General features: G+C 53.0%; 835 protein-coding genes, 19 tRNA genes, 3 rRNA genes, 1 other RNA gene, 11 pseudogenes, 2 riboswitches and 2 other annotated features (2 of these 873 cut by a window edge). Of the genes and pseudogenes, 394 read left to right on the top strand and 475 right to left on the bottom strand.

The genetic code is table 11. The annotated features are described in order from the left end of the window. The 8 genes in view from C5523_RS10000 to C5523_RS09965 are tightly spaced (at most 10 nt apart) and all read left to right on the top strand, a layout consistent with a single transcriptional unit that may run on beyond the window. On the top strand, positions 1-220 hold the final stretch of the coding sequence (locus tag C5523_RS10000; protein ID WP_108701048.1) for an SDR family NAD(P)-dependent oxidoreductase. 524 nt of this gene lie to the left of the window's left edge; only the last 220 of its 744 coding nucleotides appear in the window; the start codon falls outside the window, past its left edge; its stop codon occupies positions 218-220. Positions 221-230: 10 nt separating this feature from the next. Continuing rightward, positions 231-974: an SDR family NAD(P)-dependent oxidoreductase gene (locus tag C5523_RS09995; RefSeq protein ID WP_108701047.1), complete on the top strand. Its 744-nt coding sequence runs from the start codon at positions 231-233 to the stop codon at positions 972-974. Beyond that, positions 971-1,795, top strand: coding sequence for a transketolase (locus tag C5523_RS09990; protein ID WP_108701046.1), 825 nt, complete (start codon positions 971-973; stop codon positions 1,793-1,795). The genes C5523_RS09995 and C5523_RS09990 overlap by 4 nt, the downstream gene beginning before the upstream one ends. Continuing rightward, entirely contained in the window at positions 1,792-2,754 is a 963-nt protein-coding gene (locus C5523_RS09985) for a transketolase family protein (RefSeq protein ID WP_108701045.1), read from the top strand. The genes C5523_RS09990 and C5523_RS09985 overlap by 4 nt, the downstream gene beginning before the upstream one ends. Continuing rightward, entirely contained in the window at positions 2,754-4,133 is a 1,380-nt protein-coding gene (locus C5523_RS09980) for an AMP-binding protein (RefSeq protein WP_108701044.1), read from the top strand. The genes C5523_RS09985 and C5523_RS09980 overlap by 1 nt, the downstream gene beginning before the upstream one ends. Further along, positions 4,117-5,202, top strand: coding sequence for an acyl-protein synthetase (locus tag C5523_RS09975; RefSeq protein WP_108701043.1), 1,086 nt, complete (start codon positions 4,117-4,119; stop codon positions 5,200-5,202). Before C5523_RS09980 ends, C5523_RS09975 begins: the two co-directional genes overlap by 17 nt. After that, positions 5,186-6,427: an acyl-CoA reductase gene (locus C5523_RS09970; RefSeq protein WP_108701042.1), complete on the top strand. Its 1,242-nt coding sequence runs from the start codon at positions 5,186-5,188 to the stop codon at positions 6,425-6,427. The genes C5523_RS09975 and C5523_RS09970 overlap by 17 nt, the downstream gene beginning before the upstream one ends. Beyond that, a complete protein-coding gene (locus C5523_RS09965) occupies positions 6,424-7,551 on the top strand; it encodes an FkbM family methyltransferase (protein WP_108701041.1) in 1,128 nt (375 codons plus the stop codon). Before C5523_RS09970 ends, C5523_RS09965 begins: the two co-directional genes overlap by 4 nt. Positions 7,552-7,612: 61 nt before the next feature. On the opposite strand, the gene C5523_RS09960 is transcribed toward C5523_RS09965, so the two are convergent. The 3 genes from C5523_RS09960 to C5523_RS09950 form a co-directional block, all read right to left on the bottom strand. Then, positions 7,613-8,758: a DegT/DnrJ/EryC1/StrS aminotransferase family protein gene (locus C5523_RS09960; protein ID WP_108701040.1), complete on the bottom strand. Its 1,146-nt coding sequence runs from the start codon at positions 8,756-8,758 to the stop codon at positions 7,613-7,615. Positions 8,759-8,828: 70 nt separating this feature from the next. Further along, positions 8,829-12,185, bottom strand: a complete 3,357-nt coding sequence (locus C5523_RS09955) for a methyltransferase domain-containing protein (protein ID WP_108701039.1) — start codon at positions 12,183-12,185, stop codon at positions 8,829-8,831. Between the two features lie 285 nt (positions 12,186-12,470). Next, complete coding sequence (locus C5523_RS09950) at positions 12,471-13,337, bottom strand: flagellin (protein WP_108701038.1); 867 nt, start codon at positions 13,335-13,337, stop codon at positions 12,471-12,473. Positions 13,338-13,670: 333 nt separating this feature from the next. Between C5523_RS09950 and fliD the strand changes: the two genes are divergently transcribed. The 4 genes from fliD (at position 13,671) to amyA (ending at position 17,440) form a co-directional block, all read left to right on the top strand. Further along, positions 13,671-15,104, top strand: coding sequence for a flagellar filament capping protein FliD (gene fliD, locus C5523_RS09945; RefSeq protein ID WP_108701037.1), 1,434 nt, complete (start codon positions 13,671-13,673; stop codon positions 15,102-15,104). Between the two features lie 9 nt (positions 15,105-15,113). Then, a complete protein-coding gene (gene fliS, locus C5523_RS09940) occupies positions 15,114-15,524 on the top strand; it encodes a flagellar export chaperone FliS (protein WP_108701036.1) in 411 nt (136 codons plus the stop codon). Further along, positions 15,524-15,886 carry a flagella biosynthesis regulatory protein FliT gene (gene fliT / locus C5523_RS09935; protein WP_041851819.1) on the top strand — a complete coding sequence of 121 codons (363 nt, stop codon included), beginning with the start codon at positions 15,524-15,526 and terminating at the stop codon, positions 15,884-15,886. The genes fliS and fliT overlap by 1 nt, the downstream gene beginning before the upstream one ends. Before the next feature lie 66 nt (positions 15,887-15,952). Next, complete coding sequence (gene amyA / locus C5523_RS09930) at positions 15,953-17,440, top strand: alpha-amylase (protein WP_071196375.1); 1,488 nt, start codon at positions 15,953-15,955, stop codon at positions 17,438-17,440. Positions 17,441-17,479: 39 nt separating this feature from the next. On the opposite strand, the gene yedD is transcribed toward amyA, so the two are convergent. After that, a complete protein-coding gene (gene yedD, locus C5523_RS09925; RefSeq protein ID WP_108701035.1) occupies positions 17,480-17,893 on the bottom strand; it encodes a lipoprotein YedD in 414 nt (137 codons plus the stop codon). Between the two features lie 189 nt (positions 17,894-18,082). On the opposite strand from yedD, the gene yedE reads away from it, so the two are divergent. Then, a complete protein-coding gene (yedE, locus tag C5523_RS09920; protein ID WP_108701034.1) occupies positions 18,083-19,288 on the top strand; it encodes a selenium metabolism membrane protein YedE/FdhT in 1,206 nt (401 codons plus the stop codon). Next, a complete protein-coding gene (gene yedF, locus C5523_RS09915; protein WP_041851823.1) occupies positions 19,285-19,515 on the top strand; it encodes a sulfurtransferase-like selenium metabolism protein YedF in 231 nt (76 codons plus the stop codon). Before yedE ends, yedF begins: the two co-directional genes overlap by 4 nt. 83 nt (positions 19,516-19,598) lie before the next feature. Here the strand turns inward: yedF and fliE are convergent, their stop codons facing one another. Next, positions 19,599-19,919 carry a flagellar hook-basal body complex protein FliE gene (gene fliE / locus C5523_RS09910; RefSeq protein ID WP_041851824.1) on the bottom strand — a complete coding sequence of 107 codons (321 nt, stop codon included), beginning with the start codon at positions 19,917-19,919 and terminating at the stop codon, positions 19,599-19,601. Between the two features lie 227 nt (positions 19,920-20,146). On the opposite strand from fliE, the gene fliF reads away from it, so the two are divergent. From fliF to rcsA, 14 genes are all read left to right on the top strand, one after another. Continuing rightward, positions 20,147-21,850, top strand: coding sequence for a flagellar basal-body MS-ring/collar protein FliF (gene fliF / locus C5523_RS09905; RefSeq protein ID WP_108701033.1), 1,704 nt, complete (start codon positions 20,147-20,149; stop codon positions 21,848-21,850). Continuing rightward, positions 21,840-22,847: a flagellar motor switch protein FliG gene (gene fliG, locus C5523_RS09900; RefSeq protein WP_041851826.1), complete on the top strand. Its 1,008-nt coding sequence runs from the start codon at positions 21,840-21,842 to the stop codon at positions 22,845-22,847. Before fliF ends, fliG begins: the two co-directional genes overlap by 11 nt. Further along, on the top strand, positions 22,840-23,544 hold the full coding sequence (gene fliH / locus C5523_RS09895) for a flagellar assembly protein FliH (protein WP_041851827.1): 705 nt from the start codon (positions 22,840-22,842) through the stop codon (positions 23,542-23,544). Before fliG ends, fliH begins: the two co-directional genes overlap by 8 nt. Continuing rightward, the gene (gene fliI / locus C5523_RS09890; protein ID WP_041851828.1) at positions 23,544-24,914 is read left to right on the top strand and encodes a flagellar protein export ATPase FliI; all 1,371 of its coding nucleotides are present in this window, start codon (positions 23,544-23,546) and stop codon (positions 24,912-24,914) included. Before fliH ends, fliI begins: the two co-directional genes overlap by 1 nt. A gap of 21 nt (positions 24,915-24,935) precedes the next feature. Then, positions 24,936-25,379 carry a flagellar export protein FliJ gene (fliJ, locus tag C5523_RS09885; RefSeq protein WP_041851829.1) on the top strand — a complete coding sequence of 148 codons (444 nt, stop codon included), beginning with the start codon at positions 24,936-24,938 and terminating at the stop codon, positions 25,377-25,379. After that, positions 25,376-26,665: a flagellar hook length control protein FliK gene (gene fliK, locus C5523_RS09880; protein ID WP_108701032.1), complete on the top strand. Its 1,290-nt coding sequence runs from the start codon at positions 25,376-25,378 to the stop codon at positions 26,663-26,665. The genes fliJ and fliK overlap by 4 nt, the downstream gene beginning before the upstream one ends. 104 nt (positions 26,666-26,769) lie before the next feature. Beyond that, positions 26,770-27,249: a flagellar basal body-associated protein FliL gene (gene fliL / locus C5523_RS09875; protein WP_041851831.1), complete on the top strand. Its 480-nt coding sequence runs from the start codon at positions 26,770-26,772 to the stop codon at positions 27,247-27,249. A 4-nt stretch (positions 27,250-27,253) separates the two neighbouring features. Further along, the gene (gene fliM / locus C5523_RS09870; RefSeq protein WP_041851832.1) at positions 27,254-28,258 is read left to right on the top strand and encodes a flagellar motor switch protein FliM; all 1,005 of its coding nucleotides are present in this window, start codon (positions 27,254-27,256) and stop codon (positions 28,256-28,258) included. Next, on the top strand, positions 28,255-28,668 hold the full coding sequence (fliN, locus tag C5523_RS09865) for a flagellar motor switch protein FliN (protein ID WP_041851833.1): 414 nt from the start codon (positions 28,255-28,257) through the stop codon (positions 28,666-28,668). Before fliM ends, fliN begins: the two co-directional genes overlap by 4 nt. A 9-nt stretch (positions 28,669-28,677) precedes the next feature. Next, positions 28,678-29,052, top strand: coding sequence for a flagellar biosynthetic protein FliO (gene fliO, locus C5523_RS09860; protein ID WP_041851834.1), 375 nt, complete (start codon positions 28,678-28,680; stop codon positions 29,050-29,052). Next, a complete protein-coding gene (gene fliP, locus C5523_RS09855) occupies positions 29,052-29,789 on the top strand; it encodes a flagellar type III secretion system pore protein FliP (protein ID WP_041851835.1) in 738 nt (245 codons plus the stop codon). Before fliO ends, fliP begins: the two co-directional genes overlap by 1 nt. Positions 29,790-29,798: 9 nt before the next feature. Further along, complete coding sequence (gene fliQ, locus C5523_RS09850; RefSeq protein ID WP_041851836.1) at positions 29,799-30,068, top strand: flagellar biosynthesis protein FliQ; 270 nt, start codon at positions 29,799-29,801, stop codon at positions 30,066-30,068. A gap of 7 nt (positions 30,069-30,075) precedes the next feature. After that, complete coding sequence (fliR, locus tag C5523_RS09845) at positions 30,076-30,861, top strand: flagellar biosynthetic protein FliR (protein ID WP_041851837.1); 786 nt, start codon at positions 30,076-30,078, stop codon at positions 30,859-30,861. A gap of 281 nt (positions 30,862-31,142) precedes the next feature. Continuing rightward, complete coding sequence (gene rcsA / locus C5523_RS09840; protein ID WP_041851838.1) at positions 31,143-31,766, top strand: transcriptional regulator RcsA; 624 nt, start codon at positions 31,143-31,145, stop codon at positions 31,764-31,766. Positions 31,767-31,805: 39 nt separating this feature from the next. On the opposite strand, the gene dsrB is transcribed toward rcsA, so the two are convergent. Then, positions 31,806-31,994, bottom strand: a complete 189-nt coding sequence (gene dsrB, locus C5523_RS09835) for a protein DsrB (RefSeq protein WP_041851839.1) — start codon at positions 31,992-31,994, stop codon at positions 31,806-31,808. 128 nt (positions 31,995-32,122) lie between these two features. On the opposite strand from dsrB, the gene yodD reads away from it, so the two are divergent. Further along, positions 32,123-32,353, top strand: coding sequence for a YodD family peroxide/acid resistance protein (gene yodD / locus C5523_RS09830; RefSeq protein WP_041851840.1), 231 nt, complete (start codon positions 32,123-32,125; stop codon positions 32,351-32,353). A 288-nt stretch (positions 32,354-32,641) separates the two neighbouring features. Next, positions 32,642-33,481 carry a mannosyl-3-phosphoglycerate phosphatase-related protein gene (locus tag C5523_RS09825; RefSeq protein WP_108701031.1) on the top strand — a complete coding sequence of 280 codons (840 nt, stop codon included), beginning with the start codon at positions 32,642-32,644 and terminating at the stop codon, positions 33,479-33,481. On the opposite strand, the gene dgcQ is transcribed toward C5523_RS09825, so the two are convergent. The 3 genes from dgcQ to C5523_RS09810 all read right to left on the bottom strand — a co-directional run bounded on the left by dgcQ (position 33,436) and on the right by C5523_RS09810 (position 36,423). Next, a complete protein-coding gene (gene dgcQ / locus C5523_RS09820; RefSeq protein ID WP_108701030.1) occupies positions 33,436-35,148 on the bottom strand; it encodes a cellulose biosynthesis regulator diguanylate cyclase DgcQ in 1,713 nt (570 codons plus the stop codon). The two genes, C5523_RS09825 and dgcQ, sit on opposite strands and share 46 nt — an antisense overlap. A 101-nt stretch (positions 35,149-35,249) precedes the next feature. Beyond that, positions 35,250-35,432 (bottom strand): YodC family protein, encoded by a 183-nt coding sequence (locus C5523_RS09815; RefSeq protein ID WP_041851843.1) that lies wholly within the window; start codon positions 35,430-35,432, stop codon positions 35,250-35,252. A gap of 79 nt (positions 35,433-35,511) precedes the next feature. Then, the gene (locus C5523_RS09810; RefSeq protein ID WP_108701029.1) at positions 35,512-36,423 is read right to left on the bottom strand and encodes a DUF808 domain-containing protein; all 912 of its coding nucleotides are present in this window, start codon (positions 36,421-36,423) and stop codon (positions 35,512-35,514) included. Positions 36,424-36,615: 192 nt separating this feature from the next. Here C5523_RS09810 and yedA point away from each other — a divergent pair, with 192 nt between their 5' ends. After that, on the top strand, positions 36,616-37,527 hold the full coding sequence (gene yedA / locus C5523_RS09805) for a drug/metabolite exporter YedA (protein ID WP_071196369.1): 912 nt from the start codon (positions 36,616-36,618) through the stop codon (positions 37,525-37,527). A gap of 3 nt (positions 37,528-37,530) precedes the next feature. Here yedA and C5523_RS09800 read toward each other — a convergent pair whose 3' ends face one another. Then, positions 37,531-37,995 carry a very short patch repair endonuclease gene (locus tag C5523_RS09800; RefSeq protein ID WP_041851846.1) on the bottom strand — a complete coding sequence of 155 codons (465 nt, stop codon included), beginning with the start codon at positions 37,993-37,995 and terminating at the stop codon, positions 37,531-37,533. Positions 37,996-38,013: 18 nt separating this feature from the next. Further along, complete coding sequence (locus C5523_RS09795; protein WP_108701028.1) at positions 38,014-38,715, bottom strand: phosphohydrolase; 702 nt, start codon at positions 38,713-38,715, stop codon at positions 38,014-38,016. Between the two features lie 779 nt (positions 38,716-39,494). Between C5523_RS09795 and C5523_RS09790 the strand changes: the two genes are divergently transcribed. Beyond that, positions 39,495-40,571, top strand: coding sequence for a porin (locus C5523_RS09790; RefSeq protein WP_079496393.1), 1,077 nt, complete (start codon positions 39,495-39,497; stop codon positions 40,569-40,571). A 160-nt stretch (positions 40,572-40,731) separates the two neighbouring features. Here C5523_RS09790 and C5523_RS09785 read toward each other — a convergent pair. Beyond that, positions 40,732-40,821 (bottom strand) — tRNA-Ser (locus C5523_RS09785). Between the two features lie 93 nt (positions 40,822-40,914). On the opposite strand from C5523_RS09785, the gene mtfA reads away from it, so the two are divergent. Together mtfA and C5523_RS09775 are read left to right on the top strand one after the other, a co-directional pair. Next, complete coding sequence (gene mtfA / locus C5523_RS09780; protein WP_041851849.1) at positions 40,915-41,712, top strand: DgsA anti-repressor MtfA; 798 nt, start codon at positions 40,915-40,917, stop codon at positions 41,710-41,712. Positions 41,713-41,812: 100 nt separating this feature from the next. After that, positions 41,813-41,888, top strand: a tRNA-Asn gene (locus C5523_RS09775). 52 nt (positions 41,889-41,940) lie between these two features. Here C5523_RS09775 and C5523_RS09770 read toward each other — a convergent pair. After that, positions 41,941-42,864 (bottom strand): LysR family transcriptional regulator, encoded by a 924-nt coding sequence (locus tag C5523_RS09770; protein ID WP_108701027.1) that lies wholly within the window; start codon positions 42,862-42,864, stop codon positions 41,941-41,943. A gap of 91 nt (positions 42,865-42,955) precedes the next feature. On the opposite strand from C5523_RS09770, the gene C5523_RS09765 reads away from it, so the two are divergent. Then, positions 42,956-43,432 carry a GNAT family N-acetyltransferase gene (locus tag C5523_RS09765; RefSeq protein ID WP_071196365.1) on the top strand — a complete coding sequence of 159 codons (477 nt, stop codon included), beginning with the start codon at positions 42,956-42,958 and terminating at the stop codon, positions 43,430-43,432. Positions 43,433-43,483: 51 nt separating this feature from the next. Here the strand turns inward: C5523_RS09765 and cbl are convergent, their stop codons facing one another. Further along, positions 43,484-44,434 (bottom strand): HTH-type transcriptional regulator Cbl, encoded by a 951-nt coding sequence (gene cbl, locus C5523_RS09760; RefSeq protein WP_041851852.1) that lies wholly within the window; start codon positions 44,432-44,434, stop codon positions 43,484-43,486. Positions 44,435-44,535: 101 nt separating this feature from the next. Next, positions 44,536-45,453: a nitrogen assimilation transcriptional regulator NAC gene (gene nac, locus C5523_RS09755; RefSeq protein WP_041851853.1), complete on the bottom strand. Its 918-nt coding sequence runs from the start codon at positions 45,451-45,453 to the stop codon at positions 44,536-44,538. Positions 45,454-45,785: 332 nt separating this feature from the next. On the opposite strand from nac, the gene C5523_RS09750 reads away from it, so the two are divergent. Further along, positions 45,786-45,861 (top strand) — tRNA-Asn (locus C5523_RS09750). Positions 45,862-46,050: 189 nt separating this feature from the next. Further along, positions 46,051-46,239 (top strand): YjfB family protein, encoded by a 189-nt coding sequence (locus tag C5523_RS09745; RefSeq protein ID WP_041851854.1) that lies wholly within the window; start codon positions 46,051-46,053, stop codon positions 46,237-46,239. 92 nt (positions 46,240-46,331) lie between these two features. Here C5523_RS09745 and ldtA read toward each other — a convergent pair whose 3' ends face one another. The 3 genes and pseudogenes from ldtA to C5523_RS09730 form a co-directional block, all read right to left on the bottom strand. After that, positions 46,332-47,282: a L,D-transpeptidase gene (gene ldtA / locus C5523_RS09740; RefSeq protein ID WP_079496386.1), complete on the bottom strand. Its 951-nt coding sequence runs from the start codon at positions 47,280-47,282 to the stop codon at positions 46,332-46,334. A gap of 76 nt (positions 47,283-47,358) precedes the next feature. Next, positions 47,359-47,661: a helix-turn-helix domain-containing protein gene (locus C5523_RS09735; protein ID WP_071196363.1), complete on the bottom strand. Its 303-nt coding sequence runs from the start codon at positions 47,659-47,661 to the stop codon at positions 47,359-47,361. A gap of 2 nt (positions 47,662-47,663) precedes the next feature. Further along, positions 47,664-48,016: pseudogene (locus C5523_RS09730) on the bottom strand (type II toxin-antitoxin system RelE/ParE family toxin). Between the two features lie 218 nt (positions 48,017-48,234). Here C5523_RS09730 and C5523_RS09725 point away from each other — a divergent pair. The 6 genes and pseudogenes from C5523_RS09725 to C5523_RS09700 all read left to right on the top strand — a co-directional run bounded on the left by C5523_RS09725 (position 48,235) and on the right by C5523_RS09700 (position 55,147). Continuing rightward, positions 48,235-48,940: pseudogene (locus C5523_RS09725) on the top strand (TetR family transcriptional regulator C-terminal domain-containing protein). Further along, the gene (locus C5523_RS09720) at positions 48,937-49,914 is read left to right on the top strand and encodes an MDR family oxidoreductase (RefSeq protein WP_108701026.1); all 978 of its coding nucleotides are present in this window, start codon (positions 48,937-48,939) and stop codon (positions 49,912-49,914) included. Before C5523_RS09725 ends, C5523_RS09720 begins: the two are co-directional and overlap by 4 nt. 193 nt (positions 49,915-50,107) lie before the next feature. After that, complete coding sequence (locus C5523_RS09715; RefSeq protein WP_041851859.1) at positions 50,108-51,562, top strand: AMP nucleosidase; 1,455 nt, start codon at positions 50,108-50,110, stop codon at positions 51,560-51,562. Positions 51,563-51,580: 18 nt separating this feature from the next. After that, the gene (locus tag C5523_RS09710) at positions 51,581-53,359 is read left to right on the top strand and encodes an aminopeptidase P family protein (RefSeq protein WP_108701025.1); all 1,779 of its coding nucleotides are present in this window, start codon (positions 51,581-51,583) and stop codon (positions 53,357-53,359) included. A gap of 364 nt (positions 53,360-53,723) precedes the next feature. Continuing rightward, on the top strand, positions 53,724-54,347 hold the full coding sequence (locus tag C5523_RS09705; protein WP_172960885.1) for a LuxR C-terminal-related transcriptional regulator: 624 nt from the start codon (positions 53,724-53,726) through the stop codon (positions 54,345-54,347). A gap of 20 nt (positions 54,348-54,367) precedes the next feature. Further along, positions 54,368-55,147 carry an EAL domain-containing protein gene (locus C5523_RS09700; RefSeq protein ID WP_172960884.1) on the top strand — a complete coding sequence of 260 codons (780 nt, stop codon included), beginning with the start codon at positions 54,368-54,370 and terminating at the stop codon, positions 55,145-55,147. 3 nt (positions 55,148-55,150) lie between these two features. On the opposite strand, the gene C5523_RS09695 is transcribed toward C5523_RS09700, so the two are convergent. The 5 genes from C5523_RS09695 to C5523_RS09675 all read right to left on the bottom strand — a co-directional run bounded on the left by C5523_RS09695 (position 55,151) and on the right by C5523_RS09675 (position 59,970). Further along, positions 55,151-55,963, bottom strand: coding sequence for a DeoR/GlpR family DNA-binding transcription regulator (locus C5523_RS09695; RefSeq protein ID WP_108701023.1), 813 nt, complete (start codon positions 55,961-55,963; stop codon positions 55,151-55,153). A gap of 147 nt (positions 55,964-56,110) precedes the next feature. Continuing rightward, positions 56,111-56,734, bottom strand: coding sequence for an HAD family phosphatase (locus C5523_RS09690; RefSeq protein ID WP_107224101.1), 624 nt, complete (start codon positions 56,732-56,734; stop codon positions 56,111-56,113). Then, positions 56,731-58,242 (bottom strand): FGGY-family carbohydrate kinase, encoded by a 1,512-nt coding sequence (locus C5523_RS09685; protein ID WP_041851864.1) that lies wholly within the window; start codon positions 58,240-58,242, stop codon positions 56,731-56,733. Before C5523_RS09685 ends, C5523_RS09690 begins: the two co-directional genes overlap by 4 nt. Positions 58,243-58,269: 27 nt before the next feature. After that, complete coding sequence (locus C5523_RS09680) at positions 58,270-59,070, bottom strand: BtpA/SgcQ family protein (protein ID WP_108701022.1); 801 nt, start codon at positions 59,068-59,070, stop codon at positions 58,270-58,272. 42 nt (positions 59,071-59,112) lie between these two features. Then, complete coding sequence (locus C5523_RS09675) at positions 59,113-59,970, bottom strand: DeoR/GlpR family DNA-binding transcription regulator (protein WP_108701021.1); 858 nt, start codon at positions 59,968-59,970, stop codon at positions 59,113-59,115. 144 nt (positions 59,971-60,114) lie between these two features. On the opposite strand from C5523_RS09675, the gene C5523_RS09670 reads away from it, so the two are divergent. From C5523_RS09670 to C5523_RS09650, 5 genes are all read left to right on the top strand, one after another. Continuing rightward, positions 60,115-60,915: an SDR family NAD(P)-dependent oxidoreductase gene (locus C5523_RS09670; RefSeq protein WP_052249323.1), complete on the top strand. Its 801-nt coding sequence runs from the start codon at positions 60,115-60,117 to the stop codon at positions 60,913-60,915. Positions 60,916-61,014: 99 nt separating this feature from the next. Beyond that, on the top strand, positions 61,015-62,151 hold the full coding sequence (locus C5523_RS09665; protein WP_108701020.1) for an ABC transporter ATP-binding protein: 1,137 nt from the start codon (positions 61,015-61,017) through the stop codon (positions 62,149-62,151). 9 nt (positions 62,152-62,160) lie between these two features. Further along, positions 62,161-62,961: a carbohydrate ABC transporter permease gene (locus C5523_RS09660; RefSeq protein WP_079496379.1), complete on the top strand. Its 801-nt coding sequence runs from the start codon at positions 62,161-62,163 to the stop codon at positions 62,959-62,961. A gap of 65 nt (positions 62,962-63,026) precedes the next feature. After that, positions 63,027-64,301: an extracellular solute-binding protein gene (locus C5523_RS09655; RefSeq protein WP_071196351.1), complete on the top strand. Its 1,275-nt coding sequence runs from the start codon at positions 63,027-63,029 to the stop codon at positions 64,299-64,301. A gap of 18 nt (positions 64,302-64,319) precedes the next feature. Continuing rightward, positions 64,320-65,231, top strand: a complete 912-nt coding sequence (locus C5523_RS09650) for a carbohydrate ABC transporter permease (RefSeq protein ID WP_071196350.1) — start codon at positions 64,320-64,322, stop codon at positions 65,229-65,231. A 66-nt stretch (positions 65,232-65,297) separates the two neighbouring features. Here C5523_RS09650 and C5523_RS09645 read toward each other — a convergent pair. The 3 genes from C5523_RS09645 to C5523_RS27980 all read right to left on the bottom strand — a co-directional run bounded on the left by C5523_RS09645 (position 65,298) and on the right by C5523_RS27980 (position 67,099). Further along, positions 65,298-65,373, bottom strand: a tRNA-Asn gene (locus tag C5523_RS09645). 111 nt (positions 65,374-65,484) lie between these two features. Next, entirely contained in the window at positions 65,485-66,918 is a 1,434-nt protein-coding gene (locus C5523_RS09640) for an EmmdR/YeeO family multidrug/toxin efflux MATE transporter (RefSeq protein ID WP_107224097.1), read from the bottom strand. 88 nt (positions 66,919-67,006) lie between these two features. Next, on the bottom strand, positions 67,007-67,099 hold the full coding sequence (locus C5523_RS27980; protein WP_222556193.1) for a DUF5951 family protein: 93 nt from the start codon (positions 67,097-67,099) through the stop codon (positions 67,007-67,009). Positions 67,100-67,105: 6 nt separating this feature from the next. On the opposite strand from C5523_RS27980, the gene C5523_RS09635 reads away from it, so the two are divergent. Beyond that, positions 67,106-67,181 (top strand) — tRNA-Asn (locus tag C5523_RS09635). Between the two features lie 137 nt (positions 67,182-67,318). Here C5523_RS09635 and C5523_RS09630 read toward each other — a convergent pair. The 3 genes from C5523_RS09630 to C5523_RS09620 form a co-directional block, all read right to left on the bottom strand. Then, entirely contained in the window at positions 67,319-67,651 is a 333-nt protein-coding gene (locus tag C5523_RS09630) for a type II toxin-antitoxin system PemK/MazF family toxin (protein WP_107224096.1), read from the bottom strand. Next, complete coding sequence (locus C5523_RS09625; RefSeq protein WP_108701019.1) at positions 67,652-67,909, bottom strand: antitoxin; 258 nt, start codon at positions 67,907-67,909, stop codon at positions 67,652-67,654. A gap of 424 nt (positions 67,910-68,333) precedes the next feature. Then, a complete protein-coding gene (locus C5523_RS09620; RefSeq protein ID WP_108701018.1) occupies positions 68,334-69,245 on the bottom strand; it encodes a LysR family transcriptional regulator in 912 nt (303 codons plus the stop codon). Between the two features lie 100 nt (positions 69,246-69,345). On the opposite strand from C5523_RS09620, the gene C5523_RS09615 reads away from it, so the two are divergent. The 4 genes from C5523_RS09615 to C5523_RS09595 all read left to right on the top strand — a co-directional run bounded on the left by C5523_RS09615 (position 69,346) and on the right by C5523_RS09595 (position 72,304). Beyond that, positions 69,346-70,455 carry an alkene reductase gene (locus tag C5523_RS09615; RefSeq protein ID WP_108701017.1) on the top strand — a complete coding sequence of 370 codons (1,110 nt, stop codon included), beginning with the start codon at positions 69,346-69,348 and terminating at the stop codon, positions 70,453-70,455. Positions 70,456-70,754: 299 nt separating this feature from the next. Further along, positions 70,755-71,294 (top strand): ester cyclase, encoded by a 540-nt coding sequence (locus C5523_RS09605; RefSeq protein WP_079496546.1) that lies wholly within the window; start codon positions 70,755-70,757, stop codon positions 71,292-71,294. 257 nt (positions 71,295-71,551) lie between these two features. Then, on the top strand, positions 71,552-71,842 hold the full coding sequence (locus C5523_RS09600; RefSeq protein WP_041851876.1) for a DUF3601 domain-containing protein: 291 nt from the start codon (positions 71,552-71,554) through the stop codon (positions 71,840-71,842). A gap of 126 nt (positions 71,843-71,968) precedes the next feature. Next, positions 71,969-72,304 carry a gamma-glutamylcyclotransferase family protein gene (locus C5523_RS09595; protein WP_041851877.1) on the top strand — a complete coding sequence of 112 codons (336 nt, stop codon included), beginning with the start codon at positions 71,969-71,971 and terminating at the stop codon, positions 72,302-72,304. A gap of 53 nt (positions 72,305-72,357) precedes the next feature. Here C5523_RS09595 and C5523_RS09590 read toward each other — a convergent pair whose 3' ends face one another. Beyond that, positions 72,358-73,383 (bottom strand): LLM class flavin-dependent oxidoreductase, encoded by a 1,026-nt coding sequence (locus tag C5523_RS09590; protein WP_108701016.1) that lies wholly within the window; start codon positions 73,381-73,383, stop codon positions 72,358-72,360. A 148-nt stretch (positions 73,384-73,531) separates the two neighbouring features. After that, the gene (locus C5523_RS09585) at positions 73,532-74,416 is read right to left on the bottom strand and encodes a LysR substrate-binding domain-containing protein (protein ID WP_108701015.1); all 885 of its coding nucleotides are present in this window, start codon (positions 74,414-74,416) and stop codon (positions 73,532-73,534) included. Positions 74,417-74,516: 100 nt separating this feature from the next. Between C5523_RS09585 and C5523_RS09580 the strand changes: the two genes are divergently transcribed. The 4 genes from C5523_RS09580 to C5523_RS09565 all read left to right on the top strand — a co-directional run bounded on the left by C5523_RS09580 (position 74,517) and on the right by C5523_RS09565 (position 77,289). Next, complete coding sequence (locus tag C5523_RS09580; protein ID WP_041852041.1) at positions 74,517-74,819, top strand: carboxymuconolactone decarboxylase family protein; 303 nt, start codon at positions 74,517-74,519, stop codon at positions 74,817-74,819. Between the two features lie 4 nt (positions 74,820-74,823). Continuing rightward, entirely contained in the window at positions 74,824-75,210 is a 387-nt protein-coding gene (locus C5523_RS09575; protein ID WP_041851880.1) for a tautomerase family protein, read from the top strand. Beyond that, positions 75,210-75,710 carry a DUF4865 family protein gene (locus tag C5523_RS09570; RefSeq protein WP_108701014.1) on the top strand — a complete coding sequence of 167 codons (501 nt, stop codon included), beginning with the start codon at positions 75,210-75,212 and terminating at the stop codon, positions 75,708-75,710. The genes C5523_RS09575 and C5523_RS09570 overlap by 1 nt, the downstream gene beginning before the upstream one ends. A gap of 166 nt (positions 75,711-75,876) precedes the next feature. Further along, positions 75,877-77,289: a hypothetical protein gene (locus tag C5523_RS09565; RefSeq protein WP_108701013.1), complete on the top strand. Its 1,413-nt coding sequence runs from the start codon at positions 75,877-75,879 to the stop codon at positions 77,287-77,289. Positions 77,290-77,479: 190 nt separating this feature from the next. Here C5523_RS09565 and C5523_RS27665 read toward each other — a convergent pair. From C5523_RS27665 to fusA, 3 genes and pseudogenes are all read right to left on the bottom strand, one after another. After that, positions 77,480-77,848 (bottom strand): annotated as a pseudogene (locus tag C5523_RS27665) (transposase domain-containing protein); the annotation flags it as partial. 37 nt (positions 77,849-77,885) lie between these two features. After that, a complete protein-coding gene (tnpA, locus tag C5523_RS09560) occupies positions 77,886-78,323 on the bottom strand; it encodes an IS200/IS605 family transposase (RefSeq protein WP_108701012.1) in 438 nt (145 codons plus the stop codon). A gap of 160 nt (positions 78,324-78,483) precedes the next feature. Next, positions 78,484-80,586: an elongation factor G gene (gene fusA / locus C5523_RS09555; RefSeq protein ID WP_041851882.1), complete on the bottom strand. Its 2,103-nt coding sequence runs from the start codon at positions 80,584-80,586 to the stop codon at positions 78,484-78,486. A 241-nt stretch (positions 80,587-80,827) separates the two neighbouring features. Between fusA and C5523_RS09550 the strand changes: the two genes are divergently transcribed. Next, positions 80,828-81,139: a helix-turn-helix transcriptional regulator gene (locus C5523_RS09550; RefSeq protein WP_041851883.1), complete on the top strand. Its 312-nt coding sequence runs from the start codon at positions 80,828-80,830 to the stop codon at positions 81,137-81,139. 41 nt (positions 81,140-81,180) lie between these two features. Here the strand turns inward: C5523_RS09550 and C5523_RS09545 are convergent, their stop codons facing one another. The 23 genes from C5523_RS09545 to pduF all read right to left on the bottom strand — a co-directional run bounded on the left by C5523_RS09545 (position 81,181) and on the right by pduF (position 101,405). Then, positions 81,181-82,356 carry an IS4 family transposase gene (locus tag C5523_RS09545; protein WP_108701011.1) on the bottom strand — a complete coding sequence of 392 codons (1,176 nt, stop codon included), beginning with the start codon at positions 82,354-82,356 and terminating at the stop codon, positions 81,181-81,183. A 123-nt stretch (positions 82,357-82,479) separates the two neighbouring features. Next, positions 82,480-83,538, bottom strand: coding sequence for a nicotinate-nucleotide--dimethylbenzimidazole phosphoribosyltransferase (cobT, locus tag C5523_RS09540; protein WP_108701010.1), 1,059 nt, complete (start codon positions 83,536-83,538; stop codon positions 82,480-82,482). Between the two features lie 29 nt (positions 83,539-83,567). After that, the gene (cobS, locus tag C5523_RS09535) at positions 83,568-84,308 is read right to left on the bottom strand and encodes an adenosylcobinamide-GDP ribazoletransferase (protein ID WP_041851885.1); all 741 of its coding nucleotides are present in this window, start codon (positions 84,306-84,308) and stop codon (positions 83,568-83,570) included. Further along, positions 84,305-84,850 (bottom strand): bifunctional adenosylcobinamide kinase/adenosylcobinamide-phosphate guanylyltransferase, encoded by a 546-nt coding sequence (gene cobU, locus C5523_RS09530; protein WP_108701009.1) that lies wholly within the window; start codon positions 84,848-84,850, stop codon positions 84,305-84,307. Before cobU ends, cobS begins: the two co-directional genes overlap by 4 nt. Continuing rightward, complete coding sequence (locus C5523_RS09525) at positions 84,844-86,367, bottom strand: cobyric acid synthase (RefSeq protein ID WP_108701008.1); 1,524 nt, start codon at positions 86,365-86,367, stop codon at positions 84,844-84,846. Before C5523_RS09525 ends, cobU begins: the two co-directional genes overlap by 7 nt. Continuing rightward, positions 86,364-87,179 carry an energy-coupling factor ABC transporter ATP-binding protein gene (locus tag C5523_RS09520; protein WP_071196335.1) on the bottom strand — a complete coding sequence of 272 codons (816 nt, stop codon included), beginning with the start codon at positions 87,177-87,179 and terminating at the stop codon, positions 86,364-86,366. The genes C5523_RS09525 and C5523_RS09520 overlap by 4 nt, the downstream gene beginning before the upstream one ends. An 8-nt stretch (positions 87,180-87,187) precedes the next feature. Continuing rightward, positions 87,188-87,868, bottom strand: coding sequence for an energy-coupling factor ABC transporter transmembrane protein (locus tag C5523_RS09515; protein WP_071196393.1), 681 nt, complete (start codon positions 87,866-87,868; stop codon positions 87,188-87,190). Beyond that, positions 87,852-88,133: an energy-coupling factor ABC transporter substrate-binding protein gene (locus C5523_RS09510; protein ID WP_041851889.1), complete on the bottom strand. Its 282-nt coding sequence runs from the start codon at positions 88,131-88,133 to the stop codon at positions 87,852-87,854. The genes C5523_RS09515 and C5523_RS09510 overlap by 17 nt, the downstream gene beginning before the upstream one ends. 1 nt (position 88,134) lies before the next feature. Further along, positions 88,135-88,872, bottom strand: coding sequence for a cobalt ECF transporter S component CbiM (gene cbiM, locus C5523_RS09505; RefSeq protein ID WP_041851890.1), 738 nt, complete (start codon positions 88,870-88,872; stop codon positions 88,135-88,137). Further along, entirely contained in the window at positions 88,869-89,579 is a 711-nt protein-coding gene (locus tag C5523_RS09500; protein ID WP_071196334.1) for a cobalt-factor II C(20)-methyltransferase, read from the bottom strand. Before C5523_RS09500 ends, cbiM begins: the two co-directional genes overlap by 4 nt. Further along, the gene (locus C5523_RS09495) at positions 89,576-90,370 is read right to left on the bottom strand and encodes a sirohydrochlorin cobaltochelatase (RefSeq protein WP_041851892.1); all 795 of its coding nucleotides are present in this window, start codon (positions 90,368-90,370) and stop codon (positions 89,576-89,578) included. Before C5523_RS09495 ends, C5523_RS09500 begins: the two co-directional genes overlap by 4 nt. 10 nt (positions 90,371-90,380) lie before the next feature. Next, the gene (locus C5523_RS09490) at positions 90,381-91,166 is read right to left on the bottom strand and encodes a cobalt-precorrin-6A reductase (RefSeq protein WP_041851893.1); all 786 of its coding nucleotides are present in this window, start codon (positions 91,164-91,166) and stop codon (positions 90,381-90,383) included. Continuing rightward, positions 91,163-91,888, bottom strand: a complete 726-nt coding sequence (locus C5523_RS09485) for a precorrin-3B C(17)-methyltransferase (RefSeq protein ID WP_041851894.1) — start codon at positions 91,886-91,888, stop codon at positions 91,163-91,165. The genes C5523_RS09490 and C5523_RS09485 overlap by 4 nt, the downstream gene beginning before the upstream one ends. Then, positions 91,888-92,943 carry a cobalt-precorrin 5A hydrolase gene (cbiG, locus tag C5523_RS09480; protein ID WP_108701007.1) on the bottom strand — a complete coding sequence of 352 codons (1,056 nt, stop codon included), beginning with the start codon at positions 92,941-92,943 and terminating at the stop codon, positions 91,888-91,890. The genes C5523_RS09485 and cbiG overlap by 1 nt, the downstream gene beginning before the upstream one ends. Further along, positions 92,924-93,697 (bottom strand): cobalt-precorrin-4 methyltransferase, encoded by a 774-nt coding sequence (locus tag C5523_RS09475; protein ID WP_107224085.1) that lies wholly within the window; start codon positions 93,695-93,697, stop codon positions 92,924-92,926. Before C5523_RS09475 ends, cbiG begins: the two co-directional genes overlap by 20 nt. Then, positions 93,690-94,259 (bottom strand): decarboxylating cobalt-precorrin-6B (C(15))-methyltransferase, encoded by a 570-nt coding sequence (locus C5523_RS09470; protein WP_041851897.1) that lies wholly within the window; start codon positions 94,257-94,259, stop codon positions 93,690-93,692. The genes C5523_RS09475 and C5523_RS09470 overlap by 8 nt, the downstream gene beginning before the upstream one ends. Next, positions 94,249-94,854, bottom strand: coding sequence for a cobalt-precorrin-7 (C(5))-methyltransferase (locus C5523_RS09465; RefSeq protein ID WP_108701006.1), 606 nt, complete (start codon positions 94,852-94,854; stop codon positions 94,249-94,251). The genes C5523_RS09470 and C5523_RS09465 overlap by 11 nt, the downstream gene beginning before the upstream one ends. After that, positions 94,848-95,987 (bottom strand): cobalt-precorrin-5B (C(1))-methyltransferase CbiD, encoded by a 1,140-nt coding sequence (cbiD, locus tag C5523_RS09460; protein WP_108701005.1) that lies wholly within the window; start codon positions 95,985-95,987, stop codon positions 94,848-94,850. The genes C5523_RS09465 and cbiD overlap by 7 nt, the downstream gene beginning before the upstream one ends. After that, entirely contained in the window at positions 95,987-96,616 is a 630-nt protein-coding gene (locus C5523_RS09455) for a cobalt-precorrin-8 methylmutase (RefSeq protein WP_071196392.1), read from the bottom strand. Before C5523_RS09455 ends, cbiD begins: the two co-directional genes overlap by 1 nt. Positions 96,617-96,624: 8 nt before the next feature. Beyond that, positions 96,625-97,587 carry an adenosylcobinamide-phosphate synthase CbiB gene (cbiB, locus tag C5523_RS09450; RefSeq protein ID WP_108701004.1) on the bottom strand — a complete coding sequence of 321 codons (963 nt, stop codon included), beginning with the start codon at positions 97,585-97,587 and terminating at the stop codon, positions 96,625-96,627. Continuing rightward, positions 97,584-98,963: a cobyrinate a,c-diamide synthase gene (locus C5523_RS09445; protein WP_108701003.1), complete on the bottom strand. Its 1,380-nt coding sequence runs from the start codon at positions 98,961-98,963 to the stop codon at positions 97,584-97,586. Before C5523_RS09445 ends, cbiB begins: the two co-directional genes overlap by 4 nt. Before the next feature lie 99 nt (positions 98,964-99,062). Further along, positions 99,063-99,240, bottom strand: a riboswitch (cobalamin riboswitch). 219 nt (positions 99,241-99,459) lie between these two features. Beyond that, positions 99,460-100,371, bottom strand: a complete 912-nt coding sequence (gene pocR / locus C5523_RS09440) for a regulatory protein PocR (RefSeq protein WP_041851902.1) — start codon at positions 100,369-100,371, stop codon at positions 99,460-99,462. A 224-nt stretch (positions 100,372-100,595) separates the two neighbouring features. Beyond that, positions 100,596-101,405 carry a propanediol diffusion facilitator PduF gene (gene pduF / locus C5523_RS09435; protein ID WP_041851903.1) on the bottom strand — a complete coding sequence of 270 codons (810 nt, stop codon included), beginning with the start codon at positions 101,403-101,405 and terminating at the stop codon, positions 100,596-100,598. Between the two features lie 527 nt (positions 101,406-101,932). On the opposite strand from pduF, the gene pduA reads away from it, so the two are divergent. Genes pduA through C5523_RS09325 form a run of 22 tightly spaced genes read left to right on the top strand, consistent with a single transcriptional unit; the run spans position 101,933 to position 119,430 of the window. Continuing rightward, entirely contained in the window at positions 101,933-102,217 is a 285-nt protein-coding gene (pduA, locus tag C5523_RS09430) for a propanediol utilization microcompartment protein PduA (protein ID WP_041851904.1), read from the top strand. Continuing rightward, on the top strand, positions 102,214-103,026 hold the full coding sequence (gene pduB, locus C5523_RS09425) for a propanediol utilization microcompartment protein PduB (protein ID WP_071196325.1): 813 nt from the start codon (positions 102,214-102,216) through the stop codon (positions 103,024-103,026). The genes pduA and pduB overlap by 4 nt, the downstream gene beginning before the upstream one ends. 18 nt (positions 103,027-103,044) lie before the next feature. After that, a complete protein-coding gene (gene pduC / locus C5523_RS09420; protein WP_041851906.1) occupies positions 103,045-104,709 on the top strand; it encodes a propanediol dehydratase large subunit PduC in 1,665 nt (554 codons plus the stop codon). A gap of 10 nt (positions 104,710-104,719) precedes the next feature. Beyond that, complete coding sequence (locus tag C5523_RS09415) at positions 104,720-105,391, top strand: propanediol/glycerol family dehydratase medium subunit (protein WP_041851907.1); 672 nt, start codon at positions 104,720-104,722, stop codon at positions 105,389-105,391. A gap of 12 nt (positions 105,392-105,403) precedes the next feature. After that, positions 105,404-105,931 carry a propanediol dehydratase small subunit PduE gene (pduE, locus tag C5523_RS09410; RefSeq protein ID WP_108701002.1) on the top strand — a complete coding sequence of 176 codons (528 nt, stop codon included), beginning with the start codon at positions 105,404-105,406 and terminating at the stop codon, positions 105,929-105,931. Positions 105,932-105,946: 15 nt separating this feature from the next. Continuing rightward, positions 105,947-107,779, top strand: coding sequence for a diol dehydratase reactivase subunit alpha (locus C5523_RS09405; RefSeq protein ID WP_108701001.1), 1,833 nt, complete (start codon positions 105,947-105,949; stop codon positions 107,777-107,779). Next, positions 107,769-108,107, top strand: coding sequence for a glycerol dehydratase reactivase beta/small subunit family protein (locus C5523_RS09400; RefSeq protein WP_041851910.1), 339 nt, complete (start codon positions 107,769-107,771; stop codon positions 108,105-108,107). Before C5523_RS09405 ends, C5523_RS09400 begins: the two co-directional genes overlap by 11 nt. A 32-nt stretch (positions 108,108-108,139) precedes the next feature. Continuing rightward, positions 108,140-108,415, top strand: coding sequence for a propanediol utilization microcompartment protein PduJ (gene pduJ, locus C5523_RS09395; RefSeq protein ID WP_041851911.1), 276 nt, complete (start codon positions 108,140-108,142; stop codon positions 108,413-108,415). A 22-nt stretch (positions 108,416-108,437) separates the two neighbouring features. Further along, a complete protein-coding gene (locus C5523_RS09390) occupies positions 108,438-108,929 on the top strand; it encodes a BMC domain-containing protein (RefSeq protein ID WP_108701000.1) in 492 nt (163 codons plus the stop codon). Between the two features lie 2 nt (positions 108,930-108,931). Continuing rightward, positions 108,932-109,564 (top strand): phosphate propanoyltransferase, encoded by a 633-nt coding sequence (locus C5523_RS09385; RefSeq protein ID WP_108700999.1) that lies wholly within the window; start codon positions 108,932-108,934, stop codon positions 109,562-109,564. Then, a complete protein-coding gene (gene pduM, locus C5523_RS09380; RefSeq protein ID WP_108700998.1) occupies positions 109,561-110,052 on the top strand; it encodes a microcompartment protein PduM in 492 nt (163 codons plus the stop codon). The genes C5523_RS09385 and pduM overlap by 4 nt, the downstream gene beginning before the upstream one ends. Before the next feature lie 3 nt (positions 110,053-110,055). Then, positions 110,056-110,331 (top strand): EutN/CcmL family microcompartment protein, encoded by a 276-nt coding sequence (locus tag C5523_RS09375; RefSeq protein WP_041851915.1) that lies wholly within the window; start codon positions 110,056-110,058, stop codon positions 110,329-110,331. Positions 110,332-110,340: 9 nt separating this feature from the next. Then, positions 110,341-111,345: a two-domain cob(I)yrinic acid a,c-diamide adenosyltransferase PduO gene (gene pduO / locus C5523_RS09370; RefSeq protein WP_108700997.1), complete on the top strand. Its 1,005-nt coding sequence runs from the start codon at positions 110,341-110,343 to the stop codon at positions 111,343-111,345. Further along, complete coding sequence (pduP, locus tag C5523_RS09365) at positions 111,345-112,736, top strand: CoA-acylating propionaldehyde dehydrogenase PduP (RefSeq protein WP_108700996.1); 1,392 nt, start codon at positions 111,345-111,347, stop codon at positions 112,734-112,736. Before pduO ends, pduP begins: the two co-directional genes overlap by 1 nt. Positions 112,737-112,747: 11 nt before the next feature. After that, positions 112,748-113,860 carry a 1-propanol dehydrogenase PduQ gene (locus C5523_RS09360; RefSeq protein WP_108700995.1) on the top strand — a complete coding sequence of 371 codons (1,113 nt, stop codon included), beginning with the start codon at positions 112,748-112,750 and terminating at the stop codon, positions 113,858-113,860. A 35-nt stretch (positions 113,861-113,895) separates the two neighbouring features. Then, on the top strand, positions 113,896-115,227 hold the full coding sequence (locus C5523_RS09355) for a 4Fe-4S dicluster domain-containing protein (RefSeq protein ID WP_108702307.1): 1,332 nt from the start codon (positions 113,896-113,898) through the stop codon (positions 115,225-115,227). A gap of 2 nt (positions 115,228-115,229) precedes the next feature. Then, entirely contained in the window at positions 115,230-115,784 is a 555-nt protein-coding gene (gene pduT, locus C5523_RS09350; protein ID WP_041851919.1) for a propanediol utilization microcompartment protein PduT, read from the top strand. Then, positions 115,784-116,134, top strand: a complete 351-nt coding sequence (gene pduU / locus C5523_RS09345) for a propanediol utilization microcompartment protein PduU (RefSeq protein ID WP_041851920.1) — start codon at positions 115,784-115,786, stop codon at positions 116,132-116,134. The genes pduT and pduU overlap by 1 nt, the downstream gene beginning before the upstream one ends. A gap of 4 nt (positions 116,135-116,138) precedes the next feature. After that, the gene (locus tag C5523_RS09340) at positions 116,139-116,591 is read left to right on the top strand and encodes a EutP/PduV family microcompartment system protein (protein WP_041851921.1); all 453 of its coding nucleotides are present in this window, start codon (positions 116,139-116,141) and stop codon (positions 116,589-116,591) included. Next, entirely contained in the window at positions 116,576-117,784 is a 1,209-nt protein-coding gene (locus C5523_RS09335) for an acetate/propionate family kinase (RefSeq protein ID WP_071196316.1), read from the top strand. The genes C5523_RS09340 and C5523_RS09335 overlap by 16 nt, the downstream gene beginning before the upstream one ends. Further along, positions 117,781-118,524: a uroporphyrinogen-III C-methyltransferase gene (gene cobA, locus C5523_RS09330; protein WP_079496347.1), complete on the top strand. Its 744-nt coding sequence runs from the start codon at positions 117,781-117,783 to the stop codon at positions 118,522-118,524. Before C5523_RS09335 ends, cobA begins: the two co-directional genes overlap by 4 nt. 39 nt (positions 118,525-118,563) lie before the next feature. Then, positions 118,564-119,430: an L-threonine kinase gene (locus C5523_RS09325; protein WP_108700994.1), complete on the top strand. Its 867-nt coding sequence runs from the start codon at positions 118,564-118,566 to the stop codon at positions 119,428-119,430. A gap of 26 nt (positions 119,431-119,456) precedes the next feature. Here C5523_RS09325 and C5523_RS09320 read toward each other — a convergent pair whose 3' ends face one another. The 4 genes from C5523_RS09320 to dacD form a co-directional block, all read right to left on the bottom strand. Beyond that, complete coding sequence (locus C5523_RS09320) at positions 119,457-119,792, bottom strand: DUF496 family protein (RefSeq protein ID WP_041851925.1); 336 nt, start codon at positions 119,790-119,792, stop codon at positions 119,457-119,459. 162 nt (positions 119,793-119,954) lie between these two features. Beyond that, a complete protein-coding gene (locus C5523_RS09315) occupies positions 119,955-121,013 on the bottom strand; it encodes an FUSC family protein (protein WP_041851926.1) in 1,059 nt (352 codons plus the stop codon). Between the two features lie 143 nt (positions 121,014-121,156). After that, positions 121,157-121,630, bottom strand: coding sequence for a DNA gyrase inhibitor SbmC (sbmC, locus tag C5523_RS09310; protein WP_079496345.1), 474 nt, complete (start codon positions 121,628-121,630; stop codon positions 121,157-121,159). Between the two features lie 113 nt (positions 121,631-121,743). Continuing rightward, the gene (dacD, locus tag C5523_RS09305) at positions 121,744-122,907 is read right to left on the bottom strand and encodes a serine-type D-Ala-D-Ala carboxypeptidase DacD (RefSeq protein ID WP_041851928.1); all 1,164 of its coding nucleotides are present in this window, start codon (positions 122,905-122,907) and stop codon (positions 121,744-121,746) included. Between the two features lie 209 nt (positions 122,908-123,116). Here dacD and sbcB point away from each other — a divergent pair, with 209 nt between their 5' ends. Beyond that, the gene (gene sbcB, locus C5523_RS09300; protein WP_108700993.1) at positions 123,117-124,541 is read left to right on the top strand and encodes an exodeoxyribonuclease I; all 1,425 of its coding nucleotides are present in this window, start codon (positions 123,117-123,119) and stop codon (positions 124,539-124,541) included. Positions 124,542-124,605: 64 nt separating this feature from the next. Here the strand turns inward: sbcB and C5523_RS09295 are convergent, their stop codons facing one another. The 3 genes from C5523_RS09295 to C5523_RS09285 form a co-directional block, all read right to left on the bottom strand. Next, complete coding sequence (locus tag C5523_RS09295) at positions 124,606-125,967, bottom strand: APC family permease (RefSeq protein WP_041851933.1); 1,362 nt, start codon at positions 125,965-125,967, stop codon at positions 124,606-124,608. Next, positions 125,957-126,019 (bottom strand): membrane protein YoeI, encoded by a 63-nt coding sequence (gene yoeI / locus C5523_RS27975; RefSeq protein WP_103245917.1) that lies wholly within the window; start codon positions 126,017-126,019, stop codon positions 125,957-125,959. The genes C5523_RS09295 and yoeI overlap by 11 nt, the downstream gene beginning before the upstream one ends. Before the next feature lie 349 nt (positions 126,020-126,368). Further along, a complete protein-coding gene (locus C5523_RS09285) occupies positions 126,369-127,193 on the bottom strand; it encodes an SDR family oxidoreductase (protein WP_071196263.1) in 825 nt (274 codons plus the stop codon). Positions 127,194-127,368: 175 nt separating this feature from the next. Here C5523_RS09285 and hisL point away from each other — a divergent pair, with 175 nt between their 5' ends. From hisL to hisIE, 9 genes are all read left to right on the top strand, one after another. Beyond that, a complete protein-coding gene (gene hisL / locus C5523_RS09280; protein WP_103245916.1) occupies positions 127,369-127,419 on the top strand; it encodes a his operon leader peptide in 51 nt (16 codons plus the stop codon). Continuing rightward, positions 127,395-127,518, top strand: a sequence feature (His leader region). (Overlaps the previous gene by 25 nt.) Positions 127,519-127,552: 34 nt before the next feature. After that, positions 127,553-128,452, top strand: coding sequence for an ATP phosphoribosyltransferase (hisG, locus tag C5523_RS09275; RefSeq protein WP_071196262.1), 900 nt, complete (start codon positions 127,553-127,555; stop codon positions 128,450-128,452). Between the two features lie 98 nt (positions 128,453-128,550). Continuing rightward, on the top strand, positions 128,551-129,855 hold the full coding sequence (hisD, locus tag C5523_RS09270) for a histidinol dehydrogenase (RefSeq protein ID WP_071196261.1): 1,305 nt from the start codon (positions 128,551-128,553) through the stop codon (positions 129,853-129,855). After that, entirely contained in the window at positions 129,852-130,913 is a 1,062-nt protein-coding gene (gene hisC, locus C5523_RS09265; protein ID WP_108700992.1) for a histidinol-phosphate transaminase, read from the top strand. Before hisD ends, hisC begins: the two co-directional genes overlap by 4 nt. Continuing rightward, positions 130,910-131,977 (top strand): bifunctional histidinol-phosphatase/imidazoleglycerol-phosphate dehydratase HisB, encoded by a 1,068-nt coding sequence (hisB, locus tag C5523_RS09260; RefSeq protein WP_041851938.1) that lies wholly within the window; start codon positions 130,910-130,912, stop codon positions 131,975-131,977. The genes hisC and hisB overlap by 4 nt, the downstream gene beginning before the upstream one ends. Then, positions 131,977-132,567 (top strand): imidazole glycerol phosphate synthase subunit HisH, encoded by a 591-nt coding sequence (hisH, locus tag C5523_RS09255; RefSeq protein ID WP_041851939.1) that lies wholly within the window; start codon positions 131,977-131,979, stop codon positions 132,565-132,567. The genes hisB and hisH overlap by 1 nt, the downstream gene beginning before the upstream one ends. Beyond that, entirely contained in the window at positions 132,567-133,304 is a 738-nt protein-coding gene (gene hisA, locus C5523_RS09250; RefSeq protein WP_108700991.1) for a 1-(5-phosphoribosyl)-5-[(5-phosphoribosylamino)methylideneamino]imidazole-4-carboxamide isomerase, read from the top strand. Before hisH ends, hisA begins: the two co-directional genes overlap by 1 nt. After that, the gene (gene hisF / locus C5523_RS09245) at positions 133,286-134,062 is read left to right on the top strand and encodes an imidazole glycerol phosphate synthase subunit HisF (RefSeq protein WP_041851941.1); all 777 of its coding nucleotides are present in this window, start codon (positions 133,286-133,288) and stop codon (positions 134,060-134,062) included. Before hisA ends, hisF begins: the two co-directional genes overlap by 19 nt. Continuing rightward, positions 134,056-134,667: a bifunctional phosphoribosyl-AMP cyclohydrolase/phosphoribosyl-ATP diphosphatase HisIE gene (gene hisIE / locus C5523_RS09240; RefSeq protein ID WP_108700990.1), complete on the top strand. Its 612-nt coding sequence runs from the start codon at positions 134,056-134,058 to the stop codon at positions 134,665-134,667. Before hisF ends, hisIE begins: the two co-directional genes overlap by 7 nt. A 564-nt stretch (positions 134,668-135,231) precedes the next feature. On the opposite strand, the gene rfbA is transcribed toward hisIE, so the two are convergent. From rfbA to C5523_RS09200, 8 genes are all read right to left on the bottom strand, one after another. Further along, positions 135,232-136,098: a glucose-1-phosphate thymidylyltransferase RfbA gene (gene rfbA, locus C5523_RS09235; RefSeq protein WP_108700989.1), complete on the bottom strand. Its 867-nt coding sequence runs from the start codon at positions 136,096-136,098 to the stop codon at positions 135,232-135,234. Between the two features lie 16 nt (positions 136,099-136,114). Next, complete coding sequence (gene rfbB / locus C5523_RS09230; protein ID WP_108700988.1) at positions 136,115-137,179, bottom strand: dTDP-glucose 4,6-dehydratase; 1,065 nt, start codon at positions 137,177-137,179, stop codon at positions 136,115-136,117. Between the two features lie 452 nt (positions 137,180-137,631). Next, the gene (locus tag C5523_RS09225) at positions 137,632-139,659 is read right to left on the bottom strand and encodes a hypothetical protein (RefSeq protein ID WP_108700987.1); all 2,028 of its coding nucleotides are present in this window, start codon (positions 139,657-139,659) and stop codon (positions 137,632-137,634) included. A gap of 5 nt (positions 139,660-139,664) precedes the next feature. Next, positions 139,665-140,855: a glycosyl transferase family 1 gene (locus C5523_RS09220; protein ID WP_108700986.1), complete on the bottom strand. Its 1,191-nt coding sequence runs from the start codon at positions 140,853-140,855 to the stop codon at positions 139,665-139,667. 21 nt (positions 140,856-140,876) lie between these two features. Then, positions 140,877-143,204 (bottom strand): hypothetical protein, encoded by a 2,328-nt coding sequence (locus tag C5523_RS09215; protein ID WP_108700985.1) that lies wholly within the window; start codon positions 143,202-143,204, stop codon positions 140,877-140,879. Between the two features lie 4 nt (positions 143,205-143,208). Beyond that, the gene (locus C5523_RS09210) at positions 143,209-144,606 is read right to left on the bottom strand and encodes an ABC transporter ATP-binding protein (RefSeq protein WP_108700984.1); all 1,398 of its coding nucleotides are present in this window, start codon (positions 144,604-144,606) and stop codon (positions 143,209-143,211) included. Beyond that, positions 144,596-145,408: an ABC transporter permease gene (locus C5523_RS09205; protein ID WP_108700983.1), complete on the bottom strand. Its 813-nt coding sequence runs from the start codon at positions 145,406-145,408 to the stop codon at positions 144,596-144,598. Before C5523_RS09205 ends, C5523_RS09210 begins: the two co-directional genes overlap by 11 nt. Beyond that, positions 145,405-146,562 (bottom strand): glycosyltransferase family 4 protein, encoded by a 1,158-nt coding sequence (locus tag C5523_RS09200; RefSeq protein WP_108700982.1) that lies wholly within the window; start codon positions 146,560-146,562, stop codon positions 145,405-145,407. Before C5523_RS09200 ends, C5523_RS09205 begins: the two co-directional genes overlap by 4 nt. Before the next feature lie 1,866 nt (positions 146,563-148,428). Between C5523_RS09200 and C5523_RS09195 the strand changes: the two genes are divergently transcribed. Then, positions 148,429-149,433 carry an NAD-dependent epimerase gene (locus tag C5523_RS09195; RefSeq protein ID WP_108700981.1) on the top strand — a complete coding sequence of 335 codons (1,005 nt, stop codon included), beginning with the start codon at positions 148,429-148,431 and terminating at the stop codon, positions 149,431-149,433. Positions 149,434-149,469: 36 nt separating this feature from the next. Here C5523_RS09195 and ugd read toward each other — a convergent pair whose 3' ends face one another. The 23 genes from ugd to C5523_RS09075 form a co-directional block, all read right to left on the bottom strand. Next, positions 149,470-150,636: a UDP-glucose 6-dehydrogenase gene (ugd, locus tag C5523_RS09190; RefSeq protein ID WP_041851944.1), complete on the bottom strand. Its 1,167-nt coding sequence runs from the start codon at positions 150,634-150,636 to the stop codon at positions 149,470-149,472. Positions 150,637-150,835: 199 nt separating this feature from the next. Then, entirely contained in the window at positions 150,836-152,242 is a 1,407-nt protein-coding gene (gene gndA, locus C5523_RS09185; protein WP_041851951.1) for an NADP-dependent phosphogluconate dehydrogenase, read from the bottom strand. A gap of 311 nt (positions 152,243-152,553) precedes the next feature. Further along, entirely contained in the window at positions 152,554-153,447 is an 894-nt protein-coding gene (galF, locus tag C5523_RS09180; protein ID WP_041851958.1) for a GalU regulator GalF, read from the bottom strand. A 182-nt stretch (positions 153,448-153,629) separates the two neighbouring features. Beyond that, a complete protein-coding gene (gene wcaM / locus C5523_RS09175) occupies positions 153,630-155,036 on the bottom strand; it encodes a colanic acid biosynthesis protein WcaM (protein ID WP_108700980.1) in 1,407 nt (468 codons plus the stop codon). An 11-nt stretch (positions 155,037-155,047) separates the two neighbouring features. Then, positions 155,048-156,268, bottom strand: coding sequence for a colanic acid biosynthesis glycosyltransferase WcaL (wcaL, locus tag C5523_RS09170; protein WP_108700979.1), 1,221 nt, complete (start codon positions 156,266-156,268; stop codon positions 155,048-155,050). Then, on the bottom strand, positions 156,265-157,542 hold the full coding sequence (gene wcaK, locus C5523_RS09165; protein ID WP_041851960.1) for a colanic acid biosynthesis pyruvyl transferase WcaK: 1,278 nt from the start codon (positions 157,540-157,542) through the stop codon (positions 156,265-156,267). The genes wcaL and wcaK overlap by 4 nt, the downstream gene beginning before the upstream one ends. Before the next feature lie 78 nt (positions 157,543-157,620). After that, on the bottom strand, positions 157,621-159,099 hold the full coding sequence (gene wzxC / locus C5523_RS09160; protein WP_071195747.1) for a colanic acid undecaprenyl disphosphate flippase WzxC: 1,479 nt from the start codon (positions 159,097-159,099) through the stop codon (positions 157,621-157,623). A 159-nt stretch (positions 159,100-159,258) separates the two neighbouring features. Next, a complete protein-coding gene (gene wcaJ, locus C5523_RS09150) occupies positions 159,259-160,653 on the bottom strand; it encodes an undecaprenyl-phosphate glucose phosphotransferase (protein ID WP_108700977.1) in 1,395 nt (464 codons plus the stop codon). 81 nt (positions 160,654-160,734) lie between these two features. Beyond that, entirely contained in the window at positions 160,735-162,105 is a 1,371-nt protein-coding gene (gene cpsG / locus C5523_RS09145; protein ID WP_108702306.1) for a colanic acid biosynthesis phosphomannomutase CpsG, read from the bottom strand. A gap of 131 nt (positions 162,106-162,236) precedes the next feature. Beyond that, positions 162,237-163,673: a mannose-1-phosphate guanyltransferase gene (gene cpsB / locus C5523_RS09140; protein ID WP_108700976.1), complete on the bottom strand. Its 1,437-nt coding sequence runs from the start codon at positions 163,671-163,673 to the stop codon at positions 162,237-162,239. After that, positions 163,670-164,974, bottom strand: a complete 1,305-nt coding sequence (gene wcaI / locus C5523_RS09135; RefSeq protein WP_041851964.1) for a colanic acid biosynthesis fucosyltransferase WcaI — start codon at positions 164,972-164,974, stop codon at positions 163,670-163,672. The genes cpsB and wcaI overlap by 4 nt, the downstream gene beginning before the upstream one ends. After that, positions 164,971-165,444 (bottom strand): GDP-mannose mannosyl hydrolase, encoded by a 474-nt coding sequence (locus C5523_RS09130; protein ID WP_071195745.1) that lies wholly within the window; start codon positions 165,442-165,444, stop codon positions 164,971-164,973. Before C5523_RS09130 ends, wcaI begins: the two co-directional genes overlap by 4 nt. Positions 165,445-165,446: 2 nt before the next feature. Further along, entirely contained in the window at positions 165,447-166,412 is a 966-nt protein-coding gene (locus tag C5523_RS09125; RefSeq protein ID WP_108700975.1) for a GDP-L-fucose synthase, read from the bottom strand. A 2-nt stretch (positions 166,413-166,414) separates the two neighbouring features. Beyond that, entirely contained in the window at positions 166,415-167,536 is a 1,122-nt protein-coding gene (gene gmd / locus C5523_RS09120; protein WP_041851967.1) for a GDP-mannose 4,6-dehydratase, read from the bottom strand. A gap of 28 nt (positions 167,537-167,564) precedes the next feature. Continuing rightward, a complete protein-coding gene (gene wcaF / locus C5523_RS09115) occupies positions 167,565-168,113 on the bottom strand; it encodes a colanic acid biosynthesis acetyltransferase WcaF (RefSeq protein ID WP_041851968.1) in 549 nt (182 codons plus the stop codon). Between the two features lie 147 nt (positions 168,114-168,260). Continuing rightward, positions 168,261-169,007: a colanic acid biosynthesis glycosyltransferase WcaE gene (wcaE, locus tag C5523_RS09110; protein WP_108700974.1), complete on the bottom strand. Its 747-nt coding sequence runs from the start codon at positions 169,005-169,007 to the stop codon at positions 168,261-168,263. A 13-nt stretch (positions 169,008-169,020) separates the two neighbouring features. Next, entirely contained in the window at positions 169,021-170,241 is a 1,221-nt protein-coding gene (gene wcaD / locus C5523_RS09105; RefSeq protein ID WP_041851970.1) for a colanic acid polymerase WcaD, read from the bottom strand. Further along, the gene (gene wcaC / locus C5523_RS09100) at positions 170,216-171,433 is read right to left on the bottom strand and encodes a colanic acid biosynthesis glycosyltransferase WcaC (protein ID WP_108700973.1); all 1,218 of its coding nucleotides are present in this window, start codon (positions 171,431-171,433) and stop codon (positions 170,216-170,218) included. The genes wcaD and wcaC overlap by 26 nt, the downstream gene beginning before the upstream one ends. Further along, positions 171,430-171,921, bottom strand: a complete 492-nt coding sequence (gene wcaB, locus C5523_RS09095) for a colanic acid biosynthesis acetyltransferase WcaB (RefSeq protein WP_041851972.1) — start codon at positions 171,919-171,921, stop codon at positions 171,430-171,432. Before wcaB ends, wcaC begins: the two co-directional genes overlap by 4 nt. After that, on the bottom strand, positions 171,921-172,763 hold the full coding sequence (gene wcaA, locus C5523_RS09090; RefSeq protein WP_041851973.1) for a colanic acid biosynthesis glycosyltransferase WcaA: 843 nt from the start codon (positions 172,761-172,763) through the stop codon (positions 171,921-171,923). Before wcaA ends, wcaB begins: the two co-directional genes overlap by 1 nt. A 78-nt stretch (positions 172,764-172,841) precedes the next feature. Then, positions 172,842-175,004, bottom strand: a complete 2,163-nt coding sequence (gene wzc / locus C5523_RS09085) for a tyrosine-protein kinase Wzc (protein WP_108700972.1) — start codon at positions 175,002-175,004, stop codon at positions 172,842-172,844. A 2-nt stretch (positions 175,005-175,006) separates the two neighbouring features. After that, positions 175,007-175,450, bottom strand: a complete 444-nt coding sequence (gene wzb, locus C5523_RS09080; protein WP_041851975.1) for a low molecular weight protein-tyrosine-phosphatase Wzb — start codon at positions 175,448-175,450, stop codon at positions 175,007-175,009. Positions 175,451-175,456: 6 nt separating this feature from the next. Continuing rightward, positions 175,457-176,596, bottom strand: coding sequence for a polysaccharide export protein (locus C5523_RS09075; protein ID WP_041851976.1), 1,140 nt, complete (start codon positions 176,594-176,596; stop codon positions 175,457-175,459). A gap of 695 nt (positions 176,597-177,291) precedes the next feature. On the opposite strand from C5523_RS09075, the gene C5523_RS09065 reads away from it, so the two are divergent. Then, positions 177,292-178,875 (top strand): TerC family protein, encoded by a 1,584-nt coding sequence (locus C5523_RS09065; protein WP_041851977.1) that lies wholly within the window; start codon positions 177,292-177,294, stop codon positions 178,873-178,875. A 21-nt stretch (positions 178,876-178,896) separates the two neighbouring features. Here C5523_RS09065 and asmA read toward each other — a convergent pair whose 3' ends face one another. From asmA to udk, 3 genes are all read right to left on the bottom strand, one after another. Then, the gene (gene asmA, locus C5523_RS09060; protein ID WP_107223920.1) at positions 178,897-180,747 is read right to left on the bottom strand and encodes an outer membrane assembly protein AsmA; all 1,851 of its coding nucleotides are present in this window, start codon (positions 180,745-180,747) and stop codon (positions 178,897-178,899) included. A gap of 25 nt (positions 180,748-180,772) precedes the next feature. Beyond that, on the bottom strand, positions 180,773-181,354 hold the full coding sequence (gene dcd, locus C5523_RS09055; RefSeq protein ID WP_041851979.1) for a dCTP deaminase: 582 nt from the start codon (positions 181,352-181,354) through the stop codon (positions 180,773-180,775). 82 nt (positions 181,355-181,436) lie between these two features. Continuing rightward, positions 181,437-182,078 (bottom strand): uridine kinase, encoded by a 642-nt coding sequence (udk, locus tag C5523_RS09050; RefSeq protein ID WP_041852052.1) that lies wholly within the window; start codon positions 182,076-182,078, stop codon positions 181,437-181,439. 354 nt (positions 182,079-182,432) lie between these two features. On the opposite strand from udk, the gene C5523_RS09045 reads away from it, so the two are divergent. Next, the gene (locus tag C5523_RS09045) at positions 182,433-185,765 is read left to right on the top strand and encodes a diguanylate cyclase (protein ID WP_108700971.1); all 3,333 of its coding nucleotides are present in this window, start codon (positions 182,433-182,435) and stop codon (positions 185,763-185,765) included. Here C5523_RS09045 and alkA read toward each other — a convergent pair. After that, the gene (alkA, locus tag C5523_RS09040) at positions 185,758-186,606 is read right to left on the bottom strand and encodes a DNA-3-methyladenine glycosylase 2 (protein WP_041851981.1); all 849 of its coding nucleotides are present in this window, start codon (positions 186,604-186,606) and stop codon (positions 185,758-185,760) included. The two genes, C5523_RS09045 and alkA, sit on opposite strands and share 8 nt — an antisense overlap. 134 nt (positions 186,607-186,740) lie before the next feature. Here alkA and yegD point away from each other — a divergent pair, with 134 nt between their 5' ends. The 11 genes from yegD (at position 186,741) to yegS (ending at position 205,195) form a co-directional block, all read left to right on the top strand. Further along, positions 186,741-188,093: a molecular chaperone gene (yegD, locus tag C5523_RS09035; protein WP_108700970.1), complete on the top strand. Its 1,353-nt coding sequence runs from the start codon at positions 186,741-186,743 to the stop codon at positions 188,091-188,093. Between the two features lie 617 nt (positions 188,094-188,710). Then, complete coding sequence (locus tag C5523_RS09030; protein WP_108700969.1) at positions 188,711-189,799, top strand: fimbrial protein; 1,089 nt, start codon at positions 188,711-188,713, stop codon at positions 189,797-189,799. A 194-nt stretch (positions 189,800-189,993) separates the two neighbouring features. Next, positions 189,994-191,235, top strand: a complete 1,242-nt coding sequence (locus C5523_RS09025) for an MdtA/MuxA family multidrug efflux RND transporter periplasmic adaptor subunit (protein WP_155525394.1) — start codon at positions 189,994-189,996, stop codon at positions 191,233-191,235. Next, positions 191,235-194,357 (top strand): MdtB/MuxB family multidrug efflux RND transporter permease subunit, encoded by a 3,123-nt coding sequence (locus C5523_RS09020; protein WP_108700967.1) that lies wholly within the window; start codon positions 191,235-191,237, stop codon positions 194,355-194,357. Before C5523_RS09025 ends, C5523_RS09020 begins: the two co-directional genes overlap by 1 nt. After that, the gene (mdtC, locus tag C5523_RS09015; RefSeq protein WP_108700966.1) at positions 194,358-197,435 is read left to right on the top strand and encodes a multidrug efflux RND transporter permease subunit MdtC; all 3,078 of its coding nucleotides are present in this window, start codon (positions 194,358-194,360) and stop codon (positions 197,433-197,435) included. Then, entirely contained in the window at positions 197,432-198,847 is a 1,416-nt protein-coding gene (locus tag C5523_RS09010; protein ID WP_108700965.1) for an MFS transporter, read from the top strand. The genes mdtC and C5523_RS09010 overlap by 4 nt, the downstream gene beginning before the upstream one ends. After that, positions 198,844-200,325 (top strand): two-component system sensor histidine kinase BaeS, encoded by a 1,482-nt coding sequence (baeS, locus tag C5523_RS09005; RefSeq protein ID WP_079496310.1) that lies wholly within the window; start codon positions 198,844-198,846, stop codon positions 200,323-200,325. The genes C5523_RS09010 and baeS overlap by 4 nt, the downstream gene beginning before the upstream one ends. Beyond that, complete coding sequence (baeR, locus tag C5523_RS09000) at positions 200,322-201,044, top strand: two-component system response regulator BaeR (protein ID WP_071195733.1); 723 nt, start codon at positions 200,322-200,324, stop codon at positions 201,042-201,044. Before baeS ends, baeR begins: the two co-directional genes overlap by 4 nt. Continuing rightward, complete coding sequence (locus C5523_RS08995; protein ID WP_108700964.1) at positions 201,041-202,546, top strand: hypothetical protein; 1,506 nt, start codon at positions 201,041-201,043, stop codon at positions 202,544-202,546. Before baeR ends, C5523_RS08995 begins: the two co-directional genes overlap by 4 nt. A 133-nt stretch (positions 202,547-202,679) precedes the next feature. Next, positions 202,680-204,041, top strand: a complete 1,362-nt coding sequence (yegQ, locus tag C5523_RS08990) for a tRNA 5-hydroxyuridine modification protein YegQ (protein ID WP_079496308.1) — start codon at positions 202,680-202,682, stop codon at positions 204,039-204,041. A gap of 254 nt (positions 204,042-204,295) precedes the next feature. Further along, complete coding sequence (gene yegS / locus C5523_RS08980) at positions 204,296-205,195, top strand: lipid kinase YegS (RefSeq protein ID WP_041851991.1); 900 nt, start codon at positions 204,296-204,298, stop codon at positions 205,193-205,195. Positions 205,196-205,330: 135 nt separating this feature from the next. Here the strand turns inward: yegS and fbaB are convergent, their stop codons facing one another. The 3 genes from fbaB to thiM all read right to left on the bottom strand — a co-directional run bounded on the left by fbaB (position 205,331) and on the right by thiM (position 208,215). Beyond that, complete coding sequence (fbaB, locus tag C5523_RS08975) at positions 205,331-206,383, bottom strand: class I fructose-bisphosphate aldolase (protein WP_041851992.1); 1,053 nt, start codon at positions 206,381-206,383, stop codon at positions 205,331-205,333. Positions 206,384-206,629: 246 nt separating this feature from the next. Continuing rightward, the gene (gene thiD, locus C5523_RS08970; protein WP_108700963.1) at positions 206,630-207,430 is read right to left on the bottom strand and encodes a bifunctional hydroxymethylpyrimidine kinase/phosphomethylpyrimidine kinase; all 801 of its coding nucleotides are present in this window, start codon (positions 207,428-207,430) and stop codon (positions 206,630-206,632) included. Beyond that, complete coding sequence (gene thiM / locus C5523_RS08965; protein ID WP_107223927.1) at positions 207,427-208,215, bottom strand: hydroxyethylthiazole kinase; 789 nt, start codon at positions 208,213-208,215, stop codon at positions 207,427-207,429. Before thiM ends, thiD begins: the two co-directional genes overlap by 4 nt. Positions 208,216-208,249: 34 nt before the next feature. Then, positions 208,250-208,347: riboswitch (TPP riboswitch) on the bottom strand. A gap of 1,008 nt (positions 208,348-209,355) precedes the next feature. On the opposite strand from thiM, the gene C5523_RS08960 reads away from it, so the two are divergent. Continuing rightward, positions 209,356-209,688, top strand: coding sequence for a hypothetical protein (locus tag C5523_RS08960; protein ID WP_041851995.1), 333 nt, complete (start codon positions 209,356-209,358; stop codon positions 209,686-209,688). Positions 209,689-209,874: 186 nt separating this feature from the next. Further along, positions 209,875-210,288, top strand: coding sequence for a hypothetical protein (locus C5523_RS08955; RefSeq protein ID WP_155525393.1), 414 nt, complete (start codon positions 209,875-209,877; stop codon positions 210,286-210,288). 183 nt (positions 210,289-210,471) lie between these two features. Here the strand turns inward: C5523_RS08955 and C5523_RS08950 are convergent, their stop codons facing one another. Then, positions 210,472-210,717, bottom strand: a complete 246-nt coding sequence (locus C5523_RS08950) for a hypothetical protein (protein WP_041851996.1) — start codon at positions 210,715-210,717, stop codon at positions 210,472-210,474. Positions 210,718-211,099: 382 nt separating this feature from the next. Between C5523_RS08950 and C5523_RS08945 the strand changes: the two genes are divergently transcribed. The 3 genes from C5523_RS08945 (at position 211,100) to C5523_RS08935 (ending at position 213,102) form a co-directional block, all read left to right on the top strand. Then, positions 211,100-212,116 carry a zinc-binding alcohol dehydrogenase family protein gene (locus tag C5523_RS08945; protein ID WP_071195712.1) on the top strand — a complete coding sequence of 339 codons (1,017 nt, stop codon included), beginning with the start codon at positions 211,100-211,102 and terminating at the stop codon, positions 212,114-212,116. A 212-nt stretch (positions 212,117-212,328) separates the two neighbouring features. Next, on the top strand, positions 212,329-212,661 hold the full coding sequence (locus tag C5523_RS08940) for an RcnB family protein (protein ID WP_071195711.1): 333 nt from the start codon (positions 212,329-212,331) through the stop codon (positions 212,659-212,661). 15 nt (positions 212,662-212,676) lie between these two features. Then, a complete protein-coding gene (locus C5523_RS08935) occupies positions 212,677-213,102 on the top strand; it encodes a GNAT family N-acetyltransferase (protein ID WP_041851999.1) in 426 nt (141 codons plus the stop codon). Between the two features lie 17 nt (positions 213,103-213,119). Here C5523_RS08935 and apbC read toward each other — a convergent pair whose 3' ends face one another. Next, a complete protein-coding gene (gene apbC / locus C5523_RS08930; RefSeq protein WP_071195710.1) occupies positions 213,120-214,229 on the bottom strand; it encodes an iron-sulfur cluster carrier protein ApbC in 1,110 nt (369 codons plus the stop codon). Positions 214,230-214,405: 176 nt separating this feature from the next. Between apbC and metG the strand changes: the two genes are divergently transcribed. Both metG and C5523_RS08920 read left to right on the top strand, forming a co-directional pair. Beyond that, positions 214,406-216,436, top strand: coding sequence for a methionine--tRNA ligase (metG, locus tag C5523_RS08925; RefSeq protein WP_071195709.1), 2,031 nt, complete (start codon positions 214,406-214,408; stop codon positions 216,434-216,436). An 86-nt stretch (positions 216,437-216,522) separates the two neighbouring features. Next, a complete protein-coding gene (locus C5523_RS08920; protein WP_041852002.1) occupies positions 216,523-216,981 on the top strand; it encodes a YehR family lipoprotein in 459 nt (152 codons plus the stop codon). Positions 216,982-217,020: 39 nt separating this feature from the next. Here C5523_RS08920 and C5523_RS08915 read toward each other — a convergent pair whose 3' ends face one another. The 5 genes from C5523_RS08915 to C5523_RS08895 form a co-directional block, all read right to left on the bottom strand. Next, entirely contained in the window at positions 217,021-217,497 is a 477-nt protein-coding gene (locus C5523_RS08915; protein ID WP_071195708.1) for a DUF1456 family protein, read from the bottom strand. Positions 217,498-217,579: 82 nt separating this feature from the next. Next, entirely contained in the window at positions 217,580-217,924 is a 345-nt protein-coding gene (locus C5523_RS08910) for a helix-turn-helix domain-containing protein (protein ID WP_071195707.1), read from the bottom strand. Next, positions 217,921-218,262: a type II toxin-antitoxin system RelE/ParE family toxin gene (locus C5523_RS08905; protein ID WP_108700961.1), complete on the bottom strand. Its 342-nt coding sequence runs from the start codon at positions 218,260-218,262 to the stop codon at positions 217,921-217,923. Before C5523_RS08905 ends, C5523_RS08910 begins: the two co-directional genes overlap by 4 nt. Before the next feature lie 105 nt (positions 218,263-218,367). After that, a complete protein-coding gene (gene btsR, locus C5523_RS08900) occupies positions 218,368-219,087 on the bottom strand; it encodes a two-component system response regulator BtsR (RefSeq protein WP_041852006.1) in 720 nt (239 codons plus the stop codon). Next, on the bottom strand, positions 219,081-220,769 hold the full coding sequence (locus C5523_RS08895) for a sensor histidine kinase (RefSeq protein ID WP_041852007.1): 1,689 nt from the start codon (positions 220,767-220,769) through the stop codon (positions 219,081-219,083). The genes btsR and C5523_RS08895 overlap by 7 nt, the downstream gene beginning before the upstream one ends. Before the next feature lie 220 nt (positions 220,770-220,989). Between C5523_RS08895 and mlrA the strand changes: the two genes are divergently transcribed. Together mlrA and C5523_RS08885 are read left to right on the top strand one after the other, a co-directional pair. Further along, on the top strand, positions 220,990-221,721 hold the full coding sequence (mlrA, locus tag C5523_RS08890; RefSeq protein WP_041852008.1) for an HTH-type transcriptional regulator MlrA: 732 nt from the start codon (positions 220,990-220,992) through the stop codon (positions 221,719-221,721). Between the two features lie 58 nt (positions 221,722-221,779). Then, entirely contained in the window at positions 221,780-221,893 is a 114-nt protein-coding gene (locus C5523_RS08885; RefSeq protein WP_075203650.1) for a protein YohO, read from the top strand. Here C5523_RS08885 and C5523_RS08880 read toward each other — a convergent pair. The 5 genes from C5523_RS08880 to bglX form a co-directional block, all read right to left on the bottom strand. Then, entirely contained in the window at positions 221,868-222,605 is a 738-nt protein-coding gene (locus tag C5523_RS08880) for an ABC transporter permease (RefSeq protein WP_041852009.1), read from the bottom strand. The genes C5523_RS08885 and C5523_RS08880 overlap by 26 nt on opposite strands. Further along, positions 222,589-223,536 carry an ABC transporter ATP-binding protein gene (locus tag C5523_RS08875; protein WP_108700960.1) on the bottom strand — a complete coding sequence of 316 codons (948 nt, stop codon included), beginning with the start codon at positions 223,534-223,536 and terminating at the stop codon, positions 222,589-222,591. Before C5523_RS08875 ends, C5523_RS08880 begins: the two co-directional genes overlap by 17 nt. Next, the gene (locus tag C5523_RS08870; RefSeq protein ID WP_108700959.1) at positions 223,533-224,687 is read right to left on the bottom strand and encodes an ABC transporter permease; all 1,155 of its coding nucleotides are present in this window, start codon (positions 224,685-224,687) and stop codon (positions 223,533-223,535) included. Before C5523_RS08870 ends, C5523_RS08875 begins: the two co-directional genes overlap by 4 nt. Before the next feature lie 2 nt (positions 224,688-224,689). Continuing rightward, the gene (locus C5523_RS08865) at positions 224,690-225,601 is read right to left on the bottom strand and encodes an ABC transporter substrate-binding protein (RefSeq protein WP_041852012.1); all 912 of its coding nucleotides are present in this window, start codon (positions 225,599-225,601) and stop codon (positions 224,690-224,692) included. A gap of 172 nt (positions 225,602-225,773) precedes the next feature. Then, a complete protein-coding gene (bglX, locus tag C5523_RS08860) occupies positions 225,774-228,071 on the bottom strand; it encodes a beta-glucosidase BglX (RefSeq protein WP_041852013.1) in 2,298 nt (765 codons plus the stop codon). 174 nt (positions 228,072-228,245) lie between these two features. Between bglX and dld the strand changes: the two genes are divergently transcribed. Both dld and C5523_RS08850 read left to right on the top strand, forming a co-directional pair. After that, positions 228,246-229,952: a D-lactate dehydrogenase gene (gene dld / locus C5523_RS08855; protein ID WP_041852014.1), complete on the top strand. Its 1,707-nt coding sequence runs from the start codon at positions 228,246-228,248 to the stop codon at positions 229,950-229,952. A 137-nt stretch (positions 229,953-230,089) separates the two neighbouring features. Beyond that, positions 230,090-230,644, top strand: coding sequence for a GNAT family N-acetyltransferase (locus C5523_RS08850; protein WP_041852015.1), 555 nt, complete (start codon positions 230,090-230,092; stop codon positions 230,642-230,644). Here the strand turns inward: C5523_RS08850 and pbpG are convergent, their stop codons facing one another. Both pbpG and C5523_RS08840 read right to left on the bottom strand, forming a co-directional pair. Further along, a complete protein-coding gene (gene pbpG, locus C5523_RS08845) occupies positions 230,645-231,583 on the bottom strand; it encodes a D-alanyl-D-alanine endopeptidase (RefSeq protein WP_071195698.1) in 939 nt (312 codons plus the stop codon). Positions 231,584-231,754: 171 nt separating this feature from the next. Then, on the bottom strand, positions 231,755-232,342 hold the full coding sequence (locus C5523_RS08840) for a Yip1 family protein (RefSeq protein ID WP_108700958.1): 588 nt from the start codon (positions 232,340-232,342) through the stop codon (positions 231,755-231,757). A 179-nt stretch (positions 232,343-232,521) separates the two neighbouring features. Between C5523_RS08840 and C5523_RS08835 the strand changes: the two genes are divergently transcribed. After that, positions 232,522-233,103, top strand: a complete 582-nt coding sequence (locus C5523_RS08835; protein WP_041852018.1) for a DedA family protein — start codon at positions 232,522-232,524, stop codon at positions 233,101-233,103. Here C5523_RS08835 and C5523_RS08830 read toward each other — a convergent pair whose 3' ends face one another. From C5523_RS08830 to C5523_RS08805, 6 genes are all read right to left on the bottom strand, one after another. Continuing rightward, complete coding sequence (locus C5523_RS08830) at positions 233,104-233,871, bottom strand: SDR family oxidoreductase (protein WP_172960921.1); 768 nt, start codon at positions 233,869-233,871, stop codon at positions 233,104-233,106. It lies immediately after the preceding gene. Positions 233,872-234,127: 256 nt separating this feature from the next. Beyond that, positions 234,128-235,522, bottom strand: coding sequence for a glycoside hydrolase family 1 protein (locus tag C5523_RS08825; RefSeq protein WP_108700957.1), 1,395 nt, complete (start codon positions 235,520-235,522; stop codon positions 234,128-234,130). Between the two features lie 15 nt (positions 235,523-235,537). After that, entirely contained in the window at positions 235,538-237,397 is a 1,860-nt protein-coding gene (bglF, locus tag C5523_RS08820; RefSeq protein WP_108700956.1) for a PTS beta-glucoside transporter subunit IIABC, read from the bottom strand. Between the two features lie 141 nt (positions 237,398-237,538). Continuing rightward, the gene (gene bglG / locus C5523_RS08815) at positions 237,539-238,372 is read right to left on the bottom strand and encodes a transcriptional antiterminator BglG (RefSeq protein ID WP_108700955.1); all 834 of its coding nucleotides are present in this window, start codon (positions 238,370-238,372) and stop codon (positions 237,539-237,541) included. Positions 238,373-238,524: 152 nt separating this feature from the next. Then, the gene (gene dusC, locus C5523_RS08810; RefSeq protein WP_108700954.1) at positions 238,525-239,463 is read right to left on the bottom strand and encodes a tRNA dihydrouridine(16) synthase DusC; all 939 of its coding nucleotides are present in this window, start codon (positions 239,461-239,463) and stop codon (positions 238,525-238,527) included. A 79-nt stretch (positions 239,464-239,542) separates the two neighbouring features. Continuing rightward, positions 239,543-240,085 (bottom strand): GNAT family N-acetyltransferase, encoded by a 543-nt coding sequence (locus C5523_RS08805; RefSeq protein WP_108700953.1) that lies wholly within the window; start codon positions 240,083-240,085, stop codon positions 239,543-239,545. Positions 240,086-240,180: 95 nt separating this feature from the next. Here C5523_RS08805 and C5523_RS08800 point away from each other — a divergent pair, with 95 nt between their 5' ends. The 5 genes from C5523_RS08800 (at position 240,181) to sanA (ending at position 244,162) form a co-directional block, all read left to right on the top strand. Beyond that, entirely contained in the window at positions 240,181-241,077 is an 897-nt protein-coding gene (locus C5523_RS08800; RefSeq protein ID WP_041852025.1) for a LysR family transcriptional regulator, read from the top strand. 137 nt (positions 241,078-241,214) lie between these two features. Next, positions 241,215-241,613, top strand: a complete 399-nt coding sequence (locus tag C5523_RS08795; protein WP_041852026.1) for a CidA/LrgA family protein — start codon at positions 241,215-241,217, stop codon at positions 241,611-241,613. Further along, the gene (locus C5523_RS08790) at positions 241,610-242,305 is read left to right on the top strand and encodes a CidB/LrgB family autolysis modulator (protein WP_108700952.1); all 696 of its coding nucleotides are present in this window, start codon (positions 241,610-241,612) and stop codon (positions 242,303-242,305) included. Before C5523_RS08795 ends, C5523_RS08790 begins: the two co-directional genes overlap by 4 nt. A 129-nt stretch (positions 242,306-242,434) precedes the next feature. Next, positions 242,435-243,319, top strand: a complete 885-nt coding sequence (gene cdd, locus C5523_RS08785) for a cytidine deaminase (protein WP_041852028.1) — start codon at positions 242,435-242,437, stop codon at positions 243,317-243,319. A 126-nt stretch (positions 243,320-243,445) separates the two neighbouring features. Next, positions 243,446-244,162, top strand: a complete 717-nt coding sequence (gene sanA, locus C5523_RS08780) for an outer membrane permeability protein SanA (protein ID WP_041852029.1) — start codon at positions 243,446-243,448, stop codon at positions 244,160-244,162. An 18-nt stretch (positions 244,163-244,180) separates the two neighbouring features. Here the strand turns inward: sanA and C5523_RS08775 are convergent, their stop codons facing one another. Together C5523_RS08775 and C5523_RS08770 are read right to left on the bottom strand one after the other, a co-directional pair. Further along, complete coding sequence (locus C5523_RS08775) at positions 244,181-244,606, bottom strand: hypothetical protein (RefSeq protein WP_041852030.1); 426 nt, start codon at positions 244,604-244,606, stop codon at positions 244,181-244,183. Positions 244,607-244,833: 227 nt separating this feature from the next. Next, positions 244,834-245,061, bottom strand: a complete 228-nt coding sequence (locus C5523_RS08770; protein ID WP_041852031.1) for a phage domain protein — start codon at positions 245,059-245,061, stop codon at positions 244,834-244,836. A 420-nt stretch (positions 245,062-245,481) separates the two neighbouring features. On the opposite strand from C5523_RS08770, the gene C5523_RS08765 reads away from it, so the two are divergent. The 3 genes from C5523_RS08765 to C5523_RS08755 all read left to right on the top strand — a co-directional run bounded on the left by C5523_RS08765 (position 245,482) and on the right by C5523_RS08755 (position 249,627). Then, a complete protein-coding gene (locus tag C5523_RS08765; RefSeq protein WP_041852032.1) occupies positions 245,482-246,366 on the top strand; it encodes an SDR family oxidoreductase in 885 nt (294 codons plus the stop codon). Between the two features lie 217 nt (positions 246,367-246,583). Continuing rightward, on the top strand, positions 246,584-247,702 hold the full coding sequence (locus C5523_RS08760; RefSeq protein WP_107224533.1) for a fimbrial protein: 1,119 nt from the start codon (positions 246,584-246,586) through the stop codon (positions 247,700-247,702). A gap of 119 nt (positions 247,703-247,821) precedes the next feature. After that, complete coding sequence (locus C5523_RS08755) at positions 247,822-249,627, top strand: glycoside hydrolase family 15 protein (protein ID WP_108700951.1); 1,806 nt, start codon at positions 247,822-247,824, stop codon at positions 249,625-249,627. Between the two features lie 97 nt (positions 249,628-249,724). Here C5523_RS08755 and mglC read toward each other — a convergent pair whose 3' ends face one another. The 7 genes from mglC to C5523_RS08720 all read right to left on the bottom strand — a co-directional run bounded on the left by mglC (position 249,725) and on the right by C5523_RS08720 (position 257,925). After that, complete coding sequence (mglC, locus tag C5523_RS08750; protein ID WP_039079977.1) at positions 249,725-250,735, bottom strand: galactose/methyl galactoside ABC transporter permease MglC; 1,011 nt, start codon at positions 250,733-250,735, stop codon at positions 249,725-249,727. 15 nt (positions 250,736-250,750) lie between these two features. Then, positions 250,751-252,271: a galactose/methyl galactoside ABC transporter ATP-binding protein MglA gene (mglA, locus tag C5523_RS08745; protein WP_039079976.1), complete on the bottom strand. Its 1,521-nt coding sequence runs from the start codon at positions 252,269-252,271 to the stop codon at positions 250,751-250,753. An 84-nt stretch (positions 252,272-252,355) separates the two neighbouring features. Further along, positions 252,356-253,354 (bottom strand): galactose/glucose ABC transporter substrate-binding protein MglB, encoded by a 999-nt coding sequence (gene mglB / locus C5523_RS08740; RefSeq protein ID WP_039079975.1) that lies wholly within the window; start codon positions 253,352-253,354, stop codon positions 252,356-252,358. 291 nt (positions 253,355-253,645) lie between these two features. Next, positions 253,646-254,671, bottom strand: coding sequence for an HTH-type transcriptional regulator GalS (galS, locus tag C5523_RS08735; protein ID WP_039079974.1), 1,026 nt, complete (start codon positions 254,669-254,671; stop codon positions 253,646-253,648). A 154-nt stretch (positions 254,672-254,825) separates the two neighbouring features. Continuing rightward, a complete protein-coding gene (gene yeiB, locus C5523_RS08730) occupies positions 254,826-255,986 on the bottom strand; it encodes a DUF418 domain-containing protein YeiB (protein WP_103245454.1) in 1,161 nt (386 codons plus the stop codon). Positions 255,987-256,007: 21 nt separating this feature from the next. Further along, positions 256,008-256,673 (bottom strand): GTP cyclohydrolase I FolE, encoded by a 666-nt coding sequence (folE, locus tag C5523_RS08725; RefSeq protein ID WP_039079972.1) that lies wholly within the window; start codon positions 256,671-256,673, stop codon positions 256,008-256,010. A 124-nt stretch (positions 256,674-256,797) separates the two neighbouring features. Beyond that, complete coding sequence (locus C5523_RS08720) at positions 256,798-257,925, bottom strand: YbfB/YjiJ family MFS transporter (protein ID WP_079496542.1); 1,128 nt, start codon at positions 257,923-257,925, stop codon at positions 256,798-256,800. Positions 257,926-258,074: 149 nt separating this feature from the next. Here C5523_RS08720 and fghA point away from each other — a divergent pair, with 149 nt between their 5' ends. Together fghA and C5523_RS08710 are read left to right on the top strand one after the other, a co-directional pair. Beyond that, positions 258,075-258,911, top strand: coding sequence for an S-formylglutathione hydrolase (fghA, locus tag C5523_RS08715; protein ID WP_039079971.1), 837 nt, complete (start codon positions 258,075-258,077; stop codon positions 258,909-258,911). Positions 258,912-259,159: 248 nt separating this feature from the next. Then, entirely contained in the window at positions 259,160-261,145 is a 1,986-nt protein-coding gene (locus C5523_RS08710) for a ligand-gated channel protein (protein WP_108702304.1), read from the top strand. 71 nt (positions 261,146-261,216) lie between these two features. Here the strand turns inward: C5523_RS08710 and C5523_RS08705 are convergent, their stop codons facing one another. From C5523_RS08705 to yieE, 6 genes are all read right to left on the bottom strand, one after another. Next, the gene (locus C5523_RS08705) at positions 261,217-262,686 is read right to left on the bottom strand and encodes an amino acid permease (protein ID WP_039079969.1); all 1,470 of its coding nucleotides are present in this window, start codon (positions 262,684-262,686) and stop codon (positions 261,217-261,219) included. 242 nt (positions 262,687-262,928) lie between these two features. Beyond that, on the bottom strand, positions 262,929-263,666 hold the full coding sequence (locus C5523_RS08700) for an amino acid ABC transporter ATP-binding protein (protein ID WP_108700950.1): 738 nt from the start codon (positions 263,664-263,666) through the stop codon (positions 262,929-262,931). After that, positions 263,647-264,303 carry an amino acid ABC transporter permease gene (locus tag C5523_RS08695; protein WP_039079967.1) on the bottom strand — a complete coding sequence of 219 codons (657 nt, stop codon included), beginning with the start codon at positions 264,301-264,303 and terminating at the stop codon, positions 263,647-263,649. The genes C5523_RS08700 and C5523_RS08695 overlap by 20 nt, the downstream gene beginning before the upstream one ends. Then, on the bottom strand, positions 264,303-264,968 hold the full coding sequence (locus C5523_RS08690; RefSeq protein WP_108700949.1) for an amino acid ABC transporter permease: 666 nt from the start codon (positions 264,966-264,968) through the stop codon (positions 264,303-264,305). The genes C5523_RS08695 and C5523_RS08690 overlap by 1 nt, the downstream gene beginning before the upstream one ends. Before the next feature lie 9 nt (positions 264,969-264,977). Then, on the bottom strand, positions 264,978-265,763 hold the full coding sequence (locus C5523_RS08685) for a transporter substrate-binding domain-containing protein (protein ID WP_039079965.1): 786 nt from the start codon (positions 265,761-265,763) through the stop codon (positions 264,978-264,980). A 177-nt stretch (positions 265,764-265,940) separates the two neighbouring features. Further along, complete coding sequence (gene yieE / locus C5523_RS08680; protein WP_039079964.1) at positions 265,941-266,807, bottom strand: DNA-binding transcriptional regulator YeiE; 867 nt, start codon at positions 266,805-266,807, stop codon at positions 265,941-265,943. 120 nt (positions 266,808-266,927) lie between these two features. On the opposite strand from yieE, the gene C5523_RS08675 reads away from it, so the two are divergent. The 3 genes from C5523_RS08675 (at position 266,928) to C5523_RS08665 (ending at position 270,122) form a co-directional block, all read left to right on the top strand. Further along, positions 266,928-267,980 carry a YeiH family protein gene (locus tag C5523_RS08675; RefSeq protein ID WP_108700948.1) on the top strand — a complete coding sequence of 351 codons (1,053 nt, stop codon included), beginning with the start codon at positions 266,928-266,930 and terminating at the stop codon, positions 267,978-267,980. Between the two features lie 183 nt (positions 267,981-268,163). Next, positions 268,164-269,021 (top strand): deoxyribonuclease IV, encoded by an 858-nt coding sequence (gene nfo, locus C5523_RS08670; RefSeq protein ID WP_079496282.1) that lies wholly within the window; start codon positions 268,164-268,166, stop codon positions 269,019-269,021. Next, positions 269,022-270,122, top strand: a complete 1,101-nt coding sequence (locus C5523_RS08665; protein ID WP_103245453.1) for a sugar kinase — start codon at positions 269,022-269,024, stop codon at positions 270,120-270,122. Positions 270,123-270,156: 34 nt separating this feature from the next. On the opposite strand, the gene C5523_RS08660 is transcribed toward C5523_RS08665, so the two are convergent. The 6 genes from C5523_RS08660 to fruB form a co-directional block, all read right to left on the bottom strand. Beyond that, a complete protein-coding gene (locus C5523_RS08660) occupies positions 270,157-271,407 on the bottom strand; it encodes a NupC/NupG family nucleoside CNT transporter (RefSeq protein ID WP_108700947.1) in 1,251 nt (416 codons plus the stop codon). Between the two features lie 96 nt (positions 271,408-271,503). Then, positions 271,504-272,439, bottom strand: coding sequence for a pseudouridine-5'-phosphate glycosidase (locus tag C5523_RS08655; protein ID WP_039079959.1), 936 nt, complete (start codon positions 272,437-272,439; stop codon positions 271,504-271,506). After that, a complete protein-coding gene (locus C5523_RS08650; RefSeq protein WP_108700946.1) occupies positions 272,432-273,367 on the bottom strand; it encodes a pseudouridine kinase in 936 nt (311 codons plus the stop codon). Before C5523_RS08650 ends, C5523_RS08655 begins: the two co-directional genes overlap by 8 nt. Before the next feature lie 299 nt (positions 273,368-273,666). Further along, on the bottom strand, positions 273,667-275,355 hold the full coding sequence (fruA, locus tag C5523_RS08645; protein ID WP_108700945.1) for a PTS fructose transporter subunit IIBC: 1,689 nt from the start codon (positions 275,353-275,355) through the stop codon (positions 273,667-273,669). Between the two features lie 15 nt (positions 275,356-275,370). Next, positions 275,371-276,309: a 1-phosphofructokinase gene (gene fruK, locus C5523_RS08640; RefSeq protein ID WP_039079956.1), complete on the bottom strand. Its 939-nt coding sequence runs from the start codon at positions 276,307-276,309 to the stop codon at positions 275,371-275,373. After that, complete coding sequence (gene fruB, locus C5523_RS08635) at positions 276,309-277,439, bottom strand: fused PTS fructose transporter subunit IIA/HPr protein (RefSeq protein WP_108700944.1); 1,131 nt, start codon at positions 277,437-277,439, stop codon at positions 276,309-276,311. Before fruB ends, fruK begins: the two co-directional genes overlap by 1 nt. 474 nt (positions 277,440-277,913) lie before the next feature. Between fruB and C5523_RS27660 the strand changes: the two are divergent. Beyond that, positions 277,914-278,186: pseudogene (locus C5523_RS27660) on the top strand (isocitrate lyase/phosphoenolpyruvate mutase family protein); the annotation flags it as partial. A gap of 59 nt (positions 278,187-278,245) precedes the next feature. Next, positions 278,246-278,335, top strand: a pseudogene (locus C5523_RS08625) (MGMT family protein); the annotation flags it as partial. Positions 278,336-278,379: 44 nt separating this feature from the next. Here the strand turns inward: C5523_RS08625 and C5523_RS08620 are convergent. Further along, positions 278,380-278,634, bottom strand: coding sequence for a YkgJ family cysteine cluster protein (locus C5523_RS08620; RefSeq protein WP_108700942.1), 255 nt, complete (start codon positions 278,632-278,634; stop codon positions 278,380-278,382). A 145-nt stretch (positions 278,635-278,779) separates the two neighbouring features. On the opposite strand from C5523_RS08620, the gene yeiP reads away from it, so the two are divergent. Further along, a complete protein-coding gene (gene yeiP, locus C5523_RS08615; protein ID WP_039079953.1) occupies positions 278,780-279,352 on the top strand; it encodes an elongation factor P-like protein YeiP in 573 nt (190 codons plus the stop codon). 69 nt (positions 279,353-279,421) lie between these two features. Here yeiP and uxuA read toward each other — a convergent pair whose 3' ends face one another. Further along, on the bottom strand, positions 279,422-280,612 hold the full coding sequence (gene uxuA, locus C5523_RS08610; protein ID WP_108700941.1) for a mannonate dehydratase: 1,191 nt from the start codon (positions 280,610-280,612) through the stop codon (positions 279,422-279,424). 203 nt (positions 280,613-280,815) lie between these two features. Here uxuA and C5523_RS08605 point away from each other — a divergent pair, with 203 nt between their 5' ends. From C5523_RS08605 to yejF, 9 genes are all read left to right on the top strand, one after another. Then, complete coding sequence (locus C5523_RS08605; protein ID WP_108700940.1) at positions 280,816-282,282, top strand: mannitol dehydrogenase family protein; 1,467 nt, start codon at positions 280,816-280,818, stop codon at positions 282,280-282,282. A gap of 115 nt (positions 282,283-282,397) precedes the next feature. Next, positions 282,398-283,375 carry a GTP-binding protein gene (locus tag C5523_RS08600; protein ID WP_108702303.1) on the top strand — a complete coding sequence of 326 codons (978 nt, stop codon included), beginning with the start codon at positions 282,398-282,400 and terminating at the stop codon, positions 283,373-283,375. 42 nt (positions 283,376-283,417) lie between these two features. Then, positions 283,418-284,110: a phosphatase PAP2 family protein gene (locus tag C5523_RS08595; protein WP_039079950.1), complete on the top strand. Its 693-nt coding sequence runs from the start codon at positions 283,418-283,420 to the stop codon at positions 284,108-284,110. A gap of 434 nt (positions 284,111-284,544) precedes the next feature. Beyond that, positions 284,545-285,108: a bifunctional murein DD-endopeptidase/murein LD-carboxypeptidase gene (gene mepS, locus C5523_RS08585; RefSeq protein WP_039079949.1), complete on the top strand. Its 564-nt coding sequence runs from the start codon at positions 284,545-284,547 to the stop codon at positions 285,106-285,108. Positions 285,109-285,303: 195 nt separating this feature from the next. Continuing rightward, on the top strand, positions 285,304-286,860 hold the full coding sequence (locus C5523_RS08580; RefSeq protein WP_108700939.1) for a cyclic di-GMP phosphodiesterase: 1,557 nt from the start codon (positions 285,304-285,306) through the stop codon (positions 286,858-286,860). Between the two features lie 95 nt (positions 286,861-286,955). Continuing rightward, entirely contained in the window at positions 286,956-288,764 is a 1,809-nt protein-coding gene (locus C5523_RS08575; RefSeq protein ID WP_071195675.1) for an extracellular solute-binding protein, read from the top strand. Positions 288,765-288,773: 9 nt separating this feature from the next. Continuing rightward, the gene (locus tag C5523_RS08570) at positions 288,774-289,874 is read left to right on the top strand and encodes a microcin C ABC transporter permease YejB (protein WP_039079946.1); all 1,101 of its coding nucleotides are present in this window, start codon (positions 288,774-288,776) and stop codon (positions 289,872-289,874) included. Then, positions 289,874-290,899 (top strand): microcin C ABC transporter permease, encoded by a 1,026-nt coding sequence (locus tag C5523_RS08565; RefSeq protein WP_039079945.1) that lies wholly within the window; start codon positions 289,874-289,876, stop codon positions 290,897-290,899. Before C5523_RS08570 ends, C5523_RS08565 begins: the two co-directional genes overlap by 1 nt. 1 nt (position 290,900) lies before the next feature. Further along, complete coding sequence (yejF, locus tag C5523_RS08560) at positions 290,901-292,490, top strand: microcin C ABC transporter ATP-binding protein YejF (RefSeq protein WP_108700938.1); 1,590 nt, start codon at positions 290,901-290,903, stop codon at positions 292,488-292,490. A gap of 3 nt (positions 292,491-292,493) precedes the next feature. Here yejF and C5523_RS08555 read toward each other — a convergent pair whose 3' ends face one another. The 3 genes from C5523_RS08555 to rsuA all read right to left on the bottom strand — a co-directional run bounded on the left by C5523_RS08555 (position 292,494) and on the right by rsuA (position 295,092). Continuing rightward, positions 292,494-292,838, bottom strand: coding sequence for a YejG family protein (locus C5523_RS08555; protein WP_039079943.1), 345 nt, complete (start codon positions 292,836-292,838; stop codon positions 292,494-292,496). A 336-nt stretch (positions 292,839-293,174) separates the two neighbouring features. Then, positions 293,175-294,368, bottom strand: coding sequence for a Bcr/CflA family multidrug efflux MFS transporter (locus C5523_RS08550; RefSeq protein ID WP_071195672.1), 1,194 nt, complete (start codon positions 294,366-294,368; stop codon positions 293,175-293,177). A 16-nt stretch (positions 294,369-294,384) separates the two neighbouring features. Then, entirely contained in the window at positions 294,385-295,092 is a 708-nt protein-coding gene (gene rsuA / locus C5523_RS08545; RefSeq protein ID WP_039079941.1) for a 16S rRNA pseudouridine(516) synthase RsuA, read from the bottom strand. Positions 295,093-295,246: 154 nt separating this feature from the next. Between rsuA and C5523_RS08540 the strand changes: the two genes are divergently transcribed. Together C5523_RS08540 and rplY are read left to right on the top strand one after the other, a co-directional pair. Continuing rightward, positions 295,247-297,007 carry a DEAD/DEAH box helicase gene (locus C5523_RS08540; protein WP_108700937.1) on the top strand — a complete coding sequence of 587 codons (1,761 nt, stop codon included), beginning with the start codon at positions 295,247-295,249 and terminating at the stop codon, positions 297,005-297,007. A gap of 127 nt (positions 297,008-297,134) precedes the next feature. Beyond that, on the top strand, positions 297,135-297,419 hold the full coding sequence (gene rplY / locus C5523_RS08535; protein WP_039079939.1) for a 50S ribosomal protein L25: 285 nt from the start codon (positions 297,135-297,137) through the stop codon (positions 297,417-297,419). Positions 297,420-297,684: 265 nt separating this feature from the next. Here rplY and yejK read toward each other — a convergent pair whose 3' ends face one another. Then, the gene (gene yejK, locus C5523_RS08530) at positions 297,685-298,689 is read right to left on the bottom strand and encodes a nucleoid-associated protein YejK (RefSeq protein WP_039079938.1); all 1,005 of its coding nucleotides are present in this window, start codon (positions 298,687-298,689) and stop codon (positions 297,685-297,687) included. A gap of 132 nt (positions 298,690-298,821) precedes the next feature. On the opposite strand from yejK, the gene C5523_RS08525 reads away from it, so the two are divergent. From C5523_RS08525 to iraP, 5 genes are all read left to right on the top strand, one after another. Beyond that, positions 298,822-299,049: a YejL family protein gene (locus C5523_RS08525; protein ID WP_039079937.1), complete on the top strand. Its 228-nt coding sequence runs from the start codon at positions 298,822-298,824 to the stop codon at positions 299,047-299,049. Positions 299,050-299,067: 18 nt separating this feature from the next. Further along, positions 299,068-300,828 (top strand): LPS biosynthesis-modulating metalloenzyme YejM, encoded by a 1,761-nt coding sequence (gene yejM, locus C5523_RS08520; RefSeq protein ID WP_108700936.1) that lies wholly within the window; start codon positions 299,068-299,070, stop codon positions 300,826-300,828. A gap of 76 nt (positions 300,829-300,904) precedes the next feature. Beyond that, a tRNA-Pro gene (locus tag C5523_RS08515) sits at positions 300,905-300,981 on the top strand. Positions 300,982-301,533: 552 nt separating this feature from the next. Next, positions 301,534-302,649, top strand: a complete 1,116-nt coding sequence (locus C5523_RS08510) for an acyltransferase (RefSeq protein WP_108700935.1) — start codon at positions 301,534-301,536, stop codon at positions 302,647-302,649. 543 nt (positions 302,650-303,192) lie between these two features. Next, on the top strand, positions 303,193-303,540 hold the full coding sequence (gene iraP / locus C5523_RS08505) for an anti-adapter protein IraP (protein ID WP_039079935.1): 348 nt from the start codon (positions 303,193-303,195) through the stop codon (positions 303,538-303,540). 21 nt (positions 303,541-303,561) lie between these two features. On the opposite strand, the gene C5523_RS08500 is transcribed toward iraP, so the two are convergent. The 4 genes from C5523_RS08500 to mqo form a co-directional block, all read right to left on the bottom strand. Next, positions 303,562-304,125: a hypothetical protein gene (locus tag C5523_RS08500; protein ID WP_071195668.1), complete on the bottom strand. Its 564-nt coding sequence runs from the start codon at positions 304,123-304,125 to the stop codon at positions 303,562-303,564. Further along, positions 304,122-304,523 (bottom strand): septal ring lytic transglycosylase RlpA family protein, encoded by a 402-nt coding sequence (locus tag C5523_RS08495; RefSeq protein WP_079496270.1) that lies wholly within the window; start codon positions 304,521-304,523, stop codon positions 304,122-304,124. The genes C5523_RS08500 and C5523_RS08495 overlap by 4 nt, the downstream gene beginning before the upstream one ends. A gap of 291 nt (positions 304,524-304,814) precedes the next feature. Further along, complete coding sequence (locus C5523_RS27240) at positions 304,815-305,105, bottom strand: hypothetical protein (protein ID WP_146194775.1); 291 nt, start codon at positions 305,103-305,105, stop codon at positions 304,815-304,817. Between the two features lie 224 nt (positions 305,106-305,329). After that, a complete protein-coding gene (gene mqo / locus C5523_RS08490) occupies positions 305,330-306,988 on the bottom strand; it encodes a malate dehydrogenase (quinone) (RefSeq protein WP_039079932.1) in 1,659 nt (552 codons plus the stop codon). Positions 306,989-307,266: 278 nt separating this feature from the next. On the opposite strand from mqo, the gene C5523_RS08485 reads away from it, so the two are divergent. Next, positions 307,267-308,502, top strand: a complete 1,236-nt coding sequence (locus C5523_RS08485; protein ID WP_071195667.1) for a SulP family inorganic anion transporter — start codon at positions 307,267-307,269, stop codon at positions 308,500-308,502. Here C5523_RS08485 and mgtE read toward each other — a convergent pair. From mgtE to C5523_RS08455, 6 genes are all read right to left on the bottom strand, one after another. After that, positions 308,465-309,901 (bottom strand): magnesium transporter, encoded by a 1,437-nt coding sequence (gene mgtE, locus C5523_RS08480; protein ID WP_071195666.1) that lies wholly within the window; start codon positions 309,899-309,901, stop codon positions 308,465-308,467. The two genes, C5523_RS08485 and mgtE, sit on opposite strands and share 38 nt — an antisense overlap. Positions 309,902-310,059: 158 nt before the next feature. Then, the gene (locus C5523_RS08475) at positions 310,060-311,703 is read right to left on the bottom strand and encodes a multidrug ABC transporter permease/ATP-binding protein (protein WP_071195665.1); all 1,644 of its coding nucleotides are present in this window, start codon (positions 311,701-311,703) and stop codon (positions 310,060-310,062) included. 73 nt (positions 311,704-311,776) lie between these two features. Further along, the gene (alkB, locus tag C5523_RS08470) at positions 311,777-312,427 is read right to left on the bottom strand and encodes a DNA oxidative demethylase AlkB (protein WP_071195664.1); all 651 of its coding nucleotides are present in this window, start codon (positions 312,425-312,427) and stop codon (positions 311,777-311,779) included. Beyond that, entirely contained in the window at positions 312,427-313,506 is a 1,080-nt protein-coding gene (ada, locus tag C5523_RS08465) for a bifunctional DNA-binding transcriptional regulator/O6-methylguanine-DNA methyltransferase Ada (protein WP_071195663.1), read from the bottom strand. The genes alkB and ada overlap by 1 nt, the downstream gene beginning before the upstream one ends. A gap of 72 nt (positions 313,507-313,578) precedes the next feature. Continuing rightward, the gene (gene apbE, locus C5523_RS08460) at positions 313,579-314,622 is read right to left on the bottom strand and encodes an FAD:protein FMN transferase ApbE (RefSeq protein ID WP_071195758.1); all 1,044 of its coding nucleotides are present in this window, start codon (positions 314,620-314,622) and stop codon (positions 313,579-313,581) included. 113 nt (positions 314,623-314,735) lie between these two features. Then, complete coding sequence (locus C5523_RS08455; protein ID WP_039079925.1) at positions 314,736-315,857, bottom strand: porin OmpC; 1,122 nt, start codon at positions 315,855-315,857, stop codon at positions 314,736-314,738. Between the two features lie 842 nt (positions 315,858-316,699). On the opposite strand from C5523_RS08455, the gene rcsD reads away from it, so the two are divergent. Further along, a complete protein-coding gene (rcsD, locus tag C5523_RS08450) occupies positions 316,700-319,369 on the top strand; it encodes a phosphotransferase RcsD (RefSeq protein WP_079496264.1) in 2,670 nt (889 codons plus the stop codon). A gap of 16 nt (positions 319,370-319,385) precedes the next feature. After that, positions 319,386-320,036, top strand: a complete 651-nt coding sequence (gene rcsB / locus C5523_RS08445) for a response regulator transcription factor RcsB (protein ID WP_039079923.1) — start codon at positions 319,386-319,388, stop codon at positions 320,034-320,036. 34 nt (positions 320,037-320,070) lie between these two features. Here rcsB and rcsC read toward each other — a convergent pair whose 3' ends face one another. After that, entirely contained in the window at positions 320,071-322,917 is a 2,847-nt protein-coding gene (rcsC, locus tag C5523_RS08440; protein WP_108700934.1) for a two-component system sensor histidine kinase RcsC, read from the bottom strand. A 113-nt stretch (positions 322,918-323,030) separates the two neighbouring features. Next, positions 323,031-325,664 (bottom strand): DNA topoisomerase (ATP-hydrolyzing) subunit A, encoded by a 2,634-nt coding sequence (gyrA, locus tag C5523_RS08435; RefSeq protein WP_108700933.1) that lies wholly within the window; start codon positions 325,662-325,664, stop codon positions 323,031-323,033. Between the two features lie 158 nt (positions 325,665-325,822). Here gyrA and ubiG point away from each other — a divergent pair, with 158 nt between their 5' ends. The 4 genes from ubiG (at position 325,823) to yfaE (ending at position 330,649) form a co-directional block, all read left to right on the top strand. Beyond that, positions 325,823-326,551 (top strand): bifunctional 2-polyprenyl-6-hydroxyphenol methylase/3-demethylubiquinol 3-O-methyltransferase UbiG, encoded by a 729-nt coding sequence (gene ubiG, locus C5523_RS08430; RefSeq protein ID WP_039079920.1) that lies wholly within the window; start codon positions 325,823-325,825, stop codon positions 326,549-326,551. Between the two features lie 346 nt (positions 326,552-326,897). After that, positions 326,898-329,183, top strand: a complete 2,286-nt coding sequence (gene nrdA / locus C5523_RS08420; RefSeq protein WP_108700932.1) for a class 1a ribonucleoside-diphosphate reductase subunit alpha — start codon at positions 326,898-326,900, stop codon at positions 329,181-329,183. Between the two features lie 81 nt (positions 329,184-329,264). Then, entirely contained in the window at positions 329,265-330,395 is a 1,131-nt protein-coding gene (gene nrdB, locus C5523_RS08415) for a class Ia ribonucleoside-diphosphate reductase subunit beta (RefSeq protein WP_039079918.1), read from the top strand. Next, positions 330,395-330,649 carry a class I ribonucleotide reductase maintenance protein YfaE gene (yfaE, locus tag C5523_RS08410; protein WP_039079917.1) on the top strand — a complete coding sequence of 85 codons (255 nt, stop codon included), beginning with the start codon at positions 330,395-330,397 and terminating at the stop codon, positions 330,647-330,649. Before nrdB ends, yfaE begins: the two co-directional genes overlap by 1 nt. Positions 330,650-330,678: 29 nt before the next feature. Here yfaE and glpT read toward each other — a convergent pair whose 3' ends face one another. Beyond that, positions 330,679-332,031 carry a glycerol-3-phosphate transporter gene (gene glpT / locus C5523_RS08405; protein ID WP_071195658.1) on the bottom strand — a complete coding sequence of 451 codons (1,353 nt, stop codon included), beginning with the start codon at positions 332,029-332,031 and terminating at the stop codon, positions 330,679-330,681. 273 nt (positions 332,032-332,304) lie between these two features. Between glpT and glpA the strand changes: the two genes are divergently transcribed. The 3 genes from glpA to glpC are packed head-to-tail and all read left to right on the top strand — an operon-like array spanning position 332,305 to position 336,359. Continuing rightward, entirely contained in the window at positions 332,305-333,927 is a 1,623-nt protein-coding gene (gene glpA, locus C5523_RS08400) for an anaerobic glycerol-3-phosphate dehydrogenase subunit A (RefSeq protein WP_071195757.1), read from the top strand. Then, positions 333,917-335,167 (top strand): glycerol-3-phosphate dehydrogenase subunit GlpB, encoded by a 1,251-nt coding sequence (gene glpB / locus C5523_RS08395; protein ID WP_108700931.1) that lies wholly within the window; start codon positions 333,917-333,919, stop codon positions 335,165-335,167. The genes glpA and glpB overlap by 11 nt, the downstream gene beginning before the upstream one ends. A gap of 1 nt (position 335,168) precedes the next feature. Beyond that, positions 335,169-336,359 carry an anaerobic glycerol-3-phosphate dehydrogenase subunit GlpC gene (gene glpC, locus C5523_RS08390; RefSeq protein ID WP_071195756.1) on the top strand — a complete coding sequence of 397 codons (1,191 nt, stop codon included), beginning with the start codon at positions 335,169-335,171 and terminating at the stop codon, positions 336,357-336,359. A 38-nt stretch (positions 336,360-336,397) separates the two neighbouring features. Here the strand turns inward: glpC and yfaU are convergent, their stop codons facing one another. The 6 genes from yfaU to C5523_RS08360 form a co-directional block, all read right to left on the bottom strand. Continuing rightward, positions 336,398-337,204 (bottom strand): 2-keto-3-deoxy-L-rhamnonate aldolase, encoded by an 807-nt coding sequence (gene yfaU / locus C5523_RS08385; protein ID WP_039079978.1) that lies wholly within the window; start codon positions 337,202-337,204, stop codon positions 336,398-336,400. 21 nt (positions 337,205-337,225) lie between these two features. Then, positions 337,226-338,515, bottom strand: a complete 1,290-nt coding sequence (locus C5523_RS08380) for an MFS transporter (RefSeq protein ID WP_039079914.1) — start codon at positions 338,513-338,515, stop codon at positions 337,226-337,228. 54 nt (positions 338,516-338,569) lie between these two features. Continuing rightward, entirely contained in the window at positions 338,570-339,775 is a 1,206-nt protein-coding gene (gene rhmD / locus C5523_RS08375; protein WP_108700930.1) for an L-rhamnonate dehydratase, read from the bottom strand. A gap of 13 nt (positions 339,776-339,788) precedes the next feature. Beyond that, positions 339,789-340,571, bottom strand: coding sequence for an IclR family transcriptional regulator (locus C5523_RS08370; protein ID WP_039079912.1), 783 nt, complete (start codon positions 340,569-340,571; stop codon positions 339,789-339,791). Positions 340,572-340,777: 206 nt separating this feature from the next. Next, a complete protein-coding gene (locus C5523_RS08365) occupies positions 340,778-341,977 on the bottom strand; it encodes a nicotinamide mononucleotide deamidase-related protein YfaY (protein ID WP_108700929.1) in 1,200 nt (399 codons plus the stop codon). A 93-nt stretch (positions 341,978-342,070) separates the two neighbouring features. Continuing rightward, positions 342,071-342,613 carry a YfaZ family outer membrane protein gene (locus C5523_RS08360; RefSeq protein WP_039079910.1) on the bottom strand — a complete coding sequence of 181 codons (543 nt, stop codon included), beginning with the start codon at positions 342,611-342,613 and terminating at the stop codon, positions 342,071-342,073. Positions 342,614-342,846: 233 nt separating this feature from the next. Between C5523_RS08360 and nudI the strand changes: the two genes are divergently transcribed. Beyond that, positions 342,847-343,272, top strand: a complete 426-nt coding sequence (nudI, locus tag C5523_RS08355) for a nucleoside triphosphatase NudI (RefSeq protein ID WP_039079909.1) — start codon at positions 342,847-342,849, stop codon at positions 343,270-343,272. Between the two features lie 18 nt (positions 343,273-343,290). On the opposite strand, the gene C5523_RS08350 is transcribed toward nudI, so the two are convergent. The 9 genes from C5523_RS08350 to C5523_RS08310 form a co-directional block, all read right to left on the bottom strand. Beyond that, positions 343,291-344,217 (bottom strand): Rpn family recombination-promoting nuclease/putative transposase, encoded by a 927-nt coding sequence (locus tag C5523_RS08350; protein WP_108700928.1) that lies wholly within the window; start codon positions 344,215-344,217, stop codon positions 343,291-343,293. A 98-nt stretch (positions 344,218-344,315) separates the two neighbouring features. Further along, positions 344,316-345,671, bottom strand: a complete 1,356-nt coding sequence (gene menE, locus C5523_RS08345; RefSeq protein ID WP_108700927.1) for an o-succinylbenzoate--CoA ligase — start codon at positions 345,669-345,671, stop codon at positions 344,316-344,318. After that, positions 345,668-346,633, bottom strand: a complete 966-nt coding sequence (gene menC / locus C5523_RS08340; RefSeq protein ID WP_039079906.1) for an o-succinylbenzoate synthase — start codon at positions 346,631-346,633, stop codon at positions 345,668-345,670. Before menC ends, menE begins: the two co-directional genes overlap by 4 nt. Next, positions 346,633-347,490 (bottom strand): 1,4-dihydroxy-2-naphthoyl-CoA synthase, encoded by an 858-nt coding sequence (menB, locus tag C5523_RS08335; protein WP_108700926.1) that lies wholly within the window; start codon positions 347,488-347,490, stop codon positions 346,633-346,635. The genes menC and menB overlap by 1 nt, the downstream gene beginning before the upstream one ends. After that, positions 347,487-348,263 (bottom strand): 2-succinyl-6-hydroxy-2,4-cyclohexadiene-1-carboxylate synthase, encoded by a 777-nt coding sequence (gene menH, locus C5523_RS08330; protein WP_108700925.1) that lies wholly within the window; start codon positions 348,261-348,263, stop codon positions 347,487-347,489. The genes menB and menH overlap by 4 nt, the downstream gene beginning before the upstream one ends. Further along, positions 348,260-349,930: a 2-succinyl-5-enolpyruvyl-6-hydroxy-3-cyclohexene-1-carboxylic-acid synthase gene (menD, locus tag C5523_RS08325; RefSeq protein WP_108700924.1), complete on the bottom strand. Its 1,671-nt coding sequence runs from the start codon at positions 349,928-349,930 to the stop codon at positions 348,260-348,262. The genes menH and menD overlap by 4 nt, the downstream gene beginning before the upstream one ends. A 71-nt stretch (positions 349,931-350,001) precedes the next feature. Continuing rightward, on the bottom strand, positions 350,002-351,300 hold the full coding sequence (gene menF / locus C5523_RS08320) for an isochorismate synthase MenF (protein WP_108700923.1): 1,299 nt from the start codon (positions 351,298-351,300) through the stop codon (positions 350,002-350,004). Positions 351,301-351,384: 84 nt separating this feature from the next. Then, a complete protein-coding gene (elaB, locus tag C5523_RS08315) occupies positions 351,385-351,690 on the bottom strand; it encodes a stress response protein ElaB (protein WP_079496251.1) in 306 nt (101 codons plus the stop codon). A gap of 53 nt (positions 351,691-351,743) precedes the next feature. Next, on the bottom strand, positions 351,744-352,205 hold the full coding sequence (locus C5523_RS08310) for a GNAT family N-acetyltransferase (protein ID WP_039079900.1): 462 nt from the start codon (positions 352,203-352,205) through the stop codon (positions 351,744-351,746). A gap of 72 nt (positions 352,206-352,277) precedes the next feature. On the opposite strand from C5523_RS08310, the gene rbn reads away from it, so the two are divergent. Together rbn and C5523_RS08300 are read left to right on the top strand one after the other, a co-directional pair. Beyond that, the gene (gene rbn / locus C5523_RS08305) at positions 352,278-353,195 is read left to right on the top strand and encodes a ribonuclease BN (protein ID WP_108700922.1); all 918 of its coding nucleotides are present in this window, start codon (positions 352,278-352,280) and stop codon (positions 353,193-353,195) included. 77 nt (positions 353,196-353,272) lie between these two features. Continuing rightward, complete coding sequence (locus C5523_RS08300; protein ID WP_039079898.1) at positions 353,273-354,298, top strand: chemotaxis protein; 1,026 nt, start codon at positions 353,273-353,275, stop codon at positions 354,296-354,298. Between the two features lie 67 nt (positions 354,299-354,365). Here C5523_RS08300 and nuoN read toward each other — a convergent pair whose 3' ends face one another. The 14 genes from nuoN to lrhA all read right to left on the bottom strand — a co-directional run bounded on the left by nuoN (position 354,366) and on the right by lrhA (position 370,938). Then, complete coding sequence (gene nuoN, locus C5523_RS08295) at positions 354,366-355,823, bottom strand: NADH-quinone oxidoreductase subunit NuoN (protein WP_039079890.1); 1,458 nt, start codon at positions 355,821-355,823, stop codon at positions 354,366-354,368. A gap of 7 nt (positions 355,824-355,830) precedes the next feature. Then, the gene (nuoM, locus tag C5523_RS08290; RefSeq protein ID WP_039079889.1) at positions 355,831-357,360 is read right to left on the bottom strand and encodes an NADH-quinone oxidoreductase subunit M; all 1,530 of its coding nucleotides are present in this window, start codon (positions 357,358-357,360) and stop codon (positions 355,831-355,833) included. Positions 357,361-357,534: 174 nt separating this feature from the next. Further along, entirely contained in the window at positions 357,535-359,376 is a 1,842-nt protein-coding gene (nuoL, locus tag C5523_RS08285) for an NADH-quinone oxidoreductase subunit L (protein WP_108700921.1), read from the bottom strand. Beyond that, a complete protein-coding gene (nuoK, locus tag C5523_RS08280; RefSeq protein ID WP_004388260.1) occupies positions 359,373-359,675 on the bottom strand; it encodes an NADH-quinone oxidoreductase subunit NuoK in 303 nt (100 codons plus the stop codon). The genes nuoL and nuoK overlap by 4 nt, the downstream gene beginning before the upstream one ends. Next, positions 359,672-360,226 carry an NADH-quinone oxidoreductase subunit J gene (gene nuoJ, locus C5523_RS08275; protein WP_039079886.1) on the bottom strand — a complete coding sequence of 185 codons (555 nt, stop codon included), beginning with the start codon at positions 360,224-360,226 and terminating at the stop codon, positions 359,672-359,674. The genes nuoK and nuoJ overlap by 4 nt, the downstream gene beginning before the upstream one ends. A gap of 11 nt (positions 360,227-360,237) precedes the next feature. Beyond that, complete coding sequence (nuoI, locus tag C5523_RS08270; protein WP_039079885.1) at positions 360,238-360,780, bottom strand: NADH-quinone oxidoreductase subunit NuoI; 543 nt, start codon at positions 360,778-360,780, stop codon at positions 360,238-360,240. A 14-nt stretch (positions 360,781-360,794) separates the two neighbouring features. After that, positions 360,795-361,772 (bottom strand): NADH-quinone oxidoreductase subunit NuoH, encoded by a 978-nt coding sequence (gene nuoH / locus C5523_RS08265; RefSeq protein WP_039079884.1) that lies wholly within the window; start codon positions 361,770-361,772, stop codon positions 360,795-360,797. Beyond that, positions 361,769-364,495, bottom strand: a complete 2,727-nt coding sequence (gene nuoG, locus C5523_RS08260; protein ID WP_039079883.1) for an NADH-quinone oxidoreductase subunit NuoG — start codon at positions 364,493-364,495, stop codon at positions 361,769-361,771. Before nuoG ends, nuoH begins: the two co-directional genes overlap by 4 nt. Positions 364,496-364,523: 28 nt before the next feature. Beyond that, positions 364,524-365,861: an NADH-quinone oxidoreductase subunit NuoF gene (nuoF, locus tag C5523_RS08255; protein WP_039079882.1), complete on the bottom strand. Its 1,338-nt coding sequence runs from the start codon at positions 365,859-365,861 to the stop codon at positions 364,524-364,526. Next, positions 365,858-366,358, bottom strand: a complete 501-nt coding sequence (gene nuoE, locus C5523_RS08250) for an NADH-quinone oxidoreductase subunit NuoE (RefSeq protein ID WP_039079881.1) — start codon at positions 366,356-366,358, stop codon at positions 365,858-365,860. Before nuoE ends, nuoF begins: the two co-directional genes overlap by 4 nt. Positions 366,359-366,360: 2 nt before the next feature. Further along, the gene (gene nuoC, locus C5523_RS08245; protein ID WP_075203679.1) at positions 366,361-368,163 is read right to left on the bottom strand and encodes an NADH-quinone oxidoreductase subunit C/D; all 1,803 of its coding nucleotides are present in this window, start codon (positions 368,161-368,163) and stop codon (positions 366,361-366,363) included. A gap of 89 nt (positions 368,164-368,252) precedes the next feature. After that, positions 368,253-368,915, bottom strand: a complete 663-nt coding sequence (gene nuoB, locus C5523_RS08240) for an NADH-quinone oxidoreductase subunit NuoB (RefSeq protein ID WP_039079880.1) — start codon at positions 368,913-368,915, stop codon at positions 368,253-368,255. 15 nt (positions 368,916-368,930) lie between these two features. Further along, entirely contained in the window at positions 368,931-369,374 is a 444-nt protein-coding gene (nuoA, locus tag C5523_RS08235) for an NADH-quinone oxidoreductase subunit NuoA (protein ID WP_039079879.1), read from the bottom strand. Between the two features lie 625 nt (positions 369,375-369,999). Further along, complete coding sequence (gene lrhA / locus C5523_RS08230; protein ID WP_039079878.1) at positions 370,000-370,938, bottom strand: transcriptional regulator LrhA; 939 nt, start codon at positions 370,936-370,938, stop codon at positions 370,000-370,002. A gap of 948 nt (positions 370,939-371,886) precedes the next feature. Here lrhA and alaA point away from each other — a divergent pair. After that, positions 371,887-373,101, top strand: coding sequence for an alanine transaminase AlaA (alaA, locus tag C5523_RS08225; protein ID WP_039079877.1), 1,215 nt, complete (start codon positions 371,887-371,889; stop codon positions 373,099-373,101). 81 nt (positions 373,102-373,182) lie between these two features. Further along, entirely contained in the window at positions 373,183-373,782 is a 600-nt protein-coding gene (gene yfbR, locus C5523_RS08220; RefSeq protein WP_079496248.1) for a 5'-deoxynucleotidase, read from the top strand. Positions 373,783-373,861: 79 nt separating this feature from the next. Here yfbR and C5523_RS08215 read toward each other — a convergent pair whose 3' ends face one another. The 4 genes from C5523_RS08215 to yfbV all read right to left on the bottom strand — a co-directional run bounded on the left by C5523_RS08215 (position 373,862) and on the right by yfbV (position 377,484). Continuing rightward, positions 373,862-375,694, bottom strand: a complete 1,833-nt coding sequence (locus C5523_RS08215) for an SLC13 family permease (RefSeq protein WP_108700920.1) — start codon at positions 375,692-375,694, stop codon at positions 373,862-373,864. A 75-nt stretch (positions 375,695-375,769) separates the two neighbouring features. Further along, positions 375,770-376,447: a sugar phosphatase gene (locus C5523_RS08210; RefSeq protein WP_108700919.1), complete on the bottom strand. Its 678-nt coding sequence runs from the start codon at positions 376,445-376,447 to the stop codon at positions 375,770-375,772. Then, entirely contained in the window at positions 376,440-376,934 is a 495-nt protein-coding gene (locus C5523_RS08205; RefSeq protein WP_039079873.1) for a YfbU family protein, read from the bottom strand. The genes C5523_RS08210 and C5523_RS08205 overlap by 8 nt, the downstream gene beginning before the upstream one ends. 94 nt (positions 376,935-377,028) lie before the next feature. Beyond that, positions 377,029-377,484: a terminus macrodomain insulation protein YfbV gene (gene yfbV, locus C5523_RS08200; RefSeq protein ID WP_039079872.1), complete on the bottom strand. Its 456-nt coding sequence runs from the start codon at positions 377,482-377,484 to the stop codon at positions 377,029-377,031. A 337-nt stretch (positions 377,485-377,821) separates the two neighbouring features. On the opposite strand from yfbV, the gene ackA reads away from it, so the two are divergent. Together ackA and pta are read left to right on the top strand one after the other, a co-directional pair. After that, positions 377,822-379,024, top strand: coding sequence for an acetate kinase (gene ackA / locus C5523_RS08195; RefSeq protein ID WP_039079871.1), 1,203 nt, complete (start codon positions 377,822-377,824; stop codon positions 379,022-379,024). A gap of 76 nt (positions 379,025-379,100) precedes the next feature. Further along, positions 379,101-381,242, top strand: coding sequence for a phosphate acetyltransferase (pta, locus tag C5523_RS08190; protein WP_039079870.1), 2,142 nt, complete (start codon positions 379,101-379,103; stop codon positions 381,240-381,242). 43 nt (positions 381,243-381,285) lie between these two features. Here pta and C5523_RS08185 read toward each other — a convergent pair whose 3' ends face one another. The 5 genes from C5523_RS08185 to yfcF form a co-directional block, all read right to left on the bottom strand. Beyond that, positions 381,286-383,088, bottom strand: a complete 1,803-nt coding sequence (locus tag C5523_RS08185; RefSeq protein WP_108700918.1) for a VWA-like domain-containing protein — start codon at positions 383,086-383,088, stop codon at positions 381,286-381,288. Between the two features lie 5 nt (positions 383,089-383,093). Then, positions 383,094-384,152 carry an AAA family ATPase gene (locus tag C5523_RS08180; RefSeq protein ID WP_108700917.1) on the bottom strand — a complete coding sequence of 353 codons (1,059 nt, stop codon included), beginning with the start codon at positions 384,150-384,152 and terminating at the stop codon, positions 383,094-383,096. A 197-nt stretch (positions 384,153-384,349) separates the two neighbouring features. Next, complete coding sequence (yfcD, locus tag C5523_RS08175) at positions 384,350-384,895, bottom strand: NUDIX hydrolase YfcD (protein ID WP_039079867.1); 546 nt, start codon at positions 384,893-384,895, stop codon at positions 384,350-384,352. A 52-nt stretch (positions 384,896-384,947) separates the two neighbouring features. Next, positions 384,948-385,499 (bottom strand): phosphodiesterase, encoded by a 552-nt coding sequence (gene yfcE / locus C5523_RS08170; protein ID WP_155525392.1) that lies wholly within the window; start codon positions 385,497-385,499, stop codon positions 384,948-384,950. A 55-nt stretch (positions 385,500-385,554) separates the two neighbouring features. Continuing rightward, positions 385,555-386,199: a glutathione transferase gene (yfcF, locus tag C5523_RS08165; RefSeq protein ID WP_071196210.1), complete on the bottom strand. Its 645-nt coding sequence runs from the start codon at positions 386,197-386,199 to the stop codon at positions 385,555-385,557. Positions 386,200-386,333: 134 nt separating this feature from the next. Here yfcF and C5523_RS27970 point away from each other — a divergent pair. From C5523_RS27970 to C5523_RS08145, 4 genes and pseudogenes are all read left to right on the top strand, one after another. Then, positions 386,334-386,443 (top strand): annotated as a pseudogene (locus C5523_RS27970) (thiol:disulfide oxidoreductase); the annotation flags it as partial. A gap of 198 nt (positions 386,444-386,641) precedes the next feature. Beyond that, positions 386,642-387,010: a dihydroneopterin triphosphate 2'-epimerase gene (gene folX / locus C5523_RS08155; protein ID WP_079496243.1), complete on the top strand. Its 369-nt coding sequence runs from the start codon at positions 386,642-386,644 to the stop codon at positions 387,008-387,010. A gap of 13 nt (positions 387,011-387,023) precedes the next feature. Next, entirely contained in the window at positions 387,024-387,929 is a 906-nt protein-coding gene (locus tag C5523_RS08150; RefSeq protein WP_039079863.1) for a TIGR01777 family oxidoreductase, read from the top strand. 62 nt (positions 387,930-387,991) lie between these two features. Then, the gene (locus tag C5523_RS08145; protein WP_108700915.1) at positions 387,992-388,492 is read left to right on the top strand and encodes a GNAT family N-acetyltransferase; all 501 of its coding nucleotides are present in this window, start codon (positions 387,992-387,994) and stop codon (positions 388,490-388,492) included. Positions 388,493-388,521: 29 nt separating this feature from the next. Here C5523_RS08145 and C5523_RS08140 read toward each other — a convergent pair whose 3' ends face one another. The 3 genes from C5523_RS08140 to dalD form a co-directional block, all read right to left on the bottom strand. After that, on the bottom strand, positions 388,522-389,796 hold the full coding sequence (locus C5523_RS08140; RefSeq protein ID WP_108700914.1) for an MFS transporter: 1,275 nt from the start codon (positions 389,794-389,796) through the stop codon (positions 388,522-388,524). Positions 389,797-389,861: 65 nt separating this feature from the next. Then, positions 389,862-391,322 carry a xylulokinase gene (xylB, locus tag C5523_RS08135; protein WP_108700913.1) on the bottom strand — a complete coding sequence of 487 codons (1,461 nt, stop codon included), beginning with the start codon at positions 391,320-391,322 and terminating at the stop codon, positions 389,862-389,864. Between the two features lie 10 nt (positions 391,323-391,332). Then, on the bottom strand, positions 391,333-392,730 hold the full coding sequence (gene dalD, locus C5523_RS08130) for a D-arabinitol 4-dehydrogenase (RefSeq protein ID WP_071196221.1): 1,398 nt from the start codon (positions 392,728-392,730) through the stop codon (positions 391,333-391,335). Positions 392,731-392,930: 200 nt separating this feature from the next. Between dalD and C5523_RS08125 the strand changes: the two genes are divergently transcribed. Continuing rightward, entirely contained in the window at positions 392,931-393,878 is a 948-nt protein-coding gene (locus tag C5523_RS08125) for a sugar-binding transcriptional regulator (RefSeq protein ID WP_039079859.1), read from the top strand. A gap of 32 nt (positions 393,879-393,910) precedes the next feature. On the opposite strand, the gene hisP is transcribed toward C5523_RS08125, so the two are convergent. The 15 genes from hisP to pdxB all read right to left on the bottom strand — a co-directional run bounded on the left by hisP (position 393,911) and on the right by pdxB (position 408,005). After that, positions 393,911-394,684 carry a histidine ABC transporter ATP-binding protein HisP gene (hisP, locus tag C5523_RS08120; RefSeq protein WP_039079858.1) on the bottom strand — a complete coding sequence of 258 codons (774 nt, stop codon included), beginning with the start codon at positions 394,682-394,684 and terminating at the stop codon, positions 393,911-393,913. A 7-nt stretch (positions 394,685-394,691) separates the two neighbouring features. Beyond that, the gene (locus tag C5523_RS08115; protein ID WP_039079857.1) at positions 394,692-395,408 is read right to left on the bottom strand and encodes an ABC transporter permease; all 717 of its coding nucleotides are present in this window, start codon (positions 395,406-395,408) and stop codon (positions 394,692-394,694) included. Beyond that, positions 395,405-396,091, bottom strand: coding sequence for a histidine ABC transporter permease HisQ (locus C5523_RS08110; RefSeq protein ID WP_039079856.1), 687 nt, complete (start codon positions 396,089-396,091; stop codon positions 395,405-395,407). Before C5523_RS08110 ends, C5523_RS08115 begins: the two co-directional genes overlap by 4 nt. Before the next feature lie 82 nt (positions 396,092-396,173). Then, on the bottom strand, positions 396,174-396,956 hold the full coding sequence (gene hisJ / locus C5523_RS08105) for a histidine ABC transporter substrate-binding protein HisJ (protein ID WP_039079855.1): 783 nt from the start codon (positions 396,954-396,956) through the stop codon (positions 396,174-396,176). A gap of 251 nt (positions 396,957-397,207) precedes the next feature. Then, positions 397,208-397,990 carry a lysine/arginine/ornithine ABC transporter substrate-binding protein ArgT gene (argT, locus tag C5523_RS08100; protein ID WP_039079854.1) on the bottom strand — a complete coding sequence of 261 codons (783 nt, stop codon included), beginning with the start codon at positions 397,988-397,990 and terminating at the stop codon, positions 397,208-397,210. Between the two features lie 273 nt (positions 397,991-398,263). Then, positions 398,264-398,845: a UbiX family flavin prenyltransferase gene (locus tag C5523_RS08095; RefSeq protein ID WP_108700912.1), complete on the bottom strand. Its 582-nt coding sequence runs from the start codon at positions 398,843-398,845 to the stop codon at positions 398,264-398,266. 102 nt (positions 398,846-398,947) lie between these two features. Then, complete coding sequence (gene purF, locus C5523_RS08090; RefSeq protein ID WP_039079852.1) at positions 398,948-400,465, bottom strand: amidophosphoribosyltransferase; 1,518 nt, start codon at positions 400,463-400,465, stop codon at positions 398,948-398,950. A 35-nt stretch (positions 400,466-400,500) separates the two neighbouring features. Then, positions 400,501-400,989 carry a colicin V production protein gene (gene cvpA / locus C5523_RS08085; protein WP_039079851.1) on the bottom strand — a complete coding sequence of 163 codons (489 nt, stop codon included), beginning with the start codon at positions 400,987-400,989 and terminating at the stop codon, positions 400,501-400,503. Between the two features lie 269 nt (positions 400,990-401,258). After that, positions 401,259-401,945: a cell division protein DedD gene (dedD, locus tag C5523_RS08080; RefSeq protein ID WP_071196205.1), complete on the bottom strand. Its 687-nt coding sequence runs from the start codon at positions 401,943-401,945 to the stop codon at positions 401,259-401,261. Then, entirely contained in the window at positions 401,935-403,203 is a 1,269-nt protein-coding gene (folC, locus tag C5523_RS08075; RefSeq protein ID WP_108700911.1) for a bifunctional tetrahydrofolate synthase/dihydrofolate synthase, read from the bottom strand. The genes dedD and folC overlap by 11 nt, the downstream gene beginning before the upstream one ends. A gap of 72 nt (positions 403,204-403,275) precedes the next feature. Further along, positions 403,276-404,190 carry an acetyl-CoA carboxylase, carboxyltransferase subunit beta gene (gene accD, locus C5523_RS08070; RefSeq protein WP_039079848.1) on the bottom strand — a complete coding sequence of 305 codons (915 nt, stop codon included), beginning with the start codon at positions 404,188-404,190 and terminating at the stop codon, positions 403,276-403,278. A 103-nt stretch (positions 404,191-404,293) separates the two neighbouring features. Next, on the bottom strand, positions 404,294-404,953 hold the full coding sequence (locus C5523_RS08065; RefSeq protein WP_039079847.1) for a DedA family protein: 660 nt from the start codon (positions 404,951-404,953) through the stop codon (positions 404,294-404,296). 26 nt (positions 404,954-404,979) lie between these two features. After that, entirely contained in the window at positions 404,980-405,792 is an 813-nt protein-coding gene (gene truA / locus C5523_RS08060) for a tRNA pseudouridine(38-40) synthase TruA (RefSeq protein ID WP_039079846.1), read from the bottom strand. After that, positions 405,792-406,805: an aspartate-semialdehyde dehydrogenase gene (locus tag C5523_RS08055; protein ID WP_071196201.1), complete on the bottom strand. Its 1,014-nt coding sequence runs from the start codon at positions 406,803-406,805 to the stop codon at positions 405,792-405,794. The genes truA and C5523_RS08055 overlap by 1 nt, the downstream gene beginning before the upstream one ends. A gap of 63 nt (positions 406,806-406,868) precedes the next feature. Further along, positions 406,869-408,005, bottom strand: coding sequence for a 4-phosphoerythronate dehydrogenase PdxB (gene pdxB / locus C5523_RS08050; RefSeq protein ID WP_108700910.1), 1,137 nt, complete (start codon positions 408,003-408,005; stop codon positions 406,869-406,871). Positions 408,006-408,118: 113 nt separating this feature from the next. On the opposite strand from pdxB, the gene flk reads away from it, so the two are divergent. Continuing rightward, a complete protein-coding gene (gene flk / locus C5523_RS08045) occupies positions 408,119-409,126 on the top strand; it encodes a flagella biosynthesis regulator Flk (RefSeq protein WP_039079843.1) in 1,008 nt (335 codons plus the stop codon). A 30-nt stretch (positions 409,127-409,156) separates the two neighbouring features. On the opposite strand, the gene C5523_RS08040 is transcribed toward flk, so the two are convergent. The 3 genes from C5523_RS08040 to fabB all read right to left on the bottom strand — a co-directional run bounded on the left by C5523_RS08040 (position 409,157) and on the right by fabB (position 413,461). Further along, the gene (locus tag C5523_RS08040) at positions 409,157-410,587 is read right to left on the bottom strand and encodes a 6-phospho-beta-glucosidase (RefSeq protein ID WP_108700909.1); all 1,431 of its coding nucleotides are present in this window, start codon (positions 410,585-410,587) and stop codon (positions 409,157-409,159) included. 259 nt (positions 410,588-410,846) lie between these two features. Then, positions 410,847-412,028 (bottom strand): MFS transporter, encoded by a 1,182-nt coding sequence (locus tag C5523_RS08035; protein ID WP_039079841.1) that lies wholly within the window; start codon positions 412,026-412,028, stop codon positions 410,847-410,849. Between the two features lie 218 nt (positions 412,029-412,246). After that, positions 412,247-413,461 (bottom strand): beta-ketoacyl-ACP synthase I, encoded by a 1,215-nt coding sequence (gene fabB, locus C5523_RS08030; RefSeq protein WP_039079840.1) that lies wholly within the window; start codon positions 413,459-413,461, stop codon positions 412,247-412,249. A 159-nt stretch (positions 413,462-413,620) separates the two neighbouring features. On the opposite strand from fabB, the gene mnmC reads away from it, so the two are divergent. Then, positions 413,621-415,621 (top strand): bifunctional tRNA (5-methylaminomethyl-2-thiouridine)(34)-methyltransferase MnmD/FAD-dependent 5-carboxymethylaminomethyl-2-thiouridine(34) oxidoreductase MnmC, encoded by a 2,001-nt coding sequence (gene mnmC / locus C5523_RS08025; protein ID WP_172960883.1) that lies wholly within the window; start codon positions 413,621-413,623, stop codon positions 415,619-415,621. A 220-nt stretch (positions 415,622-415,841) separates the two neighbouring features. Here the strand turns inward: mnmC and C5523_RS08020 are convergent, their stop codons facing one another. From C5523_RS08020 to prmB, 6 genes are read right to left on the bottom strand one after another with little or no spacing between them, the layout of a single operon-like run. After that, positions 415,842-416,120, bottom strand: a complete 279-nt coding sequence (locus tag C5523_RS08020; RefSeq protein ID WP_039079838.1) for a YfcL family protein — start codon at positions 416,118-416,120, stop codon at positions 415,842-415,844. 13 nt (positions 416,121-416,133) lie between these two features. Beyond that, positions 416,134-416,682, bottom strand: coding sequence for an elongation factor P hydroxylase (locus C5523_RS08015; RefSeq protein WP_108700907.1), 549 nt, complete (start codon positions 416,680-416,682; stop codon positions 416,134-416,136). After that, a complete protein-coding gene (locus tag C5523_RS08010; protein WP_071196195.1) occupies positions 416,679-417,491 on the bottom strand; it encodes a sulfite exporter TauE/SafE family protein in 813 nt (270 codons plus the stop codon). The genes C5523_RS08015 and C5523_RS08010 overlap by 4 nt, the downstream gene beginning before the upstream one ends. Beyond that, positions 417,491-418,312, bottom strand: a complete 822-nt coding sequence (mepA, locus tag C5523_RS08005) for a penicillin-insensitive murein endopeptidase (protein WP_071196194.1) — start codon at positions 418,310-418,312, stop codon at positions 417,491-417,493. Before mepA ends, C5523_RS08010 begins: the two co-directional genes overlap by 1 nt. Before the next feature lie 3 nt (positions 418,313-418,315). Continuing rightward, positions 418,316-419,401: a chorismate synthase gene (gene aroC / locus C5523_RS08000; RefSeq protein ID WP_071196193.1), complete on the bottom strand. Its 1,086-nt coding sequence runs from the start codon at positions 419,399-419,401 to the stop codon at positions 418,316-418,318. Positions 419,402-419,436: 35 nt separating this feature from the next. Further along, positions 419,437-420,369: a 50S ribosomal protein L3 N(5)-glutamine methyltransferase gene (gene prmB / locus C5523_RS07995; RefSeq protein WP_039079833.1), complete on the bottom strand. Its 933-nt coding sequence runs from the start codon at positions 420,367-420,369 to the stop codon at positions 419,437-419,439. A 163-nt stretch (positions 420,370-420,532) separates the two neighbouring features. Here prmB and smrB point away from each other — a divergent pair, with 163 nt between their 5' ends. Then, positions 420,533-421,084 (top strand): endonuclease SmrB, encoded by a 552-nt coding sequence (gene smrB / locus C5523_RS07990; protein ID WP_039079832.1) that lies wholly within the window; start codon positions 420,533-420,535, stop codon positions 421,082-421,084. Positions 421,085-421,149: 65 nt separating this feature from the next. Here smrB and sixA read toward each other — a convergent pair whose 3' ends face one another. The 4 genes from sixA to C5523_RS07970 form a co-directional block, all read right to left on the bottom strand. Further along, complete coding sequence (gene sixA, locus C5523_RS07985) at positions 421,150-421,635, bottom strand: phosphohistidine phosphatase SixA (RefSeq protein ID WP_039079831.1); 486 nt, start codon at positions 421,633-421,635, stop codon at positions 421,150-421,152. A 209-nt stretch (positions 421,636-421,844) separates the two neighbouring features. Continuing rightward, the gene (gene fadJ, locus C5523_RS07980) at positions 421,845-423,992 is read right to left on the bottom strand and encodes a fatty acid oxidation complex subunit alpha FadJ (protein WP_108700906.1); all 2,148 of its coding nucleotides are present in this window, start codon (positions 423,990-423,992) and stop codon (positions 421,845-421,847) included. Next, positions 423,992-425,302, bottom strand: coding sequence for an acetyl-CoA C-acyltransferase FadI (fadI, locus tag C5523_RS07975; protein ID WP_071196191.1), 1,311 nt, complete (start codon positions 425,300-425,302; stop codon positions 423,992-423,994). Before fadI ends, fadJ begins: the two co-directional genes overlap by 1 nt. Positions 425,303-425,464: 162 nt before the next feature. Continuing rightward, on the bottom strand, positions 425,465-425,749 hold the full coding sequence (locus tag C5523_RS07970) for a YfcZ/YiiS family protein (RefSeq protein WP_108700905.1): 285 nt from the start codon (positions 425,747-425,749) through the stop codon (positions 425,465-425,467). A gap of 370 nt (positions 425,750-426,119) precedes the next feature. Between C5523_RS07970 and fadL the strand changes: the two genes are divergently transcribed. Then, positions 426,120-427,448 carry a long-chain fatty acid transporter FadL gene (fadL, locus tag C5523_RS07960; RefSeq protein WP_039079827.1) on the top strand — a complete coding sequence of 443 codons (1,329 nt, stop codon included), beginning with the start codon at positions 426,120-426,122 and terminating at the stop codon, positions 427,446-427,448. Between the two features lie 48 nt (positions 427,449-427,496). On the opposite strand, the gene mlaA is transcribed toward fadL, so the two are convergent. After that, a complete protein-coding gene (mlaA, locus tag C5523_RS07955; protein WP_108700903.1) occupies positions 427,497-428,249 on the bottom strand; it encodes a phospholipid-binding lipoprotein MlaA in 753 nt (250 codons plus the stop codon). Positions 428,250-428,558: 309 nt separating this feature from the next. On the opposite strand from mlaA, the gene C5523_RS07950 reads away from it, so the two are divergent. After that, entirely contained in the window at positions 428,559-429,485 is a 927-nt protein-coding gene (locus C5523_RS07950) for a formate/nitrite transporter family protein (protein WP_108700902.1), read from the top strand. A gap of 574 nt (positions 429,486-430,059) precedes the next feature. Here C5523_RS07950 and C5523_RS27650 read toward each other — a convergent pair. Both C5523_RS27650 and C5523_RS07940 read right to left on the bottom strand, forming a co-directional pair. Further along, positions 430,060-430,556: pseudogene (locus C5523_RS27650) on the bottom strand (glycoside hydrolase family protein). 478 nt (positions 430,557-431,034) lie between these two features. Then, complete coding sequence (locus C5523_RS07940) at positions 431,035-432,129, bottom strand: acyltransferase (protein ID WP_108702302.1); 1,095 nt, start codon at positions 432,127-432,129, stop codon at positions 431,035-431,037. A gap of 883 nt (positions 432,130-433,012) precedes the next feature. Here C5523_RS07940 and C5523_RS27645 point away from each other — a divergent pair. Together C5523_RS27645 and C5523_RS07930 are read left to right on the top strand one after the other, a co-directional pair. Beyond that, a pseudogene (locus C5523_RS27645) lies at positions 433,013-433,387 on the top strand (ATP-dependent helicase); the annotation flags it as partial. Beyond that, on the top strand, positions 433,384-433,566 hold the full coding sequence (locus C5523_RS07930; protein ID WP_108700901.1) for a hypothetical protein: 183 nt from the start codon (positions 433,384-433,386) through the stop codon (positions 433,564-433,566). The pseudogene C5523_RS27645 and the gene C5523_RS07930, both read left to right, overlap by 4 nt. Here the strand turns inward: C5523_RS07930 and C5523_RS07925 are convergent. After that, entirely contained in the window at positions 433,550-434,719 is a 1,170-nt protein-coding gene (locus tag C5523_RS07925; RefSeq protein WP_108700900.1) for a site-specific integrase, read from the bottom strand. The two genes, C5523_RS07930 and C5523_RS07925, sit on opposite strands and share 17 nt — an antisense overlap. A gap of 195 nt (positions 434,720-434,914) precedes the next feature. On the opposite strand from C5523_RS07925, the gene C5523_RS07920 reads away from it, so the two are divergent. Both C5523_RS07920 and C5523_RS07915 read left to right on the top strand, forming a co-directional pair. Continuing rightward, positions 434,915-434,989, top strand: a tRNA-Arg gene (locus C5523_RS07920). Between the two features lie 160 nt (positions 434,990-435,149). Then, on the top strand, positions 435,150-436,316 hold the full coding sequence (locus tag C5523_RS07915) for a tyrosine-type recombinase/integrase (RefSeq protein WP_108700899.1): 1,167 nt from the start codon (positions 435,150-435,152) through the stop codon (positions 436,314-436,316). Here C5523_RS07915 and C5523_RS07910 read toward each other — a convergent pair. From C5523_RS07910 to C5523_RS07860, 10 genes are all read right to left on the bottom strand, one after another. After that, positions 436,313-437,026: a retron Ec48 family effector membrane protein gene (locus C5523_RS07910; RefSeq protein ID WP_108700898.1), complete on the bottom strand. Its 714-nt coding sequence runs from the start codon at positions 437,024-437,026 to the stop codon at positions 436,313-436,315. The two genes, C5523_RS07915 and C5523_RS07910, sit on opposite strands and share 4 nt — an antisense overlap. Beyond that, a complete protein-coding gene (locus tag C5523_RS07905) occupies positions 437,016-438,203 on the bottom strand; it encodes a reverse transcriptase family protein (protein WP_090085157.1) in 1,188 nt (395 codons plus the stop codon). The genes C5523_RS07910 and C5523_RS07905 overlap by 11 nt, the downstream gene beginning before the upstream one ends. Before the next feature lie 688 nt (positions 438,204-438,891). Then, the gene (locus C5523_RS07895) at positions 438,892-439,164 is read right to left on the bottom strand and encodes an ogr/Delta-like zinc finger family protein (RefSeq protein ID WP_090085155.1); all 273 of its coding nucleotides are present in this window, start codon (positions 439,162-439,164) and stop codon (positions 438,892-438,894) included. A 281-nt stretch (positions 439,165-439,445) separates the two neighbouring features. Continuing rightward, a complete protein-coding gene (locus C5523_RS07890) occupies positions 439,446-442,139 on the bottom strand; it encodes a TOPRIM and DUF927 domain-containing protein (protein WP_108700896.1) in 2,694 nt (897 codons plus the stop codon). Further along, entirely contained in the window at positions 442,130-442,537 is a 408-nt protein-coding gene (locus C5523_RS07885; protein WP_108700895.1) for a hypothetical protein, read from the bottom strand. Before C5523_RS07885 ends, C5523_RS07890 begins: the two co-directional genes overlap by 10 nt. Beyond that, positions 442,527-442,766: a hypothetical protein gene (locus tag C5523_RS07880; RefSeq protein ID WP_103244902.1), complete on the bottom strand. Its 240-nt coding sequence runs from the start codon at positions 442,764-442,766 to the stop codon at positions 442,527-442,529. The genes C5523_RS07885 and C5523_RS07880 overlap by 11 nt, the downstream gene beginning before the upstream one ends. Then, a complete protein-coding gene (locus C5523_RS07875) occupies positions 442,763-443,323 on the bottom strand; it encodes a host cell division inhibitor Icd-like protein (RefSeq protein WP_090085147.1) in 561 nt (186 codons plus the stop codon). The genes C5523_RS07880 and C5523_RS07875 overlap by 4 nt, the downstream gene beginning before the upstream one ends. Positions 443,324-443,446: 123 nt before the next feature. Then, entirely contained in the window at positions 443,447-444,451 is a 1,005-nt protein-coding gene (locus C5523_RS07870) for a P2 family phage major capsid protein (protein ID WP_108700894.1), read from the bottom strand. Between the two features lie 16 nt (positions 444,452-444,467). Then, on the bottom strand, positions 444,468-445,337 hold the full coding sequence (locus tag C5523_RS07865) for a hypothetical protein (RefSeq protein ID WP_108700893.1): 870 nt from the start codon (positions 445,335-445,337) through the stop codon (positions 444,468-444,470). Positions 445,338-445,381: 44 nt separating this feature from the next. Continuing rightward, complete coding sequence (locus C5523_RS07860; RefSeq protein WP_108700892.1) at positions 445,382-445,603, bottom strand: AlpA family transcriptional regulator; 222 nt, start codon at positions 445,601-445,603, stop codon at positions 445,382-445,384. Positions 445,604-446,581: 978 nt separating this feature from the next. Between C5523_RS07860 and C5523_RS07850 the strand changes: the two genes are divergently transcribed. Both C5523_RS07850 and C5523_RS07845 read left to right on the top strand, forming a co-directional pair. After that, positions 446,582-447,157 carry a phage tail protein gene (locus tag C5523_RS07850; RefSeq protein ID WP_039079824.1) on the top strand — a complete coding sequence of 192 codons (576 nt, stop codon included), beginning with the start codon at positions 446,582-446,584 and terminating at the stop codon, positions 447,155-447,157. Between the two features lie 17 nt (positions 447,158-447,174). Then, complete coding sequence (locus tag C5523_RS07845; RefSeq protein ID WP_107224746.1) at positions 447,175-447,510, top strand: hypothetical protein; 336 nt, start codon at positions 447,175-447,177, stop codon at positions 447,508-447,510. A 35-nt stretch (positions 447,511-447,545) separates the two neighbouring features. Here the strand turns inward: C5523_RS07845 and C5523_RS07840 are convergent, their stop codons facing one another. The 9 genes from C5523_RS07840 to ttrB form a co-directional block, all read right to left on the bottom strand. Continuing rightward, positions 447,546-448,055 (bottom strand): GNAT family N-acetyltransferase, encoded by a 510-nt coding sequence (locus tag C5523_RS07840; protein ID WP_197718606.1) that lies wholly within the window; start codon positions 448,053-448,055, stop codon positions 447,546-447,548. A 38-nt stretch (positions 448,056-448,093) separates the two neighbouring features. Beyond that, complete coding sequence (locus tag C5523_RS07835; protein ID WP_223878778.1) at positions 448,094-450,193, bottom strand: HlyD family efflux transporter periplasmic adaptor subunit; 2,100 nt, start codon at positions 450,191-450,193, stop codon at positions 448,094-448,096. Position 450,194: 1 nt separating this feature from the next. Next, positions 450,195-451,520, bottom strand: a complete 1,326-nt coding sequence (locus C5523_RS07830) for an efflux RND transporter periplasmic adaptor subunit (protein WP_107224745.1) — start codon at positions 451,518-451,520, stop codon at positions 450,195-450,197. 7 nt (positions 451,521-451,527) lie between these two features. After that, positions 451,528-452,289, bottom strand: coding sequence for an efflux RND transporter periplasmic adaptor subunit (locus C5523_RS07825; RefSeq protein WP_108700889.1), 762 nt, complete (start codon positions 452,287-452,289; stop codon positions 451,528-451,530). Next, the gene (locus C5523_RS07820; protein ID WP_079496230.1) at positions 452,286-453,806 is read right to left on the bottom strand and encodes a TolC family protein; all 1,521 of its coding nucleotides are present in this window, start codon (positions 453,804-453,806) and stop codon (positions 452,286-452,288) included. The genes C5523_RS07825 and C5523_RS07820 overlap by 4 nt, the downstream gene beginning before the upstream one ends. Before the next feature lie 67 nt (positions 453,807-453,873). Then, positions 453,874-461,307: an Ig-like domain-containing protein gene (locus tag C5523_RS07815; protein WP_178030044.1), complete on the bottom strand. Its 7,434-nt coding sequence runs from the start codon at positions 461,305-461,307 to the stop codon at positions 453,874-453,876. A gap of 364 nt (positions 461,308-461,671) precedes the next feature. Continuing rightward, entirely contained in the window at positions 461,672-464,743 is a 3,072-nt protein-coding gene (ttrA, locus tag C5523_RS07810; protein ID WP_108700887.1) for a tetrathionate reductase subunit TtrA, read from the bottom strand. Then, positions 464,736-465,749 carry a tetrathionate reductase subunit TtrC gene (gene ttrC, locus C5523_RS07805; RefSeq protein ID WP_108702300.1) on the bottom strand — a complete coding sequence of 338 codons (1,014 nt, stop codon included), beginning with the start codon at positions 465,747-465,749 and terminating at the stop codon, positions 464,736-464,738. Before ttrC ends, ttrA begins: the two co-directional genes overlap by 8 nt. Beyond that, the gene (ttrB, locus tag C5523_RS07800; protein ID WP_108700886.1) at positions 465,746-466,495 is read right to left on the bottom strand and encodes a tetrathionate reductase subunit TtrB; all 750 of its coding nucleotides are present in this window, start codon (positions 466,493-466,495) and stop codon (positions 465,746-465,748) included. The genes ttrC and ttrB overlap by 4 nt, the downstream gene beginning before the upstream one ends. Before the next feature lie 167 nt (positions 466,496-466,662). Between ttrB and ttrS the strand changes: the two genes are divergently transcribed. Continuing rightward, positions 466,663-468,387 (top strand): tetrathionate respiration histidine kinase TtrS, encoded by a 1,725-nt coding sequence (gene ttrS, locus C5523_RS07795; RefSeq protein ID WP_108700885.1) that lies wholly within the window; start codon positions 466,663-466,665, stop codon positions 468,385-468,387. A 14-nt stretch (positions 468,388-468,401) separates the two neighbouring features. Further along, the gene (ttrR, locus tag C5523_RS07790; RefSeq protein WP_108700884.1) at positions 468,402-469,007 is read left to right on the top strand and encodes a tetrathionate respiration response regulator TtrR; all 606 of its coding nucleotides are present in this window, start codon (positions 468,402-468,404) and stop codon (positions 469,005-469,007) included. A gap of 156 nt (positions 469,008-469,163) precedes the next feature. Here the strand turns inward: ttrR and C5523_RS07785 are convergent, their stop codons facing one another. The 9 genes from C5523_RS07785 to C5523_RS07745 form a co-directional block, all read right to left on the bottom strand. Next, positions 469,164-469,550 carry a RidA family protein gene (locus C5523_RS07785; RefSeq protein WP_079496225.1) on the bottom strand — a complete coding sequence of 129 codons (387 nt, stop codon included), beginning with the start codon at positions 469,548-469,550 and terminating at the stop codon, positions 469,164-469,166. A 70-nt stretch (positions 469,551-469,620) separates the two neighbouring features. Beyond that, positions 469,621-470,826, bottom strand: a complete 1,206-nt coding sequence (gene metC, locus C5523_RS07780; RefSeq protein WP_108700883.1) for a cystathionine beta-lyase — start codon at positions 470,824-470,826, stop codon at positions 469,621-469,623. Positions 470,827-471,112: 286 nt separating this feature from the next. Continuing rightward, complete coding sequence (locus tag C5523_RS07775; protein ID WP_079496223.1) at positions 471,113-472,390, bottom strand: amino acid permease; 1,278 nt, start codon at positions 472,388-472,390, stop codon at positions 471,113-471,115. Between the two features lie 372 nt (positions 472,391-472,762). Beyond that, positions 472,763-473,698 carry a LysR family transcriptional regulator gene (locus C5523_RS07770; RefSeq protein WP_071196184.1) on the bottom strand — a complete coding sequence of 312 codons (936 nt, stop codon included), beginning with the start codon at positions 473,696-473,698 and terminating at the stop codon, positions 472,763-472,765. Between the two features lie 270 nt (positions 473,699-473,968). Beyond that, positions 473,969-474,988: an alcohol dehydrogenase gene (locus C5523_RS07765; RefSeq protein WP_108700882.1), complete on the bottom strand. Its 1,020-nt coding sequence runs from the start codon at positions 474,986-474,988 to the stop codon at positions 473,969-473,971. Continuing rightward, complete coding sequence (locus C5523_RS07760) at positions 474,972-476,099, bottom strand: FAD-dependent oxidoreductase (protein ID WP_108700881.1); 1,128 nt, start codon at positions 476,097-476,099, stop codon at positions 474,972-474,974. Before C5523_RS07760 ends, C5523_RS07765 begins: the two co-directional genes overlap by 17 nt. Then, on the bottom strand, positions 476,093-476,770 hold the full coding sequence (locus C5523_RS07755) for a cupin domain-containing protein (protein WP_108700880.1): 678 nt from the start codon (positions 476,768-476,770) through the stop codon (positions 476,093-476,095). Before C5523_RS07755 ends, C5523_RS07760 begins: the two co-directional genes overlap by 7 nt. Positions 476,771-476,831: 61 nt before the next feature. Next, positions 476,832-477,173, bottom strand: coding sequence for a carboxymuconolactone decarboxylase family protein (locus tag C5523_RS07750; RefSeq protein ID WP_071196180.1), 342 nt, complete (start codon positions 477,171-477,173; stop codon positions 476,832-476,834). A gap of 24 nt (positions 477,174-477,197) precedes the next feature. Then, entirely contained in the window at positions 477,198-477,479 is a 282-nt protein-coding gene (locus C5523_RS07745; RefSeq protein ID WP_108700879.1) for a hypothetical protein, read from the bottom strand. Between the two features lie 258 nt (positions 477,480-477,737). On the opposite strand from C5523_RS07745, the gene gcvA reads away from it, so the two are divergent. Next, the gene (gene gcvA, locus C5523_RS07740; protein WP_071196178.1) at positions 477,738-478,676 is read left to right on the top strand and encodes a transcriptional regulator GcvA; all 939 of its coding nucleotides are present in this window, start codon (positions 477,738-477,740) and stop codon (positions 478,674-478,676) included. A gap of 154 nt (positions 478,677-478,830) precedes the next feature. Here the strand turns inward: gcvA and C5523_RS07735 are convergent, their stop codons facing one another. From C5523_RS07735 to C5523_RS07725, 3 genes are all read right to left on the bottom strand, one after another. Beyond that, entirely contained in the window at positions 478,831-480,027 is a 1,197-nt protein-coding gene (locus C5523_RS07735) for an MFS transporter (protein ID WP_108700878.1), read from the bottom strand. Between the two features lie 65 nt (positions 480,028-480,092). Continuing rightward, entirely contained in the window at positions 480,093-480,575 is a 483-nt protein-coding gene (locus C5523_RS07730) for an OsmC family protein (protein ID WP_108700877.1), read from the bottom strand. 43 nt (positions 480,576-480,618) lie between these two features. Then, positions 480,619-481,395 carry an SDR family NAD(P)-dependent oxidoreductase gene (locus C5523_RS07725; protein WP_108700876.1) on the bottom strand — a complete coding sequence of 259 codons (777 nt, stop codon included), beginning with the start codon at positions 481,393-481,395 and terminating at the stop codon, positions 480,619-480,621. A gap of 177 nt (positions 481,396-481,572) precedes the next feature. Between C5523_RS07725 and C5523_RS07720 the strand changes: the two genes are divergently transcribed. After that, positions 481,573-482,487: a LysR substrate-binding domain-containing protein gene (locus tag C5523_RS07720; RefSeq protein ID WP_108702299.1), complete on the top strand. Its 915-nt coding sequence runs from the start codon at positions 481,573-481,575 to the stop codon at positions 482,485-482,487. Between the two features lie 8 nt (positions 482,488-482,495). On the opposite strand, the gene C5523_RS07715 is transcribed toward C5523_RS07720, so the two are convergent. From C5523_RS07715 to C5523_RS07705, 3 genes are read right to left on the bottom strand one after another with little or no spacing between them, the layout of a single operon-like run. Beyond that, positions 482,496-482,726: a hypothetical protein gene (locus tag C5523_RS07715; RefSeq protein ID WP_039079816.1), complete on the bottom strand. Its 231-nt coding sequence runs from the start codon at positions 482,724-482,726 to the stop codon at positions 482,496-482,498. 40 nt (positions 482,727-482,766) lie between these two features. Next, the gene (locus C5523_RS27640) at positions 482,767-482,967 is read right to left on the bottom strand and encodes a cold-shock protein (RefSeq protein ID WP_223878796.1); all 201 of its coding nucleotides are present in this window, start codon (positions 482,965-482,967) and stop codon (positions 482,767-482,769) included. A gap of 13 nt (positions 482,968-482,980) precedes the next feature. Continuing rightward, positions 482,981-483,193: a cold shock domain-containing protein gene (locus C5523_RS07705; protein WP_039079815.1), complete on the bottom strand. Its 213-nt coding sequence runs from the start codon at positions 483,191-483,193 to the stop codon at positions 482,981-482,983. Positions 483,194-483,608: 415 nt separating this feature from the next. Between C5523_RS07705 and C5523_RS27635 the strand changes: the two genes are divergently transcribed. Both C5523_RS27635 and C5523_RS07700 read left to right on the top strand, forming a co-directional pair. Continuing rightward, positions 483,609-483,830, top strand: a complete 222-nt coding sequence (locus C5523_RS27635) for a YnfU family zinc-binding protein (RefSeq protein WP_313790280.1) — start codon at positions 483,609-483,611, stop codon at positions 483,828-483,830. A 286-nt stretch (positions 483,831-484,116) separates the two neighbouring features. Continuing rightward, positions 484,117-484,383, top strand: a complete 267-nt coding sequence (locus C5523_RS07700; protein ID WP_039079814.1) for a hypothetical protein — start codon at positions 484,117-484,119, stop codon at positions 484,381-484,383. A gap of 244 nt (positions 484,384-484,627) precedes the next feature. On the opposite strand, the gene C5523_RS07695 is transcribed toward C5523_RS07700, so the two are convergent. Continuing rightward, positions 484,628-484,888 (bottom strand): hypothetical protein, encoded by a 261-nt coding sequence (locus tag C5523_RS07695; protein WP_039079813.1) that lies wholly within the window; start codon positions 484,886-484,888, stop codon positions 484,628-484,630. A gap of 539 nt (positions 484,889-485,427) precedes the next feature. Between C5523_RS07695 and C5523_RS07690 the strand changes: the two genes are divergently transcribed. Then, positions 485,428-487,332: a methyl-accepting chemotaxis protein gene (locus C5523_RS07690; RefSeq protein WP_079496216.1), complete on the top strand. Its 1,905-nt coding sequence runs from the start codon at positions 485,428-485,430 to the stop codon at positions 487,330-487,332. Positions 487,333-487,405: 73 nt separating this feature from the next. Here the strand turns inward: C5523_RS07690 and manA are convergent, their stop codons facing one another. The 5 genes from manA to C5523_RS07665 all read right to left on the bottom strand — a co-directional run bounded on the left by manA (position 487,406) and on the right by C5523_RS07665 (position 495,099). After that, complete coding sequence (gene manA, locus C5523_RS07685; protein ID WP_108700875.1) at positions 487,406-488,581, bottom strand: mannose-6-phosphate isomerase, class I; 1,176 nt, start codon at positions 488,579-488,581, stop codon at positions 487,406-487,408. A 5-nt stretch (positions 488,582-488,586) separates the two neighbouring features. Continuing rightward, a complete protein-coding gene (locus C5523_RS07680; RefSeq protein ID WP_108700874.1) occupies positions 488,587-489,987 on the bottom strand; it encodes a glycoside hydrolase family 1 protein in 1,401 nt (466 codons plus the stop codon). Between the two features lie 52 nt (positions 489,988-490,039). Next, positions 490,040-492,235 carry a CBM35 domain-containing protein gene (locus C5523_RS07675; protein WP_108700873.1) on the bottom strand — a complete coding sequence of 732 codons (2,196 nt, stop codon included), beginning with the start codon at positions 492,233-492,235 and terminating at the stop codon, positions 490,040-490,042. Positions 492,236-492,247: 12 nt separating this feature from the next. Further along, complete coding sequence (locus C5523_RS07670; protein ID WP_079496213.1) at positions 492,248-493,591, bottom strand: carbohydrate porin; 1,344 nt, start codon at positions 493,589-493,591, stop codon at positions 492,248-492,250. Between the two features lie 233 nt (positions 493,592-493,824). Then, positions 493,825-495,099, bottom strand: a complete 1,275-nt coding sequence (locus C5523_RS07665) for a PTS sugar transporter subunit IIC (protein ID WP_079496212.1) — start codon at positions 495,097-495,099, stop codon at positions 493,825-493,827. A gap of 179 nt (positions 495,100-495,278) precedes the next feature. Between C5523_RS07665 and C5523_RS07660 the strand changes: the two genes are divergently transcribed. The 5 genes from C5523_RS07660 (at position 495,279) to C5523_RS07640 (ending at position 499,285) form a co-directional block, all read left to right on the top strand. Beyond that, entirely contained in the window at positions 495,279-495,593 is a 315-nt protein-coding gene (locus C5523_RS07660; RefSeq protein ID WP_039079806.1) for a PTS sugar transporter subunit IIB, read from the top strand. A 10-nt stretch (positions 495,594-495,603) separates the two neighbouring features. After that, positions 495,604-496,929, top strand: coding sequence for a PTS sugar transporter subunit IIC (locus C5523_RS07655; protein ID WP_039079805.1), 1,326 nt, complete (start codon positions 495,604-495,606; stop codon positions 496,927-496,929). A gap of 27 nt (positions 496,930-496,956) precedes the next feature. Beyond that, positions 496,957-497,262, top strand: coding sequence for a PTS N,N'-diacetylchitobiose transporter subunit IIA (chbA, locus tag C5523_RS07650; RefSeq protein ID WP_039079804.1), 306 nt, complete (start codon positions 496,957-496,959; stop codon positions 497,260-497,262). 53 nt (positions 497,263-497,315) lie between these two features. Further along, positions 497,316-498,254 carry an ROK family protein gene (locus tag C5523_RS07645; protein WP_108700872.1) on the top strand — a complete coding sequence of 313 codons (939 nt, stop codon included), beginning with the start codon at positions 497,316-497,318 and terminating at the stop codon, positions 498,252-498,254. A gap of 62 nt (positions 498,255-498,316) precedes the next feature. Next, a complete protein-coding gene (locus C5523_RS07640) occupies positions 498,317-499,285 on the top strand; it encodes a LacI family DNA-binding transcriptional regulator (RefSeq protein WP_039079802.1) in 969 nt (322 codons plus the stop codon). A 165-nt stretch (positions 499,286-499,450) separates the two neighbouring features. Here the strand turns inward: C5523_RS07640 and C5523_RS07635 are convergent, their stop codons facing one another. Both C5523_RS07635 and C5523_RS07630 read right to left on the bottom strand, forming a co-directional pair. Continuing rightward, complete coding sequence (locus tag C5523_RS07635) at positions 499,451-502,141, bottom strand: tetratricopeptide repeat-containing sulfotransferase family protein (RefSeq protein ID WP_108700871.1); 2,691 nt, start codon at positions 502,139-502,141, stop codon at positions 499,451-499,453. Further along, positions 502,138-505,815, bottom strand: a complete 3,678-nt coding sequence (locus C5523_RS07630; RefSeq protein WP_172960880.1) for an Ig-like domain-containing protein — start codon at positions 505,813-505,815, stop codon at positions 502,138-502,140. The genes C5523_RS07635 and C5523_RS07630 overlap by 4 nt, the downstream gene beginning before the upstream one ends. 66 nt (positions 505,816-505,881) lie before the next feature. On the opposite strand from C5523_RS07630, the gene C5523_RS27390 reads away from it, so the two are divergent. Then, positions 505,882-506,019, top strand: coding sequence for a hypothetical protein (locus tag C5523_RS27390; protein ID WP_172960879.1), 138 nt, complete (start codon positions 505,882-505,884; stop codon positions 506,017-506,019). On the opposite strand, the gene C5523_RS07620 is transcribed toward C5523_RS27390, so the two are convergent. The 13 genes from C5523_RS07620 to C5523_RS07560 all read right to left on the bottom strand — a co-directional run bounded on the left by C5523_RS07620 (position 505,965) and on the right by C5523_RS07560 (position 532,260). Then, positions 505,965-510,638 carry a cadherin repeat domain-containing protein gene (locus C5523_RS07620; protein WP_172960878.1) on the bottom strand — a complete coding sequence of 1,558 codons (4,674 nt, stop codon included), beginning with the start codon at positions 510,636-510,638 and terminating at the stop codon, positions 505,965-505,967. The genes C5523_RS27390 and C5523_RS07620 overlap by 55 nt on opposite strands. A gap of 78 nt (positions 510,639-510,716) precedes the next feature. After that, positions 510,717-511,967, bottom strand: coding sequence for an HlyD family efflux transporter periplasmic adaptor subunit (locus C5523_RS07615; protein WP_079496207.1), 1,251 nt, complete (start codon positions 511,965-511,967; stop codon positions 510,717-510,719). After that, positions 511,957-514,182, bottom strand: coding sequence for an ATP-binding cassette domain-containing protein (locus C5523_RS07610; RefSeq protein ID WP_071196170.1), 2,226 nt, complete (start codon positions 514,180-514,182; stop codon positions 511,957-511,959). Before C5523_RS07610 ends, C5523_RS07615 begins: the two co-directional genes overlap by 11 nt. Then, entirely contained in the window at positions 514,182-515,540 is a 1,359-nt protein-coding gene (locus tag C5523_RS07605) for a TolC family protein (RefSeq protein WP_039079771.1), read from the bottom strand. The genes C5523_RS07610 and C5523_RS07605 overlap by 1 nt, the downstream gene beginning before the upstream one ends. A 645-nt stretch (positions 515,541-516,185) precedes the next feature. Further along, positions 516,186-516,695 carry a hypothetical protein gene (locus tag C5523_RS07600; protein WP_108700868.1) on the bottom strand — a complete coding sequence of 170 codons (510 nt, stop codon included), beginning with the start codon at positions 516,693-516,695 and terminating at the stop codon, positions 516,186-516,188. A 496-nt stretch (positions 516,696-517,191) separates the two neighbouring features. Continuing rightward, positions 517,192-518,556 carry an HlyD family type I secretion periplasmic adaptor subunit gene (locus C5523_RS07595; protein WP_039079769.1) on the bottom strand — a complete coding sequence of 455 codons (1,365 nt, stop codon included), beginning with the start codon at positions 518,554-518,556 and terminating at the stop codon, positions 517,192-517,194. Beyond that, positions 518,543-520,729: a type I secretion system permease/ATPase gene (locus C5523_RS07590; RefSeq protein ID WP_108700867.1), complete on the bottom strand. Its 2,187-nt coding sequence runs from the start codon at positions 520,727-520,729 to the stop codon at positions 518,543-518,545. The genes C5523_RS07595 and C5523_RS07590 overlap by 14 nt, the downstream gene beginning before the upstream one ends. A gap of 101 nt (positions 520,730-520,830) precedes the next feature. Then, entirely contained in the window at positions 520,831-522,180 is a 1,350-nt protein-coding gene (locus C5523_RS07585; protein ID WP_108700866.1) for a TolC family outer membrane protein, read from the bottom strand. A gap of 180 nt (positions 522,181-522,360) precedes the next feature. Then, the gene (locus C5523_RS27540; protein ID WP_178030043.1) at positions 522,361-527,247 is read right to left on the bottom strand and encodes a hypothetical protein; all 4,887 of its coding nucleotides are present in this window, start codon (positions 527,245-527,247) and stop codon (positions 522,361-522,363) included. A 280-nt stretch (positions 527,248-527,527) separates the two neighbouring features. After that, the gene (locus tag C5523_RS07575) at positions 527,528-527,872 is read right to left on the bottom strand and encodes a tryptophan synthase subunit beta (protein ID WP_079496204.1); all 345 of its coding nucleotides are present in this window, start codon (positions 527,870-527,872) and stop codon (positions 527,528-527,530) included. Between the two features lie 26 nt (positions 527,873-527,898). Then, positions 527,899-529,845: a cyclic di-GMP receptor LapD gene (gene lapD / locus C5523_RS07570; RefSeq protein ID WP_071196166.1), complete on the bottom strand. Its 1,947-nt coding sequence runs from the start codon at positions 529,843-529,845 to the stop codon at positions 527,899-527,901. 9 nt (positions 529,846-529,854) lie between these two features. Further along, positions 529,855-530,553, bottom strand: a complete 699-nt coding sequence (gene lapG / locus C5523_RS07565; RefSeq protein WP_108700865.1) for a cysteine protease LapG — start codon at positions 530,551-530,553, stop codon at positions 529,855-529,857. 3 nt (positions 530,554-530,556) lie between these two features. Further along, positions 530,557-532,260: a Mur ligase gene (locus tag C5523_RS07560; protein WP_178030042.1), complete on the bottom strand. Its 1,704-nt coding sequence runs from the start codon at positions 532,258-532,260 to the stop codon at positions 530,557-530,559. A 119-nt stretch (positions 532,261-532,379) separates the two neighbouring features. On the opposite strand from C5523_RS07560, the gene C5523_RS07555 reads away from it, so the two are divergent. Both C5523_RS07555 and C5523_RS07550 read left to right on the top strand, forming a co-directional pair. Next, on the top strand, positions 532,380-533,273 hold the full coding sequence (locus C5523_RS07555; RefSeq protein ID WP_223878777.1) for a S9 family peptidase: 894 nt from the start codon (positions 532,380-532,382) through the stop codon (positions 533,271-533,273). A gap of 10 nt (positions 533,274-533,283) precedes the next feature. Further along, a complete protein-coding gene (locus tag C5523_RS07550; RefSeq protein ID WP_172960877.1) occupies positions 533,284-536,628 on the top strand; it encodes a CapA family protein in 3,345 nt (1,114 codons plus the stop codon). A 111-nt stretch (positions 536,629-536,739) separates the two neighbouring features. On the opposite strand, the gene C5523_RS07545 is transcribed toward C5523_RS07550, so the two are convergent. The 4 genes from C5523_RS07545 to C5523_RS07530 form a co-directional block, all read right to left on the bottom strand. Then, the gene (locus C5523_RS07545; RefSeq protein ID WP_108700863.1) at positions 536,740-536,988 is read right to left on the bottom strand and encodes a hypothetical protein; all 249 of its coding nucleotides are present in this window, start codon (positions 536,986-536,988) and stop codon (positions 536,740-536,742) included. 273 nt (positions 536,989-537,261) lie between these two features. After that, positions 537,262-537,891 carry a DNA-binding protein gene (locus C5523_RS07540; RefSeq protein ID WP_039079761.1) on the bottom strand — a complete coding sequence of 210 codons (630 nt, stop codon included), beginning with the start codon at positions 537,889-537,891 and terminating at the stop codon, positions 537,262-537,264. Between the two features lie 170 nt (positions 537,892-538,061). Beyond that, positions 538,062-538,808 carry a cyclopropane-fatty-acyl-phospholipid synthase family protein gene (locus C5523_RS07535; protein ID WP_071196161.1) on the bottom strand — a complete coding sequence of 249 codons (747 nt, stop codon included), beginning with the start codon at positions 538,806-538,808 and terminating at the stop codon, positions 538,062-538,064. A gap of 194 nt (positions 538,809-539,002) precedes the next feature. Next, a complete protein-coding gene (locus C5523_RS07530) occupies positions 539,003-540,229 on the bottom strand; it encodes an EAL and HDOD domain-containing protein (protein WP_108700862.1) in 1,227 nt (408 codons plus the stop codon). Between the two features lie 807 nt (positions 540,230-541,036). On the opposite strand from C5523_RS07530, the gene ypdK reads away from it, so the two are divergent. After that, positions 541,037-541,108, top strand: coding sequence for a membrane protein YpdK (ypdK, locus tag C5523_RS07525; RefSeq protein WP_099458783.1), 72 nt, complete (start codon positions 541,037-541,039; stop codon positions 541,106-541,108). Positions 541,109-541,188: 80 nt separating this feature from the next. On the opposite strand, the gene alaC is transcribed toward ypdK, so the two are convergent. Continuing rightward, positions 541,189-542,430, bottom strand: coding sequence for an alanine transaminase (alaC, locus tag C5523_RS07520; protein ID WP_039079758.1), 1,242 nt, complete (start codon positions 542,428-542,430; stop codon positions 541,189-541,191). Between the two features lie 389 nt (positions 542,431-542,819). Here alaC and C5523_RS07515 point away from each other — a divergent pair, with 389 nt between their 5' ends. Beyond that, positions 542,820-544,517 carry a sensor histidine kinase gene (locus C5523_RS07515; RefSeq protein WP_039079757.1) on the top strand — a complete coding sequence of 566 codons (1,698 nt, stop codon included), beginning with the start codon at positions 542,820-542,822 and terminating at the stop codon, positions 544,515-544,517. Positions 544,518-544,529: 12 nt separating this feature from the next. Next, complete coding sequence (locus tag C5523_RS07510) at positions 544,530-545,258, top strand: LytTR family DNA-binding domain-containing protein (RefSeq protein WP_039079756.1); 729 nt, start codon at positions 544,530-544,532, stop codon at positions 545,256-545,258. Here C5523_RS07510 and glk read toward each other — a convergent pair. After that, a complete protein-coding gene (gene glk / locus C5523_RS07505) occupies positions 545,255-546,220 on the bottom strand; it encodes a glucokinase (protein WP_039079755.1) in 966 nt (321 codons plus the stop codon). The two genes, C5523_RS07510 and glk, sit on opposite strands and share 4 nt — an antisense overlap. Before the next feature lie 205 nt (positions 546,221-546,425). Here glk and C5523_RS07500 point away from each other — a divergent pair, with 205 nt between their 5' ends. From C5523_RS07500 to ypeC, 3 genes are all read left to right on the top strand, one after another. Continuing rightward, complete coding sequence (locus C5523_RS07500) at positions 546,426-547,658, top strand: ion channel protein (RefSeq protein WP_039079754.1); 1,233 nt, start codon at positions 546,426-546,428, stop codon at positions 547,656-547,658. 106 nt (positions 547,659-547,764) lie between these two features. Beyond that, complete coding sequence (gene mgrA, locus C5523_RS07495; protein ID WP_108700861.1) at positions 547,765-548,763, top strand: L-glyceraldehyde 3-phosphate reductase; 999 nt, start codon at positions 547,765-547,767, stop codon at positions 548,761-548,763. 113 nt (positions 548,764-548,876) lie between these two features. Beyond that, positions 548,877-549,209 carry a DUF2502 domain-containing protein YpeC gene (gene ypeC, locus C5523_RS07490; RefSeq protein ID WP_039079752.1) on the top strand — a complete coding sequence of 111 codons (333 nt, stop codon included), beginning with the start codon at positions 548,877-548,879 and terminating at the stop codon, positions 549,207-549,209. Positions 549,210-549,269: 60 nt separating this feature from the next. Here ypeC and C5523_RS07485 read toward each other — a convergent pair whose 3' ends face one another. Continuing rightward, positions 549,270-550,508 carry an Nramp family divalent metal transporter gene (locus tag C5523_RS07485; RefSeq protein WP_108700860.1) on the bottom strand — a complete coding sequence of 413 codons (1,239 nt, stop codon included), beginning with the start codon at positions 550,506-550,508 and terminating at the stop codon, positions 549,270-549,272. Between the two features lie 351 nt (positions 550,509-550,859). Here C5523_RS07485 and C5523_RS07480 point away from each other — a divergent pair, with 351 nt between their 5' ends. Beyond that, positions 550,860-552,047, top strand: a complete 1,188-nt coding sequence (locus tag C5523_RS07480; RefSeq protein WP_039079750.1) for a NupC/NupG family nucleoside CNT transporter — start codon at positions 550,860-550,862, stop codon at positions 552,045-552,047. 265 nt (positions 552,048-552,312) lie between these two features. Here C5523_RS07480 and C5523_RS07475 read toward each other — a convergent pair. Next, a tRNA-Ala gene (locus C5523_RS07475) sits at positions 552,313-552,388 on the bottom strand. Between the two features lie 40 nt (positions 552,389-552,428). After that, positions 552,429-552,504 (bottom strand) — tRNA-Ala (locus C5523_RS07470). A 220-nt stretch (positions 552,505-552,724) separates the two neighbouring features. Between C5523_RS07470 and C5523_RS07465 the strand changes: the two genes are divergently transcribed. After that, the gene (locus C5523_RS07465) at positions 552,725-553,087 is read left to right on the top strand and encodes a YfeC-like transcriptional regulator (RefSeq protein WP_039079749.1); all 363 of its coding nucleotides are present in this window, start codon (positions 552,725-552,727) and stop codon (positions 553,085-553,087) included. 1 nt (position 553,088) lies between these two features. Then, the gene (locus C5523_RS07460; RefSeq protein ID WP_079496194.1) at positions 553,089-553,484 is read left to right on the top strand and encodes a YfeC-like transcriptional regulator; all 396 of its coding nucleotides are present in this window, start codon (positions 553,089-553,091) and stop codon (positions 553,482-553,484) included. A 45-nt stretch (positions 553,485-553,529) separates the two neighbouring features. Here the strand turns inward: C5523_RS07460 and gltX are convergent, their stop codons facing one another. Continuing rightward, a complete protein-coding gene (gltX, locus tag C5523_RS07455; protein WP_079496193.1) occupies positions 553,530-554,945 on the bottom strand; it encodes a glutamate--tRNA ligase in 1,416 nt (471 codons plus the stop codon). A gap of 258 nt (positions 554,946-555,203) precedes the next feature. On the opposite strand from gltX, the gene C5523_RS07450 reads away from it, so the two are divergent. From C5523_RS07450 to C5523_RS07430, 5 genes are all read left to right on the top strand, one after another. Beyond that, positions 555,204-555,279, top strand: a tRNA-Val gene (locus C5523_RS07450). A gap of 44 nt (positions 555,280-555,323) precedes the next feature. After that, positions 555,324-555,399, top strand: a tRNA-Val gene (locus tag C5523_RS07445). Positions 555,400-555,445: 46 nt separating this feature from the next. Further along, a tRNA-Val gene (locus C5523_RS07440) sits at positions 555,446-555,521 on the top strand. 4 nt (positions 555,522-555,525) lie between these two features. After that, positions 555,526-555,601: transfer RNA gene (locus C5523_RS07435), tRNA-Lys, on the top strand. Between the two features lie 361 nt (positions 555,602-555,962). Continuing rightward, positions 555,963-556,346, top strand: coding sequence for a FlxA-like family protein (locus C5523_RS07430; RefSeq protein WP_039079746.1), 384 nt, complete (start codon positions 555,963-555,965; stop codon positions 556,344-556,346). Here C5523_RS07430 and C5523_RS07425 read toward each other — a convergent pair. Then, positions 556,337-557,266 (bottom strand): LysR family transcriptional regulator, encoded by a 930-nt coding sequence (locus C5523_RS07425; RefSeq protein ID WP_107223184.1) that lies wholly within the window; start codon positions 557,264-557,266, stop codon positions 556,337-556,339. The genes C5523_RS07430 and C5523_RS07425 overlap by 10 nt on opposite strands. Before the next feature lie 89 nt (positions 557,267-557,355). Here C5523_RS07425 and C5523_RS07420 point away from each other — a divergent pair, with 89 nt between their 5' ends. Then, entirely contained in the window at positions 557,356-558,345 is a 990-nt protein-coding gene (locus tag C5523_RS07420) for a bile acid:sodium symporter family protein (RefSeq protein WP_039079744.1), read from the top strand. On the opposite strand, the gene C5523_RS07415 is transcribed toward C5523_RS07420, so the two are convergent. The 3 genes from C5523_RS07415 to zipA form a co-directional block, all read right to left on the bottom strand. After that, a complete protein-coding gene (locus C5523_RS07415; RefSeq protein WP_039079743.1) occupies positions 558,342-558,557 on the bottom strand; it encodes a DUF3820 family protein in 216 nt (71 codons plus the stop codon). The genes C5523_RS07420 and C5523_RS07415 overlap by 4 nt on opposite strands. Next, complete coding sequence (gene ligA, locus C5523_RS07410; RefSeq protein ID WP_071193714.1) at positions 558,558-560,573, bottom strand: NAD-dependent DNA ligase LigA; 2,016 nt, start codon at positions 560,571-560,573, stop codon at positions 558,558-558,560. Positions 560,574-560,644: 71 nt separating this feature from the next. Next, complete coding sequence (gene zipA, locus C5523_RS07405) at positions 560,645-561,634, bottom strand: cell division protein ZipA (RefSeq protein ID WP_039079741.1); 990 nt, start codon at positions 561,632-561,634, stop codon at positions 560,645-560,647. A 230-nt stretch (positions 561,635-561,864) separates the two neighbouring features. On the opposite strand from zipA, the gene cysZ reads away from it, so the two are divergent. From cysZ to crr, 5 genes are all read left to right on the top strand, one after another. Further along, positions 561,865-562,626: a sulfate transporter CysZ gene (gene cysZ / locus C5523_RS07400; protein ID WP_107223186.1), complete on the top strand. Its 762-nt coding sequence runs from the start codon at positions 561,865-561,867 to the stop codon at positions 562,624-562,626. A 141-nt stretch (positions 562,627-562,767) separates the two neighbouring features. Beyond that, positions 562,768-563,739: a cysteine synthase A gene (cysK, locus tag C5523_RS07395; protein ID WP_039079739.1), complete on the top strand. Its 972-nt coding sequence runs from the start codon at positions 562,768-562,770 to the stop codon at positions 563,737-563,739. Positions 563,740-564,121: 382 nt separating this feature from the next. Beyond that, entirely contained in the window at positions 564,122-564,379 is a 258-nt protein-coding gene (ptsH, locus tag C5523_RS07385; protein ID WP_039079738.1) for a phosphocarrier protein Hpr, read from the top strand. A 44-nt stretch (positions 564,380-564,423) separates the two neighbouring features. Next, entirely contained in the window at positions 564,424-566,151 is a 1,728-nt protein-coding gene (gene ptsI / locus C5523_RS07380) for a phosphoenolpyruvate-protein phosphotransferase PtsI (RefSeq protein ID WP_039079737.1), read from the top strand. A 40-nt stretch (positions 566,152-566,191) separates the two neighbouring features. Further along, on the top strand, positions 566,192-566,701 hold the full coding sequence (gene crr, locus C5523_RS07375; protein ID WP_039079736.1) for a PTS glucose transporter subunit IIA: 510 nt from the start codon (positions 566,192-566,194) through the stop codon (positions 566,699-566,701). 48 nt (positions 566,702-566,749) lie between these two features. Here the strand turns inward: crr and pdxK are convergent, their stop codons facing one another. The 10 genes from pdxK to C5523_RS07325 all read right to left on the bottom strand — a co-directional run bounded on the left by pdxK (position 566,750) and on the right by C5523_RS07325 (position 575,190). Continuing rightward, positions 566,750-567,586 (bottom strand): pyridoxine/pyridoxal/pyridoxamine kinase, encoded by an 837-nt coding sequence (pdxK, locus tag C5523_RS07370; RefSeq protein WP_039079735.1) that lies wholly within the window; start codon positions 567,584-567,586, stop codon positions 566,750-566,752. Between the two features lie 2 nt (positions 567,587-567,588). After that, positions 567,589-568,503, bottom strand: coding sequence for a cysteine synthase CysM (gene cysM / locus C5523_RS07365; RefSeq protein ID WP_039079734.1), 915 nt, complete (start codon positions 568,501-568,503; stop codon positions 567,589-567,591). A 201-nt stretch (positions 568,504-568,704) separates the two neighbouring features. After that, a complete protein-coding gene (gene cysA / locus C5523_RS07360; RefSeq protein ID WP_108700859.1) occupies positions 568,705-569,799 on the bottom strand; it encodes a sulfate/thiosulfate ABC transporter ATP-binding protein CysA in 1,095 nt (364 codons plus the stop codon). Beyond that, a complete protein-coding gene (gene cysW, locus C5523_RS07355) occupies positions 569,789-570,664 on the bottom strand; it encodes a sulfate/thiosulfate ABC transporter permease CysW (protein WP_039079732.1) in 876 nt (291 codons plus the stop codon). Before cysW ends, cysA begins: the two co-directional genes overlap by 11 nt. Further along, entirely contained in the window at positions 570,664-571,497 is an 834-nt protein-coding gene (gene cysT, locus C5523_RS07350) for a sulfate/thiosulfate ABC transporter permease CysT (protein ID WP_039079731.1), read from the bottom strand. Before cysT ends, cysW begins: the two co-directional genes overlap by 1 nt. Beyond that, positions 571,497-572,513, bottom strand: coding sequence for a sulfate ABC transporter substrate-binding protein (locus C5523_RS07345; RefSeq protein ID WP_039079730.1), 1,017 nt, complete (start codon positions 572,511-572,513; stop codon positions 571,497-571,499). The genes cysT and C5523_RS07345 overlap by 1 nt, the downstream gene beginning before the upstream one ends. A gap of 185 nt (positions 572,514-572,698) precedes the next feature. Next, positions 572,699-573,598 (bottom strand): Dyp-type peroxidase, encoded by a 900-nt coding sequence (locus tag C5523_RS07340; RefSeq protein ID WP_108700858.1) that lies wholly within the window; start codon positions 573,596-573,598, stop codon positions 572,699-572,701. A gap of 92 nt (positions 573,599-573,690) precedes the next feature. After that, positions 573,691-574,266 (bottom strand): RpoE-regulated lipoprotein, encoded by a 576-nt coding sequence (locus C5523_RS07335; protein ID WP_039079728.1) that lies wholly within the window; start codon positions 574,264-574,266, stop codon positions 573,691-573,693. A gap of 62 nt (positions 574,267-574,328) precedes the next feature. After that, positions 574,329-574,778, bottom strand: a complete 450-nt coding sequence (locus tag C5523_RS07330; RefSeq protein WP_039079727.1) for a DUF2919 domain-containing protein — start codon at positions 574,776-574,778, stop codon at positions 574,329-574,331. Next, positions 574,765-575,190, bottom strand: a complete 426-nt coding sequence (locus C5523_RS07325; protein ID WP_039079726.1) for a GNAT family acetyltransferase — start codon at positions 575,188-575,190, stop codon at positions 574,765-574,767. The genes C5523_RS07330 and C5523_RS07325 overlap by 14 nt, the downstream gene beginning before the upstream one ends. Before the next feature lie 212 nt (positions 575,191-575,402). On the opposite strand from C5523_RS07325, the gene amiA reads away from it, so the two are divergent. Continuing rightward, complete coding sequence (gene amiA, locus C5523_RS07315; RefSeq protein WP_039079725.1) at positions 575,403-576,275, top strand: N-acetylmuramoyl-L-alanine amidase AmiA; 873 nt, start codon at positions 575,403-575,405, stop codon at positions 576,273-576,275. Further along, positions 576,275-577,183 carry an oxygen-dependent coproporphyrinogen oxidase gene (hemF, locus tag C5523_RS07310; RefSeq protein WP_108700857.1) on the top strand — a complete coding sequence of 303 codons (909 nt, stop codon included), beginning with the start codon at positions 576,275-576,277 and terminating at the stop codon, positions 577,181-577,183. Before amiA ends, hemF begins: the two co-directional genes overlap by 1 nt. A 482-nt stretch (positions 577,184-577,665) precedes the next feature. Here hemF and maeB read toward each other — a convergent pair whose 3' ends face one another. Continuing rightward, a complete protein-coding gene (gene maeB / locus C5523_RS07305; RefSeq protein ID WP_108700856.1) occupies positions 577,666-579,945 on the bottom strand; it encodes an NADP-dependent oxaloacetate-decarboxylating malate dehydrogenase in 2,280 nt (759 codons plus the stop codon). A gap of 282 nt (positions 579,946-580,227) precedes the next feature. Here maeB and tal point away from each other — a divergent pair, with 282 nt between their 5' ends. Continuing rightward, a complete protein-coding gene (tal, locus tag C5523_RS07300; RefSeq protein ID WP_039079722.1) occupies positions 580,228-581,178 on the top strand; it encodes a transaldolase in 951 nt (316 codons plus the stop codon). Positions 581,179-581,198: 20 nt separating this feature from the next. After that, positions 581,199-583,187, top strand: coding sequence for a transketolase (gene tkt / locus C5523_RS07295; protein WP_079496185.1), 1,989 nt, complete (start codon positions 581,199-581,201; stop codon positions 583,185-583,187). A 190-nt stretch (positions 583,188-583,377) separates the two neighbouring features. Here the strand turns inward: tkt and C5523_RS07290 are convergent, their stop codons facing one another. The 3 genes from C5523_RS07290 to aegA all read right to left on the bottom strand — a co-directional run bounded on the left by C5523_RS07290 (position 583,378) and on the right by aegA (position 587,171). Then, entirely contained in the window at positions 583,378-584,421 is a 1,044-nt protein-coding gene (locus C5523_RS07290) for a DUF1176 domain-containing protein (RefSeq protein WP_071193724.1), read from the bottom strand. A gap of 125 nt (positions 584,422-584,546) precedes the next feature. After that, the gene (gene nudK / locus C5523_RS07285; protein ID WP_108700855.1) at positions 584,547-585,122 is read right to left on the bottom strand and encodes a GDP-mannose pyrophosphatase NudK; all 576 of its coding nucleotides are present in this window, start codon (positions 585,120-585,122) and stop codon (positions 584,547-584,549) included. Positions 585,123-585,191: 69 nt separating this feature from the next. After that, on the bottom strand, positions 585,192-587,171 hold the full coding sequence (gene aegA, locus C5523_RS07280) for a formate-dependent uric acid utilization protein AegA (RefSeq protein WP_108700854.1): 1,980 nt from the start codon (positions 587,169-587,171) through the stop codon (positions 585,192-585,194). A gap of 225 nt (positions 587,172-587,396) precedes the next feature. Between aegA and narQ the strand changes: the two genes are divergently transcribed. After that, positions 587,397-589,097 (top strand): nitrate/nitrite two-component system sensor histidine kinase NarQ, encoded by a 1,701-nt coding sequence (gene narQ, locus C5523_RS07270; protein WP_108700853.1) that lies wholly within the window; start codon positions 587,397-587,399, stop codon positions 589,095-589,097. Between the two features lie 211 nt (positions 589,098-589,308). Then, positions 589,309-592,422 carry a multidrug efflux RND transporter permease AcrD gene (gene acrD, locus C5523_RS07265; RefSeq protein ID WP_108700852.1) on the top strand — a complete coding sequence of 1,038 codons (3,114 nt, stop codon included), beginning with the start codon at positions 589,309-589,311 and terminating at the stop codon, positions 592,420-592,422. 103 nt (positions 592,423-592,525) lie between these two features. Here the strand turns inward: acrD and ypfM are convergent, their stop codons facing one another. Then, positions 592,526-592,585, bottom strand: coding sequence for a protein YpfM (gene ypfM, locus C5523_RS07260; RefSeq protein ID WP_100181659.1), 60 nt, complete (start codon positions 592,583-592,585; stop codon positions 592,526-592,528). Between the two features lie 505 nt (positions 592,586-593,090). Between ypfM and C5523_RS07255 the strand changes: the two genes are divergently transcribed. Genes C5523_RS07255 through C5523_RS07245 form a run of 3 tightly spaced genes read left to right on the top strand, consistent with a single transcriptional unit; the run spans position 593,091 to position 594,789 of the window. Further along, positions 593,091-593,447: an ArsC family reductase gene (locus C5523_RS07255; RefSeq protein WP_039079715.1), complete on the top strand. Its 357-nt coding sequence runs from the start codon at positions 593,091-593,093 to the stop codon at positions 593,445-593,447. Positions 593,448-593,450: 3 nt separating this feature from the next. Continuing rightward, positions 593,451-594,578: a succinyl-diaminopimelate desuccinylase gene (gene dapE / locus C5523_RS07250; protein ID WP_039079714.1), complete on the top strand. Its 1,128-nt coding sequence runs from the start codon at positions 593,451-593,453 to the stop codon at positions 594,576-594,578. 13 nt (positions 594,579-594,591) lie between these two features. Continuing rightward, the gene (locus C5523_RS07245; protein WP_039079713.1) at positions 594,592-594,789 is read left to right on the top strand and encodes a YpfN family protein; all 198 of its coding nucleotides are present in this window, start codon (positions 594,592-594,594) and stop codon (positions 594,787-594,789) included. A gap of 46 nt (positions 594,790-594,835) precedes the next feature. On the opposite strand, the gene ypfH is transcribed toward C5523_RS07245, so the two are convergent. The 6 genes from ypfH to dapA all read right to left on the bottom strand — a co-directional run bounded on the left by ypfH (position 594,836) and on the right by dapA (position 601,378). Continuing rightward, the gene (gene ypfH / locus C5523_RS07240) at positions 594,836-595,531 is read right to left on the bottom strand and encodes an esterase (RefSeq protein ID WP_108700851.1); all 696 of its coding nucleotides are present in this window, start codon (positions 595,529-595,531) and stop codon (positions 594,836-594,838) included. A 77-nt stretch (positions 595,532-595,608) separates the two neighbouring features. Then, positions 595,609-597,618 (bottom strand): tRNA(Met) cytidine acetyltransferase TmcA, encoded by a 2,010-nt coding sequence (locus C5523_RS07235; RefSeq protein WP_108700850.1) that lies wholly within the window; start codon positions 597,616-597,618, stop codon positions 595,609-595,611. A gap of 22 nt (positions 597,619-597,640) precedes the next feature. Continuing rightward, the gene (locus C5523_RS07230; protein WP_103245368.1) at positions 597,641-598,504 is read right to left on the bottom strand and encodes a neutral zinc metallopeptidase; all 864 of its coding nucleotides are present in this window, start codon (positions 598,502-598,504) and stop codon (positions 597,641-597,643) included. 123 nt (positions 598,505-598,627) lie between these two features. After that, positions 598,628-599,341, bottom strand: coding sequence for a phosphoribosylaminoimidazolesuccinocarboxamide synthase (gene purC, locus C5523_RS07225; protein ID WP_039079709.1), 714 nt, complete (start codon positions 599,339-599,341; stop codon positions 598,628-598,630). A 107-nt stretch (positions 599,342-599,448) separates the two neighbouring features. Then, a complete protein-coding gene (gene bamC / locus C5523_RS07220) occupies positions 599,449-600,483 on the bottom strand; it encodes an outer membrane protein assembly factor BamC (protein WP_039079708.1) in 1,035 nt (344 codons plus the stop codon). Positions 600,484-600,499: 16 nt separating this feature from the next. Further along, the gene (gene dapA, locus C5523_RS07215; protein ID WP_071193403.1) at positions 600,500-601,378 is read right to left on the bottom strand and encodes a 4-hydroxy-tetrahydrodipicolinate synthase; all 879 of its coding nucleotides are present in this window, start codon (positions 601,376-601,378) and stop codon (positions 600,500-600,502) included. Positions 601,379-601,523: 145 nt separating this feature from the next. Here dapA and C5523_RS07210 point away from each other — a divergent pair, with 145 nt between their 5' ends. The 14 genes from C5523_RS07210 to focA all read left to right on the top strand — a co-directional run bounded on the left by C5523_RS07210 (position 601,524) and on the right by focA (position 616,794). Next, on the top strand, positions 601,524-602,096 hold the full coding sequence (locus tag C5523_RS07210) for a glycine cleavage system transcriptional repressor (protein ID WP_197687997.1): 573 nt from the start codon (positions 601,524-601,526) through the stop codon (positions 602,094-602,096). Then, the gene (gene bcp, locus C5523_RS07205; RefSeq protein ID WP_039079706.1) at positions 602,096-602,566 is read left to right on the top strand and encodes a thioredoxin-dependent thiol peroxidase; all 471 of its coding nucleotides are present in this window, start codon (positions 602,096-602,098) and stop codon (positions 602,564-602,566) included. The genes C5523_RS07210 and bcp overlap by 1 nt, the downstream gene beginning before the upstream one ends. Before the next feature lie 285 nt (positions 602,567-602,851). Further along, on the top strand, positions 602,852-603,472 hold the full coding sequence (locus C5523_RS07200; protein WP_039079705.1) for a 4Fe-4S dicluster domain-containing protein: 621 nt from the start codon (positions 602,852-602,854) through the stop codon (positions 603,470-603,472). Further along, entirely contained in the window at positions 603,472-605,493 is a 2,022-nt protein-coding gene (gene hyfB / locus C5523_RS07195; protein WP_108700849.1) for a hydrogenase 4 subunit B, read from the top strand. The genes C5523_RS07200 and hyfB overlap by 1 nt, the downstream gene beginning before the upstream one ends. 13 nt (positions 605,494-605,506) lie before the next feature. Then, entirely contained in the window at positions 605,507-606,454 is a 948-nt protein-coding gene (locus C5523_RS07190; protein WP_039079703.1) for a respiratory chain complex I subunit 1 family protein, read from the top strand. Between the two features lie 16 nt (positions 606,455-606,470). After that, a complete protein-coding gene (locus C5523_RS07185) occupies positions 606,471-607,910 on the top strand; it encodes a hydrogenase 4 subunit D (protein WP_108700848.1) in 1,440 nt (479 codons plus the stop codon). A 12-nt stretch (positions 607,911-607,922) separates the two neighbouring features. Next, positions 607,923-608,573, top strand: coding sequence for a hydrogenase 4 membrane subunit (gene hyfE, locus C5523_RS07180; RefSeq protein ID WP_039079701.1), 651 nt, complete (start codon positions 607,923-607,925; stop codon positions 608,571-608,573). A 4-nt stretch (positions 608,574-608,577) separates the two neighbouring features. After that, complete coding sequence (locus C5523_RS07175; protein ID WP_039079700.1) at positions 608,578-610,167, top strand: hydrogenase 4 subunit F; 1,590 nt, start codon at positions 608,578-608,580, stop codon at positions 610,165-610,167. 14 nt (positions 610,168-610,181) lie between these two features. Beyond that, positions 610,182-611,891: an NADH-quinone oxidoreductase subunit C gene (locus C5523_RS07170; protein WP_369944928.1), complete on the top strand. Its 1,710-nt coding sequence runs from the start codon at positions 610,182-610,184 to the stop codon at positions 611,889-611,891. A gap of 10 nt (positions 611,892-611,901) precedes the next feature. Then, positions 611,902-612,450 carry a hydrogenase 4 subunit H gene (hyfH, locus tag C5523_RS07165; protein WP_039079698.1) on the top strand — a complete coding sequence of 183 codons (549 nt, stop codon included), beginning with the start codon at positions 611,902-611,904 and terminating at the stop codon, positions 612,448-612,450. Further along, positions 612,447-613,223 (top strand): NADH-quinone oxidoreductase subunit B family protein, encoded by a 777-nt coding sequence (locus C5523_RS07160; protein ID WP_071193407.1) that lies wholly within the window; start codon positions 612,447-612,449, stop codon positions 613,221-613,223. Before hyfH ends, C5523_RS07160 begins: the two co-directional genes overlap by 4 nt. After that, complete coding sequence (locus tag C5523_RS07155) at positions 613,216-613,626, top strand: formate hydrogenlyase maturation HycH family protein (RefSeq protein WP_039079696.1); 411 nt, start codon at positions 613,216-613,218, stop codon at positions 613,624-613,626. The genes C5523_RS07160 and C5523_RS07155 overlap by 8 nt, the downstream gene beginning before the upstream one ends. Positions 613,627-613,851: 225 nt before the next feature. After that, entirely contained in the window at positions 613,852-615,801 is a 1,950-nt protein-coding gene (locus tag C5523_RS07150; protein WP_108700847.1) for a sigma 54-interacting transcriptional regulator, read from the top strand. A gap of 135 nt (positions 615,802-615,936) precedes the next feature. After that, on the top strand, positions 615,937-616,794 hold the full coding sequence (gene focA, locus C5523_RS07145) for a formate transporter FocA (protein ID WP_039079694.1): 858 nt from the start codon (positions 615,937-615,939) through the stop codon (positions 616,792-616,794). Between the two features lie 82 nt (positions 616,795-616,876). On the opposite strand, the gene C5523_RS07140 is transcribed toward focA, so the two are convergent. Further along, positions 616,877-617,947 (bottom strand): AI-2E family transporter, encoded by a 1,071-nt coding sequence (locus C5523_RS07140; RefSeq protein ID WP_108700846.1) that lies wholly within the window; start codon positions 617,945-617,947, stop codon positions 616,877-616,879. 222 nt (positions 617,948-618,169) lie between these two features. Here C5523_RS07140 and bepA point away from each other — a divergent pair, with 222 nt between their 5' ends. Then, on the top strand, positions 618,170-619,633 hold the full coding sequence (bepA, locus tag C5523_RS07135; RefSeq protein WP_039079692.1) for a beta-barrel assembly-enhancing protease: 1,464 nt from the start codon (positions 618,170-618,172) through the stop codon (positions 619,631-619,633). A gap of 12 nt (positions 619,634-619,645) precedes the next feature. Further along, positions 619,646-620,005, top strand: coding sequence for an arsenate reductase (glutaredoxin) (arsC, locus tag C5523_RS07130; RefSeq protein WP_039079691.1), 360 nt, complete (start codon positions 619,646-619,648; stop codon positions 620,003-620,005). Between the two features lie 34 nt (positions 620,006-620,039). Here the strand turns inward: arsC and C5523_RS07125 are convergent, their stop codons facing one another. From C5523_RS07125 to upp, 3 genes are all read right to left on the bottom strand, one after another. Beyond that, a complete protein-coding gene (locus tag C5523_RS07125; protein WP_064572411.1) occupies positions 620,040-620,741 on the bottom strand; it encodes a DnaA inactivator Hda in 702 nt (233 codons plus the stop codon). A gap of 95 nt (positions 620,742-620,836) precedes the next feature. Then, the gene (gene uraA / locus C5523_RS07120; RefSeq protein WP_039079689.1) at positions 620,837-622,126 is read right to left on the bottom strand and encodes a uracil permease; all 1,290 of its coding nucleotides are present in this window, start codon (positions 622,124-622,126) and stop codon (positions 620,837-620,839) included. 273 nt (positions 622,127-622,399) lie between these two features. Beyond that, a complete protein-coding gene (gene upp, locus C5523_RS07115) occupies positions 622,400-623,026 on the bottom strand; it encodes a uracil phosphoribosyltransferase (RefSeq protein ID WP_039079688.1) in 627 nt (208 codons plus the stop codon). 276 nt (positions 623,027-623,302) lie between these two features. Here upp and purM point away from each other — a divergent pair, with 276 nt between their 5' ends. The 4 genes from purM (at position 623,303) to ppx (ending at position 628,818) form a co-directional block, all read left to right on the top strand. Continuing rightward, on the top strand, positions 623,303-624,340 hold the full coding sequence (purM, locus tag C5523_RS07110; RefSeq protein WP_039079687.1) for a phosphoribosylformylglycinamidine cyclo-ligase: 1,038 nt from the start codon (positions 623,303-623,305) through the stop codon (positions 624,338-624,340). Next, positions 624,337-624,975 carry a phosphoribosylglycinamide formyltransferase gene (gene purN, locus C5523_RS07105; protein WP_071193410.1) on the top strand — a complete coding sequence of 213 codons (639 nt, stop codon included), beginning with the start codon at positions 624,337-624,339 and terminating at the stop codon, positions 624,973-624,975. The genes purM and purN overlap by 4 nt, the downstream gene beginning before the upstream one ends. 231 nt (positions 624,976-625,206) lie before the next feature. Next, positions 625,207-627,273, top strand: coding sequence for a polyphosphate kinase 1 (gene ppk1 / locus C5523_RS07100; RefSeq protein WP_039079685.1), 2,067 nt, complete (start codon positions 625,207-625,209; stop codon positions 627,271-627,273). 3 nt (positions 627,274-627,276) lie between these two features. Next, complete coding sequence (gene ppx / locus C5523_RS07095) at positions 627,277-628,818, top strand: exopolyphosphatase (RefSeq protein WP_071193411.1); 1,542 nt, start codon at positions 627,277-627,279, stop codon at positions 628,816-628,818. A gap of 2 nt (positions 628,819-628,820) precedes the next feature. Here ppx and C5523_RS07090 read toward each other — a convergent pair whose 3' ends face one another. Beyond that, positions 628,821-631,049 carry an EAL domain-containing protein gene (locus tag C5523_RS07090; RefSeq protein WP_108700845.1) on the bottom strand — a complete coding sequence of 743 codons (2,229 nt, stop codon included), beginning with the start codon at positions 631,047-631,049 and terminating at the stop codon, positions 628,821-628,823. A 341-nt stretch (positions 631,050-631,390) separates the two neighbouring features. Between C5523_RS07090 and C5523_RS07085 the strand changes: the two genes are divergently transcribed. Beyond that, a complete protein-coding gene (locus C5523_RS07085; RefSeq protein ID WP_064572410.1) occupies positions 631,391-631,582 on the top strand; it encodes a YfgG family protein in 192 nt (63 codons plus the stop codon). 40 nt (positions 631,583-631,622) lie between these two features. Here C5523_RS07085 and C5523_RS07080 read toward each other — a convergent pair whose 3' ends face one another. The 8 genes from C5523_RS07080 to guaB form a co-directional block, all read right to left on the bottom strand. Next, entirely contained in the window at positions 631,623-632,273 is a 651-nt protein-coding gene (locus C5523_RS07080) for a LysE family translocator (protein ID WP_108700844.1), read from the bottom strand. Between the two features lie 48 nt (positions 632,274-632,321). Then, positions 632,322-633,128, bottom strand: coding sequence for an AraC family transcriptional regulator (locus C5523_RS07075; protein ID WP_071193414.1), 807 nt, complete (start codon positions 633,126-633,128; stop codon positions 632,322-632,324). Between the two features lie 38 nt (positions 633,129-633,166). Further along, positions 633,167-635,149 carry a lipopolysaccharide assembly protein LapB gene (locus tag C5523_RS07070; protein ID WP_108700843.1) on the bottom strand — a complete coding sequence of 661 codons (1,983 nt, stop codon included), beginning with the start codon at positions 635,147-635,149 and terminating at the stop codon, positions 633,167-633,169. A gap of 213 nt (positions 635,150-635,362) precedes the next feature. Next, positions 635,363-635,749, bottom strand: coding sequence for a hypothetical protein (locus C5523_RS07065; RefSeq protein WP_108700842.1), 387 nt, complete (start codon positions 635,747-635,749; stop codon positions 635,363-635,365). A gap of 181 nt (positions 635,750-635,930) precedes the next feature. Next, positions 635,931-636,263 (bottom strand): type II toxin-antitoxin system RelE/ParE family toxin, encoded by a 333-nt coding sequence (locus C5523_RS07060; protein ID WP_039079678.1) that lies wholly within the window; start codon positions 636,261-636,263, stop codon positions 635,931-635,933. Between the two features lie 30 nt (positions 636,264-636,293). Then, entirely contained in the window at positions 636,294-636,527 is a 234-nt protein-coding gene (locus C5523_RS07055) for a type II toxin-antitoxin system Phd/YefM family antitoxin (protein WP_004853132.1), read from the bottom strand. Between the two features lie 206 nt (positions 636,528-636,733). Beyond that, a complete protein-coding gene (gene guaA / locus C5523_RS07050; protein WP_039079792.1) occupies positions 636,734-638,311 on the bottom strand; it encodes a glutamine-hydrolyzing GMP synthase in 1,578 nt (525 codons plus the stop codon). Between the two features lie 62 nt (positions 638,312-638,373). Next, entirely contained in the window at positions 638,374-639,840 is a 1,467-nt protein-coding gene (gene guaB, locus C5523_RS07045) for an IMP dehydrogenase (RefSeq protein WP_039079791.1), read from the bottom strand. Positions 639,841-639,999: 159 nt separating this feature from the next. On the opposite strand from guaB, the gene xseA reads away from it, so the two are divergent. Next, the gene (gene xseA, locus C5523_RS07040; RefSeq protein WP_108700841.1) at positions 640,000-641,382 is read left to right on the top strand and encodes an exodeoxyribonuclease VII large subunit; all 1,383 of its coding nucleotides are present in this window, start codon (positions 640,000-640,002) and stop codon (positions 641,380-641,382) included. A gap of 1 nt (position 641,383) precedes the next feature. Here xseA and C5523_RS07035 read toward each other — a convergent pair whose 3' ends face one another. After that, positions 641,384-642,517 carry an MFS transporter gene (locus C5523_RS07035; RefSeq protein WP_223878776.1) on the bottom strand — a complete coding sequence of 378 codons (1,134 nt, stop codon included), beginning with the start codon at positions 642,515-642,517 and terminating at the stop codon, positions 641,384-641,386. Positions 642,518-642,644: 127 nt separating this feature from the next. On the opposite strand from C5523_RS07035, the gene C5523_RS07030 reads away from it, so the two are divergent. Together C5523_RS07030 and C5523_RS07025 are read left to right on the top strand one after the other, a co-directional pair. Continuing rightward, the gene (locus C5523_RS07030) at positions 642,645-643,670 is read left to right on the top strand and encodes a M4 family metallopeptidase (RefSeq protein ID WP_108700840.1); all 1,026 of its coding nucleotides are present in this window, start codon (positions 642,645-642,647) and stop codon (positions 643,668-643,670) included. Further along, positions 643,670-644,020, top strand: coding sequence for a protealysin inhibitor emfourin (locus tag C5523_RS07025; RefSeq protein ID WP_039079673.1), 351 nt, complete (start codon positions 643,670-643,672; stop codon positions 644,018-644,020). The genes C5523_RS07030 and C5523_RS07025 overlap by 1 nt, the downstream gene beginning before the upstream one ends. Here the strand turns inward: C5523_RS07025 and C5523_RS07020 are convergent. From C5523_RS07020 to C5523_RS06970, 11 genes are all read right to left on the bottom strand, one after another. After that, on the bottom strand, positions 644,017-644,238 hold the full coding sequence (locus tag C5523_RS07020; RefSeq protein WP_039079672.1) for a zinc ribbon domain-containing protein: 222 nt from the start codon (positions 644,236-644,238) through the stop codon (positions 644,017-644,019). The two genes, C5523_RS07025 and C5523_RS07020, sit on opposite strands and share 4 nt — an antisense overlap. 55 nt (positions 644,239-644,293) lie before the next feature. Then, entirely contained in the window at positions 644,294-645,772 is a 1,479-nt protein-coding gene (gene der, locus C5523_RS07015) for a ribosome biogenesis GTPase Der (protein WP_108700839.1), read from the bottom strand. 122 nt (positions 645,773-645,894) lie between these two features. Beyond that, positions 645,895-647,073: an outer membrane protein assembly factor BamB gene (gene bamB / locus C5523_RS07010; RefSeq protein ID WP_039079670.1), complete on the bottom strand. Its 1,179-nt coding sequence runs from the start codon at positions 647,071-647,073 to the stop codon at positions 645,895-645,897. A gap of 10 nt (positions 647,074-647,083) precedes the next feature. Beyond that, complete coding sequence (locus tag C5523_RS07005) at positions 647,084-647,704, bottom strand: YfgM family protein (protein ID WP_079496163.1); 621 nt, start codon at positions 647,702-647,704, stop codon at positions 647,084-647,086. Positions 647,705-647,740: 36 nt separating this feature from the next. Next, positions 647,741-649,015 (bottom strand): histidine--tRNA ligase, encoded by a 1,275-nt coding sequence (hisS, locus tag C5523_RS07000; protein ID WP_039079790.1) that lies wholly within the window; start codon positions 649,013-649,015, stop codon positions 647,741-647,743. A gap of 92 nt (positions 649,016-649,107) precedes the next feature. After that, on the bottom strand, positions 649,108-650,226 hold the full coding sequence (ispG, locus tag C5523_RS06995; RefSeq protein WP_039079668.1) for a flavodoxin-dependent (E)-4-hydroxy-3-methylbut-2-enyl-diphosphate synthase: 1,119 nt from the start codon (positions 650,224-650,226) through the stop codon (positions 649,108-649,110). A gap of 26 nt (positions 650,227-650,252) precedes the next feature. After that, positions 650,253-651,266: a cytoskeleton protein RodZ gene (rodZ, locus tag C5523_RS06990; RefSeq protein ID WP_108700838.1), complete on the bottom strand. Its 1,014-nt coding sequence runs from the start codon at positions 651,264-651,266 to the stop codon at positions 650,253-650,255. Positions 651,267-651,558: 292 nt separating this feature from the next. Continuing rightward, entirely contained in the window at positions 651,559-652,725 is a 1,167-nt protein-coding gene (locus C5523_RS06985) for a bifunctional tRNA (adenosine(37)-C2)-methyltransferase TrmG/ribosomal RNA large subunit methyltransferase RlmN (protein ID WP_039079666.1), read from the bottom strand. Between the two features lie 217 nt (positions 652,726-652,942). Next, complete coding sequence (gene ndk, locus C5523_RS06980; protein ID WP_039079665.1) at positions 652,943-653,374, bottom strand: nucleoside-diphosphate kinase; 432 nt, start codon at positions 653,372-653,374, stop codon at positions 652,943-652,945. Between the two features lie 283 nt (positions 653,375-653,657). Continuing rightward, positions 653,658-655,982: a peptidoglycan glycosyltransferase PbpC gene (gene pbpC / locus C5523_RS06975; RefSeq protein WP_039079664.1), complete on the bottom strand. Its 2,325-nt coding sequence runs from the start codon at positions 655,980-655,982 to the stop codon at positions 653,658-653,660. A 1-nt stretch (position 655,983) separates the two neighbouring features. After that, entirely contained in the window at positions 655,984-660,945 is a 4,962-nt protein-coding gene (locus C5523_RS06970; RefSeq protein WP_108700837.1) for an alpha-2-macroglobulin, read from the bottom strand. A 279-nt stretch (positions 660,946-661,224) separates the two neighbouring features. On the opposite strand from C5523_RS06970, the gene C5523_RS06965 reads away from it, so the two are divergent. The 4 genes from C5523_RS06965 (at position 661,225) to C5523_RS06950 (ending at position 665,984) form a co-directional block, all read left to right on the top strand. Then, positions 661,225-662,769, top strand: coding sequence for a PTS transporter subunit EIIC (locus C5523_RS06965; protein ID WP_079496159.1), 1,545 nt, complete (start codon positions 661,225-661,227; stop codon positions 662,767-662,769). 12 nt (positions 662,770-662,781) lie between these two features. Further along, on the top strand, positions 662,782-664,149 hold the full coding sequence (locus tag C5523_RS06960; protein WP_071193424.1) for a 6-phospho-alpha-glucosidase: 1,368 nt from the start codon (positions 662,782-662,784) through the stop codon (positions 664,147-664,149). A 215-nt stretch (positions 664,150-664,364) separates the two neighbouring features. Next, positions 664,365-665,210, top strand: coding sequence for a 3-mercaptopyruvate sulfurtransferase (gene sseA / locus C5523_RS06955; RefSeq protein ID WP_039079789.1), 846 nt, complete (start codon positions 664,365-664,367; stop codon positions 665,208-665,210). Beyond that, complete coding sequence (locus C5523_RS06950; protein WP_108700836.1) at positions 665,211-665,984, top strand: MurR/RpiR family transcriptional regulator; 774 nt, start codon at positions 665,211-665,213, stop codon at positions 665,982-665,984. It abuts the gene before it with no gap. Between the two features lie 13 nt (positions 665,985-665,997). Here the strand turns inward: C5523_RS06950 and sseB are convergent, their stop codons facing one another. The 11 genes from sseB to trmJ all read right to left on the bottom strand — a co-directional run bounded on the left by sseB (position 665,998) and on the right by trmJ (position 674,975). Continuing rightward, positions 665,998-666,801 carry an enhanced serine sensitivity protein SseB gene (gene sseB / locus C5523_RS06945; RefSeq protein ID WP_108702296.1) on the bottom strand — a complete coding sequence of 268 codons (804 nt, stop codon included), beginning with the start codon at positions 666,799-666,801 and terminating at the stop codon, positions 665,998-666,000. 126 nt (positions 666,802-666,927) lie between these two features. Continuing rightward, the gene (gene pepB / locus C5523_RS06940; RefSeq protein WP_108700835.1) at positions 666,928-668,217 is read right to left on the bottom strand and encodes an aminopeptidase PepB; all 1,290 of its coding nucleotides are present in this window, start codon (positions 668,215-668,217) and stop codon (positions 666,928-666,930) included. Between the two features lie 60 nt (positions 668,218-668,277). Further along, the gene (gene iscX, locus C5523_RS06935; protein ID WP_039079658.1) at positions 668,278-668,478 is read right to left on the bottom strand and encodes a Fe-S cluster assembly protein IscX; all 201 of its coding nucleotides are present in this window, start codon (positions 668,476-668,478) and stop codon (positions 668,278-668,280) included. 1 nt (position 668,479) lies between these two features. Then, positions 668,480-668,815 carry an ISC system 2Fe-2S type ferredoxin gene (gene fdx / locus C5523_RS06930; RefSeq protein WP_039079657.1) on the bottom strand — a complete coding sequence of 112 codons (336 nt, stop codon included), beginning with the start codon at positions 668,813-668,815 and terminating at the stop codon, positions 668,480-668,482. 1 nt (position 668,816) lies between these two features. Next, positions 668,817-670,667, bottom strand: coding sequence for a Fe-S protein assembly chaperone HscA (gene hscA, locus C5523_RS06925; protein WP_039079656.1), 1,851 nt, complete (start codon positions 670,665-670,667; stop codon positions 668,817-668,819). Positions 670,668-670,685: 18 nt separating this feature from the next. Next, the gene (gene hscB, locus C5523_RS06920; RefSeq protein ID WP_039079655.1) at positions 670,686-671,201 is read right to left on the bottom strand and encodes a co-chaperone HscB; all 516 of its coding nucleotides are present in this window, start codon (positions 671,199-671,201) and stop codon (positions 670,686-670,688) included. Between the two features lie 122 nt (positions 671,202-671,323). After that, complete coding sequence (gene iscA, locus C5523_RS06915; RefSeq protein WP_039079654.1) at positions 671,324-671,647, bottom strand: iron-sulfur cluster assembly protein IscA; 324 nt, start codon at positions 671,645-671,647, stop codon at positions 671,324-671,326. Between the two features lie 13 nt (positions 671,648-671,660). After that, positions 671,661-672,047 (bottom strand): Fe-S cluster assembly scaffold IscU, encoded by a 387-nt coding sequence (gene iscU / locus C5523_RS06910; RefSeq protein WP_003860661.1) that lies wholly within the window; start codon positions 672,045-672,047, stop codon positions 671,661-671,663. A 27-nt stretch (positions 672,048-672,074) separates the two neighbouring features. After that, positions 672,075-673,289: a cysteine desulfurase gene (gene iscS, locus C5523_RS06905; protein WP_039079653.1), complete on the bottom strand. Its 1,215-nt coding sequence runs from the start codon at positions 673,287-673,289 to the stop codon at positions 672,075-672,077. Between the two features lie 242 nt (positions 673,290-673,531). Further along, the gene (gene iscR / locus C5523_RS06900; RefSeq protein WP_039079652.1) at positions 673,532-674,023 is read right to left on the bottom strand and encodes a Fe-S cluster assembly transcriptional regulator IscR; all 492 of its coding nucleotides are present in this window, start codon (positions 674,021-674,023) and stop codon (positions 673,532-673,534) included. A gap of 217 nt (positions 674,024-674,240) precedes the next feature. After that, a complete protein-coding gene (gene trmJ, locus C5523_RS06895; protein ID WP_108700834.1) occupies positions 674,241-674,975 on the bottom strand; it encodes a tRNA (cytosine(32)/uridine(32)-2'-O)-methyltransferase TrmJ in 735 nt (244 codons plus the stop codon). A 117-nt stretch (positions 674,976-675,092) separates the two neighbouring features. Here trmJ and suhB point away from each other — a divergent pair, with 117 nt between their 5' ends. Continuing rightward, positions 675,093-675,896 carry an inositol-1-monophosphatase gene (gene suhB / locus C5523_RS06890; RefSeq protein ID WP_039079650.1) on the top strand — a complete coding sequence of 268 codons (804 nt, stop codon included), beginning with the start codon at positions 675,093-675,095 and terminating at the stop codon, positions 675,894-675,896. 52 nt (positions 675,897-675,948) lie between these two features. Here suhB and C5523_RS06885 read toward each other — a convergent pair whose 3' ends face one another. Together C5523_RS06885 and C5523_RS06880 are read right to left on the bottom strand one after the other, a co-directional pair. After that, a complete protein-coding gene (locus tag C5523_RS06885) occupies positions 675,949-676,929 on the bottom strand; it encodes a nickel/cobalt transporter (protein ID WP_108700833.1) in 981 nt (326 codons plus the stop codon). Further along, a complete protein-coding gene (locus tag C5523_RS06880; RefSeq protein WP_039079648.1) occupies positions 676,920-677,558 on the bottom strand; it encodes a DUF1007 family protein in 639 nt (212 codons plus the stop codon). Before C5523_RS06880 ends, C5523_RS06885 begins: the two co-directional genes overlap by 10 nt. A 124-nt stretch (positions 677,559-677,682) precedes the next feature. Between C5523_RS06880 and csiE the strand changes: the two genes are divergently transcribed. Further along, entirely contained in the window at positions 677,683-678,960 is a 1,278-nt protein-coding gene (csiE, locus tag C5523_RS06875) for a stationary phase inducible protein CsiE (RefSeq protein ID WP_039079647.1), read from the top strand. Here the strand turns inward: csiE and C5523_RS06870 are convergent. After that, complete coding sequence (locus C5523_RS06870; protein WP_108700832.1) at positions 678,957-680,096, bottom strand: 3-phenylpropionate MFS transporter; 1,140 nt, start codon at positions 680,094-680,096, stop codon at positions 678,957-678,959. The two genes, csiE and C5523_RS06870, sit on opposite strands and share 4 nt — an antisense overlap. A 98-nt stretch (positions 680,097-680,194) precedes the next feature. Further along, positions 680,195-680,467, bottom strand: a complete 273-nt coding sequence (rcnR, locus tag C5523_RS06865) for a Ni(II)/Co(II)-binding transcriptional repressor RcnR (protein WP_039079645.1) — start codon at positions 680,465-680,467, stop codon at positions 680,195-680,197. A 141-nt stretch (positions 680,468-680,608) separates the two neighbouring features. On the opposite strand from rcnR, the gene C5523_RS06860 reads away from it, so the two are divergent. Further along, on the top strand, positions 680,609-681,502 hold the full coding sequence (locus tag C5523_RS06860) for a nickel/cobalt efflux protein RcnA (RefSeq protein ID WP_103245361.1): 894 nt from the start codon (positions 680,609-680,611) through the stop codon (positions 681,500-681,502). Positions 681,503-681,551: 49 nt separating this feature from the next. On the opposite strand, the gene glyA is transcribed toward C5523_RS06860, so the two are convergent. Then, positions 681,552-682,805: a serine hydroxymethyltransferase gene (gene glyA, locus C5523_RS06855; RefSeq protein WP_039079643.1), complete on the bottom strand. Its 1,254-nt coding sequence runs from the start codon at positions 682,803-682,805 to the stop codon at positions 681,552-681,554. Between the two features lie 318 nt (positions 682,806-683,123). On the opposite strand from glyA, the gene hmpA reads away from it, so the two are divergent. After that, positions 683,124-684,314 (top strand): NO-inducible flavohemoprotein, encoded by a 1,191-nt coding sequence (gene hmpA, locus C5523_RS06850; RefSeq protein ID WP_108700831.1) that lies wholly within the window; start codon positions 683,124-683,126, stop codon positions 684,312-684,314. 43 nt (positions 684,315-684,357) lie between these two features. Here the strand turns inward: hmpA and glnB are convergent, their stop codons facing one another. The 8 genes from glnB to purL form a co-directional block, all read right to left on the bottom strand. Continuing rightward, complete coding sequence (gene glnB / locus C5523_RS06845; protein ID WP_024549981.1) at positions 684,358-684,696, bottom strand: nitrogen regulatory protein P-II; 339 nt, start codon at positions 684,694-684,696, stop codon at positions 684,358-684,360. A 74-nt stretch (positions 684,697-684,770) separates the two neighbouring features. Then, positions 684,771-686,108: a two-component system response regulator GlrR gene (glrR, locus tag C5523_RS06840; protein WP_108700830.1), complete on the bottom strand. Its 1,338-nt coding sequence runs from the start codon at positions 686,106-686,108 to the stop codon at positions 684,771-684,773. Continuing rightward, entirely contained in the window at positions 686,105-686,839 is a 735-nt protein-coding gene (qseG, locus tag C5523_RS06835) for a two-component system QseEF-associated lipoprotein QseG (RefSeq protein WP_039079640.1), read from the bottom strand. Before qseG ends, glrR begins: the two co-directional genes overlap by 4 nt. Next, positions 686,836-688,272: a two component system sensor histidine kinase QseE/GlrK gene (gene qseE / locus C5523_RS06830; protein WP_039079787.1), complete on the bottom strand. Its 1,437-nt coding sequence runs from the start codon at positions 688,270-688,272 to the stop codon at positions 686,836-686,838. Before qseE ends, qseG begins: the two co-directional genes overlap by 4 nt. A 506-nt stretch (positions 688,273-688,778) precedes the next feature. Then, positions 688,779-690,479: a reverse transcriptase family protein gene (locus C5523_RS06825; RefSeq protein WP_108700829.1), complete on the bottom strand. Its 1,701-nt coding sequence runs from the start codon at positions 690,477-690,479 to the stop codon at positions 688,779-688,781. A 318-nt stretch (positions 690,480-690,797) separates the two neighbouring features. Then, positions 690,798-692,420, bottom strand: a complete 1,623-nt coding sequence (locus C5523_RS06820; RefSeq protein ID WP_108700828.1) for a hypothetical protein — start codon at positions 692,418-692,420, stop codon at positions 690,798-690,800. Next, on the bottom strand, positions 692,410-695,424 hold the full coding sequence (locus C5523_RS06815) for a hypothetical protein (protein ID WP_108700827.1): 3,015 nt from the start codon (positions 695,422-695,424) through the stop codon (positions 692,410-692,412). The genes C5523_RS06820 and C5523_RS06815 overlap by 11 nt, the downstream gene beginning before the upstream one ends. A gap of 124 nt (positions 695,425-695,548) precedes the next feature. Further along, positions 695,549-699,436: a phosphoribosylformylglycinamidine synthase gene (gene purL, locus C5523_RS06810; RefSeq protein WP_108700826.1), complete on the bottom strand. Its 3,888-nt coding sequence runs from the start codon at positions 699,434-699,436 to the stop codon at positions 695,549-695,551. Between the two features lie 256 nt (positions 699,437-699,692). On the opposite strand from purL, the gene mltF reads away from it, so the two are divergent. Next, entirely contained in the window at positions 699,693-701,252 is a 1,560-nt protein-coding gene (mltF, locus tag C5523_RS06805; protein WP_079496144.1) for a membrane-bound lytic murein transglycosylase MltF, read from the top strand. Here the strand turns inward: mltF and tadA are convergent. From tadA to murQ, 4 genes are all read right to left on the bottom strand, one after another. Further along, on the bottom strand, positions 701,245-701,748 hold the full coding sequence (tadA, locus tag C5523_RS06800; RefSeq protein WP_039079635.1) for a tRNA adenosine(34) deaminase TadA: 504 nt from the start codon (positions 701,746-701,748) through the stop codon (positions 701,245-701,247). The genes mltF and tadA overlap by 8 nt on opposite strands. A 62-nt stretch (positions 701,749-701,810) precedes the next feature. Further along, positions 701,811-702,446 (bottom strand): phosphatidylglycerophosphatase C, encoded by a 636-nt coding sequence (gene yfhb / locus C5523_RS06795; RefSeq protein ID WP_039079634.1) that lies wholly within the window; start codon positions 702,444-702,446, stop codon positions 701,811-701,813. Positions 702,447-702,449: 3 nt separating this feature from the next. Beyond that, on the bottom strand, positions 702,450-703,808 hold the full coding sequence (locus tag C5523_RS06790; protein ID WP_108700825.1) for a PTS transporter subunit EIIC: 1,359 nt from the start codon (positions 703,806-703,808) through the stop codon (positions 702,450-702,452). A gap of 10 nt (positions 703,809-703,818) precedes the next feature. Next, entirely contained in the window at positions 703,819-704,712 is an 894-nt protein-coding gene (murQ, locus tag C5523_RS06785; RefSeq protein WP_108700824.1) for an N-acetylmuramic acid 6-phosphate etherase, read from the bottom strand. Positions 704,713-704,829: 117 nt separating this feature from the next. On the opposite strand from murQ, the gene C5523_RS06780 reads away from it, so the two are divergent. Both C5523_RS06780 and C5523_RS06775 read left to right on the top strand, forming a co-directional pair. Further along, the gene (locus C5523_RS06780) at positions 704,830-705,678 is read left to right on the top strand and encodes a MurR/RpiR family transcriptional regulator (RefSeq protein WP_108700823.1); all 849 of its coding nucleotides are present in this window, start codon (positions 704,830-704,832) and stop codon (positions 705,676-705,678) included. Between the two features lie 58 nt (positions 705,679-705,736). Continuing rightward, on the top strand, positions 705,737-705,997 hold the full coding sequence (locus C5523_RS06775) for a YfhL family 4Fe-4S dicluster ferredoxin (protein ID WP_039079785.1): 261 nt from the start codon (positions 705,737-705,739) through the stop codon (positions 705,995-705,997). A gap of 135 nt (positions 705,998-706,132) precedes the next feature. On the opposite strand, the gene acpS is transcribed toward C5523_RS06775, so the two are convergent. The 5 genes from acpS to rnc form a co-directional block, all read right to left on the bottom strand. Beyond that, positions 706,133-706,513, bottom strand: a complete 381-nt coding sequence (acpS, locus tag C5523_RS06770; protein WP_039079630.1) for a holo-ACP synthase — start codon at positions 706,511-706,513, stop codon at positions 706,133-706,135. Continuing rightward, complete coding sequence (pdxJ, locus tag C5523_RS06765) at positions 706,513-707,244, bottom strand: pyridoxine 5'-phosphate synthase (RefSeq protein WP_071193438.1); 732 nt, start codon at positions 707,242-707,244, stop codon at positions 706,513-706,515. Before pdxJ ends, acpS begins: the two co-directional genes overlap by 1 nt. Before the next feature lie 94 nt (positions 707,245-707,338). Further along, positions 707,339-708,046: a DNA repair protein RecO gene (recO, locus tag C5523_RS06760; RefSeq protein ID WP_039079784.1), complete on the bottom strand. Its 708-nt coding sequence runs from the start codon at positions 708,044-708,046 to the stop codon at positions 707,339-707,341. Between the two features lie 132 nt (positions 708,047-708,178). Beyond that, on the bottom strand, positions 708,179-709,090 hold the full coding sequence (era, locus tag C5523_RS06755) for a GTPase Era (protein WP_039079628.1): 912 nt from the start codon (positions 709,088-709,090) through the stop codon (positions 708,179-708,181). Further along, positions 709,087-709,767 (bottom strand): ribonuclease III, encoded by a 681-nt coding sequence (rnc, locus tag C5523_RS06750; protein ID WP_039079783.1) that lies wholly within the window; start codon positions 709,765-709,767, stop codon positions 709,087-709,089. The genes era and rnc overlap by 4 nt, the downstream gene beginning before the upstream one ends. Between rnc and C5523_RS27385 the strand changes: the two genes are divergently transcribed. After that, on the top strand, positions 709,711-709,878 hold the full coding sequence (locus tag C5523_RS27385) for a hypothetical protein (RefSeq protein ID WP_162303307.1): 168 nt from the start codon (positions 709,711-709,713) through the stop codon (positions 709,876-709,878). The two genes, rnc and C5523_RS27385, sit on opposite strands and share 57 nt — an antisense overlap. Before the next feature lie 156 nt (positions 709,879-710,034). Here the strand turns inward: C5523_RS27385 and lepB are convergent, their stop codons facing one another. The 6 genes from lepB to rpoE all read right to left on the bottom strand — a co-directional run bounded on the left by lepB (position 710,035) and on the right by rpoE (position 715,675). Continuing rightward, complete coding sequence (gene lepB, locus C5523_RS06745) at positions 710,035-711,009, bottom strand: signal peptidase I (protein WP_039079627.1); 975 nt, start codon at positions 711,007-711,009, stop codon at positions 710,035-710,037. A gap of 16 nt (positions 711,010-711,025) precedes the next feature. Beyond that, complete coding sequence (gene lepA / locus C5523_RS06740) at positions 711,026-712,825, bottom strand: translation elongation factor 4 (protein ID WP_039079626.1); 1,800 nt, start codon at positions 712,823-712,825, stop codon at positions 711,026-711,028. A 169-nt stretch (positions 712,826-712,994) separates the two neighbouring features. Beyond that, the gene (rseC, locus tag C5523_RS06735) at positions 712,995-713,465 is read right to left on the bottom strand and encodes a SoxR-reducing system protein RseC (protein WP_071193439.1); all 471 of its coding nucleotides are present in this window, start codon (positions 713,463-713,465) and stop codon (positions 712,995-712,997) included. Continuing rightward, positions 713,462-714,418: a sigma-E factor regulatory protein RseB gene (gene rseB / locus C5523_RS06730; RefSeq protein ID WP_039079565.1), complete on the bottom strand. Its 957-nt coding sequence runs from the start codon at positions 714,416-714,418 to the stop codon at positions 713,462-713,464. Before rseB ends, rseC begins: the two co-directional genes overlap by 4 nt. After that, on the bottom strand, positions 714,418-715,068 hold the full coding sequence (gene rseA / locus C5523_RS06725; RefSeq protein ID WP_039079564.1) for an anti-sigma-E factor RseA: 651 nt from the start codon (positions 715,066-715,068) through the stop codon (positions 714,418-714,420). The genes rseB and rseA overlap by 1 nt, the downstream gene beginning before the upstream one ends. A 31-nt stretch (positions 715,069-715,099) precedes the next feature. Next, on the bottom strand, positions 715,100-715,675 hold the full coding sequence (gene rpoE, locus C5523_RS06720; protein WP_000003307.1) for an RNA polymerase sigma factor RpoE: 576 nt from the start codon (positions 715,673-715,675) through the stop codon (positions 715,100-715,102). Between the two features lie 426 nt (positions 715,676-716,101). Here rpoE and nadB point away from each other — a divergent pair, with 426 nt between their 5' ends. Beyond that, positions 716,102-717,721 (top strand): L-aspartate oxidase, encoded by a 1,620-nt coding sequence (nadB, locus tag C5523_RS06715; RefSeq protein ID WP_039079563.1) that lies wholly within the window; start codon positions 716,102-716,104, stop codon positions 717,719-717,721. On the opposite strand, the gene C5523_RS06710 is transcribed toward nadB, so the two are convergent. Then, positions 717,706-718,443 carry a tRNA1(Val) (adenine(37)-N6)-methyltransferase gene (locus tag C5523_RS06710; RefSeq protein WP_039079562.1) on the bottom strand — a complete coding sequence of 246 codons (738 nt, stop codon included), beginning with the start codon at positions 718,441-718,443 and terminating at the stop codon, positions 717,706-717,708. The genes nadB and C5523_RS06710 overlap by 16 nt on opposite strands. Positions 718,444-718,573: 130 nt before the next feature. On the opposite strand from C5523_RS06710, the gene srmB reads away from it, so the two are divergent. Beyond that, on the top strand, positions 718,574-719,908 hold the full coding sequence (gene srmB, locus C5523_RS06705) for an ATP-dependent RNA helicase SrmB (RefSeq protein ID WP_039079561.1): 1,335 nt from the start codon (positions 718,574-718,576) through the stop codon (positions 719,906-719,908). 46 nt (positions 719,909-719,954) lie between these two features. Here srmB and grcA read toward each other — a convergent pair whose 3' ends face one another. Next, positions 719,955-720,338 (bottom strand): autonomous glycyl radical cofactor GrcA, encoded by a 384-nt coding sequence (grcA, locus tag C5523_RS06700; protein ID WP_039079560.1) that lies wholly within the window; start codon positions 720,336-720,338, stop codon positions 719,955-719,957. Between the two features lie 315 nt (positions 720,339-720,653). Between grcA and ung the strand changes: the two genes are divergently transcribed. Further along, positions 720,654-721,343 carry a uracil-DNA glycosylase gene (gene ung / locus C5523_RS06695; protein ID WP_071193442.1) on the top strand — a complete coding sequence of 230 codons (690 nt, stop codon included), beginning with the start codon at positions 720,654-720,656 and terminating at the stop codon, positions 721,341-721,343. A 48-nt stretch (positions 721,344-721,391) separates the two neighbouring features. Here ung and C5523_RS06690 read toward each other — a convergent pair whose 3' ends face one another. From C5523_RS06690 to C5523_RS06675, 4 genes are all read right to left on the bottom strand, one after another. Further along, positions 721,392-722,303 carry a helix-turn-helix domain-containing protein gene (locus C5523_RS06690; RefSeq protein ID WP_108700822.1) on the bottom strand — a complete coding sequence of 304 codons (912 nt, stop codon included), beginning with the start codon at positions 722,301-722,303 and terminating at the stop codon, positions 721,392-721,394. A gap of 140 nt (positions 722,304-722,443) precedes the next feature. Beyond that, complete coding sequence (locus tag C5523_RS06685) at positions 722,444-723,658, bottom strand: CaiB/BaiF CoA-transferase family protein (protein WP_107224235.1); 1,215 nt, start codon at positions 723,656-723,658, stop codon at positions 722,444-722,446. Next, entirely contained in the window at positions 723,655-725,013 is a 1,359-nt protein-coding gene (locus C5523_RS06680) for an MFS transporter (protein WP_108700821.1), read from the bottom strand. Before C5523_RS06680 ends, C5523_RS06685 begins: the two co-directional genes overlap by 4 nt. Before the next feature lie 124 nt (positions 725,014-725,137). After that, positions 725,138-726,304: an acyl-CoA dehydrogenase family protein gene (locus tag C5523_RS06675; protein ID WP_108700820.1), complete on the bottom strand. Its 1,167-nt coding sequence runs from the start codon at positions 726,302-726,304 to the stop codon at positions 725,138-725,140. Positions 726,305-726,797: 493 nt separating this feature from the next. On the opposite strand from C5523_RS06675, the gene C5523_RS06670 reads away from it, so the two are divergent. The 8 genes from C5523_RS06670 (at position 726,798) to C5523_RS06635 (ending at position 734,942) form a co-directional block, all read left to right on the top strand. Then, positions 726,798-727,943, top strand: a complete 1,146-nt coding sequence (locus C5523_RS06670) for an acyl-CoA dehydrogenase (protein ID WP_039079555.1) — start codon at positions 726,798-726,800, stop codon at positions 727,941-727,943. Positions 727,944-727,954: 11 nt separating this feature from the next. Beyond that, positions 727,955-728,719, top strand: a complete 765-nt coding sequence (locus C5523_RS06665) for an electron transfer flavoprotein (RefSeq protein ID WP_039079554.1) — start codon at positions 727,955-727,957, stop codon at positions 728,717-728,719. Between the two features lie 18 nt (positions 728,720-728,737). Beyond that, positions 728,738-729,673: an FAD-binding protein gene (locus C5523_RS06660; protein ID WP_108700819.1), complete on the top strand. Its 936-nt coding sequence runs from the start codon at positions 728,738-728,740 to the stop codon at positions 729,671-729,673. 42 nt (positions 729,674-729,715) lie between these two features. Further along, complete coding sequence (locus C5523_RS06655; RefSeq protein WP_108700818.1) at positions 729,716-731,008, top strand: FAD-dependent oxidoreductase; 1,293 nt, start codon at positions 729,716-729,718, stop codon at positions 731,006-731,008. After that, positions 731,005-731,289, top strand: coding sequence for a ferredoxin family protein (locus tag C5523_RS06650; RefSeq protein ID WP_108700817.1), 285 nt, complete (start codon positions 731,005-731,007; stop codon positions 731,287-731,289). The genes C5523_RS06655 and C5523_RS06650 overlap by 4 nt, the downstream gene beginning before the upstream one ends. A 62-nt stretch (positions 731,290-731,351) precedes the next feature. Then, on the top strand, positions 731,352-732,683 hold the full coding sequence (locus C5523_RS06645) for an aromatic acid/H+ symport family MFS transporter (RefSeq protein ID WP_039079550.1): 1,332 nt from the start codon (positions 731,352-731,354) through the stop codon (positions 732,681-732,683). A 29-nt stretch (positions 732,684-732,712) separates the two neighbouring features. Beyond that, positions 732,713-734,383 carry a medium-chain fatty-acid--CoA ligase gene (fadK, locus tag C5523_RS06640; protein WP_039079549.1) on the top strand — a complete coding sequence of 557 codons (1,671 nt, stop codon included), beginning with the start codon at positions 732,713-732,715 and terminating at the stop codon, positions 734,381-734,383. A 142-nt stretch (positions 734,384-734,525) separates the two neighbouring features. Beyond that, entirely contained in the window at positions 734,526-734,942 is a 417-nt protein-coding gene (locus tag C5523_RS06635) for a desulfoferrodoxin family protein (protein WP_223878775.1), read from the top strand. A gap of 85 nt (positions 734,943-735,027) precedes the next feature. Here the strand turns inward: C5523_RS06635 and C5523_RS06630 are convergent, their stop codons facing one another. Further along, positions 735,028-736,107 (bottom strand): tRNA/rRNA methyltransferase, encoded by a 1,080-nt coding sequence (locus C5523_RS06630; protein WP_108700816.1) that lies wholly within the window; start codon positions 736,105-736,107, stop codon positions 735,028-735,030. Positions 736,108-736,310: 203 nt separating this feature from the next. Here C5523_RS06630 and trxC point away from each other — a divergent pair, with 203 nt between their 5' ends. The 5 genes from trxC to C5523_RS06605 all read left to right on the top strand — a co-directional run bounded on the left by trxC (position 736,311) and on the right by C5523_RS06605 (position 742,030). Then, complete coding sequence (trxC, locus tag C5523_RS06625; RefSeq protein WP_039079547.1) at positions 736,311-736,730, top strand: thioredoxin TrxC; 420 nt, start codon at positions 736,311-736,313, stop codon at positions 736,728-736,730. A gap of 67 nt (positions 736,731-736,797) precedes the next feature. Further along, positions 736,798-737,496, top strand: coding sequence for a tRNA-uridine aminocarboxypropyltransferase (locus C5523_RS06620; RefSeq protein ID WP_039079774.1), 699 nt, complete (start codon positions 736,798-736,800; stop codon positions 737,494-737,496). Positions 737,497-737,528: 32 nt separating this feature from the next. Then, positions 737,529-740,189: a protein lysine acetyltransferase gene (gene pat, locus C5523_RS06615; RefSeq protein ID WP_079496134.1), complete on the top strand. Its 2,661-nt coding sequence runs from the start codon at positions 737,529-737,531 to the stop codon at positions 740,187-740,189. Positions 740,190-740,303: 114 nt separating this feature from the next. After that, positions 740,304-741,659: a CDP-diacylglycerol--serine O-phosphatidyltransferase gene (gene pssA / locus C5523_RS06610; RefSeq protein WP_039079545.1), complete on the top strand. Its 1,356-nt coding sequence runs from the start codon at positions 740,304-740,306 to the stop codon at positions 741,657-741,659. A gap of 47 nt (positions 741,660-741,706) precedes the next feature. Further along, positions 741,707-742,030: a YfiM family lipoprotein gene (locus C5523_RS06605; RefSeq protein ID WP_039079773.1), complete on the top strand. Its 324-nt coding sequence runs from the start codon at positions 741,707-741,709 to the stop codon at positions 742,028-742,030. Here C5523_RS06605 and C5523_RS06600 read toward each other — a convergent pair. The 9 genes from C5523_RS06600 to rluD all read right to left on the bottom strand — a co-directional run bounded on the left by C5523_RS06600 (position 742,027) and on the right by rluD (position 754,308). Further along, positions 742,027-743,328 carry an MFS family transporter gene (locus tag C5523_RS06600; RefSeq protein ID WP_108700815.1) on the bottom strand — a complete coding sequence of 434 codons (1,302 nt, stop codon included), beginning with the start codon at positions 743,326-743,328 and terminating at the stop codon, positions 742,027-742,029. The genes C5523_RS06605 and C5523_RS06600 overlap by 4 nt on opposite strands. Before the next feature lie 123 nt (positions 743,329-743,451). Beyond that, positions 743,452-743,907, bottom strand: a complete 456-nt coding sequence (locus tag C5523_RS06595; protein WP_108700814.1) for a DUF4385 domain-containing protein — start codon at positions 743,905-743,907, stop codon at positions 743,452-743,454. Between the two features lie 292 nt (positions 743,908-744,199). Next, a 5S ribosomal RNA gene (rrf, locus tag C5523_RS06590) occupies positions 744,200-744,315 on the bottom strand. A gap of 194 nt (positions 744,316-744,509) precedes the next feature. Beyond that, positions 744,510-747,411, bottom strand: a 23S ribosomal RNA gene (locus C5523_RS06585). Positions 747,412-747,727: 316 nt separating this feature from the next. Next, positions 747,728-747,803, bottom strand: a tRNA-Glu gene (locus C5523_RS06580). Positions 747,804-747,888: 85 nt separating this feature from the next. Beyond that, positions 747,889-749,430: ribosomal RNA gene (locus tag C5523_RS06575) — 16S ribosomal RNA — on the bottom strand. The 16S, 23S and 5S rRNA genes sit together here with 1 tRNA gene alongside, the layout of an rRNA operon. A gap of 466 nt (positions 749,431-749,896) precedes the next feature. After that, positions 749,897-752,470: an ATP-dependent chaperone ClpB gene (gene clpB, locus C5523_RS06565; protein WP_039077549.1), complete on the bottom strand. Its 2,574-nt coding sequence runs from the start codon at positions 752,468-752,470 to the stop codon at positions 749,897-749,899. A 129-nt stretch (positions 752,471-752,599) separates the two neighbouring features. Continuing rightward, positions 752,600-753,331, bottom strand: coding sequence for a purine nucleoside phosphorylase YfiH (gene yfiH / locus C5523_RS06560; RefSeq protein ID WP_039077550.1), 732 nt, complete (start codon positions 753,329-753,331; stop codon positions 752,600-752,602). Further along, positions 753,328-754,308 carry a 23S rRNA pseudouridine(1911/1915/1917) synthase RluD gene (rluD, locus tag C5523_RS06555; RefSeq protein ID WP_039077551.1) on the bottom strand — a complete coding sequence of 327 codons (981 nt, stop codon included), beginning with the start codon at positions 754,306-754,308 and terminating at the stop codon, positions 753,328-753,330. The genes yfiH and rluD overlap by 4 nt, the downstream gene beginning before the upstream one ends. Positions 754,309-754,438: 130 nt before the next feature. Between rluD and bamD the strand changes: the two genes are divergently transcribed. From bamD to pheA, 4 genes are all read left to right on the top strand, one after another. Continuing rightward, entirely contained in the window at positions 754,439-755,176 is a 738-nt protein-coding gene (bamD, locus tag C5523_RS06550) for an outer membrane protein assembly factor BamD (RefSeq protein WP_039077552.1), read from the top strand. 266 nt (positions 755,177-755,442) lie between these two features. Then, entirely contained in the window at positions 755,443-755,775 is a 333-nt protein-coding gene (gene raiA / locus C5523_RS06545; protein ID WP_039077553.1) for a ribosome-associated translation inhibitor RaiA, read from the top strand. Between the two features lie 104 nt (positions 755,776-755,879). Next, positions 755,880-756,005, top strand: a sequence feature (Phe leader region). Next, on the top strand, positions 755,881-755,928 hold the full coding sequence (gene pheL / locus C5523_RS06540; RefSeq protein WP_103245904.1) for a pheA operon leader peptide PheL: 48 nt from the start codon (positions 755,881-755,883) through the stop codon (positions 755,926-755,928). It overlaps the preceding feature by 48 nt. Positions 756,006-756,027: 22 nt before the next feature. After that, positions 756,028-757,188 (top strand): bifunctional chorismate mutase/prephenate dehydratase, encoded by a 1,161-nt coding sequence (pheA, locus tag C5523_RS06535; protein WP_039077554.1) that lies wholly within the window; start codon positions 756,028-756,030, stop codon positions 757,186-757,188. Here pheA and C5523_RS06530 read toward each other — a convergent pair. The 7 genes from C5523_RS06530 to C5523_RS06500 all read right to left on the bottom strand — a co-directional run bounded on the left by C5523_RS06530 (position 757,185) and on the right by C5523_RS06500 (position 764,928). Beyond that, positions 757,185-758,057 carry an SMP-30/gluconolactonase/LRE family protein gene (locus C5523_RS06530; protein ID WP_108700813.1) on the bottom strand — a complete coding sequence of 291 codons (873 nt, stop codon included), beginning with the start codon at positions 758,055-758,057 and terminating at the stop codon, positions 757,185-757,187. The genes pheA and C5523_RS06530 overlap by 4 nt on opposite strands. Positions 758,058-758,124: 67 nt before the next feature. Continuing rightward, positions 758,125-759,246 carry a bifunctional chorismate mutase/prephenate dehydrogenase gene (gene tyrA / locus C5523_RS06525; RefSeq protein WP_108700812.1) on the bottom strand — a complete coding sequence of 374 codons (1,122 nt, stop codon included), beginning with the start codon at positions 759,244-759,246 and terminating at the stop codon, positions 758,125-758,127. 9 nt (positions 759,247-759,255) lie between these two features. Then, positions 759,256-760,326 (bottom strand): 3-deoxy-7-phosphoheptulonate synthase AroF, encoded by a 1,071-nt coding sequence (aroF, locus tag C5523_RS06520; RefSeq protein ID WP_039077557.1) that lies wholly within the window; start codon positions 760,324-760,326, stop codon positions 759,256-759,258. Positions 760,327-760,905: 579 nt separating this feature from the next. After that, a complete protein-coding gene (locus C5523_RS06515; protein ID WP_108700811.1) occupies positions 760,906-761,793 on the bottom strand; it encodes an HNH endonuclease in 888 nt (295 codons plus the stop codon). Between the two features lie 5 nt (positions 761,794-761,798). Further along, complete coding sequence (locus C5523_RS06510; protein WP_108700810.1) at positions 761,799-763,277, bottom strand: AAA family ATPase; 1,479 nt, start codon at positions 763,275-763,277, stop codon at positions 761,799-761,801. Positions 763,278-763,316: 39 nt separating this feature from the next. Then, positions 763,317-764,342: a tyrosine-type recombinase/integrase gene (locus C5523_RS06505; protein ID WP_108700809.1), complete on the bottom strand. Its 1,026-nt coding sequence runs from the start codon at positions 764,340-764,342 to the stop codon at positions 763,317-763,319. A gap of 7 nt (positions 764,343-764,349) precedes the next feature. Further along, entirely contained in the window at positions 764,350-764,928 is a 579-nt protein-coding gene (locus C5523_RS06500) for a phage repressor protein CI (protein ID WP_108702295.1), read from the bottom strand. A gap of 164 nt (positions 764,929-765,092) precedes the next feature. Here C5523_RS06500 and C5523_RS06495 point away from each other — a divergent pair, with 164 nt between their 5' ends. The 15 genes from C5523_RS06495 to C5523_RS06420 all read left to right on the top strand — a co-directional run bounded on the left by C5523_RS06495 (position 765,093) and on the right by C5523_RS06420 (position 775,461). Continuing rightward, complete coding sequence (locus C5523_RS06495) at positions 765,093-765,278, top strand: hypothetical protein (RefSeq protein WP_223878774.1); 186 nt, start codon at positions 765,093-765,095, stop codon at positions 765,276-765,278. Between the two features lie 35 nt (positions 765,279-765,313). After that, the gene (locus C5523_RS06490; RefSeq protein WP_108700807.1) at positions 765,314-765,823 is read left to right on the top strand and encodes a phage regulatory CII family protein; all 510 of its coding nucleotides are present in this window, start codon (positions 765,314-765,316) and stop codon (positions 765,821-765,823) included. Between the two features lie 10 nt (positions 765,824-765,833). Further along, positions 765,834-766,049, top strand: coding sequence for a phage filamentation protein Fil family protein (locus C5523_RS06485; protein WP_108700806.1), 216 nt, complete (start codon positions 765,834-765,836; stop codon positions 766,047-766,049). Next, entirely contained in the window at positions 766,030-766,377 is a 348-nt protein-coding gene (locus C5523_RS06480; RefSeq protein ID WP_369944596.1) for a hypothetical protein, read from the top strand. Before C5523_RS06485 ends, C5523_RS06480 begins: the two co-directional genes overlap by 20 nt. 70 nt (positions 766,378-766,447) lie before the next feature. Further along, the gene (locus C5523_RS06475) at positions 766,448-766,684 is read left to right on the top strand and encodes a DUF2732 family protein (RefSeq protein ID WP_108700805.1); all 237 of its coding nucleotides are present in this window, start codon (positions 766,448-766,450) and stop codon (positions 766,682-766,684) included. Continuing rightward, positions 766,684-766,908: a TraR/DksA family transcriptional regulator gene (locus C5523_RS06470; protein ID WP_108700804.1), complete on the top strand. Its 225-nt coding sequence runs from the start codon at positions 766,684-766,686 to the stop codon at positions 766,906-766,908. The genes C5523_RS06475 and C5523_RS06470 overlap by 1 nt, the downstream gene beginning before the upstream one ends. Beyond that, the gene (locus C5523_RS06465) at positions 766,905-767,765 is read left to right on the top strand and encodes a DNA adenine methylase (protein ID WP_108700803.1); all 861 of its coding nucleotides are present in this window, start codon (positions 766,905-766,907) and stop codon (positions 767,763-767,765) included. Before C5523_RS06470 ends, C5523_RS06465 begins: the two co-directional genes overlap by 4 nt. Further along, the gene (locus tag C5523_RS06460; protein ID WP_223878773.1) at positions 767,765-768,592 is read left to right on the top strand and encodes a hypothetical protein; all 828 of its coding nucleotides are present in this window, start codon (positions 767,765-767,767) and stop codon (positions 768,590-768,592) included. The genes C5523_RS06465 and C5523_RS06460 overlap by 1 nt, the downstream gene beginning before the upstream one ends. Further along, a complete protein-coding gene (locus C5523_RS06455; protein WP_108700802.1) occupies positions 768,589-770,886 on the top strand; it encodes a replication endonuclease in 2,298 nt (765 codons plus the stop codon). Before C5523_RS06460 ends, C5523_RS06455 begins: the two co-directional genes overlap by 4 nt. Positions 770,887-771,061: 175 nt before the next feature. Continuing rightward, positions 771,062-771,763, top strand: a complete 702-nt coding sequence (locus tag C5523_RS06450; RefSeq protein ID WP_108700801.1) for a DNA adenine methylase — start codon at positions 771,062-771,064, stop codon at positions 771,761-771,763. A 19-nt stretch (positions 771,764-771,782) separates the two neighbouring features. After that, complete coding sequence (locus tag C5523_RS06445; RefSeq protein WP_108700800.1) at positions 771,783-772,121, top strand: hypothetical protein; 339 nt, start codon at positions 771,783-771,785, stop codon at positions 772,119-772,121. Between the two features lie 223 nt (positions 772,122-772,344). Further along, positions 772,345-772,527: a hypothetical protein gene (locus C5523_RS27630; RefSeq protein ID WP_108700799.1), complete on the top strand. Its 183-nt coding sequence runs from the start codon at positions 772,345-772,347 to the stop codon at positions 772,525-772,527. 179 nt (positions 772,528-772,706) lie between these two features. Then, positions 772,707-772,970, top strand: coding sequence for a hypothetical protein (locus tag C5523_RS06435; RefSeq protein WP_108700798.1), 264 nt, complete (start codon positions 772,707-772,709; stop codon positions 772,968-772,970). Between the two features lie 496 nt (positions 772,971-773,466). Next, positions 773,467-774,888 carry an AAA family ATPase gene (locus C5523_RS06425; RefSeq protein ID WP_108700796.1) on the top strand — a complete coding sequence of 474 codons (1,422 nt, stop codon included), beginning with the start codon at positions 773,467-773,469 and terminating at the stop codon, positions 774,886-774,888. Further along, positions 774,889-775,461 (top strand): hypothetical protein, encoded by a 573-nt coding sequence (locus tag C5523_RS06420; RefSeq protein ID WP_108700795.1) that lies wholly within the window; start codon positions 774,889-774,891, stop codon positions 775,459-775,461. Positions 775,462-775,507: 46 nt separating this feature from the next. On the opposite strand, the gene C5523_RS06415 is transcribed toward C5523_RS06420, so the two are convergent. Then, complete coding sequence (locus tag C5523_RS06415) at positions 775,508-776,557, bottom strand: phage portal protein (protein ID WP_108700794.1); 1,050 nt, start codon at positions 776,555-776,557, stop codon at positions 775,508-775,510. Beyond that, on the bottom strand, positions 776,557-778,323 hold the full coding sequence (locus C5523_RS06410; protein ID WP_108700793.1) for a terminase ATPase subunit family protein: 1,767 nt from the start codon (positions 778,321-778,323) through the stop codon (positions 776,557-776,559). The genes C5523_RS06415 and C5523_RS06410 overlap by 1 nt, the downstream gene beginning before the upstream one ends. Positions 778,324-778,468: 145 nt before the next feature. Here C5523_RS06410 and C5523_RS06405 point away from each other — a divergent pair, with 145 nt between their 5' ends. The 25 genes from C5523_RS06405 (at position 778,469) to C5523_RS06285 (ending at position 795,568) form a co-directional block, all read left to right on the top strand. Beyond that, the gene (locus C5523_RS06405; RefSeq protein ID WP_108700792.1) at positions 778,469-779,287 is read left to right on the top strand and encodes a GPO family capsid scaffolding protein; all 819 of its coding nucleotides are present in this window, start codon (positions 778,469-778,471) and stop codon (positions 779,285-779,287) included. Between the two features lie 15 nt (positions 779,288-779,302). Then, a complete protein-coding gene (locus tag C5523_RS06400) occupies positions 779,303-780,457 on the top strand; it encodes a phage major capsid protein, P2 family (RefSeq protein ID WP_108700791.1) in 1,155 nt (384 codons plus the stop codon). A gap of 2 nt (positions 780,458-780,459) precedes the next feature. Next, positions 780,460-781,116 carry a phage terminase small subunit gene (gpM, locus tag C5523_RS06395; protein WP_108700790.1) on the top strand — a complete coding sequence of 219 codons (657 nt, stop codon included), beginning with the start codon at positions 780,460-780,462 and terminating at the stop codon, positions 781,114-781,116. A gap of 98 nt (positions 781,117-781,214) precedes the next feature. Next, positions 781,215-781,682, top strand: coding sequence for a head completion/stabilization protein (locus C5523_RS06390; RefSeq protein WP_108702293.1), 468 nt, complete (start codon positions 781,215-781,217; stop codon positions 781,680-781,682). Continuing rightward, complete coding sequence (locus tag C5523_RS06385) at positions 781,682-781,888, top strand: tail protein X (protein WP_108700789.1); 207 nt, start codon at positions 781,682-781,684, stop codon at positions 781,886-781,888. Before C5523_RS06390 ends, C5523_RS06385 begins: the two co-directional genes overlap by 1 nt. A 4-nt stretch (positions 781,889-781,892) precedes the next feature. Further along, positions 781,893-782,108 (top strand): HP1 family phage holin, encoded by a 216-nt coding sequence (locus tag C5523_RS06380; RefSeq protein ID WP_108700788.1) that lies wholly within the window; start codon positions 781,893-781,895, stop codon positions 782,106-782,108. After that, entirely contained in the window at positions 782,095-782,604 is a 510-nt protein-coding gene (locus C5523_RS06375; RefSeq protein WP_108700787.1) for a lysozyme, read from the top strand. The genes C5523_RS06380 and C5523_RS06375 overlap by 14 nt, the downstream gene beginning before the upstream one ends. Beyond that, a complete protein-coding gene (gene lysB / locus C5523_RS06370; protein ID WP_108700786.1) occupies positions 782,601-783,023 on the top strand; it encodes an Rz-like lysis system protein LysB in 423 nt (140 codons plus the stop codon). Before C5523_RS06375 ends, lysB begins: the two co-directional genes overlap by 4 nt. Then, positions 782,905-783,177, top strand: coding sequence for an Rz1-like lysis system protein LysC (gene lysC, locus C5523_RS27620; RefSeq protein ID WP_223878794.1), 273 nt, complete (start codon positions 782,905-782,907; stop codon positions 783,175-783,177). Before lysB ends, lysC begins: the two co-directional genes overlap by 119 nt. Beyond that, positions 783,131-783,562, top strand: coding sequence for a phage tail protein (locus C5523_RS06365; RefSeq protein ID WP_108700785.1), 432 nt, complete (start codon positions 783,131-783,133; stop codon positions 783,560-783,562). Before lysC ends, C5523_RS06365 begins: the two co-directional genes overlap by 47 nt. Beyond that, positions 783,555-784,001 (top strand): phage virion morphogenesis protein, encoded by a 447-nt coding sequence (locus C5523_RS06360; RefSeq protein ID WP_108700784.1) that lies wholly within the window; start codon positions 783,555-783,557, stop codon positions 783,999-784,001. The genes C5523_RS06365 and C5523_RS06360 overlap by 8 nt, the downstream gene beginning before the upstream one ends. Positions 784,002-784,067: 66 nt before the next feature. Beyond that, entirely contained in the window at positions 784,068-784,640 is a 573-nt protein-coding gene (locus C5523_RS06355) for a phage baseplate assembly protein V (RefSeq protein WP_108700783.1), read from the top strand. Then, on the top strand, positions 784,637-784,978 hold the full coding sequence (locus C5523_RS06350) for a GPW/gp25 family protein (RefSeq protein ID WP_108700782.1): 342 nt from the start codon (positions 784,637-784,639) through the stop codon (positions 784,976-784,978). Before C5523_RS06355 ends, C5523_RS06350 begins: the two co-directional genes overlap by 4 nt. Further along, positions 784,978-785,886, top strand: a complete 909-nt coding sequence (locus C5523_RS06345) for a baseplate assembly protein (RefSeq protein ID WP_108700781.1) — start codon at positions 784,978-784,980, stop codon at positions 785,884-785,886. The genes C5523_RS06350 and C5523_RS06345 overlap by 1 nt, the downstream gene beginning before the upstream one ends. After that, on the top strand, positions 785,879-786,493 hold the full coding sequence (locus C5523_RS06340; protein WP_108700780.1) for a phage tail protein I: 615 nt from the start codon (positions 785,879-785,881) through the stop codon (positions 786,491-786,493). Before C5523_RS06345 ends, C5523_RS06340 begins: the two co-directional genes overlap by 8 nt. Then, a complete protein-coding gene (locus C5523_RS06335; protein WP_108700779.1) occupies positions 786,483-787,745 on the top strand; it encodes a phage tail protein in 1,263 nt (420 codons plus the stop codon). Before C5523_RS06340 ends, C5523_RS06335 begins: the two co-directional genes overlap by 11 nt. Before the next feature lie 2 nt (positions 787,746-787,747). Next, the gene (locus tag C5523_RS06330) at positions 787,748-787,981 is read left to right on the top strand and encodes a hypothetical protein (RefSeq protein ID WP_108700778.1); all 234 of its coding nucleotides are present in this window, start codon (positions 787,748-787,750) and stop codon (positions 787,979-787,981) included. Between the two features lie 263 nt (positions 787,982-788,244). Next, positions 788,245-789,417: a phage tail sheath protein gene (locus C5523_RS06320; protein ID WP_108700777.1), complete on the top strand. Its 1,173-nt coding sequence runs from the start codon at positions 788,245-788,247 to the stop codon at positions 789,415-789,417. Positions 789,418-789,428: 11 nt separating this feature from the next. Next, on the top strand, positions 789,429-789,944 hold the full coding sequence (locus tag C5523_RS06315) for a phage major tail tube protein (RefSeq protein WP_108700776.1): 516 nt from the start codon (positions 789,429-789,431) through the stop codon (positions 789,942-789,944). 57 nt (positions 789,945-790,001) lie between these two features. Continuing rightward, positions 790,002-790,325, top strand: a complete 324-nt coding sequence (locus C5523_RS06310) for a phage tail assembly protein (protein WP_108700775.1) — start codon at positions 790,002-790,004, stop codon at positions 790,323-790,325. Between the two features lie 14 nt (positions 790,326-790,339). After that, positions 790,340-790,459: a GpE family phage tail protein gene (locus tag C5523_RS06305; protein WP_108700774.1), complete on the top strand. Its 120-nt coding sequence runs from the start codon at positions 790,340-790,342 to the stop codon at positions 790,457-790,459. After that, the gene (locus C5523_RS06300) at positions 790,452-793,691 is read left to right on the top strand and encodes a phage tail tape measure protein (RefSeq protein ID WP_108700773.1); all 3,240 of its coding nucleotides are present in this window, start codon (positions 790,452-790,454) and stop codon (positions 793,689-793,691) included. Before C5523_RS06305 ends, C5523_RS06300 begins: the two co-directional genes overlap by 8 nt. Beyond that, on the top strand, positions 793,688-794,185 hold the full coding sequence (locus C5523_RS06295; RefSeq protein ID WP_108700772.1) for a phage tail protein: 498 nt from the start codon (positions 793,688-793,690) through the stop codon (positions 794,183-794,185). The genes C5523_RS06300 and C5523_RS06295 overlap by 4 nt, the downstream gene beginning before the upstream one ends. Next, the gene (locus tag C5523_RS06290; protein ID WP_108700771.1) at positions 794,182-795,282 is read left to right on the top strand and encodes a phage late control D family protein; all 1,101 of its coding nucleotides are present in this window, start codon (positions 794,182-794,184) and stop codon (positions 795,280-795,282) included. Before C5523_RS06295 ends, C5523_RS06290 begins: the two co-directional genes overlap by 4 nt. Before the next feature lie 67 nt (positions 795,283-795,349). Next, positions 795,350-795,568, top strand: coding sequence for an ogr/Delta-like zinc finger family protein (locus C5523_RS06285; RefSeq protein ID WP_108700770.1), 219 nt, complete (start codon positions 795,350-795,352; stop codon positions 795,566-795,568). 169 nt (positions 795,569-795,737) lie between these two features. Here C5523_RS06285 and rplS read toward each other — a convergent pair whose 3' ends face one another. The 5 genes from rplS to ffh form a co-directional block, all read right to left on the bottom strand. Beyond that, positions 795,738-796,085, bottom strand: a complete 348-nt coding sequence (rplS, locus tag C5523_RS06280) for a 50S ribosomal protein L19 (protein ID WP_006178051.1) — start codon at positions 796,083-796,085, stop codon at positions 795,738-795,740. Between the two features lie 69 nt (positions 796,086-796,154). Next, positions 796,155-796,892 (bottom strand): tRNA (guanosine(37)-N1)-methyltransferase TrmD, encoded by a 738-nt coding sequence (trmD, locus tag C5523_RS06275; protein WP_039077558.1) that lies wholly within the window; start codon positions 796,890-796,892, stop codon positions 796,155-796,157. Between the two features lie 30 nt (positions 796,893-796,922). Next, on the bottom strand, positions 796,923-797,471 hold the full coding sequence (rimM, locus tag C5523_RS06270; protein ID WP_071194706.1) for a ribosome maturation factor RimM: 549 nt from the start codon (positions 797,469-797,471) through the stop codon (positions 796,923-796,925). An 18-nt stretch (positions 797,472-797,489) separates the two neighbouring features. After that, positions 797,490-797,738: a 30S ribosomal protein S16 gene (gene rpsP, locus C5523_RS06265; protein WP_039077560.1), complete on the bottom strand. Its 249-nt coding sequence runs from the start codon at positions 797,736-797,738 to the stop codon at positions 797,490-797,492. 255 nt (positions 797,739-797,993) lie between these two features. Continuing rightward, positions 797,994-799,355: a signal recognition particle protein gene (gene ffh, locus C5523_RS06260; protein WP_039077561.1), complete on the bottom strand. Its 1,362-nt coding sequence runs from the start codon at positions 799,353-799,355 to the stop codon at positions 797,994-797,996. Positions 799,356-799,523: 168 nt separating this feature from the next. On the opposite strand from ffh, the gene C5523_RS06255 reads away from it, so the two are divergent. Both C5523_RS06255 and C5523_RS06250 read left to right on the top strand, forming a co-directional pair. After that, positions 799,524-800,312: an inner membrane protein YpjD gene (locus C5523_RS06255; protein WP_039077562.1), complete on the top strand. Its 789-nt coding sequence runs from the start codon at positions 799,524-799,526 to the stop codon at positions 800,310-800,312. A 13-nt stretch (positions 800,313-800,325) separates the two neighbouring features. After that, positions 800,326-801,612: an HlyC/CorC family transporter gene (locus tag C5523_RS06250; RefSeq protein ID WP_039077563.1), complete on the top strand. Its 1,287-nt coding sequence runs from the start codon at positions 800,326-800,328 to the stop codon at positions 801,610-801,612. A gap of 48 nt (positions 801,613-801,660) precedes the next feature. Here the strand turns inward: C5523_RS06250 and grpE are convergent, their stop codons facing one another. Further along, complete coding sequence (grpE, locus tag C5523_RS06245; RefSeq protein WP_039077564.1) at positions 801,661-802,254, bottom strand: nucleotide exchange factor GrpE; 594 nt, start codon at positions 802,252-802,254, stop codon at positions 801,661-801,663. A gap of 122 nt (positions 802,255-802,376) precedes the next feature. Between grpE and nadK the strand changes: the two genes are divergently transcribed. The 4 genes from nadK (at position 802,377) to C5523_RS06225 (ending at position 806,066) form a co-directional block, all read left to right on the top strand. After that, positions 802,377-803,255: an NAD(+) kinase gene (gene nadK / locus C5523_RS06240; protein ID WP_039077565.1), complete on the top strand. Its 879-nt coding sequence runs from the start codon at positions 802,377-802,379 to the stop codon at positions 803,253-803,255. Between the two features lie 86 nt (positions 803,256-803,341). Next, the gene (gene recN / locus C5523_RS06235; RefSeq protein ID WP_039077566.1) at positions 803,342-805,003 is read left to right on the top strand and encodes a DNA repair protein RecN; all 1,662 of its coding nucleotides are present in this window, start codon (positions 803,342-803,344) and stop codon (positions 805,001-805,003) included. A gap of 148 nt (positions 805,004-805,151) precedes the next feature. After that, positions 805,152-805,493, top strand: coding sequence for an outer membrane protein assembly factor BamE (gene bamE / locus C5523_RS06230; protein ID WP_039077567.1), 342 nt, complete (start codon positions 805,152-805,154; stop codon positions 805,491-805,493). Between the two features lie 57 nt (positions 805,494-805,550). Further along, positions 805,551-806,066, top strand: coding sequence for a ClbS/DfsB family four-helix bundle protein (locus tag C5523_RS06225; protein WP_108702292.1), 516 nt, complete (start codon positions 805,551-805,553; stop codon positions 806,064-806,066). 6 nt (positions 806,067-806,072) lie between these two features. Here C5523_RS06225 and C5523_RS06220 read toward each other — a convergent pair whose 3' ends face one another. Further along, positions 806,073-806,363 carry an RnfH family protein gene (locus tag C5523_RS06220; protein WP_039077568.1) on the bottom strand — a complete coding sequence of 97 codons (291 nt, stop codon included), beginning with the start codon at positions 806,361-806,363 and terminating at the stop codon, positions 806,073-806,075. Continuing rightward, a complete protein-coding gene (locus C5523_RS06215; RefSeq protein WP_197718602.1) occupies positions 806,353-806,790 on the bottom strand; it encodes a type II toxin-antitoxin system RatA family toxin in 438 nt (145 codons plus the stop codon). The genes C5523_RS06220 and C5523_RS06215 overlap by 11 nt, the downstream gene beginning before the upstream one ends. A 157-nt stretch (positions 806,791-806,947) precedes the next feature. Between C5523_RS06215 and smpB the strand changes: the two genes are divergently transcribed. The 3 genes from smpB (at position 806,948) to C5523_RS06200 (ending at position 809,471) form a co-directional block, all read left to right on the top strand. After that, positions 806,948-807,430: an SsrA-binding protein SmpB gene (smpB, locus tag C5523_RS06210; RefSeq protein ID WP_039077570.1), complete on the top strand. Its 483-nt coding sequence runs from the start codon at positions 806,948-806,950 to the stop codon at positions 807,428-807,430. A gap of 294 nt (positions 807,431-807,724) precedes the next feature. Further along, positions 807,725-808,087: a transfer-messenger RNA gene (ssrA, locus tag C5523_RS06205) on the top strand. Positions 808,088-808,271: 184 nt separating this feature from the next. Further along, the gene (locus C5523_RS06200) at positions 808,272-809,471 is read left to right on the top strand and encodes an integrase domain-containing protein (protein ID WP_108700768.1); all 1,200 of its coding nucleotides are present in this window, start codon (positions 808,272-808,274) and stop codon (positions 809,469-809,471) included. A gap of 11 nt (positions 809,472-809,482) precedes the next feature. On the opposite strand, the gene C5523_RS06195 is transcribed toward C5523_RS06200, so the two are convergent. From C5523_RS06195 to C5523_RS06180, 4 genes and pseudogenes are all read right to left on the bottom strand, one after another. Beyond that, entirely contained in the window at positions 809,483-810,901 is a 1,419-nt protein-coding gene (locus tag C5523_RS06195) for a hypothetical protein (protein ID WP_108700767.1), read from the bottom strand. 633 nt (positions 810,902-811,534) lie between these two features. Beyond that, a complete protein-coding gene (locus C5523_RS06190; protein WP_108700766.1) occupies positions 811,535-812,110 on the bottom strand; it encodes a phage polarity suppression protein in 576 nt (191 codons plus the stop codon). A gap of 45 nt (positions 812,111-812,155) precedes the next feature. Further along, positions 812,156-812,356, bottom strand: a complete 201-nt coding sequence (locus C5523_RS06185; RefSeq protein WP_108700765.1) for an ogr/Delta-like zinc finger family protein — start codon at positions 812,354-812,356, stop codon at positions 812,156-812,158. A gap of 3 nt (positions 812,357-812,359) precedes the next feature. Next, positions 812,360-813,099, bottom strand: a pseudogene (locus C5523_RS06180) (capsid protein). Here C5523_RS06180 and C5523_RS27230 point away from each other — a divergent pair. Beyond that, a complete protein-coding gene (locus tag C5523_RS27230; RefSeq protein ID WP_155525389.1) occupies positions 813,083-813,340 on the top strand; it encodes a hypothetical protein in 258 nt (85 codons plus the stop codon). The pseudogene C5523_RS06180 and the gene C5523_RS27230 overlap by 17 nt on opposite strands. Before the next feature lie 212 nt (positions 813,341-813,552). Here the strand turns inward: C5523_RS27230 and C5523_RS06175 are convergent, their stop codons facing one another. Both C5523_RS06175 and C5523_RS06170 read right to left on the bottom strand, forming a co-directional pair. Continuing rightward, positions 813,553-813,888 (bottom strand): hypothetical protein, encoded by a 336-nt coding sequence (locus tag C5523_RS06175; protein WP_108700764.1) that lies wholly within the window; start codon positions 813,886-813,888, stop codon positions 813,553-813,555. Continuing rightward, complete coding sequence (locus tag C5523_RS06170; RefSeq protein WP_108700763.1) at positions 813,885-814,466, bottom strand: glycoside hydrolase family 19 protein; 582 nt, start codon at positions 814,464-814,466, stop codon at positions 813,885-813,887. The genes C5523_RS06175 and C5523_RS06170 overlap by 4 nt, the downstream gene beginning before the upstream one ends. Positions 814,467-814,599: 133 nt before the next feature. On the opposite strand from C5523_RS06170, the gene C5523_RS06165 reads away from it, so the two are divergent. The 7 genes from C5523_RS06165 to C5523_RS06135 all read left to right on the top strand — a co-directional run bounded on the left by C5523_RS06165 (position 814,600) and on the right by C5523_RS06135 (position 821,180). After that, positions 814,600-814,986, top strand: a complete 387-nt coding sequence (locus tag C5523_RS06165) for a hypothetical protein (RefSeq protein ID WP_108702291.1) — start codon at positions 814,600-814,602, stop codon at positions 814,984-814,986. A gap of 528 nt (positions 814,987-815,514) precedes the next feature. Continuing rightward, a complete protein-coding gene (locus C5523_RS06160) occupies positions 815,515-815,919 on the top strand; it encodes an H-NS family nucleoid-associated regulatory protein (RefSeq protein ID WP_039077584.1) in 405 nt (134 codons plus the stop codon). 635 nt (positions 815,920-816,554) lie between these two features. After that, on the top strand, positions 816,555-817,118 hold the full coding sequence (locus C5523_RS06155; protein ID WP_039077585.1) for a peroxiredoxin: 564 nt from the start codon (positions 816,555-816,557) through the stop codon (positions 817,116-817,118). Positions 817,119-817,160: 42 nt separating this feature from the next. Next, entirely contained in the window at positions 817,161-818,384 is a 1,224-nt protein-coding gene (locus C5523_RS06150) for a protein-disulfide reductase DsbD (RefSeq protein WP_039077586.1), read from the top strand. A 20-nt stretch (positions 818,385-818,404) separates the two neighbouring features. Continuing rightward, positions 818,405-818,977 carry an RNA polymerase sigma factor gene (locus C5523_RS06145; protein WP_079497827.1) on the top strand — a complete coding sequence of 191 codons (573 nt, stop codon included), beginning with the start codon at positions 818,405-818,407 and terminating at the stop codon, positions 818,975-818,977. Then, on the top strand, positions 818,964-819,605 hold the full coding sequence (locus tag C5523_RS06140; RefSeq protein WP_108700762.1) for an NrsF family protein: 642 nt from the start codon (positions 818,964-818,966) through the stop codon (positions 819,603-819,605). The genes C5523_RS06145 and C5523_RS06140 overlap by 14 nt, the downstream gene beginning before the upstream one ends. 144 nt (positions 819,606-819,749) lie before the next feature. Beyond that, complete coding sequence (locus C5523_RS06135) at positions 819,750-821,180, top strand: DNA cytosine methyltransferase (RefSeq protein ID WP_039077589.1); 1,431 nt, start codon at positions 819,750-819,752, stop codon at positions 821,178-821,180. Here the strand turns inward: C5523_RS06135 and C5523_RS06130 are convergent. Then, positions 821,155-822,054 (bottom strand): LysR family transcriptional regulator, encoded by a 900-nt coding sequence (locus tag C5523_RS06130; RefSeq protein WP_108700761.1) that lies wholly within the window; start codon positions 822,052-822,054, stop codon positions 821,155-821,157. The genes C5523_RS06135 and C5523_RS06130 overlap by 26 nt on opposite strands. 99 nt (positions 822,055-822,153) lie before the next feature. On the opposite strand from C5523_RS06130, the gene C5523_RS06125 reads away from it, so the two are divergent. Next, entirely contained in the window at positions 822,154-822,759 is a 606-nt protein-coding gene (locus C5523_RS06125) for a short chain dehydrogenase (protein WP_108700760.1), read from the top strand. A 32-nt stretch (positions 822,760-822,791) separates the two neighbouring features. Here the strand turns inward: C5523_RS06125 and C5523_RS06120 are convergent, their stop codons facing one another. Both C5523_RS06120 and C5523_RS06115 read right to left on the bottom strand, forming a co-directional pair. Then, complete coding sequence (locus C5523_RS06120; protein WP_108700759.1) at positions 822,792-823,643, bottom strand: hypothetical protein; 852 nt, start codon at positions 823,641-823,643, stop codon at positions 822,792-822,794. 146 nt (positions 823,644-823,789) lie between these two features. Then, complete coding sequence (locus C5523_RS06115; protein ID WP_039077593.1) at positions 823,790-823,948, bottom strand: YqaE/Pmp3 family membrane protein; 159 nt, start codon at positions 823,946-823,948, stop codon at positions 823,790-823,792. A 215-nt stretch (positions 823,949-824,163) separates the two neighbouring features. Between C5523_RS06115 and C5523_RS06110 the strand changes: the two genes are divergently transcribed. Both C5523_RS06110 and alaE read left to right on the top strand, forming a co-directional pair. Further along, positions 824,164-824,343 carry a hypothetical protein gene (locus C5523_RS06110; protein ID WP_039077594.1) on the top strand — a complete coding sequence of 60 codons (180 nt, stop codon included), beginning with the start codon at positions 824,164-824,166 and terminating at the stop codon, positions 824,341-824,343. A 475-nt stretch (positions 824,344-824,818) separates the two neighbouring features. Continuing rightward, positions 824,819-825,265, top strand: a complete 447-nt coding sequence (alaE, locus tag C5523_RS06105) for an L-alanine exporter AlaE (RefSeq protein WP_047369158.1) — start codon at positions 824,819-824,821, stop codon at positions 825,263-825,265. Between the two features lie 32 nt (positions 825,266-825,297). On the opposite strand, the gene C5523_RS06100 is transcribed toward alaE, so the two are convergent. Then, positions 825,298-825,642: a DUF2002 family protein gene (locus C5523_RS06100; RefSeq protein WP_039077596.1), complete on the bottom strand. Its 345-nt coding sequence runs from the start codon at positions 825,640-825,642 to the stop codon at positions 825,298-825,300. A 163-nt stretch (positions 825,643-825,805) separates the two neighbouring features. Between C5523_RS06100 and C5523_RS06095 the strand changes: the two genes are divergently transcribed. The 14 genes from C5523_RS06095 (at position 825,806) to C5523_RS06025 (ending at position 841,362) form a co-directional block, all read left to right on the top strand. Continuing rightward, entirely contained in the window at positions 825,806-826,132 is a 327-nt protein-coding gene (locus C5523_RS06095; RefSeq protein WP_039077597.1) for a DUF883 family protein, read from the top strand. Between the two features lie 252 nt (positions 826,133-826,384). Then, the gene (nrdH, locus tag C5523_RS06090; protein WP_071194719.1) at positions 826,385-826,630 is read left to right on the top strand and encodes a glutaredoxin-like protein NrdH; all 246 of its coding nucleotides are present in this window, start codon (positions 826,385-826,387) and stop codon (positions 826,628-826,630) included. Continuing rightward, positions 826,627-827,037 (top strand): class Ib ribonucleoside-diphosphate reductase assembly flavoprotein NrdI, encoded by a 411-nt coding sequence (gene nrdI / locus C5523_RS06085; protein WP_107224586.1) that lies wholly within the window; start codon positions 826,627-826,629, stop codon positions 827,035-827,037. The genes nrdH and nrdI overlap by 4 nt, the downstream gene beginning before the upstream one ends. Next, entirely contained in the window at positions 827,010-829,154 is a 2,145-nt protein-coding gene (gene nrdE, locus C5523_RS06080; RefSeq protein WP_107224585.1) for a class 1b ribonucleoside-diphosphate reductase subunit alpha, read from the top strand. The genes nrdI and nrdE overlap by 28 nt, the downstream gene beginning before the upstream one ends. A gap of 10 nt (positions 829,155-829,164) precedes the next feature. Then, complete coding sequence (gene nrdF, locus C5523_RS06075; protein ID WP_108700758.1) at positions 829,165-830,127, top strand: class 1b ribonucleoside-diphosphate reductase subunit beta; 963 nt, start codon at positions 829,165-829,167, stop codon at positions 830,125-830,127. A 439-nt stretch (positions 830,128-830,566) separates the two neighbouring features. Beyond that, on the top strand, positions 830,567-831,769 hold the full coding sequence (proV, locus tag C5523_RS06070; protein ID WP_039077602.1) for a glycine betaine/L-proline ABC transporter ATP-binding protein ProV: 1,203 nt from the start codon (positions 830,567-830,569) through the stop codon (positions 831,767-831,769). Beyond that, positions 831,762-832,829, top strand: coding sequence for a glycine betaine/L-proline ABC transporter permease ProW (gene proW / locus C5523_RS06065; protein ID WP_107224584.1), 1,068 nt, complete (start codon positions 831,762-831,764; stop codon positions 832,827-832,829). The genes proV and proW overlap by 8 nt, the downstream gene beginning before the upstream one ends. Positions 832,830-832,900: 71 nt before the next feature. Further along, positions 832,901-833,896 carry a glycine betaine/L-proline ABC transporter substrate-binding protein ProX gene (proX, locus tag C5523_RS06060; RefSeq protein ID WP_039077604.1) on the top strand — a complete coding sequence of 332 codons (996 nt, stop codon included), beginning with the start codon at positions 832,901-832,903 and terminating at the stop codon, positions 833,894-833,896. A 235-nt stretch (positions 833,897-834,131) separates the two neighbouring features. After that, complete coding sequence (locus C5523_RS06055) at positions 834,132-835,316, top strand: MFS transporter (protein ID WP_108700757.1); 1,185 nt, start codon at positions 834,132-834,134, stop codon at positions 835,314-835,316. 546 nt (positions 835,317-835,862) lie between these two features. Further along, the gene (gene mprA, locus C5523_RS06045; protein WP_039077607.1) at positions 835,863-836,393 is read left to right on the top strand and encodes a transcriptional repressor MprA; all 531 of its coding nucleotides are present in this window, start codon (positions 835,863-835,865) and stop codon (positions 836,391-836,393) included. A 127-nt stretch (positions 836,394-836,520) separates the two neighbouring features. Next, positions 836,521-837,693: a multidrug efflux MFS transporter periplasmic adaptor subunit EmrA gene (emrA, locus tag C5523_RS06040; protein WP_039077608.1), complete on the top strand. Its 1,173-nt coding sequence runs from the start codon at positions 836,521-836,523 to the stop codon at positions 837,691-837,693. Between the two features lie 15 nt (positions 837,694-837,708). Then, entirely contained in the window at positions 837,709-839,247 is a 1,539-nt protein-coding gene (emrB, locus tag C5523_RS06035) for a multidrug efflux MFS transporter permease subunit EmrB (protein WP_108700756.1), read from the top strand. A gap of 295 nt (positions 839,248-839,542) precedes the next feature. Continuing rightward, positions 839,543-840,250, top strand: a complete 708-nt coding sequence (locus tag C5523_RS06030; RefSeq protein WP_079497819.1) for an RNA ligase family protein — start codon at positions 839,543-839,545, stop codon at positions 840,248-840,250. Beyond that, complete coding sequence (locus tag C5523_RS06025) at positions 840,247-841,362, top strand: AAA family ATPase (protein ID WP_108700755.1); 1,116 nt, start codon at positions 840,247-840,249, stop codon at positions 841,360-841,362. Before C5523_RS06030 ends, C5523_RS06025 begins: the two co-directional genes overlap by 4 nt. A 34-nt stretch (positions 841,363-841,396) precedes the next feature. On the opposite strand, the gene C5523_RS06020 is transcribed toward C5523_RS06025, so the two are convergent. Then, positions 841,397-843,940 carry an FKBP-type peptidyl-prolyl cis-trans isomerase N-terminal domain-containing protein gene (locus tag C5523_RS06020; protein WP_108700754.1) on the bottom strand — a complete coding sequence of 848 codons (2,544 nt, stop codon included), beginning with the start codon at positions 843,938-843,940 and terminating at the stop codon, positions 841,397-841,399. Then, a complete protein-coding gene (locus tag C5523_RS06015; protein ID WP_064572395.1) occupies positions 843,937-844,272 on the bottom strand; it encodes a hypothetical protein in 336 nt (111 codons plus the stop codon). The genes C5523_RS06020 and C5523_RS06015 overlap by 4 nt, the downstream gene beginning before the upstream one ends. Positions 844,273-844,708: 436 nt before the next feature. On the opposite strand from C5523_RS06015, the gene leuA reads away from it, so the two are divergent. Continuing rightward, positions 844,709-846,358, top strand: coding sequence for a 2-isopropylmalate synthase (leuA, locus tag C5523_RS06010; protein WP_039077613.1), 1,650 nt, complete (start codon positions 844,709-844,711; stop codon positions 846,356-846,358). Here the strand turns inward: leuA and C5523_RS06005 are convergent. The 20 genes from C5523_RS06005 to mltB form a co-directional block, all read right to left on the bottom strand. Beyond that, complete coding sequence (locus tag C5523_RS06005) at positions 846,355-847,134, bottom strand: helix-turn-helix domain-containing protein (RefSeq protein ID WP_071194731.1); 780 nt, start codon at positions 847,132-847,134, stop codon at positions 846,355-846,357. The genes leuA and C5523_RS06005 overlap by 4 nt on opposite strands. 52 nt (positions 847,135-847,186) lie before the next feature. Further along, positions 847,187-847,702, bottom strand: coding sequence for an S-ribosylhomocysteine lyase (luxS, locus tag C5523_RS06000; RefSeq protein WP_039077615.1), 516 nt, complete (start codon positions 847,700-847,702; stop codon positions 847,187-847,189). 152 nt (positions 847,703-847,854) lie between these two features. Further along, on the bottom strand, positions 847,855-849,399 hold the full coding sequence (gene gshA, locus C5523_RS05995) for a glutamate--cysteine ligase (RefSeq protein WP_108700753.1): 1,545 nt from the start codon (positions 849,397-849,399) through the stop codon (positions 847,855-847,857). Positions 849,400-849,479: 80 nt separating this feature from the next. Beyond that, the gene (locus C5523_RS05990) at positions 849,480-849,908 is read right to left on the bottom strand and encodes a YqaA family protein (RefSeq protein WP_039077617.1); all 429 of its coding nucleotides are present in this window, start codon (positions 849,906-849,908) and stop codon (positions 849,480-849,482) included. Beyond that, positions 849,905-850,471, bottom strand: a complete 567-nt coding sequence (gene yqaB, locus C5523_RS05985) for a fructose-1-phosphate/6-phosphogluconate phosphatase (RefSeq protein WP_107224576.1) — start codon at positions 850,469-850,471, stop codon at positions 849,905-849,907. The genes C5523_RS05990 and yqaB overlap by 4 nt, the downstream gene beginning before the upstream one ends. A 115-nt stretch (positions 850,472-850,586) precedes the next feature. Beyond that, positions 850,587-850,901, bottom strand: a complete 315-nt coding sequence (locus C5523_RS05980; RefSeq protein WP_039077619.1) for a BON domain-containing protein — start codon at positions 850,899-850,901, stop codon at positions 850,587-850,589. A gap of 299 nt (positions 850,902-851,200) precedes the next feature. Next, positions 851,201-851,277: transfer RNA gene (locus C5523_RS05975), tRNA-Arg, on the bottom strand. Positions 851,278-851,463: 186 nt separating this feature from the next. Beyond that, positions 851,464-851,540 (bottom strand) — tRNA-Arg (locus C5523_RS05970). A 62-nt stretch (positions 851,541-851,602) separates the two neighbouring features. Next, a tRNA-Arg gene (locus C5523_RS05965) sits at positions 851,603-851,679 on the bottom strand. A gap of 63 nt (positions 851,680-851,742) precedes the next feature. Further along, positions 851,743-851,819 (bottom strand) — tRNA-Arg (locus C5523_RS05960). Between the two features lie 3 nt (positions 851,820-851,822). Further along, a tRNA-Ser gene (locus C5523_RS05955) sits at positions 851,823-851,915 on the bottom strand. 321 nt (positions 851,916-852,236) lie between these two features. Continuing rightward, positions 852,237-852,422: a carbon storage regulator CsrA gene (gene csrA, locus C5523_RS05950; protein ID WP_000906486.1), complete on the bottom strand. Its 186-nt coding sequence runs from the start codon at positions 852,420-852,422 to the stop codon at positions 852,237-852,239. Positions 852,423-852,665: 243 nt separating this feature from the next. After that, the gene (gene alaS, locus C5523_RS05945; protein ID WP_108700752.1) at positions 852,666-855,293 is read right to left on the bottom strand and encodes an alanine--tRNA ligase; all 2,628 of its coding nucleotides are present in this window, start codon (positions 855,291-855,293) and stop codon (positions 852,666-852,668) included. A 129-nt stretch (positions 855,294-855,422) separates the two neighbouring features. Beyond that, positions 855,423-855,923: a recombination regulator RecX gene (gene recX, locus C5523_RS05940; protein ID WP_071194734.1), complete on the bottom strand. Its 501-nt coding sequence runs from the start codon at positions 855,921-855,923 to the stop codon at positions 855,423-855,425. A gap of 69 nt (positions 855,924-855,992) precedes the next feature. Beyond that, positions 855,993-857,057: a recombinase RecA gene (recA, locus tag C5523_RS05935; protein WP_039077622.1), complete on the bottom strand. Its 1,065-nt coding sequence runs from the start codon at positions 857,055-857,057 to the stop codon at positions 855,993-855,995. Between the two features lie 89 nt (positions 857,058-857,146). Then, the gene (gene pncC, locus C5523_RS05930) at positions 857,147-857,644 is read right to left on the bottom strand and encodes a nicotinamide-nucleotide amidase (protein ID WP_039077623.1); all 498 of its coding nucleotides are present in this window, start codon (positions 857,642-857,644) and stop codon (positions 857,147-857,149) included. A 124-nt stretch (positions 857,645-857,768) separates the two neighbouring features. Continuing rightward, entirely contained in the window at positions 857,769-858,647 is an 879-nt protein-coding gene (locus C5523_RS05925; RefSeq protein ID WP_071194735.1) for a metal ABC transporter substrate-binding protein, read from the bottom strand. After that, positions 858,647-859,510: a metal ABC transporter permease gene (locus C5523_RS05920; protein WP_071194736.1), complete on the bottom strand. Its 864-nt coding sequence runs from the start codon at positions 859,508-859,510 to the stop codon at positions 858,647-858,649. The genes C5523_RS05925 and C5523_RS05920 overlap by 1 nt, the downstream gene beginning before the upstream one ends. Beyond that, a complete protein-coding gene (locus tag C5523_RS05915; RefSeq protein WP_108700751.1) occupies positions 859,507-860,184 on the bottom strand; it encodes a metal ABC transporter ATP-binding protein in 678 nt (225 codons plus the stop codon). Before C5523_RS05915 ends, C5523_RS05920 begins: the two co-directional genes overlap by 4 nt. Before the next feature lie 226 nt (positions 860,185-860,410). Next, the gene (mltB, locus tag C5523_RS05910) at positions 860,411-861,508 is read right to left on the bottom strand and encodes a lytic murein transglycosylase B (protein ID WP_071194737.1); all 1,098 of its coding nucleotides are present in this window, start codon (positions 861,506-861,508) and stop codon (positions 860,411-860,413) included. Between the two features lie 268 nt (positions 861,509-861,776). On the opposite strand from mltB, the gene srlA reads away from it, so the two are divergent. From srlA to gutQ, 7 genes are all read left to right on the top strand, one after another. Next, positions 861,777-862,340, top strand: a complete 564-nt coding sequence (gene srlA, locus C5523_RS05905; RefSeq protein WP_039077628.1) for a PTS glucitol/sorbitol transporter subunit IIC — start codon at positions 861,777-861,779, stop codon at positions 862,338-862,340. Continuing rightward, the gene (locus C5523_RS05900) at positions 862,337-863,308 is read left to right on the top strand and encodes a PTS glucitol/sorbitol transporter subunit IIB (protein WP_039077629.1); all 972 of its coding nucleotides are present in this window, start codon (positions 862,337-862,339) and stop codon (positions 863,306-863,308) included. The genes srlA and C5523_RS05900 overlap by 4 nt, the downstream gene beginning before the upstream one ends. A 10-nt stretch (positions 863,309-863,318) precedes the next feature. After that, positions 863,319-863,681: a PTS glucitol/sorbitol transporter subunit IIA gene (gene srlB / locus C5523_RS05895; protein ID WP_039077630.1), complete on the top strand. Its 363-nt coding sequence runs from the start codon at positions 863,319-863,321 to the stop codon at positions 863,679-863,681. 17 nt (positions 863,682-863,698) lie between these two features. Next, the gene (srlD, locus tag C5523_RS05890; protein ID WP_039077631.1) at positions 863,699-864,478 is read left to right on the top strand and encodes a sorbitol-6-phosphate dehydrogenase; all 780 of its coding nucleotides are present in this window, start codon (positions 863,699-863,701) and stop codon (positions 864,476-864,478) included. Between the two features lie 180 nt (positions 864,479-864,658). Next, positions 864,659-865,018 (top strand): transcriptional regulator GutM, encoded by a 360-nt coding sequence (gene gutM / locus C5523_RS05885; RefSeq protein ID WP_039077632.1) that lies wholly within the window; start codon positions 864,659-864,661, stop codon positions 865,016-865,018. Between the two features lie 67 nt (positions 865,019-865,085). Next, the gene (locus C5523_RS05880) at positions 865,086-865,859 is read left to right on the top strand and encodes a DNA-binding transcriptional repressor (RefSeq protein ID WP_039077633.1); all 774 of its coding nucleotides are present in this window, start codon (positions 865,086-865,088) and stop codon (positions 865,857-865,859) included. Then, positions 865,852-866,814, top strand: coding sequence for an arabinose-5-phosphate isomerase GutQ (gutQ, locus tag C5523_RS05875; protein ID WP_039077634.1), 963 nt, complete (start codon positions 865,852-865,854; stop codon positions 866,812-866,814). Before C5523_RS05880 ends, gutQ begins: the two co-directional genes overlap by 8 nt. Here gutQ and norR read toward each other — a convergent pair. Continuing rightward, on the bottom strand, positions 866,811-868,328 hold the full coding sequence (norR, locus tag C5523_RS05870; RefSeq protein ID WP_108700750.1) for a nitric oxide reductase transcriptional regulator NorR: 1,518 nt from the start codon (positions 868,326-868,328) through the stop codon (positions 866,811-866,813). The two genes, gutQ and norR, sit on opposite strands and share 4 nt — an antisense overlap. Positions 868,329-868,507: 179 nt before the next feature. On the opposite strand from norR, the gene norV reads away from it, so the two are divergent. Together norV and norW are read left to right on the top strand one after the other, a co-directional pair. After that, on the top strand, positions 868,508-869,956 hold the full coding sequence (norV, locus tag C5523_RS05865; RefSeq protein ID WP_107223866.1) for an anaerobic nitric oxide reductase flavorubredoxin: 1,449 nt from the start codon (positions 868,508-868,510) through the stop codon (positions 869,954-869,956). Next, positions 869,953-871,086 (top strand): NADH:flavorubredoxin reductase NorW, encoded by a 1,134-nt coding sequence (gene norW / locus C5523_RS05860; protein WP_108700749.1) that lies wholly within the window; start codon positions 869,953-869,955, stop codon positions 871,084-871,086. Before norV ends, norW begins: the two co-directional genes overlap by 4 nt. Before the next feature lie 90 nt (positions 871,087-871,176). Here norW and hypF read toward each other — a convergent pair whose 3' ends face one another. The 4 genes from hypF to C5523_RS05840 form a co-directional block, all read right to left on the bottom strand. After that, positions 871,177-873,408 (bottom strand): carbamoyltransferase HypF, encoded by a 2,232-nt coding sequence (hypF, locus tag C5523_RS05855; protein ID WP_108700748.1) that lies wholly within the window; start codon positions 873,406-873,408, stop codon positions 871,177-871,179. A 7-nt stretch (positions 873,409-873,415) separates the two neighbouring features. Further along, entirely contained in the window at positions 873,416-875,566 is a 2,151-nt protein-coding gene (fdhF, locus tag C5523_RS05850) for a formate dehydrogenase subunit alpha (protein ID WP_071194743.1), read from the bottom strand. A gap of 34 nt (positions 875,567-875,600) precedes the next feature. Further along, the gene (gene hydN / locus C5523_RS05845; protein WP_039077640.1) at positions 875,601-876,146 is read right to left on the bottom strand and encodes an electron transport protein HydN; all 546 of its coding nucleotides are present in this window, start codon (positions 876,144-876,146) and stop codon (positions 875,601-875,603) included. 133 nt (positions 876,147-876,279) lie between these two features. Further along, positions 876,280-877,293 (bottom strand): LacI family DNA-binding transcriptional regulator, encoded by a 1,014-nt coding sequence (locus C5523_RS05840; protein WP_108700747.1) that lies wholly within the window; start codon positions 877,291-877,293, stop codon positions 876,280-876,282. 253 nt (positions 877,294-877,546) lie between these two features. Here C5523_RS05840 and ascF point away from each other — a divergent pair, with 253 nt between their 5' ends. Together ascF and C5523_RS05830 are read left to right on the top strand one after the other, a co-directional pair. After that, positions 877,547-878,995, top strand: a complete 1,449-nt coding sequence (gene ascF, locus C5523_RS05835; RefSeq protein WP_108700746.1) for a PTS cellobiose/arbutin/salicin transporter subunit IIBC — start codon at positions 877,547-877,549, stop codon at positions 878,993-878,995. A gap of 12 nt (positions 878,996-879,007) precedes the next feature. Continuing rightward, positions 879,008-880,432, top strand: a complete 1,425-nt coding sequence (locus tag C5523_RS05830) for a 6-phospho-beta-glucosidase (RefSeq protein ID WP_039077643.1) — start codon at positions 879,008-879,010, stop codon at positions 880,430-880,432. A 102-nt stretch (positions 880,433-880,534) separates the two neighbouring features. On the opposite strand, the gene C5523_RS05825 is transcribed toward C5523_RS05830, so the two are convergent. After that, positions 880,535-881,284 (bottom strand): hypothetical protein, encoded by a 750-nt coding sequence (locus C5523_RS05825; RefSeq protein WP_108700745.1) that lies wholly within the window; start codon positions 881,282-881,284, stop codon positions 880,535-880,537. An 80-nt stretch (positions 881,285-881,364) separates the two neighbouring features. Then, a complete protein-coding gene (hycI, locus tag C5523_RS05820; RefSeq protein ID WP_039077644.1) occupies positions 881,365-881,838 on the bottom strand; it encodes a hydrogenase maturation peptidase HycI in 474 nt (157 codons plus the stop codon). A gap of 236 nt (positions 881,839-882,074) precedes the next feature. On the opposite strand from hycI, the gene hypA reads away from it, so the two are divergent. The 6 genes from hypA (at position 882,075) to C5523_RS05785 (ending at position 886,249) form a co-directional block, all read left to right on the top strand. Further along, the gene (gene hypA / locus C5523_RS05810; protein ID WP_071194748.1) at positions 882,075-882,422 is read left to right on the top strand and encodes a hydrogenase maturation nickel metallochaperone HypA; all 348 of its coding nucleotides are present in this window, start codon (positions 882,075-882,077) and stop codon (positions 882,420-882,422) included. Positions 882,423-882,425: 3 nt separating this feature from the next. Continuing rightward, positions 882,426-883,298 carry a hydrogenase nickel incorporation protein HypB gene (gene hypB / locus C5523_RS05805; RefSeq protein WP_039077646.1) on the top strand — a complete coding sequence of 291 codons (873 nt, stop codon included), beginning with the start codon at positions 882,426-882,428 and terminating at the stop codon, positions 883,296-883,298. After that, positions 883,289-883,561: a HypC/HybG/HupF family hydrogenase formation chaperone gene (locus tag C5523_RS05800; RefSeq protein WP_039077647.1), complete on the top strand. Its 273-nt coding sequence runs from the start codon at positions 883,289-883,291 to the stop codon at positions 883,559-883,561. Before hypB ends, C5523_RS05800 begins: the two co-directional genes overlap by 10 nt. Beyond that, positions 883,561-884,682 carry a hydrogenase formation protein HypD gene (gene hypD / locus C5523_RS05795; RefSeq protein ID WP_108700743.1) on the top strand — a complete coding sequence of 374 codons (1,122 nt, stop codon included), beginning with the start codon at positions 883,561-883,563 and terminating at the stop codon, positions 884,680-884,682. The genes C5523_RS05800 and hypD overlap by 1 nt, the downstream gene beginning before the upstream one ends. Further along, positions 884,679-885,689, top strand: coding sequence for a hydrogenase expression/formation protein HypE (gene hypE, locus C5523_RS05790; RefSeq protein WP_108700742.1), 1,011 nt, complete (start codon positions 884,679-884,681; stop codon positions 885,687-885,689). Before hypD ends, hypE begins: the two co-directional genes overlap by 4 nt. A gap of 131 nt (positions 885,690-885,820) precedes the next feature. Continuing rightward, positions 885,821-886,249, top strand: coding sequence for a molybdopterin-binding protein (locus C5523_RS05785; protein WP_039077650.1), 429 nt, complete (start codon positions 885,821-885,823; stop codon positions 886,247-886,249). Positions 886,250-886,278: 29 nt separating this feature from the next. On the opposite strand, the gene C5523_RS05780 is transcribed toward C5523_RS05785, so the two are convergent. Beyond that, entirely contained in the window at positions 886,279-886,623 is a 345-nt protein-coding gene (locus C5523_RS05780) for a nitrous oxide-stimulated promoter family protein (protein WP_039077651.1), read from the bottom strand. A 277-nt stretch (positions 886,624-886,900) separates the two neighbouring features. Here C5523_RS05780 and C5523_RS05775 point away from each other — a divergent pair, with 277 nt between their 5' ends. The 8 genes from C5523_RS05775 (at position 886,901) to C5523_RS05740 (ending at position 894,777) form a co-directional block, all read left to right on the top strand. Next, positions 886,901-888,334, top strand: a complete 1,434-nt coding sequence (locus C5523_RS05775) for a circularly permuted type 2 ATP-grasp protein (RefSeq protein ID WP_039077653.1) — start codon at positions 886,901-886,903, stop codon at positions 888,332-888,334. Next, a complete protein-coding gene (locus tag C5523_RS05770) occupies positions 888,334-889,263 on the top strand; it encodes an alpha-E domain-containing protein (protein ID WP_039077654.1) in 930 nt (309 codons plus the stop codon). The genes C5523_RS05775 and C5523_RS05770 overlap by 1 nt, the downstream gene beginning before the upstream one ends. Beyond that, positions 889,260-890,078, top strand: coding sequence for a transglutaminase family protein (locus C5523_RS05765; protein ID WP_039077655.1), 819 nt, complete (start codon positions 889,260-889,262; stop codon positions 890,076-890,078). Before C5523_RS05770 ends, C5523_RS05765 begins: the two co-directional genes overlap by 4 nt. 18 nt (positions 890,079-890,096) lie before the next feature. Next, the gene (locus C5523_RS05760) at positions 890,097-890,828 is read left to right on the top strand and encodes a proteasome-type protease (protein ID WP_071194752.1); all 732 of its coding nucleotides are present in this window, start codon (positions 890,097-890,099) and stop codon (positions 890,826-890,828) included. A 36-nt stretch (positions 890,829-890,864) separates the two neighbouring features. Beyond that, on the top strand, positions 890,865-891,284 hold the full coding sequence (locus C5523_RS05755; protein WP_108700741.1) for a hypothetical protein: 420 nt from the start codon (positions 890,865-890,867) through the stop codon (positions 891,282-891,284). A gap of 362 nt (positions 891,285-891,646) precedes the next feature. Next, positions 891,647-892,345, top strand: coding sequence for a GNAT family N-acetyltransferase (locus C5523_RS05750; protein WP_039077658.1), 699 nt, complete (start codon positions 891,647-891,649; stop codon positions 892,343-892,345). An 85-nt stretch (positions 892,346-892,430) separates the two neighbouring features. Further along, positions 892,431-893,126, top strand: a complete 696-nt coding sequence (locus C5523_RS05745; RefSeq protein WP_108700740.1) for a response regulator — start codon at positions 892,431-892,433, stop codon at positions 893,124-893,126. 733 nt (positions 893,127-893,859) lie between these two features. After that, complete coding sequence (locus tag C5523_RS05740) at positions 893,860-894,777, top strand: bestrophin family protein (protein WP_039077660.1); 918 nt, start codon at positions 893,860-893,862, stop codon at positions 894,775-894,777. Positions 894,778-894,833: 56 nt separating this feature from the next. On the opposite strand, the gene C5523_RS05735 is transcribed toward C5523_RS05740, so the two are convergent. Beyond that, complete coding sequence (locus C5523_RS05735; RefSeq protein ID WP_071194754.1) at positions 894,834-895,667, bottom strand: MBL fold metallo-hydrolase; 834 nt, start codon at positions 895,665-895,667, stop codon at positions 894,834-894,836. Positions 895,668-895,685: 18 nt separating this feature from the next. Then, the gene (locus C5523_RS05730) at positions 895,686-896,477 is read right to left on the bottom strand and encodes an OBAP family protein (protein ID WP_108700739.1); all 792 of its coding nucleotides are present in this window, start codon (positions 896,475-896,477) and stop codon (positions 895,686-895,688) included. A gap of 272 nt (positions 896,478-896,749) precedes the next feature. Here C5523_RS05730 and C5523_RS05725 point away from each other — a divergent pair, with 272 nt between their 5' ends. After that, the gene (locus tag C5523_RS05725) at positions 896,750-897,682 is read left to right on the top strand and encodes a nucleoside recognition domain-containing protein (RefSeq protein WP_108700738.1); all 933 of its coding nucleotides are present in this window, start codon (positions 896,750-896,752) and stop codon (positions 897,680-897,682) included. Positions 897,683-897,817: 135 nt separating this feature from the next. Here the strand turns inward: C5523_RS05725 and C5523_RS05720 are convergent, their stop codons facing one another. After that, positions 897,818-899,497: a glycoside hydrolase family 43 protein gene (locus tag C5523_RS05720; protein ID WP_108700737.1), complete on the bottom strand. Its 1,680-nt coding sequence runs from the start codon at positions 899,495-899,497 to the stop codon at positions 897,818-897,820. A gap of 57 nt (positions 899,498-899,554) precedes the next feature. After that, complete coding sequence (locus C5523_RS05715) at positions 899,555-900,994, bottom strand: MFS transporter (protein WP_162303324.1); 1,440 nt, start codon at positions 900,992-900,994, stop codon at positions 899,555-899,557. Positions 900,995-901,666: 672 nt separating this feature from the next. Here C5523_RS05715 and C5523_RS05710 point away from each other — a divergent pair. After that, entirely contained in the window at positions 901,667-902,149 is a 483-nt protein-coding gene (locus C5523_RS05710) for a hypothetical protein (protein WP_223878772.1), read from the top strand. Positions 902,150-902,249: 100 nt separating this feature from the next. Here C5523_RS05710 and C5523_RS05705 read toward each other — a convergent pair whose 3' ends face one another. Further along, on the bottom strand, positions 902,250-903,728 hold the full coding sequence (locus C5523_RS05705; RefSeq protein WP_108700736.1) for an MFS transporter: 1,479 nt from the start codon (positions 903,726-903,728) through the stop codon (positions 902,250-902,252). A 117-nt stretch (positions 903,729-903,845) separates the two neighbouring features. On the opposite strand from C5523_RS05705, the gene C5523_RS05700 reads away from it, so the two are divergent. Continuing rightward, positions 903,846-904,856 carry a helix-turn-helix domain-containing protein gene (locus tag C5523_RS05700; protein WP_108702289.1) on the top strand — a complete coding sequence of 337 codons (1,011 nt, stop codon included), beginning with the start codon at positions 903,846-903,848 and terminating at the stop codon, positions 904,854-904,856. A gap of 43 nt (positions 904,857-904,899) precedes the next feature. On the opposite strand, the gene C5523_RS05695 is transcribed toward C5523_RS05700, so the two are convergent. The 3 genes and pseudogenes from C5523_RS05695 to aceE all read right to left on the bottom strand — a co-directional run. Continuing rightward, positions 904,900-905,427, bottom strand: coding sequence for a GNAT family N-acetyltransferase (locus tag C5523_RS05695; protein ID WP_039077668.1), 528 nt, complete (start codon positions 905,425-905,427; stop codon positions 904,900-904,902). Then, entirely contained in the window at positions 905,424-905,987 is a 564-nt protein-coding gene (locus tag C5523_RS05690; protein ID WP_039077669.1) for a helix-turn-helix domain-containing protein, read from the bottom strand. Before C5523_RS05690 ends, C5523_RS05695 begins: the two co-directional genes overlap by 4 nt. A gap of 236 nt (positions 905,988-906,223) precedes the next feature. Next, positions 906,224-906,478: pseudogene (aceE, locus tag C5523_RS05685) on the bottom strand (pyruvate dehydrogenase (acetyl-transferring), homodimeric type); the annotation flags it as partial. Positions 906,479-906,574: 96 nt separating this feature from the next. On the opposite strand from aceE, the gene C5523_RS05680 reads away from it, so the two are divergent. The 3 genes from C5523_RS05680 (at position 906,575) to C5523_RS05670 (ending at position 908,489) form a co-directional block, all read left to right on the top strand. Further along, positions 906,575-907,027, top strand: coding sequence for a MarR family winged helix-turn-helix transcriptional regulator (locus C5523_RS05680; RefSeq protein ID WP_108700735.1), 453 nt, complete (start codon positions 906,575-906,577; stop codon positions 907,025-907,027). 312 nt (positions 907,028-907,339) lie between these two features. Then, entirely contained in the window at positions 907,340-907,771 is a 432-nt protein-coding gene (locus C5523_RS05675; protein WP_232034380.1) for a RidA family protein, read from the top strand. Positions 907,772-907,952: 181 nt separating this feature from the next. Next, positions 907,953-908,489: a PaaI family thioesterase gene (locus tag C5523_RS05670; RefSeq protein WP_223878771.1), complete on the top strand. Its 537-nt coding sequence runs from the start codon at positions 907,953-907,955 to the stop codon at positions 908,487-908,489. A gap of 130 nt (positions 908,490-908,619) precedes the next feature. Here the strand turns inward: C5523_RS05670 and C5523_RS05665 are convergent, their stop codons facing one another. The 4 genes from C5523_RS05665 to C5523_RS05650 form a co-directional block, all read right to left on the bottom strand. After that, on the bottom strand, positions 908,620-908,943 hold the full coding sequence (locus C5523_RS05665; protein ID WP_108700734.1) for a multidrug efflux SMR transporter: 324 nt from the start codon (positions 908,941-908,943) through the stop codon (positions 908,620-908,622). A 4-nt stretch (positions 908,944-908,947) separates the two neighbouring features. Beyond that, entirely contained in the window at positions 908,948-909,619 is a 672-nt protein-coding gene (locus C5523_RS05660) for a glutathione S-transferase family protein (protein ID WP_108700733.1), read from the bottom strand. A gap of 266 nt (positions 909,620-909,885) precedes the next feature. Continuing rightward, the gene (locus tag C5523_RS05655; RefSeq protein WP_039077671.1) at positions 909,886-910,320 is read right to left on the bottom strand and encodes a carboxymuconolactone decarboxylase family protein; all 435 of its coding nucleotides are present in this window, start codon (positions 910,318-910,320) and stop codon (positions 909,886-909,888) included. 28 nt (positions 910,321-910,348) lie between these two features. Then, positions 910,349-910,783 (bottom strand): GNAT family N-acetyltransferase, encoded by a 435-nt coding sequence (locus C5523_RS05650; RefSeq protein ID WP_108700732.1) that lies wholly within the window; start codon positions 910,781-910,783, stop codon positions 910,349-910,351. A gap of 71 nt (positions 910,784-910,854) precedes the next feature. Here C5523_RS05650 and C5523_RS05645 point away from each other — a divergent pair, with 71 nt between their 5' ends. The 4 genes and pseudogenes from C5523_RS05645 to C5523_RS05630 all read left to right on the top strand — a co-directional run bounded on the left by C5523_RS05645 (position 910,855) and on the right by C5523_RS05630 (position 916,029). Beyond that, positions 910,855-912,309 (top strand): PLP-dependent aminotransferase family protein, encoded by a 1,455-nt coding sequence (locus C5523_RS05645; protein ID WP_223878770.1) that lies wholly within the window; start codon positions 910,855-910,857, stop codon positions 912,307-912,309. An 817-nt stretch (positions 912,310-913,126) separates the two neighbouring features. Then, a pseudogene (locus C5523_RS05635) lies at positions 913,127-914,237 on the top strand (IS3 family transposase). A 629-nt stretch (positions 914,238-914,866) separates the two neighbouring features. Further along, the gene (locus tag C5523_RS27220) at positions 914,867-915,133 is read left to right on the top strand and encodes a hypothetical protein (protein WP_155525388.1); all 267 of its coding nucleotides are present in this window, start codon (positions 914,867-914,869) and stop codon (positions 915,131-915,133) included. Between the two features lie 668 nt (positions 915,134-915,801). After that, positions 915,802-916,029 carry a hypothetical protein gene (locus tag C5523_RS05630; protein WP_065370175.1) on the top strand — a complete coding sequence of 76 codons (228 nt, stop codon included), beginning with the start codon at positions 915,802-915,804 and terminating at the stop codon, positions 916,027-916,029. Between the two features lie 433 nt (positions 916,030-916,462). Here the strand turns inward: C5523_RS05630 and C5523_RS05625 are convergent, their stop codons facing one another. After that, a complete protein-coding gene (locus C5523_RS05625) occupies positions 916,463-916,681 on the bottom strand; it encodes a cold shock domain-containing protein (protein WP_007374827.1) in 219 nt (72 codons plus the stop codon). 280 nt (positions 916,682-916,961) lie between these two features. Between C5523_RS05625 and cspF the strand changes: the two genes are divergently transcribed. The 3 genes from cspF to C5523_RS05615 all read left to right on the top strand — a co-directional run. After that, positions 916,962-917,174: a cold shock-like protein CspF gene (cspF, locus tag C5523_RS05620; RefSeq protein ID WP_105694466.1), complete on the top strand. Its 213-nt coding sequence runs from the start codon at positions 916,962-916,964 to the stop codon at positions 917,172-917,174. Positions 917,175-917,249: 75 nt separating this feature from the next. Continuing rightward, positions 917,250-917,414 carry a YnfU family zinc-binding protein gene (locus C5523_RS27610; protein WP_318533185.1) on the top strand — a complete coding sequence of 55 codons (165 nt, stop codon included), beginning with the start codon at positions 917,250-917,252 and terminating at the stop codon, positions 917,412-917,414. Between the two features lie 155 nt (positions 917,415-917,569). Continuing rightward, a protein-coding gene (locus C5523_RS05615; protein ID WP_108700730.1) for a glycoside hydrolase family 94 protein crosses the window boundary here: on the top strand, positions 917,570-922,746 show its 5' portion. Its footprint extends 3,406 nt past the window's final position; only the first 5,177 of its 8,583 coding nucleotides appear in the window; it begins with the start codon at positions 917,570-917,572; the stop codon falls past the right edge of the window.

Genomic DNA, 922,746 nt, shown 5'->3' with positions numbered 1-922,746 from the left:
ACCTCAGGGTGTACGCGTCAATGCCATCGCACCGGGCGTCATCAGTACGGCAATGACAGCCTCTCTTCCGGAAGAGGTGATGGCACGTCAAATGTTACGCTGTGAACTGAAACGTCCGGGTCAACCAGAAGAAGTTGCTAACGCGCTGATGTGGCTCGCATCTGATGCCTCCAGCTACGTCACAGGACAAGTTATCCGCATTGATGGCGGTATGGGTTAAGGTAAAGACTATGTTGATGCAAGGAAAAAACGTTCTGATAACTGGCTGCCGGCGTGGGATGGGCCGAGCCATGGTTGAGATCTTTGCTGCGAACGGTGCCAATATTTATGCGCATGCACGTGAGGCTGATGAGTCTTTTGTCAGCGATATGGCAGAGGTAGCACTACGCTATGATGTCGAAATCTGGCCACTGTGCTTTGAAATGACCGACTACGATGCCATGAAGCTAGCCGTAAAACGCGTGATGAGTGAAAAACGCCCACTGGATGCAGTAGTTAATAACGCCGGTATCACGCTCAACAGTTTGTTCCAGATGACAAGTGAAGCACAGTTACGCGCTCAGTTCGAAGTCAATTTCTTCTCGGTTTATCTGTTCTCACAATATGTTGCCAAGCTGATGACCCGCAACCAACGCGGCAGCATTATCAACATTGCCTCTACAGCCGGTGAAGATGGAAATCCAGGCAAATCAGCCTATGGCGCATCCAAAGCCGCATTGATTGCGATGACTAAATCCATAGCTGCTGAACTTGGTGAGAAAGGTATTCGTGCGAATTGTATTGCGCCGGGCATTACTGACACTGAAATGCTATTGACGATGCCAGCTCAAGTCGTAGAAGAGGCAAAAAAAGGTGCTGATCTGCGCCGGGCGGGTGAGCCTTCGGAAATAGCTCAGGCGGCGCTGTTCCTCGCCAGCGACCTTTCCAGCTATATAACTGGTCAGACAATCCGTGTGGATGGTGGTTTAAAATGAAGCAAAACTCACAGAGTTTGAGTGAATCGGCGCAACGAATTCGCAGGCGTATTCTGAGCGTAGCGCATCATGCACCAAGTGATGGTGTTCATGTCTCGCCGGCCCTGTCGATGGTTGATGTGCTAAGCGTTTTGTTTGGTCGCGTGATGCGCTACAACCCGCAAGCGATCACTGACCGCCAGCGCGACGTGTTCATTTTAAGTAAAGGCCACGCAGCATTAGGGCTTTACGCAACGCTCTGTGAGTACGGCATTATCAGTGAAGAACAGCTAAACCGTTTTGAAATCAACGGTGACGTTTTGCAGGTGCATCCGACAAAACATCCGGAATACGGGATTGATTTTTCGGGTGGCAGTCTGGCTCAGGGACTCTCTTTCGCCTCCGGACTGGCAATGGGACGTCGGCTGAGAGGTGAAAGCTGGCACACCTATGCACTCGTCGGTGACGGCGAATGTAACGAAGGAGCTATCTGGGAAAGTGCATTTTTAGCCGCACATCAACAGTTGGATAATTTGACATTAATTGTTGACCGCAACGGACTGCAATCCGATGGATTCACCCAGGATGTGTTGCGGATGGATCTGGAAGCGTTATGGAGGGCGTGCCACTGGGAAACCCTTGTTTGCGATGGCCATGACATTGATGCCTTGCTGTCGGCTTTTGACGCCCCCCACCATGGTAAACCCAAAGTGATTATCGCCAATACCATCAAAGGTAAAGGCGTTTCGTTTATGGAAAACAATAAAGAGTTTCATCGTAATCGCGTTTCTGCTCAGCAACTTGAAGATGCGCTGAATGAGCTTAACGGAGGCGTGCAATGATCGCATTTAAACCCGCGACAATCCGCTCCTGGGCCATGCTGGGTTCGCGTGGCACTTTTGGGATGGCACTGCTGGAATTGGCACAAGAAAACGAAAGTATTGTCGCCTTATCGGGTGACCTTTGCAAATCCTCAGGATTAGACCGTTTCAGCACAACTTTCCCTAACCGCTTCATTAATGCGGGTATTGCAGAACAAAACATGGTCGGTGCCGCTGCAGGGCTTGCTGCAAGCGGTTTCATCCCATTCGTGACCTCATTCCCGAATTTTCTTACGCTTCGTGCCGCTGAACAGGTGCGACTAAATCTGGGTTACATGCAGGAAAATGTTAAACTTGTTGGCCTTGCCTCCGGACTTGCTACCGGTATGTTTGGTGCGACACACCACGGTATCGAAGATCTCGCCCTGCTACGCTCAGTTTCGAATATCACCATCTTCTCACCCGCGGATTGTACCGCTACGGTGAAAATGACGCAGGCTGCGCTGGCTCATAATGGTCCAGTTTATCTGCGTCTGACGGGCGGAATGCGGGCACCTATCGTCTATAAAGAAGATTTTGAGCTCATACCGGGCAAAGCCATTTCCCTGCGTGAAGGTACTGATATCGCTATTGTCGCGACCGGAAGTATGGTGCATACGGCACTGGTTACCGCTGACTTGCTCAGCGATCACGGCATTAATGCTGCCGTGATTGATATGCATACCATTAAACCGCTGGATGAAGCCTCACTCGGACAACATCTTGATAAAAAGCTGCTGGTTACGCTCGAAGAGCACAGCGTTATTGGCGGGCTTGGCAGCGCCATCGCTGAATATCTGGCAGGAACGGAAAACAGTCCTCGCCAACTGCGTCTGGGCATTCCGCAGGGCTATCCGCACTCGGGTGATTACGCCTGGATGCTTGAACAAAGCGGTTTGACTGCTGAGCAGGTTACCGCGCGCATCATGAGTACACTGTGATGTCCAAATTTTATGATTTATCCCAACCTGCATCACGAACGGCGCTTATCGACGATCGTGGCATGACGCTCAGCTATGGTGAACTGGCGCAACGGGTGCAATCCCTCGCAGAAATGCTCCCTTCAAGGACGTTGGTTTTTATATTTTGTCGTAACCAGGTAGAAACAGTTGTTGGTTACCTGGCCTGCCTGCAAAAGGATGCCGTTGCACTTTTACTTGATGATAATCTGGACGCCACGCTAATTGAACACCTCATCCAGACCTATAAACCTTCATGGCTCTGGCGCCCAATAGACGACTGTTACCAATTGCTGAACACTGGATTACCGCGGTGGCCTTTACATGATTCTCTGGCGCTTCTGATGACGACATCCGGATCTACTGGTAGTCCGAAACTGGTGCGTTTAAGTAAACAGAATCTCGAAAGCAACGCAGCGAGCATTGCGCAGTACCTGGGGCTGACTGCGGAAGAACGCGGGCTGGTTAGTCTGCCGATAAACTATGTTTACGGGCTGTCGATTATTAACAGTCATCTCAGCGTCGGTGCAACCCTTCTTCTTACAGGAAAAAGTGTCATGCAACGCGAGCTGTGGAATTTTGTACGTGAAGAACGCGCCAGTTCCTTTGCAGGCGTGCCTTACACCTATGAGATATTGAAAAAACTGCGGTTTATGCGTATGGATTTACCAGACTTACGCACACTGACCCAGGCTGGAGGCAAATTGTCGGCGGCATTACAGCAAGAATTTACCGAATATGCAGAGCAGTCTGGTAAGCAGTTCATCGTGATGTACGGAGCAGCAGAAGCGACCTCGCGTATGGCATGGCTTGCGCCACAGGATGCATCTACCCGTTATGGCTCCATTGGCAAACCGATCCCGGGCGGTGAATTTATGCTGCTCGACAGTGACGACAAACCTATAACAACGCCTGGTGTTGCCGGAGAGCTGGTGTATCGCGGTGCAAATGTTGCGCTCGGTTACGCAGAGAAAGGGGAAGATTTAACGCTTGGCGATCAGTTTGCCGGAACATTACACACAGGCGATATTGCAACCTGTGATGCCGATGGTTTTTACAGCATCATTGGACGTAAAAAACGCTTTCTCAAGATTTTTGGTAACCGCGTGGGCATGGATGAGATGGAATCGCTGCTAAAAAATGCGTTCCCAGGTATCACATGCGCTTGCGATGGCCGCGATGATCTTTTGTGTATCTTCCTTACGGATGCCTCACTCGCCGATACAGTGAAACACTACGCGGCCAACTTAAGTAAGCTTCACGCATCCGCATTTCGTATCATTGTATTGGATGCCATTCCTGTCAACGCCGCAGGAAAAACGCTCTATCACAGGCTAAAAAATTATGTCCCTTCCGTTTGAGGATATCCTCTCGATAGAGCCTTACTCACTGGCGCGTGAAGAAAAAAGGGCGCTCTTACTTGATCGTTTACGCGCACTGACGGCGTTACACTACGCCCAGTGTGAGCCTTATCACCGCATGCTTGATGCGCAATCGATTATTCCCGATTCAATTAATAATATTGAAGACTTTCCCTTTCTGCCTGTTTCACTTTTTAAGACGTTGACGCTAAAAAGCATACCAGACGAGGCTGTGGTAAAGACCATGACCTCATCCGGTACCACCGGCCAACAGGTATCACGCATTTTTCTCGATAAAACAACCGCGGCATATCAGCAAAAAACACTGGTTAAAATCGTCAGTCAATTTACCGGCGCAGGGCGACTCCCACTACTGATTCTGGATACCCCTGGCGTGCTGAAAGACAGGCTGCAGTTTTCCGCCCGAGGGGCTGGCATTCTGGGGTTTTCACTGTTTGGTTCAGACAGGACGTGGGCATTGGACGAGGCGATGAATCTTGATTTCGATGCCATCGAGGCATTTTTGTCCAGGCATGCGGGTAAACGTATTTTACTGTTCGGCTTTACTTTTATGGTCTGGCAGCATTTCTATAAAGCGCTGGCAGCCAGCGGCAAAACCCTGGATCTCACCAATGCGTTGCTCATCCATGGTGGTGGCTGGAAAAAATTACAAAGCGAAGCAGTTTCACCTGAGGATTTTGCTGCCCGTCTGAAAAGCGTCTGTGGGCTACCAGCCGTGCACGATTATTATGGCATGGTAGAACAGACAGGATGCATTTATATGCAGTGCGAACAAGGACATCTGCATACGAGTATTTTCTCCGATGTAATTATTCGCCAACCACATGATTTCTCCAGTGCGCCGGTGGGCACCAGCGGAATTATCCAGGTACTTTCACTCCTGCCCGAATCTTACCCCGGTCATTCACTTCTTACCGAAGATGAGGGGATACTCCTTGGTGAAGATGATTGTCCATGTGGACGTAAAGGAAAATATTTCAAGATCTTAGGCCGCCTGAAGAAAGCTGAACTACGGGGATGTAGCGATACCTATGCCGTACAATTTTGATGGATTGAATGTGGTGCTGGGCGAATTGTCTGCCCTGACATTGATGAAAGAACTTCCACCACTGCCCCCTTTCTCCGATCCAGTGATTGCATTTTTGGACGCGTTCTCACGACGGGTCATGCATGATGGCGAAGCCAAAAGCTGGCCTGACGTCATCAGCCTTGGTTTCTGGTGCCGCCGGGCATCGATTGAAAAAATGCGTGCAAACAATGGTGATCTCTCTAACCGCATCGGGCGTGGGGTGGCATTCCACATTGCTCCGGGAAACGTCGCGGCCAACTTCGCTTACTCACTTTTTACGGGCTTACTGAGTGGTAATGCCAATATCGTGCGCCTGCCGGGTCGCGATCACCCTCAGGTGTCAGTGATTACCCGCTTACTTGATGAAACTCTCCACCTGGAACCTTCGCTGGCCTCTTATATTTGCCTGGTTCGCTACGATCGCCAGCAGGCGATTAACGATGCACTCTCCGCATGTTGTGACACCCGTATAATCTGGGGAGGGGATGAGACAATTGCGCAGATTCGCCGCTCCCCGCTACACGCCCGCGCATTAGATATTGCTTTTTCCGATCGTTATTCCATTGCTGTTATTGATGCAGATAGCTATCTGATTCATCCAGAAAAAAAGCAGTTAGCCCAGGCCTTCTATAACGATACCCTGCTCAATGATCAAAATGCCTGCTCATCGCCTTCGCTGGTGGTATGGACCGGGCGGGATACCGATACGGCACGCTCACTTTTCTGGCAGCATTTTCAGATACTGGCAGAAAAACGCTATCCGCTGGAGCCTGTCATGGCAATTGAAAAACGCGCCCGTCTCTGTGTCATAAGTACACAATATCCGGGAGTGAAGAAAGTTTCAGGTGAAAGCAATATGCTTGTGCGCGTCGAGTTACCCACTCTGGACGCCTCTGTTCTGGCATTGCGCGGCAACTGCGGCTTTTTCATGGAATATGTTGCAAACAACCTTGATGAGATAAATGCAGTTTGTGGGGAACGCTGCCAAACGCTGGCGAGCTTTGGTATTTCCAGTGATGCCTTCTCTGCCTGGCTTAGCAGAGCACGTCCTAAAGGGATCGATCGTATTGTACCGATCGGTCGTACGCTTGATTTCAGTCTGCAATGGGATGGTTATGATCTTATTGCCATGCTGACGCGAAAATATCAGTTATTACCTAAGCGAGCAGATAATATTTCTACTCAGAAACAGAGCGCAAAATGAAAACATTATTTAACTCAATACAAGTCAGTAAAAATCATTTCATCGACACTATCGAGAATATGATTAAAAATGGCGACGAAATTGTGCTTTTTGGCGCTGGTTTTATTGCACGTATAACAGCAGAGTTCATGCAACGTCAGAACATGCCAATCGACTATGTGGCTGTCAACAGTGAACATCTACTTCCAGGAAGCGAAATTAACTGCCATCCTGTTACTTCACTAGAAAAGCTTGAAACGCAAGGGAAACGCTACAATTACATTGTAGCAATACAGTTCTATACTGAAGAACTTATTGCCCGGTTACGCTTTACCGCAAATGAAATACTTTTTTATGATTGCATGTTTATCGGCATTAATGCAGATGAAATTTACACTCCTGAATGGTTAAATGCGCATGAACCGATACTAGAGGATTTTTACCAAAATTTGGGTGATGACAAATCACGTAGAACACTTACTGCTTTTTTGAATCAACGACTCAGTGCTCAGGAAGGATGGTTTCATCAGGAATATCATCCCCAACAATATTTCCCACAAGAGATAATCAAGTTAGGCAAAAATGAAGTATTCGTCGACTGTGGTGCATATACAGGTGACAGCATAGATGCTTTCGTCAATGCGCTTAAAAGCAGCCAAGCCGGAGAGCCATCTAAAATTATTGCATTTGAACCTGATGTTAAAAATTTTGCTCATTTAGTGGCATCGACCTCAAATTTAAAGCAATGCGTGTGTTTACAAGCAGGAGTCTGGCATGAGGCGACCAAATTGTATTTCAATTCCTCGAATGAGCAAACTTCATCCCTTACATGTAATAGTGATGGTGATGCTGTAAGCCTGTTGACAATAGATGAAGTTACTGCAAATGAAAAAGTGACTTTCCTAAAAATGGACATTGAAGGTGCTGAAATGGCTGCTCTACATGGGGCGAAAAAAACTATTAGAATGAATAAACCCACATTGGCTTTGAGCATTTATCACAAGCCGGAAGATATAATTAACATCCCACGTTTTTTAAAATCTATACATCCCGATTATAAATTCTGGTTACGCGCACATCACCCACGGCTTTCATGCGATATGGTTTTGTATGCCATCCCGCCTGAAAAAGTGATTGCACAATAAAAATCTAAAATTAAAAAGCCAGCCAAGAGACACTTTGCTGGCCTTTTTCAATACTTAAATATCAGGCAACGTGACGTTCGTTCTTACCTTGCATCGGTTGCTGCGCATGTTTATGAATAACATCGATCACCTGTTGCTGCTCTTCCTCAGTTAAATCCGGAAAAATAGGTAAGCAGAGAATCTTTTTCGAAACCACATCTGCCGTTGATAAATTCTCAACTTTTGCAGAAGCAAGATGGCGATACATTGAGAAAGAGCTGATTAATGGATAAAAATATCGACGCGTGTAAATATTCGCTGTTTTAAAAAGATTATAAAGATCGTCACGACTGACCGGGTAGTTTTCATCAACCATTACCGGGTAATAAGAATAGTTCCAGTCAACATTTTCCGGTGCCGTAAATACGCTGATGCCGGGTATATCTTTTAGTGCTTCGCAGTAACGTTCATAAATCGCCGCACGCTTCGCCAACGCACCATCAATATACTTCATTTGTAACAGGCCAAACGCCGCCTGCACTTCATTCATTTTTGCATTAATACCCGGTGCAACTACCGTTGTTTCGTCAATAAACCCAAAGTTTTTCAGATTATCAATGCGCTGCTTCATTTTCGCATCATGGCAAATAATTGCACCGCCTTCGAAGGTATTGAATACTTTGGTCGCATGAAAACTCAGAATAGAGAGATCGCCAAAGCCGAGCACACTCTTACCGTCTTTTTTTACACCAAAAGCATGTGCCGCATCATAAATAACTTTCAGTCCCCAACCATCGGCAATGAACTGAATCTTATCCACGTCGCATGGAATGCCGTAGCAATGTACTGGTAAAATAGCGGTGGTGGCTGGTGTAATCAGCGCCTCTATTTTTGTCGGGTCGATGTTGCAAGTCACCGGATCAATGTCGGCAAAAACCGGGGTCAGTCCGTTCCAAAGCAACGTATGTGATGTGGCAACGAAGGAATACGGAGTGGTAATCACCTCTCCGGTAATACGCAGCGCCTGCATTGCAGTCAACAGTGCCAGGGTACCATTGGCAAACAGACAAAGGTGCTTCACACCCAGATATTCCGCCAGCGCTTTTTCCAGCTGCTGGTGAAACTGCCCACCGTTTGTCAGGTATTTATTGTCCCATATTTTTTCCAGGTAAGGGACAAACTCTTCAAGGGGCGGAAGCAACGGACTGGTAACAAAAATATCTTTCATGACGCACCTCTTCTGTACACCATTTGCCGGGTAAACGCTACGAATATATTATTCGCAGCGCATGGCGTATTTATTTATCTACAACAAATGAACGTGGCTTTTCACCACGGCAATACATTTCCCACGCTGTACGTAAAGCATGTTCAAAAGTCGCCGCAATATTGAAGCCAGAACCTTGTTTGGTGGGTATTTTACTGCGCATATCACGACGAATTTTGCTCAATTCATCAATATGTGCAGCCCAGTGAATTGCTTTACTGACATAATCGTCTTTGCTAAATGCAACAAAATTCTCAAGCCCATAGGTATACATTATATCCAGTCCCTGACAACCTGCTAAAGTCTCTCCGCGCAAAGTCAAGGTTGGCACACCCATCCACGCCGCGTTGTTGGTTGTTGTACCCCCAGTGTAAGGGAAGGCATCAAGCATTATATCGACCTGGCCATGCGCTGACAGGTAATCCAGCATAGTCATTTTCCCTTTGAAAATAACCTGTGAATTACTGACGCCTTTCTTCTCCATAAACTCGGAAATAGAGTTGATAACATCCAGATCGTCCATAAAACCAATCATAAGTTTGGCGTTGGGTAAACGCAGCAATATCGATGCCCAGACATTTAGCACGTCATTATTGATTTTTTTAGGGCGGTTAAAACTGCAGAAGGTGATATAGCCATTTTTAATTGCTGGCAATTCACTGACATCCGGACTTTGCTCATTGGGCTCAAAAGTTTTTTCCATCCGGACATACAGAAGGTGCTCACTGAATTGTTCCTGCATTTTGGGCACATTGAGAATAGTGTCAGGCACAATTCGATAATCAATAGCTTTCATCCCCGTTGTGGCAGGGTACCCAATCCAGGTCATCTGCACCGGAGCCGGGCGCAGACCAAACATTGGCAGCCGGCAATAGGTTGTATGGCCGGACAGGTCAATCAGAATATCGATATTGTCGTTATAAATCTGATCGGCTAGTTCGGTATCACTGATGTCGTCAATATCCCGCCACAGTGATGATCCCGATTCCAGATAATCAGTTATATCATCACGGACAGGTGAGGCGTTATAGCCTATAAGATCGAACCGTTCACGATCCATTGCATCCCAGAATGGAATAAAGAAGTGACTCACCGGATGGCGCACAAAATCTCCGGATACAAAACCAATCCGCAGTTTTCTATCTGGATCACGGCTACCTTTATAACTGGTTTTAATGCCGACACTCTTCGCCCATGCATCCACTTCCTCACCATATTTCAAGTGGGCGTGGTACATGGCCTGTGGCGAAGTTTTAGGGTCATGCGTCAGTACAAACAGATAGTTGCTGTAATAGCCAAGATGGTTACCTGAGATTTCGACAGCTTTTTTGAGGTGCTTGAGCGATTCCCCCATAAGCTGCTTTTCACTTAATAATGTACCGAGGTTGGTCAGATAACGGGCATTCCTGGGTTCGAGTTTGACGGCTTTGCGCTCACAAATCAGCGCATCGTTAACGTTATTATGATCGCGGTATAAGCAGCCCAATAAATCCCAACCCCGAGCATTTTCCCGATCATTACGCAGCAAAGCACGAATAATGCGCCCAGCGTAGAACGGGGCTCGTGTTTTAGAAAAAGCATTTGCGAGGTCGTAATAAAATTCCCAATTGGAAGCATGGTTAGCCAGCAATCGCGACAGATAAGTCAGCGCTTCGTAATATGCGCCCGTGAGTAAAAATGAACGAGAAATTCCATTGAGCAACTGGACATTGTCGCCCTCAGTTTCAATGAGTTCCTTCATATAAACCCGGACATCCTCATTGCGCCCTTCGCGGAACATCCCGTCAGCTTTCTTCAAAAAAACGCGGATCTTTTCCAGTTCCTCTCTGGTTGGATCGTCTTCGCGCTTTTCCAGTACATTATCATTCAGAAAGCCACCAATATCCGCACGACTTGAGAACAGTATTATGGTCATGCAAAGCTGGCGAAGGATGTCGGAATCACCATGTAGTAAACAGGACTGAAAAGCGTGCTTCCACGCGCGAGGGGCTCCGTATAGAACTCCTTTCTCACGTAAAGTCAGGAACATATCAACACTGTCAGCGTCATTGATAAGTCTTTCGCCGTAAAGGAATTCGCACTCATCAGCAGAAAGCGTAATCGCTTCGCCCCAGAGGTTAAACCCACACACTTCTTCCTCGCCATTTTCGCAAAGAGGCAATCCAGGGATAGGTTGCAACACCGGTGAAGTGTTTACGTTATAAGCAGAAGGACCGAAGCTGAACAAAAGACCATCGCGGCCTTGTACAAAAAGTAATTTCAACGCCTCAGCAACCTTCTCACGATGGTTTTCAGGCGTTTCGGGTAAGAGTGTTTGCGTTACCAGTTGCTCAAAAGAGACGCTGAGAGGCCAGGCATCGCCCAGCAAGTCCATTATGCTCAACTGCAATGTATCTTCGGAAGAGACGCAATACCCGCTGCGATTCAGGTGTGCATTACCAACAATGCCATCTTCTGAAACAAAACGCTTAAAGCAACCAGCCCAGTGTAATGACTCAACGTTGATAATATCGGGTTCATCTCGCACAGCAAGATTGCGGCTGGCTGGAACGATGATACTAAAGCGTTCGGCGCGGTTAACAGCGAAATCAAGATATTGCTGCGCCAATACCTTCCCTTTACCTGGAACAATGGTTTCGTGAACCTTGTTAACATTTTCACCGTAGTACGAGGCACATTCACTTTGCGGAAAAATATCCCCCACATACTGAAACTCGCTCTCAACCAACATCTGGTTAAAATCAGCCAGATAGACCGCATCATTAAAATTGTGCAGATAACGCAACAAAAACTCGTTGTCGCTACTGGCCGCAGCTGAACTCAGTACACTATTTATTATTCGCCCTGGCTGCTGTGCCATTTCCAGGTAGATGATCATGGCGCGCGCTGAATTCAGCGTCATCTCATCATCGGTAGCATCCGCTGTATGCAGTGCGATAGCATCCTGTATAGATTTTGCGTCACGGCTGCCAGGTAAACTGTTCCAGCGCATGGCGACAATACCGTTTGGCGTCAGACTACGAGAAGCAAACGCCAGCAATACAGCGCGTTCCGTTTCAGGAAGCAAACTGAAAATGCCATTGATAATGATGTAATCAAACGTTCCCGCCTCGATGTTAACAAGGGAATCAAGCCCCAGTGCGTAGAGGGACACGTTTTTCACACCCAGTTGCTGACGTTTTTCTTCTGCATTGGCAATGGTCTGCGCGTCCAAATCAATACCAACACATTCACTTTCAGGCCATGCCAATGCATGAGTCAGCAGCAGTTGAGCGTTCCCGCATCCCAGTTCAAGAATTCGCGCATTTGCAGGTAAAACACCCGTAACACCATAAACAGCCGACATAGCACCAATGTGAGACGTTATCCGGCGTGAAGAAATATACATGTCATTCACTGTAAAAGATCCATTATTGGGAGGTCAGAGCACAATCTGTCACTGCGCTAAATCACCGATGCGAATGCGGCCGTACATATGGGCATGACATCACTGCATTTTCAAAAGAGAAAATTACGATTTTAGCCATCGTAGCAGTCCCCTGGCGTCTTAATGAGGTGAAAACCCTGTGGATTGGTATCTTATTTGTGTGATTGAAGAGAATGGAAAGACGGGTTGACAAATAAAAAAACTATCGCCCGGAGGCGATAGTTTGTATATCAATGATGCTCAATATTAACGCAGCAGAGACAGAACAGTCTGTGGAACCTGGTTCGCCTGAGCCAGTACAGAAGTACCAGCCTGTTGCAGGATCTGCGCACGAGACATGTTAGAAACCTCTGTCGCATAATCAGCATCCTGAATACGGGACTGCGCTGCGGACAGGTTAGTCACGGTATTGTTCAGGTTAGAGATTGTGGACTGGAAGCGGTTTTGAATCGCACCCAGGTCAGAACGCTGGTTATCAACTGCTTTCAGTGCCGCATCAACATCACCCAGGACAGTGTTCGACATAACGTCGAAGCCGTAAGTGCTTACGTTACGAGAAGTAACTGTGCTGTTAGTTGCACCCGATACACCGCCAGCGCTGTATTTGTTCCAGGAGCTGTTAGAGTTGATGGTAATACCGATGGTCTGACCGTCGTTTGCACCCACCTGGATGGAGATAGTGGTAGTAGAGTTGGTGCCAGCCAGGATGTTGATGCCGTTGAACTGAGTCTGACCAGCAACACGGTTGATCTCTTGCAGACGTTGGTTAACTTCAGACTGAATGGAGTCGATATCAGAAGCTGAGTTAGTACCGTTCTGAGCCTGAACTGCCAGCTCACGAATACGCTGCAAGTTGTTGTTGATTTCGTTCAGAGAACCTTCGGCAGTCTGAGCAATAGAGATACCGTCGTTCGCGTTACGAGAAGCCTGAGTCAGACCTTTGATGTTTGCACTGAAACGGTTGGAAATTGCCTGACCAGCGGCATCATCTTTGGCGCTGTTGATACGCAGACCGGAGGACAGACGCTCAATAGCAGTGCCCAGCGCAGACTGAGATTTGTTCAGGTTGTTCTGAGTAGTCAGTGACAACAGGTTAGTATTGATAACTGCCATAATTACTTTCCTTCAAAAATTGATTTAGGGTCGGTGCCTAACACTTACGGCGTCTCTCACCGTCAACAAGGGTATCGGCGCATCTTCGAAGGACTTTAGAAATAATCGACAAAAACTTTTAACCATTTGTTTTTAAATAATTTAAATTTACTAAAACAGTTTTATCGCTTAAAAAACAACCTACCGCAACGGTTTTTGTCTTCTACAATCCTCTTATTTACCACTAACTGCTCCCGCTTTTCTGGCGATTATTTTTTCATACGATGTGTAAACTTTTTTCTCGGGTTGCCGATAGAGAGTCAAGTTACACACAAGACGCAAAGGAAAACAGACATGGCTTCTATTAGTAACCTTGGTGTAGGTTCCGGTCTGGATCTAACCACGTTGTACAACAACCTGGAAACAGCTGAAAACACCAAGCTGACAACGATTACCAACCAGAAGACCACATATACCGCTCAATTAAGTGCGTATGGTAAGTTGCAAAGTGCCTTAACCAGCCTTCAAACCGCGACAGCGGCGCTGGGTAAAGCAGCTACATGGAACTCAACAACCGTTAATAGTACGAACACCTCATTCTCTGCGGCCACGACCAGTGATGCAACCGTCGGGAATTATACTGTTAACGTAAGCCAGGTGGCGACAGCGCAAGTACTGATGTCATCCAGTATTGCCAGTAATACCGCGCAGCTTGGTGGGACGACGGCTGGTAATACGCGTACCATTACCATTACCCAGGCAGGGACAAAAACGCCGCTGACGGTGCAATTGGCAGATTCGGATACATCATTGACCGGTATCGCTAATGCCATCAATAAAGCGGGCGGCAACGTCAGCGCGACCGTAATGAAGGCAACGGATGGCGACTATCGCCTGATGCTGACCTCAAAATCGACTGGTACCGATTATGACATGACGGTCACTGTAACGGGCGATGATACCCTGCAGCAGAAGATTGGTCATGACAGCACGACGACAGCTCTCGGCGTGCAGACTGCTTCGCAAAATGCGAAGGTATCTATTAACAATGTTGCAATTGAACGTGCAAGCAACACCATTACTGATGCATTGCCAGGCGTGACGCTGACGCTCAAGTCAAAAAGTACGGCAGATGAAACGCTAAGTGTTGGCCGTGCAACAGATGCGAACACCACGGCTATTAATAACTGGGTTACCGCCTATAACTCACTGCAATCCACCATCGCCAGCGTAACGAAATATGTGACAGTGGATAAAGGCGCTGATAGTCAGTCCTCCAGTAATGGCGCGCTATTGGGCGATTCGAACGTGCGATCGATTCAGTCTCAACTGCGTTCGCTGCTGACTGATGTACAAAGCCAAAGCGGAAATTACAAGATACTGGCCCAGCTTGGCATTACCCAAAACCCGATAACCGGTTCCGATGGTTCAACCGGTACATTAACCGTCGATTCGACGAAGTTATCGAAAGCGTTAACGGATAACCCGGAAGCAGTTCAGGCCTATTTTATTGGTGACGGTACCAAGACCGGTTTAGCGACCAAGATGAACAATACCCTGACAACGATGCTGAGCACCGCGACAGGTAGTACGGGCGTTATCCAAAACGCGCAGGACGGTATTAACAAGACCATTAAGACTCTTGATCAGCGTTATACCGAAATGGAAGCAACCATCGAAGCAACCATGGCGCGCTACAAGGCGCAGTTTACTGCGCTTGACACAATGGTCAGTAAGTTAAACAGTACCGCAACTTACTTAACGCAGCAGTTTAGTTCCCGCAGTTAAGGATTTGATATGTATAGTCAAAGTGGTGCTAGTTCTTACCAAAAAGTTGGGCTGGAAAGCGCGGTAATGAGCGCAAGCCCACATCAACTTATTGTCATGCTTTTTGACGGGGCACACAGTGCCCTTGTCAGGGCACGACTGTTCCTCGAACAAGGGGATTTGGTGTCTAAAGGCCAGGCGCTTTCACATGCTATCAGCATTATAGATAATGGTCTCAAGGCAGGGCTGGACATGGATGTTGAGGGAGATCTTCCTCAAAATATGGCATCGCTTTACGACTATATGGTGCGCCGTTTGTTACAGTCAAACCTGCATAACGACGTAGAAGGCATCATCGAGGTAGAGGGACTGCTGAACAATATCGCCGATGCGTGGAAACAAATTAGCACATCGGCTTCTACTCATCAGGACATGCGTTGATGACTAACTTCATCCCATCTCTTACCGACTGGCATGCGTTGCATGCTCTAAGCATCACCATGCTAAATCTCGCCCATTCAGGTAAATGGGATGAATTGATTGAACAGGAAGTCAACTACGTACAGCTTGTAGAGAGTATTGCTCGCAACCCGATTTCACCCGGCAATAAAGTACAAACTCAGCAGGCTAAAGAGCTGCTGGGTATGGTGCTGTCAAACGAAGCTGAACTCAAGGTGCTGTTGCATAACCGCATGGAAGAGCTGCGCCACCTGATTGATAAAACGGGTAAGCAACAGTCCCTGACCTCAGCCTATGGCAATTTGTCCGGTAAAATCTTGTTCCCAAATAATTTAAATCAGTAACCACCAATCCTATGGTTTTCTTCCATACTCCAGAAGTCCAATGACGCGACTTCTGGAGCAAGGAAGATGAAAAACCCCACTTTATTACAGACCTTTCACTGGTATTACCCCGATGGCGGAAAACTGTGGCCCGAAATTAAGGCCCGTGCTGCCAGCTTCAATGATCTTGGCATCAACATGGTCTGGTTACCGCCCGCGTATAAAGGCGCTTCCGGTGGTTATTCTGTGGGATATGACACCTATGATCTCTTTGATTTAGGTGAGTTTGATCAAAAAGGATCCGTGGCCACAAAATACGGCGACAAGGCTCAGCTTCATGCCGCTATCGACGCGCTGCACAGCCACGGCATTGCTGTTCTTCTGGATGTGGTGGTGAACCATAAAATGGGCGCCGATGAAAAAGAGGCCATTCGCGTCAATCGTGTGAACGAGCAAGACCGGACACAAATCGATGACACCGTGCTGGAGTGCGAAGCCTGGACGCGCTACACCTTCCCTGCCCGCCAGGGCAAATACTCGAAATTTATCTGGGATTTCAAATGCTTTAGCGGCATCGACCATATCGAAAATCCGGCAGAAGACGGCGTATTTAAAATCATCAATGATTACACCGGCGAAGGCTGGAACGATCAGGTGGATGACGAGATGGGTAACTTCGATTATCTGATGGGGGCGAATATCGATTTTCGTAACCATGCTGTGACCGAAGAGATCAAATACTGGGCGCGCTGGGTGATGGACCAGACCCACTGTGACGGTTTCCGCCTTGATGCCGTGAAACATATTCCCGCCTGGTTCTACAAAGAATGGATAGAACATGTCCAGGATGTGGCGCCTGAGCCGTTATTTATCGTCGCCGAATACTGGTCACACGACGTCGATAAACTGCAGCAGTATATCGACCAGGTCGATGGAAAAACCCTGTTATTTGACGCACCGCTGCAGATGAATTTTCATGAGGCCTCACAGCAGGGGCGCGACTACGATATGAGCCAGATTTTTAACGGTACCCTGGTAGAAGCTGACCCGTTTCATGCCGTGACGCTGGTCGCCAATCATGACACCCAGCCGCTTCAGGCGCTGGAAGCGCCGGTAGAAGCCTGGTTTAAGCCCCTGGCCTATGCCCTTATCCTGCTACGGGAAAACGGCGTGCCGTCCGTGTTTTACCCGGATCTGTTCGGCGCAAGTTATGAAGATACTGGCGGCGATGGTGAAAAACATCATGTCGATATGCCGGTTATCGAAAAGCTGGACCAGCTCATCCTCGCCCGCCAGCGCTTTGCCCATGGCGTTCAGACGCTCTGGTTTGATCACCCTAACTGTATCGCCTTTAGCCGTAGCGGGACGCAAGACAATCCCGGCTGTGTGGTCGTCATGTCAAACGGTGACGACGGCGAGAAAACGCTGAATCTCGGTGCGAATTACGGCAATAAAGTGTGGCGTGATTATCTGGGATACCGCCAGGAGAGTGTCACCACCGATGAAAACGGTGAAGGCACATTTTGCTGTGATGGCGGGAGTGTCAGCGTCTGGGTACTGGAAGAGGTGCTGTGATGAGTGCGCTGAGCGAAAGGACTCCCTCAGCGCCTTCGTTCAGGGTTTAACGCCAATAACCGTTTTCTTTGCCAACGCCTGCGTGCACTCGACGGTCGACTTATCAACCCGACGCAAGGTCATGCCGTCATACTCCAGTTGACTACCGTCGCGCTCAAGGCGATAGATATCGCGCTGTTGCGTCACGTTATACCAGTCATCTCCTCTGGGCATCAGCTTGCCCGGTACCGCAATCACACGTTGCCACTGACGGCAATCCAGCGTATCCCCTTCTGGCGTAATGATCAGCGAGGCAATGGCCTCAGGACTGACCAGACTGCTTTGCGGTCCCACCGTCTGCCAGTTACCCGCCAGCCCTTCCGGGGCCGGGTGCTTGACCACAGAGGTAAAATCATCCACCTGAACGCAACCACTCAGTGCCAGCATTGCGCCAATAATCAGTTGTTTTTTCATCATCTTTCCTGCTTTTCGCGACAGAATGAGTGTGGCACTAAACGCCCTCGGCCACCAGGGTTTCATCATACCAGACCCGATTTTTGACTGAGTACAGGTTTCCATTCATTAAACACAGGTAATATGCGCGTCCCGGGCACCGTCCGGTTCCTGTTTTGTTGGCTCCTTCTGAGTTCAGAGGCTAATACCATGTCATGGCAACACATTAAAACAACCTTCCTGATTAAATTCTGGTCGCCCGTTCCGGCGGTTATCGCAGCCGGGATCCTTTCCACCTACTATTTCGGCATTACCGGGACCTTCTGGGCCGTTACGGGAGAATTTACCCGCTGGGGCGGGCAGCTCCTGCAACTGGCGGGCGTGCATACGGAGGAGTGGGGTTATTTCAAACTCATTCATCTTGATGGCACGCCGCTGACCCGAATAGACGGCATGATGATTATCGGCATGTTTGGCGGTTGCTTCGCAGCAGCCTTATGGGCAAACAACGTAAAGCTACGCCTGCCGCAACATCGTATCCGCATTGCCCAGGCTATCGTCGGCGGGATTATCGCCGGGTTTGGCGCGCGTCTGGCAATGGGCTGTAATCTGGCAGCTTTCTTTACCGGCATTCCACAGTTCTCGCTACACGCCTGGTTTTTTGCCGTCGCCACGGCCATCGGTTCGTGGATGGGCGCCCGCTTTACGCTCCTTCCCCTGTTTCGCATTCCGGTAAAAATGCAGAAAGTCTCAGCGGCATCGCCACTCACCCAAAACGTGGACCAGGCACGGCGTCGCTTCCGTCTGGGTATGCTGATATTCGCCGGGATGATTGGCTGGGCTCTGCTGACCGCCATGAACCAGCCGAAGCTGGGGCTGGCCATGCTGTTCGGCGTTGGCTTTGGTTTGCTCATTGAACGGGCGCAAATTTGCTTCACTTCTGCCTTCCGCGATATGTGGATAACGGGTCGTACGCTGATGGCGAAAGCCATTATTTTCGGCATGGCGGCCAGCGCGATCGGTATTTTCAGTTACATACAACTGGGTGTGGAAGCCAAAATCATGTGGGCAGGCCCGAACGCCGTGCTCGGTGGCTTGCTGTTTGGTTTTGGCATTGTGCTGGCGGGTGGCTGTGAAACTGGCTGGATGTACCGTGCTGTTGAAGGGCAGGTACATTACTGGTGGGTCGGTCTGGGTAATGTTATAGGTTCAACCCTGCTGGCTTACTTCTGGGATGACATCTCCCCTGCACTCGCCACAAGCTGGGATAAAGTGAACCTGCTGAAAACTTTTGGTCCGCTCGGCGGCCTGCTGGTGACGTACGCGCTGCTGCTTCTCGCCCTGCTCTTTGTTATTGGCTGGGAAAAACAGTTTTTCCACCGCGTATCGCGGGCGGCAATTAAGGAGACCGCATGAATATCGTACCCGATTACCGTCTGGATATGACTGGTGAACCCTGCCCTTACCCGGCGGTAGCGACGCTGGAAGCACTGCCTCAGCTAAAAAAAGGCGAGATTCTGGAGGTCGTCAGTGACTGCCCGCAGTCAATCAATAACATCCCCGTCGATGCGCGAAACCATGGCTATACGGTGCTGGATATCCAGCAGGATGGGCCAACGATTCGCTATATGATTCAAAAATAGGGGAAATGCGGCCAGGGAATGGCTCAGCGGAAGAGGTTTGATAAAAAAAGTGACTGCCCCGCACGGGGCAGTCATCAAACACACTAAACCTGCATATTCATGATGTCCTGATAGGCCGTCACAAGTTTGTTACGCACCTGGACACCCATCTGCAGGGAAATGGATGATTTCTGTAGGTCGGTCATTACGTCATTCAACGCCACGCCCGGTTCACCAAGGGTGAATTTTTCAGCTTGTGTACGCGCTGCGGTCTGCGTATCGCTGATTCGATCCAGCGCGGCATGCAATTGCCCGGCAAAACTCACCGTCTGAACGCTGTCAGCGTTATTAACGCTTTGATTTTTCGCCAGACTAGCCGTTGCCTGCAGTTGGCTGACAACGCTTTCTATACCCTGAATTGCCATGGATTATCCCCGGATGGTTTGATACGCGGATAAGGTTACCAGTTCGTCAATAAGATAATGGCGGTAAATAACGATAAAAAACCAGGTTATTTGAGGCATAGAAAATTCTGAATCATCAAATAATGGCATAGCCATATTAATGGACAAATGTCGAGTTTGCCGATCCGGGAGTCTGTTTTGTTTCACTACTCAAATAACAACATCCACCCTGAGTTACGAGGTGCGCAATGAGTGCGACTGCAACTTCTGCACCACAGAATAAATCTCTGGAGTGGCTCAACCGCTTACGCGCGAACCCCAAGATCCCATTAATGGTGGCGGCGGCTGCAGCCGTTGCTATCGTCGTCGCCATGGTACTGTGGGCAAAAAGCCCGGACTACCGCACGCTTTACAGCAACCTCTCCGATCAGGACGGCGGGGCTATCGTTACCCAGTTAACCCAAATGAACATTCCCTACCGTTTCTCTGAGAACGGTGGGGCTATTGAAGTTCCGGCAGATAAAGTCCATGAACTGCGTCTGCGCCTCGCGCAACAGGGTCTGCCGAAAGGCGGCGCTGTCGGTTTCGAATTACTGGACCAGGAAAAATTCGGCATCAGCCAGTTCAGCGAGCAGGTTAACTACCAGCGTGCGCTGGAAGGCGAACTGGCTCGTACCATTGAAACACTCGGTCCGGTGAAAACCGCACGCGTCCATCTCGCGATGCCGAAACCGTCTTTGTTCGTGCGTGAACAAAAATCACCGTCCGCCTCGATCACGGTCAACCTGGCGCCGGGTCGCGCCATGGACGATGGTCAAATCACGGCGATTGTTCATCTGGTTTCCAGCGCCGTCGCCGGCCTGCCGCCGGGTAACGTGACCGTGGTTGATCAGAGCGGTCGACTGTTAACCCAGTCTAATACCGCCGGTCGTGACCTGAACGATGCACAGTTGAAATACGCCGCAGACGTTGAGGGCCGGGTACAGCGTCGTATTGAGTCCATCCTCGCGCCAATCGTGGGTAACGGTAACGTCCACGCTCAGGTAACCGCGCAGATTGATTTTGCGAATAAAGAACAGACCGAAGAGCAATACCAGCCAAACGGCGACGCCTCTCAGGCGGTACTGCGTTCTCGCCAGACCAACGAAAGCGAGCAGATTGGTGGAAGTTATCCGGGCGGCGTACCAGGTGCGCTGTCTAATCAGCCTGCCCCGGCTAATGCTGCACCGATCACCACACCGCCTGCAAACCAACAAAATGGCCAGCAGAACGGACAGCAAAATCAGAATGGTCAGCAGGCGGCCTCTTCTGCCACCAGCAACGCGGTGCCGCGCAACACCACCCGTAACGAAACGGCAAACTACGAAGTCGATCGCACCATTCGTCATACCAAGATGAATGTCGGCGATATTGAGCGTCTCTCTGTTGCCGTCGTGGTGAACTATCGCACCCTGGCGGATGGCAAGACCGAAGCGCTGAGCGCAGACCAGCTTAAACAAATTGAAGACCTGACCCGCGAAGCCATGGGCTACACCGAAAAACGTGGCGATACCCTGAACGTAGTGAACTCACCGTTCAACGCAACCGACGATGTAGGTGGTCAGCTTCCGTTCTGGCAACAGCAGAGCTTCATCGATCAGATGTTGAATGCAGGTCGCTGGCTGCTGGTGCTTATTGTCGCCTGGCTGCTGTGGCGTAAAGCGGTTCGCCCGCAACTGGTTCGCCGTCAGGAAGAGGCGAAAGCGGTACAGGAAGCGCAGCGTGCCCGTGCTGAAATTGAAGAATCCGTGGAAGTTCGTCTGAGCAAAGACGAGCAACTCCAGCAGCGTCGTAATAACCAGCGTCTGAGTGCCGAGGTGATGAGCCAACGCATTCGTGAAATGTCAGACAACGATCCGCGCGTTGTGGCGCTGGTCATTCGCCAGTGGATGAGTACTGAAAATGAGCAATAATGCAACCGGCCTTAACGGTACCGATAAAAGCGTCATTCTGCTAATGACCATTGGAGAAGACCGCGCAGCGGAAGTGTTCAAGCATCTGTCCCAGCGGGAAGTGCAGCACCTTAGTACCGCGATGGCCAGCATGCGTCAGTTTTCAAATAAGCAATTGGTGGAAGTGCTGCAGGAATTTGAAGCCGAAGCAGAGCAATTTGCGGCGCTGAACATCAACGCCAACGACTACCTGCGTACGGTACTGGTGAAAGCGCTTGGCGAAGAGCGTGCTGCCAGCCTGCTGGAGGATATTCTCGAAACCCGCGATACCACCAGCGGTATCGAAACGCTCAACTTTATGGAACCGCAGAGTGCCGCCGACCTTATTCGCGACGAGCACCCGCAGATTATCGCCACCATCCTCGTCCACCTCAAACGTGGTCAGGCTGCCGATATTCTTGCCCTGTTTGATGAGCGTCTGCGCCATGACGTGATGCTGCGTATCGCCACGTTCGGCGGCGTACAGCCAGCCGCACTGGCGGAACTGACCGAGGTACTCAACAACCTGCTCGACGGCCAGAACCTCAAACGCAGCAAAATGGGCGGCGTGAGAACGGCGGCGGAGATCATCAACCTGATGAAAACGCAGCAGGAAGAAGCGGTTATTACTGCGGTTCGCGAATTCGACGGCGAGCTGGCACAAAAAATTATCGACGAGATGTTCCTGTTCGAAAACCTCGTGGATGTGGACGACCGCAGTATCCAGCGCCTGCTGCAGGAAGTGGATTCCGAATCCCTGCTTATCGCGCTCAAAGGCTCCGAAGCGCCGTTGCGCGACAAGTTCCTGCGCAACATGTCTCAGCGTGCGGCGGATATCCTGCGCGACGACCTTGCCAACCGTGGCCCGGTCCGTCTGTCTCAGGTGGAAAACGAGCAGAAAGCCATCCTGCTTATTGTTCGTCGTCTGGCCGAAACCGGCGAGATGGTAATTGGCAGCGGCGAGGATACCTATGTCTAATGAATTGCCGTGGAAGATCTGGACTCCAGAAGATCTCGCTCTACCAGTACCTGAGTTTATCGCGGCACTGTCCACAAGCGATGAGCCGCGCGTAGAAGTTGAAGACGAGCAATCTGCTGAGCAAAAGCGTCAACAGCAGTTGGCGCAGATACAAATGCAGGCGCATGAAGCAGGCTATAATGCAGGTCTGGCGGAAGGCAGACAAAAAGGCCACGAGCAAGGCTACCAGGAAGGCCTCTCTCAGGGCTACGAAAATGGTATGAACCAGGCACGCCAGCAGCAGGCACCTATCCATGCCCGTATGCAACAACTGGTTAGCGAATTTCAGTACACCCTGGATGCGCTGGACAGCGTTATTGCCTCCCGTCTGATGCAGATGGCGCTTGAAGCCGCGCGTCAGGTGATTGGCCAGGCCGCCTGCGTGGACAATGGCGCATTGATTAAACAAATTCAGATGCTGCTGCAACAGGAACCCCTGTTCAGCGGTAAACCGCAACTGCGCGTGCATCCGGATGATTTGCAGCGCGTAGAAGAGATGCTTGGCGCAACGCTCAGCCTGCACGGCTGGCGGCTGCGCGGTGACCCGACCCTGCACCCCGGTGGCTGTAAAGTCTCTGCGGATGAGGGCGATCTCGACGCCAGCGTGGCAACGCGCTGGCAGGAACTGTGCCGTCTTGCGGCACCGGGAGTCGTCTGATGACTGCACGTCTGACCCGATGGCTGACTTCGCTCGACAATTTCGAAGCCCGAATGGCACAACTGCCTTCCGTGCGTCGTTATGGTCGTTTGACTCGCGCTACCGGTCTGGTGCTGGAAGCGACGGGTCTGCAACTGCCGCTGGGTGCGACCTGCGTTATTGAACGTCAGGAAAACGGCGAAACCCGTGAAGTTGAAAGCGAAGTTGTCGGTTTTAACGGACAGCGCCTGTTCCTGATGCCGCTCGAAGAAGTGGAAGGCATCCTGCCTGGCGCACGCGTGTATGCGAAAAGTATTCTTGGCGATGGTTTGCAAAGCAGCAAACAGTTGCCACTGGGCCCTGCCCTCCTCGGCCGTGTGCTGGACGGCGGCGGCAAACCACTTGATGGCATGCCCGCACCGGATACCGGTGAAACCGGCGCGCTGATCACCCAACCGTTTAACCCGCTGCAACGTACTGCTATTGAGCATGTGCTCGATACCGGCGTGCGTGCCATCAACGCCCTGCTAACGGTTGGCCGCGGCCAGCGTATGGGGCTGTTTGCCGGTTCCGGCGTGGGTAAAAGCGTCTTGTTAGGTATGATGGCCCGCTATACCCAGGCTGACGTTATCGTGGTCGGTCTTATCGGTGAGCGTGGTCGTGAAGTTAAAGATTTTATCGAGAATATCCTCGGCGCCGATGGCCGCGCACGTTCGGTTGTGATCGCCGCGCCTGCGGATGTCTCGCCGTTATTACGTATGCAGGGTGCTGCCTACGCCACCCGCATTGCGGAAGATTTTCGCGATCGCGGTCAGCACGTGTTGCTGATTATGGATTCCCTGACGCGTTATGCGATGGCCCAGCGTGAAATCGCGCTAGCTATCGGCGAGCCGCCAGCCACCAAAGGTTATCCGCCTTCCGTCTTTGCCAAATTACCGGCACTGGTGGAGCGCGCAGGCAACGGTATTAGCGGCGGTGGTTCTATTACCGCATTTTATACCGTCCTGACCGAAGGGGATGACCAGCAGGATCCTATTGCCGACTCCGCGCGCGCCATCCTGGATGGACACATCGTACTGTCTCGCCGACTGGCAGAGGCGGGGCACTACCCTGCCATCGACATCGAAGCATCTATCAGTCGTGCGATGACGGCCCTGATTACGGAAAAGCATTACGCCAGAGTAAGAAATTTCAAACAGTTGTTGTCGAGCTTCCAGCGTAACCGCGATTTGGTGAGCGTTGGCGCCTATGCGCGAGGCAGCGACCCGATGCTGGATAAAGCTATCGCATTGTGGCCGCAGCTTGAGGCTTTTTTACAACAAGGCATTTTCGAACGTGCCGGGTGGGAAGATTCAATACAAGCCCTTGAACTCATTTTCCCGAACGCATAACGCAGTGGGAGAGCGACGACTATGACGCAAAATAGCGCATTAACGACGCTAAAGGATTTGGCAGAGAAAGAAGTTGACGACGCAGCCCTGAGATTGGGTGAAATGCGCCGCGGTTGCCAGCAAGCGGAAGAACAGCTAAAGATGCTGATGGATTATCAGCATGAATACCGCAACAACCTGAATAACGATATGAGCCAGGGCATCGGAGCCCAGCGCTGGCAAAACTATCAGCAGTTTATTCAAACGCTGGAGAAGGCCATCGAGCAGCATCGACAACAACTGATGCAGTGGAATGAAAAGGTTGATACCGCACTGAATTGCTGGCGAGAGAAAAAGCAACGACTGCAGGCATGGCAAACTTTGCAGGAAAGACAAAACGCGGCCGCACTACAGGCGGAAAACCGCCTCGATCAAAAGAAAATGGATGAATTTGCACAACGCGCATCCCAGAGGAAACATGAATGATCAACTTGCAGAAATTGCTTACGACAGATGTGGATGCAACCTCCGGTGTGCAAACGGGTGTCGGTAAAACCAGCGGCGATACGGCGCAAGATTTTCTGGCCCTGCTGGCAGGCGCCCTTGGCGGAAAAACGCTAACCGGTAGCGACGCAGAGGGTAAGACAACCTTAACCCTTGCTGACCTGCAAGCCGCCAGCGGTAAGTCGCTGAAAAACCTGCGCGCATTGTCTTCTGACGATGCGCAGAGCCCTGCCCAGAAACTGGCAGATTTACTGGCGCGTCAGACGGCGAAAACCGATACCGATACACTGACCACCGACAGTAAAACCCAGGTACAAACGCTGTTATCTGGCCTGACGCCGGAAACCAAAAGCAGTGTTCTTGCTGCGCTCGGAAAAACGAACACCGCCACTGACACCGCCATTAAATCAGCCACTGACGATGACAGCAGTGATTTAAACGAAGAAGAGCTGGCGGGGCTTAGCGCTTTGATGGCTATGCTGCCGCATCAGCAAACCGCACAACTGGCGCCGACGAAATCCACCGCCGATGTTTCTACCGCAGCCAACAGCGCACTGGGTGCGACAAAACGTAGCGGTGTTGATCTGGCGAGCCTCGCAGCCAGTGCACAAAAAGGCGATAACGCCAATACCGCGCTGCATGTGACCCCCCCTTCTGCCGGTGATGATACCGCGCAGCAGCAGGCAGGCATTTTTGGTAGCGCACTGGCGCCCGCCGCGAAGCAAGATGCGGATAACGCCACCATGACCATCAACACAACGGCCAGTATCGCACCGGTTATCAGTAATGCGTCATCAGCACAAGCCAGCGCGCCGATCTCATCTGCGGTTCTGAGCGCACCGCTAGGCAGCAGCGAATGGCAACAGACGCTCAGCCAGCATGTCACCATGTTTACCCGCCAGGGTCAGCAAAGCGCTGAGTTGCATCTGCATCCGGAAGATCTTGGCCAGGTACAGATCTCCCTGAAACTCGATGACAATCTGGCGCAAATTCAGATGGTGTCACCGCACAGCCACGTCCGTCAGGCGCTGGAAGCGGCGCTGCCTACGCTCAGGACATCGCTGGCTGAAAACGGCATCCAGTTGGGGCAAAGCAGCATCAGTAGCGAAAGTTTTGCCGGGCAGCAACAGTCTTTTTCTCAGCAGCAGCAGTCTTCACGTACCGGTGGCGGCAGCAATCTGGCGGCTGAAGAGGATGAGCCGCTGATCGTGCCTGCAAGCCTGCAATCGGCGGCGCGTGGTAATAGTGCGGTCGATATCTTTGCCTAAACGCCAGAGGTAGCATGATTATCTCCGTCTTTTCCGCGCTTTGACGCGGACAGGACACGGGATAATCAGACTATGAGCAGTACCTAACAGGAAGCACGTATCAGATGACTGACACCGCTATCAACAAAAAAAAACGTAAGCGTAAAATCTGGATCCCGCTATTGGTGTTAATCACCCTCGCTGCATGCGCGACTGCTGGCTATAGTTACTGGCGTATGCAACAGCATCCGTCTACGGAAGCGAAAGCGGAGGCAGAAGCCCCGCCACCTCCGCCGGCGCCTGTATTTTTCGCACTCGATACCTTTACGGTCAACCTGGGCGATGCGGATCGTGTGCTGTACATCGGCATCACGCTGCGTCTGAAAGATGACGCCACGCGTGCCAGACTGAGCGAATATTTACCAGAAGTGCGTAGCCGTTTGCTGTTGCTGTTCTCACGTCAGGATGCCACAAAGCTCGCCACTGACGACGGTAAGCAACAACTGGCTACAGCGATTAAAGAAGCAATCGCAACACCGTTAGTGGCAGGGCAACCGAAACAAGAAGTCACTGACGTTCTTTATACAGCTTTCATTCTGCGGTAAAGACATGGGCGATAGCATTCTTTCTCAGGCCGAAATCGACGCGCTGCTCAACGGAGACAGCGATACGAGCGATGCTCCGAAGCCAGGTGCAAGTGGCGATAGCGATATTCGTCCCTATGACCCGAATACCCAGCGCCGCGTTGTACGTGAACGTCTACAGGCGCTGGAGATTATTAATGAACGTTTCGCGCGCCAGTTCCGTATGGGGTTGTTTAACCTGTTGCGTCGTAGCCCGGATATTACCGTCGGCGCGATCCGCATTCAGCCCTATCACGAGTTTGCGCGTAACTTACCGGTTCCGACCAACCTTAACCTTATCCACCTTAAGCCACTGCGCGGCACGGGATTATTTGTCTTCTCCCCAAGCCTGGTGTTTATTGCCGTAGATAACTTATTTGGTGGTGATGGACGTTTCCCGACGAAGGTAGAAGGCCGCGAATTTACGCACACTGAACAGCGTGTCATTAACCGCATGTTGAAGCTGGCGCTTGAGGGCTACAGCGATGCATGGAAAGCTATCCATCCGCTGGACGTTGAGTATGTCCGTTCGGAGATGCAGGTTAAGTTCACCAATATTACGACCTCACCTAACGATATCGTGGTGAATACGCCATTCCATGTGGAAATTGGCAACCTGACGGGTGAGTTTAATATTTGTTTGCCATTCAGCATGATAGAGCCGCTGCGTGAAGTGCTGGTCAACCCGCCGCTGGAGAACTCCCGCTCGGAAGATCAGAACTGGCGAGATAACCTGGTGCGCCAGGTTCAGCACTCCGAGCTGGAACTGATTGCTAACTTTGCTGATATTTCGCTGCGGCTGTCGCAGATACTTAAACTTAAGCCCGGCGATGTTCTGCCGATCGATAAACCCGATCGCATCATTGCGCATGTGGACGGAGTGCCTGTACTCACCAGCCAGTATGGCACGCTAAATGGTCAGTACGCCCTGCGTGTCGAGCATCTGATTAACCCGATTTTGAATTCGCTGAATGAGGAACAGCCCAAATGAGTGATATGAACAATCCGTCCGATGAAAACAGTAGCGCAATGGACGATCTGTGGGCTGACGCGTTGAACGAACAAAAAACCACGACCAGCAAAAGTGCAGCCGACGCTGTCTTCCAACAACTGGGCGGCGGTGATGTCAGTGGTAGCCTGCAGGACATCGATCTGATTATGGATATCCCGGTCAAACTGACCGTAGAGCTGGGCCGTACGCGCATGACCATTAAAGAGCTGCTGCGTCTGACGCAGGGTTCTGTGGTTGCCCTTGATGGCCTTGCCGGTGAACCGCTGGATATCCTGATCAACGGTTACCTTATTGCGCAAGGTGAAGTTGTGGTCGTTGCGGATAAATACGGCGTCCGTATTACCGATATCATTACCCCATCTGAGCGCATGCGTCGCCTGAGCCGCTGAGGCCAATGAATGAAAACCCAGGCCACGGTTAGCCAGCCGTCAAATGTACCGGGTTCGCCACTGCTGCAAGTCAGTGGCGCACTGGTGTTGATTCTGGCGATAATTTTTATTGTCGCCTGGCTGGCGAAACGTCTGGGATTCGCCGGGAAATCTGCGGGTAGCCGCGGTCTAAAAGTCAGCGCCAGCACCTCTGTAGGGCCACGCGAGCGCGTGGTCATTGTGGACGTGGAAGATGCACGTCTGGTGCTGGGCGTTACCCCTTCGCAGATTAATTTACTGCACACGCTTCCTCCGGCGCCCGCCGAAAATGAAGAAATGAAAGAGAAGACCCCGGACTTTCAGTCCGTGATGAAGAATTTGCTTAAGCGTTCCGGGAGAACCTGATGCGCCGTTTGTTACCTTTCGCGCTGGCCGGATTATGGCTGGCTGCCCCTGCCGCATTTGCTCAACTCCCGGGCCTGGTGAGTCAACCGCTGGCTAACGGCGGACAAAGCTGGTCTCTGCCGGTACAGACGCTGGTCTTTATCACGTCGCTGACCTTCCTGCCTGCCGTACTGCTGATGATGACCAGCTTCACCCGTATCATCATCGTGTTTGGTCTGCTGCGTAATGCCCTGGGTACGCCTTCCGCGCCGCCGAACCAGGTTATGCTGGGGCTGGCGTTGTTTTTAACCTTTTTTATTATGTCGCCGGTCATCGATAAGATTTACGCCGACGCCTATCAGCCTTTTAGCGAAAACAAGATTTCCGTCGATGTGGCGCTGGAGCGCGGTGCGCAACCGCTGCGTGAGTTTATGCTGCGCCAGACGCGCGAAGCCGACCTCGCCCTCTTCGCCCGCCTGGCCAATAGCCCGCCAATTCAGGGGCCGGAAGCCGTCTCCATGCGCATCCTGCTCCCAGCTTATGTGACCAGCGAACTCAAAACCGCCTTCCAGATTGGTTTTACGATATTTATTCCGTTTTTGATTATCGATCTGGTGATCGCCAGCGTCCTGATGGCGCTGGGGATGATGATGGTGCCACCTGCCACTATTGCCCTGCCGTTCAAGCTAATGCTGTTCGTGCTGGTGGATGGCTGGCAGTTACTGGTCGGTTCGCTGGCACAGAGTTTCTACAGTTAGGAGTGAAAGATGACACCTGAATCGGTCATGATGATTGGCACCGAGGCGATGAAAGTTGCCCTCGCGCTTGCCGCTCCGTTACTCCTGGTAGCCCTGGTAACGGGTCTGATTATCAGCATCTTGCAGGCCGCCACGCAGATTAACGAAATGACGCTCTCGTTCATTCCCAAAATCATTGCGGTATTTGTGACTATCATCATTGCCGGGCCGTGGATGCTCAATCTGCTGCTGGATTATATGCGCACGTTATACAGTAACCTGCCTTATATGATTGGATAAGCCCCGCATGTTTCATGTCACCAGCGATCAATGGCTTCAATGGCTCAGCATGTATTTCTGGCCCTTGTTGCGCATTATGGCGCTGATCATGACGGCCCCTATCCTGAGTGAGCGCTCAATCCCCCGGCGCGTAAAAATGGGGCTGGGGCTGGTGATTACCTTTATCGTCGCCCCGACTCTTCCGCCAGTCGACGCGTCGATGTTTTCCTCTAATGGCTTATGGCTGGCGATACAACAGCTTCTGATAGGCATCGCGCTTGGTTTTACGATGCAGTTTGCCTTCGCGACGATTCGTTATGCCGGAGAGCTGATTGGCTTACAGATGGGCCTGTCGTTCGCGACCTTTGTCGATCCCACCAGCCACCTTAATATGCCTGTCCTTGCCCGGTTTATGGACATGCTGGCGATGCTGCTGTTTTTAGTTCTCAATGGCCATCTATGGCTGATTTCAATGCTGGTTGACACCTTTCATACGCTGCCAATAGGCGCAGACCCGGTAAACAGCGACGCGTTTATGGCCATTACCCGCTCCGCGAGTATGATTTTCGTCAATGGCGTTATGCTGGCATTACCCATCATTACCCTGCTGCTGACCATTAACCTGGCGATGGGTTTATTGAACCGTATGTCTCCACAATTCTCCCTTTTTGTTATTGGTTTCCCGATAACATTGACGGTGGGTATTTTGCTGATGGTCGCCATGATGCCGTTAATCGCACCCTATACCGAACGAGTATTTGGTGAAGTTTTCAATCTATTAGCCGATATAGTCGGTGAACTGCCGAAGAAATAACAACCCACACTTTTTATATAGCCTTCCTAAGGAAATTCCTAAAATCAATTCAGGAAATCACCCCCTACGATATACCTGGCGCGGGTTAATTGTTTTTAAGGTTCTCACAGAACACAACATTTACTTTACTTTGAGATGATTCCTGGCAAATTATACGTAACTTTACGGGATAGTGGTTTCGCCTGAGGTCGTCCTGCTCATTGTTTATTACTTTTTTGCCTGGTGGTTCGGGGACCTCTGGCGAGGGTGAATTATCGTTACGCATTGAGTGAGGGTATGCCATGTCAACGATTATTATGGATTTATGCAGTTATACCCGGTTGGGACTAACGGGGTATCTGGCAAGCCGGGGGGTAAAGAAACGAGAAATCAACGACGTAACAACGGTTGATGAACTCGAATCGGCATGTGTGGCGTTACAACCCACTGTGGTGTTTATTAATGAGGACTGCTTCATTCACGATCCTGTAAGCAGTCAGCATATAAAAGAAATCATTACTCAACACCCCCGGACGTTATTTATTGTATTTATGGCAATAGCTAATATTCACTTCGATGAATATTTGTTAGTTCGCAAGAATTTATTGATCAGTTCCAAGTCAATAAAGCCTGAGTCCCTGGACGATATTTTGGCTGACTATCTTAGTAAAGAGAAAAAAAGTATTGGGCACATTAATTTACCCACGCTATCACTGAGCCGGACGGAATCCAGCATGCTTAAAATGTGGATGTCGGGGCAGGATACCATCCAAATATCCGATCAGATGAATATTAAAGCGAAAACAGTATCATCACATAAAGGTAATATAAAAAGGAAAATCAAAACGCATAATAAGCAAGTGATCTATCATGTCGTGCGTCTGACCGACAATGTGACCAGCGGTATCTTTGTGAATATGCGATAAAAATTGAGGGATCACCCTCCGGAACGGAGGGCGAAAAAACTAATCAAGCAATTCAACAAAAACCCCGTCCGGATGACCTTTTTCATTAAAGAACCAGATACCGAGCGGGTAATCATCAAGTGACACCAGGTACATCGTACCTTCATTGAATTCTTCAATAGCCAGCACAACACCCGGACGGCGCGGACCACCGTCCGTCTTGACCGTAACCCGATCGTTTACCTTCATATTCACCCTCCTGTTTCATTTGTGCCAGTGTAGAACAATTCTCAATAACTAGCAGCGCCCGGGCGTTTGGCTGGCTATTTTTTCTACCGACTATACTTACCCGTGGGCCTGACGATGAGGTGAAACGGATGAGTACAGTTAAAGAGTACAGCGACACCGCAAAGCGGGACGTCAATGTCGACGTTGATGCCCTGCTGGCTGCAATAAACGAGATTTGTGAGAGCGAAATCCATCGTGTTGATGACGGCGAGGGTCAGCGCGTTAGCGTCGATGGGCGGGATTACCATACCTGGCGTGAACTGGCGGAGGCGTTCGAGCTTGATATTCACGACTTTAGCGTGACAGAAGTGAATCGCTAGAAAGAAAAAATCCCGGTCATGGGGTGACCGGGATAAAGCTTGCTCTCGCAAGAAGCACTTGAAAATTCGTTACACCAGGGAATCTGATGTAACTGGCACCATATCCTCAAACTTATTGCATGACAAGGTAATATTTCTTTGCTGAATAATTTAGATGCGTAATATTTTCATCGCGGGCACATCCCTAACCCCCGCACCATGCCGCTTACCTGCTTTTGTTGCGAACTTTTCGCTAAGTGGCCTTACGAATAAATGAGATTTGTCTTACCTGACTGCAAGGAGCAGACCATGCCAACACTTGACGACCCACTGCTGGTGTTTTCCGATGTTGACGGCACACTCCAGGATAGCCACACCGGCGACTGGCAGCCCGCGGCTGAGTGGCTTGCCCGCCTGCGTGAACATCGTATCCCCCTGATCCTCTGTAGCAGTAAAACTGCCGCCGAAATGCTTGCCGTGCAACGCATGGTGGGTCTGGAAGGGCTGCCCTTTATCGCCGAAAACGGTGCTGTCATTCAGCTTGATGAACGCTGGCAGGATCACGAAAACTATCCGCGTATCATTACCGGCTCCTCACACGAGGAGATTGCTAAAGTGCTCATCGAGTTGCGCAGCCGTGATGGCTATAAGTTCACGACCTTTAGCGAAATGGATGAACATGTCCTGGCCGATGTCACCGGTCTTACCCCGGCACAAGCCTCGCTGGCTCGCTTACAGGAAGCGTCTGAGACCTTAATCTGGCGGGATAGCGATGAACACATGCAGGCTTTCGACGCCGAACTGGCCCAGCTCGGCTTACGTTTTGTGCAGGGAGCGCGGTTCTGGCATGTCCTTGATGAGCGTAGCGGGAAAGATCAGGCCGTAAACTGGTTACTGCGCCAGTATCGCCATTACGATGGGGGCAGCCACATCACTATAGGATTGGGCGATGGTCCTAACGATGCCCCTCTGTTGGACACCGTCAATTTCGCGATTGTGGTAAAAGGGCTGAACCGTCAGGGGATCCATTTACAACATGATACGCCAGAGCGGGTATATCACTGCGCCCTTGAAGGCGCAGCGGGGTGGCGTGAAGGCATGGATTATGTGTTGGGTAACGGTGTCACGCCGTCTTCGGCGCAAACCTGATTACGGCCGTTATTTTTTGCGTGATACAACCGGCTGTCGGCAACAGACTGGAGATACTCGAAATCATAGTTGCCGCTTTCCAGCGCGCTACTCACGCCGAGTGAAGCGGTAACGCGAATGGTTTTACTCTTTTGCACAAAAATTTCTTTGCTACTGATACGCTGGCGGATTTTTTCAGCAACGGCGGTTGCATCCGCAAGCGTTGCCCCCGGGAGCAAGACGCAAAACTCTTCGCCCCCGACGCGCCCGGCCACATCCTGTTCGCGAATCGATTTACCAATCAAGCCCGCGGCATACGACAAGACCAAATCTCCCGCCTGATGACCGAACCGATCATTAACCCGCTTAAAATGGTCGAGGTCGATTTGAATCACCGAGAGCGGGAGATTTTGCGCCGCACACTCAGTTGTCAGCACCTGGGCGCGTTCAAACAACGCGCCGCGATTATTTAGCCGCGTCAATGGGTCATACCAGGCCTGCCATTGCAAGGTATGCTGGAGCTGGAACATATTGCTGACCATCCGGCGGATCACCCCCCAGGAGAGCAGCAGCATGGTGGTAAACAGCAGCCACAATAAAGCCAGGGCGATACTGATACTTCCAAAATCACCGCGCAGTCCCTCATGCAAGGTCTGGATACGCAGCACACTGCCTTCGAAATGTTTCAGTTTTACCCAGCTTACAAACCGCGTCCCCAAACGAAGACCGCCTGCTGTATCTCTGGCCATCTCCCGTTGCAGTTGCGCATGTTCATCAGAGGAAAATTGCTGGCTCGTCGTTCCGGCGTCTGCGGTAGTGGTTAGCAACGTAAACTGCGCATCATAGAGCTGGTATTCTCCTTTATCCTGACTCTGTCGTGCTTCGGTCAGCAATGCCTTCATTGACGACACGGGAAAACTCATTGATAGCACGCCATACCAGTAGTTTTGAAAATCCAACGGTACACTGGCGGTCACCAGCGAATCGGCAATATTCGGTGTATGTGCTTCGTCGCTAAACCAGCGTACCCCGCGCAGTTTGTTTTCGCGCTCACTTTGCCCACTAAACCAGGGGCTGGTCAGATGCTGGTAGTACTGCTGTACGATTTCATTGTTGTTCCCGACAGGCAGAGTGGAGATAAAAAACCCCGCCCGGGAGACATAAAGCGCGCGGCGCGGAAACATCGAGGCACTGGAAGAAAAACGGAACAGATAACCAAGCTCCATCGCTGCGGTCAGCTCATTGTGCAACAACGGGTTGTCACGGCTTAGCAAGGCGCTTTGGTCAACAAAATAGTCCGACACGCCATATAATGGTAACGTTCGACGGTTATCCAACCCTATTTGCCAGTAAGGAAGTATCCGCTCCTTTTCGAACTCCGCCTGGATGTTACGCAAAACATCGAAAGCCAGCGGAGTTTGTACCGCAGACTGCATACCATTGCGGAAAAAGAGCAGACGATCGATACCCACCTGCATCTGCCTGTCCAGCACATTGGTAACGTTATCCAGCGCGTTTCGCTGACTAACGACATAGGCGCCCTTCATCACAATAACTTCACGCCACGTAAGTACCGTAGAACAGACCAGTACAATAACAAAACAGAGATTCACGACCCGGCTGGGTACAAACCAGGTTTTGACAAACGCAAGTCGCGGAGGACTTTTTACGACTTTTTCCTGCCCCACAAAGACTCCCTGAATAAACGCAACGCGGAAGCGTTATGCGATCGCCAATGGCAAAAAACTGTAAGAAGAAAAACGCCCGGACATGCCGGGCGTTTTAATGGCTATGCCTCTTCGCAAAGCTTTTGTCCTTCACCGGGAACCAATTCATCTTCCCGAAAGGCTTCACGTTTCACGACGTGACCGTCATACCAGCGGCACTCGACCATTCCACTGGAATAACCGGTGACAATCATGCGTGGCCCACCATTTTTTGCTTTTACTTCATCACTGACCAAAAAGACCATCTTTGCCTCCTGTATCAGGGTGAAACGATTTCACCTTAGACGAAGTTTCAACCTTTTGCGTAGTGGCAAAATCGAGAATTCAGGCATGCGTACCACGTAGCCGTGCAATAAGTTTCACCGCCGACAGTACTATCGCACCGATGATAAAACCCAGGACCAGATTAGCCAGCACAGGGAGCAACGCCGCAACGATGCTATTACTGCCTTGCGCCATATGTTCAATGGCGTGGTGTAACGGCGCGATACCATGAACCACAATGCCACCGCCGACCAGGAACATGGCCAGCGTCCCGACGACTGACAATATTTTCATCAGCCATGGCGCAATAAATAACAAGCTTTTACCCAGCGCCTGCGCCAGAGCAGCCCGTTTTTCTGCCAGCCAGTAACCCATATCATCCAGCTTGACGATAATGCCCACCAGGCCATACACCCCAATCGTGACCAGTACCGCAATTCCGGACAGAATCAGCACCTGATTTAACAGCGGCGCTTCGGCTACAATGCCCAGAGTGATGGCGACAATTTCCGCCGATAGAATAAAATCGGTGCGGATTGCGCCTTTCACTTTATCACGTTCAAATTCGCGCGGATCTTGTGCGGCCATCGCGTTCAACCGCTGCTCGCGCGCTTCCGGCGTTTCTTTATGCTTACGGGCCTCAACGGTGTGCAAGACTTTTTCGACACCTTCAAAGCACAGAAATGCCCCGCCAATCATTAATAACGGCGTAACAGCCCAGGGTATAAAGGCGCTTATCAACAGCGCCAGCGGCACCAGAATTACTTTATTGAGCAGTGACCCTTTCGCCACGCTCCAGACGACAGGTAATTCGCGGTTTGCGCGTACGCCCGTAACCTGCTGGGCATTGAGGGAGAGATCGTCTCCCAGTACGCCTGCTGTCTTTTTCGCCGCCAGTTTACCCATCACCGAAATATCATCCAGCAATGTGGCTATGTCATCGAGTAGAGTTAATAAGCTACTGCCTGCCAAAATGGTCTTCCTTATTGATTGTCTGTGATTTTTTACCGATTGATTCTCTTAGTATGATGTAAAAAGGCGGCAGCGAAAATCCTCCAGAGCAATACAACAAAAATTTAACAGATAAAATACAATTAACCGCTCGCCAGGGCGATAGTTTTGGCGTTTACTATATGCTTCCTTTTTATTTTGCTGTGAGGGAGTATGCGTTTCAGGCAGCTTTTACCGCTTATTAGTGCACTTTTCGCGCTGTATATTATTTGGGGTTCCACGTACTTTGTAATTCGCATCGGTGTTGAAAGTTGGCCACCGTTTATGATGGCTGGCGTACGCTTCCTTTCTGCCGGCATTTTGTTAATGGCGTTCCTGCTCATTACCGGTCATAAACTTCCCGCTTTACGTCCCCTGCTTAATGCGGCACTGATTGGCGTGTTACTGCTGGCCGTTGGTAACGGTTTTGTTACCGTTGCAGAACATCAGAACGTCCCTTCCGGCATCGCTGCCGTCGTTGTAGCGACCGTTCCGCTCTTTACACTCTGCTTTAGCCACTTTTTTGGTATCCAGACCCGCAAATTGGAATGGATGGGTATTGCTATTGGTCTGGCAGGTATCATCCTGCTGAATAGCGGCGGCAACCTGAGCGGTAACCCATGGGGCGCGCTGATGATCCTCATTGGCTCTTTAAGCTGGGCATTCGGTTCCGTCTATGGCTCCCGCATTGAATTACCCACCGGTATGATGGCTGGCGCAATCGAAATGCTGGCTGCAGGCATCGTACTGTTGGTCACCTCGGTTCTCAGCGGCGAGCGGATGACCACATTACCAACGGTGCAGGGCTTTATGGCTGTCGGTTATCTGGCGATTTTCGGTTCAGTGATTGCCATCAATGCCTATATGTATCTGATACGCAATGTCAGCCCCGCTATCGCCACCAGCTATGCCTACGTTAACCCGGTTGTGGCCGTTTTGCTGGGTACCGGTTTTGGCGGCGAACATCTTTCCAGCATCGAGTGGCTCGCGCTCGGGATTATTATTATGGCTGTCGTACTGGTGACGCTGGGGAAATATCTCTTCCCTGCCCGTCCTGTCGTGACCCCTTGTGAAGCGGAAAAATAGCGTTCATTGATGAATGCCACGTGTGTCGATCTGCGCGGTGTCGCCGCCCCCGCAGATCCACTCTTCAAGCCGCTCCCCCAGCGCATCGTCCGTTAATTTAAGCCGCCCGCGTAACGCACACTCCCAGACAATTAAGACCCGCCACCCCTGTTCATGCAATAGTGCGTTATCACGCTTATCACGCACGACATTTTTGCCGATTTTTTCCAGCCAGAATTCAGTTCGCGTCGCGGGGACTTTAAATAAATGGCAGTCGTGGTGATGCCAGAAACAGCCATGGGTAAAAATGACGGCGCGATACTCATCCAGCACAAAATCAGGGCGCCCCGGTAACGCCGCATCCTGGACACGATACGTCAGGCCCAGTGTTTCCAGTAGCGAAGCAAGTCGTTTTTCAATTGCTGTGTCACGGGTGGCAATGGCACGCATGTTTTTGCTGCGCGTCGCCTTATCGTGGACATCTGCCATTCGCTCCCCCTCACGCTATCAGTCTGGTTGGTGATGACCAAAACGATGTAAGACATCTCTGTCCAGCCCGTGATAATCACCCTGCAATTCGGCGCTGATTTTCGCCATAAACTGCACCAGATAATCGGCATTATGCTGCGCCAACGCCCTCCCCTTTTCCGTCTGCATGGTGGCAGGCAACGTCAGCAGCTTGGTCTGAAAATGGTCAAGCGCATAACGTTTATCATTGAGCTCGCGCTCGTCGGCAAAGGGATCGTTGCAATCAAATAGCGCCACCTCCAGCGAACCGGCTACCGCAAAAACGCGCGCCAGCCCAATCGCCCCCAGGGCTTCAAGCCTGTCGGCATCCTGTACAATTTTCGCTTCCGGCGTTTGTGGCACAATCCCGGCGCTATAGCTGTGCGCCTCAATAGCGTGGCGTACCGCAGGGTAGCGATCTTCCGGGAAGAGTGGAAAATCTTCGCGCAGGATCGCTGTCGTTTTTTCCGCCGCCATGCGTGAGGCTAATGACCGCTGCGGATCATTTTTTGCCAGGCTCACAATATCGTGAAAGTAGCAGGCCGTCAGAATCACCAGCCCATCCATCTCCTGGCCCGCCATAAGGGACTGTGCGGTACGCCAGACCCGGCGAAAATGGGCGACATCATGGGCGGCGTCCGCCTGGGTATAATGTTGCGCGACCCACGCGTCAAAGCGTTGTTGCCATTCAGTTAAGGTCATTGTCACTCCTTCCAGGGAAAGCCGTAACCATAGCACTATTTTATTTCATTGCTTAGGCGTCCTTCCTTTATGGGCGGGGTAGAACCTGCCATGCCCTCAACAGAAGCCCCGTTGCACTATCATCGCCACTGCAACAACACATATCATTTCACAAAAAATGCGAAATCATCGTATTACACTGGCTGAGCAATCAGTTCAAAAAACTTTATGCCGTGGCAAATACCAACTCTGTCCTATATTTATATTGAAAATTTGCTTTTTTTGCAGCTTTTTTGTTCACTTTAATTCATTTTAAAAATAATGAATCATTATCTAATGCAACGTACGCAATAAAATCCATCTTTAAAGGCCAGTTTATTCATTTCACTTCTGTGGTAGTATTTAGCGGCTATCAGCATTGAGTTGCTCTATTTTATTTATCATCCTTTTTCAATGATGTGCCTGGGGGAATACCCTGGGCTTTTTTTTCGCCTTTTATATACATCGATAGAATACAATCCACTCATATATAAAAACGCAAAATAAAATACACTTCAATTATATTTTTAACCCATCAATAAACACAACAAATACAATAAAATAAATGAAATGAATACATCAGACCACTTTAAATTCACAGAAGAAATACCACCACCCAAAGAAACATTTTGCAATATTTTAAATAATTTGCTTACATATTTGACGTAAAAATTAATGAACTTAATAGAATAGTATTCAGTTTGTAATTTCGGATGAAATTGCAAATATTCATATAAATTATGATCTCAAGGGAATAGATTATGAAAAGAAAAGTACTGGCGATTTTAGTGCCTGCGTTATTATTTGCAGGCGCAGCAAATGCGGCGGAAATTTATAACAAGAACGGTAATAAAGTCGATTTCTACGGAAAAATGGTCGGCGAACGCATTTGGTCTGACACTGATCAACACAACAGCGAAAATGAAGATACCTCTTACGCCCGTATCGGCATTAAGGGCGAAACCCAGATCAACAGCGAACTCACCGGCTTTGGTCAGTGGGAATACAATATGGATGCCAGCCATCCTGAAGGCGGCCAGGATGAGAGTACACGTCTCGCCTTCGCTGGTCTGAAATTTGGCAACTTTGGTTCTTTCGATTATGGCCGTAATTATGGTGTCGCTTATGATGTCGCGGCATACACCGATATGCTGGTTGAATGGGGTGGTGATTCCTGGGCTTCCGCCGACAACTTTATGAATGGCCGAACCAATGGCGTTGCTACTTACCGTGTCACTGATTTCTTCGGTGAAGTTGAAGGCCTGAACCTGGCGCTGCAATATCAAGGCAAAAACGACAACCGTATCGTAAAAAAACAGAACGGCGACGGCTACAGCATGTCTGCTTCTTATCAGTTCGATGGATTTGGATTTGCCGCAACCTACGGTAAAGCGGACCGTACTGACGAGCAAGCTGCCGACCGTAAAGGCGATAACGCCGAAATCTGGTCCATCGCGGCAAAATACGATGCAAACAATGTTTACGCTGCAATGATGTACGGCGAAACCCGTAACATGACCGTTGAGAAAGACAGCCAGTTTGCTAATAAAACGCAGAACTTCGAAGCCGTTATTCAGTACCAGTTTGATTTCGGTTTGCGCCCTTCTCTCGGTTATGTCTACTCTAAGGGCGATGACCTGAGCCGTCGCGGTAGCTTTAAAGGCGGCGACGCTGCGCGCGTAAACTACATCGAGCTCGGTACCTGGTACTACTTCAATAAAAACATGAACGTTTACGCGGCATACCAGTTCAACTTGCTGGACGACACGCGCTACGTTCGTGAAACAGGCACCAATAAAAACGATCAGTTCGCACTGGGTATTGTTTACCAGTTCTAAGCATACTTTTCTTTCAAAGCCCGCCGCGAGCGGGCTTTTTTGTGGCAAAAGCACAGGCCGGCCGCATGATATAGCATGCAGTTATAAAATTTACGGGAGTAATGAGAAAAACATCTGTGACAAGAGTCGTTGAAAGCAAAGCGCGTAACTGTTTGAATAGTGGCGGAGAGAGGGGGATTTGAACCCCCGGTAGAGTTGCCCCTACTCCGGTTTTCGAGACCGGTCCGTTCAGCCGCTCCGGCATCTCTCCGTTTCAATGGTTGCCATGATGCCAGGTAATTTGGCATTTTAACAGACCCTGTCCCGTTAATTTGGTTCAAGTGGCGAGTTTGCGAGCAAAGCGATGATTAAGTGGCCCTGGAAAACAAAGGAAGCCTCTCACGGTGCGGAATTCCCATGGGAAGAAGCGTTAAGCATCCCCGTGTTGGCGAGCCTTTCTTTAGATGAACAAGAGAAACTGGTTCACCTTGCAGACCGTTTTTTGCAACAAAAGCGGCTGGTTGCCTTGCAAGGTTTCGAACTGGATGCGCTAAAGAGCGCGCGTATCGGCCTGCTCTTTTGCCTGCCGGTACTGGAACTCGGCCTTGAATGGCTGGATGGTTTCCATGAAGTGCTCATCTACCCTGCCCCGTTTGTCGTTGACGATGAATGGGAAGACGGTATTGGCCTTGTACATAGTCAGCGTCTCGTCCAGTCGGGGCAAAGCTGGCAGCAGGGGCCCATTGTCCTGAACTGGCTCGACATCCAGGATTCGTTCGATGCATCAGGATTCAACCTGATCATTCACGAAGTCGCACACAAACTGGACGCCCGCAATGGCGACAGGGCAAGCGGTATTCCACTTATCCCTATGCGTGAAGTGGCTGGCTGGGAGCACGATCTGCACGCTGCGATGGACAATATTCAGGATGAAATCGACCTGGTAGGGGAAAGCGCGGCCAGTATCGATGCCTATGCGGCAACCGATCCTGCTGAGTGTTTTGCCGTGCTGTCGGAGTATTTTTTCAGCGCACCTGAACTGTTCGCCCCACGTTTCCCGGCGTTATGGCAACGTTTCTGTCATTTCTATGGTCAGGATCCGTTATCGCGTCTGCGCGATCGGCCTTATTCAGCAAATGATCCCGTAAGCCGTGTGCACTAAAAAGGCAATTTGCACTTTAATTCACCAATTGAATCAGCAAGTTAAATTAAGTATTGACACATATGAACGTGGCAAGTAGTATGCGCCCCGTTCACACGATTCCTCTGTAGTTCAGTCGGTAGAACGGCGGACTGTTAATCCGTATGTCACTGGTTCGAGTCCAGTCAGAGGAGCCAAATTTAGAAAACCCGCTTAAGGCAACTTAAGCGGTTTTTTGCTTTTATGGCCTCACATCCCCTTCTCTGCCAGCGCCTGTAATTCTCCTTTCAGCCAGTCCGTTGCCGCACGCTTACCACTGCGCTTATGCGAATAAATTTTTACCTCAAACTGTGGCACGGCAAAGGGGAGTTCAAAAAGCGCTAATTGCGCCGCCAGCTTCATCTTGCCGGCAGCAAAACGCGGAATAGCGAGCAGCAGGTCGCTCTGCTCAATAATGAACGGCGCGCTGAGCATCGAGGGTGTTTTTATCGTCACCTGCCGCGTATACCCCATCCGCTCCAGTTGCAGATCCAAAATACCCTGCTTCTCATTCCAGGGGGTGACCACCAGATGCCTGGCCGCAAGATAATCTTCAAGCGTGAGCCGCGTGCGCTGGCTGTTACTGATGACGACATACTCATCTTCAAACCAGACAATCTCATCCAGTTCTGGATGCGCAACATCATCCGGCGCACTGAACCCCAGCGCCAGATCAATCTCGCCTGCAAGCAATTCCGTCAACGCCGGGCTATGCGGTAAATAACGCAACTCAAAACGCAGCCCTGGCGCAGTCTCCTGTAACCGATTCATTAAGGCCGGAAAAATACAAAATGCGGTGAAATCCGTAATAGCAATCTGAAAGCAATCGGTACTGCTGGCCGCGTCAAACGCAGGTTGCGGCGTCAACTCCTGATTAAGGGACTTCAACGCCGGGGCGATCGCGGGTGCAAGCTGGGTCGCATACACGCTGGGGCACATCCGGTGACCTTCGCGGTAGAACAGTGGATCGTTCAATGTGACGCGCAGCCGCGACAGCGCATGACTGAGGGCAGACGTACTGATCGCCAGCTCCTCGGCGGCCGCTCTGACGGAACGATGCCGATAGATAGCGTCAAAAACGGGCAAAAGGTTTAGATCAAGACGTCGCAAAGCATGATGCATAATATTCATCAACCAGTGATTTCATTGCACTTAATTCTTTTAACAATACCCCTTATGCTTAACGCCAGCAATTTGAACCCACGCATAACAGACAGGAAGAGAAATGAGCATCACGATTCGCCAGGCACGCCCAACGGACGCAAATGCAATTTATGACATGATTTATGAACTGGCGGTGTACGAAAAAGCCCCGGAAGAAGTGGTGACCACCCCGGACGAAATTAAGGCCACTCTGTTTGGTGCCGACAGTAAAACCGAAGCGTTAATCTGCGAGATCGACGGTAACGTGGCGGGTTATGCGGTCTTCTTCACCAGCTACTCTACCTGGCTCGGACGCAACGGTATCTATATGGAAGATTTGTATATTTCCCCGGATTATCGCGGCGCAGGGGCAGGCAAAGCCTTACTGAAATACATTGCGCAATGCGCGGTACAGCGCAAATGTGGTCGTCTGGAATGGAGCGTGCTCGACTGGAACAAACCAGCAATTGATTTCTACCTGAGCATCGGCGCACTGCCGCAAAGCGAGTGGGTACGCTATCGTCTTGATGGCGATGCGCTGCTCAAATTTGCGGAGTAACCTGCAACGCGCGTATCCCCCGACGGCATCCGTATGCGGGGGACGCTGTTTTCAAATCTGGTAATCAATCACCTCTTCGTCCGGCTCCATCACCTGACGTTTGATATCCTCAACCGACAGCCCTGCATTACAGAGCTCAATAAAACGCCAGACATAATTGCGCTGCAGTTGACCGCGTTTAAGCCCAAGCCAGACGGTATTGGCATCGAACAGATGACGCGTATCCAGCCGCACCAGCTTGCCCTCTTCGTTCTCTCCGCTCGACTGCTCGGCCACCAGCCCAACCCCCAGCCCCAATTCAACGTAGGTTTTGATGACATCCGAATCCTGCGCGCTGAGCACAATATCCGGCAGCAGCCCCTTGCGACCAAACGCTTCATCAATACGCGAACGTCCGGTGATCCCCTGCCGATAGGTGATCAGCGGCCAACGGCTGATCTCTTCAAGCGTAAGAGGAGAGGTTTGCAATAAGGGATGATCTTTAGGAACCAGCAGGCTGTGGTGCCAGCGGAACCAGGGGAAAGCAGCGAGAGTGCTGTCGTTGCTGAGTCGCTCACTGGCGATGCCAATATCCGCGCCGCCATTGTGCAACAGCGTCTCAATCTCCTGCGGCGTCCCCTGAATCAGCTCAAGACGAACTTCGGGGAACAGCGCGCGGAACGATTTAATCACCGTAGGCAGGCTGTAGCGAGCCTGTGTATGCGTTGTCGCAATCGTCAGCACGCCGGATGTGTCATTCGTGAAAAGGTCAGCGAGGCGGCGCACATTGCTCGCCTCATTGAGAATACGTTCGGCTATCACCAACAGCGCTTTACCCGGCTCGGTCATCCCCAGCAGCCGTTTGCCCCGACGGATGAAAATCTCAATCCCCAGCTCTTCTTCAAGCTCGCGGATATGACGACTCACCCCGGATTGCGATGTATAGAGCATGTTGGCGACTTCGGTCAGATTATAATCCCGGCGCGCCGCTTCCCGGATAATTTTCAGTTGCTGGAAATTCACCCTTCCCTCCAGGGCCATCAGACATGACGCTATTGTTAAAGTCTGAGGCCTGGCAGAACAAATAATAAAAACCAGCATGTTATTCCGTAATGGAATAACGCTTAACTTACCAACTGCAACTCCTGGCTGTCCATCGCCGGGCGGCTTACCAGAGACATAAGAATATCTTTTACCGCCTGTGCCTGCGGCGAGAGCGTACCGCGGGCAGAAACGTTCAGAGAGAGCGGTAAATTCATCGACGGCGTGGTAATACGCGCCATCCAGCCGTTCGCCGCACTGCTCAATGAGCGCGCGGCGGATTCCGGCAGCACCGTTACGCCCATACCACTGGCAATCGCCGCCGTGAGGGTGGCGATCGATTCGATTTCGCCGATGATTTTTGCCGTCAGGCGACGCAATGAGAACGCTTCGTCAACCCGCAAACGCACCGCGCTGTAGTCACGTGGCAGGAACAGGTTCATCTCTGCAACGGCTGTCAAATCAACGCTTTGTCCTGGGCAATCGCGCGTGCCGACCAGATACAGATCTTCTTTCAGCAGCGGTAAGCTGTTGATGCCGGAACCGGGTGCGCGCTCATACAGCACAGCCATATCGAGTTGACCACTCAGGAGCTTGTCGTTCAGTACCGTACCGCTATTTTCATGCAAATATACGGTCACTTCCGGTAACTCTGAGCGCACCGCCTGCAACAGCGGCATCGTTACAGAAGAGGCTGCCGTGCCCGGTGCAAGGCCGATGGAGACCTGTCCACGCAGGCATTGCCCCACGTTGTTCACCGCCAGTTGTGCCTGTTCGCACTGACGCAGGATAGTCCGCGCATGGGCATAGAGGATCTTGCCCGCTTCGGTCGGCGTCACGCCGCGCTTAGTGCGAATCAGCAACTGCTGATCCAGTTCGCCCTCCAGCGTAGCCACCTGCTGGCTCAGCGCGGGCTGCGCGATATGCAGTACCTCAGCGGCCTGAGTCAGGCTGCCGATATCGACGATTTTTACGAAGTATTTCAGGCGTCTTAAGTTCATTTTGCCTCCTGTTCGGAATACCAGTGCCAACGCCGGCAGTCATGTTGTCGGAGGAGTTGCAATATGCTTGCCAGTTTTAGATAAGTCATCTGACCATCGCTAACAGGCTGGATAATAAGAGATTCTGATAACCAGGGGGGATATGATTACTGAAACAGTGGTTTGCCCGATGCCCCATAAGAGACTCCTCTGCCTCATGATGGTGCAAACAAGCGGCAGACTGACTATCTTGCAGGCGCATTGTCGAAATAGTCGACAAACAGAACGAGAAAGGTCTTGCAGCCTTTGACAAGGCGATCAGGCATCGTTAATATGCGCCCCGTTCACACGATTCCTCTGTAGTTCAGTCGGTAGAACGGCGGACTGTTAATCCGTATGTCACTGGTTCGAGTCCAGTCAGAGGAGCCAAATTTGAAAACCCGCTTAAGGCAACTTAAGCGGGTTTTTGCTTTCCAGCGCAGCGCACGCCGTTCATTCGACAAATCCGCAGTGGGCACTTATTCTTTTCTAAGGTTTTACCGGAACATGCCGATGATACTGTGAGGCTTTGTCCTCGCACTGTTAGATTTTTTGTTTGTTAACAATAGGATGATCGAAATGGATACATTGCAAATCGCATCATTATCGACCAGTCTCAGTGCTTATAACCTCCAGAACCAGGTCAGCACCATTGTCCTGAGAAAAGCGCTGGATAACCAGGAGGCAACGGCAACCGGTATCATTAATCAGATACCTCAGGTGCCGGCAAATCCGTCCATTGGTCGTCACGTGAATACCACCGCATAAGCAAGTTTGCCCAATTACGCTTGCGTTTATTGGGCATTCCTGAGTACCTATGCTGCCAGGCCCGCCCAGATGCGGGCTTTTTTATCTGTGATTTACAACCGTTCTTTACTCAAACCGGCGCTGTGCGCGGACTCGCTGATGTTCACTGGCATCCCGGAGCGGCGCTCAAGCACCTCAGCCGCCCTCAACGCATCCACGCCCTCGCCTTTAATAATGGCATGTAACGCTGGCGTCAGAGGCAACGGCACTTTATTGGTGGATTCAAACTCGGCGCGATTGCGCGATAGCGGTTCGTGGACTTCAACCCAGCGGCTGCCATCCGGTTCTACGGTCGCTTTCACCGGCTGGTCAATCAACTGCACACGGGTGCCCACCGGCACATTATCGAAGAGATATTTGATGTCATCATTCCGCAGGCGAATGCAGCCCTGGCTGACGCGCAGCCCGATGCCGAAATTGGCGTTGGTCCCGTGGATGGCATACAGCTTGCCGATATAAATAGCATACAGTCCCATCGGATTATCCGGCCCGGCAGGCACCATCGCAGGCAGGGTTTTCCCCTCTTTGGCATATTCGCGACGGGTGTTCGGCGTAGGAGACCAGGTGGGGCCTTCCTGCTTACGTTCAACAGCAGTAACCCAGTTACGTGGCGTTTCGCGTCCGGCCTGACCAATGCCAATAGGCAGGATCTCAACGGTATTGCTGTCTTTGGGGTAGTAGTAAAGGCGCATTTCAGCGACATTCACTACGATGCCCTGACGCACCGTGTCGGGCAAAATGATCTGCTGCGGCACAATCAGTTCGGAACCCGCTTTTGGCAGGAAAGGATCAACACCGGGATTGGCCTCCAGCATATTGCTCAACCCCTGGCCGTACTGCGCGGCAAAGGCCTCCAGCGGCAGCGTATTACCCTGCGGCACGGTGACGACCTGCACGCTGCCGACCAGGCGGCTTCCCTCCGGCGGCAATGGGTAACTCACCGCCAGCACGCTCTGACTGGCGAGCAAAATAAAAAGGCCATAAAACAGTTTAATACGACGCATGATTTCCTTTCCTCAGACGCGACAGGCGTAGCCTAATCATAGTCTTTTTTGTCCCTGTCTCGCTAATGCTCACGGGTTATACAACGAAGGCGTAATGCGACCCATCAGGCAGTTCGATATCAAGACGAAGCTTACCGCCAGTGGCTTCAACGTAGCGCTTAAGCGTCGACAGTTTTACATCGCGACCCGGTTTTTCCATTCCCGCCACCGTAGGTTGCCGTATCCCCAGTGCATGCGCCATTTCCACCTGCGTTTTTTGCACTTTCTCACGCAGTTCGGCCAGGTGAATGTTCAGGAGAGTCTCAGTCGCCATCGACTCAGCCTGTGCCACAACCTCTGGTTTTTCATCCGCAAGCAGTTGTTCCAGCGTTCTGCCCATATTTACTCCTCTTTCTCTGGTATTTTCAGATAGTTTGCATATTCCTGCTCAGCTCGCGAAATCATTTCGGCGTAGAAACGTTTTTCATTTCCAGCTTTACTTCCTGCGCACAGCACAATAGCCGCCCGTCTGGGATCAAAAGCGAAAAAGCGCGTATCGGCTCCCCACGACACTGAATTCGCAGCTCCTTCATATTGCTGTAGCGCGCCCCTTTTATCGTGTCGGCCCAGGGTCTGGGCAATCCGGGGCCTTTCGTTCGCAACACGATCAGCGCCGCCAAAACGCTCGCACGCGTGTGATCATTTTGAGCGATTAACCACTCATCAAACCTGTCCGTTGTTTTAATTTCCCACACAAGATTTCCTTACAAATATAGGCCAAAAGCTATATAGCCGCAAAGTGATAATCTGCAAGGTGAAAGAAAATCAGGTGAAGCGCACTTAATCACAGCCAAAACCGGAAGCAAGGTTCCAGACTTTCTTCATGTACCGTAAAGCCATTCCCCTCGCTTCGCTTGCTAAGCATTCCGATTGCGCGTAGGCTGGCGACAATTAAAACCAATCGGTCTAAATTATGAGTAACGAAACGGTCGTTGCGCAAAAACCCCGGCGTGGCAGGCCTCCAAAGGTCGAACGCGCGTTTACTGACACCCGCCAGGAACTGATTCGTTCGGGTCTGGCGGTGCTGACGGAGACGGGATATTTGTCGGCGGGTATCGATGCGGTCATTAAAAATATCGCCGTACCGAAGGGATCGTTTTACCACTGCTTTAAGAGCAAACAGGAATTTGGTATGGCGGTGCTTGCAGCCTACGGTTCCTTTTTTGCCCATAAATTAGACAAATTCCTGCTTGATGGCACCCTTCCGCCGCTTGAGCGGATGGCCGCTTTTGTGCTTCATGCGGGTCAGGGGATGGCGAAATATCAGTTTCGCCGCGGTTGTCTTGTTGGCAACCTGCTACAGGAGTCCCCCCTCTTACCCGAAGCGTTCCCCCAACGATTAAAAGCGATCCTCGAAGAGTGGGAAACGCGCGTCGCCCGTTGCTTTACAGAGGCGCAAGCGCAAGGCGTTATCCCGCAGGATGCTTCGCCGGAAAAACTGGCGCGGGTGTTCTGGTCCGGCTGGGAAGGCGCCGTGATGCGCGCCAAACTGTTCCAGTCTGCCGACCCGCTCAATCAGTACTGGGAATTCTTTTTGTACAGCATTACTCAAAAATAACACCTGCACAGGACGGCCCTGCGCCGAAAACCACAGTCAGACGAGGAAAACTCAGTCATGAAAGCTTTAGTTCTGGAACAGATTGAAAACAAAACCCTGGCAGCCGTGAAAGATATCGCTCTGCCCGCCCTCGCCGATGGCGATGTGCTGGTCGACATCGACTGGTCCAGTCTTAATTACAAAGACGCGCTGGCGATCACCGGCAAAGGGAAGATCGTTCGTCAGTTCCCGATGGTACCGGGTATCGATTTCTCTGGTCGCGTCAGCGAAAGCCGCGATCCGCGCTTTGTTCCCGGCCAGTCGGTGATCCTCACCGGCTGGGGCGTGGGTGAAAACCACTGGGGCGGTCTGGCCGCACAGGCGTGTGTAAAAGGCGACTGGCTGGTTTCTCTGCCAGACGCGCTCAGCGCCCGCAACGCAATGATTATCGGTACCGCAGGTTTTACCGCCATGCTCTGCGTGGATGCGCTGGTTGAAGCTGGCGTGAAACCAGAAAGCGGTAAAGTGCTGGTCACCGGGGCCAGCGGCGGCGTTGGCAGTACCGCCGTTGTGCTGTTGAAAGCGCTGGGTTACACCGTTGTCGCGGTCTCTGGCCGTGAATCCACCCACGACTTCCTGCGCCAGTTAGGTGCCGATGAAATTCTGCCGCGCAGCGATTTCGAAGAGACCCGTCCGCTGGAAAAACAGCTATGGGCCGGTGCCGTCGATACCGTCGGCAGCAAAGTGCTGGCAAAAGTACTGGCACAGACAAACTACCGTGGCTGCGTTGCCGCCTGCGGCCTGGCGGGTGGCTTCGATCTGCCCACCACCGTGATGCCGTTTATTCTGCGTAACGTCCGCCTGCAGGGTGTGGACTCCGTGATGGTGCCGACCGCTGAACGCGCTGCGGCCTGGGCTCGTCTGGCCAGTCTGTTGCCGGAGAGCTACTACCAGCAGGCGTCCACTGAAATCGGTCTGGAGCAGGCTCCGGCGTTTGCCGCCGATTTCCTGAGTAACAAGATTCAGGGCCGTACGCTGGTGAAAATCAACGGCTAACTGTTACCCCGGCGCGCCCTGTCGCGCCGGCTTCTCGCCATACGCCCCATTATCATTAGATTTGCGCACTCAACGCGCGGCAATAGTATTGAAGACAGGCATCCTCCGAAACCCATCATCCGGAGTTATTGTTTCATAAAGCTGTGACATACTATCGTCTACAGCCGTACACCTGTGAAACAAGGAGTTAATGATGAATAAAAAGGGTGCACATCTGACCCCGGAACAGGCACTGGATCAACTGGAAGCCCTGTATGAGCAGTCAGTGTCGAACCTGCGTGCAGCCATCAGCCGTTATATCGAGGATGGCACGCTACCCACGCATGAAGCACGCGCCAACGGCCTTTTCGTCTACCCTGAGCTGTCGGTAAGTTGGGATGGCAGCGCCACCAACCCACCGAAAACCCGCGCTTACGCCCGTTTCACCCACTCTGGCTGTTACACCACCACCGTCACCCGCCCCGCCCTGTTTCGCAGCTATTTACACGAACAACTCACGCTGCTGTGCCAGGACTATGGCGCACATATTGAAGTAGGGCTATCAGCACATGAGATCCCGTATCCGTATGTTATTGACGGCTCGGAACTGACGCTGGACCGTTCAATGAGCGCCGGGTTGACCCGCCATTTTCCCACCACCGAACTGGCGCAAATTGGCGATGAAACCGCCGACGGTCTGTTCCATCCTACCGAGCTCTACCCGCTGTCGCATTTCGATGCCCGCCGCGTGGATTTCTCACTGGCCCGCCTGCGCCACTACACCGGCACCCCGGTGGAGCACTTCCAGCCGTTCGTGCTGTTCACCAACTACACCCGCTACGTAGACGAGTTTGTCCGTTGGGGATGCAGCCAGATTCTGGACCCGGAAAGCCCCTATGTTGCCCTCTCCTGTGCGGGTGGCCACTGGGTCACCGCTGATACCGATGCCCCGGAAGAGGCCATCTCCGATCTGGCGTGGAAAAAACACCAGATGCCGGCCTGGCATCTCATCACCGCCGACGGTCAGGGCATCACCCTGATTAACATCGGCGTCGGTCCGTCAAACGCGAAAACCATTTGTGACCACCTTGCGGTGTTGCGCCCGGATGTATGGATGATGATTGGCCACTGCGGCGGCCTGCGTGAAAGCCAGTCGATTGGCGACTATGTGCTGGCGCATGCTTATCTGCGAGATGATCACGTACTGGATGCCGTACTGCCCCCGGATATCCCCATTCCGAGTATCGCCGAGGTGCAGCGCGCGCTGTACGATGCCACCAAAGAGGTGAGCGGCATGCCCGGCGAAGAAGTCAAACAGCGCCTGCGTACCGGCACCGTGGTCACTACCGATGACCGTAACTGGGAGCTGCGTTATTCCGCGTCGGCGCTGCGTTTTAACCTGAGTCGCGCGGTGGCTATCGACATGGAAAGCGCCACCATTGCCGCCCAGGGTTACCGCTTTCGCGTGCCGTACGGCACACTGCTGTGTGTCTCGGATAAACCGCTGCACGGCGAAATCAAGCTGCCGGGTCAGGCCAACCGTTTTTATGAAGGGGCGATTTCCGAGCATCTGCAGATTGGTATCCGCGCCATTGACCTGCTGCGGGCAGAAGGTGATCGGTTACATTCACGTAAACTACGCACCTTTAACGAACCCCCGTTCCGCTAACAATAAGGAAGGATTCTTATGCAAACCCCAACACCGCTGGCAGCACTGCGTACACAGCTAGCGGCCATGGATGTCGACGGCATGATTGTGCCACGCGCTGATGCCTACCAGAGTGAAGACTGCGCGCCGCACGATAATAAACTGGCCTGGCTGACCGGCTTTAGCGGCTCGGCGGGCCTGGCGCTGATCCTCCGTGACCGGGCGCTGATGTTTGTCGACGGACGCTACCAGGTGCAGGTTCGCCAGGAGGTCGATCTCAACGCATTTGAGATCCACCATCTGCACAATGAGCCGCTGGCGCAGTGGCTTAACGACTCGCTGCCCGCTGGCAGTCGTATCGCTTTTGAGCCGTTGCTGATGGTCAACAGCCAGTTTACCGCACTGGAGGCGACCCACTGTGAACTGGTGGCGCTGAACAATGATCCCTTTGACGCCATCTGGCACGACCGCCCACCAGCCCCCTGCGGTGCAATCCGCGAAATGCCACCGGAAATCAGCGGTGAAAGCAGCGAGGCGAAACGTGCACGCATTGCTCAGGTGCTGGCTAAAGAAGGTGTCGATCTGCTGGCTATCACCCAGCCGGATAACATCGCCTGGCTTTTAAATATTCGGGGTTCGGATGTGGCGATGAACCCGGTCGCTCACTCATTCGCCCTGCTCAGCCGTGACGGAGAGATGGAGTGGTTTATCGATGCGGCGAAAACGCATGCCTTATCGGATGGCCTGAGATCTTCCCTGCGGATCTCCGCATGGACCGATTTTCTGCCCCACTGTCAGCAAGCGGCCGCTGGCAAGAAAGTGATGCTGGACGCCGATTACGCCCCGGTCGCCCTGCGTTTTGCTATCGAGCACAATGGCGGCGAAGTGGTCTGGCACGCGGACCCCATTACGCTTATCAAAGCGCACAAAAACCCCGTTGAGCTGGAAGGTTATCGCGACAGCCACCGTCAGGATGGCGCGGCGTGGGTTAACTTCCTGGCATGGCTGGCGCGTGAAGTCCCGGCACGTGAGGCCGCAGGCAACCCGCTTTCCGAACTGGAAGCACAGGCAAAACAACTCACTTTCCGCCAGCAACAGGCCGGTTTCATTGAGCAGAGCTTTAGTACCATTTCCGCCTCTGCCAGCAACGCCGCAATGTGCCACTATCACGCCAGCGAAGCCACCAACGCCGCCATTACCCGCAGTAATTTCTACCTGAATGACTCAGGCGGTCAGTATCGCAATGGCACAACCGATACCACGCGCACATTGTCGTTTGGCCCCCTGTCTGATGAACAGCGTTTGCACTATACCGCCGTACTGAAAGGCTTTTTGTCGATGCTGACACTGCAGTTCCCGAGCGGCACGCAGGGGCACCAGATCGATGCCTTTGCCCGCCGCGCGCTCTGGGAATTGGGCCTCGATTTCGACCACGGTACCGGGCATGGTGTGGGACACCAGTTGTTGATTCACGAACAGCCACATCGCATTGCCAAAAAGGTCAACCCATGGCCGCTGGTCGCCGGGAATATCATGACCATCGAACCGGGCTATTACCTGGCCGATCGCTACGGCATTCGCATTGAAAACCAGGTGGAGGTCGTAGAAAGCCAGCCCGGATTCTGCCGCTTCTCATCGCTGACGCTGGTGCCTGTGGATCTTAGCCAGGTGGAGTGGTCGCTACTCTCGGAGCAAGAAAAACAGTGGCTTGATACCTACCATCAGCAGGTTCGCGACACGCTTTCACCGCTGGTCGACAGTGATGCGCGAGCATGGCTGGATGCAGCGACGGCCCCCGTGTGCACATATATGGGTTAAACAATATAAAGCCTGCATATGTTTAATATGCAGGCTTTAATGTAATGGCCAGGTTTAACCGTTTTAAGAATTATCCTTATTTTTATTCAAAGGTTATTTGCACGCCTCCTTTACCGCCACTATTTAATATTGCGGATAAAATACATCAATCACATACCCTTCTTGACATAGCCTTACTAATAGCATGGTATTGTGTTTCCGCATTAACACATCGACTGATATTTAAATATTCATTAGGATTTTTCCTAAGTCAAATTAACAAATTCTCATTTTCCTTAAGATTATGAGAGAGTTATTGCTTTTGTTTTATTCAGGTATATAGAATAAACCAGCCAATACCAGGATGCCCAGAGGTTACAAGGGAATGAAATTTTTAATAAATATTGATAATGACACATTATTCTCTACTGGCATCGTCGGTTTAATTCGTGACGCTATTAAAGAATGCAATGTCTCTTCGCCTTCTCTTTCCTGGGATTTTAGCGTTGAGAATATTCATAAAGCAGATTTTATTTTCATGACCGTATGTGCGGGAGAATATTACTTATGTTTTAGAGACTTAATTAACAGGAAAAAGTCAGGGAGGATTTTTATCTTTGTCGCCGGCGATACGATTCCAGCGAGACATATCCTGCCTGACTGCATTAAAGACGCACAATTCTTTCTCCGCAAAGAGCGTTCGGCTGTGGTTTACGACGCCATCGTCAAAGCGATTTATGGCAACCCTGCGGCAAAAGAGCGCGCCAAAGGTGCGGGAAAATGCGCCTATTCCTGTATTAACTGTAACTATAGAGCCCTCTCTTTTACCCAGGAGAAAATTGCCTATGGCTTACATGCCTGCATGGGCATGAACGATATCGCGGATCGTATTGGTATTACCTACAAAACGGCCATTAGTCACAAAAAGAATATTATGAATAAATTCGACCTGAACAGTAAACTGGAACTGTATGAATTTATTGCCTGTTATCACAAAAAGAAGCATTAGTGCTTAATATGGAGCTAACGATGCTTTGCCGATTAAAGCATGCCTTACTTGCCAATAATATCAACCTTTACTACCAACCTATTTACTCAGCCTGCACAAAAAAGATTGTCGGGTTTGAAGCATTATTGCGATGGCGTGATGCGCGATTCGGACGAGTCTGCCCGGAAACGTTGATCGGGCTCGCCGTTGAAAATGGCCTGATGAGTACCGTTTCGCTCTACGTAATTAAAAAAGCCATTGCCGAAATGGCGACATTATTAGCCCGGCACGGACTGTTATTAAACCTGAACATCACACCTGGCGATCTGAATTCAATCTCATTTAAGAACACGCTGCTTAATGAACTTGCGCGTCATCAGCTCAATGCCTCGTCCATCGTGCTGGAGATAACCGAGGTCAGTTGCAACGATACCCAGGCGCTCATGACTAACGCGACACAGTTCAGACAGCACGGCTTCCACCTGGCTCTGGATGATTTTGGTAAAGGTTGTTCGAATCATGAAAGGCTGCTCAGCCTTCCCGTAACGGATGTCAAAATAGATAAATCCCTGACTCAGGCACTGTGCGCAAAGACTCTACACGGAGAAAAAACCCTGCGTATGTGCAGGGCGCTGTATGAACGACCTTACCGGTTAATCTTTGAAGGGATTGAGTTCGCGGAACAACTGGCCTGTATCACCCGAGAGTTTCCCGGCGCCCGTGCGCAGGGCTGGTATTTTTCAAAAGCGCTGCCCGTAGAGGGCCTGCGGGCGTTACTGAACGAAGCCTCACCCGAGGCCGTCATACAACGCCTGGCCTGACGGTCAGGGTGCAATCATCACCTGCACATTCGCCAGTTCAAGAGCGGTCGCCAGTACCGCAGGCGGTGCGCTATCTGTTATTAGCAGATCGATATCCTGCCACTGCGCCACCTGCACCAGCGACATATGCTGGAATTTTGCAGAGTCGCAGAGCAGCACTTTAAAGCCGGAACGGCGAATCAATACCCGTTTCATTTCCGTCTCATCCAGTGCGCTATCGTAAATGCCCTGGCTGGTAATGCCCGATGCGCCAATAAACGCAATATCAAACCAGAACTGTTGGAACTGCTCAATAGCAGACGGCCCGACAATCGCCATCTCGTCATCACGCATCATCCCCCCTGCCAGATAGACTTCCGGTGCCTGCGCATAGCGGCCCAGCGCATGGGCAATGCGCACACTGTTGGTGAAGATTTTCAGACGCTCATGCTTCACCAACTCGTCGACCATAAACAGGGTTGTGGTACCGATATCAAGCGCAACGCTCTGGTAGCGCCCGGCCACCTCAGCAGCCATGCGGGCAATGCGCATTTTGCTCTCCCGATGAAGGGAAAGGCGTGCGTCAAAATGCGCCGGAAGCGGGTCCATAATCGGCTGGCTGACCGTATCGGTCAGTACCGCACCGCCGTGTACCCGGCTGAGTTTACCCTCGGTTTCCAGTTCGGCGAGATCGCGGCGAACTGTCATCTCCGAGACCGCCAGCTCCGCTGAGATATCCACTACTGTCACGCGCCCCTGCTCGACCAGCATGTTAAGGATCCGCTTTTTGCGTTCCTGAGGAAGATAACGGGCCTGAATCTCGGGTTTAGCTGACATAACGATAGATACTCTGTTTCGGGTGGAGGGGCTTAAACGATATAGCTCACAATATTAAGGGGAAGTGGTGTGATTTAAAACCCAATTTGTTCGAATGTGTTCATTTCTTTGCGCGGAACATCCCTTTCCCGCGCGAAACTGTGCGAATCAAAACCAGTCGAGGATCCGCGTCAGCGAGGTGATTTCTGTTACCCCCTGCTCAGAGGCGGGTGACGCGCCATAAAACGCGACGTGCATTCCGGCGGCCTGCGCCGAGCGCATCCCGGTCGTGCTGTCTTCAACCGCCAGTACCGCCGCCGCAGGCAATCCAAACGCCCCCAGCGCATGTTGATAAGGTTCGGGCGCCGGTTTGCCATGGTGTACATCATCCAGCGTCACCACCACATCAATAAACTCACGCACACCCAGCGCCTCAAGATTCGCTTCGACTATCCGTCGGCACGAATTCGACACGCAGGCCTGTTTGATACCTTTCGCCGCCAGCTTGCGGATGGTTTCGCGGCTGCCGGGAATAGCAACCAGTTCGTGGCGGTGGTCATGGTAGTAGTCTTCAATCGCCGCCAGCCACACGGTCTGGTCCAAATCGGCGGGCAGTTCTGCACACAGGGCCAGCCAGACATCGTTAATGTGCACACCGTAAAAGCGCGTCTCGGGAATATGGCTCAGATCCAACCCGAAGCGATGGCAGACAGCCAGCAGTGCCCGGTGATGAAGTGGTTCGCTATCGACCAGCGTGCCGTCAACGTCCCAGGCAATGGCGGTAAATTTCATGGTGTCTCCTGGCGGGTCAGTGGACGACAGGCTTCATAGAGCTGGCGGAAACGCGGATATCCCTCATGGTAAACATCGGCATGTTCAGGCCGTGGCGTAATCACATCTTTGAGGTTGACCCAGGCGCTGGCTCCCTTCCAGTCTGTCGATACCCCGACACCCATCGCCGCCGTCCAGGCGGCCCCCAGACAAGAACCGGGGTGCCCATCCAGGCGAGTCAGCGGCTCGCCCAGCACATCGGCGACAATCTGCATCCACAGTTTGCTTGCCGAACCGCCATCAGAGACGATGTAGCGTTTTACCGGATAGCCGATGTCAACCAGCGTCTCGATATGGTGTTTGATGGCGTAGGCGTAGGCTTCGAGCAGCGCGCGCCAGATATGCCCCGCGTCGTGGCTGAGCGTCAGGCCAAACAGGATGCCCCGGGCATTTGGATCATGTAACGGGGTTTTCTCCCCCAGAAAATAGGGCAGGAAAATCAGGCCGTCACTGCCCGCCGGGCGGTTTTCCGCCATCGCGTCCAGGTACTGATGGATACTCATGCCCTTTTCACGTGCTGCCGCTTCATGCTGCGCCGCGAAGTTCTGCACAAACCAGTTTAGCCCCGAACCGCCGGTCGACATACAGCCGTTGGGCATGTAGCAACCCGGCACAAGGTGATAATCCAGATACAGGCGCGGGTCAGGGGTAGCGCTTTGCGTTACGGTCAGAATATCCACCGAGCCGCCGAATTTGAGCAGCACTTCGCCAGGCGAAGTCACCCCCGCGCCGAGCGCGGAGGCAATCAAATCCGCCGCCCCGCCAATCACCGGTGTGCCTTCACTGAGCCCGGTCCAGGCCGCCGCCTGCGCGGTAACCGCGCCGATAATGTCATGAGAGCGGACCAGACGGGGGACCGCATAACGGGGAAGATGGGCAAAGGCAATCAGTTCGTCATCCAGCGTATTGCTGCTGATATCAACAAAACCCGCCTCCAGCGCCCAGTTCTGCTCGATGATTTTCTCACCCGTGAGCTTCCAGTTAATAAAATCATAGGAACCGAAAACCGTGGCAATACGTTCAAACACTTCCGGTTCATGGTGTTCAATCCAGCGGATTTTCGCTCCCACCAGTTGCTGGTTAATACCGTTTCCGGCGCGCTCTAAAAAGTGCTGACTGTCCATTTCGCAGCGCATCTGCTGCACTTGTGCGCCGCTGCGACCATCGCTCTGTTGAATGCTCGGACGCAGCAGGCGATCTTCGCTATCCAGTAAAACCACGGCAGGCAACATCCCGGTCACGCCAATGCCACAGATTTCACTCGCCGCAATGCCGCTTTGTGTGAGCAACTGCTGGCAAATTTCACCGACATTCGCCCACCACTGCTCCGGCGACTCCTCCGTCCAGCCGCTGTGCGGGGCGAAAAGCGTGACCGGGCGGGAGGCCGTACCGAGCACCTTATCGGGCAGGCCGATCAGGATGCCAATGGTTGAGGTTGTACCAATATCAATGCCTAACAGATACTGCATCTTATCCTCCCGTTCCAGGGGTTATGTTTAGCGCAGCTTTTCGACCACATCCATAAAGCGTTTTACCCGATCCCCGTCGACCTGATTCCAGGTGTGCCCGTCGACCTTAAAGTGCGTACCGATGACCACACCGCTGGCAATGCTCAGAATGTCGGTGACGTTATCGATGTTGGTGCCGGTGTTGGCAAAAACCGGAACGCCCTCTACCGCTTCGCAGACTTTGCGCAGATTAGAATGTTCAGCCGGTTCACCGGTGATCGGTCCGGACACCAGAATGGCATCTGCCAGTGACGAGAAAATGGCGCTGCGCGCACGCAGTTCGATGGGGCGCGCATCCAGAGAATGGGCGAATTCGGCGTTGATGTTAAAGAGCAATTTCATATCTTCACGGCCCAGGTTGCGGCGCAGGCGAGACGCGCTGGCACAATCCGGCTCCCAGATCCCCATATCAGAAGCAAACACGCCGGTGAAAATTTCACGCACGAAGCTCGCCCCGGTGGCAGCACCAATGGCGACACTGGCGTTAGGATCCCACAGGTAGTTCACGCCGAACGGCACTTTCAGTACCGATTTCGCCGCCTGCACCACAGCCGACATGGCCGAGACGCCTTCCAGCGACGCTTTAAACACATAAGGACGGTCATTTTCGTTGCCGAACATAATCGCATCCACACCACCTGCCTGTAGTTTCTCTACATCACTGAGAACATCGTCGATGAGCTTATTGAGTCCACCTTTAGCGTCGTACAGCGGCGCGCCAGGCAGCGCGCCAATATGGGCCATTGCGATAACCGCTTTTTTCTTATTACCCAAAAATTCAAAGATCATAACTTTCTCCGGTGTTGGCTGATATGTCATGGTAAAAAGCGATCACGCGTCTTTCGGCAACGCAGGCGCGATGATCACATCAATATTTTCCGCCTCCAGCATCGCCGACAGCGCGGGCGGTGGTGCCTGTTCGGTGATCAGGATGTCGAATTGCCTCAGTGTGGCGAGGTGCACCAGCGACATTCGTTGAAACTTGCTGGCGTCACACAGCACCACTTTCAGGCTGGAACGGTTGAGATAAAGACGTTTGAGTTCCGCATCCTCAAAGGCATAGTCATAAATTCCCTCGGCGGTCAGACCAGAGACGCCAATAAAGGTGATGTCGAACCACAGGCTGGAAAACTGCTGTAGCGCCGCAGAGCCGCCGGTCGACATTTCATCCGGGCGCATCCGCCCGCCCGCGAGGTAGATTTCCGCCTTCGCAGGGGCAATGTCATGCGCCACGCGAAGGCTGTTCGTAAAAATTTTCAAATGTGAACACTGGCTGAGGTAACGTGCGGCAAGAAACGTCGTGCTACCGACATCCAGTGCCAGTGTGCGAAATTTCTTGCCGAGCTCTGCCGCCGCCGCCGCGATGCGCAACTTAGCCTCATGGTTTTGCAACAGGCGGGACTCGAAACTCGGTTCCACTTTGTCAATCGCCACTGCGCTTGCGCTCTGCGGTAAAACCGCCCCACCATGCGTACGGCAGAGGCTGCCCTTCTGCTCCATCTCCATCAAATCACGACGGATAGTCATTTCGGAAACGGCGAACTTCGCGGCCAGATCCGGCACAGATACCGCACCTTGCTGAACCAACAGTTGCATGACTTCACTCTGACGCGACGCAGCCGAACGGCGTAAACGCGCACCGGATCCGGGGGCGTCAGGCTGAAAAGGCAGAGCGTCGTTGTGCGTCATCGGCTGACTCCGAACATTGAAGTTAACAAAAACAAACATACAAAACAAAATTTGTGATCGCAATTGTTTTTATCATAAGAAATATGTTTTGTTGTGTTCGTTATATTGGTGTAAAAAATAATCATCAACACAGGGGAAAAGAACATGCACACATCACATTTGACGTCCGGACACTATCCGGACCTGCAAGGTAAAGTGGCGATTGTTACCGGCGGCGCTACGGGTATTGGTTATGCCATCGCCCGCAATCTGATTCGCCAGGGCATGCGGGTCGCTATTGGAGACATCAACGAAGAAGCCGCCTGGGCAGCCGCCACCGAACTCGGCGCGAACACTGTGGCGTTTCATCTGGATGTTCGTTTACGTGCGTCCGTTGAAGAAGGCTTTGGCTGGGTAGACAAAACGCTGGGGGACTATGATCTGCTGATCGCCAACGCGGGCGTATCAACGATGCAAAAAGCCCTGGCGATAACAGATGATGAGTGGGATTTTAATTTTGACGTCAACACCAGGGGTATTTTTCTTACTAATCAGATTGCCGCACGCAAATTTGTGGCGCGCAAATCCGGTACTATCGTGAACACAGCGTCGCTTGCCGCCAAAGTTGGCGCGCCGCTGCTGGCCCACTACTCCGCCAGCAAGTTTGCCGTCCTCGGCTGGACTCAGGCGCTGGCACGGGAACTGGCCGCTGACGGGATCCGCGTGAATGCCGTCTGTCCGGGTTTCGTTAAAACCGGCATGCAGAGCCGCGAAGTACAGTGGGAAGCACAACTGCGCGGCATGACGCCTGAACAGGTCATTGATGATTACATTCGCCAGACGCCGCTTGGCCGCCTGGAAACGCCCGAAGATGTCGCCGAAGTGGTGGCCTTTTTGAGTTCCGACGCCGCTCGTTTTATGACAGGTCAGGGCGTCAACGTGACCGGCGGGGTGTATACGGGCTGACAACACGCCGTTGTGAACAAAGCTGCTTCATTTCGAACAAAACCGAACATGGATGTCATCAGTCCCAGGACGGGCAACACGTAACAGAGGTAACCCAATATGGCCTCCATTGAATTACGGAACGTGTCGAAATCCTACAACGGCAATCAGCACAGCGTCCGTAATGTGAATTTGCACATCCGGGATGGTGAATTTGTTATCTTCCTTGGCCCTTCCGGCTGCGGAAAGTCCACTACACTCCGCATGATTGCCGGACTTGAAAGCATTACCGATGGCACATTGTTAATCGACGGGCGCGACGTGAGTCATGTGGCGCCGCGCGATCGCAATATCGCCGTGGTATTCCAGAGCTATGCGCTCTACCCGCACATGACCGTCGCCGAAAACATGGCCTTCGGCCTGAAAATGCGTGGCGTGCCGGGCAACGTCATCAACATTAAAGTGGCCGAGAGCGCTGCAATGCTGGGGCTGGATAAACTATTACACCGTAAACCGGCCGCGCTTTCCGGCGGGCAGCGCCAGCGCGTCGCCCTGGGCCGCGCTATCGTGCGTGAACCGCAGGCCTTTTTGTTAGATGAACCCCTCTCAAACCTTGATGCTCAGTTGCGCGGCGAGATGCGTAGTGAACTGATCAAGCTTCATCGTCGGCTGGGCAAAACCATGGTCTATGTCACCCATGACCAGGTAGAGGCCATGACAATGGCGGATCGCATTTGCATCATGCGTGATGGCCATTTGATCCAGTGCGGGACTCCGCTGGAAGTCTATAACTACCCGGTAAATACGTTTGTTGCCCGTTTTCTCTCCTCTCCGTCCATCAACCTTCTTCCCTGTCTTGTGCAACGGACGGGTATGGATGTCAGCCTGCAACTGTCCGACGGCCCACAGCTCCCGGTGCCGGGCTGGATGGCCGTCGACTATCAAAGCCTGGCGGGAAAACAGATGACCCTCGGCGTGCGACCGGAAGATTTTCACGCCCACCCACGCAGACCAGACTGGATCCCGCTGGAAATTGCCGTCAGCGGGGTGGAAGCGCTAGGTGCGGAAAACATTGTCAGCGGCACGCTCGGTAAAGTGCCAGTGGTGATCCGCCTTGATCATCATACGCACCCGAAGGTGGGCCAGACGCTTAGCATCTGGCTGGATCCCAACTCACTGCATCTGTTTCACCCTGGCAGCGGAGATGTGGTTGAGCGCCGTAAAACACCTGACAACGCTGACACCCCAGGCGCGTGAGGAGCGAACATGCTACGAAAAATTGGATTGCATACCGGGCTGGTGCTGGCCTGTCTTTCAATTTTACTGCCGGTGCTGTGGATTGTGAGAACCAGCCTGGTGCCGGAATCGATGGCCTACAGCAGCGATATTTTCCCGCAGTTTTCCGCGGAAAATTTCCGCTCGCTGATTGAGAACAACGGTTTTTTACGTCATTACGCCAATAGCCTGATTGTCGCCACCGGGTCGGTTGTCCTCGCCCTGCCGTTTGCCGCCGCCACCGGCTATGCCTTTGCCCGCTTTAAAACGGGCGGTAAAGCGGCGCGCTTTATTATGCTGGCGACCCAGATGCTGCCAGCGGTAGCACTTGTGTTACCCGCCTTTGCCATGCTGCGAACCGTTGGGCTGACCAACTCGCTCTTCGGGCTGACGCTGGTCTATGCCGCGTTAAACCTGCCGTTTCTGACCTGGATCCTGATGGGCTTTTTCGAAGGGATCCCGGTGGATCTGGAGTGGGCCGCGATGACCGACGGCGCCACCGCCTGGGGCGCGTTCTGGCATGTGGTGCTGCCCGTGTCGCTGCCGGGTCTTGCGGCCTCCGCCGTGCTGGGCTTCATCCTGTCGTGGAATGAGTTTCTTTTTGCCCTGGTGCTTAGCGGGCCGGAGACCGCCACGGTCCCGGTGTCGCTTGCCGCGCTACAGACCTCGAACGGTGTTCAGATTGGCAAGGTTTCGGCAGGCATTGTGCTGGCCGTGCTGCCACTGATGGTCGCCTCACATTTTATTCAGCGTTACATCGTCAAAGGTCTCACCTTCGGCGGTGTTAAGTAAAGTCATGCCATCCAGACAGAAAATTGTCGCCGTTAACACTCCGGCACCTTCTCCAGGAGTTAATTATGTTGAATCGTAAGAAAGTCACATTGTTATCGGGTCTGATAGTCCTTAGCCTTTCGGCGTCCGTTCGGGCGGAAGATGTTGTGCTGCGTGCGTTGATGGAAGATGTTCCGGAAACGAAAATCATTGAAAAAATGCTGCCTGATTTTGAGAAGCAGTACCACATCAAAGTGCAGTTCGAGAAAATCGGTTACGGCGATATGCATGACAAGCTGGTATCGCAACTGATTCAGTCGCAGAGCTATTACAACCTGCTGGAAGTGGATTTTCTGTGGGCGGGGGAATTCAGTAAAGCCGGCTGGCTGACTGATCTCACGCCGGATGTGAAAAAATCTAACTTTGATATGTCGGCCTTTATTCCGGCCACCGTGTCGCTCATTAATGTGACGCCCAATAAAACCACGCTGATCCCGATGTACAACTATTCCATGGGGCTGATTTACCGCACGGATGTGTTGCAGGATGAGAAAATAAAGAGCGCCTATCAGGCCGAGTTTAAAAAACCGCTTGAGCAGCCCAAAACCCTGGAAGAGTACGTTACGCTTGCCAAATTTATCAAGAAGAACAGTGACATGGCCGGAGCGGCTATGCAAGGGCAGCGCGGCGACCCGAACAGCATGGAGTTCTCGAATTACCTGTTCTCCAGCGGCGGCGCTTACGTAGACGACAAAGGTAAATCCGCACTGAACAGCCCGGCGGGGAACAAAGCGATGACGCTGTATGCGGATGCCATCAAGAATGCCGCGCAAACCGGTGCGCTTTCCGCCACCCTCGACGATACCGTGCGTCTGATGTGCAGCGGTAAAGCGTTCAGTATGTTGACCTATTGGTGGATGCTGCCGCAACTGGATAACGCCACCGCCTGCCCTGCCGTGGCCGGTAAACTCGCGCTGACAACCGTTCCTGGTGGTCACGGGGAGAGCGGCGGCTGGGGTTGGGGCATTCCGAAAAACGTCTCAGATAAAGAGAAACAGGCCGCCTGGACCTTTATTCAGTGGGTGCAGAGTAAAGAGGTCACTACCGCACGCGCATTGCAGGGGCACGCGCCTGTTCGTTCCGATGTCTATGAAAACGCCGAGGTACTGAAAAAGTATCCTTACTATAAAGACGCTCTGAATATTGTGGCGTCCGGTAAGTCCTTCCCGGTCTTCTCCTATTCCGCTCAGTATGAAGATGTTCTGGGGACACAATTGTCCCTACTGGCGAGTGGCGAAAATACCGTCGACAAGTCGCTGAAAAATGCATCCGACCAACTGGATAAGTTGCTGGTGAAATAAGACAAAGGGGGCCGGCAGATGGCTTTAGCTGAGGAATTTAGCGTGAAACCGAAGTACCGTTTAACAATAGACAGATTCCGGGTGACAGGCTGGGCATTCGCTCTGCCTGGGTTGCTGGCTCTGGCGATTGTGCTCGGCTTCCCTGTTATCTATTCCGTTGTACTGGCTTTTTCGTCCTATACGCTGATGCATGCGGAGCTCTTCCCTTATGCAGGGCTGGACAATTTTATCAGCGTGCTGAGCAGCGATACCTTCTGGCACTCTGCCTGGCTGACTATCCGTTACTCATTATTGACGGTAACCGGTGAGTTTATTGTCGGGCTGGGTATCGCCCTGATGCTAAACCGGGTGGTGAAAACCCGCCCGGTCTATTTCGCGTTACTGACCATCCCGATGGCTATGTCGCCGGTGAGCGTGGCGCTGATCTGGCGTATGTTGCTGCAGCCGAACCTTGGGATTATCAACCATATGCTGCAAAGCGTTGGCCTGCCGGGCGTCGACTGGTTGGGTAACCCTACGCTGGCGTTCTGGAGCATGGTGTTTATTGATGTCTGGCAGCAGATGTCATTCGTGGTGCTGATCCTCGCTGCGGGGCTGGCGTCGCTGCCTAAAGACCCGTACGAGGCGGCCGAAATTGACGGTGCAAATAGCTTGCAGCAGTTCTGGTATATCACCCTGCCGATGCTGCGCCCGGTTTCGGCAATTGCGATTGTGATTCAGTTAATTAACGAACTTCGCACCTACGACCTGCCCTATATCCTGACCCGTGGCGGGCCGGGGAATGCCACCGAAGTGCTGAGCTTCTTTGCCTATCGCCGGGCGTTTCTGGGACTGTCGCTCAACGAAGGGGCCGCCGCCGCGCTGATTTTGCTGTTAATTGTGCTGGCGATGACCATCGTCTATTTCGTGCTGCTGGAACGGCGCAGATAAACGCGAAGTGGAGGAAGCCGGAAAAGCAAAAACCCGCTTAAGTTGCCTTAAGCGGGTTTTCAAATTTGGCTCCTCTGACTGGACTCGAACCAGTGACATACGGATTAACAGTCCGCCGTTCTACCGACTGAACTACAGAGGAATCGTGTGAACGAGGCGCATATTAACGAGGCCTCCAGCCCTTGTCAAAGGCTGTTTTCACAAAAATGTCCGTTTGCCGATTTATTCTCCACTCTGCGGGAAAATGAAGCGGTTACGTGTGATCTCGCGGTACTTTTGGATATTTCCACAGCCAACGGCCGCTCACCATTCGCCAGTAAAAGAGCGCGCCTCGCACCGCCCAGTCGAGCACCATCCCAAGCCAAACGCCGACGACGCCCATACCGAGCATAATCCCGAGCGTATAGCCCGCTACCACGCGACAACCCCACATACCGAGCATCGACACCCACATGGCGAAACGGGCATCGCGCGCCCCTTTCTGCCCCGCAGGCAGCACCCAGGAAGCGGCCCAGATCGGCATAAACGCGGCGTTCAGCCAGAGAAGCGTCTTGACCACCTCTTTTACATCTTCTTCATGGGTATAGAACGACGCCAGCAGCCCGGCGAACGGCGCCGTGCCCCACGCAATAAGCGTCAATATAATGGTCGACAGCCAGAACACGTGGCGTAGCTGTCGTTCGGCCTGGCTGCGTTGCCCCTTGCCCAGTCGCTTACCGGTAATGATGGTCGACGCCGAGCCCAGGGCGTTACCGGGCAAGTTAATCAGCGCGGCGACGGAGAAGGCAATAAAGTTACCGGCGATAACGTTGGTCCCCATCCCGGCGACAAACATTTGTGTCAGCAATTTCCCGCCGTTAAACAGCACCGACTCGATACTCGCCGGAATACCAATCCCCATCACTTCCCAGATAATGGCGAAGTTCAGCGGCTTGAAATAGCTTTTCAGCGGGATGCGCAGCGCCGGGTTAAAGCCAATCATCAGTACCCAAATAATGGCAATCGCGCCGATATAACGGGCAATAGTGAGCCCCAGCCCGGCACCGGCAAAACCCAGCCCCGGCCAGGAGAACGCGCCGTAAATCAGGATGCTACTGATAATGATGTTGAGGATGTTCATCCCGCCGTTTATCAACAGCGGAATCTTGGTGTTCCCGGCCCCACGCAGCGCGCCGCTACCGATGAGCGCAATAGCCGCCGCCGGATAACTCAGCACGGTGAGTTCCAGATAGGTCAGTGCCAGCGCTTTGACCTCCGGCGTGGCCGCCCCGGCGATAAAGTCGATGATTTGCGTGCCGAAGTAGTGAATAACCGCCGCCAGAATAATGGAGAACAGGGTCATGATCACCAGCGACTGCCGCGCTGCCGCCCTCGCCCGCTTTTTATCGAGCTTGCCGAGGCTGAATGCCACAACAACGGTGGTCCCGAGGTCAATCGCGGCGAAAAACGACATGATGACCATGTTAAAGCTGTCGGCCAGCCCCACTCCCGCCATGGCTTCTTTACCGAGCCAACTGACAAGGAAGGTACTGAGCACACCCATTAACAGGACGCAGGTGTTTTCGAGGAAGATAGGGATGGCGAGCGGCGTGATTTCGCGCCAGAACAGGACCTTGTAGCTCTTGCGTTTGGCGTACCATGGCGTGCGCATGATAGCCTGGCGTATCGGGGCGACGACGTTCAAAATTGACCTTAGTGAGAAAGATGAAACTTCATTTCAAATGATGGGGTAGAATTCGTGATCCTGCAAAGCATTTCCAAAAAATTGTTGTTAATTACAGCAAACTGCCGTGATTTGCGGCAGTTGCACAAAACCGCCTGAAATCAGGTTTGACAAAAGTTTTTTCGCCGCTAAGATACGACTCCACACCGATTCCTCTGTAGTTCAGTCGGTAGAACGGCGGACTGTTAATCCGTATGTCACTGGTTCGAGTCCAGTCAGAGGAGCCAAATTTAAGAAGCCTGCTTTCGAGCAGGCTTTTTGCTTTTTTGGTCCCTGATATTTCTTCTGTACCGAGCGTCGGGCTTTTGGCATTTCGCTTCGATGATGTAACGCTCAGCAAACTTCCCTGCCTTGCCGCAAAATCTCAACTCAGAATGGCTTCCAGTCGGGCCAGCACTTCATTCACGACAGCATCGGGTATACGTTCCAGACGCTTGCCATTTCGGGCGTCCATATCAATGGTTCTGGGCTGATCGCAGCGAATCACACCCGTGGTTTTCGTTCCCGCACCGTCCAGTGAGACGGCAAAACCCGCCGCTCGGGCAAAGTTTCCGCCACTGGTGACCGGAACAACAACGGGCAAACGGGTGAGTGCATTAAATGACGCGGGAGAAACGATAAGCACTGGACGTTTTCCGCTTTGTTCATGCCCGGTGGTCGGATCCAGTGAAACGAGCCAGATTTCCCCTCTGTCCATTTACAGAAGCTCCTTGCCCGCCGCAGGCGCATCAATCCATTGCCGATCCTCTTCGCTGATTTCGGCGTGCGGATCACACTGCGCCAGCAATTCCTCAAGCGAGTAATGTGGCCGTTTCTGGGGTTCAATAATCAGGCAACCATTCTCAATGGTCATACCCACTTCGCTATCCGTCGACAGCCCCAGGGTTTTCAATACGGTAGGAGGAACCGCCAGCATGACGGATCCTCCAACCTTTTTAAGGCGAGCGATATACATAGAACACCTCCAAATATTATATTTTAATATAACATCAGAGGCTGCATGTGTGCAATTTTTAGTCAAATTCATGGTGGCTGGTGTCCTTACCCTTGCGAAGCCCGATAATCCATAGCGTGATCGTTGCGGCTGTTTTCAAAGACAGCAGCGTTGCCGATAAGAAAAGGCAATCTCCCCGTTTTTATCACGTCATAGAGCATGTCGTTCACGCAGTATTGCGGCGCACATTAAACATGTCCGATAGTAGAAAATGGGTTATACGGTTCAAAGGATTTTGACGAATTAGATAATCAAATTGCGGCGCAGTTTCCATATCCGGGCTGCACCGGAGAGATATCAGCGATAGCGTGAAGTCCAGATTTTTTCGGGCGCATATCACTAACGCAACGGCGTACAAAAAAAACGAGCAGCAGGTCATAGACTTCTACTCATTTTCCAGCCAGTCAATGAAGAACTGAGTGAAGGCGGTAACCGGCAGCGGCTGCAGCCGTCGCTGCGGATAGACAAATTGCAGGCCGACATTTTTTTTATCAAAACGGCTAAAGCCAATGAAACTTTCCGCAAACAGCAGTTGCAGCCTGCCCTGCTCCACATCACGCTTTACATCCCACCATGATTTGCTGGCAATACCCGCATCAGCCAATACCCACTGGCGGAGTAGCGCACCATCGTCGCATACCATGGCTGGGGTAAAACGTAATGCGCTCTGTTTACCATCATGCTCAAAACGCCATTCGTTCATAACCATGCCACGCAGCTCCAGGGCCAGGCATCGGTGGCGGTGTAAGTCCTCAATGGTATTGGGTGTGCCTGCCGCCCGGAGATAATTGGCTGAGGCGACCAGTACCCTATGATTCGGGCGGATATTTCTGACGACCAGGCTGCTGTCTGGCAGGTTTCCGAAGCGAATGCTCATATCCAGACGGTTGGCGACCAGATCTTCGACATTTTCGCCCAGGTACACCGAGCATTTCACTGCCGGATGCTGGCGGGAAAAATCGAGCAGCGCCGGGCTGAGGTACTGTCGGCCAAAATCAGAGGGGGCCGAAATGCGGATATTACCGCTGAGCACCCCTTCTTTTTGGGTAAGCAGCGACTCCGCGTGGCTCATTTCCTCCAGTACACGTAGTGCAGCGTGATAGAACTCCTCACCGGCACGGGTCATCGTAATGGCGCGGGTGGAACGGTGGAATAGCCGGGTCTGATAACGCTCTTCAATCGCCTTTAGTCTGGCGGTCATGGTGGCCGCTGAGAGCCCCATACGGCGACCAGCGGCTGAAAGCCCGCCAGCCTCCACCACTGCAACCAGCAGTGCCATATCTTCGAGCTTTCCCATTATTCAGAAATCCTGAAAAGACAATCATATTTTAATGCCATTATCAAAATATCTCTCGCCACGTAAAGTATTTTCACAGATACATTACGGGGGACAGAAAATGCAAAATCGGACACTTTTTGACAGCTACCACTTAAAGGCTCTGAGCCTGAAAAACCGGATCGTAATGGCACCAATGACCCGGGCGCGGGCGTTACAGCCGGGAAACATTCCTTCCGCATTAATGGCGGCGTATTACCAGCAGCGCGCCAGCGCGGGTTTGATCATTACAGAAGCCACGCAGATTTCACCTCAGGGCCAGGGATATTCATGGACGCCAGGTCTGCACTCCGCTGAACAAGTTGAAGGATGGCGATTGAGCACAGAAGCCGTTCACCGTGCCGGAGGGATTATCTTTTCCCAGCTCTGGCACGTTGGGCGCATGTCATATGCGGATATCCATGAGGATGGTAAACCTGTCGCGCCGTCTGCACTCGCGCCCGATGCTCAGGTATGGGTTGTTGATGAGCAGGGGAAAGGACATATGGTTGACTGCCCGCAGCCGCGGGCACTTGAGCATACCGATATTCAGCAGATTATTGCTGATTATCGGCAGGCCGCATTAAACGCCATTAACGCCGGATTTGATGGTGTTGAGGTACATGGCGGTAATGGTTACCTGATCGATCAGTTTCTTCGCCGGACATCGAACAAACGTACCGATGAGTACGGCGGCAGCCTGGCTAACCGGATCCGTTTTGCGCAGGAGGTGCTGGATGCCATCAGCGACGCCATCGGCAATACGCGCACGGGCATACGCCTTTCCCCATTCATCACCCAGCGCGGAATGAACGACCCACAGGTGACTGAGGCGATCCTCGCGCTGGCTGCATGGTGTGAAAAGAAAGGTATTGCCTATATCCATCTGGCAGAGGCTGACTGGGACGATGCCCCACAGGTACCTGCTGATTTTCGTGAAACTTTACGCGCCACCTTTAGCGGTACCCTTATTGTCGCTGGAAATTATACCCTGAACAAAGTGGACAAACTCCTTAAGGCGGGGCTGGCCGACCTGTTTGCCTTTGGCCGTCCGTTCATTGCCAACCCTGACCTGCCGTACCGGCTCAGGAATAACCTTCCATTAGCGACCATAAGCGATCCCGCCACGCTTTTTGGTGGAAACAGCGCAGGCTATACCGATTACACATTTTATAAAACTGACGAGACGTAACAGGATGGTGAAAAAAACAGTAATCATCGGCGGAGCTTCCGGCATTGGCTTTGCCGTAGCTGGCGCTCTCTCTGAACAGGGAGAAAGCCTAATCCTTGCAGGACGGGACAGCAGAAAGCGGATGCAGGCCAGGGACATCGCAAAAGCTATCTGTTTGTTATGGACAATCCGTTTGTCACCGGAACCCTACTGGATATCGAAGGCGGCGCGCTGATTAACTCATCCTGACGTTACACCCACAGGCGGCTGAAATGCGCCCGAGTCACCTGTTTCCCTTAGGCAACAAAAAGGACATTCTTATGAAAAAGTTGACGCTTTATCCTCAACGACTGGCGGCACTTATGCTTCTACCCATGGCCAGCGCTGTGTTTTCTGCACCGCTTGAACTGGTAAAACCCCATGAATTGATTGCGGAAAGCCAGTTATCTTCCGCACACGTGGCGATGCTTGAAACTGTCGCGAGACGTTACGCAACATTCTGGAATACGGGCGATGAAGCCCTGGCCCGTGAGGCATTGGCCGATAATTTTGTCGATAAGACACCGCCCGAGGGACGCAAACAGGGACCAGAAGGCGCGCTTCTGGCCTCACGTGCCTTCCGTACCGCCGTCCCGGATCTGAGTTGCGAGGTTGAGCAGATGATCATTGCAGGCGATCGCGTGGTATCGCACCTTCATTTTCGCGGGCATTTCACGGGAACCTTCGGCAAATTGAAAGGTACAGGCCAGAAGGTTGATTTTATCGCGACGGATATCTATCAGGTCAGGAACAATAAAATTATTGCGAACTGGCATCTTGAAGATAACCTGACCCTGATGAAACAACTGGGCGTGTTATAAAATGGCTGCCCGGAGCGGTGATATTGTCAGGCATTTTGGCAAGGGTTGAAATATTTCAATATCCGTCCCTGGCATCTGCACGCCGACACCGCGCAAGATGGCGATAAATAAGGGGCAGAGGTGCACGCTCTGCTCAATTCTTCGCTCCCAGCTAACGTCCAGACATTTTGCGCATACAACCTATTATTCGACCTCGCCGATGATCATTCCTCTCTTCTCGCCTATTATTGCCAACGTCAAGCAAAGGAACCCACCACATGGACACCCGCCAGCTCAAACAAGCCTACGCACACCTCGTTGCCGGTAAATATTATAAGGTGGCGAAAACCTTCGTCGATTACGACGGAGTCACCCGTTTTGAAGGTGAAGTCTGGAAGTTTGTTGGTTCCAGTTTTTTGGCGTATGAAAGTGGGCTGTCGCTGTTTTTCAAAATCAAAGGAAAGGTCGTGCAGGTGAGATTACAGGCTATCCCGGAAGAACAAAGCCATATCACTGAACATCTCGACCAGTATTTTGTTGAACATAACCCGAGGTGGCAGTTCTGGTGATACGTCGCGCCGCAGAGTGATAATAAAACGCGATGAAGAACGGGTTGCGACGCACGTGATAACCTCTTATTTTGAAGACATTTCTTCCCCATTGAGGGGCAATATTGCGTCAGCTAACGAGGGAAAATGGAACGCTTGTTTGTCTACGGGACACTACGTCCGGGTCACTCTAATGCTTATATTCTGGAAAACATTGGTGGTGAATGGCTGCCGGGTTATGTGACGGGCACGTTTTATGAACGCGGCTGGGGTGCAGCAGCGGATTTTCCGGGGATTGTGTTACACAAAAACGGGCCGCAGGTTCAGGGTTACCTGTTTACCTCGGATAATCTTGAGGCGCACTGGCCAATGCTGGATGAATTTGAAGATGGCTACGATCGCGTTGAGGTTGACGTCATCACCACAAATGGTGAGCAGCTCAGCGCATGGATTTATCAGCTACAACCGCAAACGCAGCCGTAAGCGATGTGAATGTAACGCCTCGCCTGTTTGCACAGTGCGAGGCGTTATTGCTTTTAATCGCGCCAGCCCATCGCCGGTGCAACATGTTTCAGAATGGACTCAATCACATGCACGTTGTACTCCACGCCCAGTTGATTCGGCACCGTCAGCAATAAGGTGTCCGCTTCGGCAATCGCCTCATCCTTTTTCAACTGCTCAACAAGCTTGTCCGGCTCGGCGGCAAAGCTGCGCCCGAAAATCGCGCGGGTTTTCTCGTCGAGGAAACCGACTTTATCGCTGTCATCACGGCCTGAGCCGAAATACATCCGGTCCCGATCGTTCATCAGGGCAAAAATACTGCGGCTGACCGAAACGCGTGGCGTACGGGTGTGCCCCGCTTCCGCCCAGGCTTCTCGATAGGCGCGGATCTGTTTTGCCTGCTGAATGTGGAACGGCTCGCCGGTTTCATCATCTTTCAACGTCGAGCTTTGCAGGTTCATCCCCAGCTTCGCCGCCCATACTGCGGTGGCGTTAGAGCCTGCACCCCACCAGATACGCTCACGCAACCCGTCGGAAAAAGGCTCAGGACGCAGCAAGCCCGGCGGGTTCGGGAACATCGGCTGCGGATTGGGTTTCGCGAAACCTTCACCGCGCAGCACATCCAGCAGCACTTCGGTGTGCCGACGCGCCATATCTGACTCGTTTTCCCCCTCAGACGGGACGTAGCCAAAGTAGCGCCAGCCATCAATAACCTGCTCCGGGGAGCCACGGCTGATGCCCAGTTGCAAACGCCCACCGGAGATCAAATCGGCCGCACCCGCGTCTTCTGCCATATAGAGCGGGTTCTCATAGCGCATGTCGATAACGCCCGTGCCAATTTCAATGTTGCTCGTTTTCGCCCCAATTGCCGCCAGCAGCGGGAACGGCGAGCTTAACTGGCGCGCAAAATGGTGCACCCTGAAATAAGCGCCATCGGCTCCCAGTTCTTCGGCGGCAACCGCCAGATCGATGGATTGCAGCAGCGCGTCAGCGGCCGAACGGGTTCCCGACTGCGGCGACGGCGTCCAGTGACCAAATGACAAAAATCCAATCTTCTTCATGACGTGGGTCCTTATTCTCAGGGATATGTCGGCAGCAAATAACCTCACTGCCTTTGATGCTCACTACTCTACGCATTACCCGATGAGAATAAATATCGTTTGTTTAACATAATGCATCAAATTAATTGACTAACCTGCGGGAAACCGCTTATTTCACATTCAACAACGCCGCTTCCATCAGTTCCCCCAGCTTCGCTCGCGCACCGGTATCTGCCACATTCCCGTGCCCGTGCGCCAGCATAATCCCCAGATTGCCCGGCGATGGCAGCGTACTTCCCGCTACGCGAAGATGAGCGGGCATCCCGACACGCGTGCGTAGCGTGATGCCGAGCCCCGCCTGCACCGCCGCCCAGATACCGCTCAGACTGTGGCTGACAAACACCACGCGCCAGGGAATACCCACCCGATCCAGGCAGGCGATGGCGCGTGAGCGCATCAGGCACGGGTTGTCAAACATCACCAGCGGCAATGGCTCGCCCTGTGCCAGCAGCGCGCTAATATCCGTTTCCGGATGCTGTATCCACTCAAGCTGACACTGGCCAATAAGTTTCCCCTCGCGCGGGCTGTTTTCCGATTGCCACAGAAGTGCCATATCCAGGGCGTCGTCATCCAGCGCCGAGAGCAGCGCCTGATTGCGATCCACCCGGGCGATGATCCGCAGCCCCGGATGGTGGCGCCTGAACTCGCCCAGAATGCCGGGCATCAGCGATTCGCCAAAGTCTTCCTGCATACCAATACGGATCTCCCCCTGTAGCAGCTCGCCTTTCAATGCCCGCTGCGCCTCGTCATTGAGCGCCAGCAGACGACGGGCGTAGCCCATCAGGATCTCGCCATTGCGGGTTAATGCCAGGTGGCGGCCCTGCTTCACCACCAGTTCGGCATCGCACTGCTGTTCCAGCTTTTTAAGCTGTGCGCTTACCGCTGAGGTCGAGCGGCACAAGCGGCTTGCCGCCAGCGCAAAGCTGCCGCACTCAATGCCGGTTACAAAACTGCGCAGCGCGTCGAGGTCGAGCGTTAAGGGAAGTTTGTCCATTATCGTCCTGAAATACGGGATGGTGAATTGCATATAATTTGATTTTCAGGATGAAACTATGGCGCCAGAATCGCTTTACTGTCAATACGGAGAGAAAACCATGGCTAAGTCCCTCGATCGTGAAACCCTGGCCCGCGTTGCGCCGAAGCTGGCCGAACTGAGTCAGGACGTGCTGTTCAATGATATCTGGCAACGGGAGGCGCTTTCTCCACGCGAGCGCAGCCTGGTCACACTGGGTGCCCTGACGGCGCTGGGCCGCGTGCAGCAGCTTCCCTGGCATATCAATTTCGCACGGCAAAATGGCCTGAGCCGCGAAGAGTTGGCCGAAGCCTTCACCCACCTGGCGTTCTACGCGGGCTGGCCTGCGGCAGTATCTGCCCTCGGCTGTCTGGAAGAGGAGTAAGCGTATGCCCTTCACCCGTATCACTTTGCGCCAGGGGTATAGCGACGCGCAGATCACGCAGATTTCCGACATCCTGCAGCAGACGCTGGAGGACGAATTTTCCGTTCCGTCCGGTGACCGTTTTCAGGTATTTGAAGCGCTACCGGTCAACCAGCGCGTGTTTGACCGCCACTATAAAAGCGGCGGGCGCAGCGATAATTTCATTCAGTTTCATATTCTCGCGGGGAAACCCCGCACGCCTGAGCAGAAGCAAAATCTCTGCCGCGTACTCTGCCAACGGCTACAAAGCGCGCTGAATATTCACCCGGATGATGTGATGGTGATGATCCAGTTTAATACCGCCGACGAATGGAGTTTCAGCCAGGGTCGGTTGTTGTCGGAGGAGGCGTGATGATTGTGATGCAATACCGCTTTACTCTGCCTGCCGACTACGACATGGCGGTGATTGAGACGCGCATTCGGGAAAACGGCGCAAAGCTGGACGGCTTCCCTGGCCTGCTGGTTAAGGCGTATCTCTTTTCCCGGCGCGAGGACGCGCATTGCGCTGAGAATCGCTATGCGCCGCTGTATGTCTGGAGAAATCCCGAAGCGATGGCGCGTTTTTTACAGAGCTCCGGCTTTAAGAAGCTGACAGAGGATTTTGGCTGGCCGCAGATTGATACCTGGCTGGCGCTGCGTCTGCCCGATATTAATGAGGTGCGCAATGCCGCCTGGCTGTCGATGAGAAAGCAGCCAATTACTGCACACAGTAACCTGGCGACCCTGGCGCTGGAGGGGCAACTTTGCGCGTGGGATGTGAGCCGCTGGCAAGGGTTGCAGGCGGATCCTGGCGCTGCGCCGCAGGCGGATTGCGAGAATTACCGGGTTGGGTATGTGGCGGCAGGCGGATAAGCAAGGCGGCATATCAGTACAGTTATCGTCATGAATAGCGAGCCTTTCGGCCTTAGTTCGTCTCTTTGCCCTCGTATGTGTCTGTTACAATTTTATAATGTCTCAATTTCGCGCTCAGTCCCAGGGAGCGTCAATAAAATTAATCATCAGGAGATACAGGAAGCACATGGAATATTATCGCACCAAGACAATGCATCAATACTACCGGGATGTTTATACTGTTCAATTGAAAATATCAGAAACGGGTAACTTACCCTTGATGAAAATAATTGAGTTTACGTATCTCCGTTCCCTGGATTTATTCTCGCTTTATCAAAATATACTTTCTATTGACTCAGGCCTCCCGGAAAAGCATGACAAGGGTCTAAAGAAAATACTATTAGCCATTGGCATGTCGAATCTTGCATTAGATAATGTCTGGCATGGGCAACAGACCAAACTCCCACAAGATTATATTACTTCCATTAAAAATTGCATTTTTGCCGCACTGGAATACCACCCAAATCTCGAATATCTGGAAATAGCTATCAAAATATTATTTCGTGTGGGCGATATTGAAAGCGTTATTGAACTGGTAAGCAAAAACAGTGAACACTTGCTGCATTCTCCGGACATTCTCAAGATTATGTTGCTCATTTCGAACATTGAAGAGAATTATGAAGATGCTTTAGCGTTGGTAAAAATACTGATAGCGGACCCTGATCTAATTGGTGAAGACCCGTTAGCGCTGCTTATGACTGTGTCTACCATTTACAAGAACGGTGGTATTCCGGAAGACTATATCGACTTCAAAAGCTTATTTAACAACAACCTAACCATTCCTCAGGATGAATATATTATTGCCATACCACCAGCAAAAGCGAACGAAAATACTACCATTTTGGTTTGCTGTGACCCTGGGTATTACGAAAAACATGCTATTCATCTGATGCGTTCTATTTATCATACCAATAAGGGTGAATTAAATCTCCATTTCCATATCTATAATATAAACAATGATATCCTTACAGACATCAAAAAATATGCAAATAGATTCCCGGAATTGAATATTTCATGTACTTCAGAGGTTGTCGAACAAGACGAAAATAAAAAAACTGCTTACGCATCCAAGCGATTTATTTTCGCTGAGCATGCTCTAAAGTTATTGTCAACACCGGTGTTAATTGTCGATGCAGACAGTTTAATTCGTAAACCATGGAAAGAGATTAGTAATTGGGTTGAAGATAATGATCTATTGGTAAACAAACCTGAAGTGTCTCCCTTCTGGGAAAGTATTATCGGTGGATTCGTGTGGTTGGGTGGCAAAGAGCAGTCGACAAGTTATATCAAAAAAGTGTCCCTCTTTTTGCGCAGCAACTTTGCTCAGGGCAATTACCCATGGTTTATCGACCAGGTCGCATTAAGTGCCGTGATGCACGAAATGGAAAAAAAACAGCCAGTTCGCAGCATTCCTACTGAGTGGGTTTTTGATATCAGGCACAACGAGCAAAGTTTTGCCTGGTCTGTCACCACAATTAAAAAAGGGAATAAAAAATATGAAGCATATCAAGCATTTCTAGAGAAACAGTATCCTGCTTAAGCAACCCTACTACATAAAAACCTCAATAGCGTAACACCATTCCCTTAAGATGTTTTGAGCGTAAGGGATACAGATTTTTGTAATTCGAACGGCCCTTTCTTTGGGCTGTTTTCTCTTTCATAGCAGGATAACTGTGATTTCCTCCCTGAACACAGCGCCAGATTAAGCAGCAAAACGAGGGAATTTCTGATGTGCCATCAACTGTAAAGAGCCGCAGATCTTGCCAAAGGCCATTCTTATTCTCCTGTTGAGTCCAGGGCACAACCATCGACATGAACAGTTCATGAAACAGTTCACCGATGAGCCGGGCCATGGAACTGGCGGAGGAAACGGCCAAAGTACATGCCCACAATCAGCCATACCACAAGTTTTCAGGGGAACTTAAGTTTACGGATACTGGCCTTATTAGCGGAATCAAGCATTGATAAATCCGCTTAGGGGGAAAGGCATGCTGAAAACAGGAAAGTAAAGCGTGTTCAGCCCAGGTCTGCGTATCGTCAAGCCAGATCGAAAGCGTAAAAAACCACCTACATAGCAGGTGGCAATGATTTCGCCCCATAGGAGCGCACTAAGTCCAGACTCAGAGAGCCTTCCCTTCACACTTCTTTCAGTGGAAGCTGGCTCTCTTCAACTTCCTGTGTTTCCTGATACTTCACGTACTTTCTTATCATTTCTTCGTTTATACCTACGCTATCGACACAATAACCTCTTGCCCAAAAATGATTCCCCCACAGCTTGTTCTTACGCAAGTTGGGAAATTTACTGAACAATCGAAGGGCTGTTTTACCCTTTAAGTGCCCTATTACATGGGAAATCGAAAGCCGTGGAGGCACTTTTACCAGCAAATGGACATGGTCTATCTGGACATTCAGCTCCACTACTTCTATCCCGAGCTGCTCACTTGAAATCCTTATCTGCTTATAGACCTCTTTACCAACATTGTTCCTAAGGATGCGAAATCGGTACTTGGATGTCCATACGATATGATATTGACAACACCAGAGCGCATGAGATGCTTTCTGGAATCTACTCATGGTTAAATCCTTATCAGTTATCCCCATAACTGATAAGGATTTAACCATGAGTAGCATTACTGGCAGAGCCAACTTATTGCTGACCACCTCCATAGGAGGTGGTGTTCATGCAGGGATAAAAAACCCCGCCGGAGCGGGGTTTTGAGTTACAGCCAACAGGTTACGCTTTGGCGCGACTGGCAATGATATCGTCCGCCACATTGCGCGGGGCTTCCGCGTAATGGTGGAACTCCATGCTGTAGGTCGCGCGGCCCTGCGACATGGAACGCAGCGTGGTGGAGTAACCAAACATCTCCGCCAGCGGCACGTCAGCGCGGATAATCTGGCTACCGAAACGCTCTTCCATGCCCTGCACCATCCCGCGACGGGAAGAGAGATCGCCCATGATATTCCCGGCGTACTCTTCCGGCGTTTCCACTTCCACATGCATAATCGGCTCAAGGATCGCCGGGTCCGCTTTGCGCGCGCCATCTTTAAAACCGAAGATCGCCGCCATACGGAAGGCCATTTCCGAGGAGTCGACGTCGTGATACGAACCAAACGTCAGGGTCGCTTTTACGTCCACCACCGGATAACCCGCCAGCACGCCGTTGTTCATGGCTTCGCGCAGCCCTTTTTCCACAGACGGAATGTACTCGCGCGGCACCACGCCGCCTTTGGTAGCATCTTCAAACACGAAGCCACTGCCCGGTTCCAGCGGTTCAAGGCTCAGCACAACATGTCCGTACTGCCCTTTACCGCCTGACTGGCGCACAAATTTCCCTTCAATCTCTTTCACCGCTTTACGCAGGGTCTCGCGGTAAGTGACCTGCGGACGCCCGATATTCGCTTCCACGCCAAACTCACGTTTCATACGGTCGACGATAATTTCCAGGTGTAACTCACCCATCCCGGAAATAATGGTCTGCCCGGACTCTTCGTCAGTGTGCAGACGGAACGACGGGTCTTCAGACGCCAGGCGCTGTAAGGCGATACCCATTTTTTCCTGGTCCGCTTTGGTTTTCGGCTCAATCGCCAGCGAAATCACCGGTTCCGGAAACTCCATGCGCTCCAGGGTTATCACCGCATCCGGATCGCTCAGGGTGTCGCCGGTGGTCACATCTTTTAGCCCCACACAGGCGGCAATATCGCCCGCCCGCAGCTCGTCGACTTCATGGCGATCGTTGGCATGCATCTGCACGATACGACCAATACGCTCTTTTTTACCTTTAACCGGGTTCCATACCGCGTCGCCTTTTTTCAGCACGCCGGAATAGACACGGATAAAGGTCAGTTGACCCACGTACGGGTCGGTCATCAGTTTGAACGCCAGGGCCGAGAACGGCTCATCATCGTTCGGATGACGTTCCGCAGGCTGGCCTTTTTCGTCCACGCCCTGAATCGCCGGAATATCCAGCGGCGACGGCATCAGCTCAATCACTGCGTCGAGCATGCGCTGCACACCTTTGTTTTTAAAGGCGCTACCGCACAGCATCGGCTGGATTTCCCCGGCCACGGTGCGTTTACGCAGCCCGGCGATGATTTCCGCTTCGTCCAGATCGCCCGTTTCCAGATATTTGTCCATCAGCTCATCGCTGGCTTCGGCCGCCGCAGAGACCATTTTTTCACGCCACTCCTGGGCGGTGGCCAGCAAATCATCCGGCACAGGCGCATAGCTAAAGGTCATACCCTGTGTGGCGTCGTCCCAGACAATAGCGCGCATTTTGATGAGGTCCACCACGCCGGTGAAATGCTCTTCCGCACCGATAGGGATAACAATCGGCACCGGGTTCGCTTTCAGGCGGTCAATCATCATCTGCACCACGCGGAAGAAATCCGCGCCGGGGCGGTCCATTTTGTTGACGAACGCCAGGCGCGGCACATGGTATTTGTTGGCCTGCCGCCAGACGGTTTCCGACTGCGGTTGTACGCCGCCAACGGAGTCATAAACCATCACTGCGCCATCCAGTACACGCATGGAACGTTCCACTTCAATGGTGAAATCCACGTGCCCTGGGGTGTCGATGATATTGATGCGATGCGGCTCATAACCTCTGTCCATACCTGGCCAGAAGCAGCTTACCGCCGCGGACGTAATGGTAATCCCGCGCTCTTGCTCCTGTTCCATCCAGTCGGTTGTTGCCGCGCCATCGTGTACTTCACCCAGTTTGTGGCTCATCCCGGTGTAAAACAGGATGCGTTCTGTGGTTGTCGTTTTACCGGCATCGATGTGCGCGGAGATACCGATGTTGCGATAACGTTCGAGGGGGATGGGTCGGGGCATGATGCGTCCTTAGTCAGTTTGACAATAAATGGCCGATATGGCCGGTTAGGTTTCGCAAACTATAATAGTCCAATTGTACGAGTATTCTAGTACTATTTTTAAATTTTGCGCTATCATTGAGATTGTTAGTCCTGATGCATGGCGCATAGCCGTGCCTGTACGCATCGGGTATATTACCGGCCAGCCGCCGATACGGGCTGCTGCTCATGATGAGCAGAGCAACCGCCGACTCAGGAAAACTATGATTGCGAACCACCCCGATACCGAACAAATATTGCTGGAAAACGTCCTTTTTGCCCTTGGTAACCCTTTGCGTCTGGCGATGATCAAGCGGCTCGCCGATGGCAGTGAGTTGAGTTGCAATGCGTTGCGCCCGGAGGATGTGGCAAAGTCCACCATGACCCATCACTGGCGCGTGCTGCGCGACAGCGGCGTGGTCTGGCAGCGTCCGCAGGGGCGGGAAAATATGATTTCATTACGCAGGGAAGACCTGGACGCCCGTTTTCCTGGGCTGCTGGATACGTTGTTGCAGGTGATGCAGGCGGGAAGGTAAATCCCCTCTCCCCTAAGGCTGAGAGATCCCCAGTAATATGGTCAGTTCACCATGACCATATTACTGTACTCTTTACCTAACATTTTCAGTGCATTAGCGATATTCAGCCGCCTTAGTATTCCGGGCTCATGCCGCAGAACCTCAACCGCCAGCCTCACATAAGACAGGATCCTTTTGTCTTTTATACTGTTTGCCTGATAGCGCAGGTGGCGCTGCTTTTTCTCCGCCAGATACCCTGCCAGCCACATCACCAGACTCGCCATGGCCGCCACGACGCTCAGTACCGCCAGACGTCCATTGCCCTGGCTGCGGCTCAGCCTCAGTCCGAACCCGAAGCGCGGGCTTTTTTCATCCCGGAAGTTCTGCTCTATCTGCATCCGGCGACTGTACAGCGTCATTATCTGTGCTGGCTCCATACCTGCCACATTGCTGAACAGCAGCCACGGCTCCTGTGCGCTGCGACGATGCTCTCTCTGCGTTTTTGGCATCCCCCCTTTGCCGTGACGGCCTGCTCCCGGGCGTTTCTGCAGATAAAAGTGACCGTAACAGGGCGTGCGGGGTTTCCGGGCCAGGACGCCATAACCCACTCCTACCGGGTATTCGCCGGCATGAAGGTCGCTGATTTTCATCCAGCGTGTATCGCCGTCCATCCGGAAGCACACGAGCCCTCTGACCCGACCGACGAAGGACCAGCCCAGCAGACTGATGTGACGGAACCAGTCGGTGCGAAAGCCGGCATCGGTAATAATCGTGACCGCTTTTTCCGGCGGAACAGCCGCATGGAGGCGGTCGAGGAAGGCGCACTGTATCCTGCTGTTCTGGGCGAGTTCAGCCGGAACGACTTCGCTCATCAGCGGAAGTGAGCGGCCGTTACAGACCAGACTTGCGCGCAGCAGATGCCAGTTTTTATCAGGCCATCCGGTCCAGTCGACAGCAATAACGCAGAACGGCATGAGGGAGGTAATGGCACGGGTGAGCTGCATCTGGATACGGGGAAGGTCGCGGTGAAGGGCGGAGTTACCGAGGGCACGGTCGACCCGTTTGATTTTATTTTTGACGTGAGCGGAACCGGGAAGGGAGCGTCCGAGACTGGTCAGGGTGAGTTCAGCACCGTTGCAGAGCGCAACAGCCATGGAAGTGAGGACATTAATGCGGAAAGAATGAATCCCGCGTAAAGACGAGGAAAAGAATTTCTGGCACACTGTCTTTAAAGGCACGATGAGGTCTCTTCTGATTTGTTAGCGCAGCCAGTAGATCACACTTCATCGTGCCTTTCACTTTTTCTGGGGATTCCTCAGCCCCTAAGGGGAGGGGATCGTTCGAATCGTTCGAGCGGTTTGTTACTTCGTTTCGGGCAACACAATATTGCTGTTAGCCAGCGTTCCCATCTTGTTGTGCATGGCGCAGGCGGCATCCACCAGTTGCATGGCTAATGCCGCGCCGCTGCCCTCGCCCAGACGCATCCCCATATTGAGATACGGCTCCAGACCGAGGTTTTGCAGGGCGATACGCGTGCCTTTCTCCGCCGAAAGATGCGACGGGATCAGATAATCCTTCACTTTCGGCTCGATACGGCACGCCGCCAGCGCCGAGGCATAGGATAAGAACCCATCCAGCACCACCGGCAGGCCGCATGACGCGGCACCGATCATTACGCCAGTCATCCCCAGCAGGTCAAAACCACCGACTTTCGCCAGCACATCCAACCCATTGTTTGCATCAGGCTGGTTAACCTCAATGGCGCGACGCACCACCTGCGCTTTATGTCCAAGCTGCGACTCAGGCAAATTTGCGCCAATGCCCACAACCAACTCCGGCGCTTCCCCGGTCAGCACGCTGACAATCGCCGCCGCTGGTGTGGTGTTCGCCATACCCAGCTCGCCCACGCCAAAAAGCTGCACGCCATCAGCCGCCTGTTCGCGGGTATAGCGAATGGTTTCCAGCAGCAGTTCCTGCGCTTGCGCGGTACTCATTGCCGGCCCCTGGGCGATGTTATTACTGCCACGCGCGACTTTCATATTGATAACGCCGGGAATCGGATCGCTGTCGATACCGACATCCAGCACATGCACTTTCGCCCCGGCCTGCGCTGCCAGCACGCAAACACCGGTGGTGCCCTGCGTCATATTCGCCGCCTGAATAGCCGTCACCACTTGCGGTGAAATCGCCACCCCTTCGTGCCAGACGCCGTGGTCGGCGCACATCACGATAATGGCCTTCTTTCCGGACTGTGGTTTGCCGCCTAACCCCGGCATCCCGGCAAGCTGCACCGCCAGCGACTCCAGACGCCCCAGGCTTCCGGGCGGCTTGAGTAGCCCATCAATATGCTGTTGCGCCTGCGCCATCGCACCCTGATCGAGCGCGGGAATTGCTGCCAGTAACGAAGTCAGTGTTTGCATAGGAATTCTCAGTAGTGGTAAGGCGCCGCTCAAAGCAGCGCCAGAAGGAAGACCAGTTCACCCAGTTCAATGGCGGCACCCAGGGTGTCGCCCGTTTGCCCGCCCAGCGTGCGTTTAAGCATCAGGCCGAGCAGAAAAATCGCCAGCACGGTTATCAACACAGCCGTCAGGCCGCGTGCCCCTTCCAGCCCCACCGCCACCAGCAGCGCAAGCGCCAGCGTGATAACGGTCTGCGTGAAAGTGACCTTGCCGATAAACAAATTACCCAACCCCTCCTCGCGGGCGTAGCGATGACCATACATCATCACCACCGCGCAACCGCGCCCGGCGGCACAGGCCGCGGCCAACGCCGCCGGAACCGCAAGACCGCGCAAAGAGAGTTCGCTGATAACAAGGATTTTCGCCACCAGCACAAACACCAGCGCCAGCCCACCGTGGGTGCCCAGACGGCTGTCGCGCATGATTTCCAGCATCCGCTCGCGTGTGCGGGCAGAAAAGACGCCATCGCAGGTATCCGCTAAACCATCGAGATGAAAGCCGCCGGTCAGCAACGCCAGCGCCAAAACCGCAAAGAGGGCCGCCAGCGGCGCGCCGCACCAGGGCTGGAGCAGCATAAATACACCACCGCTGATACCGCCAAGTACTACGCCAACAAACGGAAAGGTGACAATACCACGCACGTAGTCCTGCACCTCCAGCCCCTGAACCAGGCGGGATGGCACTGGCAAACGGCTGATAAACGACAGCGTGGCAAAAAACAACCTGATCATTTGATTTTGACTCCGATCCCCGACACCACCAGCCAGACGTTATCCGCCGCCTGCGCCAGACGTTGATTCACCCGCCCGGCGATATCGCGAAAATGCCGCGCCAGACGGTTTTCCGGCACAATGCCCATTCCCACTTCGTTGGTCACCAGCACCACCGGCGCCGGGCAACGTTCACAGGCGGCGATTAACCGCTCGATCTCTTCCTGCACCTGCGCTTCAAGCAGCGCAAAGTCCCAGCCGTCCGGGTCGCTGTCGCCACCCTGCGCGAACAACAGATTGGTCACCATGGTGGTGATGCACTCCAGTAAAATGGCCTCGTCCGGGGAGTTGTTCGTAGTGATGATATCGGCCAGTCCCTGCCAGCGCTCTTCGGTGCGCCAGTGCGCCGGGCGGCTATCCCGATGGTGCTGAATGCGGGCCGCCATCTCCTCATCAAAGATTTGCGAAGTGGCGATGTAGAGAACCCCCTTCGCATTTGCCACCAGCGATTCAGCGTGGCGGCTTTTGCCGCTGCGCGCCCCACCCGTAACCAGCGTTAACATGCGCGTTCCTGATGTTGATGCATAATCTGATAGATCCTGTCGATGTCGATATTCTTGCGCATGGCATCTGCCAGCAGGTCAAACTGCTGCGCTTTGTAGTGGGCATAATCCACCGTACTGTCCAGAGGCGGCAAGCCTTTGCGCGCCCGCAACGTGTTAACCAACGTGCGGGTAAAATCATTGCTGTCAAAAAGCCCGTGCAGATAGGTGCCAAATACCAGCCCGTCTTCACTGACCGCACCATCGGCGATGCTCTGCCCCTCTTTTTCCAGCCACAACATCGGACGACACCCTTCATGCAGCGTGGTTTCACCCATATGGATTTCATAGCCGTGCAGGGGGAGATGCCCACAGCCCGCCAGCAGTCCGGGAAGTACGCCCTGCACGGAGGCCGTCACCAGGGTGGTGGTTTTGTTCTGCGCAAAATGAGTGACGGTATTGAGGAGCCCCAACCCCGGCAGCGTGCCCAGCCCTGATTCCACCTCATCGACAATGGTTTCGCCGAGCATCTGGTAACCACCACAGACCCCCAGTACGGGCACGCCCTGGCGATGCTGTTGTAAAACCGCCTGCGCCAGCCCGCTCTCCTGTAGCCAGGCAAGATCCCCCAGCGTGTTTTTGCTACCGGGGAGGATAATGAAATCGGTATTGTGCAGCTCTTGTGGCGAGCGAACATAGTGCACGCGCACGTCCGGTTGCGCGGCGAGGGCGTTAAAATCGGTGAAATTAGAGATGTGTGGCAGTTGCACCACGGCAATATCGATGGCCCGCTCGCCGGTGCGCAGGTATTTGCCACGCTGCAGCGCCACGCCGTCTTCGTCTTCTAAATCTACCTCCAGCCACGGCATCACCCCCAGCACTGGCACCCCGGTCAGGGCTTCAATCTGTTTAATGCCGGGGGTGAGCAGGGCCACGTCGCCGCGGAATTTATTAATGATGACCCCTTTTACGCGCCAGCGCTCATGTTCCTGCAACAGCGCAAGGGTGCCATAAATCGCAGCGAAAACGCCGCCCCTGTCGATATCTGCTACCAGCACCACCGGGCAGCCGGCCATCTCCGCCATGCCCATGTTGACGATATCGCGATCGCGCAGGTTAATCTCGGCCGGGCTGCCCGCCCCTTCCAGTACAATGGCGTCGTATTCACGACTCAGGCTCTGGTAGACGCTGATAATCTGCTCGCGCAGACGCGGTTTGTAGTCGTGATAGCTGACGGCGTCCATATCGCTCGCCACTTTGCCCATCAGCACCACCTGCGCTTTACGGTCGCTGGTGGGTTTGAGCAGAACCGGGTTCATGCGCACATCCGGCACAATCCCTGCTGCCTCTGCCTGAAAAATCTGCGCACGCCCCATCTCTTGCCCGTCCGGGGTGATACCCGAATTAAGCGCCATATTCTGCGATTTAAAGGGGGCGGTCTTTAATCCATCCTGATACAGGATGCGGCACAGCCCCGCCACCAGCACGCTTTTACCCACGTCTGATGCCGTGCCCTGGAGCATAATCGCCAGCGTCATGACGCCTCCTTAATGTACGTTTCCCGCATGCGGGTAAAGAATTCGGCTTCACTTTTACACAGCGGCATTCCCAGTTCGCTATGCAGTTTTACCAGCCAGGGCTGCGTTAACCCCGCCTGTTCGATCTGTGCTTTTTGGGCAAAAACCTCACCCGGCGAGCCGTACGCCAGCCTTTCGCCGCGGCGTAGAACATACACCGCATCGCAAATCTCATAAATCAAATCAATATCATGGCTGGAGATCACCACATGATTCCCCTGCGCCACAATCCGCTGAATGATCGCGATCATCTGGGTGCGCCCCGAGGGATCCAGCCCGGCGGTGGGTTCATCCAGCAGCAGATACTTCGCCTGTAAGACCAGCGCCCCGGCAATGGCGACGCGCTTTTTCTGCCCGTGGCTGAGGCACTGAATCGGCTGATGGCGAAAAGAGTGCGCATCCACCAGCGTCAGCGCATCATCGGTGCGTCGGGCAATCTCTGCTTCCGCCACGCCAATGTTGCGCAGGGCAAAGGCTATATCGCTGTCGATATCGGTATAGAAAATCTGCTGATCGGGATCCTGAAACACGGTAGCGACCTGCTGGCGCAGCGCAAGCAGCCCGCGTTTGCTGTAATCCAGCGGTTTTCCCTGCCACAGCACCGCGCCTTGTTGCGGACGTAAGATACCGCTCAGGTTCATAAACAGCGTCGATTTCCCGCAGCCGTTCGCCCCCACCAGCCCGGTGACCGGCTGGCGCGAAAAATCGAGCGTTAACCCTTTCAGAATGGGCTCTTCCTGATAACTGAACCACAGCCCCTCGGTCGCCAGCATGCCATTCCTTACAGGTGAAAATCACCCTGATAGAGTTTGATATCCAGCGTGGTTGCCATCTCTTTGTAGCGCAGCAACACGCGGGTAAATAAAAGCCCAACCAGCATCGCCAGCGAGCGGTAGCCCAGCGGCAAGGTTCGGTAACCAAAGCGCAGGGTTTGCGCCCGGTGAATGGCCGCGGCCTCTTCCAGCAGGATAAAGATAAACCGCCAGGTCAGCAGGATTTGCTCGGTCAGCAGACGCGGCACTCGCCCCTTTCTGAGTAACACAATGAGCTGCGGAAACGGCAGGTTCAGCACCAGCCAGAATGTGGCCGCCAGCGCCGCCAGGCTGCGCCAGAAGGTCGTACTGGCCATCGTCAGCCCTTCCGGCAAAACGCCCAGCCAGTAGCTTCCCAGTGGAATGCCCACCAACAAGTGCTGCGGCTGCTGGGTGATGCTAAACAATATTGTCACCACCCCCACCAGCAGAAAACTGATGGGGATCGCCATCCAGCGTAACCAGCGCCAGAACGAAATACGCACTAGCCAGCAGGTAAACGCCGCCAGCACAACCAGCAAAGCTCCCTGCCCGACCGGTGGCAGCGAAAACGCCAGGACCATCATCGCCAGCCAGAGAAAGAATTTGCGCTCCGGGGCAACAGTAAACCAGCGGCTCTGGTAGCTCAGCCGATCAAGCCCGTTCGTCAGCACGCTGTCTGCCTTTCATGTAACCCAGAATGTAGAAAATAACCGCCGCGCCCAGCGATCCTTGCAGGGTAAAGAGCAGGCTTTCAATTTCCCCGCTGGCGGGTTCATACAGCGGCTGGAACCAGGGTTTATAGTGTGGCGCAACGGCCTGAATCTGACTTTCCGCCTCGCCGTCTGAACCACCGTACTCGCCGCCGTGATTGATAAAAAACGGCAGAATCACCAGCGCGATAACCATCGCGAGCAAAATCAGTGTCTTTTTCATCTTAATGTCCTTGTGCGGTGATCAACTGACGTTTAGTGAGCTGGTCGTAGATCATTACCGTGAGCAGCCCTTCGGCAATCGCGATAGGGATCTGCGTCAGGCAGAAGATACCCATAAACTTGATGATGGAACCGCTCGCTCCGGCCTGCGGATCCGGGAAGGCCACGCCAAGCTGCACGGAGGTGACAAAGTAGGTCACCAGATCAGCGAGCATGGCACATAAAAAGACCCCAACATCACGACGAATACCCGCGCGACAGGCCATCTGCCAGACCAGATAACCGACGACAGGCCCGATCACCGCCATCGACATGCCGTTTGCCCCAAGCGTTGTCAGGCCACCGTGCGCCAGCAGCAGCGCCTGAAACAGCAGCACAATCGCGCCGAGGACAGCCACCACGCCCGGCCCGAAGAGGATAACCGCCAGGCCCACCCCTGTCGGGTGTGAGCAACTGCCCGTCACGGATGGGATTTTCAGCGCCGAGAGCACGAAGATAAACGCGCCGCAAAGCGCCAGCAGCACCTTCTGGTTACTGTCTTCCGCCACGATACGGCGCAGACGCACCAGCCCGTACCACAGGCAGGGTAAAAACAACATCCACCAGGCTAGCGCCCATAACGGCGGTAAAAAGCCCTCCATGATATGCATGGCAAATGCCTGCTCCGGTACGACAAGCAGTAACAGACCTGCTGCCAGCCCGCTTAACGACAGGCGTTTAAGCTGTTGTTCCCGTTTCATCGCCTCTCCCACTGTTTATTAACCAGAATGGTCGAAAAATACGGCAGTGGCTGTTCGTCGCTCACCTCAGCGAGCTTCCGCCAGCACTGCTCTCCCGGCAGGGTTGCTTCGGCCATCATCACTGCGCGGTCAAGCAATCCGGCATCGGCCAGCAACGCTTTGACGCGTGCGAAGCGGCCATAGACTTTCATCAGCACCAGGCTGTCGTGGTTCGCCAGCGCCTGTTTAATCTCCGCCTCCGGCGCGGTACAGGAGACCACCGCCAGCGACTGCTGCTCCATGGCAAGCGGCGTTTGCGTGCGCGCGGCAATGGCGGCAAAAGAGGTCACCCCAGGTACGATTTCCAGCCAGTCAGGACGCCCCAGACGCTGCAACAAGAAGACCCAGGTGCTGAACAGCATGGCGTCACCCAGGGTGATGAATCCCACCTGTTTTCCGGCCAGAGTTTCTGCGCTAAGCGCGGCGGCCACGTCATCCCAGACAGCCTCTTTTTCCGCACTGTCGGCGCTCATCGGGAAATGGGTACAGCGGATTTCCGTCTGCTCGCACAGATATTCCCGCACAATGGAGAGCGCCAGACTGTCGCCTCCTTTGCGCCCCGCCGGGGCATAGAGCACATCAAGTTTGCCGAGAATGCGCGCAGCACGAACGGTGAGAAGGTCGCTGGCGCCGGGGCCAATCCCTAATGCGTAGAGTCTGCCGCTCATGCCGCCACCTCCAGAGACTGGCTCAGCGCCTGATGCAGGTGCGCGACAAACATCGCGCGGATAGCCGGGTTTTCGCCCAGCCCCTGCAACCACGGCGTTGCGGCAATCCCGACCCGCTCAAACTGCGTTTTCCACGAGTCTTCTTCATCAGAGGCCATATCGTTAATGGCATGATCGCCTGCTACCAGCATTAGCGGCATCAGGTGTACCGCGCTGATCCCTTCGCGGCGCAGACTGTCGATCAGCACATCTACCTCCGGGTAACTTTCCACCGCACCGACACGCGCCGGGAAACGGTGCGCCGCCATCATATGATCGAGACAGGCGTAAGCGGCGAAGGCGTGATGGCTGGCGCCGTGGCCCATAAACACCACTTTTTCACCGTCTGCCAGTACCGGCATCTGGCGGGCCAGCGCCTGCATCAGATGCATGTAGTCGTCGTGGCTGCTGAGCAGCGGTGCGCCGATTACCATGCGTTTGAACAGATGCCGCAGGGTTTGTACCTCACGAACAATTTTTTCGTATTCGTCACCGTTAATGATGTGCAAAGACTGGATCGCCACATCCTGATAGCCCAGGTCGGCCAGTTTTTGCAGTGCCTGCAAGGGGGTGTCGATGTGCAGGTTGTCGCGGCGTTTGAGCTTGCGAATGATCATTCCCGAGGTAAATGCCCGAAACAGCGTGCGATCGGGGCAACTGGCGGCCAGTTCCCGTTCACAGGCCACAATGTTCTTTTCACAGGTGTCGTGATAGCTGGTGCCGAAACTCACCACCAGAAGCGCTTTTTTCATGTTCTTTTCCTCACTGAGTAGCAAGCCAGCGCAGCAGTCGCTGCGAAAACGCATCCAGGCTTTCCAGTAGCTCCTCACCCGAAACCGCAGGCTGCGGGCGTGTAATAACAATGCAGGGGATCCCCGCGTCCAGACACGGCTGAACTTTTTCCTGATAGCCGCCTTCCGCACCGGAGGCTTTGGTGATCATCACGTCAGCGCGGCACTGTCGGTAGAAGGCGGCGTTGAACTCTGCGCTAAAAGGCCCGCACATGGCGTAGATCTCGCCAACACCAAAACCGTTCTCGGCGCACTGCGCCATCACATCGGCAACCGGTAGCACCCGTGCCAGCAGGGTCTTCTCACCAAGCCCCGCACGCCAGAGCGCCAGGTCTTTACTGCCAGTGGTCAACAACACGCGCTGCCCGAGTCCGCGCGCGACTTTACAGGCTTCATCAATCGAGGCGACCTTGTGCAACAGGGGATGTTCCAGCTCCGGCAGTTGTTCCGGGCGCTGGTAACGGCTCAACAGCACTTGTGCCTGCCGACAGGCCCCGGCAATGTTCTGGCTGACTACCTCGGCATAAGGGTGTGACGCATCCACGACCCAGCGGGTCTGGTTATCGGTAAGCCAGCGCAGCATGGCGTCAGGATCCATCCGCCCACAGCGCACCTCGCCGCGAATATCGCCCGCCAGATGCTGTCCGGTGGGGGTTGCCACCGACAGGGTGTAGCGCACCCCGGCGGCGTCGAGTTGCTGGCAAATGGCCCGCGCATCGCTAGTCCCGCCGATTACCAGTACGTCGCCTGGCCTCACAGCTCGTAGCCTCGCGGTGTAATCATCAAGCCATCCGCTACGTAGGTGGCCTTGTTGCCGACAATCACCAGGCTGGTCATGTCGACCGGTTCAAAGTCCATCTCACCGAGGGTGGTTAGCCACTTCTCTTCTTTTTTACGTCCGGCGGATTTCACAATCCCCACCGGGGTTTGCGGGCTTTTGCTGGCCGCCAGCAATTCAAATGCGCGCGCAAGATGCCCTTCGCGGCCTCGGCTACGTGGGTTGTAGAAGCAGATAACAAAGTCAGCTTCCCCGGCGGCGACAATCCGTTTTTCAATGACCGGCCACGGGGTCAGTAAGTCGCTCAGGCTGATATGGCAGAAGTCATGCATCAGCGGTGCGCCGAGTAACGCCGCCGCGGCAATACTGGCGGTCATTCCGGGGATCAGACGCACTTCCACGTCCAGTTTCTGTTTACTGACCAGTTCAAGAACCAGCCCCGCCATGCCGTAAATCCCGGCATCACCGCTGCTGATAAGCGCCACGTTATGCCCGGCCTGCGCCAGTTCAATCGCCGCCTGGCAACGTTCAATCTCTTTGCACATGCCGGTTTTGATCACCTGCTTGTCGCCCGTGAACGCTTTCACCAGATGGGTGTAAGTCTTGTACCCCACCACGATTTCCGCAGCCTGCAAGGCTTCGATCGCCTCCATGGTCATCATTGCCTGTGAGCCAGGGCCAATCCCGATAACGGTTAACATCAGTGTGAAACTCCCAAAGTAATAGTGACGCCCTGCTCACGCAGAGTCTCGCCAACCAGTTGCCCACGACTCATCAGCCAGGCTGCGGGTCCGGATACGCTTCCCACGCCGGTGGTCTGACGCACAAAGTCAGAGGCAGGGAAACGATGCTCATGCTGACGCAGGGCATCAGCGGTAAAAATTTCAAACGGCACACGCAGGCTTTCTGCCAGTTGCGTGAGCGCTTTCTCATGCTCTTTCAATGTGATGCTTCCTATCGCGCGCAGTGCCAGCGGGTCGAAAGCGTGTACCTGCAACTGTTGCTTAAGCAGCCCTGATACCACCGCAAACGGGGTATCGCGACGACAACCAATGCCTGCCACCACACGGCGGGGAACCAGTTTGTAGACTGGCACCGGGAGTTCGGGCAGCGCAGCGTGCACGGTCACGCAGATCAGCGCCGTCAGCCCGGGCAGATCATCAAGAGATGTCACCGGAATAAACCCGCGCGTGTCGCAGCGTTCGATTTCTTCGCGCAAGGCGTCTTCACACCACAGGCCAATACGTTCGCCGCTGACCAGCCAGTGGTTGATTGTCTTTACTGCTGCACGCAGATCCTCCATGCGCGCATCCAGTTGACAGGCCAGCGTATCGAGCGCTGCCAGTTCGTTAACATCCGTTGCCGTGGTGATCACCGGGTCTGCGCCCAGCACGCCCGCAAGATAGCGGGCCAGCGCATTTGCCCCACCAAAATGGCCAGAAAGCAGGCTGATGACATGCTGTCCGCGCTCATCGATAACAATCACCGCCGGGTCGCTGAATTTGTCATTCACCAACGGGGCCAGCACGCGTACGGCAATCCCCGTCGCGCCGATAAATACCAGCGCCGAGTGTTGGGTGAAGGCATCACGCAACGCAGGGGCAAAGCCGCCGTCGAAAGGTACAAACCCCTCTTCCAGCAATTTCTCACTGGTGTAGCAGGTCATGGGCAGCGCCAGTTTCAGCCGGTTCGCCAGGGCAACACCGCCGGGCGTCAGGCAGAACAGCGCAATGGATTCAGGCTTTACGGTATTCATGGCTAAAGTCCGCCGCATAAAGACGTGAGTAGTGGTACTCCTCGCCAAGAAATGCGCCAACGAGGATCAGTGCGGTTTTACGAATACCGGCATCGCGAACCTTGTCAGCAATGTCCGCAAGAGTCCCGCGCACCGTCTGGCTTTCCGGCCAGGTGGCTTTATAAATGACTGCCACGGGCGTGGTTGCCGGATAACCGCCTTCGATCAGACGCTCAGCAACCCGATTGATGCGTTGTACGGAGAGATAAATCGCCATTGAGGTCTGGTGGCTGGCAAAGGATTCCAGTTGTTCCAGCGGCGGGACCGGGGTACGCCCTTCGAGGCGAGTGATGATCAAACTCTGCGACACTTCCGGCACGGTGTATTCCACACCCAGCTCTGCCGCCGCCCCGAGGAAAGCACTCACGCCGGGAACGACCTTCCACTGAATACCACGCTCAGTCAGCACTTCTCCTTGTTCACGCACGGAGCCATAAAGGGAGACATCACCGGTTTGCAGGCGCACCACCACTTTGCCCGCTTTCACACCGGCTTCCATCAGGTCGATGATCTGCTCCAGGTGCAGTTCGGCGCTGTCGTGGCACTCGGCGCCCGGCGGGCAGTATTCGAGCAGCTCGGTATTAATGAGCGAGCCCGCGTAAATGACGACCTGTGCCTGCTGCAACAGGCGGTATCCTTTCAGGGTGATAAGCTCGCGGTCACCGGGGCCAGCACCGACAAACCAGACGGTTTGCGTATCAAATTGTTCAGCCATGAGACTCTTCCTTCTCGCAGGAAATCACAAAAACAGGGTTATTCGGTTTGAAGTAGTGGCCGCTGCCCAGCGCATGAAGAAGCGAAACTTGAATTTGCTGGCAGTCCAGCGCGGCGACCTGGCAGGTAGCGAGGTGGCTCAGCGCGCTGCTGAGGTTCTCCTGCAAAATAAAGGTCATCACCAGGCGGCCACCGGGGAGCAGTTGGGCCAAAGACCAGTCAATCAGTTGGGTCAGGTTGCCACCGCTGCCGCCCATAAAGACCGCGTCGGCGGGCTGTTCGACAAATAACGGCGCCACGCCCGGGACAATGGTGATATTGCGACAGCCAAAGTGCTGGCAGTTCTCTTCCAGCAGCCCCAGCGCCGCCGGATTGCGTTCAATGGCGGTCACCTGCAACTGCGGGTGGCAGACGGCAGCCTCAATCGAGACGCTGCCTGTGCCTGCGCCGATATCAATAAAATGGCGGGCAGCGGATAAGTTCAGCCGCGAGAGCGCCAGCGCGCGGACCACTTCTTTGGTCATCGGGACACTTTCACCGCGCAAAAACAGTTCATCTTTCATTGAGGATCACCACGACATTCATCTCATACTGCGCCTGGACGTCACGGGCGGGCAGCCAGTGAATGCGTTCGTTGTCCATCGCCAGATTTTCGCCAATTACCAGCCAGCGTTCTCCCGCACCGCGCGCCACCAGGGCCGCGGCAATTTCCCGCGGGCCACAGCGGGCATCGGTCACCATCGCGGTTTTAGGGGAACGGGCCAGGGCGTCAAAATCCACATCGCGCCCGTGGGAGCTAGTCAACCAGATATCATTCATATCGATGCCGGTCTTCGCGCACAGATACTGCACAGCGCTGATGCCCGGAATAATGCGCACCTGTTCTATGCCGAACTCGGCCACCAGACGTTTGCCAATGCCGTAAAACAGCGGATCACCGGATGCCAGCACCACGACGCGCTGATGCATCCGCTGCGTAATCCAGCGTATTAATCCGGGGATGTCGGCATCCAGCGCACGGCGTTCGCCTGCGAAATCAGGGAACTGCTCAAGATGGCGTTTACCGCCGACCAGGACATCCGCCTGCGCGACAGCATCCAGCGCCATGGGGGTCATTAAGGCCAGTGAGGCAGGCCCCATGCCTGCGACGGTCAACATTGCAAATCCTCCACAATGTCCTGGAACGGGCGGTTCGTGCCGAGGATGTGGTTATCAAACGAAAACATAATGGCGTCGCACTGGGGGGGATTTTTGGTAAAGCGCAGGTTCTGCATGACGCGCTGGCAGATACGCTGCGCCAGATGGTTGTACAGATGGCCGAATCCCGCCGCGTCGATGTGCTCCATCGCCGCTTCGGTGGTGTCACACTCGCTGACTTTTTGCAACAACTCATGGGGTGCGCCAAGCAGCGCCAGATGCGCCACCAGCGTTTCCATGCGCGCATCGGCGATATGGCTGTGGGTGTGGAAAATCCCGGCGGCGATTTTTACCAGCTTGCCCGGATGACCAATCAGCACAATTTGCCGGTAACCGAGGCGAACGGCCTCTTCAATCATGTAACCTACGAAGTTGCTCATGGTGACTACGATGTCGCTGGAAAGCCCCATTTGCTCGCGGACAAAGCGCTCCCCGTGATTGCCTGGCACCAGTACAACCCGCTCCAGCCCCGCTTCGCGCTTGATTTCCAGTTCCAGAGAAAGCGAGCGTTTCCAGCTCTCTTCGGACATCGGCGTGACGATACCCGTGGTGCCGATAATCGAGATACCGCCCAGGATGCCCAGCCGGCTGTTATAGGTTTTTTGCGCCCGCTCTTCCCCTTCGGGCGCGAAAATTTCCACGTCGGCGCCACGCGAAGGGCCGATCACTTCGCGTACAGCGGCTTCGATGGTCTGGCGCGGTGTGCGGTTAATGGCGGCGCTGCCAACCGGCAGGCCAATCCCTTTGCGGGTCACGGTGCCTACGCCTTCGCCGCCGGACAGCACAATCTCGCCGCCATCATTCAGCGTGACACGCGCAAAAATCAGCATGCCGTGGGTGGCATCTACATCATCGCCGCCGTCTTTACGGATAGCGGCAATCCCTTGCTGGCCTTCAATATGCGGCGATTCAACGTTAAGACGCAGCGTGACGCCAGAGGGCGTGACAATCGACACCTGATGGATAATGTGCTGGCGCAGGACCATCAGCGCAGCGACTTTTGCCGCCGCCGTTGCGCAGGAACCGGTGGTATAACCTTTGCGTAGCGCTTTGCCGTTGTGCCACACCGGGGCGTCGAATGTCTCTTCGCTCATTACGCCTCCCGCATGAAATATAAAAAGGCGTTAACGATCGCCGCCGCCACATTGCTGCCGCCTTTACGCCCCAGCGCGGCAATGCCCGGCAACCCGCTTTCCACCAGTGCATCTTTCGATTCTGCCGCACCGACAAACCCGACCGGGACACCAACCACGCCACGCACCTGAGCGTTTTGCTCCAGTAAGCGGAACAGCGCGGTGGGGGCATTACCGAAGACGAAAATTTTTTCGCCCTCTTCGCTGAGCGCCAGATCCACCGCCGCCATCGAGCGGGTGATCCCCGCCTCTTTTGCTTTGCGCACCACGCGCGGGTCGCTGATGTAGCACTTCACCTCGCCGCCAAATTTTGCCAGCAGGGTTTTGTTTATCCCGGAAAGGGCCATGGTGGTGTCGGTATAAAGCGTACAGCCGCTGCGAATCGCTCTGCCGAGGCTTTCAAGGGCATCCGGGGAAAACCACAGGATGTCCAGCCAGTCGAAATCGGCGGTGGTGTGGATCACTCGTTTGATGATGGCTTCGTGCAGAGGGCTGGCAAAACGGTAATCAGGCCGCGTTTCACGAATGATATCGCCAATAATGACAAAACTTTTGTCTTCAATGGCCTGGGGTTGCTGCAAATAATCCATTGTTTTCATCAGATTGCTGCTCCTGCGAGCGTAACATGCGTAAGCGCAAATACGGCCAGTGCCAGGGTGGAGGCTACCCACATCAGGCGTATGGTTTGCGTAATATCGTCAACGGTGATGGCGCGAGTCTCATCGCCAATCCAGGGTTTTTCGACGCGCTGGCCGAAGTAGTCATTTGGGCCGCCAAGCTGCACGCCAAGCGCGCCCGCAACGGTGCCTTCCGGCCAGGCGCAGTTGGGGCTGCTGTGATTGCGGCGATCGCGCCAGCCGATACGCAATGCCCGAGCCGGGTTCAGGCGGCAAAACCAGGCGGCAACGCTCAGCAGTAGCCAGCTCAGGCGGGCCGGAATAAAGTTGGCCACGTCATCCAGACGCGCGCTCACCATGCCAATGGCACGATATTTTTCGTGTTTGTAGCCCACCATCGAATCGAGGGTATTTACCGCTTTGTAGGCCATCGCCAGCGGCGCGCCGCCCAGCAATAAAAAGAACAGCGGGGCGATAACGCCATCCACCGTATTTTCTGCCACGGTTTCCACGACCGCGCGGGTGATCTGCGGTGGCTGTAGCTGCGAAGTGTCGCGCCCGACTATCCAGGAGAGTTTCTCCCGGCTTTGGGCAAGAGTGCCGTGGCACAAGGCGTGCTCTACTTCCCGTGCCGCATCTGCCAGGCAACGCGCCGCCAGCAGTGTGTAGATCATCCACACCTCCACACACCAACCGAGCCATGGATGGATGGCTTGCGCGCAGGCCAGCACGCCGTATGCCACACTCCAGGTCACACCCACGACCACCAGCCACATCACCCCGCCACCAATACGCAAGGCGGTATCGGAATGGCAGACCCGGCGAACGGCACGCTGTGTCAGCGTAATCAGTGCGCCGATCCAGCGGACCGGATGCGGCCAGTGCGGAGGGTCACCCAGCCAGCGGTCAAGAAGCCATGCGACAAACCAGGCAAGGATCGTCATAACACGCTCCTTGCGGCGGCGATCCAACGGCTCAACATGGTCGGGCGTTGAGCAAAATGGATGTGCAGATAGCTGGCGTAGGTGTTGCCCACCTGCCAGCCGCCCTGCCACTGGGACAACATCCTGCCATCGCGGGTTTTCCGGCACTGCATGACCGCATCCTGCTCAGGGGTAAAATCGGAGTAGTGGAATTCATGGCCGCGCAGCGTCTCGCCTGCATCGGCAAGCAGCATGGGCTGGCTGGCGGTGGCTTCACAATAGCCAAAGCGGGTCAGGCGTTTTCCCATCTCGCTGTGACCGGGTATCACCCCCGCCATAGAATGAATGTCACCTGCGGCATCGCGAAGCGTAGAGCCGAGATACATCAGGCCGCCGCACTCGGCGTAGATCGCCACACCACGCCGGTGCGCCGAACGGATAGCGTCAAGCATGGGCCTGTTAGCAGAAAGGGCGCGGGCGTAGAGTTCCGGGTAGCCGCCGCCGAGCCAGAGCATCTGGCACTCGGGCAATTTTGCGTCGTGCAGCGGGCTAAAGCGCACAATCTTCACACCCGTATTGCGAAGCAGTTCTATGTTATCGGGGTAATAAAAGTTGAATGCCTCGTCATCGGCCAGCGCGAGCGTTATCCCCTCCCCTTCATCACGCGCCGGTAAAGCGGGCCATTGCCCCTCGGGTAATGATGGGAGCGTGCTCAGGGAAAGCAGTTTATCGATATCCAGCGTTTGCGCGATGCGCCCGGCAAAATCACGCCAGGATTGGGAATCAATGACAGATTCACGTGCGGTGACCAGCCCCAGATGCCGCTCCGGCAATGCAACGCCGGCCGTCACAGGCACATAACCCAGCGCAGGAGTGCCGCAATAGTGTTCGATAGCGTGTTTGAGCAATTGGTAATGGCTGTCGCTGTTGACGCGGTTAACAATAACACCCGCAATAGTGAGCGCAGGGTCGAAATGTTGAAAACCCATCACCGTGGCGGCGATAGAGGTCGATACCGCTTTTCCGTCGACCAGTAAGATGACCGGTACGCCAAGCTGTTTTGCCAGTGCGGCGCTGCTGCAATAATCAGGGTCAGTGCCATAGCCATCATAAAGGCCCATGACGCCTTCAATGACGGCGATATCGGCGGCTTGCATTTGCTGGTTAAACAAGGCGTTCAGCGTCGGGGCAGGCAGCATAAAGCTGTCAAGATTGCGGGATTCCACGCCCGTTACGGCGGTATGCCAGGCGGTATCGAGATAGTCCGGGCCGACTTTAAATGGCTGTACCCGCATACCGCGCTGCTGTAAAACGCGCAGCAGGCCGAGGGTGACGGTGGTTTTACCACAGCCACTTCCGGTACCGGCAAGGATGAAGGCGCGACGCCCGTCAGACATACCTTAAAGCCCCGTTCAGGGTGGAAAGGCTGTGCCAGGCTGTGCGTAGTCCCAGTCAATGACTGTACGCGTCTGAGCAACCGACTTCCCACCGAAGTTGTTGAGAGTAACCATCAGGCCGGTCTTCTGGCTTAGCGTCGTCCTCGCCCGTCCTTCCCAATCTTGCGATCAGTGGTGATTACGGGGTCGTCAGCATCACAGCAGCGGGGGCTGCGGGGGATTCTCACCCCCTTCCCAGCCGCGATAATTTGCGGCAAACCTGTTGGCTTCATTGTTCGTTTCACTCATACAGCATATTGCTGAAAAAGTGATTTTGCTCCTGACTGCAATCTATCGCATCAGGGAAATAAAAACTGGTTCAGTTTATCCCTGCATCGGCAATAATTTGTTGCGCTATAACAATTTATTGTCCGGCCTTTTCTCTAATCTCTTATTTTGACGGTCTTTCAGGCAATTTTATTGGTTTTAGGAATAACAAAATATTGTTATCGGAAATTTAATCACCGTCATAGTTTGCATTATTCTGCAGGCGGAAAACTTGTGGCGTCACCTGATATGTCTGGCGAAATACTTTGCAAAAATAACTTGTTTGAGAAAATCCTAAATTGCGCGCGATGCTGGCGATACTCCAGTCACTGTGACACAGCATTTCTTTTGCGCTGGCCATACGCTGGCGATTGACCCAGGCATTAAAGCCAATTCCCTGATATTTTTTGAACAGCTTACTGAAATAATACGGGCTGAGATAAACATGTGCCGCCACGTCTTCCAGGCGCAACTCATCAGAGAGATGGGCATCAATATAGCGCAACGCCTTCTTCATCTTACTGTCATGCGGCCCCTGATTTCGACTCGTTCGCCCCGCCTCCTGAGCCTGTTGCTGATCTTTGATGACAACGAAATTGAGCTGTTTTTTAAGGCAATTTTCGACTATCAGCTTAAGCAGATCGGCTGATGCAATGACCCGCGAGTAATCCATCTCTGGTACATTCAGAAACTCATCCATCAATTTCTGATCCGCCTGCCAGCGATCGTCAATGTTAAGGATATTAATGAGTTCAACACTATCGCCTTCACGCAAACGTACCTGCCCACACAGTACAAACCCGACCAGGTGCCCGGCAATGACCAAAGGAATAGAAAAATCGGTAAGTCCGGCATGGCAACGGTAGATGCAGGGTTGGTTGGATTTAGAGGCTTCGAAGCCGCCACAACGATCGCTCATACGACACCGCGCGCTGTGTTGCGGGTTCTGACGCATCAGCTGGCAAAAGGGTGTGAAGTTGAAAAGCTCGGAAATTTCTTCGCCGTGGATATTAACGACAACAACGGCCAGACCGGTGGCTTGTGCAAAATCCTGGGCGATTTTATTAATGAGTTCGGAGTTTAGTGCACTCGCAGAAATCATGATAAAACCTCTCAGTTAATTTTAATTTATTGTTATAAACAAACCTATAATTTTTACATATCATTCATATTAAATGGCAACCAATAACACTGAATGACCATAGGCTGAATTCAAGATAACAAAAGTCTCCCATCCCTGGGAGACGATTTCGTGCGTTCGTGAAAGCAGATCACGAAATAAATAATCGTCGGACATTTATTTCAAGACGCTATTTCGAGGAGGCGTCAGCTTTTGCTCTCTTCCAGCTTACAGGCATTACAAGGGAGGTTTTTGCCAATCAAGTAACGGTAGCAGGCTGCCCCTCCGCAAGCCCCAATAATGGGTGCAATAATCGGTACGAGGAAATACGGAATATCGCGGCCCCCCGTAAACGCAATGTTTCCCCACCCCGCGAAGAAAGTGAACAATTTCGGGCCAAAATCACGCGCCGGGTTCATCGCAAATCCTGTTAATGGCCCGGTAGCCGCACCAATCACCGCCACAAGCACACCAATCAACAGCGGTGCTAAAGGACCACGTGGCACACCATTGCCATCATCGGTCAGCGCCATGATCATACACATCAAGATTGAGGTAATGATAATTTCAACCAGGCCCGCTTCCCAGATACTCAGCGCGGCAGCCGGATAAGTGCTGAATAACGATGCCAGTTGCAGGCTTTCCACACTGCCTTTAACGATATGATGAGCGGTTTCATATTCAATGAACACACTGTGATAGAGCAAATAGGCGACCGCGGCCCCACCGAACGCACCCGCAACTTGCGCCACAATGTATGGCACCACCTTACGTGCAGGGAAGCAGGCAAACAGCCACAAGGCGATGGTAACCGCGGGGTTCAGGTGCGCACCGGACACTGCGGCGGTCAGATACACGGCCAGCGAAATGCCCAGCCCCCAGATAATGCAAATCTCCCATAGCCCAAGCGTAGCCCCGGCAACTTTCATGGCGCACAGACAGCCGATTCCGAAGAACAAGAACAGCCCTGTGCCTAAAAACTCGGCAATGCATTGTGCCTTAAGTGAATCATTCATTTGTGTCACCTTCCAGGTAGAGTCACGATCTCACCAGCACGCCTGAAGCTGGCAGCAGAGTACAACGCCGCTCACTATAGGAATGCGATATTGAAAAGTGTTGGCAACCTCAGGGTAAAAACGCCAAAAAAATCGCCTCTCAATAACAATATTTTGCCATTCAGACTAAATGAATATGGGGCTGAGCCCTATTTCACTCACAATTATTCGTCTTATTGAAATAACAAATTATTGTTATTTTCCGTGTGTCGTTTTACAGCATTGCTCACAGAATGATTTCGCCCGCGCAAATATCACATCGCTTTTATAAAGTCATTATCAAAAATGTAAATGTGAAATTGACATAGCAATATTTTGCCATGCAAACGCCAATAAAATATTTTTAAAAATCATACACATAATAATTATCAAGGCAATTATTTCACTTAATTTAGCCAGGAAGTTCTGAATGTAATTTAAAGACAGCCATTCTTTTTCCTCGCTTATTTGTATAGTCCAAAAATCGGGACAACCTTATCGAGGTCTTTATGCAACAAGAAGCATTAGGAATGGTGGAAACCAAAGGCTTAACGGCCGCAATTGAAGCCGCAGATGCAATGGTGAAATCCGCCAATGTCATGTTAGTGGGCTACGAGAAAATAGGTTCTGGCCTGGTGACAGTCATTGTTCGCGGCGATGTTGGCGCCGTGAAAGCAGCAACGGATGCAGGTGCTGCCGCAGCCGCTCAGGTGGGTGAAGTGAAAGCCGTACACGTCATCCCGCGTCCGCACACTGATGTTGAAAAAATCTTACCTAAGGGAATTAGCCAATGAGTAGCAATGACCTGGTGGAACAGATCATGGCTCAGGTGATCGCCAAAGTGTCTTCACCGACACCCGCGACCTCCCCCACTGTAACCCATCCCAAACGAGAGACGGCTATGGCAGAAAAAAGCTGCAGTTTAACGGAATTTGTTGGTACGGCGATTGGCGACACCGTTGGTCTGGTGATCGCGAACGTCGATAGCGCATTGCTTGATGCAATGAAGCTGGAAAAGCGCTACCGCTCAATCGGCATCCTCGGCGCACGTACTGGCGCAGGTCCGCACATCATGGCGGCGGATGAAGCCGTCAAAGCAACTAACACCGAAGTGATCAGCATCGAATTACCGCGTGATACCAAAGGCGGTGCGGGCCACGGCTCACTGATCCTGTTTGGCGGTAATGATGTCTCCGACGTCAAACGCGCCATCGAGGTTGCGCTGAAAGAACTCGACCGCACCTTCGGCGATGTTTATGCCAACGAAGCTGGCCACATCGAAATGCAATACACCGCTCGCGCCAGTTACGCGCTGGAAAAAGCGTTCGGCGCGCCGGTTGGCCGTGCCTGCGGCGTGATTGTTGGCGCTCCGGCCTCCGTCGGCGTGTTAATGGCCGATACGGCACTGAAATCTGCCAATGTGGAAGTGGTGGCGTATAGCTCCCCGGCAAAAGGCACCAGCTACAGCAACGAAGCCATATTGGTCATCTCCGGTGACTCCGGCGCTGTACGTCAGGCCGTCATTTCTGCCCGTGAAATCGGTAAAACCGTACTGGGCACAATGGGCTCTGAGCCGAAAAACGACCGCCCGTCCTACATCTGATAACAGAGAGGCTGTTTCATGAGATCGAAACGATTTGAAGCGCTGGCGAAACGCCCTGTTAACCAGGACGGCTTTGTGAAGGAGTGGATTGAAGAAGGCTTTATCGCAATGGAAAGCCCGAACGATCCCAAACCCTCTATTCGCATTGTCGACGGCGTGGTTACTGAACTGGACGGTAAACCGGCCAGTAAATTTGACCTGATTGACCACTTTATTGCCCGCTACGGTATCAACCTGGATCGCGCGGAAGAAGTGATGGCGATGGACTCAGTCAAGCTCGCCAATATGCTCTGCGATCCTAACGTTAAGCGCAGCGACATTGTGCCGCTCACCACCGCGATGACGCCGGCAAAAATCGTCGAAGTGGTGTCGCACATGAACGTGGTGGAAATGATGATGTCGATGCAGAAAATGCGCGCACGTCGTACCCCATCACAGCAGGCACACGTCACTAACGTTAAAGACAACCCGGTGCAAATTGCCGCCGATGCCGCCGAAGGTGCGTTCCGTGGATTCGACGAACAGGAAACCACCGTCGCGGTCGCCCGTTATGCCCCCTTCAATGCCATCGCACTGTTGGTCGGTTCACAGGTTGGTCGCCCTGGCGTATTAACCCAATGCTCACTGGAAGAAGCAACCGAACTGAAACTGGGGATGCTCGGCCACACCTGCTATGCGGAAACCATCTCGGTTTATGGTACTGAGCCTGTGTTTACCGACGGCGATGATACCCCGTGGTCAAAAGGTTTCCTGGCATCTTCCTATGCCTCGCGTGGCCTGAAAATGCGCTTCACCTCCGGCTCCGGGTCAGAAGTTCAGATGGGTTATGCCGAAGGTAAATCCATGCTGTATCTGGAAGCACGCTGCATTTACATCACTAAAGCCGCCGGTGTTCAGGGTCTGCAAAACGGCTCGGTAAGCTGTGTAGGTGTGCCTTCTGCCGTGCCGTCAGGTATTCGCGCCATTCTTGCCGAAAACCTGATTTGTGCCGCTCTGGATCTGGAGTGCGCCTCCAGTAATGACCAGACATTTACCCATTCGGATATGCGCCGTACCGCCCGTCTGCTAATGCAGTTCTTACCGGGTACTGACTTTATCTCCTCCGGTTATTCCGCTGTGCCGAACTACGACAACATGTTCGCAGGCTCCAACGAAGATGCGGAAGACTTTGACGATTACAACGTTATCCAGCGTGACCTGAAAGTTGACGGCGGTTTACGTCCGGTGCGTGAAGAAGATGTCATCGCCATTCGCAACAAAGCGGCTCGTGCTTTGCAGGCCGTCTTCGCAGGAATGGGATTACCCCCTATCACTGACGAAGAAGTGGAAGCGGCAACCTACGCCCACGGCTCAAAAGATATGCCAGAGCGCAATATCGTCGAAGACATCAAATTCGCCCAAGAGATCATCAATAAGAACCGTAACGGTCTCGAAGTGGTGAAAGCCCTGGCACAGGGAGGCTTTAAAGATGTCGCGCAAGACATGCTGAATATTCAAAAAGCCAAACTGACCGGTGACTACCTGCATACCTCGGCCATCATCGTCGGCGACGGGCTGGTGCTCTCAGCGGTAAACGATGTAAACGACTATGCCGGTCCGGCAACAGGTTATCGCCTGCAAGGTGAACGCTGGGAAGAGATCAAAAATATCCCGGGCGCACTCGATCCGAACGAATTGGGCTAAGGGGTGAATGATGGAAATCAACGAAAAATTGCTGCGCCAGATCATCGAAGATGTGCTGGCAGAGATGCAAACCAGCGATAAAAAAGTCTCGTTTAGCGCCCAACCTGGCGGTACCGCAAAACCTGCAGCAACGGCTGAGGGCGGCTTTCTGACGGAAATTGGCGAAGCGAAGCCCGGCACCCAACAGGATGAAGTGATCATCGCCGTTGGTCCTGCTTTCGGTCTTTCGCAAACCGTGAATATCGTCGGTTTACCGCACAAGAGCATTCTGCGCGAGGTGATTGCCGGCATTGAAGAAGAAGGCGTGAAAGCACGCGTGATTCGCTGTTTCAAATCGTCTGACGTGGCATTCGTCGCCGTGGAAGGTAACCGTCTTAGCGGCTCGGGCATCTCTGTGGGTATTCAGTCAAAAGGCACAACGGTCATTCACCAACAAGGATTACCGCCGCTTTCTAACCTGGAGCTTTTCCCGCAGGCGCCTTTGCTGACGCTTGAAACCTATCGTCAGATTGGCAAAAACGCCGCGCAATACGCGAAACGCGAATCGCCGCAGCCTGTGCCGACGCTGAACGATCAGATGGCGCGTCCGAAATATCAGGCCAAGTCCGCCATTTTGCATATCAAAGAGACCAAATACGTCGTGACCGGGAAAAACCCGCAAGAGCTGCGCGTTGCGCTTTAAAAGGACAACACCATGAATTCTGACGCAATTGAATCAATGGTTCGTGATGTGCTGAGCCGTATGAATAGCCTGCAGGGGGCAGCCCCGGTAACGGCGCCAACCGCGCCATCAGGCGGCACCACGCACCAGGCAAAAGTTAGCGATTACCCGCTGGCGAATAAACATCCGGAGTGGGTGAAAACATCCACCAATAAAACCCTGGATGAGTTAACGCTGGAGAGTGTGCTGGACGGGAAAATCACCGCACAGGATATGCGTATCACCCCGGAAACCCTGCGTATCCAGGCGTCTATCGCCAAAGATGCAGGGCGCGACCGGCTGGCTATGAATTTCGAGCGCGCGGCGGAACTGACCGCCGTACCGGATGACCGTATCCTGGAGATTTACAACGCGCTGCGTCCCTACCGTTCAACCAGGCAAGAGTTGCTGGATATCGCAGAGGATCTGGAAAGCCACTACAAAGCAAAAATCTGCGCAGCATTTGTACGTGAAGCGGCAGTGCTTTACGTCGAACGCAAGAAACTTAAAGGCGACGATTAATCACAGGGATGACTTATGCGTTATATAGCTGGCATTGATATAGGTAACTCGTCAACCGAGGTGGCACTGGCCACCATGGATGAGACTGGCGCACTGAACATTGTGAGCAGTTCGCTTGCGGAAACGACGGGTATTAAAGGCACACTGCGCAATGTATTCGGCATTCAGGAAGCGTTGAACAAAGTTGTCGCCAATGTGGGTATCTCTGTCAGCGATATTTCGCTTATACGTATTAACGAAGCGACACCGGTGATCGGTGATGTAGCGATGGAAACCATCACGGAAACCATCATTACCGAATCAACAATGATAGGCCATAACCCGAAAACACCCGGCGGTATCGGGTTGGGGGTTGGTATCACTATCACACCGGAAGAGCTTCTGACGCGTCCAGCGGATCAACCTTATATTCTGGTTGTTTCCGCTGCATTCGATTTTTCCGATGTTGCGCGCATGGTTAACGCCTCAACGCAAGTCGGCTATCACATCAACGGCATCATTTTACAGCGCGACGATGGCGTACTGGTCAATAACCGCCTTGAGCGCCCTGTCCCCATCGTTGACGAAGTGCTGTATATCGAGCGCATTCCGATGGGGATGCTCGCCGCTGTTGAAGTGGCAATGCCGGGCAAGGTTATCGAAAGTCTCTCTAACCCTTACGGCATCGCCACTGTCTTTTCCCTGAGCGCTGATGAGACACGCAACATCGTGCCCGTGGCCAGGGCGCTGATTGGCAACCGTTCCGCCGTCGTCGTGAAAACACCGTCTGGTGATGTCAAAGCCCGCTCAATCCCCGCAGGGAATATTGAGTTAGTCGCCAAAGGCAGAACGCTCAAGGTCGATGTTGCCGCCGGGGCCGATGCCATCATGAAAGCGGTGAATGAATGTCCAACACTGGATAACGTCACCGGCGAGGCTGGCACCAATATCGGCGGCATGCTGGAACATGTCCGCCAGACCATGGCTGAGCTCACCAACAAACCCAGCAGCGATGTATTTATTCAGGATCTCCTCGCTGTCGATACCGCTGTCCCGGTCAACGTGACCGGGGGGCTGGCGGGTGAGTTCTCCCTCGAACAAGCCGTTGGCATCGCCTCGATGGTCAAGTCGGACCGCCTACAGATGGCCATGATTGCCCGCGAAATTGAGCAAAAGCTACACGTTGATGTGCAGGTGGGCGGTGCAGAAGCAGAAGCCGCTATCTTTGGTGCGCTCACCACGCCGGGCACATCGAGGCCGCTGGCCATTCTTGACCTTGGCGCCGGTTCTACCGACGCCTCCATTATCACGCCGCAGGGGCAAATTACCGCCACCCATCTGGCCGGAGCCGGAGACATGGTGACGATGATCATCGCTCGCGAACTGGGGCTCGAGGATCGCTACCTTGCGGAGGAAATCAAAAAGTACCCGCTGGCGAAAGTCGAAAGCCTTTTTCACCTGCGCCATGAAGACGGCAGCGTGCAGTTTTTCCCGACCCCTCTTCCACCTACGGTGTTTGCCCGCGTGTGTGTTGTAAAACCCGATGAGTTGGTACCGCTGCCGGGAGACATGGTGCTGGAAAAAGTACGCATTATTCGCCGGAGCGCCAAAGAACGCGTGTTTGTCACCAATGCCCTGCGCGCGCTGCGTCAGGTAAGCCCTACCGGAAACATCCGCGATATTCCATTCGTGGTGCTGGTTGGCGGCTCCTCACTCGACTTCGAGATACCGCAACTCGTCACCGATGCCCTTGCCCATTACCGACTGGTGGCCGGACGGGGAAATATCCGGGGCGTTGAAGGTCCACGCAACGCGGTGGCAACGGGGCTGATCCTCTCCTGGCAGAAGGAGTATGCCAATGGACGTTAAGCAGGACAGTCCGGTCATCGTTATCACCGCGCTCGCAGAGTGCCAGCCGCAGTGGCAGGAAGTGCTGTGGGGAATTGAAGAGGAAGGTATTCCCTGGCGCTGGCAACAGGCCTCCGGGCTTGATGTCGTCGCCCATGCCTGGCAGGCGGCCAACCAGTCAGCACTGCTGGTTGGCATCGCCTGCGATAACCAGCAACTGGTTATCCATTACCGAAATTTACCCGCATCAGCGCCGCTTTTTACGCTGATGCTTCATGAAGACCTCCAGTCCCGGCGCAAGGCAGGTAATAACGCCGCCAGACTGGTGAAGGGGATACCGTTCCGGTAACCACTTTTATCCATAAACAGGAGAAACGCAGTATGAACAACGCATTGGGACTGGTTGAAACAAAAGGTCTGGTGGGTGCAATCGAAGCCGCCGATGCCATGGTGAAATCCGCCAACGTGCAACTGGTAGGTTACGAAAAAATTGGTTCGGGTCTGGTCACCGTCATGGTGCGCGGTGACGTGGGTGCAGTGAAAGCCGCCGTTGACGCAGGCGCTGCGGCAGCCAGCGCGGTGGGTGAAGTGAAATCTTGTCACGTAATCCCGCGCCCGCACAGCGACGTCGAAGCCATTTTACCGAAATCAGCCTGACTGGCAGATAAAGGAGCACAGCGTGAAGCAATCACTCGGATTACTTGAAGTTAGCGGTCTGGCGCTGGCTATCAGTTGCGCGGATGTTATGGCGAAAGCCGCTTCCATCACGCTGCTGGGTATGGAAAAAACCAATGGCTCTGGCTGGACGGTAATCAAAGTCGCTGGTGATGTGGCCTCTGTTCAATCAGCCATCATCACTGGCGCCAACTTTGCGCAAACGCGTAACGGGCTGGTGGCACAAAAGGTCATTGCGCGGCCTGCTGAGGGGATTCTGCCCTCTGCGCCAACGCGTGCAGCCATCCCTGAAACGCCGCCTGTGTCGATAACAACAACGGAAAAACCGGTTCAGAGCATTGAGCACGTGCAGCCATTGCGTGAAGAAACATCCGCCGCTTCCGAATCGGCGGCGATTCAACTGGTGACCTGCAATCTTTGCCTTGACCCGGCGTGTCCACGCCAGAAAGGGGAACCACGCTCGCTGTGTATTCATAGCGGTCAGCGAGGGGAATAAACATGGATAAACAGTTAGTCGAAAATGTGGTCACTCAGGTTCTGGATGAGATGCGTGCGCGTCCCATCCCTCTGGGTATATCGAACCGACATATCCATCTTTCACCTGAGGATTTCGAGCGGTTATTTCCCGGCCAGACGGCGACGATTAAAAAAGCGTTGCTGCAACCCGGTTATTTTGCAGCGGAGCAAACCGTCACGCTGGTAGGACCAAAAGGGCAACTGAAAAATGTGCGCCTGCTTGGCCCGCTACGCGGCGCCAGCCAGGTCGAGATTTCACGTACGGATGCCCGTACGTTGGGTATCGCCGCCCCGCTGCGCATGTCCGGCAATCTGGCGGGTACACCAGGGATCAGGCTGGTGAGTCCGTATGCGGAAATCGACTTACCCAACGGCGTCATCGTCGCACAACGGCACATTCATATGTCGCCGCTGGACGCCCTGGTTCTGCGCGTTTCCCATGGCGACAACGTCTGCGTTGCAATTGAAGGCACCGGGCGCCGGGTGATTTTTGATGATGTCGCCATCCGCGTGGCGCCGGGTTTGCTTCTCGAAATGCATATCGATACCGATGAAGCGAATGCCTGTGGCGCAGACGAACCTGGCGCTCGCGCTCGCCTGGTACCACGCGCATGAACAACGAACAGTTAGCGCACATCGTCGAGCTGATCGTTGCCCGCCTGCAGGCCAGGCAGGGCAACACCCTCATGCTCAGTCAGGAAGAGCTGCGTCATGCTTCTGTGATGAAGTTTTTTCTGAACCATGACGCGCTCTGCGTGCAACAAACCGATCTGTGTTTTCTGGGAGCGCTGGCAGATGGCGAGCAGGACAACACCGCCGTTGCACACCTGTTTGAAGCCCTGGCGTTGGGCATGTCCGTGAGCATTACGTTAAACAGCAGGCTGCTGCCCTGCTTGCCCCTGAAAACACTGGCAAAACTGCCTGTGACATTCATGGATGAGCAAGGCGTCACGGTGGTTATCCATCAGGCAAAAGTATTGAGCTACCGCGATGTCGCTGGCCTCAACGCGTGCTGGCTTGCTGTCTCACGTAAAACGGTTATCACGGCACTGGCCCGTGACGCAGTGATTTCGCAACACATACGACTCGTGAAGCAGGAGTAAAGCATGCATCTCGCAAGGGTAACTGGCTCGGTGGTCTCGACACAAAAATCCGCTTCTCTGGTGGGAAAAAAACTGCTGCTGGTCCGGCGGGTTACGGCAGACGGCGAACTTCCCGCCAACCCATTACAGGGTGATGAAGTAGCCGTTGATTCCGTTGGTGCAGGTGTCGGCGAACTGGTTCTGCTCAGCAGTGGCTCCAGTGCGAGGCATGTTTTTTCCGGCCCGAACGAAGCCATTGATTTGGCGGTGGTGGGCATTGTCGACACCCTGTCGCGCTAAGGAGGAATAATGGCCATTTATACCCGCACTGGCGACGCTGGCACGACGGCTCTGTTTAGCGGCCAGCGCGTCAGCAAAACCCATCCGCGCGTCGAAGCATACGGCACGCTGGATGAACTCAACTCTCAGTTGAGTCTCTGTGCCTGCGCCGTGCAAGCCCCCGCCAGCAAGCCATTCCTGGAAGCGGTGCAACTGCAGATTTTCTGGTTTAGCGCAGAACTGGCGAGTGAAAGCGAAACACCCTCGCCAAAACAGCGCTATGTCAGTACCGAAGATATTGCTGCGCTGGAGCAAGCAATAGACAACGCGATGTCCCAGGTCGACAACGTCCACAGCTTTGTGCTACCAGGCCGCTGCGAAGCAGCAGCCCGTTTGCATGTTGCCCGGACACTGGCCCGCAAAGCCGAGCGTCGCCTGGTGGAGTTAAGTGAACAGGTAAACGTCCGTCAGGTGCTGATGCGCTATATCAACCGCCTTTCCGACTGCTTGTACGCGCTGGCCCGCCTTGAAGACCATCTGGCGCACCAGGAAAAAGTCATTCACGAAGTCGCGGCGCGTTATCGCGCTGCGGCACAAGCCATACCGGCGAAAGGCACCTCTATGTCACTTTCATTTCATGACCTTCATCAACTGGCCAAAGCCGCGATGACACGCGCTGGCGAGCTTAACGTGCCGGTGGTGATAAGCGTCGTGGACGCCCATGGCATCGGCATGCTGACCTGGCGCATGCCAGACGCGCTGCTAGTCAGTAGCGACCTGGCACCGAAAAAAGCCTGGACGGCGGTCGCGATGAGATCGGCCACACACGAACTTTCAGACGCAGTGCAACCAGGACGCGCGCTGTATGGGTTAGAGGCGCACATGGAAGGCAAAGTTGTCACTTTTGGAGGCGGTTTCCCCATCTGGCGTGACGGCAACATTATTGGTGGTCTTGGCATCAGCGGCGGCTCCGTTGAACAAGACATGGACATTGCTCAGACCGCACTTGCGGCGATTAACATGGGAAAAAAATAATGAATACGACCGAACTTGAAACCCTTATTCGCACCATCCTGAGCGAACAACTCACACCGACACAAGAGAAAAAAGAGAGCTGCACCAAAGGGGTATTCGCCACGCCAGCAGAAGCTATCGACGCAACACACCAGGCCTTCCTGCGCTATCAACAGTGTCCCTTAAAAACCCGCAGCGCCATTATTGGCGGTATTCGTGATGAGCTGGCTCCCTATCTGGCCGAACTGGCCGAAGAGAGCGCCACAGAAACCGGTATGGGCAACAAAGAAGACAAGTTTCTCAAAAACAAAGCCGCGTTGGAAAACACCCCGGGTATAGAAGATCTCACCACCACCGCGCTGACCGGCGACGGCGGCATGGTGTTATTCGAATATTCCCCGTTTGGCGTTATTGGTTCCGTTGCGCCGAGCACGAACCCGACCGAAACCATTATTAACAACAGCATCAGCATGCTGGCGGCTGGCAATACCATCTATTTCAGCCCGCATCCGGGTGCGAAAAAGGTTTCGCTCAAGCTGATCCGCATGATTGAAGATATCGCGTTTCGCCATACGGGTATTCGCAACCTGGTAGTAACCGTTGCCGAACCTACATTCGAAGCCACCCAGCAAATGATGGCGCATCCAAAAATCGCCCTGCTGGCGATTACCGGTGGCCCAGGCATTGTGCTGATGGGCCTAAAAAGTGGCAAGAAAGTGATCGGCGCAGGTGCCGGAAACCCACCCTGTATCGTCGACGAAACTGCCGATCTGGTGAAAGCAGCGGAAGACATCATCAACGGCGCATCCTTCGATTACAACCTGCCCTGCATTGCAGAGAAGAGTCTGATTGTTGTCGACTGTGTTGCCGACCGCCTGATGCAACAGATGCAGGCATTTGGCGCGCTGCGCATTACCGGTGTGGATATCGATAAACTGCGCGCCGTCTGTATCCAGGATGGGGTGGCCAATAAAAAACTGGTCGGTAAAAGCCCTTCACACATTCTGCAAGCGGCCGGTCTGAGCGTGCCGCCTAAAGCGCCTCGCCTGTTGATCGCCGAAGTGCAAGGCAACGATCCGTTGGTTACCGCAGAGCAATTAATGCCCGTACTGCCTGTCGTTCGGGTTAACGACTTTGATGCCGCCCTCGCCCTTGCCCTCGTTGTTGAGGAAGGTTTGCACCACACGGCGGTGATGCATTCACAAAATGTCTCCCGCCTGAACCTGGCCGCACGCAGCCTGCAGACCTCTATTTTTGTGAAAAACGGACCGTCTTATGCGGGGATTGGCGTGGGCGGTGAAGGCTTTACCACATTCACAATAGCCACACCTACCGGCGAAGGCACGACATCAGCAAAAACCTTTGCACGTTCGCGTCGTTGCGTACTGACCAACGGTTTCTCCATTCGCTAATTGAGGCCGATATGAAGAGATTTTCGCTACAAACGCGACTCTACAGCGGAGCGGGAAGCCTTGAGGTGCTTAAACGCTTTCGTAACAAGCACATATGGGTTGTCTGCGACGGTTTTCTTGCCAGCTCTCCGCTTATAGAACTGCTGCGCAAGGCAATCCCGGCTGATAACCGCATCAGCGTCTTTAGCGACATTACACCTGATCCGACCATCGCCACGGTTGTGGAAGGTATTACACAGATGCATTCACTCCAGCCGCAGGTGGTTATTGGTTTCGGTGGCGGCTCCGCGCTGGATGCGGCGAAAGCAATCGTCTGGTTCAGCAAACAACAGGGCGTCAATATCGAAACCTGTGTCGCGATTCCGACCACCAGCGGCACCGGCTCGGAGGTGACCAGCGCCTGCGTGATAAGCGATCCCGAAAAAGGCATCAAATATCCATTGTTCGATAATGCGCTCTATCCCGATATCGCGATCCTGGACCCGACGCTTGTCGTCAGCGTCCCGCCCGCTATTACGGCGAATACCGGCATGGATGTGCTGACCCACGCCCTCGAAGCCTATGTGTCGCCTCGGGCCAGCGATTTTACCGATGCGCTGGCAGAGAAAGCAGCACAGTTAGTGTTCCAGTACCTGCCAACGGCGGTACGTAAAGGCGACTGCCTGGCGACGCGTGGCAAAATGCACAACGCTGCGACCCTCGCTGGGATGGCGTTCAGCCAGGCGGGGTTAGGTATTAATCACGCCATTGCCCATCAGTTGGGCGGGCAATTTCACCTGCCGCATGGGTTAGCTAATGCGCTGCTGCTGGGGGCGGTCATTCGCTTTAATGCCAGTGATAAACGTGCGGCGAAGCGTTATGCCCGGCTGGCTAAAGCCTGCCATTTTTGCCCGACAGGCGCGAATGAGTTGGTCGCCATTCATTCACTGATTCGCCAGATTGAGCAGCTTCGTCAGCAGTGTGAGATGCCGACGCTCTCGGTCGCGCTAAAAGCAGACAAAGATAAATTCCGTGAGCGGATCCCCGCCATGGTTCAGGCTGCACTGGCGGATGTCACGCTGAAAACCACGCCTCGCCCTGCCGATGGCAATGACATTCGACATCTTCTGGAGGAATTGCTGTGAGTGAAGCGGCCCTTCTCCCGTCCCCATGGGGCGAATTGACCCCGGCAACGGCAGAGACCATTCGCCAGCGCGTACGCGAAGCTGGCGTCGTTGGCGCTGGCGGCGCCGGGTTTCCAACCCATGTAAAACTGCAGGCACAGGTCGAGATTTTTCTGGTTAATGCCGCCGAATGCGAACCGATGTTGAAAGTCGATCAGCAGTTGATGGCGCAACAGGCGGCACGACTGGTGCGTGGCGTGCTTTATGGCATGACGGCAACGGGCGCGACAGAGGGCATTATTGCGCTCAAAGAAAAATATCGCGCCGCCATCGCCGCACTTACTCCACTACTACCTGCGCAGATTCGTCTGCATATTCTGCCTGACGTCTACCCCGCCGGAGACGAAGTTATCACTATCTGGATGGCAACAGGGCGTCGTGTACCTCCTGCCGCGCTGCCGGTCAGCGTGGGGGTTGTCGTCAATAACGTGCAGACCGTTCTCAATATTGCACGCGCGGTGGAACAGCAATATCCCGTGACCCGCAGAACCCTGACGGTAAACGGCGCGGTACGTCATCCCCTGACTGTAACGGTCCCGCTGGGTATGTCGTTACGGGAAGTGCTGGAAATGGCGGGTGGTGCCACGGTAGAGGAGCCCGGTTTTATTAACGGTGGCCCAATGATGGGCGGCCTGCTGCCATCACTGGATGTGCCGGTGACAAAAACTACGGGTGGTCTGCTGGTACTGCCGAAATCACACTCGCTGATTCAGCGCCGTCTGCAGGATGACCGCACCGTGCTGACCATCGCCCGTACCGTCTGCGAGCAGTGTCGGTTATGTACCGATCTCTGCCCCCGGCATTTAATTGGTCACGAACTCTCGCCTCATCTTCTGGTGCGGGCCGTCAATTATCAGGGCGTCGCTACGCCGCAAACGCTGCTCAGTGCCCTGACCTGTTCTGAATGCAACGTCTGTGAAAGCGTCGCCTGCCCGGTAGGCATCTCACCGATGCGGGTAAACCGTCTCCTTAAAGTTCAATTACGCGCCAGCGGCGCACGCTATGAGGGGCCGCTTCGCGAGGCTGATGAGATGGCGCGCTATCGCCTGATCCCTGTCAAGCGCCTGGTGGCCAGGCTTGGCCTGCGCGACTGGTATCAGGATGCGCCGCTGGAAGAGCACGTCATTACCCCTTCACAGGTCGAATTGCCGCTGCGCCAGCATATTGGTGCGCCAGCGATTCCTTGCGTAAAAGAAGGCGACGTCGTCATCCGGGGGCAGCGCATTGCCACTATTCCCGAAGGTGCGCTGGGCGTTCCCCTTCATGCCAGTATCGATGGCGTTATTGCGTCGGTCACAGATAAAGCCATTACGGTTGTACGAGGTTAACCATGTCACAGGCTATTGGAATACTTGAATTAACCAGCATCGCCAAAGGCATGGAACTGGGTGATGCCATGCTCAAAAGCGCCAATGTGACGCTTCTGGTCAGTAAGACGCTTTGCCCCGGCAAATTTTTGGTCATGGTGGGAGGCGATGTCGGCGCAGTCCAGCAGGCTATTGCCACGGGCGACAGCCAGGCCGGAGAAATGCTGGTCGACAGCCTGGTCCTTCCCAATATTCATGCCAGCGTGCTGCCTGCGATTAGCGGTCTCAATGCCGTCGAGCAACGTCAGGCAGTGGGTATCGTTGAAACCTGGAGTGTAGCCGCCTGCGTGAGCGCGGCCGACCGTGCAGTGAAGGCGTCGAATGTCACCCTGGTACGCGTTCATATGGCGTTCGGCATTGGTGGCAAATGCTACATGGTCGTGACCGGTGATATTTCGGATGTGGAAAATGCCGTCGCCGTTGCCAGTGAAAGTGCTGGCGAAAAAGGTCTGCTGGTGTACCGCTCGGTGATCCCGCGTCCCCATGAAGCCATGTGGCGACAGATTGTGGAGGGCTAATGGAGACACAACGCAGTACTGAACGCATGATTCAGGAGTATGTGCCCGGTAAGCAGGTCACCCTGGCCCATTTGATCGCCAATCCAGGCAAAGATCTCTACAAAAAGCTGGGCTTAAGCGAGACGGCTTCTGCCATTGGCATTCTGACGATTACCCCCAGCGAAGCCTCAATCATCGCCTGCGATATCGCGACCAAATCCGGGGCGGTAGAGATCGGTTTTATCGATCGTTTCACAGGTGCCGTGGTCCTCACGGGGGATGTTTCCTCAGTGGAGTATGCACTACGTCAGGTGACGCGTTCACTCGGCGAAATGCTGCACTTTACGACCTGCCAGGTCACAAGGACCTGATGCGATGAAACGAATGATGTTAATTGGCCCAAGCCAGTGCGGTAAGACATCGCTAACACAACGCTTGCGCGGTGAGGCAATGCGCTATCAAAAAACGCAGGCCATTGTCTGGTCACCTGAGACCATCGATACGCCGGGGGAGTACCTCGAAAACCGATGTCTCTACAGCGCCTTACTCACCAGCGCCTGCGAAGCCGATGTGGTGGCGCTGGTACTGAATGCCGACGCCGAATGGTGCCCATTTTCACCCGGATTTACCTTGCCGATGAACCGCCAGACGATTGGCATCATCACCAAAGCCGACCTTGTCGCAGAACACAAGATCACGCAAATCGGCGAGTGGTTACGGCAGTCAGGTGCAGAGCACCTTTTTATCACCAGCGCGCAAACCGGTCAGGGTGTCGCTGAGGTCATCGCTTTTCTTCAACCCCAGGAGCACGCATGTCCAGAACAATAATGGCAATCAACGCCGGTAGTTCTTCGCTTAAATTTCAGCTTCTTATTATGCCTGCAGGCACGCTTCTCTGTCAGGGTCTGATCGAACGTATCGGGCTTTCCGATGCCATTTTCACCCTCAAGCAGGGGGAACAAAAATGGCAGGAGACACGTGCCATTGCCGACCACAAAGAGGCGGCGGAATTACTGCTGGAAAAATTGCTTTCACATAACATTATCTCCTCCTTATCGGCAATAGACGGCGTGGGGCATCGTGTCGCACACGGTGGAGAAACTTTTAAAGACTCGGCGTTGATTACCCATGACGCACTGGCAGAAATCGAACGCCTTGCGGAACTGGCACCATTACACAACCCGGTCAACGCAGCGGGCATTCGCATTTTTCGCCAGGCGCTGCCACATGCCCCAGCGGTTGCCGTGTTTGATACTTCATTTCATCAGACGCTGGAACAAAGCGCTTTCATCTACCCTTTGCCCTGGCGCTATTACGCGGAACTTGGGATTCGCCGTTACGGGTTCCATGGCACCAGCCATAAATTTGTCAGCCAGCAATTAGCCGAAAAACTGGGCGTTCCATTAAGCGCATTGCGGGTTATCTCCTGCCATTTAGGCAATGGCAGCAGCCTGTGTGCTATTAAAGGTGGGCGCTCCGTCAACACCTCTATGGGGTTCACACCGCAGTCGGGGGTAATGATGGGTACCCGCAGCGGGGATATCGACCCCTCTATTTTGCCCTGGGTTGCGTTAAAAGAAGACAAGTCGCCGCAACAGCTTAACGCTCTGCTAAATAACGAATCGGGGCTGCTCGGGGTCTCTGGCGTATCGAACGATTTTCGCGATGTCGAACAAGCATCGAATGCTGGCAACGCGCGCGCAACACTGGCGCTCACTCTTTTTGCCGAACGTATCCGCGCCACTATCGGCAGCTATGTAATGCAATTGGGTGGTCTGGATGTTCTGTTATTTACCGGCGGCATTGGTGAAAACTCCGCACGAGCCAGAGCGGCCATCTGTCGCAACCTGCATTTCCTGGGGCTGGACATTGACGCCGGGAAAAACGACCGCAATGCCACGTTTATCCAGACTGACCATTCTGTGGTGAAAGTCGCCGTGATCAATACCAATGAAGAACTGATGATTGCCCGTGACGTAATGCGCATCGGGCTGCCGGAATATGCGGAGGCAGAAGCATGACAGGTAAAGTCTGGCTGGTGGGCGCAGGCCCGGGCGACCCGGGTCTGCTGACCGTAAAAGGATTAAACTGCCTGCGTGAAGCCGAAGCCGTTGTTTTCGACAGGCTGGTTAATCCGCTTCTGTTACAGGAAGCCCCGGCGGGTTGTGAGTTGCATGATGTGGGCAAAGAGGCGAATCGCCACCCTATCCCGCAGCCACAAATCAACCAAATCCTGATTGATTGCGCCAGCAGAGGCCTCAGGGTTGTGCGCTTAAAAGGCGGTGATCCCTTTGTTTTTGGTCGCGGGAGCGAAGAGGTACAAGCGCTACGGGAGTGTGGTATCGAGTGCGAGGTGGTACCAGGTATCACCTCCGCGATTGGCGGGCTTGCAGCCGCGGGTATCCCGGTAACGCACCGCGATTTTGCCTCCAGTTTTCATGTTGTGACCGGCCATTTACAGGACGGTAAAGAACCTCAGGACTGGGGTAAACTTGCGGTCCTGCCGGGGACGCTGGTGATCCTGATGGGGATGTCGCAAATACAGACCATCTGTGCCGCTTTGATGAGTGCAGGTAAACCAGCCGATACACCTGCAGCCGTGGTGATGCGTGCCAGCACACCGGAACAGAAAGTTCTCTGCGCACCGCTGTCTGCGCTGGCACAAGAGAGCGAAGCCGCCGGGTTTCACGCCCCCGCGCTGATCGTGATTGGCGGCGTGGTGTCGTTACGCGAAATTCTGGCCTTCAGCGGATCGGCATGACACTATCCTGACGTTAGGCACCACAATGAGAGGTTGAACTTGGCGCTGGCACAGTGTCCCGCATCCTGCGGCGAAATCATTCAGGGATGGATCCTGGGCAGTGAAAAGCTGGTTTCCTGCCCGGTCAACTGGTATAGCGAGGTTGAAGTCACAGCCGGTACGCCTGTGCCTGCTGAACGCCCCCTGGTACGAGCGATGGTAAAACAGGTGCTGGCGCACTGGCAGCTACCTGCTGCATTAAGTGATGAAATTCGCATTGACTGCCGCTCGACCATTCCCGTCGCCAAAGGGATGGCGAGCAGTACCGCGGACATCGCAGCCACAGCGGTTGCCACATCACGTCATCTTGGGTTTACGCTTGATGACGTCACCCTCTCTCAGCTTTGCGTCGCGCTGGAACCCACCGACAGCACTGTTTTTCGTTCGTTGACGTTATTTGATCACAACACCGCACAAACACGGATCACCTGTGAGCGTGTTCCCACTCTCGATGTCTTATTACTGGAAAGCCCGTTAACGCTTCGCACAGAAGATTATCATCGTCTGCCCCGGCGGGCCGTGCTGATGGCCAACGCCGATGCTCTCGGCAGCGCCTGGCGTAAAGTGCAGCGAGCCTGCCTGACAAACGATCCGGCACTACTGGGCGAGGCGGCATCGCAAAGTGCCATGGCAAGCCAGACGCTGCTACCTAAACCGGGTTTTAATTCACTGATGGGGATAGTGGAACGGTGCGATTTGTACGGGCTGAATGTCGCCCATAGCGGTAGTGTTGTGGGCTTATTTCTGGACAGACAACGTCATGATCTGGCGAAAGTGCGCGCGTTACTGAGTAAACCTGCATTGCAACAGCACTGGCCGCAACAACATCTGTTGCGCATGGTGGAAGGCGGGGTAAGAGAACGGTGAGAGAGGCCCTCTCACCGTCAGAGTGATTACTCTTCTTTTGGCTCAACGGGTTTCTGCTCACCCATTGTTTTCAGTTTCTTGGAGATCTCACGGCGTTCTTTGGAGATCTCGGCGTTTTTGATGATGTAATCATCAACGCGGTCTTCGTAATCGCTTTTCATGCTGGCGATAATACCCTGGATAGCTTCAACGCTCATACCCGGCTTGATATAGTCGCTCAGGTTGTCCAGCAGCAGTACACGTTTCTGGTTATCACGGATCTTTTTCTCAACATCCTGGATTTCGCGCTGCAGTTTATTCTTACGACGGAACAGACGAACAAACTCCAGAACGTCCTGGAATGAAGGCTTACTTGTTTCCATTTTGATACCCCTGCTAATGTGAGATTCGGATTCGTTAAAGCAACCGCCTAAGACCTTACTTTTAGCCGTTGCTGATGACAATGATTTTATCCTTTTCTCTATCATAACCCCAAATTGGGCTGAATCGAAACAGCCTGACTGTTTTTCCGAATTGTGTGAAGCTTATTTGCGCAGCGCCCGACACATTAAATGTGACATCAACTCCAGTTGCCGTGCCAGTTCCATGCTCAGCCACACATAGCCGTGAATCGAATTCTCCGCCAACGCATCGCCCTGATGATCGCGGAGCAGGTCGCGCAATTCCGTCACAATGTCAGTCAGTTTTTCCGTATTGGCCAGAATCGGTTGCGGATTTCCTTCATAGAGCGCATGGGCGATAGTCAACAGCGTTTGCTGCGTCATTTGCTGCGTTTCACGCAACGTACTGGCGTTGAGCATAACGAAGTGGCTGGCGCGGGAAGCCCAGTGCGCGTTCATTTGCAGTTCCAGCACACACACCATATTGCGGCTTACGGTTTGAATCGCTTCAAAAATGGCTTTCTGGATATGCGTCTCTTTACTGGCGGGTGTAATCAGGCCGCGCATTTTCACCACATCATTGAGTATTTTTTGCAGATGCCTTTCCAGCCGCGGGCGCTCAACGAGGTTACGCGAAAAACCGGCCTGATAGACCCGGTTAAATGCGGTAACGTAGTTTGCCATTTGGATACGCCAGTGCAGAAAGGCTCGCTGCGGCCAGATACCGGTGAACAGCATTGCCAGTAACGAGCCAAAAATGACGTCGCCACTTCGCCACAACGCCGTATTCATATCCCCGGCCGGCGCGCCAACCACCACCGACAGCGTGATACCGATAAGCAATGCCTGATAGGGCTTTTTACCCAGCGCCAGCCAGCCACAGAGGAACATGGCTCCCGCACACCACATCACCATCAGCGGAAGGGAGATCAGCTCAAGCTTAAGTGCGACAAGCCCCAACGCAGAGCCACAGATTGTGCCACCAATGCGCTCAAATGCTCTGGGGACCACATTTCCCCAGAACGAAATCGGCCCCATGATCACCACCAGGGTGATGAGTGGCCAGGTACCCTCGGGTACATTGAGCAGACGAACCAACAAAAAGGTCAGGATAAAAGCCAGCGCAATACGTACGCCGTGAACCACGCGATAATGTCGGTAAAGACGGATCTCAAAAGGACTGAGTGATTTGTCGGGACGCACACCCGCTCTCCAGTCAAAAAACAACGAAGGCGCAATTGTAGCGATCTTTCTGCGGCAAAGGTCACTGTTTAGAACAAAAAAAGGGTTCACTGCTTAAAATCCGCGTGTACAGATTGAACAGTGAACCCTTTTAACGTTTACGATCAGAGCACTTTTGGTTCTACGGGAATGTACATATCGATTTCCCAGTAGCCATCCTCCTGCGCTGAATTCAGATAGACTTCAAAACAGGGGCGTAAAGCAATCTGATACTGCTCGTCTGCCATCAACTCATCAAAAAAAGCATCCCACGCCTGTTCAAACTCTTCGTTATAGACGCGAGCACGTGCCACTGCGTTCAGGCCTGCCGGAATCTCAGTACGCATCACCCCTTCACTGTTTTCAGGAATGACGAAATCAGCCGGAACCGAAACAACCACATCAGCACGCAACTTTTCCGCGGGAACTTCATCGGGATTGTCATAGTAAACCGTGATCCATTCCTGAGTCTGAATCTGTTTACCGTTAACCCACATCGCTAACTGCTCGAACCCTTTCTTGACGGTGACATCCCAGGGGCCAACCAGATGAAACCCGGCGATAGTGCGCTTATCAACCTGTCTTACGGTGTATGCCATGTTACCCTCCCTTTACTGTTTATTTGTACAGTATAGTGAAATCATTGAAACCGGGCACTCACAACAGATCAATTATGTGAGCAGACTCGCGTCACAGCCAGTCCGCATCATCATCAGGCTTTATGGTGCAGATAGTCGCTCAACCGCGAGAACAAGCCACCCTTACCGACATCATCCAGCGTCACCAGCGGCAAGTGCGCCACCACTTTGTCACGATCGTAAAGCTGGATTTCGCCCACGCGCTGATGAGCGGCAAGCGGGGCTTCGAGCTCTTTAGCGTCTATGACATAGCGTGCTTTGATATTCGGGAGTTCCGCTTTCGGCAGCGCCAACCAAAGATCCTGGTCGGTACCGACCGTCATCTGTTCCTTATCGCCATACCAGATACGCTCGCTGCCAACTTTTTTACCTTTTTGCAGAATCTGCACGGTATCAAAATTTTGCTGGCCCCAGTGCAGCAACTTCCGCGCCTGGTCTTCACGGCCTTTCGGGCTTTCCGCCCCCATCACAACCGCAATCAGGCGACGCTGCCCATCAACGCTTGATGCTATCAGGTTAAAACCGGCACCCGAGGTATGCCCGGTTTTCAGGCCATCAACATTCAATGATGAATCCCACAGCAGCCCATTACGGTTCTGCTGGGTGATTCCGTTCCAGGTCAGGCTTTTCTCACTGTACATATGATAAAAATCCGGCTCACCGCTGATAATGGCGCGGGAAAGCACCGCCAGATCATATGCCGAACTGTGCTGGCCGGGCGCGTCCAGGCCATGTACCGTTTCAAAATGGGTATCACGCAAATTTAGTTTTTGCACATAATCGTTCATCATGCTGACAAACTGCGGCTGGCTTCCCGCTACATAATCGGCCAGCGCGACGCAGGCATCGTTGCCGGAATCAACAATCAGCCCGCGGCTCAGGTCGCGCACCGTTACGCGATCCCCGGCTTTCAGGAACATTAACGAAGAGCCGTCAAAGACCGGATTTCCTCGCGCCCAGGCATCCTTACCTACCGTCACCACATCGCTGGCGCTGATACGGTGGCTGTCGATGGCGCGATCCACAACATAGCCAGTCATCAGCTTGGTCAGGCTGGCCGGATTACGCTGCTGATGTTCATTGCCCGCAGTGAGGATCTGCCCGGTGGTGTAATCCATTAAGACCCATGAGCCCGCCTGAATTTCCGGCGGCTGGGGAGAAATCGGCATATCATCTGCCAACGCGCAATGGATTGTCGCGGACAAAAGGGAGAAGGCAAAAAACAAACGGCATTTCAAAGAAATATCCTCATTTACGTGAAATTAGCCGTTCTTTTTACGCAACTTAATATGTCGATACTGGGACAAATTGCAAACAAATGTGACGAAAGTCATTTTTTTACATCCCGGATCTTGCTCCGAATGACGCTCCGCAATGCGTTTTCCTTCGGAAGATGCGACGCAATGGTTTACCATAGGCAGGTTATTGATCAACAGGATGAGCTCAGGTGTCTGATTCAACGGCAACGCCCACATTTCTTTTCCATGACTACGAAACGTTCGGTACCAGCCCCTCGCTGGATCGCCCCGCACAGTTTGCTGCGATTCGTACCGACGCCGATTTCAACATCATTGGCGAGCCGGAAGTCTTTTACTGTAAACCGGCAGATGACTATTTGCCTCAGCCAGAGGCAGTGCTGATTACCGGCATTACGCCACAGCACGCCAGAGCGAATGGCGTCAATGAAGCTGACTTTGCCCGCCGCATCCATGATTTGTTCACCGTCCCCAAAACCTGCGTACTCGGCTATAACAACGTCCGCTTCGATGACGAAGTGACGCGGAATATCTTCTATCGCAACTTTTACGATCCCTATGCCTGGAGCTGGCAAAACAACAACTCGCGCTGGGATTTGTTGGATGTGATGCGTGCCTGCTATGCCCTGCGCCCGGACGGCATCAACTGGCCGGAGAATGACGATGGGCTGCCGAGTTTCCGCCTTGAGCATCTGACAAAAGCGAACGGTATTGAACACAGCAATGCCCACGATGCAATGGCCGACGTTTACGCCACCATCGCCATGGCGCAACTGGTGAAAACCCACCAGCCGAGGCTGTTTGATTATCTGCTGAGCCACCGTAATAAGCATAAACTGGCGGCCCTGATTGATGTCCCGCAGATGACGCCGCTGGTCCATGTTTCCGGCATGTTTGGCGCCTGGCGCGGCAATACCAGTTGGGTGGCTCCGCTGGCCTGGCACCCGGAAAACCGCAATGCCGTGATCATGGTGGACCTGGCGGGCGATATGTCGCCGTTGCTGGAACTGGATGCTGACGCGCTGCGCGAGCGCTTGTATACCGCAAAAGCCGAGTTAGGTGACAATGCTGCCGTGCCGGTGAAGCTGGTACATCTGAATAAATGCCCTATCCTGGCACAGGCGAAAACGCTGCGTCCTGAGGATGCTGAACGGCTGGGGATTGACCGCAAGCAGTGTCTGGATAACCTGAACGTTCTGCGCAATAACCCGCAGGTACGCGAAAAAGTACTGGCTATCTTTGCCGAAGCCGAACCGTTTGTACCCTCTGAGAATGTGGATACACAACTTTATAACGGTTTTTTCAGCGACGCAGACCGTGCGGCGATGAACATTCTGCTGGAAACCGAGCCACGTAACCTCCCAGCGCTGGATATCACCTTTGTCGATAAGCGAATCGAGAAACTGCTATTTAACTACCGGGCGCGTAACTTCCCCGGAACGCTCGATTATGACGAACAACAGCGCTGGCTGGAGCATCGCCGTCAGGTGTTTACGCCTGAGTTTTTGCAGGCCTACGCCGATGAGCTACAGATGCTGTCCCAGCAGTACGCCGACGATAAAGCGAAGCTGACACTGCTGAAATCGCTCTGGCAGTACGCCCAGGAGATTGTGTAGCCGCCAGAGTGCAGGCAAAAAAAACCGGAGGCCATGGCCTCCGGTTTTTTTATTCAGTCATTCATTACTGCGCGATATCTTCGTACTGTGGCACCGGGTTGCGGAAACTTTTCGTCACGCAGGCCAGATAGACCAGACCGATACCCCCCCAGATCAGGCCCAGAATCATTGAGCTCTGCTCCAGGTTAATCCACAGTGCGCCTACGGTCAGCGCGCCACAGACCGGCAGTACCAGATAGTTGAAGTGATCTTTCAGCGTCTTGTTACGCTTTTCACGGATCCAGAACTGCGAAATCACTGACAGGTTAACGAAGGTAAACGCCACCAGTGCGCCGAAGTTAATCAACGCTGTCGCCGTCACCAGGTCGAATTTAATCGCCAGCAGTGCAATCGCGCCAACCAGCAGGACGTTCCATGCCGGAGTACGCCACTTCGGATGAATATAACCAAAGAAACGGGTCGGGAAGACGCCATCACGGCCCATCACGTACATCAGACGCGAAACGCCCGCATGTGCCGCCATACCCGATGCCAGAACGGTCACGCTGGAGAAAATCAGCACGCCCCACTGGAAGGTTTTACCCGCCACATACAGCATGATTTCCGGCTGAGACGCATCCGGATCTTTAAAGCGAGAGATATCCGGGAAGTACAGTTGCAGGAAGTAAGAGGCAACGATAAATACCAGGCCGCCAATCAACGCCGTCAGGAAGATAGCCTTCGGAATCACGCGCTCTGCATCTTTGGTCTCTTCTGACAGAGAAGAGATACCGTCGAAGCCGAGGAACGAGAAGCACAGGATAGTCGCGCCGGTAATCATCGGCACCACGTGTGCGCCTTCGGACCAGAACGGACGCGTGCTGGTCAACGTACCTGCGCCTTCACCGTGAGAGACGCCGTAAATGATCAGACCAACGATAACGGCCACAATGCCCATCTGCAGAATCACAATCAGGGTATTGAAGTTGGCCACGGTCTTGATACTGCGCAGATTAGAGATGGTCATAAAGGCCACCAGCGCGACAACAAAGATCCACGATGGAATAGAAGGCACCAGCGCTTCAAAATAGATTTTCGCCAACAGAATGTTGATCATCGGCATGAACAGGTAGTCCAGCAGCGAAGACCAACCCACCATAAAGCCAACCGCCGGGCTAATGGATTTCTGGGCGTAGGTGTATGCGGAGCCCGCAGACGGGAAACGGCGAACCAGTTTTCCGTAGCTCAGCGCCGTAAAAAGAATGGCCACCAGCGCAAAGGCATACGCCGTTGCAACATGGCCGTCGGTCAAGCCAGAGACGATACCAAACGTATCGAACAGCGTCATAGGCTGCATATAGGCGAGGCCCATCATAACAACCGGAATCAACGTAAGTGTTTTACGCAATTCCACGCGAGAGGTCTTTGGAGTAGCGTTATGCGACATAGTTATCCCCTTTTACGGTGAACGCCAGCGCGTAAGCAAAAGATTGCCCCATTTCTTTATATTCCTCAGCGACAACGACTGTCGGTTTTTAGTAAATATCTATCCGGTACGAAGCCCGGCCTCTTGGATTGAATGACGTTTCTAAAGTGCAAAAAAATAACCGACGTCTTATTAACGTCGGTTAGTTTCAATTTTTTGCAGCGACATATTTTGCACCAAAGTGAGGCGTTTTGACAAGCCTGTGCAATGGCGCTCACAAAGCGGTAACACCTAACTTACTGAATTTAAATAATTCACTTTGAACCAGAGCAAATTAATAGCACTTTTTGCTAAAATGTTTCTGCACTGTTTCAGGGAAATGACAGATTTCCCCCGTGTTTATGGCATTAAACTGTTTAAAATCAGTCCAGTGGCATGGTCATCGGATTCGGATATTCATACTCAAATCCCAGTTCGTGGCAAATGCGGTTACCGTCAACCACTTTCCCTTTTTCGCCGGGCGCAGAGTCGAGGAATTGTGGCTCAGGCAGGCCAAGCTTGCGTGCCATGGCCGGGTAAAACTGCGCTCGCGCCGGGTGCTCAGGTGCACATAAATTATAGATATGCCCACCCTTCGGCGCCTGAAGCAGCAACGTGATGGCGGAAATAACATCCTCCAGATGGACCAGGTTGACCCCCTGTTGCCCGTCTGGCGCCGTCTTCCCGGCAAAAAAACGCCCCGGATGGCGAGCCGGCCCTACCAGCCCTGCCAGACGCAGAATATCCACCGATGTCCCCGGCAAATTATGCAGCCAGTCCTCAAGCTCTTTCAGGACTCGTCCGCTCGCCGTTGACGGATTACGCGGTGAGTTTTCTTTTACTGTGCCGCTGGTGTCGCCGTACACCGAGGTGGAGCTGGTAAAAATGATGCGCGGGATATGATAGGCCAGCGCGCTATCAACAATTTCCTGCATCGCCTGCAGGTAGAAAGCCTCGCCAGGACCACTGCGTCTGGCGGGCAAAGTGATAACCAGCGCGTCGACATTCATTAATGCATCCAGATCGTCTGGCTCGCAGAACAGCTCCGGTTCGAGTTTCAGCACGTAGCTTTCAATGCCGCACATACGAGCCGCCTCCACGCCATCCTGAGTGGTTTTGCTGCCGGTGACCTGCCAGCCGCGCGCCGTTAATGACAGCGCCAGCGGCATGCCCAACCATCCTAATCCGACAATAGCGACCTTTTTCATGTGTCTCTCCCGACATTTCGCAGATTCCATTTTAAGGCTACGCCAGCCCGACGAAACTGACAATTCATAGAGCGAATATGAAATGATTTAATGATTAAAAAAAGCCCTTGCCTTTGGTGGTGAAAGTGGTTTAGGTTAAACGACATCAAATGAATAAACATTCATCGAGAATTTTATGACAGGCGTTCAATTTAAACTTCACCATCATCACCATCATCCTGACTAGTCTTTCAGGCGATGTGTGCTGGAAGACGTTTGGATCTTCCAGTGGTGCATGAACGCAAGAGAAAGCCCCCGGAAGATAATCTTCCGGGGGCTTTTTTTTGGACCAAATTCAGCAGGATAATGAGGAAAACAGAATGTTAGACAATACCCGTTTACGCATAGCTATTCAGAAATCAGGCCGCCTGAGCGATGACTCACGCGAATTACTGGCCCGTTGCGGCATTAAAATCAACCTGCACACACAGCGTCTGATTGCCCTGGCCGAAAATATGCCGATTGATATTCTGCGCGTGCGTGATGACGACATTCCGGGGCTGGTCATGGACGGCGTGGTCGACCTGGGTATTGTGGGCGAAAATGTCCTGGAAGAAGAGCTGCTGACCCGCCGCGCACAGGGGGAAGACCCGCGTTATTTCACCCTGCGCCGCCTTGATTTCGGGAGTTGCCGCCTGTCACTGGCGACCAACGCCGATGAAGAGTGGAGAGGCCCGGCGTCACTCGACGGCAAACGTATTGCCACCTCTTATCCGCACCTGCTCAAACGCTATCTCGACCAGAAAGGCGTCGCCTTCAAGTCCTGCCTGCTGAACGGTTCTGTTGAAGTGGCCCCACGTGCCGGTCTGGCGGATGCCATCTGTGATCTGGTCTCCACCGGCGCCACCCTGGAAGCGAATGGTCTGCGCGAAGTGGAAGTGATTTACCGCTCCAAAGCCTGCCTCATTCAACGTGACGGCGAACTGCTGGATGGCAAACAAGAGCTGGTCGATAAATTGCTGACCCGTATTCAGGGCGTGATTCAGGCGCGTGAATCAAAATACATCATGATGCACGCGCCAACCGAGCGTCTGGATGAAGTAATTTCTCTGCTGCCGGGCGCCGAACGTCCAACCATTCTGCCGCTGGCTGGCGATCAGCAACGTGTCGCCATGCATATGGTGAGCAGCGAAACCCTGTTCTGGGAAACGATGGAAAAACTGAAAGCGCTGGGCGCCAGTTCTATTCTGGTGCTGCCAATCGAGAAGATGATGGAGTAATCCACCTTACGATTCGCCCGGTGGCGCTATGTCTGCCGGGCCTGGACATCCAGGCCGGATAAGCGAAAGCGTCACCCTGCCTATAAAGGAAAACGATTATGAGCTTTAACACTATCATCGACTGGAACAGTTGCAGCCCTGAACAGCAACGCGAGCTGCTGATGCGCCCGGCGATCTCCGCCTCAGAAAATATCACCCGTACCGTTGTGGAGATCCTCGACAACGTGAAAAGCAATGGCGATAACGCCCTGCGCGAATACAGCGCGAAATTTGATAAAACTGACGTTACCGCGCTGAAAGTGACCGCGCAGGAAATTGCCGATGCCAGCGCCCGTCTCGGTGACGACATCAAGCAGGCGATGGCCGTGGCGGTTAAGAATATCGACACGTTCCACGTCGCACAGAAACTGCAAACGGTTGATGTCGAAACAGTGCCAGGCGTGCGTTGCCAGCAAGTCACCCGCCCTATCGCCTCCGTCGGGTTGTATATCCCAGGTGGCTCCGCGCCGCTGTTTTCCACCGTACTGATGCTGGCCACTCCGGCACGCATTGCAGGCTGCAAAAAAGTGGTGCTCTGCTCCCCTCCCCCTATTGCGGATGAAATTCTCTATGCGGCGCAACTCTGCGGTGTACAGGAAGTCTTTAAAGTGGGGGGCGCGCAAGCGATTGCGGCTCTGGCATTTGGCACGGAATCAGTGCCAAAAGTCGATAAAATCTTTGGACCCGGCAACGCCTTCGTGACCGAGGCCAAGCGTCAGGTAAGCCAGCGTCTGGATGGCGCTGCTATCGATATGCCAGCGGGTCCTTCGGAAGTGCTGGTGATTGCCGACAGCGGCGCCACGCCTGATTTTGTCGCCTCCGATCTGTTGTCGCAGGCGGAGCACGGCCCGGACTCGCAGGTGATCCTGCTGACGCCGGATGCCGACATGGCCCGCGCCGTTGCCGACGCCGTTGAACGTCAGTTAGCCGACCTGCCTCGTGCGGAAACGGCGCGTAAAGCGCTCTCCGCCAGCCGCCTGATTGTGGCGAAAGACCTGGCACAATGCGTACAAATCTCTAACCAGTATGGTCCGGAGCATTTGATTATTCAGACCCGTAGCGCGCGTGACCTGGTGGATGATATCACCAGCGCCGGCTCGGTCTTTTTGGGCGACTGGTCACCCGAGTCCGCCGGTGATTATGCCTCCGGCACTAACCATGTCCTGCCAACATACGGTTATACCGCAACCTGCTCCAGCCTGGGGCTGGCCGATTTCCAGAAACGGATGACTGTCCAGGAATTATCGCGCGAAGGCTTCGCGTCTCTCGCTTCTACTATTGAAACGCTGGCGGCCGCTGAACTGCTCACCGCCCACAAAAATGCCGTCACCCTGCGTGTTAACGCCCTTAAGGAGCAAGCATGAGTATTGAGGAACTGGCTCGCGCCAACGTACGTGCCCTGACCCCGTATCAGTCTGCCCGTCGTCTTGGCGGTAAGGGCGATGTCTGGTTGAACGCCAACGAATTCCCGACGGCAGTGGAATTTAATTTCACTCAGCAAACGCTGAACCGCTACCCGGAATGCCAGCCAAAAGCGGTCATTGAAGGGTATGCGCAATACGCCGGGCTTAAGCCGGAACAAGTGTTGGTGAGTCGCGGCGCTGATGAAGGCATTGAGCTCCTTATCCGCGCGTTCTGCGAACCGGGTAAAGACGCCATTCTGTTCTGCCCGCCGACCTACGGTATGTACAGCGTGAGCGCAGAAACCTTTGGCGTTGAGTACCGCACGGCCCTGACACTGGACGGCTGGCAACTGGATCTGCAAAACATTGCCGACCAGCTTGAGAACGTCAAACTGGTGTATGTCTGCAGCCCGAACAACCCCACCGGTCAAATCATCAATCCGCAGGACATTCGCGCCGTGCTGGAGATGACGCGCGGCAAAGCGCTCGTAGTGGCCGACGAAGCGTATATTGAATTTTGCCCTCAGGCGACGCTGGCGGGCTGGCTTGAAGAGTATCCGCACCTGGTGATACTGCGCACGCTGTCCAAAGCTTTTGCGCTGGCAGGCCTGCGTTGCGGCTTCACCCTGGCAAATGAAGAGGTGATCAACATGCTGATGAAAGTGATCGCCCCCTATCCACTTTCTACACCAGTGGCCGATATCGCGGCCCAGGCTCTGAGCCCGGAAGGGATTGTGGCGATGCGTGAGCGTGTCGCACAGATCGTGGCCGAGCGCGAATATCTGTCAACATCACTTCGTGATATTCCCTGCGTGGAGACGGTGTTTGATTCAGAGACCAACTACATTCTGGTACGCTTCAAAGCCTCCAGCGCTGTCTTTAAATCTCTGTGGGATCAGGGCATTATCCTGCGTGACCAAAATAAACAACCGACCTTGAGCGGCTGCCTGCGTATCACTATCGGCACCCGCGAAGAGAGCCAGCGCGTCATCGACGCTTTACGTGCGGAGTCTGTATGAGCCAGAAGTACCTTTTTATTGACCGTGATGGAACCCTGATTTCCGAGCCGCCATCTGATTATCAGGTCGATCGTTTTGACAAGCTGGCCTTTGAACCGGACGCGATTCCGGTTCTGCTCGCACTCCAAAAAGCCGGTTTTAAACTGGTGATGATCACTAATCAGGATGGTCTGGGCACCAGCAGCTTCCCGCAGGCCGATTTTGATGGCCCGCATAACCTGATGATGCAAATTTTCACCTCTCAGGGTGTGGTGTTTGAAGAGGTGTTGATTTGCCCGCACTTCCCGGGCGATGAGTGTGATTGCCGCAAACCGAAAGTAAAAATGGTTGAGCGCTGGCTGGTTGAGCAAGCGCTGGATAAAGCGAACAGCTACGTCATTGGCGACCGCGCAACGGATATTGAACTGGCGGCCAACATGGGCATTGCCGGGCTGCGTTACAACCGTGAAACCCTGAACTGGGCAGCCATTGGCGAGCAGTTGACCAAACGCGATCGTTACGCCCACGTTGAGCGCAAAACCAAAGAGACGCAGATTGACGTCAAAGTGTGGCTGGATCGCGAAGGCGGCAGCAAAATCCGCACCGGCGTGGGCTTCTTTGATCATATGCTCGATCAAATTGCCACCCACGGCGGCTTTCGCATGGAAATCGACGTCAAAGGCGATCTCTACATTGACGATCACCATACGGTTGAAGATACCGGCCTGGCGTTAGGCGAAGCGTTGAAACTGGCGCTGGGCGACAAGCGCGGTATCAACCGTTTCGGTTTTGTGCTGCCGATGGACGAATGCCTGGCACGCTGCGCGCTGGATATTTCCGGGCGTCCGCACCTGGAATATAAAGCTGAGTTTACCTATCAGCGCGTGGGCGATTTGAGCACCGAGATGGTTGAGCACTTCTTTAGTTCTCTTTCTTACACCATGGGTGTGACGCTGCATTTGAAAACCAAAGGGAAAAACGATCACCACCGCGTGGAGAGCCTGTTCAAAGTCTTTGGTCGCACGCTGCGCCAGGCCATTCGCGTCGAAGGCGATACCCTTCCCTCCTCGAAAGGAGTGTTGTGATGAATGTCGTTATCCTGGATACCGGGTGCGCTAACCTCAACTCTGTGAAATCGGCCATTTCGCGTCACGGCTACGAGCCGCTGGTGAGCCGCGATCCGGACGTGGTGCTGCGCGCCGACAAACTGTTTCTGCCCGGCGTAGGCACGGCGCAGGCCGCCATGGATCAATTGCGCGAACGCGACCTGATTGAACTGGTAAAAGCCTGCACCCAGCCGGTGCTGGGCATCTGCCTGGGTATGCAGTTACTGGGACGTTTCAGCGAAGAGAACAGTGGCGTGGATTTACTGGGTATCATCGACCAGGACGTGCCGAAAATGGAAGATGTTGGTTTACCACTGCCGCACATGGGCTGGAACCAAGTCTATCCGAAAGCAGGCAACCGCCTGTTTCAGGGGATAGATGACGGCGCGTACTTCTATTTTGTTCATAGCTACGCCATGCCGGTTAACCCTTACACCATCGCCCAGTGTCAGTACGGCACGCCGTTTACTGCTGCGGTGCAAAAAGACAATTTCTATGGCGTGCAATTCCATCCGGAACGTTCAGGGCGCGCGGGTGCACAACTGCTGAAAAACTTTCTGGAGATGTGATGATTATTCCGGCTTTAGATTTAATTGATGGAACGGTAGTGCGCCTGCACCAGGGGGATTATGGTCAGCAGCGCGACTACGGCACCGACCCGTTGCCGCGCCTGCAGGATTACGCCTCCCAGGGTGCGCAAGTGCTGCATCTGGTGGATTTAACCGGTGCGAAAGATCCGGCGCGTCGCCAGATCCCATTGCTGAAAACACTGGTTGCCGGGGTGAATGTGCCGGTACAGGTCGGCGGTGGTGTACGTACCGAAGAGGATGTCGCCGCGCTGCTTGATGCCGGCGTCGCCCGTGTGGTCGTTGGTTCAACAGCCGTGAAATCACCTGAGGTGGTTAAAGGGTGGTTCGAGCGTTTTGGCGCCGATGCGCTGGTCCTGGCGCTGGATGTACGTATTGATGCCGCAGGCAATAAACAGGTGGCGGTAAGCGGCTGGCAGGAAGATTCCGGCGTCTCGCTGGAAGAACTGGTAGAAACCTATCTCCCGGTTGGTCTCAGGCATGTGCTGTGCACCGATATCTCCCGCGATGGTACGCTGGCAGGCTCGAACGTGTCGCTGTATGAAGAAGTGTGCGCGCGATATCCGCAGGTTGCGTTTCAGTCTTCCGGTGGTATCGGCGGTATCAACGATATTGCGGCGCTGCGTGGAACAGGCGTGAAAGGCGTGATCGTGGGTCGCGCGCTGCTGGAAGGTAAATTTACTGTAACGGAGGCCATCCAATGCTGGCAAAACGGATAATTCCTTGTCTCGACGTACGCGATGGTCAGGTGGTGAAAGGCGTTCAGTTTCGTAATCACGAAATCATCGGTGACATCGTGCCTCTGGCGAAACGCTACGCCGAAGAAGGCGCAGACGAACTGGTTTTTTACGATATCACCGCCTCCAGTGACGGGCGCGTGGTCGATAAAAGCTGGGTCTCTCGCGTCGCGGAAGTGATCGACATTCCGTTCTGTGTGGCGGGCGGGATCAAGTCTGCTGACGATGCGCACAAAATTCTCTCTTTCGGCGCGGATAAGATTTCCATCAACTCCCCGGCGCTGGCGGATCCGGAGCTTATCACCCGCCTCGCCGATCGTTTTGGCGTGCAGTGTATTGTGGTGGGTATCGATACCTGGTTTGATGCGTCGACCGGTAAATACCACGTCAATCAGTATACCGGTGATGAAAGCCGCACCCGCGTGACCACCTGGGAGACGCTGGACTGGGTGCAGGAAGTGCAGAAACGCGGAGCTGGCGAGATCGTGCTTAACATGATGAACCAGGACGGCGTGCGTAACGGTTATGACCTTGAGCAACTGAAAAAAGTGCGCGAGGTTTGCCACGTCCCGCTTATCGCTTCCGGTGGCGCGGGTACAATGGAACACTTCCTTGAGGCCTTCCGCGACGCCAACGTCGACGGCGCGCTGGCGGCATCGGTGTTCCATAAGCAAATTATCAATATTGGTGAGTTAAAAACGTTCCTGGCAGGCCAGGGCGTGGAGATAAGGGTATGTTAACAGAGCTGCAACTGGCCCAACTGGACTGGGAAAAAACCGACGGACTGCTGCCCGCCGTGGTGCAACACGCGGTCTCCGGCGAAGTATTGATGCTGGGGTATATGAACAAGGACGCGCTGGCGAAAACGCTGGAAAGTGGCAAAGTCACCTTCTTCTCGCGGACCAAAGGACGTTTGTGGACCAAAGGCGAAAGTTCTGGCCATTTTCTGAATGTGGTGAACATTGCGCCGGACTGTGATAACGATACCCTGCTGGTACTGGTGAATCCCATTGGTCCAACCTGCCACACGGGAACGTCCAGTTGCTTTGGCGACAATGCCCATCAGTGGCTGTTCCTCTACCAACTGGAACAACTGCTCGCCGAACGCAAAACGGCAGACCCGGCCAGCTCATATACCGCGAAGCTGTATGCCAGCGGCACCAAGCGTATCGCACAAAAGGTGGGTGAAGAAGGCGTGGAGACCGCACTGGCGGCCACCGTTCACGATCGCGAAGAACTGACCAATGAAGCGTCAGACTTGATGTATCACCTGCTGGTCTTGTTGCAGGATCAGAACCTGGATCTGACCACAGTTATCGAAAATCTCAAAGCCCGGCACAAATAAATACAGGGGCCGGAAGTCCGGCCCTACGTTGTCGCCAGTACATACATATCCCAGCCACATTGTTCTGCTGGAGACCTCGGATAGGCTAAACGACACAAAAATATTATTGTTCAGGACAGTCGTGGTGATCTGTGCTCTTTAGAAGATTACCAATCCCTGCTGGAACGACATAATCTGCAGAGCAGTAAAACGCAAAGTGCTTTTGCTGCGACAGTGTCTATATGGACAGCTTCTTTCATTTGCTAAAAGTGAAGTATATCCAAGAGAAATGCGTTATCAGCCGATAAAATAATGTGGACGACGATTTTAATAATACCGAATCTAATTACAATCTCAGGTTACGTCACATTACTTGTCTCGGTCTCAACCACAAACATCTGAAAATAAGATTTTACTTACTTCAGTGTTAGTTTTACATGGTTAGAATTAGTTAATTCAAAACTTCACCGTGGGCAGAAACCTGACGGCTCGGAGACTTATAGAAATCCATAACATCCCTTGATAATAATTAAAGTTAATGGCCATGAATTAGTAATTTTACTTCAGGGTATAAAACCCCACAGCCTAAATATTCACCAAATGAAACAAGTAATAGCCATATTCAGTTTTACCCATTTTTTGAGCCTGCTCATTAACTTTATCCTTGGTAATCCATTTATTATTATAAGCAATTTCTTCAAGACAGGCGACTTTAAAACCTTGCCTTTTTTCTATTGTATGGATGAATTGAGATGCTTCAAGCAAACTATCGTGTGTCCCTGTATCCAGCCAGGCAAAACCACGTCCTAAACGTTCAACATTTAAATTACCGGTATGGAGGTACATTTCATTCAACGTTGTGATTTCTAACTCACCTCGTTTAGAAGGCTTTACCATTCGCGCCATATCTACAACATTTTTGTCATAGAAATAAAGACCTGTCACCGCCCAGTCAGATTTCGGTGCTTTAGGTTTCTCTTCAATTGAAATGGCTCTGAATTTATCATCAAATTCTACAACACCAAAACGCTCCGGATCACGGACACGATACCCAAAAACTGTTGCACCATTCTGACGGCGCGAAACCTCAATAAGTTGTGGCGCAAACCCCTGACCAAAAAAGATATTATCGCCTAGCACCAGGGCACAACTATCTCCATTGATAAATTTTTCACCAATTAAAAAGGCTTGTGGCAACCCTTCCGGGGAAGGTTGAACCGCATAAGTAAAATTGACACCAAACTGGGAGCCGTCTCCAAGTAGTCGCTGGAATGCAGGCATATCGATGGGGGTACTAATGATTAAAATATCCCGAATCCCGGCCAACATTAATACCGATATAGGATAATAGATCATCGGCTTATCATAGATAGGCAGGAGTTGCTTCGAAACACCTTGAGTAATTGGATACAGGCGAGTGCCAGAACCACCGGCCAGAACAATACCTTTCATTCTTACTATCTCCTATTTATTGGCTCATCCCAAGTCTCTCTCCCGCATAAGAGCCGTCCAGCACTCGCTTCCACCAAGACTTATTATTTAGATACCAATGGACGGTTTTCTCGATCCCACTCTCAAAGGTTTCCAGAGGTTCCCAACCCAATTCGCGTTTAATTTTACTGGCATCGATTGCATAGCGAAGATCATGGCCCGGTCGATCGGTTACAAATGTAATCAAGTCAGCAAATTGCTTGATGTGTCCAGGTTTATGTTCAACTACGCGATCAAGAATGGCGCAAATCGTTTTCACCACATCAATATTTTTACGCTCGTTGTGCCCACCAATATTGTAGGTTTCCCCGCTTATACCTTCGGTTGCAACTTTGTATAACGCTCGGGCATGATCGTCAACATACAACCAGTCACGGATTTGTTCACCATTTCCATAAATTGGTAGAGGTTTACCTGCAAGTGCATTCAGAATAGTCAACGGAATGAGCTTTTCCGGAAAATGATAAGGTCCATAATTATTCGAACAATTTGTCACTAGAACCGGAAGATGGTAAGTGCGGTTCCATGCATAAACTAAATGATCGCTTCCTGCCTTACTTGCTGAATAAGGACTACTTGGCGCATAAGGCGTTTCTTCGGTAAACAGACCGCCCGTCCCAGCCAGATCTCCATACACCTCATCAGTCGAGATATGATGAAAACGAAATACTGACTTTTGATATTCGTTAAGCGAGTTATAGTAATGGCGGGCGGCTTCTAAAAGGATGAAAGTTCCAATTATGTTCGTCTGAATGAATGTGGCTGGCCCGTCGATTGAGCGATCCACATGGCTTTCTGCCGCCAAATGCATCACAATATCTGGTCGAAAATCATTGAACTGCCCTGCAACACCTTTAGCATCAGTGATATTCGTTCGCGAGAATGAATAGCGTTCATTGTTTGCTATTGGAGCCAAAGACTCCAGATTACCCGCGTAGGTTAAACAATCGACAACCCGAACTTCATCATGTGTATTTTCTATGATATGACGAACAACAGCAGAACCAATAAAACCAGCTCCACCGGTAACAAGGATCTTCATATTCTCTCTCGTTTTCAATGGACTAATAATTTATATAACTAAGTCCTTCTTCGATTTCAGGCACAGTACTAAGGAAAAATTACGAAAAACTACGGCACTATGACTGAAACGAGGTATTTATGGGCTGCTGACTTCGCAATTTTTCCATACGGTGAGGCATCAGCAAACGTGAACTAGTATGTAGATAAAATTATAAGTTTTTACATTTTTAGCGTATTAATCTGACACCATCAAAATTAATTCCTATCACTCACCATAAATGAATCATCCGTCTCAAGAATATTGATATTTTATATTTATATTTATATTTATATTTATATTTATATTTATATTTATATTTATATTTATATAACATAATAATACGAGCGAAGGCAGGTGGTAAATGTTACTTACCACCATGAAAGAAAGGGTTAATCCGAGTGGTAATATATAAAGTCCCCGGATAACAGTTCCTATTTACGATAGAAATTTTTTTTGTAAAATACTGCGAGGTCAATCGTCAATGCTAAAACGTTTTTATTTAGCCAGGTAAGATTGTCACGGTTACGTATACCTTCGCTCCACTGATTCGCTTTGATAAAACTAATCAAATTCTTTCTATAAACTTTATTCCAGAGAGCACCTAGTATTTCACGGGTTGAAGGTACCTGGCTCTTTTTAACATAACCACCTAAACCAAATGTTTCATTATGGTTTAAATTGCTAAAAGCATCTGTCAGCGATTTGTTATTCCCGCTAATCAATACGTCCCACACTTTTAAGGCGTAGCCGCGCACTTGATCATGTGTAAGTCCATAACTTAACACTGCTATAGAAAAGGATTCCATACCCGCCAGAATCCCTTCCTGAAAGGTTTTAGTAAACTTACTCCACGCGGTGTTTTCATCGTCATCAATTTTACGGATAGCAACGAATTTTCCATTTTTTTCTTCATACCCCGTGACGCTGCCTGAAGGGGAATTGGTGATCATCTCAATGGGTGCGACCGAATCAAGAAAATGCGGATACTCCAGTTGGTGATTCAGATTCGGACCGAAAGCAAACTTCGATGTATTTGACGGCTGATCGTTTAGGAATTTTTGTAGCCCAAGGTAAACGCCGGTGAAATGAATATTTGGGTATAGCAAAGCAATGTTATCGTGAATTGTGCCACGCCAACCAACATCGACAATACAAACTTTAATATCCATGTCATCACGCAACCCTTTTGTCTCAAAATAGTGCTTTAAAAGGCTCCGTTGCTGTAGCACATGCTGCCAGAGTTTTTTCTTAAACGAAGCGTCATCAAATAATTGCTGAACGCGTGCATCCTGCCATGGATACTGGATCTGTTGTTCAGCAGGAATAGCATATTTATCAATAAGATCCTGGAACTCAGCAATATCAACATTTAGAGTTTTAAATAAAGCACCTAGAGATTGCGTGCTATATAAATTCCATACACGCATCATTTCTTTAAGACTGATTTCTTGCAATGATGGTGCAAAAGTCGCTAACCGGCTGACTTCAAGAATATCGATTTCTGGTAGTTTTATCTCGCTTACATTATTTTTGAAATGTTTAATCAAAACATCAAATGCTTTAATGAAAAACTCACCTTCGCGGGTGAGGAAGAATATTTTTTCACTACCAGAAGAAATGGCTCTTTCTAATATATTGAGACAAAAACCAGCAATTAATGGTGTGGTTTTCAGTCCCAATAAGAAATTATCCTTCAAATTCTCCGTTTCAGAGTGTTCCTGGATTATGTTATTAATAAGTGTCTCGGTTAGAGCATCATTATTATTCCAGAGAAACTCTTTTTGCTCACGCAGTTGATGCTGTTCTGTCGGGAGATATCGAATGCTGTTTATGCCTTTTGATGCTGGCATTTTTACGTCAGACCATTCATTATCACCAATATGCACCCAATCAGTAGGAGATAGCTGATATTTTTGCTGAACAAAATCGAAGAGTTTACCGCTGCGCTTATTTAAACACACGTCAATTGATGAAACTCCGTCCGCAATGATCGAAGCATGCATACCTGCGCTGTTAAGCAATTTTTTCAAATCATCAGCTGATGTATAGAAATCCGACAGGAATAGCGTAGTATCAGCAGGATACTGTGCCAAAAATTCTTTAATACCAGGGTCAAGGTAGATGTTTTTTTTCTCTTGCTCCATTTCCCAGTTATACAGCTCATGAGAAATCGCTGCGGTATCATACTGCTCTGCAGAGATATAGTTTTCTACCCAGCGCCGTATAACATCTTGAATCAGATATTCATCATCATAGCCAAGCGCCATATTCTCTTGACCAATGGTATGTTCTGTTTCTACTCGCTTAACAAATAGTTGTTCAACAGAGTCAATGTTGTGAATTTTGTGATATTTCAGGAAAAAATAATATGAAGTTGAACGTTTTATGAAGTCTGGATGACAGTTACGCCGCAGAATAGTATCCCATACATCGACTGTTTTGAGTTTAAATTTTTTCATCTGGATTATTTCTTCAACTTAAAATAAAGAGCACGTAGCGGGGTACGAACAGATACAGGTAAACGCAGCGCGATTCGTTTTAAAAGGCTCTGGTGAGCAAATGTTAATGTATTTGCAATATCTGGCCTGGCAAGCGATGCTTCAAAAGGAGATTTTCTGTATGAGCGGGGAATGTCTTCACCCGTAGGGAGCTGACCATTCATGACATTATTGAATGCGCGGTAAAACCCTTCTGTCTCTGTTTCAAGCGTCCGACCATTCATAAACTTCTGGCCAGCATGACTCATTTTACTAGATAAGTCTGAATCGTTAAGAATCTTCATTATCCCTGCAGCAATACTTTCCGGGGTCTGTTTACATAATAACATTGCTTCTTCGTTAAAATCGTAAAGGTTATTTACGCGCCAGACTTCTACAACCGGTAACCCTGCATTCATCATCTCAAAGGGAATACGAGAAGGGTTAGACGAACTAATACATAGCCCCACGGAACATTTATTATACAACTCATTACATGAAGCCAGATCTAGCAACCCAAGGTTTTCATGCTCAAACCACAAGCTATCATTAATCGATGAACCATAAAGATATATTTTAACATCAGGCATGCAGTGCTTAACGATGCCTAAAGCTTCAATACCGATGCGTGAGCAGCGCCTTGGTTTATCAGGCTGATAGATAAAGCAAACAGCTTTCTCTTTTTTTATCGTCGGAATACGTTTATAGATATTATTATTTGCTCCGAACTCAAAGTGGTAGCTGTTAACCGCAAAATCGTCATGCAGTTTATGGCGCAGCCAGCGGCCGATTGTGATTGGCGTAAGCCCATAACAATATGAATTCTCGGCCATTAGATAAGCGTCACCTACGGGGTTAAAGTAGGCTTCGAAGTCCTGAACAAAGTACAAACGTTTGCAGTCAAATGGAAGTGCAGCAACGAAAGGCGCTGAGTACCATATTGTTGCCACTGCCGCATCACAGGGTTGGGCATTATTCCAGTCATAAACTACATTTTCGAATTTCATGCCGAAAAGTTTATGGATAACTTGAGCACCACTGATTTTTCCGCTCTTATCTTCAAGATAGATAACACAGGTATGACCCATTTTCTCAAGATAAGAAGCGTGCTGCAGCATTGTGCGATGACCACCAGATCCTTCAATGAGTTGTGGAATAAACCAAGCAATATTAGCCATTGTAACCTTTGATAAATAAAATTATTTTATATTTAGTATGCGTAGTAAAAGCCCTATTACTGGCGTGCTATTAATCTTACGCAGAGTCGATCTGGCCCGTTCGAGATCCGCAGAGAGTTGGGCCATGTGTAGTTCTTTTTCATCATTTAACGCAATGATTTCATCATTTTTATGAAGCAATTCAGCAATTTTTTGTTCCTTAGTGCTAACTACCTCCTGTAAACCTTCAATCACCTGATTTTGCTGATGAATAGCCTTTTCGCGTTCATCAATTACGCTTTTCTGGACCGCGACCGCATTGTCACGCTCACCTATTATGCCCTTTTGAGCCGCAATCGCATTATCACGCTCATCAATTAAGTCTTTCTGCAGCGCGATCGCATTATCACGTTCGTCAATTAAGTCTTTCTGCACGGCGATCGCATTGCCACGTTCATTAATTAACTCCTTCTGCGTGGCTATCACATTATCACGTTCTTCAATAATGTTCTTATGCGCCGCAATCGCAATGTCACGCTCATTAATTAAATTCTTCTGCGCCGCGATCTCATTGTCACGTTCATTAATTAAATTCTCCTGCGCCGCGATCATATTATCACGTTCATCAATTAAGCCAGTTTGCAAACGAATGGTATTATCACGCTCGTCAATCATTTGCGACATATTATTAATAGCATTCATGCGCTCATGTAGCAGAGCCGACCAAGTATTATTGTTATCATTACTTAATATATTGAATTTCCTGGAAGGAATTGCATTCTTAATATTCACCAACTTGATAATCCAATCAATAATGTCATGATAAATAAATAGAACAAAATTGAACGGCTGAGATACTTTACCGACCAGTTCCTCGGAGTTATGATAAAATAAATGTATGCCTCTTTTAATCCCTCTTTCAATAGTTATCTCAGCACAAGATATTTTATTCAAAGAAATCAATATAACGGACTGCATATATAGACTTTGTAATATCTTGGTGCCAATTGAAGGACTAAATTTTTCAACACAAGAATTCGCCGCGTTTGAAAAGTGAATTAATGCCTTAATTTTATCATCATTTCTATTATAAATAAGGCCTAATAGTGTCGACAGTGAAATGTACCAGCGGTATTGATGAGGTGATGGTTTAGCCAATTTTAACACTTCGGAGCAATAGTTTAGAATCTTGGCTAAAATTTCCTCAGCATCATCATCATTGCTAAGCAATTGATATCCTAATACTGCTAGTGCGGCCGCATAGTCGGGGCTTCTAGGGTCGTAATGGTGCAAAATTTGTCGGCTATATTGCTTAAGATGATATGCTGAGTGATTTCTGAACGGAAATTCAACAATACCACGAATTAGCCATGGGTGAGTATAATCTCTCGCAAAAGCTAAAAGATTTTTTGGTGGTGATGGGTAGCCGTAAATAGTCTCTTCATATATCATTGACGTCTTTTCTAAAGGGTTTTTCATAAATACACATAGTTCAGGAGAGGGTGTAATATCTTCTCCATAATGTATTTTCGCCTTCAGATTGCCATGTTCATAGATGAAATAGACTTCTGGCTGAACATTCAAATTTTCTAAGGAATAAATAATTTCTTTATTTATTTTTAGAAAAAAATAGCGACCAGCTGGTAATAACCTGGCGGTTATATTGCCCAAGGATTTAATCAAATCATCATCTGAATATTTATCAACTACAATGAAATGATAGCCCAACTCTTTGAATAAAGCTTCGTCGATATTGTCTAACGAAGAGACTTGAACCACAGATGCTTTTGTCTGCTCTAACAAAAGACATTTAATGTCATTGGCTGAGTCGTCTGACTCGGAAATAACAAGCACCCTGTCCCCAGGGCGTACATAGGGCAGGGCTTTCGTGATATTTTTCCTGGTAATCTCATTTTCGCCTGGGATATCCGCTAATTCATTTAGTTGCCCCTGGCCAAAGCTTAGCACCATCCTGAGATGTTGCTCGCTATTGAACGAACTATTATAGCCCGGGTTAAGCAAATAAAAAGAAGAATCCAGCCGATAGCCTAAGCGATGTGATACCTTAACAAAATTAAAGTAAAACTCACGTTGACTTTCTGTCACTAATATATCGATGGCGATTTTTTTTACCGAAGATTGTGCCGATAATCTGATAACGTCAATATATTCTTCGAATTTACCTTCGTTATCGCTAATCAGAATAAAGTCAGCTTTATTATCATCAATAACATCTGCTAAATGCGCCACATCCTCGCAATAGCATACTTTATAACCCTTCTCAGCAATCAGAGCTCCTGATTCCTGAGGATAATTACATAGTAGATAAACACCGGGGCCAAGATAATCAGTGATAGAAATATCTTTCATCAGTTTACCACTCTGCGTTCATTTTTAGGTCTAATATGCCACCGAAAAAATATTCATCGCGCAAGACGTTGACATGGAAGAAAGCAGCTTCATCACGCCAGTGCAGAATACGTTGCGAGAAATAGTTTGGTGTACCCTCATAGGACACGGCAGCCTGTATCTCATAGAGATTTGTTCCAAGCGTACATTCAAATTCCATATCAACATGAAAGCGATCTCCGGCTTTAAATTCACGCTCCCAGAACTGCGGTTTTTCGAGCTGGTTGAAGCGGGCAACCATGTCCTGGTTTAACGTACCCCATGAATAAATCTTTACGCCTTCTTTATTGCGTATGCGGATACCAACATTGATATGATTAATATCTTTGTTCACTTTGCAATTAACTCGAATTTTGATTTTATCACCAGGATTAAATGCATTGCTGCGCTCACCAGACGCTGTGAACAGTTCAACACCTTCTACTTCCGCTTCACCTTCACCGAAAGATAATTTATCGGTACGTGACGGGACAGTTTCCTCTACCAGGGTATTCTCTGCGCAAACGGCAGTCTCAGCAGGTGGGGTTTTATTTTCCTCTCGGGTAGCTTCGGCATGCGCGGCCACATCCTCTGCTAACTGGGAGAAATATTTACTCTCTTCCTGATGCAGTAAACGACGGTATTCAAGTAGCACCTCTGAGGACAGACCTGTACTAAGTTGAGTTCCTCGATCGAGCAAGATTGCCTTATTTGTTAAGGTACGCACAGATTCTTGATCGTGAGAAACAAACAGCAGAGTAACTCCATTGCTTGTTAACTTCTCAATTTGCTGGAAACAGCGCTTCTGAAACAAAGCATCACCAACAGCAAGAGCTTCATCAACAATAAGAATGTCAGGCTCGAGCTGCACTTGAACAGCAAACGCCAGGCGCACCATCATCCCGCTTGAGTAGGTTTTCACCGGTTGATCAAGATGTGCACCAATATCAGCAAATCCCGCAATGGCATCGAACTTAGCATCTATTTCTGAGCGCGATAATCCAAGGACAGCACCATTGAGATAAATATTTTCCCGGCCCGTAAACTCTGGGTTAAAACCTGAACCTAATTCAAGCAGCGCAGCAATTCTTCCCTTGGTTTGAATACTACCAGTCGTCGGCGTTAATGTGCCGGTTATTAACTGTAGCAAAGTACTTTTACCTGAGCCATTACGTCCAATAATTCCTGCTGATTCACCTTTTTTTATTGTAAAATTGATATTATTTAAGGCCCAAAACTCGTTGTAATAGCGATGGACTGGTCTTCCTGCTATGCACTGGAATTTAGGTAGAATAAATTGTTTCAGTCTATCCCGGGGGGAAGAGTAGATATTATAGCATTTGCTAATGTTAGTTACGCTAATCGCAATGTTATCAGAGGACATCGGCAAAACCTTTCTTTGTTTTCTGGAAAAACGCAAACCCAGCAGCACAGACAATTAAACCAACAACCATATTAATGGCGAACATAGTCCAGTTTGGCTCACTACCCCAATAAACAACTTTTCTTGCTTCCTCAATCATGAATGCTAAAGGGTTAAGCATGACGATTTGTTGGAAATCAGCAGGGAGTGCCGATAGCGGATAAAAAACAGGTGACAAGAACATTAAAATAGTCACTAAGATACCGATCGTTTGTGGCACATCGCGAATAAATACACCAAGTGATGCTAAAATCCAGCTTAACCCAAGAATAGAGAGCATCAGCGGAATGGTTATAACAGGTAGTAAAAGAACTGTAAGATGTAGTTGTTGTTTGAATACTAAAATAGCAATAAATAAAACAATTAAACTTATACAAGCATGGAATAATGCCGCTAGTAAATTAGCCACCGGTAAAATTTCAATCGGAAACACAACTTTTTTCACAAAATTCACGTTTGAAACAATTAGACTGGTTGATCGGTTTATACACTCTGAGAATAAGTTAAAAACAATCAAACCGGTAAATAGTATTATGGCAAAATCAGCATGACCTTCATTTGGAGTATTTCCCCAACGCGATTTAAAAATAACAGAGAATACAAAAGTATAGACTGCCAGCATTAGTATCGGATTAAATAATGACCATGCCAGACCAAGGAAAGAGCCCTTATAGCGCCCCATCACGTCTCTTTTTGACATTTGCCAGATCAACTCTCTCTTCTGGATAAGTATTTTAGAAATGTTTACTAATGTTCCAATCATTTTTTATATCGCTTTGTTGTACTTAGCAAGTGGCTATAAACACGTAATGTTTTATCAATGACTATTTCTTTACTAAATCTTTCTTTAACGATTTTTGCGGAACGCCGCCCAAATTCTTTCCTTATGTGACTATTTTGCAGCAGATACAAAAGCTTACCTGAAATTTCATCAGCACTATAATTTTGAATAACACAACCGTTAAAGTCGTCTATAATAATGGCCTTGCAGCCGGCGACATTACCAACAATACAGCTGCGACCTATGGCGCAAGCTTCGATTATTATTCTCGGAACACCTTCTGAATACATCGTTGGCAACACAACAATATGACTGTTTTTTATTAACTCGTGAATATCATTCCTTCTTCCTAACCATACAATTTTCCCGTCTTTTTCCCAGTCCAGAATTTGCTCTAACTCAATTCTATCTGGATCACAATCATCAAGAATACCGGCAACATATAATGTTATGTTTTTAATATTTTTATGTTTTAATTGCTCAACCGCTTCTACAGCAACCCCGAGTCCCTTTGACCATAGCAAACGGCTTGCGAATAAAATTGAAAAATGATGCTCATCGGGCTCTGGCTGATAGGAGAAGCGAAACCGATCAACGCCCGCACCTTCGATAATATGCACATTATTTTTGTTAAAATTAATATATTTATTAAGCTCAACAAAATCAGCTTTATGTTCAAAAATAATATTCGCAGGGCTCTTTGAGGCTAACAGATAGCGATAAACAGATACTACTGTTTGATAAATCAGATGATTTAACCAGCCATCTTGCACACTGAAAAGTCTGCCTAACCCAACAAAACTGACAATAAATGGTATTCCAACTAAACGAGCATATAAGCCACCAAAAATAATAGGTTTTATTGTAATAAGGTGAATTATGTCAGGATTTATTTGCTTACAATACTTTCGAAAAGAAATAAATATTGAAATATTTTTAAAGATATTTTTAGAAAACCGATTTAGTTTAATATCCCAGCACTTTATGCCTTTATCTTCAAGGTTTTTCTTTACAGTGTCGTCAGAAAAGCAACTAATGAGATGAACTTCATAGCCTTTATTGATGGCTGCTTCCGATCTGTCCAACCAATGTAACTCAAAATACCAAGCGGCATTAACGAAATATACTATTCTCATACTGTTCCTCAACAGCCCAGAGAAAGATTACACACACAGCAACCCGCAACGACTGACGCATGGTATTTTCTATCCATAACCACACAACGCATTTTTTTACGCAGTCTGGCTCTGATTTTTTTGATTTGCGATAATCTATTCACCGCGATATGTATTTCCTCTGAAAATAAGTCAATCACATCTTCTCTTTTTATCCTTTAGCCATTTTCATTCATTTCCACACCTGAACGCCAGTGCAATTAATTGCTGACTGACCGTGAACATTGTATCGCTAATGAAAATTCTTTGCCGATATATTTGATGATGTAATAACGAACGTGAATTTAAGGATTTTCTTCTTACCTGTTATTTCAGACCGGTGCGATACAGTCACACCATTCTTTCTGAATCCTTCCTCAAAAACCTATGGCCGAAAAATCCATCTTGAATATAACTAATAACATCTAATCTCTTTTACTTTGCGCTCATAATTTTTCGCTGATTTTTAACACTGCCTTCCAGCGAAGATGTGTTTATTCTTTATATAGGAAAAATGTCCACTATTACCTCATATACCACACCTAATTATATTCAATCGCAAGAAGAGAATCACCGTCACGCTATTGACTTCCTCATTAGCAACTTTTTAGCATCCCATGAAAACAATGGAGATAATTATCCCATCAGGTTCCAGAAATAAAGTTTCATATAATCGGGAAATTATATTAGATAATTTACACTCCATCATATATGACTAGCGACCGTCAGAAATAATCATTATATTTGATTTTGTCTGGATGCCGCCCAAGTTTTTTTTACAACCCATTGATAAATGTACAATTGCGCATATAAAAAAGACTTTTCATAATTTTACTCAGGTTGAAAAGATTATCGAAAAACAAAAAAATCAAAGCCAGACAACACAAAAACGCGTCGAGGGAGCACCTCACATCAGCGCTTGCACGCTGCGGAGTTTCGTAATCATTCTACGAGAATGCTACCGCCCTTAGCTATCGCAACCAAAGCGCGTTATCATTCCACATTATTGTGTCTACTTTCCCCTAACAATTAAATGATGGCCAAAAGCATTTCGCAGCGACCAATGGCCAAGCCTAGCGGCCAGAAGGAGTTTATCTTTACTCCTACGAAAATTAAATGGAAGTATTACTTAGCTCATAAAACCACCTAAATCCTGTGCAAAAAGAAACCAAACGATCACGTCACTAACTCGCAATTTCGTTGTTTCAAGGCGATTTTACTATCAGGACTATCTCATTTTTCGGTACTCAGTACATATGTGCATAACTATCGCCCGTTTCGAGGCCCATCTAAAGCAGTTAAACCAAGTGAATACACCCAAGACTGATTGATGGTCAGAGGTTAACCTGTCGTAGCATCAGACAATCAGGTTAAATTTAATGCATTTCCTCATTACCATCGATATCCTTTTATTTCAATCGGTTAACGATAACACAATCAGGCATTGACATCCAGAATATATCACCTACTTATTATAACCCTGACACGTAAGAATAAAAATTAAAAAACATGGCGAACCAGTTAGCACATCAATGAACACTGGCAGAGACATGCACGGGCTATAGCAAAAAGTGACAGAATGGTTAAAAACCACCCCAGCAGACTCATTTTTCAGAGAAATCAACGATACGAGAGAATAACCCCTTGAAAATGTTGAATATTATCAAGTTCGTTATTGTCGCCAAGCGCAGTTATATTACCCAGCAATAACCGCCTGTTTTTCATCCAGCCGTAAACATGTATACACCGTCCGGAAATTCATCTGCTGTAAAGCAGATGAACCTTATAGCAAGCCAGTGTAAAATCGAGACTTGTACACAGCGGGTATATACAACCCGGAGGATATATATGAAGTTTTTAGTCACGGGAGCTGCTGGATTTATCGGCTTTCATACAATCAAACGCCTTTTGGAGGCCGGGCACGCTGTAGTCGGAATTGATAATCTTAACGATTACTATGATGTTAATTTGAAGCAGACTCGTGTGAATTTACTACAATCACCGTTGTTCAGCTTTCGTAAAATCGACATTGCTCATCAACACCTCATGTCACAGCTGTTTGCCGAAGAGAAGTTCGACCGCGTTATCCATCTTGCCGCTCAGGCGGGCGTACGTTATTCACTGGAAAACCCACATGTTTACGCCGAAGCTAACCTGATTGGTCATCTGAACGTGCTGGAAGGCTGCCGCCACAATAAGGTTCAGCATTTGCTGTATGCCTCCTCCAGTTCTGTTTACGGCCTGAACCGCAAGATGCCTTTCTCTACAGAAGATTCGGTTGATCACCCGGTATCGCTTTACGCCGCAACCAAAAAAGCCAATGAGCTGATGTCGCATACCTATTCACATCTTTATGGTTTACCGACCACGGGACTGCGCTTCTTTACGGTTTACGGCCCGTGGGGACGCCCGGACATGGCGTTGTTCAAATTCACGAAAGCCATGCTCGAAGGCAAAAGCATTGATGTCTATAACTACGGCAAGATGAAACGCGACTTTACCTATGTGGATGATATTGTTGAAGCCATTATCCGCATGCAGGATGTGATTCCGCAGGCTGACCCGAATTGGACCGTTGAAAGTGGCTCCCCGGCCAGCAGTTCAGCGCCTTATCATATCTACAACATCGGCAATAGCTCGCCGGTCGAGTTGATGGATTACATCACAGCGCTGGAAGAGGCGCTGGGTATTGAAGCGCAGAAGAACATGATGCCGATTCAGGCGGGCGATGTGCTGGAAACCAACGCCGATACGCAGCCGTTGTATGACACCATCGGTTTTAAACCGCAGACATCGGTTAAAGAAGGCGTGAAGAAATTTGTCGAGTGGTACAAGACGTATTACAAGGCGTAAAAAAACGGCCCTGACGGGCCGTTGTCATTTCTGTGGTTAGTCGTTACCGAACAGATCGCGGGTATAGACTTTGGCTTCAACATCCGCCAGCTCCGGCGCCATGCGGTTTGAAATAATCACATCCGATTCTTTCTTGAAAGCTTCCAGGTCACGGACAACGCGAGAGTGGAAGAACTCGTCTTCCTGCATTACCGGTTCATAAATGATGACCTGTACACCCTTCGCCTTGATACGTTTCATAATCCCTTGAATAGAGGATGCGCGGAAGTTATCCGAACCGCTCTTCATAATAAGACGGTAGACACCCACCACCTTCGGTTTACGGGAAAGAATGGAGTCAGCAATGAAGTCTTTGCGCGTGCGGTTCGCATCCACGATAGCCGCAATAATGTTATTCGGCACCGACTGGTAGTTCGCCAGCAATTGCTTGGTATCTTTTGGCAGGCAGTAGCCGCCATAGCCAAATGACGGGTTGTTGTAGTGATTGCCAATACGCGGGTCAAGGCAAACCCCTTCAATGATCTGGCGCGTATTCAGCCCCAGCGCTTCGGCATAGCTGTCCAGCTCGTTGAAATAGGCCACGCGCATTGCCAGATAGGTATTAGCGAACAGCTTGATGGCTTCGGCTTCGGTGGAATCGGTGAACAGCGTTGGGATATCTTTCTTGATAGCCCCTTCCTGCAGCAGCCCCGCAAAACGCTCAGCGCGTGCGGAACGTTCGCCAATGACAATACGTGACGGATGCAGGTTGTCGTAAAGCGCCTTACCTTCGCGCAAGAACTCCGGCGAGAAGATGACATTGTCGATGCCGAGCTCATCTTTGATGGACTGAGTGAACCCCACCGGAATGGTAGACTTGATAATCATCACCGCATCGGGGTTGATTTCGTGCACATCGCGGATGACCGACTCAACACTGGAAGTATTGAAGTAGTTGGTTTTCGGGTCGTAATCAGTCGGGGTGGCGATAATGACATAATCGGCGCCCCGATAGGCATCTTGCTTATCCGTGGTGGCGCGAAAATTCAACTCTTTTGTCGCCAGGTACTCTTCAATTTCTTTATCAACTATCGGCGATTTTTTCTGATTCAGCATATCGACTTTAGCCTGCACGATATCGAGTGCGACCACTTCATGATGCTGCGCAATCAGAATACCGTTCGATAAGCCAACGTAGCCTGTTCCTGAGATTGTTATTTTCATTCGCTCTGCAACTTCTTCCGGTTAAACATTTGAGGGTGAACACGTCGCCTGTATAGATGGCGTATCGAGTCAGCATATCGTCAGTATATCGTGGTTTTCTACAACGGCGCCTATCAGACCTGACTGAAACCCGCCTTTAGAAAATAAAAAAGCCCGGAGGAGCGCTCCGGGCCTACATTTTGCTGTTGGCTATTTCAGATTAATCCAACCACTCGGTGTGGAACACACCCTCTTTATCAGTACGTTTATAAGTATGCGCGCCAAAATAATCACGTTGAGCCTGGATCAGGTTGGCTGGCAGTACTGCAGCACGGTAGCTATCGTAATAGGCAACCGCAGCGGCAAAGGTCGGTACCGGAATACCATTTTGTACAGCATAAGCCACGACATCGCGCAGCGCCTGCTGATACTCATCAGCGATTTTCTTAAAGTACGGTGCCAACAGCAGGTTAGCAATTGCCGGCGTTTCTGCATATGCATCGGTAATTTTCTGCAGGAACTGAGCGCGGATGATGCAGCCTGCGCGGAAAATTTTCGCGATTTCGCCGTAGTTTAAATCCCAATGGTATTCATCAGACGCAGCACGCAACTGAGAGAAGCCCTGTGCATAAGAGACGATTTTACCGAGGTACAGTGCACGACGAACTTTCTCAATAAACTGCACTTTATCACCAGCAGGTTGTGCCTGCGGGCCACTCAGAACTTTAGACGCGGCAACGCGCTGCTCTTTCAGCGAAGAGATATAACGTGCAAACACGGATTCAGTGATCAGGGAAAGCGGTTCACCGAGATCCAGGGAACTCTGGCTGGTCCATTTACCGGTGCCCTTGTTGGCTGCCTCATCCAGAATAACATCGACCAGATAGTTACCGTCTTCATCTTTCTTGGTGAAGATGTCCTTGGTAATGTCGATCAGATAGCTGCTCAGCTCACCTTTATTCCACTCGCTGAAAGTAGTAGCCAGCTCTTCGTTAGACAGATTCAGCCCGCCTTTCAGTAATGAATAGGCTTCTGCAATCAATTGCATGTCGCCATATTCGATACCGTTGTGAACCATTTTAACGTAATGGCCCGCACCGTCAGCTCCGATATAGGTCACACAAGGCTCGCCATCTTCAGCAACGGCTGCAATTTTGGTCAGGATCGGTGCGACCAGTTCGTAAGCATCTTTCTGACCGCCAGGCATGATGGATGGGCCTTTTAGCGCGCCCTCTTCACCGCCTGAAACACCGGTACCAATAAAGTTAAAGCCCTCAGCAGAGAGTTCGCGGTTACGACGAATGGTGTCCTGGAAGAAGGTATTACCGCCATCAATGATGATGTCGCCTTTTTCCAGATACGGTTTCAGGGAGTCAATAGCGGCATCTGTGCCAGCGCCCGCTTTCACCATCAACAGGATGCGACGGGGAGTTTCTAAGGATTCAACAAACTCTTTCACGGTGTAATACGGAACCAGTTTCTTGCCAGGGTTCTCGGCAATCACTTCTTCGGTCTTATCACGGGAGCGGTTGAAAACGGAAACGGTATAGCCACGGCTTTCGATGTTAAGCGCCAGGTTGCGCCCCATCACGGCCATACCAACAACGCCGATTTGTTGCTTAGACATGCAAAACTCCTGTCAGGTGTGGTTACCCATCCGGCAACGAGTCAGACGGGCTTAAGTGGATAGTATGTTACTTAATACCTGATTCTAATGCTATACGAAAACTCGGGAGGTGAGCGACTGTACTTCTCCCGGTCGATTGAAAAAGTGTTCCCACTGAACGAGTGGCTTTACTTGGGGGAAATGTAGAAGAAGAAATATGCGGGTTTGGGCTGGTAGCATAAAAAAGCGGGCAAATGGCACATAAAATGTGATGTATTTATCCGCCTTAATCTCTCAACCCACACTTACCTCAAGAAGCGCAGGTTTTACAATTACTGCGTCAAAAGTTTCTTAATGCTTTCGCGGAATTTTTGACCTTCTTTGAGGTTACGCAGGCCGTAGTTGACGAACGCCTGCATGTAGCCCATTTTTTTACCACAGTCGTAACTCTCGCCGGTCATCAGCATGGCATCCACTGACTGCTTCTTCGCCAGTTCCGCGATGGCATCCGTTAACTGAATACGTCCCCATGCGCCAGGCTCAGTACGCTCCAGCTCTGCCCAGATTTCAGAGGAAAGCACATAGCGGCCTACAGCCATCAGGTCTGAATCCAGCGTTTGCGGCTGATCCGGTTTTTCGATGAACTCAACGATACGGCTCACCTTACCTTCGCTATCCAGCGGCTCTTTGGTCTGAATCACAGAGTATTCAGACAAGTCGCCCTTCATGCGTTTTGCCAGCACCTGGCTACGGCCGGTTTCATTGAAACGGGCAACCATTGCCGCCAGGTTGTAACGCAGCGGGTCGGCAGAAGCGGAATCCAGAATGATATCCGGCAGGACCACCACGAACGGATTGTCGCCAACGATTGGGCGCGCACAGAGAATGGAGTGCCCCAGGCCCAGCGGTTGCGCCTGACGGACGTTCATGATTGTCACGCCAGGAGGGCAGATTGACTGCACCTCAGCCAGAAGCTGACGTTTTACGCGCTGTTCAAGTAACGCTTCCAGCTCATAGGAGGTATCGAAGTGGTTTTCGACCGCGTTTTTGGAAGAGTGAGTTACCAGGACGATTTCTTTGATCCCTGCAGCAACAACTTCGTCGACGATGTATTGAATCATTGGCTTATCGACGATAGGTAGCATCTCTTTAGGAATAGCTTTGGTGGCGGGTAGCATATGCATCCCCAAACCTGCTACCGGAATAACTGCTTTCAAATTAATCATTATGCCTTCCACCTGTAAATGATTGATAAATTATAGACCTTCAACTTCTTTTCGCCAGCGTTCACGGGACGAGTTGCCGCGAAATATGTTACGCCGATTGTCGTATAATTGCTGTAGATGTAATCCTGGCAGTGAAATAAAGTCTCCAGGATTCATCGCAAAGTATGACAATCTCCTTACCGCTACGGCTTCGCCGGCAAACGGAAGTTGAGATTTTGTACATTCACAACCTGATGATCGATGCGATCAATATCGACGGAGCTCTGCCCTTTCTCATTCACAGCTTTAATATTTGCCAGCGACAGCAAGGTATCCTGCCGCGCCATAAAGCGCCCGCGCACATCCTTACGTAAATCGAAGTTAAGCTTGAGTGCCGGCCCCACAGAGGAGTCTTGCATTACATTGATATTTCGCAGGAAAAGGTGTTGTGGTTTGTTATGGAACTCCAGCGTTGCCCGCTGTAAGTTGAGGTTGGTAATCGCCACAAATGAGGTGGCGTTACCGGACGATATCTGGATACCGCGCAGCTTGTACTGATTCTGTGCATTCTCCAGGCGAATATCGTTCAGTTTGAAATTTTGCGGAATGGACAAATAATCGCCTTTGATAACCCCGTAGCCGATGAGCATCCCGGCACTGTTGACCATCGAGACGTTATCAATGACAAAATTGTCACAGCCATATATCGCCACCGTCGCGTTATCTATCCCGGCTTTTTTGCTGAAGTCCGGGGTAATATTTTCTGCCTTAATGTTACGAATAATAAAGTGTTTACCGTTTTCAACGTGGACCAGTTGTCGGCAATTGCTGCCAGTGATGTTGGCAACCACAAAATTCTTCACCGCCTGGTCTTCCGGGTAGGTGTTATCGTAGGTACTGCCCGCCAGCCCAATACCTATGCCCCAGTTGATTTTGCCGTTTGTGCAATCAATATGGTCAATGACATGGTCAGAGATCAGGATATCGCGATCGTTAATGGCGACGTTCCACTCTATGGCGTCACCTTGCAGGTAGCTAAAGCGGCTATTGGTGATCCGGGCGCCAATAATCTGATTATGGAAGCCCTGACGCAGAATGGCGTAGTTGGCCTTGGTGACCGTAATGTTGTCGATGGTCAGATTGCGCATAACCTGCGGCTCTTTTCCACCGATGTAGATTTGCGCCACCGGGCCATAACCGCTCATATTCAAACCTTGAATGACACAATCTGAACCGCGGACATCAAGCGTCAGATTGTACAGACTCCCCCCCTTCTCACCGATGACCTTACAGCCATCCTGCAATACCAGACGTCCACGACCATTGCTTTTAATACTCCCCCGCACCAGCAGCGTCTTCCCCGGCGGAATAAAGACCCCGGTATTGAGATTTTCACACACCAGACCTTCCGGGATTTCAACCGTTTGCGCTTCACTAAAGGCCTGTTTCAACGCCGCAGGCCAGTCGGTTGTCTGATAGCGACGGATATCCACCGTTTCGGCGCGCGCTGTGGCAACCGGTAAAAAAGGCAGCGCCGCAAGAGCGGCGCCAGCAGTCAGGAAACTGCGTCGGTTAAACGCAAATCGATTCTTTTTTTCGAACTCAGACATAGGACCTCGATTCAGAGCGCCTGTAGCAGCGTGGCAAGTTGCTGATTGATACGTTGCTGGTTGAAGTCGGCTTCGATTTTTTGGCGGGCACGGGCAATCACCGGCGTCAGATCCTGACGCTGCATTGCACTGAACTCGGCGAGCTTGTCCGCCAGCGTGCGGGCGTCATTTTCCGGCACCAGCCAGCCAGACTCCCCAGCGTTGATCAGTTCAGGAATGCCACTGTGCACCGTTGACACCACCGGAATACCTACAGCCATTGCCTCCATGAGGGCCACGGGAATCCCTTCCATATCGCCATCCACACCGGTGACCGACGGCAATAAAAAGAGATCGGCTTCATCCAGCATCGCTTTGACCTCATGGCTGGGCTTAAAGCCCGGCATGTGGATCACATCATCCAGTTGGTATTGCTCAATCAGGGTGCGCAAGCGCCGCTCCCACGGGCCAATGCCCAAAATAGTCCAGGTAAAGGCCACACCACGCTCTTTAAGTAAACGGCAGGCTTCAATACCTACATGCAGCCCCTTTTTTTCAGTCAGCCGCGCAACAGAGATCATCTGCAGCGGCGTTCCGGGGGCTTTCACCGGGCGCAGGGTAAAACGGGCGATATCAACCCCCATGCGCGAGATGGCAATTTTTTCTTCCGGGCAGCCCATACTGCGTAACCTGTCCGCCCACAGTTCACTAATAGGTAACATCAGGTCGCCGCGGCGAAAGAGCTGCTGATATTCCGGCGCATAGTGGCTGAGCACATCACGATGCGAAATATCAATGCCGTGGAAAACAGTGGCAATCTTGCCTTGTAACAGGCCCAGTTCGCGCAGTTTCGCCGCCGTAACCCCTGCCGGGCCAAAATGGGCAATAAAGACATCGGCGCGAAAAACCTGCGGTGTCAGACCGCAGATGGCTGCCAGAATCAGATTTCGCGCTTCATCACCGTAGCGCGACATATTGAGCGCTTTCCAGGTGGCCGCGCGTCCTGCGCCGCGTAATATCGCCTGCCCACGATAGCGCAGTTTCGCCAGCTTGCCCTCCGGCTCATCCAGTAACCAGTGGGTTTTTTCCGCCAGACGGTACTCCGTCCAGGCACTATGGGTATTTTGCAGATCGCCCTTATGCAGCGCGACGATCTCCACCTCATAACCCATGTTGATAAACGCCACAATCTGATTCAGAACAAAGGTTTCCGAGGCGAGCGGGAATTTCAGCAAAAAGAAGCTGACTTTCATTTCACCTCCCGAATGCGATCCAGCACCGATTTCACCATCAACGCGCCTTTCTCTCGTTCGGCCGCTACGGCGGTGGCCAGGCGTTGATTGAGCGCAGGCAGTTGCCCCAGGGTGTCCGCCGCCATCGCCGCCAGCGAGCCATCTAGCAAGTGGCGAATGTCCACCGCCATCTCCGGCATACCGAGCTGCTGCATAATCCCGGCTGATTTGTGTTCGTAGTTAATGGCGATAGCCGGCGTACCGAAGTTCATCGAGATGATGGCGGAGTGCAGGCGTGTCCCCACCGTCAGGTCACAGGCGGCGAGGATTTTACCCATTTCGAGGTCGTTAAGTTCATCCATGACCACGTGGTAGCGGGACGGGTCGCTAATATGCTGACGCAGATTGAGCGCCACCATCCGGTCATCTTTGTTGTAACTGTCGATACCGGTACAGGTCGAGAGCGCGATCACCTGCCAGCCTGCATCCAGAATGCGGTTCACCACGTCGGCAAAGGCCTTTTCATAGGCTTGCTGGGTCGTACCCAGTCGCTTATCAAACGGCGCGAGTTCACGTAGCGTAATAGCGACGGTTTTCTGTTTTGCGGCCACATCCAGCCAGTGACGGACGGCGTAGCTGGGGATAAACGCCGCATCATCTTCAACCAGCCAGGCGGTATCAACGCCCTGCTCCACTTTCTCGGTCGTGATTTCACTCTGCTTCATTAAATTCAGACTGACGCTCTCACGTAGGATCAACGCGTCGCAATGACCAAAGACATAATTTGCCAGTTGATTAAACTGCGGATCCTGGAACGGCCCGACGCTGTGGCCAATCATATACAACGGCTTTTTAGCCATAAACGTACAGAGGGCATGTTCGAACTGCGGAACGCCGTAAAGATCGACAAAAAAGGAGCCACCCACCTGGATAATCGCGTCATAACCTGCAAGCAGGCGGACGAAATCGGTAAAACCCTGGGCAATAGCGATGTTGCGCAACTTGCCGCTATCGGTCACCCGAGAAAGCAGTACCTGGTGCTGGTAGCGACGGCGCAGGACCTTTTTCACCCGCCCCATTAACCCGGCGGCAGTATTGTGCGCTTTCATCTGGCTGTAGAGTGGATCACCCATGACCGGGCGGTTCAACAGCCAGGAAGAACTCACCGGGTAGCGGCTCATTACGTCCACTTCCGCTTGTGGTTCGATGCGTGCAATCGCATCCAGCAACCCGCGCAAAATGGCGCTGTCGCCACGGTTGCCGCAGGTGTGATTGCCAAGAATTAATAATTTCATAATGACCTCTTAAAAAATTCCCCTCCCCCCAACTCTCTCCGTTCGCGAAGAGAACCGGGGTGAGGAGGAAAATGAATATCAACCGGCACGCAATAGCGTTTTCATTTTTTCGTTGCGGCAAAACTGGCGCTTCATCTCCACCACCAGCGCATTACGTGACAGCACAATCATCGCCGCGAATGCCAGCGCGCCCGCCATCACCTGAACGGCAAGCAATGCCGACACAGGCAGACGCCCGGCGAGTGACAGCCCCAGCCCATAACTCACCACCAGCGTTGGCAGCGACAGGTAGAACGGCAGCCACAGACTCAGGATGTACTGGCGATAGCTGGATCCCAGAACAGGTTTGATCATCACGAAATAGCTCAGGACGGTGTTAATAATCTGCACCAGCAGAAAGCCCAGCGTGACGCCAATGGCGCCTGCCAGGTGGCCGCCAATAATGATGGCGGGAATAAACAAAAAGGTTTTGAAGACATTGAATTTAAAGCTGATATCCACGCGGGCTTTGGCCATTAACAACGACCCAATCGGATTGCCGACCGCACGCAGCAGCCCCACAATGCATAACAATTGCAGGACAGGAATGATGCTGCTCCACTTCTCGCCGAACACCAGCGGCACGAAATTATTCGACACCACCAGCAGCCCAAGCAGGATCGGAAAGTTAATGATCCCCACCACCGACAACAGCTTGTAAAAATTAAGCCGCAGCTTTTCCGTGTCATCCTGAATTTTGGCGAAAGCCGGGAACAGGACGCGCGTAATGATGGGGTTGAGTTTCATTGGTGGAACGACGGCCACGTTATAGGCCAGGTTGTAACCGCCCGCGACGCTGGCCCCAAGGATGCGCGCCAGTACCAGCGTAGAGAGATTGGTGTTCAGGTAGTTAATGACGCTGTCCGCCGTAAGCCACGCGCCAAACTTGAGGTTAGAACTGACCGAACGCAGCGAAAAATGCAGACCAGGACGGTAAATCTTGCGGCCAAACCAGCCGAAGAGCAGCGTACGCACGGCGCTGTTAACCAGATAGCCGAGGATGGCGGTCATTGCCAGCGGCCAGAAAAAGGCGCTGACCACCGTAAAGGTAAAACCAGCCAGCACCGAGACGGTTTCTATGCTGCCGATCTTGTTAAACTCCAGCTCCTTTTGCATCAGCGCCCGGAACTGCTGACCATGCGGAATCAGCACAAAGGCCAGCGACAGAGTTTTTATCAGCGGCGCCAGATCCGGGTTATGCAGCAACCCGGCAATCAGATCGCTGAGTAAAAAGATAGCCACACAGACCACCAGCCCCAGCCCGACATTCAGCCAGTACAGGGTGGTGAGTTCGAGATGACTTATCTCCTTACGCTGGATGATGGAGTTGGCAATACCAAAATCCGATAGCGTATCGGCGAGCGCGATAATCACCAGCGAGACAGTGAGCAGGCCAAACTGGTGGTTATCGATAATGCGCGCCAGTACGGTCATCTGTACCAGCCCAAGCCCGATAATGGTCAACGTTGCCATGGCCGACCATTTCGCCCCGCTGATGGTTTTTTCACGTAAGCTCATGATTATTTTTCCTTTGAACATGGCCCATAAGGCGTTATTGGCGCAGGCAGTTTGAACACGGACAGCGCGGAAAAACCGGAACGTACACGAAGTACGTGAGGATTTTGAGCACTGCCCTGGTTCAAAATGGCCAGCAAAATAGCCTTATGGGACAAGTTCCTAATACGCCGCTTTATTCACAAACCCTTTAAAGATGGTCAGAAAAACGATTTTGATATCGAACCAAAGACTCCATTCACGGATGTACTCAAGGTCGAACTCAACGCGTTTTTCCATTTTTTCCAGCGTATCCGTCTCGCCGCGCCAGCCATTGATCTGCGCCCAGCCGGTAATACCCGGTTTCACTTTATGACGCAGCATGTAGCCTTCAATGAGCTGACGGTACTGCTCGTTATGCGCCACCGCATGAGGGCGTGGACCGACGATAGACATCCCGCCCGTCAGCACATTGATAAACTGCGGTAGCTCATCCAGTGACGTCCGGCGCAGGAAGCTGCCAACTTTGGTCACGCGCGGATCGTTTTGCGTGGCCTGGGTTACGACTTTGTCGTTCTCCATAACTTTCATGGAGCGGAATTTCCACACTTTGATGGGCTTACCGTCCATACCGTAACGGGTCTGGCGGAAGATAACCGGGCCCGGGGAGGTCAATTTCACCGCCAGCGAGATCCCCAACAGAACCGGTGAGATCAGCATCAGGATGAGCGACGCCAGCACAATGTCTTCAAGGCGTTTGAGAATGCGGTTGACGCCCGAAAGCGGCGTGTCATACAGCGGCACCACCGGCACGCCATTCACCTCTTCAATCCGCGAATGCAGAATGTTGAAGGTGAAAACATCGGGTATCAGGATCACCGAGCAGGTGGTGTCTGCCAGTTGCCGCACCAGATGTTTGATGCACTGAGCGTCGTTCATTGACATGGCGATGTAGACGTTGTGGATTTTCCCGGCGCGAGCGTCATCAAGCAGTTGGTCATAATTGCCCACCCAGTCACTGCTCACGCCACCCGGTTTCGCGTCGTGATAGACACCGACCACTTCAAAACCCAGCCAGGGTTCATTACGAAAACTCTCCAGCAGTTCCTGCCCGGCGGGAAGGTCGCCCGCCACCGCAACGCGACGGGTGTTATAGCCATGATTACGCAGCCAACCGGCGGCAAAACGGATCACGCCACGGCAGATAATCAGCCCTGAACTGCTGAGCAAATACCAGGCAAAATAGAGGGCAAAGGTATTGTTAAGTTCGCTGCGAAAAGCCACCAGACCGGCGCTAAAGACAAAACTGAGGGTCCAGTTTTGCAGCAATAAAACCAGCTCGGTCATAAACCGCACACCACGCCATGAACGATAAAAATCAGTCATGCCGCCAATCATCTGGAACACCACGAGGGTAATGAGGGCCATCAGCAGGTGCTGATAAAAGAATGGCAACGTATTGAACCTACAGACAATGTACAGCCCACCGAACATGATGGTGATGTCTGAGAATCGCTGCACGATTGAGATTAACGATGCATTCGTTTTGGCCCGGTCGCGCTTTTTTAGATTTGTCATCGTTGTACCTATTCATTTGTTTCCCCCCACCCCAGCCCTCTCCTCTCGCAGAAAAGGGTTAGAGTGAGGGGAAAACAGGGATTACTGTTTCAACAACGCCAGAATGTCCTGTGTTCGCGCCTCCATCAGCGCGGTGTCGCTGCGCGATTCCACGTTCAGACGCACAACCGGCTCGGTATTGGACGAGCGCAAATTAAAGCGCCAGTCCGGGAAGGACATGCTGATGCCATCGGTTCGGTCAACGCTAAGCGCAGAACCGGTAAAATGTGCTTCGACGCGGGCGATTGCCGGCGCGGCCTGGTCCAGCTTTAAGTTGATCTCGCCACTGGCCGGGAAAGCCGCCATGCGATCGCGTACCAGCGCTTCCAGCGTTTTGCCCTTGAGACACAGCAGCTCCGTCACCAAAAGCCATGGGATCATGCCGCTATCGCAATAGGCAAAATCACGGAAATAGTGATGCGCGCTCATCTCACCGCCGTAGATCGCATCCTCTTCACGCATCCGCTCTTTAATAAACGCATGCCCGGTTTTCGACATCACCGGCTTACCGCCTGCCGCTGTGACAACGTCCACCGTGTTCCAGGAAAGGCGCGGGTCGTGGATGATCTTCGCGCCGGGGTTTTTCTCCAGGAATGCCTGCGCCAGCAGACCGACGATGTAATAGCCCTCGATAAACTGGCCGTTACCGTCAAAGAAGAAGCAGCGGTCAAAATCGCCGTCGAACGCGATACCTAAATCCGCATGATGTTCAATAACCGCGTTGCGGGTATCGTCACGGCATTCCGGCAGCAGTGGGTTCGGGATACCGTTCGGGAAGTTGCCATCGGGGGTGTTGTGCACCTTGATAAAGGTGACGGGAACATTGTTCGCCTTAAAGCGCTGTTCCAGGGCATCAATGACCGGCCCTGCCGCCCCGTTACCGGAATTGATCACCAGTTTTAACGGTTTGAAATTCGCCAGGTCGACATAGCTGAGCAGGTGATCAATATAGGCGTCACGCAGGTTGATTTGTCGATAGCTGCCGCGTTTTTGCGCATTCACTGGCGGGAAGTCATTCGCTTCTGCCAGGCGCTGAACATCGCGCAGCCCCGTATCACCGCTGATTGGACGGGCACCTTTACGGACCAGCTTCATGCCGTTGTAGTCCATCGGGTTATGGCTGGCCGTCACTTCAATCCCACCATCTACGCCCAGATGGAAGGTGGCAAAATAGATCTCTTCGGTGCCCGAAAGGCCGATATCCAGAACATCCACACCCGCGTCTTGTAGCCCTTTGGCCAGCGCCAGCTTTAATGTTTCGCTCGTTAAACGGACATCACCGCCCAGCACGATGGTTTGCGGTTTTAAATACTCGCCATAGGCCCGGCCAATCCGCCAGGCAATGTCTTCATTCAGCTCTTCATCCAGCTTGCCGCGAATATCGTAGGCTTTAAAACAGGTTAATTTTTCCATCATTACCTCGTTTTCAGGCAACAGTTAGCCCTCTCCGGTGTGGAGAAATAATCAAAAAGAATTCAATCGTTATATCTATCCGACGTCGCGTTGCGGCAAATCAGCGGCTGCGCGAAAGGTGTCGGACAGCGTCAGATGCGCCCGTAGCGATCTTCAAACCGCACAATATCGTCCTCTTCAAGATATGAACCGGACCGTACTTCAATTAAATCGAGCGGTATTTTCCCTGGGTTCTCAAGACAGTGACGTGCGCCGAGCGGAATGTAGACCGACTCGTTCTCACCGAGCAGTTTAATCTCGTCATTAATGGTGACTTTCGCCGTACCGGCCACCACGACCCAGTGTTCAGCCCGATGATGATGCATCTGGACCGAAAGCCCTTCGCCAGGTTTCACGGTGATGCGCTTCACCTGATAGCGATCGCCCGCATCAATGGAGTCATATTTCCCCCAGGGACGGTAGACTTCGCGGTGAATGTGGTGCTCATGGCGGCCATCCGCTTTGATCTGCTCGACCACTTTCTTCACATCCTGCACATGGTTACGGTCCGCAATCAGCACGGCATCCTTGGTCTGCACCACCACCAGATCTTTCACGCCGACGGTGGTGACCAGACCGGACTCGGCATAGACGAAGCTGTTCTCCGTGTCATGACTGATGACGTCGCCGTGATGGACGTTTCCCTCGGGCGTATGGGCGCTGATTTCCCACAACGAGGACCAGGAACCCACATCGCTCCAGCCGGCATCCATCGGTACCACCACCGCATCGGCGGTTTTTTCCATTACCGCGTAGTCGATAGACTCTTCCGGGCAGGCCAGGAACGCGGCTTCATCAACACGGATAAAGTCCAGGTCCGGGTCCGTTACATTCATTGCGCGTTCGCAGGCCTCGTAAATATCGGGACGATATTTTTTCAGCTCTTCCAGATAGCGCCCGGCGCTGAACAGGAACATGCCGCTGTTCCAGTAATATTCACCGCTCGCCACATAACCCTGCGCCGCATCGAGGTTCGGTTTTTCCACAAACTGCGCCACGTCGAAGGCCAGACCTTCACCTTTACCTGGGGTCACTTCGCCACGACGAATGTAGCCATAACCGGTTTCCGGCAGGTCCGGTACGATGCCAAAGGTCACCAGTTTGCCGCTTTCGGCATAGGCCAGCGCCTGGCGCACCGACGTGCGGAACGCCTCTTCATCCTGAATCACATGATCCGCTGCCAGCACCAGCATCAGCGGGTCAGAGGTCGGGTTATGGCGTTTGATCGCCATTGCGGCCAGCGCAATCGCCGGTGCGGTGTTACGCCCCGCCGGTTCAAGGATGATGTTTTCCGTCAGCTTGTTGAGCTGGCGCAACTGCTCGGCAACGATAAAGCGGTGTTGTTCATTACAGATAACAACCGGACTTTCACACTCCACCCCGTCCAGACGGCAGACGGTGGTCTGCAGCATGGTCAAATCGCCTTTCAGGCAGAGAAATTGTTTTGGATACAGGACACGGGACAGTGGCCACAGGCGGCTGCCGGAGCCTCCGGCCATCACTACCGGATACAGTTGTGTTTGACTCATGATTTATCCCCATTCCCTTCGTAATTCAGACGTTCGTCTTGCGCATGGGCGGCCTGCCCTGCACTGACCGCCGGATCGCGTCGGGAGATATCAGTCATAAACTGGGTTAACACGCTCTCTTTCTCGAGCGTGCGTTCGGCATATTCACGTGCCACCGCGTTGGTTTTGGGCATCAAGAGTGCCTGTTCGATGCCCGCCGTTAACGCCGGTACGGATTCAGGCTCTACGCACACGGCAATGCCCGGCGATGCCAGACACAGTTGGCCCAATTCGGTGGACGCCTCGGCGGTGATAACGGCATTGCCGCCCACGGCGAGGATATTGGTCAGTTTCGATGGCAGCACGGCATCCGCCGCGCCACGTTTTTGAATCACCAGATGGCAATCGGCCATCTTGAGCAGCGCAGGCAACGCCTCGTAAGACTGCAACGGAAAGAATTTCACGTTATCCAGCCCCTGTTGCAGGGCCTGTTTTTCCAGTCTCACTTTGCCGCCACCCTGACCCACAATCACAAACAACCACGGTTGCTCGCGAAGGTTAGCCGCCGCCGCAATCACATTTTCCAGCCCCTGCTTTTCACCAATGTTGCCGGAGTAAAGAATAATTTTTTTATCTTCCGGCAATCCCAGCGCTTGTCTCAGTTGGGCAACGTCCTGCGCGTCAACGTCGCGAAAGCGGGCCACTTCTGACCAGTTCGGGAAGAAGATTATCCGCCCTGGCTCCACCCCTTTTTCCCGTGCTTTGTTCATCATTGAGCGGGAGATGGTGGACACATTGTCAACGTTGTGCAGGCCGCTGCGCTCAAACGCGGCGGCCAGTTTCGCCACTTTGCCGGTTTTGCCTTTCCCGGCCATCCCTAAACCAAGCATGGCGTCAACTTCATAATCCTGGATGTGCAGCAGCGTGCGCGCACCGGTGAGTTTTGCCAGCAGGCGCATACCCGGTGTGCAAAACAGTGTTGGTACCACGCCGATGATGCGATCCGGCTTCCAGCGACGCTGTGCCATCAGCGGGAAAAAGCTGCTCACGGCGAAGCTGGTCAGGTGAATCAGGCGTTTCAATGTCGAAGGCTGTTTCGGCACATACAGAGGACAGCGCCAGACGGTCGCGGCACCGCTTTCCCGGCGATAACGCCAGGCGGAATACGCCTTACCCACCTGCCATTCCGGGTAGTAAGGCGGAGCGGTGATGACACGCACGTCATGCCCCTGCCGGGCCATCCATTCAACCATCTCGCCGGTGTATTTACCGATACCGGTTAACTCCGGCGCATAGTTGATGCCGTAAACAAGAATTTTCATAAGCCCGGTACTCCCCGCGCTTCCTTGAAGTAGGCGCGGCTATTGTCATGTACCAGCGGGTCAGCAATCAGCACATCAGGCGTCAGCCAGCGATAGTCATCGTGCTGTTCTGTCGGCAGGGCCAGCGTGGAGGCATCGACCCGTAAGCGAAAGCCGAGCACAATGTAGTGGGTAGAAAAATCGCTGCCGGAGAAGTTGTCGTCATAGAAGTGCTGCCAGACGCCATAAAACTCTCCTGCCGACATCGGCAGGAGTACGCCCAGTTCAGCCAGCGTCAAACGTTCAAACGCGCTCGCCAGAGGTTCATCTTTTTGCACCCGTCCACCCGGCACAAACCAGTAACCCTGCGCCGGACGATTCGTACGCTTGCCGAGCAAAAACTCGCCGCTTTCGTTCTCCACGATAAGATCGATGGAGATAAGCGGAGTCGAACGCACGACCGTGGCAAAATCTTCCGGACGTAAAAACATGCTTACCCCCTGAACCGTTGCTGATTTTCGAGGAACCACTGGTAGGTGCTTGCCAGCCCCTGCTCCAGCGAGATCTCGTGATACCAGCCAAGCGCGTGCAGGCGGGACACATCCAGCAGTTTGCGTGGCGTACCGTCCGGCTTGGTGGCATCAAAGACCACCCGGCCTTTGTAGCCCACGACCTGGGCGAGCGTTTGCGCCAGCTCACGGATCGTGCAGTCCACACCGGTGCCGACATTAATGTGCGACAGCATCGGTTCGGTATTCTCCTGCCACACTTCCCGGTCCAGCTCCATCACATGAATGCTGGCCGCCGCCATGTCGTCCACATGCAGGAACTCACGCATCGGCGTGCCGCTGCCCCATACCACCACGTCAGGCGCGTTGCTGAGCATGGCTTCATGGAAGCGACGGAGCAACGCCGGGATCACGTGGGAGTTGCTTGGGTGGAAGTTGTCATTCGGCCCGTACAGGTTGGTCGGCATCACCGAGCGATAATCGCGGTTGTACTGGCGGTTGTAGGACTCGCACAGTTTGATACCGGCAATTTTGGCAATCGCATACGGTTCGTTCGTCGCCTCCAGCGTCCCCTGCAACAGCTCACTTTCAGCCATCGGTTGGTGCGCAAGCTTCGGGTAAATACAGGATGAACCGAGGAACAACAGCCTGTTCACGTCATGCGAATGCGCCGCGTGAATGATGTTGCACTCCATCATCATGTTCTCGTAGATAAAATCTGCCGGGTAGGTGTTATTGGCGACAATACCACCCACTTTCGCCGCCGCCAGGTAGACCTGGTCGATACGTTCGCTGGCAAAGAACGCCTGCACCTGTGCAGAATCCAGCAGGTTCAGTTCGTCACGGCTACGCAGCACCAGCTCCACGTCTTCGCGCTGCGACAGCAGTCTTACAATGGCCGATCCGACCATGCCGCGGTGACCCGCGACAAAGATACGTTGTTTCGTCATTCTCAGGACTCCAGCGCGATGGCAACCTCGTAACCGTGAGCTTTTAACAGCGAATGTTTTTTCGCCGCTTCAAGATCTTTGGCAACCATCTCAGAGACCATCTCCTGCAGCGTGGTTTCCGGTTTCCAGCCCAGTTTTTCGTGCGCTTTGGTCGGGTCGCCGAGCAGAGTTTCCACTTCCGCCGGACGGAAGTAACGTGGGTCAACGGCAACAATCACATCACCCGGTTTCACGCCTGGCGCGTCATGACCGGTGACGGAAACCACAATCCCCTTCTCTTCCACGCCTTTACCTTCGAAGCGCAGTTTGATACCCAGTTGCGCCGCCGCCATTTCCACAAACTGACGTACGGAATACTGCACGCCGGTGGCGATAACGAAGTCTTCCGGATGGTCCTGTTGCAGCATCATCCACTGCATTTTCACGTAATCTTTCGCATGACCCCAGTCACGCAGGGAGTCCATGTTGCCAAGGTACAGGCAAGATTCGAGGCCCTGGGCGATGTTGGCAATCGCGCGGGTAATTTTGCGGGTGACGAAGGTCTCACCACGGCGCGGAGACTCGTGGTTAAACAGAATGCCGTTGCAGGCGTACATGCCATAGGATTCACGGTAGTTAACGGTGATCCAGTAGGCGTACAGTTTTGCCACCGCATACGGAGAGCGTGGGTAGAACGGCGTGGTCTCTTTCTGCGGGATCTCCTGGACCAGGCCATACAGCTCAGAGGTAGAGGCCTGGTAGAAGCGTGTTTTCTTTTCAAGGCCCAGGAAGCGAATGGCTTCCAGCAGACGCAATGTCCCCATCGCATCCACATCTGCGGTATATTCCGGCGATTCAAAGGAGACCGCTACGTGGCTCATCGCCCCAAGGTTATAGACCTCATCCGGCTGCACTTCCTGCAGAATACGGGTCAGGTTAGAGGTATCCGTCAGATCACCATAGTGAAGGTGGAATTTCGGGTTACTGGTGTGCGGATCCTGATAAATATGGTCCACACGCTCAGTGTTGAATGAAGAGGCACGACGCTTAATGCCATGAACTTCATAACCCTTTTCCAGAAGCAGTTCTGCCAGATAAGAGCCATCTTGCCCGGTAACGCCGGTGATGAGAGCGACTTTAGACATATTTTATTCCTCTATTACTTATCAGAAGTTATTCAGTTTTTACGCGTTCGCGCGTTACCACTGCGGGGTTGCCACGGCAAATTGTGTTTGCCGGAAGCGTCTTAAAAACACTGCTGCGCGCACCGACAACCGTTCCGTCACCAATACGCACGCCGGGGGCAACAAAGACATCCGTTGCCAGCCAGCATTTATCGCCAATCACGATGGGCGACGCGGTAATATCAAAATGCGCGCTCATAAAATCGTGACTGCCGGTACACAAATAACATTTCTGCGAAATCACAGAATTAGCGCCAATTGAGATATCGCCCAGGGTATATAACACAGCGTCATCGCCAACCCAGCTATAATCACCCAGCGTTAATTTCCATGGATAAGTTATTTTCACCGACGGACGAATCACTACGTTTTTTCCGATTTTTGCACCGAATAAACGCAACAGAAAGGCACGCCAGCGATACATAATTTGTGGCGACCAGGCAAATAATGTTGACTGCACCGCCCACCACAATTGAACCTTAATAGCATTCCCGCCCCGGAAGCCTTTCGGCACGGAGAATCCTTGTAAGTCTTGCATCGTGTTTCCTTATACGTGTACCCGTTATTCTTCAAACCGCCGGTGCGTTAACTGCATGCGTTCATCCGAATCACTTACACACGTAAGCTCATCGGAATTCTCTGACTTTCCGTTTTCCCGCGATTCAAATTATTCAGGGCATTCACATTATGCTTTGTTATATAAGGCTTTCGCTTTGCCAGTCGTACGCAGACGTAACAGGTACGACAATTCCGCCCAGAAGCCCGGTACGTGTAATATTTTTCGTTGGACGTTGCGAGCATCCCGACATAATTCAAGGTTATTCGACGTAGAGACGCCACCCATTGAAAATTCGGATACCAGACCGTGCAGGCGTTTAAAGCGAAAGCCTGCCTTAAACATTCTGGCTGCCAGCGCGTAATCGGAAGAGACTTTATATTGTAAATCGTAGGGATAGGTTTTCAGACCACTCATCGGGAAGAATATGGCCTGATGGCTGGCGGGTAAGCTATGGTAAATATACCAACCGCGTTTCGCGCTACGGCGTATTTTTGTGCCATCGCCGAAATCTAATAATGCATCACCAATGTACATGGCATTGTCACGTTTTTCTGCCAACTGGCGGATAACATCGACGCTTTCCGGATGCAGAATATCACCTGAGTTGAGGAACAGCGCGAAGCGGCCATTGGCCATGCTGATGCCTTTATTCATCGCATCATAGATGCCATTATCTTTCTCGCTGACGTAACGTAAGTGGTACTGGCCGTTAAGGTTTTTCAGAAACTCTGCGGTACCGTCGGCAGAGCCGCCATCCACAACAATCCACTCAAATGCGATATCCTGCGCCTGTGCCAGATGGGCCAGTGATTCCCAGGTTTTCTTCACGCCTTCATAATTACGAAACGCAACGGTAATAACGCTTAGTAACATGTGACCCACCTCGTCATATGCTCGAAATATTTAACGCCTTGCGGAAAATAAACGGGCAAACAATTAAAAATGCGTATTCAGGACTGAAAATCGACCCCGTAAAAAACCACGATATCGGAGCGAACAGATAAAGCTGAACACGAAAATTCTGATTATTACCAAACGCATTGACAGTCATTCTTGCTACTTTGAACAAATACCAACCGGTCAGTAATACGGCAAACCATGAAAAATAGATAATTAACAGATACAAGCCATTGTCTATGGTTTTACCGACATCTGCACCGTTAAAGATTCCGAATGATGCGACATATTCGTAAAGTGAGCCGAATCTTACCACACCATCAATGTTGGCCAGGGAATATCCCACCATCGCCAGCGGTCCGATAATGCGATAATAAGAGGAGGAGCCTTCTGTTCCTAAATCACCGAGACGTTCCGCAATATAAGGAAAGGCGAACACCACCCCGACAACAAATACCGCCAGTGAAATAATGGCCAACGGTAATTTCTTGCGTATCGCTTCCTTGTTTAAATACTGAAATGCCCATTCCAGTAGATAAAAAAGGATAAATGTCATTACCCCTGAAAACGATCCCGAAAGAACTATCCCTGTCAGAATCATAGCATCTGTCTTCGGCGTTTTGATACCAAACTGTTTGATGCTGAGCCAAATTGAGATTAATGCCAGAGCGAAGAATGCCGGTTCGAAATAGAGTGCCGTGGTTCGCTTACCGCCAAATTTGATAAAATTCAGTACGTAGCTGTTACTGTAAATCAGATATTTCGAAATTATCTCCATCAGGCTGCTGCCGCCGGAGAGAATAATTTGCGCCATTTCCGCCGCTGCCAGCATCACGACCAACGCAACCACCACGTAGAAGAAGCGGAGTATTTTGCGGTAGTTATGCGGCGAAACAGTTTTGAACCGAATGCTCCACACCATGCCGATGATGATCACGATATAAACAAACAGCATCGTTGAGGTGACATACTTACTGGCGTTAAGCGACTGACCAAAAATGTAGTTAAACAGTGTTAATCCCGCACCGGTGCCCAGGGCAATCATCAACTTTTTCAGGTTGAGTTTATCCACATAGAGCAGCAGTAACAGCGGTAAGAACGTCACAATGGTTATCGGAAAGCTTTCGCCAAGCTGGAAAATCTTCACGTTAACCAGCAGGTAAATCAGCGGCAGCAGGAGATAACTACAGACCCTGATAGAATGAGACATATTCCTCCAGCATCTGTTGCCCACTGTAAGCACGGCGACTACGCGCCCGAAACGCGTCCAGCGATGTGCCGAATACGGCCTGCGCGATGTCGGCTTTGTGACGTTGCACCAGCGGCACGACCTCCGCGTCGCTAAAGGTCTTGCCGCCGGACTTCTCCAGAACCTCACGCGCTGCATCGCTGTGCGTGGCAATCACCGGCACACCAATGGAGAGCGCTTCACACAAAATGAGCGGGTAGTTATCCACACGCGAGGTAAAGAGCAGCGCATCCATCTGGTTGAGTTCGCTCATTAACTGACGTTTATCCGTCAGAAAGCCGTGGTTCACCACGTTCGGTCCCTCAAAGGGAGAAAACTTGCCAAAGGTATGCAGCTCAACCTGTTCACCCAGCGCCATCACGTCACGGACAAGTTGTTGATTGGTCTTGCCGTCATAGCGCAGGTCGTGCGCCACCACGGCGATTTTCGGGCGCCCCTGGGTGACAGTAACCGGAGATAACTCCGCCAGAATGGCTTCGGTCGCCACATCAATTCCATTATTGATAATGCGGCAACGCCCCGCACCGTACAGACTGTTGAATGCCTCCGCCACGTGCTGGCTGGGGGAAATAAACTGGCAGCCGAGGGCCATCATCTCGTTAAATAAACGGCGCTTCTCACCCACCAGTTGATGCGCGCGATCCACTTTTACCGGTGGATAGTTCGCCAGCGTCGGGCATTTTTTGCATCCCTGTTTCCAGCCTTCACAGCCATCGGTGAAGGCACAGCGCCCGGTGACACTCCAGTGATCGTGCAGCGTCCAGACAAAGGTCACGTCAGGCTTATGCGCTTTCAGTTTCTGGCAGAATGCCACCACTTCATTCAGGTTCAGCCAGTAGCTGTGCATCACGTGAAAGTGCAGCACCACCGGGCCTTTGGTGCGGCTGACGCTGCGATAGAGATTGTTAAGATTGCCAAATACATCGCGGTTAAACAGGCGAAACAGCGCCAGGTTTGCTATCGATGTCAGACGTGGGGTCTGTTTAAACACGTTGGGATACTGGTCATGGCTGACACTTTTCTTGCCGCCTTTACCGTAACCATAGACGAACCGCGATTGCATGCCTTGCTGCAATGCCCGCTGGTGTAAATCCAGCGCGACACCCGCCGCGCCGCCTTCGGCGAGGCGAACGTTAAATTGTAATATGTTCATTTTATTGTCTTCACCCGCGCTTTTTCACCCACCACCAGCGCATTATCCGGCACGCTGTCGAGCACGACGCTGCCTGCGCCAACCACGACGTTATTGCCAATGGTGATATCACCCAGCAGGACGACATTGGCCCCGAGTTCAACGTTGTTGCCGATGACCGGACAGGCCAGATTGTCTGCGCCACGATTGCCGATGGTCACGCCATGGCGAATGGTGAAATCATCACCCGCGACCACGTGCTTATTGATCACGACGGCATAACCATGGTGAATAGTGAAACGACGGCCAATCGTGGCAGCCGCCTGGATCTCATAGCCAAACAGGCATTCCGTCATAAAGCGGTAAATCAACAGCACGGGGGCAGCCCACAGGTTGTTGAGCACATTTTTCTTACGCCATACCGAGCAAAAATGGGCGACGCGATAGGCCGCGACCATGCAGCACGGGCGCAAACTCCATTGATTAGCGCGAAAATCTTCCAGTCGCATTATTTCCCTCGCAGACCATCAGCCAGACGCTTGCCATTACGCACGGAGAAAAGAGTCAGCAGCGTGCGCCAGTTCATACGCTTGTTGCGGATCTGGTACAGCGTGAAGAGCTGATATTTCTTGCTGGCGCGGTCAAACTTGGCTTTGTGTTTCCGGTAGAAATGGAAGTAGCCGGAGAATTTTTTCGGCGACGAAGTAATCTGCATTTCACCGTGATTGATGTGCAGAATTTGCGTCGCTTTTTCGATTTTCCACGGTTCGCCGTACTGCTCTACCATGCGTAAAAAGATGTCGTAGTCCTGTGCCGCTTTCAGTTTTGTATCGAACAGACACTCTTTGAAGCGCCATGACCAGCTAAACACCTGGTTGCCCACAATGTTGCGCTTGTAGAACAGCTTGCGGGAAAACGGCGATTTTGGGTAAAGCGGTAAACTGGTCGGTTGTGAATAGACTTCGCCCTGGCAGACATAGTCATTGGCATAGAGAAAAGCCCGCGTTGCCAGATGGTGTTTATGTTCCAGAAAGACCGACAGGCGGTCCGGCGTCCATTCATCATCATCATCAATGCCAGTAATAAACTGGCCTGTCGCCTGCATGATCGCCTGGTTGCGTACCGCACAGGCGCCGGAATTAAATGCGTTACGGGTATAGGTCACGCGTGGATCATTCAGTTCGGCCACATAACTCTGGAGTTGCTCAAAGGCCGTCGAGCAGTCGTCAACAATGATCATTTCCCAGTGGGTGTAATCCTGACGCAGCACCGATTTGATGGCGCGGATCGCCAATTGTTGGCGGTTCCACGTTGGCATATAAATCGAGATTAACGGACGTTCTGTGGTCATTTTCTTCCCCGATTGATCAATATTCCCTTCACCCCGGCCCTCTCCCTCAAGGGAGAGGTTTAGGGTGAGGGGAAAATATTATTTGCTATCAGACTTGTATTCGTATTCGTAATAGCCGTAATCCTGATAGCCAGTAGCGCGGCGGAAAATGGAGTTCAGGATGACGCCTTTGACCTGAATACCGTTTTGCTCAAAGCGGCTCAGGCTGGTCTGGACCTCTTTCACCGTGTTCACCGCGTAACGTGCGACCATCAGCGTGGTGCCCGCATGGCGACCCACAATCGCGGCATCGGTCACCGCAAGGATTGGCGGTGTATCAATCAGCACCAGGTCATAATGTTTACTCGCCCAGTCGAGCAACTGCGTGAAACGTTCGCTCATCAAGAGTTCGGACGGGTTTGGCGGGATCTGCCCACGCGGAACCAGGTCAAAGTTGGCGATGGAGGTCTTTTTGGCGCAGCTTTCAATATTGCCCTTGCCCACCAGAATGTCCGACAGACCGTTAACGTTATCGGTACCGAGCAGTTCATGGGTATAGCCTTTGCGCATATCACAGTCGATCATCAGCACACGTTTGTTGGTCTGGCTAATGACCGCCGCCAGGTTGGCGCAGACAAACGTTTTACCAATCGACGGGCTGACCCCGGTCATCATCAGGACGTTATTGGGCGCCTGCATCATGGCGAAATGGAGGCTGGTGCGCAGGCTGCGTACCGCTTCAATCGCCAGATCCGCCGGGTTACCCACCGCCAGCAACTGGCGCTGTTTGTAACGCTTGTTGCCCTTGACGGTTTTGACCGTATCGCGCGCTTTTTGCCACTCCGACAGTGGGATGCTGGCGTAAACACTGATCCCCTGCTCTTCCAGCGCCTGCGGGCTTTCGATACCACGATTAAAGAGTGAACGCAGCAGAATCACCACAACGGAGAGAATCAACCCAAGGATGATACTGCCAAGAATGATCAGCGCTTTTTTCGGTTTCAGTACGCCAGGTTGAGTAATGGCGGCATCGACAATGCGCACATCCCCTACAGTACTGGCCTCGGTAATACGCAGCTCTTGCTGTTTATTCAGCAACTGCATATAAACCTGCTGGCCGGATTCCACATCACGCGTCAGACGGACAATCTCCTGCTGCGTTTTTGGCATTGCCGTCACGCGGGTGTTGAGTTTGGCCTTTTCATCTTCCAGCGCTTTGCGTTTTTCCAGCAATGTGCGGTAAGCCGGGTGCGCTTTGGTGTACAGCTTGGAAATCTCCGCCTCTTTAAAGGTCAGTTCATTAAGCTGCGCATCGATGTTAACCATCGAGTCGAGCACCGATTTCGCTTCCAGCGGCAGGTCGACAGAGTCTTGCTGCTGACGATAGGTGTTGAGTTTGTTTTCGGCCACGTCCAGTTTGGCGCGTACTTCCGGCAGTTGTTTATTGAGGAACTCCAGGCTCTTAGCCGCCTCTTCGGATTTACGCTCAACGTTTTGTTGCAGGTAGTTGCGGGTAATACTGTTCAGAATATCGCGGATCTGATCGCGATCTTCTCCGATATAGGTAAGACTGAGCACCCCGGTATCTTTGCCGTTCTCGGTCACGCTCAGGTTGTTTTGCAGATTATTGATCATCCCGAGCGTCGAGAATTTGGTCACGGTGAATTCGCTGTCGTTCGCCGCCTGAATGGCGCTTACCAGCATGGTCACACCGTCCTTACTTAACGGTTGCCCTACTTCACCACGAGCGCTGAAACCACCGTCGCTGGTCAGGGAGTACTGTTTCGGCCCCAGCACCTTGAGGGTAAAGACCTGATCATTCATGCCTTTGGGGAGCGTGAATGTCGTCACTTTGACCGTGTCATTTTGCCGACCCATCAGTCTGTCCCAGCCCGCGCCAAAAACCGGAAAAGTGTTTTTGGTTACGGCGATATCCAGGTTTAAATCATCGACGGTTTTACCCAGCACCAGCCTGGACTGAATCAACTGAATTTCCGCTTCTGACGCGGGTGGCTTGTTTGTCAGCGCCGAACCGATATCCTGCACCAGCGAATTACCGGCATTCTGCTCAATCTGTACCAGCGCATCCGCACTGTAGATGGGCGTGGCAAACAGGCAGTAAACGATAGCAGCCGCGGCAAATAAGCCGGTGATCCCCAGCACCCACAAGCGTGCCTCGACGACTGTACCGATTAATCGCCCTACATCGATTTCATCATTTCCCACCGACGACGCGGCGGAATGGTGTGTTTTCTCTGTCATTGTTATCCCTGCTGAGCGTTCAGTGCCTGCGCCCACTGGCGGGCAGACTGGTCAAGTAAGGTGTAAACAGCCTCAAAGGCGTCGCGGCTTTTGCGATACGGATCGGGAATTTCACGTTCATCGTCCCAGTGACCAAACAGCATCACTTTGCCGCGCATTTCCGGCGCGATTTCGCACAGTGCGGCGATATGCCGTTTTTCCATGACCAGAATCAGGTCGAAATCACGGCACATTTTTCCGGAAATCTGCCGGGCGCAATGCCCTTCAAGGGACAGATTGTTTTTCTCTGCCACGCGCGTTGCTTCCGCATCCGCGCTTTTACCTACCAGCGCCCCGAGACCGGCTGACTCCACCGTTAATGCGGGCTGATACTTTTTCAACAGCCGCTCCGCCGTGGGGGAACGGCAAATGTTCCCCACACACACCACCAGAATTTTGTTAAACATCGCCTATCACCAGGTGTGAATGTCGCGCGCCGTATCCGTCATGTAGCGAACGCCACTGATGGTTGGCAGCAACTGATTGATGAGACGGTTCCAGCGAGCAACCGGTGCGGTCGTCACATACACCACGTCATACGGCTGGAGGCGGAATTCAGTCGCCATCACCAGCGATGTCGCATCGGACATATCAAGCTGATAGATGTTGGCAATCTTGCCGCCGCGACCGTTCTCGCCTTTCAGCGGACGAATAACGAAGATGCCGCTGGCGTTGGAGGTCGTCAGATCGATGCCTTCGGCCTGACCCAGCGCTTCGGTCAACGTCATACCGCTGAAGTCCATTTTGAGGGTGCTCTGTTTTTTAACTTCACCCATTACGAAGACTTTCAGATCGTCATTACGCGGTACGAAAAGGATGTCGCCCGGATAGAGCAGACGGTTTTGGCTCAAATCGCCGTTCTGCATCAGCGCCTGCAGGGAGATACGTTGTTCTTTGCCGTTATGCGTCAGCACCACATTGCGCCAGTCGGCGGCATCGGTCAGTCCGCCCGCGGCGTTAATCGCATCCAGAACCGTCAGCGGAACGTTGGTGATGGCCTGCTGGCCTGATTTGTTGACCTGCCCGGAGACATAGGCTTTCTGCGAACGGAAGGCGGCGATATTAACGTCCACCTGCGGGTCAGCGATGTACGTCGCTAAGCGGCTGGTAATATCACTGCGGATTTCGCCAAGGGTTTTCCCCACAACGTGAACTTTGCCAATATAGGGATAGAACATGGTGCCATCGGGCTGTACCCAGTTACCGGTGTCGCTTGAACTGCGGTACTGGCCGGCCGGTGTGGTCAGTTCAGGGTGGTCCCAGACGGTAACGCTAAGCACATCCCCTGGGCCAACGCGATATTGATAGTTTGAGATTTCCTGATCCAGCGACATATTCGGCTGGGCGACATTCGGTCGCGGACGTAATTGTTCAACCAGACGTGGCGTCAATGGATAGACATTCACCATGCGGTCTAAATCAAAATCGGCGTCTTGTTGTTTAATCACATCTTTTCCCGATGTTGACATATTGCTACCGGGAAAAACTGTGCAGCCACTCATCAAGCTCATGGACACCAATAATGGTATCAATTTCGTTTTGGATTTCATCATTGATTAATTATCACTTTTGCAGAGTAATTATCCTGTGTATTTAAATAAGCGACTGTTCATAACGGAAGCAGAATGCAGTTAATCGGAACTTAATATAACTGGTATCAATCCTAAAAATCGCTTATTCAACCACATGCTATTGACAGAATAATCCAGACTTTTTGACATGCTGTCAGGCAGGCTACCGCCCTTGGCTTTCAGCTACCAATCCACTGATTAAACAGTAAGTTATTGAAAACACCCTTTTGTACCCCGAACCTGATAGAGAATATTCCTGGATGCCTTAAATACGGCAGTCATAAGGATTTACGCTGTTTAGCTGCATTAAAAATAACTTCACAGGTATATTTGAAACATGCTGGAGGAATTGTTGCAGCTAAGCGAATTACAGGCAAGGCAACATCCCGCCCTAAACATATTTTTAAGAATAATATTAAGAGCAAATATTTAGGTTTTTAGGATTTTATTGATATTGACAAAATCCTTACCTGCATTTACGCATGCGAAATATCCGAAAAGGTCTTTTCATTTGCTGGCGCAAATAATCCCAATATTAATAAGGAAATAGATTTTTAATATATTCCCTGCCGCAATCACAAATAAGATAAATCGCATACCGGCATTGCAATTTAGATGGGCTTTATCCATGATCAGATAATGACAATTGTTAGAATTGATAAGGTGTTACACATACGATGGAATGGATTGCCGATCCATCAATCTGGGCCGGTCTGATTACGCTGATTGTGATCGAACTCGTGCTCGGCATTGATAACCTGGTTTTTATCGCGATACTTGCGGAAAAACTCCCACCGGCGCAACGCGACCGTGCCCGTGTCACAGGGCTGCTACTGGCGATGGTCATGCGCCTGCTACTGCTTGCGTCTATCTCCTGGCTGGTTACGCTCACCAATCCTCTTTTTTCCTTCCGCGACCTCAGTTTCAGCGCGCGCGATCTCATTATGCTGTTCGGCGGCCTGTTTCTGCTCTTTAAGGCCACCGTGGAACTCAATGAACGCCTGGAAGGTAAGGACAGCGATAACCCCACGCAACGGCGCGGGGCGAAGTTTTGGGCCGTGGTAGCGCAAATCGTCGTCCTGGATGCCGTTTTCTCTCTCGACTCAGTGATTACCGCAGTCGGGATGGTTGATCATCTGGCTGTCATGATGGCCGCCGTGATTGTCGCCATCTCGCTGATGCTGCTTGCCAGCAAAGCGCTGACGCGTTTTGTAAACAGCCACCCGACGATTGTCATTCTTTGTCTGAGCTTCCTGCTGATGATTGGCTTTAGCCTTGTCGCCGAAGGTTTTGGTTTCCATATCCCGAAAGGCTACCTGTATGCCGCGATAGGCTTCTCGGTCATGATTGAAGCGCTTAATCAGCTTGCTATCTTCAACCGTCGCCGTTTCCTCTCAGCCAACCAGACCTTACGCCAGCGTACGACAGAAGCCGTCTTGCGCCTGCTGAGCGGCAAAAAAGAGGATGCGGAGCTTGATGCTGAAACCTCTTCACTGCTGGTCGACCATGACAGCAGCCAGCTTTTTAACCCGCAAGAGCGGCGGATGATTGGACGGGTGCTTAACCTCAATCAGCGTACCGTTAGCAGTATCATGACCTCCCGTCATGATATTGAACATATCGATTTGAACGCCCCGGAAGCGGAGATTCGCGATCTGCTGGAGAAAAACCAGCATACGCGCATAGTGGTGACCGGTGGCAATGAAGAGAGTGATTTGCTGGGCGTGGTACATATTATTGATTTACTGCAACAGTCCCTGCGCGGTGAGCCGCTGGATCTGCGCGTATTGATCCGCCAGCCGCTGGTATTCCCGGAAACCCTGCCACTGCTGCAGGCGCTGGAACAGTTTCGTAGTGCCCGCACCCATTTTGCGTTTGTGGTCGATGAGTTCGGTTCGGTTGAAGGTGTGGTCACCCTGAGCGACGTGATGGAGACCATCGCCGGCAATCTGCCGAATGAAGTAGAGGAGATCGATGCCCGCCACGACATTCAGAAAAACAGTGACGGTAGCTGGACCGCGAATGGCCATATGCCGCTGGAAGATTTGGTGCAATATGTCCCGCTGCCGCTGGATGAAAAGCGCGAATACCACACAATCGCCGGGCTACTGATGGAGTATTTGCAGCGGATCCCGACGCCAGGGGAAGAGGTTCAGGTAGGCGACTATGTCGTAAAAACGCTGGAGGTGGAAAGTCACCGCGTGCAGAAGGTCCAGATCATCGCCCTGAATACGGGCGACGAACTGGATTATCAGGTCTGACTGACGCCGGGGCTCCCGGCGTTACAGTTTATTGAGCAGTTTTTTCAGGTCTTTACCGTTCTGGCTGTCTTTGTTGCGATCCGCCCACTCATTCAGTCGGCGTTTCGCTTCATCCTGCAAATGCTTACGTAAAATCTGATCGACCTGCAGGCTGTAATTCAGTGACTGCCATTTACCATACACGTTCAGCGGAATGTCAGTAGATTTCAGGTAATCAATCAGTTTACTGTCGCCTTTCCAGCCGTCGAGTACGCGAATGTTGAAGTGAGTATCACACTGCTCCTTCACCAGATCCATTTCACCCTGGCCGGACAGGCTCAGCAACGGTGAACGCCCCTGCATATCCGCCAGCGTCATGACCCCCGAGTCCAGCGACAAATCAGTGCTGAAGGTGTCGAGACGCGTCACGTTATCGTAATTTTCCTGCGCCTGTACATCACTGCTACGGGCAACGGCCTGCTGGACCAGTTGTTGGAAGTTCAGCCCTTCCATCTGGCTGTCTTTTATCTCGACATGGGCATCGCCCTGCCAGTGACGGCGGAAATCATCGGCATCAATCCGGCTACCCGAAAAATCGCCCGCCAGAGAGAGTTTACCCGTGAGGGCTATCGGGTAATTGAACGCTTTAAGAATATTGCCAATCTCGACGTTATCCAGCCGCGGCTGGAAGACGGCACGTGACTTATCACGGCGTACATCCAGCATACCGGGCAGAGAGATATCCCCATCGCCCATTTTGCCCTGCAGCGTAGAGATGCTGAGCAAACCGGCATTATTAGAGAACTGACCGGTGACGTTATCAAAGCGCATTCCGCGCCAGCGAATATTATTGGCGGTAAGCGATACCTGCGCGGTGAAATCACGCAGGCTGGTATATTCCTGCTGTACGCTATTGGCAATCACCGGCCGCGGCATACGCCCCTGCGCTTGCTGCCCCTGTTGTTCAGTCGAAGCATCCGTGGAAGCCGTCTCTTTCGGCGCAAGCAGGTTATCGAGATTCAGCGTGTCGAACTGTAAATCCAGCAGCCATTGCGGTTTTGCGGAAAGAATGACGCTGCCCTTGCCGCTAAATGCGCTGTCGTTGGCGCTAAGACGGAGATTGCTAATGGAAATTTGCTGACGATCGCCCTGCCACTGCGCGGAGAGGCTCCCCTCGCCCGCAATCCCCTGTGCCGGGACATCGCCACCCTGCAATTGCCATTTCAGATCGCTAATCGCCGCCGTGAGGTGGGTCGGATAATCGCTGGCATCCACTTGCGCTTTCAGGGATAACGAGAGATCGCGCTGATCGCGATTCACGCGCCCTGAAAAGTCCAGCGTCGCCTGGTGCGTAGCATCCTGTTCCATCTGCAGATGAATATCGCGTACGGTAATCTGTTCGTCGTTTTCATGCTGGAAAACCAGCACGCTGTCGGCAACCTGTAGTCGGGCAATATCCCACGACCAGCCACGATCTTCGGCAGCCTGCGGCAGCGTGTTCTCTTTGGGGGCCACCGGTGCATCATGTTCTGGTGCCGCATAAGTCTGCGGCGTCAGTTGAATGACCGCCCCTTTGAGCATGACCTGCTTCACCTGAAGCTGATGAGAGAGCAGCGGCAGCAGCCCAACATCCAGGCGCATATTGTCTGCTTTCACCACCGGGGCTTCCGCTCCCGGGGCGGTCAGGGTAATGCGCCCGGAGAGAATGCTCAGTTGCGGCCAGACATGCCAGCGCAGCGGGCCGTCAAGTTGCAACTGATAGCCGCTACGGGCTTCAACCTGACGCACCATATAGTCACGAAAATCGTTTGGGTTGACCATGACGACCAACGCCGAAAGGCCGGCTACCAGCACGACCAGTAAAATCATTAGCGTGGTTAACACTCTTCTCATGGCAGCCTCAGCGGGTACAAATCACTCAGTCCTTATCAATGCGGCTGGCAACCGCGCCCTGCTGATCGCGATACTTCGCGTCCTGGCGGCGGTTATACGGACGGTCGGCCGGGCCGGAGAGCGGTTCAAAGCTCAGCGCACCAATCAGCATACCGGGGCGCAATGCCAGCGGCAGTTTGCCAGAATTATAGAACTCCAGCACGATACTGCCGGACCAGCCGGGATCGATGCGATGTGCGGTGACGTGGACCATCAGCCCCAGACGCGCCAGTGAAGAACGGCCATCCAGCCAGCCCACCAGGTCGGCCGGCAATGTCACCGATTCAAAAGTCACCGCCAGCGCCAGTTCCCCAGGATGCAGGAAAAATGCTTCCCCGTCGGGGAGAACGATTTCATCGCTCATTACACGATCGAGCGCCGCGCTCACTTCATCTTTCGGCCCGCTCAAATCGATGAACGCAGCAGTGTGCCCACGGAAGGTACGAAATTTGTTGCCCAGGCGGACATCGACAGTCGCGCCATTAATGCGCTCAACGGGGGGACGCGGGGTAATCGACAGACGCCCCTGATCCAGCCAGGCTTCAATATCTCGGTCGCAAAGACGCATGGCACTTTCTCCTTTCGTGCATGACGCCCCTGACAGTTCAGGGGCAAAGCAAAGTAAACTAAAGGGTACAGCCTATCATGTATTATTCAAAAAACTGGCTGATTTTGGCTTTCAGAATATCAATGGCGATACGGTTTTTACCCCCGCGCGGCACGATGATATCGGCATACTGCTTGGAAGGCTCAATAAACTGCAGGAACATCGGGCGAACCGTCTTCTGATATTGTGCCATCACCGAGTCCATTGACCGGCCACGCTCGTTCACGTCACGCTTGATACGGCGCATCAGGCAGATATCCAGCGGGGTATCAACGAAGATAGAAAAGTTCATCTCATCACGCAGGCGCGCATCGGTCAGCAGCAGAATGCCTTCAAGAATGATGACTTTTTTCGGTTCGATGTGAATAGTTTCCGGTGTGCGGGTATGTTCTACATAACTATAGACCGGTAATTCAATGGCCTGGCCGCTTTTGAGCATCTGCAGATGCTGGAACAGCAGACTATGATCCATGGAGCTTGGATGGTCATAGTTGGTTTTGACACGCTCTTCCATCGACAGATGGCCTTGATCTTTATAGTAACTGTCTTCCGGAATAACGCCGATATGCTCATCACCCACCTGCTCACGCAGTTCACGATAAAGCGTGCTGGCAATAAGACTTTTACCTGAAGCCGATGCGCCGGCGATGCCGATAATGACGCACTGATGTGACTTATCAGTCATAAATTTAGCGACCTGATTAACCTGGATGTAAAGGAAGGACGACGCCTGAGCGTCAAACGCGGCAATTATAGGGATTTCGCGTCCATGATACCAGTCGAATACGTCCTGTACGCCGTTCGGGAAAAAAGCGCGGTGCTTATTTTGCAAAATGCGACTTTTCGCAAATCAGAACGTTCAAATTAACAGCGCTTGTCGGCTTTTTTCCCGAAACTAAGTAATTAATAACATTATGATGTCAAATTCTGAGCAGACGGCATAGGAATTGTAAATTGTTTGTACTAGCATAATCCGAACTCATATTTAACTCGTCCGGACGCCGTTCCTGACAACATAGGGTTTGCGGATTAAGCGGTAATGATGAAACAAAATCAGCGAGTCTTGATGGCCACCCCTAACCTTATACTGCGTCTGCTCAGTTTGGGGTTATTGTCGTTCATCTTTTCGTTATTCTCGCTGCAACTGACCCGCTTCGGAACGCACCTCTCACCGCTATGGTTTCCCTCTGCCCTGATGATGGTGGCGTTTTATCGCCACGCCGGAAAAATGTGGCCGGGCATCGCCGTCGTCTGTTCGTTGGGCAGTGTGGCGGCCACCATTCAGTTGTTTTCGGTCAGTTCAGTCAATCTCTGGTATACGGTTATCAACGTTATTGAAGCGGTCACCGGGGCCATGCTACTACGCAAATTTTTGCCCTGGTATAACCCGCTACAGAATCTAAGCGACTGGATACGGCTGGCTATCAGTAGCGCGCTCATCCCTCCCCTGCTGGGCGGGATTTTAGTTTGCCTGTTGGTGCCCACAGACAACCTCGTGCGCACCTTCATGCTCTGGGTGCTCTCAGAGGCCATTGGCGCTCTGGCGCTGGTGCCGATTGGTGTTCTCTTTAAACCGCACTACCTGCTGCGCCACCGTAAACCGCAGTTGCTTCTTGAAACCCTGGCAACCCTGGCCGTGACGCTCTGCCTGAGCTGGCTGGCAATGACCTGGCTGCCCTGGCCGTTTACCGCCGTGATCGTGCTGCTGATGTGGAGCGCCATCCGCCTGCCGCGTATGGAAGCGTTCCTTATCTACCTGATTACCATCATGATGGTGTCGCTGATGATGGCGGCTCATCCACAGGTGGGCATTCTCACACCCAAAACTGGCGCGATGTTGAACGCACCCTGGCTGCCGTTTTTAATGATTCTTCTGCCCGCTAACGTCATGACAATGGTGATGTATGCCTTCCGGGCCGAACGCAAACATATTAGCGAAAGCGAAGAGCGCTTTCGTAATGCGATGGAATACTCCGCCATCGGCATGGCGCTGGTCGGCCTCCAGGGGCAGTGGCTACAGGCCAACAAAGCCCTGTGCAATTTTCTGGGCTACACCCAGGAAGAATTGCGGCTGATGACCTTCCAGCAACTTACCTGGCCGGAAGACCTGAATAAAGACCTGGAGCAGTTGGATCTGTTAGTTCGCGGCGAAATCAATACCTACTCGCTGGAAAAGCGCTACTACACCCGCAGCGGTGATTTGGTCTGGGCGCTACTGGCAGTGTCGGTGGTGCGTCACGCGGATGGCTCTCCGCGTTATTTCATCGCCCAGGTCGAAGACATAAACGATCTGAAACAGACTGAGTGGGTCAATAAACGGTTGATGGAACGTATCACCCTGGCGAACGAAGCCGGGGGGATAGGTATCTGGGAGTGGGAACTGGAGCCGGATATCATCAGTTGGGACAAGCGTATGTTCGAGCTGTATGAAGTGCCGTCGCATATTAAACCGACCTGGCAGCTTTGGTATGAACGTATTTTGCCTGAGGACCGGGAAGAGACCGAACGCATTATCCGCGACTCTTTGATGTCGCGGATCGCCTTTAAACTGGAGTTTCGTATTGCCGTAAAAGACGGTATTCGCCATATCCGTACCCTCGCCAACCGGGTGCTTAACCGCAATGGCGAAGTGGAACGTCTGCTCGGCGTTAATATGGACATGACCGAGGTGAAGCAACTCAACGAAGCGCTGTTCCAGGAAAAAGAGCGTCTGCATATTACCCTGGACTCCATCGGCGAGGCCGTGCTCTGTACTGACGTCGATATGAACGTCACTTTTATGAACCCGGTCGCCGAAAAAATGAGCGGATGGTCGCAGGAACAGGCGATGTCGCAGCCGCTGCTGAACGTGCTGCGTATTACCTTTGGTGAAACCGGCCCGTCGATGGAAAACATCCATAGCGGCGATATGTCGCGCTCTGCTATCGAACAGGATGTGGTGCTTCATTGCCGTACCGGCGGCACTTACGATATCCATTACAGCGTGACGCCGCTGAGCACCCTTGATGGGCAAAATATCGGCTTTGTGCTGGTTATTCAGGACGTCACCGAGTCGCGTAAGATGCTGCGCCAGCTCAGCTACAGCGCCTCTCACGACGCCCTGACCCATCTGGCGAACCGCGTTAATTTCGAAACGCACCTTAAGCGCCTGCTGAAAAGCGTGCAGGAGTTACATCAGCGTCATGCGCTGGTATTTATCGATCTCGATCGCTTTAAAGCAGTGAACGATACCGCCGGGCATGCCGCTGGCGACGCCCTGCTGCGTGAGCTCTCCTCTCTGATGCTGAGTATGCTGCGCTCCACCGATATTCTGGCCCGTCTGGGCGGCGATGAGTTTGGCCTGCTGTTGCCGGACTGCAACGTCGAAAGCGCGCGGTATATTTCCGGGCGCATTATTCAGTCGATTAACGACTACCACTTCATGTGGGAAGGCCGCATGCACCGTATCGGCGCCAGCGCGGGGATCACCATTATTGATGAAACCAACCATCAGGCCTCGGAAGTCATGTCGCAGGCCGACATTGCCTGCTATGCGTCGAAAAATAATGGCCGCGGACTGGTGACCGTCTATGAAGCGCTGCAAGGTCAGATGCTCCAGGAACGCAGCATGATGTCGCTGGAGGAGCAATGGCGGATGATCAAAGACAATCACCTGATGATGATTGCCCGCAGCGTCGCCTCACCGCGCGTACCGGAAACCTGCAACTTCTGGTTGCTCTCTCTGCGCCTGTGGACCAGCGAAGGCGAAGTCATGGAAGAGCGGGCTTTCCGCGCCGGGTTAAATGAGCCGGAGCTGATCCGCGCCCTTGACCGCCGCGTATTCCATGAGTTTTTCCGTAACCACGCCACCGCCGTTGCGGCGAAAGGGTTGGGTGTCGCATTACCACTTTCGGCTGCCGGGCTTTCCAACAGCAAACTGGTAGATGAAATATTGGACCTGCTCGAACATGGACCGATGCCGGGTCGCCTGCTGCATCTGATGATCAACGCCGACGCCCTTATGCGTCAGGGCAAAGAGATTATCGATAACCTGAAAAAGCTGCGCCATGCGGGCTGCCGTATCATCCTGAGCCACATTGGCCAGGACCTGGAAATTTTCAACCATCTTACGCCGCACACCGCCGATTACCTTTTGCTCGACCAGGAGCTGGTGACAAATGTTCATGGCAACCTGATGGATGAAATGATGGTCACGATTGTCCAGGGCCATGCCCAGCGTCTGGGCCTTAAGAGCATTGCAGGGCCAACAAACCAGCCGCTGATGATGGATACGCTTTCCGGAATTGGCATTGATTTGATCTTCGGCGACACCATTTCACAGCCTCAGCCGCTGGATATGATGCTCAACACCAGCTACTTCGCCATTAACTAACGGTGAGATGTGGCTGCCAGCCCTCGGTATACCAGATGTGCAGCAACGCGTAAGAACGCCACGGCTGCCAGCGCTCGGCATAGCGGCGAATCTGCGCGGGCGTCATTCCGGCAAAACGCTGCTTAATCAGATAATCATCCGCCAGGAAAACATCCTTTGCCTGCCAGCCGCGCAGGGCGAAATAGTTCGCCGTCCAGCGGCCAATTCCCGGAAAGGTTTGTAGCGTTTTCATCCCGCGTTCAACATCATCCGGCATCGTCAGGGGAAACGTCCCGTCCAGCACCGATTGCGCGAGAAAGATCAGCGATTCCGCGCGCTTTACCGGCATGCCTAATGCTTTGAGCGCCAGCGGATCCGCCTGCGCCAGTTGCGCGGGCTGCGGGAACAGAACGAACTGCTCATCCAGCCTGTCGCCGTACAGAGCCGCCACGCGGGAGGTCAGCTTTGCCGCCATCGCCACGCTCACCAGTTGGCCCAGAATTGCGCGGACGGCCTGTTCAAACGGGTCCACGCAGCCAGGAAGGCGCAGACCTGGTCGCGCGGCCCCCACATCCCCGAGCGCATCGGTAATGACCTGTGGCGTACAGTCGAGATCAAAAAGCTGGCTCAGCCGCTGCAAACAGACATCTGCCACCGGCAACAGGCCATCGCTCAGCGTAACTTTAAGGGTTGAAGTGGCCTCATCCGGCTCGGCGCTCATCACGCCGCGATGCTCGCCAAGAGCGAACGAGCGGGTGTACGTCGTCTGGGTAATCACTTCGACGCCAGAAACCGTACGCAAGCGTAAAAATTCCAGTATCCATGCCCAGTCATAGGGCGGCTGCCAGCGCAGTGTGTACATACCATCTCCTGTCATTAGTGGCTAAGAGCATATACGCATTCATGATTTTGCGCTTTGCTTTGATATTCCAGTTGTCCTGTCGCGCGCATTCGGCTAAAGTCGCCCCCCTTCTTCACTGGCATGGGGATAAACACGTGTTTGTAGGTTTTGATTACGGCACCGCCAACTGCTCGGTCGCCGTTATGCAGGAAGACACTCCACAACTCTTAAAAATGGAAAACGACAGCACCCTGCTGCCGTCGATGCTCTGCGCGCCCACGCGCGAAGCGGTGAGTGAGTGGCTCTATCGTCACCACAATGTCCCGGCAACGGGGAGCGAAACGCAGGCGCTGCTGCGCCGTGCCGTGAGCTATAACCGCGAAGAAGATATCGACGTCCAGGCGTCAAGCGTCCAGTTCGGCCTGAACTCGCTGCGTCACTATGTGGAAGATCCGCAAGAGGTTTACTTCGTTAAATCACCGAAATCGTTCCTCGGCGCAAGCGGGCTAAAACCGCAGCAAATCGCGCTGTTTGAAGATTTGGTCTGCGCCATGATGCTGCACATTCGCCAGCAGGCAGAAGCACAGCTTCCGCAGACGATTGACCAGGCGGTGATTGGCCGGCCGATTAACTTCCAGGGGCTGGGGGGTGATGACGCCAACGCGCAGGCTCAGGGCATCCTTGAGCGTGCGGCAAAACGCGCCGGTTTTCGCGATGTCGTGTTCCAGTACGAACCTGTGGCTGCCGGGCTGGATTTTGAAGCCACTTTGCGCGAAGAAAAGCGCGTGCTGGTGGTGGATATCGGCGGCGGGACAACCGACTGTTCGTTATTGCTGATGGGGCCACAGTGGCACAATCGTCAGGATCGTGAGACCAGCCTGCTGGGGCACAGTGGTTGCCGTGTCGGCGGTAACGACCTGGACATCGCGCTGGCGTTTAAAAACCTGATGCCGCTGCTCGGCATGGGCGGCCAGACAGAAAAAGGCATCGCGTTGCCGATCCTGCCCTGGTGGAACGCTGTCGCAATTAACGACGTTCCGGCGCAAACCGATTTCTACAGCGCGGCAAACGGACGCCTGCTCAACGACCTGGTACGCGACGCACGCGAGGCGGACAAAGTCGCCCTGCTGCAAAAGGTATGGAAGCAGCGCTTAAGTTACCGCCTGGTGCGCAGTGCCGAAGAGAGCAAAATCGCCCTCTCCGGGCAGATGCAAACCCAGGCGCAGTTGCCGTTTATCAGCAACGAATTAGCGACCGCTATTGATCAGGCGGGACTGGAAGCCGCGCTGAATCAGCCATTGCAGCGTATCCTGGAGCAGGTGCAACTGGCGCTGGACAACAGCGACACGACGCCGGAGGTGATTTATCTCACCGGGGGCAGCGCGCGCTCACCGATTATCAAACGCGCATTGTCACAGGCGCTGCCGGGGATCCCGATTGCCGGTGGCGATGATTTTGGCTCGGTAACTGCCGGCCTGGCCCGTTGGGCACAGGTGGTATTTCGTTAAGGGTTGTAGCACCGCTGCCAGCAGCATAACTTTTTGCGTAACGCAGATAAGTATTATGCTGGCGCGGTATCCCATATTTTCCCGCGCTGTGTCGGAATCTAAATAAGTTTTCACATCGGTGATGCATTACGTTTCAATTCCCAAAAATTGTTTATTATTTCCATAAAAACCATTATCGCTTTCAACTTATTTCATCTATTTTCATTCTCTTCTCACCCCTCGCCAATAATTATTTTCCAAAAAGGCTAATCTGCTTTTTTTTCATAAAAACCGCACAGATGGGGAGATAATATATCCCAAAGAGCTGCATGAATCGCCACAGGCACTACAAATAAAATTGCAAAAAAAACGTCCCGCATTGTTTTTATTGCTCTTTTCACAGTGGATATCACATTGTCGCATTTTCCGGATTGCAACCTGCTCCTGAGATTGTTACAACCAAAGGCAGGTTTTTTGCCGATACAATATCTATCCGAGACCCCATAGTAGCGCATAATCCCATAAGCTTTTCATTCCAGTTCATATCACTACCCGGTCATATATTCATATTAAAAATAATACCATACCTGTTACGGCTGAATTTAATTGCCATAAATATTATCGCTTAAGGAGAAGTAATGATAATACGAACGTGGTTTTTTATGATTGTAGTCAGCCTGTTTGTTTTTTGTTCCAATACGCTAGCGGCGTGTTATTTTTATGGCGTTGGCACAATGTCCGGAACACAGAAATTCACTGTCCCCGTCTCGCTGACGTTATCGGTACCCCCCGGCATTCAAAATGGGCAAACTATTTATCAGCAAAATATTAACCTGCAAAATATCAGAGAATTAATGATTAAGTGTGATACCAGTGGGCAATTTTTGTTTGATTATGATTATCTGGCAACCCCGAAACCCGCCTCGACTTTGAACAGTAAAATTTACGAAACGGGTGTTCCAGGAATTGGGATAAAATTTTCGGCATCCGGCCAGGACTTTCCCTCAACGCAGAACAATACGGATTGTAGCAATACGAACTTATGCAAATACCGTTATGGCTGGAATGCCATATCCTCATTTTCTTTAGTTAAAATCGCCGACAATATCGCCGCGGGTGTCATCACCGGAAGCAATCTGCCGACCGTCAGCTATAACTTTGGGCAAGAAGGCAACCTGGTCAACATCTATCAATTCTCGATTACCGGGAATATCCATATTTCTGTTCCTACCTGTGATATTTCGCTTGCCAGTCAACATATGACGGTGCAAATGGGCAAACACTATAAAGGCAATTTTGCCGGGGTCGGCACGGGAACAGACTGGAAGGACGCCAGTATTATTCTGATTAACTGTACACAATTTTACGGTAATAGCAGTGCAGGCGACAGCGGCGCCACTTTTAATGGGACCAGCACCACCTACTCTATTGCGCCAAACAGAGCGGAATTGACACTTAAGGTTCTGAGCGGAATCGAAGACGCAGCAAATGGCATTATGAAAATTGACGAGCATCCACAAAAAGCGACAGGGGTTGGCATTCAGCTTTCCACCACACGTAGCACAAGCGGCAAGGTGGATCTCAATAATCCACTCATCTATCCGCTACCACAGGACGGCTCTTCCACGATCGCTATCCCGCTCTATGCTCGCTACGTTCAGACCAAAAATAAGGTACAAGGCGGTGTCGCCAACGGCAGACTCGAATACACCATCACTTATCAATAATCGGCGACCTGGCGAGAACGACGTCAGGTTTCGAATTTCCCCGTTTTTTTCATCGGAAAAACACCCTAACGCAAATTAAACTCTCAGAAAGACGTTTCCAGACAGTACTTCATATTATCTCCATTTTTCTGACGCCTGCCCTCACTAAACTAGTATTATTTCAGGCAATGTTTCTGGATGAGATACGAATAAAGATGAAAGGCAGAAAGTCTTCCCGCCTGGTGATAGCAGCAGTGGTGGTCATTGCGGGCATTGCCGCTATTTGGTACGGGTTCAGCCATAAGGAAACAATGCCTGCAGCCGGGGCAACAAACGGGCAAACGCAGCGTCCGGGAGCGGGCGGTGGTCGTCATGGTATGCGTGGTGGTGCGCTGCCGCCGGTACAGGCAGCAACGGCAACGCAGCAGGCAGTCCCGCAATATCTTACGGGCCTTGGGACGGTAACGGCCGCCAACACGGTAACTGTGCGCAGCCGCGTGTCCGGGCAGTTACAGGCCATTCATTTCCAGGAAGGCCAGCAGGTGAAAGCTGGCGACCTCCTTGCGGAAATTGACCCGAGCGCTTTTAAAGTCGCACTGGCACAGGCCCAGGGACAGTTAGCGAAAGACAAAGCCACCCTTGCCAATGCCCAACGCGATCTCGCCCGTTATCAGCAACTGGTTAAAACCAATCTGGTCTCTCGTCAGGATCTGGATACCCAGCAGGCGTTAGTCAGCGAAACCCAGGGCACCATCAAAGCCGATGAAGCATCTGTCGCCAGCGCCCAACTCCAGCTCGACTGGAGCCGCATTGTCGCCCCTATCGACGGACGCGTCGGCCTCAAACAGGTGGATATCGGCAACCAGATCTCCAGCAGCGATACCACCGGCATTGTGGTGCTGACCCAGACGCACCCCATTGATCTGGTGTTCACCCTGCCGGAAAACGACATCGCCACCGTTATCAAGGCGCAAAAAGCCGGGCAAACGTTAAGTGTCGAAGCCTGGGACCGTACGAACAAACAGAAACTGACCACCGGCACGCTATTAAGCCTCGATAACCAGATTGATGCCACCACAGGGACTATCAAGCTAAAAGCCCGCTTTGATAACCAGGATGACACCCTCTTCCCGAACCAGTTTGTGAATGCGCGCATGCTCGTCTCCACCCAGGAGAACGCGGTTGTCATCCCGACTGCCGCCCTGCAGATGGGTAACGAAGGGAATTTCGTCTGGGTGCTCAACGATAAAAACCAGGTCAGCAAACACACGGTGACGCCGGGTATTCAGGACAGTCAAAAAGTGGTGATCGCCGCGGGGCTTTCCGCCGGTGACCGCGTGGTGACGGATGGGATCGATCGCCTGACCGAAGGGGCGACAGTGGAAGTGGTCGACGCCAAAAACGCTGACCAGATGCCCGCCAAACGCGAGCGTCCGTCGAAAGGAGCGCAGTCCTGATGCAACTGCTTCCGCCAGGCAGAACCGGCGGCCCGTCGCGCCTGTTCATTATGCGCCCTGTCGCCACCACCCTTTTAATGGTGGCGATTTTGCTCGCCGGGATCATCGGCTACCGCTTCCTGCCTGTCTCCGCGTTGCCGGAAGTGGACTACCCCACCATTCAGGTCGTGACGCTCTACCCCGGCGCGAGCCCGGATGTGGTGACGTCTGCGATTACCGCCCCGCTGGAACGTCAGTTTGGTCAGATGTCGGGCCTCAAGCAGATGTCATCGCAAAGCTCCGGCGGCGCATCGGTGATTACGCTACAGTTCCAGTTAACGCTGCCGCTTGATGTCGCCGAGCAGGAAGTGCAGGCGGCAATGAACGCCGCTAATAGCCTGCTGCCCTCTGACCTGCCTAACCCACCGGTGTACAGCAAGGTAAACCCTGCGGACCCGCCGATCATGACCCTGGCCGTCACCTCCTCCGCCATGCCGATGACGCAGGTTGAAGATATGGTGGAAACCCGCGTGGCGCAGAAAATCTCGCAGGTCTCGGGCGTCGGCCTCGTCACGCTTGCCGGGGGGCAGCGCCCTGCCGTGCGTGTCAAACTCAATGCGCAGGCGGTGGCGGCCCTTGGGTTGACCAGCGAAACGGTCCGCACCGCGATCAGCAACGCGAACGTGAATTCCGCTAAAGGGAGCCTCGATGGCCCGGCCCGCGCCGTCACCCTGTCCGCGAATGACCAGATGCAATCCGCCGAGGAGTACCGGCGACTGATCGTGGCGTATCAGAATGGCGCCCCCATTCGCTTAGGCGATATCGCAACCGTTGAACAGGGGGCGGAAAATAGCTGGCTTGGGGCGTGGGCCAACAAACAGCAGGCGATTGTCATGAACGTTCAGCGCCAGCCGGGTGCAAACATCATCAACACCGCCGACAGTATCCGCGCCATGCTGCCGCAACTGACCAGCAGCCTGCCGAAATCGGTTGAGGTGAAAGTGCTGTCAGACCGCACCACCAATATCCGCGCCTCGGTCTCCGATACCCAGTACGAACTGATGCTGGCTATCGCGCTGGTGGTCATGATCATCTATCTGTTTCTGCGTAATGTCCCGGCCACGATCATTCCGGGCGTCGCCGTGCCGCTCTCGCTGATAGGCACCTTCGCGGTCATGGTATTCCTGGATTTCTCCATCAATAACCTGACGCTGATGGCGCTCACCATCGCCACCGGTTTTGTGGTGGATGACGCCATCGTGGTCATTGAGAACATCTCGCGCTATATCGAAAAAGGCGAGAAGCCGCTGGCTGCCGCTCTTAAAGGGGCTGGCGAGATCGGCTTTACCATCATCTCGCTGACCTTCTCGCTGATTGCCGTACTGATCCCACTGCTGTTTATGGGCGATATCGTCGGGCGACTGTTCCGCGAATTTGCCGTTACCCTGGCGGTGGCGATTTTAATCTCGGCAATTGTCTCGCTAACTCTGACACCGATGATGTGCGCACGCATGTTGAGTGCGGAATCGTTGCGTAAACAGAACCGTTTTTCCCGCGCGTCGGAGCGTTTTTTCGAACGGGTGATTGCCGCTTACGGTCGGCTGCTCGCCAAAGTGCTCAACCATCCATGGCTGACGCTGAGTGTCGCTATAACAACCCTGCTACTGTCCGTTTTGCTGTGGATAGTGATCCCGAAAGGCTTCTTCCCGGTGCAGGATAACGGCATCATCCAGGGTACGTTACAGGCACCGCAGTCGGCGTCGTTTGCCAGCATGGCGGAGCGCCAGCGCCAGGTCTCGGATATCGTGCTCAAGGATCCGGCAGTGCAAAGCCTTACCACCTTTGTCGGTGTGGATGGCACCAATCCGGCGCTCAACAGCGCGCGTCTTCAGATCAACCTTAAACCGCTCAGCGAACGTGACGATCGCGTGCCGGTGGTGATTGAACGTTTACAGCAGTCGGTGGCGAAAATCCCCGGCGCAGCGCTCTATCTGCAACCAACGCAGGATTTGACCATCGATACCACGGTCAGCCGCACGCAATATCAGTTTACCCTGCAAGCAAATTCCCTGACGGCCCTGAGCGAATGGGTGCCACAGTTGATGGACAAATTGCAGGCATTGCCACAGCTCGCCGATGTCAGCAGTGACTGGCAGGATCAGGGGCTGGTGGCGTATGTCAATGTGGATCGCGACAGCGCCAGCCGCCTTGGTATCAGCATGTCCGATGTGGACAATGCCCTGTATAACGCCTTCGGTCAGCGTCTTATTTCCACGATCTATACCCAGGCGAATCAGTATCGCGTGGTGCTGGAACACAACACCACACAAACGCCGGGGCTGGCGGCGCTGGATAATATCCGCCTTGCCAGTAGCAGCGGCGGTACCGTGCCGCTGAGTTCGATAGCCAAAATAGAGCAGCGTTTCGCACCACTGTCGATTAACCACCTGGATCAGTTCCCCTCCACCACCATCTCCTTTAACGTGGCGGAAGGTCACTCCCTGGGCGAAGCAGTGCAATCGATTATCGACAGCGAGAAGACGCTCAACCTGCCGACCGACATCACCACCCAGTTCCAGGGCAGTACCCTGGCGTTCCAGGCCGCGCTCGGCAGCACCGTCTGGCTGGTGGTTGCCGCCGTGGTGGCGATGTATATCGTGCTGGGCGTGTTGTATGAGAGCTTTATTCACCCGGTCACCATTTTGTCTACCCTGCCAACCGCAGGGGTCGGCGCTCTGCTGGCGCTGATGATTGCCGGGAGCGAGCTGGACGTTATCGCCATCATCGGTATCATTTTGTTGATTGGTATCGTCAAGAAAAACGCCATCATGATGATTGACTTCGCCCTCGCCGCCGAACGTGAAGAGGGGATGTCGCCACGCGATGCCATCTTCCAGGCCTGTCTGTTGCGTTTTCGTCCGATCCTGATGACCACGCTGGCAGCGTTGCTGGGCGCGCTGCCGCTGATGCTGAGTACCGGCGTTGGGGCGGAACTGCGCCGTCCGTTGGGGATTGGCATGGTGGGCGGTTTGATGGTGAGCCAGGTGCTGACGCTGTTCACCACCCCGGTTATCTATCTGCTCTTTGACCGACTCGCGCTCTCTCTGCGTCGCCGCTTCCCGCGCCGTGAAGAGGAGGCGTAAATGAAGTTTTTCGCCCTCTTCATTTACCGCCCGGTGGCAACAATACTGATCTCCGTTGCCATTACGCTCTGCGGCGTTCTGGGTTTCCGGCTGTTGCCGGTAGCCCCGCTGCCGCAGGTGGATTTCCCGGTCATCATGGTCAGCGCCTCCCTGCCGGGAGCCTCGCCGGAAACCATGGCCTCGTCGGTTGCGACCCCGCTGGAGCGTTCGCTTGGGCGTATCGCCGGGGTCAACGAAATGACTTCGTCCAGTTCGCTTGGCAGCACGCGTATCATTCTGGAGTTTAACTTTAACCGCGATATCAATGGCGCAGCGCGTGATGTCCAGGCGGCGCTGAACGCGGCGCAAAACCTGTTGCCGAGCGGCATGCCAAGCCGTCCGACCTATCGCAAAGCCAACCCGTCTGCTGCACCGATTATGATCCTGACGCTCACCTCCGATACCTATTCGCAGGGTGAGCTGTATGATTTCGCCTCTACGCAACTGGCGCAAACCATCTCGCAGATCGACGGCGTCGGAGATGTCGATATCGGTGGGAGTTCGCTGCCCGCCGTGCGCGTTGGCTTAAACCCGCAGGCGCTGTTTAACCAGGGTGTCTCGCTGGATGCGGTGCGCACCGCCATTACCCAGGCCAACGTTCGTCGCCCACAAGGGGCGATTGAAGACGCAACCCACCGCTGGCAGGTGCAGACCAATGACGCGCTGAAAACCGCTGCCGCTTACCAGCCGTTAATCATCCATTACAAAAATGGCGCAGCCGTCCGTCTGAGTGATGTCGCGTCAGTGACCGACTCCGTTCAGGATATTCGTAACGCCGGGATGACCAACGCTAAACCCGCCATTTTGCTGATGATCCGCAAACTGCCGGAAGCCAACATCATTCAGACGGTGGACAGCATCCGCGCTCGCCTGCCGGAATTGCAAAAGACCATTCCGGCGGCGATTGACCTGCAGATTGCCCAGGACCGCTCGCCGACTATCCGTGCCTCCCTCGCGGAAGTAGAACAGTCGCTGGTGATCTCGGTCGCGCTGGTTATCCTGGTGGTCTTCCTGTTTCTGCGTTCCGCCCGGGCGACGCTGATCCCCGCAGTGGCAGTCCCGGTGTCGCTGATCGGTACTTTCGCCGCCATGTACCTGTGCGGTTTTAGCCTTAATAACCTCTCGCTGATGGCGCTGACCATCGCCACCGGTTTCGTGGTCGATGACGCCATCGTGGTTCTGGAGAATATTTCCCGTCACCTGGAAGCGGGCATGAAACCGCTGCAGGCGGCACTGCAGGGAACGCGGGAAGTCGGCTTTACGGTGCTCTCGATGAGTATCTCGCTGGTCGCGGTGTTCTTGCCGCTCTTGCTGATGGAAGGGCTGCCGGGGCGCCTGCTGCGGGAGTTTGCCGTCACCCTTTCGGTGGCCATCGGCATATCACTGGCTATCTCGCTCACCCTCACGCCGATGATGTGCGGTTGGTTGCTGCGTAGCCGCAAATCCCCGGCCGCCACGCGCAACAAGGGCATTGGTCGCCTGCTTCTCGGTCTACAGCGCGCCTATGCAAAATCACTGAAATGGGTGTTGAACCACGCGCGCCTGGTGGGGCTGGTACTGATTGGCACCATCGCGCTGAATATCTGGATGTATATCAGCATTCCAAAAACCTTCTTCCCGGAGCAGGACACCGGCATCCTGATGGGCGGTATTCAGGCGGATCAGAGTATTTCGTTCCAGGCGATGCGCATTAAGTTGCAGGACTTTATGAAAATCATCCGTGACGATCCCGCCGTCGATAACGTGACGGGCTTTACCGGCGGCTCGCGGGTCAACAGCGGCATGATGTTTATTACCCTTAAGGCACGCAGTGTACGCAATGAAACCGCCCAACAGGTTATCGACCGTCTGCGAGGAAAGCTCGCCAAAGAGCCGGGGGCCAGTCTGTTTTTGGTGGCGGTTCAGGATATCCGCGTGGGTGGACGGCAATCCAATGCCAGTTATCAGTACACGCTGCTCTCCGACGATCTTAGCGCCCTGCGTGAGTGGGAGCCGAAAATCCGCAAAGCGCTCGCCTCGCTGCCGGAGCTGGCGGACGTGAACTCCGACCAACAGGATAACGGCGCGGAGATGAACCTGACTTATGATCGCGAAAGCATGTCGCGCCTGGGGATCAACGTACAAGAGGCCAACAGCCTGCTGAACAACGCCTTCGGCCAGCGGCAGATTTCCACCATCTACCAGCCGCTTAACCAGTACAAAGTGGTGATGGAAGTCGATCGACGCTATACCCAGGACATTAGCGCGCTGGATAAGATGTTTGTCATTAATAGCGAGGGCAAACCTATTCCGCTGTCCTATTTTGCCCGCTGGCAACCGGCGAACGCCCCACTGTCGGTCAACCATCAGGGGCTATCGGCGGCGTCCACGATTTCGTTCAACCTGCCCACAGGGATGTCGCTATCCGAAGCGAGTGACGCAATTGACCGCGCCATGACCCAACTGGGGGTGCCTTCGACGGTGCGCGGCAGTTTCGCCGGAACTGCGCAAGTCTTTCAGCAAACTATGAATTCGCAGGTGATCCTGATTATCGCTGCGATCGCGACAGTCTATATCGTGCTGGGGATTCTCTATGAGAGTTACGTACATCCGTTGACGATCCTCTCGACCCTGCCCTCAGCGGGTGTCGGGGCGCTACTGGCGCTGGAGCTGTTTGGCGCGCCCTTTAGTCTGATTGCGTTGATAGGCATTATGCTATTGATTGGTATAGTGAAAAAGAATGCCATCATGATGGTGGATTTTGCGCTTGAAGCCCAACGGAAGGGAAATCTGAACGCGGAAGAGGCGATTTTCCAGGCCTGTCTGCTGCGTTTCAGACCCATAATGATGACCACACTGGCGGCGCTGTTTGGCGCGCTTCCGCTGGTGATTTCGGGTGGCGACGGTTCCGAACTGCGCCAGCCGCTGGGGATAACCATTGTTGGCGGTCTGGTAATGAGTCAATTGCTGACACTGTATACCACTCCGGTGGTGTACCTGTTCTTTGACCGCCTGCAACGCCGATTTGCCCGTAAACGCAGAGAGCCTGTAACAGAGTGACAGAACTACCCAAAAATGTGCGTTGGCAATTGTGGATTGTGGCGTTTGGCTTCTTTATGCAGTCGCTGGACACCACGATTGTCAACACCGCCCTGCCCTCCATGGCGCGAAGTCTGGGAGAAAGCCCGCTGCATATGCATATGGTGGTGGTCTCCTACGTGCTGACCGTTGCTATCATGCTGCCTGCCAGTGGCTGGCTGGCAGATCGCGTCGGGGTGCGTAATATCTTCTTTACCGCCATCGTTCTCTTTACCCTGGGTTCGCTGTTTTGCGCCCAGGCCAACACGCTCAATGAACTGGTGATGGCCCGTATATTACAAGGCGTTGGCGGCGCGATGATGGTGCCCGTCGGCAGGCTGACAGTGATGAAAATTGTCCCGCGCGATCAATACATGGCGGCAATGACCTTCGTCACCCTGCCCGGCCAGGTAGGGCCACTGCTCGGCCCGGCGTTAGGTGGCATTCTGGTGGAATATGCCTCCTGGCACTGGATCTTCCTGATTAACCTGCCCGTTGGCGTGGTGGGGGCGATCGCCACCCTGTGGTTAATGCCCAACTACACCTTACAAACCCGTCGTTTTGATCTCTTTGGCTTTTTACTGCTGGCGTCGGGGATGGCAACGCTGACGCTGGCGCTCGACGGGCAAAAGGGGCTCGGAATTTCACCGCTGCTGCTCGGCCTTCTGGTGGCGGGCGGCGTGCTGGCGATTGTTATCTATCTGCTGCATGCCAAAGGCAATGCGGGAGCGCTGTTTAATCTGCGCCTGTTTCGTACGCCGTCATTCTCCCTTGGTCTGTGCGGCAGTTTCGCCGGGCGCATAGGCAGCGGCATGCTGCCCTTTATGACGCCGGTCTTTTTGCAGATTGGTCTGGGTTTTTCGCCGTTTCATGCCGGGCTAATGATGATTCCGATGGTCATCGGCAGTATGGGAATGAAACGGATTGTCGTTCAGTTAGTCAACCGCTTTGGCTACCGTCGCGCGCTGGTGTGTTCAACGCTGGGTCTGGCCGCCGTCAGTCTGCTGTTTATGGGGACGGCGCTGATGGGCTGGTACGCTCTGCTGCCCTTTGTACTGTTCGCGCAGGGCATGATCAACTCCATGCGTTTTTCCTCCATGAACACCCTGACACTGAAAGACCTGCCCGATGAACTGGCAAGCGGCGGCAACAGCCTGTTATCAATGATCATGCAGCTTTCTATGAGTATCGGCGTCACCGTCGCCGGGCTGCTACTGGGGCTGTTCGGCCAGTACAATCTGTCCGCCGACAGCGGCGTTGCCCATCACGTCTTTCTTTATACCTACCTGTGCATGGCGTTCATTATCGCCCTGCCCGCTTTTATCTTTGCCCGAGTCCCGAATGATGTCAGTCAGAACGTGGTCATTTCCCGGCGCAACAGGAGTCAATCATGAAAATCTGGCGACCCGGTATTACCGCTAAGCTCTTTCTGGCTATTTTCGCCACCTGTATCGTGCTGCTTATCAGTATGCACTGGGCCGTGCGCATCAGCTTCGAACGGGGTTTTATCGACTACATTAAACGCGGCAACGAACAGCGTCTGCAGTTGCTCAGCGATGCCCTGAGTGAGCAATACGCCCAGCATGGAGACTGGGGCTTTTTACGCAATAACGACCGCTTTATCTTCCAGATCCTGCGTTCATTCGAGCGAGACAACGAGCGTGAGGGTGGGCCAGGTGGCCCTGGGCCAGGGCCGGAACATGGTGATAATCATGAGCATGAGCCGCCGCCAGGCCCTCCGCCAGAACCCGGTAATGGCATGCCGCCACACGGCTGGCGGACACAATTTTGGGTGACTGACGCATCGGCGGAAGTGCTTGTTGGGCCACGTAGCCCGGTACCGCCCGACGGGACACGGCGAGCCATTACGGTTAATGGTCAGCCTGTAGGCTGGGTCATCGCCTCGCCGGTGGAGCGCCTGACGCGCAATACCGATATTAACTTTGACCGTCAGCAGCGGCGCACAAGCTGGATGATTGTCGCGCTCTCGACCCTGCTGGCCGCGCTGGCCACCTTCCCACTGGCCCGCGGCCTGCTCGCGCCGGTCAAACGGCTGGTTGACGGTACGCATAAGCTGGCCGCCGGGGATTTCTCCACCCGCGTTAACCCTGGCAGCCAGGATGAGTTGGGCAAGCTGGCGCAGGACTTTAATCAGCTCGCCAGTACGCTGGAGAAAAATCAGCAGATGCGCCGTGATTTTATGGCGGATATCTCCCACGAGTTGCGTACACCACTGGCGGTACTGCGCGGCGAACTGGAGGCCATTCAGGATGGGGTACGTCAATTTACACCGGAGTCGGTGACGTCTTTACAGGCGGAAGTCGCCACCTTAACCAAGCTGGTGGACGATTTGCATCAGTTGTCCATGTCAGATGAAGGCGCGCTGGCTTACCAGAAAAGGCCGGTGGATGTCATTTCATTACTGGAGGTGGCAGCCGGAGCGTTTCGTGAACGTTACGCCAGCCGCAATCTGACTATCGACATGACGCTACCGGAGCACGCCGTGGTTTTTGGCGACCCGGATCGTCTGATGCAACTGTTCAATAATCTTCTGGAAAACAGTCTGCGCTACACCGATAGCGGCGGCGGTATGCACATCTCCGCAATGACAGAGGGCAATATGCTTACCCTCGATTTTGCCGATAGCGCGCCCGGAGTCAGCGATCTGCAGTTAGGCAGATTATTTGAACGCTTTTATCGCACCGAAGGTTCGCGCAACCGCGCCAGCGGCGGCTCCGGCTTAGGTCTGGCAATCTGCCTGAATATTATCGAAGCCCACGGCGGCAAGGTCCGCGCCGCGCATTCGCCTTTTGGTGGGGTTAGCATTAAAGTTGAATTACCCCTGGAACGGGACATAGCGAGAAACGTATGACTGAGTTACCTATTGATGAAAACACCCCACGCATTTTGATCGTGGAAGACGAGCCAAAGCTGGGTCAGTTGCTGATTGATTATCTGCGTGCGGCAAGTTACGCGCCATCGCTGATTAACCATGGCGATCAGGTACTGTCGTATGTGCGCCAGACGCCGCCGGACCTGATCCTGCTTGATCTGATGCTCCCCGGCACCGACGGGCTGACACTGTGCCGTGAAATCCGTCGTTTCTCCAATATTCCCATCATTATGGTGACGGCAAAAATCGAAGAGATTGACCGTCTGCTGGGACTGGAGATCGGTGCTGATGACTATATCTGCAAACCCTACAGTCCGCGCGAAGTGGTGGCAAGGGTGAAAACGATCCTGCGCCGCTGTAAGCCGCAGCGTGAAATACAGGCGCTGGACGCAGAAAGCCCGCTTATCGTTGATGAAGGTCGCTTCCAGGCAAGCTGGCGCAGCAAGCTGCTGGATTTAACGCCAGCGGAATTTCGTCTGCTGAAAACCCTCTCCAGCGAACCGGGGAAGGTATTCTCGCGCGAACAGTTGCTCAATAACCTCTATGACGATTACCGCGTGGTGACTGACCGCACTATCGACAGCCATATCAAGAACTTGCGTCGTAAACTGGAGTCGCTGGATGAAGAACAGTCCTTCATCCGCGCCGTCTATGGCGTGGGTTATCGCTGGGAAGCTGATGCCTGCCGACTGGCATGATCTTCATCCGCTCCCTGATGGCATTTCATTCATCGACGCCGTGGATTGTGCATCACATCCCGGCAGCGGTGGCACATATCTGCAACCGACTCTTTCATGCAGGAAGCATGCTGACGATCATGAGCGATAAATCTTTTCTAAAGCGCTGGTTCTCCTCATTCACCGAGCCACCTCTTGATGAAGAAACAGAAATTTATCAAGAAATTAGAATGCTGCTCAACGAGCCGCGTAATGGCAACTATTTGCTAAAAAATAGCGATATCCGCAGTGTCGAGAGTCTTTGCCAGCTCGCCCATCACCACAACGGTTTCTTGCGTGAAAAAGCCGTAATGGCGCTCTCTTTAAAAGGCGACATCGCCGCCCTGCGGGAACTCCTGATTTGCGCTAATGACTGGGTTAAGCCGATTCACCGCCTCGCCACCCAGGAAGTGATGGCGCTGATGACGGCGGAAAATGCGCCCGCCTTTATTGCCCATCTTGCGCAGGTCAGACAGTTGCTGACCTGCAGACGCTACAACCACGCGCCTTTAGTGGAGTTGATAAGCCACTTTTTGGCCTCGCAGGCCCATATAGCCGACTTAAGGCAGGCGCTCTATTCCCCTGATCGCGAACTGCGCCATGCCGTGTTGCATACGCTTATCGAGCAGGAGCAGTTGCACGATGAAGCCGCGCTGGCCTTTGTACTGGATACCGGTGATACCTATTTGCGGGGCATTGCGGTTACCTACTGGCTGGCACGCGCGCCGAAACTGTCTGAGTCACTGATGACACGCCTGCTACGCGATCCCTGGCCGCGTATCCGTCGCGATACCCTCTTTTATCTTGATGAACATGGGCAAGCGCTGCCCGAACCATTGCACAGGGAGTTACTGCTGGATAAGAACAGCCTGATCCGCCAGCGCGCCCGTCACATGCTATCTGAAACCGTTGATGCTACCGCGTTTTGGCGCGACGTTATCACTTCGCCGGCCTGTTCGATAACTCAGCGCCGTTCCGCGCTCTATGGTCTGAAAGAGGCACGCGATCCCGCACTGCATTCACTGGCGCTGTGGGGCTATTCGCAGCCTGAAAACGGTATTCGCCAGGCGGCGCTACATATCTTGTTGACGCTTGAAGGTGAAGAGGCGAAACCCCGCATTCTGGCCGCCTTAGCCGACCCGAGCCTGTCTTTCGCTATGGCGGCAATGAAATCACTGGCACACCACCCGCTTTCTTTTTCACGAAGCGAGCTTGAGGCACTGCTGACGCATACGCCCTCGGAGAAGCACACCCTGTTGTACTGGCGGTTGGTACACCAGATAAACAAATGGGACTGGCTCATCGTGCTGCTACGCCATTTCCCTTTCCTGTCGCCGTCACAGCAGGCAGAAGAACTGGCGAGCTGGAAAGGGAAATACAATCAGGCGGGGATTAACCCCACGTCTGGTCAGCAGGAAATCCTGACCTGTTTGCTGGCGCAGGTGCCCGAAATACGCCGGTCGCTACAACACTACCTGGTATAATGCCCCGCTTACATACTGTGTGGGTTTACTCCCTTTCCCGCCAGCGCTACAATTCCCGCCCTAAATTTATGGGATCTCCCCAGCCGCCTCACCTGGTGAGGCGAATCTGACCTGTCATCAGAACGAGAACATCATGTTTAAACCGGAACTCCTTTCCCCGGCGGGAACGCTGAAAAATATGCGTTACGCTTTCGCTTATGGCGCGGACGCCGTTTATGCGGGCCAGCCACGTTATTCACTGCGCGTGCGCAATAACGAATTCAACCACGAGAATTTGCAAAAAGGCATTAACGAGGCCCATGACCTCGGCAAAAAATTCTACGTCGTGGTGAATATCGCGCCGCACAACGCCAAGCTGAAAACGTTTATTCGCGATTTAAAACCCGTGGTGGATATGGGGCCGGATGCGCTGATTATGTCCGATCCGGGTTTGATTATGCTGGTGCGCGAAAACTTCCCGGAGATGGATATTCACCTGTCCGTACAGGCTAACGCCGTAAACTGGGCGACGGTGAAGTTCTGGAAACAGATGGGGCTGACCCGCGTGATACTCTCTCGCGAACTGTCGCTTGATGAAATCGCCGAAATCCGCGCTCAGGTGCCGGACATGGAAATTGAAATTTTCGTCCACGGCGCGCTGTGTATGGCCTATTCCGGCCGCTGCCTGCTCTCTGGCTATATCAACAAGCGCGACCCGAACCAGGGAACCTGCACCAACGCCTGTCGCTGGGAATATAACGTCCAGGAAGGTAAAGAAGATGACGTCGGCAATATCGTGCACAAATACGAGCCGATTGCCGTGCAAAACGTTGAGCCAACGCTGGGTATCGGCGCGCCAACGGATAAGGTCTTTATGATTGAAGAGGCCCAGCGTCCGGGCGAGTACATGACCGCGTTCGAAGATGAGCACGGCACCTACATCATGAACTCCAAAGACTTGCGCGCGATCGCCCACGTTGAGCGTCTGACACAAATGGGCGTGCACTCGCTGAAAATTGAAGGCCGCACCAAATCCTTCTACTACTGTGCCCGCACCGCGCAGGTCTACCGTAAGGCCATTGACGATGCCGCCGCAGGCAAACCGTTTGACACCAGTCTGTTAGAGACCCTTGAAGGGCTGGCACACCGCGGCTATACCGAAGGCTTCCTGCGTCGCCACACTCATGATGATTACCAGAACTACGAGTATGGTTACTCCGTCTCTGAGCGTCAGCAGTTTGTCGGCGAGTTTACCGGTGAGCGTAAAGGCGAGCTGGCGGCCGTGGCGGTAAAAAACAAATTTATCGTCGGCGACAGCCTTGAGCTAATGACGCCGCAGGGCAACGTTAACTTCACGCTGGAACATATGGAAAACGCCAAAGGCGAGGCAATGGAGGTTGCACCGGGAGACGGTTATACCGTCTGGATGCCGGTTCCCCAGGATGTGATGCTGGAGTATGCCCTGTTGATGCGTAATTTTACTGGACAGACCACGCGTAATCCGCACGCTAAGTAATTAACCGGGGTTATTTTTTCACTCGACAAGAATCTTAGAATCGGATCACATACCGTTGCGGTCATTATGGTTATTATCCTCATCGCTGAAAAACATAACCCATAAATGCTAGCTGTACCAGGAACCACCTCCTTAGCCTGCGTAATCTCCCTTACGCAGGCTGATTTTTTTATCTCCCCTTTTACCTTCCTTCCAGGCGCGCTTTCCGGTCGTGAGATACACTTTGCTCATGGTATTTTCGAAGAGCGAAAAGGATGAGCAATTTTCCAGGCAGTTTATTGATCCTCAACGGTAAAAGTGCAGGCGACGACATGTTGCGCGAGGCCATTACCCTCCTGCGCAACGAAGGGATGGACATTCAGGTGCGCGTCACCTGGGAAAAAGGCGATGCAGAGCGCTATGTGGCAGAAGCCATCAAACTCGGCGTCGAAACCGTGATTGCGGGCGGTGGCGATGGCACCATTAATGAGGTCGCCAGCGCGCTGGTGCACAGTGATAGCGACAACCCACCTGTATTGGGGATTTTGCCTTTAGGCACCGCGAATGATTTTGCCACCAGCGCCGATATCCCGGAGCCACTGGATAAAGCGCTACAGCTCGCTATCGTGGGTAAAGCGGTGCCTATCGACATTGCCGAAGTGAACGGCAAAACCTGCTTTATCAATATGGCCACTGGCGGGTTTGGTACCCGTATTACCACCGAAACGCCAGAGAAACTGAAAGCCGCGTTGGGCGGTGTCTCCTACATCATTCATGGTCTGATGCGCATGGATACGCTTAAGCCGGACCGCTGCGAAATCAAGGGTGAAGATTTCCACTGGCAGGGCGACGCGCTGGTCATCGGCATCGGTAACGGACGCCAGGCAGGCGGCGGGCAACAGCTATGCCCTGGTGCGCTCATTAACGACGGCCTGTTGCAACTGCGTATTTTTACCGGCGATGAGATCCTGCCCGCCCTGTTCACCACCCTGACCCAGCCGGAAGATAATCCGCATATTATTGACGGTAAATCCGCCTGGTTTGAGGTGAGCGCGCCGCACGATATCACCTTTAACCTGGACGGCGAGCCACTAACCGGACAGCATTTCAGTATTAACATTCTGCCCGGCGCGCTGAAATGCCGCCTGCCGCCTGACTGCCCGCTACTGCGTTAAGCCTTACAGTAGATTGACGGCGGTCGACGGGTGAAAAAGAGCCGTGATTGCCGTAAGAGAATATCTGCAAGAAGAGAATTGAAAAGCGCATCTCTCCCCGTCTGACGAAGAGAGATGCGTTATTTACGCGGGTATTTAAGCGATAGTCACTTTCTTATCGAGATAAACATCCTGAACGGCATTAATTAATTTCACACCGTCGGCCATCGATTTTTTAAACGCCTTACGGCCAAGAATCAGGCCCATGCCGCCCGCACGCTTATTAATAACCGCCGTGCGCACTGCATCGCTTAAATCGGTTTCACCACCGGCCGCGCCGCCAGAGTTAATTAAGCCGGCGCGCCCCATGTAGCAGTTTGCCAGTTGGTAGCGCACCAGATCGATAGGGTTGTCACTGGTCAACTTGCTATAGACGCGTTCATCGGTATAGCCGAAGTTTACCGCTTTATAACCGCCATTGTTTTCCGCCATTTTCTGTTTGACGATGTCCGCACCGATGGTTGCCGCAATATGGTTAGCCTGGCCGGTCAGGTCGGCGGAAACATGGTAATCCACGCCATCTTTTTTGAATGCCGGATTACGCAGGTACGCCCACAGCACCGTGACCATCCCTAACTCATGAGCTCGTTCAAATGCGGCAGAAATTTCTTCAATCTGCCGACGTGACTCCTCAGAGCCAAAATAGATGGTCGCGCCAACGGCGACGGCCCCCATGTTGAACGCCTGCTCTACGCTTGCATAGAGCGTCTGGTCATATTCGGTGGGATAGCTGAGGGTTTCGTTGTGGTTAAGCTTGACCAGGAACGGAATACGGTGCGCGTAGCGGCGCGCCACAGAAGCCAGCACCCCATAGGTGGACGCCACACAGTTACACCCGGCTTCAATTGCCAGCTCAACGATGTTTTTGGGATCGAAATAGAGCGGGTTAGCAGCAAACGAGGCCCCGGCGGAATGTTCGATACCCTGATCAACCGGCAAAATCGACAGATAACCCGTTTTGGCAAGTCGGCCCGTGTTATACAACGTCTGCATGTTACGCAGTACCGCTGGCGGACGGTTGTTATCCATCATCACACGGGTGACGTAATCCTCTCCCGGCAGGTAGAGTTGGTCGGCCGCAATGGTCGTGCAACGGTGTTGTAAAAGGGTGTCGGCATCGTTGCCTAGTAACTGCACAATATCAGTCATCGCTATACTCCCGTAAGCTCCGCATAAAGGCGGATGTGGTTTGTCCTGACCCGATGAATGGGCAGAATAAGCCTGGTACCGTTTGTCGAGGCTTGCCACCATATCGCCGTTTTTCAGCATTTTCTGGTGGCACGTTTCGGCTGGTGGTTTACCGCTTTATGAAGCTCACTATTTTGCCCCCGATTCCCCGGCTGGCGCTACGCTAAGCCGGGCTACGTATTACGTGTAGCGCCATTCGGGGCCCCCTCACCACCATGCATGAAAATGGTGTACCGGGCCGATGCCATATCCCACCTCCAGCGTGTCTGCCTGGGCCAGCGCCGCTGACAGCCAGCGCTTGGCCTCATTGACCGTTGAAGCCCAGTCCGCGTGACGTGGACGCAGTGCCGCCAGGGCGGCCGACAGCGTACAGCCCGTGCCGTGGGTATTTTTGGTTTTTATTCGGGGGGCGGTAAAACGTTCAGTGCCATTACGGGTAAACAGCCAGTCCGGGCTTTCATCGTTATCCAGATGCCCGCCTTTGATTAATACCGCTTCGCATCCCAGCGCCAGCAACGCCTGTCCCTGCTCATGCATCTCACGTTCGTTTCGGGCGTGAGGGGCATCCAGCAGCGCGGCGGCCTCGGGCAGATTGGGAGTAATCAGTGATACCTGTGGCAACAGATGTTGTCGCAGCGCCGTTACCGCCGAGGAGGAAAGCAGCGGGTCACCGCTTTTTGCCAGCATGACGGTATCGAGCACCACATTTTGCACCTGATAGCGGCGCAAGCGCTCCGCCACCGCTTCAACAATATCGGTTTCCGCCAGCATGCCGATTTTGGTCGTATCAATGCGCACATCGCTGAACACCGAATCCAGTTGCGCGGCAACAAAATCAGGTTCAATGCGATAAACCGACTGTACGCCGCGGGTATTTTGCGCCACCAGCGCGGTAATGACCGAACAGCCGTAGGCACCCAGCGCCGAAAAAGTTTTCAAATCGGCCTGAATACCCGCCCCGCCGCTGGGATCCGTTCCGGCAATGGTCAGTGCGTTGATTCGTTTCATACCAGCACCTCCCCGTGAAGCGCATAGAGGGCATCGAGAAACGCCGGGATAAAGCTGCCAGGCCCGCGCGTGGTCGCCACGGCCAGACTGCCTGCCTGTGCCATAAAGGCGCAGGCCGCCGCCACGTTATACAGGCGATCGCCGGGTAATGCGCAGCAGGCGGCTACCACCGCAGACAGCGCGCAGCCTGTTCCCACCACTCGGGTCATCAGCGGGTCCCCCCCCGTAACGCGCAGGGTGCGAAGACCATCGGTGATGTAATCCACCTCACCGGTCACCGCAACAATGGCCCCCGTCTGGCGGGCCAGCGCCTGGGCCGCAGGCAGCGCGGCAATGGCAGTATCGGTAGTGTCGACACCGCGCCCTCCGGCACTCATCCCGGCAAGCGCCATAATTTCCGAAGCGTTACCGCGTATGGCGGCTGGCTGCAAAGTCAAAAGCTCACGACAAAAATCGCTGCGGAAGGTTAATGCCCCAACGGCAACCGGATCCAGCGTCCAGGGTTTACGGGCGGCATTAGCGCTCAAGATGGCCGCGTGCATCGCATCGGCGCGTTCCCGGGTCAGTGTGCCGACATTAATCAGCAGCGCGTCGGCAATGGCGGCAAATTGCTGCGCTTCGTCGCGGTCAATCACCATGGCCGGGGACGCCCCCAACGCCAGCAGAACATTGGCCGTAAAGGTCTGCACCACATCGTTGGTCATGCAGTGGACAAGCGGCTTACATTGACGGAATTGCTGAAGAATTTGCGCGATTTGCGCACGGTGAAGCAGGTCAGGTTGCATCGATTCGCTCCTGCCCGGCGTGAAGAAGGGATGCCGGGCAGGCATCTGACTTCCCTACGCTGGCATTATCCAGATCAGGTGGTACGGGTATTTCTCAGCCCTTTGTGAAAAGGGGCACCCCGAGTCATTCAATTAGGTCTCTTTTAAGAGGAAGCCAGCGTAAAGGAAGTGGCTTGTCGTTGCAAGCTTGCCTGTCAGACCATTACTTTGGCATCTGGAGGAACGAGAGCGCTATGTTATTTTTATACCAATTTTATCGCAGTCAATACCACACCGGATGGTCAAGCCCATGGTGATAAAAAACGAGATGTCTTTACGATTTTGTCTCTAAATATATCCTTACTACTTTACTGGCTCGAACCAGACGGTTTTCACAGCAATAAGCGTTATCTACTTTCACTTTCCGGTGCCGATTTAGCCTCCCTGCTACGTAATACTCAGTTTATCGCAATAATTGAAAAGGCACTTACAAAAATTCCTCGTGTTGGTATCTGGTAAAAGTTAAATATTTTACTTATTAAATATAATGTGCGAATGTGTTTTTGAGTTTCGTGTGAGTAATTTAATTTAACATATAAATTACTTTTTTATATCACACACTGCGAATGCTAAGAATTACTAATGTCAGGAAAGAGAATATAGCGCTACTGGCTGCTACATCACTACAGGTTCGGCGGAAGAGAAGAAGAAAGAAATTTTATTGTGCACAGACAATATGGAGAACACATCCCTCCTTCTTAAGGCACGGAAATAAAGAACACTATGACAAGTTACAACCAGACGGTAAAGGCTAAAAATTTTTAAAAAGCACCAGTACCCAAGGGTAAATATGTAAAATTAAAATGCAGCATTAGTCTTAATCATCGATATTTTTTATTCAATATTTATTAATTAGTCAGCTATTAGTTCCACCACAAAACATCAAGTTTAATTCATCCTTCCTGTATTGACGCACTTTTTTTCGCTACGTAAGATAAATTTACTTTTGTCACCTTTCAAAATAACAAGAATATTCTTAATGCTTTTTTATGTTTTACATTTTCCTACAAACAGCATTTTGTATGTTTATCGTTTACATCAGCTACCGGTAAACAGGCTCGGAAAAGCTTTATCAGGAGCATTAGTTTAGAAAGTATTACTTTGGAAAATAACTTATTAGGGTTAATGATGAAGGCTAATGTCTGTATTTTTATTCTCTCTCTTGTGCTTACCGGTTGCATTGCTGATCACTCACAAAGCTCCGTTGATTACAGCTCTGCATCACCTGCTGCATTATGTGCTGCTTTAGGTAGTGTTAAGGCTAAGCATGACGAATATCAGTTTAAGCGTCTGCAAGATTTAGTAAGCGCGCGTATAGAAGCTAATACCTTCTCAATTAGCGCTGAGCAATGCCAGGATTTAGCGATAAAAGGGATGATTGCTACAAGCTTAAATGAGGAGCTAAGCAAAGCGAATTGCGCTGATGTCGCATAATGCAAGAAGCAATAAGTATTTTTATTTACCTTGCTGAAATATTCATTGTTTTTATTCTACTCGAGTTAATGAAGGGGATAAACAGGAAGTGAAGAAATTCCTTCTCTATGTTGCTGCTTTTATAGTTTTCATCGTCTTAGCGATATGTACTGCGGGTTATATTAAATTTAATGTATTTGGGGATCTATGAAAAAAAGTGTTTTAGCAGGCGTAGTGGTTTGTTTACTTTCCGGTTGTGTTATGGCTAATCCTGCTCATGAAGTTAGCGCCAGAAAAGTACATACTAAAGAGCGCAGTCATAAAAGCGACGTTGAAAAAGTGGAACAAGTAGCCGCCTCAGGTGTACCTGACAGGCTCCATGCCATTAAATTACGCGGTAATGATAGTGGCTATTTCACTGTTGTGATCGGCAATGGTTACACCTCGGCAATGGTTAAAGATGAACCCGCAAAGATCACGCGTAAAAATGAAAATTATTACGAAGTAACAAACAAAGCTTATGTGATTGGTGTTTATCTGGATGAGAACGGCTTTAGCTCCGCCAGTTGGAATCGTCATAAAGGCAGAGATCACGGCGATTTTGTATCAATCACTGACTAACAGGAACAAAAAGAATGCAGCACAACACACCATCAACACGCGATTTTGTTTGTCCTGTCTTTGGTACAGTTCGTTAATTTGCAATAACCCCTTTCATCAGGGGTTATACAGAAAAGCAGGCAAATTGTGACGAGTGGCCTGCTTTTCTATGCCCGTTTTGCATCATTGCCATGCCTGGATGCCTTACTCAGCCACACCAACGACATAGCGGCCATCTTTATTCTTGATCGTGTACCTGTGCGAATCATCACAAATCACAATCAGAGAACCGCCGAACGCGGAAGGATAAACGCCTTCCACCTTGTTGCATTCATGTCCAGCCTCGCGAATCAGCCTCTGGCTTTCCAGTTTCAGTTGCGGGGATCCCGAATCAGCAAGAGCGCCAGCGCATATGCCCACGCCCAACATCACAATAAGAATCCGTTTCAAAGCAACCTCCTTCGCCGGGTAATTAACAGTACCATCGGCAAAAAGTTAAAAGAAATTAATCAATTCAGTCGATAGAAAAGGCAATATTGAGTTTAAAAATAAATAGTAACAGCACCACTGGCTGCAATATCAGGAGGTCGCAACTGAAATCATTGAACCCGTTGCGCTCTGCTGCTCAGCCCAAAATACCGTGCACTGCACTCTGCCATACTGAGTAGCGCTCTGTCACTGCTCACCGCAAGGAACTTTCAGCGTTGAGGCATCGCACGCTATTTTCACTTCTGGAGGATAAGTGCTCCCCTCCCGCGCGGGTTTTTCACCTGCCCCCAGGCGAACTAGCATTAACACATCCCCTGACGAATACTGAAATCACGGAGTGTTTATGAAAGCTATTGCTATTACTCAGGCCGCACAGAACGGCAGCAACATTGACTTTTTAACCGACATTGAATTACCGACGCCGAAAGCCGAAGGTCATGATGTGCTGGTCGAAGTGAAAGCCATCTCTGTTAACCCGGTGGATACCAAAGTCCGCGCCGGGTTTAACGCCGATAAACCCCGCGTGCTGGGCTGGGACGCGACCGGTGTGGTTACCGCCGTTGGCGACAAGGTCACGTTATTTAAGCCCGGCGACGAAGTCTGGTATGCCGGGGCATTGACCCGTCCTGGCAGTAACAGCGAATTTCAACTGGTGGATGAGCGCATTGCCGCCCACAAACCTGCCTCGCTGGATTTTGCCTCTGCCGCGGCCCTCCCGCTGACCGCCATTACCGCCTGGGAAATGTTGTTTGACCGTTTAGGCGTACGTGAAGAGGGCAACGAAGGCGACGTACTGCTGATTGTCGGTGCCGCAGGCGGCGTAGGCTCTATTCTGACGCAACTGGCGCGTAAATTGACCCGTCTGACGGTGATTGGCACGGCATCCCGCCCGCAAAGCCAGCAGTGGGTTAGCGAGTTGGGCGCGCACCATGTTATCGATCACAGCAAACCGTTAACCGAGGAGCTGGCGCGCATTGGCATTAAGCAGGTCAGCCACGTTGCCAGCCTCAACAACACGGAGCAGCACTATCAGCAGTTGATCAATGCCCTGCAACCACAAGGCAAACTGGCCCTGATTGACGATCCGCAATCACTTGACGCTGTGCCCTTAAAAGTGAAAAGCATTTCTTTGCACTGGGAATTTATGTTTACCCGCTCCATGTTCGGGACCGCCGATATCGCGGAGCAACACCGTTTACTGGCGCGTGTCGCCGCACTTATTGATGATGGGGTTATCAAAACCACGCTGGGAGAACACTTCGGCGCCATCAACGCACAAAATCTGCGTAAAGCGCACCAGTTGCTTGAAACGCACCGTGCGGTAGGCAAAATCGTGCTGGAAGGATTTTCTGCGCACTAACGCATTGAAATATAGCCAGGATTTCTCTTAAAAACACTTTTATACTCAGGCGGATAGCGAAAAAAGCGTTCCGCCTCTCCTGCTGTTCTCTTCTTTTGCTTACACTTTTTACCAAAGCATTATTTTCATAACATTTTCGCGGTTGCGACGTCGCCAGACGGTAGTCGATGATAAGCCCCGCGAAATGAAAACCCACGACACCTGGAGAGATTATGGGTAAAACAAAAATGTTGCTTCTGGGAACATTATTGGCAACGGCCAGTGCGACTTTTGCTGCACCGCAAACCCCTGCCGCGACAGGCGGAACCCAGTCTTATGAAGTGAAGGATTTTGTTGCCGATTTTACTAAATTCACCATCGGCGATACGGTGCCCGAAATGTACCGTAGCGAAGAGTACAACATTAAGCAGTGGAATCTGCGCAATTTGCCTGCGCCTGATCCGGGTAGCCACTGGACCTATATGGGTGGAAATTACGTGCTTATCACGGACGCCGACGGTAAAATTTTGAAAGCCTACAATGGCGACATCTTTTACCACCGTTAATTTCAGGAAATCCTATTGATTATTCGCCCCTGGCAAGAGAACGACCGCCCTTTTCTGCGTACATTGTTCCTGCATTCCCGCAGGGCAAACTGGACATGGCTGGACGGTAGCGACTGGCAACTGGAAGATTTTGACGCCGTTACCCGTGATGAAACCATCTGGGTGGCGGAAGAAGACGGGCACCGGCTTGGTTTTGCGGCCGTGTATGTGAACGACAATTTTCTGCATAGCCTGTTTGTTGACCCGAATGCACAAGGCAAAGGGGTCGGCAGCGCGCTGCTGAAAAAAGTGCAGTCTGAATTTACCAGTACAGGTTCACTGAAATGTCTGGTGCAAAACCACCACGCGCTGGCGTTTTATCAGCACCATGGCTGGCACGTTGAAGCGGAAGGCACATCGCCGGACGGGAACTATCTGCTCATGCATTATCGGCTGCCCTGACGGGCAGCCTTATCCATTTATACCGCGCGAAACGCGATATCACCGGGAATCACTTCACCCTGCCAGTAGAGTTGTGCCGCAACGCGCCCCGCCAGCTTGCGGTACAAACCGGTGAACTCGCTGTCCGGACGGCTGACCACCGTCGGCTGCCCCCGGTCGAGATCTTCACGCAGGCTAATGTGCAGTGGCAGTTGCCCCAGCAGTTGCGTGTGGTACTGCCCGGCCAGTTTCTCTGCCCCGCCGGTACCGAAAATCGGCTCGTGATGACCACAGTTGCTGCAAATGTGCATGCTCATGTTTTCCACGATACCCAGCACCGGTACTTCCACTTTCTCGAACATCACAATGCCTTTTTTGGCATCAATCAGCGCGATATCCTGCGGCGTGGTCACCACCACCGCGCCGGTAACCGGAATATTCTGCGCCAGCGTAAGCTGGATGTCGCCAGTGCCCGGCGGCATGTCGAGTACCAGATAGTCAAGATCGGGCCACATAGATTCTTGCAGCAGTTGCAGGAGCGCCTTGCTGGCCATTGGACCGCGCCACACCATGGCATTATCGTCAGTCACCAGATAGCCAATGGAGTTGGTCGCCAGTCCGTGCGCCATAATCGGCGCCATATGAGTGCCATCCGGCGAGGTCGGGCGTTCACCTTCCGCCCCCAGCATCATCGGGATTGACGGGCCGTAGATATCCGCATCCAGAATACCGACTTTTGCCCCTTCCGCCGCCAGCGCCAACGCCAGATTGACGGCGGTAGAGGATTTTCCTACCCCGCCTTTACCGGAGCTGACGGCAATGATGTTCTTTACCCCGTTCACGCCAGGCTGATTTTTCACCCGCTTTAAGGTGGCGACATTGTGGGAGAGCTTCCAGTCAATCGCTCGCGCGCCCGTAAGTCGCAGTAGTTCGGCACTGCATTGCTCTTTCAACTCTTCAAACGCACTGCGCCAGACAAAGGGCATCAGCAGTTCAATATGAACGGTGTCATCCAGCCAGGCAACATGATGAACCGCCTTAAGCGCGGTAAGATTATGCTTGAGGGTTGGGTGCTGAAAATTGGCCAGCGTTCCGGCGACGAGCGCACGCAAGGCTTCAGGGGATTTGGCCTGGGATTGAGAGTTCATCCCGACTCCTTGTTATGTTGTTCTAAAAAGACATTGTTAAGGTTCAAGTTTACTCCACTGTCACCCATTTTTCATTTCTCAATAGTGCCCAATCCAGGGCGGGCTTTTATGGCACAACTTTTCCCTTTCAGGTAACATCAAAACCCCTTTTTACTAAAGAAGAAGTAATACCCACTATGACTCAAGTCGCGAAGAAAATTCTGGTAACGTGCGCATTGCCGTACGCCAACGGCTCAATCCACCTCGGCCATATGCTGGAGCACATCCAGGCTGATGTCTGGGTCCGTTACCAGCGAATGCGCGGCCACAATGTCAACTTCATCTGCGCGGACGATGCTCACGGCACGCCGATTATGCTCAAAGCGCAACAAATGGGCATCACCCCGGAGCAGATGATTGGTGACATGAGTCAGGAACACCAGACGGATTTCGCTGGCTTTAATATCAGCTATGACAACTACCACTCTACGCACAGCGAAGAGAACCGCGAGCTGTCGGAGCTGATCTACACTCGCCTGAAAGAGAATGGTTTTATTAAAAACCGCACTATCTCTCAGCTTTACGACCCGGAAAAAGGGATGTTCCTGCCGGATCGTTTTGTGAAAGGCACCTGCCCGAAATGTAAGTCTCCGGATCAGTACGGCGATAACTGTGAAGTGTGCGGCGCGACCTACAGCCCGACCGAACTTATCGACCCGAAATCCGTGGTGTCCGGCGCAACGCCTGAAATGCGTGATTCCGAACACTTCTTCTTCGACCTGCCTTCGTTCAGTGAAATGCTGCAGGCGTGGACCCGTAGCGGTGCGCTGCAGGAGCAGGTGGCCAACAAAATGCAGGAGTGGTTCGACGCCGGCCTGCAGCAGTGGGATATCTCCCGCGACGCACCCTATTTCGGTTTCGAAATCCCCAACGCGCCGGGCAAATATTTCTACGTCTGGCTGGATGCGCCTATCGGCTACATGGGCTCCTTCAAGAACCTGTGCGATAAACGCAGCGACCTGAACTTTGACGACTGGTGGAAAAAAGAGTCTGATGCCGAGCTGTATCACTTTATCGGTAAAGACATCGTCTATTTCCACAGCCTGTTCTGGCCAGCGATGCTGGAAGGCAGCAATTTCCGCAAGCCGACCAATCTGTTCGTGCATGGCTACGTGACCGTGAATGGTGCGAAGATGTCCAAATCGCGCGGCACCTTCATTAAGGCCAGCACCTGGCTGAACCACTTTGATGCGGACAGCCTGCGTTACTACTACGCGGCGAAGCTCTCTTCCCGTATCGATGACATCGATCTGAATCTGGAAGATTTCGTTCAGCGCGTTAACGCTGATATCGTCAACAAAGTGGTGAATCTGGCGTCCCGTTGTGCAGGCTTTATCGCCAAACGTTTCGATGGCGTACTGGCGGCTGAGCTGGCGGATCCGGCATTGTATAAAACCTTTACCGATGCGTCAGCCACCATTGCTGATGCGTGGGAGAGCCGTGAATTCGGCAAAGCGATTCGTGAAATCATGGCGCTGGCTGACGTGGCTAACCGTTATGTTGACGAGCAGGCACCGTGGGTTGTCGCAAAACAGGAAGGTCGCGATGCTGATCTGCAGGCGATTTGCTCCATGGGCATCAACCTGTTCCGCGTGCTGATGACCTGGCTGAAACCGGTTCTGCCGACCCTGAGCGAACGTGTCGAGGCGTTCCTGAACACCACACTGGTTTGGGATGCTATCGAACAGCCGCTGCTTGGCCACAAAGTGAATACCTTTAAGGCATTGTATAACCGCATTGAGATGAAACAGGTCGAAGCGCTGGTTGAGGCGTCAAAAGAGGAAGTGAAAGCCGCTGCCGCACCGGTCACCGGTCCGCTGGCAGATGACCCGATTGCCGAAACCATCAGTTTTGACGATTTCGCTAAAGTCGACCTGCGCGTGGCGCTGATTGAAAACGCGGAGTTTGTCGAAGGTTCTGACAAGCTGCTGCGCCTGACGCTGGATCTGGGCGGTCAGAAACGCAATGTCTTCTCCGGCATTCGTTCCGCCTACCCGGACCCGCAGGTGCTGATCGGTCGCCTGACGGTGATGGTCGCTAACCTGGCGCCGCGCAAAATGCGCTTCGGTATTTCAGAAGGTATGGTAATGGCCGCAGGCCCTGGCGGGAAAGATATCTTCCTGTTAAGCCCTGATGAGGGTGCCAAACCTGGCCAACAGGTAAAATAAATCGCTGAAAGGCGCTGTGAAAACAGCGCCTTTTTTTTATTGCACTATTCTTCAATGGACAGGATTTTTCTAACAAAAGGGGCTTTATGAATATGTTTAAAAAAATGATCGCCATCGCACTGACTACTCTGGTCTTATTTGCCGTCAGCGGCTGTGGTGACAAAGAACAGAGTAAGACATTTAACTGGACGGATGGCAAAACAGAGATTTCTCTGACCTATTACTATAAAGACGATGTGGTATTACGTCAGACGGCAAAGAATAAGATTCAGTACGCAAGCGTTGGGGCCGCAAATAAAGAGGCAGCTATGCAACGCCTGGGGCCGATCAGTGAGAAATACAAATCGATTCAGGGCGTAACGGAAAGTATCGATTATCAGGACACTTACGCGACAGAAACATTGACTGTCGACTATACCAAAGCCGATCGTAACGCATTGCAGCAGATACAGGGCGCGGCGTTCACCGGTGATGTGAAAGATGGCGTCAGCATGACGAAATCACAGCAGCTTCTGGAATCACATGGTTTTAAAGAAGTGAAATAATCAACGTGCCAGCGCGCTTGTCACGCGCTGGCATTGCCTTTACTGAGCAGCAGGTTTCGCGTGCTCACGCACCGCCAGTCCACGCAGGAAATAACGTAAGAACTGATCGCCGCATTCACGGAAATTTTTATGCTCGGTCGCCCGCATCATGGCGGTAATCTCCGGCATGGAGACGCGGAATTTCTGCTCGGTGAGGATCGCCAGAATATCGTCCGTTTTCAGCGAAAAGGCGATGCGTAATTTTTTAAGGATGATGTTGTTTGTCATCTTACGCTCGGTCACCAGCGCAGGCTGAGATTCATCTTTACCACGGCGTTCATAAATCAGGCCGTTGAGGAAGACAGACATCATAATGTCCGGACAGCGCTGAAAGCCCTCTTCATCTTCTTTGTGCAACCAGCCGACAAGCTGCTCGTCGCTCACCGGGGCGTCTGCCAGCGCAAACACGCGCTTGAGGTCGCCATTATTCATTTTCAGTGCGTAGCGTAAGCTACGTAAGATATCGTTATTGAGCATAAAGCCTTCGAAAAAATCATCGTAAGCGCGCAGTCTACCATCAAAAGCTACAACCCCAGCGCTTCTTTTAGATTGCAGCCGGTTAAACCTTATCAATAACCAGTTGCACACGTTTTCCAATCAGTGTTGCCATACCGACCAATGTATCAATGGTGAATTTTTCTGTTTTCTGGTTAACGACATCGGACACGCGGGGGCGAGAGACATGGAGAACTTTGGCGGCATCGACCTGTTTAAGACCGTTGTGTTTCATCCAGTCGGTGATTTCCATCATCAGTTGCTTCTTTAATTCATCGGCTCTTGCCATCTCTTCTCTGGACGCAGCCAGCAGTTGCGATGCCTCCTGCGGGGCAAACCCAAGGTCAGAAAAAATGTTGCCACTGGCTTTTGTGATGTGACGAACCTTTGTATCCACTTTATGCGTCATTTTTTCTGTCTCCATTCGTCTCGTGCTGCTTTATATCGTGCTTTGATGATGGCGATATCCCGCTGGCTCGTTTTTTGTGTTTTCTTTTGAAAACAATGCAGGACACAAACGACATCGGAAAACCTGGCGACATACACCACACGATACTCACCATCTTCACCATGCAGGCGAATCTCAATGACGCCCATCCCCCACTCATTAATCGGCTTCCAGTCCGTCGGTTCCCTGCCATGCTGAACTTTGTGGAGTTCGAAACCTGCGATACGCCTTATCGCCTGCGGGAAAGTGATGAGATCGTCGAGTGTAGAGCCTCGCCAGTTGATATCCTTTGCATACATTACTGCGCATCCTTACTGTGTGTGGATGCGTATAAAATTATATACCAGGCTTGTTCACAATAGCAGCGATGCTTTCTTGCGAAAAAGTTCGCGTTTTATTAGCGGCTACAACCCCAGCGCTTCTTTTAAGTTCTTAAGATAGCGACGGCTAACCGGCACAGTCTGTCCGTCGCGCAGCAGCAACTCCGCCTGGCCGTTATCTTCCAGACGGATCTCTTTCAGATGTGCCATATTCACCAGATACTGCCGATGGCAGCGCAGCAACGGCGTACGGCTCTCCAGCGTGCGCAGGGTCAGTTCGGTGAAGCCCTCTTTTCCGTCGTGGCTGGTGACATAGACGCCGCTCATGCGGCTACTCACAAACGCAACCTCATCCATCTGCAACAGATAAATGCGGCTATGCCCGGTACAGGGAATAAATTTCAGCGAGGCCTGATTTTCCGGCAGCACCGATACGTCCTGGACATTGCGCTCCTGACGCAGCCGGGTGAGGGTCTTCTCCAGGCGGCGCGCCTCTATCGGTTTTAGCAGATAGTCAAAGGCATGTTCCTCAAACGCCTTCACCGCGTATTCATCAAAAGCGGTGAGAAAAACCACATAGGGTCGGTGTTCCGGGTCGAGCATCCCTACCATTTCCAGCCCGCTAATGCGCGGCATCTGGATATCAAGAAACAGCACGTCCGGGCGCAATTTATGCACCGCGCCGATGCCCTCAACCGCGTTGGCGCATTCGCCCACAATCTCAATGTCGTTCTCTTCCTGCAGTAAAATACGCAGATTTTCACGCGCCAACGGTTCATCATCAACAATCAGCACTTTTAACATGCGCTTTCCTCCAGCGGGAGTCGTAGGGTAATTCGGGTAAAGATATCAGGCTCGCAGGCAACCGAAATGCCGCATCCATCACCAAAGCGCGCCCGCAGGCGCTTATCCACCAGACTCATCCCTAAACCACTGGCATCCGTTTTGGGCTGATACAGCCCGGCATTATCTTCAATATCCAACACCAGATGGTCACCGTCCTGGCTGGCGTTAATGGTGATTTCCCCTACGCCAAGCAGTTGTGAGGTGCCATGTTTAATGGCATTTTCCACAATCGGTTGCAGGGTAAAAGCGGGCAGATGGAGATGCGAAAGCGCATCCGGTACGTGCAGTTGTACCTGTAGGCGGGACTGAAAGCGCGCCTTTTCAATTTGCAGATACGCATTAACGTGTTCAAGCTCATCGGCCAGGGTGACGATTTCCGACGGTCGCTTAAGGTTTTTGCGAAAGAATGTCGACAGATATTGCACCAGCAGACCGGCCTGATCGCTGTCGCGGCGGATCACCGCCATCAGCGTATTCAGGGCATTGAACAGAAAATGGGGATTGACCTGAGCATGCAGTAATTTGATTTCCGACTGGGTCAGCAACGCTTTTTGCCGCTCATACTGTCCGGCAAGGATTTGCGCCGACAGCAACTGCGCAATCCCCTCTCCCAGGGTGCGGTTGATGGAGCTAAAGAGCCGGTTTTTTGCTTCATACAGTTTGATGGTGCCCACAACGCGCTGGTTTTCACCGCGTAATGGAATGACCAGCGTTGAACCCAGTTTGCACTGTGGATGCAGCGAGCAGCGGTACGGCACCTCATTACCATCGGCATACACCACTTCGCCACTTTCGATGGCTTTTTGCGTCCAGACGGACGAGATAGGCCTGCCGGGAAGATGATGGTCGTCCCCCGTGCCGGTAAACGCCAGCAGCTTCTCGCGATCGGTAATCGCCACCGCGCCGATATCCAGCTCTTTATAGAGAACCTGGGCAACTTTCATGCTGTTTTCTTCGTTGAAGCCCTGACGCAAGATCCCTTCGGTCGATGCGGCGACTTTGAGGGCCGTGGCAGAAAACGCCGAGGTGTATTTTTCAAACATGGCGCGCTTGTCGAGCAGGATACGCATAAACAGCGCCGCGCCCACGGTATTGGTCACCATCATTGGGGCAGCAATACTTTGCACCAGATGCAGCGCGCTCTCATACGGTCGGGCGATAAGCAGGATGATCAGCATCTGTGTCAGCTCCGCTACGCAGGTAATGGCCCCGGCGGTAAGCGGATTAAAGACCCTGTCGGTGCGGCCACGCTTGATTAAAATACTGTGTACCAGCCCACCGAGCAGCCCTTCCACGATGGTGGAAATCATACAGCTCAACGCGGTCATGCCGCCCATTGAGTAACGGTGTAACCCCCCCGTTAACCCCACCAGCCCGCCCACCAGCGGGCCGCCGAGCAACCCGCCCATCACCGCACCAATCGCGCGGGTATTGGCAATAGAATCTTCAATATGCAAACCGAAATAGGTACCCAGAATGCAGAAAATCGAAAAGGTGACATAACAGAGCAATTTATGCGGCAGACGTACCGTGACTTGCATCAGCGGAATAAAAAGACGTGTTTTGCTCATCAGCCAGGCGATAACCAAAAACACACACATTTGCTGGAGCAGCAGCAACACCAGATTAAATTCGTACATACCCGCAGCACCGCGTTGACTGAAAGCGCGTACCTTACATGGAGTCGCGCAGAGATTCTTTGAGGGTTTCCAAAAAAATGTTAATTCGTGCTCGTTATCACAATCCTGAAAGCATAATGATACGAAATGGATACATATCGAACATTAAACAAACAATTCAACCTGGTTTAAGTAAGAACGGCTAAAGTTAAAGTGGGGGATTTCTTGCAAAGGTGAAACCATGGCGCTTTACACGATTGGTGAAGTGGCGATGTTATGCGATATCAATCCCGTGACTTTGCGGGCATGGCAGCGACGCTACGGATTGTTCAAACCACAGCGCACGGAAGGCGGTCATCGGCTGTTTACCGATGCCGACATCGACCGAATTCGTGAAATAAAACGCTGGATCGATACCGGGGTCCAGGTCAGTAAAGTACAGACCCTGCTCAATAATGAACCCGAACATGAACGCAATGGCTGGCGCGCGCAGCAGGAAGCAGTATTGCAGATTCTGCAAAGCGGCAACCTGCAGCGGCTGCGTCTGTGGATCAAAGAGCGCAGCCACGACTATCCGGCAGAGACCCTGATAACCCACCTGTTTATCCCTCTTCGTCGCCGTCTGCAATCCCAGCAGCCTGCCCTCACGGTGATGCTCAGTCTGCTTGATGGGGTGTTGATTAACTATATTTGCGGTTGCCTGAATACCGCGCGCAAGAAAAACGGGCGTGACGCGCTGGTTGTCGGCTGGAATGTGCAGGATACTACCCGAATCTGGCTGGAGGGCTGGATGGCAAGCCAGCAAGGCTGGCGGGTGGACGTGCTGGCGCACTCGTTGAGTTATCTGCGCCCGGAGATGTTTGAAGGCCAGACATTACTGGTGTGGTGTGGCGAGGCCCCCTCCTCGTCACAGCAAAAACAGATGCATGACTGGCAGCAAAACGGACATGCCATTTTCCCCCTGGGCATTTAATGGTTCATTAACAGCCCCGCTTCCTCGTATAATACTTTTCTTAACAAAGGAGCGAAAAATGAACCTGTCCAAACTTACCGTCATTGCGATTTTTCTGCTGATGGCGATCGGCGGCATCGGTGGCGTGATGCTCGCTGGCTACTCTTTTATTGTTCGCGGCGGTGCAGGCTGAATAAGCGGGCAAGACGCTCAAATCCTCTATCAACAATGATAGCGGCCAGCGCAACCAGAACGGCCCCTTGCACGACGTAAGCCGTATTAAACCCGCTCAGACCGATAATGATCGGCGTTCCCAGCGTGCTGGCGCCGACCGTAGACGCAATGGTCGCCGTACCGATGTTAATAATCACGGACGTGCGGATCCCGGCGATAATGACCGGCGCCGCCAGCGGCAGTTCAACCCTGAAAAGTTGCTGCATACTGCTCATCCCCATCCCTTTTGCCACGCTGTGTACGCTCTCCGGCACGGCGGCAATGCCCGCCAGCGTTCCCTGTAATATCGGCAAGACCCCATAGAGGATCAGCGCGATAATGGCAGGCTCGCGGCCAAATCCCATAACCGGTACCGCAATGGCCAGTACCGCCACCGGTGGAAAGGTCTGTCCTACTGCGGCAATGGTCTCCACCAGCGGGCGAAATTCGCGGCCCCACGGGCGCGTCACTGCAATTCCCGCCCCCAGCCCGATAACGATCGCCAGCAGACTCGACACCCCCACCAGCCAGAAATGGGCAAGCGTCAGGGAGACAAAACTTTCCTGCTGATAAACCGGTCGCGGCAACTGGGGAAATAGCGTGCCAAAGAGTGCGCCGCTGTAGGGCATCGCCACCAGCAGTGCGACAAACACGGCGATAAGCCAGAGTAACGGGTCACGCAGAAGTCTCATTGAGCGCCTCCGTTCTGAGCAGGTCGCGAAAATGCAGCGTACCGCAGGGCACGCCTTGCGCATCAGCGACGGGGAGCACATCACACTGGCGGGCGACAAACAGCGATAAGGCTTCGCGCAAGGTCATATCCTCTCGCAGTGGTTCCCCGGCCACCGTTTCGCCCGGCCGCATCCAGGCGCTGACATGGCGCAATGAAAGCAGACGAACCCCCAACTCGCTGCGACCAAAAAAGTCGCGGACAAACGGGGTTGCCGGGCGGGTTAACATCTCCAGCGGTGTCCCCTGCTGCACAATCGCCCCACTGTCCATTAAGACCAGGTGATCCGCCAACTGTAACGCCTCATCAATATCATGGGTGACCAGCACAATGGTGCGGCCCAGCAGACGGTGGATACGAATCATCTCCTGCTGGAGCGCACCGCGCGTGACCGGATCCAGCGCACCGAAGGGTTCATCCATCAGCAACACCTCCGGGTCTGCCGCCAGCGCGCGGGCTACACCAACACGCTGCTGCTGACCGCCGGAAAGTTGATGGGGAAAACGGTCGCGCAGGCTCTCATCCAGCCCCAGTAAAGCCATCAGTTCATCTACTCGCGCGGCGATTTTCCCTCGCGACCATTTTTGCAGTTGCAACACGGTAGCGATGTTGTGGGCCACCGTCCAGTGCGGAAACAGGCCTATCGACTGAATGGCGTAACCCATCCGCCGACGCAGTTCCAGTACTGGCAGGCTGCGGATCTCTTCACCGGCAAACAAAATGGTGCCTTCATCATGTTCCACCAGGCGGTTGATCATTTTCAGGGTGGTGGACTTCCCGGATCCTGATGTACCAATCAACACGGAAAACGCGCCGGTTTTACATTCAAGATTCAGATCGCTCACCGCCTGTTGCCCGGCGAAGGATTTGCTGACATGCCTGAATTCAATCATGGCTGTTTTACCTCCAACAGCGCGATACCCAGCGCAAACAGTGCGTCCACGACCACTGCCAGAGCAATAACCGGGATCACACCCAATAACACAAGATCCAGTGCGCTACTTAAAAGCCCCTGAAACACCAGTGCGCCAAAGCCGCCTGCGCCAATCAGCGCCGCAATCACCGCCATGCCCACCGTCTGTACCGTGACCACCCGCAGGCTACGCAGCAAAATGGGTAACGCCAGCGGCAGACGTATATGCAAAAACCGCTGACGGGCGCTCATGCCCATCCCTTTGGCGCTTTCAAGCACATCTACCGGCACCTGGTTTAAGCCCGCCACCACACCGCGAACCAGCGGTAACAACGCGTAGAGAACCAGCGCAATCAGCGCTGGTGTGATACCGGTCCCCGCCACGCCGAGCGAACCCAGCCAGGGGAACTGCGCCACCAGCCCTGCCAGTGGTGCGATCAGCAGACCAAATAGCGCAACGGACGGCACGGTCTGAATCACATTCAGTACGGCAAACACCGATTGTTGACGCGACGGATGGCGATAACACCACAGGCCGATACCTACCCCCAGAGCCAGCGCCGGTAGCAGCGTACCAAACAGCAGTTTGAGATGTTGCGCCAGCGCATCGTTAAAGACGTCCTGCCGATTCGCGTACTCCTTAAGCAAAGAGAGCGAATCCAGTTGCCCACTGAGCAACAGCCACAGGGGCAGGATCCAGATTTGCGCATGCAGCAGCCAGCGCCAGACCGGATTGACCGTTAGCCGTCGGATTGCATCACTACTGGCCAGTAACGACAGCGCCAGCCACAGCCATAAGCCGCTGCCGGGGGAGGTGCGGGCAAGTGCGCTGCCAGACTGCGCCAGATCGGTGGCCGCCCTGCCCGCGCACCAGACTAAGGCGCAAAATGACGCTTCGGTAAGCAGTAACGTTGCCAGACTGGCAATGCGATGCGGGAGAAAGCTCAAAAGCAGTAGCCCTGCCGGTACAAGCAGTCCCCAGGCGGCATATGCGGGCCAGACCTGCCAGATTGCACGACTTTCCCCGGAGACCAGGCGGTTAGGGGCGTAACTCACGAAGGGCAGTGTTATTGCCGCCAGTGCCAGTAACACCAGCAGCAACAACACGCGGTTATGACAACGTCGCTCCACGTTTATTTAATCAGTCCCTTTCCTTTCAGGTAATCGGCGGCCACTTTTTTGGCGTCGAGACCTTCCACTGCAATACTGGCATTCAGTTTCTGCAGCGTTTTTTCATCCAGGCTGGCAAATACCGGTTTCAGCCACTCATCCAGTTGCGGGTAAGCTTTCAGCACCGCTTCGCGCACAACCGGGGCAGGCGCATAAATGGGCTGAACGCCTTTCGGGTCGGTCAGGGTTTGCAGCCCCAGCGCCGCAACCGGCCCATCTGTGCCGTAGGCCATCGCCGCGTTCACGCCTGATGTTTGCTGTGCAGCGGCTTTGATGGTCACTGCCGTATCACCCCCCGCCAGCGACAGCAACTGCTGCTGGTTGAGCTTGAAGTTATAGGCTTTTTCGAAGGCCGGTAAGGCATCGGTACGCTCGATAAACTCGGCGGAAGCGGCAAGTTTAAAGGTACCGCCCTCTTTCAGATAGCGGCTGAGATCGTCAAGGGAGACCAGCTTGTTTTTCTGCGCAACATCCTGGCGTACCGCGATAGTCCAGGTATTATTGGCAGGCGCTGGCGTCAGCCAGACCAGTTTGTTTTTCTCCGCATCCAGCTTTTTGACTTTGTCATAGCCTTGCTGCGCATTTTTCCACGCCGGATCGTTCTCCTCCTTAAAGAAAAACGCGCCATTGCCGGTATATTCCGGGTAGATATCCAGTTCACCCGAGGTGATCGCCCCGCGCACCACCGGGGTGGTACCCAACTGGACTTTATTGACGGTTTTCACGCCATGGCTTTCCAGGACCTGCAAAATAATATTACCCAGCAGCGCGCCTTCGGTATCAATCTTGGAACCCACTTTTACCGGCTCAGCCGCCTGTGCGCCTGCGGCCAGCATCAATAACCCTGCAGCGCTCCATTGCGAAAATGATTTCATGCTCTTACCTCTTTTTTTGTGGTGCCTGGATTTCCGGCTGTGCAAAAAGCGTAGTAGAGAATCGACCTGGAATAAATCAGTCGTTCAGATTTTGATGTTTCTGATTAGACGAAGCGGTTATAACGCAAGGGGTTTAAAGATGAAAGGCCGCTAAAAAGCGGCCTTTGCGGGGTTACTGGAGGGTAAATTCACCCTGTTTAACACGGGCTGAATCCAGGCCGATAAAGACATTGAATTTGCCGGGTTCTGCATCGTATTTCATGCGTTGATTCCAGAACTTAAGCGCCTCGATATCAATCGGGAAGCTGACGGTTTTGGTTTCCCCGGCTTTGAGATCCACTTTTTCGAAACCACGCAGTTGTTCTACCGGACGACTCATGGACGCCGTCACATCCTGCAGGTACATCTGGACAACCGTCGCGCCGTCGCGTTTGCCGGTATTGGTAACATCGACGCTGGCCGTCACTTTGCCGTCACGGGTCATGGTCGGCGCCGACATTTTCACATCGGAGACGTTAAACGTGGTGTAACTCAGGCCGTAACCGAACGGATAAAGCGGACCATTGGCCTCGTCGAAGTAGCGTGACGTGTACTTGTTCGGTTTATCGGCATTATACGGACGCCCGGTGTTCAGGTGACTGTAATAGACCGGGATCTGCCCGACGGAGCGCGGGAAAGACATCGGCAGCTTGCCGGACGGGTTGTAATCACCAAACAGCACATCAGCGATGGCATTACCGCCTTCGGTACCGGCAAACCAGGTTTCCAGGATCGCATCGGCCTGCTGATCTTCTTTCACCAGCGCCAGCGGACGACCGTTCATCAGCACCAGCACCAGCGGTTTACCGGTTGCTTTTAGCGCGGCAATCAAATCACGCTGGCTTTGTGGGATGGTCAGATCCGTACGGCTTGACGCTTCGTGTGCCATCCCCTGGGCCTCACCGACGACCGCTACGACGACATCCGATTTCTTCGCCACGGTCACGGCTTCATCAATCATCTCCTGCGGGCTGCGTTTGTCCTGCACTACGGCTGGCTCATACAGATTGAGGAAATCGACAATGCCTTTATCGTCAGTGATATTCGAACCGCGAGCGTAGAGGATAGTACCTTTAGGCCCCACTGCGTTGCGGATACCTGTCAGCACGGTTACGGATTGCCCCGCCACACCGGCTGCCGACCAGCTTCCCATCATGTCACGCTTGCTGTCCGCCAACGCACCGACCACCGCGATGGTCGCGTCTTTTTTCAGCGGCAGTGTGTCGAGACGGTTTTTCAACAGGACCAGACTTTCGCGCGCCACTTCTCGTGCTTCTTTACGATGCAGACGACTTTCCGCATTGGTGTCTTTCGGGTCTGAATCTTTCGGCCCCAGGTGACTGTACGGGTCGTTGAACAGACCCATGTCATATTTCACGTTCAGCACGTGGCGGGTCGCATCGTCGAGTTCCGCCATGGTGACCTTACCGGATTTGATAAGCCCCGGCAGGTACTTGCTGTAGTACTCATCGCTCATGCTCATGTTAATACCGGCTTTGAGCGCCACGCGTACCGCGTCTTCCGGGTCGGCGGCCACGCCGTGTTTGATCAATTCTTTGATTGCGCCATGGTCCGAAACGGTGATGCCTTTAAAGCCCCACTCATCGCGCAGGACATCTTTAAGCAGCCAGGAATCGGAAGTTGCCGGCGTGCCGTTGAGAGAGTTCAGCGCCACCATGACCGCACCGCTGCCTGCCTCCAGCCCGGCTTTGTACGGCGGCAAATAGTCGTTGAACAGACGCTGTGGGCTCATATCAACGGTATTGTATTCCTTGCCCCCTTCAACCGCACCATAGGCGGCGAAGTGCTTGACGCTGGTCATAACCGAATAGCGATCCGCCGGGCTTTTGCCCTGCATGGATTTCACCATCGCGCGGCCCATTTCCGTGGTCAGGTAGGTATCTTCACCAAAGCCTTCAGAGCCACGGCCCCAGCGCGGATCGCGGGATACATCCACCATTGGCGCCCAGGTCATGTTCAGGCCGTCATCCGCCGCTTCATAAGCGGAAACGCGCCCGACGGTTTTCACCGCATCAAGATTGAAGCTGGAGGCCAGACCCAGGCTAATCGGGAAGACGGTCCGTTGACCGTGGACCACATCGTAGGCAAAAAACAGAGGAATTTTCAGGCGGCTAAGCTGCATGACCTGATCCTGCATCGCGCGGATATCCGGGCGGGTCACGGTATTAAAGATGGCGCCGACCTGGTTTTTGGCAATCATGTCACGGATGGCTTCTTTCGGATTGTCCGGCCCGACGCTAATCAGTCGCAGTTGCCCAATTTTTTCATCCACCGTCATTTTTTTTAGTAATTCAGTGACAAACGCATCCCTTGCTTGCGGCGTCAGAGGATGGTTACCAAACATCTCTTCTGCCATCACCGGTTGTAGCGCAAGGCTTACGGCGACACCTACCGAACATAGCCATTTCATGTCGTTCACTCTCTCGTTTATACAGCCACTCACGGGCCTGACCATGAAAAAAACGCAGTGTGCCATAATCGTAGTCCGGCTTGCAGAGTTATTCTCTGATTTTTCTGAGAATTCCTCACTTTCAGACACTATGCTTTAAAGCGAGAACGCTGTTCCACCACCAGGGAGAGGAAAATGTCTTCTACAACTTCCCAACACCATATCGCTTTTATCCGTGAACTCGAACGCCTCACTGGAGCTTCACATGTCCTGACCGACCCGGCCAAAACGGCACGCTACCGTAAGGGGTTTCGTTCCGGGCAGGGTGATGCGCTCGCCGTCGTCTTTCCCGGCACACTGCTTGAATTATGGCGTGTACTCAGCGCCTGTGTGAACGCCGATAAGATCATCCTGATGCAGGCGGCAAATACCGGCCTGACCGAAGGCTCAACGCCAAACGGTAATGACTACGACCGCGACATTATTATCATCAGCACCTTACGGCTCGATAAACTGCATCTTATCGATAACGGTGAGCAGGTACTGGCTTATCCGGGCACAACCCTTTATTCGCTGGAAAAAGCGCTAAAACCGCTTGGCCGCGAGCCGCATTCCGTCATCGGTTCATCCTGTATCGGGGCATCGGTCATCGGCGGGATTTGCAATAACTCCGGCGGCGCGCTGGTGCAGCGCGGCCCGGCATACACCGAAATGTCGCTGTATGCGCGAATTGACGAAACCGGCAGACTCCAGTTGGTTAACCACTTAGGCATTGAACTTGGCAGTACGCCGGAGCAAATCTTAAGTAAACTTGATGACGAACGGGTGACCGACGCCGATGTGCGCCACGATGGGCGTCACGGGCACGATCAGGATTATGTCACCCGCGTGCGCGATGTGGATGCGGATACACCGGCACGCTACAACGCCGACCCGGATCGTCTGTTTGAATCCTCCGGCTGTGCCGGGAAACTGGCCGTCTTCGCCGTACGGCTGGACACCTTTGTCGCCCCCACCCACCAGCAGGTGTTTTATATCGGCACCAACCAGCCGCAGGTGCTGAGCGCGCTTCGCCGCCATATTCTTAGCGAGTTCACCCATTTGCCGGTGGCGGGGGAGTATATGCATCGCGATATTTACGATATCGCCGAGCGCTACGGGAAAGACACCTTCCTGATGATCGACAAGCTCGGCACCGACAAAATGCCTTTCTTTTTTACCCTGAAAGGCCGCACCGATGCCCTGCTGGCAAAAGCCTCCCTATTTAAGCCGCACTTTACCGACCGGGCAATGCAAAAGCTGGGGCACCTGTTCCCCTCTCACCTGCCACCCCGAATGAAAAGCTGGCGGGACAAGTATGAACACCATCTGCTACTGAAAATGTCGGGTGACGGTATCGCTGAGGCGCAACGCTGGCTGACCGAGTACTTTAAGACGGCAGAGGGCGGGTTCTTCGCCTGTACAACAGAAGAGGGGAACAAAGCCTTTCTTCACCGCTTCGCCGCAGCGGGGGCGGCAATTCGTTATCAGGCGGTACATGCCGATGAAGTAGAAGACATTCTGGCGCTGGATATTGCCCTGCGCCGCAATGACGATGACTGGTTCGAACACCTGCCGCCGGAGATTGACAGCCAGTTAACCTGGAAGCTCTATTACGGCCATTTCTTCTGCCATGTTTTCCATCAGGATTATATTGTGAAGAAAGGCGTTGATACGCACGCGCTCAAAGAACAGATGCTGGAATTATTGCGCCAGCGCGGCGCGCAATACCCGGCTGAACACAACGTGGGGCATTTATATGAAGCGCCCGATGATTTAAAACGTTTTTACCTGGAAAATGACCCAACAAACAGCATGAACCCTGGGATCGGAAAAACAAGCAAGAGAAAAAACTGGCAATAGGCTATTACGTTAGTGGTTCGTCGCAGTCTAACTGCGATATATGTTTAAGCCAGGCTGTATTGTACTCTTCATTCGTACTAAAGTAGCAGGCCAGAGAAACGTTTCTCTGGCCTGCTACATTGAGGAGTTACTCCATCATGTCTGCCGTTGATGTCCTGTCCGAAAACGCACTCGTGGTGCGTGATGCCACGCTTGATGATGTTCATGCGATTTCATCTCTCTATGCCTGGCACGTGCTCCATGGCCGCGCCTCCTTCGAAGAAGTGCCGCCCACTATCGACGAAATGCGCCAACGCATGCACAAAATCGCCAATGACGGGCTTCCCTGGATGGTCGCGCTCTACCACGGCATCGTGGTGGGGTATTGCTATGCAAGCCCTTACCGTCCGCGCCAGGCCTACCGCTATACTCTGGAAGAGTCTATCTATGTTGACGCCAGTATGACCGGACGAGGTATTGGCAGTATGCTGATGGATGCGCTGATCGCAAGGTGTGAAGAAGGTCCGTGGCGGCAGATGATCGCGGTGATCGGCGATGGGCAAAATAATGCCGGATCGCTGCGCCTGCACAAAAAACACGGCTTCGAAATTGTCGGGCAGTTACGCAGCGTGGGCTACAAGAAGGGTGACTGGCGGGATACGGTTATCATGCAGCGCCCACTCAACGATGGTGACTGGACGCTGCCGGAATAATTAGTCGTTTTGCGCGGTTTGTGCGCCGTGGTTTTCCACCATCTGCGCCGCTTTCTGACGTTTGTAGCTTAATGCGGAAGCGGGTACAGGCTGTGCTTTCCCGGTTTCAATCCAGGTCCGTAAACGGCTGGCATCCGCAAAGTGGGTATATTTCCCGAAAGCATCCATCACCACCAGTGCCACCGGCTTATTATTAATAACGGTACGCATCACCAGACAGTGACCCGCCGCATTGGTAAACCCGGTTTTGGTCAACTGAATATTCCAGTTATCGCGATACACCAGATGGTTGGTATTACGGAACGGCAGCGTATACCCCGGATTACTGAACGTCGCCATGTCTTCCCGCGTGGTGCTCAACTGGCCCAGCAGCGGATACTGTTTGGTGGCCACCAGCAGTTTAATCAAGTCGCTCGCCGTGGACACATTGCTGATAGATAAGCCTGTCGGCTCGACATAACGGGTATGCGTCATGCCCAGCGCCTTCGCTTTCGCATTCATCGCACGAATAAACGCGTCATATCCACCAGGATAATGGTGAGCAAGGCTCGCCGCCGCACGGTTTTCTGAGGACATCAGCGCCAGCAGCAGCATATCTTTGCGGCTGATTTCACTGTTCAGGCGTACGCGAGAGTAGATCCCTTTCATTTCCGGCGTATGGCTGATATCCACTTTTATTTTTTCATCCAGCGGCAGATGCGCATCCAGCACTACCATTGCCGTCATCAACTTAGTGATAGACGCGATGGGACGTACCAGATCCGGGTGGCTGGAATAGATAACCTGGTTGGTTTGTAAATCGACAATCATCGCGCTACCGGAGGCAATTTCAGGTTGCGCGGACGCCGTTGCCGCAGCAGTTTTTGCCAGCGCCTGCGGTGCGACGGGCACGGCAAACATAAGCGCGAGGCTTAATAAAGAAACTCGGATTTTCAGCATGGTGTGACTTCTGATGATTATTCATGCACGTGATTACGCACACCGCATCTGTTCAGGAAGTAAATAACAGAAGCTGGCCCTGGCATAATAGCCGCCACGCCCGCATGTCGCCACACAAGATTCATTGCAGAAGATTGCGTTGCTGGTACTTCAACCAGCAACGCAATGTGATTAGAACAGACGGTAGCCGTAACCCCAAAGAATGACCGTGAGCGCCAGTAGCACTTCAAGTACCAGCACCCCAATTGCCAGCGTCGAGCTGGAGAAACTTAACCCTTCCTCTCGGTTGATATTGAGGAAGGTGGGTATCCCTAAATAGAGCAGATAACCGGTATAGAAGAGTGCTACTGTCCCCACCAGCGCGCACAGCCAGACCAGCGGATAGAGCGCCACAATACCGCTCAAAAAGAGTGGCGTTGCGACATACCCGGCAAACACCATACAGCGCGCCAGAGAGGGACGCTGCGGGTAACTCCTTGCCATCCACCAAATCACACGGCCCATCACCGCCACACCGGCCAGCATCAGCGCATAGAAAATGACGGCCAGATAAAACGCGGTAAACCAGTTCAACTGAACCACGCTCTCTTCGCCAAAATTCCAGCCTATTTGCGTCGTGCCAATAAAAGCACAGATAACGGGAATCGCCGCCATGAACAGTACATGGTGGGTGTAGTGATGCGAAACGGTTTCGTTTTCGCCCTTTATGACCTGCATTTCACGATCGGGATGGGAAAAAAGTCCCCAGACATGGTTCATAACGCCCCCTTGCTGAATGCCCGAATACAGACACCTTAAGTATAAGTCACTCTGCTGGTTATTTTGTGTTCAGATCAAAAAATACGTAGCGATAATCCGCGCAACGAAACCGTGGTTGTCGGCGCATTCAATTCATAGGGTGTATGCTTAAGGGGTTTAACGGGAGAATTGTTGGACCTATGGATATGAATCATCTTATCAGCCAGTACGGCTATGCCGCGCTGGTTGTTGGTAGTATTGCTGAGGGGGAAACCATCACCCTGCTGGGTGGCGTTGCCGCGCATCAGGGGTTGCTTAAGTTTCCGCTGGTGGTCATGGCCGTTGCGCTCGGTGGGATGATTGGAGACCAGTTGCTCTATTTATTGGGGCGCCGATATGGCATGAAGATCCTGCAACGCTTTTCCCGCCATCAGGACAAAATTAACCAGGCGCAACGCATGATTAACCGCCGTCCCTGGCTGTTTGTCATCGGTACGCGTTTTATGTACGGCTTTCGCATCATCGGGCCGCTACTGATCGGCGCCAGCCATCTGCCCCCAAAAATCTTCCTGCCACTGAATATTTTCGGTGCCATCGTCTGGGCATTGATTTTCACGACGTTAGGCTACCTGGGTGGGGAAGTTATCGGGCCGTGGTTACATCAGTTTGATCACCATCTTAAGAAGCTGATTTGGCTGGTACTAGCCGTGGTAGTAGTCTTTTCCGTGCGCTGGTGGCTGCGGCATCGGCAAAAGAAACGCCGCAACCCACCGTCTGAGTAGTTAATGGCGGCTGGCGTTAAACTGCGGATTCGCCAGCATAAAGCCGCCGTCGACAATGAACGACTGCCCGGTGGTATAACTGGCGTCATCAGAACAGAGCCAGGCCACCAGGCTCGCAATCTCCTGGGTTTTACCGGGCCTTGCCAGCGGGATGTTCGGCATAGAGCCCGGTTTGGCGTCAGCATCGCTCATGTTATTCATCGGCGTGGCTATCGCACCGGGCGCCACCGCATTCACCAGTATGTTGTAACTAACAAGCTCCAGTGCCATGGATTTGGTTAATCCGCCCAACGCGTGTTTCGCCGCCGTATAGGCGCTGGCTTCGGGCAATGGGGTATGTTCATGCACAGAGGTGATATTCACAATGCGTCCCCCCTGCCCCTGCTTAACCATATGACGCGCGGCAATTTGTGAACACAACATCGCCCCTTCAACATCCACGGTAAAAATCTTCCGCCACGCTTCCAGACTGACATCCAAAAACGGTGCTTTGGTCATTGCGCCGGCATTATTGACCAGCGCATCAACACGGCCGAACGCGTTAATCAGCGTCTCGATAGCCTGAGCGCCGTCCGGCAGATGGCTTAAGTCGAGCTGGATGGTACGGGCCTGTCTGCCGCGCGCTTCTACCTGTTGAACAGTATCGCGCGCCCCGCTGTCATCCGAGTGCCAGGTGATACCAATATCAAACCCTTTTTCCGCCAGCATTAGCGCGCAGGCTTTACCAATACCTGAATCCGCTGCGGTCACAATAGCGACTTTCTGCATGGTCATTTTCCCCTCCGGTCGTGAGGCCAAACCTTCAGTATAGAGAAAAGGCATATTTCTGAACGGTTGCTACACTTTGCGGTGAGTAAAACGCATCAAGGGAGAGAAACGCATGTTGAAAGTATTGCTGTGGGTTATTTTGATTATCTTTTTGATTGGGCTGTTGGTGGTCACCGGCGTGTTTAAGATGATTTTCTAAAAACTCCCCCCTCACCTCCGTGGAAGTGAGGGGGTATTGCGAATAACAGCCGTTAGCTTATCGCTTAAGCGATGCTCCTTTGCTGGCAATGACTTCCTGATACCACCAGAAACTTTTCTTACGGCTGCGCGCCAGCGTACCGTTACCGGCATCATCACGATCAACGTAGATAAAGCCATAGCGTTTGGAAATCTCCGCTTTTGACGCGCTCACCAGATCGATTGGCCCCCAGCTGGTATACCCCATCACCTCCACCCCGTCTTCAATGGCTTCGCGTACCTGCACAAGGTGATCGTTAAGATAGCTGATGCGGTAATCGTCATTGATGCTGCCATCCGCTTCCGGTTTGTCTTTCGCACCCAGACCGTTTTCCACGATAAATAACGGTTTCTGCCAGCGATCCCACATGACGTTCAGCAGCGTGCGCAGGCCAACCGGGTCAATCTGCCAGCCCCATTCTGAGCTTGCAAGGTGCGGGTTCGGTACCATGCTGAGTATGTTGCCGCGCGCTTTCTGGTTCAGCTCTTCATCGGTCGTCACACAGCCGGTCATATAGTAGCTAAACGAGATAAAATCGATGGTGGTGCGCAGCGCATCACGATCCGCATCGCTGATGTTGAGAGTAATATCGTTTTCACGGAAGAAACGCAGCATATAACCCGGATATTCGCCACGGCACTGCACGTCGCCAAAGAACTGCCAGGTACGGTTTTGCTGCAGCGTTTCCAGCACGTCTTCCGGTTTGCAGCTCAGCGGATACATCAGGCCGCCGAGGATCATGTTGCCGATTTTGGCATCGGGGATAATCTCGTGGCAGGCTTTTACCGCCAGCGCGCTCGCCACAAGCTGATGGTGGATAGCCTGGAAGATCTCCGCTTTGCTGCTACCTTCCGGCAGGCCGACACCCGTCATCGGGGCATGCAGCGACATGTTGATCTCGTTAAAAGTCAGCCACAGCTTCACTTTGTTCTTATAACGTTCAAATACCGTGCTGGCATAACGCTCAAAGAAGGTAATGGTCTGACGGCTGCCCCAGCCGCCGTAACCTTTCACCAGCCCCCATGGCATTTCGTAATGCGATAACGTCACCAGCGGCGTCATCCCTTTGCTGATCATCTCATCAAACAGTTTGTCGTAGAACGCCAGCCCCGCTTCGTTGGGCGTGGTTTCATCCCCGTTGGGGAAAATACGCGTCCAGGCAATGGACACCCGCAGGCAGCTAAAACCCATTTCCGCAAACAGGGCGATATCTTCCGGGTAGCGGTGATAGAAATCGATAGCGACATCTTTCAGGCCGCTGTCACCTGCCACGCGCTCTACCACGTCACCGAATACGCCTTTTGGTTGCACATCCGAGGTGGAAAGGCCTTTGCCGTCTTCCAGATAAGCGCCTTCCACCTGGTTTGCAGCGATAGCGCCGCCCCATAAGAAGTCATTCGGGAATGTATTCATTGATATCTCCTTTGATTAACGATTGACGGCCAGTAGCGGCATACCGGATTCCACCGATGTCGATGCCACGGTCGTCACAGCGCGATAGTCGTCACTGTTGCTGATGATGATGGGCGTTGCCAGATCGTATCCGGCTGAGAGGATCGCATCGCGATCAAACTCGAGCAGTAAATCGCCAGGCTGAACTTTGTCGCCAACGCTGACATGCGCGGTAAAGGGCTTGCCCTCCAGCTTGACGGTATCAATGCCCACATGGATCAACACCTCAATGCCGCTGTCGCTTAATAAGCCGATGGCATGTTTTGTCTGAAAGAGTGAGGCCACTTCACCGGCAAAGGGCGCAATCACTTTATTGTCTGAGGGGATAATCGCCGCCCCCTGGCCGAGCAACCCGGCGGCAAAGGTGCTGTCCGGCACCTGCTCCAGCGCCAGTACGGTTCCGGTCATTGGTGAGAGGATCTCGTTTTCACCCGGCACAACGGCAATCGGTTTTGTCACCGCAGTCGTTTTCGGCATCCCCGCCACAAAGGTCAGGATGCACGCCAGCACCAGTGAAACAACGGTGCCCAGAATCCCGCCCCACAGGGTGGCATCCACGCCGCCCGGCGGGATCATCTGCGCCAGAGTGAAGACATTGGCAAAACCAAACGAGTAGACGTGACTGTCGCTAAAGCCAACAATCGCCCCGCCGATAGCCCCGGAAACGCAACCAAAAATAAACGGACGGCGCAGCGGTAGCGTCAGACCATAGACCGCTGGTTCAGTAATACCGAAGATACCCGCCGTGGCCGCCGAACCGGCCAGTATTTTCTGACGAGGGTCGCGGGTACGCAGGAAAATCCCCAGTACCGCCCCCACCTGGCCCAGTACCGCAGGCAGTAAAATGGGCAGCATCGTGTCCTGGCCGAACACGGTCAGGTTATTGATCATGAGCGGCACCAGCCCCCAGTGCAGACCGAAAATCACGCACACCTGCCACAGCGCACCCAACGCTGCGCCAGCAAGCCAGGGGGCAAAGAGGTAGATGGCCTGATAGCCGTGCGCCAGCCCCTGGCTCAGCAAGGTTGCCAGCGGACCGATCGCCAGGAAGGTCAGCGGCACAATCACCGCGATGCAGATCAGCGGACTAAAAAAGTTCTTCACTGCCGAGTGCAGGAATTTATTACATTGCTTTTCCAGCCAACAGCTTGCCCAGGCGGCAATGATGATCGGAATAACCGAGCCGCTGTAATTGATAAAAGTTATCGGAATTCCCAAAAACGTTTCGCTGACCGCCCCTGGTGTCTGGCTTGCTTCAAAGGCTTTTATCATCATCGGGTGGGTCAGCGCGCCGCCAATCGCGAGGGTCACAAAGGCGTTACCGCCAAATTTCTTCCCGGCGGTGTAACCGAGAATCAGCGGGAAGAAGAAGAACAGCGCGTCGCTGGCGGCAAACCAGATTTGATATGTTCCGCTGTTTGTCGTCAACCAGCCGCAGACCACGGCCAGCGCCAGCAGCCCTTTCAGGATCCCTGATGCTGCCATAATACCGATAAAAGGGGTAAAAATGCCGGAGACGACGTCGATCACGCGACCAACAAGAGAGACTTTCTCCCCTTGTTCCGGCTCAGCAACCGGTGTGTCATCCGTGAGCCCGGCTTCATCACGCACCGCCTGCCAGACGTCATGAACGTGGTTACCGACCACTACCTGAAACTGCCCGCCGCTTTCGACCACCATAATGATGCCTGGATTGGCTTTCAGCCCTTCGCCATCAGCTTTCTTGTTATCTTTGAGCTTAAAGCGTAACCGGGTGGCGCAGTGCACCAGGCTGGTAATGTTCTCCTTGCCCCCAACGTGGCTGAGAATATCTTTCGCCAGCGCTTGATATTCCATGCTTTTTCCTTACTTCTTATGCCCGAAGGCTGTGACTGAGATAAAAAAAAACCTGAGTCCAGCACCTCGCGGGCCGGGCTCAGGTTTTGCCTGCGAGATGCAGTAACAATCCTGTTTTACACTTCGTTCTTCACGCTATTTTTAGCGTTTATCTTTTCGTACACGCTCAATATGAATCGCAAGGAACATAATCTCTTCTGTGGTGAGGTTCCGCTGATAATTTTGTTCCAGATGGCGGGCCACCTTTTCCGCACAACGCCAGGCGCTGGCATAGTTCTCTTTAACCGCCTGGTGCAGCGACAAATCGTCATCCTCGACCACCGTACGGGTTAACATCCGCTGCGAGAAAAATTTCAGGTGCGTGACGAACCGATGATAGCTGAGCGACTCTTCGTTATAGTCGAGTTTCAACTGATACTTCACGATATGCAGGATCTCCTGCATCACTTTGGTGATATGCATAACATCCGGCATATCACTGTTAAGCTGGGCGGTAACCAGGTGCAGCGCGATAAATCCGGCTTCATCTTCTGGTAATTCCACGCCCAGGCGTTTTGCGATGATTGCCCGCGCCTCTTGCCCAATCTGGAACTCTTTGGGATAGAGACGCCGTATCTCCCACAGCAGAACATTGCGAATCACTTGCCCTGTTTTCAGCCGTTCAATGGCAAAAAAACAGTGGTCTGTCAGGGTGATATAGAGGCTATCCTGCAACTTCCCCAGCCGACCACGCGCCAGTTCAATAATGCGATCGCAGGCGGTCATCACCTCAAGCGGGATCTGATTGAGCAACTCGCTTAAGCGCCTGACCAGTTCGTCACTTTGCAGGGCAAAAATCTTCTCGATTTTGCTCTCATCCAGCTCATCGCCGGTACGTTTCTGGAACGCGAGCCCCCGGCCCATAACGACCTGCTCGCGTTGTTGTTCATCCAGCACGACCACCACATTATTATTAAGTATTTTGGCGATTTTCATCCGAACCCCAGAAACAAAAAAACCTGACTTCCGGCAAATGCCAGAACATCAGGTTTAGCCTGCTTACGCAGTAACAATCCGCAGGAAACTTTATCAGGTTGGTTCATTCACTCAATCAATGCCACACAAAAACGTGACTATGATCGCAGAGTTTACGCTTTCAGTGCCTGAATCGCGCGGGCTATGTCCGGCGAACTCTTAAGGGTACGAATCTGCTCAAACAGCGTAGTCGCTTCGGCGTACTCTTTGCGCAGATAGCCCAGCCACTGTTTGATTCGCGCCACATGATACATCCCGGTATCGCCCTGCTTTTCCAGCCGCGTGTATTTTTGCAACATCGCAACAACCTCGGGCCAAGGCATACGCGGCGCGTTTTCTTTGACGACCCGGCTCAGGTTGGGGACGTTCAGCGCGCCACGACCAATCATTACCGCATCGCAGCCGGTTGCTGCCATGCAGTCCTGCGCGCTCTGCCAGTCCCAGATCTCGCCATTCGCGACAACCGGAATGCTAAGACGCTGGCGAATTTCACCAATGGCCTGCCAGTTAATACGCTCCGCTTTATAGCCGTCTTCTTTTGTTCGCCCGTGAACCACCAGCTCAGACGCGCCGGCCTGCTGAACGGCATCGGCAATTTCAAACTGTCGTGCGCCGCTATCCCACCCCAGACGCACTTTTACCGTTACCGGCAGATGAGCGGGCACGGCTTCGCGCATGGCTTTCGCCCCGCGATAAATCAGCTCAGGGTCTTTGAGCAGCGTTGCCCCGCCGCCGCTGCCATTCACCAGCTTCGACGGACAGCCGCAGTTGAGATCGACGCCCCACGAACCTAACTCCACCGCACGAGCCGCGTTTTCCGCCAGCCACTCGGGGTATTGCCCCAGTAGTTGTACGCGAACCAGCGTGCCGGAGGGGGTGCGACTTTGATGATGCAGTTCAGGGCAGATGCGGTAAAACGATTTTGCCGGCAACAGTTGGTCGACCACCCGCACAAACTCGGTGATACAGTGATCGTAGTCGTTAACCTCGGTCAGCAGCTCGCGCACCAGCGAATCGAGCACACCTTCCATCGGCGCCAGTAATACACGCATACATTGCCCCTGAAAAAATGAGGCGACATAGTAGCGCCTCTGACACAGGGAAGAAAGTGTGTTTCAAAACGCTACTGCATCAGGCCGAGCGTCGGTAAGCGTCCACAGCCGGAAGGGTCGAACTCCCCTCACCCAGCGTGCGCTGCATAATAACAATATCCAGCCAGCGACCATGCTTAAAACCGACATTGTTCAGCGTCCCTGTCAGGATAAAACCTGCCTGCTGATGCAGGCGCAACGACCCCACATTTTCACTGTTGCCAACAACGGCAATAAGCTGGCGATAGCCGTGATTTTCCGCCCATTCAATGGCTTTCGCCAGTAACGCTTTGCCCGCACCGCGCTGGCGAAATTGTTCATCAATATAGATAGAGTCCTCCAGCGTGTAGCGGTAGGCATAACGCGTGCGATAGTGTGAAAGGTAGCAATAGCCTTTCACGATCCCCTCTTCGAGAATGACAAACCACGGCAATCCGGCGCTGCGAGTCTTGTTCAAACGCGCCAGCATTTCCTCTCTGTCAGGCGCAGCGGTTTCAAATGAGGCGCTGCCATTCACCACGTGCCAGGCGTATATTTGCTGCATTGCGCTAATATGTTGTTCTTCTGCTTCGATAATTTCCATTGTCCGGCTCCTGCTCAGGTCTGTTGACAGGCTAGCCGTAACGCATAAGTACAGACATAGTGCTGCGCTTATTACCTGTATAAGGAAAACTTTGGATGGCACACCTCAGTCTCGATCAATTGACGACCTACAGGCTGGTCATCAGCCGGCGCAGCTTTACCGCTGCCGCCGAAGCGCTGGGGATCTCGCAGCCTGCGGTCAGTCTCCAGATGCGCCAGTTGGAGACCGCGCTGCAAACCCGCCTGATTGAACGCACCGGTCGCGGCGTTCGCCCGACACCGGCAGGGCTGACATTACTGGCCCACTGCGAAGAAATCGAAAAAGCCGTTAGTGCTGCCGTGCAATCTGTTGCTATGCATAAACTCGATATCAGCGGCACGGTTACGCTTGGCACTGGCGCCACGGTTTGTATTCATTTATTACCTGCCATATTGCAACAGCTTCGTAAAGACTATCCTCAGCTCTCGGTTGGCGTCAGAACCGGCAATACGCAGGATATTGTCCGGGGTGTGGAGGAGAACAGTATCGACATCGGTCTTGTTACCCTGCCCGCCATCAGCAGGAATCTGGATGTTACGCCGGTCCTGGTCGATGAATTCGTCTCTATCACGGCAAAACCGTCCGAGGGCGAGTCTGGCGTTGAGACGGAGCAACTGCCGCTGATTGTTTTTGCCGCCGGGAGCAGCACACGCCAGCTTATTGACGGCTGGTTCCAGCGTGCCGGTAAGAATGCCTCGCCAGTGATGGAGCTTGGCAGTATTGAGGCGATAAAACGGATGGTGCGCGCAGGGCTCGGTTACAGCATTGTGCCGCGGATGTCGGTTACGCAGGCAGAGGATTGCGCTGGCTTAACTGTTCAGCCACTGGTTCCTGCGCTGCATCGCACGCTTGGGCTGATTATGCGCCAGGACAAAGTCGTGAATCGCGCAATGCGCGAAGTGATCCACAGCATTCAGGCGATCCCCTCAGCAGAGCGTAAAGACAGCGCGTAATCCAGGGACAACAATCTTGTGGTAATGCCCGACGTTCCAGAATGGAATGTTTGGTATGCTCAGAATTCATGATGTGATCGGTAGCACATTTCCGGCTTTAATTGTATGATGAATGCGTTTCATCAAGGGTATACACCATGAGTAAATCACTGAACATTGTCTGGCAGTACCTTCGCGCATTTGTCCTGATATACGCTTGTTTATACGCAGGAATTTATATTTCATCACTGCTGCCTATTACGATTCCCGGCAGCATTATTGGCATGTTAATCATGTTCGTCCTGCTGGCACTGCAAATCCTGCCCGCCAAATGGGTCAATCCCGGCTGCTACGTGCTGATCCGCTACATGGCGCTCCTGTTTGTGCCTATCGGCGTGGGCGTAATGCAGTATTACGACATTCTGCGCGCGCAGTTTGGGCCAATAGTCGTCTCCTGTGCCGTCAGTACGGTGATTGTCTTTCTTGTGGTGAGCTGGAGTACCCATCTGGTACACGGCGAGCGTAAAGTCGTTGGCGAGAAGGGAAGTGAAAAATGATGGCATATATCTGGTGGTCGCTTCCGCTCACACTGGCGGTCTTTTTTGCAGCGCGTAAGCTCTCCGCGCGCTTCAAGATGGCGCTGTTAAATCCTTTGCTGATTGCGATGGTGGTCATTATCCCGTTCCTGCTGGTCACCGGTATCCCCTATGACCACTACTTCCAGGGCAGCAAAATCCTTAACGATTTATTGCAACCTGCCGTGGTCGCCCTGGCGTTTCCACTTTATGAGCAGTTGCACCAGATCCGTGCGCGCTGGAAATCCATCATCACTATCTGCTTTTTTGGCAGTATTGTGGCGATGGCGAGCGGCGCCGGTATTGCACTGATGATGGGGGCATCGCCAGAGATTGCCGCCTCTATTCTGCCTAAATCGGTCACCACGCCGATTGCCATGGCGGTTGGCGGCAGCATTGGCGGCATTCCGGCAATTAGCGCAGTCTGTGTGATTTTTGTCGGCGTCCTGGGCGCAGTCTTCGGTCATACCCTGCTGAATGCCATGCGTATCCACACAAAATCAGCACGTGGCCTGGCAATGGGCACCGCGTCGCACGCTCTGGGTACCGCGCGTTGTGCAGAGCTGGATTATCAGGAAGGGGCCTTTAGCTCACTGGCGCTGGTCATTTGTGGGATTATTACGTCACTGATTGCGCCATTTCTGTTCCCGATCATCCTCGCGATAGCGGGCTAAAATTTGCGATGCGTCGCGCATTTTTAATTTGAATTGCATACGTTGCATATACAGTGAGATGTTGATCACATATAAAGGCTAAAACGGCCCTTACACTACGATCCCAATACATTGTTATGAGGCAACGCCATGCATTCACGTTTTCACACTGCGTTTCCGACCCTTGCGGAGAATTTACAGGCCGCACTGGCGCCGCTGCTGGCGGACGCGGATTTTCCCGCGATGTTAAGCGCAGAACAGGTAGCGGCTCTGCTTAACGCCACAGGGATGGACGAAGACGCGTTGGCTTTCGCTCTGTTACCGTTAGCAGCAGCCTGCGCACGTACTGAGCTTTCGCACTTTAACGTCGGCGCGATTGCCCGCGGCGTCAGCGGCACCTGGTATTTCGGCAGCAATATGGAATTCCTTGGCGCCACCATGCAGCAAACCGTCCATGCAGAGCAAAGCGCCATTAGCCACGCCTGGCAGCGCGGTGAAAAAGCGCTGGCCTCCATCACCGTTAATTACACCCCCTGCGGTCACTGTCGTCAGTTTATGAATGAACTGAACAGCGGCCTGACGCTGCGTATTAACTTACCGGGGCGTGCGCCGCATACACTTGGCGATTATCTGCCTGACGCATTCGGTCCTAAAGACCTTGAGATTAAAACCCTGCTACTTGATGCTCAGGACCACGGGTTTGCCCTCAGCGGAGATGCGCTTTCTCAGGCGGCTATCGCAGCGGCCAACAAAAGCCATACGCCGTATACACAGTCACCGTCTGGTGTGGCTATTGAGTGTCGCAATGGGCGCATTTTCAGCGGCAGCTATGCGGAAAATGCCGCATTCAACCCGACACTGCCACCACTCCAGGGCGCGTTAAATCTGATGAGCCTGGCCGGGTTCGACTATCCGGATATGCAGCGCGCGGTACTCGCAGAAAAAGCCGATGCCCCTCTCACCCAATGGGACGCAACTGTCGCCACGTTGCGCGCTCTGGGTTGCCAGAACGTTGAGCGTGTTTTGCTCGACTAACCAGCCAACTGCGGGCATTTTGCCCGCAGTGATGAAAAACCCCGCAATTGAACGCCCGTTTCTTGCGATTGCCGGACGGGTAAAGTAGCCTTGAGTGAAATTTAATCCTGTATCGAGTTTGTCCGCATGCTAAAGCGCTTTGTATACAGCCTGTTGGTCCTTATCGGCTTACTGCTGTTGACTGCGCTCGGCTTAGACCGCTGGATAAGCTGGAAAACCGCCCCCTACATCTACGATGACCTGCAGGATTTACCCTGGCGTCAGGTGGGAGTGGTACTGGGCACCGCAAAATATTACCGCACTGGCGTGATTAATCAGTATTACCGCTATCGTATTCAGGGTGCGCTGAATGCCTACAACAGCGGCAAAGTGAATTACCTGCTGTTAAGCGGCGATAACGCTCTGCAAAGTTATAATGAGCCGATGACCATGCGTAAGGACCTGATTGCCGCTGGCGTTGACCCTTCTGATATCGTGCTGGACTACGCAGGCTTTCGCACACTCGACTCGATTGTGCGTACTCGTAAGGTTTTCGATACTAACGATTTTATTATTATCACCCAGCGCTTTCATTGCGAACGTGCACTTTTTATTGCCCAGCATATGGGCATCCAGGCGCAATGCTATGCCGTCCCTTCGCCGAAAAATATGTGGAGCGTACGTATACGCGAATTTGGCGCACGTCTGGGGACGCTCGCTGATTTATATCTGTTCAAACGTGAGCCCCGTTTCTTAGGCCCGCTGGAACCTATTCCTTCATTGCAGGAAGTACCCGACGATGCACAAGGCTACCCGGCGGTCACCGTCGAGCAGTTACTTGATTTAGACAAGAAAAATAACTAGATACCTCTCTACCCCACATCAAAACACGGATACACCACGCGCGGGTATTTTGGCAGGACGAATTAGCGAATAATTGCGCGCCATAAATTCTTGATGGTCGATATAGACTTGTCCTTGCTTATTCAGCGTCCAAAGCCCTGAGAGGGCGTTAAATGGCAATGTGATTTCGCCACCGGGCGTTGAGACAATATACTCGCCAGTCCGTAAGTAACCTGCATAACATTCAATACGCAATTGCGATCTATTTTGCATTGAAAATTCAATTTTACTGAATCCTGTGGGTATAACGGTATAAAACCAGGCAGGCAAATTGGTTATTTTCAGGTCACCAAGATCGGCAACAACAGCATTATCCCGTAGTAGTTGCACAGATTTTAAATAGTAGTGAACAGTGGTTTGTCTTTCGTGCGGCGGGTGATCAACTTTAAAATACACAACATTCATAGGCGCTCCAGTTCAGCATCACAATGGATTGCTCACCTATAATATATAGCGTAAGAAGCAGGCAATACGCCAACATTAAGAATTGGCTTAAGTGTTAACGTAGCGGCACTTAACTATTATGTAGTACGATTAACGAAATAAAATAGTAAGGTACCTAACAATAATAGGCAGCAGACTGCAATGAGCCACAGCTGCTGCAATGTTAATCATTCATAAACTGAGGGGTATCAGGCAACTTTTTCTTCATACTTATGCAGACTAACCTGGAGGTCGTAAATGAGGCTTTTAACCTTCTCCGGCGTCAGACTAAAAAACTGCGACTCGAACGTTGAACCGCCCGGCGCATAAGGGGAAGTACTGTAACCAAAACGAATAACCACGCCATTCAAATCTTCCACTGCTCCCACCTGCCATCCATTAACGGGAAATGCAGGAAATGCTGATTCATTGTTCATCCTAATCTCCTTGTGAATGTTGTGACTCAAAGAGCGTAGCACCGAAATGAAAAAATTAACAACAGAGAATAGGTGAACTTTTAACGCAAAAGTGAATTTGTTATTCCATCCGCAATATCACCGCGTTTATTAATTACCAACCTAAGTAAATTCTGAATATATGTTATTCAACAGAGGGTTATCAGTTAACAATTTGTTACCCTCATGTTCAAAAAAAGGACAATCGGAAGATATATCCTTGACGAATCTCTTAAGAGAAATAGCCGCTTCGCTAGTTTTAGTTTTCACAAAAAATAAGAAAAATGGCGCGCTCCGTTTGTATAAAAATTAAAAAAAACGTTTCGTTATTTCTGTTCTGATAGCGCGAATGAATATTAAGGTCTACCTTAAAATTCTGGTTTACAAAAGAGGAAAATAATTATGTCACCTGCGGATAAGAAACATCTTCATTACCCACGGCCTCCTTTTCCGGCGCAGCCACAGCAGCCGCCGGGGTTGGCTTCCGAGATGAAACCTATTCCCGATCATGGGGAAACAAGTTATATCGGATCGGGAAGGCTGGCAGGTAAACGCGCATTAATTACCGGTGGTGATTCAGGTATCGGCCGTGCCGTTGCTATCGCTTTTGCCCGTGAAGGGGCAGACGTGGCGATTAATTATTTACCTGAGGAGCAATCCGATGCCGAAGCGGTGATCGCCTTAATCACCGCGGAAGGACGAAAAGCAGTCGCGTTACCTGGCGATGTCCGCGACGAAGCATTTTGCCAGCAACTCGTCGCAAGCGCCGTCCGGGAACTGGGAGGACTGGAGATTCTGGTCAACAATGCCGGACGCCAACAGTACTGCGAATCCATTGAGGATCTCACCACCGAAGCGTTTGATGCCACCTTCAAAACGAATGTGTATGCGCCGTTCTGGATAACCAAAGCAGCCATCCCTCATTTGCAGGAAGGGGCGGTGATTATCAATACCACCTCGGTTCAGGCTTATCAGCCCAGCCCTATTCTGCTGGACTACGCGCAGACAAAAGCCTGTGGGGTCGCATTTACCAAAGCGCTGGCGCAGCAACTTGGCTCAAAAGGTATTCGCGTCAACGCCGTTGCGCCAGGGCCATACTGGACCGTGCTGCAATCAAGCGGCGGTCAACCCGAGGAAAAAGTGAAACAATTTGGTGCATCCGCGCCGCTTGGCCGCCCGGGCCAACCCGTGGAAATTGCCCCCTTGTATGTGCTCTTTGCCTCCGATGAGAGTTCCTATTCCTCTGGTCAGGTCTGGTGTTCTGACGGTGGAACCGGGACGCTGTAACTTATCCGGGCAGGTTTCGGCCTGCCCGTATTCCAGCTATATGTATTAATAAAATGGTAACGAAGTAATATTTCGCGACTGTTTTCTTATTGCGTATTCCATTAATATTTGGTCTTATCGTAGATAAGAATTTTCCCACCAAGATATAATTTCTAATCCTTGCGAGCGTTGCGTTTTATCCTGCTTAATTAGTCAGGCACTGAATTTAAGGGATGAAATGATGTATCATAAAGGAAAATTAATTCTATCCGTTTTGCTGTTATGCCTATTTAGCGCTAATGCTATAGCAGCCTGTGCATTTGCCCCCACCGCTGATTATCCAGCCAATAGTATCAAAAAAATGACCGTCCCACTGGCCATCAGCTCGATTTCTGTTCCGCCGGGAACCGCGGTGGGTGCAACGGTGTATCGCCAGCGTATAACCATTAGATCCGGTGCCGATAAATTGCGGATTGGCTGTGACAAGGACGGATTATTTGTTTATAAACGTGAATATAAAACTTTACCAATGGGAGAAACGTCAACTGGCTCGAAGATCTATAAAACGGGTATCAATGGGCTTGGTATCGTTTTCTTGAATGCAGCAGATAAAGCTAAGTTTCCTACCATCACCCCCACAACAGGATGTACAGACGCTAGAAATTGCTATATGTCATCGGCCACAGGGCTATGGGGTGCCGACTCATTTTTTCAATTGGTCAAAACCGCGGATTCGGTCACCGGGGGAACGATTTCGGCGTCAAATCTTCCTACTGCGTTATATAGCTTGGGGCAGGAAGGCAGTATGGTCGGGATATACGAGATCAATATCAGCGGCAGTCTGAAGGTGACAACACCCACCTGCAATATCACCACGGGCAGCCAGTCAATGACGGTGAAGATGGGGTCATACCATACTTCCGATTTTTCGGGCCCTGGCACAGGCACCGCCTGGAAAGATGCCAGTATACACCTTAACAACTGTGGCTGGTTTTACGGTAACACTACAACGTCCGTTGCCACCTTCAATGGTACGGAAAATGTGCCAGTTAAAGCATTAACCAGTAATGCAGCAGATATTACCCTTACCCCACTCGACGGCAAACTCAATGCTGCCGAAGGCATTATGTCTATTGCCAGCGGCACATCTGCTGCCACCGGCATAGGCATTCAGCTTTCTCGCAGCGAAGCGGACAGCGGTAAAATTAACCTCGATTCTGCATACTCTTACAGCTTGCCCAACGATGGTTCGAGCACTATTACCGTGCCTCTTTACGCCCGTTATATACAAACTGAAAACACCATCACTGGAGGCAATGCCATCGGTAAACTGGAGTACACCATCAGCTATCATTAATCAGCCTGATGAAAAGACAGGTAATTCCCCGGCGATCCTGTTATTCCTGGTTACGCTTAATCCTGATGCTCAATTTCATGGCGGCACGTTAGCGCCATAGCTGAAAGCCAGGAGAAAAGATGAAGAACGAGTCGTACTCTCATCCGCCGCGTCATGATGGCTATGCGGGACTGGGCGATTACGCCGCCATTGGCGATGGCCGCTCGGTGGCGTTAATCGCCCCCGACGGCGCAATTGACTGGTGGTGCGCCCCCAATATGGACTCCCCGCCGCTCTTCGATCGCATTCTTGACGCCGCCAACGGCGGTTATTTCCAGATTGAGCCCACCGGCGATTATCGTGTTGATCGCCGCTACCGGGAAAACAGCAATGTGCTGGAAACCTTCTATGAGACAGCATCCGGTAGCGTGGTGTTGACCGAATCCCTCAACAGCAATTACGCCGGACGCCTGCCCTGGTGTGAACTGGCAAGACGTATTGAAGGCATTAAAGGCGAAGTTAAACTGCGGGTGATATTTGTGCCGGGTACAGCGGCCTGTACCCGCTCTCCCTGGATTCAGGACACAGACAAAGGCCAGGTTATCCATATTGGCGATTTAATGGCGATGCTGCGGACCTCTAGTGATGTCACCGTCACCCATTTCGACGACCACGCGATAGAGGGAACCTTTGTCGCCCACGAAGGTGTGCGTTCACTGGTGGCGTTGCTGGTCAGCCATAAAGAGCCGCTCGCCGTACCCTCTCTTGAAAAAATTGACGGCCATATTGATATCTCCGACCACGTCTGGCAGTTATGGTGCGAAAGCCTGACCTATAAAGGTATGTTCCCTGAGCACGTGACACGTTCGGCGCTGGCGCTAAAGTTCCTGCTCTATTCCCCGACCGGCGCTCTGGCGGCGGCACCGACCACATCGCTGCCGGAAGGCATCGGCGGCGAGAAAAACTATGACTACCGTTACGCCTGGACGCGAGATGCCTGCATGATCATCCGTGCTTTTACCGTTATCGGTGCGCTGGAGGAGTGCAAGGCGGCCTTCTCGTGGCTTACCAACACCATCCTGCGCCATGACGGCAAAGTCCGTGTTTGTTATACCCTTGATGGTGGTATCGTTCCGGCGGAAAGCTACCCGCCATTAAGCGGCTATAAGAACTCACGCCCGGTGCGCATAGGCAACAACGCACGTGACCAGCAACAACTCAGTATGTATGGCGATCTGCTGGCTACCGCTCTGCTGTTTGTCCGCGCCGGACACGTCCTGGATCTCACCACCGCCCGGCTGCTCGCCTCGCTGGCGAATACCTGCGCCGATATCTGGAAGCAGGCGGACTCCGGCATCTGGGAACTGCACGATCTACAACACTATACTCACTCAAAAATCACCTGCTGGATAACACTGGATATTGCCGCCCATCTGGCGCGCGAGGGGCATCTGGAGGCAACCTGGGTGGCCCGTTGGGATCGCGAAAAAGCGCGTATTCAGGCGTGGGTCGAGGCGCATTGCTGGTCGGAGAAAAAGCAGGCGTATACCTTTTATGCCGGTAGCGATCGGCTCGACGCCTCGCTCTGTCTTGCCTGGCATTATGGTAAGCACTGTAATTCGCAGCGCATGCGTTCAACCCTCAACGCCATTATGGACGAACTGGGGCATGGCGAACCCATGCTCTATCGCTACAGCGGTGTCGAGCAGGAGGAGAGCACCTTTGTCGCCTGTTCGTTCTGGATGGTGGAGGCGCTGGCGGAGATGGGAGATAAAACCCGCGCCCGGCACTGTATGGACACCATTCTTGAGACGCTCTGCGATAAGGGCAATGTGGAGACGTTTAATGAGATGTTCGATGTGCGCAGCGGCGAATGGCGCGGCAACGTGCCGCAGGGGTTGAGCCATCTGGCGCTGATTTGCGCCGCCGATGCGCTATCAAGGTAAGGCAATCCCGGATTCGGCATTAAAACACCTTATCCGGATTTGCTGCAAAAAGTAGTCTGAGCCCGGATACGGCAACGCCGTATCCGGGTTCTGATTGTTATTTCTTACGCGCGTATTTCAGGGAGTCCAGCGCCACTGCGAAGATGATGATGCCGCCTTTAATGATGTACTGCCAGTACGGGTTGATACCGATATAGGTCAGACCGTAGTTGATAACGGTGAAGATGATTACACCGGTCACCACGCCCAGAACCGTACCTACCCCGCCGCTAAAGGAGACGCCGCCAACCACACACGCTGCGATAGCATCAAGTTCGTACATAAAGCCGAGGTTGTTGGTTGCCGAGCCGATACGACCAGCTTCCAGCATCCCACCGAACGCATAGAACACACCAGACAGGGCATAGATCATCAGCAAGTTCAGCGCAACGTTAACACCAGACACTTTCGCCGCTTCCGGGTTACCACCGATAGCGAAAATGTTTTTGCCAAAGCGGGTTTTGTTCCACAACACCCAAACGAAGGCGACGGCAATCAGCGCATAGAAAGTGATGTAGGACAGGCGGAAAGAGCCTAACGCGATAAAGCCTTGCGTGAAGGTAGAGAAGCCGCTGTCAAAGCCGGAAATCGGCGATGCACCCACGAAGTCGTAGTACAGGGAGTTGATACCGTACACGATGATCATGGTACCCAATGTGGTGATAAAAGGCGTCACGTTGAGGTAAGCGATGATAATACCGTTCACCAGGCCGATGACCGCACCGATCACACAGACAATGCCGATGACCGCGATGATCGGCATCGTGTGCATTTCCGGGAACACTTTGTTGACGTTTTCCATCGACTGCAACAAGGTCGCCGCCACTACGGCCGCCAGGCCCACCTGGCGCCCTGCGGACAGGTCAGTACCCTGTGTCACAATCAGCCCGGCTACGCCCAGTGCGATGATAATACGCACGGAAGACTGGGTCAGAATGTTACTTAAGTTCAGCAGACTTAAGAACGTAGGATCCTGGAAAATAATAATCGCCAGTAACACTAAAAGAACAACGTAAATACCGCCGTCTTTCAGATAAGTGAGAAAAGTTTTTTTATTTAACGCACTCATGAGGAGCCCCTGATCTTAAAGGTGCAAAGACGCAAGACGGAGTATTTCGTTTTGCGTTGTCGTTTTAGTGTCAACAATTCCGGCAACGAGACCATTGCTCATAACCAGAATACGGTCAGTGATACCCAACAATTCAGGCATTTCAGAGGAGATAATAATAATCCCCTTGTTTTTCTTCGCCAGCTCCGCAATCAGCTGATATATCTCGAACTTAGCCCCAACGTCAATACCACGAGTGGGTTCGTCAAGCATTAAGATTTCTGGTTGGGTTAACAACCAGCGACCAATAATCACTTTCTGTTGGTTACCACCGGAAAGCGATCCAATTTGGGTACGGTGGCCGGGTGTTTTCACGCGCATGGAGTCAATAACCCATTGGGTATCGCTTTTCATACGGGAATTATCCAGCAGACCGACTTTATTTTTATAGTTCTGAATATTGGAAATAAGCGAGTTAAATCCGATATCCAGGTAAGCGTAAATCCCGGTAGAGCGACGCTCTTCGGTAACCAGTGCGAAACCATTATTGATGGCTTCATTCGCATTGTGGTTATTAATATTTTTGCCGTGTAGCTTAATTGTACCCGTGGCTTTTTCACGAATACCAAATAGTGTTTCTACGATATCGGTACGTTTCGCCCCAACCAGACCAGCAATACCAAGAATCTCACCTTTACGCAGATCAAAAGAGATATCGCGGATTGATGGCTGACGCAATGAGGTCAGATTACGTACTTCGAGAATCGTCTCACCCGGCGTGTTCTGGCGATCCGGGAAACGTTGGTTGAGCGAACGCCCTACCATCATCGCAATGATCTTGTCCATATCCAGCCCTTCGAGCGGCTGGGTCGCAATCCACTGACCATCACGCAGGATCGTAATTTCATCGCACAGTTGGAAGATTTCTTCCATCTTATGGGAAATATAAACAATACCGCAGCCGCGATCTTTCAGCTTACGGATAATTTTGAAAAGATGATTAACTTCTTTTTCGGTCAGCGAAGAAGTTGGTTCGTCCATGATGACAATTTTGGCATCGTATGAGAACGCTTTTGCAATTTCGATCATCTGCATTTGCGAAACAGATAATGTACCGACACGCGCACGCGGATCAATATCAATATCCAGCTCATCAAAGATGGCTTTTGTATCACGGTACATTTTGTCCTGATCGACAAACACGCCTTTGGTTGGGTAGCGACCTAACCACATGTTGTCCATTACAGAACGCTGCAACACCAGGTTAAGTTCCTGGTGAACCATTGAGATACCATTTTCCAGCGCTTCTTTAGCAGAATGGAAATCGATTTCTTTTCCCTGAAAAAGAATGCTACCGGAGTCTTTCTGATATATCCCAAAAAGGCATTTTAATAATGTCGATTTACCGGCGCCATTTTCACCCATTAATGCATGGATTGAGTGCGGACGCACTTTTAAATTAACATTATCGAGAGCCTTTACCCCTGGAAAAGACTTGTTGATATTGCTCATTTCCAACAAGAATTCACCGGACGACTGAGTATTATTGCTGACCATAATTGTACCTTGTTGGCCTGGCATATCGTATTATAAGGGCGCAACTATTATTGTTGCGCCCGGTGAGAACATGCTTAAAACGAATTATTTACCGATGAACTGAGACAGATTGCCCTGATCTACACCAACGTAAGGAATACGAACAATTTTGTTCTCAATTTTCCAGTTGGTGCCGTCAGCTGCGCCTTTACCATCTGCCAGGTTTTTCGCCAGATCGAAGGTTGCTTTCGCCTGGTTGTTAGCATCGTTCAGCACGGTACCGGCCATTGCGCCAGATTTAACCAGTGCCAGTGCTTCTGGCAGCGCATCCACGCCGAACACCGGGATAGAAGATTTGTTGTGCGCTTTCAGCGCTTCAACCGCACCCATCGCCATCGCATCGTTATTCGCGATCACGACTTCAATTTTGTTGGCGTTCGGGCCGGACAGCCATGCGTCCATTTTGTCTTTCGCCTGAGCGGTATCCCACATTGCGGTATCTAACTGCAGTTGCTCAGTTTTGATGCCTTTGTCATTCAGCTCTTTGATAACGTAAGTGGTACGTGCTTCAGCATCCGGGTGACCTGGTTCGCCTTTCAGCAGAACGTACTGAATTTGACCGTCTTTGTTCAGATCCCAGTTTTTATTGTCAGCCCAGTGTTTGGCAATCAGGTCGCCCTGAATGATGCCGGATTCTTTGGAGTCGGTACCCACATAATAAGCTTTGTCGTAACTATCCAGCGCTTTGCGAGAAGGCTCTTTGTTGAAGAACACAACCGGAATGTTCTGACCACGTGCTTTTTCGATAACGGTGCCTGCAGCAGCCGGGTCAACCAGGTTGATTGCCAGGGCTTTAACGCCTTTCGCCAGCAGAACGTCAATCTGGTCGTTCTGTTTGGACTGGTCGTTCTGGGAGTCGTTCATCAGCAGCTGTACGCCAGAAGCTTCTTTGGCGTCTTTCTCGATGGCTTTACGGACAACTGACATGAAGTTGTCGTCATATTTATAGATGGTCACACCAATACGGGTATCAGCTGCATGTGCGGCTGCGCCAAAAAGCATGCTTGCCATAACAGCAGACAGAGTCAACACCTTCTTATTCATGGTATCTCCGGTTTTTTTATGCAGGGTAGTTCATGCGAATAATGGTCGGCGGGGCAGCAAGTTAATGAAACGTTACTGTTCGCCGAAGTTCACTCAAAAAATTCGTTCTTCCGTGTTCGGTAACGCTCCAATAATGCGCTTTCTTCGATGCTTCAGGCTGAATGACTCAGTGAAAATGAATAATCACCGTTACATCGTGTTTCAGCTTCTAAAACGCTGACATCATAGTCACCGCCTTGTTAAGATACTGTGAATTTACTCACAGATTGAAAACGGTTACATCAACAAACATCATAAGTTAGTGATCGTTGCCACAGATTGACGTGAAGCGACAGAATGACGGCGTACCAGCGTTGGCATAAAGCAGTGTGTAGCCTCAGGATCGAGTTTGCCCGCAGCCCCCATCAGCGCCAGTTCCGTAGCCAGACGGGCCATTGACGCAATCGGATATCGCACCGTCGTCAATTGCGGATCGGTATAACGGGCAATCGGGATATCATCGAAACCAATGAGAGAAAGATGCGGTGGCACCGCAATGCCATTATCTTTCAGCGCCGTTAACGCCCCGGCGGCCATGCTGTCGTTATAGGCAAACACCGCCGTAAGCTGCTGGTTGCGGCTCAGGAGCTCCACCATAGCCGCCTCCCCGCCCTGCATATCTGGTGACCCCATACCCACCCAGGCATCCGGCGCGGCAATGCCCTGCTCCGCAAGCGCTTTAACCCAGCCCTCACGGCGCATGTCGTTATCTTCAATCTGATGGCTGGAGGCGAGATAGCCTATGCGTTGATGTCCGTGATTGAGCAGCATGCGGGTGGCCATCACCGCACCGCTGACGTTATCGAGTGAGACACAACGGTGGACGTAACCCGGCACCACGCGATTGATCACCACCATGCCAGGGATCTGTTCCATAAACCCGGCGAGTTCTTCATCGCTTAGCGCTTTTGAGTGAACAATCAATGCGTTGCATCGTTGACGTATCAGCACCTCAATAGCGTGGCGCTCTTTTTCCGCTTCGTGGTAACTGTTGCCGATGAGCACATATTTCTGATGCTGCTGCGCCACGGTATCCACCGCTTTCACCAGCGCGCCAAAGAAGGCGTCGGAGACGTCCATCACCACCACGCCGATGGTGTCGCTGATCTGCGTGGCCAGTGCCTGGGCGTTGGCATTCGGGCGATAACCCAGTTGCGCAACCGCCTTCATCACAGCCTCCCGCGTTTCCTGACTGACCAGCGCACTGTTATTCAGCACACGGGAAACCGTCGCGACGGAAACGCCCGCCTGACGGGCCACATCACGAATGGTGATCATATTGACCAACCTTTATGTTGATTACGGCAGCTCACAGATACCCCCTGTTTAGCAAGGAGGCTATTCTCTCAGTCGGCGAGAGGTTGCTGCGTGAGTGGCATCACATCAATGGAAACGGTTACATCCATTTTGTTAATGATTGTGATCCAGATCGTTATCTGGATGTGCGCGGCAATGATGTCCCCGCAGCACGCGCGGTTAATTGCCGCCACAACCACTCCATCGGCCCCTGACGGAACTGGCGCAGCCAGAGAACAGAGAAGAGAATATTGACGGCCCAGACCGGTGGGACGAAAGCCAGCAGTTGCAAGCGATCAAACTTCATCACCAGGCCGAAACGATAAAACAGCGTGGTACAAATGAGCGTTTGCAGCAGGTAATTGCTCAGTGCCATCCGCCCAACGCAGGCCACAGCATTAACCAGTCTCCAGCGGCACAGTTGCGGCCAGAAACCAAAGATAAGCGCGGTATAACCCAGCACCTGTATGGGTGCGCCCAGCTCACGCGGCGCTTGCAGGATAAACGCGCACCAGCGATATGCCCAGTCAAGTTGCCATTGGGCAATAATGGCCGGCAGGTTTATCGCTACGCCAAGCGCTATCAAAAAGCATCCTGTACGGCGATAGTGCCCCAGGCTGAACTGCCCTTTTAGCCAGCCGCTACGCATTAGCGCTGCGCCCAGCAACATCAGCCCGGCCAACTCCCAGCCATACTGCGCCCCCAGCGCCAGCAGACCGCTGGAGAGCATATCAGCACGATTACTGATGGCCTCCATCACGCTGCCCGTCGTTTTCCACCAGACTTCATACTGGATATTGGCCGGTCCAGGTAGCCATGAACGGTTGGGCGCACTACCGGAGATAACCCCCAGCAACAGCAACACCACAATGCCAATCAAATACAGCGCCAGCCCGGTGTTAAACAACGCTTTTACACTTTGCGCATCGCGAATCATGCGCCAACTGATAAGCCCAATCAGCCCATAAGCCAGCAAAATATCGCCATCCCAGAAGACCAGCGCATGAATAAAACCCAACAGCACCAGTAACGTTAAGCGTGACTGGATCCAGCGCTTGCCGCGTGGCAAGAGCATTTGCAGGCCCGCGCCAAAGAGAAGCGCAAACAGGGAGAGGAATTTCACCTGCGCAAACAGGTCGAGCAGCGCCCATGTCCAGGCATCGCTTAAAGTTATGCTGCCAGCCCAGGCGGGATTAAGATAGGCCGCCTTTGGCAGTCCAAAAGCGGTGATATTCAGGAGCAGGATACCGAGAATGGCAATGCCACGAACAAAATCCAGCGTGACATTTCTCTCCATGTATCCAACTCTCCGGGCTAATTAGTTATGGTGACGTACTGCGCGCAGGAACTCCTGGCGAGTGTTCTGGCTGGACTTAAACAGCCCGCCCAGTGACGTCGTGGTAGTGGCGCTGGTAGCATCACGAATGCCACGTGCTTTCACACAGTAATGTACCGCGTCAATGGACACCGCCACATTATTGGTACCCAGCAGCGTTTGCAGCGCCGTCAGGATCTGCTGCGTCAAACGTTCCTGCACCTGTGGACGTTGGGCAAAGAACTGCACAATACGGTTAATTTTCGACAGACCAATCACCGACTCTTTGGGAATATAAGCGACGGTCGCTTTCCCATCGATAGTGACAAAGTGGTGTTCACAGGTGCTGGTCAGCGTAATATCACGCACCGTCACCATCTCATCCACTTTCATTTTATTTTCGATGACGGTAATTTTCGGGAAATTGGCATAATCCAGTCCCGAGAAAATTTCATCAACGTACATTTTGGCGATGCGATGTGGAGTTTCCATCAGGCTGTCATCATTCAGATCGAGATTAAGGAGCTGCATAATCTCGGTCATATGACCGGCTATCAGGCGTTTACGGGTTTCGTTATCCATGTCGACAGGCGGGCGCAACGGGGTTTCAAGGCCACGGGCAACCAGGGCTTCATGAACGAGAGCCGCTTCTTTACTGAGTGATGACATTTTTTATTCTCCTGCAGGTGTGGCATCTTCGCCGTGCGACGGGCGAAGCGAGCAATCATTGTGCGTGAGGTCGCGCACAGAATCCAGTATTCACGGTGATAATTAATGAAATTGCTCGTACCTTTCACGCCGAACGTTTCCAGACCAAAATCCCGCCGAGCAGCAGCGCCAGCCCGGCCAGCACTAGTGCGGGTTCCAGCCGCTGCGTAAGCCAGGTGGAGAGCGCAGACGTCATCGGCCCAATCAATTGCCCGACGGCATAGCCGGTGGTGAGCAAACCCGCCATATACCGGGTATGATTCGGCGCCAGTTCGCGGCCATACAGCAGCGATAACTGCACCGCACACAGAAAACCCCCGCCGACCAATAGCGCGCCCATGACCAGTCCCCCCATCCCCGGCAATACGCAAGAGGCCACCACACCCAATCCTTGTAGCCACAGCACAATCGCCAGCCGCTGATGGCTATGGCCCACATGACGCAGGGCAATACTCAGCCCAATCCCGACAACTGCGGCAGCACCAAACACTGGCCAGACAAACTGCGCAAAGAGGCTACCGGGAAAGCGCAGCGCCGCCATTTGCGAAAGAAAGGTCGCAGGTAAGATGTAGCCAAACCCCGCCAGGCTATAGCTCCAGACCAGTCGTTTCAGATCCGTTGTCAAATGCAGCGGTTCTGGCTGAACGCCGGAGCGATGTAACTGACCCGGATGCGGCAAATAGCGGGCGATCAATACCACCAGCACCAGAGCCAGTACGCCGTAGACCTGCCAGGCTGCCGTTGAGGAGAGCGCGCGCGACTGAATAACCACCGCCAGCAGGCCACTCAGGGCGATGCCCGCCCCCGGCCCGGCAAATACGGCGGCACTCAAACCCGGACGGGCGTAATGCGCCAGACGCTCGTTCGTCCAGGCTGCGGTAAGCACCATCGCCCAGCCGCTCATCGCACCAATCACCAGACGCAGCGCGCCGTGTGCAATGGCGTTATCCGCCAGCGCAGAAAGAAAGGTCAGCGCAACAGCCCCCGCAACGCCAAGATACAGACGCATCTCGATATGTTTACTGGCGCGCATCGCATCCCACGCTCCCAGTAAATAACCGAGGTAATTCATCGCGGCGACCAGTCCGGCACTGGTTAACGTCAGTTGTCCATCGCGAATCATCAGCGGCACCTGGGGCGTGAAGGCAAAGCGCCCTATTCCCATTGCCACCACCAGTACGATAAAGCCACAGAGCGCAATGCGTAGCGCCATGAAAACCTCTAACGTTAAAAAAAAGTAAAATTTATGATGCATTATGATGCAGCGAGGTGAAAGTGAAAGTTACTCACAGGCGCATGAATTATCTGTATTATGAGTGATCGTCACGCTTTAACTGTTAACAAATAATCAAGGAGCCTTGCATGGAATTGCTTGAAGAGCACCGCTGTTTTGAGGGGCGCCAACAACGCTGGCGGCACGACTCCACCGTGCTGAATTGCACCATGACATTTAGCATTTTTTTACCGCCCACGAAGACAACAACACCCCCTCCGGTGCTGTACTGGCTGTCGGGCCTGACCTGTACCGATGAAAACTTCACCACCAAAGCCGGCGCGCAACGCGTTGCGGCTGAGCTGGGGATTGTTCTGGTAATGCCGGATACCAGTCCGCGCGGCGATGACGTTGCCGACGCCGATGGCTATGATCTGGGCAAAGGCGCGGGCTTTTATCTCAACGCCACCGAACAACCGTGGGCGGCGCATTACCGCATGTATGACTATCTGCGCGATGAACTGCCCGCGTTGATTCAATCACAATTTACCGTTAGCGAACGTTGCGCCATCAGCGGTCATTCGATGGGCGGCCACGGCGCACTGATCATGGCACTGAAAAACCCGGGGCGCTTTACCAGCGTTTCTGCGTTTGCGCCGATTGTAAACCCGGCACAGGTCCCCTGGGGACAGAAAGCCTTTAGCGCTTATCTGGGCAACGACATCTCAACCTGGCAGGCCTGGGATAGCTGCGCGCTGATGCTGGCCAGTCAAAATAAAGATGCGATCCCGACGCTTATCGATCAGGGCGATGCCGATCAATTCCTCGCAGAACAGCTACAGCCCGCCCGTCTGGCTGAGGCCGCCCGCCAGACCGGCTGGCCGCTCACGCTTCGCGTTCAGCCTGGCTATGATCACAGCTATTACTTTATGGCCTCGTTTATTGAAGACCACCTGCGTTTCCACGCGCAATATCTGCTGAAATAATCACCGGAGGGCGGCGCCCTCCTCTTTACGATTCCTTACACTTGCCACTATCCCGCTGAAAAAACTAGATTTCCCCTCATCAAAAACAACAAATGCAAATGATTTCAATTATCAGTTGTATTTACATAAATTCACTTTTTATCCACAATCCTTCCGCTTCTCCATCACCAGAGTTCTTAAAAGACAAATACTTATAGTCTTCATGGTATTGCCCGATGGAGCTTTATTCATTTAAACGGAATGACAAAATGACTTTACCTCGCGCTAAATTGCTGGCAGTTGCCGTCTGCGCTGCCACCTTCCCCCCGGCACTCCTTGCGGCAGGAGAAGACACCGTCGTCGTCTCCGCTACCGGGTTTGAACAGAAAATCCAGAACGCCCCGGCTTCTATTTCGGTTATTTCTAAACAGCAGCTTGAAGATAAAGCGTACCGGGATGTCACCGACGCGTTGAAAGATGTTCCGGGTGTGGTGGTGACCGGCGGTGGCAGCAGCAGTGATATCAGCATTCGCGGCATGGCTTCGCAATACACCCTCTTTTTGGTCGATGGCAAACGAATCAGCACACGCGGTACGCGCCCCAACAGTGATAATGCCGGTATCGAACAGGGCTGGCTGCCGCCACTGGAATCCATTGAGCGTATTGAAGTGATCCGCGGCCCGATGTCATCACTGTACGGTTCTGACGCAATGGGCGGTGTGATTAACGTCATCACCAAAAAAGTGTCCAATACCAAAGGCTGGACAGGCTCAGTGCATGGCGATGCCACTTTCCAGGAAAACAGTGATTCCGGCGATCTCTTCCAGACCAACGCTTCCGCTTCCGGCCCACTGATTGACGGGCTACTGGGCGCGAAAGTGAGCGGGCTATTATCCCGTCGCGCGGAAGATAAAATCCTCAACGGCTATAACGAGCAGCGCCTGCGCAACGGTGGCGTGACGTTCAATTTCACCCCGGATGATAAAAACGATTTCGACCTGGATATTGCCCGCGAATTGCAGGATCGCAACAGTACGCCAGGTATGTCTTCGGCGGCGGAGACCTGCCGTGGCAGCGTTTGTACGCCCAACAGCAAAAGTGACAGCCGCTACGAGCACACCACTTACTCGTTAACCCACAGCGGTTATTACAGCGACTTCAACACATCCAGCTACATTCAGCAGGAAGAGACCAATAACCCGGGTCGCCAGATGAAGTCGTATAACACCATCGTCAACAACCAGAACCAGATCTTCCTTGGCAGCCACACCATGACGGTCGGCGGGCAGTATCGCTATGAGAAACTGCGCGATAACGGCAATCAACTGGAAGCGGCGGACGGGCTGAATAAACTCACCCGCTGGAGCTGGGCGTTATTTGCAGAAGATGAATGGGCGGTGCTCGACAGCGTGACGCTGACTGGCGGCTTGCGCATGGACAAAGATGAAAACTACGGCACCAACTGGACACCGCGCGGCTACGGCGTGTGGCATCTGACCGACCAGTGGACGATTAAAGGCGGCGTGTCGGCAGGTTATCGCGCCCCGGATCTGCGTCAGTCTTCCGCAAGCTGGGGACAGGCGACAGGCGGTGGCCGCATGAATGGCATGATTGTCGGCAACCCCGACCTGAAACCGGAAAAAAGCCTGAGCGAAGAAATCGCCCTGCTGTGGGATAACAATGACACCCTCAACGCGGGCATTACGCTGTTCAACACCGACTTCAAGGATAAAATCACCGAAGTACGTCGGTGCAACAGCAGCGCCGATCCGGCCTGTACGATCGGCAGCGTCAGTTACGATTTTGTCAGCGATCGCGTTAACGTTGATAAAGCCAATATGCGCGGCGTCGAATCCACCTTCGGCTGGAACATCACGCGCGACCTTAACCTGACGGCCAACTACACCTTTACCGAGTCAGAACAGAAAAGCGGTCAGTTCTCCGGCAAGCCGCTTAACAAAATGCCGAAACACATGATCAACACCACGCTGGACTGGCAGGCCACGCAGGATGTGGGTCTTTGGGGTCGCCTGAACTTCCGTGGCAAAACCTCGGAATACTTAAGCCGCACCTCAATGTCGCAGGGTACGCCATCTTACAGTCAGGTGGATGTGGGTCTGCGTTACAACGCGAATAAGAATTTGCTGGTCTCCGCCGGGATTTACAACGTGCTGGATAAGCAGATTGATTACGACACCTATGACACGGTCCTTGATGGCCGCCGTTATACCGTTGGCTTAACCTATAACTTCTGATAACGCTTAACAAAAAACGCCCCGGTAATTTGACGGGGCGTTTTTATTGGTCATCGCAGAACAACTGCCGGTTATTTCTTAAAGCGCTCCGGGAACACCATATCTTTGTAGCTTACAAAGTGGGTGCCTTTCGACAGCTTGTAACCAAACCAGATGATCAGGAACAGTGGAATACCAATATAGGTTGCCGCTACGGCCCCCCAGTCAATGGTATCCGCCAGGAAAGCCTGATAGTTCTGGCCCAGGGTGATGATCAGGCACAGCACAAAAGCGAAGATCGGCCCCAGCGGGAAGAAACCTGAACGGTACGGCAGGTTGTTCAGATCGTGCCCCTGCATGACATAACCACGACGGAAGCGGTAATGGCTGATAGCAATACCCAACCAGGCGATAAAACCGGTCATGCCGGAGGTGTTCAGCAGCCACAGGTAAACAGTCTGGTTGCCAAACATCGACGTCAGGAAGCACAGACCCGCAATCACGGTGGTGGCATACAAGGCGTTACGCGGCACGCCGCCTTTCGACAGTTTAGCGAAAATGCGCGGCGCTTTGCCATCGCAGGCCAGGGTGTAAAGCATGCGGGTAGACGCGTACATACCGGAGTTACCCGCCGACAGTACCGCCGTGAGGATAACGGCATTCATTACCGCTGCCGCAGACAACAGACCCGCATGTTCAAATACCAGGGTAAACGGGCTGACGCTGATGTCTTTCACATCATTACGCAGCAGGCTCGGATCGGTATAAGGAATGATCAGGCTGATGACCAGGATAGCGAACACATAGAACAGCAGAATACGCCAGAATACCTGACGCACCGCGCGCGGAATATTTTTCTCCGGATCTTCGGACTCACCTGCCGCAATACCAATCAGCTCGGTACCCTGGAAGGAGAAGCCGACAATCATCGCCACGCCAATCATCGCCGATAGCCCGCCCGCAAAGGGTGCGTCGCCTACCTGCCAGTTGCTCCAGCCAGCCGGCTGGTCGCCTTTGAAAATGCCGACGATCATCAGTACGCCAACGACGATAAAGATGATAACGGTGGTCACTTTGATAAGCGAAAACCAGTATTCCGCTTCGCCAAAGCCTTTAACGGAGATGTAGTTGAGCAAGAAGATCACGCACAGGAATACGGCGCTCCAGATCCAGCCGGGCGTATCCGGGAACCACCAGGTCATCACCAGTTGCGAAGCCACCAGGTCAACGGCAATGGTCACCGCCCAGTTGTACCAATAGTTCCAGCCCAGCGCGAAGCCAAAGCCTTCTTCAACGTATTGCTGGCCGTAAGTCGCGAAGGAGCCGGACACTGGCATATACGCCGCCAGCTCGCCAAGGCTGGTCATCAGGAAATAGACCATCAGACCAATAAGAATATAGGAGAACAGCGCGCCGCCCGGGCCCGCCTGAGAAATCGTCGCCCCTGATGCGACAAACAACCCTGTACCGATCGATCCGCCAATGGCGATCATCGTCAGGTGACGCGCCTTGAGTTCACGGCGAAGCGTGGGCGCTTGTGTGGTTTTAGTTTCGGAAACCATAAGAAAATGCTATCCATCTAAAAAATGAGGCGCGATTGTAGCAAACGAAAGGGCATCCTTCCGGCACAATCAACGTTTTATTAGAGACCTTCATGATCGCCAGTGGATTATAAGTAAAGCAGTGGAATCGACATCTGGCGAGCGAGGGGGAAAAGAGGCTGAAAGCTCACGCAGAGCGGCGTAACTGCAACCTCCCCTCTCCTTTTGGAGAGAGGGTTAGGTGAGGGGAAAAACGCAAAGACTTAATTCAGTCCACGCACTGAGGCGATAAATTGCTGCAATTCCGGGGTACGCGGCTGGCTAAAGAACGACTTACTTTCGCCCTGCTCCCATACTTTTCCCTGATGCATAAACACCACCCGGTCGCCCACTTCGCGGGCAAAACTCATCTCGTGGGTCACCAGAATCAGGGTCATCCCTTCGGCGGCAAGCTGTTCCAGCACACGTAACACCTCGCCCACCAGCTCCGGATCCAGCGCCGAAGTTATCTCATCGCAGAGCAATACTTTGGGTTTCATCGCCAGCGCACGGGCAATCGCCACGCGCTGCTGCTGCCCGCCTGACAAATTCGACGGGTAATAATCGATGCGCTCACCGAGACCGACCTTCTCCAGCATCTCAATCGCCAGCTTGCGGCACTCATCCGCCGGTATTTTCAGCACCCGACGCGGCGCCAGCATCACGTTCTCCAGCGCGGTCATGTGTGGAAACAGGTTAAAACTCTGAAACACCATCCCCACCGAGCGACTGATTTCCCGCGCCTGCGACTCCCGGTCGGTTACCGTCATCCCACCGAGTTTAATACTGCCGTCCTGGTAGCCCTCAAGCCCATTCATGCAGCGTAACAAGGTGCTTTTCCCGGAACCGCTGCGCCCGATGATCGACACCACTTCGCCCATTTCGATATCCAGGCTTACGCCTTTGAGCACATGGTTCTCGCCATAGTATTTTTGCACGTCATTAATGGTGATGAGCGGCATGGAATTTCTTCTCCAGATAACGGCTGTAACGCGACAGCGGGTAACACATCAGGAAATAGCCCAGGGCAACCAGGCCAAACACTTTAAAAGGGGCGAAGGTGACATTATTCAGCATGGTGCCCGCTTTGGTCAGTTCGACAAAGCCGATGATCGAGGCCAACGCCGTCCCTTTAATCACCTGTACGGAAAAGCCGACCGTCGGGGCAATGGCAATACGAATAGCCTGTGGCGCAATCACCCGAAACAGTGTCTGACCAAAACTCAACCCCAGACAGCGACAGGCCTCCCACTGCCCTTTCGGCAACGCCTTAATACTGCCGTACCAGATATCCAGCAGGAACGCGCTGGTAAAGAGCGTCAGCGCCAGCGTCGCCGCCGTCCACGGGCTAACATCGATACCGAACAAGGCAATACCGAAGAAAGCCAGAAAGAGCTGCATCAGTAGCGGGGTACCCTGAAAAAGCGCGGCATAAGCGCTGATCAGACGTTTCGGCCAGTGCCAGCGGCTGATGCGTAATACCAGCAGCGGCAGTGTCACCAGCGTGCCGCAGATAAACGCGATCAGCGACAGCAGCAAGGTCCAGCGCGCCGCCAACAACAGGTTGCGCAGAATATCCCAGTCGGTAAATGTACTCATCAACTCTCGCTCCCCAACCACTTCCGTCCCGCCGCCATCAAAACCTGACGCATCAACAGTGAAAGCGCCAGATACAGCAATGTGGTGGCCAGATAAACTTCAAAACTTAAAAACGTACGCGACTGGATCAGGTTTGCCGCAAACGTCAGCTCTTCATAGGACACCTGCGAGACCACCGACGATCCGAGCATCACGATAATGCACTGGCTGACCAGGGCCGGATAAATACGCCGCAGCGACGGCGGCAGGATCACGCGAATAAAGGTCTGCGTTTTCGTTAACCCCAGCACGCGCGCCGCTTCCCACTGTCCTTTTGGCGCCACCTGGATCCCGGCGCGGATAATCTCCGTACTGTAAGCCCCAAGGTTGACCAGCATGGCGATTAACGCCGCCTCGCCTGCCGTTAATTTCAGCCCCAGACCAGGCAGACCGAAAACGATAAAAAAGAGTTGCACCACGAACGGCGTATTACGAATAAGTTCGACATACGCGCCCCAGATATGGCTCGCCAGTGTGGGCTTGCCGCTACGCAGCGCCGCGCCCAGGATGCCAAGAGACACGCCGCCGATGGTTGCCAGAATGGTTAAGGTTACCGTGGTCCAAAGCCCCGCGAGTAGCTGCGGCCAGAACGGCCACAGCGCGGCAAAATCAAGCGTTGTCGTCATGCCAGACCCTTACACGCCCAGGGTGGCGGGCAGCGGCGCCTGCATCCATTTCTGCGAGAAGTTGTTGAGCGTGCCGTCTTTCAGTGCCTGTTCAATCAGCTTGTCCACTTCGGCTTTCAGCGCAGGCTCATTTTTCTTAAGCCCGATAAAGCACGGGGAATCTTTAAGCATAAATTTGCTGACCGGCGCTTTTTCCGGGTTCTGGCGGGCAATCGCAGCCACCACCACATTACCCGTCGCCATATACTGCACCTGGCCGGAAAGATAAGCAGAGATGGTGGTGTTGTTATCTTCGTAGCGTTTGACCTCGGCATCTTTCGGGGCCAGATCGCTTAATACCATGTCTTCCACCGCCCCACGGGTGACGCCGACCGACTTACCGCTCAGCGCGGCAGCGTCTGCCAGAGTGGCGTCTTTCGGTCCAAATACGCCGAGGAAGAACGGGGCATAGGCGCGGCTAAAGTCGATCACTTTTTCGCGCTCCGCATTCTTACCGAGGCTGGAGATGACCAGATCAACTTTATTGGTTTGCAGATAAGGGACGCGGTTAGCGCTGGTTACCGGCACCAGTTCTACCTTCACTTTCATCTCTTTGGCCAGATACTCCGCCATGTCGATATCGTAGCCCTGCGGCTTGAGATCGGTTCCCACGGAGCCAAACGGCGGGAAGTCCTGCGGTACCGCCACGCGTAGCACGCCGCGCTTTTGAATATCCTGGAGCTGATCGGCCATCGCCTGCCCTGCACAGGACACTATTAATGCCGCACCCGCTGCTGCCATCATCCACTTCTTCATTCTCGTCACCTCATCGCTCATGAAACAAAAGATTCTTTGAATCACTTTTTGCAACTAATGTGCCAACGAGATAAAAACGCGAGCGGGCCCGCTATAGCGGCAGTTAAGCGGTCATAAAGAGGAGATAAAGCAGGCAGTCGCACACCAGAATGGTGCAACTGCCTGTTACTGGTGCAATCAAATGTCGCAATAACGCAAAAAGCGATTCAGTGCACTGGAAAGATGCTTTTGACGGTGGTGAATGCGCCACAGGGTGCGTACCAGGCGAGGCAAGGGAACAGGGACTTCGACCAACGAACCCGCTTCAAGCTGTTCGGCGATCACGCGCCGCGACAGGCAACTGATGCCAAGCCCGTGGCGCACGGCATGTTTGATAGCTTCTGAATTGCCAAGCTCCATGCCGAGATGAAACTCAGGCAGATGGGACAGCAGCAGATAATCGACAATCTCACGGGTACCGGAGCCGCGCTCACGCAGGATCCACGGCGCAGCGGCCAGGCGCGCCAGCGTGACCTCCCCTTGCAACAACGGTGAGTCTGGCGGCGCGAACACCACCAGTTCATCCTCAAGCCAGGGTTCAGCGATGATCTCAGCCGTATGGCAAGGCCCTTCAATCAGACCTATATCGACACGAAAATCGGCCACCGCATTGATAACGTCCTGGCTGTTGCCCACGCTCATATCCAGCGGCAACTGGGGAAAATCCCGTCGATAGTGGGCAATGATCTCCGGCAGGATGTAATTGCCAATCGTACTGCTGGCGTACACGCGAATTGCGCCATTTTCTTCACGAAACAGTTGCTCAATTTCCGTCGCCTGCTCCAGCAGCGCCAGCGCCCTGGGATAGAGCAAACGGCCATGCTCATTCACCACCAGCCGTTTACCGACGCGATCGAAAAGCTGAACGCTGAGTTGACCTTCGAGGTCGGTCAGCGCAGCACTGACCGCCGACTGCGATAAAGACAGCATTTGCGAAGCCTGGGTCGTGGAACCGCTCTTGAGCACCTCGGCGAAAACTTCGAGCTGCCGTAATGTGATATGCATAAATTTTCACCGTCGGGGTAAGGGTTACTTACCACTTATAAAGATTAATTATAAATATATAATCAATTTTACCTTTAAGCCAGAGCGCCGTAACCTTTTACCCGGAGAAAGGAGAAGGTTATGACTGAAATCACACATCATGTTCCACGCAAGAACTACGTCGCGTTGTTCGCACCGGGTCTGTTACTCAGTGCGGTCATTGCCGGGCTGGCATTGTGGCTGGGTAATATTCCTTCGGTCGCGGGTGCAGGCTTTAGCGCGCTAACGCTGGCTATCTTATTTGGTATTGTCGCAGGCAACACACTTTACCCGCGCATCCACGCTCACTGTGATGCGGGCGTATTATGGTCAAAACAGTATTTGTTGCGACTCGGTATTATTCTTTATGGCTTGCGCCTGACATTTTCGCAAATTGCTGAGGTAGGCGTCAGCGGCATCGCTATCGATGTGTTGATGCTCTCCAGCACCTTTATGCTGGCCTGTTTACTCGGTCAAAAGGTCTTTGGGCTGGACAGAAAAACCAGTTGGCTGATTGGTGCAGGCAGCAGTATTTGCGGCGCTGCCGCCGTGCTGGCAACCGAACCGGTGGTCAAAGCGGAGTCCAGCAAAGTCGCCGTTGCCGTCGCCACCGTGGTGATTTACGGAACGCTCGCCATTTTTATCTACCCGGCCATGTATCCGCTGCTGGCGCACTGGTTCACCCCGGAAGCGTACGGCATCTATATGGGTTCAACCATGCATGAAGTGGCGCAGGTGGTGGCCGCAGGCCATGCCGTCAGCCCGGATGCCGAGAATGCGGCGGTTATTGCCAAAATGCTGCGCGTGATGATGCTGGCACCGTTCCTGATCCTGCTTGCTTCGCGGGTTAAACAACTCTCCCCGGCGGCAGAAGGCGAAAAAAGCAAGATTACCATTCCGTGGTTTGCGGTGTTGTTTATCCTGGTGGCCGTATTTAACTCGTTCCATCTGCTGCCAAAAGGTGTGGTTGATGTCCTGATTACCGTTGATACCGTTTTGCTGGCGATGGCGATGGCCGCACTGGGATTAACCACCCATATCAGCGCACTGAAAAAGGCAGGAGCGAAGCCGCTACTGATGGCGCTGGCGCTGTTTGTCTGGCTGATTGTCGGTGGCGGTGCAATTAACCTGCTGGTGCACCATGTAATGGCATAAAACCTTACGTCTGTTCCCTGTTAACCCGCTATTATTGGAAAATATTTCTTTAATTACGCAAAATCCTTCGCGTTGCATCAAGGCGGCAAATGAAAGCATCCCCGGCGCGGGGTGAGTGAATGAAGCCAACAACGATGTAGCGTGAAGGATGACGCGTATTGCGGGTTTAACAGGAGTCATTACATGAAATACATCGGAGCGCATGTCAGCGCCGCCGGCGGTCTGGCCAATGCCGCCATTCGCGCAGCAGAAATCGAAGCCACTGCGTTTGCCCTGTTCACAAAAAATCAGCGTCAATGGCGTGCCGCGCCGCTCACCAGCGAGACGATTGATGAATTCAAAGCCGCCTGCGAAAAATACCACTATCAGCCGGGACAAATTCTGCCCCACGACAGTTATCTGATTAATCTGGGCCACCCAGTTGAAGAGGCGCTGGAGAAATCCCGCGATGCCTTTCTCGATGAAGTGCAACGCTGCGAACAACTTGGGCTGACGCTGCTGAACTTCCACCCCGGCAGCCATCTTATGCAAATCGATGAAGATAAGTGCCTGGCGCGCATTGCCGAATCCATTAACATTGTGCTCGCACAAACCAAAGGCGTCACGGCGGTTATCGAAAACACCGCAGGCCAGGGCAGCAACCTCGGCTTTCGCTTTGAGCATCTGGCCGCCATTATCGATGGTGTCGAAGATAAATCCCGCGTCGGCGTGTGTATCGATACCTGCCATGCATTTGCCGCCGGGTACGACCTGCGCACCACTGAAAGCACCGCGAAAGTGTTCGCCGAATTTGAACGCGTAGTGGGGTTCAACTACCTGCGCGGTATGCACCTCAACGATGCCAAAAGCGCATTCGGCAGCCGTGTCGACCGCCATCACAGCCTGGGCGAAGGCAATATTGGTCATGATGCCTTCCGCTGGATCATGCAAGACGATCGCTTCGACGGTATTCCGATGATTCTGGAAACCATCAACCCGGACATCTGGGCAGAAGAGATTGCCTGGCTGAAAGCCCAACAAAATGAAGAGGCCGTGGCGTAAATGAACGACAGGGAAAAACAGATATTACAAATCCTGCGCAGCAACCCACTTATTCAGCAAAATGAGATAGGCGATATTTTACAAATCAGCCGTTCACGCGTCGCCGCCCATATTATGGATTTGATGCGTAAAGGGCTTATTAAAGGCAAAGGCTACATTCTGACCGAGCAGGATTACTGCGTGGTGTTTGGCGCCATTAATATGGATATTCGCGGCGTGGCGGATATCCATTACCCGCAGTCCGCCTCCAACCCCGGTAACATCCAGTGCTCCGCAGGCGGCGTAGGGCGTAATGTTGCCCATAACCTCGCCCTGCTGGGCCGCGATGTGCACCTTATCTCCGCTGTGGGGGATGATTTTTACGGCGAAACGCTACTGGAACAGACCCGGCAGGCCGGGGTGAACGTGCAAAGCTGTATTCGTCTGCACGGGCACAACACCTCTACCTATCTGTCGGTTGCCAATCAGCAGGAAGAGACAGTACTGGCCATCAACGATACCCATATTCTGCAGCAATTGACGCCGCAGTTGCTCAACGCCTCACGCGATCTGGTGATGCATGCGGGTGTGGTGCTCGCCGATTGCAACCTGACCGAAGAGGCATTGCAGTGGGTCTTCACCATGGCGGGGAATATTCCGGTCTTCGTCGATACGGTTTCCGAGTTCAAAGCCGATAAGATTCGCCCCTGGCTTTCGCGCATTCACACGCTGAAACCCACGTTACAAGAGCTGCAAATCTTATGGGGCCAGCCGATTCGTCGTGAAGCAGACAAAATTACGGCGGTGAATTCACTCCATGAACAAGGGGTGCAACGCATCTTCGTGTATCTGGACGATGATTCCGTGTTCTGCTCTAAACGTGATGGCGAGCAACTTCTGCTGACCTCGCCGGATCACACCTTCACCGACCGCTTCGGGGCCGATGACGGATTTATGGCGGGGCTGTTATATAGCTTCCTGGAAGGGGGAGATTTTACGGAGAGCGCCCATTTTGCCATGGCCTGTGCGGCGATTTCCCGCGCCAGCGTGAGCATCAACAACCCTGCCCTCTCAGCAGAAAATGCGATGGCGTTACTCAATACAAGCAAAGCTGAAGCGTAAGAATGCACGCCAGTGACACTGGCGTGCCGTCGACTCAGGCAAGACCGATAAAGAACCCGGCGATGGTGGCACTCATCAGGTTAGAGAGCGTTGCCGCCGCCAGCGCCCGCATCCCAAGCTGGGCGATTTCCGGCGCGCGTTGGGGAGCAATCGCGGAAAACGCGCCAACCACCACGCCAATGGAACCGAAGTTGGCAAACCCACACAGCGCAAACGAAATAATGGCGATGGTTTTGACATCCAGCGTGCCGCCCGCTTGCAGATAAGGGGAGAAATTGAGATAGGCAACGAACTCATTGATCGCCAGTTTCTGCCCGATCAGGCTGCCAGCCAGGGTTGCATCGTGCCAGTCCACGCCCATGATCCACGCCAGCGGTGCCAGCGCATAACCAAAGATCCCTTCAAGCGTCGCGTTGCCGAAACCGAACCAGCCGCCCACACCGCCAATAATGCCGTTCAGCAGCGCGATGATCGCCACAAATGCCATCACCACCGTCGCCACACCGGCGGCAATTTTTAGCCCGGTCATCGCGCCGCTTGCCGCCGCTTCGATAATGCTTTTTGGCGGTGTTTCGGTAAACGAGAGATTTTCAAACGTGACCTGTGAGTTTTCGGTGGCAGGGCTCAGCATACGGGCAAACAGGATCCCGCCCGGAATTGCCATGAGTGACGCGGCCAGCAGGTAATCAATCGGCACCCCCATTCCGGCGTAGCCGATCATCATCGACCCGGCAATTGACGCCATCCCGCTACAGATAGCGGTAAACAGTTCGTTGCGATTGAGCTTATGAATAAACGGCTTCACGATAGCCGGGATTTCATTCTGCCCGAGGAAAATCGTGGTCACGGCGACAAAGGATTCGATTTTGCTGATCTTAAGCGCTTTCTGGAAAATCCCACCCAGAATGCGGATCAACAGCCCCATCACGCCAATATAGTAAAGCAGGCTGATTAAGGCGGTAACGAAGATGATTGCAGGCAGCACACGGAAGGCAAAAATAAACCCGGCGCCGTCAAACAGCACATCCATTTTCGGCCCGACCAGCGACCCAAAGATAAAGGCGCTGCCCGCGTCGCTGTAGGACATCACTTTATGTACGCCCAGCGCCGCCTGCTCAACCAGCCATTTGCCCGGCGGGAAATAGAGCATGATCCCGCCGATAGCGATTTGCAGCAGCAGCGCCGCGCCAACCGTGCGTAAACTAATGCGTTTTTTATTTACTGACAGCAGAAAAGCGATGGCCAGTAATACCACCATACCCAGAAAACTTCTCATTATATCCATAATGATTTTCCCTTCATGCCAGGAAACCCGGCGTAAACGCCAGGTTTTGGTATGTCTGATATCCCTGCGGGCGACCGCTCACTGCCCGCGCCCGGTTTATGCGAGACGTTGGTACTCTTTTGCGATTTCACATGCCAGCACGGCGTTGTTGAATACCAGCTGAATGTTTGATTTCAGGCTATCGCCGCCGGTTAGCTCGGCTACACGAGCCAGCAGGAACGGCGTGCTCTCTTTACCGACCACGCCCTGCTCTTCGGCCTCTTTTACCGCCCGATCAATAGCGGCGTTGATTTTCTCTTCCGCCATCGCAAACTGTTCAGGAATCGGGTTTGCTACCACCAGGCCACCGTTAAGGCCGGTTTGCCACTTCACCGCCATGGCACGCGCGATCTCTTTTGCGCTGTCCAGACGAATACTGACTTCAAACGGGCTGGTACGGCAGAAAAACGCCGGCAATGATTTGGTCTGATAACCAATTAACGGTACACCGAAGGTTTCGAGATATTCGGTGGTCAGGCCGAGGTCGAGAATAGATTTCGCCCCTGCGCAAACGACCGTGACATTAGTGTGCGCCAGCTCCTGCAAATCAGCGGAAATATCAAATGTATGTTCGGCGCCACGGTGAACGCCGCCAATGCCCCCGGTCGCAAAAACTTTAATACCGGCCAGCGCGGCAATAATCATGGTGGATGCCACCGTGGTTGCACCATTTAATCCAGCGGCGACCACAAAAGGTAAATCCCGGCGACTGACTTTTGCGACGCTGTGCCCTTCACGGCCTAATAATTCAATTTCCTCTTTCGTCAGACCAACTTTCATGACGCCTTTAATAATGGCGATAGTTGCCGGCACCGCACCGTGCTTACGAATAGTCTCTTCGACTTCAATTGCCGTTTGCGCATTTTGCGGGAAGGGCATACCGTGAGAAATAATTGTCGATTCCAGCGCTACAACCGGTTTATTATTTTCGAGCGCTTCTTTTACTTCCGCAGAGATATGCAGTAATTCAGGGGAAATCGTTAATTCAGACATCTTGTTTCTCCACTAGCGATGTGACTTTTGAAAAAGATAAGTCAGGATTATTGGTATATTCGGACGCCAGAGCCATAGACGAACACCCTTGCGCAAAACGGACCGAATCGATAAATGAAAAACCTTCTACCCAACAGGCCGCCAGACCCGCCATCATGGCGTCACCCGCCCCGGTGACATTAACGACCTGGGTTTTAATCGGAGGTGACCACCCACTTACGCCATCGCGCTCGCTGTAATAAACGCCGTCGCCGCCCATGCTCAGTACCAGCCGTCGCAGACCGCGAGCATGAAACCATTCGGCAACCTTTCCTACATCGTCGCGCCCGGAAAGCGTAATGCCACTGAGCGTTTCGGCCTCAAGGCGGTTGGGTTTCAGCGTATGAATCTGTCCCAGCCAGTCGCGTATTTTGACGCATTTCCAGGCGGATACCGGGTCGATGAAAACAGGCGTATCTCCCGCATGTGTCAGCAGCCAGGCGAGCGCGTCTTCACTGATATTGCAGTCGGCAACAATTACGCTGGCGTTGCGAATAAAATCGATATGTTTTGCCAGGAAATCCGCAGACAAATGATCGGTAATATTCATATCGTTAATGGCTACCAGCATTTCGCCAGTATTATCCAGGAGCGATAAATAACTCGATGTATTTTCACCTGCAACAATAAGACATTTTTCTATTCGGACACCGGACTGACTGGTTTGATTTAAGAGAGACTGGCCATAAAAATCATCGCCCACCACGGTGAGTAGCCATGACTCAGTTCCCAGCAATGCAAGATTCTGTGAAATATTACGCCCCACACCGCCCGGCGTGAATTTTATTTTCCCCGGGTTGGAATCCGCGTAATTCAATACACCATGTGAATAGCCCGCCACGTCCATATTGGCGGAACCAATAGTGATTATATAATCCTTTTTACGCATAAAACGCCCTCTGGCAAGAAATGCCATATTAATGAGATCGTCGAGACAACAATTCGTTTATCGTCTGGTTGCGAAACCTTATTAGAGCACATGTTTATTTTTGAACATGTGTTTATCGTAAGCCGAATTTGCGTAAAGTAAATACGCCCCCACGAGCGAAGGTGAATAGATATGAAGGTCATCACAAATTTATAGGGATTGAGATTAAAACACGTTACAGAAATGAGATGCGGGGCACAGAAGGCGGGGAATAAAAAAAGGGCCGGTTTCCCGGCCCCTTTATGACTCAGTCAATCATATTATGCGGCTTTGGCAACAGCTTCGGTTTCCGGACGTTTCAGGAACGCATAGACCAGACCTGCCAGCAGGGTACCTGCCACGATAGAGAGCAGATAACCCACAACCGGGGTGATTGCACCTGGAATCAGCAGAACGAACAGGCCACCGTGCGGTGCCATCAGTTTCGCGCCAATCGCCATGGAGATAGCCCCCGTCAGCGCGCCACCGGCGATACAGCATGGCAGAACACGCATCGGGTCACGTGCCGCGAACGGAATCGCACCTTCGGAGATGAAGCACAGGCCCAGAACCAGCGCCGCTTTGCCCCCTTCCTGCTGCCCTTTATCGAATTTCTTACGGGCAACAATGGTCGCCAGACCCATCGCCAGCGGCGGCACCATACCGGCAGCCATGATGGCGGCCATCGGTGCGTAAGTCTGCGTACTCAACAGACCAACACCAAAGGCGTAGGCCGCTTTGTTCACCGGACCCCCCATGTCGGTACACATCATGCCACCGAGGATTGCACCCAGCAGGACAGCATTCGCCGTACCCATGGATTGCAGCCATGACGTCAGACCTGCAAGGATACCCGCAACCGGTTTACCGATAAGGTAGATCATCGCCAGACCAACAATCAGGCTTGAGAACAGCGGAATGATCAGGATCGGTTTCAGCGCTTCCATGCTTGGCGGCAACTTAACGCCTTTACTGATGGCTTTCGCCAGATAACCCGCAAGGAAACCGGCAATAATACCGCCGATAAAGCCAGAGCCGGTACTTACTGCCAGCATACCGCCAATAAGACCCGGCGTCAGACCCGGACGGTCAGCGATGGAGAAGGCAATGTACCCGGCCAGCACCGGCACCATCAGAGCAAACGCAGACCCACCACCGATTTGCATCAGCGCGGCAGCCAGCGTATCCGGCGTTTTAAATGCGGTAATACCGAAGGCAAAGGACAGTGCGATACACAGACCACCGGCAACAACCATCGGCAGCATGTAAGAAACACCGGTCAGCAGGTGGCGATAGGCGCCCGCACTCTCTTTTTTACCTTCACTGCTCGCAGCTTGCGTACCGCCGCTCGGCTGATACGTTTTCGCTTCGGCTTGCGCTTTGTCTAATTCCTGCGCCGTTTTCTTCAGTGCCAGGCCTGTAGTCGTGCGATACATCGGTTTGCCAGCGAATTTCGCCAGATCCACTTCGATGTCAGCGGCGACGATCACCAGATCGGCTTGCGCCACTTCTTCCGGCGTGATGGCGTTACCCGCGCCAACAGAGCCGCGTGTTTCCACTTTCACCCACCAGCCGCGTTTTTTCGCTTCGGTTTCAATGGCCTCTGCCGCCATAAAGGTGTGCGCAACACCCGTCGGGCAGGCGGTGATAGCCACGATACGTTTCGGACCACTGTTGGACGTCACAGGTGCCGCCGCCGGAGCTGCGTACGGAGAAGCGTGGTTCTTTGCTTCACTTAAAAACAGTTCCGGATGCGCCACAGCGCGATTGATGTCGCCCAACCAGACTTTCTTGCCGCTCAGCGCGTTGTCAGCCGGCACGCGGGAGCCCAGAACGATCGCCAGTTCAGCTTCACCGGGGTTGTCGATAAACTGCAAATTCGCTTTTTGTGCCGCTGCGCCTAACAGGCTTTTCGCCATATATGCGCGAGCTTGACCGAGTTCAGAATCAATTATCAGCAGCGTTTTCATTATGCTCTCCTGCTGTTAGTTAAAGGGTTTTAAGTCAACACGCGCCATCATCGCGGCTAACTGGGTACGATCGGTAATACCTACATTGCTCTGGCTAACGGCCAGTGCTGCCACGGCAGTGGCCAGGCGCAACGTATGTTCACTGGACTCTCGCATTAACAGGCCATAAATCAGACCGCCAACCATTGAATCCCCTGCGCCAACGGTGCTTACCACCTCCATTGACGGCGGTTTGGCGATCCATTCGCCCGAAGCGTTAACCCACAACGCCCCTTCCGCGCCCAGTGAAATAACCACATGGGCAATTCCTTGTTCACGAAGCGCATGCGCCGCGTCGATCACATCTTTCAATTCCGGTAATTTGCGACCAGCCCAAATTTCGAGTTCGCGACGGTTAGGTTTAACCAGCCACGGCGCAGCTTTCAGACCAGCAACCAGCGCATCGCGGCTGCTGTCGAAAATGATGCATGGGCACTGGCTGCGCAGGCGCGTCATCCAGTCGGTAAAGGCTTCCGGGCTCACACCCGATGGCAAGCTGCCGCTGACACACACCATGTCGAACTGACCCAGCCAGGTCAGAGAGTCTGCAACAAAACGTTCCCAGTCTGCCGGCGTCACTTCGAAGCCGGAGAAGTTGAAGTCAGTGACTTCGCTGTCTTTTTCCGTCAACTTCACGTTGATACGGGTACGGCCCTGAACAATCTGGAAGCGGTTAGCAATACCCAGTTCGCTGAACAATTGCTGGAAACCGTCCTGGTTGTCTTTACCCAGGAAGCCGCCGACGGTCACGTCGATGCCCAGATCTTTCAGCACTTTCGCCACGTTGATACCTTTACCCGCAGCATGCAGGCCGGTAGTGCGAACCAGGTTCACTTCACCGCGTTCAATTTCCGGGGTATACCCGACCAGATCATAGGCAGGGTTAAGGGTAATAGTAGCGACACGTCTGCTCATTATGCGCCCTCCCCCAGACCGGCAGCGATGGCTTCGCCAATCGCTTTCAGCGCCTGTTCAGCATCATCGCCCTGTGCGGTGAAGCGCAGACGGTGACCTTTCTTCACGCCCAGCGCGACCACTTTCATCAGGCTACGACCATTGGCGGATTTACCGGTACCGTCGAGGTTAGCGACAGTCACTTCGCTATTAAATTGTTTGATGGTATTGACCAGCATGGTGCCCGGACGGGCATGAAGGCCATGTTCGTTGCGTACAACAAACTCGGCGGTCAGCAGGTTGTCAGCAATAGCGTCATCGCTGGTCAACAGTGCCAGCAGGGTAGCGGCATCTGCGCTCAGAAGACGGTCAGCTTTATTGTCGAGCAGCAGATTGCTCAGACGTTTGAGCACGGCAACCGGCTGGTCATCAGCCATTGCTACGCTGACCAGCAGCGCAACGCTTTCACCGTTCACATCAAATGCTTTTGCAGTACGGCTGACAGCCACCGCGCTCGCCAGGTTGCCCTGTGCGCTGTCGTTCAGCCAGATCCCCTGACCGAGATTCAGCGGTTGTTCGTTAATCGCGCGTGCCACATAGACAGCATCAACCGCGCCCGCTTCTTTCAGCCGCGCAGCGTTCAGCGCCTGCAGCGTCACGAGGTCGCTGGCGACAACGTCAAGGCTCAGGGTATCGTTATCCAGTTTCAGCGACGCCACTTGCTGTTCACCCATCAGCAACGCACGCAGTTCTTCTGCTGTGGTCGCCGATTGCAGTTGTGCAGCAACGGAATCATCGCTCAGGACGTGGGTTAGCTGACGCAGCAGGCCCAGGTGTTCATCAGAACTGGCGGCAATACCGATAGCCACATAGGCGACCTGGCCTTCCCCCCAGAGAATGCCTTGCGGGAACTGGAACACTTTGACACCGGTTTTCAATACCTGGTCGCGGGTATCAGTCGTCCCGTGAGGAATGGCGATCCCGTTGCCAAGGAACGTCGACGTCTGCTGCTCACGCGCCAGCATGCCATCAACATAACCACCGGCGACGTTGCCTGCTTCTGCCAGTGCGGCAGCAATCTGACGAATCGCCTCTTCTTTCGTCCCGGCCTGCTGGCCCGGATGGATGTCCTGAACGGATAACTGGAACATGTAAATCCTCTCCTGCTGAACTGAATCGTTTCAGCTAACTTGAGAAATAATGCGCCACCCTGAAATGTGTTGAAAACAAGATGACGCTGAAACGTTTCGAGAAGTCTTGACTTTTCCGCTTCAGCAATCAAGAAAAGTCTCGTTTTTGATTGCAAAATTACGATCTACTGCACATTTCACTCCCTGGCATCCCATTTTTGCTGAACAAAGCTGACCGTCTTTTTAGGTCACATTCAGCACCCATCAGCACAGCAGTATCGTTGAAATGTTGTTCCGTTTTTGTGAGCAAAAAAGAGAGGGGGAAAAATACCTGTCCGTTTTTCGGTTGTTGCCCGTCACGCCTTATCGGTACCGATAAGCGGCCATTCAACAGAGGATTGTGATGATGAATTTTGCCCTTTTACACCGACAAGACGGCCCGTTACTGATAGCAAATGTCTGGCCAGAACCGCACAGGCCGCGGGTTACCAGGCAATGGGCACCTCCAGTGCCGTCATTGCCGCGATGTATGGCTATGACGATGGCGACGGCATCACCTTTGCAGTACTCCACCACCTGCTCGTCCGTTTACGGGCTTGCTGCCCTCTGCCGCTGACCGTTGATATGGAGTATGGCTATGGTGAAAGTCATGGGCAGATTATCGACAACCTGCTCGCGCTGGCTGAACTCGGTGTCGCAGGCATTGACCTGGAAGACAGCCGCGTTCAGCAAGGAAAGCGGGTGTTGCAGGATTCTGCTGAATTTGCATCACTACTGAACGCCATCCGCCAGCGCCTTGCTGACGAACAACACCATCTGTTCATTATCGTATTGCGATTGTCATCCCCTGCCACCGGATCCCCGGCAAGGACGGTGCAATGACCGGCTACGGCGGCGGTATTGTGCGCAAGAAATGATTAATAGAGCATGAAGCGAAATATCAGTACAGCGCGCAGTCGCCTTAAGGTGTGGTCGCGGCTTCCAGATTAATCAGGAAAGTCATGGCCGCCTTTCGATCGCTGAAACACATGCCAGCGCTCGGTTGCAGGCTGGCGCAGACCGCTGGACGTCGCGGGGAGCCGAAAATTTTACACGTGTTGTCATCCGCCAGTTGGATACAACGCGTGTTGGCCGGCTTGCCCTGTGGCATACCGGGGATAGGACTTGAAATCGAAGGGGCGATACAGCACGCTCCGCAATCCGTACGGCATTCCATAATCACGACTCTCTGTTGGGCTGGCCGCCAAACTACCTGTTTTCCCCGTCAAACGCAAAACTCAGCGATTCCACTTGCCTGTAAAGGCCCTCGCGGGTACTTTGTCGCGATATTTTCGTTATTTTTAATTTACAGGATCCCACTGATGCCAAGAGCGAACGAAATCAAGAAAGGTATGGTGCTGAACTACAACGGCAAACTGCTGATTGTAAAGAATATTGATATTCAGTCACCGAGCGCCCGCGGCGCCGCAACCCTCTATAAAATGCGTTTCTCCGATGTGCGCACCGGCCTGAAAGTCGAAGAACGTTTCAAAGGTGACGATATCGTCGATACCGTGACCCTGACCCGCCGTTTCGTTGACTTCTCCTATGTTGATGGCAACGAATACGTGTTTATGGATAAAGAAGATTACACGCCGTACACCTTCACAAAAGAGCAGATCGAAGAAGAACTGCTGTTTATCCCGGAAGGCGGGATGCCGGATATGCAGGTGCTGACCTGGGATGGCCAACTGCTGGCGCTGGAATTGCCGCAGACCGTTGATCTGGAAATTGTTGAAACCGCACCGGGCATCAAAGGCGCGTCAGCCAGTTCACGTACCAAACCGGCAACCATGAGCACGGGTCTGGTGATTCAGGTTCCGGAATACCTGACCACCGGCGAGAAAATCCGCATTCATATTGAAGAAAGCCGTTATATGGGCCGTGCGGACTAAGCCAGCCAGTAAAAGTAAAAAAGGACAGTGAAAACTGTCCTTTTTTTATTTCAGAGCGAAGCTAGCGGATTACAACAGGTCGCGGAACAGCATTTTCTTAAGCGCCAGTTCCACGCCACGCACTTCCGCCATCCCTTTCAGACGACCAATCGCCGAATAGCCTGGGTTGGTTTTCTTACGCAGGTCATCGAGCATCTGATGACCGTGATCCGGACGGAACGGAATCGGGCGCAGGTCGCCGGCTTTCTTGCGGCGTTGCTCTTCACTCAGGATCGCCGCCACAACCGAAACCATATCCACATCGCCCTGCAGGTGCGCAGCTTCATGGAACGTTTTCGGGTTATCTTCACGGCAGGTAGAACGCAGGTGCGTGAAGTGAATACGGTCGCCGAACGTCTCAATCATGTTCACCAGATCGTTATCGGCGCGTACACCATAGGAACCCGTGCACATGGTGAAACCGTTATTGATGCTGTCGACCGCGTTTTTCAGCCAGTGCATGTCCTCAATGGTCGAGACAATACGCGGCAGGCCAAGGATGGGACGCGGCGGATCGTCCGGGTGCACCGCCAGACGCACGCCGACTTCTTCAGCCACGGCAACAATCGCGCGCAGGAAATAAGCCATATTTTCGCGCAACTGATCTTTGTTGATGCCATCGTATTCCGCCAGACGGGCACGGAACTGATCCAGCGTGTACCCCTCTTCCGCACCCGGCAGACCAGCGATAATATTGCGCGTCAGTTTTTCAATTTCCGCTGCGCTCATCGCTTCAAAATAGGCCTGCGCCTGCTGCTGTTCTTCTTCGGTGTAATCAGCCTGCGCGCCGTCGCGTTTGAGGATATAAAGTTCAAACGCAGCAAAAGCAATCTGATCAAAACGCAGCGCTTTGGAGCCGTCCGGCAGTTCGTATTCCAGATCGGTACGCGTCCAGTCGAGGATCGGCATAAAGTTGTAGCACACGGTATCGATGCCACAGGCTGCCAGATTGCGGATGCTTTGCTGATAGTTAGCAATCCAGGTGTCATACTGTCCACTGTGCGTTTTGATATCTTCATGCACAGGAATACTTTCCACCACCGACCAGGTCAGCCCTTTTTCAGCCAGCAATGCCTGACGCTGTTTGATTTCTTCTACCGGCCAGACCTGACCGTTGGGAATATGGTGCAGTGCCGTCACAACACCTGTTGCGCCAGCCTGACGCACATCATCTAATGAAACCGGATCGTTCGGTCCGTACCAACGCCAGGTTTGTTCCATCGCCTCATCCTCAAAGTTGTTATACCAATACCGCAAAGCCTATGACGACTACCATACATGTTTAACGGAGAGGGTCAAACGCCGCCGCAAGAATGATTGATCCAGCTCACATTACCCGGATATTTCAGGCACACCAATTCAATTTGCTGTCATATAACTTTACACTGCATATTGTTAATTAATGGTTAAACAGGTGTATTTCAATGCAAACAATTGCCTCCGTAACGCTGCCAGAAACGGTGCAGTTACCTCAATATGATCGCCGTTCATTGCGTTCGCGCATTGTTCACTTCGGTTTTGGCGCCTTTCACCGCGCGCATCAGGCACTATTGACTGACCGTGTGCTGAACGCGCTGGGGGGCGACTGGGGCATATGCGAGATTAGCCTGTTCAGCGGCGACCAGCTTATGGCGCAGTTGCGCGCGCAGGATCATCTGTACACCGTGCTGGAGAAAGGGGCTGAAGGGAATAAAGCCTACGTTGTTGGCGCGGTTAACGAATGTCTGAATGCCAAACTGGACTCACTGGCGGCCATTATTGAAAAATTTTGCGAACCGCAGGTAGCCATTGTTTCCCTGACCATCACCGAGAAAGGCTATTGCATCGACCCGGCAACCGGCAAACTGGACCTCACTCAACCGCGCATTGCCCATGATCTGCAGGAGCCTGGCGAACCGCATTCCGCACCAGGCATTCTGGTTGAAGCGCTCGCCCGTCGACGTGAGCGCGGCCTGCCCGCCTTTACGGTGCTGTCTTGCGACAATATTCCGGATAATGGTCACATCGTGAAAAACGCGGTACTGGGTATGGCGCAGACCCGTTCCTCCGAGCTGTCGCAGTGGATTGACACGCATGTCAGTTTCCCCTCTACCATGGTGGACCGTATCGTGCCGGCCGCTACTGACGAATCCCTGGCGGAAATTGCCGCTGAATTGGGGGTTGCCGATCCCTGTGCCATCAGTTGCGAGCCTTATATTCAGTGGGTCATTGAAGACAACTTTGTTGCCGGTCGTCCGCAATGGGAAGTGGCAGGGGTGCAACTGGTACAAGACGTTCGCCCGTGGGAACAGATGAAGCTGCGTATGCTGAACGGTAGCCATTCGTTCCTCGCGTACCTGGGGTATCTGGCCGGGTTTGCCCATATCAGCGATTGTATGCAGGATGAGGTTTTTCGCCGTGCCGCACATCAGTTGATGCTAGGTGAACAGGCCCCTACGCTTGCTATTACCGGCGTGGACCTCAACGAATATGCAGACAATCTGATTGCCCGTTTTTCTAACCCGGCGCTTAAACATCGCACCTGGCAGATAGCGATGGACGGTAGCCAGAAACTGCCGCAGCGTATGCTGGATAGCGTTCGCGTGCATTTACAGCGTGAAAGCCACTGGCCGTTGCTGGCACTCGGCGTGGCAGGCTGGATGCGCTATGTCAGCGGAACGGATGACGCAGGCGAGGCCATTGATGTGCGCGATCCTCTGGTCGATAAGTTACGGGCTATCGTCGAGACCAGCAGTGAAAGGGAGCGCGTTGGGGCGTTGCTGGCGCTCAGTGAAATCTTCGGTACTGATTTACCCACCGACCCGCGTTTTGTGAATGCCATCGACAGTGCATGGCAACAGTTGCGCACGCAAGGGGCGCACCAGGCGGTGCGTAATGCCCTGCAGATTTAACATTTTCTGCCATTAAAAGGGGCGGAAAGTGCTTTCTCCGCTCCTGCCCTTCTCTTTTTTGCCAATTTTCGCCAGGATTGTCGCACTTATTATTGTGCGTAATGCTGGAGTAAACGTGACGAAAACAAATCTGATTACTGGCTTTCTTGGCAGCGGGAAGACGACGTCCATTCTCCATATGCTGGCAAATAAAGACCCCAACGAAAAATGGGCCGTTCTGGTCAATGAATTTGGCGAAGTGGGCATTGATGGCGCGTTACTGGCGGACAGCGGGGCCTTATTAAAAGAGATCCCCGGCGGATGCATGTGCTGCGTGAACGGCCTGCCAATGCAGGTTGGCCTTAATACGCTATTACGTCAGGGTAAACCCGATCGTTTACTGATTGAGCCTACCGGCCTGGGCCATCCAAAACAGATTCTCGATATGCTCACTGCCCCGGTCTATGAACCCTGGATCGATTTGCGCGCGACCTTGTGCCTTATCGACCCACGTCAGTTGCTGGACGAAAAAGTGACGGGTAATGAAAACTTCCGCGACCAGCTTGCGGCGGCTGACATCATTGTCGCTAATAAAGAAGACCGCGCCAGCGTCGAGAGCCAACAGGCACTGGAAGTATGGTGGCAGCAACATGGCGGCGACCGTCTGCGTATCAACGCCACACAGGGAAATATTCCCGTGTCGCTGCTGGATAACCCACGCCGCAATCTGCGCGCACTTCCCACCAGTGCCGAACATCATCACCACACCGGCGAAAGAAAAGGACTAGCGGCGTTAAGCTTGCCTGAACATCAACGCTGGCGACGCAGCCTGAATAGTGGCCAGGGTCATCATGCGTGCGGTTGGATTTTTGACGCAGATACGCAGTTTGACACCATTGGTTTACTTGAGTGGGCGCGCCTTGCGCCAGTCGAACGCGTCAAGGGTGTAATGCGTATTCCCGAAGGGCTGGTGCGTATTAATCGCCAGGGGCTGGATCTGCATATTGAGACGCAAAATGTCGCGCCGCCGGACAGCCGTATTGAATTAATTACCGCCTCCGAAGCGGACTGGAATGCCTTGCAGGCCAGTTTGTTGAAGCTTCGTTTAAGTTAAGGACACTACTGTTTTGCCCGTATTGTTCAAAAATGGATAAAGATGAAGACTCGTTTACCGCTTATTTTTTTGCTTAATGTCGCTGGTTTTGCGCTGTTCCTGTCCTGGTATTTACCGGTTAATCATGGATTCTGGTTTCCGCTGGACGCGGCAATTTTCCACTTCTTCAATAACGGCCTCGTTGAGAACCGTGCCTTCCTGTGGCTGGTCGCGCTGACCAACAACCGCGCCTTTGACGCCTGCTCGCTCATTGCCATGGGTTGCCTGATGCTGTCGTTCTGGTTGCGTGAAGACAGCGCCGGACGTCGCCGGATCGTCATTATTGGCCTGACTATGTTGCTGTTTGCGGTGGCTATTAATCAGCTCGCGCAATTGCTTATTCCCGTTAAACGCGAAAGTCCGACACTCTTTTTTAGCGGCATTCATCGGGTCAGTGAATTACTGGATTTCCCGACCAAGGATGCCTCCAAAGACAGTTTCCCGGGCGATCATGGCATGATGTTGCTTATTTTTTCCTCTATCATGCTGCGTTATTTCGGTAAAAAAGCGTTCGCCATTGCCCTGATTATTTTTGTGGTTTTCGCATTCCCACGCGTGATGATTGGCGCCCACTGGTTTACCGATATTGCTGTTGGCTCTCTTTCTGTGGTGCTGATTGGCCTGCCGTGGTGTCTGATGACACCACTTAGCGACAAAATAATTAGCCTGTTTAATCGTTACCTACCGGGAAAATAAACAACTTTTATACAATTTAATTACATGGATGTACGCTAATCATCAGGGATCGTTTTCGATCCCTGATGCAAATTTGTCAAAACTTCGCCTTTTCTGTCATCCCCCTGTCATAACAATCACTATTCAAATTAGCGATTTGCATGATTCTTAACCTAAATTGCCGCTTTTTTAGCCATTCCTGATAATTAACTTTCTGTATCATAATTTCTTATAAAAAATCGCAGAAAAGCGCTCGCAATGCCCGTAGTGATAGGGTAATCTCGGGTCTGCTTTGAGCTAATGAGCAATTATTCTCATAACAAATAAATTTGTGCGTTCATCCACAGATTTGACCACGGGTAATTGTCTCATTGCATACAGCTAATTACTCTCGCTGCGTTGGCATTTTTTATAACGATATTTATCGTTAAGGACTTCAAGGGAAAATAATTAACATGGTCAAATCTCAGCCGATTTTGAGATATATCTTGCGGGCGATTCCCGCGGTAGCAGTGGCGGTTCTGTTATCAGCTTGTTCAACAAATACCGCGAAAAACATGCATTCTGAGACGCATGCTGTGGGCGAAGATATCTCTTCACTGCAAGCCTCTCAGGATGAATTTGAAAATATGGTGCGTAATCTGGATGTGAAAAATCGCATCCTCGATCAATATGCTGACTGGAAAGGTGTACGTTACCGCTTAGGCGGCGACACCAAGAAAGGTATTGATTGTTCCGGCTTCGTCCAGCGCACTTTCCGTGAGCAGTTTGGTTTAGAATTACCGCGTTCAACCTACGAACAGCAGGAAATGGGTAAGTCGGTATCACGCACCAGTTTGCGTACCGGTGACCTGGTGTTGTTCAGAGCAGGGTCAACGGGTCGCCATGTAGGCATCTACATTGGCAATAACCAGTTTGTCCATGCTTCGACAAGTAGTGGTGTGGTGATTTCCAGTATGGATGAACCTTACTGGAAGAAGCGCTACAACGAAGCGCGCCGCATATTGTCCCGCAGCTAACGCATGTTTTCGCCGGTTATCCCTTGGCTGGCGCGAAACGATAAAAGAACACTGCTTCGGCGGTGTTTTTTTATACCTATTTTTCTTGCCTGTTTATATGTCTCATTAACACTTTCCAGGCTATATTCCAGGAAATCAAATAGAGCAATCGCCTGGCTTTTTTTCGCTCAAACTCGCCAGATATGGATATAAGTGATGTTGACCCGCAACTTTTCCGCCAGCCGGAAAATTCTTCTGTTTAGCCTTCTGGTCGGTCTCTTCGCGGCTATTGCCGTTAGCGGGATTCATTTTTTAGTTGTTCAGAAGAAACATGAGCAAAAGATGAATGCCGTACTCGCGGGCATGCAGCACTGGCTCACAGACTATTTTAGCGATATCAAAACCACCGCTGAGACGCTCCAGCCGCTAACGCTCAATGAGTGCGTTGATGTCGCCAGTGAGCTGACCTCGCGCGCCGCTTTTAGCACCAATGTTCGCGCATTTTTATTAGTCAAAAACGATAACGCATTTTGTTCTTCCGCTACGGGCGTGATGCACGTACCGATGAAGGATCTCCTGCCGGAAATTGATCTGCACAAAGACTTTGATATGGTCATTTTGCACGGCACGCCAATGTTGCCGGACAAACCTGCGATTGCAATGTGGTTCCGCAGCCCCTTGCTTGATGACCGTGGCGTTTTCGTATCTCTCAATGTCAACCTCACCCCTTTCCTGCTGTATACCTCACAGCAACAAGAACTGACTGGTATTGCACTCGGGATCGGCCACAACGCGATCTCCACTTTTTCGACGGGTCTTGTTGATCTACGTACCCTGAAAGCCACACCGTTTCGCACAGCGCATCTTGCTGGCTTTCCGCTGACCATTAATCTTTATACCGAAACCTGGGAACCCGAAGACGTACAGCTTGCCCTGTTGTTTGGCGGCATGGTGGGCACGCTTGCGGGTTTACTGACGGCCTGGTATCTCTATATCCGAATGCGTCCAGGCAAAGAGATCCTTACCGCCATTAAACAGAATCAGTTTTATGTGGTGTACCAGCCAGTGATTGATGCCAGTGAATTACGGGTGCGCGGTGTCGAGGTGCTGATGCGCTGGAAGCACCCCACTGCCGGCGAGATCCCACCAGATGCGTTTATCCAGTATGCCGAGGCGCAACAGCTAATCGTGCCGCTGACGCTGCACCTGTTTAAGCTTATTGCCCACGATGCGCCAGTCTTGCAAACACTGCTGCCACACGGGGCCAAACTGGGTATTAATATCTCGCCCGGCCATTTGCATGTTGAAAGTTTTGCCAGGGATATTCGCCAGTTTACCCATTCCCTTCCGGCCGACTATTTCCGCCTGGTGCTGGAAATCACCGAGCGGGATATGTTGCGCCAGAATGAGGCGGTGAAATTATTCCAGTGGCTGCGTGATGAAGGTTATGAAATTGCCATTGATGATTTCGGCACCGGTCACAGCGCACTTATCTATCTTGAACGTTTCACCGTTGATTATCTTAAAATTGATCGTGGCTTTGTGAATGCCATTGGTACTGAAACCGTCACGTCACCGGTGCTTGATGCAGTGCTGACGCTGGCGAAACGTCTGAATATGGCCACCGTGGCAGAAGGCGTCGAAACACCAGAGCAGGCTCGCTGGCTACGGGAACATGGCGTTAATTTTATGCAGGGTTACTATTTCAGCCGCCCAATGACACTTGAGCAATTCACAATGTGGCATCCCCCGCAGTTTTCATCACGACTTTAGGCCGTTAACTATTTCACAACGGGCGCCCCCTCCCTTATTATTCAATGAGAAAACGTTGGTGCGCCCGGAGCGCCACAGGTAAAGGATCCCGCCCGATGAAGTTTGTGCGCCTGTTTATTTTGAGTTTGCTGCTGGTAGGCACCGTTAGCCATGCGCAAACCATTAAAGAGAATTACGCGTTTGCCGTTATCGGCGAGCCCAAATATGCCATCAATTTCTCACATTTTGACTATGTGAATCCCGCTGCGCCTAAAGGCGGCAATATTACGCTTTCCTATATCGGTACGTTCGATAGCTTCAACCGCTTTGCACTGCGCGGTAACGCCGCCGTGCGCACCGAGTCGCTCTATGACAGCCTGTTTACCACCTCTGATGATGAACCGGGCAGCTACTATCCGCTGATTGCTGAGGTGGCCCGCTACGCCGATGATTATTCATGGGTCGAGGTCTCGATCAATCCGCGCGCCACCTTCCACGACGGCTCACCTATTCGGGCCAGCGATGTGGCATTCACCTTCCATAAATTCATGACCGAAGGGGTGCCGCAGTTCCGCCTGATCTATAAAGGCACCACGGTAAAAGCGATCTCCCCGTTAACCGTGCGTATCGAACTGGGTGAACCGGGCAAAGAGAACATGCTTAGCCTCTTCTCACTGCCGGTTATGCCTGAGAAATTCTGGAAAGATCATAAACTCAGCGACCCGCTATCGTCCCCTCCCCTCGGGAGCGGCCCTTATCGCATCACCAGTTGGCGGATGGGACAGTACGTGACCTACTCGCGCGTGAAGGACTACTGGGGGGCGACACTGCCGGTCAATCGCGGGCGCTGGAATTTCGACAGTATTCGCTATGACTATTACCTGGACGACAATGTCGCCTTTGAGGCCTTTAAAGCTGGCGCGTTCGATATGCGCACCGAGGGCAGTGCAAAAAACTGGGCGACGCGCTATATCGGCAGCAATTTTGACCGTGGCTATATCATTAAAGATGAGCAGCCAAACACCTCCGCGCAGGATACCCGTTGGCTGGCATTCAATATCCAGCGACCAGTGTTTACCGACCGTCGGGTACGTGAAGCTGTCTCGCTGGCTTTTGATTTTGAGTGGATGAACAAGGCGCTGTTTTATAACGCCTACAGCCGCACCAACAGCTATTTCCAGAACACGGAATATGCCGCACGCAATTATCCGGATGCCGCGGAGCTGACGCTACTGGCGCCGATGAAAGCCGACCTGCCGCCGGAGGTTTTCACCTCTATTTATACTCCACCCGTCTCCAAAGGCGACGGCTATGACCGGGAGAACCTGCTGAAAGCGAGTGAGCTACTCAAGCAGGCAGGCTGGGAAATGAAAGACCAGAAGCTGGTGAACTCCCAGACCGGTAAACCGTTCGTTTTCGAGATGCTGCTGCCTTCTGGTGGGAACAACCAGTGGGTGTTGCCGTTTCAGCACAACCTGGCGCGGCTGGGTATTACGATGGAAGTCCGCCAGGTCGATAACTCGCAGATAACCAATCGTCTGCGCACCCGCGATTACGACATGATGCCGCGCGTGTGGCGGGCAATGCCGTGGCCCAGTTCCGATCTGCAAATCTCCTGGAGTTCGCAATACATCGATTCAACCTATAACTCCCCCGGCGTGAAAAGCCCGATACTGGATAAACTGATCGCGCAAATTATCCAGGCGCAGGGAGATAAGCAAAAACTGCTGCCGCTGGGGCGGGCGCTCGACCGGGTGCTGACCTGGAATTACTACATGTTGCCTATGTGGTATATGGCAGCCGATCAGGTGGCCTACTGGGACAAGTTCTCGATGCCAGGCATTCGCCCCGTCTATTCACTCGGTTTCGACACCTGGTGGTATGACGTGAACAAAGCGGCAAAACTGCCCGCAGACAGACGCTAAGGAGACAGGATGGGCGCCTATTTTATTCGACGCTTATTGCTGATCATTCCCACCTTGTGGGCGATTATCACCATTAACTTTTTCATCGTACAGATTGCCCCGGGAGGGCCGGTCGATCAGGCCATTGCGGCGATTGAGTTCGGTAACCAGAGTGGTTTACCGGGAACGACGGTCGAAGGTGGCGGTGCCACACACGCCCGAACCGGTGTCGGTAGCGCTACCAGTAATGACAGCCACTATCGTGGCGGGCGTGGGCTTGATCCGGAAGTGATTGCTGAAATCACCAAACGCTACGGCTTCGACAAACCGATTCATGAGCGTTATTTCAAAATGCTCTGGGACTATGTCCGTTTCGACTTCGGCAATAGCCTGTTTCGCAGCGCCTCAGTGCTACAACTGATCAAAGAGAGCCTGCCGGTTTCCGTCACGCTTGGGCTATGGGGGACGCTGATTATCTATCTTGTGTCGATTCCCCTGGGGATCCGCAAAGCGGTCTATAACGGCAGCCGGTTCGACGTCTGGAGCAGCGCTTTTATTATTATCGGCTACGCGATCCCCGCATTTCTGTTCGCTATTTTGCTGATCGTCTTTTTTGCGGGCGGCAGCTACTACGATATCTTCCCGCTGCGTGGGCTGGTTTCGTCGAACTTCGATACCCTGCCCTGGTACGCTAAGGTAACCGACTACCTGTGGCACATCACCCTGCCCGTGCTGGCAACCGTCATTGGCGGCTTTGCGGCCCTGACCATGCTGACGAAAAACTCCTTTATGGATGAGATCAGAAAGCAGTATGTGGTGACCGCGCGCGCAAAAGGCGTCAGCGAAGGCAATATTATGCGCAAGCATGTGTTTCGTAACGCGATGTTACTGGTGATCGCAGGCTTTCCTGCCACCTTTATCAGCATGTTTTTTACCGGCTCACTGCTCATTGAAGTGATCTTCTCGCTTAATGGGCTGGGGCTGCTGGGCTACGAGGCCACCGTCTCGCGCGATTATCCGGTGATGTTTGGCACGCTTTATATTTTCACGCTTATCGGCCTGTTGCTGAATATTCTCAGCGACATGACTTATACGCTGGTCGACCCGCGCATCGATTTCGAGGGACGCTGATGTTTAAATTAAGCTACGTCAACCAGACTCGCTGGGCGCGTTTTCGCCATAATCGCCGCGGTTTTTGGTCGCTGTGGATTTTTCTGCTGATTTTTTTATTCAGCCTGTTTGCCGAACTGATCGCCAACGATAAACCGCTGCTGGTGCGTTACCAGGGTCACTGGTACGCGCCGGTGATTTTCAACTATAGCGAGAGCGAATTTGGCGGTCCGTTTGCCACGCCTGCGGATTATCAGGATCCCTGGCTGCAGCAGCAAATCGCTCAGCATGGCTGGATGATTCATGCCCCGATCCGCTTTGGCGCGCGCAGTATCAACTACTCCACCACTCAGCCTTTCCCCTCGCCGCCCTCAAAGCAGAACTGGTTAGGTACCGATGCCAACGGCGGGGATGTGCTGGCGCGTATTCTCTACGGGACGCGTATCTCATTGCTGTTTGGCTTAATGTTGACGCTCTGCTCCTGCGTTATCGGCGTGCTCGCAGGCGCACTACAGGGCTATTACGGCGGGAAAATCGATCTGTGGGGCCAGCGCTTTATTGAGGTCTGGTCAGGCATGCCAACGCTGTTCCTGATTATTCTGCTCTCCAGCGTCGTACAGCCTGGATTCTGGTGGTTGCTGGCCATTACGGTACTGTTCGGCTGGATGAGTCTGGTGGGCGTGGTGCGCGCTGAGTTTCTGCGCACGCGAAATTTCGACTACATCCGTGCGGCGCAGGCGCTGGGGGTGAACGACCGCAGCATTATGCTGCGTCATATGCTGCCCAATGCGATGGTCGCCACGCTGACCTTCCTGCCGTTTATTTTATGCAGCTCGATTTCCACCCTGACCTCGCTGGATTTCCTCGGCTTCGGTTTGCCACTGGGTTCACCGTCGCTTGGCGAATTATTACTGCAAGGGAAGAATAATCTGCAGGCGCCCTGGCTGGGTATCGCGGCGTTTTTATCTGTGGCGGTCTTACTGTCACTGTTAATTTTTATTGGTGAAGCGGTGCGCGACGCCTTCGATCCCAACAAGGCGGTATAAGATGACCCCTCCCCTGTTACGCATTGATTCCCTGTCTATCGCTTTTCGTCAGCAGGAGACACAACGCACGGTGGTGGATTCGCTTTCGCTGCAAATTGAGGCGGGCGAAACACTGGCGCTGGTCGGCGAATCCGGCTCGGGTAAAAGCGTGAGCGCATTGTCGATCCTTCGCCTGCTCCCCACGCCACCCGCTGTCTATCCGCAGGGCGATATCCTCTTTCATGGCGAAAGCCTGCTGCATGCCAGCGAGAAAACCTTGCGCCAGGTGCGCGGCAATAAAATTGCGATGATTTTTCAGGAACCGATGGTGTCGCTCAATCCACTGCATAGCGTGGAAAAGCAGCTCTACGAGGTCTTATCGCTCCACCGGGGGATGCGCCGGGAGGCCGCCCGCGCCGAGATCCTGACCTGTCTTGACCGGGTGGGTATCCGCAATGCCCGTCAGCGTCTGGGGGATTTCCCCCACCAGCTTTCTGGCGGCGAACGCCAGCGCGTGATGATTGCCATGGCGCTGCTCACTCGTCCGGAATTATTGATTGCGGACGAACCCACCACCGCGCTGGATGTGACGGTGCAGGCGCAAATCCTGACGCTGCTGCGCGAACTGCGTCAGGAGCTGAACATGGGGCTTCTGTTTATCACGCACAACCTGAGTATTGTGCGCAAACTGGCAGATAACGTTGCCGTGATGCAAAACGGTCTGTGCGTCGAGCAGAACAGCGCCAGCGCCCTGTTTGCCGCGCCAACGCACCCTTATACCCAGCGCCTGTTGAACAGCGAGCCCGCAGGAGACCCGGTTCCTCTGGCCCCGGAGACACCGCCACTGCTGCGCGTCGAAAATCTCGGCGTCAGTTTTCCGATCCGCAAAGGTATCTTTAAACGCGTGGTGGGCGAAAACCGGGTGGTCAATAACATCAGCTTCACCCTGCGCGCAGGGGAAACGCTGGGGCTGGTTGGGGAGTCTGGCTCCGGGAAGAGTACCACCGGGCTGGCGCTGCTGCGCCTGATTGCCTCGCAGGGCACCATTACCTTTGGCGATAGCCCCCTTCACGCATGGAATCGCAAACAGATGCTACCGGTGCGCCACCGCATCCAGGTGGTATTTCAGGATCCGAACTCTTCGCTGAATCCACGACTGAACGTGCAGCAGATTATCGAAGAGGGATTACTGGTGCATCAGCCGACGTTGACGCGCGAAGCGCGGGAGGCAGAGGTCATCAGAGTTATGAACGAGGTTGGTCTGGATCCGGAAACCCGCCGACGTTTCCCGGGTGAGTTTTCTGGCGGTCAGCGCCAGCGTATTGCCATTGCCCGGGCACTGATACTGAAACCGGAGCTGATCATACTGGATGAACCCACCTCCTCTCTTGATCGCACAGTACAGGCGCAGATCCTCGCCTTACTGAAATCGCTCCAGCAGACGCACCATCTGGCTTATATTTTTATCAGTCATGATTTGCAGGTGGTACGCGCGTTATGCCATCAGGTGATTGTGCTGAAACAGGGAGAGGTGGTTGAGCAGGGAGAGTGTCACCGCGTGTTTAGCGCGCCGCAGCAGGACTACACGCGTCAGCTTTTATCATTAAGCTGACGCTCAGAAAGGGTTCTGAGTGGTGAAGGGTTCAGCGATCGCGACGCCAAAGTTTTTCAGGCGGCAGGTCGCTGCAAACTCATCCTGACAGTTCACGAACAGACAAGGTTCACCTTCGCATTCCACAACGGAACAATCTACTGCGATGTCACTCAGTGCCTGACTCAGCTTGTGCATAACCGGCCAGGCGCTATCGCCATCCGGACTCAATAACTTCAGCGCCACAAGACTCCCTTCCGCGTCATCGTCATTTTGCGGAATCGGTTCAACCCTGGCGCCTGCAAAACCGTCAAGCCAGCGATAGCTCTGGGGTAAACGGTGGATGATGGAGAGTTGTAATGTATTCACTTTCTGTCCCCGGAAGTACCAATTACTTCACAAATATTTCACATTAATATTAACACATTATTGACAAACCGTCTCGTCAGCGACACATAAAACGTAAGACACCGCGATCTGTGCGGGTTAACGGTTCATTTATCAGGTTTTTATTGATGAACCCCGGCCCTTTTTTCGGCTATATGTACCCGTTTATGAGATCTAACTCAACTTATTTTACTACAAGGATGTGACTTTTTACACAAACGGATTTTACATAAAATAAACAAACACGTCCGAATGTATGTCAGGTTTGGTTGATGTGCATCAAAAAAGGGAGCATTTCTGCCCCCTTCTGTTGAAAGGTTACGCCTGTTTTTTGCCGCGACTGGCGTAGAGATAGAAGAGAATGGAACTGGTTGCGCAAAAGGTGATGGACCAAATCATTGGCCATGCGGAGTTGAACGCCGACATAGAAAGCAGCGTGCCGACAATTGCGCCAATACCAAAGCGGAACGTACCGGCCAGCGAGGAGGCGGTGCCTGCCATATGGGGAAACTCATCAAGAATAACCGCCATCGCGTTCGACGACACCAGCGAAACACAGCCGACAAAGGCGGCCACGCCCACCACCAGTGACCAGAAACCTACGCCAAGCAGTGCCGTGATAACCATCCATAGCGCCATCACAAACTGAACCCACAGCCCACCACGGAACATCTTTAATGCGCCCACACGGCGGACGAAACGTCCATTGATGATGGTCATCAGGAACAGGAACACAATATTTAGCGCGAAGTAGTAGCCAAAATCCTGTGGCGAAACATGGTTGATTTCAATATAGACAAACGGCCCGGCGCTCAGAAAAGAGAACATTCCGGCAAAGCTAAAGCCGCTTGCCAGCATATAGCTGAGCACGCGTTTATGACGAAACAGAGAGGCAAAATTGCCGACGGTCGTGCGCAGATGGAACGGCTGCCGACGTTCTGGCGGAAGCGTTTCACGTATAAAGAACGCAATCATCACCGAAACCAGCAAGCCCGCTACCGCCAGGATCCAGAAGATCATATGCCAGCTAAACCAAACCAGCACCGCGCCGCCGATCATCGGGGCAAGCAACGGCGCAATGGTGGTCACCAGCATGACAAACGACATCATCCGCGAAAACTCTTCGCGCGGATAAATATCGCGCATCAGGGCATTAATCACCACGCTGGCTGCGGCTGCCGCGAGACCATGAAAGAAGCGCATGGTAATCAGTTGATCGATACTCTGTGCCAGCGCGCAGGCCACGGCCGCCGCGGCGAAAATCAGCGTACCGCCAAGGATAACCGGCTTACGCCCGATGCTGTCCGCCATAGGGCCATAAAGCAGTTGCCCCAACGCAAAGCCCAGAATGTAGGTGCTTAACGTCATTTGCGCGCTGCCCGCCGGTACGCCAAACTGCCCGGCAATTACCGGGAGCGCGGGCAGATACATATCAATAGATAACGGCATCAACATGGCCAGCAGGCCAAGAATAATCACAATGCTCAGTGATGAGTGTGGCCTGTTGGTCACGAAAAGCTCCTCTACGTTAACGCGCAGGCAAACCGACGCTGGCAATCTCTTCTTCTGTCAGTGCGCGGTACTCTCCCGGCGCCAGATCGTCGTCGAGGGTAATCGCGCCGATACGTTCACGATGCAGACCGACAACGTGGTTGCCCACGGCGGCAAACATACGTTTTACCTGATGATAGCGCCCCTCGCTGATAGTTAAGCGTACCTGCGTCGGCGTGATCACCTCGAGCTGAGCCGGTTGGGTCAGGTCTTTCTCATTATGTAACTGGACACCTTTGGCAAAGCGTTCCGCAGTGTCTTGCGCCACTGGCGATTCCAGGTCGACCAGATAGGTTTTCTCGCAGTGATGGCGCGGTGAGGTAATACGGTGCGACCACTGCCCATCGTCGGTCATCAGGACCAGCCCGGTAGTATCGATATCCAGGCGCCCCGCAGCATGGAGTTTGTGCGCTACAGGCTCATCCAGAAAATAGAGTACCGTCGGATGGTCGGGATCGTCCGTTGAGCAAACATAGCCCTGCGGTTTATTGAGCATGAAATAGCGAGGGCCGGTTTGTTGAACCAGCGCGTTGCCCTCATACTCCACCTCGTGTTGCGGGAGCAATTTGAACGCGGCATCTCTGACAATTTCGCCGTCTACGGTAATGTGGCTGGCGCGGATTTGACGTCCGGCAATAGCACGGCTTACGCCGAGTTGCTGAGCGATAAACTTATCAAGTCGCATGAAGTTGTTTTGCCTGTATGGTGCTGGAAGCAGGACTTTCGTCCTTAAGAAGACTCAGGTGATTTACGCCTGTCAGTATAGCGGTCATTCTACGCCGCTCAAGGGAAAGATTCGTGGCATACTTGTGACATGATGTTGTCACACCATGAAGAGCATGACTTTTACCTTACGCCCTTATCAACGCGAAGCGGTAGACGCTACCCTCGCCCACTTTCGCCATCACGATGAACCTGCGGTGATTGTCCTGCCTACAGGCGCAGGCAAAAGCCTGGTCATTGCCGAACTGGCAAGGGTGGCGCGTGGGCGCGTACTGGTGCTCGCGCACGTTAAAGAACTGGTCGCGCAAAACCATGCGAAATACCTCGCTCTGGGTCTGGAGGCGGATATCTACGCTGCGGGCCTCAAGAGTAAACAGAGTGAGGGCAAAGTGGTTTTCGGCAGCGTACAGTCCGTTGCCCGTAACCTTGACCATTTTCAGGGTGAGTTTTCACTGCTGATTGTCGATGAGTGCCACCGCATCAGCGACGATGGCGAAAGCCAATACCAGCAAATTTTACAGCACTTGCGCAAAGTGAATCCCCGCGTACGTTTGCTTGGACTCACCGCGACCCCTTTTCGTCTCGGGAAAGGCTGGATCTACCGTTTTCATTATCACGGTATGGTCCGGGGCGATGAAAAAGCGCTGTTCCGCGACTGCATTTATGAGTTGCCGCTGCGTTACATGATCAAGCATGGCTATCTGACACCACCGGAACGGCTGGATATGCCCGTGGTGCAGTACGATTTCAGCCGCCTGCAGGCGCAGAGTAATGGCCTGTTCAGCGAAGCGGATCTGAACCGTGAACTGAAAAAACAGCAGCGCGTCACGCCGCACATCATCAGCCAGATTGTTGAGTTCTCAGAAAGCCGCAAAGGCGTGATGATTTTTGCCGCGACCGTAGAACATGCCCATGAAATTACCGGGCTGTTGCCTGCGGGCGAAGCAGCACTGATTACCGGCGAAACGCCAGGTCCACAGCGTGATGAGTTGATTGAGGCGTTTAAAGCGCAACGCTTTCGCTACCTGGTGAACGTGTCGGTGCTCACGACTGGCTTTGACGCGCCGCATGTGGATTTGATTGCCATCCTGCGCCCGACGGAATCCGTCAGCCTGTATCAGCAAATCGTCGGGCGCGGCCTGCGGCTGTTTCCCGGCAAGACCGATTGTCTCATCCTCGACTACGCCGGAAATCCGCACGATCTTTACGCGCCGGAAGTCGGTGCGCCGAAAGGAAAAAGCGATAACGTACCTGTGCAGGTGTTTTGCCCGGCCTGCGGCTTTGCCAATACCTTTTGGGGGAAAACCACGGCAGATGGCACCTTAATCGAACATTTTGGCCGCCGCTGTCAGGGCTGGTTTGAGGACGATGACGGCCAGCGGGAACAGTGTGACTATCGTTTCCGTTTTAAAAATTGCCCCCAGTGTAATGCGGAAAACGACATTGCTGCCCGTCGTTGCCGGACCTGCGACACCATTCTGGTCGATCCGGACGATATGCTTAAAGCGGCGCTGAAACTCAAAGACGCGCTGGTCCTTCGCTGTAGCGGAATGGACTTACAGCACGGCGCGGATGACAAAGGCGAGTGGTTAAAAATTACCTACTACGATGAAGATGGCGCAGATGTCAGCGAACGCTACCGCCTGCATACCCCTGCTCAGCGTACCGCTTTTGAGCAGCTCTTTATCCGCCCGCACACCCGTACGCCCGGCGTGCCATTACGCTGGATTGTCGCCGCCGATATCCTCGCCCGGCAGGCGCTGTTACGCCACCCTGATTTTGTCGTGGCGCGCAAAAAAGGCCAGTACTGGCAGGTGCGGGAAAAGGTGTTTGATTATGAAGGGCGCTTTCGCCGCGCCAACGAGCTACGCGGCTAAGCCATAGCGGTCCGACTTGTAACAGAGGGGGGATATGGGTATAATCCGCCCGCTTTTGCATCCGCAAAGCAGATCACTTGCCTGTTGCTGGGTCGCCTGTAGCAGGAACTATTTAAGAGAAATTGACATGTTTACTATCAACGCAGAAGTACGTAAAGAGCAGGGTAAGGGTGCGAGCCGCCGCCTGCGCGCAGCTAACAAATTCCCGGCTATCGTTTACGGTGGGAAAGAAGCTCCGGTTGCTATCGAACTGGACCACGACCAGCTGTGGAACATCCAGTCTAAAGCTGAATTCTATGATGAAGTTCAGACTCTGGTTATCGATGGCAAAGAAGTAAAAGTGAAAGTTCAGGCTGTACAGCGTCACGCTTACAAACCGAAACTGTCTCACATCGACTTCGTTCGCGCGTAATCGCTGACAAGTTGAAAAAACCCCGCTCTGCGGGGTTTTTTTATGTCTCATCAAACTCGATACGGCCTCCCCGTTCGCGGCAAAATGCGTATCGGGATGATTTGCCCCTCACTCAAGGCATCAAGCACCTTTTCGGTGCTCATCAGATCCGTACCCTGCCTGGTCTGGCCATCAAACTGTAAAGTCGAACCAGCCCTTGAGGCCCGTCGCAGCAATGCAACATCGACGGGGAATTTCTGGCGTATTCCTTTATGCCACAGTGCGGTCAGTTGCCACCGGTTCTGCGTTGCAGTTGATCGCGCAGATTCGGCGGTGTGCCCTTAATGGTCAACGTATCCGTGGCCGGATCCCAAAAAATACGCTCGCCCAACAGCAAGGCATCAAAGTTAATGGTTAACCCGCCGCCGCTACCCGCATATTTAGTTAACTGGCGCAATGTACTGCGATCCGCCGGAAAGCTCTCTTCCAGCTCATAGCCCTGCCCGGCGGTAAACTCTTCAAAGCTCACTTCGCTCACGCCCGCCAGCTCTTTTGACAGTGACGCCAGTTCAATCTCTTCGCCTGCCTGCAACTGTTCATTACAGTAGGTGTAGACCTGCTGGCGAACATCCTGGCGCTCTGATTTATCGAGCTGCGCCTGGGCGGTAAAGTCATCCACCGCCTGCAACAATCCGCGGTTCTGCGCTTTGGCGTTTAATCCTTCGGTTGCACCGAGGAAATCCATGAAAAAGTCAGAGACCTTGCGCCCAACGCGCCCTCTGAGGAAGGTTAAATAACGCGTCGATTCCGGGTTAGTTTCCCACTCGGTTAAATCCACACGCGCCACGATATCCGCATGGTTAATGTCGAGATAATGCGTCGCGCTGATGTCCAGTTGCTCATTAACACGCATACTGCTTAAGTTATTGAGCACCGCGACCAGCAGGTATTCCACTGCCAGATAGCGATAGTGGCAGAACAGCACAATGCCGCCGTCCGCAAAGGGATATTTTGCCAGTTCATCACGTAAGCGCCCCGTTGCCGCACGGCTGAACGCGAGAAAATCTTCCTCGCCCTGACGCTGGAGGCGTAATGCCTGCGCCAGTTCGCTGTCGTCGTTAAACAGGCCGTAGGCTTTACTTTTCGCGCTGTAAACCCGGTGTAACTCGGCGACCATCTCCTCAACGGGAGCAGTCGGTTCCAGCAAAGATTCGCGCAACACCAGCTCAAGGTTTTGCTCATCGCGTTTGATAAGCTGGTGCAGGGCAATCTGGTTGATGTCCAGACTCATGATAAACTCTCCTTTTAGACCGGGCGGTATTCAACCACCACGCAAGCAACTGTGCAACTGCTGATAAAAAAGCAGAAAAAAAGCTGTTGCTACGGTAATATGTTGCCCTTTATGAATAACTGATTTCGATTTATGCCACAAATTTCCCGCTATAGTGATGAACACGTTGAACAACTGCTAAGTGAGCTGGCCAACGTGCTGGAAAAACACAAGTCTCCGACCGACCTTTCCCTGATGGTTCTGGGGAACATGGTGACGAACTTGATCAATACCAGCATCGCCCCTGCTCAACGCCAGGCCATCGCAAAATCTTTCGCCCAGGCATTGCAGTCGTCCGTTAATGACGATAAAGCGCATTAAGGTAAACAGCGACAAGTTATGGTGACTCATCGTCAGCCCTACCGTGAAAAAGTCTCCCAGATGGTAAGCTGGGGGCACTGGTTCGCCCTGTTCAATATTTTATTGTCCATTGTGGTCGGTAGTCGCTACCTGTTTGTCGCCGACTGGCCGACAACGCTTGCCGGGCGGATTTACTCTTACCTGAGCGTGGTCGGTCATTTCAGCTTTCTGGTGTTCGCCAACTACCTGCTGATTTTATTCCCCCTCACCTTTGTGGTGATGTCCCAACGCCTGATGCGGTCTCTGTCCGTTATTCTGGCGACCACGGGCATGACGCTGTTACTTATCGACAGCGAAGTTTTTACCCGTTTTCACCTGCATCTCAATCCCATCGTCTGGGAACTGGTGATCAACCCCGATCAGAATGAGACGGCGCGTGACTGGCAGCTCATGTTTATCGGTGTGCCGGTTATCCTGCTCATTGAGATGCTGTTCGCCACCTGGAGCTGGCAAAAACTTCGCAGTCTGAGCCGGCGGCGGCGCTTTGCAAAACCCGTGGCAGGGTTCTTTTTCGTAGCCTTTATTGCCACCCACGTTATGTATATCTGGGCGGACGCCAACTTCTATCGCCCTATCACCATGCAGCGGGCGAACCTGCCTCTCTCCTACCCGATGACGGCACGCCGCTTCCTGGAGAAACATGGCCTGCTGGATGCGCAGGATTATCAGCGTCGCCTGATTGAACAGGGTAGCCCGGAAGCCGTTTCGGTACAGTATCCATTGAGCGATCTGCGCTATCTGGATATGGGGCCCGGGCAAAACGTTCTGCTGATTACCGTTGATGGCCTGAATTATTCAGGTTACGAAAAACAGATGCCGGCACTTGCCGCCTTTGCGCAACAGAACGTGACCTTCACGCAGCACATGAGTTCTGGCAACACGGCGGACAGCGGCTATTTTGGCCTGTTTTACGGTATTTCGCCGAGCTATATGGACGGGGTACTGTCGGCACGCGTGCCTGCTGCACTGATCTCTGCGCTCAATCAGCAAGGTTATCAGTTAGGTTTGTTCTCTTCTGACGGGTTCAGTAGCGCGTTGTATCGTCAGGCACTGCTTTCGGATTTCTCGCTGCCTGCAGCAAAAACGCAGACAGACGCGCAGACCGCCGATCAATGGATTGACTGGCTGGGTCATTATGCTCAAGACGATAACCGCTGGTTCTCCTGGGTGGCGTTGAACGGCACCAACCAGCCAGACAGCAATCAGCAGAATTTTGCCCGTCGCTATGGTCGCGCCGTTACCGATGTCGATACGCAGATCAACCGTTTACTGGATGCACTGCGCGAATCGGGCAAGCTGGATGATACGGTTGTGATCATCACCGCGGGTCACGGCATGCCTGCCGATCGGTCAGCCACTGACTTTGCCTGGTCGCGCGATAATCTGCATGTGCCGCTGGTGATTCACTGGCCGGGCACACCTGCACAGCGCATCAACAAGCTGACCGATCATAAAGACGTGATGACGACGCTGATGCAGCGCCTGTTACATGTCAGTACGCCAGCAAACGAGTATTCGCAGGGCCAGGATCTGTTTAACGCAACGCGACGCCATACCTGGGTCACCGCAGCAAGCGGCGATGCGCTGGCGATTACGACGCCACAGATGACGCTGGTGCTCAATCAGAACGGCAGCTATCAGACCTGGAATCCGCAGGGTGAAAAGGTTCAGGATCAGAAACCGCAATTGAGTTTGCTGCTACAGGTCCTGACAGATGAAAAACGGTTTATCGCTAACTGATTGATTATTTATGAATCAGTTAGCTCTGCCCTCACTTGCAATCAGCGGTGAAAAGGGTACTATTACCGCCACAAATCGGCACGTAGCGCAGCCTGGTAGCGCACTGTCATGGGGTGTCAGGGGTCGGAGGTTCAAATCCTCTCGTGCCGACCAAATTTCCCTAAAAAAACCAACCTTTTACGGTTGGTTTTTTTTATTTCTGAAATTTGGTGATAATAAAACAATTGGTTAAAAACCAGGCCATTGATACCAGCCAACCACTTTATTATGAAGGAGTGCCCCATCAGTTTCGCGAATTACGGGTTGCTAACATAAAGTTCAAATCAAGTCCGCTGACGAATGAGATGATTACGACTCAACGTAACTGCTGGTAACTCTTCTGCAGACCCCTCGTTTTCTGCGCTCCCGTTCAGAGGCACAAAGATAAATGGTGTTTCCACCTACCAACATATATAGAAGATGATGTATGTCATTTTTACAGCAAAACTCACAGGCAGAAGCACTTGCTTCGGCCTCGAGGAAGATACTGATAATCTGTTCGTCGGAAAAGGCTTCTTCATGGGTATAACTTCAGATTGCTGATGAACATTTTTTTAACAATGCGGTATGTTAATAATTGAGAGTAAGTCAGGCATAAGTGTCGACGGAAACATGCTGCTAATGTTAAAGTTAATTTAGAATGTAGCTAAATCGGAACAATAGTTAATGAATCCACAAAAAAATAATCTAACAACCTCTGTTGCTCCTGGTGGAAGGAATTTACACCTTGATGGCATTAGGGGTATCGCTGCTGTATCTGTAGCGCTATTGCATTTTTTTAGATCTTTTGATAACCAGTTCATCTCCTATGAAAAACCGATAAACCATTCTCTTCTAAGTTCAATGTGGAATGGTCATTTTGCTGTAGCTTTATTTTTTGTTTTAAGTGGTTATATATTCTTTAAGAAATTTTATTTATCTTCATTTATAAAAGGAGTAAACGCTTCCGTAAAGCGCTTTTTAAGATTAAGTATCCCTATTATGTGCGTATGTCTTTTTGCATATTTAATTCACAGATTTGGTCTTTTCTATAACGCAGAAGCATCTGTTGCAACTCACTCAGATTGGCTTGCCAGGTGGTATACATTTCAGCCAGACCTCAAACTTGCTATTATTGAATCTATCTGGACAGACTTCGTATCTTTTGATCCAACTCTCACATATAACTCCAATTTATGGACGATATCGTATGAGTTATTCGCAGTAATTATTGTTATTGCTTTTGCAATTGGATGTAAGTTCATTAACTTTTATGCTCAAGTTTTTTCCTTAGCAGTGCTATTGTTTTTTTCCTACAATACACACTACTTTGAATTTATGCTTGGAGCAGCGCTTGGCTTGATTATAAGCAAGCACCGCAACCTTCCTTTGTTGGTAAGTATCACTTTTCTTATTCTAGCCTTATCAATGGCAGCGTTAACTCTTCCACCAATTCTTATGCCATTTTCAATCAACACCGCGTATCCCATTGCTGCATTTTTATTATTAGCTAGTGTATCGATGAACAATTTCGTTGCTAAGATTTTTTCAAACCCCGTTTTTATAAAACTTGGCGATATTTCTTTTGGTTTATACCTGATACACTTCTTAACTATCAATAGCATTGCTTCATTTGTTTTCCTTAAAACAGGTTCCCTATCCATAACATTCTTCTTATATATTACATCTACTCTTATACTTTCTTATATGTTTGCTTCTTTTGTCGATCATCCATGGACACATCTTCTGGATCGATTGTTCAGAAAGCAGAGTTCTACTTTCTCGATGAGCAACGTAAGTTAAAAACAAATAATAGCTTAATGCCTATAACCCTATGACATTGTTCTGAGGGGGTATAGGCATCGTAGTTTTTGGGTGAAACAAAATTTTCAGTACCTGTGTCAGACGATGCTTGTAATTTTCTATTTCAGGCAAGGCATAAGGCATAAGGCATAAAAAAAAATTTTTAATTAAAAATTAAAAGGTTAACTCATAAAAGCGTTCCCTCTCGTGCCGACCAAATATTTCACCGGTAAGCTTTTACGCGATCGGTTACCCCTTAAGAACCCGCAATCTCTCTGAGTTTGCGGGTTTTTTAATGCCCGCAATACTCTCACGTCTTTAGCGTGCTCTCCCCTTATCGATGAAAAACAGTGCGGATAACGCGTTTGTGATCAGATGCCAGAGTGGTTTTCGCCTGATTCCTGATACAGATCTTTTCACATCTGTGCCCGGCCCAGCATTTTTCAACGCGTGAAATATCCTAAGCTCATTTAGGCTTACATAACGCCATGCTTACTTCTTGTAGATAGCCAAGACTCATGCGGATCAAAGGCAGGGAATCACATGAAAAACGTCATTATCAGTATGATCGCAAAGATTTCAAAGATGGATGCGGAGGCGAAACAGCTGACTGCTCGCGTAGAGGCACAGTCACTGTTACTTAGCGCCCTGGTGCTGACGCTGGGGAAAAACGGCGGCGTCCGCGAGATTATTGAAAACGTAAAGAAAGCCATCAACACGGCGGTGGATGTCTCCGACACGCCGCTTAAATCCGACGCCGAAATGCTGCTCAGTGAATTTACCGATCTGCTTTCCGTCACCCAGTTGCTGGATGACGCTGAATCAGAAATTGATTTCGAAACACTGAACGATCTTTTATCGAATACCGACGATAACCCCGAGCAGAAATGAGTACCGAAAGACCTGTCCCTGTCAATTACAAGACTGAGGCATCAATTTGTTGGTGTTTTCCCGCCAGCCATAACAGCTCGCTTTGAGCGCTGTCGGTTTAGGTTCATAAAGGACTAACAATCGCTGACCGGATTCATTGATTTTCCAACTGACGCTGGCAGCCGTCTTTTCTGCCAGTTTTATTGGTCGGTTTTGTGTATCCAGTCCATACAGTTCAACTTGCCCGGCGGCGGCACCAAATTGAAGCGTCACGGCCACAAGAGCATTTCCTTGCCAGCGCCATTCAGGCAGAGGTTGCAACGCAGGTGACCAGGCGTCCGGCCAGCTTGTTGACCACACCGATGAGGCAGCCCCTTTATCCTGCTTGAATAACGCCAGGTAAGAAACGCTGGAATCTGCCCGCCCTTCCTGCCAGACGACCCAGCGCAATGCCCCCTGAGGATCGGCATCCATGAGACTCAAATTACGTACCGGTTCCGCCATGATGCGATTAATCGCATCAGGCGTTTTGTTTTCCGCTGCCTGCACGGCAACACTGGTGATAAAACCCAGGGCAAAAAAAGGAATAGCAAATAGAGTCTTCATGGGGTTACAGGTCCCTGTAGCGTACTGGCTGGCACAACGATGATGGATTGTAAGGTAATCAAGCCTGCCGTTTTATCGGTAATAGCATTGATCGGCCGGCCACTCAGATAAGCAAACGCAGCTCGACTTAAATCAAGGACACGCGCCATTGAACCATCGCCAGCCCCACGATCATTCACTTTGACGATGACTGACCGCCCCTGGTATGTCAGTTTTAGTTTTGTGCCAAGCGGTACGGCATGCCAGCGTTCACGTGGCAATAAAGCGGCGGTATACGCCGTATGGGTGTAAAGATCGCCGCTCGCAGTCATTTTATTGAGAAAGAAATCTGAATAAGTCGAAGCCACACCAGATACCGGAAGTCCCATTCTTTGCTCCGCAATGATGTTAATAAACATGCGCCCTTATTAAGGAAGAAGCTAATAATAAACCTAACTTTTTAGCTGCGTAACAATAGAAACAAACATTCAGCAATGACTCAGATTAATCTTAACCACATGCCGTTCAGATATTTTATGGCAGAAAAAGAAGGCGGCTGACGCGTTATTTTTGCGCCCGGAAGGTCAGCAAAATATCGACCAAAACAGCAACTATCAAGACCGCTATCCGACCGCAGGCAGCAAAGGTGGTCAGTAGGATTTCAGAGGTAATGATGGTTGTGATTTTGCTGCTGTTGCCGGCGGAACAGCTTATCCACCGATAAGGTATCGGGTACTCCTCTGCCCGGCGCTACTGGCGATAAAATCAGTAGGTGTTGCACACCGTTTGCCAGCCAATTTTATTGCAGTAGGTGGTTTTCGGCATCGATTATGGAGAGTTTGCAATGACTGACTGAGCGCCTGTTGTTGCTGCTGATAATTATGCTGTTCTTGCTGCTGACGTTGAACAATGGCGACGGCAAAGCTATCGCACTGCGCTTTTGTCGGTGGCGTTTTTTCTGCCGCTGCTGACATTTCATTGAATGTGGTCTGATAAAACACCGGGTCATAAGTCCAGCTATTTAAATCGCGCGCTGCGTAATTTTTCGCTGCTGCAGCAATCTGATAATCCAGAAAGCCAGGCGAGACACATTTGTTTGCCGCGACATCGGCAAGAGCAATGCGTTAATAATTGACATAAGGGATGGTGGGTTGTGGCGTAGCACAGCCAACAAGCACAGCGGCAAACGTTACGACAAAAAAACCTGCCGAAGCAGGTTTCTCGATTAGAGCGCAATATCCGCCGCGGGTTCATTCTCCGCCGGCACAACATGCGAGGGTTTTCGTACCGGGGGCGTAGCATCCGCCAGCGGCGATTCGTCGCATTTCAGCCCCAGCACGCGACTGGTGTAATGCAACTCTTCATCCGAGGCTTCAACGTTGCCGTCAAGCTTCACGCCGAGGAACGGAATGATCTCTTTGAGTTTCGCCTGCCACTCAGGAGAAGCGACTTTTTCCGGGAAGACCTTCTGCATCAGTTCCAGCATGATCGGCGCGGCGGTGGACGCGCCCGGCGATGCGCCCAACAGCGCAGCGATAGTGCCCTCTTTGTCGCTCACCACTTCGGTGCCCAGACGAAGTTCGCCCAATTTCTTCGCATTGCGTTTGATGATCTGCACGCGCTGCCCGGCCTGCCACAAACGCCAGTCCTCTTTTTTAGCCAGCGGATAGTACTCGCACAGGGCATCAAAACGATCGTCGTCGTTTTGCAGCACCTGGTTCATCAGGTATTTCACCAGGCTGAAATTGGTCATCCCGACGCTTAACATAGGCAGGAAGTTAGAGCTGTTAGTTGAGCGCAGCAGATCCCACAGCGAGCCATTTTTCAAAAAGCGCGTTGAGAAGGTGGCGAACGGTCCAAACAGCAGCACGCGTTTGCCATCAATGATACGCGTATCGATATGCGGTACCGACATCGGCGGCGCGCCCACTGTCGCCTGACCGTAGACCTTCGCCAGATGGCTATTCACCACGTCAGGGTTTTCGGAGACCAGGAACTGGCCGCCGACCGGGAAGCCCGCGTATTCCGCCGCTTCCGGGATACCGGATTCCTGCAATAGTTTCAGCGCGGCGCCACCGGCGCCAATAAAGATAAATTTGGCCTTGATAACCTGATCGACGCCGCTGTTTTTCAGGCTGGCAATGGTCACATTCCAGGTGTTATCCGCATTGCGTTTGATGCTGCGGACTTCACTGCCCAGTTTCAGCGAGAAGTTGTCTTTACGCTGTAAGGAATGAATCAGTTGGCGGGTAATCTCGCCGAAATTCACATCGGTACCGATTTCCGTCCGCGTCGCCGCCACTTTCTGCTGCGGGTCGCGCCCTTCCATTACCAGCGGCGCCCACGCGCGGATCTGCTCGTGGTTTTCCGTATAGCGCATGCCACGGAATAACGTACTTTGCTGCAACGCTTTGTAGCGGGCACGCAGGAAGTTAACGTTGTCATCGCCCCACACCAGACTCATATGCGGGACGGTATTAATGAATGAGCGCGGTTCGCTCAGCACACCGGTTTCCACCTGATGCGCCCAGAACTGACGAGAGATACGAAACGCTTCGTTAATCTCAATCGCCTTTTTGATGCTGATTGTTCCATCCTGGTTTTGCGGGGTGTAGTTCAGTTCCATCAAGGCGGCGTGCCCCGTACCGGCATTATTCCAGCCGTTGGAGCTCTCTTGCGCCAGCGCGTCCAGCCGTTCCACCATGGTGATCGACCAGTTGGGCTCCAGCTCCTGGAGGTAGGTTCCCAACGTGGCGCTCATGATCCCACCACCGATTAAAAGCACATCCGTTTCCTGCTCTTTCGATGCGTTAGCTTTTGCTGCCGCGGAGACAGCATTAAGCCCGACAGCCATCGAAAACAGTCTGGCAGTCATTCTTTTCATAATGTTAATGCCTTACTTTTAGTGCTGCTTTATTAGCAGTTATCGCGGGTAACTTCGTTAGCGTATCTAACCTAGCACGGGGGAAAGAGGATTTAAATAATGTTTAAACATTAAATAGTCATTGCATAAATGTTATTAATAAGTTTAATAATTGCATTAAAAATAACCATGTTTACTGGCAACTTTTGCTAAGAAACAGTAGTATTCTCCGCTTTGTCAAACACATGACATCCCATCCATTTATTGATGCCTGTCGTTAATCACCCCTGCAAAAAGTTATGACTGAAAAATTATTCTCCCCAACGGGTCGGGTTAGCCATGTGCTGCGCTCCCCTCAATTGATGACACGCGAAGCGCTGGCGGGTGTGATTACCGCGCTGGCGTTGATTCCGGAAGTGATCTCCTTCTCGGTGATCGCGGGCGTCGATCCCAAAGTCAGCCTGCTGGCCTCCGTGGTGCTGTGCATCAGCATGTCGTTGCTGGGCGGGCGACCCGCGATGGTAACCGCAGCGGCCGGTTCAGTTGCGCTGGTGATTGGCCCGATGGTGCACCAACACGGCGTGAAATACATTCTGCCCGCTGTCGTGCTTGCAGGCGTTATACAAATTATCTTTGGCTTAACGCGAATGGCGCGTCTGATGCGCTTCGTGCCACAAGCAGTGATGACAGGCTTTGTGAATGCGCTGGGTATTTTGATTTTCTTCGCCCAGGTGCCCCATTTCTGGAGCCGCGAACCGCTGATCCTCGCGCTCTTCGTCCTGACAGTGCTGATTGTCCTGTGGTGGCCACGCTGGGTGAAAAGCGTGCCCGCACCGCTGGTGGCCATCGTGGTGCTGACGTTATTTACCGTCCTCACCGGACAAACGCTACCTACCGTGGGCGACGAAGGTCCTATGCAAGGCGGCCTGCCTGGCTTCACCGAATGGCGGGTACCTTTTAACCTCGCCACCCTCGGCATTATCTGGCCCTGCGCGCTCAGTATCGCCTTTGTTGGCCTGTTGGAATCATTGTTGACCGCACGTCTGGTGGATGATTTAACCCATACGCCATCCAGCAAAAGCCGGGAAAGCGCCGGGCTGGGGATCGCCAATATCCTCGCGGGTTTTTACGGCGGTATCGCAGGTTGCGCAATGATTGGGCAGACCATCGTCAATGTGGAAATGGGCAAAGGACGCAGCCGCGTATCCACCATCGTGGCGGGGCTGGTGCTCTTATTGCTGGTGACGGCACTGAGCGAGGTAATGGCGGAAATTCCGATGGTGGTCCTGGCGGGCATTATGACCATTGTCGCCTGTAAAACCTTTAGCTGGCATAGCCTCTATCCGGCAACGCTGCAACGCGCGCCGATTGCCGAAACCGTGGTGATGATCGTCACCGTTGCGGCAACCATCAGTACCGGCAATCTGGCGATTGGCGTACTGGCAGGGATGATTGCGATGGCTCTCCTTCCTGCACGTTTACATAACGCGCGTGGCGCTACAGCAGAAAAATCGTCGCCAGCCCAAGAAAAATAAAAAAGCCCCCGGTATCGGTAATCGCCGTGATCATCACGCTCGAGCCGACCGCCGGGTCACGCCCGAAACGCACCATTGTCATTGGGATAAGCACGCCCATCAATGCCGCCATCAGCAAGTTGAGCACCATCGCCAGCGTCATCACGCCACCCAGCGCAGCATCATCATAGAGTAGCCAGGTAACGCCCCCCATGATCCCTCCCCACACCAGACCATTCACCAACGCCACACCCATTTCACGCAAGACTAAAAAGCGAAAATTGCCCGGCTGAATGGTCTGCAACGCCAGGGCGCGAACAATCATTGTGATGGTCTGATTACCGGTGTTTCCGCCGATACCGGCAACAATAGGCATCAACGCGGCCAGCGCTACCAACTGTGAAATGGTGTGTTCAAAACCGTCAATCACCCGTGAAGCAATAAATGCCGTGCACAGATTAATCGCCAGCCATGCCCAGCGGTTTTTCACCGCACGGGTCACCGGCGCAAAGACATCCTCTTCGGCACTCAGACCGCCCATCTGACGCAAATCGTTGTCAGTCTCTTCGTAAACCACATCCACGATGTCGTCGATGGTAAGGCGGCCAATTAATTTGCCGTCGGTATCGGTAACAGCCGCGCTAATTAGGTCATCGCGTTCAAAGGTATGCGCCGCGTCTTGCGCCTGTTCATCAGGCGAAAAGGTGACCGGATCGTCATTCATCACCTCACCTACCCGGCAGGCACTGCCTTTCAGTAAGATGGTTTGCAGCGCCAGCTCGCCAAGCAGTATGCCGTCACGTCCGGTGACAAAGAGTTTGTCGGTGTTTTCCGGCATCTTGCCCAGCCTGCGTAAATAGCGTTGTACGGTGGCCAGCGTCAAATTCGGACGCACGGTGATCACTTCAAATTCCATGATCGCCGCAACGCAGTCTTTGCCGTAGCGCATCACCTGGCGTACCCGGGCGCGATCGGTTGCCGGCAGTGTTGCCAGCAGACGCCCGGTCAGATTACGCGGCAGATGCTGCACCAGCCAGATTTGGTCGTCGATATCCAGCGTTTGCAATGCATCCAGCAACGCTTTATCACTCATTCCATCAATCAGGTCTTCCCAGACGTTTTCCGACGCTTCCAGCAAGACTTTGCCACGTTTGTCATCTTCTACCAGTCGCCACAGAGCAAGACGCCCGTCTATCGGCAACCCTTCGAGGGTATCGGCTAAATCCGGCGCCGGTAAATGCGCCACCAATGCGTTGACCTCAGCCATGTCACTGCTGAGCTTATCGGCGTCAAACTGTTCCGCCAGAGTTAACTCGCCAAGCAACGTTGCGGTGAGCGATTTTTCGGTGGTGAGAAGCCAGATTAAACGCGCACGTTCCTGATCGCGTAATCTGCTACTGCTTTTTTTGCTGACAGACATTGGACGTTCCCTGCGTAGTAACTCACCTTTATGAGATGAAGGCGTACAGGTCTAAGCATAGCGGCAGGTGATGTAAATATTAATAAGCCGTGCGTACAGATGGGTAAAAGAGAGATATTTTGCTGATTTTCCGGGCGTTTCCGCCCGAAAATTAACCATCAAGCCGTGCGGGCAACCGCATCGCGGGAGGCGAGCTCACGCTCCTCCCCGGTCAGTTCGCTTAATTGACCGTTACGCATTTCCAGCAAACGATCGGCATGGATAAAGTAATGATCATCGTGGCTGATGGCGAAAATGGTTTTCCCCATCGCCTGCATTAGCGGTAACAGCACCTGGTAGAACTCGCGACGGAAGTGTGGATCCTGGTCGGCAGCCCACTCATCAAGCAGCAAAATATCGCGCTCTTCCGCCAGTGCCAGCAGTAGCGCAACTCGCTTTTTCTGCCCTTTCGACAGTTTCAGATCGAGGATTTTGCCATCCTTGAGCTCCAGCTTGTGCGCCATTTTCAGCTTTTGCAGCCAGTGGTCCACCAGCGCCGGATCCGCCTGTTGACCCTCCGCGCCCAGCAGTTGATCAAAAAGCCAGACATCGGTAAACACGGCGGAAAACAGCTTGCGATAATCCTCCGGCTTTTCCTTCGCAAGTGGCTTACCGTCCAGCAGAATTTCGCCAGAAACCGGTTCATACAACCCGGTTAACAACATCGCCAGCGTCGATTTACCGCTGCCATTGCCGCCAATCAGGAAGACCAGTTCGCCGCGCCTGAGCGTCAGGTTAATCGGCCCCACGGAAAACGTTTTGTCCTGATAGGTAAAAGTGACATCGCGCAATTCCAGCGTTTCCCAGTTCGGGTAAAGCTGTGGTCGCGGGAAGTCAGGCTGATACGGCGCCAGCGAGAACTGCTTAAGTTTATTGAACGCCACCTGCGCGCTCAATAGTGTCGGCAGCGCGCCAATGGCTGAGAGCAGAGGGGTGCGCAGGAACAAAAGTGTCAATGAGTAGGTCGCCGCGACATTGGTATCTGCCCAGCCCAGACTGTTTGCCATCCAGAACACCAGGCCAATCGCCCCCAACATCATGATATTCGACCAGTTCACCGCGCTCAGGTGGAAAGTGTCAGCACGGATAATGTGGTGGCGATATTCTCGGGCATCCGGCAGATACAGATTGTTATAGACATGCCCGGCACGCTCGCGGTTAAGGGTCAGCTCTTTGCGCCCTTCCAGTACGGTCTGAAAGTCGTTGTACAGCTTGTCTTCGGTTTCACGCAGCGTCGCCATATGTTTATAAACACGGGAGACCAGAATAAATCCACCCCAGATAGTCAGTGCCATCCACAGCGCGGTGATGACCAGCATTTTACCGGACAACCAGGCCAGATACGCCGAAGAGCCAATCGTCAGAATAATCCCCTGCACCAGTTCCGGCAGACGCACAAACGCAATGGTAATACTACGCACGTCGCTGGTCAGCCCGGCCAGCAGCGTGGCACTGCCAAGCTTTTCAATACGCTCAACAGGGGTGTCGAGTATGCGCTTGATAAACTCACCGCGCAGGCGATAGACAAAATGGTGGCCGAGGGTGGTTAATGCCAGTTGAGACCCCAGCGTCACCGCCATCAGCAACAGAAGTAAGCCCAGGAACTCCGGCAACACGGCCAGCGACATATCCACCGTTTCAATCAGGCGGAGATTGATAAAGGCAATAAGCCCGATGCCCAGCGCGGCGCTAAGCAGCGTTAGCGCGATAACGGCGATAAAAGGCCAGCGGTACTGCCGCCAGACCAGCAGGAGAAGTTCCATCACAAAACCCGGTCAACCAAAACAGCCAGCAGTTTAAACGGCTGATTGTTTACATCAAGAATAATTCTTATTTTTATTCAATCTTTCTTGCCCGCCGAAAAGTGAGGTTAAAACGGCACTCTCCGGTCGCCGGATGATGCCCCGGTTTAAGCGGTAAAATGCCATGATAAAACAGTCGTGACGCCCCACCCCACACCACCACGTCACCGTGCTCAAGCATTAAACGTTGTATGGGGTCATTGCGTTTAAGGCCACCAAACTGGAACACCGCCGGCAGGCCAAGCGAGACAGAGACGATAGGCGCACGTAAATCCGGTTCGTCTTTATCCTGATGCAACGAGAGTTTCGCACCGGGTACATAACGGTTAATCAGGCAGGCATCCGGTCTGAAATCCGCATAGTCTGCCGCCACCGCCGCATCATGGCAAAGCGTCGCAAAAGCATCAGGGATAGCAGGCCAGGGATTGCCCGTTTGTGGATCAATCCCGGAATAGAGATACCCTCTGGCGTCGGTCGTCCAGCCCACTTCGCCGCAGTTGGTCATCGCCACCGACATGGTGTAGCCGCCGGGCGTTACCATATGACGCAGCGGCGACACCTGCGTTACTGCCTCAATGCCCGCCAGTAAAGCCTGTGCTTTTGCCAGCGCAAAACGCCGCAGGACCACCGCGCCAGGGGCGAGAGGTTCTTGCCAGGGTTCTTCATCGGCAAATAAATCGAGCATTATGTCTCCTTCGATTCTGATTCCTGCCGCAGAAGGCGGGCTTTACGCGTCGCCCCCCAACGATAACCGGACAGCCCGCCATCGGAGCGAACCACCCGATGACAAGGCACCACAATGGCAAGCTTGTTCGCCGCACAGGCGCGGGCGACGGCACGCACCGCGCCCGGCTTACCAAGGGTGTTTGCCAGCGACTGATAACTGACGGTTTCCCCCACCGGAATGGCGCGCAGCGCGTTCCAGACCTGGAGCTGAAATGCCGTACCGCGCAAGTCCAGAGGCAGGGTAAAAGGTGAAGCCGGATTATCAATGCGCCTCACGACCTCCTCAACCTGTTCAACAAACCTTTCATCTGCCTGCTCGCGTCGGGCGCTGGGGAAGATACTTCGCAGTTCCTCCAGCAGTGCGTCCTCGTTATCAGCCAGCAAAATGGCGCAGATCCCGCGTTCACTTTGCGCCACCAGGCAATGCCCTAAAGAACAATGACTCAGGGCATAGCAGACATCCGTATCATCACCGCCGCGTCGATACTGGCGCGCCGTCATTCCCAGCGCGGCGTCAGCCTGCCGATAGTAGCTGCTGTTATCGGGAAACCCTGCCGCCAGTACCGCATCGGTGATCGTGGCGCTTTCATTAAGCGCGTTGCGCAGACGCTGCGCACGAAAAGCAAGCTGCCAGGCTTTCGGCGTCATGCCGGTTACGGACTTAAACAGCCGGTGGAAATGCCAGGGGCTCATGGCGACGGCATCCGCCAGGGTTTCCAGGGTCACACTCCCCTCCTGTTCCAGCAAGCGACAGGCCTTTTCCACTTTTGCAATCCGTTGCTGCTGCGGGTCCGCTCTTTCAGGCTGACAGCGTTTGCAGGGGCGAAACCCGGCAGCCTGCGCGGTGTCGGCATCGGGGTAAAAACCGACATTCTCGCGCAGGGGCCGGCGTGAACGGCAGGAGGGGCGGCAAAAAATGCCGGTGGTTCGTACCGCGAAGACAAATTGCCCGTCGTGGCTGGCATCACGCGCGCAGACAGCCTGCCAGCATTGTTCATCGGTCAACGGTTGTTGATATAACGTCGTGGATGTTTTCATCTCAGGCTCCTCTTTCAAGCATAGCTTCACTGTGCCCGATAGCCCGGACGAAAAAACCCGCATTCTTGCTGTCTAATTTTTCTCGTTGAGCAGAAACGCAGAAAACTGTGGCGACATCCAGGTGGTAAACTTGTCACCTTCCCGCATGATCATATAGACCGCCAGCCCCTCTTTGCGCACGATATCCTGCGCTTTCGCCGTGCCAAGCACCATCAGGCCGGTATCCCAGGCATCAGCTTCCAGTGCGGTGGGGGCAATCACCGTCACCGAGACCAGATTATGCTCAACGGGGCGGCCGGTCTGCGGGTCAATCACGTGGGAAATGCGTTTACCGTCCAGCTCATAGTAGTTGCGATAGCTGCCAGAGGTGCTGATGCCGTGGCCATTAATATCCACCACCGCCTGCACCGCATTTTCCTTGTCGGTCGGCTTTTGTATCGCTACACGCCAGGGTTGCCCCTGCCCGTTCATACCCCGACTGACCAGCGCTCCCCCCACCGACACCAGATAGCGCGAGATCCCTTCACGCTCCATCAGGCGCGCAAGATGATCGGCAGCATACCCTTCGCCAACGGTCGAGAGGTCGACAAAAAGATCCGGCAGATCTTTTTGCAGATACTGCTGTTGCGCCTCGTTAATGACCTTAAGATGTTGTAACCCGGTACGCGCTTTGGCCGCATCGATTTGCGCCTGATCCGGCACTTTGTTGGGCTGCTTGTCCGGCCCAAAGCCCCATAAATTTACCAGCGGTCCAACCGTGATATCCATTGCCCCCTGCGTGTGGGCTCCAACGCGCAATGCGGCGGTGACAATATCAGCCATATCGGCGCTCACCGGCCACGGCGCCAGACTGGCAGAATGGTTAAAGCGCATTAGCGCCGAATCGGGTTTCCACGTTGATAGCGCTTGATCGTCGGCATCAAGCTGCGCCTGAATTTTCTGCGTCAGGCTTTTCGCTTTCTCCGGGCTTAACGCGATGGCGCTCACGCGCCAGAAGGTGCCCATCGTTTTGCCTTCAAGCATCGTGGGGGGTTCCACCTGGGAGGCGGGGTTATCGCATCCGTTTAATAATGCGAGCGCAAGCAGCAGGCCTGCACGCAGAAATGTCGTCGCCATCGTCTTTTCCCTATCCGTTTTGCGCCGCCAGAGTACACCAAATTTAACGAGGGTGAGACGGGGTTCAGCCATAAAAAAAGGGGCCAGAGGGCCCCTTTGTCGAGAATTGCTGCTTAGAACTGGTAAACCAGGCCCAGGGCAACAACGTTGTCGGTGCTGATACCAGCCTGACGAGTGAAGGTGTTGTCATCCAGCAGGTTGATTTTGTAATCAACATAGGTGGACATGTTTTTGTTGAAGTAGTAAGTCGCGCCAACATCAACATATTTCAGCAGATCCTGGTCGCCGAAATCGGTCGTACCGTTGGTAACGTCTTTACCTTTAGACTGCAGGTAAGCAACGGACGGACGCAGACCGAAGTCGAACTGGTACTGAGCAACCACTTCGAAGTTTTGTGCTTTGTTCGCAAAACCATAAACGGTGCTGCTGTTCTGAGAGTTACCGAAACGGGTTGCGTTGTAGGTCTGGGTGTACTGCGCCGCCAGATAGATGTTGTTGGCGTCATATTTCAGACCGCCGCTATAAACGTCTGCATTGTCGCCGCTACCATAAACGCCAGCCGCATTCTGGTCAGCGGTACGTTTAGAGGTAGACATTGCAGCGCCTGCGCTAAAGCCAGCACCCAGATCGTAGGTCAGAGACGCGCCGAAGCCGTCGCCGTTCTGTTTCAGCGTGCTACGACCTGTGCTGTTTTCACCGCTGACGCTGCCGTTTTTGCCCTGATACTGCAGAGCAAAGTTCAGGCCATCAACCAGACCGAAGAAGTCGGTGTTACGGTAAGTTGCAACGCCGTTAGCACGGGATTGCATGAAGTTATCAGCGCCGTAGGTATCCCCACCGAATTCCGGCAGGACGTCGGTCCAGGACGTTACGTCATAGATCACGCCGTAGTTACGACCATAGTCGAAAGAACCCGCATCACCGACACGCAGGCCAGCGAATGCCAGACGAGTCCAGGCCTGATCGCTTGAACCTTCAGTGTCGTTTGCCTGAACGTTGTATTCCCACTGACCGTAACCCGTGATCTGGTCGTTTACCTGGGTTTCGCCTTTGAAGCCGAAACGTACGTATGTCTGATCGCCATCAGCGCCTTTATCATCGGAGAAATAATGCAGACCGTCGACTTTACCGTACAAATCTAATTTGTTGCCGTTTTTATTATAAATTTCCGCTGCATTTGCTGCGCCTGCTACCAGCAGTGCTGGTACCAGGAGGGACAGTACTTTAACTTTCATGTTATTAACCCTCGGTTATATGCGTTTTTATAGCCACTGCTCACTGATCAATCCTATTAATCAGCCTGCAAGTTCATTCTCCTTAAAAATACAGAATAATCCAATAAGAATATGATACGAAAACTTTGAAGATGTTTCATATTGCATTATAGATGTTTCAATTTGTAAATTCAGGGGAACTTTTTTTAGCACAAATAGCTAAATAATAAAGCACAAATAATCAAAATATAATTTAAGATACAATAAAAACAATGAGTTACGCTATTTTCATGTTTTTAGCACTGAATGCAAAACTAATTTATAAATTCGGCACTAATATAATCATCGCTATCATCATTAACTTTATTTATTACCGTCATTCGATTCTGAATGTCTGTTTACCCCTATTAGGACCGAATGCCTGGCATTCGGTTTTTTTTTACCTTTCTTTACGTAAATAAATTCAATTTGTGCTAAATGAAAGAATTTGTAATGACTATTAATTAAACAATATTCGTGCCAGGTACCGTGCAAAAAGATAATCCATTTTTTATTTTCTTGTTATTTAGTGCGATTTTTCCCAACGAAGCGGTAAATATCTGTACAGAATCGCATGAATTGTACATTTTTTAGCATCTGGTTTAGGCGAGCTTTTTTCGTTCGTCTGCAAGACATTTGCCCGAACGAGAGTCTGGAAATTCATTCATTACCCGATATACTGCCTGCTGTACACAGCTCTGCAACATCACGCCGGCAAGACCGCCGTCATTGCTGGCAGGTTCTTACGGCATGGCAGCAACATTGTCTCAACGCGGATACTGAGTAGTAATCTGCAGTGTTGTCATTACGGGTTACACACACGAATGAGTCGATCGGACACCATGACCCCAGGAAAATTTTCTCTGATACCGGGCAACATCACCCGCTTCTTTCTTCTATTGATCATTGTCCTGCTGGTCACGTTGGGCGTAATGATACAAAGCGCCGTTAATGCCTGGCTAAAAGATAAAAGCTATCAGGTTGTCGATATCACTCACGCAATGCACAAGCGCATTGATACCTGGCGCTACGCTACCTGGCAAATCTACGACAACATCGCGGCAGCGACCTCTGGCAGTTCAAGTGATGGCTTACAGGAAACCCGCCTTAAGCAGGACGTTTACTATCTGGAGAAGCCACGGCGTAAAACAGAAGCGCTGATCTTCGGCTCCCATGACAGTTCGACGCTGGAAATGACGCAGCGAATCTCCACCTATCTGGATACCCTGTGGGGCGCAGAGACCGTTCCCTGGTCGATGTACTACCTCAATGGTCAGGACAATAGCATGATCCTGATCTCTACCCTGCCGTTGAAAGATCTCTCCTCCGGGTTTAAAGAGTCCACAATTGGCAGCATCGTCGATTCACGCCGCGCGGAGATGTTGCAACAAGCTAACGCGCTGGACGAACGCGAGAGCTTCTCTGCCCTGCGTCGCCTTTCCTGGCAGAATGGTCACTATTTCACCCTGCGCACCACGTTTAACCAGCCCGGTCATCTGGCGACGGTTGTGGCATTTGACCTGCCGATTAACGACCTAATCCCACCGGATATGTCGTTGGACAGCTTCCGTCTCGATACGGATAACGCGCAAAATAATCTGCGTTCCACCGATAAAGAGAGCACCGACAGCGTCACCATCAATTTCAATAGTTCGAAAATCGAGATTGCCTCTTCGCTCAACTCCACCGGCCTTCGCCTGGTCTGGCAGGTGCCGTTTGGTACGCTGCTGCTGGAGACCTTGCAAAATATTCTGTTGCCGCTGTTATTGAACATTGGTCTACTGGCGCTGGCGCTGTTTGGCTATACCACGTTCCGCCATCAGCCGGGCCGTCAGAGCGATGGGCTGGCCCCTGCGGGAAACAGTAACGAGCTGCGCGTTATGCGCGCCTTTAATGAAGAGATTGTCTCTCTGTTGCCGTTAGGGTTGCTGGTACATGACCAGGAAGCCAACCGCACCGTGTTGAGCAATAAAATCGCCGATCATTTGCTGCCGCATCTCAACTTGCAAAACATCACCTCTATGGCCGATCAGCATCAGGGGGTGATTCAGGCCACTATCAATAACGAATTGTATGAAATTCGCCAGTTCCGCAGCCAGGTGGCGTCGCGCACGCAAATTTTCATCATCCGCGATCAGGACAGAGAAGTACTGGTGAATAAAAAGCTCAAACAGGCGCAGCGCCTGTATGAGAAAAATCAGCAAGGTCGCGCAGCGTTCATGCAAAACATTGCCGAAGCGCTCAAGCAGCCTGTCAAAGCCCTGGCTGGCGAAGCCGCTGCGTTGAGCGATAAAGAGGGCAACCAGCTTGCTGATCATGCCGAAGCGCTGGCGAGACTGGTGGATGAGATCCAACTGGCCAATATGCTGGAAAACGACACATGGAAAGGACAATCCACGCTGTTTTCCATTCAGGATTTAATTGATGAAGTGGTGCCGCAGGTACTGCCTGTGATTAAGCGCAAGGGACTACAACTGCTCATCAATAACCATCTTCATGCGAAAGAAGAGCGCCACGGCGACCGTGATGCCCTGCTACGTATTTTGCTGCTGTTGATCCAGTACGCCGTGACGACAACGCAGATTGGCAAAATCACCCTTGAAGTGAGCATGGACGAATCAGCGGAAGATCGTCTGACCTTCCGTATCCTGGACACCGGCAACGGGGTAAGTAATAGCGAGATCGACAACCTGCACTTCCCGTTCCTCAATACCACTCAGGGCGATCAGTATGGTAAAGCCAATGCCCTCACCTTCTGGCTGTGCGATCAACTGGCCAGAAAACTCGGTGGTCACTTAAATATTAAAGCACGGGAGGAGCTCGGTACCCGTTATTCACTGCACGTGAAAATGGCAGTGCGCGCTCAACATGAGGAAGCCGAGGAGAAATTACTGGACGATGTGGTCGCCATGATTGATATCACCTCCAGCGAAATCCGCAATATTGTGGTTCGACAGCTCGAAAACTGGGGAGCAAGCTGTATCTCTCCGGATGAAAGGCTGTTAAGTCAAGAATATGACCTGTTTTTAACGGATAATCCGTCTAATCTTACATCCTCGGGCTTGCTTTTAAGCGATGATGAGGTCGGCGTGCGGAAAATTGGCCCCGGACAATTGCGCGTCAACTTTAATATGAGCAATGCAATGCAGGAAGCAATATTGCAGCTTATAGAAGAGCAACTGGCACAGGAAGACGTTATGGAGTCGCCTTTGGGTGGCGATGAAAATGCCGAACTCCATGCCAGCGGTTATTATGCGCTGTTTGTCGACACAGTACCGGATGATGTTAAGAGGTTGTATACTGAATCGGCGACAAGCGATTTCGCTGCACTGGCTCAGACAGCACACCGCCTGAAAGGGGTGTTTGCCATGCTTAATCTGGTTCCTGGTAAGCAGTTATGTGAAACGCTGGAGCATTTAATTCGTGAGAAGGATGTTCCAGGCATAGAAAATTACATCAGCGACATTGACGCTTACGTCAAGAGCTTGCTGTAGCAAGGTAGCCCAATACATGAACAATATGAACGTAATTATTGCCGATGACCATCCGATTGTACTGTTCGGTATTCGCAAATCACTTGAACAGATCGAATGGGTGAATGTAGTCGGTGAATTTGAAGACTCTACAGCACTTATCAATAATCTGCCGAAACTTGAGGCCAATGTTCTTATCACCGATCTGTCAATGCCGGGCGATAAATACGGTGATGGCATCACGCTGATTAAATACATCAAACGCCATTTCCCGAACCTGTCCATCATTGTTCTGACAATGAACAACAACCCGGCCATTCTGAGCGCCGTGCTGGATCTGGATATTGAAGGGATCGTGCTGAAACAGGGCGCACCAACCGACCTGCCTAAGGCGCTGGCTGCATTACAGAAAGGCAAGAAATTTACCCCGGAAAGCGTTTCCCGCCTGCTGGAAAAAATCAGCGCCGGTGGTTATGGCGATAAACGTCTGTCACCGAAAGAGAGTGAAGTATTGCGTCTGTTTGCCGAAGGTTTCCTGGTCACCGAAATCGCCAAGAAACTGAACCGCAGTATCAAGACCATCAGTAGCCAGAAGAAATCTGCCATGATGAAACTGGGTGTTGATAATGATATCGCCCTGCTGAATTACCTCTCCTCGGTCACACTGACCCAGACCGAGAAAGAGTAATACCTGCGACCCCGGCCCCCGCCGGGGTTTGTTTTTATCGCCGCTCTTTTCTTACTCGCGCACTGTAAAGCGCCAGCGTCTGTTTCAGCACATCCAGTGTTACCGGCTTCGACAGGCAGCTATCCATGCCCGACTCAAGACAACGCTGTTTCTCTTCGGCCAGCGCATTCGCCGTCACGCCGATAACCGGCAGGGTCATCCCCAATTCACGGATACGTTGCGTCAGGCGATAACCGTCCATGTTCGGCATGTTAACGTCGCTGAGCACAATATCGATGGGGTTTTTACTCAGGACATTCAGGGCATCTACACCATCGTTCGCCGTTTTGCATTGATATCCCAGCGAACCAAGCTGATCCGCCAGCAGACGGCGGTTGATCGGGTGATCGTCGACCACCAGAATCATCATGTCATCATTTCGCGCCTCGCCCGCGCCCGGTGGCGGCAGCGCGGTAGTGACTTCCGGCACCACCACCTCAACACGGTGAATTCGCCCAAGGATCGCAATCAGATCATGCGGCGACGCCACGCTAACCAGCCATTCATTTGGCGTACGCTCCAATGGAATACCAATATGGCGACGGCAGAACATGACGGCGGCCCGCCCGCTCCAGGACACTGGCAGTTCATCATCCGTAATAAAAGTGTCGTTTGCTCCCAGTGGGCGACCATCATAGTGCTGGGCCTGAATACCGTTATGCGCCAGCAAGGTTTCCAGGTAACTGCTAAGAAACGCATTACGTACCGCCAGCCAGCAACAGGTATTGGCAAGGCCATCAACATCCGCAGGCGCAAGCTCAACGGCGTCATACAACGGAATACGGATGGTAAACTGGCTGCCCATACCCGGTTCGGTATCGACGCTAATATCGCCATCCATCATGCTGATCAGTTTTTCGCAAATCGCCAGCCCCAGCCCGGTCCCCTGGAAGTTACGCTGCACGCCAGTGCCCACCTGGAAGAAGGGATCGAACAACCGCACCACTTCTTTGCCTGGGATCCCGACGCCGGTATCGCGTACGCGGATACTCAGATAATGTTCATCCCGGCGGACATGAAGAATAATACAGCCAATATCGGTAAACTTAATGGCGTTGCTGAGCAGGTTGGAGATAACCTGCTGCAGACGCATCGGATCGCCATTCAGCGTGGCAGGCACGTCCGGCTCGATAAAACAGTAAAGGCCGAGCTGTTTACGGACCACCAGCGGCGCATAGTTGGCGGTGATATGACTCATCACCTCGCGCGGGGAGAACTCACGCGGCTCAATTTTGAGTTGCTCAGATTCGATTTTCGAGAAATCGAGAATGTCGCTGATAATTTTTAGCAGCAGACTCGACGAGTTATTCATCGCCGTCACCAGACGGTCGACGCCTTTCGGCAGGTCTTTAGTCTGCAGCAGATCGAGGTTACCAATAATGCCGTACAGCGGCGTACGCAGTTCGTGACTGACGGTTGCCAGGAACATCGATTTTGACTGGCTCGCCTGCTCTGCCGCCTGCGCCATCTCCTGCAGCGATTCTTCCATTTTGACGCGCGCAGACACATCCACCAGTACACAAATCGCCACGTTTTCGTTGCGATAACGGGAATGGACAAAGCTTATCTGCAAATTGGTATTGTTGCTGGTCAGTACATCCACAAAGTTCACCTGCTGCCCGCAGATAATTTGCGTCAGACGTTGCCGATCTTCGTGGGTGAGCATATTCAGGTAGTTATGCGCCAGTTCATTACTCAGAATGTTGGTCCCATCCTGGGTACGTAAAATACAGATCCCCACCGGCGCCGAGGCGACGATTTTACGGTTGAACTGCTCGTGTTCTTCCAGACGCTGGGCGTCCGTTTCCGCCGGAATAAAAATTCGCCGTTCATACATACGTGCGAGGGTAAACAGTGCAACCCCCACAAGGATATTAAGCAGCACCGCATTGAGGATCAGCATGCGAATACGCTCAAGCACCAAGTCCACAGGCACCGAGTAGACGATACTCAGCGGCGATGGCGGCAGGCTCTTTTTGAGGATAAGGTCATGAAAGCCGGAGGTGTAACCAAACCAGGATCGTACCTGCAGCCAGCGCGGATCCGCCTCGATACGATTTTCCGCACCGGTCAGGGAAATCAACGCACGTCCGCTTTCATCAAAGATGGTCACACCCATTGGCAAACTGCCGGGGGTGAAAAAGTTCTCCATCCGAATGGATTGTTCCGTTCCCAGCAACGCCTGCAGACGATTGCCCAGATAAACCGGCGTCAGCGCATAAAAATAGCCGACTCCCGGACGCGCCCCCTGGCTCATCCAGTACAGGTTGTTGCCACGTTCATCCTGCGGCGCGTTGCGGTATTTCAGAATGCGCTCATGCAGACTTTTCAATGTCTCGTCGCGTTCGACCGGCACATCACGCAGGCCAAAATCCGCCACGCAGAGATTCTCACTCCCAATCAGGAATACGCGATTCAGGTCGTAAGCCGCCGAGAAGTTATCCCGCCAGTAGCGCATAAACCAGGCCAGTGACTCCAGAGAACCACGCCAGGCCGTACCCATTTTCGAGCAGTCAGAATCGGGGAACAGCGGCTGAAAATCAGGTACATCAGTTTTCGCATCCAGCCCACGAGAGGCAAGAATACCGTTTTCTGCCGTCAGACGGTTTTCAGCGATGTATTTCAGCTCTTTCATGACGTCGGAGGTGCGCTGAATATACCGCTGTGCCTGATCGGCACTGAGGTTAAATTCCTGGCGTATTTCCGACTCTTTATCACGCAACGCGTTGACGATGTAGAACACCGAAAAGAGAGCAATCAGCAGCCAAAGCACCAGAGCCAGCGCGCGGAAAAGATAGCGCGAGACTTTCAAAGTGCTACGAAAAGAGACGAGGTATTTCAACCTGGGGAAACTCCGCCATGAGGGTGTAAAAGTGACTGAGGTTAAAGTAGCGGTAAAATGCCGGTGCCGCAATGGCAAAGAGAAAGGGCCGGAAAACCGGCCCTCAGCACAGATTACTCGTCGGCGTCGTCGTCAGCCGCGCCATCGTCAACTTCCGGGGCGATTTCATCATCCCCTTCCGCGACGCTGCCATCGATGGAGTCAAGTTCTTCGTCGTCCACCGGTTCGGCTACACGCTGCAGACCGACCACGTTTTCGTCTTCCGCGGTACGAATAAGGATAACACCCTGGGTATTACGCCCTACCACGCTGATTTCCGACACACGCGTACGCACCAGCGTACCGGCATCGGTGATCATCATGATCTGGTCGGTATCAGTAACCTGTACCGCACCCACCACGGAACCGTTACGTTCGGTCACCTTAATGGAGATAACGCCCTGCGTACCACGAGATTTGGTCGGGTACTCGGTTTCAGCCGTACGTTTACCGTAGCCATTCTGAGTCACGGTGAGGATTGCCCCTTCGCCACGTGGAATGATCAGCGAAACGACTTTGTCCTCGCCTGCCAGCTTGATACCGCGAACACCTGTTGCGGTACGTCCCATCGCACGAACAGCATCTTCTTTGAAGCGCACCACTTTACCGGCGGCAGAGAACAGCATGACTTCGTCCTGACCAGAGGTCAGATCGACGCCGATCAATTCGTCGCCTTCATTGAGGTTAACCGCAATGATCCCGGCAGAGCGCGGACGGCTGAACTCGGTCAACGCGGTTTTCTTCACGGTACCGCTGGCGGTCGCCATAAAGACACTTACGCCCTCTTCATACTCGCGTACCGGCAGAATGGCAGTAATACGTTCATTCGGCTCCAGCGGCAGAAGGTTGACGATCGGACGACCACGCGCGCCACGGCTCGCTTCCGGCAACTGGTAAACTTTCATCCAGTACAGACGACCACGGCTGGAGAAGCAGAGGATCGTGTCGTGGGTGTTGGCCACCAGCAGACGGTCGATAAAGTCTTCTTCTTTAATACGCGCCGCAGACTTGCCTTTACCGCCACGACGTTGCGCTTCGTAGTCGGTAAGCGGCTGGTACTTCACATAGCCCTGATGCGACAGCGTAACCACAACATCTTCTTCGTTGATCAGATCTTCGATGTTGATGTCGGCGGTGTTGGCGGTGATCTCAGTACGACGCTCGTCACCGAACTGCTCACGAACCAGTTCCAGCTCTTCGCGGATAACTTCCATCAGACGATCGGCGCTGCCGAGGATATGCAGCAGCTCGGCAATCTGTTCCAGCAGCTCTTTATACTCTTCGAGCAGTTTTTCATGCTCAAGGCCTGTCAGTTTCTGCAAACGCAGATCCAGAATCGCCTGTGCCTGCTGTTCGGTCAGGTAGTATTTGCCGTCACGAATACCGAACTCTGGCTCCAGCCATTCAGGGCGCGCGGCGTTATCGCCCGCACGTTCCAGCATGGCGGAAACGTTGCCCAAATCCCACGGCTGTGCGATAAGACCGGCTTTCGCTTCTGCCGGGGTCGGCGCACGGCGAATCAGTTCGATAATCGGATCGATATTGGCCAGCGCAACGGCCAGCGCTTCAAGGATATGCGCACGGTCGCGCGCTTTGCGCAGTTCGAAAATCGTACGACGCGTCACGACTTCGCGGCGATGACGGACAAACGCGGACAGAATGTCTTTCAGGTTCATGATCTTCGGCTGACCATGGTGCAGTGCCACCATGTTGATACCGAAGGAAACCTGGAGCTGGGTCTGGGAGTACAGGTTATTCAGTACCACCTCACCCACTGCGTCACGTTTGATTTCAATCACGATGCGCATCCCGTCTTTATCAGACTCGTCACGCAGCGCGCTGATACCTTCAACGCGTTTATCTTTAACCAGCTCGGCAATTTTCTCGATCAGGCGTGCTTTGTTCACCTGATACGGAATTTCATGCACGATAATGGTTTCACGACCGGTTTTCGCGTCAGCTTCCACTTCTGCGCGGGCGCGAATATAAATTTTGCCACGCCCGGTACGGTACGCTTCTTCAATACCGCGACGACCATTAATAATGGCGGCGGTCGGGAAGTCTGGCCCAGGGATATGTTCCATCAGCCCTTCAACGCTGATGTCTTCATTATCAATGTACGCCAGGCAACCGTTAATCACTTCCGTCAGGTTATGCGGAGGAATGTTGGTCGCCATCCCGACTGCAATACCGGAAGACCCGTTCACCAGCAGGTTCGGGATCTTGGTAGGCATAACATCAGGGATTTTTTCCGTACCGTCGTAGTTGTCGACGTAATCAACGGTCTCTTTTTCCAGATCGGCCATCAGCTCATGGGCAATTTTCGCCAGACGGATTTCCGTATAACGCATTGCCGCCGCGGAGTCGCCGTCAATCGAACCGAAGTTACCCTGACCATCAACCAGCATGTAGCGCAGTGAAAATGGCTGTGCCATACGCACAATGGTGTCATACACTGCGGAATCACCATGGGGATGGTATTTACCGATTACGTCACCAACGACACGGGCAGATTTTTTGTAGGCTTTGTTCCAGTCATTGCCCAAGACGTTCATGGCGTAAAGTACGCGACGGTGAACCGGCTTTAGACCATCGCGGACATCTGGCAGCGCACGGCCAACAATGACCGACATGGCATAATCCAGATAAGAACTTTTCAGCTCTTCCTCGATGTTGACCGGTGTAATTTCTCTCGCAAGGTCGCTCATCTAACCGCTATCCCTCTACTGTATCCCGGATTCAAAGGTCGCAAATTATAACACAACCGTAATGAATCAGGTAAACGGAAAGACCCCGCAGGGCGCTTTATTAGCGCCAGCAGACTGTTATACTCATCCGTCTTGCTAAATAAGGAGTACGTATCCCCATGAATGCCGAAAAAACGTCGGTTGCTCAAAACGTTGACCAGGCTGAAATTGCCAAATTTGAAGCGGTCGCTTCTCGCTGGTGGGATCTGGAAGGCGAATTCAAACCTCTTCATCGCATCAATCCATTACGTCTGGGCTATATTGCAGAACGTGCTGACGGTCTGTTTGGCAAGAATGTCCTGGATGTCGGCTGTGGTGGCGGCATTCTGGCGGAGAGCATGGCGCGCGAAGGGGCGATAGTCACCGGGCTGGATATGGGCTTTGAACCGCTACAGGTCGCCAGGCTGCATGCTCTGGAGTCCGGCATTCGCGTCGAATACGTGCAAGAGACCGTCGAAGACCACGCCGACAAACATCCGCAGCAATATGATGTTGTCACCTGCATGGAGATGCTGGAACACGTACCGGACCCGCAATCGGTGGTCAACGCCTGCGCGCGGCTGGTCAAACCCGGCGGCCACGTCTTCTTCTCGACGATTAACCGTAACGGCAAAGCGTGGCTAATGGCGGTGGTTGGCGCGGAGTATGTGCTGAAAATGGTGCCGAAAGGGACGCACGACGTGAAGAAATTTATCAAACCGGCAGAACTGCTCGGTTGGGTGAATGAATCCGGGCTAAAGGAGCGTCACATTACGGGCCTGCATTATAACCCGCTGTTAAATGCCTTTAAGCTCGCGCCCGGTGTGGATGTGAATTATATGTTACATACAAAGCCAAAAAACGTCTGACGTCATTCACTATTCTTATAAAGATTGCGCTACATCATGTCGCGCGATCTCCCCTTCCCGATGAAGAAATCAGCGTTTGATCAAATTTTCATTTTTTTTTGCGAAATATTGACATCCCCGCCAGGCCTTATGCGACGTGGACTTAGCCTTTATCACTCTTTTGCAACCTCAATTTAACGTCAAAATCAACTCTTGTACTCAAAAGAATCCTTACTAGAATACTCACCATATAGCGTTTCTCTTATCATATACCCCCAACATATAGTATTTATCCACAGACTTAGTCACAACGTGGTTCTGTGGATAATTGGGGGATATTTTTTATTCACGGACAGGTAAATTTCACATGAATCAGAGTCTGCTGGTGACAAAGCGCGACGGTAGCACCGAGCGCATCAATCTCGACAAAATTCATCGGGTGCTGGATTGGGCGGCAGAGGGGCTGAGTAATGTATCCATCTCCCAGGTGGAACTGCGTTCCCATATTCAGTTCTACGACGGCATCAAAACGTCCGACATTCATGAGACTATTATCAAAGCCGCTGCGGACCTGATCTCCCGTGAAGCGCCAGACTACCAGTACCTCGCCGCGCGCCTGGCCATTTTCCACCTGCGTAAAAAAGCCTACGGTCAGTTCGAGCCGCCAGCGCTGTACGACCATGTGGTAAAAATGGTTGAACTTGGCAAATACGACACGCATCTGCTGGAAGACTACACGGAAGAAGAGTTCAAGCAGATGGACGAGTTTATCGACCACTGGCGCGATATGAATTTCTCCTACGCGGCCGTTAAGCAGCTTGAAGGCAAATACCTGGTTCAGAACCGTGTAACCGGCGAAATCTACGAGAGCGCGCAGTTCCTCTATATCCTGGTGGCTGCCTGCCTGTTCTCAGGGTACCCACGCGAGACGCGTCTGAGCTACGTGAAGCGCTTCTATGATGCGGTCTCTACATTCAAAATTTCTCTGCCGACGCCGATTATGTCCGGCGTACGTACTCCGACCCGTCAGTTCAGCTCTTGCGTGCTGATCGAGTGCGGCGACAGCCTGGACTCTATCAACGCCACTTCCAGCGCAATTGTGAAATACGTTTCCCAGCGTGCTGGTATCGGCATCAACGCGGGTCGTATTCGTGCGCTGGGTAGCCCGATTCGCGGCGGTGAAGCGTTCCACACCGGCTGTATCCCGTTCTACAAACACTTCCAGACCGCGGTAAAATCCTGCTCTCAGGGCGGTGTGCGCGGTGGTGCGGCGACCCTGTTCTATCCGATGTGGCATCTGGAAGTTGAAAGCCTGCTGGTTCTGAAAAACAACCGTGGCGTTGAAGGTAACCGTGTACGTCACATGGACTACGGCGTACAGATCAACAAACTGATGTACACCCGCCTGCTGAAAGGGGAAGAGATCACCCTGTTCAGCCCGTCTGACGTCCCGAGCCTGTATGACGCGTTCTTCGCCGATCAGGACGAATTCGAACGTCTTTACACCAAATATGAGAAAGACGACAGCATCCGCAAACAGCGTGTGAAAGCCGTTGAGCTGTTCTCGCTGATGATGCAGGAACGTGCCTCTACCGGCCGTATCTATATCCAGAACGTTGACCATTGCAATACCCACAGCCCGTTTGACCCGGTGGTTGCGCCAGTGCGCCAGTCTAACCTGTGCCTGGAAATCGCTCTGCCAACCAAACCGCTGGAAGACGTGAACGACGAAAACGGTGAAATCGCGCTCTGCACGCTGTCTGCCTTTAACCTGGGTGCGATTTCTAATCTGGATGAGCTGGAAGAGCTGGCGGTGCTTGCCGTGCGTGCGCTGGATGCCCTGCTGGATTACCAGGACTACCCGATTCCGGCGGCAAAACGCGGTGCAATGGGCCGCCGTACGCTGGGTATTGGCGTGATTAACTTCGCCTACTGGCTGGCGAAAAACGGCAAACGCTACTCCGACGGCAGCGCCAACAACCTGACCCACAAAACGTTCGAAGCAATCCAGTACTACCTGCTGAAAGCATCTAACGAACTGGCGAAAGAGCAAGGCGCATGCCCGTGGTTTAACGAAACCACCTACTCCAAAGGCATTATGCCTATTGATACCTACAAGAAAGACCTGGACGGTATCACCAGCGAGCCGCTGCACTACGACTGGGACGCCCTGCGTGAATCGGTGAAAACTTACGGACTGCGTAACTCCACGCTGTCTGCGCTGATGCCGTCGGAAACCTCATCGCAGATCTCCAATGCCACCAACGGCATTGAGCCACCGCGCGGCCATGTGAGCATCAAGGCGTCGAAAGACGGTATCCTGCGTCAGGTGGTGCCGGATTATGAGTTGCTGAAAGATAAGTACGAGCTGCTGTGGGAAATGCCGAACAACGACGGCTATCTGCAACTGGTGGGCATCATGCAGAAATTTATCGACCAGTCGATCTCTGCAAATACCAACTATGACCCGACACGTTTCCCGTCCGGAAAAGTGCCGATGCAGCAATTGCTGAAAGACTTGCTCACTGCCTATAAATTTGGCGTGAAGACCCTGTACTATCAAAACACCCGCGACGGTGCGGAAGATGCGCAGGATGATCTGGTGCCGTCCATTCAGGATGATGGCTGCGAAAGCGGCGCATGTAAGATCTAATGTAAATGCCGGGTAACGCTACGCTTACCCGGCCTACGATTTTGTTTGCCCGATCTACAAAATCTCTCACAGGACACACTCATGGCATACACCACCTTTTCACAGACGAAAAACGACCAGCTCAAAGAGCCGATGTTCTTCGGGCAGCCGGTCAACGTGGCACGCTACGATCAGCAAAAATATGACATCTTTGAAAAGCTGATTGAAAAGCAACTCTCCTTCTTCTGGCGTCCGGAAGAAGTTGACGTTTCCCGCGACCGTATTGACTACCAGGCGTTGCCGGAACACGAAAAACACATTTTCATCAGCAACCTGAAATACCAGACGCTGCTGGACTCTATTCAGGGTCGTAGCCCGAACGTGGCGCTGTTGCCGCTGATTTCGATCCCGGAACTGGAAACCTGGGTTGAAACCTGGGCGTTTTCAGAAACGATCCATTCGCGCTCTTACACCCACATCATCCGTAATATCGTGAACGATCCGGCGATTGTGTTTGACGATATCGTCACCAACGAGCAGATCCAGAAACGTGCCGAGGGCATTTCGGCCTATTACGATGAGCTGATTGAGCTAACCAGCTACTGGCATCTGCTTGGCGAAGGTACCCATACCGTTAACGGTAAAACCGTGACCGTGAACCTGCGCGAGCTGAAAAAGAAACTGTATTTGTGTCTGATGAGCGTTAACGCACTGGAAGCTATTCGCTTCTACGTCAGCTTTGCCTGTTCTTTCGCCTTTGCGGAGCGCGAACTGATGGAAGGCAACGCCAAAATCATCCGTCTGATTGCACGCGATGAAGCGCTGCATCTGACCGGGACTCAGCACATGCTGAACCTGCTGCGTTCAGGTAGCGATGACCCGGAAATGGCGGAGATTGCCGAAGAGTGCAAACAGGAGTGCTATGACCTGTTCGTCCAGGCGGCGCAGCAGGAGAAAGAGTGGGCAGAGTATCTGTTCCGCGACGGCTCCATGATCGGTCTGAATAAAGACATCCTGTGGCAGTATATTGAGTACATCACCAATATCCGCATGCAGGCGGTCGGCCTGGACTTGCCGTTCCAGACCCGCTCGAACCCGATTCCGTGGATCAATACCTGGCTGGTCTCTGACAACGTTCAGGTGGCTCCGCAGGAAGTAGAAGTCAGCTCTTATCTGGTTGGCCAGATCGACGCCGAAGTCGATACCGACGACCTGAGTAACTTCCAGCTCTGATGACGCGTGTAACCTTACGTCTGACGGGCACACAGGTGTTGTGCCAGGAAGAACATCCGTCTTTGCTGGTGGCACTGGAATCACACCGCGTGCCGGTGGAATACCAGTGCCGCGAAGGTTATTGCGGTTCCTGTCGCTGTCGCCTGGTCACAGGCCAGGTCGACTGGCTGACCGAGCCGCTGGCCTTTATCCAGCCTGACGAAATATTACCCTGCTGCTGCAAAGCAAAAGGGGATATTGAGATTGAAATGTAAAAGGGCCGCGCGCGGCCCTTTTTATTGCCTTACCGGCGCTTAGCCGCCACTTGTGCATGATGTTTGCGTTCGCCAATCATCACCACAATCAGCAAAAGCACAGCCAGAATGCTGCCGCCAATCATCACCATAAAACCACCGTCCCAGCCAAAGAAATCGACGGTGTAACCCACAATCGCACTGGCCGCCACCGACCCGCCAAGGTAGCCGAATAAACCGGTGAAGCCCGCTGCCGTACCGGCGGCTTTTTTCGGAGCCAGTTCAAGAGCGTGCAGACCAATGAGCATCACCGGGCCGTAGATCAGGAAGCCAATGACAATCATACAGACCATATCTATCGTCGGATTGCCCGCCGGGTTTAACCAGTAGATGATCGTGGCAATAGTGACCAGCGTCATAAAGAAGACGCCTGTTGCACCACGGTTACCTTTGAAGACTTTGTCCGACATCCAGCCGCAAATCAGCGTCCCTGGGATCCCGGCATATTCATAAAAGAAATAGGCCCAGGAAGATTTATCCAGCGCGAAATGTTTCACTTCTTTCAGGTAGGTGGGTGACCAGTCCAGAATGCCGTAGCGCAGCAGATAAACGAAGACGTTGGCGATGGCGATGTACCAGAGCAGACGGTTCGGGAAGACGTACTGCATAAAGATTTGCTTCGCCGTCAGTTCCTCTTCTGCCTTTTCGCTGTAATCGTCCGGGTAGTCGTTTTTATACTCTTCAATCGGCGGCAAGCCGCAGGACTGAGGAGTATCGCGCATCATAGCGAACGCGAAGATCGCCACAATGATTGCCCCAAACGCAGGCATATACAGCGCCGCGTGCCAGTCGTTAAACCAGGCCATACCCAACAGGAACAGCAACGGGGGAATACCGCCGCCGACGTTGTGCGCACAGTTCCATACAGACACTATCCTGCCACGCTCTTTTTGCGACCACCAGTGCACCATGGTACGTCCGCACGGCGGCCACCCCATTCCCTGGAACCAACCACACAGGAACAGCAGCACAAACATAATGGCAATGCTCGATGTCGCCCACGGGACAAATCCCATGAACAACATGACTGCCGCGGCCAGAATCAACCCGGCGGGCAGAAAAACGCGCGGATTCGAACGATCCGAGACCGACCCCATAATGAACTTTGAGAAACCATAGGCAATGGAGATCCCCGACAGCGCAAACCCTAAATCACCGCGGGAAAAGCCCTGCTCCACAAGGTAAGGCATGGCCAACGCAAAATTTTTGCGCACCAGATAATAGGCCGCATAGCCGAAGAAAATACCCAGGAAGATCTGCCAGCGCAGACGACGATAAACCGGGTCGATACGATCTTCAGGAAGTCTTTCTCGGTGGGATTCTGGCCGGAAAATACTCAACATATATGCCTCCGTGGCAGGGTTTTATCATTATATGTGACTACTATGAGTGAAAACGAAACCATGATTTCGTTTGTAACGGTTTTACCCGGCAAATTCTAACGACAAAAGGCGATTTGTCGCACCTTATGTTACATATTTATGACAAAGCTCCACTTTCAGACATAAAACCACTCTGGTTATTTTCGTTTTTTGCTCGAATATGCGCGATATCAAACAATCCATAGCAACAGTGTGGCTAAATGTTTCTATGGAATCCCGCTCGGAAGACAAAAAATGGGTAACTCAAACGATTACGATGTCATCATCATCGGCGGTGGCGCGACCGGAGCAGGCATCGCCCGCGACTGTGCATTGCGCGGACTGCGCGTGGTACTGCTTGAACGCCATGACATTGCCACAGGTGCCACCGGCCGCAATCACGGTTTATTGCACAGCGGTGCGCGTTACGCAGTGACCGATAACGAATCCGCCCGGGAATGTATTGCAGAAAACCACATCCTCAAGCGTATCGCTCGCCACTGTATTGAGCCTACAGACGGTTTATTTATCACCCTGCCGGAAGACGATCTGGCTTATCAGCCTGTCTTTATTGACGCCTGCCAGCGCGCAGGGATTAACGCGCAGGCCATTACGCCAGAAGAAGCGCGGCGCACGGAGCCCAGCGTAAATCCGGCACTGACTGGTGCCGTCCGCGTACCCGATGGCACGGTGGATCCTTTTCGCCTGACGGCCAGCAATATGCTGGATGCGCGTGAACATGGCGCCACTATCCTGACAGGCCACGAAGTCTGCGGATTAATACGCCAGGGCGACAGGGTCACTGGTGTACAACTGATGAACCCGCAAACCCATGAAATTTATCCTCTGCATGCTCCTGTCGTGGTCAATGCCGCCGGGATTTGGGGCCAGCGCATCGCGGAGTATGCGGATTTACGGATTCGCATGTTCCCGGCCAAAGGAGCCCTGCTGATACTCGACCACCGTATCAATCAGCATGTGATAAACCGTTGTCGTAAACCGGCAGATGCCGACATCCTCGTACCCGGCGATACCATTTCCCTGATTGGCACCACCTCGACGCATATTGACTATAAGGATATTGACAACATCCGGGTGACGCCCGAAGAGGTCGATATTCTGCTGCGTGAAGGGGAAAAGCTGGCGCCAGTGATGGCGCAGACCCGTATCCTGCGCGCCTATGCAGGCGTACGTCCTTTGGTTGCCAGCGATGATGACCCGACAGGACGTAACGTAAGCCGCGGCATTGTGCTGCTCGATCACGCTCAACGTGACGGGATGGAAGGCTTTATCACCATTACCGGCGGCAAGCTAATGACCTACCGTCTGATGGCGGAGTGGGCCACAGATGCCGTCTGCCGCAAGCTCGGTCTTAGCACCCCTTGTACCACAGCGACAACGCCGTTGCCCGGTTCACAGCAGCCTACCGAACAGGCGCTGAAAAAAATTATCTCACTGCCGGTGCCGCTACGCGGTTCGGCTATTTATCGCCATGGCGATCGCACACCAGCCTCGCTGGGCAGCGATCGCCACAGTCGTAGCCTGGTGTGCGAATGCGAAGCCGTCACCGCCGGGGAAGTCCAGTATGCCGTTGAAAACTTGAATGTTAACTCTCTGCTGGATCTGCGCCGCCGTACCCGCGTGGGCATGGGCACATGTCAGGGTGAGCTGTGCGCCTGTCGCGCAGCCGGCTTACTGCACAGCATGCGGGTGACCAGTGAAACAGAATCTATTAACCAGCTTTGCGCATTTTTGAATGAGCGCTGGAAGGGCATAAAACCTGTCGCCTGGGGGGATGCGCTACGCGAAAGTGAATTTACACGTTGGGTCTATCAAGGACTGTGCGGGCTGGAAAAGGAGCCAACTGATGAAATTTGATACGGTTATTATCGGCGGCGGCCTCGCCGGGTTACTCTGCGGCATTCGGCTGAGCGAAAACGGTCAACGCTGTGCCATTGTCAGCCGCGGTCAGAGCGCACTCAATTTCTCTTCCGGCTCGCTGGACTTACTTTCCCGTCTGCCGGATGGGCAACCGGTCACCGACCTCATCGCCGGGGTAGACGCGTTACAGCGTATGCAAAGCGAACATCCTTATGCCTTACTGGGCGCTGAAAGGGTACGCCACTATGCAAAAATGACCCAGACCATGCTGGCAGACTGCGGCCTGGCGCTAAAAGGTGAGGCCGATACGCCGCATATGCGCGTCACCCCACTGGGTACCTTCCGTCAGGCCTGGTTAAGCCCCAATGAAATTCCTCTCCAGCCGACAAAAGATATTGCCATTGGGGTCGTCGGTATTTGTGGGTTTCTCGATTTTCAGCCGCAACTCGCTGCCGCGTCACTGAAAAAACGTGGCATAAATGCCACCGCAGAAGAGATAACGCTGCCGGTGCTGGACCGCGTGCGGGATAACCCGAGTGAATTTCGCGCCGTCAATATCGCCCGTGTACTGGATGTTGCACAGAATTTTGACGAGCTGTACCGCGCCTTGCTGCCGTTAAGCCGTCAGTACGACGAGCTTTACTTCCCGGCCTGTTTCGGCCTGCAGGATAGCGCCGTCTTTACACGATTTAACCAACAACTCTCCTGTCCGCTACGGTTGCTGCCTACTCTGCCGCCATCGGTTCCCGGCACCCGCATGCAATCACGCCTGCAACAGCGTTTTATCCAAAGCTGTGGGACATGGATGCCCGGTGATGAGGTGATCCGTGCCGATGTGGAAAGTGAGCGCGTGATACAACTGTGGACGCGCAAGCATGAGGATATTGCGCTACGTCCACGCCATGTGGTGCTCGCCAGCGGCAGTTTTTTCAGTAACGGTTTGATTGCCGAACGCGATCGCGTACGGGAAACCATTTTTGACCTCGACGTGTTACAAAGCCCCGGACGGGAAAGCTGGTATCGCGACAACGTCTTTGATACCCAGCCATGGCAGCAGTTTGGCGTGATCACTGACGAAACGCTACGCGCTAAGCGCCAGGGCACGACGCTGGATAACCTGTATGTGGTGGGCTCCGTTTTGGGTGGCTTTGATGCGGTTGCTCAAGGGTGTGGGGGTGGCGTTTGCGCGGTTACCGCGCTGTATGCCGCAGAACAAATTTGCGCCGGGGGGAGGTAAAATGACCACAACTCAGTTTGAAAGCTGTATCAAATGCACCGTGTGCACCACGGTTTGCCCGGTCAGTGCGGTGAATCCTGCTTACCCTGGCCCGAAACAGGCGGGGCCGGATGGGGAGCGTTTACGTCTAAAAGACCCGGCGTTGTTTGACGAGGCGCTGAAATACTGCACCAACTGTAAACGCTGTGAAACCGCCTGTCCGTCTGGCGTAAAGATTGGCGATATTATTCAGCGCGCGCGTTCGCAATATGCCGTCAATCCACCTTCACTGCGTAATGCCATTCTGAGCCATACGGATTTGATGGGGTCGTTATCCACCCCATTCGCGCCGCTGGTTAATACCGCCACGTCGCTCAAACCCGTTCGCCAGTTGCTCGATAAGGCGCTGAAAATCGATCATCACCGGACGCTGCCAAAATATTCCCATGGCACTTTCCGCCGCTGGTACCGCTCCGTGGCTGACAAGCAAAAGGCGTTTGATCAGCAGGTGGCGTTTTTCCATGGCTGCTATGTGAATTACAACCATCCGCAACTGGGCAAAGATCTCTTGCAAGTGCTGAACGCGATGGGAATCGGTGTGCAGCTCCTGCGTCAGGAAAAATGTTGCGGGGTGCCGCTGATTGCCAATGGCTATTTTGCGAAAGCGAAAAAGCAGGCGGAATTTAATATTCGGGCGTTGCAGCAGAGCATCACAGGAGACGGTATTCCGGTGATTGCCACCTCATCAACCTGTACCTTCACTTTGCGAGATGAATATCCGCATCTGCTGGACGTCGATAACCACCATTTACGTCCGCACATCGACCTGGCTACGCGTTGGATCTGGCGCAAGCTGGAAGAAGGCAATACGCTCAAACTCAAAGAGTTACCGTTGAAAGTGGTTTATCACACACCGTGCCATATGGAGAAAATGGGCTGGACGCACTATACCCTGGATTTGCTGCGACGTATTCCCGGGCTGGAACTTACCGTACTGGATTCACGTTGTTGCGGGATAGCGGGGACCTACGGCTTTAAGCGCGAAAACTACGCCACAGCGCAGGCGATTGGCGAACCACTGTTCCGCCAGATTGAGGAGAGCGGTGCGGATTTGGTGATCACAGATTGTGAAACCTGTAAGTGGCAGGTGGAAATGTCCACAAGCCTTCGCTGCGAACATCCTATTACACTACTGGCGCAGGCGCTGCGCTAAAAGGTTCGCCCGCCGTAACCCTCCCGGCGGGCGAATAATTAATAACTGCCCTTCGTTGCTGATGCCGAAGGTCTGGCCCCTTTAAATATCGCCAGCCGTTCATCTAACGCATTGGTATACAACATGGTGTCCACACCGACCGCCACGAAGTTAGCCCCCCACTCCAGCACTTTTTTTGCCATGAGCGGATCGACCGCCAGAAAACCCGCCGCTTTCCCGGCATCACGTATCTGCTTAATGGCCTGTTCAATGGCGCGTTGCACGTCCGGATGACCACTGTTGTCAGGATAGCCCAACGATGCGGAGAGGTCGGCAGGACCGATAAAGACCCCATCAATACCATCAACATGCAAAATGGCATCAAGGTTATCCAGCGCCGCTTTGCTTTCAACCTGAATCAACAAGCACAACTCTTCATTCGCGCGGGCCATATAATTTTCGACTCGCCCCCAGCGGGCGGCGCGCGCGACACTCGCCCCCACGCCGCGAACACCCTGTGGCGGGTAACGCGTGGCCGCCACCACATCCTGCGCCTGCTCTGCGCTCTCCACCATGGGAATTAATAATGTACGGGCACCAATATCGAGCACCTGTTTGATAAGAACACGACTCCCCTCAACGGGCCGAATGACGGCCTGGCTGGTGTAAGGCGCAATGGCCTGCAACTGGTGATAGAGATCCTGAATAGTATTCGGCGCATGTTCGCCATCAATCAATAACCAGTCATACCCGGAGGTCGCTGCAATCTCAGCCATATACGACGTAGTGGAACTTAACCACAGGCCAATCTGCGTTTCGCCTTTTAGCAGACCCGCTTTAAACGGGTTGGATAAAATCGGATCCATTGTCATTTCACTTCCTTTTTGTCATGAATGAACGCTGTTCGAGTGAGAGACAGCCTGTCTTACATTCAGTGTTAAAATGATCAGCGCACCGGCAATCGCCACGCCAGCAAGGGTGAGAAGCCCGGCAGCGCCGCTGGCAAACAGGGTTTCGGCTTTGACACGAATGATCGGGGCCAGAAATCCGCCGACCGCGCCAAACAAATTCACAAAGCCAATACCCGCCGCCAGCGCCGTTCCGGACAGAAGCTGCGTTGGCATGGTCCAGAAAACCGGTTGTACGGCAATAAATCCCACCGCCGCGACGCATAAGGCAACAATGGCCAGCACGGGAGAAACCAGGCCAGATACGCCAATACCAATGCCCGCCGCTAACAGCGTCAGTGCAGCAATGTTGCGTCTTTCACCGGTCTTATCGGAATAACGAGGAATAAGCCAGGTACCAAACAGGGCGGCAATCCAGGGGATAGCGGTGACGACAGAGGCGGTGAACCCCACTTTTGTCCCCAGCAATGCGGCCACTTGCGTCGGCAGGAAAAAAATCAATCCATATACCGCGACCTGGATAGTCAGATAAATGATAGCCAGTTGCCATACCCGCCCATTACGCAGCGCATCGGTCAGACGTGACGTCACTTTACTCTCCTCTTCGCTGGCAAGCTGGGCCTCAAGAACGCCCTTCTCTTGCGGCGTGAGGAACCGTGCCTGCGCTGGCGTATCGTCCAGCCAGAAGAAGGTAAAGATACCCGCGGAGACAGCCAGCAAGCCTTCAATCAAGAACATCCAGAACCATCCCGGATGCCCCATAAAACCATGCATCTCAAGTAAAGCGCCGGACAGCGGTGAACCCAGCGTCAAAGCTAATGGCGCCCCCATGTAAAAAAGCCCCATAATGCTGGCGCGAGTGCGCTGTGGGAACCATTGAGAGGTCAGGTAAATCATGCCAGGGAAGAAGCCAGCTTCCGCCGCCCCAAGAAGCGTGCGGACAAGCAAAAATTTGGCTTCGGTATCAGCCCAGGCCATTGCTGCGGAGAGAACCCCCCATAACAGGGTCGTCCCTCCAATCCAGTAGCGTGCGCCAAACTTACGCATCAACAGATTAGCCGGCACGCCGAGGAAGGCGTACACCACAAAAAAGATCCCCGCCCCCAACGCATAGGCTTCGTTGCTAAGGCCGGTGTCTATCTGATACGTCTCTTTTGCAAAACCAATATTCGAACGATCAAGAAATGCCAGGACGTATAACATCAACATAAAGGGGATTAAACGGGCGCGGTTTTTCTTTACCACGCTATCCAATAAGCTGGTATTCATCGTAATGACCTCATGTAGGGCTGCGCCGCGTCATGGCGGCGCGACGCGGAGGAATTAATGGTTATACGGGCGCTTTAAATTACAGTTGCGATTAAGCTCAACACCGAAGCCCGGTTTATCGAGCACATTCTTATGAATGCGACCATTTACAGGCACCGGTTCATCCACCAGGATGGGATCAAATTGCGGACGCAGCGTAGAGCAGTCGGGGCTGGTCATTAAAAACTCACTAAATGGCGTATTAGTGAAGGTAATAACCGCGTGATGGGAATAAACCGAAGAACCATGTGGCACGACAAGCTGCCCGCGTGCTTTTGCGATCGCGGCGATTTCCACCAGCGTCGTTAAGCCGCCGCACCAGCCGACATCGGGCTGCATGATATCAATCCCGGTTTCCGATAACGTACGGAATGATTGCAGCGTACCGTGATGCTCACCGCTGGTGACCATCATGCCAGCAGGAGCATTACGTTTAAGTTCGCGATAGCCCTCATATTGCTGCGGTGGCAGACACTCCTCGATCCATTTCAGATTATACGGGGCACAGGCATGGGCCAATTTGGTGGCATAATTAACATCCTGGCTCATCCAGCAATCCAGCATCAGCCAGAAATCTTCACCGCATTTCTCGCGATATTCAGCAACCATTGCCGCATCTTTGCGAATACCCGCATCACCATCATGCGGGCCCCAGTGTGTCGGCATTTTGCCGCCAATAAACCCCATCTCTTTAGCCAGGTCTGGGCGCGCGCCGGTCGCATAAAACTGGATTTCGTCACGCACCGCCCCACCGAGCAATTTATAAACGGGTAACCCGACAACCTTGCCAAACAGATCCCACAAGGCCAGATCGACACAGGAAATCGTATTCATAACCAGCCCGCCAGACCCTGCGTAATACAAGGTGGAATTAAGCATTTGATCATGAATAAGTTTGATATCACTGACGCATTTACCCTCGATAAAGCGGTTTAAATGCTTTTCAACGATAAAGCAGCCCATCTCGCCTGCCGTGGAAACAGCAAAGCCCGTCTGGCCATTTTCAGCTTCCACTTCAACAATTAAGGTTCCCAGCACGTTAATACCGAAAGACTGCCGGGATTGTTCATAGGCCTTGTATTTGCTCATTGGGGTGGCGATATGGTCATCTATCCAGTGATGAGCGCCCTGATCGTGATAATCACCGCCGCCTGCCCCTTTCTCTGCGGTAGCGCCGCCAATGAACCAGGCTCGGACATGTTTAATTTTCGGTAAGGTCATGATGTTCTCCTTTTTATGATGCTTGCTTGTCGAAAGGGCTTTTCCACCCTAAAAGCCGGGAAATATCTTTTGCGCAAGTAATCGCCTTACCTGCGAGGTAATCCCGGTTTTCCTCATTAATTTGCAGTCGGGTTCCCACGACCGAAATGGCTGCCGTTAGCGCATTGCGGGCATCAAAGACGGGGGCAGCGACACATCGGACATCGGGGTAATCTTCACCATTGTCATAGCTCCACCCCCTGGAACGAATCAGCACCAGCTCATCGTGTAATTGTTGGGCATTGGCGATAGTCGACGACGTCGCTTTTTCCCAGTGCAAATGACGGATGATTTCATCGCGCGTCGCGGGCGGCTGCCAGGCCAGCAGACACTTCCCTATGCCGGAGCGATAAAGGGAAAGACTTTTGCCCTCGTGCGAGCGCACGCTGATGGTGGAGGAGGATTCTATTTTGAGAATGTAATAGGCATTGGCGTCATCAATAATGCCGAGATGGCAGAGCAGACCGGTCTCATCCATAAGTTCGGTCAGCCGGGGACGGGCAATCTCGCGCAGATCCATTCTTCCCAAAGCATGCCCGGCAAGTTCAACGAGCTTTGTCCATAAGCAGTAGTTGTCATTGCTATCAATACGCAATAACCGCGCTTTCTTTAATTCCGCTAAAATTAAATAGGCGGTGCTTTTGGGAATGCCTGTCTCTTCGATGATTACCGCAGCGCTGCAAGGCCCAATACGAGCGATGAGATTAAGGATTTCAATTGCCCGACTGAGTGCCGGTACTTTGCTTGATTCCAACATATTGGACTCCAGTCCTGAATATTGGAATCAGTGTTGCGGCTTAGGGGAACCGATTTTGTGAGAACGATCATAAAGCTATGGCGATCCAGCATGCTGGACGTTTCATGACTAGAAAATGTGAAGTATTACGCAGATTTTTTCAGGTGGAGTACAACAGGCTGGACTGGAAAAGCGCCGGAAGGATAATTTCTTCCGGCGTAAAGGGATTACTCAACAAATAAGGATTCGACGACATTGATCCAGCCATGGTCGCTGGCAACGTCCTTGCCATTGAGCCAACGACGCAGAATATTCAGCGCCATCATGGCACAGACTTCCTGACGTACCGTCAGGCTGTGTCGGTTCGTATTAAACTTGACGCGTAAGGCATATGTACCTTCCGGCGTCGCCAGCGCGAAGTTCAGATGCTCATCTTCGAGTCCCGTGACGGTCAGCGCCAGCCCGGCCAGATGGCGATCGCGCAGCCCCGCAGCCCAACGTGCAGTTTGCACTAACGCTTCATCCTGCGAAGGGATAACTTCGCTGACCAGCAGCGGCGCACCCGCACGCGAAAGTTGCAACGCCACCAGGCCGCCGGTGAACTGTTCACTCAGCGTCAGGCTAAGTTGACGTTCACGCAACCGCCCGGCAAGCAGCGCCGGCAAACCGACGGTGCCTTCGAAAATGAGGCTCTCACCAGCCACCCGCTTCACTTCCGGCCATAACGCCTCCATCGCCTCGCGATGCTCAGCAGGACCGGTAAGTTTCAATTCAATAATGGGCATTGAGGAGCGATAGCCCATCACTACACCCTCAGGTAGCGTCAAATGCGACAGGTTTTGCGCCAGATCGCTTTCAGAACGGCCAAAGGTTGTCAGGCGCAGGCAAACAGGCGGCTCAGGAAGCGTAAAGCGTGCGCGAATGCGCGGCAGAATTTCATGTTCCACCATCACTTTAAACTCCGAGGGCACTCCGGGCGTAAAGAACATCAGGCAGCGATTAAGCTGTACGGCAAAACCACAGGCGGTACCGACCGGGTTATCCACCAGCTCCGCACTGGCAGGAATTTCCGCCTGCTTGCGGTTGCTGGGCGCCATGACGCGTCCGCGCTCGGAAAAAAAGCGCTCCATCTGCGTCAACCACTCTTCATGCAATACCAGCGCTTCGCCCTTCGCCGTTGCCGCCGCCAGCGCACTGAGGTCATCGCTGGTTGGGCCCAGGCCACCATTAACAATAAGAATATCCGCCTGTTGGCTGCGCTCACGCAGAATGGCCACCAGGTCGTCGAGGTTATCGCCAACGGTATTACGTCGGGTAAGCGGTAGCCCCTGATTAAAGAAAAAATCTGCCAGCCAGGCGGCATTGGTGTCCACGATTTGCCCGTGCAAGACTTCATCGCCGGTTGACAGCATCTCTACGTTTAACATTATTTTCTCCAGCAATAGAGGTTGAAACACTATACCGCATGAAGGGAAGAAAAGAGGTAAGAAACTGGCGCGGACGGACGCCGCGCCGAAGGATCAGAAGCTGGCGTTGACGCCGACATACGGGCCATCCGCCACCGCATTATCGCGGTTGCCTTCTTTACCGGTCAGCTCGACATAACGGTAACCGGCTTCGATACTGAGCGGACGAATAATGGTCAGACGCGCACCGGCATTCGCTTCACGGTAGTCGTTAACCCCGCTGGAGAGGGAGTCCGGGGAGTAATAATATTCGCCAAAGAGACGGAAGCTGTCGCTAACCTGCCATGCCAGACCACCACCAACGGCCAGCGCATACCCTTCGCTCCCGGCATTCGGGTTAAGGTAAACGCCTTTACCGCCAACCGTCCCCATAAACGGCCCCAGCGGAATGTTGTAACCCAGGCCCAGACCGGCGATATCGCCATCATCATCGTTATGCGCCCAGTTGCCGCTCAACGCCAGGCCACTGGTTTCCGTTCCCATACCCACACCGAGGTTGGTGTAGTGCTCACCCACCTGGCCGCTCAAGCTCACAGCATTTGCCCCGGCAGACGCCAGCAGAAGGCTGGCAAAACCCAAATATATACTCTTTTTCATTTCTCTTATCCGCGCAACAATAGTCCAATGTTCCAAAGCGGCTGATTGTACGATCATTTTTTTTAAGAATACTGAACTAAAAATGATTTTTTACATCAATCCACGATTTTTACGCGCCCGTTTTCATTAAATGCGCCTGCACAGGACAAGTTGCTCTTTTTTGGCAGCTTACTGCATCCCCGTAAGGTTGGTGGTATAAACCCTATACCCGTCATAAGGATAAGGACTAAATCATGCGTCAAAGGACAATTGTATGCCCGCTGATTCAAAATGAAGGTGATTATTTGCTATGCAAAATGGCGGATGATCGCGGTGTTTTTCCCGGTCAATGGGCACTCAGTGGTGGGGGAGTCGAACCAGGTGAGCGTATTGAAGACGCGTTGCGCCGCGAAATTCGCGAAGAGCTTGGTGAGAAACTGGTGTTGCAGCAGATAACGCCATGGACCTTTAGCGACGATGTGCGCATAAAAACCTACGCCGATGGCAGCAAAGAAGAGATCTACATGATCTACCTGATTTTTGACTGCATCAGCGCGAACCGTGAAGTGGAGATCAATGAGGAATTTCAGGATTACGCCTGGGTTAGCCCGGCGGATCTGACAAAATACGATCTGAATGTCGCCACCCGCCGCACGCTGAGCCTGAAAGGGCTACTTTGAGAAAAGAGCGGCGCAGTCTTAATGTTTGAGCTGCGCCAGTTCAGCTTCACTCAGACCAGTGAAACGCTGCACGACAGCTTTGTCCATCCCACTGCGTAACATTTCACAGGCGATGCGAAGGGCCTCGGCTTTTTGTCCTTCGTGACGTCCTTCATGGCGCCCCTGACGAAAGCCCTTACGCCTGCCGAGTTCTTCCAGTTGTTCAGCAATAGTCATCAACGTCTCCTTATGTTGTGGCGAACGGTGCGCCAGTCGGCGAAGAAAAGCGCCTGGCGCTGGCGTGTTGCCTCTGCTCAGTAGATAGTGCATTGCAGCGCACAACTGCTGTCGGGTAGTGTATCCCAGCGACAAAGTCGTGACCAGTTTGTCCAGCAAAAGGGTCATATCCCGCAGACGAATATGCTTTTGTAATAATTCGAGTAAGGCAACACGTCGGTGCGTCATGATCTGCTCATCAGGCACAACGGTAATATCCACCAACGGAAATGGCGTTGTGTACAGTTCATGGGCATATTGTGGCTGGCTGAACATATCCAGCCAGCATAACGAAAAGGGATAAGGGCTAACGCGCCCATGATAAAAAAGCATTGGAATCACCAGGGGCAAGACCGTGTTTCCCGCATCGAGATGCCGCTGCATTGCCGCTACGGCATAACGCATCAAGCGAAAAGCCATAAACCTGTCGGGTGAACTTTGGTGCTCAATGAGTACATAAATATAGCCCTCACCCTGCCGGGTTTTGACCGAGTAGAGCACATCGGAATGGGTTGCGCGCAGTGCCTCGTCAACAAAGCTGCCGGACTCCAGTTTCAGCGTCGCGAGATCGCAAAGCTGGCGTAGCGACGCGGGCAAATGGAGGGTCAGAAAATCGCGCGCCGTCTCTTTATGGGTAAGAAACTGTTTGAAAAGCGCATCATGCGCGGTAGGTGCAGCGGTGTTCTTCATGGCATTCCTTGCCTGAGTAGAGATGTCAGGACACTAACATCCTCCCTCCGCCGGTGGGCATTTCCGGCTTGCAAACTGGAAAACGCTACGCAAAAAATCTACCGTTCAGCGACCCATGACTGTAGCGCACGGCGTGATATTTTAATGCCGCCGGACGAAAGATGCGCCGGCAAGCGCAACCACGCAACGGGCTGCTGGAAGCGCGCAAGCTTGTCCTGTACCCAGGTGGTGAACTGCGAGAGCTCAACGGCGTCATCACACTCCACCACCGCCACAGGTCGGTGGCCAAATTCTCGGTCTTCGCGGGGAACAATAAAAACCTGTTGAACCTGAGGATGTGCCACGATAACACGCTCTACCTCCTCCGGCTGGATACCCTCGCCGCCGCTGAAAAACAGATTATCCAGTCGTCCCAGAATCGTCAGACGGCCATCGTGCAGAACGCCTTTATCACGGGTGGGAAACCAGCCCTCGTCATTGAGCAACGGCAATAATTCCCCGTCTCGCCAGTAACCTGAGGCCATACTTTCCGCCCGCAGCCACACTTCATCGTCAACGATACGCAACGCTCTTCCCGGCAGTAGGCAACCGACATCAGACTGCTCATCAGCCTCTTTCCCGCATACCGTTGAAGCGAACTCCGTCAGGCCATAGCCACACCAGGTACGAATCCCGCGCTCACGCGCATGTTCGGTTAGTTCGACAGGGATCGCCGCGCCGCCCAGCAAAACGGCTTTAAGAGAGACCTCCACCGCATCATTCAGCAAGCGCCACAGTTGCGTTGGCACCAGCGACGCATGAGTACACCCCTGCAAAGCCTCTGCCAGACCGTTCTCAGAGACGGTTAAGCGCGCGCCTGCCAGTAACCAGCGCCACAGAATTCCCTGCCCTGAAACGTGATAGAGCGGCAGCGACAACAACCAGTCATCTTCTGGCGCGAAAGGAATCATCGCCAGTACCCCTTGTGCGCTGGCGAGGTGTGCCGCGCAGGTGTGCACCGCCGCCTTAGGTAAACCTGTTGAACCCGAAGTCAGGGTCATCGACGCCAGCCGTTGTGGCTGCCAGTCAATAGCATAAGATTGGTCAACAGATCGCAGTTCAAGAGACGTCAGGCCGACAAAGGTATTGCTATCAGCCAGATTAACCGCAAAACGCAGCGTCAGGGTTGGCAGCAATGCCTCCAGCAACAGCGAGGGTAATTGGGGATTGACCGGCAATACACGCGCGCCACATTGCAGTAACGCCAGCCACGCTAACAATACCTGAGGTTGGTTTCGCCCACGTAGCATCACACCATCGCCCTCGCTCACCCCCTGGCGGGCAAAACCGGCGGCCAGCGCATCAACGCGCACACACAGGTCGCGCCAGCTTAAAGTCTCATCCTGCAAGCGAATTGCGGGCTCATCGCTACGCACTTCACGCCAGTCATGCCAGGGCCAGGTATTGAACGTCATAGCAGTGGTTCCAGCATCTCAACGCTATGGCAGGGTAATGGGCTATCCGGCCAGCGGCGCACAAGCTGAGCCTGCATCAGGTTTAACGTATCGAGACCCGGGATGGTGTCAGGGGTGAGCCATGCGGCAATACGCGCCAGTTGAGTCAGACCAAGGCTGGACTCGATTGATGAACTGATAACCGCTGTCATACCCAGTTGTGTGGCTGCTTTCACCTGCCCCTGAACCTTCTCAAGGCTTCCGGTTAAGGTGGGCTTAATCACCACCGCACGCACGCCCTCTTCACGCTCAAAGGTAAAATCGGCATCGCGCAAACTTTCATCCCAGGCTATCGCTATGCCCGTTTCACGGGCAAAGGCGCGCGAATCATCACGGGTTTTACAGGGCTCTTCCAGAAAAGCAATGCGATCGCGGTATTGCGGATCCACATATTTTGCGAATTGCTGCGCTTTGAGCGGCGTCCAGGCGCGGTTAGCGTCCAGACGCAGGCGCAAGTCAGGCATCGCCTCCAGCAGCAAGTTAGCCACCATACCATCGCGCACCGCTTCATACAGGCCCACTTTCATTTTCGCCACTTTTTCGCCCGGCATAACAGCCAGTGCGGCAAAAAGTTCATCCGGGTCACCCGTGCACAGCGTCGCGGCACGGTAGTCCGCCGCCGCTGGCAACGTGCCGCGCAGTTCCGCCAGCGCACAACTGATACCAAAGTCAACCGACGGCAACCCCGGCAACACGCCGCAATCCCCCGCTCGCCACCCTTGCGCCCAGGCACAGACGGCGGCTGTCGCTTCCTCAAGAGACTCCACGCTAAATCCCGGCAAAGGCGAAATCTCGCCCCAGCCTTCCTGCGCGTCATCCCGCAAATGAATAAACAGCCCGTCACGGGTTTTCAGCCGCCGATCACGCAGCACGACGCCCGCATCCATCGGTATCTGCCAGCGGTAAACCTGCGCGCTGCGCATTACGGATTCCGTTTAAATTTGCTGAAGTCCGGCTGGCGTTTTTCGTTAAACGCGTTGCGGCCTTCCTGACCTTCTTCGGTCATGTAGAACAGCATAGTGGCGTTACCCGCCAGCTCCTGCAGACCTGCCTGACCATCACAGTCGGCGTTGAGTGCCGCTTTCAGGCAACGCAGCGCCATCGGGCTGTTCTGCAACATTTCACGGCACCAGCGTACGGTCTCTCTCTCAAGCTCAGCAATCGGCACCACCGTGTTTACCAACCCCATATCCAGCGCTTCTTTTGCATTGTACTGACGGCACAGGAACCAGATTTCGCGCGCTTTTTTCTGACCAACGATACGCGCCATATAGGATGCCCCCCAGCCGCCATCAAAGGAGCCCACTTTCGGGCCGGTCTGGCCGAAGATAGCGTTTTCCGCCGCGATCGTGAGATCGCACATCATGTGCAGCACGTGACCGCCGCCAATGGAGTAACCCGCAACGGCCGCAACCACCGGTTTCGGGCAGGTACGGATCTGGCGCTGGAAGTCCAGTACGTTCAGATGGTGCACGCCGGAGTCATCCTGGTATCCACCGTAATCGCCACGGACTTTCTGATCGCCACCCGAACAGAACGCCTTTTCGCCTTCACCGGTCAGAATGATCACGCCGATGTTATCGTCATAGCGCGCATCAGCCAGCGCCTGAATCATCTCTTTGACGGTCAAAGGACGAAATGCGTTGCGCACCTGAGGGCGGTTGATGGTAATTTTGGCAATACCATCCACCGATTTGTGATACCGAATATCGGTATAGCCTTCAGAGCAGTCTTGCCATTCAATCGGTGCGTACAGCATGGTTTCATCGGGATAGATCATAATATGCCCTTTATATCGAGACGCAGAATTTGCGCCAGACAGTTAGCCACACTATCGGGGCGTTCCCGATGCGCGTTATGCCCGGCGCCAACAATGACATGACAGTTCGCGCTGACATCAGCCGCCAGCGTGCGAAATTTACTGTCAAACTCACCACATAAATAATGAAATGGAAAAGGCGCGTTACGCAGCGCAGCGCGTAAATCCGGTTGTACAGCGAGCGAAGTCGCCTCCAGCATAGCGGCCAGCGCCGGGCCGTTGTTCTGGCTGCGTAACGCCACCAGACGTTGCCGTTGCTCGTCACTCAACGACGCAAACACCTGCTGTTGATACCAGTCGTTAAAAACGCCGACAAGCGGTTGCGCACGAAATCGCTGCGCCCATTGTCTATCTGATATCAGGCGCTCCTGCCGTGCAGTCGCATCCGTCAGGCCAGGGTGCCCTCCTTCAACTATCACACCCAATAGCCCCTTCGGCTGAGAGCAGGCAAAGTGCATCGCCACCCGTCCGCCCAGCGAGTACCCTATCAACCAGTAACTTAGTATGTTGTAACTACAAAGCGTGTCGCACAGCGCATCGTTAAGCTGCTCGAAGGATGTAACCATACTCTCCGCCGAACCTCCGTGGCCCGGCAGGTCAATATAGAGGCGTGAACAGGCCGTAAAGCGTTCGCCGACGGGCAACCATTCGCGGCTGTCACCCGAAAAACCGTGCAGAAAAATTAGCCACGGCTTTTGCGGCTCTCCCGGCATAGCCCGCGCATGCAGGATCACAACTGACTTACCTGCGCGAGCAACTGTTGCAGCGTATGCGCGCCGTCAGTGTCTTTCACCACCAGCTCAATCAGCGTTGCCCCCGCTTTACTCCATGCTCCCGCCAGCGCTTGTTCAAGCTCATCCCAGTTTTGGGGATGATGATATTTCAGGCCAAACATCGCCGCCGCATGCTCAAAATGGACATGCTGCGGCATTAAATAAAACTGTTCGCGCTCGCTTTGCGGCGTCGGCAACAGCGAGAAGATCTGCCCGCCGTTGTTATTGACCACAATCAGCACCAGCGGGGCAGAAGCCTGGCGCAGTAATGCCAGTGCATTCAGATCGTACAAGGCAGACAGGTCACCGACGATTGCAAGCGTAGGCCGCGCCGTGCCGCGCTGTACACCTGCGGCAGTAGAAATCAGGCCATCGATACCGCTCGCACCACGGTTGCTGTAAACCGGGTAACCGACAGGTAACTGCCCCAGCGCATCCACCAGGCGGACCACCAGGCTATTGCCGAGGAACAGTTGCCCTTGATCCGGCAGATACTTCGCCAGTCGATGCGCCAGTTGCGCTTCGCCAAAGGTTTCGCGTTGGCTGGCAACCGCCTGCCACGCCTGAGCGGATAATTGTGGAATGTCAGTACACCAGGGCGCGCGTGATTCCGCCGGGTGCAGTTCCAGCCACTCGGCAACACCGGAAACCAGACGGCGGCCACGGTGATGTGAAGGATCAAGCCGCCCGGCAACGGAATCTACCAGCCAGTACTCCTGCGGCTCGCAGGTCGCCTGCCACTGGAGCAACCGCTTACCGGTCAGACTGCTACCCAGTTGAACAACAATTTGTGCCGTTTGCAGTTCACTCACCGCGCGAGCATTGCCCAGCCACAGGTCGGCGCACGGCAGCGGCTGCCCGGTTTGTGAGAGGACATCGCCAATAAGCGGCCAACCGAGCATTTTCGCCCATGCGGCAACCAGCTTGCCTTCCGACGCGCTCATTCGACCCGCCACAACCACGCCGCGTTTCTGCCGCCAGAAAAACCAGTCGCGTTGTTTCGCGCTGCCGCTATGCAAATCTTCACGCAGCCAGGGTTTGTCGTCCTGCCACCAGTCGCCGGGCGCCTGCTGCCAGGCAAGCCCCGTATCATCCATTTCACCGTATAGCGGTTCGGCAAACGGGCAGTTGATGTGCACTGGCCCCGTCTGCGCGGACGCCATTAGATGATCGATAGCAGAGAGCAACCAGCGGGCGGGGATGTCCTGTGATGGACGCGGCAGCGCCAGTGATTGCGCCGGGTGCGATGCAAAGATCCCCGGCTGGCGTATTGCCTGGTTGGCCCCGCAATCAATAAGTTCAGGCGGCCTGTCAGCGGTGAGAAAAATCAATTTTTCCCCGGTGAGGCTGGCTTCGATCAGCGCCGGGTATAAATTCGCCACAGCGGTACCGGAGGTGACAATCACCGCGACCGGAGTGCCGCTTGCTTTTGCCAGACCGAGCGCAAGATGCCCCAAACCGCGTTCATCAAAGTGCGTGTGATGGATAAAGGACGAATTTTCTGCCGCCGCCAGCGTCAGCGGCGTGGAACGGGACCCCGGTGCGATACAAATATGTCGCACGCCGTGGCGCGTTAAAGCTTCAAGGATCACCGCCGCCCAGCGTCGGTTAAAAGCACTCACTGACATAAGTTTGTCCAGTATCAATATTGTGGCTTAGTATAAAGAATCGAAAAAAATAGATTTTTGATATGGGTCGGTTATACGTGTTTCATTATCAAGAGCGAACGCAATCCCGCTGCTTTATTTTCGATTTCCTGCCATTCCATTGTCGGGTCGGAACCCGCCACGATCCCGGCTCCCGCGTATAAACGTACGGTTGTACCACTGATTTTTGCACAACGTAATGCAACGCAGAACTCGCTTTGTTTAAGTGACAAATAGCCTGCCGAACCGGCATACCACTCACGCTCAAAGGGTTCATGCTGGGTAATAAACGCACGCGCCGCCAAGCGGGGGAGCCCGGCTACCGCCGCCGTTGGCTGGAGCAACGTTAAGCACTGTGCATCATCGTTATGATGCATCTCGGTCCAGATACAACGTCGCAAATGCTGCACTTTACGCAGTCGAACAATTTGCGGTGGCAATACATCCAGCGTAGAGGTTGCATGCCGTAATCTCTGACAAATATCTTCAACGACCAGCATATTCTCGCGCTGGTTTTTATCGTCATTCATTAACCAGTCGCCAAGCTCAGTAGCCCGGGTATCGTCTGTATCATTGGCGACGGTACCGGCCAGCGCTTCGGTACGCAATGAGGTTCCCCTTCTGCGCCACAGGCGCTCGGGAGATGACCCCAGAAACGCATTGTGGGGATCGAATGCGATAAAAAAATGAAAGCAATGGTGGTTAAGACGACGGCTCGCCGCCATAACTGCAGCAGCATTAACCGGTTGGGAGAAATGGTAATCCGTGGCACGCGCGAGTACGACTTTATCCATCTCGCCGCGGGTAATCGCCTGCGTGGCCTGCGTGACCAGCGCTTCCCAGCCCGATTGTTGCGGAAAGTGATGCTGCGAGACCAATTCCATCTGCACATCTGGCAGCGATTTCGCCCGTACCAGGGCATCAATAAATGACCGGGCCTGCGCGACATCGTTTTGTTGCGCGTTGCCATTTAAGACAATAAGGCGTAAGGATGCCCGCCCTCCTTCCCGACGCCATTCGAGACGCGGCAGGAACAGCTCGCCTTGTTGAGGGTCAAACGCATTCAGCCCCCAGATACGCAAGTCATGTTCGGGATTATCGTTGAGGAAATGCCGGGCTTCTGCCAGTGAAGGAAAACGCAGCACCTGCCCCAGCGCAGCGGCTTCATCTTCACCGCTACGTTGCTGCCAGTAGAATTGGGGGAAACAGGGCTGGCTGGCTAAAAAAGTCAGTGGGTCGAAAGCGTCATTGAGGGCAAAGGCAACGTCGAAAACGTAGAATCCAGGTGAGTTGGCATCAATGCCGGATAACTTCTCGCATAACTGCTCCAGCGCAACTGAAATCGAAAGCACGCAATCCCCTCCCGCTCAAAAACGCTTAGTATACGGGGTGACTGCGAAAATTAGCAGTACCCCCGTTGAGGGAGGGGATTTTTATTAACGACGGGCCAGCAGCAAGCCCAGGACAAGACCGACAGAGGCACCTACGCCAATACCGTGCCAGGGGTTTTCGTGCACATAATCATCCGCGCGGTAAACCGCTTTTTTCGCCCTATAGTAATAGGTATCAGACGCGCTACTGACGCGGTTTTTCACGTCATGCAGAGCCTGTTCTGCGCGTGCTTTAAGCTCAATATACTTCTGGTCAGCAGGGTCGCCTGAGGAACGTAACACTTCTTCCAGCGTCTCGCTCAGCAGGGCCAGGTCATCATCGATACGTGAATCATAAAATTGATTAGACATCGGTTTTCTCCATGTTATGTACCTGTCCGCTAACTATAGACAATCACTGACGGTTACGCCTGGCGCACTTCCCGCGCCATACCGATGTGTAAAATGCCATCTTCGTCATAAACATCAGTCACCGGAACAAAACCAAAGCGGGCATAAAAATGCTGCAGATGGGCCTGCGCCCCCAGATACAGCGCGTGCTGCGGCCAGTGTTGCTGGCAGGAAGCTACCGCACGTTCCATCAGTTGGTAACCCAATTTTTCACCGCGAACCTGCTCACTGACAATCACCCGACCTATCACTACAGGCTCCAGATCGTCTTCACTTTTCAGAATCCTCGCATACGCCACCAGCTGATTTTCCTTCCAGCCGAGCAGATGACGGTTTTGACCAACCAGGTCATCGCCATCGACATCAAGGTACGGGCAGGTTTGTTCAACAATAAAGACTTCACAGCGCAGCTTAAGCAGGGCGTAAAGATCAGCGACGGTCAATTCAGAGTGGTGGAGGTCCTGCCAGCGAATCATGATGTGCTCCTTATTTGGTGTGACCTCGTTATACTAAATGCTTTGCCATTAACGCAAAGGGCGTAATGCATTGTGGAACTGATTTTTCTTGGCACCTCTGCGGGCGTGCCAACCCGCTCGCGTAATGTGACCGCGATATTGCTCAATTTGCAGCACCCAACGCAGGCTGGCCTGTGGTTATTTGACTGCGGCGAAGGGACACAGCATCAACTGCTGCGCACGTCCTTTAATCCCGGTAAGCTGGATCGTATTTTTATCACTCACCTGCATGGTGACCACCTTTTTGGCCTGCCAGGGCTGCTCTGCAGCCGTTCAATGGCGGGCAATGCGCAGCCGCTGACGATTTATGGACCGAAAGGGATTCGCGAATTCGTGGAGACCAGCCTGCGTCTGAGCGGGTCGTGGACCGACTATCCGCTGACGATTGAAGAGGTTAGCGAGGGTCTGGTTGTGGATGATGGTTTACGCCGTGTCACCGCTTTCGCGCTGAACCATCCGGTGGAGTGTTATGGCTATCGTATTGAAGAGCATGACAAACCAGGCGCCCTGGATGCCCAGGCATTGATAGCACAGGGCGTACCGCCCGGCCCGCTTTTCCAGCATCTCAAAAACGGCGAAGCGGTGACGCTGGCAGATGGCCGCATTATTCGCGGTGAGGATTTCCTCGCCCCGGCAACACCGGGGAAAAAACTGGCCATTTTCGGTGATACCGCCCCGTGCCCTGCCGCGCTGCAATTGGCGCAGGGTGTCGACATGATGGTACATGAGGCCACGCTGGAGCATGCCATGGAGGAAAAAGCGAACAGCCGTGGACACAGCTCAACGTATCAGGCGGCGCAACTGGCGCGGGACGCAGGCGTGGGCAGGCTCGTCATTACTCACCTCAGTTCCCGCTATGACGCCGAAGGAAGCCAGCAGTTACTTCACGAATGCCGGACAATATTTGTACAAACCACCCTCGCAAAAGATTTTTATACCATTGCGCTGTGATGTGATATTGCGCACTCTACTTTTTCCGCAAGGTGCCGATAACAGTCTTACCGCAGGTATTTCACATTGAGGGCACCATGGATAATTTCCAGAAAGATATTGATGACAGGGCGAATCTCACCCTGTCTAACCGTTTTGAGCTGTTGCTGTTTCGTCTTGGTGCCTCGATGAAAAACGAGAAATCAGAACTTTTCGGCATTAACGTTTTTAAATTGCGCGAAATCGTTCCGATGCCAACGTTTACCCGTCCTGCCGGGATGAAACCGCCGTTAATGGGGATGGTGAACATTCGCGATCAGGTGATCCCGGTGATTGATCTCTCCGCCGTTGCTGGCTGTAAGCCTGAGACTGGTCTCAATATTTTGTTAATTACTGAATATGCCCGCAGCGTACAGGCGTTTGCGGTGGAGTCGGTAGAGAACATTATTCGTCTGGACTGGAAACAGGTTCATACGGCAGAGAAGGCCATCAACGGTCAGTACATCACCAGTATTGCCTGTCTGGACGAAGACAAAGACAGCAACAATCTGGCGATGGTGCTGGATGTTGAGCAGATTCTCTATGATATTTCGCCCGCGGATCACGACCTGCACGGCAACCATCTTCCGGATAAGAAATTCAACATCAAACCCGGTGCCGTCGCGATTGTGGCAGAAGATTCGAAAGTGGCGCGCGCAATGCTGGATAAAGGTCTGCAGGCGATGCAGATCCCCAACACGATGCACATTACAGGTAAAGATGCCTGGGAGCGTATTCAGGTGCTCAGCCAGCAGGCCGATGCCGAAGGCGTCCCTATCAGCGATAAGATTTCAATGGTTCTGACGGACCTGGAAATGCCAGAAATGGACGGTTTCACCCTGACCCGTCTTATCAAGAGCGACCCACGTCTTAAGCATATTCCGGTAGTGATTCACTCCTCGCTATCCGGTAGCGCCAACGAAGACCACGTGCGTAAAGTGCAGGCCGATGGTTATGTGGCGAAGTTTGAGATTAACGAACTGTCGTCGGTCATTCAGGAAGTGCTTGAACGTTCAGCCAGCCATATCACCGGGCCTCTGGTCAGTGGACAAAAAATCATGTCCAGGCCACTGCTGGCAAAATAAATTCACAACGTTTTTTCAGATATAAAAAAACCGCCGATATCGGCGGTTTTTTATTATCTGAAAGGCATTACATCAGCGGTTTCGCCAGTTGTACCAGCGAAATCAGCGGCTGCGGATAGATACCGAGCAGCAGCACCAGCAGTGCAGAGATCAGTACCACAACACCACCGGCGCTATACTGCCAGTTACTCGGCGCATCACGGTTAAGCTGTTGCGGCGCACTCAGATAGAGACTTACCGCGACGCGCAGGTAGTAGTAGAGACCGATGGCAGAGCCCAGAACCACGGCCGCCGTCAGCCACCACAGGTGTGCCTGTACGCCCACTGCCAGCACGTAGAACTTACCGATAAAGCCCAGTGTCATTGGAATACCCGCCAGCGACAGCATCATCACCGTCATTACCGCCGACAGAATTGGACGGTGCCAGAACAGGCCGCGATAAGAGAACAGGGATTCCGCGTCCGGGCCACGATACGGGCTGGACATCAGGCTCACCACGCCGAACGCGCCAAGGCTGCTGAACAGATAACCCGCCAGGTAGACACCTACCGTTTCCATCGACATTTCACCGCTTTGCAGCGCAATGAGCGCTACCAGCAGATAACCCAGATGGGAAATGGAAGAGTAACCAAGCAGACGTTTAATGTTGGTCTGGCTCAGCGCCATCAGGTTACCGAAGATGATGGAAACAAAGGCGATAATCCCCAGTACGACGCGGATGGCTTCACTTTGGCCTACCGGTGCGTACAGGAACAGACGCATCACGACGCCAAAGATAGCAATCTTGCTCGCCGTTGCCAGGAAGGTTGAAACCGGCGCTGGCGCACCCTGATAAACGTCCGGCGTCCACAGATGGAACGGAACCAGAGAGAGTTTAAAGCCAAGGCCAACAATCATCAGACCCAGACCGGTTAACAGCAGCGGTTCATGCAGTACGTCCCCGGCGATGCTCTTGCCCAGCGCAACAAACGACAGATTGCCGGACTGTGCGTAAACCAGCGCCATACCGAACAGCAGGAAAGAAGAGGCTGCGGCAGACAGAATGGTGTACTTGATACTGGCTTCCAGCGAACGTTTTTGACGGAAAGCGTAACCAATCAGCCCGAACAGCGGTAAAGAGATAAGCTCGATACCGAGGAACAGGGCCGCCATATGGTTGGCGTTCGCCAGCAGAATTCCGCCCAGCGCGGCGATCAACACCAGCAGGTAGAACTCTTCTTTATTGTCGTTGTAGCCTTCAAGCCAGGGATAGGCAAACGTACAGGTTGCGAGGCTCGCCAGTAGCACCAGGCCGGTATACAGCATGGCGTAACCGTCTACGCGCATCAATGGCGTCACGTCCATTGCGCCCGCCTGGCCAACAAACCAGAGCGACAGCAGAGCGACGTTCAGACCAATAACCGATAGCGTGGCATTGAAGAAATGGTTGCGTCGCCACGCAATGGAGAGCATCACAACCACCACCGTCAAGCCGACGATCAGCAGCGGCAGCAGCGCAATCAGGTGTTGTGTGGTTAAAGTCATAAGCGCTTTACGGCCTTGTAGTAGAAACAGAATTAACAAACCACTGCTGGATATTACTCATCGCGGAATGCGAGGTATCCAGAATCGGCTGCGGATAGAAGCCAAGCAGTACCAGAAGTACAACCAGCGACAGAATCATCAGCAGCTCGCGCAGTGACATCCCTGGTAACGTTTGACTGGCCAGCTCGCTTTTTGCTTTACCGAAGTAAGCGCGATGCAGCATCGCCAGTGAATAAACAGACGCAAACACCAGACCGAAGGTCGAAATAACGGTAATTACCGGAACGACCTGGTAGCTACCGAACAAAATCATAAATTCGCCAACGAAGTTACCGGTGCCTGGCATACCCAGCGTGGCAACTGCAAAGAACATCGACAGCGCAGGCAGCCATTTAATTTTGCCCCACAAACCGCCCATCATGCGCATATCACGGGTATGCAGGCGTTCGTACAACTGACCACAGAGGATGAAAAGACCGGCGGCGGAAAGACCGTGGGCAATCATCTGGATTACCGCCCCCTGATAGGCCAGTTGGCTGCCGGTGTAGATGGCAATCAGCACGAAGCCCATGTGGGACACGGAGGTATAGGCGATCAGACGCTTGATATCGTACTGCGTGAAGGCCATCCACGCACCGTAGAAGATACCGATAACGCCCAGCCACATAGCAATCGGCGCAAACTCAGCAGAGGCGTTCGGGAACAGCGGCAGTGCGAAGCGCAGCAGACCGTAGGCCGCCGTTTTCAGCAAGATGCCCGCCAGGTCAACGGAACCCGCCGTCGGTGCCTGGGAGTGCGCATCCGGCAGCCAGCCATGCAACGGAACCACCGGCATTTTCACCGCAAACGCGATAAAGAAGCCCAGCATCAGCAGGTATTCAACACCGTGCGACATCGGGGTTTTCAGGAGATCCTGATAATCGAAGGTCCAGACGCCCGTCGCGTTATGATGCACCAGCACCAGCGCCAGAATCGCAATCAACATCACCAGACCACTTGCCTGGGTATAGATGAAGAATTTGGTCGCGGCGGTGATACGAGTCTTCCCGTCGGAGGCTTTGTGGCCCCAGAGTGCTATCAGGAAGTACATCGGCACCAGCATCATTTCCCAGAAGAAGAAGAACAGGAACATGTCGATGGCCAGGAACACGCCGATAACGCCGCCCAGGATCCACATCAGGTTCAGGTGGAAAAAGCCCTGATATTTTTCGATTTCACGCCAGGAGCAGAGTACCGCCAGTACGCCGAGAAAACCGGTCAGCACCACCATCAGCAGGGACAGGCCGTCCAGTGCCAGATGGATATTGATGCCAAAACGCGGGATCCAGGGGAGTAAGAACTCCGATTGCCACTGCGGAATGCCAGCGGATTGCGTCAGTGAATAGCCGCCCTGCAACCAGAGTTGCAGGCCAAGCGCCAGCGTCAGTCCCATGGTGACCAGTGCGATCCAGCGCGGAACACGGACGCCAAAGCGTTCGGTCTGCCAGCACAGGAAACCACCGATGAAGGGAATTAATATTAGCCAGGGTAATAACATGGCGATTTTTATTCCTTGTTAAAGTCCCTAAGGGACCGATTTTCAACGAATTCGACAACATTCACGATTGGGTGCTGTTTCTTGTGCCGGGTGGCGCTAACGCTTAGCCGACCTACGGTCTCGTAGGCCCGGTAAGCGCAGCGTCACCGGGTAAAACCGCACCTCAAATCAAACTCAATGCAATACCATCAGCAACGCCAGAATCACCACTGCACCGATGCTCATCGACGCCACATACCAGCGCAGATAGCCGTTCTCACTTAGCAGCAGACCTTTGCCTGCAAAGCGGGACAGAATCGCCGGAATGTTCATCAGTGCATTCAGTGGATCGCGTTTCAACAGCCATGCCACACCGAGGAATGGTTTGACGAAGACGCGATCGTACAGCCAGTCAAAGCCCCACGCGTTGTACCACCAGGTACCCAGCAGACGGCCCGGTGCGCTGTTGGCAATCGATGCCACCAGGGTACGTTTACCCAGCCACAGCCAGGCAGCCAGCAGGATCCCGACGATAGCCACAACACCCGAAGCCACTTCCAGCATGACCACGCTACCGTGTTCAAGCTCGGTGGTTTCCGGCAGTACGCCATGCAGCGGCGGAACAATCATTGCGCCGACAAACGTGGACAATACCAGCAGTACAATCAGCGGCAGATGATGGGTAATCCCCTTCCCTGCATGTGCATGAATTTGTTCTTTGCCATGGAAGACGATGAAAATCATACGGAACGTATACAGCGAGGTCATAAACGCGCCGACCAGGCCCGCTACCATCAGGTTGATATGACCGTTAGCCACGGCACCCGCAAGAATTTCGTCCTTACTAAAGAAGCCCGCAGTCACCATCGGCAATGCTGACAGCGCCGCACCCCCCACAAGGAAGCAGGCATAAACCAGCGGAATAGACTTACGCAGACCGCCCATTTTGAAGATGTTCTGCTCGTGATGGCAGGCCATAATCACCGAACCGGACGAGAGGAACAGCAGCGCTTTAAAGAACGCGTGCGTCATCAGATGGAAAATCGCCGCATCCCACGCCTGCACGCCCAGCGCCAGGAACATATAGCCAATCTGGCTCATGGTGGAGTAGGCGAGAACACGTTTGATGTCGGTCTGTACCAGCGCGGCAAAACCCGCCAGCAACAGGGTTACTGCCCCGACAATCCCCACCAGATGCAGAATTTCCGGCGTTAACAGGAACAGGCCATGCGTACGCGCAATCAGGTAGACACCCGCGGTCACCATCGTTGCGGCGTGGATCAGCGCGGAGACAGGCGTCGGGCCTGCCATCGCATCAGCCAGCCACGTTTGCAACGGAAGCTGTGCAGATTTACCGACCGCACCACCCAGCAGCATCAGTGTCGCCCACTGCAGCATGGTGCTGCCGTTGGCGAAATGCTGCGGTGCCAGTTCAACCATTTCGCGGAAGTTCAGGGTGCCCAGTTCGTTATAAAGAATGAACAGCGCAAAGGCGAGGAAGACGTCACCCACGCGGGTTACGACAAACGCTTTCATTGCGGCTGCGCCATTCTTCGGATCGGTGTAGTAGAAGCCGATCAGCAGATAAGAACAGAGGCCCACGCCTTCCCAGCCGAGGTACATCAACAGCAGGTTATCCGCCAGTACCAGAATCACCATGCTGGCGATAAACAGGTTGGTATAGGCGAAGAAGCGGGAGTAACCCTCTTCGCCGCGCATATACCAGGAGGCGAACATATGGATCAGGAAGCCAACGCCGGTCACCACAGAGAGCATGGTCAGCGACAGACCATCCAGCACCAGACTAAAGCTGATGTTGAAGTTGCCAACAGACATCCACGTCCACAGTGGTTGGGTAAAACCCTGATGACCGTTATTGATGAAATCCAGTCCGACAATCGCCGTTACCAGTGCAGATAAACCGATAGAGCCGATACCCACGGTGGCAGACAGATTTTCCGACCAGCGCCCACGTGAAAAAGAGAGCAGCAAAAAGCCAATCAGAGGAAAAATAATGGTTAAGGCGAGCATGTTCATCCACGCATCTCACTTACTGAATCGATATTCAGATTCTGACGGCGACGATGGAGTTGCAGCAGCAACGCCAGGCCAATACTCGCTTCCGCAGCCGCGAGGCTAATGGCGAGGATGTACATTATCTGACCGTCGGTCTGCCCCCAGTAGCTGCCTGCCACCACAAAAGCCAGCGCGGCGGCATTGATCATGATCTCAAGCCCGATCAGCATAAACAGCAGGTTGCGACGAATCACCAGACCAGTTAAGCCCAGCACGAATAATATCGCCGCGAGGATCAGTCCATGTTGTAAAGGGATCATGCGCGCTCCTCCGTTTTTCTTTTCGCGCGATCGTCCGCCCGATTGCTCAGCACTTCGCCCATACGGTCTTCACGACCGACATGGAAGGCGACCACCAGGCCTGCCAGCAGCAGCATAGAAGCCAGTTCAACCGCCAGCACATATGCACCGAACAGGTCCTTACCCACCGCTTTGGCGCTGATCGGCGTACCATCAATACCCTGATCGTTAACGCCAGTAATGGCGTAAATCATCACGCCCAGCAGCACAGCAGACAACAGTGCCGGGCCAACCCACACTTGCGGTCGCAGCCACTGACGCTCCTGTTCGATTTCGCTGCCGCCCAGATTGAGCATCATCACCACAAACACGAACAGCACCATAATCGCGCCCGCGTAAACGATGATTTCCAGCGCACCGGCAAAATAGGCGCCAAGCGAGAAGAAGACACCTGCAATCGCCAGCAGCGACACAATCAGGTACAGCAACGCATGTACCGGATTAGTATGGGTAATAACCCGTAGTGTCGCGAGGATGGCTACCAGGCCACAGATATAAAAAGCGAACTCCATTGCCCCTCTCCTTACGGTAACAGGCTCTTGACGTCGATAGGTTTGGCTTCGTTCTGCGCCTCGCCCTTATCTTTTCCGTCGATTGCCATACCTGCCATCCGGTAGAAGTTATATTCCGGATATTTACCCGGACCGGAGATCAGCAGATCCTCTTTTTCGTACACCAGGTCCTGGCGCTTGTACTCACCCAGTTCGAAGTCCGGGGTTAGTTGGATTGCAGTGGTTGGGCACGCCTCTTCACACAGACCGCAGAAAATGCAGCGCGAGAAGTTAATGCGGAAAAACTCCGGATACCAACGGCCATCTACCGTCTCTGCTTTTTGCAAAGAGATACAGCCTACCGGGCACGCTACCGCACACAGGTTACAGGCAACACAGCGCTCGGCGCCGTCCGGGTCACGCGTCAGGACGATGCGTCCACGGTAGCGCGGCGGCAAATATACCGGCTCTTCCGGGTACATCCGAGTTTCGCGTTTCGCAAACGCATGCAGGCCGATCATCCAGATACTACGCACCTGGGTGCCGAAGCCCACGAGTAATTCTTTTAAAGTCATGGTCTTTTCACCCCTTATTGCGCTTGCCAGAGAATGACAGCCGCCGTACCCAACAGATTGAGAAGCGTCAGCGGCAGACATACTTTCCAGCCGAAGGACATTACCTGGTCATAACGCGGACGGGGTAACGCTGCGCGAATCAAAATGAACATCATCATAAAGAACGCGGTTTTAATCGCGAACCAGATGAATGGCGGTAAGAACGGGCCATGCCAGCCACCGAAGAATAACGTCACCATCAGTGCAGAGATGGTCACGATACCGATGTATTCCCCCACAAAGAACAGACCGAACTTCATACCGGAATATTCAATGTGGTAACCATCGGCCAGTTCCTGCTCGGCTTCCGGCTGGTCAAACGGGTGACGGTGACACACCGCCACGCCCGCGATAGCGAAGGTAATAAAACCGAAGAACTGCGGGATAACGTTCCAGATATCAGCCTGGTTATTGACGATGTCGGTCATGTTGAATGAACCGGCCTGTGCCACCACGCCCATCAGCGAAAGCCCGAGAAAGACTTCGTAGCTCAGCGTCTGCGCAGAAGCACGCATCGCGCCGAGCAGGGAGTATTTGTTGTTACTCGACCAGCCAGCGAACAGCACCGCATAGACCGCAAGACCTGCCATCATCAGGAAGAACAAAATCCCGATGTTCAGGTCCGCTACCACCCAGCCAGGACTCACCGGGACAATGGCGAAGGCCAGCAGCAGCGAGGTAAAAGCGATCATCGGCGCGAGGGTGAAGATAACCCGGTCAGTGAATTTCGGGATCCAGTCCTCTTTAAAGAACATCTTGATCATGTCCGCGACGATCTGGAGTGAACCACCCCAGCCTACACGGTTCGGTCCGTAGCGGTTCTGGAACAGCCCCAGCAGACGACGTTCGCCAAAACTCATGAGCGCGCCGCAGGTGACAACCACCAGCAGGATCACGACAGCCTTGATGATACCTAACAGAATGTCGATAACATCCGGTGTTAACCAACTCATGCTTGCGCCTCCTGCAGATTTTCAAGACGTGCGCCGGCCAGTACCGGGGCAATGCCCGGCATGCCCATCGGCAAACCAACCTGCCCTGCCGTCAGCCCTTCGGAAAGCTGCAGCGGCAGGCTTAACGTCTGACCGTCGTAGCTGAACGAAATATGCGCGCCCGCATTCACACCCAACTTCGCGGCGTCAGCCGGGTTGAGTTTGATATACGGCTCAGGCATACGGCTCTGGAAGACCGGAGAACGCTGAGACAGTTCATCACTGCCGAACAGATGGTAGTAAGGCGCAATACGCCACTGACCGTCCTGCGGTTCAAAGCCTGCCGGAACAGAAGTGAAGTAATCCAGACCGGTCGCCGAGGCTTCGATCAGCCGCACGCCCGGATCGCCGTGGCGCAGTGAACCGCCCACCTCAGCCTGGAATTTGTTCCATGCTTGCGGGGAGTTCCAGCCCGGAGCCCATGCGAACGGAATTTGTGAACGCGGTGCGGACGGCTGGTTGTTCCCTTCCATTGAGAAAGCGAACATGGTGTCTTTATCCTGCGGCTGACGCGGTTCGTGAACGCTGATATTGGCGCGCATGGCCGTACGACCACTGTAGCGGTGCGGTTCACGTGCCAGTTTCTGACCACGGATACGGAAGCTGGCATCCGGTGCAGCGTCTTTGATACCGGCGAACTGCGGCATTTTTTCAACCACAGCGTCGATAACATGGTCAAGCTGCGTCCAGTCCACTTCACGGCTCTGTACGGTGCTGTGCAGGGAGTGCAGCCAACGCCAGCTTTCCAGCATAATCGTTTTGCTGTCGTAGTAGGCCGGGTCATACACCTGGAAGAAGCGCTGCGCGCGTCCTTCATTGTTGATAACCGTACCATCGCTTTCCGCGAAGCTCGCCGCAGACAGCACCAGATGCGCATGGTCCATGATCGCCGTGCGCTGATGGTCAATAACCAACACCAGCGGCGCTTTATCCAGCGCGGCATTTACGCGACTGGCCGCAGCGTGACGGTGCAGATCGTTTTCCAACACGATAACCGCATCAGCGGCACCGGTTTCCAGTTCGGTTAACGCGTCATCCAGCGAACCACCACCCATCAGACCCAGACCGACGCTGTTGGTCGAACGGGCAATCATGGTGATGCCGACATCGGCACCGCGGCCTTTCAGCGCCTTCGCCACGTTTGCGGCGGCCTGAATCACAGCCGTGCTGCCAGTGTTGGTACCGGAGATGATCAGCGGTTTTTTGGCGCCAGCCAGCGCCTGAACGATAACATCAACCTTGCCACGCAAGTCGCTGCTTAACCCCTCGACCGCCGGAGAAGCGTCATCCAGCGCATGAGCGATGGCGAAGCCTAAACGGGCCTGATCTTCTACCGGTGCGCGGTAGGTCCACGCGGCGATATCGTCCAGACGGGTATCGTCCACGTTGGTGACAAACAACGGGTGTTTAGCGCGCTGGCCAATATTGAGGATCGCCGCAATCTGCCAGTCGGCCACTTTCTGCGCCGCTGCCATCTCACGTGCTTTCCCTTTCACGGCCTGACGGACCGCCAGTGCGACACGTGCGCCCGTCTGGGTAATGTCTTCGCCCAGAACCAGAACCGCATCGTAAGATTCAATTTCGCGCAGCGCCGGGGTACGAATACCGCCCTCACGCAGCACTTTTAGCATTAATTGCAGACGTTCCTGCTCGCCGCTGGCGATGCCGGTATAGAAGTTTTCTGCTCCAACCAACTCACGCAGCGCGAAGTTGCTTTCGACACTGGCGCGCGGCGAGCCGATACCGATCACTTTCTTCGACTGGCGCAGAATATCTGCCGCACCCTGCATCGCCTGCTCGGCGTTAAGGGTGATCAGGTCATTGCCACGGCGCTGAACCGGCTGACGCGGACGGTCTTTCAGGTTGACATAGCCATAGCCGAAACGACCACGGTCGCAGAGGAAGTAGTGGTTAACGGTACCGTTGTAGCGGTTTTCGATACGACGCAGTTCACCGTAACGTTCACCCGGGCTGGTGTTACAGCCCAGCGAGCACTGCTGGCAGATGCTCGGTGCAAATTGCATGTCCCACTTACGGTTGTAACGCTCGGAGTGGGTTTTATCGGTGAAGACACCAGTCGGGCAGATTTCCACCAGGTTACCGGAGAATTCGCTTTCAAGCGTACCGTCTTCCGGGCGACCAAAGTAGACGTTGTCGTGTGCGCCATAAACGCCAAGATCCGCGCCGTCTGCGTAGTCTTTGTAGTAACGCACGCAGCGATAGCAGGCGATGCAACGGTTCATTTCGTGAGAGATGAACGGCCCCAGGTCCTGGTTGCGGTGCGTACGTTTGGTGAAACGGTAGCGACGGAAGCTATGACCCGTCATCACGGTCATATCCTGCAGGTGGCAGTTGCCGCCCTCTTCACAGACCGGACAGTCGTGCGGGTGGTTGGTCATCAGCCACTCTACAACGCTTTCACGGAACTGCTTCGCTTCTTCATCGTCGATAGAAATAAAGGTGCCATCGGATGCCGGGGTCATACAGGACATGACCAGGCGACCACGCGTGTCTTCCGCGTTTTGATATTGCTTCACCGCACACTGGCGGCACGCACCCACGCTTCCCAGCGCCGGATGCCAGCAAAAATAAGGAATATCAAGGCCCATAGAGAGACATGCCTGTAGCAGGTTGTCCGCTCCGTTAACCTCGTATTCTTTGCCGTCTACATGAATCGTAGCCATTAGCGTGCTTCCAAATTAGAAATTTAACTCACCAGCGCGTTTTAAGCAGGTTCGGCTGAATCCCATGAATAGCCTGGGTATTGCTGAACTGTTGCTTAATGCCTGCCTCGAATTCTTCGCGGAAGTATTTTATTGCGCTCTGCAGCGGCTCTACCGCACCTGGCGCATGCGCGCAGAAGGTTTTACCCGGCCCGAGGAAACGACACAGTTGCTCAAGTGTCTCGATATCCCCAGGCTGGCCTTCGCCGCGCTCTAACGCGCGCAGAATTTTCACGCTCCACGGCAAACCGTCACGGCAAGGCGTACACCAGCCGCAGGATTCACGGGCGAAAAACTCTTCCAGATTACGGACCAGCGAAACCATACCAATTTCGTGGTCTACCGCCATGGCCAGCGCCGTACCCAGACGGCTGCCCGCTTTACCGATGCTTTCGAATTCCATCGGCAGATCGAGGTGCGCTTCGGTCAGGAAGTCAGTCCCTGCCCCGCCCGGCTGCCAGGCTTTGAATTTCAGGCCATCACGCATACCGCCCGCGTAATCCTCAAGGATTTCACGAGCCGTGGTGCCAAACGGCAGCTCCCACAGTCCCGGATTCTTCACGCGACCTGAGAAGCCCATCAGTTTGGTGCCAGCGTCTTTGCTCTTCGAAATGTTCTGGTACCACTCAACGCCGTTAGCGAGGATTGCCGGGACGTTACACAGGGTTTCGACGTTGTTTACGCAGGTCGGTTTACCCCACACGCCGGAGCTCGCCGGGAATGGCGGTTTGGAGCGCGGGTTGGCGCGGCGACCTTCGAGGGAGTTAATCAGCGCGGTCTCTTCACCACAGATATAACGCCCGGCACCGGTGTGCACGAACAGTTCGAAATCGAAACCAGAACCGAGGATGTTTTTCCCCAGCAGACCCGCTTCAGTCGCTTCGGCAATCGCACGGCGCAGATGCACCGCCGCTTCAATGTATTCGCCGCGCAGGAAGATGTAGCCACGGTACGCTTTCAGCGCAAATGCGGAAATGAGCATGCCTTCCACCAGAAGGTGCGGCAGTTGCTCCATCAGTAAACGGTCTTTGTAAGTACCCGGCTCCATTTCATCAGCGTTACACAGCAGGTAACGGATGTTCATGGATTCGTCTTTCGGCATCAGGCTCCATTTCAGACCTGTGGAGAAGCCAGCGCCGCCACGGCCTTTCAGACCAGAGTCTTTGACCGCATTGACGATGTCATCCGGCGCCATACCGGTCAGCGCGCGACGCGCACCGGCATAGCCGTTTTTGCTCTGATATTCATCCAGCCACACGGGCTGCTTGTCATCACGCAGACGCCAGGTCAGCGGATGCGTTTCGGGAGTACGGTTAACGGTTTTCATTTATACCGCTCCAGTAATTCGGGAATGCCTTCCGGGGTCAGATGCGCATGAGTATCCTCATCAATCATCATGTTCGGCCCCTTATCGCAGTTACCCAGACAGCAGGTCGGCAGCAGCGTAAAGCGACCGTCGAAGGTGGTCTGGCCCGGCTTGATCTTCAGGTGGCTTTCAATCGCAGACTGAATACCCTGGTAACCGGTGATATGGCACACCACGCTGTCGCAATAACGGATAACGTGACGGCCCACCGGCTGGCGGAAGATCTGGCTATAGAATGTCGCCACCCCTTCCACATCGCTCGCCGGGATACCCAGCACATCAGCGATGGCGTAAATCGCGCCGTCTGGCACCCAACCACGCTGTTTCTGAACGATTTTCAGCGCTTCAATGGACGCAGCACGCGGATCTTCGTAGTGGTGCATCTCGTGCTCAATAGCTTCACGCTCTGCCGCACTCAGCTCAAAAGCCTCGGTTTCTGGTAATTGATTCTCGTGCATAATTAGCGGTCCACATCTGACATAACAAAATCGATACTACCCAGATACACAATCAGGTCAGAGACCAGACTGCCGCGGATGGCGGACGGGATCTGCTGCAGGTGCGCAAAGCTTGGCGTACGTACACGAGTACGGTAGCTCATGGTGCTGCCATCACTGGTCAGGTAGTAACTGTTAATACCCTTGGTCGCTTCAATCATCTGGAAGGACTCCTGCGCCGGCATGACCGGGCCCCAGGAAACCTGCAGGAAGTGGGTGATCAGGGTTTCGATATGTTGCAGCGTGCGCTCTTTCGGCGGCGGCGTGGTCAGCGGGTGATCCGCTTTGAACGGGCCTTCCGGCATATTGTTGAGGCACTGCTCAAGGATGCGCAGACTCTGACGCAGCTCTTCCACTTTCAGCATCACGCGGGTGTAGCAGTCGGAAACACCGCCGCCAACCGGGACTTCAAAGTCGAAGTTTTCATAGCCAGAGTACGGACGCGCCTTACGCACGTCGAAGTCAATCCCGGTGGCGCGCAGACCTGCGCCCGTGGTGCCCCACTCCAGCGCTTCTTTCGCGCCATAGGCAGCCACACCCTGAGAACGACCTTTCAAAATGGTATTACGCAGCGCGGCTTTCTCGTACGAGGCCAGACGCTTCGGCATCCAGTCGAGGAATTCGCGCAGCAGACGATCCCAGCCACGCGGCAGATCGTGAGCCACCCCGCCGATACGGAACCAGGCCGGATGCATACGGAAACCGGTGATCGCTTCCACCAGATCGTAGATTTTCTGACGATCGGTAAAGGCGAAGAAGACCGGGGTCATCGCGCCCACGTCCTGAATGAACGTGGAGATGTACAGCAGGTGGCTGTTGATACGGAACAGCTCGGAGAGCATCACGCGAATCACATTCACGCGGTCCGGCACGGTAATACCCGCCAGTTTTTCCACCGCCAGTACGTACGGCATTTCATTGACGCAACCGCCGAGGTATTCAATACGGTCGGTATACGGGATGTAGCTATGCCAGGACTGACGCTCGCCCATCTTCTCGGCACCACGGTGGTGGTAACCGATATCCGGTACGCAGTCGACAATCTCTTCGCCATCAAGCTGGAGGATAATACGGAATGCACCGTGCGCAGACGGGTGGTTCGGACCGAGGTTAAGGAACATAAAGTCCTCATTGTCGGTACCACGCTTCATGCCCCAGTCTTCCGGTTTGAATTTCAGTGCTTCCATCTCCAGATCCTGTTTCGCTTTTGTCAGCTCAAACGGATCGAATTCGGTCGCACGCGCCGGATAGTCTTTACGCAGCGGGTGGCCTGTCCACGTCTGCGGCATCATAATGCGCGTCAGGTGCGGGTGGCCTTCGATATCAATACCGAACATTTCCCATGTTTCGCGCTCATACCAGTTGGCGTTCGGGAAAAGTTTGGTGAAAGTCGGTACACGCAGATCGTTTTCAGATAACGCCACCTTGAGCATGATATCGCGATTGCGTTCAATGGAAATCAGGTGATAGAAAACGGAAAAATCCGCGGCAGGCAAACCCGCGCGGTGCGTACGGAGACGTTCGTCCATGCCGTGTAAATCAAACAGCATGACGTAAGGTTTTGGCAGTTTCTTGAGGAAATCACCTACTTCCAGTAACTGTTCGCGCTTCACCCAAACAACGGGTACCCCGGTGCGGGTAGCCTGAACGGTAAAGGCATCCGGCCCAAAACGGTTGCGCAGCTCGCCAATGACCGGATCATCAAGGTGATCGCGGGTCTGCCATGTGGCTTCTTGCGCAGTTAAGTCAGTCATATTGTTCACCATTGCAAAAGGTCCGTGGTGACTGTCAGGTAAGGCTCCGCGTTAGTTGATTATTAAAATGCGAAGTGTTTGCCATTACCTACAGGCGCAAATTAAATCTCGTCAGGTGTACGCAGATTCGTGACGGCAATACGTTCGCCGCGTTTACGCTCGCGCTCTGATTGCATATTGGCGCGATACACGCCTTGATCGCCAACAACCCACGACAGCGGGCGGCGTTCTTTACCAATGGATTCCTGCAACAGCATCAGGGCCTGCATATAGGCTTCCGGACGCGGCGGGCAGCCGGGGATGTATACGTCCACCGGGATGAATTTATCAACGCCCTGTACGACAGAGTAAATATCGTACATACCGCCGGAGTTGGCACATGCGCCCATGGAAATAACCCATTTTGGCTCAAGCATCTGGTCATACAGACGCTGGATTACCGGCGCCATTTTGGTGAACGGCGTGCCCGCGATAACCATCAGGTCGGCCTGACGCGGTGAAGCACGTAACACCTCAGCCCCGAAACGCGCAACGTCATGCACCGCAGTGAATGACGTTACCATCTCAACGTAGCAGCAGGAGAGGCCAAAGTTATAAGGCCAGATTGAGTTTTTACGGCCCCAGTTAACCAGGTCATGGAGTTTGCCCATGAACACCGTTTTATTCACTTCCTGCTCAAGAGGGTCGGTTACGATCTCCTGTTTTTGCAGGGGGTAACGGTCATTCTCACCGTTGGGATCTATGCGGGTGAGCGTATAATCCATCTTATTGCCTCGCGGTTAGCGTTGACGATTAGTGTAGCTGTCGGTTTCCGGATTGAGTCGTTCGCGGCGTGAACGCGCAGGCGTCCAGTCCAGCGCACCGATACGCACCAGGTAAACAAGACCTGCCAGCAGCACTAAAATGAAAATTGCAGCTTCGACAAAACCAACCCAACCACTCTCACGAATGGAGGTTGACCATGCATATAAATAGAGCGCTTCAACGTCGAAGATGACGAAGAACATGGCCACCAGGTAGAACTTGGCAGACAGACGAAGGCGAGCTGAGCCTACCGAATCGATACCGGACTCGAACGGGACGTTTTTGTGTCTTGCACGCGCCCGACCACCGAGGAACCGGCCACCGACGAGCATCAGACAGCACAGGCCAATAGCGACAATAAGAAAGATAGCGAATGCCCAATGATGAGCGATGATTTCAGTGGATGTTGACATACGCATTGCTTAACTCAAAAGGTAGCGCTTAATACCTCTGCTCTTCTCGGCAGATGGCGCCACATCGATTCATGGGGAGGAATAAAACCACACGTTCAGTGCGAATTTGACAAAGTCGGTCAAACGATGTGGGTTTTTACTCCTTTCTATAACCTTTTGTCAACTTTAACAAAAGCTTCCTCACATTAGTTTACATCGACAGCAATTCATTAACATTTAATGCCGTTTTCTTCTTCAACCTCAAATAAAGCCCGCAAACAATCAGGGTGTTGAATCGTGTCCGTTGTGAGGTTTTACAAATATTACCCTCTTATTTTGACAGGAATTTGCCTGGATTCCTCCCCCTCTATGGGAGTATTTTCTTGATCTGAGACACGCTTTTGTTAATTCATTCCTAAAAACGGCAACAAAATGGCTAGTTTTTTAACATGAATAGCCATTACCAAAAACTATAGAACAAAAGGGATGAGATGACAGGCAGGATAATTAACAAATTGATTTATTTACTTATTTAGTGCATTTATGTTTCCTAAAGCACTAAATTGTGCAAAAAACAAACCGATGACAGCATTTTTGCTGCCAGCGGTCTATTTTTACACTTACATTTTGTTACCAGTTTTTGATGCCGTTGTTACCCAAAATCGCCCTCAATCACCAGAGAATCCCCTCCTCCTTCGGTGGCACTACTGCCGTAATGCCATGGATTCTGATAGTGCTCCATTGCCTCGAAAATCACCTGCGCCAGTTCATTTTGACTTAGCGGGTTATAGCAAAGGAGATATTCAGTCTCAGGAAGGAGCGGCAGGCCATCTGATTTACCCAATACCCGTAAATCAGGACTCATCATTTCAACGGGGCGGGCGGTGATCCCAAGCCCGGCTTTTACCGCCGCTTTTACCGCTGAAAGCGTGGACGCGACATAAGCAATACGCCAGGGAATATTCGCCTCATTAAGGGTGTTAATCACGATATCGCGAAAAGGGCTTGGTTCATCTAACAGGACCAATGGTACCGCCTCACCTTTTTGCAACACGAATTCCGCAGAGCAGTACCAGTGCGTGGGCGAAGTCCGTAGCGTCAGACAATCGTATTCACCAGGCCGATTAGTGGTCACGACAAGATCGACATCATCTTCTTTCAGTCTATCCCCGGCAAAAGGATTACGTTTGACACGCACATCCAGGGCGAGCTTTGGATAAACAGAACTAATACGATTAAGCAGGAACGGCAAGATAGTGTCGGCAGATTCATCCGAAGCGCCGATCGTTAACGCTCCCTGTAAATTGCTAAACATTAACGATGTACATGCTTCATCATTGAAACGTAAGATCTTTCTTGCATAGCCCAGTAACTGAATGCCGTGCTCAGTTAACAGCTTATTTCGACCATGACGGGCAAAAAGCTCTTTCCCTACTAACTGCTCCAGTCTTTGCATTTGCTGACTTACCGCTGACTGGGTGCGACAAACTGCGGCGGCGGCCGCAGCGAACGTGTTCAAATCAGCGACCGCAACGAAGGTTCTCAGCAGATCGAGGTCGAGATTCAGTATCGGACGATTTGCATTTATCATAATTTTTCACTTACGGGTTCCCCACTCGGAGTTACCCGGGTTTATGCTGTGCGCGTAAGATTTAAGCAATTCCCTTTTTAATGTGCATCCAGCAGAGTTATCACCCTGGTCAACTTGACAAAAAGTTCAGGTGTTTTTAGTTCACAGTCTGGAGCAAGACAAACTCAACATCTTTATTCTGCATACTCCCTTCCCTATTGAATATATAAACCATGCGAATACTTGTTAATCCTTTTAAGGAAAAAACATTTTTTTGCAACATCCTTAGCCGTACATGGCGAGCACGTCATATACAGCCAATTCATATGGCCGTTCGGGAGTAGAAAACGAGTAATAACAGCTAACTAATAATAAAAAATAGCCCATACAGAAAGCATGGCTTTCCTGACATAACCATTTCCGGGCATCATTTTAACCTAAAACCATTATATTTATAAGCATTATTGCGATTAATCTGATCGCCAAAAATCATCTCGCGAACGATTTAGTTTTATTAATATTAAAAGGGTCCACCCTCTCCATTCGCAATATTAAATAAACGTGAAAAATGAATCACCTTATCTATTAATAATACTTAACATTATCTTCACAGATTAGCCGTTTCTCGGCCGTGTGTTACTTTCAACATTTATCATTTCAATGAACTGAGAATGATTATGAGAGGAAATCATTCTTCTTCATTGTTGCGCACACTGCATAACCTTTCTTTTTTAGCAGAAAAATCGCCAAAAAACAGCACAAGAAGAACCATAAACCACAAACAATATCTTTAACACTGGTATATAGAGATTTAACCAATAATGGTAGTTTAAAAAACGTTAATTGTGATGTGGTTAAGGCAAAATCTTCTTCTGTCCACCCTTCAAAACCTGCGCCCGTGGGAGTACATTGTTCGGTGCTGACTTCCACGGCAGGAAGTGGCACTCACAGCTAAAAGGTCAAAGATTCATGTCCTCCATCGAAAAATCCAGCAAATTAGATAACGTCTGTTATGACATACGCGGCCCGGTTCTCAAAGAGGCGAAACGCCTGGAAGAAGAAGGCAACAAAGTTCTTAAACTAAACATCGGCAACCCGGCGCCTTTCGGCTTTGAGGCGCCAGATGAAATTCTGGTCGACGTCATTCGAAACCTGCCAACCGCGCAAGGTTATTGTGACTCAAAAGGGCTGTACTCAGCGCGTAAAGCCATTATGCAGCACTATCAGGCACGCGGCATGCGCGATGTTACCGTTGAAGATATCTATATCGGTAATGGCGTTTCAGAACTGATCGTCCAATCGATGCAGGCCCTGTTGAACAGCGGGGACGAAATGCTGGTCCCGGCGCCGGACTATCCTTTATGGACAGCGGCAGTGTCGCTTTCGAGCGGTAAAGCTGTGCACTATCTGTGTGATGAATCCTCTGACTGGTTTCCGGATCTTGATGATATCCGCGCGAAAATAACGCCGCGCACCCGTGGGATCGTCATCATTAACCCGAATAACCCCACTGGGGCGGTTTATTCGAAAGAGTTGTTGATGGAAATTGTCGAGATTGCACGACAGCATAACCTCATTATTTTCGCCGACGAGATCTACGACAAAATCCTCTATGACGATGCCGAGCATCACTCTATTGCTGCGATGGCGCCGGACGTGTTTACCATTACCTTTAATGGTCTTTCCAAGACCTACCGCGTTGCCGGGTTCCGTCAGGGTTGGATGGTACTGAGCGGACCGCAAAAACACGCCAAAGGTTACATTGAAGGGCTGGAAATGCTGGCCTCTATGCGTCTTTGCGCGAACGTCCCCGCACAGCATGCGATTCAGACCGCGCTTGGCGGCTACCAGAGCATCAGTGAATTTATCGTGCCTGGCGGGCGTCTTTACGAACAACGCAATCGCGCGTGGGAACTGATTAACGAAATCCCGGGCGTGTCCTGCGTGAAACCAAAGGGAGCACTTTATATGTTCCCGAAGATTGACGCTAAACGCTTCAATATTCATGACGATCAGAAAATGGTGCTTGATTTCCTGTTACAGGAAAAAGTGCTGCTTGTTCAGGGAACGGCCTTCAACTGGCCCTGGCCGGATCATGTGCGCATCGTCACACTGCCGCGCATGGACGACCTGGAAATGTCCATCACCCGTTTTGGCCGCTTCTTATCCGGTTACCACCAATAATTGCGCCGGGGGGAGGATTTGCATCTTCCCCCACTCTCTGCGCACAATGGCTCATCGTCGCAGTTACAGACAAGGTTTACTATGAGTCAAAGCCACTTCTTTGCGCACCTCTCCCGTCTTAAATTAATCAACCGTTGGCCACTGATGCGCAATGTGCGTACCGAGAATGTCTCGGAGCACAGCCTGCAGGTTGCCATGGTGGCACATGCACTGGCGGCGATTAAAAATCGCAAATTCGGCGGCCAGGTTAATGCGGAGCGAATCGCGCTGTTAGCGATGTATCATGATGCCTCGGAAGTATTGACCGGTGATTTACCCACCCCGGTTAAATACTTCAACTCGCAAATCGCCCAGGAATATAAAGCCATCGAAAAAATTGCCCAGCAGAAGCTGGTCGAGATGGTGCCGGAAGAGCTACGCGATATATTCTCTGAGCTGATCGATGAGCATTATTACAGCGCTGATGAAAAATTGATCGTTAAACAGGCAGATGCGCTCTGTGCATATCTGAAGTGTCTTGAAGAATTGTCTGCCGGAAATAACGAATTTATGCTGGCAAAATCGCGTCTGGAGAAAACCCTGGATGCCCGACGCAGTCCGGAAATGGATTACTTCATGCAAGTTTTTGTACCAAGCTTCCATTTATCGCTTGATGAAATAAGCCAGGACTCACCGCTTTAATACGCTTCTTTCCGCTTACGGCGTTACCCTCCCTCTGAAAAAGTTTACCCCGGCGCTCGCACTGCCGCCGGGGTAGCCTTTAAAACGGAAACAGAACAGGGATCAACACGACGCACACCGCCATGACGAGCAGAGTAAACGGCACGCCGATTTTAACGAAATCGCTGAATTGATAATTACCCGGCCCCAGAACCAGCGTATTTACCGGTGATGATACCGGCGTCATAAAGGCTGCCGATGCGGCCATCGCGACAACCATTGCGAAAGGATAAGGAGAGACCCCCATCGATTTTGCCGTCGCCAACGCGATAGGCGCCATTAAGACAGCCGTCGCGGTATTAGAGATAAATAGCCCGATAGTGGCGCACAACACAAACAGGCATACCAGCATCATATAGGGCCCATAGCTGCCGCCGAAATCGAGTAAAGCTTTAACGACCAGATCTACCCCACCCGTTTTTTGCAGCGCCAGCGCAAAGGGCATCATCCCGACGATCAAAATAAGGCTTGGCCAGTGAATGGCTTTATAGGCGCTCTCAGCATCAATACAGCGGAATTTCCCCATCAGCAGGCAGGCCGTGATTGCCGCCACCGGATTGGGGATTTCATCTGTCAGCATCAGCGCAACCATCAGCACCAGACAGAAGATCGCATGAGGCGCCTGGTTATGGGCAGGAGAGACGGCGCTCTCTTCCACGGGCATATTGAGAACCAGAAACTCTCGTCCTTTCTGGCCCAACTGGCTAATTAACTTCCAGTTACCCACCACTAATAAAATATCCCCGAGTTGCAGGGGTTCATCGACAACAACGCCGGGCATTGCCTCACCGTCACGTTTAAGCCCAACCACGTTTAAGCCATAACGGGTACGAAAGCCAATTTCACGTACGGTTTTACCTAATAACTCGGTCTCTGGTATCGGCGAAACTTCCGCCATCCCCACATCCAGAGCCTGGTCGGAAAAGTATTCACCGCGTAAAATCATCGGCTCCAGCAGTTGTTCGGCGCAGAATTCGCGTAAATCGACATCCGCCGCCGACATATCAATGAGTAAGACATCGCGGGCGCGAAATTCCGATACCCCATTAACGTTAACAATCACACGGCGGAAACGCCGCCAGCGTTCAACGCCAATAATATTCGCGCCATAGCGTTCACGCAGTTTCAGATCGTCCAGCCGCTGGCCAATTAAGGGGGAGCCCGGGCGAATTGCCAGGCGCCTGGCGCGCCCTGTCAGCCGGTACTCTTTTATCAAGTCGCGGAAGGTACGTCGTTTCCAGCCGTCACGCTGGCTGTCGTCTTTGTCGCTCTTAAGCATAAAGCGCATCAGCAGCATATAGACAATGCCCATCAGCAAAATCACCAGCCCCAGCGGGGTAACGCTAAAAAAACTGAACCCGGCCAACCCCTCACGTAGCAGTTCGCTGTTGACCACCAGATTTGGCGGTGTCGCCACCAGCGTCATCATGCCGCTGATAAGCCCGGCAAAGCTGAGCGGCATCATTAAACGAGAGGGAGAGATTTGCATACGCATCGAGACGCTGAGCACCACCGGAATAAAAATCGCCACCACGCCTGTGGAACTCATAAAGGCCCCAAGCCCTGCGACGGTGAGCATCAGCAGAACCAGCATTTTAATTTCGCTGCTGCCGGCCATTTTTACCAGCCATGACCCCATGCTGGTCGCCACGCCGGTCCGTACCAGTCCATCACCAATAATGAAAAGCGCGGCGATCAAGACAACGTTGGGATCGCTAAAACCCGACAACGCCTCGGTCATCGTCAACGTCCCGCTCAGAATAAACGCCACAATGACCAGCAACGCCACCGCATCCATGCGCACTTTACCCGTCGCAAAGAGGACGACAGCTATCATCAACAGGCATAACACCCAGATAAGCTCACCGTTCACAACATGTCCTTGTTTAAAATGGGGTGATTCATCTTGCCATAAAAAAGCCCCGGCGGTGCGGGGCTACATCATGACTCAGGCTTTTCGTCTGACAACGACATGACCATCAGGCTGCTTTGTCACGACCACTTCATCCAGACGAGCAAGCACAAAGTCCGCCTCATCCAGACGCGGCGAATCGGCAGGCACATTCACCGCGATTACATGGCAGTTCGCTGCAAGGCCAGAAAGCACACCGGCCCCTGCGTCTTCCACCACCACACACTCTTGCGGCGGCAAATCCAGCAGTTTTGCCCCAAGCAGGTACGGGTCCGGCTCAGGCTTGCCGCGCTTAACCTGCTCCGCCGTGACAAATACATCCGGCATCGGCAAACCCGCCGCCCGGTGGCGGGCATGAGCAACAGGGATGGAGCCCGACGTCACGATGCCCCACGGGATATGGGATTCAGTGAGATGGTTCAGTAACTCGAGCGCGCCGGGCAAGGCCACGACACCTTCGGTATCCGTCGCTTCAATCTCCTCCAGCCAGGTAAACTCCGCTGCGATATCCTCTTCGGAGCGACCGGCCATAAAGTGACGTAACGAAGTAATGGCCTGTTTGCCATGGATAAAATTAAGCACTTCGTCATGATCGATGCCGAAGCGGACGGCCCAACGGCACCATGACCGCTCCACGACGGGCAACGAATTCACCAGGGTGCCATCCAGGTCAAACAGAAATCCTTTGCACTGCACGCGAGCCTCCTCAGGCATTAATAATTTGGTTAATTTCATTCGCGCTCAGATGATACTGGCGCGGGCAGGAGTGCCATACATTCAACATACGCTGGTATTTTTCCCACATTGGCGTCTGGGCATTAAAGCCGTGTGTACCGGCATCGAAATGGGTATAACGCCCTTCAATATTGACCATAAAGCGTACATAGCCGAGATAACGCGCTTCGGTGGCGGCATCAAAACCCAAGAAGGTGACGCGGCGTTCATCAATAGATTGCGCGTCTTTCAGATTGGCCCAGGAGACATGTAACGCGTGGTACATCTCCATAATGTCGATAACAGTACGGCAGGTTTCTTCTTTAAGTTCACCGAATTCACGATCCAGCTCACGCATTTGCAGACCATAGCCGCGCTCGATAATGGTCTGCAGGCGACGATAGCGCTCGGCATTAGCAGGATCCATCATGGTCATCATTTTATACTGATTAGACAAAATCAGTCGTTGGGCATTGGTCATTTCCATCTTACGACTCCTGTGCGCGTTGAAGATTAAAAAAAAGACACGGTAACTATTAATGGTTACTGTGCCTTTTTTTACTGACCGTTTCGATGATCAATCACAAGTCATCAAGGAAAGTTTTATCGAGTTGTTTGAAGGCGCGCTTAAGCGTGTCAGCTAATGCCTGATAATCCGGCTTACCTTCGACAGGCGCCAGCGCCTGCCCCGCCTCCTGCAATTTACCGCGGACTTCATAAAACCAATGCAGAATTGATGGGGGCAACGGCGTGACAGAGCGCTTACCAAGCCACCACAGCCCTTGCATAGGCAGGCTCAGGGCAAACAGCGCCGTAGCGACAGCCGGGCCTAATTGCCCGCCAAGAGCGATTTGCCAGCACAGCGTAAACACAGCAACAGGCGGCATAAAGCGAATGGCATAACGGGTGGCGCGTATCGTCCGATTCTCAATAAATAGCGGGGCGAGGCTTTTTTCCATGGGCCAGGTCTTCGCATAGTGCTGTCCCCGGCGAAACAATCCAAAAAAATTGACGGGGCGATTTTCTGAAGTGGACATGGCGTTACCTCAACTTCACATATAAAAATTAAAATAATTGTGCAAAACAACAACTGTGCATGACAACGTTAAAATTTTTTGTCAATTGCGCACGGTATCAGGTATCCTGTGCCTGCCTTAACAGGCCGTAGACGAAGTGTGGTCGCTCGTCAACTTTGAAGTCCATTATGCCACTGTCTGAAATTTGCGCAAAATGGCATAAAATCTTAAGTATTCTTTCCATCATGCCAGAAAATTAATCAGGCATGATGTTAATCATAAATGTCAGCGTCATCATCCGTTATTCTGTGAGACTCACTGACGTTTTTTTAGCCACGTATCATAAATAGGTACTTCCATGTCGAGTAAGTTAGTACTGGTTCTGAACTGCGGTAGCTCCTCACTGAAATTCGCGATCATCGATGCAGCCAACGGTGAAGAGTACCTTTCTGGTTTAGCCGAATGTTTCCATCTTCCTGAAGCACGTATCAAATGGAAAATTGACGGTGGTAAACAAGAAGCGGCTTTAGGTGCAGGTGCCGCTCACAGTGAAGCGCTGAACTTTATCGTTAACACTATTCTGGCACAAAAACCAGAACTGTCCGCACAACTGACAGCGATCGGTCACCGTATCGTGCACGGTGGCGAAAAATACACCAGCTCCGTGGTTATCGATGAGTCCGTTATTCAGGGCATTAAAGATGCAGCCTCATTTGCACCGCTGCACAACCCGGCTCACCTGATCGGCATCGCGGAAGCACTGAAATCTTTCCCGAGCCTGAAAGACAAAAACGTTGCCGTTTTCGACACCGCATTCCACACCACCATGCCGGAAGAGTCTTACCTCTATGCTCTGCCGTACAAATTATACAAAGAGCACGGCGTTCGTCGTTACGGCGCGCACGGCACCAGCCACTACTATGTGACCCAGGAAGCCGCTAAAGTTCTGAACAAACCAGTTGAAGAACTGAACATCATCACCTGCCACCTGGGCAACGGTGGTTCTGTATCCGCCATCCGCAACGGCAAATGCGTTGACACCTCCATGGGTCTGACCCCGCTGGAAGGTCTGGTGATGGGTACCCGTTCTGGTGATATCGACCCGGCTATCATTTTCCACCTGCATGACACCCTGGGCATGAGCGTTGAAGCTATCAACAAAATGCTGACCAAAGAGTCCGGCCTGCTGGGTCTGACCGAAGTCACCAGCGACTGCCGTTATGTAGAAGATAACTATAAAGATAAAGAAGACGCAAAACGTGCCATGGACGTTTACTGCCACCGTCTGGCGAAATACATCGGCTCCTACACTGCGCTGATGGATGGTCGTCTGGATGCAGTTGTGTTCACTGGTGGTATCGGTGAAAACGCAGCAATGGTGCGCGAGCTGTCCCTGGGCAAACTGGGCGTTCTGGGCTTCGAAGTTGATCACGAGCGTAACCTGGCTGCCCGTTTCGGTAAGTCTGGCTTCATCAACAAAGAAGGCACTCGTCCGGCTGTTGTTATCCCGACAAACGAAGAGCTGGTTATCGCGCAAGACGCGAGCCGTCTGACTGCCTGATTTCACACCGCCAGCTTAGCTGGCGGTGCTGTTTTGTAACCCGTCAGAAATGACGGTAACGAAAAGAGGATTAACCGTGTCCCGTATTATCATGCTGATCCCTACCGGAACCAGCGTCGGCCTGACCAGCGTCAGCCTGGGCGTGATCCGTGCTATGGAACGCAAAGGCGTTCGTCTGAGCGTCTTTAAACCTATCGCCCAGCCACGCGCTGGCGGCGATGCGCCAGACCAGACCACCACCATCGTACGCACCAACTCCGGCCTGCCAGCGGCAGAACCGTTGAAGATGAGCTACGTTGAGTCCCTGCTCTCCAGCAACCAGAAAGACGTGCTGATGGAAGAAATCGTCGCACGCTACCACGAGAACAGCAAAGACGCTGAGGTTGTGCTGGTTGAAGGTCTGGTCCCGACCCGCAAACACCAGTTTGCTCAGTCTCTGAACTTTGAAATCGCGAAAACCCTGAACGCGGAAATCGTGTTCGTGATGTCTCAGGGCACCGATACTCAGGAACAACTGAAAGAGCGTATCGAACTGACCCGCAGCAGCTTCGGCGGCGCGAAAAACACCAACATCACCGGCGTTATCGTTAATAAACTGAACGCACCGGTTGACGATCAGGGCCGTACTCGCCCGGATCTGTCTGAAATCTTTGATGACTCCTCTAAAGCGAAAGTGATCAAAGTTGACCCGGCAAGCCTGGCGGCTTCCAGCCCGCTGCCTGTACTCGGCGCAGTACCATGGAGCTTCGACCTGATTGCGACCCGCGCAATCGACATGGCGCGTCACCTGAATGCGACCATCGTTAACGAAGGTGAAATCAGCACCCGTCGCGTGAAATCTGTGACCTTCTGTGCGCGTAGCATCCCGCACATGCTGGAACACTTCCGCGCAGGTTCTCTGCTGGTGACTTCCGCAGACCGTCCTGACGTGCTGGTTGCCGCATGTCTGGCCGCGATGAACGGCGTTGAAATCGGCGCGATCCTGCTGACTGGTGCCTACGAAATGGACCCGCGTGTCAGCAAACTGTGCGAACGCGCATTCGAAACCGGCCTGCCGGTATTCATGGTTGAAACCAACACCTGGCAGACCTCTCTGAGCCTGCAGAGCTTCAACCTGGAAGTGCCGGTTGATGACCATCAGCGTATCGAGAAAGTTCAGGAATACGTTGCCAGCTACATCAATGCAGACTGGATCGAGTCTCTGACCGCCACGTCTGAACGTAGCCGTCGCCTCTCTCCGCCTGCCTTCCGTTATCAGTTGACCGAACTGGCACGTAAAGCCGGTAAACGCGTTGTACTGCCAGAAGGCGACGAACCGCGTACCGTTAAAGCAGCGGCTATCTGTGCTGAACGCGGTATCGCAACCTGCGTACTGCTGGGTAACCCGGAAGAGATCAACCGTGTTGCTGCGGCGCAAGGCGTTGAACTGGGTACGGGCATCGAAATTGTTGATCCGGAAGTGGTACGTGAAAGCTACGTGGCACGCCTGGTTGAACTGCGTAAGAGCAAGGGTATGACCGAAGCGGTTGCCCGCGAACAACTGGAAGACAACGTTGTTCTGGGTACCCTGATGCTGGAGCAGGACGAAGTTGACGGTCTGGTTTCCGGTGCGGTTCACACCACGGCGAACACCATTCGTCCGCCGCTGCAGTTGATCAAAACGGCGCCGGGCAGTTCTCTGGTCTCTTCCGTGTTCTTTATGCTGCTGCCGGAACAGGTTTACGTTTACGGTGACTGTGCAATCAACCCGGATCCGACCGCTGAGCAACTGGCAGAAATCGCGATTCAGTCCGCTGATTCCGCTGCTGCCTTTGGCATCGAACCGCGCGTGGCAATGCTCTCCTACTCTACCGGTAACTCCGGCGCGGGTAGCGATGTTGAGAAAGTCCGCGAAGCAACTCGTCTGGCGCAGGAAAAACGCCCGGATCTGGTTATCGACGGTCCGCTGCAGTACGACGCGGCCGTTATGGCCGACGTTGCGAAATCCAAAGCACCGAACTCCCCGGTTGCAGGTCGCGCTACCGTGTTCATCTTCCCGGATCTGAACACCGGTAACACCACCTACAAAGCGGTACAGCGTTCTGCTGACCTGATCTCCATCGGGCCGATGCTGCAGGGTATGCGCAAACCGGTTAACGACCTGTCACGTGGCGCACTGGTTGACGATATCGTCTACACCATCGCACTGACTGCAATTCAGTCTGCTCAGCAGAAATAATTGCCGTTAACTGAAAAAAGCTCCTGCATGCAGGAGCTTTTTTTTAGCTTAGCGAAAACACTTTTCCTCGCGGGACAAAGAGCAGCCGACGATTCTGTGGCAATAACCAGGCATGCTCCATTTTCACCGAGACATTATTCTCGCAAAACCCGTCGGTAATGATCAGTAATGGCCCTCCACGTGGAAAATCTCCGCGCAACGCCAGGCTATCCAGTAATTCAATACCCGGCTGCAAGACGGTACCGCCTCTCCCTTGCAACGTAAAATGGTGAAGGAGTTGTTCAGGCTGGACCCACCCGCGATCGTAAGCTTTTGCATCACAACAAATAAAGCGCACGGCAAACACCTCGCGCGCCAGTGAATAACTGGCGATGGCACCAAGCGCCTTGCCCAGCAACTGAGGATCCATCGATCCGGACGTATCCAGAACGACGCCAAAAACGCGCGAATGCCGTTCTTCTTCGCTCGGGGCTTGAATAGCTGGCCGGGGGATATCCGGTGTCGCACTCTGACGGCGAGACGGACGCGCATAGGTACGACGTCGCTCGGGCGGCGGGAAATGCTCATCGAACCACTCAGCCAGGGCGACATCCCAGGGGACAGGCGGTTGCGCCAGGCTGCGGATTTCTTCAATCAATCCCGCAGGCAGCGCCCCCCGGCTCTGACCATACAGACAACGCTCCATCCCCTGATACAAGGCCCGACGACAATAGGCCTCGGCATTCGTAAATCGCGGATCGCCATCCTCGCCCAGGATATCGCCCCCCGCCCTGCCCCTGAGGGTGATAAGTTTACGTGACCGGCGCATATCCATGGCGAGCGAGTCATAAATTTCTTCTGCCGACATCCCCCTAAACTGGGCGTCATAGAGCAATCCCAGCTCCGGCGGCGCGCCAACCTGCATCTCAATAAGCCAGTCGTTGATGATAAAATCACAGGCCACATTCCACAGTTCCGCGTCGCGTCCGCGGCGCCGGGATGCATGGTTCAACCCTGCATGTAACAACTCGTGGGCAAAAACAAAGAGCATCTCAGCCTGGTTTAAGCGGGCCGTCGGGTTGATCCAAATTTTGCCAATACCGACGTCAATCGCTGCCACCGCGATATCATACTGGCTGCATAATTTCGCATCTTCTTCAATGTCGAATCCTGCCGCCAGCGCGCCCAGCAAGGGATAAAGGGTCATTATCTGTTGTCGGGCTTTCTGCGCTAACGTCAGCTTATATTTCTGCCCCTGCTGCGGCTGGTACCCCCCGACCTGTTCGAGTGCCTGGCTGACGCTATTGCTCAGGCCATCCGCCAGAAGTTCCTGCCAGTTGACGGAATGATAGCGCGATGATTTTTCAACGTGGACAAAATGACGTTGCTCGCCGCAATAGATGGCCTGCCAGCGGGCAAGCGATTCAGAAATACCCTCTTCCTGCAACTGGCGAAACAGAAGCTCCGCGTCGCTGTGTATGTCCTGGGGGAAAAGGTAAGACTGCAACTCTTCTGGCAATGGGCCGATTTTAAGGCCTTCGCAAAAATGCATTGTAGAAATCAGTACTGCCAGCTCCCAGGTAGCCGCAGGCGTCCGGGGGGTGATATAACCAAACCCCAGCGCCGCCAGCGCCTGGGCAACCATCCGCGCCCATTGTTCTGGCCGGGCATGGCGCTTTGCATTAAGCCACAAATAGCCATCATTGCTGATTGCCAGCCAGTTTTTCGCACTCACCTGCGCGTGCGTATGGTCAAAACGCACATAGATGTGAGCGAAAATGGGCGAGAACAACGGATGCCATGCAATAATCTGCAACCCTGCCTGACAGGCATCGAGCGCAGGGTTGCGCTCCGTTTTGCGTTTCATCGTCCTTAATTCCTTACCGCCAGGCGAGGAAGATCGCGTGCAACCTCCAGTAAAAACCAGGCCGGAAGCTTTTTGCCATTTTCGTCTTCACTCATCACGGATTGCGCAATCTCAACGCTGATTCTCGCCAGCGTTTTCAGACAGTCTTTCGCTCGTATCGCAAGCTGCTTGTGCTCATTACGCAATGCCTTGTCCGTTTCGGGCAGCTCTTTATAAAGATGGGTACGGAAAGATTGGGCAAGGAAATAGAGAATGTCGCGATCGGCAGGATCGTCCGGCCAGTTCGCATCGCCTTTAAGAATGGAGGAAACGGTATGTTTTTGGCGAATCTGTTTGATAAACCCTTTAAAACTCGCCGCATGTGCAGGCGATAAAAGACCATAAATCAAGGCTTCCAGCATCTCATCACTGATAGCCTCACCAAATGATTTAAGGGCATCAGAAAGCATGTGCCAACTGCGTGGCGTCGAAAAAGGTTCTTCATGCTTCGGTGGCTCATTCCAGAGTTGATCCGGACGTAGCTGAATATACTCCACAACCCAGGGGTGAATGGAGGATTCATTGATAGCCCAGTGCAGCCACTGACGATGGTCGGCGCGCAGATGGACATGCACCATGCGGTTGATCAACGCCGAGGGCATCGGTTTCACGATGGCCGCATCTTTAGCACGGTTCCCAGCACCAATGACGACGGTGCCCTCCGGCAGCCGATACTCACCAATACGCTGCTCCAGAATTAACGAATAAAAAGCTTTCTGAATTTCATGGGAGGAGGCGTTCAGCTCATCCAGGAATAAAACGAAGGGTTTGTCACGGACAATAGTTGCCGGGGGATAAAATCGCGAACACTGCCCGTCAATTTGTGGAATACCCAGCAGGTCTTCTGGCGCAAGCTGGCTACCCAGTAGCGAGACGCACTCCATTCCGACCTCATCAGCAAAACGTCGCACCAGGGCACTTTTACCAATCCCCGGCGCCCCCCATAAAAAGACAGGACGGGTAATGGCAACATTCAGGAGAAATTCAAAGGTCTGATCGGGTGTCAGTTGAATAGCTGAAAGCATATAAAAATTCCTTTTTCATTATATTTTTCGCAACCTTTCAAGGTAATACAAAAGCGAAAACCCGTCACCTTAAATTTTCCGCTGCTCTTTTTACGCGCCTTTTCCGTGCGTAAAAAAGCCACGCTGATTATTCATCAGCATGGCTCATTGACGTGTTCAGTTCACCGCGTGTTCAGGCCAGGCTTTTCGCCGTAACCTTATTCTGTTTCTTCGGCTTTTTCGACAGAGTTGCTGGCGTTACGGCTCATCCACAGCGCCAGCGCTTTTAACGAATCCTGGGTGAATTCATCGCAGCGGGCGGTGATCTCTTCCGGCGTCATCCACCAGACTTCGCTCACTTCCTCTTCCTGCAGGGCAAACGGGCCATGAGAGACACAGCTAAACAATCCGCCCCACACCCGGCAGTGTTCGTCTTCAAAATAAAATGTGCCATGTTCAGCAAACGGGACACCGGCAATACCAAGCTCTTCTTCGGCTTCGCGGCGAGCGGAATCCAGCAACACTTCATCAGCCTGCACAACGCCGCCTGCGGTGGCGTCCAGCATACCCGGCATAAAATCTTTGGTTTCCGTACGGCGCTGAACCAGGATCTTGCCCATCCCATCATGGACGACAATATAGGTCGCGCGGTGGCGCAAACATTGCGCGCGCATTTGCTCGCGACTCGCCTGGGCGATGACTTCGTTGTCCTCGCTGACAATATCCACCCACTCCGTGCCTGTAAAATGATTCGGTTCCACCATCAGAAATGTCTCGTCATTGCGCTCTTATGGCGCGTTTTAGTTGAAGGGTAACTTACGGATTAATCGCGACCTGTGCAATAAGCCGCTTATCATTCAGTGCCATTACGCGCAAAACACCCTCTTCCAGCATGCCGTAACTGGCGTCGAATCCCCCTTTGGGAATACTCACCGAGCCCGGATTAAAGTGAAAAATGTCACCCTGCCGCTGCGCCACCGGCAGATGAGTATGACCATAGACCAGCACGTCACCCTGCGCCAGCGGCGGTAAATTATCCGGCCCGAACAGGTGACCGTGGGTCAAAAACAGCCGCTGGTCAGGCAATAATACTTGCTGCCAGGGGGCCGTAATGGGGAAATTGAGCAGCATCTGATCGACTTCGCTGTCACAGTTGCCACGTACCGCAATAATACGCGACGCGTGTTCATTCAGCAGCTCCGCCACCTGCGCGGGCGCGTACCCTTGCGGCAGCGCGTTTCTTGGCCCGTGGTTCAGCACATCACCCAAAATCACTAACCACTGCACCCCGCTTTCAGCAAACAGCGCCAGTACGCGTTCGGTAGCAGGTAGCGAGCCATGAATATCGGATGCGAACATCAGTTTCATCACTACACCTCAGGTTAAAGAGAATGCCGTATCATACCGCAAGTGCGGCCAGGTCTCAGCCCGCACGCTTCGCCGACAGTGCGACATAGCGTTGTATTGAGGAGCGCTGCCACTGGAAGGTGGCGTAATCCACCAGACGCTCCGGCACCTCATCGCCGTTCATCACCAGCCGGTTAATCATCAGGGCCAGATCGGCATCGGCGATACACCACTCGCCAAACAGATTCGGTTTACCGTGCGCCAGTAATTCCCCAGCAAGGGCAAAGAGTTTGGCGGCACTCTGCTGGCCTGCGGCGCTGAGCGGCGCTTTCTTCGCTCCGGCGAAAATCACGTCGGTGCTGCGCTCTTCGCGAATCGGCATCAAATCGCTGCGGATCCACGCCTGCACCTGACGGGCACGGGCGCGTTTTTGTAAGTCGTGAGGGTAGATACGTTCATATTCCGGCGGTGCAAAGCGCTCTTCCAGATACTCATCAATTGCCGAGGATTCGCTGAGCTCGAAACCGTCAATTTCCAGTACCGGCACGCGGCGAGTAAGATGATAGCCAGTCCATCCCGTCTTCTGCTGCTCGCCGTGTTCCAAATCAATGGTTTTCAGGGTAAAGGGCAACGCTTTTTCCTGCAGCGCAACATAAGCAGACATGACATAAGGGGAGAAAAAATCCGCATCTGACCACAACGTGATTGTCGACTCACTCATAACATCCTCTCAACGATTAGGTTTTTCATCAAAATATAACGTCTTGTTAAGAGTGTCACTTGATCAAAACTCAAGGCCGATAAGTAACGCTTATACTCATTAAAACCCCCTATTGCGCCATGGGGTAAAAAAAGATTGTTCTCTTTTACGCTGCAACCTCTTGCGGGCAAAAATCACGCTTTTTCTTGAAGAAGCGGAGCTTGTCTGGCGGCTTATTCGGGTGGATATCAGCAAAGGCGAGCGTTAAAGCATTGGTCATAGATTCATGCCCACCAGCGGCAGCGAATCGTACTGGATAATGACCCGGCGGTGAATAACAGATTTGAGCGTATTCGCACCCGGCCTGTGGCGATACTCGCGCTGGCGAAAGCGCAGTAAATCTAAATGGCAGCAATGTTTTCCTTGTGTATGATGAGACTGTTATTACTGAGGGAAGCCTGCAATGTCACAACCAGACGCCATTATTCGGATTAAAAATCTGCGCCTGCGCACATTTATCGGTATCAAAGAAGAAGAGGTCACCAACCGTCAGGATATCATTATCAATGTCATCATCCATTACCCGGCCGATAAGGCCCGCGCCAGCGAAGATATCAATGACGCGCTAAACTACCGCACGATAACTAAAAGCATAATTCACCATGTCGAGAGTAACCGCTTCTCGTTATTGGAAAAATTAACTCAGGATGTGCTGAATATCGCACGCGAACATCACTGGGTCACTTATGCTGAGGTTGAGATCGATAAACTTCACGCATTGCGTTACGCCGACTCTGTGTCCATGACCATGAGCTGGCGTCGTCAAGCGTAGCCCTGGAGGTTGCATGAAGATTCTGATTACCGGTGGTACAGGCCTGATTGGTCGTTTTTTGATTCCTCGTTTACAAGAGCTGGACCATTCCATCACCGTGGTGACACGCGACCCCGCCAAAGCGCAGCAAACGCTTGGCGATACGGTGGCGCTGCTACCAGGTCTGGACGATCTCACTGACCTCAACGATTTCGACGCCGTCATCAATCTGGCGGGCGAACCGATTGCCGAAAAGCGCTGGAGCGATGAGCAAAAACAGCGCCTGTGTGAAAGCCGCTGGAAAATAACCCAGAGGCTGGTCGATCTCACCCTCGCCAGCGCGAATCCACCGGAAGTATTTATCTCCGGCTCTGCTGTCGGTTATTACGGCGATACGGGAGATGCGGTGATCACGGAAGACGAGACGCCGCATAACGAATTTACCCACGAACTGTGCGCCCGCTGGGAGCAAATTGCCAGCGGTGCGGAAAGTGAACGCACCCGCGTCTGTTTACTGCGCACCGGCGTTGTGATTGCGCGCAAAGGCGGGGCAATTGCCAAATTGCTGCCACTCTTTCGCGTCGGGCTTGGCGGCCCGGTCGGTACCGGTCACCAGTACATGTCCTGGATTCATATCGACGATATGGCTAACGGCATCATCTGGCTGCTCAATAACGACCTGCGCGGCCCGTTCAATATGGTTTCGCCCTACCCCGCACGTAACGAACAATTCGCTCACGCGCTGGGACATGCGCTTAACCGCCCGGCGGTTATGCACGCCCCGGCCGCCACCGTGCGCCTGATGATGGGAGAGTCCGCCGTGCTGGTCCTTGGTGGCCAGCGCGCGCTGCCAAAACGACTTGAAGCCTCCGGGTTCGCGTTTCGCTGGTTCGATTTAGAAGAAGCGCTCAAGGATGTGGTGACACCCCCACCATTATAAGGCGTTTACCTGCGCCATTCCGGTGCTAAGCTAAGACGCTTTGCTACCGGAATGGCGAAACCATGATATTGACCACCGAGCGCCTGACGCTCTCTGCGTTTACCGAGGCCGACTGGTCTTTTTTCCTCACTCTACGCCAAAGCCCGGATGTCATGCGCTTTATGGGCGCCATTGCCTGTGAAGACGATATTCGCACCCTGTTTATCTCCCGCCTGAACGATAATCACGCCCGGGTGATTCGCGACAAAAATGGCGAACCGCTGGGTGATATTGGGCTGCATATCAGTACGCACTATCCGCAGGAAGCCGACATCGGCTACGCCATTGCCCCTTTCGCACAGGGGAAAGGTATTGCCAGTGAAGCGCTGAAAGCCATGCGGGATTATGCCTTTACGCAGACCCACGTCACCGCGCTGAATGCCTGGGTGCTGGCGGAGAATCAGGGTTCGGTGCGGCTACTGGAGAAACTGGGGTTTACGCGTAGGCAGGTGCTGGAAAAGGGCTATACGATTAACGGCGTGGATTATGATGACTGGGCTTACCGCCTGGAAAAAACACGATAAGGCGCAGGGACACTGCGCCTTATGCCAGTTTACACGCTCTGTTCCACCTCTTCCGCTGAACGTCCCTGGCGCACGCGTTTGGGCTGCGGCACTTTGATGATTAAGGTCAGCACACCGGCGAAGATATAGAGCCCGGTGTAGGCCCATACCACGCCTACGATATCGAAAAACGGTAGCAGTGCGGAGGCAATCGCCGGGGCGACAAAGTTGCTCATCCCGGCAGAGAGGTTGTAGATGGAGACCGCCGCGCCTTTGTGATGCGGTTCCAGCGTCGGGAAGACCGCCGTCATCGGCACGAAAGCCGCAACAAAAATCCCCAGCATGATTGCCGGAATCAGCGCCACCGCGAAGTTATGCCCGGCATAGACCGGCAGGTAGTAAAACGTCAGGCTGGAGATGGCCATGCCCAGGCAGCCGAACCAGCGCACCTGGCGGATCCAGCCAATGTATTCCCCGGTGATCCCCCAGAAAATATTGGTGAAAATGGTGACGAAGAAGAACACCGCCCAGATTTGCAGCCATTCAGAGATGCTAAAGCCCAGCCGATCAACAAACAGCAGCGGCATCACAATCGCAAAACCAAACAGCGACAGCGTATTGATGATACGAATCAGGCAGGCATAGAAGATATCGCGGTTAGTAAACAGAATGGTCGCCGCGCGGGAAAGCTCGGTCATTTTGTCGCGCAGCGGCAAATTCACCCGCGAACGGTCCACTGGCACATTGCGCAGGCTAAAGAACGCCACCAGGCCACCACAGCCGACCCAGACGATGGCAAACCACAGCGTCCCCGTTTCGCCAAACATCGGAATGGTCAGGCTTGGCAGGTAACTGCCCACCACGCCAATGCCGATGGAATACATGGCCCAGAACCAGCCTGTCGCCGCCGCCAGATTCGGGCGCGGCAGCACCTGAACCAGCATCAACATGAAAGAGTAGATAAACATCGGATAGGCCAGGCCGCGAATACCATAAAACAGCAGCATCAGCGGGTAGTTACGCATCCCCAGTCCCATCGACATAAACAGGGCATGCATAATGACCCACAGGACACAGCCAATGGTCATAGCGCGTTGCGGGGTGATGAGTTCTGCCACCACGCCGGATGCCCAGGCCGCCAGCGCTGCCGCCAGGCCGTAAATCGTAAAGACGACAGCAGACTGCGCAGGCGAGAAGCCCATATCGGTTATATGTTTTGATAAGAATGCCATTTCAAAGCCATCGCCAGCCATAAAAATCGCGATAGCCACAAATCCCCAGAGCAGTTTTTTCGGTAAGCCAAACCAGTATTCATTAGATTGCATAACAATCTTCCTTTATAAGCCGGGAGATATGCCCCGGCGAGGGTACAGAGGCCGGGGCTAGAGGTTTAAGGCAGTAACGTGCGGGCGACCTGTTGCTGCTGATAGAGCAGCCGGAACAGCGCCAGCCGTTTCGCCAGCCATTGACCGCGTTCAGGCTGCGGCGTAAAACGGGTGACCACCGGGGGTTTCAGACAGACTTTCGCCTCATCGCCGCCATCTGCCAGCCAGGCCAGACGCGCAGCACCCAGCGCACCGGAAGAACTTGCCGGATGCGTGACCATCGGAATGTTCAGCACATCGGCAATCAGTTGCGCCCACAGCGGGCTTCTCGCCCCACCGCCCGTCAGACTGCACTGGCAAATCGAGGCGTTACCCAGCACATTCAGTCCATCGGCCAGCCCGAAGGTGACGCCTTCAATCACCGCGTAACCCAACAGCGCGCGGCTGGTTTCATGGCGCAGATTGAAAAAACTCCCTGCCGCCAGCGGATCGTTATGCGGTGTGCGCTCCCCCGACAGATAAGGCAGGAATACCGGCGCGCGTTTCAGTTCCTCTTCCGTCAGTTGGGCAATCTCGTCCATCAACTGGCTTTCGGTGACCGAAAGCAGATTACAGATCCATCGCAGACAACTGGCGGCGCTCAGCATCACGCTCATCTGGTGCCAGCGTCCGGGGAGCGCATGGCAGAAGGCATGTACGCCAGAGTCCGGGTCTGCCTGCAGCGCATCGTTGACCACGAAAATCACCCCGGACGTCCCCAGAGAGATAAACGCGTCGCCCGGCGCCACCGCGCCGACGCCCACGGCAGAGGTGGCGTTATCCCCCCCGCCCCCGGCGACCACCACCGAGGAGCTTAAGCCCCACTCGGTAGCCAGCGCGGCACGCAACGTCCCGCTGGGCGCGCTGCCTTCCACCAGCGACGGCATCTGGCTGCGGTTGAGATCAGTCATGGCAAGCAGTTCGTCTGACCAGTCGCGTTTTTCCACATCCAGCCACAGGGTGCCTGCCGCGTCGGACGGGTCGCTGACAAACTCACCGGTTAAACGCCAGCGCAGGTAATCTTTTGGCAGCAGTACTTTTGCCACCCGGCTGAACACGTTCGGCTCGTGACGGGCCACCCACACCAGCTTCGGCGCGGTAAACCCCGGCATAATCATGTTGCCGCTGATAGTCATCATTTCCGGATGATGCTCACTCAGCCATGCGCACTCGTCGGCGCTGCGGGTGTCATTCCATAAAATGCAAGGACGTAGCACGTTGCCGTCGTTATCAAGCAGTACCGCACCGTGCATCTGCCCCGACAGACCGATGGCGCGAATAGCCGCCCACTGCTGCGGATGCTGCTGGCGCAGTTCGGTGACCACCCGACCACAGGCCTGCCACCAGGCCTGTGGATCCTGTTCCGCCCAGTGCGGATGCGGACGTTGCACCGTCAGCGCGGCATGCGCCGAGGCGACAATCTCACCGTCGCCGTCAATGAGCAGCGCTTTTAATTCTGAGGTGCCAATATCAATGCCCAGGTACATAGCGCCCCCCTTACACTGCCGCCAGTTGTGATTCAGGTTGTTTTATCCACTGCTCCAGTTCCGCGACGGTACGACGCAGCAGGGTTAAGAACTCTGCGGATGTCGCAAGGCCAGCAAACAGCGCGTCGTCCGCCGCCCACACCGCCAGCGGATCAGGCGCGTTGAAAACGGCGCGTACGGCATCGGGTTGCATCACGCCATCCTGATAGGTATAGGGCAGAGAACCGTCGGCCCAGCGTTTCAGGAACAGGAAGAACAGTGCAGGCAGCACGGCGGTCGCAGAGGGGACATCGCCGCGTTTGTAGCATTCGATAAGCGTTGGCGTGACCATTCCAGGAATTTTGGACAGACCGTCGGCGGCGACGCGCTGGTTAGTGTCTTTGATGTAGGGGTTGCTAAAGCGCGCCAGTACCACATCGCGATACTTCGCCAGATCGAGCGGACTTGGCGTCAGTGAGGGAATGACATCGCGTGAGACATACTCCCAGGCCATCTGACGAATGGCGCTCTGGCGGGTGCTGTCATCAATAAAGCTCAGACCAATCAACGTTCCCGCCCACGCGATGCAGCTATGGGTAGCGTTCAGAATGCGGATTTTCGCCTCTTCCCAGGGCAGTACGGATTCCACCAGATCCACCCCTACCTTTTCGAGCGCCGGGCGGCCATTAATAAAATCATCTTCAATTACCCACTGAATAAAGGATTCGCCCATTACCGGTACCGCGTCTTTAATGCCGGTTGCCGCCAGTACCCGCTCGGCCACATCCGGTGTCGGGCGAGGAGTGATGCGGTCGACCATGGTATTGGGTGACGTGGTGTTGTTCTCTACCCACTGACGTAGTTCGGTTTCGCCCTTCGCCTGCAAGAAGGAGAGAAAGCCGTGGCGAAAGCGCTCGCCGTTATGGCGCAGGTTGTCGCAGTTCAGCAAGGTAACGGGGTTGCCATGCTGCGCAATACGCTGTTTCAGGATACGGGTCAGCGCGCCGTAAAGTGTGCGGATCCCGCCGTTCAGGTCGGCCTGAATGTCGGCCTGCTGCTGATCCAGCTCATGCTCGGGCGTCAGGTAGTAACCGCTTTCGGTAACCGTAAAGGCGATGACGCGCGTTTCGGCATCGGCACCCTGTTTCACCAGTGCGCTAATTTCGCTATCCCAGGGCAACACTTTGCGAATTGAGGTGATGGTTTCGTACTGCCGTTCGCCCTCCGGCGACACGGTTTCCAGCACATATTCACCGTTTTGCGCGGCGAGATGGCCCAGCAGCACACGGGCGTCATCGCGAATATTTCCCAACGCGATACTCCAGCGGTCATCCCCCTGCTCCATCAGTTTGTGCAGATACCACGCCTGATGAGCACGATGAAACGACCCGGCACCAATATGCATCCACACCGCTTTTTTCTCGGACATAATCATCACCTCAATTTTGAGCATTTGACATATTTTCGGGCTTATGCCCGTTTGTTGTATGTATGTTAGTAGTGAGATGCGAAGGTTTTCTGCGAGGAAACTCACGAAAATAGCTTTTGCTCTTTAAAATGACATTTGCCCATTTTTGTTAAGCTGACCATTGCGCGTACAATGGCGGCAGGAAATTAGGGGAATGTGTGATGAACAAAGAAGAGAAAAAACAGGAACTCGCCGCCCGTGCCGCATGGATGTATTACGTGGCGGGATTAACACAACAGGATATTGCCTCGGCGCTGGGGCTGTCGCGCCAGGTAGCACAACGGCTCATTTCCGGCGCCCGCGAAACCGGGATGGTTACCGTCAATATCAGCCATCCGGTAACCCGTTGTCTGAAACTGGCGCATGACCTGCAAGAAAAATATGCCCTCAACCTGTGTCGCGTAGTGCCATCTGCCGGGCTGGAAGATGATGCCATTCAGCAGATGCTGGCCGTTGAAGGGGCACAGGTGATGGCACAATTTATCTGTGAAGAGAAACCGCAGGTCTTTGGTGTCGGCTCCGGTAAAACGCTACGCGCCGTGATTGACGCCCTGCCGTCGCTGGAGCGACCGCAGCATCAGTGCGTGTCGATGATCGGCGCCATCGCACGGGATGACTCCGGTACCCGTTACGATGTGCCGCTGAAAATGGCGGAAAAAATGCAGGGTAAGTATTTTTTCATTCCGGCGCCGCTCTATGCCGATAGCCCGGAAGATAAAAACAGTTGGTGCCAGCATCAGATCTACCAGCGCGTGGCGGCAAGAGCGCTTAACGCGGATGTCACTTTCCTTGGCATTGGCGAGGTGAAATTGGGTTGCCCGCTGAACACCGAGGGGTTTATTACCGACGCCCAGGTCAAAGATCTGGAGACGCAGCATGTCGCAGGCGAGATGCTTGGCCATTTCTTTAACCATCAGGGTGTACGCCTGGATTCCGAACTGGATGCAATGCTGACCAGTGTGCCGCTCACCAGCCACACGCAACGAAAAGTGGTCGGGTTTGCCGGAGGGGAACGTAAACTTGCCGCCATTCGCGCAGCCCTGGTCGGTGGCTGGGTCAATGGGCTGGTGACGGACGAAGATACCGCGCTGCAACTGCTGGCGGACTAAGCGGCTACCGGCGAGCGCCGGTAGCCCGAGGATTACTTGAGTGAACCTTTGAGGAACTGCTGCAGACGTGGGCTTTTCGGATTGCCAAACAGCTCATCCGGTGCGCCCTCTTCTTCAATTTTGCCCTGATGCAGGAAAATCACATGGGTGGACACATGGCGGGCAAAGCCCATTTCATGCGTCACCACCACCATGGTTTTTCCCTCTTCCGCCAGTTGCTGCATGATGCGCAGCACTTCGCCCACCAGCTCCGGGTCCAGCGCGGAAGTAGGTTCGTCAAACAGCAAGACTTCCGGTTCCATTGCCAGCGCACGGGCAATAGAGACGCGCTGCTGCTGACCGCCAGAGAGATGCACCGGGTATTTCGCCTGCTGAACACCATCAATACCCACTTTTGCCAGGTATTTCACCGCACGCTCGCGGGCCTCCTGTTTGCTCAGCCCCAGCACCTGGATTGGCGCTTCCATTACGTTTTCCAGAACCGTCATGTGGCTCCACAGGTTGAAATGCTGAAATACCATTGTCAGGCGGGTACGCAACAAACGCAGTTGCTGTTTATCCGCTACCCGCAATTGACCGTCTTTATCGCGCACCAGGTTGATGTTCTCGCCATTGACGATGATCGTTCCTTCACTTGGCTTCTCAAGAAAGTTTATGCAGCGCAGAAAGGTACTTTTACCGGAGCCGGACGAACCAATAATGCTGATCACATCCCCGGCGTTAGCCTGCAGCGACACCCCTTTCAACACCTCATGCTCGCCGTAGCGTTTATGTAAATCGATAACGTTTAATTTATTGTCAGACATGATGTTCTCAGTGCGTCGAAGAAGGTTTTATATGCTGCAGCCAGCGTTTTTCCGCCTTGCGGAACAGGCTAATCAGCACATAAGAGATGATCAAATACAGTACTGCCGCCATACCAAACGCGGTAAACGGCTGGTAGGTCGCGGAGTTAATATCACGGGCGATTTTGAGCAGATCCGGCACCGTCGCGGTAAAAGCCAGCGCGGTAGAGTGGAGCATCAAAATCACTTCATTGCTGTAGGCAGGCAGCGCAATGCGCAGCGCCGACGGCAGGATAATGCAGCGATACATTTTCACCGACGAGAAACCATAGGCGCGGGCGGCTTCAATTTCCCCGGCCGGTACCGAACGGATCGCCCCGGCGAAAATCTCGGTGGTGTAAGCACAGGTATTGAGCGTTAACGCCAGCACCGTACAATTGAGGCCGCTGCGGAAAAACGCGTTGAGCAGTTCCGTTCCCTTCACGATTTCCAGCGTATACATGCCCGAGTAAAACACCAGCAACTGTACATAGAGCGGCGTGCCGCGAAAAATATACGTGAACAGCCAGATGGGAAATTGAATGTATTTGTTGCTGGAGACGCGACCAATGGCCAGAAACACCGCCATGACGCCGCCCATCACCACCGAAGAGATCAACAGCCACAGGGTAATAGCCACCCCGGTGAAGCGGTAACCATCGGTCCACAACAGCGATTTCCAGTACTCCTGAATAATCTCGATCACAGGTCAGCCCTCTTCACACCTACGGAGTAGCGACGTTCGAGAAGAAGCAGTACGCCATTAGAAACGGTGGTAAACACCAGATAAATCAGGCCGCATACGACGGCAAAGTAGAACGGCTCCCAGGTACTTTTCCCGGCGAGCTGCGTGGCTTTCACCACATCTTCCAGCCCCAATAACGACACTAACGCCGTCGCTTTGAGAATAACCTGCCAGTTGTTGCCAATCCCCGGCAATGCGAAGCGCATCATGGCCGGAAACAAAATACGGCGAAAGGTCTGTGAGTTGGTGAAACCAAACGCGGTGGCAGCCTCGATATGCCCTTTCGGCACCGCCATATAAGCGCCACGGAAGGTTTCGGTGAAATAGGCACCATAAATAAACCCCAGGGTGATAATACCCGCCACCATAGGATCAATATCGAGTTGCTCCATACCCATCGCATCGGTCAGCGTGTTGAGGGCTATTTGCAATCCGTAAAAAATCAGCAGCATCAGCACCAGATCGGGCACGCCGCGAATCAATGTGGTGTAGCCTTCAAAAACCAGCGCTAACGGACGGTTTTTAGAGAGCTTTGCGCCCGCACCGGCCAGGCCAATCAGTACCGCCAGCACCACGGAACTGATAGCCAGTTCCAGCGTGACAAGGGCACCATGAAAGATAACTTGAGAAAAACCATACAGCATGCAGCCTGTCCTGTCGTATTCGTGTCTGCCGCGTCTCTTCCCCTTCCGGGCGGAAGGGGTCGCACGTTAAACACGCGTGGAATTAACCACCATAAACATCAAAATCAAAGTACTTTTTCGCCAGTTTTTCGTAAGTTCCGTCTGCACGCATTTCCGCGAAGGCTTTATTCAGCGCTTCACGCAGTTCGTTATCGTCTTTACGAATCCCCATACCGGTGCCGACGCCAAACAGCTTCTCGTCTTTAATAGACGGACCGCCAAATTTGTAGTCTTTACCCATCGCCGTTTTCAGGAAACCTTCGCTGGCGGCCACTTCATCCTGAAACGCAGCATCAATACGGCCTGCGGTCAGGTCAGAGTAGATATTGTCCTGTCCCTGGTAGGAGACGATTTCAATACCCTGCGGTGCCCAGTGAACATTACCGTACGTTTCCTGCGTGGTGCCCTGCAATACGCCAATGCGTTTGCCTTTCAGCTTCGCGAGATCGGGAACGATGTCGGAGTCTTTCGCCACAACCAGACGAGAATCCGCTGCATACAGCTTGTCGGTGAACGAAATTTCCTGTTGGCGTTTTTCAGTAATTGAGAGAGATGACATGATGGCGTCGATTTTTTTCGCTTTAAGCGAAGGAATCAGCGCGTCCAGTGGGTTTTCAATAAAGACACACTGGGTTTTGATACGCGTACACAGCTCTTTCGCCAGATCGATGTCAAAACCAACCAATTCGCCCTGCGAATTCTTTGATTCGAAAGGAGCATAAGTTGGGTCAGTACCGATGCGGAGTTTTTGCGGAATGGCTGCGAATGCGCTTGAAACGCTGGAGATAGCGAGCACCAGAGAAAGTGATAACACCAATTTTTTCATAATTATCCTCAACAGACTGTCTTTCCTAAGGGATTTATTAGAAGAATACGGTGTCGCTATCGTGCCATTATATGGCACGGCAAGGCAAAGCATTCTGCCCGCCTGCCGGCTTTTTTTGCATGGTTTTTGCTTAACTATGCAGCGTTGCGCCATTTCGGTGCATCAGACGCACCAACTTTAAACATCACACGTATTTATGCACCATTCTGGAAAACCAAAATGGCGCATCGTTTATCCCAAAAACAGCTGCTTTACTCGCCGTAGACGTTAAAGTCGAAATATTTCTTCGCGAGCTTATCGTAGGTACCGTCTTTACGAATTTCAGCAAAGGCTTTGTCGAAGGCCGCTTTCAGCTCGGTATCGTCTTTACGCAGACCAATCCCGGTGCCGTCGCCAAAGTATTTTTTATCTTTAACGGACGGACCGGCGAACGCAAAATCTTTACCGGCAGGCTGTTTCAGGAAGCCTTCGCTGGCAGCCACTTCGTCCTGGAATGCAGCATCCAGACGGCCTGCGGCGAGATCAGAGTAGATCAGATCCTGGTTCTGGTAGGCCACCACATCGATACCCTTAGTGCGCCAGTTGTCATTCGCATAACCTTCTTGCGTAGACCCCTGCAGAACCCCTACGTGTTTGCCTTTCAGAGAGTCCAGCGTCGGCACGATCGGCGAGCCTTTTTTGGCGATCAGACGGGAATCAGCAGCATAGAGTTTGTCGGAGAAAGCAATCTCCTGCTGACGTTTTTCGGTAATGGAGAGAGAGGAGATAATCGCATCGATTTTCTTCGCTTTCAGAGACGGGATGAGCGCGTCAAAATCGCTGCCAACCCAGGTACATTTGACCTTGATGCGGGTACACATCTCATTACCGAGATCGATGTCAAAACCGACAAAATTCCCTTTCGCATCTTTGGAAGAGAAAGGTGCGTATGTCGCATCAGTACCGATGCGTACAGTCTGGGGAAGCGCTGCGTAAACACTGGATGCTGCGGACAGGCCCAGCAGTAAAGACAGAGCAATAACCGTCTTCTTCATACATTACCCTCAAGTATTCTGATTTTATTTTGTGCTGCGTTGTGTTGTGTGTTGCTGCGAGTTTACTTGCACGTCTTATGCCAGATTTTTAGCGCTGAAAAACAACAGCGTTAAATTTGTTAATGAAACGTTGCAAATTGACCTTAATGGTGAAAGATAGCAGGTCCGCCGAACGAACCGGAGTGTTAACAGGGGAAAAAAGGAATTAAATGTTGAGGATATGATCGCGATTGCAAAAATGCCCTAAAAAAGGGCATCGGGCAATGATGCGCACTATCTGGAGGCATTTCCCCCCTGCCAGCGGATGAACAGATCTTCCGGCAGAGCGATATCAAATTGATCCAGAACGCGGTTCACGGTCTGGTTAATAATGTCATCCAGCGTTTTCGGCGCATGGTAAAACGCGGGGACCGGCGGCATGATAACAACCCCCAGTTCTGCGGCCTGCGTCATCAAACGCAGATGGCCTAAATGCAACGGTGTTTCACGCACGCACAGCACCAGCGGGCGACGCTCTTTTAACACCACATCCGCCGCACGCGTCAGCAGGCCGTCTGTATAGCTGTGCACAATGCCAGAGAGCGTTTTTATCGAACAGGGCAATACGACCATGCCTGCGGTCTTAAATGAGCCGGAAGAGATGTTAGCAGCGATATCGCGGGCGTCATGCACTACATCCGCCATAGCCTGAACATCACGCAGAGAAAAATCGGTTTCGAGAGAGAGGGTCTGGCGCGCGGCCGGGCTCATCACCAGATGGGTTTCAATGTCCGCCACGTCGCGTAATACCTGCAACAAGCGCACGCCGTAAATCGCGCCGCTGGCCCCTGAGATCCCCACAATGAGTCGTTTCATATCCGTCGCCTTTATCTACACTGAGGCAGACTTTGCCGGATTATGCCAACAGTTGCAACTGATGAGCGCCCCCTCCGGGCGGAGAGGGCGAAAACGGGTCGATTACCCTTCGTTGTGCATCTCTAAGCTTTCGAGATCGTTCTGCATCTGCACGGCTTTCGCATCGTCGTTACGCAGCGAGTCGAGGTAGTCGAGATACCCCTGATCCACGTCTTTGGTGACATAGATGCCATTAAAGACTGAGCACTCGAACTGCTGGATATCCGGGTTTTCCGCGCGTACAGCGTCGATCAGATCGGTCAGATCCTGGAAAATCAGGCCATCAGCGCCGATGATCTGGCGAATCTCATCCACTTCACGACCATGTGCAATCAGTTCGTTCGCGGTCGGCATATCGATACCGTAGACGTTCGGGAAACGAATTTCCGGCGCCGCAGAGGCGAGGTACACTTTCTTCGCCCCGGCTTCACGGGCCATCTCAATAATCTGCTCAGAAGTGGTACCACGTACGATGGAGTCATCCACCAGCAGCACGTTTTTATCGCGGAACTCAGCGCGGTTCGCGTTCAGCTTACGGCGGACGGATTTACGACGCAGTTGCTGACCCGGCATGATAAAGGTACGGCCAACGTAGCGGTTTTTCACAAAACCCTGACGGTACGGCTTGCCAAGAATGCGGGCGATTTCCAGCGCGATATCGCAGGAGGTTTCCGGGATGGGAATAACCACGTCGATATCCAGATCTTCCCATTCACGCGCAATCTTCTCGCCAAGCTTGGTGCCCATATTGACACGCGCGCTGTAGACGGAGATTTTGTCGATGAAGGAGTCCGGACGCGCAAAATAGACGTATTCGAACAGGCACGGGTTGCTGACCGGATTATCCGCACACTGGCGGGTAAACAACTGGCCTTTTTCGGTGATGTAGACGGCTTCGCCCGGCGCGATATCGCGCAGGAATTCAAAGCCCAGCGTATCGAGCGCCACGCTTTCTGACGCCACCATGTACTCAGTGCGACCGTCACCAATATCGCGTTTACCCAGTACCAGTGGACGAATACCGTTCGGGTCGCGGAAAGCAACCATACCGTGGCCGATGATCATCGCAACACATGCATACGCGCCACGGATCTGGCGGTTGGTCGCGGCGACAGCGGCGAAAATGTTGTCTGCTTCCAGCGGATAATGGCGGAAATTATCCAGCTCGCTGGCGAAAATATTCAGCAGGATTTCGGAATCAGACGTGGTGTTGATGTGGCGGCGTTTTTCTTCAAACAGCTTTTTACGCAGCTCATGGGCATTGGTCAGGTTGCCGTTATGGGCAAGCGTGATGCCGTAAGGGGAGTTAACGTAAAAAGGCTGAGCCTCGGAGGCGCTGGAGCTGCCAGCGGTTGGGTAACGCACATGGCCGATACCCATGTTGCCCTGAAGACGCTGCATATGGCGGGCTTCGAAAACATCGTTGACCAGACCATTTGCTTTGCGCAGACGGAAACAATTATTTGCATCGATCGTGATGATGCCAGCGGCATCCTGACCACGGTGCTGAAGCACCGTTAACGCGTCATAAATCGACTGGTTGACCGGCATAACACCGGCGATACCGACAATACCGCACATACGTCTTTTCCTCGTTAAGCCACATCTCAGAGCGATTACGCTCTGGGCAAGAAACTTGACGAACTTTGCAGATAGTCAAAGAACCATCTGATGATGAAACTGAATTGCGGGATAAGCTGCGACTTCTGCCAGTCTTCGCTTTTTGACAGGCCCGTAAAGGTATCGAGAAAGAACAGAATGGCGGCGACAATTAGCACCCCGCGTAGCGCGCCAAAACAGATCCCCAACACCCTGTCTGTACCCGACAGGCCGGTTTTCTCCACAAGTTGACCTATCACGTAATTGACGATAGCGCCAACAATCAGCGTCGCGATGAACAGGATGGCGATGGATATCCCATTGCGTACCAGTTCGTCTTCAAAGCCCGTAAACCAGACTGACAGGTAAGTGTAGTAATGACTGGCAACAAAGAAAGCACAACCCCATGTCACCAGTGATAACGCTTCACGAACAAAGCCGCGGATGAGGCTAACCAGACAGGAAAAACCAATCACCGCGATGATGGCGTAATCAATCCAGACCATATATGTCCCACGATTTACGCCCTGTCATCCAGTTCGGGGCGCATTCTAACAGAAAAAGAAAACGTTTGCGTAGGGATTTCCTTCCCGCGCGTAAATAAAAATGGCGCTGAAAAAATATTCAACGCCATCGGATCTTTAGCCTCTTCGGGCGTGTTTTTGAATTCGTATTTATACCCTCACCCCGGCCCTCTCCCTAAAGGGAGAGGGAGCAAACCATCCCCTCGCCCCCTTTGGGGAGAGGGTTAGGGTGAGGGGGAACAAAACGCACGCTAGTTCGCGCTATACCCCATTACCACACCGCTCAAGCCTGACAGTTGCTTAAGCTCCTCAAGCGACCCCTTGAGTTTATCTTTTGATGCATCCGGACCGACCAGGATGCGGGTGATTTTACCCTGTACTGGCGTAGTGGGCGCAGTATAAACGCGATAACCTGCACCGCGCAGTTTACCGACAATTTCATTAACTTTGTCAGCGTTCTTAAGCGCACCCAGTTGTACCACCCAGGCTTTACCCACTGGCGCAGACTTATCCGCCGCGGGCGGCTGATCCGCAGGCGGCGTTGCCGCCACCTGTTCTGCGGGTTTCTGTGGCTGTGGCTTGGGCTTCTCAACCGGTTTTGGCTGTTCAACCTGCTTCGGCGCGACGGGTTGCGTCGTGACATCCGGCGTCGTCGCCCCACTGACAGCCCGCCGGGAGGCATCCAGCGACGGCGCTGCCGCCTCGCCAGCCTGGACCTCTTCCGCTGCCCCTTCCGGCGGCTGAGCCGGGAGCGCCTGCGTGGCCGCTGGCATCATATCCGGCTCATCACGATCGCCGGGTTTGGGTACCAGAGGAATGGCGGCGAACTCATCCTGATAATGCTTTTTTTGCCCGTCCAGCAGCCCGGGCAGAATAATCACCCCGAGCGCAACCAGCACAATGGTTCCCATCAAACGGTTCTGAAACTTACTTGCCACCGGTTCTCCCCGCTTCCATCGCTTCCATGACATGTGCCACCGTATGGAATGAACCACACACCAGCACGGTATCTTCTGCTGTGGCCTCCGCCATCGCTGCCTGCCAGGCCTGCGCAACGTGTTGATACGCCTTCCCTTGCGGTAAGTGCGCCATCAACTGTTCTGCCGTCGCACCGCGTGGCCCCTCCAGAGGGGCACAATACCAGCTATCGACCACAGGCTCCAGACAGGCGAGCGTTCCGGCGATGTCTTTATCATGCAGCATGCCGATGACCGCCAGCACGCGACCGCGCTTAGGCTCTGCCGCCAGCCGCCCGGCAAGGTAAGCCGCCGCATGAGGATTATGCGCCACATCCAGAATAAGACGTGGGTTTTCAGCCACAATCTGAAAGCGACCAGGCAAAATTGCGCTGGCGATACCGTCACGAATAGCCTGCTCGCTCACCGCCAGCCCACTGGCCCGCAGTGCTGCAAGCGCCGTTGCGGCATTTGGCTGCGGTACCTGCGGCAGCGGTAAACCGCTCAACTCACCCTGGCCGTCGCGAAAACGCCACTGGCCCTGCTCTACTTCATACTGCCAGTCTACGCCCCGGCGCATCAGCAGAGCGCCTTTTTCCACAGCCACCTCGCCGATGGTATACGGCATATCGCTTTCGCCGACTACCGCCGGTTTACCGCCCCGGAAGACGCCCGCTTTTTCGCGACCGATACTTTCTCTGTCTGGCCCCAGCCAGTCGGTATGATCAAGCGCAATGCTGGTTACCACGGCAACATCCGCATCGACCATATTGGTGGCGTCAAGACGCCCGCCCAGTCCCACTTCGAGGATAACAACGTCCAGCTTCGCCTGTTTAAACAGCCACAGCGCCGACAGCGTACCGTATTCAAAATAGGTTAATGATGTTTCACCGCGCACCGCTTCAATTTCGGCAAAAGAACGGGTGTGGTCGAGTTCCGTCAGTTCCTCGCCCTGTACGCGGACGCGCTCGGTATAACGGATAAGATGCGGCGAACTGTAGACACCCACACGATATCCGGCCGCCAGGAGAATGGATTCGAGGGTACGGCAAGTCGTGCCTTTACCATTGGTTCCCGCAACGGTAAAGACAAACGGCGCCGGTCGCAAAACATCAAGACGCGCTGCAACCTGGCTTACGCGCTCAAGTCCCAGGTCAATGGTTTTGCTGTGCAGGTTTTCCAGATAAGAAAGCCACGCGGCCAGGGGCGACGTGGCTTGCAAAATGCGATTATTTTCCATGATGCCCGTAGGATGTTTGACGATGTAAAAAGCAAAAGGGCAGCGCCGTGATGGCCCTGCCCTTCGGTATTATCAGGCCTCGGCTTCCTGATCGGGCACCGGGGGCACCACCACGCTTTCACGCGGCGCATCCGGGCTCGGTGCTGGCTGATTGGTCAGCTTCGCCAGGATGCTGGCCAGTTTCAGGCGCATTTCCGGACGACGAACGATCATGTCGATCGCCCCTTTTTCAATCAGGAATTCACTGCGCTGGAATCCCGGCGGCAGTTTTTCACGTACGGTCTGCTCAATAACGCGCGGGCCGGCAAAACCAATGAGCGCTTTCGGCTCGGCAATATTCAGATCGCCCAGCATCGCAAAACTCGCGGAAACGCCGCCCATGGTTGGGTCAGTCAGTACAGAGATATACGGCAGGCCGCGCTCTTGCATCTTCGCCAGCGCTGCGGAGGTTTTCGCCATCTGCATCAGCGACATCAGCGCTTCCTGCATACGTGCACCACCCGAGGCGGAGAAACAGATCAACGGACAGTTGTCTTCCAGCGCCTGCTCAACGGCGCGAACAAAACGCGCACCCACGACAGAGCCCATTGAGCCGCCCATAAAGGCGAATTCAAACGCTGCCGCGACAACCGGCATACCATGCAGCGTGCCTTTCATTACCACCAGCGCATCTTTTTCGCCGGTCTCTTTCTGTGCCGTCGCCAGACGGTCTTTGTATTTTTTGGAGTCACGGAACTTGAGCACGTCTTTCGGCTCGAGTTCGCTACCCAGTTCCACCAGTGAACCTTCGTCCAGCAATGTATGCAGGCGGTTACGCGCAGTCATGCGCATATGGTGGTCACACTTCGGGCAGACCTCAAGGTTACGCTCCAGCTCGGCACGATACAGTACCTGGCCGCAGCTATCGCATTTCGTCCACACGCCCTCAGGGATGCTCGCCTTACGGGTGGGGGTAATATTGCTTTTGATTCGTTCAATCCAGCTCATTGATAACCTTTATACATGAACCTGGTAGCCCATAAATGGGGCACATTAAAACATAACAGTTCGCAACTTGGGATAAAAAAGTGGTCGAACCGCCATAGACATCTTATTTTGCCTGTCGCGCTGCCGCTCGACGGTGGCGAATGATCTCAATCACCCCAGGAAGTATAGACACCACGATGATCGCGACAATCAGTAACTTAAGATTTTCCTGCACCATCGGCAGCGTACCGAAGAAGTAGCCAGCATAAGTAAACAGTAGCACCCATAACAGCGCCCCGATCACGTTGAACGCCGCGAAATGACGGTAGGACATATGCCCCATCCCGGCAACGAAAGGCGCGAACGTCCGCACAATGGGGATAAAGCGGGCAAGAATAATGGTTTTGCCACCGTGTTTCTCATAAAACTGATGGGTTTTATCGAGATAGCTGCGACGGAACACTTTCGAGTTCGGGTTGCTAAATAGCTTGTCGCCGAACAGGCGCCCTATCGTGTAATTCACCGCATCGCCGAGAATGGCCGCAACAAGCATCAGCATCACCATAACGTGAACGTTGATATCGTTCGTGGGCAGTGAGGCCAGCGCGCCCGCGACGAACAGCAGCGAATCCCCCGGTAAAAACGGCGTGACCACAAGCCCGGTTTCGCAGAACAAAATCAGAAACAGGATCGCGTATACCCAGATACCGTATTGCGCGACCAGCTCCGCCAGATGAACATCAATGTGCAGAATGAAATCAATAAGAAAGCGAATTACGTCCATATTGTCTATGCCTTGGTTGATTGCGACTAGTCCGCGAGAAACAGCGGACCCATTGGCGGGCGGGGTAAGTTGAAACGGTCCGGGTAATCGACCGACACCAGATACAACCCTTCTGCTCTCGCCGTTGCTGCCGCCAGCGTTCTGTCCTTAGCCGCCAGTAGCTCTGCTATCCAGCTCTCCGGCTGGTTGTTGGCACCCACTTCCATCAGGCTACCGACAATGTTTCTCACCATATGATGTACAAAGGCATTCGCTTTGATATCCACCACCACATACGCACCATAACGCTGAACGTTAATGTGCATCATGTTGCGCCACGGCGTGCGCGACTGGCACTGTACCGCGCGAAACGAGGTAAAATCATTTTCACCCAGCAGACATTGCGCCGCACGCTGCATGCGCTCCGCATCAAGGGGCAGGTGATAATGCGTCACCCCCTGGTTCAGTACCGCCGGGCGTAAACGATGATTGTAGATAACGTAGCGATAACGACGCGCTGTCGCGCTAAACCGCGCGTGGAAATCATCGGGCACATCTTTCACCCAACGTACCGCGATGTCTCCAGGTAAATTCGCATTTACGCCCAGGGTCCAGGCCGCGTCTTTACGTACCGCGCGAGTCTCAAAATGGACCACCTGCCCTGTGGCATGCACACCGGCATCGGTACGCCCGGCACAAAAAACCGTCACCGGCTCATTGGCGACCTGCGACAACGCTTTTTCCAGTTTTTCCTGCACGCTGCGTACTTCTTGCTGACGCTGCCAGCCGTAATACTTACTGCCGTCGTACTCAATACCGAGCGCAATTTTCAACAGCGGTTGTTCAACAACGTCTGACATTAGTACAGGTACTCCTGTACCAGTTTCTCAGCGATTTTCACCGCCATCAGCGCCCCACCAAAACGTACGTTATCTGCCACCGACCAGAACTGAATCTGTTCAGGCAGGCCATAATCGTTACGTACGCAACTGACAGAGAGATGAGCGCTACCGGAAGCATCGCCAACCTGGGTCGGGAATTCATTCTCTTCGGACAGCACAATATCTTCACCGCGGGCAAACGCATCACGGGCCTCTTCTGCCGCCAGTGGACGCAGCGCTTCGAAGCTGACCATCTGCGCGTGGCCATAAAAGACCGGCGCGCGGACGCAGTTCGCGGATATCATCAGCCCGTCGTCCTGCAGAATTTTACGCACCTGGTCCACCAGACGACGCTCTTCCAGAACCGCACCTTCACGGTCCGGCAGAATAGGCAGCATGTTGAACGCCAGTTGCCGTCCAAAGAAGTCGTCCTCATCGATCGGAATGCCGTTGAGCAACTTCGCACTTTGCCCGGCAAGGGCATCCACCGCCGGTTTGCCCTGCGCCGACACGGAGAGCAGACTGGTCACACCAATACGTGACAGGCCACCTTCGTCGATCAGCGGTTTCAGCGCGATCAGCAACTGGCTGGTCAGGCTATCCGGCACGGCAATGAGATTACGATTGCGGTAATCGGCCAGGACAAACGGGTTCACCTCTGGCACAACCAGCGGCACATCCGGCTCCAGCGCGAACAGACCGCTGGTGTCAATCACCAGACAGCCGGCGTTGGTGGCTTCTTCAATATTCTCAGCCGTCGCCTGAGCGCCGGCGACAAAGAACGCCAGTTGCGCCTGCGTCCAGTCAAATTCCGCAACATCCTGAACGCGTACGGTTTTTCCGCCAAAACGCAGCGTCTCACCGGCGCTTTCATTACGCGCCAGCGCATACAAATCGCCCACCGGGAACTCACGCTCCGCAAGCGTTTCGAGTAAGGCTTCTCCGACAGCGCCTGTCGCGCCCAGTACGGCAATATTCCAGCCTTCAGACATGGTGATTTACTCCAGAAAAAAGCGTACCCGCCGGAGTATCCGGCAGGTAGCATTAAGATGACATTAACGAATTGGGTGATGGACAGCGTTGAAACCCAGCTTTTGCAGCAGTGTAGCCGCCTGGTCGTCATCACACTGCACATACAGCGATGACCATTCCCGACGCTCAAGATAATTTTTACGCAGCTTGTCGAACTCACCCGGGATGCCCGCCACTTTTCGCAGCAGTGCATCGTCGCGGCGCACATCATACACCAAATGAATGAGTCTTTTTAGGATCGACTGATCGAGCGGGCCGTGCAGCGTAATGCGACCGAACTCCGGCGCAGGCAGCAGCGTATCCAGCGCAACCTGCTGACGTTTGCCGATAAAATCGCTAAACGCTTCGAACACCTGTGTTGTGCCACGTGCTTTCCCTTCCAGCGTGTAGCCAGCGATATGCGCAGTACCGATATCCACTTTTGCCAGCAGCGCCACGTCGAGATCCGGCTCCGGTTCCCAGACGTCAAGGATAACGCTCAGCGGCTGATCTGCCTCCAGACGACGCAACAGGGCGGCGTTATCCACCACCGGGCCCCGGCAGGCATTAATCAGAATAGCGCCAGGTTTCAGGCGGCTAATTACCTCTTCATCCGCCAGATGCCAGCTTTTGTACGGCCCGTCTTTAAACAGCGGCGTGTGGAAGGTCAGCACATCAGCTTCGCGCACCAGGGCGTCGAGCGGCAGAAAATCACCCTCATCGCCACGGTCGGCACGCGGCGGATCGCACAGCAATGTGCGAACCCCCCAGGCTTCCAGGCGCGCCTGCAGACGACCGCCGACATTACCCACTCCGACAATCCCGACGGTGCGGTCGCGCAGATCGAAACCGTCACGTTCGGCCAACAGCATCAGGGATGAGAAAACATATTCCACAACCGCAATGGCATTACACCCCGGAGCGGCAGAAAAACCGATCCCCGCCTGCTGCAACCATTGCTCGTCAACGTGATCGGTACCCGCCGTTGCCGTACCCACGAATTTAATCGGCGTACCGCTGAGCAGCGCTTCATTCACCTTCGTCACGGAACGCACCATCAGCGCATCCGCATCCGCCAATTCCGCAGCCGGAATGGGACGACCAGGCACAGCTTTTACCTCACCCAGACGACGGAACAAATCGCCGGCGTAGGGCATATTTTCATCAACAAGGATTTTCACGTTACAGTACCGGTTAGAGAACGGGAGTTAAGCTTTTAAGTGTGCCATAATCTCGCTGCCAGGCATACCTGCAATGCCGCTACACGACGTGCGAGACCCAGAGGATTTCCATGATGCAACCCATTCAGGGCACCCCCGCGCGCCCTCCGGGGCAAGACCCTACGCCCCCTACTTTGGCCGCCGGAGAGCAGCCGTTATCGACAATCCAGCGCACTGTGCTGGAGCGGTTGATTATTCGCCTGGTGGCGCTCACGCAACAGCAGAGCGCCGAAGTCTGGGCCGGGGTTAAACATGATTTGGGTTTGAAGAATGACGCGCCGCTGCTGTCACGCCATTTCCCGGCGGCAGAGCAGAATCTCAACCAGCGTCTGGATACCGCCACGCAGAATCACACCACCCGCCAGGTTATCTCGCAACTGACGGAATTGCTCGGTCAGGGTAATAACCGCCAGGCGGTTAGCGACTTTATTCGCCAGCAGTTTGGTCAGACGGCGCTGAGCCAGCTTACGCCAGAGCAGCTTAAAACGGTGCTGACGCTGCTGCAGAACAACCAGATTTCGGTACCTCAGCCCTTGCAACGCCCGGCGACAGACCGCCCGCTGTTGCCTGCTGAGCACAATTCGCTCAACCAGGCGGTGACCAAACTGGCCGCTGCGACGGGTGAATCCGGTAAATTGATTTGGCAATCTATGATGGAATTATCCGGCGTGAAAACCGGAGAGCTCATCCCGGCAAAACATTTTACCCACTTAATGACCTGGCTGCAGGCGCGTCAGACATTAAGCACCCAGACTTCCCCGACACTGCAAAGCGTGCAAACCGCGCTTAAGCAGCCGCTGGATAATGTTGAGTGGCAAACTATCACCGATTATGCCCGTCAGAACTGGCAGGCCACACCGCAGACAGTACTGACAACGGCGCAAGTGCAGGACATTCTCAATCAGGTTTTTTTACATCGCGCAGAACGAACTTCGGGTGTGCTGGAAGCACGAAATATTCAGCCGATCTACAGCCCGCTTTTCGCGCCGATCATCGAAAGCGTCAAAAACCTCTCAACCCGGCCTGGTCTGTTCCTGGTCGCGTTGCTTATTGCCTTCGCTCTTATCTGGCTGGTTATCTAAAAAAATCCCCTCCGCTGGAGGGGATCGTCGTTAAAGGTTTTCGCCGTTACTTTTAATTGTCTGCTGGTACCACCAGAACGATTTCTTACGGCTGCGTTCAAGTGTCCCGTTGCCTTCGTTATCTTTATCGACATAGATAAAGCCGTAGCGTTTTTTCATTTCGCCCGTACCCGCAGAAACCAGGTCAATACAGCCCCACGGGGTGTAACCCATCAGATCCACGCCATCTTCCACCACCGCCTTTTTCATTTCGCGCAGGTGGCTTTGCAGGTATTCGATGCGGTACTGATCGTTTACCGAGCCGTCACTTTCTTTCTGATCGATAGCGCCGAAGCCGTTCTCCACGATAAACAGCGGCAGTTGATAAAGATCGTAAAAATAGTTCAGTGAATAACGCAGCCCCACCGGATCGATCTGCCATCCCCAGTCCGATGCTTTCACATACGGGTTTTTCACCAGACTCTTCGTTTCGTCATAGTCCAGTTGCGGGTTATCCGCAGTGGCTTTGGTGGCAAACGACATGTAATAGCTAAAGCCGATATAATCCACACAGCCCCGTTTCAGGATGTGCAAATCTTCGTCGGTAATATCAAGCCTAAAGCCTTTACGGGCGAAGTAATTTAGCAGATGGCGCGGGTAATAACCGCGAACGTGCACATCGGTAAACCAGTAACGGCGGTGCATCGCCGAGACGGACATCATCATGTCGTCCGGGTTACAGGTGAGCGGATAGACCGGACACATGGCAATCATGCAGCCAATCTGGAAATCAGGGTTAATCGCATGCCCGGCTTCCACCGCCAGCGCACTGGCGACAAGCTCATAGTGCGCCGCCTGGTACATTACCGGCTCACGATCCTCACCTTCTTTGTATTTAAGGCCCGAGTTGGTAAACGGCGCGAAATCTTCGTGATAATTGGCCTGGTTGTTGATTTCGTTAAACGTCATCCAGTATTTCACTTTGCCTTTGTAGCGGGTAAATACCGTTTTGGCGAAGCGCACAAAGAAATCAATAAGCTTGCGGTTACGCCAGCCACCGTATTCAGTGACCAGGTAATAAGGCATTTCGAAATGCGAGAGGGTAATGACCGGTTCAATATTGTATTTCAGACATTCATCGAAGAGATCGTCATAAAACTGCAGGCCGGCTTCATTTGGTTCTAATTCATCACCTTTCGGGAAAATACGCGTCCAGGCAATTGACGTACGGAAACATTTAAACCCCATTTCCGCAAAGAGTTTGATGTCATCTTTATAGCGGTGATAAAAGTCGATGGCATCATGGTTTGGGTAGTTTTTTCCCGGCAAGACGCCATCGGTAATTTCGCGTGGAACGCCGTGCGCCCCGGCGGTCATCACATCAGCGACACTGACGCCTTTACCGCCTTCCTGCCAGCCGCCTTCAAGCTGATGCGCCGCCACCGCGCCACCCCACAGAAAATCTGCTTTAAACCCAGGCATACGTCTCTCCTTTCTCTAAAAAGTAGTAAAAGAATAACTTACGTACGAAGATAGCCTGACTATAGCAGCAATATAACTGCCTGAGAATATTGCATAAAATTATATGAATGGAATATGTTACACCAATAAAACAATATGTTTTTTCTGTGGTCTGGCGCGTATTTTTAATTATTTCCTGACAACAAAAATAGTGTTCAGGATTATGAGAGGTTGCGCTTTTATTATTTCCGGCCCTCATCATGAAGACCGGAAAAGACGATTATTTTCGAAATGAAATCAGCGTCACCACAATGCCAGTTACCGCCGCAATTGCTGCGGCCAGGAATACCGACGGGTAACCCAGCGAGGTCGCCAGCAGGCCGGTAAGTGGCCCGCTGATACCGTTCGCGATGTCCTGAAATGCCGCATACCCGCCCAGTGCAGTACCGCGAACCTGCGGGGCAACGCGTTTCACCACTTCAACGCCCAACGCCGGGAAAATCAACGAACAGCCACAGCCGGTCAATGCCGCACCTGCCATCGCCACCCAGGCGTTCGGCGCCTGCCAGAGCAACAACAAGCCCACCGTTTCCACCATCAACGAAACAGTTGCCACCCGCACGCCGCCAAAGCGATCCGGCATCCAGCCAAACAGCAGACGCATCAGAACAAAAGCACCGCCAAATGCCGTCAGCGTAAACCCGGCCATTGCCCAGCCGTTACTGGCAAAGTAAAGCGAAACGAAGGTACCGATAACCGCGAAACCTACACCCTGTAGCGCAAGGCCAAGGCCCGGCTGCCAGATTTGACCGACCACGCCCCACAGGGAGGGACGTTCCCCCGAATGAGCAGGCGTTTTCTGTACGCCGCCATTAAATGCCCACGCCAGCAGTGGTAAAACCATCGTGATCGCCGCCAGGGTGGCAAAACCAAAACGACTGTGAATGAGCAGACCGAGCGGCGCGCCGACGGCCAGCGCACCGTAAATTGCCATACCGTTCCAGGACATCACTTTGCCCGAGCGTTTAGGCCCCACCAGCCCCATCCCCCAGGCGAGTGTTCCTGTGAGCAACTGGCTTTCACCAAAGCCCAGAATTAAACGTCCGACAATCAGCAAGCCGAATTTTGCCAGTGCGCTTACCGGTAGCCAGGCCGCCAGCAACCAGGCGACGCCAGCCAGCCCGCAGGCCAACATCCCCTGCAGCGCCGAGCGCTTTGCGCCAAACTGATCGGCCAGACGCCCGGCATAGCCTCGCGTCAGGACGGTCGCCAGAAACTGGATACCGACGGCGATGCCCACCATGGTATTGCCGTAACCGAGTTCGTTATGCACAAAGAGCGGGATGACGGGCAACGGTAACCCGATGGTCATATAGGTCAAAAAAACGGCAATCACCAGCCGCAGCAACGCATTCGTGCCCGTGCCGGATGAGGAAGAAAGTGTTTGAGTCTCTACAGACATGCATTACTCCGTACCGCAGAGTAAGGCGAGGAAAAAAAGCCACGCCCCCTCCACCTGATGTTCAGGATTAAGGTGCGTTGGATAACGTTAAACGCTTACGCATTATCAGGGGGATAATGTTGCGGGTGAAGTTTGCCTGCCCATGCAGCGGCTTGTCAATGCATAAAAAACCGCATAAAAAAGGGAGCTCGTTGGCTCCCTTTTCGAAATTCAAAGGCTTACTTGAGCTTACGCATCACCAGCGTGGCGTTAGTACCGCCGAAACCGAAGCTGTTGGACATGACGGTATTCAGCGTCGCGTCAGTCGGTTTGGTGACGATGTTCAGGCCAGCAGCCTGCTCATCCATCTCGTCGATATTGATGCTCGGGGCGATAAAGCCGTGCTCCAGCATCAGCAGTGAGTAGATTGCTTCCTGCACGCCAGCCGCACCCAGAGAGTGACCGGTCATGGCTTTGGTCGCAGAGATAGCCGGGCTGTTGTCGCCGAACACTTCGCGAATCGCACCCAGTTCTTTCACATCACCGACCGGTGTAGACGTACCGTGGGAGTTCAGGTAGTCGATCGGGGTATCAACACCGTGCATTGCCATCTTCATGCAGCGCACTGCGCCTTCACCTGACGGCGCAACCATGTCAGCGCCATCAGACGTTGCGCCATAGCCCACGATTTCAGCATAGATGTGCGCGCCACGTGCCAGCGCATGTTCCAGTTCTTCAACCACAACCATACCGCCGCCGCCTGCGATGATGAAGCCATCACGGTGGGCGTCATAGGTACGGGACGCTTTTTCCGGGGTTTCGTTGTATTTGGTCGACAACGCGCCCATGGCGTCGAACTCACAGGCCATTTCCCAGCCCAGCTCTTCGCCGCCGCCAGCAAAAACGATGTCCTGTTTGCCCAGTTGGATCTGCTCAACCGCGTTACCGATGCAGTGCGCGGAAGTGGCACAGGCGGAGCTGATGGAGTAGTTCACACCGTGAATTTTAAACGGCGTTGCAAGGCACGCGGAAACCGCAGAGCCCATTGCTTTGGTCACGACATACGGTCCCACTGCTTTCAGGCCGCGCGGGCTACGCATTGCGTCCGCACCGAAGACCTGCGCTTTTGAAGAGCCGCCGGAACCGGCAATCAGGCCAACACGCGGGTTGTTCTGATACACCTCTGCGCTCAGGCCAGCATCCGCAATGGCTTCTTGCATGGAAAGAAAAGCATAGATAGAGGCATCGTTCATGAAACGAACCACTTTACGGTCAATCAAACCGGTTGTATCCAGTTTGACGTTACCCCATACGTGGCTGCGCATTCCGGAATCTTTGAATTCCTGAGAGAAAGTGATCCCTGAGCGTCCTTCACGCAGAGAGGCCAGGACTTCCTGCTGGTTATTACCGATGCTGGAAACGATGCCCAGGCCAGTAATCACTGCACGTTTCATTCAATACCCCTGTAAGTCGCACTAATTTAAGTTTTCGTGTCGCAAGATAGCGTACAGTTGTACGCCGAACAAGTCCGATCAGACAATTAATGGGTAAATTTGCGCCCTGGGGCGCACATCGTTAAGATCATGGCACTGCCTGTCCGACGAGTAACTTACGTGAAACAAACCGCTATACAATCTGCCAACCTCGAATTCAACGCTGAGGGTACACCTGTTTCCCGAGATTTTGATGACGTCTATTTCTCTAACGATAACGGACTCGAAGAGACCCGTTATGTTTTCCTTGGCGGCAACGGTATACCAGAGCGTTTCGTCGGACATCCCCGCCCGCTGTTTGTCGTCGCGGAAAGCGGCTTTGGTACGGGTCTCAATTTCCTGACCCTGTGGCAGGCGTTCGATGCCTTTCGCCGCGCCAGTCCGCAGGCTACCCTGGAAAGATTACATTTCATCAGTTTCGAAAAATTCCCCTTAACGAAAGACGATCTGCGTCTGGCGCACCAGCACTGGCCGGAACTGGCCCCCTGGGCAGAGCAGTTACAGCAGCAGTGGCCGCTGCCCTTTGCCGGTTGCCATCGCCTGTTACTGGACGGTGGCCGCGTGACGCTGGATGTCTGGTTTGGCGATATCAATGAACTGACCGAAACCTTAGATGATTCACTACAACAGCAGGTTGATGCCTGGTTTCTCGACGGTTTTGCGCCGGCGAAAAACCCGGACATGTGGACACAGGGCCTGTTTAACGCAATGGCGAGACTGGCGCATCCCGGTGCGACGCTGGCCACTTTCACCTCTGCTGGTTTCGTTCGTCGTGGGTTGCAGGACGCAGGCTTCACCATGCGCAAAAGCAAAGGGTTCGGCCGCAAGCGGGAAATGCTCACCGGGGTAATGGAAAGCACCGCCCTGCGCGTGCTGCGTGCGCCGTGGTTTGCCCGCACTGGCACGGAAAAACGCGCTGCTGCGATTGTCGGCGGCGGTATCGCCAGTGCGCTGCTATCGCTGGCCTTGTTGCGTCGCGGCTGGCAGGTGACGCTCTACTGCGCCGATGGCGAACCGGCACAGGGGGCATCCGGCAATCGGCAAGGCGCGCTGTATCCGCTGCTCAGTGCACATGACCCGGCGCTGGCCCACTTTTTCCCCGCCGCGTTTACCTTCGCCCGTCGACTGTATGACGCCCTGCCCGTCCATTTCGATCATGACTGGTGCGGGGTCACCCAACTGGGGTACGACGAGAAAAGTCAGCAAAAAATTAGCCAGATGCTGACGCTGGGCCTGCCGGATGCCATTGCCCATGCGGTCAGCGCCGAAGCGGTCGCGCAAAGGGCGGGTGTAGAGGCCGGATGCGGCGGTATTCATTATCCGGCTGGCGGCTGGCTGTGTCCGGCACAATTGACGGCGGCGGCGTTGGCATTAGCACAGCGTCAGGGATTATGCGTGCACTTCGACCACCCGGTGACAAGCCTGATTCAGCAGGATGGCGAATGGCGGCTGGAGTTTGCCGATGGCAGCCAGCGCGCTCACGCCTGCGTCGTGCTGGCGAACGGGCACCGCATCAGCCATTTCGCCCAGACCGAAAAGCTGCCGGTTTACCCGGTTGGCGGGCAGGTCAGCCATATCCCCACGACGGAGAAACTGGGCGAACTGCGTCAGGTACTCTGCTATGACGGTTATCTGACACCACAAAACCCGCACAATCAGCATCACTGTATTGGCGCAAGCTACCACCGTGGGCAGGAGGAGACGGCCTACAGCGAGGAGGATCAGCAGCAAAACCGCCAGCGTTTGTTGAACTGCTTCCCACAGGCACTGTGGGCGAAAGACGTTGATGTCAGCGGCGGTGAAGCGCGCTGCGGTGTGCGCTGTGCAACCCGGGATCATTTGCCGTTAGTGGGTAATGTGGCGGATTACGCCGCGACACTGAATGCGTATGCTCATCTTGCAGAAGAGAGAACGGATGCGGTGAGCGCACCGGTTTATGACGGGTTGTTTATGCTTGGCGCGCTCGGTTCACGCGGATTATGCAGTGCGCCGCTGGCGGCGGAGATTCTGGCCTCGCAGATGAGTGAGGAGCCATTGCCGCTGGATGGTGACACGCTGGCCGCGCTGAATCCTAATCGTCTGTGGGTGAGAAAATTGTTGAAGGGGAAACAGGTTAAGTGAGTGCAGGCTGATGCCCTCTCCCACGGGGAGAGGGAGAAAAACCTGCGCGATCTGTCTCCTCTACCTTGAGGAGTGAGGAATTCCCACAAAAATGCGAGCACGAACGGTCCCCTCTCCTCTTTGGGGAGAGGGTTAGGGTGAGGGGGAAACCCGCGCACCCATGCTACACCGGGAATATTCCCCGCTGGCGCTACGCTTAGCGGGCTACAAGCAAGCTCGATTACTGTGCCTGCGCCTTCTGGAACAGCGTGTCCCACATCCCCATCACCAGCGCCTGATCCGGCGGAGACAACTCACCCGCCTGAATGGCTTTTTCCAGGCTCGCCGACACCCGGGCATGCAGCGCTGCGGATGAATGATCCTCCCCCGCTTCCAGTTCCGCTACCGCCAGCGTCAGATGCCCACGCAGATAACCGCCAGCAAACAGCTCATCGTCACTGGCGTGCTCTACCATGTCATCAATTAACGCCAGAATGCGCGATTCAAATTCTGCGATCATCTTCTTTCCTCAGTTATAAATCTTCCGGCCAGGGGAAGTGTTCCGCCTTTAGCTCAGGCGTGTGGTAGTAATCTTGCAGCGCCTTAATAAAACGCGCCGGACGTTCCGGGATCCCTTTGTCGAGATATTCCATTACCTGCGCATGCACGCGGCGCTGGAATACAACGCGATCCGGTTCAAAATCCCCTTCCAGGTTGTCACAACTGACGTTAAACGGATAACCCGCCGCCACGCAGAACAACCAGTCAAAAGCCTGCGGTTTAACCTCTACGTCTTCAAATTGACACTGGGTCGCCGCATCACGACCATCCGGGCAATACCAGTAACCAAAATCCACCAGCTCGCGACGGGCTTTCCCGGCGATACACCAGTGGGAGATCTCATGCAACGCGCTGGCATAGAACCCGTGAGCGAAGACGATCCGGTTATAAGGCACGTCTTCATTAGCAGGAAGATAGATCGGTTCGTCGTCGCCTTTAATCAGACGGGTATTAAAATCGTCGGCAAAGCAGCCGTCAAAAAGGGTAATTAATTGTTCGTAGTGATGTGTTGTGGTGTTCATGCACTCACCCCCAGAAATTGGAGGATCTCCTGCCCATGGCTGTCATAAAGTAATTTTGCGCTCATTACTGCCGAGACGATAACAATCATCGGACGAATGAGTTTTTGCCCTTTGCTGAGCACCAGACGTGAGCCCATACGCGCCCCCAGGAACTGGCCCGCCAGCATCACAAAGCCCGTTGCCCAGATCACCTTGCCGCCAATGATAAACAGCAACAGCCCGCCGATATTAGAGGTGGCATTAAGCACCTTGGCGTGCGCGGTAGATTTGGCGAGGTTAAAACCGGCCAGCGTGACAAACGCCAGCGCATAAAATGACCCGGCACCGGGGCCAAAAAAGCCGTCATAGAACCCCACACAGCCGCCCGCAACCAGCGCGAAAGGCAGGCCATGCAGCCGACGCTGGCGATCCTCTTCACCCAGTTTTGGCATCAACAAAAAGTAGAGACCAATACAGATGATAAGAACCGGCAAAATCTGGCGCAAAATATCAGACTGAACATGCTGAACCAGCAGCGCACCCGACGTTGAACCAATAAAGGTCATCAGAATATTGAGTTTCTGATCGGCAAGACTCACCACTTTACGGCGCAGAAAATAGAGCGTGGAAGAGATGGAGCCACCGCAGGCCTGCAGTTTATTGGTGGCCAGCGCCTGCGCCGGGGTCATCCCGGCGGCCAGCAATGCAGGTACGGTCAGTAAACCGCCGCCACCGGCTAACGCATCAATGAATCCCGCCAGCGTGGCGACCACAAAAAGCACCACCAGAAGCAGTGGCGACACCATAAATATCTCTTGAAATGCATCCATTACAATACGTGCTCATCCAGTAATGCCTGACAGGAAGCAGGCAGCGGCGGTGGTGTCGTCTTCTCAGGAGTCGTAGAAGGTTTGGCCGGTTTGAACCAGCTTTGCAATTCCGCGCCACAGCCGTCGCCATCCGGCGGCAAAGGCTGATCCTGGCACTCAAGGCTATCTGCCGGGCAGCGCAAACGGACATGCATATGCGCGCGATGCTGGAACCAGGGACGCACTTTCCGCAGCCAGTCGCGGTCTGTACCGGCGTCCAGGCATAATTGCTGCTTAATGGCCGGGTTGACGAAAATGCGCGTGACGTCGTTATCCTTCGCCGCCAGCTTAATCAGGCTGGTAATTTCAGGTTTCCATAATGACGACACCACCTGCTTGCCATCGCTGGAAACCAAATCCAGCGCCTGCGGTTTTAACAATTGCGCTGAGCTCCAGCGTGCTTTCGGCAGTTGCAGGAAAATGTCCACATCCAGCCCCGTCTGGTGGCTGGCGTGACCGCCGTTAAAGCGCCCGCCGGCTGGCATACCCATATCCCCCACCAGCACCGTCCCCAGCCCCAGGTTATGCACCTGATTACCCAGACGCTGAATAAACAGAATCAGGTCCGGATGACCAAAGTAGCGTCGCTGATCGGTACGCATGACCTGGTAGGTGTCGGATTGCAGCGGCAGTTCATGCGCGCCAACAATACAGCCATTCGAGAAAGCACCAATAGATTGCGGTGTGCCCGCAACCGGATGGGTAATTTTCTGCCAGGGCGTTGCCGCCTGGCAGGTCAGCGTTGCGCAAAACGCCAGGAGCGCAATTGCAATTCGTTTCATTGTTTACCAGCGAGGAATAGTGGTCGTCACATCGCCATTCTGCGCGCGCTGACGCATAAAATGGTCCATCAGCACAATGGCCAGCATCGCTTCGGCGATCGGCACCGCGCGAATACCGACACACGGGTCGTGACGCCCTTTGGTAATCATCTCAACTTCTTCGCCAAAGCGATTAATCGTGCGTCCCGAAACGGTAATGCTTGAGGTCGGTTTCAGCGCGATATGGGTAACGATTTGCTGCCCACTGCTGATACCGCCCAGAATGCCGCCCGCGTGGTTGCTCTGAAAACCGTCTTTCGTAATTTCATCGCGATTCTGGCTGCCGCGCAGGTTGATCACACCAAAGCCGTCGCCAATCTCCACGCCTTTAACCGCGTTGATGCTCATCATCGCATGGGCGATATCGGCATCCAGACGATCAAAGACCGGCTCGCCGAGGCCCGCCGGAACACCGTCCGCCACAACGGTAACTTTCGCACCGATGGAGTCGCCCTCTTTTTTGAGCCCACGCATCAGTTCGTCCAGCGCGTCGATTTTGTCCGGGTCGGGGCAGAAAAACGGATTTTGTTCGACCTGATCCCAGTCTTTCATCGCCAGTGGAATGTCGCCCATCTGGGTCAGACAACCACGGATCACGATGCCGAATTTGTGGGCGAGGAATTTCTTGGCAATCGCCCCTGCCGCTACACGCATTGCGGTTTCACGCGCCGAGGAGCGGCCACCGCCACGATAGTCGCGCAGGCCATATTTTTGCTCGTAGGTGTAATCAGCGTGGCCCGGACGGAAGACGTCTTTGATTGCGCTGTAATCCTGAGAGCGCTGATCGGTATTTTCAATCAGCAGGCCGATGCTGGTGCCGGTGGTCACACCCTCAAACACGCCGGAGAGAATTTTCACCTGATCCGGTTCGCGGCGTTGGGTGGTATAGCGCGAGGTGCCGGGGCGGCGTCGGTCCAGGTCATGCTGGAGGTCGGCTTCGGTCAGTGGAATGCCCGGCGGTACGCCATCGACGATGCAGCCCAGCGCAATGCCGTGCGATTCGCCGAAGGTCGTTACGCGAAAGAGTTGTCCAATAGTGTTTCCTGCCATTACGGCTCCGTTGTCGTCGTTATGTTGTTAGCGTTTTAATCTTTATAGATGCTGAAATGTTCCTGCGCGGCCAGCAACTGCGCTTTGGTCAGCATGAAGACACCGTCACCGCCATTATCAAATTCAAGCCAGGTGAACGGTACATCCGGATATTGTTCCATCAGATGTACCATGCTGTTGCCCACTTCACAAATCAGCACACCATTGTCGGTGAGGTAATCTGGGGCGCAGGCCAGAATGCGACGCGTCAGTTTCAGGCCATCGCTACCAGACGCCAGCCCAAGCTCCGGCTCATGGCGATACTCTGATGGCAGATCAGACATATCCTCTTCATCAACGTACGGCGGGTTGGTCACAATCAGGTCGTACTGCACTTTTGGCAAGTCGCGGAAGAGGTCGGAACGAATCGGCGTGACGTGATGAATCAGGCCGTGATCTTCAATGTTGTGTTCTGTTACCGCCAGCGCATCCGGGGAGATGTCTACCGCGTCCACTTCCGCTTCCGGGAAGGCGTAAGCGCAGGCAATGGCGATACAGCCGCTACCGGTACACATATCCAGAATGTGCTGCGGCTGTGCGTCGATAAGCCCGGCGAAGTGGTTATTGATCAACTCGCCAATCGGTGAACGCGGCACCAGCACGCGTTCATCAACGTAAAACTCGTGGCCGCAGAACCAGGCTTTATTGGTGAGGTAGGCAACCGGGATACGTTCATTAACGCGACGAATGACTCGCTCAACGATACGGTGACGCTCGCTGGAGGTCAGCCGCGCATTGCGCATCTCTTCCGGGATATCCAGCGGCAGGTAAAGGGTAGGCAACACCAGTTGTACGGCTTCATCCCACGGGTTATCGGTGCCGTGGCCGTACCAGATGTTTGCCGCGCTAAATCGGCTTACCGACCAGCGCAACATGTCCTGAATGGTATGCAGTTCACTTACTGCCTCATCAACGAAAATTTTATCCATCTTATCCTCCAGGACACGCTCGCAAGAAATTCGGCGGCTAGTTTGCCATGAAGACGGCGATAAATCAGCATTGTCGCTTCGCGTCGCGGCCTAAAAATGCATTTTGCTGAACAGCAGGGAGCGAGTCGGGTACACTAAAAGAAATAAAAGATGAGATGCGCAGATGAAAAAGAAACCATCGCTTAGCGAGGAGGAGCAGACGCTGTTCCGACAATTAATGACCGGCACGCGTCAAATAAAGCAGGATACGGTAGTCCACCGCCCGACACGTAAAAAAATCAGTGAAGTCCCGGTGAAGCGCCTGTTGTCGGAGCAGGCGGATAACAGCCACTATTTCTCTGATGAATTTCAGCCATTGCTGAACACCGAAGGGCCGGTGAAGTATGTGCGCGACGATGTCAGCCATTTTGAACTAAAGAAGATCCGCCGCGGTGACTATTCCCCGGATCTGTTCCTCGACCTGCACGGCTTAACGCAGCTACAGGCTAAGCAGGAGCTGGGGGCGCTGATCGCCGCCTGCCGACGCGAACACGTCTTTTGTGCCTGCGTCATGCACGGGCACGGTAAACATATTCTCAAGCAGCAGACACCGCTCTGGCTGGCACAACATCCGCATGTTATGGCGTTTCACCAGGCACCCAAAGAGTACGGTGGCGATGCGGCAATACTGGTGTTGATTGAAGTCGAAGAGTGGCAGCCGCCTGAGCTTCCCTGAACGCAACGGACGCGCAGAAACGTAAAAAGCCGCACAAGTGCGGCTTTTTTTCACGGTCCGGCGAATCAGATTGCTTTTGGCATTCTCAGGTTGCAGGGACTCATTTGCCAGTTGTAAACGCCTTTACCGCTCTCATCCAGCGTCACGCTGGCAATCGCGGAGGTAGTGAACATTGGCGGTGTTTCACCCGGGCAAAGCTCGGACACCAGATACCCCACCAACGGCAGATGAGAAATCACCAGCACAGAGGAAGTACCTTCATTTGCCAGCGCCTGGAGATAGGCGCTGACCAGACCAACATCACCACAAGGGGTCAGTTCGGGCAGGACATCCACGTTGTCGGGCAGGTTCATGCATTCACCCACCTCGTTTAGCGTCTGTTCAGCACGAAGAAACGGGCTGACCAGAACACGTTCGACATCCACTTTTTGACCTTTCAGCCAGGTTGCCATCTGACGAGATTCATCACAACCACAAGGGGTTAGAGGACGAACTGAGTCGCTGGCTGCATCGAGGGCTGCATCGCCGTGACGCATGATAAAAACTTGCATATTGCACCGCTTTTGTTAACCAGAAGCATTAACACTCCCCGCGTGAACAGTTCCATTACGACAGGAAATATCAATGGCCGGGCATTGTGCCTGATCCATTCGATGAATGAAACGCTGTTTTTTACCTCAATGGCGTAAGTATAGTCAATGACTGTTTACAAAATAACCATTGCCGCTTCATTCAACGCCGGATTTACCCTTTTTTGACCTTAACTTACAAAATCAGTTTCCTGCTTGTCCCAAAACTTTTCGCCCTGCTCAGCCATTTGTAACAAAAGCTGACAAGGTGCAAAACGTTCCCCATAAAGCGAAGCCAGGCGCTGCAGAGTTGCGACAATATCACCCGCGCCAAGGGTATCCATATAGCGGAACGGGCCGCCCAGGAAAGGCGGAAAACCGATGCCAAACACCGCGCCAATATCACCATCTCGCGGGCTGCGAATCACCTTCTCGGCGAAACAGCGTGCGGCTTCGTTAAGCATCATCATGACGCATCGTTCGGCAATCTGTTCTGCCGATAATTTGCCTGTGCCAGATGCCCCCACAAGCGGGTAAATTGCCGGGTCAGGCTGTTTGTTGCTTTTACGCCCTTTCTTACCGTAAAGATAGAAACCGCGCTCATTTTTTCTGCCTTTGCGATCGTCATTCAATATTGCAGAAACGACGCTTGCAGGGGCACTAAAACGATCACCATAAGCAGCCTCCAGTACAGGGATAATTTTAGTCCCGGTGTCGATGCCCACTTCATCCAAAAGTTGGATTGGGCCGACAGGAAAGCCAAATTTTACCAGCGCCTTATCGATATTCTCGATACGTTCCCCTTCGCTCAGGAGCCGCATCGCTTCGCTCATATAAGGCGCCAGAATGCGGTTCACGTAAAAACCGGCTTTGTCCGCCACGACGATCGGCGTTTTGCCCTGCTTCTTCGCCAGTTTCACCACTGTTGAAATAGTTTGTTCGTCGGTACCGGCATGGGGAATGACTTCCACCAATGGCATCTTCTCAACCGGGCTAAAAAAATGTAATCCGATAATATTCCCAGGACGTTCAGCCCTGGCCGCAATATCACCGATCGGCAATGACGACGTATTGGAGGCAAAAATGGTCTGCGGCGCACACTGCGCTTCAATCTCCGCCACCATCTGTTGCTTAAGAGTCAAATCTTCGAATACGGCCTCTATCACCACATCCCGATGGGAAAAACCGCTGTAGTCCGTAGTACCGGAAATGCGCGCCATTTGCGCATCACGCTCAGCAGATTTGAGATGGCGGCGACGCACCTTTTTATCAAGCTGTTCCCAGCTATATTTCAGCGCGTGGTTAATGCCTTTCGGATTAATATCTTTTATGCGAACCGGGAGATTACCCTTCACTGCCGTCACGTAGGCGATCCCGCCGCCCATTAACCCGCCGCCGAGAACACCAACGGAGCGCAGCGGACCGGCGGCAACCGGGCTGCCGGGGTCTTTTTTCACCTCAGTGCTGGCAAAGAAAATATGCCGCAGCGCCTGCGATTGCGGGGTCATAGCCAGTTGACCAAACGCGCGTGCTTCGGCGTCATAACCACTGCTACTGCCCTGGCTTAAGCCCGTTTCGATAACATTCAGAATACGGGTCGTCGCGGGGTAGTTGCCTTGGGTTTTTTGCTCGGTTTTTTTCGCGACCATGCGGAATAACAGCGCGCGGACCAGCGGCCCGGCCAGCAGACGTTCACGTACCGGCAGGCTGCGGCTGGCAGGACGGCCCTGCGCGGCAAGCTCTGTGGCAGCATCCAGCAAAATGGACACCGGCACGACATCATCCACCAGCCCGGCTTTTAACGCCTGGCGCGCGCGCAGTTGTTTACCGGTCAGGATCATATCCAGTGCAGTGCTTACTCCGACCAGACGCGGCAGCCGCTGGGTGCCACCAGAACCAGGCAGCAGACCAAGCTGCACTTCGGGCAGCCCCAGGACCGTCTTCACATCATCCGTACAAATTCGGCGATGGCAGGCTAATGCCAGTTCCAGACCGCCGCCAAGGCATGGGCCATGGATGGCGGCGATCACCGGGATCGACAGCGCGTGGATCTCGGCCATGATCTGCTGCCCCTGGCGCGCCAGATCTTCGGCCTCTTTGGCCGTTTTGCAGCGATCGATCATGTTGATATCCGCCCCGGCGATAAAATTATCCGGTTTTGCGGAAATGAACACCACGCCGCGAATCTGTTTGTTTTCACGAATTTGTTTAAGGATGGCGCGTACCTGGCTGCCAAACTCCGCCTTTAGCGTGTTCATCTTTTCGCCGGGAACATCAATACTGACAACGGCAACATTGTCCGGGCGTACAACGAGGGTAAATGCTGAGGTCATGTCCATTATTCGGCCTCCAGAACCATAGCTGCGCCAAGCCCGCCTGCGGCACAGGCGGTGACAAGGCCAAATCCGCCGCCGCGTCTGCGCAGTTCATGCAAGGTTTGGGTGATCATTCGCGCACCGGTTGCCGCAAACGGATGCCCGTAAGCAATTGATCCCCCCAGCACATTGAATTTGCTGTCATCCACCTCACCCGTTGCCTGCGACCGGCCCAATACATCGCGGGCAAAACGCTCGCTGGCCATCAGTTTCAGGTTGGTCAGGGTTTGCGACGCAAAAGCTTCGTGCATATCCAGTAAGGTTAAATCCGCCATCGTCAACCCTGCTCTGTCGAGCGCCAGCGGCGTCGCCCAGGCGGGTCCCAGCAGCATGTCCTGCTGCACGTCAATGGCGGTGAAAGCGTAGCTTCGCAGGTATCCCAGAGGCTGCAAACCCAGCTCTTTCGCCCGCGATTCAGTCATCAGGATCACCGCTGCTGCGCCATCGGTAAGGGGAGTACTGTTCGCCGCGGTCACGGTGCCGTGTCGACGATCAAAGGCCGGACGCAGTTTGGCGTAATCCGCGAGGCTGGAATTTTGCCGTACATTATTGTCCTGGGTTATCGGATCGCGAAAAGGTGGCGCATAGGCGGTCATCACTTCATCTGCCAGCTTTCCCTCAGCCCAGGCCTGCGCCGCAAACTGGTGAGAACGGTGGGCCAGCGCATCCTGTTCTTGACGCGTGATGCCATAGGTTTTCGCCATCTGCTCTGCGGTATCGCCCATGCGTAAACCGGTAGAATATTCAGCTACCGCAGGCGGCACCGGCAGTAAATCACGCAGCCGTAAACGGGAGAAAAGCTTTAATTTTTGCCCTGTGCTGCGCGCTTTGTTGGCATCAACCAGCACGCGAGCCAGTTTTTTGCTCACGCCGATGGGCAACACTGATGAGGAGTCAGCACCACCCGCGATACCTGCACGGATCGTCCCCGCCATCAGGCTTTCGGCAACGTTTGCCACCGCCTGAAAACTGGTGGCACAGGCGCGGCTGACGCTGTAGGCATCGGTGTGCACACTCATGCCCGTTCCCAGCACGATTTCTCGCGCGATATTCGGCGCTTCCGGCATTTGCACCACCTGGCCAAAGACCAGTTGCTCAATGATTTCCGGCGGGATTTCGCTACGGGCAAGGAGTTCGCCCACCACCATTTTGCCGAGATCGATAGCCGGGACACCGTGGAAAACCGTTGCCTGACGGGCAAATGGCGTACGTAATCCACTGACAATGGCGATGCGGTCGCCCTGACGGGTGACAAGCGGTAATGCCTGACTCATAACACTCCCCTGTTAACAGCATGATGCACTAGTGGTCGGACCTGATAACAGTCTTAACTAATTATTTACATTTAGCCAATGGGGGAAAGAAAAAAGTGGGAGGTAAAACACAGAGATGATTGAAAAAACGCTCCCGCAGATGCAGGAGCGCAGGCAGGAAGATTAACGCAGACCTAACTGGAAAATCAGGGTTTCCGCTTCGCAAGCGAAAACAAAATCGATATTCAGACGCACGCCGCCATCAACCTCAGTGAACGTTGAGGTGATCTGGCAAGGATCTGACTCCACGCCACGCGCGCGCGCCGTCAGCGCAGCCAGCGTCTCTTCTGCATCGGTGCGGTTTGTGAACACACGGCTATACGAGGCGGTGCAATCGGAGTTGTCCATGATGGTACCAACATCCATACAGCAGCAAACCGGGGTTTCATCAGCACTGCATTTACTCATTGTGATTTCCTCTGAATTCGCACCCAAGGTGCCAAATAAACGTTGTGCATATTTTACCCCCCTCAATAACGCGTCTCCAGTTGATAATTTGAGGAAGCGCCCTAAGTGACCGAAATCACACTTAAAAATGATCCAGAACAAAAACCACCCATTATCATTAGCGGCGCTGGCCACAATTTTGCCACGCAGATCCCGTTTCGAAGATCACAATTGAAAAATTTTATATACAAGCTTGCAACATTTACTCTGGTCCGACCTATACTCTCGCCACTGGTCTGATTTCTATGAAGTACCGCAGACCCTACACTTCGCGCTCCTGTTACACCACGTAACATAGTTTAAATAAAAATAACCGGATGAGGTTTTGGTCATGAGCCATAAAAACCTGTTTACCAAATCTGCACTCGCAGTTGCAGTGGCAATCGTCTCCACCCAGGCCTGGTCCGCAGGCTTCCAACTCAACGAGTTTTCTTCTTCTGGTCTTGGCCGCGCCTATTCCGGCGAAGGCGCTATTGCAGATGACGCGGGCAACGTCAGCCGCAACCCGGCGCTGATCATGATGTTTGACCGTCCGACTTTCTCTGCGGGTGCTATTTTCGTTGACCCGGATGTTGATATTTCAGGCACGTCACCGACAGGTGCCAGCCTCGATTCGAAAAATATTGCGCCAACAGCATGGGTTCCAAACCTCCATTTCGTCGCGCCAATTAATGATCAGTTTGGCTGGGGCGCGTCGGTTACCTCTAATTACGGTTTAGCAACCGAGTTTAATAACAGTTATGCCGCAGGCGCATACGGCGGTAAGACAGATCTGGAAACCCTGAACCTGAACCTGAGCGGTGCTTATCGTCTGAATAACCACTGGAGTTTCGGTCTGGGCTTTGATGCGGTGTATGCCAAAGCGAAGATCGAGCGCTACGCAGGTGACCTGGGCAAAGTCGTTGCTGGCTCAGGTGCGTTACCACCGATCCCAGGCCTTGCACAGCAGGTTGCAGGTATCCCGGCAAATACTCAGATAGCTTATCTGAAAGGTGATGAGTGGGGCTTCGGCTGGAACGCCGGTATCCTTTATGAACTCGATAAAAACAACCGTTACGGCTTAACCTACCGTTCTGAGGTGAAAGTCGACTTTGATGGCGATTACAAGAGCAGTCTGCCTTCAGCCTATAACCAGATCCTCGGCAACTTCGGTCTGCCAATGGGCACCAATGGCAGCACCACTGGCGGTTCTCTGACCCTCAACCTGCCGGAAATGTGGGAAATCTCAGGTTATAACCGCGTTGCGCCGCAATGGGCTATCCACTACAGCATGGCCTATACCAGTTGGAGTCAATTCCAGGAGCTGAAAGCGACAAACAGCAACGGTCAGACTCTGTTCTATAAAGATGAAAGCTTTAAAGATTCTTACCGTATCGCGCTGGGTACCACCTACTATATGGACGATAACTGGACCTTCCGTACCGGTATCGCCTTTGATGACAGCCCGGTTCCGGCCGACAAACGTTCTATCTCCATTCCGGACCAGGACCGTTTCTGGCTGAGCGCAGGTACCACTTATGCGTTTAATAAAGATGCGTCTGTGGATGTCGGCGTGTCTTATATGCACGGTCAGAAAGTGAGCTTCCAGGAAGGCCCGTACAAGTTCACATCAGAAGGTCGTGCGTGGCTGTACGGCGCGAACTTTAACTACGCGTTCTGATTTATTGCAGACGTAAAAAAGGTGAGCTTCGCGCTCACCTTTTTTCGTTTATTCGGAGTCGATATCCTTGAGGTCACCCTGAATCGCCTGGGCGTTCGGGTTTTCCTGCGGTTTGAGCTTACCGCCGTTGGCGATAAAGTCATGACGCTGGAAGTAAGCTTCACGCACCATGATGTAAGGATCGGAAGACTGACGCAGCAGGCCGTCGGAATCGAGCAACTGCGCGCGGGTTTCAATACCTTCCACCGTCCATTTACCAACCGACAGCGGCCAGGTCAGCCAGGACAGCACCGGATAGAGCGTATCCGCCATGTCACCGCCATCTTCACGAAGCGTAAAGCTGCCGTAGAATGGCAACTGTATGTACGGCCCGTAGCCAACGCCATAATGCCCCAGCGTGCTACCAAAACGGTGCGGTTCAACACGCTGCAGTTTCGGGTTCGACATCCCTGCAACATCCATCAGGCCACCCATACCCAGCAATGTGTTGAGGAAGAAGCGCGTAAAGTGAACCATACCCTGATAGGGATCGCCCTGCAGGAAGTAGTTCACCATGATGGCCGGTTCTTCAAGGTTGCTGGTGAAATTGCTCAGGCCGTTACGCGCGGGCTGCGGCACATAATCACGCCATGCCACCGCAACGGGACGCACAACATACGGGTCCAGGACATTAAAGTTGAAGTTGTACATGGTGCGGTTAAATCCTTCCAGTGGATCTGAACGCCCCTGCGTGTCTCCTGAACTGGCGCAGCCCGCCAACAGTGTGGTTGCCAGCGCAATCGCCGACACACGAAATTTCATAGGTGTCTCCCTGAAGAAAATGGCTTTCGCTCAGTGCCATCCAGAAGGGCACAAACGCAATCTGCCTCGGTTCGCGTCATAAACATGCAAGGCATTGTATCAGCACACCTTGTGTTGTCTACGCAACGCGCGAATCTCACATTGAGCATAGTCGCAGTTTGTCCCCTCGTTTCGTTACAATTTTATCTCATCTTCGCCAAAGTCATATCACCATAGCTGCCATCTCCACCAAATTAGGAGGAAGCCCTCCAGACCTTCTAAAAAAAGTCGCTACGCTTAGACCATGGGCCACAAGTAGACAGAGGCAATATGGACGGCATCAAAGACGAGAAAATTGACAAACACAGCGACGGAATAGATGTGGAAAGCGAAGAGAAAATAGGTGGCGAGCAAATTGAAGTAGATGAAGAGCGCCTCCCCTCCCGCGCGATGGCTATCCATGAGCATATCCGTCAGGACGGCGAAAAGGAGCTGGAACGCGATGCCATGGCGCTGTTTTGGTCCGCCATCGCCGCCGGGCTGTCGATGGGTGCCTCGCTGCTGGCAAAGGGGATCTTTCACGTTCAGCTAGCAGGCGTACCGGCCGCCTTTATTCTGGAGAACCTCGGCTATACCTTCGGCTTTATTATTGTGATTATGGCCCGCCAGCAGCTTTTTACTGAAAACACCGTTACCGCTGTACTTCCGGTGATGCAAAAGCCCTCATGGGTCAATTTTGGCCTGATGATGCGCCTGTGGAGCGTTGTGCTGCTGGGGAATCTCATTGGTACAGGTATCGCGGCGTGGGCCTTTGAATATATGCCGATTTTTGATGAGCCGACGCGCGACGCGTTCGTTAAAATTGGTATGGATGTAATGAAGAACACGCCGATGGAGATGTTTTCCAACGCCATTATTTCCGGCTGGATTATTGCCACCATGGTCTGGATGTTCCCGTCTGCGGGTGCTGCAAAAATCGTGGTTATTATTCTGATGACCTGGCTTATCGCTCTGGCCGACACCACCCATATCGTGGTAGGCGCGGTGGAGATTTTTTATCTCATCTTTAATGGCAATATCCACTGGAGCGAATTTTTCTGGCCGTTTGCGCTTCCGACGCTTGCCGGAAATATCTGCGGCGGTACGTTTATCTTCGCGCTACTGAGCCACGCGCAAATTCGCAATGACATGATTAACAAACGCAAAGCTGAGGCAAAAGCCAAAGCAAAACAGGAAATAGCCGAAAACAGGGGCTGACTGGCGACACTTTAACCACTCGGGCGCAGGACACTTAACGCAAAGGCGAAATGAAGTTATACTCCTGCCGCCTCGTCCCCTTAGTTAAATCAAAAGAAAAAATAATTCTTTAGTTTAATTGATTTCATATCATTGAATATAAATTCAAACACTCAGTTATGTCATCATCATTCTATTGCCTTATACTACAACTACCAGCGGTAAATATTATTACGTAGACATCTAACGCATTCCGAGGCTTGAATATACGCCTGCCGATCTTCGTCACTTTCCCGATCAGAGTTATTTATCTTGCACTGCGTCGTCATCAAAACGGCACACAGTGCGCGTTTCGAGTCGTTAACATATGTCATCACGTCACGATAAAACGTTTCGCTAAATTAGGTTGGCATCGATAGTGACCACTGCCGCTTTCTGCTCACCAGTAGCAACAGCGTTTTCTGTTTTCATCTGCTTAGCTTTAGCCTCGCTGTTTACGGGCTCGCTGTGCGCCTGTCAGGCTTTCAGATAACCGGTGTGATATGTACTGGCGTAGAGAGTCAAAATCGCTGCAGTCAGCATGATTTTAAAGCTGTCACTCGTAAATCATCCAGCAAGCAAGCACCGATTTCTGACCTCCTTGTTCCACCTCACCATAGTAGCCAATAGCCTGCCCTTTCGTCCGCCGACAGTCGCTGTCGAACACACAGCGCCGGATTTCAGGACATACGCCTTTATGGTCGCCAGCATTAAGTTTTTATAGAACGTTGAAGAGAAGCATTTCCCGGGGTCGATGTTATACAGGTAGAACGAAACAATGCCGACCTTCTGCAGTGCGGTCAAAAGTAAATGCGCGTTGCGTTCCAGCCAAGCCAGCACCATATTACGTTTGAGCGCGTTTACGAGACGACATTAAGCCAGAGTCAATCACTGTTCCCTGATTACTGGCTTACCATTCACCGTTGTGGTACTACGGCAAATCGGCCAGATGGCTAAGTCGTCACAGTATGACGCCAAATTATTTCCTTCTTTCTCCTCAAGGAACTGATCCATAATCACCGACACTGCGGTTCCGGCCAGAATGAGGCTGATTACTGCGAGACTAAGTTTCCTCGCAAGATCTTTCTTAGTTACACCTCAGTTTCAGTCATCACACGCTGAACCTTTGCAACAACTTCATCGGCTTGTTCAAGGTTGTGGGAATCTGACTCACACAGAAAATCGATAGCCCCGTGGTTACGCTGCAGGCCTGGCGAAAGTCGCTCTGCGACGATCAGCTTTGATTTTCGCTCGGATCTACAACCAGCCCAGAAAAGAGAGGGGAAAGCTAAAAACGGCCAGCCCAGGATAAATTAAATCAAGAGGGCTAATACCGAGATAAACGGCAATTGTAGTGATTAGCACGTTGCCCACCCAAGCAAGCCGGTTGGTTTAAAGTTTCATCCTCATACCTTACCCCCGGATGGAATACTGTTAAGTGCTCCAAGGGTAAGGTTTTGAGTTGGTCGGGATCCTGACTATTAGAGGGGCGATACAGAGATCAATACGACGTATTCATATCTGGCATATTTTAACCATTTATATTTTTCTTATGGGCCAGGAAGCCGAATGCATCCCATAATTTATTAAATGCCTGTGTTATTTTTTTATCGAAAAACTTTATATATAGCGCTGCGATAGAAAACGATATCAACACCGCTATGACCACAGTAACTTCATAGTTAACAAATGATTTCGTTACAGGATAATCTGCCCACCATTTTCTTTCGAACATCGCATGAGACCAAAAACCTATATCAGCATGTATTAAATACAATGGATATGTCATCGCACCAAGAAACTTGACAACACCATAAAACCGCCCTACTTCCGATACATTAGAAGCACACCATGTCAATGCAACAAGGGCGATACATGTAAGAAGAAGTGATGCGTCTGAAACAGAATACCCGAAGCTACCAGTGATATATGAGTTGAAGCCAATCATTCTATTGTAAATAAGAACAACACTAAGGATAATCAATGCAATATCAAATGGAGAAGCTTTATTTTTCCTCACATCATATATTATAACACCAGCAATGAAGTGGCCAGCATGCTCTGTTATAAAAATGTAATCAATTGCGTTTGAGTGCAATATAAATTGATTAATATACGCTATTAAAATCCATGCAAAGCATATTTGTTTTTTATAATCACTCCAAACATTAAGCAACATCATAGCAAACACAAGAAGATAAAATGTTACCTCTTTTTGTATTGTCCAGTAAATGTCACTAAAGAAATGATGACCAAAAGCTTGGGGGAAAAATGTAAAACTATAGAAAAGAGATATTAGCCTCTCCCTTAAATCAACCATTGGAAGTGATACGGAGAATATTAGAACAATAAATCCAAAGATAACAAATGTTGGTACAATTCTATTTATCCTTGATTTAATGAATGCAAGAGGAGTTCTTCCATCTGAAGACAGTGATATCACAAATCCACTTATAAGAAAAAATAAATCGACACCAAAATCCCCAAAGTAGAACGCGTTAATTGTTAACTCTTTTGGTAAGAAGCCGGAGACAGGCCCGGCAAACAAGTAGTGATACAACATCACCATCATAAACGCCATGAAGCGAAGACCGTCAAGCGCTTCAATTCTTGTTGTGGTTTTCATCAAATCCTCTGGTGCATATTTTTTTATGCGTAGCATAATACCCCAGAGGTGCTACCAATCAAAGTTTATCTTGTCAAACTTACGGCGATACCTACCATAACAAAACTGTTATTTGAACGTAGTTTAATCTATAGGCGTCGGCCTCGACATTGTGCTCAATCATTTTGTACTTTCTGTAACCAAGCCGCGCCCGGCCATAACTTTCATGACCTGCTGTACAGTATACGCGATATTCCCTCCACATGCCCGCCAAAATCTCGGTAGTCCTTGAGTCGTTGGAAGATTCCTGAACGCAACGCAAGTTCCTGAGATGATGTTATCGCATTGACAGTAAATGCTTCAACTTTAGTTTGAAGCATTTCATCTGAGGCTGTTACAACCCCTCCAGTTGAATAAACTGTAACCCAGCGCCGTGACGAATTTCCAGGAGTATAAATACTACCCACATGAGGACCGCAAGCTCCATCAGCATCGAGAGGTAATATCGGATCTGTAATGTTAACCCAACATTTCCGCCACGGGTGTTTAGTGTAATCGGATAGTTATTATCAGTCGCATCGCGATCCTGAATAAACCCATACTTTTACCAAGGTAACCTATCCACATTTCGCGGGCCCTGTCTGTGTAAGTGGGTCTTACAATGACCGATTGTTTTTGAATGCTGCCTGAAAGAGGAATGCTTGTTTTCTTATCTACTCTGAACAGAACTCGAGAGTATCTACCAGTGCTCATTATTCCAACATGTTCGCCGAACGTTATCTTCATAACTTTATGCAGTTTATCTGCCCTGGCATCACCGTTATAGAATCGAAAAGGGTTGTAAGCCCGTATTTCAAATTCACCCGTTGCTTTAGCAGAGATATTCAAATTCTCTACATCCGCACTCGTGGTAGCCTGCCACTGGAAACACGACCTTGTGCTCCTGCTTAAAACATTCCTACGCGGCCAACGCCTTGACCAGGTTCCACAAAAACGGCGCGATTGGAAAGCTGGGAAAAAATCAGTTCGCTCATGCAACCTGCCAGGTAGCGGTAACATATTGGTATTTTTCTCGCACCGGGAGGACCTGGAGCAATATAGGCAAATTATCGAACGCATCGGCCATCTCGATAAATCCAGGCCGGATACAACCATTCGATGTTCATCCCACACTATCTCCGCAGACACTATGGAAGAAAAGGTGATGAAACGGCGCAACTCAAAACGAACAGTGCAAGACATCCAACTTGATGCCTTGAAAAAGAAAGGCAGGTTATGATTACTGATTTTATGAGTGAAAAAAGATTATCGGAATTACTACAGAAAAAGCGAACCGCCATGTGTGGTCTGAAAAAAGAACATGTTTTTCCTGAGACTATCCTTACTCATCCGGCACAAAACAGCCGCCAGGCTGTTGAAAAATGGCTTAACGCCGGAGGTGTTAACCAAGCTGTTTAACGTGCCAGAAAATTTTATCAGCATACAACTCATATGCCTCTTTCTGTTCCCCCAACCAGTTATGTTTATTATATACGGCCATTACACCCCCCAGTTCATGCCCCAGCATCTTTTCGGTGACATGGGGCATAACACCTTCTGCTGACAGGTTTGTTACGAGCGATCTCCTGAAATCGTGTGTATGCCAGTCAGGAATATCAATTTTCTCTCGTAACTTTTTCATGTACAGATTGCATGAAGATCGGTCAATTGCTTTATCAAAAGATTGACCTGGAAACAGCACATCATTACCAGTATTCAAGAGGCGTTCTACATAGGGTTTGATTTGGTCAAAGATAGGACGCCTGATAAGTTTACCCATCTTTGAATGCTCTTCTGGAGTAGTCCAGATAAGATCATCCATATTGAATTCGGCAGCAGTTGCCAGGCGCAGTTCTGACAGTCTCGGCCCCCAAAGTAACAGCATCTGATGCAGGACTTTATTAGAAGAGACAATTTTTGTATTTTCGAGCGCCAGCCAGACCTTAGCTAACTCAGTGTAAGTTAATACCCGTTTGCCAACGTCTGGCCTTTTACCAATGTTTTTAACGCTTAATTTCATCACTTCACATGAGGGGATAAGCTGGCGACTGATGCACCAGTTGATTACTGAGCGCAACTGGACCAAAAGCACGCGTGATTTCTTATCGTTCATTTCTTCTTGCTTGTCGAAGAAACGCACCCAGGCTGAAACAGGAATGTTGGCAACGGGAGTGCCAGAGAACTGTGTGTACATGCTGTTGTACACAACCGATTTATAAAGTGTTTGTGTGTTAGGTTTCAACTTAGAGGCATACTTATCCCACCACTGATCGAGACAGTCTTTAAGAGTCAACTCTCCGTCTTCACGGGTAAAATAATTTTTTGGGTTTACCCCCTTCATGTACAATGCGCGCATCTCGCCGACGATGACTCGCGCTTCTTTCAATGAAGTTGCTGGATATCGGCCCACGGTGATACGGACTGGTTTGCCATCCCAACGATAGCGATACTGGAAAGTGACGGTTCCTGCAGGGGATATGCGCGCGCTCAGACCATCACCGTCGGTAACCTCTGGTGCTCCAGAATATGGTTTGCCGCTGATGCTTCGAAGCTTGGTATCACTGAGAGCCACGATTAAGTTTCCTGTACACACTTGGGAAACTGATTCTGTACTCATTCTGTACGCAATGGCAAGTGAACGAAGGTGATTTTTAGAGAAACGACAACGAACAATTAAAAACACAAGAGAACTTAATTCTTGAATCGGAAATAGTAAACACGGTAACATTGCAAACAACGCGAACAAAGAAAACCAATCGCGATCTATGTCCCCTTAGTTAAATGGATATAACGAGCCCCTCCTAAGGGCTAGTTGCAGGTTCGATTCCTGCAGGGGACACCACTACCAAACCTAAGACAGTCCAATAACTTCCATAACTCACTAAAAATAAAAGAAAGTATAAAGAATCCACGTCTAAACAAGTTCCATAACTTCTAATGGAATCTATACGCACTTGCGTATAGGATTGTGTGTAACCCGGTTCGATCTTTTTTCTATACACATGCTGCTATCTGACATCCAAATAAAACGCGCTAAACCTAAAGAAAAACCCTACACCCTCAATGACGGGATGGGGCTATCACTGCTTATAGATACGACTGGCAGTAAGGGCTGGCGCTTTCGTTACCGTTTCGCCGGTAAACCAAAGATGATTTCGTTTGGTGTGTATGGTGAGGTATCACTCGCTGAAGCACGACAAAAGCGCGAGGAATGTCGTTCTATGCTGGCAAAGGGTATTAACCCCAGCGAAGCCCGCAAGGCAGAAAAAATCGCGCTGCAATTCGCCCATGAAAACAGCTTTGAGGCCGTCGCCAGAGAGTGGCACTCGTCAAAAACCACAACATGGTCGCAAGGATATGCGAAAGAGGTTCTGAACTGCCTTGAGAAAGATATTTTCCCCTATATCGGCCAACGTCCCATTGAACAAATCGAACCTTTAGAACTACTAACAGTCCTGCAAAAAATTGAGAAACGAGGCGCACTGGAACAGACCAGCAAAATTCGTCGCCGTTGCGGTGAAGTGCTTCGTTATGCCGTTGCCACTGGCCGGGCAAAATACAATTTCGCTCCCGATCTGGCTATCGCACTCAACAAGCCTAAAACACAACATTTCCCGTTCCTGACAGAAATTGAGCTACCCGCATTTGTTAAAGCTCTGGAGAACTATGAGGGGAGTCTGGTAACGAAATACGCCACGCAGCTGCTGATGCTAACGGGGGTTCGTACCATTGAATTACGTGCGGCAGAATGGAAAGAATTTGATCTTGACAAGGCATTATGGGAAATCCCAAAAGAGCGTATGAAAAAACGCCGCCCACACCTAGTTCCGTTATCCACCCAAGCAATCGACATTCTGAAAAAACTCCAGGTAATCACAGGCAATTACAGCCTCGTTTTTCCTGGCCGTAACGATGCCAGAAAGCCAATGAGTGAAGCTAGTATCAACAAAGTAATCAAGCTGCTTGGGTATCAGGGCCGGTTAACCGGGCACGGCTTCAGACACACTATGAGCACCATCTTGCACGAGCATGGCTTTGAAAGTGCCTGGATTGAAATGCAGCTTGCGCATGTTGATAAAAACTCTATTCGTGGAACTTACAATCATGCGCAATATATCGAATCGAGAAAAAAAATGGTGCAGTGGTATTCGAATAAGATAACAGCTTAGTTATATTTCCTTTCAATCAAGCAAAGTATAATATGTCCAGAAATAAATGTTGAGTTTACCGAGTCAATTATCTCGAGGATCTCCCCTTCAATTTCAACGAATGAGTTCTTTGGTCCTCTGTTAATCTCCAATCCAAAAACCTTCAAGCATGCAATCATCTTCTGTTGATGATCCTTATATCTATAATCCCCGCTCAATGAACTGATATTATCATTAGCCTCATCGATAACTTTTTTCACATTCTTGATGCTTTCTAAATATGAAGAACAGAAAACAAGATCTCCTTTTTTGGAATTAGGAAAGATTTTATTATACCATATATATATATCAACTGAAGATGGCGAAACTCTCTTCCTTTTGGAGACTTCTAAGTTAACAAAATCTCTAAACATATTTATATGAGATATATGATTAGTTATATTGCTATTTCTAATTCCTGTCACGTATGTTTTCAATGCAATATAAGCGCCACCCAAGCCAGTAAGTAATGTAACTAGCCAACCTAAGGCCTGAGCTAGGTTTATCGTACCTTCCATTTTTTTAATCATAAAGCTAATGCAATTACTTTCAAGGCAAAATGGAAGCGAATACATTTCTTGCTTCATCATTGTTTCATGATAAGAATAGCCCAAAATTAACAAGCATACTAAAACAGCAACGCATATAAAAATCCGCAACTGTTTTAATGAAAGATCGTTATCATTCTTCATCAGGCTTAACCTTATTTAACCTAACTCTTAATTGCTTCGCAATCAGTTGAAAAGCCAGGCTTCTATTAATAATTGATATTTTATGGCTGGCCAAATTAAACTTCCTAGAGTACCAATCCTTATCACTAAAACCATTCACATACGAAGTTTCCAAGCTAGCAATAGCTTTTTTACAGGAAATAACATCCTTATAAGAAGGCATTGGATAGATGACTTTAATTTTTTTTAGGAAAATAGGATGCTTTTCATGCCCAACTCTACCGAGTTTATTAACACGACCGAGACACCTATTATATTCCTTTCGAAAAGCAAGACTTGTCCTTGAATTGTTTTTTTCTGATAAGTTAATTAAATTATTCAAAGATGCTCTAATGCGCTTCACTTCATCAGAAGGAAGACGAGGAGTCAAATGGTCAATACGCAAACCATGTACCATTAAAGGAGTCGTAGAATTATGAAACACTCCACTTTTTTCATAGTTCAGTGGTAAATCTTTATCAGCAAGCATGTCTTCAACGTGTTTTCTTATTTGATTAAAATCAAAATCGAAAACTGTCGATGAAATTGTTATATCATCAACTAACCTAGTGTAGGTCAGACCTTTACGTCGCGCTCGCCTAACAACGTGAGTCTCCTTATCATAAAGACATAAAGAAGCAATATAACTAGAGGTCAACGCCCCCTGGACGATAAAATCTCCCTTTGTGCAAAAATCCACTAAATAATCTAATGCGGTGGACTTACATTTAAAAAATGTAGAAAATATATCTGAAACTAACTCTCTATGTATGTTATCAAAAAAATTTCTGATATCAATTTTAAGTATAGACTTGGCTCCACAATGCAGCGAAGCACAGGTTACATAGTCTCTTTTAATAGAGTCTTCATCATCATTATCATTCGGAACTGAGCCAAAAAGAAAATCTGGCCATACAACCAGCTTCCGGAAAATACGTGAATTAATTTTTCTTTGAACTTTTTTAATTTTGTAGTGAGGTTTATAAACAATCCGATTAGTGCCATCCGATTTTGGTACTAAAATTTTTTCATAACGTTTATCAAGTGGAATGGCTCTAATTTCGCGGAGTTCTTCGACAGCGATCCCCAACGTTTTTGAAAGCAATGATAGAGATGAAATTCCTTTAGAACTCGTGTTTTTTGGCAGATCTGAACTCACATCAATCGTCCATAAGAAGAAAATGAGCAAAGTTACTTACGGTCTTCCCATAATCAAGGGTGTGGATTAACAGAGATGCTTACATCAACATTTGTTAGCAGCAGCCTCTGTTTTCCTCGACCGTAAGTAATGCCGTCAGCTACGGCATCGCCGGGGATGGCGACGGTGGTGGCCTCGGAACTTGTCTGGATAAAATCCAAACGCTTTCATTTCTGAAAGCAAAGCTAACAAATTAATAAAGTTGATTGCCGCATTCAAAGCGGAACGCCTGAGCTTGCCCTTAAGTTAGCACCGGACTAACCAAAAAACAATCAAAAGAGACAAAAACGGCACTACACCGCACCCGCCTGCCACTTTCATATCAGTAAAATTTTTCAGTTTTGTTTTTCTACAAACGGGTAAGCCAGCCCGCGCCAGCGCTGGCTCTCTGGCTTAAACCGCAGACTGAAAAAATTGAAACGGATTTCAGTTTTTTTCAGTTTCAGCAATTTCAGTACTTGTGCCACTTTTTCCAGATGATTGTTTCAGAAGGGATTTTTTATTTTATGTCACGATTCAGGAAGAGACAGCACTGAACGCGAAAATTATAAACAGAGTAAATTTAATGAGTTACCACTAAAAAAGACTGAAAAAATTTCTGACCAAATAATCAATGCCGGGCACACTTCCGGGTCCCGGCCAGTCAATATTAAGCCTGCTTTTTTGCCTGTAGCAGAAATGCCAGGGCTTTCGCGCGATCCTCTTCTGGCATGGCATCAATCAGTTCTTTTACCCTTCCCTGTCCCTTGAGGGCGCTGGGGCTGATGGTATGTGAAAAGGACACGTTCATCACAAAGGTGTGGCCACATTCGACATTTGTACAGCTACAGTAAACATCTGCCAGTTGTGGATGCTTACGGTTCGTCTTACGGATTGTTGCACTGGCAAGACATTCAGGGCAGGTCATTTTCATGATGCGCATGCTGTTTCCTTCATTTATTGCCTGCCAGGAATAAAGCTGGCAGAAGTGATTACTGTCTGATTAAACGTGTAACAGTGGTAACACTGGCAACATCATTGTTTTAAAAGAGAAAAAAACGTTACCAGTGCTTTTTTATTAGTGGTAACACGAGGTAACACCTCTAAGATTGTTACCAGTGTTACCAGTCACCCTTTTTAACTGGTAACACCTGAACGCCCTGCGGTGTCTGGTTGTTACCTCTGTTACCAGTGTTACCTCATAAAAATAAGACTCGCGCGGGATTAGTCTTCTTCCGGTTCGCCAAGCACATTAGTGCTGAACTGATACACCCGCTTGAGGCCTATTTCTGGCAGGCGCATGTTTATCTGGGTACGCCCGTCCTTACCTGCTTCAAGCCACCCCGCATTAACACAAAGTCGCGCAACCTTACGGGCATCAAATCCTTTGCAGATTTCCTTCCATCCCGATGGCAGAACATAAAAAGTGGTCACCGTTTCGGTATTCGCGTTTCCTTTGTCCACCTTGCGGAACCCCATCATGGCAACCGGGCGGTTTTTGTCGTCATGCCAGTCAGCAAAACGGCTGTACTGGTTGCGCGTGAAGAAATCACGTACCTGCTCCAGTGCTGCCCTGTCTTCCTGGTTTGCCGAGTGCCCGCGATCTGCCATCCATGCCGCCAGACAACGTTCAGCCGCTGCAAAGGCTTCTCCTTCCGGCCAGCCCGTGATGCCTGCCCGTGTCGCCAGTTCTCCGGCCATAGCGACAAGAGCAAAGCGGGTTACAGCGCGGCCAACCTGATTCCCGGCATCTTCCGGGGTTAATTTTCGCGTGTACTCTTTCAGTAACGCCTTTGCCTGGCTGGTGACCTCCGGCAATGCGTCGGTGATATAACGCAGCCAGTCACGGAAAGGCGCGCCATGAAACTGCGCCACCCCCTGCTCAAGATGCTCAGACAGGGCTTTTCCGCCTGTAAAGCCGTGCAAATCCTCAAATACACCATACTTACCGGAATCACTGGGGATCTGAATCATCCTCACCTCAACTCCGGCATAAGTCCGTTCTCCTGCGCTGGCCGCATGTTCCACCAGTGACAGTTCACCCGTGGAAAGGAAAAGCAGATTCCAGCGGTTTGTTTCACGGACAGAACCATCCGTTCGTGCTCTGGCTTTCCCCTGCCCGTTTGCCAGCATGTAGGCGATATTCCCGGCTTCCCGCCCGTCAACTTCACGGATCTCATCCAGCATCAGCGTGGCATCATTCCGGCGGCTTGCCGTACCTTCGAGCGCGTTTCCCGTTGCGCGCCATGTATGCCAGAAGTCAGTTCCGCCACAGACGGATGCCGCCACTTTCATGGTCGTGGTTTTCCCGTCCGTGGATTCCCCTTTAAGGTGGTATCCACCGCCACCCATCCCCACCAGTTGCAGCAAAGGGGCGGCAAAAGACAGGCTTACACTGAATGCCAGGCGGGCATTCCCCACACAATAACGCCCGATATGTTGCCGCCAGTCGTCTGACGTCCCGTTCACGCGGAAATCCCGCCCCTGTACGCTCGATGTCTGGAGAATCACGGAACGCGCATCCCGTCCGATAACTTCATCCTGGAGAACATACACCCCGCCATGCCACCCGGTTTTATTCACACAGGTGACTTTGTTTTCCGGTTTGCACAGGGAGATGTACTCCATCAGGTGCGCCCGCGCAGCCCCATTAACATTGATATACGAAAGGCCGTTAACCAGAAGTACGCGACGCAGCTCTTCACCGCTACCACCCAGCATTTCCATCGGCATCGCCCATTTGCGGCTGTTCCCGTTCGTGTCATCCCACTCAAGAAGTCGCCCGTAATTACTGCCATCAGCATCGCTCGTAATGGCAGTCACCCGAATAGGGCTGCAAATTTTTATGTTGCGGATTTCGGTATCACCGTCTGATTTATTAACGAGTTTGTCGTACCACAGATACTCCTTTGTCAGACGGAAACCTTCCGGCAGACGGGTCAGCCCTTTGCCGTGGAGGGTCATTTCTTCCCTGAATGCCTCGCGGGCGCGCTCCAGCCCGGCCTCCTGGCGGAAATCATCCCAGTCCGCTTTATGCCGGGTTGGCGGCAGTGTCACCCATCCGCTCACAGCCTTTGCGGCTTTCTCTGCCCAGATGCGCCCGGTATTCTCCTTACCGTCGAGTAAATCGTTATCAGCAGCCATAACGATCCGCGTATCAGGCCATTTCTGCCTGATCCTCTCTGCCACCCTGACCAGATTAGTGGCCGCCACAGCGGCAACCACCCAGCCGGAGGACAACAGCGATGCTGTGAGTGCCGTGGCAAAACCTTCGGTGATAATGACCTGCTCAGGAGGATTTGTGGGTATGTCAGTCAGTGCAATAAACGCCCCGGTAAGCTGGCTGCCCGGCAGAAGGTTTTTCTCCCCCTCAGGACTGATGAGCTGTCCACCCGTAATTACCCCGTCAATATCAGTCAGGGCAAGGAGAAGAGAACCTGCCGGGAATCCGGTTCCGGCTACCGTCACGGGATGCCCCAGCAGGGCTGCCACATGGCCAAACAGTCCGCGCGCGGTAAGATAAGGGGTTTCCCCCTGGGCTGATGTTTTCTCTAACTGGTGAAAACGTGCTTTGCCATTCGCTTTCCGTACCGCTTCATTTCTGGCAGGCACAACGGGTTTGTTGCCAGCTTCCGGCATGGACAATGTTCCGGCGACCAGGCCAGAGACTTCCAGTACACTCTTGCCTGTAACAAGACGAATAAGATCCAGTCCGTCACCATTACCGCACTGGTTACAGAACCAGGTTCCCCGTCCTTCCTTATCATCCAGACGAAAACGGTCAGTTCCGCCGCATTTCGGGCAGGCTCCGTGTCGGTGCCCTGCCGGAACGGTAATACCGAGCGCTGAAAGGATATGTGGCCAGCGGCCACGGGCAGCAGTGGAAATCTCAGTAACAGTTTGCTGTCTCACTGGCATTTCTCCCCTTCTTCACAACGCACAAATTCATAACCAGCGGGCAGTTCACCATCCGGGGCACCAAAAATAATGTCGCGGTACACCTCCCGCATTTCGGTGACACCTTCCACGGACAGGCGTAATGCTTCACCCATAAAGCCAGGCACCAGCATTCTTTCAAGCATTTCAGCCGCAAGTCTGCTGCCATCTTCTGCCCCGAATTCGTCCATCCAGGGGGCTTCAATGTGAAAAAGAATATTCAGGGCAACTTTTTCAGCCGTCAGAATCACCGTTTCCCCGTCTTCAACATAGACAGGCCTGCCATTCACACGGGTCATGAGGGAAATAAATGCATCAGCCACATAACGGCGTAATAGCGCAGTGCGAAAAGCCGGAGACATGATTGTTTCACTGGTCATGACAGCCTCCCTGTAGGGTGCTGGTTTCTTTCACAACGCCATCGAGCAGTTCAGCAAAACAGGCAAACATAGCGGCCACGCCCTCAGAGGACACCGTATTTACGCCGGAACTGTCTTTGCCTGATAACGCATCAGCCAGAAACTCACTGGCCAGCGCAACTCTCAGCAGACGGTTTTCCCCTTCGTCGGACAGGGTGCAAGGCAAACATTGCTGATTAAGGTGTTTCATGCGTTCACCTCCAGTGGCAGACGTCCGGCAAAACACAGGATGAAGTCAGCGACAAGACGCAGCCGTGCATCATGTTCATTGCATGCAGTGATGCGAACAGGAAAAGGACGCGAGGTGGAGTCAGCACGGCGAACAGCAAGAAAAAGAAAGGTAAATTCTGGTTGAAAAAAAACAGGGATCGTAGCCATAGCGGCAACCTCCGTTAGATAGCGGTTAACGCCACCACCGGAGTTCCTACGCTCATGGGTGGTAGCCCGGACGGGGGTAGGAATACCGGCTCTAACGGATACCGGCCAGCCCGAAAGCTGCCCCGCCCGGACTACCATAATTTTGACAATGTGGCGTAAGAGGCAAATGAACGCCATAAAACACCACACCATAAAAAACAGGTGTGCCAGAGCTGCGACATAAAAAAACACGCCAGGCGCGTGTTGTGTCGCCGTTAGATTACACGGGTTCCTACGCCCGGTTGCCGATTTTGCGGCAACGCCAAAACTATAGCCTGCCGGATTAAGGCTACGCAAGAAATTTATAACCGAATTTATTGTATTGTTCATTTTTGAAAATCCTGGCATCCTGAATATTCTTATAGGGTTTGCCACCCTGTAGGTTTCATTTTCTACCTGTGTAAGTTCTCAAAGCCCGCTAAATAATCAGCGGGCTTTTTATTTGCAGGAATATTACTCAACGAGAGAAATAGCGCTCTCATCAACAGCAGCATAGAGTTCCGGATTGCCCAGGGCATAACCTTCATTGCGAAGATATGAATGCCCATACTCACATTTCTCTTCATCGAACTCAGCGCGAAGTAACCGCGTGTTCACCTGAGTATAAATATGCAGATTACTGAGTGTGGTCACAGCAAGGCGTTTACCGGGCATGAAGGGCGGAATAAAGGCAAAGCGTCCTGCAATGGAACTGGTGGCCATCTGAGCAGCACTCACATTTGCGGGACGATCCGCCGCATTGAACAAGCGCAGGCGTTGTTGTGCAGCCAGTTCAGCACCAACCAGCACGACAAGGCGAGGGTCTTCCCTGTACGGTTCGGCAATCACATTAGTAATAAGATGGTTTGCCAGCAAATCGATATTTTTCCAGTTACCACTTTCACCCAGTGATACTGGTTCGCTAATGATTTGTTTACCCTCAGCGTATTCTTTTACCAGTGCATGCCAGCCAATATTGATATCTTCGCCTTTTTTATTTTTCTCGGGATCGGTAGTATCGGCAATAGCGACACCATTGAAGCCTGTACGCAACATATCAAGCGAGTATGCCTGGCTAAAAAATTCGTCCATCACATCATCAAAGTTACCTGCGTTGCCCAGATTATAAATATCTGACATCTCCGCGTAAGTGATCGCCGCACTGGTATCTGTTTCAGAAAGCCAGAATTCTGTGCCATTAATCGCCACTCTTTTACGGAAACGACCATTAGCCACACGTCCGGTATGTAATTCGCTGGCACCTATATTTATAGCATTGCCAGAGATTTCGTTTACATCACGTAACGTAATCTGGCCCATCATCCAGCCAGACTCCAGTATTGACGCTCGCAGAATATTTTCTTTTTTGGGAGTCAGAAAGAAACGACGCCCTTCCTGATAAGAACTACTGGCAGTAGCTGTTAATTTCTCATGATACAGACGTGCAGCGTCCGGCTTTTCATTTTTAAAAGCAAACATATAACCACCTTTTTAATTAACTTGAGAAGATTCTTTTTTTATAACTGTCACGTTTATTTCTTTCACTGACATGTAATACATATTCATCTGCACTCACCAGTGCACGCAGCAAGGCATTATCAGCATGATAATAATGTTGATATGCCTGAGATTTTAAAAGGCCACCATTATCCAGCTCATAGCGATCTGTAGGAGGGATACATTTTTTAATAATCTCTCTAATGGCTGTTGTTAGTTCATCAAGAGCCTCAAGAGTAAATCTTACAGCATTTGCAACATCACTTTTCTGTAAAGCTCTTATTAATTCTGCTGAAACATGGGTTGCCTTATGAAACGAATGGAGCAACGGTAAATTAATCCCCTTACCGATACAGACAGCCTCAGCAACCAGTAAACCTGCAATTGACCTGAACTGCGTGACACGCTCGCTCTGTTCAGAAAAACGACTCTTCGCCATTTGATATTGGTGTTCTGCATCAGCAAGTTCCGCATGCCCCGCCTTACGTGATTTCACTTCTGAAATACTTCGGCTTGCTCCAGTAGCCTGGTGAATGGCAGCGTTTGCTTCATCAACGGCGCGATTACGAATGCCTAATTCTTTCTCTTCAACTTTGCATAACTTAGAGCAACGAGAAAGCAATAAGTTAATTTCTTCTGCCGTTGCTGCGGTATCCGGAATTCTTAGCCCTGTAATAGAAGTGAGTTTTTCACCTTCGGCTCGAAGTTTATTGAGCGTAAAAATCTCAATAATACGGGATACACAAGCCGCATCAGAATGTGACTCGTTAAAATTAATGACTTTATAACCAGAAATAACTGAATTGAAATTACTTTTAGTATAATCAAAGGCGAGCACACCCGCCCCAAGGTTTTCATGGATTAACATTTATAGCCCTTCGCATTAAAATAAATTAGAGGCGCACCTGCCGACTAACAACCACGCTGATTGATGTTCTTTAAAATCCACTCCTGAATTTCATCTTCCAACCACGCAACAGAACGAGTACCTATTGATAATTGAGCAGGGAACTGCTTATTCTTCATTTTTAGATATATTGTGGATTTCGGCAGCCCGGTTAAATTCATAACATCTGAAATCCTCAACAACCTTAGATTCCCTTTGGGTGAATTTAACTGAGGTAATAGACTCATAGCTATTTCCTTTATGTTAGATCTGGATTTATTAAGACTTCATTAGCTCCGTTTGGATGAAACTATATTTACATATAAAGAATGTTTGGTAAAGGTGGCTACTTTTCTGAGTGGAATGGGGTTGAAAAAAACGAATGCTATTGAATGCTGTTGAATATAGGCCAATATAGGTCAATATGCCTAAATACTACTCAACACCTGCCGCTAGTATACACCCCTAGAACATGTAAAGAATTGTAAATAAAAAATTCAGTGCTTATTACAAATAATTCGATGTACGTATAAGAATGCGTATAAAACAAAAGCAACAGACAAAAATAATCATTTAAATTCATATAGATAAAAAACATAATCGATTCCTGCAGGGACACCATACACACCTCTCCTGATCTCTGGCGAAACCGCTCTTCCCGACGTATGCCCATATGCCATGCCATCATTTGTGGGTCATCATGTTCTTCATTTCCAGGTTTACCTTTTAACTAACTAAAGACAAATTTATCTGATATCGGCTAAATCAGTACTGATAAGCCCTTGTTGTTATGATAGCTACACCGACCTGCTTATCATTATCGGATATCGCCGGAACAACGCATTGCGATTCAGACCCGCTATGACCTGAGCGGTTAATATGCGCAAGGCGGCAGACATTCTCAGGCATACATCCATGTAAAGCCATTCGGATGAGATCAATGTCAATATTTTCTATTTATCAGGATAAGCATCCGCCAAAAAATGCTTTCCCTTATTCATTATTTTTAATCTGACACTCTTACTTAATACAACAACTCCCGGAATAGCCCAAATCGTATGTAAATATCCAGCCCCACTTTTTTTAATGTAGCGACAGTACAATATTCATAAAGCAGTGCTTTAGCGTAAATTATTCGACAAATGGCAATAACAAGCCACACTTTTAATGTTGTTTGCTCGCATCTTTCCAGCTCTGCACATTTCAACACCAATAAGGAGTTAGTTATGGACTGTTATATGGGAACAATTCTTCCTTTTGCTTTTAACTACGCACCAAGCTATTTTGATTTCTGCAATGGGCAACAATATAGAGTTTCGCAATATCAGGCGCTTTTCGCTTTGTTGGGCAAATTTTACGGTGGTGATGGCGCAACAACGTTTAACCTGCCTAATCTCCAGGGGCGAATGCCTATTGGTTTCGGTCAGCTACAAACGGTTATTCATAACATGGGCGATACTGGTGGCACTGCCAATGTTCAGTTGTCTACGGCAAATATGCCAGCACACACGCATACCCCCGCTTTACAGGTAAAATTACAGGCCAGCGGCACTGCCAACCCCACAACACCGGCCAGTATCCCCTCAGCACAGGCGCCTTTCATTGGTGCATCCGGCGGCGGCACGGGGCTGGCAACCATCTGGTCAACCACACTAAAAGATCCTGTAGACGTCGGCGGTACCAGTATTACGGGTCAACTGAACCCTACAGGCGGGAATGTCCCTGTATCTGTCATGAACCCATTTCTGGCGATTAACTTCTGTATCGCAGTCACCGGAATATTTCCCATGCGCAATGATTAACATATCCAGAGGGTCTTATGCTGGAAGAAATTAACAGCCACTTATTTACATCTTTTATTGGGAAAACCTGTACGATGGATGCTGATAATGGTATGGCGTTAACTTTATCAGTGCAGTCCGTCACATTGCTACCAAGAGCACAAATGCCTACGAAGCGGAATATATCACGCACTCCGTTTATTGTAGAATTGCAGGCCACGGCAAATACACCGCTGGTGAATGTCTATGGCATCTTACGATTACCTGAAACCACTGAACATCAGGAGGTAAAAATAGAAGGCGTCAATATCAACCGTACTCTGGAAATGGGAAGAGATCCTGCTTACAGTTATTTCCAGCTCATTTTTAATTAACGCCCTGGCGCAGAAAAATTTCTGCGCCAATATAATTAGCTGTCTGAGGGGTACCACACCCATTTATCCGCAACTGCACCTTGTTCCTCACACCGAAATCCCAGCGCCAGATATAACCGTTGGGCATCGTGATTCATTCGCCAGACGGTAGCACTGAGCGGGCAGCCGACTTTACGGGCAGCAACCTGTAGTTGCTGTAATATCAGGCGTCCGTAACCTTGTCCACGCGCTTGCGGCAACATAGCAATGAATATCACCCTTGCCTCATTAAGACCAAAATCGACCATCACGGTGCCGACATTCGAACCTGCACGCTCCACCATAAAATGCATGGCATTAGGGTGCTGTTCACCGCTGGATTGCTGCATCATATACCACTGTTGCTGGCGTACGGTCTCTATAAGCGCCTGTTCCCCATCAATCCACTGCAAATCAGGTCTGGCACTCTGATAAATTTGCTCAATCAATGGCATATCCGATGTGCGTGCAGGCCGCAAAGATAAGACATCTATAGACTTCGAAACCACGGGCTTAGACACCATCATGACTCCTTTATGAAAGGTAAATCCTGCCTCCAGACGGATTACAACCCCGCCTCCCGACCCAGACTGACCACCAGCCACTGCCAGGCACGTTGTAAAAAACTATGATGTTCACTCTGTAACACCACTTTTCCGGCCATCTCACGCTCTGGCGAAAGGCGTGTTTCGCAGGCGTCCAGACGAACGCGGAAAATGGTGTTAATGGGCACCAGACGCTCATTAATGATCTGCACCGGAATGCCACCGCCATACACCGATGCCAGCAACGGTTGGTCAAGCGTCGTTTGGTTAAGCCTGTCAACCTGGCCGACTTTACAGCGAATCGCACTTGTTTCACCGCTGTCCGGCACAAAGAATGCAGCATCGCCAGGGCGCAGGGTCGTGACCGTATCTTCATCCACCCAACCTTCACCACGCATACCCTCTTTACCCAGAACTTGCATCAACCGTTCGCCCTGAACCACTACGGTGCCAAGCTTTAACGTATCGCTGGCATCCGCTATACGTCCGGCGAAAGGGGCGGTTAATGTCAGTCGCGCTTGCTGACGTAATAAACTTTCGATTTGCTGCTGAGCGGCCAGCGCCAGCTTTTTCAGTGCCGCACCTTGTTCATCAAGCCCCTTTGAAAAAGGCTGCTGAGCAACCTGCCAGGCCAGATTCGCAGCGATAACCTTAGCCTGCGCTATCTGGTAATCAAGGCTGTCCGACGTCAATACCGCCAGTACCTGCCCTTGTTGCACCCAGTCGCCATCATGCACATTCACCTGCCCGACTAACGCATCCTCTGGCACATAAATAGCCTGAGATTGTCCCGCGTCCATCACGGCGGGTGCCGAAACGCCCCGCTGCCATGGCACGGCCAAAAAAAGCACTATCACAGTCAGGAAAAACAACGTGCGCCAGGTTCTCAATCCCCAGCGTAAATCATGGCGCCGCCGCCACCAAACCTGTAATTCATTAACAAAGGGTCGCACCACAAACCACCCCAGTTCCACCATCAGTAATATTATCCCCAGCGTTTTAAAAAAAAGGTGATAAACCAAAAACGCGATGGAGGTGAAAATGACCAGGCGGTATAACCAGGTCAGCCAGGCAAAAATAAGTAAACCACGTCGCCGTGAAGCAGAGAAATGCTCTGGCTCGGGATCATCAAGCCCCAACAACACTCGTCTCAAGTGCCAGCGTGCCAACGCGAAGGACCTGGCGTGTAGATTTGGCATCTGCAGCAGGTCCGATAACAGAAAATAGCCGTCGAACCGCATAAAGGGGCTGGCATTAATAGCCAGCGTCGCCAGCCAGGTTGTGCTGGCTAAGAGAAAAATACCGGCGCGAAACGGGCTATCGGGTAAGAAACACCAGAGTAACGTCGCGCAGGAGGCCAGCGTCAGTTCAGCCATCATTCCGGCGCCGCCAATCAATAATCGTTGCCGACGCGACGGTAATTTCCACGCATCATTGGTATCGGTATACAGCACCGGGACCATCACCAAAAAAGCGATCCCCATGGCGGGCACGCGGCACCCAAAATGGCGGGCGGTAAACGCATGTCCCAGTTCGTGAACCACTTTAGCGACACTCAGGGCCACCGCAATCCCTACCGCCGCCATCCAGCCGCCATAACTTGAAAACGTATGCGTGAAGGCATCCCACTGCTGAGACACCATAAACAAGCCGCTCAGGGTTATCAGCGCCATTAGCCACCAGAATCCCGGGCGAAAAACCCAACTGATCCAGGGTAACAAGCGAGCCAGAAGCGCATCCGGGTGAACCAGAGGAATACGGAAAAACAGATAATGGCTGAGCAGCCAGGATAAATAACCGCGATGGCGATGCTGATGCAAACGCCACAGCTCTTCGCTCGACTCTGTTTGCAGTAACTGATTTTCGCGCAGAAATTGCACCAGGTGGTGGATATCGTGCATATCCAGCGTCAATGTGGTTTGCGTATTGACGGCCTTCATCAGGCGCCCGGCATCCCGTGCTCCCCAGCGTGACAGCATCTCAAAACTGGCCCACCCCAGCAGGAAAAAACGGTTTGCCGCCGGGTCGTGCAGCACCCAACCTGGCGAGCCATCCTGCTGATCCGGCCCGGCATGCAGGGTCAGTTCCTGACGCAGTGGAGGAAGCAGGAAATTATCCATGCTACCACCCAAGCCACTGTCGGGCGGCGGTCAAAGGACGCCGCAGAGCATAGTAGCCCAAAGGAACCCAGTCGCCATAAATACGCGCGGTGCCCATCTGCCCAATCATGGGTGTCTGTTTTGGCGCAAGGAATTTGGCCTGCAGGCGATAGCTCAGCACGTTGCCATCACTGACCTCTGCTTTATACGCTATTCTTACCAGGGTCGCGTCAAAGGCGCTAAAGGGCGATGCGTTTGGGTAAAGAGTGACTTTCGCCCCCGGTTGCAGATGAATAGCATCTGCCGCGGGTAACCAGGCCGCCAGCTCCACATGTTCCGGATCGGCCAGGGTCATCACTTTCTCACCAACGTTAACTGCTTTTCCCTGCCATTCCTCAGCATCGGAAAACACCACCACGCCGCTGCCCGGCGCCGTCACGTTAAGTTTATCCAGCGCCTTTCCGGCATAGTCGGCCGAGATGTCTTTTGCCGCCAGACGAGATTTATCCTCAGCCAGTTCCAGCTTATTCTTGTCGCTGGTCACCGCCATCTGCGCACTGATCCGAAAGCGCTCTTTTGCCGCCAGCGCCTCCTGTTTTGCCAGGGCGAACTGCCCGGCCAGTACCGTTGCGTCCAGGGCGAAAAGCGCCGTTCCCTTCTGCACCACCTGATTCGGCTGTACCAGCACTTTATCGATAACCCCAACTACGGGAGCACGAATTAGCTCGGGATCCGATGGCACCACCTCTGCCCGCGCAAGCACACTCATCCGCACGGGTATACATAACAGGAGCAGCGGCGCCAGCAGCCACCATTTACGACGCGGCGACGCTTTCAACCAGGCCTGAAATTTCTGACGGCTATTCAGGTGAGGCAGATGCTGAACCAGCGCAAAACGGTAGCCGTGGATCAGTTCCTGGGCCAGATGGAGGGTTTCGTCATCCCAGGGCTCATCGCTGGCAAACAGTAATGCCCCCGCAGATCCCAACGGGAACCAGACGGCATGGGCGGGTAGCCACTGAGACCAGTCCGCAGCCAGAGACTCAGGTAAAGCCGCAGCCGTTAACGCCACATACGGCGGCAATTCAGGGTGGTGTTGATAAAGAAATCGAAAAACGCCGCTTAACCACTGTAAATAGGGTGACGTGGCGTCAGCTTCCGCAAGCCCGGAGACGGAAACAACCTGACGGCGCAGCCCCTCCTGCCAGAACGCCGCCTGGCGATAAACCAACAACTGGCGGGACTCATTCACCATAATGAATCCCAGACGTAGCGGACTTTGCGCCTCTCGCGCCAGATGAAGAAGATGCAGCAGTACCGCCAGCCCGTTATGTTGCGCTTGTTCCATATCAACCTTAATTAAAGTTTGCCCACCCACTCATACCGGGTAACAAATTCTCCGCATTCCCGGTGATAACGCCAATCACCGGAATGGTCTGGCTGACAGGGTCGATTTGCGCGCCTGTACGATTGATTTTTGCCGGGAAGGTCTGCCCCAACTCATCAATCGTCACCTGGAATGTGGCACCGGCGTTTAAGCGCGGTAGCCATTTTGACGGCACCAGCATACGTAACTCCAAATCCTGGGTTGCCACAATATCGAGTACCGGTGCGCCTGGGGTCATATACTGCCAGGCGGCGGCATGTCGTTTTGAAACACGCCCATCAAAAGGTGCTGTGATCGTGCATTTTGAGACCAGCGTTTGCATATAGCTGACATCTGCCGCCGCCTCATCAAGCTTTCCTTTTGCCTGGGTCAATTCCAGGGTGCCGACAGAATTGTATTTCGCCAGTTGATTGTTCACTTTCAGCAACTGGCTGGCGGCCTCCTGCACGGCCTGCGCCTTACGCAGTTGCGCGCGATAGGTCGCACAATCGAACTCAATCAGTGTCTGGCCCTGTCGAAAGCTGTCGCCTTCCGATACTTTAAGTGCGGCAATGCGCGCCGCGACTTCGCCGGAGAGCGTTACCGCATGAGGAGAGAGCAGTTCAACACGAATCCCGCCATCACTACTGCCTGACGGCGTGCTCTCCGGCGTCGGCGATGAGCCGGTCGTTGCGCCAACCGCGCTGGCGCTCAGGACGCCCGCCATCAACCACAGCGCGTATTTTTTCATTGTTTATCGCCTGCCATTTGCTTATTTACGCGGGCTGTAACGCCTTTAAAGGCTTGATCCAATGAGGCAATATCATATCCACGCGTATCTTCCGGCAAAGGATCAAGCCCAAGGCTGGCCCCCATTTGTCCGTAGGCGTTTTGTAATGCGCCATAGGACTGATAGAGCCGTAATGATGAGTAGACTGCGTTAGCATCAGCCAGAATACCCTGCAAACGTGCCGATGCGCCGCTCTCTACCGCATGGCGTGTCTGCTCGTAAATCGTTTGATCAACCGTATTCAACTGGCGTTCCAGTTCAAACTGTTTGGTTTTACCTTCATAATCCAGCCAGGCGATATTCACCTGAGTCAGCACCGCCATGCTCAACGCCAGGCGCTGGGCATCGTTGACTTGTTTTTCCGCCTCAGCCGCTTTGGTAATCGGCCCGGCATTAAACAGATTGAGCAGATTCCAGCTCACACGTAACCCGGCATATCCCCAGGCATTGTTTGTCAGGAATTTATTGCTGTCATAGCTTTGCCCAACGCTTAACTCAATACCCGGTAATAGTTTGGCGATCGCTTTACGGGTTTCCAGTGCGCTGATGCGCTGGCTGTAATTCGCTTCCACCATTTCAGGACGGTTAAGCAGAGCGATATCTTCCATCTTATCGACGGGGATACCCAACTTAGGTACTGGCATATCATCAGATACCGCGACACTGAAATCGAGCCCAGGGGAAATGTTCATTAATGCTGCCAGCCGCGGTTTTGCCTGAGCCAGCGCGCTGCGCACCGCCGTTAGCTGGCGAATAACATCCAATAACTGACGCTGATAATTCAGGGCTTCCAGCGGGGAACGCAGTTTTAAGCTTTCGACCTCCCTGGCATCTTCCAGCGCGGACTGGGCCTGAGCAAGAAGGGTATCGATTCGCCCTTGTAACTGCTGCGCGCCTGCGGCCTGCCACCATGCTTCGCGCACTTGCTGAACCAACTGTTGCCCTACCCGGCGTTTACGTTGTTCCAGAATCAAAACGCGATCAGCCTGTTGCTGCGCGGTGTAATAACTCACGCCAAAATCCAGCACGTTCCAGCTCAGGCTTAAATCCGCCATGCGGTCCTGTTTTTCGGTTGAGATAGACGGAGCAAGGGATTGTTCGCCAGTGGCGATATTTTGCGATGAAGAGGCGTTGTCTTTATCCCTGGCGGTATAACCGGCAGAGGCGGCAAGTTTGGGCAACATATCCAGATTCGCCACATCCAACTGACGTTGTCCCATGGCCTCTTCCATGAGCTTGACGCGGTAATCCATATTGTATTTCAGCGCCCGGGCCATGGCGTTTTCCAGAGTGACCGGCGCTGATATTTTTTCCTGGCTGCCAAACAGCGTTTGTTTATCGGCGGCGGCGGTGGCCTGCCGCTCTTGCAGGCTCACAGGATGCGGCTTGACCATACAGCCTGACAGCAGCAGAGCGACCGCGACAGGGAGAAGGACAAACCGGCCTGGATGACGTTGTGCGGATAACGTACCTTGCATGCTACCATCCTTAATATATCAATTGATTTTAGTTATAAAAAACAGCGCATTAGATATTGGGTAAACATTACACCTGTTTTTCAGGCGTCATCAGTCGCCCTGCAAAAACGGTCTTTTGAGCAGCGATTTGTTGATCCAGACCGGGCTTGCCCGGTGATGCCTGAAGACTTGCCGAAGGGGTGGCTTCCCGCGGCCCGGCGACTTTCAGCTCCAGATGGCTGGTACCTGAATGCCCTTGTTTATCCACCACCCGAATTTCAATAGAGACGGGTTGCTTCCATCCGGCGGGTGGCTGTCCGGAAAAACGCCCGGTTGCTGGATCGAATTTAATCCATGAAGGCAGCGGCATACCGTTACTTTGGCGCACGGTCACCGATAAGTTCGCCATAGATTCACGGGTTAAAATCGTGCCTGCCGGGAGTGACACGCTAAAGCTTTGGCCGGATACGACCCCTACACTGCCGACATCCGCCCGCACTTCAAGGGCCGCCGTCGGGCTACTGGTAATAGAGCCAATATAAGAAGGCAATGCCGAACCGCCCGGAACCGCAAACTCACCAAAGGCTGGGGTAACGGAGAGGGTTAACGGTAAGGTTGCGTTTCCTGTTGCCAGCAAACCGTCCCCGGTCAAACTTAACGCTGGCGTACTGATGCCGTTGAGCGCTGTTAAAACAATATTGGGCGCGATGGGAGAAGGAGCAGCCTCCTGAAACAGGCCTTTCATTGAAGCGCTGAGCGGCGACTGCAGTGCTATCGCCGGCGCCGAATTCCCCGGCACCACTGGCGATACGGTAGACGGAGTTGTCGGCGTCACAGGTGTAACAGCAGGCGCGACCTGATACACCGGAACGCTGGCCTGCGAGCCTGACAACGTGTTCCCCGCGATGTCTTTAATAGTGCTATCTACAAAACCTAGGGTGACGGTGCCAGTGCCCTGGACACTTAATACAGCCTGCCATGTCGTGGCGTTGACCTGAGTAACCGAAACGATATTCGCCTGGACATTGCCCGTGACCAGCGCCTGCAACTCATTCGCGGATAAAGTCTGAACAGGTTTCGTGAAGGAGATGTTATACCCGACCTGCCCCTGAGCCCCTGTAAGCGTATTCTGCGCGGTAACTGCCTGCACCTGAGGTGCGGTGGTGTCCACCGTAAAGCTCCGGGGGGTTGTCGCGGCACTGACGTTACCGGCGGTATCTGTCGCGGTGGCACTCACCGTATGCGCGCCGTCGGCCAGGGGAGTCGCGACGTTATACTGCCAGACCCCGCTGCCGTCCGCGTTGGTGGTGCCGACCGCCGTCCCGTCGATATAGACCGTCACCAGGCTGCCCGCGGTGGCTGCCCCCGTGAGGGTCGGCTGGTTATTAGCGGTCACCCCGTCACTGCCGCTGGCCCCGGTATCGGTGGCTGCGGTCAGCGCAATCCCTGTCGGTACTGCCGGGGCGCTGGTGTCCACCGTAAAGCTCCGGGGGGTCGCCGCGGCACTGACGTTACCGGCGGTATCCGTCGCGGTGGCACTCACCGTATGCGCGCCGTCGGCCAGGGGGGCCGCAACGTTATACTGCCAGACCCCGCTGCCGTCCGCCGTTGCGGTGCCGACCGCCGTCCCGTCGATATAGACCGTCACCAGGCTGCCCGCGGTGGCTGCCCCCGTGAGGGTCGGCTGAGGATTACTGGTCACCCCGTCACTGGCGCTGGCGCCGGTATCGGTGGCTGCGGTCAGCGCAATGCCTGTCGGGATCGCCGGGGCGGCGGTGTCCACCGTAAAGCTCCGGGGCGTTGCCGCGGCACTGACGTTACCGGCGGTATCCGTCGCGGTGGCACTGACCGTATGCGCGCCGTCGATCAGCGGAGCCGCAACGTTGTACTGCCAGACCCCGCTGCCATCCGCGGTGGTGGTGCCGACCGCCGTTCCGTCGATATAGACCGTCACCAGGCTGCCCGCGGTGGCCGCCCCCGTGAAAGTCGGCTGATTATTTCCGGTCACCCCGTCACTGGCGCTGGCGCCGGTATCGGTGGCTGCGGTCAGCGCAATACCTGTCGGGATCGCCGGGGCGGCGGTGTCCACCGTAAAGGTCCGGGGCGTGGTCGCGGCACTGACGTTACCGGCGGTATCCGTCGCGGTGGCGCTGACCGTATGCGCGCCATCGGTCAGGGGGGCCGCAACGTTATACTGCCAGACCCCGCTGCCGTCCGCGGTGGTGGTGCCGACCGCCGTTCCGTCGATATAGACGGTCACCAGGCTGCCCGCGGTGGCTGCCCCCGTGAGGGTCGGCTGGGGATTACTGGTCACCCCGTCGCTGGCGCTCGCTCCGGTATCGGTGGCTGCGGTCAGCGCAATGCCTGTCGGGATCGCCGGGGCGGCGGTGTCCACCGTAAAGCTCCGGGGGGTTGCCGTGGCACTGACGTTACCGGCGGTATCCGTCGCGGTGGCACTGACCGTATGCGCGCCATCGGCCAGGGGGGCCGCAACGTTATACTGCCAGACCCCGCTGCCGTCCGCCGTGGTGGTGCCGACCGCCGTTCCGTCGATATAGACGGTCACCAGGCTGCCCGCGGTGGCTGCCCCCGTGAGGGTCGGCTGATTATTACCGGTCACCCCGTCACTGGCGCTCTCGCCGGTATCGGTGGCTGCGGTCAGCGTAATCCCTGTCGGGACTGCCGGGGCGGCGGTGTCCACAGTAAAGGTCCGGGGGGTTGCCGCGGCACTGACGTTACCGGCGGTATCCGTCGCGGTGGCGCTGACCGTATGCGCGCCGTCGATCAGCGGAGCCGCAACGTTGTACTGCCAGACCCCGCTGCCGTCCGCCGTTGCGGTGCCGACAGCCGTTCCGTCGATATAGACCGTCACCAGGCTGCCCGCGGTGGCTGCCCCCGTGAGGGTCGGCTGGTTATTAGCGGTCACCCCGTCACTGGCGCTGGCTCCGGTATCGGTGGCTGCGGTCAGCGCAATACCAGTCGGGATCGCCGGGGCGGCGGTGTCCACCGTAAAGATCCAGGGCGTGGTCGCGGCACTGACGTTACCGGCGGTATCTGTCGCGGTAACGCGTACCGTATGCGGACCGTCCGGCAATAACCCAGCGACGTTATACTGCCAGACCCCGCTGCCGTCCGCGGTGGTGGTACCGACAGCAGAACCATCGATATAAACCGTCACCAGGCTGCCCGCGGTGGCTGCCCCCGTGAACGTCGGCTGGGGATTACTGGTCACCCCGTCACTGGTGCTGGCTCCGGTATCGGTGGCTGCGGTCAGCGCAATCCCTGTCGGGATCGCCGGGGCGGTGGTGTCAATCACTACCGACACGTTAGCGGAAACCACACTGTTCACGCTGCCGAGCGTAGCCATCGCGCTAATCGCATGGCTGCCTTCACTCAACGCACTGGAAGGGGTAAATGACCAGGCGCCACTGCCATCCGCCGTTGTGCTGCCCACTGAAACAGTATCGACATACACAGTCACGGTACTTCCCGCCTGGGCCGTGCCGATAAACGTTGGCTGTACATTGCGGGTTATGCCATCGGAAGCGCTGCTCCCCGTATCGCTGGCGGCCGTGATCCCGGTGACAGAGGGTACGGGAATGGACATAGCGATAGAGCGCGTTACGGTCGCACTGTTTTTGATTCCGTCGTTCACCGTAATACTGATAACCCGGGTTGCTGTATTGGGCGTGGTGGCCCCATCAGCCCAGGTCACCGCCCGTAATGCCGACTGCCACTGGCTCAGGGTCGCGGTAGCGCCAGCAGACGTCAGCGTTAATACTCCCGTGCCGCCATTATAACTGGCAACGATATTGCCAAATGTCGCGCTGTTGGTATTGGTAAAGGCCAATACGTCCTCTGCGGAGTGGAAGTTGCCGGTAATGGCGACGGTAGCGCTGGAAAACGTGGCGTTATCCAGGTCTGATAATATCAGGCCGCTGTCCACCGCAATGGGCGTACCAGGGGTTCCCAACGGATACGTGGTGCCAGGGCCAGATGTTGTTGCAATAGGGCTTTGATCCGTACTGGCAACCGTCACGTTTCGTGTCGCGGCGGTACTGGTTTTCGTGCCATCGTTGACACTAAAGCTGATGGTTCTTGTCGCGGTATTAGGGGTGATTGCCGTATCCGTCCAGGTCACGGACCGTAACGCAGCCTGCCACTGGCTCAGGGTCGCGGTAGCGCCAGCAGACGTCAGCGTTAATACCCCCGTGCCGCTATTATAACTGGCGACGATATTGCCAAATGTCGTGCCGCTGGTATTGGTAAAGGCCAATACATCCTCTGCGGAGTGGAAGTTGCCGGTAATGGCGACGGTAGCGCTGGCAAGGGTGGTGTTATCGATATCGGAGATCGTGAGAGCGCTGTCGATGACAACGGGCGTCGAGGGGGTGTTATCGCCGGCGGTAAACGCAACACTGCCGCCACTGGTCGTCAGTATCGGCGTCTGATCTGTCGCGGTAACGGTTATCTGCCGTGTCGCTACAGCGCTGTTTTTCGTCCCGTCATTAACGGTAAAGCCCACCGTCCGGGTCGCCGTGTTGGGTGTCACCGCTAAATCTGTCCAGGTAACCGCCCGTAACGCCGCCTGCCACTGGGCAACTGTTGCCGTCGCACCGCTTGACGATAAGGTCAAGATACCGGTCGCGCTATTATAACTACCGACAATATTGCCATATATCCCGGCATTGTTATTGGTGAATGCGAGTGCATCCTCACCGCTATGGAAATTGCCGGTAATAGCCACGGTTGCCGAAGCGAATGTCGTATTGTCCAGGTCTGCTAAGGTCAGGCCGTTATCAACAACCACTGGCGTCGGCGCGGTATTATCACCCGCGGTAAAGGCTGCGCTGCCGCCGCTGGTGCTCACTATCGGTGTCTGATCGACAGCCGTTACCGTGACCGTCCGGGTGGCGACCGGGCTACTGTTGCTGCTGCCATCAGTGACCTGGAAACTGATAGTACGGGTAGCCGAATTGGGCGTCACGGCGGTATCCGTCCAGGTGACCGCTCGCATCGCCGCCTGCCACTGCGCAATCGTCGCCGTCGCGCCACTGGAGGTCAGTGTTAAAACACCGGTTGCCGCATTATAGGAAGCGACGATATTGCCATAGGTTGTCGTGTTGGTATTGGTGAATGCCAAAACGTCTTCGCCACTATGAAAATTCGAGGTAATGGATACCGTGCCGGACGCCAGCGTGCTGCTGGCATGATCAACAATACTCAGCCCACTATCGATAACCACAGGTGTTGAAACACTATTATCCCCGGAGGTAAAAGCGGCACTGCCGCCGCTGGTGGTAACCAGGGCATTATTGTTCATGGCAATGGTGACACTGGATGTACTGCTGGTCTGCCCGCGGCCATCATTCACCACCACTTGTATTGTACGGTTTCCTGTTGTCGGCGTGGTGGCGCTATTGTAATAGGTCAGGGCACCAACCAGTGTCGAGACACGACTGGCTGTCGCATTCGCGTTAAAGGTAATACTCAGATTATCGCCGTTTATCCCATCACCGTTGGTGGCAATACTCCCGATAGCGACGCCGCCAACAGAGATAACACTGCCTGCGGTCGTGCCATTACTGGCGGTCACCGTACCACTGGTATCGATACCCAGAACATCTTCTGCGCTATGGCCGTTAGCGGTGATTTGTACTGTCAGGTTTCCGCCATTGAAACTGGTCGTATCGCTATCGGTAACCGTTGCAGCGGTTCCGCTGTCCAGATGCACTGCCGTCCCGCCTGCATAAAATGTCCCGCTATCGCCATTAAGATTGCTGATAACAGGCGCGACATCCGCAGCAACGGTGACAATACGCGTTACGGTGCTACTGGTATTACTGGAAGCATCGGTAATGGTAAAAGAGAGTGTTCGGGAACTGGTATTTGGCGACAGAGAGCTGTCCTGATAAGTCACCGCTTTCAGCGCTGCCTGCCACTGCGCTGTCGTAGCCGTGCTGCCAGAAGAGGTTAATGTCAGCAGGCCCGTTGCACTGTTATAAGAACCGATAATATTGCCGTACGTCGTGGTATTAGTATTACTAAAGGCCAGCACATCTTCGCCACTGTGAAAGTTTCCGGTGATGGCAATTGTCGCGCTGGTCAGCGTAGAGGCGGCGGTATCGGTTAGCGTGATACCGCTATCGATGGCAACAGCGTTTCCAGTACCGCTGCTGTATGCTGTGCTACCACCACTTGTCGTTAATACCGGGCCGGGGAAATGGAAGTTAGTGGCATTAATCGCGCCAATACCAATTAAGCCTGTAATAGTATGGCCATTTGCCGCCGTAACGCGAAAGGAATCAATGTCCTGAAAAGCAGAATTAGATGAGACATTAAATGTGACAAGATTGCCACTGTTGTATATGTCATTAACATTCAATGTTAACGAGGCGCCGCTGACCGCAGAACCATTCAGATAGCCGGTTAATGTAACCGTTCCCCCGCTAAAAGCGGAATCATAGCCATTAACCACCACGCCAATAGAATTCAGCGTAAACAAAGAACCATCATTGGATTTTACCGAAAAATAGGTGATTTGCTTTAAGCCATCGCTCAAAGCATCGACGGTTTCCACTGTACTGGAACCATCTTTTTCCACAATAATCATTTCGTTCGCACCATCAGATGGTGAATTCATCTGCATGGTAAAGTCCCAGCCCATGTAATTAGGCGCCGTTATCGATGACTGGCCATTGGGGATGACCGTTAAAGAGCCATCGAGGGAATCAAAGAACGTTGTTCCTGACGTAGGACGAGTAAGGAGGCCGTCATAGCCCACTAAATCCAGGGCCGCGACATGTAACTTATCGGTGCTGTATTCCAGGGTCCAGTTACCGCCCAATGCTGCGGCACCAGTGGGATCCGTAGAACCCGCGACGGCATGTTGCGTGTCCTTAGCCAAAGCGCCAATCAATGCGGCACCGTCACTGCCCTGCGCAATACTACAGCCATACAATAAAATATCGCCATCGGCGCTCAGTGCCTGGCCGATGGTCGCCAGTTCACTTTCGTAATTCGCTATATTGGCGCTGTTCAGCGCCATCGTTCCCAGCATCAGGTCATTCTTTTCACCATGTGAAAGAATATGCATCGCACTGTAACCACTATGCGCACTGGCCCAGGCGGCGATTTGCGCCAGACCATCTTTTGAACTGTCCAGCACGACCACTTCATAACCGGACGGTAATTGATTGATCAGAGATTGATAATCCTTCACATCCGACTCCACAAATACGACCTGTGGCCCGCTGGCACTGCTCGTGCCGGATACAACGCTGGCAGCAGAGGTTTTACTGGTGTCCTGTGTTGTTGTGTTGGATGCAGAAGACGTTGAATTGGATGTTACGGCAGTGGTGCCAGATGTGGTTTTGCTGGTTTCGGCTGTAGTGGTCGCCGCCGCCGTGGTGGTGTCCGTATGCGCCACACTCACGGATGCCGTGGTATGCGATGCCGCATCGGTGTGCGTGGCATCAGCGGTCGCGGTAGTTGCGCTGACGGCAACACCATCAAACATCATTCTGGGCTCCAGCGCCTGAAGCAACAAGCGCCGGGGTTCAGGGGCTGCCGTTGAATTAATGATCGTTTTTTTTCCAGAAAAGACTTTCCACCACGACATAATCACTCCCCTTAGGCCCGAAGGTATTTGCCTTAAAAACCCGCAACACGATCCTATCGGCAGCTAAAAAATTTACTTTACTCTTACATTTTTTTACCAATCGGCAGAAAAGCACATAAAAACAGTGGGAATCAGGGGGTTAGCTTTCTTAAAAAAAATTAAAAGAGAGAAATCCGTCACATATTTCTTTCAATGTAACGACTGTGTTATGAGGGGAGTGTCTACAACACGCTAAACGCTGGCCCCGCACCGGGGCCAGCTTCCATCACACTTTTTCAATACAAGCTGGTAGTCCCTGACGCACGGACGACCCGGTTACCCAGTCAAGCCAGGGGCCGGGCACCTTGCGGGTGGGATCGGCAAAGCCCAAATCGTTGAGATTGACGCCGGATGCTATCTGGCTTTTATGCGCCAGCGGTTCACCGTCAAGCCAGTGCTGACGCGCCCCCATCTCCGTATGCCCATACCCATGTTCCATAGCAATCACACCCGGCATCACGCCTGAGAGCAAACTCACCCGCGCCTCCACACTGCCTCCCGGCGTCGTTATCTTTGCCTTGTCGCCATGCTGTAACCCAAAGCGTTTACCATCGTCGGGGTGAATAGCTACCAGCCCCATAGGCTTAACGTGATGCAGCCGCTCAACAACTGTCGTGGAGCTACTCATCAGGTTTGATTTAAAAGACATCAGTTTCATCGGCCATGTTGTCTGCGGGAAGACCTCCTCCAGCGCCCGTCCATCGGACAACCGCGCGGGATACCAGGTCGGGCAGCCGCTGAATCGCTCGCCGGTCATGGCATATCTGAAGGCCGCCACCTGGGCGTTCCAGATCTGCAACGGCCTGGCCCATTCACCGCCGACCATCCCCTCTTTACGTCCTGAGGCATCGGGCGCAAAACGCCCTCCCCGGCTGTAGAGAAAGGCAACGGGTAGTGCCTCTTCTGATTTCAACGTACGCTTTATTGCCGGAAATATGCGCTCAACGCCAGACAGCGCCACATCCTGCTCGCCAGCCGGCGGCAGCGGTTTCTGCCCGGCAAAAGCAATATTGGCCGCCACGCGCAGGTAGTAATCCTCCGCGCGATTCAGGTCATGCATCGCCCCTTGCGCATCCGGTATCGCTTTCTCGCCAAATCCCGGCAACTGCATCCGTTTAGCCACCGCAATACAGAAGGATTCCATGGATACCGGGTCACCCTGTAGCGTCCTGACGGTCGCGGGAGCGACAACAGGCCAGCGCGCCGTTGCGGTTTTACTCGCCACGCCCCCCCAGGGAGCGCTGAATCCCCAGCTTTCAAAGTTATGGGTATCCGGCACGATATAATCCGCCAGCGCAGTGGTCTCATTCATAAAAGCATCGATGGCGATAAACAGCGGCAGACGTTGCGGATCTTTAAGCCGCTCTTCAATGACCGTGCGCAGACCGGGCACGCCGTACAGCGGATTGGTCATATTCGAAATCCACGCTTTTAATGGATAGGGATAGCCCTCCAGCGCGGAGGGTAAAAGTTCCGTCAGTTGCCCGGCAACAAACGGGTACCACGGCGCATTGGCGGGCCACGGCGACTGACCGACGGCCACTTTTGCCTGATACTCATCGGATTTGGCGTAGTCGGCTTTACTGCGCGCGATATTGAGCCCTTTGGGCGCGATCTTGCCGGGAAATTGTTCAATGTTGTAGCACGGCCCGTTAATCTCGCCGTTGAATTTACCCCCGCCGACAAATACGCCGCCGCTCAGACTCATATTGCCCAGCAGCACATTGAGCATCATCACCGCCCAGGCATTATAAAAACCGTTGCCGGACATCATCCCGCCATGGGTCACCACCGCTGCCTTACGCCCGTGATCGGTAAACGCTTTCGCCAGCGCATGAATCTGTTTAACCGGCACGCCGCATTCCATGCTGTATTGCTCCAGCGTGAAACGGTGGGCCGATTCAGTCAGGCATTGAAAGCTACTTTTCACCGTAACCGTAGCGCCATCGTGCAGCGTGACCGCCTGCGATACCCGTAACGTCCCGCGATCGCACTGGCTGACAGGCACCAGATCTCCCGCCTCGTTCACCACCAGCGGTTCATCAGCCTGCCCGTCGCCGCCATTGAGATGGGATACGCTCAGGTGCTGTCCGCTCAGCGGATGGTTTTCATCGGTAATAACCAGCCAGGTGGCATTGCTCCAGCTTTTTTCTCCGGCGCGCGTCATCGCTTCCCGGCTGGTCAGCATCAGGTACGCGGCCACGTAGCGTTCGTTATCAATAATCCAGCGGATCATAGCCATCGCCAGCGCAGAATCCGTTCCCGGTTTTATCGGCAACCAGTGGCCATGGTCATCAGCCAGTACCGTGGTCAGGGGCAGCGCGGGAGACACCACAACGTAGTTAAAGCTTTTACGTAAGCGGGCGCTGGCAAGCTGCCTCGCCTGGCGTTTGAAGGGATTGCCGGATTGTGCGGGAGATGTCCCCATAAACAGCGCAAACTCGACGTTTTCCCAATCGGGTTTAACGTGGGGATTTTTATCCAGATCGCCCATCAGCGCACCGGAACCGGCGCGATAAGAGAGTCCACAGTAGGCACCGTGCGCGCCAAAGTTCTTTGAGCCAAAACTGTTCAGCGCAAAACGGCGCAGGAAGCCATCCCTGCCTTCATCGCTGGTGTTGGTAACCAGCAACTGGTTGGCCTTCGGGCCATAGGCGGGATGTTTCGCATCAACGGGCGTGTTGAGATCACGAATGGTACGCAGCCCGTCGACGTGGCCTTCGCCAAACAGGTTACCGCCCTCCACCACCTCTTTAATCAGTTGCTCAAAGCTGATGCGCTGCCACTTGCCTTCCCCGCGCTTTCCGGCGCGTTTCATCGGCGTAAGAATACGCAGCGGGCTGTGCAGGCTCTCCAACAGAGTGGCGCCGCGCGCGCAGGCGGTAGAGCGGGATTCAAGCCCGCTTTCCCCCGCCATCTTTTGCAGCGCTTCGGAAAACGGCATCATGCTGTCAAAAGGCTTCTCGTGTGACAGCGGGTGCCATGGGTTTCCGGCGATGCGTAAGACTTTATTCTCTGCTCTGTTCACACGCACGCGAATGCCGCACAGCGTCCAGCATCCAAAACACTGGGTCATGGAGACCGCCTGATCGGGGTTACTCTGCCAGCCGCCGTGCGCGCTACCTTCCGGAACAAGAGCGTTACCGTGGATCCTGTCCCGCGTCACCTTCCCGGACGTGCCATTGACCAGCCCGTCCACGGCCCGTTTTGCAACCTCACGATAGCTCAAACCGAACGCGGCAAAGCCCCCTACAGCTACCCCAATTTTTAGCCATTGACGGCGGGATAATTCAGACATGACGAAACCTCCTTGAAAGCCAGTTGACGCATTCCCTGATGGTTATCATGAGGGCGAACCACAGCCCGAAGGTGCCAATAATGGCCAGCAGACCGTCGGTCCCAGGGGGAAGGTAGTAGTCGTTAATCAGGGCGTTGTATTTCGGGACCGTTTGCCCGCCAATCAGCAGCGCCCAGCGCAACGTCCAGCACAGTGCCGCCACCAGCAGCGTGCTCGCCAGTGTCAGCGATAACGGAAAGTCGTAGCGGTTCGCAGCGAGCGCCAGTACCAGCACGACGCTCCATAACGCCACCATCACCAGCATGTAAAAACGGATATCCGTAGCAAGCCGCCACTGCTGGCGCAGGGCCTCGCCCGACAACGTATCCCCCAGCAGCCATACCAGCGCCACGGCCCCGAGCAGCAGTAGCGTTACCACCTGCCCTTTCGCCAGCAATTTGCCGCAATAGCGATGCTTATGCAGGGCCAGGCTGAGGAGTGCCAGTAGCGCACTTATCGCACTTATAAACATCACCAGCGGATACCCATAGCTGAACCATATCGGTCTGGCCTGCACGACCGAAACTTCGCGTCCGGTATAGAGCAGCAAGCCGACCGCCGTCAGCGCCGCGGCGAGAGCAATCCAGCGCATCAACGGTGTAAAGCGTTCCGTGACCACGCGCAGATGGAAAAGCAAAAACCACAGCCCAACAAACACGGTAAACAGCGGCAAAAACAGCGCGCCCCAGGGCATCCATGACCAGGGCGTCGGCCAGGCATAAAAGTGCCAGAAGCGGGCGGTCTGATGCAGATCGGCAGTTAACGCCAGCGGCGCGGCAATTCCGCAGGTTAAAGCGAGGAACAGGCAAATTCGCTCAAACGCTTCGCGATACCGGTGCTGAGACCAGCGTGCCGCGCAGGCCAGCAGCACCGCGCACGAGGCGATACCGATAAAGAAAAAATACTGTACGGCCCAGGGAAGCCAGGTAATGTCCTGCGGCTGAGCCAGCACCTCATCAATGATCATGGGTGACATATTTCCACCTCCTGCCAGAGCGCGGGCTGTGCACGCCCCTGCAACGGGGAGACAAAGGCGTCGTCGAGCCCCAGATAAAAGACATGCGGGTGGGTGTTATTCTCCGGCTTGAGGACTTTTATCGCGTCCCGGTGCGCCGCCAGCAGCGTGCTGATCGTACTGTTGGGATCGTGTAAATCGCCAATAATCCGCGCGCCACCCACGCAGGATTCCACACAGGCAGGGAGCAGCCCGACCTCCAGTCGGTGTGCGCAAAAGGTGCATTTATCCGCCGTTTGGGTCGTGTGATTAATAAAGCGGGCATCATACGGGCAGGCCTGCACACAGTAGGCACATCCCACGCAGCGGGTGTTGTCGATAACCACAATCCCGTCCTTGCGTTGAAAGGTGGCCTGCACCGGGCAAACTGGCACACAGGGCGGATCGTCACAGTGGTTACACAGACGCGGCAGCAACACGTTGGTCACCTCGTCGCTGTCGGTGAGCTTCACCTGATACTGGTTCACCGTGGTGCGGAAAGCCCCCTGCGGGGTCTGGTTTTCTATGGTGCAGCTCACCGTGCAGGACTGGCAGCCAATGCAACGGCGCAAATCAATAAGCATGGCGTAACGCTGCTTGTCGGAGCCTTCGTGCCGTTCAGGCTTTAATGAGAGACTCGCCTGCGCCAGCGGTATCAGTGATGCCCCGGCGGTGACAACACCCAATTGCTGCAAGAAATGTCGCTTACTGATGTCCATAGTGACCTCCATTCAGTGCGCGGCTAAGGAAAAGATTAGGGATGGAATTACCTAACCAAATGTGATTAGTTACAGTCTAAAAATCCCGCCAGGTCGCCCTCTATTGTGGTTAACCACATAAACGAAGCGGGCTTGATCTACCGCAAACGAAAAGGGGCATTTGTCGCATGGATCGCATCGCAAAAATCCTGTTGTGCCTGTTCATCGTCGGGTTTAGCTCCCCTCTTCTCGCCGCTGACTGGACCATCGGCATCCTGGCATTGCGCGGTGAAGCGGCAACTCAACGTCACTGGCAGCCGCTAATCGACTCGCTTAACGACACCGTACCGGATGCCCATTTTCGGCTGCTCCCCCTTGATCTCAACGCGATGCGCGAGGCGGTAAACGCAGGAAGCGTCCAGTTTGTCATCACCAATCAGGCGCAGTTTGTGCAGCTAAATAGCCACTATCATTTGCGCTGGCTGGCATCGCTACGATCCGGGAAAGGGGCCGCCGGGGAGAGCATGGCCACCGGCAGCGCCATTCTGGTTCGCCGTGATAGCCCCATCACCCACGCGCGGGATCTGGCCGGACAAACCCTGGGCGCAGTCGATGCGCAGGCCTTTGGCGGCTATCTGCTGGGCTACCGTGAACTGCTGGATGCGGGGTTACGGGTGGACGACCAGGTGAAGGTGAGATTTTTGGGCTTTCCGGCTGATGCGCTGCTCTATTTGCTGCGCGAAGATGCTATTCAGGCTGCCATCGTTCCCGTGTGCCTGTTGGAAGACATGGACGCGGAAGGTCTTATTGCGAAAAACGCCTTTCGGGTTCTGCTTCAAAAACCGTCCGCATCTCCCTGCCTGACCAGTACCGCACTCTATCCTGACTGGTCGTTCGCTGCCCTGCCCGGCGTGGGTGACCGGGTTGCCGATGCCGTCGCAAAGGTGTTGCTGACGGCACCCCAGAGCGGTAGCTGGCACTGGGGCGCACCCGCCTCAACCAGCGATACCGAAGCCCTGCTTCGCGAACTTAACCGCCACCCGGAGCAGCAGCGGATCGGGCAAACCCTGCTCGCCTGGCTGAGCCAGCACAGGCTAATGATTGGGCTGATCCTTGTGCTGGGCGTGCTGTTCGTTGCCAATTATGGGTGGGTGATGGTACTGGTAAACCGGCGCGGTAAAGCGCTCGAGCAGGCAAACGCCCGGCTGCGCGCCCAACAGCAGACGCTGGAACAGGCCCGACAGATGAGCGTACTGGGTGAGATGGCCTCCGGTTTTTCGCACGAGCTTAACCAGCCGCTAGCGGCAATCCGCATGTATGCGCAGGGAGGGCTTAATTATCTCCCGCAGCCGGAAAAGAGAGAATCCATAGAAGAGGCGCTACACAACATCGATGCTCAGGCCGAACGCTGTGGACTTATCATCAAACATCTACGGGAATGGGCGAGTCCGCAGCAGCAAAGTGAAAATGCGCCCTGTGATGTCGCAGATACGCTCCGACACGTGCTCAGGCTTTTGCAGCTTGATAAAGCGTCACCCGACCTGCTTGTTGAGGTAAACATCAAGCGCCCCATGCCGCTTTCTCTGCCAGCGGTCCTGCTGGAGCAGGTACTGGCAAATATCATTTTGAATGCGGTCCAGGCAGGCGCCACACGCCTTTGGGTAACGGAGGAACGTGTTGGTCAACAGCAGCAGATTTCGCTACTGGACAACGCGGGCGGCCTGTCAGCGGAACAGCTTTCGGCGCTGTTTCGCCCTTTTCACTCCACCAAAAAAGGGGGTATGGGGCTGGGACTCGTTATTTGCCAGCGCCTTCTGCGCAGCGTCAATGGTGAGATTAGTGTGAATAATCACAGCGCCCCGGATGGGCGTTATGGTTTACTCGTGACCCTGACCTTTCCGACGGACCAATAACACAGAAGATTTAAATGATTCATTTAGTGGATGATGACGAAGCGGTGACCCGCTCATGCTCTTTTTTACTGGAAAGCCTGGGATACACCGTTCAGTGCTGGAACGAAAGTGAGCGCTTTCTGCACGAAGCAGCGCTTAAAGATACGGGCGTCGTGCTGTTGGATATGCGGATGCCTGGTATGGACGGGCATCGCCTGTTTCAGGCCATGCGTCACGATAACAGCACCCTTGCCGTTATTTTCCTGACAGGCCATGGCGATATCCCGATGGCGGTAAAAGAGATCCAGTCGGGTGCCGTCGATTTTTTACAAAAACCTGTCGCGCTTGATGCCCTAAAAGAGGCCATCAGTAAAGGCTACAAACACTCTGAGCGGCTGGCGAAAATACAGGAGCTTAAACAGCGTTACGGCCAACTGACACCCAAAGAAAAAGCCGTGGCGCATTATGTTGCCGCAGGCATGATGAATAAGGATATCGCCTCGCAGATGAATATTGCATTGCGCACAGTGGAAGTTCACCGCTCACGAGTTATGGAAAAAATGGACGCCAGAACGATGGCAGAACTGATCATGCAAATGAATAGCATTGATCTGTCAGGTGAGAATTTAATTAAGCAATAAACCGACGCATTTGCTTCACCACAAAAAATAAAAAGGGGAATGAGATAAAAAGAAAACGCCATCTGTCGTCGGAAATGAACGGACTTTGAACAACTCAAAAAGCAGAGCAATAGCGTAACAGCGCTGATGGATTATTACGCTATGCTCTCCAGCGCTTTATTTTTTAACGTATGCAACAGCTTCGATTTCTACCAAAGCATCTTTCGGCAACTTTCCTGCCTGAATACAAGAGCGCGCTGGCGCGCCAACATCGCCAAAGAATTCAGTATATACCTCATTAAACGCGGCAAAATCTTCCATTCTGCCCAGGAAACAGGTGGTTTTAATCACCGTATCCAGAGATGCCCCCGCTTGTTCAAGCACCGCTTTAACGTTGAGCAGGGACTGCCGTGTTTGTGCTTTTACGTCATCCGCAGGAAATGCCATTGTTACCGGATCAAGCGGCAACTGCCCGGAAGTAAATACCAGATCACCAAACGAAATGGCCTGAGAATAAGGCCCGATCGCAGCGGGTGCAGATGCAGTATTAATAATCAATTTCATTATTTTCTCCTGTAAATAAATAATGCTATGTTTGCACCAGCGCAGGCTGACACAATCACGCTGATATTAATTAACCTTCCAGATGACGCAGCGCCTGATCGAGATCTTTGACCAAATCAATCGGATCCTCTAAACCAATCTGCAGACGGAATGCCTCGCCTTCATACGGCCAGTGATATTCAGGACGGTCTTTACGCGGATTGAACGGGGTTGCCAGGCTTTCAAAGCCGCCCCAGGAAAAACCAATGCCGAAGTATTCCAGGCTATCGATAAATTTCTCCACAGACGCTTTTGAATACTGAGGCTTCAATACCACGCTAAACAGACCGCTTGAGCCGGTAAAATCGCGTTTCCAGAGTTCATGGCCCGGACATGACGGCAGTGCCGGGTGCAACACTTGTTCAACTTCCGGACGTTCCTCAAACCATTTCGCAATCTTAAGGGCTGAGGCCTGGTGGCGCTCCAGACGCAGTGACATGGTACGCAGACCACGCTGGGCAAGGTAGACATCATCCGGGGCTGCATGCAGGCCAAACAGATAGACGAAACGGCGAATCGCCAGCCATGTCTCTTTATTCGCGGTAATCAGCCCCATTTGCGCATCAGAGTGGCCGACGATGTATTTCGTGGCAGCATGGACTGACACGTCGACCCCGTGATCAAAGGGTTTAAAGAACAGTGGTGTCGCCCAGGTGTTGTCAATAATCACTTTGGCATTGCGCTCATGAGCGATTTTGGTAATGGCCGGAATATCCTGAATATCAAAGGTCTGTGACCCCGGAGATTCAGTAAATACTACCGTCGTGTTTTCTTTAAAGAGATCGACAATACCGCTGCCGATTGTCGGATCAAAGAACGTGGTCGAGACCCCCATTTTCGCCAGGACATTGTTTACGAAACCGCGCGTTGGTCCATAAACGCTGCCGCTGACAAGAATATGGTCGCCCGCTTTAACCAGCGCCAGCAATGCACTTGTGCAAGCGGCAAGACCTGTCGGCACTAGCAATGAGCGATAGCCACCTTCCAACTCAGCCAGCGCTTTTTGCACAGCAAAGGTCGTCGGCGTACCGAAGCGTCCGTAATACATGATTTCATCTTCAGCATCTTCAAACAGCGCCTGATGACGCTCACTAAGCTCTTTGCAGTTCTTAAAGATAACGGTAGATGCATGGTAGACCGGCGGGTTAACTACGCCACCGAAGACTTCCGGATCAAACGGACCGTGACAAAGATACGTATCTGCTGACACCTTGTTATCAAAATTGTGATTCGACATTTTTCCCTTCCTCTTCTTACTACACTTACTTAATTTATCTGCCCTTTTCCCTGACGGATTAATAGGGCAACACATATCGATAATATTCATCTCACATTTGAGATTTATCTAAATAAGCACTCTAACTTTTCAACTGAACTAGCCAGGATTTGACACCGTTTAGAAAACATGGGCATATCAGCATTTTTAATATCAAAAAAACCTGTTATGAAATTATGGTTAATTTGTAAAATCGCAATGCTATCTAAACATGTCAGGTATAAACCTATGCGTCATGTAATAACTCTTATGAGAACAGCATGACAAATGGCCCGATGCACATCAGCATACCAATCAAAATAACGTAATAGACAGACGCACCGCGTAAATCAACGAATTTATCATTTCTGAGGATAATTACCCCGGGAACGATACAACTAATAAGTCCATAGGTTACACCACCAAATACAAAGACTTTCAGAATCGGGAAGTTCGTTAACACAATCAACCACAACACCAGCACAACCATAAAGAAAGCGGTAACGGTATTGAATTTCTCACTGTTATCTTTCTGCCGGAATACTTTCTGAGCAGCCACTTTGATTAACCCAACGAAGGACTCATGCACGGCCAGATAGAGAGCCAGGAATGCCGTCACAATAGAGAATACGTTGAGGATCACGCTCATGTATTTTACTGTCGCACCGGGAATCACTTTTGCCGCCAGAGCAAGCGCCGAGATATTATCCTGGTAAGCGCGTAATGCATCGGCTTCGCTGATAGACAAAACGATAGAAACAACGAATAATAAAACTGTTGCGACCAGAATGACGTAGGCCACTTTGTGTACGCGCAGCACTTTGTATTTCGCAACTTCTTTATCTTCTTCACGCTTTTTATACGCAATATTCATTGGGTTCAGAATACCGACAAACATAATCGAGAAGATGGCAAAAGGCAGCGTCGGGAAGGTGCCGACGACCAGATGGCTAACACTTGGAAAATCACCAATGTTATTTAAGTCCCAAAAAGGTACTACCACGAACCCAATAGCGACAATAATCACCAGTTTCACGGCAATCATACTGCCTGAGACTTTAAACAACAGCTTCTCACCTTTGGAGGCAACCAACGAGAGTCCTGCAATTAATAATAACGACCACCACCAGTGCTCAGACAGCGTCTGGGTCGTCAGACCAAATGTTTTCAGATAAGAAGCGCTATCGTTCGTTATTGCAAGTGCATATTCCACCATCGATTTCAACATGGTGATGGAATAGAGCGCGCCCAGAAATACGCCCCAACGACTGCCGACGTAGCTGGTGATAATGCTAAGGTATGAGTCATGTTCATCGCTACGCGCCATGGTTTCAATGAACAACTTTTGCATATAGTAAACAGCCGGATATCCAAGAATAACGGCCAGGGCAAATACCCAGACACCTTTCAGACCAACCTGTAAAGGAAAAAAGACAATTCCGGAACCAATGGCTGCGCCGATACACAGTACCACCCATCCCAGATCATACATGGTAAAAGGTATATTCTTTTTAGTAATCACTTCGTTATTAATTCCTACACTCATAGGAGTCCCCAATCAACTAAAAATAATCAACCGACCTGAACATGGCTTCAAAATATGTTCTTACATTTTGACGAACTTGCATGGGAAAGTTTCACTGCGTTCTTTTCCGATTATTTCAATCAAATAACCACATTGATACTAATGATTGAATGAAGAAAGCTTTACACAGCAAAAAACGGATGGCGAATGAATATTAGAGAAAACAGTTTCCACTTTTATTCACATCCAATTATTTAAAAAACTCATGATCAACCACACATTTATTTATTTTTTGCGATCAACAAATGTGATCTAAACGCTAGATTTTTATATTTATACTTTTCACTACTCGACTTTAAAAACGTGACCTGTGTCGCATTTGATTATTTTCTGTTAAGACAGAGCTTCAATATCTTTTTCCCAGGCGTTCCACGGTTGTTTCTCTTCAATCAGGAAATCAATAAAAGAACGCACTTTGGGGTTGCGAAACTTACTGGGAAAATAGAGTGCATACAAGCTGTGTGTGGGATAGGCGTATTTTCCATCAAGCTTCAGCGCGACCAGTTCTTCGCTGGCGATATGCTTATTGATAAGATAAGAGGGTAACCAGGCAATCCCCTGCCCTGCAAGCGCCGCTTTCAGGAGTATCAAGCTACTGTTAGCCTGCACCGGTGTCTTCGCTTTGATATCACAGTGAGAGTGCTGCGGCATATCTGTAAAACGTAATGGCGGCGTCAATCCCGGGTAGACCAGGCATTCATGGCTGGTCAGTTCTACGCGTTTTGTTGGCGTCCCCATCCTTTGCAGATAGGCTGGAGAAGCACAATACATCCAGCTAATTTTGGAGAGCTTGCGGGCGGCATAATTCTGCGGTGGCGTTGCGGTAATTCGTAGCGCAATGTCTACATTGTTTTCATTGAGATTAATAAGGTGATCGTCAAGGTCCAGAATGAGTTCGACATCATGATTCTTTTGTCGGTACTCTTCAAAAATATCAATCAAATGCGCATAGCCAAATGCGACAGAACAGGTAATTTTTAATGCACCATGGGGGTGATTAAAATAACCGCAGGTTGTATTAACAATATCATCAAATTCTTTTAATAATTCACTGGCTCGTGAAACAAAATATTCACCTGCCTCGGTCAACTGAAACGTCCGCGTGGTTCGTTGAATAAGCGGAACACCCAGGTTTTCCTCCATGACCGCAAGACCTTTACTGATCGCAGAGGGTGAAAGATTGAGAAGTCGGGCCGCTTCCGAGAGCCCTTTCCCCTCGCTTATTTTAACCAGCATTTCTATCTGTTTGATTGTCAGTGGGATTGTCATATCGTCTACTATTACGGAGTGCTCTCAAAGATTGAGATAAAGAGAGCACTTGTCATCTGATAGCAGAAGTATGAGTTGAAAAAAATTCACAACCAAAGCAGATTAACTTTCAATTACAGATAGTTTTTCTTTCCAGACTACGCCAGAATCCCCGAAAATCTATTAAAATCGCGAGCTTTGCGTCCAGGGCACCCCGCTAAAATTCTTCGACTGACAGCGCGTTAATTATCATACTCTTTTCCTCTTATCTTTTTATTCCTGATCGTTTTATTAATTAACGGTGAGCACCATACGGAATTTAGCTTTCCCTGAGCGCATTTTTTCCCAGGCCTGCCGGGCGTTTTCCAGTGGCAGGGTTTCAATCATGGCGCGCACATCGGCCAGCAGACTAAAATCCAGCGCTTTTTCTAATTCGACAGGTGTACCGGTAATGGCACCCTGTACAGAAATTTCCCTGCCGACTATCAAGCCTGGCATCAGTGACAGGTTCTCTTTTCCAACCCCTAACACCATCAATTTTCCCTGTGGGGCGAGTGCAGGTATAAGCGCGGAGACGGCAATACTATCAGTGATGGTCGACAAGATAGCCTGCGCCCCTCCCAGCCCTTTAATGATTTCTACTGCATCTTGTTTATTGGTATCGATATAGACATGCGCCCCAAGGGCTTTTACGTCGTGCGCGATATCATCGCCCCGCCCCACTGCAACCACACGAAAACCCATTTTTCGGGCATATTGCAGGGCAAGATGGCCCAGCCCACCCACGCCCTGAATGACCACAGTATCCCCCGCCTGCGCGCGGGATTTTTTTAACGCATTGAAGGTGGCGATACCCGCACAGAGTAAAGGTGCGGCGTCGACGGAAGAGAGATCGTCCGGGATAGCCACCAGCCCCGTAGCCCGGGCAAGCATATACTCCGCATAGCCGCCGTCGCGAGAGCTGCCGGTGACAGGCTGATTCTGGCAAAGATTAAAGTGACCAAGACGACATTGCTCACACGCATTACAGTGCCCGCCCAGACGACCAACACCGACACGCTGCCCGACTTTTAAATACGCAGGCACCTGTTCCGGCAATTTCGCGATGGTGCCTACCACTTCGTGGCCGGGTACCCGAGGATATTCCACCCCTTTCTCATGTCCTTCAATTGCCCCCGTGTCGGCACCACAAATACCGCAGGCTTCCACTTTTATTAACACCTCGCCCGGGCCGGGAACCGGTAACGGACGCTCGACCATGTCCAGTTGACCTGGCGCGGTGACTTGCATGGCTTTATAGGTCGTTTTCATCTTTTCGCTCCGTATCATGCCCTTCGGTTCGGGTTTTTGAGGCCATTTTTACCGTCAGCCGGTTAACCCCTTCACGCGCTGCTTCGATAGCCCCCGCCAGATAGCCGGGAACCGTCGGAGACCATTCACTGGCGATACCGGTCAGGCAATGCGCCCACACGCCCTCAGAAGGAAAGGCAGGCGGAACATGATGAGCGGCCTGCACCACTAAATCGTGCGGCGCGGCGGTGAAGGGATCGGCAGACCAGTCTTTAAAAAATTCCGCAGAGGGAAACGCGGCTTTCTCACCAAATAACCTGACCATCTGCGCGCGGCACAGTGAAAGCAGCCTCTCTTCCCCAAGCGAGTGACGGGATGAGGCAGGTATGCCGAGGAAACCAAACAGGGCATTGACCCCGCCAGGCACGGAGACGTCATGCAGCTCAACTAACGGACCGACCATACTTCGCCCTTCCCCGGACAATCCTTCTGCCGTCCAGAAAGGGTCATCATAAAGCGCCACATATTTCGCCTGGGGCGCCATCCAGGTGCCGGTATTTCCCCACTCATCCGTCAGACGCCTGGGTAGCGCAGGCGTAAACCGAATCGAATTGACCAGCATGGGAGGCAGCGCCAGCAACAGATGTTCAGCTTGTACAACAACCTCTTCGCCACACACAGTGACGCCCCGTAACCTGATCTTCTCGCCCGTGTGTTCGGCATGGGTGATGCGCAATCCAGTGAGAGTATTCTTCGCTGGCAGCCGTTGATACAGTTTTTCTGTCACCTGAGACATCCCGTCACGCACACGCATGGCAGCAGGAGTTGAGACGTAACCAGGATAACGAGAGAGTGACCCCATTGCGCGTTCATAAATGAGATCACCCGTCTCATTCTGCGGGATAAGTGCAACGCCCAGACCCGAGAGCACCCTGACTATTTCAGGCTGAACAGCAGGCCAGATCCAGGTAGCCCCCAAATCCACCCCGGTATTGCCCGCCTGCTGGATGCGACCACCAACAAACGCCCTGCCTTCCAGCAAGAGATAATTGATATTGGCTTGCTCCAGCAGACTGGCGGCATATAAACCACTTAATCCCGCGCCGACAATAGCCACCTGTGTTTTTAACATTGTGCGGTTTCCTGCATGGCTGAGAGATGCCCTTTTTTTATGTACAACAACGTATCGTCCGAACCGGCGCTGCACACCAGTGGCTGCGTGACGGGAACACGTAGCCAGCTTCCTTCCCCATGGATACCATTTCCCTCAATGAGTGAGCCTCCCAGCACGAACAACTCAACGCCGCCGCTAAGCGCTGGTTCAAACAATAGCGTCCCGGTCGTCAGGCGCAGCAGATGGGTGTTTTCATGTTCGTTTTCAAACAGAGGGCACATCTTTATTCCGTCCTTCTCATGCCAGTTCGCTGCATCACGGGTATTTATCCGAACGCGCGGCTGAACACCTGAGTTCATTTGTCCCAGTTTGACAAAAATTAGGGTGCCATTTTGGCTATGCGGTTGATGAGAGGAGCCCGGCGGGTTTCGTAAATACCATCCAGCAGGATAATCATTATCCCCCTCAGAAAACTGACCGGCTAAAACCAGAATTTCTTCACCGCCAGGATGGCGATGGAACGGGAATGGCGTCTCAGGAAGATAGCGGACAACACTGGTTGCGCGCGCAACCTCTTCACCAAGACGATCCAACATCACACGATCAACTCCCGCTTGTGGAGAGTTCACCCATTCATACTCTTCCCTGGCTATCGTGACGCGTCGGTTAAAATCATGATTAATCAACATCCTGAAATCCAGCGGTAGCAATAAAAAGCGACTCTCCCGCAGGAGAGTCGCTGAGAGAAGATTATTTTGGCAATGCATCAAACGCATCAAGCGCACGGCTTGAGTAAACTAACGCCGCCCCCGTATTCAGGGTAATAGCGACAGCTAACGCCTCGGCAATCTCTTCACGCGTTGCGCCATGCTTTGCAGCGGCTTCGGCATGAACAGACAGGCAACCATCGCAGCGCGTGGTGATTGCAACCGCCAGCGCAATCAATTCATGGGTTTTGGCGTCCAGATGCCCGGACGCAGCAGCACCTTTTTCCATCTTGTCGATACCCTGCATAAACTCAGGCTGCAGGCCCGCAAATTTACCGACGGCAGAGCGTAACTCTTTACGCAGTTCAGTCCAGTCCAGATACATGTAAGCCTCTATAAGCGTTGGGGGTTACGCAACTGTGTAGATACGTACATCGGGTGCGCTGTTCAGATATGGTTTCAACGCTTCAACCACATCGTCGGTAAAGAGCTGAGAGCTTAAATAAGCCTGCGCTTGTTGTTCAGTTTTAAAACCATGCAAAACCTGAACATCTTCTTTACATACCAGCAGTTCTTTTGATACCGCACCGTCAATGTTGCTGAGGAACGGGGCTTTATACTTTTGGTACACCGCCGCTGCCGCAGCACGGTTTTGCTCACTGATATCCAACGTAATTTGTAAATAAGCCATGGTTAGCTCCTGCATTTGATTAATTACCGGTCGGTCTTTAACACGGCCGATCGCGTCCCACATCTTTTACGGTGCCAGGCTCGACAAGCTCTCCCCCAGCAAATACAGAAAGAAAATCTTTTTGATTTACTTTAAGCAATAGCTGCGCCGGTTGAGAGTTTTGTTATGATCCCTCTCACCGTTTCTGCATTATGTTAATGATTCCCATCAGGAACAAATGAGATAATCTTGGCTCTATAAATAGTTTTTCTATCTAATATGAAGATACCTGTTCATCTCAATGCATTACGGGCCTTTGAAGCCAGCGCCCGTCACCAAAGCTTCTCCCTGGCAGCCGAAGAGCTGAACGTTACCCCTGCTGCCGTCGGCCAGTTGGTACGTTCCCTGGAAGATGTAGTGGGCTACCCGCTATTCCATCGCAGTAATAATCGACGTGCCGCCCTGGTGCTCACCGAGCCTGCGCTGCGCGCGTTACCCGATATCCGCGCCGGGTTTCAAAGCCTGAATTTAGGGATGACGCTTCTGCGTGAAGGGGCGACAAATGGCATTCTCAATGTCACCATCAGTCCAGCATTTGCGGCGAAATGGCTGCTGCCGCGCATTGAAGATTTTCAGAGTCGCTGGCCGGATATTGATGTCCGTCTTGAAACCAGCCTTAAAATCCTTGATTTCACGGCGCAGGGTATTGATGTAGGAATTCGCTACGGGTTGGGTCAGTGGGAGGGATTACAGGCTGAACTGCTGATGTCTGAGGAGGTGTTCCCGGTTTGCGCGCCGTCATTGATGGCCTTAAACCCGACCCTGAATTGCCTGACTGGCGTACCGGAACAGACGCTTATCCACGACCTGTCTATGGAGCATCACAAAGACTTTATTACCTGGGAGCAATGGCTGAAGCGTTTTAACGTCCAGGCTATAGCCCGTAAACCTGGTCTCAGGATCAATAACTCAGCGGCAGTGTTACAGGCTGCAATTGACGGACATGGTATTGCGCTGGCGCGTAGCATTATGGTTGAAGACGATCTGAAAAGCGGCCGCCTGGTCCGGCTTTGTCCTGAATTGTCTCTGCAAAGCCCTCTGGCCTATTACCTTGTTTATCGCCCTGGGTGCGACAGCCTTCCTAAGATTGCCTGGTTCCGTGAATGGGTGATTCAACAAGCGGCATTTGTTAATCAGGCGCTGATGAGCAGTCATTGAGGTGTATATCAGGGGGAGGTTTACAAACCGGGGTGAATGTCGAAGAAGCTGTGCTAAAAATACAAAACCTGCCTATCCACGCTCAAACCAAAGCGGGCTTACACCTTGCAAAGCCATATGTAAAATGGCGCGTGAAAGCCCGGCTTAACAGCGATTAACCCTGCACTTTCACCGTCACGCTGTTTTTAATAATGGAGAGAAACGCAATGCCTACCGGGACAAGCGATCCCCACAATACCGCGTTCCAGCCAAAAAGATTGAGCAATGCCCCCGATGAAAATGAGCCCACGATCATCACACCAAACACCACAAAATCATTGAGCGACTGCACCTGCGTCTTTTCCTCCGGACGATGATAATCAATGATTTTTGCTGACGCGCCGATAAAACCAAAATTCCAGCCAATACCCAGCAAAATGAGTGATAACCAGTAATGGAAGATGTCGGTTCCGCTTAACCCGGCCACCACGGATCCGGCAGTAATCAGTAGCCCGACCGCCGCAATACGCATAGCGCCAAAGCGCCCGATGAGTTTGCCTGTAAAGAAACCCGGCCCGTACATCGCAATAACGTGCCATTGGATCCCAAGATTAGAGGCCTCCTGCGACAGGCCATGCATATGCATTGAAAGCGGGGCCGCTGTCATCAGGAAATTCATCACCATATAGGTGACTGCACCGCTAAATACCGTGTTAATAAAGCCAGGCTGGCGCACAATTTCAGCCAGTGGTCGCCCTGCGGCTTTCGCCACAATCATTGGCTCTACGGATTTTACCCCTTTCAGCACCAGTGCGGAGAAAGCAGCCACAAGCGATTGCGCGATAAAGGTCATCGCAAACGTGTGAGGCGGCCAGAGATGCATGGTGCCAGTTACCAGCATGGGGCCGATCACGCCCGCCGCCACGCCGCCGCCCATCACCAACGACAATGCGCGTGCACGACGCTCTGGGGTGACGCCATCCGTTGCAGCAAAGCGGAAACTTAGCGCAACGGCCGCATAAGCGCCGCCAAGAAAGGCCGCGATACAGAACAGCAGAAATGAGCCCAGCACCACCGCGAGCGCAGCCGTAAGTCCCGTAATGACCCCCGTCCCGGTTCCGGTCATAAAAGCCGTTTTACGCCCATAGTTTCGCGCAAGCGCTCCCAATGGGAGAATGCAGGCCGCCATGCCCAGCACAAACATGGTGATGGGCAGCGTCGCCAGCGAGCTACTCGGCGCGATGGCATTTCCCACAATCGCCCCGGTGGCATAGAAGACCACTGAGTTAGCCCCGGCTAATGCCTGGGCCAATGCCAGGCGGGTAATATTATTATTCTGCTCAGCGACAGACAGCATACGTTCTTCGGTCATCGGATAAATGTTCCTGATTTTTTGTGCGTCGCAATGAGCAACATAGTTCTATTATCGTTAGCCATTCAGGTCACGACTAAATTACCTTCAATCGTCATGTTCTGTGACAACAGCCAGCGGTTAGGGGAAAGTGTTATTACCCGGCGATGCAGATGCTCATATTGGCTGATATTCCCGGCGCCACTCACATGAATGATGTACTGGATCCGTCCGGGCACATTCCGGGTGGATGGCTTACAGGAAACCGGAATCCCCGTACTGAGTTCGCCCCACGTCTGGATTTCGAGCGAAGTCAGGCCGATATTCTCCCGACTGGCCTCATGCACAAATGCGGCAGTCATGCAGGCATTGAATGCCGCCAGCAGCAGTTCCTGAGGATTTGCTGCCCGTCCTTTACCACCCAGCGGTTCTGGCTCATCAGCATGGATCACCTGTCCGTGTGAAGGCTGCAGGATCTCCCCGACAATGCAGGAGTGGCAGCATGTCTGGCTCGCCATGCCGCCTCGCCATGTTGTCACGATGTCATACTTCGCAACGTCGCTTTCCATTTTCTCTCCTGCGCCGAGCGCTTTTACCCGCACGGCATAGTCATCAGGTGTTACGGCCCGCCATGACGCCACCATCGATATCCCAGATGGCACCGGTCACCCATTCAGTCTTCTCTGACAGCAGGAATACAACGGTTTCAGCAATATCCACAGGTGTCCCCACACGTCCAATAGGATGGAAGCTGTCGAAGCTGTTCATCACCTCTTTTACATCGTCTTTCGGAATAAAACCTTCATAAATTGGCGTGTGCACCACGGCCGGAGAGACCGCGTTAACCCGAATGCCTCTACCACCAAGCTCAATAGCCATGTTTTTGGTTAACGCGTGCAGGCCCGCCTTTGCCATTGAATATGCCGAAGATGGCGTTGCGCCGATGGCCTGCTGCGCCCACATAGAGCCGACATTGACAATAGCCCCTTTCATGCCAGCTTCAATCATGTTGCGTACCACATCGCGGGTAATAAAGAAGATGGCGCGGTTAATACTCATATACATGTCGTAATCCGACGTTTCGTGTTCAGTAAAGGCTTTCGGGAAGAACACACCCGCCGCATTCACCAGCAGGCTGATGTCTTTATGTTCGGTATTAATAGCGTCTATAACGTTTTGCATGCCCTTTTCTGTCATGAGATCCGCAACGATAACAGAAACCTGTCCGTCAACAGCCAGCGTCTGCCGCGCCTGTTCCGCTTTATCCTGACGGTTGCCCACCAGCATAACGCTTCCCCCCTTTTTCAGGACGAGTCTTGCCGTTTCAAACCCCATTCCGCTCGTACCACCCACTACCAACAGCTTTTTACCGACAAAAGATGTGTTCATCGCTAACCTATTGAGATTCGTTGAATTATTAAAATGAGCTGGTTTTATACTCATCGTGTGAAAAAAGAATGCCATGGCTGCATAAGGCGGACGAATGAGAAGAAATTGCGATACGAGAAAGAAAATCTATCCCGGTGACATATACTGATGGACATCAATGAAAATCAGGTTGCAGGAATGCGTTCGCTTAATCGATTGAAATGGTTGCATGCTTTTGAAGCAACGGCCCGTCATGCCAGTTTTACTGGTGCAGCGCAGGAACTGGGAGTGACTCCGGCAGCGGTAGGTCAGCTTGTCCGCGCACTGGAAGACTGGGTGGGTCATCCGCTTCTTCACCGAACGCGTTCGGGCAAAGAGCGTCTGACGCTGGTTGAAGAAGCGCAGGACGCGCTTGAGGACATTACAGAAGGGCTGGATAAACTCGAAACGGGTCTTAATAAGCTGCGCGGTCGACGGGCTCGGTCCGTTGTGGTAATCACCGCTTCTCAGGTACTGATGATGAACTGGCTAATGGAGCGTCTGAATCGGTTTTCCGAAACCCATGAGAATATCGACCTGCGTCTGAACGTAACCGAGAAAATAATGGATGTCTCCCACGGCGAAGCGGATATCGGGATTCGCTGCGGACAAGGAGACTGGCAGGGCGTTAACAAAACCTGGCTGATGGATGAAGAAGCCGTGCTGGTCTGTAGCCCCCGGCTTGTACCACCGGTAAAAATCAGTTGCGGTGAGTGGCTCGCCACACAAAAATTGATTTACGATGACACGCCGCACCCGGGGGCCAATTTTCCAACGTGGGAAAATGTTCTCAGAACAGTAGGAGCACCCGAAGCACGCGAAAGTGGACTGCACATTAACTCCACTTCAGCCGTCATTTTGTCTGCACTGAGCGGCCGGGGAATAGCCATCGTTCGTTATGCGCTGGTAAAGCAACTGATTGCTACCAACCAGCTTGTGCAACTGCATTCCGAATATCGCTGGCCATTAAAATGGTCTTATTACCTGGTGACGCCACAACAGAACGTTGTGCGCAAGGAAGTCAAAGTGTTTCACGACTGGCTTCTTGAGGATGTTATTTCTGAAACCCCGTGATAACCCGTTTAGATAAATTTCTGGGCCGCGGTCATAATGTCATCCGATGAAAGCTGTCGGTCAGTAGCGACACGAATCTCCAGATGATCACCGGTGAGTGAGTGAACGCCTGCGTGCATAATATTTAGGGTCGCTTTCTCGCCGTTAGGGTATTCACAATCAACGGTCTTATCGCTGGCATTTCTGTCAACAGCTTTGACTGGCTGAGAGTTGAAAAAAACCAAAACTTTTGATGTCATAAGTCGGTCCTTAATTGATTACGTGAGGCAGGCGAAATATCTATGCGATATGCGTTGCTGTGATATTTCTGACAAATGGCACAGGATGCATTGTCGCTAAATTGTAATGTTCATTGGTTACCATTACGGTTTTGCAAAAAATACATTTTGCGCCATATGGATTAGTTTCTGTTACATCAAAATGCGAAACACGATATTGCGAGCCGTGACATTTTGGACAACGAAGATGAATATTAGAAATAGTGAAAGTGTCCTTAAAGTACTACTACATTAACAGCGGAAGGGCCTTTCGGACCGTTTTCGACTGAGAATTCAACCTCTTGATTTTCTTCAAGCGTTTTAAATTCATTGCTTTGAATAGCAGAAAAATGCACGAATACATCTTTGCTACCATCTTTTGGAGTGATAAAACCAAAACCTTTTTCAGGGTTGAACCACTTTACGTTACCTGTCGTTTTTGAAGACATAATTTTTTACCTATATAAATGTAAGCCTTTCGGCATGCAGGGTCCGATTACAGAATAATCGCATAACTTTCAATGAAGACTCAAAAAGAGATATCTAAGGATACTTAAAATGAGGGCAAAAAATGGAATGCTTTGGACTGGTCTGTGTATCAAACCGACAACTCATTAAGGCATGTCATATCCTATTATGCAAGTTTTATTTTCCTGGTCCATTCACCCCCGTTACGTTCGCAAGCATTCGTTTAATGTTGAAATCGCCAGCGACGCGTTTCTGATGCAGGGGCTAATCATGCCTTTTAACGTAAAGAACTGCTACAAAACAGGCCAGGCCCGGCGATGACCTTTTTAACAAAGCGCCCTGACCAGCATGGATAATATCCCTGCTTAAATGGGAGCGAAAAAATGAGTATGGGCAATGCGCGCAGGGATAGTGTATGGTTACAGCCCATTTATCAGGAAAGACCCTATGCCACAACGCAAAGATTCAAAAAATAATCGCAACTATCTCGTCAAATGCACCTGCCCTCACTGCACCAAACAGTCAGAACATAGCTTTACACGAGTCCAGAAAGGCTTGTCATTGATGTGCCCTCATTGCAGTAAACTTTATAATCAAGACAAAACAGCCTTTGCTTAAGTCCGGTGTTTTTCCCGGAAATACATCACGGGTCAGAAGATCGTATAATACTTAAGTATTAATTTCATACGAAACCCTCCCGTCTGGCTTTTTCACACAGACGGGTACCACAAAGCTATATGCTCTGAACTCTATAACAAATCTACTTGTTCGCCTCCTTTCCAGAGGAATTATCTTAATTTATTTCACGTACAAACTGTAACAAAATAAGCGCAACAGCTAACCAGCAAATGCTATAAATATTATCAGGATGGAAAAATACAGAGTGCGGAAATAAGGAGTAAATATGAAAGTTAAACTAACAGCCCGATTTATGGCCAGAGTGCATTTATTTTTGGCGTTAATTTGGGCAGTGCTGACAATCCCAACATTGCTGTGGTGGAAAAATAGCATACTCTGGGTTTCGCTAATGAGTATTTACGCCATCGTCATTTCGCATCTGGCAGCCTATAGTGCCGCACACGCCGAAAAAGCCGCCAGTCAGGCACTGAATGAAAGTGGCGAAGCGAATAAAAAAATACATGCGAAAAATACAGAGGCCGCAAAACAATAATCACCCGGAATTCACCTCGCCTGCTTTGCAGGTGAGGTCAGATTAACCGGGCGCAGTAATGTAGGGTTTCGATTCAATCTGACATAGCATCAAAAAAACGCATCGCAGGAAAGAACGTATATTATATTTCGTCATCCTGTCGCAGTAACGTCACTCTTCTGATAATACCCCACCCGGTCGGCTTCCCAACCATAATCAGGCGACACAGTTTTTTAGAGATGTATTTACTCAGAAAATCAACGTATTACTCATCCTTTTTTTTGAGAAGAGGTACTCTATTCATACTGATAATGCTGTGAAGGCGGGATGCCATTTTATTTTTCTCTTCTTGCGAAACTTCGGTGCAACACTCCGCCAGTTCCTGCCAGAGGAACAGCGCCCCCTCTGCCATCGTGTACCATGTAGCAGCCACCCGACCATACTCGGGGTCACATTCACGGATGGCCTTGTCCATCATAAGATTCAACACACTTTCGGTATGATCAGTTATCACATCAAGCCGCATAATTTATCTCTCCACGATACATTATGTATGGGATAGCGTAACGGTATAAGATTGTTAAAATTATTTATATACTACTGAATAATATATTTTCGGAATAAGCTTAAATTCTGATTTTTGAGACGAAGTGCAAAGGAATACTATACCGCATTTGCTGCCAAATTAACTCAAGCAAAACATAGTGGTGGTGAAGATACCAGGCAAAAGGAGTGTAAGCCTCACTGTGTCGACCAAAAAAGGATCCCCCTTCACAATTGAAGCAGCACTGCATAAAAATTAATAAATACTTAAACCGCATCTTTCCGCCAGCACGAAAGCATAGAGAAAAAAGCTGTTCTAATAACGTCAAAAACACACATGCAGCGAAGAGCAGGCAGAATACATACCTGAAACCTATGACGCCTCTTATGCATTCATTCTTTACCATCGCCTTCTTCTATGAATAACAATTCACTTTTTCATAATAATAAAGTTGTAAAGGTTAGCCAGAAATGTGCCGATAGCACTTATAAGACAACACAGCAAATAAGGAAAATAACGATATGTCATGGATTTATCGTATTTCTATGAGAATGAAGTTATTTATCGCGTTATTCCCTCTGCTACTTGCGCTGATATGGTTTGCCGGTTCAGGCATGCTCAGCCGCATCGGTACCGAACGACAGATGGACACTATCGGTCAGTTAACAACGCTTGCCCGCAGCACGGGGGACGTTGTTCATCAACTGCAACGTGAACGTGGAATGAGCGCCGGTTTTATCGGTGCGCGTGGGCAGCAGTTCCGCGATGAAATCCTCGTGCAGCGGAAATTAACTGACGACGCACTGGTAAAGTTAAACCAGGCGTTAGCCCGGACGGATACGAATTTAATACAGGGCAATATTGCCGCCACACTGAAAATGTTTAAAGACAATATTCAGTCCCTCGACGCCACCCGTAATGCGATAAGCGCGCTGAATATAGAGGCGTCAAAGTCGACGCAGTTCTATACGCAGACCATCTCCGGGTTGCTGAGTTTCGTTGGTGGTATAGGTCAGTTAAGCGCCTCCGGCCCAATGGTGAATGAGCTGGCAGCCTTCTATAGCCTGCTGAATTTAAAGGAGCAGGCCGGGATCGAGCGCGCACTGCTCACCAATGTCTTCTCTGTTGATCGCTTTAGCGACGGTCAATTCCGTATGCTCAGTGATGTGGTGGGTAAACAAGAAGCCTGGCTGACCGCCACCCGCCGCTTTAGTAGCGAAGCTCAGGCTGCAGAGCTGGATAAAGCCCTTGCGTCGGCCGAAGTCACCCGCGCTCTTGAGCTGAGAACGATTGCCTTGAATAAAGCGCAGGAAGGTGGATTTGGCGTTAAACCGACGGACTGGTTTACTGCCCAGACCAAACGCATTGAGATACTTCGCCAGGTAGAAACCCAGGCGGCGGATGCCCTGCTCGCACATTCGGCGGCACTGGCCCACAACGCACGTGTTGACTGGCAATCCTTTCTGGCGATCAGTCTGATTGCCCTGCTCATTGCTATTGCCTTTGCCATGATAGTGGTGCGCAGTATTCAACAACAACTAACCAACACACTGAAAACCATCAATGAGATGGACGGCGATTTGACCCGCCGCCTCGATGTACCGGGTAGCGACGAGCTCTCTGCTCTTAATCGCGCCTACAATCAGGCAATCGAAAACATTCAGCATATCGTGCAGGAAATTAAATCGGGTGCGCTGATACTCAGTAACGCCAGCAGTGATATTACCGACGGTAACCAGGATTTGGCTCAGCGTACCGATGAGCAGGCTGCATCCATCGTTGAAACCGCCGCCAGTATGGAACAGATATCGACGGCTATCTCCCAGACGGCCCATAACGCCAGCGAGGCGGAGCGACTGACCCAGTCGATGGCAAATGATGTCATGGATGCGACCCGCGTTTCCAACGAGGCCAGCCAGAGCATGGCGGCTATCCGTTCGTCCAGCGACAATATTTTCCAGATTGTGGCGTCAATCGATGAGATCTCGTTTCAAACCAACTTACTGGCGCTAAACGCCGCAGTTGAAGCCGCCCGCGCGGGGGAACTGGGCAAAGGTTTCGCCGTTGTGGCGGCAGAGGTGCGTCATCTCTCCCAACGCTGTGCCAGAGAGGCCAGCCTGATTCGGGAGTTGGTTAATCAGAACATGGATAACATTGGCGAAGGGGTGCAACGGGTTTCGGCGTCCGAGGCGGCACTGAAAGCGGCGGCGGATACGACCGGGCGGATGAAGCAATATGTCAGTGATATCGCCCGCGCAGCCAATGAACAATCGCTTGGCGTAACACAAGTGCATCAGGCACTGAATCAACTGGAGCAGGTCACTCAGCAAAACGCGGCGCTGGTTTCCCAGATGGCAACCGCCAGTCAAATGCTTGACGCACAGTCGAAATCGATGTCCACGCTTGTTGACCGCTTTGTATCCTGAGATAACGGAAAGCAGACATCAGGTCTATCCGGGTGTCTGCCGCCCTCTCAGGACTCAACAACGCTTAATTATATTAACCGTAAACGCGACATAACGTCCCGGTTATACTCAACGTCCAGTCACCGGTCACTGCCGGAATAAACACCGATTGCCCCTCCTTGAGGGTCGCCGTTTCTCCACAAGGATGATGCAATAACGCCTGCCCATCGATCACTAAAACAATCTCTGCACTCGTAGTCTGTATAGCAACATCTTTCACATCGCTATAGACATCAAAGCAAAAATCCTCCACCGGAATCGGATAATGGTGTTTTCCTGCTTCACTTATCGGCCGCATGCGTAATTGCGCCGCATACACCGGTTCAAATACCGTGCAGGCCATAAGCTCCTTCAGATTAATTTTTTTCGGCGTTAATCCGGCTCGCAAAACATTATCGGAGCTGGCCATCACTTCCACGGCGACGCCATGAACATACGCATGTAACGTACCGGGTGAAAGAAACATCGCCTCCCCTGGCTGCAATGTCAGGCAATTGAGAAACAGCGGCGCGAACAGGCCAATATCGTCAGGATAATATTGATGCAGGCGTAATATAAACGTCGCCAGATTATCGTCATACCAGTCCCTGGCATTATCAATAAGCCGTTTTAATGCCTGCTGTTTTTCATCCTGTGGTAGCTGCATCACCAGGAGGAAAAATGCCTGCAGTGTTTCTGCGCAGGGGGAGACGGCTAATTGTGTTAACGCATCACTGAGTGACGGAATATTAAGTGGCGTAAAGTTACCCACAATGTCAGCGGGGTTACGAAAGCCGTTCATCGCCATAAACGGCGTCAGCGCATAAACCAGCTCTGGCTTATGGTTATCATCGTTGTAATCAGGCGGGTTATCCGGATTTTGTTGTTGGCGCTGAAACCCCGCCTGCGCCTGCGCTTTTTGCGGATGAACCTGAATCGACAGCGCACTTTCGGCGGCAAGGATCTTTAACAGATACGGTAGCTCACCGAATTGACCGGCAATTTTACTGCCGAGCATGGCCTGCTTATCAGTAGCAATCAGTTCCGTCAAAGAACAGGTGCCGTCTTCACAGACAACCTGAGAAATCCCCGCCGGATGCACGCCCATCCATAATTCTGCCTGCGGTTGGTCATCAGGATTCGGAATATGAAAACGTGCGTTGAGCGCAGAGCGACTCCCCCACGGATAATTCTTCACCACATTTACAAGTGGATAGAAACAGTGACTCACGTCGATTACTCCTCGTCAGTGAACTGGTTGGTTTGGGCAAGCGTCTTAAACCATACCCCGTTGCGCTTTATATGCCGCTCCCCTGTTTCAATATCGAGACGATAAAAGCCATAGCGACGTTTGAAGGAATTAATCCACGACCAGTTATCAATGAAGGTCCACTGGTGAACACCAAAACAGTTCGCCCCATCCGCAATAGCCCGATGTAGCTGAATTAAATGCTCCTTCATCAGACCGATACGGAAACTGTCATCAATCATGCCATCAGCCTGAACCGGTCCCTCAGATTCGAGATCCATGGCAATACCAATCTCCGCCAGATACCATTTAATATTGCCGTAGTTGTCGCGGATATTTGCGGCGATGTCGTAAATCGCCTGTGGCAAAATTTCGTTATTATCCCGGTATGGGTTAAAGCGCCCGTGCGGATTCACATAATTCTCGAAATAAAATTCCGGGGTGAAATAATCGAGGGTGTAGGCGGACTCCCGTGCTTTTACACGCCGGGGGACATAATAATTGACGCCAAGAAAATCGATATGCGATGAAGTAATCAGGTCAACGTCGGCTTTCGCCACCTCCGGCAGGGACTTATTCGCCACGAGGATTTCGCATAACTCTTTCGGGAACTGATGTTTCACCAGCGGATCGAGAAAACTGCGGTTGAACAGTAAATCAGCATACGCGGCGGCTTTTTTATCTTCAACAGAATCATTGCGGGTGTAGGACGGCGTCAGGTTCAACACCACACCAATCTCGCCGTCCAGCGCCAGTTGTCGATAGACCTGAACCGCCTTTGCATGCGCCAGCATAATATTGAATGCCACCTGCGCCGCCAGCTTGCCATCTTTTTTGCATGGATAGTGGAAGTCATACAGATAGCCCCCTTCAACCGGCACAATCGGCTCGTTGAAGGTTATCCAGTATTTCACTTTATGGCCGAACAGGGTGAACGCGGTCTGTGCAAAACGGGCGAACAGGTCGGTGACTTTCGCTGATTCAAAACCGCCATATTTTTTCTGCAGCGCTTCGGGCATATCAAAGTGGTAAAGGTTGATCATCGGCTCAATGCCGTTGGCGATCATCTCGTCCAGATATGCATGGTAGAAACGCACCGCGTCGGCATCGGGCTCACCCGTTTCAAAGTCGGCAATCAGCCGCGACCACTGAATCGAAGTACGAAAAGAGTTGAAGTTCAACCTTTTCATTAACGCCACATCGTCTTTGTATTTGGTGTAGGTTTCACATACCTTTTGCGGCCCCATTTGCTGATAAAACCGCTCAGGGTGTTCAGCAAACCAACTGTCCCAAATGGAACGATGGGCTTTCCCTTCTACACCTTCGGTTTGTGGGCCAGATGCTGCTGCACCCCAGAAAAATCCGTCCGGGAATTGATACCGGGTCATAACGCCTCCTCAGATAAAAAAAGGCTGCGCCCAACGGACGCAGCCAATGTCACTACTCTGCAGTCACTTCAATGGATTTAATAAACATGTAGCCCCAGTCGCCCGGGAACTTGCCGAAACTAATGGTGTTTGTGCCCGCGTTTAGCGTCACAGGCACAACCATTTGCTGACCTTTTTCATCGGTCTGCGGGAATTCAACCTCGACTGGCGTCCCCTCGTTCACAACAAACGAATTCTTTTTACCGCCCCATTTGCCGTTGAAGGTCACGTGTAACGCGAAGCGCCCCTCCCAGGGAACCTCCACCTGCCAGGTAACCTTATCGCCTTCACTGGCGAACGGGCCGAGAAAACCGTCATCGCCAATGGCAAGCTGGTTTTCACTGGCTTTCACCACATTCAGTTTGCCTTTACTGACGTCCAGCACGCCGCCGCCAAAAGTACAGTAATCAGCGGGTGATTTACCGACGGCCTCTTTCACCGTGACGTTGACGGTTTTGCTCGTACTCAGCAGGCCGTCGTCAGCCGTAAACGTCAGGGCATAAGTACCCGGCGCGGAGAACCAGGCACGCGTGTCGGCTTTACTGCTGTCGCACAGATGCACCTTGGCATTGCCGTTATTGCTCCAGCTCAGCGCCAGTTTGCGGTCAGGCAGATTGTCGTCTGTCGCGGTGGCTTTCAGCGCCACGCCTTTATCCTGTGTTGTCGCCAGGGAAGCGGTCAGCGCAACGGTCGGGGCTTTATTCTCCTGAGTATGTTTCACGCTGATCACGTTCGATGGTGCTGATGCCCCGCTCTCGTTTTTGGCTATCACGCGGTAGTAATAGGTTTTTCCCAACTGTAAGTTGCGGAAGTCGTCGCGGAACAAGGCCATCGTTGCCGGGTTCCACTCGTTCACCCCATCAGAGATATCTTTGCCGACCACCTGCCATGGGCCGGTTGCCGAGGCGGCACGCTCAACATCGTAATTGCGCCCAACGGCGGCCCCCATCCAGTTAATGGCAAAAGGCGAATTGGTTTCACGCAGACGCGGCGCATCCGGTACGGGGAGCGCAGGTGCCTTATCTAAACCGGCAAGCTGCGCTGAGGCCGTGCGCACCAGATTCACCACCTCCATTTCCTGATTCGCTTTACCTTCTAGCGGGAATCCTGGCAGGTGGTAGCTGTAGTGGCCGGTGTACTCTTTGTGCCAGTAAAAACCGCCGTCATGGCGATGGCCGCGAAAGCCCCAGATAAAGCCGCCGACGGCCTGCGCGCCGTTGACCTCGCTGTGCACAATCGATTGCATAATGTCATTGAGCTGCGCGTGGTCAAGCAGGCCAAATTCGCCGACCAGATAGGCTTTTTTACCGCCGATGGCCTGCAGATCTTTGCTGACCTGATCAGGGTGGTTATTCCCGGCATTGGTGTAGTAGTGGTTGCTGACGATATCGATATTCGGATCGGTCAGGGCAAACGCATTTATCTTTTTATAGGTGCCGTCGACGATGAGCTGATGCGGTGCCCACTTACGGATCCATGCTGCCGTTTGTTTGAGGAAATCGGCATTGGTATCTTCCAGCTCATTGCCCGTTTCCCAGGCCATGATTGCTTTTTCATCGAAGTAGGCTCGCCCGGTTACCGTATTGGTACGAGTAATCACCTGACGAATAACGTCCAGATAGGCTTTAAAGGTTTTACTGTCAGTACGGTAAAAATCCTCGGGTTTTTCATGATAGAACGCGGCCAGTTGTTCACGGCCGCCCCACCACCACCAGTGATCGATAAAGGGCAGGATTAAACGCAGTCCTTGTTTATCGGCTTGCGCAATCATGTTGTCGTAAACTTTCATCGCCTCTTCATTCAGACGCGGCATGCCATCCGGCGTTCCAGGCGCGAGAATATGCGTTGCGCGCCCGCAGGCTACATCGTTTTCCTGTTGAACAGAGAGCACATAGACACGCTGCGCTTTGGCGCCGGTTTGTACTATCGCGCGGATCCAGTTTTCCTGTTCTTCTGCGGTTGGCCATTTGAAGTACTGCCCCCAACCGCGTGGATCGGCTTTGCAAACTCCACGCGCGTCATCCTCAATGCGATGCAACTCCGGCGCGTGGATACCGGCAAAGCGAAAGACGTTGTTGCCGTCTTTCAACTGCGCGCCATCACGGGTGATAAAGTTTTCGAAATGCGACTGTTCTGCGGCCATGGCCCCTGCGCTTCCCAACACCGAAAGCATCGACACCAGCAGCCATTTGCGTAAAGGTTTAGACATGTTCATCTCTCCTTAGAACCACACTTCAGCCTGGACGCCAAAGTTTACGGTATCCGTACTGCCGCTGCGGCTGTACCCCCCGGCGGAGATGGTGTTGGTGCTCCAGTCATAGTTGCCGTCCAGAGCATCAGATACGCCTTTATCCCATTTGGCGTACGTTACAAAGAAGCGCAACTGCGGGCGACTCCAGTAACCCGAGTCGAACGTCAGGGTTGGCGCGACGGTCACTTTCGTCAGCCCCCCTTTACCTTTGCCATTCACACCTTTGTAGTTTTCATCATCCAGATACTCGTAGCCCACTTCATACTGCATGGCGAAATTCTTAGTTATCTGGTGATACGGACGAACCCCGGCAACCCAGCGCGTGCGGCCCCAGCCGTCGGCATCGCTGCTCCACCAGCGGTAATTTTTATCCTTCTGGTAATAAGCGAAGGTCGAGATATCAACGTTATTCACTGACGCCATGCTATCCAGTATGACGCGCCACGACTGGGTATCGTCCAGGTTGGCCCAACCCCAGCCATTTTTACCCAGCGAATCCCCCGCCCCCAGGCCGCGTCCATACTGCATAACCAGTTTTGAATAGCCGCCGGTCAGTCCCCAGAAACCATCAAAATTGTAAACCCCGGTGATGCCATAGCCTTTTTCAGCAGACGTTGGATGGTTTTCGTTGCGGTTCATGTGATGACCGACGAATTCAAGATCCAGGCCGGTGCCGCCGATTTTCTTCAACCACACGTTGAGGGAATAGTCATCCGGATACCCCTGATCGCCCTTATCAACAGGATAGGCTTTGGTTTCATCGGTCGGAGAGAAGGCGTAGACACCGGCATCCAGGCTCGCAAAACCGAGATCCATATGATCGAAACCGCCACCGGTACCGTTGTACTGAATGTATTCCCAGTCGTACTGATGACTTGAGGTATTGGAACTGCTGTAGCGCTTGCCGCCCCAGAAGGTGATGTCCGGGGCAAAGTCGAGGTTGCTTAATTCAACAAACCCTTCGCGGAATTGCGCGTCATGGCCATCGTCGTCCCGGCAGTTCCAGTCAGCGGTACATTTGCTCTGATGGGTAATATTGGCCTGAATTTTTGCCACCGCGCCTGATGTTGATTTCAGCGTAACCTGTGGAATTAATTCGATTTTGGTGTCTTCTTCGTTCCCCAGACGCCATTTTCCATCGGGCATCAATCCTACGGAGTCGACGCGGTTGCCATCGGAATTCGCCAGAATGCCGGAACGAATATAGCCGTGAAGCGTGAAGTCATATGCCTTGACCTCCTCAGCCTGGGCGTTAGCGCAGAGTGCAGCGTTAATGAGTAAGGCCAGAGGTATTAATCGGTTCAACCTGTTCATGATTTTCCTTTTTCTTTTTCTGAGTGAAAGAGCGTCTTATTGGCGCGAAGGGAAATTTACGGATCAAAAAAGGAAAAGTACATCCAGATATGGAAAGCGCTTTCCATAATTGCCGGATCAAATCACAAAATCGAGAATAATGGCAATGATAACGTGATGAAAATCACATAAATGGGTGTGAGTTATAAAAAAGCCAGCGCGGTCATCGCGCTGGCCGGGAAACGGCGGCAGGTTTACTTACTCTCTGCATCCAATAACTGGCGTTCATACACCCTAAAAAATGGCCGGTAGATCATCCAGGAGTTGAACAACGCAAACAGGCACATAAACATGTTTTTCCAACTGCCGTTTGCTGACCAGGCAGCGCCGAGCGGCGATGGCATTGACCAGGGCAACATCGCCACGGCGCGGTCCAGTACGCCAAGGTGTGTGAGATACCAGGCAATACAGGCATTGATGACAGGAACGAAAATAAAAGGGATTAAAAATATGGGGTTAAGGATAACCGGAAAGCCAAACAGAATAGGTTCGTTGATATTAAACAGCGAGGGAATAAAGCCAAGTTTCCCGACGCTTTTCAACTGCCGGGAACGGCTGCGTAGCGCCATAAAGATCAGTGGTAAGGTGGAGCCTATTCCGCCAATCAGCAGATAGAAATCCCAGAAACCCTGCAGATAAATATGGGGAAGCTGTGCCTGCCCGCTTGCCAGCGCCTGCTGGTTTTCAAACAGATAAGTCATCCAGAAGGGATTCATGATGCCGGTCACAATTAAGGCGCCATGGATGCCGACAAACCATAATAAATTGCAAATAATCAAAGAGATAAGAATAGCCGTCAGCGTATCAGAGGCGATAATTAACGGGCGAAAGGCTTCGCTTATCAGACCCGGCAGGATCATGCCGGTGGTCAGCTTTAACGTCATATTTACCGCCGTGACAGACAGCATCACCACCAGCAACGGCACAAGGAGCTGGAAACCATTGCGCGTCATCACCGGCACCTCATCCGGCAGGCGTATACACCAGCCTTTATTGTAAAAAAACCTAATAACTTCAATACTATAAAAGCTTGATATCAACGCGCTAAATATCCCTAACCCTCCTAAATAAACATTGCTCCCATCCGTGGTTTTAAAGCCAATAAAGAGCAGAAAACTTATGCACCCTGTCAGGCCCGATAACCTTTCCGGCAACTGGTATTGCTTGGCAAGACTGGCGCTGGCCCCAAAGGCAATGATTAACGCCACCAGACCAATCGTCAGTTCAAAGGTGGGTAAAAGCATCGGGCGAACAAACTGGTAGTAACCGCCAAACCATGAGAAAGGGTTAATGGAAACAGGCGGAAAGATCAACGGCACCATCAGGCTACCGACGATAACAAAAGGCATTGCCAGCGCAAAACTGTCGCGCATGGCGGTGATGTGCTGGCTGCGGGTGAGCATATTGGCAAAAGGGGTAATCCGTTGCTCGATCAGAACAACAACAACATTCATAAACTGAATGTTCATGATGGAACCTATTTAATCCACGAAGTCGCGGGATCATCGCTTACATCGATCCAAAGTGAAAGTCTCAAACTGGTGATCGTGCTCACATTTAATGCATCCATCTATGGAAAGCGCTTTCCGTTATGAATCCAAAAAGTCTATAGTGCGCCCATTCTCGTCACACAGTCAGGAGTCTTTTCATGAAAAAAATCATGCTTTGTTGTTCCGCTGGCATGTCGACCAGCTTGCTGGTGAAAAAAATGGTGGAAGAAGCGGAAAAGCGCGGTCTGGACGTTGATATCAAAGCCTTTGGTGTCGCGGAATTTGAACAACAAGTGGGACATTACGAGGTCGTTCTTCTTGGCCCGCAAGTGAAGTACATGCAGAAGGATCTGCAACATAAAGCGAATGCCTACGGTATTCGCGTTGAGCCCATCAACATGATGGATTACGGGATGCAGAAGGGTGCAGCAGTTTTAGATTTTGCCCTTTCATTAATCGACAATAAAAAATAAGGGACACGCCATGAGTTCTCTGTACTCGAAATTAATCGCGGTGATTGAGCAAAAAATCACGCCGCTGGCCGGCGCCGTCGGCCAGCAAAAATACGTTACCTCTATTCGTGACGGTTTCATCCTTGCGCTGCCGTTTATGATTGTTGGCTCTTTTATGCTGGTGTTTATTTTTCCGCCCTTTTCCCCCGACACCACCTGGGGATTCGCACGCGCCTGGCTGCAATTCTCGCTCGATCATCGCGCCAACCTGATGCTGCCGTACTATTTCAGCATGGGCATCATGACGATATTTATTTCTGTCGGGGTTGCCGCCAGTCTCGCCCGCCATCATGAACTGGATCCACTGACGTCAGGCATGCTCTCGCTGATGGGCTTTTTGCTTATCGCCGCGCCGCTTAAAGATGGGCAAATTTCGACGGCGTATTTCTCCGGCCAGGGGATTTTCACCGCCCTGCTGGTCGCCATCTATACCACGGAGCTGTACGCCTTCCTGCGTCGGAACAACATCACCATCCGCCTGCCGCCTGAAGTCCCGACCGGGGTGGCACGTTCGTTCGAAATCCTCATCCCGGTTCTTGCCGTGGTGCTGACGCTGCATCCGCTGAATCTGGTTATTGAAGCCCAATTTGGCATGATCATCCCGGAAGCGATCATGTCGCTGGTTAAACCGCTGGTCGCCGCGTCGGACACCTTACCGGCTATTTTGCTCTCTGTGCTGGTGTGCCAGATCCTGTGGTTTGCCGGGATCCATGGCGCGCTGATCGTCACCGGCATTATGAACCCTTTCTGGATGGCGAACCTGTCCGTCAACCAGGCGGCCATTGCCGCAGGCACCGCCATTCCCCACATTTATGTGCAGGGTTTTTGGGATCACTATCTGCTGATCGGCGGCGTGGGTTCAACCTTACCGCTGGCGCTGCTGTTGATTCGCAGCAAAGCCGTGCACCTGCGCACTATCGGCCGTATGGGTATCGTTCCTGGTATGTTCAACATCAATGAACCCATTCTGTTTGGCGCACCGATCATTATGAACCCGCTGTTCTTCCTTCCGTTTGTGCTTGTGCCGATGGTCAATGCGACCCTGGCCTACCTGGCACTCGACTTTGGCCTGGTCGCCCGTGTGGTCTCGATGACCCCGTGGACCACGCCGGCGCCGATCGGCGCCTCCTGGGCGGCAAACTGGGCTTTTAGCCCTGTCATTATGTGTCTCATTTGTATGGTCACCGCCACCGCCATGTATTTTCCGTTCTTTAAAGCCTACGAAAAACAGCTACTTGCACAAGATGCCGCTGAAAATCAGCCATCCGGTGCTACAGGCCAGTCAGAAACCGCATAACTGCAATAACCGAACTCAGAGGATGTTATGGAATTAGAAGAGCAAGTCATGGGCATTATCATCAATGCCGGACAATCACGCAGCCTGTGCTATGAAGCATTGCAGAGCGCCAAAGAAGGCAATTTTGCCGATGCTGATGAAAAAATGCAGCAGGCGCAACACTTTGCCCGTGAAGCGCATTTAGTCCAGACCCAGCTTATTGAAGCCGATGAAGGCGAAGGAAAAACCAAAATGACGCTGGTGATGGTGCATGCCCAGGACCACCTGATGACCTCCATCCTTGCGAAAGAGTTAGTGACGGAACTTATCGAGATTTACCGCACGCGCCATTAATTGCACGACACCGAAGAGAGGCACAGCCTCTCTTCTTTTACTGGAGGATGACAATGCTTCACCTTGGCCTTGATATTGGCGGTACAAAAATGGAAGCGGTACTGCTGGACCAAAACGGCACCGTTCGTTTTCGTGAGCGGCGTCCAACGTATAAAGCCGACTACGCCGGCTTTCTTCATCATCTCGTCGGGATGGTGGAATACATCAAAACCGAACAGAAGCAGGAATTTACCATCGGGATTGGGCTGCCGGGCGCGATAGACCCGGAAACCGGTCTTATCAAGAATTGTAATTGTCTGGTGCTGAATGGCGAAAATTTAGCAAAAGATCTGGCCTGTCGCCTGGAACAACCGGTTTTTCTGGCCAACGATGCCGACTGTTTTACCCTCTCCGAGGCCATCGACGGTGCGGGCCAGGGTTATGGGACAGTGTTTGGCGTGATTATCGGCACCGGATGCGGCGGCGGCGTGGTGGTAAATGGACAGCTACTCAGCGGCCCCAACGCCATTGCAGGCGAATGGGGGCACAATCCACTGCCAGGCTGGACAGCAGAAAAAGATGGCCCGGTTCAGCACTGCTATTGTCTGCATGAGAACTGTATTGAAAGCTATATTTCCGGCACCGGATTTAGCCGTCGTTTCAATGAGAAACAGGCAAGCCAGCTAAGCACGGAGTCGATCATTGCCGCAGCCGAAGCAGGCGATCCGCTGGCATTCGCCCATTATCAGCACTTTATCGACGCTTTTGCGCGCAGCATCGCCGGGGTTATCAATACGCTCGATCCGCATGTCATTGTCATTGGCGGCGGCCTTTCTAACGTTGCATCGATCTATCGCGACCTTCCACCAGCTATCAAGAGGTACATTTTTTCATCCTCTTGTCACACTGCTATTGTGAAAGCCAGGTTCGGCGACGCCAGCGGGGTTCGCGGCGCTGCATGGCTACCCACGCTTCATTCGCACCAAACTGATACGGCGCGCCGTACGGCGTAAGTGACTAAAACTGGTCTGCATTTATGGTATTATTGGGAGAAAATCGCCATACAGAAAACACCATGCCTACTATTGATGATGTTGCAAAATTAGCCAATGTTTCCCGCGCCACGGTTTCACGCGTGCTGACCGGCACACGTGGCGTGCGCGACGATAGCCGTGAAGCGGTGTTAAAAGCCGTTGAAGTGCTCGACTATCGTCCCAGTTTTGCGGCGCAGACGCTGGCCAGTAATACATCAGGTTATATCGGTATGGTGTTGCCCGCTCATGAAGCCAGTTTCAGCGCGACGCTTTTGCCTCGCCTGTCGCTTGCGGTGAAAGCACTCAATAAATCATTACTGATTCAGTACGTTAATGATGAAAATGAGCAAAAAGCCGCCATACACAGTCTGCATCATCAATGCGCGGCTGTGGTGACCTTAAGTCATGCCAGTAGCGATATGCCAGCCAATGTCATCGCCTTTGACGCCTTTTCCACTAAAGGAAGCGCCAACCAGGGCTATAACTATGCTTTCGCGGCGGAAAGCGCCTGTCGTTATGTGCTCGGGAAAGGGCACCGCAATATTGCCTTGCTCGTTGATAATGAAGACGACGTTGCCAGTAAGCAGATGCTGGAAGGGTATCGCAGCGTTTTGCAGAATTACTCGCTACCGTTTAACCGCCAGTTGCTGGTTATGGCCAACAACAATATCGAACAGGCATTGTTAAAACTCATAAACAGTTTTACAAAATACACGGCAATCATTGCCAAACGCGACAGCTACGCCGCCGAGGCCATGCGTTTATTGCGTGAATTTAATATCGCCGTACCGCAAGAAGTCTCTATCGTCAGCCTTGAGGATTCCCCGCTTGCCGCGTTGCTTTATCCTCCGCTGACCTGCATCGCTTACCCTGTCGATCAATTGCTGGAACAATGTATACAACGTATTCAGTCATTGATTGATGGGCACCCTGTCTTTGTGGAAGAGGGTAAATCGATTACCGGACGCCTGGTGGCACGCGCATCGGTAACCGATATTAACGCGATGTGAAATTCCCTTTCGCGTAAATGGGCGCAGCGGGAAAACCTCGACATAAGGAGCACGATTCTGTCGCTGTAGATGACCTTGCCTGCCCTTATCCTTCTGCCCTGCCCCGTTTACGCCGTCAGCGCGCGACATTCCGCCATAAGATATTCGCGCTACTGCCGCGGCTCACTAAAACGGCCGCGTCGCGGAGGTGCGAATGGAGAAATCCAGAGAAACAGCGTCATCCTGGTCAACGTCTATTACGCTCATCACACGGTCATCCGTGCTGACGTGGCGCGACCTTAACGCCTGTGCTTTTTCCGGTTGCCCCGCCAATTCGTAGGCCTGTGCCAGATCGCGTCGCCAGTTGGCATTCCATGGGCAGGCCTGGAGTCCCTTTTCCATGTGCCCGATGCCATCGGCCAGGTGCCCTTTGCGAACATAAATCAGGCCTACCATGAAATGCGCGGTAGCGTGTTCGGGCAGATGGTGCAACAGGCGTCTGAAAAGCATCTCGGCTTCATCAAGTTTTCCCTGACGATAGTAGACGATACCCTCGGTCTGCATTCCCGGCACCGGCAGGCTTACCATCTCAACAGGCTCATGCACGATCTTCGCATTGGTTCCCGCGGTAAGCGGCGCCAGAAAGTCCGCGTAACGCCGCCAGCGTTCGCGCGCGGTCTGATAGATAGGCTGACGCACCTGCCACACACTGGCGGTCTTGACCGGCCTGTCCAGTTCAGACGTGTCGAGCACCTGTGGCTCCCACTGCACGCCCAGATAAGCGAGCATGCGGCGCGCCTCACGCTCCGGGTCAGAGACGACATCCTCGTAGCGCACCTCAAGAATTTCGCCGGGGAATAGCTGGTTCCAGTGGTGCATCAACAGATTGTGGTCGGCCAGTTGTTCACCAATCCATTGCAAATCATAGGCGAAGCCCATACCGCCATGTTTGGCTGCGTAGTCGGTGAAGTAGTTGGAGATAGCGATATCACGCGGGTCGCGTCGCACTGAGATTATCCGCGCGTTCGGGAACAGCAGCTTGATAAGACCAATGTTCTCGAAATTGTGCGGCAGCTTGTCCACCACATGCCGAACCTCAGAAGCGTTTTCTGGCACGGTTTCCCGCAGTTCCTTGAGCAGGCTGGCGGTGATACCCGCCACGACATCGGCCGACAGATCGTCCACACAGTCCGGGTAATGGTGTCCTGACCCCGTATGACGCTCCCAGCGCTCCAGCCTGGCGATCGTGCTGGGAATCACCCCCAGTTCGCCCGCGCCGTGGATTTGGCTGTGCCCCGCCAGAATCTGTTCAATCAGCGTCGTACCGGAACGCGGCATACCCAGTACGAATACCGGCAGCGTTGAATCGTTGCCGATGTGGCGCCGGTGATCGTAGAGCGAACGGCTGAATGCGTGGCGGATACGCGCGCAGCTTTGTCGGTGTGCAACCGGATCGTAACGTAGAAGTGCGCGGTGGGCGGCATTGGCTTCGTTGGCCAGGGTGAAGGCTCTGGCGTACTCTTTGCGTTTTTCCCAGGCGGCAGCCAGTTGCAGCAGCAATCCAGGCTGCACCGGGCCGGACAAGCCAGGCCGACGCGCCAGATTTTCCAGGCGAATCAACGTCTCTTCATCTTGCGGAAAACGACGGGCATTGATCAGCGCCGCATGACCGCGTGCCGGATCGATCGCCAAAATTTGCTCGAACAGCCCAACAGCCTCGTCGATACGCCCCAATTGCATATATAACTGTCCCAGCCCTTGCAGTGCCGGGAGCAGTTGCGGATGTGCCTGTAGCACGTCAATGTATCGCGCCTCTGCCCCGGCGTACCGCTGTTCCTGCGCGTCTGCACCGGCCAGTGCTACTTGCGCCTGCGCCAGCCAGTGACCGATTTGCGCGGCGTCCATATCGGGTGAAGGCGTCAGCACCCCGGCCTCCTCAAGAGCCTGTTCAGCCATTGTACGCGCCAATGCCGGATGCCCCTGGGTAGCGACGCTGGCAAGCTTCAGGCGCAGAGGAAGCGTTATTTTTTGCTGCTGCCCGGCCAGAGTAATGGCACGGTGCAACAAGGCAATGGCATGCGGTATGCGCCCCTGCAACTCAGCCAGTTCAGCGTGCTGTAGGTACAGGTCCGGATGTTCCGGGTAATGACGCAGACCATGGCGCAGCGCATCCTCGGCCTGGGCATGGCGTCCTCGCTCGGCCAGACGCTGAACATAACCGGTCAGCAGGCCGCAGTAATCGTCCTCAGCCAGTTCAGCATGGCGTGCGTCCAGCCAGGCATCAGCGCGGGCGAAGTCGCCACGGGCCAGCCACAGCTCCAGACGCAGACCGCGCAGTTGCTGATCGTGCAGCGCCACCTGCTGTGCGGGCCAGTGCTCCCGCTCGCCTGCCCAGAAGCGGTCTGCGGCGGCCAGCGTCTCATCGGCCTGATGCAACGCCTCACTTTGCAGGTAGAGACGCAGCAGTTGCTGATAGACGTCGATACGTGGTTGCAGGCGCAGACTGCACTCATACAGGGGGATAGCCTCCTCCTCCCGTTGATGCTGCACATAACAGGCAGCCAGACGCGCCAGCAGAAGCGAGTGGTCTGGTGCCTCGGTGCGGGTGGCTTCCAGCAGCGCCTGCGCCGTGGCAGATTCCCCAAGAAGCAAATGCACGGCAGCCAGGTCGACACGGGCATCGACCTCCAGTTCAGCCGGGATCAGCACCCCCAGCGTCTGGCGGGCCGCCTCTGGCTGGCCCAAATGGGCCTGAGCCAGGGCCAAAAGCACCTGTTCTGCTGATGAGAGCGCAGGCAGGCTAAAGACAGCCTCCTGCAGCGCCTCGAATTGCCGCATTTCGACCAGGCGGCGTAGCAGAATCAGTGAACCTGTCATGGTATCGCCAGCCCTTGCGAGGTGAGGACGCCGGCAGGCATCGCCTGCAGATACGCCTGAGCAAACGAATTATCCGCATTCGGGTTTGCGGCCCAGGTGCCGTTCCAAAGATCCGCGTTATTCCCACCACGAGCGAATTGGCCATTTGCGGCAACGCCGGCGACATTAGAAGAAAGCGTAGAAGAGAACCCCGCCACCCAGTTAACGTAATTGCCGCCGTGATTCATCGCCATTACTGCGTCGCCATGGCTTCCCTTAACATCACTCCCCGTGCCCACCAGCACAATCTTGTCGTCCGTGCCCAGATTCTGCGCGCCCGACCACATTTCGTTGCTATCCAGACCAACCAGCGGGCTGTAAGTGCTGTTGACCTTGATATAGATGGTGTACGCGGTATTGGCGTCAAAGACACGCCCGTTATGCTCGGAACTTTGTCCCGTCGTCAGGTCGAACACCACGATGGAAGGATCCCCGACCGAGGCGGAAGCGGTCGTGAAATTCAACCCCGTCGACGTGCTGATACCTGCATAGTTATTCCCCGCCGCGTCGTGCAGCGCGGTACTGTCGATTTGGACATGGTAGTTTGCGCCAGCCGCCAGATCCGTTGTCGGGTTGACCGTCACCGTGTGACCGCTGATAGAGACCTGCGAACTGTCGGTGATGTCGATGACCTTGTTCAGACTGCTGTTGCCGTCGTTAACGAGGGTGATATGGCCGCTGCCGGCCTGCACGCTCTCGCTGAAGGTCAGTGTCAGGTTAGAGCCCGTGGCAACGCTGCCGCCGTTATCCTGCGGCGTGCTGCTGGAGAGCACAGGCGCTGTGCTGTCTACCGTAAGACCGGTGCTGTCCGCCGCAGTGGCCGAGGTGTGGCTCGCCGTAGTGGCCGTAACAGAGACGTTGAGACCATGAACGTTGTTAATGGAGCCGGCGGCGATAGTGTATTGGGCCGTATACTTGCCATCGCCAGCAGTGACATCGCCGTGGGTACCATCGTCCCAGGCCGTCACCGGCGTGCTGGCGCCAAACTGGCTGAAATCCATGGTGACGCCGGTCACTGTGCTGGTATTGGCGTCGCCACTGGCAGAGTTATCCCACACGGCGGTGACGGTGTCGCCAATCTTGTAGGTACTGCCGTCTGCGCCACCTGGCGTGGAGGTGATGGCGATATGGGCATCGGTCACTATCGGTAACGCGGGAGCAGGACCTGCGTTCAGGCCAATCTGATAGATATCGCCGACAGCATAGCCAGCCTTACCGCCATCGCTTGTGTCGCTATCAAACAGCACAGAGTAGGTGATGTCATGGCCGCCCGCGCCATCGGAGACGATCCGCACGTTGTATAACTGCCCCCCCTGGGGCACCGTGATACCGGTGTCCGTCACCGCACTGGTCAGCTCGCCGGTGGTTTTGGAGATACTGACCTGGCTCAGGCCACCGTTACCGTCAGGGAACACGAACACCAGATCTGTGCCGTTGTCGTACACCGTGGCTGATGCCGCCAGGTAGCCGGTGGTGCTGTACTGCAGCTCATCATGGGTCGCCCTGTCCATCGGACCAACGTCCACGGCGTGGTAGCTCTGGGTTCCCATGTTATAAACAGTGTTGCTCTGGACATTGGTGGTGATGAGCGTGCCGTTGTTGTTATAGAGCGTGACCTGCCAGGTCGCACTGTGATATTCCTGACTAAAGACAGCAAAACCCCCATCGAAAGCAATGGCGTTCGTCGGCGAACCCTGCTCGTCGTTCCAGTTAACGCGCTGCCAGGTCGTGCCGCTGTCGAAGTTGGCCAGCGAACCGGTGGCGTCGAGTTTGAAGATGAAGGCGCCGATAGGCGTGCTTGTAGCCGACTGGCCGGGCGTGCCTATCCAGTCGTAGACCTCGGACGCCAGCACATAGCTGCCATCGCTCAGTGCCGTCAGCACACCCGGCGTCAACTGGAATTTCATCAACTGCACTGCCGGGCTGGCGACACCGCCGAAGTTTGCGCTCGAACTGTTGCCACCAATTAGGGTCTGCGCGCCCTGGGTGAAGTTGAGTCCGCTGCCGTTGTAGTGGAAGACAGAAATAGCTTCCTGCTGATCGGTCCCGGTCCCCATCGTCTGGTAGGCGATCGCGAAATCACCGCCATTCGCGCTGCTCTGCGCCGCGATGGTGACCCCGGTACCAGGGGCTGCCAGGGTGTTGCTGGATTGCAGATTGCCACTGTTGTCATAGATCGCATAGTGGACGCTGTAATCTGAGTAATTAGCGGTATCCACCTGCGACCAGGCCACGACGAAACCGCCGTTGGCCAGCGCCTTGATCTGTGTATCCATCATGGTGTAGCCATTGGGGATACTGATGTCAACGGTCTTGATGACGTTATTGCCCGCGTCCAGCACCTTAATAACGCCAGCGTAAAGCGGGCCGGTCGGATCCCAGGAAATATTGTCGCCGCCGGTCTGCTTCATGTACTCCAGGACCGTGTAGCCGTTACTCAGTTTCTCCAGACCGACGTTGATGGTCATCTCGGTGGATGTGTCGGTGGTACTGCCTGAGACCAACGCGCTGCCATTAAGGCCAGCACTGACGTTAAGGGTGACAGTCTGGCTGCTGTGGTTGCCAGCGGCATCGGTCGCGGTAACGATGAAGTTATAGCTGCCCTCGATAGCGGCGTTGTTCAATGTGACGACGCCGGTGGTGGGGTTGATGGAGAAATTGGCGAGGCTGTCCGCGTCCAGGCTATAGGTGATGGCATGGGCGTCCGTGGCGTTGGCATCGTACACCTGGGTGCCAGCCGCCGTGCCGCCAACAATGGTGGCGCCGGTAGCGGTGGCGCCGCCTGCGATAACGGGCGCGGTGTTGTCCACAATCACGCTGCTGCCGGAAATGATGGAAAGATTGCCTGCCGCATCAACGGCATAAGCGTGGTAAGTACCTTCGGCAAGGCCAGTCAGCGCCAGCGTGGTGCCAGCGTTCGCCGCAACGGCGACGCTGTTCACCAGGTTGTCGGCGGCGGCGGTGAGGCTGCTCAGATTCGTCACCGTCACGCTGTCGCTGACCAGATATACCGTGCCGGCCTCGGTGCTCTGCACGGTGACCGTCTGGCTGCTGTTCTCCACGCCATCCACGTCGCGGGTCAGCGTGACGGCAGGCGGCGTGGTATCGACGACGTTGTAGGTGACGGTATGCGTGGTCTGGTTGCCAGCGGCGTCGGTGGCGGTGACGGTGAATTGCGCGCCAGTGGCCTTAGCCGGGCTGGAGAGCAGCGTCACGACGCCGGTACTGGCGTTAATATGGAAGTGCCCGGTGTCGCTCAGGCTGTAAGTGACGCCGTGCGCATCGGTGGCGGCAGCGGTGTAGACAGTATCGCCGACGGCAGTGCTATCGGTAATATCGGCGGCGGTGGCAGCGCTGGTGAAGACAGGTACGGTGTTGTCCACAATCACGCTGCTACCCGAGATGGCGGAGACATTGCCGGACGCGTCCACAGCATAAGCGTGGTAGGTGCCTTCGGCAAGGCCGGTCAGCGCCAGCGTGGTGCCAGCGTTCGCCGCGACGGCGACGCTGTTCACCAGGTTGTCGGCGGCGGCGGTGAGGCTGCCCAGATTCGTCACTGTCACGCTGTCGCTGACCAGGTATACCGTGCCGGCCTCGGTGCTCTGCACGGTGACCGTCTGGCTGCTGTTCTCCACGCCATCCACGTCGCGGGTGAGCGTGACGGCAGGCGGCGTGGTGTCGACGACGTTGTAGGTGACGGTATGCGTGGTCTGGTTGCCAGCGGCGTCGGTGGCGGTAACAGTGAATTGTGCGCCAGTGGCGCTGGCCGGGCTGGAGAGCAGCGTTACGACGCCGGTACTGGTGTTGATGCGGAAGTGCTGGGTGTGCTCAGGCTGTAGGTCACGCCGTGCGCATCGGTGGCGGCAGCGGTGTAGACAGTATCGCCGACGGCAGTGCTATCGGTAATATCGGCGGCGGTGGCAGCGCTGGTGAAGACAGGTACGGTGTTGTCCACCAACACACTGCGGCCGGAAATAACAGAAAGATTGCCTGCCGCATCGACGGCATAAGCATGGTAGGTGCCTTCTGCGAGATTTGCGGCAGAGATAGTTGCGCTGGTATTGGCTGTGACAGTCGTGCTGGCCCACTGGTTGCTGGCGGCGCCCGTAATGTCGCTGAGCTGACTGACCACGACATTGTCGTTGACGAGATAGATGGTGCCACTTTCGGTACTTTGCACTGTGGCGTGGCCATCGTGGTTGAGCACGACGAGGTTTTCGTAGATGCTGCCGTCGGCGTTAAATTTCTGCACAAAGAGGTGATAGCCTGAAATGCCGCTGGCATAACCGTACCAGGTCACCATGTATTCGCCGTTTGTACCAACGGCGGTGACTTGTGGATAGAGGTCGGTCGCGCCGCTGGAAGCTTGCAGTTGTACGACACCGCCCACCAGGCCGCCGCTGGCATCGAATTTCTGCACATTGACGTCCCAATTCGAGCTGCCCAAACTCATCCAGGTAACGACATAGCCGCCATCGCCCAGCGCCGTGATGCGCGGTAATTCGTCGTAGTTGTTGCTCGTATTGTTGTGTGATGCGTCCAGTTGCACGGTAGCGCCCACTTTGCTGCCGCCAGCAGAGAACTGTTGAACAAAGACAGTGTAATCGTCGGAGCCGTTTGTATCGGTATATTCCATCCATGTGATGGCGTAGCCACCGCCGGTCAGCGCTGCAACGTACGGGTAGGTATAGTCGCTACCGAAATTACTGTTACTCGCCCCGTCCAGTGCGACGATGCTGCCAACCCTGGCGCCGTTGGCATCGAACTGCTGCACATAGGTGCTGCTGTTGTAGTTCGAGTTGCTGTAGTTGTAGCCGGACCAGGTAACGACATAGCCGCCATTAGCCAGCGCCGTGATCTGCGGCACGGTTTCGTAGTTAGTACTGTTTCCCGTCGAGGCGTCCAGCACCACTTGGGTGGATGGGGTGCCGGTAGCGTCGAACTGCTGCACGTAGATGTGGTAGTCGCCGGAGGTTTGGCCCTGCCAGGTCACCACGTAGCTACCGCTGTCCAGCACGGTCACCTGCGGGCTGGCGTTATTAGAGGAGCCTTGCGCAATCAGTGGCACGGTGTTGCCAACGGCAACACCCGCGTCATCAAAGCGCTGCACGTAGACACCGCCGCCGTTGATGTACCAGGTCACGATATAGCTGCCATCGGTAAGCGTCGCGATCTGCGGGGCGATATCCTGCGCAGAAGCGGCCCCATCAAGTTTCACGGCTGCGGATATTGGGCTACCGTCAGCGTTGAACAACTGCGTATAGATGCTGCTGTCAGTGCTGGCGCTATTCTTGCCGGTCCAGGCAACGGCATACGCCCCTGCGTCGTTAATGGCCGTCACACTGATAACACTGTCCAACGCGTTGGAGTAAGTGTTGGTCGCGCCTGATGCAAGCTGTACGGGATCACCCATCGCCACACCCTGAGCGCTCAGGCGCTGCGCATAGATCCCGTAGCTGCCATTGTTGTTGCCAGCCCATGTCACCAGGAAGCTACCGTCGCCCAGCGCGGTTGTGTCAAAACCGTTGGGGTAAATGTAGCCCGTCGCCGGGCTCAGCATCACGGGCCCCGTCGAGCTGCCGTCGAGTGTGACAGTCGGTGCGATTTCGTCCACATCGGTGACATTAACGGTGACGGTCTGCGTGGTCACATGGCCTGCCGCATCAGTGGCGGCGACGATAAAGGTGTATGCAGGCGCGTGGGTGCCTTCAAAATCAGGGCTAGCTTTGAAAGTGACCGCACCCGTTGCCGCATCGATAGTGAAATACTGGGCGTCTGCGCCATTATCCGCATCGATCAAGCTGTAGGTGACGTGCTCGCCACCATCGGCGGCGTCATTGTCAAAGGCCTGCGCGGTATAGATGGCGGTGCTGGTGGCGGTATTCTCGGCAACGCTCACCGTGGCGGTGGCGAAGCTGTCGCTGCTGTTGCCCGTGGTGAAGCTGGGGGCGACCTCATCGAGGTTATTGATGCCCAGGGTGACCGTGCGGTCGCTGGCATTGCCTGCCGCATCGGTGGCAACAACGGTGAAGCTGTAGCTGGATTTGCTTTCAAAATCCGGGTTACCGGTCAGCGTGACCGCACCGGTGGTCGGGTTGATGGTCAGACCCGCGTCGCTGCCCGCTTTGAGCGAGAAGGTCACCCCACCGCTGATATCGCCGCTGTCGGTGGCCGTGGCGGTGTAAATCACCTGACCCGCGCCGCTGTTTTCGTTAATCGCCGTGGCCGTCGTGCCGCTGGTAATCGTCGGTGCCACTTCGTCGAGATTGTTAACCGCCAGGGTGACCGTGCGGTCGCTGGCATTGCCTGCCGCATCGGTGGCAACAACGGTGAAGCTGTAGCTGGATTTGCTTTCAAAATCCGGGTTGCCGGTCAGCGTGACCGCACCGGTGGTCGGGTTGATGGTCAGCCCCGCGTCGCTGCCCGCTTTCAGCGAGAAGGTCACCCCACCGCTGATATCGCCGCTGTCGGTGGCCGTGGCGGTGTAAATCACCTGACCCGCGCCGCTGTTTTCGTTGATCGCCGTGGCCGTCGTGCCGCTGGTGATGGTCGGTGCCACTTCGTCGAGATTGTTAACCGCCAGGGTGACCGTGCGGTCGCTGGCATTGCCTGCCGCATCGGTAGCAACAACGGTGAAGCTGTAGCTGGCTTTGCTTTCATAATCCGGGTTGCCGGTCAGCGTGACCACACCGGTGGTCGGGTTGATGGTCAGACCCGCGTCGCTGCCCGCTTTGAGCGAGAAGGTCACCCCACCGCTGATATCGCCGCTGTCGGTGGCCGTGGCGGTGTAAATCACCTGACCCGCCCCGCTGTTTTCGTTGATCGCCGTGGCCGTCGTGCCGCTGGTGATGGTCGGCGCCACTTCGTCGAGGTTATTAACCGCCAGGGTGACCGTCTGGCTGCTGGCATTGCCGGCGGCATCGGTGGCGACGACGGTGAAACTGTAGCTGGCTTTGCTTTCATAATCCGGGTTGCCGGTCAGTGTGACCGCACCGGTAGAGGCATTGATGCTGAACAGCGCGCTGTCACCGGTGGTGCCCAGGCTATAGCTGAATTGACTGGGGTCGGTAGCAACGGCAGTCCAGACCACCTTACCTGCCCCGATGTTCTCATCCACAATGGCCGTCGTGGCGCTGCTAAAGACAGGCGCATGGGTATCAATAATGAGGCTGACGCCGCCGGATGCATCACTGGCGGTCGCCGCGCCTTTAATCAGTAACGACTGCGCGCCATCGGACAGATTGTTAGTGCTGCCGAGTGTAATTCCGGCAGCGACGGTGTCCAGGATGGTCTGGGTGGTCGCACCCGCATTGGCTTCAGCACCGGAGAAGGCCGCCAGCAGGAGGCCATATTTTTCACCGGCACTCAGGCCATCGGCAGCATCAAAACTGCCGCCGTTGGTAGCGGTAACCGTCGTGTTCAGAATATTATCCACGCCAAACAGGTTACTGATGGCCGTTGCCGTGTCGGTCACCTGGGTTGCGCTCAGGGTGGCGGGATTGTCAGGCGTGCCACCGAGGGCCTCCTGGGCCTTGGTATAGGCGAGCGTGGTCAACACGTTAACATTGAGCACAAGAGTACTGTTGTTTCCGGAGATAACCCCCATACTCCAAAGCTGAGCAGAGAGGTCTTTACCCGCGCCAGTGGCTTCGTCCAGGTAGTCAGCGGCACTGCCGCTGTTAATGAGTTTCACAATAACGACGCCGGTGTAACTGCCCGCAGACACCGTGACCGAGCCATCGGCCCCCAAAGTCCCCGTGCCAATCAGCGTTTTGCCATCGGCCTGATAAATCTCTACTTTCAAATCGTTACTGCTAAGCGCCGGGCCGCCGACAAAATTAAGCTGAACGGCGTTCTGGACCGGGGTTTCTCCCCCACCGTTATTGTTGTTATCGCCACCCTTATCATGCCCGCCATGGCCACCGCTTGCCGCTGCAACCCCGATCACGCCCCCCAGCCCGAGGGCAGCGGCGATATAGCCCGCATAAGAGTGCGACTGAGGAAGGTACGTGACAGGATGGCCAGTCACTACCGAGCCATCATGCAGGCCAGCTAAGATACCTTCCAGCCCGGGGTGGCCTGAGGTCATGCTGGCCAGCGCGTCAGGAGAACCGTGCGCATAAAGAACATGGCTGCCGTCAGACAGGGCTGCCCCTTCGGTGCTCCCCGGCGTAATCACCTGGGTAGAGGTGCCATCGGCAGGCAGGGTTACACTGGTATCGCTTTCGGTATACCAACCCTGTAGGGTCACCGTGGTGCCATCGGCATAGTCCAGTTGCAGATCCTGTCCGTGACGTGAAGCCACTACGTCATCAGCCAGCTTTTCCTGATCATTTTCACCCTGGCGTTTAAGCACCCGGTAAGATTCACCCGGCGCAGCCTTGTGAATATTGGTCTGCCCGGCCTGCAGGGAGATGCGGGTTTTACCGGTACTGAGCGTATATTGGCGTGGCTTCATCTGGGTCTCGGGTTTCATAATGTGTTATCTCTCTCTGGGGCGGACAGGAAAATCGGGTTGCAACGGTCACCGGCGGTGTCATCGCTCCTGGAATGATTCACTGAGTGTTTTACGCAAAGGTTTAAGTAAGAAGTCCATCAGCGTGCGATCACCGGTACGGATGTCGAGCTGGGATGTCATGCCCGGCAGGATGTCAAGCTGACGACCTGTCGTACTGCGCACAAGTTGCCCATCTTCCTGATGGTCTGACAGACCTTCTGCATGGCTTTTCAAACGAACATGGACGCGGTAGTAGATCTCCTCGCCACGCGAGGTGTTTTCTTTAAGGGTATCGGCCGATACGTAAATCACTTCACCCTGCAATGCCCCATAAATGGTGTAATCGAAGGGATCAAGGCGCACAGTAGCCGGTAATCCAACCTGAACGCGGGCAATATCAGCAGGCAGAACCTTGGCTTCTATGATGAGGGCATCATCTGACGGGACGATTTGCATAATCTCATCACCGGCACGTAATACCCCGCCCAGCGTGGTGACGCGGACATTTTTAACAATCCCAGGCCCCATGGCCGTAAACACCGTATCGTGTACCTGCTGGCGACGACCGGCCATCTGTTGCAAGGTCTGGCCCAGATCATCTTCTGCCTTGGTGAGATCGGCCCGCGCATCATCCAAAAACTTATTGCGCCGACCAAGCAGGCGGGCACGAGCCTCGTTAAGCTCGCGCTGTGCATTAAGCCGCTCACTGGCGCTAACATCGCCAGAGCGTTCCAGCCCGTTCACCAGGCTGAGCTTCTGGTTGGCTAAATTCACGGCGGTTTGCAGCGCTGTTATATCTTCCTGCAGGCTCTGACGGCGTTGCAGAAACAGTGCGCGTTCAATATCGGCCTGCTCGCGTAACGCCGGACCGGGATCGGCGGGGAACTGGGGAGCGGATTGTCCCGTTGATTCTGCGCGAAGTCGGGCAATGCGCGCCCTGAGACCGGCGATGCGCGCGTCCACTTCACCTGCCGCCGCCTCCACGCGAGTTGGATCGAGGCGAGCCAGAATCTGCCCCGCCTTAACATGATCACCCTCTTTGACACGCAGTTCGGAAAGTACGCCACCGTCCACGGTCTGGATGATCTGCACACGGCTGCTGGCGATAACCTCACCGTGTGCCCGTGCCACTTCATCAATGCGAAAATACATAGCCCATATGACAAAACCCAGCACCAGTACGACGATGCTCCAGATAAGCCCTGCCGGGACTCGGCTACGGTAGTAATTTTCCAGACGATTCACGCGAGCGGCGTCAGCGACCTCGTCGTCAAACAGTTCAACGGCCATGAAGGACTCCTGCTGAATGTGATGCTGCGGGCATGTGTGTTTTCACGTTCGTTACCTCAGCGGCGGGACGCGAGCCAGTGGCGCGGGCCATCAGTCCTGGCAACACCTTGTCAGGAGTACCATCACGTACGACAGTACCTTCCTGTACGACAAGCACGCGGGTAGCAAAATTAACGGCCGCCATCGGACGGTGAGTGGCGACGATCAGGATATCTTCCGGCTGCAGCCTGGCTTGTAATGCTTTCCAGACACGCGTCTCCGCTTCGCCATCCAGCGAGGCCGTCGGTTCATCCAGAAGCCAGATACGAGGACGGGACATCAGCACACGCGCCAGGCCAACAAGCTGGCGCTGACCGCCAGAGAGACCTGAGCCCCCCTCGCTGATAGGCATATCCATACCCAGCGGATTACTGGCCGCCACCTGATCCAGCGCCAGATCGCGGGTGATGTCTGTCAGCGTGGTGTCGCTGACTGCGCCTGCGAGCATCAGATTGCTTCGCAGCGTCCCTTTGAAGAGCTGCACCGCTTGTGGCAGATAGCCAACCTGAGCGCTGACCACCTGGGGATCGATCTCCCACAGATCCACATCGCCCAGGCGGACACGGCCCTCACCGGGGCGATAGAGTCCGGCCAGGATCTTGAGCAACGTTGATTTACCGCCGCCAACAGGGCCCAACAGCAGAACACGTTCACCAGCGTGAAAGTGGAGTGCGGGAATATTGAGTTGTTGTACCGGAGACTGCGGAAAGGCAAAGCGCAGCTTTTCGACACTAATATGTTCTGGCAGGCGATCGGGCAGCAGCAGGGTCTGTCCGGCGCGGCGCTCTGTAGGTTTACGCAGCAGGTTGTTCACCATATCCAGCGCCTCCCGGACCTGCTGCCACTGCATCAGATACTGAACGCCCTGGCTCACCGGCCCGATAACACGGCCCCCCAGAATACTGCACGCGACCATGCCCCCGGTGGTCAAATAGCCGGCTTCAACGCCCCATACCCCAACAACAATGCCCATGATATAGGCCAGCGTCGACAGGCTGGCGGTGGTGTTCGTACAAAACTGGCTGAGGGATTTTTGTTGAATACTGTAGCCTGCGATGGAATGACTGAGCGTCTGCCAGTCTTGCGCAAAACGCCAGCCAGCATGACTGGCGCGCAGGGTTTCGGCACCGCGGATACTGTCGACTAACAGCCCCAGACGCTCATTGCTGCGCAGCATTTGTTGGCGCGTGAGACGGCGTAAGCGCAGACGGGTATACAGACCCAGCGCCAGCGCGATGGGGAGCATTCCCAGGTAAACCCAGCCGACTGGCCCCCCGATCAGACCAATAATCCCGATAAACAGTAATGCGAACGGCAGATCCACGATTCCGAAGACAAGACCGGCAGAGAAAACTTGTCGAACCGAATCCAGCGCCCCTACCTGCGCGGCCAGCGTGCCCAGGCTACCGGGCTGTTGGTCGAGTTGCAGGTGCAACAGATGTTCATAAACATGCTGGGAAAGGCGTTTATCCACACTGCTGGCAACGCTGTCCATAATGTGGGCACGCAATGTTTTGAGCAGCCAGTCCAGTCCTACAACCAACCCCATCCCCGCCACAAGCGTAGTCAGTGTCGCCCAGGCCAGGGTGGGCACGACACGATCGTAGACCTGCATAGCGAAGAGTGATGTGGGAATGGCCAGAATGTTCACCAGCAGCGTGGCGGCAGCTACCCGGAACACCCAGCGGCGATCGCGCAACAGTTCTCGCCAGACCAGGCGCATAGCCGGATTTTCGCTGTCAGAGAGGTTCTCTGACTGTACGTGTGAAGCCAGGCTGAACCAGAGTACAGCCGTTTCGTCACCCGCCGTCGTCCCCGGCGCGCCGGTCACAATGTCGTCTATCGCCAGCGTTCGGGGTTCGACACCTTCACGGGTCAGCGTAAGGGTATCGGCTCTCCCCTCTTCGTTGTGCCGTTCAGCCAGCCACCATGTCTGTTCGTGCCACATCAGTGCCGGGAGGTGACGGGGATCAAAACGCCGCCAGGGGAACAACGCCAGCCGGATATCTTTCATTCCCGCGTCTGACAGCAAACCGCGCACATAATCCTGTGGACGATCGGTTAACGGTGGAACGGCCTGCGCGCGGGCATACGCCTGCGTTAATGCCGCTTTATTCACCGGGGCATGTAGCTTGTCCAGCAAGGCCAGTAATTCAGGAAGAGGAACAGGTATCATCAGGGATGGCTCGCAGACGTGTTAGCAAATTGAGTGCCCGTGGTCAGGGCGCCAGTGGTATCGTCCATACGGCCCGTGCGTGCGGCCAGGCGCAGGCAATCGACCCGCCATGCCGATCGCACCGATACCAGCGCTTGTTGTTGTTCGGTTAATTCGCGTACGGCGTTGAGGACATCCAGCCAGCTCTTGTAACCCGATTCGTACTGGCGACGGAACGAGGCCAGCGTGCCGCTAAGTTCGACGACAGACTGTTCATAACCGGCAATCAGCGTTTGGTTAGCATCACGCTGATCAAGCAACTGGCGCGTTTGAATGTCTTCGCTGTGGCGTTGTTCGGCCAGATCCTGTCGTGCGGATTCCACGCGTTCCAGCGCCGCGTTCTGGAGGCCACGGGAGACCAGCCCCAGCCCCTCCATCGTGCCGGTCACAACCACATTGACCGTATTATTATTTCTCTGGTTGGGCATACCTGAATATTCGTTGCGCGCGGCTTGCAGGGAGACGGTCGGTCGCGATGAGGTGCGCTGACGTTCCACATCAGCTTCGGCAAGCGTAACCGCCGCTTCACGTGCTCGCACCGTCGCACTCTGTGCAAGGATTTGTTCCTGTATAGAAGTATCCGCAGGCAACTTGAGGATGCTGCCAGGGATCGGCAGTTCGCTTGCGATCGGCACCTGAGTCAGGGATAACAGCGTGGACTCGGCGGTACGCAGGTCCGATTTGGCCTGTTCGAGCGATGAGCGTGCCTGTAACAAGCGGGCCTTCGCAAGGCTGACATCGGCTGGAGAAGCCAGCCCCCCTTGCGCGCGGCGCTGGATTTGTTCCTGCAACGCCTGATGATTGTTAACGTTTGATTCAGCAACGGCAAGACGCTCGCGAATACCCTGTATATTCGCGTAAGCCACCGCGGTATCTTCCAGCAATTCACGACGGGTAGCCCAGGCCGTGGCTTGCTGAGCAAGGGTGTCATTGTCGGCGTAGTCAATAGCACTGTCGATACGCCCAAAAGCCCATAACGGTTGCGAAACACTCAGCGTGGTCGTACGGGAATCACTGTAACCCGAAATTTGCCCCGTCCCGGCACTGGCACCAAGCGTTGGCAAACGTGCCGCGCGGGCGCTGTCGGCGCTGGCCTCTTTGGAACGCACAAGCGCCTGCTGACTGGCCAGACTGGGGTGATGGAGCATCGTGCTGCGCAACGCGGCAAACAGACCACCCGGCGAGGTATCCTCAGAAATACGGTGTGACGACGACGAAAGGGTGGCGGCCTCAGCCTGGGTGACTGAAATGACAAAGGGTAAAAAAAGACTGATTACAGTAAGTATGTAATAACAGTGACGATCTGAACGAATCCCCATTGTCTGATGAGCCCTTTATTAAAGAAAGATAAAAGACTCGTCGATCCTGATGTTGCTCATGTTATCCCGACGTCACCGTTAGTGGATAAATGGCGTGGCCGGTATAACGAGTCATAAATAAGAAAAAGACTATTGCTTCACGTCATAATTACCTATTGATAACATCTGTGTCAAGGTATGTAATCGTGTAATAAAACCTGTAAAACATAGTCAATTATTAAGTTAAGTTTACCTAACGCAAATATTCGCATCGGCAGAAAAATTATTATCAGTGGGCTTTCTGATGAAGCTGTAGAGAACTGACGGATTGCAGGATGTGGAGAGCGTAGAATGACCAGAGCGAGCCTGAGTCCAGCGCGGCGAAACCTTATACAGGGTTTTCACGCCGGCCAGACTTCTGTACTGGTTAAAAGTGAAGATAACGACTGGAAGAGTGTTGCTTGTTAAAAATATATCGTGGCGTCTTGCAGCAGCAGGCCAGTTCGCGGGGAAAGCTGTCGTTGACATCTCTCACCCGGTCTGTGCAGGTATGGCACCAGCATGGGTAAACCTCGGGTAATACTTGCTTGTTATTTACCTCATATTTACGGCAAATAACAATACATCGTCATACCCGCCTTATTATCCCGAAGATATACCTGGCGACTAATACTGAATATTTGCCATCGCTTTATACCGTTCAGGCAAAGCGCTATTCAGGGCCAGAATCTTTTCAAGAATATGGAATGAAGAGGTACCTTTGGCGCGTTCTGCATCGGTAATGGCAGAGCGTATCGTCGCCGCCGCGGCTGAGATACGCTGAAAATAGGCTTCGGATTCAGGCGTCTGTGCCTCACCTGAGCCGGCATAACGCACCGCAGGCCAGTGGGTGAAATCCATTATCGGCCAGGCTTCTTCTTCCGTCGGGGTATTAGCAGCTAATAATTGTTCTGCTTTTTTCGAATCTTGTTGTGCAGCAGAGAGCAGTGATAAGCGATATTTCATTTTTGACAGCGTATCACCACTCTCTTTTTGTTGTGAAAGGGATGCAATAAAAGCTGACAATTCATCATCTGCTGGCTGTTGATGACCATCTGCGTTTTTTTTCATATCAGGTGAGCTCGAGGTATTGTTTAATGCTAATTCAATTAAATAATTCAACATCTCTAATGTCATCTTATGCACCTTGTAAAACTGACAGTCTTAATTCAACTTGTAGTGAGGATTTTTATCTGTTGCTTTAATCTCGTGACTCACCAAAATAAATACCTGCATTCCAAAGATGCTGAAATAACGTATCGCAACGTGAAAAAGAGTTTATTTTGAGAGCCTTAAAAAGGCCGATAAATACAAACAACTCTCCACCAGATAAATAGTGTGTTCGTTAATGAAAAAACCTCTCGGTCTGGTTTACTGTCTCAGTATTGTTGAAAGATTCTCGTTTGCAAAACGATAAAAACTGCAACTCATTGTGAGTTAAACTCAAAGTAGAAGTGAAAATCAGCGTACAAAAGGCAGGTGGAGAAGACGGCGTTCGTTACGCACCTTGCAGATTCAAGACCATAAAAAATAGGGGGTTATTGAGGCGAATTTAAGGATATCTGACTGGTGCAGGCCTGGGCTCTTTAACAAATAAAAAGCCTGCTTGCCGCAGGCTTTTTGACTTCAACGCTTAGCGCTCGCGGAACGCTTCTGCTTTGGCGCGCAGAATAGGCTTAAGCAAATACGCCAGAATGGTTTTCTTGCCGGTAATGATATCCACCGAGGCCACCATGCCAGGAATAATCAACAGCGGTTTTTCATCCGTGCCGAGGTGGTTTTTATCGGTACGCAGGCGAATAATATAAAAACTCTTCCCGTCTTTGTCGGTCACCGTGTCGGGGCTTATTTGTTCTAGTTTGCCCTTAAGCCCACCGTAAATGGTGTAGTCATAGGCGGTGAATTTTACCGTTGCTTCCTGCCCCGGTCGCAAAAAGGCGATGTCCTGGGGACGAATTTTGGCCTCAACCAGCAACGTGTCATCAAGTGGAACAATTTCCACAATGTCATTGCCCGGCTGGATCACCCCACCAATGGTGTTCACCAGCAGTTGCTGGACGATGCCGCGAACCGGTGAAGTCACCAGTGTGCGGTTCACCCGGTCGGTAATTGCTTTACCTGATGCTTCAATTTTACTCAGATCGGTACGGGCCTGGTTCAGTTGTTCCAGCGCTTCGCTGCGATAGCGCCCTCGCGTTTCACTGACCTTGTTTTCAATCTCCTTGATTGCCGCCTGCGCGCGCGGAATAGCAAGAATGACGGAATCCAGTTGCCCCTGCGTCTCAACCCCGGCGCGACGCAGACGCAGCATTTCCACTTTTGAGATAGCGCCTTTTGCCACCAGCGGTTCAGACATGGTGATCTCTTGCTGCTGTAACTCAAGGCTACGGCGGTACTGCGTCAGTTTGCCCTGGAAATCGAGCAGTTCCTGTTTCTTCTGAATCAACTGTTCGTTCAGTCCGGCAAGTTCACTCTGAATGCGTTTATTGACGCTGGTGAACAGCGCCATTTCCCCACTGGCGATTTCCGGCGCCTGACTGACTATTTCCGGCGACAGCGTTAGTTCGCTGGCCTCATCAAGCTGAGCGGTCAGGCGCTGGATCCGTGCTTCAAGCGCCAGCTTATCGGCCTCGCTTTCTCCGGCGTTAGAGCGAAAACGGGTGTCATCCAGACGCAGCAGCGGCGCACCGGCTTGTACCACTTCGCCTTCATGGGCAAAAACTTCGGCAACGATCCCCCCTTCAAGGTTCTGGACTTTCTGCAGACGGGATGAGGGAATGGCCCGCCCTTCCCCGCGTGTCACTTCATCAATCTCGGCCAGCGAAGCCCAGACGATCATCGCAATAAAGAATGCGAAAATGGCCCATAAGGTTACCCGCACCACGCGGGGCGCATCATCAAGCAGCGCCTTGTTAACCTCATTGGTGGTAAAGGTTGCTGACGGTTTCTCTCCTGAGAGCCAGTTCATCAGGCGGCTAAGCGCATCAACGATTCGCATGAATTTGTCCCTTTTTCAGCGCGTTCATGACGCTCTCTTTCGGGCCGTCGGCAATGATCTTACCGTTGTCGACGATAATCAGCCGATCAACCAGCGACAGCAGCGACGCACGGTGCGTCACCAGCAATAGCGTCTTGTTGCTGATAACCGGTGCCAGTGCTTTTTTAATCAGATCTTCACTGGTGTTGTCCATTGAACTGGTGGGCTCGTCCATCAGCAGGACCGGCGGGTCGAGCAATAACGCCCGCGCCAGCGTAACCGCCTGACGCTGCCCGCCGGAAAGGCTCATGCCACGTTCGCCAACCTGCATGTTGTAGCCAGAGGGATGACGGCGGGCAAACTCATGCACGCCGGTCAGGTTCGCGACCCGCAGCATGGTCTCGTCGTCAACATAGCTTGCGCCGTAGAGCAGGTTTTCCCGTAGCGTGCCGTTGAACAGGTGGATGTCCTGCGGCGCGTAACCAATGTTATGCCGCAAATCGTGCACATCGATCTGGCGAAGGTCGATACCGTCAATCAACACGCTGCCGCTGTCCGGCTGGTAAAAACCGACCAGCAATTTCGCCAGCGAGCTTTTTCCTGAACCGCTACGACCGATTATGCCCACCTTTTCACCGGGCTTAATGACCAGTGAAACGTTACTTAGCGAGGCATACTGGTTGCCCGGATAGCAAAAGGTCACATCACGCAGTTCAATTGCCCCCGAAAGGGTTTCACGCTTAAGCGGTACCTCACCCTCCTGCACTTCCTGCTCCAGCCCCATCATTCTGTCGATGGTCGATTTCGTCATTCGCGCACGCTGGTAACGGGTAATCAGACTGCAAAGCTGGCCGATGGGCATCATCGCACGGCGATGCAACAGGTAGCAGGCAATCAGCCCGCCCATGCTGAGATTGCCGCCGATGATGACATATACCCCGGCGACAATAATTGCCACGCCGCTGGCCTGTTGCAGCCAGGAGGTAAAATTCACCGCCACGTAGGAGAGTGATTTCACCCGCAGCTCCAGTTTGCTCAACTGGCCGGTGAGATGCTCCCATTGGTACTGGCGCTCACTCTGCGCGTTATTGATTTTGATAGCGTCAAGGCCGGTCAGTGTCTCTACCAGCATCGCCTGACGCTCATTGGCCAGTTGATAGGTTTTTTGTACCCGTGACATCAGCGGGCGCTGAATAAGCCAGCTCACCAGCAACGCCAGCGGATAGGAAAGCAGCGGGATCAGCACCAGTGGGCCACCAATAACTCCAATCACCAATAAAATTAACAAGGTGAAGGGGAAATCAATAAAGGCCGTCAGCGTCAGCGACGACAGGAAATCACGAATCGACTGGAACTCCTGGAAGTTCTGCGCAAAGCTGCCCACCCGCTTTGGACGCAGCTTCATCTTCATCCCTAAAAGCCGCTCGAACAGCGCCGAGGAGACCACCAGGTCGGTCTTTTTACCCGCCAGATCGAGGCAAATCCCCCGCAAGATTTTCAGTACAAAATCGAAAACAAACGCAATACTCACCCCAATGGCCAGTACCCATAGGGTGGCCGTTGCCTGATTAGGCACAACCCGGTCATAAACGTTCATCACAAACAATGGGGCGCACAGCGCCACAAGATTGACCAGAAAGCTGGCAATCACCGCATCGAAGTAGAGGAATTTTGAGAGTTTAAGGGTGTCCTGAAACCAGGCGGTCGTTCGTGGTAACGTGGCCGTCGGCTGGGCGTCAAACTCATGTTCCGGGGAGATAAAAATCGCCCTGCCGCTGTAATTTTCCGCCAACGTTTCCCGTGATAGCGTAATTTCCCCGCCTTCCGTTTCACTGGGCAGCAGTCGGGCCTGCTGGTTGTCATCCCAGCCGATTAATACGGCCGCCTGATCGTTTTTCAGCAACAGAATGGCAGGCAGCGACAGCGCGGTAATGTTATCAAGAGGGCGTTGTACCACACGCGCTTTCAGCCCCGCACGCCCCGCGGCACGTGGAAACGCCTCCAGCGTCAGCGAATGGGTCGCCAGCGGCAACCCGGTCGTCAGAACAGTACGGCTGGTTGCGATGTTATGCATCTTGCAGATGATCATCAGCGCGTCCAGCAACGGATCATCATGGGTTTGCCGGGGATCGTGCCTGACCGGGGCTTCGGGGGAAATGTCGACGTTCTCAGGCGTGTCAGTAGCAGGCGTCATTCTTTGCCTCAGTGTTCTGCAGACTCAGGCCGCAGGTCATAAACAGCGAGGTGAGCGCCGGTTTTATGCCGCCAGTCACCCCACAACTCTTTAGAGCCGTATTAATTCAGTTCCGGCAGTTCCGCCTGCGTACGCTGAGCCTGATCAAGCGGCTGTGAGGCCGATGGCGGCTGAATGTTCAGACTCTTAAGCAGTTCCCCCGTACGGGCACTGATGCGATAGGTCGTAAACATGTCGACAAATTGCAGTTCAACGTAACGGCGTTGTGCCGTGAAGACTTCATTTTCACTGTCGAGCATATCGAGCAGCGTACGGTCGCCCAGGCTGAACTGTTCCTGATAGGCGCTGCGCACCGTCACGCTACGCTCAGCATATTCTTTGGCGATCGGCACCTGTTGTTCAGCGTTGTTCTTCGCATTCCAGGCAAGACGCAACTCCTCGTTTAACTGGCGCAGGGCATTATTTTTCACATCCTGAGCCTCTTTCATTTTGTAGGCGTAAGAGGTGAGTGTCGCCTGGTCGCTGCCACCGTTGTACAGGTTGTAGCGCATACGCACCATTGCCTGCCATTCCTGGTTATGTCCGCGCGTACCGTCAAGGTTGTTGTCCATCGTGCGACCGACTTCGACGTTAACATTCGGGTAAAAACGCGATTTCTGCGCTTCATACTGCTGGCGTGTCGCTTCCACATCGGCATCAGCCTGTTTGAGCAGCGCGTTGTTTTCCAGCATCACTTTGCGGGCGGCCTCCAGTGAGGCGGGAACCGTAATCTTGCCTGGCATCACCAGCGTGTCGGCATCTTTGCCGGTAACGCTTTGATAGTTAGCTCTGGAGTCTTCAAGGTTGGTTTGTTCGGTCAGGAGATTGTTCCGCGCCTGCGCCAGGCGGGCTTCCGCCTGATCGTAATCGGCCTGGCGGCCTACCCCCTGGGCGGTGCGCAGGCGAATTTGATCAAACACGCGCTCGTGATTGTGCAGGTTGTCTTCCGCCAGTTTTACCATCTGCTCACGCATCAGCACATCAAGATAACTTTGAATAGCCTGCAGGGCGGTGCTTTCGCTGGTATTCAACACGGTCCAGGCGCGCGAGTTTACCGTTGCTTTCTGACGCGCGACTTCGCTGGTAGTCGCAAAGCCATTAAAGACGTTTTGCGTAAGATTAATAGCCGATTCGCTGCGGTTCAGGTTACGCAAATGCTCGCCCGCCGCGCGGGTCGTGGAATTGTCGGTTTGTTCCCAGCCGCTACCGGCGGTGAGATCCAGCGAAGGCAGATAACCGCCTTTGGCGGCGCGAAGATCCTGTTCAGCGGAGTATCGACTGTTTGCCGAGGCGTTAACTTGTGGGTGCCATATCAGGCTGTCTTTTACCGCCTGCTCAAGGGTAGTAGCCTGGCTCTGTGTCGCGCACACAGTCAACGCTGCACCCATGAATAACTGGCTACCATATTTCATTCTTGTCTTCCTTTTCGTTATGCCCCTGATTGTGGGGATGACCCACCAGGGAAAATGCCACGGAACCGGGGGAGAAATTGCGTCCTGGCTGTTTTAATTGCTCGTAATCTCTCGCCAGCCCTGAATTCACATTGCGGTGACAGGCCGCTTAGCCACCCAGGGGCGCTAAGCGGCGGCTTATCAGGTTGTTTCTTCCGGTTTAGAGATCAGGTTATCAACCATCGCTTCGTGGCCAGCATCGTAACTATCAGTATTCGCAGTCATACCGCCTTCGGCCGGGACATGCTCGGCTTCCGTCGGGTTATTCGCCGTTTCACTCTGCGGCCCCGCCTGGATCAAACTGCTGAGGTCGTGATGTTCTTCATCATGGATGATGTCGCTAAAGTTCAACTGCTGGTCATTGTCCACGGCGGTGGTCGGGGTGTTTGCCGCCTCCTCCTGCGCATGGGCAGAGAGAGGCGTCATCGCGTTATCCGCCGATGCCGTCGGTGTCTCTGCGTGACCGGATGTGTTATCGGCAGCCAGCGGAGTGAGCATTAAGCTTGTGTCATCAATTAACGATGCGCTGTGGCTACTGTCAGTGAGCAAACTATGATCAGCTTCTGTCGTTTGCGTGTCATTTGCGGCGCTGCTGCTCATCCGCGCCTGACTGTCGGTATCCGACAGCGAGTCACTGTCTGAATGGCTCTCATCGGCGATATGACTCAACGTCATATGTGTCTCGTCAGACGCATCTGCAAGATGGTTTACATCTGCGCCATCACTATGGCTGTCGCTGATGTGCTGCCCGCCCTCTTCACCATCAAAGGTGAAATGGTGTTCGAGTTGATCGGACGCGGTGGAGTCGACATCCAGAGTAATATCGCCAAGTGTGCTCTTGCCATCCGGTAATTCAACGCTGACCTGTCCGGAATAGTGTGTCGTGTCGCTGGCAAAGGTCAGAACATAGACCTTGTTGACCGCATCATAAGTGACATCCGTGTAATTGCCGCTAAAGGTCGCGTGTTCAGGGATCCCGCCAACCGTAATGGCGTTCAGATGGTCATTGCTGTCGGAGCTTTCGAGGTTAACGTCAAGATTCAACGTGACCGTGTAGCTTGTGGTGGTGCTGCCGCCGTGAGATGACGATGGCCCGTCACCAAAGACCACGCCCTCAATATGGTTAGCGTTTTCAAAAGGATGCTTACCGTTCTCGTCGGTAATCTGCAAATTATCAATATCGTTGTTCTGATGGTTCTGCGGATGAGGAACCCCTGTTACCTTGTAGTCCTCACTGTTACCCTGAACAAAAATATAGTCTTTGCCGACATCGCCTTCCGTTACGTTGCCGTTGCCAGTGATCCCTTTGAGGGAGACGAAATTATATTTGCTGTTCGGCCAGTCACTCTGCTGGTAATAACCGCCCGTATGGTCACCGACAACGAAGATATCGGTGTGCCCTTTGGCACTATCGTCGGTGTTGGCATTACCGCTGCTGGTGTAATAGTGAATCTGCGACGCGCTGTCGGATTTCGGCACAAAGTCGCCCTTGATGGCGCCATCCGGGCTATCCGGCGTCAGCCAGACATGTACGTTACTGCCAATCGCCACGATCACGCCGTTCTGGATATCGTATCCGTTCGGGTTCCCGCTGCCGCCATTGATATGGGTGATCGTATTATCTGACGTATCCGTTGTTTTGCCGCCAGGCGTGATCGTTACGGTCAGCTTCACATCGGCGTCAGCATCGGAATCCGCGTCGGCGTCGGCGTCGGCGTCCGCATCGGCATCAGAGTCTGCATCGGCGTCGGCATCCGCGTCGGCATCTGCGTCTGCGTCGGCGTCGGCGTCGGCGTCGGCGTCGGAATCAGCATCCGCATCGGCGTCCGCATCCGCATCGGCATCGGCATCCGCATCGGCGTCGGCATCCGCATCCGCATCAGAATCTGCATCCGCATCCGCATCCGCATCCGCATCCGCGTCGGCATCAGAGTCTGCATCGGCATCCGCATCTGCGTCGGCATCGGCATCAGCGTCCGCATCGGCGTCAGCGTCGGCATCCGCATCAGAGTCTGCATCGGCATCGGCGTCGGCATCCGCATCCGCGTCGGCATCCGAGTCTGCATCTGCATCTGCATCTGCATCTGCATCAGAGTCTGCATCGGCGTCGGCGTCGGCATCAGAATCCGCATCGGCGTCGGCATCCGCGTCGGAATCAGAATCCGCGTCGGAATCTGCATCTGCATCTGCATCTGCATCGGAATCGGCATCCGCGTCGGCATCGGCATCGGCATCCGCGTCGGCATCGGCATCGGCATCTGCGTCGGCATCGGCGTCAGCGTCGGCATCCGCATCAGAGTCTGCATCGGCATCGGCGTCGGCATCCGCGTCGGCGTCGGCATCCGCGTCGGAATCAGAATCCGCGTCGGCATCCGCATCCGCATCCGCATCCGCGTCGGCATCAGAGTCTGCATCGGCATCAGAGTCTGCATCCGCGTCTGCATCGGCGTCTGAATCTGCATCGGCATCAGCATCGGCGTCGGCATCCGCATCCGCATCCGCGTCGGCATCCGCATCCGCATCCGCGTCGGCATCCGAGTCTGCATCCGCATCCGCGTCGGCATCCGCATCCGCATCCGCATCCGCGTCCGCGTCGGCATCGGCATCGGCATCTGCATCAGAATCTGCATCGGCATCGGCATCGGCATCGGCATCAGAATCTGCATCAGCGTCTGCATCCGCGTCGGCATCGGCATCGGCATCGGCATCGGCATCGGCATCAGCATCAGCATCGGCATCTGCATCAGCATCGGCATCTGCATCAGAATCTGCATCAGAATCTGCATCGGCATCGGCATCGGCATCGGCATCGGCATCGGCATCGGCATCGGCATCTGCATCAGAATCTGCATCAGAATCTGCATCAGAATCTGCATCAGAATCTGCATCAGAATCTGCATCGGCATCGGCATCGGCATCAGAATCCGCGTCGGCATCGGCATCCGCATCCGCGTCTGCGTCTGCGTCGGAATCCGCATCAGAATCTGCATCGGAATCTGCGTCCGCATCGGCATCGGCGTCCGCATCCGAGTCAGCATCTGCGTCTGCATCAGCGTCAGCGTCAGCGTCGGCATCCGCGTCGGAATCAGCATCCGCATCTGCATCCGCATCGGAATCCGCATCCGCGTCGGCATCCGCATCGGCATCCGCATCGGCATCCGCATCGGCATCGGCATCTGCGTCGGCATCGGCGTCTGAATCGGCGTCGGCGTCGGCATCGGAATCCGCATCAGAATCCGCATCGGCGTCGGCATCTGCATCAGAATCCGCGTCTGCATCCGCGTCGGCATCGGAATCTGCATCAGCATCTGCGTCGGCATCGGAATCTGCATCAGCATCCGCATCCGCATCGGCATCAGAATCTGCGTCGGCGTCGGCGTCGGCGTCGGCGTCGGCGTCGGCGTCTGCGTCGGAATCCGCATCCGCGTCCGCGTCGGCATCGGAATCTGCATCAGCATCTGCGTCGGCATCGGAATCTGCATCAGCATCTGCGTCGGCATCGGAATCTGCATCAGCATCAGCATCCGCATCTGCATCCGCATCTGCATCGGCATCAGAATCTGCGTCGGCGTCTGCGTCGGCGTCTGCGTCGGAATCCGCATCAGAGTCAGCGTCGGAATCCGCATCGGCATCGGCATCGGAATCTGCATCAGCATCTGCATCCGCGTCTGCATCGGAATCCGCGTCGGAATCTGCATCGGCGTCCGCATCCGCGTCGGCGTCGGCGTCGGCATCGGCGTCCGCATCCGCATCGGCATCGGCGTCTGAATCGGCGTCGGCGTCGGCATCGGAATCCGCATCAGAATCCGCATCGGCGTCGGCATCTGCATCAGAATCCGCGTCGGCATCCGCATCGGCATCGGCATCGGCATCGGCATCCGCATCTGCATCAGCGTCTGCGTCGGAATCCGCATCGGCATCGGCATCGGAATCTGCATCAGCATCTGCATCCGCGTCTGCATCGGAATCCGCGTCGGAATCTGCATCGGCGTCCGCATCCGCGTCGGCGTCGGCGTCGGCATCGGCGTCCGCATCCGCATCGGCATCGGCATCGGCGTCTGAATCGGCGTCGGCGTCGGCATCGGAATCCGCATCAGAATCCGCATCGGCGTCGGCATCTGCATCAGAATCCGCGTCTGCATCCGCGTCGGCATCGGAATCTGCATCAGCATCTGCGTCGGCATCGGAATCTGCATCCGCATCTGCATCAGCATCCGCATCTGCATCCGCATCTGCATCGGCATCAGAATCCGCGTCTGCATCTGCATCAGCGTCGGAATCTGCATCGGAATCTGCGTCCGCATCGGCATCGGCGTCCGCATCCGAGTCAGCATCTGCGTCTGCATCAGCGTCGGCATCCGCGTCGGAATCAGCATCCGCATCTGCATCCGCATCGGAATCCGCATCGGAATCCGCATCCGCGTCGGCATCCGCATCGGCATCCGCATCTGCGTCGGAATCCGCATCGGCGTCGGAATCATCGGGCGGGTTCGGATTCGTATTGGGATCGGCAGGCGTTGATGCAGTGGCAACGCCAGGATCAAGCCGCGTTAATTCCTGAGGGCGTTCGGCATCAGGGAAATCAATGCCAACCGTTGGGTATCCGGCACCAGGGTCAACGATCTGACCGGTTAAATCGAGAACCACATGTGTGTGCGATCCACCGCCGCTACCGCCAGCATCACTGCCGCCAGTGCCCCCAGACTGGGGACCCGCGGCTGGCGCTTCAAGGGTTTGCGTCGGATCCTGCCCATCTGCGATCGCCTGTTGTATAGCGGCAACATCTTGTTGCTGAGTAGCCGTAGGTTCAGTGGTCACGCTGCCCGTACTGTCCCAGTGACTGTCACGGCCAAGGTCCAGTTGCTTGCCATCCGCCAAAGACAAGGTAATTGCACCAGAAGCCCCAGTCTCGACCTGTTCTCCTTCGAGGACCCTGTCACCTTCAACCAATAAACGCTGGCTGCCATCAGGTGCTACTGCAAACACTTGTCCTATTACCGCTTTGACGATCCCAGAGACGCCGCTCATGTGTAGTTCCCTCGATCCTGTTCTCGCCCAATTCATCCACTGACCAGGCGTAGAATGCTAAAAGAGAATTTAATTAGTATTTGTAATGCAACATGTAACAAAGGTAATGAAAGCACGTTCCAGCAGAGGATTTATTGATGCCGCTTCGCTTAAGGACCTTATATTAATAGATGAAGTGAATGAATAGTAGTGCGGGCAGGAATTTAGGTTAAAAAAAAGGGACTTTGTCAATAGTCCCTGTGTCGTACATGATATATATTAAGTAAGTAAAAATGACGAATTATATAAATCCCTCATCGTCATCATCGGAAATTAATCCTTCCAGACCACTCAACGAACGACGCGCCTGTGCACGGCTGGTCAGCTTTGCCTGAGCGACCGGTGGCAGATCGGTAATGCTGATGACGCCTTTACTCATCAGCACTTCGATCAGGTCCTCCAGGACGCGAACCATCTCAAGATCGCTCTGCCGCAATTGCAGTAGCGATGCCTCACGAATTTCTCTCTGCCGCATCCATTCGTCAATTTCTGCTGTGCTGACTTCACTTTGTTCTGTCATGGCATGAAAAGGGACAAGCTCCACCTGAATAATACGCCCCGCTTCATCGCGTTCTATGTAGTACATTTTCAGCCTCTTTTTAGCCTGACAGGTTAATTTCCACCCAGGGTGCTGGCATCAGCAAAATAGCGCCCCATTGCGCCATACAGGCCGATATTTTCGAGAACCGCCAGTTCGCCCGCTGTTTCGACACGTTCAGCAATCAGTGGCAAATTAATTTGTCGGGTTGCCCAATAAATGGCCTCGATAAACAGTTTTTTATCTTCTTCACTATCAATATTACGAATGTAGCTACCGTCAACTTTGAGCCAGGCAAGCCCCCACTGCGGCAAATTGCCGATGAGATGGAACCGGCCGCCAAAATGTTGGATCCCTAAACGGCAGCCCAGCGTTTTAAGCCGTTTGACCAGAATAGTGACCCGCTCGGCATCGGGTAGCTCGTTTTCATCCAGTTCCAGCGTCAGGCGCGATGCCAATTGTGGCGCATTCACCAAGGGTTGTAACAGTGCATGAAGGCTTTGGTCATCAGCCACACTGGCACCGCTAATACTCAGTGCAAGTGGCCGGTTTGATTTTTCCATCTCACGCAGCGTCTGTTGCAACATCACAATATCCATGCGGCGACTGAGATCGAGGCGGTGGATCCACGGCATAAAACGTCCTGCGGGTATCAGCTCGCCCTCCGGCGTTCTGATACGGGCGAGCACTTTATGATGCAAAACAACATGCGCATTGTTGCATTCATAAACCGGCTGCGAGAAAAGCTCGAAAGCACCGTCTGTCAGTACCGCATCCAGACGGGTATACCAGCTATGATGATCCTCTTCGCTATCGTCTGTAACCGTCATATCCGTGCTGGCAAAAAAGCGCATTTCGGTTTCCGCCATCGCCAGCGCCTGGTCTGCCTGCATCAGTATCGTCTGTGGCTTGTCGCCAACATGGAAGGGCACCAGAGCGAAATGGGCGACCGGTGTCACGTCGCTCATTCCTGTTTCTGACAGCGCCTTAAGCTGGGTACTGAGAGTGTTAGTCAGGTTGTCGAGTTCATTATGCAGGAACTGCGGGGCAAGGATGGCAAACTCCCCGCCGCGCACACGGGCCAGGAAACCTTCATTACGGAAGTAATGCTTTTGCAGGCCATTGAGAATATCTGCCACCGCGATCAGCAGCTTATCGGTTTTCGCGCCGCCAAGACGCTGATTAAGGCCGATAAGATCCTGAACCCGCAACAGGATCAGGTGACCCGCGTCATTCTCTTCATCGCTCAGACGCGACTGCAATTGCATATCAAAAGCGCGACGGTTGTTCAGGCCCGTCAGGCTGTCGTGGTAAGCCTCCCGGCGCAAGGATTCGGTGCGCTGCGCCTGCTCGCCAAACAACGCCTCAAGTTGCGTCACCATCAGGTTGGTCGCCTCAACGACCCGACGCAGTTCCGGCGTTTTCGGCAGCGCGGGAACATTGAGAAACTCGCGGCGACAGATAGCCATCGCCTGCTCCACAATGTAGTTAAGCGGTCGCAAGAGACGGCGCAGCAGAAGAGTTACGCCGAGAATAAATAACAAGCTACAGCCGATAAGCCACAAAAAGCTGGCGACCATATTGTCCCAAAGACGCGCCAGGGCAAACATCGGATGGCTAACGACCTCAACCCTGGCAACCTGCGTCCAGCCATGCGTGACAATGGCGTCGCCTTCCCCTGGACTCAGATTTACCATGCGAACAAACCAGTCCGGCACGCTGGCGCTTTGCGGATTGTCGGTGCGTTCAATGATGGGTTTGTTGGTTTTAATATCCACCACCCGAATACGGTAAAAATAACCGCTGTCAAAGATGGAGTTCACCATCAGTTCCGTCATTGCCGGATCATCAATATGGGTCGTCAATGACAACCCCAGCGCCGTTGCCGCATCCTGTGCGTGGGCGCTGAGCTGATTCCGGTATTGCTCCCTGGAACCCTCCAGAGAAACAAAAAAGTTGCCGCAGAAAATGACGAGCGTAAATAAACAGATGCCGATCAGTAGCTGCTTATAAAGGGACATAGCCACATCCTATTCATTAATTTCAAATCCTTCTGCACGCATTCTGGTGAGAAGATCCTGCCAGCGGGAGAGTCGTTTACTGTCCCCCACGCGTTTATTCCCGCCGGATTGCGGCAACCACAGCCCTTCCCCATTAAAAGCATAAACCGGGAGCAGATCTGTACGCTGTGTGGCAGGCAAGATGGCGGTTTTCAGGTTATCCAGTACTAATGGGATCGCATCAGGGGTGGCATACCACGTCACCACCATATGCGCCTGATTTAACTGAAGTGCTTTAACGTAAGTAATACGCAACTGGTTGGCGGGAACCCCCATCTCACGCAGCGTAAAATATTTCGCCAGCGCAAAATCTTCGCAATCCCCTGCCCCTTTACGTAAAAATTCTATCGGCGTTGCCCAATAATCCTGCTGATGCCAGACGACAATGTCATCTTTGAACGCCATTCGGGCATTAAAAAACCGGTTTACCTGATTCAATTTATCCTGAATCGTGCCCTGCGGTGGATTTTTAAGCAAGGCGGCCCACTCATCAATCCGCTGCCTGGCGGCTGGCGTCGCCGGGCCGTAGAGCCGCTCAGTTTGCGTGGAGATGGCGTTAAAATCCCACCCGGCGCCCAGTCCTGGAGAGAAAATAAGCAACACCACCAGCGCGAAGGATAACCCGCGTCGCAACGTTGCACACAAAAAATGACGGTGGGGGCGCCGCATATGTCAGCCTGTCCGGGCAACGTTGCTAACGGGCATTGTCAGTTGCATGGCGCGCTCAGGTCGCGTCAGCCAGCGTTTACGGTACGCGACATAGCCGGAAAGGTAATGCTCGACATCGTCAATCCTGACGCGATAACTGTGGTGACGAATAAAAAAGCTGCCGACAATACGCGGCGGATTTTTAAAAAACATGGCCAGCTCCGGCCAGAAAAAACCATTCGCCAGGTAGCGGGCACGGGTTTCCAGCGCCTGGTTGAACACGGTCATGTCGAAGTCCACTAACAGGTGCTGATATGGCGAAACGGCAAGCCGTTCTATCATCCGCGACGCCGCCATCATCAACTCCAGCAACGTGGGGTAAGTGGTAATACGTTCCTGCACAAAATCGAGATGACCGCGCACATTATCCAGACCGAACTGATAATAGCGTTCCAGCGGCCGGTAGAGCGTCAGTTCATTAACGCAGTAACTGAGCCAATGGTCGTGGGCCTGCCAGTGTTTCTGTTCGATAAAATAGTCCATTGCCCGCTCGACCATCTCCAGCCAACGCGGTGTCTTCGTCAACCCATAGAGACGCATCAGGGCAAAGGCGGCTTCCCCGTCGTAATAGATAATGCGGTGCTCCGCCTTGAGTGATAAATCCCCGGCATTGAGCACATGTACGAAGCCCCCGTTCTGTGCGTTCTGCATAAAACCGATGCCAGCCGCCAGCCGCGCCATCGCACCCAGATAGCGCTCGTCATTGGTCAGTTCTGTATATTTCGCCATCGCCAGGATACAGACCGCGTTACCGCCCAGTTTGATCTCATCACCCGTATCCACCAGGAAATCGGCTTCGCCGCCATCGGGCAAGGAGCAGGTACGAATAAACGTGGTACACAGGGCATCCAGCGCCCGCTCAATAGCCGCAAAATGGGCGGGGTGTTGGGTCACTTCCCACCCTTCGAGCAAGGCGTAGGTCGAGCTGGCATGGCGCAAGGCGTTATAGGTCGGAATGGCGCGATCAAAGCAGGGGAACCAGCCGTAATGATAACGTCCGGAAGGTGTCACCTGGCGTGCCAGGTAATCCGTCGCCGAGTCAATCATCGGCTCCAGGGCAGTCTCCTGCCACTCGGGCAACTGGCGATAGCCGCTGTTACGTCCGTCCGATTCGATGGGCAATACCTGCTCGCCATCGCAAAACAGCGCGCGGGTAGTGAAACGCCACAGCGTCTGGTCAGGGTGCTCAGGCCAGTTCAAGACCGCCCCAAAGCGACGACGGGAATAATGGGCAAGGTTACTGGCGTTAGGGGTAGCAACGCCGTGATCGCCGTTATAGAGCAGCGCGTTGGCGGCGATATCTTGCTCCAGCATGGCATAGCAAAATGCCGGGTCCAGGCTCAGCCCAAAGCGAAAATAGTTCCGTTTGGTCTTCGCCAGACGAGCTTGCAGCGTATCCCAACGTAGCGTGTCGACCTTGTCGACCATGTCAACTCGCAGCCAGCAGGCCTTAAGACCGCTCTTTTTACGCCACTGTTGCAGCGCCTGCGTTCCCTCTTGCCAGGCTTTGTCGAATGTCTCGCCACAGCCGCGCACAACGTGGGCACGGCTTTTACTGTCGGACACGCTAAAAAAGATGACCCAGGACGGGCACAGAGACGGTTTTGCCGCTACATCCAGCGTTTCCATCACCGGGCGGGTTTGCGCAAGTAAGTGGCTGAGCGACATTTGACTCCTTAATTGCTCCCGGGCATCCCCAGTGCTGAAAATCCTTGTATCATAATAACATTATGAATGCCTGGTTGTGTATTCTGTACATCTATATCTTTGCCCGTTGAGGCGGTGCTGTGAGGCCCTTTTACGCACTTTTTCTGTTGCTGCTTGTCGGTGTGGTCGCCCATGCCGACACGCCGCTACTGTGGAACCAGCCCGCTAACCCGCAGACCTGTCCGGTTGGCGATGACGCCGTGTGGGTTCAGTATGCGGGCGGCTCGGCCTGTATTCGCTACTTTAGTGCGGGCTCCCTGCACAATGCGCCTCTGGCGCTGGTGATGTTTAAAGGCGATCGGGTATCGCTGATTAAGCGCCCGCCAGACCAGATCCCGGCCAATACAGCCGACGCGCAACGCCGCGAGGCGCAGGCCATTTTTCGTCGAAGCGGGCTCCCAACATTGATTGTTGCCCGTCCGGGAACCTATGGTTCCAGCGGCAACCACTATCGCCGCCGTCAGGCAGAAGAATTTCTCGCGCTGAATGCCGCCGTAGATGCCATCAAAGCACGCTACGGTATTGCGCGCTTTATCCTCAGCGGACACAGCGGTGGCGCAACGGCCGCATCGGCGCTGCTCACGTTTGGACGCCGGGATATTGACTGTGCCGTACTCACCTCCGGCGCATGGGGGCTACTGGAACGGGCCGGGCGTATGCGGAAAGAACGTGACGAGGCATCAGCCCCGGGCCTGGACGGCACCGGGCTCGCTAACCCGTGGGATCCCCTCGACCACGTAGCGGGTATAGCGAACGATCCCGCACGTTTAATCCTGGTGATCGGCAACCGGCAGGATCGTAACACGCCGTTCGATCTGCAAACCCGGTTCGTACAGGCTTTGCGTGAACATGGCCACCAGGTGAAGCAGCTCGAACGCCCCGCCGTCGCGCCGGAATACCATGATTTGCACGGTAATCAGGGGGTTAATGCAATAGCCCTTTGCCCGCACCACGGCACTGCCCTGAATGAGTAAGGATACAACCATGCGCCAGAAAACCCCTCGTCCGCGCAACACTGGCCCCAACACGCCGGGCTGGACCGCCGCAGATCTTACGCAGTTGTTACCCGGCAGCCTCTGGCACAACCGCCCGGATGCCGCCTGGATTGCGGGCGACATCGCCATTTTGCATGACAACACGCCGTATGACCGCCCTTGTCTGTTCGTTGCGATCGACACCGATACCTGGCTGCAAGGCTCAGGTAATACCGGTATTTACGCGGGCTGGAAGGATACGCACACCCTGCTGCCAGAGCAGGCTTCCCGCTACTGCGGCGCGATTGTCCAGCGCAAACTCGCAGGCCTGCCGCCTGGCTTTCCACAACTGGTGGTTGGTGACAGTTATCAGGCGCTTCACTTACTGGCAGAAGAAGCACGGCGGCGATTTAACGGCAAACTGGTGGCCGTCACAGGTACCGTCGGCAAAACCTCGACCAAAGAGATGCTGGAGGCGATCCTGACCGACAACCTGTCTGTGATAGCCAGCCGCGGCAATCACAACACGCGTACCGGCGCCTCCGTCACCCTGGCGCGTGCAGTATCGAACCCACAGGCCGTCGTGATGGAAGTGGCCATCTCCGCGCTCTGGATGCGTAATGGAGGCGTCGGGCATCGCATTAAGCCGCACATCGTTATCATTACCGAAATCGGAATGACTCAGGTGGGCAAGAATGTGACCACCCTGAATGACGTGGCACGCTATAAGGCGCGCATCAGTCATGGTCTTATCCCCGGTGGTTACGCCATTTTGCACCGCGATATGGCCGAGTATGCGACTGTCGCGGCAAGCGTTGAACGCGACGGCGCGCGGATTATCAGTTACGGATTCAACCCGGACGCAGATGTGCGTATCACCGGGATAACACCAGACGACAACGGAAGCAGAGTCACGGTCGCTTTTCATCAGCAGGTCGTCAGCTACCGGCTGGCCGTGCCCGGTAACGGTGGCGCGCTCAATTCGGTTGCATCGCTGATTGCCGCCGATCTGCTGGGCGTGAACCTGCCGCAGATTATCGCAGGCCTTGAGGGTTATCGCAGCGATGGTCAGCATCTGTGCATTACCCCGTTGTCCCTGCCCGGCGGCGGGACAGCCACGCTGATTGATGACAGTTACAACGCCGAATATCTTTCCATGCTCAATGCGTTTGCGGTGGCGGCGCAACGTGCCCGAGCTCATGGCGGACGTGTCATTGCCCTGCTGGGACGCATTGTTAATCTCGGCGATCAGAGCCAGGCCATTCACCGTTCTCTGGCGACGCCATTACTGGAAGCTGGCTGCCAGCACGCCTTTCTGCACGGCGAGGAGATGAAGGCATTACATGAGACACTGCCGGAAGCCGCGCGGGGTGGTCATTTTCAGACGGCGCAGGCGCTGGTTGACGCCGCTGCCCCGACGCTGCGCCCCGGCGATATCGTGCTGGTAAAAGGCAGCGTGCGAAACTCGGATTTCAGGCAGGTTGTCAGTCTATTGAAAACCCGACTTGCCGCCCCGCCCGCGCTGCGTAAAGGGCACACCGCGCGCCTGCTGATCAACCTCTCGACCGGTGAGCAACACGTCGCGGAACGGGCCGATAGCCCCTTCGCGTCGCACTATCTCAGCCAGTTACTGCTGACCTGTTGTATCGCCGATCGCCTGTTAAATAAAAAAACCACCCTGGAGACCGCCATCACCGTGCGGGAGATCGCGGCGGATATCCTGAAAGGTAACCCGGCGCTGACACTCAGGCAGGGTGACAAACTGACCGTGAAGTCCCTGCTACAGGGAATGTTGCTACATAACGCCTGCGATGCGGCCATTAACCTGGCAGAGCATCTGGCTGGCAGCAGTGCAAAAGCGCTGGCCCAGTTGCGGGAACTGAGCGCCACTATCGGCATGCCGTACACGCATATGAATACCGTCTCCGGTCGCGTGCGCCCAGGGCAGCGCACGGTACTTTTGGATATCGCCAGGCTTGTGCGCCATTTCTACCAGCGCTATCCGCATCTGTTGCCGTGGTTTTGCGAACAGGAAGCCGTCATCGGCGAGCGCATCTATCGCAAAACTGGCAATCTGCACAGTGACGGCAGCGCGTGGGGGCAATTCAGTGCCGGAAACTGGGGTTTCGCGCTGCAATGGTTTTCAGGCGAACTTTGGTTGGCCTGCGCGGCGGGTGCAAACGATGCTTTCCACCTTGATTATCTTCTGGATGAACTGCTGGCGCAGGCCGATACCGCCCATCAACCGGTCGCCTGTGCCCCCAGCGTTCGCCAGATTGACTCACCGACGGCGACCCTGACATTTCTGGGGGATACCTATTTCGGTGAGTGGTACACCGCCCGGCGTAAGGCCCGCGGTATTGATGACGCACTCCAGCGCTACGGCTATGACTATAGTTTTGCGGCTATCGCCCCCCTTCTTCACAACAGCGACATGACGCTTGCCAACTTTGAAGCGGCGCTGACCACCGATCTCAGCGCCAGTCTTGCAGGCCGTAAACCGTTCTGCCTGACAGGCGATCCGGCCGCCTCTGTCGCCGCCCTGCGCAAACAGGGCATCAATGCGGTGGCGCTGGGCAACAATCACGCGATGGACGCCGGGTTACCCGGTCTGTATAGCACGCTGACAGCGTTTCGCGAGGCGGGAATCGCCTGCGTGGGCGCCGGGATAAACGCGCAGCAGGCGCAAGCGCCGCTGGTCGTCACCGTGGGCAAGCGGACGTACAAGATTTTCAGCGCCTACTGGTATCGACGTTATATGGAAGAGGAGTGCGCCTTTTATGCCCGCCCTCGCCGCGCGGGCGTCGCCTGTATCAGTGGTGGGCTGATTGAACAGCTTCGTAAGGAGAAAGCGAGCGCTCACCCCGCCACGCTGATTGTTCTTGCTCACTGGGGGCTGGACTACCGCTGGACCACCGCCCGGCAGCGCACCCTGGCTAAGCAACTGAGTGATGCCGGTGCCGATCTGATTATTGGCTCCGGGCCGCATATGGCAGGCGAAGCGGCGCAGCAGGATCAAAGCCTGGTGATTTACAGCATCGGTAATGCGGTGTTTAACAGTAACGGTGAATATCAGGAGCGCGGCATGCCGGCTTACGGTTTTATCGTTCGTCTGTTAGTGGGTACCCGGCAGCCGCAAATTCAGTTGCTGCCCATCTTTACTGATAATAAAAAGACCTTCTGGCAGCCCCGTCCGGTGAATGAGGTGGAGTTTTCAACGCTGATTACGCATCTGACGCAACAGGGAATGCCTGTTATTCGGGAAGGAGAAACGGGCACGGGCTGGCGTGCGCTGACTGTCGATAATGAATGCAGGCTGGTCATGTCGCTTAGTGAGTGCTTTGGCGAAAGTTAACACCGCTCTGGCATAAAAAACGGCATCTTACACAGTGGATATCCCACTTTTCAGATGCCGTTTACTTATTTTGACCGGATACTTATCGCCTTTTTAACGGGCTATAAGTCCCTAAGGTATTAATTGTGCTGTGATTTCATCGCACTTAGCTTGTAAAAGCTCTCTGTATTTCGGGATCTCTTCAGTCTGGCACTGGAGGACTATGCAATATCCCTCAATCCATACTTTTATATCCTGATCCACAAAGTGGCTTTGAAAAATACGCGCCCATTCGTCACTCGGTACACCTTCAAGTTCGAAATATTTAAGCGCGCCGTTCCCACGTAAACTGCGATGCTCATCCAATCCAATTATTTTCATTTTATTCATCCTTAAGCAAAACCATAGAAATAGTAATGCCTGAAAGATGAACAAATTAAGGAGATTATCAAAAGAATATTAAAATAAAACTTAACTCAAACTCTCATATATTAAACCTGAAAATTTCAGTTAATGTGGCGTAATAATATAAGTATCAATAAAGGATAAAGAGATATCACTGACGTGCGCAAAAGAGCAAACGCAGCCAGCCGACGTTTGCTCAAACATAAAGGAGGGTTTTCACATCTGTTCGGTGAACATCGGCAGGCGAATTTACGTCACGCTGCGATACACCGGGACTCGCCGGGTAGTACCCGTCAGGTTGTCAAAGATATCCACTTCCGCCGTGGCGATCGCCATACCGCTTTTTCGCAACCGTTGCACATCGGCAGCAATACGCTGGATCCCAAACCAGAAAAGCCCGTCAAGCGCTGTAACCGGCAGCCCTCTTTCCAGCGCCAGTTTGAGTCGTTCGCGTGGAGCTTTTACCTCTTTGGCGATTTGCTGATAAGGCGTAGCCACTGACCCGGAGGCATCTACCCGCCGGATACGGGTTGAAAGGCGATACTGGAATGCATCCGGTATATCGCTTAAATCGGTTTTCAGGGTATAGACGCAGCCGAAACGTTTACCGTTGAAAATAACGTTTTTCTGACCGATTTGTAGCTCATCACGCAGGCTGGCAATCAACTGCGGCGCGCGAATTAACAATAAGCGAAAAGGAAGCTCAAAGCTGGTCACGTAATCGACGTTGAGCAGCGCAATGCGTAATCGCTCTTCGGCGTTCGCCTGCGTCTGACGGCACTCGTCAAGCGTGTCTGCCCACTGGCGAGCGATACGGGGAGATTCATTCAGTTCGGTGAAGCTATATTTTTCGATTTCATAATCAATCCGATCCACCACTGCGTCTCCCTCATTCCTGCGGATAAGTGTAAGTCTGCCGGGCGGTTATTTTAGCAACGAAGCGGCGTGGTCGAAAGCACTCTTGTTTTAAGATATCCCGACGCCATACCAACAGAAAAACGGGGTATCTGAAGATACCCCGCTCAGGGAGGGACGTTATGACGGGACGGTCAGCGCGCCATTAACGCAAAGACACCCCAGCCCAGGAACTCACGCGTCCAGCTAACATGGCGTTTTGGCGCTGCCGTAAGCGTCGCACGAATCTCTGGCGCAAAATCATCATCAGGGTTGGCCTCAAGCCAGCGGCGCATCGTCAGCCATTTCGCCGCTTCATACCGGTCCCACCCTTCCTGGTCTGCCAGTACCATCTCGACGACGTCAAAACCCAACTCATCAAATGATGCGACAAGCTCAGGTAGCGTATGAAAGTCTGCTATCGCGTTGGCAAAACAGGCCTGGGCTACCTCTTCCGTTGGCGGTAGCTGCCGCCAGTAAGGCTCGCCAATAAGGATGATCCCTTCTGGGCGAAGGCTTTTTTGTAACAGCGCGATAGCCCCTGCTACGCCGCCACCAATCCAGGTTGCGCCCACACAGGCTGCCACATCACATTTTTCATCCGTGACAAAACCTGCCGCATCGCCATGAATAAATGTCAGGTTTTCGCTGACGCCAAGTTCTTCGCTACGCTGTTTCGCCTGTTCGCTGAAAAGCTGGCTCATATCAACGCCGACGCCGGTGATGGCATAATCGCGCGCCCAGGTACAGAGCATTTCACCCGAACCGCTGCCAAGATCAAGTATGCGCATGCCCGGTTTCAGGCGTAGTACCGCACCGAGTGTCGCGAGTTTTTCTGGCGTAAAGGGGTTATGAATGCGGTGTTCGCTTTCGGTAATCGTAAAAATACGGGGGATATCCAATGCAGAAATTCCTTTTACTGTTGATGTAACGACCAATAACCTTAAAGGTTGTGGTGATTAAAAATATATCACCTTAACCTAAACGTTATCTCAACAGTACGAAATATCGCCTGCATGTTTCGTGATAATGACCGCATTCATACGCCAAAATGATTAATCTGCCGTGTGAAAAATGCCCGCTCTTTGGAGCGGTGTCATGAGACTGTCGCATCCGCCCAGGCGAGAGCTTCCCCCATTGCATCAACAGCCGCCCAGCCTGGAATATTCAGTTTTTTTGCCTGTTGCTGTACCGCTTCCCATTCACGGCGCTCATAACTTTGTACAAGGCTAAGCAGGTCATAAAGCGTACCCTGTTTGTGCACCAGCGCATTGCGAACGGATAAAGGAAGTGTTATTTGCTCGAAAATTTCCTCAAGCGGGATCTCCAGCATGGCATCCAGTAATGAAAACAATCCGCATAAGAATGCCTCCTGCGCACAACACGTTGAATGTGTACGCGCAACAATGATTTCGCAGAATTTAGCCCTGGACAGGGAAAGATGATAAAGCTCGTTAGTGTCTTTATTAGAGAGATTGGCCAGGCAAACCAGCGAAACAAAGCGAGTTAATTCACTTCGCCCCAAATAGATAGCAATTTTTTTGAGCGTTAAGTTGTCGACAGCGCTTATGCCACTAACGCGATGCACAATATTTTTGGCATATTTTAAGATCTTGTAAGTCAACGATAAATCATGTTCGAGTATACGCCCGATTTTATCAAAATCTAACTCTGGCGCGTTAACTTCGCTCATCAACTGGAAGAGGTGTGCAGCTTTGTGTGGCAGGCGTTTGCTCTGAATAATTTCCGGCTTACTGTAAAAATAACCTTGAAACAAATGGAAGCCCTGGTCTTTATATTGTTTAAATTCGTCATACGTTTCGATTTTTTCCGCCAGCAGATTTTTTGTTTTTAACTGCAACGCATGACGTTTCAAAAATCCATTGATTTCTTCAAACGAATTTGCCTTAACGTCAAATTTCAGGATAGTTATATAGGGTAAAAAACGATCCCACGCCTCGTCCATCGCAAAATCATCTAATGCCAGCGTATAGCCTGAGGCGAAGAGATAGCGCACGGCCTCGAACAGCGCATCATCAGGGACAGCATCTTCCAATATTTCAATGACGACGCGTTCGCGAGGTAAGATGTCAGCCATCCCCTGAACAATCATTTGATAGGGGAAATTAATATAAGAGATGTTCTCCCCTACAAAGCGAAAGGTTGGGATGCCCAGGAACTGGTCGGAGATCATCTGGCTGGTCGCATAATCGGCCGGTACGTTTGGAAAAGAGTTATTCATTCCAGAACGAAAAAGGAGCTCATAGGCTACGGTATGCAAGTCACGATCGAATATCGGCTGTCTGGCAACGAAAGAGTCCATAGCTTCCCCCTAAGTATCCATTAGATTAAGTGAACCAGAAATTAAATTTAACTTTAATCCGATTGTTCATTTATTTAATTGAGTTATTTGAAAGATACTTATTCTCGCGTAGCCATGATCAGGCTAAGTAAATTTCCCCAGGCGTTCAGTTTCAGAGAATACAATTAGTCTGCAAACCAAATTCCATGAAAATTATGCGAATCCATTTTAATAGCAAATTATTATCATCTCATTCACTGCCAGTTAAACTTATAAATGATGTTATACGCAGTTTTATGGCAAAAATGAGAGACATCGCAATTTTTGAAGTGATAATAATGAAGGCATAACTCACAAATACAGGTTTGCTGTTCGGTAAAAAGCACTGTTTTCAGGTCGGTGATGCATACCTCTTGAAAAGACACCCCCACTGACAATGCTGTATCGACTCGCCTGTCCATTCGCAGTGGCGAGCACAAAACGTGCGACCGATCACAAAATAACCTTGTAATTCAACGGTCAAATTACAGGTTTCAATCCTGTGACAACGCGTCGCTCAACGGGCATTTATTCCGCAAAGAAATTAATCTGTCGCCAAAGCCCGACACTCTGTAAGTTGCGGAAAGTATTTAAAAAAATGCCCCTTGTAAGGCGCAAAATTTAGGCGTACATTAGCCCCGTCTGATGCGAGATGCATCAAGAATTCTGAGATGGAGCTGTGGCCGAAAGGGAGAAAATTCCCATTTTCAATTTGGCGTAGTTTCACCTCTCTATACTCAGTCCTGATCTGGTCATGAATGCATACGTATGTATGCGGAGCGATGAAGCGTGAAATATTTCTTTATGGGCATTTCGGTGATGGTCATTGTTTGGGCCGGTACATTTGCCCTGATGATCTGAGCAACGTTCGTAGAACGAAAAGAAGAACAGGAGCCATTTGGCTCCTGTTTTCATTTGTGAAAAGGCCTGTGTGCCCCGGCTTACTGCTCTGTGTCTTCCGCCGTGGATTTTGTGGTAGCGGGAAGCAGACCATCGGCGCGGAACATCGCTTTGATGCCCCTTACCGCCTGGCGAATACGATCGCGGTTTTCAATCAGGGCAAAACGCACATGCGTATCGCCATAATCACCAAACCCGATGCCAGGCGACACGCAAACTTTGGCATCCTGTAGCAGCTTCTTAGCAAACTCCAGCGACCCCATGGCGGCATAAGGTTCAGGGATTTTCGCCCAGACGTACATTGACGCCTTTGGCATTTCGACCATCCATCCGGCTTCATGCAGGCCTTTTACCAGCACATCGCGGCGGCGCTTATACTGTGCGGCAATATCGTGCACGCACTGCTGGTCGCCTTCGAGCGCGGCGATGGCTGCCACCTGCAGCGGCGTAAAGGTGCCGTAGTCGTGATAGCTTTTAATACGCGCGAGCGCATTCACCAGCGTTTTATTGCCGACCATAAAGCCGATACGCCATCCCGCCATGTTGTAGCTTTTTGAGAGCGTAAAGAACTCAACCGCCACGTCGCGAGCACCGGGAACCTGCATGATCGACGGCGCTTTCCAACCGTCATAGACGATATCCGCATAGGCCAGGTCGTGAACGACCAGCACATCATAGCGTTTTGCCAGAGCGACCACTTTTTCAAAGAACTCCAGTTCTACGCACTGCGCGGTAGGGTTGGAGGGGAAGCCCAGAATCATCATCTTCGGTTTAGGGTAGCTTTCGCGGATCGCGCGCTCCAGCTCATTGAAGAAATCAACGCCTTCCACCAGCGGCACAGAACGCACCTGGGCGCCGGCAATCACCGCACCGTAAATGTGAATCGGGTAGCTCGGATTGGGCACCAGAACCGTGTCGCCATGGTCCAGGGTTGCCAGCATCAGATGCGCCAGCCCCTCTTTTGAACCGATGGTGACGATCGCTTCGCTTTCCGGATCGATATCGACCTGATAGCGATCCTGATACCAGCGAGAAATGGCACGGCGCAAACGCGGAATGCCGCGCGACGTGGAATAACCGTGCGTGTCCGGGCGCTGGGCAACAGTACAGAGTTTTTCAACGATATGGGCCGGTGTCGGACCGTCAGGATTACCCATGCTGAAATCGATAATATCTTCGCCGCGCCGACGCGCAGCCATTTTCAGTTCAGCCGTGATATTGAAAACATAAGGGGGGAGACGATCGATACGCGTAAAACGGCGTTCAGGACTGAATTCAGCCATAACTTCCTCAGATTAACGTTAGCGCCCGGACCGTCCGAGCGACGCCGCCACGGTTGTGGCGTTTCCTGAACATAGCCTGAAAAAAAACCTGCTGTCGAGAGGAAATGTGAAAAAATTTTACGTCTAAAAAAGGGGAAGCCAAAAAAAATGCGCAAAACAAAATCCTGGCAACAAGAGAAAATATACACCTTCAAATTTAACAAGCTGATATCAATGAAGTTACGTTCTAATAAGGCATTTTTTCACATGTGGCGAAACATCTTCCGACCGGTATCAATCCCCTTTTAAGAAAGGGGGTTTTCCTCATTGCCAAATACGCGCACCTGACTGGTCATTGGCGGCGATGTTTTTTATCATAGCTTTTTCACGCCTTTTACATGAGCCTTCCCGTGCACGAAATATTCAACATGCTGCTGGCGGTATTTGATCGCGCGGCGCTGATGCTGATCTGCCTTTTCTTTCTGATCCGTATCCGCCTGTTCCGCGAGTTACTGCATAAAACGGCGCACACGCCAAAAGAGTTGCTCGCCGTCACGGCTATCTTCTCAATGTTTGCGCTGTTCAGCACCTGGTCCGGCGTACCGGTCGAAGGCTCGCTGGTGAATGTGCGCATTATTGCGGTGATGTCCGGCGGCATCTTATTTGGCCCCTGGGTGGGCATTATTACCGGCGTTATCGCCGGGATACACCGCTATCTGATTGATATCGGCGGCGTAACAGCCGTACCCTGCCTGATTACCAGTATTATTGCCGGTGTTCTCTCTGGCTGGATAAATCGCAAAATCCCTAAGCAAAAGCACTGGAGCGTGGGCATCATCGCCGGGATGTTGTGCGAAACCCTGACCATGACGCTGGTGGTACTTTGGGCGCCGTCGACCGCACTGGGCCTGGATATCGTATCGAAAATTGGCGTGCCGATGATTCTGGGCAGCGTCTGTGTGGGCTTTATCGTTTTGCTGGTACAAAGCGTGGAAGGTGAAAAAGAAGCCATTGCCGGACGCCAGGCCAAACTGGCGCTGGATATCGCCAATAAAACCCTGCCGCTGTTTCGCAACGTCAATAGCGAATCCCTGCGCCAGGTATGCGACATCATTCGCCGCGATATTAATGCCGACGCCGTGGCCATCACCAACGCCGACCATGTGCTGGTGTATGTCGGCGTGGGCGAAGACAACTACCGGGACAGTGACGATATCATTAGCCCGACAACACGCCAGGCAATTGATACCGGGGAGATCATCATTAAAAACAATGATGAAGCCCACAGAACGCCGCAGATCCACTCAATGCTGGTGATCCCGCTATGGGAAAAGGGGATCGTCACCGGCACGCTTAAAATCTATTATTGCCATGCGCATCAAATCACCTCCTCGCTGCAGGAGATGGCGGTTGGTCTGTCGCAAATTATCTCTACGCAACTGGAAGTTTCCCGTGCCGAGCAGCTACGTGAGATGGCCAATAAAGCGGAACTGCGCGCATTGCAAAGCAAGATTAACCCACACTTTCTTTTTAACGCCCTCAATGCGATTTCATCCTCTATCCGCCTTAATCCGGACACCGCCCGTCAGTTGATTTTCAATCTGTCGCGCTACCTGCGCTATAACATTGAATTAAAAGACGATGAGCAGATTGATATCAAAAAAGAGCTCTATCAAATCAAAGACTATATCGCCATTGAACAGGCCCGTTTTGGCGACAAGTTGACGGTCATTTATGACATTGATGAAGAGGTGAGCTGTGTTATTCCCAGCCTGCTGATTCAGCCGCTGGTCGAAAATGCCATTGTTCACGGTATTCAGCCCTGTAAAGGAAAAGGGGTGGTGACCATCAGCGTGGCGGAGTGCGGCAACCGCGTGCGTATTGCCGTACGCGATACGGGGAACGGCATTGCGCCCGAGATGATCGCCCGTGTGGAAGCCGACGAAATGCCGGGTAATAAAATCGGTTTGCTCAATGTCCACCAGCGCGTGAAGTTACTGTATGGCGAGGGGCTGCATATCCGCCGCCTGACGCCGGGTACCGAAATTGCGTTTTATGTGCCCTTGCACACCACACCTGTGACCACGCCGGCCACGCTGTTGCCTTAACGGGGGAAGTGAATGAAGGTCATCATTGTTGAAGATGAATTCCTGGCGCAACAGGAGTTGAGCTGGCTTATCAAAACGCACAGCCAGATGGACATTGTGGGTACATTTGAGGACGGTCTCGACGTGCTGAAATATTTACAGCACAACAAAGTGGACGCCATTTTCCTTGATATCAACATCCCGTCCCTGGACGGAGTCCTTCTGGCGCAGAATATCAGTCAGTTCGCCCATAAACCGTTTATCGTGTTCATTACCGCCTGGAAAGAGCATGCGGTAGAAGCATTCGAACTGGAAGCGTTTGACTATATTCTCAAACCGTATCAGGAATCGCGCATTATTAGCATGTTGCAAAAGCTGGAAACAGCCTGGCAGCAACAAACCGGCACCAGTGCCAGCCCTGCCCCACGCGAGAATGCGACAATCAACCTGGTGAAAGATGAACGCATCATCGTCACCAGTATTCACGATATCTATTACGCAGAAGCGCATGAAAAGATGACGTTTGTCTACACCAAACGTGAATCCTATGTCATGCCAATGAATATTACGGAGTTTTGCAGCAAGCTCCCGGCGGCGCACTTTTTCCGCTGCCATCGCTCCTACTGCGTCAATCTGGATAAAATTCGCGAAATTGAGCCCTGGTTCAATAACACCTATATCGTGCGGCTGAGAGACCTGGATTTCCAGGTCCCCGTCAGCCGCAGTAAGGTAAAAGAATTCAGGCAGTTAATGCATCTTTAGAGATAATACCCCAGCGACTGGCGCAGGTGCGCGCCGGCGCCGAGCAGGCCAGGGTTATCATGCGTGATCAGGAAGACCGGGATGTCTTGTACGTAGGATTTAAAGCGACCTTTATCTTCAAAACCACCGCGGAAACCGGAGGCGGTAAAGAAATCCAGGAAGCGCGGCACGATACCGCCCGCGATATAGACACCGCCAAACGTACCGAGATTGAGCGCCAGGTTGCCGCCAAAACGCCCCATAATGACGCAAAACAGCGACAGCGCGCGGCGACAATCGATACAGCTATCCGCCAGGGCACGTTCGGTGACATCTTTCGGTTGCAGGTTTTCCGGCAGCCGTCCGTCCGATTTCACGATTGCGCGGTACAAATTGACCAGCCCCGGACCGGACAGAACACGCTCGGCAGACACATGGCCGATCTCCGCGCGCAGCTCCTCCAGAATAATGCCCTCTTCTTCGCTGTTCGGCGCAAAATCCACGTGTCCACCTTCACCCGGCAGGCTGACCCAGCGCTTATCGACATGCACCAGATGTGATACGCCAAGGCCCGTGCCCGCGCCATAGACCGCGATTGGCTTGCCCTCAACCGGCTCACCACCGCCGAACTGAGTCAGATGCTCTGGTTTCAGCATCGGCACCGCCATAGAGACAGCGGTGAAATCGTTAATGATTTCCAGATGTGCGAAGCCAAGGTTTTTTTTCATCTCTGCGATAGAGAAAGCCCAGGTGTGGTTGGTCATCGCCACCCAGTCACCGGTAATAGGGCAAGCGATGGCGATACAGCCATCTTTTACCTCTGCCTTATGCTCATCAAGGTACACGCGTACCACCGCCTCAAGGCTGGGATAATCAAGGCCTGAATAGGTTTTGGCCTGGGAGATGGCTCCGCTACTGAGATCGCAGAGCGCTAATCGTGCGTTCGTGCCGCCCACGTCCCCTACTAAAGCATATTTTGTCATTCTTTTACGGCTCCGCTAAAGTCAGAATAAATCTTTGGCACACTGTAAATTCAAGGCGCTGTAACGACAACGAACATAGCATGAGTGCCCCGGGATTATCGATCTTCGTCACAAATTAACGTAACGGTTTCAGCAATGTCTGCACTCGCCGGATATTTTCCACGAGCGTGCTGTGACCTCTGTGCTCAGTTAAAAGGAAATGAACATGCTCCATCCGCGAGCCCGAACGATGCTGCTACTGGCGCTTCCCGCGCTGATTATCGGTGTCGCATCCAGTCTGGTGTTATTGCTGGTCATGAAAGTGGCCGCCGTTCTGCAATTGATACTGTGGAATGGGCTGCCGTATCGTCTGGGTTTTACCCCTGACTCCCCTTTCTGGGTGATTATGATGCTGACCCTGACCGGGCTGGCGGTCGGTCTGGTGATTCGTTACAGCGCCGGACACGGCGGCCCGGATCCGGCAACCGAGCCGCTGATTGGCGCACCTGTGCATGTCTCTGCCCTGCCCGGCCTGCTGGTTGCCCTGGTACTTGGCCTGGCCGGTGGCGTGAGCCTTGGGCCGGAGCATCCTATTATGGTGCTCAATATTGCCCTGGCTGTGGCATTGGGTGGAAAATTGTTCCCGCGCGTTGCCCCTCTCGACTGGACTATTCTCGCCTCTGCCGGAACCATTGGCGCACTGTTTGGCACCCCCGTGGCAGCCGCGCTGATTTTCTCCCAGACACTGAATTCAAATACTGACCTGCCGCTATGGGACCGCCTGTTCGCCCCGCTGATGGCCGCCGCCGCAGGCGCCCTGACCACCGGGCTGTTTTTCCATCCCCACTTCGCTCTTCCTGTTGCGCATTATCCGCAGATGCATCTGGTCGATATCATCAGCGGTGCGGTCGTCTGCGCCATCGCGATTGCGCTGGGGATGGTAGCGGTCTGGTGCCTGCCACGTTTGCACCAGTTGATGCATCGCCTGAAAAGCCCGGTACTGATGCTCGGGATCGGCGGCTTTATTCTGGGCGTGCTCGGCGTTATTGGCGGCAATATCACCCTGTTTAAAGGGCTGGATGAGATGCAGCAAATGGCGTTCGCTCAGACCTTTACCGTAACGGATTATCTGCTATTCGCAGTGATAAAACTGGCGGCGCTGGTGGTTGCGGCGGCCTGTGGTTTTCGCGGCGGGCGCATCTTCCCGGCGGTGTTTGTTGGCGTCGCTCTCGGCCTGATGCTGCATGAACACGTCAACGCCGTCCCGGCAGCAATCACTATTTCGTGTGCCATTCTCGGCATGGTGCTGGTCGTCACCCGCGACGCCTGGTTGAGCCTGTTTATGGCTGCCGCCGTGGTGCCGGATACCAGTCTGCTGCCCCTGTTATGCATTGTGATGTTACCCGCCTGGCTGCTGCTGGCAGGAAAGCCGGTAATGATCGCACCACGCAAAAAATAGTGCGTAACGGCAGAATTTAGCAGAGGAAATCAGCGAGAATCGGCAAGCTGATGTAAGCTCGAAGATCACGTGTGTAAACGTATACACTGACATTAAGGGCATATGTATGGTTTATCTGGCCTCCGGGGATCGCTATCAGAAAATGGAATTTCGCCGCTGCGGTGACAGTGGTCTTAAGCTTCCGGCAATCTCACTTGGACTGTGGCATAACTTTGGCGATGCCACACTCATTGAAAATAGCCGTCAGCTACTCAGACATGCTTTCGATTTGGGGATAACCCATTTCGATATCGCCAATAACTACGGGCCGCCTCCCGGCTCTGCCGAGCGCAATTTTGGTCGTCTGCTGCAGGAAGATTTTTTGCCTTATCGGGATGAACTGATCATCTCGACCAAAGCAGGCTATACCATGTGGGATGGCCCCTATGGCGACTGGGGTTCACGCAAATACCTGATTGCCAGCCTCGATCAAAGCCTGCGCCGGATGGGGCTCGATTATGTCGATATCTTCTATCACCACCGTCCGGACCCAGAAACGCCGCTGAAAGAGACCATGCGGGCGCTGGACCACGTTGTCCGCCAGGGCAAGGCGCTGTATGTCGGTCTGTCGAATTACCCGGCCGATTTGGCGCGCCAGGCCATTGAGATACTCAATGATCTGGGCACGCCCTGCCTTATCCATCAGCCCAAATATTCGATGTTCGAGCGTTGGGTGGAAGACGAGCTGTTGACTGTGCTGCAACAAGAAGGGGTTGGCAGCATTGCGTTTTCGCCGCTGGCAGGCGGACAGCTTACCGACCGTTATCTGAATGGTATTCCGGCAGATTCACGCGCCGCCAGCGGTAGCCGTTTCCTCAATCCCGATCAGATTACGGATGAAAAGCTGGCAAAAGTCCGCAAGCTGAATGATCTGGCGATTGCCCGTGGGCAAAAATTATCGCAAATGGCGCTGGCATGGGTTCTGCGCGGGGACAAGGTGACCTCCGTGCTGATTGGCGCCAGTAAAATCAGCCAGCTCGATGACGCCGTCGGCATGCTGGCTAATCGCCAGTTCAGCGAAGCGGAATGCGCCAATATTGATGCGATCCTGAACAGCGCAAAATAACAGCGCTTTTAGCAAAAAGTGCTGTCACTATGGATTTAGGAGTTCCGCCGAAGATGCGGGCATAAACGTTACATAATATTGCTGCAACAGACCCGATCGTGAAGGAGAAAACTATGTTCAGGTCACTGATTCTCGCAGCAGTATTAATGGCATGTGCCCCGCTGGTCGCTAACGCTGGCGAAATAACACTGCTGCCTTCTGTAAAATTGCAAATTGGCGATCGCGACAATTACGGCAATTATTGGGACGGCGGACGCTGGCGCGACCGCGACTACTGGCATCGTAATTACGAATGGCGTGACCATCGCTGGCGTATGCATGACCGTGGCTACCACCGTGGCTGGGATAAACGTGATGCTTACGAACGTGGTTACCGTGAAGGCTGGAATGATCGCGATGATCGTCGCGGCCCGGGACGTGGTCACGGCCATGGTCACTGGCGTTAACAAACAGGCTATAAGCAAAAAGGAGCGCATGCGCTCCTTTTTCTTTGCCAATATTTAGCGTTATACCCCTAAAGCGGTTCCCACCAGCAGCCAGCCATTTAGCGCCACCACCAGGATCACAATCAGCCAGCCAACGCGCTTGACCGTCGGCGTATTCACCAGTTCCCCCATTAACCCGCGGTCACTGGTAAAGATCAGCAATGGCACCAGCGCCAGGGCGATGCCGAAACTGAGCAGTACCTGGCTCATCACCAGAATGCGTGTGGGATCAAGCCCCATCAGGATAACGACAAACGATGGCATCATGGTGATGGTCCGGCGTACCCATAATGGAATGTGGAAACGCACAAACCCCTGCATCACCACCTGCCCGGCCAGCGTCCCTACCACGGTGGAAGAAAGCCCGGCAGCCACCAGGCTCAGGCCAAACACGGTAGCCGCCGCATGACTGAGCAGCGGTTCAAGCGTTAAATAGGCTTCGTCCAAATCGGCAATGCCGGTATGACCATTGAAGTGAAATGCGGCAGCGGCAGTCGCCATCATCGCCAGATTGACGAAACCGGCGATAGTCATCGCGATACCCACATCCCATTTGGTCGCGGAATACCGCTCGCGGCGCGTTCCCTCATGCAGATACTGGGTCAATGAGGAGTGCAGGTAAATCACGTGCGGCATGATTGTTGCCCCTAACACACCGGCGGCAAGGAACACGGCTTCGGTACCCGGCAGGCTTGGGATCAAGATGCCTTTACTGAGCGGAGCCAGTTCAGGACGTGAGAAAACCAGCTCAACGATATAAGCCGCCGCAACAAACAGCAGCAGCCCGCCAATGACTTTTTCCAGCGGTTTCTGCCCGCGGCGTTGCAGCATCAGAATTAAAAAAGTGGCAATACCGGTCAATACCGCACCTTGTAACAGCGACACGCCGAGGATCAGCTTAAAACCGATGGCGGCGCCGATAAACTCGGCAAGGTCCGTGGCCATGGCGATAATTTCCGCCTGTACCCAATAGAACCAGACCAACGAACGCGGGTAATGGTCGCGAATTTGTTCTGCGAGGTTCTTACCCGTAGCAATCCCTAATTTTGCTGACAGCAGTTGAATCAGCATGGCCATCAGGTTCGCCCAGACAACCACCCACAGCAGTTGATAACCGAAGCTGGCCCCGGCCTGAATATTAGTGGCGAAGTTACCCGGATCGATATACCCGATCGCCGCAATGAACGCAGGTCCCATTAACGCGAGCTTTAACTTGCGCGCTGCACGTCCACTGCTACTCTCAACGCGACTGTTGTTCATTTCTTGCCCCTAAATATAGCCTTTGCTATGTTTCATGCTACCAAAATGAGAATGATTATCAAGTTCATTTAGAGTAGATTCGATTGATTTCTTCGATAGTCAGAAACGATGACGGGCCGGATGTTTTTAAGACAGGGACGATGGGATGCAAATCACACCGTCTTGTTAAGAGTTTAGCATTACAGTGCAACTTTTCATTCTTTTACTTAACATAACAGAAATGTATGGCGGATCACTATTTTTGAGTCTGGTCACAGGTCATTAATATACTGTGTGTTTGATCTCGTTTTCTTTCCGCTTGTTACATAGAATGTGCACGAAATTTCTACCCGTCTCATATTTGGAGCAAATATGTCCCGCGTTCTGCACTTTGTTCTGGCGCTTGCCGTTGTGGCGCTGCTTGCATTACTTGTAAGCAGTGACCGCAAAAAAATCCGCATTCGCTTTGTTGTCCAACTGCTCGTGATCGAAGTCTTGCTTGCCTGGTTCTTCCTGAACTCTGACGTGGGTCTGGGTTTTGTGAAAGGCTTCTCCGAGATGTTTGAAAAACTGCTCGGATTTGCCAACGAAGGGACAAACTTCGTCTTCGGCAAAATGAACGATCAAGGTCTGGCATTCTTCTTCCTGAAAGTGCTCTGCCCGATTGTCTTTATTTCTGCGCTGATCGGTATCCTGCAACATATCCGCGTACTGCCAATTATTATTCGCGCTATCGGTACCGTCCTGTCCAAAATCAACGGCATGGGTAAACTGGAATCGTTTAACGCAGTCAGCTCCTTGATTCTGGGTCAGTCTGAAAACTTCATCGCTTACAAAGATATCCTCGGAAAAATGTCCCGCAACCGCATGTACACCATGGCGGCTACCGCGATGTCTACCGTTTCGATGTCAATTGTTGGCGCGTACATGACCATGCTGCAGCCGAAATATGTGGTCGCAGCGCTGGTTCTGAACATGTTCAGCACCTTTATCGTGCTGTCCCTGATCAACCCGTACCGCGTCGATGAGAGCGAAGAAAACCTGCAGATGTCTAACCTGCATGAAGGACAGAGCTTCTTCGAAATGCTGGGCGAGTATATTCTGGCGGGCTTTAAAGTCGCGATTATCGTTGCGGCGATGCTGATCGGCTTTATCGCTCTGATTTCTGGGCTGAACGCCCTGTTCGCTGCCATCCTCGGCATCTCCTTCCAGGGGATTCTGGGCTACATCTTCTACCCGATTGCCTGGGTAATGGGTGTACCGTCCTCAGAAGCGCTGCAGGTGGGCAGTATCATGGCAACCAAACTGGTTTCCAATGAATTCGTGGCGATGATGGATCTGCAGAAAATCGCATCCAGCCTGTCTCCGCGTGCGGAAGGCATCCTGTCTGTCTTCCTGGTTTCCTTCGCTAACTTCTCTTCTATCGGTATTATCGCCGGTGCGATCAAAGGCCTGAACGAAGAGCAAGGCAACGTGGTTTCCCGCTTCGGTCTGAAACTGGTTTACGGTTCAACGCTGGTGAGTGTCCTGTCCGCCTCTATCGCGGCACTGGTACTGTAATTCAGATAAACCGGGGGCAACCCCGGTTTATTTCTTCCCCGCCGCAAATAACGGCTACGCTTTCCCCGTTAATATCCCTTGCAGATAGTCCCGATGCGTTCATTAACAATGCGCGCTATTTCCTGGTCCCGGCAAATTCCCCAATCACTGTTTTTACCAGCGTAATATTCATAAACCCATAATTGCAGTTAAACCTGGAAAGAATGTACATGAGGAGACAAAACGGAGAAATAAAAAACCCCCGCCGTAGCGAGGGTTCAAATTTTGGTGGAGCTAAGCGGGATCGAACCGCTGACCTCTTGCATGCCATGCAAGCGCTCTCCCAGCTGAGCTATAGCCCCACAATGTTCTTTACGCACCAAATCACCTGGGTGGAGGATTTGGTGGAGCTAAGCGGGATCGAACCGCTGACCTCTTGCATGCCATGCAAGCGCTCTCCCAGCTGAGCTATAGCCCCATCGCGTAAAGCGTGTCGTGTTGACGGGCGGCATAATATGAATTCCCTCGCCAGGTGTCAACGGCAAAATTATCTGGTCGCAATCAATCGCTGAAAAAGCATGCAAATGAAAGACATTGCGAAACATCTCGCAGCCAGTAGTTAAACATGTCACATTTTCGCATAAAATGATGCTATAACATTATTCACTAATTATCCCCACAACCACTCTGGAAATAACATGCTCAAGGAACGAATGACCCCGGAAGAGCTCGCCAAGCTTACCGGTTACAGCCGCCAGACCATTAACAAATGGGTGCGTAAAGAAGGCTGGGTCACTTCCCCTAAACCAGGCGTACAGGGTGGAAAAGCCCGGCTGGTGCATGTTAATGAGCAGGTCCGTGAATTTATCCGCAATGCCCAACGCTCGGCCCATGAAATAACGTTCTCTTCTCTTACTGCTAAAGACCCTACTCTGGAAACACTGCTTCTGACGCTGGCCAAAGAGATGACAATGCCCGAACAGAAACAGCTTTCCTCATTGTTACTTCGCGACGGCATTACCGGTTTGCTGTCTCGTCTGGGTATTCGTGAACAGAAATAAGATGAAACTACCTGATAAAATGACGACTGAGGAATTGGCGGATTTTCTCGGCGTGGCAAAACAGACGGTGAATCGTTGGATCCGCGAACAAAAATGGTCAACGGAAAATTTGCCCGGCGTAAAAGGCGGCCGTGCGCGTCTTATCCATATCGATAAAAATGTTCGTCATTTCATTATGAAAACACCCACCATGCGCCAACGCCACTCCCCGGCCTCGCTGGCTGAGCCCTTTCCACACTATGAAGCGGATAAACAGACCTCGGCGCTTTTGAAAATTAATGGCGTGCTGCAAAACATGACGCCGCTTGAGCAAGAACGGCTGGTGGTGTTACTCGCGCGCGAAGGAATTCAGGGTTTTCTACAAAGACTTGGCATTACAGCGATAGATGCGGAGTAAAAAAAACGGCAGGTAAAACCTGCCGTTTTCGTTTTTTGTGCCGTCTTACTGCTGACTTTCGCGCTCAGCAATAAAATCCAGCGCTTTATTGATACGCTCAATGCTACGGGATTTACCAATCGCATGCACGGTAACATCCAGCGCAGGAGACTGCCCTGCCCCCGTTACGGCGACGCGCAGAGGCATACCGACTTTCCCCATCCCTACTTCCAGCTCATCAGCCGTTGCCTGGATCGCGTGGTGCACGTTTTCCGCAGTCCAGTCAGTCAGCGCGGCGAGTTTATCACGCACCACTTCCAGCGGTTGACGTGCGACCGGACGCAGGTGTTTTTTCGCGGCATCAGCATCAAACTCAGCGAAATCTTCATAGAAGTAACGGCAGCTTGCCGCAATTTCTTTTAGCGTTTTGCAACGCTCGCCCAGCAGTTTCACCAGATCCGCCAGTTGCGGGCCGTTGCGGGTGTCAATATTTTCCTGCTCAATGTGCCACTGCAAATGGGTCGCCACATACTCAGGCGCCAGGGTGTTGATATAGTGGTGGTTCAGCCACAGCAGTTTATCGGTATTAAACGCACTCGCAGATTTGCTCACCGCGCCAAGTGAGAACAGCTTGATCATCTCTTCACGGGAGAAAATCTCCTGATCGCCGCTCGACCAGCCCAGGCGGACAAGGTAGTTCAGCAACGCTTCCGGCAGGTAGCCATCGTCACGATACTGCATCACGCTGACCGCGCCATGACGTTTGGAGAGCTTTTTACCGTCATCACCGTTAATCATGGATACATGCGCATAAACCGGCACCGGGGCATTCAGTGCTTTCAGGATGTTGATCTGACGCGGTGTGTTGTTGATATGGTCTTCACCACGGATCACATGTGTGATCTGCATATCCCAGTCGTCGACAACTACGCAGAAGTTATAGGTCGGAGATCCATCTGTACGACGAATAATCAGATCGTCCAGTTCCTGGTTGCTGAATTCGATCGGCCCGCGAATCTGGTCGTCAAAAATAACGGAACCGTCCTGCGGGTTAGCAAAACGAACAACACATGGCTCATCCGCGGCATGATGTTCGTGACTGTGGCGGCAGCGGCCGTCATAACGCGGTTTTTCACCTTTCGCCATCTGTTCTTCACGCAACGCTTCAAGACGCTCTTTTGAGCAATAGCATTTATAAGCAGTGCCCGCTTCCAGCATCTCATCAATAACCGCGTTGTAGCGATCAAAACGTTTGGTCTGGAAATACGGACCTTCGTCCCATTCCAGATTCAGCCAGTTCATACCATCCATGATGGCTTCAATAGCTTCTGGCGTTGAGCGCTCAAGATCGGTGTCTTCAATACGCAGCACGAACTCACCATCGTGGTTACGTGCAAAAAGCCAGGAGTAAAGAGCAGTACGCGCACCGCCGACGTGCAGATAGCCAGTCGGGCTTGGCGCGAAGCGAGTTTTGATTTTCATGAAAAGGCCTTACGTTTGATAAATATGCCGACAACCGGCAAATCCTGGAAAATTGAGGTCGCAATATTCTATCACTGTGGGGTGATTCCTCAATGTTGTTGCCACAATCACAAGCGTCTATATGTATTTTGTATATAAATCATGCGCCCACGCTCGATTCAACAGCGGTTTGTTTAATTTTACGACGAACGAACAATTTCTTTTGAAAATGCGTTGACTCATTTTCAACTCTCCCTATAATGCGACTCCACACAGCGGGGGTGATTAGCTCAGCTGGGAGAGCACCTCCCTTACAAGGAGGGGGTCGGCGGTTCGATCCCGTCATCACCCACCACTACTTAGGTAGTCTCCGCCGTGTAATGTAAGAAATTGAGAAGTGGGTGATTAGCTCAGCTGGGAGAGCACCTCCCTTACAAGGAGGGGGTCGGCGGTTCGATCCCGTCATCACCCACCACTTTCTCGCCAGCTGGATTTCTTACAACAATATGAAGTACCGAAGTGGGTGATTAGCTCAGCTGGGAGAGCACCTCCCTTACAAGGAGGGGGTCGGCGGTTCGATCCCGTCATCACCCACCACTTCGGGTCGTTAGCTCAGTTGGTAGAGCAGTTGACTTTTAATCAATTGGTCGCAGGTTCGAATCCTGCACGACCCACCAATGTAAAAAAGCGCCCTAAAGGCGCTTTTTTGCTATCTGCGATATACCATTCTTCTTCCGACACACACTTTGTTACTTACTCTCTGCCCAGGAACAGGAAAGAATAAAAACCATTAAACTCGCCCTACCTGGCAAGATAATAAACCCTTTAAAAATACCAAAAAGCCAGTCGAAAAAACCAACTTATCCCATACAGTAAAAACAATAAAACCATTAAGTTATCTGCAGGCAGGTCTGATAACGCTTTGCCATAATTTATGCTTAATATAGAGATATAATACCCTGAGCGCGGCACGGATCCGCATGTGCCAGCGGTACTTTTCCACCGTTAATGGTGTTTTGGGCTAGAGAGGAGAGAAAAATGACAACAATTCAGGCAACCACATCAACTGTGATTTCCAGCAGCATCAGCGGTGGCAAAAGCAGCACCAGTAGCACCGGCGGCTCGTCTTCCTCAAACAGCGATATTGCTTCGCAGATCAGCAACATTATGCAGCAAATCTCTAAATTGAGTCAGCAATTGAAAGATCTCGCGACATCAGGCAGTGCCGATGCTGACAGCCAGAAACAACGGGAGCTGCTACAGGCTGAGATCAAGCAGTTACAAGCGCAACTGGCCCAACTGGAATACAAACAGGCAGAGGAAGCGCAGAAAAAAAATGACGAAAAACAGGCCCAATCCGCCGTTAAACCAGAAGGTGTTAACACCCCTTCTGACAACAACCAGATCGATATTTACATCTGATGGAATAGCGGGTCGTCTTCCCGGGCCTGGTTCAAACACCGGGCCTGTTCACGCACCACATCCCATATCGCCTGCGCGGCTCCCGAAAGCGAACGATTTTTTCGCTGCACCAGCATGATCTTACGCTTAATCTCTGGCTTTAAGCGTTTCACACACAGTTGGCTCCCCTGCGGCAACGGTAACGCCAGCGCGGGCATGATGCTAATCCCAATCCCCGCTTCTACCATAGGAAATAACGTGGCCGGATGCCCTATCTCCTGAACGATAGCGGCTGTGATGCCAAATTGTGCCAGGGCGGCATCAATTAATGGACGGCTGCCCGAAGCGTAGTCCTGAACCACAAGACGTGAATCTTGCAGTGCTGACCAGGGTATGGTTTGCGATGTCGCCCAGGCGTGATCGTGACGACAGAGCAAAAAGAACGGCTCTTCCAGGATCTCTTCACACTGCAAATCACTCACCGGACCGGGATCGATAACGATGCCAAAGTCCACTTCACCATGGCGAATACTCTCCAGTACCCACTGTTGTGGCCGATCATGCAGCATAAAGTCGATCTCCGGATAGAGACGGTTACTCTGCGCAATACATTGCGGAATCAAATGAGCCGAAATCGTCTGACTTGCCGCCACGCGCACTGTACCGGATAGTTGCTGGCCCACACGTCCGGCGTCACGTAACGTGTCATTCAGTTCTTCAAGCAATCTTTCCAGTCTGGCTGCGAGCTGCTGCCCGGCTTCTGTCAGCACCACTTCACGCGTAGTACGATCGAGTAATCGGACTCCGGTCTGCAGCTCCAGCTCTTTTACGCTGTGGCTCACTGCCGATTGGCTTAACCCAATAATATCCCCTGCCCGGCTGAAACTTCTGGCATGTGCTACCGTGACAAAGACACGAAGCTGTCGCAACGAATAATTCATCTAATAAATTCATATATGGATTCAATAAATTAATTTTATTTCTCAAAACAAAAAACGCAAACTGTTGGCACTGAATTTCAGGAGTGTTTATGAAACTTTTTCGTGTCCTTGACCCTTTTACATTGACGCTGGTGTGTACCGTTCTGCTGGCCACTTTCTTCCCGGCCCGCGGCGGTTTTGTTCCCTTCTTTGAAGGGCTGACCACCGCAGCCATTGCGTTGCTGTTTTTTATGCATGGCGCGAAACTGTCTCGAGAAGCGATTATTGCCGGGGGTAGCCACTGGCGACTGCATCTGTGGGTGATGTGCAGCACATTCATTTTATTTCCCGTTTTAGGGGTACTGTTTGTCTGGTGGTCACCCGTCAATGTGAGCCAGGAGCTCTACACCGGTTTCCTCTATCTGTGTATTCTGCCGGCGACCGTACAATCGGCTATTGCCTTTACCTCACTTGCCGGAGGAAATGTCGCGGCTGCCGTCTGTTCCGCTTCCGCCTCCAGCCTGTTAGGCATCTTCCTCTCCCCACTGCTGGTTGGCCTGCTAATGAATCTGCATGGCGCTGACGGGAGCCTGGAACAGGTTGGCAAAATTATGCTGCAACTGTTGTTGCCCTTTGTCCTGGGTCATCTGTCACGCCGGTGGACGGGTGCATGGGTGGCGCGTAATAAGAAGTGGATTTCGAAAACCGATCAGACATCCATTCTGCTGGTCGTCTATTCCGCGTTTAGCGAAGCCGTTGTTAATGGGATCTGGCACAAGGTAGGCGTAGGTTCACTGCTGTTTATCGTGGTATTCAGCATGGTTCTGTTGGCGATTGTTATCGCGATTAATATCTTCGCGGCCCGTAAACTCGGGTTTAATAAAGCGGATGAAATCACCATCGTATTCTGCGGCTCCAAGAAAAGCCTGGCCAACGGTATTCCGATGGCCAACATTCTGTTCCCGACATCAGTGATAGGGATGATGGTGCTGCCTCTGATGATTTTCCATCAAATCCAGCTAATGGTCTGCGCGGTACTGGCACGTCGCTACAAACGCCAGACAGAAAAACTGCAGGCACAGGAAACGGCGAAGGCCTAACGGCGTTTCAGGGGCTGCACCAGATGGGCCAGCCCCTCCGTTTTAATCAGCAAAGCCAGTTGCATAAGTTCGCCCAGATGCCCGGCAGGAAACGAATCCTTACGGGCAAACCACAGCAGGTACTCCTCAGGTAAATCAATCAGCTTCCGCCCCTGATACTTCCCGAATGGCATCTCAGTGTTCGCAATCTCAATAAGCTGTTCTTTTTCCATTTACGCACCCAGCAGCCGTAGCATTTCCGCTTCATCAATCACCGCAATGCCCAACTCCTGTGCTTTCGCCAACTTGGAACCCGCGGCCTCGCCGGCGATAACCAGATCCGTCTTTTTCGACACACTGCCTGCCACTTTCGCGCCAAGCTCAACCAGGCGGGCTTTGGCATCATCGCGCGACATCTGGCTCAGGCTACCGGTCAGCACTACGGTTTTACCGGCAAACGGGCTGTCTATCTCTTCGGCGTTGACGACTACCGGCGCAGGCCAGCGCACGCCCTCTGCCAGCAATTGGCCGATCACATCGCGGTTACTCTCTTCGGCAAAAAAGTTAAAGACATGCGCCGCGACCACTTTGCCTACATCGGGTACTTTTTGCAGTTCCTCAATGGAAGCCGCTTCCAGCGCCTCCAGCGTACCGAAGTACGCCGCAAGCCCCGCCGCTGTGGCTTCGCCTACTTCGCGGATACCCAGCGCGTACAGGAAACGGGCAAATGTGGTCTCTTTTGCACTTTCTAATGCATTAACTACGTTTTGTGCCGATTTCGGTCCCATACGATCCAGACCTGTCAGCTTACCTGCCGTCAGACGGAACAGATCGGCAGGCGTATGGACGTACTCTTTTTCCACCAGTTGGTCGATAATTTTATCGCCCATCCCGTCAACATCCATTGCCCGGCGGGAGACAAAATGTTTCAGCGCTTCTTTGCGCTGTGCGCCGCAAATCAACCCCCCGGTACAGCGAGTAACCGCTTCGCCTTCCACGCGCTCTACATCCGAACCACATACCGGGCAGTGGGCTGGAAATACGACTTCCCGGGTACCATCAGGACGCTCAGACTCCACCACATTGACCACCTGGGGAATCACATCGCCCGCACGACGAATCACGACTTTATCGCCAATGCGCAGACCAAGACGGGCAATTTCATCCGCATTATGCAACGTGGCATTACTCACCAGCACGCCTGCGACATGTACCGGCTCCAGCCGCGCAACGGGGGTAATCGCCCCCGTACGCCCCACCTGAAATTCGACGTCACGAACAAACGTCATCTGCTCCTGGGCAGGGAATTTGAAAGCCACCGCCCAACGCGGCGCGCGAGCAACGAAACCAAGCTGTTCCTGGAGCGCCAGGGAATTGACCTTAATGACCACGCCATCGATATCAAAGCCCAGCGTCGGGCGGTCCTCTTCTACCTTGTGATAAAAAGCCAGCACCGCCTCCGGCGAGTCGCACAGCGTCACCCTGTCGCTGACCGGTAAACCCCACTCTTTAAAGCGCAACAAGCGTCCGAGGTGGGTATCGGGCAGTTCACCGCCTTCAAGCACGCCCACGCCATAACAGAAGAAAGTAAGTGGTCGCTTCGCCGTAATACGTGGGTCAAGCTGACGCAGAGAGCCAGCCGCCGCATTACGTGGGTTAGCAAACACTTTGCCCCCGGTGCGACGCGCTTCTTCGTTAATTTTTTCAAACCCGGCCTGGGGCAGGAAAACTTCACCACGCACTTCCAGACGCGCCGGAATATTGTCGCCATGCAGTTTCAACGGAATAGCGCGGATCGTGCGTACGTTGGTGGTAATGTCCTCACCGGTCGTCCCATCGCCACGGGTTGCGGCACGCACCAGCACGCCGTTTTCATAGAGGATGCTGACAGCCAGGCCATCAAGTTTCAGCTCGCAGCAGTAAATGAGCGCATCGGTACTTTTCAGTCGATCCTGAACGCGTTTATTGAAGGCAAGAAAGCTCTGCTCATCGAAGACGTTATCAAGCGACAGCATCGGGATTTCATGGCGTACCTGGCTAAATGAGGCCAGCGGCGCGGCACCCACACGCTGTGTGGGTGAATCCGGCGTGATGAGATCAGGATGCTGCGCCTCAAGCTCGCGGAGTTCACGCAGCAGCCTGTCATATTCCGCATCCGGGATCTCAGGCGTATCCATGACATGATAAAGATATTCGTGATGGCGAAGAGTGGTTCGTAGTTCAGTGAGCTTTTGTTCGATTGATTCCATGTCGCACCATCAATGATAAAAAACCCCCGACGGGCGGGGGTTCTGGGGAAATAACGAAGCAACCGTGGCCGTTACGCGTTTGCGTCCCTGACTTCACGGATTCTGTCCTGATACTCACGCAGCTTCTGCGGAGTCATCATACGACGCTGATCATCAAGCACCACGCCGCCAACTTCATCAGCAATGTACTGCGCGGCTTGCAGCATCAGTTTAAAGTTTTGCAGCTCGTCACCGTAAGATGGCACCTGCATAAACATAGTGATACCAGGCGTGGTGAGTTCGCTCATCCGCTCCGGATCAAATGTTCCTGGGTTAACCATATTGGCCAGGCTGAACAGCGTAGGACCGCTACCGTCCGGGCTGAGATGGCGATGGAAAATGCTCATATCGCCAAACTTGAAACCAACCTGCTGAATACTGTTGAGCAATAGCTCACCCTGTAGAGCGCTGCCCTGATGCGCCGCGACGTTCATAATAATGACCGTCTCTTTACGCTGCGGTTTTTCCGCAACCGGGGCTTCTTCAATATGCTCAGGTTCAGGCTCAGGCTGCGCGACAGGTTCATGATGCGACGGCTGTGCCGCCGTAAACGCAGGTTGCTGTGGCTGTGCAGGTGCCACAGGCTGAGCAAATTCGCGCTCATGCGGCTCCTGAACGGGCTGCTGCGGCTCCACCTGCGGCGCACGCTGTGCCGGCTGAGCAGACGGCTGCGCCTGGCGCTCTTCATGGCGGGCAGGGGCAGCAGTTGCGCGAGGCTGCGCCGACGCGTACGGAGGTTGATACTGATGCTGTGGCTGTTGACGCGGAGCCTCAGGTTCACTTCCCGCTTTTGGCGGTGCGTTTACCCGATGAACGCGGACTTCGCCCACGCTGTCGTCATCTTCTTCGACATCCTCGTCGTAGGCGTCATCGTCGTCACGTCGCGACTTCATACGTTTTAACGGTCGATCGCGGAACATTGAGGAACGTTCTTTACGACTGGTCCAGAAACCGTGAACCAGTAAAGCGATTATGGCGATCGCGCCAACAATGATTAATATCAGACGCAAATCCTGCATCATTATATTCTCTGTTGTTCTAACACCTTGCCAACACGGCAAACATTTACTCACTAAGAGTATTTGCCGATTACGTCAAGTGCAAGTGTACACATGCCTTTCACAGCATAAAGATGAACGAAATTGTGCTTTTTGCTGTTTTTTCGAACATTTCCGAACGGGTTTTTTCACCTGCGAACAGATAATATAGGTTTTTGCTTTTCTGGCTGTAATAAAAGGAGTATTGCCCGGCTATGGTTTCATCTTCCCCAACCTCATCACGCAGCGGCGTTTTCTATTTTTCTCAAGGCTGGAAGCTCATCACGCTGCCGGGCATTCGCCGTTTCGTCATTTTGCCGCTTCTCGTCAATATCATATTGATGGGGGGCGCTTTTGCATGGCTATTTACCCGCCTCGACAACTGGATCCCCGCGCTTATGAGCCATGTTCCTGACTGGCTACAGTGGCTCAGCTATTTGCTCTGGCCAATTGCGGTTGTGTCAATCCTGCTGGTGTTCAGCTATTTCTTCTCCACTATCGCCAACTGGATTGCCGCACCGTTCAATGGCCTGCTCGCCGAACAGCTTGAGGCCCGCTTAACCGGTGCGACGCCGCCCGATGCCGGCGTATCCGCCATCATTAAAGATATCCCGCGTATTATGAAGCGCGAATGGCAGAAGCTTGCCTGGTATCTGCCACGCGCGCTCGTTTTATTACTGCTCTATTTCATTCCGGGTATCGGTCAAACCGTCGCGCCTGTGCTGTGGTTTTTGTTCAGCGCCTGGATGCTGGCCATCCAGTACTGTGATTACCCGTTTGATAATCACAAAGTGCCGTTCAAAGAGATGCGCGTCGCCTTGCGGACACGTAAGGTAACGAACATGCAATTTGGCGCGCTTACCAGCCTGTTCACCCTGATTCCGGTATTGAATCTGGTCGTGATGCCAGTTGCAGTCTGCGGTGCAACAGCAATGTGGGTCGACTGTTATCGTGAAAAGAACGCCGCCTGGCGCTAAAGGAATTATTCCGGTTCTTATTCCATACTGGTTACCATTATTTCGGCTCAGCATATAGATATGCGAATTCCTTACTTCCCCAGGGACAGTAAGTGGGTATGCTGGGGTGGTTCCCAAATTTCATACAGTTAAGGACAGGCCATGAGTAAGATTTTTGAAGATAACTCGCTGACTATCGGTCACACGCCGCTGGTTCGACTGAACCGCATCGGTAATGGACGCATCCTGGCAAAGGTAGAATCCCGTAACCCGAGCTTCAGCGTTAAATGCCGTATCGGTGCCAATATGATTTGGGATGCCGAAAAACGCGGCGTGCTGAAACCGGGTATTGAACTGGTTGAACCAACCAGTGGCAACACCGGTATCGCACTGGCATACGTTGCCGCAGCTCGCGGTTATAAACTGACCCTGACAATGCCTGAAACCATGAGCATCGAACGCCGTAAGCTGCTCAAAGCGCTGGGCGCGAATCTGGTGCTGACCGAAGGCGCGAAAGGCATGAAAGGCGCGATTCAGAAAGCGGAAGAAATTGTCGCCAGCGATCCCTCTAAATATCTCCTGCTGCAGCAGTTCAGCAATCCGGCTAACCCGGAAATTCATGAAAAAACCACGGGCCCGGAAATCTGGGAAGATACCGACGGTCAGGTGGACGTATTTATCTCTGGCGTGGGCACCGGCGGTACGCTGACCGGCGTGTCTCGCTATATTAAAGGCACAAAAGGCAAATCAGACCTGATCACCGTAGCGGTTGAGCCGACCGATTCCCCGGTTATCTCCCAGGCGCTGGCGGGCGAAGAGCTGAAACCAGGTCCGCACAAAATCCAGGGAATTGGCGCTGGTTTTATTCCGGGCAACCTTGATTTAAAACTGATCGACAAAGTGGTAAAAATTACCAATGAAGAAGCGATCAGTACTGCACGCCGCCTGATGGAAGAAGAAGGTATTCTTGCGGGCATCTCTTCCGGTGCTGCCGTCGCCGCTGCACTGAAACTGCAGGAAGATGAAACCTTTACTAACAAGAATATTGTGGTTATCCTGCCATCCTCCGGTGAGCGTTATTTGAGCACCGCGTTGTTTGCCGATCTGTTTACTGAAAAAGAACTGCAACAGTGATGCCAGATTGTTAAAAGAGCGCAAAAAAGCACCTGAGAAGGTGCTTTTTTGTGGAGCACATCAAAGTTTCACCCCTCCTGGCATTGATTAGACTCCTCGGGTCTGGTATTTAACCATCACATTTATTTTGATGCGCGAAATTAATCGGTTTCTGATTTCACGAAGCTGAATCGATTTTATGATTTGGTTCAATTCTCGCTTTCGCTGCATAATGTTTAATGACGTGCGAAACGTCAAAGGCCAGAAGCGCCAGCACCGGATCGTGTTTTCCACGCTTCTGAGTCGTATACCGTAACGCCGGCGCTAACGATACAGGCTAAAGTCCAGCCGCCAGGCTAGACTTTAGTTCCACAACACTAAACCTATAAGTTGGGGAAATACAATGTTCCAGCAAGAAGTTACCATTACCGCTCCGAACGGTCTGCACACCCGCCCTGCTGCTCAGTTTGTTAAAGAAGCGAAAGGCTTCACTTCTGAGATCACTGTGACTTCCAACGGCAAAAGCGCCAGCGCAAAAAGCCTGTTCAAACTGCAAACTCTGGGCCTGACTCAGGGTACTGTCGTGACGTTGACCGCAGAAGGCGAAGACGAACAAAAAGCAGTTGAACATCTGGTTAAACTGATGGCAGAACTCGAGTAATTTCCCGGGTTCTTTTAAAGATCAGTCACAAGTAAGGTAGGGTTATGATTTCAGGCATTTTAGCATCCCCGGGTATCGCTTTTGGCAAAGCACTTCTGCTGAAAGAAGACGAAATCGTCATTGACCGGAAAAAAATTTCTGCCGATAAGGTTGACCAGGAAGTTGAGCGTTTCCTGAGCGGTCGTGCCAAGGCATCAGCGCAGCTTGAAGCGATCAAAACGAAAGCTGGCGAAACTTTCGGTGAAGAAAAAGAAGCTATCTTCGAAGGCCACATTATGTTGCTCGAAGATGAGGAGCTGGAGCAGGAAATCATAGCCCTGATTAAAGATAAGCACATGACTGCCGACGCGGCGGCTCATGAAGTTATCGAAGGTCAGGCGACTGCCCTTGAAGAGCTGGACGATGAATACCTGAAAGAACGTGCGGCTGACGTACGTGATATCGGTAAGCGTCTGCTGCGCAATATTCTTTGCATGCCTATCATCGACCTGAGCGCCATTCAGGACGAAGTGATTCTGGTTGCCGCTGACCTGACCCCGTCAGAAACCGCACAGTTGAACCTGAACAAGGTCCTCGGTTTCATTACTGACATGGGTGGCCGTACTTCCCACACCTCCATCATGGCGCGTTCTCTGGAACTGCCTGCGATTGTGGGTACCGGCAGCGTCACCTCTCAGGTAAAAAATGACGACTATCTGATTCTCGATGCGGTTAACAACAAAGTATACGTTAACCCGACCGAACAAGAAGTTGAGACGCTGCGTAACACGCAGGCTCAGGTAGCCGAAGAGAAAGCCGAACTGGCTAAACTGAAAGACCTGCCAGCCATCACGCTGGACGGCCACCAAGTCGAAGTCTGTGCCAACATCGGTACCGTGCGCGACGTCGCAGGCGCTGAGCGTAACGGCGCGGAAGGTGTAGGTCTCTACCGTACCGAATTCCTGTTCATGGACCGCGAGTCCCTGCCGACTGAAGAAGAACAGTTTGCAGCATACAAAGCGGTTGCCGAAGCCTGTGGTTCTCAGGCCGTTATCGTACGTACCATGGACATTGGCGGCGACAAAGAGCTGCCATATATGAATTTCCCGAAAGAAGAAAACCCGTTCCTGGGCTGGCGTGCAGTGCGTATCGCCATGGATCGCAAAGAGATCCTGCGCGACCAGGTACGTGCGATTCTGCGTGCTTCCGCTTTCGGTAAACTGCGCATCATGTTCCCGATGATCATCTCTGTTGAAGAAGTGCGTGCACTGAAAAAAGAGATCGAAATCTACAAACAGGAACTGCGTGACGAAGGTAAAGCTTTTGACGAGACAATTGAAGTTGGCGTGATGGTCGAAACCCCTGCTGCTGCCACTATTGCTCGTCATTTAGCCAAAGAAGTTGATTTCTTTAGTATCGGTACCAATGATTTAACGCAGTACACTCTGGCAGTTGACCGTGGTAATGATATGATTTCACATCTTTACCAGCCGATGTCGCCGTCTGTACTGACTCTCATCAAGCAAGTTATTGATGCATCTCATGCAGAAGGTAAGTGGACCGGTATGTGTGGTGAGCTTGCAGGCGACGAACGTGCTACACTTCTGTTGCTGGGGATGGGTCTGGATGAATTCAGTATGAGTGCCATTTCTATCCCGCGCATTAAGAAGATTATTCGCAATACTAACTTCGAAGATGCGAAGGTTTTAGCAGAGCAGGCTCTTGCCCAACCGACAACGGACGAGTTAATGACGCTGGTTAACAAGTTCATTGAAGAAAAAACAATCTGCTAATCCACGAGATGCGGCCCAAATTACTGCTTAGGAGAAGATCATGGGTTTGTTCGATAAACTGAAATCTCTGGTTTCTGATGATAAAAAAGACACTGGAACCATTGAGATTGTTGCTCCGCTTTCCGGCGAAATCGTCAACATTGAAGATGTTCCGGATGTTGTATTCGCTGAGAAAATCGTTGGTGATGGCATTGCTATTAAACCAACTGGCAACAAAATGGTAGCGCCTGTTGACGGTACTATCGGCAAAATCTTTGAAACCAACCATGCCTTCTCTATCGAATCCGATAGCGGCATTGAGCTGTTCGTTCACTTCGGTATCGACACCGTTGAACTGAAAGGCGAAGGTTTCAAACGTATCGCAGAAGAAGGTCAGCGCGTGAAAGTCGGCGACCCGGTTATTGAATTCGATCTGCCGCTGCTGGAAGAGAAAGCCAAGTCTACCCTGACTCCGGTTGTTATCTCCAACATGGACGAAATCAAAGAACTGATTAAACTGACCGGTAGCGTTACCGTTGGTGAAACCCCGGTTATTCGTATTAAGAAGTAATTCTTGATGCATATAAAAATGGCACCCTTGCGGTGCCATTTTTGTTTGTTACGCCGGAAGAATCAGCTCGTCGTAGCCTTTCTCCAGCGTATAGCGCATAACGTCAGTCACGCGCGCCCCCGCCCCATTTACCGCCTCGGCCAATGGTTTCCCCTGGACAATATTACTGACCAGCTCAGAGCAGAACAGATCCCCGGTTCCTTTTAAATCCGCCGCAATACGCGGGTGAGAACTTATTTCAACGCTCTCCTTCGTCACCAGAACCACATGGATGCAGTTATCATCAGAAGGGACTGGCGCGCTGGTAATGGCAACCCACTGCAAGGTGTCAGAGAGCAGCCCTTTCGCTGCCTCCACCGCACTTTGCATATCGCGGCAGTGTTTACCGCTCAGAATTTCGAGTTCGAAGACATTGGGTGTAATCCCCTGCGCCAGCGGCAACAAATGTTGGCAATAGGCTTCGGGAATTTCAGGCTTCACGTACATACCACTGTCGATATCGCCGATGACAGGGTCGACGAGCACCGGCAAATGTGGGTGTTTCTCTTTTAGCGTTTTTAACCACTGCGCCAGAAGCGCAATCTGGCTGGCGCTGCCCATATAACCTGTTGTTACCGCTTTCAGTTCGCGCAAGATATCGCGCTCTTCCAACGCCTGCAAATAGCCGCTGAACCACTCGTCAGGAATGATGCCGCCATAAAAGGTATCGTAATGGGGAGTATTACTGAAAAGCACCGTAGGCACTGCCGTCACGCTCAGACGATGCTGACGGATGTTCGGTACCGCGATACTGTTGCCTACGCTGCCATAGACAACTTGCGACTGTACAGCAACGATATCGGTCTGCTGCGCACGGGTTTTGTCCCTGAATAAGATCATTTCCATACTTAGATCCCTGCTCCCTGTGAATAGCTTTCTTCGCCAAATACGCCCGTTGAGAGATAACGATCGCCACGATCACAAATGATAGCAACAACGACCGCTCCCGGATTTGCTTTCGCAATGCGCAGTGCGCCAGCAACCGCGCCGCCCGAACTCACGCCACAAAAAATACCTTCCTGTACCGCCAGCGCGCGCATGGTATTCTCCGCATCACGCTGATGAATATCCAACACCTCATCCACCAGCGAAGCATTGAAAATGCCCGGCATATACTCCGCAGGCCAGCGACGAATACCCGGAATGCTGCTCCCCTCTTCCGGCTGTAAACCAACAATGGAGACCGCTTTTTCTTGCTCGCGAAGGAAACGTGATACGCCGGTGATAGTCCCGGTCGTCCCCATGCTGGAGACAAAATGAGTGATTCGCCCCGCCGTTTGTTGCCAGATTTCTGGCCCGGTGGTCGTGTAGTGTGCGTAGGGGTTATCGGGATTATTAAATTGATCCAGCAGTTTGCCTTCGCCGCGCTGAGCCATGGATAGCGCCAGGTCACGCGCGCCTTCCATACCTTGCTCTTTGGTGACCAGAATCAGTTCTGCACCATAGGCGCGCATCGCGGCGCGACGCTCCTGACTCATGTTATCCGGCATCAGCAGCTTCATGCGGTAGCCTTTGAGCGCAGCAATCATTGCCAGAGCAATACCGGTGTTGCCACTGGTCGCTTCGATCAGGACATCGCCCGGTTTGATTTCGCCGCGCTTTTCCGCCTGAACAATCATCGATAACGCGGCTCTGTCTTTGACCGAACCCGCCGGATTATTCCCTTCCAGTTTGACCCAGATCTCACTACCGTTATCGGGTCCAAGACGTTGCAATCTGACCAGCGGCGTGTTGCCGATGGTTTGCTCTAATGTATTGTTCACTCACCCTGTCCAATAAAAAAGCCCGGTCGCGCATTCGCTTACCGGGCCTACGGGCAAGTGCGTTCTGATGCACTCACCTCAACCCTCTTCCTGTGGGAGAGGGTGCAAATACTATAAACAGCCCGAGGGTTGCTTTGCATTTACCGTGTAGGCCGGGTAAGCGCAGCGCCACCCGGCAACAATTTCTGATGCAATAACCTATCAGGCAGATTCTGCGAGAGCAAGCTCCTCGCGGTTTTCAATCCGCTCATTACCTGCGTAGAGGCGTGCCTTCTGTAAACCGACAAACAGGCGATCGCCGCGCTCTGGCGCGTCATTCCCGGTCAGTACCACGCTCAAGGGCTCGTTATGCCAGCCCAGCGGCTGTACCACCAGTTGGGTGTAATGACCTTTAGGGGTAGCTTCGAGGACCTGTACCGGCAGTGGTGAATCAAGGCTGGTGCGACGGCTGATGTCGACTTCCCACGGACGCAGAAACAGATCGACCTCACCCTGCTGCACTGGTGTATAACCCAGCGGCCAGCGGTGCGCCCCCACATGGAACTGCCCGCCGCTGATGGTGCCTTTCAGACGGTTAACTTCACCCATAAATTCCAGCACGAAGCGGGTAGCGGGCTCGCGCCACACCTGATTAGGCGCATCGGCCTGTTCGATATTCCCCTGGCTCATCACCACCACGCGATCAGCGACTTCCATCGCTTCTTCCTGATCGTGAGTCACAAAGACGCTGGTAAATTTCAGCTCTTCGTGGAGCTGACGCAGCCAGCGACGCAGTTCTTTACGCACCTGCGCATCCAGCGCGCCGAAAGGCTCATCAAGCAGCAGAATCTGTGGCTCTACCGCCAGCGCACGCGCTAACGCAACGCGCTGTTTCTGCCCGCCGGAAAGCTGGGCCGGAAAACGATCCGCCAGATGGGCCAACTGGACCATTTCCAGCAGGCGGGTAACTTTCGCTTTAATGGTTGCGGAATCCGGGCGCTCGCGCTTCGGCAGTACGGTCAGACCGAACGCGATATTGTCGAACACGGTCATATGGCGGAAGAGTGCGTAATGCTGGAACACAAACCCCACTTTGCGCTCGCGCGCGTGAATGCGGCTGACATCGGTACCGTGAAAACGAATACGCCCGCTGGTCTGGTGTTCCAGACCCGCAATAATGCGCAGCAGCGTGGTTTTCCCGGAACCCGATGGCCCCAGCAGCGCGACCATTTGACCCGAAGGGATATCCAGCGAGATATCATTCAGCACCTGGGTGCGACCAAACGACTTCTTAATATTGGCAATCTCAATGCTCATGATTTCCCTCCTGCTGTGCGCGTTTTTCTTGATTGTTCAAACGCCATTGCAGCGCACTCTTTAAAAACAACGTCAAAATAGCCATCAATGTCAGCAGGGCGGCTGCGGTAAATGACCCCACCGCATTGTAATCCTGCTCGAGTAATTCAATTTGCAGCGGCAGCGTGAGCGTCTCGCCGCGGATCGAGCCTGACACCACCGATACCGCGCCAAACTCACCGATAGCGCGCGCATTGGTCAGCACCACGCCATAGAGCAGCGCCCAGCGGATATTTGGCAACGTTACACGCTTAAACATCTGCCAGCCTGATGCGCCTAACAGGACGGCGGCCTCATCTTCCTGGCTACCCTGACTCAGCATGACAGGCACCAGTTCGCGCACCACAAACGGACAGGTGACGAAGATAGTCACCAGGACCATGCCCGGCCAGGCAAACATGATTTGCAGGTTATGAGCTTCAAGCCACGGCCCCAGCGGACCATTGGAGCCATAAAAGAGCAGATACACAAGACCTGCCACCACCGGTGAAACCGCGAACGGAATATCGAGCAGCGTAAGCAGCAACTGGCGCCCTGGAAAATCAAAGCGTGTCACCAGCCAGGCCAGTAACGTACCGAACACCAGGTTCACCGGAACCGAAATTAACGCAACCAGTACCGTGAGCCAGATGGCGTGCAGCATGTCTGGATCGGCGAGATTCTGTAATACCGGAAGCAACCCTTTGCTAAAGGCATGCACAAAAATGTAGACCATCGGCACCACGAGAATGAAGGCAGAAACCACCATCCCGGTGCCAATCAGAAACCATTTCCCCCAGTTGATGCGGGGGCTGTCATAGCGTTTCAATTCAGTAACTTCCGCCATTAGTGACCTACCACACGTCGACCAAAACGACTTTGCAGCGTATTGATGGAAAACAGCAACAGCAGCGAGGCCGCCAGAATCACAGACGCAATCGCACTGGCCGCCGGGTAATCAAACTCCTGCAGGCGCACAAAAATCATCAGCGAGGTCACTTCGGTTTTCCACGCAATGTTCCCGGCGATAAAAATCACCGCGCCAAATTCACCAAGGCTACGGGTAAAAGAGAGCGCCACGCCCGCTAACAGCGCAGGGGAAAGCTCCGGCAACACGACCTTGCTAAAACTCTGCCAACGCGTTGCCCCGAGCGTTTCAGCCGCCTCTTCGTACTCCGGACCCAGCTCTTCCAGAACGGGCTGGACGGTACGCACCACAAAAGGGATGCTGGTGAAAGACATCGCCACCGCGATACCGAGCCAGGTATAGGTCACTTTGATATCGAACTTCGCCAGCCACTCGCCGTAAAAGCCATTGACTGAAAACAGCGAAGCCAGCGTCAGGCCCGCAACGGCCGTGGGCAACGCGAACGGTAAGTCCATCAGCGCATCCAGCAGCGTGCGTCCCGGAAAGCGGTAACGGGTCAAGATCCATGCCATCAGCAGGCCAAACACGCCGTTAAAAAGCGATGCCACGAATGCCGACAGGAGCGTCACTTTGTAGGCGGCCACCACCTGCGGATTAGAGACGACCTCCCAGTACTGCGACCAGCTCATTTGCGCCAGTTGCATCACCAGCGCGCTTAAGGGCAACAGCAAAATCAGACAGACGAACAGCAGGCTGGTCCCGAGACTTAAGGTAAAACCGGGCAGCACACGTCTGGAGGAGACTGCAAACATTACTTACGCCCCGCCGCCAACAGTTTGTCTAACTCACCGCCGCTGGCGAAATGTGTTTTCATCACATCAGGCCAACTGCCAAATTTGTCTTCCACGCGGAATAGCTCAGTCTGCGGGAATTTATCTTTCAGTTTGTCCATCACCTGCGGGTTATTCACGCGGTAGTAGAAGTCCGTGATAATAGTCTGTGCCTGCGGACTGTAAAGATAGTTAAGGTAGGCTTTCGCGGCCTTCTCAGTACCATTCGCTTCGACGTTTTTGTCGACCCACGCCACCGGGAATTCCGCCAGAATGTTGGTCTTCGGAATCACAACCTCAAAGCCCTGATCTTCATATTGCTTACGAATGTTGTTTACTTCCGATTCAAAGCTTATCAGCACATCACCCAGGCCACGTTCGGCAAAGGTGGTGGTCGCGCCACGACCGCCGGTATCAAACACTTCGACGTTTTTCAGAAACTGGGTCATGAACTGTTCAGTTTTGGCTTTATCGCCGCCGTCCGCCTTGTCCGCCGCGCCCCAGGCGCCTAAATAGGTATAGCGGGCGTTACCGGACGTTTTCGGGTTCGGGAAAATCAGCTTCACATCCGGACGCACCAGATCGCTCCAGTCGTGGATGTTTTTCGGGTTGCCCTTGCGCACCAGGAAACCCATGGTGGAGTAAAACGGTGAGCTATTGTTCGGCAAACGGCTCTGCCAGTCCGCCGGGATCAGGTTGCCTTTGTCATGCAGGATCTGCACGTCAGTTACCTGATTGTAGGTGACGACGTCGGCTTTCAGGCCCTGTAAAATGGCCAGCGCCTGCTTAGAGGAACCCGCGTGAGACTGTTTAATCGTCAGCGTGTCGCCCGCGTTATCCTTCGCCCATTGCTGCTCAAACGGGGTATTGAGGGCGGCAAACAGCTCGCGAGAGACATCATAGGAACTGTTTAACAACTCCGTTGCCTGCGCCTGGGAGACCAGTAAGGTCATCGCTGCCAGCGTCAGATATCCTTTTTTCAGTAAGTTAACGGCCATTGCGCACCCTTATAAGATGATGACGATACAAGCATCAGTTTATTTATAACGCGTATGAAACCAGTAACGGTTTTATATACCGTTTGGTGCTTTGGAAGTTGAAAAGGGAATAAGCAATGCGGGGTAGATTGCCCTCCCCCCATGCTACCCGCATTCCGGTGAGCAACAGAGGGAAGGTGAAGAAATTACAGCGACAGCAAACGTTCTACAGAAGGGGCGAAGTAGTAGCCGCCGGTTACCGGTTTGGTGAAGCGCAACATCGCATCACGTTTACCGTCAGCGTCGCCAAACATACTCAGTAACTGCTGCTCAATGTTATATAAGCGCGCGCAGTAGGCACAGAAATAGAGGCCATGCGTTCCACTGGCAGTGCCGTATGGCAGGCTCTGACGTACAATTTTCAAACCCTTGCCGTCTTCTTTTAAATCGACGCGGGTCAGATGCGAAGTAACCGGACGATCATCACCATCAATCTCTTCGTTCGCCTCTTTGGTGCGGCCAATCATCATCTCCTGATCGCCCACGCTCATGCGATTAAGCTGTTTGAGGTTGTGTTCCCAGCGCTGTACCAGCACATAGCTGCCGCCTGCATCCACACCGTCTTTGATGACGGCGACATCGCGACGAATTGCATCGCCGGCCGGGTTTTCAGTCCCATCAACGAAGCCACTCAGATCGCGGTCTTCAACCCAGCGGAAACCGTGAGTCTCTTCTTTCACGTCAAGGGTGTCGCCAAACGCGGCCAGCGCCGCCTGCGCGACGGAGAAATTGACGTCGTGACGCACAGAGAGGATATGGATAAGCACGTCGAACTGTGTGGCAGGCGCCAGACCTTTACCCAGCGGTGTAAAATTCTTAAGCTCTTGCGCGCCTTCGCCGCCGCTCAGCTCACGCCAGATATCATGCCCAAAGGCAACAACTGCGCCGAGAGCCGCATCGGGGAATTTCGCCTGCAGGGTCGCCAGTTTGTCGATAAACACCCGGCAGCCTTCACGCAGGGCGTTTTTGTCACCCACTACATTCGCTTCAATCCAAATCGCCGCACGGCAATGTTCTGGCAATATGCCGCTCTGAACCTGAGACATCATTCCTCCTGAAAAAAAGATGCCACGCAACCGTGGCATTGATGGGCGTATTGTACCCGTTTTTTGTTCAGGACGCGGCGCGTAGGATCAAATTAGCGGCGCCAGATAATTTTGTGCAATGTCCAGGCCTTGAGCGCATCGTCAGACGGCATTAACCCTTCTGGCCCATTCCAGTTGCCGGTGAACACATAGCTAATATGCGCACTGCCCGGTGCCTTACACTCAACGCCTTTGGCATCGTCACCCGTTGCGGCAACACAGTTACCAAATGCTTTATCGTAAAGCCCACTAAACGCGGTGCCGGTTTTAACCCCATTAGCCGTTTCAATGCTGCTGTCGAGGACATCCACCTGGCTTACGGTACCGTTCTCGCCGTTCACCACCAGCGCCACTTTGTCATCTTTCAATGCCTCAAAGTAACGGACGATTTTGCCTTTCTCGGTTTTCATCCCGCTGCGCAGGTGATAATTGCCGTTCAGCGCATCGTTGATCGCTTTTTCATCAAGCGCAGTAGTCGCTGCGATCCCCCCGACGCCCTGTTCACTCACCTCGATGGATGAGCCAAACCAGTTCCAGGGCAAGGCTGCAGACCAGTTGACCGAAGAGAGCGTTGAACAACCGGACAGTGCCAGTGCCAGCGCGCAGACGCTTATACGCAGGGATTTCATCTTTACATCCTTTCTTGTTAACTTGACGGCTATTGGAGTGCCGGAACAGTAAAAAGTGCCCGTTAATGATGATCCGGGTGAAAACAGGCCTGACAGCGCGGATTACTCAGCAGCCACACCAGCGCTATGATATCAGCCACGACAAGCCCCAGCCCCACGCCAGTGATAGCCTCTCCATACAACCACAGCAGCGGCTGCCAGAGTAATAACGTGGCCTGCGCGAGAATCAGCAACAGACGCATCAGACGCCAGAGACGCGGCAAGAGGTGCCTGCGGCCACTCAGTAAAAACGTGAAAACGGCCGGGACACCGGGCAACAGGCCCAGCCAGAAAGTATCATGATCGGGATAAAACAAGGTCAACAGCGCATCGCCCTGCCCCCGCGACGCTGCCGCAATCACAAATAAAACCCAGGTTCGCGCCTGTAATAACAATACACACCAGAATAAAAACGGCAGCCGCAAACGGCCATGGCTGTCAAAATCAGCAGGCGTTAACTCAATATTCTTCATCTTCTATCAGGCGCTTACCTAAACTTAGCGAGTCTGAATGCTCATAGCCCAGGCGTTCATACATTCCCAAAACCACGTCATTGTCTTCACGTACCATGATGTTGATTTTGGGACAGCCGCGAGCAATCAGCTTTTTCTCCAGGCGGCTTAATAACGCGTTGGCAATACCACGACCACGAAATTCCGGATGAACCCCCAGGTAGTAGGCTGAACCACGGTGTCCGTCATAGCCCCCCATCACGGTGCCGACGACTTCACCGTTGACCTCGGCGACCAGGAACAGGCTGACGTCGTGATTAATCTTACGTTCGATGTCCATTTCCGGATCGTTCCACGGGCGCAGCAGTTCGCAGCGCTCCCACAGGGTGATCACTTCTTCGAAGTCTTCCTGGCGAAAAACACGTATTTCCATGGTGTTACCTGCCCTTTTTTACGGTCAAAGAGAGATTATCGCGCGACCAGCCGCCGTAGCCAATATGCGGCGAAATCGCAGCAGGAAAATGGCATAATGTCACTCTGTCACGTATTGAAATGAAAAGTAAAACATTTCTTAGTAAGGACTGTCGTAACGGCAAACCCAATACGATATAACTCCAGGGACTACGGATAAAAAGAACAGGCTGTATGAGCACTTTCAAACCCTTAAAAATATTCACCTCGCGTCGTCAGGTTCTGAAAGCCGGCCTTGCCGCTTTAACGCTCTCAGGCATGTCGCGGGCCATCGCAAAAGACGATTCATCCCTTAAAACCAGCAATGGGCATAGCCAGCCGAAAGCAAAGAAAGCCGGTTCACGGCGTATCGTGATGCTGGATCCAGGCCACGGCGGCATTGATACCGGCGCAATAGGCGGCAACGGTTCGAAAGAGAAACATGTTGTGCTGGCGATTGCCAAAATTGTCCGCACCATTCTGCGTAACCGGGGCATTGACGCGCGCTTAACGCGCACCGGCGATACCTTTATCCCGCTTTATGACCGCGTGGAGATTGCCCATCAGCACGGAGCCGATCTGTTTATGTCCATTCATGCTGACGGTTTTACCAATCCCAGCGCGGCAGGGGCATCGGTCTTTGCGTTGTCCAACCGTGGGGCCAGTAGCGCCATGGCGAAGTACCTCTCCGATCGCGAGAACGCCGCCGATGATCTCGCGGGTAAGAAAGCGAAAGATAAAGATCATTTGCTACAGCAGGTGCTGTTTGATCTCGTTCAGACCGATACCATCAAAAATAGCCTGACGCTCGGCTCACATATTCTGCGCCAGATTAAACCGGTGCACCGCCTGCACAGCCGGAATACGGAACAAGCGGCGTTCGTGGTGCTGAAATCGCCGTCAATCCCTTCGGTACTGGTGGAAACGTCGTTTATCACCAACCCGCAGGAAGAGAAGCTGCTTGGCACCACCGCATTTCGCCAAAAGATAGCCAACGCGATTGCTGACGGTATTATCAGTTATTTTAACTGGTTCGATAATCACAAGGCCCATTCGAAGAAACGCTGATGACCATACCGGATACCCACGATGTAAAATCCTTTCTGCTGTCACTGCAGGACGACATTTGCCAACAGCTTTCCGCGCTGGATGGCACCGCTTTCATTGAAGATAACTGGCAGCGCGATGCCGGCGGCGGCGGTCGCAGCCGGGTCTTGCGTGATGGCGCGATTTTCGAGCAGGCGGGGGTTAACTTTTCTCATGTCACCGGTAGTGCAATGCCCGCTTCGGCAACAGCGCATCGCCCTGAGCTGGTCGGGCGCAGTTTCGAAGCCATGGGGGTTTCACTGGTGGTGCATCCGCGCAACCCGTATGTGCCAACCAGCCATGCCAATGTGCGCTTTTTTATTGCTGAAAAACCCGGCGCCGACCCGGTCTGGTGGTTTGGCGGCGGCTTTGATATGACGCCATTCTACGGTTTCGAGGAAGATGCCATTCACTGGCACCAGACGGCACATGACCTGTGCCAGCCGTTCGGGGAAGAGGTCTATCCGCGCTATAAAAAGTGGTGCGATGACTATTTCTATCTTAAGCACCGGAACGAGCAGCGCGGGATTGGCGGACTGTTTTTCGACGATTTGAACACACCGGATTTTGACACCTGCTTCGCTTTTATGCAGGCCGTGGGCAAAGGTTATACCGATGCCTTTCTGCCAATTGTCGAGCGGCGTAAGGGGATGCCATGGGGCGAGCGTGAGCGTGAGTTTCAGCTCTATCGTCGCGGACGTTACGTGGAGTTTAATCTGGTGTGGGATCGCGGCACGCTGTTTGGCCTGCAAACTGGCGGGCGTACAGAGTCGATTTTAATGTCGATGCCGCCACTGGTGCGTTGGGAATACAACTACCAGCCAGAAGAAGGCAGCCCGGAAGCTGCCTTAAGTGCGTTTATAAAACCTCGGGACTGGATTACCGCGTAGATACTGTGAACGTCTTCAACCTTTTTAGCCACGGCTGATTCGTTTTCCCGCATGACAACCACAGCGACATCTATGTGCCCCCCCTGGCGCAGAGCGTGCAGCGAGGGGGTTGAGTCCCCGCTGAAATCGGTGAGACGAAGACCCGATGACAAGGGCAGGCCGCCAGGGATGGCGGACTGAGGTTTGTCGAGACAGGACGTCGAGTCAAACCGACCGCAGGCAGCGGGGCGGGAGGCGAACGCAGTGCGAAGCACCGATTTCTTTGCGGGGCCGCGGGGATTGTAAAGGGGAACGCGGTGTTCCCCTTTACCCGTTCACGTGTCCGAAGGTGACATTTCGCCATGAACATAAGGTGAACGGAACCCTCCTCCAGAGCCGCATATTCCCCTCACCCCAACCCTCTCCCCGGGGGAGGGGGAGAAAACCGGTCGTAGCCCGGACAAAGCAGCCGCCGCCGCATCCGGGAAATCCCGACAACCAGCTTACAGCGGCTGTGTCTGCGCCTCTACCACCGCCAGCGCCACCATGTTAACGATACGCCTTACGGAGGCGATAGGCGTCAGGACATGCACCGGCTTCGATACGCCCATGAGCACCGGCCCCACCGTCACCCCCTCGGAACTCGATACCCGTAGTAAGTTGTAACTAATACGGGCAGCCTCAACGTTTGGCATAATCAGGATATTCGCCGAGCCTTTCAGCGGACTGTCCGGCATACGTTCATGGCGGATACTCTCCACCAGCGCGGCGTCCCCGTGCATCTCCCCGTCAATCATCAGCTCGGGTGCACGCTCGCGCACCAGCTCCAGCGTTTCACGCATTTTCAGCGCAGCCAGCGATTTCGAGGAACCAAACTGCGAATGGGATAACAGCGCCACTCTCGGCTCGATACCAAAACGGCGCACAGTTTCTGCCGCCAGCAAGGTAATCTCCGCCAGTTGTTCAGCGCTGGGGTTCTCATTCACATAGGTATCGGCGATAAAGGTGTTCCCGCTGGGCAGCAACAACGCGTTCATCGCCCCGGCCGCATGCACGCCTTCGCGATAGCCGAAGATCTCCTGCACAACGCTAAAGTGTTCATGATAATCACCGATGGTGCCGCAGATCATTGCATCCGCTTCACCGCGGTGAACCATGATCGCGCCAATCACCGTGGTATCGCTAATCACCGCACGCTGCGCCTGTTCTTGAGAGATACCGCGCCGTTTCATGATGCTGTAATACTCGGTCCAGTACTCTTTGAAGCGAGGATCCGATTCATTGTTGACGATCTCAAAGTCAACGTTGGGTCGAATTTGCAGCCCCAGTTTTTGGATACGCATTTCGATCACGCCCGGACGGCCCACCAGAATCGGCTTCGCCAGCCCCAGAGTGATCAGCTCCTGCGTCGCATGCAGCACGCGCGGCTCTTCCCCTTCGGTCAATACAACGCGTTTTGGCTGTTTACGTGCCTGCGAGAAGATAGGCTTCATAAACAGGTTTGTTTTGTAGACAAACTCGGTGAGCTTATCGACATAGGCGTCAAAATCAGCGATCGGACGGGTTGCGACGCCGGAATCCATCGCCGCTTTTGCCACCGCGGGGGCAATCTTCACAATCAAACGCGGATCGAACGGTTTCGGGATCAGATAATCCGGGCCAAAGCTCAGATCCTGGTCGCCATAGGCAGAGGCCACCACCTCACTCTGCTCGGCATGCGCCAGCTCGGCAATCGCATGTACCGCCGCCAGCTTCATCTCTTCGTTAATCGCCGTCGCACCCACATCCAGCGCACCACGGAAGATAAACGGGAAGCAGAGTACGTTGTTGACCTGGTTAGGGTAATCGGAACGGCCAGTACAGATGATCGCATCCGGGCGAACCTCTTTCGCCAGCGGCGGCAGAATTTCCGGTTCCGGGTTTGCCAGCGCCAGAATCAGCGGCTGACGCGCCATTTTTTTGACCATCTCCGGCGTCAGCACTTTCGGACCGGAACAGCCGAGGAAAATATCCGCGCCGTCAACCACATCTGCCAGCGTACGTTTGCCATCATCCTCCACGGCATAAGCCGCTTTGGTTTCCGCCATGTTGGCTTCACGGCCTTTGTAGATAACCCCTTTGGAGTCGCATACCACAATGTTGTGTTTCTGCATGCCCAGCGCCACCAGCAGGTTCATACAGGCGATTGCCGCCGCCCCTGCTCCGGAGACCACCATACGCACGTCAGACAGATTTTTCTCTACCACGCGCAGGCCGTTCAGAATGGCTGCGGTACTGATGATGGCCGTCCCGTGCTGGTCATCGTGAAAAACGGGAATGTTCATGCGTTCGCGCAGTTTTGCCTCAATATAGAAGCACTCTGGCGCTTTGATATCTTCCAGATTGATGCCACCGAAGGTCGGCTCCAGCGCCGCCACCACATCGATCAGCTTGTCCGGATCATGCTCGTCGACTTCGATATCAAATACATCAATGCCGGCGAATTTCTTAAACAGAACGCCCTTGCCTTCCATCACCGGCTTCCCGGCGAGGGCGCCAATGTTACCCAGCCCAAGCACGGCGGTACCGTTTGAGACGACGGCAACCAGGTTGCCACGCGCCGTATACTTGTAAGCTGCCAGTGGATCTTTCTCGATTTCAAGACACGGAGCCGCAACACCCGGCGAGTAAGCCAGCGCCAGATCGCGCTGTGTGGCCAGGGGCTTCGTTGGAGACACCTGAATTTTCCCAGGATGCGGGAACTCGTGGAAATCGAGGGCACTTTGTTTGAGTTGGTCGTCCATTTGCTGTTCCTTAACGCGTATCTTTCAGATAATTGAAGCGTGATAACCGTCCTGATGCGCCGCATAGTATGCCCCCAGCCACGCCCGCAAACTTTGAACACAACCAAACTCTGACCAACCCATAACAAAAATTGCTATCAATTCATAACACCAATGTTACAACCCGTTGAAAGCAAGACACTCCCCGTCTGCTATGCTTTTTTGTTATGCACAACACGATTCCGATAACAACACTCTCGAAATCATTCTTATAACACCTTGCTTTTTAAGGAGTATTTTTCTATGAATTATTTAGACGGCATCAAACAGTTCACTACCGTGGTAGCCGATAGCGGCGATATTGAGTCCATTCGACATTATCAACCAGAAGACGCAACCACCAACCCCTCGCTACTACTGAAAGCAGCCGCGCTGGACCACTTTAAGCACTTGATTGAAGACGCAATTGTCTATGGCAAAAGCCACGGCAAAACCCAGGAGCAGCAGGTAGCAGAAGCCTGCGACAAGCTGGCGGTAAATTTCGGTCAAGAAATTCTGAAAAGTATCCCCGGACGTGTTTCAACCGAAGTGGATGCCCGCCTCTCCTACGATAAAGAAAAAAGCGTCGCCAAAGCCCGCAAGCTGGTGCAGCTCTATGAGGAGTTAGGCATCGATAAATCACGCATCCTGATCAAACTGGCTTCAACCTGGGAAGGGATCCGCGCGGCGGAAATCCTCGAAAAAGAGGGGATCAAGTGCAACCTGACGCTGTTGTTCTCCTTCGCCCAGGCGCGTGCCTGTGCCGAAGCCGGGGTATTTTTAATCTCTCCATTCGTTGGACGTATCTACGACTGGTATCAGCAACGTAAACCCATGGACCCGTACGTGGTGGATGAAGACCCCGGCGTGAAATCCGTGCGGAATATCTACGATTATTTTAAACAGCATCGCTACGAGACCATCGTCATGGGCGCAAGCTTCCGTCGTACGGAACAGGTCCTGGCGCTGGCAGGCTGCGACAGACTGACTATTTCGCCCGACCTGCTCAAAGCCCTGCACGGCGAGGAAGGCGTTGTTGAACGCAAACTGGTTCCGCCGTCGCAAACCTTCCCGCGCCCTGAACCTCTGACCGAAGCGCAGTTCCGCTGGGAGCACAATCAGGACGCAATGGCGGTGGAGAAACTGTCGGACGGTATCCGCCAGTTCGCCGTTGACCAGCGCAAACTCGAAGATCTGATCGCCGCCAAATTTTAACCCTTAGCAAGGAGAGAGTTATGTCTCGTAAAGAGCTCGCCAATGCGATTCGCGCCCTGAGTATGGATGCGGTACAAAAAGCGAATTCCGGCCACCCTGGCGCCCCGATGGGGATGGCGGATATTGCCGAAGTCCTGTGGAACGACTTCTTAAAACATAATCCGACAGACCCGACCTGGTACGACCGTGACCGCTTTATTCTGTCTAACGGACACGCCTCCATGCTGCTCTATAGCCTGCTGCACTTAAGCGGTTATGACCTGTCGCTGGATGAGTTAAAAAACTTCCGCCAGCTACATTCGAAAACCCCGGGTCACCCGGAGATTGGCTATACGCCAGGCGTCGAAACCACCACCGGTCCACTTGGGCAGGGGCTGGCGAACGCTGTCGGGCTGGCGATTGCCGAACGGACGCTCGCCGCACAGTTCAACCGCCCTGATCATGAGATTGTCGACCACTACACCTATGTGTTTATGGGCGATGGCTGTCTGATGGAGGGGATCTCGCATGAAGTCAGTTCGCTGGCGGGCACACTGGGGCTCGGCAAACTGATCGGCTTTTACGATCACAACGGCATCTCAATTGATGGCGAAACTGAAGGCTGGTTTACCGACGATACGGCCAAACGTTTCGAGGCCTACCACTGGCATGTGGTACATGAAATCGACGGCCACGATCCCGAGGCGGTGAAAAAGGCCATTCTGGAAGCGCAAAGCGTTAAAGATAAACCGTCACTGATTATCTGTCGCACGGTCATTGGTTTCGGCTCCCCCAATAAGGCCGGGAAAGAAGAGTCCCATGGCGCTGCACTTGGGGAAGAAGAAGTCGCCTTAACCCGTCAGAAACTGGGCTGGAAATACCCGGCTTTTGAGATCCCAAAAGAGATCTATAAAGCATGGGACGCGCGCGAAAGCGGCGAGAAAGCGCAGCAGGCATGGAAGGAGAAATTTGCGGCCTATGAAAAGGCATACCCGGACCTGGCTGCGGAATTTAAACGTCGCCTGAGCGGTGGTCTGCCCGAAAACTGGGAACAAACCACCCAGGCGTATATTGAGAAACTGCAGGCGGAACCGGCAAAAATTGCCACCCGCAAAGCGTCACAAAATGCCCTGAATACGATTGGTCCGGTCCTGCCGGAACTGCTCGGTGGTTCCGCCGACCTTGCCCCCAGTAACCTGACGATCTGGTCGGGCTCCCACTCATTAAAAGAAGATCCAGCCGGGAATTACATCCACTACGGCGTGCGTGAATTCGGGATGACCGCCATCGCCAATGGCATCGCCCATCACGGCGGCTTTGTGCCGTACACCGCCACCTTCCTGATGTTTGTGGAGTATGCGCGCAACGCGGCACGTATGGCGGCGCTGATGAAAGCCCGACAAATCATGGTCTATACCCATGACTCTATCGGTCTGGGGGAGGATGGTCCAACTCACCAGGCGGTGGAGCAACTGGCCAGCCTGCGCCTGACACCGAATTTCAGTACCTGGCGCCCCTGCGATCAGGTCGAAGCTGCGGTTGGCTGGAAGCTGGCGGTGGAACGCCACACCGGCCCGACGGCCTTAATTCTGTCCCGACAAAACCTGGCGCAAATGGACAGGACACCGGAGCAGGTTAAAGCAATCGCCAAAGGCGGTTATATCCTGAAAGATGCCGATGGTAAGCCGGATATCATCCTGATCGCCACCGGCTCTGAGGTTGAAATCACGGTAAAAGCGGCGGAAAAACTGACTCAGGAGGGGCATAAAGTCCGCGTGGTATCGCTGCCTTCAACCGATATTTTTGATGCTCAGGATGAGCAATACCGCGAGTCGGTCCTGCCTTCGGATGTCAGCGCCCGCGTTGCCGTTGAAGCCGGTATTGCCGACTACTGGTACAAATATGTCGGGCTGAAAGGCGCGATTGTCGGTATGACTGGCTACGGCGAATCCGCGCCTGCGGATAAGCTCTTCCCGTACTTCGGCTTCACCGTCGAGAATATTGTCGAAAAGGCAAAGCGCCTGCTGTAAGCGCCTGATGCCCTCACCCGCGGAGGTGAGGGATCCCCACCAAAAATGCGAGCACGAACGGTCCCCTCTCCCTTGAGGGAGAGGGCCTGGGTGAGGGGGAAAATGCGGCTCTGAGGGTCATTCATTACTCAGCCCACGGGCTGAGGGTGCAAACACTAAAAACGCCAACGTTTGTTGGCGTTTTGCTTTTTTAACGCGTGATCCACAGGGTGGGCCAGGCATCTGGTCCATGCCAGTTATCACATTCAGGCTCTTCGGCGTAACGCGTCAGGCGAAAGCGCTGACCATCAAAACGCCAACGTGTCATTACGCCGCAATCCGCTAACCCACGACCTTTGGCAAGCGTCGTCAACTCGCGGGTTTTCTCATCAAACCTGGCGTTCATCAATTCCAGTTCGTTGGTGCCGCGCGAAGGGGTAAATGGCAGGTGTAAGCGTAGCGGGCGTGAAGAGAACGGTTTTTCCCGCGAGACCATCCAGGCTAAATCCACCGTGTTGTACGCGCCTGCTTCGCAGTCAATAATCAACAGGGCTTTATCATCCGTTAACGCCGTGACCCGGACCTCCCGGCGCATGGGGTCAAGCGAGCACTGGCTGTTATTCATCCGCCAGTTGCCATAATCCAGTAAGTCATTGAGTTCTTGCTGCGTTAACGGTGAGGGGCTGGCGTCAGTCAGCGCGACTTCTTTAAGGGCCGGGGCCGGCGGTACACTCAGCGGTGGATCGTCCCCTTTTTTGATCCACGCCGTTTCGCTACCGACGCGTTTTTGCTGGGCATCAATAAACAGCAATGCCGCTTTTAGGCCAACCAGGGAAATCGTCCCCTTCCCGTCTTGCAAAGTGATCGCCTGGGCTTCCTGAATAGTTTGCAAAAAATCCGTAATGGTCTGTGCGTTATCGGTCATTAAATGCCAGGGAGTGATTTGCCAGCGTTGACCGACCAGCCCGAGCGGTTTGTCGTCCAGGCGCAGGCGTGGCGCAATGGGCGCCTCTTTTAAGGGGGGAAGTTCTTTGCCGCCCAGATCGATGCGCAAAGCAGCACTGGTCTGCGCCCCGGCACTGCGTCCCAGAGTCATGACGAGGCCATGGTGCTCACCCGTATTTCGTGCCACGCAAAAATTTTGATTATTACAGGTTACTTGCCAGTCGGAAAAAGCCTGCTGCGCGGGTGCAGCCCACAGGAAGGACGTCGGGCACACACCCAGAATGAAAGCAAGCAAAACGCGGTAACGCATGAATAAAACAGCCCCGGAAGAGAATCGCAACACACAACCCGCGTATCTTCGTGTTCCCGCGCCTGCCGCTCAATCGGATTTGTCGGATAGCTTTATCTAAAATTTATTTTTTAACCCTAGTAAAATCAATCAATTAGACCTGATGATTGCAAATATTGCAGTAAAATCACCGCCTTGCCGTCGCGTATCTCGCCGCTTTTCATCATCTCAAGGGCCTGCGCAAAGGGGAGTTCCAGCACTTCAATGTCTTCATCTTCAACACCGCCGCCATTATTTGCCCGGATGCTGTCGTCATAGCGGGCGATAAAGAAATGGACGATTTCGGTGACGCCACCGGGGGACATATAAAGCTCGAATACCTTACGAACCTCACTCACTGCATATCCCGTCTCTTCAACGGCCTCTTTGCGAATGCACACTTCCGGTTCATCGTCGTCCAGCAGACCGGCGCAGGTTTCAATCAGGCGACCGTCTTCGTTACCGTTAACCCAGGTCGCGACGCGGAACTGGCGAATCAGGACCACGCTCTTTTTATCCGGGTTATACAGCAGAATAGTGGCGCCATTTCCCCTGTCATAAACCTCGCGTTTATGGCGAATCACGTCACCATTTTTGCGGGTCAAATCGTAGGTAATATTGCGAAGAATGAAATAGTTATCTGAAAGGACTTTATCTTTAATGACTTCTATGTTGAACGACATACCGACTCCACAACGTAATACGGTCACTCTCATATTACGCTGCGAAGTCTGTTTTGTCGCGACGGGTAATCAGTGGCCTTTCGGTGCTGTAACGCCCAGCCAGTCCATCATCCCCTGTGCAGCATGACGGCCTTCCGCCATGGCTGTCACCACCAAATCTGCACCGCGAACCGCATCGCCACCGGCGAAGATTTTCGGGTTGCTGGTCTGATAACGGTATGCGCTGTTGACGTTCGCCGCGATACGGCCCCAGTCATCAACCTCCACGCCGTGCGTTTCCAGCCACGGCATGGAGTGCGGATTGAAACCAAAAGCCATGATGACGGCATCTGCTGGCATCACAAACTCGCTGCCCTCTATTGGTACCGGACGGCGACGCCCTTTCGCATCCGCTTCACCCAACTGCGTGCGTAGCAGGCGAACCCCCGTGACACAGCCCGATTCATCCAGCTCCAGGTTGACCGGCTGGACGTTAAACTCGAATTCAGCCCCCTCTTCCTTCGCGTTTTTTACCTCTTTTTTCGAGCCCGGCATATTGGCCTCATCGCGACGATAGGCGCAGGTCACTTTGCTGGCCCCGTGACGCAGCGATGTCCGTACACAGTCCATCGCCGTATCACCGCCACCCAGCACCACCACATTCAACCCGGCGGTGTTGATAAAGGGTTCTTCCGGAGAATCCGGTAGCCCCATCAGTTGTTTGGTGTTGGCGATGAGGAACGGCAGCGCGTCATAGACGCCTGGCGCATCTTCATTCGGTAAATTCGCTTTCATCGACCGGTACGTACCGACGCCGACAAACACGGCATCGTACTCTTCAAGCAAGGTGTCCAGGGTAATATCCCGGCCAATTTCGCAATTCAGTTCGAAGCGAATACCCATCGCGCTGAAAATTTCCCGGCGGCGCGCAAGCAGTGATTTATCCAGTTTGAAGGCCGGAATACCGAAAGTCAGCAGGCCGCCTATTTCCGGGTGACGATCAAACACAGTGGTACTCACGCCGTTGCGCGCCAGCACGTCGGCGCATGCCAGACCGGCAGGCCCCGCGCCAATGATCGCAATGCGTTTATCTACCGCAGCCACATGCTTAAGGTCAGGCCGCCACCCTTTTGCCAGCGCCTGGTCGGAAATGTAACGCTCAATATTGCCGATAGTGACCGAGCCGTAGTCGTCGCGAACGGTACACGCTCCCTCGCACAGACGATCCTGCGGGCAGACGCGCCCGGTGATTTCCGGTAAGCAGTTCGTCTGGTGCGATAACTCAACGGCTGCGGTGATATCCCCGGCTTTTACACGTTCAATCCACTGGGGAATATGGTTGTGCAGCGGGCAGGTCCATTCACAGACGCTGTGCTCACCGCATTTCAGGCAACGCTCCGCTTCCCGCTGAGCCTGATCGGCGCGGAACGGCAGATAGATTTCAGCAAAGCCGGTTTTGCGGGCCGCCAGCGCCAGCTTGTCGGGCTCTCCACGCGGCGACGTTTTGAGCATCTGTTTGACCTTGCGATCGTTAAATGCCGGGACCAACGCCGCCATACTGTGCCACGGTTGAGCTTCCTGGCTGGCCGCACGTAAACGGCGCGCCTTCGCCAGGTCTGCCAGATCATCACGGCTCACGACCTGAATAGCGTCTGCCGGGCAGTTTTGCGCACAGGCGGGGCCTTCAGCGCGATCGACACAGAGATCACATTTGTGTGCCGTGGCTTTTACCATGCCATTGCCGACCGGCGTGACAAGGATCTGCATGGTGCCGAAGGGGCACGCCACCGCACAGGATTTACAACCGATGCATTTATCCTGGTTAACTTGCACTGAATCATTTACACGACTAATTGCGCCGTTCGGACAACTGCGGGCACAAGGAGCGGCTTCACAATGGTGACATGTTACCGCGCTGCGCTGGCGTTTATTCTTTACGACCGTAATTCGGGGATGAAAATGTTCGTGGCTTAAAACGTGTTGTTCCTGGTTATGTGCCATTACACAGGCCACTTCACAGGCGCGACACCCTATACATTGTTGGCTGTTAGCCATAATAAAACGATTCATGGCAGTCTTCTTTTCTGGTTTAATAAACCTTATTTTTTATATGAACAATGTATTTACCTGGGCTGTTCAGCGCAGGCAATGTACATTTGCCCAGAAGCGTTACTTAATTGTCACGCGCATGTTGCAGATCAATTTATCGTGGCATAAATAAAAATTAGTCTCATTTGATGAGCCGTCCGGCGATGCCATTTCGTCCGCCACCCTTGGATAGCGGGAATTGCTGTTGTGACTGTAAAACAACCTGTTTCATCCAGCCTTGCCAGAGCCTTTTTTTATATCGTCTTGCTTTCGCTGCTCTCCACGGGCGCGGCGCTAATGACGCTTGCCAGCAGCTTGCGCGATGCGGAAGCCGTTAATATCGCTGGTTCTCTGCGTATGCAAAGCTATCGTCTGGGGTATGACCTGGAACGCGGCTCCGCGGAATTAAATGCACATCGCCAAATCTATCAGCAATCGCTTAACTCACCGGTTTTACGCACGTTAAACCGCTGGTATGTACCTGAAATTGTTGGGCAGCGCTATGCGCAATTACAGGAAAGCTGGCAGGAGATGGATGCCCGATTAGGCACAGCCGACACGGTCTGGTATCAGCATAATATTCAGCAATATGTCGATAACATCGACCAGTTTGTTCTGGCGCTACAACACTATTCGGAACGGAAAATGTGGCTGGTGTTGGGTATCTCGCTCATCGGCGCGATGGGGATTTTCCTGCTGGTCTTTTTTACGCTACGGCGCATTCGCCAGCAGGTCGTCAAACCCCTTGCGCAACTGATGGTGGCCAGCCAGGAGATTCAGCAAGGACATTTTACCTATCCGTCACTCAATACCCATCTGGATAACGAATTGGGGCTGCTGGCGTCCACGTTTGACCGAATGTCTGGTGAATTGCACAAACTCTACCGCACACTCGAAGCCCAGGTCGCAGAGAAGACGTATGACCTGCAGGAAGCCCACCGTCGCCTCGAAGTGTTGTATCAATGTTCGCAGGCGCTCAACACCAGCCAGATCGACGTTATGTGTTTTCGCCACATTCTGCAGATAGTCTATGAGCACGAAGCGGCAAGCTATCTGGAGTTAACAATGGGCGATCACTGGTCCATTCATCACGGTGAGGCGCAGGAAGACCTTCCGGTTAACGTGTTACCCGTCAGCATGCAAGAGAGCGTTTTTGGCGAATTACGCTGGCAAAGCGTCAATGCCCAGGCCTCCACGCCATTACTGCAAAGCGTGGCCACGATTATGGGGCGCGGGTTCTATTTTAATCAGGCGCAAAAACAGCACCAGCAACTGATTCTGATGGAAGAGCGCGCCACCATCGCCATGGAACTTCATGATTCGCTGGCCCAGGTGCTTTCTTATCTGCGTATTCAACTGGCATTGCTCAAACGGGCAGTGCCCGAGGACAACGCACCCGCCCAGACCATCATCACCGATTTTTCCCGTGCCCTGAACGATGCCTGGCGTCAGTTGCGGGAATTACTGGCGACCTTCCGCCTGACGGTTTCCCAAAGCGATCTGCCCGCCGTTCTGAATGAAGCAATGGCGCTTCTCCAGAGCCAGACGACCGCGAAGCTCGAGCTGGATTGCCGCCTGCCAACGCTTATGCTGGATGCACAGCAGCAGGTAAACATCTTGCAGATAGTGCGCGAGGCGGTGATCAACGCGATTAAACATGCCGACGCCAGTACCATCACCGTCAGTTGCGTTACGGACCCGGACGATCAGTATTCGGTTTATATTCGCGATAACGGAAAAGGCATCGGCACGACCGATGAACCTCAGGGACATTACGGATTGAATATTATGCGCGAACGAGCAAGCCGTCTTGGCGGCACGCTCAACTTTGCGCGCCCGCCTGGCGGTGGGACATTAGTCGAACTGCGTTTCCCGGTGCCGCGTACGCTTAAAAGCCAGCAAACGTAAGGAAAAGAAAAGAATTTGTGAAACGGATGCAGCAAAACAGGGATAAAGGAGACACAGCATAATTGTGCCTTGAAAAAGCATGATAATTTACATTATCTCCTTTTTTTCTCCACGTTTGCTTTATCTGTTCCCGCTACATTGAGCACACATTCATTGATTTCAGCAATGTCAAAATAACAATGCGCAGCAAAACAACGAGGTCTTGTTTCTGATGGCGAATTTTTTTATTGATCGCCCCATTTTTGCGTGGGTACTGGCGATCCTGATCTGTTTAACCGGAACCCTTGCCATTATTTCTCTGCCAGTGGAGCAATACCCTAATCTGGCCCCACCTAATGTCCGTATTACCGCCAACTACCCAGGCGCATCTGCCCAGACGCTGGAAAATACCGTGACGCAGGTTATCGAGCAGAACATGACCGGCCTTGATAATCTGATGTACATGTCATCACAAAGCAGCAGTGCCGGGCAGGCCACGATTACACTCAGTTTCACCGCCGGTACGGACCCCGACGAGGCCGTGCAGCAGGTACAAAACCAGTTACAGTCTGCTCTGCGTAAACTCCCCCAGGCCGTTCAGAACCAGGGGGTAACGGTAAGAAAAACCGGTGACACCAACATCCTGACGCTGGCGTTTGTCTCTACCGACAGCTCGATGGATAAACAAGATATCGCCGACTATGTCGCCAGTAATATTCAGGATCCCATAAGCCGCGTGAATGGTGTTGGCGATATCGATGCCTACGGTTCACAGTATGCTATGCGTATCTGGCTCGACCCGGCGAAGCTTAACAGCTACCAGATGACCACTGACGATGTGACCAGCGCGATTAAATCCCAGAACGCCCAGGTCGCCGTTGGTCAGCTCGGCGGCTCACCTTCGGTAGACCGTCAGGCGCTGAACGCCTCGATTAACTCACAATCGCTACTCCAGACACCGCAGCAGTTTCGAAATATCACGTTGCGCGTTAATCAGGATGGTTCCGAAGTGCGCCTTGGCGATGTCGCCGAGGTTGAACTGGGTGCTGAGAAATATGACTTCCTGAGCCGCTTTAACGGGCTTGCCGCCTCCGGGCTTGGGATTAAACTTGCCTCCGGTGCGAATGAGATGGCGACCTCGGAATTAGTGCTAAAACGCCTGGATGAGCTGTCGCAATATTTTCCGCATGGCCTGGAATATCGGGTCGCCTACGAGACAACCTCTTTCGTTAAAGAATCCATTATCGATGTGGTGAAAACGCTGCTGGAAGCTATCGCGCTGGTCTTCCTCGTGATGTATCTCTTTTTGCAGAATTTCCGCGCAACGCTCATCCCGACGATTGCCGTGCCGGTGGTGTTAATGGGGACCTTCGCCGTTCTCTACGCCTTTGGCTATAGCATCAACACCCTCACCATGTTTGCGATGGTCCTCGCCATCGGCCTTTTGGTGGACGACGCGATTGTCGTGGTGGAAAACGTCGAACGTATCATGAGCGAGGAAGGTCTTTCGCCCAGAGAAGCGACGCGAAAATCGATGGCGCAAATCCAGGGTGCGCTGGTGGGTATCGCGATGGTGCTTTCGGCGGTATTTGTCCCGATGGCGTTTTTTGGCGGTACCACCGGGGCGATTTATCGTCAGTTCTCCATCACTATCGTTTCCGCTATGGTGTTATCCGTGCTGGTGGCGATGATCCTCACACCAGCCCTGTGCGCCACGCTGCTTAAACCTCTGCATAAAGGCGAGCACCACGGGGAAAGAGGTTTCTTCGGCGCGTTTAACCGCATGTTTAACCGCAACGCCGACCGTTACGAAAATGGCGTGGCGAAAATTCTGCACCGCAGCCTGCGCTGGATCCTGCTCTACGTTTTGTTGCTGGGCGGCATGGTGTTTTTATTCCTGCGCCTGCCAACGTCTTTTTTACCGCTTGAAGATCGCGGGATGTTTCTGGCATCGGTACAACTGCCGAGCGGCGCGACGCAGCAGCAGACGCTGAAAGTGGTGCAAAAGGTTGAAGATTACTTCTTCAAAAACGAGAAAAACAATGTCGCGTCCGTCTTCGCCACCGTTGGTTCCGGCCCCGGCGGGAACGGCCAGAACGTCGCACGTATGTTTGTGCGTCTGAAAGACTGGGGCGAACGCGATCCGAAAACCGGCAGTTCCTTTGCCATCATTGAGCGTGCCACCAAAGCGTTTCGCCAAATCAATGAAGCCCGCGTTATTGCCAGCAGTCCGCCGGCAATCAGTGGCCTGGGCAGCTCCGCCGGTTTCGATATGGAATTACAGGATCACGCGGGGGCCGGGCACGACGCGCTGATGGCGGCGCGCGACAAACTGATTCAAATGACCGACAGCAATAAGATGCTGACGCGCGTGCGTCACAACGGCCTCGATGACAGCCCGCAATTACAGGTCGATATCGATCAGCGTAAAGCTCAGGCGCTGGGGGTCTCAATTGATGATATCAACGACACGCTGCAAACCGCCTGGGGTTCGAGTTATGTGAATGACTTTATGGATCGCGGCCGCGTGAAGAAAGTCTACGTTCAGTCAGCGGCAAAATACCGTATGCTGCCGAGCGACATTAATCTTTGGTATGTGCGTAATAGCAGCGGCGGTATGGTGCCCTTCTCCGCCTTTGCCACCTCGCACTGGGAAACCGGCTCCCCGCGTCTGGAACGTTATAACGGCTATGCAGCAGTAGAGATTGTCGGTGAAGCGGCACCGGGTATCAGTACCGGTACCGCCATGGATACCATGGAAAAACTGGTTAGCCAGATTCCCGGCGGTTTCGGTCTGGAGTGGACGGCCATGTCCTATCAGGAGCGCTTATCAGGCTCACAGGCACCGGCGCTTTATGCGATTTCTCTGCTGGTGGTGTTCCTCTGCCTGGCCGCGCTATATGAAAGCTGGTCAGTGCCGTTCTCGGTGATGCTGGTCGTACCGCTCGGGGTGATTGGCGCGCTGCTCGCCACCTGGATGCGCGGGCTGGAAAATGACGTCTACTTCCAGGTAGGTCTGCTGACGGTTATCGGGCTATCGGCGAAGAACGCCATCCTGATTGTCGAGTTCGCCAACGAAATGAACCAGAAAGGCCAGGATCTGCTGTCGGCCACACTGCACGCCTGCCGTCAGCGTCTGCGCCCGATTCTGATGACCTCTCTTGCCTTTGTCTTTGGCGTTTTGCCGATGGCAACCAGTACCGGCGCAGGCTCCGGTAGCCAACATGCGGTGGGTACCGGGGTAATGGGCGGGATGATTTCAGCAACCGTGCTGGCAATCTTTTTTGTTCCTCTGTTCTTTGTGCTGGTCAGACGGCGCTTCCCGCTGAAAGAACGTCAGGAATAATGAGCAAACAAAAAGGCGGCCTGTTAAGGTCGCCTTTTATTGCGTGATTAATTTCACACTTTTATCGTTTTAAGCAATCACTGCTTTTATGATTCTTCTGGAATTATTTACGAAGCATGCCTTCGATAAAGTCTTTCCAGTTCCCCAGTTCATGTTCAATCATAACTACCTCTCTTATTATTGTGCTTATTCTACGAGAATCCGACATCGCTGTGAAGATATTTCAACCAATTGCTTTGATTGGTCTCTCATAGTATTTGCATTGACGAAATAACTATGCTCCAGAATTTGGCTATTTAATGTGAGCGATAGCAATATTCGGAAACATTTAGTTCAAACCCTGATGTACCCCGGCCTGTAGCGTCATCAAGGTGTAGTCAGAACGTATCTTTGAAGTAGCTAATAAGATGATTTTTTGCCATCAGGTGAAATTTTTGTTTATTTAACAAGCTGGGCAGGCTCGTAAATGACATCATTTTCACATTATTAATTATCACCCTTAGTATTTCTTTAAACTCGTACATATTGCTGATGGCAAACCCTGGCAGGTAAATTTAATAACAGGAAGTATGATTACCCTGCGAATGAAATGATATTATATGTTTATTCGCCCATTATTATTCTAATTTTTTGGGCAATTAACCAAAGATAAGACAAAAGGATTCACCATGCTTACTCTGTTTGGCATCAAAAACTGCGACACCATCAAAAAAGCCCGCCGCTGGCTGGAAGCCCATCAGGTTGATTATCGTTTTCACGATTACCGCGTAGACGGTCTTGATGCCGATCTGTTGCAGCAATTTATTGCGGAATTGGGGTGGGAAGCGCTGCTCAATACCCGGGGCACCACCTGGCGCAAACTGGATGAATCGCTGCGTGCAACCATTACAAACGCGGATTCCGCAGCCGCGCTGATGTTAGAAATGCCGGCAATTATCAAACGCCCATTGCTCTGCGCGCCCGGTAAGCCTATGCTGCTGGGTTTCAATGAATCCAGTTATGAGACGTTTATCAACGAGGTGTAGTTTATGTCGTGCCCGGTTATTGAGCTGACGCAACAGCTTATTCGTCGCCCTTCTCTGAGCCCCGATGACGCAGGGTGTCAGGCGTTAATGATCGAACGTCTTCGCGCCATCGGTTTTACCATTGAGCCGATGAATTTTGGCGACACACAGAATTTCTGGGCATGGCGTGGACAGGGTGAAACATTGGCCTTCGCCGGACATACTGACGTTGTGCCTTCCGGGGATGCTGACCGCTGGATCAACCCGCCGTTTGAACCCACTATCCGCGATGGCATGCTGTTTGGTCGCGGCGCGGCCGACATGAAAGGCTCGCTGGCGGCCATGGTTGTCGCCGCTGAACGTTTTGTTGCGACTCATCCCAGGCACAAAGGCCGTCTGGCGTTTCTGATCACCTCTGACGAAGAGGCCAGCGCCGCCAACGGTACAGTGAAAGTCGTTGAAGCCTTAATGGCGCGCAACGAACGCCTGGACTACTGCCTGGTGGGTGAACCCTCCAGTACCGAAGTGGTGGGCGATGTGGTCAAAAATGGTCGTCGCGGTTCGCTGACCTGCAATTTAACCATTCACGGCGTGCAGGGGCATGTTGCTTATCCGCATCTGGCCGATAACCCGGTACACCGCGCGGCGCCCATGCTCAATGAGCTGGTGGCGATCGAATGGGATCAGGGTAATGAATATTTCCCACCGACCAGCATGCAGGTGGCGAACATTCAGGCAGGCACCGGCAGTAACAACGTGATCCCAGGCGATCTCTATCTACAGTTCAATTTCCGCTTTAGCACCGAACTTACCGATGGGATGATCAAAGAACGCGTTGCCGCACTGCTGGAGAAACATCAGTTGCGCTACACCATTGACTGGTGGCTCTCTGGTCAGCCGTTCCTGACCGGTCGGGGTAAGCTGGTTGATGCGGTGGTTAATGCCGTTGAGCACTATAATGAGATTAAACCGCAGTTGTTAACCACTGGCGGCACATCAGATGGTCGCTTTATTGCGCGTATGGGCGCGCAGGTCGTGGAACTGGGGCCGGTTAACGCCACCATTCATAAAATCAATGAATGTGTGAATGCGGCGGATTTGCAGCTACTCGCCCGCATGTATCAACGCATTATGGAACAACTCATCGCCTGACGGGGAGGAACGCATGGAATGGTTCGCGAAATACTGGTGGATTCTGGTGCTGGTTTTTTTACTCGGCGTACTGCTGAATGTGATCAAAGACCTTAAACGCGTCGATCACAAAAAATTTCTGGCTAACAAACCAGACCTGCCACCGCATCGTGATTTTAACGATAAGTGGGATGATGAGGACGACTGGCCGAAGAAAGACCAGAAGAAGTAATCCCGCCCGATCTGCCCGGCTGCGTCATGAGCCGGGCACGTTTTTGTTAGATCAATTCAATAATGTCATCGTCATCCGGTTTACCGCCACTCAGCGCTTCATCGAAATAGTGCTTCGGAACGGTATAACGCAGGTGATCGAGGGCGAACTGCAAACTGCGATCATCAATCGCATGCCCCAAATCCTCCACAATATCGAGCGTCACATCGCCACCTGCACGCAGCAACGCTTCCTGCGCCGCAACCGCATGGGCCAAATCAATGACGCGATCTTCACCACCGTGAATCAGGTGAATGGTTGATGCCGTCGAGGCCGTCTGCGGCAGACTGGCGTAACGTCCATTAAAGGCGATCACGCGGGATGCCAAATCGGGCTGCGCTTTCACCCCCTCCAGCGCCATGATGGAGCCTTGCGAAAAACCAATCAGGGCGGTGGCCTGTGCGTTTACGCCGCTTTGCTGCTGCCAATAGCGAACCGTTTCAATAAATACCGGCATAATGGCATCAATGCGTGCCTGGCGGTTTTCTTCGGTAACACCCTGCACAGAGAACCACTGACGCCCCGTTGGACCGCAGGGTTCCACGCCCCCAATGCTGACAATCATCGCCTCAGGAAACAGCGATGCGAAGTAGCTGCCGATCTGCCCCATATTCGCCGGGTTATCGCCAACGCCATGAAAGAAAAGCAGTAACTGTTTCGCGGCGCCTGCCGGTTGTTGAACAACAAAATGGTCATGTTTCATGGCGGTCTCCTTAATTCGTTGCCTGCAGTTTACGCCGGGGAGGAATAATCACCATGCCATTTAACTGAATGAGTTAGTTAAAAAAATTGCAGTTGCCGCACCTGCGCTTTCAGCAAAATCGTGCGTTCAGGATCGAGTAAGGACAGTGCCGATGCGGCCTCCTGGCGCTGTGCGACCAACAGCGCTTTACGGCCCGAAAGCGCCCGTGCGTGGCAAATATCCGCCTCACTGCGCTTCTCTGTGAGCTGCATCCGTAATGCATTCAGGGGTAAATCGACCTGCATCAACAACCTTTGCAACGCACCCGTTGCCGAAGAGAGCGGGCGATGGGCAAAGGCAAACCCGGCCAGTTCCTGCCAGTCATCATTATTAAGGGTAGTCTCTGGACTGACGGTAAGGGGTAACTTTTCCCCTTTCCAGGCATCAAGCCAGGGTAAATCTCGCGCCAGTCTGCGCTGCTCATTGGCGGCAAGCACCTGTCCTGCCGCCGTCAGCGGCAATACTGCCATGGCGGTATAGCAACCACTGCTCGCCTCCCGGTGGCTGCCAAGCCTGACCAACTGGAACCCGCATCGCTGCCAGAAATGCCACAGCGAAGCCGTATAGCCGAAACTCACCGAGAGGTAATCGCAGCCCGTGACATGCTGGCGGGCATGCGTAATTAACGCTTGTCCAAGCCCTTCCCGCTGACGTGACGGATGGACGGCAATGCGGCTCACGCGTAAACCACGCAACGTCGCAGCAAGCGGGCTGCCACCGTGGGCCGCCAGCGACTGCGCCACCAGATTCCCACGAGGACGACGAAATCCCGCCCAGACAGCCTGGCTGAGTCCGGCTGACAATCCCCCCTCCTCCACCAGCCAGAGCGCTGCCAGTAATGCATCCGGCGTTTTCGTGAGCCAGAAATGTTGCCCCGGCGCATCCATCATACGGCGCAAATCCAGAGGAGAGGTGCGGTAATGGGCGCTGGCAAGCAGCCGATAGAGTGCAGACGGAAGTGAGGGGTCCGTGGACCATGCGGATTGGTCAAGCGAAAGGATTGTCGCCTCGCCCGTCGGTTTCGTCAGTGCCGACACATCGTCAAACAACAATACCCTGTTGATAAACGCTTCCAGCGGGCAGCCTTCTGCCCAGCGCAGGGGAGTGTGCAACTGGCGGTGTATGAGGTGGGGAAAACCGGCACAGAATTTTAATAAGAAGCCCTGCCCGGTCCCTTCGTAACCTTGTACCGTGGTGGTCAATAATACATAACGGAACGCCGAGACGAGCGTCGTCAACAGCGGCCCCGGAATGGCTGCCGCTTCATCGACGACTAACCACTCTGACAGCGGCTCCCCCTGGGCAATGCGTGCGAGTAACGCATCCGGGGCAATAAAAGTCATCTCTCCGGCATAGTGTGCCAGTACATCAGTTGCCGAACGTCCCGGTGCGGTAACAATGGCCGATGTCGCCAGACGCGCAATGTGCATACCCGCCAGGGCTGACTTCCCTCGCCCGCGCGGTGCCGTTACCACCATGACACCCGGCGGCATCGCGGCAAGTTCAGCCAGAATCGCTCGCTGTTCCTCTTCGGGCGCGCCTGTCGCGGCATGCCAGGCGGGGCGCGCAGAAAAGTCAGAGGGACGGAATGGATGTGCGTGCAACCAGAGCATCACGTTTTCGTCTTGCCGCAGCGCCCGGCAAAAGTGTTCAACAAAGCGCGGCGTGGCAATCGGCTCGGCGGTGTCACTCCAGCGACAACTGTCGTTATCAGGCCGTTGCGCCCATGCATCAAGCGGCGGCGTAAGGAGCACCAGAAAACTGCCCGGTTTCAGCGTGCCGCTGAGCGCCGCGAGCGCGGCGACATCAAAACCGTAACGGGCATCCAGCACGGCATGGGTGAATTCGCGGCCAAGCAAGGTGGTGAGCGCACGCGGCGCGCAGTGTAGCGGCCAGTCTGTTGATTCACCTATCCACAGCCAGTCGCCGGGTAATGAGACGCGAAGGTGATTGGCCTGTTGCAGGCACACCTCACCTTCACCCGCGATAACCAGCAAACGGCGGATCCCCTGATCCGCCATTTGGGCACTTAATGCAATCAATGACATTCAGATGTCCCGGCACCGAACACTAAAGCGTACCGCTAAACGTATTGCACTGGGCTGGGTCGCCGCTGTCCATTCCGCGTTTGAACCAGTTATAACGCTGTTCGGAGGTGCCATGGGTAAACGTGTCGGGGATAACCAGCCCCTGGCTACGTTTCTGCAATCGATCGTCGCCCATTGCGGTCGCGGCGTTCAGCGCCTCTTCCAGATCGCCTGCATCCAACACGCCTTGTTGTTGCATGCTGTGTCCCCAGACCCCGGCATAGCAGTCGGCCTGCAATTCCAGACGTACCGACAGCGCATTGGCTTCGGTTTGTGACGCATTTTGCTGGAGCTGGCGTACTTTAGCCTCGGTACCGAGTAATTTTTGCACGTGATGGCCGACTTCATGAGCAATGACATACCCCTGAGCGAAATCACCGTTCGCCCCAAGCTTGTGCTTCATGTCGTCATAAAAGGAGAGATCAATATAGACTTTACTGTCCGCCGGGCAATAAAACGGCCCCATAACGGATTGCCCGGTACCGCAGCCCGTTGTCACCCGGTTACGGTACATCACCAGTTTGGGCTGCTGATAATGGCGCCCCATTTTTTCGAAAAGTTGCCCCCAGGTGTCTTCGGTCGTGGCGAAGATAACACTGGTGAATTTCGCCGCTTCATCTTCCTGCGGGCTGATGGAGCGCTGCTGAGAACTGTTGTCGACCGGTTCCCCGGTGATAAGGCCCGTTAAATCCACACCGTAGTAACTGGCGAAAATCACCACCACCAGCAGTATGATGCCGCCCTTACCGCCCGGCAAACGAAATCCTGGCCCCCGAATAACGGGTCCGCCCGATTCATCGCGCCGGTCTTCAATATTGTTGCTTTCACGACGCCCTTGCCAGCGCATAACCACCTCATTATCTAACGTATTAATAATGATCGTAGGCGGTTGCGGGGAGGATTACCATAAGAAAAAAGAGGCAAGGAACCAGAGGATGCGCGCATCCCCCGGTTTGCTGCGGATTATCGCTTAGTCCAGCTTAACACCCAGGCGATGGGCAACGGCTTCGTACGCTTCAATCACGCCACCCAGGCTCTGGCGGAAACGGTCTTTGTCCATTTTTGCCAGCGTTTCTTTATCCCACAGACGGCTACCGTCCGGTGAGAATTCATCGCCCAGAACCACTTCACCTTTGAACAGACCGAACTCCAGTTTGAAGTCGACCAGGATCAGGCCTGCGTCATCAAACAGTTTTTTCAGTACATCGTTCGCTTTGTAAGTCAGCTCTTTCATGCGCGCCAGGTTCTCTTTGCTCACCCAGCCAAACGTTTCACAGTAGGAGTCGTTCACCATCGGGTCATGCATGGCATCGTTTTTCAGGAACAGATCGAACAGCGGCGGATTCAGCTCGATACCTTCTTCAATTCCTAAACGTTTTACCAGTGAACCCGCAGCACGGTTACGCACCACACACTCTACCGGTACCATGTCCAGCTTTTTCACCAGGCATTCGGTATCGGACAACAACGCTTCCATCTGAGTTGGGATACCCGCTTCTGCCAGTTTGCTCATAATGAAATGGTTGAATTTGTTGTTAACCATGCCTTTACGCTCGAACTGCTCAATACGCGCGCCGTCCCCTGCTGACGTATCATTGCGGAATTCGAGCACCAACAGGTCCGGGTTTTCCGTGCTGTATACGGTCTTCGCTTTGCCACGATACAACTCAGCTTGCTTTTGCATCTTTGTCACTCCAGGTGTGATGATTTAACTAAAAAAGCTATTTTACACCGACGCACACGTTTGCGTCAGCCAAATAAAAAAAGGCCGGAGGTATCCGGCCCTTATTCTTACTTGTTAAACGCGGCCTCAAACGCTGCCACCAGGGCGTCGTTTTGCGACTGCGTTAACGTATGACCTTTCGGGTCAATAAACTGGAGGCTACTGCGGTTATCTAAATCACCGACCTGCAGTTTATAGTCACCAGACGCCAGGCCCGGGTCACGCGCGCCCAGATCGCGCCATGCGCTATCGGACAACGGTTTGTAAGTGACGGCCATGCTACCGGTAGAACGGGTGCTGTCGGTCACTTTCATGCCCACTTTTTCCAGCACTGTCGGCAGGCGCTGCCACACTACGTTGAACGGACCACGCACCACCAGCATCGGCAGACCGGTATCATCCGCGCCGGACTGAACATCAAGCGACTTCACGCTGCGGTTTTCGGCGGCAGCCTGAGCGTCAGTGGATGTTTTATCCAGGCTCTGGGAGATAACGTTCAGCATTTCCGTGCTGTAGCGCTGTAACGATGCGCTATCTGCAACCGGTTTACCCGCCTGCTCCAGATTTACGAGTTTAACGGTCACCGCCTGCTGATAACCCTGCGGTTTCACCGAGATTTGATAACGGCCACGATACTGCTGATCTTCATCGAGGCGGTTCCAGTCAACCCAGTCGGTCGTTAACGTCTGACTGGCGTCGTCACGCTTCGCGATGGCGTAGTTTTTCGCCTGGATAATGCTAACAACCTGCGGCCACAGGTTTGTGTTGCGGCCATTTTCAACCAACAGGGTTGCCGTATCGCCAGTAAACTGAGTGCGCGCACCCGTTACCAGTGCCAGCGGCTGCGCCGGCGGACGGATATCCAGCTCTTTACCCACAGCACCACTGCCGTTAGTGGCAGGAATGTTATATTCGCCATTCTGCACCGGCAGGATCATGCCGGCTGGCGCATGAAGTTCCGCAAGCGGCGCGGCATCCAGATAGGACTCGTCACCACTGACCTGACGTTTGTAGCGTGAATCCGAACTGCAGGCAGCGAGTAACATTACAAATGAAACTCCCGCCACCTTCGCCAGGCGCGACTTCTGTACTGAGTAAGCCATCAAATCTCCCTAAACTTTACAGCAATCCGGCATGCTTAAGCGCGGAGCGAACCACTTCACGACCGTGATCGGTGATCGGTGTCATCGGCAGGCGCAGCGTATCGGTTGCCACAAGCCCCAACTCCTTACATGCCCATTTCACCGGGATAGGATTGGGTTCGACAAATAGTTTGTTGTGTAACGGCATCAGGCGCTTGTTGATCACACGCGCTTCGGCGAACTGCCCTTCCGCTGCCAGTTTGCACATGTCGGCCATATCACGTGCCGCCACGTTCGAGGTAACGGAAATAACGCCGTGACCACCGAGTTGCATAAAGTCCATCGCAGTTGCATCGTCGCCGCTGAGCAGCAGAAAGTCATCTGAAACCAGCTCTTTGATCTGATGAACGCGACTTAAGTTCCCGGTCGCTTCTTTAATACCGATAATATTTTTAATTTCCGCCAGACGACCCACGGTTTCCGGCAGCAAATCGCAGCCGGTGCGCGATGGCACATTATACAGAATCTGGGGCAGATCGGTGTGTCCAGCGATGGCTTTGAAATGCTGGAACAGGCCTTCCTGTGTCGGACGGTTGTAATAAGGGGTTACTGTCAGACAGCCCACGATGCCGCTGTCATTGAAACGTTGCGTCAGGCTGATGGCCTCCGCGGTGGCGTTTGCGCCAGTCCCTGCGATAACAGGAATACGCCCGTCTGCCAGTTCCAGCGTCATCATCACCACATCCCCATGTTCTTCATGGCTGAGCGTGGCGGATTCGCCGGTCGTTCCTACAGAAACAATCGCCGATGTTCCACTGGCGACATGGTAATCAATCAGTTTTTTCAGGCTTGGCCGACAGACTTTACCGTTATCATCCATTGGCGTAACAAGCGCGACTATACTTCCCGTGAACATGGGCCATCCTCTGTGCAAACAAGAATCTCAATGGTACGTGTGGTGCTGTAATAAAAGCAAGTGACGTGAGGCGTTCCGGCGGTTGTATGCCGGTTTTTTTTATGCTTTCCTTATGATTATCTCAGGTTTGACAGGAAGCACAGGTTTGACTGCCTCATCACAACATTTTCTGGTTATTACTGCGCTGGGTGCCGACAGGCCGGGTATCGTTAATACCATCACGCGCCACGTCAGCAGTTGCGGTTGCAACATTGAAGACAGTCGTCTGGCTATGCTGGGAGAAGAGTTCACGTTTATTATGCTGCTCTCCGGCTCATGGAACGCTATTACGCTGATTGAATCAACGTTGCCGCTTAAGGGCGCAGAGCTGGATTTATTGATCGTGATGAAGCGTACCGCCGCGCGCCCTCGCCCTGCCATGCCTGCCACCGTCTGGGTTCAGGTTGAAGTCCCTGACTCGCCGCATCTGATTGAGCGTTTTACTGCCTTGTTCGACACCTTTCAGATGAATATCGCTGAGCTGGTCTCCCGCACACAACCGGGCGACGCCACCAGGGCCGCGCAGCTTTTTATTCAGATAACCGCTCACAGTCCTGCCTCGCAGGACGCATCAAATATTGACCAGGCATTCAAAGCCCTATGTACAGAATTGAATGCACAAGGCAGTATAAACGTGGTCAACTATTCACAGCATGATGAACAGGATGGAGTTAAGTAATGAATCCACTGAAAGCCGGTGATATCGCACCGAAATTTAGCTTGCCGGATCAAGACGGAGAACAAGTAAATTTGGCCGACTTCCAGGGACAGCGTGTTCTGGTGTATTTCTACCCGAAAGCGATGACGCCAGGCTGTACCGTCCAGGCATGCGGCCTGCGCGATAACATGGATGATTTGAAGAAAGCGGGCGTTGAAGTGTTGGGTATCAGCACTGACAAACCGGAAAAACTTTCCCGTTTTGCCGAAAAAGAGCTGCTGAACTTCACGCTGCTGTCCGATGAAGATCACCAAATTTGCGAGCAGTTTGGCGTCTGGGGTGAAAAGACCTTTATGGGTAAAACCTACGACGGCATTCACCGCATTAGTTTCCTTGTCGACGCCGATGGCAAAGTCGAGCATGTTTTTGATGATTTCAAAACCAGCAATCATCACGACATCGTGCTCAACTGGCTGAAAGAGAACGCCTAAGCGGGCTCAAATTGCATCACCCCTCTTCCGGGCGTCCCGTCTAAGGCCGCCCTTGTTTTCTGTTTTTGCCTCTCCCGCCAATTATTTGAAGTTGATCACACTTTATCACTCATTTCGACACTAGTGCCGACAATGGCGACTTATCGCTCGCCCCTGACCATCACTTTTGTTTGTTCACCACCACAAAATCACACAACTCACTGATAAATACTGATTTTAACATCTGGCATGACTTGTGCTTAAGAAGGCTCAACGATTTTCTCGCTTTCTTCTCAAGGAGCCGACATGAACCGCTTTGTGATTGCAGATCCCGAGTGGTGTATAGGATGCAATACCTGCCTTGCCGCGTGTTCGGATGTTCATAAGACTGAAGGGTTGCAGTACCACCCACGATTAACGCTGGTTAAAACGGACACCAAAACCGCGCCGGTCATGTGCAGACACTGTGACGATGCGCCCTGTAAACAGGTTTGCCCGGTGAACGCGATTTCCTTCAGGGATGACGCGGTCTATCTCAACGAAACGCTCTGTATCGGCTGCAAACTCTGCGGTCTGGTCTGTCCGTTCGGTGCGATTACCCCGTCAGGCAGCCGTCCACTCAACATTCCTGCACGCTACGAAAACTTCGTTCCGGAAGAACAACTCCGGGATGTTCCCGCCAGCCCGCCGACCATGCAGCCGTTTTTACGCTGGAATGCGGGTGTACAGACTATCGCCGTCAAATGCGACCTCTGTCACTTCCTGCCGGAAGGTCCCGCCTGCATCAGATCCTGTCCGACACATGCGCTGCATCTGGTACAGGAAGACGCGCTCAATAAACAGTTGAAAGCGCGCCGGCTGCTGGCCGCGCTCAACACGACGGACATGACCTTCGACTCTTCTTCACCCACGCCGGAGCAACGCTAATGGATGCCCTGCAATTATTGATGTGGTCAATCTTGTTATATGTCGCTGGCGGCGTCGCGTCACTGTTACTGGCCCGCCAGGAGGAGCTGGCGATTAAGGTCGCCGGTCTGTCGGCGATGGCGGGCGGCTTACTCGGTCTGGCGAGCGCCGTCACCGCGTTAACGGGTGCGCAGACGCTGCACTGGCAGGCCGTCGGCCCCTTCGCGTTTGCCCATTTTATCGTGCGGATGGACAGTCTGGCGGCCTTTATGGTGCTGGTGATTTCCCTGCTGGTGACCGTCTGCGGCCTCTATTCGCTCTCCTACGTGCGCGAATATGTCGGCAAAGGTGTCGGCGCGATGGGCTTCTTTATGAACCTGTTCATCGCATCGATGGTCGGTCTGGTAGTGATGGACAACGCGTTCTGGTTCATCGTGCTGTTTGAAATGATGTCGCTGGCCTCCTGGTTTTTGGTCATCACCGATCAGGACGACGAATCCATTCACGCCGGTCTGCTCTACTTCTTTATCGCCCACGCCGGGTCGGTACTGATCATGGTTGCCTTCTTCCTGATGTGGCGCCAGAGCGGCAGCCTGGATTTCGCCAGCTTCCGTGAGTTGTCGCTATCACCGGGCGTCGCCTCCGCCGTCTTCCTGCTGGCGTTCTTCGGTTTTGGCGCCAAAGCGGGGATGCTGCCACTGCACAGTTGGCTACCGCGCGCGCACCCGGCCGCGCCGTCACACGCGTCGGCATTAATGTCGGGGGTGATGGTCAAAATTGGTATCTTCGGGATCATCAAAGTCGGTATCGACCTGCTCGGACATAGCGGTATTCCGCTGTGGTGGGGTGTGGTGGTGCTGGCCTTCGGCACGGTGTCGTCGGTGCTTGGCGTGCTCTACGCGCTGGCAGAGCATGACATCAAACGCCTGCTTGCCTGGCACACGGTTGAAAACATCGGCATCATTTTGATGGGCGTCGGCGTCGGCATGGCTGGCATTGCGCTCCACCATCCGGTGATCGCCGCCGTCGGTCTGCTCGGCGCACTCTTCCATCTGCTCAACCACGCGCTGTTTAAAGGGCTGCTGTTCCTCGGCGCCGGGGCGATTATCTTTCGTCTGCACACACGGGATATGGAAAAAATGGGCGCGCTGGCCAAACGGATGCCGTGGACCGCAGGCGCGTTCCTGATTGGCTGTCTGGCCATTTCTGCCATGCCGCCGCTCAATGGCTTTATCAGTGAATGGTATACCTACCAGTCGCTGTTCTCCCTCACCCGCGTGGACGCCATTATTCCCCGGCTGGCAGGCCCCATCGCCATCGTCATGCTGGCTATCACCGGCGCACTGGCCGCGATGTGCTTCGTCAAAGTTTACGGTGTGAGTTTCTGCGGTAACGCCCGCAGCGAAAAAGCCGACCATGCCCGGGAAGTCCCCTGGCCGATGGTGATTGCCATGTGTCTGCTGGCACTGTTCTGCGTACTGGCAGGCGTCGGGGCAAATCTGGTTGCGCCACACCTGCTGCACATTGCCCAGTCGCTTTCCTCCCAGCAAACGCTGGCCGTGGCGCAAGGCGCAACGCTGATGCCAGGCGACGCACAGCAGGCAGTGCTGACGCCCTCGGTGGTCTTCCTGCTGCTTATCGCGATGCCCATACTGCCGGGCCTGTTCTGGTACATCAACCGTCACACCCGTGGCAACTTCCGGCGCACCGGTGATGCATGGGCATGCGGCTATGCCTGGGAAAAAGGGATGGCCCCGTCTGCCGGCAGCTTTACGCAGCCCCTGCGCGTGGTATTTGGCCCGCTTTATCGCATGCGTAAACAGCTCGATCCTGCCCAGCCGTTACAGCGCAGCCTGGGGGGCGTAACTATTGCTGCCACCCGCACAGAGCCGTTCTGGGACGACAAAATCATCCTGCCGCTGGTCGGGATAACCAAACGCATTGCCCGTGCGGTGCAGTATCTGCAAAGCGGCGATTTCCGACTCTATTGCCTGTATGTGATCGCCGCGCTGGTGATCCTGCTGCTGACTATCGCCGTCTAAGGAGGGAGAGAAGATGATACAACCAACCCCTGACTGGTCACTGGGTCTGTTTGCCCTCTGCCAGGCGGCGTTTCTGCTGGCATTAACGCCATTATTTACCGGCATCTCCCGGCAGATTCGCGCACGGATGCACTCTCGCCAGGGTCCTGGCGTCTTACAGGACTATCGCGATCTGCAAAAACTGCTTAAGCGCCAGGAGGTGGCTCCGGCCTCGTCCGGCATGATGTTCCGCGTCATGCCCTGGGTGCTGCTGAGCAGCATGCTGGTGGTGGCGATGACATTGCCGCTGTTTGTGCGCACCTCGCCTTTCGCCGGCGCGGGCGACTTAATCACCCTGATTTACCTGTTCGCCCTGTTCCGCTTCTTCTTTGCGCTCTCCGGCCTTGATACCGGCAGTCCGTTTTCCGGGATTGGCGCCAGCCGCGAACTGACGCTCGGCATCCTGGTGGAACCGATGCTGATTCTCTCGCTGCTGGTGCTGGCGCTGCTGGCCGGGTCGACCAATATCGGCGCGATCAGCACCACGCTGGCGGCCGGTTGGGTCTCCCCTGTTGCCACGCTGCTGGCGATGCTCGCCTGCGGATTCGCCTGTTTTATTGAGATGGGCAAAATCCCCTTCGACGTTGCAGAGGCGGAACAAGAGTTACAGGAAGGGCCACTGACCGAATACTCCGGGGCAGGACTGGCGCTGGTGAAATGGGGAATCGGCCTGAAACAGGTGGTGATGGCCTCGCTGTTCCTGGCGCTCTTCTTCCCGTTTGGCAATGCCGGCTCGTTGACTGTCGGGGCCATGCTACTTTCGCTGGTCATCACGCTGGTCAAATTACTGGTGGTGTTTGTCATTGCGTCAGTGGTGGAAAACTCGCTCGCTCGCGGGCGATTTTTACTGACGCACCACCTTACCTGGCTCGGTTTTAGTCTCGCCGCGCTGTCATATGTTCTTTGGTTAACCGGTCTGTAAGGAGCGCTGAATTACTATGGAAACAATTGCCCTGACGACCCTGCTCCTGCCGTTTATCGGCGCGCTGGTCGTCTCTTTGGCCCCCAGACAGACCGCCCCCATGCTGTCCACCGTGTTCGCATTGCTGGCAACTATTGCCACGGTCGCACTGGCGGCGGGCTTTCATGCCGCAGGCAGCGAGGTTGTAGATATCCCGCTGCTTAGCGCCGGACAGATAGCGTTGTTCGGGATGACGGTAGACAAAATCAGCACTCTGATTCTGTTTGTGGTGGTCTTCCTCGGTCTGCTGGTGGCGCTCTACTCCACGGGATATCTGACCCGTGGCAATAAGGAACACCCGCACGATGGCAGCAATCGCTACTACGCATTCTTGCTGATTTTTATCGGTGCGATGTCCGGCCTGGTGCTCTCCTCCACGCTGCTGGGCCAGTTGCTGTTTTTTGAAATCACCGGCGGCTGCTCCTGGGCGCTCATCAGCTATTACCAGTCCGAGAAATCCCAACGCTCGGCGATGAAAGCGCTGCTGATCACCCACGTCGGTTCGCTGGGCTTGTATCTGGCGGCGGCCACGCTGTTTCTGCAAACCGGCACCTTCGCGCTGAGCGCCTTAAGCCAGTTAAACGGCAGCGGCGCCTTAATCGTCTACGGTGGGATTTTGTTTGCCGCCTGGGGGAAATCGGCGCAACTGCCGTTGCAGGCCTGGCTACCGGATGCGATGGAAGCGCCGACGCCAGTCAGTGCATACCTGCACGCCGCTTCGATGGTGAAAGTGGGCGTTTACATTTTTGCCCGCGCTATTTCCGAAGGTGGGCAGATCCCGGAAGTCATTGGCTGGGTCGGCGTCACCATGGCGACCATCACCCTGGTGTACGGTTTCCTGATGTACCTGCCGCAAAAAGACATGAAGCGCCTGCTTGCCTGGTCGACCATTTCCCAACTGGCGTGGATTTTCCTCGCTCTGTCGATGTCGATTTTCGGTTCGAAAATGGCCTTCAACGCGGGGATTGTTTACATCTTTAACCACGCCTTCGCCAAGAGCCTGTTCTTCCTGGTTGCCGGGGCACTCAGCTATAGCTGCGGTACGCGTATGCTGCCGCGTCTTCGTGGCGTGATGCGCACGCTCCCTATCGCCGGGATCGGCTTTTGCGTTGCGGCGCTCGCCATTACCGGTGTGCCGCCGTTCAACGGTTTTTTCAGCAAGTTCCCCCTGTTTGCCGCCGGGTTCTCCCTCTCCGATCAGCACCCCATTCTGCTCGCGGTGATGATCCTGGCGCTGGTGGAATCGGTCGCCAGCTTCGGCTGGTTTATCTACTGGTTCGGGCGCGTGGTGCCGGGTGAACCCAGCGAAGAGGTGGCACAGGCGGCACCGCTACCGTATGCCATGAAACTGGTGCTGGGGATTCTGGTGGTGATGTCGCTGTGCTCAAGTCTCATTGCCGCAGCGTGGATTGGATAAAGGGAGTCGAAGATGACGGGAACATTGGTAGTTAACAATCTGGCGGGGCTGATGATGTTCACCTCGTTATTGGTCACTTGCGCCAGACGCTACACCGTCTCCTGCTGGTTGTACGCCCTGCAATCACTGGTGCTGGTGTCGATATTTTTTACCCTCTCACAACTGCTGGATGCAGAACAACTGCGGATGTGGTCCATCAGCGCCTTCTTTACCAAGGTTCTGATGGTGCCGCTGATTATGGGCTATGCATTTCGCAAAATGGCGCCAGAGGGTCAGGGAGAACGCCTGTTTGGCCCTGCCGCACTGGTGCTGATGGCCGCAGGCATCGTGCTGCTGTGCTGGTTTGTGGTGCGTCCGGTGCAGTTGCCGCTGGTCGCGCAACTTAAACCCGCGCTGGCGGTGGCGCTCGGCCACTTCCTGCTGGGGCTACTGTGCATCGTCAGCCAACGCAATATCCTGCGCCAGGTGTTTGGCTACTGCCTGATGGAGAACGGTTCGCATCTGGTGCTGGCGCTGCTGGCATGGCGTGCGCCGGAGTTGGTTGAAATCGGCATCGCCACCGACGCCATTTTCGCGGTGATCGTCATGACAATACTGGCGCGAAAAATCTGGCGTACCCACGGCACGCTGGACGTTAATAACCTTACGGCGCTGAAAGGATAACAACATGAGTCACGCATTGATGTTTACCTTGCTGTTGCTCACGCCGCTGGTCATCTCCGCACTCTGCTTCCTGTGCCGTCTGCGAGGGAATGCCGCGCGCGCTCTGGTCACCACCGTGCATTTCGTCGGTATCGTCGTGCTGATGGTCGTGGCACTGTGGACGGTTGCGGAAGCTGTAACTGAGGGCGAGATATTCGCCGCCCATCGCTGGCTACATATCGACAGCTTAAGCGGGTTGTTCTTGTCGCTTCTTGGGATCATCGGTTTTATCACCGGGTTGTACTCCATTGGTTATATGCGCCATGAAGTCGATCATGGGGAAATTACCGTCGGCACCCTGTGCAACTACTACGGTTTCTTCCATCTGTTTCTCTTCACCATGCTGTTGGTGGTCACCAGTAACAACCTGATTGTCATGTGGGCAGCCATTGAGGCCACCACACTGAGCTCAGCGTTTCTGGTGGGGATTTACGGTCAGCGTTCTTCGCTGGAAGCCGCGTGGAAATACATCATTATCTGTACTGTCGGCGTCGCGTTTGGCCTGTTCGGTACGGTCCTGGTGTATGCCAATGCCGCCAGCTTTATGGTGGAGCCTGACCACGCGATTTTCTGGACCGAAGTCCTTAAAGAGAGCAGCAACCTCGACCCCACGCTGATGGTGCTGGCATTTGTCTTCGTGCTGATCGGTTTTGGGACCAAAACCGGTTTGTTCCCGATGCACGCCTGGCTGCCGGATGCCCACAGTGAAGCGCCAAGCCCGGTCAGCGCCCTGCTCTCAGCGGTGCTGCTGAACTGCGCGCTGCTGGTGCTGATTCGCTACTACATCATTATCTGCCATGCCATCGGCAGCACTTTCCCCAATACCTTGTTGATGATTTTCGGCCTGCTCTCAGTGGCGGTGGCGGCGTTCTTTATCCTCGTTCAACAGGATATGAAACGCCTGCTCGCCTACTCGAGCGTGGAAAACATGGGGCTGGTGGCGGTGGCGCTCGGTATCGGCGGCCCGCTGGGTATTCTCGCCGCGCTGCTGCACACGCTGAACCATAGCCTGGCCAAAACGCTGTTGTTCTGCGGTTCCGGCAACGTGCTGCTGAAATACGGCACCCGCAATCTGGACGTGGTATGCGGCATGCTGAAAGTCATGCCGTTTACCGCAGTTCTGCTCGGCGGCGGCGCGCTGGCACTGGGCGGCATGCCCCCGTTCAATATTTTCCTCAGCGAGTTTATGACCGTCACCGCCGGGCTGGCGGCCGATCACCTGCTGGTGACTATCGTACTCCTGCTGTTGCTGACGATTGTGCTTGGCGGACTGGTGCGCATGGTCGCCAAAGCGCTGTTTGCCGCACCGCCTCAGGAAGTCGCCAGCGGTGAGCTCGGCTGGCTCACCACAGTGCCGATGGTCATTTTGCTGGTGATGATGCTGGTAATGGGAACCCATATTCCACAACCGGTAAGCAAAATGCTGGCAAATGCTTCTGCCATCGTGATGTCCGGTAATGATGAACAATCAACACAATTTAGTTGGCTGTGGGCGTCGTTTGACACCACCGCCGCAACCGCAACACCCGCGCGGGTTCAGGGAGAGTTAAAGTGAGTTATTTAGAGAGTATCAGTCTCGATGCCCCTCGTGGCGGTGCCTGTCTTGCGGCGTTAAACGCGCAATTTCCCGGTGCCATTCTTGAAGAAGAGCGGCAAACTTTTGAGCAGACCACCATTACGGTAAAACTCAATCTGCTGCCGGATATTGTGCATTATCTCTATTACCAGCATGACGGCTGGTTACCGGTGTTATTCGGTAACGATGAACGTACGCTGAATGGTCATTACGCGGTCTACTACGCCCTTTCTATGGAAGGGGCGGAAAAATGCTGGATTGTGGTAAAAGCGTTGGTGGATGCCAACACGCGTGAATTCCCCTCCGTCACTCCGAAGGTGCCCGCCGCCGTCTGGGGCGAACGTGAAATCCGCGACATGTACGGTCTGATCCCGGTAGGCCTGCCGGATCAGCGCCGTCTGGTGCTGCCGGACGACTGGCCGGACGATTTGCATCCGCTGCGTAAAGACACCATGGATTACCGTCTGCGCCCGGAGCCGACCACCGATACGGAAAACTATCCGTTTATCAACGATGGCGATAGCTCAGCGCGTATCGTGCCCATCGGCCCGCTGCATATCACGTCGGACGAACCGGGCCACTTCCGTCTGTTTGTTGATGGCGAGCGCATTGTCGATGCCGATTACCGCCTGTTCTACGTTCACCGCGGTATGGAAAAACTGGCAGAAACCCGCATGGGTTATAACGAAGTGACGTTTCTGTCAGACCGCGTCTGCGGGATATGCGGCTTCGCCCACAGCGTGGCCTACACCACCTCGGTAGAAAACGCCCTGGGTATTGTTGTGCCGCAACGCGCTCACACTATCCGCTCGGTGCTGCTGGAAGTGGAACGTCTGCACAGCCATCTGTTAAACATTGGGCTTTCCAGTCACTTCGTCGGCTTCGATACCGGTTTTATGCAATTTTTCCGCATCCGCGAAAAATCGATGACCATGGCAGAACTGCTGACCGGCTCGCGTAAAACGTATGGCCTGAATCTGATTGGCGGCGTGCGGCGCGACATCCTGAAAGAGCAGCGCATTAAAACTATCCAACTGGTGAAGGAGATGCGCGCGGAAGTCGTCCAACTGGTGGATATGCTGCTCTCAACGCCGAATATGGCACAGCGTACTCAGGGGGTTGGGGTGCTGGACCGTCAGATTGCGCGCGACTATAGCCCGGTCGGCCCGCTGATTCGCGGCAGTGGCTTTAACCGTGATCTGCGCTTTGACCATCCGTATGCCGACTACGGCAATCTGCCAAAAACCTTGTTTAGCTGGCCCGCCGGGGATGTTTTCTCGCGCGTGATGGTGCGTATCAAAGAGACGCTTGATTCCCTCTCGATGATTGAGTTTGCCCTCGACAATATGCCAGACACCGCGCTGTTAACCGAAGGGTTCAGCTACAAGCCGCATAAATTCGCACTGGGTTATGTGGAAGCACCGCGCGGCGAGGATGTGCACTGGAGCATGCTCGGCGACAACCAGAAGCTATTCCGCTGGCGCTGCCGCGCGGCGACCTATGCCAACTGGCCGGTGCTGCGCTATATGCTGCGCGGCAATACCGTTTCCGATGCGCCGTTGATTATCGGGAGTCTCGACCCCTGCTATTCCTGTACGGACCGCGTCACGCTGGTGGATGTACGTAAGCGCAAGTCCACCACCGTGCCGTACAAAGAGATCGAGCGTTACAGTATTGAACGTCGCAATTCGCCGCTGAGATAAGGAAGATACGATGCTTAAATTGTGGAAAACCATTATCAGAGCGGGCGAAGTCACGGTGAAATACCCGTTTGCGCCGCTGGAGGTCTGCCCTGGATTTCGCGGCAAACCCGAACTTAATCCTGAGCAGTGTATCGCCTGCGGCGCCTGCACCACCGCCTGCCCTGCCAACGCGCTGACGATGGAAACCCATCCGGATGACAACGCCCGCATCTGGCAACTGTTTATCGGCCGCTGCATCTACTGTGGCCGCTGCGAAGAGGTGTGCCCAACGCACGCCATTCGCCTGTCAGAGGAGTTTGAGCTGGCAGTGACCCGCAAAGAAGATCTCTACGTGCGCGCGACCTTTCGGCTGCAGCATTGCAGCGAGTGCCACGCCCCCTTTGCGCCGGAAAAATCCGTCGCCCTGGCGGCTGAATTACTGGCACTTCATCAATCGAACCCGGCGCTGGTGGAAACCCTGCGCGCCCAGGCGAATGTCTGCCCGGCATGTAAACGTCGGGCGGCACTGGAGCATCGCGGCAGCACCAACGTTCATTATTATATTGAGGAGCAAGCATGAGCGCCGATTCCCTGACGTTAAAGCAGCATGTCAGTCAGCCCATAACGCTGGATGAACAAGCGCAAAAACTCAAGCAAGTGCTGCTTCGCGATATTCAACGTTCTGCCTATGTTTACCGCGTGGACTGCGGGGGATGTAACGGCTGTGAAATTGAGATCTTCGCCGCGATCACCCCGCTGTTCGATGCCGAACGCTTCGGCATTAAAGTCGTTGCGTCACCGCGTCACGCCGACATTTTACTGTTTACCGGCGCGGTCACCCGCGCCATGCGTATGCCCGCGCTGCGTGCCTGGCATTCCGCGCCTGACCACAAAATCGCGATCTCCTATGGCGCATGCGGCGTCGGCGGCGGTATTTTTCACGATCTCTACAGCGTCTGGGGCGGCAGCGATACCATCGTCCCCATTGATGTATGGATCCCCGGCTGCCCGCCGACCCCGGCGGCAACGGTGCATGGTTTCGCCGTCGCGCTCGGCCTGCTGGAACAGAAACTGCACGCCGAAGATCATCACCAGGCTGAAAATGAAACGGCGACCGTTCGTTGGCCTGCCGTACCACTGGCCATGCGCGTTAATATCGAGCGTCTGGCGCGTCGCCTGGCAGGCTATCGCCAGGGACGTGAAATTGCCGATCACTTCTTCGCGCTGTTGACCGAAGGCGATCCACGCGAAAGTTCCGCGCGTATTAATGCCTGGTTGCAGCAGGCGGCCGATCCGCGTCTGGACACCATCGTGCAGCAACTGCGCGCCGAGATGGAGGGAAAGCATGTCTGAGAAGGGCAGCAAAGTGATGTTCTGGACGCTGCGGCAGAAATTTGTCGATGACAGCGTCAATGTCGAGGAAAAAAGCCGCCAGGTGATGTACTACTCGCTGGCCATTGGTCACCACGTGGGGGTAATTGACTGCCTCAACGTGGTGCTGGAATGTCCACTTGCCGACTACGAGCGCTGGCTTGCGCTACTGGATGAGGACGCACGTAAGAAAATGCAGGGGCTGCTCACGTTTGGCGAAATCATCATTGATGCCAGTCACGTCAATAAACTGGCCCCCGCCTTTGCTAAACTGGCAGAAGAAGCGGATGATCCCTGGCGTAGCTGGAGCCAGCTCATCTTGCAGCAATTGAAAGACATTGCCGGTGAGCCGGCGATTTATCTGATGGTGCGGCGGCTGGATTAACCATTAGTGATATCAATAAAACGTCAATTCGTATGACAATTAGCTATACGTGAAGCGGGTAACACTACAAAATAAGGGGGTATAGTAGTATACCGGGTGGCCCGCTCTCTTACCGAAGAACAATCACTTGATATGAAAAAACGGATAAGGAAGTCACATTATGTTGATTTATGACTGTTTTTTTCTGCTTTTCTGTACAATTGATTCTGGAAGGATGCAGTATCCATGATTTTACAGCATTTGCTGGAACAGAAAGATAAGGCGTCCGTCCTGCGGGCGTTCATTCCCCTACCACCTCCGTTCAGCCCCATTCAGTTTGTCGAACTTCGCCTCAGTAATTCGCGATTCTACCGCTGTTTTGACGACGGAAGCGTTGAGTTCTGCACCAGTGAATATGCCGGTTCAATCAGCGACAGCTCAAAACAGGTGATTTTACTTGCCGGAGAAACCATGGCTGAGCTGCGCTTTGTGCGCACCGATGGCGGTAAATTTTGCGAAAAAGACAGCACCATGTTTGCATGGCTGGCACGCCTCGCGGCGCAAGGTTTAGAGGGTGATATTGAGCGCGACAAGCTGGAGCAATCCGTTTCGCTGTTGCGCCAGGAGCTTGACCATGACCGGGTTCTGGTCGATATCACCAACTCGGTACTGTCTCACCTTGATATTGATGAACTGGTGGCGGATGTCTCGCGTGAAATCCACCGCTTCTTTGGCGTGGATACGGTCGCAATGGTGCTCCGCGATGCCCTGCGCTCGCGCCAGCTTATGTGGAACTCGACGGATTTCACGGTTCAGCCGCCAACAAGCCAGCAATACCCGCTACGCAGCGATAGCCAGTTGCTGCATACGGCGCTCAATGAAAATCATGCGACCCTGTTGCAAAAAAAGGACGAGCCGCAAATGTGGCTAAATGATCCCTTGCTGCAACAGTTGGAGGCGCAAGGTCTGGAGACGGTCTTTATTCTGCCGCTGGCTTTTAGCCATCAGTCCACCGGCGTACTGGTACTGGCACACCGGGATTTGTCGATTTTTAACGCACAAAACTGTCGATTACTTCGACAGATTGCCGACAGAATTGGCATTGCTGTCGATAATGCCGATGCCTATCGTAAAGTGACGCATCTGAAAGAAAACCTCAAAAACGAGAACAACAAACTTAACGAGCAAATTCTTTCCAGCCAGAGCTTTGGCGACATTATTTATCAGAGCGACGCCATGCGCGATGTGCTCCAGCAGGTCAATATTGTTGCCCTGAGTGACAGTACAGTGCTGATTCTTGGCGAAACCGGTACAGGGAAAGAGATTATTGCCCGTGCCATTCACCAGATGAGTCTGCGCAAAGATAAACCGCTGGTGAAAATCAACTGTGCCGCCATTCCGTCGACCCTGCTGGAAAGCGAACTGTTTGGTCACGATAAAGGGGCATTTACCGGCGCTATCAACACCCACCGTGGACGCTTTGAAATGGCGGATGGGGGGACGCTGTTCCTCGATGAAATCGGCGATATGCCGATTGAACTGCAACCTAAATTATTGCGTGTGCTACAGGAAAGGGAGATTGAGCGCATTGGCGGCACCCGCACCATTCCCGTTAACGTTCGGGTCATCGCCGCGACTAACCGCGACCTGAAACAGATGGTCATCGACCGGGAGTTTCGCAACGACCTGTTCTATCGCCTGAATGTGTTCCCGCTGGTGTTGCCGCCGCTGCGCGATCGCCCGGACGATATCCCGTTGCTGGTCAGGTACTTCACACAAAAACTGGCGCGCCGTTTAAACCGCCAAATCGACACCATTCCTGCCGATGCAATGCGCCAGTTGATGCGCTACGAATGGCCAGGCAACGTGCGCGAACTGGAAAATATTCTCGAACGTGCGGTCCTGCTCTCACGCGATAATACGCTGAGCCTGCATTTGAATGCGCAACCCAGTAGCATGGTGCAGCCTGTGGCCCATGATCCTTTTCCTTTTCCCCTGCCCCGCGTGGCGGAAATGATGCACACCGAGCCGCCGGAAAATGATGAAGAGGAACGTCAGCGTATTATTCAGGTGCTGCGGGAAACAAACGGTATTGTCGCCGGGCCGCGCGGTGCGGCGTCAAAATTAGGGATGAAACGTACCACGCTGTTATCACGTATGCAGCGGTTGGGTATTACCGTTCGGGAAGTATTGTAATTGAGCTTCTGAGTTTAAGTGTGAGCGAATTAACGCTTTAGAGGCGATACCGGCTAAATGGCTGGTACGCCCTATGCATATAAATGCGGGTGTCGATATTGCTCCCTCATTAATGCATAGACTCAGGAGATTCTCATGGATACCAGCAATGCTTTTGATCTGCGACTTCCCGCAGAAATGGCAAAGGTCGCCGAACAGGCAGGGTTATATAAAGTCAGCAAGAAGAAAGAACTGTCATTCTTTCTCGCGGTCACGGCTGGTGTATTTATTTCCATTGCATTCGTTTTCTATATTACCGTCACGACCGGGCCTGCCCCTGCAACCGCCCTGGCAAAACTGGCCGGCGGCGTGTGCTTCTCGCTGGGCCTAATCCTGGTGGTGGTCTGTGGCGCAGATTTGTTCACCTCGACAGTATTGACGGTGATGGCAAAAGCCAGCGGGCTAATAAGCTGGCGACAGTTAATTATCAACTGGATAATTGTCTATTTCGGTAACCTTGTCGGTGCCCTGTTTTTTGTCGCGCTGATTTGGTTTGCCGGGCAATATATGAGTGGCAATGGTCTTTGGGGATTAAATGTATTACAGACCGCCGACCATAAAATGCATCACACCTTCATTGAAGCCGTTTGCCTGGGGACGCTATGTAATTTAATGGTATGCCTGGCTGTGTGGATGAGTTATTCCGGGCATACGCTAACCGATAAAATTATGGCGATGCTGTTGCCTATCGGTATGTTTGTCGCCAGCGGCTTCGAACACAGCATCGCGAATATGTTTTTGATCCCGCTTTCTATTGTTATTCGTTATTTTGCACCCGAAGGATTCTGGACCAGCATTCACGCCAGCCCGGAAAATTTTCCGGCATTGACAGTCAGCAATTTTATCACGGCCAATCTGATCCCGGTGACGATAGGTAATATTATCGGCGGCGGGCTGCTGGTGGGGATTACTTACTGGATTATCTATTTGCGTAACCAAAATAACGGCCACTAACCGCGTCCCTGATGGCGCTGCGCTTATCAGGGCTACGATTGGTAGCCTCGCTAAGCACCGCGCCAGCGGGGAAGACATCACGTCAGACGTGATGGTCGTCAACCACCACGGTATCTGGCCATGCGTGAATCACTGCCTGCACCAGCGTCGCCAGCGGGATGGCGAAGAACACCCCCCAGAACCCCCACAGACCGCCAAAGATAATTACCGACAGGATAATGACCAACGGGTGCAGGTTAACCGCTTCGGAAAACAGTAACGGCACAAGCAGGTTGCCATCCAGCCCCTGGATTATCAGGTAGACAGCAAAACAGCTCCAGAACTCGGTGCCCGCACCAAACTGAAACAGCGCCACGCCAATCACCGGAATGGTGACCACAAACGCGCCGATGTAAGGAATCAGCACCGAGAACCCCACCAGCACCGCCAGCAGCAATGAATAGTTAAGGCCAAAGAGCTGAAAACCTAACCAGGTGGCAACACCGACGACAACCATCTCCAGCACTTTGCCGCGAATGTAGTTGGTTATCTGCTGGTTCATCTCTTTCCAGACCTGCCCTGCCAGCCCACGGTTACGCGGTAAGACGCGGCGCACCGCATTGAGCATCTGTTCTTTATCCTTCACCAGGAAGAAGACCATCAGAGGCACCAGGACCAGATAGACCGCCAGCGTCAGCAGCCCGACCAGCGATGCAAGGGAGTATTTCACCACCGAATCGCCCATGCCCAGCATCCGGGCACGCATGTTTTCTGCCATTGCATCGATGATGCCCGCATCCATTAACATCGGATAACGTCGTGGCAGCGTGGCGGCATAATCGGAAAGTTTATTGAGCATACCCGGCATGTCGCGAATCAGATTCATCCCCTGCTGCCAGGCAACCGGCATCACAACAAATGCCATAATCATCAGGATGCCGACAAACAGTAGCAGCACCATCGTGGCGGCCCAGCGGCGGGAGAAACCGACTCTTTCCAGACGGACGGTTGGCCATTCGAGAAGATAGGCCAGCACGATGGCAACCAGCAGCGGCGCAAGAAGACCGCTAAAAAAGAAGAGAATGACAAAACCTGCCAGCAAAATGACCAGCAGCGCGATCGCTTCCGGGTCGCTAAAGCGACGGCGATACCACTGCATCAACAATTCAAGCATATGTTCCTTCCAGGAGCCGGATTGACCGGTGTGAGTTCAGGAATTGTATCGAAATGTCACAAAAAAGACTTCGCTTTTCGTCGCCTTTACAGGAAACATGATGAGCGGGCAAAAAGGTGTTATTCCCCCATCAGGGGGGATAAACTCTCTGTTTTATTTCGCCGGAACGAACCCCGGCTCGTCAGGTCAAATGATTACCCGAAAAATTACAGGATTGAGGTTATGTTCAGGCAGTTGAAAAAAACGCTGGTCGCAACCCTTATCGCCACGCTGACGCTCGGCCAGATGATGCCCGCGTTTGCGGATTCTGCAGACAGTCTGCCCGATATGGGAACCTCCGCAGGAAGCACCCTGTCCATTGGTCAGGAAATGCAAATGGGCGACTATTATGTTCGCCAGCTGCGCGGCAGTGCGCCGCTGATCAACGACCCTTTACTGGTTCAGTACATCAACGGACTGGGCATGCGCCTGGTCTCGCATGCGAACTCGGTAAAGACCCCGTTTCATTTCTACTTAGTCAATAATGACGAAATCAACGCCTTTGCTTTCTTTGGCGGCAACGTGGTGCTGCATTCAGCGCTGTTTCGCTATGCGGATAACGAAAGCCAACTGGCGTCGGTGATGGCGCACGAAATTTCCCACGTGACCCAGCGCCATCTGGCGCGTGCCATGGAAGATCAGAAGCGTAGCGCCCCCCTGACCTGGGCTGGCGCACTCGGCTCCATTCTGTTAGCCATGGCAAGCCCGCAGGCCGGGATGGCGGCGCTCACCGGTACACTGGCCGGTACGCAGCAAGGCATGATCACCTTTACGCAGCAGAACGAACAGGAAGCGGACCGCATCGGGATTCAGGTTTTGCAACGCTCCGGTTTCGATCCACAGGCAATGCCAACTTTCCTGGAAAAGCTGCTTGATCAATCACGCTACGCCTCTCGTCCACCGGAAATTTTGCTGACCCACCCCTTACCGGAAAGCCGTCTTGCCGATGCGCGTAACCGCGCCAACCAGATGCGCCCGGTGGTCGTGCAATCCTCCGAAGAATTTTACCTGGCCAAAGCCAGAGCCCTGGGGATGTATAACTCCGGGCGTAATCAGCTCACCAGCGATATGTTAGATGCCTGGGCAAAAGGCAATGTGCGCGAGCAGCATGCCGCACAATATGGTCGCGCCCTGCAGGCAATGGAGGCGAAGAACTTCGCCGACGCCGCTAAAACACTGCAACCCCTGCTGAGCGCCAATCCGACAAATGCCTGGTATATCGACCTGGCGACCGACATTGATTTAGGGCAGAACAAAAACAACGAAGCGATTAACCGTCTGAAAAATGCGGCGGAAATCAAAACCAACCCGGTATTGCAGCTTAACCTGGCAAACGCCTATCTGAGCAGCGGTCAGGCTGCCGCGGCAGAGGCGATACTCAATCGTTATACCTTTAACTGGAAGGACGATGTAAACGGCTGGGAGCTGCTGGCGCAAGCGGAAGCCACATTAGGCCATCGCGATGAAGAGCTGGCGGCGCGTGCCGAAGGGCTGGCGCTGACGGGTAAGCTGGATCAGGCCATTACGCTGCTGGGGAGCGCCAGTTCGCAGGTCAAATTGGGCAGTCTGCAGCAGGCCCGTTACGATGCACGTATCGATCAGCTTCGTCAGTTGCAGAAAACGTTCCGCCCGTATCAGAAGATGTAACAAGGAGAACCGATGACAGACGCGGTGAAGATTTACCACAACCCTCGCTGCTCCAAGAGCCGCGATACCCTCAGCCTGCTGAAAGCCAACGGCATTGATCCGCAGGTTGTTCTGTATCTGGAAACGCCGCCGGATGCCGACACGCTTAAAGCGCTGTTGAAAATGCTGGGGATGACCAGCGCGCGGGAGCTGATGCGCCAGAAAGAGGATCTCTATAAATCACTGGGACTGGGGGATAGCCATCTCTCAGAAGAGGCGCTGTTGCAGGCGCTGCTTGATAACCCCAAACTGATGGAGCGTCCGATCGTTGTGGCGAACGGTAAGGCGCGCATTGGTCGCCCGCCAGAGCAGGTCCTTGAGATCGTCTATTAATACCACGGGCCCGCAGGTGCGATACTTGCCGGGCCTACAGTTTCAGAATGTCTTTTACGAAGGGAATGGTCAGCTTACGCTGGGCGGTAATAGACGCGCGATCGAGCTGATCGAGCGTGTCAAAGAGCGTGCGCATTTCGCGATCCAGCCGCTTGAGCAGAAAACGTCCCACATCTTCCGGCAACTCAAACCCGCGCAGCCGCGCACGCAGTTGGAGCGCCTGCAGTTTGTCTTCATCAGAGAGCGGTTGCAGCTTGTAGATTTGCCCCCAGTCCAGGCGCGACGCCAGGTCGGGCAACCCCAGATTCAACTGCCGTGGCGGACGATCGCCGGTGATCAGTAACCGCGTTTTGCCTGATTCCAGAATACGGTTATAGAGATTGAAGATGGCCATCTCCCAGGGTTCATCGCCTGCGACACACTCGATATTATCGATACAAACCAGCGAGAGATGTTCCATTCCTTCAAGCACTTCCGGTACAAACCAAGTGCGCTTATCAAGCGGCACATAGCCGACTGCATCACCACGCTGAGAGAGTTCAGCACAGGCAGCATGAAGCAGATGGCTACGTCCTGCCCCTTCACGCGACCAGAAATAGATGTATCCGCTATGATCCTGGCGTAGGACATTTTGCAACGCCGCCAGCAAAGAAGGGTTATCGCCCGGCCAGAAACTCGCAAAAGTTTCATCGTCAGGAAGATAGAGTGGCAGGGAAAGCTGCGCCGGTGTGTTCAGACGTACCTCAACAGGGCTTTAAAAAACGCGGTAAGTTTATCATAAAACTTTACCGCGTTTGAACCGGGCATGACACCCGGTTTGCAGAGCGACAATTAATGCTGATTTGCTTCGCTGTCTTCGGCGTCCAGTACCACTTCTTCCGGACGCAGGACACTGATCAATTTGAAGATCAGGCTCAGCGCAACACCCACGATAGTCGCCAGCGCCATCCCTTTCAGTTCAGCCGCGCCAATGTGCACTTTCGCGCCGCTGACGCCGATGATCAGAATGACGGAGGTCAGGATCAAGTTTTGCGCTTTGCTGTAATCCACTTTGGATTCGATCAGCACGCGAATACCGGATGCGCCGATCACCCCGTACAGCAGCAGAGAGACACCGCCCATCACCGGTACCGGGATAATCTGAATTGCCGCCGCCAGTTTCCCTACGCAGGAGAGCAGAATCGCGATGATAGCCGCGCCACCGATAACCCAGGTACTGTAGACGCGGGTGATCGCCATAACGCCAATGTTCTCACCATAGGTGGTGTTCGGCGTTGAGCCGAAGAAACCGGAAATAATGGTTGAGAAGCCATTGGCAAACATGGAACGGTGCAGGCCAGGGTCACGGATCAGATCGCGTTTCACGATATTGGCGGTAACGACCAGATGGCCCACATGCTCAGCAATAACCACCAGCGCCGCAGGCAGAATGGTGAAGATAGCAAACCATTCGAAACGCGGCGTGTAGAAGGTTGGCAGCGCGAACCAGTGCGCATTGGCAATCGGCGTGGTATCAACAACACCCATTGCAAACGACAGCGCATAACCGGCCAGCACGCCGATCAGAATCGGGATTATCGCCATAAAACCACGGAACAATACGGAACCAAACACGGTCACACCCAGCGTGACCAGCGAGATGAGCACGGTTCTGGAATCCGCAGACTGCCCATCCGCAGGCAGCAGACCGGCCATATTGGCCGCAACACCGGCCAGCTCCAGACCGATGACGGCAACGATTGCGCCCATTGCCGCAGGCGGGAACATCACGTCCAGCCAGCCGGTGCCTGCTTTCTTCACGATGAAGGAAACAATGCAGAACAGCACGCCGCACATAATAAAACCACCCAGCGCCACTTCGTAGCCCAGCGGCAGAAGCAGCAGTACCGGCGAAATAAACGCAAAGCTCGATCCCAGATAAGCCGGGATTTTGCCCTTACAGATAAAGAGATAAAGCAGCGTTCCGATACCGTTAAATAACAGTACGGTGGCCGGGTTAATATGAAACAGGATTGGCACCAGCACGGTTGCGCCAAACATAGCGAACAAGTGCTGCAAACTAAGCGGGATTGTCTGTAAAAGCGGCGGTCTTTCACTCACCCCGATAGCACGGCGCGTCATAGTGTTTTCCTCTGAGTGTTGTTGTTTATCCCCTTCACACGTCAAGACGCTGGTGCGTTGGCCGTACTCGTCCACCCGAATCACTTATTTACGTAAGATCATCAGGATTCGCTCGCTTGTCCTTGCCGGCAACTCGACGTGGTTAGGGTATATGTTCCGCTCATCACCCATCCCGCAGTGTTGTGGACTGCGGGATGAAATCAGGCGGATTCTGTTCTGGTTTACGCCAAAAAAAAGCCGACTTTCAAAGTCGGCTTTTGATTTTTAAAGCATTTATTTCGTACCAAAGATTTTGTCGCCGGCATCGCCGAGGCCCGGAATAATGTATCCGTGCTCATTGAGGCCCTTGTCGATGGACGCGGTATACAGCTCAACGTCCGGGTGCGCTTTCTCCAGCGCGGCGAGGCCTTCCGGGGCAGCAACCAGCACCAGCACTTTGATGCTGTGGCAGCCTGCGTTTTTCAGCAGGTCGATGGTGGCAATCATAGAACCGCCCGTTGCCAGCATCGGGTCAACGACCAGCGCCATACGCTCGTCGATGTTAGAAACCAGTTTCTGGAAATACGGCACCGGCTCCAGGGTCTCTTCATTACGATAGATACCCACCACGCTGATGCGCGCGCTCGGAACGTGTTCCAGCACCCCTTCCATCATGCCCAAACCGGCACGCAGAATAGGGACTACGGTGATTTTTTTGCCTTTGATTTGTTCGACTTCTACCGGGCCGTTCCAGCCTTCGATAGTCACACGTTCCGTTTCCAGATCGGCAGTCGCTTCATAGGTCAGCAGACTACCGACTTCCGAGGCGAGTTCACGAAAGCGTTTGGTGCTGATGTCATTTTCACGCATCAGGCCCAGCTTGTGTTTGACGAGTGGGTGTTTTACTTCCACGACCTTCATACTCTTCTCCTTCCCCAAAACGGTGGCAGCCACAAAAAAATCGCCGGATTATACCGCTTTTTCTCCGCCACGCTACAGGTGCGGCGTTGATCCGGATCAAACAGACTGGAAAAGAGTATACCGTAAGAATCCCCGGCGGCCTGAAATAATGGACTCGCAAACGTTTGCCTTCACTGTTAGAATTGCGCCGAATTTTATTTCCAAAACCTGATTAGTTCGGGTAACAGCCTGAAATATGACGGGTGAACCGCAAGCAAACGCGTGGGGACTCAAGCAGTGACCGATAAAACCTCTCTTAGCTACAAAGATGCCGGTGTTGATATTGACGCAGGTAATGCTCTGGTTGACCGAATCAAAGGTGTGGTGAAGAAAACTCGTCGTCCGGAAGTGATGGGCGGTCTGGGTGGCTTCGGCGCGCTGTGCGCATTGCCGCAAAAATATCGTGAACCAGTACTGGTTTCCGGCACTGACGGCGTAGGTACCAAACTGCGTCTGGCGATGGATCTGAAACGCCACGACAGCATCGGCATCGACCTGGTCGCCATGTGTGTGAATGACCTGGTCGTTCAGGGCGCAGAGCCGCTGTTTTTCCTCGATTATTACGCAACAGGCAAACTGGATGTCGACACCGCAGCCAGCGTGATTAACGGTATCGCGGAAGGCTGCCTGCAGTCTGGCTGTGCGCTGGTTGGCGGCGAAACCGCCGAAATGCCGGGCATGTACCACGGCGAAGACTACGATGTTGCCGGTTTCTGCGTTGGCGTTGTTGAAAAATCCGAGATTATTGACGGTTCCAAAGTGGCCGACGGCGATGTGCTGATTGCACTGGCGTCCAGCGGTCCGCACTCCAACGGCTACTCCCTGGTGCGTAAAGTCATCGAAGTGAGCGGTTGCGATCCTGAAACGACACAGCTTGAAGGAAAATCCCTCGCGGATCACCTGCTGACTCCGACCCGCATCTACGTAAAATCGATCCTTGAGCTGATTGAAAACGTAGACGTGCACGCCATCGCCCACCTGACCGGCGGCGGCTTCTGGGAAAACATCCCGCGCGTGCTGCCAGACAATACCCAGGCGGTGATCGACGAGTCCTCCTGGCAATGGCCGGCCGTCTTTAACTGGCTGCAAACGGCGGGCAATGTCAGCCGTCACGAGATGTATCGCACCTTTAACTGTGGTGTCGGTATGGTTATCGCCCTGCCTGCTGATGAAGCAGATAAGGCCATCGCATTCCTGAATGCCAAAGGTGAAAACGCGTGGAAAATCGGTATTATCAAAGCATCCGATTCCAGTGAACGCGTGGTCATCGAATGAAAAACATTGTGGTGCTCATTTCCGGCAACGGAAGCAACTTGCAGGCAATAATTGATGCCTGCAAGCAGAAGAAAATCAATGGCACCATCCGGGCAGTATTCAGTAACAAGGCCGATGCATTCGGCCTTGAGCGTGCGCGGGAAGCCAACATTCCCGCCCATGCGCTTCTTGCCTCTCAGTTTGCCAGTCGCGAAGCGTTTGACCGCGAACTGATGCAGGAGATTGACGCTTACGCCCCGGATATCGTTGTGCTGGCTGGCTACATGCGTATCCTCAGCCCGGACTTCGTGGCGCATTACGCCGGTCGCCTTATCAATATTCACCCTTCCCTGCTGCCTAAATATCCCGGTTTACACACCCACCGCCAGGTACTGGAGAACGGTGATGACGTTCACGGCACCACCGTGCATTTTGTTACCGACGAACTGGACGGCGGCCCGGTCATTTTACAGGCACAGGTGCCAGTGTTTGAGGGCGATACCGAAGAAGACGTGACCGCCCGCGTCCAGACTCAGGAGCATGCGATTTACCCGCTGGTCGTGAGTTGGTTTGTCGATGGCCGTCTGGCTATGCAAGAAAACAAAGCCTGGCTTGATGGCGTTTGCCTGCCAGAACAGGGCTACGCGGCCGAGTAAGCGAATCTTTTCTTTGCCTGCGCGTAACATATCGTTGCGCGCAACACCTTTCTGCGGGTAAAACCGGATTACTGTCATACTTATCTGTCACAGTTGGACATCTAATGGCAAAGCTCGCCATAATATGGGTGTCACTCAAACGAACGCCAACACGTTTACCTGCACACGAGGACACAGCCATAGCGAGAAGGAATTGCCGTGTCCCGAGAGTTAACCGGAGTGTAAGTTGTAATGGGTCAGGAAAAGCTATATCTGGAAAAAGAACTAAGTTGGTTGTGCTTTAACGAGCGCGTTCTGCAGGAAGCGGCGGATAAGAGTAACCCGCTAATCGAACGCATGCGCTTTTTAGGGATTTATTCCAACAACCTTGATGAATTCTATAAAGTTCGCTTCGCAGAACTTAAACGCCGCATCATTATTAGCGAAGAACAAGGACAAGGCACCAACACCCATTCACGCCACCTGCTGGGTAAAATACAGGCCCGCGTACTGAAAGCCGATCAGGAATTTGACGGACTGTATAACGAACTCCTGCTGGAAATGGCACGTAATCAGATCTTTTTGATTAACGAACGCCAGCTTTCCGCCAATCAGCAAAACTGGCTGCGCCACTACTTCCGACAGTATCTGCGCCAGCACATCACGCCGACACTGATTAATCGCGAAACCAATCTGATTCGCTTCTTAAAAGACGACTACACCTACCTGGCGGTAGAAATCATCCGTGGCGATGATATCCGCTACGCCCTGCTGGAAATTCCGTCTGATAAAGTGCCGCGTTTTGTAAACCTGCCGCCGGAAGCGCCGCGCCGTCGCAAGCCGATGATCCTGCTGGATAATATCCTGCGTTATTGCCTGGATGATATCTTCAAAGGCTTCTTTGATTACGACGCGCTGAACGCCTACTCGATGAAAATGACCCGTGACGCCGAATACGATCTGGTGCACGAGATGGAATCGAGTCTGATGGAGCTGATGTCTTCAAGCCTGAAACAGCGTCTGACGGCAGAGCCGGTACGCTTTGTTTATCAGCGTGATATGCCGGATGCCATGGTTGAGATGCTGCGCGAGAAGCTGACCATTTCCCGCTACGACTCCATTATTCCGGGCGGTCGCTACCACAACTTTAAAGACTTCATCAGCTTCCCGAACGTCGGGAAAGCAAACCTGGTGAACAAGCCATTACCGCGCCTGCGCCATGTCTGGTTTGATAAGTTCCGCAACGGCTTTGATGCCATTCGCGAGCGCGACGTGCTGCTCTATTATCCGTATCACACCTTCGAGCACGTGCTGGAACTGCTGCGCCAGGCGTCGTTTGACCCAAGCGTGCTGGCAATTAAAATCAATATTTATCGCGTGGCGAAAGACTCGCGCATCATCGACTCCATGATCCACGCCGCCCATAACGGCAAGAAAGTGACCGTGGTAGTTGAGCTGCAGGCGCGTTTCGATGAAGAGGCTAACATCCACTGGGCGAAGCGTCTGACCGAAGCCGGTGTGCAGGTTATCTTCTCGGCGCCGGGGCTGAAAATCCACGCCAAGCTGTTCCTGGTGTCGCGTATGGAAAACGACGAAGTGGTGCGTTACGCTCATATCGGTACTGGCAACTTTAACGAAAAGACCGCACGTATCTATACCGACTACTCATTGCTGACTGCCGATGCGCGTATCACCAATGAAGTGCGCCGGGTCTTTAACTTTATTGAGAACCCGTACCGTCCGGTGAATTTCGATTATTTGATGGTTTCGCCGCAAAACTCGCGCGATCTGCTCTACAAAATGATCGATACCGAAATTGCCAATGCACAGAAAGGCATTCCTTCGGGCATTACGCTAAAAATCAACAACCTGGTGGATAAAGGCCTGGTTGATCGGCTGTATACGGCCTCCAGTTCTGGCGTGCCGGTGAATTTGCTGGTGCGGGGTATGTGCTCGCTTATCCCTGAACTGGAAGGCATCAGCGATAATATTCGCGTAATTAGCATTGTTGACCGTTTCCTTGAACACGATCGCATCTATATTTTTGAGAATGGCGGCGATAAAAAAGTGTATCTGTCGTCTGCTGACTGGATGACGCGAAACATCGATTACCGTATTGAAGTAGCGGCGCCGTTGCTCGATCCGCGCCTTAAACAGCAGGTACTGGATATCATTGATCTTCTGTTCAGTGATACCGTCAAAGCACGCTACGTCGATAAAGAACTCAGTAATCGATATGTGCCGCGCGGCAACCGCCGCAAAGTACGCGCACAGCTCGCGATTCATGAATATCTGACATCACTTGAACAGTCTGACTAATCTATGCCGATAAATGAAAAGACAGCACGACCGCAGGAATTTGCTGCGGTCGACCTGGGTTCGAACAGTTTTCATATGGTGATTGCCCGCGTTGTTGATGGCGCCATGCAGATCATTGGCCGTCTGAAACAACGCGTACATCTGGCGGATGGCCTCGACAGCAATAATATGCTGAGTGAAGAGGCTATGGAGCGCGGTCTCGCGTGTCTGTCGCTGTTCGCAGAACGCCTGCAAGGTTTTGATCCTTCAAGCGTGTGTATTGTAGGGACCCACACGTTGCGCCAGGCGCTCAACGCACCGGAGTTTCTTAAACGGGCAGAAAAGGTTATTCCCTACCCCATCGAAATCATCGCGGGTAATGAAGAAGCGCGCCTGATTTTTATGGGCGTTGAACATACGCAGCCGGAAAAAGGCCGCAAGCTGGTTATTGATATCGGCGGCGGTTCGACCGAACTGGTCATTGGCGAAGATTTTGAACCCAAACTGGTGGAAAGCCGTCGTATGGGCTGCGTCAGCTTCGCGCAGCTTTATTTTGCGGGCGGAACAATCAATGCGGAAAACTTCCAGCGTGCCCGCGTTGCCGCAACGCAGAAACTGGAAACGCTGGCCTGGCAGTTCCGTATTCAGGGCTGGGACGTCGCGCTTGGCGCGTCCGGCAGTATCAAAGCGGCCCATGAAGTGCTACTGGCGTCAGGGGAAAAGGACGGCATCATCACGCCTGAGCGCCTCAAAAAACTGGTCGCCGAAGTTGTGAAGTTCAAAAACTTCGACGAACTGAGCTTGCCGGGTCTGTCCGACGAACGTAAAGCGGTCTTCGTTCCAGGCCTGGCAATTCTCTGCGGGGTATTTGACGCGTTGGCAATTAATGAACTTCGCCTCTCAGACGGTGCGCTGCGCGAAGGCGTGCTGTATGAAATGGAAGGCCGTTTCCGCCATCAGGATATTCGCAGCCGTACGGCGCAGAGCCTTGCGAATCAGTACAATATCGACCGCGAACAGGCGCGTCGCGTGCTGGAAACCACCATGCACATGTACGATCAGTGGCAGGCGCAAAATCCGAAGCTCATTAACCCGCAACTGGCGGCGCTACTGAAATGGGCAGCCATGCTGCATGAAGTCGGTTTAAATATTAACCACAGCGGTATGCATCGTCATTCGGCTTATATCCTGCAAAACAGCGATCTGCCGGGCTATAACCAGGAGCAGCAACTGATGATGGCCACGCTGGTGCGCTATCACCGCAAAGCGATCAAGCTGGATGACTTACCGCGCTTCACGTTGTTTAAGAAAAAGCACTATCTGCCGTTAATTCAGCTTTTACGCCTTGGGGTATTGCTGAATAACCAGCGGCAGGCGACAACGACGCCACCAACCCTGCGTCTTACGACCGATGATAACCACTGGACGCTGAGCTTCCCGCACGACTGGTTCAGCCAGAATGCACTGGTTCTCTTCGACCTGGAACGGGAACAGGAGTACTGGGAAGCCGTCACCGGCTGGCGACTCAAAGTTGAAGAAGAGCAGTCGCCCGGCGTAGCGGCATAAAATCAGGCCGCCTGAATTTGCCCTGGCAGATTTTCCAGCGGCTCTGGTTTACCAATCAAATATCCCTGCAAATAATCGATACCCAGCGCAACCACTGCGCTGCGTATCTCTTCATTTTCGACATACTCCGCCACAACCTGCATCTTTTTCATTCTTGCCAGATGGCAAATAGAGGCGACAATCTGGTAATCCAGACTATTTGAAACGATATTGCGGATAAAGCTGCCGTCGATTTTCAGGATATCGGCATTCACATTTTTCAGTCGGGAATAACTGGCGTAGCCGGTACCAAAGTCGTCAATCGCTACGCTACAGCCCATTTGTTGCAGTTGGCCGAGCGTTTGATTTGCCTGCTCCAGATTGGTTAACGAGTTACTCTCGGTTATCTCGAAGATCAACTGCCACGCCTCGATGCCGTATTTTTTCAACAGCCGCCCCACCTCCAGAGAAAACTGTGCCCGACACACAGAGGCGGGCGACAGATTAATGGCAAAGCGCTGCGCGGGTAGCGTTGTGCGATGAGCAGACATAAAACTCAGCACATGCTCCACAACCCAAAGATCGATACGTGATGACAGGCCGAACTCATGGGCGACCGGCAGAAAATCATCCGGATTAATATACTGGCCGTTCTCTTCATTCATGCGTAGCAGAATTTCATGGTAGCTGTCGCCGCGCATCCCGGCGATAGGTTGCACCAGTAAACTAAAACGGTTCTCCTCCAGTGCGAGTTGCAGGCGGTTCATCATATCCACCTTGTCCTTGAGACAACGCTGGAGGTTCGCCGCCCCGCGATGCTGCAGGCTTTCCGGATGATTTGTCGCCAGCGACAAGTCCGCAATAGTACTCAGTTCGCCAAGCAGCAAGTAGAGGTGCTGCACCGGAGAGCGCACATAGCAATAGCTCATGCCCACCTGCGGCTGCAGCGGCATGTCATCCCAGAAGAAACGAAATGCCTTAATTTGGGCATCCAGCGCTTCAATCCGGCTCTGGTGCGACTGAGTGTTAAGGCGAATAGCCAGATCATGGCCTGAGAGATGGTAGACACGTTCGTCCTCATCGAGGCTGTTTTTAAGCCAGTCCGACAGTTTTTGCTTGTACTGAATGCGCAGCATCACGCCATAGTTACGCCCCAGCACTTCCAGTTCCGGCACACTTAAAAAGCAGAGAACAGACCAGGGTGACCCCGCCAGCGCACGATTGAGGGCGCGCAGATTGGGTATCTGAACGACTGGATCAAGATAGGCAAGACGACGAGCGCGGGCATGAACATGCCGTTGTCGTGTTGCCAGTACCGATACACAAAGGATGATAAAAGAGTAAACCAGGTAACTCGACGAGGCGATAGCCAGTTGGATTTCATAAGCCGGATAGACGGGAAGATAACGATAAAAATAGTGTACCGAGACAATCAACAGCAGCGTCCAGAGCACCGATATAAACCGGTATCCATAGCGTAATGCTCCCCATAACATGACAGGCAATACCAGAGAGAGCGTGTAGTTGGTGCTGAAAATGGAGCTATTTTCATTCAGCGGCATGAGCAACAGTATGACCAATCCGGCCAGGATACTCAGCCAGATAGCCATCTCACAGCGGGTCACTTTCGGGTCGAATTCATGGCGCAGTTGCGATAACCAGCTTCGCAGATAACGCGGATGGCGAATGATACGAATAACCAAATAGCAGAGCGGAATACCGGTCATGGTCCCGACCAGTAATGCCTGATAATCAATCAGTAAATGAATATTTAACGATAATATATCGGTCTTACTAAAGTCCGTGTCATACAGCGCCAGCCAGATAACGAACTCAAGAATAATCAAATAAATCGTTGCCGGGCAAAAGACCTGCCAGAAAATTCGCTGGGCAATAAAGGCGGCGTTTCCGTAGGCAATATTTTGCCTACGAGTAACAAAAACGCGATAGCCGCCCCAACTGATGACCACGGGAATAAGCAAATGAAAAATTTGCGCCACAAGCTCAGAGATATCGTGCATGCCGATATTCAGGACCAGTGCGAGAACCATGCCGGGTAGTGCTGCCCAGCCAAAGACCACCATCAGACTGAACATCAGCGCCATCGGCAGGGAGAAAAGGACAACCGTTTCACCCGCGACATGCGTATAGGTATTCGCCAGATTAAACAGTGGCAGTAAAAGACATGGCAACACGAGCGGTAGTGCCCACCATTTGTCTTTGTGCTGATGATATTTTTTTAACGGAGTCATAGATGCTCGACAAAAAACCCAGCTTCCCAATGGGTATTTCAGGCAGGCATCCAACCTGACTGTAAGCGCGTAAATAGCAAATGAGCGTGAATTTTAGTTCTGTAGGGCAACTAATGATTGATGCACATCAAATAAAACTCGCCGAATTAATTAATTTTTACGCTTTTTAAAAAGAGACGCAGATTAGCATTCATGACTTAAATACTTAATTTATTTTATATAAAATCGATTAATATTTTCCTCCGGTGAAATTTTGCATGGTTAAGAATTGACCTCGCTCTCACTCTGTGCCTTAATGTCAAGGTCGCCCTTTTTATGGGGTAAACCTTAAGGAACCTTTTGTGAGTCAGGCAACCCCTATGCGAAAACGCCATCGATTTGACAGTCGCATGACCCGTATCGTATTGCTAATCAGCTTTATCTTTTTCTTTGGTCGTTTTATCTATTCCTCAATTGGTGCCTGGTATCATCATCAGGATAAGCTCCAGTCTCAGCAAGTAAGCCAACCTATCGATTCTTCCGCACAACGCTAACGCACTGTTTTTATTTGTATACGTCTTTACGTGGGCTTTGTCACATCAACGCATGACGCACCATCGTCAGGATCATCGCCACGCCAAATCCGGCGAGGACAGCTCCGGCAATGCGCTCAATCATATGCACCCAGGCTGTGAGACGTATCTGTATGGCGGATAATCCGATCAATGTCGCGATGGCAAGATTCCACGCCAGTACCGCCAGGCTCATCCATGCGCCGGAAAAGATCTGCTGTGCAAATGTGACGTCCGCGCCAAGGATCGAGGTCATCAGTGCCAGATAAAAAAGCGCATTTTTGGGATTAAGTAACGCAGACCCCAGCCCTAGTAGAAACTGTTTTCGCCACGACGGGCAATCCATCCGGGTGGCGTTGAGCGCCAGCACCTGCTTACGGCTGCGCAACAGATGCCCGCCAATCCAGATTAAATAGAGCGCGCCAGCAATTTCAATCAGACGAAACAGCAGCCCGTAATCCTGTAATAGCCGCCAGCCACACATCGCCAGCACAATATAAAAGGCGTTTCCCAGCGCGATCCCCGGTCCAATTCCGGCGCTGCCCCGCAGGCGATAACGGATGGCGTAACCGGCCAACAGGAAGAAATCAGGACCAGGACTGACCAGCGCCACAAAGTGAGAAAGCGCAAGCAATGGAAACGCGGCGGGAATAAATTCGGGTAACAAAGACATAGCAACCTCATCAGTAAAAGACGAGGTCACTTTATGGCGTTGTCAGACTTAATTATTGTCTGATATTGATCGCCCCTGCGCATACTGGCGGGGCGTGGAAGAGGTAAAACTGACGAACGTGCGGTGAAAATGGCTTTGATCGGCAAAACCGCTTTGATAACCCGCATCGGCGATATCACTGCCCGCCCGCAACTGTGCTTTAGCAAATTCCACACGGGCATTATTGATCCAGGCTCCTGGCGTCAGCCCTGTCGCCAGCTTGAACTGGCGAATCAGCGTCTCTTTACGCAACGTATACCGCTGTGCCAGACAATCCAGCGACGGGGGCTGCTGAATATCGGCCAGTAGCGTCGTTTGCATATGGTTGCAGAATTCAGCCGGTTTCACCGCAGTTTGCAGGCCGGGCAGGCTGACAAGCAGCGCACGTACCGCCTCCTGTAATTCCCCAGTCTGGTTATCTTCCATCAGGGAGATAATGTGCATAAAGGCGGTGAAGAATGAAGGATTGCGTAACACCGTTTGTGCGCAGTGAAGATGCTCCCCTGGCGCGAACCCCAACTGTTGCAGGCACCACGCCTCATCAAGGTACAACATGTGATAGCTACGTGGACGTTCGGCTGCCGGGTTGCAACTGTGCGCTTCACGGGGCGCTATCAGCACCATATCGCCCTGAGAGAGGTGATATTCATGACCACTGCAACGCGTAACGGTCTCGCCGTCGATAATCGCGCCAATGGACAACTGAGGGTGCTGGTGCAGTTTATAGGCCTGCGTACTTTGTACGGTAGAACGCCATTCGACCCACGGCACAAGCGGAGAGCGCCAGAAGCGTTGTTCAATGTTCCGCGTTGTCATCTCTCCCTCCTCCTCACATGATTCCAGACTTCGAACGGCTACTTTTCGGCAACGCGCGTGAGCCACTCAGCATAAGCCGGGCTGGCGTGCGCTGGCATATTTTGCTGCCCGGCGCTGAATTCATCCTGCATGCCAAATATTTTCCAGACCAGGGGGGTAAGCTGTGCCGCCGGGCTGTTTTCCTGCGTGGCGGTGCGCAACAGTTCCAGCGTACGCTTTTTATATTCGCCCAGCACCTCCGATTGATAATCAAAAGCTTTCCCCAGCCCGGAGATGTACATCAGTTTCGGCACTTCCGCCTGTGGCCATTGCAACGCCATGTTGAGCGGCCACTCCAGCATTGTCCGCTCACCCCATACGGCTGAACGCGGCACCTGCTGGTTAGCCACCAGCGTTAACATAAAGGCCTGGCCCAATTCACCAAGATAGATATCCATCGCATCAAGGGACGGACGCGCATAGAACGCATCCAGCGGCTGAGGGTTCACCGCTCCCACTTTTGCCAGCAGGCGCTGCTCCAGCTCAAGCACCAGCGCTCCCAGCTCAGACTGCGCTACCGTGCTGCTCTCAGTACCGCATTGGGTTCGTTGGGTACAATCCCAAAGGCTGAGCGTGAGCTGCCACTGGCGCTGTTCCCCTTCTCCTGAGCAACCCATCTCCCCGGTCACAAAGTATTTCATTTCTGGCGGGACAAGGTCGAACAGCTCGTTGCCATCAAACGCATGGGTTGAGACAACCGGCCCGATGCCCGCGGCGACCTGCACGTAACAACGGGCGGCATAATCACTCCAGTAGTGGGTTGCCTCGGCAAGATACAGTGGGATTGCACGGGTAAGGCGCCCCAGGTCATCCTCACGCTGCGATTCGGAAGGTGTCGGGTCATCGTCGATTTTACTCAGCACAAAGAAACCGACCGTGTTTGCCTCTTGCGGTTTCTGCCCGAAAAGCCAGTCGGCATTACACAGCCCGTACTGCCAGACAGGCTGCGTAAGGGCAAGCGTATTAATTTCCACATCGCCAGGGTCGGTGGGTGTGCCCTGGGCATGCTGCTCGCGCATTTTCTGAAAGGCGCGGGCGGACTCATCCAGATACTGTTTAAGCGGTGGGTAGTCCAGCGCATACATTCGGCTCAACAGCTTTTCCCCTTCGTCGGGGTTACCCAGCTCCTGATAAGCTCGCAGCAGGTTAATACCGGCCATCGGATCGTGGCGGTGCTCGTCATACACGGGAGCTATGAGTTCAACAAGCAGCGCAATCTCGCCGTTTCTGCCCAGATCGCCGGAGATCATCATCAGCGAACTGCCGTCATATCTCCCACTGGCGAGAACTTCGTCATACAGTGCCCGGGCGGCCGCTACATTGTTATGTTCCAGGTGATAGCGCGCCAGCCAGAGTTGCGCGCGCCAGGAGCCGGGCAGCGCCGCGACGGTACGTAGTCCCGCGACATATCCCGCTTCCCCTTCACGCTCCTGCTTAATACTCGCCCACCAGAGCAAGCCGTTATCCAGATTTGGATCGGCTTCGATAGCCTGCCAGAGCAGCTCCTCGGCACGGGCATCGTCACCCTTGTGAGAGAAAACTTTTGCCAGATTGGTCAGCAAAATTCCCGTGGCCCCGACTTTCGCTATACCGGCCTGCAGGGTGTTTTCAGCCTCAACCAGCCGTTTATTTTCCATTAGCACAATGCTCTGAATGGTATGGCTGCGTTCGGGATCATCATCAATCTCTACCAGGCGCGCGGCGGCAGGAATGAGATCGGCGGCAAAACCATCGTTCAGGCCTCCCAGGATCGCATCATAAAGTTCCGCCGCGTTATTCCACTTTTGTTCAAGGCCGGGCAGGAAAACATTATTTCGCCAGTCGCTGCGGGCGATATGCATTTCTCGCCCGTTGGCGTCATACGCCACGATCATCTCTTCATTTGGAACCGGGGCGTGTCCTGCCTGCGTATGTTCAGATTCCACAGGGCCTGGGGTCTGTTCTTTTTTGCCACTAAGGGCGCTGAGAAGTTTTTTAAACATAGTGAGCATCGTGGCAAGTGAGAGGGGCCGAAGTCCGTGTTCCGATGATGATTCGCCCTTCGCTCGCATTCCTCGTATCCAATGAGGCCGCAAGCGCAATGAAGATAAAGCGTCGATGAGCAAATCCAGGGCATACAAAGAACACTCAGCCAGAAGGTTGGCATAAAATGCCCGCCCCGTCTAATGCCTGGAATGGTGGGGCGAGAAGTCCATTTACTTTGTGTTTAAGCGCCTGTTCAAAATATCGTGCACATATTTTTCAATCACAATGTGGTTCTCCTGGCTTACTTTTGCGATGAAAGCCTCGAGAAAATCGCGCGTTGAATGGAGCGTATCTGCGACAAGACTATCGAATTCGCTTTGGGTAAAACGGGTATTACCGGGAAGAGTCGAGCGCTGGAGCAGCGTGTGTGCAATGACTTCAAGCACCGCACGACGGTAGTCATCAGAAAGCAGGACATCAAGGTCGGCCTGGCAGATAGTAAATGTGAAGCTAAAACTGACGAATCCGGAGTCGACGGGCAATGAATAGCTCAGTTGCTCTCCCAATTGCGCCACATGAGGTTCATATCCATCACCCATTAAACGTACAGGCTGCATACTGCGCGCTCCTTTAAATTTTATGTTAGATATCAGAAAACCTGTGCCAGGTAGCCACTTAGCGACTGCATAGTAAATATCATCAATCTGCTAACCACACATAAAAAAACACCAGCAGCTTGAGGCTCACTAGTGTCTTCGTAGGTTCGTATTATTGCCGGACAACGCGCATTCAGGTTTATCAGGCCATTATCAAACGCTTAAACAACAACTGCTTGATGTCCTGCCGATGTGACAGAATCGCATGCGCTGTCACTAATGTTCCCTCTACTGCATACAAAACCCGGTAACCGTCAGCGTGGTTAAATTCCCGGTACTTTGCACAGCCAATTTTCAGCAGTTCAGGGCAAATTTGGCATCCCAGCGGGAACTGAGCAACGGTACTCTCAAACTGTGTGAGAATATCGGCGATAACCGGGCGCGGCTGGACATCAACACGGCGCAGATAAGTCACTATCGTGTCGATACAGAGTTTTACAGTTAGCGTGTACTCAAAGGTAACCTGCTGCTCCATAGAAGTCCCTTAGCGTTGCGTGTTCTGCGTTTAATCCGCAAGTCCATCCAGTAATTGGTCTTTTGAGAATACGCGCCCCTCAGCTTTATCTTTCTCTGACAGGGTTAGCAGCTTCAGCAAAGCAATGGCGTTTTCCCGTTCCTGCTGCTGGTCATAGGACTCTATAACATAAGCAGGCACACCATTTTGTGTGACCAGGATGGGTTCTGACAGATCAAGCGTTGCTGCGTTCTTTTTAACGTAGCTGATTGTCTCTACTTTCATTGCCAATTCCCTTCATACTCTACCTGATGCAGATGGTTTTAATATAGACCATATTCAGACCACCAGCAATAAACCTGCTGTTTTGTCTTTTTTGATAAATGGTCAGAGAAATCAATCACCACCTTCCCAGGAGGTGGTTTAGGGGTGACAATAAAAAACCCTCTGCAAAAACAGAGGGTTGTTTTAAGACAGAAGGACGTTATCGCTTATTCCCACTCAATCGTAGCAGGTGGTTTACCGCTGATGTCATACACCACGCGGGAGATGCCATTCACTTCGTTGATGATGCGGTTGGAAACGCGGCCGAGGAAGTCGTACGGCAGGTGTGCCCAGTGCGCGGTCATAAAGTCGATGGTTTCAACGGCACGCAGAGAGACAACCCAGTCGTACTTACGGCCATCGCCCATCACGCCAACAGAGCGGACCGGCAGGAAGACGGTAAAGGCCTGGCTAACTTTGTTGTAAAGGTCAGCTTTACGCAGCTCTTCAATAAAGATGGCATCGGCACGACGCAGCAGGTCGCAGTACTCTTTCTTCACTTCACCCAGAACGCGAACGCCAAGGCCTGGCCCCGGGAACGGATGGCGGTAAAGCATATCGTACGGCAGACCCAGCTCAAGGCCGATTTTACGTACTTCGTCTTTGAACAGCTCACGCAGCGGTTCAACAAGGCCCATCTTCATCTCTTTCGGCAGGCCGCCCACGTTGTGGTGAGACTTAATCACGTGCGCTTTACCGGTCGCCGATGCGGCAGACTCGATCACGTCAGGGTAAATTGTGCCCTGCGCCAGCCATTTCACGTCTTCAAGTTTCAGAGCTTCTTCGTCGAAGATCTCAACGAATACGCGACCAATGATTTTGCGTTTGGCTTCCGGATCGTTCTCGCCCGCCAGTTCACTCAGGAAGCGTGATTCACCTTCCACGTGAACAATATTCAGGCCGAAGTGGTCGCCGAACATATCCATTACCTGCTCAGCTTCATTCAGACGCAGCAGACCGTTATCGACGAACACGCAGGTCAGGTTTTTGCCGATTGCACGGTGCAGCAGCATCGCCGTCACGGAGGAGTCAACGCCGCCGGACAGGCCGAGGATCACTTTGTCGTCGCCAACCTGCGCGCGGATGCGTTCGATAGCGTCGTCGATGATTTTCGCCGGGGTCCACAGGGCTTCACACTGGCAGATATCGATAACGAAACGCTCCAGCATACGCAGGCCCTGACGGGTATGGGTCACTTCCGGGTGGAACTGTACGCCGTAGAAGCGTTTTTCTTCGTTAGCCATAATGGCGAACGGACAGGTTTCGGTGCTGGCAACGGTAACAAAGTCAGACGGGATAGCCGTCACTTTATCGCCATGGCTCATCCACACGTCCAGCAGCGGTTTGCCGTCTGCGGTCAGGGAATCTTCAATACCACGAATCAGGGCGCTGTCGGTCAGAACTTCTACCTGTGCATAGCCGAATTCGCGCTCGCTGGACGCTTCGACATGGCCGCCCAACTGCATCGCCATGGTCTGCATGCCGTAGCACACGCCAAATACCGGCACGCCAGCTTCGAACACATACTGCGGTGCGCGCGGGCTGTTATCTTCAGTGGTACTTTCCGGGCCGCCGGAAAGAATGATACCGCTTGGGTTAAATTCACGAATCTGCGCTTCGGTGACATCCCATGCCCACAGTTCACAGTAAACACCAAGCTCACGCACGCGGCGGGCAACAAGTTGCGTGTACTGAGAACCGAAATCGAGGATAAGGATGCGATGTTTATGAATGTTTTCCGTCATTGACGCTAATTCCGAGGCAAGTGAAACAAAATCGCCCGGCATTTAGCCGGGCGTGGAAAATATCAGGAGCCCATACGGTAGTTCGGGGATTCCTTGGTGATGGTCACATCATGGACGTGGCTTTCCTGGATGCCCGCACCGCTGATACGCACGAATTCCGCTTTAGTGCGCAGCAGGTCGATGGTACCACAGCCGGTCAGCCCCATACAGGAACGCAGGCCGCCCATTTGCTGGTGGATGATCTCTTTCAGGCGACCTTTATACGCCACGCGACCTTCGATACCTTCCGGCACCAGTTTGTCAGCGGCATTATCCGTCTGGAAGTAACGGTCAGAGGAGCCTTTGGACATCGCGCCCAGAGAACCCATCCCGCGGTAAGATTTGTAAGAACGGCCCTGGTAGAGTTCGATTTCGCCCGGGGACTCTTCGGTACCTGCCAGCATGGAGCCGACCATCACCGCTGCCGCGCCAGCGGCAATCGCTTTGGCGATGTCGCCAGAGAAGCGGATACCACCGTCAGCAATAACCGGAATACCGGTGCCTTCCAGCGCTTCAACCGCGTCGGATACAGCCGTAATCTGCGGAACACCCACGCCGGTCACGATACGGGTGGTACAGATAGAGCCAGGGCCGATACCGACTTTCACTGCGCTGCAACCGGCTTCTGCCAGCGCACGTGCACCTGCGCCCGTCGCTACGTTACCGCCAATGATTTGCAGATCCGGATATTTGGCACGGGTTTCACGAATACGCTGCAGAACGCCTTCGGAATGGCCATGAGAGGAGTCAATCAGCAGAACGTCAACGCCCGCCGCAACCAGCGCATCAACACGCTCTTCGTTGCCCGCACCTGCGCCAACCGCCGCACCGACACGCAGACGGCCTTGCTCGTCCTTACAGGCGTTCGGTTTACGTTCCGCTTTCTGGAAGTCTTTCACGGTGATCATACCGAGCAGACGGAATTTATCGTCGACAACCAGCGCTTTCTCAACGCGTTTTTCGTGCATTTTCGCAAATACAACTTCACGCGCTTCGCCTTCGCGAACGGTGACCAGACGCTCTTTCGGCGTCATGTATACGCTAACAGGCTGGTTCAGGTCGGTGACAAAGCGAACGTCACGACCGGTAATGATGCCCACCAGTGAATTGTCTTCGGCAACCACCGGGTAACCAGCAAAACCGTTACGCTCGGTCAGTTCTTTCACTTCGCGCAGGGTAGTGGTTGGCAGAACGGTCTGAGGGTCTTTAACCACGCCGGACTCGTGTTTTTTAACACGGCGAACTTCTTCAGCCTGGCGTTCGATGGACATGTTTTTATGAATAAAGCCAATGCCGCCTTCCTGTGCCAGGGCAATTGCCAGGCGCGCTTCCGTAACGGTGTCCATTGCTGCGGAGAGCATCGGAATATTCAGACGAATGGTCTTAGTGAGCTGAGTGCTCAAATCGGCAGTATTCGGCAGAACGGTGGAGTGAGCGGGAACGAGGAGGACGTCGTCAAACGTCAGGGCTTCTTTAGCGATACGTAACATGGGCAATATCTCTGACCTGGGTGGTTAAATATTGCCGTGGCATTATACAGAGCGTAACCGATTGCTTCCACATTTTTTTGCGAAAAATACTTGCACTCATCTCTGGGCGGGTTACTATCGACTGAATAACCTGCTGATTTAGAATTTGATCTAGCTCACATGTCATCTCTTCAAAGCCCCGCAATTTTTACCGTTACTCGCCTGAATCAAACAGTACGTAGCCTGCTGGAACGCGAAATGGGCCAGGTCTGGATAACGGGTGAAATCTCCAATTTCACACAGCCTGCCTCTGGTCACTGGTATTTCACGCTTAAAGACGACACGGCGCAGGTTCGCGGTGCGATGTTCCGTAACAGCAACCGTCGCGTAACGTTCCGCCCGCAGCATGGCCAACAGGTACTGGTGCGCGCCTCCGTCACGCTCTATGACCCGCGCGGCGATTACCAGATAATCGTTGAAAGCATGCAGCCCGCCGGTGAAGGGTTGCTGCAGCAGAAATATGAGCAACTGAAAGCGGCGCTGTCAGCGGAAGGGCTTTTCGATCAGCAGTTCAAACAACCGCTCCCCACACCGGCCCACTGTATTGGCGTTATCACCTCGAAAACCGGCGCAGCGCTGCATGACATTCTTCACGTCCTGAGGCGACGCGATCCTTCTCTGCCGGTGGTCATTTACCCCACGGCGGTACAAGGTGACGATGCGCCGGGGCAGATTGTGCGCGCCATTGAACTGGCGAACGCGCGTCAGGAATGTGATGTGCTGATTGTTGGCCGTGGCGGTGGCTCGCTGGAAGATTTATGGAGCTTTAACGACGAACGCGTGGCGCGCGCCATTTTTGCCAGCCGCATTCCGGTGGTCAGCGCCGTCGGCCACGAAACCGATGTGACCATTGCGGATTTTGTGGCGGATTTACGCGCCCCTACCCCCTCTGCCGCCGCGGAAATCGTCAGTCGCAACCAGACGGAACTGCTGCGCCAGATCCAGTCTGCTCAACAACGTCTTGAGATGGCGATGGACTTTTTCATTGCTAACCGCACCCGGCGTTTTACCCAACTTAATCACAGGCTGCAACAGCAGCATCCGCAGTTGCGCCTCGCCCGTCAGCAAACCGTGCTGGAAAAACTTCGCCAGCGGATGCGTGTGGCCATGGATAGCCAGCTTAAACAGGCTAGCCAGCGACAACGCCACGTCGCCCAGCGTCTGAATCAGCAAAACCTGCAGTCGCGGATCTGGCGTGCGCAGACGCGTATTCAGCAACTGGAATACCGGCTGGCGGAAAGCCTGCGCGCACAGTTAAGCGTAACGCGAGAGCGTTTCGGCAAGGCGGTGACGCACCTGGAGGCGGTCAGCCCGCTATCGACGCTGGCACGCGGGTATAGCGTCACCACGGCCGCCGATGGCAAGGTGCTGAAACAGGCGAAACAGGTCAAAACGGGCGATACGCTTACCACCCGTCTCGCCGATGGCTGGGTAGAAAGTGAAGTGAAAAGCGTCCAGCCCGTGAAAAAAACGCGGGCGTCTAAACCCCGCAACGCAGGCTAATTCACGGCTTCGTCGGGGTCAGCGACATAACAAAAAACGCCAGTCCGGCAAAAATCAAAAGCGACCAGGCCGCCCCCAGTACTGCATAGAGTTGCCCAAAAATTATCGCCCCCGCCACCTGCCCCACCGCCAGCATAAAAAAGACAATGCCCACCCCGGCGGCGGGAGCATTTGCCGTTGCGGACGCACCACACACCAGCAGCACGCCGGAAAGCGTGATATAACCCACGCCACAGAGGGCCGCCGCCGGAATCAGCCACCCGCTATAACCATGACTTACCGCCAGTAGCACCAGCGGCGCGGCCATAAAAAGCAGCGACAGCCAGTAAACCGGGCTCCAGCCTGTCCGGGCGGCCAGCGCGCCAGTAAAGACGCCAGCAATTCCCGCCCCGCCGCTCACCAGCCACAGCATGCTGGTGGTCTCTTTTTCAAGGTGCAGGTGTTTTTGCAGAATATCGGGCCCAAAGTTCCACCATGCCGCGCTCGCTATCCCACAGATAAACGCAATCAGCGCCAGCCGCCGCAGTGCCTGGCACTGTAAGACCTGCCACCAGGATTGTTCATTTTTAGCCCCCGGCGCCCGGACGGCGGGTAAATAGCGCATCACCGGTAGCAGGCAAAGCAGAGCAAGCACAGCGAAAGCTACGCAGGCTCCACGCCACCCAAAGGGGCTAAAAAGCAGTACCGGTACGGAAAGGATAATGCCGCCGCCAGTACCGGCATTGATAAAGGTGTTAGTGGTGGACTGCCGACGCTCTGCCACCGCCTGGCTGACCGCCGCAGCCAGTGACGGCGATGCCAGCCCCGAACTCAGACCGGCGATAAACAGCCCCAGCGCAAGGTGTGGTACACCTGAAGACAACGCCAGGATCAGCAGCCCAAGCGCAGCGCAGAGTGCCGAGACGATCGCGGTGGTACGGGCGCCGTAACGCCCGGTTACCGGGGCGGCCCAGAGCGAAGAAAAACAGTAGGCGATATAGCTACAGGCGGCGATAACACCCGCCGACCGTGGGCTCAGCGCAATATCCTGCCCTACCGATGGCAGCATCAGCCCCCAGGCAAAACGCGCCATGCCATACGTCACGGCGATGAGCAAAAACCCGGTTAACGCAAGCGGTGAAATTGTTTTAGCCACACCCGACCCTCTTTTCTGATTGAGCAGTTAATGATGGTCGAAACCGACAGTTTTGCCGCGTAAGGGGTAAAAAAGGCGAATGTCACATAAACTTGTAGTCAGCCTTGCCAACAATCAGGAGAGCAGCATGACAGCGACACGACTTCACAGTGTTATCCCGCCCTACATCCTGCGCCGCATTATTGATAACGGCTCCGACGTACAGCAAAAGTGCGCCCGCCAGACCCTAACTCATGTCCAGACGCTCATGGCACATATGCCGGGCAAACCTGCCGCGCCACATGTCGCGAAAGCGGGCCAGTTGCAGCGGGACATTTACGATGCGAAACAGACTCAGGAGTTGCCAGGCACGCAGGTGCGCTTTGAGGGGCAGTCATCAAATGGCGATATCGCCGTAGATGAAGCATGGGAATATCTGGGTGTGACGCACGATTTTTTCTGGAAAATTTATCATCGCGATTCACTGGATAATAAGGGCCTGACGCTTATCGGTACCGTTCACTATGGACGTGAATACCAGAATGCGTTCTGGAACGGTCAGCAGATGGTATTTGGCGATGGTGACGGCGAGATCTTTAACCGTTTCACTATCGCGCCGGATATTGTCGCCCACGAACTTAGCCACGGCGTAACGGAAACCGAAGCCGGGCTGATTTATTTCGAACAATCCGGGGCGCTTAATGAATCGTTATCCGATGTCTTCGGCTCGCTGGTGAAACAATATCTGCATAAACAGACCGCACAAGAAGCGGACTGGCTTATTGGCGAAGGGCTGTTGGCCGCGGGCATCAACGGTAAGGGGTTGCGCTCTATGGCAGAACCTGGCACCGCCTATGACGACCCGTTGCTCGGCAAAGACCCCCAGCCCGCGCATATGAAGGACTTTATAAAAACCCGCGAGGATAACGGCGGCGTGCATCTTAACTCCGGCATCCCTAACCGTGCGTTCTATCTCGCCGCCACCGCGCTCGGCGGCCACGCCTGGGAGAAAGCAGGCTACGCGTGGTATGACACCGTCTGCGATCGGGTGCTGGCGCAGAACGCGGATTTTGCGGCGTTCGCCCGTCTGACCGTCGCCCACGGCGAAAAACGGTCGGGAAAAGAGACCGCAGAAGCCATTAAACAGGCCTGGATTGAGACAGGGGTGCTGTGATGAATATTCCCGAGCTCACTGAGGACGCGGTCATTGAGCTTGCCCGCGAAGGGGGGGTGGCGTTTATCCCACAGTTGAGCGGCCTGCGCAGAATCGCCCTTTCCGCTCTCACACCAGAGCAGCGAGCGCGGGTGATTGATGTGTTACAGCAAGCTCTGCCTCGTGGCTTTCCGCCGGGGCAGACGGACTCGCCGGGGCGCGGCGACCAGCGTTATTTCCGCATTCAGATAATCTGGACCCACCACAACCAGGCGCACTATACCGATATCATCTTGCTGGTGCCGGAACAGGAGGCACCGCCCTCGCTGGTGGATTTGTGGAAAAAGGGCGAAAGCGGCGTCTGTGATTAAGCGTCCTGCAGGGCGAAGACCACCCGCTTTTTGGAGATCAGGCCGTGGCCCTGCTGGCAGAAATAGTCCACCGCTCCGCAGGCTTTGAGCACGTCCAGCGGCTTCTGGCACTCCGGGCATAACGCGTTGAGTGCGTAATCTTTATCACAGCCATGACAGTGACCATGCGTGCCAATCAATTCCAGCGGGTTGTGGCAGGTTGGGCATTTAAGATCCATAAATATCCTCCCAGAATGTCAACCGGTGGCGATAATGCCACCGGTATTTCCGACCTTACTTACTTTTCTTGATATGCTTAATCAAGCGCTTACGTTTACGCATCTGGTTTGGCGTCAACGTATTGCGTTTATCTGCATACGGGTTTTCCCCTTCCTTAAACTGAATACGGATAGGTGTGCCCATCACATCCAGCGATTTACGGAAGTAGTTCATCAGATAACGCTTGTAGGAGTCCGGCAGATCTTTTACCTGGTTGCCGTGAATCACCACAATCGGCGGGTTATAACCACCGGCATGCGCGTATTTCAGCTTCACGCGACGACCGCGAACCAACGGCGGCTGGTGATCTTCGGACGCCATATTCATGATACGGGTCAGCATCGCGGTGCTCTGGCGACGGGTCGAGCTGTCATAGGCTTCACGCACGGATTCAAACAGGTTACCTACGCCGCTGCCATGCAGTGCGGAGATGAAGTGCACGCGAGCAAAGTCGATAAAGCCCAGACGGAAGTCCAGCGTCTCTTTGACCTGCTCTTTCACTTCCTGGCTGAGGCCATCCCATTTGTTGACCACGATAACCAGTGAGCGCCCACTATTGAGGATGAAGCCAAGCAGTGAGAGGTCCTGGTCAGAGATACCTTCACGGGCATCAATAACCAGCATCACGACGTTAGCGTCTTCAATCGCCTGCAGCGTTTTGATTACCGAGAATTTTTCCACCGCATCGGTGATTTTGCCGCGTTTACGCACGCCCGCGGTGTCGATCAGAACGTACTCGCGTCCATCACGCTCCATCGGGATATAAATACTGTCACGCGTGGTGCCTGGCATGTCATAAACCACAACACGCTCTTCCCCGAGGATACGGTTAGTCAGTGTGGACTTACCGACATTAGGACGCCCGACGATCGCCAGCTTGATAGGCAGGTCCTGCGGGTTGAAGTCGTCTTCCGGTTCTTCTTCGCCGTCTTCATCTTTACCGTCGTCGAACTGCGCCCAGTAGGCAGCGTCTTCATCCAGCTCTTCCGGCGGATCGATTTCATCCATCCACGGCAGCAGAACGTGTTCCAGCAGGCTGACAACACCACGGCCATGCGAGGCGGCAATCGGGTGAATCTCACCCAGGCCAAGCGAGTAGAAGTCGACAACCGCCTGATCCGGATCCAGACCGTCCGTTTTGTTCGCGACGAGGAATGTCGGTTTTTCACGCGAGCGCAGGTGTTTGGCAATGGCTTCGTCAGCCGGCATCAGCCCGGCGCGCGCATCCACCATAAACAGCACCACATCGGCTTCTTCAATCGCCAGCAGCGACTGTTCCGCCATACGGGTTTCTACGCCGTCTTCCGTACCATCAATACCGCCCGTATCGATACAGATAAATTCACGACCTTCGACTTCAGCACGACCGTACTTACGGTCACGGGTCAGCCCCGGAAAATCCGCTACCAGCGCATCACGGGTGCGTGTTAAACGGTTAAAAAGCGTGGATTTTCCAACGTTAGGGCGCCCGACCAGCGCGACCACAGGTATCATGTTTAAAGCCTCATTACTTAGAATTCAAAATCAAAACGTCGCAACGCTGGCGACGTTTTAAAAACAGTAAAACGGCCCCTGCAACAGGAGCCGTCTTCTCACGAACGACCACCTTCGCGCGATTAACGCGTGATGGCGTACAGCGTACCGTCTTTAGCCTGGATAAGCAGTTTGCCTTCCGCAGCAACAGGATCGGTCAGGAAACCGGAGCCGTCCACTTTCTGCTGCGCGACAAAACGCCCGTCTTCGACGTTAATCCAGTGCATGTAGCCTTCGCTGTCACCGGTCACGATGTAACCATTATACAACGCCGGAGCGGTAAGGTTACGGTGCAGGAGATCGCTTTGTGTCCACAGCGTCACACCACCGTCGGTGGTCAGCGCCAGAACGCGGTCATTCTGGTCAATCATGTAGATGCGGTTACCATCGACAATGAAATTGCTCACTGAACCCAGTTCACGTTTCCACATGATCTGGCCGCTACGCAAATCCAGCGCCGTCAGGTTACCGTTGTAAGCCAGCGCATACACCACGCCGTTTACAATCACCGGCGTTGTATCAACATCGCTCAGACGGTCGATTTCAGTCGGACCCGTTGCCTGAGAAATACGCTGCTGCCAAATCATCTGGCCCTGCTGCATCAACACGGCGCTTACGCGACCGTTGTCGCCACCCACAATGGCTGCGCCGTAGGCGGTAGCCGGTGCGGATTCGCCACGCAGGGACAGTGACGGCATATCAAGGTTAACTGTCCATTTCACCGCACCGTCGCTCTCATTAAGCGCCTGTAGCTGGCCGTTACTGGTATGAATCAGCACCAGGCCGTCGCTGACAACAGGGCGGGATAACGCTTCACCGGCAACGTTGGTTTTCCATGCCTGGGAACCGTCGTTCGTATTCAGCGCATAAACCTTCGCTTTTTCGCTGCCCACGTAGACATGGCCGCCTGCGACGGTCACACCACCGGACAACAGCGCCGGGCTGCTGGAGAACCAGCCAGATTTTTCTGCCAGGTTAACGGACCAGACTTCTTTGCCGTCGCTCGCACTAACCGCTTTTACCGTACCGCGACGGTCAGCAGCGTAGACCACGCCACTGTCCAGCGCCGGATGCAAATTAGAATGAAAATCGCCAATACCGCTACCCACGGAGGTACTCCACGCGGTAGACGGGTTAAACTGGTTAGTCACCGTCGGCAGAGGGGACATTTTGACAACGTCTTCTTCGCCGCTAAACAGGGAACAACCGCTCAGTAAGGTGACGGACAGCAGCCCAGGCAGAAGTAATTTACGCAATTGCATCGGGTCCCTCTTAGATGGACAAATTGTTGATTTTCATCTGCATCATTTCACTCAGCGCCGGGGATGCGTTGTTTTTAACGCCATTTTCCCATGCGGTGCGTGCACCTTGTTTGTCGCCTTTGCTGAGCAGCGCTTCGCCACGCAGGTCGGCAACAATGGCCGCCCAGCCGTCGCCTTTCACGCTATCAAGCGTTTTCAGCGCAGCATCTTGCTGCTTGAGCTGCACCTGGATACGGGCGAGACGAATGTTAATCATACCCTTAAGGTTTTCATCGCTGGTGGCGGCAAGCCCTTGTTGCAGTTGCGCGGAAGCCTTTTCCAGCTCATCGCGTTGAACATACTGCTGTGCCAGTTCCAGTGATGCCAGCGCGCCATAGGTATTCTTATTCTCAGCCGCGAATTTCTCCGCCGCCGTCAGCGTTTCAGGTTTATCAGCACGAATCGCGGTAATGGCGTTTTCATAGCCTTGCGAAGCCGATCTCGCTGTTTCGATTTGGTGACTTGTCCAGTAGCGCCAGCCAACTAATGCACCAATACCTAAAATGACACCAACAGCCAGCGCTTTGCCGTTTTCAGCAAAAAAGCGTTTGAGCGCGTCTACCTGTTCGTTGTCGTTCTCGTAAATTTCCACGCAGTCCTTCTCCTTAACGATAATTCACCGGGGAGATTAGCCCAGTAGTGTGCGCAAATGCGCCGCAACGCTGTCCTGCGTTACCGTATTTTGCTCACCAGAGCGTAAATCCTTCACTACAACGTTACCGTCAGCGATTTCAGACTCACCCAGCACCAGTGCGAGCTTAGCGCCCCACTTATCGGCACGGGCAAATTGCTTTTTGAAATTACCGCCGCCGTGGTTCGTCATGAGCTTAACGTCAGGTAACGCATCGCGTACCTGTTCAGCCAGTTGCATTGCAGCGGACTGTACGTTTTCGCCTGACGCTACCAGGTATATATCGACAACGGATTCTGCTTTAAATTCCGGATTAACTGCCTGAACCAACAAAACAAGTCGTTCAAGACCCATCGCGAAGCCAACCGCCGGCGTTGCGCGACCGCCAAGCTGCTCGACCAGACCGTCGTAACGGCCACCTGCGCAGACCGTTCCCTGGGACCCCAGGCTGGTGGTCACCCACTCGAAAACGGTACGGTTGTAATAATCAAGACCGCGCACCAGACGCTGGTTGACCGTGTAGGCAATACCCGCAGCTTCCAGCAGTTTGCACAAGCCCGCGAAGTGTTCACGAGACTCTTCATCCAGATAATCGCCCAGGGCTGGCGCCGCGTTCAGAAGCGCCTGAATGTCTGGGTTTTTGGAATCCAGTACGCGCAGCGGATTGCTGTACATACGGCGTTTGCAGTCTTCGTCCAGTTGCTCTTTATGCTGCTCAAGAAACGCCACCAGCGCATCGCGATAGTTTGCACGTGCTTCCAGCGAGCCAATAGAGTTCAGTTCGAGGCTAACGTGATCGAAGATACCCAGCGCACGCCACCAGCGTGCAGTGAGCATAATCAGTTCGGCATCAATGTCTGGGCCCTGCAGGCCAAACACTTCGACACCCAACTGATGGAACTGGCGGTAGCGACCTTTTTGCGGGCGCTCATAGCGGAACATCGGACCGACATACCACAGGCGCTGTTCCTGATTGTACAGAAGACCATGCTCGATGCCGGCGCGTACACAGCCCGCTGTACCTTCTGGACGCAGCGTCAGGCTATCGCCGTTGCGATCGTCAAAGGTGTACATCTCTTTTTCAACCACGTCGGTAACTTCACCGATCGCGCGTTTGAATAACGGGGTCTGCTCTACAATCGGCAAACGGATTTCATTGTAACCGTAGCTGCCGAGCACGTTTTTGAGTGTGCCTTCAATGCGCTGCCAGATGGCGGTTTCGCCAGGCAGATAATCGTTCATGCCGCGAATGGCTTGAATATTCTTTGCCACGTTTATTCTCTTTTTGAATACAAAAAATGAACCCTCAGGGCTTGCGCCTTGCGGGTTCATCATACACGGGAAGCCAGCCGCTTCCCATCACGTTATTTTTCTACCTGTTGCACAGCAATACGATTAGCTTCATCCAGAATTGATGCTTTCGCACGGATGCGGGCTTCAAGCTGGGTAATCATATCGTCGTTATCCAGTCTGTCCTTGCGTACGCCATCTTCGTAAAGGCCGCTTTTCTTGTTGCCACCGGTCACGCCAAGCGTAGAAACCAGCGCTTCGCCAGGGCCGTTCACCACGCAACCGATGATCGAAACATCCATCGGCGTGATGATATCTTCCAGGCGCTGTTCAAGGGCATTTACGGTGCCGATCACGTCAAACTCCTGACGTGAGCAGGTAGGACAGGCGATAAAGTTGATGCCACGCGAACGGATGCGCAGTGATTTCAGGATATCGAAGCCAACTTTGATCTCTTCAACCGGATCCGCCGCCAGCGAGACACGCAGCGTATCGCCGATCCCTTCCGACAGCAGTAAGCCCAGGCCGATCGCTGACTTAACCGCGCCACTGCGCGCTCCGCCCGCTTCGGTGATGCCAAGGTGTAATGGTTGATCGATCTGTTTTGCCAGCAGACGATATGACTCCACCGCCAGGAATACATCGGAGGCTTTTACGCTGACTTTGAATTGATCGAAATTGAGTCTGTCGAGGTGATCGACATGGCGCATGGCGGATTCCAGCAGCGCTTGCGGCGTGGGCTCACCATACTTTTCCTGCAGATCCTTTTCCAGCGATCCGGCGTTAACGCCAATACGGATAGGGATATTTTTGTCGCGCGCACAGTCAACAACCATGCGAATACGTTCTTCATTACCGATATTGCCTGGGTTGATACGCAGACAATCGACGCCGTATTCCGCGACTTTCAGCGCAATGCGGTAGTCAAAGTGAATATCCGCGACCAGCGGTACACTCACCTGTTGCTTGATCAGTTTGAAGGCTTCTGCCGCGTCCATGGTAGGAACGGAAACACGAACTATGTCAGCGCCAACGCGCTCAAGCGCTTTAATCTGCGCAACCGTCGCGTCCACGTCTGTGGTGCGGGTGTTTGTCATTGACTGCACGGCGATGGGGGCGCCATCGCCAATCGGCACATTACCAACGTAAATCCGTTTCGATTTCCGACGTTGAATCGGAGCCTGGTTATGCATGAAAAATCTCCCGCGTTGCCCGTCTGTTACTGTACTGCTGATTGTTCGGCATTGAGGGTCAGGCGTGCAACCTGGTTAGTTCTGATAAAGCGGCTCAGATCGACAGGTTTACCCTGATATTGAATCTGTACCGCAGCAGGTGCACCGATTTTGAGCTTGTAAGGCGCCTGGCCGGTCAAATTCAGCGTCGCGTCTTTACGCTGGATGCCGCTGAATAATTTTTTACCGCTTGCATCGCTCACTTCTAACCAGCAGTCGGCGTTGAAGTTCATGACCAGCGCATGTGCGGCGTCCGGGGTGGCGACACCCGCCTGGTCAGTCGGCAGTGGCGCGTTATTCGCGTTAGCCGATGGCTGAGCGGCAGGGGATTGAGTAACAGGTGCCTGAGAAGGCGAGACAACGGCATTGGAATGCGCGGTTGCCGCAGGCGTTTGCGCGGCTGTTGCAGGCGCTGCTGTTGTCGGCGCCGTTGGCTCAACTGGCGTAGTCGCAGCCGTAGTATTTGGTGTTTCTGTCGGAGTGCTGGCCGCATCGTTATTCAGCGGAACGTTCTGCCCTTCGCTGCTACCACTGGCGTTCAGCTCTGCAGATGACTGATCGGCCATTGTGGTGATCTCTTGCTGCTGCGCTTTGTGGTTTTGCCACCACCATGCGCCCGTCAGGCCAACAACCACAAACAGCACCAGCCAGGTAAAGCTCATCAACCAGCCGTCACGTTTTTTACGACGTTTACCCAGAGAAAAGGTCTGCATCGGCGCGACTTTCGCCGCCCGAATCGGGGCCTGTTTCTCAATCATCGGCAGCAATTCTTCTTCCGGGATATGCACCAAACGCGCATACGAGCGGATGTAACCACGCAGGAATGTTGAAGCCAATTCGGCAGGAGCCTTATCGTCTTCAATATCGCGTACCGTGGAAACTTTGAGACAGAGGCGCTCAGCTACCGCCTGCTGGCTAAGTCCGAGTTGTTCACGGGCATTGCGCAGACGAACGCCCGTGGTTTGTGCTTCGTTTTGGTCGTGAGTGGCTTCAGTATTCATTCGCTACAACTGCTGGTACGTGAAAATTTAAGATTCAGGCGCGTAGTAAGCATTGCCTGGGCGCGCCGCGAAATGTCAGGGTCAGTTAAATTTAGACCGACAGTATAAGACTGTCAGGCCGGTCATAACAGAACAGCTTTTCGTACTTTTGCTAAGCTGTTGTTCCATCGCTACATACTGCCTTAAAGTCGAGAGAAACGCACAGTAATTATTGATTGCACAACTATAATCAGGCGATTAAATCAGCATATTTATGCGTCGCGACACAGAAGCCTGCCGCGACGCCAGAACACTAAACCGCTTTAATCGAAATCGGCTCACCCTGCATACGTTTACGCATCGTCCGTTTCGTACGGTCAATAACGTCACCAGCCAACTGACCACATGCCGCGTCAATGTCATCACCGCGTGTTTTACGCACGATAGTGGTGAAGCCATAGCTCATCAGCACTTTACAGAAACGGTCGATACGGCTGTTCGAGCTGCGACCATACGGCGCGCCCGGGAACGGGTTCCACGGAATCAGGTTGATCTTGCACGGCGTGTCTTTCAGCAAGGCCGCCAGCTCATGCGCATGCTCAGTGCCATCGTTCACATGGTCGAGCATGACGTATTCAATGGTCACGCGCCCCTGGTTGGCATTGGACTTCGAAATGTAGCCGCGAACCGATTCGAGGAAAGTCGCAATATTGTACTTTTTGTTGATCGGCACAATTTCGTCGCGAATGGTATCGTTCGGCGCATGCAGTGAAATAGCCAGCGCAACATCAATCATGTCACCCAGCTTATCCAGCGCAGGAACCACGCCAGAAGTCGACAGCGTAACGCGACGTTTGGACAAGCCAAAACCAAAGTCATCCAGCATGATTTCCATTGCCGGCACCACGTTAGTCAGGTTCAGCAGCGGTTCGCCCATGCCCATCATCACCACGTTAGTGATAGGACGTACGCCGGTCGTTTTAACCGCACCGATAATTTTCGCCGCGCGCCAGACCTGGCCAATAATCTCTGACACTTTCAGGTTACGGTTGAAGCCTTGTTGCGCCGTGGAGCAGAATTTACACTCCAGCGCACAGCCAACCTGTGAGGAAACGCACAGCGTGGCGCGATCATCTTCCGGAATGTATACCGTTTCAACGCGCTGATCGCCTACGGCAATCGCCCATTTGATGGTGCCATCGGAGGAACGTTGCTCTTCCACGACTTCAGGAGCGCGGATTACCGCGACCTCTTTGAGCTTATTACGCAGCACTTTATTGATGTCGGTCATCTCATCAAAATCGTCGCTGCAATAGTGGTACATCCACTTCATCACCTGATCGGCGCGGAAGGGTTTTTCGCCTAAGTTTTTGAAAAACTCGCGCATCTGCTGACGATTCAGATCCAGCAGGTTGATTTTTGCATCTTTATTGGGAACCGTCAGTGCGACGTTCTCAGGCGTGACAATCTGTTCAGACATAGTTGTTTATTCCGGCCTCGTTATTACACGTTATGGCCCCTGGAGGGTTGAAAAAAGAAGCGCCCCGGGAATGCATGTTGCAATTCACGGGGCGCTGCATTGTACAAATTCTGCTGTGCAGATGCCACGACTGCGCGCGGCATTGGCAAAATAAAGTGTAAATCTGCTTACAATTTCCGATGGGCTTCGCACAACAGGGTGCGTAAGGCCGCGGAAATTAGCGAGTGCGTGGGCAAACTTCGCCTTCGCCGAAGAAATAGGCGATTTCGCGCGCCGCAGATTCCAGAGAATCGGAACCGTGGGTGCCGTTCTCGGTGAAGCTGTCAGCATAATCAGCGCGCAGAGTACCTGCCAGCGCGTTAGCCGGGTTAGTGGCACCCAGCAGGTCACGGTGACGCTGCACCGCGTTTTCGCTTTCCAGTACGGAGACCACGATCGGGCCGGAGGTCATGAACTCAACCAGGCCGTCGAAGAACGGTTTGCCTTCGTGCTCAGCGTAGAAACCACGAGCCTGCTCAACGGACAGATGCAGCATTTTCGTGCCAACAATCTTGAAACCAGCAGATTCAAAACGCGCGAAAATACTACCAATAACGTTTTTTGCCACCGCGTTCGGCTTGATGATGGAAAAAGTACGTTCAATAGCCATGTTAACCCCTGTAAGTTGTTCTGTTGTCGTACATACATACGTATGACCTGGCGCGGATTATAAAGAGCAACGCGGGCATTGCCTATGGATAAAGGTAACATTTTTTTAAAATAAGACGAGTTTCAGCAACACCATTCACCAAAACGTCCCTTCACCACATTATTCAGGTTACATCAAGGCGGCAAGCGCAGGCATCCCCGGTACTTACATAAATCAGTCACCGGGGTGTACACGTACAACCAACACAAAGGCAGCGTAAAAAAGGATGCGTATATGTGTTGCGTTATTGCACCGCGAACTCTACCGCCGCGACCTGCCCGGCGTCATCCATCACCAGTAACTGATACTGACCGCTTTTATCAAGGTTAAGGCTTAATAGTTGATCATGACCGTCCAGCGGCTCTCCGTTTAAAAACCACCAGCGTCGCCCTTCGCCACCGGTAGCTTGTAGCGGCAACGTTGCCTGCGAGCGCCCCGGTAACCGTTTGATCACTGCGCCATCGCGGATCCCCGAGAGCAACAGCGGCGGCGGCGCGTTCTCATCGCGCGGAGGACAGGTTTTCGAGCGCGGAGGTAATCTTGCCGCCCGGCGCTCGCCATCAGGTAACCAGGGTTCCAGCGGTAAAGGCCAGACGATGATTGTGCGTTGTTGCGCATCGGGACAATCTGGCGCAACACGTTGTCCCTGCGCGTTAACCCACACCGGGAAACGAATGCCGCGCGCCCCTTCTTGTTCCGCCATCAGCATCGTGGGTGGCTGGCTGTTATCCAGAAGCCAGGTCGCCAGACGGCGGCGACAATTGCTGTCACCTTCCGGTAGGCTCTGCCCGCCAGGCCAGCAGATGACATCGCGGCTGACCGATTCCGGGCGCGGATCCTGCGGTAAACGCGCCAGCTCCAGCGCGGAACGAGGCTGCAGCATATTGTTTACCTGATTGAGCAATGGCACTGCGCTGGCGAAACCAAACTGGCCCGCAACCGGTGTGCCGTCCGGCCTGCCCGTCCAGACGCCAATCACATAGCGGCTATTCAGCCCAATGGCCCAGGCGTCACGATAACCGTAGCTGGTGCCGGTTTTCCAGGCCAGCGGCACCACTTGCGGGAGCGCGCTGTCCGGTAACGGCTGCGCTTCTCCGGCAAGAATGCGGCGAATAATCCACGCCGCGCCCGGCGACATCAGCGTTCTCTCCATCAACGGATCGTCTGGCTGAAAGCGTAATTGCCCGGCCTTGCCGTGGCGCGCAAAGGCACTATACGCTGCGGTGATATCCGCCAGACGGGCGCCTGCCCCACCCAGAATAAGTGACAGGTTCGGCTCCGCGCCTTCCGGCAATTTAAGCGGCAACCCGGCATTGCGCAGCGTAGCGGCAAATTTCTTCGGCCCGTAGGCCTCCAGAACCTGTACCGCCGGAAGGTTAAGTGAGCGAACCAGCGCCTCGTTCATGCTGACCGGTCCGTGAAAACCGCTGTCAAAATTACCGGGACGATAGTCCCCCGTTCGCCGTGGCACATCCTGTAGTAACGAGGCGGGATGAATCAGACCGTCATCCATCGCCAGGCCATAAATGAAGGGTTTTAACACCGAACCCGGCGAGCGGATGGCGCTGACCATATCGACATGGCCAAAACGGTTGTCGTCATTAATGTCCACCGACCCCACCCAGCCGCGGACTTTCATGTCCGTATGGTCGACAACGATGATCGCCAGCGAGCTACGCTGGGGCAGACGAGATTTCACGCCAGCGGCCAGGTCTTCAAGCTGACGCTGGAGGCTGGCATCAAGTGTGGTGGTAATTTTGAGGCCCGGGTCTTTGCTCAACATATAACGGGAGAAGAGGGGCGCGAGTTGCGGCATCTGACGCGGTGCCAGCCAGACCGGCTCTTCGCGCGACTCCGCTACCTGTTTTTGGCTCCACACACCCTGCGAGACCATGCGATCCAGTACTTTATCCCGCGCCGCCTGCGCACGCTCCGACCAGCGGTCAGGGCGCAGGCGACTCGGTGCCTGTGGCAAGACGGCCAGCAGTGCCGCCTCTGCATAGCTGAGCTGCGCGGGGGATTTGCCCAGATAAACCCAGCTTGCCGCCCCAACGCCCTGCAACGTACCGCCAAACGGGGCACGGTTGAGATAGAGCGTCAGAATGTCGCGCTTGGAGAGATGCCACTCCAGTTGCAACGCCCGCCATAACTGGCGCACTTTACCGCCAAAGGTACGCGGATGGGGATCGAGCAGACGCGCAACCTGCATAGTGAGCGTACTGCCGCCAGAAATAACTCTGCCAGCCAGCAGATCCTGCCATGCAGCACGGGCGACCGAAAGCGGGTTTACGCCAGGGTGTTTCCAGAACCAGCGGTCCTCGTATTCGATAAGCGCCTGTAAATAGCGCGGAGAGACATCTTCTATCGCCACCGGATAGCGCCAGATCCCCTCGGCATCAGCGAAGCGCCAGAGCGGCGTGCCATCCTCCGCCACAACGACGCGCGCCGGGTTGACCTCTTTTAGAGGCAGCGGCCAGAGTTTGTCGGCAATAAAAAGAACCAACGGAATAAGAAGAAACGCTCCCGCAAGCCAAAGCCCGCGGGAGCGCCAGGTGCGCCCTTTATTCATACTATGGGCGAACGATCAACGGACCGCTTGCGGCCCCTGTTGCCCGCCACTGCGGCACATACATAGACTCCACCTGCGGCATCGGCAGTTGATAGGTTCCCGGCGTTACCGCACGCGCAAGGTAAACCAGCGTGACTGGCTGCCCTTCGCTAACGGAGACGGCGGCGACAAAGCGATCATCGCGGAATTCCATATGGGCAATATCAGCCTGCTGCATACGGTTAAGGAGTTCCTGCACTTCGCTGCCGCTATCCTGCAGGCTCGCGCTGCTGCTGGCCAGATTCTGGTTTTCCAGTTCCAGTCCGGCTGGCAGAAGGTCAACCACCAGCGCATCTGGCACGTTGTGGCTGGCGCGGACTTCAAGCCAGACCAGCACCAGTTCGCCGCTTTTCAGCGAGGCCAGTGATTTTGTCTGCCCATCGGTACCAAGGATCTGCCGTTCGATATTCAGGACATTGCTGGCCGGTGCCGGGGTGTACTCCGGATACCCTGTACTGTCGAGACGCAGCCACATCGGGCTTTCACCGGTGTTTGTCACCGTCAGCGCCGTCATCTGGTCCGCGTTGAGTTCACGGGTTTGCGGTTTGTCGCCTTTCAGCTCTTCACTGGTCAGGGAGGTCTGTGCCTGCCATGTCCCCGGCAAGTTCTGCAAATGACGCCCCGCCAGATAAAGCGCATTGCTTTCCTGCGTGGAGAGCCAGCGTTGGCCATAGGCCTGTTCAGACAAGGTGGTCAGCAACTTGTTCTGCGCATCCGGCAACAGCGAGTTTTCTTCCAGCAGCGACAGCATCAGCGCGTTATCACGCAGTTCGCTACCGTAATCCGCCATCCAGCGCTGCGCTTTCGCACGCGGTGTAGTTAACGCCAGCGCCAGTGCCTGTTCACTGCGCGGAGCATCGCCCATCAGCTTGAGTGCCACCCCCAGTTGCAGCAGAGGCAGACCCGCTTTCGCCTGCGCATGACGCTGCCACAGTTCGCGCAGCGCGCCGAGTGGGGCTTTCTGCTGACGTGCAAGCACCAGCGCCGCATAGCTTTGCGCCGCAAATTTTGTCGCCTGGACATCGTCGCTGTAACGCACAGCCATCACCGCCGGGTCCTGCAAGTAACGCAGCAGACGGCTATTGGCATTATTCAGCGCCTCCACCGGCACGCTGTAACCCTGCTCTGAGGCGCGGACCAGGAAGTCAGTCACGTAGGCGGACAACCAGTACTCTTCCGGCCCGTTTTTATCCCATAACGAGAAGCCACCGTCATCACGCTGCATTTGCAGCAAGCGGGCGATACCGATCTCCACCGCCGCACGGCGCTGTTCATCGCTGTCGCCCTTGATACCCATCGCCTTAAGCTGAGCCGCATTGGTATACAACGACGGGAACAGCCCGCTCGCCGTCTGCTCAAGGCATCCGTACGGGTAGGCTTTCAGCTCCTGAATGTAACGGGCGATGTTGAGTGAAGGACGTCCGCTCAGCAACAACTGCCCCTGCAGGGCTACTGGCGAAATACGTTTCGTATGCTCAGCCGGTGCATTCCAGGTCTCATGCGGATAGAGCATGACATCGCTGCTGATAGTCTGTGCCGGATAAGCCGGACGCACACCGATTTTCCACGATTTAGTCTGCGTCGCGAAGGTTTCCCCCGGCAGCGTCAAACCTGAAATGGCAGCCGTCACTTCGCCATCGCCATAACCGTCCAGCGCACGTACCGGAATAAAGAGCGTCATCCGCGCCCCTGGCGCTACGTTCACCGGCTTCGGTTGCTCGCTTTCCAGCGCCAGTAAGCCTTTTGCCGCCAGCGCAACATTCAGCGTCTGCGGCTTATCGGTGAGGTTGGTAATATCGAGCGTCAGGCGGCTGGTATCGCCACCAGCCAGGAAGCGAGGCGTGTTGAGCTCGGTAATCACCGGTGCGGCGACAATCACTTTGCTTTCGCTGTTACCGAAGTCTTCCGCGGTCCAGGCCTGCGCCATTACGCGCAGTTCACCGTTAAAGTCGCCAATTGGCAGCGTAACCGTGCCTTCACCCTTGTCGTCCAGCGTAACCGGCTGCGCCTGTTGGGCAATGATGGTGACATGGTTAACTGGTGGCTTGCCGCCACGGTTGAGCTCGTCACCATCACCACCAAAACGTAACGCGGCAAGACGCCCCTGCCCTTCAATCACCTGACCATAGATGTCATAGATATCGGCGCCATAGCGTTTTTGCCCAAAGAAGGCTTCCCACGGGTCTGGCGTAACATAATCCGTGATATTCAACACTCCGCTATCTACTGCGGAGACCAGCACGTTGACCTGTTTTGGCACGGTGCCGTTTTTCAGGCTGGCCTTCACCTTGACCGTCAGCGGCTGGTTCGGACGCATTTTTTGCGGACTTTCCAGGGCCACGGAGAGGCGGCGGTTTTCATCCCCCATCGGCAGATGGAGCAAGCCCACGGCGCGTTTCGGCGTTGCCGATTTGGACTTATCCCCCGGACGCACTACCAGCGTGCTCAGGTAGAGGTCATGGCGACGCCATTTCTGATCCACCGGAATAGAGAGATCCAGCCCTGTCGCGGGCACGTCGATTTCCTGCCACCACAACGGCCCTTCGCTGGACTCAATCATGGCGTAGCCTTTGCCTGCCGCCGGTGCGGTGATGTGCAGCTTAATGGTATCGCCCGGCTGATAGGCGGGTTTGTCCAGCTTCATGGTGACGCGGTCAGGGCGTGCGGCCCCGGTGCCGTCGCTGTTATCCTGCCAGCTATAACCGGCCCAGAAACGGACGCTACTGACGCTTTCATCAGGCGCTTTGACTTCCAGGCGATATGAGCCCCACTCTACCGGTACGGTAATTTTCCCGGTTTCGTCAGCGGCGAGATCCAGCGTCTGCTCATTCTCCACCAGATCTTTTTGATCAAACTGTGACTGCCAGCCTTCGCTTTCCGACCAGTTCCAGTAGTAGTCGCGACGTTCGCGAATCAATCGGACCTGCAGGCCAGAAACCGCTTTTTTCACGCCCTGCACATCGGCATAGACAATGTCAAAACCGGCATTACCATTTTCATCAACAATCGGCTGGTTGACGGTGGTATCGGTGCGGTAATCGTAAACCGCCTTCGAGGCAAACTGCGGACGGATACCCGGCAGCACAGGCGCAGGCCAGATAGCCTGTTCAGCACGACGCGTGACCGGACGACCGCCCGATTCAAGCAGGCTTGCCTGCAAAATAACCTGCAACGGTGAGTGCGTTTCCTGCCACTGGCTGGGGGCTGTAACCTGGCCATGGCCTTTTTCATCCAGTGTCAGATGCACTTCATCCAGGGTACGCGTCAGATTTTCATCGGCAATGTCGCCAAACTGAAAACCTGGCAGCGCTTTTACCGCTTCGCGTAAAGGGCGCAAATAGAGCTGGCCCTGCAGGGTATTGCCGTTGGCCGGCGCGCCGTACAGGTAATAGCCAGCGACGTTGAAATCCACATCCTCATCGGCCTTAAGCGGTGTCGGTTGAGGGCTCAGATTCAGCGCCATGCGTTCTGGCATAAAGTCTTCTACATGAAAAGACCAGCTACGCAGTTGGTTATCCCCGGTATTGGCGCGAATCGACCATGTACCGGTCTGCGCACTGGCATCCAGAGCGTAGGTAAAATGGTACAGACCGTTTGTCGGCTGGCTTACCACGGTACGCATCACCTGACCATCCGGTTTGACCACCTCAAGCTTCACGGGCTGATCGGCGAGCGGTTTACCGTCGCTGTCACGCAGCAGAGCATTTACGATCACGGTTTCGCCGGGGCGGTAGAGATCGCGCGGACCAAACATAAAGAATTGCTTGCTGTAACCCGGATCACCGGCAATCGCAAATTCCGCCAGATCGAGGGCAGGAAGCTGCAAGTCGAGCAAGGTTGTTTCGCCGTCTTTACGCGCCAGAATCAGTGCCGCTTCTTTGTCCGTGGTCAGCGTGGCATGCCCCTGTGCATCGCTGGTCGCCTGCGCCAGCGTCTGGCCTTTATCGTTCAGCAGGACAACATCGACGCCCGATTGCGCCGCACCGTTTTCGAGACCCTGGGTGAAAATATCTAACCGATTATGGTAACGGTGGGCGGACAGGCCAATATTACTCAGCGTAAAAAGGGTCGCCGCATTGCTATAGCTATAGTGCCCCGCCTGGTTCATAACGGCGATATAGACTCCGGCCTGCTGTAGGGGCTTGATTTCCCCCAGCGGAAGCAGAAGTTTTTCGCGGGTGTTACGTGCCGGATTGAGGTCAAACCGACCGGTGTAAACCAGATCGGCCATTTTCAGCAAATTGTCCGACTCCCAGTTGGTCAGCGCGTTGCGGTATTCCCACTGACTAACGAAAGCCGCCAGCGATTCCGGCTTCACGCGGTAGAAGTTAACGTCCACATTATTGACGTTAAGCGCCATAACCGGCAGCCCTTCCACCACTTTTCCAGGCAGTAAAGAACCACGGCTGGCAAAGCCAACGGTAGGCTGAATATCACGGGTGGTAATCGCCTTTTCGTAATCAATACCAAAAGTGGCTTTATTAAGCGCCACCAGCCCGCGGTCAACGGATACCAACAGTTCGCGGTTGGGTTCAAGGTGACGCAGGCGAAGTTCTTTCAGGTTTGTGGAGAGTTCCCATGCCCCGTCGACTTTGCCATTCTTTTTATCCACCACGTGGACAGTCTGGGCAAAGTTCTGATCCGGGTCGAGCGGAACGGAAAAGGTCAACACCAGGGCGGCCGCGCCCTCAAGCTGGACCTCTGAGGCATCTACCAGCGTTAACGGCTTGCCTTCACTGCTCGCCGCCAGTTGTTTGAGTTTTTCGCCATCCGGTTTTGTCGCGGGTGGCGTTTGACTCGCGGCTGGCGCGGCTGCCGCCGGAGCGGCCTGCGCTTCCTGAGGTTTATCGTTGTTATCACAACCTGCCAATATGAACGCACTAAAGAAGGCGATAGCGATCGCCGTCGAACGTTTCAGTTTCATCCTTTATCCCTGGCCCACAAAGCCTGTTAATTCGTTAAGCGTAAGTATTATGCGTGACTTTGCCGATTACAAACACCCTCCCAGAATCTGGAAAGCGCTTCGCTGCGTTTAGCCGGTTCGATCAGTCATGTTACCGCGATCACAGGTCGTAACGTTACATGTTACCTTTCAGGTCATTTGTTTTTAAAACAATAAGATAGGTAGCTTACTTTTGCGTACACCTGCTAACGTTAATGCATCTTCACCCCCTTTTTTGCGGTTCATATAAGAGAGAACGTTATGAGCAGAGCCGTTAACGCCCTACAAAATTTCGGGAAGTCCCTCTTTGGTCCGGTGCTGATTTTGCCGATTGTCGGCTTGTTTATCGCCTTCGGAAATATTTTTGGCAACGGCAACCTGGCAGAGTACCTGCCGTTTCTCGGTCATCCGCTGATTCAACATACCGGGCAACTGATTGCTAAATCCGCCGTCTCCGTGTTGGCAAATCTGGCGCTGGTGTTTGCAGTCGGCATTCCCGTTGGTCTCGCCGCACGCGATAAAGGCTATGCCGCGCTCATTGGTCTGGTCACCTTTATCGTGTTTATCAATGCCATGAATGTCACCTTGCAGATGCAGGGCGGGCTGGCAGCGGCCGATCAGATGAAAGCCGCGGGCCAAAGTATGGTGCTGGGTGTACAGGTGCTGGAGATGGGTGTCTTCGCAGGGATCCTCACCGGCGCGCTATCGGGATATCTGTACAACAAGTATTCCGGCGTACAGTTTTCCGGGGCGATGGCTATCTATTCCGGCCACTGCTTTGTCGCCATCATCATGCTCCCTGTCTCTATGGTGCTGGGCGTTGTCATGAGCGAGCTGTGGCCTTTCGCCCAGCATGGCATCAGCACACTGGCAATGGCCATTAAAGGTGCCGGGCCATTCGGCGTGGCCATTTATGGCTTCCTGGAGCGCATTCTGGTTCCCACGGGCCTGCATCACCTGGTCTACACGCCATTTTTATATACCGAACTGGGCGGTACGCAGGAGGTGTGCGGCTCAATGTACCAGGGCGCGCGCAATATCTATTTTGCCGAAATGGCCTGCCCGGACGTGAAACAACTGAGCAGCACAGTGGTCTGGGATGCGCGTGGCATCAGTAAAATGTTCGGCCTGCCCGCCGCCGCACTGGCTATGTATTTGACCGCAAAGCCCGAACGCAAAGCGGCGGCAAAAGCGATTCTTATCCCCGCAGCGCTCACCTCCCTTCTGGTTGGGGTGACCGAACCGCTTGAGTTTTCTTTTCTGTTCGTCGCACCCCTGCTGTTCGTGGTGCATGCGGTGCTGACCGGCATCGGCATGATGCTTTTCTCGCTGCTTGGCGTCCATGCCATCGGCGCAAACGGCATCATTGATTTCATTCTCTATAACCTGCCGCTCGGCACTGAGAAGTCGAACTGGCCGATGTACATCGTGGTCGGGCTGATTATGTTCGCCCTCTACTTCGTTATTTTCCGTTTCCTGATTTTGCGTTTCGACATGAAGACGCCAGGCCGGGAAACCGACGACGAAGAGACACGTTTGTACAGCAAGCAGGATTACCAGGCCAAAGGTAACAACGACGGACTGGGCGAGGCAATTATCGAAGGACTTGGCGGACGCGGCAACATCGAGGTGGTAGACAACTGCTATACCCGTCTGCGCGTCACGGTGAAAGATGTCGCCACCATTGATGAACCTCGCCTGAAAGCAACAGGCGCGAAAGCGGTCATCAAACAAGGCAATAACGTTCAGGTGGTCTACGGGCTGCATGTCAAAAAAATGCGAGAAGCCGTTGAGGCGTTTCTCTAAAGGAGACTAAAGATGTTGAAACCCCCATTTATTCTCTCTATCGCCGGTGGCGGCAGCACCTACACGCCAGGGATTGTCAAAAGCCTGATGGTGCGTCTGGAGGATTTCCCGCTGGCGGAAATTCGCCTCTATGACATTGACGAAGCCCGACAGAGCACCATTGCGCCGGTGGTGGAAAAAGTGATTCGTGACCACAGCCAGAGCATCAAGTTTACCGTCACCAGCGACCCGGAGGCGGCCTTTAGCGGTGCCCACTTCGTCTTCGCCCAGATGCGTGTCGGCCAGTACAAAATGCGCGAGCAGGATGAGAAAATCCCGCTGCGTCATGGTGTGGTGGGTCAGGAAACCTGTGGACCTGGCGGCCTGGCGTACGGTCTGCGCACCATTCTGCCAATGGTGGAACTCATTGACCTTGTCGAGCGCTATGCCGATAAACGTGCATGGATTGTGAATTATTCCAACCCCGCTGCAATTGTTGCCGAAGGGGTACGTCGTCTGCGTCCGGACGCCCGCGTGCTCAATATTTGCGATATGCCGGTGGCGGCGATGCGCAATATGGGGGCGATCCTCGGCGTTGATCGCCACAAACTGGAGGTGGATTACTTCGGCCTGAACCATTTTGGCTGGTTTACCCGCGTGCTTGTTGATGGCGAAGACAGACTGCCTCAACTGCGTGAACACATTGCCCGCTTTGGCCTGCTCACCGAAGATGCCGCGCAGACCGATCCGCAACACTCGGATCCGTCGTGGGTGAAGACATGGCGCAATATTAAACCGCTGATGGATCATTTCCCGGAATATCTGCCGAACCCCTATCTCCAGTACTACCTGATGCCCAACGAAATTGTTGAACATCAGGATCCCAACTATACCCGCGCCAATGAGGTGATGAACGGCAGGGAGAAAAAGCTGTTTGCCGCAGCCCTGGAGTATCAACGTACCGGCGTCTTACCGGATGCGTTTCATGTCGGGGTTCACGGCGCGTTTATCGTTGATGTCGCCTGCTCGCTGGCCTTTGATTTACGTCAGCGCCATCTGGTGATCGTCGAAAATAAAGGGGCGATTGCGAACCTCCCCTACGATGCAATGGTAGAAGTACCGGCGTACATCACGGCAAACGGACCGGAGCCGGTGCGCATGGGGGCGGTGCCGTTGTTTCATCAAACGTTATTGATGCAGCAACTGGCTTCGGAACAACTGCTGGTTGAAGCCACCATTGAAGGTAGTTATGAAAAAGCCCTGCAGGCCTTTACGCTCAACCGCACAGTGCCCACCATGCAACACGCTAAAGCGATTCTTGATGAAATGATCGCGGCGAATCGCGAATACTGGCCCGCGCTGCAAAAAGCCTGGGAAAATGGGCGGGCGATAAAAAAATAACGAGGATACTCGCGCCTTTTGCGATGGTTGCTTGTCGGGGCAGGAAAAAACGTTAACAATTCAGGATATACCCTGAATAATTCAAGTTGCAGGCAGGCGGCAGATGAGAGAATCCCCGAAGCTTACTGATGTAAGTGACCGGGATGAACGAATCCAGCCAATACACCTGCAACCTGAAGCATGGCGGGTTTCTTGTTGATGACACGGAGGCAACCATGTCCACCTCTTTTTTTGTCTCAGCCGACTGGCTGATTGAACACGCCGATGACCCCGAGGTTCAGGTCATCGATGCCCGTATGGCACCCGCAGGCCAGGAACACACCCGTAATATGACGGCTGAATACCGCGCCGGGCACATCCCCGGGGCGGTATTTTTTGATATCGAAGCCCTTTCTGACCACACCACTTCGCTGCCGCACATGTTACCGCGCCCGGAAGCCTTTGCCGTCGCCATGCGCGAGCTGGGCGTAAGCCACGACAAACATCTGGTGGTCTATGACGAAGGCAATCTCTTCTCCGCCCCGCGCGCCTGGTGGATGCTGCGTTATTTCGGTGTCGAGCGGGTTTCAATTCTGGCAGGCGGATTCGCAGGCTGGCAGCGCGATGAACTGCCGCTTGAGCAGGGTGACGCCAACTTGCCGCAATCTGATTTCGAGGTGAAAGTTGACCCATCACTGGTTAAACGCCTGACCGATGTGCTGCTGGTCAGCCACGAGCGTACCGCACAGCTTGTGGATGCCCGCCCGGCGGCCCGTTTCAACGCCGAGGTGGATGAACCGCGTGCAGGCCTGAAACGCGGCCATATTCCCGGCGCGCTGAATGTGCCTTGGGGCGATCTGGTGGTTAACGGTGAACTAAAAACGACAGACGAGCTGGAGGCCATTTTCACACGTCAGGGCGTTAATCTGCAGGAGCCGATTATTGTCAGTTGCGGCTCGGGTGTCACCGCCACTGTCGTCATCCTGGCACTGACCACGCTTGGCGCAAATAACGTGAAGTTGTACGATGGTTCCTGGAGTGAATGGGGCGCGCGCGACGACTTGCCGATTGAACCTGCGTAAATGGATAACCGTTTAGCGCCCCTTTTAACGCGCGGGGAGTCTCTTACCCGCGCCGAATACCGGGTCCTCGCCCACCTCACGGATCACCCGCTGCTGGTGGGCAATATCACCGTCCGCGATCTGGCGACGGCGACATTTGTCTCTACTGCCACCATTATGCGGCTATGCCAGAAACTGGGGTTTAGCGGCTATAGCGAATTTATCTGGCACTGCAAACAGCTTCTGGCCGATACCCCTCATATTCCAGAGCAGGTTACGGGAAACGGTAATACCCTGCCTGCGCTTTTCCATCAGTTTATGGCGAACTACCAGCAGACCTTTCAGTGGGTAACCGAGGAAAAACGCCAACGGTTCGTCACATTACTGCGCGAGAAAGAGAGTTTTTTTCTTTATGGCGCCGGGTTTTCATATCTGTTTGCGGAATACCTGACAAAAAAATTGCAGGTGCTGGGCAAGACGGCATTTATCTCTGGCCCCGGCGACAGCCGTAATATCTTCCTCAGCAACGCGGCGCGTTACCAGGTGTTTATCGCCGTCTCACGTAGCGGCGAAACGGAACAGGTTCTGGATAAAGCACGTATTGCACAGAATATCGGTATGACAGTAATCGCCTTTACTCGCGCCTCGGCGAATACGCTGGCAAACCTCGCGGATTTGCATTTTGCGTTGTATGACGAAGCGGTGCATTTCGCCGCTGAAGCGGCCGGGGTAACGTCGTTTGAGTCGAATCTGGTGTTACTGATGGATTTACTGCTGCTGGAAGCGACGGGCTAAGCCCGTCGACGTATCAGATAATGCGGTTGTTCTTCAGATCGCGCAGGAAACTGCCCCAGCGGCGCTCATAGAAGGGGGTGATATGGGCAATCATAAAATGGCTGACCCCGTGTTCCCCTTTTACTACCTGGCAAATATCCACCGGCTCATCACCCGGTAAGGTATCCATTGCCACACTGCCTGCCGCCTCAATCACGCTCTCAATGTCGCCTTCGGCTTCAATACCAATCAGCAGGTTCGGCTGGGCATCATTTTTCTCTTTGATAGAGCAAAGATACGCACATTTCACGTGGTTGATGGTCGAGAACAATTTGGTCAACGAATCGATCATTTGCGCGGGCGGCTCTGCCACTTCGGACAGCAGCAGCGACATGCCGCCTTCCAGCACTTCCTGCTGGCTTAACGGACTGTCATCTTTACCCACCAGATGGCTGATTTCACGCGGCGTGAGCTCTTTCCCGGTCGGTAACTTCGCATTGAGGAACAGCGTCTCACCGAGCGTCATTTCAAATAGTGTACGCGCAGGCATCACCACAAACGCTTGCTCCGTTTCCACCGCCTGCTGCAGGGCTTCGAGGGAGGTGAAAAAGGGGATCACCGACTGGCCGTCGTCCTTTTCCCAGTGCTGTAGATCCAACGCGCTGTCTTCAACAATGGCTTCATCTTCCGCGGCAGTGCCTGGCACCCAAACAGTGGATTCCAGCAATTTGCGGAAAAATGCCGGGCGGTAAGCCGGCTCGGTCGCCGCTTTTTCCAGCAGGCTATCGAGAGTTTCAGGCTCGTGATGATGGTCGTGTTCGTGGTCTGAATGAGACATAAATTTTACTGTTCGTTTAAGCTGTTTGATGCCCTCACCCCGGCCCTCTCCCACAGAGAGGGGGACGGCCTGCACCGTACAATCCCCCTCGTCCCTTTGGGGAGAAGGTCAGGATGAGGGGGAAAATTACTTCGCGGTCAACAGATTCGCGATGGCACGCACGCCAAGGCCCGTCGCACCCGCAGCCCACTGCTCCACCGCCGCTTTACGATAGGTCGCAGAGCAGTCGATATGCAGCCAGCCCTGCTGATAATTTTCCACAAAATGCGACAGGAAACCTGCCGCCGTGCTTGCCCCTGCCGGGAATGCCGCGCCAGCGGTGTTATTCAGCTCGGCAAAGTTTGACGGTAGCTGATTACGGTGGAATTCCGCCAGCGGCAAACGCCAGAACGGCTCGTTTTCCGCCGCAGCGCTGGCCAGTAAACGGTTTGCCAGTTTGTCATCGAAGCTAAACAGCGCATGATAGTCATTACCCAATGCGGTTTTGGCAGCCCCGGTCAGGGTCGCGGCATCAATGATAAATTGCGGTTTCTGCGCGGAGGCATTAATCAGACCGTCTGCCAGCACCAGACGCCCTTCCGCATCGGTGTTCATGACTTCTACGGTTTTGCCGTTGCGGTAGCGGATGATATCGCCCAGTTTGAAGGCGTTGCCGCTGACCATGTTATCCGCGCAGCACAAGTAAAGTTTCACCCGCTTTTTCAGGCCGCGCGTAATCGCAAATGCCAGTGCGCCGGTCACCAGCGCAGCGCCGCCCATATCGGATTTCATCGAATCCATAAACACGGTCTGCTTGATGCTATAACCACCGGAATCGAAGGTAATGCCTTTACCGACCAGGCAGGCATAGATTGGCGCTTCTGCATCGCCCGTCGGATTATAATCCAGCGACAGCAGTACCGGGGGACGTTCAGAACCGCGCCCGACAGTATGGATACCCATGTACCCTTTTTCGCGCAGATCTTCGCCTTTCACGATCCGGTAAGAGACCGCCTCGCCGCCCACGTCATTGAGCAGATCCACAGCGCGTTGCGCCAGTTGTTCCGGCCCGAGATCTTCTGCTGGCGCATTGATGATGTCACGCACCCAGTCGATAGTTTTCAGACGGCTGTCGAGCTCTTTTTGATCGGACTCTGATAAGGTCGGCCACTCAACATTGCGCGTCCCTTTCGGCCCTTTGTAACCAGCCCAGAACGCCCAACTGCGATCCGCGTTCCAGCCTTCACCGCTCAGCGCGACATGCTTTATGCCCATGCCATCAATTTTGCGCGCGGCGCGCTGGATTAAGCCAGTGTCATCTTTACCGGTCAGGTGCAGGGTGATGCCGTCGTTATTAATACTGTAGAGCGCTTTTTCGCCCCAACGAGCGTCTGCGCCCTGGGTCGTCAGCGTAATTTTCATCGCTTCTGTTGTCATTGTTTTGTCCTTTAGCGCATGGGATATGAAAACGGGCCGCCAGAAGGCAGCCCGTCGATATCAAGATGCTTCATCTAACCAGACTAGCAGAATTGCTTCGAGAATCTTTTCGTTCGATGCGTTCGGATCGTCATCAAAATCTTCCAGATCGCAAATCCACTGGTGCATATCGGTGAAGCGGACAGTTCTCGGATCGAGATCCGGGTTAGCGTCATACAGCGCCTCGCCGATCTCGCGACTGTCGGTCCATTTCAGTGCCATATTAATGCTCCCGGGCGTGGTTGATAGTGTAACGCGGGATCTCCACAACCAGATCTTCGTCGGTGACGCGCGCCTGGCAGCCCAGGCGACTTTCCGGCTCCAGACCCCAGGCTTTATCAAGCATGTCGTCTTCGTCTTCGCTGCTTTCCGGCAACGAATCAAACCCTTCACGCACGACACAGTGGCAGGTGGTACAGGCGCAGGATTTCTCACAGGCGTGTTCAATCTCAATACCGCCACGCAGGGCTACATCAAGAATGGTCTCGCCGCTCTTAGCTTCCAGAACTGCGCCATCGGGACAGAGGTCCTGATGAGGCAGAAAAACGATCTTTGGCATGTTAAACCTCGTCGACGGAATGGCCTTTTAACGCGGTGCGCACGGATTGATCCATGCGGCGCGCGGCGAATTCCTGGGTTTGTTTGTCTAGATTTTTAATGGCTTGTTCGATGGCATCAGTATCATCGCCGTTAGCAACCGCACTTAACTGTGCGATAGCCTCGTCGATAACCGTCCGCTCTGCGGCGCTTAACAGCGCGGCATCTGTCGCCAGCGCACCGTTCAGGCTTTCCAGTACGCGGGCAGCTTCCACTTTTTGTTCGGCCAGCATACGCGCTTTCACGTCCTGCTCAGCGAAGCTCATGGAATCTTTAATCATGGTGGCGATTTCGTTGTCGGTCAGACCGTAGGAGGGCTTGACCTGGATAGCCGCTTCAACGCCGGTGGATTTCTCCATCGCCGTCACGCTGAGCAGGCCGTCCGCATCCACCTGGAAAGTAACACGGATATGGGCGCCACCCGCTGGCATCGCCGGGATACCACGCAGCGCAAAACGCGCCAGCGAACGGCAATCCTGCACCAGTTCGCGCTCGCCCTGCATTACGTGGATAGACATGGCCGTTTGACCATCTTTGAAGGTGGTGAACTCCTGCGCACGCGCCACCGGAATGGTGGTATTACGCGGGATAACTTTTTCCACCAGCCCACCCATGGTTTCCAGGCCAAGCGACAGCGGGATCACATCCAGCAGCAGCATGTCGCTGTCTGGCTTATTGCCCACCAGAATATCGGCCTGGATCGCCGCGCCAATCGCGACAACTTTATCCGGGTCGATGGAGGTCAGCGGCGTACGACCAAAAAACTCACCCACTTGCTCGCGAACCAGAGGTACACGCGTGGAGCCGCCCACCATGACCACTTCCAGCACTTCGTTAGGCTCAACGCCCGCATCTTTCATCGCGCGACGGCAAGAAAGCAAGGTACGTTTGACCAGCGTCGAAATCAGCGCTTCGAACTGTTCACGGGTCACTGTGCCCTGCCAGCCAGCCACCTCAACGGTGACGGACGCGGCATCGCTCAGCGCAATTTTTGCGGCAATAGCGGCGTCAAGCAGTTCACGCTGCAGACGGTTGTCGCCATGCTGAGGCAGGTTCGCCTGCTCGCGGATAAAATCTGCCAGCAGATGATCAAAGTCATCGCCGCCCAGCGCGGAATCACCGCCGGTGGCCAGCACTTCAAACACCCCGCGACTTAAGCGCAGAATGGAAATATCAAAGGTACCGCCGCCCAGATCGTAAACGGCAATCACCCCCTCTTTCCCGGAGTCCAGGCCATAGGCAATCGCCGCTGCGGTCGGTTCGTTAAGCAAACGCAGAACATGCAGGCCCGCCAGGCGCGCGGCATCTTTGGTGCCCTGACGCTGCGCATCATCAAAATATGCCGGAACAGTGATAACCACGCCGTCCAGCTCGCCAGACAGGGATTCCTGCGCGCGCAGCGCAAGGGATTTCAGGATATCGGCAGAGACGCGGATCGGGTTTATCAGCCCCGCGCTGGTGGCAATCATCGGCAAACCGTTCTCGCTTGCCTGCAATTGATACGGCAGATGCGGGTAACGTGCCTGGATGTCGCTCAGCGCGCGGCCCAGCATGCGTTTTACGGAACTGATGGTATTAACCGGATCCTGTGCGGCGTTGGCACGCGCGTCATAACCCACGGTATGTTCGGTGGCTGAATAGTGCACAACCGAAGGTAACAGATGACGCCCGGCGCTATCGGCAAGGGTCTCAGCCTGGCCGCTGCGTACAGTAGCAACCAGAGAATTGGTGGTGCCTAAATCGATGCCTGCCGCCAGACGACGCTGATGCGGCGCGGCACTCAAACCAGGCTCACTAATTTGTAATAAGGCCATCTTGTGCTTCCAGAAAAATTAAAAACCGAGCAGTTTTTCTTCGAGTTGTTCTATTGAGCTGCGCAGTTTATCGAGAAAACGCAGTTTACGCACGGTATCCGCCGCGACATCCCACGTTTCAGTATTCAGTTGTTCAATCAGTTGCTGATGGCGGGAATCAAACATACCTTTCACGCGTTTGCTAAAGCTTTCCAGACGCGCCTGATCCCGCGCCTGTTCAATCTCATCAAGCTCTTCACGCAATTCCAGTTGTTCCATCAGAAAAGCGGTATCGCGCACCGTGTGCTGTTCGCTGGCGAGATCGAAGCCATGCAGTGAAAGGAGATATTCCGCGCGGTTCAGCGGGCTACGCAGCGTCTGCCATGCCTGATTGATGGTTGCAGACTGCTGCAGCGCAGCCAGTTGTTCTGCCTGGGTTCCGCTGGCGAATTTATCCGGATGGTATTGACGCTGCAGATCCTGGTAACGTGACGCCAGCGCCTGAATGTCAATCTGATAGTGGGCGGATAACCCAAAGAGCGTGAAGTAATCCATAGCAATCTCGGAATAGCCTGCTAAAACAAACCCCACGCACAGTCACACTCTGCGTCCTTCACGCTGTCTCAGCGCGAAGGATGTGAGTCTTTTCTATGGTGGGGCTTATCGGTGAAATGCAATTACACGTTAAAGCTTTCGCCGCAACCGCACTCGTCTTTGACGTTCGGGTTGGTGAACTTAAACCCTTCGTTCAGGCCTTCTTTAACGAAATCCAGTTGCGTGCCATCAAGGAATTGCAGGCTCTTGCCGTCGATAACGACCTTCACACCTTTATCTTCGAACACGGTGTCTTCCGCCGAGGGTTCGTCAACAAATTCCAGTACGTAGGCCATGCCAGAACAACCAGAGGTTCTGACCCCCAGACGCAGGCCAAACCCTTTACCGCGGTTGGCCAAAAAGTTATTCACTCGCGTTGCAGCACTGTCGCTCAGGGTAATCGACATACAATGCCCTCAATTATTTTGCTTCACGTTTACTTTTGTAGTCCGCAATTGCGGCCTTAATCGCATCTTCCGCCAGAATAGAGCAGTGGATTTTTACCGGCGGCAATTCCAGCTCTTCGGCAATGTCAGTGTTTTTAATTGCCTGCGCTTCATCCAGGGACTTGCCTTTTACCCACTCGGTGACGAGTGAACTGGAGGCGATTGCCGAACCGCAACCGTAGGTCTTGAAGCGCGCGTCCTCAATGATACCTTCATTGTTGACTTTGATCTGCAACTTCATTACGTCGCCACAGGCTGGCGCACCCACCATACCGCTACCAACGCTCTCATCGCTGTTGTCGAAAGAGCCGACGTTGCGTGGGTTTTCGTAGTGATCGATTACTTTTTCGCTGTAAGCCATGTTCTGTTCTCCTGATTCCGCTACCGATTAGTGATGTGACCATTCAATGGTGTTCAAATCCACGCCCTGTTTGAACATTTCCCACAGTGGAGAAAGTTCGCGCAGACGACCAATGGAGTTGCGAACCAGCTTGATGGCGTAGTCAATCTCTTCTTCGGTAGTGAAACGACCTAAAGAGAAACGAATAGAGCTGTGTGCCAGCTCGTCAGTCATGCCCAGCGCACGCAGCACGTAAGAGGGCTCCAGGCTCGCCGAAGTACAGGCAGAACCAGAGGAAACCGCCAGGTCTTTGAGCGCCATGATCAGCGACTCGCCTTCAACGTAGTTAAAGCTGACGTTGAGGATGTTCGGTGCGCCCTGGTCGAGATCGCCGTTCAGGTAGACCTCTTCCATATCTTTCACGCCGTCCCACAGACGGTTACGCAGACCGCGCAGACGCGCCATCTCGGTTTCCATCTCTTCTTTGGCGATACGGTAAGCTTCACCCATGCCGACAATCTGGTGTACTGGCAGGGTACCGGAACGCATGCCGCGCTCGTGACCGCCGCCGTGCATCTGTGCTTCGATGCGGATACGCGGTTTACGACGCACATACAGCGCGCCAATCCCTTTCGGGCCATAGATTTTGTGGCCGGAGAAGGACATCAGATCCACTTTCAACTGGCTCAGGTCGATAGGCAGTTTGCCCACGCTCTGGGTCGCATCAACGTGGTAGATAATGCCGCGCGCACGGCACATTTCGCCGATGGTCGCGATATCCTGTACCACACCGATTTCGTTGTTCACGTGCATAATGGAGACGAGGATGGTGTCGTCACGCATGGCCGCTTCGAGCTCTTTCAGGTCGATGATGCCGTTGCGCTGAGGCGCCAGATAGGTCACGTCGAAACCTTCACGCTCGAGCTGACGGCAGGTGTCCAGCACGGCTTTGTGTTCGGTTTTGCTGGTGATGATGTGCTTGCCTTTTTTCTGATAGAAGTTGGCCGCACCTTTGATCGCCAGGTTATCGGATTCGGTCGCGCCAGAGGTGAAAACAATTTCACGCGGATCGGCACCAACCAGCTCAGCAATCTGATTACGGGCGATATCAACCGCCTCTTCAGCTTGCCAGCCAAAACGGTGAGAACGAGAAGCTGGGTTACCAAAAGTCCCGTCCAGAGTCAGACACTGCATCATTTTCTCAGCAACACGCGGATCCACCGGCGTCGTTGCGGAGTAATCGAGATAGATCGGTAATTTCATTGCTCTATAAACTCCGTACATCACTCAATGCAATGAATCAGGCTACCGGCTGGATGTACGACCGTTTATACGGGGTGACGGATCACCCCGGCCTGATTCTGAATTCTTATAGTGTTTTAACCTAACTGTTTTGCGGTGCGACAAGGCGGCAAGCTTGTGAATGCCCAGGAGCTTACATAAGTAAGCGCCCGGGTTAAACAAGTGCGGCCAACGCAGCAGCGCCCCGAAACAGGACGGGTAAATTATGCGCGCAGCTTAACGTCGATGGCATCCTGACCACGGGTCGTGCGATGGGATTCGTGCGTATGCTGACGATCCGACACATCGAGGATTTCCTGGTTATTGACCAACTCACCCAGGGTGATGTTGTTCAGGAAACCGGTCAGACGATCGCTCAGGTCACGCCACAGCGCATGGGTCAGGCATTTGTCGCCGCCCTGGCAGCCGCTTTTACCCTGGCAACGGGTTGCATCAACAGATTCGTCAACGGCGCTGATCACTTCACCAACAGCGATACTGCCTGCATCTTTACCCAGCAGATAACCGCCGCCCGGGCCACGCACGCTGGCCACGAGGCCATTTTTGCGCAAGCGAGAGAACAGTTGTTCCAGATAAGAGAGGGAGATTCCCTGACGTTCGGAAATATCAGCCAACGGTACCGGGCCCGTTTCGGAGTTGAGCGCAACGTCCAGCATTGCGGTCACGGCATAACGCCCTTTAGATGTCAGTCTCATGTCTTAACTTAGCCTCAGACTCGCCCCTGCCCGGGGTTTTTATTAAAATTTAAAATAATGTCGCATAGCAGGGGCAAGTCTGACATTCCTGACTAAATTGGTCAACTATTTACTTGACTGTTTTAGTCAGGTATTTGGCTTTACGTGCCGTTTTGCTTAAGGGCACTCTTCGCCCGCTTAAGCAGTCGGGACACACGCAAGAAAAAATACAGTAACTCTACTGTTTTTCCTGCGTTTTCTGCTCAATTGACGCCAGAATTCCACGCAGGATATTCAGCTCCTGGCTTTCCGGACGCGCACGGGTAAAGAGGCGGCGCAACTTGTTCATGACCTGTCCCGGGTGGCTTTCACGGATAAAACCGGTGGAGAGCAGCGTCTTTTCCAGGTGTCCATAGAAACGTTCCAGATCATCTACCAGCGGATACGGCGTCTCTTCATGTTCTTCCGTGCTGTCGTTTTCCTGCGTCGCCAGCCACGCCATACGGACTTCGTAAGCAATCACCTGAACCGCCATCGCCAGGTTCAGCGAGCTATATTCCGGATTGGCCGCAATGGCGACGTGATAATGGCATTTCTGGAGTTCGTCATTAGTCAGGCCAACGCGTTCGCGACCAAATACCAGCGCAACTGGCGCATGCTGTGCCTCGGAAACGCTTTTTAAGCCACACTCACGCGGGTCGAGCATCGGCCACGGCAGCGTACGCGAGCGGGCGCTGGTGCCGACAACGAGGCTACAGCCTGCCAGCGCCTCATCGAGGGTATCGACGATTTGCGCATTGCCAATCACATCGCTGGCACCTGCGGCCAGCGCGATTGCCTGGGAGTCCGGTTTAACCAGCGGGTTCACCAGCCAGAGGTTGGTTAAGCCCATCGTTTTCATTGCGCGGGCGACGGAGCCCATGTTGCCAGTGTGAGAGGTTTCAACCAGCACAATTCGAATATTTTGCAGCATATTTTTTCAACGGCTAAAGAATATTCGCGCATATTATCATAAAGCGAAGACATAATCCGAATTCGCTGCTATCATACGCGCCGTTTTCCGTTCTTTAACATCCAGTGAGAGAAACCGATGCATCCGATGCTGACCATCGCCGTGCGTGCTGCGCGCAAGGCGGGTAATGTAATTGCCAAACACTATGAAACCCCGGACGCTGTAGAAGCGAGCCAGAAAGGCAGTAACGATTTCGTGACTAACGTAGATAAAGCTGCAGAAGCAGTGATTATCGACACTATCCGTAAATCTTACCCGCAACACACCATTATCACCGAAGAAAGCGGTGAGCATGAAGGCACAGATCAGGATGTTCAATGGGTTATCGATCCACTGGATGGCACCACCAACTTCATCAAACGTCTGCCACACTTCTCCGTCTCTATCGCTGTGCGCATTAAAGGCCGCACCGAAGTCGCGGTCGTTTACGATCCAATGCGTAATGAACTCTTCACGGCAACCCGTGGTCAGGGCGCGCAATTGAATGGCTATCGTCTGCGTGGCAGCACTGCGCGCGACCTGGACGGCACCATTCTGGCGACCGGCTTCCCGTTCAAAGCCAAGCAACACGCGGCGACCTACATCAACATCGTTGGCAAACTGTTTACTGAGTGCGCGGATTTCCGTCGTACCGGTTCTGCTGCGCTGGACCTGGCCTATGTGGCTGCGGGCCGCGTTGACGGTTTCTTCGAAATCGCTCTCAAACCGTGGGATTTTGCGGCAGGCGAACTGCTGGTTCGTGAAGCAGGCGGCCTGGTGTGCGATTTCACCGGTGGTCATAACTATATGACAACCGGCAACATCGTTGCAGGTAACCCACGCGTCGTGAAAGCGATGCTGGCAAACATGCGCGAAGAGCTGAGCGACGCGCTCAAGCGTTAATGCCTGATAACCGCTTGCGGCCTGGCTGCAAGCGGTACTCTCTTTCGGCGAATCAAAAAGGCCGAAGCCCTCTTCCCATGATTTCCGCACTGAGCCACATCACAACCGATGCGGTGACAAGAATCGCCCCACCCGCCAGCGCGAGCGTCGTCCAGCCAACCTGCTTCCATAAGGCGGGGGCTTTATTCGCACTCAATTTCACCGCCAGTTGACGAAAACTGTGCACCAGTAGCGCCAGCGTCGAGATTGTCAATGATGTCCCGGCCGCCATCGCCATCGCCGAGGCAACACCCCAGCCGAAAACGCCAATCACCTTACTGAACAGCAGTACCATAATGGCCCCGGAACAGGGCCGCATCCCCATCGAGAGAATGATCATCAAACGCGCGCGCCAGTCATCGCCCTGCTGTAGCTGTTCCGCCGTGGGCAGATGCTGATGTCCACACCCGCAGTGTTCATGATGCTCATGATGAGGCGTAAACGCGGTAAACGTAGGTTTGCGTAACAGGCCGCGGAGTTTATTGACAGCACGCCAGCAGAGCAACAGGCCCAGTACCCCCACCAGCGCGTAGCTACATTTCTCCAGCCAGAAGCTGCTTAAATGAAGCTGACGGGCCGGTAGCGCCAGTACGCTCAATACGACAAACACCAGCGTCACCGCCACCAGCCCTTGCAGTAAGGAAGAAGCCAGCGTCAGCCCAATACTGGATTTCAGGCGTGAAGGATGCGTTGCAAGCCAGGTGGTGATCACCACTTTGCCATGCCCCGGCCCGAGCGCATGCAGTACGCCATACATAAAGCTCACCATCAGCAGAGAACCACCCGCGGCGGTCGGGCTTTCTGCCACGGCCTGAATCAGAGCGCTCATTTGCCGGTTAAACGCACGCTGCCAGCCGACACTTTCACGCAGTACCTGAGGCCAGACGTGCCAGAGCCAGAAGACACCCGCCAGCGCGAGCACGATAAAGAGGGCCAGAGGCCACCACTGCCGCCAGCGCCGCAGCGGTCGGCGTGTTGTGTTAATTACGGACATTGTACCGTCACCGTCTGCGCGAACTGTTTACCCAACTGCATGTCTTCCTCCGGCGCATCCGCTTTATCCAGCGATTGTGCATAGTTCAGCACATCTTCCCCCGGCTTCGGTGTTTTAACTGTAAGTTTGCATGTCTTCTGTACGGCATCCGGCAGCGTGGCATCACTTTCACTGGCATAACTCATGTCGACAAAATAGGTCGGATCATAGGTGGAAAAAGTATACGTCTGCCCACTCAGCGGCTGTGGTTCTGCCAGCGGCAACACAAAGGTAAGCACGGCCTTATGTCCTTCTCTCGCAAGGCCATAGCTTAAGGGTCGATTTTGAAATTTCACTTTTTGCCCGTTATGCCAGACTTCGGTGAAGTAATGCTGCCCCAGTACATTGGCCATCACTTCCGCCGCCAGCTTTTTCCAGATCTCGTCACCCGGTTTGGCATCACCCGCATCATAGAGGAGATCTGCGGAGGTAATTTCATCCATCGTCCAGCGCATATTCAGCCCGGTCCATTGCCCGTTATCCACCACAAGCTGCATTTTTATGCGGATGAAACTGTGCGGATGCGCCAGCGCACTGAATGATAAAAATGCGAGAAAGAGCCCAAAAGCGCATTGTTTAACTGCTTGCATGTATTCCTCACGAGAAAAATTCTGTGATGCTCTCCGGCAATCCTGAAGGAAAGGGCTGCGGCTGCGCTTTCACCAGACATACCTTTAGCTATTCTTATCAAACAACCTTACTGGAGCCTGACAGATGACTATAGAAATGACACCGCCATCTGTGCTCTCCAGTCCGCAGCGCCGCTGCCAGGTGCTTTTGATGCTCGCACTCCCAGGGCACACTGTCACCACGGAAATCATACGTGCCATGAATGGCGTGGATGAAGAGGTCACCCGGCAGGATATTGCCGAGACCGACCATGAGATCCAGCGTTTTCATCGGCTGACTATTACGTCCCGACAGGACGGCAGCTACCGGATTGAAGGCACAGCACTCGACCAACGTTTATGCCTGTTGCAATGGCTCCGGCGTGGGCTGCGCTTATGTCCCCATTTTATCACTCAGCAGTATGCGCCAGCGCTCAAAGCCGCCCTTAAACAACAGGGGGTTGCCCGCACGCTGTATGACGACACCAATTTGCGCGCATTGATTAACCTCTGCGCCCGGCGCTTAGAACGGTCATTTGAATGCCGCGACATTCAGTTTCTGCGTCTCTATCTCCAGTACTGCCTGCTGCAAAGTCACTACGGTTTTACGCCGGAGTTTAACCCGGTTCAGCAGGCATGGACACAGATGCGCGCAGAATACGCAGCGGCGCATGAAATCGTGCGTCACTGGCGCCGTCGTGTTACCGCGTTACCTCCCGGTAACGAACATGCCTTTCTCTCGCTGCTGTTTATGATGTTGCGTACCCCGGATCCACTGAACGACAGCCAGCAACAGGATAAACGCCTGCAACAAGCCATTACGCATATGATTGCCCGTTTTCGCGCGCTTGCCGGGCTGCGTTTCAGCGATGAGCAAGGGCTGGCGGCACAGCTCTATGTTCACCTGGCCCAGGCGCTGGATCGTAATCTCTTTGGAATTGGTATTGATGACAGCCTGCAGGAGGAGATTTTCCGTCTTTATCCACGGCTGGTACGCACCGCGCGCGAGGCGTTATTGGTGGTGGAAAAAGAATACGGCCTGCGTTTTAGCGATGAGGAAGCGGGCCTGGTGGCGGTCATCTTCGGGGCATGGCTGATGCAGGAAAGCGATCTGCATGAAAAACAGGTCGTACTGCTTACCGGCCACGAGCCAGAGCGCGAACAGGAAATTGAATTGCAACTGCGTGAACTCACGCTGCTGCCGCTCAATATTAAATATCTTCCGCTACAGGACTTTCAGAAACAGGGGGCTCCGCGCAATGTCACGCTGATCGTGACCCCGTACACGACCCCACTCCCCCTCTTTTCACCGCCGCTGATCCATGCGGATCGCCCGCTGACCGGTCATCAGCAGGCGCATATCCGTGAAATGCTTGAAGCTTAAGGCTGAGCGGCAACTTTCGGGCGCAAAAACAGTGCAGGCACTGCCAGTAGCGCCATCACCCAGAACAACCCCTGATGCAGATGCTGGAATAAGAATCCGGAGAACATGGTCATCACCGCGATACTTCCGCCCATCGCGACGGCCGAATAGACAGCCTGCAGACGAATTATCTCATTGTCTTTGCGTGCAGCGATGTAGCGCATACCGGCCAGATGGCAGACGGTAAAGGTACCACAGTGCAGGATTTGTACGACGATAAGCCACGACAGATCTGTCGTCCATCCCATCAGGCCCCAACGCACCAGCCCACAAACAGCAGACAGTAAAAGCAAATCGCGGGCGCTAAAGCGACGGAACAACCGGTTACTGAGCGTAAAGACAACGACTTCTGCGACCACCCCAAGTGACCAGAGATAGCCCACCGTTGAAGCGGAATACCCCGCTTCCTGCCAGTAGATGGCGCTGAAACCATAGTAGGCAGCGTGCGCCCCCTGCAATAGCGAAACGCAAACCAGGAAACGCCAGCTTTTTACGACCAGGTCGCGCCATGCCTTCCAGCCGGTGGCATCCTGATGGCGGGTATCTCCCTGCGGTAAAATCGACGGGCGTAGCAGCATTCCCAGCAGCAGAGAAGCAACCCCCAGCGTCAGCATCGCCAGCACCGCACGATAATCAAACTCGCTAACCAGTTTTCCGGTTGCCGCCGAGCCAATCACAAAGGCGATAGAGCCCCAAACGCGAACCCGACCGTAGTCCATGGGAAACTGTTTCTGCCAGGTGTTGGCAAGCGCATCCGTCAGGGGAACCAGCGGTGAGAAAAAGAGGTTAAAACCGATAATCACCACCATGAGCCAGGCCACATGAGTCCCGGCCCAAAAGGCGAGCGCGAACACCAGCGTAATCAACGCAAGGAGACGTAAGGCGTTAATGAGAAGTGAGGGGTTACTGACGCGAGGTGCAATAAGCAGGCTGCCAAGGAAACGGGCTACCAGGCCTGCACCGAGCAAGATCCCGATGGTTTCCGGCGTGAGTCCTGTGCCTTTGAGCCAGACGCTCCAGAAGGGCAAAAAGATGCCGTAACTAAAAAAGTAGGTGAAATAAGCGAGCGCCAGCCAGCGCGTGGACTGCAAAACCATGATTCCCTCCTGAATGAGGCGATAGTCTGGAGGTAAATCAATAAACTGGCAAGTAACAGTTATATAACAGGTTGGGGAGGCGTGTTATTCCCTTACCGTTAGCGGATATAGGAATCCAACACACTCAGCACCACATCAAGGTCGGCTTCACGTTTGACTTCATCATTTTCATGAACGATATGATCGGTCAAATGCCCTTTAATAACCTCACGCATCAAACCGTTAACCGCCCCGCGAATAGCCGCGATTTGCTGCAAAACCTGTGCGCATTCATGCGGCTCATCAAGCATCTTTTTCAGCGCCGCAACTTGCCCTTCAATCTTACTCGCCCGTGCTTTGAGCTTTCTTTTATCCCGAATGGTATGCGACATACTGACCTCATTTTCGCGTCTGCTGAGTGGAAAAATCATATCACAGAACAACTGGGGGGGAGTTTCTTTCTACTGGGGATAGTATTTTTTACTGGGGGGGAGTAGATTTAAAAGAGATAACAATTAGCGAGAATTATTCTCATGACCGATTTTGCGACCCTCTTTCAGCAGGGAAATGGCTGGTTTTTCATTCCGAGCGCCATTCTGCTCGGCGCGCTGCACGGCCTTGAACCTGGGCATTCAAAAACGATGATGGCAGCCTTTATTGTGGCGATCAAAGGCACCGTAAAACAGGCCGTTATGCTCGGTCTTGCGGCCACGCTGTCTCATACGGCGGTGGTCTGGCTTATCGCGATGGGCGGGATGTTTATCAGCCGTCGGTTCACTGCCGAAGCCGTTGAGCCGTGGATGCAGATGATCTCAGCGGTAATTATTCTGGGGACAGCCGCATGGATGTTCTGGCGTACCTGGCAAGGTGAGCGCCAGTGGCATGCGGGTCACCACCATGATCATCACCACGGTCATGACCACCATCACGATCATCCGCATCCCCACCCTCATGCTCAAGGTTTGATTTTCCAGCCTGCTCAAGCCGCCAGCCTGAGCCTGCGCCAGCCGGTGATCCTCTCTGCGCGGAAAGTGGAGAAACAAGAAGAGTATCGTGACGCGCACGAACTGGCCCATGCCCGGGATATCGAGCGCCGCTTTAACGGCACAAAGGTGACCAACGGGCAAATTCTGCTGTTTGGCCTGACAGGTGGGCTCATCCCCTGCCCGGCAGCGATTACCGTGCTGCTGATCTGTATTCAGCTTAAGGCGTTAACGCTGGGCGCTACGATGGTGGTGTGTTTTAGCATCGGTCTGGCATTAACCCTGGTTGCGGTAGGCGTGGGAGCGGCAGTGAGTGTGCAGCATGCGGCGAAACGCTGGTCAGGATTCAATACTCTTGCGCGGCGCGCGCCCTATTTCTCAAGCGTATTGATTGCACTGGTAGGGATTTATATGGGCGTTCACGGCTATTTCACTCTGCGATAAGGCAAAAAAATGCCCGCAAGATGCGGGCATTTTTGTATGCTTTCAGGGCTTATGCATAAACCGGGAAGCGTGCGCAGATATCCAGAACTTTACCTTTGACGCGCTCGATAACCGCTTCATCATTGATGTTGTCCAGCACGTCACACATCCAGCCAGCCAGCTCTTTCACTTCCGCTTCTTTAAAGCCGCGGCGCGTTACGGCCGGGGAGCCGATACGGATACCGGAGGTGACGAACGGGCTCTTCGGATCGTTCGGCACGCTGTTTTTGTTAACGGTGATGTTGGCGCGGCCCAGCGCGGCGTCAGCTTCTTTACCGGTGAGGTTTTTGTCAACCAGATCCAGCAGGAACAGATGGTTTTCCGTACCGCCGGAGACCACTTTGTAGCCACGATTCAGGAACACTTCCACCATTGCTTTCGCGTTCTTAGCAACCTGCTGCTGGTAGACTTTGAACTCTGGCTCCATCGCTTCTTTCAGCGCGACGGCTTTCGCGGCGATGACGTGCATCAGCGGGCCGCCCTGTGCGCTTGGGAACACAGCGGAGTTCAGTTTTTTGTACAGCTCTTCGTTACCGCCTTTCGCCAGGATCAGGCCACCGCGCGGACCCGCCAGGGTTTTGTGCGTGGTCGTCGTGACGACGTGAGCGTGTGGAACCGGGTTCGGGTAAACGCCTGCCGCAATCAGACCGGCAACGTGCGCCATGTCAACGAACAGGTATGCGCCGATGCTGTCTGCGATTTCACGCATTTTTGCCCAGTCAACGATACCGGAGTAAGCAGAGAAACCACCGATGATCATCTTCGGTTTGTGTTCCTGAGCCTGCTTCGCCATGTCTTCATAGTCAATTTTACCGGACTCATCGATACCGTAAGGGATGATGTTGTACAGTTTACCGGAGAAGTTAACCGGGGAGCCGTGAGTCAGGTGGCCGCCTTGCGCCAGGTTCATACCCAGCACGGTATCGCCCGGCTGCAGCAGCGCGGTGTAGACCGCAAAGTTAGCCTGAGAACCGGAGTGCGGCTGTACGTTCGCGTAGTCAGCGCCGAACAGCTCTTTTGCACGGTCGATAGCCAGTTGTTCAACGATATCGACATACTCGCAACCGCCGTAGTAGCGTTTGCCCGGATAACCTTCGGCATATTTGTTGGTCAGCTGAGAGCCCTGTGCCTGCATTACACGCGGGCTGGTGTAGTTCTCGGAGGCGATCAGTTCAATGTGTTCTTCCTGACGTACTTTTTCCTGCTCCATAGCCTGCCACAATTCGGCATCATAATCGGCAATGTTCATTTCACGTTTTAACATCCGCATCTCCTGCTCAGCTAACAATAAAGCAACTCAAATTTGAGGGCCCGTTTTGGGGAACGGCTCACAGTATAACTGATTCATATCGCGATAACAGGTCTTGACAAAGGTTTTTACGCAAACGATTGGCTACGCGCCAGACAAGGGTTTGAGAGATAATGCACTTTGCCTTTGCAACGGAATTCTTTTCACGTTTGTGATGCAACTTCTTCACGTTGAAATTCATCGCCGCAGCCGCTTTCCTCTTTACAACCCCGCAGCCTCGCCTATAAGATGCATTTTAAATACATCTTATAAATCACCTGACAGGAAGCGACTATGCTTGACGTTCAAACCATCGCGACAGTGAAAGCCACCATTCCTCTGCTGCTGGAAACCGGTCCAAAACTGACCGCCCATTTTTATGACCGGATGTTTACGCACAATCCCGAGCTCAAAGACATTTTCAACATGAGCAATCAGCGTAACGGCGATCAGCGCGAAGCATTGTTCAACGCTATTGCGGCCTATGCCAGCAACCTTGATAACCTCGCCGCGTTACTGCCAGCAGTGGAAAAGATTGCCCAAAAACACACCAGCTTTCAGATCCAGCCTGCGCAATACGACATTGTCGGCCATCATCTGCTGGCGACCCTTGATGAGATGTTCAGCCCAGGCCAGGAAGTCCTCGATGCATGGGGTAAAGCTTATGGGGTATTGGCTGGCGTCTTTATTCAGCGAGAAGCGCAACTGTATGATGAAAATGCGAGCAAAACCGGCGGCTGGGAAGGAACGCGCCCGTTTCGTCTGGTGGAAAAAACCGGGCAAAGCACGTTAATCACCAGTTTTGAATTCGCCCCTGTTGATGGGCAACCCGTTGCTGATTTCCGTCCGGGGCAATACATCGGCATCTGGCTCAAACCGGAAGAATTTGCTTATCAGGAAATCCGCCAGTACTCCCTGACACGCGCCCCTGACGGTAAACATTATCGTATTGCGGTTAAACGTGAAGAAGGTGGGCAGGTCTCAACCTGGCTGCATCAGCGCGCGCAGGTCGGCGACGTGGTACATCTGGCGGCCCCGGCAGGTGACTTCTTTATGGATGTCGAGGGCAACACCCCGGTTACGCTCATCTCCGCAGGCGTCGGCCAGACACCAATGCTGGCGATGCTCGATACACTCGCCCGGGCTGGACATAAAGCCCAGGTAAACTGGTTTCATGCAGCAGAAAATGGCGATGTTCACGCCTTTGCCGATGAGGTGAAAACACTGAGCAGCAAACTGCCTCGCGTGACGTCTCATGTCTGGTATCGCGCGCCTACCCATTTTGATAAACAGGCGCAGGCCTTTGATAGCGAAGGGTTGATGGATCTGAGTAAGCACGAGTCGGCATTCAGCGATCCGGCCATGCAGTTTTATCTTTGTGGTCCGGTGGCGTTTATGCAATTTGCCGCGAAGCAACTGGTCGGGCTGGGGATGAAGGCAGAGAACATTCATTACGAATGTTTTGGCCCGCACAAGGTGCTGTAAGAGCAGGAAGAATAGCCCTCACCCGCCAGGGTGAGGGAGAGGATCAGATAGCCGCGTCGTCTTCTTCGCCGGTACGGATACGTACCACGCGGGCAACATCGAAGACAAAAATCTTACCGTCGCCGATTTTACCGGTCTGGGCCGTGCGGATAATGGTATCTACGCAGGTCTCAACGATATCATCGGTGACAACGATTTCGATTTTTACTTTCGGCAGAAAGTCCACCATGTACTCTGCACCACGGTACAGTTCGGTATGGCCTTTCTGGCGACCAAACCCTTTCACTTCGGTCACCGTCATCCCGGTAATGCCGACTTCGGCCAGCGCTTCACGCACGTCATCCAGTTTGAAAGGTTTAATAATTGCATCAATCTTTTTCATGGTTGGTCCTTAAAAACGCTTGCCAGTAAGCTACTTCGTAATCGGTTGCTCACACTACCATATTCACTACGCCATTACTCTTTAAAGTCGTTGGCATCCAGTTCATGGCGCGAGAGCAATTTGTAAAATTCAGTACGGTTGCGCCCGGCCATCCTCGCCGCGTGGGTGACGTTACCTTTGGTGATTTGCAGCAGCTTGCGCAGGTAATTGAGCTCAAACTGATTCCGTGCCTCCACAAACGTGGGCAGGGCCGTGTTCTCACCTTCCAGCGCCTGCTCAACCAGCGCGTCGCTGATGACCGGCGATGAGGTCAGCGCTACACATTGCTCAATGACGTTGACCAGTTGGCGCACGTTACCCGGCCAGCCTGCGGTCATCAGCCGTTTTATCGCATCGGTGGAAAAAGCGCGCACAAAGGGTTTATGTCTGTCAGCCGCCTGACGCAACAGGTGGTTGGCCAGCAGCGGGATATCCTCCGCACGTTCCGCCAGCGCCGGGATTTTGAGGTTAACCACATTCAGGCGATAAAACAGGTCTTCACGAAATTCGCCGCGCGCCATCGCTTTAGGCAAGTCGCGGTGGGTCGCGGAGATAATCCGCACATTGATGTCGATATCACGGTTGCTGCCGAGCGGCCGGACTTTGCGTTCCTGCAACACACGCAGCAGTTTAACCTGTAGCGGAATGGGCATATCGCCGATTTCATCAAGAAACAGCGTACCGCCTTCTGCCGCCTGGAAGAGCCCCTCACGGCTGCTGACCGCGCCGGTAAAGGCACCGCGCGCGTGACCAAAGAGTTCAGATTCCAGCAACTGCTCCGGTAACGCACCACAGTTGATGGCGATAAAGGCATTTTTGCTGCGCGGACTGGCATTGTGGATCGCCTGCGCAAGGATCTCTTTCCCGGTCCCGCTCTGGCCGTTAATCAGCACGCTGACATCAGACTGCGCCACCATTCTCGCCTGCTCAAGCAGGCGCAGCATGACCGGGCTGCGGGTAATGATCGTATCGCGCCACTGATCGTCTGAGGCGGGTGCAGAGTGCTCCAGCGCATCATCAATCGCCTTGTACAATGCATCTTTATCGACCGGCTTGGTCAGGAAGCTGAATACCCCCTGCTGCGTTGCGGCGACCGCATCCGGAATGGAACCATGTGCGGTGAGAATAATGACGGGCATACCCGGCTGCACCTTCTGGATCTCCGTGAACAGTTGCATACCGTCCATCTCATCCATACGCAGGTCGCTGATGACCAGGTCCACTTTCTCGCGAGCCAGCACGCGAAGCCCCTCCTGCCCGCTCTCGGCAGTGACAATGCTGTAGCCTTCACTGGTCAGACGCAAACCGAGCAGTTTTAACAGGCCCGGATCGTCATCCACCAGCAGCAGATGGGCAGGTTTTCGGCTGGTCATGGTTTCGCGTCCTCTTGTTTCGTTTCGGTCCTTGCGGGGCGCGCGCTATCCGGTAGATCATTGCCCGCCGGTTTGCGGCTGGAGAGCCGACGTTCTATATCGGTCAGGTTTTCCAGTTTTCGCGTGGTCGTGTCCAGTTGCTCACGCAGAAATTGTTGCTGCTGGCGTAAGGTATCCAGCTCGGCATCCGTCGACTGCTGGAGCTTGCCATAACGACCACGCTCTTCTGCAAGCTGGAGCTGTGATGTCTGACCGTCGCGCCAGAGCTGATAAAGCGGACGCACAGGTGCGGGAATTTGCGGGCTTAACACATCAAGACGCGTGATATTCTCACGCCGTTCCAGTGGGGTAATTTTCGCACTCGACAGTAAAATGCCGCGCTTAAAGGCGTCCTGCCACGTATCGTCGGGCCAGACGCGCGCCTCAGCACGCGCTTCTGCTGGCGCCAGGCGCCCGGCGCAATCCATACTGCGCAGCCAGAATAACGGGTTGGTATCGAAAGCCTGGCCGGTTAATGACCAGATATTACCGCAGTCCGTCAGCAGGAAATCGGCCAGTTGATGTTCCGGAAGCTGCTCTTCGAATTGTTCATGTACAGCATGCTCAGGCGTCTGGGATACACAACCTGCCAGCAGCAGGCAGGGCAATGCACGAAGCATTTTCTTAGGCAACAACACCGCGCCAGCCACGCGGGAAAAAACGTGCGACATACTCACCTGATTTCGCTTCATTTGTTGGATTTTTCCGACGCATTAAGCGGTAGCTCAATGCGAAAACAGACATCTGCATGATCGACGTCCACCAGATGCAACTCGCCGTGCATACGGCGAACGCAGTCTCTGGCGATGCTTAACCCCAGGCCACTCCCCTTCACCGCGCCTTTACGCTGATGGCTCCCCTGGAAAAAGGGTTCAAAAATCATACTGCGTTCCGCCTCAGGAATCGGCGTACCGGTATTGGATATCTCAATACGCAGCCGCGAGCCTGCAAGATAGCTGTGAATATAAATGTTACCGGATTCAGCCCCATAGTGCACCGCGTTCGAATAAAGATTATCCAGCACGCTCATCAGTAACATCGGCTCAGACCAGCATGAAGCCGCATCCAGCACAACCTCGGTATGCATCATTTTAGCTCGCGCGGGCAAACTGTGAGCCGTAAGAACCATATCCACCAGCGGCTCGATCTCAACGTCTTCGAGTTCAACCGCGCCATCCGCCAGTTTCCGGTTGTAGTCGAGTAATTGTTCAATCAGTTTTTGCAGATTACGGCTGCTGTCATCGAGGATAGCCACCACCTCTTCCTGCTCCACTGTTAACGGCCCGACGACCTGATCGGCAAGCAGTTCCGTCCCTTCACGCATGCTGGCAAGCGGGGTTTTCAGTTCATGAGAGATATGGCGTAAAAATTGATGACGCTGTGATTCAAGCCAGGAAAGGCGTTCACTTAGCCAGATGATGCGTTCCCCCACGTAGCGCAACTCACGCGGGCCTTTAAAGACTACCGTATGCCCAAGGGAGCGCCCTTCCCCCAATCGGTTGATCATCCGTTCAATGCCCTTCACCGGGCCGATAATCATCCGTGTAAACAGCAGCACCATCGCGAGGCTAACCAGAAACAGCACCAGTGCCTGCCAGCCGAAGAACTGACCGCGCTCGGCAATTTCCTGCTGCAACTGCTGTCCACGGGAGAACACCACCTGCCGCGTTGACTGCACCATCTCGGTATTCGCCGCCGCAAAGGCTTCGAGTCGTGCGGACGCCTCTGCGGTTGGGCCACTGCTTTTGCACTGTAACTGAGCGAGATCGTTCAAATCCTGACGCAGCGCCTGGTAGAGTTTTTCGTCCGGTAACACGCCTGCATGGGCATCCAGCATCTCGCTGTAGCGTTTACGTTGGCTCTGATACACCTTTGACAGGGTTGCGTCGTCCAGCACGCAGTACTGACGGTAACTGCGTTCCATTTCCAGCGCAGCATTGGTCATCGCCTCGCTGCGTCGGGCATCGATAAGGGTGGTGCGATTCGTTTGTGCCGCCTGGGCGCTCAGGGCATTCAGGCTTTGCCATGCCTGCCAGGCAAGCACCAACAAAGGCAATAAGATCAGTAAGAACGCCATCATAACGACCTGGCGTAGGGAGCGGGGAAAAATGGGCCAGCGTTTCAACGCAATACTCTCGCAAATCGGGTTTAACAGGATGCTAGCTGAGTAATGTGCTACGGGGAAGCCAGAAAAAGCAAAGCCGGGTATAAACCCGGCTTTGCTTAGAAATTAGGCGGTGCCTAACTCGACGTTTCGCCCGATATCTGAAAAAGCGAACTTTTATCAGCAGTTGGACGGCAGGCACCTTTAAGTGCGTCATTCGAAGTTTATGTAGCACGTCCCGAAGGGGCTGACATAAGAAGGTGAATGAGCCACTGGTTATTATTATGCAACACTTATGCCAAAACGCAAAACAAAATATTAACCGACTGAAATATAAGAAGTTAACAACATTCAGGCGTTGAATAGCGGTTGAATGATTTTCACGCTAACTGTCTCCGATCAGCAACACCCTTTTACCACAAACACATCAACTATATAAATCAAAGAATTAAGTGTCTCCTTTTGGAGACATCAGAACAGTGGCTTTGTCGCGGTTTCCCGACACTGCAACATGACACAGATAACATTTAAAACATCCGCGCCAGAATCATAATCAGCAGCACAAGGATAAGCACCCAGAAGAAACGTAAAGGGGAACGAGACTTATCAGGCACCTGACCGGCATGAGCCTCAGGCTGCGCGTCGAAATGCAACGCCTCTGTCGCTGATGATGTCGCCTTTTGCGTTGCCTGCTGCTGCGCGGTTTGTTCCAGAACGGGTGGCGGGGCTTCTTGCGCCTGCCACCAGTTATCACGTGGCGATTCCCCACGGGCGGCTTTTGCCCGGAACAACTTCTTGTTCAGCGCTGTAATTCGCCCCGGCTGGGTTGTATATCCATATTGACTTTTCAGGTCGGTGACCTGCTTTTGCAAAACAATGCCCTTCTCAGGGGCCACCATTGTCACGAAATTAGCATAGCCTTCAAGGCTCGCCATCAGCTCGCCCGATCCCCAGCGCTTTCCTTCCATTCCATCTTTTGCAATCTGAAACAGCAATGCGCGAAAGCGTTTTAGCGTTTTGCGATCCACGGAGGGCTTTTCATTCACCACAATACCGGTGACTTCCTGCTTTTGCGGCTTGCGCATGACCCGTGTTTTCTCAGGGTGGATCTTAAAACCTTCATCCTGAACAATTTGCTTGCAGCGCCATAATAGCTGTTGCACGTTGGCGGACGGCTGCGCACTGGAAAAGGTCATGTCGTCAGCATAACGGGTATAAACAAAGCCAAGCTTCTGTGCCATTGCCTGCAAACGGCTGTCGAGACGACGGCAGATGATATTGGAAATCGCCGGACTGGTTGGCGCGCCCTGCGGCAGGAAACGTGCATCTTCCTGCACAAACCAGGTCTCGCCATCCAGTGCCACCTGCGTAACCTCAGGTTCCGTAGTTAACAAAGCCAGTTCAGTGGCCAACTGCTCCGCATAACCTAACTGGCGAAATAAACCTTTTACCCGGCGGTAATTCACCGTCGGGAAGAAGTTTTCCATATCCAGATTGACCACTATTGCCTGGTTCACATGCGGCAGCGCATTGCTCAAAATGCTGCGCCCGGTAACAAAACCGTGGGCTGCTTCGTGTAACTTCACACGATTCAGAATGTTTTCCAGAATCCAGTACTGCGCGCGCTTCATGCGTGGCATAGGCGCCGAAATCAGTCGCTCACCGCCATTTTTTTTAGCGAGGGAAAAACGCCGGTAATGGTTTACTCGGGAGACGTTTTTCTGGAAGCAAAGAAAACGCAGCTCATTAATCGTGATGCCCATTGCAGATGCCAGAGCCTGGCTGTCTGCAAGCAAGGGCAGCTTCTGCGCTTGTAATCGGGCTTCGTTGTGCGCGGTATCGGCGAGGCCAAATGAAACACCCTCCCCCAGCCAGGTTATCTCTGCTTGCTGCTTTTGATGCCATTGCAACGCACGCGCATAGCGCGCTTCGTTACGGGCAATGCGGGTTTGCTCGCGTTTCTCCAGGGCCGCTTTTTTGCGCGTCTTGTGCAATTCCCGCAATGCTTTTTGCGGGTCATCATAAAGCCGTTGTTTCTGCCCCAGCTCCGCAAGCTGTTTCTGTAATGCCGCACGTTGAGCAATAAATTCTGCGGTGAGAGCGGGTTTATCCTGCGTTTCATCCCAGAAACCCAGACGGATCATTTCAGCGAGGATGTACTCCTCTTTACTGGTTTCGCGGATGCGCTCGTAAATTTGCTGGCGGGTCAGCTTTGAAGATTCAGACATAACGAACGCCCCCTGACCGTGATGGACAAGAGAATACGGGGATGACCGGGAGGGATAGCGGCGTGGCGAATAAGGCCTTCGAAGCGTTCCTGGTACTGAGGTTATCCACTCGACGCAGAGTGGAGTACCTGTCACTCATTGGCTTCGTTGAAGCCATACTGCAATAGTGACAGGTACTCACACTCTGCCCAGTGAAGATGGCATCAGTGACGCGTGGGCAGTCATAAAACCTGAATGGCGATCCACCATCCGGGATGCAAGGTTTCCTTGCCACGCCGCTATTAACGTCGAGTATAACAGCAGAAAAAGTCCTTTTCATCATGCTTTTACCTTTGCTGCCAGCCGCAATGCCAGCATATGTTCACACGGACCACGACGCAGTCGGTTCTGATGGAAATAGTGACAATTGCACTCGCCCACCGTCAGCCGCTGGTCTGTATCCAGCATCAGGGAAACGTTGTACCGTACGGCATTATCCAGAACCTGACCGCGCATTTGCGTTCCGGTGGTATTACTCAGGGCGCTTTCTACCTGCACCAGGCTGGCGTTGACGAAGTTGATAGCCTTCTCTTCCCGTTCGTTACTAAAGCGCAGTTGTTCCAGTGGGATCGGCTCGCGGCAGAGCGCGCGAATACGATAGAGATCTTTATTAAGGTCATAGAGCACCTGACCATGCTGGCTGTAGGCTGCCAGCGCCGCTTTTACTATGCTTTCGTCCAGCCCCAGTTCGGTGGCAAGAGAGGCGCATGAAGCCATATGGCGCTTGCTCAGTGCCTGATAAACCCGCTCCAGCGTGAGGGTATCAACTGTCTGGCGTGGCGCGAGCAAATCAAAATTACCCTGGGCCGACCAGTCATTCGCGCTCCAGCCGGACAGGCCGAGCGTAAAACTCATCGCCCCTAAATCTGCGGTCCAGAATGAAGGCATACCATCGTCCAGAAGGCAGACATCGAATTTTTCAGCTATCGGGATCAGACGTTCGAGGATATGCAGTCTGCGCCGTCCCCAGACACGTATGGAACGCGGCTGGTCGCCGTTGTAGAGCGAACGTGGGCAAACCAGGGTTTCATTCCACGGCTCAAAAATCACTTTGACGGGCTGCCCCGGCGTCAGCTCAAAACGCAGCGAGCGCGGCCCGCTACGCTCTTTTTTACGCCTGAGACGAAAGCAAATATTGTGCATATCCATGGGCGCAAGCGAGAATTTCACCATAGGCAGGGTCATCGCCGAGCTGACTTGTAAAAAACCGCGCACCCAACTGTCCGGCAGATCGATTTTCTTCTCTTCACACTCGCTGCCGTCCGTCTGAATGGCGAAGCCGTCCGGATCAATTTTTAACTGCGTCGGGTGATAATCACGGATTTTCTGAAATGCCTGGTAGAGCCCTTCGGAATAGTCGATGTTGGTGGTCCCAAAGGCACGCTCGCTAATGTTGTCAAAAACATCGTAATGACAACTCAGTTTGCCGTAGCTCGATTCATCCTCAGAAAAACACTCAAAAAAGACTTCATCGGGATGCACAGTGATCACCGGATCCAACACATACCAGGCATCAATATCGTTTTTATAGAGATAATTGAAATAAGCTTTTTGCGCCTCATGGTAAGGTGCAAGCAGCGTTGCAGCCTCTTTGTTCAGCACATGTAATCGCCCGCTTATCTCATTCGCTTCTTGCTCAAGCTGGCTTTTCTGCGCAATAAATTCCGCTAATAACCGCTGTTCTTCTCCCGCCAGCCAGCGCCGATAGTCGGTTTTATCTTTTGGCTGAAAACGCATGTCCGATACCACCACGTTATGCAGCGCGGAGATGGCCTCGCGAAACGCCAGTTTCTGCCTGAGCTCACCGACGAAGAACGCCGGTGGGCGAAGGCTATCTGGCGAGAACGTCAAACCGTTATCCGAGGCCTGACTCTTTCCCTGATAACGATAACTAACCTGCATGAGGCGCTCCTTGTTCGGGTCGGGCAATAATGTCCAGCGGCAAATTCAAATGGGGATACTGTTTTTGCAGTTGAAGCATGGCCTTGATCAGCGGCGCTTTGTCTTTTTGCACCACTGTCAGCGACAGACGAGTCAGCAATGACGCCACCATCTCAAGCACTAACGGGCTGGCAGCCGCCTGCTGCGTAAGAAAAGCAAGCGTCCTGTCTTTAGCGACACGCCCACGGTTAACCTGGGAAAGGATTGTCAGGAAACAAGGTTTCAGCGCCAGGATGACATCGGGCTTTCCGGCCGCATACTCGTCAAAAAAATGGGTCACAAAGGTCTGTACTGTCAATGACGGATGCTGGCTCAGCTTTAACAGGTACGCTTCCCCCTGCTCGCGCTGGAAGAACGTTTGTAACAGTTCCCGACCGTAAGCCTGCACATCGTCGCGGTTGCTGTCGCAGACCTTGACGATCAGCTCCGGGGTCCAGCCTGGGGAGGGGTAGTTCTGGCGGAAATACGCAAAACCAAATTCTCGGGTTGCGGGCCAGTCGCTTTCCAATAGCTCCAGCGCAGCACTGCTCTGTTCGCGGACAACATCTACATGTGACGTGAAGGCCTTCAACGCATAATCACGAATATAATGGTCAGGGTGATTTGCCAACGCCACCCATTGATTCACGCTCCACGCCAGCGGAGAACGGGCCAGAAGACACTCACGTCCCAGGCTTTGCGCCGCCAGCGATCTGGCATGAATCAGCCGCCAGATGGTGTCTTTATCCAGGGATAGCAGGCAGGCATTAAGCTTGTGCGTGAAGAACGTTAACAGCGCCTGGTGTGCGCCTTCGTGGGCTTCTTTTTTAAAAACTAAGGGGAATAATCCCGCAAAGACCTCAGCAGCATGCTGCCCGGCCAGTTGCCCCAGAAGCGTGTAACAGGCTTGTCGCTCTTCTGCCTCACCGCACTGGAGCAGATCAATTAGCTGCGGTAACTGCAGCAAGACTAATTCCGGATTTTGTTTGCCTAACAGCGCGATGCCCGCGGCGCGGATAGCCGCGACAGGCGAGTTGTGAATCTGAACCAGCAGGGCTTGCGAAAGCGGGCTCTGCGCCAAATCGGAACTCACCAACAACCGGGCGGCTAAAAGCTGCACACCCGTATCGGGATGGGCGAGCAGCTCGCTGAAATTCTCAGTCGTCAGCAACGGGGCCATGGCAGGCAGATGGCTCACCAGGCACATCGACAACCAGAGGGCATGTTGCTCAGAAAAGGTGGTCTGCGCGTCGGTAAGCCGGAGCAAAAGCGCCCGTGTTAACGTCACCTGTTGCGAGGTAGTTAGAGGCTGCCGGGAAAAACGCTCTTCTAACCACGCGCTGATCTGCGCATCGTCAGCCAGCAAAAGCGCGGTAACCAGTTCGGCTTCGTCAAACAGTGCGCTAATGCTGTTTAAATGGGTTAGCGCCAGGCTGCGCGCTTGCGGGTGGACACTGTTAATCAGCCCCAGCAGCAGCTCAGGAGTGAGCGAACGCGCAGTAAGAAGCGAGAGCACAAAATCGGCAATGAGCGGGAACGGACGAGCCAGCAACTGCACCAGTTGGCTATCGGTGAGGTCCTGGCAGAAGGAGGCATTATCTTTCATTGCCCTGAGCGCAAACGTGCAAACGGCTTCACTCTCGCTCAGGCACAATAACGTCAGCAGTGCATCAGGGCGCTGATCCCAGAGTTGTGGAAATGCCTCGACGCGGCGTTCATCCTTTTCATCGCTGACCCGAATCCATAACGCTCTCTGCCTGTGGCGCTGATAGTGAGGGTGATGTAAACGCAAAATGGCGTTCCACGCGAAGAGATGCGCATCGCTGGCGAAAACGCCTGAATCACTCTGCTTTTCTGCAACCAGGTATTCTTTCTTATACTGGAGCAGAAGCGCGCAGGCCATATCGACATAGCGAGCGTCGCCACGGGCACCGAGACGCCGCAGGGCACGCCAGCTACGGCGCCGCAGGTAGTCGCGCGTTTTACGCGAATAGGCCAGCCTGCTATCGTCGCGCAGAAGTTCCTGACTGGGTTTGAGATAGCCTACGCCGTTCACCCAGACGCCGTCCCACTGGGCAGAATAAAATTCCCGCGTAGTATCAAAACGCCAGGCCAGCAGGGCAAACACCGGCGCATCCAGGCGGAACTCGGCCATTTTGAACAGGTAGCGCACACCTTTAAACAGATTAGGGCGCAGAGGCAGAACACATAGCAGACGAATCAGGCCTTGATGCAATAGCGGGTTGTCCAGCGCTACCCGATAGAGCGTTTTGAGTAATGTACTCGCGTTGGGATTCTGTTCATTAATATGGCGCTGAAGTTGCGCATCGATTGCCCCAGTATCACCAACTGCTAACGCCTGGGACAGCTCTGACGGTAACGATGCCAGCAAGTTTTGCCGCAGCACAGCGATATCGTCATCGTCACCCAGACGCAGATACACTTCATAAGCAAGGTTGTTTAATGGCGAATATGGGCTTTCAAGAAAGAGTCTTACACGCGCCAGGTTGTGCTGATTTCCCGTGCGCCCCAGCGTCCAGAGACGGGCGTAATTTTCCAGCCAGTGATGTTCCTCGTTAAGCCCCTTTTCCAGCCAGTCTGCCAGCATAGCGTTCGGCTGCTGAGGGAGTCGCCATATGCTTCGGGCTCGTTGTTCGCTCTCTTTAATGCGATCGATTTGGCGGATTAAGGTGTGTAACGAAGAAGAGAAAGCACTGACAGCGGAGGAGGAAAGCGAACCGGCCTCAACGTAGCCTTTGTTGGTTTTGGCAACCACTACGCTTGCGAAAATAGCCTCGGCATTGGTGAAATCAACGGGGGCAGGCGTTTTTGTCCCTTCCCGTAACGTGCCGCCACGCCGTCCGTAGCGAAAATTCACCCAGTAACGATTCACTTCGTTGCCAGGCTGTTCACAGAGATCCACCTCATAGACCTTGTCTGAGGCTCCCTGCGTAAAGGTTAATTTTACCTTTTTAATCAGCTTCATAACCGTTCCCTTCCCTGTTAGCGCCGGAAACGATTGTACTCAATATCGCCAGTTCTGTCTTTTAGATAAGCAACCGGAAAGAGGAAGCACGCCCGACCATGTGGGCCGGGCGTGCTGGACGGGGTTAACCTAACTGCTTACGCGCATTGCGGAAGATACGCATCCACGGGCTGTCCTCGCCCCAGTTTTCCGGGTGCCAGGAGTTAGAAACCGTACGGAACACACGCTCCGGATGCGGCATCATCAGCGTCACGCGACCACTTTCGTTGGTAACCGCGGTAATACCGTTTGGCGAACCGTTCGGGTTAGCCGGATAGGTTTGGGTCACTTTACCGAAGTTATCGACAAAGCGCAGCGCCACCAGACCTTTGCTTTCAAGCTGAGCCAGATGGGCATCATCGCGCACTTCCACGCGGCCTTCACCGTGGGAAACCGCGATAGGCATTTGTGAACCGACCATACCCTGCAGCAGCAGCGACGGACTTTGGGTCACTTCGACCAGGCTGAAACGCGCTTCGAAGCGGTCAGAGTGGTTACGCACAAAACGTGGCCACAACTCACTGCCCGGCACCAGTTCACGCAGGTTAGACATCATCTGGCAGCCGTTACATACGCCCAGCGCCAGCGTCTGCGGACGGTGGAAAAAGGTTTCGAACTCATCGCGCACGCGGTTGTTGAACAGAATTGATTTCGCCCAACCTTCACCCGCGCCCAGTACGTCACCGTAAGAGAAACCGCCACAGGCAACCAGCGCCTGGAAATCTTCCAGACCGGTACGCCCGGCCAGCAGATCGCTCATGTGGACGTCGATGGCATCAAAGCCCGCACGGTAAAACGCCGCTGCCATCTCCACGTGGGAGTTAACGCCCTGCTCACGCAGTACCGCCACTTTCGGGCGCGCGCCGGTCGCAATATACGGTGCAGCAATGTCTTCGTTAATATCGAAAGAGAGCTTCACGTTCAGACCCGGATCGCTATCGTTGGCTTTCGCCTGATGCTCTTCGTCAGCGCATTCCGGGTTGTCACGCAGGCGCTGCATCTGCCAGGTGGTCTCTGCCCACCACATACGCAGGGTGGTACGACTTTCGCTGAACACAGCCTGACCTGCCGCCTCGATAACAAACCGATCGCTCGCCGTGGCCTGACCCAGGTAGTGAACACAATCCGCCAGACCGTTTGCCGCCAGCAGCGCTTCTACAGCTTCACGGTCCGCGGCACGAACCTGAATGACGCCACCCAGTTCTTCGTTAAACAGCGCCGCCAGATGATCCTGGCCCAGTGCGGCGATATCCACATTCACACCACAGTGACCGGCAAACGCCATTTCGGCCAGCGTCACCAGCAGACCACCGTCGGAACGGTCATGCCAGGCCAGCAGTTTGCCCTCTGCCACCAGCGCCTGCATCGCATTCCAGAAACCTTTCAGTTGCTGGACATCACGCACATCGGCAGTTTTATCGCCCAGTTGACGGTAAACCTGCGCCAGCGCGGTTGCGCCCAGCGCATTGTGGCCTTTACCCAGATCAATCAACAGCAGGGCGTTGTCTTCGGTAGAAAGTTGCGGCGTCACGGTACGACGCACATCTTCGACGCGGGCAAAAGCGGTGATCACCAGCGACAACGGCGAGGTCATCTCGCGCTGCTCGTGACCTTCCTGCCAGCGGGTCTTCATCGACATGGAGTCTTTACCCACCGGAATGGTCAGGCCCAGCGCCGGGCAGAGTTCCTCACCCACGGCTTTTACCGCGTCGTACAACCCGGCGTCTTCACCCGGATGACCGGCTGCGGACATCCAGTTTGCCGAGAGCTTAATGCGGTTGAGTTCACCGATTTGCGTGGCCGCCATGTTGGTCAGGGACTCACCGACCGCCAGACGGGCAGAGGCGGCGAAGTCCAGCAGTGCCACCGGCGCACGCTCACCGATGGACATCGCTTCGCCGTAGTAGCTGTCCAGGCTGGCGGTGGTCACCGCACAGTTAGCGACAGGCACCTGCCACGGGCCAACCATCTGATCGCGCGACACCATACCGGTGACGGTACGGTCGCCGATGGTCACCAGGAAGGTTTTCTCGGCGACGGCAGGCAGATGCAGCACACGGTTTACCGCGTCCGCAATGGAAATGTCACGTGAATCGATGGCTTCACCGGCCGCTTTACGTGTCTGCACGTCGCGGGTCATTTTTGGGGTTTTACCCAGCAGCACATCCAGCGGCAAATCGATCGGCTGGTTGTCGAAGTGGCTGTCGCTCATGGTCAGATGTTGCTCTGCCACGGCTTCACCAATCACTGCGTACGGGGCGCGTTCGCGGCGGCAAAGTTCATCAAACAGCGGTAACTGATCGGCCGCAACGGACAGGACATAACGCTCCTGGGATTCGTTACACCAGATTTCCAGCGGGCTCATCCCCGGTTCGTCGCTAAGGATGTCGCGCAACTGGAATTTACCACCGCGCCCACCATCGCTTACCAGTTCCGGCATGGCGTTCGACAGACCGCCCGCCCCCACATCATGGATAAACTGGATCGGGTTGGCATCACCCAGTTGCCAGCAGCGGTCAATCACTTCCTGGCAACGACGCTCCATTTCCGGGTTGTCACGCTGCACGGAAGCAAAATCCAGGTCCGCGTCAGACTGGCCGGAGGCCATGGAGGAGGCAGCGCCGCCGCCCAGACCGATGTTCATCGCCGGGCCGCCGAGGACGATCAGTTTCGCGCCAACGGTGATCTCACCTTTTTGTACGTGATCGGCGCGAATGTTGCCGATACCGCCTGCCAGCATGATCGGCTTGTGATAGCCACGCAGCTCTTCGCCGTTGTGGCTGTTCACTTTCTCTTCGTAAGTACGGAAATATCCGGTCAGCGCCGGACGGCCAAATTCATTGTTAAATGCCGCGCCACCGAGTGGGCCTTCGGTCATGATATCCAGTGCGGAAACGATACGTTCCGGCTTACCGAAATCTTCTTCCCACGGCTGTTCAAAACCCGGAATACGCAGGTTAGAAACGGAGAAGCCCACCAGACCCGCTTTCGGCTTCGCGCCACGTCCGGTCGCCCCTTCATCACGAATTTCACCACCAGAACCGGTTGCCGCGCCCGGCCATGGAGAAATCGCCGTCGGGTGGTTGTGGGTTTCCACTTTCATCAGAATGTGCGCCGCTTCCTGGTGGAAGTCATAACGACCATTCTCGTGGTCAGCGAAGAAACGCCCGACCTCAGAACCTTCCATCACCGCAGCGTTGTCTTTATAGGCAGACAGCACATAGTCCGGGGTTTTCTCGAAGGTGTTTTTGATCATCTTAAACAGCGACTTTGGCTGCTGTTTGCCGTCAATCACCCAGTCTGCGTTGAAGATTTTATGACGGCAGTGTTCAGAGTTCGCCTGAGCAAACATGTAGAGTTCAATATCATTCGGGTTGCGGCCAAGGCGGCTAAACGCATCCTGCAGATAATCAATTTCGTCTTCCGCCAGTGCAAGGCCGAGACGCACGTTAGCGTCAATCAGCGCCTGACGCCCTTCACCTAACAGATCCACACTTTGCACCGGCGCAGGCTGATGATGTTCAAACAGGCGTGCCGCATCCGCTTCGGCGGTAAATACGGTCTCCATCATGCGGTCATGCAGTTCAGCCGCCACGCTTGCCCATTGCGCTTCGGTCAGCGTTGAGGCCTCAACATAGTAAGCCACGCCGCGCTCAAGGCGATTGATTTTGCCAAGGTCGCAGTTGTGCGCGATATCCGTTGCTTTAGAAGACCAAGGGGAGATGGTGCCAGGGCGGGGCGTAACGAGAAGTAATTTTCCGATTGGGGTATGGCTGCTCAAGTTCGGACCATATTTCAGCAGGCGTTGCAGCCGCGTGAGCTCTTCCTCGTTCAGCCGATCGTTCACATCGGCAAAATGGACATACTCAGCGTAAATATTGCTCACCGGGAGCCGGGCTGCCTGAAAACGCGCCAGCAGTTTGTTGATACGAAATGCGGACAGTGCAGGCGAACCACGCAGAATTTCCATCATAAGTCTCTCGTCTTCGAAGCTTTAAGTGTGCATCAGGGGGAAAACGGGCGTCATTATAGAGAATCCTGAGCGGTGACGAAACCGTTTGCGTCGAAATAAAATCTTGAGTGGCATTTGGCAGCAAACCGTAGCGGCTTCGCTAATTAGTTGCCAACTGGCGTATTGTTGCGCAAAATGCCGCTCAACGACCGATAAACATCCTTGTATTCATGGCGGCTATTTATTGAGGCATCGCACGGCGCAGAGAATTAACTAATTGAAAAAATTTAAGATTAATTATCTGCTTATCGGCATCGTCACCCTGCTGCTGGCAGCGGCCCTGTGGCCTTCTATCCCCTGGTTCGGCAAAGCCGACAACCGCGTTGCGGCCATCAAGGCGCGGGGCGAGCTTCGCATAAGCACTATCGCGTCCCCTTTGACGTATGCCAGTGTAGATAATAAACCTTACGGGCTTGATTACGAGCTCGCCCAACAGTTCGCCAGCTATCTTGGCGTTAAACTGAAAGTGACCGTACGCCAGAATATCAGCCAGCTTTTTGATGATCTCGACCACGGCAAGGCCGATATGCTGGCAGCCGGGCTGGTCTATAACAATGAGCGCCTCGAAAACTACCAGCCGGGCCCGGTTTACTATTGGGTTTCGCAGCAACTGGTTTACCGCGTTGGCAGCTACCGCCCCCGCAGCCTGGCTACCGTCAATGACACCCAACTCACCATCGCCCCAGGCCATGTGGCGATCAACGATTTACGTGAACTTAAAGAGAAAACGTTCCCGGATCTGAGCTGGAAGGTGGACGATAAAGCAGGCACCAATAATCTGCTTGAAGACGTGGTGAACGGCAAACTCAGCTATACCGTAGCGGATTCGGTCGCCGTGAGTCTGTTCCAGCGCGTCCATCCGGAACTGGCCGTCGCTCTCGATATCAGCGATGAGCAACCGGTCACCTGGTTTAGCCGCCGCGATGACGACAATACCCTGTCGGCGGCGATGCTCGACTTCTTTAATAACATTAATGAAGACGGGACCCTGGCGCGCCTGGAAGAGAAGTACCTCGGTCATGGCGATGATTTTGATTACGTCGACACGCGCACCTTCTTACGTGCGGTGGACAGCGTTCTGCCCGATCTCCAGCCGCTGTTTACGAAATACGCGCAGGATATTGACTGGCGTCTGCTGGCCGCGATTTCATACCAGGAATCCCACTGGGATACCCAGGCTACCTCCCCCACCGGCGTACGCGGCCTGATGATGCTTACCCGCAATACCGCGCAAAGCCTGGGGCTGAGCGACCGCACGGATGCCGAGCAAAGCATCAGCGGCGGTGCACGCTACCTGCAGGATATGATGGATAAAGTACCTGACAGCGTCCCTCGCGACGAGCGTATCTGGTTTGCGCTGGCAGCCTACAATATGGGCTATGCGCACATGCTCGACGCCCGGTCGCTCACGGTGAAAACAAAAGGCAACCCGGATAGCTGGGCGGACGTAAAACAGCGCCTGCCGCTGCTGAGTCAGAAACCCTATTACAGCAAACTCACCTATGGGTATGCGCGTGGGCATGAAGCTTACGCCTACGTGGAAAACATCCGTAAATACGAAATCAGCCTGGTGGGGTATTTGCTGGAAAAAGAGAAAGAGGCGGCGAAGAAATCACAACTGGCGCAAGGGTATCCGGCGGTGGCGGCGGAGGAGTTCAATCGTGCGCCTTACGGTATCATGCCCTTTAGCGCTTTTACGCCAGGCGAGGCCTTCCCGCGCAATCCGCTGACCGTACCGGACAAACTGGTGGTGCAAGTGCCAGGCGCGGCTAAATAAGCGGCTCCGGCCCTTTTTTCTGCGCTTTCTTCTCCAGCCGACGCTGACGGAAAAAATCGCTTAGCATTCCGGCGCACTCATCGCGTAAAACCCCTTCGATAATCTCGACCCGATGGTTCATGCCCGGATGGTGCAGCACATCCATCAGTGAGCCTGCCGCACCGGTTTTCGCATCACGCGCACCGAAGACAAGCTGGCCGATACGGCTATGCACCATCGCCCCGGCACACATCACACAGGGTTCGAGCGTAACGTACAGGGTGGTATCAATCAGACGGTAGTTTTGCAACACCATCCCGCCCTGGCGCAGCGCCATGATTTCCGCATGTGCGGTGGGATCGTGGCGGCCAATGGGACGGTTCCAGCCTTCACCAATAACCTGATTATTGTGGACCAGCACCGCGCCAACCGGCACTTCGCCTTCTTCCCACGCGCGTTTTGCCAGCGCTAACGCATGGCGCATCCAGTAGTCGTGGTTAAGTTCAGGGTTGGACAAAGGGGGACACTCCAGTTAACAAGCGGGGCGCATTATACACAGCCGTTATGTGTTGCACACGCTCATTCCAGTTGCTGGAGCTGTCCACGCGGCGTCACCCGCCAGCGATGCTGGCAAAAATAGAGCAGTGGGTTGTCCTGTTTACTGTCGCTATAGCCACTGTACAGACGCAGCGGCGTGCCGATTTTGCGCTCAAGCTGAGCAACTTTTTCATGCCCCAGACAACGCAATGTAAGCACCCACCCACCGTAGCGGCGCTCAATCTGGCTGGCGATAATATTCACTCGCGGCAGCCAGGGGGTATCAAAATAGACCTGTTCCACCAGTGGCTGCGGCGAACCGGTGATAAGCCAGATATCTGCATCGGAGGCCAGAAGATAGTTGGTGAGTCGTTCCTGCACCACCGGAAATGCCGTGACATGCCCGCGAAACCAGGTGGCAAATTTCTGCTCAAGCCGCTTAAGGTGGGTTTCGCTGTGGCCGAAAGTACATGCCCATAACAACAGACTCATTGGCCAGCGCGCGGCGCGCCCTTTGACTAAAAGGGCGACGCCAATGACGGGCAGTAAAGGCAGAACCAGCAAGACATTTAGAGGGTGATGGCGCAACGCGTAGCGCAGGAATGTGCCGAACATATCCTGCTGATGTAAAGTGCCATCAAGATCAAAAAAGACAATGCGACGCTCGCTGGTAGCCAAATGTTACTCCTCAGGATCGGTGAAACCCAACAGCCAGGTAAACAGGAACCCGGCTAACACTGCTACCAAATAGCCTAACAGATAGAGCATCACTTTTCCGGTAACAATGGTTAACGCAAGCGGTAATCCGGAGATGCCGAAGGTGATAACCGTCGCCACTTTCCAGTAGCTTATCAGCGCACCGCCCACCGCGCCGCCTAAACACGCGCCGAGAAAAGGTTTCCCCAGCGGCAGGGTGACACCGAAAATCAGCGGCTCGCCAATTCCCAGTAATCCCACCGGGAGTGCGCCTTTGATTACTTTTTTCAGGCGGGCATTACGGGTTTTCATGAGCACCGCAATCGCCGCCCCCACCTGCCCGACCCCCGCCATCGCCAGAATCGGGAACAGGGCGTTGTAACCATGCGCCTGTACCAGCTCTACGTGGATGGGCACCAGCCCCTGATGAAGCCCGGTAAGCACGAGCGGCAGAAATGCGCCTGCAAGGATAGCCCCCACCAGCAGGCCGCCGCGATCAATAGCCCAGGAAGCCCCGTGCGCGATGCCCTCCGAAATCACGCCGCCCAAAGGTTGTAGCGCAATAATCGCCACCGTCCCTGCGATAAGCGTGGTCAGCAACGGGTTAAGGATAAGCTCGATCGAGCCGGGCAGAATGTCGCGAAATTTTTTCTCAATCCAGCACATTAAGGCCACGACCAGTAACACCGCGATAACCCCACCGCGGCCCGGCTGCAGCGCCTCGCCAAACAGGGTAATTTGCGCCAGTTGTGGGCTGGAGAGAATCCCGGCCATCACCCCACCCAGCGCCTGCGAGCCGCCAAATACCTTCGCGGTATTTACCCCCACCAGAATATTCATGATGGCAAACACGGCGCTGCCAAAAATGGCCAGCAAACCGAGCATATTGGGGTATTGTGTCGCAAAATCGCCGACGATATCCGGACGTTTGAGGATATTGATAATACCCGTGATCAGCCCCGAGGCGATAAACGCCGGGATCAGCGGAATAAAGACGTTTGCCAGCTTACGCAGCGCATCACTCATCGGGGCTTTGTATTTGGCTTTCGCCTGCGCCTTGTTACGCTCGACATTATCTAGCGCCGCGTCCGCCCCGCTCATTTGTGCTCGCATCGCATCCACCACCTGCGCCGCCTTACCCGGCCCGACAATAAACTGATGCTGCTGGCCCTGTTTGACATAGCCGCTAACCCCTGGCAACTGTTTTGTGGCCGCCAGGTCCAGCTTCGCGTCATCGAAAAGTTCGACGCGCACGCGGGTCATGCAGTTTTCAAGACGCTGAATGTTACCCTGCCCGCCCACCCCGTTGAGGATGGCGCTGGCGAGCGCTGCTGTTTTGTCCATACACGCCTCTTTAGTTTTCTAACGCCGCCCGTAAAAAGCCCTGATGCGCCGTCAGTTTCGCGCGTGCCGCAGGCGCATCAAGCCCGGTCAACACCATCAAAATGGCCGGTTTGACGTCGAAATCAGTCTGCTTTAGTACGCTTTCCGCGACATCACGCGTGACGCCTGTTGCCTCTACAACCATGCGACAGGCACGGTCCACCAGCTTGATATTGGTCGCTTTCATATCGACCATCAGGTTTTGATAAACCTTGCCAAATTTCACCATCGCCCCGGTGGAAATCATATTGAGTACCAATTTCTGCGCAGTGCCCGATTTCAGACGCGTGGAGCCAGTGAGCGCCTCCGGGCCAACCACCGGTGAAATGGCAATATCCGCTTCATGGGCAATAGGGGAATCCGGGTTACAGGAGATCGCCACGGTGGAGCAGCCCACGGCATTGGCATATTTCAGGCCGCCGATGACATAGGGCGTGCGCCCGGACGCTGCCAGCCCCACCACCAGATCCGCAGCGTTCAGTGAGAGGGCTTTCAAATCGTCCTCGCCGAGCTGTGCATTGTCTTCCGCCCCTTCAACGGCTTTGAGCAATGCCCCAGGCCCACCGGCAATCAGCCCGACCACCAGACCGTGCGGCACGCCAAAGGTCGGCGGGCACTCAGAAGCATCCAGCACCCCAAGTCGCCCACTGGTACCGGCACCCATATAAATAATTCTGCCGCCCGCTTTCAACGCCAGCGCCGCCGCATCCACCGCTTTGGCAACTTCCGGTAAGGTGGCTTTTACTGCCTGAGCGACCAGCGTATCCTGTTGGTTAAAACGGTTAACTAATTCGATGGTCGTTAATGCGTCTAAATCCATAGTTTCTGGATTGCGTGTCTCGGAAACCAGTGCGCCAAGATTCATTTTTGCTCCTAAAGAATTTTTTATTCATAATAATAGCAAGACATGGAATATAAAATTCATTTGCCTGCGTCAAATGCGTATTTGTAATTGTGGTCACATTTTGCCTCAGGAGACGTGATGAACTGTTTACTTAGTATTCGCCAGCGTTATGCCGGATTTGCACAGAGCGATAAGAAGCTGGCGGATTTCTTGCTGGCCGAGCCCGATCGCGCTCGTCATTTAAGCTCTCAGCAACTGGCGCTGGAGGCGGGAGTGAGTCAGTCGAGCGTGGTGAAATTTGCCCAGAAGCTGGGGTTCAAAGGCTTTCCGGCACTGAAACTGGCGATCAGCGAGGCACTCGCCAGCAGCCCGGCTCCCTTTTCCATCACTGTGCACAATCAGATTCTCGGTGACGATACGCTGCGCGTGGTTGGCGAAAAGCTTATCAATGAGAATCTGAGCGCCATGCGCGCCACCCTGGATGTGAACAGCGAAGAGAAGCTACAGCAAAGCGTGGAGATGCTGCGCACGGCAAGACGTATTGTGTTGACCGGGATTGGCGCGTCCGGTCTGGTGGCGCGTAATTTCGGCTGGAAGCTCATGAAAATTGGCCTGAATGCCATAGTCGAGCAGGATATGCACGCCCTGCTGGCCACGGTGCAGGCGATGGATCCACAAGATCTGTTGTTACCGATCTCGTATTCCGGTGAGCGCCGTGAGATCAATATGGCTGCCGATGAAATGTTGCGCGCCGGTGGACACATTCTGGCGATTACCGGTTTCACACCTAACGCCCTGCAACAGCGTGCCAGCCACTGTCTGTACACAATTGCCGAAGAACAGGCGACCCGCAGCGCGGCAATCTCATCGACCAGCGCCCAAACGATGCTCACCGATCTGTTATTTATGGCCCTCGTTCAGCGCGATCTGGAACATGCGCCGGAGCGTATTCGTCACAGCGAGGAGCTGGTAAAAAAACTGGTTTGAACAGGGAATGATCGTATAATGCCCGCCCTGTTTGTGTGAGGTTTCTGAGATTTTCCTGATGGCGCTGTTAATCACCAAAAAATGCATCAATTGCGATATGTGCGAGCCCGAATGCCCTAATGAGGCCATTTCGATGGGCGAGAGCATTTATGAGATTAACAGCGATCGCTGCACGGAATGTATTGGACACTACGAAACACCGACCTGCCAGAAAGTGTGCCCGATCCCCAATACCATTTTGAAAGATCCGGCACATGTCGAAAGCGAAGAGCAGTTGTGGGACAAGTTTGTACAAATGCACCACGCAGATAAGATCTAGAACCTCACTCAGGGCTATTACTTGTCATTTTAAGCCAGGGCAGTGCTCGCAATCCTCACGTACCTGAGTACGCTCCGGTTTCTGCTATGCGAATTCAAACTGACATCGCCAATGACGCCCTGTGAAATAAGGTCCTTAACTCTCGATAATCACCGTCGCGCAGGCATAGCGGCGCTCATCTGCCAGCGTGACATGCATGTGCGCTACGCCCAGTTTTTCCGCAAGCGCTAACGCTTCACCCCACAGCCGCAGACAAGGCTTGCCCAGCTCGTCGTTAAATACTTCAAACTGGTTAAACGCGAGCCCGTTGCGGATACCCGTTCCAAACGCTTTTGCCGCCGCTTCTTTGACGGCAAAGCGTTTGGCGAGAAAACGCACCGGTTGCTGATGCCTCTCCCAGATGGCCCATTCATTGTCGCTTAACACGCGTTTTGCCAGGCGATCGCCGCTACGGGCAATCACCGCTTCAATACGCTCAATTTCGACAATATCTGTGCCAATGCCAAGAATAGCCATTACTTACGCGCTTCCACCATCAGGCGTTTCATTTCCGCGACCGCCTCTTTCAGACCGCTCATGACAGCACGACCAATAATGGCATGGCCAATGTTCAGCTCATGCATTTCCGGCAGGCGTGCGATAGCCTGCACGTTATGGTAGGTGAGGCCGTGTCCGGCATTAACTTTCAGCCCGAGGCTTGCCGCATAGCTCGCCGCTTTAGCGATGCGATCCAGCTCTTTTGCCTGTTCCGCTTCGTCTTTCGCGTCGGCATAACAACCGGTGTGAATTTCGATGTACGGCGCGCCAACATCGGCAGCCGCTTTGATCTGCTCAACATCGGCATCAATAAACAGCGAGACCAGGATACCGGCATCCGCCAGACGCTTGCAGGCATCACGCATTTTGTCACGTTGTCCGGCCACATCCAGACCGCCTTCGGTGGTCACTTCCTGGCGTTTCTCCGGCACCAGGCAGCAGAAATGCGGCTTCGTTTCGACCGCAATCCCCAGCATCTCTTCTGTAACGGCCATTTCAAGGTTCATTCGCGTGTCCAGGGTCTGGCGCAGTACGCGAACATCGCGGTCAGTGATATGGCGACGATCTTCACGCAAATGCACGGTAATACCGTCCGCACCGGCCTGTTCCGCAATAAATGCCGCCTGTACCGGGTCCGGATACGCCGTGCCGCGCGCATTGCGCAGGGTGGCAATGTGGTCAATGTTGACGCCTAACAGTAATTCAGCCATCACAATCCTCGTTTTCGTTCGTCTTTACGTTCTACTCACCCCGCCCTTCTGCTCACATGCGCAAAGGCGAAAGCGAGTCGGAAATTCGGCTCCGTTAACGTTTCGGCATAAACTGGCGAAACAGTTCCCGGCTCTTGAGCGGTTTGCCCCCAAGATACGGCTTTAACGCTATGCGGGTAAAGCGTTTCGCCGCCCTGAGCGTATCCATATCGGGAAATTCGCGTTCGGCAAGCGCTCGCAAATGCCGCCCGGTAAAGGTGCTGTTATCCACCACCACGCTGGCAATAAATCCCTTCTCTTCGCGATAACGGTAGGTCATGGTGTCCTCAACAGGTTCACCGCTGCCTGCACAGTGCAGAAAATCTACGCCATATCCGAGGTGCCCCAGCAACGCGAGTTCAAAACGACGTAAAACCGGTTCGGGCGTACCGATTGCGCCAGCCAGTGCCTGGATACAGTGCAGATAATCGAAGAAAAGTTCAGAGAAGCGAGTCTCATGTTCAAGAACCCGTGACAGGAGCTCGTTGACATACAGACCGCTGTAAAGCGTAATCCCGGAAAGGGGAAGTGCCAGAGAGACGGCTTCAGCGCTGCGCAGCGTTTTGACTTCGCCGCGTCCGCCAAAGCGTACCAGCAAGGGGGTAAAAGGCTGTAACGCGCCTTTCAGGTTGGAACGTTTTGAACGTGCGCCTTTAGCGACCAGGCGCACGCGACCCGATTCTTCCGTGAAGACGTCCAGCATTAAGCTGGTTTCGCTCCAGGGGCGACTATGCAGAACGAATGCGCGCTGCCAGCCCTCCATCATACTCGTCGTCTTTCAAGCTGCAGGCGCGTTAGCTGCGCCCACTCCCCCCAGTCACTTACCGATGTAAGCTCCAGGGGATTCACGGTCTTGCCGCCTTCCTGCAACTCGAAATCCATAGAGTATCAACTCTTAAAGATCGTCAACGTAGCCAAGACTACGCAGTGCACGCTCGTCGTCGGCCCAGCCCGATTTCACTTTCACCCACAGCTCCAGGTGAACCGGGGCTTCGAACATCTCCTGCATGTCTTTACGGGCTTCGATACCGATGGTTTTAATTTTGGCCCCTTTGTTGCCAATCACCATCTTCTTCTGCCCTTCGCGTTCAACGAGGATCAACCCGTTGATATCGTAACCACCACGTTCATTGGTAATAAAACGCTCAATTTCGACGGTGACGGAATACGGCAATTCAGCGCCCAGAAAACGCATCAGTTTTTCACGAATGATCTCGGACGCCATAAAACGCTGAGAGCGGTCGGTAATATAATCTTCCGGGAAATGGTGAACCGCTTCCGGCAGATGCTTGCGCACAATGCTGGCAATAGTATCAACGTTAAAGCCGGTCTCAGCAGAGATTGGGACGATATCGAGGAAGTTCATCTGGCTACCCAGGAACTGCAGATGCGGCAGCAAATCGGCCTTTTCCTGCACGTTATCGACTTTGTTGATAGCCAGGATAACCGGCGCTTTCCCTTCACGCAGTTTATTGAGCACCATTTCATCGTCCGGCGTCCAGCGGGTGCCTTCCACGACGAAAATGACCAGTTCTACATCACCAATCGAGCTGCTCGCCGCTTTGTTCATCAGGCGGTTAATCGCACGCTTCTCTTCCATGTGCAAGCCGGGGGTGTCCACGTAGATGGCCTGGTAAGCCCCTTCGGTGTGAATACCCACGATACGGTGACGGGTGGTCTGCGCTTTGCGCGAGGTAATGGAAATCTTCTGCCCGAGCAGATTATTCAACAGCGTGGATTTACCCACGTTAGGGCGGCCAACGATGGCGATAAACCCACAATATGTTTTTTCAGTTTCAGTGCTCATTCCAGCTCCAGTTTTTTCAGCGCCTGTTCGGCTGCGGCCTGCTCTGCCTTACGGCGGCTTGAACCTGTGCCTACTACCGGTTCTTTCAGGCCACTGACCTGGCAGTGGATAGTGAATTCCTGATCGTGTGCTTCACCACGCACCTGCACCACAAGATAAGACGGCAGTGGGAGGTGGCGACCCTGCAAAAATTCCTGCAAACGGGTTTTTGGATCTTTTTGTTTATCACCCGGACTGATTTCGTCCAGACGTGTTTGATACCAGTTCAGGATCAGTTTCTCGACAGTCTGAATATCGCTGTCGAGGAATACCCCACCGATCAACGCTTCTACGGTATCGGCCAGAATGGATTCACGACGAAAACCACCGCTTTTCAGTTCACCAGGCCCTAAGCGCAGACATTCACCCAGTTCAAACTCACGGGCAATTTCCGCCAGTGTGTTTCCGCGAACCAGCGTTGCGCGCATACGGCTCATATCACCTTCGTCCACACGCGGGAAACGGTGATATAGCGCATTGGCAATCACAAAACTTAAAATGGAGTCGCCTAAAAATTCGAGACGCTCGTTATGCTTGCTGCTGGCACTGCGATGCGTTAATGCCTGCTGCAACAGCTCCTGATGATGAAAAGTGTAGCCCAGCTTCCGCTGAAGCCGATTTATTACGATGGGGTTCATGCGATACCAATAGATGAATGCGTCAACAATGCAGCACACGAAACCGACCTGAAAGTACATATCATCGATTGGCAGCCTCTTTTAATCGATGGCGCGCATGATGAAGTGTAAGAACCAACGCGGTTTCGTGTGCTGTGGCGCCCTGAGGAGCCAGCCTGAAACTTCGGGGGAACATTCTATACGCAACGACATGGGATGTCGTTAGTCTGAACGGATTTATCGCGGAAATAATTCGGGGTGCGGATATTCTGTCCGCACCCCGTTGAATTAATGAATGCCACCAATGCGACTTAAGCGCACGCCGGTTGGCCATTCACCTTCTTGTTTTTCAAAACTCATCCAGATAGCGGTAGCTCTGCCCACCAGATTGGCCTCTGGTACAAAGCCCCAATAACGGCTGTCAGCGCTGTTATCGCGGTTATCGCCCATCATGAAGTAATGACCCGGCGGAACAATCCACGTCGCCAGCGGCTGGCCCTGCTGTTTGTAATACATGCCCAGTTGATCCTGCGCGACCGGCACGGTCAGAATACGGTGGGTGACATCCCCCAGCGTCTCTTTGCGCTCACCCAGACGAATACCATCATCACGGTTCTCGCCTTTCGGCAACTGGAAGAAACCACTGCTGGCTTCCCCGCCCGTGCGGCGCCCGAAGGTCTGCACGAAATCACTCGGTTCAACATTACTGTAGGTGATTGGCAGCGCGTTATCACAAGCCTGGCCGGAGCTGCATTTTGGCTGAACGGTAACCTCTTTGGCGACCGGATCGTAACTCACTTTATCGCCCGGCAAGCCGACCACACGTTTGATGTAATCAAGACGCGGATCGTCCGGATATTTAAATACCGCGATGTCACCCCGTTTCGGATGACCGGTTTCGATCAGGGTTTTCTGGTAAATCGGATCTTTAATGCCATAGGCGAACTTCTCAACCAGAATAAAATCACCAATCAGCAGCGTTGGCATCATCGAACCTGACGGGATCTGGAAGGGTTCATAAATAAATGAACGCACGACCAGAACAATCGCCAGCACCGGGAAAACCGATGCGCCAGTTTCCAGCCAGCCCGGTTTCGGGCCGACTTTTTTCAGCGTTTTGTTATCGAGGGCATCACCTGTTGCCAGTTGGGCAACAGCCTGACGCTCACGGCGTTTGGGTGCAAAAATAAACTTATCCAGGCACCATAGAAATCCCGTCGCCAGGGTCGCAACGACCAGGATCAGGGCAAACATGTTCGCCATGCCAACTCCTTAAGGGTTATTTGCCGTCTTTACCGACATGCAGAATGGCGAGGAACGCTTCCTGCGGCAGTTCGACGTTGCCGACCTGCTTCATGCGTTTCTTACCTTCTTTCTGTTTCTGCAGCAGCTTTTTCTTACGGCTAACGTCACCGCCATAGCATTTTGCCAGAACGTTTTTACGCAGTTGTTTTACCGTCGAACGGGCAATGATGTGGTTACCAATGGCCGCCTGAATGGCAATATCAAACTGTTGACGCGGGATGAGATCCTTCATCTTCTCAACCAGCTCGCGCCCGCGGTATGGTGCGTTGTCGTTGTGGGTGATCAGCGCCAGCGCATCAACACGCTCACCGTTGATCAGCACGTCCACACGTACCATGTTGGAAGCCTGGAAGCGTTTGAAGTTGTAATCCAGTGACGCGTAGCCACGGGAGGTTGACTTCAGACGGTCGAAGAAGTCGAGCACCACTTCCGCCATCGGGATTTCATAGGTCAGCGCCACCTGGTTACCGTGGTAAACCATGTTGGTCTGCACGCCACGTTTCTCGATACAGAGCGTAATCACGTTGCCCAGGAACTCCTGTGGCAGCAGCATATGACACTCGGCAATCGGCTCACGCAGCTCATAAATATTGTTCAGCGGTGGCAGCTTGGACGGGCTGTCGACGTAGATAACCTCTTTCGAGGTGGTCTCAACTTCGTAGACTACCGTTGGTGCGGTGGTGATCAGATCCAGATCGTATTCACGCTCCAGACGCTCCTGAATGATCTCCATATGCAGCAGACCAAGGAAGCCGCAGCGGAAACCAAAGCCCAGCGCGGTAGAACTTTCCGGTTCGTAGAACAGCGATGCATCGTTCAGGCTCAGTTTGCCGAGCGCATCACGGAAGTTCTCGTAATCGTCGGAGCTTACCGGGAACAGACCGGCATAAACCTGTGGCTTCACCTTTTTAAAGCCCGGCAGCGCTTTGTCAGCCGCATTTCGCGCCAGCGTCAGGGTATCGCCCACCGGCGCGCCCATAATGTCTTTAATGGCGCAAACCAGCCAGCCTACTTCGCCGCAATTCAGTTCAGTACGGTCAACCTGTTTCGGTGTGAAGATGCCCAGACGGTCAGCGTTATAGACCTGGCCGGTACTCATCACTTTGACTTTATCACCTTTACGCAGCGTACCGTTTTTCACACGGATCAACGACACGACGCCCAGGTAGTTATCGAACCAGGAATCAATAATCAGTGCCTGTAACGGTGCATCCGGATCACCTTGAGGTGCCGGAATTTCGCGCACCAGGCGTTCGAGGACATCGACAACACCCACACCGGTTTTTGCAGAGCAACGCACCGCGTCGGTGGCATCGATACCAACGATATCTTCAATTTCTTCCGCAACACGTTCCGGATCGGCTGCAGGCAGGTCGATTTTATTCAGTACCGGCACCACTTCCAGATCCATTTCCATGGCGGTATAGCAGTTTGCCAGCGTCTGCGCCTCTACCCCCTGGCCGGCATCCACCACCAGCAACGCACCTTCACAGGCGGCCAGCGAACGGGAAACTTCGTAGGAGAAGTCAACGTGACCAGGAGTATCGATAAAGTTCAGTTGATAGGTTTCGCCATCGGACGCTTTAAAGTCCAGCGTAACGCTCTGCGCCTTGATGGTAATACCGCGTTCACGTTCGAGATCCATAGAATCAAGAACCTGAGCTTCCATTTCGCGATCGGACAAGCCGCCACAAATTTGGATAATGCGGTCAGACAGCGTCGACTTACCGTGGTCGATGTGAGCAATGATCGAAAAGTTACGTATATTCTTCATATAGGGAGATTTTTTGCCTTACGAATAACTAAGAGGCCGCGGTTCGGAGCCTGACGTCAAAAGTCTGAAACGCCGCATTCTACACTACAACCACAATGCGGGGAAATGCTCATACTGGCAACAAACCAGGCCGCGCATTCCCCCCGGTAAGACAGGAAAATCACTGGCATTATTCGGCAGGTGAATTGTCGATGCGCACCAGGTCGGGAGGGAGGCCAACGCTGATAATCACCGGCTGCCATTCGGAACGATTCGCCAGTTTTGGCGAAAAACTCCGCGCCAGTAAAAAACCGCCAACCCCACCCAATATGGCGCCGCACAACGTGGCCAGATCCTGATTAAAAAGGGTCTGGAAGAGCGCCGACATCAGGAAAAGACCAACCAGCGGAGACATATACACCAGCAGCGCTGACGTCAATAAACTGGCTTCGCCAATCCCCAGCTCCACTTTTTGCCCGGCAACCAGCGGCTGATCGCACGGTACGGACAAGGTATGGGTCATTTGCGGCCCAAGTTTGTTCAGTACGCGGCTCCCGCATCCACTTCGTGAAGCACAACTGCTACAGGAAGCTTTAACATCGCACTCCACCAGCGCTTCACCGTTTTTCCATGAGACGACGGTCGCCCACTCTTTGATCATTGTGCTGCCCTGAATTTGATGCTGTCCGCAATACGCTTGGCCGTTTGTGGGGGTAATTCGCCCACAATGGTAATTTCAGCGTTATCACGGATGGTTGTACTCACGGTCCGGCGTCCGGTACGCAACATCTGATCGGCACTGTTCTGATTAGCACGATTGACGTTCACCGAGAAACTAAACAGGCCGTCGGAATAAAGGCGGGATTCGACAGGCATGTCTATGGTAGGAAGCTGGCGACGACTGCTGGAGACTTCACTAAAACCTTGCGGTAACCAGGAAGGCAACCAGTTAAAGGCAACGCTGTCGCCCTGCGGAACGGACAGCAACGGCGGCAAGTTGGCGTTTGCCAGGGTCTGCATACTGCTGGCGATCTGTTGCCCGTTTACGGTGTAGGCAATCACGCGGAACTGTTCCAACGTTTCGCCATCTCTGTCGAGCAGATCCACGCGCATTGGCAGGCGCGTTTCCGCATCCATCCAGACAATGTAGCTATAACGCGTTCCGTCACGGGCAACAACCCGGATCACTTCACACAAGCGATCGGCAATACGCGTACGTCCGACAGAAATGAAATCGTAATAAGGCGCAAGGCGTTTGAAATCGGTATATACCAGCGAAGGGAGCGAATCGACAATGTAGTCGCCATTCAGCGTAAAGGGCTCAAGACCCGGCTCAAAGTAGCTTATTTCATTGCCACGCTGTACCACTTCCCGGCGGGGGCCGTCCATTTGCAAAAGCTGAGCGAGAGGCTGATTGTTTACGCGCGCGTGGCGGTAACGCAGAGACTCTACCCCTTGCTTGTTAATGCTGATAAAGGACAGTTCATAGTTGAGTGACTGGCTCGCCACGTTCATCTGCTGCAACAACGCCCCGGACGAGGTATCTGCCGAGGCGTTGCTTGAGAAGAACAGGCCTGCTGCCACAAAAGACATGGCACACCAAAGTTGCTTCATTACTGCGATTGGGTTCCTAACGTTTGATTTCCTGGCACTTGCACAGCAGCCTGCTGGGTTTGTGCCTGCTCAAACTTAAGCTGTTCGGAGTGCAGACGACGTTGCAGTTCGTAATCCTGCAACATGGCGTTAATACGGCGACGCTGTTCCTGCACCTGCTGTTGCTGACCGACATCCGCCGTTGCATCAGCCGGAACACCCAGACTTACCGGGCTGGCTTTGCCCATCATCGGCAGTGTATTAAACACCGGCGCTTCTGGCTGCTGGGTGGATTCAGACTGGCCATTATAGTGCTGGACACCCACAATAACTGCAAGCGATACGCATGCAGCCACGCCCATTTGCGTCAATTGACTGGCCCATGGACGGACTTTTGTCCAGAATGGCATTTTCTGCCACTGGTGCGGCGCAGGCTGAGCCTCAGGGATTAATGGTGTCGTCGGTTGAACAGACTCATTTTCAATCGCGGCCATAACTTGGGCTGAGATATCGAAGTGGAGAACATCAGCCGTATCACCGCGCATTGCGTCGCGAATGAGATGGTAGCTCTCCCAGGTTTTCTGCATTTCAGGATCGCGAGACAGCTCAGAGAGCAGCTCCCTATCCAGCGTTTCACCGTCCATTAAAGCGGAAAGTTGTTCTTTCTGCATGCCTAATACCTTTTCCAGTATCCCGCTATCGTCAACGCCTGATAAGCGGTTGAACTTTATTATCAATAGCTTCCCGCGCTCGGAAGATACGTGAACGCACTGTACCTACCGGGCAATCCATGATAGCGGCTATCTCTTCATAGCTCAGACCATCCAACTCCCGTAACGTAATTGCCATGCGTAAATCTTCCGGGAGCGACTCAATAGTACGGAAAACTATTTGTCTCAGTTCTTCTGACAACATTAAGTTCTCAGGGTTCGAAATTTCTTTCAGCGCACCGCCACTTTCGAAGTTTTCTGCTTCAATCGCGTCGACATCACTTGATGGCGGCCTGCGTCCCTGAGCAACCAGATAATTTTTTGCTGTATTCACAGCGATACGGTATAGCCAGGTATAAAAAGCACTATCTCCCCGGAACGAGTCCAGCGCGCGATAAGCCTTAATAAATGACTCTTGTACGACATCAGGCACATCGCCAGAAGGCACATAGCGGGAAACCAGACTCGCCACTTTATGCTGGTAGCGTACTACCAGTAAGTTGAACGCCTTCTGATCTCCTTTCTGGACCCTCTCAACAAGGACCTGATCCGTTAACTGCTCGCTCATCCGAGGTAAAATCTCCCCAAAACCTATTTCCACGCGTAAATGAAACGCCACTCCAAAACTGCACTATATGAGCAAGCAGCCATTTAGAGCGAAGGTTCAGTAAAAAGTTCCGTTACGCCTTTGTTTTTGTGAATCGTTCTGCAGACTTTTCATTATGACTCATTATAAGTCCACAAACTCTGTATCGGGTATGTTGATTATGAAAAGACCCGAAGACCGCCAGAGAGTAACGCAACACAGCCTTTTTTTCATCACCTAATCCATATCAGCTAACAATCTGCCAGATAACGATTTTCTTGCGGGCAACGCATTTATGCCGCCCTCGCATGTTTAGCCGTTAGTACAAATCATTAAAAAATGGCTACGCCAGGGCGGAATACGGTGCTATGCTGCCCGAACCTTGTTTAGTAAATTAAACACACCATCATGAAAACAACCCCCGAACTTTCGTGCGATGTGCTGGTCATCGGCAGCGGTGCCGCGGGCCTGTCTGTTGCTCTGCGCCTCGCTGAACGCCACAACGTTATCGTGTTAAGCAAAGGGCCGGTGAGTGAAGGCTCAACTTTTTACGCACAGGGCGGTATTGCCGCTGTGTTTGATGAAACCGACAGCGTTGAGTCTCATGTCGAAGATACGCTGATTGCCGGGGCTGGTATTGTCGAACGTCAGGCAGCAGAGTTTGTTGCCAGTAACGCCCGTCAGTGCGTGCAGTGGCTGATCGACCAGGGCGTCGCGTTCGATATGCAGGTGGATGCACAAGGAAGCGAAAGCTATCATCTGACCCGCGAAGGCGGCCACAGCCACCGCCGCATTCTGCATGCCGCCGATGCCACCGGAAAAGAGGTTGAAAACACCCTGGTCAGTAAGGCGCTGAATCACCCAAACATTCATATCATTGAACGCAGCAATGCGGTGGATTTGATTGTTTCCGATAAAATCGGCCTGCCCGGCACGCGTCGCGTCGTGGGCGCATGGATCTGGAACCGTAATAAAGAGATTGTGGAAACCTGCCATGCAAAAGCCGTCGTGCTGGCGACGGGCGGCGCGTCAAAAGTGTACCAGTACACCACCAACCCGGATATCTCATCCGGCGACGGTATCGCCATGGCCTGGCGTGCCGGATGTCGCGTGGCAAACCTGGAGTTCAATCAGTTTCACCCAACGGCCCTGTTCCACCCACAGGCGCGCAATTTCCTGCTCACCGAAGCTCTGCGCGGTGAAGGGGCGCATCTTAAACGTCCGGACGGCACCCGTTTCATGCCCGATTTTGACCCTCGCGGCGAACTGGCACCGCGCGATGTTGTCGCGCGCGCCATTGATCACGAGATGAAACGTCTGGGGGTTGATTGTATGTATCTCGACATCAGCCATAAACCTGAGGATTTTGTCCGCCAGCATTTCCCGATGATTTATGAAAAACTGCTGGGGCTGGGGATCGATTTAACCAAAGATCAGGTACCTATCGTGCCTGCCGCGCATTACACCTGCGGCGGCGTCATGGTGGACGAACATGGTCGGGCCGATGTCGATGGCTTGTATGCGATTGGCGAAGTGAGCTATACGGGCCTGCATGGCGCCAACCGTATGGCGTCTAACTCGCTGCTCGAATGTCTGGTTTACGGCTGGTCGGCGGCAGAAGATATTGATCGTCGGATCGGCATGACCCGCCCTGCCCCCACGCTTCCCGCCTGGGATGAAAGCCGCGTCGACGATGCCGATGAACGTGTGATTCTCCAGCATAACTGGCATGAGCTGCGCTTGTTTATGTGGGATTACGTTGGCATTGTGCGTACCACCAAACGTTTGGAGCGCGCCTTACGACGTATTACCTTGCTCCAGCAGGAAATTGACGAGTACTACGCCAATTTCCGCGTGTCGAACAATTTGCTGGAACTACGTAACCTGGTACAGGTGGCAGAGCTTATCGTGCGCTGCGCTATGGAACGTAAGGAAAGCCGCGGCTTGCACTATACGCTGGATTATCCGGATCAGTTGCCTGAATCCGGCCCAACGGTTTTGTCGCCACGCACTTACATGAATAAATAGAAAGCCTGAGTGAGCGCGGTGTAACTTTCAGAATAATGCTGATCGGCACCGCGGATCGCCAGCCAGTCGGTGAAGCATTCCCCCGGCGTTGGCGAAAAGGCCATTAATACGCGATGCGGCGGGCGATTTTCATACTCCGCCACATCCGTACGTAACCGTAAGTGCCAGCCTATACCCTGCGCTTTTTGGGCAAAGGCTTCACTCACGTCTACCGGGAGGATCACGCAGAAGAAACCGTCTTCGGTGATAAGCGACGCCGCACAATCCAGCAGCGCTGCGTGATCCAGCGTCGTGGTATAGCGCGCCTGTTCCCGCTCCGGGGTCGCACATTGCACGCCCTGCGCAAAAAAAGGCGGGTTACTGACAATCAGATCGTAACGTGCCGTTTGCCCCGCACACCAATCGCGAATATCCGCATGATGGACATGAAAACGCGCAGCCCAGGGTGTCGCCTGCCCATTCTCCTGAGCCTGTGCGGCCGCTTGCTCATCGAGTTCTACTGCATCGATGACAACCGCATCGGTTGTTCTCTGCGCCAACATCAGCGCCACCAGCCCGCTGCCCGTGCCAATATCCAGCACCCTTTTCGCCCGCGAAACAGGCGACCACGCACCGAGTAAGATGCCGTCGGTGCCGACTTTCATGGCGCAACGATCGTGTGCAACAAAAAACGCTTTAAATGTGAAACCATCGCGGCGCAACTGCGCCTTCTGGTGGGGCATCTTTACAACCTCTATACGGAAACAGACGTAGCATAGGTGAAAGCAAAGCGCCGGAAAAGTAATAAGCTTACAAACAGATGAAGATTGCAGCCGTAACGTCTATAATCAGCGCCCCACACAGAGGTAGATCATGACTGTAACGACTTTTTCCGAACTCGAACTCGACGACAGCCTACTGGACGCGCTCCAGGAGAAAGGTTTCACACGCCCGACCGCCATCCAGGCCGCCGCCATTCCGCCTGCGCTTGAAGGGCGTGATGTACTTGGCTCAGCGCCGACCGGTACGGGTAAAACGGCGGCATATTTGCTGCCAGCGTTGCAGCACCTGCTGGACTTCCCACGTAAGAAATCCGGCCCGCCGCGCATTCTCATCCTGACGCCGACTCGTGAACTGGCGATGCAGGTTGCCGACCACGCCCGCGAGCTGGCAAAAAATACCCACCTGGATATTGCCACCATCACCGGCGGTGTGGCCTATATGAACCACGCCGAAGTGTTCAGCGAAAACCAGGATATCGTGGTCGCAACCACAGGCCGACTGCTGCAATACATTAAAGAAGAGAATTTTGACTGCCGTGCGGTCGAAACATTGATCCTCGACGAAGCGGATCGCATGCTGGATCTGGGCTTTGCGCAGGACATCGAGCATATTTCTGGCGAAACACGCTGGCGCAAACAGACCATGCTGTTTTCCGCAACGCTGGAAGGTGAAGCGATCAAAGACTTCGCCGAGCGTCTGCTGGAAGATCCGGTTGAAGTTTCTGCAACGCCGTCCACCCGCGAGCGTAAAAAGATCCACCAGTGGTACTACCGCGCGGACAACTACGAACACAAGCTGGAATTGCTCAAGCATTTGCTCAAGCAAGACGGCGTGACCCGTTCAATCGTCTTCGTGCGTAAACGCGAGCGTGTCCATGAACTGGCGGAGCAATTGCGTGCAGCGGGTATCAACAACTGCTATCTCGAAGGCGAGATGGCACAGGCGAAACGCGTTGAAGGCATCAAACGCCTGACCGACGGTCGCGTTAATGTGCTGGTTGCCACCGATGTCGCCGCCCGTGGTATCGATATTCCTGACGTGAGCCATGTGTTTAACTTCGATATGCCGCGCAGTGGTGACACCTATCTGCACCGAATCGGCCGTACCGGTCGCGCGGGACGCAAAGGGACCGCGATTTCACTGGTCGAAACCCACGATCATCTGCTATTGCAGAAGATTGGTCGCTACGTTGAAGAACCGCTGAAAATCCGCGTGATTGATGAACTGCGCCCCACTACGCGCGCGCCGAGCGAAAAAATGACCGGTAAGCCGTCGAAGAAAGTGCTGGCTAAGCGTGCAGAGAAGAAAAAAGAGAAAGAAAAAGAGAAGCCGCGCGTTAAACAGCGCCACCGCGATACCAAAAATATTGGTAAGCGCCGTAAGCCAAGCGCCGCCGCGACAGAACAACAAAATAACGAAGAGTAAAAAAACGCCGGGATAGCCCGGCGTTTTTATTTCTGCAGCCTGCGGATTACAGGCTTTCAGTAAAGGTACGAGCGATAACGTCGCGCTGCTGTTCCGGCGTCAGAGAATTGAAACGTACGGCATAGCCAGAAACACGGATGGTCAGCTGTGGGTATTTTTCCGGATGTTCTACAGCATCCAGAAGCGTTTCGCGACGCAGCACGTTTACGTTCAGATGCTGACCGCCTTCTACACGAACTTCCGGTTTCACTTCCATCGGAATTTCACGGTATTCAATGTCACCCAGTTTGCTCACAGCAACGACTTCATCTTCGGAATAACCGGCTTTTGCACAAACACAGCGCGCTTCGCCTTTTTCGCTGTCGAGCAACCAGAAAGAGTTCAACAGATCATCGTTTGCCGCTTTAGTAATTTGGATACCCGTAATCATGATGTGCCTCCCTTAGGCATTATTTTTGATTTGATCGGCCTTGTGGCGGCCAATTGGTAAAACCATTGTTGCTTGAGTGTATATATACCCTCCACACACCCCTGATTCTTTGATTAAAATCAATAAAAACCACACCACGAAAAAGGTAATAGGCGGAATTTATTGTTTTACATCAAGTTAGCAACTTTCCAGCCCTTAAAATTTTTGTAAATTTTCAAATTTTTTTAAGCTTCTAACGTTCTGTTTTACGTGTCGATTTTGCGCCAGCGGAAGAAGCAGTTAAGCTACAGTCACTGAAATTGGCAGGAGAGCGGGATGACCACCTCATTAACATGGCACGATGTGCTGGCAGAAGAGAAACAACAGCCTTACTTTATCAATACCCTCAGCGCGGTAGCGACAGAACGGCAGTCCGGTGTCACCATCTATCCGCCGCAAAAAGATGTCTTCAATGCGTTCCGTTTTACTGAACTGGGCGATGTCAAAGTCGTGATCCTCGGTCAGGATCCCTATCACGGCCCCGGTCAGGCCCATGGGCTGGCATTTTCGGTGCGTCCCGGTATCGCCATCCCGCCATCATTACTGAATATGTATAAAGAGCTCGAACAGTCGGTACCCGGGTTCGTTCGACCGACGCATGGTTATCTGGAAAGCTGGGCGCATCAGGGCGTGCTGCTTCTCAATACTGTCTTAACGGTGCGCGCCGGACAGGCGCACTCCCATGCCAGTCTTGGCTGGGAGACCTTTACCGATAAAGTGATCAGTCTCATCAATGAACACCGTGAAGGCGTGGTGTTTTTACTTTGGGGATCGCATGCGCAGAAGAAAGGGGCAATTATCGACGGTAAACGCCACCATGTATTGAAAGCGCCCCACCCGTCACCGTTATCCGCACACAGGGGCTTCTTCGGGTGTAAGCACTTTGTTCTGGCAAATGAATGGCTGGAAAAACACGGCCAGACACCGATCGACTGGATGCCTGTGTTACCGGCGGAAAGTGAATAAATATTGCAGCTCACATCCCGCAGCAATGGCGGGATGTGTTGAACACATTTACAGGTACTCTTCTCCCGTCGCAATTTCCCGCACGGCCCGTTCCCGGAACTGACTGGGACTTACGCCCGTATGCTTATGAAAGAAACGGGTAAAATAGGCCTCATCGTTAAATCCCAGAAAGGCAGCCAGTTGTTTGATGGTCTTTGAGGTATAAACCAGCTCGCGCTGCGCTTCCTGAATCACCCGCATATTAATCACATCCAGACTCGACATCCCCAGCGTTAAACGGCACAGACGCGAGAGATGTCCGGGCGACATTCCCATTTCGCAGGAGTAATCATTCACCGTCAGCCGCTGGCGAAATTTCTGGTCAACGATGGCGAGGAATTTGTTGATCTGCGATGCCTTGCGCGACGAGTTATCCATCTGCTGATCGGCGAAACCGGGCTCGGTAATCCGCGATAGATGAACAAACATAGAGATAAACAGCGACGCGCACATTGCTGTTTGGTTAATCATGGGCACGCGTAATTCATTCAGCATAGAGTAATAAAACGCCCAGATGGCATCCTTCTCGTCGGGGAAATACTCCAGCGAAATAATGCACGGTTTATGCACCAGCTTGAGGATATCGGGTGCCAGCACGCCAATGACCGACTCAAGCGGCCGCTGCGAAGCCGTAATGGTGAGTCCTTCGGTATCTGGCGTGTAGTGAAAACCGTGAACAGTCTGCGCGGGGACCAGAATCAGACAGGGGGCTTTTGCCAGTTGTCGCGTGCAGTTCATCAATACTTCGACCTGCCCTCGCTGGATGAATAACACCTGAATAAGCGAGTCATGTACATGCGGGCTTGCCCGCCAGTTCAGATCCTTTGATCGCAAGGAGATCATCTCGACATTGAAAAAATTCTCCCAGCTAAGCCCAGACTGCTCACCGTATAATGCATAAGTAGGAATAGTGGTTGCCATCAATGCTCCTCTACTCTTCTCAGTGCTGCTGCACGGCCTGGCTGGTCTGTCGGGAACTGTGAAAACAGCGGACTTATTCCGCAATATCTGCGTTCAGCACTCGAAGACCAGCGCAGCAAACGATTTAAAAAACGAGATCGTCAGGCGGGTAAAATGACTGCGCCCTCCTGACGTAACGACTCGATATCTTTAGCTGAGTATCCATATTCACTCAGAATTTGTTGTGAGTGATATCCCAGTCGCCGGGACGGTTGGATCTGCGATTCTCCCATGCCGTGGATCGTAACAGGCGGCGTCACCAGCACCCGTTTATTTCCCGTGGGGTACTCAACGTGACGCAGGCAGTCGGTCGCCCATGCCTGGTCATCTTCCAGAATCTCATCCGGGGTATACCCTTTCTCATGGGCAAAATCGTTTTCTTTTAAGAGCCGCATCATCTCGCTAAGCGGACGTTTAGCGACCTGCTCACTGATAATATTGATAATGTCCCGATTACGGCCAAACTGGTTCACATCGGCAATACGGCAAAATTCCGGACTGTCGACCAGATCCTCACGGCCAAGAAGCACCATAAACTTATTGAAGAAGCGATCGTATTCCGGAATACAAATGACCATCCATCGCCCATCAAGAGTTTTATAGGTGTTGTTGAACGGGTTGGAGACTTCACAGCGCGACTTCGGATAGACGTTGCCGTACTGTGCTGAGGTCACGGCAATGCTCATCATAAACAGCGCCGTATGGTGCAGGCTAACCGTCACCTTCTCGCCCGTTCCCGAAAGCGTACGCCCGTACAGCGCAGCGCAAATACCCGACACCAGGCACATGGACGCCTGAAAATCACCAAAGCCGTTTACCGAGTTGATCGGGGTTTCGCCGCGCTCATTGGTTGACCCAAGGATCCCGCCGCGACAAACGTAAGCCGTCGCATCAAACCCGGCGGTGTCTTTTTCCGGCCCTTTTTCGCCATACCCCAGGATCTGCGCGAAGATTAAGCGTGGAAAGCGCAAGTGCAACTCTTCCCAGGAAAACCCAAGCCGTTCAAGCGCTTTTGTGCGATAGCTGGTCACAACGACATCTGCCGTCGAGAGGATGCGGTACGCAATAGCTTTCGCGCTCTCTTTTTTCAGGTTCAGGCACAGGAATCGTTTATTAGCATTAGAGATATCAAATGCCGGGTTTTCGTCATCCTCGTAAGGCATGTTGAACACAGAAGCCTGAGTACGTCCCGGATCGCCAGACGGCGGTTCGATTTTGATCACATCCGCCCCCCAGTCACCCAGAATACGTGCCACGGTGGGTGCTGCCAGGAATGACGTTAAATCCACTACTTTAATGCCTTCTAATGGCCTCATAAGTCATGCTCCTTCATTTTGGAAAAACCCTGTCGCCCCGCCAGTCCGCCCGCGCCGCGCAAATTCTCGTGCAATCCTTTCTTTTCAATGGGTTTAATCCGGGCGATAAGCATGAAGAATGCGCCCAGAATGGCGATGCTTGCCCCCAGATAGAGCGCGTACTCATACTGTCCGGAAACATCAATAACCCATCCCGCCAGAACCGGCGAAAGAATACCCGCCAGCGTGCCAAATACGCCGTTCAACCCCACCAGCATGCCGGTGTTTTTCTGGGAGAAAATAATCGGAATGGAGAAATGCGCAGCCATAGTGAAACAGAGGAAAAAATTCGAGGCGGAGATGAGCGTAGCCGCGCTCCAGAGGCTGTTTGCTCGCGTCCCCAGAATGAGAAACACCCCGGCCAGCAGCAGTCCGGCAACCGGAGAGAGCTTACGCCCGATATTTTGCCCAAAGCGCCGACAGGCGGCGTCCGTGACCAGACCGCCGAGCGGATAAGCCAGAATGGCCACCAGATACGGGAGCATGGAGTAAATCGCGCTTTGTTTAAGATCGATACCGCGTCCCATCGCGAAATAGGTCGGCAGCCAGGTCATAAAGAGAAAAAACAGATAATTCGTACAGAAGTAACACAACGCACAGGCCCAGATAGAGGGTGTTGACAGGATATCGGCTTTCGTCAGATCGCCCCCTGCCGTCTCTTTCTGGGCGGATGGTTCCGCGTTAGCAACGGCCTGCCCCGCCTGAATATACGCAAGCTCCTGACGGTTGATGCGATTATCCATTTGCGGGCGACTGTTACCCAGCCACCACCACAGCAGGCACCACACTAACCCCGGCACAGAGACGATGTAAAAAACGGATTTCCAGCCCCAGGTTTGAATAATCCAGGCCGCCAGCACCATGGCAAAGGCGATCCCCGCAGGACAACCAACCTGTAGTAAGCCGGTCGCTTTGCCGGATTCACTTTTAGGTACCCATCTGGCCGCCAGCGAAAAGTTCGCCGGAACCAGCAGCCCCTGCCCGACGCCAACCAGAATACGCAGCAGCATCATGATGCCGAGCGTGGAACCTAGCGGTGTTAAGAAAGTAAAAACGACCCACCACAAGGTACCGGTTACCAGCACAATCCCACCGCCAAAGCGGTCAGCCAGCAGCCCTGCCGGCAACATTGTTATCGCGTAACCAATAAAAAATGCGGTGGAGACCCAGCCAAACTGAATGGCGGTCCAGCCATATTCATGCATCAGTGCCGGCCCGCACATCGACATACTGCTACGGGCAACAAACATAACGAAATAATCAATAATCAGCAGAACAATAATGCCCCAACGTCTATTCCCAGGTGATGTACTCATAGGTCACTCTCGCGAGAAAATAAGAATGATCGCACCCACGAAATCACGCGCAGTGTGCGATCACAGGCGGGATATAACGGAATAACATCCCATGATATCCCTTCGTTGCATGGGCTCAGGCGGATTAGCGAATTTCACCCGCGGCGGCAATCAGCGGACGTGCAATCGTCAGGCGCTGAACGGTACGCGGGCCTTCTTCAAACCACAGCGCGCGTGCATCGCGATACATTCTTTCCACCGGGCCATACGGGTTATCTTCGAAGTAACCAATCCCACCGAAGATCTCCAGGCAGCTATCCGACACAGTTCGCACCGTATCAATACCGTGCAGTTTGCACATCGCCGAAACCATCTCGATGTCTTCGCCGCGATCGAATTTCTGCGCGCAATCACGCAGCATTACGCGCAGGGCATGAACCTGAGTGCCCATGTCTGCCAGCGTTTGCTGAATGGCCTGACGCGCTACCAGTGGCTTACCGAACGTCACACGATCCTTCGCACGGGCAATCGCCAGTTCCAGGAAGCGCTGCGACATGCCCAGGCAGGTAACAGCAATCATCGCTCTGGAGTGCGCCAACGCATCCATGAAGATATCCAGACCATCACCCTCTTTGCCCATAATGTTGTGCGCAGGCACTTCGCAGTTTTCAAAACGCAGATATGCATGGCCCGCGCCACGGCAGCCCATCATGTGTGGCATCGGATCGATGTAATAACCCGGCGTGTTGGTTTCGATAAAGAAAGCGGTTAATCCCCCTTTTTTGCGTTTGCTTTCATCCGTTACCGCAATAACGTAGCTACCGTCAGAAATATCCGTATGGGAGATCAGGGTCTTGGTACCATTGAGAATGTATTTATCCCCTTTTCTTACTGCGGTTGTCCGGATATCCGCCCCGGAACCACACTCTGCTTCGGTCAGTGCAAAGTTGATGTAAGCATCTTTATTGGCCAGTAACGGCAGCCATTTAGCGCGAAGGTCGGGGGCGCCATGGTCATACATGATGCGCCAGTTCAGGCCGTTAGCATGGTGCAGGTTCATACGCATACCGCCAGGGCCGCGGCAGAACTCTTCCATGACGGAAAAGAATTGCTCGCAGTTCAGTCCCAGACCGCCAAACTCTTCAGGAATGGCCAGGCGAAATAAATCATTTTTGCGACATACGTCGTAATAGGAGTCCGGGAAGACATTAGTTCGCTCAACCACCAGTTGGATTTCCTCCAACTCTGTTTCCGTGACTTTTCTGACTTTTTCTTTCAGTGCTTCCAGTTGCTGTTGAGATAAAATAGCCATATACCAACCCCACTTCATATTAAATGATTAAATAACCATTGAAGAATTCAGACGATACCAATGTAAGTTGCAATAAATCCTGGGCCCCTTTTCGTCTTTCTTCACGAATTGACACCGGGATTATAAAAAGTGGCGCAAAGGCTTGATATTGACATATCCAACCAATTATTGGACAAATCGAACATACATGATGTAGCGATGTCACACAAAATAACAATAAAAACAAATAGATAAATAAAATAATCAGGCGATAAAAAATTTAAAAATTACCAACACGCATCACAAAACGGGCTTTAATGTTCGTTTTGTCCAGGATCAAGTGAGATATGTCTATATATCCTCGAAACACCTGTAATTATTATTCCAGATAAAACAACATTCGAACCAGTAATTATAAAAGCTGGCGAACCGGACAGAATGATCGGCGATAATAATGCCGGGGAGTGCTTTATTTTATAAATCCCCACCGGAGAACCTATCAAGAGGATGCGTCATGGACTTTAGCCTGACCGAAGAACAGGAATTACTATTAGCAAGTATTCGGGAGTTGATTACCCGTAATTTTCCCGAAGAGTATTTCAAAAGATGCGATGAGACACGGACTTTCCCGCGCGAGTTCTTCAATGCCTTAGCCGAAAGCGGCATTGGTTTATTGGGCATTCCCGAAGAGCTGGGCGGCGTGCCCGCCGACATGATGACCCAGGTACTGGTGCTCGAAGAAATTGCCCGCATGGGCGCCCCGGCCTACATCATGACCGAGGGGCAATGCATCCATAACATGCAGCGGTTTGGTAACGCAGAGCAACTGGCCAAAACCGCCGAGGTGGGCCTGACGGGGATCCCCGCCTACTCTCTGGCATTTACCGAACCCCAGGCCGGTTCAGACAACAATCGCATCGCCACCACCTACACCCGTAAGAACGGCAAAGTGTATCTGAATGGTCAAAAGACCTTTATCACCGGTGCAAAAGATTACCCCTACATGCTGGTGCTGGCACGCAATCCCGAGCCGGAAGATCCTAAGCGCTGTTTCACCTTATGGTGGCTGGATCCCAATTCCCCCGGCGTCAAACGCAACAATCTGCATAAAGTCGGCTGGCATATGGTCAGCAACTGCGAAGTCTTTCTGGATAACGTTGAGTTAGAAGAGAGCGACATGGTGGGCCAGGAAGGTTATGGCTTTATCCATATGATGCAAAACTTCGATATCGAACGCCTGGTCATTGCCGCCCACTCGCTGGGGGTGGCGGAATGCGCCTTCGAAGATGCTGCGCGCTACGCCAATCAGCGCATTCAGTTCGGCCAAAACATTGGCCAGTTCCAGATGATACAGCTCAAGTTGACCCAAATGGCCATCAAAATTCAGAACATGAAAAACATGGTCTACCGCACCGCCTGGGAGTGCGACAACGATTTATCGATGCGTCTGTCCGCCCCGATGTGCAAGTTGTACTGCGCTCAGTCGGCCTGCGAGGTGATTGACGATGCGATGCAAATTCTGGGCGGTCTCGGCTACACCGATGACAGCCGCGTATCCCGCTTCTGGCGCGACACCCGCGTAAACCGCATTGGCGGCGGCACCGACGAGATTATGGTTTACATCTCCGCTCGCCAGATCCTGAAACAGTATGAAAAATAATAGGATATGCCATGAGATTTATTGCCTGCTACAAACTGGTTCCTGAGGAACAGGATATCGTTATCACGGCTGACAGAACCCTGGCGACAGACAAGGCCGGGGAAAAAATCAGCCCCTTTGATCTCAACGCAATTGAGGCCGCCGTTCAGCTCGCGGGGGAAAGCCATGAAGTGGTGGCCCTGAGCGTAGGGGGAAAAGCGCTCGATAACGCCAAACTGCGTAAAGACGCCCTTTCACGTGGTCCCAATGCGCTTTACCTGGTTCGCGATGATCGTCTGGCCAGTTCCCTGCCCTATGACACCGCACGCGCTATTGCTGCCGCGAGCCAGAAAATCGCCTTCGACCTGCTGATCTGTGGCGAAGGTTCCGGCGATATGTACGCCCAGCAAACCGGGCTGCTGGTCGGTGCAATGTTGCAGCTCCCGGCGGTGAACGGCGTCAGCAAAATTGAACTCAAAGAGGGCTTCGTCACCGTTGAGCGCACTCTGGAAAATGAAATAGAAGTGCTGGATGTGCCACTCCCGGCGGTACTGTGCGTCTCATCGGATATCAACCTGCCACGCATCCCCTCGATGAAAGCCATCCTCGGCGCCGGGAAGAAAAGCGTCACCCAATGGAGCGCGGGTGACATTGACTGGGCACCGGATTCAGCGCGGACTGAATTAGCTGGCGTCTACGCGCCGCAACAGACGGAACGCAAACACATCATCATTGAAGGCGACGGGCAGGAAGAGGTCTCTCGCCTGCGTGATTATCTGACCAACGCGTTGAGCTAAGGGCAGCGGAGAAGCATCATGGGCAAAATCAATAATGTTTGGGTATTCAGCGACAGTGCCGATCGCTATGCAGATCTGCTCGCTGGCGCACGACAACTGGGTGAACACGTTAACGCAGTGATATGGGATGAGCGTGACGTTACTGAGGTTAAACAGGCAGACGCGGTCTATTTGCTGTGTGGCAAAACCGATAAGCAGCGCGTCGAAAACTATGCGGAAACATTCGCCTCGCTTGTCAGAAAAGAAGACGGCAAAACGCTGATTCTACTGGCCGCGACACGCCGTGGCAAAGGCCTGGCGGCAAAACTCAGCGTGCTGCTGCAATCCGCGCTGGTGAATGACGTGACCCTGCTGGAACACAACGGCGACGACCTGTACGCCGAACATCGCATGTATGGCGGGCTGGCATTTGGGCGGGAAAAAGTGAATACCGCTGTCGCCGTCATCACGCTGGCGAGCGGTGTTTATGAGCCGTTGGCCGAAGTAAACGCCGCTACTGCCCCACTCACTCAGGTGGATTACATCCCACCCGCCAATGAAATGCTCTGTCGTGAACGGCGGTCAAAAACGGCCAGTAACGTCGACCTTGGTAAAGCGCGCCGTGTCATCGGTATTGGCCGTGGCCTACTGGCGAAAGAGGATCTGCAAATGGTCTGGGATCTGGCCTCTGCGCTGGATGCCGAAGTGGGCTGTTCGCGTCCGATTGCCGAAGGCGAACACTGGATGGATCGCGAACGTTACGTTGGCGTTTCCGGCGTGCTGCTGAAATCCGATATCTATCTCGCCCTGGGCATTTCCGGGCAGATCCAGCATATGGTCGGTGGCAATGGCGCCAAAACCATTATCGCCGTTAACAAAGATAAAAACGCGCCGATTTTCCAGTACGCCGATTATGGTCTGGTGGGCGATATCTATAAGGTCGTCCCCCTGTTAACGGAATTATTAAAACGATAAGACGCAAGCCGCCAGTCTTTCTGGCGGCAATGGAGTAAAAGTATGTCGGACGAAAAATTTGACGCGATTATCGTGGGTGCCGGAGTGGCGGGATGCACCGCCGCGTATGTGATGGCGAAAGCCGGGCTGGACGTACTGGTCATTGAGCGGGGGGATACCGCAGGCAGTAAAAATATGACAGGTGGGCGGCTCTATGCCCACAGCCTGGAAAAGATCATCCCCGGTTTTGCGCAAAGCGCCCCCGTTGAGCGAAAAATTACCAAAGAGAAGATCTCTTTTCTGACCAATGACAGCGCCGTCACGCTGGATTATCAGGCGCCGTCTCGCGATGCGAACCCGGAACAAGCGTCCTGGACAGTTCTGCGTCATGGATTCGATAGCTGGTTGATGGAACAAGCCGAAGCGGTTGGCGCACAGTTCATCACAGGCGTGCGGGTGGATGCGTTAATCCACCAGCAGGGGCGGGTAACCGGAGTTCAGGCCGGGGAGGATGTCCTTGAGGCAAACGTGGTGGTGCTGGCCGACGGGGTAAATTCGCTGTTAGGTCGTTCAATTGGACTGGTACAAAAATCGAACCCTCATCATTACGCCGTCGGGGTTAAAGAGCTCATTTCACTGCCAGCCCAAACCATTCAGGACCGCTTTGGCGTAACGGGTGACGAAGGCGCGGCCTGGCTGTTTGCCGGTTCCCCGTCGGATGGCTTAATGGGCGGAGGGTTTCTCTATACCAACCGTGAATCCATTTCACTGGGTCTGGTGTGCGGCCTGGGGGGCATTGAAAAAGCGCAAAAATCGGTTCCGCAGATGCTGGAGGATTTTAAACAGCACCCGGCGGTGCGCCCCCTTATCGAAGGGGGAACGCTGCTTGAGTATTCCGCTCATCTGGTACCAGAAGGCGGAATCGAGATGCTGCCAAAACTGGCGGGCGATGGCGTGCTGGTCGTGGGTGATGCCGCCGGAATGTGTCTGAACCTCGGCTTTACCGTGCGGGGTATGGATCTGGCGATTGAGGCCGCGAATATCGCAGCGCAAACCATCATTGCCGCAAAAGAGAGTAATGATTTCAGCTATGCCCGGCTTGAAAAATACGCGCAGGCGCTGGAGAAAAGCTGCGTCTTGCAGGATATGCGGCACTATCGCAAGTTGCCTGGCCTGATGGAAAACCCGCGCCTCTTTACGCAATACCCACAGATGGCGGCCAATATCATGTCCGAACTTTTCACTGTGGATGGCGCCAAACCGACGCCCTTCTGGAAGACGATATTGAAACAGGGAAAACGCGTCGGGTTAATGAATTTATTAAAAGACGGCATCGCTGGAGGGCGCGCATTATGAGCACGGTAAATGTCGATGTGAAACTGGGCGTCAACAAATTCAGAGTGGATGAAACTACCCCACACATCATTCTTGTGGCCGCCCCTGACAAAGCGCAATTTCGTAAATTGATCACTGCCTGCCCTGCCGGGCTATATCGCGAGGATGAGGCAGGAAATATCCATTTTGATTATGCCGGCTGTCTGGAATGTGGCACATGTCGTGTGTTGTGCGAAGGGACAATATTAGAGAAATGGGAATATCCGCAGGGGAACTTCGGCGTTGAATTTCGTTTTGGCTGATCCCCTCTTTCGCTCGCGTCACCCTTTGTGGTGAACGTCACTCTCCCGTGCGGGGAGGATTTATGTCAACTCAGGAAAAAATTGATATCAGTACCGTTCTGGATAAGCACCCGATTAGCCGACGCCAGTGGCTGATAGTTTTTTTAGGGTTCTTTGTATTAGGTATTGATGGCTTTGATGTTACCGCAATAGGTTTTATTGCTCCGGCCTTGATCGATGACTGGCAGATATCCCGCCATATGTTAGGTCCGGTGATGATGAGCGGCTTATTTGGTCTGGCTGCCGGTTCACTTATTTCCGGGCCGCTGGCTGACCGCTACGGGCGTAAAAAACTCATCATTGGCTCCGTCATATTTTTTGGTGCAAGCAGCCTGCTTTCTGCGTGGTCGTGGAATTTATCCAGCCTGACCTTTTTTCGCTTTATTACCGGCCTGGGGCTGGGGGCTGCGATGCCCAATATCACCACGCTGGTGGCAGAGTATGCCCCCTGGCGTTATCGCTCGCGCCTGGCAACCGTAATCCACTGCGGTTTTAATACCGGTGCGGCATTGGGCGGTCTGCTGAGCCAGCAATTACTCGGTACCTTTGGCTGGCGTTCCGTCTTAATTACCGGCGGGGTATTACCGTTAATATTCGCGCTGATCCTGATACGTTACCTGCCGGAATCGATGCAATATCTGGTTCAAGACCCCGCGAATAAACAGCGTCTGACGCACTTGCTGAATAAATTCGTCCCCGGCATTGCCGACGCAAAGACCCATTTTTATACCTCTGAGCCGCAAAAAGCACATGCCAGTACTGCCAGATCGCTTCTGCATCCGCCATACACCTTTGGCACCCTCGCGCTGTGGCTAACACTGTTTGCCGGTTTGTTCTGTGTCTATCTGTTATCAAGCTGGCTGCCGCTGATGGTCAGGGACACCGGGATGACGCTGTCACAGGCCGTCATCATGGGTTCGGTATTTCAGATTGGCGGCATGATGGGCAATTTCTGCATCGGCATTGAAATGGACCGCTGGGGCAGGCATTGCGCCATCATTCTTACCCTGCTGGGGGGCGCCTGCAGTGCACTGATTCTGGGGATGCATATCCCGTCACTGCCGGTGCTATGTGTTCTGGTTCTGATGCTCGGGTTTACCGTCAATGGTATCAGCCCCGGTTGTTATGCGCTGGCCGCCCATTTTTATCCAACGTCCATTCGGGCCACCGGCGTGAGCTGGGCGACGGGAGTTGGCCGTCTGGGTGCCATAACCAGCGCAGGTGCGGGTTCAGCCATGCTGGCGGCGGGCTGGACATTCAGTGAAGTCTTTATGTTTCTGCCGCTTCCTCTGGTGGCAGGCGCGCTGGCGCTGTATTGCAAAAAGCAACGAAGAGCTATCGCCAAAACTCATTAGGCCAGGTTATGTCCAGGGACAACGACGGAATGACAACCATGAAAATCAACGAGGCGCTGAAAATGCGTTATCGACAACAAGGATACTGGGGTGACGCGACGCTGGCGGATTACTGGCATCTGTCGGCAAAGGCGTCGGCGGATAAAATCGCCGTCAGCGACAACCACGGCACAGCGTATACCTACCGTGAACTCGATAACGCAGCAGGCGCGCTGGCGATGTGGCTTGTGGAAAACGGTATCCAGCCGGGTGATCGGGTCGCCCTGCAACTTCCCGGCTGGTGTGAGTTTACCGTTATCTATCTTGCCTGTCTCAAATGCGGCGCCGTCGTCGTGCCGCTGCTCCCGGCATTTCGGGAGTCTGAACTGGCTTGGATCATGAACAAATGTCAGGCTCGTATTCTCTTTACCGCAACGCGCTTTAAAAATGTTCGTCCCATTCAAATGCTGCCCGCGCTGCGCCCGCTGCTTCCCTGGCTGGAGAAGGTGATTGCGGTCGATAAGCTCGAGCCCGCCCGGCACGAGTTGTCTTTGAGCCAGATACTGGCAAACACGCCACCATTAGCTCAGGCCATTGCGACAAAAAGCGATGACCTGGCCGCACTGCTGTTCACTTCCGGTACAGAGGGCCACCCTAAAGGGGTAATGCTGACGCACAATAATATCATCGCCAGCGAACGGGCCTACTGCGCAACGCTTAATTTGAACAGCACGGATATTATGCTGATGCCAGCACCACTCGCCCACGCCACGGGTTTTATGCATGGGGTCACCGCCCCGTTTATGATGGGTGCCCGCAGCGTATTGCTGGATATTTTTAACCCGGAGCAGTGCCTTGAGATCATTGAACGGGAAAAATGCACCTGCATTATGGGGGCAACACCGTTTGCGTGCGATCTGCTTAAGGCGATGCAGGCCCGCCAGTGCGATATCTCTTCTTTGCGCTTTTTTCTGTGCGGCGGGACCACTATTCCGGGCAAACTGGTGCGTGATTACCACAAAGCCGGAGTTCCATTGCTGGGGGTATATGGCAGTACGGAGAGTGCGCCACATGCCATCGTCCGTCCCGAAGACTCGCTTATTCGGCAGGTAAATACGGACGGGGCGGCGGTGAACGGAGTGGAGATCAGAGTCGTCGATAAAAAGAGAAACACTCTGCCGGAATATACCGAAGGTGAAGAAGCTTCTCGCGGCCCGAATGTGTTTGTCGGCTATTTCGATGAACCGGAATTAACGGCACAGGCACTTGATGATGAAGGCTGGTATTACAGCGGGGATTATTGCCGGGTCGACAAGTCAGGGTATCTTAAAATTACCGGGCGAAAAAAAGACATCATTGTTCGCGGCGGTGAAAATATCAGTAGCCGGGAAGTGGAAGATATTCTGTTGCAACATCCTGATGTTCGAGACGCCGCCGTCGTCGCGATGCCAGATCAGCGGCTGGGAGAACGTTCATGTGCCTATGTGGTACTGACCCATAAAGAACAACCTCTGGTACTGGCAGATATCATCCGTTTCTTTACCCATAAACGCATCGCTAAATATAAATATCCAGAGCACCTGGTGGTGGTCGACAATTTACCGCGAACGGCCTCCGGGAAAGTCAAAAAGTTCATGTTACGCAAAGATATCGTTCAGCGCCTGGCTCTTGCCTCCCGAGAAAACGCATCCCCGGCACTCGACGAGGCCATATCCAAATAAGGATACCAATGTGCTTATTAACAATAACCTTTCCGGCAGAACACAGCCGAAAACATCGACACGAATAAAAAACAGCACCAAGCCGTCTTTTATCCAGGGGGAGCCTACGTTTTATCACTGTCCCCGGTGCGGACAATTTCTTGTGACCATTAATAACAACGGCGGCGAGACACAACTACGCTGTTGTGACGAAACGCTGAGTGCATTAACCCCGCAAAATACAAACGATGCGCTGGCAGAAGACCACCTGCCGCAGATGACGATTTCCGGCGGCTTTGAATCAAATACCCTGACGGTGAATATTGGTACAACGCCACATCCGATGACAGACGATCACCGCCTGCTGTGGATCTACGTTTATACCTTTCAGGGTGGCCAGTTTAAATTCCTCAGGCCAGGCGATCTGCCAGAAGCCACCTTCGCACTGGCCGAAAACGATGCGTACGTCTACTGCGATCGTCCGGTCTGTAAAGGCAGCCGATGCAAATTTAACTGTAAACGAGGGTTCACCGCATACAGTTGGTGCAATCAGCATGGGTTATGGAAGCATTCATTTTGATGATGCATCTGCTCTGGGGGTAAAGCGAACAGACAGAGGAGAGAAGAAATCAGCATGCCGTGAAGGCATGCTGATCGTGGTTTTATCAGGCTTTGTTTTGACGCCACCATTCTGCCAGCAACACACCCGTTGCTACAGACACGTTAAGACTCTCAACGTTATTGGTGCCGTTAATCGAGATGCTCAGATCCGCGTTATCAAGCGCAGCATCGGAAAGGCCGTCACGCTCCTGACCCAGCACCAGCACCATTTTCTTCGGCAACGTGGCGCTAAACAGCGGCGTACCTTTATGGCTGGATGTGGTCACAATGGCATAACCGGCTTTGCGGAAAGCATCCAGCGCCTCGATAACGCTATCGCCCGTAATCGCCTGCACGTGCTCCGCACCGCCTTCCGCCGTACGAACTGCAGCACCGGATTCGATAACGGCCGCATCCTGCAACAGAACGCCTTTCACACCGAAATGCGCGCAACTGCGCATCATCGCACCCAGGTTATGCGGGTTACCCACATCTTCCAGCGCCAGAACGCAATCTTCGGCGCCGGCCTGTGCCACCCACTGCTCAACACTGGTACCGTTACGTTTTTTGATCAGGAAGCAAACGCCACCGTGATGTTCAGTACCGGACGCTTTTGCCAGCTCAGCCTCATCAACCACATGGTAGGCTTTGCGGTTAGCCGCCATCCAGCGCAGTGCTTCTTTAAAGCGCGGGGTTACGCTCTGAACAAACCAGGCGCGCACGATGCAGTCAGGACGGCTGGCAAACAGCGCCTGACAGGCATTCTCGCCATAAACGCGGGTCTCTTCCGCACGCTGACGACGCAGTACTTCCGGATCGATAAAGCTTTTACCGCTGATACCGCCGTGATCCGGCTTTGTTGCTGTCTCGTCACCCGGCGCGCGGGAAACGGTACGCCACGGGGAATCACTCTGTGGACGGTCACGGTCGCGACCACGATCATTGCTTCGCTCTTCGCGAGCAGGACGGCGGCCACTGTTTTTCTCTTCGCGAGCGGGGCGACGGCCAGCATCGGCACGAGACGATCCGCTACGAGCAGGCCCTTTCCCGGTACGCGGGTTTTGGCTGCGTTTATCGGAATCATCATCACTGCGGACATACATCACTTTGACTTTGCCGCTTTTGTTTTTCAGTTCATCGTTCATGCTTTTCTCCACCAGCGCTGCGCGAGCGCGCAGATTACCTGATGTGTCGGCGCTTAGCCATTAATTCGTTCAAAAGCTATCGACTATTGTACTCATTGAATAAAACGCGTTGTCGTTTAAAACCACTTCATCAATAATATGTAACATATTAGAAACATATCGGCCTTGTGCCACTCTGTACCACTGCTCTCCCGAGGTTAGTTATGAATACCGTATGTGCAAGCTGCCAGGCGCTTAACCGCATCCCCGAAGCGCGCATTAGCGATGTCGCAAAATGCGGACGCTGTGGACATGAGCTGTTCGACGGCGATGTGATTAACGCCACTGGCGAAACACTGGATAAACTGCTGAAAGATGACCTGCCGGTCGTTGTCGATTTCTGGGCGCCCTGGTGTGGTCCGTGCCGTAGCTTCGCACCGATTTTTGAAGACGTGGCGGAAGAGCGTAGCGGCAAAGTTCGCTTCGTCAAAGTGAACACCGAAGCCGAACGCGAACTCAGCGCACGCTTTCGTATCCGCAGCATCCCAACCATTATGTTGTTCAAAAATGGCGAGGTTGTCGACATCTTAAGCGGCGCCGTTCCCAAAGCCCCTTTTAATAGCTGGCTTAACGAATCTCTCTAATCCTGGCGGGGCACATCTTGTGCCCCGTTTTCAGCTCTGCGACAATGGCGTTTTTCACGCGATTCTCATGACTGATAACGCCGTACTCACGCTCCGGGCAATGCGTATTGCTCGTTCCACTCGCCCTTTCCTCGCCCGAGGCAATCGCGTTATTCGCTGCCAGCGCTGCCTGCTGCCAAAACAACAGTGCCTGTGCGACACCTTGCAACCCAGTACGGCCCGCAGCCGGTTCTGCCTGGTGATGTTCGATACGGAACCCATGAAGCCCAGCAATACTGGCAGGCTTATCGCCGATATCCTGCCTGACACAACGGCGTTTCTCTGGTCACGTACTGAGCCACCCCAGGCGCTTATTGATTTATGCAACAGCGAAGACTATCAGCCGATGGTCGTCTTTCCCGCATCCTATGCAGGAAACGAACGGCAGGTATTATCCGCACCGCCCTGTGGAAAACCGCCGCTATTTATCATGCTGGATGGGACCTGGACCGAAGCACGCAAAATGTTTCGCAAAAGCCCCTATCTGGACGCCCTGCCGGTTATCTCCGTCGATTTATCACGGATTTCAGCCTATCGTCTGCGCGAGTCGCATGCCGACGATCAGTACTGCACCGCCGAAGTCGCGATTGCGCTTCTCGATTTAGCAGGCGATCAAGCTGCCGCGAAAAGTCTGGGCGCCCATTTTTCCCTCTTTCGCGAACGTTACCTGGCGGGTAAAGCGAATCATCAGCGTAGCGTCACAGCAAAAGAACCAGAAAACGTTTAAAATCATCAGGTCACTCTTTACTGGAGGCCGGTATGAGCCAACGTGGGCTGGAAGCGTTGTTACGTCCCAAGTCGATCGCCGTGATCGGGGCATCAATGAAACCGGATCGCGCCGGTTTCCTGATGATGCGCAATCTTCTGGCTGGCGGTTTTGCCGGGCCGGTTTTACCGGTGACACCCGCGTACAAAGCCGTACTTGGCGTACTGGCCTGGCCCGATATCGCCAGCCTGCCTTATGTGCCGGACCTCGCCGTGCTCTGTACCAATGCAAAACGTAATCTGCCTTTGCTGGAAGAGCTTGGTAAGAAGGGCTGTAAAACCTGCATTATTCTTTCTGCCACCCCTGAGCAACACGCCGAACTGCTGAACTGTGCAGGGCGTTACCAGATGCGCCTGCTCGGGCCAAACAGTATGGGGTTACTCGCGCCCTGGCAGGGTCTTAATGCCAGCTTTTCCCCGGTACCGATTACCCGTGGCAAGCTTGCATTTATTTCGCAATCCGCCGCCGTCTCCAACACCATCCTGGACTGGGCTCAGCAACGTGAGATGGGGTTTTCCTATTTTATTGCGCTGGGTGACAGCCTGGATATCGACGTCGATGAACTGCTGGACTTCCTGGCACGTGATACCAAAACCAGCGCCATTCTGCTCTATCTCGAACATTTAAGCGACGCGCGCCGGTTCGTCTCGGCGGCTCGCAGCGCGTCACGCAATAAACCCATTCTGGTTATCAAGAGTGGCCGTAGCCCCGAAGCCCAGCGGCTTTTGCAAACCCGTGCCGGGCTGGATCCGGCTTGGGATGCCGCCATTCAGCGTGCCGGTCTGCTGCGTGTGCAAGACACCCACGAACTGTTTTCCGCCGTCGAAACGCTCAGTCACATGCGCCCGCTTCGCGGCGACCGGCTGATGATCATCAGTAACGGTGCCGCCCCTGCCGCACTGGCGCTCGATCAGCTGTGGTCGCGTAATGGCAAACTGGCAAAGTTGAGTGACGATACGCTGGCAAGGCTTCGCAATGGATTACCCGATTATGTCAATGTGGGTAATCCGCTGGATTTACGCGATGATGCCAGCAATGATCGCTACACCACCGCGCTTGAGATCCTGCTCGACAGCCAGGATTTTGATGCGCTGATGGTTATTCATTCTCCGAGCGCCGCCGCCCCTGGCAGAGAGAGCGCGCTGGCGCTCATTGAGGCGCTGAAAAAACATCCGCGCGGTAAATACGTTACGGTGCTGACAAACTGGTGTGGCGAGTATTCTTCCCAGGAAGCGCGACGGTTATTCAGCGAAGCGAGCCTGCCGACATACCGTACGCCAGAAGGGACGATCACCGCATTTATGCATATGGTTGAATACCGGCGTAACCAGAAGCAATTACGTGAAACGCCCGCCTTGCCTACTCACCTGACGGCCAATACGGCCGAAGCCCATCAGTTACTGCAACAGGCGATCACAGAAGGGGCAACCACGCTTGATACTCATGAAGTGCAGCCGATACTCAGCGCCTGGGGTATCCAGACACTGCCGACGTGGATTGCTGGTGATAGCGCCGAAGCGGTACATATTGCCGAACAGATTGGTTACCCCGTAGCGCTAAAATTACGCTCGCCGGATATTCCTCATAAATCTGAGGTCCAGGGGGTTATGCTTTACCTGCGCACTGCGGCAGAGGTCCAGCAGGCCGCGGATGCGATTATCGACCGCGTCAAAATGAACTGGCCGCAGGCGCGTGTTCACGGCTTGCAGGTACAAAGCATGGCAAACCGTGCCGGTGCGCAGGAACTTCGTGTGGTCGTCGAATCCGATCCGGTGTTCGGTCCGCTTATCATGTTGGGAGAAGGCGGCGTCGAGTGGCGCGCACAGGAGCAGGCCGCCGTTGCGCTACCACCGCTGAATATGAATCTGGCGCGTTATCTGGTTATCCAGGCCATTAAAAATAAGAAGATCCGCGGGCGTAGCGCCCTGCGCACACTGGATATCGCCGGGCTAAGTCAATTCCTGGTGCAGGTCTCAAACCTTATTGTGCACTGTCCGGAAATCCAGCGCCTGGACATTCATCCTCTGCTTGCCTCCGGCAATGAATTCACCGCACTTGATGTCACCCTCACGGTCGGGGCGTTTAGCGGCAACGGTGAAAGTCGTCTCGCGATTCGCCCCTATCCGCAGCAGCTAGAAGAGACCGTTGAGCTAAAAAACGGCGAGACTACGCTTTTCCGCCCTATTCTTCCTGAGGATGAACCGCAGCTACAGGCGTTCATCGCCAGGGTAACAAAGGAAGATTTGTACTACCGCTATTTCAGCGAGATCAACGAATTTACTCATGATGATTTAGCGAATATGACGCAGATCGACTACGATCGGGAAATGGCATTTGTTGCAGTGCGTCAGGTAGAAGGAAAGGATGAGATCCTTGGCGTAACCCGCGCCATCTCTGACCCGGATAACATTGATGCCGAATTCGCTGTGTTGGTTCGTTCCGATTTGAAAGGATTGGGTCTTGGGCGAAGGTTACTGGAAAAGCTCATCAGTTACACTCGGGATCACGGACTTAAGCGTTTGAATGGTATTACTATGCCAAACAATCGCGGCATGGTGACTCTGGCGCGTAAACTGGGATTCGAGGTCGACATTCAGCTTGAGGACGGGATCGTTGGATTGTCCCTGAATCTGAAGCAGACCGGTGAATCCTGAGTAAGGTACTGGAAATGTTGACCACTTTCACAGGTACTGGTGTTATCATTGTCCGCTTCTGTCGGGGTTATCGGACAGAAGCCCTTTCAATAAACAGAGAAGAAACGCACTGTGATGTTGTCAAAATTTAAGCGTAATAAACATCAACAACACCTTGCCCAACTACCCAAGCTTTCCCAATCAGTTGATGATGTAGAGTTTTTCTACTCTCCCGCTACTTTCAGGGAGACATTGCTGGAAAAAATTGCCAGCGCAACACGCCGTATCTGCATCATCGCTCTTTACCTTGAGCAGGATGATGGCGGTAAAGGTATCCTGAACGCCCTCTATGACGCCAAACGTCAGCGCCCTGAGCTTGAAATCTGCGTGCTCGTCGACTGGCACCGGGCACAACGTGGTCGTATTGGCGTGGCAGCATCCAACACCAACGCCGACTGGTATTGCCGTATGGCGCAGGAAAACCCAGGCATTGATATTCCCGTTTACGGCGTGCCAGTGAATACCCGTGAAGCGCTTGGCGTACTGCATTTTAAAGGCTTCATTATCGACGATAGCGTGCTGTATAGCGGCGCGAGCCTGAACGATGTCTATCTCCACCAACACGATAAATACCGCTACGACCGCTACCAGCTTATCCGCAATCCCAAAATGGCCGATATCATGCTGGGCTGGGTCAAACAAAACCTGATTGAAGGGCGCGGCGTAAATCGTCTCGACAACGCGCAACGTCCTAAGAGCCCTGAAATCAAAAATGATATTCGTCTGTATCGTCAGGAATTACGCGACGCGGCCTATCATTTTGAGGGCGATGCCGATAACGATCAGCTTTCGGTTACGCCATTAGTTGGACTTGGAAAAACCAGCCTGCTGAATAAGACCATTTTCCATTTGATGCCCTGTGCGGAAGAGAAGCTGGTTATCTGCACACCTTATTTCAACCTGCCAGCTGTGCTGGTACGCAATATTATTCAGCTCCTGCGTGAAGGCAAAAAAGTCGAAATTATCGTTGGCGATAAAACGGCTAATGACTTTTTTATTCCAGAAGATCAACCTTTTAAAATTATTGGCGCCCTGCCTTATCTGTATGAAATTAACCTGCGCCGTTTCCTGAGCCGTCTGCAGTATTACGTCAATACCGATCAATTGGTCGTGCGCTTGTGGAAAGACGACGACAACAGCTATCACTTGAAAGGGATGTGGGTTGATGACGAATGGGTGCTGCTGACGGGGAATAACCTTAATCCGCGTGCCTGGCGCCTGGATCTGGAAAATGCCATTCTGATCCACGACCCGAAACATCAATTAGCGGCTCAGCGTGACAAAGAGCTGGATCTTATCCGTACCCATACCACGGTAGTTAACCATTATCGCGATCTGCAAAGTATCGCCGACTATCCGGTAAAAGTACGCAAGCTCATTCGCCGCTTACGTCGAATTCGTATCGATAAACTTATCAGCCGCATTCTGTAACACCCGGCCCCATCATTTGATGGGGCTTTTTTTCAGGTTCCTCTATGATGCGATGCTTAATATTGACGAGTGTACTGTGTTTAACCGGGTGTGCGCACATGGCAAATGACCAATGGAGCGGGCAGGATAAAGCACAGCATTTTATTGCTTCTGCCATGCTCTCCGCTGCGGGCAACGAGTATGCACAACATCAGGGAATTAGTCGCGATCGCAGTGCCGTTTATGGCCTGATGTTTTCTGTTAGCCTTGGCGCATCAAAAGAGTTTTGGGACAGCCGCCCGGCAGGAAGCGGCTGGAGCTGGAAAGATTTTGCCTGGGATGTTGCAGGCGCTACCACGGGTTACGCCGTCTGGCAGCTAGCCAATCACTAAAGACGAATACCTTTACCTTTCCGGTGTAGCATCAACGAAACGATAAATGCCAGTGCGCAAAACGCAGTGACATACCAAAAGAAGGCCGTCTCGATACCTGCCGATTTCAGCGACAGCGCAACGTACTCAGCCGACCCGCCGAATAACGCATTGGCAACGGCGTAAGATAAGCCCACGCCCAGCGCACGGACCTGTGCCGGGAACATTTCGGCTTTCAGGATACCGCTTATTGATGTATAGAAACTCACGATGAGCAGTGCCGTCATCACTAATGCAAAGGCGGCATAGGGTGATGAGACATACTGTAGCGCACTTAAAATAGGTAGCGTGAAGAGCGTCCCCAGCCCACCAAAACAGAGCATGGAAGCACGGCGACCAATGCGATCGGATAAGGCACCTATCACGGGCTGAATAAGCATAAAAACAAATAACGCCACGGTCATCACAATGCTGGCCACATTGGCATGCATACCGGTCGTGTTAACCAGATATTTTTGCATATATGTCGTGAAGGTGTAGAAGCTCAGTGAACCGCCTGCGGTAAAGCCGAGCACCATCACAAACGCCCGGCGATTACGCCATAACCCTTTAAGCGACCCAGCCTCTTTTAATACTCGTACCTCTTTTTTCGATGTTTCATCCAGTTGACGACGCAACCAGAGCGCGACTACAGCCAGTGCGGCGCCAATGGCAAAGGGAATACGCCAGCCCCATGCACGTAACTCAGCATCATCAAGGATCTGCTGAAGAACAACGACCACGAGAAGCGCCAGCAATTGACCCCCAATCAAAGTTACGTCCTGGAAAGAGGCATAAAACCCTTTACGTCCTTCAACGGCAATCTCACTCATATAAGTTGCACTGGTGCCGTATTCGCCACCCACGGATAACCCCTGGAACAGTCTTGCCAGTAATAACAATGCCGGGGCCCACGTACCAATGCTTTCATAGCCCGGTAAGCAAGCGATCACCAGAGATCCCAGACACATCATGCATACTGATATCAACATCGACTTTTTGCGCCCATGCCTATCAGCAATACGCCCGAACAGCCAGCCGCCAATCGGACGCATGAGAAATCCGGCGGCGAAAATGCCTGCCGTCTGAAGTAGCTGGGTCGTTGTATTTCCGGCAGGGAAAAAGATGTGAGCAAAGTAGAGCGAACAGAATGAATAAACATAGAAATCAAACCACTCCACCAGATTTCCCGATGACGCACCAACGATTGCCCACACTCTGCGACGTACATCGGTCAAATCGGTTGTTTTATGCTCAGGACGAGTGGTGACATCTGCCATATTTCCCCCTTTAATTGGACATCTTCGATTTTTTATATAAATCAGATTACGCCGGGGTAAAAAGTTAATACAGTGTTAATGATTTGCCTGCTATCATTTCAGAATGTTAGCCTAAGAATGCGCTTATCCCCAGCGTGTGATATGTTCGCGCTTGCGTCGGAGATAATCTTTATCCTGGCGGATCTTATCCCACCATTTTTTAAAGATCGCCGCTGCGGCTGCTTTTACCGGGTCATTTCCTCTTTGCTGAATGCTACCGTCCTCAGCATACTTTTTACCCCCTTTATAGTTGGCGTAACGCCGGGCGCGGGTATATCCCATTTGTATAAATTTGCGGGCCATATCCATGCCAACAAAGTCATTTTGTTGTCGATAGGTTTCGAATAATTGGTAAATTTTTTCAGCTGATGTTGTAGCGGACTCAGCATCTTTGTAACGCCACCAGGGAAGGATTTCACTCTTATAGGGCTCAACCAGCAAAACGCCTTGTTCACCACGTCCCACCTGATAGCGCTCAGGATGATCACGAAAATTAATGCTGGCGAAATCTTGCTGGTAATTGAAGGAATGGCTGGTCAACTATCGTCTCCTTAAACATCTCGAATGGATAAGGATAGGCTATTTAAAAGGCAATGCTATGCAGGCTGGAGAGACGGAAAGTTGTCGAAAATCGTTTTCAGGAGATAAAAACGCAAAAAGCCCATCCGTGAGGATGGGCTTCTTACTTGTTTGATGCCTGGCAGTGTATGAATCACTTCGTGATTCACCCTTCGGGCCGTTGCTGCGCAACGTTCAAAAGCTTTCGCTTTTGTCCTACTCTCTGTCGAGTAGCGAACTGCCCCGAAGACTGGTGCAGGTCTTTTAATTTGATGCCTGGCAGTTCCCTACTCTCACATGGGGAGACCCCACACTACCATCGGCGCTACGGCGTTTCACTTCTGAGTTCGGCATGGGGTCAGGTGGGACCACCGCGCTAAAGCCGCCAGGCAAATTCTGTTGCCGGAAACGAATCTTTTTCACTGTGGCTGCGTTGGCTGCATTCGCAAAGTCAGTCACATACTCATGTATGCTCCTTCCTTTCCTTCATTTGCCGCCTTGCCTCAGCGTAAAATCTTTCGTTCCCGAAAATCTGTATCTAAGCTGAAAATTCTCTCAATCCGCCAAAACATCTTCGGCGTTGTAAGGTTAAGCCTCACGGTTCATTAGTACCGGTTAGCTCAACGCATCGCTGCGCTTACACACCCGGCCTATCAACGTCGTCGTCTTCAACGTTCCTTTAGTGTCCTTAAAGGACAAGGGAGAACTCATCTCGGGGCAAGTTTCGTGCTTAGATGCTTTCAGCACTTATCTCTTCCGCATGTAGCTACCGGGCAGTGCCATTGGCATGACAACCCGAACACCAGTGATGCGTCCACTCCGGTCCTCTCGTACTAGGAGCAGCCCCCCTCAATTCTCCAGCGCCCACGGCAGATAGGGACCGAACTGTCTCACGACGTTCTAAACCCAGCTCGCGTACCACTTTAAATGGCGAACAGCCATACCCTTGGGACCTACTTCAGCCCCAGGATGTGATGAGCCGACATCGAGGTGCCAAACACCGCCGTCGATATGAACTCTTGGGCGGTATCAGCCTGTTATCCCCGGAGTACCTTTTATCCGTTGAGCGATGGCCCTTCCATTCAGAACCACCGGATCACTATGACCTGCTTTCGCACCTGCTCGCGCCGTCACGCTCGCAGTCAAGCTGGCTTATGCCATTGCACTAACCTCCTGATGTCCGACCAGGATTAGCCAACCTTCGTGCTCCTCCGTTACTCTTTGGGAGGAGACCGCCCCAGTCAAACTACCCACCAGACACTGTCCGCAACCCGGATTACGGGTCCACGTTAGAACATCAAACATTAAAGGGTGGTATTTCAAGGTTGGCTCCACGCAGACTGGCGTCCACGCTTCAAAGCCTCCCACCTATCCTACACATCAAGGCTCAATGTTCAGTGTCAAGCTATAGTAAAGGTTCACGGGGTCTTTCCGTCTTGCCGCGGGTACACTGCATCTTCACAGCGAGTTCAATTTCACTGAGTCTCGGGTGGAGACAGCCTGGCCATCATTACGCCATTCGTGCAGGTCGGAACTTACCCGACAAGGAATTTCGCTACCTTAGGACCGTTATAGTTACGGCCGCCGTTTACCGGGGCTTCGATCAAGAGCTTCTCCTTACGGATAACCCCATCAATTAACCTTCCGGCACCGGGCAGGCGTCACACCGTATACGTCCACTTTCGTGTTTGCACAGTGCTGTGTTTTTAATAAACAGTTGCAGCCAGCTGGTATCTTCGACTGATTTCAGCTCCACCCGCAGGGGCTTCACCTACATATCAGCGTGCCTTCTCCCGAAGTTACGGCACCATTTTGCCTAGTTCCTTCACCCGAGTTCTCTCAAGCGCCTTGGTATTCTCTACCTGACCACCTGTGTCGGTTTGGGGTACGATTTCGTGTTACCTGATGCTTAGAGGCTTTTCCTGGAAGCAGGGCATTTGTTACTTCATCACCGTAGTGACTCGTCATCACACCTCAGCCTTGATTATCCGGATTTGCCTGGATAACCAGCCTACATGCTTAAACCGGGACAACCGTCGCCCGGCTAACATAGCCTTCTCCGTCCCCCCTTCGCAGTAACACCAAGTACAGGAATATTAACCTGTTTCCCATCGACTACGCCTTTCGGCCTCGCCTTAGGGGTCGACTCACCCTGCCCCGATTAACGTTGGACAGGAACCCTTGGTCTTCCGGCGAGCGGGCTTTTCACCCGCTTTATCGTTACTTATGTCAGCATTCGCACTTCTGATACCTCCAGCATGCCTCACAGCACACCTTCACAGGCTTACAGAACGCTCCCCTACCCAACAACACTTAGTGTCGCTGCCGCAGCTTCGGTGCATGGTTTAGCCCCGTTACATCTTCCGCGCAGGCCGACTCGACCAGTGAGCTATTACGCTTTCTTTAAATGATGGCTGCTTCTAAGCCAACATCCTGGCTGTCTGTGCCTTCCCACATCGTTTCCCACTTAACCATGACTTTGGGACCTTAGCTGGCGGTCTGGGTTGTTTCCCTCTTCACGACGGACGTTAGCACCCGCCGTGTGTCTCCCGTGATAACATTCTCCGGTATTCGTAGTTTGCATCGGGTTGGTAAGCCGGGATGGCCCCCTAGCCGAAACAGTGCTCTACCCCCGGAGATGAATTCACGAGGCGCTACCTAAATAGCTTTCGGGGAGAACCAGCTATCTCCCGGTTTGATTGGCCTTTCACCCCCAGCCACAAGTCATCCGCTAATTTTTCAACATTAGTCGGTTCGGTCCTCCAGTTAGTGTTACCCAACCTTCAACCTGCCCATGGCTAGATCACCGGGTTTCGGGTCTATACCCTGCAACTTAACGCCCAGTTAAGACTCGGTTTCCCTTCGGCTCCCCTATTCGGTTAACCTTGCTACAGAATATAAGTCGCTGACCCATTATACAAAAGGTACGCAGTCACCCCATTAAGAGGCTCCCACTGCTTGTACGTACACGGTTTCAGGTTCTTTTTCACTCCCCTCGCCGGGGTTCTTTTCGCCTTTCCCTCACGGTACTGGTTCACTATCGGTCAGTCAGGAGTATTTAGCCTTGGAGGATGGTCCCCCCATATTCAGACAGGATACCACGTGTCCCGCCCTACTCATCGAGCTCACAACCTGTGTGCTTTCGTGTACGGGGCTGTCACCCTGTATCGCGCGACTTTCCAGACGCTTCCACTAACACACAAGCTGATTCAGGCTCTGGGCTGCTCCCCGTTCGCTCGCCGCTACTGGGGGAATCTCGGTTGATTTCTTTTCCTCGGGGTACTTAGATGTTTCAGTTCCCCCGGTTCGCCTCGTTTGACTATGTATTCATCAAACGATAGTGCAACGGATTGCACTGGGTTTCCCCATTCGGACATCGCCGGGTCAAAGGTTCATATCACCTCGCCGGCGCTTTTCGCAGATTAGCACGTCCTTCATCGCCTCTGACTGCCAGGGCATCCACCGTGTACGCTTAGTCGCTTAACCTCACAACCCGAAGATGTCTTGTTCTGTCCGGTTTGTTGCGCGTTGTGAATACTACGTTGTTCCGTACTCGCGATGCTCATGGACATCAAGTCCACTGCGCTCGCTGCGTGCGGTACGCCTTGCCTTCACATCGCTCACGTCACCTTTTACAGTGTCATCTTCTGATTGCGATAATTTGAGAGACTCGAACACACTTTCGTGTGTCGTTTCAATTTTCAGCTTGATCCAGATTTTTAAAGAGCAAATATCTCAAACATGACTCGAAAGTCAGTTTTGAGATATCGGTGGCAACGCCTTTCACACATTACCGCGCAAGTGGCGTCCCCTAGGGGATTCGAACCCCTGTTACCGCCGTGAAAGGGCGGTGTCCTGGGCCTCTAGACGAAGGGGACACTTAAGTCTCACTCGCAAGACGCCTTGCTTTTTACTTTTCATCAGACAATCTGTGTGAGCACTACAAAGGCAGGTTCTTTAAGGTAAGGAGGTGATCCAACCGCAGGTTCCCCTACGGTTACCTTGTTACGACTTCACCCCAGTCATGAATCACAAAGTGGTAAGCGCCCTCCCGAAGGTTAAGCTACCTACTTCTTTTGCAACCCACTCCCATGGTGTGACGGGCGGTGTGTACAAGGCCCGGGAACGTATTCACCGTGGCATTCTGATCCACGATTACTAGCGATTCCGACTTCATGGAGTCGAGTTGCAGACTCCAATCCGGACTACGACATACTTTATGAGGTCCGCTTGCTCTCGCGAGGTCGCTTCTCTTTGTATATGCCATTGTAGCACGTGTGTAGCCCTGGTCGTAAGGGCCATGATGACTTGACGTCATCCCCACCTTCCTCCAGTTTATCACTGGCAGTCTCCTTTGAGTTCCCGGCCGGACCGCTGGCAACAAAGGATAAGGGTTGCGCTCGTTGCGGGACTTAACCCAACATTTCACAACACGAGCTGACGACAGCCATGCAGCACCTGTCTCACGGTTCCCGAAGGCACTAAGGCATCTCTGCCGAATTCCGTGGATGTCAAGACCAGGTAAGGTTCTTCGCGTTGCATCGAATTAAACCACATGCTCCACCGCTTGTGCGGGCCCCCGTCAATTCATTTGAGTTTTAACCTTGCGGCCGTACTCCCCAGGCGGTCGACTTAACGCGTTAGCTCCGGAAGCCACGCCTCAAGGGCACAACCTCCAAGTCGACATCGTTTACGGCGTGGACTACCAGGGTATCTAATCCTGTTTGCTCCCCACGCTTTCGCACCTGAGCGTCAGTCTTTGTCCAGGGGGCCGCCTTCGCCACCGGTATTCCTCCAGATCTCTACGCATTTCACCGCTACACCTGGAATTCTACCCCCCTCTACAAGACTCAAGCCTGCCAGTTTCGAATGCAGTTCCCAGGTTGAGCCCGGGGATTTCACATCCGACTTGACAGACCGCCTGCGTGCGCTTTACGCCCAGTAATTCCGATTAACGCTTGCACCCTCCGTATTACCGCGGCTGCTGGCACGGAGTTAGCCGGTGCTTCTTCTGCGGGTAACGTCAATCAACACGGTTATTAACCGTACTGCCTTCCTCCCCGCTGAAAGTGCTTTACAACCCGAAGGCCTTCTTCACACACGCGGCATGGCTGCATCAGGCTTGCGCCCATTGTGCAATATTCCCCACTGCTGCCTCCCGTAGGAGTCTGGACCGTGTCTCAGTTCCAGTGTGGCTGGTCATCCTCTCAGACCAGCTAGGGATCGTCGCCTTGGTGAGCCATTACCTCACCAACAAGCTAATCCCATCTGGGCACATCCGATGGCAAGAGGCCCGAAGGTCCCCCTCTTTGGTCTTGCGACATTATGCGGTATTAGCTACCGTTTCCAGTAGTTATCCCCCTCCATCGGGCAGTTTCCCAGACATTACTCACCCGTCCGCCACTCGTCACCCAAGGAGCAAGCTCCTCTGTGCTACCGTTCGACTTGCATGTGTTAGGCCTGCCGCCAGCGTTCAATCTGAGCCATGATCAAACTCTTCAATTTAAAAGTTTGATGCTCGTAGAATTAAACTTCGTAATGAATTACGTGTTCACTCTATGAGACTTGGTATTCATTTATCGTCCGAGGACGTTAAGAATCCATGTCACTTTGAGTGCCCACACAGATTGTCTGATAAATTGTTAAAGAGCAGTGCCGCTTCGTTTTTCGCTGCGGCGCGGGGTGTGCATATTACGCTTTCCCGCTGCAGAGTCAAGTGTTTATTTTCACTTTTCTCTGCGGAATTCTCACCGGCATTCGCCTGAGAACCCCGCTGACCCGGCGGCTTGTTTGCCGTTGTTCCGTGTCAGTGGAGGCGCATTATAGGGAGTTCTTAGGAAGTGACAAGTATAAAATTCAAAAAAAATATCGTTTGCTCACTTTCCAGGCAAAACAGATGTTGAGAGGCAATTCTTGCCTGGTTTTTAAACAAAAACGAGCCCCTGGAGGCTCGTTTTTGCTGTTTTGTGACTTACTGCACTGCCACAATCCGATCATCTTTCACAACTAATTGAATTGTTTTGCCCGGTAAAAGTTCGCCAGACAAAATTTGCTGCGCCAGCGGGTTTTCAATCTGCTGCTGAATTGCACGTTTCAAAGGCCGTGCACCATACACCGGATCAAAACCATTCTCGCTCAGCAGTTTCAAAGCTTCATCGGAAAGGTTGACTTCATACCCACGCTCTTCCAGGCGTTTGTACAAACGCTGCAACTGGATTTGAGCAATAGAAGCAATGTGTTTTTCACCAAGCGGATGAAATACAACCACTTCATCTATACGGTTGATGAATTCCGGACGGAAGCTATGGCTGACCACACCTAACACCAGCTCTTTCATATGGCCGTAATCCAGTTCGCCAAACCGCTCCTGAATTAAATCCGACCCAAGGTTAGAGGTCATGATGACCACCGTGTTACGGAAGTCTACCGTTCTCCCCTGTCCATCGGTCAGGCGGCCATCATCCAATACCTGCAACAGGATGTTAAATACATCCGGATGCGCTTTCTCGATCTCATCAAGCAAGATGACGGAATAAGGACGGCGGCGGACCGCCTCGGTCAGATACCCCCCCTCTTCATATCCGACATATCCCGGAGGAGCACCGACGAGACGCGATACCGAGTGTTTCTCCATAAACTCAGACATATCGATACGCACCATGGCGTCATCACTATCAAACATAAAATTAGCCAGCGATTTGCACAGTTCGGTTTTCCCTACCCCGGTCGGCCCAAGGAATAAGAAGGAACCAATCGGCCGATTCGGATCGGACAGCCCGGCGCGGCTACGGCGGATGGCATTCGATACAGCTTCAACAGCTTCATCCTGGCCAATCACACGCTGATGCAGCTCTTGCTCCATACGCAGCAGTTTGTCGCGTTCGCCTTCCATCATTCTGGAAACCGGAATACCGGTCCAGCGCGCCAACACTTCGGCAATTTCTGCATCCGTCACTTTATTACGTAACAGACGCATCGTTTTACCTTCAGACTGAGTGGCCGCTTCCAGTTGTTTTTCCAGTTCCGGGATCTTGCCGTACTGCAGCTCAGACATCCGCGCCAGGTCACCAACACGACGCGCTTGCTCAATAGCAATTTTTGCCTGCTCAAGTTCGGCCTTTATCGACTGAGTACCGGAAAGCGAGGCTTTCTCAGCCTTCCACTCTTCTTCTAATGTGGAATACTGCCGTTCTTTATCTGAAAGCTCGTCGTTGAGCATCTCCAGACGTTTTTTACTGGCATCATCCGATTCTTTCAGCAACGCCTGCTGTTCAAGTTTAAGCTGGATAATACGGCGATCGAGTCTGTCCAGTTCTTCCGGCTTAGAGTCGATCTGCATACGAATGCTGGACGCTGCTTCGTCGATCAGGTCAATCGCTTTATCCGGCAACTGGCGATCAGCAATATAGCGGTGCGACAAAGTTGCAGCCGCTACGATAGCCGGGTCAGTGATCTGCACGTGATGATGCAGCTCGTAGCGTTCTTTCAGGCCACGCAGGATCGCGATCGTGTCTTCAACAGAAGGCTCAGCAACAAACACTTTCTGGAAGCGACGTTCCAGTGCCGCGTCTTTTTCGATGTACTGGCGATACTCATCAAGCGTCGTGGCCCCCACGCAGTGAAGCTCACCACGTGCCAGCGCCGGTTTCAGCATGTTCCCGGCGTCCATAGCACCGTCTGCTTTCCCCGCTCCCACCATAGTGTGCAACTCGTCGATAAAGAGAATAACGTTACCTTCCTGTTTGGAGAGGTCGTTAAGCACACCTTTTAAGCGCTCTTCAAATTCACCACGGTATTTCGCCCCGGCCACCAGCGACCCCATGTCCAGTGCCAATACCCGACGGCCTTTTAAACCTTCCGGGACTTCACCGTTAACAATACGCTGTGCCAGTCCTTCAACAATGGCGGTTTTACCGACACCAGGTTCACCAATAAGAACAGGGTTGTTTTTGGTACGACGCTGCAGTACCTGGATGGTACGGCGAATTTCTTCATCACGCCCGATAACCGGATCGAGCTTGCCTTGTTCAGCCCGCTCAGTCAGATCGACCGTGTATTTTTTCAAGGCCTGACGTTGGTCTTCGGCCCCTTGATCGTTCACGTTGTCACCTCCACGCATTTGATCAATTGCCTGAGTCACATTTGCCGTCGTCGCACCGGCTGATTTCAGCAGGTCGGCAAGCGAGCCGCGTGATTCAAGCGCCGCCAGAATAAAAAGCTCTGACGAAATAAAGTTGTCCCCTCTTTTCTGCGCCAGCTTGTCGCAGAGATTCAGTACTCGCATGAGGTCTTGCGAAGGCTGCACATCGCCGCCGGTGCCCTCCACCTGCGGCAAACGGCTTAACGCCTGCTCAATAGCCGTACGCAATTGCCCGGCGTTCACGCCAGCAGAGGTTAATAAAGGACGTACCGATCCCCCTTCCTGATTCAGCAAGGCGCTCATTAAATGAAGAGGTTCGATGAATTGGTTGTCGTGCCCCAGTGCAAGCGACTGGGCATCGGCAAGAGCAAGCTGGAATTTATTGGTAAGACGATCCAGACGCATAACTCCCCCCATAACAGGTCAAAATTGCTACTGGAGATTAAATGAGGTCATCCCTCAATTATTCAAGGTGAATGACCTGAATTATGCGAAAAGAAAGTTACACGTGCCGGATCGTCTTGATTCGATAGGTTATATCAGCCAAATGAAACTTGCCATACGGCCTGTGTTTTTGTCCCGACGATATGAGAAAAAATCATCCTTTTGGCTGAAAGTGCAACGATCGCCGCCGAAGACTTGCGTCACGCCGACGCTTGCCAGGCGCTGACGCGCAAGGGTGTAGATATCCGCGTAATATTTTTCCCCTGCCGGGCGAAACGCACTGTCTGCAATAGACTGTACTGCCATAAAAGCATCGCGCACTTCCGGGCCAACCTCGAAAGCATCGGGCCCAATAGCCGGTCCCAGCCAGGCAAGAATATTTTCGGGTTTATCAGCGAAGCAGTTCACGGTCTCTTCCAGTACACCCGCACAAAGCCCACGCCATCCCGCGTGAGCCGCTGCCACTTCTGTACCCGCGCGATTGCAAAAAAGTACGGGCAGACAGTCCGCGGTCATTACGGCACAAACTGTCCCTGGCGAATTGCTGTACGAGGCATCGGCACGCTTGCTGGCATATGGTTCACCGGTAAGTTTAAGGACATCCTTACCGTGCACCTGTTCAAGCCACACCGGTTTTGACGGAAGATTTCCCGCCATAAACGCTCGCTTACGGTTCTCTTCAACATGTGTCAGGTCATCACCGCAGTGCGCCCCCAGGTTGAGCGAATCGTAAGGTGGCAGGCTCACGCCGCCGATACGTGTAGAGCTACATGCCGCTACGCCTGAGGGAAGCGGCCATTCAGGGACAATCAGTTTGGTCATAACCAGGCCACATCATCCTTATGGGTTTCGAAGTCGGCACGCATGGCGTCAATCAGGTCAATCATGTCCTGCGGGATTGGCGCATGCCATTCCATCTCAATGCCAGTGATTGGATGGTACAGGCGAAGCATCGTTGCATGCAGCGCTTGTCTATCGAACTTACGCAGCGCGGCAATAAATTCATCCGACGCACCTTTTGGCGGACGCGGGCGACCACCGTAGAGCTGGTCACCGACCAACGGATGCGTGATGTGCGCCATATGAACGCGGATCTGGTGGGTACGCCCCGTTTCCAGACGCAAACGCAGGCGCGTGTGAATACGGAAATGTTCCATGATGCGATAGTGCGTCACCGCAGGTTTACCCATCGGGTGTACAGACATATGCGTACGTTTGGTCGGGTGGCGACTAATAGGCTCTTCAACCGTACCGCCTGATGTCATATGACCAATCGCCACTGCTTCATATTCACGAGTTATCTCACGCAGTTGCAAAGATTCCACCAGGCGCGTCTGTGCCGGGACTGTTTTTGCCACCACCATCAGACCGGTCGTGTCTTTGTCCAGACGGTGAACAATCCCGGCGCGCGGAACATCCGCGATAGGGGGATAATAATGCAATAACGCATTGAGCACTGTCCCGTCGGGGTTGCCGGCACCCGGGTGAACCACTAAATCACGCGGTTTGTTAATAACAATAATGTCGTCATCTTCATAGACAATATTAAGCGGGATATCCTGCGGTTCGAAACGCGCCTCTTCTTCTATCTCAGCGTTGATAGCAACGCTTTCTCCACCCAACACTTTTTCTTTGGGTTTGTCACACATTTTACCGTTGACCAGTACTTTCTGGTCGAGAATCCATTCTTTTATACGCGAACGCGAATAATCCGGGAACAATTCGGCCAAAGCCTGATCTAAGCGTTGACCGAGTTGATTTTCGGTAACCGTTGCGGTGAGTTGTACTCGTTGTGCCATATACAGCTTCTTCGTTAACGTTGGGTTTTACGGCTTTGCCGTTTAATATAGTGTGCTATTGTAGCTGGTCTTAGTCGGGAGCAGGAAAGACAATCTCCCGCATACACATTCTGAGGAAAGTCTAATCGTCATGACGCGCATGAAATATCTGGTGGCAGCCGCCACGTTGAGCCTGGCTTTGGCGGGTTGCTCCGGTTCAAAGGAAGTGGTGCCTGATAATCCGCCAAATGAAATCTACGCGACTGCCCAGCAAAAACTGCAAGACGGTAACTGGAAGGCAGCCATAACGCAACTGGAAGCGTTGGATAACCGTTATCCGTTTGGACCTTACTCGCAGCAGGTGCAGCTGGATCTGATCTACGCTTATTACAAAAATGCCGATCTTCCGCTGGCTCAGGCCGCAATCGACCGTTTCATACGTCTGAACCCAACCCATCCTAACATTGATTATGTCATGTATATGCGTGGTCTGACTAATATGGCGTTAGATGACAGCGCTCTGCAGGGTTTCTTTGGCGTTGATCGCAGCGATCGCGATCCGCAACATGCGCGTGAAGCATTTAAAGATTTCTCTAAATTGGTTCGTGGCTACCCGCGTAGTCAATACGTTACCGATGCAACCAAACGTCTGGTTTTCCTGAAAGACCGCCTCGCGAAGTATGAGTACTCTGTGGCGGAGTACTACACCAAACGCGGCGCATGGGTCGCAGTGGTGAATCGTGTTGAAGGTATGATGCGTGACTTCCCGGATACCAAAGCAACGCGCGATGCGCTGCCGCTGATGGAAAATGCCTACCGTGAAATGCAGATGACCGCTCAGGCCGATAAAGTGGCAAAAATTATTGCCAGCAATGGTTCCAGTAGTTGAGTCATTCCAAAACGCAAAACGGCAGCCACGAGCTGCCGTTTTTTATGCCTGCAAGGCAGAGCTGAAGCGGTTTAGCTTCAAGTCATCCTATCAACTATGACGGGTATTCCGGCCTTCGACAAGTAATATTTGCCCTCTTCCTGTCCTGCCTCACAAAACATCTCCCTTGACAAAAAGTGACAAAATAATGTGATTTAAATCACACATTTTGACATTGGTCGAGGTATGCTGGAATCACCAAGACGGAAAGACAAGAGGTAAAATTTATGACAGTGAACATTACCAGCAAACAAATGGAAATCACCCCAGCAATTCGCCAACATGTCGCAGACCGTCTCGCCAAACTGGAAAAATGGCAAACACATCTTATTAATCCACATATCATCCTGTCGAAAGAACCGCAGGGCTTCATTGCAGATGCCACTATTAATACGCCAAACGGACATCTGGTCGCCAGCGCAAAACACGAAGATATGTATACCGCTATTAACGATTTGATCAACAAGCTGGAACGGCAGCTCAATAAAGTGCAGCACAAGGGTGAAGCGCGTCGCGCCACTACCTCGGTGAAAGACGCGGACTTCGTTGAAGAAGAATAACCTCACAGCATTGAGTTAATCAGCAACGCGCCTTCGGGCGCGTTTTTTATTGACAGAGAGAAAACAGTACAGGTACTTTAGTCTGACACTCAAAAGGAAATTTTCATGAAACATGTTCCGTTCTTCTTCGCATTCTTTTTTACCTTCCCATGACCGGGAGGCGATTCGTTTTGTGATAAAGAATGCGAAGACGAACAACAAGGCCTCCCACTCCGGGAGGCCTTTTTTATTGATAACAATTAAGGCAACAACATGACAGCGGATAACCCTTTACTGGATTTACGTGTAAAAATAAGCGCCCTGGATGAGCAGTTACTTTCCCTGTTGGCCGAGCGGCGTCAACTGGCGGTTGAGGTGGGTAAAGCAAAACTGGCTTCTCACCGCCCTGTTCGGGATATTGATCGTGAACGTGACCTGCTGGAACGTCTAATTCAATTAGGTAAAACGCATCACCTCGACGCCCATTACATCACTCGCCTGTTCCAGCTTATTATCGAAGATTCCGTTCTTACCCAGCAGGCGCTGCTCCAGCAGCATCTCAACAAAATTAACCCACACTCTGCCCGTATCGCTTTCCTCGGCCCGAAAGGTTCGTACTCTCATCTGGCTGCGCGCCAGTATGCCGCCCGTCATTTCGAGCAATTTATTGAGAGTGGCTGTCTGAAATTTCACGATATTTTTAATCAGGTTGAAACAGGTCAGGCTGATTACGCGGTCGTGCCACTGGAAAACACCAGTTCCGGGGCCATCAATGACGTTTACGATTTGCTACAACACACCAGCCTGTCGATTGTGGGTGAGCTGACCGTGCCAATTGACCACTGCGTCCTGGTATCCGGTTCCACCGACCTGGATAAAATCCAGACCGTTTACAGCCATCCGCAGCCTTTCCAACAATGTAGCCAGTTTTTGAATCGCTACCCGCACTGGAAAATTGAATATTGCGAAAGTACCTCCTCCGCCATGGAACGTGTGGCACAGGAAAACTCTCCGCATGTGGCCGCACTGGGTAATGAAGCCGGCGGGGCATTGTATGGATTACAAGTACTGGAACGCAATCTGGCAAACCAAACGCAGAATATCACTCGCTTTGTGGTACTTGCCCGCAAAGCGATTGATGTCTCCGATCAGGTCCCGGCCAAAACCACACTGCTGATTGCAACCGGTCAACAGGCCGGTGCACTGGTTGAAGCATTACTGGTACTGCGTAATCACAACCTGATCATGACCAAACTGGAATCGCGCCCGATCCACGGCAACCCGTGGGAAGAGATGTTCTACCTGGATATTCAGGCGAACTTACACGCGTTGGATGTGCAAAAAGCCCTGCGTGAGCTGACATCCATTACCCGCTCGCTTAAGGTGCTCGGCTGTTATCCCAGTGAAAACGTCGTACCTGTCGATCCGGCTTAACATTCTATAAACGGTGATTTCTTCATTCCTGCCACCTCAACCGGCAGGGTGAAGATCGCCCCCGAAAGAGGATAATCCGCTATCTCCTGCTCATCCATATTCTCCCGCGTGGTCGTAATAAACAGCGTTTTCATATCGGTTCCGCCAAAGCAGACCATTGTCGGGCAACGTACCGGCAGGCGATACTCTGCCAGTTGCTCTCCCTGCGGTGAAAACCGTGCAATACGCCAGCCATCGAACATTGCGCTCCAGTAGCAGCCTTCAACATCCATTGCCGCACCGTCCGGGATACCTTCACCGACTTGAAATCGCCGGAAGACTTCGCGCACACCAGCCTCCCCCTGCTCATCCAGCGGCGTTCGATAGATAACCCCGTTTGGTGTATCAGACGTAAACATCCACTGCTTGTCGTGGCTGAACGCCAGACCGTTATGGCCTTGAATATCGCATTGGATCACCCTGGGTTTAAGGTCATTATCAATACGCATCAGAAGCGCACCGTTGTAATCGCCCGGCCCCCAGAATGTCCCTGCATAGAAACGGCCAAGGTGATCGGTGCCACCGTCGTTAAAACGCGCCAGTTGCGGGTTTGACGGGTTATCACACACTTTTTGTACCAGCAACCCTCGCTTATCGGCGAGCCAGATAGCGTTGCGCATCGCGACAATAAAACCGCCCTTCTCTCTCAATGCGAAGCAGCCAACCTCCTCGGGAAAACAAAGCACCGAGTGCTCACCGGTAGCAGGATGATAACGATGGAGTTCGCCTTCAAGAATATCGGCCCACCAGAGCGCCTGCTCCTCTTCACTCCATGTCGGGCATTCCGGGAGGTGCCCGGTGTAATCAAACAGCAGTTGCGGTTCAGCCATATCTGTCCCTTAAAAAGAAAAAAGCCAGCGGTATACCACTGGCTTTTCAGTATAAACGGCTTTTTATTTATTGGCGGCTGTCATTCGCCTGACGCAGCAAGACGCGGCTTTCATTCTGGAAACGTTTAGCATAATCGCCAAACCAGTGTTCTACCTTACGGAAGCTGTCAATAAACGCCTGCTTGTCACCGTGCTCCAGCAGGCTAATCGCCTCGCCGAAACGCTGGTAGTAGCGCTTTATAAGTGCCAGGTTATTTTCCGAAGACATAATAATGTCGGCATAGAGTTGTGGATCCTGCGCGAACAAGCGGCCAACCATCGCCAGTTCAAGGCGATAAATAGGCGACGAGAGTGCCAGTAACTGCTCAAGCTGTACATTCTCTTCGGCCAGATGCAGCCCGTATGCAAAAGTGGCAAAGTGGCGTAACGCCTGGATAAACGCCATATTCTGGTCATGTTCTACGGCGCTGATCCGATGTAAGCGCGCACCCCATACCTGAATTTGCTCCAGGAACCACTGGTAAGCATCCGGGTTTCGACCATCGCACCATACGACAACCTGTTTCGCCAGGCTACCGCTGTCAGGGCCAAACATCGGATGCAGACCGACGACAGGTCCTTTATGTGCTTCCAGCATCGCCTGCAATGGCCCGCTTTTTACTGACGCCAGGTCGACAAGGATACAGTCGTCCGGTAACGGCGGTAACTGTGCGATCACCTTTTCAGTGATATGAATAGGAACACTCACAATGACCATGCCCGCATCAGCGACAATTGCCTGCGCCTGTGCCCAGTCATCTTTTTCCAGAATACGCACCTGGTAGCCAGAAAGCGTCAGCATTTTGGCAAACAACTGCCCCATTTGCCCGTTGCCGCCGACAAGTACGACCGGTCGTAGCGAAGGACAGAGGGTTTTGAACCCCTTGTCGTTTTCACTGGAATAGGATTCACGCATAACGCGACGCAGAACATCCTCAATCAAATCCGGTGACACCCCCAGGGCTTCAGCTTCCTGACGACGGGACGCCAGCATCGAGGCCTCGCGTTCCGGAACATAGATCGGCAGGCCGTATTGGCTTTTTACTTCACCGACTTCGGCAACCAGCGACATACGGCGAGCCAGTAGTTCCAACAACGCTTTATCGACTTCATCTATTTGATCGCGTAACGCGGTCAGCTCTGCAACCATAACACCCTCTTAAGCCAGACGTGCCGCAAGGCTACTGCGCAAGTCATTGCCGATTTCACGCAGCAACACCTCAGTGGTTTCCCAGCTAATGCAAGCATCGGTGACTGATACACCGTATTTCATTTCACTACGCGGCTGCTCGGATGATTGATTGCCTTCGTGGATATTACTTTCAATCATCAAGCCAATAATTGAACGGTTTCCGTCTTTGATCTGCGCAACAACCGATTCAGCCACTGCTGGCTGGCGGCGGTAATCTTTATTCGAATTGCCATGGCTGCAATCTACCATCAGTGCTGGCTTGAGTCCCGCCTGCTCCATCTCTTTTTCACACTGAGCAACATCCGCAGGGCTGTAGTTTGGCGCTTTACCACCGCGCAAGATCACGTGACCATCAGGGTTGCCTTGCGTTTGCAACAGGCAGACCTGGCCGGCCTGGTTAATACCGACGAAACGGTGCGGCATTGCTGCAGCGCGCATCGCGTTAATCGCTGTTGCCAGGCTACCGTCGGTACCGTTTTTGAAGCCCACTGGCATTGATAAACCGGAAGCCATTTCACGGTGGGTTTGTGATTCCGTGGTGCGTGCACCAATGGCGGACCAGCTAAACAGATCGCCCAGGTACTGCGGGCTATTCGGGTCGAGCGCTTCGGTTGCCAGCGGCAGCCCCATGTTGACCAGTTCCACCAATAACTGGCGAGCAATTTTCAGCCCGGCCTCAACATCAAACGAGCCATCCATATGGGGATCGTTAATCAACCCTTTCCAGCCGACGGTGGTACGGGGTTTTTCAAAATAGACGCGCATCACCAGATAGAGGCTATCGCTGACCTCTGCGGCAAGTGCTTTAAATCGACGAGCATATTCAAGTGCGGTTTCTGGATCATGAATTGAGCAGGGGCCGCAAACGACCAACAAACGCGGATCTTCTCCGGCGATGATGTTGGAAATCGTCTGGCGGGACTGCGCGATCTGCGCTTCCTGAGCAATACTCAGCGGGAAAGCGGCTTTCAGTTGATCCGGAGTAATCAGAACTTGTTCGTCGGTAATGTGTACGTTATTCAGCGCGTCTTTTTGCATGATTGGTGATCCTGTATGACTCGTTTGCGATAGTTATTCCTCAGTGAGGAGGTGACACGATATCACAACCAGTAAAGAATTCAATCCAAAATTCGTACATTTATCTTTACACATCAATTTTAATCCTCATCGCACGGCAGTAATATGTAAACAATTTAATACATACCATTTCCCAGGAGTCTGTAAGAGCGCATATAAAGGCTTGCGCAAAAGTACCATGCAGGGCAAGCAATAAGCATTCATCGTATGGACGTTACACAGGTGTTCGACGACGAAGCCATTATCTGAATTGGGGGAGCAAGAACATCATGCTGGGGCTTTGAATAAGCATTACCACTCCGGGTCATACGGGTAAATGCAATTCCATTATCCCTTTTTAAACCATAAAAAAAGGGCCAGCCCACAGGCCAGCCCTTTCTAACAGGATGTCGCGAAAGCGAATCTTAGTTAAGACGCTTTTAGTCGAAGCCATTTACATCCACACATTTATAATTAAAAACAGTCAATTACATGTAATACCCATGCAACCAAATGCGATTGCAAACGTATTGCATGGACAGATTATGGACATCCTACCACTTATCCCCGGAATCGGTGAGAGGGTGCATGGTACGCATGTTGTGTTCCAAATATATCCTTTCCATTTTTCAAAAAAAACTCTGACTGTGACAGTGCCCTACACGTAACATATTTCCAGTGTTCAAAAGTATAAAGCGAATTAGACTCTTTTTGTTTGTTGAAATTGTCAAAAAGTATTTGTAACTCACTGGAGACAACTTGTTGTAAAGGTAGGCTATAGCATATCGCTGTACGGACAATGTCCTGAATTTTTCTCATTGCTAATCCTTCATATATTTGTATTATCCCATGTTTTTCAAGGTGAAGTTTTAGCCTTTTATATTCACATGTATTTTCATGAAATCTAATAGTATTTATCATAAACACAACACGATGATTATATTCATCAAACTTAGCTAGTAACCAATCACCCTTATAAATATCATCGAACTGTGGATGAATAAGTTGCTGTTCTGGTGTTGATGGAAACCAATCCCCTTTTTTACCATTGCAGATATGGCATGCTGGATAAAGATTATAGTGTGAGATTGAAAGAGATGGGTATAAGTCTTTTGGCAAGTAATGATCCAGTGTTTCAGCCTCTCCGTGAAAACAAATCTGGCATTTATCCTCATATGTTCTGCTTAACAAAAGCTCATAGTAATATCGTCCTGCACGCTTTTTCCCAACAAGTTTATCTTGATAAAGAGAAATTAATGCCTTTTTATTAAACCCATTACTTTCTGACACATCTTTATACAAATAATAAATCCCGTAGGAAGCATAAATGTAAAAAATACGATGACAAGCTCTTAAGTAAGAATTAATAAAAACATCATTACTTGTCAACTTTTTTTGACTTTTCCCAGAGACACATAATTTATAGACATCATCAAAGGTATATTCCATTTATCTCATCCTTTAATCGTCGCATAAATAACTGCTCTACCTTCCAATCCGACTTGATTCTCATACATTGAAAGAACATGGTTAACGTTGCCAGCAGCTAATGAATCCTTCTCAAGAAGTTCGTAAAACCCTGTTTTGCGCAAATCAAGGCTGAAAACCTCAGCAGTAATTTCCCCAACGCTTTCACCAAATGTTTCGATATTCGGGTGACGAACATTAACTCTCTCATTATTGACATGATGTAACTTCCAACTACATAATCTTGGTACCTCCTGAAGAACAACTGGAGAATGCGTTGCCATTATAGCCATACCATTATTATCAGCTAACAATGTTGATAGTGTTCGTATGAATGCAGACAATAGCGGTGGATGCAAATGGTTTTCAGGTTCATCAAAAAGGCATATTGTTCTATTTTCTACCAACTCGACGACATGAGTTAAATAGTATAATACCGCAGCATGTCCAGAGCTTAATGTCTTGAATAAAGCAGTTGCGAGTTCTATTAGCGTTTCTTCATCCTTAATTTCCACAAGCTCATTCAAGCTTAACTCTTTAAAGTTCACATCTAACTGAAGATGCTCCATAACCTTAAGCCAAGATTTTCTTCTAACTCCGGAACCTAACAAACATCCGTTTAATGAGATAGCAAATTCTTTTGCAAGATCTTCACCTATATCTTTTGGTTTACGTGTTTCAGTATTATACAACCCGATATATTTTTTCTTAGTCCTATCTTTCTTTATTTTTGAATCATTAAATTTCACATATTCAAATGGCTTATCAAATATACTTAAAGAAAAATATAGCAATTGCCCAAAATCATATGCTCGAATATCATCTCCATTTGGTTTTGTAACTATACCATCAGCTTTATCGATATGATTGACAATTCTTCTCAATAAATGACTTTTACCAACCCCATTACGTCCGATCACAACATGTATATTACTGGGGGGTTTTGAGTTTGGAATAACAGAAAAATAGATTTCATTATCTTCATCTAAATGCAGCACAAACCCAAACTTTTTAAGTGCAACACCAGTTGATATTATATCTTTAAACTGACTTTTGATAGTCGATTCACTTACATATCGCGTCAAAGAATCAATAAGAACCTTTTCGGATATTGACTCCTCAAATATATTTTCATCATAAGCAATATCACGTAAAGACGATAATACATGAACTTTAACATCATTACTTAAACTATTTAGATGCTGATAATACTCAGGCGACTGTCCTAAAGAGAAAAAGTCATCCGAAAGACATTCAAATTCATCTGATAAATAATCGATAGTACGTTGTTTTACCTCTTGTTTTTTAAACCCTATCTTGACCTCCCCTATTTCACTAAAATCAGTAGAATTACAGAAGGTAAGGTAAAACGTTGTCACGAATGAAAAGTCATTCCACCTTATATTTGGAGTTAGGCAAAAATAGGCACTATTACTGCGTTCAGGGGTTCCAATTTTAAATTTCATATATCTCCCGCATATCAAGAAGTTGAAATCACACACTTCCTATTTATATATCATTACCAATGGATTTAACTCCACAGCGTCTTCAAGATGGTCATGTGCAAAATGCGCATATCGCATGGTTTCACGGATATTGGCATGGCCTAAAATCCGTTGAAGCACCAAGATATTTCCACCATTCATCATAAAATGACTCGCAAATGTGTGCCGTAAAACATGAGTTTTTTGGCCTTCGGCTAACCGTATATCAGTTAGAGCAAGCATTTTCTTGAACTCCTGATAGCAAGGATGGAACATTTTTCCCTGCAAAGGAGCTAGCTCGTCAAACAACCAACGAGGAATCGGAACAGTGCGGTTCTTCTTCCCCTTCGTTTTTGTAAATGTAATCTTGTGAGGTGAAAGCTGTGAACGCGTTAGGCGTTCGGCCTCACTCCATCTAGCACCGGTCGCGAGGCACACTTTGACGATCCGGGTTAAGTAAATTTTCCCGTAGGACTCACAAGCCTCAAGTACTTCACGAATTTGAGAGTCAGTAAGCCAGGACATTTCTTTTTCGGCTTCTTTGAAAATTCTCACACCCTCAAGAGGATTTGGAAGATTCCATTCGCCCAACCGCTTTAGCTCATTGAACACTGCTTCAAGGTACTGTTGCTCCCGATTCACGGTGACAGGTTTAGCAATCCATTTTTCAGGATTCGCGTGATACCCATTGTCGATTTCGCCTTTGAGGCGTTTATCTCGATAGTGAGCAAAATCTTTTGCGGTAAGCTGACTCGCTATCGGATCCCCCAGACCACGGCAAACAATATGCAGTTTAGCTAATCGTGATTTACTAGCCGCGAGTGACTGACCGTGAAGGTTATGCCACAGTTCAATCAGTTCGCTCAGACGTCGACGGTCTTCTTTCTCTCCCATCCACGGCTTATTTTGCGCCTCTTCGCGATAATAATGTTCATAAGCAACCGCTTCACCTTTGGTTGAAAACTTTTTTCGAACACGACGACTGGCAGCCCCGTCGACGCGGAAATCGCAAAGCCATTCACCAGATACTAGTTTTTTTATCGCCATAATTCTTTTAGCTTGTTTTGCTCAAGGTGAGGTACACCAGACCAATACACTCAACCTCTGAAACTGCGCACTGAAAATCAGTATCCGAGTTGCTTACTTTAATTTTGTTACCCGGGATTCTAGCAACGTCGTAAATGTCGTGATCACCATCGATACTTAGAAGCCAACGGCCGTTAGAAATATCAGTCGAGTCAAAATCGACAATCCAGGAATTCTGTCCCTTACAAATATATTTAGGACTTGTTACCGCATCTGAAAGAAGCGAAGCATCAACAATCCATTTGTCATTTTCTATCAAGTGGCCGGCTTGGATATCGAAGCGAGCTAACGTCTTCATTTTACCTTGAGTGTGGTCTGTATCGTACTTACTCCCCTTTCCTGTCGCCAACCAGCGCAGTGACACTCCTGTATCCAGAGCACAAGCAACCACCACATCCCCAGGAAAATAATCTCGTCTTATCCATGTGCTGATCGTCCCGGATGACAGTTCGTGCATATCACCAAGCTGCTTTTGCATAGTGAAACCATAAGCGTCCAGCATGCGCTGTAACACAGCTTTTCCACCCTGTAGTTCGTCTAGCTTCATCTTAAAAATCCGAGTTATCGCAAAAATCCGATTTGACACCTTAAATAAATAAGATTAGATTTTGCTTGAACCTGAAAAATGCACGCCAATGCACAGTAATGACAATCAATCGAGGATGATCACTTATGCCCCCACAAATTGCAATCCCGTCCGGCGCGGACCTCATGACTTATGACGAATTTTCTGAACGCTACGGCTACAGCATTCGGACTGTAAAACAAATGGTTGCCGATGGAGACTTGCTCCTAATGCCTCGTAAAAAAGACGGTGGTGCAGCTCGTATCAACATGGTTGCTTTTCGCGCCCGTCTGCTCCAGCAGGGTATTAATTGCAAGTACGTCGCCGTTTGACCATCTTGATTATGCAAGTTGAAAGGGAAACCAACATGTTTGATTTTCAAGTTTCCATACAGCCGCACTACGCCGAAGCCTGTCGGGCTTTTGCTTTACGCCATAACCTGGCTGATCTGGCGCGCCGCGCAGGAATGAACGAGCAGACCCTGCGCAACAAGCTGAACCCGGAACAGCCGCACCACCTGTACGTTGAAGATATTTGGCTCCTGACCGACCTGACCGAAGACCCGACGCTGGTCGACGGCTTCCTGGCCCAGATGCATTGCCTCCCCTGTACGCCCATTAACGAACTGACAAAGGACAAGCTTTCAACCTATGTGATGCAGGCAACGGCCCATATTGGGCAGATAGCGGCCAATACGGTTGCTAATCCACGTATGACGTTGCTATCCCGCCGCTCACTCGTTGATAGCGCCAATTCGGGGATGCGCTGCCTTGCGCTGGCTGCCATGGCAGTTGATGCCCGGCTGAAAACAAACCCGGCGATGGCAAATGCCATTGATACCGTGACGGGCCTCGGCGCGTCGTTTGGTCTGCTTTGAGGCTGACTCTATGGATACAGGCCCGAGTTTCGCATCCCGGCTGGTTCGCCAGTCACCATCAATGGACTACGGCAATGGCTGGATCATGGGTAAGGATGGCAAGCGGTGGCATCCCAGCCGTGACCAGTCTGTATTGCTAAGTGAATTGCACTCAAAAACCCGTAAGCCGTTCGCGGCCCGAGTATTGAAGTTCTTCTGGAGGCGTTATGAGCAACAGTACTACTAACGTGAGTTCGCTTAATAATGCTGACGTTGCACCGCCCCAAATGTCCGGAGAGGAGTTTTTTCAGCATTATCATTGGTATCAGGCAGCAACGAGTAATAAGGCGCTGCGTTATTTCAACCGCATGTCAGCCGATTTTAAATTTGTCGTTTTAACGCTGGCTAACCGTAATGCGCCAGGCACTTTTCAGGCGAAGGAAATAGGGAAGCCGTTTGAATATTTTGATGAGGCGCGCAGGCTGCTAATCATCAAATCAATGAATGAAATTGCACGATGGGGGCAAATTCTCCCGCGTTGGATTTCAGAGTACGACACCAAATTACCTGAGTAATTAACCCGCAAAAAAAATCATGGCGTAAACCCGCCGGGGATTTTTTTGCCCTAAATCTGGAGTTCGCTTTATGAAAAATATTGAAACCCGCAGCACCAAAATAGGCCCGGATGATGCCGGAATTACCCCCGCGTTACTTCGGGCGGCCCGTCTCGAAGAGCGTCGGGGGCGCGCGGATGTAACCGCATCGCGTCTGGAGGTGCTCGCCGCTCACATCGTTTCCGGCGAAATGGGCCACCGCGAAGCCGCCGAATTGTTGCGGCAGGAAGCGGAAAAATACCGCAACGAAGCTGCGGAGATCCACTGATGGCCGACGCAATGGATCTCATCCAACAGCGAGAGCAGGAAGAACGCGATCGCCACATCAGCAACGCCCGCAGCAAACAAGCTGCGGTTTCTCTTTTCTTCTGTGTTGCCTGCGGCGCCCCCATCCCAGAAGCACGCCGTATTGCCGTCCCCGGCGTTGAGTGCTGCGTGACCTGCCAGACCATCAGCGAGCTGAAAAACAAACACTACCGAGGTGGATTATGAGCACCATTCTAAAATGGGCGGGCAACAAGACCGCCATTATGCATGAGTTGCTAGAACACCTGCCCGCCGCTGGATTGCGCTTGGTAGAGCCATTCGCGGGTTCATGTGCCGTGATGATGGCGACTGATTATCCGGCGTACCTCATTGCGGATATCAATCCCGATCTGATCAACATGTACCGTGTCATCAGCAGTGACACAGATAAATTCATCGAGCTGGCCCGAGTCATGTTCGGTAGCCATAGCCTTGCAGAAAGCTATTACCGAGTCCGCGAAGCATTCAATTATGACAACGATCTGGATTGCCTACACCGGGCTGTCTATTTCCTCTATCTGAACCGCCATAGTTATCGTGGGCTTTGCCGATACAATAAATCCGGGGGATTTAATGTGCCTTTTGGCAATTATAAAGGCCCCTATTTCCCAGAAGCCGAAATTCGCGAATTTGCCGAAAAAGCAAAACGCGCAACTTTTATCTGCGCGAGTTTCGACGAAACGCTGGCAATGCTGAAACATGGTGATGTGGTTTATTGCGACCCGCCGTATGACGGAACGTTTAGCAATTATCACACTAGCGGTTTTGGGGAGGATGAGCAGTATCATCTGGCATCCATTCTGGAACGCCGATCATCACAAGGCTATCCAGTCATAGCATCCAATGCTGACACCTCTCTGGTGGCGTCACTTTATCGCGCATTTTCCCTTCACCGCATAACGGCCCCGCGCAGCATCAATGTTGATGCCGGAGGCGGCAAAATCGCAAACGAAATTATTGCTGTTTCTCGCCCACGCCCAATCTGGTCTGGTGTCGATTTGGCGAAAGGTCGCGACTGGTCAATATCTGCTGGGGCGAATTAATGACGGTCTCCGGCAAAGTGCATCACTACCACGGGACGCCAGTATGGGGTAACTCTGGGGCCGTTCATCGCATAGCGGTGAGCGGTGCGGGTGCATTTGTATCTTTTGTTCGCCCGGACCAGCTCGAAGCGTCAATAAAACATGCCGCTACGGTCGGTATCGACAACGGAGCTTTTTCCGCATGGATGCGTGGATTGTTAATTGACTGGAATGATTTTTATAACTGGTTGGGGGACTTTTACCACAATCCTAAAGTTAGCTTTTTCGTGATTCCCGATGTTGTCGAGGGGGGCGAGGCAGATAATGACGCTCTAATCAACTCGATGCCATCTGAGCTTAGAGATAAAGCAGCACCCGTATGGCATTTACATGAGTCACTAGATCGACTTATTGAACTATGCCGAGAATGGCCCCGCGTTTGTTTTGGTTCATCAGGTCAGTATGCCGTAATTAGGACAGTTCATTGGCATCGTCGAATGACCGAAGCGTTTGAACTTATTTATTGCCGACACTCATTTAAAACCGCGATTCATGGGTTAAGGATGCTAGACGGGCGAGTAATGGGAAACTATCCGCTTGATAGCGCCGATAGTACTAACCTTGCGTGTAATGTTCCTAAGTTTGATGTTAAGTATCCAGAACTTACGCGAGCAATTCGAGAAGCTGATTACGCACGCGGGCTGAGTGAGGAAGAGCTTAAAGCGGTGATATTGGAAAACCGCTGCGCTGTATTAAAGGGGGCGATTGAAAAAGTCACGCCACCACAGCGTGAACTTTGGCAGCCAGGACAAGGCAATCCTTACCAGATGCCACTGGAGTTAGCATGACTGACTTCACTTATTCCTGGAATGCTCCCCGATCTGCCATTGGCGGGCCTGAGTTCGTCAAAAGCGCCCATGGTTTTCATTACCTGACACCAAACGGTAGCCGTAAATGGCTGCCGCTAAAGGATTTGGTTGATCAGGATGAGAAGCAGGATAACGCAAAATATCTACGCCGCCGACTGGCGGCGCTGCCGCATTACATTCGCCGCTATTACTCCCAGAAGCTGGAGCAACTCGACAACAAAGGAAAGGGCACCGCAAATAGTTGGCTGGTAAAAACTTTCGAACACCACGTGCTCAGCCGCTATGACAGCGTAAATGACCGATATCTACCGCAGGGGGCTTTCCCTGCGGTGTTGATGCCCCTGCGCGATCAATTCTGGTGCTTACTCTGGGCAGGGAAAAAAGAACTGAAACGACTGGCGCATAACCTAGCTGACATCATGGGTAGCGAGTTTATGCGCGAGTTTGATTTCCAGATGGCCCGGACAAAAGACCCGCATTTTTCTACCCTGTCCGGTTATGGGCGCATGGGTTTTCTGGCCTCACATCTGAATACAAGCGTCCCAGCCTGGCGCGCATATTGCGACGAAACACTAGAAGCGGAAACGGCATTAAGCGCCGTCGCCCGCCTCCAGTCTTCAACATGGTGGTTGAACCGCCTGCGGCGTATGCATGCCCGCTGGCGCGAGCACCTGATGGTTGCAACCGGATATGTTCAAAAAAAATCTGCGCCCTACGCCAGTGATCCCTGTGTCCATGAATGGCAGGCGCAGAAAAAAGCCAACCGCGAATACATCAACGCAATGGAGCTGGAAGACCAGGACACCGGCGAACGCATCTCATTGGCAGATAAGGTACATGGCAGCATCGCTAACCCAGCAATTCGCCGTAGCGAGCTAATGGTTAGAATGCGCGGTTTTGAAGACCTCGCCAAGGAGGCTGGGCTAGTTGGGGATTTCTACACACTGACTGCCCCTTCCCGTTATCACTCCACGCAAAGCAACGGACGCCGTAATGATAAATACACTGGCGCATCCCCCCGTGACACCCAGCATTATCTTTGCAAGGTCTGGTCAAAAACCCGCGCAGCCTGGAAAAGAAAAGGCATCCGTGTTTTCGGCTTCCGCGTCGTAGAGCCTCACCACGATGCAACTCCACACTGGCATCTGCTGCTGTTCATGCGTCCGGAACATACGGATCTCGTTCGGGCTATCTTCCGCAAATACGCTCTCAAAGAAGACGGGCATGAACCCGGCGCACAGGAAAATCGTTTCCTGTATAAACCAATTGAAGAAGAGCAAGGCAGCGCCACCGGGTATATCGCGAAATACATCAGTAAAAATATTGATGGCTACGCGCTGGATGACGAAACGGACGACGAGACCGGCGAGCCGTTGAAAGATATGGCCCGCCGTGTCAGTGCCTGGTCATCACGCTGGGGTATACGCCAGTTTCAGCAAATTGGTGGAGCACCCGTCACGGTGTATCGCGAGTTGCGCCGTCTTCGTGATCGTGAGTTAGTCCTGCATCCCGAAATAACCGATGCCCATACCGCCGCCGACGAGGGAAACTGGGCCGCCTACATTACCGCACAAGGCGGGCCGCTTGTTGCCCGAGATTGTCTCCGTGTTCGCCTGAGCTATGACGTCATCGAAAACGGCAGCGCGTATGGCGACGATGTGACAACCATATCCGGCATCTATTGCCCGTTTATGGGTGAGTCTTCCCTTATCCATACCCGCACCACGCAATACAAAATTGTGCCAAAGCGCGCCGCAGACGACGCGCCCGGTTTTGATTTTGACCTTCCAGGCGGCAGCGCCGCCCCTCGGAGTTCTGTCAATAACTGTACGCGGGAGCCGCGAACGGTTGAAAAACAACCCGCTCCCCTGTCCATGGTCGGAAATGACGCTGCCAGCTCGAGCGTGGACTACTCCGCTCTATCCAGGAAAGAGAAAAAAGCAGTCGCGGCGCGGCTTTCCAATGAATTTCATGAAGAGGAACGGCAGAAACGCGAGCGCCGGAAGCTGATTCCAGCGCGGTATCAACCGGGAGAGCAAGCCGAACGAATCCGGGATTTTGCCCGGTCGATTGGCTGGGATATCGGGGAAACAGAAATAGGCCTGCTGATGGCGGGCCAGCGCATAGCTCTGAACGGCGTTTTTTACTGCGCCCGAAGCGACGGCGCGCTTTATCGAACGCGAGAAAAAATACCGCAACCAACGGCAGAGACGGTCAACACACTGGTGACAAGGCTGCGATCTGCTTATTCAACCAACAAGGATATGACATGAAAAGAAATACACACAGTCAGGTGGCACTTCGGTACCGCATGGCCAGAAGTAACAATGCGGTACCAGACACGAACACAGTCAGTTTTGATCGTGTTGGCCATTTCATCGAGTACCGTCATTTTTAACCATGCTGCAGTATTGCCAGAAATGACATTGCTGCAGGCGAGATAAGATAATGAGCTATCTGGGAAGTAAGGCCGCCAGCGGCGTTTATCAAAAAATCATCGCGGAAATGCCACCGCATGATACATACATTGAAACCCACCTCGGGGGCGGTGCTGTCATGCTGCGTAAACCGCCCGCCCTGAAAAATTGGGGTATCGATATCGACATGGAAACTATCGAGTCATTCAACAATGACAACCCTGAATTTCTGGATGCCCTGGCCGAAAACCTGTTTATAGATCTTGGTGATGCCGTCGATTTCCTCCAGGGGTTCGACTTTGCCAGTGCGGGTCAGGTTCTGGTTTATTCCGACCCACCCTATTTGCCAGCAACGAGATCCAGCTCCGCACGGTATCGCCACGAATACACATTAAACGACCATTACCGCCTGTTGCAGTGTCTGTCTTCGTTACCGGAAAACGTTAGCGTCATCGTGTCAGGATATCCGTCGTCCGTTTATGACAACGCGCTGCCCGGTTGGCGTACGCGAGAATTTCAGGCCATGACCAGGGGAGGTGTAAGAACAGAGAAAATCTGGATGAATTTTGCTGCTGGCCGTGCCTATTCACATACGTTTGCGGGAAAAGACTATAACGACCGGAGCCGCATTAAGCGCAAAGCAAAGCGTTGGGCAGATAAATATGCGGCCCTGCCAGCATCGGAGCGCCTAGCAATCATGGTTGCCCTAAACCAGATTGACTCTGCATCCTGATTACATAGCGAGGTTTCCAATGGCGAAAACATCAGCACAGCGCAAAGCCGCGCAACGTGCCCGGCAAACAGCCGCCGGTGAGCAGAAAATTGAAGTGGTGTTGGATGAGCAAGAAAGGGAAATGCTGGCGCGAAACTGCGCCGCGCGCCGACCCGGTAAGGAACCCTACGACACCGGCGAATATATTGCCATGCTGATCCGGCAGGATGACGCCCGCACACGTGGGCGCATTAAATCGATAAGCACCCGGAAATGCAGGAAATGCGGCGACAGCCTCCCGGTTGCGTCGTGCCCATGCCAGGGCGATTCTAAATGCTGGGCTACAAACGGATGGCATGAGGTAAAACTCATTATGTGACATGTCACGCGCCCGCGCTTTAGCGGGCAAAATTCCCCTTTTTATCAGACGACCAATTTCCACTCAGTCAGTAAGACAAACTTCATATTTTCCGTAGGTGGCTAATAAGTCACACAAAACAGCCATATCAAAAAATGCATTTTCATCCGTAAATCCCCCTTTTCTCTTTTTGCAATTACGTGTTACTGTATGTTTATACAGTATCCTTGCTGGGAGGGATTTCATGGTTGTAGAGGATGTTAGTCGTTTGCAGCATCAGATGGCGTGCGTGCAATTTATTGCAGAAATTTCACTTATTGCAAACTGCAAGCCGTCAGATCTTAAATTGGCCCTAAGTTTAATCGCTGACCTTACACACAATGAAAATGATGAACGCGAAGAGAGTATTTTTTACAGAGCCGAATGAATGGAATACATCACGTTGGATAACAAGAAAAAATTACGAACGGCGCTGATTGCGGATTTCTGGGAAAGAGATGTGAGGGAGGGCGAGCATCGGTGCAGTTAATGATAACGCCACAGCGGGCTAAAACTTGTTTTAGCCCGTTGTGGGGTTGAACAACGAGCGACGCGAGGCGTTAGAGCATGGGTGGTAATCAAGAGCAGAGATTTCAGACCGTGCGCCAGGGCCAGGCGCTACCAAAATATAAACCCGGCGGCTGGGTTTTGTTTCAGCGTGCAGGTTTCACAGACTACTGGCTAGGCCGGACATTTGACGGGTATTTCATGCTCGGGCCTGACCATCCTATTCATGGTAACGAGGCTGACAGATTCATTATTTACTACGAGGCCGAGCAATATCGGCGGTCGATACCTGTTGAATATGACCCGCAAATGCCGCTTTTTTGACTCTCGCATGTCGTGCATGACTATGCTGCATGAAAATGAATGATCGGAAAAGGATCGTTTATCCTCTGGCCCGCCAGTACTGGCGGGCTTTGTCGTTATCCATGCACATGCATGAAAAACCATGCATAAAGCGGGCGGGCGTGGCGGGGCTACGAGCGCACTTTAAGCACACGACAGCAAGTGGAAGTGTCTTTATGGTAAGCATCATGAAGCAAAGAAGTCTATAAGCATTAAAGGAGGTTTTTTATCAGGAAAATTGATTGGACGTGTAGTTCCATTACCTTTTCCTAAAGCCACTAAGGTTATGTACTTGAAATGGGCACGATTTTTGCGATAGTGCTATAGTATCTATGAAAAAAACAGGCAACCAATTGATTCTTAATACAAAAAAAAAGGATATCGTAGTAATTCAGCCAGTATCTCAAGCTCCCCTCTCACTTAGCAAAAAAAATGACTTAAAGCAACAACTGATGTAGACTGAGAACAAACAGGACTAATGGATAAAGCCATGCAATTTGATATTGATATTAAAAATTTTGGGAAAATAAAAAATGCAAGGGTCAATATAAGACCTTTTACTATTATTGCTGGTCCAAACTCATCAGGTAAAAGCTTTGTTACTAAAGCACTTTATAGTTTTTTTAACACCATAAATAATGATCATGTTACCTCTTTGGCATTTACCAGCCTCACTTTTATTAAATCATTATGTTCCGCTTTAACTTATAATTTATCTCGACCAAGTCAATACGAACACGAGCTAATATTTGCATTATTAGCTGCAGTAGAAAACATGGAGAGAGTTGTCGATAGCGAGTTTAGGACTAATACCTTAACTAAGCAAATCTCAGGAATGCCATTGCTTGATGCTGCGTCAAAAAAAGCACAAGATCTCTTTTTAGAACTAGAGCATTCTATTAAAGGAAAAGCGAAGTTTAGAAAAGTTTCAGGTGAATTTGACTCGATTAAAGTACATTTCAAGACGATCAGAAGTTTGGTTGAAAAGCCAAATTCATATTTGGGCGCTGAAATTGAAAAAGGTTTCATCAATGAACTTAAAGAAAACTTTAAAGTTTCTAAACTTGCCGATCTAAAGAATTTCAATGCTAAAAACGATGAAGAAATATGTTTTGACTTTGATACTCTCGGAGCTGTTCATATAAATAATGAACGAGTGAACTTTAAGATTGCCAGTAATAGTATTGATGAATTTCAGCAGTTATATAATGTTGTATATCTCGAGTCGCCTATTTACTGGAAGCTCAAAGATTCATTAGATTTGCTTAGAACCAGGCAAAAATATTTTCAAATACTTGCTCGACAAAAAAATGAGTTACTTTCGGGTGTACCTAAACATTTTTATGATCTTTTAGATCTCTTAACTACGAAAGCCAAAGATGAGAAATCTTTTTTTGATTCTCCATTTACAAAAGATATCAAGAAGGCAATCGGAGGTGATTTAACTATTTCTCCATCTGGGGAGATTCTTTTTAAAGAAAAAAATAGCCCGCGTTCTGTCAATCTTCATTCAACGGCATTAGGAATAACTAATTTAGGTTTGATTTCACTTCTACTTGAGCGAGGTGTAATATCTAAAGGCAGCTATTTATTTATTGATGAACCTGAGGTTAACTTACATCCATCTTGGCAAAAAGTGATGGTTGAAACCCTTTTCACTCTAAGTAAAAATGGAATTAATGTTGTAATTGCTAGTCATAGCATCGATATGATGAAGTGCATTGAAAATATTATGGATGACAATAGCCATTTAGTTTCTATGGATCATTTTGGTATTAATCAGCTAACTAATGAAGGTGATTCAGTTTCAGCTTCTAATAGTCCATTGAAAAGAATCGCAGCAATCAAAAAGGATTTAAATAAATCTTTTTATGAAATGTTTTTAGATGGAGATATCTAAATGAATCCATCTATTGATATTGACGCTTATTTTGAGCCTATGGATCATGAATTTGGTGACATTGATATAAAACCAAACAAACAGGGCTACAGAGTTGATAAAAACGGCATCAAATTATCATGTTGTTACCCAAACTTAAAATCAGTAGACTATTTTCACGGCGACGAAAATATTTTATACCTTGTTGAGTTCAGTGATCTAGCACGTCAACATTTATGTATAATGGAGCGCGTTCGGAATCTTAAGGAATGTAATTTAAATAAAAATGATAGAACAAGAGCAATAAGAAAATTGCATAGGGAAATTGGACACGAATTAAAGCAAAAATATCTCGAATCTTTAATCATATTAAGAAAAATCCCTAGAATTTTTAAAAATGTACCTGAATGGTTAATTGTTGAAAAAGGAAAATTTATTATTGTTGTAGCACCTTCCAGCATTGATTTAGAAGAGGATAAAAAAGAAGACATAGCCAGAATCTTAGAAAAATTAAAGGACGATCTTACGTGCTCCATTCCTGATGATATTTTTGAAGGTGTAAAAATAGTTCAAGTCAACTCTTTTTTTGGATAAATTAAAAAGGCAAGGTTGGAAAAACTTTGCCTTTTTAATCAAAGCATCAATTACCTTCGAGGTTATATTCTTTAAAATTTATCACAATTTCGCCTAACCAACCGTTCAAAGCCATAATTTTCTTTTGTAGTGTAATTAACTCATTCACGACAAAAACCTTCGACGCTTTTTCTATATCCCCAAACCCTCCCGTATTTGTTGGGATAATCCCCATCAATTGCGGCGGCACCCGATGAGCAGCCAACATATCATCACGCGACACGTTTTTGATATTCAGAAATTCATCCTTCGCCGCGACTTCACTCAAAGGGATAATCTGAATTCCATCCTTCTTGCCGTTCGGGCTATACATGAAGAGGTTGCGGAAGTTACCCGGCCCCTTTGATTTCTTAAGTGCCTCTCGGATGTTGTCGACATCCTCCTGATTTGCCGCTGGATCGCTCATATACATGATGAAACCCGCATGGCTACCGTTCAGATAGTATTTACGACGAAACAGCGTGGCAGACTCATTCAGTAATGCCGACGGGATAGCAGACAGATACTGCGGCAGACCGTACAGCTCCTGATTTAAATCAGGCTCCATGAGGTGAAATACCCTGCCCCGCTCAAATGGGTATGGTTCTTTGTTGTACCCATATTGCGCAAACCAATATTGGTCGGGGTCAACACCGCGTCGGGTATATTTCGCCAGTGCCGGTTGCAGGCTTAACGTCTGCCCCAGACGATTTACACGTTGTTCGAGGTAAGCATTACCGAACGTCAAAAAATCGAGAGCAAAGCGTGAAAATGCCTGCTGTGACAGGAATCGGTGCGGTATAAACGTACTGGTAAGAATGTTGCACTTAACCTGGATGGCGCTACTGTGATGAACTGCCGCCCGGTAAGTCCTGGCCAGGCCATCCATACTGATCGGCGGTTCGTACCAGCGGTCAACCTGAACACATTCCAAATAGTCAAATAGTTCACGCCGGTCGAGCACCGGAACCGGATCGCCGAACGAAAATGCCTCTGCATGGGCAGAACTGGAAGTGTTGGCCATAGTCATTTCGGGTTGGCGCGGTGCGCTTTTTTTTCTGTAATGACGTTTACCCATCAGAAAATCTCCACAATATTTTGGTTGCTGGCGGTGGTCCCTTCCAGCGGTTCGTTAAAGAGTGCGTGCATCGTCGCCCATGCTAAATCGGCGTGGCTGGCCTCTTCGCTGCGTGATGCTTCATAGGTTGGGCGGTTGCCGCTGGCGGTAGTAGCTCGGCGAATTGCCATAAATGACTGCGCAATGTCGGTAAGGCCCGCGTCAAACTCCAGGCGCCGGGCGTTAACAATGTCCCAGGCTTTAAGCACCAAGGCATTTTTCACGTTGGGGTTATAAATAAATTCGCGGGCCGCCGGGAAAAACTGCTTCACTGTTTTGTAAACACCATCACCCACGCCGGTAGAGTCGATACCGATGTAGGTCACGTTATAGCGCCTGGTGATCTCTTGTATGGCTGCGGCCTGCGCCCGGAAATCCATTCCGCGCCACTGATGACGTTCAAGAATTCGAAATTTACCGCCAGGAACATCAGGCGGCGCAATGACCACGCATCCTGCGCTATCCCCATTTGTCGTCCCCTTCGCTGGGTCGTAACCAATCCATACCTGCTTCCAGCCAAACGGGCGGATCAACAGCGGTTCGAAATCGTCCCAGACATCCCAGCTATCGACCATGCATCCCTGCATCATTGCCAGCGGGAATACAGATGCCAGGTCATCCACAAACTGGCACATCAGCAGGTTTTCATACTCATCCGGGCTGTATTCAAGCCGTAGCTGATCGAGGTCAAAAAGGTTACATCCGCCGTTTACGGCATCCTCTATCGTCACAATCTGGCGATATTGCCCGTCCGGGCAACGAACGCCAGCCGCAAGATGGGTATGTGAAAGGTCAAATTCGACGCGGTCCGCTTTAGGGCGGCCCTTGTTGAACAACGCACCGGACCAGAACGGATAAGCGCTGTGCGTCAGGCTGGAAGGGGTTGAAAAATAGGTCTGACGCCATTTTTTATGTAGCGCCATACCCGATGCGACTTTACGCAGCTCCTGAAATTTAGGTATCCAGAAGTATTCATCAAGGTAAAGGTTGCCGTGATAACTCTGCGCGGTGCGGGCATTAGTGCCAAGGAAATACAATGTCGCGCCATTGGGCAGTGTCATTGGGTCGCCTTTCAGGTCAACATCAACCTCTCTGGCAAACTCAATAATGTACTGTTTGAAGACGTGCGCCTGAGCCTTGCTTGCTGAAAGGAAAATCTGGTTTCGCCCGGTTGTAAGTGCGTCAATTAACGCCTCACGAGCAAAATAGTAAGTCGCCCCTATCTGGCGGGATTTCAGCAGATTGCGGATACGGTTTTCAACGCCAGCTCGCCACCAGTGCTTCTGGTATTCGAACATCCCAGCCTGGAAAATCTCATGGAGTTGTTCGATCTGCTCGTCAGTAAAGACATTTTTCTCAGGTGCTTTGCGCGGCCCGCTATTACGGTTGGCAACTTTGGGATTCAGATCGGCTTCATTACCGCCGTTATTGAATTTCCCGATCCTTGCCTGCTGTACTGCCTGTCGCGAAAGCAGATCAATCTCTTTGTAGTCGCGCCCCTCCTTCTGCTGCTTCATAACCAACTGGCAATAGCGCGCTGCCGTTGTGAGCTGCATTTGTTCAAGCGGGCCGATCTCGGCCCATTTGTCACGCTTTTTCCAACTGTGAACAGTTGCGGCTTTCTCGCCCAGCATTTCAGCAATGCGGGCTATGCGTATGCCGCTGAAATACAGGAACATGGCCTGTTTTCGCGGGTCGAGATCGGGATTGATTAGTGTCGGGTTCATGCCGCAAGACTACGGCCCGCTGCTCTCCTTAACCTCTCTGCTAAGTTGTGCCATTTTCCCCACAATGGCCCCGCGTTGTTTATCACGCCCCATCGCCGCAAACATAAGGCTCTGAACATGTTACGAAACAACCGGAGCCGGAGAGATGGCAAAAAAATCAAAGCGTTTTCGTGTCGGGGTAGAAGGTGCCACGACTGACGGGCGCACTATTGAGCGCGACTGGTTAACGCAGATGGCTGAAACCTATGACCCGACGGTATATACCGCCCTGGTCAATATGGAGCACATCAAAGGTTATACCGCTGATAGTCCATTTCGCCGCTACGGGAAAGTGGACAAGCTCGAAGCTGCTGAAATTTCCGAAGGTACGCTGAAAGGGAAAATGGCGCTTTATGCATGGTTATCTCCGACAGATGACCTCGTAGCGCTCACGGACAAATGGCAAAAGCTTTTCACCTCCATGGAGGTAAACCCTGCTTTCGCCGATAGCGGAAAAGCCTATCTGGTTGGCCTGGCTGTCACTGATGATCCTGCAAGTCTTGGTACGGAAATGTTGCAGTTCAGCGCAACAGCACCGGTAAACCCACTGGCGCGTCGCAAACTCGACACAGGGAATCTCTTCACCGCAGCAGAAGAAACTGTGATCGAGTTTGAGGATGTAACCGACTCAGTCAGCATTCTGGAACGTATCAAAAGCCTGTTTTCTGCAAAAACGACCAGTGACGATAAACGTTTTTCTGATGTGCACCAGGCAGTTGAAGTCGTTGCGTTGGAGCATCAGACGCTTTCAGAAAGCGTGACCTCACTAAGTGAAAAACAGATCGGCTATGCCCGGCAGCTTGAAACGCTATCAAAAGAATTTACCGAACTGAAAACCCAGCTTTCCATTCAGGACAGTCGAAGCGATTTTCGCCCGCAGGCAACGGGTAGCGGCAATCACAACGAAAACCTGACCAACTGCTGACGGAGCAACAGCGTAATGAAAAAAGAAACCCGCTTTAAATTCAATGGCTATCTGACGCAGTTAGCAGAGCTGAATGGTATTACTGCCGACGATGTCGCGAAAAAATACACTGCCGCGCCATCAGTGGCACAGACGCTGGAAACCAAAATTCAGGAATCTTCCAGCTTCTTGCAAAAAATCAATATTATCCCAGTGGATGAGCAATCCGGAGAACGTCTCGGTCTCGGCATCGGCGCAACTATCGCGGGAACAACTGACACCACCCAGAAAGACCGCGAGCCTACCGACCCAACCTACATTGACGGCGAAGGTTACAAATGCACACAGACCAACTTTGATACCGCCCTGCCGTATCAGAAGCTGGATTTGTGGGCTAAGTTTCAGGATTTTCAGACCCGCATCCGCGACGCTATCATCCAGCGCCAGGCGCTTGACCGCATCATGATCGGTTTCAATGGTGTGAAGCGTGAAAAAACCTCTGACCGTGTGGCGAATCCTTTACTCCAGGACGTGAATATCGGCTGGCTTGAAAAAATTCGCCAGGAAAAACCCGTTCAGGTACTGGATAAAGTTATCGGTGAAGATGGCCAGGTGATTTCACAGGTTATCCGTGTTGGCAAAGCAGGCGATTTCAAAAATCTCGACGCGTTGGTAATGGGTGCGGTTAATGAAAAAATTGCTGCATGGTATCAGGAAGATACTGAACTGGTCGTGATTTGTGGTCGCGCTCTGCTGGCTGACAAATATTTCCCGATCGTCAACCGCGACCAGCCTAACAGTGAATCACTCGCAGCAGATCTTATTATCAGCCAGAAGCGTATCGGCAATCTGCCTGCGGTCCGGGTGCCGTTCTTCCCGGCCAATGCCATGCTGATCACCCGCCTTGATAACCTCTCCATTTACTGGCAGTCCGAAACCCGCCGTCGCTCGGTTATCGATAATCCAAAACGTGACCGTGTGGAGAATTTCGAATCCATCAATGAAGCCTATGTTGTTGAAGATTATGACTGCGCGTGCCTGATTGAGAATATCGAAATGCTGGCCGAACAAGCCGACGGTAATTCCGGCGTACCGCTGACAACTGAAAACATCCAGGAAATCGTTTCTGCTGCGGTTCAGGGTGTATTGAGCGGTCAGGCATCGACAGGTAATGCGGGTTCCGGGGCGTAACGATGAATCCGTTTCGAACGCATACGCAGTATATCCAGGCACAGGAGGCCGCCCGACAGGGCGGCAATGCCACCGCGGCATTGTCTGGCTATAACCGGATGTTATTGCAGCTCTCCGAGCATCGCCGGCGCCTTAAAGGCGTGCAGTCTAATGAACGCAAAGCCGCACTGAAACGTGAGTTTCTTCCTGCCTATGCCGCCTGGGTGGCCGGGTTACTTGAGGCAAACTCAGCGAATCAGGACGATGTCGCGATGTTCATTATGATCTGGCGTATCGACGCCGGGGATTATACCGGCGCACTCGATATCGCCCGTCACGCTGTAAAGCACGGCTGGGTGATGCCGGACCGTTTCAACCGAACAACCGGAACCGCCATTGCCGAAGAATTCTCTGACGTTGCTATGCGCGCTTTCACAGCAGATGAAGAATTCAGCGCTGCCATTCTGACACAGGTTGTTGACCTGGTTGATGACGAAGATATGCCTGACCAGTCCCGCGCACGTCTTTTTAAAGCAATGGGCTATGCCTTACGGGCCAACGATCAGGCTGTCGCTTCACTGAATTACCTCAAACGGGCTGTTCAACTGGATAACAACATCGGCGTAAAAACTGACATCAAACAACTTGAGGCCCGTTTACGTAAAGCCGTGACGGGTTAATGAATCGTGCCCACGCGCGGGGCGGCACGGGGTGGAGACAGGCTTTCAGCCGCATCAAAACCCCGTCCACCGCCCAACTATCGGGGAAAACAATGAACATGAAATTCGTTTCGCCAGAACCGGCGAAAGAGAGCGCGCAGGACGTTATCAAAAACACCTTCTTTTGGCCTGAAATACGACCCGCAGATTACCGGGCGTCTATGAGAACAGACGGCACAGTTACGCCTGAGCGGCTTCGTTCTGCGCTGTTGACGGCAATTTCAGAGGTCAACGCCGAGCTGTACACATTCCGCGAAAAACAGATGGCACGCGGACTGGAGACACTGGAACAGGTTCCCGCCGAGAAGATCGACGGTGAAAGCGAACGGGTCCGGCTTTACCGCTGCGCCGTTTTTGGCTGGGCAAAAGCCAGTCTGATCGAGCGTTACCGGGATTTTGACTCAACTGGTGAAGGAAACAAAAAGGCTGATGAGCTGGAAACATCGCTCGGCGATGTGTGGCGTGACGTGCGCTGGGCATTATCGCGGCTTCGTGATCTGCCACATATGACAGTAGAGCTGATTTGATGAAAGTCCGGGCACAGCAATCAGACACCGTGGATGCCATTTGCTGGCGCTACTACGGCAAAACACAGGGTATGACGGAAATCGTGTTAAACGCGAACCCCGGCCTTGCCGATATGGGGCCAGTGCTGCCGCATGGTCTGGAAATTGAATTGCCTGAGCAGGCATCGTCATCAACGGTCACACAGACCATCAAGCTGTGGGAGTAGTGGAATGAACGCAGAACGCATCAACGCAGCAATCACTTATGCAATCGCGGTTTTTCTGGCATGGCTGGGCGATTTTTCTGTGAAAGACCTCAGTTCTGTTTTTGCAATGCTGATCGGTGCATGTACCTTCGCTGTTTACTGGTATTACCGCCGTAAAACCTTTCAGCTCCTGGCCGCCGGTAAAATCTCTGCGGAGGACTACGAGCGTGCAAATCGTTAAACGCTGTATCGCGGCGGTGATCCTGACAATTGCCGCAACACTCCCCTCATATCAGTTACTGCAAACCTCACCGGAAGGCTTGCGACTCATTGCAGATTATGAAGGTTGCCAGCTCACCCCTTACAAATGCAGTGCCGGAGTATGGACCAGCGGGATCGGACATACGGCAGGCGTTAAGCCCGGTCAGACAGTCAGCGAACGTCAGGCCGCCGATAATTTTGTGACTGATGTATTGCTGGTAGAACGTCGTCTGGCTGTCTGTGCGCCGGTCAAAATGCCGCAGTCAGTCTATGACTCACTGGTCAGTCTGTCTTTCAATGTCGGGACCGGAACAATCTGCCGGTCAACCATGGTGGAATTTCTCAAACGCCAGCAGTGGTGGCAGGCCTGTAATCAATTGCCGCGCTGGGTCTATATCGATGGTGTCAAAAGTGCCGGACTGGAAAAGCGCCGCGCGCGTGAGTTAGCCTGGTGCATTAAGGGAGTCGGCCAATGATGTTATCACGCGGCATGATTGGCTTTATGGCGATGTTGCTTGTGCTGTCGGCTTTTTTGGGCTGGCAGCTTCTCCGGGCGCATGAAACCATTGGCGAAAAAGAGCAAACAATTGCGACTAAAGAGGCCGACTTGTCACGTGCAAACAGTCAGCTCATCGCTACCAATATGTTGAACCGTATGAATGACGCATACCAGGTCGGGTTACAGCAAAAGTCATCCGGTATCGAATCCGCATCAAATCTTCGCGCAGCCAACGTCAAGAAGGTCATCAATGATAAACCAGAAAATAGCGCCTGGGCTGGCTCTGCTTTGCCTGCTGACATTATCCGGTTGCACACCAGACCGGCAATTGTCGGGGCCGACGCTTACCTTCAGTACCTGTCCGAAAGTGACGCGGTGCGTACTACAGGCCAGTGATCCCGCAACGAATGGTGAGCTTGCAGCAGCCAAAGACCAGGCTGAAAAAGACTGGGCGTTATGCGCTGCGAAAGTGGACATGATTGTAGACTGTCAGGAGAAAACCGATGAACAAGCCCGATTCACTGCGGCAGGCGTTAAACCAGGGCATTGAATATCTGGCAAGCAATCCTGATGCACTGCAACTTTATGTTGATAAAGGAGCGGTGGTTAGCTCAGGTGTACCCGCAAACGGCTGGGAATATCGCTACACCTTAAACGTAGTAATAACTGATTACGCCGGCGATCAAAATATCGTGATGGCAGTAGTCTGCAACTGGTTGTCCAACCACCAACCTGATGCGCTGAATAACCCGGAACTCAGGGAAAAAATTTTCCGCTTTGAAGTCGATATCCTGCGTAATGATCTCGTGGATATCGCGATTTACCTTACCCTTACAGAGCGTGTCATTGTTACGGAAAGTGGAGGCATAGCGACCGTTGCCGCAGTCACTGAACCGGATGAGCCTGAAATCTGGCTGGATCATCACCATGGATAATATCGTCCATGTCGAGTCCTGGATTAATGCGCTGTTGGAAAAGTTGACCGCACAACAGCGGCGCAAGCTCCTGCGTGATGTGGCAACCCGGCTGCGTCAGCAACAGCAAAAAAACATCCAACAGCAGAAAAACCCTGACGGCAGCGCATTTGAGCCAAGAAAACCCCAGCTACGAGCGAAAAAAGGGCGAATCAAAAGACAAATGTTTTCAAAAATGCGCACAACGCGGTACCTGAAAACTCAAATCACTGGGAACACCGCCGGTGTTGAATTTGATGCGAAAGCCCGTCGTATAGCCCGCATCCACCATTACGGTTTGCGCGACCGGGTAAGCAAAAAAGGCCCGGAAATCACTTACCCTACCCGTCAATTGCTTGGCATTTCAGACGTATCAAATGAACTAATCACCGATCTGATCCTTGAGCACCTTTCTCGTTAATTGTGTGGTTCTTCCTACAACGGCAGGCACTAAACGCGCCTGCTGCCTACTGGAATACTCATCATTATGAAACCGAACTCTGAAAACTCCCTGGCTGAGTTATATCGCCTGTTACTCAATATCGTACGCACCGGCGTTGTGACAGAAGTCGACGCCGATGAATGGTTATGCCGCGTACAGACAGGCGATCTAGAAACAACCTGGCTGAACTGGCTCACTATGCGAGCGGGTAAATCACGCACATGGTGGAAACCGTCCGTTGGCGAGCAGGTACTTTTGCTATCGATTGGCGGCGATCTCACCACGGCGTTTGTGTTGCCGGGCATCTATTCCAACGACGCGCCTCCCCCTTCCACATCGGAAGAGGCGATGGTGATGTCATTTCCTGATGGGGGCTGGCTTGAGTATGAGCCTGAGACGGGTCAATGGTTAATCAAAGCCGCGTCAAGTGTGGTTATTAACGCCCCCGACAGTATCGAAATAACAACAACAAATCTCAAAATTTCGGCAGCCAAAACGAGCATTAACGGCACGGTAGAGCAGAGCGGCGGCAACATGTCATCTAATGGCATCGTTGTTCACACCCATAAACACGGGGGAGTAAGCAGCGGTGGTTCAAATACAGGTGGCCCGGCATGATGTATCTCGGCATGAACCAACAAAGCGGCACTGCTATCACCGATCTGGAGCACATTCGCCAGTCTGTGCGCGATATTCTCATTACACCGGTAGGTTCACGCATCAACCGCCGCGAGTATGGCTCCTTACTTTTTTCCCTCATTGATTCCCCCCAGAACACGGCAAACCGACTGCGTGTGTATGCGGCAGTTTACAGCGCACTGAATCGATGGGAGCCACGCATCACATTAAGCAGCATTTCTATCGAGACCACGGCAGACGGAAAGATGGTTATTGAGTTAACAGGCTGGCGCGCTGACGGCTCGCCGTTGAATGTCAGTGTTGATGTGGGGGTCTGATGAGCACAGTAGATTTATCGCAGTTGCCCGCACCGGAGATCATCGACGTCCCGGATTTTGAAATCCTGCTGGCTGCGCGTAAAGCGGAACTCATCGCGCTCTATCCGCGAGATGAGCAGGAATCCGTTACACGAGCGTTGGCACTGGAATCTGAACCAATGGTGAAAATCCTCCAGGAAAACACTTACCGTGAAATTCTTTTACGACAGCGTATCAACGAAGCGGCACAGGCGGTCATGCTGGCCTATGCACTGAATACAGACCTTGACCAGCTCGGCGCCCTGTTCAACGTTGAACGATTGACAGTTACGCCAGCCGATACAGCGGCAGTACCGCCGGTCGATGCAGTGATGGAGGCTGATGATGATCTGCGCGCTCGCGTGCAATCCGCATTTGAAGGGCTTTCAGTTGCCGGACCAACCGCAGCTTACGAGTTTCATGCACGTAGCGCCGATGGACGCGTTGCAGACGTAACAGCAACAAGCCCAGCACCTGCGCAGGTTGTTGTAACCGTACTGGGTCGCGATGGTGACGGAACGCCACCCGCTGATCTCGTCGATGCTGTTGCAACAGCTTTGAATGACGAGACTATCAGGCCGGTTGCTGATCGTCTCTTAGTCCAGGCCGCGCAAATCGTGCCCTATAAAATTGCAGCCACGCTTTACTTCTACCCTGGGCCAGAAGCTGAACCCATCATTGCCGCCGCAAAAACCAGGCTCCAAAGCTATATAGCCAGTGTGCAGCGACTGGGGCGCGATATCCGACGTTCAGCAATTTACGCAGCGTTACACGTTGAGGGAGTGCAGCGCGTCGAACTGACTTTTCCAGCCGCCGACGTGGTGCTGGATAAAACGCAGGCGTCATGGTGTACAGACTGGTCGGTAACAGGCGGGGGCACAGATGAATAACAGTTTGTTACCCACCGGCTCCAGCGCGCTTGAGCGCCGCTTAGCACAGGTATGCAGTGGTATCAGCGGGCTGGATGTCCCGTTACGTGATCTGTGGAACCCGGCAGCCTGCCCCGCCAGCTTTTTGCCCTATCTTGCCTGGGCGTTTTCGGTTGATCGCTGGGATGAGAGCTGGTCAGAAAGTTTAAAACGCCAGGTTATTCAGGATGCTTTCTATATTCATCAGCACAAAGGCACCATCAGCGCTATCCGCCGTGTGGTTCAGCCATTTGGCTTCCTGATCCGAGTAATTGAATGGTGGCAGAACGGCGACCCGCCTGGCACGTTCAGGCTGGATATCGGTGTTCAGGAGCAGGGTATTTCAGAAGAAACGTATGCCGAACTGGAACGGTTGATCAGTGATGCAAAGCCATGCTCCCGGCACATGCTGGGTATGAGTATAAATCTGCAAAGCCAGGGGAAAATAAACACAGGGGTTGGGTGCTACACCGGCGAAACGTTGACGGTTTACCCCTACATGCCGGAAACAATTCAGGTCGGCGGTACGCCATGGACAGGCGCGGCTATCCACACAATCGATACGATGAGGGTACAAAATGGCGTCTAAATATTTCGCACTGTTAACCGAGCGCGGCGCGGTAAAAATTGCGCAGGCTACAGCGCTGGGGACACAGGTAAAAATCACCCAGATGGCGATAGGTGACGGCGGCGGTTTTCTACCGGTCCCGTCTTCATCACAGACAAAACTGGTCAATGAGCGCCGTCGTGCTGTGGTTAACTCACTGAGTATCGACCCATTGAACAGTAGCCAGATTATTGCAGAGCAGATTATCCCGGAAGATGAGGGTGGCTTCTGGATACGTGAAATTGGTCTGTATGACGACGCGGGAGAACTTATCGCAGTTGCTAACTGCGCGGAAACATACAAGCCAGTGCTTTCTGAGGGGTCAGGCCGTACACAGGTTATACGCATGGTGCTGATCGTCAGCAGTACTGACGCTGTGACACTGAAAATAGACCCGTCCGTAGTATTGGCTACCCGCCAATATGTTGATGACCAGATTATTGTAGTGAAAGTCTATGTCGATGACCTGATGTCTAAACACATTGCTGCACCAGACCCACACACTCAATATGCACGCAAAGCATCACCCACCTTTACCGGCATCCCGACAGCACCGACGCCAGAGTCCAGTAACAACAGTACCCAGCTTGCCACCACTGCATTTGTCCGGACCATCATCGCGCAGCTTGTCAACAGTTCACCAGCAGCGCTCGACACACTGAATGAACTGGCAGAAGCGCTGGGTAACGACCCTCACTTTGCGACTACAATTACAAATGCGCTGGCAGGCAAACAACCATTGGACAATACCCTCACCGCATTATCAGGGAAATCCATATCAGCGCTCCTTACATATCTTGGCCTGGGTGATGCTGCAAAACGAGGTGTCGGCACAGGTGCAAATCAACTCCCTGACATGTCAGCTTTTGACTTTTCACGAAACGGGCAAAATGCCTGGGATATTCTCCCTAATGGAATGATTCGACAAGTAGGCACTTTATCTTTGGCACCAGTAGGCAACTTCAACCCGCAGGTTCTGGGAGGGGTGACATATTACACACACTATTATCGAGTTAACTTTCCGAGGTTATTTCCTAATGCCCAGATAGCAACGATAGCTACATTAGCCAGTTACACATATTCGAATCAGGCAACCATGGCCGGAAAATCAATTTCAACACACAGGGATACCGACTCAGGCACTGATGTCTCCAGGGCAAGATTTACCGTAGCGTATACGACGCCAAATCTTGGTGAAATTCCGACTGTGCACTTTGAATCAATAGGGTATTAACTATGGGAAATAACTATTTCAGCCCGACGACGGTGGGTTTTTATATATCTGAACAGGATCGTCCTGATGATGCATTAGAGGTATCACCGGAAGTGGAAGCATTCTTGAGGAAAGCTGTTATCTGGGGAGCGGATACTTTTACCGTTGAGGGGAATAAGGCATCGGTGACATACCCGCCAGAGTTGCATGAGTACGTCACCGCATATGATGCACCATTCAGATATCCAGTGGAATAACATCGCGGTAGGACTGTAATTCTTTTGCAAATATTGAAACGCCGCAGCGATGCCATTTATCTCACGGAAATAGGCGCATTTATCGCTCGGCGCATCCTGCAGCATAGTCAAAAGTGACGGTGCTCGATACGCTGGCCGCCACGGCTAAAAATGACAATGCTGCAGTTTCCCATTGTACGAAAGCCGACACAACGCCACGCAGATGCGCAATTCAGGCGGACCTTCCAACATAGCGAAGCACACCACATGTGGAGATTCGCTAAATGGCTCAGGATTATCATCACGGCGTCCGCGTTGAGGAAATCAACGACGGGACCCGCTCAATTACAACAGTCAGTACCGCAATTGTCGGTATGGTCTGCACAGCAGACGACGCCGATGCATCAACATTTCCGTTAAACACACCGGTACTTCTCACCGATGTACTGACCGCCAGCGGTAAAGCGGGTGAATCTGGCACGTTGGCACGCTCGCTGGATGCTATTGCCGATCAGACCAAACCCGTGACCGTCGTAGTACGAGTTGCCCAGGGTGAAACCGAAGCCGAGACCACGGCGAATATCATCGGTGGTGTGACCGCCGAAGGTAAACGTACTGGCATGAAAGCGCTACTGGCAGCAAAGGCCAAATGCGGGGTGAAACCGCGTATTCTCGGCGTCCCCGGTCATGATACCCAGGCTGTTGCAACAGAGCTGCTGAGTGTTGCACAGAGCTTACGCGGCTTTGCTTACCTTTCTGCGTATGGTTGCAAAACTGTCGAGGAGGTTATCGCATACCGTGCCAACTTCGGACAGCGCGAAGGTATGCTGATCTGGCCTGATTTCATCAATTTCGACACGGTAACACAGGCAGACGCCACGGCGTACGCTACCGCCCGCGCACTCGGTATGCGGGCAAAAATCGATAACGACACCGGCTGGCATAAGAGCCTGTCCAATGTCGCAGTAAACGGAGTAACCGGGATCAGCGCCGATGTATTCTGGGATTTACAGGACCCGGCGACGGATGCCGGTCTGCTGAACCAGAACGACATCACCACGCTGATCCGTCAGGACGGCTATCGCTTCTGGGGTTCCCGCTGCCTGAGTGATGATCCACTCTTCGCCTTTGAAAACTATACCCGCACCGCGCAGGTGATTGCGGACACCATCGCAGAGGCGCATATGTGGGCGGTGGATAAACCACTGAACCCGTCTCTAGCCCGCGACATCATTGAAGGTATTCGTGCGAAATTCCGCAGCCTCGTGGGCCTGGGCTACATCATCGGCGCTAACGCCTGGCTGGATGAGTCCGTGAACGACAAAGACACACTCAAGGCGGGCAAACTCACCATTGACTATGACTATACCACCGTCCCGCCGCTGGAAAATCTGATGTTGCGCCAGCGTATCACCGATCAGTACCTGGTTGATTTCGCAAGCCAGGTCAGTGCGTAAGGAGAAAGCACATGGCATTACCTCGCAAGTTAAAACACCTGAATTTGTTCAACGACGGCAACAACTGGCAGGGGATCGTCGAGTCGTTAACGCTGCCGAAGTTTACACGCAAATTTGAGAAATACCGTGGCGGCGGTATGCCTGGCGCGGTCGACATCGACATGGGGCTGGATGACGGCGCGCTGGACACTGAATTTTCTATCGGAGGCATGGAGGCTTTGTTATTCAAGCAAATGGGCACAGCGACAGCAGACGGTATTCAGTTGCGCTTTACCGGGTCCATCCAGCGTGACGATACCGCCGAAGTACAGGCCGTGGAGTTAGTCGTGCGTGGTCGTCATAAAGAGATCGACGGTGGCGAATTGAAAACCGGCGAAAGCAACACGACGAAGGTATCCAGCGTCAATACATACGCAAAACTGACCATTAACGGTGAGGTTTGCTATGAGGTGGACGTGTTGAATATGGTCGAAATCGTTAATGGCATCGATCTGATGGAAGCGCATCGTAGCGCGCTTGGCCTCTGATAATTCCGGTGCGCTTAGTCGCACCGCATATTCTCTGTTTTCTGAATGGAATAAAAAATGAAAAACGAAACTGCTGATGTAACTGTTATTTCAACTGAAAAAAACGTTGAACTCGACACTCCTATCCAACGCGGTAATCAGCTTATCGAAAGCGTAGTGATCCGCAAACCCCAGGCGGGCGCATTACGAGGTACTCGTTTACAGGCATTGATGGATATGGATGTAAACGCAATGACTGTTGTATTGCCTCGCGTCACAACCCCTGCCCTGACGCCCGCCGAAATCAATCAGATGGACCCGGCAGATCTGCTCACTCTGTCCGTTGAGGTGGTCTATTTTTTGTTGAAGAAATCGGTGATTGCCGATTCCCCGACAGCCTGACGGTAGAAGACCTGGTGGCAGACATCGCCACCATCTTTCACTGGACGCCACCCGTTACGGACGAGATGTCACTCACCGAGTTGCTGGAGTGGCGGCATAAGGCGATTTTACGTAGCGGGGCATCAGATGAGTGATAAGAATCTCCGGTTGCAGGTAGTTTTAAGCGCGGTCGATAAACTGACCCGCCCTTTCAAAGAGGCGCGCGCCAGCACAAAAGAGCTGGCTGCCGCCGTCAAAGCGTCCCGCGATGCGCTGAAATCTCTCGACGACGCCGGAACAAAACTAAACAGTATCGGCACGCTGACTGTGTCGATTGGTCGCCTTGATACCGAACTGGAAAAAGCCCGCCTGCGCGCGCAAATGATGACGCGCGAACTCTCCGGGCTGGAGAATCCGACAAAGAAACAGACCAAAGCTGTTGATGACCAATGGCGCGCCGTCTCACGCCTGGAAACCCAGCAGGAAAAAGAGACACAACAGCTCGGCACGCTCCGCGCCGAACTCTACCGCATGGGGATATCGTCAAAAGACGCAGCGGGGGCGACGGAACAAATCAGGACGCAGACGGCCAGGCTTAACACGGAGCTGGCAGAGCAGGAAACGCGGCTTAAGCGTGCCGGAGAACAACAGCGCCGGTTATCAAATGCCCGTTCCCAGTACAGCAAGTCGCTGGAAGTCAGGGACCGCATCGCGGGGGCATCGGCTACAACTACGGCGGCTGGCGTGGGGATCGGCGCGCCGGTCGTCGCCGCTGTGAAAGAATACGCTAGCTTTGAAGACGCCATGAAAGGAGTGGCAAAGCAGGTTAACGGCTTGCGCGACGACAAAGGCAATCGCACCGCGCAATTCTATGAAATGCAGAAGGAAATTAAGGCAGCAGCCGAAAAGCTGCCAATGCAAAACGGCGCGATTGACTATGCATCCCTCGTTGAAGGTGGGGCGCGTATGGGGATCGGTAAAGATGCCAAAACGTGGGAGGAGCTGAAAACAGATTTGCTCAATTTCGCCTCGGTGTCTGCTAAAGCGTCAACCGCGTTTGAGTTACCAGCAGACCAGTTGGCAGAAAACCTCGGAAAAATCGCAAACCTATACAAAGTTCCGATAAAAAACATCGAGCAGCTCGGAGACGTGATCAACTACCTGGACGATAACGCCATGTCCAAAGGTGCCGACATCATCGAAGTCATGCAGCGCATGGGCGGCGTGGCTGACAAGCTCGACTTTCGAAAAGCGGCTGCGCTCGGTTCCACGTTCCTTACCCTGGGTGCCGCGCCGGAAGTGGCTGCAACAGCCGCAAACGCCATGGTGCGCGAATTGTCCATTGCTAGCATGCAGTCTAATCGGTTTATGGACGGTATGGATGCGCTTAAGTTGAAGCCCGAAAAGTTAGAAAAAGCGATGACAGTCGACGCCATGGGCACGATTATTAAAGTGATGGAAATGGTTAAGAAGTTGCCAGAAGACAAACAAATGAACGTGCTGACGCAGCTATTTGGTAAAGAGTACGGTACGGCTGCGGGCAAGCTGGCAAACAACATGGACGAGTTGTACAAGCAGCTTGGTCTAGTCAAAGGGAAAGCCTCCGAAGGGTCGATGCAAAAAGAGTCTGACATCAACGCAGACTCACTTTCAGCGCAATGGATGCTGGTCAAGGCAGGCACCCAAAACACAATGAGCAGCCTGGGCGAGACGCTGCGCGGCCCACTGATGGATATCATGCAAATGATGAAATCCGTCACCGGTACTGTCCGACGATGGATCGAAGCTAACCCGGAACTGGCTGGCGCAATCATGAAAGCCACCGCTGCCGTGGCGGCGCTGTTTGTGGTACTCGGTACGTTCGGCATCGCAGTTGCTGCCGTACTTGGCCCGCTGGCGCTGGCCCGGCTGAGTCTGAAAATTCTCGGTATCAAATCCCTGCCGGTTCTCTCGGCGACGGCACAGCGAACAGGAAACATTCTGTCCTGGCTGGGATCAGCGCCATTGAAAGTGTTACGCACTGGGTTACGTGGTGCGTCGGGTAGCACCGGGTTACTGACTGCACCGCTGACCGCGTTGCGCGCCACAGCCGGAGTTACCGGAAATGCCCTGTCAGCGATTGCGGGCGTGCCTGCTTCTCTTTTCCGTGGGGCTATGTCCGGTCTGTCTGCCGTCCTGGGTGTTTTTCTCAACCCGCTGAGTTCTCTGGGCCGCCTTCTGAGTGTGCTGGCGTCCGGCCCCATAACAGTATTGCGCATTGCACTGATGGGTATTTCAACCGTGCTAGGAATCCTGCTCAGCCCGATAGGGCTGGTTGTGGCCGCGCTTGCATCGGTGGCGCTGGTCGTCTGGAAATACTGGGAGCCAATCAGCGCTTTCCTCTCCGGTGTCGTCGAGGGTTTCAAAGCCGCTGCCGCGCCTATTGAACAGGCATTTGCCCCTGTCCGACCTGTCTTTCAGTGGATAGGCGACAAGGTTCAGGCGCTATTCGGATGGTTCCGTGATTTACTGACGCCGGTTAAATCCACCGCAGAAGAGCTGAACAACGCCGCATCAATGGGCCGGGCTTTTGGTCAGGCACTGGCTGACGGGTTGAATATGGTCATGCATCCGCTGGACACGCTCAAAGAGGGCATAAGCTGGCTGCTTGAAAAGCTGGGGATTGTTCAGGAAAAATCAACGAATCTGCCAAAAGTGGATGAAAGCACCAGGCCTGGCCCCTCTCCGATTCCAGCGCCTGGCGGTTACAGTAATTACGGGATAGCAACACCGGGGAAATACACCTACCAGCCGTATGAAATTCCAATGCACGATAATGGCGGCTTTATTCCCTCTGGTCAGGTTGGCATCGTCGGGGAGTATGGCCCGGAGCTGGTAAATGGCCCGGCCAATATTACCAGTCGTCGCAAAACAGCAGCATTAGCCGCTGCGGCGGCCAGCGCCTATAACAACGGCGACGCCTCACAGCTTACCGCCGCGCGAATGCTGGCCCCAATTCGCCTCCAGGCAGAAACCCGCACCGCAGCACCTCTCATGATGCAGTCACTGTCCGACGATTCATTAGGTATGCGAAACCGTGCGGCGGCATTAGCTACAGCAACGATGTTAGCGATGGGAAGCCTTGCGCAGCCCGTCGCCGCTAAACCGCTGCATCCGTTCAGCTTGCCCGCCAGTGAATACCGGGAAGCGACTCAAGCACATGGTGGTAGTCAGGCTAACGGGTTCATTCAGCCTGCGCCAGTTCAGGCAGTTTTCCATATTAACCAACTACCCGGCGAAAACGCAGATGACCTGGTTGACCGGGTACTGCGAAAACTGGAAGACACGCAACGCAGAGAGGCAGCCGCACGTCGCGGCAGATACAGCGATACAGGAGATTTCTCATGATGATGGTATTGGGGTTCTTTGTATTCACGCTGAAAACAATCCCCTTTCAGCAGTTGCAGCAACAACAGCAATGGCGGCACGCCAGTAACAACCGAGTGGGGAAGCGCCCGACGATGCAATTCCTGGGGCCGGATTCCGACAGCATCACACTGTCCGGCGTGCTGATGCCGTCGGTAACTGGTGGCAAGCTGTCTTTGCTTGTGCTGGAGCAAATGGCAGAAACCGGGCGCGGCTGGCCGCTGATACGTGGTGACGGGACGATTTACGGTATGTTTGTTATTTCCGAAATAGGCAAAACAGAAACCGACCAGGTCAGCAGCGGTGCGCCGCGCAAAATAGATTTCACCATCAAGCTAACCCGGATGGACGAATCACTGACACAAATGCTCGGGGACCTGTCAGGGCAGCTTTCAGAACTCAAGGATAACGCTATAAGTGCCGCCAAAAACGCTGCAAGTTCAGTAACAAATAGCGTCGGGAGTCTTCTGCAATGACAGAAATGACAATGTTGTCCGGAATTGAAGTCGTGCCAGATTATCGGATACGGGTCAGCAATAAAGACATTACCGCCGATCTCTCGCCCCGGCTGATCTCGCTGACGCACACTGACAACCGCGGATTTGAAGCCGACCTGCTGGACATTGAGCTGGACGACGCCGACGGCCTGCTGGAAATGCCGGTTCGTGGCGCAGTACTGTCACTGGCCTTGGGCTGGAAAGGTCAGGCACTGGAGGTCAAAGGGGATTTTACCGTTGATGAGATCGAGCACTTCGGAGCGCCGGACCGCATCAGCGTGCGCGCTCGCAGTGCCGATTTCCGGCAGACGCTCAATATCAAACGGGAGAAATCCTGGCATAAAACGACAATAGGCCAGGTTATGCAGGAGATAGCCGCCCGGCATAAGCTAAAAGTCGCTGTGGGTAAGGATATGGCGGCACAGGAAGTGGATCACATCGACCAGACAAATGAATCTGACGGGTCATTCCTGGCGCGCCTCGCGAAGATGTACGGGGCAATAGCAGCAGTAAAATCCGGGAATCTGATGTTCATCCGGCAGGGCCAGGGGAAGTCTGCCAGCGGTCAGGCACTGCCGGTCGCTACCATCACCCGCAACTCTGGTGATCAGCACCGGTTCAGCATTATCGACCGTAGCGCCTATACGGGCGTAGTGGCATCCTGGCTTCATACCAGGGAAGCCAAAAAGAAACCGACAGTGAAGGTTAAGCGCCGTCGACGGAGGAAGACCACGGCCAAAACTAAAACGCCTGAGGCTAAACAGGGTGAGTATCTGGTTGGCAGTGATGAAAATGTCCTGGTCCTGAGTCGTACTTACGCCAACAAGAGCAATGCGGAACGTGCAGCAAAAGAGCACTGGTCGCGTATCCAGCGCGGTGTCGCATCATTTTCTATCACCCTTGCTATGGGTCGCGAAGAGCTTTTCCCAGAGCAGCCCGTCAGAGTTTCCGGGTTCAAACCGGTCATTGATACCGCCGATTGGATTATCACAACTGTCACTAACACGATTAATGACAGCGGCTTTACCACAGCGCTAGAACTGGAAGTGAAAATTTCCGATTTGGATATGGAATAACGAAGCGGTTTAACTTTGCAAGTTTAACGAGTAATATTCTCAAAAATGCAAAATGGAGATGCCTGCTATGATGAACTGCCCGCTCTGCGGTAGTGCCGCGCACACCCGCTCTTCGTTTCAGGTGTCCACCCAAACGAAAGAGCGTTACAACCAGTGCCAGAACGTGGAATGCGGCCACACGTTCGTAACGCATGAGACATTTGTCAGATCGATTAATAAGCCCGCACTGATAACAGCCGCACCGCCCCACCCGAAATCCGGTGGACAAACACACATGGCATTCTGAAAGAAACCCCGCGAAAGCGGGTTTTTTTATGGCTGTATCCGGCGTCCACAGTGTCCACAGTCCACGCCCGGTGTGGGCAATTTGTGGACGTTGTGCAATAAAAAAGGGGCTAGCACGAAGCCAACCCCTTGTTTTTACACAATAACTTTGGATGTCGCGAAAGCGAATCTTAGTTAAGACGCTCTTTGATACGAGCAGACTTACCAGTGCGCTCACGCAGGTAGTACAGTTTAGCTTTACGTACAGCACCACGACGTTTAACAGCAATGCTGTCAACTACCGGAGAGTGAGTCTGGAAGACACGCTCAACGCCTTCGCCGTTGGAAATTTTACGAACAGTGAATGCAGAGTGCAGACCGCGGTTACGAATAGCGATAACCACGCCCTCGAATGCCTGCAGACGTTTTTTGGAACCTTCAACAACCCATACTTTCACTTCCACGGTATCACCCGGACGGAAGGAAGGTACGTCCTGCTTCATCTGTTCTTGTTCAATTTGCTTAATAATGTTGCTCATAATTTAATCTCTTATCCTGGGTAAACTGATATTGGGGGCTTACGCTGTCCCATCATGTTTATGTTGCTGTTATGCGTGTTCTTTTTTGAACTCCGCCAGCAACCTTGCTTGCTCTTCAGTCAGAGCCAGGTTTTCCAGAAGTTCAGGTCTTCTAAGCCAGGTGCGGCCCAGCGACTGTTTCAAACGCCAGCGACGTATCTCGGCATGATTTCCCGACAGTAACACTGGCGGTACTTCCATCCCTTCTAACAGCTCAGGTCGAGTATAGTGTGGGCAGTCCAGTAATCCATCAGCAAAGGAATCTTCCGTTGCCGAAGCTTCATGTCCCAGAACACCCGGAATAAACCGGGAGACCGAATCAATCAGCGTCATGGCTGGTAACTCACCACCGCTGAGAACGTAATCGCCGATAGACCATTCTTCGTCAATCTCGGTTTGGATTACGCGCTCATCTATCCCTTCGTAGCGCCCGCACACCAGAATCAGTTTCTGATTCGTTGCCAGTTCGCTGACGCCCGCTTGATCAAGCTTACGCCCCTGAGGTGACAGATAAATCACTTTTGCGCCTTCACCGGCCGCATCTTTTGCTGCATGAATGGCATCCCGCAAAGGTTGCACCATCATTAGCATCCCCGGTCCGCCGCCGTAAGGACGATCGTCCACGGTACGGTGCCGGTCATGAGCAAAGTCACGTGGACTCCAGCTCTGGATGCTCAGCAGGCCATTTTTAACTGCCCGGCCAGTTACCCCGTAGTCGGTAATCGCGCGGAACATTTCAGGAAACAGGCTAATTATGCCAATCCACATAGCGCCGTCTTTTACCGTATATCCGGAGGTTTAAAAACCAGGATCCCAATCTACTTCAATGGTTTGAGTAGTGAGATCGACTTTCTTGATAACCTGCCCATCGAGGAACGGAACCAACCGCTCCTTGATACCAAATGCATCTTTCAGGTTTGCCTTGATGACGAGAACGTCATTTGACCCGGTTTCCATCATATCGATGACTTTACCGAGGCTATAACCTTCGGTGGTCACTACCTGGCAGCCCATCAGGTCTTTCCAGTAGTAGTCACCCTCTTCCAGTTCCGGCAACTGCGATGAATCTACGACAATTTCGCAATTGGTCAGCAGATTCGCGGCATCTCTGTCATCAACACCTTTCAGTTTGATGACAATGTCCTGATTGTGGTAGCGCCAGCTTTCCAGCTCAATGCTCTGCCACTGACCCGCCCGTTCAATAAACCAGGGCTGATAGTCAAAAATGCTTTCGGCGTCTTCGGTGGAAGAAAACACTCTGAGCCAACCACGGATACCGTAGGAAGATCCCAGTTTACCCAGAACGATAGGATTAACAGGGCTCTGCGCGGCGTGTTGCTTGCTCATCATGACCACCGTGACAGATTAAGCTGCTTTGTTTACTTCTTTGATCAGCGTAGCTACGCGATCAGAAACGGTAGCGCCCTGGCCAACCCAGTGAGCGATACGATCCAGATCCAGGCGGGTGCCTTCTTCTTTCTCAGACGCGATCGGGTTGAAGAAGCCAACGCGCTCAATGAAGCGACCGTTGCGTGCATTACGGCTGTCGGTGACAACAACCTGGTAGAACGGACGCTTTTTAGCGCCGTGACGTGCTAAACGAATAGTTACCATAACATCCTCTTGTGTGAATAAAACAACCGGGCCCCATCGAGGAACGGAGCCCGGTGTCATATTAAAAGCCCGAAAATTTTACTGATTTCTGGGGAAATTGCAATCAACAGTTTAGAAACTGTGATATCAAGGCCGTCGGCATTGCAGTCAGTTTGGTGCCGGCGTGCGCGCAGCCACCGGAGCGTACACGCAGTACGTAAGGATGGCGAGCACACCCCGGCACAAAAATGGCCAATAAGCCAGGCCGATTTAGTCTTAGCGGCCAGGGAACCCCGGCGGCATCATCCCCTTCATACTTCTCATCATCTTCGCCATACCGCCCTTCTTCATTTTCTTCATCATGCGCTGCATGTCGTCGAACTGTTTCAGAAGGCGGTTAACATCCTGCACCTGCATCCCGCAGCCTGCAGCAATACGGCGCTTACGAGAGCCTTTGATGATTTCAGGATTCGCACGCTCTTTAAAGGTCATTGAGTTGATGATCGCTTCCATACGCACCAGGACTTTGTCATCCATCTGCGCTTTCACGTTGTCCGGAATCTGCCCCATGCCCGGCAACTTGCCCATCAGGCTCGCCATACCGCCCATGTTTTTCATCTGACGCAGCTGTTCCAGGAAGTCGGTCAGATCGAAACCGTCACCTTTTTTCAGTTTGGACGCCAGTTTCTCAGCCTGAGCGCGGTCGACCTTGCTTTCGATATCTTCAATCAGCGACAGGACGTCACCCATGCCAAGGATACGCGAAGCAATACGGTCCGGATGGAACGGCTCCAGTGCTTCGGTCTTCTCGCCGACACCGAGGAACTTAATCGGTTTGCCAGTGATATTGCGAATGGAGAGCGCCGCACCGCCACGGGCGTCACCGTCCACTTTGGTCAATACAACACCCGTCAGCGGTAGCGCTTCGTTAAACGCTTTCGCGGTATTCGCCGCATCCTGACCGGTCATCGCATCAACAACAAACAGGGTTTCTACCGGGTTAATCGCGGCATGAACCTGTTTGATTTCATCCATCATCGCTTCGTCAACGTGCAGACGACCGGCGGTATCCACCAGCAGCACGTCGTAGAACTTAAGCTTCGCTTCTTTCAGCGCCGCATTAACGATATCCACCGGCTTTTGCGCGACATCAGAGGGGAAGAAGTCGACTTCCACCTGTTGCGCAAGGGTTTCCAGTTGTTTGATCGCCGCCGGGCGATAAACGTCCGCGGAAACTACCATTACCTTCTTCTTGTGTTTTTCACGCAAGAACTTACCCAGTTTACCTACGCTGGTAGTTTTACCAGCCCCCTGCAAACCCGCCATCAATACAACGGCTGGCGGCTGAGCGGCCAGGTTAAGGCTCTGGTTCTCTTCGCCCATCGCCGCAACCAGTTCGTTGCGCACGATTTTGACGAACTCCTGACCCGGGGTCAGGCTCTTATTCACTTCATGACCAACCGCTTTTTCTTTTACGCGGTTGATGAAATCACGCACGACCGGCAAGGCGACGTCCGCTTCCAGCAGCGCCATACGCACTTCGCGTAGCGTGTCTTTAATGTTGTCTTCAGTGAGGCGTCCACGACCACTGATATTGCGCAGGGTGCGCGACAAACGATCGGTTAAATTATCAAACATTGTCTCTCGCCTGAGGTAAAACGATGGGCCGCCAGGGCGACGCATAACAGAAATTTGCGTCAGTATAACATGAAGACATTCGTGATGTATGTGATGCAACGGTTGGAGCCAGAGTCACGTAACGTTATACTGCTTCTCTTTCTTCTCAGGTCAACTGTCGACGTCACTATGCCCGTGTTCGCCTTAATTTCTCTTGCCGCTTATTCCATCAGCCTCGCACTGATCGTTCCCGGTTTGCTGCAGAAAAACAGCGGCTGGCGCCGCATGGCGATTTTATCAGCGGTTGTCGCGCTGATGTTTCACGGCTTCGCGCTTAAAGAGCGGATTTTCCCGGACGATGGTGGGCAAAACCTAAGCTTATTAAACGTCGGTTCGCTGGTCAGTTTGATGATCTGTACGGTCATGACCATTGTGGCGTCGAAAAATCGTGGCTGGCTGCTGTTGCCCATTGTTTATACCTTTGCGCTGATCAACCTCGCCTTCGCTATTTTTGTGCCGAACGAGTACATCACGCATCTCGAAACCACGCCTGGTATGATGGTTCATATTGGGCTTTCACTCTTCTCCTATGCCACGCTGATTATCGCGGCGATGTATGCGCTGCAACTGGCGTGGATTGACTACCAACTGAAGAATAAACGACTGGCATTCAGCAGTGAAATGCCGCCGTTAATGAGTATTGAGCGCAAAATGTTTCATATCACGCAGATTGGCGTGGTTCTGCTGACTTTAACGCTCTGTACAGGTCTCTTCTTCCTCAAGAACCTGTTCAGCATGGAGAATATCGACAAAGCTGTCCTGTCGATCATCGCCTGGTTCGTCTATATCGTCTTGCTGTGGGGCCATTACCATAAAGGATGGCGCGGGCGCCGTGTCGTGTGGTTTAACGTCGCAGGCGCGGGCATTTTAACGCTGGCCTATTTTGGTAGCCGCGTTCTGCAGCATTTCCTAAGTTAATAAGGAGTTCCCCCTGGAACACATTTCCACCACGACGCTGATCGTCACCCTGATCATCATGGTGGTGATTTCGGCGTACTTCTCCGGTTCTGAAACCGGTATGATGACCGTTAACCGTTATCGCCTGCGTCATCTGGCAAAGCAGGGCCATCGAAGCGCTAAGCGCGTCGAAAAACTGCTGCGTAAACCTGACCGACTCATCAGCCTGGTATTGATTGGCAATAACCTCGTCAACATCCTCGCCTCTGCGCTGGGGACTATTGTTGGTATGCGTTTATACGGTAACGCTGGCGTGGCAATTGCAACCGGTGTGCTGACCTTTGTCGTGCTGGTATTTGCCGAAGTCCTGCCAAAAACCATCGCCGCTCTTTATCCCGAAAAAGTCGCTTTTCCCAGTAGCGTTCTGTTAGTACCGCTGCAAATCATTATGATGCCGTTGGTCTGGCTGCTTAATGGTGTGACGCGGATTCTGATGAGGATGGTGGGAATCAAAGCTGATGTCGTTATCAGCGGGGCCCTCAGTAAGGAGGAGTTGCGTACCATCGTGAACGAATCCCGCTCCCAGATCTCCCGACGCAACCAGGACATGCTGTTGTCGATACTGGATCTGGAAAAAGTAAGCGTCAATGACATCATGGTGCCGCGTAGCGAAATTGTCGGTATCGATATCAACGACGACTGGAAGTCGATCGTGCGCCAGCTTACCCATTCGCCGCATGGTCGCATCGTGCTCTATCGTGATTCTCTTGACGATACCATCAGCATGCTTCGCGTGCGCGAAGCCTACCGCCTGATGACAGAGAAAAAAGAGTTCACCAAAGAGGTCATGCTGCGCGCCGCTGATGAGATTTATTATGTGCCGGAAGGTACGCCGCTCAGCATTCAACTGGTGAAATTCCAACGCAATAAAAAGAAAGTCGGCCTGGTTGTGGACGAATACGGCGATATTCAGGGGCTGATTACGGTTGAAGATATTCTTGAAGAGATTGTTGGGGACTTTACGACATCGATGTCGCCGTCACTGGCTGAAGAAGTAACACCGCAGAATGACGGGTCTGTGATCATTGATGGCAGCGCCAACGTACGTGAGTTGAATAAAGCATTTAACTGGCAGTTACCGGAAGCAGAGGCCCGGACAATTAACGGAATGTTACTTGAAGCCCTGGAAGAGATCCCGGCCGCTGGCACCCGTGTGCGCATTGAACATTATGATATCGATATTCTCGATGTGCAGGACAATATGATTAAGCAGGTGCGGGTTATTCCGGTCAAATCCCTTCGCGACAGCGTGGCGGAATAATGCTTATAACCCTCTCCCGGCAGGGAGAGGGTTAACATGAGGGGAAAATTAACCCTTCGCTTTTGCCACCGTCACCATCGCGGCACGAATCGTACGGCCATTGAGGGTAAAGCCTTTTTGCATTACGCCCAGCACGTTGCCCGGCGCCACCTCTTCTGACTCCACCATCGCGATAGCCTGATGCACATTCGGATCCAGCGGAACGTTGGTATCGGCCACGACTTCCACGCCGAATTTTTTCACCACATCCAGCATAGATTTCAGCGTCAGTTCAATACCTTCGACCATGGAGGACATGTCGGCATTGTTCTTGTCCGCAACTTCCAGTGCGCGATCCAGGCTATCAATTACCGGCAGCAGTTCGTTGATAAATTTTTCCAGCGCAAATTTATGCGCCTTCTCAACGTCCAGCTCGGTACGACGACGCAGGTTTTCCATTTCTGCTTTCACACGCAGAATACCGTCACGCTCACGGTTCTGCGCTTCAATCAGTTGCGCTTCGAGGTTGGCAATCTTCTCATCGCGCGGATCCACCTGCTCAGCAGAAGCGTCTGGTTCAACCGCCTCAATATCTTCGTGCTGATCCATGATAATTTCTTCCGGGGCTTGCCCGTCAGGCGTTTTCTGTTCTTTACTACTCATGAATTTCTCCGCGTTTTTTCGCATTCATCTCGCTAACTTCGCTTATTATGGGGATCAGTTTCCGGGTTTCAAGGGAACGCGACAGATTGTCATCATTCATTTGGCACAAGGACCACCAGAAAATGGCTCATCATTTCAAGTGTATTGGTATTGTCGGTCATCCACGTCACCCCACCGCGCTGACCACACATGAAATGCTCTATCGCTGGCTGTGTACAAAAGGGTATGACGTCATTGTCGAGCAGCAGATTGCACAAGAGTTACAGCTTAAAAACGTGCGTACCGGTACGCTGGCCGAAATTGGTCAGCAGGCGGATCTCGCGGTTGTCGTCGGCGGTGACGGTAATATGCTTGGCGCCGCACGCACGCTGGCGCGCTACGATATTAAAGTCATTGGCATCAACCGTGGCAATCTGGGCTTTCTGACAGACCTTGACCCCGACAACGCCCAGCAGCAGTTGGCTGACGTTCTGGAAGGTTATTATATTGCGGAAAAGCGTTTTTTGCTGGAAGTACAAGTCTGCCAGCAGGACTGCCAGAAGCGCATCAGCACTGCCATCAATGAAGTCGTTCTCCATCCGGGCAAAGTTGCCCATATGATTGAGTTCGAAGTTTATATTGATGAGGTATTTGCCTTCTCCCAACGTTCAGACGGCCTGATCATCTCCACGCCGACAGGTTCCACGGCCTACTCGCTTTCAGCGGGCGGCCCAATCCTGACCCCTTCACTGGATGCCATCACTCTGGTGCCCATGTTTCCGCATACGCTCTCAGCACGCCCGCTGGTCATTAACAGCAGCAGCACCATTCGCCTGCGTTTCTCACACCGTCGCAGCGATCTGGAAGTAAGTTGCGACAGCCAAATCGCGTTGCCTATCCAGGAAGGCGAAGATGTATTGATTCGACGCTGCGACTACCATCTCAATCTGATACACCCTAAAGACTACAGTTATTTCAATACATTAAGCTCGAAACTCGGCTGGTCAAAAAAATTGTTCTGAAAACGTGCCCCAGGGCTTTACTGTATATAAAACCAGTTTATACTGTATTTAAACACAGTTATGGTTATTCATACAGGAAAGCAACCATGTTGGCACAACTGACTATCAGCAACTTTGCGATTGTTCGTGAACTCGAGATCGACTTCCATAGCGGAATGACGGCTATCACGGGTGAGACCGGCGCAGGTAAATCCATCGCTATTGATGCGCTGGGGCTTTGCCTGGGTGGTCGTGCCGATGCCGACATGGTGCGAGCGGGTGCTGCACGCGCTGACCTGTGCGCGCGTTTCGCCCTGAAAGATACGCCTGCGGCACAGCGCTGGCTGGAAGAAAACCAGCTTGAAGACGGGCGTGAGTGTTTACTTCGTCGCGTTATCAGCAGTGACGGGCGCTCTCGTGGTTTTATCAACGGCACGGCAGTTCCCCTTTCGCAATTGCGCGAGTTGGGGCAGTTGCTGATTCAAATCCACGGCCAACACGCGCACCAGTTGCTCGTAAAATCTGAGCATCAGAAAGCGTTGCTGGATGGCTACGCAGGTGAGTATGCACTTACTCAACAGATGGCAGAACATTACCGTCAGTGGCATACAAGCTGCCGCGAGCTGGCGCAGCATCAGCAGCAAAGTCAGGAGCGTACCGCGCGTGCCGAACTGCTGCATTATCAATTGAAAGAGCTGAACGAATTCAACCCGCAGCCGGGTGAATTTGAACAGATCGATGAAGAGTACAAACGCCTCGCCAACAGCGGTCAGTTACTTAGCACCAGTCAGCATGCGCTGAATTTGCTGGCCGACGGCGAAGATGCCAATCTGCAAAGCCAGCTCTATACCGCACGCCAAATGGTTACCGAACTGGCAGGTATGGATGCCAGCCTGTCCGGCGTTCTCACGATGCTTGAAGAAGCGGCAATTCAGGTCAGCGAGGCCAGCGATGAACTGCGTCATTACTGTGACCGTCTGGACCTCGACCCGAACCGCTTGTATGAGCTTGAGCAGCGTATTTCAAAACAGATTTCGCTGGCACGCAAACACCATGTCAGTCCGGAAGCACTGCCGCAATTTCATCAGGCATTGCTGGAAGAACAGCAACAGCTTGATGACCAGGCTGACTCCCAGGAAACCCTGAAGCTTGCGGTGGCGAAGCACCACCAACTGGCACTGGACGCAGCCCGTCAGCTTCATACGCAGCGGGTACACTACGCGCAAGAGCTGGGACAATTAATTACAGACAGCATGCATATGCTCTCGATGCCCCATGGGGTATTTGATATCGACGTCAGCTTTGATGAGCACACGCTCACGGCAGATGGCGCAGACCGTATTGAGTTCCGCGTTACAACAAACCCCGGCCAGCCCTTACAGGCTATTTCTAAAGTCGCTTCCGGCGGTGAGTTATCACGTATCGCATTAGCCATTCAGGTCATCACCGCCCGGAAGATGGAAACCCCGGCGCTGATTTTCGACGAAGTGGATGTAGGGATCAGTGGTCCAACGGCAGCGGTCGTTGGCAAACTTCTCCGCCAGTTAGGCGAATCTACCCAAGTGATGTGCGTAACTCACCTGCCTCAGGTTGCGGGCTGTGGGCACCATCACTTCTTTGTTAGCAAAGAGACCGATGGCGCAATGACCGAAACACATATGCTGCCTTTAGATAAACGCGCACGTTTACAGGAACTGGCACGGCTGTTAGGCGGTAGTGAAGTCACCCGAAATACACTGGCAAATGCGAAAGAGCTACTCGCTGCGTAAACTTTTTGCCATTAGTAAGGTCTCAGTACACGATAAATTCGCCGTCAGACCAGGTAGCAAAGGTTTTAAACTGGCTAAAGGTCTATTATTATCGGCACATTACAAATGAGCCACGTACTGTTCGGGCCCGAAAAGGAATCAAATCACTATGCGCTGTAAAATGCTGACTGCTGCCGCAGCGGTTCTTCTGATGTTGACCGCAGGCTGTTCCACTCTGGAGCGAGTGGTTTACCGTCCTGATATCAATCAGGGGAACTACCTGACTCCGAATGACGTTTCTAAAATCCGCGTAGGGATGACGCAACAGCAGGTTGCATACGCATTGGGTACGCCGATGATGACCGATCCGTTCGGAAGCAGTACCTGGTTCTACGTATTCCGTCAGCAGCCAGGGCACGAAGGTGTGACCCAGCAGACGCTGACTCTTACCTTTAACAGCAGCGGCGTATTAACCAACATTGATAACAAACCCGCACTGACAAAAGAGTAATCGCAGGATTAGAAATGGCGCCCAATGGCGCCATTTTTCATTTCAGGGGAAGAGAAGATGGCCGTGCCAGAAAGCAAAACTGCCTTACTGGAAGCAATGGAAAAGTCGGCAAGCGCCCTGCGCAAAAAACTCATCCGCATTCCGGCGGACATCGCTTATCAGCAATGCCTGGAAGGGCACGTGGCCGGTAGCCGCATGAGCGTTGCTAATCTTGTCAGCTATCTGATTGGCTGGGGAGAGCAAGTTCTTTACTGGCACCAACAGGAAGCCGCAGGCGAAGAAGTAGACTTCCCGGCAAAAGGCTTTAAATGGAATGAACTGGGGAAGCTTGCACAAAAATACTACGCTGATTACCAGCATATTACGTCATGGCCAACGCTGCTTGCCATGCTGGAAGAGAATCAACAGCAACTGATATCACTGGTGAATGGCTTTAGTGACGATGAGTTGTACCATCAACTCTGGTACGGAAAATGGACGCGAGGACGTATGATTCAATTCAACAGCGCCTCACCGTATAAGAATGCCAGCGCCAGGCTGAACAGCCTGTTAAAAACGCTCGCCGAAGCCTGAACAGATCTATTTCTTCGCCGCTCTCTCCGCGCGCTGCCTGCGCAATTCTTTCGGATCAGCAATCAGCGGGCGATAAATTTCGATACGGTCACCATCAGCAACAACATCTTGCAGTTTTGCCGGGCGACTATAAATGCCCACTTTGTTGCGGCTGAGATCGATATCTGTACGTAACTCAAGCAGGCCAGAGGCAACAATCGCCTGTTCGATGGTTGCCCCTTCTTCCAGGCTTACCCGCTGCAGGTACTGCTTTTCCGGCAACGCATACGCCACTTCCACCGCAATCTTACCCGGCACTGTAGACCTCTTTCGCACGTACGGTAAAGGCATCTACCATATTGGCGGCCAGCTCTTTGAAAATACGACCAAACGCCAGTTCAATCAGCTTATTGGTAAATTCAAAATCAAGGTTAAACTCGATGCGGCAGGCATCCGCTGATAGCGGCGTAAACTTCCAGCCCCCCATCAACCTCTTGAATGGACCATCGACAAGGTGCATCAAAATGGTTTGGTTTGCCGTTAAGGTATTTCGCGTTGTGAAAGTCTTGCTGATTCCCGCTTTCGAGACATCCACTGCCGCCGTCATCTGCGTAGGGCCGGACTCCAGCACGCGGCTACCCGTGCACCCCGGCAGAAACTGCGGGTAAGATTTCACATCGTTAACCAATTCATACATTTGTTCCGCGCTGTAAGGCACCAGTGCAGAGCGACTAATCTGAGGCATAACATTTCCTGCGATCGCACAATCATCAAATAATAACATTTCCCATACATGAAAGGAAAACGCTACGCCGGAACTCGTGCTAAGATAACGCGTTGAACCTCACAGGATGCAATGAGGTCTTTTTGGATATCAGATTACCAATGGCTTCACGACACTTATGACGAAGAAAAAAGTACACAAACCCGGTTCCGCCACTATCGCGATGAATAAGCGCGCCCGCCATGAATATTTTATCGAAGAAGAGTTTGAGGCGGGTCTGTCTCTGCAGGGCTGGGAAGTCAAATCCCTGCGAGCGGGCAAAGCCAACATCGGCGACAGTTATGTGATTCTGAAAGATGGCGAAGCATACCTGTTCGGTGCCAACTTCACCCCGCTGGCGGTGGCTTCGAGCCACTATGTTTGCGATCCAACCCGTACGCGTAAGTTGCTGCTCAACCAACGTGAACTGGATAGCCTCTATGGTCGCGTAAACCGCGAAGGTTATACCGTTGTCGCGCTTTCGCTGTACTGGAAAAATGCCTGGTGCAAAGTCAAAATCGGCGTTGCGAAAGGTAAGAAACAGCACGATAAACGTTCCGATCTTAAAGAGCGTGAATGGCAACTGGATAAAGCCCGCATTATGAAAAACGCAGGCCGCTAATAACGCCCACCGGATGCTTCCGCAGCGGGAGTGTCCGGGCAACACATCTTTCCCGCAGCGCATTTCTCACTTTGGGTGTTGAGAAATGTTTGAACATCAAGATTCCTCGTATGTCATGCCCTTCTCTTCCCATATCGTTTCTCTGAATTTTCTCTCTGAACTTAATCATCTTTATTCGTAACGATATCAGTGGTTATTGTTCATATTCTCGCCAGACAGCTCTGGCAAAAGCATTACAGCGATATGGACTGGTGTGCTGCGTCATAAATCTGTTATACTTAGCGCAACACTTTTGGGGCTGATTCTGGATTCGACGGGATTTGCGAAACCCAAGGTGCATGCCGAGGGGCGGTTTGCCTCGTAAAAAGCCGCAAAAAATAGTCGCAAACGACGAAAACTACGCTTTAGCAGCTTAATAACCTGCTCTGAGCCCTCTCTCCCTAGCTTCCGCTCTTAAGACGGGGATCAAAGAGAGGTCAAACCCAAAAGAGATCGCGTGGAGGCCCTGCCTGGGGTTGAAGCGTTAAAACTAATCAGGCTAGTCTGGTAGTGGCGTGTCTGTCCGCAGGTGCCAGGCGAATGTAAAGACTGACTAAGCATGTAGTACCGAGGATGTAGGAATTTCGGACGCGGGTTCAACTCCCGCCAGCTCCACCAATTGATGATCCGGATATGTCCGGTGAAGTACTGAAAGCCCGCACAGCACAAGCTCTGCGGGCTTTTTTGTGTCTGTCGTTGTCCGAGAACATCCGGCTAAATCCAGTGTTTATTGGTATACGTTTTGGTATACGGTAGGATGTATACCTAAAAGCGTATACCAATTCATGAAGGAGCGGCCACAGTGGCACGGACAACTCGCCCCCTAACCAACACCGAAGTTCTGCGCGCGAAAGCGGTAGAGAAGGATCTAACGCTGCACGATGGTGATGGGCTTTTCCTGATAGTGAAAACCAGCGGGAAAAAGCTCTGGCGTTTCCGTTATCAACGTCCGGCGACAAAACAGCGGACAATGATGGGGCTTGGTGCTTTCCCCGCCCTTTCACTTGCTGATGCCCGAGGGTTAAGAGCGGATTACCTTGCCTTGTTAGCCAACGGAATTGACCCACAAATTCAGGCCGAAGTTGCAGAGGAACAGCAGCAAATCGCTCTGGACAGTATTTTTTCAACGGTCGCCGCTAACTGGTTCCAGCTCAAAAGCAAAAGCGTTACCCCTGATTACGCAAAAGACATTTGGCGTTCACTGGAGAAAGATGTATTCCCTGCCATCGGTGAGATCCCTGTTCAGCAAATCAAAGCCCGGACACTGGTTGAAGCTCTTGAGCCAATCAAAGCTCGTGGGGCGCTTGAGACTGTACGTCGACTGGTGCAACGCATTAATGAGATAATGATTTATGCGGTTAACACCGGCTTGATTGATGCCAACCCAGCGTCAGGTATTGGTATGGCATTTGAGAAACCCAAAAAACAAACCATGCCGACACTTCGGCCAGAAGAATTGCCTAATCTGATGCGTTCTCTCATCATGTCAAATCTATCTGTTCCGACTCGGTGTCTAATTGAATGGCAACTCCTGACGCTTGTGCGCCCTTCCGAGGCGTCAGGTGCTAGATGGGCAGAGATCGATCTCAATGCCAAACTCTGGACAATTCCAGCGGAACGAATGAAAGCTAAGCGTGAACATATAGTGCCTCTATCTGCACAGGCGTTAGAGATTCTAGAAGTGATGAAACCAATCAGTGCTCATCGCGAGTATGTTTTTCCAAGCAGGAATGACCCAAAAAAATCAATGAACAGCCAAACGGCAAACGCTGCCTTAAAACGCATTGGCTATGGAGGTAAGCTTGTTGCCCATGGTCTACGTTCTATAGCGAGTACAGCTCTTAATGAAAATGGTTTTAACCCAGATGTAATTGAAGCAGCATTAGCACATTCAGATAAAAATGAAGTAAGACGTGCATATAATCGTTCTACCTATTTAGAACAACGCCATGAGTTAATGAATTGGTGGGGCTGTAAAGTTTGCCCTACCAATTCATTGTAAAATAAAATAGATCATACTTTACCGGGGTATGTTTTAAACATACTCCTTAATACGTCAAAAGTTTGTTCACCTATGTTTGAAAACTCTTTAATCATTTCCATTAAGGCATCTCGGTTAATCAAGAAAATATAAAAACCTAGTTCTTTTGATATTTCTTTCACTCTATCAAGATACTTTTCCTCCACAGGATTTTCGCAGAATATCAAACCTATCTTCGAATTACATTCTTCGATTTTTCTAAGGGTAATAGCAATGTGTTCCTTGTTCAATTTCTGCTGAGGGTCAATGACATTTACAACTATCAACTCTGAAATAATGTTGTAAACTGAAAAATCAAAAAAGAAACCTTTCTTAGCCTCATTAGTTAATGAAAAGAGACAGCACTGATCATCCTCACTTATCAATTTAGGGTAAAACAAGCTAGGATAGAAGATTGAAACCAATATTTTCTTGTATGCTTTAGCGTAATTACTAAAGTCGTTATTTCTAATTGCTAAATCAATATTTTCAAGTAAATCTTTTATGGGGAGAATTACCGGATCTTCATCCTTATCAAAATCACTATGCGCTAGAGGATTCGGAGGATTGATCTCCAGATCTTTTTTATATTCTTTCAAGGTGTTAGGATATTTTACTAGCTGAGATTCGATAAATTCCTTAGTCTGACCATACTCATCAATAATACTTGTCGTGGTAACAATCCGCTCTCCTTTAAGCACTTTCACTAATGCTGAACCAGAGCTTATCAATTCCTTTTTCATTTCTGGAATAATATGCCTGCGATATAAATCTCGATGTGAATAAGTTATCTCTTCACGTGCAAGTATCTTAGGAATAAGAATAATCTCCTCGCCTTCAAAAACAGGGAGATGAAAACGCTTTTTATGCCATTTACTACTAACCTTATCCCACGTTTTGACTTCTGAAACCTCTTTAGTCTCAATACCGTAAAATATACAAATATCCTTTGTATATTCTATAAAAAAACCTTTAAGAATATTACAAACGGAATCCGATATTCGGTCAGAACCAATACCCGGAATAGTCAGAGCAGTATCTTCTAGATCAGTTAATATTCCTGATTTTGCAGCTTTACTACCCTTTAGAGAATCCAAAATGTCCTCAGCAGTTTTTTCACCAAGAGCAGTCCCAGATGATTCTTTTGTTGAATATCCTAAATGAAAGGCATTAGATTCTCTTAGTGATGACAATAAATAAACAGCTTTTTTAAAATTATTATTTTTTATAGACGCCATTATTTCTGTAAAATAGTCTTGTAACGCGTAAACTAAATCCTGACCCCATTGGGATTTTAAAACCTTTATAGACGTTGGATCTAAAAAAAACCTTAAGTCAGTATGTAGAGGAATATCCAAAAAATCTAACGCTACTTGTCTACCTTCAACTCCAAAAGCCTCTGAAAATCTCATGTAACACTCCCTTACAATAATCATAGAAATAAGAACATTCTTATTTCTATAGCAAAGGTGAGGTGATCACAAGATCTTATGAATTGCGCAACAATAATTATCCCTATTTTTTGAAGTTGAAAAACATTTCCCGTCGTGCACAGGGCTTTACCCGCATCGCCTGCACGCCTCGTGCGTGAATTTTTATGCAGTTACTTTGCGAGGCTCAGGCTGCCACAGGATCGAATAATACCTCAGAAAAATAGCAAGCGATGAACGCCAAAGTAGCTGATTTTCAACGCCTCTGGGTAATTTTTTCTTACCTCCCAACAGACACCCTCAGAAGCCCGTCACGCCCTAGAACATCGCCGCCTCACCCATTAATACTCCCGAGAACACGCACAGCACAGCGACGAGCTCAGGCCGCGAAATTAAACAGAATTAAATAAATACTTTACCGCTGGCGCGCAGTGCTTTCCCCGCCTCGCCTGCCCGCTTAACGGGGCAGTTTTAATGCAGGCGCATGAACCGACTCAGGCCGCGCCGGGACTGGTGCGGGAAGGGGTTAAAAAGATGAATAAACAAATGCAAAACCATGCAACCTGTGGATGCATGGCGTAATTTCAGGAAAAATAGCGGGATTTTCGGTGATTTTCAGGCGGAGTGCTGCGCGGCCATGTCTGCACACCGGCGCGCATAAATCTGGTTCTGTGCAGGCGTATATTTTTCCTGATTATCTGCCCGCGAAGCCGCATCAGGCCTGTGTCCGGCGGCAATTAAAATGTCATTATCCTGCGCACAGTAATTTATTTCCTGACCGGTATTCAGCCACGCGGCCAGCGCATCACGAATATACGTGGTTGCGCGGTCGAGGGCGCGACGTTTAATAAAGTCCGGCTGGCCGTTGAGCGCTTTTAATTCCGGGGCCAGTACGGCGGCCAGTGTGGCCCCGTGTTCCTGCATAAATCCCTCAAGGCCGTTCTGCATGCTGACGTGCTGTAAGGTTTCATGCGAGCGGATATAGCGACCAGCCGCCCGGTTAATCTGCCATTTCTTTACCTCAATGCGCCCGCGCAGTGCCGCCACCCTGACCGGGCAGTTTTCACTGTCCCCGGAAAGGTGGTAGTTCAGTGCCTGCTCTGCCTTTTCCCGTTCCGTTTTCAGGTTAAGCCAGGCGGTTTTATCGGCCTGACAGATGTCAAAGGCCTGCTGTGGTGTGAGTATGGTCAACGGTGTTCTCTCCCGTGGTCTTTAACAGTGTATGAGAGGGTGTATTTACGGTGCCGGTGGACTGTCCGGCTCCGGGGACGGCACAAGCACCCCGGCACGTATCACCCCGTCAACCGATTCGGTGGTACGGAACGTGGCCGAGCATTCAATATTCCGGCACTGGTGATAGCGGCGCTTGATGTTTTCCGACAGGTAGCTGCTTGTGCGCGAATGGGCGGCGTGTTTGCAGAACGGGCAGTGAAACATGATTTATACCCCCGTCCCGTTAGCGGCTTTTTTTGCGGCCAGTGCCTGAGCGAGTTGCGTACGTCTGGCCGGGCTGTTATAGAGCTTCATATCCAACCCCGTCAGTGCCGGGCGGTTCAGACCGGTGACGGACAATACCGGCTCCTGTGCCATATCAAACTCGTGAACAGCCTTCATTGTCCCCAGGCTGTCCGCAAGTTCACGGGCCGCAGTGGCATATGCTGATTCACTGCCGCTTAACTCCAGCGAACGGATGCGCAGCACAAAAGCGCGTATCAGTGCCGGGTCAATGTCGGTCAGGGCACAGGCCCATTCACCGTCGGCATACGTGGTGAATGCCGTTCTGTGTACTGACGTGCTGACCTGCATGCGCCGAGCATCGCACTGTCTTTATCGTCTTCCAGTTCGGCAATCAGAGCGGTGAACTCTTCCGCCAGTTCGCGGTTCGCAACGCGCTGTGAGTGTTCGGCTTTCATTTCCGGGGTGAGGTTACCGCGCAGGCTGCGGAACCGGCTACGCCAGCTCTGCTCTGCTTCCGCGCTTTCATCCAGCGCGGCCTGCCGTTCCTGTTCACTGCGGCAAATGGCCGCTTCGGTGTCATACAGTTTTTTCATGCTGGCCGTGTGGGCGTCACGGGCCTGTGTGAACGCCTCCAGGGCAACGGCCACGCGCTGTTCATTCTCCTTCCTCTGCTTCTCTGCTGTCGCTTTCATGGCGGCGGCAATCATGTCTGCGGGCTTCATCATAATAGGTTATGACAAAAACGCAGAGCATATAACAAGTGAACCATTCGCCATTAATCTAAACGTTCTCGGAGGTGCCCGCTTAAAAATAGCATCTAACCAAACCAATGAAGTATACAAAGCCTATTTCAACGAATTAATTAAACTCGGCAAGGAAGACATTACTCTTATTATGGATTATTATCATGAGCAAAGCATTTTAATGGAAGGTATAAAAAACGACGCAACAAAACATGAATAAAAATATTGTTCTTGATGTTGCGAGATTTTCATTAGAACAGCTTTTTCTTAATGAAATCAATTTATCGAGCATAATCCCTAAACGGTACAAACATTTGTTAGCACAGCATCCTAAAAAACCGGAAATGACGGATGATAATCATTGAATACTCAATTCATCGTGGGGAGCGGCAAAAATGCCGCCCCTATTTATATAGAAAAATCAGAGAGATACTAAGGATTAGCATACTCTAAAATTTCTTCCCCCATGAGAGTACAGTCATTGAGGAAGATGAATCTCATCCGATACTTACCTTTGTAGATATAACCCCAGGCCTGCAATACATCAAAATATTGAGATTTATTTTCCGGATTTTGCATCTTCGCTAATGCAGTTACGTCTTTATCAACCTCAGCCCTATCATCGCTGTCCCGATAAAAAGCCAGAAGTTTATTTGCTTCTGTTATTGCCTGAGCTTTACAAGTTAACTCAGAAGTTTTCACAGCAGCCAAAGACGAAAAAGTCATAGAAAAAAATAACACTGTTAGAATACCAGTTGATACTTTCATATTATTCCAAACTCCCTCTTTGCTCTTATCAACGCCCCTTTCCTTTCTTCGAGACCATTGTAGCCACCGTTCACGAGAAGGGTTACTTTATTTACGTCATCCCTGTCTGCTGCTGCATTAACATGCCTAAGATCCCAATAATAACAAGCTGCCTTAACGGCAACATAGGGGTTCCTTGCAACTATAGTGGGATCGGTTACGTAATCTTTCTCAAACTGGCTTCCGAAATTCGTATAGTTTTCTCTGCCTGTCAGATGTAATAACCCACGACCTATAAATTTTGGACCATCACCCACTTCTGTATTACCTAAATTACGTCCTATCCGTGTTCCTGCATCATATTCTCTGCCACCATCTCTTGGTACCTCAGTTAATCTAGAAAAGTTTGCAGTTTCGACACAAGCTTGCGCTATAAAATGAGCAGCTCTTAGTTCTGTATTTATTCCATAAACGGTAAACCATTGGTTCAAATGTGGTGCTATGGCATGGACATTGTAATGCTGTGAATTTAGCAGGCTTTCTATATGCCGGTAATGCCTGGCTATATTCCAAAGCATATCTGCTGTAATATCAACCATTTGCCTTTTCCTTTTCTTATATCCCATAATCATTTTAACTGCCGTGATTGAGCATTTGGCAGGCATTTTTTGCTTTCGTTTACAATCCAGGAAAATTCTTATCACATTATTTTTCAGCGTCAGGGGCGCTAACATTCAACTGACTGGTATCGGTCAAGCAAACAGCATCAATGTTTGGCACGCCTTATCAGGAATTTTCACCGGTCGGGAACTGCAGGACTGTGACTATCAATGGATGGCTCAGATGTTAAAGGAATCCGGGCTTAGCCGGGAAAAAATCTTCCTGATTCTGGATGAGGAAGTTGCCCCTGCCCTCCAGGCAAATCTTCTTTACAACCCAACGCCGGTGATGGATGGCTGGACAGAAGAAGACGTCACCCGACTCGCAATGAAGTTCATGGCCAGGAAGTCGACCATTATTGATCGCGTTGTTCCGGCCCGCTTGCTATTAAAACAGCGTCGGAAGCACATTCAATATGAGCTAAACAGACTTCTTGTCGAGCTGGATAAATGCACTTAGCAAAAAGCGTGAAGAGAAGACAACCTGCAGTTGGTATTTCTTAAAGCGCTATTTCACACGCTTAGCTTGCCGCTTATCAAGTACAACACACCTTCCCGACGCAACGGGCTGACCTGGACAAACGGTGCGGCATGATTTTGAATTCGCGACAAAGCGCACAAATCTTTCTCATTCTATTTCGGATATAAGCAAAGCGTGACGGTCAATTACCGGGAGTAAGGGTATTGAGAAGAAAAAAGACCCGTTGCGAAAGGGGTTTTCAGCGATGACTACCCATGAAATTGGTAAGGATGAGGGAAGTGGTTATGCTTTTAACTGCGCAGCGAAATACTCTACTTAGAAAAAAAAGAGTAATGACACTAAAAGACAGACATTTCCATTCATAATTTGCTATAAATTATTTTGCATCGGCGGTATATATATTGTGTCCACCCGAGAAACAAAAGTGATACGCTCGTTTGGTTTCCAGGAACCATTCGTAAAGAAGCAATTCGAAACACCACCAAATTCAAGTAAAAGGATCTGCAAATGTCAGAAGCACTGAAAGCCTTAAACAACATTCGCACACTGCGTGCTCAAACGCGTGAAGTTAGCCTGGAATATCTTGAAGATATTCTCGAAAAGTTCACGGTCATCGTTGAAGAACGCCGCGAAGAAGAAGCCTCTCAGCGTAAGGAACTCGAGGATAAACAGGCAAAACTCGAAGCGTTTCGTGTGAAACTTCTTGAGGAAGGCATTGACCCGGCAGAGCTCATCTCCTCCTTAAAAGGACAGGCGACAAAAACCAAATCGACCCGTGAGCCTCGCCCGGCGAAATACAAATATATCGACGAAGACGGCAGCGAAAAAACCTGGACAGGCCAGGGCCGCACGCCTAAAGCGATTACCTCCGCGCTTGAGAAAGGGAAAAAACTGGAAGATTTCGCAATCTAATATCCAGCTATGGGGGGAGGCACGCTCCCCCGCAATGCTATGAAACTCTTTATATAGTGAAACCCGCCCACCCTGCCGATAACATAAGATGATTGACCATCAGCTACAGAATAATCTTAAGCGCATGACGGTCAGTTAAAAAACACCGCCATATTCTCCGTTGTACTACTACGCTTTATCGCACTCTCCTGATATTCATATCCCCGTCACGGCAAGTCCGTTTAGCCGAACTGTAATCCTTTACTCTCTATTACAATAAAAAAACCAGCGTCTAATATAAGCAGCAGAGCCGAAAAAACAGATGTTCAGGTTACCAGGTCAAGCCGGGCCAATAACATCCCGGGGCGGTTCCCGAAAGGCCGGACCATTAAAATTAATACCCGGTGGAATATACTTTTGAAACGCAACGGCCCGGCATCAAGCCGATGCTGACACCCGACTGTCAAATAACCAGGCAGGATAAAATGGCAACCAGCCGCAAAAGTGTTCCTCGCTACCCATATCGCATCGTGAAATAGCCCTGCTGTTAAACCGCTTTTTCAGCGAGGAAATTTTTTTACCCCAGGCGAAACTTTCCCGCGACATCCAGCGAACTGTCTATGAGCGTTAAATTTCCTAACCCCGTGGAGCGCAACATGACACCGATGAAAAAACTCTTTTTGAGCCTTACCTCTGCCGTACTGCTTAGCGTCTCAATGCCGATGTTCAATGCCCAGGCCGCATTGCCAACCGGTGCGCAGGCCCCCGATTTTCAATTGCAGGGCGCCCTTGCGGGCAAGCCTTTGACGTTCTCACTGAAACAGGCCCTACAAAAAGGCCCGGTCGTGCTCTATTTCTTCCCGGCGGCATTCAGTAAAGGCTGCACCATCGAAGCCCACGCCTTTGCCGAAGCCACGGATGACTTCAAAAAACTGGGCGCGACCGTCATTGGCGTGACCGCAGGTAATGTGGACCAGGTGGATGAGTTCTCTAAACTGGAGTGCCGCGATAAGTTCACCGTCACGGCTGACCCAGGCGCAAAAGTCGCCTCGGAGTACCAGACGCTGATGCAGATGAATGGCAAAACCCTTTCCGACCGAACCTCATTTGTTATCGCGCCGGACGGTAAGATCCTGCTGAGCTACACTGACAGAAACCCGGAAACGCATATCCAGAAAACGATGGATGCGGTGAAACAGTACGCAAATTCGCACTCGTAAAAGGCGGACGTCAACCACCCCATTAGCCATCAGAGACTCACTATGTTAACCGCAATGCTGGCCGCCTTCGCAGGCGGCATTATCCTTAATTTTATGCCCTGCGTTTTCCCGATAATCTCGCTTAAGGCGCTGGGGCTGGTTCGCCATTCGCACAGTACGGTGCAGACGCGCAAAGAAGGGCTTGGCTTCTTACTCGGCACGGTTGTTACCATGCTGATACTGGCCGCGGTTTTGTTAGCCCTGCGGGCGGGCGGTACCGCTGTCGGTTGGGGGTTTCAGCTCCAGTCGCCGCTGGTGATTGCCTTCCTCGCACTGGTTATTCTGGGCGCTGCGCTGAATTTACTTGGCGTGTTTGAAGTGGGTCTGTCGATGCAGCGCGCCGGGGAAATTTCCGTTGAGCGCGGTGCGTTTGTCCGGGCGGCGCTAACCGGGGCGCTGTCGATCATTGTGGCAACCCCCTGTGCCGCCCCGTTTATGGCAGGTGCTATTGGCTATGCGCTGGTGCAACCACCTGCCGTGGCGCTGGTTATCTTCTTTGCACTCGCACTCGGTTTCGCCGCGCCATTCACTCTCATCTCCCTCTTCCCGGCGTTGGGAAAATGGCTACCGCGCCCCGGTGCCTGGATGAATACGCTAAAACGTGGCCTGGCGTTTCCGATGTTCGGTGCCTTCGGCTGGCTGGTATGGGTGCTGGCTCAGCAGGCAGGAACCACCGCGCTCGCCGCGATTCTGGCGGCTGCTGTAGTGCTGAGTTTCGCCGCCTGGCTCTATGGTATGGCGCAGCAACGGCGCTTTGCCGGTAAGCGGCATCTCGCATTGTTTGCAGTCACCGCTGCGCTGATTCTGGCAGTCATTGTTCCGCTGCCGTCGGTAATCAAAAATGGCGCCCCGCTTGAGACGACGGCACATGTCGAAGAGGTAAAATGGTCGCCGCAAAATGTGGCGGATAATCGTGGCCACGGCAAAGCGATTTTCGTCAATTTCACCGCATCCTGGTGTATCACTTGTCAGGTAAACGAGAAGACATCGCTGTCTACGCAGGCCGTGAAAGAGGCGCTGGCGCGCACGGGCACACTTTATATGGTGGCCGACTCAACCAAATTTAATGCCGATATCGATGACACGATGAACGCCCTGGGTCAGGGCAGCCTGCCGCTGTATGTGGTCTATCCGGCAGATGGCAGCGAACCGAAAATTTTGCCGCAGGTGCTCACCCCGTCGATAGTGGTCAACGCCCTGACACAGGCCAGCGGTAAAAAGACATGAAGCCGTAAATAAGGCGGGATATGGAAAAATATGAGGCAACACGTGAGCAATGGCCACAATTGATGGCACTTACCCAGGCCGGCGATCAGGCGGCCTACACGCAGTTGCTAAAGGCGCTGGTACCGGTTATTCGCTCGCTGGTACGTAAGCAGGTTGACGATGACATGCTGGTTGAAGATGTCATTCAGGATGTGCTGCTGACCGTGCACAGGGTACGTCACACCTACGATCCCGCTTCGCCTTTTTTGCCGTGGCTGATGGCGATTGCCCATGCCCGTTCGGTTGATGCGCTGCGCCGTCGTGGCCGTCATCGCCAGCGCGAGCAAGACGACAGCGAGGCGTCTGAGTACGCAAGCGAAGACCGTTATCTGGCCGCCAGCGTTGAACAACACCAGTCCAGGGAAGAACTCGCCATGCTGTTAAACCAGCTTCCGGCGCGCCAGCGGCAGGTAATTGAACATGTTCACCTGCACGAAATGACCCTTTCAGAAACCGCGACGCACAATAACCTGACGGTGGCGGCCGTTAAGTCTCTGCTGCATCGCGCATTAAGTAACCTTCGTCGGTTAGGAGCGCATCATGGCCGATCATGATCTTTTTATTGAGCAGTTAAGTCGCACTATCGAGCCCGTAAAACGTCCGTGGCAGCCCGGATGGCGGGTTGTAGCGTGGATCGTGATGGCATTGCCCTGTGGGGCGCTGGCCAGTTTACTGGTGCACCGGACTTTTACCGACTGGTCTCAGACAGGCGCCGCGTGGGTTATCTTGCAGTTATTTCTGACCTTTATTACCGGCGCGCTGGCTATCCGTAACGCCTTTTTGCTGAGCATTGCCGGGCAGCAATCCCTGAGCTGGAAATGGTTTACGCCGCTGGTTAGCCTCTGGCTCGCAATTTCCTTTGCCAATATGCAATTGCATCACCACCTCCCGGTACAAGGCAGCGAGGTGGGAACAAATTGTTATCTCTTTATGGTTGTAGTGAGCGTGCCAATGATGGCGATCGTGATTGGTTATCTGCGCCGTACCCGCACGTTATTTCCCGCCCGCAGCCTGGCAGCCGCCGGGGCTGGCGTCGCCTGCATGGCGCTGACATTACTGGCCCTTTGCCACCCAACCCAAGTGAGTGCGCTGGATTTTCTGATGCATCTCAGCGCCACGGCAACGATCATCCTGAGTACTATGCTGTTGGGCTATAAATGGGTGTCGCTGCCCCACCATTAGACGTATACCGTTCCCTTTGCTGGATAACACGCAGAGCGCACGCGGTTTTGCGTACCGTCCCGACATTCACTGATAACAGCAGGTAAAACTCTCCTCTGGGTCAAATGAGTGATATATTTTCACGCATTAACCCAAGGAGACGTCATGTCGGAATTTGATTCAATCGCGCAGGAGCTTCAGCGCCAGGCCGAAGCAGAAGACAAACGGCAACGAGAAGACGACAACGCATTGCTGGGCCGGGTACTGGAAATCTACGGACAAAAGTATGTGGCGGAACAGTTACGCAAACTGGGTCAAAACGAATGGAGTCGTGAAAGATTAAACCGGCGGGTCAATGGCAAAGGCACCCCTGCGCCACTTACCGCCGCCGAGGAAGCCTTACTGCGCAAAATGCTTCCTTCGCCGCCTGCGCACCATCCGCATTATCAATTCCGCTTTATCGACTTGTTCGCCGGTATTGGCGGTATCCGCAATGGTTTTGAAGCCATTGGCGGACAGTGTGTCTTTACCAGTGAATGGAACAAAAATGCGGTGCGGACTTATAAAGCTAACTGGTACAACGACGAAAGCAGCCATCGTTTTAATCAGGATATTCGCGAAGTTACGCTGAGCGGTAAACCGGACGTCACCGACGCGCAGGCCTATGCGCATATCGACGAACAGATCCCCGATCATGACGTCCTGTTGGCAGGATTTCCGTGCCAGCCGTTCAGTTTAGCCGGGGTGAGTAAAAAGAATGCCCTCGGTCGCGCCCATGGTTTTGAATGCGAAGCACAAGGCACGCTCTTTTTCGATGTCGCGCGGATTATTAAAGCCAAACGCCCGGCCATCTTTGTGCTGGAAAATGTCAAAAACCTGAAAAGCCACGATCAGGGGAAAACCTTTACCGTGATCATGAATACCCTTGATGAACTGGGGTACGACGTGGCCGACGCCGAAGCGACCGGTAAAGACGACCCGAAGATTGTGGATGGCAAACACTTTCTGCCCCAGCACCGCGAACGTATTGTTCTGGTGGGTTTTCGCCGCGATTTACAACTAAAGCAAGATTTTACCCTGCGTAATATCGACCGCTTCTATCCGCGCAGCAGACCGACCTTCGGTGAGCTCCTTGAGCCCACTGTTGATGCGAAGTATGTGCTGTCGCCCAAACTGTGGGATTACCTTTTCCATTATGCGAAGAAGCACGCGGCGAAAGGCAACGGTTTTGGATTTGGACTGGTTGATCCCACGAATGCAGCCAGCGTGGCACGAACCTTATCTGCCCGCTATCACAAAGATGGCTCAGAAATTCTGGTCGATCGCGGCTGGGATAAAGCGCTGGGTGAAAGCAACTTTAGCGACGCCGCCAACCAGCAGCGTCGTCCGCGCAGGCTAACGCCACGCGAATGCGCGCGCCTGATGGGTTTTGAGAAACCTGGCGAAAAACCGTTTCGCATTCCGGTGTCGGACACGCAGGCCTATCGTCAGTTTGGTAACTCCGTGGTGGTGCCGGTGTTTGCTGCGGTCGCCCGGCTGCTGGAGCCCTCTATATTGCGTGCCGTCACTCTCAGGAAGGGGCAACCCACGCGTTGATATGGTCGAGCAAATGGGCAACATAGCGAGTGAGCTTAGGTAACGGACGGCGCTGCTGGCGATAAAGCAGCCACACCTGGCGCGGCTGTGGCGCAAAGTCCGTTAACACGCGTACCAGTTTGCCGCTTGCCAGTTCATCGGTCAGTAAGATCTCCGGCTGGAGTAATAACCCCGCTCCCGCAACAGCGGCAAGGCGCAATGCCTGCCCGTCATTACAACGAAATACCGGGTCTCGCCGCCAGGACATGTCGCCTTCCGTTCCCGGTAGTTTCCATTCGTTATTCGCGTTCCAGACCATATGCGACAGGCAGCGATGATGCTGTAAATCATCCGGCGTACGTGGCTCACCGTGCCGCGCCAGGTAATCGGGTGAAGCACAAATCACCATGCGATAAAGGCACAGTGGCTTTGCAACCACGTCATCGTTGTGTAACCCACCAATGCGGATCGCCAGATCGAATCCTTCATCAACCAGATCAACCCGTCGGTTGCTCAGATCCAGTTCGACGCGTACCTGCGGATGCGTATTAAGAAAGGCGGCAGTCAGCGGAGCCACCACGCAGGCGCCAAACGTCGTGGAGGCACTTACCCGCAACGTACCGGCGGGAGTATCGCGCAGTCGTTCAATGGAGGTATCCGCCATATGTACCTGCTCGAGCACCCGGCGTGCCTCTTCATAATAGACACGCCCGGCATCCGTCAGACTTTGTCGCCGGGTATTGCGCTCCACCAGCCTTGCGCCAAGCTGCTCCTCCAGCGCACCGATGTATTTCCCCACCATCACCGCCGACAGATTCAATTGACTTGCCGCCAGGGTGAAACTGCCGCAATCCGCAACGGTAACGAACACTTCCATACTGCGCAGCTTATCCATATTGCTAACCCACAGTTAGTAATCAATTAACGTTTAGCTCATTTATCTTATAAATAATTAGCAGAAGAATAGCCACTACTGCAACAGAGGAGCATAACGATGAAAATTCTACTGATTGGCGCAAGTGGTACCGTAGGTCGGGCGGTTGAGCAGGAGCTGAGCCAGGGTCAACATGACATTATCCGCGCGGGGCGCACCAGCGGTGATTTCCATGTTGATATCACGTCCGATGAGAGCGTGGCAGCACTGTTTGAAAATGTGGGGAGAGTCGATGCTATCGTCGCCACCACCGGCAACCTTTTCTTTGGGCCGCTGGAGAAAATGACCAGCCGGGATTTTTCGATTGGCCTGCAGGATAAGTTGCTCGGCCAGGTACGTCTGGCGTTGACAGGGCAACATTACCTGAACGAGGGTGGCTCGATTACGCTAACCAGCGGGATTGTTGGCCAGGAGCCCATCGCGCAAGGGGTCAATGCCACGACGGTCAACGCCGCGCTGGAAGGTTTTGTGAAGGCAGCGGCGTGCGAACTGAAACACGGGCAGCGCATAAATGTCGTTAGCCCGACTATGCTGAGCGAATCGCAAGAAGCCTACGGCCCCTTCTTTCCGGGGTTTGAGAGCGTGCCAGCCGCGCGGGTGGCGCTGGCTTATCGCCGCAGTATTGAAGGCGTGCAGACAGGGCGCGTCTATACCGTGGGATATTAATCGCCCCTCATCCGTCAATGAGGGGCAGCGGATTAGACATCCGTTTTCAGGCCCGTGACAAAACTCTGCCACTGCTCCTGTAGTGCGCTGATATGGCCTTGCTCAATTTCACGGATGTAAGGTATCGAGCGGTTTTTCGCAACCCAGTTGTTGATTGAAGAGAACCAGGCCTCACTGTCTGTGGTGCTGGCGGTGAGGCTCAGCATTGCATTGCGGACTGTCTGGGAAGAGTGCGTTCCTTCGGCCAGTTGTGCGAGGGCATCCTGATGATGCTGTGCCTGGTCGCGATCCCCCAGGCTTTCCGCCAGTCTGCTCGCCTGAGTCAGGACCACTTTGGTCATCTGATCGGCCTGTGAAGATTTATCACTAATAAACTGGGCGACAAATGCGCTGGCCTCAGTCTGGTAATCCGTCGTCACATATTTCTGTACCACCAGGTTCAGCTTGGCTTGTGTTAAGGCCAGATCCATCGCATTGGTGGTGTAATCCCCGTTTTGGGTTGGGGATGTCAGGGCTTTATGCAGTGCGTCAGCCATCTCATCGGCGTTAACCGTGGCGTTCTGGAAAAAGGCCTGAAAACTGACCGCGTCATTAGCGGTGGCGGGATCGGAATAGAAATCACTGGCAAGGCTTGGTCCCGTTGGCATTCGCGCTATCGCCTGGTTACGCAGGTTGAGCGCTTCGCGAGCGCTCGCGTCTATCTCCTCCTGAGTCGGCGGCGTTAAGTTATCCCTTGCTTGCGCCATCGCTTCCGGCGACAGACTGACCTCAACGGAATCAACGGGATCAACGTTTTTCCCCGTCACGGCATGCACCGTTTCCAAACGGGTAGTGGCAGGCATGTCCCTCAACGAGGCAGCCGAACTTACATCCTTAATGCTCATATCTTCTCCTTAGAATTGATGCCAAACGTATTTTTTATCGTCTCAATGGCGAAGAACTTTACGGACTTGCACAAAAAATCGGAGAAAATATCAGGTTAACAATCAGTTATAAAAACATGAGGGCGAAAGCTCTCGCCCTTCGCCTCTTAGTCACGTGACTGAACCCAAAAAGCGTGAATCAGGCCTGGGAAATAGCCAAGCAACGTCAGAATCACGTTGAGAATGAAAGCCCAGCCAAAGCCTTTACCAATGAGTACGCCCAGCGGGGGAAGAATAATCGTAAAAATAATACGCCAGAAACCCATAACTTCTCCATTGCGATAAAAATGCAGGTGATTGTTAAAAAAGGAATTTAATGTAAAAGCTTAGCCACTTTACGGAACACCGCCAGCCGAGCCTTGCGCTTTTACCCTCTTTTACGCAAAACGACATTTCATCAATAGCAGTCATCATCCGGCCCAACTGTACCTTGTGGGCAGTTCGCGCTAAGGTTTAATGACCAGGAAATAAGGAGGACAATATGATTACTGTTGGTGATGTAGTGCAGCCGCGTATTGGCGGACCGAAGTTGAAAGTCATTGAAGTGCATGAGGACCAAATCGTTGCCGTACCGGTGCATAATGACGCGGCAGAGAAAATTACCCTTAAATCTGCGGATGTATCTCTTTATAAAGAAGACGGCGATTTCGGCGTCTGCTAATTCTTTTTTGCGGTGAGCATTTCTCACCGCAACTTATCTGAATTTCCCCACCCTTCATCACCTTTCTTTATGCAAACAATCCGCATATTTACCCAAACAAAGAAACAGCATTTAACGCTGGCAAAATCGTTTGTTTAGCATAAAAAATGCTGCTGATTGAATTATGAACATCAGGGAAGGATTGTTCGCTAAAAGTACGCATTGCCACGATAAGCTATTTTGTGAATAACATCACAATTCATCCATAAGTTAATGATATCAAATGCTTTTATTTCCCTTCCCAACAAAAATAACGAAATGCGCAAAAAACAGGCAAAGGCAGAGCAATTTATCCAGAAAAAGAAAATAAATAAAAATTATTAGCTAGTTGTTAGTTTATATCCAGACATATAATCTAGCACCATCAAATGTACCACAGCAAACCGCTAGTTACCGTCCGGTATCAGCTTATTTTCTCTTTTCAAGGAGCAGTACCATGTTCTCTTCGCAGTCCCGCCTGCGTCATGCCGTGGCAGACACCTTTGCAATGGTTGTCTATTGTTCGGTAGTGAACATGCTCATTGAAATATTCCTCTCTGGAATGACCTTCGAGCAGTCACTTTCATCACGTCTGGTTGCTATTCCGGTCAACATTATTATTGCCTGGCCTTATGGTCTGTATCGCGATGCGATCATGCGTTATGCCCGCCGTATTAGCCCGAAAAGCGGAATGCGAACACTGGCCGATGTTGTGGCGTATGTCACCTTCCAGTCACCGGTATATGTCGCTATTTTGCTGACTGTCGGCGCCGACTGGCATCAAATTGTCGCCGCGGTGAGTTCAAATGCGGTACTGTCGATGCTGATGGGTGCGCTGTACGGCTACTTCCTGGATTATTGTCGCCGTCTGTTTGGCGTGAGCTTTCAGCAGGCGAAAGCCTGAGGATAGAGTGACAGGCCTGCGCCTGTCACTGCTTATTGAAACTCACCGAACAGGCCCGATAAAAAACGCTCAAGCGCCAGCCGGGAACTGAAACCGTGTGGAATACCGTAATGTTCCTGCGCGTCCCCGCCTAAATATAACGGGAAGTTTTGATAGTGATCGCACGTCTTGATTTCCGAGGCGGGTTCCGCAAGGGACAGACTTCGTTCTTTTAGCGTGGGGTGAATGATCAGCGCCGTACGGCCCATGCGCGCCTCCCGATTAACATACACGTAATTATCCCCACGGCGATAACCGTAGGTCTTCGGTGTAGCGACATCCATTTTAAATCCCACTTTCTCAAGAACGCGTGCCACCTCATCGGGTCGTAAATACATATTTTTTCCTCGTCATCTTTTTACTGCACCGCAACCTTACATTACTCAGCATTAGCAACGCTTTCAGAAAAGTCCATAAACGAGGGCAAATGCCGTTTCGGTGATTAGCGGCAGAAAATTATGGTCTAAACTAAAATTCACATCGAAAACAAAGGAGGATCCGATGTTTAACAGACCTAATCGCAGTGATGTAGATGAAGGCGTTCAGGATATCCAGAATGATGTTCATAAACTGGCCGATAGCCTGGAAGATGTACTCAAGTCTCTGGGTAGCGATGCAAAAGACGAAGCGGATACCGCACGTCGTAAAGCGCAGGCCCTGTTAAGAGAGACCCGGGCGCGTCTGCATGGTCGGACACCAGCACATCAGGCAGCGCGTGACGCGGTAAGCTGTGCAGGTACCTATGTGAAAGAGAATCCGGTCTATGCCCTGGGGGCAGTTGCCGCCGTCGGGATTTTCCTGGGCGCGCTGATTTGTAACCGCCGTTAAACCCGCTTACTCTCCCCTCCTCAACCCCGTACGTGATGCACGCGCGGGGTTTTTTATTGCCTGCTGGCCTGTTTTACGCATATAAAGCCCCCTCCTCGTTGCGCTCATCAACCAGGAAAAACTTATCTTAATTTCCTATATGTTGTGTGGTTGAAACTTTTATCAACTACATCTAGTATTCCTGTTAGCAACGAGCACACGACTGACGCGAACCTTCGCGCCGTTCTCTTATTTTAAATGGAAACACGAATCATGCGCATTACTATTTACACTCGAAATGACTGTGTACAGTGCCACGCCACAAAACGGGCAATGGAAAGCCGTGGCCTTGAATTCGAAATGGTGAATGTCGACCTGGTACCGGACGCCGCAGATGAACTGCGCGCAATGGGTTTTCGTCAGTTACCGGTCGTGGTTGCAGGTGAAACCCAATGGTCTGGTTTCCGTCCGGATATGATCAACCGCCTGCACACCGCACCGCGTGTGGCCAGCGCATGAGCATCCTCGTCTACTTCTCCAGCAGCTCGGAAAACACGCAGCGGTTTATTGAGCGACTGGGGATGTCGGCGGTGCGTATTCCACTCAATGAGCGTGAGCGCATCCGGGTAGACGAACCCTACATTCTTGTTGTTCCCAGTTATGGCGGCGGCGGTACGGCAGGTGCCGTGCCGCGTCAGGTCATCCGCTTTTTAAACGATCAGCATAACCGTGCGCTGATTCGCGGCGTGATCGCCTCCGGTAATCGCAATTTTGGCGAAGCCTACGGGCGAGCGGGAGATGTGATCTCGCAGAAATGCGGCGTGCCGTATCTCTACCGTTTTGAGCTGATGGGAACCCAGCAGGATATTGAAAACGTGCGTAAAGGAGTGAGCGAATTTTGGCAACGACAACCGCAGAGCGCGTAATGCAAGCCGCACCGGATTACCATGCGCTGAACGCCATGCTGAATCTGTACGATAAAGCAGGCCGCATCCAGTTCGACAAAGACCACCAGGCGGTAGACGCGTTCTACAACAACCATGTCCTGCCCAATAGCATGACATTCGCCAGCCAGGATGAGCGCCTTAACTATCTGGTGCAGGAAGAGTATTACGATGAAAGCGTGCTGGCGCGTTATGATCGCGCTTTCGTGATCGACCTTTTTGCTCACGCCCATGCCAGCGGTTTCCGTTTCCAGACGTTTCTTGGCGCATGGAAGTACTACACCAGCTATACGCTGAAAACCTTCGACGGCAAACGTTATCTTGAACATTTCGAAGACCGCGTGTGCATGGTCGCGCTTACCCTCGCCCAGGGAGATAAAACCCTGGCGCGGCAGTTGACCGATGAGATCCTGGCCGGTCGCTTCCAGCCTGCAACACCGACCTTCCTCAACTGCGGCAAAAAGCAGCGCGGCGAGCTGGTCTCCTGCTTCCTGTTACGTATTGAAGATAATATGGAATCCATTGGCCGCGCGGTGAACTCAGCGTTGCAGTTGTCTAAACGCGGCGGTGGCGTGGCCTTTTTACTCTCAAATCTGCGCGAGGCCGGTGCGCCGATTAAGCGCATTGAGAACCAGTCGTCGGGTGTGATTCCGGTGATGAAGATGCTGGAAGATGCCTTCTCTTATGCAAACCAGTTAGGCGCGCGCCAGGGAGCAGGTGCCGTTTATCTCAACGCGCACCACCCGGATATTTTGCGTTTTCTCGATACCAAAAGGGAAAACGCCGACGAAAAAATTCGTATTAAAACGCTCTCACTGGGTGTGGTGATCCCGGATATCACTTTCCGTCTGGCAAAAGACAATGCTGACATGGCGCTGTTTTCTCCCTATGACGTGGAGCGCCTGTACGGCAAACCCTTCGGTGATATCGCAGTAAGCGAGATGTATGAACAACTGGTTGCCGATGACCGCGTACGTAAGAAATACATCAACGCCCGCGATTTCTTCCAGACGCTGGCGGAGATCCAGTTCGAATCAGGCTATCCGTACATCATGTTTGAAGATACGGTGAACCGCGCTAATCCCATTGCCGGGCGTATCAATATGAGCAACCTGTGCTCCGAGATTTTGCAGGTGAATAGCCCGTCCACGCTGGATGAAAACCTGGACTACGTGGATATTGGCCACGATATCTCGTGCAACCTCGGCTCGCTCAATATCGCCCATACCATGGATTCGCCTGACTTTGGCCGCACGGTGGAAACGGCGGTGCGTGGCCTGAGCGCGGTCTCAAACATGAGCCACATCCGCTCGGTTCCCTCGGTAGAAGCGGGGAATGCGGCATCACACGCTATTGGCCTTGGGCAGATGAACCTGCACGGCTATCTGGCGCGAGAAGGCATTGCCTACGGCAGTGAAGAGGGGCTGGATTTCACCAACTTCTATTTTTACACCATCACCTGGCACGCGCTGAATACCTCGATGATGATGGCCCGCGAACGCAACCAGCGTTTTGCAGGCTTCGAACAGTCGCGCTATGCCAGCGGGGAATTTTTCAATCAGTACCTGGAAAAGGACTGGCAGCCAAAAACAGAGAAAGTCCGTGCGCTCTTTGCCCGAAGCGGCATCACCCTCCCTGACCGCAATATGTGGGAGCAGTTGCGTGAGAACGTGATGCGCTACGGCATTTACAACCAGAACCTGCAGGCGGTTCCGCCTACCGGGTCTATTTCTTACATCAATCACGCCACGTCGAGTATTCACCCTATCGTGTCGAAAATTGAGATTCGCAAGGAAGGCAAAACCGGGCGCGTTTACTACCCTGCCCCGTTTATGACCAACGAAAACCTGGCGTTTTATCAGGATGCCTATGAAATCGGGCCGGAGAAGATCATCGACACCTACGCTGAGGCCACGCGTCATGTGGATCAGGGGTTGTCATTGACGCTGTTCTTCCCGGACACCGCCACCACGCGCGACATTAATAGAGCGCAGATTTATGCGTGGAAGAAAGGTATCAAGACGCTGTACTACATCCGCCTGCGCCAACTGGCGCTGGAAGGTACTGAAATCGAGGGCTGCGTGTCCTGCGCGCTGTAAGGAGAAAAGGATGAAACCACTATCACGCGTGAGCGCCGTCAACTGGAACAAGATTCAGGATGATAAAGATCTTGAGGTCTGGAACCGCCTGACCAGTAACTTCTGGCTACCTGAAAAGGTACCGCTGTCGAACGATATCCCCGCCTGGCAGACGCTGAGCCATGCGGAACAGCAACTGACGATCCGCGTTTTTACCGGGCTGACGCTGCTCGATACCATTCAGAATACCGTGGGTGCGCCGACGTTAATGGCTGATGCGCTGACGCCCCATGAAGAGGCGGTGCTGTCGAACGTCAGCTTTATGGAAGCGGTGCATGCCCGCTCTTACAGCTCGATTTTCTCCACACTGTGCCAGACGAAAGATGTGGATGCGGCCTACGCCTGGAGTGAAGAGAACAGCGCGTTGCAGCGTAAGGCACAGCTCATTCTGGAGTATTACCGTGCCGATGATCCGCTGAAGAAGAAAATTGCCAGCGTCTTCCTGGAGTCGTTTTTGTTCTATTCCGGCTTCTGGCTTCCGATGTACTGGTCCAGTCGTGGCAAGTTGACCAATACGGCGGACCTGATTCGTTTGATCATTCGCGATGAGGCGGTTCATGGCTATTACATTGGCTATAAGTATCAAAAAGGGCTGGAAAAAGTCAGCAGTGAAAAGCGTGAAGAACTAAAAAATTTCGCGCTGGAGCTGATGATGGATCTCTACGATAACGAAGTGACCTATACCGAGGACTTATATGCGGAGTCGGGTTGGGCCGAGGATGTGAAAGCCTTCCTCTGTTACAACGCCAATAAAGCGCTAATGAACCTGGGCTATGAGCCCCTGTTCCCGGCGGAAATGGCAGAAGTAAACCCGACAATTCTCGCCGCCCTTTCACCGGGGGCGGATGAAAATCATGACTTCTTCTCGGGTTCCGGTTCGTCTTATGTGATGGGCAAAGCGGTGGAAACCGAGGATGAAGACTGGGATTTCTGAGCCGCCCGTCTCCCCTCACCCCGGCCCTCTCCCCTGGGGCTGAGGAATCCCCACAAAAATGCGAGCACGATCGGTCCCCTCTCCTCTTTGGGGAGAGGGTTAGGGTGAGGGGAAATACCCGCACATTGTTCAATATTATTCCCGCTCACTCACTACAAACATTCCGTAATATTTCTTCCGTCATTCTTTCGCCATATTCACCCACAATCACCATCATCGCACCGTAATTTCAGCAGCGAATACGAAAAATCTCATAAAAATTCAATCACCGCTCAGCCCTTATCTCATGGGAAATTCAGGCGATTTTACCCTTGCAAAATTCCATCAATACAAGTCATGAGGGTTGTCACAGAATCTCAGTATGCTAGGGTATACGCGGTCAATTATTCGCATCAGGTAACATATCGACATAAATAAATAACAGGAAACGTTCTATTGCATGGCAATTAAATTAGAAGTTAAAAACCTATATAAAGTATTTGGCGAGCATCCGCAGCGGGCTTTCAAATATATTGAAAAAGGATTTTCGAAAGAACAAATTCTGGAAAAAACAGGGCTATCGCTTGGCGTTAAAGACGCCAGTCTGGCCATTGAAGAAGGCGAGATATTTGTCATCATGGGATTATCCGGTTCGGGTAAGTCCACAATGGTACGCCTTCTCAATCGCCTGATTGAACCCACCCGCGGACAGGTACTGATTGATGGTGTGGATATCGCCAAAATATCAGATGCCGAACTCCGTGAGGTGCGCAGGAAAAAGATTGCGATGGTCTTCCAGTCATTCGCGCTAATGCCGCATATGACAGTGTTAAATAACACTGCGTTTGGCATGGAATTAGCGGGTGCGAGCGCCAGTGAGCGTCAGGAAAAGGCCTTAGATGCATTGCGTCAGGTCGGGCTGGAGAATTATGCCCATGCTTATCCGGATGAACTCTCTGGTGGTATGCGCCAGCGCGTAGGTCTCGCTCGCGCATTAGCGATTAATCCCGACATCTTATTAATGGACGAAGCCTTCTCGGCGCTCGATCCATTAATTCGAACCGAGATGCAGGATGAACTGGTGAAATTACAGTCGCGTCATCAACGCACTGTGGTCTTTATTTCCCACGATCTGGATGAAGCAATGCGTATTGGCGATCGGATTGCCATTATGCAAAACGGCGAAGTTGTTCAGGTCGGAACACCGGATGAAATTTTGAATAATCCGGCGAATGATTATGTGCGAACCTTCTTCCGTGGCGTGGATATTAGCCAGGTATTCAGCGCAAAAGATATTGCCCGCCGCACGCCGGTCGGCCTTATTCGCAGAACGCCAGGCTTTGGCCCACGTTCAGCGCTGAAGATGTTGCAGGATGAAGACCGTGAATATGGTTATGTAATTGAACGCGGTAATAAATTTGTTGGCATTGTCTCCATCGACTCTCTGAAAACGGCGCTAAGCCAGAATCAGGGTATTGATGCGGCGTTAATCGACTCCCCGCTTGCCGTGGAAGCGGAAACGCCGCTCAGCGAGTTGCTCTCTCATGTTGGCCAGGCACCCTGTGCGGTACCGGTGGTCGGTGAAGAACAACAATACGTCGGCATCATCTCCAAACGGATGCTGCTACAGGCTTTAGATCGCGAGGGAGCAAACAATGGCTGATCAAAATAACCCGTGGGAGAGCGCACCGGCAACCGACAGCGCGGCACAATCGGCTGATGCGTGGGGATCATCACCCGCCCCCGCACCAACGGATGGTGGCGGTGCCGACTGGCTCGCCAATGCCCCAACACCTGCGCCGGAGCATTTTAATATTATGGATCCCTTCCATAAGACGCTGATCCCACTGGATAGCTGGGTCACACAGGGGATCGACTGGGTGGTGACGCACTTCCGCCCGGTGTTCCAGGGCATCCGTGTCCCGGTGGATTACATCTTAAGCGCCTTCCAGCAGTTGCTGTTGGGGATGCCTGCACCGGTCGCGATCATCGTCTTTTCGCTGATCGCCTGGCAGATTAGCAGCGCAGGAATGGGTGTCGCGGCACTGGTGTCACTGATTTTGATCGGTGCCATTGGCGCCTGGTCGCAGGCGATGGTCACGCTGGCACTGGTGCTGACCGCCCTGCTGTTTTGCATCATTATCGGGCTACCGCTTGGCATCTGGCTGGCGCGCAGTGAACGTGCGGCGAAGATCATCCGTCCGCTGCTCGACGCCATGCAGACAACGCCTGCGTTTGTCTACCTGGTGCCGATTGTGATGCTGTTTGGTATCGGCAATGTGCCGGGCGTGGTGGTGACGATTATTTTCGCCCTGCCGCCGGTGGTGCGTTTGACCATCCTGGGTATTAACCAGGTGCCGGAAGATTTAATTGAAGCATCACGTTCATTTGGCGCCAGCCCGCGCCAGATGTTGTTCAAAGTACAGTTACCACTGGCCATGCCCACCATTATGGCGGGGATCAACCAGACGCTTATGCTTGCCCTCTCCATGGTAGTGATCGCATCGATGATCGCCGTCGGTGGACTTGGTCAGATGGTACTTCGCGGTATTGGCCGTCTCGATATGGGGCTGGCAACCGTCGGTGGCGTGGGGATTGTTATCCTCGCCATCATCCTCGACCGCCTGACACAGGCGATGGGTCGCGATGCCCGCAGCCGGGGTAATCGTCGCTGGTACAGCACCGGCCCACTTGGGTTGATTACTCGCCCGTTCATTAAGTAACGATGTAGCTCGCCCGGAGACACGCGCTCCGGGCCTACTGAGTCCTACCTAAAATTGAAGGAATAACAACGATGCGACAGAACATTATTCTCGCCACAGCGTTTGCCACCCTTGTCTCCACCAGCGCATTTGCGGCCGACCTGCCCGGCAAAGGCATCACCGTACAACCTTTCCAGAGCACTATCTCTGAAGAAACATTCCAGACCCTGCTGGTCAGCCGTGGGCTGGAAAAACTCGGCTATACCGTCAACAAGCCCAGCGAAGTGGACTACAACGTCGGTTACACCTCACTGGCGGCGGGCGATGTAACCTTTACCGCCGTGAACTGGCAACCACTGCATGATGATATGTACGCGGCGGCCGGCGGAGATAAAAAGTTCTACCGCGAGGGGGATTTCGTTACCGGCGCAGCGCAGGGGTATCTGATCGATAAGAAGACCGCTGAGAAGTACAACATTAAAAGCATCGATCAGCTTAAAGATCCCAACATTGCCAAACTGTTTGATACCAACGGCGACGGGAAAGCAGACCTGACAGGATGTACGCCGGGCTGGGGCTGTGAAGCGGTGATCAACCACCAGATTGACGCCTTTGGCCTGAGTAAATCCGTGGTGCATAACCAGGGCAATTACGCGGCGATGATGGCCGATACCATTACTCGCTTTAAAGAAGGCAAACCGGTGCTCTATTACACCTGGACGCCGTACTGGGTTAGTGACGTACTGAAACCGGGGAAAGATGTGGTCTGGCTACAGGTGCCATTCTCTTCTCTGCCGGGCGAGCAGAAAAATATCGACACCAAACTGCCTAACGGTATGAACTACGGCTTCCCGGTGAACACAATGCACATTGTCGCCAATAAAGCCTGGGCCGAGAAAAACCCGGCGGCGGCGAAACTGTTTTCCGTAATGAAGCTGCCGATTTCTGATATCAATGCGCAAAACGCGATGATGCACGCCGGTCACGCCTCCGAAGCGGATATTCAGGGTCATGTTGATGGTTGGATCAAAGCCCACCAGCAGCAGTTTGACGGTTGGGTGAAAGAGGCGCTGGCCGCGCAGAAGTAAGGGTTTGGCTTTTTAGTCGCTCTTCCCCTAGGATTTCTCCCTCTCCCCGTGGGAAAGGAATCCCCACAAAATAATACGAGCACTATCGGTCCCCTCGCCCCTGCGGGGTGAGGGCAATAAACCGCACAAATTCTTAACCGCACTAAGCGACACGCGATCCCTCCCACCTTTTTCTCTTCATTAGTTATTATTGATATCCACGAAAATAATCAGCTAATGAATCAGTCACAGAAAAATGACCAAACAACATCAAGGGCTTAGCCCGGCGCTGATCGCGCTCATGTCCGTCGCCACCGGCCTTTCCGTCGCCAGCAACTATTACGCGCAGCCGTTGCTCGATGCGATTGCCCGCGCCTTCGCGCTTTCTCCCAATCAGGCTGGCTTTATTGTCACCGCGGCCCAACTCGGCTATGCGGCTGGCTTGCTGTTCCTGGTTCCCCTGGGCGATATGTTTGAGCGCAGACGGCTCATCGTCTCCATGACTCTGCTGGCTGCGGGAGGGATGTTGATCACGGCCAGCAGCACCACGCTTGGGATGATGGTTCTTGGAACCGCACTGACGGGCCTTTTCTCAGTGGTGGCGCAAATCCTCGTTCCGCTGGCCGCCACCCTTGCCGCGCCGGAAAAACGTGGCAAAGTCATCGGCACCATTATGAGTGGCCTGCTGCTTGGCATTCTGCTGGCGCGAACCGTTGCCGGATTACTGGCAAGCCTCGGCGGCTGGCGTACGGTCTACTGGGTAGCCAGCGTGCTGATGGTGATCATGGCGATTGCGCTATGGCGTGGTCTGCCAAAGGTCAAACAGGACAATCACCTGAATTACCCGCAGCTTCTGGGATCGATCTTCACCCTGTTTGCCAAAGAAAAAGTACTGCGCACCCGCGCCCTGCTGGGCTGCCTCTCCTTCGCCAATTTCAGCATTCTCTGGACCTCGATGGCCTTCCTGCTCGCCTCGCCGCCCTTTAACTTCTCAGAAGGGGTGATTGGGCTGTTTGGCCTGGTGGGCGCAGCAGGCGCACTGGGCGCGCGTCCTTTTGGTAGCCTGGCGGACAAAGGCAAAGCTCACCTGACCACCACCGTCTCACTGGGGTTACTGCTTATCTCCTGGCTGGCGATTGCCTGGGGGCAAAGCTCGGTGCTGGCGCTGATCGTCGGGATTTTGGTACTGGATTTGACCGTACAGGGTGTCCACATTACCAACCAGACCGTCATTTATCGCCTCAAACCCGAAGCCCGTAACCGTCTGACCGCCGGTTATATGACCAGTTATTTCGTCGGTGGCGCGGCCGGATCGCTTATCTCCGCATCGGCATGGCAGCATGCAAGCTGGACTGGGGTGAGTATTGCAGGTGGCAGTTTCGCTGCCCTTAACCTGTTGGTCTGGTGGCGAGGCTATCAGCCCCCGCAAAAAGCAGAATAAAATCCCGCCCACGCCAGGTCGCAACACCAAAAAACCGGGGTGTTAAGGTGCCCCTGAGTCTGATATGGTTATGCGACTTATTTATCCCGGTGATTTTAACGTGGGTGATATTTAACAAATACTATGGATAGTAGAGATACAACAACCGACCCCTTCCCCGTTGCACTGGCAACCTTTCCGGAAGGGTTCAGAAACCGTCTTCCTGACGTATTAAGTTACGTTCCTGTGGCATTCCCATTCGGCCTGAATGCCACGAAGCCAGGTTTTTCGCCACCCGGCGAGTTCATCTCCCGCATCACTCTGTTCTCCATCCCCGCCGCGCCCCTTACGGGCTGCGTTAACGTTTTATTTATCTTTCTGGGGCTGCGTTTCTGGAAAACGCGCAGCCTGATTCTTGCTGGATTATTGCGCGCGCTCGCTTACGGAATCGTCTGGAAATTATTGACAGTCCCATAACTAAAGCAAATTTATTAGAGAAAATAATACATTTACTTTATTTGTCACTGTCGTTACTATATCGACTGCAATTAATGAGGTTATGCCCAAATGGATAGTTCGTTTACGCCCATTGAACAAATGCTTAAATTCCGCGCCAGCCGCTATGAAGATTTCCCGTTCCAGGAAATTCTGCTCACCCGCCTGTGTATGCACATGCAGGGCAAACTGCTGGAAAACCGCAACAAAATGCTGAAAGCTCAAGGGATTAACGAAACACTATTTATGGCGTTAATCACCCTGGAGTCGCAGGAAAATCACAGTATTCAGCCATCGGAACTGAGCAGCGCGCTAGGCTCTTCCCGCACCAATGCGACCCGTATCGCCGATGAACTGGAAAAACGCGGCTGGATTGAACGCCGTGAAAGCGACAATGACCGTCGCTGCCTGCATCTGCAGTTGACCGAAAAAGGGCATGAATTCCTGCGTCAGGTTCTGCCACCGCAGCACAACTGTCTGCACCAACTCTGGTCTTCGCTGACTACCGCTGAAAAAGACCAACTCGAGCACATCACACGCAAGTTGCTCACTCGCCTGGATCAAATGGACGAAGACGGCACCATCCTCGAGGCGCTGCGCTAACGCTGAGATCCGCTCGAACATCCAGATTGAATAAGAATTCCGTCAGGCCGGCACGTCACACTGCTGGCCTTTCTGACAAAACAGGTCGGCCTTGCCGATATGAAATAATAAGATCGTGGAGAAAAGCATGAGCGCAAATGCGGAGAGTCAAACCCCGCAGCAACCGGTCAAAAAGAAAGGCAAACGCAAAGGCGCCCTTCTGCTGTTGACCTTGCTCTTTATTGTTATTGCCGTGGCGTATGGGATTTATTGGTTTTTAGTACTGCGTCATTTTGAGGAAACCGATGACGCCTACGTGGCAGGGAACCAGGTTCAAATCATGGCGCAGGTATCCGGCAGCGTGACGAAAGTCTGGGCTGACAATACCGACTACGTCAAACAAGGGGATGTGCTGGTCACCCTCGATGCTACCGATGCCCAACAGGCATTTGAAAAAGCGCAGACCGCGCTGGCCTCAAGCGTTCGCCAGACCCGTCAGTTGATGATCAACGGCAAGCAGCTTCAGGCAAGCATCGAACTGCAACGTACCGCTCTGGCTCAGGCGCAAACGGATTTAAATCGCCGTGTGCCGCTCGGCAACGCCAACTTGATTGGCCGTGAAGAGCTGCAACATGCCCGTGATGCTGTCGCCACCGCACAGGCGCAGTTGGATGTTGCTATTCAGCAATATAATGCCAACCAGGCGATGATCCTGGATACCCGTCTGGAAGATCAGCCTGCGGTAAAACAGGCCGCCGCTGAACTGCGTAACGCCTGGCTTGCGCTGCAACGTACCAAAATTGTCAGCCCGATCACCGGCTATGTTTCTCGCCGTGCCGTTCAGCCTGGCGCGCAGATAAGCCCGACAACCTCGCTGATGGCCGTCGTACCGGCCACGGGTTTGTGGGTGGACGCAAACTTCAAAGAAACTCAGCTTGCGCATATGCGTATCGGCCAGACAGCCACCGTCGTTAGCGATCTTTACGGTGATGAAGTGAAATACACCGGCAAAGTGGTGGGTCTGGATATGGGTACAGGCAGCGCCTTCTCTCTGCTTCCGGCCCAGAACGCCACCGGTAACTGGATCAAAGTGGTTCAGCGCCTGCCGGTACGTATCGAACTCGATGCAAAACAGTTGAGCGATCACCCGTTGCGTATTGGCCTCTCAACGCTGGTCAATGTTGATACCACCAACCGTGACGGCCAGGTACTGTCGAGCCAGGTTCGCACCAGCCCGGCCTATGAGAGCAACGCACGTGAGCTTGACCTGAAACCGGTCAACACCCTGATTGAAAATATCGTGAAGGCCAACGCGGGTTAATCCGAGGTACGCGTAATGCAACAGAGAAAACCGCTGGAAGGAGCGCAACTGGTCATTATGACCATTGCGCTGTCACTGGCGACCTTCATGCAGGTGCTGGATTCCACCATTGCTAACGTCGCGATCCCAACGATTGCCGGCAACCTTGGCTCTTCCCTGAGCCAGGGTACCTGGGTTATCACCTCTTTCGGGGTGGCAAACGCCATCTCGATTCCGATCACCGGCTGGCTGGCGAAGCGTGTGGGTGAGGTCAAACTGTTCCTCTGGTCTACCGTCGCTTTTGCTATCGCCTCCTGGGCGTGCGGTGTCTCCAATAGCCTGAGCATGCTGATCTTCTTCCGCGTCATTCAGGGGATTGTCGCCGGGCCGTTGATTCCACTCTCACAGAGTCTGTTGCTGAGTAACTACCCGCCCGCTAAACGTTCCATTGCGCTGGCGCTGTGGTCGATGACGGTGATCGTAGCCCCCATTTGCGGCCCGATCCTCGGCGGTTATATCAGTGATAACTACCACTGGGGCTGGATCTTCTTTATCAACGTCCCTATCGGCGTACTGGTCGTACTGCTGACTCTGCAATCGCTGCGTGGCCGTGAAACGCGCACTGAACAGCGCCGCATCGACGGCGTGGGCCTGGCGTTACTGGTGATTGGTATCGGTAGCCTGCAGGTGATGCTCGACCAGGGTAAAGAACTGGACTGGTTCAACTCCCGCGAGATCATCATCCTGACCATTGTCGCCGTGGTGGCGATAAGCTTTCTTGTGGTGTGGGAGCTGACGGATGAGAACCCGATAGTCGACCTGTCGCTCTTTAAGTCGCGGAATTTTACCATCGGCTGTTTGTGTATCAGTCTCGCCTATATGCTCTATTTCGGCGCGATTGTTCTGTTGCCGCAGCTATTGCAGGAAGTTTATGGCTACACCGCGACATGGGCGGGACTTGCCTCTGCGCCAGTTGGGGTGATCCCGGTCCTGCTGTCGCCGATCATTGGTCGTTTTGCCCATAAGCTCGATATGCGCAGGCTGGTGACATTCAGCTTTATTATGTATGCCGTCTGCTTCTACTGGCGTGCATATACCTTTGAGCCGGGAATGGATTTTGGCGCTTCCGCATGGCCGCAATTTATTCAGGGTTTCGCCGTGGCCTGCTTCTTTATGCCGCTGACGACGATTACCCTGTCCGGTCTGCCACCAGAGCGTCTGGCGGCGGCGTCGAGCCTGTCGAACTTTGCCCGAACGCTGGCAGGTTCCATCGGGACATCGATCACCACCACCATGTGGACCAACCGGGAATCGATGCATCACGCGCAGTTAACCGAGTCGGTAAACCCTTACAACCCGAACGCGCAGGAAATGTATAACCAGTTGCAGGGGCTGGGGATGTCACAGCAGCAGGCATCCGGCTGGATAGCCCAGCAAATCACCAATCAGGGGCTGATTATTTCCGCCAATGAGATTTTCTGGATGTCGGCCGCGGTATTTCTGGTCTTGCTGGGCCTTGTGTGGTTTGCCAGACCGCCGTTTGGTGCTGGCGGCAGTGGTGGTGGTGCGCACTAAGCACCGCTCATTCCGGCAGAAAAAAGCTTTCACCTAAGGGATCTTCGGATCCCTTTTTTATGCCCGCACTCGCAGGTGGTTGTTTTATCATCATAACGCGTGTATCTTTACGCCCGCCCCGAAATCTTCCATTCACCTTAATCGGTTCTGAGCAACGCGCTCAGGTTGTTTATCCCTCTGACGTCGTCCACCCCTTTTGCGGGTGATTGTTAACCTCACATTTTTAACCCACTCAACCTGGCATTCGCACGCCGCGCGGGCGAACAATAATTACACAAAAAAATAATGGATTATCATGAATTCACAACGAAAATATGGGAGAACCTGGCACTATCCTTTCTCCCCTGGCACCACCAGCGATGACCGCATCAATGCCGATTACTGGCGTGATGTGCAGTCGATCGCGTCGCTGGTCCATACGGAAAAGCTGGACGGTGAGAATAACTGCCTGAACCGCTATGGCGTTTTTGCGCGCTCGCACGCTGCGCCTACCCAATCCGCATGGACACATAAGATTCGCCAGCGCTGGCAATTGCTGAAAAACGATCTCGGCGATCTCGAACTCTTTGGTGAGAATCTTTACGCCGTCCATTCCATTGAGTATCACGCGCTGGAGCAGGATTTCTTTCTCTTTGCGATCCGCTGCCAGGACGTCTGGTTAAGCTGGGAAGAGGTCAAATTTTATGCTGCGCTCTTTGATTTTCCCTGCGTACCAGAGATGAAAGGCCCACAGCCTGGAAACGATGAAAAGGCGTGGCAGCGTGAGTTTCTGGCGCTCACAACCGGCAGTGGCGCATTTGCGCCCTGGGATACCCAGACCGGCAAGCCGTGTACGCTGGAAGGTGTGGTCACCCGCAACAGTGAAGAATTTCCTGTTGATGAATTTGCGCATAATGTCTTCAAGTTTGTGCGCAAAAATCATGTGAAAACCACCGAGCACTGGAAGCGCAACTGGCAACGCGCCCGCATGGCGTATGAGTTTGCAGCAGGAGGCACACGATGATCTGGCAGCTAAGCGAAGACAAAAACTGGGCCACTTTACGCCAGCGTTTTAACTGGGTGGAAGAGATGCATCAGGTTCCACAGGATCCCTTTCACCATGCGGAAGGCAATGTAGGGCTCCACACCGAGATGGTCCTCAATGCGTTGACGGAAATGGATGCGTATCAGCAACTGCCACGCCAGCAGCAGGAAATAATGTGGGCCGCGGCGCTCCTGCACGATGTCGAAAAGCGCAGCACCACGCACCAGGACGATGACGGACGTATCCACTCGCCTGGCCATGCCCGCAAAGGTGAGCTCACTGCACGGCATATTTTGTGGCGTGACATCCCGACGCCATTTGCCCTGCGCGAGCAGATTGCGGCGCTGGTGCGTCTGCATGGCCTCCCCTTATGGCTGCTGGAACGTCCGTCGCCTGAGCGCTTACTGCTGAGTGCTGCGATGCGTATTGACACTCGACTGCTGGCATTGCTCGCGCGTGCCGATATGGAGGGGCGTCATTGCGAAGACAAACAGGAGATGCTTGATCGCATTGCTTTGTTTGAGCTCTTTTGTCAGGAGCAGCACTGCTGGGGGCAAGCGCGCCCCTTTGCATCCGATACCGCACGCTGGCATTACCTGACGCATGAGAACAGCCCGGCAAATTTTGTGCCCTGGGACACAGAGTCCTTCGAGGTGACCTTGCTTAGCGCACTGCCCGGAATGGGGAAAGATCGCTATATCAGCGAACATTGCAAAGGGTTGGCCGTCATAAGCCTGGATGATATTCGCAGGCGGCTGGGCGTAAGCCCTGCCGATCGCTCAGCAACCGGGCAAGTCGTACAACTGGCGAAAGAGGAAGCGCGCGTGCTTTTGCGGCAAAAATCGCCCTTCGTGTGGAATGCGACAAACATCAGCCGACAACTGCGAACTCAGCTTATCAGCCTGTTCACGGCTTACGGGGCGAGGGTAAAAATTGTCTATCTGGAAGTGCCCTGGCCGCAATGGAAAACGCAGAATGCCAATCGCCAGCATGCCGTACCGGAAGAGGTCATTCTGCGCATGTCGTCCAGGCTTGAGGTTCCTCAGCCCGATGAAGCACATTGCGTTGAGTACCGGGTAACGGATGCATAACCTAAGGGCCTCCAGCCAGGAGGCCCTTCTTGTGCTATTTCACGATGCCAAGAATTTCGAGGGTTATTTCCGAGGCCACGCCTGGCGGCACAGAACCGGGTATCCCCTGTTCACCATAGGCAAGTTCACTCGGAACGGTGATCCTGACCTTGCCTCCACTGCCGATACGCAGCAAGCCTTGCTGCATTAATTCCGGAAGCTTATTCACCATACCGATTCGTACTTCGCCGACAGAAATTTTCTTTCCGGTACTGATTTTTTCATCAAGCCGGAAACGAACCGTATCGTTTGCGGTTAATAGCGGTGTTTTGCCTTTTTTGATAACCTGGTAAACCACGCCGTTGTGGGTCCGCTCAGCGCCTTTGACTTTAGCAGCCTGCGCAACAAACTGGATGCTCTGTTTTTTGTTACGCTCCCGTTCTCGCTCGTTCGCCGCCCCCACCTGCTGATCAAAACGAGTTAAAGTCTGACCAACGTCTTCTTCGCTCAGTTGCATTGTGTTGGCGAGCTTATCTTTGAACCCCTGCTGGAAGGCCAGAGGTAAGAACTTATGCCCGGCATTCTCCAGTACTTTGAATTCGTAGAGAACCTTAACCGCGTAATACGCACCGTAGGCATAGTTTATTTTTGCCTCCTCAGACTTGTGCTTTTTCAGTGAGTAGGCGGACTGCTTTGCTTTAACCAGTTCAAGGGAAGTCGCATCGTGCTCCTTTTGTAACGTTGCCAGACTGGCCAACGCCTGCTTTTTCTCTTCGTCGGCTTTTTTGGCCTGCTGCTCAAGTTTAGCAAGACGCGCGAACTGTTCTGCGATCTTGTCTTTGGCAGTATTAAGCTGAGTGAGCTGTTCGCTGTTTTGTTTACTGGCTTGCTCAAGTAGCGTCGCCAGCGTTTTATCGCTGTCGGACTGCTTCGTCAGTTGCTGCTCCAGCAGCGCCTTCTGGCTGGTGGCCTCTTTCAGGCTCTGTTCGAGCGTGGCGGTACGCGCGCTATTTGCCTGCGCCGTTTTCTCCAGTTCGGCGATATTCTTGCCAAGCGTCGCAGTTTTCTCATTCGCCGCCGCAAGCTGGGTGCGCAGTTTTTCGGCCTCCGCCCGCTGCGTTGCCAGCGTTTTGTCGCTGTCGGACTGCTTCGCCAGTTGCTGCTCCAGCAGCGCCTTCTGGCTGGTGGCCTCTTTCAGGCTCTGTTCGAGCGTGGCGGTGCGCGCGCTATTTGCCTGCGCGGTTTTCTCCAGTTCGGCGATATTCTTGCCAAGCGTCGCGGTTTTCTCATTCGCTGCGGCAAGCTGGGCGCGCAGTTTTTCGGCCTCCGCCCGCTGCGTCTCCATAGCTTTATCGCTGCCAGACTGCTTCGCCAGTTGCTGCTCCAGCAGCGCTTTCTGGCTGGTGGCCTCTTTCAGGCTCTGTTCGAGCGTGGCGGTACGCGCGCTATTTGCCTGCGCGGTTTTCTCCAGTTCTGCGATATTTTTGCCAAGCGTCGCGGTTTTCTCATTCGCTGCGGCAAGCTGGGCGCGCAGTTTTTCGGCCTCCGCCCGCTGCGTTGCCAGCGTTTTGTCGCTGTCGGACTGCTTCGCCAGTTGCTGCTCCAGCAGCGCCTTCTGGCTGGTGGCCTCTTTCAGGCTCTGTTCGAGCGTGGCGGTACGCGCGCTATTTGCCTGCGCGGTTTTCTCCAGTTCTGCGATATTTTTGCCAAGCGTCGCGGTTTTCTCATTCGCCGCCGCAAGTTGGGTGCGCAGTTTTTCGGCCTCCGCCCGCTGCGTCGCCAGCGTTTTATCGCTGTCGGACTGCTTCGTCAGTTGCTGCTCCAGCAGCGCCTTCTGGCTGGTGGCCTCTTTCAGGCTCTGTTCGAGTGCGGCGGTGCGCGCGCTATTCGCCTGCGCCGTTTTCTCCAGTTCGGCGATATTCTTGCCAAGCGTCGCAGTTTTCTCATTCGCCGCCGCAAGCTGGGCGCGCAGTTTTTCGGCCTCCGCCCGCTGCGTCGCCAGCGTTTTGTCGCTGCCAGACTGCTTCGCCAGTTGCTGCTCCAGTAGCGCTTTCTGGCTGGCAGCCTCATTGGCAGCCAACTGAAAGTGTGTCATTTGCGTCTGTAATTCTTCTGCCCGCGCGGTCAGTTCGCCAACCTGTTTTTCATAGCGACGCGCGCTTTCAGCCAGTTGTTTCTCACTCGCCAGGAGTTGCTGGTGCAACTGTTTATTTTCATCTCTGAATGCTTCGCCCTGCTCCGTTAACAGGCCTGGCTGTCGATTTTTAAGTGACGCATTCTGCTTACGAAGCGCCTGCAATTCACGCTGCAGAGTGCTGAGCTTTCGTTTCAGGGTACTGAGTTCCGATTGTTGCGCAGCACTCTTTTTGACTACCGCGGTATTTTTTACCTGCGTTGCAGGTGAAGAAGGCGTCAACAGAGGAACAGCAGGAGTCGTACTTTGTGGTTTTTCACCCGCATTTTTAAACAAAATATTCGGCTCGGGTGCCAGCATCCCTTCTTGCTGCAGTCGTTCAATTAATAACGTTGAGTCGGCCTCAACCATATCTGAGAAAACCACACCCGAGATTATTACAGCAATAGATAATAACTTTCTCATAATTTGTTCAATTCGTTTGCACGCCTTGACATATTGGCAAACACGGCGCTGCGCACACGAGCGCAAACAATATCAACTTTATTATTCAGCTCAAGCCTAATAATTTCCGAAGAATTTCCATCTATAAGCGATTGATTCTTTTTATATATTGCATAATTATTATTGATAATACTGAATTGTTGCTGGTACTTTTTAAAAGATGCGTTATCAAGTGATTTTAATGCAGTAAACATTTGATAGCATTGCACTTCACTTTGCTTTCCCGATGTTGAAGTCAAAGGGGGCGATGATTTTTTCCCTGAGCACCCTACCAGCAGTAGTGCGAGTGTCATTATTATGAATCCGACGTGTGATGACCGCATAGTAGCCTCATACCTGAGCATAATATTCCCTGTGAATGCATCCGTAATATGAATACATTCATTCCCGTTTGGTTATCAACCACAAAAAAAGAAAAATAAAACCTACCACGGCAGAAAGAAAATGACAACAAGCAGAAATTAAACAGGTGGTTAGCAATCAGAATCCTGCCAATAAAAGCATTCAGATAATACATTTAAAGCACAATAATATTTATTATAAAAATAAACCAATCGCAGAATAGAATTAATGAAAATCGTAATAAATAAAATATGCGTACAGGCGCCAGGACTTTTACATCGGGTGTTGACAGCCAGATTGTCCGTTTCTCAGTAGTTTCTGTCCGCTGCGCTAAAGCATCGTCTCTTGTCTGCCGCCAGGATAATTCACAGACCAAAGGAGAAGACAATGCTTAAAGACCCTGCACAAAAATACCGTCCTTATACGCCGATTTCGTTACCCGATCGTCGCTGGCCTGAAAAACAACAAACCCACGCGCCACGCTGGCTCTCTACAGACCTGCGCGATGGCAACCAGGCGCTTGCAGAGCCCATGGACAGTGAGCGTAAGTTGCAGTTCTGGGATCTGCTCCTCGCCTGCGGTTTTAAAGAGATCGAAGTGGCATTCCCGTCTGCATCGCAAACCGACTTTAACTTTGTACGCCAGTTGATTGAAGAAAACCGCATTCCCCAGGATGTCACTGTCCAGGTATTGACCCAGGCGCGCGAGGATCTGATTCACCGAACCTTCGCTTCATTGATGGGAGCGCACAGCGCTACCATTCACCTCTACAATGCGACGGCACCACTGTTTCGCAAGCTGGTGTTTGGCATGGAAAAGGCCGACGTAATCGCCCTTGCGGTACGCTCTACACGGCTCATTCGTCAACTTTGCGAACAGCATCCACAAACCCGCTGGCAGTACGAGTATTCCCCGGAAACCTTCTGTTTTACCGAACCGGAATTTGCGCTGGAAATTTGTGAAGCCGTGGCCGATGTATGGGAACCCGGCGCTGAACGTCCCATGATTATTAATCTGCCCGCGACGGTGGAAGTCAACACGCCCAACGTTTACGCCGATCAGATTGAATATTTCTGCCGCCACTTTACCCGTCGCCAGGCGGTGAGTATCAGCGTGCATCCGCATAACGATCGCGGAACTGGCGTGGCAAGTGCTGAGCTGGCGCTGCTGGCAGGTGCCGATCGCGTTGAAGGCTGTCTGTTCGGTAATGGCGAACGCACCGGCAATGTTTGTCTGGTTACGCTGGCGATGAACCTTTATAGCCAGGGTATCTCACCGGAACTTGATTTCAGCAATATGCAGCAGGTGGTCGATGTGGTGGAAAACTGTAATCAGTTGCCCGTTCACCCACGTCATCCGTGGGCCGGGCGCCTGGCCTATACCGCCTTTTCTGGATCGCATCAGGATGCGATTAAAAAAGGCTTCGATGCCCGCAAGGCTGACGAGCGCTGGGAGATGCCCTATCTGCCTGTCGATCCGCAGGACATTGGTTGTACCTACGAAGCGGTGATCCGCGTGAACAGCCAGTCCGGTAAGAGCGGTAGCGCGTGGCTGATTGAGCAAAATCATGGGCTGAAATTACCCCGCGCGTTACAGCAGGATTTTAGCCAGCATGTACAGCGCGAAACGGACAGCCACGGTAAAGAGATGACGCAAAATGCGCTGTGGCAGCTCTTCCGCCAGCGCTACGGCCTGATTGCGCAGCCTGCGCTGGCCCTGGTGGATTATAAAAGCGAAAGCCGCCAGGATGGTCAGTTACATTTGCAGGCCACATTACTGCTACAGGGGACCCAACGTAAAATCGAAGGTCTGGGTAATGGATTGCTGTCTGCCGCCGCCGGCGCACTAAGCCAGTTGCTTAAACAGCCTTTCAGCATTAAGGATTATCACGAACATACGCTCGGAGAACGTAGCGACAGCCGCTCTGTGGCCTACATTCACTGTCTGTATCCGGACGGTAGCGGAAGCTGGGGGGTGGGTATCGATAATGATGTGGCGAGGGCATCTTTACAGGCGTTACTGAATGCGCTGAGCTAATAACACTCGTTTTCCGGTGCGCGGAAATAATCGCTGGGTGATATCCCCATCACCCGGCGAAACATCGCCGTAAACGCACTATGGCTGCCGTATCCCAGATCCAGCGCGACACGTAACACTGAGTGACCTTGCGCAAGCCTGACCAGCGCTTCCATCAGCTTTGCCTGCCGAACCCATTCGCCATAAGTTAACGCCGTTTGCCGTTGAAAATGGCGGTTAAGGGTCTTTTCACTCATGCCGATCAGCGCCGCCGCCTGTGTGCTGCTCCAGGGCTGGGCTATCGACTCGCGAATGCGCAGACACAGATTTTTCAGCACTTCACTCTCGGGCTCCGGCAAGAAAAAGGGCAGCACGCGCATACCGCGGATTTCATCGAGTATCAGCTCATAAACATGCTCATCACGACTGGCCGGCGCGTATTTTTCGGCAAGAGAAAACGAGGCGATAATCAGCTCGCGTAGCAGCGGTGTGATTTGCACAATCTGGCAGGAGGCGGGTAAATCCGCGCGGGCAAGTGGGTCAATAAACAGCGTGCGTGCAGCAACTTTACCCGTAATGCGAATCGCATGTTGTGTTCCGGCAGGCAACCAGACGCCGCGCCCTGGCGGTACGACCCAACAACCTGATGCCGTGTCCACCCGGACAACGCCACTTAAGATATGCAGCAATTGGGCGCACTCATGCTGATGCCACGGCTCGCTTTCTCCGTGTTCATAATCATGGGCAAAGGGGACCAGAGGGCGATGGGTAAAGGAGAAGGTTAAGGTCGTGGACATCGCTTAACCTCCTTTGCCCATCCCTCTCCCGTTGGGAGAGGGAACATTCGCACTAGATGTGCAGTTCCTGCAGTTTCTCTTTCGGCAGCGCCAGCTCTTCATTGCTGTTTACACGCACGTCTTTTTCGAGAATATGGCGCGCAATGTCCTGCGCTTCGCTCAGCGAGTGCATCTGATATGTGCCGCACTGATAGACGTTAAGTTCCGGAATCTGGTTCTGGTTCTGCACTTTCAGTACGTCAGCCATCGCCGCTTTCCAGGCATCGGCCACACGTTGCTCATCAGGCGTACCGATCAGGCTCATATAGAAGCCGGTACGGCAACCCATCGGGGAGATGTCGATAATCTCCACGCCATTCCCGTTCAGATGATCACGCATGAAACCTGCGAACAGGTGCTCAAGCGTATGGATACCTTTTTCCGGCATGACTTCTTTGTTAGGCACGCAGAAACGCAGGTCGAAAACGGTAATAGCGTCGCCATGAGGAGTGTTCATGCTCTTTGCAACACGAACCGCAGGCGCTTCCATACGGGTATGATCGACAGTGAAGCTATCCAACAATGGCATTTAGTCACCTCCGCAGTGATTTTTTTTAAAATAAAATGAACTCTTCATTCTGATGCGAGTCTGAGTATATGAAAGACGCGCATTTGTTATCATCATCCCTGTTTTCAGAGATGAATATTTTGGCCACATTACTGTGGCCTTTTTCTTTTCTGTCAGGCGTGTCTTGCGACCAGCGCCTCGAATGTCTCAGTATCCGACGCTTCAACCTCTTTCTGGCGCGCCCAGGAAACCTCGCACTCTTTTCTGAAATCCTCTTCGCGCAAAATTTCCAGCGGTTCTTCACGCAACATGGACCGATACTCTTCTGAGAGCGCTTTGCCCGTACCGCCAATACCTTTATCAAGCATAGAACGCAAAATGCGCGCCGAGAATGTCAGTTCCGGGTTGTCAAAACAGGCCACCAGTTCATCGCAAACCTGCTCATAATCGTTGCCACCGTACAATCCATCAAGCGTCTGCGCGACACGTTTAAGGTCACGGAACAGATCTTTCCCGACTTGTGGCAGTGGGAATTGCGCCGTTTCGCAGCCCATGCCCAGCGTCAGGCCCGGTTTACGCCCTTCCAGAATCACGCGATTCCAGTTTTTACGCGTACACAGCAGCTCGTCGCTACTCATTTCCGGCGCATCCGCCAGCACGCACCAGACCATAAACAGATCGAGGAAACGGATCTGCTGCTCATCTACGCCAATCGGGGTGAACGGATTGATGTCCAGCGAACGCACTTCAATATATTCAATTCCGCCGCGCAACAGCGCATCCGACGGCGACTCACCGTTACGCGTTACGCGTTTCGGGCGAATCGGGGCATAAAGTTCGTTTTCAATCTGCAGGATATTGGTATTGATCTGCAGGTACTTACCCTCTTTTTTCAGACCAATCTTCGCGTATTCCTCAGAGGGCGTTTTAATCGCGCGTTTCAGCGCCACGACATAATCAGACAGGTTGTTAAAGGTGATGCCAAGATTGCTTTGCGACTTGTTGGTGTACCCCAGGTCGCTCAAACGCAGCGAAGTGGCATACGGCAGATAATGCATGCCGCCAGGGGTCTTCTCGAAAGGCAGCGTCGAAGGTTTGCCCTGCAGGAAAGAGGGGCAAATCGCCGGGGACGCGCCAAACAGATACGGAATGACCCAACCAAAGCGGTAATAGTTACGGATCAGACGGAAGTAACCGTCAGAAACGGATTCTTTATCAGTTTCCCCACATTTGGCTTCCCAGAAAGCCATCGGCAGCGAAAAATTGTAATGCACGCCTGAAATGGTCTGCATCAACGCGCCGTAGCGGTTTTTCAAGCCTTCACGGTACAGGGTTTTCAGGCGACCGATATTTGACGAGCCATACTGCGCCAGTTCAATATCCTGGCCGTTTTCGATATAGCACGGCATGCTGAGCGGCCACATGCGTTCATCACCTATTTCACGCGCGGCAAAGCGGTGAATATCACGCATGATGGTCAGCATATGCTGAATATCACCGTCTACCGGAGTAATAAACTCCAGCAATGCTTCGGCAAAATCTGTCGTAATCCATTTATGGGTCAACGCGGAACCAAGGGCGTGCGGATGGCCGCTGGTTGCCAGCGTGCCATCTGCCTTGACGCGCAGCGTTTCGCGCTCAAGACCTCGTTGAATCCCCTTGAGAACCTGAGGATTTTTTTCCAGCCAGGACAATGCCTGTGATACGTCCGGGATCAAATTGACCTCCCGCCTGTAATATTCATTTTATTAAGCATAATTGTAATGGTTGACGATTAAAGGTCACTCACTCAGTCCAATTAGTGCCACCACGTCATGCCCTGGAGCGTTGCGACAGCGACAATTACATAGCGCAATGCTTTCCCAAGGCATAAAAAAAACACGACTGGCCCCCAGGGAATTCGCATCCATCCCGCCAGCAGGCACAGCAAATCGCCGATTACAGGCATCCAGCTTAATAACAGTGTGGCTGCACCATAGCGTCTTAGCCAGCCTGTTGCTTTTTCTTGCCAGCGCGACTTTTCACGCATTGGAAAGAAACGCCCAAGAATAACGTTAGTCAACCCTCCAAGGCTATTACCCATTGTTGCTATTAATACGAGTAACCACGGCTGACTAAGGCCGGAAAGCAGCATAGCAATCAGCACCACCTCAGAGTTGCCTGGAAGCAAGGTGGCGCTAAGAAAACTGCTGACAAACAGTGAAACAAGAGAAAGCGCTTCACTCACAGCAGGCGAACATCCACAGCATCCATCCCGGCCGCGCGTGCCGCCTGCAGGCCAAAGTCCGCATCCTCGAAAACCACGCATCTTTCCGGTGCGACGCCCATTTTTTCCGCACAGAGCAAAAAAGTATCGGGCGCCGGTTTATGGTTTTTTACATGATCGGCTGCAACCACGGCAGCGAAATAGTGACGCAGACCAAGATGGGATAACAGTGCTTCGGCGATCGCGCTTTCGCTCCCCGTCCCGACCGATAACGGACGGCGACCATGCCACTCTTTGACAACATCAATAAGCGGTAGCGGACGAACGGTATCCAGAAGCATCGCTTTTACCGCTTCTGTTTTTTCACGTGCGAGCGCATAAGGGTCAAGATCGGCCTGATTGAGTTCAATTACCGACTGTGCGATGCGCCAGGTAGGAGAACCGTTCAGCGCAATCATCGCCTGTATATCGTAACGCAGACCATAATGCCCCAGCACCTCATGCCAGGCTTTACGGTGAGTCGGTTCGGTATCCAGGATGGTGCCATCCATATCGAAAATCAGACCATCGTAACGTTCGTACATCGTGTTCTCATCGAGCGGATAACAAAACGTTACTTTATCGTAAACAAAGATTTTTGTCGCTGCCGGACGTAGAGACAACAAAGACGCCCTGGGGCGTCTTTGGGGGTTGCGAGGATTATTTGATCCTCAAATCGTTCTCGACCACCCGCACGCCCGGAACCCGGCGGGCGACCTCCACCGCGCGCTTAGCACTTTCAGCCGAGGAGACAAAACCACTCAGTTGCACACGCCCTTTAAAGGTTTCAACGCTGATTTCCGAAGATTTAATGTTTTTATCATTGAAGAGCGCGGTTTTGACTTTAGTTGTCACGACGGTGTCGTCAATATAGCCGCCGGTGCTTTCCTTTTTAGATGAGCCCGCACAACCGCTCAGGGTCAGTGCGACAAGTAACATTGCGCAAAACGCAGAAATAGCTTTGTACCCTTTCATGATATCTCTCCTTGCCTTCGCCTTACTCAATTTACATCGTTACGAGCAGATAAATTATAGAGGAAAGAACAACCTGCCAATAAAAATCTGTCAGGGAATGAAAAAGGATACGTGAAAAATGTGTTCGAAAAATAAGAAGGTGGAGAAGAGAACGTTGTTTTAGAGAAGATGGGGTATCCAGGAGGATGACACAATGCGTTCGCCCTGCGGGCCGTTGCTGACGCAACGTTATCCTCCCTGGTGCTGGCGATTATTGCGCAGCCCATGAAATAACAATGCTTATGTTATTCCGGAGAAGATGGTGCATCCAGGAGGATTCGAACCTCCGACCGCTCGGTTCGTAGCCGAGTACTCTATCCAGCTGAGCTATGGATGCATCGGGATTTACTGCTGATATCAAATACCGCTTTTGAAGCACTACCTGATAAAAGAGGGTACATCCAGGAGGATGACTCACTGCGTTCGCCCTGCGGGCCGTTGCTGACGCAACGTTATCTTCTCTGGTACTGGCGATTATTGCGCAGACCATGAAACAACAATAGTGATGTTATTCCGGAGAAGATGGTGCATCCAGGAGGATTCGAACCTCCGACCGCTCGGTTCGTAGCCGAGTACTCTATCCAGCTGAGCTATGGATGCATCGGGATTACTGCTTTACTACTGATTCAATGCTGCTCAACAAGCCGCAACACTGAGAAAGATGGTGCATCCAGGAGGATTCGAACCTCCGACCGCTCGGTTCGTAGCCGAGTACTCTATCCAGCTGAGCTATGGATGCATCAGGATTTACTGCTTTACTACCGATTCAATGCTGCTCAACAAGCCGCAACACTGAGAAAGATGGTGCATCCAGGAGGATTCGAACCTCCGACCGCTCGGTTCGTAGCCGAGTACTCTATCCAGCTGAGCTATGGATGCAAATGGCGGTGAGGCGGGGATTCGAACCCCGGATGCAGCTTTTGACCGCATACTCCCTTAGCAGGGGAGCGCCTTCAGCCTCTCGGCCACCTCACCACACGCCTCTTACGAGTGCTTCGAAGAACTTGTTTCTGCTCATCGTCGCTGCGTGGCGCACATATTACTTTCTGGGACTTATAAGTCAAACAATTTTTCCAGCCCCTGAATCGTTTGCACACTTCGCAGACAATTAGCCGGTTAAAAGTGCAAAAAGGATGTTTTATCAGCAGAAATTACCGATGCGCCCTATACGCCAGTACTGACAAAAGGCTGAGAAAAAGAAGTGAGAATAGAGAGTGTGAAATAAAAAGGTAACGTGATGAGGAGAGAATCGGGGAAAAATGTTGCGTCTCGCCGGGATGGCGAGACGCGGTAATATCAATAACTGGACTGCTGTGATTTTTCAGCCTGGATACGCTGGTAGATTTCTTCACGATGAACAGATACTTCTTTAGGAGCGTTAACGCCAATACGCACTTGGTTACCTTTAACCCCTAAAACAGTCACAGTGACCTCATCCCCAATCATGAGGGTCTCACCAACTCGACGAGTCAGAATCAGCATTCTTTGCTCCTTGAAAGATTAAAAGAGTCGGGTCTCTCTGTATCCCGGCATTCTCCATCATATAACGCCAAAAAGTAAGCGATGACAAACACGTTAAGTGTAAGCAGTCACGGCATCACATTCTGTTAGACGTAAGTTTAGCCGATATACACAACTTCAACCTGACTTTATCGTTTTCAATAGCGTAGTGGCAAGAACGCCATGGCGACAAGGCCATGGCGACTGCTATTCGCTTTGTAATTTTTACAGTTTCGCGCCGACCCAGCCTTTTACGCTGGCCATTGCTGCCGGAAGTGCTGCCACATCCGTGCCGCCGGCTTGCGCCATATCTGGACGCCCGCCACCTTTACCGCCCACTTGCTGGGCAACCATCCCAACCAGTTCCCCTGCTTTAACGCGGTCGGTCACATCCTTAGACACACCCGCAATCAGAGAAACCTTACCTTCTGCCACTGTGGCCAGCACGATAACGGCAGAACCTAATTGGTTCTTGAGATCGTCGACCATGGTACGCAGCATCTTCGGTTCAACACCCTCCAGCACGCTGACAAGGAGTTTAACGCCGTTGATATCCTCAGCCTTCCCGGTCAAGCTTGCGCTTTCCTGAGCGGCCTGTTGTTCTTTAAGCTGTTGCAGCTCTTTCTCTAGCTGACGGGTACGCTCCAGCGCGGAACGAACTTTGTCACCGAGATTGGCACTATCGCCTTTCAGCAACTGGGCAATATCCTGCAACTGGTCGCTTTGCGCATGCAGGGCCGCAATGGCGCCTTCGCCAGTGACCGCTTCAATACGACGGACGCCCGCCGCAGTGCCGGACTCAGATACAATGCGGAACAGGCCGATATCGCCCGTACGCGATGCGTGAGTACCACCACACAGTTCAGTGGAGAAATCGCCCATGCGAAGAACACGCACGCGGTCATCATATTTCTCACCAAACAGCGCCATTGCGCCAGAGGCTTTTGCCGCGTCGATATCCATGATGTTGGTTTCGATAGGCAGGTTGCGGCGAATTTGCGCGTTCACCAGATCTTCTACCGCACGGATTTCAGACGGTTTCATCGCTTCGAAATGTGAGAAGTCGAAACGCAGCGCCTTATCGTTAACCAGTGAGCCTTTCTGCGCCACATGCGTCCCCAGCACATCGCGCAGTGCGGCATGCATCAGGTGCGTTGCAGAGTGGTTCAGACGAATACGCAGACGACGAGCTTCGTCGACTTCGGCTTTCACGCCGTCGCCCACTTTCAGTGAACCTGTGGCAACGCGCCCCAGATGACCGATCGCCTGGCCGTATTTCTGCGTATCATTGACGGTGAACGTAAAGCCGTTGCCTTTCAGTTCCCCTTTGTCACCCACCTGACCACCGGATTCGGCATAGAACGGGGTCTGGTCCAGAATCACAACAGCGTCCTGACCGGCGTTCACCGCATTCACAGCTTTACCATCAACAAACAGCGCGGTCACTTTGCCGGTCAGTTCCAGATGGTCATAACCTTTAAATTCTGAGCTGCCATCGACACGGATCATCGCATTATAGTCAGCGCCAAAACCGCTGGATTCACGCGCACGACGACGCTGCTCTTCCATTGCGGCTTCAAAGCCTTTTTCGTCGACTTTCAGATTACGCTCGCGGCATACGTCAGCCGTCAGATCCACCGGGAAGCCATAGGTGTCGTACAGGCGGAAAGCGGTTTCGCCATCCAGCGTGTCGCCTTTGAGTTTCGCCAGCTCTTCGTCCAGCAGCGCCAGGCCACGCTCCAGCGTACGGGCAAACTGTTCTTCTTCGGTTTTCAGAACTTGCTCAACCTGCGCTTGCTGGCGTTTCAGTTCTTCACCGGCAGATCCCATAACGTCGAGCAGCGGCCCAACCAGTTTGTAGAAGAACGTATCTTTCGCGCCCAGCATGTTGCCGTGACGGATTGCACGGCGAATGATACGACGCAGCACATAGCCACGGTTTTCATTCGACGGGATCACGCCGTCAGCGATCAGGAAGGCACAGGAACGAATATGGTCCGCGATCACGCGCAGGGATTTGTTACTCAAATCGGTCGCGCCGGTCACATCAGCGACCGCTTTGATAAGTTTGCTGAACAGGTCGATTTCGTAGTTGGAATTCACATGTTGCAGCACCGCAGTGATACGTTCGAGCCCCATACCTGTATCAACGGACGGTTTCGGCAGCGGTTCCATGGTACCGTCAGCCTGACGGTTGAACTGCATAAAGACGATGTTCCAGATCTCAATGTAGCGGTCGCCGTCTTCTTCCGGGCTTCCCGGAGGGCCACCCCAGATATGGTCGCCATGGTCGTAGAAAATCTCGGTGCAAGGGCCGCACGGACCGGTATCGCCCATCTGCCAGAAGTTATCGGAAGCATAAGGCGCGCCTTTATTGTCTCCGATACGGATAATGCGCTCGCGCGGAATTCCGACTTCTTTTTCCCAGATTTCGTAGGCTTCGTCGTCGGTCTCGTACACCGTTACCCACAGACGCTCTTTTGGCAGTTTGAACCAGTTATCACCGGTCAGCAGTTCCCATGCGTACTGGATAGCATCGTGTTTGAAGTAGTCGCCGAAGCTGAAGTTACCCAGCATTTCGAAGAAGGTATGATGGCGCGCGGTGTAACCGACGTTTTCCAGGTCGTTGTGTTTACCACCCGCACGCACGCAGCGCTGCGCGGTAGTAGCACGGGAATAATTACGCTTGTCGAGCCCAAGGAATACGTCCTTGAACTGGTTCATCCCGGCGTTGGTAAACAGCAGAGTCGGGTCGTTATTCGGCACAAGGGAGCTGCTCGCAACTACCTGATGGCCCTTGCTATGGAAAAAATCGAGAAACGCCTGACGGATCTCAGCGGTGCTCTTGCTCATAATTATCCTGAAATCAAGCTAACGAAATGTCGTAACGGATTACTGCCCTTTGACAGACAGCAACCCGCTACTGGAAAAAGTGGGAATAAGATAAGTTTTCTTTACTACGAAGTAAAATCCCGTATGCGGTCAACCGGCAAAATTTCGCCAGATTTCCTGAATATCTTCCAGTAAATAACCGCGATAGAGTAAAAAGCGTTGCACTTTTACTTTCTCCGCAAAAGCTACGGGTAGTGGTTCACCGAATTTGCGTTGCGCCTGTTCCCGGGCAAGTTCGCACCAGTCGATATCACATTCTCGCATCGCGCTTTCGCAGATATCCCTCGCCAGCCCCTTCTGGCCCATTTCCTGGCGGATACGCGCAGGGCCGTATCCTTTGCGACTGCGGCTGGCAATGAACTGACGGGCAAAGCGCGCATCGTCGAGGTAGTTATTTTCCATGCACCAGGCGATGACTTTATCGACATCTTCCGGCGTGGCATCCGTTTTTTCCAGACCATTTTTCCCCATAACCGGGGCGGTAAGTTTTCTGCGAAGTTCCTGTTCCGCATGGTCACGCATGGCCAAAATGCGTAAGGCGCGGTCAAGCAGGCGGGCGTAGGCGGAGCGTCGGGGCGTGTTGTCAGACATGGTTAAATCCTGGCAGACTCTGAAAAACAAAAGGGCTGCATCCGCAGCCCTTGATTGTCATTCAGATTATCAGAAATCTTCGTTGGTTTCTTCGACACCTTCACCGCTGTCGTCCACCGAGAAATCAGCACCGGAGGAAGGATTGCTGAGCAGAATCTCACGCACTTTCTTCTCGATTTCTTTCGCCGTTGCCGGGTTTTCTTTCAGCCAGTTTGTCGCATTCGCTTTACCCTGACCGATTTTCTCGCCGTTGTAGCTGTACCAGGCGCCCGCTTTTTCAATCAGCTTCTCTTTCACGCCCAGGTCAACCAGCTCGCCGTAGAAGTTAATACCTTCGCCGTAGAGGATCTGGAACTCAGCCTGTTTGAACGGTGCAGCGATTTTGTTTTTCACCACTTTCACGCGGGTTTCGCTACCCACCACATTGTCGCCCTCTTTCACCGCGCCAACGCGACGAATATCCAGACGAACAGAGGCGTAGAATTTTAGCGCATTACCACCGGTGGTGGTTTCCGGGTTACCGAACATGACGCCAATTTTCATACGGATCTGGTTGATAAAGATCAGCAGCGTGTTGGACTGCTTAAGGTTACCCGCCAGTTTACGCATCGCCTGGCTCATCATACGTGCCGCGAGGCCCATGTGAGAGTCACCGATTTCGCCTTCGATTTCTGCTTTCGGCGTCAGCGCCGCAACGGAGTCGACAACGATAACGTCAACGGCACCAGAGCGTGCCAGCGCATCACAGATTTCCAGCGCCTGCTCACCGGTGTCCGGCTGAGAACACAGCAGATTGTCGATATCAACGCCCAGCTTACGTGCGTATACAGGGTCCAGCGCGTGTTCGGCGTCGATAAACGCACAGGTTTTGCCTTCACGCTGTGCCGCGGCGATAACCTGGAGGGTCAACGTCGTTTTACCGGACGATTCTGGCCCGTAAATTTCAACAATACGGCCCATTGGCAGACCGCCCGCACCCAGTGCGATATCCAGCGAAAGTGAACCGGTGGAGATCGTTTCGACATCCATAGAACGGTCTTCACCCAGACGCATGATGGAGCCTTTACCGAATTGCTTTTCGATCTGACCCAGTGCGGCCGCAAGCGCCTTTTGTTTGTTTTCGTCGATAGCCATTATTACTCCTGTCATGCAAGGTGAAGCGACTATGCTCCGCCGTGAATTTCTGTTCTGTTGTCGCAATTATACTGTATGGTCATACAGTATCAAGTATTTTGTAGAAAATGTTGCCACAGTGTTTGCAACGCATACACCGTCGCCTGACGACGCACCGCTTCGCGGTCTCCATCGAAGCACTCGCGGCGGGTAATGCCCTGCCCGCTAACGCTGGCAAACCCAAACCACACGGTGCCGACAGGCTTGCTGTCGCTGCCACCGTCCGGCCCGGCAATGCCGCTTATTGAGATAGCGTAATCCGCCCGCGCGGCTTTTAGCGCGCCAATCGCCATCTCCACCACTACGGGTTCACTCACTGCGCCATGTGCCGCAAGCGTCTCTGCCTTGACGCCAATCATCTGCGACTTGGCCTCATTACTGTAGGTGACAAAGCCACGCTCAAACCAGGCGGAACTCCCGGCGATATCGGTAATGGCTTTTGCCACCCAGCCACCCGTACAGGACTCCGCCGTGGTGACGGTCGCCCCGCGCGCCTTGAGCGCCAGCCCCACACGCTCACTTAGTTGCATTAATTCGCTGTCAGTCATAGTGACCCCTGTCGTGCAAAAACCGTGGCGCAAAAGATACCACTTTCAGGATAAAGGTGGGGATGCGGTGACGAATTTACGAGGAGGCTTCAGAAAAAAGCCAGCTTTCGCTGGCTTAGAGAGGTTATTTCATGCTGTTAGCGATGGTTTCAACATTGTGGCGAAACGCTTTGACGTATGAGTCCGCCACGCCCCCTTTTTTGCTCAGCGCCTCAGGATAGAGCTCTCCGCCAGGCTGTGCGCCGGTCGCGCTGGCAATCTGTTTCACCAGGCGCGGATCAAGCTGGTTTTCCATAAACCAGGTATGCACGCCGTCGGCTTTAATCTGCTTAATCAGCTCAGCCACCTGCTGCGCGCTGGCTTCACTTTCAGAGGAGATACCCTGCGGGGCGAGGAACGTTACGCCGTACGCCCGGCCAAAGTAGCCAAACGCGTCGTGGCTGGTCAGCACTTTGCGTTTCTCTTGCGGTACCGCGTCAAACTGGGTTTTCGCCCAGCTATCGAGCTGCTGAACCTGCTCAATATAACGCTGGCCGGTCGCCTTCAGCGCTACTTCATCCTGCGGGTCGGCTTTGACGTACGCCGCAAGAATATTCTTCGCATAGAGCGCACCGTTAGCCGCACTGTTCCAGGCGTGCGGGTCGGTCACAGTTTTGCCGTCTTCTTCCAGCGTATGGGTCGAAACGCCCTCAGAAGCGACAACCACAACCCCTTTAAAGCCAGACGCTTTCACCAGCCGGTCCAGCCAGCCTTCCAGCCCCAGACCATTGACCACCACCACATCGGCCTTATTGAGCAACGCGCTATCTTTGGCGCTCGGCTCGAAGGTATGCGGGTCGCCATCCGGCCCGACAAGCGTAGTGACTTTCACATGATCGCCACCGGTTTTGGCGGCGATATCCCCCAGTACCGAGAAACTGGCGACCACGTTTAATGTTTTCGCCATGACACTTTGCGTCATCAGCCCAAGCGCTAATGCCAGAACCACACCTGCCTTTTTCATTATGTCTCCTTGCCTGTTTTTTGTGCGCGTAAGGTGCTGCGCACGCCGAATAAGATGGAAAAAATAAACACGACGCTCGCGCTCAGGACGATAGATGGCCCCGCCGGTAGCCCTGCCATCCACGAAAGACTCAGACCAAACCATGCACACAGCGCGCCGCTAACGCCTGCAAATAAAAGCAGGCCAGGGAGTGTTCGCGCCCAGCAGCGTGCGGCTACCGCCGGTAAAATCATCACCCCCACCGCCATTAATGTGCCCAGTACCTGAAACCCGGCCACGAGGTTTAACACCAGCAGTGCCAGAAACAGGCTGTGGAGCAGAGCGGGCAGTCGCGGCGCGTTAATCTGCAAAAAACTGCTGTCGAAAGCTTCACTCACCAGTCCGCGATAAAACAGCGCCAGACACAGGAGCGTCAGGCTGGCGACGCCCGCGACAAACAACGCCGCGTCCTGATCGACCGCCAGGACTGAGCCAAACAGTAAATGCAGCAGGTCAACGCTTGAGCCACGCAGCGAGACCAGCGTCACGCCCAGCGCCAGTGACGCGAGATACAAACCGGCAAAGCTGGCGTCCTCTTTGAGCGGCGTGCGTCGGCTGATGATCCCGGCCACCAGCGCCACGATAATTCCGGCAAAAAAGCCGCCCAGACTCATCGCCAGTAATGACATGCCGTTGAGTAAGTAGCCTGCCGCCACGCCCGGTAAAATCGCGTGCGAGAGCGCATCGCCCATCAGGCTCATACGCCGCAGTTGCAAAAAGACACCCAGCGCCGTGGTGCTGACGGATAAAGCCAGACACACCACCAGCGCGCGGCGCATAAAGCCGAACTCAATAAACGGCTGGAAAAAGAGATGCCATATCATGCCAGGCACGCTCCGCTGTTCTGCGTCAGGGTCACGTCAGTCGTCCCCCAATGGGCGCTTTCTGTATCCAGACGCAGCGTCTGGGGGAAGTAGCGTTTGACACGTTCACTATCGTGCAACACGGCGAGGATGGTTTGCCCCTGCTGATGCATATCGACAATCTGCTCCATCAGCACCTGGCTTGTGGCCTCATCAATGCCGGTAAAGGGTTCATCGAGCATGACGAGCGGCGCATGCTGTAACCACATGCGGGCAAAAAGCATGCGCTGAAACTGGCCACCGGAGAGGGCTTCAACGGTGGTGCGCGCCATCGTCAGCAGCCCCACCCGCTCCAGCGCCTCAGCAACATGCGCTCTGGCCTGGCGATTAAGACCGCGAAACAGCGAGATACGCGGCCAGGCACCCATGCTAACCACATCCTGCACCGTAATGGGAAAATGCGGGTCCAGCGTCTGCCGCTGTGCCAGCCAGCCGATAACCGGTAGTGAAGGCGTCCAGCGCAGCGTGCCACTGACCGGCGGCAGTATGCCTGCCAGCGTTTTGAGTAACGTCGATTTGCCGCAGCCATTGACCCCGACAATTGCGGTCATGCTGCCGGCTTCAATGACACCGCACAGAGAGGGGGTAATGGCGCGCGAGCCGTAGCCCGCCACCAGATGATCAAGCTCAATCATGCCAGCGCCACCGACCATGCCGTAAGCAGCCACAGCACAACTAACAACGCCGCAGCCAGTCCAAGCCGGACCGCGCTGGCGCAGGAGAAAAGGGTTACATCCATCATCACCGAACCTTCATAATGTTATAACATAACAATAATCAGAAGCCGTGATGAAGTAAACGGGAATTTATCGGGTGAATGCGTCGAAATGTTTCAACCCCTCCCGCAGGAGGGGCTGACAATTAGCGAACGCGCGCCAGCGCAACCGCCTGACCAAGCTGCCAGACCGCCATCGCGTAGTGCGTGCTGCTGTTGTAACGGGTGATGGTGTAGAAGTTGGGTAAGCCGTACCAGTACTCATAATTGGTGCCAACATCCAGCCGCAACAGGCTGGCCTGTTGGTGGTTCCCCAACGGTTGCTGCGGCGTTAAGCCCGCTGACGCCAGTTGCGCCACGCTGTAGTTGGTTTTAAAGCCATTTGCCAGCCCCGGCGCCTGGCCATTAGCAGGCACCGCCACCAGATCGCCTTTCACCCAACCATGTTCTTTAAAGTAGTTTGCCACGCTGCCGATGGCATCGACCGGATCCCACAGGTTGATATGCCCGTCGCCATTAAAATCAACGGCATACTGTTTGTAAGACGACGGCATAAACTGACCGTAGCCCATCGCACCGGCGAACGAACCTTTCAAATCGAGCGGATCATCACTTTCATCTCGCGCCATTAGCAGGAACGTTTCCAGTTCGCTGGAGAAATACGCGGCGCGGCGTGGATAGTCGAAGGAGAGCGTCGCCAGCGCATCAAGGATACGCGTTTTGCCCATCACGCGGCCCCAGCGGGTTTCCACGCCGATAATGCCAACGATAATTTCCGGCGGTACGCCGTAGACCATCCATGCGCGATTCAGCGCGTCTTCATATTGATTCCAGAACGCCACGCCGTTTTGCACGTTATCCGCAGTGATGAACTGGCTGCGATAGCGCAGCCATGCGCCATTCGGCCCTACCGGTGCCGGGCCGGTTGGTGCCTGGCGGTCCATCAGGCGCAGCACGTAATCGAGTCGCTTCGCCTGAGAGAGAATTTCGTGTAACTGCTGACGGTCAAAGCCGTGTTTGCTCACCATCTCATTGATGAACTGCTCCGCCGCCGGGTTATTGGCGAAGTCGCCGCCCATTGCCATCACATTATGCTGCGGCTTGAGCAGGAAACCGCCAGAGGGTTCCGCAGGTTGACCGGTTATCACACCGTCGGTAGATGCTGCGGTTTGATGAGGTTTGCTGCTGCAGGCGGCAAGTAAAACGAGCGCAGGGAGGAGCGCTGCGTAACGACGCTTAAACATGGGACATCCATTTAACAATTCATTCAACCAGGAGGAATTATGGTAAAGCATGCGGGCTTCCACAAGGAAGCGGCTTCCATGTTTCTTCTCTCTCCTCTTATCTGAAATGCCGCGTTTGTCTTCACTTCACACCTTCCACTTACCAAAAACTTTCACAATGATCATTTTATCTTTCATATTGAGATCTAAATAACACTTTTTAACCTTTCATAATGATTATTATAAGTCCCAGTTTTGCAACAACGAGAAAACCCTACAGGAGAGAACAATGATCGAAACCATTACTCATGGTGCCGAATGGTTCATCGGGCTGTTTCAGAAAGGCGGGGTTGTGTTTACCGGGATGGTGACCGGTATTCTGCCGCTGCTGATAAGTCTGCTGGTTATCATGAACGCACTGATCAATTTCATTGGTCAGCACCGTATTGAGCGGCTGGCGCAGCGCTGCGCTGGCAATCCGGTGACCCGTTATCTGCTGCTGCCGTGCGTGGGCACCTTTGTTTTCTGCAACCCGATGACGCTCAGTCTCGGACGCTTTATGCCGGAACGTTACAAGCCCAGTTATTACGCCGCCGCTTCTTACAGTTGCCACTCAATGAATGGCCTGTTCCCCCATATCAATCCCGGTGAATTGTTCGTCTATTTAGGCATCGCCAACGGCCTGACTACCCTCGGTCTGCCGCTGGGACCACTTGCCGTGAGCTACCTGCTGGTTGGTCTGGTCACTAACTTCTTCCGTGGCTGGATTACCGATCTGACGACCGCGATTTTCGAGAAAAAAATGGGCATTCAGCTTGAGCAGAAAGTACAACTGGCAGGAGCAACATCATGAGCCGCATTGTGATTGAAAAAGGTACCGGCGGCTGGGGCGGCCCACTGGCACTCGATCCCACCGCGAACAAGAAGATCGTCTATATCACGGCCGGAACGCGACCGGCGATCGTCGACAAGCTGGCACAAATGACCGGCTGGGAAGCGGTGGATGGCTTTAAAGAGGGAGAACCGGCAGAAGCGGAAATCGGCGTTGCAGTCATCGACTGCGGCGGTACGTTACGTTGCGGCATTTACCCGAAACGGCGCATTCCCACCATCAATATCCATGCCACCGGCAAGTCAGGCCCGCTGGCGCAGTACATCCTGGAAGATATCTATGTCTCTGGCGTAAGAGAGGAAAATATCTACTGGCAGGATGGTGAGTTGCCCCATACACCGGCACAACGCGAAGCCACTGCCCGTGATTATGACACCAGCAAAAAAATCACCGAGCAGAGCGATGGTCTGCTGGCGAAAGTCGGCATGGGTATGGGCTCAGCCGTCGCTGTACTGTTTCAGGCCGGGCGCGACACCATCGATACGGTGCTGAAAACCATCCTGCCGTTTATGGCATTCGTCTCGGCACTTATCGGGATCATTATGGCCTCCGGTTTGGGTGACTGGATAGCCCACGGCCTGGCCCCCCTTGCCAGTCATCCGTTAGGGCTGGTGACGCTGGCGCTGATTTGTTCCTTCCCGTTGCTGTCACCGTTCCTCGGCCCAGGGGCGGTCATTGCTCAGGTTATTGGCGTGTTGATTGGTGTGCAAATCGGTCAGGGAAATATCCCACCGCACCTTGCCCTGCCAGCCCTGTTCGCTATTAACGCCCAGGCCGCATGTGACTTTATCCCCGTAGGGCTTTCCCTGGCAGAAGCACGCCAGGACACCGTTCGCGTCGGCGTGCCGTCTGTACTGGTTAGCCGCTTCTTAACGGGTGCGCCAACGGTGCTTATCGCCTGGTTTGTTTCCGGCTTTATTTATCAATAAGAGGTTGCTCATGAGCGTGATTTATCAAACCACCATTACTCAGATTGGCGACTGCGCACGCGACGCGCTTGGCGACCGGATGCTGATTACCTTCCGGGAAGGGGCCCCCGCCGATGTGGCTGAGTTTTGTTTTATCCACTGTCATGGCGACTTTTGCGGACACCTTACGCCTGGCGCCCGCTTCGAGTTGGGCGGTAAGCAGTATCCGGTTACCGCCGTCGGTGAGGTGGCAGAGCTGAATCTGCGCGAGCTTGGCCATATTACCCTGCGCTTCGATGGACAGACGCAGGCGGAATATCCCGGCACGGTACACGTCGCAGGTGACGTGCCGGAAAGCATCAATCCTGGTTGCACACTGAAATTTGTCGCTTAAGTCGTAAGGAGAAAAGTATGAAACAGGTTGCCGTTGTCATTGGTGGGGGACAAACACTCGGGGCGTTCCTCAGCCGTGGGCTGGCCGCAGAGGGCTATCGCGTGGCGGTAGTGGATATTCAAAGTGATAAAGCCGCAACCGTGGCACACGAAATTAACGCGGAGTTCGGTGAAGGCATGGCCTACGGTTTTGGCGCTGATGCCACCAGCGAGCAGAGCGTACTGGCGCTTGCCCGTGGTGTTGATGAGATTTTTGGCCGCACGGATTTGCTGGTCTATAGCGCGGGAATTGCCAAAGCGGCGTTTATCAGCGATGTGCAGCTCGGGGATTTTGACCGATCATTGCAGGTCAATCTGGTGGGTTATTTCCTGTGTGCCCGTGAGTTTTCGCGGCTGATGATTCGCGACGGGATTAAGGGGCGCATTATTCAGATCAACTCGAAGTCCGGCAAGGTGGGCAGTAAGCACAACTCGGGCTATAGCGCAGCGAAGTTTGGCGGCGTGGGCCTGACACAATCCCTGGCGCTGGATCTCGCGGAATATGGGATTACGGTTCATTCGTTGATGCTGGGCAACTTGCTGAAATCACCGATGTTCCAGTCCCTGATCCCGCAATATGCCAGCAAACTGGGGATTGCCGCCGATCAGGTTGAGCAGCATTACATTGATAAGGTTCCGCTTAAACGTGGCTGTGATTATCAGGATGTACTGGATGTGCTGCTGTTTTACGCAAGCACGAAGGCCTCTTACTGTACCGGGCAATCAATCAATATTACCGGCGGGCAGGTGATGTTCTGAACCCGGTGGCCTGATGCCTTCCGCCCGTTCCTGAGGGTATCCCCCGGTAGCGCTACGCTTACCGGGGCTACCAAACCGTAGCCTCTCCCACAGGGAGAGGGAGGAAACCGGGCACCACCCGGCACATAAACCGTAACCCGGATAAGGCGCTCGCGCCGCCATCCGGGAAAAGGAGACATGATGGTTTCTGCACTCATCACCGTAGCTGTCATCGCCTGGCTCAGCCAACTGGCACTGGGCGGCTGGCAGATTCGCCAGTTTAACCGCGCCTTTGATGCGCTCTGCCAGCAAGGGCGCGTTGGCGTCGGGCGCTCTGGCGGGCGTTTCAAACCGCGCGTTATCCTTGCGGTTGCCTTCGATAAACAAGACCGCGTCACCGATACGTTGCTCATGCGCGGACTCACCGTTTTTGCCAGACCCGCAAAAATCGACGCCCTGCTCGGCATGAAACGTGAGGAATTAGAGCCTGATGTGATCTTTCCCCATGATCCGGGCTGTCAGAATGCTCTATTATTGGCGCTTAAATTGAAACATGGATAATTTCGTTGTGAACGCAATGAGCTTGCGAAATTATCATTTTGCAACTTAACGCAGGATAAAAGCGCCCATGAAACCACGTCAGCGGCAGGCAGCCATTCTTGAGCATCTGCAAAAGCAGGGAAAATGTTCTGTTGAAGAGCTGGCAGCACACTTCGACACCACGGGCACCACCATACGGAAAGATTTAGTGGTGCTGGAACACTCCGGCGCGGTCATCCGCACCTATGGCGGCGTCGTGCTCAATAAAGACGAAGCCGATCCACCGATCGACCATAAGACCCTCATCAACACCCTGCAAAAAGGGCTGATTGCCGAAACCGCCGTGGGCTTTATTCAGGATGGCGATTCCATCATTCTTGACGCGGGCAGCACCGTGTTGCAAATGGTTCCTTTACTGAGCCATTTCAATAACATCACCGTGATGACCAACAGCCTGCATATCGTCAATGCGCTATCCGAACTCGATAACGAGCAAACCATCCTGATGCCGGGCGGCACCTTTCGTAAAAAATCCGCCTCCTTTCATGGGCAACTGGCGGAAAACGCCTTCGAACATTTCAGCTTCGACAAACTGTTTATGGGTACCGACGGCATCGATTTGAATGCAGGGGTCACCACCTTCAATGAAGTTTTCACCGTCAGTAAAGCCATGTGCAACGCGGCACGGGAAGTGATCCTGATGGCGGATTCGTCCAAATTTGGCCGCAAAAGCCCGAACATTGTGTGCAGCCTGGAAAGCGTCGATAAATTAATTACCGATGCCGGGATCCCGGCAGATTTTCGCGCCGCACTGGAAGAGAAAGGGATCGAAGTGATCGTAGCCGGAGAAAAAAATGAGTGAGCTTTTACTGAACACCGCACGTCAGACGCTGCTGCTAGAGTTGCAAGAAGCCAGCCGCCTGCCGGAGCGTCTGGGCGAGGCGTTTTTACGCGCCGCTGATGCCATTATTCATTGCCGGGGCAAAGTGATTGTCTCGGGGATTGGTAAATCCGGGCATATTGGCAAAAAGATTGCCGCCACCCTCGCCAGCACTGGCACCCCTGCCTTCTTTGTCCATGCGGCAGAAGCCCTGCACGGCGATTTAGGGATGATTGAAAGCCGCGATGTGCTGCTCTTTATCTCCTATTCTGGATCGGCTAAAGAGCTGGATCTGATCCTGCCGCAGTTAAAGGAACGGTCGGTGACCGTGCTGGCCATGACCGGCAAATCTTTGTCGCCGCTGGCGCTGGCGGCAGACGCAGTGCTGGATATTTCCGTTGAACGTGAAGCCTGCCCAATGTTGCTGGCCCCTACCTCCAGCACCGTCAATACATTGATGCTCGGTGACGCGCTGGCGATGGCCGTTATGCAGGCGCGCGGCTTTAACGAGGAAGATTTTGCCCGTTCACACCCGGCAGGAGCGCTGGGTGCGCGTCTGCTCAACAAAGTCCATCACCTGATGCGTAAAGAAGATATCCCCCATGTGCGCATTGACGCCACGGTAATGGACGCGATGCTGGAGCTTAGCCATACGGGGATGGGGATGGTAGCCGTCTGCGGTGACGCGGCGGAGATTCTGGGTATCTTCTCTGATGGCGACCTGCGACGCTGGCTGGTTGCAGGCGGCGCGCTGGATGCGAACATCAGTGACGCAATGACGAAAGGGGGCATCACCCTTAACGCCGGGAGCCGCGCTATCGATGCCAAAGAGGTGCTAATGAAACGCAAAATCTCCGCGGCTCCGGTGGTGGATGACAGCGGTAAACTGGTTGGCGCGATTAACCTGCAGGCCTTTTATCAGGCCGGAATTATTTAATCCTTCAATCCCAGACGTTTCGCCAGCCGATGCAGGTTGGCGACGTCCATCTCCAGCAGCCGCGCACTGGCTGCCCAGTTATACTGGCTTTGTTCCAGCGCCTGGCGAATGGCGGTACGCTGAAAATTATCGGTCGCTTCCCGCAAATTTTGTCTCTCCACGGGCAATGTCTGCGTACTAACAACACTCTGATCCGGCTCATCGCTCAGCGCAAAATGGCGCGTTTCCAGTACGATGTCATCCCCGCTTCGCGTACCGCGCGCCAGCACAATCGCACGGTGAATAGCATGTTCCAGTTCACGCACATTTCCCGGCCAACGGTACGCCAGCAGATGCGCCCGCGCACCGCGGCTAAGCACGACACGACCAAGGCCAAGGCGCAGACGACACTGCTCGCAAAAATACCCCGCCAGTAACACCACATCCTCACCGCGTTCACGCAGCGGCGGGACAACCAGCGGAAAGACGCTCAGGCGGTGAAACAGGTCAGCGCGAAAACGCCCGGCCAGTACTTCTTCGCGCAGATCGCGGTTGGTGGCGGCCAGCACGCGCACATCCACCCGCAGGCTGCGATCATCCCCGACACGCTGAATATCGCCGTATTGCAATACTCGCAGCAGCTTGGCCTGCAGCGCCAGCGACAACTCGCCAATCTCATCCAGAAACAGCGTGCCTTTATCGGCCATTTCAAACTTGCCGCTACGGTTGCTGATGGCCCCGGTAAACGCCCCTTTCACATGGCCAAACAGCTCGCTTTCCGCCACGCTTTCCGGCAGTGCGGCGCAATTCAGATAGACCAGGGCATCTGCCGCGCGGGGCGAGTTTTCGTGGATAGCTTTTGCCACCAGCTCCTTACCGGTGCCGGTTTCACCGCTTATCAGCACGTTCAAATCGGAACCGGCGACAATCTCTATCTCTTTTTTAAGCTGCGCCATCCCCTCCGAAAGACCGATCATTTCGGTATGCGCGACTTGTTCAAAGGTTGTCGGCAGGCCGGGCGCCATGTTCTGGCTTTCGAGCTTTTCAATCAGCAAAGCATTGTTGAGCGCCCCTGCCGCCAGCGCCGCAATCAGACGCAGTTCTTCATCGCTAAAGCTATCGAACTGATCCGGCGCCATGCCATCCAGAGTGAGTGCGCCAATCAGGCTCTGCCCGGCAAACAGCGGCAGCCCCACACAGGCGTGGACTTTCAGACTCTCCTGGCCGGGGATCAGCCCGTCATAGGGGTCCGGTAATGCGCTGTCGGCAGGGAAACGCACCACATCCCCGGCGCGGGCAATCGCCTCCAGCCGCGGGTGCCCTTCCAGCGTAAAGCGCCGCCCCAGCACATCCTGGGCCAGGCCATCAATCGCCAGCGGGATAAATTGCCGCGCCTCATAGCGCAGCAGCGCTGAAGCGTCACACTCCAGCACCTGACGCAGGGTGGTAATCAGGCGCTGAAAACGGTCGGCATGGCCTATGCCGCTCTGTAATTCAATGGCGATACCCGCCAGCACGTTCACGGAAAAACTCATCGTCGCCTCGCAGTCATTTTGACAATGAAGGTTGTCATAATGACAGTCTTTTTCATAGTCTTTTTGACTACTCACCTGGGGTTAAATAAAAATAAATTTATAAAAATCAATAAAATAAAAACTGGCACGCATCTTGAAATAGCTATCACATCTTATTTAATACAGAACAGGTAAGCAAAATGGCTATTCACGTAAAAAATAACATTCATTGGGTTGGGCAACGTGACTGGGAAGTTCGTGATTTCCACGGTACCGAATACAAAACGCTGCGCGGCAGCAGCTACAACAGTTATCTCATCCGTGAAGGCAAAAACGTACTGATTGATACCGTCGATCATAAATTCAGTCGCGAGTTTGTGCAGAACCTGCGCGCGGAGATCGACCTCAACGCGATTGACTACATCATTATTAACCACGCGGAAGAAGACCACGCGGGCGCACTCACCGAGCTGATGTCCTGGATTCCGAACACCCCGATTTATTGCACCACCAATGCCATCGACTCCATTAACGGTCACCACCACCACCCGGAGTGGAATTTCCACACCGTGAAAACCGGCGATGCACTGGATATCGGCAATGGCAAACAGCTTATCTTCGTCGAAACGCCGATGTTGCACTGGCCGGATAGCATGATGACCTATATGACCGGCGATGCCGTGCTGTTCAGTAACGACGCCTTCGGTCAGCACTACTGTGACGAGCGCCTGTTCAACGACGAAGTGGACCAGACCGAACTGTTCGAGCAGTGCCAGCGTTACTACGCCAACATCCTCACGCCGTTCAGCCGCCTGGTGACGCCAAAAATCACCGAGATCCTTGGCTTCAACTTGCCGGTGGAGATGATTGCCACTTCCCACGGTGTGGTATGGCGCGAAAATCCGACGCAGATTGTTGAGCTGTACCTGAAATGGGCCGCGGATTATCAGGAAGATCGTATCACCATTTTCTACGACACCATGTCGAACAACACCCGCATGATGGCGGACGCGATTGCCCAGGGCATCAATGAAGTTGACCCGAACGTGGCGGTGAAAATTTTCAACGTCTCCCGCAGCGACAAAAACGATATTCTGACCAACGTCTTCCGCTCCAAAGGTGTGCTGGTCGGCACGTCCACCATGAACAACGTGATGATGCCGAAAATCGCAGGCCTGGTCGAAGAGATAACCGGCCTGCGTTTTCGTAACAAACGTGCCAGCGCTTTCGGCTCCCACGGCTGGAGCGGCGGCGCGGTGGATCGTCTGTCTACCCGATTACAGGATGCGGGCTTTGAGATGTCGCTGAGCCTGAAAGCCAAATGGCGCCCGGATATCGATGCGCTGGAACTCTGCCGTCAGCACGGTCGGGACATTGCCCGCCAGTGGGCGCTCGCTCCGCTGCCAACACCGCTTAACACTACACCGGTTGAGGCGTCCGCCTGCGCCTGTGCCGCGAAAGCCGCCGCTGATTCAGGCCCGTCTATGCAGTGCAGCGTCTGCCAGTGGGTTTACGATCCGGCAAAAGGCGAACCCATGCAGGATGTCGCGCCAGGAACCGCCTGGTGTGATGTGCCGGATAATTTTCTTTGCCCTGAATGTTCGCTTGGCAAAGAGGTCTTCGATGTGCTGGCAACGGAGGCAGTATGAGCGCAGGTATTGTGATTATCGGGTCGGGCTTTGCCGCCCGCCAACTGGTAAAAAACATCCGCAAGACCGACACCACCACGCCGCTGACGCTGATTGCCAGTGACAGTATGGATGAGTACAACAAGCCGGATCTGAGCCATGTCATCAGCCTTGGACAGCGCGCCAGGGATCTCACCCGCCAGTCGGCGGGGGATTTCGCCGAGCAGTTCAACCTGCGCCTGTTTCCCCACACGCGGGTGACGGCGCTGGATGCAGAGGCGAAAGTCATCAAAAGCGCAGATCAACAGTGGCAATACGACAAGCTGGTGCTGGCAACCGGAGCCCGTGCGTTTGTTCCGCCCGTCGCGGGCAGCGAACTGATGCTTACCCTTAACAGCCAGCAGGAGTTCCAGGCCTGTGAAGCGCAACTGCGTGACGCGCAGCGGGTGCTGATTATCGGCGGCGGGTTGATTGGCAGCGAACTGGCGATGGATTTTTGCCGCGCGGGGAAAGCGGTGACGCTGGTGGATAGCGAAGCCAGTATTCTCTCTTCGCTGATGCCGCCAGAAGTGAGTAGCCGTTTGCAGCACCGACTGACCGGGATGGGCGTGCATCTTCTGTTGAAATCACAGCTTATGGCGCTTGAGAAAACAGAAACGGGCATCCACGCCACGCTGGACAGGCAGCGCGGTATAGAAGTAGATGCGGTGATTGCCGCGACCGGGCTGCGCGCAGAAACCGGGCTGGCCCGGAGCGCCGGGCTGACGGTCAATCATGGGATTTGTGTGAACAGTTATCTGCAAACCAGCAATCCGGATATTTATGCGCTCGGCGACTGTGCGGAGATTGACGGTAAGCTACTGCCGTTCCTGCAGCCGATTCAGCTTAGCGCCATGTATCTGGCGAAAAATCTGTCTGGCGTGGCTGTGCCGCTTAAGCTGCCTGCCATGCTGGTGAAGGTCAAAACGCCGGAGATGCCGTTGCATCTGGCAGGCGAGACGGCACGCCGCGATTTGAACTGGCATATCACCACCGAAGCCCAGGGTATGGTCGCCCGCGGTCTGAACAATGAAGGGCAGTTGTGCGCTTTTGTGGTGAGCGAAGATCGAATGAAGGAAGCGTTCGCGTTGTTAAAAACGTTGCCTGTTTGAGAACAGGGCAACGCCCATGCCTGCAACAGGCAATCACACCAGGCAAAAGCCCGTAGCCCCGGTTAGCGCAGCGCCACCGGGGACGATGCCTCACCCCTGCGCCAGACATCGCGCGGCGGCGATAACCCCCTGCCCCAACGCGATTGCGCCATCGCCTGCGGGAAAACGCTGTGGGAAGAGCAACGTATAATCCGCAAGATAATGCGACAACCGGGCTTTCAGCAGACGGTTATGCAACACGCCGCCGCCAAAGGCGAGCGTGGCAATCTGCCGCGCATCCGCCTGCTTACGGGCAAGCTGCGCCAGCCCGCACGCCAGCGCGTCGTGAAACGCCCAGGCGCGCTGTGCGGCCGGAGCCTGCCATGCCAGCCATTGCTGCCAGAAGGTGGCTAAATCAAGCTGATTGCCATCAAGCGGCAGCGTGACCGGATGCGTAACATCCGCGCCGCCCATCGCCAGCGCTTCCAGTCGGCAGGCCGCCTCCCCCTCATAACTTAACTGCAGCGGCGCGCAGTCCAGCGCACAGGCGACGGCATCAAACAGCCGCCCGGTCGATGACGCCAGCGGCGCGTTGATATTGCGCGCTATGGCCCGCGCCAGCACAGGCCAGTTCTGCCGTTGCAGCACGGCGGTTTCCGGGAAAGTCTGCCAGTCAGGGACAAACGCCAGCATCTGTGCCAGCAGGTTGCGCCACGGCTGGGTTGCCGCCAGATCCCCGCCGGGGAGCGCCACGGCGGGCAACCCACCCAAATGCTCAACCTCGCGATAATTCACGCGCAGACATTCGCCCCCCCACAGCGCCCCGTTCTCCCCCATGCCGATACCGTCCAGCGCCAGGGCAATCACATCTCCCCCGTCGCGTGGCCAGCCATGCTCTGCAAGCGTTGCCGCGATATGTGCGTGATGGTGCAACACGGTGTGCTGCGAAAGCCCCGTCTCCTCTGCCCAGTGGGTGGCGCGATAGCCCGTGTGCGCGTCGGCGACCACCTGCTGTGGGGTAAAGTCATAAATCGTCTGCATCAGACGCAGGGCGTTACGCCACTGTGTCTCTACCCCTTCATCGGTTAAATCACCGAAATGCTGACTTAACACGGCGCTGTCATCCCGCACCAGGCAGAAGGTGTTTTTCATATCCGCCCCAAGACATAACATGGGCGGGATATGGTGAAATCCGGGCGGCAGTTGCACAGCATCCGGCACGTAACCACGTGAGCGGCGTAACATCTCGCCGCTCTCGCGTACCACCGAATCGTCCATACGCTGCACGATATCGCGGTTGTGCAGCAGAAACCCGTCCGCTATCTCTGCCAGGTCGTCAAGCGCCTGGCGATTTGCCAGCGCAGGCGGCTTGCCGCTCAGGTTGCCGGACGTCATCACCAGCGGGCGCTGCAACGCCTGGGCTAACAGATGTTGTAACGGATTGGCGGGCAGCATCACCCCCACCTCATCAAGCCCCGGAGCAATAGCCGGGCACAGTTCTGGCAGCAACGTTTTCGCCACCAGCACGATGGGTGCCGCGGGCGTGGTCAGCAAACGGGTGGCCGCTTCGCTCAGGCCGCTTGCTGAGGGGAGCATCACCGCCAGCGGTTTCGCCGGGCGATGCTTACGGGCGCGCAGATGCTCCACCGCCGTCTGTCGCTGTGCGTCACATGCCAGATGAAAACCGCCGATACCTTTCACCGCAACGATACCGCCGGAGTTGAGCAGCGCAATGGCGGCCTGTAGCGCCGCCTCGCCGGTCAACTGCTGTTTTCCGCTGCGCCACTCAAGCTGCGGGCCGCACGCCGGGCAGGCAACGGGCTGGGCATGAAAACGGCGGTCAGCCGGATGGCGATACTCCGCCTCGCAGGCAGGGCACAGGGGAAATGCCGCCATCACGGTGTAGGGGCGGTCATAAGGCATGGCGTGAATAATGGTAAAACGCGGGCCGCAGTGGGTACAGTTGATAAATGGATAGCGATAGCGACGTTCTGTCGGGTCATTCATCTCCGCCAGACAGGCGGGACAGGTGGCGGCATCGGGCACAATTTGCGTATTCATCGTGCCGCCCGCGCTCTCGCGGATAGTAAAACTGAGCGGCGCTTGTGGCCACTGATAGGGCGTAACCTGCGTATCGTCAATGCGCGCCAGCGGCGGGCATTGCTGATACAACAACGGGAGAAAACGACGTTCATCGCCCCATAAGCGTACTTCGACGCCCTGGGCGTCATTACAGACATCACCGGTAAGATTGAGCTGTTGCGCCAGTTGCCAGACAAAGGGGCGGAAGCCCACCCCTTGGACTTTTCCATAGACGCGAATACAAACGCCGTTGTAGGTCATCGTTTATTTATTGCAACGCTGCATGCCGCAAGCGTGTCTTCATCTGCTGATAGGTCGACTGAGTGTACTCCTCGGCCCAGGCCTGATCGTTGATCGCACTCACCCGCACCGCGCAATATTTGGTTTCCGGTGTTTTAGAGATGGGATCAAGATTATCCTGCGTCAGTTCATTACACGCGCCAATCCACCATTGATAAGTCATGTACACGCAGCCGGTATTAACACGCTCATTAACATCGGCACGGCTGATGACTTTCCCCCTGCGTGACTCCACCCACACCAGTTGCCGGTTTTTAATTCCTAGCTGTGCGGCATCGTGCGGATTTATCTGCACGAAACCCGGCTCATCTGCGAGCGTTTGCAACGCCGCACAGTTCCCGGTCATTGAGCGACAGGAGTAATGGCCGACTTCGCGCACGGTGCTGAGCACCAGCGGGAAGTCCGCGTCCGGCACCTCGGCTGGGGCACGCCATGGCGCGGCGAACAGCAGACCTTTCCCGTCCGGGGTATCGAATTTGTTATCTTTATACAGATAACGCGTTCCCGGATGATCCAGCGTCGGGCACGGCCACTGAACGTGTCCCATATCACCCATTTTTTCGTAAGTTACGCCGTAGAACAGCGGGCACAGTTCGCGCATTTCGTCCCAGATTTGCTGGTTATTGTCGTAATGCATCGGGTAGCCCATTTCGGTAGCGATAAGGCTGATAATTTCCCAGTCACGCTTGACGTCATATTGCGGTTCGATGGCTTTTTCGAAACGCTGGAACCCGCGATCCGCGCAGGTAAAGACGCCGCCGTGCTCGCCCCATGAGGTGGCAGGCAGCAGCACATCCGCCTGTTCCGCGGTCTTGGTCATAAAGATGTCCTGTACGACCACAAAATCCAGCGCCTCAAAGCCTTTGCGCACCAGGCTGAGATCGGCTTCGGTCTGCAACGGATCTTCACCCATGATGTAATAGGCTTTAACTTTACCTTCCAGCGCCAGATGCGGTACCTCGGTGATACGCACGCCGACTTTGTCATCCATTACCGCCGGATCGATCCCCCAGGCTTTGGCGAATTTGGCGCGGACATGCGGATCAACCACATCCTGGTAGCCAGGGAACTGGTTCGGGATCACGCCCATGTCGCAGGCGCCCTGCACGTTGTTCTGCCCACGCACCGGGCCGACGCCGACGTTCTCACGCCCGAGGTTACCGGTCAGCAGCGCCAGGCTCGAAAGCCCTTTTACCACATCCACCGCCTGACCAAATTGCGTAACGCCCATCCCCCACATAATGGTGGCGGTCGGCGCGGCGGCGTAAGTACGCATTGCTTCACGGACCTGGCGTGCCGGAACCCCCGTCAGATGTTCAACCGCTTCCGGCGCATAGTCTTTGACGATTTCCCGGTAGGCATCCAGCCCGGTGGTGAAGTTCGTGACGTAGCGCTGGTCGTAGAGTTTTTCTTCCAGCAGGACATAACCAAAGGCGTTCACCAGCGCCATGTTGCAGCCGTTTTTGAGCTGTAAATGTTGGTCGGCGATGCGTGCGGTTTCGATGCGGCGCGGATCGCAGACGATAATTTTCGCCCCGTTCTGTTTTGCTTTGACCACCCTTCTTGCCACAATCGGGTGCGAATCGGCACAGTTGTAGCCAAAGACAAGCAGGCAACGGGAGTTTTCGATATCGCCGATGGAGTTACTCATTGCGCCGTTGCCCAGGGTTTGCTGTAACCCGGCAACGGAAGGACCGTGACAAACACGTGCGCAGCAGTCGACGTTATTGGTATGTAAGACCCCACGGGCAAATTTCTGCATCACGTAGTTGGTCTCATTGCCGGTGCCGCGAGATGAACCTGTGGTCATAATGGCGCGGGGGCCGAACTTGGCTTTGATTTCACTGAGCCGTTTTGCCGTATAGCGAATGGCCTCCTGCCAGCTCACCGGGGTGAGTTTACCGCCGCGCTCATAGCGGATCATCGGTTGTGTCAGGCGAGGCGTCAGCAGTTTGGTATCGTTAAGAAAATCCCAGCCGTAGTAGCCTTTCAGGCAAAGTTCGTTTTGGTTGGTTTCCCCGTCCGCCGCTTCGGCGCGGATGATTTTGCCATTATCCACGACCAGTTTCAGTTTGCAGCCAGCGCCGCAATAGGGACATACGCTCGTAATTTTTTTCATCAGTAACAGACCTGTTAAAAGTGAAAGTTATTTTTTAAAAACCCAGCGACACGGCACTTTCCAGCGCAGTGCGACGACGTTTCTCTTCGCTCATGTGTTCCAGTATTTCCCGGTCAACGCAGACCAGCGCCTTGGTCGGACATACGGAAATACAGGCCGGGCCACTTTCGTGTTGGTAGCATAAATCGCATTTGTTGGCTTCGGCCTTCTGCCCGGACATAGTCAGGCCGATGCCGTTATGGCGAACGACCGGGCGGACCACGACCTCCATGGCGCCATAGGGACAGGCCACAACGCAGGTTTTGCAACCAATGCAGCGTTCCTGCATGACATGGACAAAGCCTTTGTCGCGGCTGATGGCGCCATTCGGACAGACATTGGCGCAGGGTGCGTCTTCACACTGGCGGCAGAGTGTTGCCGTCGATACGTTGACGCCTTTGATAACGTGAATGCGGGGTAAAAAGGTTTCAGGGGTAAGGGCCGCGCAGTCCTGTTGTTCCTGATGTGAGACCACACAGGCAACTTCACAGGTGCGACAGCCAATACATTTACTGGCATCCGCCATAATAAAACGGTTCATCGTCTTCTCCAGCAATGAGTTTCATCACGCCGGATATACACGTTTCATGCCAGTTATTATGTTATTGTTATTTATCAGATTTTATAAGATGACATTCTGTCATCGACAGAAGTGACGATGACAGTTGACGAGGTTAGCGTGTGGGGCCTGGAATGAGTGAATCACGTAACATTAATTCGCCAAGAAATGGCTGGTGGTAATTAAACTCACCGCCATCAAGCATAAAAATTAACCGCTCGATGGTTTCTTTAATCATCTCCGTGACCGGGATTTTAACGCTGGAGAGTGCGGGAATAACATACGGGGCAATGGCAATGTCATCAAATCCAATAACCGAAACCTGCGTGGGTACAGCGATTCCCCGCTCATCCAGTCTCTTCATGGCGCCAATCGCCATATCATCATTGCTCGCCACCAGCGCACTAAAACTCACACCCTTTACCAGCAGCGTTTCCACGCCTGCCGCCCCGCTTTCCGGTGACCACTTCCCTTGTACAATCAACTCATTACGTAACGCAATGCCGTGCTGCGCCAGGGCGTCTTTATAGCCAGAAAGCCGCTCAATACCGGTCGGGGAATCCAGCGAGCCGGTAATAAATGCAATATCCTGATGCCCCATCGCAATTAATGTCGCCACCGCGTTAAAGCTGGAGGCTTTTTGATCGCACCAGACACAGTGGCTGCTGTTTTTACGTAATCGACGATTAAGCACCATAATGGGCTGACTGTGGCTTTTGACGATAGTGTCCATTTCATCGACGCTTAAAAAGCGCGGATAAATAATGATCGCATCGCATTTTAAATCGAGAAGATATTGAATCGCTTCGCGCTCTTCTTCAGCGCTGTGTTTACCGTCCGCCAGAATTAAACGCCGCCCCTGATCTTCGGTCATCCGCGCGGCATGAAACAGCAGCTCGCTAAAATAGACCCCGTGATACAACGTGTTGGTAACCACCAGCCCCAGCGTTTGCGTTTTGTTCGTCGCCAGACTGCGCGCCAGCAGGTTCGGGCGATATCCGCTCTCTTCGATCGCCTGAAATACCCGGTCTTTGGTCTCCTGGCTGACGTAGCCGTTGCCCGATAGCACACGGGAGACTGTCGCCTTCGACACCCCTGCCCGCTTTGCCACCTCAAGCATTGTGGTCATGTTGCTTATCCGTTTGATTTCGATGCCATGCAGTGTACTTCACCCGCTAAAAAATGTCGCAACGGGATAAAAGCGGTCAAAAAATATTAAGCGATCACCATCACAAAAATAGATAAAGATGAATTTTTGATCTTGTTTGCATACATGAAACTCATCATGATTTTGTGGAACCGGTTTCCTATCTGATGTTTCATTGCCTGCGTAAAACAGAGCAATGAAGCCGTACCTTATTGATAAAACAGGATATAACCCGATGTCGAAGAATTATGCGGCGCTTGCCGGCTCGGTGGTGAACGCGTTAGGTGGTGTTGACAACATCGCTGCCGTCACCCATTGCATGACGCGTCTGCGCTTCGTGGTGAAAGACGACGCCAAAATTGACAGCGCGACGCTCAAAGGCATTAGCGGCGTTATGGGCGTGGTACGCAACGACAGCCAGTGCCAGGTCATCATCGGCAATACGGTGTCGCATGCCTATCGTGAAGTGGTAGCATTGCTGCCCGGCGATATGCAGCCCGCTCAACCGGTCGGTAAACAGAGGCTGACCCTTAAGCGCATTGGCGCAGGTATTCTCGATGCGCTGATCGGCACCATGTCACCGCTGATCCCGGCGATCATCGGCGGCTCGATGGTCAAACTGCTGGCGATGGTGCTGGAAATGTCCGGCCTGCTGCCAAAAGGTTCTTCAACGCTGACTATTCTGACGGTGATTGGCGACGGTGCCTTCTTCTTCCTGCCGCTGATGGTGGCCGCGTCTGCCGCCGTGAAATTTAAAACCAATATGTCGCTGGCGATTGCCATTGCGGGCGTGCTGGTACATCCAAGCTTTATCGAGCTGATGGCGAAAGCCGCGCAGGGTGAGCATGTGGAGTTCGCGCTGGTGCCGGTGACGGCGGTGAAATACACCTACACCGTGATTCCGGCGCTGGTGATGACCTGGTGTCTGTCGTATATCGAACGTTGGGTGGACAAAATTACCCCGGCGGTGACGAAAAACTTCCTGAAACCGATGCTGATTGTGCTGATTGCCGCACCGCTGGCTATTGTGCTGATTGGCCCGCTGGGGATCTGGATTGGTAGCGCCATCTCCGCGCTGGTCTACACCATTCATGGCTATCTGGGCTGGCTGTCCGTTGCCATTATGGGCGCCCTGTGGCCGCTGCTGGTGATGACCGGGATGCACCGCGTATTTACTCCTACTATCATTCAAACCATTGCCGAAACAGGCAAAGAAGGCATGGTAATGCCGTCAGAGATTGGCGCGAACCTGTCGCTCGGCGGCTCGTCGCTGGCGGTAGCGTGGAAAACCAAAAACCCGGAACTGCGCCAGACTGCCCTTGCGGCAGCGGCTTCGGCTATCCTGGCCGGTATCTCTGAACCGGCGCTGTATGGCGTGGCCGTTCGCCTGAAACGTCCGCTGATTGCGAGCCTGATAAGCGGCTTTATCTGCGGCGCCGTCGCGGGTATTGCCGGGCTTGCCAGCCACTCCATGGCGGCGCCGGGTCTGTTTACCAGCGTACAGTTTTTCGATCCGGCTAATCCAATGACCATTGTCTGGGTATTCGGCGTGATGGCGCTGGCGGTGGTGCTCTCCTTTGTTCTGACGTTGCTTCTCGGTTTTGAAGATATCCCGGTAGAAGCAGAGACGCAGAAACCGCAGGCGGCAAACACAGCCGTTGTTCATGAAGCCCGGGCACAATAAGCGAGGTAACGCATGTCTGTATTTCCGAAAGGATTTTTATGGGGCGGCGCCATTGCCGCCAACCAGGCCGAAGGGGCGTATCTGGAAGGTGGTAAAGGGTTAACCACCGTCGACACCATTCCCCACGGCGCGAACCGTCTGCCGGTGAAACTCGGTCTGGAAAAACGCTTCACTTTGCGTGAAGACGAATACTACCCCAGTCATCAGGCGATCGATTTCTACCATCGTTACAAGGAAGATATCGCGCTGATGGCGGAGATGGGCTTCACCGTCTTTCGCACCTCGATCGCCTGGAGCCGCCTTTACCCGCAGGGTGATGAGCTGACGCCGAACGCCGAGGGCATCGCGTTTTACCGCGACATGTTCGCAGAGTGCAAAAAGTACGGTATCGAACCGCTGGTGACACTGTGCCACTTTGATGTGCCGATGCATCTGGTTACCGAATACGGTTCCTGGCGTAACCGCAAGATGGTGGCGTTTTTTACCCGCTACGCCCGCACCTGCTTTGAAGCCTTTGATGGTCTGGTGAAATACTGGCTGACCTTTAATGAAATCAACATCATGCTGCATAGCCCGTACTCCGGTGCCGGGCTGGTGTTTGAAGAAGGCGAAAATCAGGACCAGGTAAAATATCAGGCGGCGCACCACGAGCTGATTGCCAGCGCACTGGCGACCAAAATCGCCCATGAGGTGAACCCGGAAAATCAGGTGGGCTGCATGCTGGCAGGCGGCAACTTCTATCCCTACTCCTGCAAGCCGGAAGATGTGTGGACGGCGCTGGAAAAAGACCGGGAAAACCTCTTCTTTATTGATGTACAAGCGCGCGGTGCCTATCCGGCCTACGCGGCCCGTGTGTTCCGCGAAAAAGGCGTCAGCATTGTAAAAGAAGCGGGCGACGACGAGATCCTGAAAAATACCGTCGATTTTGTGTCATTCAGCTATTACGCCTCGCGCTGTGCTTCTGCCGAAATGAATGCGCAAAATACCTCGGCGGCTAATATCGTCAAATCGCTGCGTAACCCGCATATTCAGGTAAGCGAATGGGGCTGGGGCATTGACCCGCTAGGCCTGCGTATCACAATGAATATGATGTATGACCGTTACCAGAAACCGCTGTTTCTGGTGGAGAACGGGCTGGGTGCAAAAGATGAATTCAATGCCCAGGGTGAAATAGAAGACGATTACCGTATCAGCTATCTGCGCGAGCATATCCGTGCCATGGGCGATGCCATTGAAGACGGTATTCCGGTGATGGGTTACACCACCTGGGGGTGTATCGATCTGGTGGCGGCCTCCACCGGTGAGATGAGCAAGCGCTACGGGTTTATCTATGTCGACCGTGACGACGCAGGTAACGGTACGCTGGAGCGTAAGCGCAAAAAATCGTTCTGGTGGTACAAAAAAGTGATTGCCAGCAACGGGGCAGATTTGGACTAAACGCTGCCGGTTATGTTGTAGCCCGAATAAGGTGCATCAGCGCCGCATCCGGGACATTCCTGGTGGCGCTTCGCTTACCAGGGCTACAAGCAAAAACCGATACTATAAACAGCGCTGCCCCGCGGCCAGATCCCCCGTTTCCGGGTTACGACCCGCACCAGGTTTTTTCACCCATTTGCGGTTCGGGCGATAGGTAAAACGGCTCAACGCCGGATAGTGCAACTGCCCGAACCAGCCGTTAACACGCTGCCAGTGCGCCTCTTTAACCTGATATAGATCGGTTACCCAGTAACCGTCGCTAAACTGCATGTCCAGCAGTTGCGCCCGGCCATTGCCTCGCAGGTCGAGCAGATCCTCAACGCCAGCACCGCTGACGGTGTAAAACCCCCAGGACTCCCATACACAGGGCCGCCCGTCGGTTTTAAACGTGATGATGATTAATTTTGCCGTTGGCCCCAGCCCAAGGCCGGCGTTACCTTTCCAGACAATCAGATCCTGAATTCCATTGCGATCCAGATCGGCGCGGTAAATGTGCGCGTTGCCCGCCGCGTTATGCAAATATTCCAGAGGCACCGACCAGGTTTTCCCCGCTCGATCGTTGCCGGTAATTCGCCATTCATCCGCCTCTTCCGGTGCCTGCTCTAGCGTTGCACCCGCTACACCGACCTGGCGAAAATGCCAGCGTTGGCCGGGGGTTATCTCACCCGGAGCAGGCATAGTCAGCAAATGCCGCTGCGCGCGTTTTTTAGCATATTCATCATTGCTCATCGGCAGATAGCTAACAAACCCGGTCGCCAGGGTAGAGGTGGCATAACCCAGCAGGGATAAGCCTGCCCATATAATCCTTTTCACTTCTCTGTTCCTTTAGGTGCAGCGCAGCGTGTAAGGTCGTAGCCCGGACCAGGCGCTTGCGCCGAATCCGGGACGGCCAACTACTCCTCTTCCCCGGCTTCCAGCAGCGCAAACCCACCGTTACCCTGCCAGGTGGCAAGGCGTGCATAGACAGTTTCGACGGCCTCTTTTACCGGGGGCGTCATCGGGTAATAAAAGCCGACGATATCCGGCTGAATACCGAGGAAAATCACCTCGCCCACATCCTCTTTTAACTGATCGATCAGGTAATTAAGCGGCATATTATGGGTGGTCATCAGGAACATCTCGGCAATATCGTCCGGATCGACAATACGAATCTCGCCAGGGTTAAGCCCCATGTCTGTCGCATCGACAATCAACAGCCTGTCGGGGCGAAGCTCGCGGATCGCTACGATGTCGTTTTCCGGCGCGCTGCCACCGTCAATCACCTGCCAGTTTCCGGGTGGAGTCGCCACACACATCTCCGCCAGCAGCGGGCCAGCGCCATCGTCACCCATCATGCTGTTCCCCACACAGAGCAATACGTCTGTCACGTTCTCTCCTCGCCACCTGATGGTGGTGTTTACCCGATCAATAGATTGTCGCCTGGTCATTTTTGACGTCCGGGAAATGCGCGATCGTCATTTTCGTCATCAATGGAATGCCCGAAGCTATCAGCGGCGGCTATTTTGCCGGAAAACAATGTATTAACGCCTTGATCCTTACCGCAATAAAGCGAATAACCCTGGCACTGTAATTGCAACACGCGCCTGATTAATGAGGAGGCAGTATGCATGAAATTACCTTGTGCCAGCGTGCGCTGGAGATTATTGAACAACAGGCGAAACAGCACGCCGCCAGGCGCGTAACTGAGGTCTGGATCAAAGTTGGCGCATTTTCTTGTGTAGAACCTGCCGCATTGACGTTTTGTTTTGATCTGGTCTGCCGTGGCACCCTGGCAGAGGGCTGTACACTGCACATCGAAGAACAACAGGCGGAGTGCTGGTGCGAAAGCTGCCAGCAATACGTGACCTTACTAAGCCAGCACGTGCGTCGCTGCCCGCAATGCAACAGCGACAATTTGCACATCGTCGCCGACGACGGCATGCAGATTCAGCGGCTGGAAATCGAGGAGTGAGCAATGTGTACGACATGTGGTTGTCAGGAAGGTAACCTCTATATCGAGGGCGACGAGCATAATCCCCATTCTGCGTTTCGCAGCGCGCCTTTTGCTCCCGCTGCCCGTCCGACAATGAAAATCACAGGCGTCAAGACCGACAATTTCAGCCCGACGGCGGCGGAAAATGGTGATTTACATTACGGTCACGGCGCAGCCGGAACCCATGCGCCAGGGATGAGCCAGCGGCGGATGCTGGAAGTGGAAATCGATGTGTTAGATAAAAACAATCGCATCGCCGCGCATAACCGCGCCCGCTTCGCCGCCAGACACCAGTTAGTGCTGAACCTGGTCTCCAGCCCCGGTTCCGGTAAAACCACCCTGCTGACCGAAACCCTGACCCGTCTCAACGCCCGTGTGCCTTGTGCGGTAATCGAAGGGGATCAGCAGACCGTTAACGATGCCGCGCGCATCCGCGAGACCGGCACCCCGGCGATTCAGGTCAATACCGGCAAGGGGTGTCATCTGGATGCGCAAATGATTGCCGACGCCGCACCGCGCCTGCCGCTGGCGGACAATGGCATTCTGTTTATCGAAAACGTCGGCAACCTGGTGTGCCCGGCCAGTTTTGATCTCGGCGAACGTCACAAAGTCGCCGTGCTGTCGGTGACCGAAGGCGAAGACAAGCCGCTGAAATACCCGCACATGTTTGCTGCGGCCTCCATCATGCTGCTCAATAAAATCGACCTGCTGCCTTACCTCAAATTTGATGTCGAAAAATGTCTCGCCTGCGCCCGCGAAGTGAACCCCTCTATCGAAATTTTTCTGGTTTCTGCCACCAGCGGTGAAGGTATGGACCGCTGGCTGGACTGGCTGGAGACCCAACGATGTGCATAGGCGTTCCGGGACAAATTAGCGCCATTGATGGTAATCAGGCGAAAGTCGATGTCTGCGGTATTCAGCGCGACGTCGACTTAACGCTGGTGGGCAGCACGGACGAAGCGGGGCATTCTCGCCTTGGGCAGTGGGTGCTGGTGCATGTGGGCTTCGCCATGAGCGTGATAAACGAAGACGAGGCCCGCGAGACACTGGCGGCACTACAAAATATGTACGATGTCGAGCCGGATGTTGGCGCGCTGCTGTTTGGTGAGGAGAGATAATGCGTTTTGTGGATGAATACCGCGCGCCGGAACAGGTCATGCAGCTTATCGCTCACTTAGGTGAGCGGGCCGCGCTGCTCACCTATACCGCGAAGCGACCGCTACGGGTGATGGAAGTCTGTGGCGGCCACACCCATGCGATCTTTAAGTTCGGCCTCGATCAGTTGTTGCCGGATAACATTGAGTTTATCCACGGGCCAGGCTGCCCGGTGTGCGTCCTGCCGATGGGGCGCATTGATACCTGCGTGGAGATCGCCAACCATCCGGAAGTGATCTTCTGTACCTTCGGCGACGCGATGCGTGTACCGGGGAAAAACGGCTCTCTGCTGCAGGCGAAAGCGCGCGGCGCGGATGTGCGTATCGTTTACTCCCCGCTGGATGCGCTGACCCTGACAAAGCAGAACCCACAGCGCAAAGTGGTCTTTTTTGGGCTCGGCTTCGAAACCACCATGCCCGCCACCGCCATCACGCTGCAACAGGCAAAATTGCAGGATGTGAGTAACTTTTTCTTTTTCTGCCAGCACATTACCATTATTCCGACCCTGCGCAGCCTGCTGGAGGAGCCGGATAACGGTATCGACGCGTTTCTTGCGCCGGGCCACGTCAGCATGGTGATCGGCACCGATGCCTACGGTTTTATCGCCGGGGAGTTCCAGCGCCCGCTGGTGGTGGCCGGGTTTGAACCACTGGACCTGCTGCAAGGCGTATTGATGCTGGTCGAACAGAAAATCAGCGCCCGTCATCAGGTAGAAAACCAGTACCGTCGCGTGGTACCGGACGAAGGCAACCCTCTCGCGCAACAGGCCATTAGCGAGGTGTTTGAGGTCCGGGGCGATAGCGAATGGCGCGGGCTGGGAATGATTGGCGACTCCGGGGTGCGCTTAACCGCGCCCTATCAGCGCTTTGATGCCGAAGCCCACTTTAACCCTGCGCCGCAGCAAGCCTGTGATGACCCACGCGCACGCTGCGGCGAAGTACTGACCGGCAAATGTAAGCCCCATCAGTGCCCGCTTTTCGGCAATACCTGTAACCCACAAACCGCGTTTGGCGCACTGATGGTCTCATCTGAGGGAGCCTGCGCCGCCTGGTATCAATATCGTGCTCAGGAGTGCGAAGTATGAATGAAGTCCAACTGGCGCACGGCAGCGGCGGACAGGCGATGCAACAGCTTATCAGCCAGCTTTTTATCGACGCGTTCGCGAACCCGTGGCTCAGTGAACAGGAAGATCAGGCGCGTCTCGATCTTGCGACTCTCGCCGCCAGCGGTGACCGACTGGCCTTTTCCACCGACAGCTACGTCATCGACCCGCTGTTCTTCCCCGGCGGCGATATCGGTAAGCTCTCCATTTGCGGCACGGCGAACGATGTGGCGGTAAGCGGCGCCGTTCCCCGCTATCTCTCCTGCGGGTTTATTCTTGAAGAAGGCCTGCCGATGGAGACCCTGAAAGCCGTGGTCACCAGCATGGCGGAAACCGCCCGCCGCGCGGATATCGCCATTGTTACCGGCGATACCAAAGTGGTGCAGCGCGGCGCGGCGGATAAGCTGTTTATCAATACGGCGGGCATTGGCACCATTCCGGCCAATATTCGCTGGGGCGCCAGCACCCTTGAGTCCGGTGATGTACTGCTGGTCAGCGGTACGCTCGGCGATCACGGTGCGACCATTCTCAATTTGCGCGAACAACTGGGGCTGGACGGCGAACTGACCAGCGACTGTGCGGTGTTAACCCCGTTGATTCAACAATTGCGCGATATTCCGGGCGTGAAAGCACTACGCGATGCGACGCGCGGCGGAGTCAACGCCGTGGTGCATGAGTTTGCCGCCGCCAGCGGTTATGGTATCGAACTTAACGAACGTGACCTGCCGGTGAAAACTGCGGTGCGCGGCGTGTGCGAGCTATTAGGGCTGGAAGCGTTGAATTTTGCTAACGAAGGCAAGCTGGTGATTGCTGTCCAGCGCCAGTCGGCGGAGCAGGTACTGGCTCAGTTACGCGCCCACCCGCTCGGCCAGGATGCCGCGATCATCGGCGAAGTGGTGGAGCGTAAAGGGGTGCGGCTGGCAGGCTTATACGGTGTGAAGCGTATTCTGGACTTACCGCACGCCGAGCCCCTGCCGCGGATTTGCTGATGTTGTTCTGCGTGGAAGCGCCACGTTGCCCGCATCGGTCTGCACAGCTATACCCATGATAAGAAAATGGGTATGGATAAACAGACAATGACCTGAGATAACTGACTCTTTCTCATTATCCCGGAGGCAACATGGCCGTTTCAGCTCGTAACCAACTTGTCGGTAAAGTCAGCGCAACCGCGCACGGTGCCGTAAACGATGAAGTGGAATTAACCCTCGCCGGAGGCGCGAAGCTTGTCGCTATCGTCACATCCAGCAGTAAGGAAGCGCTGGGTTTGAACCCCGGAAAAGAAGCCATCGCACTGATTAAAGCGCCGTGGATCACGCTGGCAACCGAGGACTGCGGCCTGAAATTCTCCGCCCGTAATCAGTTTGCCGGAGCGGTAAGCGCCGTGACCGAAGGGGCGGTAAATGCAACTGTACATGTCGCCACAGACGCCGGTTTTGAAATAGTGGCGGTAGTGACCAACGAAAGCTGTGAGGCGTTGCAACTGGCACTGGGGAAACGCGTCATTGCCCTGATTAAAGCATCGTCCATTCTTATAGCCACTCGCGGCTGAGAATAGATAACGCCGTGCCCGCCACGGCGTTATTTTTTAGGGCGGTATTTTTCCGGCAGTTCGGGAACAGGGCGTTTGTCATCAATCAGATGACGGATAGTCAACACAGGGTGTCGCCACAACATCCTCGGCCCGGCCCAGCGCATAATCTGCTTCATCTCTTCACGTTTAGCTGGCTGGTAACAGTGCACAGGGCATTGTTTGCAGGCCGGTTTCTCTTCGCCAAACACACATTTATCCAGCCGTTTATCCGCGTAATCATTCAACGCCTGATAGTGCGCTTCATCCGCCAGCGCCTGCGGACAGCGCTGCTGGTAAAGCGCAATCATAGAGCGAATGGTCAGTTTTTCGCGGCGAATGCGTTTTCCCGTCATCGTAGCCCCCTTTTAAAGATGCATTTATTTTACATCTATAAACGAGTCAGGCGAACACTTATTACCGCTTTTACGGCTGGTGCAGCCGTCTTTACACTTGCACCATCACTCCCCTTTTTCTGCCGCTTATATGCCATTGTGGTGCGCTTTTTCGCCACTTGCTCCTCATAACGGTGCACCCCGCCTCGCCATAGCGTGATAAGCCGCGCTTTTGGTGCGCTGGCATGTTTTCTGCATTTTAACTCTATCTTCATCAAGCGGAATGCAGGGGATGACAATGATAAAAATGACGCTTCCGAGCGCGCCTTACTACGATGAAATGCTCACCGCAGAAGGTCAGCAGCGCCAGCATTATGACGCCTGGTGGCACTGGTTACAGCAAACTGACCAGCATGCCATTCACCAGAAGAAAGAGCAGGCCGAGCTGCTGTTTCACCGCGTCGGCATTACGTTTAATGTTTACGGTGAAGAAGGAGGAACAGAGCGTTTAATTCCATTCGACAGCGTGCCGCGTATCATTCCGGCCCACGAATGGCGGATGCTTGATGCAGGAATACGCCAGCGGGTAAAAGCGCTCAACGCCTTCTTGTACGACATCTACCACCACCAGCATATTCTCAATGCCGGAATTGTCCCCCGTGAGCAAGTGCTTGCTAATGAGCAATATCAGCCCTGTATGCAGGGCGTCGATCTGCACAACAATATTTATGCCCATATCACCGGAATTGATATGGTCCGCGACAGTGACGGCGGGTACTACGTGCTGGAGGATAATCTGCGCACCCCATCCGGCGTCTCTTATATGCTGGAAAACCGCAAGATGATGATGCGCCTGTATCCGGATCTGTTTGCCAGTTCGCATATCGCGCCGGTCGAACGTTACCCCAGCTATTTGTTACAAACCCTGCGTGAAAGCACGTACGTTGATGACCCCTGCGTGGTGGTGCTGACGCCTGGTCGCTTTAACAGTGCCTACTTTGAACACAGTTTTCTTGCCCAGCAAATGGGGGTAGAACTGGTAGAAAGCGCCGACCTGTTCGTCAAAGAAGGCGGCGTCTATATGCGCACCACCGAAGGCCCGTGCCGGGTCGATGTTATCTATCGCCGTATTGACGATGCCTTCCTCGACCCGCTGGCTTTTCGCTCAGATTCAATGTTGGGTGTACCGGGCCTGTTGTCGGTCTATCGTTCAGGTGGCGTGGTGCTGGCCAATGCGATTGGCACCGGCGTGGCGGATGACAAATCTATCTATCCATACGTGCCGGACATGATCCGCTTTTATCTTTCTGAGGAGCCTATCCTCGGCAATATCCCCACCTGGCAGTGCCGTAAAGCCGAAGACCTGAGTTACGTGCTGGCCCATCTGGATGAGATGGTGGTGAAAGAGGTCCACGGCGCAGGCGGGTACGGCATGCTGGTCGGCCCCCGCTCAACCCGGGCGCAGATCGATGCGTTCCGTCAGCGGCTGCTGGCAAACCCCGGCAACTATATTGCACAAAACACGCTGGCGCTCTCTACCTGCCCGACCTTTGTCGAGGAAGGGCTGGCCCCACGCCACATTGACCTGCGTCCGTTTGCGCTGTACGGCGAAGAGATCAGGCTGGTGCCTGGCGGGCTGACCCGCGTGGCGCTGACCGAAGGCTCGCTGGTGGTGAACTCCTCGCAAGGGGGTGGCACGAAAGACACCTGGGTGATGGAGGAGGATGAATAATGTTAAGCCGCACCGCCAGCGAACTGTACTGGATGGCCCGTTATCTGGAACGGGCAGAGAGCTTTGCCCGCGTCCTTGACGTGACCTACAAATTATCAATGATGCCGCGCCACAGCCAGCAACAGCATGATTTAGCCCTGCCGCTCAATCTGACGTTCGGGCATGAGCTGTTTCAGGAGCGTTATGCCCGGTTCAGTATGAATAATCTGCTGAATTTCTTTGCCCTTGATGGGCAGAACCCGAGCAGTATCTACAGTTGTATAGAAATGGCCTGGAACAACGCCCATGCCGTGCGCGGCAGTCTTTCATCGGAAGTGTGGGAGTGCATCAATACCACCCGTATCGATATCCGCAATCTGCGCCAGACCGGGGTGGATAAAATTGGTATCGACGCCTTTTTTGACTGGGTGAAAGAACGTGCGCATCTGTTCCGTGGCGCCATGTTCGGCACCCTGCTGCGTAACGACGCCCAGTGTTTTATCCGTATCGGTACCCTGATTGAGCGCGCGTTCGCCACCGCCCAGTTGCTGGCGCTAAAAGATCAGCAACTCAGCAATGACCCGGATCCGGTACGCGAATATTACCGTCTTGATACGTTATTGCGTGCGGTGAGCGCCCGGGAGGCCTACCACAGCATTTATCGCCAGCCAATCAGCCGGGAGACCGTCACCGAATTACTGGTGTTTCGCAATGACGTGCCGCGCTCGCTGCATGCCTGCGTCGGCGACCTGGTTCAACAACTGGAGATGATTGGCAGCGAGCGGGCGCGCGTTCCGCTGCGTCTTGCCCATCAGTTGCATGTGGAGCTGCGTTTCGGCTCCCTTGATGATGCCCTGGCCGACGATCTTCAGGAGTGGTTAAACCGTTTTCTTACCAAAATCAACGAGCTGGCCGACAGTATCCGCCAGACCTATCTGGAGGCGTTATGAAACTGACCATTAATCACCTGACGCATTATCACTACGATGAAGAGGTGAAGTTCAGTACGCAGTATCTGCGTCTGACGCCGCAAACCTCTGGTCGCCAGTATATTAAGGAATGGAACCTGCTGTTGCCCGCCTCGGCGGTAGCGACGACCGATGCATACGGGAATCTGATGCATGTCTTAACCCTCGATCACCCTCATCAAGAGATAATCATTCATGCTCAAGGTGTGGTTGAGATCGCCGATAATGCAGAAGAAGAGGAAGAGATCAGCGAGTCACTCTCTCCGCTGGTGTTCCTGCGCACGACCCCGTTAACCGACCCGGACTCGCCGATCCGCGAATTTGCCCGGCGTTATTACCGCGAAGAGGATGCGGTTGGCAGCCTGGGAGAATTGATGGCGGAATTGCGCCTGAAAATGCCTTATACGCCCGGCGCCACCCAGGTTCACGACACCGCCGCCGTCGCTTTTGCCAAAGGAAAAGGGGTGTGCCAGGATCATACGCACGTTTTCCTGGCCTGCTGCCGTAGCCTGCGCATTCCGGCGCGCTACGTCAGTGGTTATGTTTATAGCCGGGATACCGAGCATGTGGCGATGCATGCCTGGGCAGAGGCCTGGCTTGATGGCCGCTGGCAAAGTTTTGATATCACTAATAACACGCGTGATCTGAACCAACATCTTCGCCTGGCGATTGGAATGGATTATCTGGATGCCTGCCCGGTGCGGGGTAGCCGTTTTGGCGGCGGCTGCGAAGAGATGTTTTCCGCTGCTGAGGTAAGTCTGTTTGAGCGACAACATCAGATGCAGCAGCAACAATGAATTAATAAAGGTATTTTAATGACTTACTGTGTGGCCATGCGTCTTTCCGACGGGCTGGTTTTTGCTTCCGATTCCCGCACCAATGCGGGTGTCGATCACATCGCAACGTTTAAAAAACTCCATGTGTTCAGCAAGGAGGGGGAACGGGTGCTGGTGATCCAGTCGGCGGGGAACCTGGCCACAACACAGAGTATTGTCAGTCTGCTTAACGAACGGATACAGGGCCAGCATACGCCAAACCTGATGCAGATGGGGACGATGTATGACGCCGCCACGCTGGTCGGGGAGACCGTGCGCGAAGTGATTCACCGCGACAGCGCGGCGCAGCAAAACAGCAGTACCAATTTTGGCTGCAATATGCTGCTCGGTGGGCAGATTGGCAACGAGGTTCCGCGCCTGTTTCATATCTATCCCGAAGGTAATTTCATTGAAGCGACGAATGATACCCCCTACTTTCAGATTGGCGAGAGCAAATACGGCAAGCCGATTATCGACAGGGTGTTGACGGTCGATACCCCTCTGGAGCACGCTATGTGCTGCGCCTTGATCTCCATCGATTCGACGTTACGCAGTAATCTGTCCGTCGGTATGCCGCTGGATGTCATGATTTATCGCGCGAATACCTATGATGCCAGCGAACAGCGACGCATCACGGAAAACGATCCCTATTTTACCGGTATCCGCAAAGCCTGGTCGGAAGGCCTGGTGAACACCTTCCGCCAGTTGCCGCCTTTTCCGGCGCAGGGCTAAGTTGGGCGAGACCTGTAATAAACAAAGAGCTTCTCAATGAGACTGGCAGTCATTAGCATCTTATCTTTGCTTGCAGCGTCAACGTCCGCGCTGGCATCAACATCGAACGAAGAGACAGTCGCGGCAGCGAAAGTCACCCTGGGCCAGGCGCTGTATAAGTCTGCGCTACTTACCGGCGCCATGCCGGAAGAAGGCAAAGCAGACCCGGCAAAAATGGGCCAAAAAATGGGGACCGAAATGTCCGAGCGCATCAATAACGTGGTGATTGGCGGCCTGAATCAGGGGGCAAATTGCGACGACATCACCGCGAATATTCAAAAAAGTTTTGAGATCATGCAAAGGGACGCGGTCAACCAGTTCTCCTCCTCTTCCGCCATTAAAAAGGCACTGGATAATGTACCGCTCAGCGCCGCACAGTACGCCGCTGCGGAATGCCAGAATTTAACCAGTCAGTAATATATTGTTCGGTCCCGGCGGTGAAAGCCGCTGAGGTCACTCTTCTGCCTCCCCTTTCCGGTATTGTTAACAAGTACTACACTGGCACAATAATAGTGATAAAACCCATTCCAAAGAAAATATTCACTCGTATGCTTTTCCATATTTTTATTACGGAAATTTTTCTTATGGTCAATAAAAAAAATACCAGATGGGCGAAATAAACATCCTCTTAATAATTACGTATAGCACCGCGAAATTATTTTATTGCCGGGAAACACGATCGCGATCGTATTATCGAAAAGCAACCATTGATAGAATTAGCATTACAATGCAATGGTTTTTAATTCAGTCAGAATTACATTCATTTAAGGGGAAATGTTATGCAATACCGAAACAGCTACGGCCAGTGTCTGGGGCAGGAAATGCAAGACTGGACGCCCAGAAGCACCCCTGAAAAATTTTCCCTTAGCGGAAATTATTGCATGGTTACACCGCTATCTGTCGATCATGCAGAAGATTTATTTCATGCCTGGCAAAGTATTGATGATGATCGTGACTGGACCTATTTACCTGGAAAACGACCCGCCACCAAAGAGGCGTGTTATAACTATTTTCGCGAGCTTATCGGCGCAAAAAATGGCATGCACATGTCGGTTATTGATAAAAATGACGACACCGTGAAAGGCATTTTCTGCATCACAAGGATTAATCCACTACACGGCACGTTCGAGCTTACGGATATCAACTGGACGCCAGCGTTAAAAAAGACACGCATCAGCACCGAAGCGATCTATTTAGTATTGGCTTATTTTATTGATGCGCTCCACTACCGCAGATGTGAATGGCGTACAAACATTTTCAATGACGGGGCGATTAAAGCTGCCGAGCGCTTCGGCTTTCGCAAAGAAGGAATATTGCGGGACAAAAAAGTGACTAAAGGCCACTCGGAAGACCTCGCACTGTTCTCAATCATCGCCAGCGAATGGCACGATTTAGAGATCCCGATCAAAGCCTGGCTGAGAGAGAATAATTTCGACGGTCTGGGACGGCAATTGAAAAAACTTAAGGATTTCCGCTAAGTAAACCGCCGTGGCCCCTGATATCGCAAAGCCGTTGCCTAGGGTATCATCATGCTTAACAGGTGCTGTGCAACAGGAAGAGGCGATGAGTCAACGTCGGGTGCTGATAATTGAAGATGATGCCGATGCGGCGGGCGTTCTTGAGGCCTATCTTAAGCGGGAAAATTTCGACATTGCGATTTGCGGCGACGGACGCATCGGGCTTGATATGGCACGGCAGTGGAAACCGGACCTTATTCTGCTTGATATCATGCTGCCGTCAATGAACGGCAGCGAGGTGCTGGCCGCAGTGCGTCGCGACGGGCTTACGCCTGTCATTATGATTTCGGCGATGGGCGATCTTCCCGATAAAATTGGCGCCCTGCGCTACGGTGCGGATGATTACATCGTCAAACCCTACGATCCCAAAGAGGTGGTTGTGCGGGTCCAGGCTGTATTGAGACGCTGTCATCATCAGGCTGAATCGCAAGAGATCCTGCGCTGGCAAGGTCTGGAAGTCGACACCACAGCAATGACCGCCACGGTAGCGGTCGACCATCAAAAACCGGTTTTACTTGAGCTGACGCCCACCGAATTTTCATTATTAACCCTGCTTATGCGCTCACCCGTTCGCGCCTGGTCGCGCCTCTCATTACTGGAACAGTGCCTCCCGGAAAGCGATGCTCTTGAGCGTGTTGTGGATACCCATATTTATAATCTGCGCAAGAAACTCGAATCCGCCGGAATCACAGAGGTGCTGCTCAACGTGCGTGGCATCGGCTACCGGTTCCGACAGCCATAACCCCTCCGGGCGATCGTTTCGCACCCGGTCTGCGGGTTCGATGCCCGATTGTAAAGGGGGAGGGATCCCCACATAAAATGCGAGCACGAACGGTCCCCTCTCCCTTGAGGGAGAGGGTCAGAGGGGGAAAATGCAGCTCGGGAGGGGGATTCCGTTCACCGCATGTTCATGGCGAAATGGAACCTCCGGACACGTGAACGGGTAAAGGGGAACACCGCGTTCCCCTTTACAATCCCCGCGGCCCCGCAAAGAAATCGGTGCTTCGCACTGCGTTCGCCTCCCGCCCCGCTGCCTGCGGTCGGTTTGACTCGAGTTACTCGCCCCATCCCTGGGGCTCGCCCTTCGGGCCAACGCGCTGCGTTGTTCAAAATCGTTCCGGACGATTTTGTCCTGTCTCGACAAACCTCAGTCCGCCATCCCTGGCGGCCTGCCCTTGTCATCGGGTCTTCGTCTCACCGATTTCAGCGGGGACTCAACCCCCTCGCTGTACGCTCTGCGCCAGGGGGGCCAAAGATGTCGCTGTGGTTATCATGCGGGAAAACAAGTCAGCCGTGGCTAAAAAGGTTGAAGATGTTCACAGTATCTGCGGGTTCATGATGCCTTACTAAGCCCTGCGTTCTACCTCCTTCTTTCGCATCAGCTTGCGGGAAAATCCGATCAGGCTACAATTCCCGCGCCGGATTCACACCGGCCACCTGCAAACAATAAAACAAAAGATCGTAAAGGAATCCGTATGATCATACGTCCACCTCAGAGCTGGTTTGTGCGGCTCTTTAACTGGCATGGCTCCGTGCTGTCGATGATTATCTTCCGGCTGGGACTGAACCTGTTCATGTCTATCGTGGCGATCATTGCCTGGCCGTACTACGAAAATCTGAACATTCACCTGACCGTTGCCCCGTTTAGCCTGCTGGGTATCGCCATTGCCATATTTCTTGGCTTTCGTAACAACGCCAGCTACAGCCGTTACACCGAAGCGAGAATGATCTGGGGTTCGGTGACGATCACCTCCCGTAGCCTGATGCGACAGACCGTCAGCGCCCTGCCTGACGATACGGCAATCCAGCAGAAGCTTTCCCACTACCTGACCGCGTTCAGTTGGTGTCTGAACCACCAGCTTCGCCAACAAGATGCCACCCAGGATATGCAACGTTTGCTGCCTGCGGACGCGGCGGCCGAGGTGATGAAAAGCACTTCGGCCTGTCATCGCATCCTGATTTTTATTGGCAAGGAGTACGCCAGCCTGCGCCGGGAAGGCAAGATCAATGATTTTGTCTGGCAGAATATCGATGAGAATCTTAACGAGCTGTCGCGTTGCCTGGGGGGCTGCGAGCGTATCGCCAACACGCCGGTTCCCTTTGCTTATGCGTTGATTTTGCAGCGTACGGTCTATCTGTTTTGTACCCTTCTGCCGCTGGCGCTGGTGTCCGACCTTCACCTGATGACACCGTTTGTTTCAGCGTTTATCTCTTACGCTTTCCTGTCATGGGATTCGATTGCCGAAGAGATGGAGCATCCGTTTGGTACACACCCCAATAACCTGGCGCTGAACGCCATCTGCACCACGATAGAACGCAATCTGATGGATATCACCGGGCAAAGTCCGCTGCCGCCATTGCCTGTACCGGATAAGCGTTTCAACCTGATTTAAACGACCACTCATGCGGTTATCGCGACCTGAAACGGGTCGCGATTACACCGACGCGCTTAGTGTTCGGGGGCCGCTAACGTCTGCAACTCTTGCGCATCATGGCTACAGAAAAAGGTAATTTCATCGCCGTGGCGGCAGGAAAGCGCCCGAAGTCGCTGCTGATTATGGCGTCTGGCATCATTATCCATTGCCATCATCCACTGATAAAAACGCAGGCCCGGCGTACAGTGGCGCGTTGGTTGACGCATTTCGCCACGATAAAACCATGCATCGCCACCGTGCAGCAGCCAGCCCTGCGGCTGGCGAATGGCAATCCCCGCATGCCCCAGCGTATGACCCGCCAGCGGGACCAGCAGGATGTCTGGCAGCAATCCTTCAAGCGCGGTCACCGCCTCGAAGCCATACCAGTTCTCCCCTTTTGGCTGGTAGCCAACCCAGCCGGAAGTTCCACCCCACTGTCCGGGTCGATAGCGCTCACGCGCCAGCCAACTGTGGCGCTGATGCGCGGTATCTATCTCTTGTTGCAACAGATGTATCCGGGCGTGAGGAAAATCGGTAAGCCCACCTGCATGGTCAAAATCGAGATGTGTCAGAATAATATGCCGCACATCCGCCGCGTTAAACCCGAGCGCTTCTATACGTGCAAGCGCCGTCAGCTCTTGCCGCCGTTGGATATTATTCATCAGGCGGAAAAAGCCAGACAAACGCTGGCCGGGGTGGCGTATATCGTCACGACCGAACCCCGTATCCACCAGAATCAGCCCATCCCGGTCCGTTTCAATCAGCAAACAGTGGCAGACCAGATGCGCGTGAAGCCCTTTACTAAACCCATCATAAAACGCGCCGCCAAACGGGCACATGCAACCACAGTTGAGGTGGTGAATTTTCATTAGGCCTCCGGATCATAGTCACTTTGCCTGCAGGGTTTGCTCGGATGCGCCAAAATGCGCGGTTTCGCCCTGTGCCTGCTCACCGCCGCCGGTTGTCCGCTTGAGTTGAATTACCTCGCCGCGTTGCCATGCGTTAGCGCCGTCAACGACAGGGTGGGCCACCAGATCTTCACGCTCACGCTTGATAGCCTGCGTTTGCACATTAAACCGACGGTCTCTGTCTGCCAGTAGCCGGGGATCAAGCTGCCCTTCCCCGGTAAAGCCCATCATTAGCGCCGGAATACCCAACGGCAGGGTCTTGTCACGATCGGTATGCCAGGTGTGCCAGGTTTTCCCGTACGTATTCACAATCTTTTTCATCAGTGACTTATCCGCCACTGCCGGTAAACCAGGGGCAATGAGACTCCCGGACTTCACTTCATACTGGTGGCTATGCCAAAGCTTTTTTTCTTCTGGCGGCAGGGTCTTAAATAAACGTTCGCTAATGATGTACTCAACGCCCATCAGCCGGGCATCTTTGGTGTTGCTGTCATAAATCACGGCCTGCATGACATCGTCATTAAGCACCGTCACATAGTGATGGGCTTCCATCTGGCCATTTTTATCGCCGTTATAGAAATGGAACCCGTCGAGGTAGGCGCTTATCGCATCGACTGGCGGGCGGGATTGAATCATTTGCGCACCGGTTTCGAGGGTGCGCATTTGGGCAGAGGTTTTTTCGCCGGGAACGGGGGTTTTCGGCGGCGAATTATTCGCCCCACATCCCGCTAACGCCAGGCTTGTTAACATCAATAGAGATAATGGTTTCATCCGCTCTCCTCACCACAGTGACATTATTGAACGTAGTACACTAAAGGAGATTGAACGATAAAAATCTTAAACTAAGCGGGATAATAAAAATAATACGCTACAGAATTACCGCATTTGGCATGATATTCCCCAATGCGTCAGACGTTCTCCTTATGTTCGTCAGCCAACAAAGCGTCACTTCCATCCGACTAAATTATAAAAGCACGACATGGATTTTACTTACTGTCGCGGAGGTGTAGATTGCCTTGCGTGGATCTTCACTGGATAGCTTAATGAATATTATTGATGTCATTATGTCAGCAGGAAAGGCGTCTGTTGATGTTGCGCTTTACACGCTTATTCCCGTCATGGTTGTCATGCTCATCGTGATGAAATACCTGGAAGCAAAAGGCGTCGTCGATGCCGTGGTTCGGCTGACCGCGCCAGTGCTCAAGCCATTTGGTATTTCCGGGATCGCCATCTTCGCCCTGATACAACTCAATTTCGTCAGCTTTGCCGCCCCCATTGCCGCCCTGGCCATTATGGAAAAAAGAGGCACCTCAGAGCGCCAGCTTGCCGCCGCGCTGGCAATGTTATTTGCGATGGGCCAGGGCAATGTCTTCTACCCATTGATCCCTTACGGGCTGCACTGGGGAAACGCCATCATCATTTCGATTTTTGGTGGGCTGGTCGCCGCTGCGGTCACTTATCATCTGTTCGGGAAAAAACTTTCCAGCACCGTTCAGAACGCGGCACCTGCCGAAGCGTTTAACGATAAATCATCGTCCAGTCTGATCGGTATCATTAATGGCGCGGGGGCAGATGCGATACGCCTGGCGCTGGGCTCGCTCCCCATGTTGCTGCTCTCGCTGACCATCGTCGGCATACTAAAAGAAGCGGGAGCGATAGACATTCTGACCCGGCTAATCTCGCCGCTGATGGCCTATTTCAGCCTTCCCGAGGTGTATGTGCTGCCAACGCTGACCAAGTGTCTGGCGGGTGGAACAGCCTACTTCGGGGTGATGTCAGAGCTTCTGCGAAAAGGGCTGGTGACGCCAGAACAGATGAACGCCTCGGCGGGCTTTCTGATCCAGACCTTCGACCTGCCAGGTATCGGGATTTACCTTGGGATCGCCAGCCGATTTGTCAGGCTTTTCCGCTATGTCATCCCCGGTGTGATGGTCGGGATCGCGGTGCGCAGCATCATCCACACCCTGTTGTATTAGCGATAAGCGACCTGTTTACCTGCAAAAAAAAGGATTACCGGCCCCCTACTGGCCAGTAATCCTTTTAGGGTCATCGCTAACGTTTTTTGCCTTGCAGTAATGCTCTCGGGATTTGACTGAATCTGCGTTTAGCCATTAACTAAAGCGTGATTCGCTCCCCTTCCAGCTATAAGTGTCATTTGCAACTAACGAATCACCCAGTTCCTGGTAAGCGAAATGGTAAAACTCTGCGCTGGCGCCATAGCCAGAGTAATCTACTACCGCCAGACCAACGAACGCACCGGTAAAGAACCCACCATAACTTTGCAGAACATAATCATCAGAGAGAATGGCGGCATCCAGTTTGACCGGGATTTCAGTGAATTTCACCCCATCAAAACTGTATTCATAGGTATAAGTTTGCTTACGAACTTTGGTGCGGAACCAGACATACTCAACGCCGTCCGGGATCTTGATGGCCTCATCTTTCAGATACGAGGTATATTTCCCGCGATTATTCTCAGCTATTTCGATCACTGATCCATTAATTTCATTCCAGGTGATGAAAACAAAGCTCCAGTGATGATCGTTATAGTAATTCGTTAACCCTGCCATTTGTTGATAATTAAACGGGTTAAATTTTACTTTAACTTGAGCATCAAAATAAAAAGCCTGCCAGCGTCGGGCAATAAGCGAAAGGTCATGGGTATTTGCTAACGAACCTTGCCCAACTAAGGTTAATTTCCCATTACCCGTGGTGCCCATTTTTTCGCTGAACGGAACACGGAGCGTATTCCAGTTGGGATCGAGCGTTGCGGTTTTAAACTCGTCATACTGGCTATGGTCTTTTGCGCTTTCGGTGTAAATGGCATCGACGGGGCCTTCAACAAAGGTTTTCCCCCCGTGGCCGCCATCGATACGCGGCCAGCCCTCTTCATCCCAAAATACTTTCTGGATAGACGTTTCCCGGCCCAGGGTTGACCAACCGCGAGGATCATAGGCGGACTCACCGGCACGATTCCATGGACGAGCGCAGAGCGAGGCGTAATACCATTCACCTTTGGGCGTCGAAACCAATGCGCCATGCCCCTGTTTTTGGATGTAGCTGTCCGGGGTATCGACGTTCGTTAAGAAAACGTCGCCGGGCTCTGTTTCAAAACTATTGGCATCCAGGGTTTTCGAACGCGCAACCACCTCCTGGTGGGTGAAAACGGTGCCTCCCTGAGCGGCAAAGAGATAATAATATGCGTTTATTTTGTAGAGATGCGGCCCCTCAACAAGTGCAACGGCAGTGCCCCGATAAAGGGTACGCGCGGTTTCTGGTTTCAATTTTAGGGTGCGGGTATCAAACTCAGTCAACGTGATACCATCAAAAGGGTGATGGTATTCCCGATGGTCCCAGGTTTGTTGCACTAAATATTTACGGCCATCGTCGTCATGGAAAAGTGACGCGTCAAAACCCACGCCATTAAGCTTAATGGGATCTGTCCAGGGCCCGCGAATGTCGGTTGCGGTGGTCAGGTAGTTTGTCATGTCTTTAAAGGCACCTTCTGTGACTTTGACATCCGTATACACTAACCAGAATTTGCCGTCAGCATAAGAGAGATCCGGAGCCCAAATCCCACCAGAGGAAGGATTGCCTTTCATATCTAACAGCGCGGTTGTTGATAATGGCGACGGCAGAAGATTCCAGTGTTCCAGGTCTTTTGACTCATGTAAACGAACGCCAGGGAACCATTCAAATGTGGAATTCGCAATATAGTACGTGTCATCTACACGGATAATACTTGGGTCTGGGTTAAATCCAGGTAATATAGGGTTTTGAATAACTGACATATCGTTTACCTTTTTAAATTATCCATTTTGTATTTATTATCATTTTTAATTTTTGAACTATACACGAATCTCATCAAGTTGACGGTTGATATCATTGACATTGTCATCTGAAATTGGATAGAAGTGAATGGCAACCATCGACATAATGGCTAACACTACCGGGATCCAGATAGCCGTCATATTTATTCCGGCGATAGCATTGGCATGCTGATATACACTGGTTTCGTTAAAGCCATAACCGGCCAGTAACCACAGAGGAAGCGCACCGCCAATCGTAAAACCTATCTTGAAGAAAATACCCATAATCGCGTTAATGATTGCGGCATTTCGCTTGCCTGATTTCAATTCGCCATAGGCAATCACTTCCGGAACAAGCGCCCACATAAAGCCAGTAGCCGATGTTAAGCCCCACTGTTTAATAAAGGTGGCGATGTACGCAAGCCAGAGGGCATCATGCATTCCGTCGAGTGACCAAATGTAAGTGAGAAATTCACCGACAATAAACATGCCAAGGAAAAGATGGAAAAAACCTTTTTTACCGAAAATCTTCTTAAGTTTTGGCCAAAAAACCGGGAATAAGATACCTGGAATTGAAGCTACCAGACCCACAGCCCCCATCCATTCTGAGTGGCCGACAACAAACTGATTGAAAAAGCCATTAGCCGTGTTCATGACAAACATGAAGGTAAAGGCCAGCATGAAAAACAATCCGAGAATAACAAGCGGTCGGTTATTTTTGAGTTCAAGGAAGAGGTCTGTCGTTTTTACGTTAGCTGTTTGTTCTTCGGTAGCGACGACGCGTTCTTTGGTTAATTTATAACAGAGGAAGAGCGCAACGGCCCCAATAACCATATAAATAGAGTAAACACCAAACCAGGCGTAGTTAGCAGAAGGATCGGTATAATTCCCCAGATTGAGATGCAGACCAAAAAAACCCGTATCCTTGAGGCTTCTGTCTTTTGGCGCAGCCATTTGCACAAACATGGGGAACAGCGTGTAGACAAGCAAATTAGCACTGTTGGCCAGCATCATTCGTGTACTTGTAAGCTTGTCAATTGATTCAGGATCCCTTGTTAATGAAGCATTAAGAGAACCATAAGGGATATTTACAACGGAATAGACTAAATCCAGGGCAAGGTAAATAATAAAAGCAAAGGGAACTGAACCTCTCACCCCAGGAATGGGGGCAAAGAGTAAAGCAGAAAGAATAACGAGAGGAATGCCTGCTCTTAAAAGCCAGGGGCGATATTTACCAGCTTTTGAACTTCTTTTGTCAACATAGGTTCCTACCATCGGGTCCCAAATGACATTGATGATACGGACAAAAAGAAATATAAACCCTGCAGTTGCTGTACTGATCGTATTCACAGTGAGCATGTGAAGAGCAAGGAAACCACCTATCGTACCAAAAACAAGGTTTTGGGCAAAGTCGCCCATCCCATAACCAATGCGTTCCACACGAGTTAACTTATGATACTCATCATGTCGATTGTGTATTAAGTTTTCACTCATTTTAATCACATCTCCGGTTTATTTTATAAATGAGGAATACTTTCTGACACAGGTAAGCCCGCAAAATCCATTACGTTTTTGGATTAAGTAATTATGTTTTTTTACTAGTGTGATCATTAGAACAAAGGACTTATACAAGCCGCACAACCCCGATGTTGACTGGTAATTCGCCAGTAATACCTGCGGCAGATGAACGCACCTGGCAAAACCGACATTTTATTTCAGCGCTTTTCACCTCTAAAGGCGAGAGCGCCAGATGACTCCTGGGGCTTTGAATACCTTGCCACATTTTTTTGCGACACTGCTCACAATTAAGCATTCTCTTAGCCATCGAGTGAAATAACGTAATTGAACGACCGGCCAGGAGAACAGAGGATGTACGCAGTCATCGTTTATTCATGGTTTCGTTCATGCACAGAAACGTTCGCGATATATTGCCATCGTGCTTCATTGCTCAACACATTAATACCTAGCATGGGTAATGGAGTTGGTGAGACGCTGTCGTTTTTATTTCTGACCTGTCGTGTCGTTGCCACGCGTTGAGAATCTCCAGACGCACAGTAATGTCAATGCGGCTTCGGGTTTGTATAGTGATGCGACAGGCGTATATGCTGGCAACACAATAGCAGCACGGGAAATAAGTGGATACCAGGATTAATGATGTTCAGGCAGCTCGATAACGTTACGCTTCAAATCAGAGAAGAACCCACCACGACAGCGATGGGGAAATACGAGGTGCTGATTGCTGAAAACGGGACAGGTATTACCGTTCCGGTTCAGATACTGGAGGCTGCTGTTCAGGTGGATGACAAACGGCTGTTGTTATTCCTTACTGATGATACGCCCTTCGAGGAAATGCTTAATATTGCGCTGATTGATCTGGATGATGGGGTGAAAGAGATACTGACGCTGGGTGGCGCGTACCTGACAGGATCGTTTACAGACCTGCATATAGCGCCGAATGCCGTTGAGTTTAGCTTTATCGGTGAGACAACATGGCGGGTTGAAATCCCTCCGTCACCCTTTGTGAAAGTGCCTTTTACCGGCGATCCGCGTGGTGTTTCGCGGTCTGTGGCCGTGAAACATTACATTAAAATTACTGCCAACCCTCCCCCCGCGCGGATAGACGGTAGTCGCTAAAGGTGGAGTAAGCGGGCAGTGTCAGTGTCGCCTGTTACGGTATTGCCTTCATGGTTTTCCCGGATGGCGGTGCAGGCGCCTTATCCGGGGCTACACTTGCTTAATCAGGGCATGAGGTTACTCGTCCGCACGCCGCCTTCGTTTTCAGGTTAAACAGTAAATAGCTTGCCAGAGACAGGCAACCTACCCCCACGGCCCCGTATATCAGCACGCCGGAAAAGCCTTCGGTAAGCACTGCTGTAATGATATCGCGGCTCAGCGAAACCTCAGCCCCACCGGCTATGCGTTCTGCCAGTACAGACTTGTCGCTCACGGTGTTCATATGGTTTTGCAAACTTTCGGCTATCCCCGAGACCAGTAGACTCCCCATGAGGGCAATATTGATGGAAAGCGTGATGAAGCGCGCGCTGATATCAATCCCGGATGCCATTCCAACGCGGTCAGGCTCGACGGATCCCGTGGTGGCGTTAGTGACAGGCGTATTGGTCAATCCCAAAGCGATCCCTGAGAGCAGCGCTCCAGGCAGCAAACTGAGCTGATATGTGACTGCCAGCGCCATCAGCGCAAACCCGAGGCCTATACAAAATAGCCCCAGCGGAATGACGCGCGAAGCGTTGAATCGCAGCGCTAATTTTTCCCCCAATGGCGGCATTAATAATGTCGGCAGCGTGTAGGCCAGAAGCGCCATGCCGGTCGCCATACTGCTGTACCCAAGCCCACTTTGATAATAAACCGGCAGATAAATCATCAGCGGCCAGAAGCTGAAATTCATGCCAATCGCCCCCATAAGCGCACCGGAAAAAGGCCTTATGCGAAACACAGAGAAATCAAACATGGGGTGTGAATGCCGTGTCTCAATAATGACAAAGAGTGCAGAACTGATTAAGGTGGCAAGAAAAATTAATCGCACTTCCAGGCTACTCCAGCCGATACTCCCGCCCTGAGTAATAAGCCAGGTGACGCCAACAACGCTCATCGTCAGGGTCATTAAACCAGCAACATCGAGTTTTTTTGTCGTGTTATCACGTGATTCCACGACGTTGTTCAGCGCCAGAACCAGGATGAGCAAAGCAATAATGCCATGCACCAAAAATACCCATTGCCAGCTAAACCACGCCACTAACATCCCGCCAATAATGGGGCCGAATCCAAGCCCAAATCCAAAGGTGATCCCCCAGGCGGCAAACGCCCGGCTACGTGCTTTTCCTTGTGGAAACTGGAACGACAGTATGGCGATCAGGCTGGTTAACATCGCGCCGCCGCTTAATCCTTGCAAGAAACGCCCAACGATAAGCCAGAATGCGCTTTCAGCCATGCCACATATTACCGAGGTCAGGCCAAAGCCAATGATGCTGATAATAAAAATGCGTTTACGCCCATATCTATCCGCTAATGTGCCGGTCGCCATTAATACCGCCGTGCATGAGAGGGTATAGGCATTCATGATCCACTGCAGCTCGCGAAAATTGGCCTGCATCTGCTTTTCCAGCACCGGCAAAATAACCGGAACACTGGATATTTCCAGTCCCGACATTAATGCGGCCAGACACACCGCCATCAGCGCTAATATGTTCTTCATACTCAGTTCCTGTGAAACGTTAACAGGGCGCCAGCATGAAAGATTTACGTGGCAGTAGAAATCCATGTCCGTGTCAGTTATCGTCAAGATCGTGCCATTTTCAACAACAAGGTTTCTATGCAGATCGCCTCCCCCCTTCACCGCCCTTCTTTTACGCTTAAAAACCGGCGCATGGTGCTGCTGGCATATGAATGCCTCTGCACGTTTGAATTTGGTATTGCCGCCGAAGCGTTTGGACGCGTTGATGAGGTGCTGGGTCGCCCCCTTTATGATCTGCGTGTGGCGTCGTTAGAAGACGGTGCTTTTGGCGCACAGGGGGGTGTTCGAATGGTGGTTGATGGCGGACTGGAACTACTGGAAGATGCTGGAACCATTGTCATTCCCGGCTGGCGCAACGTCTATGAATCAGCCCCGGAAAAGCTTATCGCGGCATTACAAAAGGCCTACCAGAAAGGCACACGGCTTGTCGCGATTTGTGCCGGGAGTTTTATACTCGCAGAGACGGGATTACTGAACGGCAAACGCGCAACTGCCCACTGGAACAGCACAGAAATTCTTGCGCAGAGGTTTCCTGAGGTGCAGGTGGAACATAGCATGATCTACGTTGATGAAGGCAGTATCGTCACCTCGGCGGGCGGCGCTGCGGGTGTCGATTTATGCCTGCACCTTATCCGGCGCGATTACGGTATTGAAGTCGCCAATCGCTGTGCGCGCCGAATGATTACCCCGCCCCTGCGGGAAGGCAGCCAGGCGCAGTTAATCCAACAACCCGTCCCGCAACGTCAGACCAAAAGCCTCGCGCCATTGTTGGACGATTTGCGCAATCACCTCAATACGCCCATGGTAATTGAACAACTGGCTCGCAAAGTGGGAATGAGCCGTCGAACCTTTATACGTCGATTTTATGACGCCACCGGCACCTCACCGGGGGAGTGGATGCTCAACGTTCGTCTTGAAAAAGCCTGTACTCTTCTGGAAAGCGAAAGGCTAAGCATCGATCATGTTGCAGAGCAGGCCGGGTTCGGCTCACCTGAAACGCTGCGCCATCATTTCAGACGGCGATTTAAAACGACGCCAACGCAATGGCGCAAGGCATTCCGCGAGCGAGCAATGATGCCCGCCTGCTGATACAGACAGTGTCATTGCCCACGGCTTTTATTTTTAGCGGTAATCAGTGCGTTGGATTATTAATTTTGTACATAAACGTTGTCGTCTGAAGCGTATTATCGATAGACCTTGCGTAACAGGGGATTGTCCCGGCAATCTGCCAGCCCAGGGAAAGATATAAATCGCTGGCGACATCGCCACTGCGTGTATCAAGAACAAGCAATGAAATCTCTTTTTCCCAGGCCATAGCCTCTGCCCTATTCATTAACTCTCTGGCAATCCCCTGACGACGCGCCTGCGGGTGAACGAGCAGTTTGGATATTTCAGCACGATGACGCCCATTAGGCGTTCGGCAATAATTAATGAAAACGGTTGCGGCTAAAAACCCGTTATCGCGGGCGATAAATAACTCACAGTCGTGACTGGCAAGACTATAAATTTTATCTTTCCAGAAGCTATCTATTGCCCGACGATCGTTGGGATCGGTAAAACCTACGCTTGCCCCATCCTTTACACAAGCCTGTAATACGTCACCTAATTCCGGTAAGCATTGATGCGCCTGTGTAGCACTGAGAATTTCATATTCAATCATGATTTACATACCACCAAAATGTAATGGGCACCGAGGCTTTCATGCGCGCTAAAAGATGAAGAGCCTGATAAATGAAAACGTAAACTGTCACCTTCTTTCAAGGTCCATTGTTCACTGTTCATCGCAATGGTTAATTCACCGGAATATAACCATATATATTGTTCAAGCCCCTGAACGGGAGGGTTGGAATATTCAATGAAAGCACCCGGACGCAATTTTCCTTCAACCATCTCGCATCTGAATTGATTCGAAGGGGGTATTAACATGCGTCGCTCAAACCCATTAAGCTCATCCTGCCACAGGGTTTGTTGGTCAACCCGGAACAGATTATCCGCAGCCTGTTCAACCTCGCTAATAAGCCGGGACATCGTCATTCCGTATACAATACAGAGTTGGTTGAGGACCTCTGCTGTCGGGCTGACTTCACTGCGTTCAATGCGTGACAAAGATGCCCTGCTGATGCCTGACGCAGCGGAAAGCTCCTCAAGCGACCAGTTATGTTGTAAGCGCAGCGCCGCCAGGCGTGCGGCTAAGCGTGCTCTGTAATCTTCATTGTTCATGACGCATCTCTTATGTGAGAATTTATTCCCATAAGTGAGATTACCGATTACTGAAATACTGTCAAGCGCTATTGCACCGCTTAGCGTTTAACCCTCCCCCGACTGCGGGCGCTGGGGTGGCGAAGAGCTTCATTGTGTTTCAGGTAAGGGGAGCTGAAAACGCGTTCGAATCGCTGTAGCGATACCCGATGCATCGAGCCTGCAATCAGCCAGTAGCGTTAGCGGGTCGCCATGGTCAATAAGGTGACGTTGTCGAGCCTTTCTCGCCCTGCAACCGAGATAGCTGCCAGCGATTCAGGCTGATCCATTTCGCCATCGCCCAGAAACGCCCACACTTTACGCCCCTGATGTTCCAGCATTCCACGATACTCGAGATAGCGCATAAACCGGGCCTGATAGACCGCAATCGACGGGCCAGGCCCCATCGATACCGTCGGGAATTGCCAGAAGTCGGGCATCAAACGGGGGTGTGGGTAGGAAGAGAGGCCATCACGCCCGAATTATGAATTGCAAATGCAATCCTCGCGTTCATAATGCTAAGTCAGGTATAATTGCAATTGCAACTAAAAAAATGAAAGGAGCCCGCCATGGAGAAGAATCAAACGGATCTCTGGTTTTCGTTTGTACGCGCTCATCGCTTGATGATTCGTGAAGTGGAGAGCCGTCTGGCAGCCGCGAAACTGCCCGCCTATGCCTGGTACGACGTACTTTGGGGGCTGGAAAGTGGGCAAGGTGGCACCCGTCGGATGCATGAACTGGCCGATGCGCTGGCAATAGAGCGCTACAATCTCACGCGTCTGGTAGACCGCCTGGAACAGGAAGGGCTGGTCGAGCGCACCCGTTCGCCCGATGACGGTCGTGCGGCGTATGCCACCATCACTAAGGAAGGGCGTGCGCTACGCAAGAAAATGTGGAAAGTCTATGAAAGTGCGGTGGCAGAACTTTTTCTGAGCCAGTTCAGTACCGACGAGCAGAGCACCTTCTCTGCCGCGCTGGACCAGGTCGCTGCTGCGGCCCGCGCACAAAAGGCGCTGCGTTAACAGCGCCACAGAATAACGCCCGTATGCCTTTGGCATGAAGGCGTTCACCCGCACAGACATGGTTCGAACCGCCAGGCGCGTTACGCCTTTTTGCCGAAAACGTCTGTAAGAGTGAACCCGCCGAATTGCTGGCCGCATTCATTACCGACAGCCATTGTGGTTCCCTTGTGATACCTGAGTGAGGATTTCCCAGGGCAAATCATCAAGCCTGGAATATGAAAATAATTCCCGCTCAAACAGGGATGTCAGCGTGTATGCTGACCCGTGCGTGAATACGTTTTTTTGGATGCAGCAACGGTAAATACAGGTGAGATGATGACTGAACATATAACGAATAAGCCGGGTGGGAATTATGTACCCGTTATTATCCATGACGGGCTGGCTTATGTGAGCGGGCAGCTTCCGCGTAAAGGTGAAACTCTACTTTATTCAGGAAAAGTGGGAATGGACATTGATCTCCCTGACGCCCAACAGGCTGCTGCTTTTTGTGCAGACCTCTGTATTGCGGCAGTGAGTGAGGCCGCAGGCGGTGAGGAGAATATTATCCAGGTGCTTAAAGTGGTTGGGTATATTGCTTCTGCGCCTGGTTTTACCCAGCAAAGCCAGGTGATGAACGGGGCTTCCGATCAACTCGTCGCAAGGCTTGGGGCAAGGGGCACCCATACCCGAACCTCGGTAGGTGTCGCTGAACTCCCTCGGGGCGCGCCTGTTGAGCTGGAAATGATAGTCGCGGTGCGAAAGTAGAAATCATTCCCGGTAGAAAGCCTGGGCTGTTGCAATAGTTTTTATAAGCCTCCAGGGATACGGAGGCAAATCGGTTTGCAGATAACGGACATAGTGTTGAGAGAGAATATTAATTTATTCCCGAAAATTTCCATCTCCATAATACCCAGTGGGCGTTTCTGGTTATTCCGGGAAATGACAAATGTCCTGCGTTATTTCCATAGCGGCGGTCTTTATCCGTACAGAGGTTATGATGAAAGAAAAGCCTGTTTATATCCCGGTTCTGGAGTTTTTGCAGCGCCAGTTGCAAGGAACACTGGACGAGACAATGACAACGCATATGAATTATCCCACTGCCATCTCACGACTGCTTGGTTTCAGTATTGTGGATGTCGGTGAAGCGACAGCGACCCTTGCGCTTGATGCCGATCCGGCACTTCACGGAAATCAGCAAGGTACCGTCCACGGCGGGCTATTATGCGAACTGGCGGACGCGGCGATTGGAACGGCGCATTCTACCTTAATGAAAAAGGATGAAAGTTTTACCAGCATCGACATTAAAACCACGTTCCTGCGCCCCGTATGGCGTTCACGTTTGTTGGCTACCGCCAGGGTGGAACATCGCGGTAAAACGATCAGCCACTACCGGTGCGAAATAGCGCGCGAGGACGGTAAAGTCGTCGCCATTATCACAAGTACGGTGTTAACGCTGACCGGTGAAAAAGCCAGGGGAAGATAAGATCTGCGTTATTACCGATAAAATAAGGGGTAAATGCTCCTGCCTCTATTCTCTGTTTTAGCACAGCGGCCTGTTAAACCACTGTATCATTAACGTAGAGGCACTACCGCCAGCCGGGCCAATGATGTGCTTACCCCGTTGTTTCGCAGAAACGTAATCCGATAATGCCGATAAAAGCCAGCCCCATAAAACACATCCGGGGCCAGCTCATCTCATCCTGAAAAATCAGCATACCCGCCAGCACCAGCCCAATCGTTCCTGTGCCGGTCCACATGGCATAAGCCATTCCAACAGGCAGGGAACGCAGCGCCAATGCAAGCAAGTAAATACTGCCCAGCCCAGCCATAACGGCGATGATACTTGCCCCGAGCCGGGTCCACCCCGCGTTTAATTTGAGGGAAACGCCCATCACGATCTCAAGGGCTGCGGCAAGAAACAAATAGGTCCACGCCATAGACTTACTCCTCACTGGAGGTTGATCGTTGCCTCGTTGCTCTGGAAGTCGGCTTACTCGCATGAAGTCCCGCTTGTACTGCCGGTCGCGCGGCGATCACATGAAGCCACCGCTTGACGTGCGGGTAAGGCGTAATGTTCAGCGTCAGCTCGTCCCAGGTTCGCAGCCAGGTGAATGCGGCAATATCAGCAATGCTGTAGTTTTCACCGGCGAGGAAAGCAGACTCACTGAGCCGGGTATCCACAACCTGGTACAGACGCAGTGATTGCGCCTTGTATCGCGCTATTGCCTCGTCATTGACCGTTTTGGCGCCATGCAAAAACCACCACAACTGCCCCAGCATTGGGCCGATACTGCCGACCTGGAAAAATAGCCACTGCTGCACGGCAATGTTTTCCGCTTCTGTCGTGGGCAGCAAACACCCCGTTTTCGATGAGAGCCAGGAAAGGATGGCACCCGACTCAAAAATGCACAGGCCGGTTTGCCGATCAACAAGCGCGGGGATCTTGCCAATCGGGTTGATCTTAAGGAAATCGGGTTGATGCTGATCCCCCTTGCCAAGATCAAGATCGAACTGCTCATACGCCAGGCCGGCTTCTTTCAGAAAAATGCTGACTTTTTGCCCGTTTGGCGTATCCGCCGTATAAAAAGCGAGGTCGCGGGTTACCTGTGTCATGTTTATCCTTATTGTGTGATTGGATTGCAAATGCAATCGTTGCAATTGCAATCATAGGCCACTCAACATGGCCGTGCAACAATCATCTCAACGCGATCATGCTTGCGGCTGGAACCGCTTCATATCGCAGATATGATTTTCAAAGGAGAACAACAGGTATCCGGGAGATTGGCCAGGCGAAAATAGCGGACTCAGGGAGTCGGGGATGGGCTGCATTTGAGATGCAGAGTACGCATTCCGGCACGTCCCTGAGCCGGACATACGAATTACTGACGCATACCGATCGCCAGGCGGTTAAATGCGCTCATCAGTGCAATCGCAAAGGTCAGATCGGAAATTTCAGCTTCGCTGAAATGGGCCGCCAGAGGGGTATAGTCTTCGTCAGGAGCATGCGTTTTATCGACATGCGTCAGCGACTCCGTCCACGCGAGGGCGGCACGTTCACGTTCACTAAATAATTCGCTGACCCGCCAGCCTGCCAGGCTGTCCAGCCGCGCAGCGCTTTCACCGTCGGCACGCAGGGCTTTGGCGTGCATCTCAAGGCAAAATGCGCAGCCGTTAATCTGCGAGATGCGCAGCCAGACTAACTCAATCAGCGCTTTCCCGAGGCTGCTCTTACTGAGCGCCTTTTTGGTCGCAGTAAAGCCGTTATACGCTTCCGCGGAAAGGGTGTAATAGGGTAAACGTTGTGGGGTGCTCATCAGGTTATCTCCGGTTATTAAAAAAACGTCATATTAAGGACTGGCGAAAGTGCATACCTACCGCCAGCAAGCCTTGTCGATAGTAGAAACGTTGGCCCAGCGCATTACCTAAACCGGTATCCAGCACCAGATGAGTACAAGTCTGAGCGCGCGCCTCTTCACGCAGAGCATCGATTAATATCGCGCCCAGACCGAGGCTGCGGGCATGGGGCGCCGTCACAAGGTCATCCACATACAGAAAACGCCCGTACAGCAGATTTTCAGAGATCCGGTAGCCCGCCAGAGCCAGTAGCTCTTGCTCCTGCCAGACGCCCAACAGGCAATACCCCTTCTCAGCCTGGCGATGAACGCGAGTGATAAAGTTCTCTGCATCGGTCAGGTGTGGTCGCAACTCCCGCATGACCAGGTACGCGGCATGGAGCGCCCGATCACTTTCCACCTTATGTACTTCAAATGTCGCCATACGTTTCTCCTGTCTGATGGCTGCAATATATCGCCGCAATGACCTATGCTACAGTGACAAGAATTATCTAAATGACCAGGACAAAAACCGTGAAAGCACTGATGCCTGAAGCCACCTGGCAGCCGGACACACCGCTCTATTTGCAGCTTTATCAGCGATATCGCGACGCCATCACTGCCGGTCGGTTACGTCCTGGGGAACGCGTGCCATCAATACGCAATCTCGCCAGCGAGCTTCACGTGGCCCGGGGAACAGTGGAAATGGCTTATCAGATGCTGGTGAGCGAAGGCTATCTTGTGACGAAGGGAGCGGCAGGGACCCAGGTTTCCCCCCAACTGGCGAGGCTGCCGAACGCCGGAAGTCCGCCGCGGGGACGCAAAACCTCTGAGGAACAGGCGTATCAGACGCGCCTGACGGGGAATATTTTACCGTTTCAGCCAGGTGTTCCGGCGCTGGACGCGTTCCCACGGAAAATATGGTCTCGCCTGTCAGCACAAACACTGCGTCTGATTGAGTCAACGGTGATGACTCAGCCCGATCCGGCCGGATATGCGCCGCTTCGGGAAGCCATCGCCACCTACCTGGGCATCTCTCGCGGTATCGCCTGCACGCCGGAGCAGGTCTTTATTACCATCGGCTATCAGGGGGCGCTTGAACTGCTGTGTCGCACCGTTTTACGGAGCGGTGACGAAGGCTGGTATGAAAACCCCGGCTATTTTCCCGGCAGATATTTTTTGCAGCAAATGGGCATGACACTGACCCCCGTTCCGGTAGATAAAGAGGGGCTACAGGTTGCCACCGGGGAGCAACTGGCACCGAACGCCCATTTTGCTGTCGTTACCCCTTCTCACCAAAGCCCCACAGGCGTCGCGCTGTCCTTACCCCGACGCCTGGCATTGCTGGCGTGGGCGAATCAAAAAAACGCCTGGATCATAGAGGATGACTACGACAGTGAGTTCCGCTACCACGGCCACCCACTCCCGGCCCTGAAAAGTCTCGACCATGAGCAACGTGTGCTTTATACCGGCACCTTTAGTAAGGTTCTTTTTCCCGGCTTACGCCTGGCCTACGTGGTGGTGCCCCCCTCTTTGCAACTGACCTTTGACGAGGCCGTTAATCACTGGCCAGGGCCAGGCTCGATCCTGCCGCAAGCGATGGTGGCAGCGTTTATGCAGCAGGGGCATTTTGCCCGCCATTTGCGCAAAATGCGTCAGTTGTACGCCATCAGGCGCGGTTATCTTGTAGAGGCACTTGAACGTGTTTTCGGCTCATCTCTGCATATCCAGCCACAGGCCGGGGGAATACAGGTTCTGGCTTACCTGAATGAACATCAATCCGATAAAGCACTGGCAACGGCGGCGCTGGCGGCAGGGCTGGGCGTCAAGGCGCTCAGTGAATGGGATGCAGGCACCCCGCCGCAAAACGGGCTATTGATGGGATTTACCAATTTTACCAGTGCGCAAGAAGCACATGCGGCGGTGAAACGGCTGTCAGCGCTGTTATCTGACGGACGGCTTCTTCCTTAAATTCAGGTGTAAATCGTGGTGTGCCCATATGCTCCCCTATGTTCAAACTATAGGGCAGAATCATCTACCGGGGTGGGGTCAGTCCAGTCTGCGGAAAGTTGCCAATTTTGACCCGAGCAAGTTTTCCTGTCACAGGACTCGTGTAACGGTAGAAATAAGACTTAACACCAGTCGCACCACAGGAGACACGTAACCCGCGAATTTCGCTAATATCAACCTTAGCTTTGTCACCAGACCTCATCATTTCCCTCGTTTTAAACAACAGCGGCCTTCCCTCTGGTTTTCCTCCCTCACAGACTCCGTTATCATGCAATCTGCGCATTTATGAAATGCCCCGGCATTCATAAAAATCAATGAGACGTGAAACTCAATGAGAACAATAAACATCACTAACTCATTAAAATTTAAGAAAATGGACATCATAAGCTGATGAGTACACTAGAGAATTTCGACGCCCATACCCCAATGATGCATTGGTGTTTAACGATTGATTAATATAGATATTTATTAATTTATAATTTAAACCTACGATTCAACCTATGGTATATGCAAATAGTGAATACCAGATGCCCGTAGTTTTCGGTTTTTTGATCACTCGTAGCAGATCTTGCAGGCCCACCTCTTAGTTTATGTCCTTCAAAAATCTTTCTGTGTATAGCATGTAAATGCTATGAATGTCTCAGGGCGTGAAGCGGACTTTACAAATGTTAGAATGAACTTCCCTTTACGGGGGTATCTTGTAAGCATCCCTGCAAACCGGCCCATTCACTTTTAGAGATCTTCCGGCATACTGACTGTGTCCCCCGAGGAGATCGCCATGCTTAAAGCCCGATTCACCGAACACCAGATCATTGCCGTTCTGAAGTCCGTCGAAGCCGGACGTACCGTCAAGGATGTCTGCCACGAAGCCGGGATCTCTGAGGCCTCTTATTACAACTGGAAAGCGAAGTTCGGCGGTATGGAAGCTTCTGATATCAAAAAGATGAAAGATCTGGAAGATGAAAACCTTCGCCTCAAACAGATGTTTGCCGACCTGAGTCTCGGGTGCCGCGCACTGAAAGATGTCATGGAAAAAAGCTTTAAAACCAGCGATAAAACGTGAGCTTGTCAGCTATCTGACCGCGCAGTTTGCCATGAGCTTACGCCAGGCCAGCAGGACAATGTCGCTGAGCAGGACGGTATTTCGTTATCAGCCGGATACGCGACGTGATGAGCCGGTGATTATGGCGCTGACCGTGGCGGCTGAGCGCTATCCACGGTATGGATTTAATAAACTTTTTCAGATACTTCGCAGGCAGGGACACGTCTGGAACCATAAAAGGGTTCACCGGATTTACTATCTGCTGAAACTGAATTTTCGCCGTAAAGGAAAGCAGCGTTTGCCGGTACGTAACCCGTCACCACTAGTGAGGCCTGAAGCACTTAACCAGAGCTGGTCGACAGACTTTATGCATGATGCTTTGGTCTGTGGCTGACGGTTCTGGACCTTCAATGTGGTTGATGACTTTAACCGCGAGTCCCTCGCAATAGAAATCGATCTGAATATCCCGGCACAGCGGGTGGTCAGGGTGCTGGACAGGATCGTGGCAAACCGGGGTTATCCGCTGAAACTGCGGATGGACAACGGCCCTGAACTCATCTCGCTGACGCTGGCGCAGTGGGCAGAAGAGCATGGTGTGGCACTGGAATTTATTAAACCAGGCAAGCCAACACAGAATGCCTTTATCGAACGTTTTAACCGGACCTGGCAGACAGAAATTCTGGATTTTTATCTGTTCAGAACCCTGAATGAAGCGCGGGAAATTACGGAGCGCTGGCTGGTGGAATACAACAGCGAGCGGCCGCATGAATCCCTGAACAACCTGACGTCGGAAGAGTACCGGCTGATGGCTGAAAAACTGGAAATCTCAAAAAGTACGTGGAACTAAAACGGGTGTGCTTACAGTAAACATAAATATTCGCCGACGGTAGTAAAAATCGAAACAAACATTTAGCAACTGACAGGCCTGCAAGCGTATATGCATGAGGAGTGTTGACAGTGAGTAAAAAATCAATGGGTAGTAAATCCATCCATTAAACAAAATGGAGACAAAGATGACTATCCGTTACTTTCTAACGAAATCAGTGTATGTTTTTAAGAGAAAATGCCTATTTTCATAAAGACAAATATGAAACAACAATAATTAACCTCCCTTGCAAATAATTCATTAAAAGAAAACATCTTTGTGAATTATACGGTTGCAATGACAAAAAATTTACAAAAACTTACCCAGCCTTTTTTAACCAGGCGTAAATGCCAAGGATTTTTCATAGTATCCTTTTGTAAACATGGAAAAGAAAAAAATAATCAAATTAATGAAGGACATATGCCTGATTTAAAATTCATTCATTACCTATCAAAAAAGAGCCTGAACTTGTTTTTGATGGTAAGTTTTTTAAAAATCCAACCAACCGTATCGCTCGCGTTATCTAAAATGAGTGCCTATTATTAAATGGCAGCAAAATACAGCTATCAAAATGGAGTTATCCATGAATACGCTCGGTTTGAAAGTTTCCAGTGACAAAGAAAGAGAATCAGAGTCAGATAAGCGAAGCCTTTCGAACAACAGAAAACCCAACCGCCATAAAAAATAGCGGTCTGGAGTTCATTCAAGATCTCAAAAATACTGGAGGTAGTATGTCTCAGCAACCAAATTACGATGATCCGTTGCCATCAGATAGACCTTTACACGATGATCCTGAAAGGTTACCACCAGATGAAAAACCTTTAGATCCTGATGTTCCTGACACGAATGATCCGGAGCCCCCCTTAAAACCTTTTTAGCATAACCGCCTTAGGGCGGTTATTTCATTATTTGTGAAAAAACTGGAAAGTAAAGAATCAGATTAGCTATCGTGCACGTACTAATTAAATGATATTTTCATCATGAATCATCTATTTACCAGAGACAGTACACATGCTTGCATAAGGAAAACCATGTCAGTAACAGAATTTTTAATAACACCCGTCTGGCATCAGATTACTGATGGCACTCAGGATGCAAAAATACATGTTTTGAAAGGTGTGTTGTACACATGCTATATGCTTGCTCAACATGACATAACAGAAAAATATTGTGTGGTAACAAAGCACAGCGTTATCAATTCATCTAACCCGGTATGGTGTCGTTCTCCATGGAGGGGAACACGTATCAGTGTGAGCATCTGAAATCGATAGTCGTAAAGACTTGCTAAGGTTTTGCGCTGGCATAAATCAATTGATGAAAGTAACCAATATCACTTGCGCAAAAACATACCACGTGCCTTATTGTATGGTAGGTTTGATCAGGAGGTCAAATTAAAGTTAAAGTCTTGTGGAATTTGTCCTTTTAAAAACGAGCGTTATCTTTTCTTGATAACTAGTTCCCCTTTTTATCATAGTCCTGAAGTCATTATTAACTATCGTATAGTTATTATTGGATTGATGCAGGGAAAATAGTAAAGGAGCGATTCATGTCTAAAGTCTTGGTTTTTTTCAACTGTCATCCAGTAAAAGCCGTTGAAATAGAAGCAGGTAAGAATACTGTTGAATGTGAATACCTTAACGGTGAGAAAACGAACCTGAACATAATGTATGCGGGTGTTCGCTCGCTCACTGGTGTTAATCTCGCGATTCGTGTCGCTATTAACAGAGCAGTTACCTCAGAAGAGATTTTGAAAGCTGCTGAGAAATTTTTGTAATCGGTACGAGCAGGTCAACTAAAGGGCGAAGTTCATCACTCATGTCAGGCACATACTGAATCGCCATATGTATCGAGGCGATTTATAGACAGTGATTCCTTTAGCGTTTCGTAGAGTTTATTATTTTTATTGTATTAGCCAGAAAAGTTTCTCAAAACCAATGGATAATGAGGGTTATTATCATGGCGACTGGCTACCCTTTTGTATTCTAAAAATTGCGGCTGAAATAAATAAAAAAAACCTGCTTTGTTAAGCAGGCTATCAAAGGTTTTAACGTACTTTTTTAAGCTCTCATCTGATTTATACGGAAAGACATCATCTCTATAGCTACTAGTACAGAGTCTATATCGTTCAACACACTCATTATGTGCAATAAAATGTTCTACCTGATATCAGGAATAATCCTTCATCGTTATCGCAGCTCCACAAATATTTATTTATCGCAAAGTATTACATTTGCAGCAGCAGGGCCTTTATCGCCACTGTGTATTGCAAATTCGACTTTCTGCCCTTCAAATAACGTTTTGAAATTATCGCCATTGAGCGCAGAAAAATGAACAAAGATATCTTTGCTTCCATCGAGAGGAGAGATGAAGCCAAAACCTTTGTCTTCGTTAAACCATTTTACCAGGCCTTTAATTCTTGAGGTCATACTGACTCCAGTTATATATGAGTATTAATTGTAAACGTATAGTATTAAACGTATGGACTCAAAATAAGGGGATATCAGCGATAGCGCCTGGTAATGAGGACTGCCCGGAAAATGTTTTACGTTCGTTTGTACATCGAACTGATAGGTTCATTAAGACACGGGAAATCATAATAAGCAAATTATATTTTAGCCGTCCAGAGGGCCTGTACAGAGAATTAAAAATGGCATTAAATTTATTTCAAGGTATAGTCATTCCGTGTTTTTAATAAAAGGAATTGACTTGTCCCGTAAAATGACAGGAATAGTCAAAAGTTTCGACAGACGCAGTGGCAGAGGGCTCATCACCCCTTCTGATGGTCGAAAAGACGTTCTGCTCCACACTTCAGCCGTTAACTCCAGCGAATCAGAATTACTCATTCCAGGGATCCGCATCGAATTTTGTCGCATCAACGGTCTCAGTGGCCCTGTGGCTGCAAATATCTATCTTTCCTGAATTTGAGTGTCTCAAAATAAATAGATTAAAACTTAACCACATGTGATACGGTGAAGTTTATTCATTGAAAGGTTAATGGTTATGTCTGTTATCAATTACGCAATGAAACTCTTAAGCGGTACGTCGACCGCCGTCTGCCCTGTTTGTGGTTTAAAATCAGCGCAACCGCTGTCAAAAATCAGGCGTAATCAGGCCATGCTTTGCCCCGGATGTAAGGCGCTGTTTATCTCCCGACGCTAGCTCAACCAGAAACGGCAGTCCAGAGCCTATATCCTATACTTAAGTTAAATCCAGCAGCTGTTAAATCCCTGATGCCTTACGCCCATCCTGAGAGAACGTTTCTGAACTGATTTCGCAACTGCTCCTGCGCGTTAACGTCGCATCAGAGCAACTCTATGAAAATGAAAACCTGGGCGTGGTTTGACCGCTCCCGTATTCCGATGAATGGCACCGAAAACGTAACGTTTTCCGCCAACGATCCTGCCGGAGAAAACAATCCGCGATCAGAACTCTTTTCGACCGCCCAGATGGAACGCTATGGTCAGAAGCTGGCACGTACGCATAAATTATCGCCGGATAAACCTCCTTATTACCTTCTGAAAAGACTTGGCGACAATGAGGCCGTCATCACCCAAAACTGCTATGCACTCAATTTCGGAAAAAAAACGAGCATTATGCCCGCCGGGGAATGGCTGCTGGACAATTACTACCTGATTGAAGAACAAATCCGTACTGTCCGCCAGCACTTGCCGAAAAGCTTTGGTAAAGGACTTCCGTCACTGATGTCTCCGCTGAATTGCCCGCGAATTTACAATATTGCATCAGAGGCCATTGCTCATGGTGATGGCCGCTGGGATACCGCCAGCCTGACCAGCTATCTCACTGCCTATCAACAGGTGACACCACTGACATTAGGTGAAGTCTGGGCCTTACCGGGGATGCTGCGCCTGGCGCTGATTGAAAATCTTCGTCGTGTCAGCATGGAAGTGGTTAAAGCTCAGCAGGACAGAAACCTGGCGGATACGTGGATAACCAGGATTTTCGAATGTGCAGAGAGTGCACCTGGTGATTTAATCATGGTGGTGGCCGATATGGCGCGCTCCCGTCCTCCGTTAACCAGTGCGTTTGTCGCAGAGCTGGTGCGGCGTCTGCAGGGGCATGGTAATGCGCTGTCGTTACCTCTTACCTGGGTTGATCAGTGCCTCCGGGAGCAAGGCGTCACCACAGACATTCTCATACATACCTTCAATCAACAGCTAGCTGCCAGCCAGCTATCTGTCAGTAACAGTATCGCGGGTCTGCGATTACTGAGTGAAACGGACTGGGCAGATTTCGCCGAAACGATAAGTGTCGTCGAACAGGCATTACGCAATGATCCTGCCGGTATCTATCCCCGGATGCACTTCAACACCCGTGATCATTACCGCCACGTTGTTGAGATCCTGGCCAGAGACAGTGGACTCAGCGAGCCTGAGGTTGCTGACAGGGTGCTGGCGCTTTCAGGGAGCAAAACTCCCGACACACAGGAACATCACGTTGGCTATTATCTGGCGGGCGAAGGTCGGGAGGAGCTGGAAATTCATCTGCTGGCAGATACCTCAAGACTCATACGCTTGCGGCACAGTTTAAACCGAATAACCCTGCTGTCATGGCCAGGAAGCCTGGCATTGTTGACCACTGCAGCGGCAGCGGCAATATTGCACGAAACGGCCCTGCAGGGAGCAGACTGGCTGTTGATCGCGATAGCATTGCCTCTGATTATCGCTCTGACTCAGTTAATGAGTGATTTACTCAGTGACGCAACCACCCGTTTTCGCCTTCCTCGTCCATTGCCAGGCATGGATTTTTCAGCCGGCATTCCCGCTGACAGCGCCACCATGATCGTCATCCCCTGCATGCTGACCAGCCACAAAAGTTTCAGCCAGCTTCTCACCAGTCTTGAAGTTTGCTGGCTGGGTAATCAAAGCGAAAATCTGAGGTTTGCCCTGCTCACTGATTTCGCTGATTCTGTAACTGAACCCTCCCCGGAAAACCACGCGCTGCTCAGGCAGGCGATTGCTGATACGCAGGCGCTCAATCGCCGCTACCCTTCCGGGCGTCCACGTTTTTATCTCCTGCACCGCCAGCCTGAATGGAACCCCGTGGAAGGAATGTGGATGGGCTATGAACGCAAGCGGGGGAAACTGGCGTTGCTGAATAACTGGTTGCGCCATCCAGGGGGGCAATTTGTCAGCGTTGCAGACATGCCTGCGCACCTTTTACCGGGTCACATTAAATATGTCATAACCCTGGACAGTGATACGGTGCTTCCCCGCGATACGGCACACAAACTGGTCGCAGCAATGGCGCATCCCCTGAATACGCCTGAGTATGATCCGATACGCCAGAGGGTAGTCAAAGGATTCGGTATTCTGCAACCCGGTCTTGCAGAGGAGATACCACGCAACGGTCAGGGACGTTACGCCGCCCTGCGCAGCAGCGTACCGGGCAATAACCCCTATTCGATGATGTCTTCAGATATCTATCAGGATCTCTTCGGGGAAGGTTCGTTTGTGGGCAAAGGGATTTACGATGTCGATATTTTTATGCAAGCCACAGCCAACGCCTGCCCGGAAAATCTGGTTCTCAGCCATGACCTGCTTGAAGGTTGTTATGCACGTTCGGGTCTGCTGAGTGAAGTTTTACTCTACGAGCAGTACCCTAATAATTATCTGTCAGATGTTGCGCGCCGTTCACGCTGGATCAGGGGCGACTGGCAACTGCTTAACTGGCTGAGATCACGCGTCAGAAAAGCCGATGGCAGCCGGATCAGGAATCCGCTGTCTGCGCTTTCTTACTGGAAATTGTTTGATAATCTGCGTCGCAGTCTGGTGGCCCCTTCTCTACTGGTATTGCTGTTCTTCACTCTGCTTTGGGTACCCAATCCCTTTTACTGGCTTGGCGTACTGACGCTGATATGGCTGCTACCTGCCCTGGTCAGCATATCCCATAATCTTCTGCATAAACCTCTGCGTCGCCGTCTCAAGCCCCATCTGCTACTGGCAGGAACTGGCGCGCTAAAGCGTCTGTCTGGTATCGGCCTTAATTTCGCGACACAGCCGCACGAAGTCGGATATTCGCTCAAGGCGATTGCGGTGACGCTATGGCGACTGGGCGTCAGCAGACGACATCTCAGCCAGTGGGTCAGTCACAGCCAGGACATCACTCAGTCCACTCCCACTGTTGCGCATTTTTATCAGGCGATGTGGCTGAATGTTGCAGGAGGCGTGGCACTGACAATACTGACCGGGCACCTGGCACCGCAACTGCTGCCGATTGCTTTGCCGATCGCTTTGATATGGTGTCTGGCGCCGCTGCTGATGAGCTGGCTGAGTCGCCAGCCCGTGCGTAAGGTGTTTTCGCCCAATCAGGAACAAAAAAAGCTATTACGCCAGACAAGCCGCGAAATCTGGGCATTTTTCGAAACCTTTGCCACAGAAAAAGAGAACTGGCTTGCGCCTGATAATTACCAGGAGATACCACAACCGGCGGTGGCCCATCGAACTTCCCCTACCAATATTGGCCTTTCTCTTATGGCTAATCTGACGGCATGGGACTTTGGCTACCTGCCCGGCGGAGAAGTGTTACGGCGCGTATCGCTCACGCTCGATACGCTGGATAAAATGGAGCACTACCGGGGCCATCTCTACAACTGGTATGACACCCGCACGCTGGCCCCTCTCAGCCCACGTTATATCTCGAGCGTCGACAGCGGCAACATGGCGGGGCATTTGTTAACACTGCGTGAAGGGCTGTCCGCCATGCGTCATCAGCCTGTTTCAGACAGCCAACAAATACTGTCAGGGCTGAACGATACGCTGGATATTCTGGAAAAACAGTGGGGGCAGAACCCGCCTGACAGCCTGCGACTACTACGCAAACAGTGCCAGAACGCGGTGTCGCTCTCTGCGCAGGCGTTTTTCAGTGAGCTGAAAAACATGCGCACCCAGTGTAACCACCTGACCACGCAATGCCATCAGGGATCTCCCCTTCAGATGCGCTGGGCAGGTCATCTGGTGCATCAATTGGTTCAGCATTGCCATGAGTGGTCGATGCTGCTTGGCTGGTTACCTGCATCCTGGAACGAACAGACGCTGCCAACACTGAACGAGCTTGCACGTGCGACATTTACCGGTAAGGGAACACCTCCGGCGTCAGCGATGGAGCAGGCCCGAATGCGGCTGAACATTATCACCGAGCTTGAGCAGCGACTGAATGAGCATGCCCGGATGGATTTCGCCTTTCTGTACAGCGAAGCAACCAGTCTGCTCAGCGTCGGTTATAACTGTGACACGAATACGCCTGACAAGAGCCATTATGATCTCCTGCCATCTGAAATCCGTCTGACCAGCTTTTTCGCCATCGCGACCAATCAGTTACCCGTTAAAAGCTGGTATGCGCTCGGTCGACTGTTCACCGCCATTGATAATGAAACTGCCCTGATGTCATGGAGCGGTTCTATGTTTGAATATCTGATGCCGAATCTGGTGATGCCCACCTGGCCTGGCAGTCTGCTCGAAGAGATGAGTCAGTCGGCGGTAATGCGCCAGATTCACTGGGGGAAAGAACGCGGGGTTCCGTGGGGCGTATCAGAGTCTGGTTATCATGCTTTTGATGTCCAGCATAATTATCAGTATCAGGCATTTGGCGTGCCAGGCCTCGGTCTGCGCAGGGGACTTGCCGATGACATGGTTGTCGCCCCTTACGCCACACTGCTTGCACTGCTCGTTTCACCACAGAAAGCCTGTGAGAATCTGGTCAGACTGCAAAAAAATGGTGCACATGGCGAATACGGTTTTTATGAAGCGCTGGACTATACCCCCTCACGCCTCGCAACCGGTCAGCTCTATGCGGTGGTACAGTCGTGGATGGCACATCACCAGGGCATGGCTTTTCAGGCACTTGCCCATGTGCTGCTTGACGCCCCCATGACTGAGCGATTCATGTCCAGTACGGTTTTCCGGTCAGCGAGTCTCCTGTTACAGGAGCGCGTGCCGGATGCGGTCGATCTCTACAGCCCACGCCGTCATTTTGAATCTCATGAAGGCAGGGTCAAACCCGTTCGCTATGAACCACGAATATTAAACGGAGTGGACACACCAGCTCCGGATATTCAGTTGCTGTCCAACAGCCAATACCATGTGATGTTGACAGCGAGTGGTGGAGGTTACAGTCGCTGGAATAATCTTGCGCTTACGCGCTGGCGCAGTGATACCACCCGCGATAACTGGGGAACATTCTGCTATATCCGCGATATTCAGACAGGGGATGTGTGGAGTAATACGTGGCAACCGACAGGTAGCGTCAGCGAACATGACGAGGAAGTAATCTTTACTGATTCTAGCGCTGAATTCAGACGTACCTTCGGGGGGCTCAGCGTCAAAACTCAGGTTGTGATCTCCCCGGAGGATGATATCGAACTGCGGCGGCTCACCCTGATTCATCGTGGCCGCCAGCCCCGCTCTCTGGAACTGACAACCTATGCCGAAGTGGTACTGGCACTCAATGCCAGCGATCTGGCACACCCGGCATT

Origin of the sequence: Phytobacter sp. SCO41 (assembly GCF_003073275.1) — a bacterium.
Classification (GTDB): Bacteria; Pseudomonadota; Gammaproteobacteria; order Enterobacterales; family Enterobacteriaceae; genus Phytobacter; species Phytobacter diazotrophicus.
Note: the sequence above shows the minus strand (reverse complement) of the source record. Positions and strands in the feature narration are given on the sequence as shown.

Bases quoted from the DNA above. Each gene is read 5' to 3' on its own strand.
- C5523_RS09995 (WP_108701047.1), top strand. From the start codon at position 231: ATGTTGATGCAAGGAAAAAACGTTCTGATAACTGGCTGCCGGCGTGGG.
- C5523_RS09990 (WP_108701046.1), top strand. From the start codon at position 971: ATGAAGCAAAACTCACAGAGTTTGAGTGAATCGGCGCAACGAATTCGC.
- C5523_RS09985 (WP_108701045.1), top strand. From the start codon at position 1,792: ATGATCGCATTTAAACCCGCGACAATCCGCTCCTGGGCCATGCTGGGT.
- C5523_RS09980 (WP_108701044.1), top strand. From the start codon at position 2,754: ATGTCCAAATTTTATGATTTATCCCAACCTGCATCACGAACGGCGCTT.
- C5523_RS09975 (WP_108701043.1), top strand. From the start codon at position 4,117: ATGTCCCTTCCGTTTGAGGATATCCTCTCGATAGAGCCTTACTCACTG.
- C5523_RS09970 (WP_108701042.1), top strand. From the start codon at position 5,186: ATGCCGTACAATTTTGATGGATTGAATGTGGTGCTGGGCGAATTGTCT.
- C5523_RS09965 (WP_108701041.1), top strand. From the start codon at position 6,424: ATGAAAACATTATTTAACTCAATACAAGTCAGTAAAAATCATTTCATC.
- C5523_RS09960 (WP_108701040.1), bottom strand. From the start codon at position 8,758: ATGAAAGATATTTTTGTTACCAGTCCGTTGCTTCCGCCCCTTGAAGAG.
- C5523_RS09955 (WP_108701039.1), bottom strand. From the start codon at position 12,185: ATGTATATTTCTTCACGCCGGATAACGTCTCACATTGGTGCTATGTCG.
- C5523_RS09950 (WP_108701038.1), bottom strand. From the start codon at position 13,337: ATGGCAGTTATCAATACTAACCTGTTGTCACTGACTACTCAGAACAAC.
- fliD (WP_108701037.1), top strand. From the start codon at position 13,671: ATGGCTTCTATTAGTAACCTTGGTGTAGGTTCCGGTCTGGATCTAACC.
- fliS (WP_108701036.1), top strand. From the start codon at position 15,114: ATGTATAGTCAAAGTGGTGCTAGTTCTTACCAAAAAGTTGGGCTGGAA.
- fliT (WP_041851819.1), top strand. From the start codon at position 15,524: ATGACTAACTTCATCCCATCTCTTACCGACTGGCATGCGTTGCATGCT.
- amyA (WP_071196375.1), top strand. From the start codon at position 15,953: ATGAAAAACCCCACTTTATTACAGACCTTTCACTGGTATTACCCCGAT.
- yedD (WP_108701035.1), bottom strand. From the start codon at position 17,893: ATGAAAAAACAACTGATTATTGGCGCAATGCTGGCACTGAGTGGTTGC.
- yedE (WP_108701034.1), top strand. From the start codon at position 18,083: ATGTCATGGCAACACATTAAAACAACCTTCCTGATTAAATTCTGGTCG.
- yedF (WP_041851823.1), top strand. From the start codon at position 19,285: ATGAATATCGTACCCGATTACCGTCTGGATATGACTGGTGAACCCTGC.
- fliE (WP_041851824.1), bottom strand. From the start codon at position 19,919: ATGGCAATTCAGGGTATAGAAAGCGTTGTCAGCCAACTGCAGGCAACG.
- fliF (WP_108701033.1), top strand. From the start codon at position 20,147: ATGAGTGCGACTGCAACTTCTGCACCACAGAATAAATCTCTGGAGTGG.
- fliG (WP_041851826.1), top strand. From the start codon at position 21,840: ATGAGCAATAATGCAACCGGCCTTAACGGTACCGATAAAAGCGTCATT.
- fliH (WP_041851827.1), top strand. From the start codon at position 22,840: ATGTCTAATGAATTGCCGTGGAAGATCTGGACTCCAGAAGATCTCGCT.
- fliI (WP_041851828.1), top strand. From the start codon at position 23,544: ATGACTGCACGTCTGACCCGATGGCTGACTTCGCTCGACAATTTCGAA.
- fliJ (WP_041851829.1), top strand. From the start codon at position 24,936: ATGACGCAAAATAGCGCATTAACGACGCTAAAGGATTTGGCAGAGAAA.
- fliK (WP_108701032.1), top strand. From the start codon at position 25,376: ATGATCAACTTGCAGAAATTGCTTACGACAGATGTGGATGCAACCTCC.
- fliL (WP_041851831.1), top strand. From the start codon at position 26,770: ATGACTGACACCGCTATCAACAAAAAAAAACGTAAGCGTAAAATCTGG.
- fliM (WP_041851832.1), top strand. From the start codon at position 27,254: ATGGGCGATAGCATTCTTTCTCAGGCCGAAATCGACGCGCTGCTCAAC.
- fliN (WP_041851833.1), top strand. From the start codon at position 28,255: ATGAGTGATATGAACAATCCGTCCGATGAAAACAGTAGCGCAATGGAC.
- fliO (WP_041851834.1), top strand. From the start codon at position 28,678: ATGAAAACCCAGGCCACGGTTAGCCAGCCGTCAAATGTACCGGGTTCG.
- fliP (WP_041851835.1), top strand. From the start codon at position 29,052: ATGCGCCGTTTGTTACCTTTCGCGCTGGCCGGATTATGGCTGGCTGCC.
- fliQ (WP_041851836.1), top strand. From the start codon at position 29,799: ATGACACCTGAATCGGTCATGATGATTGGCACCGAGGCGATGAAAGTT.
- fliR (WP_041851837.1), top strand. From the start codon at position 30,076: ATGTTTCATGTCACCAGCGATCAATGGCTTCAATGGCTCAGCATGTAT.
- rcsA (WP_041851838.1), top strand. From the start codon at position 31,143: ATGTCAACGATTATTATGGATTTATGCAGTTATACCCGGTTGGGACTA.
- dsrB (WP_041851839.1), bottom strand. From the start codon at position 31,994: ATGAAGGTAAACGATCGGGTTACGGTCAAGACGGACGGTGGTCCGCGC.
- yodD (WP_041851840.1), top strand. From the start codon at position 32,123: ATGAGTACAGTTAAAGAGTACAGCGACACCGCAAAGCGGGACGTCAAT.
- C5523_RS09825 (WP_108701031.1), top strand. From the start codon at position 32,642: ATGCCAACACTTGACGACCCACTGCTGGTGTTTTCCGATGTTGACGGC.
- C5523_RS09815 (WP_041851843.1), bottom strand. From the start codon at position 35,432: ATGGTCTTTTTGGTCAGTGATGAAGTAAAAGCAAAAAATGGTGGGCCA.
- yedA (WP_071196369.1), top strand. From the start codon at position 36,616: ATGCGTTTCAGGCAGCTTTTACCGCTTATTAGTGCACTTTTCGCGCTG.
- C5523_RS09800 (WP_041851846.1), bottom strand. From the start codon at position 37,995: ATGGCAGATGTCCACGATAAGGCGACGCGCAGCAAAAACATGCGTGCC.
- C5523_RS09795 (WP_108701028.1), bottom strand. From the start codon at position 38,715: ATGACCTTAACTGAATGGCAACAACGCTTTGACGCGTGGGTCGCGCAA.
- C5523_RS09790 (WP_079496393.1), top strand. From the start codon at position 39,495: ATGAAAAGAAAAGTACTGGCGATTTTAGTGCCTGCGTTATTATTTGCA.
- mtfA (WP_041851849.1), top strand. From the start codon at position 40,915: ATGATTAAGTGGCCCTGGAAAACAAAGGAAGCCTCTCACGGTGCGGAA.
- C5523_RS09765 (WP_071196365.1), top strand. From the start codon at position 42,956: ATGAGCATCACGATTCGCCAGGCACGCCCAACGGACGCAAATGCAATT.
- nac (WP_041851853.1), bottom strand. From the start codon at position 45,453: ATGAACTTAAGACGCCTGAAATACTTCGTAAAAATCGTCGATATCGGC.
- C5523_RS09745 (WP_041851854.1), top strand. From the start codon at position 46,051: ATGGATACATTGCAAATCGCATCATTATCGACCAGTCTCAGTGCTTAT.
- ldtA (WP_079496386.1), bottom strand. From the start codon at position 47,282: ATGCGTCGTATTAAACTGTTTTATGGCCTTTTTATTTTGCTCGCCAGT.
- C5523_RS09735 (WP_071196363.1), bottom strand. From the start codon at position 47,661: ATGGGCAGAACGCTGGAACAACTGCTTGCGGATGAAAAACCAGAGGTT.
- C5523_RS09720 (WP_108701026.1), top strand. From the start codon at position 48,937: ATGAAAGCTTTAGTTCTGGAACAGATTGAAAACAAAACCCTGGCAGCC.
- C5523_RS09715 (WP_041851859.1), top strand. From the start codon at position 50,108: ATGAATAAAAAGGGTGCACATCTGACCCCGGAACAGGCACTGGATCAA.
- C5523_RS09710 (WP_108701025.1), top strand. From the start codon at position 51,581: ATGCAAACCCCAACACCGCTGGCAGCACTGCGTACACAGCTAGCGGCC.
- C5523_RS09705 (WP_172960885.1), top strand. From the start codon at position 53,724: ATGAAATTTTTAATAAATATTGATAATGACACATTATTCTCTACTGGC.
- C5523_RS09700 (WP_172960884.1), top strand. From the start codon at position 54,368: ATGCTTTGCCGATTAAAGCATGCCTTACTTGCCAATAATATCAACCTT.
- C5523_RS09695 (WP_108701023.1), bottom strand. From the start codon at position 55,963: ATGTCAGCTAAACCCGAGATTCAGGCCCGTTATCTTCCTCAGGAACGC.
- C5523_RS09690 (WP_107224101.1), bottom strand. From the start codon at position 56,734: ATGAAATTTACCGCCATTGCCTGGGACGTTGACGGCACGCTGGTCGAT.
- C5523_RS09685 (WP_041851864.1), bottom strand. From the start codon at position 58,242: ATGCAGTATCTGTTAGGCATTGATATTGGTACAACCTCAACCATTGGC.
- C5523_RS09680 (WP_108701022.1), bottom strand. From the start codon at position 59,070: ATGATCTTTGAATTTTTGGGTAATAAGAAAAAAGCGGTTATCGCAATG.
- C5523_RS09675 (WP_108701021.1), bottom strand. From the start codon at position 59,970: ATGACGCACAACGACGCTCTGCCTTTTCAGCCTGACGCCCCCGGATCC.
- C5523_RS09670 (WP_052249323.1), top strand. From the start codon at position 60,115: ATGCACACATCACATTTGACGTCCGGACACTATCCGGACCTGCAAGGT.
- C5523_RS09665 (WP_108701020.1), top strand. From the start codon at position 61,015: ATGGCCTCCATTGAATTACGGAACGTGTCGAAATCCTACAACGGCAAT.
- C5523_RS09660 (WP_079496379.1), top strand. From the start codon at position 62,161: ATGCTACGAAAAATTGGATTGCATACCGGGCTGGTGCTGGCCTGTCTT.
- C5523_RS09655 (WP_071196351.1), top strand. From the start codon at position 63,027: ATGTTGAATCGTAAGAAAGTCACATTGTTATCGGGTCTGATAGTCCTT.
- C5523_RS09650 (WP_071196350.1), top strand. From the start codon at position 64,320: ATGGCTTTAGCTGAGGAATTTAGCGTGAAACCGAAGTACCGTTTAACA.
- C5523_RS09630 (WP_107224096.1), bottom strand. From the start codon at position 67,651: ATGGACAGAGGGGAAATCTGGCTCGTTTCACTGGATCCGACCACCGGG.
- C5523_RS09625 (WP_108701019.1), bottom strand. From the start codon at position 67,909: ATGTATATCGCTCGCCTTAAAAAGGTTGGAGGATCCGTCATGCTGGCG.
- C5523_RS09620 (WP_108701018.1), bottom strand. From the start codon at position 69,245: ATGGGAAAGCTCGAAGATATGGCACTGCTGGTTGCAGTGGTGGAGGCT.
- C5523_RS09615 (WP_108701017.1), top strand. From the start codon at position 69,346: ATGCAAAATCGGACACTTTTTGACAGCTACCACTTAAAGGCTCTGAGC.
- C5523_RS09605 (WP_079496546.1), top strand. From the start codon at position 70,755: ATGAAAAAGTTGACGCTTTATCCTCAACGACTGGCGGCACTTATGCTT.
- C5523_RS09600 (WP_041851876.1), top strand. From the start codon at position 71,552: ATGGACACCCGCCAGCTCAAACAAGCCTACGCACACCTCGTTGCCGGT.
- C5523_RS09595 (WP_041851877.1), top strand. From the start codon at position 71,969: ATGGAACGCTTGTTTGTCTACGGGACACTACGTCCGGGTCACTCTAAT.
- C5523_RS09590 (WP_108701016.1), bottom strand. From the start codon at position 73,383: ATGAAGAAGATTGGATTTTTGTCATTTGGTCACTGGACGCCGTCGCCG.
- C5523_RS09585 (WP_108701015.1), bottom strand. From the start codon at position 74,416: ATGGACAAACTTCCCTTAACGCTCGACCTCGACGCGCTGCGCAGTTTT.
- C5523_RS09580 (WP_041852041.1), top strand. From the start codon at position 74,517: ATGGCTAAGTCCCTCGATCGTGAAACCCTGGCCCGCGTTGCGCCGAAG.
- C5523_RS09575 (WP_041851880.1), top strand. From the start codon at position 74,824: ATGCCCTTCACCCGTATCACTTTGCGCCAGGGGTATAGCGACGCGCAG.
- C5523_RS09570 (WP_108701014.1), top strand. From the start codon at position 75,210: ATGATTGTGATGCAATACCGCTTTACTCTGCCTGCCGACTACGACATG.
- C5523_RS09565 (WP_108701013.1), top strand. From the start codon at position 75,877: ATGGAATATTATCGCACCAAGACAATGCATCAATACTACCGGGATGTT.
- tnpA (WP_108701012.1), bottom strand. From the start codon at position 78,323: ATGAGTAGATTCCAGAAAGCATCTCATGCGCTCTGGTGTTGTCAATAT.
- fusA (WP_041851882.1), bottom strand. From the start codon at position 80,586: ATGCCCCGACCCATCCCCCTCGAACGTTATCGCAACATCGGTATCTCC.
- C5523_RS09550 (WP_041851883.1), top strand. From the start codon at position 80,828: ATGATTGCGAACCACCCCGATACCGAACAAATATTGCTGGAAAACGTC.
- cobT (WP_108701010.1), bottom strand. From the start codon at position 83,538: ATGCAAACACTGACTTCGTTACTGGCAGCAATTCCCGCGCTCGATCAG.
- cobS (WP_041851885.1), bottom strand. From the start codon at position 84,308: ATGATCAGGTTGTTTTTTGCCACGCTGTCGTTTATCAGCCGTTTGCCA.
- cobU (WP_108701009.1), bottom strand. From the start codon at position 84,850: ATGTTAACGCTGGTTACGGGTGGGGCGCGCAGCGGCAAAAGCCGCCAC.
- C5523_RS09525 (WP_108701008.1), bottom strand. From the start codon at position 86,367: ATGACGCTGGCGATTATGCTCCAGGGCACGGCATCAGACGTGGGTAAA.
- C5523_RS09520 (WP_071196335.1), bottom strand. From the start codon at position 87,179: ATGCTGGCGACCGAGGGGCTGTGGTTCAGTTATCAGGAAGAGCCCATT.
- C5523_RS09510 (WP_041851889.1), bottom strand. From the start codon at position 88,133: ATGAAAAAGACACTGATTTTGCTCGCGATGGTTATCGCGCTGGTGATT.
- cbiM (WP_041851890.1), bottom strand. From the start codon at position 88,872: ATGAAACGGGAACAACAGCTTAAACGCCTGTCGTTAAGCGGGCTGGCA.
- C5523_RS09500 (WP_071196334.1), bottom strand. From the start codon at position 89,579: ATGAGCGGCAGACTCTACGCATTAGGGATTGGCCCCGGCGCCAGCGAC.
- C5523_RS09495 (WP_041851892.1), bottom strand. From the start codon at position 90,370: ATGAAAAAAGCGCTTCTGGTGGTGAGTTTCGGCACCAGCTATCACGAC.
- C5523_RS09485 (WP_041851894.1), bottom strand. From the start codon at position 91,888: ATGTTAACCGTTATCGGGATTGGCCCTGGCTCACAGGCAATGATGACC.
- cbiG (WP_108701007.1), bottom strand. From the start codon at position 92,943: ATGAATACCGTAAAGCCTGAATCCATTGCGCTGTTCTGCCTGACGCCC.
- C5523_RS09475 (WP_107224085.1), bottom strand. From the start codon at position 93,697: ATGGCTGAACAATTTGATACGCAAACCGTCTGGTTTGTCGGTGCTGGC.
- C5523_RS09470 (WP_041851897.1), bottom strand. From the start codon at position 94,259: ATGAAAGATGAACTGTTTTTGCGCGGTGAAAGTGTCCCGATGACCAAA.
- C5523_RS09465 (WP_108701006.1), bottom strand. From the start codon at position 94,854: ATGTTGACCGTCGCAGGCATGGGGCCTGCCTCACTGGCCTTAATGACC.
- cbiD (WP_108701005.1), bottom strand. From the start codon at position 95,987: ATGAGCGAAGAGACATTCGACGCCCCGGTGTGGCACAACGGCAAAGCG.
- C5523_RS09455 (WP_071196392.1), bottom strand. From the start codon at position 96,616: ATGGATTATTTGCAGCAACCCCAGGCCATTGAAGACAAAAGTTTTGTC.
- cbiB (WP_108701004.1), bottom strand. From the start codon at position 97,587: ATGACGATCCTTGCCTGGTTTGTCGCATGGCTTCTTGACCGCTGGCTG.
- C5523_RS09445 (WP_108701003.1), bottom strand. From the start codon at position 98,963: ATGTCTGACGGGCGTCGCGCCTTCATCCTTGCCGGTACCGGAAGTGGC.
- pocR (WP_041851902.1), bottom strand. From the start codon at position 100,371: ATGATTTCTGCGAGTGCACTAAACTCCGAACTCATTAATAAAATCGCC.
- pduF (WP_041851903.1), bottom strand. From the start codon at position 101,405: ATGAATGATTCACTTAAGGCACAATGCATTGCCGAGTTTTTAGGCACA.
- pduA (WP_041851904.1), top strand. From the start codon at position 101,933: ATGCAACAAGAAGCATTAGGAATGGTGGAAACCAAAGGCTTAACGGCC.
- pduB (WP_071196325.1), top strand. From the start codon at position 102,214: ATGAGTAGCAATGACCTGGTGGAACAGATCATGGCTCAGGTGATCGCC.
- pduC (WP_041851906.1), top strand. From the start codon at position 103,045: ATGAGATCGAAACGATTTGAAGCGCTGGCGAAACGCCCTGTTAACCAG.
- C5523_RS09415 (WP_041851907.1), top strand. From the start codon at position 104,720: ATGGAAATCAACGAAAAATTGCTGCGCCAGATCATCGAAGATGTGCTG.
- pduE (WP_108701002.1), top strand. From the start codon at position 105,404: ATGAATTCTGACGCAATTGAATCAATGGTTCGTGATGTGCTGAGCCGT.
- C5523_RS09405 (WP_108701001.1), top strand. From the start codon at position 105,947: ATGCGTTATATAGCTGGCATTGATATAGGTAACTCGTCAACCGAGGTG.
- C5523_RS09400 (WP_041851910.1), top strand. From the start codon at position 107,769: ATGGACGTTAAGCAGGACAGTCCGGTCATCGTTATCACCGCGCTCGCA.
- pduJ (WP_041851911.1), top strand. From the start codon at position 108,140: ATGAACAACGCATTGGGACTGGTTGAAACAAAAGGTCTGGTGGGTGCA.
- C5523_RS09385 (WP_108700999.1), top strand. From the start codon at position 108,932: ATGGATAAACAGTTAGTCGAAAATGTGGTCACTCAGGTTCTGGATGAG.
- pduM (WP_108700998.1), top strand. From the start codon at position 109,561: ATGAACAACGAACAGTTAGCGCACATCGTCGAGCTGATCGTTGCCCGC.
- C5523_RS09375 (WP_041851915.1), top strand. From the start codon at position 110,056: ATGCATCTCGCAAGGGTAACTGGCTCGGTGGTCTCGACACAAAAATCC.
- pduO (WP_108700997.1), top strand. From the start codon at position 110,341: ATGGCCATTTATACCCGCACTGGCGACGCTGGCACGACGGCTCTGTTT.
- pduP (WP_108700996.1), top strand. From the start codon at position 111,345: ATGAATACGACCGAACTTGAAACCCTTATTCGCACCATCCTGAGCGAA.
- C5523_RS09360 (WP_108700995.1), top strand. From the start codon at position 112,748: ATGAAGAGATTTTCGCTACAAACGCGACTCTACAGCGGAGCGGGAAGC.
- pduT (WP_041851919.1), top strand. From the start codon at position 115,230: ATGTCACAGGCTATTGGAATACTTGAATTAACCAGCATCGCCAAAGGC.
- pduU (WP_041851920.1), top strand. From the start codon at position 115,784: ATGGAGACACAACGCAGTACTGAACGCATGATTCAGGAGTATGTGCCC.
- C5523_RS09340 (WP_041851921.1), top strand. From the start codon at position 116,139: ATGAAACGAATGATGTTAATTGGCCCAAGCCAGTGCGGTAAGACATCG.
- C5523_RS09335 (WP_071196316.1), top strand. From the start codon at position 116,576: ATGTCCAGAACAATAATGGCAATCAACGCCGGTAGTTCTTCGCTTAAA.
- cobA (WP_079496347.1), top strand. From the start codon at position 117,781: ATGACAGGTAAAGTCTGGCTGGTGGGCGCAGGCCCGGGCGACCCGGGT.
- C5523_RS09320 (WP_041851925.1), bottom strand. From the start codon at position 119,792: ATGGAAACAAGTAAGCCTTCATTCCAGGACGTTCTGGAGTTTGTTCGT.
- sbmC (WP_079496345.1), bottom strand. From the start codon at position 121,630: ATGGCATACACCGTAAGACAGGTTGATAAGCGCACTATCGCCGGGTTT.
- C5523_RS09295 (WP_041851933.1), bottom strand. From the start codon at position 125,967: ATGTCGCATAACGCTACTCCAAAGACCTCTCGCGTGGAATTGCGTAAA.
- C5523_RS09285 (WP_071196263.1), bottom strand. From the start codon at position 127,193: ATGAAAAAGGTCGCTATTGTCGGATTAGGATGGTTGGGCATGCCGCTG.
- hisG (WP_071196262.1), top strand. From the start codon at position 127,553: ATGTTAGACAATACCCGTTTACGCATAGCTATTCAGAAATCAGGCCGC.
- hisD (WP_071196261.1), top strand. From the start codon at position 128,551: ATGAGCTTTAACACTATCATCGACTGGAACAGTTGCAGCCCTGAACAG.
- hisC (WP_108700992.1), top strand. From the start codon at position 129,852: ATGAGTATTGAGGAACTGGCTCGCGCCAACGTACGTGCCCTGACCCCG.
- hisB (WP_041851938.1), top strand. From the start codon at position 130,910: ATGAGCCAGAAGTACCTTTTTATTGACCGTGATGGAACCCTGATTTCC.
- hisH (WP_041851939.1), top strand. From the start codon at position 131,977: ATGAATGTCGTTATCCTGGATACCGGGTGCGCTAACCTCAACTCTGTG.
- hisA (WP_108700991.1), top strand. From the start codon at position 132,567: ATGATTATTCCGGCTTTAGATTTAATTGATGGAACGGTAGTGCGCCTG.
- hisF (WP_041851941.1), top strand. From the start codon at position 133,286: ATGCTGGCAAAACGGATAATTCCTTGTCTCGACGTACGCGATGGTCAG.
- hisIE (WP_108700990.1), top strand. From the start codon at position 134,056: ATGTTAACAGAGCTGCAACTGGCCCAACTGGACTGGGAAAAAACCGAC.
- rfbA (WP_108700989.1), bottom strand. From the start codon at position 136,098: ATGAAAGGTATTGTTCTGGCCGGTGGTTCTGGCACTCGCCTGTATCCA.
- rfbB (WP_108700988.1), bottom strand. From the start codon at position 137,179: ATGAAGATCCTTGTTACCGGTGGAGCTGGTTTTATTGGTTCTGCTGTT.
- C5523_RS09225 (WP_108700987.1), bottom strand. From the start codon at position 139,659: ATGAAAAAATTTAAACTCAAAACAGTCGATGTATGGGATACTATTCTG.
- C5523_RS09220 (WP_108700986.1), bottom strand. From the start codon at position 140,855: ATGGCTAATATTGCTTGGTTTATTCCACAACTCATTGAAGGATCTGGT.
- C5523_RS09215 (WP_108700985.1), bottom strand. From the start codon at position 143,204: ATGAAAGATATTTCTATCACTGATTATCTTGGCCCCGGTGTTTATCTA.
- C5523_RS09210 (WP_108700984.1), bottom strand. From the start codon at position 144,606: ATGTCCTCTGATAACATTGCGATTAGCGTAACTAACATTAGCAAATGC.
- C5523_RS09205 (WP_108700983.1), bottom strand. From the start codon at position 145,408: ATGATTGGAACATTAGTAAACATTTCTAAAATACTTATCCAGAAGAGA.
- C5523_RS09200 (WP_108700982.1), bottom strand. From the start codon at position 146,562: ATGAGAATAGTATATTTCGTTAATGCCGCTTGGTATTTTGAGTTACAT.
- C5523_RS09195 (WP_108700981.1), top strand. From the start codon at position 148,429: ATGAAGTTTTTAGTCACGGGAGCTGCTGGATTTATCGGCTTTCATACA.
- ugd (WP_041851944.1), bottom strand. From the start codon at position 150,636: ATGAAAATAACAATCTCAGGAACAGGCTACGTTGGCTTATCGAACGGT.
- gndA (WP_041851951.1), bottom strand. From the start codon at position 152,242: ATGTCTAAGCAACAAATCGGCGTTGTTGGTATGGCCGTGATGGGGCGC.
- galF (WP_041851958.1), bottom strand. From the start codon at position 153,447: ATGATTAATTTGAAAGCAGTTATTCCGGTAGCAGGTTTGGGGATGCAT.
- wcaM (WP_108700980.1), bottom strand. From the start codon at position 155,036: ATGTCTGAGTTCGAAAAAAAGAATCGATTTGCGTTTAACCGACGCAGT.
- wcaL (WP_108700979.1), bottom strand. From the start codon at position 156,268: ATGAAAGTCAGCTTCTTTTTGCTGAAATTCCCGCTCGCCTCGGAAACC.
- wcaK (WP_041851960.1), bottom strand. From the start codon at position 157,542: ATGAAATTATTAATTCTTGGCAATCACACCTGCGGCAACCGTGGCGAC.
- wzxC (WP_071195747.1), bottom strand. From the start codon at position 159,099: ATGAGCTTACGTGAAAAAACCATCAGCGGGGCGAAATGGTCGGCCATG.
- wcaJ (WP_108700977.1), bottom strand. From the start codon at position 160,653: ATGACAAATCTAAAAAAGCGCGACCGGGCCAAAACGAATGCATCGTTA.
- cpsG (WP_108702306.1), bottom strand. From the start codon at position 162,105: ATGGAAAAATTAACCTGTTTTAAAGCCTACGATATTCGCGGCAAGCTG.
- cpsB (WP_108700976.1), bottom strand. From the start codon at position 163,673: ATGAGTCAAACACAACTGTATCCGGTAGTGATGGCCGGAGGCTCCGGC.
- wcaI (WP_041851964.1), bottom strand. From the start codon at position 164,974: ATGAAAATTCTTGTTTACGGCATCAACTATGCGCCGGAGTTAACCGGT.
- C5523_RS09130 (WP_071195745.1), bottom strand. From the start codon at position 165,444: ATGTTTTTACGTCCGGAAGATTTTGCCACGGTCGTGCGTTCGACTCCG.
- C5523_RS09125 (WP_108700975.1), bottom strand. From the start codon at position 166,412: ATGACGAAACAACGTATCTTTGTCGCGGGTCACCGCGGCATGGTCGGA.
- gmd (WP_041851967.1), bottom strand. From the start codon at position 167,536: ATGTCTAAAGTCGCTCTCATCACCGGCGTTACCGGGCAAGATGGCTCT.
- wcaF (WP_041851968.1), bottom strand. From the start codon at position 168,113: ATGCAAGACTTACAAGGATTCTCCGTGCCGAAAGGCTTCCGGGGCGGG.
- wcaE (WP_108700974.1), bottom strand. From the start codon at position 169,007: ATGTTACTAAGCGTTATTACCGTTGCGTTTCGTAATTATGAAGGCGTG.
- wcaD (WP_041851970.1), bottom strand. From the start codon at position 170,241: ATGTCTCATTCTATCAGGGTCTGTAGTTATCTCCTGCTGCCGCTGATT.
- wcaC (WP_108700973.1), bottom strand. From the start codon at position 171,433: ATGAACATATTACAATTTAACGTTCGCCTCGCCGAAGGCGGCGCGGCG.
- wcaB (WP_041851972.1), bottom strand. From the start codon at position 171,921: ATGCGACTGGAAGATTTTCGCGCTAATCAATGGAGTTTGCGCCCGTGC.
- wcaA (WP_041851973.1), bottom strand. From the start codon at position 172,763: ATGACCACAGAACGTCCGTTAATCTCGATTTATATGCCAACGTGGAAC.
- wzc (WP_108700972.1), bottom strand. From the start codon at position 175,004: ATGACAGAGAAAACACACCATTCCGCCGCGTCGTCGGTGGGAAATGAT.
- wzb (WP_041851975.1), bottom strand. From the start codon at position 175,450: ATGTTTAACAAAATTCTGGTGGTGTGTGTGGGGAACATTTGCCGTTCC.
- C5523_RS09075 (WP_041851976.1), bottom strand. From the start codon at position 176,596: ATGATGAAATCCAAAACGAAATTGATACCATTATTGGTGTCCATGAGC.
- C5523_RS09065 (WP_041851977.1), top strand. From the start codon at position 177,292: ATGGAATGGATTGCCGATCCATCAATCTGGGCCGGTCTGATTACGCTG.
- asmA (WP_107223920.1), bottom strand. From the start codon at position 180,747: ATGAGAAGAGTGTTAACCACGCTAATGATTTTACTGGTCGTGCTGGTA.
- dcd (WP_041851979.1), bottom strand. From the start codon at position 181,354: ATGCGTCTTTGCGACCGAGATATTGAAGCCTGGCTGGATCAGGGGCGT.
- udk (WP_041852052.1), bottom strand. From the start codon at position 182,078: ATGACTGATAAGTCACATCAGTGCGTCATTATCGGCATCGCCGGCGCA.
- C5523_RS09045 (WP_108700971.1), top strand. From the start codon at position 182,433: ATGATGAAACAAAATCAGCGAGTCTTGATGGCCACCCCTAACCTTATA.
- alkA (WP_041851981.1), bottom strand. From the start codon at position 186,606: ATGTACACACTGCGCTGGCAGCCGCCCTATGACTGGGCATGGATACTG.
- C5523_RS09030 (WP_108700969.1), top strand. From the start codon at position 188,711: ATGATAATACGAACGTGGTTTTTTATGATTGTAGTCAGCCTGTTTGTT.
- C5523_RS09025 (WP_155525394.1), top strand. From the start codon at position 189,994: ATGAAAGGCAGAAAGTCTTCCCGCCTGGTGATAGCAGCAGTGGTGGTC.
- C5523_RS09020 (WP_108700967.1), top strand. From the start codon at position 191,235: ATGCAACTGCTTCCGCCAGGCAGAACCGGCGGCCCGTCGCGCCTGTTC.
- mdtC (WP_108700966.1), top strand. From the start codon at position 194,358: ATGAAGTTTTTCGCCCTCTTCATTTACCGCCCGGTGGCAACAATACTG.
- baeS (WP_079496310.1), top strand. From the start codon at position 198,844: ATGAAAATCTGGCGACCCGGTATTACCGCTAAGCTCTTTCTGGCTATT.
- baeR (WP_071195733.1), top strand. From the start codon at position 200,322: ATGACTGAGTTACCTATTGATGAAAACACCCCACGCATTTTGATCGTG.
- C5523_RS08995 (WP_108700964.1), top strand. From the start codon at position 201,041: ATGATCTTCATCCGCTCCCTGATGGCATTTCATTCATCGACGCCGTGG.
- yegQ (WP_079496308.1), top strand. From the start codon at position 202,680: ATGTTTAAACCGGAACTCCTTTCCCCGGCGGGAACGCTGAAAAATATG.
- yegS (WP_041851991.1), top strand. From the start codon at position 204,296: ATGAGCAATTTTCCAGGCAGTTTATTGATCCTCAACGGTAAAAGTGCA.
- fbaB (WP_041851992.1), bottom strand. From the start codon at position 206,383: ATGACTGATATTGTGCAGTTACTAGGCAACGATGCCGACACCCTTTTA.
- thiD (WP_108700963.1), bottom strand. From the start codon at position 207,430: ATGAAACGAATCAACGCACTGACCATTGCCGGAACGGATCCCAGCGGC.
- thiM (WP_107223927.1), bottom strand. From the start codon at position 208,215: ATGCAACCTGACCTGCTTCACCGTGCGCAAATCGCGCAAATTCTTCAG.
- C5523_RS08955 (WP_155525393.1), top strand. From the start codon at position 209,875: ATGAAAAAAAGTGTTTTAGCAGGCGTAGTGGTTTGTTTACTTTCCGGT.
- C5523_RS08945 (WP_071195712.1), top strand. From the start codon at position 211,100: ATGAAAGCTATTGCTATTACTCAGGCCGCACAGAACGGCAGCAACATT.
- C5523_RS08940 (WP_071195711.1), top strand. From the start codon at position 212,329: ATGGGTAAAACAAAAATGTTGCTTCTGGGAACATTATTGGCAACGGCC.
- apbC (WP_071195710.1), bottom strand. From the start codon at position 214,229: ATGAACTCTCAATCCCAGGCCAAATCCCCTGAAGCCTTGCGTGCGCTC.
- metG (WP_071195709.1), top strand. From the start codon at position 214,406: ATGACTCAAGTCGCGAAGAAAATTCTGGTAACGTGCGCATTGCCGTAC.
- C5523_RS08920 (WP_041852002.1), top strand. From the start codon at position 216,523: ATGAATATGTTTAAAAAAATGATCGCCATCGCACTGACTACTCTGGTC.
- C5523_RS08915 (WP_071195708.1), bottom strand. From the start codon at position 217,497: ATGCTCAATAACGATATCTTACGTAGCTTACGCTACGCACTGAAAATG.
- C5523_RS08910 (WP_071195707.1), bottom strand. From the start codon at position 217,924: ATGACGCATAAAGTGGATACAAAGGTTCGTCACATCACAAAAGCCAGT.
- C5523_RS08905 (WP_108700961.1), bottom strand. From the start codon at position 218,262: ATGTATGCAAAGGATATCAACTGGCGAGGCTCTACACTCGACGATCTC.
- btsR (WP_041852006.1), bottom strand. From the start codon at position 219,087: ATGTTAAAAGTGCTGATTGTTGATGATGAACCGTTGGCGCGTGAAAAT.
- C5523_RS08895 (WP_041852007.1), bottom strand. From the start codon at position 220,769: ATGTACGAATTTAATCTGGTGTTGCTGCTGCTCCAGCAAATGTGTGTG.
- mlrA (WP_041852008.1), top strand. From the start codon at position 220,990: ATGGCGCTTTACACGATTGGTGAAGTGGCGATGTTATGCGATATCAAT.
- C5523_RS08885 (WP_075203650.1), top strand. From the start codon at position 221,780: ATGAACCTGTCCAAACTTACCGTCATTGCGATTTTTCTGCTGATGGCG.
- C5523_RS08880 (WP_041852009.1), bottom strand. From the start codon at position 222,605: ATGAGACTTCTGCGTGACCCGTTACTCTGGCTTATCGCCGTGTTTGTC.
- C5523_RS08875 (WP_108700960.1), bottom strand. From the start codon at position 223,536: ATGATTGAATTCAGGCATGTCAGCAAATCCTTCGCCGGGCAACAGGCG.
- C5523_RS08865 (WP_041852012.1), bottom strand. From the start codon at position 225,601: ATGAAATCATTTTCGCAATGGAGCGCTGCAGGGTTATTGATGCTGGCC.
- bglX (WP_041852013.1), bottom strand. From the start codon at position 228,071: ATGAAATGGCTATGTTCGGTAGGTGTCGCCGTAAGCCTTGCGCTACAA.
- dld (WP_041852014.1), top strand. From the start codon at position 228,246: ATGTCTTCTACAACTTCCCAACACCATATCGCTTTTATCCGTGAACTC.
- C5523_RS08850 (WP_041852015.1), top strand. From the start codon at position 230,090: ATGTCTGCCGTTGATGTCCTGTCCGAAAACGCACTCGTGGTGCGTGAT.
- pbpG (WP_071195698.1), bottom strand. From the start codon at position 231,583: ATGCTGAAAATCCGAGTTTCTTTATTAAGCCTCGCGCTTATGTTTGCC.
- C5523_RS08840 (WP_108700958.1), bottom strand. From the start codon at position 232,342: ATGAACCATGTCTGGGGACTTTTTTCCCATCCCGATCGTGAAATGCAG.
- C5523_RS08835 (WP_041852018.1), top strand. From the start codon at position 232,522: ATGGATATGAATCATCTTATCAGCCAGTACGGCTATGCCGCGCTGGTT.
- C5523_RS08830 (WP_172960921.1), bottom strand. From the start codon at position 233,871: ATGCAGAAAGTCGCTATTGTGACCGCAGCGGATTCAGGTATTGGTAAA.
- C5523_RS08825 (WP_108700957.1), bottom strand. From the start codon at position 235,522: ATGAATACATTCCCGAATGACTTCTTATGGGGCGGCGCTATCGCTGCA.
- bglF (WP_108700956.1), bottom strand. From the start codon at position 237,397: ATGGAATATCAAGCGCTGGCGAAAGATATTCTCAGCCACGTTGGGGGC.
- bglG (WP_108700955.1), bottom strand. From the start codon at position 238,372: ATGAAAATCGCCAAAATACTTAATAATAATGTGGTGGTCGTGCTGGAT.
- dusC (WP_108700954.1), bottom strand. From the start codon at position 239,463: ATGCGTGTATTACTGGCGCCGATGGAAGGTGTGCTCGATTCGCTGGTG.
- C5523_RS08805 (WP_108700953.1), bottom strand. From the start codon at position 240,085: ATGGAAATTATCGAAGCAGAAGAACAACATATTAGCGCAATGCAGCAA.
- C5523_RS08800 (WP_041852025.1), top strand. From the start codon at position 240,181: ATGGCACACCTCAGTCTCGATCAATTGACGACCTACAGGCTGGTCATC.
- C5523_RS08795 (WP_041852026.1), top strand. From the start codon at position 241,215: ATGAGTAAATCACTGAACATTGTCTGGCAGTACCTTCGCGCATTTGTC.
- C5523_RS08790 (WP_108700952.1), top strand. From the start codon at position 241,610: ATGATGGCATATATCTGGTGGTCGCTTCCGCTCACACTGGCGGTCTTT.
- cdd (WP_041852028.1), top strand. From the start codon at position 242,435: ATGCATTCACGTTTTCACACTGCGTTTCCGACCCTTGCGGAGAATTTA.
- sanA (WP_041852029.1), top strand. From the start codon at position 243,446: ATGCTAAAGCGCTTTGTATACAGCCTGTTGGTCCTTATCGGCTTACTG.
- C5523_RS08775 (WP_041852030.1), bottom strand. From the start codon at position 244,606: ATGAATGTTGTGTATTTTAAAGTTGATCACCCGCCGCACGAAAGACAA.
- C5523_RS08770 (WP_041852031.1), bottom strand. From the start codon at position 245,061: ATGAACAATGAATCAGCATTTCCTGCATTTCCCGTTAATGGATGGCAG.
- C5523_RS08765 (WP_041852032.1), top strand. From the start codon at position 245,482: ATGTCACCTGCGGATAAGAAACATCTTCATTACCCACGGCCTCCTTTT.
- C5523_RS08760 (WP_107224533.1), top strand. From the start codon at position 246,584: ATGATGTATCATAAAGGAAAATTAATTCTATCCGTTTTGCTGTTATGC.
- C5523_RS08755 (WP_108700951.1), top strand. From the start codon at position 247,822: ATGAAGAACGAGTCGTACTCTCATCCGCCGCGTCATGATGGCTATGCG.
- mglC (WP_039079977.1), bottom strand. From the start codon at position 250,735: ATGAGTGCGTTAAATAAAAAAACTTTTCTCACTTATCTGAAAGACGGC.
- mglA (WP_039079976.1), bottom strand. From the start codon at position 252,271: ATGGTCAGCAATAATACTCAGTCGTCCGGTGAATTCTTGTTGGAAATG.
- mglB (WP_039079975.1), bottom strand. From the start codon at position 253,354: ATGAATAAGAAGGTGTTGACTCTGTCTGCTGTTATGGCAAGCATGCTT.
- galS (WP_039079974.1), bottom strand. From the start codon at position 254,671: ATGATCACCATTCGTGATGTGGCCCGTCAGGCGGGCGTTTCCGTCGCG.
- yeiB (WP_103245454.1), bottom strand. From the start codon at position 255,986: ATGGAGAGAAATGTCACGCTGGATTTTGTTCGTGGCATTGCCATTCTC.
- folE (WP_039079972.1), bottom strand. From the start codon at position 256,673: ATGTCATCACTCAGTAAAGAAGCGGCTCTCGTTCATGAAGCCCTGGTT.
- C5523_RS08720 (WP_079496542.1), bottom strand. From the start codon at position 257,925: ATGGCGCTACGCATTGCGCTCTGTGGCTTTATCGTACTGGTGGTGGCA.
- fghA (WP_039079971.1), top strand. From the start codon at position 258,075: ATGGAATTGCTTGAAGAGCACCGCTGTTTTGAGGGGCGCCAACAACGC.
- C5523_RS08710 (WP_108702304.1), top strand. From the start codon at position 259,160: ATGACTTTACCTCGCGCTAAATTGCTGGCAGTTGCCGTCTGCGCTGCC.
- C5523_RS08705 (WP_039079969.1), bottom strand. From the start codon at position 262,686: ATGGTTTCCGAAACTAAAACCACACAAGCGCCCACGCTTCGCCGTGAA.
- C5523_RS08700 (WP_108700950.1), bottom strand. From the start codon at position 263,666: ATGCCGCTCATCACCATTAATGACGTGCAAAAATACTATGGCGAGAAC.
- C5523_RS08695 (WP_039079967.1), bottom strand. From the start codon at position 264,303: ATGAGTACATTTACCGACTGGGATATTCTGCGCAACCTGTTGTTGGCG.
- C5523_RS08690 (WP_108700949.1), bottom strand. From the start codon at position 264,968: ATGACGACAACGCTTGATTTTGCCGCGCTGTGGCCGTTCTGGCCGCAG.
- C5523_RS08685 (WP_039079965.1), bottom strand. From the start codon at position 265,763: ATGAAGAAGTGGATGATGGCAGCAGCGGGTGCGGCATTAATAGTGTCC.
- yieE (WP_039079964.1), bottom strand. From the start codon at position 266,807: ATGCATATCACATTACGGCAGCTCGAAGTTTTCGCCGAGGTGCTCAAG.
- C5523_RS08675 (WP_108700948.1), top strand. From the start codon at position 266,928: ATGACTGAAATCACACATCATGTTCCACGCAAGAACTACGTCGCGTTG.
- nfo (WP_079496282.1), top strand. From the start codon at position 268,164: ATGAAATACATCGGAGCGCATGTCAGCGCCGCCGGCGGTCTGGCCAAT.
- C5523_RS08665 (WP_103245453.1), top strand. From the start codon at position 269,022: ATGAACGACAGGGAAAAACAGATATTACAAATCCTGCGCAGCAACCCA.
- C5523_RS08660 (WP_108700947.1), bottom strand. From the start codon at position 271,407: ATGGATATAATGAGAAGTTTTCTGGGTATGGTGGTATTACTGGCCATC.
- C5523_RS08655 (WP_039079959.1), bottom strand. From the start codon at position 272,439: ATGTCTGAATTAACGATTTCCCCTGAATTACTGCATATCTCTGCGGAA.
- C5523_RS08650 (WP_108700946.1), bottom strand. From the start codon at position 273,367: ATGCGTAAAAAGGATTATATAATCACTATTGGTTCCGCCAATATGGAC.
- fruA (WP_108700945.1), bottom strand. From the start codon at position 275,355: ATGAAAACGCTGCTGATAATTGATTCTGAACTCGGTCAAGCTCGCGCA.
- fruK (WP_039079956.1), bottom strand. From the start codon at position 276,309: ATGAGCAGACGTGTCGCTACTATTACCCTTAACCCTGCCTATGATCTG.
- fruB (WP_108700944.1), bottom strand. From the start codon at position 277,439: ATGTTCCAGTTATCCGTTCAGGACATCCATCCGGGCCAGCAGGCCGGG.
- C5523_RS08620 (WP_108700942.1), bottom strand. From the start codon at position 278,634: ATGGAATGCCGTACGGATTGCGGAGCGTGCTGTATCGCCCCTTCGATT.
- yeiP (WP_039079953.1), top strand. From the start codon at position 278,780: ATGCCAAGAGCGAACGAAATCAAGAAAGGTATGGTGCTGAACTACAAC.
- uxuA (WP_108700941.1), bottom strand. From the start codon at position 280,612: ATGGAACAAACCTGGCGTTGGTACGGACCGAACGATCCGGTTTCATTA.
- C5523_RS08605 (WP_108700940.1), top strand. From the start codon at position 280,816: ATGCAAACAATTGCCTCCGTAACGCTGCCAGAAACGGTGCAGTTACCT.
- C5523_RS08595 (WP_039079950.1), top strand. From the start codon at position 283,418: ATGAAGACTCGTTTACCGCTTATTTTTTTGCTTAATGTCGCTGGTTTT.
- mepS (WP_039079949.1), top strand. From the start codon at position 284,545: ATGGTCAAATCTCAGCCGATTTTGAGATATATCTTGCGGGCGATTCCC.
- C5523_RS08580 (WP_108700939.1), top strand. From the start codon at position 285,304: ATGTTGACCCGCAACTTTTCCGCCAGCCGGAAAATTCTTCTGTTTAGC.
- C5523_RS08575 (WP_071195675.1), top strand. From the start codon at position 286,956: ATGAAGTTTGTGCGCCTGTTTATTTTGAGTTTGCTGCTGGTAGGCACC.
- C5523_RS08570 (WP_039079946.1), top strand. From the start codon at position 288,774: ATGGGCGCCTATTTTATTCGACGCTTATTGCTGATCATTCCCACCTTG.
- C5523_RS08565 (WP_039079945.1), top strand. From the start codon at position 289,874: ATGTTTAAATTAAGCTACGTCAACCAGACTCGCTGGGCGCGTTTTCGC.
- yejF (WP_108700938.1), top strand. From the start codon at position 290,901: ATGACCCCTCCCCTGTTACGCATTGATTCCCTGTCTATCGCTTTTCGT.
- rsuA (WP_039079941.1), bottom strand. From the start codon at position 295,092: ATGCGACTTGATAAGTTTATCGCTCAGCAACTCGGCGTAAGCCGTGCT.
- C5523_RS08540 (WP_108700937.1), top strand. From the start codon at position 295,247: ATGACTTTTACCTTACGCCCTTATCAACGCGAAGCGGTAGACGCTACC.
- rplY (WP_039079939.1), top strand. From the start codon at position 297,135: ATGTTTACTATCAACGCAGAAGTACGTAAAGAGCAGGGTAAGGGTGCG.
- yejK (WP_039079938.1), bottom strand. From the start codon at position 298,689: ATGAGTCTGGACATCAACCAGATTGCCCTGCACCAGCTTATCAAACGC.
- C5523_RS08525 (WP_039079937.1), top strand. From the start codon at position 298,822: ATGCCACAAATTTCCCGCTATAGTGATGAACACGTTGAACAACTGCTA.
- yejM (WP_108700936.1), top strand. From the start codon at position 299,068: ATGGTGACTCATCGTCAGCCCTACCGTGAAAAAGTCTCCCAGATGGTA.
- C5523_RS08510 (WP_108700935.1), top strand. From the start codon at position 301,534: ATGAATCCACAAAAAAATAATCTAACAACCTCTGTTGCTCCTGGTGGA.
- iraP (WP_039079935.1), top strand. From the start codon at position 303,193: ATGAAAAACGTCATTATCAGTATGATCGCAAAGATTTCAAAGATGGAT.
- C5523_RS08500 (WP_071195668.1), bottom strand. From the start codon at position 304,125: ATGAAGACTCTATTTGCTATTCCTTTTTTTGCCCTGGGTTTTATCACC.
- C5523_RS08495 (WP_079496270.1), bottom strand. From the start codon at position 304,523: ATGTTTATTAACATCATTGCGGAGCAAAGAATGGGACTTCCGGTATCT.
- mqo (WP_039079932.1), bottom strand. From the start codon at position 306,988: ATGAAAAGAATGACTGCCAGACTGTTTTCGATGGCTGTCGGGCTTAAT.
- C5523_RS08485 (WP_071195667.1), top strand. From the start codon at position 307,267: ATGACTGAAAAATTATTCTCCCCAACGGGTCGGGTTAGCCATGTGCTG.
- mgtE (WP_071195666.1), bottom strand. From the start codon at position 309,901: ATGTCTGTCAGCAAAAAAAGCAGTAGCAGATTACGCGATCAGGAACGT.
- C5523_RS08475 (WP_071195665.1), bottom strand. From the start codon at position 311,703: ATGGAACTTCTCCTGCTGGTCTGGCGGCAGTACCGCTGGCCTTTTATC.
- alkB (WP_071195664.1), bottom strand. From the start codon at position 312,427: ATGCTCGATTTATTTGCCGATGAAGAACCCTGGCAAGAACCTCTCGCC.
- ada (WP_071195663.1), bottom strand. From the start codon at position 313,506: ATGAAAACATCCACGACGTTATATCAACAACCGTTGACCGATGAACAA.
- apbE (WP_071195758.1), bottom strand. From the start codon at position 314,622: ATGGCGACGACATTTCTGCGTGCAGGCCTGCTGCTTGCGCTCGCATTA.
- C5523_RS08455 (WP_039079925.1), bottom strand. From the start codon at position 315,857: ATGAAAGTTAAAGTACTGTCCCTCCTGGTACCAGCACTGCTGGTAGCA.
- rcsD (WP_079496264.1), top strand. From the start codon at position 316,700: ATGAGTCGATCGGACACCATGACCCCAGGAAAATTTTCTCTGATACCG.
- rcsB (WP_039079923.1), top strand. From the start codon at position 319,386: ATGAACAATATGAACGTAATTATTGCCGATGACCATCCGATTGTACTG.
- gyrA (WP_108700933.1), bottom strand. From the start codon at position 325,664: ATGAGCGACCTTGCGAGAGAAATTACACCGGTCAACATCGAGGAAGAG.
- ubiG (WP_039079920.1), top strand. From the start codon at position 325,823: ATGAATGCCGAAAAAACGTCGGTTGCTCAAAACGTTGACCAGGCTGAA.
- nrdA (WP_108700932.1), top strand. From the start codon at position 326,898: ATGAATCAGAGTCTGCTGGTGACAAAGCGCGACGGTAGCACCGAGCGC.
- nrdB (WP_039079918.1), top strand. From the start codon at position 329,265: ATGGCATACACCACCTTTTCACAGACGAAAAACGACCAGCTCAAAGAG.
- yfaE (WP_039079917.1), top strand. From the start codon at position 330,395: ATGACGCGTGTAACCTTACGTCTGACGGGCACACAGGTGTTGTGCCAG.
- glpT (WP_071195658.1), bottom strand. From the start codon at position 332,031: ATGTTGAGTATTTTCCGGCCAGAATCCCACCGAGAAAGACTTCCTGAA.
- glpA (WP_071195757.1), top strand. From the start codon at position 332,305: ATGGGTAACTCAAACGATTACGATGTCATCATCATCGGCGGTGGCGCG.
- glpB (WP_108700931.1), top strand. From the start codon at position 333,917: ATGAAATTTGATACGGTTATTATCGGCGGCGGCCTCGCCGGGTTACTC.
- glpC (WP_071195756.1), top strand. From the start codon at position 335,169: ATGACCACAACTCAGTTTGAAAGCTGTATCAAATGCACCGTGTGCACC.
- yfaU (WP_039079978.1), bottom strand. From the start codon at position 337,204: ATGGATCCGATTTTATCCAACCCGTTTAAAGCGGGTCTGCTAAAAGGC.
- C5523_RS08380 (WP_039079914.1), bottom strand. From the start codon at position 338,515: ATGAATACCAGCTTATTGGATAGCGTGGTAAAGAAAAACCGCGCCCGT.
- rhmD (WP_108700930.1), bottom strand. From the start codon at position 339,775: ATGACCTTACCGAAAATTAAACATGTCCGAGCCTGGTTCATTGGCGGC.
- C5523_RS08370 (WP_039079912.1), bottom strand. From the start codon at position 340,571: ATGTTGGAATCAAGCAAAGTACCGGCACTCAGTCGGGCAATTGAAATC.
- C5523_RS08365 (WP_108700929.1), bottom strand. From the start codon at position 341,977: ATGTTAAACGTAGAGATGCTGTCAACCGGCGATGAAGTCTTGCACGGG.
- C5523_RS08360 (WP_039079910.1), bottom strand. From the start codon at position 342,613: ATGAAAAAGAGTATATATTTGGGTTTTGCCAGCCTTCTGCTGGCGTCT.
- nudI (WP_039079909.1), top strand. From the start codon at position 342,847: ATGCGTCAAAGGACAATTGTATGCCCGCTGATTCAAAATGAAGGTGAT.
- C5523_RS08350 (WP_108700928.1), bottom strand. From the start codon at position 344,217: ATGAAGAACACCGCTGCACCTACCGCGCATGATGCGCTTTTCAAACAG.
- menE (WP_108700927.1), bottom strand. From the start codon at position 345,671: ATGACGTTCAATACCTGGCCCTGGCATGACTGGCGTGAAGTGCGTAGC.
- menC (WP_039079906.1), bottom strand. From the start codon at position 346,633: ATGCGCAGCGCGCAGGTTTACCGCTGGCAGATACCGATGGATGCGGGC.
- menB (WP_108700926.1), bottom strand. From the start codon at position 347,490: ATGATCTATCCCGATGAAACCATGCTGTACGCACCGATTGAATGGCAA.
- menD (WP_108700924.1), bottom strand. From the start codon at position 349,930: ATGTCAGTGAGTGCTTTTAACCGACGCTGGGCGGCGGTGATCCTTGAA.
- elaB (WP_079496251.1), bottom strand. From the start codon at position 351,690: ATGTCTAATCAATTTTATGATTCACGTATCGATGATGACCTGGCCCTG.
- C5523_RS08310 (WP_039079900.1), bottom strand. From the start codon at position 352,205: ATGATTCGCTGGCAGGACCTCCACCACTCTGAATTGACCGTCGCTGAT.
- C5523_RS08300 (WP_039079898.1), top strand. From the start codon at position 353,273: ATGGATAATTTCCAGAAAGATATTGATGACAGGGCGAATCTCACCCTG.
- nuoN (WP_039079890.1), bottom strand. From the start codon at position 355,823: ATGACTTTAACCACACAACACCTGATTGCGCTGCTGCCGCTGCTGATC.
- nuoM (WP_039079889.1), bottom strand. From the start codon at position 357,360: ATGTTATTACCCTGGCTAATATTAATTCCCTTCATCGGTGGTTTCCTG.
- nuoL (WP_108700921.1), bottom strand. From the start codon at position 359,376: ATGAACATGCTCGCCTTAACCATTATTTTTCCTCTGATTGGCTTTTTG.
- nuoK (WP_004388260.1), bottom strand. From the start codon at position 359,675: ATGATCCCTTTACAACATGGACTGATCCTCGCGGCGATATTATTCGTG.
- nuoJ (WP_039079886.1), bottom strand. From the start codon at position 360,226: ATGGAGTTCGCTTTTTATATCTGTGGCCTGGTAGCCATCCTCGCGACA.
- nuoI (WP_039079885.1), bottom strand. From the start codon at position 360,780: ATGACTTTAAAAGAATTACTCGTGGGCTTCGGCACCCAGGTGCGTAGT.
- nuoH (WP_039079884.1), bottom strand. From the start codon at position 361,772: ATGAGTTGGTTAACACCGGATGTTATCGACATTCTGTTAGGTATCATC.
- nuoG (WP_039079883.1), bottom strand. From the start codon at position 364,495: ATGGCTACGATTCATGTAGACGGCAAAGAATACGAGGTTAACGGAGCG.
- nuoF (WP_039079882.1), bottom strand. From the start codon at position 365,861: ATGAAAACCGTTAACCGTACTCCCGAAACGCATCCGCTGACCTGGCGT.
- nuoE (WP_039079881.1), bottom strand. From the start codon at position 366,358: ATGCACGAGAATCAATTACCAGAAACCGAGGCTTTTGAGCTGAGTGCG.
- nuoC (WP_075203679.1), bottom strand. From the start codon at position 368,163: ATGGTGAACAATATGACTGACTTAACTGCGCAAGAAGCCACATGGCAG.
- nuoB (WP_039079880.1), bottom strand. From the start codon at position 368,915: ATGGATTATACGCTCACCCGCATAGATCCCAACGGTGAGAATGACCGT.
- nuoA (WP_039079879.1), bottom strand. From the start codon at position 369,374: ATGCGTATGTCAACATCCACTGAAATCATCGCTCATCATTGGGCATTC.
- lrhA (WP_039079878.1), bottom strand. From the start codon at position 370,938: ATGATAAATGCAAATCGTCCGATACTGAATCTCGACCTCGATCTGCTG.
- alaA (WP_039079877.1), top strand. From the start codon at position 371,887: ATGTCCTCCATCGAAAAATCCAGCAAATTAGATAACGTCTGTTATGAC.
- yfbR (WP_079496248.1), top strand. From the start codon at position 373,183: ATGAGTCAAAGCCACTTCTTTGCGCACCTCTCCCGTCTTAAATTAATC.
- C5523_RS08210 (WP_108700919.1), bottom strand. From the start codon at position 376,447: ATGCCTGAGGAGGCTCGCGTGCAGTGCAAAGGATTTCTGTTTGACCTG.
- C5523_RS08205 (WP_039079873.1), bottom strand. From the start codon at position 376,934: ATGGAAATGACCAATGCCCAACGACTGATTTTGTCTAATCAGTATAAA.
- yfbV (WP_039079872.1), bottom strand. From the start codon at position 377,484: ATGTCCACTTCAGAAAATCGCCCCGTCAATTTTTTTGGATTGTTTCGC.
- ackA (WP_039079871.1), top strand. From the start codon at position 377,822: ATGTCGAGTAAGTTAGTACTGGTTCTGAACTGCGGTAGCTCCTCACTG.
- C5523_RS08185 (WP_108700918.1), bottom strand. From the start codon at position 383,088: ATGAAACGCAAAACGGAGCGCAACCCTGCGCTCGATGCCTGTCAGGCA.
- C5523_RS08180 (WP_108700917.1), bottom strand. From the start codon at position 384,152: ATGCTTTCAGCTATTCAACTGACACCCGATCAGACCTTTGAATTTCTC.
- yfcD (WP_039079867.1), bottom strand. From the start codon at position 384,895: ATGGTGGAACCGAATCATTTTACAGGCACGGAGTGGGTGGATATTGTC.
- yfcE (WP_155525392.1), bottom strand. From the start codon at position 385,499: ATGAAACTGATGTTCGCATCCGATATTCATGGCTCGCTACCTGCTACC.
- yfcF (WP_071196210.1), bottom strand. From the start codon at position 386,199: ATGAGTGAGTCGACAATCACGTTGTGGTCAGATGCGGATTTTTTCTCC.
- folX (WP_079496243.1), top strand. From the start codon at position 386,642: ATGTCACAACCAGACGCCATTATTCGGATTAAAAATCTGCGCCTGCGC.
- C5523_RS08150 (WP_039079863.1), top strand. From the start codon at position 387,024: ATGAAGATTCTGATTACCGGTGGTACAGGCCTGATTGGTCGTTTTTTG.
- C5523_RS08145 (WP_108700915.1), top strand. From the start codon at position 387,992: ATGATATTGACCACCGAGCGCCTGACGCTCTCTGCGTTTACCGAGGCC.
- C5523_RS08140 (WP_108700914.1), bottom strand. From the start codon at position 389,796: ATGCAATCTAATGAATACTGGTTTGGCTTACCGAAAAAACTGCTCTGG.
- xylB (WP_108700913.1), bottom strand. From the start codon at position 391,322: ATGTACCTGGGCATTGATATTGGCACCTCAGAATTAAAAGCGCTGCTC.
- dalD (WP_071196221.1), bottom strand. From the start codon at position 392,730: ATGTCCGAGAAAAAAGCGGTGTGGATGCATATTGGTGCCGGGTCGTTT.
- C5523_RS08125 (WP_039079859.1), top strand. From the start codon at position 392,931: ATGAACAAAGAAGAGAAAAAACAGGAACTCGCCGCCCGTGCCGCATGG.
- hisP (WP_039079858.1), bottom strand. From the start codon at position 394,684: ATGTCTGACAATAAATTAAACGTTATCGATTTACATAAACGCTACGGC.
- C5523_RS08110 (WP_039079856.1), bottom strand. From the start codon at position 396,091: ATGCTGTATGGTTTTTCTCAAGTTATCTTTCATGGTGCCCTTGTCACG.
- hisJ (WP_039079855.1), bottom strand. From the start codon at position 396,956: ATGAAAAAATTGGTGTTATCACTTTCTCTGGTGCTCGCTATCTCCAGC.
- argT (WP_039079854.1), bottom strand. From the start codon at position 397,990: ATGAAGAAGACGGTTATTGCTCTGTCTTTACTGCTGGGCCTGTCCGCA.
- C5523_RS08095 (WP_108700912.1), bottom strand. From the start codon at position 398,845: ATGAAACGACTCATTGTGGGGATCTCAGGGGCCAGCGGCGCGATTTAC.
- purF (WP_039079852.1), bottom strand. From the start codon at position 400,465: ATGTGCGGTATTGTCGGTATCGCCGGTGTTATGCCGGTCAACCAGTCG.
- cvpA (WP_039079851.1), bottom strand. From the start codon at position 400,989: ATGGTCTGGATTGATTACGCCATCATCGCGGTGATTGGTTTTTCCTGT.
- folC (WP_108700911.1), bottom strand. From the start codon at position 403,203: ATGGAAAATAATCGCATTTTGCAAGCCACGTCGCCCCTGGCCGCGTGG.
- accD (WP_039079848.1), bottom strand. From the start codon at position 404,190: ATGAGCTGGATTGAACGAATCAAAAGCAATATTACCCCCACCCGTAAG.
- C5523_RS08065 (WP_039079847.1), bottom strand. From the start codon at position 404,953: ATGGACGTAATTCGCTTTCTTATTGATTTCATTCTGCACATTGATGTT.
- truA (WP_039079846.1), bottom strand. From the start codon at position 405,792: ATGTCAGACGTTGTTGAACAACCGCTGTTGAAAATTGCGCTCGGTATT.
- C5523_RS08055 (WP_071196201.1), bottom strand. From the start codon at position 406,805: ATGTCTGAAGGCTGGAATATTGCCGTACTGGGCGCGACAGGCGCTGTC.
- flk (WP_039079843.1), top strand. From the start codon at position 408,119: ATGCAACCCATTCAGGGCACCCCCGCGCGCCCTCCGGGGCAAGACCCT.
- C5523_RS08040 (WP_108700909.1), bottom strand. From the start codon at position 410,587: ATGCCTGGGTTTAAAGCAGATTTTCTGTGGGGTGGCGCGGTGGCGGCG.
- C5523_RS08035 (WP_039079841.1), bottom strand. From the start codon at position 412,028: ATGTCTGTAGAGACTCAAACACTTTCTTCCTCATCCGGCACGGGCACG.
- fabB (WP_039079840.1), bottom strand. From the start codon at position 413,461: ATGAAACGTGCAGTGATTACTGGCCTGGGCATCGTTTCCAGCATCGGT.
- C5523_RS08020 (WP_039079838.1), bottom strand. From the start codon at position 416,120: ATGATCGCAGAATTTGAATCGCGCATTCTGGCGTTAATTGATGACATG.
- C5523_RS08015 (WP_108700907.1), bottom strand. From the start codon at position 416,682: ATGAACACCACAACACATCACTACGAACAATTAATTACCCTTTTTGAC.
- C5523_RS08010 (WP_071196195.1), bottom strand. From the start codon at position 417,491: ATGGATGCATTTCAAGAGATATTTATGGTGTCGCCACTGCTTCTGGTG.
- mepA (WP_071196194.1), bottom strand. From the start codon at position 418,312: ATGAAACGAATTGCAATTGCGCTCCTGGCGTTTTGCGCAACGCTGACC.
- aroC (WP_071196193.1), bottom strand. From the start codon at position 419,401: ATGGCAGGAAACACTATTGGACAACTCTTTCGCGTAACGACCTTCGGC.
- prmB (WP_039079833.1), bottom strand. From the start codon at position 420,369: ATGGATAAAATTTTCGTTGATGAGGCAGTAAGTGAACTGCATACCATT.
- smrB (WP_039079832.1), top strand. From the start codon at position 420,533: ATGAAAAAGAAACCATCGCTTAGCGAGGAGGAGCAGACGCTGTTCCGA.
- sixA (WP_039079831.1), bottom strand. From the start codon at position 421,635: ATGCAAGTTTTTATCATGCGTCACGGCGATGCAGCCCTCGATGCAGCC.
- fadJ (WP_108700906.1), bottom strand. From the start codon at position 423,992: ATGGACATGACCTCAGCATTTACCCTCGTTGTACGCCCGGACAATGTT.
- fadI (WP_071196191.1), bottom strand. From the start codon at position 425,302: ATGAGTCAGGCATTACCGCTTGTCACCCGTCAGGGCGACCGCATCGCC.
- C5523_RS07970 (WP_108700905.1), bottom strand. From the start codon at position 425,749: ATGAGTAAATGCAGTGCTGATGAAACCCCGGTTTGCTGCTGTATGGAT.
- fadL (WP_039079827.1), top strand. From the start codon at position 426,120: ATGAGCCATAAAAACCTGTTTACCAAATCTGCACTCGCAGTTGCAGTG.
- mlaA (WP_108700903.1), bottom strand. From the start codon at position 428,249: ATGAAATTTCGTGTGTCGGCGATTGCGCTGGCAACCACACTGTTGGCG.
- C5523_RS07950 (WP_108700902.1), top strand. From the start codon at position 428,559: ATGGACGGCATCAAAGACGAGAAAATTGACAAACACAGCGACGGAATA.
- C5523_RS07940 (WP_108702302.1), bottom strand. From the start codon at position 432,129: ATGAAAACCACAACAAGAATTGAAGCGCTTGACGGTCTTCGCTTCATG.
- C5523_RS07930 (WP_108700901.1), top strand. From the start codon at position 433,384: ATGATTACTGATTTTATGAGTGAAAAAAGATTATCGGAATTACTACAG.
- C5523_RS07915 (WP_108700899.1), top strand. From the start codon at position 435,150: ATGCTGCTATCTGACATCCAAATAAAACGCGCTAAACCTAAAGAAAAA.
- C5523_RS07910 (WP_108700898.1), bottom strand. From the start codon at position 437,026: ATGAAGAATGATAACGATCTTTCATTAAAACAGTTGCGGATTTTTATA.
- C5523_RS07895 (WP_090085155.1), bottom strand. From the start codon at position 439,164: ATGCGCATCATGAAAATGACCTGCCCTGAATGTCTTGCCAGTGCAACA.
- C5523_RS07890 (WP_108700896.1), bottom strand. From the start codon at position 442,139: ATGCCAGTGAGACAGCAAACTGTTACTGAGATTTCCACTGCTGCCCGT.
- C5523_RS07885 (WP_108700895.1), bottom strand. From the start codon at position 442,537: ATGACCAGTGAAACAATCATGTCTCCGGCTTTTCGCACTGCGCTATTA.
- C5523_RS07880 (WP_103244902.1), bottom strand. From the start codon at position 442,766: ATGAAACACCTTAATCAGCAATGTTTGCCTTGCACCCTGTCCGACGAA.
- C5523_RS07875 (WP_090085147.1), bottom strand. From the start codon at position 443,323: ATGAACAATACAATAAATTCGGTTATAAATTTCTTGCGTAGCCTTAAT.
- C5523_RS07870 (WP_108700894.1), bottom strand. From the start codon at position 444,451: ATGTTTGCTTTTAAAAATGAAAAGCCGGACGCTGCACGTCTGTATCAT.
- C5523_RS07865 (WP_108700893.1), bottom strand. From the start codon at position 445,337: ATGTTAATCCATGAAAACCTTGGGGCGGGTGTGCTCGCCTTTGATTAT.
- C5523_RS07860 (WP_108700892.1), bottom strand. From the start codon at position 445,603: ATGAGTCTATTACCTCAGTTAAATTCACCCAAAGGGAATCTAAGGTTG.
- C5523_RS07850 (WP_039079824.1), top strand. From the start codon at position 446,582: ATGGACTGTTATATGGGAACAATTCTTCCTTTTGCTTTTAACTACGCA.
- C5523_RS07845 (WP_107224746.1), top strand. From the start codon at position 447,175: ATGCTGGAAGAAATTAACAGCCACTTATTTACATCTTTTATTGGGAAA.
- C5523_RS07840 (WP_197718606.1), bottom strand. From the start codon at position 448,055: ATGATGGTGTCTAAGCCCGTGGTTTCGAAGTCTATAGATGTCTTATCT.
- C5523_RS07835 (WP_223878778.1), bottom strand. From the start codon at position 450,193: ATGGATAATTTCCTGCTTCCTCCACTGCGTCAGGAACTGACCCTGCAT.
- C5523_RS07830 (WP_107224745.1), bottom strand. From the start codon at position 451,520: ATGGAACAAGCGCAACATAACGGGCTGGCGGTACTGCTGCATCTTCTT.
- C5523_RS07825 (WP_108700889.1), bottom strand. From the start codon at position 452,289: ATGAAAAAATACGCGCTGTGGTTGATGGCGGGCGTCCTGAGCGCCAGC.
- C5523_RS07820 (WP_079496230.1), bottom strand. From the start codon at position 453,806: ATGCAAGGTACGTTATCCGCACAACGTCATCCAGGCCGGTTTGTCCTT.
- C5523_RS07815 (WP_178030044.1), bottom strand. From the start codon at position 461,307: ATGATGTTTGATGGTGTTGCCGTCAGCGCAACTACCGCGACCGCTGAT.
- ttrA (WP_108700887.1), bottom strand. From the start codon at position 464,743: ATGTCTGAATTATCCCGCCGTCAATGGCTAAAAATTGGGGTAGCTGTA.
- ttrC (WP_108702300.1), bottom strand. From the start codon at position 465,749: ATGATCATTGATGAGGTGCTGGCTCAGCCGCAGGACATTACCTGGCTT.
- ttrB (WP_108700886.1), bottom strand. From the start codon at position 466,495: ATGGACATCAGTAAGCGACATTTCTTGCAGCAATTGGGTGTTGTCACC.
- ttrS (WP_108700885.1), top strand. From the start codon at position 466,663: ATGGATCGCATCGCAAAAATCCTGTTGTGCCTGTTCATCGTCGGGTTT.
- ttrR (WP_108700884.1), top strand. From the start codon at position 468,402: ATGATTCATTTAGTGGATGATGACGAAGCGGTGACCCGCTCATGCTCT.
- C5523_RS07785 (WP_079496225.1), bottom strand. From the start codon at position 469,550: ATGAAATTGATTATTAATACTGCATCTGCACCCGCTGCGATCGGGCCT.
- metC (WP_108700883.1), bottom strand. From the start codon at position 470,826: ATGTCGAATCACAATTTTGATAACAAGGTGTCAGCAGATACGTATCTT.
- C5523_RS07775 (WP_079496223.1), bottom strand. From the start codon at position 472,390: ATGAGTGTAGGAATTAATAACGAAGTGATTACTAAAAAGAATATACCT.
- C5523_RS07770 (WP_071196184.1), bottom strand. From the start codon at position 473,698: ATGACAATCCCACTGACAATCAAACAGATAGAAATGCTGGTTAAAATA.
- C5523_RS07765 (WP_108700882.1), bottom strand. From the start codon at position 474,988: ATGAAAACGACCTATAAAGCCATGCAAGTCACCGCGCCAGGTCAACTG.
- C5523_RS07760 (WP_108700881.1), bottom strand. From the start codon at position 476,099: ATGTTAAAAACACAGGTGGCTATTGTCGGCGCGGGATTAAGTGGTTTA.
- C5523_RS07755 (WP_108700880.1), bottom strand. From the start codon at position 476,770: ATGTTGATTAATCATGATTTTAACCGACGCGTCACGATAGCCAGGGAA.
- C5523_RS07750 (WP_071196180.1), bottom strand. From the start codon at position 477,173: ATGTATCTGGACTGGACTGAACTGCGTAAAGAGTTACGCTCTGCCGTC.
- C5523_RS07745 (WP_108700879.1), bottom strand. From the start codon at position 477,479: ATGGCTTATTTACAAATTACGTTGGATATCAGTGAGCAAAACCGTGCT.
- gcvA (WP_071196178.1), top strand. From the start codon at position 477,738: ATGAAGATACCTGTTCATCTCAATGCATTACGGGCCTTTGAAGCCAGC.
- C5523_RS07735 (WP_108700878.1), bottom strand. From the start codon at position 480,027: ATGACCGAAGAACGTATGCTGTCTGTCGCTGAGCAGAATAATAATATT.
- C5523_RS07730 (WP_108700877.1), bottom strand. From the start codon at position 480,575: ATGGAAAGCGACGTTGCGAAGTATGACATCGTGACAACATGGCGAGGC.
- C5523_RS07725 (WP_108700876.1), bottom strand. From the start codon at position 481,395: ATGAACACATCTTTTGTCGGTAAAAAGCTGTTGGTAGTGGGTGGTACG.
- C5523_RS07720 (WP_108702299.1), top strand. From the start codon at position 481,573: ATGCGTTCGCTTAATCGATTGAAATGGTTGCATGCTTTTGAAGCAACG.
- C5523_RS07715 (WP_039079816.1), bottom strand. From the start codon at position 482,726: ATGACATCAAAAGTTTTGGTTTTTTTCAACTCTCAGCCAGTCAAAGCT.
- C5523_RS07705 (WP_039079815.1), bottom strand. From the start codon at position 483,193: ATGTCTTCAAAAACGACAGGTAACGTAAAGTGGTTCAACCCTGAAAAA.
- C5523_RS27635 (WP_313790280.1), top strand. From the start codon at position 483,609: ATGCGCGCAGGGATAGTGTATGGTTACAGCCCATTTATCAGGAAAGAC.
- C5523_RS07700 (WP_039079814.1), top strand. From the start codon at position 484,117: ATGAAAGTTAAACTAACAGCCCGATTTATGGCCAGAGTGCATTTATTT.
- C5523_RS07695 (WP_039079813.1), bottom strand. From the start codon at position 484,888: ATGCGGCTTGATGTGATAACTGATCATACCGAAAGTGTGTTGAATCTT.
- C5523_RS07690 (WP_079496216.1), top strand. From the start codon at position 485,428: ATGTCATGGATTTATCGTATTTCTATGAGAATGAAGTTATTTATCGCG.
- C5523_RS07680 (WP_108700874.1), bottom strand. From the start codon at position 489,987: ATGACCCGGTATCAATTCCCGGACGGATTTTTCTGGGGTGCAGCAGCA.
- C5523_RS07675 (WP_108700873.1), bottom strand. From the start codon at position 492,235: ATGTCTAAACCTTTACGCAAATGGCTGCTGGTGTCGATGCTTTCGGTG.
- C5523_RS07670 (WP_079496213.1), bottom strand. From the start codon at position 493,591: ATGAACAGGTTGAACCGATTAATACCTCTGGCCTTACTCATTAACGCT.
- C5523_RS07665 (WP_079496212.1), bottom strand. From the start codon at position 495,099: ATGAACATTCAGTTTATGAATGTTGTTGTTGTTCTGATCGAGCAACGG.
- C5523_RS07660 (WP_039079806.1), top strand. From the start codon at position 495,279: ATGAAAAAAATCATGCTTTGTTGTTCCGCTGGCATGTCGACCAGCTTG.
- C5523_RS07655 (WP_039079805.1), top strand. From the start codon at position 495,604: ATGAGTTCTCTGTACTCGAAATTAATCGCGGTGATTGAGCAAAAAATC.
- chbA (WP_039079804.1), top strand. From the start codon at position 496,957: ATGGAATTAGAAGAGCAAGTCATGGGCATTATCATCAATGCCGGACAA.
- C5523_RS07645 (WP_108700872.1), top strand. From the start codon at position 497,316: ATGCTTCACCTTGGCCTTGATATTGGCGGTACAAAAATGGAAGCGGTA.
- C5523_RS07640 (WP_039079802.1), top strand. From the start codon at position 498,317: ATGCCTACTATTGATGATGTTGCAAAATTAGCCAATGTTTCCCGCGCC.
- C5523_RS07635 (WP_108700871.1), bottom strand. From the start codon at position 502,141: ATGACAGGTTCACTGATTCTGCTACGCCGCCTGGTCGAAATGCGGCAA.
- C5523_RS27390 (WP_172960879.1), top strand. From the start codon at position 505,882: ATGCGTGGTCTGGTTGCCAGCGGCGTCGGTGGCGGTAACAGTGAATTG.
- C5523_RS07620 (WP_172960878.1), bottom strand. From the start codon at position 510,638: ATGAAGCCACGCCAATATACGCTCAGTACCGGTAAAACCCGCATCTCC.
- C5523_RS07615 (WP_079496207.1), bottom strand. From the start codon at position 511,967: ATGGCCGTTGAACTGTTTGACGACGAGGTCGCTGACGCCGCTCGCGTG.
- C5523_RS07610 (WP_071196170.1), bottom strand. From the start codon at position 514,182: ATGATACCTGTTCCTCTTCCTGAATTACTGGCCTTGCTGGACAAGCTA.
- C5523_RS07605 (WP_039079771.1), bottom strand. From the start codon at position 515,540: ATGGGGATTCGTTCAGATCGTCACTGTTATTACATACTTACTGTAATC.
- C5523_RS07600 (WP_108700868.1), bottom strand. From the start codon at position 516,695: ATGACATTAGAGATGTTGAATTATTTAATTGAATTAGCATTAAACAAT.
- C5523_RS07595 (WP_039079769.1), bottom strand. From the start codon at position 518,556: ATGCGAATCGTTGATGCGCTTAGCCGCCTGATGAACTGGCTCTCAGGA.
- C5523_RS07590 (WP_108700867.1), bottom strand. From the start codon at position 520,729: ATGACGCCTGCTACTGACACGCCTGAGAACGTCGACATTTCCCCCGAA.
- C5523_RS07585 (WP_108700866.1), bottom strand. From the start codon at position 522,180: ATGAAATATGGTAGCCAGTTATTCATGGGTGCAGCGTTGACTGTGTGC.
- C5523_RS27540 (WP_178030043.1), bottom strand. From the start codon at position 527,247: ATGAGCGGCGTCTCTGGGATCGTCAAAGCGGTAATAGGACAAGTGTTT.
- C5523_RS07575 (WP_079496204.1), bottom strand. From the start codon at position 527,872: ATGTACTACATAGAACGCGATGAAGCGGGGCGTATTATTCAGGTGGAG.
- lapD (WP_071196166.1), bottom strand. From the start codon at position 529,845: ATGTCCCTTTATAAGCAGCTACTGATCGGCATCTGTTTATTTACGCTC.
- lapG (WP_108700865.1), bottom strand. From the start codon at position 530,553: ATGCGGCGCCCCCACCGTCATTTTTTGTGTGCAACGTTGCGACGCGGG.
- C5523_RS07560 (WP_178030042.1), bottom strand. From the start codon at position 532,260: ATGTCGCTCAGCCACTTACTTGCGCAAACCCGCCCGGTGATGGAAACG.
- C5523_RS07550 (WP_172960877.1), top strand. From the start codon at position 533,284: ATGCGCCAGAAAACCCCTCGTCCGCGCAACACTGGCCCCAACACGCCG.
- C5523_RS07545 (WP_108700863.1), bottom strand. From the start codon at position 536,988: ATGAAAATAATTGGATTGGATGAGCATCGCAGTTTACGTGGGAACGGC.
- C5523_RS07530 (WP_108700862.1), bottom strand. From the start codon at position 540,229: ATGGACTCTTTCGTTGCCAGACAGCCGATATTCGATCGTGACTTGCAT.
- alaC (WP_039079758.1), bottom strand. From the start codon at position 542,430: ATGGCTGAATTCAGTCCTGAACGCCGTTTTACGCGTATCGATCGTCTC.
- C5523_RS07510 (WP_039079756.1), top strand. From the start codon at position 544,530: ATGAAGGTCATCATTGTTGAAGATGAATTCCTGGCGCAACAGGAGTTG.
- glk (WP_039079755.1), bottom strand. From the start codon at position 546,220: ATGACAAAATATGCTTTAGTAGGGGACGTGGGCGGCACGAACGCACGA.
- C5523_RS07500 (WP_039079754.1), top strand. From the start codon at position 546,426: ATGCTCCATCCGCGAGCCCGAACGATGCTGCTACTGGCGCTTCCCGCG.
- mgrA (WP_108700861.1), top strand. From the start codon at position 547,765: ATGGTTTATCTGGCCTCCGGGGATCGCTATCAGAAAATGGAATTTCGC.
- ypeC (WP_039079752.1), top strand. From the start codon at position 548,877: ATGTTCAGGTCACTGATTCTCGCAGCAGTATTAATGGCATGTGCCCCG.
- C5523_RS07485 (WP_108700860.1), bottom strand. From the start codon at position 550,508: ATGAACAACAGTCGCGTTGAGAGTAGCAGTGGACGTGCAGCGCGCAAG.
- C5523_RS07480 (WP_039079750.1), top strand. From the start codon at position 550,860: ATGTCCCGCGTTCTGCACTTTGTTCTGGCGCTTGCCGTTGTGGCGCTG.
- C5523_RS07465 (WP_039079749.1), top strand. From the start codon at position 552,725: ATGCTCAAGGAACGAATGACCCCGGAAGAGCTCGCCAAGCTTACCGGT.
- C5523_RS07460 (WP_079496194.1), top strand. From the start codon at position 553,089: ATGAAACTACCTGATAAAATGACGACTGAGGAATTGGCGGATTTTCTC.
- gltX (WP_079496193.1), bottom strand. From the start codon at position 554,945: ATGAAAATCAAAACTCGCTTCGCGCCAAGCCCGACTGGCTATCTGCAC.
- C5523_RS07430 (WP_039079746.1), top strand. From the start codon at position 555,963: ATGACAACAATTCAGGCAACCACATCAACTGTGATTTCCAGCAGCATC.
- C5523_RS07425 (WP_107223184.1), bottom strand. From the start codon at position 557,266: ATGAATTATTCGTTGCGACAGCTTCGTGTCTTTGTCACGGTAGCACAT.
- C5523_RS07420 (WP_039079744.1), top strand. From the start codon at position 557,356: ATGAAACTTTTTCGTGTCCTTGACCCTTTTACATTGACGCTGGTGTGT.
- C5523_RS07415 (WP_039079743.1), bottom strand. From the start codon at position 558,557: ATGGAAAAAGAACAGCTTATTGAGATTGCGAACACTGAGATGCCATTC.
- ligA (WP_071193714.1), bottom strand. From the start codon at position 560,573: ATGGAATCAATCGAACAAAAGCTCACTGAACTACGAACCACTCTTCGC.
- zipA (WP_039079741.1), bottom strand. From the start codon at position 561,634: ATGATGCAGGATTTGCGTCTGATATTAATCATTGTTGGCGCGATCGCC.
- cysZ (WP_107223186.1), top strand. From the start codon at position 561,865: ATGGTTTCATCTTCCCCAACCTCATCACGCAGCGGCGTTTTCTATTTT.
- cysK (WP_039079739.1), top strand. From the start codon at position 562,768: ATGAGTAAGATTTTTGAAGATAACTCGCTGACTATCGGTCACACGCCG.
- ptsH (WP_039079738.1), top strand. From the start codon at position 564,122: ATGTTCCAGCAAGAAGTTACCATTACCGCTCCGAACGGTCTGCACACC.
- ptsI (WP_039079737.1), top strand. From the start codon at position 564,424: ATGATTTCAGGCATTTTAGCATCCCCGGGTATCGCTTTTGGCAAAGCA.
- crr (WP_039079736.1), top strand. From the start codon at position 566,192: ATGGGTTTGTTCGATAAACTGAAATCTCTGGTTTCTGATGATAAAAAA.
- pdxK (WP_039079735.1), bottom strand. From the start codon at position 567,586: ATGGAAATGATCTTATTCAGGGACAAAACCCGTGCGCAGCAGACCGAT.
- cysA (WP_108700859.1), bottom strand. From the start codon at position 569,799: ATGAGCATTGAGATTGCCAATATTAAGAAGTCGTTTGGTCGCACCCAG.
- cysW (WP_039079732.1), bottom strand. From the start codon at position 570,664: ATGGCGGAAGTTACTGAATTGAAACGCTATGACAGCCCCCGCATCAAC.
- cysT (WP_039079731.1), bottom strand. From the start codon at position 571,497: ATGTTTGCAGTCTCCTCCAGACGTGTGCTGCCCGGTTTTACCTTAAGT.
- C5523_RS07345 (WP_039079730.1), bottom strand. From the start codon at position 572,513: ATGGCCGTTAACTTACTGAAAAAAGGATATCTGACGCTGGCAGCGATG.
- C5523_RS07340 (WP_108700858.1), bottom strand. From the start codon at position 573,598: ATGTCTCAGGTTCAGAGCGGCATATTGCCAGAACATTGCCGTGCGGCG.
- C5523_RS07335 (WP_039079728.1), bottom strand. From the start codon at position 574,266: ATGAAATCCCTGCGTATAAGCGTCTGCGCGCTGGCACTGGCACTGTCC.
- C5523_RS07330 (WP_039079727.1), bottom strand. From the start codon at position 574,778: ATGAAGAATATTGAGTTAACGCCTGCTGATTTTGACAGCCATGGCCGT.
- C5523_RS07325 (WP_039079726.1), bottom strand. From the start codon at position 575,190: ATGGAAATACGTGTTTTTCGCCAGGAAGACTTCGAAGAAGTGATCACC.
- amiA (WP_039079725.1), top strand. From the start codon at position 575,403: ATGAGCACTTTCAAACCCTTAAAAATATTCACCTCGCGTCGTCAGGTT.
- hemF (WP_108700857.1), top strand. From the start codon at position 576,275: ATGACCATACCGGATACCCACGATGTAAAATCCTTTCTGCTGTCACTG.
- maeB (WP_108700856.1), bottom strand. From the start codon at position 579,945: ATGGACGACCAACTCAAACAAAGTGCCCTCGATTTCCACGAGTTCCCG.
- tal (WP_039079722.1), top strand. From the start codon at position 580,228: ATGAATTATTTAGACGGCATCAAACAGTTCACTACCGTGGTAGCCGAT.
- tkt (WP_079496185.1), top strand. From the start codon at position 581,199: ATGTCTCGTAAAGAGCTCGCCAATGCGATTCGCGCCCTGAGTATGGAT.
- C5523_RS07290 (WP_071193724.1), bottom strand. From the start codon at position 584,421: ATGCGTTACCGCGTTTTGCTTGCTTTCATTCTGGGTGTGTGCCCGACG.
- nudK (WP_108700855.1), bottom strand. From the start codon at position 585,122: ATGTCGTTCAACATAGAAGTCATTAAAGATAAAGTCCTTTCAGATAAC.
- aegA (WP_108700854.1), bottom strand. From the start codon at position 587,171: ATGAATCGTTTTATTATGGCTAACAGCCAACAATGTATAGGGTGTCGC.
- acrD (WP_108700852.1), top strand. From the start codon at position 589,309: ATGGCGAATTTTTTTATTGATCGCCCCATTTTTGCGTGGGTACTGGCG.
- C5523_RS07255 (WP_039079715.1), top strand. From the start codon at position 593,091: ATGCTTACTCTGTTTGGCATCAAAAACTGCGACACCATCAAAAAAGCC.
- dapE (WP_039079714.1), top strand. From the start codon at position 593,451: ATGTCGTGCCCGGTTATTGAGCTGACGCAACAGCTTATTCGTCGCCCT.
- C5523_RS07245 (WP_039079713.1), top strand. From the start codon at position 594,592: ATGGAATGGTTCGCGAAATACTGGTGGATTCTGGTGCTGGTTTTTTTA.
- ypfH (WP_108700851.1), bottom strand. From the start codon at position 595,531: ATGAAACATGACCATTTTGTTGTTCAACAACCGGCAGGCGCCGCGAAA.
- C5523_RS07235 (WP_108700850.1), bottom strand. From the start codon at position 597,618: ATGTCATTGATTGCATTAAGTGCCCAAATGGCGGATCAGGGGATCCGC.
- C5523_RS07230 (WP_103245368.1), bottom strand. From the start codon at position 598,504: ATGCGCTGGCAAGGGCGTCGTGAAAGCAACAATATTGAAGACCGGCGC.
- purC (WP_039079709.1), bottom strand. From the start codon at position 599,341: ATGCAAAAGCAAGCTGAGTTGTATCGTGGCAAAGCGAAGACCGTATAC.
- bamC (WP_039079708.1), bottom strand. From the start codon at position 600,483: ATGGCTTACTCAGTACAGAAGTCGCGCCTGGCGAAGGTGGCGGGAGTT.
- dapA (WP_071193403.1), bottom strand. From the start codon at position 601,378: ATGTTCACGGGAAGTATAGTCGCGCTTGTTACGCCAATGGATGATAAC.
- bcp (WP_039079706.1), top strand. From the start codon at position 602,096: ATGAATCCACTGAAAGCCGGTGATATCGCACCGAAATTTAGCTTGCCG.
- C5523_RS07200 (WP_039079705.1), top strand. From the start codon at position 602,852: ATGAACCGCTTTGTGATTGCAGATCCCGAGTGGTGTATAGGATGCAAT.
- hyfB (WP_108700849.1), top strand. From the start codon at position 603,472: ATGGATGCCCTGCAATTATTGATGTGGTCAATCTTGTTATATGTCGCT.
- C5523_RS07190 (WP_039079703.1), top strand. From the start codon at position 605,507: ATGATACAACCAACCCCTGACTGGTCACTGGGTCTGTTTGCCCTCTGC.
- C5523_RS07185 (WP_108700848.1), top strand. From the start codon at position 606,471: ATGGAAACAATTGCCCTGACGACCCTGCTCCTGCCGTTTATCGGCGCG.
- hyfE (WP_039079701.1), top strand. From the start codon at position 607,923: ATGACGGGAACATTGGTAGTTAACAATCTGGCGGGGCTGATGATGTTC.
- C5523_RS07175 (WP_039079700.1), top strand. From the start codon at position 608,578: ATGAGTCACGCATTGATGTTTACCTTGCTGTTGCTCACGCCGCTGGTC.
- hyfH (WP_039079698.1), top strand. From the start codon at position 611,902: ATGCTTAAATTGTGGAAAACCATTATCAGAGCGGGCGAAGTCACGGTG.
- C5523_RS07160 (WP_071193407.1), top strand. From the start codon at position 612,447: ATGAGCGCCGATTCCCTGACGTTAAAGCAGCATGTCAGTCAGCCCATA.
- C5523_RS07155 (WP_039079696.1), top strand. From the start codon at position 613,216: ATGTCTGAGAAGGGCAGCAAAGTGATGTTCTGGACGCTGCGGCAGAAA.
- C5523_RS07150 (WP_108700847.1), top strand. From the start codon at position 613,852: ATGATTTTACAGCATTTGCTGGAACAGAAAGATAAGGCGTCCGTCCTG.
- focA (WP_039079694.1), top strand. From the start codon at position 615,937: ATGGATACCAGCAATGCTTTTGATCTGCGACTTCCCGCAGAAATGGCA.
- C5523_RS07140 (WP_108700846.1), bottom strand. From the start codon at position 617,947: ATGCTTGAATTGTTGATGCAGTGGTATCGCCGTCGCTTTAGCGACCCG.
- bepA (WP_039079692.1), top strand. From the start codon at position 618,170: ATGTTCAGGCAGTTGAAAAAAACGCTGGTCGCAACCCTTATCGCCACG.
- arsC (WP_039079691.1), top strand. From the start codon at position 619,646: ATGACAGACGCGGTGAAGATTTACCACAACCCTCGCTGCTCCAAGAGC.
- uraA (WP_039079689.1), bottom strand. From the start codon at position 622,126: ATGACGCGCCGTGCTATCGGGGTGAGTGAAAGACCGCCGCTTTTACAG.
- upp (WP_039079688.1), bottom strand. From the start codon at position 623,026: ATGAAGGTCGTGGAAGTAAAACACCCACTCGTCAAACACAAGCTGGGC.
- purN (WP_071193410.1), top strand. From the start codon at position 624,337: ATGAAAAACATTGTGGTGCTCATTTCCGGCAACGGAAGCAACTTGCAG.
- ppk1 (WP_039079685.1), top strand. From the start codon at position 625,207: ATGGGTCAGGAAAAGCTATATCTGGAAAAAGAACTAAGTTGGTTGTGC.
- ppx (WP_071193411.1), top strand. From the start codon at position 627,277: ATGCCGATAAATGAAAAGACAGCACGACCGCAGGAATTTGCTGCGGTC.
- C5523_RS07090 (WP_108700845.1), bottom strand. From the start codon at position 631,049: ATGACTCCGTTAAAAAAATATCATCAGCACAAAGACAAATGGTGGGCA.
- C5523_RS07080 (WP_108700844.1), bottom strand. From the start codon at position 632,273: ATGTCTTTGTTACCCGAATTTATTCCCGCCGCGTTTCCATTGCTTGCG.
- C5523_RS07075 (WP_071193414.1), bottom strand. From the start codon at position 633,128: ATGACAACGCGGAACATTGAACAACGCTTCTGGCGCTCTCCGCTTGTG.
- C5523_RS07070 (WP_108700843.1), bottom strand. From the start codon at position 635,149: ATGTTTAAAAAACTTCTCAGCGCCCTTAGTGGCAAAAAAGAACAGACC.
- C5523_RS07065 (WP_108700842.1), bottom strand. From the start codon at position 635,749: ATGCAGCCTGTACGTTTAATGGGTGATGGATATGAACCTCATGTGGCG.
- C5523_RS07060 (WP_039079678.1), bottom strand. From the start codon at position 636,263: ATGGAGCAGCAGGTTACCTTTGAGTACACGCTAACTGTAAAACTCTGT.
- C5523_RS07055 (WP_004853132.1), bottom strand. From the start codon at position 636,527: ATGAAAGTAGAGACAATCAGCTACGTTAAAAAGAACGCAGCAACGCTT.
- guaA (WP_039079792.1), bottom strand. From the start codon at position 638,311: ATGACGGAAAACATTCATAAACATCGCATCCTTATCCTCGATTTCGGT.
- guaB (WP_039079791.1), bottom strand. From the start codon at position 639,840: ATGTTACGTATCGCTAAAGAAGCCCTGACGTTTGACGACGTCCTCCTC.
- xseA (WP_108700841.1), top strand. From the start codon at position 640,000: ATGTCATCTCTTCAAAGCCCCGCAATTTTTACCGTTACTCGCCTGAAT.
- C5523_RS07030 (WP_108700840.1), top strand. From the start codon at position 642,645: ATGACAGCGACACGACTTCACAGTGTTATCCCGCCCTACATCCTGCGC.
- C5523_RS07025 (WP_039079673.1), top strand. From the start codon at position 643,670: ATGAATATTCCCGAGCTCACTGAGGACGCGGTCATTGAGCTTGCCCGC.
- C5523_RS07020 (WP_039079672.1), bottom strand. From the start codon at position 644,238: ATGGATCTTAAATGCCCAACCTGCCACAACCCGCTGGAATTGATTGGC.
- der (WP_108700839.1), bottom strand. From the start codon at position 645,772: ATGATACCTGTGGTCGCGCTGGTCGGGCGCCCTAACGTTGGAAAATCC.
- bamB (WP_039079670.1), bottom strand. From the start codon at position 647,073: ATGCAATTGCGTAAATTACTTCTGCCTGGGCTGCTGTCCGTCACCTTA.
- ispG (WP_039079668.1), bottom strand. From the start codon at position 650,226: ATGCATAACCAGGCTCCGATTCAACGTCGGAAATCGAAACGGATTTAC.
- rodZ (WP_108700838.1), bottom strand. From the start codon at position 651,266: ATGAATACTGAAGCCACTCACGACCAAAACGAAGCACAAACCACGGGC.
- C5523_RS06985 (WP_039079666.1), bottom strand. From the start codon at position 652,725: ATGTCTGAACAGATTGTCACGCCTGAGAACGTCGCACTGACGGTTCCC.
- ndk (WP_039079665.1), bottom strand. From the start codon at position 653,374: ATGGCTATTGAACGTACTTTTTCCATCATCAAGCCGAACGCGGTGGCA.
- pbpC (WP_039079664.1), bottom strand. From the start codon at position 655,982: ATGAATAAAGGGCGCACCTGGCGCTCCCGCGGGCTTTGGCTTGCGGGA.
- C5523_RS06970 (WP_108700837.1), bottom strand. From the start codon at position 660,945: ATGAAACTGAAACGTTCGACGGCGATCGCTATCGCCTTCTTTAGTGCG.
- C5523_RS06965 (WP_079496159.1), top strand. From the start codon at position 661,225: ATGAGCAGAGCCGTTAACGCCCTACAAAATTTCGGGAAGTCCCTCTTT.
- C5523_RS06960 (WP_071193424.1), top strand. From the start codon at position 662,782: ATGTTGAAACCCCCATTTATTCTCTCTATCGCCGGTGGCGGCAGCACC.
- sseA (WP_039079789.1), top strand. From the start codon at position 664,365: ATGTCCACCTCTTTTTTTGTCTCAGCCGACTGGCTGATTGAACACGCC.
- C5523_RS06950 (WP_108700836.1), top strand. From the start codon at position 665,211: ATGGATAACCGTTTAGCGCCCCTTTTAACGCGCGGGGAGTCTCTTACC.
- sseB (WP_108702296.1), bottom strand. From the start codon at position 666,801: ATGTCTCATTCAGACCACGAACACGACCATCATCACGAGCCTGAAACT.
- pepB (WP_108700835.1), bottom strand. From the start codon at position 668,217: ATGACAACAGAAGCGATGAAAATTACGCTGACGACCCAGGGCGCAGAC.
- iscX (WP_039079658.1), bottom strand. From the start codon at position 668,478: ATGGCACTGAAATGGACCGACAGTCGCGAGATCGGCGAGGCGCTGTAT.
- fdx (WP_039079657.1), bottom strand. From the start codon at position 668,815: ATGCCAAAGATCGTTTTTCTGCCTCATCAGGACCTCTGTCCCGATGGC.
- hscA (WP_039079656.1), bottom strand. From the start codon at position 670,667: ATGGCCTTATTACAAATTAGTGAGCCTGGTTTGAGTGCCGCGCCGCAT.
- hscB (WP_039079655.1), bottom strand. From the start codon at position 671,201: ATGGATTACTTCACGCTCTTTGGGTTATCCGCCCACTATCAGATTGAC.
- iscA (WP_039079654.1), bottom strand. From the start codon at position 671,647: ATGTCGATTACCCTGAGCGACAGTGCTGCAACGCGAGTGAATAACTTT.
- iscU (WP_003860661.1), bottom strand. From the start codon at position 672,047: ATGGCTTACAGCGAAAAAGTAATCGATCACTACGAAAACCCACGCAAC.
- iscS (WP_039079653.1), bottom strand. From the start codon at position 673,289: ATGAAATTACCGATCTATCTCGATTACTCCGCAACGACGCCGGTGGAT.
- iscR (WP_039079652.1), bottom strand. From the start codon at position 674,023: ATGAGACTGACATCTAAAGGGCGTTATGCCGTGACCGCAATGCTGGAC.
- trmJ (WP_108700834.1), bottom strand. From the start codon at position 674,975: ATGCTGCAAAATATTCGAATTGTGCTGGTTGAAACCTCTCACACTGGC.
- suhB (WP_039079650.1), top strand. From the start codon at position 675,093: ATGCATCCGATGCTGACCATCGCCGTGCGTGCTGCGCGCAAGGCGGGT.
- C5523_RS06885 (WP_108700833.1), bottom strand. From the start codon at position 676,929: ATGTCCGTAATTAACACAACACGCCGACCGCTGCGGCGCTGGCGGCAG.
- C5523_RS06880 (WP_039079648.1), bottom strand. From the start codon at position 677,558: ATGCAAGCAGTTAAACAATGCGCTTTTGGGCTCTTTCTCGCATTTTTA.
- csiE (WP_039079647.1), top strand. From the start codon at position 677,683: ATGACTATAGAAATGACACCGCCATCTGTGCTCTCCAGTCCGCAGCGC.
- C5523_RS06870 (WP_108700832.1), bottom strand. From the start codon at position 680,096: ATGGTTTTGCAGTCCACGCGCTGGCTGGCGCTCGCTTATTTCACCTAC.
- rcnR (WP_039079645.1), bottom strand. From the start codon at position 680,467: ATGTCGCATACCATTCGGGATAAAAGAAAGCTCAAAGCACGGGCGAGT.
- C5523_RS06860 (WP_103245361.1), top strand. From the start codon at position 680,609: ATGACCGATTTTGCGACCCTCTTTCAGCAGGGAAATGGCTGGTTTTTC.
- glyA (WP_039079643.1), bottom strand. From the start codon at position 682,805: ATGTTAAAACGTGAAATGAACATTGCCGATTATGATGCCGAATTGTGG.
- hmpA (WP_108700831.1), top strand. From the start codon at position 683,124: ATGCTTGACGTTCAAACCATCGCGACAGTGAAAGCCACCATTCCTCTG.
- glnB (WP_024549981.1), bottom strand. From the start codon at position 684,696: ATGAAAAAGATTGATGCAATTATTAAACCTTTCAAACTGGATGACGTG.
- glrR (WP_108700830.1), bottom strand. From the start codon at position 686,108: ATGACCAGCCGAAAACCTGCCCATCTGCTGCTGGTGGATGACGATCCG.
- qseG (WP_039079640.1), bottom strand. From the start codon at position 686,839: ATGAAGCGAAATCAGGTGAGTATGTCGCACGTTTTTTCCCGCGTGGCT.
- C5523_RS06825 (WP_108700829.1), bottom strand. From the start codon at position 690,479: ATGTCTGAATCTTCAAAGCTGACCCGCCAGCAAATTTACGAGCGCATC.
- C5523_RS06820 (WP_108700828.1), bottom strand. From the start codon at position 692,420: ATGCAGGTTAGTTATCGTTATCAGGGAAAGAGTCAGGCCTCGGATAAC.
- C5523_RS06815 (WP_108700827.1), bottom strand. From the start codon at position 695,424: ATGAAGCTGATTAAAAAGGTAAAATTAACCTTTACGCAGGGAGCCTCA.
- purL (WP_108700826.1), bottom strand. From the start codon at position 699,436: ATGATGGAAATTCTGCGTGGTTCGCCTGCACTGTCCGCATTTCGTATC.
- C5523_RS06790 (WP_108700825.1), bottom strand. From the start codon at position 703,808: ATGGACAAAACAGCAGCGCTCGCCAGCGCCATCCTCAACGGGGTGGGC.
- murQ (WP_108700824.1), bottom strand. From the start codon at position 704,712: ATGAATCTTGGCGCACTGGTTTCCGAGACACGCAATCCAGAAACTATG.
- C5523_RS06780 (WP_108700823.1), top strand. From the start codon at position 704,830: ATGAACTGTTTACTTAGTATTCGCCAGCGTTATGCCGGATTTGCACAG.
- C5523_RS06775 (WP_039079785.1), top strand. From the start codon at position 705,737: ATGGCGCTGTTAATCACCAAAAAATGCATCAATTGCGATATGTGCGAG.
- acpS (WP_039079630.1), bottom strand. From the start codon at position 706,513: ATGGCTATTCTTGGCATTGGCACAGATATTGTCGAAATTGAGCGTATT.
- pdxJ (WP_071193438.1), bottom strand. From the start codon at position 707,244: ATGGCTGAATTACTGTTAGGCGTCAACATTGACCACATTGCCACCCTG.
- recO (WP_039079784.1), bottom strand. From the start codon at position 708,046: ATGGAGGGCTGGCAGCGCGCATTCGTTCTGCATAGTCGCCCCTGGAGC.
- era (WP_039079628.1), bottom strand. From the start codon at position 709,090: ATGAGCACTGAAACTGAAAAAACATATTGTGGGTTTATCGCCATCGTT.
- C5523_RS27385 (WP_162303307.1), top strand. From the start codon at position 709,711: ATGATGAAAAGTGTAGCCCAGCTTCCGCTGAAGCCGATTTATTACGAT.
- rnc (WP_039079783.1), bottom strand. From the start codon at position 709,767: ATGAACCCCATCGTAATAAATCGGCTTCAGCGGAAGCTGGGCTACACT.
- lepB (WP_039079627.1), bottom strand. From the start codon at position 711,009: ATGGCGAACATGTTTGCCCTGATCCTGGTCGTTGCGACCCTGGCGACG.
- lepA (WP_039079626.1), bottom strand. From the start codon at position 712,825: ATGAAGAATATACGTAACTTTTCGATCATTGCTCACATCGACCACGGT.
- rseC (WP_071193439.1), bottom strand. From the start codon at position 713,465: ATGATCAAAGAGTGGGCGACCGTCGTCTCATGGAAAAACGGTGAAGCG.
- rseB (WP_039079565.1), bottom strand. From the start codon at position 714,418: ATGAAGCAACTTTGGTGTGCCATGTCTTTTGTGGCAGCAGGCCTGTTC.
- rseA (WP_039079564.1), bottom strand. From the start codon at position 715,068: ATGCAGAAAGAACAACTTTCCGCTTTAATGGACGGTGAAACGCTGGAT.
- rpoE (WP_000003307.1), bottom strand. From the start codon at position 715,675: ATGAGCGAGCAGTTAACGGATCAGGTCCTTGTTGAGAGGGTCCAGAAA.
- nadB (WP_039079563.1), top strand. From the start codon at position 716,102: ATGAAAACAACCCCCGAACTTTCGTGCGATGTGCTGGTCATCGGCAGC.
- C5523_RS06710 (WP_039079562.1), bottom strand. From the start codon at position 718,443: ATGCCCCACCAGAAGGCGCAGTTGCGCCGCGATGGTTTCACATTTAAA.
- srmB (WP_039079561.1), top strand. From the start codon at position 718,574: ATGACTGTAACGACTTTTTCCGAACTCGAACTCGACGACAGCCTACTG.
- grcA (WP_039079560.1), bottom strand. From the start codon at position 720,338: ATGATTACGGGTATCCAAATTACTAAAGCGGCAAACGATGATCTGTTG.
- ung (WP_071193442.1), top strand. From the start codon at position 720,654: ATGACCACCTCATTAACATGGCACGATGTGCTGGCAGAAGAGAAACAA.
- C5523_RS06690 (WP_108700822.1), bottom strand. From the start codon at position 722,303: ATGGCAACCACTATTCCTACTTATGCATTATACGGTGAGCAGTCTGGG.
- C5523_RS06685 (WP_107224235.1), bottom strand. From the start codon at position 723,658: ATGAGGCCATTAGAAGGCATTAAAGTAGTGGATTTAACGTCATTCCTG.
- C5523_RS06680 (WP_108700821.1), bottom strand. From the start codon at position 725,013: ATGAGTACATCACCTGGGAATAGACGTTGGGGCATTATTGTTCTGCTG.
- C5523_RS06675 (WP_108700820.1), bottom strand. From the start codon at position 726,304: ATGGCTATTTTATCTCAACAGCAACTGGAAGCACTGAAAGAAAAAGTC.
- C5523_RS06670 (WP_039079555.1), top strand. From the start codon at position 726,798: ATGGACTTTAGCCTGACCGAAGAACAGGAATTACTATTAGCAAGTATT.
- C5523_RS06665 (WP_039079554.1), top strand. From the start codon at position 727,955: ATGAGATTTATTGCCTGCTACAAACTGGTTCCTGAGGAACAGGATATC.
- C5523_RS06660 (WP_108700819.1), top strand. From the start codon at position 728,738: ATGGGCAAAATCAATAATGTTTGGGTATTCAGCGACAGTGCCGATCGC.
- C5523_RS06655 (WP_108700818.1), top strand. From the start codon at position 729,716: ATGTCGGACGAAAAATTTGACGCGATTATCGTGGGTGCCGGAGTGGCG.
- C5523_RS06650 (WP_108700817.1), top strand. From the start codon at position 731,005: ATGAGCACGGTAAATGTCGATGTGAAACTGGGCGTCAACAAATTCAGA.
- C5523_RS06645 (WP_039079550.1), top strand. From the start codon at position 731,352: ATGTCAACTCAGGAAAAAATTGATATCAGTACCGTTCTGGATAAGCAC.
- fadK (WP_039079549.1), top strand. From the start codon at position 732,713: ATGACAACCATGAAAATCAACGAGGCGCTGAAAATGCGTTATCGACAA.
- C5523_RS06630 (WP_108700816.1), bottom strand. From the start codon at position 736,107: ATGAACGATGAACTGAAAAACAAAAGCGGCAAAGTCAAAGTGATGTAT.
- trxC (WP_039079547.1), top strand. From the start codon at position 736,311: ATGAATACCGTATGTGCAAGCTGCCAGGCGCTTAACCGCATCCCCGAA.
- C5523_RS06620 (WP_039079774.1), top strand. From the start codon at position 736,798: ATGACTGATAACGCCGTACTCACGCTCCGGGCAATGCGTATTGCTCGT.
- pat (WP_079496134.1), top strand. From the start codon at position 737,529: ATGAGCCAACGTGGGCTGGAAGCGTTGTTACGTCCCAAGTCGATCGCC.
- pssA (WP_039079545.1), top strand. From the start codon at position 740,304: ATGTTGTCAAAATTTAAGCGTAATAAACATCAACAACACCTTGCCCAA.
- C5523_RS06605 (WP_039079773.1), top strand. From the start codon at position 741,707: ATGCGATGCTTAATATTGACGAGTGTACTGTGTTTAACCGGGTGTGCG.
- C5523_RS06600 (WP_108700815.1), bottom strand. From the start codon at position 743,328: ATGGCAGATGTCACCACTCGTCCTGAGCATAAAACAACCGATTTGACC.
- clpB (WP_039077549.1), bottom strand. From the start codon at position 752,470: ATGCGTCTGGATCGTCTTACCAATAAATTCCAGCTTGCTCTTGCCGAT.
- yfiH (WP_039077550.1), bottom strand. From the start codon at position 753,331: ATGACCAAACTGATTGTCCCTGAATGGCCGCTTCCCTCAGGCGTAGCG.
- rluD (WP_039077551.1), bottom strand. From the start codon at position 754,308: ATGGCACAACGAGTACAACTCACCGCAACGGTTACCGAAAATCAACTC.
- bamD (WP_039077552.1), top strand. From the start codon at position 754,439: ATGACGCGCATGAAATATCTGGTGGCAGCCGCCACGTTGAGCCTGGCT.
- raiA (WP_039077553.1), top strand. From the start codon at position 755,443: ATGACAGTGAACATTACCAGCAAACAAATGGAAATCACCCCAGCAATT.
- pheA (WP_039077554.1), top strand. From the start codon at position 756,028: ATGACAGCGGATAACCCTTTACTGGATTTACGTGTAAAAATAAGCGCC.
- C5523_RS06530 (WP_108700813.1), bottom strand. From the start codon at position 758,057: ATGGCTGAACCGCAACTGCTGTTTGATTACACCGGGCACCTCCCGGAA.
- tyrA (WP_108700812.1), bottom strand. From the start codon at position 759,246: ATGGTTGCAGAGCTGACCGCGTTACGCGATCAAATAGATGAAGTCGAT.
- aroF (WP_039077557.1), bottom strand. From the start codon at position 760,326: ATGCAAAAAGACGCGCTGAATAACGTACACATTACCGACGAACAAGTT.
- C5523_RS06515 (WP_108700811.1), bottom strand. From the start codon at position 761,793: ATGGAATATACCTTTGATGATGTCTATAAATTATGTGTCTCTGGGAAA.
- C5523_RS06510 (WP_108700810.1), bottom strand. From the start codon at position 763,277: ATGAAATTTAAAATTGGAACCCCTGAACGCAGTAATAGTGCCTATTTT.
- C5523_RS06505 (WP_108700809.1), bottom strand. From the start codon at position 764,342: ATGGCGATAAAAAAACTAGTATCTGGTGAATGGCTTTGCGATTTCCGC.
- C5523_RS06500 (WP_108702295.1), bottom strand. From the start codon at position 764,928: ATGAAGCTAGACGAACTACAGGGTGGAAAAGCTGTGTTACAGCGCATG.
- C5523_RS06495 (WP_223878774.1), top strand. From the start codon at position 765,093: ATGACTTATGACGAATTTTCTGAACGCTACGGCTACAGCATTCGGACT.
- C5523_RS06490 (WP_108700807.1), top strand. From the start codon at position 765,314: ATGTTTGATTTTCAAGTTTCCATACAGCCGCACTACGCCGAAGCCTGT.
- C5523_RS06485 (WP_108700806.1), top strand. From the start codon at position 765,834: ATGGATACAGGCCCGAGTTTCGCATCCCGGCTGGTTCGCCAGTCACCA.
- C5523_RS06480 (WP_369944596.1), top strand. From the start codon at position 766,030: ATGAGCAACAGTACTACTAACGTGAGTTCGCTTAATAATGCTGACGTT.
- C5523_RS06475 (WP_108700805.1), top strand. From the start codon at position 766,448: ATGAAAAATATTGAAACCCGCAGCACCAAAATAGGCCCGGATGATGCC.
- C5523_RS06470 (WP_108700804.1), top strand. From the start codon at position 766,684: ATGGCCGACGCAATGGATCTCATCCAACAGCGAGAGCAGGAAGAACGC.
- C5523_RS06465 (WP_108700803.1), top strand. From the start codon at position 766,905: ATGAGCACCATTCTAAAATGGGCGGGCAACAAGACCGCCATTATGCAT.
- C5523_RS06460 (WP_223878773.1), top strand. From the start codon at position 767,765: ATGACGGTCTCCGGCAAAGTGCATCACTACCACGGGACGCCAGTATGG.
- C5523_RS06455 (WP_108700802.1), top strand. From the start codon at position 768,589: ATGACTGACTTCACTTATTCCTGGAATGCTCCCCGATCTGCCATTGGC.
- C5523_RS06450 (WP_108700801.1), top strand. From the start codon at position 771,062: ATGAGCTATCTGGGAAGTAAGGCCGCCAGCGGCGTTTATCAAAAAATC.
- C5523_RS06445 (WP_108700800.1), top strand. From the start codon at position 771,783: ATGGCGAAAACATCAGCACAGCGCAAAGCCGCGCAACGTGCCCGGCAA.
- C5523_RS27630 (WP_108700799.1), top strand. From the start codon at position 772,345: ATGGTTGTAGAGGATGTTAGTCGTTTGCAGCATCAGATGGCGTGCGTG.
- C5523_RS06435 (WP_108700798.1), top strand. From the start codon at position 772,707: ATGGGTGGTAATCAAGAGCAGAGATTTCAGACCGTGCGCCAGGGCCAG.
- C5523_RS06425 (WP_108700796.1), top strand. From the start codon at position 773,467: ATGGATAAAGCCATGCAATTTGATATTGATATTAAAAATTTTGGGAAA.
- C5523_RS06420 (WP_108700795.1), top strand. From the start codon at position 774,889: ATGAATCCATCTATTGATATTGACGCTTATTTTGAGCCTATGGATCAT.
- C5523_RS06415 (WP_108700794.1), bottom strand. From the start codon at position 776,557: ATGGGTAAACGTCATTACAGAAAAAAAAGCGCACCGCGCCAACCCGAA.
- C5523_RS06410 (WP_108700793.1), bottom strand. From the start codon at position 778,323: ATGAACCCGACACTAATCAATCCCGATCTCGACCCGCGAAAACAGGCC.
- C5523_RS06405 (WP_108700792.1), top strand. From the start codon at position 778,469: ATGGCAAAAAAATCAAAGCGTTTTCGTGTCGGGGTAGAAGGTGCCACG.
- C5523_RS06400 (WP_108700791.1), top strand. From the start codon at position 779,303: ATGAAAAAAGAAACCCGCTTTAAATTCAATGGCTATCTGACGCAGTTA.
- gpM (WP_108700790.1), top strand. From the start codon at position 780,460: ATGAATCCGTTTCGAACGCATACGCAGTATATCCAGGCACAGGAGGCC.
- C5523_RS06390 (WP_108702293.1), top strand. From the start codon at position 781,215: ATGAAATTCGTTTCGCCAGAACCGGCGAAAGAGAGCGCGCAGGACGTT.
- C5523_RS06385 (WP_108700789.1), top strand. From the start codon at position 781,682: ATGAAAGTCCGGGCACAGCAATCAGACACCGTGGATGCCATTTGCTGG.
- C5523_RS06380 (WP_108700788.1), top strand. From the start codon at position 781,893: ATGAACGCAGAACGCATCAACGCAGCAATCACTTATGCAATCGCGGTT.
- lysB (WP_108700786.1), top strand. From the start codon at position 782,601: ATGATGTTATCACGCGGCATGATTGGCTTTATGGCGATGTTGCTTGTG.
- C5523_RS06365 (WP_108700785.1), top strand. From the start codon at position 783,131: ATGAACAAGCCCGATTCACTGCGGCAGGCGTTAAACCAGGGCATTGAA.
- C5523_RS06360 (WP_108700784.1), top strand. From the start codon at position 783,555: ATGGATAATATCGTCCATGTCGAGTCCTGGATTAATGCGCTGTTGGAA.
- C5523_RS06355 (WP_108700783.1), top strand. From the start codon at position 784,068: ATGAAACCGAACTCTGAAAACTCCCTGGCTGAGTTATATCGCCTGTTA.
- C5523_RS06350 (WP_108700782.1), top strand. From the start codon at position 784,637: ATGATGTATCTCGGCATGAACCAACAAAGCGGCACTGCTATCACCGAT.
- C5523_RS06345 (WP_108700781.1), top strand. From the start codon at position 784,978: ATGAGCACAGTAGATTTATCGCAGTTGCCCGCACCGGAGATCATCGAC.
- C5523_RS06340 (WP_108700780.1), top strand. From the start codon at position 785,879: ATGAATAACAGTTTGTTACCCACCGGCTCCAGCGCGCTTGAGCGCCGC.
- C5523_RS06335 (WP_108700779.1), top strand. From the start codon at position 786,483: ATGGCGTCTAAATATTTCGCACTGTTAACCGAGCGCGGCGCGGTAAAA.
- C5523_RS06330 (WP_108700778.1), top strand. From the start codon at position 787,748: ATGGGAAATAACTATTTCAGCCCGACGACGGTGGGTTTTTATATATCT.
- C5523_RS06320 (WP_108700777.1), top strand. From the start codon at position 788,245: ATGGCTCAGGATTATCATCACGGCGTCCGCGTTGAGGAAATCAACGAC.
- C5523_RS06315 (WP_108700776.1), top strand. From the start codon at position 789,429: ATGGCATTACCTCGCAAGTTAAAACACCTGAATTTGTTCAACGACGGC.
- C5523_RS06310 (WP_108700775.1), top strand. From the start codon at position 790,002: ATGAAAAACGAAACTGCTGATGTAACTGTTATTTCAACTGAAAAAAAC.
- C5523_RS06300 (WP_108700773.1), top strand. From the start codon at position 790,452: ATGAGTGATAAGAATCTCCGGTTGCAGGTAGTTTTAAGCGCGGTCGAT.
- C5523_RS06295 (WP_108700772.1), top strand. From the start codon at position 793,688: ATGATGATGGTATTGGGGTTCTTTGTATTCACGCTGAAAACAATCCCC.
- C5523_RS06290 (WP_108700771.1), top strand. From the start codon at position 794,182: ATGACAGAAATGACAATGTTGTCCGGAATTGAAGTCGTGCCAGATTAT.
- C5523_RS06285 (WP_108700770.1), top strand. From the start codon at position 795,350: ATGATGAACTGCCCGCTCTGCGGTAGTGCCGCGCACACCCGCTCTTCG.
- rplS (WP_006178051.1), bottom strand. From the start codon at position 796,085: ATGAGCAACATTATTAAGCAAATTGAACAAGAACAGATGAAGCAGGAC.
- trmD (WP_039077558.1), bottom strand. From the start codon at position 796,892: ATGTGGATTGGCATAATTAGCCTGTTTCCTGAAATGTTCCGCGCGATT.
- rimM (WP_071194706.1), bottom strand. From the start codon at position 797,471: ATGAGCAAGCAACACGCCGCGCAGAGCCCTGTTAATCCTATCGTTCTG.
- rpsP (WP_039077560.1), bottom strand. From the start codon at position 797,738: ATGGTAACTATTCGTTTAGCACGTCACGGCGCTAAAAAGCGTCCGTTC.
- ffh (WP_039077561.1), bottom strand. From the start codon at position 799,355: ATGTTTGATAATTTAACCGATCGTTTGTCGCGCACCCTGCGCAATATC.
- C5523_RS06255 (WP_039077562.1), top strand. From the start codon at position 799,524: ATGCCCGTGTTCGCCTTAATTTCTCTTGCCGCTTATTCCATCAGCCTC.
- grpE (WP_039077564.1), bottom strand. From the start codon at position 802,254: ATGAGTAGTAAAGAACAGAAAACGCCTGACGGGCAAGCCCCGGAAGAA.
- nadK (WP_039077565.1), top strand. From the start codon at position 802,377: ATGGCTCATCATTTCAAGTGTATTGGTATTGTCGGTCATCCACGTCAC.
- recN (WP_039077566.1), top strand. From the start codon at position 803,342: ATGTTGGCACAACTGACTATCAGCAACTTTGCGATTGTTCGTGAACTC.
- bamE (WP_039077567.1), top strand. From the start codon at position 805,152: ATGCGCTGTAAAATGCTGACTGCTGCCGCAGCGGTTCTTCTGATGTTG.
- C5523_RS06225 (WP_108702292.1), top strand. From the start codon at position 805,551: ATGGCCGTGCCAGAAAGCAAAACTGCCTTACTGGAAGCAATGGAAAAG.
- C5523_RS06215 (WP_197718602.1), bottom strand. From the start codon at position 806,790: ATGCCTCAGATTAGTCGCTCTGCACTGGTGCCTTACAGCGCGGAACAA.
- smpB (WP_039077570.1), top strand. From the start codon at position 806,948: ATGACGAAGAAAAAAGTACACAAACCCGGTTCCGCCACTATCGCGATG.
- C5523_RS06195 (WP_108700767.1), bottom strand. From the start codon at position 810,901: ATGAGATTTTCAGAGGCTTTTGGAGTTGAAGGTAGACAAGTAGCGTTA.
- C5523_RS06185 (WP_108700765.1), bottom strand. From the start codon at position 812,356: ATGTTTCACTGCCCGTTCTGCAAACACGCCGCCCATTCGCGCACAAGC.
- C5523_RS27230 (WP_155525389.1), top strand. From the start codon at position 813,083: ATGTCTGCGGGCTTCATCATAATAGGTTATGACAAAAACGCAGAGCAT.
- C5523_RS06175 (WP_108700764.1), bottom strand. From the start codon at position 813,888: ATGAAAGTATCAACTGGTATTCTAACAGTGTTATTTTTTTCTATGACT.
- C5523_RS06170 (WP_108700763.1), bottom strand. From the start codon at position 814,466: ATGGTTGATATTACAGCAGATATGCTTTGGAATATAGCCAGGCATTAC.
- C5523_RS06160 (WP_039077584.1), top strand. From the start codon at position 815,515: ATGTCAGAAGCACTGAAAGCCTTAAACAACATTCGCACACTGCGTGCT.
- C5523_RS06155 (WP_039077585.1), top strand. From the start codon at position 816,555: ATGACACCGATGAAAAAACTCTTTTTGAGCCTTACCTCTGCCGTACTG.
- C5523_RS06150 (WP_039077586.1), top strand. From the start codon at position 817,161: ATGTTAACCGCAATGCTGGCCGCCTTCGCAGGCGGCATTATCCTTAAT.
- C5523_RS06145 (WP_079497827.1), top strand. From the start codon at position 818,405: ATGGAAAAATATGAGGCAACACGTGAGCAATGGCCACAATTGATGGCA.
- C5523_RS06140 (WP_108700762.1), top strand. From the start codon at position 818,964: ATGGCCGATCATGATCTTTTTATTGAGCAGTTAAGTCGCACTATCGAG.
- C5523_RS06135 (WP_039077589.1), top strand. From the start codon at position 819,750: ATGTCGGAATTTGATTCAATCGCGCAGGAGCTTCAGCGCCAGGCCGAA.
- C5523_RS06130 (WP_108700761.1), bottom strand. From the start codon at position 822,054: ATGGATAAGCTGCGCAGTATGGAAGTGTTCGTTACCGTTGCGGATTGC.
- C5523_RS06125 (WP_108700760.1), top strand. From the start codon at position 822,154: ATGAAAATTCTACTGATTGGCGCAAGTGGTACCGTAGGTCGGGCGGTT.
- C5523_RS06120 (WP_108700759.1), bottom strand. From the start codon at position 823,643: ATGAGCATTAAGGATGTAAGTTCGGCTGCCTCGTTGAGGGACATGCCT.
- C5523_RS06115 (WP_039077593.1), bottom strand. From the start codon at position 823,948: ATGGGTTTCTGGCGTATTATTTTTACGATTATTCTTCCCCCGCTGGGC.
- C5523_RS06110 (WP_039077594.1), top strand. From the start codon at position 824,164: ATGATTACTGTTGGTGATGTAGTGCAGCCGCGTATTGGCGGACCGAAG.
- alaE (WP_047369158.1), top strand. From the start codon at position 824,819: ATGTTCTCTTCGCAGTCCCGCCTGCGTCATGCCGTGGCAGACACCTTT.
- C5523_RS06100 (WP_039077596.1), bottom strand. From the start codon at position 825,642: ATGTATTTACGACCCGATGAGGTGGCACGCGTTCTTGAGAAAGTGGGA.
- C5523_RS06095 (WP_039077597.1), top strand. From the start codon at position 825,806: ATGTTTAACAGACCTAATCGCAGTGATGTAGATGAAGGCGTTCAGGAT.
- nrdH (WP_071194719.1), top strand. From the start codon at position 826,385: ATGCGCATTACTATTTACACTCGAAATGACTGTGTACAGTGCCACGCC.
- nrdI (WP_107224586.1), top strand. From the start codon at position 826,627: ATGAGCATCCTCGTCTACTTCTCCAGCAGCTCGGAAAACACGCAGCGG.
- nrdF (WP_108700758.1), top strand. From the start codon at position 829,165: ATGAAACCACTATCACGCGTGAGCGCCGTCAACTGGAACAAGATTCAG.
- proV (WP_039077602.1), top strand. From the start codon at position 830,567: ATGGCAATTAAATTAGAAGTTAAAAACCTATATAAAGTATTTGGCGAG.
- proW (WP_107224584.1), top strand. From the start codon at position 831,762: ATGGCTGATCAAAATAACCCGTGGGAGAGCGCACCGGCAACCGACAGC.
- proX (WP_039077604.1), top strand. From the start codon at position 832,901: ATGCGACAGAACATTATTCTCGCCACAGCGTTTGCCACCCTTGTCTCC.
- C5523_RS06055 (WP_108700757.1), top strand. From the start codon at position 834,132: ATGACCAAACAACATCAAGGGCTTAGCCCGGCGCTGATCGCGCTCATG.
- mprA (WP_039077607.1), top strand. From the start codon at position 835,863: ATGGATAGTTCGTTTACGCCCATTGAACAAATGCTTAAATTCCGCGCC.
- emrA (WP_039077608.1), top strand. From the start codon at position 836,521: ATGAGCGCAAATGCGGAGAGTCAAACCCCGCAGCAACCGGTCAAAAAG.
- emrB (WP_108700756.1), top strand. From the start codon at position 837,709: ATGCAACAGAGAAAACCGCTGGAAGGAGCGCAACTGGTCATTATGACC.
- C5523_RS06030 (WP_079497819.1), top strand. From the start codon at position 839,543: ATGAATTCACAACGAAAATATGGGAGAACCTGGCACTATCCTTTCTCC.
- C5523_RS06025 (WP_108700755.1), top strand. From the start codon at position 840,247: ATGATCTGGCAGCTAAGCGAAGACAAAAACTGGGCCACTTTACGCCAG.
- C5523_RS06020 (WP_108700754.1), bottom strand. From the start codon at position 843,940: ATGAGAAAGTTATTATCTATTGCTGTAATAATCTCGGGTGTGGTTTTC.
- C5523_RS06015 (WP_064572395.1), bottom strand. From the start codon at position 844,272: ATGACACTCGCACTACTGCTGGTAGGGTGCTCAGGGAAAAAATCATCG.
- leuA (WP_039077613.1), top strand. From the start codon at position 844,709: ATGCTTAAAGACCCTGCACAAAAATACCGTCCTTATACGCCGATTTCG.
- C5523_RS06005 (WP_071194731.1), bottom strand. From the start codon at position 847,134: ATGTCCACGACCTTAACCTTCTCCTTTACCCATCGCCCTCTGGTCCCC.
- luxS (WP_039077615.1), bottom strand. From the start codon at position 847,702: ATGCCATTGTTGGATAGCTTCACTGTCGATCATACCCGTATGGAAGCG.
- yqaB (WP_107224576.1), bottom strand. From the start codon at position 850,471: ATGTACGAACGTTACGATGGTCTGATTTTCGATATGGATGGCACCATC.
- C5523_RS05980 (WP_039077619.1), bottom strand. From the start codon at position 850,901: ATGAAAGGGTACAAAGCTATTTCTGCGTTTTGCGCAATGTTACTTGTC.
- csrA (WP_000906486.1), bottom strand. From the start codon at position 852,422: ATGCTGATTCTGACTCGTCGAGTTGGTGAGACCCTCATGATTGGGGAT.
- alaS (WP_108700752.1), bottom strand. From the start codon at position 855,293: ATGAGCAAGAGCACCGCTGAGATCCGTCAGGCGTTTCTCGATTTTTTC.
- recX (WP_071194734.1), bottom strand. From the start codon at position 855,923: ATGTCTGACAACACGCCCCGACGCTCCGCCTACGCCCGCCTGCTTGAC.
- recA (WP_039077622.1), bottom strand. From the start codon at position 857,057: ATGGCTATCGACGAAAACAAACAAAAGGCGCTTGCGGCCGCACTGGGT.
- pncC (WP_039077623.1), bottom strand. From the start codon at position 857,644: ATGACTGACAGCGAATTAATGCAACTAAGTGAGCGTGTGGGGCTGGCG.
- C5523_RS05925 (WP_071194735.1), bottom strand. From the start codon at position 858,647: ATGAAAAAGGCAGGTGTGGTTCTGGCATTAGCGCTTGGGCTGATGACG.
- C5523_RS05920 (WP_071194736.1), bottom strand. From the start codon at position 859,510: ATGATATGGCATCTCTTTTTCCAGCCGTTTATTGAGTTCGGCTTTATG.
- C5523_RS05915 (WP_108700751.1), bottom strand. From the start codon at position 860,184: ATGATTGAGCTTGATCATCTGGTGGCGGGCTACGGCTCGCGCGCCATT.
- mltB (WP_071194737.1), bottom strand. From the start codon at position 861,508: ATGTTTAAGCGTCGTTACGCAGCGCTCCTCCCTGCGCTCGTTTTACTT.
- srlA (WP_039077628.1), top strand. From the start codon at position 861,777: ATGATCGAAACCATTACTCATGGTGCCGAATGGTTCATCGGGCTGTTT.
- C5523_RS05900 (WP_039077629.1), top strand. From the start codon at position 862,337: ATGAGCCGCATTGTGATTGAAAAAGGTACCGGCGGCTGGGGCGGCCCA.
- srlB (WP_039077630.1), top strand. From the start codon at position 863,319: ATGAGCGTGATTTATCAAACCACCATTACTCAGATTGGCGACTGCGCA.
- srlD (WP_039077631.1), top strand. From the start codon at position 863,699: ATGAAACAGGTTGCCGTTGTCATTGGTGGGGGACAAACACTCGGGGCG.
- gutM (WP_039077632.1), top strand. From the start codon at position 864,659: ATGGTTTCTGCACTCATCACCGTAGCTGTCATCGCCTGGCTCAGCCAA.
- C5523_RS05880 (WP_039077633.1), top strand. From the start codon at position 865,086: ATGAAACCACGTCAGCGGCAGGCAGCCATTCTTGAGCATCTGCAAAAG.
- gutQ (WP_039077634.1), top strand. From the start codon at position 865,852: ATGAGTGAGCTTTTACTGAACACCGCACGTCAGACGCTGCTGCTAGAG.
- norR (WP_108700750.1), bottom strand. From the start codon at position 868,328: ATGAGTTTTTCCGTGAACGTGCTGGCGGGTATCGCCATTGAATTACAG.
- norV (WP_107223866.1), top strand. From the start codon at position 868,508: ATGGCTATTCACGTAAAAAATAACATTCATTGGGTTGGGCAACGTGAC.
- norW (WP_108700749.1), top strand. From the start codon at position 869,953: ATGAGCGCAGGTATTGTGATTATCGGGTCGGGCTTTGCCGCCCGCCAA.
- hypF (WP_108700748.1), bottom strand. From the start codon at position 873,408: ATGACCTACAACGGCGTTTGTATTCGCGTCTATGGAAAAGTCCAAGGG.
- fdhF (WP_071194743.1), bottom strand. From the start codon at position 875,566: ATGAAAAAAATTACGAGCGTATGTCCCTATTGCGGCGCTGGCTGCAAA.
- hydN (WP_039077640.1), bottom strand. From the start codon at position 876,146: ATGAACCGTTTTATTATGGCGGATGCCAGTAAATGTATTGGCTGTCGC.
- C5523_RS05840 (WP_108700747.1), bottom strand. From the start codon at position 877,293: ATGACCACAATGCTTGAGGTGGCAAAGCGGGCAGGGGTGTCGAAGGCG.
- ascF (WP_108700746.1), top strand. From the start codon at position 877,547: ATGTCGAAGAATTATGCGGCGCTTGCCGGCTCGGTGGTGAACGCGTTA.
- C5523_RS05830 (WP_039077643.1), top strand. From the start codon at position 879,008: ATGTCTGTATTTCCGAAAGGATTTTTATGGGGCGGCGCCATTGCCGCC.
- hypA (WP_071194748.1), top strand. From the start codon at position 882,075: ATGCATGAAATTACCTTGTGCCAGCGTGCGCTGGAGATTATTGAACAA.
- hypB (WP_039077646.1), top strand. From the start codon at position 882,426: ATGTGTACGACATGTGGTTGTCAGGAAGGTAACCTCTATATCGAGGGC.
- C5523_RS05800 (WP_039077647.1), top strand. From the start codon at position 883,289: ATGTGCATAGGCGTTCCGGGACAAATTAGCGCCATTGATGGTAATCAG.
- hypD (WP_108700743.1), top strand. From the start codon at position 883,561: ATGCGTTTTGTGGATGAATACCGCGCGCCGGAACAGGTCATGCAGCTT.
- hypE (WP_108700742.1), top strand. From the start codon at position 884,679: ATGAATGAAGTCCAACTGGCGCACGGCAGCGGCGGACAGGCGATGCAA.
- C5523_RS05785 (WP_039077650.1), top strand. From the start codon at position 885,821: ATGGCCGTTTCAGCTCGTAACCAACTTGTCGGTAAAGTCAGCGCAACC.
- C5523_RS05780 (WP_039077651.1), bottom strand. From the start codon at position 886,623: ATGACGGGAAAACGCATTCGCCGCGAAAAACTGACCATTCGCTCTATG.
- C5523_RS05775 (WP_039077653.1), top strand. From the start codon at position 886,901: ATGATAAAAATGACGCTTCCGAGCGCGCCTTACTACGATGAAATGCTC.
- C5523_RS05770 (WP_039077654.1), top strand. From the start codon at position 888,334: ATGTTAAGCCGCACCGCCAGCGAACTGTACTGGATGGCCCGTTATCTG.
- C5523_RS05765 (WP_039077655.1), top strand. From the start codon at position 889,260: ATGAAACTGACCATTAATCACCTGACGCATTATCACTACGATGAAGAG.
- C5523_RS05760 (WP_071194752.1), top strand. From the start codon at position 890,097: ATGACTTACTGTGTGGCCATGCGTCTTTCCGACGGGCTGGTTTTTGCT.
- C5523_RS05755 (WP_108700741.1), top strand. From the start codon at position 890,865: ATGAGACTGGCAGTCATTAGCATCTTATCTTTGCTTGCAGCGTCAACG.
- C5523_RS05750 (WP_039077658.1), top strand. From the start codon at position 891,647: ATGCAATACCGAAACAGCTACGGCCAGTGTCTGGGGCAGGAAATGCAA.
- C5523_RS05745 (WP_108700740.1), top strand. From the start codon at position 892,431: ATGAGTCAACGTCGGGTGCTGATAATTGAAGATGATGCCGATGCGGCG.
- C5523_RS05740 (WP_039077660.1), top strand. From the start codon at position 893,860: ATGATCATACGTCCACCTCAGAGCTGGTTTGTGCGGCTCTTTAACTGG.
- C5523_RS05735 (WP_071194754.1), bottom strand. From the start codon at position 895,667: ATGAAAATTCACCACCTCAACTGTGGTTGCATGTGCCCGTTTGGCGGC.
- C5523_RS05730 (WP_108700739.1), bottom strand. From the start codon at position 896,477: ATGAAACCATTATCTCTATTGATGTTAACAAGCCTGGCGTTAGCGGGA.
- C5523_RS05725 (WP_108700738.1), top strand. From the start codon at position 896,750: ATGAATATTATTGATGTCATTATGTCAGCAGGAAAGGCGTCTGTTGAT.
- C5523_RS05720 (WP_108700737.1), bottom strand. From the start codon at position 899,497: ATGTCAGTTATTCAAAACCCTATATTACCTGGATTTAACCCAGACCCA.
- C5523_RS05710 (WP_223878772.1), top strand. From the start codon at position 901,667: ATGATGTTCAGGCAGCTCGATAACGTTACGCTTCAAATCAGAGAAGAA.
- C5523_RS05705 (WP_108700736.1), bottom strand. From the start codon at position 903,728: ATGAAGAACATATTAGCGCTGATGGCGGTGTGTCTGGCCGCATTAATG.
- C5523_RS05700 (WP_108702289.1), top strand. From the start codon at position 903,846: ATGCAGATCGCCTCCCCCCTTCACCGCCCTTCTTTTACGCTTAAAAAC.
- C5523_RS05695 (WP_039077668.1), bottom strand. From the start codon at position 905,427: ATGATTGAATATGAAATTCTCAGTGCTACACAGGCGCATCAATGCTTA.
- C5523_RS05690 (WP_039077669.1), bottom strand. From the start codon at position 905,987: ATGAACAATGAAGATTACAGAGCACGCTTAGCCGCACGCCTGGCGGCG.
- C5523_RS05680 (WP_108700735.1), top strand. From the start codon at position 906,575: ATGGAGAAGAATCAAACGGATCTCTGGTTTTCGTTTGTACGCGCTCAT.
- C5523_RS05675 (WP_232034380.1), top strand. From the start codon at position 907,340: ATGATGACTGAACATATAACGAATAAGCCGGGTGGGAATTATGTACCC.
- C5523_RS05670 (WP_223878771.1), top strand. From the start codon at position 907,953: ATGTCCTGCGTTATTTCCATAGCGGCGGTCTTTATCCGTACAGAGGTT.
- C5523_RS05665 (WP_108700734.1), bottom strand. From the start codon at position 908,943: ATGGCGTGGACCTATTTGTTTCTTGCCGCAGCCCTTGAGATCGTGATG.
- C5523_RS05660 (WP_108700733.1), bottom strand. From the start codon at position 909,619: ATGACACAGGTAACCCGCGACCTCGCTTTTTATACGGCGGATACGCCA.
- C5523_RS05655 (WP_039077671.1), bottom strand. From the start codon at position 910,320: ATGAGCACCCCACAACGTTTACCCTATTACACCCTTTCCGCGGAAGCG.
- C5523_RS05650 (WP_108700732.1), bottom strand. From the start codon at position 910,783: ATGGCGACATTTGAAGTACATAAGGTGGAAAGTGATCGGGCGCTCCAT.
- C5523_RS05645 (WP_223878770.1), top strand. From the start codon at position 910,855: ATGACCAGGACAAAAACCGTGAAAGCACTGATGCCTGAAGCCACCTGG.
- C5523_RS05630 (WP_065370175.1), top strand. From the start codon at position 915,802: ATGTCTAAAGTCTTGGTTTTTTTCAACTGTCATCCAGTAAAAGCCGTT.
- C5523_RS05625 (WP_007374827.1), bottom strand. From the start codon at position 916,681: ATGACCTCAAGAATTAAAGGCCTGGTAAAATGGTTTAACGAAGACAAA.
- C5523_RS27610 (WP_318533185.1), top strand. From the start codon at position 917,250: ATGGTTATGTCTGTTATCAATTACGCAATGAAACTCTTAAGCGGTACG.